The sequence below is a fragment of the Oribacterium sp. oral taxon 102 genome, assembly GCF_013394775.1.
GTDB lineage: Bacteria > Bacillota > Clostridia > Lachnospirales > Lachnospiraceae > Oribacterium.
Genome location: NZ_JABXYT010000001.1, coordinates 895,448 through 1,818,193, shown reverse-complemented (window position 1 = coordinate 1,818,193; position 922,746 = coordinate 895,448). Strand labels below are relative to the sequence as shown.

Annotated in this window: 802 protein-coding genes, 18 tRNA genes, 2 other RNA genes, 4 pseudogenes, 3 riboswitches and 2 other annotated features (2 of these 831 only partly in view); of the genes and pseudogenes, 237 read left to right on the top strand and 589 right to left on the bottom strand. The window is 56.0% G+C overall.

The window, feature by feature from the left end; translation table 11 throughout:
• Nucleotides 1-62: the end of a 23S rRNA (pseudouridine(1915)-N(3))-methyltransferase RlmH gene (rlmH, locus tag HW273_RS08245; RefSeq protein WP_179011388.1), read on the top strand. It extends 418 nt beyond the left edge of the window; 62 of the gene's 480 nt are visible here — the last part of the coding sequence; its start codon lies beyond the left edge, outside the window; its stop codon occupies nt 60-62.
• A 4-nt stretch (nt 63-66) separates the two neighbouring features.
• On the opposite strand, the gene HW273_RS08240 is transcribed toward rlmH, so the two are convergent.
• Nucleotides 67-564 carry a CarD family transcriptional regulator gene (locus HW273_RS08240; protein WP_179011386.1) on the bottom strand — a complete coding sequence of 166 codons (498 nt, stop codon included), beginning with the start codon at nt 562-564 and terminating at the stop codon, nt 67-69.
• A gap of 273 nt (nt 565-837) precedes the next feature.
• On the opposite strand from HW273_RS08240, the gene HW273_RS08235 reads away from it, so the two are divergent.
• The 16 genes from HW273_RS08235 to HW273_RS08160 all read left to right on the top strand — a co-directional run bounded on the left by HW273_RS08235 (nt 838) and on the right by HW273_RS08160 (nt 17,460).
• Nucleotides 838-1,266: a GtrA family protein gene (locus HW273_RS08235; RefSeq protein ID WP_179011384.1), complete on the top strand. Its 429-nt coding sequence runs from the start codon at nt 838-840 to the stop codon at nt 1,264-1,266.
• 9 nt (nt 1,267-1,275) lie between these two features.
• On the top strand, nt 1,276-4,092 hold the full coding sequence (locus HW273_RS08230) for a YfhO family protein (RefSeq protein WP_179011382.1): 2,817 nt from the start codon (nt 1,276-1,278) through the stop codon (nt 4,090-4,092).
• The gene (gene argH / locus HW273_RS08225) at nt 4,089-5,441 is read left to right on the top strand and encodes an argininosuccinate lyase (RefSeq protein ID WP_179011380.1); all 1,353 of its coding nucleotides are present in this window, start codon (nt 4,089-4,091) and stop codon (nt 5,439-5,441) included. The genes HW273_RS08230 and argH overlap by 4 nt, the downstream gene beginning before the upstream one ends.
• A gap of 4 nt (nt 5,442-5,445) precedes the next feature.
• On the top strand, nt 5,446-5,736 hold the full coding sequence (locus HW273_RS08220) for a hypothetical protein (protein ID WP_179011378.1): 291 nt from the start codon (nt 5,446-5,448) through the stop codon (nt 5,734-5,736).
• A gap of 181 nt (nt 5,737-5,917) precedes the next feature.
• On the top strand, nt 5,918-7,183 hold the full coding sequence (locus HW273_RS08215; RefSeq protein ID WP_179011376.1) for an argininosuccinate synthase: 1,266 nt from the start codon (nt 5,918-5,920) through the stop codon (nt 7,181-7,183).
• A gap of 150 nt (nt 7,184-7,333) precedes the next feature.
• The gene (locus HW273_RS08210; RefSeq protein WP_179011374.1) at nt 7,334-8,266 is read left to right on the top strand and encodes a diacylglycerol/lipid kinase family protein; all 933 of its coding nucleotides are present in this window, start codon (nt 7,334-7,336) and stop codon (nt 8,264-8,266) included.
• A 61-nt stretch (nt 8,267-8,327) separates the two neighbouring features.
• Nucleotides 8,328-8,795 (top strand): 2-C-methyl-D-erythritol 2,4-cyclodiphosphate synthase, encoded by a 468-nt coding sequence (gene ispF, locus HW273_RS08205; RefSeq protein WP_179011373.1) that lies wholly within the window; start codon nt 8,328-8,330, stop codon nt 8,793-8,795.
• 141 nt (nt 8,796-8,936) lie between these two features.
• Nucleotides 8,937-10,358, top strand: a complete 1,422-nt coding sequence (locus HW273_RS08200; protein WP_179011371.1) for a S1C family serine protease — start codon at nt 8,937-8,939, stop codon at nt 10,356-10,358.
• 109 nt (nt 10,359-10,467) lie between these two features.
• Nucleotides 10,468-11,394 (top strand): LysR family transcriptional regulator, encoded by a 927-nt coding sequence (locus HW273_RS08195; RefSeq protein WP_179011369.1) that lies wholly within the window; start codon nt 10,468-10,470, stop codon nt 11,392-11,394.
• A gap of 290 nt (nt 11,395-11,684) precedes the next feature.
• Nucleotides 11,685-12,992: a 2-hydroxycarboxylate transporter family protein gene (locus HW273_RS08190; RefSeq protein WP_179011367.1), complete on the top strand. Its 1,308-nt coding sequence runs from the start codon at nt 11,685-11,687 to the stop codon at nt 12,990-12,992.
• A 38-nt stretch (nt 12,993-13,030) separates the two neighbouring features.
• Nucleotides 13,031-13,846 (top strand): alpha/beta hydrolase family protein, encoded by an 816-nt coding sequence (locus tag HW273_RS08185; RefSeq protein WP_179011365.1) that lies wholly within the window; start codon nt 13,031-13,033, stop codon nt 13,844-13,846.
• A 168-nt stretch (nt 13,847-14,014) separates the two neighbouring features.
• Nucleotides 14,015-14,782 (top strand): DUF975 family protein, encoded by a 768-nt coding sequence (locus tag HW273_RS08180; protein ID WP_179011363.1) that lies wholly within the window; start codon nt 14,015-14,017, stop codon nt 14,780-14,782.
• On the top strand, nt 14,779-15,255 hold the full coding sequence (gene nrdR, locus HW273_RS08175) for a transcriptional regulator NrdR (protein WP_179011361.1): 477 nt from the start codon (nt 14,779-14,781) through the stop codon (nt 15,253-15,255). The genes HW273_RS08180 and nrdR overlap by 4 nt, the downstream gene beginning before the upstream one ends.
• Nucleotides 15,255-15,791, top strand: coding sequence for a YqeG family HAD IIIA-type phosphatase (locus HW273_RS08170; protein WP_179011359.1), 537 nt, complete (start codon nt 15,255-15,257; stop codon nt 15,789-15,791). Before nrdR ends, HW273_RS08170 begins: the two co-directional genes overlap by 1 nt.
• On the top strand, nt 15,788-16,603 hold the full coding sequence (gene aroD / locus HW273_RS08165) for a type I 3-dehydroquinate dehydratase (protein WP_179011357.1): 816 nt from the start codon (nt 15,788-15,790) through the stop codon (nt 16,601-16,603). The genes HW273_RS08170 and aroD overlap by 4 nt, the downstream gene beginning before the upstream one ends.
• Nucleotides 16,600-17,460 carry a YitT family protein gene (locus HW273_RS08160; RefSeq protein ID WP_179011355.1) on the top strand — a complete coding sequence of 287 codons (861 nt, stop codon included), beginning with the start codon at nt 16,600-16,602 and terminating at the stop codon, nt 17,458-17,460. Before aroD ends, HW273_RS08160 begins: the two co-directional genes overlap by 4 nt.
• Before the next feature lie 10 nt (nt 17,461-17,470).
• Here the strand turns inward: HW273_RS08160 and HW273_RS08155 are convergent, their stop codons facing one another.
• Together HW273_RS08155 and HW273_RS08150 are read right to left on the bottom strand one after the other, a co-directional pair.
• Nucleotides 17,471-18,421 carry a LysR family transcriptional regulator gene (locus HW273_RS08155; protein WP_179011353.1) on the bottom strand — a complete coding sequence of 317 codons (951 nt, stop codon included), beginning with the start codon at nt 18,419-18,421 and terminating at the stop codon, nt 17,471-17,473.
• Between the two features lie 125 nt (nt 18,422-18,546).
• Nucleotides 18,547-19,062 (bottom strand): shikimate kinase, encoded by a 516-nt coding sequence (locus tag HW273_RS08150; RefSeq protein WP_179011351.1) that lies wholly within the window; start codon nt 19,060-19,062, stop codon nt 18,547-18,549.
• A gap of 201 nt (nt 19,063-19,263) precedes the next feature.
• On the opposite strand from HW273_RS08150, the gene ftsH (HW273_RS08145) reads away from it, so the two are divergent.
• Nucleotides 19,264-21,210, top strand: coding sequence for an ATP-dependent zinc metalloprotease FtsH (gene ftsH / locus HW273_RS08145; protein WP_179011349.1), 1,947 nt, complete (start codon nt 19,264-19,266; stop codon nt 21,208-21,210).
• A 169-nt stretch (nt 21,211-21,379) separates the two neighbouring features.
• Here ftsH (HW273_RS08145) and HW273_RS08140 read toward each other — a convergent pair whose 3' ends face one another.
• Nucleotides 21,380-21,580 (bottom strand): helix-turn-helix domain-containing protein, encoded by a 201-nt coding sequence (locus tag HW273_RS08140; RefSeq protein WP_179011347.1) that lies wholly within the window; start codon nt 21,578-21,580, stop codon nt 21,380-21,382.
• A gap of 145 nt (nt 21,581-21,725) precedes the next feature.
• Here HW273_RS08140 and HW273_RS08135 point away from each other — a divergent pair, with 145 nt between their 5' ends.
• The 23 genes from HW273_RS08135 to HW273_RS08025 all read left to right on the top strand — a co-directional run bounded on the left by HW273_RS08135 (nt 21,726) and on the right by HW273_RS08025 (nt 51,222).
• Nucleotides 21,726-22,685: a metallophosphoesterase gene (locus tag HW273_RS08135; RefSeq protein WP_179011345.1), complete on the top strand. Its 960-nt coding sequence runs from the start codon at nt 21,726-21,728 to the stop codon at nt 22,683-22,685.
• Nucleotides 22,686-22,693: 8 nt separating this feature from the next.
• A complete protein-coding gene (locus tag HW273_RS08130; protein WP_179011343.1) occupies nt 22,694-23,485 on the top strand; it encodes a segregation and condensation protein A in 792 nt (263 codons plus the stop codon).
• Nucleotides 23,486-23,588: 103 nt separating this feature from the next.
• Nucleotides 23,589-24,674, top strand: a complete 1,086-nt coding sequence (scpB, locus tag HW273_RS08125) for an SMC-Scp complex subunit ScpB (protein ID WP_207718937.1) — start codon at nt 23,589-23,591, stop codon at nt 24,672-24,674.
• A 142-nt stretch (nt 24,675-24,816) separates the two neighbouring features.
• Nucleotides 24,817-25,254, top strand: a complete 438-nt coding sequence (locus HW273_RS08120) for a dUTP diphosphatase (RefSeq protein ID WP_179011341.1) — start codon at nt 24,817-24,819, stop codon at nt 25,252-25,254.
• Complete coding sequence (locus HW273_RS08115) at nt 25,254-25,910, top strand: tetratricopeptide repeat protein (RefSeq protein ID WP_179011339.1); 657 nt, start codon at nt 25,254-25,256, stop codon at nt 25,908-25,910. Before HW273_RS08120 ends, HW273_RS08115 begins: the two co-directional genes overlap by 1 nt.
• Nucleotides 25,911-26,026: 116 nt before the next feature.
• Entirely contained in the window at nt 26,027-27,349 is a 1,323-nt protein-coding gene (locus HW273_RS08110) for an aminotransferase (protein ID WP_179011337.1), read from the top strand.
• 13 nt (nt 27,350-27,362) lie between these two features.
• On the top strand, nt 27,363-27,890 hold the full coding sequence (locus HW273_RS08105; protein ID WP_179011335.1) for a DUF4364 family protein: 528 nt from the start codon (nt 27,363-27,365) through the stop codon (nt 27,888-27,890).
• A gap of 145 nt (nt 27,891-28,035) precedes the next feature.
• A complete protein-coding gene (gene ftsH, locus HW273_RS08100; RefSeq protein WP_179011333.1) occupies nt 28,036-30,000 on the top strand; it encodes an ATP-dependent zinc metalloprotease FtsH in 1,965 nt (654 codons plus the stop codon).
• Between the two features lie 401 nt (nt 30,001-30,401).
• Entirely contained in the window at nt 30,402-32,396 is a 1,995-nt protein-coding gene (locus HW273_RS08095) for a fructose-1,6-bisphosphatase (protein ID WP_179011331.1), read from the top strand.
• Nucleotides 32,397-32,476: 80 nt separating this feature from the next.
• Entirely contained in the window at nt 32,477-33,838 is a 1,362-nt protein-coding gene (locus HW273_RS08090; protein WP_179011329.1) for an MATE family efflux transporter, read from the top strand.
• Between the two features lie 197 nt (nt 33,839-34,035).
• Nucleotides 34,036-36,018: a transketolase gene (tkt, locus tag HW273_RS08085; RefSeq protein ID WP_179011327.1), complete on the top strand. Its 1,983-nt coding sequence runs from the start codon at nt 34,036-34,038 to the stop codon at nt 36,016-36,018.
• 472 nt (nt 36,019-36,490) lie between these two features.
• Complete coding sequence (locus tag HW273_RS08080) at nt 36,491-37,693, top strand: sugar ABC transporter substrate-binding protein (RefSeq protein WP_179011325.1); 1,203 nt, start codon at nt 36,491-36,493, stop codon at nt 37,691-37,693.
• Between the two features lie 68 nt (nt 37,694-37,761).
• Nucleotides 37,762-38,730, top strand: a complete 969-nt coding sequence (locus HW273_RS08075) for an ABC transporter permease (RefSeq protein ID WP_179011322.1) — start codon at nt 37,762-37,764, stop codon at nt 38,728-38,730.
• A 13-nt stretch (nt 38,731-38,743) separates the two neighbouring features.
• Nucleotides 38,744-40,240 (top strand): sugar ABC transporter ATP-binding protein, encoded by a 1,497-nt coding sequence (locus HW273_RS08070; RefSeq protein WP_179011320.1) that lies wholly within the window; start codon nt 38,744-38,746, stop codon nt 40,238-40,240.
• Between the two features lie 73 nt (nt 40,241-40,313).
• Complete coding sequence (locus HW273_RS08065; RefSeq protein WP_442950861.1) at nt 40,314-41,222, top strand: ABC transporter permease; 909 nt, start codon at nt 40,314-40,316, stop codon at nt 41,220-41,222.
• Nucleotides 41,222-42,331, top strand: coding sequence for a GntR family transcriptional regulator (locus HW273_RS08060; RefSeq protein ID WP_179011314.1), 1,110 nt, complete (start codon nt 41,222-41,224; stop codon nt 42,329-42,331). The genes HW273_RS08065 and HW273_RS08060 overlap by 1 nt, the downstream gene beginning before the upstream one ends.
• Before the next feature lie 135 nt (nt 42,332-42,466).
• On the top strand, nt 42,467-43,909 hold the full coding sequence (araA, locus tag HW273_RS08055) for an L-arabinose isomerase (RefSeq protein WP_179011312.1): 1,443 nt from the start codon (nt 42,467-42,469) through the stop codon (nt 43,907-43,909).
• Between the two features lie 72 nt (nt 43,910-43,981).
• On the top strand, nt 43,982-44,677 hold the full coding sequence (locus tag HW273_RS08050) for an L-ribulose-5-phosphate 4-epimerase (protein ID WP_279287579.1): 696 nt from the start codon (nt 43,982-43,984) through the stop codon (nt 44,675-44,677).
• A gap of 9 nt (nt 44,678-44,686) precedes the next feature.
• The gene (locus HW273_RS08045; protein WP_179011310.1) at nt 44,687-46,276 is read left to right on the top strand and encodes a xylulokinase; all 1,590 of its coding nucleotides are present in this window, start codon (nt 44,687-44,689) and stop codon (nt 46,274-46,276) included.
• Nucleotides 46,277-46,383: 107 nt separating this feature from the next.
• On the top strand, nt 46,384-47,040 hold the full coding sequence (gene fsa, locus HW273_RS08040; protein WP_179011308.1) for a fructose-6-phosphate aldolase: 657 nt from the start codon (nt 46,384-46,386) through the stop codon (nt 47,038-47,040).
• Between the two features lie 69 nt (nt 47,041-47,109).
• A complete protein-coding gene (locus HW273_RS08035) occupies nt 47,110-48,558 on the top strand; it encodes a sensor histidine kinase (protein WP_179011306.1) in 1,449 nt (482 codons plus the stop codon).
• 1 nt (nt 48,559) lies between these two features.
• The gene (locus HW273_RS08030) at nt 48,560-49,597 is read left to right on the top strand and encodes an ABC transporter substrate-binding protein (RefSeq protein ID WP_179011304.1); all 1,038 of its coding nucleotides are present in this window, start codon (nt 48,560-48,562) and stop codon (nt 49,595-49,597) included.
• A 14-nt stretch (nt 49,598-49,611) separates the two neighbouring features.
• Complete coding sequence (locus HW273_RS08025; RefSeq protein ID WP_179011302.1) at nt 49,612-51,222, top strand: response regulator; 1,611 nt, start codon at nt 49,612-49,614, stop codon at nt 51,220-51,222.
• On the opposite strand, the gene HW273_RS08020 is transcribed toward HW273_RS08025, so the two are convergent.
• The gene (locus HW273_RS08020) at nt 51,198-52,256 is read right to left on the bottom strand and encodes a substrate-binding domain-containing protein (protein ID WP_179011300.1); all 1,059 of its coding nucleotides are present in this window, start codon (nt 52,254-52,256) and stop codon (nt 51,198-51,200) included. The genes HW273_RS08025 and HW273_RS08020 overlap by 25 nt on opposite strands.
• A 329-nt stretch (nt 52,257-52,585) precedes the next feature.
• Here HW273_RS08020 and HW273_RS08015 point away from each other — a divergent pair, with 329 nt between their 5' ends.
• The 18 genes from HW273_RS08015 (at nt 52,586) to HW273_RS07930 (ending at nt 70,635) form a co-directional block, all read left to right on the top strand.
• Nucleotides 52,586-53,707: an ABC transporter substrate-binding protein gene (locus tag HW273_RS08015; protein WP_179011298.1), complete on the top strand. Its 1,122-nt coding sequence runs from the start codon at nt 52,586-52,588 to the stop codon at nt 53,705-53,707.
• Between the two features lie 140 nt (nt 53,708-53,847).
• A complete protein-coding gene (locus tag HW273_RS08010) occupies nt 53,848-55,377 on the top strand; it encodes a sugar ABC transporter ATP-binding protein (protein WP_179011296.1) in 1,530 nt (509 codons plus the stop codon).
• Nucleotides 55,367-56,416 carry an ABC transporter permease gene (locus tag HW273_RS08005; protein WP_179011294.1) on the top strand — a complete coding sequence of 350 codons (1,050 nt, stop codon included), beginning with the start codon at nt 55,367-55,369 and terminating at the stop codon, nt 56,414-56,416. Before HW273_RS08010 ends, HW273_RS08005 begins: the two co-directional genes overlap by 11 nt.
• The gene (locus HW273_RS08000) at nt 56,409-57,443 is read left to right on the top strand and encodes an ABC transporter permease subunit (protein ID WP_179011292.1); all 1,035 of its coding nucleotides are present in this window, start codon (nt 56,409-56,411) and stop codon (nt 57,441-57,443) included. The genes HW273_RS08005 and HW273_RS08000 overlap by 8 nt, the downstream gene beginning before the upstream one ends.
• Before the next feature lie 294 nt (nt 57,444-57,737).
• A complete protein-coding gene (locus HW273_RS07995; RefSeq protein WP_179011290.1) occupies nt 57,738-59,306 on the top strand; it encodes a glycoside hydrolase family 28 protein in 1,569 nt (522 codons plus the stop codon).
• Nucleotides 59,307-59,321: 15 nt separating this feature from the next.
• Nucleotides 59,322-60,686 (top strand): ABC transporter substrate-binding protein, encoded by a 1,365-nt coding sequence (locus HW273_RS07990; protein WP_179011288.1) that lies wholly within the window; start codon nt 59,322-59,324, stop codon nt 60,684-60,686.
• A gap of 114 nt (nt 60,687-60,800) precedes the next feature.
• On the top strand, nt 60,801-61,706 hold the full coding sequence (locus tag HW273_RS07985) for a carbohydrate ABC transporter permease (protein WP_179011286.1): 906 nt from the start codon (nt 60,801-60,803) through the stop codon (nt 61,704-61,706).
• A gap of 3 nt (nt 61,707-61,709) precedes the next feature.
• Nucleotides 61,710-62,567, top strand: coding sequence for a carbohydrate ABC transporter permease (locus HW273_RS07980; RefSeq protein ID WP_179011284.1), 858 nt, complete (start codon nt 61,710-61,712; stop codon nt 62,565-62,567).
• Between the two features lie 138 nt (nt 62,568-62,705).
• The gene (locus tag HW273_RS07975; RefSeq protein ID WP_179011282.1) at nt 62,706-63,863 is read left to right on the top strand and encodes a glycoside hydrolase family 88/105 protein; all 1,158 of its coding nucleotides are present in this window, start codon (nt 62,706-62,708) and stop codon (nt 63,861-63,863) included.
• Between the two features lie 57 nt (nt 63,864-63,920).
• Nucleotides 63,921-64,835: a helix-turn-helix domain-containing protein gene (locus tag HW273_RS07970; protein ID WP_179011280.1), complete on the top strand. Its 915-nt coding sequence runs from the start codon at nt 63,921-63,923 to the stop codon at nt 64,833-64,835.
• 30 nt (nt 64,836-64,865) lie between these two features.
• Nucleotides 64,866-65,735 (top strand): sugar phosphate isomerase/epimerase family protein, encoded by an 870-nt coding sequence (locus tag HW273_RS07965; RefSeq protein WP_179011278.1) that lies wholly within the window; start codon nt 64,866-64,868, stop codon nt 65,733-65,735.
• Between the two features lie 59 nt (nt 65,736-65,794).
• Entirely contained in the window at nt 65,795-67,117 is a 1,323-nt protein-coding gene (locus tag HW273_RS07960) for a hemolysin family protein (protein ID WP_179011276.1), read from the top strand.
• 143 nt (nt 67,118-67,260) lie between these two features.
• Entirely contained in the window at nt 67,261-67,641 is a 381-nt protein-coding gene (locus tag HW273_RS07955) for a heavy-metal-associated domain-containing protein (protein ID WP_179011274.1), read from the top strand.
• 223 nt (nt 67,642-67,864) lie between these two features.
• Nucleotides 67,865-68,419 (top strand): NUDIX hydrolase, encoded by a 555-nt coding sequence (locus HW273_RS07950; RefSeq protein WP_179011272.1) that lies wholly within the window; start codon nt 67,865-67,867, stop codon nt 68,417-68,419.
• 24 nt (nt 68,420-68,443) lie between these two features.
• The gene (locus HW273_RS07945; protein ID WP_179011270.1) at nt 68,444-68,974 is read left to right on the top strand and encodes an adenine phosphoribosyltransferase; all 531 of its coding nucleotides are present in this window, start codon (nt 68,444-68,446) and stop codon (nt 68,972-68,974) included.
• Nucleotides 68,975-69,475, top strand: a complete 501-nt coding sequence (gene greA, locus HW273_RS07940) for a transcription elongation factor GreA (protein ID WP_179011268.1) — start codon at nt 68,975-68,977, stop codon at nt 69,473-69,475. It abuts the gene before it with no gap.
• Between the two features lie 104 nt (nt 69,476-69,579).
• A complete protein-coding gene (locus HW273_RS07935; RefSeq protein ID WP_179011266.1) occupies nt 69,580-70,026 on the top strand; it encodes a Fur family transcriptional regulator in 447 nt (148 codons plus the stop codon).
• Between the two features lie 378 nt (nt 70,027-70,404).
• Nucleotides 70,405-70,635, top strand: coding sequence for a hypothetical protein (locus HW273_RS07930; protein ID WP_179011265.1), 231 nt, complete (start codon nt 70,405-70,407; stop codon nt 70,633-70,635).
• On the opposite strand, the gene HW273_RS07925 is transcribed toward HW273_RS07930, so the two are convergent.
• Nucleotides 70,636-71,535: a TIGR01212 family radical SAM protein gene (locus HW273_RS07925; RefSeq protein WP_179011264.1), complete on the bottom strand. Its 900-nt coding sequence runs from the start codon at nt 71,533-71,535 to the stop codon at nt 70,636-70,638. It lies immediately after the preceding gene.
• Between the two features lie 122 nt (nt 71,536-71,657).
• On the opposite strand from HW273_RS07925, the gene alr reads away from it, so the two are divergent.
• From alr to HW273_RS07720, 41 genes are all read left to right on the top strand, one after another.
• A complete protein-coding gene (gene alr / locus HW273_RS07920) occupies nt 71,658-72,854 on the top strand; it encodes an alanine racemase (RefSeq protein ID WP_179011263.1) in 1,197 nt (398 codons plus the stop codon).
• Between the two features lie 385 nt (nt 72,855-73,239).
• Nucleotides 73,240-73,989, top strand: a complete 750-nt coding sequence (locus tag HW273_RS07915) for a YebC/PmpR family DNA-binding transcriptional regulator (RefSeq protein WP_179011262.1) — start codon at nt 73,240-73,242, stop codon at nt 73,987-73,989.
• Between the two features lie 445 nt (nt 73,990-74,434).
• Nucleotides 74,435-75,469, top strand: a complete 1,035-nt coding sequence (locus HW273_RS07910; protein ID WP_243206769.1) for a TAXI family TRAP transporter solute-binding subunit — start codon at nt 74,435-74,437, stop codon at nt 75,467-75,469.
• Nucleotides 75,441-75,971 (top strand): DUF1850 domain-containing protein, encoded by a 531-nt coding sequence (locus HW273_RS07905; RefSeq protein ID WP_179011261.1) that lies wholly within the window; start codon nt 75,441-75,443, stop codon nt 75,969-75,971. The genes HW273_RS07910 and HW273_RS07905 overlap by 29 nt, the downstream gene beginning before the upstream one ends.
• A 253-nt stretch (nt 75,972-76,224) precedes the next feature.
• The gene (locus tag HW273_RS07900) at nt 76,225-78,207 is read left to right on the top strand and encodes a TRAP transporter permease (RefSeq protein ID WP_179011260.1); all 1,983 of its coding nucleotides are present in this window, start codon (nt 76,225-76,227) and stop codon (nt 78,205-78,207) included.
• 232 nt (nt 78,208-78,439) lie between these two features.
• Nucleotides 78,440-80,659 (top strand): putative bifunctional diguanylate cyclase/phosphodiesterase, encoded by a 2,220-nt coding sequence (locus HW273_RS07895; RefSeq protein ID WP_179011259.1) that lies wholly within the window; start codon nt 78,440-78,442, stop codon nt 80,657-80,659.
• A gap of 70 nt (nt 80,660-80,729) precedes the next feature.
• The gene (locus HW273_RS07890) at nt 80,730-82,418 is read left to right on the top strand and encodes a methyl-accepting chemotaxis protein (RefSeq protein ID WP_179011258.1); all 1,689 of its coding nucleotides are present in this window, start codon (nt 80,730-80,732) and stop codon (nt 82,416-82,418) included.
• 199 nt (nt 82,419-82,617) lie between these two features.
• Nucleotides 82,618-82,944: a flagellar hook-basal body complex protein FliE gene (locus HW273_RS07885; protein ID WP_179011257.1), complete on the top strand. Its 327-nt coding sequence runs from the start codon at nt 82,618-82,620 to the stop codon at nt 82,942-82,944.
• A 15-nt stretch (nt 82,945-82,959) separates the two neighbouring features.
• Nucleotides 82,960-84,621, top strand: coding sequence for a flagellar basal-body MS-ring/collar protein FliF (gene fliF, locus HW273_RS07880; protein WP_179011256.1), 1,662 nt, complete (start codon nt 82,960-82,962; stop codon nt 84,619-84,621).
• A complete protein-coding gene (gene fliG / locus HW273_RS07875; RefSeq protein WP_179011255.1) occupies nt 84,608-85,681 on the top strand; it encodes a flagellar motor switch protein FliG in 1,074 nt (357 codons plus the stop codon). Before fliF ends, fliG begins: the two co-directional genes overlap by 14 nt.
• Nucleotides 85,668-86,621 (top strand): FliH/SctL family protein, encoded by a 954-nt coding sequence (locus HW273_RS07870; protein ID WP_179011254.1) that lies wholly within the window; start codon nt 85,668-85,670, stop codon nt 86,619-86,621. Before fliG ends, HW273_RS07870 begins: the two co-directional genes overlap by 14 nt.
• 15 nt (nt 86,622-86,636) lie before the next feature.
• Nucleotides 86,637-87,965 carry a FliI/YscN family ATPase gene (locus HW273_RS07865; RefSeq protein ID WP_179011253.1) on the top strand — a complete coding sequence of 443 codons (1,329 nt, stop codon included), beginning with the start codon at nt 86,637-86,639 and terminating at the stop codon, nt 87,963-87,965.
• Nucleotides 87,962-88,393, top strand: coding sequence for a flagellar export protein FliJ (locus tag HW273_RS07860; RefSeq protein ID WP_179011252.1), 432 nt, complete (start codon nt 87,962-87,964; stop codon nt 88,391-88,393). The genes HW273_RS07865 and HW273_RS07860 overlap by 4 nt, the downstream gene beginning before the upstream one ends.
• A gap of 3 nt (nt 88,394-88,396) precedes the next feature.
• Nucleotides 88,397-89,653, top strand: coding sequence for a hypothetical protein (locus tag HW273_RS07855; RefSeq protein ID WP_179011251.1), 1,257 nt, complete (start codon nt 88,397-88,399; stop codon nt 89,651-89,653).
• A gap of 12 nt (nt 89,654-89,665) precedes the next feature.
• On the top strand, nt 89,666-90,226 hold the full coding sequence (locus HW273_RS07850) for a flagellar hook capping FlgD N-terminal domain-containing protein (protein WP_179011250.1): 561 nt from the start codon (nt 89,666-89,668) through the stop codon (nt 90,224-90,226).
• Nucleotides 90,227-90,447: 221 nt separating this feature from the next.
• A complete protein-coding gene (locus HW273_RS07845; protein WP_179011249.1) occupies nt 90,448-91,452 on the top strand; it encodes a flagellar hook-basal body complex protein in 1,005 nt (334 codons plus the stop codon).
• Between the two features lie 51 nt (nt 91,453-91,503).
• Nucleotides 91,504-91,698 (top strand): flagellar FlbD family protein, encoded by a 195-nt coding sequence (locus HW273_RS07840; protein ID WP_179011248.1) that lies wholly within the window; start codon nt 91,504-91,506, stop codon nt 91,696-91,698.
• 21 nt (nt 91,699-91,719) lie between these two features.
• Nucleotides 91,720-92,532, top strand: a complete 813-nt coding sequence (locus HW273_RS07835) for a motility protein A (protein ID WP_179011247.1) — start codon at nt 91,720-91,722, stop codon at nt 92,530-92,532.
• Nucleotides 92,529-93,497, top strand: a complete 969-nt coding sequence (locus HW273_RS07830) for an OmpA/MotB family protein (protein WP_179011246.1) — start codon at nt 92,529-92,531, stop codon at nt 93,495-93,497. Before HW273_RS07835 ends, HW273_RS07830 begins: the two co-directional genes overlap by 4 nt.
• 27 nt (nt 93,498-93,524) lie before the next feature.
• Nucleotides 93,525-94,691 carry a flagellar motor switch protein FliM gene (locus tag HW273_RS07825; protein ID WP_179011245.1) on the top strand — a complete coding sequence of 389 codons (1,167 nt, stop codon included), beginning with the start codon at nt 93,525-93,527 and terminating at the stop codon, nt 94,689-94,691.
• 216 nt (nt 94,692-94,907) lie between these two features.
• On the top strand, nt 94,908-95,276 hold the full coding sequence (locus tag HW273_RS07820) for a response regulator (RefSeq protein ID WP_179011244.1): 369 nt from the start codon (nt 94,908-94,910) through the stop codon (nt 95,274-95,276).
• Between the two features lie 47 nt (nt 95,277-95,323).
• Complete coding sequence (flgC, locus tag HW273_RS07815; protein WP_179011243.1) at nt 95,324-95,773, top strand: flagellar basal body rod protein FlgC; 450 nt, start codon at nt 95,324-95,326, stop codon at nt 95,771-95,773.
• A 27-nt stretch (nt 95,774-95,800) separates the two neighbouring features.
• Nucleotides 95,801-97,189 carry a flagellar motor switch protein FliN gene (gene fliN, locus HW273_RS07810; protein ID WP_179011242.1) on the top strand — a complete coding sequence of 463 codons (1,389 nt, stop codon included), beginning with the start codon at nt 95,801-95,803 and terminating at the stop codon, nt 97,187-97,189.
• Nucleotides 97,189-97,560: a flagellar biosynthetic protein FliO gene (locus HW273_RS07805; RefSeq protein WP_179011241.1), complete on the top strand. Its 372-nt coding sequence runs from the start codon at nt 97,189-97,191 to the stop codon at nt 97,558-97,560. Before fliN ends, HW273_RS07805 begins: the two co-directional genes overlap by 1 nt.
• Nucleotides 97,553-98,209, top strand: coding sequence for a flagellar type III secretion system pore protein FliP (gene fliP, locus HW273_RS07800; RefSeq protein WP_179011240.1), 657 nt, complete (start codon nt 97,553-97,555; stop codon nt 98,207-98,209). The genes HW273_RS07805 and fliP overlap by 8 nt, the downstream gene beginning before the upstream one ends.
• 102 nt (nt 98,210-98,311) lie before the next feature.
• Nucleotides 98,312-98,578 carry a flagellar biosynthetic protein FliQ gene (locus HW273_RS07795; protein ID WP_179011239.1) on the top strand — a complete coding sequence of 89 codons (267 nt, stop codon included), beginning with the start codon at nt 98,312-98,314 and terminating at the stop codon, nt 98,576-98,578.
• A gap of 9 nt (nt 98,579-98,587) precedes the next feature.
• A complete protein-coding gene (gene fliR, locus HW273_RS07790) occupies nt 98,588-99,343 on the top strand; it encodes a flagellar biosynthetic protein FliR (RefSeq protein ID WP_179011238.1) in 756 nt (251 codons plus the stop codon).
• Between the two features lie 57 nt (nt 99,344-99,400).
• Nucleotides 99,401-100,459 (top strand): flagellar biosynthesis protein FlhB, encoded by a 1,059-nt coding sequence (flhB, locus tag HW273_RS07785; RefSeq protein WP_179011237.1) that lies wholly within the window; start codon nt 99,401-99,403, stop codon nt 100,457-100,459.
• A gap of 31 nt (nt 100,460-100,490) precedes the next feature.
• A complete protein-coding gene (gene flhA, locus HW273_RS07780; RefSeq protein WP_179011236.1) occupies nt 100,491-102,632 on the top strand; it encodes a flagellar biosynthesis protein FlhA in 2,142 nt (713 codons plus the stop codon).
• Nucleotides 102,633-102,635: 3 nt separating this feature from the next.
• Nucleotides 102,636-103,412 (top strand): sigma-70 family RNA polymerase sigma factor, encoded by a 777-nt coding sequence (locus tag HW273_RS07775; RefSeq protein ID WP_179011235.1) that lies wholly within the window; start codon nt 102,636-102,638, stop codon nt 103,410-103,412.
• A 2-nt stretch (nt 103,413-103,414) separates the two neighbouring features.
• Entirely contained in the window at nt 103,415-104,230 is an 816-nt protein-coding gene (locus HW273_RS07770; RefSeq protein WP_179011234.1) for a flagellar hook-basal body protein, read from the top strand.
• Nucleotides 104,231-104,244: 14 nt separating this feature from the next.
• Nucleotides 104,245-105,051, top strand: a complete 807-nt coding sequence (locus HW273_RS07765; protein ID WP_179011233.1) for a flagellar hook-basal body complex protein — start codon at nt 104,245-104,247, stop codon at nt 105,049-105,051.
• A 17-nt stretch (nt 105,052-105,068) separates the two neighbouring features.
• Complete coding sequence (locus HW273_RS07760; RefSeq protein WP_179011232.1) at nt 105,069-105,686, top strand: chemotaxis protein CheC; 618 nt, start codon at nt 105,069-105,071, stop codon at nt 105,684-105,686.
• A 1-nt stretch (nt 105,687) separates the two neighbouring features.
• Nucleotides 105,688-106,176, top strand: a complete 489-nt coding sequence (locus tag HW273_RS07755) for a chemotaxis protein CheD (protein ID WP_179011231.1) — start codon at nt 105,688-105,690, stop codon at nt 106,174-106,176.
• A 32-nt stretch (nt 106,177-106,208) separates the two neighbouring features.
• A complete protein-coding gene (locus HW273_RS07750; RefSeq protein WP_179011230.1) occupies nt 106,209-107,147 on the top strand; it encodes a chemotaxis protein in 939 nt (312 codons plus the stop codon).
• A gap of 18 nt (nt 107,148-107,165) precedes the next feature.
• Nucleotides 107,166-107,966, top strand: coding sequence for a ParA family protein (locus HW273_RS07745; RefSeq protein WP_179011229.1), 801 nt, complete (start codon nt 107,166-107,168; stop codon nt 107,964-107,966).
• Nucleotides 107,947-108,696, top strand: a complete 750-nt coding sequence (locus HW273_RS07740; protein WP_179011228.1) for a late competence development ComFB family protein — start codon at nt 107,947-107,949, stop codon at nt 108,694-108,696. The genes HW273_RS07745 and HW273_RS07740 overlap by 20 nt, the downstream gene beginning before the upstream one ends.
• Before the next feature lie 20 nt (nt 108,697-108,716).
• Nucleotides 108,717-111,251 (top strand): flagellar filament capping protein FliD, encoded by a 2,535-nt coding sequence (fliD, locus tag HW273_RS07735; protein ID WP_179011227.1) that lies wholly within the window; start codon nt 108,717-108,719, stop codon nt 111,249-111,251.
• Nucleotides 111,252-111,264: 13 nt separating this feature from the next.
• Nucleotides 111,265-111,672: a flagellar export chaperone FliS gene (locus tag HW273_RS07730; RefSeq protein ID WP_179011226.1), complete on the top strand. Its 408-nt coding sequence runs from the start codon at nt 111,265-111,267 to the stop codon at nt 111,670-111,672.
• Between the two features lie 9 nt (nt 111,673-111,681).
• Nucleotides 111,682-112,095: a hypothetical protein gene (locus HW273_RS07725; RefSeq protein ID WP_179011225.1), complete on the top strand. Its 414-nt coding sequence runs from the start codon at nt 111,682-111,684 to the stop codon at nt 112,093-112,095.
• A 10-nt stretch (nt 112,096-112,105) separates the two neighbouring features.
• On the top strand, nt 112,106-113,932 hold the full coding sequence (locus tag HW273_RS07720; protein WP_179011224.1) for a nucleotidyltransferase family protein: 1,827 nt from the start codon (nt 112,106-112,108) through the stop codon (nt 113,930-113,932).
• 145 nt (nt 113,933-114,077) lie between these two features.
• Here HW273_RS07720 and HW273_RS07715 read toward each other — a convergent pair whose 3' ends face one another.
• Genes HW273_RS07715 through HW273_RS07685 form a run of 7 tightly spaced genes read right to left on the bottom strand, consistent with a single transcriptional unit; the run spans nt 114,078 to nt 119,529 of the window.
• Complete coding sequence (locus HW273_RS07715) at nt 114,078-114,341, bottom strand: carbon storage regulator (RefSeq protein ID WP_179011223.1); 264 nt, start codon at nt 114,339-114,341, stop codon at nt 114,078-114,080.
• A 4-nt stretch (nt 114,342-114,345) separates the two neighbouring features.
• Nucleotides 114,346-114,795, bottom strand: a complete 450-nt coding sequence (gene fliW / locus HW273_RS07710; RefSeq protein ID WP_179011222.1) for a flagellar assembly protein FliW — start codon at nt 114,793-114,795, stop codon at nt 114,346-114,348.
• An 8-nt stretch (nt 114,796-114,803) separates the two neighbouring features.
• Nucleotides 114,804-115,391, bottom strand: coding sequence for a hypothetical protein (locus HW273_RS07705; protein WP_179011221.1), 588 nt, complete (start codon nt 115,389-115,391; stop codon nt 114,804-114,806).
• 50 nt (nt 115,392-115,441) lie between these two features.
• Nucleotides 115,442-116,719: a hypothetical protein gene (locus HW273_RS07700; protein WP_179011220.1), complete on the bottom strand. Its 1,278-nt coding sequence runs from the start codon at nt 116,717-116,719 to the stop codon at nt 115,442-115,444.
• A gap of 18 nt (nt 116,720-116,737) precedes the next feature.
• Nucleotides 116,738-118,729 (bottom strand): flagellar hook-associated protein FlgK, encoded by a 1,992-nt coding sequence (locus tag HW273_RS07695; RefSeq protein ID WP_179011219.1) that lies wholly within the window; start codon nt 118,727-118,729, stop codon nt 116,738-116,740.
• Between the two features lie 33 nt (nt 118,730-118,762).
• The gene (locus HW273_RS07690; RefSeq protein WP_179011218.1) at nt 118,763-119,203 is read right to left on the bottom strand and encodes a flagellar protein FlgN; all 441 of its coding nucleotides are present in this window, start codon (nt 119,201-119,203) and stop codon (nt 118,763-118,765) included.
• A 14-nt stretch (nt 119,204-119,217) separates the two neighbouring features.
• Nucleotides 119,218-119,529, bottom strand: coding sequence for a flagellar biosynthesis anti-sigma factor FlgM (locus tag HW273_RS07685; protein ID WP_179011217.1), 312 nt, complete (start codon nt 119,527-119,529; stop codon nt 119,218-119,220).
• Nucleotides 119,530-120,044: 515 nt separating this feature from the next.
• Here HW273_RS07685 and HW273_RS07680 point away from each other — a divergent pair.
• From HW273_RS07680 to HW273_RS07630, 11 genes are all read left to right on the top strand, one after another.
• On the top strand, nt 120,045-121,460 hold the full coding sequence (locus HW273_RS07680; RefSeq protein WP_179011216.1) for a hypothetical protein: 1,416 nt from the start codon (nt 120,045-120,047) through the stop codon (nt 121,458-121,460).
• A 1-nt stretch (nt 121,461) separates the two neighbouring features.
• Nucleotides 121,462-121,755 (top strand): EscU/YscU/HrcU family type III secretion system export apparatus switch protein, encoded by a 294-nt coding sequence (locus tag HW273_RS07675; protein ID WP_179011215.1) that lies wholly within the window; start codon nt 121,462-121,464, stop codon nt 121,753-121,755.
• Between the two features lie 90 nt (nt 121,756-121,845).
• Entirely contained in the window at nt 121,846-123,150 is a 1,305-nt protein-coding gene (locus HW273_RS07670; protein ID WP_179011214.1) for an N-acetylmuramoyl-L-alanine amidase family protein, read from the top strand.
• A 180-nt stretch (nt 123,151-123,330) separates the two neighbouring features.
• Nucleotides 123,331-124,206 (top strand): lytic transglycosylase domain-containing protein, encoded by an 876-nt coding sequence (locus tag HW273_RS07665; RefSeq protein ID WP_179011213.1) that lies wholly within the window; start codon nt 123,331-123,333, stop codon nt 124,204-124,206.
• 3 nt (nt 124,207-124,209) lie between these two features.
• The gene (locus tag HW273_RS07660; protein WP_179011212.1) at nt 124,210-124,833 is read left to right on the top strand and encodes a PilZ domain-containing protein; all 624 of its coding nucleotides are present in this window, start codon (nt 124,210-124,212) and stop codon (nt 124,831-124,833) included.
• Nucleotides 124,833-127,418, top strand: coding sequence for a tetratricopeptide repeat protein (locus tag HW273_RS07655; protein WP_179011211.1), 2,586 nt, complete (start codon nt 124,833-124,835; stop codon nt 127,416-127,418). The genes HW273_RS07660 and HW273_RS07655 overlap by 1 nt, the downstream gene beginning before the upstream one ends.
• Nucleotides 127,419-127,440: 22 nt before the next feature.
• Complete coding sequence (locus HW273_RS07650; protein WP_179011210.1) at nt 127,441-127,674, top strand: hypothetical protein; 234 nt, start codon at nt 127,441-127,443, stop codon at nt 127,672-127,674.
• 150 nt (nt 127,675-127,824) lie between these two features.
• Nucleotides 127,825-128,208: a GntR family transcriptional regulator gene (locus HW273_RS07645; protein WP_207718936.1), complete on the top strand. Its 384-nt coding sequence runs from the start codon at nt 127,825-127,827 to the stop codon at nt 128,206-128,208.
• Nucleotides 128,205-129,110 (top strand): ABC transporter ATP-binding protein, encoded by a 906-nt coding sequence (locus HW273_RS07640; protein WP_179011209.1) that lies wholly within the window; start codon nt 128,205-128,207, stop codon nt 129,108-129,110. Before HW273_RS07645 ends, HW273_RS07640 begins: the two co-directional genes overlap by 4 nt.
• Nucleotides 129,082-131,361 carry a hypothetical protein gene (locus tag HW273_RS07635; RefSeq protein ID WP_179011208.1) on the top strand — a complete coding sequence of 760 codons (2,280 nt, stop codon included), beginning with the start codon at nt 129,082-129,084 and terminating at the stop codon, nt 131,359-131,361. Before HW273_RS07640 ends, HW273_RS07635 begins: the two co-directional genes overlap by 29 nt.
• A gap of 225 nt (nt 131,362-131,586) precedes the next feature.
• A complete protein-coding gene (locus HW273_RS07630) occupies nt 131,587-132,867 on the top strand; it encodes a bifunctional folylpolyglutamate synthase/dihydrofolate synthase (RefSeq protein ID WP_179011207.1) in 1,281 nt (426 codons plus the stop codon).
• A 75-nt stretch (nt 132,868-132,942) separates the two neighbouring features.
• On the opposite strand, the gene HW273_RS07625 is transcribed toward HW273_RS07630, so the two are convergent.
• Nucleotides 132,943-133,521: a xanthine phosphoribosyltransferase gene (locus HW273_RS07625; RefSeq protein WP_179011206.1), complete on the bottom strand. Its 579-nt coding sequence runs from the start codon at nt 133,519-133,521 to the stop codon at nt 132,943-132,945.
• 303 nt (nt 133,522-133,824) lie between these two features.
• Here HW273_RS07625 and HW273_RS07620 point away from each other — a divergent pair, with 303 nt between their 5' ends.
• Together HW273_RS07620 and HW273_RS07615 are read left to right on the top strand one after the other, a co-directional pair.
• Nucleotides 133,825-134,460: a DUF421 domain-containing protein gene (locus tag HW273_RS07620; protein WP_179011205.1), complete on the top strand. Its 636-nt coding sequence runs from the start codon at nt 133,825-133,827 to the stop codon at nt 134,458-134,460.
• A gap of 76 nt (nt 134,461-134,536) precedes the next feature.
• Nucleotides 134,537-135,109: a hypothetical protein gene (locus tag HW273_RS07615; protein WP_179011204.1), complete on the top strand. Its 573-nt coding sequence runs from the start codon at nt 134,537-134,539 to the stop codon at nt 135,107-135,109.
• Nucleotides 135,110-135,399: 290 nt separating this feature from the next.
• On the opposite strand, the gene HW273_RS07610 is transcribed toward HW273_RS07615, so the two are convergent.
• Nucleotides 135,400-135,939, bottom strand: coding sequence for a folate family ECF transporter S component (locus HW273_RS07610; RefSeq protein WP_179011203.1), 540 nt, complete (start codon nt 135,937-135,939; stop codon nt 135,400-135,402).
• Nucleotides 135,940-135,994: 55 nt separating this feature from the next.
• Nucleotides 135,995-136,094, bottom strand: a riboswitch (THF riboswitch).
• 207 nt (nt 136,095-136,301) lie between these two features.
• On the opposite strand from HW273_RS07610, the gene HW273_RS07605 reads away from it, so the two are divergent.
• The 3 genes from HW273_RS07605 to HW273_RS07595 all read left to right on the top strand — a co-directional run bounded on the left by HW273_RS07605 (nt 136,302) and on the right by HW273_RS07595 (nt 138,158).
• Complete coding sequence (locus HW273_RS07605) at nt 136,302-136,670, top strand: CidA/LrgA family protein (protein ID WP_179011202.1); 369 nt, start codon at nt 136,302-136,304, stop codon at nt 136,668-136,670.
• A complete protein-coding gene (locus HW273_RS07600; protein WP_179011201.1) occupies nt 136,667-137,359 on the top strand; it encodes an LrgB family protein in 693 nt (230 codons plus the stop codon). The genes HW273_RS07605 and HW273_RS07600 overlap by 4 nt, the downstream gene beginning before the upstream one ends.
• A 67-nt stretch (nt 137,360-137,426) precedes the next feature.
• On the top strand, nt 137,427-138,158 hold the full coding sequence (locus HW273_RS07595) for a hypothetical protein (RefSeq protein WP_179011200.1): 732 nt from the start codon (nt 137,427-137,429) through the stop codon (nt 138,156-138,158).
• A gap of 98 nt (nt 138,159-138,256) precedes the next feature.
• Here the strand turns inward: HW273_RS07595 and HW273_RS07590 are convergent, their stop codons facing one another.
• Nucleotides 138,257-139,384 (bottom strand): DUF3810 domain-containing protein, encoded by a 1,128-nt coding sequence (locus HW273_RS07590; RefSeq protein WP_179011199.1) that lies wholly within the window; start codon nt 139,382-139,384, stop codon nt 138,257-138,259.
• A 327-nt stretch (nt 139,385-139,711) separates the two neighbouring features.
• On the opposite strand from HW273_RS07590, the gene HW273_RS07585 reads away from it, so the two are divergent.
• Both HW273_RS07585 and HW273_RS07580 read left to right on the top strand, forming a co-directional pair.
• Entirely contained in the window at nt 139,712-141,532 is a 1,821-nt protein-coding gene (locus HW273_RS07585; RefSeq protein WP_179011198.1) for an ABC transporter ATP-binding protein, read from the top strand.
• A gap of 14 nt (nt 141,533-141,546) precedes the next feature.
• On the top strand, nt 141,547-143,328 hold the full coding sequence (locus HW273_RS07580; protein ID WP_179011197.1) for an ABC transporter ATP-binding protein: 1,782 nt from the start codon (nt 141,547-141,549) through the stop codon (nt 143,326-143,328).
• A gap of 22 nt (nt 143,329-143,350) precedes the next feature.
• On the opposite strand, the gene HW273_RS07575 is transcribed toward HW273_RS07580, so the two are convergent.
• A complete protein-coding gene (locus tag HW273_RS07575) occupies nt 143,351-144,559 on the bottom strand; it encodes a MarR family transcriptional regulator (RefSeq protein ID WP_243206768.1) in 1,209 nt (402 codons plus the stop codon).
• 462 nt (nt 144,560-145,021) lie between these two features.
• Between HW273_RS07575 and HW273_RS07570 the strand changes: the two genes are divergently transcribed.
• Nucleotides 145,022-145,834: a flagellin N-terminal helical domain-containing protein gene (locus HW273_RS07570; protein WP_179011196.1), complete on the top strand. Its 813-nt coding sequence runs from the start codon at nt 145,022-145,024 to the stop codon at nt 145,832-145,834.
• 95 nt (nt 145,835-145,929) lie between these two features.
• Nucleotides 145,930-147,813 (top strand): LicD family protein, encoded by a 1,884-nt coding sequence (locus HW273_RS07565; protein ID WP_179011195.1) that lies wholly within the window; start codon nt 145,930-145,932, stop codon nt 147,811-147,813.
• Here the strand turns inward: HW273_RS07565 and HW273_RS11855 are convergent.
• From HW273_RS11855 to HW273_RS07540, 5 genes are all read right to left on the bottom strand, one after another.
• Nucleotides 147,755-147,886 (bottom strand): 4Fe-4S binding protein, encoded by a 132-nt coding sequence (locus HW273_RS11855; RefSeq protein WP_243206839.1) that lies wholly within the window; start codon nt 147,884-147,886, stop codon nt 147,755-147,757. The genes HW273_RS07565 and HW273_RS11855 overlap by 59 nt on opposite strands.
• 121 nt (nt 147,887-148,007) lie before the next feature.
• The gene (locus HW273_RS07555) at nt 148,008-149,327 is read right to left on the bottom strand and encodes an adenylyltransferase/cytidyltransferase family protein (protein ID WP_179011194.1); all 1,320 of its coding nucleotides are present in this window, start codon (nt 149,325-149,327) and stop codon (nt 148,008-148,010) included.
• A complete protein-coding gene (locus tag HW273_RS07550) occupies nt 149,324-150,397 on the bottom strand; it encodes a pyridoxal-phosphate-dependent aminotransferase family protein (protein ID WP_179011193.1) in 1,074 nt (357 codons plus the stop codon). Before HW273_RS07550 ends, HW273_RS07555 begins: the two co-directional genes overlap by 4 nt.
• Nucleotides 150,390-151,508: a Coenzyme F420 hydrogenase/dehydrogenase, beta subunit C-terminal domain gene (locus HW273_RS07545; protein WP_207718934.1), complete on the bottom strand. Its 1,119-nt coding sequence runs from the start codon at nt 151,506-151,508 to the stop codon at nt 150,390-150,392. Before HW273_RS07545 ends, HW273_RS07550 begins: the two co-directional genes overlap by 8 nt.
• A 5-nt stretch (nt 151,509-151,513) precedes the next feature.
• Nucleotides 151,514-152,626 (bottom strand): polysaccharide pyruvyl transferase family protein, encoded by a 1,113-nt coding sequence (locus HW273_RS07540; RefSeq protein WP_179011192.1) that lies wholly within the window; start codon nt 152,624-152,626, stop codon nt 151,514-151,516.
• Nucleotides 152,627-152,830: 204 nt separating this feature from the next.
• Between HW273_RS07540 and HW273_RS07535 the strand changes: the two genes are divergently transcribed.
• From HW273_RS07535 to HW273_RS07510, 6 genes are all read left to right on the top strand, one after another.
• On the top strand, nt 152,831-154,525 hold the full coding sequence (locus tag HW273_RS07535; protein WP_179011191.1) for a glutamine--tRNA ligase/YqeY domain fusion protein: 1,695 nt from the start codon (nt 152,831-152,833) through the stop codon (nt 154,523-154,525).
• Nucleotides 154,526-154,610: 85 nt separating this feature from the next.
• Nucleotides 154,611-155,171, top strand: coding sequence for a hypothetical protein (locus HW273_RS07530; protein WP_179011190.1), 561 nt, complete (start codon nt 154,611-154,613; stop codon nt 155,169-155,171).
• Complete coding sequence (locus HW273_RS07525) at nt 155,171-155,650, top strand: S-ribosylhomocysteine lyase (RefSeq protein ID WP_179011189.1); 480 nt, start codon at nt 155,171-155,173, stop codon at nt 155,648-155,650. Before HW273_RS07530 ends, HW273_RS07525 begins: the two co-directional genes overlap by 1 nt.
• A 215-nt stretch (nt 155,651-155,865) precedes the next feature.
• On the top strand, nt 155,866-157,143 hold the full coding sequence (locus tag HW273_RS07520) for a sensor domain-containing diguanylate cyclase (protein ID WP_179011188.1): 1,278 nt from the start codon (nt 155,866-155,868) through the stop codon (nt 157,141-157,143).
• A gap of 108 nt (nt 157,144-157,251) precedes the next feature.
• Nucleotides 157,252-157,419: a hypothetical protein gene (locus tag HW273_RS07515; RefSeq protein ID WP_179011187.1), complete on the top strand. Its 168-nt coding sequence runs from the start codon at nt 157,252-157,254 to the stop codon at nt 157,417-157,419.
• Nucleotides 157,420-157,449: 30 nt separating this feature from the next.
• Nucleotides 157,450-158,019 (top strand): HD domain-containing protein, encoded by a 570-nt coding sequence (locus tag HW273_RS07510; protein WP_179011186.1) that lies wholly within the window; start codon nt 157,450-157,452, stop codon nt 158,017-158,019.
• 79 nt (nt 158,020-158,098) lie between these two features.
• Here the strand turns inward: HW273_RS07510 and HW273_RS07505 are convergent, their stop codons facing one another.
• Nucleotides 158,099-158,833: a helix-turn-helix domain-containing protein gene (locus tag HW273_RS07505; RefSeq protein ID WP_179011185.1), complete on the bottom strand. Its 735-nt coding sequence runs from the start codon at nt 158,831-158,833 to the stop codon at nt 158,099-158,101.
• A gap of 250 nt (nt 158,834-159,083) precedes the next feature.
• On the opposite strand from HW273_RS07505, the gene HW273_RS07500 reads away from it, so the two are divergent.
• Complete coding sequence (locus HW273_RS07500) at nt 159,084-160,466, top strand: sodium-dependent transporter (protein ID WP_179011184.1); 1,383 nt, start codon at nt 159,084-159,086, stop codon at nt 160,464-160,466.
• Between the two features lie 395 nt (nt 160,467-160,861).
• On the opposite strand, the gene HW273_RS07495 is transcribed toward HW273_RS07500, so the two are convergent.
• Complete coding sequence (locus HW273_RS07495) at nt 160,862-162,010, bottom strand: ATP-binding protein (RefSeq protein WP_179011183.1); 1,149 nt, start codon at nt 162,008-162,010, stop codon at nt 160,862-160,864.
• 315 nt (nt 162,011-162,325) lie between these two features.
• On the opposite strand from HW273_RS07495, the gene HW273_RS07490 reads away from it, so the two are divergent.
• The 4 genes from HW273_RS07490 to HW273_RS07475 all read left to right on the top strand — a co-directional run bounded on the left by HW273_RS07490 (nt 162,326) and on the right by HW273_RS07475 (nt 175,826).
• Nucleotides 162,326-163,555 carry an SPFH domain-containing protein gene (locus HW273_RS07490; protein ID WP_179011182.1) on the top strand — a complete coding sequence of 410 codons (1,230 nt, stop codon included), beginning with the start codon at nt 162,326-162,328 and terminating at the stop codon, nt 163,553-163,555.
• 18 nt (nt 163,556-163,573) lie between these two features.
• A complete protein-coding gene (locus HW273_RS07485; RefSeq protein ID WP_179011181.1) occupies nt 163,574-164,950 on the top strand; it encodes a hypothetical protein in 1,377 nt (458 codons plus the stop codon).
• Between the two features lie 373 nt (nt 164,951-165,323).
• Nucleotides 165,324-168,338, top strand: coding sequence for an N-acetylmuramoyl-L-alanine amidase family protein (locus HW273_RS07480; RefSeq protein ID WP_179011180.1), 3,015 nt, complete (start codon nt 165,324-165,326; stop codon nt 168,336-168,338).
• Between the two features lie 234 nt (nt 168,339-168,572).
• Entirely contained in the window at nt 168,573-175,826 is a 7,254-nt protein-coding gene (locus HW273_RS07475) for a S8 family serine peptidase (RefSeq protein ID WP_179011179.1), read from the top strand.
• A 186-nt stretch (nt 175,827-176,012) separates the two neighbouring features.
• Here HW273_RS07475 and HW273_RS07470 read toward each other — a convergent pair whose 3' ends face one another.
• Nucleotides 176,013-176,867, bottom strand: coding sequence for an AraC family transcriptional regulator (locus tag HW273_RS07470; protein WP_179011178.1), 855 nt, complete (start codon nt 176,865-176,867; stop codon nt 176,013-176,015).
• Nucleotides 176,868-177,130: 263 nt separating this feature from the next.
• On the opposite strand from HW273_RS07470, the gene HW273_RS07465 reads away from it, so the two are divergent.
• The 10 genes from HW273_RS07465 (at nt 177,131) to HW273_RS07420 (ending at nt 186,900) form a co-directional block, all read left to right on the top strand.
• Complete coding sequence (locus tag HW273_RS07465) at nt 177,131-178,432, top strand: glycoside hydrolase family 28 protein (RefSeq protein ID WP_179011177.1); 1,302 nt, start codon at nt 177,131-177,133, stop codon at nt 178,430-178,432.
• 216 nt (nt 178,433-178,648) lie between these two features.
• Nucleotides 178,649-180,010 carry an extracellular solute-binding protein gene (locus tag HW273_RS07460; RefSeq protein ID WP_179011176.1) on the top strand — a complete coding sequence of 454 codons (1,362 nt, stop codon included), beginning with the start codon at nt 178,649-178,651 and terminating at the stop codon, nt 180,008-180,010.
• 116 nt (nt 180,011-180,126) lie between these two features.
• Entirely contained in the window at nt 180,127-181,032 is a 906-nt protein-coding gene (locus HW273_RS07455; RefSeq protein ID WP_179011175.1) for a carbohydrate ABC transporter permease, read from the top strand.
• Between the two features lies 1 nt (nt 181,033).
• Nucleotides 181,034-181,879 (top strand): carbohydrate ABC transporter permease, encoded by an 846-nt coding sequence (locus tag HW273_RS07450; RefSeq protein ID WP_179011174.1) that lies wholly within the window; start codon nt 181,034-181,036, stop codon nt 181,877-181,879.
• A gap of 235 nt (nt 181,880-182,114) precedes the next feature.
• A complete protein-coding gene (locus HW273_RS07445; protein ID WP_179011173.1) occupies nt 182,115-182,957 on the top strand; it encodes a class B sortase in 843 nt (280 codons plus the stop codon).
• Nucleotides 182,958-183,139: 182 nt separating this feature from the next.
• Nucleotides 183,140-183,215: riboswitch (cyclic di-GMP riboswitch) on the top strand.
• 80 nt (nt 183,216-183,295) lie between these two features.
• Nucleotides 183,296-183,730, top strand: a complete 435-nt coding sequence (locus tag HW273_RS07440; RefSeq protein WP_179011172.1) for a CAP domain-containing protein — start codon at nt 183,296-183,298, stop codon at nt 183,728-183,730.
• A 301-nt stretch (nt 183,731-184,031) separates the two neighbouring features.
• Nucleotides 184,032-184,865, top strand: coding sequence for a transporter substrate-binding domain-containing protein (locus tag HW273_RS07435; protein ID WP_179011171.1), 834 nt, complete (start codon nt 184,032-184,034; stop codon nt 184,863-184,865).
• 14 nt (nt 184,866-184,879) lie between these two features.
• Nucleotides 184,880-185,533, top strand: coding sequence for an amino acid ABC transporter permease (locus tag HW273_RS07430; protein WP_179011170.1), 654 nt, complete (start codon nt 184,880-184,882; stop codon nt 185,531-185,533).
• Entirely contained in the window at nt 185,520-186,272 is a 753-nt protein-coding gene (locus HW273_RS07425; RefSeq protein WP_330603975.1) for an amino acid ABC transporter ATP-binding protein, read from the top strand. Before HW273_RS07430 ends, HW273_RS07425 begins: the two co-directional genes overlap by 14 nt.
• A 10-nt stretch (nt 186,273-186,282) precedes the next feature.
• On the top strand, nt 186,283-186,900 hold the full coding sequence (locus HW273_RS07420; RefSeq protein WP_179011169.1) for a cytidylate kinase-like family protein: 618 nt from the start codon (nt 186,283-186,285) through the stop codon (nt 186,898-186,900).
• Between the two features lie 21 nt (nt 186,901-186,921).
• Here the strand turns inward: HW273_RS07420 and HW273_RS07415 are convergent, their stop codons facing one another.
• Nucleotides 186,922-187,536 carry a ribonuclease H1 domain-containing protein gene (locus HW273_RS07415; protein WP_179011168.1) on the bottom strand — a complete coding sequence of 205 codons (615 nt, stop codon included), beginning with the start codon at nt 187,534-187,536 and terminating at the stop codon, nt 186,922-186,924.
• A gap of 209 nt (nt 187,537-187,745) precedes the next feature.
• Between HW273_RS07415 and HW273_RS07410 the strand changes: the two genes are divergently transcribed.
• The 14 genes from HW273_RS07410 (at nt 187,746) to HW273_RS07345 (ending at nt 202,480) form a co-directional block, all read left to right on the top strand.
• Nucleotides 187,746-188,495 carry an HAD family hydrolase gene (locus HW273_RS07410; protein ID WP_179011167.1) on the top strand — a complete coding sequence of 250 codons (750 nt, stop codon included), beginning with the start codon at nt 187,746-187,748 and terminating at the stop codon, nt 188,493-188,495.
• Between the two features lie 132 nt (nt 188,496-188,627).
• A complete protein-coding gene (locus tag HW273_RS07405) occupies nt 188,628-189,746 on the top strand; it encodes a CobW family GTP-binding protein (protein WP_179011166.1) in 1,119 nt (372 codons plus the stop codon).
• Nucleotides 189,747-189,757: 11 nt separating this feature from the next.
• Nucleotides 189,758-190,804, top strand: a complete 1,047-nt coding sequence (locus tag HW273_RS07400; protein ID WP_179011165.1) for a TIGR03943 family putative permease subunit — start codon at nt 189,758-189,760, stop codon at nt 190,802-190,804.
• A 336-nt stretch (nt 190,805-191,140) separates the two neighbouring features.
• A complete protein-coding gene (locus HW273_RS07395; protein WP_179011164.1) occupies nt 191,141-192,172 on the top strand; it encodes an ABC transporter substrate-binding protein in 1,032 nt (343 codons plus the stop codon).
• 167 nt (nt 192,173-192,339) lie between these two features.
• Entirely contained in the window at nt 192,340-193,293 is a 954-nt protein-coding gene (locus HW273_RS07390) for an ABC transporter permease (protein ID WP_179011163.1), read from the top strand.
• Nucleotides 193,286-194,083, top strand: coding sequence for an ABC transporter ATP-binding protein (locus HW273_RS07385; protein ID WP_179011162.1), 798 nt, complete (start codon nt 193,286-193,288; stop codon nt 194,081-194,083). The genes HW273_RS07390 and HW273_RS07385 overlap by 8 nt, the downstream gene beginning before the upstream one ends.
• Before the next feature lie 52 nt (nt 194,084-194,135).
• Nucleotides 194,136-194,208 (top strand) — tRNA-Thr (locus HW273_RS07380).
• A 476-nt stretch (nt 194,209-194,684) separates the two neighbouring features.
• Nucleotides 194,685-194,927 carry a hypothetical protein gene (locus HW273_RS07375; protein ID WP_179011161.1) on the top strand — a complete coding sequence of 81 codons (243 nt, stop codon included), beginning with the start codon at nt 194,685-194,687 and terminating at the stop codon, nt 194,925-194,927.
• Between the two features lie 107 nt (nt 194,928-195,034).
• Nucleotides 195,035-196,099 carry a C40 family peptidase gene (locus HW273_RS07370; RefSeq protein ID WP_179011160.1) on the top strand — a complete coding sequence of 355 codons (1,065 nt, stop codon included), beginning with the start codon at nt 195,035-195,037 and terminating at the stop codon, nt 196,097-196,099.
• A 43-nt stretch (nt 196,100-196,142) separates the two neighbouring features.
• A complete protein-coding gene (locus tag HW273_RS07365) occupies nt 196,143-197,759 on the top strand; it encodes an SGNH/GDSL hydrolase family protein (protein ID WP_179011159.1) in 1,617 nt (538 codons plus the stop codon).
• Nucleotides 197,759-198,496 carry a sce7726 family protein gene (locus HW273_RS07360; protein ID WP_179011158.1) on the top strand — a complete coding sequence of 246 codons (738 nt, stop codon included), beginning with the start codon at nt 197,759-197,761 and terminating at the stop codon, nt 198,494-198,496. Before HW273_RS07365 ends, HW273_RS07360 begins: the two co-directional genes overlap by 1 nt.
• A 211-nt stretch (nt 198,497-198,707) precedes the next feature.
• Nucleotides 198,708-199,886 (top strand): galactokinase, encoded by a 1,179-nt coding sequence (locus tag HW273_RS07355; RefSeq protein ID WP_243206767.1) that lies wholly within the window; start codon nt 198,708-198,710, stop codon nt 199,884-199,886.
• Between the two features lie 20 nt (nt 199,887-199,906).
• Entirely contained in the window at nt 199,907-200,926 is a 1,020-nt protein-coding gene (galE, locus tag HW273_RS07350; RefSeq protein ID WP_179011157.1) for a UDP-glucose 4-epimerase GalE, read from the top strand.
• A gap of 9 nt (nt 200,927-200,935) precedes the next feature.
• Nucleotides 200,936-202,480, top strand: coding sequence for a UDP-glucose--hexose-1-phosphate uridylyltransferase (locus HW273_RS07345; RefSeq protein WP_179012491.1), 1,545 nt, complete (start codon nt 200,936-200,938; stop codon nt 202,478-202,480).
• Between the two features lie 241 nt (nt 202,481-202,721).
• Here the strand turns inward: HW273_RS07345 and HW273_RS07340 are convergent, their stop codons facing one another.
• Nucleotides 202,722-203,360, bottom strand: a complete 639-nt coding sequence (locus HW273_RS07340; RefSeq protein ID WP_179011156.1) for an orotate phosphoribosyltransferase — start codon at nt 203,358-203,360, stop codon at nt 202,722-202,724.
• 289 nt (nt 203,361-203,649) lie between these two features.
• Here HW273_RS07340 and HW273_RS07335 point away from each other — a divergent pair, with 289 nt between their 5' ends.
• The 4 genes from HW273_RS07335 (at nt 203,650) to HW273_RS07320 (ending at nt 208,227) form a co-directional block, all read left to right on the top strand.
• The gene (locus HW273_RS07335; protein ID WP_179011155.1) at nt 203,650-205,053 is read left to right on the top strand and encodes a CitMHS family transporter; all 1,404 of its coding nucleotides are present in this window, start codon (nt 203,650-203,652) and stop codon (nt 205,051-205,053) included.
• Nucleotides 205,054-205,083: 30 nt separating this feature from the next.
• A complete protein-coding gene (locus tag HW273_RS07330) occupies nt 205,084-206,280 on the top strand; it encodes an MBL fold metallo-hydrolase (protein WP_179011154.1) in 1,197 nt (398 codons plus the stop codon).
• Nucleotides 206,281-206,425: 145 nt separating this feature from the next.
• Nucleotides 206,426-206,509: transfer RNA gene (locus HW273_RS07325), tRNA-Ser, on the top strand.
• A 158-nt stretch (nt 206,510-206,667) separates the two neighbouring features.
• Nucleotides 206,668-208,227: a PIN domain-containing protein gene (locus tag HW273_RS07320; protein ID WP_179011153.1), complete on the top strand. Its 1,560-nt coding sequence runs from the start codon at nt 206,668-206,670 to the stop codon at nt 208,225-208,227.
• A 116-nt stretch (nt 208,228-208,343) separates the two neighbouring features.
• Here the strand turns inward: HW273_RS07320 and HW273_RS07315 are convergent, their stop codons facing one another.
• From HW273_RS07315 to HW273_RS07305, 3 genes are all read right to left on the bottom strand, one after another.
• A complete protein-coding gene (locus tag HW273_RS07315; RefSeq protein WP_179011152.1) occupies nt 208,344-209,630 on the bottom strand; it encodes an O-acetylhomoserine aminocarboxypropyltransferase/cysteine synthase family protein in 1,287 nt (428 codons plus the stop codon).
• A 123-nt stretch (nt 209,631-209,753) separates the two neighbouring features.
• On the bottom strand, nt 209,754-210,683 hold the full coding sequence (locus HW273_RS07310) for a calcium/sodium antiporter (RefSeq protein ID WP_179011151.1): 930 nt from the start codon (nt 210,681-210,683) through the stop codon (nt 209,754-209,756).
• A gap of 397 nt (nt 210,684-211,080) precedes the next feature.
• Nucleotides 211,081-212,199: a ribonuclease H-like domain-containing protein gene (locus HW273_RS07305; RefSeq protein ID WP_179011150.1), complete on the bottom strand. Its 1,119-nt coding sequence runs from the start codon at nt 212,197-212,199 to the stop codon at nt 211,081-211,083.
• Between the two features lie 418 nt (nt 212,200-212,617).
• On the opposite strand from HW273_RS07305, the gene HW273_RS07300 reads away from it, so the two are divergent.
• The 12 genes from HW273_RS07300 (at nt 212,618) to HW273_RS07245 (ending at nt 225,018) form a co-directional block, all read left to right on the top strand.
• Nucleotides 212,618-213,268 carry a cyclodeaminase/cyclohydrolase family protein gene (locus HW273_RS07300; protein ID WP_179011149.1) on the top strand — a complete coding sequence of 217 codons (651 nt, stop codon included), beginning with the start codon at nt 212,618-212,620 and terminating at the stop codon, nt 213,266-213,268.
• A 9-nt stretch (nt 213,269-213,277) separates the two neighbouring features.
• Nucleotides 213,278-214,138, top strand: coding sequence for a bifunctional 5,10-methylenetetrahydrofolate dehydrogenase/5,10-methenyltetrahydrofolate cyclohydrolase (locus HW273_RS07295; protein WP_179011148.1), 861 nt, complete (start codon nt 213,278-213,280; stop codon nt 214,136-214,138).
• A 59-nt stretch (nt 214,139-214,197) separates the two neighbouring features.
• Nucleotides 214,198-214,545: an arsenate reductase family protein gene (locus tag HW273_RS07290; RefSeq protein WP_179011147.1), complete on the top strand. Its 348-nt coding sequence runs from the start codon at nt 214,198-214,200 to the stop codon at nt 214,543-214,545.
• A gap of 100 nt (nt 214,546-214,645) precedes the next feature.
• Nucleotides 214,646-216,394: a hypothetical protein gene (locus HW273_RS07285; RefSeq protein ID WP_179011146.1), complete on the top strand. Its 1,749-nt coding sequence runs from the start codon at nt 214,646-214,648 to the stop codon at nt 216,392-216,394.
• A 117-nt stretch (nt 216,395-216,511) separates the two neighbouring features.
• Nucleotides 216,512-216,688 carry a 30S ribosomal protein S21 gene (rpsU, locus tag HW273_RS07280; RefSeq protein WP_005539624.1) on the top strand — a complete coding sequence of 59 codons (177 nt, stop codon included), beginning with the start codon at nt 216,512-216,514 and terminating at the stop codon, nt 216,686-216,688.
• Between the two features lie 229 nt (nt 216,689-216,917).
• Nucleotides 216,918-217,946 carry a PhoH family protein gene (locus HW273_RS07275; RefSeq protein WP_179011145.1) on the top strand — a complete coding sequence of 343 codons (1,029 nt, stop codon included), beginning with the start codon at nt 216,918-216,920 and terminating at the stop codon, nt 217,944-217,946.
• 16 nt (nt 217,947-217,962) lie between these two features.
• A complete protein-coding gene (gene ybeY / locus HW273_RS07270; protein ID WP_179011144.1) occupies nt 217,963-218,460 on the top strand; it encodes an rRNA maturation RNase YbeY in 498 nt (165 codons plus the stop codon).
• Nucleotides 218,457-220,103, top strand: coding sequence for a polysaccharide biosynthesis protein (locus HW273_RS07265; RefSeq protein ID WP_179011143.1), 1,647 nt, complete (start codon nt 218,457-218,459; stop codon nt 220,101-220,103). The genes ybeY and HW273_RS07265 overlap by 4 nt, the downstream gene beginning before the upstream one ends.
• 16 nt (nt 220,104-220,119) lie before the next feature.
• The gene (locus tag HW273_RS07260; protein ID WP_243206766.1) at nt 220,120-221,448 is read left to right on the top strand and encodes an aminoacetone oxidase family FAD-binding enzyme; all 1,329 of its coding nucleotides are present in this window, start codon (nt 220,120-220,122) and stop codon (nt 221,446-221,448) included.
• 65 nt (nt 221,449-221,513) lie between these two features.
• Nucleotides 221,514-222,158, top strand: a complete 645-nt coding sequence (locus HW273_RS07255; RefSeq protein ID WP_179011142.1) for an MBL fold metallo-hydrolase — start codon at nt 221,514-221,516, stop codon at nt 222,156-222,158.
• Nucleotides 222,155-223,864: an NAD(P)/FAD-dependent oxidoreductase gene (locus HW273_RS07250; protein WP_179011141.1), complete on the top strand. Its 1,710-nt coding sequence runs from the start codon at nt 222,155-222,157 to the stop codon at nt 223,862-223,864. Before HW273_RS07255 ends, HW273_RS07250 begins: the two co-directional genes overlap by 4 nt.
• An 80-nt stretch (nt 223,865-223,944) precedes the next feature.
• Nucleotides 223,945-225,018 (top strand): tyrosine-type recombinase/integrase, encoded by a 1,074-nt coding sequence (locus tag HW273_RS07245; RefSeq protein ID WP_179011140.1) that lies wholly within the window; start codon nt 223,945-223,947, stop codon nt 225,016-225,018.
• Nucleotides 225,019-225,092: 74 nt separating this feature from the next.
• Here the strand turns inward: HW273_RS07245 and HW273_RS07240 are convergent, their stop codons facing one another.
• From HW273_RS07240 to HW273_RS07125, 24 genes are all read right to left on the bottom strand, one after another.
• Nucleotides 225,093-225,605: a nitroreductase family protein gene (locus HW273_RS07240; protein WP_179011139.1), complete on the bottom strand. Its 513-nt coding sequence runs from the start codon at nt 225,603-225,605 to the stop codon at nt 225,093-225,095.
• A 51-nt stretch (nt 225,606-225,656) separates the two neighbouring features.
• Nucleotides 225,657-226,253 (bottom strand): ECF transporter S component, encoded by a 597-nt coding sequence (locus HW273_RS07235; protein WP_243206765.1) that lies wholly within the window; start codon nt 226,251-226,253, stop codon nt 225,657-225,659.
• A 74-nt stretch (nt 226,254-226,327) separates the two neighbouring features.
• Nucleotides 226,328-227,773 carry a TrkH family potassium uptake protein gene (locus HW273_RS07230; protein ID WP_179011138.1) on the bottom strand — a complete coding sequence of 482 codons (1,446 nt, stop codon included), beginning with the start codon at nt 227,771-227,773 and terminating at the stop codon, nt 226,328-226,330.
• A gap of 27 nt (nt 227,774-227,800) precedes the next feature.
• Complete coding sequence (trkA, locus tag HW273_RS07225) at nt 227,801-229,159, bottom strand: Trk system potassium transporter TrkA (protein ID WP_179011137.1); 1,359 nt, start codon at nt 229,157-229,159, stop codon at nt 227,801-227,803.
• A gap of 23 nt (nt 229,160-229,182) precedes the next feature.
• Nucleotides 229,183-229,749, bottom strand: coding sequence for a Holliday junction resolvase RecU (locus tag HW273_RS07220; RefSeq protein ID WP_179011136.1), 567 nt, complete (start codon nt 229,747-229,749; stop codon nt 229,183-229,185).
• A 17-nt stretch (nt 229,750-229,766) separates the two neighbouring features.
• Nucleotides 229,767-230,771, bottom strand: coding sequence for a tryptophan--tRNA ligase (gene trpS / locus HW273_RS07215; protein ID WP_179011135.1), 1,005 nt, complete (start codon nt 230,769-230,771; stop codon nt 229,767-229,769).
• 173 nt (nt 230,772-230,944) lie between these two features.
• Nucleotides 230,945-234,373, bottom strand: coding sequence for an EAL domain-containing protein (locus HW273_RS07210; protein WP_179011134.1), 3,429 nt, complete (start codon nt 234,371-234,373; stop codon nt 230,945-230,947).
• Between the two features lie 10 nt (nt 234,374-234,383).
• Nucleotides 234,384-234,746: a YraN family protein gene (locus HW273_RS07205; protein ID WP_179011133.1), complete on the bottom strand. Its 363-nt coding sequence runs from the start codon at nt 234,744-234,746 to the stop codon at nt 234,384-234,386.
• Complete coding sequence (locus HW273_RS07200) at nt 234,722-235,381, bottom strand: ribonuclease HII (protein ID WP_179011132.1); 660 nt, start codon at nt 235,379-235,381, stop codon at nt 234,722-234,724. Before HW273_RS07200 ends, HW273_RS07205 begins: the two co-directional genes overlap by 25 nt.
• On the bottom strand, nt 235,374-236,264 hold the full coding sequence (ylqF, locus tag HW273_RS07195) for a ribosome biogenesis GTPase YlqF (protein WP_179011131.1): 891 nt from the start codon (nt 236,262-236,264) through the stop codon (nt 235,374-235,376). The genes HW273_RS07200 and ylqF overlap by 8 nt, the downstream gene beginning before the upstream one ends.
• A 15-nt stretch (nt 236,265-236,279) precedes the next feature.
• Complete coding sequence (lepB, locus tag HW273_RS07190; RefSeq protein WP_179011130.1) at nt 236,280-236,804, bottom strand: signal peptidase I; 525 nt, start codon at nt 236,802-236,804, stop codon at nt 236,280-236,282.
• A gap of 107 nt (nt 236,805-236,911) precedes the next feature.
• Nucleotides 236,912-237,262, bottom strand: coding sequence for a 50S ribosomal protein L19 (gene rplS, locus HW273_RS07185; RefSeq protein ID WP_179011129.1), 351 nt, complete (start codon nt 237,260-237,262; stop codon nt 236,912-236,914).
• 150 nt (nt 237,263-237,412) lie between these two features.
• Nucleotides 237,413-238,258 carry a tRNA (guanosine(37)-N1)-methyltransferase TrmD gene (trmD, locus tag HW273_RS07180; protein ID WP_179011128.1) on the bottom strand — a complete coding sequence of 282 codons (846 nt, stop codon included), beginning with the start codon at nt 238,256-238,258 and terminating at the stop codon, nt 237,413-237,415.
• Nucleotides 238,255-238,791 (bottom strand): ribosome maturation factor RimM, encoded by a 537-nt coding sequence (gene rimM, locus HW273_RS07175; protein ID WP_179011127.1) that lies wholly within the window; start codon nt 238,789-238,791, stop codon nt 238,255-238,257. Before rimM ends, trmD begins: the two co-directional genes overlap by 4 nt.
• 58 nt (nt 238,792-238,849) lie before the next feature.
• Nucleotides 238,850-239,080, bottom strand: a complete 231-nt coding sequence (locus tag HW273_RS07170) for a KH domain-containing protein (protein ID WP_179011126.1) — start codon at nt 239,078-239,080, stop codon at nt 238,850-238,852.
• Nucleotides 239,081-239,123: 43 nt separating this feature from the next.
• Complete coding sequence (gene rpsP / locus HW273_RS07165; RefSeq protein ID WP_179011125.1) at nt 239,124-239,363, bottom strand: 30S ribosomal protein S16; 240 nt, start codon at nt 239,361-239,363, stop codon at nt 239,124-239,126.
• Between the two features lie 66 nt (nt 239,364-239,429).
• The gene (ffh, locus tag HW273_RS07160) at nt 239,430-240,815 is read right to left on the bottom strand and encodes a signal recognition particle protein (RefSeq protein WP_179011124.1); all 1,386 of its coding nucleotides are present in this window, start codon (nt 240,813-240,815) and stop codon (nt 239,430-239,432) included.
• Nucleotides 240,805-241,119, bottom strand: a complete 315-nt coding sequence (locus HW273_RS07155; protein ID WP_179011123.1) for a sigma factor-like helix-turn-helix DNA-binding protein — start codon at nt 241,117-241,119, stop codon at nt 240,805-240,807. Before HW273_RS07155 ends, ffh begins: the two co-directional genes overlap by 11 nt.
• 374 nt (nt 241,120-241,493) lie before the next feature.
• Complete coding sequence (ftsY, locus tag HW273_RS07150; protein WP_179011122.1) at nt 241,494-242,366, bottom strand: signal recognition particle-docking protein FtsY; 873 nt, start codon at nt 242,364-242,366, stop codon at nt 241,494-241,496.
• A 1-nt stretch (nt 242,367) separates the two neighbouring features.
• A complete protein-coding gene (smc, locus tag HW273_RS07145; protein ID WP_179011121.1) occupies nt 242,368-245,655 on the bottom strand; it encodes a chromosome segregation protein SMC in 3,288 nt (1,095 codons plus the stop codon).
• Nucleotides 245,636-246,340, bottom strand: a complete 705-nt coding sequence (rnc, locus tag HW273_RS07140) for a ribonuclease III (RefSeq protein WP_179011120.1) — start codon at nt 246,338-246,340, stop codon at nt 245,636-245,638. Before rnc ends, smc begins: the two co-directional genes overlap by 20 nt.
• Before the next feature lie 17 nt (nt 246,341-246,357).
• Nucleotides 246,358-246,588 carry an acyl carrier protein gene (acpP, locus tag HW273_RS07135; RefSeq protein ID WP_179011119.1) on the bottom strand — a complete coding sequence of 77 codons (231 nt, stop codon included), beginning with the start codon at nt 246,586-246,588 and terminating at the stop codon, nt 246,358-246,360.
• A gap of 45 nt (nt 246,589-246,633) precedes the next feature.
• Nucleotides 246,634-247,659, bottom strand: a complete 1,026-nt coding sequence (plsX, locus tag HW273_RS07130; protein WP_179011118.1) for a phosphate acyltransferase PlsX — start codon at nt 247,657-247,659, stop codon at nt 246,634-246,636.
• Between the two features lie 74 nt (nt 247,660-247,733).
• Nucleotides 247,734-248,600 (bottom strand): helix-turn-helix transcriptional regulator, encoded by an 867-nt coding sequence (locus tag HW273_RS07125; protein WP_179011117.1) that lies wholly within the window; start codon nt 248,598-248,600, stop codon nt 247,734-247,736.
• Nucleotides 248,601-248,834: 234 nt separating this feature from the next.
• Here HW273_RS07125 and HW273_RS07120 point away from each other — a divergent pair, with 234 nt between their 5' ends.
• On the top strand, nt 248,835-250,214 hold the full coding sequence (locus HW273_RS07120) for an MATE family efflux transporter (protein ID WP_179011116.1): 1,380 nt from the start codon (nt 248,835-248,837) through the stop codon (nt 250,212-250,214).
• Between the two features lie 20 nt (nt 250,215-250,234).
• On the opposite strand, the gene HW273_RS07115 is transcribed toward HW273_RS07120, so the two are convergent.
• The 16 genes from HW273_RS07115 to HW273_RS07040 form a co-directional block, all read right to left on the bottom strand.
• Nucleotides 250,235-250,948, bottom strand: a complete 714-nt coding sequence (locus tag HW273_RS07115) for an ABC transporter ATP-binding protein (protein WP_179011115.1) — start codon at nt 250,946-250,948, stop codon at nt 250,235-250,237.
• Nucleotides 250,949-250,957: 9 nt separating this feature from the next.
• Complete coding sequence (locus tag HW273_RS07110; RefSeq protein WP_179011114.1) at nt 250,958-251,719, bottom strand: ABC transporter ATP-binding protein; 762 nt, start codon at nt 251,717-251,719, stop codon at nt 250,958-250,960.
• Entirely contained in the window at nt 251,720-252,793 is a 1,074-nt protein-coding gene (locus HW273_RS07105; RefSeq protein WP_330603973.1) for a branched-chain amino acid ABC transporter permease, read from the bottom strand.
• 1 nt (nt 252,794) lies between these two features.
• Entirely contained in the window at nt 252,795-253,676 is an 882-nt protein-coding gene (locus HW273_RS07100) for a branched-chain amino acid ABC transporter permease (RefSeq protein ID WP_179012484.1), read from the bottom strand.
• 138 nt (nt 253,677-253,814) lie between these two features.
• On the bottom strand, nt 253,815-255,014 hold the full coding sequence (locus tag HW273_RS07095) for an ABC transporter substrate-binding protein (protein ID WP_179011113.1): 1,200 nt from the start codon (nt 255,012-255,014) through the stop codon (nt 253,815-253,817).
• A 277-nt stretch (nt 255,015-255,291) separates the two neighbouring features.
• Nucleotides 255,292-256,281 carry an NAD(P)H-dependent glycerol-3-phosphate dehydrogenase gene (locus tag HW273_RS07090; protein WP_179011112.1) on the bottom strand — a complete coding sequence of 330 codons (990 nt, stop codon included), beginning with the start codon at nt 256,279-256,281 and terminating at the stop codon, nt 255,292-255,294.
• Nucleotides 256,282-256,349: 68 nt separating this feature from the next.
• Nucleotides 256,350-256,994, bottom strand: coding sequence for a glycerol-3-phosphate 1-O-acyltransferase PlsY (gene plsY, locus HW273_RS07085; RefSeq protein WP_179011111.1), 645 nt, complete (start codon nt 256,992-256,994; stop codon nt 256,350-256,352).
• Nucleotides 256,994-258,322 (bottom strand): ribosome biogenesis GTPase Der, encoded by a 1,329-nt coding sequence (der, locus tag HW273_RS07080; protein WP_179011110.1) that lies wholly within the window; start codon nt 258,320-258,322, stop codon nt 256,994-256,996. The genes plsY and der overlap by 1 nt, the downstream gene beginning before the upstream one ends.
• A 143-nt stretch (nt 258,323-258,465) precedes the next feature.
• Complete coding sequence (gene nifJ / locus HW273_RS07075; protein WP_179011109.1) at nt 258,466-261,996, bottom strand: pyruvate:ferredoxin (flavodoxin) oxidoreductase; 3,531 nt, start codon at nt 261,994-261,996, stop codon at nt 258,466-258,468.
• A 260-nt stretch (nt 261,997-262,256) separates the two neighbouring features.
• On the bottom strand, nt 262,257-264,230 hold the full coding sequence (locus HW273_RS07070; RefSeq protein WP_243206764.1) for a VanW family protein: 1,974 nt from the start codon (nt 264,228-264,230) through the stop codon (nt 262,257-262,259).
• Between the two features lie 202 nt (nt 264,231-264,432).
• Nucleotides 264,433-266,853, bottom strand: a complete 2,421-nt coding sequence (gene leuS / locus HW273_RS07065) for a leucine--tRNA ligase (RefSeq protein WP_179011107.1) — start codon at nt 266,851-266,853, stop codon at nt 264,433-264,435.
• A 63-nt stretch (nt 266,854-266,916) separates the two neighbouring features.
• Nucleotides 266,917-268,821 (bottom strand): excinuclease ABC subunit UvrC, encoded by a 1,905-nt coding sequence (gene uvrC, locus HW273_RS07060; protein ID WP_179011106.1) that lies wholly within the window; start codon nt 268,819-268,821, stop codon nt 266,917-266,919.
• A complete protein-coding gene (locus HW273_RS07055; RefSeq protein ID WP_179011105.1) occupies nt 268,814-270,067 on the bottom strand; it encodes a putative glycoside hydrolase in 1,254 nt (417 codons plus the stop codon). The genes uvrC and HW273_RS07055 overlap by 8 nt, the downstream gene beginning before the upstream one ends.
• A 260-nt stretch (nt 270,068-270,327) precedes the next feature.
• A complete protein-coding gene (locus HW273_RS07050) occupies nt 270,328-271,536 on the bottom strand; it encodes an FprA family A-type flavoprotein (RefSeq protein WP_179011104.1) in 1,209 nt (402 codons plus the stop codon).
• Nucleotides 271,537-271,611: 75 nt separating this feature from the next.
• Nucleotides 271,612-271,776: a rubredoxin gene (gene rd, locus HW273_RS07045; protein WP_179011103.1), complete on the bottom strand. Its 165-nt coding sequence runs from the start codon at nt 271,774-271,776 to the stop codon at nt 271,612-271,614.
• 126 nt (nt 271,777-271,902) lie between these two features.
• The gene (locus HW273_RS07040; RefSeq protein ID WP_179011102.1) at nt 271,903-274,185 is read right to left on the bottom strand and encodes a hydratase; all 2,283 of its coding nucleotides are present in this window, start codon (nt 274,183-274,185) and stop codon (nt 271,903-271,905) included.
• A 359-nt stretch (nt 274,186-274,544) separates the two neighbouring features.
• On the opposite strand from HW273_RS07040, the gene HW273_RS07035 reads away from it, so the two are divergent.
• On the top strand, nt 274,545-275,492 hold the full coding sequence (locus HW273_RS07035; RefSeq protein WP_179011101.1) for a LysR family transcriptional regulator: 948 nt from the start codon (nt 274,545-274,547) through the stop codon (nt 275,490-275,492).
• A gap of 31 nt (nt 275,493-275,523) precedes the next feature.
• Here HW273_RS07035 and HW273_RS07030 read toward each other — a convergent pair whose 3' ends face one another.
• The 32 genes from HW273_RS07030 to HW273_RS06875 form a co-directional block, all read right to left on the bottom strand.
• A complete protein-coding gene (locus HW273_RS07030) occupies nt 275,524-275,928 on the bottom strand; it encodes a hypothetical protein (protein WP_179011100.1) in 405 nt (134 codons plus the stop codon).
• A complete protein-coding gene (gene lexA / locus HW273_RS07025) occupies nt 275,928-276,572 on the bottom strand; it encodes a transcriptional repressor LexA (protein ID WP_179011099.1) in 645 nt (214 codons plus the stop codon). Before lexA ends, HW273_RS07030 begins: the two co-directional genes overlap by 1 nt.
• 135 nt (nt 276,573-276,707) lie before the next feature.
• A complete protein-coding gene (gene rsfS / locus HW273_RS07020) occupies nt 276,708-277,061 on the bottom strand; it encodes a ribosome silencing factor (protein ID WP_179011098.1) in 354 nt (117 codons plus the stop codon).
• A complete protein-coding gene (yqeK, locus tag HW273_RS07015; protein WP_179011097.1) occupies nt 277,048-277,701 on the bottom strand; it encodes a bis(5'-nucleosyl)-tetraphosphatase (symmetrical) YqeK in 654 nt (217 codons plus the stop codon). The genes rsfS and yqeK overlap by 14 nt, the downstream gene beginning before the upstream one ends.
• A gap of 17 nt (nt 277,702-277,718) precedes the next feature.
• Complete coding sequence (gene nadD / locus HW273_RS07010; protein ID WP_179011096.1) at nt 277,719-278,330, bottom strand: nicotinate-nucleotide adenylyltransferase; 612 nt, start codon at nt 278,328-278,330, stop codon at nt 277,719-277,721.
• A gap of 19 nt (nt 278,331-278,349) precedes the next feature.
• Nucleotides 278,350-278,655: a ribosome assembly RNA-binding protein YhbY gene (gene yhbY / locus HW273_RS07005; RefSeq protein ID WP_179011095.1), complete on the bottom strand. Its 306-nt coding sequence runs from the start codon at nt 278,653-278,655 to the stop codon at nt 278,350-278,352.
• Nucleotides 278,652-280,031, bottom strand: a complete 1,380-nt coding sequence (obgE, locus tag HW273_RS07000) for a GTPase ObgE (protein ID WP_179011094.1) — start codon at nt 280,029-280,031, stop codon at nt 278,652-278,654. The genes yhbY and obgE overlap by 4 nt, the downstream gene beginning before the upstream one ends.
• Before the next feature lie 179 nt (nt 280,032-280,210).
• Nucleotides 280,211-280,474, bottom strand: coding sequence for a 50S ribosomal protein L27 (rpmA, locus tag HW273_RS06995; protein WP_179011093.1), 264 nt, complete (start codon nt 280,472-280,474; stop codon nt 280,211-280,213).
• A 32-nt stretch (nt 280,475-280,506) separates the two neighbouring features.
• Nucleotides 280,507-280,812 carry a 50S ribosomal protein L21 gene (gene rplU, locus HW273_RS06990; RefSeq protein ID WP_179011092.1) on the bottom strand — a complete coding sequence of 102 codons (306 nt, stop codon included), beginning with the start codon at nt 280,810-280,812 and terminating at the stop codon, nt 280,507-280,509.
• Nucleotides 280,813-281,093: 281 nt separating this feature from the next.
• On the bottom strand, nt 281,094-282,884 hold the full coding sequence (locus HW273_RS06985) for a C40 family peptidase (RefSeq protein ID WP_179011091.1): 1,791 nt from the start codon (nt 282,882-282,884) through the stop codon (nt 281,094-281,096).
• A gap of 94 nt (nt 282,885-282,978) precedes the next feature.
• Nucleotides 282,979-283,893, bottom strand: coding sequence for an RluA family pseudouridine synthase (locus HW273_RS06980; protein ID WP_179011090.1), 915 nt, complete (start codon nt 283,891-283,893; stop codon nt 282,979-282,981).
• Nucleotides 283,893-284,396, bottom strand: a complete 504-nt coding sequence (gene lspA, locus HW273_RS06975) for a signal peptidase II (protein ID WP_179011089.1) — start codon at nt 284,394-284,396, stop codon at nt 283,893-283,895. The genes HW273_RS06980 and lspA overlap by 1 nt, the downstream gene beginning before the upstream one ends.
• A gap of 6 nt (nt 284,397-284,402) precedes the next feature.
• Nucleotides 284,403-285,485: a 3-dehydroquinate synthase gene (aroB, locus tag HW273_RS06970; protein ID WP_179011088.1), complete on the bottom strand. Its 1,083-nt coding sequence runs from the start codon at nt 285,483-285,485 to the stop codon at nt 284,403-284,405.
• A gap of 111 nt (nt 285,486-285,596) precedes the next feature.
• The gene (locus HW273_RS06965) at nt 285,597-286,124 is read right to left on the bottom strand and encodes a cell division protein SepF (protein WP_179011087.1); all 528 of its coding nucleotides are present in this window, start codon (nt 286,122-286,124) and stop codon (nt 285,597-285,599) included.
• A 118-nt stretch (nt 286,125-286,242) separates the two neighbouring features.
• Nucleotides 286,243-287,646 (bottom strand): HlyD family efflux transporter periplasmic adaptor subunit, encoded by a 1,404-nt coding sequence (locus HW273_RS06960; protein ID WP_179012482.1) that lies wholly within the window; start codon nt 287,644-287,646, stop codon nt 286,243-286,245.
• Between the two features lie 5 nt (nt 287,647-287,651).
• Nucleotides 287,652-288,071 (bottom strand): twitching motility protein PilT, encoded by a 420-nt coding sequence (locus tag HW273_RS06955; protein WP_179011086.1) that lies wholly within the window; start codon nt 288,069-288,071, stop codon nt 287,652-287,654.
• 56 nt (nt 288,072-288,127) lie between these two features.
• The gene (locus HW273_RS06950; protein WP_179011085.1) at nt 288,128-289,129 is read right to left on the bottom strand and encodes a D-alanyl-D-alanine carboxypeptidase family protein; all 1,002 of its coding nucleotides are present in this window, start codon (nt 289,127-289,129) and stop codon (nt 288,128-288,130) included.
• Nucleotides 289,130-289,519, bottom strand: a complete 390-nt coding sequence (locus tag HW273_RS06945; RefSeq protein WP_179011084.1) for a methylglyoxal synthase — start codon at nt 289,517-289,519, stop codon at nt 289,130-289,132. It abuts the gene before it with no gap.
• Nucleotides 289,516-290,658, bottom strand: coding sequence for an FtsW/RodA/SpoVE family cell cycle protein (locus HW273_RS06940; protein WP_179011083.1), 1,143 nt, complete (start codon nt 290,656-290,658; stop codon nt 289,516-289,518). The genes HW273_RS06945 and HW273_RS06940 overlap by 4 nt, the downstream gene beginning before the upstream one ends.
• Nucleotides 290,658-293,528 (bottom strand): penicillin-binding transpeptidase domain-containing protein, encoded by a 2,871-nt coding sequence (locus tag HW273_RS06935; RefSeq protein ID WP_179011082.1) that lies wholly within the window; start codon nt 293,526-293,528, stop codon nt 290,658-290,660. Before HW273_RS06935 ends, HW273_RS06940 begins: the two co-directional genes overlap by 1 nt.
• Before the next feature lie 9 nt (nt 293,529-293,537).
• Nucleotides 293,538-294,041, bottom strand: coding sequence for a rod shape-determining protein MreD (mreD, locus tag HW273_RS06930; protein ID WP_179012480.1), 504 nt, complete (start codon nt 294,039-294,041; stop codon nt 293,538-293,540).
• Nucleotides 294,042-294,076: 35 nt separating this feature from the next.
• The gene (gene mreC, locus HW273_RS06925; RefSeq protein ID WP_179011081.1) at nt 294,077-294,949 is read right to left on the bottom strand and encodes a rod shape-determining protein MreC; all 873 of its coding nucleotides are present in this window, start codon (nt 294,947-294,949) and stop codon (nt 294,077-294,079) included.
• Nucleotides 294,949-295,662, bottom strand: coding sequence for a RadC family protein (gene radC / locus HW273_RS06920; protein WP_179011080.1), 714 nt, complete (start codon nt 295,660-295,662; stop codon nt 294,949-294,951). Before radC ends, mreC begins: the two co-directional genes overlap by 1 nt.
• 38 nt (nt 295,663-295,700) lie before the next feature.
• Nucleotides 295,701-296,972, bottom strand: coding sequence for a methionine gamma-lyase family protein (locus tag HW273_RS06915; RefSeq protein ID WP_243206762.1), 1,272 nt, complete (start codon nt 296,970-296,972; stop codon nt 295,701-295,703).
• Nucleotides 296,951-297,916, bottom strand: coding sequence for a tRNA (adenosine(37)-N6)-dimethylallyltransferase MiaA (gene miaA, locus HW273_RS06910; RefSeq protein ID WP_179011078.1), 966 nt, complete (start codon nt 297,914-297,916; stop codon nt 296,951-296,953). Before miaA ends, HW273_RS06915 begins: the two co-directional genes overlap by 22 nt.
• A gap of 146 nt (nt 297,917-298,062) precedes the next feature.
• Nucleotides 298,063-300,195, bottom strand: a complete 2,133-nt coding sequence (gene mutL, locus HW273_RS06905; RefSeq protein ID WP_179011077.1) for a DNA mismatch repair endonuclease MutL — start codon at nt 300,193-300,195, stop codon at nt 298,063-298,065.
• Between the two features lie 53 nt (nt 300,196-300,248).
• The gene (mutS, locus tag HW273_RS06900; protein ID WP_179011076.1) at nt 300,249-302,876 is read right to left on the bottom strand and encodes a DNA mismatch repair protein MutS; all 2,628 of its coding nucleotides are present in this window, start codon (nt 302,874-302,876) and stop codon (nt 300,249-300,251) included.
• Between the two features lie 13 nt (nt 302,877-302,889).
• Complete coding sequence (gene miaB, locus HW273_RS06895; protein ID WP_179011075.1) at nt 302,890-304,356, bottom strand: tRNA (N6-isopentenyl adenosine(37)-C2)-methylthiotransferase MiaB; 1,467 nt, start codon at nt 304,354-304,356, stop codon at nt 302,890-302,892.
• 3 nt (nt 304,357-304,359) lie between these two features.
• Complete coding sequence (locus HW273_RS06890) at nt 304,360-305,655, bottom strand: glutamate-5-semialdehyde dehydrogenase (protein ID WP_179011074.1); 1,296 nt, start codon at nt 305,653-305,655, stop codon at nt 304,360-304,362.
• A 9-nt stretch (nt 305,656-305,664) separates the two neighbouring features.
• Nucleotides 305,665-306,525 carry a glutamate 5-kinase gene (gene proB / locus HW273_RS06885; protein WP_243206761.1) on the bottom strand — a complete coding sequence of 287 codons (861 nt, stop codon included), beginning with the start codon at nt 306,523-306,525 and terminating at the stop codon, nt 305,665-305,667.
• A 256-nt stretch (nt 306,526-306,781) separates the two neighbouring features.
• Nucleotides 306,782-307,786, bottom strand: a complete 1,005-nt coding sequence (locus HW273_RS06880; protein WP_179011073.1) for an Mbeg1-like protein — start codon at nt 307,784-307,786, stop codon at nt 306,782-306,784.
• 113 nt (nt 307,787-307,899) lie between these two features.
• Entirely contained in the window at nt 307,900-308,685 is a 786-nt protein-coding gene (locus HW273_RS06875) for an aminoglycoside N(3)-acetyltransferase (protein ID WP_179011072.1), read from the bottom strand.
• A gap of 387 nt (nt 308,686-309,072) precedes the next feature.
• Between HW273_RS06875 and HW273_RS06870 the strand changes: the two genes are divergently transcribed.
• Nucleotides 309,073-309,324, top strand: a complete 252-nt coding sequence (locus HW273_RS06870; protein ID WP_243206837.1) for a helix-turn-helix domain-containing protein — start codon at nt 309,073-309,075, stop codon at nt 309,322-309,324.
• Here the strand turns inward: HW273_RS06870 and HW273_RS11540 are convergent.
• The 12 genes from HW273_RS11540 to HW273_RS06815 form a co-directional block, all read right to left on the bottom strand.
• On the bottom strand, nt 309,267-309,554 hold the full coding sequence (locus HW273_RS11540; protein WP_243206863.1) for a hypothetical protein: 288 nt from the start codon (nt 309,552-309,554) through the stop codon (nt 309,267-309,269). The genes HW273_RS06870 and HW273_RS11540 overlap by 58 nt on opposite strands.
• A 279-nt stretch (nt 309,555-309,833) precedes the next feature.
• Nucleotides 309,834-311,180, bottom strand: coding sequence for an ABC transporter substrate-binding protein (locus HW273_RS06865; RefSeq protein WP_179011071.1), 1,347 nt, complete (start codon nt 311,178-311,180; stop codon nt 309,834-309,836).
• 76 nt (nt 311,181-311,256) lie between these two features.
• Entirely contained in the window at nt 311,257-311,961 is a 705-nt protein-coding gene (locus tag HW273_RS06860) for an ABC transporter ATP-binding protein (protein WP_179011070.1), read from the bottom strand.
• Nucleotide 311,962: 1 nt separating this feature from the next.
• The gene (locus tag HW273_RS06855; RefSeq protein ID WP_179011069.1) at nt 311,963-312,706 is read right to left on the bottom strand and encodes an ABC transporter ATP-binding protein; all 744 of its coding nucleotides are present in this window, start codon (nt 312,704-312,706) and stop codon (nt 311,963-311,965) included.
• Nucleotide 312,707: 1 nt separating this feature from the next.
• Nucleotides 312,708-313,790, bottom strand: a complete 1,083-nt coding sequence (locus HW273_RS06850) for a branched-chain amino acid ABC transporter permease (RefSeq protein WP_179011068.1) — start codon at nt 313,788-313,790, stop codon at nt 312,708-312,710.
• A 1-nt stretch (nt 313,791) separates the two neighbouring features.
• Nucleotides 313,792-314,655, bottom strand: a complete 864-nt coding sequence (locus tag HW273_RS06845) for a branched-chain amino acid ABC transporter permease (protein WP_179011067.1) — start codon at nt 314,653-314,655, stop codon at nt 313,792-313,794.
• 235 nt (nt 314,656-314,890) lie between these two features.
• Nucleotides 314,891-316,540, bottom strand: a complete 1,650-nt coding sequence (locus HW273_RS06840) for a response regulator transcription factor (protein ID WP_179011066.1) — start codon at nt 316,538-316,540, stop codon at nt 314,891-314,893.
• 22 nt (nt 316,541-316,562) lie between these two features.
• Nucleotides 316,563-318,092 (bottom strand): sensor histidine kinase, encoded by a 1,530-nt coding sequence (locus tag HW273_RS06835; protein ID WP_179011065.1) that lies wholly within the window; start codon nt 318,090-318,092, stop codon nt 316,563-316,565.
• Nucleotides 318,073-319,128 (bottom strand): sugar ABC transporter substrate-binding protein, encoded by a 1,056-nt coding sequence (locus HW273_RS06830; protein ID WP_179011064.1) that lies wholly within the window; start codon nt 319,126-319,128, stop codon nt 318,073-318,075. Before HW273_RS06830 ends, HW273_RS06835 begins: the two co-directional genes overlap by 20 nt.
• Nucleotides 319,125-319,886, bottom strand: coding sequence for a SagB/ThcOx family dehydrogenase (locus HW273_RS06825; protein ID WP_179011063.1), 762 nt, complete (start codon nt 319,884-319,886; stop codon nt 319,125-319,127). Before HW273_RS06825 ends, HW273_RS06830 begins: the two co-directional genes overlap by 4 nt.
• 151 nt (nt 319,887-320,037) lie before the next feature.
• Entirely contained in the window at nt 320,038-322,134 is a 2,097-nt protein-coding gene (locus HW273_RS06820) for an elongation factor G (protein ID WP_179011062.1), read from the bottom strand.
• 127 nt (nt 322,135-322,261) lie between these two features.
• The gene (locus HW273_RS06815) at nt 322,262-323,356 is read right to left on the bottom strand and encodes a prephenate dehydrogenase (RefSeq protein WP_179011061.1); all 1,095 of its coding nucleotides are present in this window, start codon (nt 323,354-323,356) and stop codon (nt 322,262-322,264) included.
• Between the two features lie 302 nt (nt 323,357-323,658).
• Between HW273_RS06815 and HW273_RS06810 the strand changes: the two genes are divergently transcribed.
• Nucleotides 323,659-324,543, top strand: coding sequence for a GGDEF domain-containing protein (locus tag HW273_RS06810; RefSeq protein WP_179011060.1), 885 nt, complete (start codon nt 323,659-323,661; stop codon nt 324,541-324,543).
• 296 nt (nt 324,544-324,839) lie between these two features.
• Here HW273_RS06810 and HW273_RS06805 read toward each other — a convergent pair whose 3' ends face one another.
• From HW273_RS06805 to HW273_RS06790, 4 genes are all read right to left on the bottom strand, one after another.
• The gene (locus tag HW273_RS06805) at nt 324,840-329,363 is read right to left on the bottom strand and encodes a PolC-type DNA polymerase III (RefSeq protein ID WP_179011059.1); all 4,524 of its coding nucleotides are present in this window, start codon (nt 329,361-329,363) and stop codon (nt 324,840-324,842) included.
• A 182-nt stretch (nt 329,364-329,545) separates the two neighbouring features.
• Entirely contained in the window at nt 329,546-330,628 is a 1,083-nt protein-coding gene (gene asd / locus HW273_RS06800; protein WP_179011058.1) for an aspartate-semialdehyde dehydrogenase, read from the bottom strand.
• Between the two features lie 191 nt (nt 330,629-330,819).
• The gene (locus HW273_RS06795; RefSeq protein WP_179011057.1) at nt 330,820-333,057 is read right to left on the bottom strand and encodes a DNA gyrase/topoisomerase IV subunit A; all 2,238 of its coding nucleotides are present in this window, start codon (nt 333,055-333,057) and stop codon (nt 330,820-330,822) included.
• Between the two features lie 155 nt (nt 333,058-333,212).
• On the bottom strand, nt 333,213-335,141 hold the full coding sequence (locus HW273_RS06790) for a DNA gyrase/topoisomerase IV subunit B (RefSeq protein WP_179011056.1): 1,929 nt from the start codon (nt 335,139-335,141) through the stop codon (nt 333,213-333,215).
• A gap of 240 nt (nt 335,142-335,381) precedes the next feature.
• Between HW273_RS06790 and HW273_RS06785 the strand changes: the two genes are divergently transcribed.
• The 3 genes from HW273_RS06785 to HW273_RS06775 are packed head-to-tail and all read left to right on the top strand — an operon-like array spanning nt 335,382 to nt 337,256.
• Complete coding sequence (locus HW273_RS06785; protein ID WP_179011055.1) at nt 335,382-335,756, top strand: GntR family transcriptional regulator; 375 nt, start codon at nt 335,382-335,384, stop codon at nt 335,754-335,756.
• Nucleotides 335,756-336,601, top strand: a complete 846-nt coding sequence (locus tag HW273_RS06780; RefSeq protein WP_179011054.1) for an ABC transporter ATP-binding protein — start codon at nt 335,756-335,758, stop codon at nt 336,599-336,601. Before HW273_RS06785 ends, HW273_RS06780 begins: the two co-directional genes overlap by 1 nt.
• 1 nt (nt 336,602) lies before the next feature.
• The gene (locus HW273_RS06775) at nt 336,603-337,256 is read left to right on the top strand and encodes an ABC-2 transporter permease (protein ID WP_179011053.1); all 654 of its coding nucleotides are present in this window, start codon (nt 336,603-336,605) and stop codon (nt 337,254-337,256) included.
• 85 nt (nt 337,257-337,341) lie between these two features.
• On the opposite strand, the gene cysK is transcribed toward HW273_RS06775, so the two are convergent.
• Together cysK and epsC are read right to left on the bottom strand one after the other, a co-directional pair.
• Entirely contained in the window at nt 337,342-338,280 is a 939-nt protein-coding gene (gene cysK, locus HW273_RS06770; protein WP_179011052.1) for a cysteine synthase A, read from the bottom strand.
• A 429-nt stretch (nt 338,281-338,709) separates the two neighbouring features.
• Nucleotides 338,710-339,612: a serine O-acetyltransferase EpsC gene (gene epsC, locus HW273_RS06765; RefSeq protein ID WP_179011051.1), complete on the bottom strand. Its 903-nt coding sequence runs from the start codon at nt 339,610-339,612 to the stop codon at nt 338,710-338,712.
• A 225-nt stretch (nt 339,613-339,837) separates the two neighbouring features.
• Here epsC and HW273_RS06760 point away from each other — a divergent pair, with 225 nt between their 5' ends.
• Nucleotides 339,838-341,322, top strand: coding sequence for a DUF1846 domain-containing protein (locus tag HW273_RS06760; protein WP_179011050.1), 1,485 nt, complete (start codon nt 339,838-339,840; stop codon nt 341,320-341,322).
• Nucleotides 341,323-341,438: 116 nt separating this feature from the next.
• Here HW273_RS06760 and HW273_RS06755 read toward each other — a convergent pair whose 3' ends face one another.
• The 10 genes from HW273_RS06755 to topA all read right to left on the bottom strand — a co-directional run bounded on the left by HW273_RS06755 (nt 341,439) and on the right by topA (nt 353,203).
• Complete coding sequence (locus tag HW273_RS06755) at nt 341,439-342,800, bottom strand: MATE family efflux transporter (protein WP_179011049.1); 1,362 nt, start codon at nt 342,798-342,800, stop codon at nt 341,439-341,441.
• Nucleotides 342,801-342,854: 54 nt separating this feature from the next.
• A complete protein-coding gene (fliB, locus tag HW273_RS06750; RefSeq protein WP_179011048.1) occupies nt 342,855-343,913 on the bottom strand; it encodes a flagellin lysine-N-methylase in 1,059 nt (352 codons plus the stop codon).
• 8 nt (nt 343,914-343,921) lie between these two features.
• A complete protein-coding gene (locus HW273_RS06745) occupies nt 343,922-344,887 on the bottom strand; it encodes a tRNA dihydrouridine synthase (protein WP_179011047.1) in 966 nt (321 codons plus the stop codon).
• Between the two features lie 2 nt (nt 344,888-344,889).
• Complete coding sequence (locus HW273_RS06740; protein ID WP_179011046.1) at nt 344,890-346,026, bottom strand: SLC13 family permease; 1,137 nt, start codon at nt 346,024-346,026, stop codon at nt 344,890-344,892.
• A 124-nt stretch (nt 346,027-346,150) separates the two neighbouring features.
• Nucleotides 346,151-347,518 carry a L,D-transpeptidase family protein gene (locus tag HW273_RS06735; RefSeq protein WP_179011045.1) on the bottom strand — a complete coding sequence of 456 codons (1,368 nt, stop codon included), beginning with the start codon at nt 347,516-347,518 and terminating at the stop codon, nt 346,151-346,153.
• Between the two features lie 53 nt (nt 347,519-347,571).
• The gene (truA, locus tag HW273_RS06730; RefSeq protein WP_179011044.1) at nt 347,572-348,315 is read right to left on the bottom strand and encodes a tRNA pseudouridine(38-40) synthase TruA; all 744 of its coding nucleotides are present in this window, start codon (nt 348,313-348,315) and stop codon (nt 347,572-347,574) included.
• 30 nt (nt 348,316-348,345) lie between these two features.
• The gene (locus tag HW273_RS06725) at nt 348,346-349,104 is read right to left on the bottom strand and encodes a tRNA threonylcarbamoyladenosine dehydratase (RefSeq protein ID WP_179011043.1); all 759 of its coding nucleotides are present in this window, start codon (nt 349,102-349,104) and stop codon (nt 348,346-348,348) included.
• Between the two features lie 83 nt (nt 349,105-349,187).
• A complete protein-coding gene (gene tsf / locus HW273_RS06720) occupies nt 349,188-350,120 on the bottom strand; it encodes a translation elongation factor Ts (RefSeq protein WP_179011042.1) in 933 nt (310 codons plus the stop codon).
• Nucleotides 350,121-350,222: 102 nt separating this feature from the next.
• Nucleotides 350,223-350,936, bottom strand: coding sequence for a 30S ribosomal protein S2 (gene rpsB / locus HW273_RS06715; RefSeq protein ID WP_179011041.1), 714 nt, complete (start codon nt 350,934-350,936; stop codon nt 350,223-350,225).
• A 203-nt stretch (nt 350,937-351,139) separates the two neighbouring features.
• Entirely contained in the window at nt 351,140-353,203 is a 2,064-nt protein-coding gene (topA, locus tag HW273_RS06710) for a type I DNA topoisomerase (protein WP_179011040.1), read from the bottom strand.
• 382 nt (nt 353,204-353,585) lie between these two features.
• Here topA and HW273_RS06705 point away from each other — a divergent pair, with 382 nt between their 5' ends.
• Nucleotides 353,586-355,160, top strand: a complete 1,575-nt coding sequence (locus tag HW273_RS06705; RefSeq protein WP_179011039.1) for a YifB family Mg chelatase-like AAA ATPase — start codon at nt 353,586-353,588, stop codon at nt 355,158-355,160.
• A gap of 9 nt (nt 355,161-355,169) precedes the next feature.
• The gene (gene dprA / locus HW273_RS06700; protein ID WP_179011038.1) at nt 355,170-356,081 is read left to right on the top strand and encodes a DNA-processing protein DprA; all 912 of its coding nucleotides are present in this window, start codon (nt 355,170-355,172) and stop codon (nt 356,079-356,081) included.
• Here dprA and HW273_RS06695 read toward each other — a convergent pair.
• The 22 genes from HW273_RS06695 to HW273_RS06590 all read right to left on the bottom strand — a co-directional run bounded on the left by HW273_RS06695 (nt 356,062) and on the right by HW273_RS06590 (nt 379,703).
• Complete coding sequence (locus HW273_RS06695; protein WP_179011037.1) at nt 356,062-357,072, bottom strand: RluA family pseudouridine synthase; 1,011 nt, start codon at nt 357,070-357,072, stop codon at nt 356,062-356,064. The genes dprA and HW273_RS06695 overlap by 20 nt on opposite strands.
• Complete coding sequence (locus HW273_RS06690) at nt 357,059-357,838, bottom strand: SDR family NAD(P)-dependent oxidoreductase (protein WP_179011036.1); 780 nt, start codon at nt 357,836-357,838, stop codon at nt 357,059-357,061. The genes HW273_RS06695 and HW273_RS06690 overlap by 14 nt, the downstream gene beginning before the upstream one ends.
• Nucleotides 357,839-357,910: 72 nt before the next feature.
• Nucleotides 357,911-357,994 (bottom strand) — tRNA-Leu (locus HW273_RS06685).
• 4 nt (nt 357,995-357,998) lie between these two features.
• Nucleotides 357,999-358,069 (bottom strand) — tRNA-Trp (locus HW273_RS06680).
• Nucleotides 358,070-358,228: 159 nt separating this feature from the next.
• Nucleotides 358,229-359,629: a DNA repair protein RadA gene (radA, locus tag HW273_RS06675; RefSeq protein ID WP_179011035.1), complete on the bottom strand. Its 1,401-nt coding sequence runs from the start codon at nt 359,627-359,629 to the stop codon at nt 358,229-358,231.
• Nucleotides 359,629-362,079, bottom strand: a complete 2,451-nt coding sequence (locus HW273_RS06670) for an ATP-dependent Clp protease ATP-binding subunit (RefSeq protein WP_179012477.1) — start codon at nt 362,077-362,079, stop codon at nt 359,629-359,631. The genes radA and HW273_RS06670 overlap by 1 nt, the downstream gene beginning before the upstream one ends.
• 138 nt (nt 362,080-362,217) lie before the next feature.
• Nucleotides 362,218-363,690 carry a cadherin-like beta sandwich domain-containing protein gene (locus HW273_RS06665; protein WP_179011034.1) on the bottom strand — a complete coding sequence of 491 codons (1,473 nt, stop codon included), beginning with the start codon at nt 363,688-363,690 and terminating at the stop codon, nt 362,218-362,220.
• Nucleotides 363,691-363,710: 20 nt separating this feature from the next.
• Nucleotides 363,711-365,558 (bottom strand): SH3 domain-containing protein, encoded by a 1,848-nt coding sequence (locus HW273_RS06660; RefSeq protein WP_179011033.1) that lies wholly within the window; start codon nt 365,556-365,558, stop codon nt 363,711-363,713.
• A gap of 254 nt (nt 365,559-365,812) precedes the next feature.
• Nucleotides 365,813-367,213, bottom strand: coding sequence for a pyruvate carboxylase subunit B (locus HW273_RS06655; protein ID WP_179011032.1), 1,401 nt, complete (start codon nt 367,211-367,213; stop codon nt 365,813-365,815).
• 49 nt (nt 367,214-367,262) lie between these two features.
• A complete protein-coding gene (locus HW273_RS06650) occupies nt 367,263-368,411 on the bottom strand; it encodes a sodium ion-translocating decarboxylase subunit beta (protein ID WP_179011031.1) in 1,149 nt (382 codons plus the stop codon).
• 52 nt (nt 368,412-368,463) lie between these two features.
• Nucleotides 368,464-368,805: a biotin/lipoyl-containing protein gene (locus tag HW273_RS06645; RefSeq protein ID WP_179011030.1), complete on the bottom strand. Its 342-nt coding sequence runs from the start codon at nt 368,803-368,805 to the stop codon at nt 368,464-368,466.
• Between the two features lie 30 nt (nt 368,806-368,835).
• Nucleotides 368,836-369,597, bottom strand: coding sequence for an OadG family protein (locus tag HW273_RS06640; RefSeq protein WP_179011029.1), 762 nt, complete (start codon nt 369,595-369,597; stop codon nt 368,836-368,838).
• Between the two features lie 23 nt (nt 369,598-369,620).
• Nucleotides 369,621-370,997 carry a carboxyl transferase domain-containing protein gene (locus HW273_RS06635; RefSeq protein WP_179011028.1) on the bottom strand — a complete coding sequence of 459 codons (1,377 nt, stop codon included), beginning with the start codon at nt 370,995-370,997 and terminating at the stop codon, nt 369,621-369,623.
• A 253-nt stretch (nt 370,998-371,250) separates the two neighbouring features.
• Nucleotides 371,251-372,600 (bottom strand): methyltransferase RsmF C-terminal domain-like protein, encoded by a 1,350-nt coding sequence (locus HW273_RS06630; protein ID WP_179011027.1) that lies wholly within the window; start codon nt 372,598-372,600, stop codon nt 371,251-371,253.
• A 124-nt stretch (nt 372,601-372,724) separates the two neighbouring features.
• Entirely contained in the window at nt 372,725-373,174 is a 450-nt protein-coding gene (locus tag HW273_RS06625) for a DUF6465 family protein (protein ID WP_179011026.1), read from the bottom strand.
• Between the two features lie 108 nt (nt 373,175-373,282).
• Nucleotides 373,283-374,728 (bottom strand): O-antigen polymerase, encoded by a 1,446-nt coding sequence (locus HW273_RS06620; RefSeq protein WP_179011025.1) that lies wholly within the window; start codon nt 374,726-374,728, stop codon nt 373,283-373,285.
• 20 nt (nt 374,729-374,748) lie between these two features.
• Nucleotides 374,749-375,885 carry a CdaR family protein gene (locus HW273_RS06615; RefSeq protein ID WP_179011024.1) on the bottom strand — a complete coding sequence of 379 codons (1,137 nt, stop codon included), beginning with the start codon at nt 375,883-375,885 and terminating at the stop codon, nt 374,749-374,751.
• Nucleotides 375,882-376,730 carry a diadenylate cyclase CdaA gene (gene cdaA, locus HW273_RS06610; RefSeq protein WP_179011023.1) on the bottom strand — a complete coding sequence of 283 codons (849 nt, stop codon included), beginning with the start codon at nt 376,728-376,730 and terminating at the stop codon, nt 375,882-375,884. The genes HW273_RS06615 and cdaA overlap by 4 nt, the downstream gene beginning before the upstream one ends.
• Before the next feature lie 15 nt (nt 376,731-376,745).
• A complete protein-coding gene (locus HW273_RS06605; RefSeq protein WP_179011022.1) occupies nt 376,746-377,633 on the bottom strand; it encodes a hypothetical protein in 888 nt (295 codons plus the stop codon).
• On the bottom strand, nt 377,620-378,198 hold the full coding sequence (locus HW273_RS06600; protein ID WP_179011021.1) for a hypothetical protein: 579 nt from the start codon (nt 378,196-378,198) through the stop codon (nt 377,620-377,622). The genes HW273_RS06605 and HW273_RS06600 overlap by 14 nt, the downstream gene beginning before the upstream one ends.
• Nucleotides 378,199-378,249: 51 nt before the next feature.
• On the bottom strand, nt 378,250-379,551 hold the full coding sequence (locus HW273_RS06595; RefSeq protein ID WP_179011020.1) for a tetratricopeptide repeat protein: 1,302 nt from the start codon (nt 379,549-379,551) through the stop codon (nt 378,250-378,252).
• Nucleotides 379,548-379,703 (bottom strand): hypothetical protein, encoded by a 156-nt coding sequence (locus HW273_RS06590; RefSeq protein WP_179011019.1) that lies wholly within the window; start codon nt 379,701-379,703, stop codon nt 379,548-379,550. The genes HW273_RS06595 and HW273_RS06590 overlap by 4 nt, the downstream gene beginning before the upstream one ends.
• A 159-nt stretch (nt 379,704-379,862) precedes the next feature.
• Here HW273_RS06590 and HW273_RS06585 point away from each other — a divergent pair, with 159 nt between their 5' ends.
• Nucleotides 379,863-380,363 carry a COG2426 family protein gene (locus tag HW273_RS06585; protein ID WP_179011018.1) on the top strand — a complete coding sequence of 167 codons (501 nt, stop codon included), beginning with the start codon at nt 379,863-379,865 and terminating at the stop codon, nt 380,361-380,363.
• A 74-nt stretch (nt 380,364-380,437) separates the two neighbouring features.
• Here the strand turns inward: HW273_RS06585 and arfA are convergent, their stop codons facing one another.
• The 16 genes from arfA to HW273_RS06505 form a co-directional block, all read right to left on the bottom strand.
• Complete coding sequence (arfA, locus tag HW273_RS06580) at nt 380,438-381,961, bottom strand: arabinosylfuranosidase ArfA (protein ID WP_179011017.1); 1,524 nt, start codon at nt 381,959-381,961, stop codon at nt 380,438-380,440.
• 104 nt (nt 381,962-382,065) lie between these two features.
• The gene (locus HW273_RS06575; RefSeq protein ID WP_442950860.1) at nt 382,066-382,869 is read right to left on the bottom strand and encodes a carbohydrate ABC transporter permease; all 804 of its coding nucleotides are present in this window, start codon (nt 382,867-382,869) and stop codon (nt 382,066-382,068) included.
• Nucleotides 382,870-382,934: 65 nt separating this feature from the next.
• Complete coding sequence (locus HW273_RS06570; RefSeq protein WP_179011015.1) at nt 382,935-383,819, bottom strand: carbohydrate ABC transporter permease; 885 nt, start codon at nt 383,817-383,819, stop codon at nt 382,935-382,937.
• Nucleotides 383,820-383,879: 60 nt separating this feature from the next.
• On the bottom strand, nt 383,880-385,253 hold the full coding sequence (locus HW273_RS06565; protein ID WP_179011014.1) for an ABC transporter substrate-binding protein: 1,374 nt from the start codon (nt 385,251-385,253) through the stop codon (nt 383,880-383,882).
• 266 nt (nt 385,254-385,519) lie between these two features.
• Nucleotides 385,520-386,575 carry a LacI family DNA-binding transcriptional regulator gene (locus HW273_RS06560; RefSeq protein ID WP_179011013.1) on the bottom strand — a complete coding sequence of 352 codons (1,056 nt, stop codon included), beginning with the start codon at nt 386,573-386,575 and terminating at the stop codon, nt 385,520-385,522.
• A gap of 325 nt (nt 386,576-386,900) precedes the next feature.
• A complete protein-coding gene (locus HW273_RS06555) occupies nt 386,901-388,322 on the bottom strand; it encodes an APC family permease (protein ID WP_179011012.1) in 1,422 nt (473 codons plus the stop codon).
• A gap of 132 nt (nt 388,323-388,454) precedes the next feature.
• Nucleotides 388,455-389,402 carry an AraC family transcriptional regulator gene (locus HW273_RS06550; RefSeq protein ID WP_179011011.1) on the bottom strand — a complete coding sequence of 316 codons (948 nt, stop codon included), beginning with the start codon at nt 389,400-389,402 and terminating at the stop codon, nt 388,455-388,457.
• A gap of 1 nt (nt 389,403) precedes the next feature.
• The gene (locus tag HW273_RS06545) at nt 389,404-391,728 is read right to left on the bottom strand and encodes an alpha-galactosidase (protein ID WP_179011010.1); all 2,325 of its coding nucleotides are present in this window, start codon (nt 391,726-391,728) and stop codon (nt 389,404-389,406) included.
• A gap of 138 nt (nt 391,729-391,866) precedes the next feature.
• Nucleotides 391,867-394,977 carry a glycoside hydrolase family 2 TIM barrel-domain containing protein gene (locus HW273_RS06540; RefSeq protein ID WP_179011009.1) on the bottom strand — a complete coding sequence of 1,037 codons (3,111 nt, stop codon included), beginning with the start codon at nt 394,975-394,977 and terminating at the stop codon, nt 391,867-391,869.
• 46 nt (nt 394,978-395,023) lie between these two features.
• On the bottom strand, nt 395,024-395,863 hold the full coding sequence (locus tag HW273_RS06535; protein ID WP_334298220.1) for a carbohydrate ABC transporter permease: 840 nt from the start codon (nt 395,861-395,863) through the stop codon (nt 395,024-395,026).
• On the bottom strand, nt 395,859-396,761 hold the full coding sequence (locus HW273_RS06530; protein ID WP_179011008.1) for a carbohydrate ABC transporter permease: 903 nt from the start codon (nt 396,759-396,761) through the stop codon (nt 395,859-395,861). Before HW273_RS06530 ends, HW273_RS06535 begins: the two co-directional genes overlap by 5 nt.
• Before the next feature lie 190 nt (nt 396,762-396,951).
• Nucleotides 396,952-398,325: an ABC transporter substrate-binding protein gene (locus HW273_RS06525; protein ID WP_179011007.1), complete on the bottom strand. Its 1,374-nt coding sequence runs from the start codon at nt 398,323-398,325 to the stop codon at nt 396,952-396,954.
• Between the two features lie 135 nt (nt 398,326-398,460).
• Nucleotides 398,461-398,664 carry a hypothetical protein gene (locus HW273_RS06520; protein ID WP_179011006.1) on the bottom strand — a complete coding sequence of 68 codons (204 nt, stop codon included), beginning with the start codon at nt 398,662-398,664 and terminating at the stop codon, nt 398,461-398,463.
• 139 nt (nt 398,665-398,803) lie between these two features.
• Nucleotides 398,804-398,886: transfer RNA gene (locus HW273_RS06515), tRNA-Leu, on the bottom strand.
• A 474-nt stretch (nt 398,887-399,360) separates the two neighbouring features.
• Nucleotides 399,361-399,813, bottom strand: a complete 453-nt coding sequence (locus HW273_RS06510; protein WP_179011005.1) for a YhcH/YjgK/YiaL family protein — start codon at nt 399,811-399,813, stop codon at nt 399,361-399,363.
• Nucleotides 399,814-399,977: 164 nt separating this feature from the next.
• Nucleotides 399,978-400,727 (bottom strand): GntR family transcriptional regulator, encoded by a 750-nt coding sequence (locus HW273_RS06505; protein ID WP_179011004.1) that lies wholly within the window; start codon nt 400,725-400,727, stop codon nt 399,978-399,980.
• Between the two features lie 404 nt (nt 400,728-401,131).
• Here HW273_RS06505 and HW273_RS06500 point away from each other — a divergent pair, with 404 nt between their 5' ends.
• Nucleotides 401,132-401,842 carry a GntR family transcriptional regulator gene (locus tag HW273_RS06500; RefSeq protein ID WP_179011003.1) on the top strand — a complete coding sequence of 237 codons (711 nt, stop codon included), beginning with the start codon at nt 401,132-401,134 and terminating at the stop codon, nt 401,840-401,842.
• A 40-nt stretch (nt 401,843-401,882) separates the two neighbouring features.
• Entirely contained in the window at nt 401,883-402,422 is a 540-nt protein-coding gene (locus HW273_RS06495; RefSeq protein WP_179011002.1) for a YhcH/YjgK/YiaL family protein, read from the top strand.
• Between the two features lie 187 nt (nt 402,423-402,609).
• Here HW273_RS06495 and alaS read toward each other — a convergent pair whose 3' ends face one another.
• The 22 genes from alaS to HW273_RS06385 all read right to left on the bottom strand — a co-directional run bounded on the left by alaS (nt 402,610) and on the right by HW273_RS06385 (nt 425,149).
• Nucleotides 402,610-405,261: an alanine--tRNA ligase gene (gene alaS / locus HW273_RS06490; RefSeq protein ID WP_179011001.1), complete on the bottom strand. Its 2,652-nt coding sequence runs from the start codon at nt 405,259-405,261 to the stop codon at nt 402,610-402,612.
• 111 nt (nt 405,262-405,372) lie between these two features.
• Complete coding sequence (locus HW273_RS06485; RefSeq protein WP_179011000.1) at nt 405,373-405,963, bottom strand: lysozyme inhibitor LprI family protein; 591 nt, start codon at nt 405,961-405,963, stop codon at nt 405,373-405,375.
• Entirely contained in the window at nt 405,963-407,582 is a 1,620-nt protein-coding gene (locus tag HW273_RS06480) for an MBL fold metallo-hydrolase RNA specificity domain-containing protein (RefSeq protein ID WP_179010999.1), read from the bottom strand. Before HW273_RS06480 ends, HW273_RS06485 begins: the two co-directional genes overlap by 1 nt.
• A 70-nt stretch (nt 407,583-407,652) precedes the next feature.
• Nucleotides 407,653-408,258 carry a 4Fe-4S binding protein gene (locus HW273_RS06475; protein WP_179010998.1) on the bottom strand — a complete coding sequence of 202 codons (606 nt, stop codon included), beginning with the start codon at nt 408,256-408,258 and terminating at the stop codon, nt 407,653-407,655.
• Nucleotides 408,255-408,497 carry an ATP-binding protein gene (locus HW273_RS06470; protein ID WP_330604032.1) on the bottom strand — a complete coding sequence of 81 codons (243 nt, stop codon included), beginning with the start codon at nt 408,495-408,497 and terminating at the stop codon, nt 408,255-408,257. The genes HW273_RS06475 and HW273_RS06470 overlap by 4 nt, the downstream gene beginning before the upstream one ends.
• Before the next feature lie 104 nt (nt 408,498-408,601).
• Nucleotides 408,602-409,276 carry a Crp/Fnr family transcriptional regulator gene (locus tag HW273_RS06465; protein ID WP_179010996.1) on the bottom strand — a complete coding sequence of 225 codons (675 nt, stop codon included), beginning with the start codon at nt 409,274-409,276 and terminating at the stop codon, nt 408,602-408,604.
• A gap of 64 nt (nt 409,277-409,340) precedes the next feature.
• Nucleotides 409,341-411,242 (bottom strand): heavy metal translocating P-type ATPase, encoded by a 1,902-nt coding sequence (locus HW273_RS06460; protein ID WP_179010995.1) that lies wholly within the window; start codon nt 411,240-411,242, stop codon nt 409,341-409,343.
• A gap of 14 nt (nt 411,243-411,256) precedes the next feature.
• Nucleotides 411,257-411,475 (bottom strand): cation transporter, encoded by a 219-nt coding sequence (locus HW273_RS06455; protein WP_179010994.1) that lies wholly within the window; start codon nt 411,473-411,475, stop codon nt 411,257-411,259.
• A gap of 137 nt (nt 411,476-411,612) precedes the next feature.
• On the bottom strand, nt 411,613-412,524 hold the full coding sequence (hflC, locus tag HW273_RS06450) for a protease modulator HflC (RefSeq protein ID WP_243206760.1): 912 nt from the start codon (nt 412,522-412,524) through the stop codon (nt 411,613-411,615).
• Nucleotides 412,525-412,549: 25 nt separating this feature from the next.
• Nucleotides 412,550-413,680, bottom strand: a complete 1,131-nt coding sequence (gene hflK / locus HW273_RS06445) for an FtsH protease activity modulator HflK (RefSeq protein ID WP_243206759.1) — start codon at nt 413,678-413,680, stop codon at nt 412,550-412,552.
• A 215-nt stretch (nt 413,681-413,895) separates the two neighbouring features.
• Nucleotides 413,896-414,078 carry a 50S ribosomal protein L32 gene (rpmF, locus tag HW273_RS06440; protein WP_179010993.1) on the bottom strand — a complete coding sequence of 61 codons (183 nt, stop codon included), beginning with the start codon at nt 414,076-414,078 and terminating at the stop codon, nt 413,896-413,898.
• A gap of 163 nt (nt 414,079-414,241) precedes the next feature.
• Nucleotides 414,242-415,435: an acetate kinase gene (locus tag HW273_RS06435; protein ID WP_179010992.1), complete on the bottom strand. Its 1,194-nt coding sequence runs from the start codon at nt 415,433-415,435 to the stop codon at nt 414,242-414,244.
• A 120-nt stretch (nt 415,436-415,555) separates the two neighbouring features.
• Nucleotides 415,556-416,560 (bottom strand): phosphate acetyltransferase, encoded by a 1,005-nt coding sequence (gene pta, locus HW273_RS06430; RefSeq protein ID WP_179010991.1) that lies wholly within the window; start codon nt 416,558-416,560, stop codon nt 415,556-415,558.
• A 290-nt stretch (nt 416,561-416,850) separates the two neighbouring features.
• Nucleotides 416,851-417,183 (bottom strand): cyclic-di-AMP receptor, encoded by a 333-nt coding sequence (locus tag HW273_RS06425; protein WP_179010990.1) that lies wholly within the window; start codon nt 417,181-417,183, stop codon nt 416,851-416,853.
• A gap of 45 nt (nt 417,184-417,228) precedes the next feature.
• Nucleotides 417,229-418,380: a nucleotidyltransferase family protein gene (locus HW273_RS06420; RefSeq protein WP_179010989.1), complete on the bottom strand. Its 1,152-nt coding sequence runs from the start codon at nt 418,378-418,380 to the stop codon at nt 417,229-417,231.
• A 33-nt stretch (nt 418,381-418,413) separates the two neighbouring features.
• Nucleotides 418,414-419,790 carry a PFL family protein gene (locus HW273_RS06415; protein ID WP_179010988.1) on the bottom strand — a complete coding sequence of 459 codons (1,377 nt, stop codon included), beginning with the start codon at nt 419,788-419,790 and terminating at the stop codon, nt 418,414-418,416.
• Between the two features lie 58 nt (nt 419,791-419,848).
• Nucleotides 419,849-420,121, bottom strand: a complete 273-nt coding sequence (locus HW273_RS06410) for an ACT domain-containing protein (protein WP_179010987.1) — start codon at nt 420,119-420,121, stop codon at nt 419,849-419,851.
• Nucleotides 420,122-420,350: 229 nt separating this feature from the next.
• Nucleotides 420,351-421,157 carry an MBL fold metallo-hydrolase gene (locus HW273_RS06405; protein WP_179010986.1) on the bottom strand — a complete coding sequence of 269 codons (807 nt, stop codon included), beginning with the start codon at nt 421,155-421,157 and terminating at the stop codon, nt 420,351-420,353.
• Nucleotides 421,051-421,707, bottom strand: a complete 657-nt coding sequence (gene coaE / locus HW273_RS06400; protein ID WP_179010985.1) for a dephospho-CoA kinase — start codon at nt 421,705-421,707, stop codon at nt 421,051-421,053. Before coaE ends, HW273_RS06405 begins: the two co-directional genes overlap by 107 nt.
• Nucleotides 421,701-422,045 carry a hypothetical protein gene (locus HW273_RS06395; protein WP_179010984.1) on the bottom strand — a complete coding sequence of 115 codons (345 nt, stop codon included), beginning with the start codon at nt 422,043-422,045 and terminating at the stop codon, nt 421,701-421,703. The genes coaE and HW273_RS06395 overlap by 7 nt, the downstream gene beginning before the upstream one ends.
• Nucleotides 422,045-424,672, bottom strand: a complete 2,628-nt coding sequence (gene polA, locus HW273_RS06390; RefSeq protein ID WP_179010983.1) for a DNA polymerase I — start codon at nt 424,670-424,672, stop codon at nt 422,045-422,047. Before polA ends, HW273_RS06395 begins: the two co-directional genes overlap by 1 nt.
• Nucleotides 424,673-424,801: 129 nt before the next feature.
• Complete coding sequence (locus HW273_RS06385) at nt 424,802-425,149, bottom strand: anti-sigma factor family protein (protein ID WP_179010982.1); 348 nt, start codon at nt 425,147-425,149, stop codon at nt 424,802-424,804.
• Nucleotides 425,150-425,326: 177 nt separating this feature from the next.
• Between HW273_RS06385 and HW273_RS06380 the strand changes: the two genes are divergently transcribed.
• Nucleotides 425,327-425,405: transfer RNA gene (locus HW273_RS06380), tRNA-Leu, on the top strand.
• A 135-nt stretch (nt 425,406-425,540) separates the two neighbouring features.
• On the opposite strand, the gene upp is transcribed toward HW273_RS06380, so the two are convergent.
• From upp to HW273_RS06205, 35 genes are all read right to left on the bottom strand, one after another.
• Nucleotides 425,541-426,182 (bottom strand): uracil phosphoribosyltransferase, encoded by a 642-nt coding sequence (upp, locus tag HW273_RS06375; protein ID WP_179010981.1) that lies wholly within the window; start codon nt 426,180-426,182, stop codon nt 425,541-425,543.
• Nucleotides 426,183-426,196: 14 nt separating this feature from the next.
• Entirely contained in the window at nt 426,197-426,871 is a 675-nt protein-coding gene (locus HW273_RS06370) for a UDP-N-acetylglucosamine pyrophosphorylase (protein ID WP_179010980.1), read from the bottom strand.
• Nucleotides 426,868-428,850 carry a DNA topoisomerase gene (locus tag HW273_RS06365; protein WP_179010979.1) on the bottom strand — a complete coding sequence of 661 codons (1,983 nt, stop codon included), beginning with the start codon at nt 428,848-428,850 and terminating at the stop codon, nt 426,868-426,870. The genes HW273_RS06370 and HW273_RS06365 overlap by 4 nt, the downstream gene beginning before the upstream one ends.
• Before the next feature lie 7 nt (nt 428,851-428,857).
• Nucleotides 428,858-429,922: an aldose epimerase family protein gene (locus HW273_RS06360; RefSeq protein WP_179010978.1), complete on the bottom strand. Its 1,065-nt coding sequence runs from the start codon at nt 429,920-429,922 to the stop codon at nt 428,858-428,860.
• 230 nt (nt 429,923-430,152) lie between these two features.
• On the bottom strand, nt 430,153-430,509 hold the full coding sequence (rplT, locus tag HW273_RS06355) for a 50S ribosomal protein L20 (RefSeq protein WP_179010977.1): 357 nt from the start codon (nt 430,507-430,509) through the stop codon (nt 430,153-430,155).
• A gap of 38 nt (nt 430,510-430,547) precedes the next feature.
• Complete coding sequence (rpmI, locus tag HW273_RS06350; RefSeq protein WP_179010976.1) at nt 430,548-430,751, bottom strand: 50S ribosomal protein L35; 204 nt, start codon at nt 430,749-430,751, stop codon at nt 430,548-430,550.
• 17 nt (nt 430,752-430,768) lie between these two features.
• Entirely contained in the window at nt 430,769-431,290 is a 522-nt protein-coding gene (gene infC / locus HW273_RS06345; protein WP_179010975.1) for a translation initiation factor IF-3, read from the bottom strand.
• A 176-nt stretch (nt 431,291-431,466) separates the two neighbouring features.
• A complete protein-coding gene (gene yihA / locus HW273_RS06340; protein ID WP_179010974.1) occupies nt 431,467-432,117 on the bottom strand; it encodes a ribosome biogenesis GTP-binding protein YihA/YsxC in 651 nt (216 codons plus the stop codon).
• Between the two features lie 15 nt (nt 432,118-432,132).
• A complete protein-coding gene (gene clpX / locus HW273_RS06335) occupies nt 432,133-433,425 on the bottom strand; it encodes an ATP-dependent Clp protease ATP-binding subunit ClpX (protein WP_179010973.1) in 1,293 nt (430 codons plus the stop codon).
• Nucleotides 433,426-433,440: 15 nt separating this feature from the next.
• Entirely contained in the window at nt 433,441-434,067 is a 627-nt protein-coding gene (clpP, locus tag HW273_RS06330; RefSeq protein ID WP_243206758.1) for an ATP-dependent Clp endopeptidase proteolytic subunit ClpP, read from the bottom strand.
• A gap of 335 nt (nt 434,068-434,402) precedes the next feature.
• Nucleotides 434,403-435,686, bottom strand: coding sequence for a trigger factor (tig, locus tag HW273_RS06325; RefSeq protein ID WP_179010972.1), 1,284 nt, complete (start codon nt 435,684-435,686; stop codon nt 434,403-434,405).
• 83 nt (nt 435,687-435,769) lie between these two features.
• Nucleotides 435,770-436,291, bottom strand: coding sequence for a CYTH domain-containing protein (locus HW273_RS06320; protein ID WP_243206757.1), 522 nt, complete (start codon nt 436,289-436,291; stop codon nt 435,770-435,772).
• Nucleotides 436,292-436,321: 30 nt separating this feature from the next.
• Nucleotides 436,322-437,431, bottom strand: a complete 1,110-nt coding sequence (gene rpsA, locus HW273_RS06315; RefSeq protein ID WP_179010971.1) for a 30S ribosomal protein S1 — start codon at nt 437,429-437,431, stop codon at nt 436,322-436,324.
• Nucleotides 437,412-438,299 carry a 4-hydroxy-3-methylbut-2-enyl diphosphate reductase gene (ispH, locus tag HW273_RS06310; protein ID WP_179010970.1) on the bottom strand — a complete coding sequence of 296 codons (888 nt, stop codon included), beginning with the start codon at nt 438,297-438,299 and terminating at the stop codon, nt 437,412-437,414. Before ispH ends, rpsA begins: the two co-directional genes overlap by 20 nt.
• Before the next feature lie 52 nt (nt 438,300-438,351).
• Complete coding sequence (gene cmk / locus HW273_RS06305; RefSeq protein WP_179010969.1) at nt 438,352-439,020, bottom strand: (d)CMP kinase; 669 nt, start codon at nt 439,018-439,020, stop codon at nt 438,352-438,354.
• 20 nt (nt 439,021-439,040) lie between these two features.
• Complete coding sequence (locus tag HW273_RS06300) at nt 439,041-440,318, bottom strand: NAD(P)/FAD-dependent oxidoreductase (RefSeq protein WP_179010968.1); 1,278 nt, start codon at nt 440,316-440,318, stop codon at nt 439,041-439,043.
• Nucleotides 440,319-440,327: 9 nt separating this feature from the next.
• Entirely contained in the window at nt 440,328-441,647 is a 1,320-nt protein-coding gene (locus tag HW273_RS06295; protein ID WP_179010967.1) for an aspartate kinase, read from the bottom strand.
• 135 nt (nt 441,648-441,782) lie between these two features.
• The gene (locus HW273_RS06290) at nt 441,783-443,111 is read right to left on the bottom strand and encodes an ABC transporter permease (protein ID WP_179010966.1); all 1,329 of its coding nucleotides are present in this window, start codon (nt 443,109-443,111) and stop codon (nt 441,783-441,785) included.
• A complete protein-coding gene (locus HW273_RS06285) occupies nt 443,098-445,266 on the bottom strand; it encodes a COG1361 S-layer family protein (RefSeq protein WP_243206756.1) in 2,169 nt (722 codons plus the stop codon). The genes HW273_RS06290 and HW273_RS06285 overlap by 14 nt, the downstream gene beginning before the upstream one ends.
• A 33-nt stretch (nt 445,267-445,299) precedes the next feature.
• Complete coding sequence (locus HW273_RS06280) at nt 445,300-446,112, bottom strand: ABC transporter ATP-binding protein (RefSeq protein WP_179010965.1); 813 nt, start codon at nt 446,110-446,112, stop codon at nt 445,300-445,302.
• A gap of 141 nt (nt 446,113-446,253) precedes the next feature.
• Nucleotides 446,254-447,570: a serine--tRNA ligase gene (gene serS, locus HW273_RS06275; protein ID WP_179010964.1), complete on the bottom strand. Its 1,317-nt coding sequence runs from the start codon at nt 447,568-447,570 to the stop codon at nt 446,254-446,256.
• A gap of 71 nt (nt 447,571-447,641) precedes the next feature.
• The gene (gene rpe / locus HW273_RS06270; protein WP_179010963.1) at nt 447,642-448,313 is read right to left on the bottom strand and encodes a ribulose-phosphate 3-epimerase; all 672 of its coding nucleotides are present in this window, start codon (nt 448,311-448,313) and stop codon (nt 447,642-447,644) included.
• A gap of 11 nt (nt 448,314-448,324) precedes the next feature.
• Nucleotides 448,325-449,230: a ribosome small subunit-dependent GTPase A gene (gene rsgA, locus HW273_RS06265; RefSeq protein ID WP_179010962.1), complete on the bottom strand. Its 906-nt coding sequence runs from the start codon at nt 449,228-449,230 to the stop codon at nt 448,325-448,327.
• A 9-nt stretch (nt 449,231-449,239) separates the two neighbouring features.
• On the bottom strand, nt 449,240-451,327 hold the full coding sequence (gene pknB / locus HW273_RS06260) for a Stk1 family PASTA domain-containing Ser/Thr kinase (protein WP_179010961.1): 2,088 nt from the start codon (nt 451,325-451,327) through the stop codon (nt 449,240-449,242).
• Nucleotides 451,324-452,067, bottom strand: a complete 744-nt coding sequence (locus HW273_RS06255) for a Stp1/IreP family PP2C-type Ser/Thr phosphatase (RefSeq protein ID WP_179010960.1) — start codon at nt 452,065-452,067, stop codon at nt 451,324-451,326. The genes pknB and HW273_RS06255 overlap by 4 nt, the downstream gene beginning before the upstream one ends.
• A gap of 14 nt (nt 452,068-452,081) precedes the next feature.
• Entirely contained in the window at nt 452,082-453,155 is a 1,074-nt protein-coding gene (gene rlmN / locus HW273_RS06250) for a 23S rRNA (adenine(2503)-C(2))-methyltransferase RlmN (RefSeq protein WP_179010959.1), read from the bottom strand.
• Between the two features lie 78 nt (nt 453,156-453,233).
• A complete protein-coding gene (locus HW273_RS06245) occupies nt 453,234-454,637 on the bottom strand; it encodes a transcription antitermination factor NusB (RefSeq protein ID WP_179010958.1) in 1,404 nt (467 codons plus the stop codon).
• Nucleotides 454,637-455,578 carry a methionyl-tRNA formyltransferase gene (gene fmt, locus HW273_RS06240; protein ID WP_179010957.1) on the bottom strand — a complete coding sequence of 314 codons (942 nt, stop codon included), beginning with the start codon at nt 455,576-455,578 and terminating at the stop codon, nt 454,637-454,639. The genes HW273_RS06245 and fmt overlap by 1 nt, the downstream gene beginning before the upstream one ends.
• A gap of 28 nt (nt 455,579-455,606) precedes the next feature.
• Nucleotides 455,607-456,128, bottom strand: a complete 522-nt coding sequence (def, locus tag HW273_RS06235) for a peptide deformylase (protein WP_179010956.1) — start codon at nt 456,126-456,128, stop codon at nt 455,607-455,609.
• A gap of 26 nt (nt 456,129-456,154) precedes the next feature.
• Complete coding sequence (gene priA, locus HW273_RS06230; protein ID WP_179010955.1) at nt 456,155-458,263, bottom strand: replication restart helicase PriA; 2,109 nt, start codon at nt 458,261-458,263, stop codon at nt 456,155-456,157.
• 8 nt (nt 458,264-458,271) lie between these two features.
• Nucleotides 458,272-459,603, bottom strand: coding sequence for a UDP-N-acetylmuramoyl-tripeptide--D-alanyl-D-alanine ligase (locus HW273_RS06225; protein WP_179010954.1), 1,332 nt, complete (start codon nt 459,601-459,603; stop codon nt 458,272-458,274).
• Between the two features lie 14 nt (nt 459,604-459,617).
• Nucleotides 459,618-461,120: a UDP-N-acetylmuramoyl-L-alanyl-D-glutamate--2,6-diaminopimelate ligase gene (locus HW273_RS06220; RefSeq protein ID WP_179010953.1), complete on the bottom strand. Its 1,503-nt coding sequence runs from the start codon at nt 461,118-461,120 to the stop codon at nt 459,618-459,620.
• Nucleotides 461,121-461,135: 15 nt separating this feature from the next.
• Nucleotides 461,136-462,803, bottom strand: a complete 1,668-nt coding sequence (locus tag HW273_RS06215) for a formate--tetrahydrofolate ligase (RefSeq protein ID WP_179010952.1) — start codon at nt 462,801-462,803, stop codon at nt 461,136-461,138.
• 93 nt (nt 462,804-462,896) lie between these two features.
• The gene (locus HW273_RS06210; RefSeq protein WP_179012464.1) at nt 462,897-465,848 is read right to left on the bottom strand and encodes a DNA translocase FtsK; all 2,952 of its coding nucleotides are present in this window, start codon (nt 465,846-465,848) and stop codon (nt 462,897-462,899) included.
• Between the two features lie 200 nt (nt 465,849-466,048).
• Nucleotides 466,049-466,798, bottom strand: coding sequence for a S1 RNA-binding domain-containing protein (locus HW273_RS06205; RefSeq protein WP_179010951.1), 750 nt, complete (start codon nt 466,796-466,798; stop codon nt 466,049-466,051).
• Between the two features lie 211 nt (nt 466,799-467,009).
• On the opposite strand from HW273_RS06205, the gene HW273_RS06200 reads away from it, so the two are divergent.
• The gene (locus HW273_RS06200) at nt 467,010-467,495 is read left to right on the top strand and encodes a peptidylprolyl isomerase (RefSeq protein ID WP_179010950.1); all 486 of its coding nucleotides are present in this window, start codon (nt 467,010-467,012) and stop codon (nt 467,493-467,495) included.
• A 146-nt stretch (nt 467,496-467,641) separates the two neighbouring features.
• Here HW273_RS06200 and nagA read toward each other — a convergent pair whose 3' ends face one another.
• Nucleotides 467,642-468,889 (bottom strand): N-acetylglucosamine-6-phosphate deacetylase, encoded by a 1,248-nt coding sequence (gene nagA, locus HW273_RS06195; RefSeq protein ID WP_179010949.1) that lies wholly within the window; start codon nt 468,887-468,889, stop codon nt 467,642-467,644.
• Between the two features lie 387 nt (nt 468,890-469,276).
• On the opposite strand from nagA, the gene nagB reads away from it, so the two are divergent.
• Nucleotides 469,277-469,999: a glucosamine-6-phosphate deaminase gene (gene nagB / locus HW273_RS06190; RefSeq protein ID WP_334298219.1), complete on the top strand. Its 723-nt coding sequence runs from the start codon at nt 469,277-469,279 to the stop codon at nt 469,997-469,999.
• Between the two features lie 78 nt (nt 470,000-470,077).
• Here nagB and HW273_RS06185 read toward each other — a convergent pair whose 3' ends face one another.
• The 53 genes and pseudogenes from HW273_RS06185 to HW273_RS05930 all read right to left on the bottom strand — a co-directional run bounded on the left by HW273_RS06185 (nt 470,078) and on the right by HW273_RS05930 (nt 538,679).
• Nucleotides 470,078-470,710 (bottom strand): GDSL-type esterase/lipase family protein, encoded by a 633-nt coding sequence (locus HW273_RS06185; protein ID WP_330604030.1) that lies wholly within the window; start codon nt 470,708-470,710, stop codon nt 470,078-470,080.
• Nucleotides 470,707-471,552: a MurR/RpiR family transcriptional regulator gene (locus HW273_RS06180; protein WP_179010946.1), complete on the bottom strand. Its 846-nt coding sequence runs from the start codon at nt 471,550-471,552 to the stop codon at nt 470,707-470,709. Before HW273_RS06180 ends, HW273_RS06185 begins: the two co-directional genes overlap by 4 nt.
• Complete coding sequence (locus tag HW273_RS06175; RefSeq protein ID WP_179010945.1) at nt 471,549-472,448, bottom strand: ROK family protein; 900 nt, start codon at nt 472,446-472,448, stop codon at nt 471,549-471,551. Before HW273_RS06175 ends, HW273_RS06180 begins: the two co-directional genes overlap by 4 nt.
• A gap of 9 nt (nt 472,449-472,457) precedes the next feature.
• Nucleotides 472,458-473,378 (bottom strand): dihydrodipicolinate synthase family protein, encoded by a 921-nt coding sequence (locus tag HW273_RS06170; protein WP_179010944.1) that lies wholly within the window; start codon nt 473,376-473,378, stop codon nt 472,458-472,460.
• 29 nt (nt 473,379-473,407) lie between these two features.
• Entirely contained in the window at nt 473,408-474,340 is a 933-nt protein-coding gene (locus HW273_RS06165; protein ID WP_179010943.1) for a carbohydrate ABC transporter permease, read from the bottom strand.
• Between the two features lie 9 nt (nt 474,341-474,349).
• Complete coding sequence (locus HW273_RS06160) at nt 474,350-475,255, bottom strand: carbohydrate ABC transporter permease (protein ID WP_179010942.1); 906 nt, start codon at nt 475,253-475,255, stop codon at nt 474,350-474,352.
• Nucleotides 475,256-475,329: 74 nt separating this feature from the next.
• Nucleotides 475,330-476,700 carry an ABC transporter substrate-binding protein gene (locus tag HW273_RS06155; protein WP_179010941.1) on the bottom strand — a complete coding sequence of 457 codons (1,371 nt, stop codon included), beginning with the start codon at nt 476,698-476,700 and terminating at the stop codon, nt 475,330-475,332.
• Nucleotides 476,701-476,715: 15 nt separating this feature from the next.
• Nucleotides 476,716-477,414: an N-acetylmannosamine-6-phosphate 2-epimerase gene (locus HW273_RS06150; protein ID WP_179010940.1), complete on the bottom strand. Its 699-nt coding sequence runs from the start codon at nt 477,412-477,414 to the stop codon at nt 476,716-476,718.
• A 242-nt stretch (nt 477,415-477,656) separates the two neighbouring features.
• On the bottom strand, nt 477,657-479,105 hold the full coding sequence (locus tag HW273_RS06145; RefSeq protein WP_179010939.1) for a peptidoglycan D,D-transpeptidase FtsI family protein: 1,449 nt from the start codon (nt 479,103-479,105) through the stop codon (nt 477,657-477,659).
• Nucleotides 479,102-480,565 carry an FtsW/RodA/SpoVE family cell cycle protein gene (locus tag HW273_RS06140; protein ID WP_179010938.1) on the bottom strand — a complete coding sequence of 488 codons (1,464 nt, stop codon included), beginning with the start codon at nt 480,563-480,565 and terminating at the stop codon, nt 479,102-479,104. The genes HW273_RS06145 and HW273_RS06140 overlap by 4 nt, the downstream gene beginning before the upstream one ends.
• A 1-nt stretch (nt 480,566) precedes the next feature.
• Entirely contained in the window at nt 480,567-481,649 is a 1,083-nt protein-coding gene (locus tag HW273_RS06135; RefSeq protein ID WP_179010937.1) for a U32 family peptidase, read from the bottom strand.
• Complete coding sequence (locus tag HW273_RS06130) at nt 481,609-482,922, bottom strand: peptidase U32 family protein (RefSeq protein WP_179010936.1); 1,314 nt, start codon at nt 482,920-482,922, stop codon at nt 481,609-481,611. Before HW273_RS06130 ends, HW273_RS06135 begins: the two co-directional genes overlap by 41 nt.
• Nucleotides 482,919-483,320 carry a cell division protein ZapA gene (locus HW273_RS06125; protein ID WP_179010935.1) on the bottom strand — a complete coding sequence of 134 codons (402 nt, stop codon included), beginning with the start codon at nt 483,318-483,320 and terminating at the stop codon, nt 482,919-482,921. Before HW273_RS06125 ends, HW273_RS06130 begins: the two co-directional genes overlap by 4 nt.
• Before the next feature lie 83 nt (nt 483,321-483,403).
• The gene (gene ruvB, locus HW273_RS06120) at nt 483,404-484,402 is read right to left on the bottom strand and encodes a Holliday junction branch migration DNA helicase RuvB (RefSeq protein ID WP_179010934.1); all 999 of its coding nucleotides are present in this window, start codon (nt 484,400-484,402) and stop codon (nt 483,404-483,406) included.
• Between the two features lie 239 nt (nt 484,403-484,641).
• Nucleotides 484,642-485,259, bottom strand: coding sequence for a Holliday junction branch migration protein RuvA (gene ruvA, locus HW273_RS06115; RefSeq protein WP_179010933.1), 618 nt, complete (start codon nt 485,257-485,259; stop codon nt 484,642-484,644).
• A 241-nt stretch (nt 485,260-485,500) separates the two neighbouring features.
• Nucleotides 485,501-486,616, bottom strand: coding sequence for a flavodoxin-dependent (E)-4-hydroxy-3-methylbut-2-enyl-diphosphate synthase (gene ispG, locus HW273_RS06110; RefSeq protein ID WP_279287569.1), 1,116 nt, complete (start codon nt 486,614-486,616; stop codon nt 485,501-485,503).
• 25 nt (nt 486,617-486,641) lie between these two features.
• Entirely contained in the window at nt 486,642-487,817 is a 1,176-nt protein-coding gene (locus HW273_RS06105; protein ID WP_179010931.1) for a M50 family metallopeptidase, read from the bottom strand.
• A gap of 9 nt (nt 487,818-487,826) precedes the next feature.
• Nucleotides 487,827-488,978 carry a 1-deoxy-D-xylulose-5-phosphate reductoisomerase gene (dxr, locus tag HW273_RS06100; RefSeq protein WP_179010930.1) on the bottom strand — a complete coding sequence of 384 codons (1,152 nt, stop codon included), beginning with the start codon at nt 488,976-488,978 and terminating at the stop codon, nt 487,827-487,829.
• 56 nt (nt 488,979-489,034) lie between these two features.
• The gene (locus HW273_RS06095) at nt 489,035-489,877 is read right to left on the bottom strand and encodes a phosphatidate cytidylyltransferase (protein ID WP_243206755.1); all 843 of its coding nucleotides are present in this window, start codon (nt 489,875-489,877) and stop codon (nt 489,035-489,037) included.
• 10 nt (nt 489,878-489,887) lie between these two features.
• On the bottom strand, nt 489,888-490,622 hold the full coding sequence (locus HW273_RS06090; RefSeq protein ID WP_179010929.1) for an isoprenyl transferase: 735 nt from the start codon (nt 490,620-490,622) through the stop codon (nt 489,888-489,890).
• A complete protein-coding gene (frr, locus tag HW273_RS06085; protein WP_179010928.1) occupies nt 490,619-491,173 on the bottom strand; it encodes a ribosome recycling factor in 555 nt (184 codons plus the stop codon). The genes HW273_RS06090 and frr overlap by 4 nt, the downstream gene beginning before the upstream one ends.
• A 30-nt stretch (nt 491,174-491,203) precedes the next feature.
• On the bottom strand, nt 491,204-491,908 hold the full coding sequence (pyrH, locus tag HW273_RS06080) for a UMP kinase (protein ID WP_179010927.1): 705 nt from the start codon (nt 491,906-491,908) through the stop codon (nt 491,204-491,206).
• Between the two features lie 176 nt (nt 491,909-492,084).
• The gene (locus tag HW273_RS06075) at nt 492,085-493,746 is read right to left on the bottom strand and encodes a peptide ABC transporter substrate-binding protein (RefSeq protein WP_179010926.1); all 1,662 of its coding nucleotides are present in this window, start codon (nt 493,744-493,746) and stop codon (nt 492,085-492,087) included.
• Nucleotides 493,747-493,922: 176 nt separating this feature from the next.
• On the bottom strand, nt 493,923-495,605 hold the full coding sequence (locus tag HW273_RS06070) for a peptide ABC transporter substrate-binding protein (RefSeq protein ID WP_179010925.1): 1,683 nt from the start codon (nt 495,603-495,605) through the stop codon (nt 493,923-493,925).
• 87 nt (nt 495,606-495,692) lie between these two features.
• The gene (locus tag HW273_RS06065) at nt 495,693-496,673 is read right to left on the bottom strand and encodes an ABC transporter ATP-binding protein (protein WP_179010924.1); all 981 of its coding nucleotides are present in this window, start codon (nt 496,671-496,673) and stop codon (nt 495,693-495,695) included.
• Between the two features lie 2 nt (nt 496,674-496,675).
• A complete protein-coding gene (locus HW273_RS06060; RefSeq protein WP_179010923.1) occupies nt 496,676-497,683 on the bottom strand; it encodes an ABC transporter ATP-binding protein in 1,008 nt (335 codons plus the stop codon).
• A gap of 13 nt (nt 497,684-497,696) precedes the next feature.
• On the bottom strand, nt 497,697-498,752 hold the full coding sequence (locus HW273_RS06055) for an ABC transporter permease (RefSeq protein ID WP_179010922.1): 1,056 nt from the start codon (nt 498,750-498,752) through the stop codon (nt 497,697-497,699).
• Nucleotides 498,753-498,783: 31 nt separating this feature from the next.
• Nucleotides 498,784-499,701: an ABC transporter permease gene (locus HW273_RS06050; protein WP_179010921.1), complete on the bottom strand. Its 918-nt coding sequence runs from the start codon at nt 499,699-499,701 to the stop codon at nt 498,784-498,786.
• Nucleotides 499,702-499,920: 219 nt separating this feature from the next.
• Nucleotides 499,921-501,645 carry a [FeFe] hydrogenase, group A gene (locus tag HW273_RS06045; RefSeq protein ID WP_179010920.1) on the bottom strand — a complete coding sequence of 575 codons (1,725 nt, stop codon included), beginning with the start codon at nt 501,643-501,645 and terminating at the stop codon, nt 499,921-499,923.
• Nucleotides 501,639-503,474, bottom strand: coding sequence for an NAD(P)-binding protein (locus tag HW273_RS06040; protein WP_179010919.1), 1,836 nt, complete (start codon nt 503,472-503,474; stop codon nt 501,639-501,641). The genes HW273_RS06045 and HW273_RS06040 overlap by 7 nt, the downstream gene beginning before the upstream one ends.
• 329 nt (nt 503,475-503,803) lie before the next feature.
• Entirely contained in the window at nt 503,804-507,262 is a 3,459-nt protein-coding gene (locus HW273_RS06035) for an N-acetylmuramoyl-L-alanine amidase family protein (protein WP_179010918.1), read from the bottom strand.
• A gap of 176 nt (nt 507,263-507,438) precedes the next feature.
• A complete protein-coding gene (locus HW273_RS06030; protein ID WP_179010917.1) occupies nt 507,439-509,568 on the bottom strand; it encodes an ATP-binding protein in 2,130 nt (709 codons plus the stop codon).
• Complete coding sequence (locus tag HW273_RS06025; protein ID WP_179010916.1) at nt 509,565-510,269, bottom strand: response regulator transcription factor; 705 nt, start codon at nt 510,267-510,269, stop codon at nt 509,565-509,567. The genes HW273_RS06030 and HW273_RS06025 overlap by 4 nt, the downstream gene beginning before the upstream one ends.
• A 249-nt stretch (nt 510,270-510,518) precedes the next feature.
• A complete protein-coding gene (locus HW273_RS06020; RefSeq protein ID WP_179010915.1) occupies nt 510,519-511,820 on the bottom strand; it encodes a CitMHS family transporter in 1,302 nt (433 codons plus the stop codon).
• A 158-nt stretch (nt 511,821-511,978) separates the two neighbouring features.
• Nucleotides 511,979-513,946: a sodium-translocating pyrophosphatase gene (locus HW273_RS06015; protein ID WP_179010914.1), complete on the bottom strand. Its 1,968-nt coding sequence runs from the start codon at nt 513,944-513,946 to the stop codon at nt 511,979-511,981.
• Between the two features lie 184 nt (nt 513,947-514,130).
• Nucleotides 514,131-515,258 (bottom strand): NAD(P)H-dependent flavin oxidoreductase, encoded by a 1,128-nt coding sequence (locus HW273_RS06010; protein ID WP_179010913.1) that lies wholly within the window; start codon nt 515,256-515,258, stop codon nt 514,131-514,133.
• A gap of 399 nt (nt 515,259-515,657) precedes the next feature.
• Nucleotides 515,658-516,899, bottom strand: a complete 1,242-nt coding sequence (lysA, locus tag HW273_RS06005) for a diaminopimelate decarboxylase (protein ID WP_179010912.1) — start codon at nt 516,897-516,899, stop codon at nt 515,658-515,660.
• Between the two features lie 48 nt (nt 516,900-516,947).
• Nucleotides 516,948-518,876 (bottom strand): ABC transporter ATP-binding protein, encoded by a 1,929-nt coding sequence (locus tag HW273_RS06000; protein WP_179010911.1) that lies wholly within the window; start codon nt 518,874-518,876, stop codon nt 516,948-516,950.
• Entirely contained in the window at nt 518,836-520,581 is a 1,746-nt protein-coding gene (locus HW273_RS05995) for an ABC transporter ATP-binding protein (RefSeq protein ID WP_179012460.1), read from the bottom strand. The genes HW273_RS06000 and HW273_RS05995 overlap by 41 nt, the downstream gene beginning before the upstream one ends.
• 251 nt (nt 520,582-520,832) lie before the next feature.
• Nucleotides 520,833-523,805: an EAL domain-containing protein gene (locus HW273_RS05990; RefSeq protein ID WP_179010910.1), complete on the bottom strand. Its 2,973-nt coding sequence runs from the start codon at nt 523,803-523,805 to the stop codon at nt 520,833-520,835.
• Nucleotides 523,802-525,259 (bottom strand): extracellular solute-binding protein, encoded by a 1,458-nt coding sequence (locus HW273_RS05985; RefSeq protein ID WP_179010909.1) that lies wholly within the window; start codon nt 525,257-525,259, stop codon nt 523,802-523,804. The genes HW273_RS05990 and HW273_RS05985 overlap by 4 nt, the downstream gene beginning before the upstream one ends.
• A gap of 87 nt (nt 525,260-525,346) precedes the next feature.
• On the bottom strand, nt 525,347-525,949 hold the full coding sequence (locus tag HW273_RS05980; protein WP_179010908.1) for a cytidylate kinase-like family protein: 603 nt from the start codon (nt 525,947-525,949) through the stop codon (nt 525,347-525,349).
• Nucleotides 525,950-526,054: 105 nt separating this feature from the next.
• Nucleotides 526,055-526,720: a phosphatidic acid phosphatase gene (locus HW273_RS05975; RefSeq protein ID WP_179010907.1), complete on the bottom strand. Its 666-nt coding sequence runs from the start codon at nt 526,718-526,720 to the stop codon at nt 526,055-526,057.
• Complete coding sequence (locus tag HW273_RS05970) at nt 526,720-527,601, bottom strand: DegV family protein (RefSeq protein WP_179010906.1); 882 nt, start codon at nt 527,599-527,601, stop codon at nt 526,720-526,722. Before HW273_RS05970 ends, HW273_RS05975 begins: the two co-directional genes overlap by 1 nt.
• Before the next feature lie 12 nt (nt 527,602-527,613).
• On the bottom strand, nt 527,614-529,512 hold the full coding sequence (locus tag HW273_RS05965; protein WP_243206754.1) for a C40 family peptidase: 1,899 nt from the start codon (nt 529,510-529,512) through the stop codon (nt 527,614-527,616).
• 238 nt (nt 529,513-529,750) lie between these two features.
• On the bottom strand, nt 529,751-530,422 hold the full coding sequence (gene trhA / locus HW273_RS05960; protein WP_179010905.1) for a PAQR family membrane homeostasis protein TrhA: 672 nt from the start codon (nt 530,420-530,422) through the stop codon (nt 529,751-529,753).
• A 306-nt stretch (nt 530,423-530,728) separates the two neighbouring features.
• The gene (locus HW273_RS05955; RefSeq protein WP_179010904.1) at nt 530,729-531,847 is read right to left on the bottom strand and encodes a glycoside hydrolase family 88/105 protein; all 1,119 of its coding nucleotides are present in this window, start codon (nt 531,845-531,847) and stop codon (nt 530,729-530,731) included.
• 3 nt (nt 531,848-531,850) lie between these two features.
• Nucleotides 531,851-533,191: a glycoside hydrolase family 28 protein gene (locus HW273_RS05950; RefSeq protein ID WP_179010903.1), complete on the bottom strand. Its 1,341-nt coding sequence runs from the start codon at nt 533,189-533,191 to the stop codon at nt 531,851-531,853.
• Between the two features lie 129 nt (nt 533,192-533,320).
• On the bottom strand, nt 533,321-534,739 hold the full coding sequence (locus HW273_RS05945; RefSeq protein ID WP_179010902.1) for a family 4 glycosyl hydrolase: 1,419 nt from the start codon (nt 534,737-534,739) through the stop codon (nt 533,321-533,323).
• An 18-nt stretch (nt 534,740-534,757) separates the two neighbouring features.
• The gene (locus HW273_RS11795; protein WP_279287609.1) at nt 534,758-535,066 is read right to left on the bottom strand and encodes an L-rhamnose mutarotase; all 309 of its coding nucleotides are present in this window, start codon (nt 535,064-535,066) and stop codon (nt 534,758-534,760) included.
• A gap of 21 nt (nt 535,067-535,087) precedes the next feature.
• Nucleotides 535,088-535,912, bottom strand: a pseudogene (gene rhaD, locus HW273_RS05940) (rhamnulose-1-phosphate aldolase); the annotation flags it as partial.
• A gap of 36 nt (nt 535,913-535,948) precedes the next feature.
• On the bottom strand, nt 535,949-537,205 hold the full coding sequence (locus tag HW273_RS05935; protein ID WP_179012457.1) for an L-rhamnose isomerase: 1,257 nt from the start codon (nt 537,203-537,205) through the stop codon (nt 535,949-535,951).
• A complete protein-coding gene (locus HW273_RS05930; RefSeq protein ID WP_179010900.1) occupies nt 537,192-538,679 on the bottom strand; it encodes a rhamnulokinase in 1,488 nt (495 codons plus the stop codon). The genes HW273_RS05935 and HW273_RS05930 overlap by 14 nt, the downstream gene beginning before the upstream one ends.
• Before the next feature lie 325 nt (nt 538,680-539,004).
• Between HW273_RS05930 and HW273_RS05925 the strand changes: the two genes are divergently transcribed.
• The gene (locus HW273_RS05925) at nt 539,005-539,964 is read left to right on the top strand and encodes a helix-turn-helix domain-containing protein (RefSeq protein ID WP_179012456.1); all 960 of its coding nucleotides are present in this window, start codon (nt 539,005-539,007) and stop codon (nt 539,962-539,964) included.
• A gap of 25 nt (nt 539,965-539,989) precedes the next feature.
• Here the strand turns inward: HW273_RS05925 and HW273_RS05920 are convergent, their stop codons facing one another.
• Complete coding sequence (locus HW273_RS05920) at nt 539,990-541,642, bottom strand: SulP family inorganic anion transporter (RefSeq protein ID WP_179010899.1); 1,653 nt, start codon at nt 541,640-541,642, stop codon at nt 539,990-539,992.
• 211 nt (nt 541,643-541,853) lie between these two features.
• Here HW273_RS05920 and HW273_RS05915 point away from each other — a divergent pair, with 211 nt between their 5' ends.
• Nucleotides 541,854-543,188, top strand: a complete 1,335-nt coding sequence (locus HW273_RS05915) for a TrkH family potassium uptake protein (RefSeq protein WP_179010898.1) — start codon at nt 541,854-541,856, stop codon at nt 543,186-543,188.
• Between the two features lie 67 nt (nt 543,189-543,255).
• On the top strand, nt 543,256-543,915 hold the full coding sequence (locus tag HW273_RS05910; protein ID WP_179010897.1) for a potassium channel family protein: 660 nt from the start codon (nt 543,256-543,258) through the stop codon (nt 543,913-543,915).
• 21 nt (nt 543,916-543,936) lie between these two features.
• Here HW273_RS05910 and HW273_RS05905 read toward each other — a convergent pair whose 3' ends face one another.
• The 6 genes from HW273_RS05905 to HW273_RS05880 all read right to left on the bottom strand — a co-directional run bounded on the left by HW273_RS05905 (nt 543,937) and on the right by HW273_RS05880 (nt 551,755).
• Nucleotides 543,937-545,268, bottom strand: a complete 1,332-nt coding sequence (locus HW273_RS05905; RefSeq protein WP_179010896.1) for a GGDEF domain-containing response regulator — start codon at nt 545,266-545,268, stop codon at nt 543,937-543,939.
• A gap of 163 nt (nt 545,269-545,431) precedes the next feature.
• Nucleotides 545,432-545,950 carry a hypothetical protein gene (locus HW273_RS05900; RefSeq protein WP_179010895.1) on the bottom strand — a complete coding sequence of 173 codons (519 nt, stop codon included), beginning with the start codon at nt 545,948-545,950 and terminating at the stop codon, nt 545,432-545,434.
• Between the two features lie 108 nt (nt 545,951-546,058).
• A complete protein-coding gene (locus tag HW273_RS05895; protein ID WP_179010894.1) occupies nt 546,059-547,525 on the bottom strand; it encodes a nicotinate phosphoribosyltransferase in 1,467 nt (488 codons plus the stop codon).
• Between the two features lie 138 nt (nt 547,526-547,663).
• Nucleotides 547,664-549,013: a class I SAM-dependent RNA methyltransferase gene (locus tag HW273_RS05890; RefSeq protein ID WP_179010893.1), complete on the bottom strand. Its 1,350-nt coding sequence runs from the start codon at nt 549,011-549,013 to the stop codon at nt 547,664-547,666.
• 5 nt (nt 549,014-549,018) lie between these two features.
• Nucleotides 549,019-549,285 (bottom strand): DUF4366 domain-containing protein, encoded by a 267-nt coding sequence (locus HW273_RS05885; RefSeq protein WP_179010892.1) that lies wholly within the window; start codon nt 549,283-549,285, stop codon nt 549,019-549,021.
• 85 nt (nt 549,286-549,370) lie between these two features.
• A complete protein-coding gene (locus HW273_RS05880; RefSeq protein WP_179010891.1) occupies nt 549,371-551,755 on the bottom strand; it encodes an ATP-dependent helicase in 2,385 nt (794 codons plus the stop codon).
• Between the two features lie 149 nt (nt 551,756-551,904).
• Here HW273_RS05880 and HW273_RS05875 point away from each other — a divergent pair, with 149 nt between their 5' ends.
• Nucleotides 551,905-552,528, top strand: a complete 624-nt coding sequence (locus HW273_RS05875) for a DUF1836 domain-containing protein (protein WP_179010890.1) — start codon at nt 551,905-551,907, stop codon at nt 552,526-552,528.
• 111 nt (nt 552,529-552,639) lie between these two features.
• On the opposite strand, the gene HW273_RS05870 is transcribed toward HW273_RS05875, so the two are convergent.
• The 3 genes from HW273_RS05870 to HW273_RS05860 all read right to left on the bottom strand — a co-directional run bounded on the left by HW273_RS05870 (nt 552,640) and on the right by HW273_RS05860 (nt 554,503).
• A complete protein-coding gene (locus HW273_RS05870) occupies nt 552,640-552,954 on the bottom strand; it encodes a YerC/YecD family TrpR-related protein (RefSeq protein ID WP_179010889.1) in 315 nt (104 codons plus the stop codon).
• A 385-nt stretch (nt 552,955-553,339) separates the two neighbouring features.
• Complete coding sequence (gene yfcE / locus HW273_RS05865) at nt 553,340-553,900, bottom strand: phosphodiesterase (protein ID WP_179010888.1); 561 nt, start codon at nt 553,898-553,900, stop codon at nt 553,340-553,342.
• Between the two features lie 81 nt (nt 553,901-553,981).
• Nucleotides 553,982-554,503, bottom strand: coding sequence for a ComEA family DNA-binding protein (locus HW273_RS05860; protein ID WP_179010887.1), 522 nt, complete (start codon nt 554,501-554,503; stop codon nt 553,982-553,984).
• Nucleotides 554,504-554,661: 158 nt separating this feature from the next.
• Nucleotides 554,662-554,757: riboswitch (TPP riboswitch) on the top strand.
• A 64-nt stretch (nt 554,758-554,821) separates the two neighbouring features.
• Here HW273_RS05860 and HW273_RS05855 point away from each other — a divergent pair.
• A complete protein-coding gene (locus tag HW273_RS05855; RefSeq protein WP_179010886.1) occupies nt 554,822-555,355 on the top strand; it encodes an energy-coupled thiamine transporter ThiT in 534 nt (177 codons plus the stop codon).
• 166 nt (nt 555,356-555,521) lie between these two features.
• Here the strand turns inward: HW273_RS05855 and HW273_RS05850 are convergent, their stop codons facing one another.
• From HW273_RS05850 to HW273_RS05795, 12 genes are all read right to left on the bottom strand, one after another.
• Nucleotides 555,522-558,722, bottom strand: coding sequence for an AAA family ATPase (locus tag HW273_RS05850; RefSeq protein WP_179010885.1), 3,201 nt, complete (start codon nt 558,720-558,722; stop codon nt 555,522-555,524).
• Nucleotides 558,719-559,867 carry an exonuclease SbcCD subunit D gene (locus HW273_RS05845; protein WP_179010884.1) on the bottom strand — a complete coding sequence of 383 codons (1,149 nt, stop codon included), beginning with the start codon at nt 559,865-559,867 and terminating at the stop codon, nt 558,719-558,721. The genes HW273_RS05850 and HW273_RS05845 overlap by 4 nt, the downstream gene beginning before the upstream one ends.
• 83 nt (nt 559,868-559,950) lie before the next feature.
• Nucleotides 559,951-560,769 carry an MBL fold metallo-hydrolase gene (locus tag HW273_RS05840; protein WP_179010883.1) on the bottom strand — a complete coding sequence of 273 codons (819 nt, stop codon included), beginning with the start codon at nt 560,767-560,769 and terminating at the stop codon, nt 559,951-559,953.
• Nucleotides 560,770-560,785: 16 nt separating this feature from the next.
• Nucleotides 560,786-562,000 (bottom strand): type II secretion system F family protein, encoded by a 1,215-nt coding sequence (locus tag HW273_RS05835; RefSeq protein ID WP_179010882.1) that lies wholly within the window; start codon nt 561,998-562,000, stop codon nt 560,786-560,788.
• 79 nt (nt 562,001-562,079) lie between these two features.
• Nucleotides 562,080-563,126: a type IV pilus twitching motility protein PilT gene (locus tag HW273_RS05830; RefSeq protein WP_179010881.1), complete on the bottom strand. Its 1,047-nt coding sequence runs from the start codon at nt 563,124-563,126 to the stop codon at nt 562,080-562,082.
• 9 nt (nt 563,127-563,135) lie between these two features.
• Nucleotides 563,136-564,812: a GspE/PulE family protein gene (locus tag HW273_RS05825; protein ID WP_179010880.1), complete on the bottom strand. Its 1,677-nt coding sequence runs from the start codon at nt 564,810-564,812 to the stop codon at nt 563,136-563,138.
• Between the two features lie 75 nt (nt 564,813-564,887).
• The gene (locus tag HW273_RS05820; RefSeq protein WP_179010879.1) at nt 564,888-566,081 is read right to left on the bottom strand and encodes an NAD(P)-dependent malic enzyme; all 1,194 of its coding nucleotides are present in this window, start codon (nt 566,079-566,081) and stop codon (nt 564,888-564,890) included.
• Between the two features lie 67 nt (nt 566,082-566,148).
• On the bottom strand, nt 566,149-567,801 hold the full coding sequence (gene ptsP, locus HW273_RS05815) for a phosphoenolpyruvate--protein phosphotransferase (RefSeq protein ID WP_179010878.1): 1,653 nt from the start codon (nt 567,799-567,801) through the stop codon (nt 566,149-566,151).
• 70 nt (nt 567,802-567,871) lie between these two features.
• On the bottom strand, nt 567,872-568,129 hold the full coding sequence (locus HW273_RS05810) for an HPr family phosphocarrier protein (RefSeq protein ID WP_179010877.1): 258 nt from the start codon (nt 568,127-568,129) through the stop codon (nt 567,872-567,874).
• A 34-nt stretch (nt 568,130-568,163) separates the two neighbouring features.
• Nucleotides 568,164-570,044, bottom strand: coding sequence for a PTS beta-glucoside transporter subunit IIBCA (locus tag HW273_RS05805; protein ID WP_179010876.1), 1,881 nt, complete (start codon nt 570,042-570,044; stop codon nt 568,164-568,166).
• Between the two features lie 103 nt (nt 570,045-570,147).
• On the bottom strand, nt 570,148-570,969 hold the full coding sequence (locus HW273_RS05800) for an HAD family hydrolase (RefSeq protein WP_179010875.1): 822 nt from the start codon (nt 570,967-570,969) through the stop codon (nt 570,148-570,150).
• Between the two features lies 1 nt (nt 570,970).
• Nucleotides 570,971-573,034, bottom strand: a complete 2,064-nt coding sequence (locus HW273_RS05795) for an alpha-amylase family protein (protein WP_179010874.1) — start codon at nt 573,032-573,034, stop codon at nt 570,971-570,973.
• 214 nt (nt 573,035-573,248) lie between these two features.
• Between HW273_RS05795 and HW273_RS05790 the strand changes: the two genes are divergently transcribed.
• Nucleotides 573,249-574,127, top strand: coding sequence for an ROK family protein (locus HW273_RS05790; RefSeq protein ID WP_179010873.1), 879 nt, complete (start codon nt 573,249-573,251; stop codon nt 574,125-574,127).
• A gap of 216 nt (nt 574,128-574,343) precedes the next feature.
• A complete protein-coding gene (locus HW273_RS05785) occupies nt 574,344-575,606 on the top strand; it encodes a chloride channel protein (protein ID WP_179010872.1) in 1,263 nt (420 codons plus the stop codon).
• Nucleotides 575,607-575,689: 83 nt separating this feature from the next.
• Here HW273_RS05785 and HW273_RS05780 read toward each other — a convergent pair whose 3' ends face one another.
• The 3 genes from HW273_RS05780 to leuC form a co-directional block, all read right to left on the bottom strand.
• Nucleotides 575,690-576,280: a TVP38/TMEM64 family protein gene (locus HW273_RS05780; protein WP_179010871.1), complete on the bottom strand. Its 591-nt coding sequence runs from the start codon at nt 576,278-576,280 to the stop codon at nt 575,690-575,692.
• A gap of 169 nt (nt 576,281-576,449) precedes the next feature.
• Nucleotides 576,450-576,959 (bottom strand): 3-isopropylmalate dehydratase small subunit, encoded by a 510-nt coding sequence (locus tag HW273_RS05775; RefSeq protein WP_179010870.1) that lies wholly within the window; start codon nt 576,957-576,959, stop codon nt 576,450-576,452.
• A 45-nt stretch (nt 576,960-577,004) separates the two neighbouring features.
• Entirely contained in the window at nt 577,005-578,270 is a 1,266-nt protein-coding gene (leuC, locus tag HW273_RS05770; protein WP_179012454.1) for a 3-isopropylmalate dehydratase large subunit, read from the bottom strand.
• A gap of 388 nt (nt 578,271-578,658) precedes the next feature.
• Between leuC and HW273_RS05765 the strand changes: the two genes are divergently transcribed.
• Nucleotides 578,659-579,549 carry a LysR family transcriptional regulator gene (locus HW273_RS05765; RefSeq protein WP_179010869.1) on the top strand — a complete coding sequence of 297 codons (891 nt, stop codon included), beginning with the start codon at nt 578,659-578,661 and terminating at the stop codon, nt 579,547-579,549.
• Between the two features lie 117 nt (nt 579,550-579,666).
• Nucleotides 579,667-580,512, top strand: coding sequence for an Mrp/NBP35 family ATP-binding protein (locus HW273_RS05760; protein ID WP_179010868.1), 846 nt, complete (start codon nt 579,667-579,669; stop codon nt 580,510-580,512).
• A 191-nt stretch (nt 580,513-580,703) separates the two neighbouring features.
• Here the strand turns inward: HW273_RS05760 and HW273_RS05755 are convergent, their stop codons facing one another.
• The 11 genes from HW273_RS05755 to HW273_RS05705 all read right to left on the bottom strand — a co-directional run bounded on the left by HW273_RS05755 (nt 580,704) and on the right by HW273_RS05705 (nt 591,988).
• Nucleotides 580,704-580,997, bottom strand: coding sequence for an HPr family phosphocarrier protein (locus HW273_RS05755; protein ID WP_179010867.1), 294 nt, complete (start codon nt 580,995-580,997; stop codon nt 580,704-580,706).
• Nucleotides 580,998-581,124: 127 nt separating this feature from the next.
• On the bottom strand, nt 581,125-581,823 hold the full coding sequence (locus HW273_RS05750) for an epoxyqueuosine reductase QueH (protein ID WP_179010866.1): 699 nt from the start codon (nt 581,821-581,823) through the stop codon (nt 581,125-581,127).
• 82 nt (nt 581,824-581,905) lie between these two features.
• Nucleotides 581,906-583,054 carry an RNA polymerase sigma factor RpoD gene (rpoD, locus tag HW273_RS05745; protein ID WP_179010865.1) on the bottom strand — a complete coding sequence of 383 codons (1,149 nt, stop codon included), beginning with the start codon at nt 583,052-583,054 and terminating at the stop codon, nt 581,906-581,908.
• 32 nt (nt 583,055-583,086) lie between these two features.
• Nucleotides 583,087-583,383, bottom strand: coding sequence for a DUF308 domain-containing protein (locus tag HW273_RS05740; protein ID WP_179010864.1), 297 nt, complete (start codon nt 583,381-583,383; stop codon nt 583,087-583,089).
• Entirely contained in the window at nt 583,380-584,405 is a 1,026-nt protein-coding gene (gene argF / locus HW273_RS05735; protein WP_179010863.1) for an ornithine carbamoyltransferase, read from the bottom strand. Before argF ends, HW273_RS05740 begins: the two co-directional genes overlap by 4 nt.
• Nucleotides 584,406-584,498: 93 nt before the next feature.
• Complete coding sequence (locus tag HW273_RS05730; protein WP_179010862.1) at nt 584,499-585,278, bottom strand: TrmH family RNA methyltransferase; 780 nt, start codon at nt 585,276-585,278, stop codon at nt 584,499-584,501.
• Between the two features lie 198 nt (nt 585,279-585,476).
• Nucleotides 585,477-587,471 carry an NAD(+) synthase gene (locus HW273_RS05725; RefSeq protein ID WP_179010861.1) on the bottom strand — a complete coding sequence of 665 codons (1,995 nt, stop codon included), beginning with the start codon at nt 587,469-587,471 and terminating at the stop codon, nt 585,477-585,479.
• A 302-nt stretch (nt 587,472-587,773) separates the two neighbouring features.
• Entirely contained in the window at nt 587,774-589,237 is a 1,464-nt protein-coding gene (guaB, locus tag HW273_RS05720; RefSeq protein ID WP_179010860.1) for an IMP dehydrogenase, read from the bottom strand.
• Between the two features lie 110 nt (nt 589,238-589,347).
• On the bottom strand, nt 589,348-589,842 hold the full coding sequence (locus tag HW273_RS05715; RefSeq protein ID WP_179010859.1) for a hypothetical protein: 495 nt from the start codon (nt 589,840-589,842) through the stop codon (nt 589,348-589,350).
• A gap of 215 nt (nt 589,843-590,057) precedes the next feature.
• Entirely contained in the window at nt 590,058-591,680 is a 1,623-nt protein-coding gene (gene groL / locus HW273_RS05710; protein WP_179010858.1) for a chaperonin GroEL, read from the bottom strand.
• Nucleotides 591,681-591,700: 20 nt separating this feature from the next.
• Nucleotides 591,701-591,988 carry a co-chaperone GroES gene (locus HW273_RS05705; RefSeq protein WP_179010857.1) on the bottom strand — a complete coding sequence of 96 codons (288 nt, stop codon included), beginning with the start codon at nt 591,986-591,988 and terminating at the stop codon, nt 591,701-591,703.
• A gap of 342 nt (nt 591,989-592,330) precedes the next feature.
• On the opposite strand from HW273_RS05705, the gene HW273_RS05700 reads away from it, so the two are divergent.
• Together HW273_RS05700 and HW273_RS05695 are read left to right on the top strand one after the other, a co-directional pair.
• The gene (locus tag HW273_RS05700) at nt 592,331-592,858 is read left to right on the top strand and encodes a nitroreductase (RefSeq protein WP_179010856.1); all 528 of its coding nucleotides are present in this window, start codon (nt 592,331-592,333) and stop codon (nt 592,856-592,858) included.
• A gap of 252 nt (nt 592,859-593,110) precedes the next feature.
• Entirely contained in the window at nt 593,111-593,788 is a 678-nt protein-coding gene (locus HW273_RS05695; protein ID WP_179010855.1) for a guanylate kinase, read from the top strand.
• Between the two features lie 184 nt (nt 593,789-593,972).
• On the opposite strand, the gene asnA is transcribed toward HW273_RS05695, so the two are convergent.
• Nucleotides 593,973-594,980, bottom strand: coding sequence for an aspartate--ammonia ligase (gene asnA / locus HW273_RS05690; protein WP_179010854.1), 1,008 nt, complete (start codon nt 594,978-594,980; stop codon nt 593,973-593,975).
• Between the two features lie 159 nt (nt 594,981-595,139).
• On the bottom strand, nt 595,140-596,039 hold the full coding sequence (gene pgeF, locus HW273_RS05685) for a peptidoglycan editing factor PgeF (RefSeq protein WP_179010853.1): 900 nt from the start codon (nt 596,037-596,039) through the stop codon (nt 595,140-595,142).
• Nucleotides 596,040-596,164: 125 nt separating this feature from the next.
• Here pgeF and HW273_RS05680 point away from each other — a divergent pair.
• Nucleotides 596,165-596,237 (top strand) — tRNA-Thr (locus HW273_RS05680).
• Nucleotides 596,238-596,379: 142 nt separating this feature from the next.
• On the opposite strand, the gene HW273_RS05675 is transcribed toward HW273_RS05680, so the two are convergent.
• The 53 genes from HW273_RS05675 to HW273_RS05420 all read right to left on the bottom strand — a co-directional run bounded on the left by HW273_RS05675 (nt 596,380) and on the right by HW273_RS05420 (nt 633,130).
• The gene (locus HW273_RS05675; RefSeq protein WP_179010852.1) at nt 596,380-597,147 is read right to left on the bottom strand and encodes a hypothetical protein; all 768 of its coding nucleotides are present in this window, start codon (nt 597,145-597,147) and stop codon (nt 596,380-596,382) included.
• A 56-nt stretch (nt 597,148-597,203) separates the two neighbouring features.
• Nucleotides 597,204-597,992 (bottom strand): phage antirepressor, encoded by a 789-nt coding sequence (locus HW273_RS05670; RefSeq protein WP_179010851.1) that lies wholly within the window; start codon nt 597,990-597,992, stop codon nt 597,204-597,206.
• Entirely contained in the window at nt 597,989-598,183 is a 195-nt protein-coding gene (locus HW273_RS05665) for a hypothetical protein (RefSeq protein WP_179010850.1), read from the bottom strand. Before HW273_RS05665 ends, HW273_RS05670 begins: the two co-directional genes overlap by 4 nt.
• Before the next feature lie 120 nt (nt 598,184-598,303).
• A complete protein-coding gene (locus tag HW273_RS05660) occupies nt 598,304-598,471 on the bottom strand; it encodes a hypothetical protein (protein WP_179010849.1) in 168 nt (55 codons plus the stop codon).
• Between the two features lie 202 nt (nt 598,472-598,673).
• Complete coding sequence (locus tag HW273_RS05655) at nt 598,674-598,847, bottom strand: hypothetical protein (protein ID WP_179010848.1); 174 nt, start codon at nt 598,845-598,847, stop codon at nt 598,674-598,676.
• Between the two features lie 773 nt (nt 598,848-599,620).
• Nucleotides 599,621-599,773 (bottom strand): hypothetical protein, encoded by a 153-nt coding sequence (locus HW273_RS05650; RefSeq protein WP_179010847.1) that lies wholly within the window; start codon nt 599,771-599,773, stop codon nt 599,621-599,623.
• A gap of 60 nt (nt 599,774-599,833) precedes the next feature.
• Nucleotides 599,834-600,253 (bottom strand): phage holin family protein, encoded by a 420-nt coding sequence (locus HW273_RS05645; protein WP_179010846.1) that lies wholly within the window; start codon nt 600,251-600,253, stop codon nt 599,834-599,836.
• A 111-nt stretch (nt 600,254-600,364) separates the two neighbouring features.
• A complete protein-coding gene (locus HW273_RS05640) occupies nt 600,365-601,384 on the bottom strand; it encodes a hypothetical protein (RefSeq protein WP_179010845.1) in 1,020 nt (339 codons plus the stop codon).
• Nucleotides 601,385-601,831, bottom strand: a complete 447-nt coding sequence (locus tag HW273_RS05635; RefSeq protein ID WP_179010844.1) for a hypothetical protein — start codon at nt 601,829-601,831, stop codon at nt 601,385-601,387.
• Complete coding sequence (locus HW273_RS05630; RefSeq protein WP_179010843.1) at nt 601,831-602,229, bottom strand: hypothetical protein; 399 nt, start codon at nt 602,227-602,229, stop codon at nt 601,831-601,833. Before HW273_RS05630 ends, HW273_RS05635 begins: the two co-directional genes overlap by 1 nt.
• The gene (locus HW273_RS05625) at nt 602,213-604,018 is read right to left on the bottom strand and encodes a hypothetical protein (RefSeq protein WP_330603963.1); all 1,806 of its coding nucleotides are present in this window, start codon (nt 604,016-604,018) and stop codon (nt 602,213-602,215) included. Before HW273_RS05625 ends, HW273_RS05630 begins: the two co-directional genes overlap by 17 nt.
• Nucleotides 604,019-604,455: 437 nt before the next feature.
• Nucleotides 604,456-604,830 carry a hypothetical protein gene (locus HW273_RS05620; RefSeq protein ID WP_179010841.1) on the bottom strand — a complete coding sequence of 125 codons (375 nt, stop codon included), beginning with the start codon at nt 604,828-604,830 and terminating at the stop codon, nt 604,456-604,458.
• 12 nt (nt 604,831-604,842) lie between these two features.
• Complete coding sequence (locus HW273_RS05615; protein WP_179010840.1) at nt 604,843-607,809, bottom strand: hypothetical protein; 2,967 nt, start codon at nt 607,807-607,809, stop codon at nt 604,843-604,845.
• A 24-nt stretch (nt 607,810-607,833) separates the two neighbouring features.
• Nucleotides 607,834-608,124: a Gp15 family bacteriophage protein gene (locus HW273_RS05610; protein ID WP_330603962.1), complete on the bottom strand. Its 291-nt coding sequence runs from the start codon at nt 608,122-608,124 to the stop codon at nt 607,834-607,836.
• Nucleotides 608,125-608,164: 40 nt separating this feature from the next.
• The gene (locus HW273_RS05605) at nt 608,165-608,458 is read right to left on the bottom strand and encodes a hypothetical protein (RefSeq protein WP_179010839.1); all 294 of its coding nucleotides are present in this window, start codon (nt 608,456-608,458) and stop codon (nt 608,165-608,167) included.
• Nucleotides 608,459-608,470: 12 nt separating this feature from the next.
• On the bottom strand, nt 608,471-608,923 hold the full coding sequence (locus tag HW273_RS05600) for a phage tail tube protein (protein ID WP_179010838.1): 453 nt from the start codon (nt 608,921-608,923) through the stop codon (nt 608,471-608,473).
• Nucleotides 608,924-608,930: 7 nt separating this feature from the next.
• Entirely contained in the window at nt 608,931-609,332 is a 402-nt protein-coding gene (locus HW273_RS05595) for a phage tail terminator protein (RefSeq protein WP_179010837.1), read from the bottom strand.
• A complete protein-coding gene (locus HW273_RS05590; RefSeq protein WP_179010836.1) occupies nt 609,332-609,712 on the bottom strand; it encodes a hypothetical protein in 381 nt (126 codons plus the stop codon). The genes HW273_RS05595 and HW273_RS05590 overlap by 1 nt, the downstream gene beginning before the upstream one ends.
• Complete coding sequence (locus tag HW273_RS05585; RefSeq protein ID WP_179010835.1) at nt 609,712-610,050, bottom strand: hypothetical protein; 339 nt, start codon at nt 610,048-610,050, stop codon at nt 609,712-609,714. The genes HW273_RS05590 and HW273_RS05585 overlap by 1 nt, the downstream gene beginning before the upstream one ends.
• Nucleotides 610,051-610,054: 4 nt before the next feature.
• Nucleotides 610,055-610,438, bottom strand: a complete 384-nt coding sequence (locus HW273_RS05580) for a hypothetical protein (RefSeq protein ID WP_179010834.1) — start codon at nt 610,436-610,438, stop codon at nt 610,055-610,057.
• A 1-nt stretch (nt 610,439) separates the two neighbouring features.
• Nucleotides 610,440-610,694, bottom strand: a complete 255-nt coding sequence (locus tag HW273_RS05575) for a hypothetical protein (RefSeq protein WP_179009555.1) — start codon at nt 610,692-610,694, stop codon at nt 610,440-610,442.
• 2 nt (nt 610,695-610,696) lie between these two features.
• Nucleotides 610,697-611,584, bottom strand: coding sequence for a capsid protein (locus HW273_RS05570; RefSeq protein WP_179010833.1), 888 nt, complete (start codon nt 611,582-611,584; stop codon nt 610,697-610,699).
• Between the two features lie 17 nt (nt 611,585-611,601).
• A complete protein-coding gene (locus HW273_RS05565; protein WP_179010832.1) occupies nt 611,602-612,195 on the bottom strand; it encodes a hypothetical protein in 594 nt (197 codons plus the stop codon).
• 174 nt (nt 612,196-612,369) lie between these two features.
• On the bottom strand, nt 612,370-612,531 hold the full coding sequence (locus HW273_RS05560; protein ID WP_179010831.1) for a hypothetical protein: 162 nt from the start codon (nt 612,529-612,531) through the stop codon (nt 612,370-612,372).
• Between the two features lie 10 nt (nt 612,532-612,541).
• Nucleotides 612,542-612,859, bottom strand: a complete 318-nt coding sequence (locus HW273_RS05555) for a YjcQ family protein (RefSeq protein ID WP_179010830.1) — start codon at nt 612,857-612,859, stop codon at nt 612,542-612,544.
• 475 nt (nt 612,860-613,334) lie between these two features.
• The gene (locus HW273_RS11535; protein WP_243206753.1) at nt 613,335-613,802 is read right to left on the bottom strand and encodes a PBECR2 nuclease fold domain-containing protein; all 468 of its coding nucleotides are present in this window, start codon (nt 613,800-613,802) and stop codon (nt 613,335-613,337) included.
• Between the two features lie 189 nt (nt 613,803-613,991).
• A complete protein-coding gene (locus HW273_RS11530) occupies nt 613,992-614,834 on the bottom strand; it encodes a phage minor capsid protein (protein ID WP_243206752.1) in 843 nt (280 codons plus the stop codon).
• 95 nt (nt 614,835-614,929) lie between these two features.
• Complete coding sequence (locus HW273_RS05545; RefSeq protein WP_179010829.1) at nt 614,930-616,537, bottom strand: capsid protein; 1,608 nt, start codon at nt 616,535-616,537, stop codon at nt 614,930-614,932.
• A gap of 70 nt (nt 616,538-616,607) precedes the next feature.
• Nucleotides 616,608-617,759 (bottom strand): hypothetical protein, encoded by a 1,152-nt coding sequence (locus tag HW273_RS05540; RefSeq protein ID WP_330603961.1) that lies wholly within the window; start codon nt 617,757-617,759, stop codon nt 616,608-616,610.
• A gap of 214 nt (nt 617,760-617,973) precedes the next feature.
• On the bottom strand, nt 617,974-618,462 hold the full coding sequence (locus tag HW273_RS05535) for a DNA-packaging protein (protein ID WP_243206751.1): 489 nt from the start codon (nt 618,460-618,462) through the stop codon (nt 617,974-617,976).
• A 19-nt stretch (nt 618,463-618,481) separates the two neighbouring features.
• Nucleotides 618,482-618,664, bottom strand: a complete 183-nt coding sequence (locus HW273_RS05530; protein WP_179010828.1) for a hypothetical protein — start codon at nt 618,662-618,664, stop codon at nt 618,482-618,484.
• Between the two features lie 438 nt (nt 618,665-619,102).
• The gene (locus HW273_RS05525; protein WP_179010827.1) at nt 619,103-619,501 is read right to left on the bottom strand and encodes a type II toxin-antitoxin system HicB family antitoxin; all 399 of its coding nucleotides are present in this window, start codon (nt 619,499-619,501) and stop codon (nt 619,103-619,105) included.
• A gap of 47 nt (nt 619,502-619,548) precedes the next feature.
• Nucleotides 619,549-619,731: a type II toxin-antitoxin system HicA family toxin gene (locus tag HW273_RS05520; protein ID WP_179010826.1), complete on the bottom strand. Its 183-nt coding sequence runs from the start codon at nt 619,729-619,731 to the stop codon at nt 619,549-619,551.
• A 229-nt stretch (nt 619,732-619,960) separates the two neighbouring features.
• Entirely contained in the window at nt 619,961-620,401 is a 441-nt protein-coding gene (locus tag HW273_RS05515; protein WP_179010825.1) for a hypothetical protein, read from the bottom strand.
• Nucleotides 620,402-620,522: 121 nt separating this feature from the next.
• A complete protein-coding gene (locus tag HW273_RS05510; protein WP_179010824.1) occupies nt 620,523-620,729 on the bottom strand; it encodes a hypothetical protein in 207 nt (68 codons plus the stop codon).
• A 40-nt stretch (nt 620,730-620,769) separates the two neighbouring features.
• Nucleotides 620,770-621,870, bottom strand: coding sequence for a hypothetical protein (locus HW273_RS05505; protein WP_179010823.1), 1,101 nt, complete (start codon nt 621,868-621,870; stop codon nt 620,770-620,772).
• Complete coding sequence (locus HW273_RS05500; protein WP_179010822.1) at nt 621,854-622,060, bottom strand: hypothetical protein; 207 nt, start codon at nt 622,058-622,060, stop codon at nt 621,854-621,856. The genes HW273_RS05505 and HW273_RS05500 overlap by 17 nt, the downstream gene beginning before the upstream one ends.
• Nucleotides 622,057-622,206 carry a hypothetical protein gene (locus HW273_RS05495; RefSeq protein ID WP_179010821.1) on the bottom strand — a complete coding sequence of 50 codons (150 nt, stop codon included), beginning with the start codon at nt 622,204-622,206 and terminating at the stop codon, nt 622,057-622,059. The genes HW273_RS05500 and HW273_RS05495 overlap by 4 nt, the downstream gene beginning before the upstream one ends.
• Complete coding sequence (locus HW273_RS05490) at nt 622,181-624,763, bottom strand: DNA methyltransferase (protein ID WP_179010820.1); 2,583 nt, start codon at nt 624,761-624,763, stop codon at nt 622,181-622,183. Before HW273_RS05490 ends, HW273_RS05495 begins: the two co-directional genes overlap by 26 nt.
• A 15-nt stretch (nt 624,764-624,778) precedes the next feature.
• Complete coding sequence (locus HW273_RS05485; protein ID WP_179010819.1) at nt 624,779-625,045, bottom strand: hypothetical protein; 267 nt, start codon at nt 625,043-625,045, stop codon at nt 624,779-624,781.
• Between the two features lie 302 nt (nt 625,046-625,347).
• Nucleotides 625,348-627,309 (bottom strand): DUF927 domain-containing protein, encoded by a 1,962-nt coding sequence (locus HW273_RS05480; RefSeq protein WP_179010818.1) that lies wholly within the window; start codon nt 627,307-627,309, stop codon nt 625,348-625,350.
• A 19-nt stretch (nt 627,310-627,328) separates the two neighbouring features.
• Nucleotides 627,329-627,829, bottom strand: a complete 501-nt coding sequence (locus tag HW273_RS05475; RefSeq protein ID WP_179012449.1) for an ERCC4 domain-containing protein — start codon at nt 627,827-627,829, stop codon at nt 627,329-627,331.
• The gene (locus HW273_RS05470) at nt 627,829-629,247 is read right to left on the bottom strand and encodes an ATP-dependent DNA helicase (RefSeq protein WP_179010817.1); all 1,419 of its coding nucleotides are present in this window, start codon (nt 629,245-629,247) and stop codon (nt 627,829-627,831) included. The genes HW273_RS05475 and HW273_RS05470 overlap by 1 nt, the downstream gene beginning before the upstream one ends.
• A 12-nt stretch (nt 629,248-629,259) precedes the next feature.
• Nucleotides 629,260-629,871, bottom strand: coding sequence for a hypothetical protein (locus HW273_RS05465; RefSeq protein ID WP_179010816.1), 612 nt, complete (start codon nt 629,869-629,871; stop codon nt 629,260-629,262).
• Nucleotides 629,871-630,530, bottom strand: a complete 660-nt coding sequence (locus HW273_RS05460) for an AAA family ATPase (protein ID WP_179010815.1) — start codon at nt 630,528-630,530, stop codon at nt 629,871-629,873. Before HW273_RS05460 ends, HW273_RS05465 begins: the two co-directional genes overlap by 1 nt.
• Before the next feature lie 2 nt (nt 630,531-630,532).
• Entirely contained in the window at nt 630,533-630,736 is a 204-nt protein-coding gene (locus tag HW273_RS05455; RefSeq protein ID WP_179010814.1) for a hypothetical protein, read from the bottom strand.
• Between the two features lie 31 nt (nt 630,737-630,767).
• Entirely contained in the window at nt 630,768-631,259 is a 492-nt protein-coding gene (locus HW273_RS05450) for a siphovirus Gp157 family protein (protein ID WP_179010813.1), read from the bottom strand.
• Entirely contained in the window at nt 631,260-631,685 is a 426-nt protein-coding gene (locus HW273_RS05445; RefSeq protein ID WP_179010812.1) for a hypothetical protein, read from the bottom strand.
• Nucleotides 631,686-631,744: 59 nt separating this feature from the next.
• Nucleotides 631,745-631,966 carry a hypothetical protein gene (locus HW273_RS05440; protein ID WP_179010811.1) on the bottom strand — a complete coding sequence of 74 codons (222 nt, stop codon included), beginning with the start codon at nt 631,964-631,966 and terminating at the stop codon, nt 631,745-631,747.
• Entirely contained in the window at nt 631,960-632,160 is a 201-nt protein-coding gene (locus HW273_RS05435; protein WP_179010810.1) for a hypothetical protein, read from the bottom strand. Before HW273_RS05435 ends, HW273_RS05440 begins: the two co-directional genes overlap by 7 nt.
• On the bottom strand, nt 632,157-632,480 hold the full coding sequence (locus HW273_RS05430) for a hypothetical protein (protein WP_179010809.1): 324 nt from the start codon (nt 632,478-632,480) through the stop codon (nt 632,157-632,159). Before HW273_RS05430 ends, HW273_RS05435 begins: the two co-directional genes overlap by 4 nt.
• A 243-nt stretch (nt 632,481-632,723) precedes the next feature.
• Entirely contained in the window at nt 632,724-632,960 is a 237-nt protein-coding gene (locus tag HW273_RS05425) for a hypothetical protein (RefSeq protein ID WP_179010808.1), read from the bottom strand.
• 11 nt (nt 632,961-632,971) lie between these two features.
• Nucleotides 632,972-633,130 carry a hypothetical protein gene (locus HW273_RS05420; protein ID WP_179010807.1) on the bottom strand — a complete coding sequence of 53 codons (159 nt, stop codon included), beginning with the start codon at nt 633,128-633,130 and terminating at the stop codon, nt 632,972-632,974.
• An 82-nt stretch (nt 633,131-633,212) separates the two neighbouring features.
• Here HW273_RS05420 and HW273_RS05415 point away from each other — a divergent pair, with 82 nt between their 5' ends.
• Nucleotides 633,213-633,599, top strand: a complete 387-nt coding sequence (locus HW273_RS05415; protein ID WP_179010806.1) for a DUF2513 domain-containing protein — start codon at nt 633,213-633,215, stop codon at nt 633,597-633,599.
• 213 nt (nt 633,600-633,812) lie between these two features.
• Here the strand turns inward: HW273_RS05415 and HW273_RS05410 are convergent, their stop codons facing one another.
• Together HW273_RS05410 and HW273_RS05405 are read right to left on the bottom strand one after the other, a co-directional pair.
• Nucleotides 633,813-634,034, bottom strand: coding sequence for a hypothetical protein (locus tag HW273_RS05410; protein WP_179010805.1), 222 nt, complete (start codon nt 634,032-634,034; stop codon nt 633,813-633,815).
• Nucleotides 634,035-634,135: 101 nt separating this feature from the next.
• Complete coding sequence (locus tag HW273_RS05405; protein WP_207718930.1) at nt 634,136-634,336, bottom strand: helix-turn-helix transcriptional regulator; 201 nt, start codon at nt 634,334-634,336, stop codon at nt 634,136-634,138.
• A 169-nt stretch (nt 634,337-634,505) separates the two neighbouring features.
• Here HW273_RS05405 and HW273_RS05400 point away from each other — a divergent pair, with 169 nt between their 5' ends.
• From HW273_RS05400 to HW273_RS05385, 4 genes are all read left to right on the top strand, one after another.
• Nucleotides 634,506-634,913, top strand: a complete 408-nt coding sequence (locus HW273_RS05400; protein WP_179010804.1) for a helix-turn-helix domain-containing protein — start codon at nt 634,506-634,508, stop codon at nt 634,911-634,913.
• Nucleotides 634,906-635,301: a hypothetical protein gene (locus tag HW273_RS05395; RefSeq protein WP_179010803.1), complete on the top strand. Its 396-nt coding sequence runs from the start codon at nt 634,906-634,908 to the stop codon at nt 635,299-635,301. Before HW273_RS05400 ends, HW273_RS05395 begins: the two co-directional genes overlap by 8 nt.
• Before the next feature lie 53 nt (nt 635,302-635,354).
• Nucleotides 635,355-635,822 (top strand): OB-fold protein, encoded by a 468-nt coding sequence (locus HW273_RS05390; RefSeq protein ID WP_179010802.1) that lies wholly within the window; start codon nt 635,355-635,357, stop codon nt 635,820-635,822.
• 824 nt (nt 635,823-636,646) lie between these two features.
• Entirely contained in the window at nt 636,647-637,660 is a 1,014-nt protein-coding gene (locus HW273_RS05385; RefSeq protein ID WP_179010801.1) for a tyrosine-type recombinase/integrase, read from the top strand.
• 248 nt (nt 637,661-637,908) lie between these two features.
• Here the strand turns inward: HW273_RS05385 and HW273_RS05380 are convergent, their stop codons facing one another.
• On the bottom strand, nt 637,909-638,877 hold the full coding sequence (locus HW273_RS05380; RefSeq protein WP_179010800.1) for a 3-hydroxyacyl-CoA dehydrogenase: 969 nt from the start codon (nt 638,875-638,877) through the stop codon (nt 637,909-637,911).
• A gap of 449 nt (nt 638,878-639,326) precedes the next feature.
• Here HW273_RS05380 and HW273_RS05375 point away from each other — a divergent pair, with 449 nt between their 5' ends.
• A complete protein-coding gene (locus HW273_RS05375; RefSeq protein ID WP_179010799.1) occupies nt 639,327-640,448 on the top strand; it encodes a DUF5722 domain-containing protein in 1,122 nt (373 codons plus the stop codon).
• Between the two features lie 57 nt (nt 640,449-640,505).
• Here HW273_RS05375 and aroE read toward each other — a convergent pair whose 3' ends face one another.
• The 31 genes from aroE to HW273_RS05220 form a co-directional block, all read right to left on the bottom strand.
• A complete protein-coding gene (gene aroE / locus HW273_RS05370) occupies nt 640,506-641,405 on the bottom strand; it encodes a shikimate dehydrogenase (protein ID WP_179010798.1) in 900 nt (299 codons plus the stop codon).
• A gap of 61 nt (nt 641,406-641,466) precedes the next feature.
• Nucleotides 641,467-642,186, bottom strand: a complete 720-nt coding sequence (locus HW273_RS05365; RefSeq protein WP_179010797.1) for a YoaK family protein — start codon at nt 642,184-642,186, stop codon at nt 641,467-641,469.
• Complete coding sequence (gene rlmB, locus HW273_RS05360) at nt 642,179-642,922, bottom strand: 23S rRNA (guanosine(2251)-2'-O)-methyltransferase RlmB (RefSeq protein ID WP_179010796.1); 744 nt, start codon at nt 642,920-642,922, stop codon at nt 642,179-642,181. Before rlmB ends, HW273_RS05365 begins: the two co-directional genes overlap by 8 nt.
• A gap of 20 nt (nt 642,923-642,942) precedes the next feature.
• A complete protein-coding gene (locus HW273_RS05355; protein WP_330603960.1) occupies nt 642,943-643,422 on the bottom strand; it encodes a Mini-ribonuclease 3 in 480 nt (159 codons plus the stop codon).
• Nucleotides 643,407-644,816, bottom strand: coding sequence for a cysteine--tRNA ligase (gene cysS / locus HW273_RS05350; protein WP_179010795.1), 1,410 nt, complete (start codon nt 644,814-644,816; stop codon nt 643,407-643,409). The genes HW273_RS05355 and cysS overlap by 16 nt, the downstream gene beginning before the upstream one ends.
• A gap of 329 nt (nt 644,817-645,145) precedes the next feature.
• On the bottom strand, nt 645,146-646,048 hold the full coding sequence (locus HW273_RS05345) for a MetQ/NlpA family ABC transporter substrate-binding protein (protein WP_179010794.1): 903 nt from the start codon (nt 646,046-646,048) through the stop codon (nt 645,146-645,148).
• Between the two features lie 59 nt (nt 646,049-646,107).
• On the bottom strand, nt 646,108-646,764 hold the full coding sequence (locus HW273_RS05340) for a methionine ABC transporter permease (RefSeq protein WP_179010793.1): 657 nt from the start codon (nt 646,762-646,764) through the stop codon (nt 646,108-646,110).
• Nucleotides 646,764-647,768, bottom strand: a complete 1,005-nt coding sequence (locus tag HW273_RS05335; protein WP_179010792.1) for a methionine ABC transporter ATP-binding protein — start codon at nt 647,766-647,768, stop codon at nt 646,764-646,766. Before HW273_RS05335 ends, HW273_RS05340 begins: the two co-directional genes overlap by 1 nt.
• A 589-nt stretch (nt 647,769-648,357) precedes the next feature.
• Nucleotides 648,358-649,746: a Sapep family Mn(2+)-dependent dipeptidase gene (locus tag HW273_RS05330; protein ID WP_179010791.1), complete on the bottom strand. Its 1,389-nt coding sequence runs from the start codon at nt 649,744-649,746 to the stop codon at nt 648,358-648,360.
• A 12-nt stretch (nt 649,747-649,758) separates the two neighbouring features.
• Entirely contained in the window at nt 649,759-651,351 is a 1,593-nt protein-coding gene (locus tag HW273_RS05325) for a peptide chain release factor 3 (protein WP_179010790.1), read from the bottom strand.
• A gap of 317 nt (nt 651,352-651,668) precedes the next feature.
• Nucleotides 651,669-652,898, bottom strand: coding sequence for a cell division protein FtsZ (ftsZ, locus tag HW273_RS05320; protein ID WP_179010789.1), 1,230 nt, complete (start codon nt 652,896-652,898; stop codon nt 651,669-651,671).
• Nucleotides 652,899-653,007: 109 nt separating this feature from the next.
• Nucleotides 653,008-653,742, bottom strand: a complete 735-nt coding sequence (locus HW273_RS05315; RefSeq protein WP_243206750.1) for a cell division protein FtsQ/DivIB — start codon at nt 653,740-653,742, stop codon at nt 653,008-653,010.
• Nucleotides 653,743-653,762: 20 nt separating this feature from the next.
• The gene (locus tag HW273_RS05310; RefSeq protein WP_179010788.1) at nt 653,763-654,938 is read right to left on the bottom strand and encodes an FtsW/RodA/SpoVE family cell cycle protein; all 1,176 of its coding nucleotides are present in this window, start codon (nt 654,936-654,938) and stop codon (nt 653,763-653,765) included.
• A 47-nt stretch (nt 654,939-654,985) separates the two neighbouring features.
• On the bottom strand, nt 654,986-656,341 hold the full coding sequence (murD, locus tag HW273_RS05305) for a UDP-N-acetylmuramoyl-L-alanine--D-glutamate ligase (RefSeq protein ID WP_179010787.1): 1,356 nt from the start codon (nt 656,339-656,341) through the stop codon (nt 654,986-654,988).
• A 129-nt stretch (nt 656,342-656,470) separates the two neighbouring features.
• The gene (mraY, locus tag HW273_RS05300) at nt 656,471-657,466 is read right to left on the bottom strand and encodes a phospho-N-acetylmuramoyl-pentapeptide-transferase (RefSeq protein WP_179010786.1); all 996 of its coding nucleotides are present in this window, start codon (nt 657,464-657,466) and stop codon (nt 656,471-656,473) included.
• Between the two features lie 63 nt (nt 657,467-657,529).
• Nucleotides 657,530-659,713: a peptidoglycan D,D-transpeptidase FtsI family protein gene (locus tag HW273_RS05295; protein ID WP_243206749.1), complete on the bottom strand. Its 2,184-nt coding sequence runs from the start codon at nt 659,711-659,713 to the stop codon at nt 657,530-657,532.
• A gap of 40 nt (nt 659,714-659,753) precedes the next feature.
• Nucleotides 659,754-660,314, bottom strand: a complete 561-nt coding sequence (locus tag HW273_RS05290; RefSeq protein WP_179010784.1) for a septum formation initiator family protein — start codon at nt 660,312-660,314, stop codon at nt 659,754-659,756.
• A 160-nt stretch (nt 660,315-660,474) separates the two neighbouring features.
• A complete protein-coding gene (gene rsmH, locus HW273_RS05285) occupies nt 660,475-661,488 on the bottom strand; it encodes a 16S rRNA (cytosine(1402)-N(4))-methyltransferase RsmH (RefSeq protein ID WP_179010783.1) in 1,014 nt (337 codons plus the stop codon).
• Complete coding sequence (mraZ, locus tag HW273_RS05280; RefSeq protein WP_179010782.1) at nt 661,485-661,910, bottom strand: division/cell wall cluster transcriptional repressor MraZ; 426 nt, start codon at nt 661,908-661,910, stop codon at nt 661,485-661,487. The genes rsmH and mraZ overlap by 4 nt, the downstream gene beginning before the upstream one ends.
• Nucleotides 661,911-662,108: 198 nt before the next feature.
• Nucleotides 662,109-663,206, bottom strand: a complete 1,098-nt coding sequence (gene ychF / locus HW273_RS05275) for a redox-regulated ATPase YchF (protein WP_179010781.1) — start codon at nt 663,204-663,206, stop codon at nt 662,109-662,111.
• A 324-nt stretch (nt 663,207-663,530) separates the two neighbouring features.
• Entirely contained in the window at nt 663,531-665,612 is a 2,082-nt protein-coding gene (locus HW273_RS05270; protein WP_179010780.1) for a methyl-accepting chemotaxis protein, read from the bottom strand.
• Nucleotides 665,613-666,172: 560 nt separating this feature from the next.
• On the bottom strand, nt 666,173-668,245 hold the full coding sequence (locus tag HW273_RS05265) for a methyl-accepting chemotaxis protein (protein ID WP_179010779.1): 2,073 nt from the start codon (nt 668,243-668,245) through the stop codon (nt 666,173-666,175).
• Nucleotides 668,246-668,625: 380 nt separating this feature from the next.
• Complete coding sequence (locus HW273_RS05260) at nt 668,626-669,054, bottom strand: metal-dependent transcriptional regulator (protein ID WP_179010778.1); 429 nt, start codon at nt 669,052-669,054, stop codon at nt 668,626-668,628.
• Between the two features lie 5 nt (nt 669,055-669,059).
• On the bottom strand, nt 669,060-670,196 hold the full coding sequence (locus tag HW273_RS05255) for a metal ABC transporter permease (RefSeq protein WP_330603959.1): 1,137 nt from the start codon (nt 670,194-670,196) through the stop codon (nt 669,060-669,062).
• The gene (locus HW273_RS05250) at nt 670,189-671,082 is read right to left on the bottom strand and encodes a metal ABC transporter permease (RefSeq protein ID WP_179010777.1); all 894 of its coding nucleotides are present in this window, start codon (nt 671,080-671,082) and stop codon (nt 670,189-670,191) included. Before HW273_RS05250 ends, HW273_RS05255 begins: the two co-directional genes overlap by 8 nt.
• A complete protein-coding gene (locus HW273_RS05245; RefSeq protein ID WP_179010776.1) occupies nt 671,075-671,800 on the bottom strand; it encodes a metal ABC transporter ATP-binding protein in 726 nt (241 codons plus the stop codon). Before HW273_RS05245 ends, HW273_RS05250 begins: the two co-directional genes overlap by 8 nt.
• A gap of 16 nt (nt 671,801-671,816) precedes the next feature.
• A complete protein-coding gene (locus HW273_RS05240; protein WP_243206748.1) occupies nt 671,817-672,689 on the bottom strand; it encodes a metal ABC transporter solute-binding protein, Zn/Mn family in 873 nt (290 codons plus the stop codon).
• A 264-nt stretch (nt 672,690-672,953) separates the two neighbouring features.
• Entirely contained in the window at nt 672,954-673,607 is a 654-nt protein-coding gene (locus HW273_RS05235) for a cupin domain-containing protein (RefSeq protein ID WP_179010774.1), read from the bottom strand.
• Nucleotides 673,608-673,621: 14 nt separating this feature from the next.
• Nucleotides 673,622-674,308 carry a DUF2249 domain-containing protein gene (locus HW273_RS05230; protein ID WP_179010773.1) on the bottom strand — a complete coding sequence of 229 codons (687 nt, stop codon included), beginning with the start codon at nt 674,306-674,308 and terminating at the stop codon, nt 673,622-673,624.
• A gap of 359 nt (nt 674,309-674,667) precedes the next feature.
• Nucleotides 674,668-676,083 carry a glucuronate isomerase gene (gene uxaC, locus HW273_RS05225; protein WP_179010772.1) on the bottom strand — a complete coding sequence of 472 codons (1,416 nt, stop codon included), beginning with the start codon at nt 676,081-676,083 and terminating at the stop codon, nt 674,668-674,670.
• Between the two features lie 58 nt (nt 676,084-676,141).
• Entirely contained in the window at nt 676,142-677,152 is a 1,011-nt protein-coding gene (locus HW273_RS05220; RefSeq protein ID WP_179010771.1) for a LacI family DNA-binding transcriptional regulator, read from the bottom strand.
• A gap of 112 nt (nt 677,153-677,264) precedes the next feature.
• Here HW273_RS05220 and HW273_RS05215 point away from each other — a divergent pair, with 112 nt between their 5' ends.
• Nucleotides 677,265-678,296, top strand: coding sequence for a sugar kinase (locus tag HW273_RS05215; RefSeq protein ID WP_179010770.1), 1,032 nt, complete (start codon nt 677,265-677,267; stop codon nt 678,294-678,296).
• Nucleotides 678,297-678,416: 120 nt separating this feature from the next.
• On the opposite strand, the gene rnpB is transcribed toward HW273_RS05215, so the two are convergent.
• The 10 genes from rnpB to HW273_RS05165 all read right to left on the bottom strand — a co-directional run bounded on the left by rnpB (nt 678,417) and on the right by HW273_RS05165 (nt 691,874).
• Nucleotides 678,417-678,758, bottom strand: an RNA gene (gene rnpB, locus HW273_RS05210) — RNase P RNA component class A.
• Between the two features lie 91 nt (nt 678,759-678,849).
• Nucleotides 678,850-679,761, bottom strand: coding sequence for an NAD(P)-dependent oxidoreductase (locus tag HW273_RS05205; RefSeq protein ID WP_179010769.1), 912 nt, complete (start codon nt 679,759-679,761; stop codon nt 678,850-678,852).
• A 168-nt stretch (nt 679,762-679,929) separates the two neighbouring features.
• A complete protein-coding gene (locus HW273_RS05200; RefSeq protein WP_179010768.1) occupies nt 679,930-680,724 on the bottom strand; it encodes an aspartate dehydrogenase domain-containing protein in 795 nt (264 codons plus the stop codon).
• A 131-nt stretch (nt 680,725-680,855) separates the two neighbouring features.
• Complete coding sequence (locus tag HW273_RS05195) at nt 680,856-682,511, bottom strand: nucleoside kinase (protein WP_179010767.1); 1,656 nt, start codon at nt 682,509-682,511, stop codon at nt 680,856-680,858.
• 40 nt (nt 682,512-682,551) lie between these two features.
• Complete coding sequence (locus HW273_RS05190) at nt 682,552-683,340, bottom strand: Nif3-like dinuclear metal center hexameric protein (protein WP_179010766.1); 789 nt, start codon at nt 683,338-683,340, stop codon at nt 682,552-682,554.
• Nucleotides 683,321-684,070, bottom strand: coding sequence for a tRNA (adenine(22)-N(1))-methyltransferase (locus HW273_RS05185; RefSeq protein ID WP_179010765.1), 750 nt, complete (start codon nt 684,068-684,070; stop codon nt 683,321-683,323). The genes HW273_RS05190 and HW273_RS05185 overlap by 20 nt, the downstream gene beginning before the upstream one ends.
• A gap of 143 nt (nt 684,071-684,213) precedes the next feature.
• A complete protein-coding gene (dnaG, locus tag HW273_RS05180; protein WP_179010764.1) occupies nt 684,214-685,965 on the bottom strand; it encodes a DNA primase in 1,752 nt (583 codons plus the stop codon).
• A gap of 17 nt (nt 685,966-685,982) precedes the next feature.
• Nucleotides 685,983-687,038 (bottom strand): deoxyguanosinetriphosphate triphosphohydrolase, encoded by a 1,056-nt coding sequence (locus HW273_RS05175; protein ID WP_179010763.1) that lies wholly within the window; start codon nt 687,036-687,038, stop codon nt 685,983-685,985.
• 50 nt (nt 687,039-687,088) lie between these two features.
• Nucleotides 687,089-688,441 (bottom strand): sodium-dependent transporter, encoded by a 1,353-nt coding sequence (locus HW273_RS05170; RefSeq protein WP_179010762.1) that lies wholly within the window; start codon nt 688,439-688,441, stop codon nt 687,089-687,091.
• Nucleotides 688,442-688,574: 133 nt separating this feature from the next.
• Complete coding sequence (locus HW273_RS05165) at nt 688,575-691,874, bottom strand: DUF5107 domain-containing protein (RefSeq protein ID WP_179010761.1); 3,300 nt, start codon at nt 691,872-691,874, stop codon at nt 688,575-688,577.
• A gap of 177 nt (nt 691,875-692,051) precedes the next feature.
• Between HW273_RS05165 and HW273_RS05160 the strand changes: the two genes are divergently transcribed.
• Nucleotides 692,052-692,909 (top strand): helix-turn-helix domain-containing protein, encoded by an 858-nt coding sequence (locus HW273_RS05160; protein WP_179010760.1) that lies wholly within the window; start codon nt 692,052-692,054, stop codon nt 692,907-692,909.
• Nucleotides 692,910-692,998: 89 nt separating this feature from the next.
• On the opposite strand, the gene HW273_RS05155 is transcribed toward HW273_RS05160, so the two are convergent.
• The 3 genes from HW273_RS05155 to HW273_RS05145 all read right to left on the bottom strand — a co-directional run bounded on the left by HW273_RS05155 (nt 692,999) and on the right by HW273_RS05145 (nt 696,685).
• Nucleotides 692,999-694,081, bottom strand: a complete 1,083-nt coding sequence (locus HW273_RS05155) for a substrate-binding domain-containing protein (RefSeq protein ID WP_179010759.1) — start codon at nt 694,079-694,081, stop codon at nt 692,999-693,001.
• A 127-nt stretch (nt 694,082-694,208) separates the two neighbouring features.
• Nucleotides 694,209-695,180 (bottom strand): ABC transporter permease, encoded by a 972-nt coding sequence (locus HW273_RS05150; protein ID WP_179010758.1) that lies wholly within the window; start codon nt 695,178-695,180, stop codon nt 694,209-694,211.
• Entirely contained in the window at nt 695,177-696,685 is a 1,509-nt protein-coding gene (locus tag HW273_RS05145; protein WP_179010757.1) for a sugar ABC transporter ATP-binding protein, read from the bottom strand. Before HW273_RS05145 ends, HW273_RS05150 begins: the two co-directional genes overlap by 4 nt.
• Nucleotides 696,686-696,893: 208 nt before the next feature.
• On the opposite strand from HW273_RS05145, the gene HW273_RS05140 reads away from it, so the two are divergent.
• The gene (locus HW273_RS05140) at nt 696,894-697,973 is read left to right on the top strand and encodes an aldose epimerase family protein (RefSeq protein WP_179010756.1); all 1,080 of its coding nucleotides are present in this window, start codon (nt 696,894-696,896) and stop codon (nt 697,971-697,973) included.
• 248 nt (nt 697,974-698,221) lie between these two features.
• On the opposite strand, the gene HW273_RS05135 is transcribed toward HW273_RS05140, so the two are convergent.
• The 7 genes from HW273_RS05135 to HW273_RS05105 all read right to left on the bottom strand — a co-directional run bounded on the left by HW273_RS05135 (nt 698,222) and on the right by HW273_RS05105 (nt 711,599).
• Nucleotides 698,222-704,422 carry an SdrD B-like domain-containing protein gene (locus HW273_RS05135; protein ID WP_179010755.1) on the bottom strand — a complete coding sequence of 2,067 codons (6,201 nt, stop codon included), beginning with the start codon at nt 704,420-704,422 and terminating at the stop codon, nt 698,222-698,224.
• 389 nt (nt 704,423-704,811) lie between these two features.
• Nucleotides 704,812-704,885: transfer RNA gene (locus HW273_RS05130), tRNA-Pro, on the bottom strand.
• A gap of 77 nt (nt 704,886-704,962) precedes the next feature.
• A complete protein-coding gene (gene aroA, locus HW273_RS05125; protein ID WP_179010754.1) occupies nt 704,963-706,288 on the bottom strand; it encodes a 3-phosphoshikimate 1-carboxyvinyltransferase in 1,326 nt (441 codons plus the stop codon).
• Nucleotides 706,288-706,926 (bottom strand): cytidylate kinase-like family protein, encoded by a 639-nt coding sequence (locus tag HW273_RS05120; RefSeq protein ID WP_179012441.1) that lies wholly within the window; start codon nt 706,924-706,926, stop codon nt 706,288-706,290. The genes aroA and HW273_RS05120 overlap by 1 nt, the downstream gene beginning before the upstream one ends.
• A gap of 181 nt (nt 706,927-707,107) precedes the next feature.
• Nucleotides 707,108-708,610, bottom strand: coding sequence for an AAA family ATPase (locus HW273_RS05115; RefSeq protein WP_179010753.1), 1,503 nt, complete (start codon nt 708,608-708,610; stop codon nt 707,108-707,110).
• Nucleotides 708,611-708,640: 30 nt separating this feature from the next.
• Nucleotides 708,641-710,623: an ADP-ribosylglycohydrolase family protein gene (locus tag HW273_RS05110; RefSeq protein WP_179010752.1), complete on the bottom strand. Its 1,983-nt coding sequence runs from the start codon at nt 710,621-710,623 to the stop codon at nt 708,641-708,643.
• A gap of 118 nt (nt 710,624-710,741) precedes the next feature.
• Nucleotides 710,742-711,599 (bottom strand): DegV family protein, encoded by an 858-nt coding sequence (locus tag HW273_RS05105; protein ID WP_179010751.1) that lies wholly within the window; start codon nt 711,597-711,599, stop codon nt 710,742-710,744.
• A gap of 153 nt (nt 711,600-711,752) precedes the next feature.
• Here HW273_RS05105 and HW273_RS05100 point away from each other — a divergent pair, with 153 nt between their 5' ends.
• Entirely contained in the window at nt 711,753-712,583 is an 831-nt protein-coding gene (locus HW273_RS05100; protein ID WP_179010750.1) for a mechanosensitive ion channel family protein, read from the top strand.
• Nucleotides 712,584-712,612: 29 nt separating this feature from the next.
• Here the strand turns inward: HW273_RS05100 and HW273_RS05095 are convergent, their stop codons facing one another.
• From HW273_RS05095 to efp, 15 genes are all read right to left on the bottom strand, one after another.
• Nucleotides 712,613-713,599, bottom strand: a complete 987-nt coding sequence (locus HW273_RS05095; protein WP_179010749.1) for a peptidylprolyl isomerase — start codon at nt 713,597-713,599, stop codon at nt 712,613-712,615.
• A 19-nt stretch (nt 713,600-713,618) separates the two neighbouring features.
• Entirely contained in the window at nt 713,619-714,086 is a 468-nt protein-coding gene (locus HW273_RS05090; RefSeq protein WP_179010748.1) for a divergent PAP2 family protein, read from the bottom strand.
• Nucleotides 714,087-714,132: 46 nt separating this feature from the next.
• Nucleotides 714,133-715,578 carry a glycogen synthase GlgA gene (gene glgA / locus HW273_RS05085; protein WP_179010747.1) on the bottom strand — a complete coding sequence of 482 codons (1,446 nt, stop codon included), beginning with the start codon at nt 715,576-715,578 and terminating at the stop codon, nt 714,133-714,135.
• A gap of 37 nt (nt 715,579-715,615) precedes the next feature.
• Nucleotides 715,616-717,271: a DNA repair protein RecN gene (gene recN, locus HW273_RS05080; RefSeq protein ID WP_179010746.1), complete on the bottom strand. Its 1,656-nt coding sequence runs from the start codon at nt 717,269-717,271 to the stop codon at nt 715,616-715,618.
• Between the two features lie 103 nt (nt 717,272-717,374).
• Nucleotides 717,375-717,827, bottom strand: a complete 453-nt coding sequence (gene argR, locus HW273_RS05075) for an arginine repressor (RefSeq protein ID WP_179010745.1) — start codon at nt 717,825-717,827, stop codon at nt 717,375-717,377.
• A gap of 1 nt (nt 717,828) precedes the next feature.
• Complete coding sequence (locus HW273_RS05070) at nt 717,829-718,644, bottom strand: NAD(+)/NADH kinase (protein WP_179010744.1); 816 nt, start codon at nt 718,642-718,644, stop codon at nt 717,829-717,831.
• Nucleotides 718,645-718,655: 11 nt separating this feature from the next.
• The gene (locus HW273_RS05065) at nt 718,656-719,480 is read right to left on the bottom strand and encodes a TlyA family RNA methyltransferase (RefSeq protein ID WP_179010743.1); all 825 of its coding nucleotides are present in this window, start codon (nt 719,478-719,480) and stop codon (nt 718,656-718,658) included.
• Nucleotides 719,477-721,342 carry a 1-deoxy-D-xylulose-5-phosphate synthase gene (gene dxs, locus HW273_RS05060; RefSeq protein WP_179010742.1) on the bottom strand — a complete coding sequence of 622 codons (1,866 nt, stop codon included), beginning with the start codon at nt 721,340-721,342 and terminating at the stop codon, nt 719,477-719,479. Before dxs ends, HW273_RS05065 begins: the two co-directional genes overlap by 4 nt.
• 1 nt (nt 721,343) lies before the next feature.
• Complete coding sequence (locus tag HW273_RS05055) at nt 721,344-722,282, bottom strand: polyprenyl synthetase family protein (protein ID WP_179010741.1); 939 nt, start codon at nt 722,280-722,282, stop codon at nt 721,344-721,346.
• The gene (locus tag HW273_RS05050) at nt 722,260-722,592 is read right to left on the bottom strand and encodes an exodeoxyribonuclease VII small subunit (RefSeq protein WP_330603957.1); all 333 of its coding nucleotides are present in this window, start codon (nt 722,590-722,592) and stop codon (nt 722,260-722,262) included. Before HW273_RS05050 ends, HW273_RS05055 begins: the two co-directional genes overlap by 23 nt.
• Nucleotides 722,589-723,872, bottom strand: coding sequence for an exodeoxyribonuclease VII large subunit (gene xseA, locus HW273_RS05045; RefSeq protein ID WP_179010740.1), 1,284 nt, complete (start codon nt 723,870-723,872; stop codon nt 722,589-722,591). Before xseA ends, HW273_RS05050 begins: the two co-directional genes overlap by 4 nt.
• Nucleotides 723,869-724,408 (bottom strand): transcription antitermination factor NusB, encoded by a 540-nt coding sequence (nusB, locus tag HW273_RS05040; protein WP_179010739.1) that lies wholly within the window; start codon nt 724,406-724,408, stop codon nt 723,869-723,871. The genes xseA and nusB overlap by 4 nt, the downstream gene beginning before the upstream one ends.
• Nucleotides 724,401-724,787, bottom strand: coding sequence for an Asp23/Gls24 family envelope stress response protein (locus tag HW273_RS05035; RefSeq protein ID WP_179010738.1), 387 nt, complete (start codon nt 724,785-724,787; stop codon nt 724,401-724,403). The genes nusB and HW273_RS05035 overlap by 8 nt, the downstream gene beginning before the upstream one ends.
• 120 nt (nt 724,788-724,907) lie before the next feature.
• Nucleotides 724,908-726,710 (bottom strand): arginine--tRNA ligase, encoded by a 1,803-nt coding sequence (argS, locus tag HW273_RS05030; RefSeq protein WP_179010737.1) that lies wholly within the window; start codon nt 726,708-726,710, stop codon nt 724,908-724,910.
• Nucleotides 726,711-726,870: 160 nt separating this feature from the next.
• Nucleotides 726,871-727,428 (bottom strand): elongation factor P, encoded by a 558-nt coding sequence (efp, locus tag HW273_RS05025; protein ID WP_179010736.1) that lies wholly within the window; start codon nt 727,426-727,428, stop codon nt 726,871-726,873.
• Nucleotides 727,429-727,895: 467 nt separating this feature from the next.
• On the opposite strand from efp, the gene HW273_RS05020 reads away from it, so the two are divergent.
• The 4 genes from HW273_RS05020 (at nt 727,896) to HW273_RS05005 (ending at nt 731,337) form a co-directional block, all read left to right on the top strand.
• Nucleotides 727,896-729,032: a [citrate (pro-3S)-lyase] ligase gene (locus tag HW273_RS05020; protein ID WP_179010735.1), complete on the top strand. Its 1,137-nt coding sequence runs from the start codon at nt 727,896-727,898 to the stop codon at nt 729,030-729,032.
• 142 nt (nt 729,033-729,174) lie between these two features.
• Nucleotides 729,175-729,393 (top strand): hypothetical protein, encoded by a 219-nt coding sequence (locus tag HW273_RS05015; protein ID WP_179010734.1) that lies wholly within the window; start codon nt 729,175-729,177, stop codon nt 729,391-729,393.
• 50 nt (nt 729,394-729,443) lie between these two features.
• Entirely contained in the window at nt 729,444-730,478 is a 1,035-nt protein-coding gene (locus tag HW273_RS05010) for a triphosphoribosyl-dephospho-CoA synthase (RefSeq protein WP_179010733.1), read from the top strand.
• Nucleotides 730,471-731,337: a histidinol-phosphatase HisJ family protein gene (locus HW273_RS05005; RefSeq protein WP_179010732.1), complete on the top strand. Its 867-nt coding sequence runs from the start codon at nt 730,471-730,473 to the stop codon at nt 731,335-731,337. The genes HW273_RS05010 and HW273_RS05005 overlap by 8 nt, the downstream gene beginning before the upstream one ends.
• A 107-nt stretch (nt 731,338-731,444) precedes the next feature.
• Here HW273_RS05005 and HW273_RS05000 read toward each other — a convergent pair.
• From HW273_RS05000 to HW273_RS04910, 19 genes are all read right to left on the bottom strand, one after another.
• Nucleotides 731,445-731,516: transfer RNA gene (locus HW273_RS05000), tRNA-Glu, on the bottom strand.
• A gap of 36 nt (nt 731,517-731,552) precedes the next feature.
• Nucleotides 731,553-731,624 (bottom strand) — tRNA-Glu (locus tag HW273_RS04995).
• Between the two features lie 209 nt (nt 731,625-731,833).
• Entirely contained in the window at nt 731,834-732,427 is a 594-nt protein-coding gene (locus tag HW273_RS04990) for a vacuolar family H+-ATPase subunit H (RefSeq protein WP_179010731.1), read from the bottom strand.
• A 6-nt stretch (nt 732,428-732,433) separates the two neighbouring features.
• On the bottom strand, nt 732,434-732,913 hold the full coding sequence (gene coaD, locus HW273_RS04985) for a pantetheine-phosphate adenylyltransferase (RefSeq protein WP_179010730.1): 480 nt from the start codon (nt 732,911-732,913) through the stop codon (nt 732,434-732,436).
• 10 nt (nt 732,914-732,923) lie between these two features.
• A complete protein-coding gene (gene rsmD, locus HW273_RS04980) occupies nt 732,924-733,478 on the bottom strand; it encodes a 16S rRNA (guanine(966)-N(2))-methyltransferase RsmD (RefSeq protein ID WP_179010729.1) in 555 nt (184 codons plus the stop codon).
• A gap of 64 nt (nt 733,479-733,542) precedes the next feature.
• The gene (gene recG / locus HW273_RS04975; RefSeq protein ID WP_179012438.1) at nt 733,543-735,684 is read right to left on the bottom strand and encodes an ATP-dependent DNA helicase RecG; all 2,142 of its coding nucleotides are present in this window, start codon (nt 735,682-735,684) and stop codon (nt 733,543-733,545) included.
• A gap of 94 nt (nt 735,685-735,778) precedes the next feature.
• On the bottom strand, nt 735,779-737,476 hold the full coding sequence (locus HW273_RS04970; protein ID WP_179010728.1) for a DAK2 domain-containing protein: 1,698 nt from the start codon (nt 737,474-737,476) through the stop codon (nt 735,779-735,781).
• Nucleotides 737,477-737,512: 36 nt separating this feature from the next.
• Nucleotides 737,513-737,872: an Asp23/Gls24 family envelope stress response protein gene (locus HW273_RS04965; protein ID WP_179010727.1), complete on the bottom strand. Its 360-nt coding sequence runs from the start codon at nt 737,870-737,872 to the stop codon at nt 737,513-737,515.
• Nucleotides 737,873-738,086: 214 nt separating this feature from the next.
• Nucleotides 738,087-738,311: a 50S ribosomal protein L28 gene (rpmB, locus tag HW273_RS04960; RefSeq protein WP_179010726.1), complete on the bottom strand. Its 225-nt coding sequence runs from the start codon at nt 738,309-738,311 to the stop codon at nt 738,087-738,089.
• 95 nt (nt 738,312-738,406) lie between these two features.
• Complete coding sequence (locus HW273_RS04955) at nt 738,407-738,847, bottom strand: GerW family sporulation protein (protein WP_179010725.1); 441 nt, start codon at nt 738,845-738,847, stop codon at nt 738,407-738,409.
• Nucleotides 738,844-739,272, bottom strand: a complete 429-nt coding sequence (locus tag HW273_RS04950; protein WP_179010724.1) for a hypothetical protein — start codon at nt 739,270-739,272, stop codon at nt 738,844-738,846. The genes HW273_RS04955 and HW273_RS04950 overlap by 4 nt, the downstream gene beginning before the upstream one ends.
• Complete coding sequence (locus HW273_RS04945) at nt 739,272-739,610, bottom strand: hypothetical protein (RefSeq protein WP_179010723.1); 339 nt, start codon at nt 739,608-739,610, stop codon at nt 739,272-739,274. Before HW273_RS04945 ends, HW273_RS04950 begins: the two co-directional genes overlap by 1 nt.
• Nucleotides 739,607-739,876 (bottom strand): hypothetical protein, encoded by a 270-nt coding sequence (locus HW273_RS04940; protein WP_179010722.1) that lies wholly within the window; start codon nt 739,874-739,876, stop codon nt 739,607-739,609. Before HW273_RS04940 ends, HW273_RS04945 begins: the two co-directional genes overlap by 4 nt.
• Before the next feature lies 1 nt (nt 739,877).
• Nucleotides 739,878-740,402: a CinA family protein gene (locus tag HW273_RS04935; RefSeq protein WP_179010721.1), complete on the bottom strand. Its 525-nt coding sequence runs from the start codon at nt 740,400-740,402 to the stop codon at nt 739,878-739,880.
• Nucleotides 740,402-740,944 (bottom strand): CDP-diacylglycerol--glycerol-3-phosphate 3-phosphatidyltransferase, encoded by a 543-nt coding sequence (pgsA, locus tag HW273_RS04930; protein ID WP_179010720.1) that lies wholly within the window; start codon nt 740,942-740,944, stop codon nt 740,402-740,404. Before pgsA ends, HW273_RS04935 begins: the two co-directional genes overlap by 1 nt.
• On the bottom strand, nt 740,928-742,208 hold the full coding sequence (gene rimO / locus HW273_RS04925; protein WP_179010719.1) for a 30S ribosomal protein S12 methylthiotransferase RimO: 1,281 nt from the start codon (nt 742,206-742,208) through the stop codon (nt 740,928-740,930). Before rimO ends, pgsA begins: the two co-directional genes overlap by 17 nt.
• A complete protein-coding gene (rpoZ, locus tag HW273_RS04920) occupies nt 742,205-742,600 on the bottom strand; it encodes a DNA-directed RNA polymerase subunit omega (RefSeq protein WP_179010718.1) in 396 nt (131 codons plus the stop codon). The genes rimO and rpoZ overlap by 4 nt, the downstream gene beginning before the upstream one ends.
• Nucleotides 742,581-743,219: a guanylate kinase gene (gmk, locus tag HW273_RS04915; RefSeq protein WP_179010717.1), complete on the bottom strand. Its 639-nt coding sequence runs from the start codon at nt 743,217-743,219 to the stop codon at nt 742,581-742,583. Before gmk ends, rpoZ begins: the two co-directional genes overlap by 20 nt.
• Nucleotides 743,220-743,233: 14 nt before the next feature.
• A complete protein-coding gene (locus HW273_RS04910) occupies nt 743,234-744,115 on the bottom strand; it encodes a YicC/YloC family endoribonuclease (protein ID WP_243206746.1) in 882 nt (293 codons plus the stop codon).
• 296 nt (nt 744,116-744,411) lie between these two features.
• Between HW273_RS04910 and HW273_RS04905 the strand changes: the two genes are divergently transcribed.
• On the top strand, nt 744,412-746,211 hold the full coding sequence (locus tag HW273_RS04905; protein WP_179010716.1) for an Rqc2 family fibronectin-binding protein: 1,800 nt from the start codon (nt 744,412-744,414) through the stop codon (nt 746,209-746,211).
• Nucleotides 746,212-746,270: 59 nt separating this feature from the next.
• On the opposite strand, the gene HW273_RS04900 is transcribed toward HW273_RS04905, so the two are convergent.
• From HW273_RS04900 to HW273_RS04865, 8 genes are all read right to left on the bottom strand, one after another.
• Nucleotides 746,271-747,407 carry an alpha/beta hydrolase family protein gene (locus tag HW273_RS04900; protein ID WP_179010715.1) on the bottom strand — a complete coding sequence of 379 codons (1,137 nt, stop codon included), beginning with the start codon at nt 747,405-747,407 and terminating at the stop codon, nt 746,271-746,273.
• A 40-nt stretch (nt 747,408-747,447) separates the two neighbouring features.
• A complete protein-coding gene (locus HW273_RS04895) occupies nt 747,448-748,221 on the bottom strand; it encodes a response regulator transcription factor (RefSeq protein WP_179010714.1) in 774 nt (257 codons plus the stop codon).
• Nucleotides 748,222-748,242: 21 nt separating this feature from the next.
• On the bottom strand, nt 748,243-750,060 hold the full coding sequence (locus HW273_RS04890) for a cache domain-containing sensor histidine kinase (protein WP_179010713.1): 1,818 nt from the start codon (nt 750,058-750,060) through the stop codon (nt 748,243-748,245).
• 12 nt (nt 750,061-750,072) lie between these two features.
• Entirely contained in the window at nt 750,073-750,903 is an 831-nt protein-coding gene (locus HW273_RS04885) for a carbohydrate ABC transporter permease (protein WP_179010712.1), read from the bottom strand.
• Nucleotides 750,903-751,757, bottom strand: a complete 855-nt coding sequence (locus tag HW273_RS04880; protein WP_179010711.1) for a carbohydrate ABC transporter permease — start codon at nt 751,755-751,757, stop codon at nt 750,903-750,905. Before HW273_RS04880 ends, HW273_RS04885 begins: the two co-directional genes overlap by 1 nt.
• An 80-nt stretch (nt 751,758-751,837) precedes the next feature.
• Nucleotides 751,838-753,178 carry an ABC transporter substrate-binding protein gene (locus HW273_RS04875; protein ID WP_179010710.1) on the bottom strand — a complete coding sequence of 447 codons (1,341 nt, stop codon included), beginning with the start codon at nt 753,176-753,178 and terminating at the stop codon, nt 751,838-751,840.
• A gap of 131 nt (nt 753,179-753,309) precedes the next feature.
• Nucleotides 753,310-754,068 (bottom strand): ABC transporter permease, encoded by a 759-nt coding sequence (locus HW273_RS04870; RefSeq protein ID WP_243206745.1) that lies wholly within the window; start codon nt 754,066-754,068, stop codon nt 753,310-753,312.
• Nucleotides 754,055-755,134: an ABC transporter substrate-binding protein gene (locus tag HW273_RS04865; RefSeq protein ID WP_179010708.1), complete on the bottom strand. Its 1,080-nt coding sequence runs from the start codon at nt 755,132-755,134 to the stop codon at nt 754,055-754,057. The genes HW273_RS04870 and HW273_RS04865 overlap by 14 nt, the downstream gene beginning before the upstream one ends.
• A 228-nt stretch (nt 755,135-755,362) precedes the next feature.
• Between HW273_RS04865 and HW273_RS04860 the strand changes: the two genes are divergently transcribed.
• Both HW273_RS04860 and HW273_RS04855 read left to right on the top strand, forming a co-directional pair.
• Entirely contained in the window at nt 755,363-756,916 is a 1,554-nt protein-coding gene (locus HW273_RS04860; RefSeq protein WP_179010707.1) for a Y-family DNA polymerase, read from the top strand.
• A complete protein-coding gene (locus HW273_RS04855; protein ID WP_179010706.1) occupies nt 756,913-757,140 on the top strand; it encodes a hypothetical protein in 228 nt (75 codons plus the stop codon). Before HW273_RS04860 ends, HW273_RS04855 begins: the two co-directional genes overlap by 4 nt.
• On the opposite strand, the gene HW273_RS04850 is transcribed toward HW273_RS04855, so the two are convergent.
• From HW273_RS04850 to leuB, 4 genes are all read right to left on the bottom strand, one after another.
• On the bottom strand, nt 757,137-757,952 hold the full coding sequence (locus tag HW273_RS04850) for an ABC transporter ATP-binding protein (protein WP_179010705.1): 816 nt from the start codon (nt 757,950-757,952) through the stop codon (nt 757,137-757,139). The two genes, HW273_RS04855 and HW273_RS04850, sit on opposite strands and share 4 nt — an antisense overlap.
• Entirely contained in the window at nt 757,945-758,889 is a 945-nt protein-coding gene (locus HW273_RS04845) for an ABC transporter permease (RefSeq protein ID WP_179010704.1), read from the bottom strand. Before HW273_RS04845 ends, HW273_RS04850 begins: the two co-directional genes overlap by 8 nt.
• Before the next feature lie 270 nt (nt 758,890-759,159).
• Nucleotides 759,160-760,272 carry an ABC transporter substrate-binding protein gene (locus HW273_RS04840; RefSeq protein WP_179012434.1) on the bottom strand — a complete coding sequence of 371 codons (1,113 nt, stop codon included), beginning with the start codon at nt 760,270-760,272 and terminating at the stop codon, nt 759,160-759,162.
• Nucleotides 760,273-760,384: 112 nt separating this feature from the next.
• Nucleotides 760,385-760,625, bottom strand: a binding site (T-box leader).
• Nucleotides 760,626-760,749: 124 nt separating this feature from the next.
• Nucleotides 760,750-761,844, bottom strand: a complete 1,095-nt coding sequence (gene leuB / locus HW273_RS04835; RefSeq protein WP_179010703.1) for a 3-isopropylmalate dehydrogenase — start codon at nt 761,842-761,844, stop codon at nt 760,750-760,752.
• A gap of 383 nt (nt 761,845-762,227) precedes the next feature.
• On the opposite strand from leuB, the gene uvrB reads away from it, so the two are divergent.
• Entirely contained in the window at nt 762,228-764,213 is a 1,986-nt protein-coding gene (gene uvrB / locus HW273_RS04830) for an excinuclease ABC subunit UvrB (protein WP_179010702.1), read from the top strand.
• A 58-nt stretch (nt 764,214-764,271) separates the two neighbouring features.
• Here the strand turns inward: uvrB and HW273_RS04825 are convergent, their stop codons facing one another.
• The 27 genes from HW273_RS04825 to HW273_RS04695 all read right to left on the bottom strand — a co-directional run bounded on the left by HW273_RS04825 (nt 764,272) and on the right by HW273_RS04695 (nt 797,427).
• Nucleotides 764,272-765,360 carry a PucR family transcriptional regulator gene (locus HW273_RS04825; RefSeq protein WP_179012433.1) on the bottom strand — a complete coding sequence of 363 codons (1,089 nt, stop codon included), beginning with the start codon at nt 765,358-765,360 and terminating at the stop codon, nt 764,272-764,274.
• A 257-nt stretch (nt 765,361-765,617) separates the two neighbouring features.
• Nucleotides 765,618-766,730, bottom strand: a complete 1,113-nt coding sequence (locus tag HW273_RS04820; protein WP_179010701.1) for an ABC transporter ATP-binding protein — start codon at nt 766,728-766,730, stop codon at nt 765,618-765,620.
• A 487-nt stretch (nt 766,731-767,217) separates the two neighbouring features.
• Nucleotides 767,218-767,871: a trimeric intracellular cation channel family protein gene (locus tag HW273_RS04815; protein WP_179010700.1), complete on the bottom strand. Its 654-nt coding sequence runs from the start codon at nt 767,869-767,871 to the stop codon at nt 767,218-767,220.
• Nucleotides 767,872-768,135: 264 nt separating this feature from the next.
• Complete coding sequence (ppdK, locus tag HW273_RS04810; RefSeq protein ID WP_179010699.1) at nt 768,136-770,769, bottom strand: pyruvate, phosphate dikinase; 2,634 nt, start codon at nt 770,767-770,769, stop codon at nt 768,136-768,138.
• A 202-nt stretch (nt 770,770-770,971) separates the two neighbouring features.
• Nucleotides 770,972-771,673, bottom strand: coding sequence for a response regulator transcription factor (locus HW273_RS04805; RefSeq protein ID WP_179010698.1), 702 nt, complete (start codon nt 771,671-771,673; stop codon nt 770,972-770,974).
• Between the two features lie 43 nt (nt 771,674-771,716).
• Nucleotides 771,717-772,766, bottom strand: coding sequence for a sensor histidine kinase (locus tag HW273_RS04800; RefSeq protein ID WP_179010697.1), 1,050 nt, complete (start codon nt 772,764-772,766; stop codon nt 771,717-771,719).
• A gap of 337 nt (nt 772,767-773,103) precedes the next feature.
• Nucleotides 773,104-774,498, bottom strand: a complete 1,395-nt coding sequence (locus tag HW273_RS04795; protein WP_179010696.1) for a glycine--tRNA ligase — start codon at nt 774,496-774,498, stop codon at nt 773,104-773,106.
• A gap of 169 nt (nt 774,499-774,667) precedes the next feature.
• The gene (locus HW273_RS04790) at nt 774,668-776,161 is read right to left on the bottom strand and encodes an AAA family ATPase (protein ID WP_179010695.1); all 1,494 of its coding nucleotides are present in this window, start codon (nt 776,159-776,161) and stop codon (nt 774,668-774,670) included.
• Entirely contained in the window at nt 776,158-777,621 is a 1,464-nt protein-coding gene (locus tag HW273_RS04785; protein WP_179010694.1) for a vWA domain-containing protein, read from the bottom strand. The genes HW273_RS04790 and HW273_RS04785 overlap by 4 nt, the downstream gene beginning before the upstream one ends.
• A gap of 115 nt (nt 777,622-777,736) precedes the next feature.
• Nucleotides 777,737-778,621, bottom strand: coding sequence for a leucine-rich repeat protein (locus HW273_RS04780; protein ID WP_179010693.1), 885 nt, complete (start codon nt 778,619-778,621; stop codon nt 777,737-777,739).
• 45 nt (nt 778,622-778,666) lie between these two features.
• Nucleotides 778,667-779,305 carry a 5'-deoxynucleotidase gene (yfbR, locus tag HW273_RS04775; RefSeq protein WP_179010692.1) on the bottom strand — a complete coding sequence of 213 codons (639 nt, stop codon included), beginning with the start codon at nt 779,303-779,305 and terminating at the stop codon, nt 778,667-778,669.
• A gap of 9 nt (nt 779,306-779,314) precedes the next feature.
• Complete coding sequence (locus HW273_RS04770; RefSeq protein ID WP_179010691.1) at nt 779,315-780,157, bottom strand: DNA-3-methyladenine glycosylase family protein; 843 nt, start codon at nt 780,155-780,157, stop codon at nt 779,315-779,317.
• Entirely contained in the window at nt 780,148-781,362 is a 1,215-nt protein-coding gene (locus HW273_RS04765) for an MmcQ/YjbR family DNA-binding protein (protein WP_179010690.1), read from the bottom strand. The genes HW273_RS04770 and HW273_RS04765 overlap by 10 nt, the downstream gene beginning before the upstream one ends.
• Before the next feature lie 38 nt (nt 781,363-781,400).
• Nucleotides 781,401-781,946, bottom strand: coding sequence for a zinc ribbon domain-containing protein (locus HW273_RS04760; RefSeq protein ID WP_179010689.1), 546 nt, complete (start codon nt 781,944-781,946; stop codon nt 781,401-781,403).
• Nucleotides 781,943-782,233 carry a hypothetical protein gene (locus HW273_RS04755; protein WP_179010688.1) on the bottom strand — a complete coding sequence of 97 codons (291 nt, stop codon included), beginning with the start codon at nt 782,231-782,233 and terminating at the stop codon, nt 781,943-781,945. Before HW273_RS04755 ends, HW273_RS04760 begins: the two co-directional genes overlap by 4 nt.
• Before the next feature lie 25 nt (nt 782,234-782,258).
• Nucleotides 782,259-782,921, bottom strand: coding sequence for a YkgJ family cysteine cluster protein (locus HW273_RS04750; RefSeq protein ID WP_179010687.1), 663 nt, complete (start codon nt 782,919-782,921; stop codon nt 782,259-782,261).
• A gap of 16 nt (nt 782,922-782,937) precedes the next feature.
• A complete protein-coding gene (locus HW273_RS04745; RefSeq protein WP_179010686.1) occupies nt 782,938-784,509 on the bottom strand; it encodes a sensor histidine kinase in 1,572 nt (523 codons plus the stop codon).
• On the bottom strand, nt 784,506-785,189 hold the full coding sequence (locus HW273_RS04740; RefSeq protein ID WP_179010685.1) for a response regulator transcription factor: 684 nt from the start codon (nt 785,187-785,189) through the stop codon (nt 784,506-784,508). Before HW273_RS04740 ends, HW273_RS04745 begins: the two co-directional genes overlap by 4 nt.
• The gene (locus HW273_RS04735; protein WP_179010684.1) at nt 785,177-786,655 is read right to left on the bottom strand and encodes a lipopolysaccharide biosynthesis protein; all 1,479 of its coding nucleotides are present in this window, start codon (nt 786,653-786,655) and stop codon (nt 785,177-785,179) included. Before HW273_RS04735 ends, HW273_RS04740 begins: the two co-directional genes overlap by 13 nt.
• A complete protein-coding gene (locus tag HW273_RS04730) occupies nt 786,652-787,635 on the bottom strand; it encodes a glycosyltransferase (RefSeq protein ID WP_179010683.1) in 984 nt (327 codons plus the stop codon). The genes HW273_RS04735 and HW273_RS04730 overlap by 4 nt, the downstream gene beginning before the upstream one ends.
• A complete protein-coding gene (locus tag HW273_RS04725) occupies nt 787,632-788,600 on the bottom strand; it encodes a glycosyltransferase family 2 protein (RefSeq protein ID WP_179010682.1) in 969 nt (322 codons plus the stop codon). The genes HW273_RS04730 and HW273_RS04725 overlap by 4 nt, the downstream gene beginning before the upstream one ends.
• Nucleotides 788,601-788,772: 172 nt before the next feature.
• Nucleotides 788,773-789,732 (bottom strand): glycosyltransferase, encoded by a 960-nt coding sequence (locus HW273_RS04720; RefSeq protein ID WP_179010681.1) that lies wholly within the window; start codon nt 789,730-789,732, stop codon nt 788,773-788,775.
• The gene (locus tag HW273_RS04715; RefSeq protein ID WP_179010680.1) at nt 789,729-790,715 is read right to left on the bottom strand and encodes a glycosyltransferase family 8 protein; all 987 of its coding nucleotides are present in this window, start codon (nt 790,713-790,715) and stop codon (nt 789,729-789,731) included. Before HW273_RS04715 ends, HW273_RS04720 begins: the two co-directional genes overlap by 4 nt.
• A 130-nt stretch (nt 790,716-790,845) precedes the next feature.
• The gene (leuA, locus tag HW273_RS04710; protein WP_179010679.1) at nt 790,846-792,597 is read right to left on the bottom strand and encodes a 2-isopropylmalate synthase; all 1,752 of its coding nucleotides are present in this window, start codon (nt 792,595-792,597) and stop codon (nt 790,846-790,848) included.
• A 149-nt stretch (nt 792,598-792,746) separates the two neighbouring features.
• Nucleotides 792,747-794,135 carry a phosphoglucosamine mutase gene (gene glmM / locus HW273_RS04705; protein ID WP_179010678.1) on the bottom strand — a complete coding sequence of 463 codons (1,389 nt, stop codon included), beginning with the start codon at nt 794,133-794,135 and terminating at the stop codon, nt 792,747-792,749.
• A gap of 104 nt (nt 794,136-794,239) precedes the next feature.
• On the bottom strand, nt 794,240-795,160 hold the full coding sequence (gene rfbD, locus HW273_RS04700) for a dTDP-4-dehydrorhamnose reductase (protein ID WP_179010677.1): 921 nt from the start codon (nt 795,158-795,160) through the stop codon (nt 794,240-794,242).
• A gap of 167 nt (nt 795,161-795,327) precedes the next feature.
• Nucleotides 795,328-797,427 (bottom strand): IdeS/Mac family cysteine endopeptidase, encoded by a 2,100-nt coding sequence (locus tag HW273_RS04695; protein ID WP_179010676.1) that lies wholly within the window; start codon nt 797,425-797,427, stop codon nt 795,328-795,330.
• 315 nt (nt 797,428-797,742) lie between these two features.
• Here HW273_RS04695 and rfbB point away from each other — a divergent pair, with 315 nt between their 5' ends.
• The 3 genes from rfbB to mnmA are packed head-to-tail and all read left to right on the top strand — an operon-like array spanning nt 797,743 to nt 800,781.
• Nucleotides 797,743-798,777 carry a dTDP-glucose 4,6-dehydratase gene (gene rfbB, locus HW273_RS04690; RefSeq protein WP_179010675.1) on the top strand — a complete coding sequence of 345 codons (1,035 nt, stop codon included), beginning with the start codon at nt 797,743-797,745 and terminating at the stop codon, nt 798,775-798,777.
• Complete coding sequence (gene rfbA / locus HW273_RS04685; protein ID WP_179010674.1) at nt 798,774-799,658, top strand: glucose-1-phosphate thymidylyltransferase RfbA; 885 nt, start codon at nt 798,774-798,776, stop codon at nt 799,656-799,658. Before rfbB ends, rfbA begins: the two co-directional genes overlap by 4 nt.
• Before the next feature lie 37 nt (nt 799,659-799,695).
• On the top strand, nt 799,696-800,781 hold the full coding sequence (mnmA, locus tag HW273_RS04680; RefSeq protein ID WP_179010673.1) for a tRNA 2-thiouridine(34) synthase MnmA: 1,086 nt from the start codon (nt 799,696-799,698) through the stop codon (nt 800,779-800,781).
• Nucleotides 800,782-800,887: 106 nt separating this feature from the next.
• Here mnmA and HW273_RS04675 read toward each other — a convergent pair whose 3' ends face one another.
• The 7 genes from HW273_RS04675 to HW273_RS04645 all read right to left on the bottom strand — a co-directional run bounded on the left by HW273_RS04675 (nt 800,888) and on the right by HW273_RS04645 (nt 808,322).
• Complete coding sequence (locus tag HW273_RS04675) at nt 800,888-802,438, bottom strand: bifunctional metallophosphatase/5'-nucleotidase (protein ID WP_179010672.1); 1,551 nt, start codon at nt 802,436-802,438, stop codon at nt 800,888-800,890.
• Nucleotides 802,439-802,532: 94 nt separating this feature from the next.
• Nucleotides 802,533-803,342: a phosphonate ABC transporter, permease protein PhnE gene (phnE, locus tag HW273_RS04670; RefSeq protein ID WP_179010671.1), complete on the bottom strand. Its 810-nt coding sequence runs from the start codon at nt 803,340-803,342 to the stop codon at nt 802,533-802,535.
• Between the two features lie 9 nt (nt 803,343-803,351).
• Complete coding sequence (gene phnE, locus HW273_RS04665) at nt 803,352-804,173, bottom strand: phosphonate ABC transporter, permease protein PhnE (protein ID WP_179010670.1); 822 nt, start codon at nt 804,171-804,173, stop codon at nt 803,352-803,354.
• Nucleotides 804,170-804,919 carry a phosphonate ABC transporter ATP-binding protein gene (gene phnC, locus HW273_RS04660; protein ID WP_179010669.1) on the bottom strand — a complete coding sequence of 250 codons (750 nt, stop codon included), beginning with the start codon at nt 804,917-804,919 and terminating at the stop codon, nt 804,170-804,172. The genes phnE (HW273_RS04665) and phnC overlap by 4 nt, the downstream gene beginning before the upstream one ends.
• A 220-nt stretch (nt 804,920-805,139) precedes the next feature.
• Complete coding sequence (locus tag HW273_RS04655) at nt 805,140-806,246, bottom strand: phosphate/phosphite/phosphonate ABC transporter substrate-binding protein (protein WP_179010668.1); 1,107 nt, start codon at nt 806,244-806,246, stop codon at nt 805,140-805,142.
• A gap of 220 nt (nt 806,247-806,466) precedes the next feature.
• Entirely contained in the window at nt 806,467-807,177 is a 711-nt protein-coding gene (locus HW273_RS04650; RefSeq protein WP_179010667.1) for a pseudouridine synthase, read from the bottom strand.
• A 2-nt stretch (nt 807,178-807,179) separates the two neighbouring features.
• Entirely contained in the window at nt 807,180-808,322 is a 1,143-nt protein-coding gene (locus HW273_RS04645; RefSeq protein WP_179010666.1) for a DUF4317 domain-containing protein, read from the bottom strand.
• A 429-nt stretch (nt 808,323-808,751) separates the two neighbouring features.
• Between HW273_RS04645 and HW273_RS04640 the strand changes: the two genes are divergently transcribed.
• Complete coding sequence (locus HW273_RS04640; protein ID WP_179010665.1) at nt 808,752-809,873, top strand: polysaccharide deacetylase family protein; 1,122 nt, start codon at nt 808,752-808,754, stop codon at nt 809,871-809,873.
• 259 nt (nt 809,874-810,132) lie between these two features.
• Here the strand turns inward: HW273_RS04640 and HW273_RS04635 are convergent.
• The 3 genes and pseudogenes from HW273_RS04635 to HW273_RS11680 form a co-directional block, all read right to left on the bottom strand.
• Nucleotides 810,133-810,203: transfer RNA gene (locus tag HW273_RS04635), tRNA-Gly, on the bottom strand.
• Between the two features lie 46 nt (nt 810,204-810,249).
• Nucleotides 810,250-810,831, bottom strand: coding sequence for a flavin reductase family protein (locus HW273_RS04630; RefSeq protein ID WP_179010664.1), 582 nt, complete (start codon nt 810,829-810,831; stop codon nt 810,250-810,252).
• A 231-nt stretch (nt 810,832-811,062) separates the two neighbouring features.
• Nucleotides 811,063-811,311 (bottom strand): annotated as a pseudogene (locus tag HW273_RS11680) (ABC transporter permease subunit); the annotation flags it as partial.
• Here HW273_RS11680 and HW273_RS11790 point away from each other — a divergent pair.
• Nucleotides 811,311-811,490, top strand: a pseudogene (locus tag HW273_RS11790) (GH36-type glycosyl hydrolase domain-containing protein); the annotation flags it as partial. The pseudogenes HW273_RS11680 and HW273_RS11790 overlap by 1 nt on opposite strands.
• 279 nt (nt 811,491-811,769) lie before the next feature.
• A complete protein-coding gene (locus HW273_RS04615; protein WP_179010662.1) occupies nt 811,770-812,615 on the top strand; it encodes a pyridoxamine kinase in 846 nt (281 codons plus the stop codon).
• Nucleotides 812,616-812,646: 31 nt separating this feature from the next.
• Here HW273_RS04615 and HW273_RS04610 read toward each other — a convergent pair whose 3' ends face one another.
• The 14 genes from HW273_RS04610 to HW273_RS04545 form a co-directional block, all read right to left on the bottom strand.
• Complete coding sequence (locus HW273_RS04610) at nt 812,647-813,573, bottom strand: carbohydrate kinase family protein (RefSeq protein WP_179010661.1); 927 nt, start codon at nt 813,571-813,573, stop codon at nt 812,647-812,649.
• Between the two features lie 155 nt (nt 813,574-813,728).
• Nucleotides 813,729-815,069 (bottom strand): FMN-binding protein, encoded by a 1,341-nt coding sequence (locus HW273_RS04605; RefSeq protein ID WP_179010660.1) that lies wholly within the window; start codon nt 815,067-815,069, stop codon nt 813,729-813,731.
• Between the two features lie 184 nt (nt 815,070-815,253).
• A complete protein-coding gene (gene hslO / locus HW273_RS04600; protein WP_179010659.1) occupies nt 815,254-816,180 on the bottom strand; it encodes an Hsp33 family molecular chaperone HslO in 927 nt (308 codons plus the stop codon).
• On the bottom strand, nt 816,180-816,731 hold the full coding sequence (locus HW273_RS04595) for an SEC-C metal-binding domain-containing protein (protein ID WP_179010658.1): 552 nt from the start codon (nt 816,729-816,731) through the stop codon (nt 816,180-816,182). Before HW273_RS04595 ends, hslO begins: the two co-directional genes overlap by 1 nt.
• Before the next feature lie 186 nt (nt 816,732-816,917).
• The gene (gene kduI, locus HW273_RS04590) at nt 816,918-817,760 is read right to left on the bottom strand and encodes a 5-dehydro-4-deoxy-D-glucuronate isomerase (protein WP_179010657.1); all 843 of its coding nucleotides are present in this window, start codon (nt 817,758-817,760) and stop codon (nt 816,918-816,920) included.
• 92 nt (nt 817,761-817,852) lie between these two features.
• Complete coding sequence (locus HW273_RS04585; protein WP_179010656.1) at nt 817,853-819,109, bottom strand: AI-2E family transporter; 1,257 nt, start codon at nt 819,107-819,109, stop codon at nt 817,853-817,855.
• A gap of 343 nt (nt 819,110-819,452) precedes the next feature.
• Nucleotides 819,453-819,634: non-coding RNA, 6S RNA (gene ssrS / locus HW273_RS04580), on the bottom strand.
• A gap of 50 nt (nt 819,635-819,684) precedes the next feature.
• The gene (locus HW273_RS04575) at nt 819,685-820,419 is read right to left on the bottom strand and encodes a thiamine diphosphokinase (protein WP_179010655.1); all 735 of its coding nucleotides are present in this window, start codon (nt 820,417-820,419) and stop codon (nt 819,685-819,687) included.
• Complete coding sequence (locus tag HW273_RS04570; protein ID WP_243206744.1) at nt 820,416-820,940, bottom strand: nucleoside deaminase; 525 nt, start codon at nt 820,938-820,940, stop codon at nt 820,416-820,418. Before HW273_RS04570 ends, HW273_RS04575 begins: the two co-directional genes overlap by 4 nt.
• Before the next feature lie 23 nt (nt 820,941-820,963).
• Complete coding sequence (locus HW273_RS04565; protein ID WP_179010654.1) at nt 820,964-822,157, bottom strand: phosphopentomutase; 1,194 nt, start codon at nt 822,155-822,157, stop codon at nt 820,964-820,966.
• A complete protein-coding gene (gene udp, locus HW273_RS04560) occupies nt 822,154-822,942 on the bottom strand; it encodes a uridine phosphorylase (RefSeq protein WP_179010653.1) in 789 nt (262 codons plus the stop codon). The genes HW273_RS04565 and udp overlap by 4 nt, the downstream gene beginning before the upstream one ends.
• Before the next feature lie 11 nt (nt 822,943-822,953).
• Complete coding sequence (gene deoD, locus HW273_RS04555; RefSeq protein ID WP_179010652.1) at nt 822,954-823,658, bottom strand: purine-nucleoside phosphorylase; 705 nt, start codon at nt 823,656-823,658, stop codon at nt 822,954-822,956.
• 39 nt (nt 823,659-823,697) lie between these two features.
• On the bottom strand, nt 823,698-824,114 hold the full coding sequence (locus HW273_RS04550; RefSeq protein ID WP_179010651.1) for a cytidine deaminase: 417 nt from the start codon (nt 824,112-824,114) through the stop codon (nt 823,698-823,700).
• Nucleotides 824,115-824,220: 106 nt separating this feature from the next.
• On the bottom strand, nt 824,221-824,910 hold the full coding sequence (locus tag HW273_RS04545) for a zinc metallopeptidase (protein ID WP_179010650.1): 690 nt from the start codon (nt 824,908-824,910) through the stop codon (nt 824,221-824,223).
• 214 nt (nt 824,911-825,124) lie between these two features.
• Between HW273_RS04545 and HW273_RS04540 the strand changes: the two genes are divergently transcribed.
• The 4 genes from HW273_RS04540 (at nt 825,125) to HW273_RS04525 (ending at nt 825,490) form a co-directional block, all read left to right on the top strand.
• Nucleotides 825,125-825,198 (top strand) — tRNA-Arg (locus HW273_RS04540).
• A gap of 32 nt (nt 825,199-825,230) precedes the next feature.
• Nucleotides 825,231-825,304, top strand: a tRNA-His gene (locus HW273_RS04535).
• 32 nt (nt 825,305-825,336) lie between these two features.
• Nucleotides 825,337-825,408 (top strand) — tRNA-Gln (locus HW273_RS04530).
• A gap of 9 nt (nt 825,409-825,417) precedes the next feature.
• Nucleotides 825,418-825,490: transfer RNA gene (locus HW273_RS04525), tRNA-Lys, on the top strand.
• A 606-nt stretch (nt 825,491-826,096) separates the two neighbouring features.
• On the opposite strand, the gene HW273_RS04520 is transcribed toward HW273_RS04525, so the two are convergent.
• The 16 genes from HW273_RS04520 to HW273_RS04450 all read right to left on the bottom strand — a co-directional run bounded on the left by HW273_RS04520 (nt 826,097) and on the right by HW273_RS04450 (nt 845,496).
• Nucleotides 826,097-826,176: transfer RNA gene (locus HW273_RS04520), tRNA-Leu, on the bottom strand.
• Nucleotides 826,177-826,362: 186 nt separating this feature from the next.
• Nucleotides 826,363-826,989: a bifunctional 4-hydroxy-2-oxoglutarate aldolase/2-dehydro-3-deoxy-phosphogluconate aldolase gene (eda, locus tag HW273_RS04515; RefSeq protein ID WP_179010649.1), complete on the bottom strand. Its 627-nt coding sequence runs from the start codon at nt 826,987-826,989 to the stop codon at nt 826,363-826,365.
• Nucleotides 826,990-827,128: 139 nt separating this feature from the next.
• Entirely contained in the window at nt 827,129-828,283 is a 1,155-nt protein-coding gene (gene rdgB, locus HW273_RS04510) for an RdgB/HAM1 family non-canonical purine NTP pyrophosphatase (protein WP_179010648.1), read from the bottom strand.
• Nucleotides 828,280-829,437, bottom strand: coding sequence for a THUMP domain-containing class I SAM-dependent RNA methyltransferase (locus HW273_RS04505; protein WP_179010647.1), 1,158 nt, complete (start codon nt 829,435-829,437; stop codon nt 828,280-828,282). The genes rdgB and HW273_RS04505 overlap by 4 nt, the downstream gene beginning before the upstream one ends.
• Before the next feature lies 1 nt (nt 829,438).
• Nucleotides 829,439-830,068 (bottom strand): DUF1700 domain-containing protein, encoded by a 630-nt coding sequence (locus HW273_RS04500; protein ID WP_179010646.1) that lies wholly within the window; start codon nt 830,066-830,068, stop codon nt 829,439-829,441.
• 247 nt (nt 830,069-830,315) lie between these two features.
• Nucleotides 830,316-832,121, bottom strand: coding sequence for an aspartate--tRNA ligase (aspS, locus tag HW273_RS04495; RefSeq protein ID WP_179010645.1), 1,806 nt, complete (start codon nt 832,119-832,121; stop codon nt 830,316-830,318).
• Between the two features lie 13 nt (nt 832,122-832,134).
• The gene (gene hisS / locus HW273_RS04490) at nt 832,135-833,397 is read right to left on the bottom strand and encodes a histidine--tRNA ligase (protein WP_179010644.1); all 1,263 of its coding nucleotides are present in this window, start codon (nt 833,395-833,397) and stop codon (nt 832,135-832,137) included.
• A 10-nt stretch (nt 833,398-833,407) separates the two neighbouring features.
• Nucleotides 833,408-834,835, bottom strand: a complete 1,428-nt coding sequence (pyk, locus tag HW273_RS04485; protein ID WP_179010643.1) for a pyruvate kinase — start codon at nt 834,833-834,835, stop codon at nt 833,408-833,410.
• A 65-nt stretch (nt 834,836-834,900) separates the two neighbouring features.
• Nucleotides 834,901-835,560: a hypothetical protein gene (locus HW273_RS04480; RefSeq protein WP_179010642.1), complete on the bottom strand. Its 660-nt coding sequence runs from the start codon at nt 835,558-835,560 to the stop codon at nt 834,901-834,903.
• A 183-nt stretch (nt 835,561-835,743) separates the two neighbouring features.
• The gene (locus tag HW273_RS04475) at nt 835,744-840,129 is read right to left on the bottom strand and encodes a 2-hydroxyacyl-CoA dehydratase (protein WP_179010641.1); all 4,386 of its coding nucleotides are present in this window, start codon (nt 840,127-840,129) and stop codon (nt 835,744-835,746) included.
• 462 nt (nt 840,130-840,591) lie between these two features.
• Nucleotides 840,592-841,509, bottom strand: a complete 918-nt coding sequence (locus HW273_RS04470; RefSeq protein WP_179010640.1) for a haloacid dehalogenase-like hydrolase — start codon at nt 841,507-841,509, stop codon at nt 840,592-840,594.
• A gap of 94 nt (nt 841,510-841,603) precedes the next feature.
• Complete coding sequence (locus tag HW273_RS04465) at nt 841,604-842,155, bottom strand: hypothetical protein (protein ID WP_179010639.1); 552 nt, start codon at nt 842,153-842,155, stop codon at nt 841,604-841,606.
• Between the two features lie 129 nt (nt 842,156-842,284).
• A complete protein-coding gene (locus HW273_RS11675) occupies nt 842,285-842,416 on the bottom strand; it encodes a hypothetical protein (RefSeq protein ID WP_279287561.1) in 132 nt (43 codons plus the stop codon).
• 25 nt (nt 842,417-842,441) lie between these two features.
• Nucleotides 842,442-843,428, bottom strand: a complete 987-nt coding sequence (locus HW273_RS04460) for a CobW family GTP-binding protein (protein ID WP_179010638.1) — start codon at nt 843,426-843,428, stop codon at nt 842,442-842,444.
• A gap of 92 nt (nt 843,429-843,520) precedes the next feature.
• Entirely contained in the window at nt 843,521-844,582 is a 1,062-nt protein-coding gene (locus tag HW273_RS04455) for an NAD(P)-dependent alcohol dehydrogenase (protein ID WP_179010637.1), read from the bottom strand.
• Between the two features lie 209 nt (nt 844,583-844,791).
• A complete protein-coding gene (locus HW273_RS04450; RefSeq protein WP_179010636.1) occupies nt 844,792-845,496 on the bottom strand; it encodes a GntR family transcriptional regulator in 705 nt (234 codons plus the stop codon).
• A gap of 358 nt (nt 845,497-845,854) precedes the next feature.
• On the opposite strand from HW273_RS04450, the gene HW273_RS04445 reads away from it, so the two are divergent.
• From HW273_RS04445 to HW273_RS04435, 3 genes are all read left to right on the top strand, one after another.
• Nucleotides 845,855-846,937 (top strand): TRAP transporter substrate-binding protein, encoded by a 1,083-nt coding sequence (locus HW273_RS04445; protein WP_179010635.1) that lies wholly within the window; start codon nt 845,855-845,857, stop codon nt 846,935-846,937.
• Nucleotides 846,938-847,217: 280 nt separating this feature from the next.
• Nucleotides 847,218-847,715, top strand: a complete 498-nt coding sequence (locus tag HW273_RS04440; protein WP_330603951.1) for a TRAP transporter small permease — start codon at nt 847,218-847,220, stop codon at nt 847,713-847,715.
• A gap of 12 nt (nt 847,716-847,727) precedes the next feature.
• The gene (locus tag HW273_RS04435) at nt 847,728-849,020 is read left to right on the top strand and encodes a TRAP transporter large permease (RefSeq protein ID WP_179010634.1); all 1,293 of its coding nucleotides are present in this window, start codon (nt 847,728-847,730) and stop codon (nt 849,018-849,020) included.
• Between the two features lie 210 nt (nt 849,021-849,230).
• Here HW273_RS04435 and HW273_RS04430 read toward each other — a convergent pair.
• The 33 genes from HW273_RS04430 to xdhA all read right to left on the bottom strand — a co-directional run bounded on the left by HW273_RS04430 (nt 849,231) and on the right by xdhA (nt 891,087).
• A tRNA-Met gene (locus HW273_RS04430) sits at nt 849,231-849,304 on the bottom strand.
• A 56-nt stretch (nt 849,305-849,360) separates the two neighbouring features.
• Nucleotides 849,361-849,433, bottom strand: a tRNA-Val gene (locus tag HW273_RS04425).
• A gap of 79 nt (nt 849,434-849,512) precedes the next feature.
• The gene (locus tag HW273_RS04420) at nt 849,513-850,532 is read right to left on the bottom strand and encodes a glycosyltransferase family 2 protein (protein ID WP_179010633.1); all 1,020 of its coding nucleotides are present in this window, start codon (nt 850,530-850,532) and stop codon (nt 849,513-849,515) included.
• Nucleotides 850,529-852,478 (bottom strand): ATP-dependent helicase, encoded by a 1,950-nt coding sequence (locus tag HW273_RS04415; protein ID WP_179010632.1) that lies wholly within the window; start codon nt 852,476-852,478, stop codon nt 850,529-850,531. The genes HW273_RS04420 and HW273_RS04415 overlap by 4 nt, the downstream gene beginning before the upstream one ends.
• A gap of 26 nt (nt 852,479-852,504) precedes the next feature.
• Nucleotides 852,505-852,975, bottom strand: a complete 471-nt coding sequence (gene smpB / locus HW273_RS04410) for an SsrA-binding protein SmpB (protein ID WP_179010631.1) — start codon at nt 852,973-852,975, stop codon at nt 852,505-852,507.
• On the bottom strand, nt 852,972-855,131 hold the full coding sequence (gene rnr, locus HW273_RS04405; protein ID WP_179010630.1) for a ribonuclease R: 2,160 nt from the start codon (nt 855,129-855,131) through the stop codon (nt 852,972-852,974). The genes smpB and rnr overlap by 4 nt, the downstream gene beginning before the upstream one ends.
• A 108-nt stretch (nt 855,132-855,239) precedes the next feature.
• Nucleotides 855,240-855,467: a preprotein translocase subunit SecG gene (gene secG, locus HW273_RS04400; RefSeq protein ID WP_179010629.1), complete on the bottom strand. Its 228-nt coding sequence runs from the start codon at nt 855,465-855,467 to the stop codon at nt 855,240-855,242.
• 183 nt (nt 855,468-855,650) lie between these two features.
• Nucleotides 855,651-856,571, bottom strand: a complete 921-nt coding sequence (locus tag HW273_RS04395) for an ABC transporter permease (RefSeq protein WP_179010628.1) — start codon at nt 856,569-856,571, stop codon at nt 855,651-855,653.
• Between the two features lies 1 nt (nt 856,572).
• Entirely contained in the window at nt 856,573-857,643 is a 1,071-nt protein-coding gene (locus tag HW273_RS04390) for an ABC transporter permease (protein WP_179010627.1), read from the bottom strand.
• Nucleotides 857,630-859,174 carry an ABC transporter ATP-binding protein gene (locus HW273_RS04385; RefSeq protein WP_179010626.1) on the bottom strand — a complete coding sequence of 515 codons (1,545 nt, stop codon included), beginning with the start codon at nt 859,172-859,174 and terminating at the stop codon, nt 857,630-857,632. Before HW273_RS04385 ends, HW273_RS04390 begins: the two co-directional genes overlap by 14 nt.
• A gap of 85 nt (nt 859,175-859,259) precedes the next feature.
• Complete coding sequence (locus HW273_RS04380) at nt 859,260-860,327, bottom strand: BMP family protein (protein ID WP_179010625.1); 1,068 nt, start codon at nt 860,325-860,327, stop codon at nt 859,260-859,262.
• A gap of 184 nt (nt 860,328-860,511) precedes the next feature.
• Nucleotides 860,512-861,252, bottom strand: a complete 741-nt coding sequence (locus tag HW273_RS04375; RefSeq protein WP_179010624.1) for a response regulator transcription factor — start codon at nt 861,250-861,252, stop codon at nt 860,512-860,514.
• A complete protein-coding gene (locus tag HW273_RS04370) occupies nt 861,249-862,934 on the bottom strand; it encodes a sensor histidine kinase (RefSeq protein ID WP_179010623.1) in 1,686 nt (561 codons plus the stop codon). The genes HW273_RS04375 and HW273_RS04370 overlap by 4 nt, the downstream gene beginning before the upstream one ends.
• A gap of 3 nt (nt 862,935-862,937) precedes the next feature.
• Nucleotides 862,938-863,927 carry a BMP family protein gene (locus HW273_RS04365; RefSeq protein WP_179010622.1) on the bottom strand — a complete coding sequence of 330 codons (990 nt, stop codon included), beginning with the start codon at nt 863,925-863,927 and terminating at the stop codon, nt 862,938-862,940.
• A gap of 213 nt (nt 863,928-864,140) precedes the next feature.
• Nucleotides 864,141-866,567, bottom strand: a complete 2,427-nt coding sequence (gene pheT / locus HW273_RS04360) for a phenylalanine--tRNA ligase subunit beta (RefSeq protein ID WP_179010621.1) — start codon at nt 866,565-866,567, stop codon at nt 864,141-864,143.
• A 142-nt stretch (nt 866,568-866,709) separates the two neighbouring features.
• Entirely contained in the window at nt 866,710-867,693 is a 984-nt protein-coding gene (gene pheS, locus HW273_RS04355; RefSeq protein WP_330604029.1) for a phenylalanine--tRNA ligase subunit alpha, read from the bottom strand.
• Nucleotides 867,694-867,785: 92 nt separating this feature from the next.
• Nucleotides 867,786-868,012 (bottom strand) — a binding site (T-box leader).
• A gap of 51 nt (nt 868,013-868,063) precedes the next feature.
• Complete coding sequence (gene sufU, locus HW273_RS04350) at nt 868,064-868,534, bottom strand: Fe-S cluster assembly sulfur transfer protein SufU (RefSeq protein WP_179010619.1); 471 nt, start codon at nt 868,532-868,534, stop codon at nt 868,064-868,066.
• Complete coding sequence (locus tag HW273_RS04345; protein ID WP_179010618.1) at nt 868,521-869,771, bottom strand: aminotransferase class V-fold PLP-dependent enzyme; 1,251 nt, start codon at nt 869,769-869,771, stop codon at nt 868,521-868,523. The genes sufU and HW273_RS04345 overlap by 14 nt, the downstream gene beginning before the upstream one ends.
• A 68-nt stretch (nt 869,772-869,839) precedes the next feature.
• Nucleotides 869,840-870,895: a SufB/SufD family protein gene (locus HW273_RS04340; RefSeq protein WP_179010617.1), complete on the bottom strand. Its 1,056-nt coding sequence runs from the start codon at nt 870,893-870,895 to the stop codon at nt 869,840-869,842.
• A 16-nt stretch (nt 870,896-870,911) separates the two neighbouring features.
• Entirely contained in the window at nt 870,912-872,327 is a 1,416-nt protein-coding gene (gene sufB / locus HW273_RS04335) for a Fe-S cluster assembly protein SufB (RefSeq protein ID WP_179010616.1), read from the bottom strand.
• Nucleotides 872,328-872,356: 29 nt separating this feature from the next.
• Nucleotides 872,357-873,094, bottom strand: a complete 738-nt coding sequence (gene sufC / locus HW273_RS04330) for a Fe-S cluster assembly ATPase SufC (protein ID WP_179010615.1) — start codon at nt 873,092-873,094, stop codon at nt 872,357-872,359.
• Nucleotides 873,095-873,281: 187 nt separating this feature from the next.
• Nucleotides 873,282-874,208: a radical SAM protein gene (locus HW273_RS04325; protein WP_243206743.1), complete on the bottom strand. Its 927-nt coding sequence runs from the start codon at nt 874,206-874,208 to the stop codon at nt 873,282-873,284.
• Nucleotides 874,209-874,416: 208 nt separating this feature from the next.
• On the bottom strand, nt 874,417-875,979 hold the full coding sequence (gene citF, locus HW273_RS04320) for a citrate lyase subunit alpha (protein ID WP_179010614.1): 1,563 nt from the start codon (nt 875,977-875,979) through the stop codon (nt 874,417-874,419).
• Between the two features lie 2 nt (nt 875,980-875,981).
• A complete protein-coding gene (locus HW273_RS04315) occupies nt 875,982-876,887 on the bottom strand; it encodes an aldolase/citrate lyase family protein (protein ID WP_179010613.1) in 906 nt (301 codons plus the stop codon).
• On the bottom strand, nt 876,884-877,183 hold the full coding sequence (gene citD / locus HW273_RS04310; RefSeq protein WP_179010612.1) for a citrate lyase acyl carrier protein: 300 nt from the start codon (nt 877,181-877,183) through the stop codon (nt 876,884-876,886). The genes HW273_RS04315 and citD overlap by 4 nt, the downstream gene beginning before the upstream one ends.
• Before the next feature lie 252 nt (nt 877,184-877,435).
• The gene (locus tag HW273_RS04305) at nt 877,436-878,779 is read right to left on the bottom strand and encodes an HlyD family secretion protein (RefSeq protein WP_179010611.1); all 1,344 of its coding nucleotides are present in this window, start codon (nt 878,777-878,779) and stop codon (nt 877,436-877,438) included.
• A 63-nt stretch (nt 878,780-878,842) separates the two neighbouring features.
• The gene (locus HW273_RS04300; protein ID WP_179010610.1) at nt 878,843-881,185 is read right to left on the bottom strand and encodes an ABC transporter permease; all 2,343 of its coding nucleotides are present in this window, start codon (nt 881,183-881,185) and stop codon (nt 878,843-878,845) included.
• 9 nt (nt 881,186-881,194) lie between these two features.
• Nucleotides 881,195-881,896, bottom strand: a complete 702-nt coding sequence (locus HW273_RS04295) for an ABC transporter ATP-binding protein (RefSeq protein ID WP_179010609.1) — start codon at nt 881,894-881,896, stop codon at nt 881,195-881,197.
• 251 nt (nt 881,897-882,147) lie between these two features.
• Nucleotides 882,148-884,343 carry an anaerobic ribonucleoside-triphosphate reductase gene (gene nrdD, locus HW273_RS04290; RefSeq protein ID WP_179012427.1) on the bottom strand — a complete coding sequence of 732 codons (2,196 nt, stop codon included), beginning with the start codon at nt 884,341-884,343 and terminating at the stop codon, nt 882,148-882,150.
• A gap of 255 nt (nt 884,344-884,598) precedes the next feature.
• Nucleotides 884,599-887,199 (bottom strand): selenium-dependent xanthine dehydrogenase, encoded by a 2,601-nt coding sequence (gene xdh / locus HW273_RS04285; RefSeq protein ID WP_179010608.1) that lies wholly within the window; start codon nt 887,197-887,199, stop codon nt 884,599-884,601.
• A gap of 21 nt (nt 887,200-887,220) precedes the next feature.
• Complete coding sequence (gene xdhC / locus HW273_RS04280) at nt 887,221-887,703, bottom strand: xanthine dehydrogenase subunit XdhC (protein ID WP_179010607.1); 483 nt, start codon at nt 887,701-887,703, stop codon at nt 887,221-887,223.
• Between the two features lie 14 nt (nt 887,704-887,717).
• The gene (gene xdhB, locus HW273_RS04275) at nt 887,718-888,608 is read right to left on the bottom strand and encodes a xanthine dehydrogenase subunit XdhB (protein ID WP_179010606.1); all 891 of its coding nucleotides are present in this window, start codon (nt 888,606-888,608) and stop codon (nt 887,718-887,720) included.
• 49 nt (nt 888,609-888,657) lie between these two features.
• Nucleotides 888,658-891,087, bottom strand: coding sequence for a xanthine dehydrogenase subunit XdhA (gene xdhA, locus HW273_RS04270; protein ID WP_179010605.1), 2,430 nt, complete (start codon nt 891,085-891,087; stop codon nt 888,658-888,660).
• 283 nt (nt 891,088-891,370) lie between these two features.
• Between xdhA and HW273_RS04265 the strand changes: the two genes are divergently transcribed.
• Nucleotides 891,371-892,708 (top strand): uracil-xanthine permease family protein, encoded by a 1,338-nt coding sequence (locus HW273_RS04265; protein WP_179010604.1) that lies wholly within the window; start codon nt 891,371-891,373, stop codon nt 892,706-892,708.
• Nucleotides 892,709-893,018: 310 nt separating this feature from the next.
• Here the strand turns inward: HW273_RS04265 and arcC are convergent, their stop codons facing one another.
• The 5 genes from arcC to HW273_RS04240 form a co-directional block, all read right to left on the bottom strand.
• Nucleotides 893,019-893,957, bottom strand: coding sequence for a carbamate kinase (arcC, locus tag HW273_RS04260; protein ID WP_179010603.1), 939 nt, complete (start codon nt 893,955-893,957; stop codon nt 893,019-893,021).
• A gap of 120 nt (nt 893,958-894,077) precedes the next feature.
• The gene (gene ygeW, locus HW273_RS04255) at nt 894,078-895,277 is read right to left on the bottom strand and encodes a knotted carbamoyltransferase YgeW (RefSeq protein ID WP_179010602.1); all 1,200 of its coding nucleotides are present in this window, start codon (nt 895,275-895,277) and stop codon (nt 894,078-894,080) included.
• 83 nt (nt 895,278-895,360) lie between these two features.
• Nucleotides 895,361-896,689, bottom strand: coding sequence for a YgeY family selenium metabolism-linked hydrolase (locus HW273_RS04250; RefSeq protein ID WP_179010601.1), 1,329 nt, complete (start codon nt 896,687-896,689; stop codon nt 895,361-895,363).
• A 113-nt stretch (nt 896,690-896,802) separates the two neighbouring features.
• On the bottom strand, nt 896,803-897,999 hold the full coding sequence (gene dpaL, locus HW273_RS04245; protein ID WP_179010600.1) for a diaminopropionate ammonia-lyase: 1,197 nt from the start codon (nt 897,997-897,999) through the stop codon (nt 896,803-896,805).
• Between the two features lie 99 nt (nt 898,000-898,098).
• Entirely contained in the window at nt 898,099-898,788 is a 690-nt protein-coding gene (locus HW273_RS04240) for a helix-turn-helix transcriptional regulator (RefSeq protein ID WP_243206742.1), read from the bottom strand.
• A 290-nt stretch (nt 898,789-899,078) separates the two neighbouring features.
• Between HW273_RS04240 and ssnA the strand changes: the two genes are divergently transcribed.
• The 3 genes from ssnA to hydA all read left to right on the top strand — a co-directional run bounded on the left by ssnA (nt 899,079) and on the right by hydA (nt 904,982).
• A complete protein-coding gene (gene ssnA / locus HW273_RS04235) occupies nt 899,079-900,416 on the top strand; it encodes a putative aminohydrolase SsnA (protein ID WP_179010599.1) in 1,338 nt (445 codons plus the stop codon).
• 39 nt (nt 900,417-900,455) lie between these two features.
• Entirely contained in the window at nt 900,456-903,440 is a 2,985-nt protein-coding gene (gene ygfK, locus HW273_RS04230; RefSeq protein ID WP_179010598.1) for a putative selenate reductase subunit YgfK, read from the top strand.
• Nucleotides 903,441-903,572: 132 nt separating this feature from the next.
• Nucleotides 903,573-904,982 carry a dihydropyrimidinase gene (gene hydA / locus HW273_RS04225; RefSeq protein WP_179010597.1) on the top strand — a complete coding sequence of 470 codons (1,410 nt, stop codon included), beginning with the start codon at nt 903,573-903,575 and terminating at the stop codon, nt 904,980-904,982.
• Nucleotides 904,983-905,693: 711 nt separating this feature from the next.
• On the opposite strand, the gene HW273_RS04220 is transcribed toward hydA, so the two are convergent.
• The 14 genes and pseudogenes from HW273_RS04220 to HW273_RS04160 all read right to left on the bottom strand — a co-directional run bounded on the left by HW273_RS04220 (nt 905,694) and on the right by HW273_RS04160 (nt 918,517).
• Entirely contained in the window at nt 905,694-906,008 is a 315-nt protein-coding gene (locus tag HW273_RS04220) for a TfoX/Sxy family protein (RefSeq protein ID WP_179010596.1), read from the bottom strand.
• Nucleotides 906,009-906,038: 30 nt separating this feature from the next.
• Nucleotides 906,039-906,113 (bottom strand): annotated as a pseudogene (locus tag HW273_RS11785) (CD1845 family protein); the annotation flags it as partial.
• A gap of 80 nt (nt 906,114-906,193) precedes the next feature.
• Nucleotides 906,194-906,691: a DNA-deoxyinosine glycosylase gene (locus tag HW273_RS04215; protein WP_179010595.1), complete on the bottom strand. Its 498-nt coding sequence runs from the start codon at nt 906,689-906,691 to the stop codon at nt 906,194-906,196.
• Entirely contained in the window at nt 906,691-908,784 is a 2,094-nt protein-coding gene (locus tag HW273_RS04210; RefSeq protein WP_179010594.1) for a glycoside hydrolase family 13 protein, read from the bottom strand. The genes HW273_RS04215 and HW273_RS04210 overlap by 1 nt, the downstream gene beginning before the upstream one ends.
• A gap of 15 nt (nt 908,785-908,799) precedes the next feature.
• A complete protein-coding gene (gene hpt, locus HW273_RS04205; protein ID WP_179010593.1) occupies nt 908,800-909,327 on the bottom strand; it encodes a hypoxanthine phosphoribosyltransferase in 528 nt (175 codons plus the stop codon).
• On the bottom strand, nt 909,324-910,370 hold the full coding sequence (gene tilS, locus HW273_RS04200) for a tRNA lysidine(34) synthetase TilS (protein ID WP_179010592.1): 1,047 nt from the start codon (nt 910,368-910,370) through the stop codon (nt 909,324-909,326). Before tilS ends, hpt begins: the two co-directional genes overlap by 4 nt.
• A 69-nt stretch (nt 910,371-910,439) precedes the next feature.
• Complete coding sequence (locus HW273_RS04195) at nt 910,440-910,748, bottom strand: septum formation initiator (RefSeq protein WP_179010591.1); 309 nt, start codon at nt 910,746-910,748, stop codon at nt 910,440-910,442.
• A 78-nt stretch (nt 910,749-910,826) separates the two neighbouring features.
• The gene (locus tag HW273_RS04190) at nt 910,827-911,066 is read right to left on the bottom strand and encodes an RNA-binding S4 domain-containing protein (protein WP_179010590.1); all 240 of its coding nucleotides are present in this window, start codon (nt 911,064-911,066) and stop codon (nt 910,827-910,829) included.
• Between the two features lie 81 nt (nt 911,067-911,147).
• The gene (locus HW273_RS04185; protein ID WP_279287554.1) at nt 911,148-911,435 is read right to left on the bottom strand and encodes an HU family DNA-binding protein; all 288 of its coding nucleotides are present in this window, start codon (nt 911,433-911,435) and stop codon (nt 911,148-911,150) included.
• 192 nt (nt 911,436-911,627) lie between these two features.
• Nucleotides 911,628-915,017: a transcription-repair coupling factor gene (gene mfd, locus HW273_RS04180; RefSeq protein ID WP_179010588.1), complete on the bottom strand. Its 3,390-nt coding sequence runs from the start codon at nt 915,015-915,017 to the stop codon at nt 911,628-911,630.
• 9 nt (nt 915,018-915,026) lie between these two features.
• Entirely contained in the window at nt 915,027-915,599 is a 573-nt protein-coding gene (pth, locus tag HW273_RS04175) for an aminoacyl-tRNA hydrolase (protein WP_179010587.1), read from the bottom strand.
• 234 nt (nt 915,600-915,833) lie between these two features.
• The gene (gene spoVG / locus HW273_RS04170; protein WP_179010586.1) at nt 915,834-916,115 is read right to left on the bottom strand and encodes a septation regulator SpoVG; all 282 of its coding nucleotides are present in this window, start codon (nt 916,113-916,115) and stop codon (nt 915,834-915,836) included.
• A gap of 9 nt (nt 916,116-916,124) precedes the next feature.
• On the bottom strand, nt 916,125-917,246 hold the full coding sequence (glgD, locus tag HW273_RS04165) for a glucose-1-phosphate adenylyltransferase subunit GlgD (RefSeq protein ID WP_179010585.1): 1,122 nt from the start codon (nt 917,244-917,246) through the stop codon (nt 916,125-916,127).
• Nucleotides 917,243-918,517 (bottom strand): glucose-1-phosphate adenylyltransferase, encoded by a 1,275-nt coding sequence (locus HW273_RS04160; RefSeq protein WP_179010584.1) that lies wholly within the window; start codon nt 918,515-918,517, stop codon nt 917,243-917,245. The genes glgD and HW273_RS04160 overlap by 4 nt, the downstream gene beginning before the upstream one ends.
• A gap of 299 nt (nt 918,518-918,816) precedes the next feature.
• Here HW273_RS04160 and asnS point away from each other — a divergent pair, with 299 nt between their 5' ends.
• The 3 genes from asnS to HW273_RS04145 all read left to right on the top strand — a co-directional run.
• Nucleotides 918,817-920,205, top strand: coding sequence for an asparagine--tRNA ligase (gene asnS, locus HW273_RS04155; RefSeq protein ID WP_179010583.1), 1,389 nt, complete (start codon nt 918,817-918,819; stop codon nt 920,203-920,205).
• A gap of 186 nt (nt 920,206-920,391) precedes the next feature.
• Nucleotides 920,392-921,492 carry a metallophosphoesterase family protein gene (locus tag HW273_RS04150; RefSeq protein WP_179010582.1) on the top strand — a complete coding sequence of 367 codons (1,101 nt, stop codon included), beginning with the start codon at nt 920,392-920,394 and terminating at the stop codon, nt 921,490-921,492.
• Nucleotides 921,489-922,746, top strand: partial view of an ATP-binding protein gene (locus HW273_RS04145; RefSeq protein WP_179010581.1) — the 5' portion only. The gene runs 467 nt beyond the window's last position; the window shows 1,258 of its 1,725 coding nt (coding positions 1-1,258); the start codon lies at nt 921,489-921,491; the stop codon falls past the right edge of the window. The genes HW273_RS04150 and HW273_RS04145 overlap by 4 nt, the downstream gene beginning before the upstream one ends.

Genomic DNA, 922,746 nt, shown 5'->3' with positions numbered 1-922,746 from the left:
TGGTACTGGAGCAGCTCTACCGCGCGTTCCGAATCAGGGCAGGGGAACCGTATCATAAATAAGGGTTTAGCCTATGGATTCCTGCACGAGCGCGAGAAGTGCCGGGCGCTCCAGTCCGAGCACCAGACAGAGCTCCGAAAAGAGGATGTCCTCCGCCTGCTCCAGACAATGTACGTCGGAGACGGTCAGCCGTTTTCCGCTGCGCTTCCGCTCTGTCTTCCGCCGGAGAAGGGTCTTGATCACACGCATCAGCTTGTTCGGGTCGGAGCTGCGGATACAGCTTTTGTAGGCATCCTCCCGCTGCTTGTTGCTCTGGCTGTCGAGAAGAGCGATGGACGGAATGGAGAGGAGGAAGCGCTCCGCCTGCGCCTTCGTCATTACGCTCCGCATGTTGAGCTTCTCGGCATCGACCGGGGCATAGATGGCACCGTTCTCCGTTCCCAGCGGCTGCATGACATAGTAGAGCCGATCCCTCGAGACGCCATCCAGCGAGAGATGGGTCGTATCGAGAATCCGGTGGATCCCCTTGCAGCCGTAAACGACGTATTCTCCGATTCGGAACATTACAACACAACCTCCTTTGCATAGAATAGACAGCAGTACAGGTAAGCGAAGCTTTATGCCTGAGATACTGTTACTGGAATAATAGAATAGATGAAATCGATAATAAAGATTGACTATAAAAATATAGAAATATATAATATAAATTTTATCATAAAAAATCTGATTTTTCCAGTGCTTTTCCGGAAATCGGCGGCATTTTCCCCGGAAAGTCCCCGGAAGGCTTGCGGCTTGCGGCGCTGCTGGAGTATACTGTAACAATCTGTGAGGTCGGATATGAAGCTATTTTGGAAAAGGCTGCTGCGGAGCGAGGCTGTGCTGTATCTCGTCGCAGGTGTCCTTACGACGGCGGTAAACTTCGTATGCTTTCACGGGCTGGATCTGGGACTTTTCCGGAGCGGGCTTTCGGCGCGTATGAGCTATCAGATTGCCTATGCCGCCGCCTTTTTCGCCGCGGTAATCTTTGCCTACTGGACGAATAAGTTTTTTGTATTCCGGAACTTCCGGCTGGAGCCGCTCTATCTTCTGCGGGAGTTCTCCGGTTTTTTTGCTGCGCGGCTCGTATCTGGGCTTCTGACCTTTGTGCTGCTCGTCGGCTTCATCGAGCTCCTGCATTTTGGGCACAGCCTCGCGTGGCTGTCCACAACGACGGTGAATCTGGTATTCAACTATCTGGCGAGCAAGTTCTGGATCTTTAAGAAGTGAGGCGAGGATATGAATAAGAAGTGGCTTCGGGCGGCAGACGCCTACCTGGTTGCGTTCCTGCTCCCGTGTATCATTATGCTGGTGATCTTCATCGCAAGGGGGATCTTCCCGTTCGGAGAGGAGAGCTTCCTCCGGACGGATCTGTACCACCAGTACGCGCCTTTTTTTTCGGAGTTCCAGTATAAGCTGCGGCATGGGGGGTCTCTCCTCTACAGCTGGGACATCGGGATGGGCGTGAACTTCGCGGCGCTCTACGGCTACTATCTGGCAAGTCCGCTGAATTTCCTGCTCATATTGGTGCCTCGGGGGCTCGTGCTGGAATTCATGAGCTATCTGGTCATCGTGAAGATCGGACTCTGCGGCCTGACGGCGGCGGTCTATTTCCGCAGGCACTTCGGACGTCGGAACTTCGGCTGCGCCTTCTTCGGGATACTCTATGCGATGAGCGGCTACCTCGCGGCGTATTCCTGGAATATCATGTGGCTGGACTGCATTCTGCTCTTTCCGCTGATCCTCCTCGGCATGGAGCGGCTGCTCCGGGGAGGAAGTCCGATTCTCTATACAGTGGCACTGGGGCTTTCGATTCTCTCGAACTACTATATTTCTATCATGATCTGTCTCTTTCTCGTGCTCTACTTCTTCGCATTCGAGCTGCTGGAGAGAGAGCGGTTCCGGGAGGACTGGTGGAAAAGGGCGTCCCGCTTCGCACTCTTTTCATTGCTTTCGGGAGGACTTGCGGCGGTGACGCTGCTGCCGGAGATCTATGCGCTGAAGACGACCGCCTCCGGGAATGTGAGCTTCCCGGACACCGCGACCCAGTATTTCACGATTCTGGATATGATCGCGCGGCATCTCCCGAATGTGGAGACAGAGCAGGGGCTCAATCATTGGCCGAACCTCTATTGCGGCACGGCGGTATTCCTGCTTCTCCCGCTGTACTTCATGAACCGGCGGATACGGATTAGAGAGAAGCTTGTCTATGGGGTTTTGCTGCTCCTTTTCTATCTGAGCTTCTCGATCAATACGCTGAACTTCATCTGGCACGGCTTTCATTATCCGAACAGTCTGCCCTGTCGGCAGAGCTTCCTCTACATCCTGCTGGTGCTTACCATGGCTTACCATGCCTACCTGGAGCGGCGTGCATTCCGGCTTAGGGAGCTGTGCCGGGCACTGGGGATCGCGCTTATGCTGATCCTGCTCCTGCAAAAGCTGGTTACGGAGGAGGCGTTCCACTGGTCTAGCTTCTATGTCGGGCTCCTGCTCGTGCTGCTCTACTTCGGCTGCATGTACTGGGAGAGACGACGGAAGCGGGGCGGAAACCTGCTCCTCCTTTTGACGCTGCTCCTTCTCACGGTGGAGACGGCGGTGAATATGGCAGTGACTTCGGTCACGACGACGAGCCGCAGCTCCTATATCGCGGACAACGCGGATGTACGGAAGCTGACGGAGGCGGTGCGCAGCGAGGACAGGGGTTTCTATCGCCTGGAGAAGGTCACGAGGAAGACCAAGAACGACGGGGCATGGATGAATTTTCCCAGCGTCTCCCTCTTCTCCTCGACGGCATACAAGGACTGCTCGGACTTTTTCAGAAAGTCGGGCATGGAGGCTTCCACCAACGCCTATTCCATTACCGGCTCGACACCGCTGATGGATATGCTCTTCGCAGTGAAGTATGCGCTCTATTCGGAGGAGGCAGCGCATCCCTCGGAGCAGGGACTGGAGTATATCAACGCCTCCGGCAAGACCTATCTTTACCGGAACCGGTATACGCTGCCGATCGGTTATTTCCTGACGGAGCAGCAGCTTCGAGACTGGGATCTGGAGGCAGGGAATCCCGCACTGGTACAGAATTCTTTCACGGAGGCGTTGGGAGCGGGATCGGTGCTGCATCCTGTGCTCGGGAGCTTCGAGGGGGAGGACTATGTCTTTACGGCGGATGAGGCCGGGCTCTATTATGTTTATGTAAACAGGCAGAAGATCAAGAAGGTCAAGGCGTACTATACAGAGGGCGAGAAGCTTTTTGACAATGTGGATCGGGGCTATTTTCTGGAGCTTGGCTATCTCAGGAGCGGGGAGGAGATCCGCCTTCATTCCGAAACGAGCGGACAGGATATGGACGGCAGCGTGTATCGCTTCGACAGGGAGGTGCTGCGGTCTGTCTATGAGAGGCTGAGTCCCTATGGCTTCGAGCCGGCGCGCTTCGGGGACGGCAGACTGTCGGGACGCGCTGTCCTGCCGGAGGACGGCGTGCTGCTCTGTACGATACCCTATGACGCGGGATGGACGGCGACGGTGGACGGTGAAAAAATCAAGCCGGACAGAGAAAAGGAGGGCTTCCTCGGGCTCAAGCTCAGCGCCGGAGAGCATGAGATCACACTCCGCTATTTTCCGCAGGGTCTGAAAATAGGGGCAGTGCTCTCGGGGATTTCTCTTCTGCTCCTTCTGCTCTCGGTCTGTCTGTATTGGGGATTCGAGTCCGGGCGACCGCGGCGGAAAATGCCTGTGGATGGAAAAGCCGCGCCGGGCAGGAGGAAGTCCGCCGGGAAAGAGCGCGGAGGGGAGGAGGGAGACAGCGTTCGCGGGAGAAGCCGTCGGAGACGGCAAAAGGCACTCAGGATGCAGGGCAGAACCGCCAAGGAGTGGGACAGGGCTTTCGTGATCCCCGAGGTATCGAAGGAAAAGGAAATCGAGGTTCCGGATATCCGGACGATGACAGCGGAGGGGATCGTCAGAAAGGTGGTGAAATTCCCGCAGCCGCCCAATTCGTCCGATACCAATCCGGGGGAGACGGAGAAAGCAGAGAGAGACGAGGAGGAAGAGAAATGAAGCTTTGGGGAGGGAGATTCACGGGAGAGACGGATGACGCCGCCTTTGCCTTCAACCAGTCGCTCCCATTTGACAGGCGACTGTACCGGCAGGATATTACAGGCTCGATTGCGCACGCGCGGATGCTGGGGAGGCAGGGCATTATCCCGCAGGAGGACAGCACGCGCATCGTAGAGGGGCTTACGGAGATCCTTGCGGATATCGAGACGGGGCGGCTGCGCCTGGAAGGGGAAGCCGAGGATATTCACAGCTTCGTGGAGACGGAGCTGACGAGACGGATCGGAGAGGCGGGGAAGCGGCTTCATACAGGGCGCTCCCGGAACGATCAGGTCGCACTGGATATGAAGCTTTATGTCCGGGATGAGATCGACGCCATGCAGGAGCTGCTTTCCGGTCTGCTCACGACGCTGGATGAGATCATCGAGGCGAACCGGCAGACCTATATGCCGGGCTTTACGCATCTCCAGAAGGCGCAGCCGACGACGCTGGCGCATCACATGGCGGCGTATCGAGAGATGTTCCGCCGCGACAGCTCCCGCATCGCGGACTGCCGTGTCCGCCTAAATGCCTGTCCGCTCGGCAGCGGTGCATTCGCGGGAACGACCTATCCGCTGGATCGGGACTATACGGCGGCGCTGCTGCATTTCGATCGGGCGACGGAGAATTCCATGGATTCGGTTTCCGATCGGGACTATCTCATGGAGTATCTTTTCGACCTGTCGACGCTCGCGATGCATCTTTCGCGGCTCAGCGAGGAGATCATCCTCTGGAACAGCAACGAGTATCGCTTCGTGACGATCTCCGATGCCTACTCCACCGGCTCCAGCATCATGCCGCAGAAGAAGAATCCGGATATTGCGGAGCTGATCCGCGGTAAGACTGGACGGGTCTATGGGGCGCTGATGGCGCTTCTGACGACGATGAAGGGACTTCCGCTCGCCTACAACAAGGACATGCAGGAGGACAAGGAGCTCTCCTTCGATGCGATGGATACGATGAAGCGCTCCGTCCTGCTGATGAGCGGCATGCTTCGGACGATCCGCTGGAATAAGGAGCGAATGGAGGCAAGCGCGAAAAACGGCTTCACCAATGCGACGGATGTCGCCGATTATCTGGTGCGAAGGGGCATTCCGTTTAGGACGGCGCACGGTATCGTAGGGGAGCTGGTGCTGCTCTGTGAAAGGAAGGACTGTACGCTGGATGATCTGAGCCTCGCCGAATACCGTGCGGTCTGTCCGCAGATCAATGAGGATATCTACGCTGCAATCTCTCTGGAAACCTGTGTGAAAAACCGAAAAACAAAAGGTGCACCGGGGAGCGAAGAGATTTCCATAAAGGAAATCTCGTAGCGACATGGCACAGACGAAGTCTGTGTCCGGCAGAGGCGGATTCACCGAGGGCATCGAGCCCGAGGTGAACCCAGCGAAGAGATTTGCCATCAGGCAAATCCGGAGCGTACATGACTACTTCTCGAAGAGAAGTACCTCCCAAAACACCCCCCGATCGGAGATCGGGGGAGCCGCGCGGTTTAGAGCGGTTAAAGCAATCGCATGCGATTGCTACCCTGAAGGGAGGTTAGCCGAAGCCTCCCGGGCGAGGCTGAGTCCCAGCGAAGAGATTTCCATAAAGAAAAGCTCTTTATAATTGACATTCAATGAAAGACTTGAATAAAATCCATAAAATACGAATTTTTATTCATGATATGCTTGCGTTTCTCTCATTCCGGATGTAAGATACAGGAGGTAAAAAACAGAGAGCTGCCTTCTGATTCTCATGGAAGTCGGGGCGGCTTCAGATCGCCCGGCTTCGGGCGGGAGGAGAGAAGATGGCAAATCTTACACCGAAGAACAATACCGAGGGGGAGAAGGTGATTCTTGCCTATTCCGGCGGACTGGACACGACTACCATTATTCCGTGGCTGAAAGAGAATTTCGGCTATGAGGTCATCTGCTGCTGCATCGACGTGGGGCAGGGAGAGGAGCTGGACGGGCTTTCCGAGCGAGCGAAGCTCTCCGGCGCGTCCAAGCTCTATATCGAAGACATTATAGATGATTTCTGCGATAATTATGCACTTCCCTGCCTGCAGGCGAATGCCACCTACGAGAACAAGTACCTGCTGGGAACCTCGATGGCGCGGCCGGCGATCGCGAAGTGTCTCGTGGAGATCGCCCGTAAGGAGGGGGCGAAGGCGATCTGCCATGGTGCGACCGGTAAGGGCAACGATCAGATCCGCTTCGAGCTCTCGATCAAGGCGCTCGCACCGGATCTCGACATCATTGCCCCATGGCGGATGACCGATATCTGGACGCTGCAGTCCCGCGAGGATGAGATCCGCTACTGCAGGGAGCGCGGCATCGATCTCGCCTTTGGCTCACATGACAATTCCTACAGCCGCGACCGGAATATCTGGCACATTTCCCATGAAGGACTCGAGCTGGAGGATCCGGACTGCGCGCCGAACTATGAGCACATGCTGGTGCTCTCTGTCGATCCGAGGAAAGCACCGGACAGGGAGACAGAGCTCAGCATCGACTGGGAGGAGGGCGTGCCGGTCGCGCTGAACAAGGAGAGGCTTTCCTTCAAGGAGATTCTGCAAAGGCTGAATGTGCTCGGCGGACAGAACGGCATCGGCATCATTGATATCGTAGAGAACCGCGTCGTCGGAATGAAGAGCCGCGGCGTCTATGAGACACCGGGCGGTACGATCCTCGTAGAGGCGCACAGGCAGCTCGAGGAGCTGATTCTTGACCGGCAGACCATGGAATTCAAGCAGATAGCAGACGTGAAATTCGCGCAGGTGGTTTATGAGGGCAAGTGGTTTGATCCGCTGCGGGAGGCATTGGAGGCTTTCGTGAAGTCGACCCAGAAGTATGTGAGCGGGACGACGAAGCTGAAGCTCTATAAGGGCAACATCATCAAGGCAGGCACGAGCTCTCCCTATTCTCTCTACAATGAATCCCTTGCCTCCTTCACCACCGGCGAGCTCTACGACCACCATGATGCATCCGGCTTCATCACGCTCTTCGGTCTGCCGGAGAGGGTGCGGGCAATGAAGCTGCAGGAGGTTAAAACAAAGGAAAAAACGAAGTAGACGCGGTAATCCGCAGCCTGATATTAAAGGGGCTGTGAAGAAATGAATTTCCATTTCTTTGCAGTCCCTGTTTATAATCTTTTCACACACGGAGAAATTCATCTGTGCTATAATTCTTAATTATATATAGAGAGGGATGGATAGGAGTTCATGTATTATTTCATTGTGAACCCTCATGCCAGCGGTGGAAAGGGAATGCGTGTTTGGAGACAGGTGCAGAGGCGTCTTCCGAAGCTCTCCGGCACGCAGCGGTATGAGGTCTTTCTGACGGAGAAGACCGGGGATGCCAGGGCGTTTTCGAGGAAGATCACAGAGCGGTGCCGCGAGGAGAAGACGCTGGTGGTGATCGGCGGCGACGGCACGCTGAGCGAGGTCGTGGACGGCGCCTGTCTGGACTCGGACAGAGTTTCCATTGCCTTTGTTCCGACCGGGTACGCGAATGATTTTGCGAGGAACCTCCGCAGGAAATACCGGCTCCGGAGGCAGCCGGAGCGTTTTTTCACCGCGGAGCGGGAGCGAATGCTGGATTACGGGGTGCTGGATGCGGAGAACGGCAACCGTCGCTTCGTGGTCAGCGCGGGAATCGGCTTCGACGCGGCGGTTTTTCATGAGCTGCTCGCATCCCGCTGCAGGCAGTGCGGAGAATACCCGCTGCGCCTGCATTCTGCGCGCTTCAGCTATTTTCTGATCTTTCTGCGGGAACTGAAGAGGGCGCAAAGGACGAGAGGATATATCCTGCTGGATCAGGAGCAGAGAGTGGAGTTCAACAATATCATCTTCATTTCCGCGCATGTTCACCCGCATGAATCCGGCTATCTCCTCGGTTCCGGCGCGAACTGTGAGGATGGGCGGCTGGATCTCTGCATCGTGAGCACGAAGCGGAAGCTCCGTATTGTCCGCATTCTGCTGGCGGCACTGTTCGGCATACATAAGAAGATGTCAGGCGTTCATTGCTATCGCTGCAGGGAGGCGGAGATCCACACGGCAGAGGCGTTTCCGGTACATACGGACGGGGAATCCTGCGGGAAGCTCAGAGATCTGGTGCTGAGCTGTGTACCGAGGAAGCTCCGTGTACGGCTTTAAGTGCTTCGGGACAGTCCGTCAGAGGTGAAGGCAGGGGGGAGACAAAGGAAAGGATGCAGATATGAGAATCGGAAGCGGCTACGACGTACACAGGCTGGCGGAGGGCAGGAAGCTCATCATAGGCGGGGTGGAGATTCCCTGCGAGAGGGGGCTGCTCGGACATTCGGATGCAGATGTGCTCTGTCATGCGATCACAGATGCGCTCTTCGGGGCGGCGGCGCTCGGGGATATCGGACAGCATTTCCCGGATACGGATCCGCGCTATGAGGGTGCAGATTCGCTGCGCCTGCTCTCGGAATGCGCAGGGCTTCTGCGGGAGAAGGGCTACCGCATCGGCAATATTGATTCGACGCTGATCTGCCAGGCGCCGAAGCTCGCGGTACATATTCCGGCGATGCGGGAGAATATCGCCGCGGCGCTGGGCATTTCGCTTTCGGAGGTGTCTGTAAAGGCGACGACGGAGGAGCGTCTGGGCTTTACCGGCAGAGGAGAGGGGATTTCCGCACAGGCGGTGGCACTGCTTCTGTAGGGCGCTGCAGTTTCTTCGGATGACACAAAGTTATAACAGAGTTTTCACATTCTCGTCACATTCGTTCGATATCATGTACAGCGTAAGCTTGAGAGGGCAGGGAAGGAATTTCCTTTATGAATAGGACAGGAGGATATCGATATGAAAAGGGTAGTAAAGCTCGCAGCAGGTGCGGTACTTTTCGGAACGGTGGCAGGTGCGTCCATGGTAGGCGTGAATCTGGCGGCGAACCAGATGGGGCTCCATGCAGCGAGTGCTTATGAGACACAGGCAGATACGGCGTTTCAGCCGAGTACGGAGAATGCGATGTCGTCTGCAGCGGAAACTACGGCGGCACAGCAGAGCAGCAGGACAGATACGGAGCTCTCGAGTGTACGAACGGTTGCGAAAGATGCGATGCCGTCCGTTGTAGCGATTACCAATATGGTGAAGTACCAGCAGAACGGCTTCTCCATATTCGGAAACTATCAGTCGCAGGAGACGGAGGTTCCGGCGAGCGGCTCCGGCGTCATTATCGGCAAGACCGATACAGAGCTCCTGGTCGTGACCAATAATCATGTCGTCGCGGATTCCTCCTCGCTTTCCGTGACCTTCGTGGACGGGAAGTCTGTGGATGCGGCGATCAAGGGAACGGATGCCTCTGCGGATCTCGCGGTGGTCGCCGTGAAGCTGTCGGACATCGAGAGCGCTACGCTGGATGCAATCAAGGTCATCACGATAGGAGACTCGGACAGAATCGAGGTTGGTGATCAGGTGGTTGCGATCGGAAATGCGCTGGGCTATGGGCAGTCCGTGACGACCGGCATTATCTCCGCGAAGGACAGGGATGTGGAAACCTCTGACGGCACGGAGTCGGGGCTGCTGCAGACCGATGCAGCGATCAATCCGGGCAATTCCGGCGGTGCGCTGCTCAATATGAACGGCGAGCTGATCGGCATCAATGTAGCGAAGTATGCTTCCACGGAGGTTGAGGGCATGGGCTATTCCATCCCGTCCTCCAAGGCGAAGGAGATTATCAGCAATCTTTCCAGTCTGACGACGCGCGATCAGGTGCCGGAGAATGAGAGGGGCTATCTCGGCGTACAGGTCAAGAATATCGACAAGGCGACCTCGCAGAGCTTCGATATGCCGCAGGGCGTATTCATTTACAAGTTCACAGAGGGCTCCAGCGCACAGAATTCCGGCCTGCAGGAGAAGGACATCATCACGAAGCTGGACGGGCAGGGCGTGACAGACTATAACAGCCTGCAGTCTCTGCTCTCGAAGTACCGCGCCGGAGAGACGGTGAAGGTGACAGTACAGCGGCAGGATGGCAGCGGAAAGTATGTGGAGACGGAGGTCACGGTAACGCTTGGCTCCTCGGAGAGCTCGAATACCAATGCTTCCGGCGGCAATGGACAGACAGGAGGCTCACAGAATCCGTTTGAGAGGAATGACGGCGGACAGGGAAGCGACGGCAGCTCCGGAGAGCAGCAGACACCGAACGACGGCAGCTCCCGCCTTCCGAGTCAGGATGAGATTCTGGAGGAGTTTAGGAAGTTCTTCAATCAGTATCAGAGATAAGAAAGTAGAATATGGAGCGCTGATTTCTGGCATGAGCTATTAACATGCGCCGCCTTTACCGGACAAGAGACAGTAAAGGCGGCGTTTTCTGAAATATGGGTACCTGCTTATGGACACAGGCATTTATCAAAGCATTCTTATTCTGGCCGAATGCGGAAGCTTCTCCCATGCGGCTCGGAAGCTCTTTATATCGCAGCCCGCGTTGACCAAAAAGGTGGCGAAGCTTGAAAATGAACTGGGCTGTCAGCTCATTAACCGCGGATTCGGCAGGATTACACTGACGCGGCAGGGAGAAATTTTTTTACGCTACGCCAGACAATACGTTGCTATCGAGAAAGAGCTGAAGGCGGAAATCGCAAACAGTCTCGAACGTGATGAAACGAGGATCAATGTTGCGACCACTCATAGGGGAGGGGATTATGCAGGCAGGATGTCCAAGGCGTTCACGGATAAATACCCGAATATATCGCTGAACTTCGAGGACTTTGATCTATTGCACTGTGAAAATGCGCTTTTGCAGGGGGCGGTCGACCTCGCCGTATATACGAGCCCTGTGCTGTCTCCCGATATTGAATATATGCCTCTGGCGGAGGATACGCTCCTGCTCATTACCAACAGAGACAATCCCTGCCTGCAGGGGAAGGATATCAGAGACAACGCGATCGATAACCCTCTGATCATAGATCCAGCGGAGCTGCGGGACGCAGGCGTCCGGTTTATATTATCGACGGAAAATCACAGCTTATATTATGCAGAAAATGCATTTTTAAAGAAATATAATATCGTTCCCAGACATCCGCAGAGGATCGATTATGTAGATACGCGATATACGGTAGCGAGCAGCGGCGGCGGTGTGGTGCTCGTTCCCACCACGACGGTACATCTCGACCGTCATCCGGACAATGTCTGCATGACGGTACGGGGCGGACTGCACCGTTATATCGTCATCGCCCGGAATCGGGAGCTCGTATTATCCGACAGTGCGCAGCGGTATTGGGACTATATGATCGGCAGATCCATCCGGCAGGATGCATAGACGGGATGAGAAAGCAGGCAGACCGCAGCGGGGATATTGCTATTTTGTTATCGTGCTATAACGATTTGTATCAGTATTGTGTAAAAATGATCCGGAGTCTGTATAAATGCCCAATATTGACGAAAGAGCATTCCAAACGGTTATAAGGCAATGATGAAAACAGAATCAACAAGATGACGTGAAAATTTGCATTAAATATATGCGAATTGTATAATGCAGGCATAGAATCTGCTTGCCGGCAGGCTGAATTCAATTTATTGATCTCGGAGAATTAAATTGGAGGAGGCGATATGAGCACATTAAAAGAAACGAAGATACTTGGCTTTCCTGTTTGGCTTTATGCCGCTCTCACGATAATCATGTTTATTTTGGGCGTAATGGACTGGCTGCCCGGAAACATGATCGGAGCCCTTGCCTTTGCAATGATCGTCGGAACGCTCCTGGGCTGGATCGGAAACAGAATTCCGATATGGAATGCGTGGTTTGGCGGCGGCATGCTTTTTACCTGCCTTGTGGCAGGAGCCATGAATACCTTTTCTCTGATCGGGCCGGATACGAAGGAGGCGCTCAGCGCTTTTAATGGAAAAACCGGTTTTTTGGATCTATACATCTGTATGCTGATTACCGGCTCTGTGCTTTCTCTGGACAGAGGGGTTCTGCTGAAATCCTTCGTCGGGTATATTCCCACGATTATCGGCGGCGTTGTATGTGCGCTTGGCTTAGCCGGACTCATCGGCGCCGTTACGGGAATCGGCGCGATCCACGCGATCACCACCTATGCAATTCCGATCATGGGAGGAGGAAATGGGGCGGGTATTCAGCCGATGAGCCGGATGTGGGCGGCAGCGACCGGCGGCGACGGCGACGCTTGGTATGCTACGGCATTTGCTGTCATTTCACTCGGAAATCTGGTGGCGGTTTTCATGAGTGCGGTACTGAACAGGGTCGGCGAGCTGCGTCCATCCTTAACCGGAAATGGACAACTGATGAAGGGGGTGGAAAACCTGAGTGCGGCGCAGCAGGACAGTAAACCGGCGTTTATGGATTACGCGACAGGCATGGCGCTCGCCTTGGTTTGCTACTGTGCGGCAGATCTCTATGCCGGACATATTTCTCTCATCAATCATCACATGAATCTTGGCTTTACCATCCATAAATTCGCCTTTATGGTCATTCTGGCTGCTATTCTCAATGCTGCCGACATTCTTCCCGGGAATGTAAAGGCGGGCGCAAGGGGAATGCAGCAGTTTTTTGTGAAGTATATGTCGTTTCCGCTGATGATTACGGTTGGGATCGGTACAGATCTCAGCGATTATGCGAGAGTATTTACCAACCTGGCGAATCTGCTGGTTATCGTCGCTACGGTCGTCGGCGCCATGCTTGGAACGTATCTTGCAGGAAGCATATTCCGTTTCTACCCGGTGGAGGGAATGCTGACAGCAGGCTTATGCATGGCGAACGGGGGCGGGTCGGGAGATGTACAATGTCTCGGCGCGGCGCATCGTATGGAGCTTATGTCCTACGCGCAGATCTCGTCCAGAATCGGCGGCGCGATTATGCTTGTAGTCGCAAGCTTTTTCTTCGGAAAATTCCTTTAACAGGACGGCTGAGACATTGAAAGGACAGGAGAGAAACAATGGGGGAGCTGGATAAAAATCTGACGTCTGAGACGGAAAAAAACTTATTCGGAAATGCAGAGCTGAATATGCTTTGGGCCTGCGCCGCAGATCCCAGATTTTGCTACCGGGTGCATGTGCCGGACTATTATCGGGAAGAAGCCGGCTGTAGGCTGCGTCTCATGGTGCTCATCCATGGAACCGGCTGTGCAATAGAGGATTATATCGCAGAGGCGCGCAGTTGGGCAGACAGGTGCCATGTTGCGATTCTTGCACCGCTTTTCCCAAGCGGGATGATCGAAAGAGCGGATTTCAACAGCTATAAGCTCCTTTCTGCCGGCGGAATACGCTATGATCAGATCCTGCTTTCGATGCTTGACGAGATGGCAGAACGCTATCCCGGGATTCAGACGGATAAATTCCTTCTGTTCGGACATTCCGGCGGCGGTCAATTCGCCAATCGATTTCTGCTGGTTCACCCTGCGCGCTTGGAGGCGGTTTCCATCGGCGCGCCCGGAAGACCTACGTTCCTGAATTTTTCAGAGGACTATTTCTGGGGAGTCAGAAATTTCAGAGAGGTCTTTGACAAGGAACTGGATATAACGGCAGTGAGAAATGTACCTGTACAGATCACGGTAGGAGAGCTGGATACCAAATTCATCGGAGAATCGCCCTATGGGACGAATCGTGTTGCGAGGATGGAGAGTCTTCGGAGAAATTTCGAGGAAAACGGCATAAAAAGGGTAGAAATGCGAAGAATTCCCGGTATTGAACATGCGGATGGCAACCATGAAAGAATACAGGCTGCCACTGCGTTCTTCGAAAAATACCTCTAGGGAGGTCGTGATATGTTTCTTTTTTCACTGCATTTCCGGAAGGCGTCTGACAGATTTCTGTCGGGCGCTTTTTCCGCTCTGCCCTGTGATTGCCTCCCCGGAATCCTCTTTGTAATCTCTCTTCGGGTATGATAAAATAGGGCGGTACAGAGAGCGGAGGTGAACGATATGATGACGAATCGGGAGATAAAGAGCTTTGCACGGCAGCAGCTGCGCGGCAACTGGGGGAGCATGATCGGAAGCTTCTTCCTTCTGCTGCTCGCTGCGCTGCTTTTCATTGCGTTTCCTGTGGCGGCGTTCGCAGGCGGCGCAGCAGCGGTCGGACGCTTCGGCGGCATGCTGAGCGAGCGGGACGGCATGCTGCTCAGAGTTTCTGTCGGGATACTCGTCGCACTCCTTTTCCTGCTGTATTACCTCATCGCGACAGGACTTGCGCTGGGGATGCAGAGGATGTATCTGGATATGGTGAGGGGGAGACGCGTGTCAGCGTCGGATATTTTCAGGGGCTTCCGAAATGGAAGGCAGTTCTGGAGCTTTTTCTGGGTAGAACTGCTGCTCGGTCTGATGAGTCTCGTGATTTCTGCACCGCTGTTCCTCTGCATGTATGTGTATGGGCTGAATGCTGCCAATACGACGATCGTGCGGTGGATCACGAATGCGATCAGCTTCCTGCTTCAGCTTTTCTTTGCGGGCGCTCCCATATTCGCCGCGGACGATCCGAATCGTAGTGCGGTGGAGAGCTTGCTTTTGTCCTTTCATACGATAGAGAGGAGGAAGGGACGCTATCTGCTGCTGATCCTCTCCTTTTTCCCATGGTATCTGCTGAGTGCCGTCACGCTGGGGCTGGGAATGCTCTTCCTTGTACCGTATATCACGGCGGCGGAAACCATCTTTTTCCTGAGCGCTTATAGCGAGGATAGGAGTGCGAAGTCATGAAATGCCCATATTGCAATGCAGAGGATACCCGGGTCATCGACTCCAGACCCGCCGACGACAATACGGCGATCCGCAGGAGACGGCAGTGCGAGAGCTGCGGGAAACGCTTTACGACCTTTGAGAAGCTGGAAACCACGCCGATCCTGATTGTAAAGAAGGATCAAAGCAGAGTCCCCTACGATCGCAGCAAGATCGAGGCGGGCATCATTCGCTCCTGCCACAAGCGTCCGGTTCCGCGGGATACGATCACGCGAATGGTGGATGAGGTCGAGAATGCGCTTTTTGCTTCCGGGGAGAATGAGCTCAGCACAGAGGTAATCGGCGAGCTGGTTATGGAGAAGCTGAAGGAGGTGGATCAGGTGGCATACGTGCGCTTTGCTTCGGTCTACAGGGAGTTCAAGGATATCAATACCTTCGTAGAGGAAATCGGGAAGCTGCTCCGCGGACGGGAAATGCAGACGGAGGAGGGGTGATGCTTTCCTGGCTGTATCCGGATGATGAGATCTGCTCGGTCTATGAAGCGGACTATGAGAGACTGTACCGGGAGGGCTACCGCGCCGCTCTGTATGACATAGACAATACATTGGTGCTCCATGACGCAGGAGCGAATGAAGAGGCGAGATCACTCTTTACCCGGCTGCATGAGATCGGCTGGCGGGTCTGCCTGATCTCCAATAATCATCGGGAGCGGGTGCAGAGCTTCGCGAAGCAGACCGAGGCGGACTTCTTCCTCTGCGATGCGCATAAGCCCTCGGCATGGGCATATCTTCGGGCGGCGGAGCTGCTGGGGCTGGATCGGAGCGAGCTGCTCTTCTTCGGAGATCAGCTTTTCACGGATATCTGGGGCGCGAAGCGGGCGGGGATCCACAGCGTACTGGTTCGGCCCATCGGCGCGGAGAAGCTGCTGCAGATCCGGCTGAAGCGGATATTGGAGCGTCCGATCCTTGCCGCGTATCGGCGGAAGCGGCTGCGGCAGGAGAAGACAGGGGGAGCGCGCCCCCTTTTATGAGAAAGGACAGCGGTATGGCTGTGAAGATCTGTGTGGCGATCACAGGGAGAGAGGAGACGGAGATCTATCGGCAGGCGGAGGCGATCGCGGCGGAGCGCGCCTTTCCGGAGGTTTCCGTCGTGGAGCTTCGCTATGATCTCGCATCGGAGCTTCCCGCAGCGCGGCTGCTGCCGGTGCTTTCCGGACTGCGGATACGGCTTCCGGGGAAGCTGCTGCTGTTTACGATCCGTACCGCAGCGCAGGGCGGCGCTTTTCCTGCGGACGGAGAGTATGAGAACTGCAATCTTCTCGCTATTCGGAGCGGCTGCATCGATATGGTGGATGTGGAGCTGCGGAGAGAGGGGTATGCGGAGGGGCGTCCCTCGGCGGCAGACCGCAGCAGCACGGCGCATATCCTTTCGGAAGCGCGAGATAGGAACGTGCGGAGCATCGCATCCTACCATGATTTCGCGAGAACACCGGAGGACGAGGTACTTCGAAATATCTTTACAGAGCTTCGGGAGAGCGGTGCGGATATCCTGAAGGCGGCGTATATGCCGGAATGTGAGGAGGATGTGCTCCGGCTGATGCTGGAGATGAGAAGGTTTCGCGAGGCAGATCGGAATCGGCATGAGTATATTGCCATGTCGATGGGACGGCTCGGCTCTGTATCGAGGCTCGCCGGAATGCTCTCCGGCTCGGACTACAGCTTCATGGCAGTCGGGGCGGGCTCTGCGCCCGGACAGCTCTCCCTCGGGGAAGGCGCGGAGATGCTCCGGATATTGGAAGAGAACAGGGGAGGAATGCCGTTTCGGCAGGGATATAGAATATGAAATTTGCATGGAAAGAGGATGGGAAGCGTCTGCTTGTCGTCATACTCGCTGCGATGACAATGGCGTTGAATATCAAAGCCTTTGTGCGCACCGGCGGACTGTATCCGGGCGGTGTGACCGGACTCACGGTGCTGCTTCAGCGGATCAGCCAGCTCTATCTGCCGTTTGAGCTTCCCTACACGCTGGTGAATGTGAGCCTGAATCTGATTCCGGTCTGGATCGGCTTCCGCTATATCGGGAAGAAGTTCACGCTGTACTCTTTGGTGGTGATCCTGCTGAGCGGCATCTTCATTGACGTCCTGCCGGATCATGCTCTTACCTATGATACGCTGCTGATCTCGATCTTCGGGGGAATCATGAACGGCGTGGCGATCAGTCTCTGCCTTTCCGTGGATGCGACCTCCGGCGGGACGGACTTCATCGCGATCTATCTCTCGCAGAAGAAGGGCGTCGAGACATGGAATCTGATACTGGGCTTCAATGTCGTGATCCTCGTGACGGCAGGTCTGCTCTTCGGCTGGGACAAGGCGCTGTACTCCATCGTTTTTCAGTATGTATCGACGCAAACACTGCAAATGCTCTACCGGAACTATCAGAGACAGACCCTGATTATCATTACGGACAGCGCGCAGGAAATCTCCGACGCGATCCATGCGGTCTGCCATCACGGAGCCTCGATCATCAAGGCGGAGGGCTCTCATGCGCACATCGAGCATGATATGGTTTATTCCGTGATTTCTGCCTCAGACACGAAGCGGGTCATGATGCGAATTCGGGAGATCGACCCCCACGCCTTCATCAATCTGATCCGCTCGACGGAGATCGCCGGAAGATTCTATATGAAACCAAAGGACTGAGCGTGAAGCCTCAGACCTTTTTCAGCATTGTGCTGCCGGAAAAGCTTTTGCGCAGGATTTCCAGCAGGAAGGTATCGGCACGGGAAAGATAGCTGTTTTTCAGAGTGGCGATGCAGAGACTCCAGTACGCGCCGTATTTCCTGTCGATGGATAGGAAGACCGGAGGATTGTTGTAGCGGTTGATGCTGACATAATCGCCCGGAAGCATCGCATAGCCGAGATCGAGGGCGGCGAGGCGCTCCAGCGTCATATAGTTTCGGGACATCAGGCGGATATGCGGGGCGATCCCTGCCTTTTTCAGAACAGAGTCCGTGATATGGCGGATGCGCTGCTCCTTCGTCAATGTCAGGAGCGGCTGATCCCGCAGCAGCTCGAGATCCAGCACCGGATGCTCATAGCCCTCCTTAGGCACGGCGCGGTGAACCAGAGGATTCTGCCGGGAGAGCGCGAGCACGAAGGGATGATCTGCGAGGATCTCGTAGTGCAGGGAAGGATTTGCCTCCGCCTCCGAGGCGGGCGCATGCATGATCGAGAAGTCCAGATCTCCGGCAATCAGCTTGTTTTCCTGCGGGGTAGTCGAGCCCTCGAAGATTTCGACGGAGATATTCGGGCAGCGTTCATAAAAGGCGGGGAGGATACCCGGCAGAATGATGGCGCCGAGGTGGTTGGTGATGCCGAAGTAGATGTGTCCGGCGCGGAGATCATTGATGTCGGTGATCTCCGCCTCGAAGTCCCCGTAGATCTTCAAAACCTGACATGCCATCTGATAGTATTTTTCGCCCGCTTGTGTGAGCTTCAGCCCATTCGTGCCGCGGATGAAGATTTTGCTGCCGATGCTGTCTTCGATTCGCTGTATGGATTGGGAGAGGGAGGGCTGCGCGACGAAGAGACGCTTCGCCGCCTTCGAGATATTCTTTTCGTCCGCCACGGTTTTCACATACAAAAGTTCCCGACTCGTCATATCCTTTCCTCCTGCCGCATACCTGCTGCCCTGTGCAATGTCGGAGCATACGCCTATGCAAGCATGGCCTGTGCTCCGACATTGCACAGGAGCTTATACACAGTATATGGGAAGAAGGATGGGTTTTACAAGGGAGAAAGTGCTGAAAGAATTTCCGAAACGATTTCCGCTACCGGTTTTCCGTCAGTAGAGATGCGGAGATCTGCCGCTGCCAGATAGGCGGGCATCCGACGTTCCATCAGCGCGCGGATGTGGTCGAGATTCATATTGCCGTTCAGGATCGGACGGGTGGTATTTCCGGAGACTCTCCGGAGTATGTGCTCCGGAGAGGCAGTGAGCAGGAGGATGCTGCCGCTCTCCTTCATTCGCCGGACATTCCCGGGACGAAGGACAATGCCGCCCCCGCAGGAAACCACGGCGGGCGCTTCGCGGGAGAGATCCTGAAGCAGCGCGGTTTCCAGATCGCGGAAGCAGGCTTCGCCGGAGCGTCGGAAGAGCTCCGTAATCGTCATTCCCTGCGCTGCTTCAATCCGCGCATCTGTTTCGATCAGAGGAAGTCCGAGCCGTTCGCAGAGGACACGCGCGACGGTGCTCTTGCCGACGCCCATGAAGCCGATTAAAAAAAGATGCTGTCGATCCATTGCTCTCTCCTGCTTTCCATGGTTCTATCTTTCATAAAGCTCTGCTTATCTGAACTGTTACAAATTCTAGCAGGAACAGGGCGTGAATACAAGACGGCGCAGCTTGATTTATGCCCTGCCAGTTCGTATAATGGTAACATTGCGAACGGCTTACCTGAACGGTTACTTTGCAGTAGAAATCGGAGAGGCGGAGGAGAAAAAATGGATAAGAATGAGATGCGCGGAAACGGCGGGAACCGCCCTTCCGGGCAGACCTTTTTGATACTGCTTATCGCGGTAACGCTGAGCTTCTTTATTTACTCCATGGTGCGGCAGTATTTTGGGCGCGTTGTGCCGACAGAGATCAGCTACAGCAGCTTCCTCACGATGGTGGAGAAGGATGAGATCAGCCGTGTCGAGTGGGCGGATAATCAGATCACAGTCTATCCGAAGGACAGCGCATCGCTGAGAGAATCGGCAGATCCCGGCAGTCTCCCGGAGGGCTGGACGGCAGGAACCGGCTTCCTCACAGTGGTTCCGGTTAATGCGGACGCGGCGGCGCTGGTGGAGCGTCTCTACAGCCACCACATCGAGATTCTGAAAAAGAAGCCGGACAATTCCGGCTATATTCTGGAAATGCTGCTCGGGGTCGTCCTGCCCTGCATCGCGATTTTTCTGGTTATGAATCTGATGATGCGGCGCATGGGCGGAAACGGCGGCGGAATGATGGGTGTCGGCAGATCCAATGCGAAGATGTATATGCAGCGGGAGACGGGCGTCAGCTTCAAGGATGTGGCGGGGGAGGACGAGGCGAAGGAGAGTCTCGTGGAGATCGTGGACTTCCTGCATAATCCGAGCCGTTATACCGCCATCGGGGCGAAGCTGCCGAAGGGAGCGCTCCTGGTGGGACCGCCGGGTACCGGTAAGACCCTGCTGGCGAAGGCAGTCGCGGGAGAAGCGCAGGTTCCCTTTTATTCGCTCACCGGCTCCGACTTTGTAGAGATGTTTGTCGGTGTCGGCGCCAGCAGAGTCCGCGATCTATTCCGGCAGGCGGCGCAGAACGCACCCTGCATTGTCTTCATTGACGAGATCGACGCGATCGGCAAGACGCGAGATACCCGCTACGGCGGAAATGACGAGAGAGAGCAGACACTGAACCAGCTTCTGTCCGAGATGGACGGCTTCGACGCGGGCAAGGGCATCATGGTAATGGGGGCGACGAACCGTCCGGAGATACTGGACGCGGCGCTGCTCCGCCCGGGACGCTTCGACCGCCGCATCATCGTGGAGAAGCCGGATCTTCGGGGACGTGTCAATATCCTGAAGGTTCACGCGAAGGACGTACAGCTGGACGATTCCGTAGACTTTGAGGAGATCGCGCTGGCAACCAGCGGCGCGGTCGGTGCGGATCTCGCGAACATGATGAATGAAGCGGCGATCACTGCGGTCAAGCATGGACGGGCGAAGGTGAATCAGGAGGATATTTTCGAGGCGGTCGAGGTCGTGCTGGTCGGCAAGGAGAAGAAGGATCGGATCATGTCGAAGCAGGAGAGGAAGATCGTCTCCTACCATGAGGTCGGGCATGCGCTGGTATCGGCGGTACAGAAGGACGCAGAGCCGGTACAGAAGATTACGATCGTACCGAGAACCATGGGTGCGCTCGGTTATGTCATGCAGGTGCCGGAGGAGGAGAAGTTCCTGAATACCAAGGCGGAGCTTCATGCCATGCTGGTCGGCTTCCTCGCAGGGCGTGCCGCGGAGGAGCTGGTCTTTGACACGGTGACAACAGGCGCCTCCAATGATATTGAGAAGGCGACGAGAATCGCGAGAGCGATGGTGACGCAGTACGGGATGTCGGAGAAGTTCGGTCTGATGGGGCTGGCGACCGAAGAGAGTCTCTACCTTTCGAAGGGGACGGTGATGAACTGCGGCGACGATACTGCGACCGAGGTGGATCGTGAGGTCATGCGGATTCTGAAAGAGTGCTATGAGGAGGCGAAGCGGATCCTCGTAGAGAATCGAAATGCGCTCGATCGGATCGCGGCATTTCTGATTGAAAAGGAGACAATCACCGGAAGGGAATTCATGCAGATCTTCGAAGAGGTAAAGAAGGAGGCAGAAGCGCTGCCGGCAGAAGCGGCTGTAGAGAGTGGGATCGCTGATGCCTGAGCTGCGCTTCGGATCGCGGCGATTTTCGGGAGTGAACGGTACACATAGCTCGGAGGCAGAAGCCTTTCGCAGCGAAGAGCGGGCGCGCTTCGCGGAAATACAGGATTGCATCGAGAGAAGGGACAGCCGGCAGGGAAGTAACTGTCGGTTTTCTGTTTCGCGGGAGGGATCAGGGTGCGATGAACTGCATTACGTCCGAAACCTCGCATTTCAGAATGCTGCACAGCAGGCTGATCGTTTCCGTGGAGACCGGCTGATTCTGCTTCAGCCGGTTCAGCTGACTGGGTGAGATATTGTGATGGTGAATCAGAGAATACTGGGAGATGTGCAGCTCCTGAAGCTGCTGCCAGAAGGGGGAATAGCTGATCATGAGAATACCTTTCCTTGAAAAAATAGACAGAAAAATAGAAAAATAACTAAAAATACAGCGCTCATCCCGGGATTTTGTGTAAGCAATGCTGAAATCATTGATAATATCATAACAATATCCGGCGCGGAATGTAAAGGATAAATGAATGTATAGGATAGCCGTATTTTTAATTCTGTCGGTAGTGTTTCTGCTGAAAAAGAGGTCTGATTATGAAAGAAAACAACTGAAAACGGAATATTACCGTTTTTTCTCCGAAAAACTAAGCACGCCGCGGCGGCTCGTTTTTCTTTCCGACCTGCATGAGGCAGAGTTCGGGGAGGGAAACCGACAGCTCATGGAAAGGCTCCGCGAGCTCCGACCGGAGCTCATTCTGATCGGCGGGGACTTCATTGTCAGCAGGAAATACAGGGGGGAGGGACGGGACTGCACGGATCAGGTGGAACGGACGGCAGCGCTGCTCCGGGAGCTCCGGCAGGAATATCCTGTGATCTATGCACTGGGAAACCATGAGAGCCGCATGCTGGGAAAGGCGGGATGCGGGGAGCAGGGGCTTTTCTGCCGTATGCCGGAGTCGCTTCGGCAGCGCGCACAGAAGGCGGCGGCACGCTGGAACGACGCGCTTTCCGGCATAGAGCTTCTGGATCGGCGGAGCATCTGCATGGCGGAAATGCCGGAGCTTCGGATCAGCGGGCTGACGCTGCCGCTTTCCTACTACGGGAAATTATTTTTTCGAAAGAAAAAACCGCTTTCTGATGCGGAATATGCGGAATATTCCGGCGGGACAACCGGAAAAATTGCGGAAAAGGAGCGTTTTCAGATTGTGCTCCTGCATTCCCCATTGTATCATAAGGAGGCGATCCGAAACGGAGCGGATCTGGTGCTGTCCGGTCATTTCCACGGCGGGACGGTGCGTCTGCCGTATCTGGGAGGACTGATGAGCCCGCAGTTTCAGCTTTTTCGGAAGGAATGTGCGGGGGTATTTCCCTATCGGAACGGCAGGATGCTGGTGAACCGGGGAATGGGGACGCATTCTGTCAATGTGCGCCTGAACGACCTGCCCGAGATCAGTGTCATCGATCTGCTGCCGCCGGAGAGGAAGGCATAGAGGGGGCTATGGAACGAATCACATACAGACTGGAGAATTTTGAGGGACCGCTGGATCTCCTGCTCCATCTGATTGAAAAGGACAAGATCGACATTTATAATATCCCGATCGCGGAAATCACGGAGCAGTATCTGGACTATGTCGCCGCGCTTCGAGAGGAGGATCTGGATATCGTCTCGGATTTCCTCGTCATGGCGGCGACGCTTCTGGAGATCAAGTCCCGTATGCTGCTTCCGCGGGAGCTGGATGAGGAGGGAGAGGAAATCGACCCGAGAGCCGAGCTCGTGGCGCGGCTTCTGGAATACAAGCGCTTCAAATATATGGCGCTGCTGCTTCGGAGGAGGGAGGGGAGCGCTGCCGAGCGTCTCTGCAAGCCTCCTACGATCCCGCGGGAGGTGGAGAAATATACGCCGCCGATCGATCTTTCAGAGCTGCTCCGGGATGTGACGGCGGACAGGCTGCGGACGCTTCTGATGGATATCGTGCGGCGCAGGGAGGACGCGGTGGATCAGGTGCGCGCCAAATTCGGCGTCATCCGGAGAGAGAAGATTTCTCTGCAGGGCAGGATACGGGATGTGCTGGAGTACGCCAGGCGGCATGGGCAGTTCTCCTTCCGGCATATGCTCCGGAAGAGGCGCGGCAAGATGGATATCGTGGTCAGCTTCCTCGCTGTGCTGGAGCTGATGAAGATGGGGAAGATTACGCTGGAGCAGCAGCGTCCCTTTGCGGACATGGATATCCATGTCGTAGAGGGGGCGGAGGTGTCGGAGAGAGAGCTTGAGGATGTAGAGGATCTGTAGGAGTCCCTGCTGCGGGAGAGAATCGGATTGTGTGCATTATCAGCTCAGAAGAGGAAGTCCCTGCCGAGGGCAGCGGGGGGGAACAGAGGAGGAGTTTGGATTCATGGGAGGGAACCCTGATACGCAGGTGCTCGCGGCGGAGATCGATGCGGAGTTCTCCGCGGAGCTGCGAAGGGAAGAGAGAACGGTAGAGGCGCTGCTGTTCGCGCTGGGCAGATCGGTATCTGTTTCGGAGATCGCCACAGCCTTAAATACCGGCGAGAAGCCGGCAAGAGACGCGGCGGAGCGGCTGTGTGAAAGCTACAGGGAGAGGCAGGGCGGCATCCTGATCGAGCGGCTGGAGGATCGTTACCAGATGTGTACGAACCCGAGCGAGTTTCCGGCGCTGATCCGGGTGGCGAAGCAGCCGAAGAAGCCGGTGCTTACGGATGTGGTAATGGAGACGCTCGCCATCATTGCGTATAAGCAGCCGATCACCAAGGCGGAGATCGAGCGGATCCGCGGAGTGAAGTCAGATCATGCGGTGAATCGGCTGGTGGAGTATGAGCTGATCTATGAGGCAGGCAGACTGGACGCCCCGGGGCGTCCAGCACTTTTCGCAACCTCGGAGGAGTTTCTGCGCCGCTTCGGGGTGCAGTCTCTCGCGGAGCTTCCGGAACTCTCTCCGGAGGCGGAGAAGGCGATCGAGACGGAGGTTTCGGAGGAGATCGCGGATGTGCTCGGGAGCGACGAGCAGGAGAACGCGGAGGAAGCATCGACGGCACGCAATGAGCCTGAGGAGGCGGAGACAGCGCGAGGAGAGTTCGGGCAGGCGGAGAACGGTGCAGCCGCTCCGGAAGCGGTCGGAGAAGAAGAGGGCAGAAGTCCGGAATCGGAAGTACAGGAGAGCGATCGAGAAGAAAAAACGCCGGAAGCAGATCGTGTGGAAGGCATCCGGGAGATGGAAGCGGTAACAGCCGCCGACCCGCAGCAGCCAAGGGATGACAGCTCGGAGGAGGAATGGCTCGAGCAGCTGCTCTATGAGACGGCGCTGGAGGAGGGCGAAATGCCCCCGGCGGAGGAGATCGAAGAGACGCCATCGGCGGTGCCGGTGCGTGAGGAGGGCGAAGCGCCCGCAGCCCCTGAAGAGATCCCGGAGGAGGGATCGGAAAGTGCGGAGGACGCGAACGCAGGCAGCCCGGAAAGCTGAGCAGGGACCGGACAGGCTCGGAGTGGGAGAGGAGAGAGCGGACGCTCCCATGGCGGCGAAGCCGAAGCGGTTCCTGCAGGAAGACGGAGAAACGCGGCAGCGCACATTGGAAAAAGCAAGGACAGAAGGAGGGAAGAGGCGCATGGAAAAAACAATACGCATCAAATATCATTCGAAGGAAATTCAGAAGCTGGAATACATCGCGGGGAAGAGTGACTGGATCGACCTTCGGGTAGCGGAGAATCTCCGTATAAAAAAAGGAGAGTTTCGCTTGATCAGCATGGGCGTTTCCGTACAGCTCCCGGAGGGTTATGAGATGCTGCTGGCGCCGCGCAGCTCTACCTTCAAAAATTTCGGACTGCTCCAAACCAATTCCGTGGGGGTGGTTGATGAGTCCTACAATGGGGACAACGACGTCCTCCGTATGCCGGTATATGCAACGAGGGATACAGAGCTTCATGTGAACGACCGCATCGCGCAGTTCCGCATCCTCGAGCACCAGCCGCATATTCGCTTCGACGAGGTCGAGAGTCTGGGAAATGCCGACCGGGGCGGCTTCGGTACGACGGGAGTGCAGTAATGCGGAACGGACGAAAGACGGCAGCCCTCCTTGCGGCGGTTCTTTTGCTCCTCAGCGGCTGCGGCAGCGGAAGGTGCGGAGAGCTTCGGCTTCAAGGGATAGACCAGCTGGAAAGAGGGAAATATCAGGAGGCGGTCGAGAGCTTCGAGCAGGCAATGAGGGCGGGCAAAGGCAGGATCTCGAAGGAACAGTTCGATATCCTGAAATACCGTACAGAGGCGGAATACATGCTGGGCGACTATGAGGCGGCGGGCAAAACGCTGGATATCCTCACTAAGGCGGACGGAGAACGGGAGGAGTATCAGACGCTCAGGGAACGGATCGCCGCGAAGCTCCTCGTGCGGGATGCCGGAACAGCGCTCAATGAGAATCGGATTTCAGACGCGCGGCGGCTGATGGATGAGGCGGCGGCCGCGGGAATGCAGGAGGATCGGGATCTCGCCTTCGACGAGATCGTCTATCTGGAGAAAACCGCACAATGGCAGGCGGCATATGACGCGATGCAGGCGTTTACCGAGCAGTATCCGAGCGATTCCGATACGGAGCGGGAGAAGAGATTCTTAGAGACGCGAATCGCGGAATGGAGGGAGAATCCTTTCCGCGACGAGTCCGCAGCAGAAACGCAGGCTATGGGAGAGATAAGCGATAGCCGTTGATTTACACTTGCGAAGCACCGGAAATCAGTATATGATTCCAGTGTCAAAGATCTTGCAGCTGCGGTATGCCTGCATACCATGGACAACTGCGGGAGCATGAGGAGAGGAGAAGGAAAATGAAGGCATATTCGAAACTGACGAGGGAGGAGCTGCAGACGCTGGTTCACGAGCTGAAAAAGGAATACAGCCGGTACCAGTCGATGGAAATGAGTCTGGACATGAGCCGCGGCAAGCCCTGTAAGGAGCAGCTGGATCTGTCCATGGGCCTGATGGATTCCCTGAACAGCGATGCGGATATGTGCTGTGAGGACGGCACCGACTGCAGAAACTACGGCGTACTGGGCGGTATCGACGAGGCGAAGGTGCTGCTCTCCGATATGATGGAGAACAATCCGGCGAATATCATCATTTATGGCAATTCCTCTCTGAACGTCATGTATGATTCTATTTCCCGTTCCATGACGCACGGCGTGATGGGGAATACGCCGTGGTGCAGGCTGGACAAGGTGAAGTGGCTCTGCCCGGTGCCGGGCTATGACCGTCACTTCGGCATTACCGAGTATTTCGGCATTGAAATGATCAACGTGCCGATGACGCCGACCGGGCCGGACATGGACATCGTCGAGAGGCTGGTGCGGGAGGACGAGAGCATCAAGGGCATTTGGTGCGTGCCGAAGTATTCCAATCCGCAGGGCTACAGCTATAATGATGAGACCGTCCGCCGCTTCGCACGTCTCCGGCCGGCGGCGAAGGACTTCCGCATCTACTGGGACAATGCCTACGGCATTCATCATCTCTATGACAAGAATCAGGATTATCTGATCGAGATCCTCGCGGAATGCAAGCGCGCCGGAAATCCGGATCTCGTCTATAAGTTCGCATCTACCTCGAAGATCACCTTCCCGGGCTCCGGCATCGCGGCACTGGCGACCAGCTCCAACAATCTGGACGACATCCGGAACCAGATGAAGCACCAGACCATCGGCTACGACAAGGTGAACCAGCTCCGCCATGTCCGCTTCTTCGGTGATATCCACGGTATGGTGGAGCATATGCGGAAGCATGCGGAGATCATCCGCCCGAAGTTTGAGATCGTAGAGGAGATCTTCTCGAAGAATCTCGGTGGTCTGGGGATCGGCGGGTGGACGAAGCCGAACGGCGGCTACTTCATCAGCTTCGAGACGATGGAGGGTTGTGCGAAGGCGGTCGTCGACAAGTGCAAGAAGGCAGGTGTGAAGCTGACCGGCGCGGGTGCGACCTATCCGTATGGCAAGGATCCGAAGGACAGCAATATCCGTGTGGCGCCGACCTATCCGCCGATCGATGACCTGAAGACCGCAGCGCAGCTTTTCACGCTCTGTGTGAAGCTTGTCAGTGCAGAGAAGCTCCTCGCAGAGCGCACCGGAGAAGCGCCGGAGAAGGCAGAGGCGCAGGCATGAGGATGGACAGATTATGATTACAGAACCGCTGACGCTCTACAAGCTGATGATCCTCTATCTTCTGCGTTCCGTAAATTATCCGCTCACGAACAACCAGCTGAGCGGATTTTTTCTGGACTATGAATATACGACCTATTTTACTCTGCAGCAGTGTATCTCCGAGCTGGTGGAGGCACGGCTGATCAACGCGCATTCCACGAAAAACGTCACACGCTACGAGATCACGAAGGAGGGCGGTGATACGCTGGAGTTCTTTCAGGCAGACATCACACCGGGTGCGATCGAGGATATGAAGCGCTTTCTGAAGGAAAATAAGCTCCGGCTCCGTGCGGAATCCTCGACCTATACGGACTACTATGAGGCAGACGACGGAAACTATATCGTTCATACGGAGGTGCGGGAGGAGAACCAGCTTCTCTTCGGACTGGAGCTCTCGGCGCCGGATCTGGACACGGCGGAGCTGATGTGCTCGAAATGGGCGGAGAAAAATGCGGCGATCTACGGATATATCATCAGGCAGCTGCTGGGCAGCGATCACTGACAGGCTGAAAAACCTTTCCCGAGAAATCTTTTCCCGAAGTTCATAATTTAAACACAGATCTGCGATATAGTAGGATACAGAAAATCAGGAGAGGAAATTTCTTCCGGCTTTCGGTATAGAGAATTGGGAAAAGAGAGGAAAAACCATGGCGAATGAAAACGGAAGCAGCAACGGCTTCGATAATTTCAATGATTTCTTCAAGCAGTTCAACAGGCAGGATGGGAGCAGAAATCAGGGCGGACCGCAGAACCGGCGTCCGCTGCTGTACTTTTATTTCATTGCGCTGATCCTGATCGTGCTGCTGAATACCTTCGTTGTCCCGGGCATCGGGGCGAGGAAGATTGAGAGTAAGACCTACACAGAGTTTATGAACGCGGTGGACAATCATGCAGTGACGGCAGCGAACTTCGACGACGACAAGATCGTCTTTCAGGTGAACCGCGACGGGCAGACCGTGACCTACAGCACCGGCCGTATCCGAAACCAGTATGTGGAGGCGCAGGTCATCAGTGAGCTGACGAAGCAGGGCGTGAATGTGGATGAGGAAATCCCGGTGGAGGTCAATCCGCTGGTGAGCTTTCTGCTCTCATGGATCTTCCCGATCCTGATCTTCGTGGCGCTCGGGAACTGGCTGAGCAAGCGGATGATGTCCTCCATGGGCGGGATGGGAGGCGGCTTCGGGCTGGGCGGCTTCGGAAAATCCAATGCGCGGGAGTACGAGAAGAAGGACGGACAGACCGTGACCTTCCTGGACGTCGCGGGAGAGGATGAGGCGAAGGAGCTGCTGACGGAAATGGTGGACTACCTGAACTCTCCGGATAAGTATTCGAAGATCGGCGCGCGCATCCCGAAGGGAGCGCTGCTGGTCGGGCCTCCGGGAACCGGCAAGACACTGCTCGCGAAGGCGGTCGCAGGCGAGGCAGGGGTTCCGTTCTTTTCGATCTCCGGCTCGGAGTTCGTGGAGATGTTCGTCGGCATGGGCGCCGCGAAGGTGCGTGACCTCTTCAAGCAGGCGAAGGAGAAGTCTCCCTGCATTATCTTCATCGACGAGATCGATGCGATCGGCAAGAAGCGGAACAGCGCGGGATTGGGCGGAAATGATGAGCGGGAGCAGACGCTGAACCAGCTGCTGACGGAGATGGACGGCTTCGACAGCTCGAAGGCGATCATTATCCTCGCGGCGACCAACCAGCCGGACGCGCTGGATCCCGCACTACTCCGCCCGGGGCGTTTCGACCGGCGGGTTCCGGTAGAGCTTCCGGACTTCCAGGGCAGGGTGGATATCCTGAAGGTACACGCGAAGAAGATTCAGATGGCAGAGAATGTGAACCTCGAGGCGATCGCGAAGGCGGCGGCAGGCGCAAGCGGTGCGGAGCTTGCCAACATTATCAATGAGGCAGCGCTCCGGGCAGTCCGTGCCGGCAGGGAACGGGTTATCCAGTCGGATCTCGAGGAGAGCATCGAGGTCGTGATCGCGGGCTACCAGAAGAAGAATAAGGTGATGACCGACAAGGAGAAGCTGATCGTCTCCTACCATGAGGTCGGGCACGCGCTTGTTGCGGCGAAGCAGAAGAATTCCGCGCCGGTGCACAAGATCACGATCATCCCGAGAACCTCGGGCGCACTGGGCTATACCATGCAGGTCGAGGAGGAGGGCAACCATTACCTCTATTCCAAGGAAGAGCTGGAAAACAAGATCGCGACGCTGACCGGCGGCAGATGCGCGGAGGAGCTGATCTTCAATACCTGCACAACCGGTGCATCGAACGACATCGAGCAGGCGACGAAATATGCGCGGGCAATGATTACCCGCTACGGCATGGCGGATGAGATCGGCATGGTGGCGATGGAACAGATCCAGAACCAGTATCTTGGCGGCGATGCGAGCCTTACCTGTTCTCCGGAGACGCAGACGAAGATCGACGATATGACGGTCAAGCTCGTGAAGCAGCAGCATGACAAGGCATATCAGATCCTTTCGGACAATGTCAACAAGCTCCATGAGATTACGAAGTACCTCTACGAGAAGGAGACCATCACCGGCGAGGAGTTCATGGAGATCCTGAACCGGAAGGAGGTCGACCCCAGCGTGCTTGCGGCAGCGGAGTAATTTCCATCGGGAAACTGCGGAGGGATTCGGCACGGATGAATTTGCTGTTCGGAGGAGCCGGATTCGCTGAGAGCTGTAAGCCCGAAGTGAACCCGGGGAGCAGTAGTAAATAAGTAATAGGCAGGAGCAGCGGCAGAGCAGAATCTGCCGCCGCTCCTGCTTTTCTCCGCCGAAAAGCAGCGCGGCGAAGCGAAGGCATTCGCAGCCCATTCGCGCTTCACTTTGTCCTATTTGAATGCTCACTCTGTCATAATAATAACGAATGTGGAAATTCGGAAAGGGACTCGTTATAATGGTAACAGCGCAGGGAGGCAGGGGGTGTCCGGACGGCTGTCTGGCAGGCAGGCGGAGGGCAGAGGAGCGCTTCGGACGTTCACGGCGATTACGACAGGAGGAAAGGGATGCGAGACTTAGACTACCTGAAACTGCTGGCGAGGCAGTTCCCGACCGCGACGGCGGCGGGGACGGAGATCATCAACCTTCGGGCGATCTGCGGGCTGCCGAAGGGCACCGAATATTTCTTTTCCGATCTGCACGGGGAGAGCGAGGCGTTTATCTATTTGATGCGGAGCTCCTCCGGCATCGTGCGCGCGAAAATCGACGAAACCTTCGGCAATCTCCTTACGGAGGGAGAGCAGCTCGCACTCGCGAACCTGATCTACTATCCGCGGGAGATCATGGCAGATCCCGAGCATAAGGCGCTCGAGACACCGGAGTGGCAGAAGATCACGATCAATCGGCTGATCTCGATCTGCCGGGTGGTGAGCTCGAAGTACACCCGCTCCAAGGTGCGGAAGAAGATGCCGAAGGATTTCGCCTATACGATCGACGAACTGCTGCATCTGGATACCTCGGACGAGGACAAGAAGATGTATCATCATGAGATCATGCGTGCCATCATTGACACCGATATCGGCGAGGATTTCATTATCGCGCTCTCAGAATTGATCCAGAATTTGACGATCGACAACCTCCATATCATCGGAGACATCTTTGACCGCGGGCCGCACGCGGATATCATCATGGAGGAGCTCGGGAACTTCCACGATGTGGATATTCAGTGGGGCAATCACGACGCGGACTGGATGGGCGCCGCCTGCGGCAATCCGGCGTGCATTGCCAACGTGCTCCGGATCGCGACTGCCTACAATTCCTTCGATGTGCTGGAGGATGGCTACGGCATCAATCTGCGCCCGCTCTCGATGTATGCGGAGGAGGTCTACAAGGGCGACGAATGCCGCTATTTTCGCCCGCATATTCTGGATGAAAATGTTTCGGATTCCGTACACGCGGAGCTTGCGGCACGGATGTGCAAGGCGATCAGCATTATCCTCTTCAAGGAGGAAGGGAAGCTGATCCGGCGGCATCCGGAGTATGAGCTGGAGCATCGGATGCTGCTGCACCGGATCGACTTCGAGAAGGGAACGGTGGAGATCGACGGGAAGACCTATCCGCTGCGGGACACGAACTTCCCCTCGATCGATCCCAAGGATCCGTACCGGCTCACGGAGAAGGAGCAGGAGCTGATGGATACGCTGATCTACAGCTTCACGCATTCGCGCCTTTTGAAGAAGCACATCCGCTTCCTTTTTACGAACGGCGCGATGTACAAGGTGGTGAATGATAATCTGCTTTTCCATGGCTGCATCCCGCTGAATCCGGACGGCAGCTTCCTCGCGCTCCGGACAGCGAGCGGGGAGAAAGCCGGACGGGCACTGATGGACTACTGCTATGAGCGGGCGGTGGATGCCTATTTCATGGACGGCGAGACAGATCCGCAGGGCAAGCTTTATGCGACGGACTTTTTCTGGTATCTCTGGTGCGGGCCGAAGTCGCCGCTCTTCGGGAAGGCGCGTATCACGACCTTCGAGCACTGCTTCCTCGAGGACGAGAGCACCTATGCGGAGGAGTACAATCCCTACTACAGCTTCTCGAAGGAGGAGGACTGTGTGAATCGGATTCTGGAGGAGTTTGGGGTGAATCCGGAGGTCGGGCATATCGTGAACGGGCATGTGCCGGTAAAGACGACGAAGGGCGAGAGTCCGATCAAGGCGAACGGCAAGCTTTTCGTCATTGACGGCGGGATCTCCAAGGCATATCATTCTAAGACAGGAATTGCCGGCTATACGCTCATCTACAATTCACGGCATCTCGCACTCGCGGAGCACAAGGACTTCCGGAAGGGAGAGGAAAATACGCCGGAGATCCAGATCGTAGAGCAGATGAAGGATCGTGTGCGTGTGGGGGAGACGGACAACGGACGGGAGCTCCGGCAGCAGATCGCGGATCTGGAGGAGCTTTTGCAGGCATATCGGAACGGCGACATCCGCGAGAGGGGAGAGACCGTCTTCCGGAGTGATCTGGCGGCGATCGGAGAACGCCGCTTTCCGAAGTGAGTCTGTGCCGCCGCTGCGGCATGGGAAAGCCATAGCGGCAGGGGCTCCGTTCCGGCGATGCGGAAGGAAAGAGGGATAGGATGGGGAACGAAGCGAGGCTTCAGGATATGACGACGGGTGATCCGAGGAGGCTGATTCTCGGCTTCGCGATCCCGATGCTGCTGGGTACGCTGTTCCAGCAGTTTTACAGCATGGTGGATACCATCATTGTCGGACGAATGCTGGGGCTTGATGCACTGGCGGGGGTTGGTTCCACCGGCGCGGTCAATTTCATGGTGAACGGCTTCGTGATCGGGCTCTGCTCCGGCTTTGCCATTCCGGTCGCGCAGCGCTTCGGTGCACGGGATGAGGCAGGGCTTCGGCGCTACAATGCCAATATCCTTTTTCTGGGAATCCTGCTCTCTGCTGTGATGACGGTGCTGATCGGCATCCTGACAGGGCCGATCCTCCGCGTGATGAATACGCCGGAGAACATCTTTATCTATGCCTACCGTTATATCCTCATTATTTTTCTGGGAATTCCGGTGACCTTTCTTTATAATATGACGGCATCGATCATCCGTTCTCTCGGGGACAGCCGGACGCCGGTGTACTTTCTGGTACTGGCCTCACTGCTCAATATCGTGCTGGATCTCGTCTCGATCGGGCTGCTCGGCTTCGGTGTGGACGGGCCTGCATATGCGACAGTGCTCTCGCAGGCGCTGTCCGGCGTACTCTGCCTCCTCTATATGAAGCGGCGTTTTCCGATTCTGAAGTTCCGGCGGGGGGAATGTCGGCTGGACAGTGGGCGCTGCCGTGTCCTGCTCTCGATGGGGGTACCGATGGGGCTGCAATATTCGATTACGGCGATCGGCTCTGTAGTGCTCCAGACTGCAGTCAACGGGCTCGGCTCCGCCGCAGTGGCAGCGATCACGGCAGGCTCCCGGATCGGGAATCTGTGCTGCTGCGTTTTCGATGCGCTGGGGGCAACGATGGCAACCTATGCGGGGCAGAATGTCGGTGCGCTCCGTTTCCGACGGGTTCGCGAGGGCGTACTGGACGCGACCTTCCTCGGCTCGGTCTATGCGGTGCTGATCTGTGTGCTGCTGGCACTCTTCGGCGGAGAGCTGCCGAAGATCTTTGTGAATAGTGCGGAGACGGAGGTGATCCGGAATGCGCACCTCTACCTCCTTGTCAATTCGCTGTTCTATATCCTGCTGGTTGTCGTCAATGTCTGGCGCTTCTCGATTCAGGGCATGGGCTATTCAGCGTTCGCCGTGCTTGCCGGCGTCTGTGAGATGGCGGCGCGGGCGCTGGTCGGCTTCGTCTTCATCCCGGTCTTCGGCTTCACGGCCGCCTGCTTCGCTTCCCCGCTGGCGTGGCTCTTCGCGGATGCCTTCCTGATCCCCGCCTTCTTCTACTGCCTTAGAAGAAGCGGGAGAATGTACGGAGGGCGCGAATGATACAGGATATCCTGAAAACTTGTACGGAATCGATCCGGAAGGGGGCTCTTGCAATTTACGGAGTTTCTTTTTTGTGCTAAACTTAACGAAGTTTTGAGGAAGAAAGGCATTCCATATACATTTTATATGCATTCTATATGCACCTATATGGGGTGGCGTGTGTAAATTTCATGGCAGGATGCTTCAAAGGAGATTCTATGAACAGGGAAATCGAGACGAAGGCAGTCAATGCGATCCGTGTGCTTTCCGCGGATGCGATCCAGAAGGCAAGATCGGGACATCCGGGGCTTCCGCTCGGGGCGGCGGCGATGGCGTATGAGCTCTGGGCTCATCATATGAAGATCGATCCGGCGATGCCGGACTGGGCGGACAGAGACCGCTTCGTCCTTTCCGGGGGACACGGCTCCATGCTTCTGTATTCCCTGCTGCACCTCTTCGGCTACGGGCTGAAAAAGGAGGATCTCGCCGAGTTCCGTCAGTTCGGCTCTCTGACGCCGGGACATCCGGAGTACCGGCATACCGTCGGGGTGGAGGCGACAACAGGGCCTCTGGGGGCGGGGCTCGCGATGTCCGTCGGGATGGCGGCGGCGGAGAAGCATCTCGCGGCGGTCTTTAACCGTCCGGGCTATGAGCTGGTGAACCACAGAACCTATGTGCTCTGCGGCGACGGCTGTCTGATGGAGGGAATCTCCTCTGAGGCGCTCTCCCTCGCCGGGACATGGAAGCTCTCGAAGCTGACGGTGCTCTATGATTCCAACCGGATCTCCATTGAGGGGACGACCGACCTCGCCTTCACGGAGGATGTGGAGAAGCGGATGCAGGCGTTCGGCTTCAAGACCCTGACTGTGGAGGACGGCAATGATCTCGCGGCGATCGGCGCAGCGCTCAAGGCAGCGGAGGAGGATGATTCCGCGCCGTACTTCCTGATCATCCGCACCGAGATCGGCTACGGCTGTCCGGCGAAGCAGGGGACGGCGGCGGCGCACGGCGAGCCGCTGGGCGAGGAGAATGTCCGTGCAATGAAGGAATTCCTGCACTGGGAGTCGCAGGAGCCCTTCTATGTTCCGGAGGAGGTCTATCGGCATTATGCGGCGCTCCGTGAGGAGAAGCAGACGGCATCGGAGCGCTGGCAGCGGCTCTTCGATGCGTACAGCGAGAAATATCCGGAGCTCCGCGCGAAATGGGAGCAGTACCACAGCCATGTCTGCGAGGAAAGCCTGACAGAGGACAGAGGGTTCTGGCGGCCGGCGGAGAAGCCGGAGGCGAGCCGCGCCTCCAGCGGCGCGGTCATCAATGAGATGGCGAAGCGGATTCCGAACCTCTTCGGCGGCTCTGCGGATCTCGCGCCGTCCACCAAGACCGACATCAAGGGCGAGCCGTTTTTCAGCGCAGACTGCCCGGAGGGCAGGAACCTGCATTTCGGCGTTCGGGAGCTCGCGATGGCGGGCATCGCCAACGGAATGCTGCTGCACGGCGGGCTCCGCACCTATGTCGGCACCTTCTTCGTATTCAGCGACTATCTGAAGCCGATGGCGCGGCTCTCCGCGCTGATGCGGATCCCGCAGATCTTCGTGCTGACGCACGATTCCATCGGCGTCGGAGAGGACGGGCCGACGCACGAGCCGATCGAGCAGCTCGCGATGCTCCGCTCTATGCCGAATCTCCGTGTATTCCGTCCCTGTGACCGGGTGGAGACCGAGGCGGCATGGTACACGGCGATGCAGTCTGTGGAAACGCCGACGGCGATTGTGCTGACCCGTCAGAACCTCGCGCAGGTCTGCCCGGACGGCGCACAGGCGCTGCGCGGCGCCTACATCCTGCGTGAGGCGAAGAGCACGCCGGAGTATATCCTGATCGCAACCGGCTCGGAGGTCGGGCTCGCGCTCGAAGCACAGGAGCAGCTCGAGCGGGAGGGGTATTCGGTTCGCGTGGTTTCCATGCCCTGCATGGAGCTTTTTGAGGAACAGGACGCCTCCTACCGGGAGTCCGTGCTCCCGAAGACGATTCGGAAGAGAGTCTCGATCGAGGCGCTTTCCGACTTCGGCTGGGGGAAGTATACCGGACTGGACGGCGCGAGCGTCGCGATGCACAGCTTCGGCGCGTCCGCACCGGCAGCGAAGCTCTTTGCACATTTCGGCTTCACCGTAGAGAACGTCGTGAAGACAGTGAAGGAGCTGTGATAATGATTACGCATTGTCCCGCAGGCTTAGGCCTGCGGGATTTTTGTATTTACCAGAAGATTCAGTAGCGCAGACATCAGTTCTGTGTTAAGCGCAGACATATAGGAGCCCCTTTCCTTATCTAAGGAGCTAACCGTTTACACAACATGATTTACACGATCCGCCTGCAGGGCGATTTGCACAGCGTTATGATACAAGTTAAAACTTGTATGGTTGTATTCTGATTGAAAAGCGAAAAAACAAGGGTGTGAAGTAAAAATAGACAAAAAATGTGTGAATTATCATTTAAAAACAAGCGCTTATTTGTGAATATAACAATAAAATTGAAAAATAGAAGCAATTTTAGTATGGGAATTTAAAAATAAAGTACAACTTATTGCGGAAAATCCTGAGAATAAGCTTGTACAATTCAACTATATGCTTTATGCTAAGAACAGCAGATTTGTACGAAATGTTCACAAGGAGGACAGAGATGAAGAAAATCTTCAGGAAATGGATCGCGGCGACGAGCTGTGCCGCAATGCTCACGACGGGGCTCGCAGCCTGCGGCAATGCGGGAAACACAGGCAATGCAGACAGCACGGCGGCGGCGTCGACGAGCGGCGGCGCCGAGACGAAGGCGCTAGAGGATAAGGACATCAAGATCGGCGTTTCGATCTGGTCGTCCACCGATGTGCTCGGCTCGCAGTGCAAGCTGATCCTCGACGAGGCGGCGAAGGCGCTCGGCGTGCAGGTGCAGTATGTAGATCAGGGGCATGTCTCCGAGAAGGTGACGGCATCCGTAGAGCAGCTCGCAGCGGCAGGCTGTCAGGGCATCGTGATCTGCAACTCCTCCGATACGGAGATGACCTCCGCGATCAAGACCGCCAATGACAACAAGGTCTATCTCGCGCAGTTCTTCCGTGTGATCAGCGAGCAGAACAACCCGGATATCTACAAGATGGCGACGGACTCCCCCTACTACATTGGCGCGGTGCATGAGAATGAGCCGGAGAACGGAGAGAAGCTGGTCAACATCCTGCTCGACAAGGGTGACAGAAATATCGGCCTGATCGGCTGGGAGCAGGGCGATGCGACCTGGCTCGGCAGATGGGAAGGCTATAAGGCGGGCGTGGAGAAGTGGAACAAGGAGCATCCGGACGATCCGGCGAAGCTCTCCGAGCCACAGTATGCAGGCACTTCCTCGGAGGGCGGCTCCAAGGCGGCAGAGGCGCTGATGTCCGCGGACCCGACGCTGGATGCGCTGATTCCGGCAGGCGGCGGCGGAGATCCGCTGCAGGGCGCGATTGCCGCAGTGGAGAGAGCAGGCAAGACGCAGGAGATCGACATTGTTTCCACCGACTTCCTTCCGGATCTCGGGGAGAGACTGGAAAACGGCTCCATGGCAGGCGAGTCCGGCGGACATTACTGCGACCCGCTGATCGCGTTCATGCTGGTCTACAATGCAATCAAGGGGAACTACAGCGGCTTCGAGGGCAGGTTTGAGGATGTGCCCTTCCCGTATCTCTATGTTTCCTCCGCAGACGACTACAAGGCGTATGAGAAGTATTTCGTCGATCAGCTTCCGTTCACGGATGAGGAGCTGGTAGAGATGTCGAAGCTGGATCTCGCGGGTCTCAAGGACGCTGCGGCGAAGATCTCCATCGAGGATGCCGAGGCGAGACTGTCAAAGTAAGCGTGTTTCCATTTCTTTCGAGACCGGTGCCACTGCCGGTCTCGGTTTTCAAATTCGGGGGCTACGATATGAATTCCACATTGACTGCGGCGGAAAGAAAGAGGCTTTCGGGAAGCGTCAGAGGATATCTGATACTCTGCTTTCTGGTGTTTGCTTCCTGGCTGATCTTCAAGATCCTGACACCGCATAACTTCGGTTCCTTTCAGAATATGCTGAGCTACTTTCAGGCGAGCCTGATCGCGACCGTCGGGGCGGTCGGCTTCTATTTCGTGATGGTCATGGGGATGTTCGACTTCTCCATCGGCGCAAATATCATGCTTTCCGCGATCGTCGGCTGCGTCTTCGCGAACCGCTTCGGGCTGGGTTACCTCGGTCTGATCCTCGGCTGCATCCTGACCGGTGCGATCGTCGGCTTCCTGAACGGCTTCTTCTATGTGAAGCTCCGGATCCCGTCGATGATCGTAACGACGGGGCTGGCGCTGATCTACGAGGCGGTGGCGAACTATATCGCGGGCGGCGTGGAGCAGACGCTCCCGTCGAACCTGCGCGCCTTCGGACAGATGCCAGGCAATATCATCCTCGCGGTGCTCGCCTTCTGTGCAGCGTACCTGCTTCTGAACTATACGAAGATCGGCACCTATACCTATGCGATCGGCTCCAATGAGTTCGTGGCGAAGAATATGGGAATCCATGTGGATAAGTACAAGGTCATCGCCTTCGTTCTGAGCGGCGCCTTCCTCGGTGTGATGGGGATCCTCACGATCGGCTACGGCTCCTCCATGGTTGCGGTCACCGGCATGGCCTCCATGAGCCGGAACTTCGTCCCGACGATGGGCTGCTTCTTCGGGCTCGCCTTCAAGAAGTACGGGATGCCCCTGCAGGCGATCATCATCGGAGAATTCGTTATAAATATTATTTTCTTCGGCTTCATTGCGCTCGGCGCGCCGACCGCAATTCAGGATGTGATCACCGGACTTGCGCTTCTCATCATTATCACCTTGACCACGAAGGTCGGGAAGGGCGAGATCGTCAAGTAGGCAGGGGGAGAATATGAGTAAAGTAAGATTAGAGATTCGAAATCTCTGCAAATCCTTCGGGATCACGAGGGCGGTGCAGAATGTGTCCTTTCAGATCAATAAGGGAGAGGTGCACGCGCTGATCGGAGAGAACGGCTCCGGCAAGTCGACCCTCACCAATATGCTGACCGGGATCTATACGATCGATTCCGGAGAATTTCTTCTCGACGGGAAGCCGATCCGCCCGAGGAATCAGGTGGAGGCAAACAACGAGGGCGTGTCGATCATCGTGCAGGAACTGGGGACGCTGTCGGGGCTCACGGTGGCGGAGAATATCTTCCTCGGGCATGAGGAGCAGTTTGTCCGCTTCGGCGTGAAGAATACGCAGCGCATGAACCGGCGCGCAGGGGAGCTGCTCCGGCAGTACGGCTTCGACCGGATCCGCCCATCCGACATGATCGACGACTATAATTTCGAGGACCGGAAGCTGGTGGAGATCGTCAAGGCGACCTATTTCGAGCCGAAGATCGTCGTGATCGACGAGACGACGACGGCGCTGTCACAGGAGGGGAGAGAGGAGCTCTACAAGCAGATGGAGCGGATCCGGCAGAGCGGCAACACCGTGATCTTCATTTCCCATGATCTGCCGGAGGTGCTGGAGAAGTCGGATACGATCACCATTCTTCGGGACGGGGTGTATATCGACACGGTGAAGAGCGCGGAGGTAACAGAGGATGATCTGAAGCGACTGATGGTCGGGAGAGAGGTGACGGGGGAATATTACCGCTCCGACTACGGCGAGCCGGTTTCTCCGGAGGTCGTGCTCTCGGCGGAGCACCTCACGGTGCCGGGCAGGCTCCGGGACGTGAGCTTCGCGCTGCACCGCGGCGAGATTCTCGGCTTCGGCGGGCTGTCCGAGTCCGGGATGCATGAGATCGGCAGGGCGGTCTTCGGCGCCTCCTTCGACCGCGAGGGCAGCGTGAGACTCTCGGACGGGACGGAGATCAACGATATCCCGACAGCGATCCGCCACAGCATCGCCTATACCTCGAAGGATCGGGACAATGAGTCGGTGGTGATGAACCAGAGCATCGGGGACAATATCTGCCTCCCCTCGCTGGATGCGCTTTCTGTGAGGGGCGTGCTTTTCGACCGGAAGCTCCGTCAATTCGCGGACAAATTCGCGAAGAAGATGTCGGTCAAGATGGTAAACGTCGACCAGTTCGTGTCGGAGCTCTCCGGCGGCAACAAGCAGAAGGTCGTGCTGGCACGCTGGATCGGCAGGGACTCGGATATCGTCGTACTGGACAGCCCGACGCGCGGCATCGACATCAAGGTGAAGCAGGACATTTACCAGCTGATGAACGAGATGCGCAGGAAGGGCAAGTCCATCATTATGATCTCGGAGGAGCTGATGGAGCTGATCGGGATGTGCGACCGCGTCATCATTATGAAGAATGGCACGATCAGCGGCGAGCTCGGAAGAGCACGGGAAATGGATGAGAACAGTCTCATTACCATGATGGTTTAGGCGGGGAGGGACTATGGCTACGCAGAATAAAACACAACTGAGCAGGGAGGAGCAGCTCGCGGGACTCAGGAGGATGCGTCTTCTTCGCGCGTTCCTTCCGATCGCGGGACTGGTGCTGATCTTCCTCCTGTTCAATATCCTGACAAACTGGAGGATGATCGGGAATCTGCCGCTCGTTCTCTCGCAGGTTTATGTAACGATGATCGCTGCGACGGGCGTCTTCTTCATTATGACGATGGGAGGACTGGATTTCTCGCAGGGCTCCATCCTTGGCATCGCGTCCATCGTAGTCTGCATGGTTTCCAAGATCAGCATCCCGCTGTCCATCCTCGCGGGAATCGCCGCGGGAGCAGCGATCGGCGCGATCAACGGCTACTTCTATGTGAACCGCAGGATCAAGTCCTTTATCGTGACGATCTGCACGATGTTCCTCTTTCGGGGCTTCATCAAGTATCTCACGACCAATGCGCCGGTGGCAGGCTCCGCGCTGCTGATCAATTTCGACAGCACGGGACTGAAGCTCGGCGCGGCGCTGCTCGTGCTCGCCGTTGCCTATTTCTTCTTCCGCTTCACGAAGTTCGGCACCTATCTGAAGGCGATCGGCGCGGGGGAGCAGGCGGCGAAGTTCTCCGGCATCCGCACGGACCGGATGAAGTTCTGGGTTTATGTGCTTTCAGGCGCGATCACCGGCTTTGCGGCATTTATCAATGTCGTCAAGGTCGGCTCCGTGACCTCCTCCGGCGGGAACCAGCTGGAGACGCAGATCCTGATTGCCCTCGTCCTCGGCGGAATGCCAATTTCCGGCGGCGCGAAGGTACGCTTCGAGAATATCGTGGTCGGCTCCCTGCTCTATATCGTACTGAACAGCGGCCTGACAATGATGGGCTTCTCGACCCAGATGATGCAGCTGATCCAGGGCGTGATCTTCCTTGTATTCGTGGCGGTATTTGCGGACAGACAGTCGCTGAAGGTCATAAAGTGATGGCGGAGGGAAACGATCGCTTAAAATATATCCGCATCTATAACTGGGGCAGGAGCCTGATCGTCAGCGGGGTGCTGAAGACGGGCGACCGCTTCCTGTCGGAGCATGTCCTGGAGAAGAAGTTCGGCTATTCCCGGCAGACGGTGCGGGCGGCGCTGGAGCTTCTGGAGCAGGAGGGGCTCGTGCAGAGGGTGCGCGGCAGCGGCACCTACGTTGCCTACGAGAACGGAGACAGCGTGGCAGAGGAGCCGCACATCGGACTGATCCTGAGCTATTTCGCGGATTATCTCTTTCCGGAGGTCTATGCCGGCATCGAGTCGGTGATGAAGGAGAGGGGCATCAAGATCGACGTGGCGGTGACGAAGAACCGGCTGAATGACGAGGCACTCTATCTGGAGAGCTTCCTCCGCGCCGGGGTCAAGGGGCTGATTATCGAGGGGACGCGTTCCAGCTTTCCGAATCCGCATCTCCGTCTCTATGAGGAGCTCCGGCGCCGGAATGTCCCGACACTCTTCATCCACAATCATTATTCCAATATCGCCTTCGACAGCGTGGAGATGGAGGATGCGAAGTGCAGCTATATGCTGACGGCGGAGCTGATCCGCTGCGGGCATCGGAAGATCGGCGGTGTCTTCAAGTATGACGACCGGCAGGGGATAGAGCGCTATCACGGCTTCCTCGACTGTCTCGCGGATCACGGGCTCACGCTCGATGACGATGCGGTTCGCTGGTATTCGACGAAGGATATGGAGTACAAATTCTCGAAGAAGAGCCTGCAAAACCTCTTCCGGAGGAGCCGGGACTGCACGGCGATGGTGCTCTACAACGACGAGGTCGCCGTGAAGTACATGGAATTCGTGCGGGAGCGGGGGATACGGGTGCCGGAGGACGTGTCGATCGTTTCCTTCGATGATGCCCGCCTGCTTTCGGAAAACGATATCCGACTGCTCTCGGCAATCCATCCGAAGTTTGAGCTGGGGCGGCTGACGGCACGAAACCTCCTCCGGATGATGGGGGATAAGGACTGGCAGAGCCGGAGCTATTCCTACCGCTTCCCAGTGCTCCTGAACAGGGGGGATTCGGTCGCCGTGCGTGGAGAGCAGGGATGAGGGAGGATCACACAGTGCATCCGCACTGTTTCGCGGATACCTGCTGCCCTGTGCGGTGCAGGAGCATTTTGTTAGGGAAACATTGATGAAATATAATATTTCACAAAGCGCCCATAGGGGCATAAAGGAGAAGAGATGAGCAAGCTGTATTTCATTGTAGGATCGCAGGATCTGTACGGAGAGGAGTGTCTTCTTAAGGTGCGGAGAGACGCAGAGGAAATGACGGCATTTCTTCGGGAGAGGCTGAAGGATATCGCAGAGCTCGAGCTGCTGCCGACGGTAGAGACCTCGGAGCTCTGCATTCAGGATATGAGAAGGGCGCAGATGGACGATGACTGCGTGGGCGTCGTCACCTGGATGCATACCTTCTCTCCGGCGAAGATGTGGATCAAGGGTCTGCAGGAGCTCCGGAAGCCGCTGCTCCACCTGCATACGCAGGCGAACAGGGAGCTGCCGTATGATAAGATCGATATGGATTTCATGAACCTGAACCAGTCGGCGCACGGGGATCGGGAGTATGGCTTCATCGTGGCGCGGATGGGTATCCCGCATGAGGTCGCCGCAGGCTATTATCAGAATGAGAGCGTCGTCGGCCAGCTCCGGCGGTTCGCGGAGGTGGCGAAGGCGATCTCCTATTCGAGACAGCTTCGCGTCGCCTCCTTCGGCAACAATATGCGTGAGGTTGCGGTGACGGACGGCGACCGTGTGGAGAGCCAGATCCGCTACGGCTGGGAGTGCAACTACTTTGCCCTCGGCGACCTCGTGCAGCGGATCGATGCCGTGACGGAGGCAGAGATTGACGCGAAGATGGCAGAGTATCAGAGCCGCTACACGATGAAGACCGACCGCATCGAATCGGTGCGGGAGCAGGCGCGGTATGAGATCGGGCTCGAGAGCTTCCTCTCGGAGCATCGGATCGGCGCTTTCGCGGATACCTTCCAGGATCTCTACGGGCTCAGGCAACTTCCGGGGCTTGCAGTGCAGAGCCTGATGGGGAAGGGCATCGGCTTCGGTCCGGAGGGAGACTACAAGATTGCGGCGCTCGGCGCTGTCATGATGAAGCTGGCGGAGGGAAGAGACGGCGCGACCGGCTTCATCGAGGACTATACCTATGACCTCACCGAGGGAGAGGAGCTGGAGCTCGCCTCCCATATGCTGGAGGTTCCGCCCGCCTTCGCCGCGACGAAGCCGGAGATCGACGTGCTGCCGCTCGGCATCGGCGGCAAGGAGGATCCTGCAAGACTGATCTTCGACGGCGTGACCGGAGAGGGCATTCAGCTCACGATGGTGGATATGGGGGATCATTTCCGTCTGATCTGTGCGGATATAGAGCTCGTGAAGCAGCCGAAGCCGATGCCGCTTCTCCCGGTGGCACGGATCATGTACCGCCACAAGCCGAACTTCGCGATCGGCACGGCGGCATGGTGCTATGCCGGCGGCGCGCATCATTCCATCGTCTCCACCGCGCTGACACGGAAGGATATCGCGATGTTCGCGCGTCTCACCGGTACGGAGCTGATTACGATCGGGGACGACACCACGGAAGCGGATTTACAGAGATTCTTCACGAAGCGCTGACGTGCTCTCGTCGAAACGGTTACATAAAACCGGAATTTGGGACTTGGCAGGATTAGGAAGGGAGGGGAAAATATGCTGGAGGAGCTGAAGCGGCAGGTCTATGAGGCGAATATGCTGCTTCCGGAGTATCATCTGGTGACCTTTACCTGGGGAAATGTCTCCGGGATCGACCGGGAGCAGGGGCTTTTCGTCATCAAACCGAGCGGCGTAGAGTATGAGAGACTGCGCCCGGAGGACATGGTGGTGCTGGATCTCACGGGCAGGCAGGTGGAGGGGGTGCTCCGCCCCTCCTCGGACACGAAGACGCACCTGGAGCTCTACCGCGCTTTTCCGGAGCTGGGCGGGATCGTTCATACTCACTCGCCCCATGCGGTTGCCTTCGCGCAGGCAGGGGAGGACATTCCCTGTATGGGGACGACGCACTGTGACTACTTTTACGGAGACATCCCCTGCGTCCGGCATCTGACAGAGGAGGAGATCGCAGAGGACTATGAGCGGAATACGGGGCTCGGCATCGTAGAGCATTTCCGCAGAAATGCGATCAGTCCGGTCTATGTTCCGGGCTGTGTATGCCGGAGCCACGGACCCTTCGCATGGGGGACGGACTGCTTCCAGGCAGTACACAACGCGGCGGTGATGGAGGAGGTCGCCAGAATGGACATCTATACACGGCTCGTCAATCCGAATGCGGGAAATGCACCGAAGCACTATCTCGAGAAGCATTTCTCGAGAAAGCACGGGCCGAATGCCTACTATGGGCAGAGATAGGAGGGAGAAATGGAGAAAAGACAGTGCATCGAGAGCGGCAGTACCTGCCTCGGCATCGAGCTTGGCTCGACGCGGATCAAGGCGGTACTGATCGATCGGAGCGGGAAGGTGCTGGCGGTCGGCTTCCATGACTGGGAGAATTCCCTGCTCGACGGGATCTGGACCTATTCGCTGGAGGAGATCCACGCCGGTCTTCGAGCCTGCTACCGTTCTCTGAAGGAGGCAGTAGAGAAGGAGTACGGGTGCAGGCTCCGGACGGTCGGCGCGATGGGGATCAGCGCCATGATGCACGGCTATATGGCATTCGATAAGGAGGGGACGCTGCTCAGCCCCTTCCAGACCTGGCGGAACAGCAACACGGAGGAAGCAGCGGATCGCCTGACCGCGCTTTTCCGGTTCAATATCCCGCTGCGCTGGACGATTGCGCACCTTTACCAGTGCGTGCTGGACAAAGAGGAACATCTCCGGCAGCTTTCCTTCGTGACGACGCTTGCCTCCTACATCCATTTCCTTCTGACGGGCGTGAAGTGCAGCGGCATCGGCGACGCGGCAGGGATCTTCCCGATCGATTCCGGAGCGCTGGACTATGATGCGCGGATGGTTTCGCAGTTTGACGGGCTGCTCTCGGATCGCGGCTATGGCTGGACGCTTCGGGATGTGCTCCCGCAGGTGCTTACGGCGGGGACGGAGGCAGGGAAGCTGAGCGAAGCGGGCGCGGCATTCCTCGATCCGGAGGGGGAGCTCCGGCCGGGGATCCCGTTCTGTCCGCCGGAGGGAGACGCGGGCACCGGCATGGTGGCGACCAACGCGGTCGCACCGGCGACCGGAAACGTGTCTGCGGGCACCTCGACCTTCGCGATGCTGGTGCTTTCGCGGGGGCTCTCGAAGCTCTACCGCGAGATCGACATGGTGACGACGCCGGACGGCTACCCGGTCGCGATGGCGCATGCGAACAACGGCACCTCCGATCTGAACGCATGGGTGGGGCTGTTCCGGGAGTGTCTCACGCTCTTCGGCGTGCAGGCAGACAGCACGGAGCTCTACGGAAGGCTGTACCGGCATTCCTTGGAGGGGGATAAGGACTGCGGAGCGCTGCTCCCCTATGGCTACTATTCCGGCGAGGGGATCACGCATCTCAATGAGGGCAGGCCGCTCTTCGTGCGAAAGCCGGACAGCGCGTTCACGCTCTCCAATTTCATGCGCGCCCACCTGTACAGTTCGCTCGGCGCGGTGAAGCTGGGGCTGGACATCCTCTTAAAGGAGGAGAAGCTCCCGGTGAAGAAGCTGACGGGGCATGGCGGGCTCTTCAAGACCAAGGGCGTCATGCAGAGATATCTCGCGGCGGCGGCGAACGCGCCGGTGACGGTGATGGAGACCGCCAGCGAGGGAGGCCCGTGGGGCATGGCGCTTCTCGCGGCATATCTGCTCTATGGAAAGGAGAGGGCGAGTCTCTCCGACTATCTCGAGCAGGAAATCTTCAGGAACCGTGTCGGGGTCACTGAACAGCCCGACCCGCAGGATACAGCAGGATTCGAACGCTTCATGGAGGACTACAGGGCAGGACTGGAGATCGAAAGAGCGGCGACAGGCTGGAAATAATAGGGGAAAACAGTGTAGAATAAACGGTGTGGAAGATAGACGGTGAAGAACCCATCCGGCGGACGGGGAGCTTAACCATAAAACAGCACAGCAGAATGGAGGGAAAGATGAAATTTTTCATTGACACAGCGAATGTAGACGAGATCAGAGAAGCGTGGAACATGGGCATCATCTCCGGCGTGACGACCAATCCGTCCCTGATCGCCAAGGAGGGCAGGGACTACATGGAAACGCTGAAGGAAATCACCGATATCGTGGACGGGCCGATCTCCGGCGAGGTCAAGGCGAGCACGATCAGTGCGGAGGGCATGATTTCGGAGGGCAGAGAGATCGCGAGGCTCCACCCGAATATGGTGGTGAAGATCCCCATGACGGAGGAGGGACTCAAGGCGGTCAAGGCGCTTTCTATGGAGGGTATCCGTACCAATGTGACGCTGATTTTCTCCGCGACGCAGGCGCTCCTCGCAGCACGCGCCGGGGCAAGCTATGTATCTCCCTTCCTCGGCAGGCTGGATGATATCTCCACGGACGGCATCGCGCTGATCTCTGATATCATGGAGATCTTCGACATGTACCCGGACATCGAGACCGAGGTGATCTGCGCTTCCGTCCGGCATCCGATGCACGTTCTGGAATGTGCGAAGACCGGCGCGCATATCTCCACCGTTCCCTACAAGGTGCTCCTCCAGATGACGAAGCACCCGCTCACCGACATCGGCATCGAGAAATTCAAAAAGGACTACGAAGCCGTTTTTTCAGCGTAGCAGTTTCCATCAGGAAACATCATCAAAAATCCCAAGCCCGCGGAAGCGGGCTTTTTCAGGATAGAGAGCATGAAGATCAAGACACTGCAACAGAAGCTCAGCCTCTTCGCCATCGTGCAGGGGATCCCGCTGCTGCTCTTCTCCTGCTACCTGATCTATGCCCTCGTCAGCTACAGCCATGCCTATGACAGCATCGTCAGCCGCATGACGGTGGCAAACAGCTATAACCTGAACTTCAAGGAGGAGCTGGACGAGAGCATCTATAAGCGCGTGGTCAGCGGAAGAGCGGCAGAGCCGGGTAATCCGGAGGATCAGCGTCCCTATGTGCTGATCGCCGGACTGCGGGAGGACTTCGCCCGTCTGAACCGACTTTCCATCGACGCGAAGAGCAAGAATTGGCTGAATATCCTGCTCCGGAACCTCGACACGCTGGAGGATCGCATTTCGGATATCGAGAAAAATCTCACGGAGGACGGACATTATGATGAAAATATCGAGATGCTGGACAACAACATCTATATCCTCACGGAGCTGATCCAGGACGATATCCAATACTATATTTACTTTCAGGCAAAAAATATCGAGCTGCTGAAGCAGGAGCTGAACCGGCAGGTCATGCTCTTTCTCCGTGTGATGGCAGGCTCCCTTCTGTGCATCACTTTGCTTGCCATGCTCGCGCTCCGGCGGCTCGGACAGGGGATTACCGTACCGATCGCGGAGCTTGGAACGGTGGCGCAGCGGATCGCGATGGGCGATTTCTCCGCGCGGAGCGGGAGTCTCGGAGAGGATGAGATCGGCGCGCTCGGGGATCGGGTCAACGATATGGCGGCGCACCTCGAGCTCATGGTGCGGCAGATCAAGGAGGATGAGAAACGGATGCGCCATGCGGAGCTTCGGCTCCTGCAGGAGCAGATCAATCCGCATTTTCTCTACAATACACTCGATACCATTATCTGGCTGATCGAGGGACGGAGAGAGGAGGTGGCGGAGGACGTCGTCGTGGCACTCTCGGATTATTTTCGTCTGGTGCTGAGCCATGGCAGGGAATTCATCACGCTCCGGGATGAGGAGAAGCATATCCTAAGCTATTTGCAGATCCAGAGAGTGCGCTACCGGGATATCCTGAGCTTCGAATGTGAAATTGAGCCGGAGCTCTACAGCTGCAGGGTGCTGAAAATGACGCTGCAGCCCGTCGTGGAGAACGCGCTCTACCATGGCATCAAGTATAAGCGCGGACGGGGGCTGATCCGGATCGTCGGCAGGAGGGCGGGAGACGAGCTGCAGCTGCTCGTGCAGGACGACGGCATCGGGATGAAGGAAGCGGAGCTTATGCGGCTCCGGGAGGAAATCCAGCGTCCCTGCCGGGAAACAGAGCGCGGCTTCGGACTGGCGAACGTGAACGAGCGGATCCGCATGAATTTCGGAGAACGTTACGGGCTCTCTGTCGATTCGGAGGAGGGGCGCGGCACGGAGGTGCGGATCTGTATGCCGGCGGAGCCATTTAGGGAGGAATGCTGAAATGAAAAGGAGAATCCGAAGAAGTCTCTGCTTTCTTGCCTTGCTCTGTCTGCTGCTATGCTCTGCCTGTGCGCCGTTTTGTGTGACGCTGCCCTCGGATACAGCGGATACGGGAGAGTATCTCTCGCCGGAGGAGCTTCGCGGGGATCTGGTCAGCGTCGGCTTCTCCCAGCTCGGGAGTGAGTCGCTCTGGCGGCGGGCGAATACAGAATCCGTAGAGCAGGCGCTCCGGGAGGAGAACGGCTATTTCCTGCTTTTTCACAATGCGCGGCAGAAGCAGGAGAACCAGATCAAAGCGATCCGGAGCTTTATTTCGCAGAATGTCGACTGCATCGTCTTCTCCCCGATCACAGAGGAGGGCTGGACGACGGTGCTGGAGGAGGCGCGAAAGGCGGAAATCCCCGTAATTCTGCTGGATCGCTCCATTGACAGGAGAGATGAGGCACTCTACACCAGCTTCGTCGGAGAGGATATGGAGCAGGAGGGGAGGAATGCCGGACTCTGGCTGGAGAGCTACACTCGCGGGCGGGGAATGGAGGAGCAGGAGCTTCGGATTGCCGTGCTGCGGGGAACACGTGGCTCCAGCGCGCAGCGGGGGCGCAGCATGGGCTTCGACCGCATTCTGGAGAAGCATCCGAACTGGCATATCGTGCAGCAGGCGGACGGCGACTTCACTACTGCGAAGGCGAAGGAGGCAATGCAGGACATCCTCCGCTCCGGTGTTCCCTTCGATGTGCTGCTTTCACAGAATGATGACATGACCTTCGGCGCGCTGGAGGCGCTCTCCGAGGCGGGGATTCCCACCGGAGAGGACGGCATTGCCGTCATTTCCTTCGACGCCTGCAAACAGGCGCTGAAGCTGGTCGAGCAGGGTGTCATCAATGTCGATATCGAGTGCAACCCGGAGAGCGGTGAGCTGCTCGCCTCAGTCATTGCACGCATTATGCGCGGGGAAGAGGTAGAGAAGGCATACTATATGGAGGATCGGGTCTTCACGAAGGACAATGTGCGGGAGGTCATCGGGAATCGAGGCTATTGAGAGCGGGAGAGAATATGCTGAAAATTTTCATTGTGGAGGACGAGAGCGTCATCCGGGATGGGCTTCGGGACAATATTCCCTGGCAGGACTACGGCTATGAGCTGGTCGGAGAGGCATCGGACGGGGAGATGGCGCTTCCGATGATACGGAAAAGCTGCCCTGACCTGTTGCTGACCGATATCAAGATGCCGTTCATGGACGGGCTGACCCTCTGCCACATCCTCGGACAGGAGTTTCCGAGGATGAAGCTGGTAGTGATGAGCGGCTATGACGACTTCGAGTACGCGCGGCGGGCGATCCATGAGGGTGTTGTGCAGTACATGCTGAAGCCGATTACCCGGCGGAGCCTCCGGCAGATGCTCGACGAGATTCGGGAGCGGATCGAGCGGGAACAGCAGAAGCAGAGCTATCAGGAGCGCTTTCAGCGGGAAAACCGTGAGTATGAGCGCTTTCAGCGCAGGGAGTATTTCGAGAAGCTTTTCTCCGCGCAGCTCTCCGTGGAGAAGATGTATGAGGAGGCGGGGCGGCTCTCTCTGGATGTGAGCGGCCCCTGCTACAATCTCATCCTGTTCAGCCTTTCCGAGCAGAAGAATACGGGGGAGAGGGGACGGGAACGCTTCCTTTCGGCGGAGGGGGAGCTGATCCGCTTCTTTCTCCGTTTTCCGGAGTACATCCTCTCGAAGTGGAATCTGAATTCCTACTGCGTGATCGTGAAGGGAGAGGCGGAGATTGTCTCGCTCTATACGGAGAAGGGGATGGAGCGGATCCGGGAGATATGCGAAGCGGGGCAGGAGCTGCAATGGTACGCGGCGGCAGGGAAAATGACGGAGCGCTTCAGCGCGCTGTCGGACTGCTTTCATGCGCTGAACCGCGTCTTCGCGACTCGCTTCTTCCGGACGGAGCAGCATATCCTGACGGAGGAACAGCTGGAATGCTTCCGGCCGGCATCGGAGCAGGAGGCGCTGTCCGGGATGAAGCCGCAGGACTTCGATACGGCGGCAGTGCAGGAATTTCTGGAGAACGGAGAGGCGGAGGAGGCGGCGGACTTCGTGCGGAGCTATCTCAGGAGTCTGGAGAAGCTCCTGCAGTCGAGGATGCTTCGGGACTATATCGTACTCGGTATCCGCTTCGCCGTGCTTCGCTATATAGAGCGGCTGGGGGTGAGCCAGACAGACTTCACGGGGGCGCTTCGCTGCGGGCTGCAGGATTTCGAGAAGGGGGAGGAGGCGCTCCGGGACTATGTGGAGGAGCTGCTGACGCATGCCGTCGAGGTGCGGGAGCGTCTGCGGCAGAAGGAGAATACGAGGTTTTTAAAGCAGGCGCTCGCCTATATGGAGCTGCATTTCACCGAGGAGGGACTGTCTCTGCATTCCGTGGCGGAGCACTGCGGGGTCAGTGGCAGCTATCTGAGCACGGCTTTCAGCCGCGAGATGGGAGAGACCTTCGTGGAATATGTGACCCGGAGGCGGATGGAGCTCGCGAAGCGGCTGCTCCGGGAGGAGCGGCTCCATACTGCGGAATGCGCGGCGAGAGTGGGATATCGGGATCCGCACTATTTCAGCTTCGTTTTCCGGAGGACGCAGGGAATGTCTGCGAGGGACTACCGCAGCAGCACGGTATCATAATGGGAGAGCTCCCAATGCAGGAGGGCAGGCGGCGGCGTCTGTCCTCCTGTTTTTTGCAGCATCCAGTCTGCGGCTGCCTCTCCGGGACCGGGAGAGTGCAGACCATAGGAGGAGAAGCGGAATTCGCCGAGCATACTGAGATAGCTCTCGTCGAAGCTGAGCAGGGAGAGCTCTGCGGGGACTGCGATTCGAAGCGCGGCGCAGAGCTCCATAACCTGCTGTGCGATCCGGTCGGAGCCGCAGAGGAGAGCGGAATTCGCCGGCGGCGTCTGCAGGAAGTGCCGGATCTGACGCCGCATCTCTTCGGACGGCAGATCCGCAGACAGAAGCAGCAGGAAATCCCCGGAGAAGGGGAGCCCCTCCTCCCGCAGTACGCGGAGAAAAGCGGAGAGCCGCAGGGCTTCCTCGGGGATATCGCTATGAAAGATCCCGATCAGCCTCTTCGGATGGCTTCTCCGCAGGAGCTGTACCGCCTGCCGCACGCCTCCGTATTCATCAGGGGAAAGGCTCGGAAAGGGGAAATTTTCGTAGCCGCGGTGCAGAAAGAGAATCGGCGTGCCGGCATGAGAGAGACGTTCATAGAGGTCGAGATTCGGATTTTCCAGGAGCCGGAAGGCGTGAGAAAAAATTCCGCGGAAGCCGCCGCCGAGACAATGCGTAGAGAGAATTCTCCGCTCCTCGAAGAAATCCGCCCGGGTATCGAAGACCTCGAGCCGGAAGCCCCGCTGCCGGAGATTGTCCCGAAGCGCATGAACGAGCGCCGGATGGGTATAGTCGTCCGGCTGCTCCAGCAGCAGCGCGATCCGGTTTTCCCGTTCTGTCGGAGAGAGCCCGCTGAGGAAGCAGCCGCTGCCCTGAATGCGGCGGAGATAGCCCTTCTCCGAGAGCGCCTGCAGGGCGGCGCGCACGGTTCGCCGGCTGCACCGGTAGCGAAGCGTCAGCTCTCGCTCCGTCGGGAAGCGATAGCGCCCCTGCTGAAGATTTTTAGAAATTTCCGCAGTAAGCTCGGAAAGCAGTCGTTCTGTTTTGTTCATTTCGGAAAGCGCGCCGGATATTTTTCCCTCCACGGTACGGGCGGAGTCAAAATTTGTGAGTTTTTCGGGAAAAACAGAGAGCGGAGGCGGTGAAAAATCGAAAAATATCGCGGCAATTTTCTGATAATCATAAATTTTTCACCCCGAAGCTCTCATAATTGAAATATTTGTATCTTATTTTAACATATGACTATCAAATTGTATCGTCAAAACAAATAAAAAATAGTTGGAAACAGAGAATGAAATAGAAAAAACTGTGGAAAAAAGGCAGAATAGAGACAGAAAATACAGAAAAGAGAAGAGGAATTCTCTTACAGATGGAGGGAAAAATGAAAAGAAGACTTATGACAGGCTTTATGGCGGCAGCACTCGCGGGGACGGTGCTGGCGGGCTGCGGCGGCACGAAGTCCGCGGAGACGGACGCTGTAACAGAGGCGGTGAAGACCGAGGGAGCGAAGACGGCGGAAGCGACAGAGAAGACAGAGGAGAAGACGGCGGACGGTGCGATGATTACGGTAGGCTTCGCGCAGGTAGGGCATGAGTCGGACTGGAGAACCGCCTCTACGAATTCCGTACAGGCGGCACTCTCCAGGGAAAACGGCATCGACCTGCAGTTTGTGGACTGCGATAACGATTCCGCGGCGCAGCTCGAGGCAGTTCGCAACTTCATCCAGCAGGGGGTGGATTACATCGTGATCGACCCGATCATTTCGACCGGCTGGGACATCGTTCTCACCGAGGCGGACGATGCCGGTATTCCGGTGATCGTCATCGACCGAACCATCGACGACTCTGATAAATATGTGTCATGGGTCGGTTCGGAATTCACGAACGAGGGACTTGCGGCAGGGGCATGGCTTGAGGCATACGCGGAGAAGAACGGGGTTTCCGAGCTGAATATATTGGAGATCACCGGCACGACCGGCTCCTCTGCGGAGATCGGACGGACGAGCGGCTTCCATAAGTATATCGAGAAGAACGGCTGGAACCTGCTGGATTCCCAGACCGGCGACTTCACGCAGGAGGGCGGGCAGTCTGTCATGGAGTCCTATTGCAAGTCCTATGAGGGCAAGTTCAATGTCGTGATTTGCCAGAACGACAACGAGGCATTCGGTGCCATCGACGCCATGACCGCGGCAGGCGTGAAATTCGGAGTCGGCGGCGATGTGATCCTGATTTCCTTTGACGCCTGCACCGCCGGACTCACGGATGTGCTTGCCGGGAAGATCAATGCGGACTTCCAGTGCAACCCCCTGCAGGGACCGGATTGCCTGAATATCATCAAGAAGCTGGAGGCAGGGGAAAAGGTAGAGAAGAAGACCTTCATGGCAGAGCCGTGGTATGTGGCGGAGGAGGGTCTCAGTGAGATCAGCTATACCAACAATGCCGGTAAGGCGGTTACAGAGCCGCTCGTGCCGGTGGATCAGGCTGTCGTAGACGCCGCATATTGATCCGCGGCGGAGACGGAGGAGGAGCGGGGCGGCGAAAGCCGCCCCCATTTAGGGAAGCGGAACGCCCATTGGCACAAGAATCAGGAAGAAACCGATATTTCCTTAGGATAAGGCAGATGGCAGCGGAAAGGAAAGCGCTTATGGAGGAACATGTAATCATTGAAATGCGGAATATCCGGAAAACCTTCCCCGGGGTCGTTGCGCTGGACAATGCGCAGCTTACCATCCGGGAGGGCGAGATCCATGCGCTGATGGGAGAGAACGGAGCAGGAAAGTCCACCATCATCAAGTGCCTGACCGGAGTCTATGAGAGGGATGCCGGAGAGGTGTATATGAAGGGCGTGGACGGAAATATCCGGAACCATTCTACGATGGATGCACAGCGGATCGGTATCGCGACGGTCTATCAGGAGGTTAACCTCTGTCCGAATCTGAGTGTCGCGGAGAACCTGTTCCTCGGGAGAGCGCCGCGGACGAGGCTCGGCGGCATCGACTGGAGAGAAATGAACCGCCGCGCGCAGGGGCTCATGGACAATCTGCAGCTCCCGTTGGATGTGACGAAGAACCTTGAGAATTACTCGCTCGCGATCCGGCAGATGGTGGCGATCGCCAGAGCGGTCAATATGGACTGCCGGGTGCTCATCCTGGATGAGCCGACCTCCAGTCTCGACGACAAGGAGGTGGAGAAGCTGTTCGGTCTGATGCGCTCCCTTCGGGAGAGAGGCGTGGGGATACTCTTTGTGACACACTTCCTCGAGCAGGTTTATGCGGTCTGTGACAGGATCACGGTCATGCGGAACGGGAGCTTCGTCGGAGATTATACTGTAGCGGAGCTGCCGAGGGTGAAGCTCGTTGCGGCGATGCTCGGCAAGGACTTCGACGATCTCGCTGCGATCAGGAAGGAGGGGGACGATGCGAAGAGGGGCGAGCTGCTGCTCTCCGCGGAGGGGCTGTCTCACAGGGGGACGATCAAGCCCTTTCATTTCGAGATTCACAGAGGAGAGGTCGTGGGGATCACCGGACTGCTCGGCAGCGGGAGATCTGAACTGGTGCGCTGCATCTACGGCGCGGACAGGGCACAGAGCGGCAGGCTCACGATGAAGGGAAAGGTGCTTCATATCTCGGCGCCGATCGATTCTATCCGCGCGGGTATGGCATATCTGCCGGATGACAGAAAGTCGGACGGCTGCATCGGAGGTCTCTCCGTCCGGGAAAACATCATTCTCGCTTTGCAGGCGAGAAAGGGAATTTTCCGGCAGATTCCGAGAGCGGAGCAGAATGCGATCGCCGACAAGTATATCGAGATGCTTCACATCAAGACTGCTTCCCGCGAGACGCCGATCGCGCAGCTCTCCGGCGGGAACCAGCAGAAGGCGATCCTCGCACGCTGGCTCTGCACGGAGCCGGAGCTGCTGATTCTGGACGAGCCGACGCGGGGCATCGACATCGGAACCAAGACGGAGTTTCAGCGGCTGATTCTGCAATTTGCGGGAGAGGGCATGAGCATCATTTTCATTTCCTCCGAGATCGAGGAGATGCTCCGTACCTGCTCACGGATGTGTGTGATGCGAGACGGAGAAAAGATCGGAGAGATCAGTGCGGCGGAGGCGGAGATGACACAGGAGACGATTATGAACGCAATTGCGGGAGGTGCAGTGCATGAAGCTTAGAAATATCACGAAGCAGCAGCTCTTCCTTCCGTTCTTTATGATGGTGCTCGTGCTGCTGGTAAACCTCCTGAAGAGTCCGGATTTTTTCGCGATCCACATGCAGAACGGCGTACTTTACGGGCGGCTGATCGATGTGCTGAACCGAGGCTCGGAGATCGCGATCCTCGCGGTGGGACAGACGCTGGTCGTCGCGGTTTCCGCCGGAACGGATATTTCCGTCGGCTCGGTGATGAGTCTCGCTGCCTGCGGGAGCTGTATGCTGCTCGCCGGTTACGGGGTCAACAGTGCGACAGCGCTTCAGGTGCCGCTCTTTCTCGGGCTGCTCTTCGGCATCCTGCTCGGCGCGCTCTGCGGCGCATTCAACGGCTTCCTCGTATCGAGGCTTCGTATCCAGCCGATGGTGGCGACGCTGATCCTCTTCACGGCAGCGCGGGCAATCGGTCTTCTGCTCTGCAACAATCAGATCACCTATATCCGCTATGAGCCGTATAGGTATTTCGGGAATTTCATTCCGGGCTGCCCCGTGCCGACGGCGATCTTCATTACGATATTCGTGATCGCTGCGGTCGCGCTGCTGCTCCGGAGGACGGCGATGGGGTTATATATCCAGTCTGTCGGGATCAATGCGAGGGCGGCGCGTATCAGCGGGATTAGCTCGGAGGCGGTCTGCTTCCTCTGCTATCTGCTCTGCGGCATCTGCGCGGGGATCGCAGGTCTCGTTGCCTCCTCCCGGATCTATTCGGCGGATTCCAACAACATCGGGCTCAACTACGAGCTGGATGCGATTCTGGCGGTAGCACTCGGCGGGAACAGTCTGGGCGGCGGCCGCTTCAATATGGCGGGCTCCGTCATCGGAGCCTACACGATTCAGGCGATCACGACGACGCTGCTCGCTATGGGGGTCTCCACCGATCAGGCGCCGGTGGTGAAGGCGCTGATCGTGGTGCTGATCGTCGTGATTCAGGCACCGGTCTTCCGGGGCTGGCTGGAGCGGCGGGAGCTTCGCCGAGGGAAGGGAAAGGAGACGGTATATGCTTAGGAAATTTCTGAAAAGGCAGAATGGCAGCACTCTGCTCCTCTACATCACGATACTGCTATTTCTCCTGCTGTATCTCGCAGGCTGCATCCTCTACGGGGCGAAGGGCTTCATACACTTCCAGACCTTTCTGAATCTGCTGATTACCAATGCGGGGCTCCTCTGTGTCGCCGCGGGCATGACCTTAGTCATGCTGACCGGCGGAATCGATATCTCGGTCGGCTCGCTGATCGCGATGGACTGCATGATCCTTGCCTATGGCATGGGCGTGAGGGGACTGCCCTGCATTCCGCTGATCCTGCTGATCCTCGGCATCGGCATCGTCTTTGGCGCGGTACAGGGCTTCCTGATCGGCTATATGAAGATCCAGCCCTTCATCATCACGATGGCGGGGATGTTCTTCGCACGGGGGATGACGGCGGTAATCTGCACGGATCAGATCTCCATTACGGAGGAGAGCAACCGCTTCTTCTACCTGCTTGCCAACTGGAAGCTGCAGCTCCCGGCGTTTCTCGGCTATGTAAATAAGAAGGGAAAGCTGCAGGCACCCTTCATCCGGGCCTCCGTGCTGATCGCCCTCCTCGTCCTGCTCGCGGTTTATCTGCTGCTCCGCTATACGCGCTTCGGACGTGCGCTCTACGCGGTGGGCGGCAGTGAGCAGTCGGCGGAAATGATGGGGCTTAACGTGCGCTGGGTGAAGCTGCGCGCCTATGTTCTTTCCTCCTTCCTCTGCTCGATCGGCGGGATCTGCTACTGCCTGAATACGATGTCCGGCTCGGTGCAGCAGGCACGCGGCTTCGAGATGAGCGCAATCGCCTCCTCTGTCATCGGCGGGACGCTCCTGACCGGCGGTGTCGGCAATGTCGTCGGCTCCTTCTTCGGGGTGCTCATCAACGGGACGATCAGCACGCTCGTAACCACGAACGGCAAGCTTCTCTCCAGCTGGGCGAATATCGCGACTGCGGCGCTGCTCTGCTTCTTCATCATTTTGCAAAGCGTATTTGCATATTGGAAGAACCAAGCGAGGTGAGGCGGAGGACATTGTATACAATAACCTCGAAGTATGGAAACATAGAAAAACTTTTGTGAAAAAGTGAAACACTTTGGGTTAAAGCCTTGACAAAGTGAGAAAATGCCCTGTTTTTTTTCCGGAAAGCCGGAGAAAAGCAGGGTATTTTTGATAGGATAAGTATCCGATAGGATAAGTTTTTGAAATTCAAAGCCTTTTGTGTAAGCTTTCTGCTCTGAAAAGGACATATAATACTGCCAGAACACGGGAAAGCGCTTACAGAGATTTACAGGGAGCGGGAAGGAGTTTGATATCATGAGCTTTGACATCCGCGCGGTTTTTCCGCGCAGCATCTGTCTGGAAATGCAGAGCTCCGAGATCTATGAGACAGCTCCCTACCGTATCCTCCTGAATGGGGAGGAGCGGCTCGCGGATACGAGAAATGCGGTCAGTCTCTTCGGACTCTCTCCGGATACCGAATACAGCCTGACTGTGATCCGGGGAGAAGAGAGGACGGAGCAGCGCTTCCGGACCAATCGGGAGTCCGTGCTTCTCAATGTACGGGACTTCGGTGCGGCGGGAGACGGCGTGACGAACGATACCGCAGCATTACAGGCGGCGATCGCGGCCTGCCCGGCGGAGGGGACGGTATCTTTCCCGGCGGGAACCTATCTTTCCGGTCCGCTCTTCCTGAAGAGCCGCATCCGGCTCTATCTGGAAAAGGATGCGGTGCTCCTCGGAGATCCGGAGAGGGCGCATTATCCGCTCCTCCCGGGGATGACGGAGGGCGCGGAGGGCGAATACAATCTGGCGAGCTGGGAGGGGAACCCCGAAACGAGCTTCGCCTCGCTGCTCACCGGCATTGACGTAACGGAGCTGGATATCTACGGAGAGGGGACGATCGACGGCAATGCCGACTGTGCCGACTGGTGGGTGGATCCGAAGCGGAAGCGGACGGCGTGGAGACCGAAGACGATCTTCCTCTGCCGTTGTGAGGGCGTGCGAATGCAGGGCATCACGGTACGGAACTCGCCAAGCTGGACGATACATCCGTACTACAGCGAGCGGATCGCACTCTACAATGCAGAGATTTGGAATCCCTCGGATTCCCCGAATACGGACGGCTTCGATCCGGAGAGCTGCCGGGATGTCCTGCTGCTGGGCTGCCGGATCTCGGTCGGAGACGACTGCATCGCCATAAAGAGTGGCAAGCTCTATATGAGCACGCATTACCACAGGGCGGCGGAGTGCATCACGGTGCGGAACTGTCTGCTCGAGCGGGGGCACGGCTCGGTGACCATCGGGTCGGAGGCGGCAGGCGGTGTTGCCGATGTCGAGGTTTCACAGTGCATCTTCCGGGGGACGGACAGAGGGCTCCGCATCAAGACCCGCCGCGGCAGGGGACCGTACACTGTTTACGACGGGATCCGCTTCCATGATATCCGGATGGAGGATGTCCTGATGCCGTTCACGCTGAATATGTTTTATTTCTGCGATCCGGACGGGCACAGCGACTATGTGCAGAATCAGACGGCGCTACCCGTGGACGAGCGGACGCCGCGGATCGGGACGATCACCGCGGAGAATATCCGCTGCACCGGTGCGGAGGCGTGCATCCTCTGTGCCTACGGGCTGCCGGAGCAGTACATCGGCTGTCTCAGGCTGCGGAACATAGAGGCGGTCTTCCGACCGAGGGCAGAGCGGAAGCCGCGGCAGGCGATCATGATGGATCATTTCCCGGATCTGGACGGCGTTTCCGTCTACGCGAGAAATGTGCAGAAGCTGGTGCTTGACCGGCTCTCCATCGCGGGCTCCGCGGACGAGGAACCGCAGCTCATCAACGTAAATGAATACGACAGTCAAAATGTCGTGTATCATACATAATATTAGGAGGTAAATATGAAGAAAGTCACGAAAGCAATGGCAGGCGCAATGGCGGTAAGCATGGTGCTGGGGCTCGCAGCCTGCGGCTCCGGAAAGCCGGCGGAGACGAGCGCAGCGGCGGAGACTGCGGCAGAGACGAGCGCGGCGGCAGAGACGAAGGCGGCAGAGACAGCGGGCGGCTCCGTGAATCTCCGGATCTCATGGTGGGGCGGCGATTCCAGACATGAGGCTACGCTGAAGGCGCTGGATGAGTACATGGCGGCGAATCCGAACGTGAAGATCGATTCCGAGTACGGCGCATGGTCCGGCTGGACAGATAAGATTGCGACCCAGCTCGCCGGAAACTCCGAGCCGGATCTGCTCCAGATCAACTGGAACTGGATCTATCAGTTCTCCGGTGATGGCAACGGCTTCTATGACATGAACCAGCTGAAGGACAGCTTCGACCTCACGCAGTATGATGAGAAGCTTCTTTCCCAGATGACGATTGACGGCAAGCTGCAGGGCGTACCGGTAGCGACCACGGGACGTGTATTCTACTGGAACAAGCAGGCATGGGAGAAGGCAGGACTTGAGCTTCCGAAGAGCTTCGCGGATCTCCTCGCAGCAGGCCCGGTATTCAAGGAGAAGCTCGGCGATGACTATTATCCGCTCGCAGCGGGAGAGTATGACCTGACCATGCTCCTGACCTACTATATGCAGGAGAAGTACGGCAAGGCATGGGTAGAGGACGGCAAGCTGAACTATACCGTAGAGGAGCTTGCGGACGGCTTCGACTTCCTGAAGAGCCTCGAGGCGAACCATGTGATTCCGAGCCAGGAGAAGCTGAAAGGCGACGGCGCGGATTCCCTCGACAAGAATCCGAACTTCATTGACGGCAAGTATGCAGGCCTTTATGAGTGGGATTCCGCAGCGAAGAAGATGCAGGGTGCGCTTTCGGACGGGCAGGAGCTCGTGATCGGCGAGTATCCGGCGGACTACGGCACACCGTCCACGATCTACAAGGTTTCCATGGGGTTTGCAGTGTCGAAGAATTCCAAGAACCCGGAGGAGGCTGCGAAGCTGCTGGATTATCTTCTGAACGGAGACGGCGTGAAGACCATGGCGCTGGAGAGAGGCGTGGTCAGCTCCAAGGCAGCGCAGAAGACCCTCGAGGAGGCAGACCTCCTGAAGGGTACGACCTTCGAGGCGAACAAGCTCGCGACGGCAAACTTTGTATTCCCGCTGAGCCCGTATTATGAGGACTCCGCACTGAAGGATTCCGCAGAGGGCGCATACTACGAGATCATGGATAACATGAGCTTCGACGGCGAGGATTCGAAGGCACTCGCACAGCAGATGATCGACGCCGTTGACGGCGTAGAGTCCAGCAAGGGCTGATCGGAATCTCATACACAGACGGCTAAAGGGGCATGACGGCAGAAGTGTCATGCCCCTTCTGTGAAGAGCTTTGAGAGCATGTCTCTCTTTTGTAGTAAGGAGAAAGTATAAAGTATGTCAGAAACAAAGAAAAGAAAGCAGGGAACATTCTGGAAGGAAAACAAGGGCTTCCTCTTTATCCTTCCGTGGCTGATCGGCTTCCTCACGTTCAAGGGGTATCCGTTCCTATCCTCTCTGGTTTACAGCTTCACCGATTTTCAGCTCTTCAATGGGATCTCGAAGGTCGGGCTGCAGAACTATGCGGAGATTTTCCATAACAAGAAGATCCTGTCCGCATTCAGCATCACCTTCCGTTACGCGTTTATGACGGTGCCGCTGAAGCTCGTCTTCGCTCTGTTTGTGGCATACATTCTTAACTTCAAGATCAAGGGCGTAAAGATCTTCCGTACCGTTTACTACATTCCCTCCATCCTCGGCGGCTCCGTGGCGATCGCCGTGCTCTGGAAGGCGATCTTCAAGGACGACGGCATCATCAATATGCTGCTGGCGATATTCGGCGTGAATGGTCCGAACTGGCTGGCGGACAAGAATGCCGCCCTCTTCATTATCTGCCTTCTCCGCGTATGGCAGTTCGGCTCCTCCATGGTGATCTTCCTCGCGGCGCTGAAGGGCGTGTCTCCGGATCTTTACGAGGCGGCATCGCTGGACGGCGCGGGCAAGTGGCGGCAGTTCTTCACGATCACCGTGCCGCTGATCACGCCGGTCATCTTCTATAACCTCGTGACACAGCTCGTGCAGGCGTTTCAGGAGTTCAACGGGCCGTACATCATCACGCAGGGCGGTCCGAGAGGCGCGACCACGCTGGTATCTCTGCTGATCTACAACAACGCGTTCAAGAAGTATGACATGGGGCTTGCGAGCGCACAGGCATGGGTGCTGTTTGTCGTACTGATGCTCTTTACACTGATCCTGCAGTACAGCCAGAAGCATTGGGTTTACTATTCGGATGAGGAGGCATAAGCCATGACATTAGAGAGAAAAAGACAGCTCAGCACATTTCTGAAATACTTCGTGCTGATCGTGGTCGGCATCATCATGATTTATCCGCTGCTCTGGATGATCGGTGCGGCATTCAAGACCAATTCCGAGATCTTCTCCGGTATCGGCTTCCTGCCGAAGCATCCGACCATGGAGGGCTTCCAGAAGGCGATGCAGGGCTATGGCGGAGACATTAACATCTGGACTTCCATGCTGAATACCTACAAGATCGTCCTTCCGAAGGTGCTCTTCACGATCTTTTCCTGCACGATTACTGCCTACGGCTTCGCCAGATTCCGCTTCAAGGGACATGATTTCTTCTTCGTTCTCCTGATGTCGACGCTTTTCCTGCCGAACGTGGTGCTGAATGTGCCGCAGTTTATCATGTACAATAAGTGGGGCTGGGTCGACAGCCCGCTCTATCTGCCGCTGATTGTGGCGACGCTCTTCGCGCAGGACACCTATTTTGTGTTTATGCTGATCCAGTTCCTCCGGAACATCCCGAAGGAGCTGGATGAGGCGGCGAAGATCGACGGCTGCTCCTCGCTGGGGACGCTCTGGCATGTGATCGTTCCGGTGCTGAAGCCCGCGATGGTCTCCTGTGCACTGTTCCAGTTCATGTGGTCGAACAACGACTTCATGGGCCCGCTGCTCTATGTTTCCACACCGCGGCGCTACCCGGCGGCGATCTTCGTGAAGATGTCCATGGATGCGGATACGGGCTTCGCATGGAACCGGATTCTGGCGCTGTCCCTCATTTCGATCATCCCGTCGCTGGTGATCTTCTTCCTGGCGCAGGATCAGTTCATCGACGGCGTGACCGCAGGCTCTGTGAAGGGGTAATGGGGTAACGAGGAAGCAATCGCAGGTGATTGCTTTGAATCGCTTAAAGCCGCTGGGATCCCCCGAACTTCGTCCGGGGGCAGATAAGAAGAGAAGGGGGTCTTTCGGGGCTCCCTCCTGCTGATAAAGGGGGAAAATGTGAAGCACTTAGAGGAGAGCAGACGGGAAACCGAGAAGCTCCTGAACCAATATATCGATTATCTTCTGGAAAATTCGGATGCGGCGCATCCGGCATGGAACATCGAGGCGATCAAGGGCTGGAAAGAGAACAAGTGGAACTACATAGACGGCTGCATGATCCGCGGGGTACTGGAGCTGTACCGGATCCGTGGGGAGCAGCGCTTCCTCGACTTCGCGGAGGACTTCGTGGGAGGCTTCGTGCGGGAGGACGGCAGCATCCGGAGCTATGAGATCACGGAGCAGAGTCTGGATAATGTGAATCCGGCGAAGAACCTCTTTCGGCTCTATGACCTCACCGGCAGGGAGAAGTATCGGAGGGCAATCGAAACGGTGCGGGCGCAGCTTTCACAGCAGCCGAGGACGAGGCAGGGGAGCTTCTGGCACAAGGCGATCTATCCGAATCAGGTCTGGCTGGACGGCATCTATATGGCGATGCCCTTCTATATCGAGTATGAGCGGCGCTTCCGGGAGGGAGAGGGGATCCCGGATGTCTGCGCGCAGATCCTCCGTGTGGAGAAGAACATGCGGGATCGGAGCAGCGGACTCTACTATCACGGCTTCGATGAGGAGCGGGAGAGCTTCTGGGCGGATCCTGAGAGCGGCTGCAGTCCGAACTTCTGGCTCCGCGCGATCGGCTGGTTTCTGCTCGGCATCGTAGATGTGCTGGAGGAGCTTAATCGGACGGAGGGCTTCGATACGGAGAAGCGGGAGCTCCGGCGGCTGCTCACCGATCTTGTCGCGAGTCTTAGGCATTATCAGGATAGGGAGAGCGGGCTTTTCTACCAGCTGGTGGATAAGGCGGGACTGCGCGGGAACTATCTGGAGACCTCGGGCAGCGCGCTGCTCTCCGCCGCAGTGCTGCGGGCAGTGCGGCTCGGCTTCCTCCCGACGGAGGATCGTATCTTCGGGGAGTCGATTTTCAACGGGATCTGCGACCGCCGTCTCCGATTCATTGACGGGAAGCCCTGTCTCACGGGAATCTGTCTCGTGGGAGGGCTCGGGGGTGCGGCGCGGCGGGACGGCTCCATCGCCTATTATCTCTCGGAGCCGATCGTGGAGAATGATGCCAAGGGAGTCGGTCCCTTCCTGCTCGCCTATATGGAGATGCTGCAATGAGAAGCGCAGAGGAAGCAATCGCTTGCGGTTGCTTCCTCTTTCGTTTACAATGATGCCATGGACAAAAGGAATCTTCACAATTCAAGACTGGAGCTCGTGTTCGAGAAGAAGATACCGGGGCTCAGAGTATCGGAGGCGCTGCGGCATCAGGAGTTCATCATGCGGCAGCGGCACGTTCACGCCACGATAGAGCTGTTTTTTCTGATCGAGGGAGACCGTTTCATGTTCGTGGATCAGGAGACCTATCATCTCCGGGCGGGCAGCGCCATGCTGGTGAACCATGACCTGATCCACAAGACCTCGGTCGCGCTGGGCTGTCCGCCCGACCATCGGAACTTCATTCTGCAGCTGGATCGCAGCATCTTCGACGGGCTGCTGCGGCAGCTCGGCTATCCGGGCTTCGATACCTTCGGGAGCATCTACGGAGGCATCGCGAACTTCTGCGCAGAGGACTGGGATCTGATTCTGCGGATCATTGAGAAGTTCAAGAACGCCTGTACGAAGAGCTTCGGTCAGAGCGATGCGAATCCGGAGCTGCATTCCTTTCTGATCCTGCAGGCGCTGGAGCTTCTGGGAATTTTCGCCAGAGCGCGGCGGCTCGAGCAGGCGGAGAGCTACCGTCCGAGCAGAAATGTAGTGGAGTCCGGCATACACCAGAAGGTGCATGATATCGCGATGTACCTGCAGAACAACAGCCATGAGAATCTCCCGTTGGACGAGCTCGCCGAGCGCTTCTATATGAGCAAGTCCTATCTGACGCGGATCTTCCGGAGCGTCACCGGCTTTTCTGTGGTAGAATACAATCGCTTCATCAAGGTGCGGAAGGCGCAGGAGCTGCTTCGCGGCACAGACGCGAGCGTGACGGAGATCGCCGAGCAGACAGGCTTCGGGAATATCACCTATTTCGAAAAGGTCTTCAAGCAGACGACGGGACAGTCGCCGGCGAAGTACAGGAAGCATCAGGGAGAGTAGCGGAGGCTGCTCCGGAAAGGGAGAGGGACGATGATACAATACGGAATGCGGGTGCACGATATCTGCGGCAGGGGCACAGTGACAGAGGTGCTGGATCAGGTCGAGCGGCTGGGCGTGCATTATATCCAGCTTGCGATGGGAAAGAGCTTCTCGGATATCGACAGCACGGCAGGTCACTATTCCGACGGACAGGCGTGCTATGTGGCGGAGGCGCTCCGGGAGCGGGGGCTTCATGTCTCGGTGCTGGGCTGTTATATCAATCCGGCGCATCCGGACGAGAGCGCGCGGCAGCGGGAGGTACAGCGCTTCATAGAGCATCTCAAGTACGCGAAGCTTCTGGGGGCGGATCTCGTCGGGACAGAGACCGGCAGGTACTCTCCGGATATGCGCGTCACGGAGGAGACCTATACGGAGGAATGCTATCAGCGGGTGCTCGGGAGCTTCCGGGAGATTCGGGACGCGGCGGAGAAGCTCGGCGTGCGGGTCGGTATTGAGGGTGTGTATAACCACACCTTATGCAGTCCGGAGCGGATCGACCGTTTCCTCCGGGATATCGCTTCCCCGAACTTTGACATCATCCTGGACAGCGTCAACATTATCACGCCGGAGACGAAGGGGAAGCCGGCGGAGCAGGATGCGATCATCCGCCGCTGCTTCGAGCTCTACGGGGATCGGATCGCCGTGCTGCACCTGAAGGATGGGGATTTTACGGCGGAGCGCGGGCAGCTCTTCCGTCACCCGGGCGAGGGTGTCTTCCATTACGGGGAGCTGATGCGGCAGCTCCGGCGGAACAAGCCCTATATCGTGGGGCTGCTCGAGAATTCCAGCCCGGAGCGCTTCCGCGAGGACTGTGCTTATCTGGATCGTGAGTATGAGAACGCTGCGGAAAATGTGCGCTGAGAGGGAAGAGGGAATCGGATTTCCATAGAAGGCTGCTGGGAGGGCAGAATCGAAATTTTATGCTTGGTCGAGTCATACTGCTGCTGGTGTTGATTTTCATAAACGGTTATTTTTCCTGCGCGGAGATCGCGGTGCTGCAGGTAGGGGAGGCGAAGCTCCGGAAGCTCTCCGAGGAGGGCAACCGCAGGGCGGGACTGCTGCTTCATCTGACGGCGGAGCCGGCGAAGTTCCTGTCCACGATACAGGTAGCGATCACGCTGGCAGGCTTTCTGTCCAGCGCCTTTGCGGCGGACAGCTTCGCGGAGCCGCTGACCGTGCTTCTTCAGCGTCTCGGCATCAGTGCGGGCAGAGAGCTGATGATGCCGGCCGTCATTGTACTGATTACCCTGCTTCTGTCCTATCTTAGTATCGTGCTGGGGGAGCTGGTGCCGAAGCGGCTTGCGCAGGTGCATACGGAGGGCATCGCGCTCTCCATGGCAGGGATGCTGCGCGTCGTCTCCTTCCTCTTCGCACCCGCGGTATGGGCGCTGACGGCTTCGACCAACGCGCTGCTCCGTCTCTTCGGGATCCATCCGGAGGATGTCGAGGATAAGGTTTCGGAGGAGGACATTCTCATGATGATCGACGAGGGGACTGAGAAGGGAACGATCGAGAGTGCCGAAAATGAGCTGATTCAGAATGTTTTTGAGTTCAATGATCTGACGGTCGAGGATGTGTGTACGCATCGCACGGACGTGGCGATGCTCTACATCGAGGACTCGGATCGCCAATGGCGGAGGACGATCCATGACAACCGCTTCGCCAACTATCCGATCTGCGGGGAGGATGACGACGATATCATCGGCATTCTGGATACCAAGGACTACTTCCGGCTGAACGACCAGTCGCGGCAGAATGTGATGCGGAACGCGGTGGACAAGCCCTTCTTCGTGTCCCAGAACATGAAGGTCTCCGACCTCTTTCAGACCATGAAGCGGGAGCGGAAATATTATGCGGTGGTGATTGACGAGTACGGCGGGATGACCGGCATCGTGACGCTGCACGACCTGATCGAAGCGCTGGTCGGGGATTTGCAGGAGGAGGACGAAGTCCCGGAGCCGGAGCAGATCGAGGCGATTGGGGAGAACGAGTGGATCGTCCTCGGCATCGCAGATCTGGAGGATGTCAACGAACGGCTCGGCGTCTCGCTTCCGACAGAGAATGCGGACACCTTCGGCGGCTATATCATGGGCATCATCGGGAAGGTGCCGGATGACGGCAGCTCCTTCCATATGGAAACGGATGGGCTGTCCATCGATGTCGCCTATATCAAAAACCATCGGATCGGGAAGACCATCGTGCGGAAGCTCCCTGCGGCAGAGACCGCGGATCCGGAGGGATAGGTGATCCTAAGAGGTGCGGCTGCCTCTGCTTCTTCACATTGCGATAAGGCATTCGGGAATTGACAGAGTCCCGCCATCGTGCTAGTATAAGATTTGGTTAGATAAAACTAACCTATTCGTAGGTATGAAGGAGAATGATAAGTATGGGAATCGGAGATATCATTATCGGAGGAGCGATTCTCCTCGCCGTGATCATCGGTATCCGCAGCATCAAGTGTCGCGCGGAGAGCGGCTGCTGCGGTGGCGGCGGGAGCTGCGAAACCGTGAAGACCAAGGCAGTTTCGGATACAGATCCGGAGCATTATGCCTATACGGCGGAGCTTAAGGTCGAGGGGATGCACTGCGGGAACTGCAAGGCGCGCGTGGAAAATGCGTTGAACGCACTGTCCGGAGACTGGGCGAGCGCGGATCTCTCCGCAGGCACCGTAACCGTCCGGATGAAGCAGCGCCGGACGGAGGCGGAGCTTCGGGAGGCGGTTCGCAGGGCGGGCTATTCCGTGACAGGCTTTACATTGCAGGGATAAAAAATATATGCTATACTTCCGAGAGCGGGCTGAAAGGCCCGCTCTTTTGGCGGGCATGCCCCCGATCTCTGATCGGGGGAGCCCCGCGGCTTAGAGCGGATCAAAACAATCGCAGGCGATTGTTGCCTTGCATGCCCCCGATCTCTGATCGGGGGAGCCCCGCGGCTTATCGCAGGAGATAGCCTTTGTCAAAGGTCTGCCACGGGGGCGGAGAGGAGTTAGGATGCTGAATGCGGAAAATGCAGAGAAGCCGGTGAAGCTGATCGAGAGAACGAAGCGCTATGAGGGCAGAGTGATCACGGTCTATGACGATTATGTCGATGTCGCGGGACATAAGACACACTGGGACTTCATTCATCATATCGGCGCGGCGGCGGTGCTTCCTGTACTGGAGGACGGCAGGCTGCTGCTGGTTCGTCAGTATCGGCATGCGCTCGGACGCTATACGCTGGAGATCCCCGCAGGGAAGAGGGACGCGGAGGACGAGGACTTCCTTGCGTGCGCGAAGCGGGAGCTGGAGGAGGAGACGGGCTTTCGTACGGATACGCTTGAATTCCTGCTCTATGTGAACACGACCGTCGCGTTTCTGGACGAGAAGATCGCGATCTACCTTGCGAGGGATCTTAAAAAGGGACAGGTCAGGTGGGACGAGGACGAGGAGCTTGGCGTGGAGGCGTGGGGGCTTTCGGATCTGCAGCAGCTTATCTATGAGGGGAAAATGACGGATGGCAAGACCGTCGCGGCGATCCAGACCTACGCGGCGAAATACCGGCGCTGAAGCGCGGAAAAGAATGGAGAAAAAATGAAGAGAGAAAAGTTAGAGGACTATGTGCTTACGATCCCGGATTTTCCGGAGCCGGGGATCATGTTCCGGGATATTACCTCCCTGATTCAGGATCCGGACGGTCTGCGGGATTCCGTGGATGGTCTGCTCCATTCCCTTGAGGGCTGCGACTGCGATGTCGTGATCGGACTGGAGTCCCGGGGCTTCATCTTCGGAACTGCGATCGCCTATGCGCTGCACAAGGGCTTCGTGCCGGTGCGGAAGAAGGGAAAGCTCCCGAGAGAGACCGTCTCCGTGGAATATGACCTCGAGTACGGACAGGCGGAGATGGAGATCCATAAGGACGCGATCAAGCCGGGAGACAGGGTTGTAATCGTGGACGATCTGATTGCGACCGGCGGCACGCTGGAGGCTGCCTGCAAGCTCGTTGAGCGCCTGGGCGGCGAGGTGGCGCAGATCTCCGTCGTGATGGAGCTGGCGGGGCTGCATGGACGGGAAAAGCTGTCGAAGTACAGACTGAAGTCCCTGATCCGCTACGAGGGCAAATAAGTGGGAGAACAGCTGACCAGATCTGACGTGAAGTGCATACAGGCGGAGATCGAGGAGAGAAAGCTCCGGCTTCGTCCGAGGCTGATTGAGGCGCTGCAGGAGGCGCGCTCGCACGGCGATCTTTCCGAGAACTTCGAGTATTATGCGGCGAAGCGGGAGAAGAATCAGAACGAGTCACGTATCCATTATCTGGAGCGGATGCTCCGCTTCGCCCGGATCATCGACGACCGCTCAAAGGCGGATGAGGTGGGGCTCAACAATACGGTTACCGTCCGCTTCGAGGAGGACGGAGAGGAGGAGAGCTACCGCATCGTGACATCCATCCGCGGACATTCTCTAAAGAACCTGATTTCGAACGAGTCTCCGCTGGGGCGCGCTGTTTTGGGACATAAGGTCGGAGACCGCGTCGAGGTGAGAACGGAGCTTGGGAGCTACTTCGTCGAGATTCTCCGGCTTGAGAAGACAGGAGAGTCCGAGCAGGATCATATCCGGAGCTTCTGAAATCGAAATGGCGGTATGCAGCCTGTCGGGCAGATCCGTATACCGGGAGCTTCGGCATCGCCCCCATAGCATATGAAAACGCTTTCTGAATTCGGGAGGGAGTCATGGGAGAGATCAAGTACAGGACGCAGCACAGAGAGGAGCTGCTGTCTTACCTGAAGACGATCAGGGGACAGCATTTCACCGTGGCAGATCTGCACGCGCATTTTCTGGAGATCGGCAAGCCGATGGGGACGACGACGGTGTACCGGCAGCTGGAACGGCTGGTGGATGACGGCGTTGTGAGCAAGTATGTGATCGATCCGAATACCTCCGCCTGTTTCGAATATACCGGAGAGAACGGAGAGAAGCAGGAGAGAGAGGAGCAGCTCTGTGTACACTGCAAATGCGAGCGCTGCGGACGGCTGATCCATCTGCATTGCGAGGAGATGCAGATGATCGAGTTGCATCTTAGGGCGCATCACCATTTTCTCTGGAACCCGCTGCGAACGGTTTTTTACGGGATTTGCGAGGATTGTCGTGCGGAGAAAGAAAAAGAAAAAACTTCCTAAAATAAAAGCTTGACAAAACAAATTTTAAAATGTAGAATGAGCGTAAGAAGAACGGACAGGGAATAAGGCAATCGGAGATGGCGAGCGCTTCATTGAAGAAAGTTTTAGACCCGAAGGATGCAGCAGATAGGAAACATGGCGAAGGCTTCATGGATCTGAAGGGCTTGCAGGCGTGAGAGGAAGGGAAAGAGGAGGAGAGATGGCGAGCGCTTCATCGATCCGAGTCGGAACCGGACTCATGGAAGCGGAGCGAAGCTGACGGAGGTGTCGAAGGATTCATAACCGCAGCGGAAGCGAAGCGATTTTTGTAAGAGGGTTCTCTTCATTGCGCAAGAAGAGAATCCTCTTAAATTTTGTCTGGAAGAGAGGGCAGAAGAGATGAACCCGATAGAGATGATGAAAATAGCCGGAGAGCTCCGGAAGTTCCGGGAAACGCATCCGAAGGTGGCGCAGTTTCTGCAAACGATGATACAGAGCGGAATCCCGGAGGGAACCGTCATTGAAATGACGGTGACGAAGCCGGGGGAGCAGGCGGTCAGCTCGAATATGCGGGTGCAGCCCTCGGATCTCGCAGCTTTCGAGACGCTGCGGGGAATGCAGCGGAGGTGATTACGCTTCCCGAATCCGCGCGGAGAGCGTATTCAGCACTCGTTTCTTGTCCGCGCTCCAGAGCGGTGCGAGGAGCAGCCGCTTCGGACCGTCTCCGGTGATACGGTGCACGACGGTCTCCCTCGGCAGCAGTCGGAGACATTTCACGATAAGGGAGGCATATTCCTCCAGAGTGGGGAGCGGAAAGGGCTTCTTCGCATATTCCTCTGCGAGAGCGGTTCCCTTCAGGATGTGCAGGAGCTGCAGCTTGATGCCGTCCAAGGTCGGCGAGAGTCCCGCGAGGTAGGCGACGCTCTCCAGCATATCCGCCTCACTCTCTCCCGGAAGCCCCAGAATCAGATGGACAATGACGCTGAGACCCGCTTCCTTCAGGCGGCGGTAGCAGTCTGTGAAGCAGGGAAGAGAATAGCCTCTATGTATGCGTGCGGCGCTCGTCTCATGGATCGTTTGCAGTCCGAGCTCGATCCAGACGGGCTTTTTTTGATTGAGAATGCGCAGCCCTGCGAGCATTTCTTCCGAGATGCAATCCGGGCGGGTGCCGATGCTGAGGATGGCGATCTCCGGGCGTGCCAGTGTTTCCTGAAAGAGGAACAGCAGGCGTCCGGCATTGCCGTAGGTATTGGTGAAGGATTGGAAATAGGCGATATAGCGCCGCTCCTCCTGCGGGATGCCGGCAGGGAGCTTCGCATCGACCCTCTCCCGGGCGAGCTGTATCTGTTCTCCGATCGGGAGGAGCGGAGAGGCGAAGTCGCCGGAGCCGCCCTCGGAGCAGAAGGTACAGCCGCCGTAGGACAGCGTCCCGTCCCGGTTCGGACAGGAGCAGCCGGTCTGCAGGGAGAGCTTATACAGCTTCGTTCCGAAGCGCGTCTTCAGATATTCGGAGAGGGAGAGATATTTCATTGCGTTTTCTTCCTTTGACAGCATTTGCGGTGCGTGGTAGGCTTATACAGTATGCGTCGTCCACATATGAGAGTTTATCTCATTATCGAGAAAAGTCCAGAACAGAAAAGAGGAAGGCATCGATGTCCGAAAAAAATATAGATCAGATTTATGAAAGAACCTATGCGGTGATCGACCTGTCGGCGATTCGAGGGAATGTGGAGAGTGCGAAGGCATCTCTTCCGGCGGGGATGCAGTTCTGCGCGATCCTGAAATGCGACGGCTATGGGCACGGTGCACCGCCGATCGCGCGGGAACTCGAGGATCTTGTGGATATGTTCGGTGTGGCAACGATTGCGGAGGGCTATGCGCTTCGGCGAAACGGCATCCGGAAGCCGATCCTTGATCTCGGGGTCGCGCCCGCCCGCTCCTATCGGCTGATGCTGGAGCAGAATATCATGCCGTCCGTATTCACGCTGGAGCAGGCGCGGGAAATCTCGGCGCTCGCGGGGAGCATGGGATGCGCTGCCTCCTATATGATCCCGCTGGACACCGGGATGGGGCGGATCGGCATTCAGACCGAGGAGCCGGACGCGCTCTCGCTCGCACTGGAGATCGTGAGATTCCCGAACATGAAGCTTTCCGGCGTTTTCACCCACTTCGCGAGCGCGGATGAGCGCGACAAGAGCTTCGCAGAGCTGCAGCTCCAGCGTTTCACGGACTTTACGGACAGGATGGAAGCAGCGGGGGTCTCGATTCCGATCCGTCATGCCGCGAACTCGGCGGGGATCGTAGAGCAGATCGGCACGGGTCTTACTATGGTTCGGGATGGGATCTGCCTCTATGGACTGCTCCCCTCCGCCGAGGTGGATCAGAAGCGGCTTGTGCTGACACCGGCGCTGTCATGGAAAGCGAAGCTCACCCATGTGAAGACCGTCCCGGCGGGGACGCCGATTTCCTACGGGAGCAGCTTCGTCACGGAAAAGGAGACGGAGATTGCGACCATTCCGGTCGGTTATGGGGACGGCTTCCCGCGGGCGCTGTCCAATCGTGCCGATGTGCTGATCCGCGGCAGGCGCTGCCGCATCCTCGGACGGGTCTGCATGGATCAGTTCATGGTGGATGTCAGCGGGCTCTTTGCAGAGGTCGGGGATATCGTGACGCTGCTCGGTACGGACGGGACGGAGCGGATCGACCTCTATGAGTGGGCGGACTTCGGACTCTTCCCCTACGAGGTGCTCTGCAATATCGGGAAACGCGTGCCGCGGGTCTATGTCCGGGACGGAGCATGGATCGGAAACAAGGATATCTTCAGGGAGCTCTATCCGGATATGAGCTAGCGGTTAAGGGAAGCGCTTGCCACATTCCTCTTTTAGGGGTAAAATAGAAGTGTTTGCTGTCTTGCCGGATGCCGGAATATCCGCTTGTAAATGCGGCTTTTATTCTGTCGCCTGACAGTGACTTATCTAGTAACAGGGAGGTCAATGCAGTAAACTCCCATGCCGAAAACTTCGGCACCGCCAATCACATAAGTCCTGCGCGCTGCTTCGCTTCTTCGAAGCTCTCGCATCGCTGACAGGTATTCGCATTTTTGCGATGCTTACACATCGCTTCGTGCCCATACCTCTTGTCCTGTCAAATGTCCGAACGCTCGTGTGAGCAGGCTTGCCGCGCGTTTGTCCGCTTGACGGGGGACTTATACAGTAAATCTAACAGGAGAGAAATATGTCTGGACATTCAAAATTTTCCAATATTCGAGCCAAGAAGGAAAAGAACGACGCGGCGAAGGGGAAGATCTTCACGATCATCGGACACGAGCTCGCGCTCGCCGTGAAGCAGGGCGGAAGCGATCCGAACAGCAATTCCAAGCTTCGTGATGTGATCGCCAAGGCGAAGGCGAACAATATGCCGAATGATACGATCAACAACGGCATCAAGAAGGCGGCAGGCGCGCTGGATGCGGTGAACTTCGAGGAGATGCAGTATGAGGGCTACGGCGTGAGCGGTGTCGCCATTATTGTCAAGGTGCTGACGGACAATAAGAACCGCTCTGCGGCGGATGTGCGCTCCGCCTTCACCAAGGGGCATGGTGCGCTTGGCACACAGGGCTCGGTTTCCTTCATGTTCGATGAGAAGGGACAGATCATCCTCGACAAGGAAGCGATGGAAGACATGGATAAGGACTTCGATGCGCTGATGGAGCTCGCGATCGAAGCGGGTGCTGAGGATATCCGGGACGATGGGGACTGCTATGAGATCCTCACCGCTCCGGCGGACTTCTCCGAGGTGCGGGAGAATCTGGAGAAGCAGGGAATCCCGATGCTGGAGGCGGATCTCGCGATGATCCCGCAGAACTATGTTTCCGTGACGGAGGAAGAAGCGGTGAAGAACCTTCGGAAAACGCTGGAGCTGCTGGATGCGAGTGACGACGTGCAGAGCGTGTATACGAACTGGGAAGAGGAAAATGACGACTGACCCGGGAATTTACGGCGGGGCAGAGAGAGGGGAGAGAGGGCGATAGGCTTTCTCTCCCTTTGCTTTGCAGCGATAATTTACAGACACAAAATACGGAAGTCGAAATCGAAAGACGCACTCTCCTGTGGATGAATTCATAAAATCTGCGAATTCCTGTATCAAAAAAATATAAAGACGCAGATATAAGGACACAGTGTCTTTTATTTTATAAAGTGATAAAAATGTATTAAATCATAATTTAATTGACAAATTATCGAAAAACAGAGCTTTAAACTGAATTAAAATGGCTAAAAATGGAATAATATTCATAATAAATGAATAAAAATAATGATTGACAAATAAATAGTCAGGTCTTATGATACTCACAACTCAGACATGAGAAAGACTTATAGAACGAAAGAGTGCTATAACGTCATGGGCTCGAAAACAGAGGAGGGGGAGAGGTATGAGGAAAGGTATGAGAAGCTGGGGAGCGGTACTTGCAGGGGCGGCAGCACTGCTTTCCCTGACGGGCTGCAGCACAGCAGGAACGGCTGCGGCAGGAACGAGTGCAGCGGGGGCAAGCGCGGCAGGAGCGGCTGCGGTGTCCGGCAGCGGGGCGGAGCTGGTGCTCGGTACCGGCGGCACCACCGGCACCTACTATGCCGTCGGCGGCGTGATGGCGGCAGTGCTGAATCCGGTTCTGCAGAGAGCACAGCTGACAGTGACCTCAACCGGCGCCTCGAAGGCGAATATTCAGCTCGTGGACGACGGAGAGGCAGATCTCGCTACCGTGCAGAACGATGTAATGTACTACGCCTACAGCGGGACGGATCTCTTCTCGGAGGAGGGAAAATACGAGAGCTTCTCGGCGATCGCCGGACTCTATGACGAGACGGTGCAGATCATCACCTGTGACAGCGGCATCGCTTCCGTCGCCGATCTCAAGGGCAGGACCGTTTCCGTCGGAGATGCCGGCTCCGGCGTGGAATTCAATGCGAAGCAGATCCTCGAGGCATACGATATGAGCTTCGATGATATCAAGGTGGTCAATGCCTCCTTCGGAGATTCCGCGGATTCCCTGAAGGACGGGAAGATCGATGCCGCCTTCGTGGTGGCGGGTACGCCGACCACGGCGGTGGTGGATCTCGCGGCGGGAAAGGCGATCCGCCTCGTACAGCTCGACAGCGATCATATCGCGAAGCTGCAGGACAAATACAGCTTCTACACGGAGACGACCATCCCGACAGGAACCTACAAGGGTGTCGATGCGGATGCGACGACCGTATCGGTTCGGGCGACGCTCATTGCCGGGAATCAGGTGCCGGAGGAGACGGTTTATGAGCTGACGAAGGCGATGTTCGAGAAGCAGGCGGAGCTTGCGGCAGGGCACGCGAAGCTGGAAAGCCTGAAGCTGGAGGATGCGGCGAAGGGCATCAGCGTGCCGTTCCATGCAGGAGCGAAGAAATACTATGCGGAAAAGGGAATTACGGTGGATTAAGCCGCTGCTCCTGCTTCTGTGCGGACTGGGGATAGCCGGCATTGTCCGATACGGCTCTCGCGGGGAGCTCCGTATTCTGAACGCGGACAGCGGCGCGCTTTATGCAGCGTATCCGGTTCGGCCGGGGGAGCGCTTCTCCGTCGGCTTTATCCATTCCGTAAACAAAAGTCCGCTCATCGACGTTTATGAAATCAAGGCAGACGGCATCTATGTGGAGGAGACGATCTACTACGATTTCGGCGCAGGCGTGGAAACAGAGCTTGCGGAGGGAGAGAAGCTCCATTACGGCCCGGACGGCGCGATGATCGTCAGCGGCTTCGACCGGCGGATCACTCCGCTTAGTTACTTCGTCGGGACGGTTTCGGATCATATATTGGAGCTTCACGGGGAGAGAATCAGCCTGCGGGAGCTCTGCGGCAGATCCAGCAGGGTGGAGCTTCGCTATCAGGGGAATCTGCCGCTTCCGGCAGCGGAGAAATGCAGCTCCGGTGCCGCCGCCTGACAGGGGACTTATACAGTAAATACCCATGCCGAAAACTTCGGCATCACCAACCATTATAAGCCCTGCGCGATGCTTCGCTTCTCCGAAGCTCTTGCATCGCTAACAGGTATTCGCGCTTTCGCGATGCTTACACATCGCTACGCTCTCATACCTGTTGTCCTGTCAAATGTCCGAACGCTTGTGCAAGCAAGCTTGCCTCGCGTTCGTCCGCTTGACAGGGGACTTATACAATAATAAAGAGGAGGGGAAGAGGATGCAGGGAGAAAACAGGAAGACGATACCGATCACGGCGCTCTCGGAGGAAGCGGGGAGCGAGCTTGTCAGAGTCATGAAGAAATTCGACAGGGAGGCAAATACGCGCCCGTGGAGCGGCGTGCCGGGGCTCGTAGTGAAAGGGCTGCTGGCGGCATTCTCCCTCTTCGCGGTCTATATGAACCTCTTCGCGGTATGGGATGAGCGGATCCGGAGACCGCTCTTCCTCGGCTTCACGATCCTTCTGGTTTTTCTGCTCTTCCCGGCGCGGAAGTACGGAAACCGCATCCCGCGAGTGAATCATGTGCCGTTCTATGACATCATTCTCGCGGCTGTGGGGAGCGGCAGCTTCTTCTACTTCGTCCTGCATAACCGCGCGATCATCAACCATGCGACGCGGATCAACCGGACGGAGATCATCCTCGGCATCCTCGGCATTCTGGTTCTCGCCGAATGCTGCCGTCGCGTGACCGGACTGCCGATCCTGCTCGTGGCGGGGGGCTTCGTGTTCTATGCCTTCCTGTCCGGCGCGAGCCTCCGGAAGATCGTCTATAATCTCTTCTATACGACGACGGGTGTGATCGGTACGCCGATCGGCGTCTGCTCGACCTATATCGTGCTCTTCATTCTCTTCGGCGCCTTCCTCGAATGTACGGGGATCTCGGATTTCTTCATTCAATGCGCCAACAGTCTGGCGGGCTCCGCGGCGGGCGGACCTGCGAAGGTGGCGGTTATCTCCAGCGCGCTCTGCGGCATGGTTTCCGGCTCCTCGGTCGGCAATACCGTGACCACAGGCTCGGTCACCATTCCGATGATGAAGAAGACCGGTTACCCGGGAGAGTTCGCGGGGGCCGTGGAGGCGGCGAGCTCGACCGGCGGACAGATCATGCCGCCGATCATGGGGGCGGCGGCTTTCCTGATGGCGGAAATGGTGGGCGTGCCCTACTCTGACATCGTCGTGCGGGCAATCCTCCCGGCGATCCTGTACTTCACAGGCATTTTCCTGATGGTGCACCTCCGTGCGAAGCGGCTCGGGCTGAAGGGGATCCCGCGGGAGGAGCTGCCGAAGCTCCGGGAGCTTCTGCCGAAGGCATATCTGCTGCTGCCGCTCGTCGTACTGGTCTATCTGATTGTCGCGGGCTACACCATGAGCCGGAGCGCCATCCTCGCGACCCTGCTCTGTATCCTCGTTTCCTGCTTCGACAGAGAGCGGAGAATGCGTCCGAAACGCTTCTTCGAGGCGCTTGCCGCCGGTGCGAGAAACACCCTTTCGATCGCAGTCGCCTGCGGCATCGCCGGCATCATTGCGGGTGTCGTGACGATGACGGGACTCGGGCAGCTCTTCATCTCGACGATCGTGGCGGTCTCGGGCGGACATCTCCTGATCGCGCTCCTGCTGACGATGCTCTGCTGCATCGTGCTGGGAATGGGCGTGCCGACCACGGCGACCTATATCATCATGGCGACGACCTGTGCGCCGATCCTGACGACCGGTATGGGACTGCACCCGATCAGCGCCAATATGTTTGTGTTTTATTTCGGGATCGTCGCGGATATTACGCCGCCGGTGGCGCTCGCCGCCTATGCGGGAGCCGCCATTGCGCGGGCAGACCCGATGAAGACCGGCTTCAATGCGACGAAGCTGGCGATCGCGGCTTTCCTGATCCCCTATATTTTCTGCCTGAACCCTTCCATGCTGCTGATCGACACGACGGCGGGAGCATTCGTCCAGATCATCCTCACGAGCTTCATCGGCATGGCGGCGATTGCTGCGGCGGTCGAGGGCTATCTCCTCCGTCCGATCCGCCCGCTGCTCCGGATCCTGCTCGCACTCTCGGGGCTTCTGATGCTCTACCCGGGCGCGCTGACCGACGCGCTGGGGGTCGGCGCGGTGGCAGTGGTTTTCTGTACGGAAGCTATCCGGAAGCGGAGAGCGGCAGGCAGACTGCGGGAAAAGCGGATGTATAATGAGACAGCTCTGTGAATCATAAACATAACTCATAGAAATGGATAAGAAAACCCTTGCGAGACGAGTGGATTTGGGAATTTTTCCTAAATTTGCTCGTCTTTTGTTGTATATTTATTACGAGAAATTTATGCCTCATATAGCATTTTCGCCTATTGATAATACTTTCACCATAAGTTAAAATGTTTAAATATACGCCTTATAGGGTCATAAAAAAACATAATAAGGATAATCACAGACGAGGTGCAGTATGGAAGGGAATGAATCTAGACAGCAGGAGCGCCCGGCGGAGGCAGAGCGTCGCCATCTCGTAGACCGGAGGGCAGCGGGACGCCCTCTGCAAATTTATGACGGTTTGACCGGCACGATGAAGATGCACGCCTTCCGGGAACAGGGAGAGTGGATCGCCCGGCGGAATCCCGAGCGGAATTATGCGGTAGTCTATTTTAATATTCTGGATTTCAAAAGCTTTAATGAGCGATACAGCTTCGACCGCGGCAACAGCCTGATTATCGCGCTTTCCGACATTATCCGGGATTATTTTCCGCGGGCGCTGGTCGGACGGTACTTCGGGGATCAGTTCGTCGTCTTCTGCGGCAAGGAGGAGGTGTATCCGGCGGTGGGCCGCATCCACGACGAGTTCAGCGAGATCCAGCTGAATATGAAGCTGGAGCTGAAGAGCGGCATTTATGTCCTCCCGTCCGGCGATGTCGACATCAATACCGCCTGCGACCGCGCGAAGACCGCTGCGGAGAGCATCCGCAGGCAGCGGTGGCTGAGCTACCGCTACTATGACGAGGAGCTGAACCAGCAGCTGCTTCGGAAACGGACGGTCGTAGAGAATATTTATACGGCGATCTCGGAGGGGCAGATCGAGGCATATTACCAGCCGGTGATCCGGACGCTGAGCGGGGAGACCTGCGGGCTGGAGGCGCTGGTGCGCTGGAGAGATCCGGAATTCGGCCTGCTGTCTCCGGCAGAGTTCGTCCCCGTGCTGGAGGAGTATCAGCTCATTCACAAGCTGGATCTCCATGTCGTGGAGCTCGTGTGCCGGCAGCTCAGCGAGCTCCGGAAGGCGGGGGAACAGACCGTGCCGGTGAGCTTCAACCTCTCCCGCCTCGACTTCCAGCTCTGCGACATCTTCGATGAAATTGAGACGCTGGCACGGTTTTACCGCGTGCCGCGGGAGATGCTGCATGTGGAGATCACGGAGTCTATCCTCGCCGGAGATCCGCAGAAGATCAAGGCGGATATCCGCCGCTTCCATGATGCGGGCTATCAGATCTGGATGGACGACTTCGGCAGCGGCTACAGCTCCCTGAATGTCCTGAAGGACTATGATGTGGATCTCCTGAAGATCGATATGCTCTTCCTCCGGGATTTCAGCGAGAAGTCCAGGAAGATCATCGCCTCCATCGTCGATATGGCGAAGAAGGTCGGCGTGCGGACGCTGGCGGAGGGAGTGGAGACGAGGGAGCAGCTTATGTTCCTCAGGGAGATCGGCTGTGAGAAGGGACAGGGCTACTATATAGGAAGACCGCAGCCCTATCAGGAGACAATGGAGCAGCTTCGCGCGCATGAATTCCGTCTCGAAAAGCGGGAGAACAGCCGCTATGCGGATGCGCTCGGCTATGTGAACCTGCTGAGCGCGGATGAGCTCTATCCGTCGAGAGAGCCGCAGTGCACGGGGAAACAGGGCTATGATGCGACGACGCCGATCGCGATCATCGAGCTCTGCGACGACAGGATCTCGGCAGTTTTCTGCAACCATGCCTTCGAGGAGACCCTCTGTGCGATCGACAAGCTGCGGAAACGGCAGATCATGGATGCGCTCAATGAGCCGGATGCGGAGCTGTATCACGAGAGCAGGAGCTACCTGAAAGTGCTTCGGGCGAAGCGGCAGGTAGAGAGCATCGACGTGATGCTCCGCGGGAACCTCTGCTCCATCCGCGGGAGATATCTGAGCGAGACGGCGGACCGGCAGGCATTTCTCATCAGCATCTACAACTTTTCCAACGGCAGAGTCTCGGACCGGAAGCTCAGGATGGCAGAGACCATGCAGTCCATCTATGAAATGTATGAGCTGGCGGGCGTGATCTTCCCGGCGCGGAACCGCTGCTTCTTCATCTATCAGTCGCGGGAGTATGTGCGGGATATGCACTCGCATTCCACACTGGAAATGCGGGAATACTTCGGAAAAAAATACATTCACCCTGCGGATCTGGAGCAGTACTGGGCATTTCTGGAGCCGGGGACGATGGAGTCGAGGCTGCAGCTCAGCGAGGAGGGCGTGCTGGACTGCTTTCTGCGCGCCGGACAGCCCGGCGGGAGATATCGCTGGATGCAGTTCTGCCTGAAGCCGATCGTCAAGGCAGCCGGCTTCCAGCTTCTTCTGACGGTGAAATGCGTCACGAATCGGGTTATCATCGGGCTTCTGGAGAAGAACAGAGAAAACGGAAACGACTGCTGAAAGGCAGATAAGATAGGAATGCTGTCCCTCACCCGAAGAGGAGAGAGGAGGGACAGGGGAGGAGACAAAGATGAAAAGAGAATGCTTTAGAGACAAGAGGGTGAGAACGAAATTTCTCATCACGATGGCGATCATAGCGGTGCTGAATATGGGCGTGATGACGGCATCCTATGTCGCCTTCGACCGGATGGCACGGCTGATGACGGAATTCTCTACAGTGCAGTATGAGAACACGAAGGCGCAGCTGAACATCCGAAAGGACATCCAGACCATCAACAAGCGAATCCTGCTTGCCCTGATGGATCCCGTCGGGAATCCTGCTTCGGAGCAGAAGGCAGATTTCGAGGAGCGCTTCGCCGGCATGGAGGAGAAAATCACATCCATGAAGGCGACACTCGGCGCGCCGGAGCTCGTGCAGGAGCTGGAAACTGCGCTGCAGGCGCTTAAGGCGGATGCCGACAGTCTTCTCACGATGGCGGAAAATGGGGATGTTCAGGGTGCGATGCGCTACTATGATACCTTCAACAAGGGCACCTCGGAGAACTTCGTCTCGGCGCTCTCTGCAGTCGGCAAGCTCTCCGATACAGAGGCGGCGGAGAAGCTCTCGGAGGTGGGGCGGCTCCGGACGCGGGCGACCGTTCTGGTGCTCATTCTGATCGCACTGGCGGTTTCCTGCAGTCTCGCGATCTTCCTCAGGCTCGCCGCGAATATCACCAGAGGCGTATGCAGAATGAGCAGGGCGATAGAGGAGATGCGTGGCGGCAGCATTCGGGTCGAGGTTTCGGAGGAGAAGCTCGGGAAGGATGAGATCGGAGACATGGTGCGGGACTTTAACGCGCTTACATCGATGCTTCGCACCCTCGTCGGCGACATCCGCTTCCTGATGATCGAGATGAGCAAGGGGAACTTCGCGGCAGAGAGCAGGAACCGAGAGGCATATATCGGAGACTTTCAGCAGATTGCGGAGTCCTATGAGCAGATCCGTACCAATCTGAACGGCATCTTCCGGAATATTCATGAGGTTGCCGGACAGGTGGACGCAGGCTCCCATCAGATCGCGGATGCCGCCGCCGCTTTCTCGCAGGGTGCGACGGAGCAGGCCTCCACACTGGAGGAGATGACCGCGTCGATCGAGAACCTCTCCGCACGAATGGACGGCAACGCAAGGAATGCCGCCGAGGCGGAGGCGTTCAATCGGCAGGTGGCGCAGCGGATCGCCGACGAGAACCGGCAGATGGAGGTGATGATGCAGGCGATGCAGGAGATCGCCGATAAATCGAACCATGTGCAGAAGATCATCAAGGCGATCGATGACATCGCTTTCCAGACCAATATCCTCGCGCTCAACGCGGCGGTTGAGGCGGCGCGTGCCGGAGAGGCAGGCAAGGGCTTTGCGGTGGTAGCGGACGAGGTCAGAAACCTCGCCGGAAAGTCAGCGGACGCGGCGGCGGAGACGCAGTCCATCATCGAGGGGACATTGGAGGCAGTGCAGAAGGGCGTGAAGCTGATGAGCGCGACCGCAGAATCGCTGAACGAGGTGCAGGAGAGCTCGGACAGAAGCAATGCGCTGGTCGGGAAGATCGTCTCCGAGATGGGAAGCGACGCGGCGTTCGTCTCTGAGGTGTCGAGCGGACTGGAGCAGATCTCTGAGGTTGTGCAGAAGAACAGCGCTGGCTCTGAGGAGAGCTCCGCCTCTGCGCAGGATCTCAGCGAGAATGCCTCGACGCTTCGGGAAATGCTGGAGAAGCTCCGCTATTAAACATCGGAGGGCGATTGGTTTTCTTATGCGGCATACTCCGTTTCCTGACAGAGCTGCCACATTATCAGGAATAAAAACAGGAATTATTTTGAGAATTTCGTGAAATTATGCCGCAGATACTTGTAAATTTAAAATCCAAATGATAGACTACAAAAAATTGGACGAGTAAGGCTTTGGCTTTTATATAGACGGAGGAAGCATGGACGGAACAGAATTTATCACGGCGATGCAGCCATGGAGGCTCGGAGCGCCTTCTCCCGAACCCGGTCTTTCGCGCCGGAGCGCGGCGGGTGGGGCGGACAATGCGGGACTTTTCCGCGACATTTTCCGGAGCGCCGTAGAAAATGTGAGGGCTTCCCAGCTCGAGGTCGAGAACAAGCAGTACCTCCTCGCGACCGGACAGCTTGAGGATGCCCATAGCCTGCCGATCGCGGAGGCGAAGGCGCAGGTGAGTCTGGAGCTCCTGATCGGCCTCAGAAATAAGGCGCTGGAGGGCTACAACGAATTGATGAAGATGAACATCTGATAGGGGATAGATAAAGTGCAGCGGTTCAGAGAACTTTGGCAGAATATGTCCACACGTTCGAAAAGAGTGCTGGCAGGAGTATCGGCGGTGACGCTGATCGCGATCCTTGCGGCATTCTTTTTTCTGGTACGCGGAAGAGATACGAGCTACCAGACCCTGTTCACAGGGCTCAGTCAGGAGGAAGCGAAGCAGGTCGTCGGGCTCCTGCAGGACGACGGCGTGGAGTATACCTACGACGGGACGAAGGGCGCGGTAAGGGTGCCCGGCGAGCAGGCGGATGCGCTCCGTGCGGAGCTTCTGAGCAAGGGCTACCCGAAGAGCGGCTTCACCTACGATATGTATCTGAAGAATTCCGGACTGATGACGACGGAGTCGGACAAGCAGCAGTATACGCTCTATGATCTGCAGGATCGGCTGGGCGCGACGGTTCGACTCTTCGACGGCGTGCGGGACGCGAAGGTGACGATCGCGGAGGGCTCGAAGCAGACCTATGTGATCGAGGAGAATGAGACGAAGGACGCCAGCGCCTCTGTCGTCGTCACGATGAAGGACGGCGAAACGCTCTCGGAGAAGAATGCCGCGGCGATCAAGAATCTGGTGGCACGTTCGGTGAAGGGGATGAACTTCACGAATGTGTCTGTTTTTGATGCTGCGACCATGCAGGAGATTTCCGCAGATTCCGATGCGGAGGGGGGAAGCGGAGCCGGTCTCGCCGCACTGACCTCTCAGGTGGAGGATCGGATCGCGGCGAACATCCGCCGTGTCCTCGCGAAGCTCTACGGTATGGAAAATGTCGAGGTCTCGGTCAAGGGGACGCTCGATATGTCGCGGCTGGTGCAGGAGTCCACGACCTATAATGTGCCGGATAAGCGGAACGAGGAGGACAAGACGGGGCTTCTCTATCATGAGGAGCTGAGCGGAGAGAACGCGAGCGGGAGTCGGGAAAATGCTTCCGGCGTAGTGGGGGCGGATGCCAATGCGGATACGCCGCGCTATACCAATAACGACGGCTCGCAGACGACGGCGGACGGCTACAGCAATTCCAGTGCCGCGAGAGACTGGTTCTACAACGTCATCAAGGAGCAGCGGGAGCTGCCGCCGGGCGTCCTGCAGGAGCTCTCCGTCGCAGTGGTGATCCAGACGGAGGACAATTCCATTCCGGTTTCGGAGCTGCAGAATCTGGTTGCGGATGCTGCCGGGATTACGCGGGCGGATGCGGCGGATCGGATTACAGTGCTGCGTGCGCCGGATATGATGAAGGGCGGACAGACGGAGAATACTGCGGAGAATACTGCGGATGCAGGCAGCATGCCGGTACCGGCATTCCCGCTCTGGGCACTGATCGGCGCGGCTGTCTCCTTCCTGCTGCTCGTGATCCTGCTGATCATCCTGCTGCTTCGGAGACGGAAGCGGCGGAAGGCTGCGCTTAGCTTAAGTGATGAGGAGCTCGAGAGCAGCGAGTCCCTCAGTATGGGACTTTCCGCCCCGCTTCCCGATGAGCCCTCGGAGGAGGGAGAGCTGGATATGCCGGAGATGGCACAGTCCCAGTCGCATATCGAACGCGGCATGAAGCTGAAGAAGAATATCGGAGAGTTCGTCGATCAGAACCCGCAGGTAGTGGCGAAGCTGATCCAGTCGATGCTCAGAGAGGAGGGCGAGCGCAATGGCGGAAAGTGAGAAGGCGGTTTCGGCGCAGAGCGCTGCGGAGCATGCAGGGGCAGAGACGGCACCGGCGCCCCTCTCCGGGCGGCAGAGGGCGGCGCTCGTGATGGTCTCTCTGGGGAGCGACCGCGCTTCCCAGCTCTATAAATACCTGAACGAGCGGGATATCGAGGAGCTGACCTTTGAGATTGCCCGAATGGGCAAGACCAGCAACGAGCAGGTGGAGTCGACGCTGGAGCAGTTCTATAAGCTCTGCCTTACACACAAGATGATGACGGACGGCGGCATAGAGTACGCCCGCTCCATCCTCGAGAAGGCGTTCGGGGAGAGCGCAGCGAAGATGCTTCTGGACAGGGTCTCCCAGACCCTGCAGTCGAAGCCCTTCAACTTCTTCTCGAAGGGAGATCCGAAGGCGCTGCTCTCGCTCCTGCAGAGCGAGCGTCCGCAGGTCATCGCGCTCATCATGTCTTATATGGACTCCGAGCAGGCGGCGCAGGTGCTGGAGAATCTGCCGGAGCAGAAGCGCATCCCGACGGTGATGGCAATGGCGAAGATGGATCGCGTCAGTCCGGAGGCGATCTCTATCGTAGAGGATGAAATGAAGCGGAAGTTCGACACCATTATCACCAGCGAGGACAATATGAACCTCGGCGGCATCGACTTCGTAGCGGATGTGATGAACCATATCGACCGCAGCAACGAGAAGCGGATTTTCGACGAGCTGGATGTCACCGATCCGGATCTATCCTCCGATATCAAGGATAAGATGTTTGTCTTCGAGGATATTCTCACGATGGACGACCGTTCTGTACAGCGCTTCATCCGCGACTGCGATTCCAAGGATATTGTTTTCGCCCTGAAGACGGCGAACGAGGAGATGCGGCAGATCTTCTTCAGCAATATGTCGAAGCGTATGGCGGAGACTGTCCGCGGCGATATGGAGAATGCGAGAAATATCCGTCTCCGCGACGTAGAAGAGGCGCAGCAGCGTATCGTGAACCTGATCCGTCGGCTCGAGGATCAGGGAGAGGTAATCATCAACAAGGGAGGCGATGCGGATAATGTTCTCGTCTAAGTCGGTGATCAAAGCGATGGGGGACACGGAGGCACGGAGCTTCCTTACGGAGGACGCGATCATCTTCTCCGACAGTGCGGAGCCTGCCGATCGGGAGCGTACCGGAGAGCGCCTGTCCCACGCGGCGAGTGATCCGGTGCGCTACAGCAGCTTTCTGGGTACGATTTTCCACCAGGGAAGTGCAGAGGAGAGCAGGGGAAAGGAAACGGAGATGCTTCCGGCGGATAGAGAGGAGCCGTTTTCTTCCGGAGCTGCGCCTTCCGGAGCGGAAGAGCCGAAGGCGGACAGCTCCCTCGCGGTTCGCTCCGGCATCGGCGAGATAACGAAGCAGAGCATCGAGCGGGCGGAGAAGCTCCTCGCGGTGAGCCGCCGGGAGGCGGAGAAGATCCGAGAGGAGGCGAGGCTTGAGGGGTATGAGCAGGGGCTGCGGGAGGGCAGGCAGGACGGCAGGAGAGCGGCGGCAGAGGAGCTCCGGCAGGAGCACAGGGCGGCGCTGGATCAGTTTTATAAGGACTGCGCACTTGCTCTCGGCAATATCGAGGAGCTGAAACGGAAGCGGCTCAGCCGTTATCTGGACGAGCTGAAGGACGTCGCCGTCGCTGTCGCGGAGAAGGTGATCCATGTCAGTCTCCGGAGCAGCGGAGAGGTCGTCCGCAAGATGATCCTGCAGGAGGCGGAGAAGCTGAAGAAAACCGCATGGCTGAAGATCTATATGGACAAGGCGGAGTACGAAATGCTGCTGGAAACAGACAGTGCGATCGCCTCGGAGCTGTCCGGCGTTTCCCGCAGCATCCGCTTCGTGATTTCGGAGAAGAGCGAGAGGGGAAAGCTCATCATGGAGACGCCGGACGAGATCGTAGATCTCAGTATCCGGACACAGATGGAGAATCTGCGGACGAAGCTCTCCCAGCTCGAGCCGCGGGAGGAGCAGGAAAAATAAGGGAAGGAGTCCGCTGTGTTTGAGGATGTGCTCGCGGCGATCGAAAAGACCGAAACGGTCGAGAATATCGGAAAGATCGAGAATATTGTCGGCATGGCGATGGAGGCATCCGGTGCGGGGAAGGCAAGCATCGGGGATATCTGCATGATCTATTCGGAGGAGATGGAGCAGCAGATTCCCGCGGAGGTCGTAGGCTTCAAGGGCGATCATATCCAGCTGATGACCTATGCGCAGGGCGTGGGGATCAGCTCGGGTGCCTTCGTGCGGAATACACGGCACCGGCTGCAGATCCCGGTGGGGGATTTCCTGAAGGGGCGGATCGTCAGTGCGGAGGGGGTTCCGATCGACGGCGGCGCGCCCTTTCCGGAGAGCCGCTTCTATACGGTCAATACCTCCTATATGAATCCTCTGGAACGCCCGCCGATCCGAGAGCGGCTTGACTTCGGCATCAAAGCGATCGACGGGCTGAATACGATCGGCAAGGGACAGCGTATCGGGATCTTCGCAGGCTCCGGCGTCGGAAAGTCCACATTACTCGGGATGATTGCGAAGAATGTCAAGGCAGACATCAATGTCATCGCCCTCGTCGGAGAGCGGGGTCGCGAGGTGCTGGAGTTCGTCGAGCGGGATCTCGGAGAGGAGGGGATGCGCCGGACGGTGCTGGTCGTGGCGACCTCGGATCAGCCGGCGATGCTTCGCCTGAAAGCGCCGTTGGTCGCGACGACGATCGCTGAATATTTCCGGGATCAGGGGCTGGATGTCCTCCTGATGATGGATTCGCTGACCCGCTATGCGATGGCGCAGAGGGAGATCGGGCTCGCGACCGGCGAGCCGCCGATCGCGAGAGGCTATACCCCGTCGATCTATGCAGAGTTTCCGCGGCTTCTGGAACGTGCGGGCGCCTTCCGGCACGGCTCGATCACCGGTGTCTACACTGTGCTGGTCGAGGGAGATGACACCAATGAGCCGATCGCGGATACGGTGCGGGGCATACTGGACGGACATATCGTCCTGTCCCGGCAGCTCGCGGCGGAGAACCATTACCCTGCGATCGACATCGGAATGAGCATCTCCCGTCTGATGGTGGAGATCGTCTCGGAGCGGCATCGCGCCGCAGCGAACCGCCTCCGGAACCTGCTGGGGCTCTATCGGAAAAACGCGGATCTGATCGCCATCGGGGCGTACAAAAAGGGAACGAATCCGGAGCTGGATGAGGCGGTGGAGAAGAATCCGGCGATCAATCGTTTCCTGATGCAGGAAACACGGGAGAGCTTCTCTTATGAGGAGATCCTGGAGGCACTGGAGAGGAGCGTCGGCGAAGAGCCTGAGGAGGCGCGTAGATGAAGAAATTTCAATACAGTCTCGAGACGGTGATGGACTATAAGACACAGCTTCTCGACCGTGTACAGAGAGAGTTCTCGGAGGTGATGGCGCGGCTCCGCAGACAGCGGCAGTATTTGGAGCTGCTCTATGAGAGGCGGCGGGAGCTGGAGACGGAATTCGGGAAGCTGAAGCAGAGGGGCGGTGCGATCCAGCGTTTCCAGCTCTTTCAGGAGGTGCTCGATCGCCGTTCAGAGGAGATCCTCCTTGAGGAGGGACGTCTCCGGAAATTGCAGGAGGAGACAGATCGGAAGCAGACAGAGCTTGTGGAGGCGAAGGTAGATGTATCGAAATTCGAGAAGCTGAAGGAACACAAGCTTTCCGATTATCAAAGGGATATTCGGAAGGCAGACGAGCGGTTTATCGAGGAATTCATCATACACAAGAGGTAAGGGATGGAAATGACGGAGAACAGGGTAGGGAGCGCAGCGTACCGGCAGGAGTCGGCAGCCCTGCGGAAACGCGTCGGAAGGGCTGCGGAGACGGATTTTTCCGCGCTTTTGCAGGATGCCCGCGGAAGGCTGCGGACGGACGACGCGCTCCCTGTGCCGAAGAGAGAGCCGGAGGACTGGAGGGCGGACGGAAGAGGCAGTGCGGAGAAGTCCGCGGGAAACGCGGAGATCCATACGGAAAAGAAGGAACGGACAGAGAAGGACGAAAAGGCGGAGGAGCAGACTGTGCAGAATGAAGCCGTTCCGTTCGGGATCGTTCCCCTGCTCCTCTTCGCGCAGAAGACACTGCCGGAGGGAGAGCGTGCAGCAGAGCTTCCCGCAGGGATTTCCGATGCTCTTCCGCAGGATGCTCCGGAACCGGCGGTGATACGAAACGCCGACGTGTGGAACGACAGTACTCTGTCTGAGGTCGCTTCGGAGGAAGCACCTGTTACGAAGCGAACCGAGGGGGCGACGCTGCCGCTGCCGGCGATGCAGACGGCGGAGGCCGCAGAGGAGGACAGAACCGAGCTGTCCGAGGAAGCACTGCCGGAGTATGCAGAGGATGCGGGCAGCCGCGGATACCAGAGCCGCGCCGAGGGGGCGCAGCCGAGAGCTGTATCGCCGGAGAGAGAGGCTGCACAGGAGCCTGTTATCGGAGAAGCGCCTCGAAGCGGCAGCACGATGCGGACGGAGCGAAGAGCCGGTGAATCCGGAAACGCGGCAGTTTTTCCGCACGGCATGACTGTGCGGCAGGAGAGAGGGGGGGAGCATATACCCGCAGAGAATGTACCGCGGGATACGCTCCCGACGACGGCGGCAGCGCTTCCGGCGTCGCTCAGTGATCGGATCGCTTCGCAGCTTCGGAACAGATTGGGAGGAGAGCTGCTGATCCAGCTGGAGCCGAGGAATCTCGGGCAGATCCTGCTGCGAGTGAGCTATACGGGCGCGCAGGCGAGAGTCAGTCTCTATACGGACGACGCCAGGACGATGGAGCTCCTCAGCCGGAATGCGCAGGAGATGGCGCAGATCATTACGGAGAAGACCGGGACAGTTACTGCAGTACTGATCCCGGAGCGGCAGGCGGAAGCGGAGATGCAGAATTCCGGTAACAATTCGGACAATCGTGATCGTGCGGCAGAGGAGCTGGAGCGGAGGATTCGGGAGCGAACACAGGAATCCGGGGATTTTCTGCAGCAGCTTCGGCTGGGGCTGGTATAAGGGAGGAGAAGCATGGCAGATCTGATACAGTCGGTGAGCAACAGTCCGTATACGAGCGGCAGCTACAGTGCGGCGGCAAATTCGAAGAATACACTGACGATTGAGAGCTATTTCAAGCTTCTCGCTTCGCAGCTCGCGCATCAGGACATGACAAATCCGATGGACAACAGCGAGATGATGGCGCAGATGACGCAGATGGCAATGGTGCAGTCTCTCGGGACGATGACCAGCAGCCTGAGGGCGCAGATGGCATTCGCGAAGTCCAGCTACCTGACCGGGATGATAGGGCAGAGCGTCACAGCGAAGGTGCCGGTGAAGACAAATGATCTCATGGCGGGGCAGAAAAATGAGACGAGATCCGGCGTGATCGAATCAGTCAATCTCTCTGGCTCTGAGCCGACCTTCCGTCTCGCGGGGGATGCCACAGAGTATCCGCTGGAGAATCTTCTTGTAATTGGCGGGAAGAGCCGGGGGAGCGCGGAAAGACCGAAGAGCGGGAAGGCCGCGTCCGCTGCGGCGGGACCCGGTGCAGCCATTTCAGGGAGGGATATCGAAGAAAAGAAACGGATATAGTGCGGAGCACGTATTATTGTACTGAATTTAATACAATGTAAAAACGGATAAGGATAGCAATTCCCTTCAGGAAATGCTTTAATCTATTTTTGCCGGTCTGACTATTTATTTTTTTGATATATTCATAGAAAACAATGTAAGAGGGGGCTGCGGAAAGCGCGAAGCGATGCCGCGGTTTCATCAGACTCTCGGTGATATATTCTGACAGAGGAGGAAGAGAAATGTTAAGAGCAATGGATTCGGCGGTGGCTGGTCTGCGGGCCCACCAGAATAAGCTGGACGTCATCGGCAACAATATCGCGAATGTCAATACCTTCGGCTTCAAGGCGCAGAGCTACAGCTTTAAGGATACGATGTATCAGACCTCGAGCGCCTCGTCCGGCGGCAAGAAAAACGGGGATAATCTGGGGACGATCGGCGGCGCGAATCCGGCGCAGTACGGCTACGGTGCACTGACCGGCTCAATCGCGACCGATTACACCAGCAGTACACCGTCCTACGTCGGCGGTTTTAATGCGTCTATCAACGGCTCCGGCTTCTTCATTACGAACTCCACGAATCTGGATTCTACCTCGAGAACTGTGACGATCAAGCGGAACGATACGGCGGCGACGACCAAGGAGCTGAAGAGCAATGACTTCTCCTACACGAGGGTGGGGCAGTTCACGATCGACGCGAACGGCTATATGGTGGACAGCAACGGAAACTTCGTCTACGGCTTCCGTCCGGATAATCTGCTGGAGCCGACGAAGTATGGCGGCGGAGACGACGACAAGACGCTGCATGCGTTGCGCGCGCCGTCCGCTGCGGACATCGCAGGCATCCCGGGAGGGACGCCCGGCTTCACAGGTGCGGCATCTCAGCTGAAGAGCGTCGAGATCGGCAACGACGGCGTGATCAAGGCGACGGTGGACAAGGATGGCGTGGCAACCTCTGTCGTGATTGGAAAGGTGGCAGTCGCTTCCTTCCAGAACCAGGAGGGTCTGATGAAGGCAGGCAACAATACCTTCAATGCTTCATCCGGCGACAATACCGGTATCGTGACGGCTTCCGAGCCGGGCGGCGCGACGCCGACCCTGATGTCCGGCTATCTTGAGGCGTCCAATGTAGATCTCGCGAAGGAATTCTCGGATATGATCACGACACAGAGAGGCTTCCAGGCGAACTCGAAGATCATCACGGTTTCCGACGAGATCCTGCAGGAGCTCGTCAATATGAAGCGGTAATTCCGGTATGGCAGGTTTCTGTGCTTCTGTACGGAGAAAGAGAGGGACGAGATGATTAAGCTGGAGAAGCTGAACGGAGAGATCATTTACCTGAACTATTTTCAGATTCTCAGTCTGAAGAGCATCCCTGAGACGAAGGTCAAGCTGACGACCGGCGATTTTTTCCTCGTGAAGGAAAGCGTGGAGGAGGTCATGGAGAAGGTCACGGCATTTCTTCGCTCTATCCTTGCGGGAAGGGAAGCATAAGGAGGAATTTGGAGGAAAACTATGGATCCGACGCTAATCATAGGATGGATTTTAGCGATCGTCCTGATCGTAAACGGAATAACGGTTCAGAAGCTGGGAAATTTCATTGATATTCCGTCGCTTTTGATCGTTCTCGGCGGTACCGTAGCGGCGCTGATCGCCTGCTATCCGGTTCGGGTGCTCTCGCAGATCCCGAAGCATATCGCGATCTGCGTGCGCGGCGGCAGGAAGTACAATGTGCCGAAGGTCGTGGAGCAGATCGTAGATCTGGCGCTGATCGCGCGGCAGAGCGGACTGCTGGCGCTGGAGGAGAAGGCGGAGGAGATCAAGGAGCCCTTTTTCAAGCAGGCGGTGGTGATGATCGTCGATGCCAATGACCCGGACAAGGTAAGGGCGGCGCTGGAGCGGCAGGTCGAGGATATGATGAGCCGTCATGACGAGGCGCGGGGGATGTACCTGAAGGGCTCAGCGCTGGCGCCTGCCTTCGGTATGATCGGTACGCTGGTAGGATTGGTCAACATGCTGAAGGGCATGGATATGTCAGGATCCGGCGGTGCGAATACCCTCGGACAGGATATGGGCGTCGCGCTGATCACGACCTTCTACGGCTCTGCGCTTTCCAATGTATTCTTTCATCCGATCGCACAGAAGCTCGGTATCAAGGGGGAGGAGGAGGTACTGTACTGCTCCACCATCATTGAAGGCGTGATCGCGATCCAGTCCGGCGATAATCCGAAGGTGATCCGGGAGAGGCTGCTTTCCTCTCTGACGCAGAAGCAGTCCAAGAAGCTGCTTGCGAAGGCTGCGCCGGCAGGAGGAGGCGAGGCATCATGAAGAAAAGAGGAGGAGGGGACGACGCCGGCGGCAACTGGATGGATACCTATGGCGACCTCGTGACCCTGCTGATGACCTTTTTCGTGCTTCTGTACTCCATGTCTACAGTGGATTCCCAGAAATGGGATCTCTTCGTACAGAGTATCTACCCGAACGGACGTCCGGGAGACAAGACGGCGGAGCAGATCATTCTGAACGCGCCCGCGACCGGAAACGACACGCTGACGGAGCTCGGCGGGAAGGTCGGGGACGAAAAGGTACCGCAGAATCTGGTCGAGGAAGCGGACATGAACCAGCTTTATATCCAGATCGCGAAAGCGCTGGATGCCGCGGGGGTTTCCGGCGTTTCCAGCACCCGCGGGACAGACTATACCTTCATTACCTTCACGGACAAGGCTTTCTTCGATGGAGACAGCTCTGTGCTGACCGTGCAGGGGCAGGAGACACTCAGCGTTTTTTGTGATACAATAGGAAAATATAACGATCAGATTTCCCAGGTGAATATTATGGGACATACCGCGCAGGGGGATCCTGCGCGGCCGAACAATCCGAGAAACGATCGTATGCTGTCCGTAATGCGGGCGGCAGAGGTCTGCATCTTCATTCAGGGAAGAAATGTCGTGGATTCCGACAAGCTGGTCAGCATCGGCTATGGGCAGTTCCACCCGGTTGCGGATAATGCGACTGCCGCGGGGAGAGCGAAGAACCGGAGAGTGGAAATTCTGATTATCGACAAAGGAGGAACCATCCGGGATCTCGACGAATATTACGCGGAATACCGGAATGGAAACAATGAGAACAAGACCATCATCACAGACGGGATGACAGAACAGGCGGAGGAGCACTCGAACGAGGAGACCGGGCAGCCGGAGACCACGGCGTTCACAGAGGAGAGCACGGGAGAACCGCCGGAGCCGGGGGGAGAAGCCGCGCCCTCCGGAGGGGCGGAGACCGCGGCGCCGTAAGCTATAGGAGATAAGAGGTTTTAGAGAATGGCAGAAGTACTATCCCAAAGCCAGATCGACGCGCTTCTCAAGTCCATGAAGGACAGCCCGGCAGAACCGGAGGCGAAGCCGGAGAAGCAGGTCGTGGCAGCGGCGGCAGATACAAAGGAAGAAGGCTACAACAAGTATGACTTCTACAGCCCTCGTAAATTTACGAAGGAGAAGATGAAGCTGTTGAAGAGCATATTTGAGAACTATGCCCGGATACTCACCTCGCAGGTAAACGGGATCTTCCGCACCATGACGGATATCACGGTGCTGGATCTCCGGGAGACGCGCTACTATGAGTATGTGAATTTCTTCCATGAGAATGACTGCATGACGCTGGTGGATACCTATGTGCGCTCGAAGGGGAAGAGCAATGTGCCGATGATGATCTACATCACGCCGGGACTCACGCTCACGCTCGTGAGCCACATGCTTGGGGGCTCGGATTCCTTCACCAAGGTGGAGGAGAACTATCGCTATTCGGATGTGGAGATGGCGCTGTATCGCCGGATCCTGGAGTATATTACGCATGCGCTCGGTGACGGCTTCTCGAACTATATCTCGGCAGAGTTCCGCATCAGCCGCGTGGAGGAGAATCCCTCCATGGTGCAGGAGGTGGGGCTGGACGAGACCGTCGTAATGGCGGAGTTTAATGTGGACGTCTCGGGGCTGGCGGCGGAAAAGATCCGGCTCTGTCTCCCCGGCTCGCTGCTTGAGCACATTTTCAAGATCATTGACAATCGGAAGCATCTTGCGAGAGGCTTCGCCTATGAAAACAACGAGGAGACGATACTGGAGCATCTCCGCGGCTCGGAGTTCCCGATGACGGGGCAACTCGGCGTCGTGAAGCTGGACATCCGGGATCTCTACCACCTCCGCGTTGGCGATGTGATCGATCTCAATAAACCGAAGGACAGCACGGTTCGGCTCTATGTGGGAAAGCAGCCGTGGTTCACCGGACGGATGGGCGTATATAAAAAGAATATCGCCGTCCGGATCGAGGATCGCATTATGCAGAAGAATGAAGAGACTGAGGAGGGAAACGACGGCAGCTGGGAGACGACGCCGGGCGGTGCGCCTGAGCCCTTCCAGAAGAAGCTGATCTCCCAGGCGGAGAAGGAGCGGGATCTGGAACGCCTCCGGGAATTAGGCAGCGGAGAAGTTTGAGCGGAGCAGTTTCCATAAGGGAAACTGCGAAGCGATATGGCGTAGACGGAGCGCAAAGCGCGAAGTCTATGTCTGACGGGGTCAGATTCACTGAGGTCTACAAGACCGAAGTGAACCCAGTCAAACTCGCAGCGGTCTCACAGCGATTACAGGGAGCGGAGCGGTACTGCCGCTTTTTATAAATAGGATCAATATAGGAAGTAAGGAGAATAAGAAATGGCAAAGATTATGTTGGTGGATGATGCAGCGTTCATGCGGATGATGGTCAAGAACTCCCTGACCAAGGGCGGCTTCGCCGACTGCACCTTCGTGGAGGCGCAGGACGGGCTGGAGGCGGTGAAGAAGTATGATGAGGAGAATCCGGATCTCGTCATCATGGACATCACAATGCCGAATATGGACGGCCTGCAGGCGCTGAAGAAGATCAAGGAGGCGCATTCGGATGCCAAGGTGGTGATGTGCACCGCGATGGGGCAGGAGAGCATGGTTGTGGATGCGATCAAGTCCGGCGCGAAGGACTTCGTAGTGAAGCCCTTCAACGCGGAGCGGATCACTTCGACTGTCAAGACCATTCTCGGCATGTGAAGATGGATATCTCATTTTTGCGAGAGCTTTGAGAAAGGGATGGGGTCATGTCATTTCTGAATTCTTTTGATATCAGCGCCTCGGGAATGAGCGCGCAGCGTGTCCGCATGGATATCGCCGCGGAAAATATTGCCAATGTCGAGACGACCCGGACGGAGTCCGGCGGCGCATACCGGAGAAAGGACGTGGTCTTCGAGAGCTTCGGAGCGCAGTCCTTCCGGGAGGCGCTTCGGAACGCGCAGGCGGGAAAGGGCTTCCGCGGTCAGCGTGCGGGCGTCAGAGTTTCCGGCATTGTCACAGACGACAGGGAGATGAAGCGGGTTTATAATCCGAATCATCCCGATGCGGATGCGGACGGCTATGTCAATTACCCGAATGTGGACATCCTGAAGGAGACGGTGGACAGCATGTCCGCAACGCGCTCCTACGAGGCGAATGTCACCGCTTTAAACGCGATGAAGGCAATGGCGCAGAGCGCACTGGATATCGGAAAATAAGGCAAGAAATAGAAGGGGAACAGAAAGATGGCAAACGTCTTTAACACAATGGAGATAGACGCAATCGGCGAGATTATGAATATCAGCCTGGGAGCGTCTGCCACAGCCGTATCCACACTTCTGGGCGGAAAGGTCAATATTACGACGCCGACTGTGCTGGTGCAGAACCGGGACGAATTTGAGTTCAAGGAGCTGGAACCGGCGATCGGCGTGGAGATTTCCTACATCGAGGGGCTGGACGGGACGAATGTGATGATGTTCAGCCGGAACGATGTGCGTATCATCGTCGGAATGATGATGGGCATGGAGATCCCGGAGGACAGCTTCGAGATGGACGAGATCAACTCGAGCGCGATCCGCGAGGTGATGAACCAGATGATGGGCTCCTCCGCGACGGCGCTTTCAGAGTTTCTCGGGACGACTGTCAATATTTCCACCCCGATTTCCTATGAGATTGAGAATGAAAATGCGTTCAAGGACAAGTATTTCGAGGCGATGGAGCCGAGAGTGGTCGTGCGCTTCGCTCTCGAGATCGAGGGAAAGCTGACCAGCCAATTCCTGAATATCATGTCGGTAGAGCTGGTAAAGCGGCTGCTGAAGCCCTTCCAGGAGCAATTTGGGCTTCTCGGAGAGGCCGCGGAGGAAGCAGCTGTCCCGGAGGAGCCTGCCGCAGCGGAGACAGAGCGCACAGAGCAGGAGGAGAGCCCTGAGCTGCTGCAGAATCCGGAATCGGATGTCTCCAAGCCGCTCGACCAGAGCGCTGCCGACGCGATGCTCGCAGGTCTTCTGGCAGAGCAGGACAGCGCGTCGAGTGCATCGGAGGAGGAGACGGCGGAGGGCTCCGTATCGAAGCAGCCGGAGGCTTCGGAGCCCGCATTTTCTCAGGCGATGCCGGAAGCTGCTGCCGCGGCGATCCCGCAGCCGGCTCCGCATACCATGGCACAGTCTATCCCGCAGCCTTATATGCCGATGCAGGCGGATCCCCTCACGATGCAGCTTCTCACACAGATGCAGCAGTCTCAGACGCAGATGCTGGAGCTGATTCGGGATATGCGGGATAGCGGCACGAAGAGAGAGGAGAAGCCGAGGGAGGCGAATCTCGTGAAGCCGCTGAATTCCAGAGAATTCGCCGGAGATCGGGAGGAGCGGGAGGAGAATGCCGACAACCGCGAGATGCTGATGAAGGTTCCGCTGGAGATCTCCGTCGAGATCGGCAGGACGCGGAAGCTGGTAAAGGATATCCTCGAATTTACACAGGGCTCTCTGGTGGTGCTGGACAAGATGGCGGGAGAGCAGGCGGATCTTTTCGTCAACGGAGAGTGTATCGCAAGAGGGGATATCGTCGTCGTGGAGGACAACTTCGGCATTCGAATCACCGAGATCCTGAAGAAGGATATCAATCAGGAGAGCCTCTGATGAATGACGCGATTTCCATAGTATCCGGCATTCTGCTGATGATACTGATCCTGCTCATGGCATACGGCAGCAGCCGTCTTCTGGGGAAGCACTGGCGCATGCTCGGCAGGGCACGGTATATGGAGCTCGTGGATCGGCTTCCGCTGGGGCAGGACAGAGAGCTTCTCATCCTCCGGCTGGAAAAGGAGGATCGGCTCCTGCTGCTCGGCTCCGGGGCGGACGGCATCTGCCTGCTTTCGGAGCTTTCGGGGGAGTATCCGAGAGAGAACAGGGGGATCTCCGCAGAGCGGCTCCCGCAGAGCTTCCGGGAGCTGCTCCGCCGCCGCAGTATCGGCGCAGGCAGGGAAGGACAGGTAGATAGAGATGAATGAGCTTTTGTCCGGCTTGAACGGGGGCTCCGTTCCCTCGCTGGAGCTGATCTATCTGATCACGCTGGTGGCGCTGCTCCCGTCCATCGTGATCATGATGACCTCGTTTACGCGAACCATCATTATCCTCTCGTTTACGCGGACGGCGATGGGGGTGCAGCAGACGCCCCCGAACATGGTTCTGGTGGGGATCAGCATTTTCCTGACACTCTACATCATGAATCCGACGCTGACACGAATCAATGAGGAAGCGTACAAGCCCTATAAGAACGGGACGATCACACAGGAGCAGTGCATAGACAGGATGAGCGCAGAGATGAAGGAGTTCATGCTTCGGAATACGGAGTCCGCAACGCTGTCCCGCTTCGTGGAGATGTCGAAGACGGAGCTGCAGGGGGACGCGCGGGATTATCCGCTCACGGTGGTGACACCCGCCTTCATGACCTCGGAGCTCAAGCGCGGCTTCATGGCAGGGCTTCTGATCTATCTGCCGTTCCTGCTGATCGATATCGTCGTCTCGACGACGCTGATGGCGATGGGAATGATGATGCTGCCGCCGGCGATGGTCTCGATGCCATTCAAGCTCCTGCTCTTCGTAACGGTGGACGGTTGGGGGCTTCTGTTCTCCAGTATTGTGCGGAGCTTCAATTAGGGAAGCACTGATTAAGCGTAGAAAGCTGCATGCCAAGGCGTGAGCTATGAACAAATCAGCGCTTTCTCAGAGCAGAAGCCTGCCGGAGGGGAAAAGAAAAATATGCTGGACAATGTACAGATTCTGGATATTATGAATCAAACCTTTATGCTCGCACTTCGCACCGCGCTCCCCTTCCTTTTGGTGAGCATGATACTGGGGATTGTCGTGGCGATTTTTCAGGCAGCGACCTCGATTCAGGAGCAGACGCTCTCCTTCGTGCCGAAGCTGATCGCGATCATTGCGATGCTGACCCTGCTCGGAGGCACCCTGCTCCGGAGCATACAGGATTTTTTTCAGAATATCACCTCGCTGATCGCAGGCGTATAGGAGGAGAAGATGTTTGTTCTTTTCTGTCTCATAGTGATGCGAATGAGCGGGGCGATTGCTTTTCATCCTGTTCTTAGAGTGAGCGGCTTACCTGCGCGCTTCCGGGCGGCGCTGGTGCTGATGCTCTCCCTGATGCTGTACAGCTATGTCGGAGGGCGGCTCCCTATGGAGCCGGAGACGCTTCTCGAATTCGGACTGCTGCTCCTCAGGGAGCTCTATATCGGCTTCTGCCTCGGCTTTGGCATAGAGCTCGTTTTTCTGACGATCCGCTTCGCAACCTCGATCATGGATTTCTCTATGGGACTCAATATGGCACAGGTATTCGATCCCTCGACCAATACGCAGTCTACGGTCACATCAGGGCTTTTCTACAGTCTGCTGATCCTGCTTTTTTTCGCGACGGATGGGCACCTGCACTTCCTTAGGCTCCTGTTCGAGACGGCGGAGACGATTCCGCTCGGGACGGCATCTCTCCATATAGAGAGGGTTCCGGGCTATATGCTGGAGATTTTCCGAAGCGCTGTCCTCGCGGGACTGCAGATCGCCTTTCCGATCATGGGGATAGAGCTGATGACGGAGGTATCGCTGGGTATACTGATGCGGGTCATCCCGCAGATCAATATCTTTGTCGTGAACTTTCAGACGAAGATTCTCGTCGGACTGATGATGCTCTTCTTCCTTCTGAATCCGCTGACAGACCGGATGAACCGTGTGCTGGAGCAGATGAACACAGTGCTTCGGGAACTGCTGCAGCTTCTGCGCTGAGAGATGGAGCCCGGCGGGAAGGGAAGGCGGAATATACGGGAAAGAGAGGCAGGGTAAGTGGCAGGCGAGGAAAAAACCGAAGCCCCTACCGCGAAAAAGCGGGGGGACGCCAAGAAAGAGGGAAATGTTTTCCAGAGCCGGGATGCGGTGACGGTCGTGATGGTCTTCGGGATGTTTACGGCGATTCGCTGGATGCTGCCCTATATCTACGGAGATGTGGGGGGCTTTTTCATCCGTATCTGTGGTCTGCTCGAAACAGAGCAGGCACTCAGTGCTCAGCTTTTCTACAGCCTGCTCTTCCTGATCCTCAGGGATGTCCTGCCGCTCCTCCTGCTCTCGGCACTCTTCGCCGTGCTCGCGAACGGTGCGCAGACCCGCTTCAACGTCTCCTTTACCCCGCTCCGCCCGAAGCTTTCGCGGCTGAGCCCGGCGAGCGGACTGAAACGGGTTTTCTCTATGAAGAATCTTGTGGAGCTGCTGAAAAACATACTCAAGATCACGATCCTTCTGGTGCTGCTCTACACGCTCCTGAAGGAGGACGTCCTCAGGCTCGCGCGGATGCTGGACACGGAGGTGCAGAATGCGGCGGTATTGCTGCTTCATATGATCTATGATCTCGTGATCCGTGTGGCAGGCGTCTTCCTGCTGATTGCCTTTTTCGACTATCTCTACCAGAGATGGCAGTATGAGCAGGATCTCCGAATGACGAAGCAGGAGGTCAAGGATGAGTTCAAGCAGACGGAGGGAAATCCGGAGATCAAGAGCCGTATCCGCTCCCTGCAGAGACAGCGGTCGCAGATGCGGATGATGCAGCAGGTGCCGGAGGCGGATGTCATCATCCGAAATCCGACGCATCTCGCGATAGCACTGAAGTATGACCCGGAGAAGCAGGCGGCGCCCCTCGTGCTCGCGAAGGGCGCGGATATTCTCGCGCTTCGCATCGTCTCTGTTGCGGGGGAGCACGGCATCCCTGCGATCGAGAACCGAGAGCTGGCACGGGCGATGTATCCGGTGTGCGAGCCGGGAAGAGAGATTCCCGCGGAGTTCTACGGTGCGGTGGCGGAGATTCTCGTCTACATTTACCGACAGCAGAACCGGGAGGATCTGCTGAGATAGACATTTGGAGTTTCATCTGACAGGAAGAAGAATGGCAAAGAAACTGGTTGACAATTCCGTGGTACTCTTCGTACTCACGATCATACTGCTCCTGATCATTCCGCTGCCGGCGCCGCTGGTCGACGCCGCCATCGTGGTAAACATGGCAATCTCCATGATGATTCTGGTCATTACCATGAGCATACGGGAGCCGCTTGAGCTGTCCATTTTTCCATCCCTCCTGCTGATTACGACGCTCTTCCGGCTGGGCATCAACGTCTCCACGACGCGGAATATCCTTTCCCACGGCGGCTCCTCCGGACAGGTTATCAAGGCATTTGGCGACTTCGTCGTACAGGGGAATGTGGTGATCGGTCTGATCATCTACCTGATCATCGTCCTGATGCAGTTTATCGTCATCACGAAGGGCGCGGAGCGGGTATCGGAGGTGGCAGCGCGCTTCAAGCTCGATGCGATGCCGGGCAAGCAGATGGCGATCGACGCCGATCTCTCTGCGGGAATCATCAACGAGCAGCAGGCGCGGGAGCGTAGAAATAAGATCCAGACAGAGTCGGATTTTTACGGCGCGATGGACGGCGCGACGAAGATCGTGAAGGGCGACGGCGTCATGTCGCTGCTTACGACTGCCATCAATCTGATCGGCGGGAGCATCATCGGGATATTGCAGTCCGGACAGGACATTGGCACAGTGCTCAGCACCTACTCGATCGCGACGGTCGGAGACGGGCTGGTCGGACAGATTCCGTCCCTCCTGATCTCGGTCTCCACCGGCATGATCGTGACGCGGGCGGTTTCTGAGGGCTCGCTCAATGAGGACATCTCGAAGCAGTTTACGGCACAGCCGCGGGCGATGATGATTACCGGCATGGTGATGCTGGTGCTGATGGTGATCCCCGGAATGCCGTTTCTCCAGATTGGGCTGGTGGCGGGCAGCTTCCTCGTCGCAGGATATTTCCTGCAGCGCAGGATACTGCGCGAGCCGGCGCTGGCGAGGGAGGAGGCGTATCAGCGAGAGCCGTTGGCAGGGGTTCCCCGCGCAGAGGCTGCAGCAGCGCAGGAGGAAGCGAAGCAGGCAGTTTCCGAGGAGGAATATTATAAGGACGTCAGCAATGTCTACAGCCTCCTGCAGGTGGAGCCGATTGAGATGGACTTTGGCTACAGTCTGATTCCCCTCGCCGACGAAGCCTCCGGCGGGCGTCTCGTCAGCCGGATTGTAATCTTCCGGAGACAGTACGCGCAGGATATGGGCTTTGTGATGCCGTCGATCCGCCTCCGGGACGCCGCGAACCTCGGGACGAACGAGTATGTCATCAAGATCAAGGGCGAGCAGGTTGCGCAGGGAGAAATCCTGACCGATTACTATCTGGCGCTGGAGCCGGATGATGTTGAGGAGACGATCGACGGGATTGAGACCATAGAGCCTGCCTACGGGATCCCGAGCCGGTGGATCCGGCCGGAAAACCGGGAAAAGGCGGAGCTCTTCGGCTATACCGTCATTGACCCGCTCTCGGTCATGCTTTCGCATCTCTCTGAGACGGTGAAGGTACATGCCTATGAGCTGATGAGCCGGCAGGAGGTGGCGCGCCTCGTCGAAAATCTGAAGAAGACCGCGCCGGAGCTCTGTACAGAGGCGTTTCCGAATGTCGTCAGCTTCAGTCTCCTGCAGAGGGTACTTACGATGCTCCTTCGGGAGGGTGTGTCAATCAAGGATCTGGAAACCATTGTGGAGACAATGTTCCAGTGCATCACCGAGAACGGGATGCAGGTGAAGGATCTGGATCAGCTCATAGAGCGCGTCCGTATTTCCCTGAAGCGTACGATCACGAGGATGTACTGTACGGACGGGAATATGAGGGTTATCACGCTGGATTCCGAGCTGGAGCGGAGCCTCGTGAATTCTCTTGCCCGCGGCGAGAACGGACTTTACCTCGCACTGGGACCGGAGCTTCTGCAGAGCCTGATCGCGCAGGTGGCGGCGGAGAGCAGGAAATTCAATACCCTGAGTATGCCGCCGGTGATCCTGACCTCGCAGGTTATGCGGCCGCATTTCTACCATCTGATTGAACAGTTCTACCCGAAGATCCGGGTGCTCTCCTTCAACGAGGTGGCGAACAACGTGCAGATTCAGGCGATCGGAAGCCTGCGGCTCGACGAGCAAAGTCAAGAGGAGTAGGGAATGTTGCAGAATCCGGATTTGGAAGAGAAGAGCAATGAAGAGCTTTTTCGGCTCTACCGGGAAAACGGCAGCACGGAGGTGAAGCAGGCGCTGACCCTCCGCTATGTCTATATCGTCCGCTCCGTCGCCTGTCAGATGCGGGAAATCTACAGGGATGTCATGCAGCTGGAGGATGTAGTCAACGAGGGGGTGATCGAGATCATGCGCGCCATTGACCGCTATGATGAGACGAAGGACAATAAGTTCGAGACCTTCATCTCCCGGCGGATCCGCGGCATGGTGATCGATATGATCCGGCGGAATGACTGGCTGCCGCGGAACTATCACAAGGAAAACCGGAGGATACAGGAGGCAGGCGCGGAGCTGCAGAAGAAGCTGGGGCGGACCGCGACGGAGGAGGAGCTCGGCAGGAAGCTTAATATGAGTCCGAAGCGGATACAGAAGATCCGGCAAATGGGCTGCATGGTGAATGTACTTTCACTGGACCGCACCTTCGACGAGAGCGACGACGTGCTGGTGCAGATCCCTGCGGAGGATCCGAATGTGCAGCCGGAGCGGCATTATCTCAATGGGGAGAATGTCCGGACGCTTTCCGCGGCGATCGAAAGCCTTCCGGAGAAGGAAAAGATCGTGGTCTCGCTCTACTATGTGGAGGAGCTGAACATGAGCCAGATCGCGGAGGTAATGGAGCTGTCGCAGCCGAGGGTCTCCCAGCTTCACAGCATGGCGATACGGAAGCTGCGGGCGGCGATGACAGAGTATGTAAGGGAGGGATAGAGATGTATCAGGGCTTTTATGATCTCGCGTCCGGGATGCTGACACAGCGCCGGAACCTGAACAATATCAGCAACAACATGACGAATCTGCAAACTGCGGGCTACAAGAAGGACACCCTGGTCAGCAGCAGCTTCCGGGAGGAAATGCTGCTGCGGACGGGGCGTCACAACAAGGAGAATCCCACGGAGCTTGCGGTCACGAGCAAGATCAATTCTGCGGCGCGAACCTATACGGACTATGAGCAGGGCTCCTTCGACATGACAGACGGCAGCTTCGACTTCGCGCTGAGCGGCAGGGGCTTCTTCGCAATCGAAACGGCAGCAGGGACGCGTTATACGAGGAACGGCGCGTTCTCACTGGATCGGGAGGGCTATCTCGAGCTTGCCGGGATCGGACGGGTGCTCGGGGAGGACGGACAGCCGATCCGCCTGCCGGACGAAAGCTTCTCCGCAGCATCGGACGGACGTCTCCTCCGGGTGAAGCAAAGGACGCAGGATGGTACGGAGGGGGAGGAGAGCGATACGGAGGAGGAAGAGAACGAGGATATCGTACTCGGGAGGCTCCGGATCGTAGACTTCGCGGACTATACTGCACTGCACAAGGAGGATAACGGGATCTTCTCGACGGAGCAGGCAGCCGTCGCGCCTCCCGCGGGAACGCAGCTTCAGTGGAAGATGCTGGAACGCTCCAATGTGGATATGGTGCAGGAGATGACGAGCATGATGTCCAGCCAGAGGGCGCTGCAAAGTGCGGCGCAGATGCTGAAAATGTACGATTCGGTGCTGAGCCGCGCCTCCACCGAGGTCGGAAGACTGTAAAAAGGAGAAAGCCTATGAATATGTCCTTCTACACCGGAATGCTCGGCGCAAGCGCCGCGGAGAAGCGGCTCGGCGTGGTCGGTAACAACCTCGCCAATGTGAATAACGACGGCTTCAAGCCCAAGGACGCGGTATTTTCCGAGCTTATCAACTACAATTTGAATGCCGGAAGGGAGGAGAGGACAGAGCTGCAGGCAGGCGCGAGCGCCTGCGTCGTCCGTACCAATACAAATTTCTCGCCCTCCGCCCTTCGTTCGACTGGCAGCCTGACCGACTATGCAATCGGAGACAGGAATGCCTTCTTCAAGCTGCGGGATCCGGCGAGCGGGAAAATCAGCTATACAAGAGACGGGCATTTCCATGCCGGCGAGCTGGAGGAGGGGCGCTTCTATCTACTGAGTCAGAGCGGAAAGCAGGTGCTCGACCAGAACGGCGAGCCGTTCCGCGCAGAGAGCGCGGCGGGGATAGAGCGGATCATGAGAGATGCCGCCATACGGGACGGCCTGGAGACGGAGGAGGAGCAGGAGGAGACAGAGGAAGCGGAAAAACCCTACCTTGCCGTTTATACTCTGCGTTTTCCGAGCCGATTAAATAATGTGGGAAACAATGAGTTTCAGCTTCGGGAGGAGGACAGCGCCGTGAATACGGAACGCCTGCTCAGGCATCCTTCTCTTACTCGCGGCGCACTCGAGAGCTCCGGCACGGATCTCGCGAAGGAAATGACGCATCTTATCGAGAGCCAAAGGGCGTTTTCCTACGCTCTGAAGATGGTGCAGACCTCCGATGAGGTAGAGGGCACCATTAACCAGCTGAGAAGCTGAGCGGATCAGGGGGAAACATGAAAATCAGAAGATACGAGGAGATGAATCTTCAGGAGCTGGATGTGATGAAGGAGATCGGCTCCATCGGGACGAGCCACGCGGCGACCGCTCTGTCCAAGCTTGTACAGAAGGAGGTTCGCATCACGATCCCGCAGGTGCACATCTTAGACTACAACCAGGCGGTGAAGCGGATCGGCAATGAAGAGGAAATCGTCGGTGCCACGCTGGTACAGATGAGTGGTGACCTGAATGGGCTGATGCTCTTCCTCTATAACGCGGATTATGCGAACTGTGTGCTGGAACGGCTGTTGGGGCGCTGCTATACGGGCTTCGAGGCGATGGACGAGATGGCGCATTCTGCGCTGACGGAGGCGGGTAACATCATTATCTGTTCCTATGTCAACGCCTTTACAGGGCTGACGGGGATGGATGTCTCACTTTCGGTTCCGAGCAGCGCCGTCAATATGCTGGGCGGCATCCTGACCGTCCCGATGGCGGAGCTGGGCAATGAGACGGATCGGCTGATGTCCTTCGACGCGGAATTCCTGATGGAGGGCAGGAAGCTTCCGTCCTGGCTCCTGATGCTTCCGCATATGGAATCCCTCAATGAGATCATGACGAGGCTAGGGGTTTGATATGGATTTCGAGAAGCAACTGAAAGTCGGCATAGGAGATATGAAGCTTACCCGCGGAGAGGGCTGCATTATTACCTATGCCTTAGGCTCCTGTATTGGAATCAGCATATATGACCCCTATATCAAGCTGGGATCGCTGCTCCATATCATGCTGCCGGAGCGGGTAAACCAGTCTGATATGAATCTGTACAAGTATGCGGACACCGGACTCAGGGAGACGATCCGTAAGCTTTCCGCCTTCGGCGCGGTGAAGGCGAGGTCGGAGGTGAAGATTGCCGGAGGGGCGAAGATGTTCGAGATCAGCGGCAACCAGAGCTTCGGTAATATCGGGGAGCGCAACGCGGCGATGGTGCGGAAGCTGCTTCGGGAGGAAGGGCTGCGTCTCATAGCGGAGGATACCGGTGCGAACTATGCTCGTACCATGAGTCTTAATGTCGCGACAGGCGATGTGCTGATCCGGACCTACGGTAGACAGGACGTTCATTTATAACTATAATGATGAGGAAGGGAAGAGGACTTAGAATGAAAAAAAGGAACGAAAAAGAGGGAATCCTTCTGGAGTCTGGAACGAATGAAATCGAGATCATGAAGTTCTGCGTACAGGGAGAGTTCTACGGCATCAATGTTGCGAAGGTCAAGGAGATCATGATGACCGAGAAGGTGAAGCCGATGCCGCATTCCCATCCTTCGGTCGAGGGCTTTTTCAAGCCGCGCGAGACGCTGATTACCGTCATCAATCTGGCGAACTATCTGACCGGTGAGACGCCGGAGCAGGGAGATCGGGATCTCTTCATCATTACGAGCTTCAACAAGATGATCGTGGCGTTCCGCGTTGATTCCATCGAGGGGATCAGCCGCATTTCGTGGAACGCGATACAGAAGCCGGATAAGACGCTGGCAAACGGACAGGAGGGGGTCGCGACAGGCATCGCGCAGTGTGACGAGCTGCTCGTCACCATTCTTGACTTCGAGAAGATCGTAGCGGAGATCTCGCCGGAGAGCTCGATTCAGCTCTCCGAGATCGAGGAGATGGGGGTACGGAGCCAGAACGATGCGCAGATCGTCATTGCCGAGGACTCTGTGCTGCTTCAGAAGATGATCCTCGCCGCACTGGGGAAGGCCGGCTTTACACATATCACGATGTGCAACAACGGGCAGGAGGCGTGGGATTATCTAAGCGCCCTGCGCGATGACCCGCAGCTTTATGAGAAGGTCAACCTTCTGATCACGGATCTGGAGATGCCGATGATGGACGGGCACCGGCTGACGAAGCTGGTGAAGTCTGATCTTCGGCTGAAGAGGCTGCCGGTGGTGATCTTCTCCTCCCTTATCAATGAAGAGATGCGGCGGAAGGGCAAGAGCGTCGGCGCGGACGAGCAGCTCTCGAAGCCGGAAATCGGGCATCTGGTCGAGGTTCTGGATATTCTGATCGACCGCTTCCGGAAGGAACAGGCGTCGTAAAGAGCAGGAGGTAGGGAATTGTCCGTCATTATCACAGTTTCAAATCAGAAGGGCGGGGTAGGGAAGACGACTACCTCCGGCGCGCTCTGTGCAGGACTTGCCAACAAGGGTGCGAAGGTACTCGGCGTCGATCTTGATCCGCAGGGAAATCTGGGCTTCTGCATGGGGCTGGAGGGAGGCAGCGGCGCGACCGTGCTGGATGCGCTCAGAGGCAAGGTGCGCGTGCAGCAGGCGATCCGGCGGATGCCGAAGTATGATATCCTTCCCTCCGACATCTCACTCTCGACCTCCGGGCTCGAGCGGCTGGAGCCGGGAAAGCGGGAGCGGGCGCTCAGAGAGATGCTCCGTCCGGTAATGGATTACTATGACTATATCGTCATTGATACCCCGCCGGCACTGAATCTGCTGACGATCAACGCCTATGCGGTGTCGGATTTCCTGATTATTCCGATGGCATCGGATATCCTGAGTCTGGTGGGGCTTTCCCAGCTTCGGGAGACCATAGATTCCGTCCGGCAGGAGCTGAACAGTCAGCTTCGGGTGCTGGGTATTCTGATCAATAAGTTCGACCGACGCACCACGCTGGCACGTGACGTCGTGGAGATGGCAAATCAGCTCGCACAGCAGATCGGGACGAGGGTTTTCCGAACGAAGATTCGAAACGGTGTCGCGATCGCAGAGGCGCCGGCGCATGGGGAGGACATTTACAGTTATAACATCCGTTCCGGCGCTGTGCGGGACTATGCGGCGTTCATCGAGGAGATTGCGGAGGAGATCCATCTTTCGGAGGTGACGAGTTTTGGCGAAGAAAATAAGTAAAAGCAACAAAACCTCCCATGTCCTGAATCTTCTGACCAATGGTACGGAGACAGAGACGGGAAAAGCGGAACAGCTGGCAGAGACACTTACTTCTTCTCCGGAGGAGACGGGAGCGGAAAACGCTCCGGCGCCCCGGAAGAGAAGGGGTGTTTCTTCTGCTGTAAAGAGAAAGGATACGGAGCCGGAGAGCCGGGTGACCGTCATCGACGAGGCGTCGGAGAACGACAGGCTTTCCGGAGAGATCCGGAGGAAGCTGGAGGAGAGCCTGCGTCAGGGAGGAATGGAGCCGGAAGAGGAGGGAAAGCCGGAGCGGGGGATAGAGCCTGTTCGGCAGGGTACGGCCTCCTCGGATTCCCGGAAAGTGGCAGAATCGCTAATAAAAGACGGAAAAGCTGCCGATGAATATGATAAGAAAGAAATTTCGGAGGCAGGAGCATGGCGGAAGGAGTCCCATAAGTCGTTTCATATCGTTAACGTGATGGATGTGATCCTTCGGCAGCAGGATATCCCGGGCTTTATGGCACAGTATGGCTGCTGCACCTGCGAGAGGTGTGTGACGGATGTGACGGCGCTGGCGCTGACGAGGCTGCCGGCGAAATACGTCGTGCTGGAGAAGGATGTGACTTCTCCGATGATCGGATTTTACCAGAGCCGTTATCGCACAGAGATCCTCGCCTCCTTGCTGAGAGCGTGCCTCACGGTGAAGGAAGTCCCGCGGCACGATCGATAGGAGTAGAAGGGAGCATAAAAATGGCAAGAATATCTTCGACACGCAGCAATTCCTCCAGCCTGGGGAATACCGCGCTTTCCGGCTTCGGCGGCTTGGCATCCGGCATCGACCGGGATGCCCTGATCGAGCAGCTCACCTCAGCGACGCAGAAGAAGATCACGAAAGCGCAGCAGGAGACCACGCGGCTCAACTGGAAGCAGGACGCAATCCGGAATATCGCGGATAAGCTGATCGACCTGCAGGACGAGTATCTGAGCTTCACCGGCTCGAGCTCTATCAAGGACAGCACGCTCTTTGCCGCCAATGTGGTGACACCGGAGGGCAGTGCGGACGCAACGAAATTCATCAAGGCGAGCGGTGCCTCCGATATGACGAAGCATATTCATGTGCAGGCGGTTTCCCGCACGGCGAGCTCTGCCTCTGTTGTTTCGGGTGTGAAGGGGACGATCAGCCCGATTACGACTGGTATCGATGCGGAGTCGCTCACGAAGAGCGATGCTGCCGTGCTCTCGAATCTGCGCGGGAAGACACTGGAGTTCGGACAGTACAACTTCACAGAGAACAAATTCCATGTGCGCAGCAGCTTCACCTTTCCGAGCTCCTATACGGACGGGGAGGGCAAGACGCATACACTGGACTATACGAGCTCTACGCCGGAGGCAAAGCAGAAGCTGGTAGAGGATCTGAATGCCTACCTGAAGAATGAACCGGTTGCGCTGGACGGCGCGAACGCGAAGCTTTCTTTCGCCTATGACAAGGACAAGGACGCAATTCGTATCGAGGGCGGCAGCGACAATGGCTACAGCCTGAAGCCGAGGCAGCCGGTGCTGAAGGCGCTGGGCTATGAGGGCAGCGGCAGCGAGGACTACCTTCGCATCAGCGATTTCAATGCCGGCGCACGCACGGCGGCAGAGAACGGCAGCGGCTTCTCGGAGAGCTCGGTGACGAAGAAGTCCATGCTGGATCTTCTGAGCGGCAGCGATTTCCGAATTTCCTACAAGGGTGTCAGCAAGGATGTAAAGATGCTGACACAGGAGGAGCGGAACAGTGCAGATATGAGCGGGACGGACGGGGAGACGCTGCTCCGGAAGCTTGCGGAGAAGTTTCAGGCGCATGTCGACGAGGCGTTCGGAAGAGGGAAAATCAAGGTTTCCGTCGGCGAGAGCGGGAAGCTGGAGCTTACCAATGCAGAGGCGGGTGACAAGAGCGCGCTCAGTCTCAGCGCCTCGGATGCGGGGCTTCGCGCGAATATCGGGATCAGCGAGAATGCCTCGAACAAGCTGACGCTGAACAGCTCACTCTGGGACAACAGAGAGAAGCTCTTCGGCAGCGAGGCGGCAAAGTGGAGCTCGGAGGAGGAGCTGACGGCGGCACTTGCCGATTTCAAGATTAACGGAACAGCGGTGCAGGGAATCACGGCGAAGACGAGCGTCAATGAGATGCTTAAGAAGATCAATGAAAGCAAGGCGGGAGTCAGAGCGAGCTACATGGAGGGGAGCGGCAGGTTCGTACTGATTTCCGAGGAGTCCGGCTCCGGCAGAGAGATCACGTTGGGGGATGCAGAGAAGCAGGACAGTGTAGAGCAGCTCCTGTTCGGCGGCAGCGGCAGCATCCGAAAGGACGGGCAGGATGCGGAGATGATCTATGACTATGGGAATGGCGTGAGCGAGACAGTCACGAGCAGCTCCAATACCTTCCGGATTGACGGACTGCGGATTACGGTCAGCGGCAGCTTCGGCATTCAGACCGACAGTGAAGGAAATCTGCTTCATAATGCGGACGGCAGCTACAAGCTGGACAGCTCCAAAACGGTCTCCTTCTCCTCGAAGGCGGATGCGGATAAGGCAACGGAAACGGTCAAGAAGTTCGTCAAGGCGTACAATGAGATCGTCGACGCGGTCAATGAACAGGTGAGGACGAGACCCTCCTCCGGCTATGATCCGCTGACTGACGCCCAAAGGGAGGAGATGTCTGACAAGTCGATCGAGAACTGGGAGAAAAAGGCAAAAGAGGGACTGCTGTATAACGAGTCCTCGGTTCGCAATTTGAGCAATGATCTCCAGACCGTGATGACGAGCATGGTGCGCGGCCTTGAAAAGATGGGGCTGAGCTACAAGGATATGGAGAAGATCGGCCTTACGATGAGCAGCGACTATCATGATGGCGGAAGGCTGGAATTCGATGAAGCGAAATTCAAGAGGGCGATGGAGAACGAACCGGAGACGGTATCGAAGATTATGACAGGCTCTAACGGCGTGAAGGGACTGGCGAAGACCATAGAGGATGTCGGCACGAAGTATGCGACCCGCTACTCTATGCGGAACGGCGGTTCCTACGGCGAGCTCGTGACCGCAGGCGGTTCCAACCGTATTTCCATGTCGAAGCAGAAGAACTCCATTTATACGGCGCTCAAGGCGAATGAGGAGCAGATCCAGAGACTGAAGGAGATGCTGAAAACAGAGCAGAAGCGCTATATTTCCCAATTTACGGCAATGGAGACGGCAATCAGCAATATGAATGCGCAGTCCTCGTATCTCAGCAGCCTGACGGGCTAAGGAGTCCGGAGCAATGAATGAATATCAGAAGAAATATCAGGAACAGGCGATCTATCAGATGAGCCCGGCGGAGCTTCTGCTTCTGACCTATGAGGAGGGGATCAAGTGCCTGAAGAAGGCACAATATCTTCTGGAGGAGAAGAAGTATGAGACCTTCGACGGCAATATGGACAGGGCAACACGGATCGTCCGTTATCTTCAGCAAACCCTGGACATGGAGCAGCCGGTAAGCGGCGATCTGAATCGGATTTATGAATACCTGCTCTTCGACCTGAGCCGGGTGCGTGCAGGGAGAGAGCGGAGGGCAGAGGAGCTTCCTGGGATGATCACGATACTGGAGGAGCTTCGGGACGGCTTCAGCGGCGCGAGCAAGCAGGCGAGCGGTACGCTTCCGCCGCGGGAGAGCAGGATTCTGGTGTAAAGGAGACAGATGGAGAAGGCAAGGCGCGAGGCGGTGGATTCAGGTCTGCTTGCCCTCCTTTTACAGAGACGCTACAATATATTTCGTGATATCAAGAGTGCCACGGACGAGCTGTCCCTGGCACTCTCTCGGAATGACGCAGTTTCCGCGGAGCTGATTCTGCAGATTCGCGGTGATTATCTGGATAAGTGCGAGAGCAACTGGCAGGAGCTCCTGCAGCTTTCGGAGGAGAGTCCGGAGACGGCGGAATATATGAAGCGGCTGCTGTTCTGCGCGGTGGAGGAGGCAAAGGCGGGAAATACCGGGGAGGAGCGGGTAATCGCCATCCGGAGGAGCATCGACAGCGTTCTCCGGAGTATTCAGGAGGAGGATCGCGTCTTGAACCTCCGCAGTGCGAAGGGCAGGAGCTATTATCAGAACTGAAGAGGTCTAAATGAACCGAAGTGTATTTGAGGGTAGATTTTTGGTCAATATGCTGGGGAGCATGATCCGACAGGATGAGAACTTCCCGGTACACAGGAGAATGAACTGGGAGCGGCTGTTTCGTATTTCAGATTATCACAATATTGCATCGGCCATTTACCTGGCGATGCTGGGTGCGACAGAGCGGGTTCCCGAAATGTGGGGAGAACGCTTTTTTCTGCGTTATCAGGAGGCAGTCCGTTACGGTGAGAACTATGAGGGCTCGGAGACAGAGATTCTGACGACCTTTAATATGATGAAGCTCGGCGTGACGGTACTGGAGTCCTCTGCGATACGCCGACTCTATCCGATTCCCGAGACGGCGGCGAACAGCCCGCTTCGCCTCTATATTTCCGAGGACAGCTATCCGCTTGCGAAGGGCTTTCTGGTGGATCTGGGCTATGAGACGGATCAGTTCTACAAGGGCTGCGGTGAGCATCTGAGGCGCGGGAACAGCGGCTTTCAGGTGGAGCTCTATCATGAGCTCCCCTTTCTGACGAAGCTCTACCGGAAGAACATGAAGTCCCTGCTGGATCGGGCTAATCCGGATCGGAACCTGAAGTATATTCGGACGCTTTCCCTCGAGAGCAGCTATGTCTTCCGGCTGGCGGAGGCGTGCTACCGTTACGGTACAGGGGAGCTTCGGATCAGGGAGGTGCTGGATGTCTATCTTTTTTACCGGATGTTCCATAAGAGCATGAACCGGAAGTTCATCGATGCTCGGCTTCGGGAGTTCCGTATCTCCGTTCTTTCGATCAGCCTTTTGCATATCGCGGATATGTGGTTCGGAACGCGGAAGGCGCCGCTCTTTCCGGCACCGAAGGAGGACATCGGGATCTATGACGGGATTGAGAGCCGCATACTCTCGAACGGCATGACAGGCATGGATACGATTCCGGAGTCGCAGCGGCTGCGGAAGGAAATATATGATGCAATTAACAGGGAGGAACGTTCCGAGCGGCTCCGAAAGCTCCGGGCGAGCCTGCTTTCGGGATTTGCAGGGATCGGAGGATGGTTTCGGGAACGTTTTCCGGATCGGAAGTATATGGAGGCGCTCTATCCGGAGCTGGAGAAGCATCCTCTGCTTCTACCATTTTACTGGATCAGGAGGCTTTTTCGCGGCTTTCGTTCCCAGAAGAGCCTTTCGGCGGAGCCGTCCGCTGCGGGTACAGCTTCGCTCAGCGAGCAGGAGAGCAGCAGAAGCCTGAACTTCGGCACAGCAGCGGCAGAGCTGGGCAATCCCTTCTCGCAGAACAGGCGGAAGAAGGTATTCTGGAAGCCGCATGACCATTCCGGAGACAGCCCTGCACTGAAGAGGGAAGTGCCGGCTGCGGACGCGGCGGAGCTGTTCTCAGAGGAGGAAGGACAGGAGAAGCGGGCTTCTGTATTCAGCTTCGAGAGCATGGGCGATCCGGTGGATATCTCGAAGGACAGCGCCTTCCACAGTGCGGAGATTACAGAAGAGGAGGCGGGGGAGGACGAGGAGCAGGAGCTCCTGCTCTGGGAATTCCCGAAGCTTTCCGCATCGACTGCGCGGCGAGAGGAGGAACGGAAGGACGATGTCGTCTTTCGGGAACATCGGGAGCTGGAGGAAGCACAGGAGACAGACGAACGCCTGCTCATCGCGGAGGATCTCCCGCGCGTCAAGCTCACGAGCTATCAGGCTGTTAGTGTGATGGATGAGGGAGAGAAAAAGGAGAAGTCGAAGGTAAGCGGGACAGAGACCGGAACCGTAGATGGACGCGAAGTCGCGTTCAGCAAATGGAAGTTCCCGAAGCTGGAAGAAGTCGAGAGCTAAGGGAGGGATCGTCCCGCTGCTGGAGATTAAAGCAGGAAATTATAAAAAGGATTCGCCCCCTCAGCGCAAATTGAGCTCTGAGGGGGCGAATCCTTTTTATAATGGCATCTGACAGGACAACAGGCAGTGGAGCGCAGAAGCGGGGTTAATCAGAGCTTCCCTGTTTTTTTTGCTGCAGCCTGGAGAGCAGATCTCTTTGGAGTGAGAGGACGGCGTTGTAATCCGTCGCAGTCGCGACAGACTCGCGATTTTCCTCCTCCGCGCTGGACAGTTCCTCACGGAGAATAGAAACGCTGCGAGGCGCGTCGATGGCGAGCCGGACACCGTCTCCCGCAGTCTCGAGAATCATGATACGGATATTGTCTCCGATCAGGATGCTTTCATTCTTTTTACGGCGAAGTACCAGCATGGAATCATTCCTCCCCTATGCTTGCGAATTCCCGAAGTGACTTCCGATAGTCATAGGGAGAGTCCTCCATGATGACCTGCATGCAGCGCCGGTTCGCCGGATTCATCACGAGAGGGCACTTGAGGTTTACGGTATTGTCGAGGTAGTCATTTTTCAGCGCACAGGTGACATAGTAGCTGAGCTCTGCCTCCGAGCCGGCGCCGAGATAGCCGAGCTCCTCCGGCGTGAGCCTCGGAGCGTAGTTCGGCTCGATGGAGAACGGATCAAGTACGACGAAAGCGATGCTTGGGTTTTCAACCCCATGCAGCAGCAGCATCGTGGAATCCTCCTGTTCGTTCAGGCAGAGGGGGAGGAAGTGCTTGATTTCCGGGAAACCGAAGAGGCCGTCCGGAAAAAAGAAGAGATCTTCTTCCTCGTATTCAATGCTGCCGTAGTCCTTGGTTTGTAGTTCCATCTGTACTCCTAGCTTTCAATATTGAGGTTTTCTCCGGATATTTCCGGGGAGGGGAAGTAATTGAAGTCTCCGGTGTATTCAATATGAATTTCGGGACGCTGTGTCACAATCATCATGTTGAGGGGGGGCAGGAAGCTGAGCTCTCCGCGCTGTACCCGCATTTCCAATGCGGCTCGCTCCTGATAATAGCTGGAGCTGCCCTGTGCCGCAGGAGAGGGGAGCGGATCGGCTGTTTGCTGCAGCGGCATGGTCTGTACATAGCGTCCTGCCTTCTCTGCCTGCTTTGCGACGGTCTCTGCCGGACTCGGAACAGTGGCAGGCGGGCCGGAAAGCTGCGGCATCTCCTGCGGATGCGTTTCCTGCAGATTTCCCATCTCCTTCCGGAGGCTGTCCGATGCCTGTACCCGATGGTAGGAGTGGTTGATCTCCTGCGTAAAATGCTGACTGCCTACATTGGCCTCCTGTGATTTCAGGATGCCGCGCAGCAGAGCGCTCCTTCGCTCCGCCTCAATCTGCTCTGCCGGGACGAGTCTTCCGCCGCCGCTGACGCGGACGGCTTCGAAGCTGGCAGTCGTAATTCTGATCAGCTGTCCCATAGCTTCCTCCTTATCGTGCTCTGCGGTGCCGAAGCTTTCGGCATGTGAGTTTATTTTACAAATTCAAAGAGAGAGGACTGCATGATGTGGGAACCGACCTTCATTGCCGCGTTGTAGCTGTACTGATAGGAATACATCTTCACGATGGCATCATAGGTATCGATCCCGAGCTTGTCCTTGTACTGTGCGGTAAGGGTATCCTTCGTCAGGCTGAGCTGTTCCTTAGTATGGGTGAGGGCGGCAGATTTCACGCCCAGCTCCCGGTAGCTGTCGCTGATGCGGCTCTCCGCATTGTCATTCTGATCAATAAAGGCGGCAAGATCTGTGTCGAAGCGTTTCCTTGATGCAGCAAGCTGCGCCTCTGTGCCGTTCTCCTGATTGCGAACCAGATTGTGGGCGCTCAGGATTGCCTTGGAGATCAGGGAAACGGGCGAGTTAAGCATGGAATCCTCCTGCGCATTCACCCTTTCCTCAATGCCGCTGCCGTCCTTCCCGCCGCGGATCCGCTTGACAGCCTCTTCATCCGAGAGATTCCTCAGGGTATCGGAGGAAAGACCGGTCAGCATGTTCAGGCCGCCCGTATAGGTGTCGATCAGCGTGCTCCGGTCGCGGAGACTCCCGTAGCCGGTGTTCATCCGTCCCTGCTCGCGCATGGCGGAAACCAGCTTCTGCAGTGCGTCGTCCTCGGATTTGCCGGCGATCGCATTCCCGTTCTCATCGACCAGCGAATAGTGGTTCTCATAGTGTCCGCTGTCTTTATTGTAGGAATAGGAGATCCGGATATGGCTCGCATCTGCCTCTCCCGGGAATCTGTGGTGATAGGTCAGGGAAATGCTGGACTGATTTACCTGATTGAGATCCTCCTTCAGGTCGACATCCAGAGAGAAGGGGACAGTAGACATATCGTTTCCGCCGTAGACATAGTAGTTGTCATACTGGGAATTCAGGGTGTTGACAAGCCCTCTCAGCTCCTGCGTGAACTGCGTCTGGTAGGTCTTTACCGTGCCGGTATCAACATTCTTCGTGTCCTGCCGGAGTGCGAGCACCTGCGTGTTTACGCTTCGCATATTGTGCTGCTGGATCGAACGTGCGCCTGCCTCCTGCTGATAGAGGCGGTTCTGTACATCCTTGATGACGGTTTCCTTCGCCTCTGCATCGGCGTACTGATTGTCCATGCGCTTTCCTGCGTAGTAGGCGATCGGGTTTTCTGAGGCGGAGTTATATTTTCTGCCGGTAGAAACCTGACTCATGGCTTCATTCAGCTTGCCGTGCAGATCTCCGACCGTCTTGGCATAGTCCTGATAATAGGTTCTGGCTGTTACTCTCATCCCTTTTCCTTTCTCTCCTTACGCACCGATATTGAGCAGGCTCTTCAGCGTCTCATCCAGCGCGGTCATCAGCCGTGCTGCCGCATTGTAGCTGGAGGTGTAGGTCATCATATTCGCCGCCTCTTCATCCAGACTGACACCGGAGAGCTGATCACGGGAGGTACCCAGACTATCCAGTACGGTCTTGTTGATGGTATAGGAGTTGTTGTTGGCATAGGCATCCGTCGCCAGCACCGTGGAAATATTGTTCATGTAGTCGGAATAGCTGGTTCTGGTATTGTTCTGGCGCATCTGGGGGGAGATCATCGTACGAAGCATCTCTGTCACGGTATCCGTGAAGTCTCCCTGATGCGTGCTCGCAGTATTTTCGCTGCTGCGGCTTAAAAAGCCGGTCGTGCCGATATGGGTCGTACCGTTGACCCAGCCCTTCGCGATGCCGATATTGGAGGCGGTGATTCCTGCTGCGGAATCCGTACTGGTTTTCGTTTTGTCGATCAGCAGGATATGGTTTTTGACCGTGCCCTGTTTCTCGAGATAGGCATACACCTCTTCATTCGTGGGCTTGTAGTTCGGGATCGGAGAGGTGCTCGCTGCATTCTGATCTTTCAGCTTCTGCACCGCATCTCGGAACTGTGCGTCTGATGTATTGCCCTGGAGGTTCAGTCGGTTCATGTCCCGCGAAAACTTCTGCGCCAGCGCGTCCAGCCGATCCATGTAGTAATCGTAGCTGTAGGAGTTCATCTCGCTGCTCGCCTTGAGCAGTCCGAGATCCGTGGTCTTTGTACCGTTCTGTGTGATCAGCTTGTCATAGTCGGAGGAGGAGAGCATATCGAGACTTGCCTGCACTGAGCCGCCCTGGAAGCGGATGGACTTTCGGCTGTCATTGCTCGCTCCGGTATCTGTCGTGATTTTCGCAGCGTCGCGCCCCGCAGCATCACGGGTGTGGTAGGTCTGGAACTGAAGCTGGGTATTGGTCGGATCATTCTCGTCCGGGAGGCTGCCCTCCTTTGTACGCGTCGCAAGAGAAACCCTGCCGACATTGTAGGCTGTGCCGTCCCTTTCCTTCTTCAGCCCGTCAATCGCGCCGTTGACCAGCACCAGCGACTTGCTGCTCGCCTTATTGCCGTCATTTTCGGTATATTTCAGGCTGACGCGGAGATCCTCCGGCCAGTTGGAACGACCGACGATATTTCCTCTTTCGTCATAGTTATAGATGCGGTAGCGGGTTTCTGTTTCTCCTGCGATGGGCTTGCCAGTATTCTTATCGACCTTCTGTGCAGTATACTCCTCCGAAAATCTCTCTACCTCGATAGGGATATAGCTCGCGAGCTCGTCCAGCGCGAGATTACGCTTATCCTGCAGCTCCAGTGCGGGATTCCCGAGGAGCTGGTTTCTCTTAATCTCGACATTGAGCTGTCCGATCGTGTCGAGGAGGGAATTGATCTTCTGCACGGCGCCGTTCTCACTGGTGCCGACGCCGTTCAGCTTTTGAAATTCATTCGCTCTGGCGGTCTTGATATTCTCAGCGGCAGAGTTCAGCAGCGTCGTGAACGCCTGCACGCGGGACATGAGCTCTCCCTCATAGACAGGATCCTGCACCTTGGAGGGATCCTGCATATTGGTGAGAGAGGTCTGAATGTCATCCAGCGCGCTGCGGATGCCTTTGGCCTTTGACTCATCCATGAAGGAACTCAGGCTCTTCAGGGAATCATTGATCGTCAAATTGTAGCTGGAGCGGGAATTCTGGATGCGGTACTGCTTGTCGAGAAACTGGTCGCGGAGCTGACGCACCTCGTCCATGGCGACGCCGAAGCCGACATTGACATCGTTCTGGTTCATGTAGAAGGAGGTCGGATTGTCATAATTAATGCTGGAGGTTCTGAGCTCCTGACGGGTGTAGCCCTCCGTATTCATATTCGCGAGGTTGTGTCCGACAATATCCAGCTTCTTCTGGTTCATGCGGAGCGCGGAAAGTGCGGTATCGAAGCCGGCGAAGGTTGCTCTTATCATAGAATGGAATTCTCCTTTATAGAATCAATGGTATCAGACACGCCGGTCTCTGTGGGACTGCGGGATCGGGATGCCCTCCAGACGGAGGTTCAGGTCATTCAGGCGGAGCTGCATGATGCGCTCCGCATTCTCCTTCGCGTCGCGGAAGCGGCGGAGAGAGCGGGTGAGCTCCGTGAGAACAGGCGCAAGCTCCTCGCGAAGCGAATCGGGCAGAGCGGAGAGAAGCTCCGCCGTGGACCTGCCCTGAATCGAAAGCTCCTGCGAGAGCATCTCCCGTTTCTTCTCGAGACCGCGAAAGGACAGAAGCGCAGGCTGCGCCTCTGTCACGAGTTTTTCCAATGTCTCCGGTCGATCGTCCGCCGCGGCAAGGGCGATGCGCTCCTCCAGAACGCAGAGCTCCTCTAAAACGGGGAGGAGCCTCTGATAGAGCTGCTGCAGTCTCTGTGCGGCATCCGCCGTAATTTTTGTATCCATAAATATGTCCCTTATCAGTCTCTGTAGCCGAGCAGCTTCTCCGCAACACGGGCACTGGAGACGGCGTACTGACCGGTCTGCACTCTGTCATGAAGCTCCGCGACGCGGCTCTTAGGAACGCCCTCTCCGACGGATCTCGCGATCTCATGGGCAAGCGCTCTTGAAAAATCAGTATCGGAACGGACGGCGCTGTTCCGCGTGATCGAAACCGTATCGAACTTCGCGCGGCTCTCCGGCTGCTCCTCTATAGAGGAAGCTTTCGGGTTGTAGCATCGAGACGTGAAATCGATATGTGTATTCATGTCTCTTCTGATTGTAATATCCATAGCTGCCTCCTGTGATTCATACTGTGCCCCTTATACGGGGCATGGGGATTTACTTTATTTCTGTTTTCATTTATTATATCGTCATATTTTTGTATTAGATAAGTAATTTGCTATTTAGAGAATTTAGTTGTACATTAGTGTATAAGCCCCGTCAGGCGCCGGAATAGACGCCGTGTTTACACGGGCGGATATTCCGGCATCTGACGGGACAACAGGAATGAGCAAAAAAGCAGCGCGAACGCAGTGAGCGATGCGATTTGCGAATTGCTGTTGGCGGCACGAGAGCTGCGGAAGCAGCGAAGTGACGCGAGGGGCTTATACACGCAGTACCGAGCGGAATAGACGCCGTGTTTACACGGGCGGATATAGCGGCATCTGACGGGACAACAGGAATGCGCTTCTTCAATTTAATCAGTGTCCTTTAGGCATTCGTTGCTTTAAGCGCGCCCTCAGGCGCGCTCGAAGCAACGAATCCAGAATTTATAACATAATCCAGAGAAGGAACAGGCTTCGATATGTCGAATATTTTACAGATTTCCCCGACCCCGGTCGACCAGAGCCAGCAGATCCAGAGCGGACAGCCCAGGCTGCAAAATGACAATCCGGCGATCCAGAATCCTGCTGATCCCGACGCAGTCAACCGCGCGGACGGGCAGAACGCGGGCGGGAGCGGCACGGCGACCGGGGAGGGAGGAGGACGTATCCTCGACTTCGAGGGAAACTATGCGAGCTTTCTCCGGAATCTGCGCGGGCTGGAGGATTTCCCGAAGGAGCTCTCCGCGCTCTTTTTCAGTGACAGCGGGATGCTCCTGTTCCAGAATCAAGAGGGACTGGGAACCGCACTTTCAGGGCTTTTTTCCTCTATGGAGCTGCAGAATCCCGAGGAACTGCTTGCATTTATGAAGGAGCAGGGAGGAGAGCTGAAATTCTCGGGGGCTTTCTTCGACGGACTCCGCGGTCTGATGCAGGAGCGGATCTCCGAGCCGCTTCGGAACGCGATTATGGACTTTGTAAAGAGCTACAATGACCTGAGTGCCGGGCCGCATCTGCTCCGTCAGATGCAGACGATCGCCGGAGATATTCGGAATCTGATGCTCAGCTCCGCGGCAGAGAAATTCGCTGCGCTGACGGAACGGCTGGACCTCTCCGCCCTGCCTGGCGATACGGAGGCGAACACACGGCTCATCAATAATGAGATTCTTCCCTTTCTGTCTCGCTACGTTTCCCAGACACATGACTACGGTCCGGTGCGAAATGCGGCAATGCTCTTCATCCTTTATGCGGTGAAGTATGAAAACGGTGATAAGGAAACGCTGGAGAAGTTGGGGCAGCGTCTGATGAAGAACAGCGATTTCCAGCTCCTGTTCCGTGGAGATCCTGCGGCGCTCTGGCAGGAAACCGCGGAGCGTCTTCTCAAGCGGGAGGCGGAGGACAGCTTCTCTTCACTGTTTCCGAAGCTTCTTCTGGCAGGTGCAGAGGGCAAGGCAGGGAGCGAAAACAGTATGAGGTTTCAGGAGGTTCTGAATGGGCTTCTGGTGAATGAAAGCGTATATATGCCGCTTCGGCACAGCATTTTCCCGTTCCGCTTCCGGGGCAGGCAGGTAATGAGTGAGATGTGGGTTGAGCCGGAGGACAGAAGAAGGGGAGGAAACGGCGGAACCAAGCTGCTGCTTCGCTTCCATATCCAGTCCGTCGGAGACTTCGAGCTGGTTTCTCTGATTCGGGATCGGCGTGTCGACCTGCAGCTTTTTCTCCCGGAGGAGCTGATGGAGCGGCAGAAGGAGGTTGAGGGGAAGGTGAGCGGAATTCTCCGGAAAAATGGGCTGAGCGTCGCGAACCTCGGAATCCGCCGCAGAATGCGGGCGCTTCGTTTGGCAGAGGTTTTCCCGGGGCTTTCGGAACAGAGTCACGGAATCAATATAAGGATTTGATATGGCAGAGTTCGGTAAAATCATGGAAAAGAAAGCGGCGGCGCTGAAATACGACAGCAGTAGGAACGGCGCGCCGGTTGTCGTCGCCTCCGGGATGGGCTATATGGCAGAGCGGATTACCGAGGCGGCGCTGCAGGCAGGCGTCCCTGTTTATGAGGACGATTCGTTGGCGACCTTGCTGACGCAGCTTCAGCTGGGAGCGGAAATTCCGGAGGAAATGTATCAGGCGATCGTTGAGATCTATCTGTATTTTCTGGGCTTCCACGGGGAAGAGACGAATGCCGGGAAGGCGTGAATCCCGAAAGGCTTTGCTCTCCTCCCGCCCCCGCAGGGGGAGGACGGAAACTGCTTTGGACGGATAGGAGCGAAGAAGGAGGATAGAGAAATGAATGGCAGAGGATTACACAGACCTGTTCGCGTGATCTGCTGGGCGGTTGCGCTTCTTGCGCTTCTGCTTTCACAGCGTTTTTCGGCGCAGGCAGAGGAGAAGATCAAGTCGGTCTCCATTACCTTCAAGGATGTGTACGGAGAGCCAGGAGAGATCGAGGAGCCGGAGGTGACAGTGAGCGGAAGCGGCGTGGAGATCACGGACATCGATTACCGGAAGCAGATGAAGAACTGGCTCCCGGGGGTGAAGATCCGCGCCAATGTCCGTCTCTTCGCACGGGAGGGGGAATTCGCGGACAACTTCAACCGGAGCTCGGCGAAGGTGAGCGGCGCGGCGTTTGCCGGTGTCAGTCGGGTGGATGACGATACGCTGGTCGTGAAGGTGGATTATACACCGGTTGTGCAGCTCGACAACAGCTCCCGTGCCGGCTGGAACAGCGCAAGAACGCGCGCGGTCTGGAGAAAGGTCAACTATGCGCCCGGCTATAATGTGGAGCTCTATGCCAATGACAAAAGGGTCAAGAGCTTCAAAAATGTGAAGAATACCTATCTGGATCTCGCGGAATTTATGACAGATCCGGAAAAGACCTATTATTATGAGGTTAAGGCGGTGGCGACGACGAGCGCGGAGAAGAAGTATATCAAGGATGGGGATTTCGTAACCTCTGTGGACGAGACGGTAATCGGCAGCGGCTCGAGCGCGACATATGTAAAGCCTGCGGATACCGGAAACGGTGTTGTCAGGAACGCGTGGCGGCAGGAGAACGGCAGATGGTTTTATATCGACGGCAATGGCAATCCGGTGACGGGCTGGCTGAATCTCGGGAATCTCTGGTATTACATGGACGGGAACGGCGCGATGCTGACAGGTTGGCAGAATGTCGGAAACGGGCGCTGGTGCTATTTTAATCAGCCGAACGGCGAGCTGGCAGTCAATATCTGGATCAGAACCGGCAATGACTGGTATCATGTGGACGGCAGCGGCTATATGCAGACCGGCTGGCTCCCGACGACAGGAAACCTCTGGTACTATATGGATCCGGGGAGCGGGCGGATGCAGATCGGCTGGGTCAGGGTAGGGAACGACTGGTATCTGTTCGGCAGAGACGGCATTATGGTGACCGGCTGGGTGAACCAGCTCGGACGCTGGTATTATCTGGATACCAGCGGGAATGGGCGGATGCAGACCGGCTGGCAGGATATCGATGGGAAGCGGTATTATCTCGATCCTTCGGACGGGCATATGCTGAGCAATGTGACGGTGGACGGAGTTTCCTTGACAACAGACGGCTCTGCACAATAAAATGTAGGTAAGGGTTCGGAGCAGCGAATTTCATAACGGAACTGCTGCGAGGAGATCAATGTCAAAGGGCTAATAAGGCAAGCTGTATTGCAAGGAGCGAAAGCTCTTTGACTGTCATACCATTCGGGGAAAGCTGGGAGATCAGCTTTCCTTTGAGCGTTTATAATAAGGGGTACGGGCATGGCGATAGCTTCCGGGATAAATCTTTCATCCGTAACGGAAAACAGCATACAGAGGAACAGGACGGAAAGTGCGGCAGTCTCCGCGGGCAGCAGCTTCCGGGACGCGCTCAGGGCGGCAGGCGGCAGTCTGGAGAGTATCTTCGACACGGCATCCAGAACCTATGGTGTTTCGAAGAAGCTTCTGATGGCGGTGGCGAAGCAGGAGTCTAATTTCGACCCGAATGCAGTCAGTCATGCCGGAGCGAAGGGGATCATGCAGCTCATGCCGGAGACCGCGAGGGGACTCGGCGTCCGGGATGTCTTCGATCCCTATGAGAGTATCATGGGCGGTGCGAAGCTGCTCCGGGATAACCTGAAGAAATTCGGCTCCGTGCCGCTGGCGCTGGCTGCCTATAATGCGGGTGCGGGCGCAGTACAGAAGTACAACGGCATTCCGCCGTACCGGGAAACACAGAACTATGTCAGCAGTATTATGAAGATGCTGGGTGACAGCAGCCTGCATATCGAGAGCAGCTATCGTTACGGCGGGGGAAGCGGCACGTCTTCGTATGGAGCGGCAGGGCTTCCGCTATCCGCTTCTCTGGACGGTATGGGGCTCGCGGCGCTTCTCGGCAGCGGCAGAAGCTCCTTTTTCGGCGGACTGGGCGGAATCGCAGCCGGAGGGATTGGTGGTGCGACAGCCGGTGCGCTTGGCGGGGATCAGCTTATGCAGCTGCTTCTGGGACAGAGGAGCGCAGAACGGGAGGCGGCGGCAGGAGATGGCGCTTCGGATACGGTGACGCTGCGCAGGGATAGCTTCCGGAACCTCGTTGCGCTCCTGCGGATACAGATGATGATGCGGGGCGGCAGCATTGGAAGCATGGGGGAGATCTAGAAGATGATACTCAGAGACTGTAAAAAGGGAATGGTTTTTCTGCCGCCGGATAAGACCAGACTGCCGGTGAAGGTGGTGACGGAGGAAGAGAGGATCATTCTGTATTTCAAGACCTATCGCCTGCAGGACTGCCGTCAGCTGATGCAGGTAGACTTCTATGATCTCTCGCAGGGGCTGCTCGTCACGGCGTCGGAGGTGCTGATCCGGCGGAATCCAGGCTATCCGAACAGCTCCTATCCCTGGATTGGGATTTGCGAGATCCGGGAGGTCAAAAGGATCATACAGCGGCAGCACGATGTCCGCGTCGGGATACAGATAGAGGCGCTTTTCGAGAAGGAGAGCGGACGGAGGGGCAGCTTCTTCGCTACGATTCGGAATATCAGTGCCGGCGGCATGTATATCGAAACGGCGGAGGAGCTTCATCAGGGCGAGGCGATCAAGGTGAGTTTGAGCTTTGAAAGGACACCGAGAGAGCTGCACCTTGCACCGGTTTGGGTGAAAAAGGCAGAGAATGGACGTTTCGGCTATGGGCTTCGCTTCTGGCACCTCTCCACTGGGGTAGAGGCGGAGATCCGTAATTATGTATTCCGCTTGATTAACGCGAAGCGGGAAAAGGCGAAGATATGATGAAATGCAGAAATTGCGGGACAGAGATCCCGGCAGCTTCCCGTTTTTGTCCGAACTGCGGTTTGCTCACGAATATCTATATTGACTTCTCCGAGGCGTATCATCCGGTGGATGCAGTCGAGTACAAGCTGCCGGAGCGGATCGCGGCGAGAATTGCTGCCCGGCTGGAGAGTGCGGGGGCGCTTGCGGCGCGCCCGGAACCGGAGACAGAGGAGCGGGGGACGGAAGATGCGGAGGATACGGAGCTATCTGCCACGGAGATTGAAGATACGGAAGTGATTGAAGTGAACGCCGAAGCGGGAGAGCCGGAGGCGAACGATGCAGAGGCTTCTGCCGTGCCGTCTTCTGCCGTAGATACCGAAACGGAGGCGGCGGACAAAGAAGAGCCGGAAGAGTCTGCGCCGGAGAATCCGGAGCCGCTGCAGCAGCCCGCAGAGGAGCCGACGGACACCGAAGTGTCTGCCGAAGCAGGAGAGCCGGAGGCGAACGATGCAGAGGCTTCTGCCGTGCCGTCTTCTGCCATAGATACCGAAACGGAGGCGGCGGACAAAGAAGAGCCGGAAGAGTCTGCGTCGGAGAATCCGGAGCCGCTGCAGCAGCCCGCAGAGGAGTCGACGGACACCGAAGTGTCTGCCGAAGCAGGAGAGCCGGAGGCGAACGATGCAGAGGCTTCTGCTGCGCCGTCCTCTGCCGTAGATACCGAAACGGAGGCGGCGGACAAAGAAGAGCCGGAAGAGTCTGCACCGGAGAATCCGGAGCCGCTGCAGCAGCCCGCAGAGGAGCCGACGGACACCGAAGTGTCTGCCGAAGCGGGAGAGCCGGAGGCGAACGATGCAGAGGCTTCTGCTGCGCCGTCCTCTGCCGTAGATACCGAAACGGAGGCGGCGGACAAAGAAGAGCCGGAAGAGCCTGCGCCGGAGAATCCGGAGCTGATGCGGCAGCTCGCAGAGGAGCTCGAGAAGCGGCGGCAGGCACAGGAGGCGGAGGAGCTTTCTCTCCTGAATAAGCGTGTACTGGAGCGAATCCGGCAGATCACCGGGCTTGACGGGGCAGAGCAGCCGGTGGAGGTCGGAGCGGCTGTTTCCGTGGAGCAGGAAACTGAAGAGGCAGAAGAGCCCGCGGAATCCGTCCGGATTCACGACATCGCGGACTACCGCGAGGAGACCCTCTCGGAGGAGGATGCGGAACCCGCAGAGATCCTCCCGATGGAGGAGCTTGTCGCGGAGGAGGAGCAATATACCGGTCCGGATCCTGCGTTCGAGAAGCTGGCGACGATGCCGCCGGATCCGAAGCATTGGAGAAGCGCATTCCGGCAGAACCGGAGACTGCTGGTTCCGTTTGGCACGGCAGTCATAGCGCTTGCCGTGGTGGTTTTCTATATGAATACCCCGGAGGCGAAGCAGGGCCGTCTGCTTAGAAAGGGGCAGAAGCTCGTTGCGGAGCAGAACTACGACGCGGCGGTTCCGCTGCTGACCCGGCTTCTCGACGGAGAAGCGGACAGCCAGGAGGTATATCTCCTGCTTTCGGAGGCATACCTGAACAGCGGCAGACATGAGGATGCGGTGAAGCTGCTTTCGGAGGCTGTGGAGAAGCTGCCGGAGGACAGCGTGCTGGCGGCGAAGCTCCGTGCAATCCATCCACTGGTCAGCATCAGTCCATCCGGAGAGACGGCAGGGCTTGTCTACACAGATCCACTGGAGCTTTCATTGTCCAATGCTGACGGGCAGGAGATTCATTATACGCTTCGGGGCGGAAGCGAAGAGGTCACGGACGCGCTCTATCAGGAGCCGATCGAGCTTCGATACAGCGGGGATTATCAGCTCAGCGCCTATGCGATCGCGAGCGACGGCGTGCATGGGCCGCTCGCAGAGGCGAAGTATCAGATTTCTCTTGATCCGGAGAAGTATCACCTGAACGACTGGGTAGAGACAGAGGGCGGACGCTCCTTCATTGACGGGCGCGGCGAGACCGTGAAGGGCTGGCTCTATCAGGAGGACAAAGCCTATTATTTTGATGAAAACGGCTATCTGCTGACAGGGCTCCAAACGATAGGACAGGACAGCTACTATTTTGCCTCAGACGGAGCGATGCAGACAGGCTGGGCAGAGCTGGACGGGAAGCGCTATTTTTTCGATGCGGATGGCAGGATGCTTCGCTCTGCATGGATCGACGAAACCTACTATGTCGGGGACGATGGCGTGATGCTGCGGGATACCACCATAGACGGTGTCTATGTAGATGCCAACGGCGCACGGAGCTTCCAGGCCGCCGCGGAGTATGCGGCGCACCCGAACATGATTCTGCTCGCGAAGAGCAATACCCGCGTGGACAGGGGAAGCTATTTCGAGATCGATGCGGAGCTCTATTACGAGAAGGCGGAGGGACGTCCGAGCGGAGAGGCAGATCGAGCGCTGAAAATCAAGCTGCAGAAGGACGCGTGGCTGCATTATCTTGACGGGGATCTCATCAGCATTCAGGCAAAGGATGCCGTGAAGTTCCTGCCGGAGCTGTATATGCAGGATATCAGGCAGAACGAGGACGGCGAGATTACCAGCTTCCGTATGCTGCTGGGTAAAAACCGCTGATAGAGGAGAGAGGAGCTTCCCGATGTTTTTTTTGGTGCTGCGTCTGACGAAACACGGTATCCTGCTCTTCCTCCTCCTGTCCCTTCTGGGACTGGTGCTCCTGACCTATCTGCTTTACAGACGGATGTGGGTTCGTCTGCAGGGAATCATAGAGGAGAGCCGGAGGAGAGAGAAGAGGGAGGCAGAGAGGAAAGGGAAAGCTTCGGCAGTCCCCGAGGAGGAGACAGAGGTCACGGAGCAGGTCGATCAGGGATAGGAAAATCTGTGCGGCAGGAGGAATCTGTATTGCTCCCGCTGCACAGATTTTTATTTTTCGTTTCTTTCTCTGTATTGACAGCCTGCCCAAACTGTATTATTATGACTAATACAGTGGATACGGATATGCTGTTACATAGGGAGAACAATTATGTTGATTGATTATCAGGATGGCCGCCCGATCTACGAACAGATCGTGGAGAATTACAAGCGTCTGATATTAAAGGGGGCGTTGGAGCCGGCAGAGCAGATGCCCTCGGTTCGTCAGCTCGCTACGATGCTTTCCACGAATCCGAATACCGTGCAGCGTGCCTACATGGAGCTGGAGCGGCAGGGCTACCTCTACTCTGTGAAGGGCAAGGGCAGCTTCGTTCGTCGGGAGGAGGGGCAGAGAGAGCGGATTCGGGAGGAGATCCGGGATCGGATCCGGGAGGAGCTTGGGCGGGCGAGGGAGCTGCGGATTGATACAGAAGCGCTTCTTGCGGAGCTCGCCGAGGAGGAGCGGGATGCACGGCAGAAAGGGGGAAAAGGATGATTTCGATACAGAGGGTAGAGAAAAGCTTCGATGACTTCAAGGCGGTAAATGCCGTTTCGCTGGATATCGCGGAGCGGCAGGTCTTCGGGCTGATCGGTACAAACGGTGCCGGCAAGAGCACCCTGCTGCGTATGCTTTGCGGCGTGCTTACACCGGACGGAGGGGAGATCTACATTGACGAGGGGAAGGTCTATGACAATCCGCTCGTGAAGAGAAATATTTTCTTTATTTCCGACGAACCCTTTTTCTTCCGGAACGGCAATGCGGAGGATATGAAGAATTATTACCGGAGCATCTACGAGGACTTCGATGCGGCGCGCTTCGACACGCTGCTCTCTGATTTCGGACTGGAGAAATCGAGGCGGATCTCCAATTTCTCGAAGGGAATGCGGAAGCAGCTCTCCGTGATCCTCGGAATCTGCAGCAGGACGAAGTATCTGGTCTGCGACGAGACCTTCGACGGGCTGGATCCTGTAATGCGGCAGGCAGTGAAGAGCATCTTCGCGAATGATATGGTCGAAAGAGGGCTGACGCCGATCATTGCCTCCCATAATCTCAGGGAGCTGGAGGATATCTGTGACCATATCGGGCTGCTGCATCAGGGAGGCGTCGTATTGAGCGAAGATCTGGACAGCATGAAGCTCGGCTTGCAGAAGGTGCAGGCAGTCTTTCGCGGGGAGGAGGAGATCGCTGCGCTGCGGGAGCGGCTGTCGATCCTCAGCGAGAATCGGGTCGGGAAGCTCTGCACCTTTACGGTACGCAATAACAGAAGGGCGGTGGAGGAGGTCTTCCGCGGTCTGGATACTGTATTTTACGAGATTCTCCCCTTGACGCTGGAGGAGATCTTCATCAGTGAAACGGAGGGAGTCGGATATGACGTTCGGAAATTCATTCTTAACTAATATGAGGCTGCAATTCCGGAGGCGGCTCTGGAACATTGTACTGAGCGGGCTGCTGCTGTTCCTCTTTCTCGTGATCGGAAGCTTTCTGGGACTTTCCGCGATAGAGAACTCCAATTCCTATCTCCTGCTGCCGGAGGCGCTCCTGCTGGAACGGAAGCTGCAAACGCTGGATTTCTTTCTGGGCTTCCACAGCTTCAATGCCATTTTCAGCGGGCTTTTGGCAGTAGTGCTTTCCGTATCCGGCTTCGCCTACCTTGACAGCCGGCAGGAGCTGGACTTTTATGAGAGCCAGCCGACGAGCCGGCGGATGCGCTTCGTTACGGTATTCCTGAGCGGCATTCTGATCTACGCCTCTATGAGCGCGCTTTGGCGCGCAGTCGCGGTACTGATCGCCGTTGCGCTCCGCGCCATGACCCTGCATTTTTTCTTACAGTGTGTCCTGCAATACTTCCGGGAGCTGATTCTCTTTCTCGGGCTTTACGGTATTTCCACGCTGTCCATGATGCTCTGCGGGAATATCCTGATTTCCCTGCTGGGAACGGCAGTGCTCCTGTTCTATGAGCCGTGGATCCGCTTGCTGCAGCTCGGCTGTAAGACGAGCTTCTTCCGAACCTATCTCTCGATGCCGGGGGAGGAGAGCTGGATCTTCCGGAGCTCTCCGGTCTATTATTACCTGTCAGGGATCTCCGAGACTTCAACGCAGATCGAGCTCTACCGGAGCGTAGGAATGCGGGAGTTTCTTCAGAATGGCTTCCGCGATATGCTGCGGCAGGATCTGCAGGCGCTGCTTCTCTTCCTCATCGTGCTCGCACTCTGCTGGATTGCCTACTGTTTTCGAAAGAATGAAGCTCTGGGTGCAGCAGTGGTATTCCGTCCGATGCAGATCGTGATCAAATTCGCGCTGACGGTGCCTGGTGCGCTCTCTATCGGGCTTCTGGTCGGACAGATCCTCGGCTTTCATGATTCAGCGCTGTCTACGGGACTCATTCTGGCTCTGACCGTCTTTGCGGCGGTGCTGCTTTGCTGTATGATGGAAATCATTTATAATTTCCGTTTTCGCTCTCTCTTCCGGCATCCGGTGGAGCTGCTGACTGCAGTGCTGCTGTCGCTGGGAATTCTCTGCTTTTACCGTTTTGACCTTGCGGGCTATGACCGCTATGTACCGAAGGCAGAAGCGTTGCAGTCCGTGAAGTTCATTACCTCCTACTGGGGAGATGCCAGATGGAGCCTCGACGAGCACGGCATGGAGAAAGGAGAGCTGCCGGATGAGGGAGAGTACGCGTTCACGGATCCGGCACTGCTGCGAACGATCACGGAGCTTGCGCAGCTCGGACAGGAATATTCCTGCAAAATCCCGAGGGACAGCTATGGCTACTACTCGGAGCAGGGCTACCGGGTACACGTCTACTATCAGATGAGGGACGGCAGCCAGCGGGCGCGGCAGTTCCTGCTCCCCTACGATATAGATGAGGAGAGGATGAACCGCATCACAGACACAGAGACCTATAAGGAATCCGAGTGGCTGCTCTCCGGATATCCGTTTGAAGCCGGACATGGGGCATATACGGAGCTTCAGTATGAAACGGCGTACAGCTCTGCGCGTTCGGGCTACGGCTCCATGAGCTCGGATACACTGGAGGGAAATGACGAGATCGCCGCAGAGTTCCTGCGCGCTTACACAGAGGATCTCAAACAGTTCCGTTACAGCTTCGCGATCCGTAACGACTTCATAGGAGAGGTAACGCTCTATGTCAGTCCGACACCGGAGGATTATTATCGCTATGGCGATGACGAAATAGAAATGCCTCTTGGAGACTACCTCAGGCTGAGCAGAGAAAATCAGAAGCTTCCGCAGTATCAATTCCGCTATCAGATTTATCCAAGCTATCGGAATACGCTGGAGTTCCTGAAAAAGCATGGGCTGTATCTGCCGGAGAAGCCGGAGGCATCGGAGGTTTCGAAGCTTACGGTATGGAGAAGCGGAGGCGATGATGAAGAGGAGGTTTATCAGACCTCGGATACGGCTGAAATCGGGCAGCTTCTGGCGCTCGCCGTCCGTTCGAATGTCTGGGGAGAGCGCTTCTACAATCCGGAGAACTATGAGGAGGATCTCTATGTACGGATCACGCTGAAACAGGATCCGAAGTCGGATCCGGGTTATTACGGGGACTGGGATATCACAGCGGAATACGTTTACCGGAAGGGACAGCTGCCGGAGCTGCTTCGGGCGAAGCTGGGGCCGCAGGGCTGAATGCAGCAGATGCCTTTATTCGCAATTCGCTGGAATTCCATTTCAATTTCAAATTCATAGCAATCGTTTCTTTTTCAGCGAATTGCAAAGGGCTTATCTGAACTTAAAAAATAAGCTCCGAAGCTGCCATGAACCTTATCGGGCAGCTTCGGAGCTTTCGGCGCCGTGTGCGGCGGATCGTATATGCCGCATATGAATTTACTTGGAACTGGAAAGGCAGAACAGATGAATTGGGAGGAAACGATCGCACTGCTGCATGAGGGGGACTGGCAGGGGAGGAAAATGGGCTTCCGGCGCATGGAGGCGCTTCTCGGCAGGCTGGGCAACCCGGAGAGGAAGCTGCGCTTCCTGCATGTGGCAGGCACAAATGGCAAGGGATCGGCGAGTGCAATGCTCGCCGGGATTTTGCATGCGGCAGGGATTCGCACCGGACTCTATATCTCCCCGCATATCCGGGAGATGAACGAGCGCTGGTCTGTCGATGGCATCAATATCTCAGATGAGCGACTGCGAGGGCTCGGGGAGAGACTGCGGGAGCAGCTCTCAGGCATGCGCGAGCTGCCGACTGCCTTCGAGCTTTTGACGGTACTCGGACTGCTCTATTTCTATGAGGAGGGCTGCGACGCAGCGGTTCTCGAGGTAGGGCTGGGCGGCAGGCTGGATGCGACCAATGTCATCCCGACGCCGGACTGTGCCCTCATCATGCATATCGGGCTCGAGCACATGGCACAGCTGGGCGATACGCTGGAGAAGATTGCCCGGGAAAAGGGCGGAATCATAAAGGAGGGCGGAGAGGTCGTACTGTACCGCCAGCGTCCCGAGGTAGAGCGGGTGATCCGGGAGATCTGTGAGGAAAAGGGTGCACGTCTTACTGTCACGGAGGAATGTCGGGCACTTCCGGCAGAACCGGAGGACGGGCAGCTCTTCTCCTATCGGCAGTATGACCGGCTTCGACTGTCCCTGCTCGGAAGCTATCAGCGGGAGAATGCGGCGGCAGTACTGGACGCAGTTGAGGTCCTTCGCAGAAAAGGCTATCGGATTTCCGACGAAGCAGTGGCGGCGGGACTCTCCGAAGTGCGGTGGCAGGGGCGCTTCGAGCTTCTGTGCCGTGCGCCGCTGGTACTCGTGGACGGTGCGCACAATCCGAACGGCGCAGCAGCGCTGGCGCGGAGCCTGCGGGAATATCTGCCGGGAAAGCGGATCTGCTTTCTGCTTGGTGTCATGGAGGATAAGGACTATCATGAGATGCTCCGCATCATTGCGCCGCTGGCGGAGCGCTTCCTCGCGGCTGTGCCGAAGAATGCACGCGCTCTCTCGAAGGAGCGGCTCCGGGATGAGATTCGGAGCTGTTTTGACGGAGAGACAGATGCCTTCGCTTCAGTTACGGAGGCGCTTGGTCATGGGCTTCGCATCGTGAGAGCGGGAGAGGCGGATGCGCTCGTCTGCTTCGGCTCCCTCTATCAGGTAAGCGAGATTCGGGCATTTTTTCAGAATGAAAGGGAATGAAAATTTCAAAAAAACCGGTGAGAGACGGGTGTCTCTTTCCGGTTTTTCAGGGAACGCTGCTTACCGAGCCATAGCTCACTGTGCACGAAAACGGATATTTCCCGCGTCATCCATTGACTCAAGGATGGCGAGGCTCATCACATCATAGCCCCTCGCGCGAAGCTCCTTTCCGCCCGGCTGGAAGCCCTTCTCGATGGCGATGCCGATGCCGGCAACGCTGGCGCCTGCCTGCGTGCAGATGTCGATAAGCCCGTTCATCGCCTTGCCGACGGCGAGAAAATCATCGACCAGAAGGACGGTGTCCTCTGCGCCTAAGAATTTCTTGGACAGGGTCACCGTATATTCCCTGCCATAGGTATAGGAGCAGACCTTGCTGGTGTAGAGCTCCCCGTCCAGGTTCTTGCTCTTTGCTTTCTTCGCGAAGACGACGGGAACATGAAAAAGATTCGCGGTTTCGCAGGCGATGGCGATACCGGAAGCCTCCACGGTCAGGATGCGCGTGATCCCGGCATCCTTGTATTTCTCATAGAATTCTCTTCCGATTGCCTGCAGGAGATCGACGTCGAGCTGATGATTCAGAAAGCTGTCCACCTTCAGGATCTCCCCCGGGCGGACCTGTCCATCCCTTAAAATACGTTCTTCGAGCAGCTTCATCTCCGATACTCCTTTCCAAATGTAAAGCGCATGTGATCTATCGCAGTATGCACTGTGTCAGTATACTGCAAAATTTTTTTCATCTTAAAACATATCTTCCGAAAAAGAAATAGCAATTTCCCACAAAGTCCAAAATAAATTACCGTATCCATACTTTTTATTCTGGAGAACAGCGAATGTTCTGCCGGCGGGCTTCCTGCCTGCGCGATGCAGGGGGCTGTGTAAAGCATAAGGATTGGAATCTTCGCGAAGCCGTGTTACAATACAGAATCATTTATCGAGAATAGGTCAGGAGGCCTGAAAATGTTCGATGAAATCATTCTGGTTTTTGTAAAGCTCTTAATAGGGTTTTTATCATCTATTGCTATCATCAATTTCACGGGAAAGGGGAATCTGTCACCGAATTCCGCCAGTGACCAGGTACAGAATTATGTTTTGGGAGGCATTATAGGCGGTGTGATCTACAATAGGAATATAAAGGCCCTTGCGTGCATGATGGTGATGCTTGTGTGGTTTATTCTTGTGTCAGGCTTCAAGTGGATAAAGACACACAATGTATGGCTGAAGCAGCTGTTGGACGGAAAAGCGCTGATCGTTATAAATAAGGGCAGGGTCAATATCGAGAATTGCAGAAAAGCGGGATTGACTGCACATGATCTTTCCTTTAAGCTTAGAACAAACAATATTTATTCCGTGAAGAGGGTGAAAAGAGCTGTAGTAGAGCAGAACGGGCAGTTTATTCTTATTCAGGAGGGAGAGGAGAATCCGAAGTTTCCCATCATTACAGACGGACAGCTTCATCCGGATATTTTGGAAATCATAGGGAAGGATGAGCAATGGATAACGGAAAAACTGAGAGAGAGGGGCTTTGACGGCTGTAATCAAATCTTTTTGGGAGAATATGTGGATGGTGAGCTTACATTGATTCCGTATGAATGAGATCGGGATATAGCTTATATGCACACAGGGTTTGGGCTGTGCAGTTTGACAGCAATGCGTCAGGAGGGAAGGGAATATGAATGAGAAGCTGCAGCTTCCGGAGTGTTATCAGAAAATGTTCGCAGAATATGCGGAGAACAGCGGGCAGACAGAGCTTACGGCGTTTGCCAATCTGATGGATCTGATCCAGCTGAAGGAGCTGTCCGCGGATGTGCTGCGGATCGCGATCGAAGAGCCCGGGCGCTATCTGGAGGATGCGGAGGGGATGGATGCGCAGGCAGTGCTGCAGTTCTATATGGACAGCTTCGGACAGGATAATGTCGGTGCGACGATCCGCGGCTATTATAATCCGGAGCGGTTGGACAGCCTGCTGCTGGAGCTCGAATACGATGCGGAGACGCCGCTCTGGGAGCTGCTCGCACTCTTTCAGTACCGGATCCCGAGCATGAATATCCTGCCGGGACAGATACTGGAGCTCTTTTACGTCAGTGACATACTGAGCGAGAGGACGAAGGAGATTCATGCGCTGTTCGACTGGTTTACAGATCCGGACAGGGAGGACGACGGCTTCGGCAGGGCAGGCTACTATGAGGCGCTGTCGATATATGAGGAGTCGGAGGACGACGAATTCTTCACGGACGAGTCGTAGCGGGCTGCGGCGCGTTCTCTTCGGTAATGCAGATGGTTTTGAAAAGAGCGGTGTGCAGTGAAGAGCAGGAGCGGGCGGAAAATACGCCATACGAAAATTCCCCGGGGGCATTTCCTCCGGGGATCGTTCTGTAATGCGGCTTGCGGCGCGGTCTCTGTACTGTCCTTCCCTCACAGCTGTCCTATATCAGCAGCAGTTCCGGTAAGCCATTCGCGATCCAAACAGAAATGACTGCTATGTGTAAGCTTTTCATTATCATAGCAGTCATAGAGATCCGTTTCCCTGAACTGTTATATAATCTCATCTGATGCAATGCCGCGAAGCGCCTGCCGGAGCCCTATCCGCTCCCAGACGGAGGAAAGCACAGAAAGCAGCAGGAACTGAATCGGCGCGATGACGAGCAGCTGCAGGAAACGCGAGCTGAGCAGCCCGCGGAAGTCGGCGCCGTAGAGAATGGAGATCCACAGCGTGTTCAGCAGCAGACTGAAGACGAGCTGATTCAGCGCGACGGCGGCAAGGATTCGCAGAAGACTCAGCCTTCGATACAGGAAGATGCCGAAGCCTGCGCCCATCAGGGCGGCAGTCAATGTGAAGCCCGGAAAATACGCGCCGACCGGGAAGAGGAGCGCGCCCAGAAAGTCGGAGAGTCCGGCGACGAGCGCGGCATACAGCGGCCCGAAGAGAATGCCGGACAGGGCGACAGGCAGGAAGCCTATCCCGATACGGGCGTTCCAGGCATTGAAGGAACAGAAGCGTGCAAGGACGATCTGCAATGCAACAAGAACTGAAAGGATGGCGAGCTTCTGCGTGTTTTGTGTGTTCCTTGACATAAAAAACCTCCTTTGCAGTCCCTGACTACAAGGAGGGCATGATAAAACCCATCGTTGCAGCGGGATGCGAAATCGGAACCGTGATGTTTCCATGCTTCGTCCGCAGGACAACTCCCCGTCCCTGCGGCACTGTACGCTCCGATCTCTACTCTGCGAAAAATGTGTAACATTTTTGTTTCAGTGAGCTGTGAATGGCTTAGCTGAACTGCAGCAAAAATGTTGATATAATAACAGCTTTCGATCTTACGGCATTCCCGTCCTTTTGTAAAGACATTTTCCGTTATTTTCGGAGGATACGCGGAAAAGCATTGCAAAACAGAGAGCAGGGGGCTAAACTAGAACGGTTTTCAGGAGGAATGATTATGAAATATGTAAAGGAAGTCATGTGGATCATCATTTTCACCTTTGCCGGAGAGCTGCTCCATGCGCTGCTGCCGCTGCCGGTGCCGTCCGGCGTATACGGGCTGGTGCTGCTGCTTTTCGCGCTTTGCAGCGGGAGGCTTCGTGCAGAGGAGGTCGATTGTGCCGGCAGCTTCCTGCTGGATACAATGACCATGATGTTTATTCCTGCGGCGGTCGGAATCATGACCGTGACGGAGGTGCTGCGCCCGGTGCTGCTGCCGTATCTCGTCATTATTGCAGTGTCCATGGTGCTGGTAATGGGCGTCACAGGGAGCTGTGCAGAGTATATTCTCCGGAGAGGCTCCGGGAAACGAAAGGAGGAAGCATGAGGGCAGCGTGTCTCGAGTCCGATTACTTCGGGCTGACGCTCAGTATTTTCCTTTTTCTCTTCTCACTGATGCTCCGGCAGAGGCTCCGCTTCGCGATTCTGAATCCGCTTCTGCTGTCCTCTGCGATGATTGTCGCGCTGCTCTGCATTTTCCGTATCCCCTATGAGGAATATAGAAAGAGTGCGAGTCTTCTGAGCTACCTGCTGACACCGGCGACGGTCTGTCTGGCGATCCCGATGTACAAGCAGCTCCGTCTGCTGCGTGAGAACCTGACGGCGGTGCTGCTCAGCATTACCGTCGGGACGCTCTGCTCGCTGCTCTGTGTTTTCGGGCTCGGGACACTCTTCGGGCTCGGTGGAGAGCATATCGCGAGCCTGCTTCCGAAGTCGATCACGACGGCGATCGGGATGGGCGTCTCTGAGGAGGCAGGGGGGATCGTTACACTGACGGTCGCCGCCATCGTCCTGACCGGGATACTGGGAAATATGATCGCGGACCCGCTGTTCCGCTTCCTTAAAATCCGTCATCCGATCGCGAGAGGACTTGCGCTCGGCACCTCGGCGCATGCAGTCGGCACAGCGAAGGCGCTGGAGCTGGGAGAGATCGAGGGAGCGATGAGCTCGCTGTCTATCGTCGTAGCAGGTATTTTGACCGTCGTGCTGGTACCGCTCATAAACAGCTTTGTATAGAGACAGGGAAGATCCTGACAGAGAAGCTTCTGATGGAGAAGATTCAGCGGAGGAGGGGAGAGAACAGATGGCGATGCGGGACGAAATCCGGGCGGAGCGGGAGAAGCTGCGGGGACAGAGCCTCCGGAAGAGGCTCGGCTATTTCTATGACTACTACAAACTGCCGTTTTTTGCCGTGCTTCTGCTGCTCCTGCTCGGTACTGCTTTTCTACGGGAGCTCACGAGCCGGAAGCCGACGGGCTTCTATATGCTCTTTCTGAATGCAGAGCCGGTCGGAGATGCGCAGCTTGCCGCACTCTCCGAGAACTGGTATTCTCTTCTCGGGCTTGATGAGGGAAAGCAGGAAATTACGGTGGATGCCGCGCTTCGCTTCGACCCGGAGGCAGGGGATGAAGCCGCGCTCGCCGGGACCATGCGCGTTACTGCGCTGCTGGCTTCCCGCTCGGCGGACATCTGCATCTCCGATCCGAAGCTCTTCTGTTATTATGCGGAGAGCGGCGCTTTTCTGGATCTGAGGGAGCTGTATTCGGAGGAGGAGCTCGCCGCGTATGCGGACAGGCTCTGCTACATCGACAGGCAGGAGATTTCTTCGGAAGATGCGGAAGAGGATAAGAATACGGAGAACACCGGGACACTCATACGCAGTCCGGAGGGGATGGCGGAGCCGCTTCCCGTCGGGCTTGTCTGTGAGGACAGCGTGCTGCAGCGCCTCGGGCTCTACCGGGACACAGCGGTTTTCTCTGTTTTTGCAAACAGCCGGCGGCAGGAGCTTGCGAGGCGTCTGCTTGACTGTTTCTAAGGAGACGCTGCTTTATCTTGACGCACGTGCCATGGGTGCGATGCCCCAAAGATGTGCGGAACACAGCTGACCTGATAACGAGTGCGGCAGCTTGTATTCTATTTCCCCTCCTCTGCGTCGAGATAGTACCAGAGCAGGAGATCTACGACCTGCCCGTAGCTCTTCGTTCCGGCGCTTTGCCCGTTTGCCTTGAGATAATGGTCATTGAGCCGGTCGGCGGCATCGGAGACGGCGGAGGCATAGTGATCCCAGAATTCCTGCTCTCTGGAAAACTCCTGCCGCACGGATGCGGGGAGCGTCTGATAGAGCGTGTGATAGCTCTTTGGGTCTGCCTTCGCCAGCTCGTTTCCGGCATAGACGAAGGCAGAGAGGGAGGCGGAGTAGCGGAAATACGGATCTTCGGAGCTTCGGCAGGCGAGAAAGGCGATGAAATTGGCTTCCTCCTCCTGCATATACCCGGCGAGGTGGGAGAGCTCATGGCAGATTGTGAAGGGTATGCTGTAGCGCGGCATCTCCCGATTGTAGTTCGCCTCCACGGTAAAGGGAGAGTAAATGCCGGTCAGCTGCTGTACGCTCAGGATACGGGAGAGGAGCAGCGGCTTCGGATAAGGGTAATGCAGCCGGAGCCGCGGATAACGCGTTCCGAGCCGCGACATCGCGCGCTGCCCTTCTTTTCCGGCGCTTCGCAGAAATGCGAAGTCCGCTGCTTCGGAAGAGGAGAACGCTTCCTCCTCCGAAAGCTCCTCTGCGAGCTGTCCGCATAGTGTCCGAAGCTCCGCGGCAGAATAGCTCCGGGGCTGTATCCCCGCCTCTATGGAGAAGCTGTCCCGGTAATAGTTGATGCCGCAGTGAAAGGTGTAGAGGAAGAAGAGGAGAGAAAGCAGGAAGAGAAGCCGCTCCGCGTAACGCCGCGCGAGCCTGCGGCGGGCGCGCCGCTTCTCTTCGCGATCTGCGTGTGCATCTTCGGAGAGGGGGCGGTACAGCCGAAAGCACAGAAGGAGCAGGGAGAGCAGCAGGAGATAGAGCAGCAGCTCGCTGAGGGAGAAAGGCAGCCAGCCGTCCAGCGTATAGAAGATGCGGGCGCTCAAACGGTAGACACTGTGCGAGTACAGGTTCGCGAAGCCGGGAAGCTGCCGCGCTGCGAGAGAGCCGCCGAGAGAGAGCAGTAGCAAAAGTCCCGCCAGACAGAGCAGAATGTGATTTCCTTTTGTATCTTTTGTATTCATCTTATGCTGTCCTTATAGGATGAGGTCATCGGAAGCAGGATTCGCAGCGGGGAATGGCCTTTGCCCCGACATTACTATACCTGAAGGATTCGCCGAATCGTGATGCTTGCGGGTGAAAGCCGCACAATTACCATTATACAATACTGTAACCATTCTGATAAGTCATCCTTGATTCAGCGGAGCAGGGCGTATCCGCGATTCAGTGGAACGGAGTACGAAGCAGAGATGCAAGACCTTGAGAGCATAGGCGTATCCGCGATTTAGTGGAACGTAGAGCAGGGGATGCAGGAGTCTTCCTGTGCACCGTAGAGAGAAAAGGAGAAAACCTTGAAAAGACTTTTGGCATGCCTTTCGGACTATAAGCTGCAATCGCTGCTGGCACCGCTGTTCAAGTGTCTGGAGGCGTGCTTCGAGCTCCTTGTCCCGGCGGTGATCTCATCGATGATCGACCGGGGTATCGGAGGCGCGCACCGCGATTATGTGCTCCGCATGGGCGCGATGCTTTTCCTGCTCGCGCTGATCGGTCTTGTCTGTTCGATCACGGCACAGTATTTCGCGGCAATGGTGGCGAGCCACAGCGGAAAGCGTCTCAGGGGGGAGCTGTTCCGGCATATCAATACGCTGGGCTATGCGGAGCTGGACGAGCTCGGCGTCTCGACGCTGATTACGCGGATGACGGCGGACATCAATCAGATCGAGAACGGTGTAAATATGCTGCTCCGTCTCTTCATGCGTTCTCCCTTCATTGTCTTCGGCGCGGTCGTCATGGCATTCCGCATCAGCGTGCGCGCCTCCCTCATTTTCCTGCTCACCGTGCCACTCCTGATGGGGATCGTCTTTGGCATCATGCTGCTCACCATGCCGATGTACCGGAATGTGCAGCAGCGTCTCGACCGGGTCATGAAGGCGACAAGGGAGAATCTGCTCGGCGTACGGGTGGTGCGCGCCTTTAATCGGCAGCAGAGCGAGAAAAAGGAGTTTAAGGAGGAGAATGATCTCCTGACTTACCTGCAGGTGCAGGTCGGGAAGCTCTCTGCGCTGCTGAATCCGCTGACCTATGTCGTCATTAACCTGAGCATCGTCGCGCTGCTCCACAGCGGCGCGCGTCTGGTGAATATCGGCGCGCTCACGCAGGGCGGCATCGTTGCGCTCGTAAACTATATGAGTCAGATTCTCGTCGAGCTGATCAAGCTGGCGAACCTCATCATCCTGATGACCCGCGCCTATGCGAGCCTCTCCCGTGTGGATGCGGTATTTACGGTAGAATCGAAGCTGGAGAAGAGCTGCGTGCCGCAGAGGGAGGATGGTGCTCCGTACGGGACCGGTGCCTCCTGCCGCGCGCGCATGTGTACGGAAGGATACGCAGAGACGGCAGCAGGAGCGAGCGGCAGCGGTCAGGCGGTTCCTTACCTTCGCTTCCGAGATGTTTCCTTCCGCTACGGGGAGGGGCAGGGGAATGTGCTTTCCGGCATCAGCCTCTGTGTAGAGAGAGGGCAGACCGTCGGAATCATCGGGGGCACCGGCTCCGGCAAGACGACGCTGATTCAGCTTCTGCCGCGCTTCTATGAACGGACAGAGGGAGAGATCACGCTCGACGGGCAGGACATCCGGAAAATGGACATTCAGGCGCTTCGGCAGCGGATTGGATTGGTGCCGCAGCGCTCGGTGCTCTTTGCCGGGACGCTGCGGGAGAACCTCCGCTGGGGGAGAGAGGATGCGACGGAGGAGGAGATGTTCGGTGCACTCCGGACAGCGCAGGCGTATGATTTCGTCATGGAAAAGGGCGAGGGGCTGGATATGCAGATCACGCAGGAGGGCAGGAACCTCTCCGGCGGGCAGAAGCAGCGGCTCTGCATCGCGAGGGCGCTGGTGCGGAGGCCGGAGATCCTGATTCTGGATGACGCCGCCTCTGCGCTGGACTTCGCAACCGATTACCGGCTTCGCCGGGTGATCCGTGAGGATACCGGAGATACCACGGTTTTCCTCGTCTCCCAGCGCGTCTCGACAGTACGTGCCGCGGAGCAGATCCTCGTACTGGACGACGGAAGGATGGCGGGACTGGGTACGCATCGGGAGCTGTTCGAGTGCTGCGAGGTCTACAGAGAAATCTGTCTCTCTCAGCTTTCCGTAGAGGAAAATAAGGACTAGAGAGGAGGGAAGCCATGGCTAAGGGAAAAATCAGAAAATTTACGAAGAGCGATCGGGAGACAGTGCTTCGCATCCTCCGCTATATCCGGAGCTATCGCGGGCTTGTGCTGCTTTCCGTGCTGCTTGCGGCACTGACCGTCGTCCTGACGCTCTATATTCCGATCCTGACGGGGCGCGCGGTGGACGCGATCCTGGAGAAGGGCGCGGTGGACTTCGCGCGTCTCGCTCCGATCCTCCGCAGCATGATACTGCTGATCCTGCTCACGGCGGCGGCGCAGTGGACGATGAATCATATCAATAATGTCGTGACCTATCATGTCGTAGAGGATATCCGTACCAGAACCTTCAATCATTTGCAGGAGCTTCCGGTCGCCTATCTGGATACGCACCCCTCCGGCGATATCGTGAGCCGTGTGATCGCGGACATCGACCAGTTCTCGCAGGGGCTTCTGATGGGATTTACCCAGCTTTTCACCGGCGTGCTGACGATATTGGAGACCCTCGGCTTCCTCTTCTTTATCGAGTGGAGGGTCGCCGTGCTGGTGGTGCTGCTGACGCCGCTCTCCTTCCTCGTCGCTGCGGTGATCGCGCGGAAGAGCTATCATCTTTTCCGGCAGCAGTCCGAGGCGCGGGGCGCACTGACTGCCTATACCAATGAAATGGTGCAGAACCTGAAGGTGGTGAAGGCGTTCTCACGGGAGAGCGCGTCAGAAGCGCGGTTTTCCTCGCTCAATGCCGAGCTCGCCGGCTTTTCCCGGCGGGCGACCTTCCTGAGCTCCATCGTGAATCCCTCCACCCGCTTCGTCAATGCGGTGGTTTATGCCGCGGTCGGTACAGCGGGCTCTCTTCTCGTCATCGGCGGGGTGATGAGCGTCGGGGAGCTCAGCGCCCTGCTCAGCTATGCGAACCAGTATACGAAGCCCTTCAATGAGATCTCCGGCGTGGTGACCGAGCTGCAGAACGCGCTCGCGAGCGCCTCCCGTGTCTTCGAGCTGCTGGACGAGCCGGCGCTCTGCCCGGACGAGCCGGATGCGGCAGCATTCCCGGCGGCAGAGGGCAGGGTCGATCTGAACCATGTCTTCTTCAGCTATGACAAGACGAAAAAGCTGCTCTGCGATGTGGATGTTCATGTTCGACAGGGAGAGACGGTGGCGATCGTCGGGCCGACCGGCTGCGGCAAATCCACCCTCATCAATTTGCTGATGCGCTTCTACGATCCGGACAGCGGCTCGATCGAGCTCGATGGGCTGGACACCCGGAGGATGAAGCGAGAGAGTCTCCGGGACAGCTTCGGCATGGTGCTGCAGGAGACATGGCTGAAGGCGGCGACGATTCGGGACAATATCGCCTACGGAAGGCCCGAGGCGACGGACGAGGAGGTCATTGCTGCGGCACGGAAGGCACACTGTGACAGCTTCATCCGAAAAATGCCGAAGGGCTACAGAACGGTTCTGGGAGAGGGCGGCGGCAGTCTCTCGCAGGGGCAGAAGCAGCTGCTCTGCATCGCCCGGCTGATGCTGCGGCTTCCGCCGATGCTGATCCTGGATGAAGCGACGAGCTCCATCGATACGCGGACGGAGCTGCATATCCAGCACGCCTTTGACCGGATGATGGAGGGGAGAACCGCCTTTATCGTTGCGCACCGCCTCTCGACGATCCGCAATGCCGACCTGATCCTCGTGATGAAGGATGGCAACATCATTGAGAAGGGCAGCCACGAGACGCTTCTCGCCGCAGGCGGCTTCTACCGCGAGCTGTACAACAGCCAGTTCTATAACAGTGAGAGTGGAGAGTGATTTTTGTTTCTTGTAAAGGCATTTACAGCAGCGCGGCTGCGAATGCGTCTTTGTTGAAGTGGAAATAATAGGTCGGTCTGCCCTGATGACCTGCCCTTCCATGCTCGGAGGGGTCGGCGAGGCGGACGATCCCGAGCTCCAGCAGCTTCGAGAGGATGCGGCTCGCAGAGCGCGGCGTGATGCCGAGCAGCTTCGAGATATTCTGCGAGCTCAGGAGCTGCGCGGCATCCTGCTGGAACATGCTGATGAGCTTCAGGATATTGGTCTCATTGATGCCCTGCACCCGGGCGAATTCCAGTGCCTTCTCATTGGAATAGTTGTAAATCAGCTTTGTCTCCGCAGAGAGCGGACCGGTGACGACGCCCTCCTCGCCGACGAAGAAGGCATCGTTTCTTCCATAGCGGTTCGCCTCCAGCAGTGCATGCTCCGAGAAATAGCGGCTCCGCTCCCGGGAGGAGCCGATGCCTGCGCCGATGCGGAACGGGAAGCTCAGCTTCTTTCGGAAATCCAGCAGGATCGGGCGCAGAAACTCTACGCTGTCCGTATCCTGCGGCACCTGCGCATGCAGCTCGAACTGGTTGAAGCCCTGATCGATCGAGAAATGCAGATGCTTCGCCTTGCGGTAATCGGCGAGGAGCTTGTAGACGGTCGCCTCGCGGTATTCCTGCTCCTCCTGTTCGATCTCCTCCGAGAAGGGGAGACGGATCAGGATATTCAGCTCCTCCTTCTCCTGAATCGTATTCAGCCGAAGCTCGTTCAGCGCGGTACGAATCGACTTGCGGATCATCTCCGCGGAGGGGAAGACGCCGATACAGGGGATATTCAGCGCCTCGAGCCGTTTCAGGTTGTTGATGCTCCTCGTCAGGATCATGTCGATCCGCCCGCTGTCCCAGAGCTCCTTTGCGAAGCCCGTGATATGCCGGTAATCATAGCGGGTATCCGTATAGAAGACCGGACAGCGCTCTGCCGGGAGATACTGCGGCACCTCCATATAATGATTGGTGGCGGTCAGGAAATCGCAGAAGACGCGGTGCAGCGGCGTCTCCGGATGCTCGATCTGGAAATTCAGCAGGATCGAGAGCACATCGATCGGTTCATAGGCGGTGAACGCGCAGGGAATGCGGATATCCGGGAATTTATGCATGATATAGTGGTAGCCCAGTTCTCCGGAGAAGAAGATGACATCGCATTTTTCGCGGCAGTCCTCATAGATATCGTCGATATCGCTCATTTTCCTATATATATATATTTGTAGAACTGGCAGCCGAAGTCCGTCTCGGAAATCACCTCGTCGATGGGCTCGAGGGAGTGATCCGGACTGACGATCGCAACGTGAATCATGGGAACCTCCTGTCGGGATAGGGAAATGACGGCAGCATGGGATCGATCACCCGGCCGCCTGCCGAAAATTTATCACCATAAAAGACGAAAGTCAATTGCCGGAAGCATTGCTTCCTTTGCTGCGCTATGAAATCATGACCGGATAGGAAGAAGTGATAGCGAGAAAGACGGCAGATCAGAATATTTCTAAAAAATTTTTCAAAAAATACTTATAGTTTCGCTTATGCGGACGATATACATAACATAAGACAATAAGGTCTTAAATTTCAAAGCCATGGATTCGGGTATGGCGCCATACCGGAGTCCATCGTCAGGACAGGGAAGTTCTGAGGGGCAAACTTAGGAGGAATTTATGATTATTCAGCACAATATCGCAGCAGTCAACGCGTACAGAAATCTTTCTGTTAACAAGGACAATCTGAGCAAGAACCTCGAGAAGCTGTCTTCCGGCTACCGGATCAACCGTTCCGCAGACGATGCCGCAGGGCTCGCGATCTCCGAGCAGATGCGTTCGAAGATCAACGGACTTGATCAGGCAACCGCCAATGCGAAGGACGCGATCGGCCTGATCCAGACGACAGAGGGCGCTCTGACCGAGACCCATTCCATGCTGCAGAGAATGAAGACGCTGGCAACGCAGGCTGCGAACGGCACCTACAATGATGAGGCTAGATCGGCAATCGGTAAGGAGGTTGCGGCTCTTTCGGAGGAGATCGACAGAATCGCGTCGACGACCGACTACAACGGGATCAAGCCGATTGCTTCCGGCGCTTCCAAAATGCAGATGCAGGTAGGTCCGACTTCAGGAGAGACCTTGGATATTCCGGGAGCGGACATGGGTGTCAGCGCACTCTCCATCAAGTCGCTCGCTGTTTCTAGTGTCAGCGCGGCAAACGGATCTATCACCAAGATCGAAACGGCGATCAATAAGGTTTCCGAGCACAGAGCTTCGCTCGGTGCCGCACAGAACCGTCTGGAGCACACGATCAACAACCTGAAGACCACCAGCGAGAACATGACCGCTGCCGAGGCACGCATCCGTGATACGGATATGGCGAAGGAGATCGCATCCTACACCAAGAACAACATCCTCAACCAGGCAGCGCAGGCTATGCTCGCACAGGCTAACCAGCAGCCGCAGGGAGTGCTGTCTCTTCTCCAGTAATTTCTACGGAAAAATACAGATATTGCATTCTCAAGCTGTCTTCGAGCTTTCTCGGAGACAGCTTTTCTGAGATATAGAGGGAAAGGGTATACGGGATGAATTTTCCAGAGACATACTTTGATGATGAGGTTCGGGAGGGCTTTTATGTCCCGGGGCTGATGAAGCGCTGCTGGGCAAGCGGGCTCCAGCTCTTAGAGGAGCTGGACAGGATCTGCCGGAAGCACGGGCTCCGCTGGACGATCGCCTACGGCACCCTGCTCGGCGCGGTGCGGCACAGGGGCTTCATCCCATGGGATGACGATATCGATGTCTTCCTGCTCCGGGAGGATTACGAGAAGCTGCGGGAGGTAATTGGGCAGGAGCTTCCGGCGGAGCTGGCTTTCGTGGAGGGAGAGAAGGATACGGAGCATTTCGGGCAGGTTTCTGCGATCGGGATGTCGACGCACCCGATCCTGAAGGGGAGGCTCTGCTTACAGAAGTATCACAACTTCCCGTTTGCAGCCGGCATGGACATTTTCGTCCTGGATATTCTCGCGGAGAACGAAGAGGAGGAACAGCTTCGGGGGGCGGAGCTGGGTCTACTGTATTCTCTTCAATTGGAGACATGCAAGAAGGATACGGAGAGCGAAGCCTTCCAGGAGACATTGAAGAGGGCAGAGGCTGCGCTGGAAATGCGATTCTCGCCGGATCGGGACCTGAAGGAGCAGATTATCGAGGAGCAGGTGAAGCGCAATCTCCGCTTTCAGGACAGCGGCTCTCCCTACTGCAGCTATATGGGGATTTATATTTTTGATGGAAGACCGATAGAGCGGTATCAGAGAAGCTGGTTTGAAAATCCGGTATACCTGCCCTTTGAAAATACAGAGCTGCCTGCGCCGTCCGGCTATCTGGAGATGCTGGAGCTGAATTACGGATCGGATTATATGACGCCGCAGCGCGGTACGGCGTCACATAACTATCCCTTTTATCAGGAGCACATGAAGAAGCTGGAGAAGAGCTTCGATAAGACATGGCTGTTCCGCTACCGTTTCTCCCCGGATGCTTTACTTCATGAGAAGCTTCCGCCGCTGCGGGAGCTCTGCTTCGGCGCGTTCGCACAGTTGCGTTCGCTCGTGCAGGGAATCACGGGGGAAATGGTGCAGGCAGAGCCGGCGCTTGGGGACTGCAATGCAGCATTGCAGGATTGCCAGAGCCTCGCGATACAGATCGGAGAGCTGGTCGAGAAGAGATATGGCGCAGAGAGCTGCTCCGTCAAGGCGCTGGAAAGCTGTTGTGAGCAGCTCTATCAGCTGTACTCGCTTCTCAACGGTGCGGAAGAGGGGGATATCGCAGCCGCGCTTCTCTGCGTGCAGTCCGGGCTTGACCGTGCAGAGGAGTGTCTCCGGGAGGAGCTTCGGAAGCTGGTCGTGCTTCTGCCGAGCCGCGCCGCACACTGGGAGTCGCTGCGGAAGCTGTACCGGGAGCTGAAGGAGGACGCGGAATATGATGTGCGGGTGATCCCGATTCCGTATTGCTTCCGGGATGGTTACGGCGCCCTCGGCGCGTTTCGCTGCGAACGGGATGCATTCCCGGAGGATGTGGAGTGTACGGACTATCACCTGTTCGACTTCGGCGCGGCGCGTCCGGACTGCATTGTCCTGAACACGCCCTATGACGGTTGCTCCTTCACGACGAGCGTGGATCCCTTCTTCTACGCGAAGAACATGAAGCGCTTCACGAACTGCCTCGTCTATATTCCGTGGTTTCGGACGGATGAGGTATCGCCGGAGGATCCGACGGCAGTAGAGCAGATGCGGCACTATGTCACGGCACCGGGCGTGGTCGAGTCTGATTATACGCTGGTGCAGTCAGAGGAGATGCGGGAGACCTATGTGAAGCTGCTGGAGGAATTCTCGGGAGAGAAGAAGGCAGACTGGTATGCTAAGATTCTGACAGAGGAGACAGGGCTTCGGACGCTGCTTTCAGAGGACAGACCCTGATGCAGAGCCGACAGCCGATGCAGAGCACTTCGTCGATACAGGGATAGGCGAAGCCCTCTGCATTTTTTTGCATGGAAATAGCGTCTGCAGGGCAGATCGCGGCGCAGGCGCTGCAGCCGCAGCAGTCCTCCTCACAGCGGAAAAGCTCCGGTACTTTATATGATATTGTGTGTGAGTTTGTCATTGGCATCCCCTCAGAGAAGCTCTGTAAAGTCCTTCCGGCTGCAGAAGTCCTCCATCACGCCGCAGATTGCATTGGAAACCTCCTGTGTGATATATTCTGAAGATTTTCCGGTTTTAATCGCCTTTAAAAATGCCACGATTTCATAACGGATTCCTTCTCCGTCCAGCTGATAGAAGTATCTGGCATTATCGGCGGGATTCTCATAGCGCACCTCGAAATAGTCCGTCTTCCACCATGGAGCGGGGACGTAAATATACGCCTTCGTGCCCGAAACGATCAGCTCACCCTCGGATTTTACGCCCTTGCCGACCTTGACAGAGGCAACGGCGTCTGCGTAGAGGAAATCGATCTTTGTGAAGCTGTCGAAGGCGTCTCTGCCCGGCAGCAATCTGGAAACGATGCTTTTTTTTCGATACGCAGTCCCAAGCAGCTGGAAGACCGGAAGCAGAACCGTAGGCCCCCATGAGGCAAGACTGTTCCATGCCTGTGAAGCCGAGGTGCCCATGATCGGTCTTAGGCTCGTGGCAGTCGCCTCGACAGAGGTAATCTGTCCGAGCTTCCCGGACTGCGCGAGCAGCAGGAGACGGGAATAGGCGGTGGAGTAGGCAGTCTTGATAGCGTCCATCAGAATGCAGCCCTTTTCCTTCGCAAGCCTCTGCAGCTCCTGTTTCTGTGCGCGGGAAAGCGTGACAGGGGATTCACACAGGACATGCTTCCCCCTGGAGAGCGCTTCGCGGCTCTGCGCATAGTGCAGAGCCGGAGGAGAGATGATGTATACCGCGTCCGAGCAGTCCAGAAGCGCTTCATAGGAGCCTGTGCCGCGTGGAGCGGCGAGCAGCGGGCTCTTCGGATAGATTCCGCTTAATTCCAGCCCGTTAACGAAGGAGCATTCCCTGATAAACTTGGGAATGACGAAGGAATCTCCTGCGATGCCCAGACGGAGTCTGCTGTTCACTGTCCGGATCGAAGAGCTGGAGATGCCGGTGGTTCGTTCGAGATAGATCACCTCGCAATACTCCTCCAGATAGTCGAACTTCCCCCGCCAATCGGAGCCGATCGTGAATATGTCTATATCATAGCGTTTGATGTCATCGAGCTTCTGCCCTTCATATTCTTCGATGATGATCTCATCTGCGAGCCCTGTCGCGCGTACCCCCTCCACTCGCTCCATGAGAGACTGATGGACATTGATTTTGCCGCGGGATTTATCGAAGTCCTCCGAGGTCACGCCGACGATCAGATAGTCGCCCAGCTGCTTTGCGCGCTCCAGCAGGCGCAGGTGCCCGTAATGCAGGAGATCGAAGGTTCCGTAGGTGATAACCTTTGTCATAGAATCCCCCTTCTTTGCAGATCTTTCAATGAAGCAACCAAAGCAGCATTGTCATCTTTGCTGAGATTCCCGAGATGTCCCACCCTGAAAATATGATCCTGCAGCTCTCCGCCATTGGGACAGACCCAGATCCCGTATTCATCCTTTAGAACCGTGAATATCGTGTACGCATTGCCGTAGCGCGGATGAAGCGCAGTGACGCCGTTGGCGGGCGCTTCTGCGAATGGCTCCAGCGGCAGCTCTCTGATCCGTGTACGGAAGTCCTCCGCCAGAGCGGCGACTCTGTCAAGCTCCGCTTCGATTCCCCCCAGCGCTTCGATTTCCAGAAGCCGGGCATGAATCTGGAGCAGCGTGCCGACTGCCGGGGTAAAGGGCGTCTGTCCGCGCGCCGCATCCCGAAGGGCGGCGCGGAGATCAAAATACATGCTTTTTACGCGCTGCCCTTCGACACGGCATAGACCGGCGCGATCCAGCACAATGACGGAGATCCCGGGAGGACAGGCGAGCGCCTTCTGTGCGCTGCTGATCATAACATTTGCGCCGCAGGCTGCCATATCGAAGTCATCCGCCAGGAAAGAGGAAACGCAGTCGCAGACATAGAAGAGCCGGTTTTTCCGGCAGAATTCCCCGAGCATGGCGGCGTCATAGAGCACCCCGGTGGAGGTTTCATCGATATTGACGAGCAGCCCCGTGAAGTCCCGTCCGTCATAGGAATAAAGCAGCTCCTCTGACAGCGCCTGTCCGGGGGCGAGCTGCAGCGGCTCGAAGGGAATCTCGTGAATCCGGCACAGCTCTGCGAATCTGTGTCCGAAGCTGCCGCCGTCGATGACAAGCAGCTTATCTGTCTGGTCGAAGCAGTTCATCACGACCGCCTCCATGGAGCCGGTGCCGGAGCAGGTCAGGAATACCGCCCGGGAGCCCTCAGGCGCTCTGGAGTAGCGCAGGATGAGATTCTCGTTCTCTTTCATAACGGAAGAGAATTCCGGCGTTCTGAAATAGGGAATCTGTTCCGCGCCGATTTGCCGGACAAGCTCGGAGGACATGACCGGACCAACTGTGAAATTAAGCATTTTTTACGCGATCCCCCTTTCTGAATAGCCTGTTCTTCAAATACCAGACGTTGATCTTCTGCTGGTTGCCCCAGATATACTTTTGCCAGAGCAGCCTGAAGCCGGGCTTCTTCGCCCATTTTCTGTTGATTGCCGCATAGCTCATACCGCTCCTCAGATCCTGCATGAAATGCGCCCTGTCAGGATTTCTGTCGATCGGCTTCCGCAGAGGAGACTGATATCTCAATGCTTCTGTGAAGTCCAGTGGATGCCCATAGAGCCTGCTCCGGGCTTTTTTCAGGAGGGAAATCCCCTTCGGGCTGTTTGCTAAGATCAGGGAGGAACCGAAGTTGTTTCCGTACAGCTCGGGGCAGTAGAGATGTACGCCCCAGAGATCTCCCAGTGTAATGTCGGCAGTCCGTTCCTGTCTCGCGAAGGGGCATTCATAGCAGGAGGGTCTGCTCATGAGGTGGTTCAGCCAGATCGACCAGAAGGGATTGAACCAGCGGTCGAGAATGATCTGCTTCGGCTGAGATATCAGCTTGGTGCGCATACTTTGAAAATCCCATTTCCCCTCATGGTGAATTTTGGAGGTGATAACCTTCAGGGCTTCGAAATCCCACTTCCCCCGCCCGAAAAAACGGGCTCCGGTATACCTGTAATCCAGCTGTTCGATCTTCTGGTGATATTTCTGAAACAGAGCGTCCTGATACTTCTCCATGTAGAGCGGACTGGGGACACCCTCGCAGACCACCTCTACGGTGAGAAGAGCGGCAGTATCGGTATGACTGAGACGGAGAAACTGCCTTAGTCCTGCGACCTGACAGGGCGTACCGGAGAAGAGGACCTTTTTTCCTGCCTCTAAGAAGGTCTTGCAGTCACGGTAGCAGCTTCCCATCCTGCTCTGCGAGTACTTCGACTTTCGGAAGCGCTGCAGCTCTCCCTTGTTCGAGATAAAGCTGTGGAAGACAGTAAGCCCCTTCGCTTCTGCGCCGAATATGATATAGTTTTCATCGCAGAAGGTCTCCGCGATAGCAGTGAAAGCGCCTCCGGAGGTGCTTTCGTATCGCAGCAGAGGATCTCGGTGATACCCGCCGAAAACATATTTTTTTTCAGTATGAAACAGGTTCAAGCCTTCTACCTCTGAAATATTTCAAGCTCTTTACGCAGGAAGCGGAGAGAGAGAATTCTCGACGTGCGGATTCTCTGAGAAACGGCTTCGTAGTCGATTTGCGGAGCCGGCTTCTCGCTGCCTGTGCGGCAGCTCCGATCCGAAAGCCCGAGAAGGCGGAGCAGCTCTGTGATTTTGTTGCAGCACTGTTCTCTGTGAAAAACTGTGAAGGGCTTCTGATACAGCACTGCGAATATCATGCCGTGATAGGAGTTGGTGACGACGTATTCCGCATTTTTTACGAGGGAAAGAAATTCCTCGACACCCGCACGGTACAGCATACGATGTCCCTTTCCCGCATTGTCATAGCGCAGGCTGATCTCTGCCAGCTTCCATCCGTTTTTCGCAGCCAGCGTCTCGGCATAGCGTTCCATCTCGGGATTGTGCTGTCTGGAATAGTACAGGAGATACTGCTCCGGCTCGAGACGCTCCGATGCCGCCAGCTCGTCATATTTTTCCGCAGAAAACAGGAGAGTAGGATCGAGAACTCTCTGCACCGGGACAGTGCAGTGCGCGCGCACATAAGGGAGCAAATGCGCCTCACGCAGCCCGAGAAAACGGAAGTTTTGCAGCCTTTTCTCGAGAATGCCGAGGGCTTCCTCTGATAGGGTAGGGTCTCCGAAGCTTGCGGCGTAGGCAACCGCATTTCCGCGCATGGAAGGAAAGTTAGCATAATATCCGTCGTCAAAACCGAATTCATCCATGCAGAAAATCGTATCGCTCCCGCAGAGAAAACCGTCCAGCCTCTCATCCGAAACGACCGAATCGAAATTTGCCGCAATATATTTTTTCTTCGTTCTTTCGAAGCGTTCCGTATAGAAGCACTCGAATTTACGGTAGTTTTCCCGAATGTCGGGCAGGGAGAGCTCGCACATCCTCCTCGATTCCGCATCCCACATCTTTGTCATCGGCTGCAGGGGATCCATATCCTTCAGCGCCTCCGGGCAGTAGTCAACCAGCACCGGAGAGAAGCCGGGAATGGCTTTGACCGCCTGATGCAGAGCCCATGACTGGAGCGCGGAGCCGTAGTTCGTGAAATTTCCGTATATATTATAAGAAACGATGCCGATCCTCTTCATCCTGCGGGCAAGCCCTTTCTCTGTGCAAAATAAAACTCTTTTAAATGACACTATTTCTACATTGGATAACTATAATGTGCCGAAGGCACAACTGTCAAATAAAACTATCGTTTTTTCGGATACCCGCGTTTCCCTAGTTACAGAATTGTCAAAATATGCTATACTTCCTAGAATCAGAACAGAATGAGCATGGGAGGAATGGAAATGGCAGACTTAGAACGATGTCTGAATGGAATAGAGGAGGGCAGCAGGGAGTCGAAGAATTTCATTGAGCAGCTGATCGACGAGGATCTCAGGGAGGGCGTATACGACCATGTACAGACCCGTTTCCCGCCGGAGCCGAACGGCTACCTGCATATCGGCCACGCGAAGTCGATCCTGCTGAATTCCGGCATTGCCAGAGAGTATGGAGGCAAGTTCAATCTGCGCTTCGACGATACCAACCCGATGAAGGAGAAGACGGAGTTTGTCGATTCCATCCGGCGCGATGTACAGTGGCTCGGTGCGGACTTCGGGGATCGGATGTTTTTCGCCTCCGACTATTTCGATGTGATGTATGAGAAGGCGATGCTTCTGATCCGAAAGGGAAAGGCGTTTGTGGACGAGCTTTCCGCTGACGAGATCCGGGCGTACCGCGGCGATTTCACGACGCCGGGCAGGGAGAGCCCGCATCGGAACCGCCCCATAGAGGAGAACCTCCGGCTCTTCACAGAGATGCGCGAGGGGAAGTTCCGGGACGGCGAGCGCACGCTCCGTGCAAAGATCGATATGGCGAGCCCGAACATCAATATGCGCGACCCGATCCTCTACCGTGTGGCGCACATTATCCATCATAATACCGGAGACAAGTGGTGCATCTATCCGATGTATGACTTCGCGCACCCGATCGAGGATGCGGTTGAGGGTATTACGCATTCCCTCTGTACGCTGGAGTTCGAGGATCACAGACCGCTCTATGACTGGGTGGTTCGGGAATGTGAGTTCCCACATCCGCCGCGGCAGATCGAGTTCGCGAAGCTCTATCTGACCAATGTCGTAACCGGCAAGCGCTATATCAAGAAGCTGGTGGAGGAGGGTACGGTAGACGGCTGGGACGATCCGAGACTGGTTACGATCGCCGCGCTTCGCCGCCGCGGCTACACGCCGGAGTCCCTGCAGCAGTTTGTGAGGCTTTCCGGCATCTCGAAGGCGAATTCCTCCAGCGATTATTCTCTTCTGGAGTATTGTATCCGGGAGGATCTGAAGCTGAAGCGGCCGCGTCTCATGGCGGTGCTGGATCCTGTGAAGCTCGTGATCGAGAACTACCCGGAGGGGGAGGGAGAGCTTCTGGAGATTCCGAACAATCTGGAGAATGCGGAGCTCGGCAGCCGACAGGTGCCGTTTTCCCGGGAGCTCTATATCGAGCGGGAGGACTTCATGATTGATCCGCCGAAGAAATACAAGCGCCTCTATCCCGGCAATGAGGTGCGGCTGATGGGCGCGTACTTCGTGACCTGTACGGGCTATGAGACTGATGCCGAGGGCAATGTGACGCTGGTTCGCTGTACCTATGATCCGGAGACGAAGTCGGGCTCCGGCTTCGAGGGGCGCAAGGTCAAGGGCACGATTCACTGGGTGGAGGCGAGAACGGCAGGCAGGGTGGAGGCGCGTCTCTACGAGCAGCTGATCGACGAGGAGAAGGGAAAGCTGAATGAGGACGGTAGTCTGAATTTCAATCCGAATTCCCTGAAGGTCGTACGGAACTGTTGTGTGGAGCCGGAGCTGCTGCGGGCGAGGGCATACGAGAGCTTCCAGTTCGTGCGGAACGGTTATTTCTGTGTGGATTGCAGGGATTCTGCGGAGGGGATGCCGGTCTTCAACCGCATCGTGTCGCTGAAGTCCAGCTTCAAGCTGAAGTAGGGGAAACGCTGATTAAATCGGAAAAAATCAGCGTTTCCCGGGAGCTTCCCTTCGGGGAAGAGATGATAATCAAGGAGGAAAAGCTATGAGCAGGAGAAGAGGATTGGGCGCGCTTCTGGCGCTGTCTGCATTGGTCGGCGCTGCCGCAGGCACAGTTTCGTACCTTTATAAGTACAAGAAATTTTCAGATGCGGTAGACCGGGACTTCACGGATGTGCTGGATTCCGCATCCGAGGTGAAGGACAGCGCGAAGCGCTCGTATACGACGCTCAGGAACTCTCGGACAAGCGAGGACCTGAAGGCTGTGGCGAAGGATCTCGGCTATGCGGCGAAGAATCTCGCAATTGATACGAAGAACCTCGCCGTGGATGCAGGAAGGGATGCCTACCGCGCGGTGAAGGAGAGCCTGGATAGCCGCTTCGCCGGCACGCCGGATGCCGAGGATGAGGATCTCGCAGACGAGGACATCGAGGTGGAGTTCTATCAGGACAGCGCAGAACCGAAGAGGGAAAGCGGAACTGACGAAGCTGCCCGGAAGGACGAGCCTGCATCGGGGAAGGCTGCATTAAAGGAGGAAGCTTCTTCGCCGGAGAAAATCACAGCGGAACCGGAGACGAAGACAGAGAGCGGGGACGGAGAAGCCTGATGGAGAAGATCACGAGCTTCACAATTAACCACCTGCTGCTGGAGCCGGGTGTCTATGTCTCTCGGAGGGATCCGATCGGCGCGGAGACAGTCACGACCTTTGATCTCCGTCTGACAGCGCCGAACCGGGAACCGGTGATGGACAGTGCCGCGCTCCACGCGATAGAGCATCTGGCGGCGACCTATCTCCGGAATGAGCCGGAGTGGGGAGAGCGTGTGCTTTACTTCGGCCCGATGGGCTGCAGGACAGGCTTCTATCTGCTGCTTGCGGGTGCGCTGCATTCTGCTGAGATTGTTCCGCTCCTGATCGGCTGCTTCGAGTTCATCCGGGACTTCGTGGGGGAGATCCCGGGAGCGAGTCCGAGGGACTGCGGGAATTATCTTGATATGAATCTCCCGATGGCGAAATGGTACGCGAGGCGGTATCTGGAGAAGACGCTCTGCGATATTGACAGGCAGCGTCTCATTTATCCGGAATAAACAGGATGTCGGGGCAGCAGGCTGCTTATGGACTTGGGCTTTTCCCCTGATATCACATATAGAGAGGATGGCAGGGGAGAAGCCCTGCCGTCCTCTCGCTATGCAGGGAAATAAGTGATGCGGGGGCTTTTGGGAAGCAGCGATCGGCGCTGCCCTGCCGGATTGCCCTTCGCCGACAGCATTGAGAGAAATGAAATATAGGTCAGAGGAGAGCAATGTGGAAGAAACTACGGAAGCTTCTGAAAAAGCAGCGAGGGGGACTGCTTCGCCTGTTTCTGCTGAGTGTTCTGGTTTTCGCGCTTACCTTCTGCGAGTACCGCTGGCTGGTCGGCAGTGTGGCGGAGATCGCATATTCCGATGCGGTGGAGCTGCAGAAGCAGCAGCTGGAGCGGACGGTGGAGAGCTATATCGGTATGCTGAGAGACCGGGAGAATGCATTCCGGACGCTTTATCCGGAGGAGAGCGAGGAGGCGCTCCGCGGGCGGCTCCTGCGGGAGCTGAAGCGCAGGGCGTACCGCGAGGTCTATGAGGACGATACCTATGTATGGGTGAATGAGATTTTGAACTACGAGGGCGGCGATGGCTTCGCGGTTCGCATCGTTCACCCGGCGCAGAAAAATATGGAGGGGACGCTGCTCTCCACCGAGACGAGGGATGCCTGCGGTAAGCCCTCCAACCTCATCGCGCTGGAGGGCGTAAAGAAGAGCGGTGCACTTTTTCAGGAATGCGATTTCCTGCGCCTGCGCTCCGCGGAGATCGGCAGGAAGCTCATTTACTCCAAGCTTTATGCGGACTATGGCTGGGTGATCTGCATGGGCGTCAATCTGGAAAATATCGACTTCTATGCGGAGGCGGCACGGAGCCGGATCCGCCCGGTGATTTTGCTCGGCACCGCGGGACTGGAGCTGCTGCTGGTATCCGCCTTTGTATACCTGTCCCTGCAGCGGAAAAGGCTGGAGCAGGAGCATTATCTCCGGGAGCAGAAGCTGCTTACGGATGAGCTGAATCTGGATCATCTGACCGGCGCCGGCTCCCGCAGATATGGGGAGATGCTGCTGCGGGGGCGGACGGAACACAGGAAGCCCGGGGAGAATGCGGTGATTGTAATGGTGGCGGATATCGACCGCTTCAAGACGGTAAATGATCTCTATGGGCATGAGGCAGGAGATGCAGCGCTCTGTGCGTTCGTGAAGGCGGTGAAGAGCGTGATCCGGACGACGGATACGATCAGCCGCTTTGGAGGAGACGAATTTGTCGGGATCTTCACCGGCAGCAGAACGGAGGGCATCGGGCGGATCGGTGACAAGATCCTCGCGGCAGTTCGCGATATCGAGGTCAGCGCGAAGGGGCAGCGCTTCCGCATTACCTGCTCGATTGGCTTCACGGCGCTTCGGCAGGGGGAGAAGGACTATGAAGAACTGCTGAAGCGTGCAGACACGGCGCTGTATCAGGCGAAGGAACGCGGCAGAGACAGGTATGAGATCCTGCTGTGAAGAGGTCATTCGTGTTCATTAAGTACCGGCGTTCTGCACGCTTTTACGGGCATCACGCCCATGGCACGTGCGCCATGAATCAATCAGCCTTTCCTTAGAGCTTAGAGCTTGGATAGCATTCATATGAAGTATGATGTCAATCGATCGATTGATGATGCTATTTGGCTGAATGAGGATGGTATCATTCGGCTGCGGAGGATGCCGGTCGGACTTCTGATGCTTGGCGGAGAGAGGAGCACAAAGGTGGAGCCGGATAAGGAAGCGGTGGACTTCTGACGCTTGGCGGAGGGAAAGGAAAAAGAAGCGATGGATGCGGAAAAGCTGCTGGAGATTCTCAGGGTGGCAGGGAAGCTTCGGGAGAATACCCGGCATAACTGGATCACGGCGGAACGGCAGGAGAGTGTCGCAGATCACAGCTATCGGATTTCGCTGCTGGCGATGCTGCTTTCGGGGGAGGAAGAATTTCGGGGATACGACATGAATCGTGTGATCCGGATGTGCCTGATCCATGACCTCGGTGAAGCGTTTACCGGGGACATCCCCACCTTTAACAAGACGGAGGAGGATGCGGAGAAGGAAGCGTCTGTCATGGAGCGTTGGGTGGGGGATTTTCCGGAGCCGCAGCGCACGGAATGGCGCGCGCTGCTCTCGGAGATGGGGAAGCTCTCGAGCAGGGAGGCGAAGCTCTACAAGGCGCTGGATCGTCTGGAGGCAGTGATCTCCCATAATGAGGCGGATATCCGCAGCTGGCTGCCGCTGGAGTACGAGCTTCAGAAGCGCTACGGCGAAGAGGATGTGCAGTTTTCCCCCTATCTTCGACGCTTAAAGGCCGCAATCGACGCATGGACGGATCGGAAGATCCGGGAGGAAGCGTGACCGGAGCTTTCGGCTGCTGTGATTGTCGCCCCCTTCTCAATCACTGCATCGAATTCGTTTGCTTATCTGATCGGAGCTTTCAGTTTCCATGATTGTCGATCAGCATCATATTCAGCTTTTTCCAGCGGTTTACATCCTTCGTGGTGATCATCAGCTGCTGCCGCAGCGCTCTGTCCGCCTCCTGCGGGGAGAGCGTGACGAGGCATTTGAAGGCGCAGGGCATGAAGTCGGCGCTGGAAATGCCGCAGAGCAAACCCTCGGAGTAGTCCCTTAGCTCCAGCGGGTTGAAGATATAGAGCAGGTCCTCCTCGAGGGGGTTGAGCTGATTCACGAAGGAGAAGCGGATCAGCATATCGCTGTAGGTGACGCTGCCGCTGTAGAGGCTTTCACTGCTTCTGCCGCTCCCTGTGATGCTGCTGATGGAGAAGCTTGCTTCCGTGCTGCCCGGTTTGGTTCTGGAGGGGAAGATGTCGATGATGCCGTCCTTCAGCCGCCGGTATCTGCCGTCATAAAAATAAAAGTAGAGCCGCTTCGCCTCATAGAAGGGGCTTTTCCGGCCGGAAAGGGGCAGGGGCTTTGCAACCGGCGGCTTTTCCTGCGGGGGCATGAGGTCGGTCAGCTGGCAGAGCTCGACATGGAGCGCCCTGCTGATCTCGTACAGCGTCTCGACATCCAGCACGACCTCTCCGTTTTCATACTTGCTGACGCTGGCGCGGCTCTTGTGAATGCGCGCGGCGAGCTCCTGCAGGCTCATTCCCTGTACCCTCCGGTACATTCTGATGCGGCTTCCGATATGTTGACTCAGCTCCTTCATTCATCCTCCCGGCTCTTTCATTTATTCTCTCGTATCGCTTGCGCGCGATCCTTGGCGTACTTATCATAATACTATCCTTTTTTGCCTCTTTCTGCGAAAAATCCAAAGAGAACGCTTCGAAATACAGATATATTCTAATATGATGAAACAAAAAGCACAATATATTTCAGGAAATGAAACCATCATAATTTGCAGGAAACGGAAATATCTGTTAGGATAGGCTCTCGAATCAATGATCGGAGGGGGAAGGATGAACGAAAAAAAAAGCAGCTTCAGCGGACAGCTGGGCTTCGTGATGGCGGCGGCGGGCAGCGCGGTGGGGGTAGGGAATCTCTGGCGCTTTCCCTATCTTGCGGCGAAGGATGGAGGGGGACTCTTCATTCTGATCTATCTTCTGCTGGTCGTGAGCTTCGGCTTCACGCTGCTGACCTCCGATCTCGCCATTGGCAGACGGACGAAGAAAAGTGCGATTCGCGCCTATGCCGCCATGGTGCCGGAGTGGCGCTTCCTCGGCATTCTGACCTTTCTAGTGCCGGTGCTGATCATGACCTACTATGCGGTGATCGGCGGCTGGATCAGCCGTTATATCGTGGTATACCTCGCAGGGGAGGGGAGAGCGGCGGCAGACAGCGGATTCTTCGGCAGCTTCCTCAGTTCCCCGACGGCATCACTTTTTTTCGCACTTCTGTTCATGGCGCTGACCTCGTGGATTGTGTACTTTGGCGTAGAGGGAGGGATTGAACGGGTTTCCCGCTTCTGTATGCCGCTGCTGCTCCTGATGGTGCTCGGCATCGCGCTTTTCGTGCTTTCCCTCCGCACTGCGGCGGAGGACGGCAGTGTGCGAACCGGTTTTTCGGGACTTTTGCAGTACCTGCGTCCGAATCTTGCCGGACTGACGCTGCCGCGTTTCCTGCAGATTCTGCTGGATGCGATGAGCCAGCTCTTTTTCTCCCTGAGCGTCTCCATGGGAATCATGATTACCTACGGTTCCTATGTGAAGCCGGAGGTGAATCTGGGACATTCTGTTCTCCAGATCGAGCTCTTCGATACTGTGGTAGCGCTTCTGGCAGGCGCGATGATTATTCCGGCGATCTATGTATTTTCCGGGACGGAGGGAATGGGGGCGGGTCCCTCTCTGATGTTCGTTTCCCTCCCGAAGGTTTTCTATGCCATGGGGCGGGCAGGGACGCTGATCGGACTGCTGTTCTTCCTGATGGCGGCGCTTGCGACACTGACCTCCTGCATCTCTGTGCTGGAGTCCATTACGGCAAACTGCATGGAGCTTTTTCACAGCGGCAGGAAAAGGACGACGCTTGTACTGACCGGAATCTATATGGCGGCAAGCGCCGTCATTGCGCTCGGCTACAGCGTTTTCTATGTAGAAGTGAAGCTGCCGAACGGTTCTGTCGGGCAGCTTCTGGATATCATGGACTATATCAGCAACAGTGTTATGATGCCCTTCATCTCGCTCCTGTCCTGCATTCTGATCGGCTGGGTCGTCGGGCCGCAGTGGATTATCCGGGAAATGGAGTCCAGCGGGCATCCTTTCGGGAGGAAAAGGCTCTACGCGGCGATGATCCGCTACGTCGCGCCGTTCATCATGCTCATCCTTTTCCTGAAATCTATTGTATAAGTCCCCCGTCAGGCGCCGGAATGGACGCCATGCTTGCATGAGCGGACATTCCGGCATCTGACGGGACAACAGCTATGAGCAAAAAAGCGCCGCGAACGAAGAGAGCGGCGCGATTTGAGAATAGCTGTTGGCGATGCGAGAGCTTCGAAGAAGCGGAGCAGCGCGCAGGACTTACAGGCTTGGCAGTGCCGAAGTTTTCGGCATGGGAGTATATTGCAGGAGTCTGCCCGGGTTGTGCTCTGTCTGGAAGTTATCATGCTCCGGCGGCTGCCTGATGGCGGATTTCTATGCCGGGTTCACTTCGGGCCGGAAGCCCTCCGTGAATTCTGCTTCGCAGAACCCCGCGGCTTTGCCGCGTGGCAGCTCGCTCCGGCGTTTGCCTGATGCAAACGCCTTCACTCATACCACTCGAGGAAGCTGTGCTTCACACCGTCCTTTTTGATGCCGAGTACGGTATTGAGGGAAACATTTTCTGTAGAGCGGAAGATGTTTTTTTCGACGAAGGGATTGCTTTTCCGGAGCTCCCGGATGAGCTTCTTTGTTTCGAGCCGTTTCGAGCTGGTCGTACCGTCGGTGTGGCAGGTCGTGCAGGTATCGGTGAAACGGCAGGCGCATTGGATGAAATTCAGGTGATTGTAATCCCGCCAATGCTTGATGTCCTCCTCCCGCACATAGTAGAGCGGACGGATCAGCTCCATTCCCTCAAAGTTGGTGGAATGCAGCTTCGGCATCATGGTCTGGAACTGTCCGCTGTACAGCATTCCCATCAGCGTGGTCTCGATCACATCGTCGAAATGATGCCCAAGCGCGATCTTGTTGCAGCCAAGCTCCCGCGCCTTGTGATAGAGGTGTCCGCGGCGCATTCGCGCGCAGACGTAGCAGGGAGAGTCCGGGATATCGTAGACCGCGTCGAAGATATCCGTTTCGAAGAAGGACAGAGGGATCCCCAGCAGCGTAGCGTTCTGCTCGATGATCCGGCGGTTGTCGGCATTGTAGCCCGGATCCATGCAGAGGAAGCACAGCTCGAAGGGGAACTTGTTGTGCCGTCGAAGCTCCTGAAAGAGCTTCGCCATGAGCATGGAGTCCTTGCCGCCGGAGATGCAGACTGCGACACGGTCGCCCTCGCGAAGCAGCTTGTAATCGTTGATCGCCTTCGCAAAGGGGGTGAAGATTGATTTCCGGAACTTTTTCCGGAGACTTTTCTCGATTTCCTCCCGGCGCGTCTCCGAGTCGAGATCGCGATGAAGCTGCTGGAGCAGCCATTTTCCATAGCCTCCGGCGAGGCTGTACGCTTCATAGCCCTGCTCACAGAGTGCCTCCGCAGCCTGCAGGGACAGCGTGCCGTACTTGCAGTAGAGCACGAGCTTCCTGTCCTTCGGGAGCCGATGCGTTCCATCCGCGATCGCGATAAGATCGACGCGAACCGCGTCAGGCAGCTTGCCCGACTGGAAGTCCTCCTCCTCCCGAACATCGATCAGACGATAGCTTCCCGGCTCCATTGCCTCGAGCTCCGACAGACTGATTTCCTTTGCCAGATATCCCATTTTCTCTCTCCATTCCGATTCCAAACAACCTATCTTAGCAGTTTCTCCCGAAAAAAGATACAGGAAGCTAACGAATTGCGAATAGGGGCGCCTGCTTACCTTAGCTGTTACCTCCGAACCGCCCTAAGCTCTTCAATAGAGGGACGTCGCAGGTCTTCGCCCCGCGATCCTCCGCAGGGCTCCCCCGATCAGAAATCGGGGGAATTCGGAGAAAACTGACAAAAAACTGACAAAAAAAGAGATTTCTTTTGCAATATTTCTTTATATGACGTACTATATGACCAGAGGAGTATCATTTCTGTTAAGGAGGTCAGTATGGGTTTGATGAAGGCGGCAATGGGAGCGGCAGGCGGCGTGCTGGGGGATCAGTGGAAGGAATATTTCTACTGCGAGTCTCTCCCTGCAACGGTTCTGGTGCGAAAGGGACAGAAGCGGGTCAGCGGACGTTCCAGCAACACGCACGGTGCAGACAACATTATCAGCAGCGGCTCCGTCATCGCGGTGGCGGACGGGCAGTGTATGCTGATTGTCGAGCAGGGCAAGGTCGTGGAGGTCTGCGCGGAGCCGGGTGAGTTTATATTCGATGCCTCGACGGAGCCGACAGTCTTCTCCGGAAATCTTGGCGAGAGCGTCATGGCGGTTTTCCGGAATGTCGGGAAGCGATTCACCTTCGGAGGAGAGCCGCCGAAGGATCAGAGAGTTTACTATTTCAATACCAAGGAGCTGATCGGCAACAAGTACGGGACGCCGTCTGCGATTCCGTTCCGCGTCGTTGACCCGCGCGCCGGCATTGACATTGATATCAGCATCCGCTGCTTCGGCGAATACAGCTATCGGCTGACGAATCCGCTGCTTTTCTATACCAATGTCTGCAGCAATGTCAGCGAGGATTACCGCAGGGAGCAGATCGAGGGGCAGATGAAGTCCGAGCTTCTGACCGCACTGCAGCCGGCGTTCGCGAAGCTCTCCGAGCAGGGCATCCGTTACTCGCTTCTGCCGGGGCATACGGAGGAGCTCTCGCAGGCGCTCAAGGAGGTGCTCTCCGCGAAGTGGAAGGACTATCGCGGCATCGAGATCCAGCAGATCGGCGTATCCTCCGTGAAGGCGGACGAGGAAGACGAGAAGATGCTGAAGGAGATGCAGAAGAACGCGGCATTTATGGATCCGACCCGTGCGGCGGCGCACATCGTCTCGGCGCAGGCAGATGCAATGAAGGCAGCAGCCTCCAATACCGGCGCAGGACCGGCAATGGCATTTATGGGCATGAATATGGCAGGACAGGCAGGCGCCGGTACGGCGCAGAATCTCTACCAGATGGGCGCACAGCAGGCAGCGCAGCAGACGGCTCCCGCAGCGCAGCCGCAGGCGGCGGCACAGGGAGGAGATACATGGACCTGCAGCTGCGGACACAGCGGCAATACCGGAAAGTTCTGTCCGAGCTGCGGCAGCATGAGGCCGGAGAACAAGGGCTGGTTTTGTCCGAACTGCGGTTCGAAGAATGAGGGCAGATTCTGTACGTCATGCGGCACGAAGAAGCCGGAATAGGCCGGGGAGGAGAATGCTATGGCAGAGCAAATGGCGAGCTACAAATGTCCTGCCTGCATGGGACCGCTCCGCTTCGACGGCGCCAGCGGGAAGCTGCAGTGCGATTACTGCGGGAGCAGCTATACCAATGAGGAGGTGGAGCAGCTCTATGCGGATGCGCTGAAGAAGGCGGAGACAGCCGGTCTCATGGAGGAGCAGAGGGCAGCGGAGCGGGAGCAGGAGCGGAAGGCGCTGAAGGCACAGGGGCTCGACACAGGGGCTCCGGAGGAGTGGGAGGACGCAGATGGGAATATGCGCGCCTACAACTGTCCGAGCTGCGGTGCGGAGCTGATTACGGACGCGACGACGATCGCGACGAGCTGTCCCTACTGCGGCAACCCGACAATGCTGCCGAAGAACTTCGGCGGTGTCTTGAAGCCGGACTGCCTGATTCCGTTCAAGCTGGAGAAGCAGGACGCGGAGAATGCGCTCCGGGAGTTCTACAAGGGCAAGCGCCTGCTTCCGAACAGCTTCGTCTCCGGTAACCGGATCTCCGAGGTACAGGGTGTCTATGCGCCGTTCTGGTTCTTCGACGGGACGGCGGATGCGAGAGGGGAGTTCGAGGCGACGCGGGAAAAGGTTTTCCGGCGCGGAGACATGGAGGTCACAGAGACGAGCTACTACCATGTGAAGCGGAGAGGCAGCATCGCATATCGGATGGTTCCGGCGGATGCGTCGGAGAAGATGCCGGATGCATTTATGGATGCCATCGAGCCCTTTCAGTATCAGGAGCTGAAGCCCTTCTCGACCGCATATCTCCCCGGCTTCCTCGCCAATAAATACGATGTCCCGGCGGAAACCTGCCGGGAGCGGGCGAGAGGCAGGATAGAGAATACCGCGATCAATGCGATAGAGAGGGACATCAGCGGCTACGATACGGTTCGCCGCCAGAGCCGGAATGTCTCGATACAGGAGTCCCGGGTACAGTACGGGCTGCTGCCGGTTTATATGCTCAGCACGCGCTGGGAGGGGCAGAATTACCTCTTCGCCATGAATGGACAGACCGGACGGCTGGTCGGCAATCTTCCGGTCGATAAGCAGAAATACCGGATGTACTTCGGGGGCATCATGGCGGCATTTACGCTGCTGCTCGGCACGGTAGCGATGCTCTGTCTCGATTGGGGCACAGGCTCTGCACTGATGCAGCTCGTGAAGCCCTATGGCATCGGGCTGCTGCTCGGACTTATTGCAGCGGCGATCGCCTGCGGCTCAATGAAACGGAGCATGCAGACGGCAGTCGCGAAGCACGAGGCGGCACAGTATGTCGAGCCGGGCAGCGTGCAGATCACGGAGCGGAGCGATCAGTTCCTCCGGACGACCCGGACAGAGCGGCGGATCAATAAAGCGAAAAGCTAGGGAAACGTTGATCAAACCGGAATTTCACGTGCCTTAGCAAGCGGGGCATGAATAAATCAGCGTTTCCCTAAGAAATACAGCAGAGGACAATCAGCTTAAAACCTGATTGTCCTTTTTTTGATCTATTGATTTTTTTATATTGACTATGAAATTGGCTTTTGCTAGAATTTTATAGTTAGATATAACTAACTAAAATGCTCGATATAAGAGCTGTGGTCGCTTCGAAGGAACGAAGCACCATGGGAGACTTGTATTCGCAGCGCTGCCTCTGCGAGCAGGGCAGGAGATTCTATATATGTTATCGGGAATCCTTTGCCCCGGCGGAGTCCGGCATCTATGGCAGGGGGAGAAACAGGAGGAAATAGGAGGGAATATGAGGAAACAGCTATGGAAGATGCTGGCGCTGACGCTGGCATTCACCTGTACCATGGCATCTCCGCTGGCGGCAGTTTCTGCGGCGCAGGGAAGCGGCTGGCTGCAGGAAAACGGGAGCTGGCGGTATTACAGTGCGGGGATCGCGCAGACAGGATGGCTTCATTTGGGCGATAAATGGTATTATCTGGCTCCGGAAACAGGAAATATGGAGACAGGATGGAACCGGGGCACAGACGGCAGCTGGTATTATTTTGAACCCGGAAGCGGCGCGATGCAGCATGGCTGGGTAAAGGACGGGAACGGAGTCTGGTACTTCCTGCATACGTCGGTGGAGGGAGGCAAAGCGGTGCTTCTGACCGGCTGGCAGTGGATCGACGGATACTGCTATTACTTCGAGACCGAGCCGGGAAAGGACATGGGGCACCTGTATACGGCAGGGATGACGCCGGATCATTACTATGTCAATGCGGACGGGCGCTGGACGGAAGCGGATGGCAGCGTGCATTACGAGGCGGGAAAGGGCATTTCTACGGCAGCGAAGCCGGCGACACCCCGTAGAGCGGCGGCCGCCGCTTCCGGAGGCGGGAGCAGCTCCGGCGGCAGGAGAAGGAGAGAACGGGACGATTCCGGCAAGACGGATCCGAACCGCCCCGGAAAGACGAGCCCGAGCGAGATCCCGGGCGGGAAAGAAACAGAGCACGGCGGAAAGGCAAGCGACAGCGAGATCAGTAAGGAGGACGGCGTATTCAGTTATGTGCAGCCGGAGGATGTGGTGCTTGATTACATCGACGGGAATGCGGCATCCTATCGGAAGAAGCTGCCGAGAGCGGTGCGCTTCCGTATGAAGAGCGGCAGATATGTCTCGCTGGAAGTAAAGGAATGGAGATTTTCAGAGGAGGCGGCAGAGGGCGGCACTGTCACGGCAACAGCAGACGGCTACAACATTCCGTCTCGCTATCAGGAGCTCGAGGCGGAATTCTTAGGGCAGGAGGTCAGCATTTCCGTCAGCTTTCGGAAGAAGCAGGAGGAGCCGACGCCACCGGAGGAGCTGCGCTTTACCGGATTTGAGCAGCCGGAGGACGTGAGCGCGGATTATATTTCCAATAATCCCTCCGACTACAGCTTCTTTCCGAAGAAGATCCGATTTACGCTATCTGATCAGAGGACGCTGGATCTCAAAGTTATGAGCTGGAGCTTTGAGACAAGACCGGAGGCAGGCAGGGAAGTGACGGCAAGGGCGATCCTGGATGATCTTCCATCCGAATACAACGGATTGCTGGAGTCTTTTGAGAGCCTCGGCGCGGTGACGATGCGGATTCGCTTCAACAAGGCGGAGGAAACGGATAAGGTTACGCTGAAATGGGATCATACGGAAAGCACGAGTTGGGGAAGTGAGAAGCACAGCTATCGCTTCGACGAAACAGCGGTGCTGACGCTGGAAAACTATAAGGGAGACGGAAGCGGGCTGTCCCTCCGAACCGGTTATCCGGATTACCTCAGGCTGACGAAGGATCATGGCTTCTCCTTTGATGAAGCAGAGAAGGCGGCGTCGATCCGTATGGATGATCTGATGCCGAATGAACTGAAGGAAATGCTTTCCCTCATGGTCTATGATGGAGAGACGAAGCTGGGAGACGCGTATCTGACGATTACGACGGATCGGAGCGTCGAATGGGAAGAGAACCGAGACGGCGCGTCTACGGTTGAATACAGAGATGTCTCGAGGAAAACGTCCGTTTCCAAGCGGGTGATCCTGCATGGTGTGACGGATGAGGACGCGGAGAAGGTGCGTTTCATCGCAGGCAGTACGGATGTGACAGAGAAGCTTCATTTCGAGAAGGAATCGGATGGGAGCTACCGGGTAAGCATTCCGGACTATGCGGCGCTTGATCAGGCAGGCTATATCAGCAGCAGCGCATGGGGCGGCAGTACGTTTACGATGCAAATGCGGATGCGCGGCGTAAAGCCGGTCAGCATCCGCCTGAGCTACCGCAATGCGCCGGCATTGACGCCGGATAAATCCGGCGGCTATTACGCGGCGGAGGAACCGCTGCTCACACTTCGAAATTTCTCCTGGGATGAGACGGAACCAAAGGATGTCCGGCTGTATTTTGGAGAAAAAGGCGGTTCGATGCGGCTGCTCACGGCAGGACAGGATTATACAATGGACGAAGACAAGAAGCAGCTCCGGCTGCATTCCGCTGCTGTTCTCGGGACAGCGAGTCTTTCGGAGGGGAAGAGCTATCTGCTCCGCATAGAGGCGGCAGAGGATGCGGAGACGGCAGAGCTTACGCTTTCCTACAAAAAGGATAAGGCGTTGTCGCTCAGTGCAGCTGCAGAGCTCGCACCCTATGCGCCCATTGTGATCTCGGTTTCGGGACTGGACGGAGACGACAATCCGTCTGTTATCCGGCTGTATGCAGGAGATCGGAAGCTGGAAAAGGTCAGGGCAGTACGGAATTACAGTACAGGGCTTGCCGAGCTGATAGTTCCGTATGAGGAGATAGCACAGGATATCCGGAGCCGGAGCGTGACGCTTCGCGCTGTGATGGCAGGCGCGCCGGAGGCCTCTGTGACGCTGCATTATGCGGAGATCACGGAGGAGGGAACCCCGATTCCCGCCGCAGCGGCATTGCAGGATTCCTACAAGGATGCTTATCCGCTTCAGGATGGGCTTCCGGTGATGAACGGCAGAGGGACGATTCGCATTGCGGTTTCTGATCGTTCCATTCCCGAAGCGCAGTGGAGGGCAATGGGCGTGACGCTCAGGAAAAAGTCGGAGCCTGCGGATGCGGCGTTTGCCGTCGGAATTGCCGGGACTGACAAGGACTGGAGTGCGGCAGGGACGCCGATTGCTGCCGTTAATCTGGAAGCCCTGTACAGGTATGCGGATAAGATCGGGGAATTGAAGGCGGACGAGGCAGGGAGGTACCCGGTATTCACGGTGACGCTCTATATGGCAGGGTATGCGAGAACCAGCTTCGATATCGCGCTGAAGTCGCCATCATACTGAGGAAGCATGGATTGGTTTGTGACGCACGTCTGTTCGCATATGACTTTTCTGCTTTAATCGACGGTTCCTGAATTGTTACGAACCCCATGCCGAAAGCTTCGGCACTACCAATTACATAAGTCCTTCGCGTTGCTCCGCTTGACAGGGGACTTATACAGTAAATGTGCGGTTCTGCGTGCGAATGAGCAGCGCGGAAAATAAAGGAAAAGGAAGGAAAAGAGAGTTAAGAGACTTATGTTGAAATATATTACAAAGAAAGCTGCGGCACGGACGATTGCCGCAGCGCTTCTCCTGTCCCAGATTGCGGCAGGAACGCAGCCGGTGACCTATGCGGCACCTCTTTTGACGGACAGTGCCGCTGTCCATTCGGCTGATCGCAGAGAGGGCGAGAGCACCGCTTCGGAGAGCGGAAATCCGGAGAAGACGGCAGAAGCGGAGAAGCTTCTTTCCGGGATGACAGCGCCGTATGATCTCCTGCTCAAGTTCCGCTGTGAGGACGAGGGTCTTTCGCGGAAGGAAAAGGCGGAGAAGGCACAGGCGGCAGCCATAAAGCGGATCGAAGAGGCGGAGAAGCAGGGGAGAGTTACGGAATGGGAATCCTTCTACATTACAAACGCAATCCATCTCGTAACAGAGGATCGGGAGCTCGTGCTGCAGCTTGCCGCCCTGCCGGAGCTCATACTGCTCACGGAAAACAGGAGGGTGGACAGCATCGCGCCGGTAGAGGATGACGGCACGAAGCAGGACTCCATCAAGAAACGAATACAAAGAAGCACACTGTACCAGCCGGATGAGAGGGATATCGAATGGGGCGTGCAGATGGTTCATGCCGATAAGGTATGGGAGGAGTTCGGCGTGGACGGCAGGGATGCGGTGGTCGGCATCATTGACGGCGGTGCGAACTACAATCTGAAGGCGCTCCGCCGCGCCTTCCTCGACTATGATGCAGCGAGCGATACCATCCTGAAGAAGCAGGATGATCCTGCCACGAAGGTATGGGAGGGCGGCGGCTATCGGGATTTTGTAGATCGTACGACTGTTCCGCAGCTGACCTCCTCGGACGACCATGGCACCCATGTAGCGGGGACGATCGTCGGTGAGGAGGGCAGTAATCTGAATCGGATCGGTGTCGCGCCGGGGGCAAAGTTCATTACTGCCCGCGCCATGGGACCGGAGGGCGGCGAGGTGGATAATCTGATTGCCGCAGCGCAGTGGATGCTGGAGATGCATCCGGATGTCGTCAACAATTCCTGGGGCGGAGAAGCCGATACGGATATCTGGTTCAAGGATGTGACGGACGCATGGGTAGAGGCTGGCATCATTCCGGTATTTGCCGCGGGAAATACCTCCGGCAAGATTCCGGGGAAGGGCACGATATCCAATCCGGCAAACTATGAGAATGTCATTGCAGTGGCGGCTGTGGATCGGAACAAGAAGATCGGACGTTTCTCCAACAAGGGACCATCCGCCTTCAACAGTGGGATAACAAAGCCGGAGCTTTCTGCGCCGGGCGTGCAGGTGCGCTCCGTGAATTCTGCCGGAACATATGTTTCGTGGAATGGCACCTCCATGGCGGCGCCGCATGTCGCGGGCGTCGTGGCACTGCTTCGCTCTGCTGCGAAGAAATACCATAAGGAAGAAATGGTGGATACGCTGGAGGAGGTTCGGGCGCTCCTGATGGAAACGGCGGAGCCGTTGGAGGACGGACAGTATCCGGGCAGCCCGAACGACGCCTATGGCGCGGGACTCATCAATGCGTATGATGCGGTCGCGAAGCTCATGGATCGGGGGCAGGCATCGATCATCGGCACGGTATACCAGAAAGGAACGGATGCAGAGGAACCGAAGCTTTCCCTCGATGTGAACCCGGAGGGCTATATCGGGAGGGATGTCAAGGTGACGGCAAATGCCTCCGATGATGTGTCTATCCGGAAGCTCATGCTTCGCTACTGGCTGAATGCAGAGAGCGGACAGGCGAAGGAAATCCGCATGACCCTGTTCTCGGGAGAACAGAAAAACGGCGTGTATACCGCGGTGATCCCCTCGGAGGAGCTCGGGACGGGAACGCTCCATATCGAGGCGATTGTCACCGACTATGCGAATCATGAAGTGAAGAAGGAGACGACTGTCACAGTTCAGAAGGGGGCGAGCCTCCCATGGTCGGAGAACTTCGAGAGGGCGGAGGAGGGACTGCGCGGCTTCCTGATGGATGGTAGTTGGGCGATTTCTCACAGGAGCTCCAATGCGGAGCCTCCCTTCCCGGACAGCGGAGACGGCAGTGAGAACAAAAGCTATATCGGAATCAACGGCGGTTATGCCGGCTTCGAGCGCCGTGTGGACAGCTACCTCTATCTTCCGCCGATCGACCTGAGCAATGTTTCGGTGGATCCGCAGGATCCGCATACGGTTCCGTCTCTTTCTGTGGATATGTACAATGGCTTCAGCGGCATCTCACAGGCGAAGCTGCAGGCGTCGCTAAGCGGACGAGAGGGAGACTGGGAGGATATCTATCAGGTTGTGCTGCGTCCGGATATTAAGGATCGGGCATGGGAGCATAACACCATTTCTCTCGAAAAATATGCAGGAAAGGCAAGGCCGCTGCAGCTTCGCTTCTATTTCTTCGGACATGACGGAGACGAGGGCGTCGGCTGGTACCTTGACAACCTGCGGGTAGACAAGGGCGAGAACACCGCGCCGGGACAGGTGCAGGATCTGCGGGGACGCATTGAGAAGAAGGGGCTGCTGCTCTCCTTTGTCGCCAATGAAGAGACGGATATGAAGGAATATCGGATCGAGCGGCGCGGCGCTTCGGAGGATGCGGACGCGTTCCGGACTGTCGCAGAGGTGAAACAGGATAAGGATGCATTCCAGTTCATTAACAAGGGAGAGGATCCGAAGCGTCCGGCCTCGCATTACCGGGTAAACTGGTATGATACGGAGGCGGTTTCCGGCGAGAGCTATGTGTACCGTGTCTGCGCGGCAGATCGGAGCGGGAACATCGGGCAGTATTCCAAGGAGCTGACCGTGCATTACACCGCATATAAGGAGACTGCCGCCTATGACTTCGAGGACGGCGAGCAGGGCTTCCTGTCCGGAGCGGAGAATGCAGGCAGCAGTACGCTGAACGAATGGGAATGGGGCGTGCCGGAGATTCCGGATACCAAGGATATGTCGCTTCTCCCGAGGACAGCGTGGGAGGGACTCCGGAAGGAACGGACAGGAGAGGTCAGCCATGTCTTCGGCACCAATCTTTCCGGAAAGATTCATAACGATCAGGACAGCTGGCTTCTGATGCCGGCGTTCCGCGTGCAGGAGGGGGATCATCTCTATTTTGACTCCTATTCCGGCAACGATGCTGTATCGGATACGGCGGCGTTTACCGTGGAGATCCGGGAGAAGGGAAGCGGGCAGTGGACGCAGCTTCTCTCCAAGGAAAGGGTGCAGGATCATGATCAGATCTTCACCTGGCAGCAGCTTGGTGCCTCGCTCAGGGACTATACAGGAACAGAGGTGGAGGTTAGATTCCATGCCGTTACCACGAAGGGCGGCTGGATCGATAACTATAACCTCGGCTGGTACATCGACAATGTCTATGTCGGTGCCGCCAATGCAGAATTCATGAAGCAGAGAGAAGCGTCGGGCAGAGCCGGAGGAAGACTCGCCACGCCGTCTGAAGCGGAAAGGGAGGAAAGCATCACGACATCCGCCGAGCCCGAGAGAGAGGAAAGAACTGCGTCTCCCTCCGAGCTCGAAAGAGAGGAAAAGAACGAAACGTCCTCTGAGCTCGAAAGTGCAGAGCGGGTCGCGACATCGTCTGTGATTCCGGACAGTGAAGAGCGGAAGGAGGATGCCGTATCCTCTATAGATTCTCAAAAAAGGAGAGAAAAGGATGGGACGGCAAGGCTCCGGAGCGGAGAGAGTTTCGGAAACGGCGACCTGCCGCTTCGGGCGCAGTATGCCCTGACAGAAGAGGACGCAGGCGCTTCTTCGGGAAACGCTTCGGGCGGAAAGCCGGAATTAACCAATGCAGAGGATCGCGGCGCAGAGGAGGCAGGCAAATACCGAAGCGATGCCATTCCACTTAAGGCGAAGGTTTCTGTGAAGGAGACGGGACGGTATACGCAGTCGTCTGCGGTCGACGGCTCCTTCCGGATCGACCATGCGATGAACCGGAGCGGAAGCTCCTACACACTGGAGGTTTCCGCCTACGGCTTCCGGAGCAGGATAGTGAAGAATATCGATCTTCGTTCCGGCAGGGTTCTGCTCGATGATATCGTGCTGGAGCCGGCGGAAAAAGCATCCTTCAGCGGGCGTGTGACGGGAGAAAACGGGGAAGGACTTTCGGATGTCCGGATCCGGATCGAAGCAGAGGAAACGCTTCCGCCTGTATACAGCGGGGCGGACGGCGGCTTCACAGCAGACGGGATCTACGAAGGAAGCTATACCGTGCGCTTCTATAAGGAGGGCTATGCCGCCGTACAGAAGGAAATCACGCTTCACGCCGGAGAGAACGCCATCGCGCCGGTGCAGCTTAAGCCTCTCGGCAGTCTGCTGTCGGAGACCGTGGACTATCACTACACAGAGGAAACGGATGCAAGCGGCAATTACCAGACTATCTTTTTCACCAGCGGTGTACGGGGGATGGCAGTTCGCTTTCAGTCACCGCATAAGGGCGGCATCCTGAAGTCGGCGGATATTTTCACGGTGCTGAACCAGTATTTTGGCGGGCATTATATGGAGATCGGCGTGCTGTCCTACAATGATACGGGGCGCCTCGTAGAGCTGGCAGATTTCCGAGAGTACCCGGATGCACTGCAGGAAAACGGCTGGAGTACCATCGATTTCAGCGAATACATGATACAGACGGATAAGCCGCTCTATATCGTGGCGACGTATAAGGACAGTGTGCCGGTCAGTGAAAGCATGGGCGTATATTATGATACCAAGGCGTCCGAGAAAGCGATCAGCCATTCCTATGTCTATGACGGCTCCTTTACGAAGACCGAGTCCATTTCGCCGAAGGGCGCTTATGCGGTGAAAACGACATGGCTCTATGCAGCGGACGCGGCAACGAACCCGGAGTGGAAGGATGCGGAAAACGGCGGCGCCCATGTCGATCCGCCCGTGAATCCGAGCGATGAGGGAGAATTTATATTTGATGCGGACAGCCGCACCATCACGAAATACAGCGGAAAAAGCAGGAATGTGACGATTCCTTCGGTAATTCGGGATACGCCGGTGGAGAAGATCGGGAAGGGAGCCTTTGACGGTGTCGGAAAGGAAGAAAAGCTGGAAACCGTGACGTTCCCGGAGGGACTTACAGAGATCGGCGACGGCGCCTTCAAAAACAATAATCTGAAAAATGTAGAGATTCCGGATACGGTAACGAAGATCGGCGCATCGGCATTTGCTTTCCAGTACAAGGATGGCATGGATGATAAGTCCTTCACGGTTACCCTGCCGGAGGGAATCACGGAAATCGCGGAGAGCACCTTTGAGGGAGCGGGGAGTCCGCTTCGCGCGAAGCTGCCCGGCGTGGAGAGCATCCGAAAGGGCGCGTTCCGCGGCAGCAGCGATGTAGAAATCGAAGCGCCGAGGCTTCGGGAGATCACGGACGATGCCTTCGGTACCTACGACCGGACGGATTACAATTACGCACGGATCTATACTGATCCGGAGAGTCCGCTCAACGGGAAGAGCGGACAGTATCTCATCAATCCGGCAGTTGTGACGATTACCGCACGGAATGCGAGGGATCATGAGGAGATTTTGAAGCGGGCACACTACTATGGCACGGATGTCACGACGATTACGAGGAATATTCCGGCAGAGCGCTTTTACCGGATGGGGCAGAGCATACGCTTCGAGCCACCGGTGATCCGTAAGGACGGAACACCGTATTTCAGCGCGGATCCTGCGGCGGAGCTTAAGCTGCAGAAGACCAATGCAGCGGAGTTCTACTACTATGCGTATCAGCCGCATCTCCGGCTGCCGGTGCTGGATAGCGACCGGAAGCTCGTCGGCTTCACGGCGCCGAACGCTTCGGTGACGATCCGGGCAGGCGCGGAGACGGTAACGGCAGCGGCAAATGAGGACGGCTTCTTTGAGGCGGAAGTAAAGCCGATGGCAGCAGGAACACGGGTTTCTCTGGAAATCAACGGCAAGACGGCGCTGACAGCGGAGGTAGAGAGAAATACCGGAGAGAGTGACTATCTGATTGAAAACGGTGTACTCCTTCGTTATACGGGGGCAGGAGGAAATCTGCGGCTCCCGGTTGCGGGGAACGGGGGCTCTGTCACGGAGATCGGCGACTTCGCATTCTATGAAGCGTCCCTTAGCTCGGTGATTCTGCCGGACAAGGTAAAGAGCATAGGGGCAGGCGCCTTCATGAATACGGGGCTCCAGTCTTTCGGCTGGGATCTCCGGGATATTAACCGCGCCGCACTTGTCTATATCAATGAGTATGCGTTCCGAAACGATGCGCTCGGTGAGGTCAGGCTGCCGGAGCTGACACATGTTATACGGACGGCGGCGTTTGAAAACAATGAAATTGAGACGCTGGAGCTCGGTACCTACACCAGTCATATCGGGGATCACGCGTTCCGGAATAATCATATCCGCAGGCTGGAGACGGCGAAGCGGCAGGAGGAGCTCGGAAAGGGAGCCTTCGAGAACAATGAGATTTCAGAGCTTACGGTGAATGGCTGGATGGCAGGCTACGAGGAGGGCATCACGGAGCTTCCGGACTATGTATTCGCAGGCAATCAGCTGACGGAGGTACAGCTCCCGAAGGAGATTTCTTCCGTTTCGCCGCTCGCTTTCCTCAGGAATCCGGGACGCGGCGGCAGATTCATCGTAGGCTCGGACAATGCGGCTGTGCGTCCGACTGAGAACTATGATGTACGCCGCTCCGACGGAACGCTTCTTTGCTATCAGATGGATGACGGCGGAAAGACGGATCCGAAGCCGGATGACAATGGCAAGAAAAATGAGAACGGAGGGAAAAATAACGGCTCGGGCGGACGCCGCGGCACAGGCGGTTCGGGAGGACACAGCGTCAGCCCCTCCGTCAGAGCGGCAGCAGGCGCAGGCGCTGCGGGTGCTTCTGTGCAGATTCTCGGCAGCGGCTGGACGCAGGATGCCGGAGGCTGGCGTTACCAGAGTGCATCGGGAACGGCAGCGAAGAGCTGCTGGGGCGTACAGACAGATGCCGGGCGTACAGTATGGTACTATTTCGGTGCGGATGGCTATATGCAGACCGGCTGGATCAGCACGGGAAGCAGCCGGTACTACCTGAATCCGGTTTCCGACGGCTTCAAGGGGAAAATGCTGACCGGCTGGCAGTGGATCGATGGATACTGCTATTACTTCGAGACCGAGCCGGGAAAGGACATGGGGCACCTGTATACGGCGGGGATGACGCCGGACGGCTACACAGTGGATGCTGCCGGACGGTGGACGGTGCAGGGAGTTGCCGTGAAGAGATAGGAGCTGCCGTCTTATCCTGAGAAACCTGCACAGAAGAGCGGGCTTTTGCCTGCGATTCCGCGGTACGGGATGCAGTATCGGAATACAAGTTTTCGGGGCTGTGAAAAAACGAAGACCAGAAACCATATGATCATGCAGCGCATTTGAAATGCGAGCTGTGATGTGTGGCGGGCGTTTCTTGTTTTTTCACAGCCCCGTTTTTGCGGAGACGGTATGCTTCTTCCGGTACTCTCTGGGAGAGCAGCCCATATGGCTGCGGAAGAGATCTTTGAAATAGTTGCTGCTGCTGAAGCCGCAGTCTGCCGCGATCTTCGTAATGGTGTCGTCGCTCACGATGAGCCGGTGCATGGCATGACGCAGCCGGACATTATTCAGATATTTTTTGAAGCTGTGTCCTGTCAGCTGGCAGAATTTGTGGGAGAAGTAGGAGGGGTTCAGCTTTAATACTCCGGAGAGCTGCGCCAGAGAGAGCGGCTGATCGAAGCCGGTGTCGATGAGATGCAGCGCCCTTTCGATATCCGGCTCCAGGGCGCTGGTAGGAATGAAGATATCCTGCGCCGTTATGGAATGACTGAGCGTGATGGTGAGCAGCTCGCTGACGTAGAGAGACATGAGGAGACCGGCATTCTTCTGCTCTGTATGCTGGAGCGCGGACATTCTTCTGAGGAGCGCATCGATCTGTATCCGACCGGACGCGTCCGGAATGAGCTTCGCGGTATGCTCCAGCATGGCGGAGAGCTCCGGCGCCTTTTCGAAGAGGATGGACGGCAGGGCATCTCTTCGGATATATACGGTGACGCGCTCAGAGCATTCCTTTCCCGTATAGCTGGTGTTGTGCTTCGTGCCGGGGGTGATAAGGAGGATATTGCCTGCCTCCAGATGCAGGAAGGAATCGTTTATCATATAAACGCATTTTCCGCGGCGCAGGAAATAGTATTCCAGAACAGAATGCGTGTGCTCGTAAGGCATATAAAAGGAGGCGGGGCGAAGCTGGGTTTCCACAAAAAAGTTTACCGTCTCCGGGATGCTGTCAGGCTGCATAGGACTCCTTTTGACAATTCGATGAAATCGATGAAATTTGTCTCTCGTCCGTCCGCCGGACAGGGACTTATACAGTAAATAACACAGCTTAGTCAAAAAAAGAAGTGGTTTTTGCAAAAATTACTATAATTTATTGTAGCATGCAAGGTATTTTCTACATATAATTCTGAGAAAATGTTGATGAGCCGGAGAAAATGCCGATTCGAAATTTTGGTATCGGTGTGAGGGCACTTATACAGTATGGGACAGAGAAGGAGAGCTCCATGGTATACAATATCTTGGATTATGGTGCAGTTTCGGATGGCGTCCATAACAATGCGGCGGCGATTCAGGCGGCGATCGACGCCTGTAGCAGAACCGGCGGAAGAGTTCTGATCCCGGCGGGGAGCTTCCTCTCGGGTTCTTTGGTGCTTCGCTCCAATGTGGATCTTCACCTCGAAAATGGCGCGACCCTCCTGTCCAGTATGAACCCGGCGGATATGATCGATTTTTCCGAAAGCTTTGAGGATGACAATGCGGACACCGGATGGGAGGGAGGCTGTTTCCTCTTTGCGCAGCATGAGCGGAACATCACGATCTCCGGAACGGGTACAATCGACGGACAGGGGCGTCTGAGCTTTTATGATGATGATTCCGACGGGGGATTTCATGAAGCGCCGCTCGATGTGAGAGGGCTGCGCCCCCGCATGAGCTTTCTGGAGGATGTGCATAATCTCACGGTAAAGGATGTATGTTTCTATGATTCTGCGTATTGGACGCTGCACATGGCGGGCTGCAGAGACGTTCTCATCGAAAATCTCCGTATCCTGAATGAGGAGGCGGGACCCAACAATGACGGGATCGATCCGGACTGCTGCAAAAATGTGCTGATCCGCGGCTGCATCATCCGGGGCGGCGATGATTCTGTGGTAGTGAAAACCACAGCGCCCATGACCCGGAAGTATGGAGGTTCCGAGAATATCGTGATCAGCGGCTGCATCATGAAGTCCCGTTCCTGCGCCCTGAAGATCGGGACAGAAACATGGGGGGATATTCATCATATTACGCTCTCCGATTGCATCCTCGAGGACTGTACGCGGGGGATCGGGATCTGGTCTCGGGATGGCGGACAGATCCACGACATCAGCATTCATCATGTAAGCGGCAATACGAGGCGTTATGCGGACTGCATCAGCAGGAATACAGGAGTGCATTACTGGTGGGGAAAGGGAGATCCGATCTTTCTCTCTGCGACGAAGCGAGAGAATGTAACACGGATACCCGGAAAGATTTCACGGGTATTCTTCGATCATGTGCGGGTGATGTGCGAGGGAAGTATCGTCATAGCCGGAGAGAAGGAGTCTCCCATAGAGGATGTTTCTCTGGAGCAGGTGCACTTCGTATGGAAGAGGCAGGGCCCGCATCTCCCTGACTGCATCGATGAAAGACCCTCGGTGCGGGGCTGCTATTTGCGGGAGCTTCCTTGTATATATATCAGGGAGGGGAAAAATATAGAGATTCAAGGGCAGCTGCTGGTAGAGGGGGATATGAAAAAATACATAAAAAATGAGATTATCAGGGAATAAACCGGCTGATTTGCCTGATTTCTAAAAAAATCTGTAATTTCAATGTAAAAATGCAGATAATTCAGTATCATAATTCGCAAAATTTGTATACAATTGCTATAGATCTGAGGAAACACTGATTTATTCATGGTTCACGTTTGTTGACATATAACTTTCCCGATGGAATCAGTGCTTCCTGATAAAATTCGGAGGCGGAAAAAGGTTTAGGAGGTATTTATGAAAAGAAAGACAGTGGCAGCAGCGCTGATGCTGATGGCGGCAGGCAGTCTCGCAGGCTGCGGCGGCTCACAGAGCGGGGAAAGAGCTGCGGGAAGCACCGCGGCAGCGGCGGAGAGTAAGGGAACGACGGCGGACGCGGCGGCAAGCAGCCTGACCTTTTCCTGGTGGGGGAACCAGATCCGCAATGAGCGCACGCAGGGCGTGCTGGATCTCTACAGTGAGAAGAACAGCGTAAGCTTCGATTCGCAGCCCTCAGACTGGGATTCCTACTGGTCGAAGCTGCAGACCAGCGCGGCGGGCAATTCCCTGCCGGATATCCTGCAGATGGATTATTCCTATCTGAAGCAGTTCGTGAAGGCAGGCTCTTTGGCAGACCTGAGCCCCTATGTAGAGGACGGGACGCTGGATGTCAGCAATATTTCTCAGAGCATCGTGGATTCCGGCTCCGTGGACGGCAAGCTCTATGCGGTCTGTGCGGGCGTAAATGCGCCGGCGCTTCTCTACAATCAAACGCTCACGGAGGAGGCAGGTGTAGAGATCAAGGACAATATGACGATAGAGGAATTCGAGGAGGTCTGCCGCACGATGCTGGAGAAGACGGGGACGAAGGCGGATCTTCCCTACGGCGCGTCGGATAACTTCCTGCCCTATATCCTGCGGGCGGCAGACGTGACGGAGCTCTTTAATGCGGAGGAGAAGAAGATGAATGTGGCGGATGCCGGCGCGTTCCTTCCCTATTTCAAGGTGTATCAGGACGGCGCTGAGCAAGGCTGGATCATCGGGGCGGATGTGCATGCAGGATTGACCTCTAACTCGGTAGAGGAGTCTCCGCTGGTGTATTTCTCCTCCAGGGAAACGCAGGCATGGTGCGCATTTTTCTGGACAAACCAGATGGAGGCGATGGTGAAGGCTGCGCCGGAGGGAGTAAAGCTGGGGATCACTACCTGGCCGTCGCCGGATCCCAAGAAGTCGAATTTCCTGAAGCCGGGTCAGTTCTTCTCCGTATCGAAGGATGCAGGGGAAAGTGAAGCAGAGGCAGTAAAGGTCGTCAATTTCATAACCAATGATGTGGATGCCAACAAGATCCTCTTAGGAGAAAGAGGGATCCCCGCTTCCTCTGTCGTTGCGGAGGCAATTGCGCCGGAGACCTCAGAAACGACGCAGACAGTAACGGAGTTTGTCAACAATGTCGTAGCAAAGAACAGCAGCCAGATCAGTCCGGCGATCCCGACGGGAGCGAACGAGGTCTACAATGCATGCAACACGATCCTTGATGAGGTTCTCTATCAGCAGATCGATGCGTCAGCAGCGGCAGAGAAGCTGTTTAAGGAAGGAAATGAGATTATGAGCCGACAGTAATCACAGGAATTTCATAATCAAAATCATACGCAAAACCTGGGAGAGGATATCGGAGCCGGATGGTCTGCCTGATATCCTCTTTCCGGAGATGACAGCAGACCTGTAAAGGAGCTTTTATGAAGAAAAAAGGGAGAAAAACGCTCGGTCAATGGCTGAATCAGGAGAATGTCGCGGGCTATCTCTGCACCCTTCCCTTCACCATCGGCTTTCTGCTATTTATGATTGTCCCAATGGGGATTTCCCTGTATTACAGCTTCTGTAATTATGATATCCTGAATCCTCCGGTTTTCACAGGGATCGGTAATTTTCAAAGGATGTTTACGGACGAACGGTGGATAAAGGCTCTGGGTGTGACGATGCGCTTCACTTTTATTTCGACGCCGCTTCGGCTGATCTTCGCCCTGCTGATTGCCCTGCTGCTGTTCAAGGGCAGCAAGCTCTCCGGCGTGTACAGGGCCATGTATTATCTGCCCTCTATGATCGGCGGGTCCGTGGCGGTGGCGATTCTCTGGAAGAGGATGTTCGCCGTGGACGGGACGATCAATATTCTGCTATCGCAGCTGGGAATCAAGGGACCGGCATGGCTGGGGCTTCCCTCCACCGCGATCTGGACGCTCATTATCCTCGCGGTCTGGCAATTCGGCTCCTCTATGCTGATTTTCCTCGCCTCCCTGAAGCAGATCCCCGGCTCACTGTATGAGGCGGCAGACATCGACGGTGCCAATAAATGGCAGGGCTTCTGGAAACTTACGCTGCCGCTGCTGACGCCGACGATTTTCTTTAATCTGGTGATGCAGCTTATCAACGGCTTTCTGGCATTTACGCAGTGCTATATCATTACACAGGGAAAACCGATGGATACGACGCTGTTCTACACCGTCTATATGTACCAGCAGTCCTTTCAGTTCAGCAGCACCGGCTACGGCGCAACGATGGCGTGGATAATGCTGGCGATCGTCGGTCTGATTACCTGGTTCCTGTTCGCGACCAAGCGCTTTTGGGTATATGACGGGGGATTTTAAGATGAAAAGAAAAGGGAAAGTGTCTGCGGTTATCTATCATTGTATCGTCATGCTGTTCGGGATGATAATGATCTATCCGCTGATCTGGATGCTTATGAGCTCCTTCAAGGAGACCAATACGATCTTTACGACTGCCGGAAGCCTGCTGCCCGGTCGGTTCACGCTGGCGAATTACAGAAACGGGCTGAAGGGCTTTGCCGGTGTCGCCTTTTCCGTTTTTTTCAGGAATTCGCTTTTCATCTCCATAGCTGCGACGATCGGGACGGTGCTTTCCTCGGCTGTGGTTGCCTATGGCTTTTCCCGCTGCCGCTTTGCCCTGAAGCCGCTGCTCTTTTCGGCGATGCTGGTGACCATGATGCTGCCGGCGCAGGTGCTGATGATCCCGCAGTATCTCTGGTATCAGAAGCTGGGGTGGGTGAATACCTATTTTCCGCTGATCGTGCCCTACTGGTTCGCGACACAGGGCTTTTTCGTATATCTTATGACGAACTTCATCGACGGCATCCCGAGAGAGCTGGATGAGGCAGCAAAGATCGACGGCTGCTCCTATTATACGGTATTTACCCGGATTATTTTCCCGCTGATCACGCCGGCGATCATTACCGCCACGATCTTCTCCTTTATGTGGAGGTGGGACGACTTTCTGGGCGCGCTGCTTTATGTAAATAAGACGGCAAGCTATCCGGTGTCGCTGGCGCTGAAGCTGTTCTGTGATCCCAGCAGCTCCTCGGACTACGGTGCGATGTTTGCGATGGCGACGCTGTCCATCCTGCCCGCGATGCTGATCTTCTTCACCCTGCAAAGGTATCTGGTGGAGGGCATCAGCACCTCCGGTCTCAAGGGCTAGGAGAACAGCGGCAACGGTCCGGGCGGGCAGATCTTCCCGACGGATAGGACAAAGGGAAGCCTGAGTGGCTTGGCTGAATCGTTACGAACGGTTACGAACAGTTATGAACGGTTGGAAAAATATGGCAGACTTCCGTGAGATATCGTGGCAGAATCCGTCGGGATGTGCTACTCTTTAGAAAGATACGGAACGGGGAGCGGAGAATCTATCGGCGGTTCCCAGAAAAGGAGAGAGGATGAAGAAGGGGCGTATGGAACGACAGGAGAGAGGCACGGCGCGGCGCGGCGTCCTGTTTTATCTGATCCCGGTCTTCCTGCTCACGGTGCTCTTCGTCTCGGGCGGGCTTTTTCTTCGGGATTTCATGCAGTACCGTCATGCCGGGCAGGAGTATTCGGGGCTGGAGTCCTATATTTATATGGAGGCTGAGACTGTCCCGGAGACGGAGCATGCGCCGGAGCCCTCGGAGACAGCGGAGTATTTTCCGGATATCCGTGTGGACACTGCGGCGCTTTGTGAAATCAATCCCGATTTCTCCTCGGTGCTCTATATTCCGGTGCTGGAGCTGCAATATCCGGTTGCTGCGAGCCGGGACAACGCCGATTACCTCCACACGACCTTTCGCGGTGAGTCCAATTACGCGGGCTGTATCTTTCTGGATGCCAATGCAGACGGCAGCTACGAGGAGGGAAATACCTTTCTCTTCGGGCATAATATGAAGGACGGCTCCATGTTCGGGAAGCTGAAAAATCTGCTCCGTGATCCGGAGCTGCTGAAGCGCGACCCGTACATCTATCTGTATACGAAAGACAAAATACGGAAGTACCGCATCTTTTCCTGCTATCACACGACGACAGAGAGTCCCTCCTATGAGGATTTTTTCGGAGAGGAGGGCTATGACAGCTATGTGAAGAGGGCTCTGTCCTACTCTTCCTGTCAGGAGGATCCGGAGAATGCCGTGGACTTCACGAAGCGGCCGAGGCTGCTCACGCTCTCTACCTGCGCAGGGAGGAGCGGGAGCAATCAGCGGACGCTGGTGCATGCTGCGCTTGTGGCAGAGCGCCCTGCGGATTCGGAATAAAAGAGTTTATTTTGGCTCTCGTCCGGGCTTTCCGGCGGGAGCAGATTTAGAAGTTATGTATTTAAAAAAATTATTATACAATTTAAAAAACTGTATACTTAAAGGGATTGATATTAAAAAAATCAATGATATAATTTAATTATCAAATAAAAATGCGGTGTGTCGGAGAGGCACAGCCCATCAATCAAATTTGGCAAACCCGGTGAAAACCGGCGACGCAAAGCTATAGGGACTGTAAAATGTCAGCCAGCTGCAATTTTATGTATATGACAGTTATAGGTATATGACGATGTATATGTAAGATTCTGCCTGGCTCCCTCGTTAGAAGGAGCTTGTTTATGTTTAGGAGCATTCGTAGATTTTTCACTCTGAGCTTACTGCTCAGCTTGCTTTTCACAATGGCTGCTTTCGCGGCAGACGCGAGAGCAAATGCGGCTTTTGACCGTGTCAACATTATTCGCACGCAGAACGGGCTCAGCCCGCTGAGCTGGAACGGGCAGATCGAGAGCGCAGCCTCTGTCAGAGCACAGGAGCTCGTGAGAAGCTTTTCCCACACCAGACCGGACGGAAGTGCATGGTACACTGCAGATTCCAGCGTTCTCTACGGAGAGAACCTCGCCGAGTACTACGGTACCGTAGAGGAGGTCGTAGACGCATGGATGGCATCTCCGGAGCACAAGGCAAATATCCTGAAGGCAGACTTCAAGAGCGGTGCGATTTCCGTATTCGAGCAGAACGGCAAGCTCTACTGGGCGGAGGAGTTCGGATATTGATTCGTATTTCCATATAAATTTCGGCAAAAACAGAGAGGGACAGGGCGAGATACCTGTCCCTCTCTGTTTTTGCGACGTGATTAAAAGACACTTTGTCTTTTAATAAAATTCACTTTGAAAAGCCTGTAAAAGAATAAATATCAGTTTTATTTGAAATGAATCCCTAAATATATGTATAAATATAAAATTAACAAGGAAAATATTCAAATAAATAATCCTTGACAAATCCGGGACATAAGACTAAAATAAGCGGCAACATTGAGGAGACGATTTCGTCATTTTCGTTGAGGGAGGAATCATTATGAAGAAGCTTCTGGCAATGGTACTTTCGGCAGCATGCGCAGTTTCCGCATTGGCAGGCTGCGGCGCAAATCCTGCGCCGGAGACGAAGGCGGAGAGCACGGCGGATAACGCGAAAGCAGAGGAGAGCGGAGCGGACAGCGGCTCCGCGGTACGCGGCAAGACCTTCAAGATTGCGATCGATCAGGCGTTCGCTCCGTTTTCGATTCAGCAGGACGACGGGAGCTATACAGGAATCGATGTGGATCTGATTCATGCGATCGCAGAGCAGGAGGGCTTTACCGTTGAGCTGCAGCCGATGGACTTCTCCGCGATCATTCCGGCTCTGGTCTCCGGAACGATTGACGGCGGACTCGGCTCCATGAGCATCACGGACGAGAGGAAGCAGACGGTGGACTTCTCGGATTCCTACTATGATTCGGGGCTCGCGCTGGTGACGAAGGCGGATTCGGGGATCACAAAGCTGGAGGATCTCGAGGGGAAGCTGCTTGCTGTCAAGGAGGGCACGCAGGGCGCGCTCTGGGCGGAGGACAACAAGGACAAGTACGGCTTCACGATCTCGACGCTGCAGGACTCCGCTTCTACCGCGATGGCGGTTCGGAACGGGCAGGCGGACGGGCTGCTTGAGGATTTCCCGGTGATCTCCTATCAGATCAAGATCGGGGAACAGGAGGGACTTCGGGTCGCGGTGGAGGCGGTCAATACGCCGGGCGGTGTCGGCTTCTCGGTTAATAAGGGGATGAATCAGGATCTGCTTTCCGCATTCAACGACGGACTTTCGAAGCTGAAGGCGGATGGAAGCTATGATAAGATTCTCGCAAATTATGAGGGCTGATCAGAGGAAGCTTTATGTTTGATTATTTCAGTATGTTCGTCCGGTACCTTCCGAGGCTTTTAGAGGGTCTTAGGCTGACGCTGCTGATTGCGGTATTCGGCATTCTGATCGCCATCGTGCTGGGGGTGCTGGTCTGTATTTTCTCCATTTCGAAGCAGCCGCTGCTGAACCGCATCGCGAATCTATACATTACGATTATTCGCGGGATACCGCTGATGATTCTGGCGCTTTTTCTCTACTTCGGCGTCATCAAGAACGCACTCCCGCTGCTGGTTTCGGCATCGCTGATTCTCGGGCTTAACGCCAGCGCGTATATGGCGGAGATTTTCCGCGCCGGGATACAGGCGATCGATTACGGACAGATGGAGGCGGCGCGTTCGCTGGGGCTCAGCTATGCGCAGACGATGCGGAAGATCATCCTGCCGCAGGCGGTGAAAATCATGATTCCGTCCCTGATGAATCAGTTTATCACGACGCTGAAGGACACGGCGATCCTTTCGGCTATTTCGGTGAATGAGCTGACGATGAGTGCCAAGACCATCATTGCGAGAAATTACAAGGCGTTCGAGCTGTACAGCTATGCCGCGATCCTCTACATTGTCCTGATTACGCTGCTGACGCTGCTCAGCAAATATGTGGAGCGGAGACTAAGCTATGACAGGAGGTGAGGAGATGGCGGCGGAAGAGATCATTTCGGTAAGGGGTCTGCATAAGGTCTTCGGAGAGCTGGAGGTTCTTCGGGATATCAGCTTCACCGTAAAGGAGGGTGAGGTCGTCTGCATCATCGGGCCCTCCGGCTCGGGGAAGTCCACCCTGCTCCGCTGCCTGAACAGGCTGGAGGAGACGCAGGGGGGAGAGATCCGGGTGCTGGGGCAGGAGCTCTCGGCGCTTAAGGACATCAATAAATATCGTGAGAATATCGGAATGGTATTCCAGCATTTCAACCTTTTCCCGAATTATACGGTGCTGGAAAATCTGACGCTGGCACCGGTGCTGCTGAAAAAGCTTGACAAAGGCGCGGCGCAGGAGAAGGCGGGGGAACTGCTCCGTACGGTCGGGCTGTATGAGCGGCGGGATGCCTATCCGGTGACACTGTCCGGCGGACAGAAGCAGAGGGTCGCGATTGCCCGGGCGCTCTGCATGAATCCGCGCATCCTGCTTTTCGATGAGCCTACCTCGGCGCTGGATCCGGAGATGGTCGGCGAGGTGCTGGACGTCATGAAGCGGCTGGCGCGGCAGGGCATGACCATGCTGGTGGTCACGCATGAGATGGGCTTTGCCAGAGAGGTGGCGGATCGGGTGGTTTTCATGGAGGACGGTTATATCGTAGAGGACGCTCCCCCGGAGGAGCTGTTTACGAATCCGAAGTCGGAGCGGCTCAGGAGCTTCCTCTCCAGTGTGCTCTGAGGGGGAAGCTATGACAGAACAGAAACCCTTTACGGTGTGTATCGCCCGGCAGTCGGGCGCGAAGGGACATGAGATCGGGAAGCAGCTTTCCCGGCGTCTGGGAATCCGTTTCTACGACAAGGAGCTGCTGGATCGTGCCGCGCGGAAGACCGGAATCGATACGGAGTTTATCAGCAGGCACGATGAAACGGTGGAGCGCGGCTTCCTCGCACCGCTCCTCGACCTGACGAGCAGCGCGGACAGCATGGGGGACAGGCTCTTCCGGCAGGAAATGCAGCTGATCCGGGATCTTCACAGCAGGGAGCGCTGCGTCATTATCGGCCGTCTCTCGGACTATATTCTCCGGAATGAAGATAATGTGCTGAATGTCTACATCTACGCACCGGAGGATTACCGCGTCGAGAATATCATGACGCAGAACAGCATTGAACGGCGGGAAGCACGGCGGCTGATTCGAGAAAAGGACGCGGCACGTGAGAGCTATTACCGCTTCTATTCCATGAATCACTGGACGCAGCAGAAGGGAAAAGATCTCATGCTGGACTCCGAGAGCTTCGGCGTCGAGGGCTGTGTCGAGATTTTGTCTGCGGCGGTGCGGAGCCGCTTCGGGGCTCCGGAGAAGCGTTGAACGAAGCGCCTGCCTGAAATGCTACAGGATACCGGCGGCTTCCTTCGCGAGACGGTCAGCCAGCTCATTATATTCTACGCCGGAATGCGCCTTGACCTTCTGAAAATGGAGGGCAAGGCGCTGTTTCCTTTCCTGCATGAATTCGTAATATGCCTTTGTTCCCGCCTTGTTCCGCTTCCAGCTTCCCTCCGCCCAGCATTCGATCCCCATATAGTCGTAGCAGATCGTGAGGGAGTGCAGCCCGAGCCGCTCCGCCTCTGTGACAGCGCGCATGGCGCCGTGAATTTCTCCGGCGACATTCCGCATGGAAGCGAGCTCCGGATCGCTGCCGGAGCCCTGAAAGCGGAGCATGGAGCCGCTTTGGAAGAGCAAAACCACACCGTAGCCGTAGATCCCCTTAGCAGCGTGATAGCTTCCGTCGACATAGGCGATCGCCGTATATTCCGATTCCGGAGAGAGCGGCGCAGCGGACGCACCGCTGCTTTCCTCGGAGAGAAAGCGCTCCGCCTCCTCTCGGGATGGAAACTTCTTATAGACCGCGGCGGGGAAGCCGCCGGTTTCCTGACAGCATTCTTCCCAGCTCTCATATATTCCGGGGGTTCTCCCCCTTCGTACAGCATAATAAAACTTTGACATGATACCCCTTTCCCAATATACTGTATAAGTCCACTGTCAGCGACGTGGGAGCTGCCACTGGCAGCGGAGCGGCGCGAGGGACTTATACACGTATGGTGTAGCAAAACGCGGCATAGAGGCACTGTATAAATCCCCTGCTATGCAGGCAGTATGGTCAATGGCTAATACAGTACAGTATAGCTAATATAGTATAAGAAAGGATCTGACTGATGTCAAAGGCAGTGAAGGCAGTTTTTTTTGATCTGGACGGCACGCTGGTGAATACGCTGTGCAGTCTCCGGACGGCTATGAATAAAACGATGGCGCATTTCGGTTTCGACCCGATCACAGAGGAGCAGACACGGCGCTATGTGGGCTGCGGTTCCCGGGTTTTCGTGGAGAAATCCCTGCAGGCGACCGCAGACCGCCTTTACCGGGAGGCGGAGAGCTGGGAGAAGAAGGATGAGGATCGTGCCTTCGAGCTGGATCAGCAGGCGGATGAGGTAATGGCGGAGCTGGACGCGGCATATGCATATTATGCTTCGATTTTTCCGGAGAACTGCACCTACCGTGCCGAGGCGTATCCGGGAATGCCGGACTGCCTCAGGGCACTGCGGACACAGGGCATCCGGATCGCCTGCATTACGAACAAGCCGCTGGACGCGGCACGGCTCGTACTGGACAGCGCCTTCGGCGAGTCCTTTTTTGACTATTTGTCGGCAGACGACGGGACGCATCCGCTGAAGCCGGATGCGGGTGTAGTGCGGGATGCCTGTGTGAAATTGCAGGTAGAGCCGTCTGACTGTGTCTTTGTCGGCGATACCGGAACCGATATCGAAACGGCGAGGAATGCCGGCATTGCCTCCATTGGCTGCGTCTACGGCTTCCGCGGACGGGCAGAGCTTGAGAGGTACGGCGCGACGGTCTGCGTGGACAACGCGGCCGAGATTCTCCCGGCGCTTAGGGGGATTGTGAGTTGACAAAGCATGGAAACCGCTCTATGATTAGCAGAGTCGGTTATGGACTGCTAACGGAAGAGCAATCACAGCAATATGCGCATACATTCCGGCGGCATCGGAAATACCGGCATACCATATATACAGGAGGCAGATATGACAAAGATAGATATTATTTCCGGCTTCCTCGGCGCAGGCAAGACGAGCTTCATTCAGAAGCTGCTCGCGGAGGCACTGAAGACGGAGAAGGTGGTACTGATAGAGAATGAGTTCGGGGAGATCGGCATCGACGGCGGTTTCCTGAAGGATGCCGGCATTGAGATCCGGGAAATGAATCAGGGCTGCATCTGCTGCTCGCTGGTCGGGGACTTCGAGAGCTCTCTCCGGGAAGTGGTGGAGCGCTATCAGCCGGAGCGCATCCTCATTGAGCCGTCCGGCGTCGGCAAGCTGTCCGATATCATCGGCGCGGTGAAGAGCGTTTCCGGGAAGCTGGATGTGGAGCTGCATGCGGCGGTTACCGTCGTAGACGCGAAGAAGGCGAAGCTCTATTCCCGCAACTTCGGCGAGTTCTTCAATAATCAGATCAAGTACGCCGGTACGGTCGTGCTCTCCAGAACGGATATCGCGGATGGAGAGAAGATCGACGAGGCGGCAGAGATCGTGAGGGCGATAAACCCCAAGGCTACGGTGATTACGACACCGGTACAGGAGCTCGGCGGCGCCCAGCTTTTGGAGATCCTGAGTAAGCCGGATACGATGGAGGAGGAGATGCTCCGTGAGGTTATGGAGCGAGTGCATGCACACGAGCATCATCATCATGAGGATGCGGAGCATGATGGACACGAACATCATGGAGATGCGGAGCATGCGCATGGTGAGCATTGCGGCTGCGGCTGTCATGATACGGAGCATGGTAAGCATCATCATGAGGATGCAGAGCATGCGCATCATCACCATGCAGAGCATGGCGGACATGAACACCATCATCACCACGATGCGGATGAGATTTTCATGAGCTGGAGCGTGGAGACGGCGAGGCCCTATGACAGGGCATGGCTCTCGGATGTGCTCGACCGGATGGCAAATACGGAGGAGTTCGGCACAGTAGTCCGTGCGAAGGGGATGCTCAAGACGCAGGAGGGTCCGTGGATGTACTTCGATCTCGTCCCGGAGCAGACGGAGATCCGAGAGGGCAGCCCGGATTATACCGGCAGGCTGGTGGTCATCGGTGCTTCACTTCGCGAGGATGCGCTGAACGCACTGTTTAAGGGATAAGGACGGAAAATATGGCAGCAAGCGATAATTTCGACTTGGAGGACGGGCGGCTTCCGGTGTTTCTGATCAACGGCTTTCTGGAGGCTGGCAAGACCGAGTTCATCAAGTTTACGATGGCACAGGAGTATTTCCGTTCTGAGGGAACGACGCTGCTCCTGCTCTGTGAGGAGGGGGAGGTCGAGTACCCGCAGGAATATCTGGACAAGTATCATACCGTCGCAGTTCTGATCCGGGACATCCGGGAGCTGAACCGGGAGTACCTCTCGGTGTTGGAGGCGAAGCATCGGCCGGAGCGCATCCTGATCGAGTGGAACGGAATGTGGAACCAGGACGATCTCTATGACGGCCCTATGAGCGAGAAGCTCCTCGCCGCACAGCAGGGGAGAGAGCCGGAATACGAGATTTCTCTCCCTGCATCTTGGGTGCTCTATCAGACGATCACCATAGCTGACGGCTCTACGCTTTCCCTGCATCTGAATAACGGGAATATGCGTGCGTTTCTGGGGCAGATGCTTCGAAATGCGGAGCTCTGCATTGTCAACCGCTGTGACGGGCTGTCCAAGGAGCAGCTCGTGGACTTCCGCCGCAAGATACGCGCGATGGGACAGAACGCGATGCTGATTCTCGAGAATCAGGAGGGAGAGATCACGCAGGACGCGTTGCCGGAGGATCTTCCCTACGATCTGAATGCCTGCTCTATCGAGCTGAGACCGGAGGATTACGGAATCTGGTTCCTCGATGTGATGGACAATCCGGAGCGTTATCTCGGGAAGGAGGTCAGCTTCTCGGCAATGGTGCTGAAGCGGAAAAATATGCCGAAGGACGAATTTATTCCGGGGCGTATGGCGATGACCTGCTGCGCACAGGATATGAGCTTCCTCGGCTACGTCTGCAAGGCGGAGCCGAGAATGATCGAGGCGTTCGAGACGAGAGACTGGGCGAAGCTGACTGCTTCGATCGGCATGGAGGAGCGGCCGGAATATCATGGAGAGGGACCGGTGCTGTATCTGAAGAGCATTGCGCGAACCGGCGAGATCGCAGAACCGGTCAGCTTCTGACTGCCCTCGAGCTTCTGCTCTGGGGCGCCACGCGGTTTATTGCAGGACTTGTCCCTGCAATCCCCCTCTGGCGAAGAGCTTAGAGCGGTTCGGAGGGGGATGCCTTCGGATGCTTTTGTCCGAGGGAGTGCCGCCGCGGGAATGCAGGAAGAAGCATGTTTTTCGGACGGGTAGCGCTATGGAAGCCATTACCGAAGTTTATGGCAGGGAGGATTCTTATTGAAACTCCTTGCTTTTTTGTATTCAAAAAACTATAATGATTTAAATTCACAAGAGATTAACGCTTCAACGTGAAAAAGCAAGTGCAGATGATGACGGGACAGAGGAGGAGAGAGTATGAAGTGCAGGAAGCTCACAGCACTGGCAGCGGCAGCAATGGTATGCAGCCTTGCGGCATGCGGTACATCCGCAGCGTCGAAGGCAGCAGGAACGGAAAGCAGTATTGAAGAGAGTATAACGACAGGAAACGGCGCGGAGAGCGTGGAAAGCGCGGCGGCAGATGAGAGAGTCTACCGGATCGGTGTGCTCCAGTTCGTGCAGCATGCGGCGTTGGACAGGGCGAACGAGGGCTTTGCGGCGGCACTGGACGAGGCAGGGATCCTGTATGAGCTGGATCAGCAGAATGCTTCGGGAGAACAGTCGACCTGTCAGACCATTGCGGAGAAGTTTGTCAACGACAGGGTGGATCTGATCTATGCGATCGCAACGCCGGCGGCACAGGCGGCGGCAGCGGCAACGGAGGATATCCCGATCGTGCTTTCTGCGGTGACCGATCCGGAGGGCTCCGGACTCGTAGAGAGCAATGCAGCTCCGGGCGGGAATGTGACCGGCGCTTCCGATCTTACGCCGGTCAAGGAGCAGATCGACCTGCTTCGCCGTATCCTTCCGGATGCGAAGAATGTCGGCATCCTGTTCTGCACCGCGGAGGCGAATTCGGAGATTCAGGCAGAGATGGCGAGGAAGGCACTGGACGACGCAGGTATTTCACATGCGGACTATACGGTGTCCGGCTCTAACGAGATCCAGACGGTCGTGGAGTCCATGATCGGCAAGGTGGACGCGATCTACATTCCGACAGACAATACAATCGCGGCGGGGATGGCGACAGTGGCGCAGGTCGCGAACGACAACAGTATTCCAACGATCTGCGGAGAGGAGAATATGGTGTCGGAGGGAGGTCTCGCTACCTACGGCATCGACTACTTCCGGCATGGCATGCTCGCAGGAAAACAGGCGGCAGAGATTCTGAAGAACGGCAAAAAGCCGGCGTCGCTTCCGATCGCCTATGGAGAGGCTTCCGATATGAAGCTGACAGTTAATGAGGAGACTGCGAAGCTCCTCGGCATCGACGTTTCCGGACTCAAGTAGAGCAGTTCGGGCAGGCCCTTTCGGCTGTATCGGGGTTGTGAGCGGGAAGGATTTCGAGAGGGACGGCAGGGAGAAGCTTCGCTTGCCGCCCTCTTCCTATGACAGGGGCTTTTCTGATCGATGGGGAAACGGGAAAAGCTGCATGTCAATGACATATGAGGAGAAAAATGAACGGTTTACTGGCATCCCTTCTGGGGGCGGCTTCACAGGGGCTGATCTGGGCACTGATGGTGCTCGGCGTATACATCAGCTTCAAGATTCTGGACATTCCGGATATGACGACTGACGGTTCCTTCGCACTCGGCGGCTGCGTCTGTGCGATGCTGCTGCTCGCAGGCACAGATCCGATCCTTGCTGCGCTTGCCGGTGCAGCTGCCGGGGGCATCGCGGGTGCGGTGACCGGCATCCTGCATACCTTTTTCGGGATTCCGGCGATTCTCGCGGGGATCCTGACGCAGATCTCGCTTTGGTCCATTAACCTCCGGATCATGGAGGACAAATCGAATCAGTCTGTCAATAAGATCGCGTCAATTATTACCTTCTGGGCGGACAGGTTTGCGCTGACCCAGTCGCAGGCATCGCTGATCGTCGGTGTTATTATGGTTATTCTGATTGTGGGACTGATGTACTGGTTCTTCGGGACGGAGCTTGGCTCGGCGCTCCGTGCAACCGGAAACAACGAGGCGATGATCCGGGCGCTCGGTGTGAACACGAACGCCTCGAAGCTGCTCGGACTCATCCTCGCCAATGTATTGGTCGGACTGTCCGGCGCGCTGATCTGCCAGTCTACGAAGTATGCCGACGTCGGAATGGGAACGGGTGCGATCGTGATCGGGCTCGCGGCGATCGTGATCGGAGAAGTGCTTTTCGGACGGGTGCGGAATTTCGGACTGAAGCTCCTTGCCTCGGCTGCAGGCTGCGTGATCTATTTCGCGATTCGCGCGATCGTGCTCCGCCTCGGCATGAAGCCGAACGATATGAAGCTGCTCTCGGCGCTGATTGTCGCGGCGGCGCTCTGCATTCCGGTCGCGGCAGAGAAGTGGAAAGCGAAGAGGGCGTACCGGGAAAGCGTTTCCGACAGGGCAGAGGCAGAGAAGAAGGAGGATGAGCCGCATGCTTAAAATCAAAAATGTCCGGAAGACCTTCAATATCGGCACTGTCAATGAAAAAAGGGCGCTGCAGGGTATAGACCTTACGCTGCAGGATGGAGATTTCGTGACCATTATCGGCGGAAACGGCGCGGGCAAATCTACACTTCTCAATATGATCGCCGGCGCATATCCGGTGGATTCCGGCATCATCGAGATCAATGAGAAAAACATCACCAAAATGCCGGAGCATCTGCGTGCGAAGTACATCGGGCGCGTCTTTCAGGATCCGATGAAGGGCACGGCGGCGGATATGCAGATCGAGGAGAATATGGCACTTGCCTTCCGGAGAGGGGAGCGGCGCAGGCTTCGCTGGGCGGTCACAAGGCGGGAGCGGGAATTCTATAAGGATGCGCTGGAGCGGCTCGGGCTCGGGCTGCAGGCACGGATGAGCTCGAAGGTAGGGCTCCTGTCGGGCGGACAGCGGCAGGCGCTGACGCTTCTGATGGCGACGCTTCGGCGTCCGCAGCTCCTGCTTCTTGACGAGCATACGGCGGCGCTGGATCCGAAGACTGCCTCCAAGGTGCTCAGCCTGACCCGGGAGATCGTGGAGGAGGAGCAGCTGACGGCAATGATGGTCACTCACAATATGCACGATGCGATCACGATCGGCAACCGCCTGATTATGATGGACAATGGCAGGATCATTTATGATGTGGCGGGAGAAGAGAAAAAGAGGCTCCGGGTAGAGGATCTGCTCCGGAAATTTGAGGAGGCATCCGGCGGCGCCTTTTCCAACGACCGCATGATGCTGGCGAAATAATTTATGCCTTACTCTTGCATTTGCCCGGAAACTATGGTATAGTTTCCAAGTTGCCACAATAGCACAGTCGGTAGTGCATCTGATTCGTAATCAGAAGGTCACCAGTTCGAGTCTGGTTTGTGGCTGGAACCGTCGATATGTCCGACGGTTCTTTTCTGTATAAGCTCCTGTCAGGCGCCGGAACAGACGCCGTGTTTACACGAGCGGATGTTCCGGCATCTGACAGGGCAACAGGAATGAGCACGAAGCGGTACGTGAGTAGCGCGGGAGTGTGAATTCCTGTTCGCGATGCGGGAGCTTCGAAGAAGCGGAGCAGCGCGTAAGCTTATACAGAAAGCGGTGAAAGGCAAAGCGCGGGGAGAGCAGGCGCCGGAACAGACGCTGTGTTTACACGAGCGGATGTTCCGGCATCTGACAGGGCAACAGGAATGAGCACGAAGCGGTACGTGAGTAGCGCGGGGGTGTGAATTCCTGTTCGCGATGCGGGAGCTTCGAAGAAGCGCTTATACAGAAAGCGGTGAAAGGCAAAGCGCGGGGAGAGCAGGCGCCGTGTTTAACAGAAAACAGCCAAGCGGGAATGTTTTCTATAGAGGAGAATGCGATGGAGAATCTGGACATCCGCAGGGAGCTGCTGCAGAGGCTCCGGACGGTTAACCCTTTGGATTTTTTTGATTTACTTTTCTATGTCGCGGGAGTTGTGCTGCTGATTTATGCGCTTATGCGGCTCGTGCGCGGCTTCGAGGCGAAGGACAGGAGTATACAGCGAAGCGGCTTCCGTATTCTCGCGCTTTCCCTGCTGCTTATTCTGCAGCGGCTGCTGCTCCGCCGCTTCGAGCTGCTTTGACAGAATCTTAAGATTTCTACGAAAACTTTACGATATTGGATTTCGTCTTGCGGGAAGATACATAGAGAGAGTAAACTGTAGTCAGCACAGAATGAAGAGGACAGCATATGAGAATCTACAGAAGATACCTGCTGTGCCTTATGGCAGCGGCATTGAGCCTTGCCTCGGCAGCGGCGGGATATGCCGGACAGTGGCAGCAGGGAAAGGGCAGAGACAGCAAAAAATGGTGGTACAATAATCTGGACGGGAGCTATCCGAAACGGGAGTGGGTCTGGATTGACGGCGATTCCGACGGTATTGCGGAGTGCTACTATTTCGACGCGGATGGCTGGCTTGTGACCTCTTCTTCGGTCAGCGGCAGCAGGGTGGACGGCAGCGGGGCATGGGTAGACAGTAGCGGTGCGGTGCAGACCCGGAGCGTGTCAGAGGGAAATGTGCAGACAAACGGGGTGAATGAGAACAGCACAGGCGTGATTGATCTCGGCTCGGATCTGGAGCTCGGCACAGAGTGGGAGGCAGAGGATCCGGAGACAGGTTTCTCCAAGGGGGACGCAGGAAAGGAAGCGGTGGAGATCTCGGTTGACCTGAGCAGTCTGAGGAGCTTCCGGAGTGCTGCGGAGAAGGCAGACGGCATATCTGAAGCGGAGAGCTATGGAGGACCGGGCTCCGGCGGAACGGCGGTGATTTCTATCACGACGGCTCCGGGGGTAACACTCGGCACAGCACCGGGAGCGGGAAGCAGCGTACGGCGTTCGGCAGAGGCGTTCGGAGGTGTAGTGGGCAGCAGCTCTGACAGTATGCCGCGCACGGCGGCGACAGAGCTCGTGAACTATGCCAGAAGCTTCATCGGCAGGCTGCGCTACGCGACCGCGGGGGAATCGCTGGAGACCGGCGCGGACTGCTCCGGCTTCACACAGCAGGTTTTCCGGCATTTCGGAATCTCGATCCCGAGAGATTCCCGCTCACAGTATGCAGCGGCGGAGAAGATCTCTGTGGAGGATCTGCGGGCAGGCGACTTGATTTTCTATGGCTCTTCCCCGTCCACGATCTACCATGTGGGGATCTATTCCGGAGACGGGACGCTGGTACACAGTACGCACAGCGGCGATTATGTGCGGGAGCATGACGCGTTCTATGCGAAGCCGTATGGCTACGGGAGATTCGCGAATTAGCTCCGTTTTGTTCAACAGGTATTCGGCTATCGCATGGGGGAGTATGGAGCAGAGAAGGAAAATTATATTTCGGTACGGCATTGCGGCGGGGGCAGGAATTCTATTTCTGCTCCTCGCTTTGCTTTATGCCTTTCAGACGGTTCGGACACGTGATGCGTTCAATGCAGCACGGCATACGGAGAGCGGCAGCGCGGCAGAGGAGACGGCGGGGGAGACGCAGAGGACAGAGGCGAAGGGCTTCTATCAGAAGCTTCGGAGCGGGCAGCCGGTGAAGATCTGGGTTTTCGGGGATGAAACTGCCTATGACAGGCTTTCCGGGCTGGAGAGCTGGACGGGACAGCTTGCCGATGGCCTGCGGGAGCGTTACGGCTCTCAGGTAGAGCTTCAGAATTTCTCGCTTTTCGGCGTATATGATACCCTGATGCATTATGTACTTTTGCAGCAGCAGCTCGGAAGCGGAGAGACTGCGGATGCGGTGCTCCTCTGCATGGGCTATTATGAGGATCCCTTCGTGTTCCCGCTGTACTATGAGGCACTGCTCCGGAGCCTGAAGCTCCGTCTGCCGCAGACCGCCATTCTTTCTCTGATCGAGAGTGCGGCAGTGACTGCACCCGAGGGGAGTGCCGACGAGCTGGCGACGCTGACACGGGACCTCACGGAGCGCTACCATGGGCAGACGATCAGTATGGCGGAAGCATTTGCAGTTTCCGGTGAAGACTATCCCGCGCTCGCGGGCGGCGCGTTTCCCCTTGCGCTTACGGCGGAGGGACAGCGGCTCTATGCCGACTGGATACTCGAACAGCTTGCTGTGGCGGTATCTGCCGGGACAGAGATCGATGAAGCGCTTCCGGAGCTGGAGAATGCTGCGGCTGCGGTTTTTGACCGGTATTCCTATATTCCGCGGGAGCGGTTCACGCGAATCAGTGAGACAGACTGGCAGATCTCCATAGAGGCGCTCCGGAGGATCGGTGCAGAAAGCGGCGGTGTCGTCGCGCTGGATTACAGCTTCCTGAAGGGACAGAATGATGTCAACGTTTCGATAGACGGGCAGCTCTTCGGAGGGCTCAGCAGGGTATACAGCGATTTCGAGACAGAGGGAGCGGAGGCCGGAGAGAAGTCACGGCTCCGGAGAGTAGAGATCATCCGGAACAATGCGAATGTGACCGATTACCTGTCCGTCACCTTCGGCACGAAGGAGCAGGCGGAGACCTTCTCCGGATTGATCCTTTTCGGCAATCTGGGCTTCATGGAGGGCAGCGCAGACTATACCGCACTGCCGGTTCCGGAGAAACGGGTGGAGACTGCGCCGGAGCCGGAGGGCACCGCACCCGGGGAGCCGGAGAGTGCGGAGAATACGGAAACTACGTCGGAAATCCGAGAGGAATCGGGTACGCGGGAAACTTCGGAGTCCCGCAGGGAAAACGGGGAGAGGAGACGAGAGACAGAGGGGCATAGACAGGAGACGGAGACACCCGCGGCGCCGGAGAGCACGACGGTATCGGAGAGTACGACGGCAGAGACGGTTCCGGAGGCAGAGACGGTTCCGGAAACGGCCGCAGGGCCGACAGTCGGGACGCATATCCCGGAGAGCAGAGAGACAGCCGGTCCCGCACAGGGGCTGGTTCCGGTGGCGGAGCCGCAGGAGGCAGGAGGAAACTGATGCTGTACGACAGGGATATCAGGGAGCCGCTCTTCGATTTTCTGGAGGAAAAATACGGAAAATGCCGGATGCTCGAGGAAAAGATCATGGGTAGCTCGCGTGCCGATATCGTGATGGTGACGGAGGACAGCTTCTACGGGATCGAGATCAAGAGCGACAGGGACAGTTATGCGAGGCTGTCCGGACAGGTTTGGGACTATGAGCGTTTTTTCGATCGGAACTATGTCGTCGTAGGCAGCAGCCATGCAGGGCATATCGCGGAGCATGTCCCCGCGCATTGGGGCATCATCAGCGTCGAGGAGGCAGTGAATGCCGCAGAGGGAGCAGTCCTTCCGTCCCGGAAAACGCCGGACTTCTATCTGCTGCGGGAGCCTGCTGACAATCCCAATGTAGAGCCGCAAAGGAAGCTCAGTCTGCTCTGGAGACCGGAGCTTCGGCGCATTCAGGAGCGGAACGGGATGCCGGAATACAAACGGCTCGGCAAGAAGCGGCTTCTGGAGAAGATCGCCAGTTATGTGGACTATCCGATACTGCGAAGGGAGATGAGTGCGGAGCTCTTCGAGCGGGATTATACGAAGATCGGAGGGGAGATCGAGCGCTATCGCCTCGAGACACTTTCGAGGGAGCCGGGAAAAAGAGGCGGCGTACTCCCGCGGAAATCGAAATCGGGAAAGCGGCGGAGAAGGGAGCCGGAGCTGCTGGTTTCCAGAGTTGTACGCGGACGAAGAGGGAAATGAACGGCTTTCGAACGGCTTCCTTCGCGGATCAAAGAATTTTGAAGATTTTATGAGGATTCTTGCATTGTAAAGAATCCTCTTTTTTTATATGATTATTCAGAGCGATGGAGCGATCCTGGAAATATTGCTTGCAGCCGGAGAAGGGGCTTTATAAAAGCAGCATCACGCGATGCCCTTCGCGGCGCATAAAGAGAACTTTGGAGGACAGGCTATGGCGGTATCGGAGATGAAGGAAAAGACATTACAGGGCTTCCGCGAGGTATTCGGAGACACGGAGGGCGTGTCCTGCTACTTTGCGCCGGGAAGGGTAAATCTGATCGGAGAGCATACAGACTACAACGGAGGGCATGTTTTCCCCTGTGCGCTGACGATCGGAACCTATGCGGCAGCGCGGAAACGGGCGGATCGGAAGCTCCGCTTCTATTCTGTAAACCTTGCTTCGCAGGGCGTGATCGAGTCGGATCTCGACTCCTTCGTACCGCTCCATGAGGATTCGTGGACGGCATATCCGAAGGGGGTCATCTGGACGTTCGCAGAGCGTGGGATGACGCTCCCCTGCGGGCTGGATCTCGTCATTAACGGGAATATTCCGAACGGCTCCGGTCTCTCCTCAAGCGCCTCTCTCGAGGTGCTGACCGGCTTCCTGCTTCGGGATCTCTACGGATTCACGCTTACGAATCAGGAGCTCGCGCTGATCGGACAGTACAGCGAGAATCATTACAACGGCATGAACTGCGGGATCATGGATCAATTTGCCAGTGCCATGGGAAAGAGGGATCATGCGATCTTCCTCGACACCGCGACGCTGCGGTTCGAATATGCACCGGTGGTGCTGCAGGGCATGGAGCTGATTGTGACCAATACGAACAAGAAGCACAAGCTCGTCGGATCGGCCTATAACGACAGACGGAGAGAGTCAGAGGAAGCGCTCCGAGCGCTTCAGACGGTCTGCCGGATCCGGACGCTCGGCGAGCTTTCGGATGCGGACTTCGATCATTATGCCGCAGTCATTCAAGATCCGGTGGTACGCCGCAGAGCGAAGCACGCTGTTTATGAGAACAACCGTACGCTTCGTGCGGTAGAGGCGCTCAAGGCGGGAGAGCTTGCGCGCTTCGGCGAGCTGATGAACCAGTCCCACATTTCCCTGCGGGACGATTACGAGGTTTCCTGCCGGGAGCTCGATGTGCTGGCGGAGACCGCGTGGACGGTGCCTGGCGTGCTCGGCTCCCGTATGACGGGCGGCGGCTTCGGCGGCTGTACGGTATCCATCGTACAGGAGGACGCAGTCGCACGCTTCCGTGAGATCGTGGCAGAGAAGTATCGGCAGGAGATCGGCTACGACTGCAGCTTCTATGCGGTTTCCGTCGGCGACGGACCGGCGAAGCTCTGAGACATCGGAAAGGAGAGATTATGAAAATTCTGGTTACGGGCGGCGCCGGATATATCGGGAGCCACACCTCGGTAGAGCTTTTGCAGGAGGGATATGAGGTCGTCATTCTCGACAATCTCTACAATTCCAGCGAAAAGGCAGTGCAGCGCATTGAGGAGATCAGCGGGAAGAGGCTGCGGTTCTACAAAACCGATATGCTGGATCGGAAGGGCATGGAACAGGTATTCGATGAGAATCCGGATATTTCCGCCGTGATCCATTTCGCGGGGCTCAAGGCAGTCGGAGAGTCGGTGCACAAGCCGGTAGAGTATTATGAGACCAATATCGGCGGAACGCTGAACCTTGTTTCCGTGATGCGGGAGCACGGCTGCAAAAACATCATTTTTTCCTCCTCTGCGACGGTCTATGGCGATCCGGCGGAGATCCCGATCACAGAGAGCTGTCCGAAGGGGACTTGCACGAATCCCTACGGCTGGACGAAGTGGATGCAGGAGCAGATCCTGACGGACATTCATACGGCGGATCCGGAATGGAATGTGATCCTGCTCCGCTACTTCAATCCGATCGGCGCGCATCCGTCGGGACGGATCGGCGAGGATCCGAAGGGAATCCCGAACAATCTCCTGCCCTACGTGGCGCAGGTCGCGGTCGGAAAGCTCACGGAGATCAGCGTCTTCGGCGACGACTACGATACGCCGGACGGCACCGGGATACGGGACTATATTCATGTTGTTGATCTCGCGAGGGGGCATGTCAGGGCGATCGAGCGCCTCGCGAAGAAGGACGGCGTCTTCCTCTGCAATCTCGGTACCGGAAGAGGCTGCTCCGTACTGGAGGTGATCCATGCCTTTGAGAAGGCATGCGGGAAGAAGCTGCCCTATGTGATCCGTCCGCGACGTGCGGGGGATGTCGCAGTCTGCTATTCCAGCTCGGAAAAAGCGGAGCGGGAGCTCGGCTGGAGGGCGCAGTACGATCTCGAGGATATGTGCAGGGACAGCTGGAACTGGCAGTCGAAGAATCCGAACGGCTACAATTCGTGAGATAGGATGATGGAAATGACGCAGACAGATGAAAGTATAAAGAGGCTGATCGCCTATGCGCGGAAAACTGCCTTGCTTGAGGAGAGCGATGTCCGCTGGGCGATCAATTCCGTGCTCTGCGAGCTCCGGCTCACAGAGACGGCGCTCACGGAGGAGGAAATCAGGGAGGAGCAGAAACAGATTCCGGAGGAAGCGGTCGAAAGCGGCGAATATCTGGAGGAGACACTGCGGGCGCTCACAGACTATGCGGTCAGGGAGGGACGCACGGAGGGCGACTCTGTCGTGTTCCGAGACCTCTTCGATACGAAGCTGATGGGACTGCTGACCCCACGCCCGTCGGAGCTGATCCGGCGGATCACAGAGCTGTACCGGGAGGACAGGGAGCGGGCGACCGACGCCTACTACCGCTTCAGCCAGGATACGGACTATATCCGCCGCTACCGTATAAGACGGGATCTCAAGTGGAAGACCGAGACGGAATACGGCGCGCTGGATATCACGATCAACCTGAGCAAGCCGGAGAAGGATCCGAAGGCGATCGCGGCAGCGGGCAGGGCGAAGCAGTCCGGCTATCCGAAATGCCAGCTCTGCCGGGAATGCGAGGGCTACAGCGGCAGAGCGGACTATCCGGCGAGAGAGAATCACCGGATCCTGCCGATCCGGATACAGGATGAGAACTGGGGCTTCCAGTATTCTCCCTATGTTTACTACAACGAGCACTGCATCGTCTTCAATCAGAAGCACACGCCGATGAAGATCGATGAGGCGGCCTTCCGGAAGCTCTTTGATTTCGTGAGCCTTTTCCCGCATTACTTCGTTGGCTCGAATGCCGATCTCCCGATTGTAGGCGGCTCGATACTCTCGCATGAGCATTTCCAGGGAGGGCATTACCGCTTCGCGATGGCAGAAGCGCCGGTGGAACGCTTTTTCACGGTACGGGGCTTCGAGGACATCACGGCAGGTATCGTGAAATGGCCGATGTCGGTGATCCGGCTGTCCGGAGAGGACAGCCGGCGGCTCGCCGCCCTGGCGGGGCATATCCTCGCATGCTGGAGGGCCTATACGGATGAGACCGCCTTTGTCTTCGCGGAGACAGATGGCGTCCCGCACTCCACTATTACCCCGATCGCCAGGAGGGCAGGGGATCGGTTCCAGCTCGATCTCGTGCTCCGGAACAATATCACGACAGAGGAGCACCCGCTGGGCGTTTTCCACCCGCACGCGGAGCTTCACCATATCAAGAAGGAAAATATCGGTCTGATCGAGGTGATGGGACTCGCGGTGCTTCCGGCGCGGCTTCGGGAGGAGATGGCGCTGCTCCGCGCTGCACTCCTTTCGGGGCGGGAGATCGAAGGAGACCCTGTGCTTGGGAAGCACGCGGAATGGGTGCGGGAATTTTCGCGGCGCTGTCCGGCATTTACAGAGGAGAATATCGAGGAAATCCTGCGAGCAGAGATCGGCAGAGTTTTCCTGCGAGTGCTGGAGGATGCCGGTGTCTTCAAGCGGACTGCGGAGGGACAGGCGGCATTTGACCGCTTTACCGCGAGCCTGTAGGGCAGGAAGGGTCAGCAGGAACAGAAAGGGCAGAGTGCCGGAGGAGCTGGCGCAGCATGCAGCGAAGGAAGGGCAGCGGGATATCCCGCTGCCCTTCCTTCGCTGCATTTCATCATTTCCATGCTTATGAAATAGCGGCGTTCCGCGTGTTTTTATGGCATTCCCTCCCTTGGCGCCGAAGGATTCGGCAGGGGAATCGGCGTTTCCACAGTCTGCTGCAAAACAGCATTTCTCCCGTCTGCTATAAAAGAGAGACGCCGAAGGCGTTGACCAGTCCGTCTAGCCGCTGCCCTGCCTTGCAGAGCGGGCATTCATGGTATTCCGCGAAGCTGTAATCCGGCAGATCCTTCCGCCCGAAGACGGAGAGCACCGGCATCCCGTGGATCTGGGAGAGGGAGGAGAAGATCGCGGAGATCCCTGCGAGGGTACCTCCGTAGTAGAGAATCGCCTCCATGATGCGGTTCACGGTCTTCCCGGTACAGATCGTGCCGCCCAGAATCAGGACATGCTTTCCCTCGACGGCGTGACGGAGATTGTCGCGGAAGATGACCTGCGAATTGGAGTTGTATTCCGGCGTCACCACATAGATGGTCTTGTGGGCATTGGTATTGAGGAAGCCGCTCTCTGTGAGCTCCTCCGCGAGGTAAGCGCCGATGACCTCGGTTCCCTCGACACAGACGATCGTGTCAATGACGGTTCCGTAGAGATACATACTGGAGAGCGCACTGGCGATATCGTGCGCCTCGCTTGCCCGCGTTTTCAGCGTCGTGACATCCAGAAAATAATTTGTGTGTGCATGGTTGGTTGCGAAATGTCCGCGCCGTACCTTCAGCGGCGCGCTGACTCCGGAGCTGGTGATCTTCGTATACTGCTTATCCATAGGCTGCCTCCTTCTATTTCTTGCTGTTTATAGTATAGCAAAAATAAGAAGAATTAAAAACATTTTTCTGCCGCAAAAATATAATAAAAAGAAAAAACCACTTAAATTATATGGCATATAGGAAAAAGGCTATATCGAAGCTATGATAAAAGCTATAGGCATATCCTATACTTACTATTGTAAATAACTGCACCGATATTACTGTATACATCTTGTACAAAATGATGGGAGTGTGTTATTCTGACTGTACAATAATTCACTATAAATTTCAGAATACAAAGGGGGATTTATGGATTCAACAACATTACTTGTCGGCACCCTGGGCTATGTGATGATTATAGCCATGGTCATTACGCTCTTTAAGAGCAAGACCATTCCGAGTATTGCGTTTATCGCATTTCCTACCGTTCTCGGACTGATCCTGGTAGCCTGCGGCTATTACTCGATCGAGCAGATCGGCGCGCTGGTCAAGGGCGGCTTCGGAAGCACAGGCGCTACCGCGGCGCTCTTCGTCTTCTCCGTTCTGTACTTTGGGATCATGACCGATGCCGGACTCTTCGATGTCGTGATCGGTAAGCTGATGGGGCTCATCGGCAACAGCGTGATCGGTGTCTGCGTGATGACCTCCATCATTGCCATCATCGGACATCTGGATGGCGGCGGCGCTTCGACCTTCCTGATCGTCGTTCCGTCCATGCTGCCGGTGTATAAGAAGATGCACATGAAGCCGACCTCTTTGCTTCGCATCACCGTACTTTCTATGGGTGTCATGAACCTGATGCCGTGGGCAGGCCCGACGATGAGAGCCGCATCCGTGCTCGGCATGGAGGCAGGCAAGCTCTGGGGCACACTGATCCCGATCCAGATCTTCGGTATCCTGCTCAGTCTGGGACATGCGGTGGTGACCGGTATGCAGGAGAAGGCGAGAGGCGCCGGACTGAACGGCAAGCTCGCGGAGACAGAGGGGGAGGTCGTTCTCGATGAGAGCGCGAAGGAGCAGGCGAACGAGCTTGCGCGTCCGAAGCTTTTCTGGTTCAATTTCGTGCTCACGATAGCGGTGATTGCGCTTCTCGTATGGGATCAGTTCCCGAGCTACTATCCGTTCATGCTGGGTGTTGCCATCGCGATCCTCGTGAATTACGGCTCCTCCGTCAAGATGCAGAAGAAGATCATCAATCTCCATGCGGGTCCGGCGCTGATGATGTGCTCAACGCTGATGGGAGCTGCGGTGCTGATGGGGATCCTCGTATACGGCTTCAACGTGGATGGCAAGGCAGTGATCGCGAAGCCGGGCGTTGAGATCCAGATCGCGTCTGTCGTGACCTGCATGGCGGAGATGGTGAAGCTGATTCTGCCGCAGTTCCTCGGACAGCATCTGCCGCTTGTGATCGGTGTGCTTTCCGTTCCTCTGGCACTTGCGTTTGACACCGACAGCTACTTCTACGGTATGCTTCCGGTCGTTATCGCGATCGGCGCGGGCTTCGGCGTAGAGGCATTGCCGATCGCTGTCGCAATGGTGGTCTGCCGCAACTGCGCAACCTTTATCAGCCCGATGGTGCCGGCGACGCTCCTCGGCGTGGGACTCGCAGAGGTCGACATCAAGGATCATATCAAGAATTCCTTCCTCTATGTCTGGGGCTTCTCGATCCTTTGCATGATCGTGGCGGTTATTTTCGGCATTCTGCCATTGTAAATACTTGAATTTATAGGATATAATCTACAGATGGGGAGACGCAGGCGTCTCCCCATTATGCCGTATCACAGGGAGGGCAGGGCAATGCTGACAGAGGTTTTTCCGGGAATCTATAAAACGGTACTGCACAATGCGACGGTGGAGCAGGGCGTGAGTGAGATCAACATTTTTCTGATCCCGGGAAGGACGGGAGAACGAAGCCTGATGGTCGATACCGGATTTCATCAGGAGAGCTGCCGCAGACAGCTGGAGGAGGCGCTCGCGGCGCTGTCCATCCCGGTTTCGCAGCTGGATATCTTCCTCACGCACCGGCATCACGACCACTGTGGGCTCGCCGGGGACTTCGCGAGGAGAGGCGCGCGGCTCTATATGAATCCTGAGGAGGAACGGCATCCCTATGACTGCATCACCTATCGTCCGACGGGAGAGACGGCAGAGGCGCAGCGGAGGGTGCTTCGCTATGTCGGGGTGACAAGGGAGGAGACGCCTGCGCTCTGGGCGAGCTTCGAGCGGGTGAGCGCAGAGGCAGAGAAGCAGAACGGGCTGGTGCTTGCCATCACCTCCTTCCCCTATACCGCGGTGCGGAGGGGAGATCGCTTCCGCTACAGCGATTATCATTTCCGTGCGATTCCGCTGCGGGGGCATACCTACGGACAGCTGGGACTGATGGACGAAGAGAAGCAGCTCTTCTTTTCCGCGGATCAGCTGATCAACGGCGTCACACCGATCGTAGCGACGACCTATCCGGACGAAGCATTGCTCCAGAGCTTCTTCGATTCGCTGGAATATGTCAAGCGGAGATGTACGGAGGGCTGGACGGTGCTCCCCGCGCACGGGGATACGATCTGCGGCGGGGCGGCGCTTCGGGATGCGGTGGATCGGAGCGTCTTCTCCTATCTGGAGAAGTGCAGCCGGGTGAAGGAGCTGCTCGCGGAGGAAGAGCGCGTCGAGCAGGAGAGGAGTCGCGACGGGGCAGCGAAGCAGGCGGCAGATCTCCTTCGGACGATGCACCGGAAGGAGGGAGAGCGGACGGTTCGGGAGCTCATGGAGCTCTGCTACCATGTGGAGGAGGAGCCTTCGGGCGGAGCTGATTTTTTCAAATACAAGATGACCCTGACGAAAACCTTCAGTATACTGGAATACCTGTACGGGATTGATTTCATCACGCGAAAGGAGCGGGACGGCATCCTGTATTGGAGCCTGCGGCGGGAGTTGCCTGTACGGTAGCAGGACACGGTTACAGAGCAATTGGTTCTCAAGGGAGACAACAGGGATATGTAAATAGTGTGCAAAAACAGAATTTTAGCGGTGGAAGTTTTCAAACAAGTCCTTGACGGCTTCCGAATTCTTTGCTATATTTATGAAGTTGTTTGACGAGGTGTGATAATGGTAGTCGGCCAGCCTGGAAAGTTGGTGTCCGTTCTGCGGATTGTGGGTTCAAGTCCCATCCTCGTCGCGAAGACCCGAGAAATTATCGGGTCTTTTTTATTTTACAGGGCAATCGGTGGTTGTGATATGGAAAACAGTATTATATAATAAAAGACAGTTTGGTGCCGCGTCCCCGTGAGAAAGCGCGGGCGGTATCGGATAGTCTGATAAAGTGAGGAAATGTAAGTGATTGTATTGGTTGATTTTGAGAACACCCATCAGAGCGGCTTCGATGGGTATGAGTATCTGAATGAGAGGGATACTCTGGTAGTGTACTACAGTGATGAAAATTCCGCCCTCCCGCGAGGGATGGTTGACGACCTGAAGAGACGGAGCGTCAATGTAAAAATGGTGAAGCTTCTGAAGCAGCACAGCAACGCGCTGGATATGTACATTGCTTCGACGACAGGGATGTACCTGGAGTCTGGTGAGAAGATCTGCATCGTCTCCAAGGACAAGGGCTATGCCGCGGTGCGGGATTTCTGGCACAGCCTGCGCGGCGCGGAGATCCTGCTCGGAGAAACGATCGAGGAGTGCTTCCTGCATTCTGTGCAGAATGACGACGAGCGTATCCGGAGTGCCAAGGAGCGCTACCAGAAGGTGCAGATCACGCAGGCGTTCGAGACGATGAACAGGGTGCCGACCCGCCCGACGCTGAGTCGTGGGAACCGGAGACGCCTCGACTTCGATACGAACCGGAATCTGGAGCCGATTGAGCTTCTGCCGAATCCGCTTTCGCTTTCGAAGCCGGAGGAGACAGAGCCGGTGAAGCCGGAGCCGGAGGAGAGGCAGACGGTGCGGAAGGCAGAGTCGGAAAAACCGCATAGAGAAATACCGGCAGAGAAGACGGAGAGATCCGAAGAGCCTGCGGCGGCTCCGGCATCGGCGGAGAAGACGGCATCTCCTGCTCTGAAGTCTCCCGCGAAGAGGAACGAAGCAGCGATTTCCTATGTATATGATCCTGTGACGCGGACGATGAAGCAGGTCGGCGGAGAGCCTGTGGAGGAAGCAGAAGAAACGGCAGCCCCGGAGCAGGGGGGCAGCTCCGAGCCGCTCAGTGCGGAGGAGGAGAAGCCTGCGCACAAGAAGAGACGCCGCAGAAGAAGAAAACCTGCCGGAGAGCGGGCGGCTGCAGAGTTCGGTGCGGATGCCGAGGAGGGAGAGCTTTCGGCAGAGCCGGAGTCGGATGCAGCGTCCGCTGCTGCAGAGTCACAGCCTGAAGCTATGTCTGCCGTATCGATCTCGACAGAAGTGAGGACAGAAGCAGAGACGGCTTCTCGGGAGACCGCAGGAGAGTCGCTTCCCGCAGCAGAGGGAAATGCAGCCATAGAGGACAGTGTATCCACAGCGGAAAGCGCAGCATCTTCGGAAGATGCAGTAGAGACAGAGAAAAAGCCGAAGCGCCGACGCAGAAAGACTGCCGCGAAGAAGGCAGAGGAGAAGCTCGCCCCGTCTGAGACGGAGACAGAGCGCGCGGCGGAGAAGACAGAAGAGGCTCCGGAGAGCGGCGAAGGGGAAGCGGAGGCTCCCGAAGAAGTGAAGCCGAAGCGGCGCGGACGGAAGCCTGCCGCAAAGAAGGCGGAGGAAAAGAAGGAAGAGAAGAAGCCTGACGAAAATAAGTCCGACGAGAAGAAAACAGCAGAGAAAAAAGCTGCTGTGAAGAAGGAGGGCGACGAAGCAGAGACGAAGCCGAAGCGACGCGGACGGAAGCCCGCCGCGAAGAAGGCGGAGGAGAAGGCAGAGTGAAGAGGCAGAACAGAATAGAGTGAAACGGAAAAGACGCGGCACACGCCACGTCTTTTCCTCTCCTATGGAAAACTATGGAAAACCCTGAAAGGAATAAAATGCCGGAGCGCTTCTCCTCAGGAGAGTGCGGCAAGCGCCTGTCGGAGATCCGCGATCAGATCCTCCTTGTCCTCGAGACCGCAGGAGTAGCGGATCAGTCCTGCCGGGATCCCTGCTTCCTGCAGCTGCTTCTCTGTCAGCTGCCGGTGCGTGGTGCCCGCCGGATTCAGGCAGCAGGTTCTGGCGTCAGCGACATGCGTCTCGATCGCCGCGAGCTGCAGGCTGTCCATGAACTTCGCCGCAGCCGCGCGGCCGCCTCTTAAGCAGAAGGATACGACACCGCAGCCTCCCCTCGGCATATACTTTTCAGCGAGACTGTGATAGGGATCGGAGGGCAGTCCCGGATAGCTCACGGATTCTACCTCCGGCTGTACGGAAAGGAATTCGGCGACAGCCTGCCCGTTTTCCGCATGACGCGGCATCCGGACATGCAGAGATTCCAGACCGAGATTCAGCAGGAAGGCATTCTGGGGAGACTGCATCGAGCCGAAATCACGCATGAGCTGTGCGGTGCATTTCGTGATGAAAGCACCCTCTCTGCCGAATTTCTCTGCATAGGTGATTCCATGGTAGGACTCGTCCGGTGTGCAGAGCCCCGGAAACTTCTCCGCATGCGCAGTCCAATTGAAGCTGCCGCCGTCCACGATGACACCGCCGAGGCTCGCACCGTGTCCGTCCATATATTTGGTTGTCGAGTGGGTGACGATGTCTGCGCCCCATTCGATCGGACGGCAGTGGATCGGGGTCGGGAAGGTATTGTCCACGACGAGCGGAACGGCATGCGCATGGGCGGCACGCGCGAATTTCTCGATATCCAGCACAGTGAGCGCGGGATTCGCGATCGTTTCTCCGAATACCGCTCTGGTATTTTCACGGAAGGCGGCGGCGAGCTCCTCTTCGCTGCAGTCCGGACTGACGAAGCTCACGGAGATCCCCATTTTCTTCATCGTGACGGAGAGGAGATTGAAGGTTCCGCCGTAGATGGAGGAGGATGCAACGATATGAGAGCCGCACTCGCAGATATTGAAGAGTGCGAAGAAATTCGCCGCCTGTCCCGAGGAGGTCAGCATTGCCGCCTTGCCGCCCTCGAGGGCCGCAATCTTCGCTGCTACATAGTCGTTGGTCGGGTTCTGCAGTCTCGTATAGAAGTAGCCGGAGGCTTCAAGGTCGAAGAGCTTTCCCATTTCCTCACTGCTCTCATATTTGAAGGTTGTGGACTGGATAATCGGGATCTGCCGGGGCTCTCCGTTTCCGGGACGGTAGCCTGCCTGTACCGCCTTTGTGCCAATGCCGTATTTATTCATTTTGCGCTCCTTCATAATCATAAATTATAGCTTCGAGGATAAGTATAACTCAAAGTAAAAAAAATAGAAAGAGAAATCCTTTATACTATGACAGTGCTTTCCACCAGAGCTCGGCGCGGGTATTTATTTCACGCAGAGGTAGATGAAGTATGCGGCGTAGGAGAGCAGCATCAGAATGCCGCCGCTGCGCGTAAGCTTGTGATCCTTCAGGACGCAGAGCCAGAGCAGAACCGCCGCTGCGATCGCGACGACGGAGTCTGCCACGAATGCGGGCTGGAAGAGAACCGGGATGATCATTGCGGAGGTGCCGGCAACGAAGAGGATATTGAAAATGTTGCTGCCGACGATATTGCCGATCGCGATGTCGGCATTGCCCTTCCGTGCAGCAATGACGGAGGTCACGAGCTCCGGAAGCGAGGTGCCGAGCGCGACGACAGTCAGTCCGATGAACCGTTCGCTGACGCCGAGAAAGCGTGCGATCTCCGTGGCGCCTTTGACGGCGAGATTACTGCCGGCGATAATGACGGCACCGCCGCCGGTCAGCATCAGAAGCTGCAGCCAGAGCGGAAGCCGTGCGACCGGCTCTTCTTTCTCTTCGCATTTTTTCGCTATGCGAAAGAGATAGGCGAGGTAGCCGAGGAAGATCAGCCAGTACAGAAGTCCTTCCCAGCGGCGGATTTTATGATCCAGACCGGAGAGCAGGAAGACGATCGTAACGGCGATCATCAGCGGGATCTCGATCCGGACGGTGGATCTCTGCACCGGAATCGGAAGGATCAGGGAGGTGATGCCGAGGATCAGCAGGATGTTCAGGATATTGCTGCCGACGACATTTCCCACTGTGATGCCGGCGGCGCCGGAGAGGGCAGAGGTGATGCTGACAGCCGCCTCCGGAAGGGAGGTGCCCATGGCGACGATCGTAAGCCCGATGACAAGCTGCGGGATGCCGAATCTGCCCGCGATGCCGGCGGCGCCCTCTACGAACCAGTCCGCACCCTTGACGAGCAAGACGAAGCCTGCGAGCAGAATGAAAAGTGAAAGTACGATCTCCATATGATACCTCCTGAAGCTGTGTGTGGGAGGGAAGCCTGCCGCTTCGGTCTTGAACCGGAAACAGAAAAAACGAGACTTCCGTTGTAGATTCTACAACAAAAGTCTCGCTGCTTGGTCATAAATCCGGATTGCTGTAGCAATCGTATTGACGGAATTACAAACGCCTGCGCGTCAGCTACTCCCTTTTATCAGAGTGAGAAAAGGATAGCAGATCGCCGCTGCGCTGTCAAGCATTCCTTTCTGTCATCTTTTCAGCGATTTTCCCTGACCTTTCCTCCGACCTCTCCCTCTGATTTTTTTGAGGGAATTTCCGGAGGGATGCACTGCCATGCAGGGACGGCGCACGTAAGGAAGCATGGAGGCATCGAAAAAGTTATGTGTCAACGGGCGTATTACCTTATAGCAGACTGAAAAAATCCCGAAGATAACGGAGTGCCTGCGTCTCCTCGGTGAAAAGGCTGTCTCTCCATTCGGCGAAGAGTGCTTTGTCCTTATATTCCCGGAGAAAAACCGGAGTGAAGACGGGACTCAGCTCCGGGAGAAAAAGCCCGCACCGTCTTTGATAAGCGGTTTTTGCGCTTGCCCTTTCCCGGGAACGGCTGTCCACAAACTCGGCGAGGGAGCAATGGACAGCGGTATCCTCCGCAGGCAGATAGTAGTAGTTCTTATAGTCTGCGTGAAAGTATTTCAGCTCGCCCTCATAGAGCCGGACAGAGAGATTGATCTCCCTGCCTGTGATATTCAGGAGTACGGTATTCGGCAGGAAGCCGCTCTTCTTCAGCTCGGCAGTATCCAGATCGACGGGGCGGGGCAGGGAAATCTCACTCTCATAGAGGAGATCCAGGCAGACGCCGTCTCCGGTCGGAAGCGGAATCAGATCCTTGTGCCGGAGAAGCGCGGGAGCGGAGCGGATGAAGCTGTAGCTCAGGATCGGGAGGATGCGGGGGAGATTCTCGAGATCCTCGGCGTTATGCAGGAGCAGGGTACGGAGCTTCTCCGGATCCCGATCCCGGAGATATGCCTGATAGAGGAGGATCAGCTCCCCGCCGTCGAAACGATCCTCCCGCTCGATCCCGAGGAAGCGTTCACAGCTTTTCAATCGGTAGCTGGGGAGGCGGAGCAGGGATTTTCCGGGACGAAGCAAGCGGAAAATATCGAAGCTCTCGACAGAATCGAAGGGCTGAGGGAGACCGTATTGCGTACACATTGCCTTCAGGAAGGGAATGTCGAAGCCCTCTCCGTTAAAGCTGACGAGCTGCTTCCTTGTGCGCAGCAGTTCGAAGAAAGCATGCAGCATCGGGAGCTCATCTGCGGCGGATTCGGCGAAATACTGAAGCAAATGCCAGTCCTCCTGCTCCGGCTCATAGAATACGACACCGATCAGGTAGAGATTCGCCCTGTAGGCGCTGAGTCCGGTCGTCTCTATATCGAAGAAGAGTGCATTCTCTGCTTCGATCCCCAGTGCGGAGAGGGAGAAATTCAGCTCCGGATCAAATGTTCTTTCAAAAATTTTCATAAATATAGAAATCCTTATATAAAAAACCTTACAGAGTAAATCTCCATGCCGAAAGCTTCGGCGCCGCCAATCGTATAGGTCCTGCACGCTGCTGCGCTGCCTTGTCCTTTGATTATAGTAGAGACTGCGGGAAATGAAAAGGGCAGGAAAGCGGAAGAATTGCCAAGCCCCTGGAACTATAATATAATGGTAACAGCGCACGACCCAAACAGATTTGGAGCATAGCTGACCGCATTTCGAAGAGTTGTGTTATAGCCTGCTCCGGGCACAGCTCGGGGAAGTCTATGACGAGCGGCGAATGGACACAGAAATCAGAGGGTGCAGACCGTGGATTTCTGAGATAGAACGCGCGCAGCGAATCGGAAAAGAAGTCAAAACCCTTTGTACAGCTCATCGGGAGCAGGAAAGGCGGGGAAGAATGGAAATCAGGGAGAGCAGATTCGGGGAATATCTGGAACGGCTTTCGTCAAAGTCTGCGATACCGGGCGGCGGCGGCGCTTCGGCGCTTGCGGGTGCTTACGGCGTGAGCCTCGGACTGATGGTCGGGAACCTGACCCGCGGGAAAAAGAAGTATGAGAGCTTCGCGGCGGAATTAGAGCACTGCATGGAGAAGCTTGAGAAGCTGCGCGAGACATTCCTCGTGCTTTCCGGGGCGGATGAAGCGGCATTTCTCCCGTTGTCCAGAGCCTATGCCCTGCCGAAAACGACAGAGGCGGAGCGGCTGGCACGCAGTTCGGAGCTCGAACGCTGTCTCATCGCGGCCTGTGAGCCGCCGATCCGTATGATGGAGCGCGTCTGCGAGGCTCTTCTCTATATGGAGGAGCTGGCGGAGCACGGGAGCCGGCTTGCCATATCGGATATCGGCGTCGGCGTGCAGTTTCTGCATACGGCGCTCAGCGGCGCGATCATGAACGTTCATGTCAATGCGGCGATGCTCAGGGACAGGGAGAAAGCGGCGGAGTATGAGAAGTATGCCGGACGGCTGCTGGAGGACGGCAGTCATAGGGTCTGTGGAATCTATGAAAGGGTAGAGCAGGCGCTGAAAAAGGGACAGAACAGCGGAGCGTAAGGAGGGGATATGAAGGAGCTGAGAGGAAAGCAGGTCGCGGAGCGTCTGAAAAACGAGTGCCTAGATTTTGTGGGCAAAAGAAACGGGGAAATGCCGGCGCTGGCGATTCTCCGCGTGGGAGAGCGAGAGGCGGATCTCTCCTACCAGAGGAGTGTAAAGAAGCGCTTCATGGATTTCGGGCTGGAGGTAAAGGACTATGTGCTCCCCGAAACTGTTTCCGATGCGGAATTCCGACAGACCTTTGACTTCCTGAATGAGGATCCGGAGATTCAGGGAATCCTCGTGATGCGTCCGCTTCCGGCACAGATCGATGAGAGCTATGTCATTCGCAGGCTGAAGCCGGAGAAGGATCTGGATGGTCTCACGAATGAGAATCTTGCCGGACTTTTCCGCGGGGAGGAGCATGCTTTCGCGCCCTGCACCGCGCAGGCGGTCGTGGAGCTATTGAAGGAATATGAGATCCCGCTTTCCGGGAAGCATGTCGTGATACTCGGCCGCTCTCTGGTAGTCGGAAAGCCGCTTTCCCAGCTACTGCTCGGAGAAAACGCGACAGTGACGATCTGTCATTCAAAGTCGGAAAACCTGAAAACGATTACACGACAGGCGGATATCCTCGTGGTCGCGATCGGGAAAGCGAGGGAGGTAGGCTCCGGCTATATCCGGGAGGGCGCAGTCGTGGTAGATGTCGGCATTCACAGCGACGCGAAGGGCAGACTCTGCGGAGACTGTGATTATGATACGATGGCAACAAAGGCAGAGGCGATCACGCCGGTTCCGGGAGGATTGGGGATCGTGACGACCGCCGTGCTCGGGAAGCACCTCGTGCTCGCCGCGGAGAGACAGCGGAGAACCGGGGCGAAGGAGAACTGACCGAAGTCTGGAAGAAACCTGTGGGATATGGAGCTTTCGGGAAGCAGAAAGGAGGAGTAATGCTGTTTTTACAGTATCCGCCATGCTCGACCTGCAAGAGGGCGAAGGCATGGCTGGATGAGAGGGGCATGTCGTATACGGCGCGGGATATCAAGGCGGAGAACCCGAGCTATGAGGAGCTTCGGAAATGGTATCAGAGGAGCGGGCTGCCGCTGAAGCGCTTTTTTAATACCAGCGGGCTTATCTACAAGGCGCTCGGACTGAAAGAGAAGCTTCCGGAGATGTCGGAGGAGGAGCAGCTCCGGCTGCTTGCCACAGACGGGATGCTCGTGAAGCGCCCTCTCCTGATTACGGAGAGGGGGATCGTTCCGGGCTTCCGTGAGGCAGAATGGGAGAAGCTGCTGTAAGGGGAGAAACGCAGCGAAAAAGCGGATATCTATGCCGGGATTTCCGGCAAACAATGTATAAGAGTACAGGAAGCATATTGAGTAAGGGAAGGAGTCGGCAATGAAACGAAGCATGGCAGTGATAGGTCTGCTGGTACTGGCGCTGGCATTGAACGGCTGCGGCAGGACAAAGGGCGGAGAGTCCGCGGGGAGCGGAGGCATACAGGAGCGAAGCGGTAAGGAAGAAAAGGAAGAAAAGGGAGAAAACGAGGGAAGGAACGGTACAAAAAAGGAGGGAAAAACAGAAGACAGCGGGAAGAATGCGGGAAAAGGGAAAAAGCCGGAGCAGATAGAGAAAGCTGCTTCGGAGCTGCTATCCGGCGTCGTGGTAAAGGCGTACAGCCGCGGGCACAGCGGAGACAGCTACAGTGTTAGCGTCGTCCGTATCGCCGCCGGACTCTCCGCAGAAGCACAGGAGACATATCCTGAGCTTGCTGCGGCGCTTGAGAGCTGCCAGAGAGAGGAGCAGCAGGCGTTAGACAGAGAAGAAAAGGCGCTTTGGGACGAAGCCCGGCAGAACAGCGGAGAGCACTGTTATCTCTATACAGACCGAAGCGCGAGGATCCTGCGGGGAGACAGCCGTGTACTCAGTGTATTGGAGGAGACGGAAAAGAAGCGCGGCTGGGACTGGGGGACGGATTCTATAACGACGCAGATCCGGAACCTTGATGTAAGGAGCGGCAGAGAGCTGACGCTCTCCGACGTGGTAACAAAGAAGGAAATTTTGTTTTCTCTTCTGGCGAAGAAGCTGGAGGAGACCGGAGCGATCCGAAGCGGCGCGGCACTCTTGGATTTTTTGAAAAAAAATGAGGATACGCTTTGCTGGGGGCTGGATAGCGAGGGGCTGCACTTAAGCCTTCGTCCGGAGGAGCTGGAGGCGCTTTCCTCTGTACAGACAGTCAGCATTTACTTCGAGGAGGCACCGACGCTCTTCCGGAGCTACTATACGGAGACGCCGGAGAGTTATGTGCTGCCCTGTACCGATACGCATCCGGTCGCGATCGATGCAGACGGAGACGGAGAGCGGGAGCTTCTGCGGCTGACGGAGCTCTCGGATGGAAATGAATGGGGAGGCTTTGACCGGCTCCGTCTCGAGCTCGGAGCTCGGAGTCTGGAGCTTCTGTTTCCCGCATATGATAAGGAGTGCTATGTCCTATACTATAACGGACGTTACTATGCTTATCTGACATTGCAGGGCGAGAATGACTTTAAGGAAACCTATGTGGTGGATCTGAAGACGCTGGAATACAACAGCGAGAAAGCAATTTATGGCTGGATTGGCAGAGAGAAGGACGAGTATCAGATTACGGATACGGGTTATCAGGGCAGCGTGACCAGCGATCTGTTCTATAATCCGGAGCAGTTCTATATGGGACATACGCTGCAGCTCCTCGGAACGCATATCGCATATCAGAGGGTAAGGGTTGGGAGGAACGGCTGCCCGGAGGCGACAGAGGATTGGATGGACTTCTATGGAAATACTGTGGTTAAGCTGGTCGGGTCTCTTGACTGTGAGACAGTGGATTATTTCGGCAGCGCAGTGAAGGGCGGGAGACCCGCTGTCGGAAGCTACCTGCGTTTCATGCGGACGGACGGCAGGAGCTGGGTAGACATGCAGCAGATAGAGGAAGCGAATGTGAAGGCATTCGGCGAGGAGGATTGGAAGTTTTACAGCACCATAGACGGATATATCCCGGAGAAGGACGGCACCAAGCCGATTTATCGTATTTATCTGGATCATGACGATGAAAGCTGCATAAACGGAATAGAAGAAAGTGAGATCTTCGAGGGAATCATGTATGCCGGATAAGCGGGACGATCGAAAAACGGCAAAAAAGGCTCGGAAAATCCCCAAATCAGCTTGACGCTCCCGGATAGTATGCTATAATACTATACAGTTTGTACCCGAAGGGAGGTTTGGGGTTAGATGTCTAATGTTATCGTAAAAGAGAACGAGTCTCTCGACAGCGCGCTTCGCAGATTCAAGAGAAACTGCGCGAAGGCAGGTATCCAGCAGGAGATCCGTAAGAGAGAGCATTACGAGAAGCCGTCTGTAAGACGTAAGAAGAAGTCTGAGGCTGCCAGAAAGCGGAAGTTCAACTGATTCATAGAGTTTCGAGAGTCCTGATTCCATCGCGAGTCAGGGCTCTCTTCTGCGTTATGGCAGATTGGCGAGCTGAGAGGCATATGATTTATCATAGCCCTCGGGGGGCCCGCCGGACGCCATTTGCTTGCCAGTTCCGGCAATAAATTGTAAAATATGCTTGCGAACGGCATGACCGGGCATGTACCTGCCCCGAGATTTGCCCGAGGGCAGATAGAGTAGGAGGATTATGGCAACAGCAGAACATATTTTGGATGTCCCCGTAGAGCATGAACGGAACGTCCTCGGACAGCTGGACAGCTTCGTGAAGAAAATTGAGAGAAGCTTCCATGTTACCATCATTGACAGGGATGGTATGCTGAAGGTCATCGGGGAAGCGTCCGGCTGCGGACGGGCGGTGCAGGTACTGGAGAGCCTGATCCGGCTCTCAGAGCGCGGTAATGTCATCACCGAGCAGAATGTGGACTACGCCATCGGGCTCACGCTCTCCGAGAAGTCCAGTGCCGGTCTCGTGGAGATCGACAGAGACGTGCTGGCGCGCACCGCGCTTGGCAAGCCGGTGAAGCCGAAGACGCTGGGACAGAAGGACTATGCAGACAATATCCGCAGCAATATGATCACCTTCGGCGTCGGCCCGGCAGGAACCGGCAAGACCTATCTCGCGATGGCAATGGCGATTACTGCCTTCCGGGAGCAGGAGGTCTCGAGAATCATTCTGACGAGACCGGCGATCGAGGCGGGAGAGAAGCTCGGCTTCCTGCCGGGAGATCTGCAGTCCAAGGTAGATCCTTACCTCCGTCCGCTCTATGACGCGCTCTACCAGATCATGGGGGCGGAACAGTACCTCTCGAATGCGGAGAAGGGACTGATCGAGGTAGCTCCGCTCGCTTATATGCGCGGACGGACGCTGGACAATGCCTATATCATTCTGGATGAAGCACAGAATACTACGCCGGCACAGATGAAGATGTTTCTGACGCGGATCGGCTTCGGTTCGAAGGTGGTCGTAACCGGCGACCTCACACAGAAGGATCTGGAGGAGGGGAAGCGTTCCGGTCTCGAGGACGCGATGCGTATCCTTCGTAATGTAGAGGGTATCGCCTTTTCTGAGCTTACCAGCGCGGACGTCGTCCGGCACCCGCTGGTACAGCGCATCGTCAATGCCTATGAAAAGGCAGAGAAGAAGCAGGAGGAGAGAAAGAGCGATCCTCGCCTGTTCGGGGAGGCGCGGCGCAGAACTCGCAGGAGCAGGAGCTGAGGCAAAGAGGAGAGCTATGACAGTTACGATAGATTTCGAAGCGGAGCGGCGGCTCCGGCTTCCGTGGGAGGAGATTATCCGTGAGATCGTCTGCGCGGCGGCCGCATATGAGAATTGCCCATATGAGTGTGAGGTCAGCGTTCTGATTACGGACAATGAGGGGATCCGGGAGATCAACCGGCAGGAGCGGGAAATTGATGCGCCGACGGATGTGCTCTCCTTTCCGATGCAGCGCTATCTCCGTCCGGCAGACTTCACTTCGATCCGGGAGGAGGATGCCGGCTGCTTCAACCCGGACAGCGGAGAGCTGCTGCTCGGGGATATTGTATTAAATCAGGATCGGATTGAAAGTCAGGCGCGGGACTACGGACACGCGGAGCGGAGAGAGCTTGCCTTTCTCGTCGCACATTCCATGCTGCACCTCTTCGGCTATGATCACATGGAGGAGGAGGAGCGGATCGAGATGGAGCGCCGTCAGGAGGAGATCCTGACAGAGAGGGGCTATACGAGATGAGCACCGGAAAACGCAGAAGCAATTTCATCGTACAGGGTTCGCTGCTCGCCGCTGCCGGTATTCTCGTCCGCATGATCGGGATGATCTATCGTGTTCCGCTGACGGCGATCATCGGGACGGAGGGCAATGGCTATTACACCAGCGCCTTTTCGATTTATTCCCTGCTGCTGATCCTGTCCAGCTACTCCATGCCGACCGCGATCTCACGAATCGTGTCGGGGAACCGTGCGAGGGGACGGTACCGGAATACGGAGCGGCTCTTGCAGACTGCCTTTCTCTACGCGACGCTGGTTGGCGCGCTGATGTGTGCGCTGCTCTGGTTCGGCGCGGATCGCATCGCGGAGCTTCTGCGGAAGCCCTATTGCTCCTTCGTGCTCCGTGCGCTTGCGCCGACGGTCTGGATCATGGCGTATCTCGGCATTCTCCGCGGCTACTTCCAGGGGAGCGGGAACATGGTTCCCACTGCACTTTCCCAGATTCTGGAGCAGATATTGAACGCGGTCATTTCCGTGCTGGCAGCGGGAATCCTGTTCCACAGGGGAGAGACGGCGAATCTGCTCTATTCGGATACGGAATACAGCTACGCCTTTGGTGCCGCCGGCGGCGCCCTCGGCACCGGCGCGGGGGCGTTTGCCGCATTCCTTTTTTTTATTTTTCTCTACCTTTCCCAGCGCCGGTATTTTCGTCGGAAGGTACGGAGAGACGCGGGCAGGGCGGACAGCTACGGATCGATCAGCTTCGTGCTGGGTGCGACCATGCTGCCGATCCTGCTGTCCAGTACGGTATACAACATTTCTGCCGTTATTGACGATTATCTCTTCGGCAATATCATGACGAGACTGGGGCAGGCGCAGCAGATCGTGTCACAGTGGGGCGTCTTCGGAGAGTATCATATCCTCTTCAATATTCCGGTTGCGCTCGCCAATGCACTGTCATCCTCTCTGATTCCGAGCCTGACCCGCGCCGTAGAGGAGCATAGCCGGAGAGATACGGTGAGTCGGGTGCGCTACAGTATCCGTTTCACGATGCTGATCGCGCTCCCTTCTACAGTAGGACTCTGTGTGCTGGCGGCGCCGATCTGCAGGATGCTCTTTCCCGGGAAGAGCGTCGAACTGCTGATCCGTCTCACGCGTGTGGGGACGCTCGCAGTGCTTTTCTATTCGCTGTCAACCATCAGCAATGCGATCCTGCAGGGGCTCGGACATTTGCAGCTTCCCCTCCGGAACGCGCTGCTCGCGCTGCTTCTGCATGTACTCGTGCTGCCGCTCCTGCTTTTCACCGGAATGGGGATTTATGCGGTCGTGCTTTCCAATATCATTTTCGCGCTGCTGATGTGCCTGCTCAATCAGGCATCGATTCACCGGCATGTCCGCTATCGGCAGGAGATGGTCAAGACCTTCCTCTATCCGCTTACGGCGAGTCTGCTGATGGGAGGGGCGGCATTTACGGCCTATAAGGGGATCGCCATTCTGCTCGGAGGAAGAGCGGCGGGGCGGCTCGGGAGCGCCGTCTCGCTGATTCCGGCGGTTCTGCTCGCAGTGCTGGTGTATTTTGCGGTTCTGCTCCGCCTCCGTGCCTTCACCTCGGAGGATCTGGACAATATGCCGATGGGCGGGCGGCTGAAGCGCTTTGTACGGACATAGGAAAGGAGCTTGCGCCTTGGAAAGCCCAGAAACGAAGAAACGAAGCAGGCAGAGGAAACAGCCGGAGACCGCCGGGCAGCTTATCATCGTCGGCGGCGGTGCTGCGGGGATGATGGCGGCAGTCTGCGCGGCGCGGGCGGGCGCTTCGGTAACGATACTCGAACGGAATGCGCGGCTCGGAAAAAAACTTGCGCAGACCGGCAGCGGCCGCTGCAACTTCACCAATACGGACTTCCGGGAGGAATGCTTCCGGAGCGCCAACGCTTCCTTTCCATGGCAGCTGCTTCGGCGCTTTTCGCCGGAGGACAGCATCCGTTTCTTCCGGGAGCTGGGGATCTACCCCAGATACCGAGGGAGCTATGTTTACCCGCATTCCGATCAGGCGAGTTCCCTCGTGAATGCCCTGCGTCAGGCGCTTTCGCAGCTCTCGGTTCGAGTGATCTGTGACTGCCTCGTGGAGCGGATACAGAGAGAGGGGAGGGGCTTCCGGCTCCGATCCTCACAGGGCGGCTTCCGTGGGGATGCCGTGCTTCTTGCCGCGGGTTCCAGAGCCTTCCCTGTTACCGGCTCGGACGGCAGCGGCTATACGCTTGCCCGGCAGCTGGGACACAGTCTGATCCCGGTGGTTCCGAGTCTCGTCGGACTCCGCTGCGCCGGAAGGCAATATAAGGAAATGGCAGGCGTCCGCACGGATGCGCTCCTTACACTTCGGATCGATAGAGAAGAGGCGTATCGGGAGCGCGGCGAGCTGCAGCTTACTGATTACGGGATCTCGGGAATTCCGGTTTTTCAGTTCAGCAGACTCGCCGCTTACGGACTGCTGGAGCAAAAAAAAGTCTCTGTCACGATCAATTTTCTGCCCGAGCTTTCGGGGGAAGCGCTGCTTCTCTACCTTCGGGAGCGAAAGGAAATGCTTTTCTATCGGACGGCAGACAGCTTTCTGGAGGGACTGCTGAATCAGAAGCTCGCTTCGGTTCTCCTGAAGCGCTCCGGTGTGCCGCTCTCCGAAGCGGTTTCCGCACTGCGCGAGGAGACGCTCCGGCGGCTCGCGGAAGAGATTTCCGCCTATTCTGCCGAGGTCATCGCAGCGAATCCCTTCGAAAATGCGCAGTGCGCGGCGGGCGGCGTCGATACCTCCGAGCTGGATGCAAAGACGCTGGAGAGCCGGATCAATCCGGGGCTCTATTTTGCGGGGGAGCTGCTGGATGTGGACGGAATCTGCGGCGGCTACAATCTGCAATTCGCCTGGGCAAGCGGAGCTGTCGCCGGAAGAGCTGCTGCGGCGGCTCTCCGATGCAGGACAGGAAAAGTGCGGCAGAAGAAGCCAGATAGTCAAATGCTTTAGCAGGCAGCTTTCCTCGTTCTCTGATCGGGGGAAGCCATGCGGCTCTGTAAAGAAAGGAGCGACGAATGAAGCTGAGCTGGATCGGACATTCCTGCTTTCGGATCGAGAGCGGAGGCTGCAGTCTCATTTTAGACCCTTATGAGGCAGGCGCCGTTCCGGGCTATAGGCCCGTAGAGGAGACGGCGAATATGCTGCTGTGCAGTCACGAGCACAGAGATCACAATGCGAGAGAATCGGTGAGACTGCTTCCTGCAGAGGGCGCAAATCCTTTCCGAATCGAAACGTTGGACAGCTTTCACGACGACTGTCAGGGAGCGAAACGGGGGAGAAACCGCATTACGATTCTGTCCGATGGAGAGAGCCGGATCGCGCATCTTGGGGATCTCGGCTGTCTGCCGGAGCCGGAGCAGCTCGAGAAGCTTCGCGGACTGGACGTCGTGTTGGTCCCGGTCGGCGGCTGCTATACGATCGACGCAGCGGAGGCGGCTATACTGCTGGAGCAGATCAAGCCGAGGCTTGCCGTCCCGATGCATTTCCGAGATGAGACGCTTCATTTCGGCTATGCGGAGATCGCGGTGCTTTCGCCCTTCCTCGCATTGCGGAAGCATTGGCTCTATACAGGGGAAAGCAGTCTGGAAACGACGGAGACCTATTCCGCTGACACGATCGTGCTCGTCCCGCGGAATATTGAAAAAGGGAGCGCATTATGATACGGATCAATCAGCTCCGGCTTCCTGTCAATACAGAGGAGACAAAGATAGAAGAGCTGCTCCGCAGGAAGTGCGCGGCGCTGCTCCGGGTTCCGGAGACGAAGCCTGCGAGAATAGAGATTCTCCGGCGTTCCATTGACGCGAGACATCGTCCGGAGCTGTTCTTTTCCTATACTGTCTCCGTATCGCTTCCGGGCAGGGATGAGGCAGCGCTGGTCAGGAAGCTGAAAAATCATGATATTTCCTGCTTCATACCGGTGGAATATCATATCCCGACCCTTCCGGAGAGGATAGAAGGGATGCCGGGAGAAGCGTACTTTTCCATAGAAGAGCACCGCCCGCGTATCGTCGGATTCGGACCCGCGGGGATGTTCGCAGGACTTCTGCTCGCGCGTGCCGGGCTCCGCCCGATCATCCTCGAGCGGGGAGAGGCGGTAGAGGCGCGGGTGCAGCGGGTGGAGGCGCTTTGGGAGCAGGGAACGCTGCATCCGGACTCCAATCCGCAGTTCGGAGAGGGAGGTGCGGGAACCTTCTCTGACGGCAAGCTGAATACGCTCGTTAAGGACAAGGACGGGAGAGGGCGCTTCGTGCTCCGCGAATTTGTCCGGCATGGCGCGGAGGAGGATATCCTGATCGATGCGAAGCCGCATATCGGGACAGACCGTCTCGTAGAGATCGTACGGAGCTTTCGGGAGGAGATTCTCCATCTTGGGGGAGAAATCCATTTTCGGACGAAGTACCGCTATCAGGGGGACGAGAGCTATCCGATCGTCCTCGCGATCGGACATAGCAGCCGGGACAGCTATGAGGAGCTCTACGCTGCCGGCCTGCGGATGGAGGCGAAGGACTTCGCGATGGGATTTCGCGTGCAGCATCCGCAGCGCATGATTGACCGCGCGCTGTATGGGGACTGTGATTCGGAGACGAGACGTCTGCTCGGCGCTGCGGCCTACAAGCTCACGCATACGGCGGAGAGCGGGAGAGGCGTCTACAGCTTCTGTATGTGTCCGGGCGGCTATGTCGTAAATTCCTCCTCGGAGGAGGGCTGTCTCTGCGTGAATGGCATGAGCTATTCCGGACGGGACAGCGAGAATGCGAACGCGGCGATCATTATTTCTGTCCGGAAGACCGATTATCTGGGAGAAAAGAATCCGCTGAACGGTATCCGACTGCAAAGAGAGCTGGAGACGCGCGCTTATCAGCTCGGGAAGGGGAAAATTCCGATCGAGCGCTACGGGGATTTCCGTGCGGTAGTACTGGGAGAGCATATGCAGGTCAAAAATGGGATGCGGGCTCCGAAAGATGCAGCAGAGTGTATGCGGGAGCGTGGTGCGGGAGAGCCGATTGAAGAGCCGGTTCGTCCGCTGTTTCGCGGTGCAGCAGCGGAGGCGGATCTCACGAAGCTCTTTTGCTTTGAGAAGGGTTCTCCCTATGTCTCTCTGAATGATGTTAACCGTTCTCTGGTGGAGGGAATGGAGCACTTCTCCCATATGATTCCCGGCTTTTCCAGAGCAGATGTGATCCTTGCAGGAATCGAGGCGAGAACCTCCTCGCCGGTTCGCATCCCGCGGGACGAGACCTTTCGCGGAAGCATCCGGAATATTTATCCCTGCGGAGAGGGGGCTGGCTATGCCGGAGGCATCACCAGTGCGGCAATGGATGGGATGAGGGTCGCAGAGGCGATCATTCGGCAATACCAATCGTAAGTACTGATGTAAATAAAAGAAATATATCTATTCGCTAAACAAGAGTTTAGCGAATAGATATTAAGGAAAGGAAGCTGAGAATGCCGCTTAAATACCATGAAAAACTGGATAAGGACAACACGCTCCGGCTTCGCAGCATGCAGCGGGAACTTCCCGCATTCTGTCAGACTTTCTTCCGAGGGATCGAGCCGCGGACACAGAGCCGCACGAGGATTGCCTATGCCTATGACCTGAAGGTATTCTTTCGCTTTCTTCTGGAGGAGGTTCCATATTTCAGGAAATATTCCGCTGTTACAGAGATCCTCCTCGGAGATCTGGAACAGATCGAGGTGCTGGATCTGGAAAATTATATGGAATACCTGAAATATCGTACACGAAAGAAAATACTGGATGGCAAGGAGATTCAGGAGGATGTGCTGAATCAACCGAAAAGCATCAAGCGAAAAATCTCTTCTCTGAAAAGCTTCTATAATTATCTCTACCGGGATCAGCTGGTCAGGAAAAATCCTGCCGCTCTTCTCTCCCTGCCGAAGCTGCGGGAACAGGATATTGTCCGGCTGGACGGCAATGAGGTGGCAGATTTTCTGGACGAAGTAGAAAACGGTACGAAGCTGACGATGCAGCAGCAGAAATTCCATGAGAAAACGGCGCTGCGGGACTCGGCGATGATGAATCTGATGCTGGGAACCGGCATCCGTGTCTCGGAATGCGTCGGTCTGAACATACAGGATGTAGACTTTAACAATGACGGCATCCGTATCCATCGGAAAGGCGGCAAAGAGGTTACGGTGTATTTCAGTGATGAGGTTGAGCAGATTTTGCTGGCCTATATGGAGGAACGGCGGCATAAGGCTGCCAGTTCCGGATCGGAGGATGCGCTCTTTCTCTCTCTCCAGAATAAGCGAATGAATGTTCGTACTGTGGAGAAAATGGTGAAGAAGTATGCTTCTCTGGTGACGCCGCTCAAGCATATCACGCCGCATAAGCTGCGAAGCACCTATGGTACGAATCTCTACCGGGAAACCGGAGACATCTACCTCGTCGCCGACGTACTGGGCCACAGTGATGTCAATACGACAAAAAAGCACTACGCGGCGCTCGAGGACGAGCGTCGGCGAAGTGCCAGAAATAAGGTGCATCTAAGGGAGGACTGAGTCCCCCTTGCCGCTGCGTCATAATTAATTATGACGCAGCGGCACTCATCTTTTCTTTTACTGCGGTATCAGGCTTAGAGATAGCGAACGGTTTCGGAAAGCGGCTTACGGCTTCCGTGATTGGGCAAAGGTCCGCTTTCCTCTGCCGCATAGCCGAGATCCAGCAGCATCAATACCTCCTCGTTCTCCGGCAGTCCAAAGAGCTCCGCCGCCTTCTCCGGATCGAAGAAATTGACCCAGCAGCTGTCGAGTCCCGCATCCGCTGCCGCAAGGAGCAGATGTGTGGCGACGATACTGGCATCCTCGATGCCGGAATCCCGCTTTCCGCCCGGATAGTGAAAAACATTGTTACGGTCAAAGGCGAGCAGGAGCACGGTAGACGCACCGTAACGGCACGGCGTCAGTGCATCGATCTTCCGAAGCCCCTCCTCGGATTCTATAACGTAGATCCGCTGCTCCTGCAGGTTCTTCGCGGTGGGCGCCAGTCTCGCGGCCTCGAGAAGCTGCTGAAGCTTCTCTCTCTCCACCGGGCGTCCGTCATACTTTTTGCAGGAATAACGTTTTCCTGCAAGCTCTGTGAAATTCATACAAGCTTTCCTCCCTATAATGTAATTTTGCCGGCAAGACATGGTACTCTCTCACTCCCCTCTCTCTGCGGCAGTCTCCCCTTCTCCGGCGGAATGGCCGAAGGCGTAGAGCGGCGTAAGCTTCGCACGGCGCAGGGCGACCATGATTGCCGGGATCAGAATCAGCTGGATCAGGATGCCCGGAATCGCCCGCAGGAAGGCGGCGGAGAGAAACGCACTCATGGTAAAGGCTTTACCATTCAGCCCCAGCAGGATATACTGGGCAAGCCCCCACACGAGTCGTCCCGCAAGCATGGCGAGCAGCAGGGAACGATAGAGCGTCTTCGTACACTGCCATCTGGAATGGAGATAGAAATAGCCGGAAACCAGCGCATAGGTGCAGAGCTCGAAGCTCATCGCGAGAGCGGTCGGATACATCGGCGGCATTCCGAAAAGCGTGGAACGAAGGAGCGGCAGGACAAATGCCATCGGCGCGCCGTACTCGAAGCCGCAGAGCAGCGCCGAGAGGAACACCGGAAGGTGCATCGGCAGGAGCATGCTGCCGACGAGAGGGATTTGCCCGGTCAGGAACGGCAGGACGAGCCCCAGTGCGAGGAAGAGTCCGGTGAGCGTCAGTCTCCGGATGCGGTTTTGCTTTCGCATCGTCATATTTAGTCCTTTCTTGTGGCTGTGTATCGCAGTTCCGCATCACACATTGGTAACAGTTCAGGCAAGCCAGTCCTTTAATTGGTTTTTCTCCATGTTTTCGGGGAAAACAGGATCAGCATCGGCAGGATCTCGAGCCTTCCGGCGAGCATGTCGAAGATCAGGATCAGCTTCGAGGGATCGGAATAAAAACCGAAATTTCCCATCGGGTCGACATGCCCGAGCCCCGGACCGATATTGTTGAAGGTTGCTGCAACTGCGGAAAAATTGGTGAGGAAGTCCTCCCCGTCGAAGGAAATCAAAAAGACGGAAAGAATAAAGATAAATACATAGAGAATCATGTAGCAGTTCACAGAGCGAACCACGCTGTGCTCGATGCGTTTACCCTCCAGCCGGATCGTCCGGATCGCCTGCGGATGGATGATCAGATGCAGCTCCTTCCCCATCTCCTTAATGAGGATCAGAAGCCTCGAAACCTTGAAACCGCCGCCGGTGGAGCCCGCACAGGCGCCCGTAAGCATCAGAAAAAGCAGCACCATCTGCGCCGGCTGCGTCCAGAGTCCGAAGTTCAGCGTGGAAAAGCCGGTCGTCGTAATCAGGGAGCCTACCGTGAAGAAGGCATGATGAAAGGAATAGAGCAATCCCCCTCCGATCTGCAAAAAGACACTGATACCCAGAAAAATCGTCGTCAGCAGTACGATCAGGAGATAGGCGCGCGCCTCCTCACAGCGAAGCGCCGCTCTCCAGTTCCGCTTCTGCAGGAGGTAAAAGACATTGAAATTCACGCCGAACAGGATCATGAAAACGGTGATCAGGAACTGGCTGAGCATGCTGTAGTCTGCCATGCCGTTGTTTCGGATCGCAAAGCCTCCGGTACCGGCGGTGCCGAAGCCAATACAAAGTGAATCATAGAGCGGCATCCCGGAAAGCAGGTAGCTCAGTACCATAATGACGGTCAGCACGAAGTAGATCCGATAGAGCTCCTTCGCGGTATCTGCGACCCTTGGCACCATCTTGGAGACATCCGGTCCCGGAGACTCTGCCTTCATAATCATCATATTGTAGCCGCCGCCGAGCGGAAGCACAGTCAGCACCAGTACGAGAACTCCCATCCCTCCGATCCAATGGGAGAAGCTTCGCCAGAACAGCAGTCCCTTGCCGAGGGACTCGACCTCTCCGAGAATGGAGGAGCCGGTCGTAGTGAAGCCGGATACAATCTCGAAGAGCGCATCCAGATAGCTGGGAATTCTGCCGGTCAGGTAGAAGGGCAGCGCACCGATCAGAGACAGTACTACCCAGCAGCCGGCGACCGTTACGAAGCCCTCTCTCGCATAGAAGGCAGTTTGCTTCGGCTTCCGCATCCCGGCAAGCTGTCCGATCAGGATGGACAGCGCTGCCACCACTATGAGCGTCCCCGCCGTGCCTTCCCGATAGAGAAGGGCGCAGCCCGCCGGCAGCAGCATCGCAATTCCTTCGATTTTCAATACCCACGATAAGATATAAATGATCATCGCATAGTTCATGGATGTCTCCTGTTTCTGCCTTCTGCCCTAGCGCAGGATGTCCCGAAGGTCATTCAGACCGGCAGTGGTGGTGATGACGATCACGCGGTCTCCCGGCAGCATATAGTCGGAACCGCCGGGGGTGATGACCTGCTGTCCCCGGATGATGCCGCCGATCAGGACGCCGGGCTTGAACTGCAGCTCTGCGAAGGTTTTCCGCACGAAGTCTGCGTTCTGCTGTACACGGAACTCCAGCGCCTCTGCCTTTCCATCCGCAATCTTGTACAGAGTCTCGACATTGGAGCCCTGTGAATTCTTGAGTGCGCGCACGAACTGCACGATCGAGTCCGCCACGATCTGCTTCGGGTAAAGCACCGAGCCGAGATTCATCTCGCTCGTCACGTTTTCGAAGGCAATCCGGTTGATCTTGGTGATCAGACGTGCGTTCGAGAGCTTGCCGGCATAGAGTGAGAGGATGATATTCTCCTCGTCGAAGCCGGTCAGGGAGCAGAACGCATCCGTATACTCGATGCCCTCCCGTTTCAGGAGCCCCTGATCCGTCCCGTCGCCGTTGATGACGGAAACGCCCGGAAGCTGATCCGCGAGGTACTCGCAGCGCGCCCGATCCACATCGATGATTTTCAGCTTGATGTTCAGATGCGTCTCCTGAATGTACTTCGCGATATAATAGCTGATCCTTCCGCCGCCGACGATCATGCAGCTTTTGATCGGCGTATATTCGATCCCGACCTGCCGGAAGAAGCGACCGGCATCTCGCGCCTCGGCAATGAAGCTGATCTCGTCGCCGGGGCAGATTGAATCGCTGCCGGTCGGGATATAGAGCGCATCGCCGTGCTGTATGGTGCAGATCAGGACATTCAGCTTCATGGAGGACAGCTCCCGGAGCTGCCGGTTGCAGAGCACGCTGTTCTCCGGAATTTTCACACGGATGAGATCGAGCCTGCCTCTGGAGAAGCTGTCGATCTTCTGCGCGCGCGGGAAACGAAGCAGCCTCTCCGCTTCCTTCGCTGCCGCCATTTCCGGATTGATGACCATGGCGAGATTCAGCTCATCGCGCAGATAGGCGACCTCGCTGGTGTACTGCGGGTCGCGGATGCGGGCGATCGTACTGCAGTTTCCCTCTTTTTTTGCGATCAGACAGCAGAGCATATTGACCTCGTCCGAGTTCGTAGCGGCGATCAGCACATCCGCATTCCGGACATCGGCGTCGTTCTGAGTCTGGAGCATCGCTCCGTTGCCCTGTACGCCCATGACGTCGATGCTCTCCACCGCATGGCGGAGCGCCTTTTCGTCATTATCAATGATAGTAACCTTATGTCCCTCTTTGTTCAGCTGATCAGCGAGTGTCAGTCCGACCTTGCCGCAGCCGACTACGATAATATTCATATTCCGGCTTCCCCTTCTGGAATTTACGGCAGTGCCTCCTGCCCGCTATGCTGCTGTGTGTCCCTCTCACAGAGATCGAGCTGCAGCGGCTCTAAAAAATGAAGGAACATATCCTTGTGGGACCGAATCTGATAGCGTCGGTCGAGCTCCGAAAGACGGAAGCTCTTCCTGCCGCCGCCGAGCATCCTCTGCCAGAAACGGTAAACATCACGGAACGGCACATAATAGCTCTCGTTCATGCCGGTGAAGCAGAGGACAATGAAGCTGATGCCGCCCTGCTCCTCAAATTCCTTCATAAAGGCGATCTGATGCGGATGCAGGTTCTTGAGCGGCCATGTCTCCTTCGCACTCTCCTTCGCATCGAAACAAACAGGAATCCCCTGCACGACTCCAATGTAGTCGACAGTAGACTTCTGATTGAAGTAGGCAAGGGTGATCTGCGTGTGATCCTTATTCATATTGATCGGTGTGATCGGCGTCGGAACCTTCTGAATCAGTGCAAGTCCCCGCAGCCGATACGACTCTACGGTCTGGTTGAGCAGCTCCTCCAGCTGGGAGCCCCGCAGTCCGCGGGAATTCCATGTGCCCACTCTTCTCCCCCTTCGGATCAGAGCTGGTACAGTCCGACCTTCCGATAGACCTTCGAAAGCATACGGTTCGCGAGACGTGAGGCTTTCTCTGCGCCGTCCCGAAGGATCTCGTCGATATAGGTCTTATCGGCAAGAATACGGGTATATTCGCTGTGGATCGGAGACAGCGCATCGGCGACGGTCTCCCCCACTGCGAGCTTGAACTCGCTGTAGCCCTGCCCTGCGAATTCCTGTGCAATCTCCTCCATGCTCTTTTTCGTGAAGACATTGTAGATGCACATCAGATTGGAGATGCCCGGCTTCTCTGCCATGTCGAAGCGCACGGCGCCGTCTGAATCGGTTACGGCGCGCTTGCACTTTCGGATGATCGTGTCCCGGTCGTCATTCATCAGGATGAAGCTGTTCGGATTCGGGTCGCTCTTGCTCATCTTTCGGGACGGGTCTGTCAGAGACATGATCTTCGCCCCCTCCTTTGTGATATAGCCCTCCGGGAGAGTGAAGGTCAGACTGTAGAGATTGTTGAAGCGATTCGCTACGGTTCGCGCCAGCTCCAGATGCTGGGTCTGATCCTGCCCTACCGGCACCAGATCTGCATTGTAGACGAGAATATCTGCCGCCATCAGTGCAGGATAGGTGAAGAGCCCGCCGTTCACATTATCCGGATGCTTCGCGCTCTTGTCCTTGAACTGTGTCATACGGCTGAGCTCACCGAACTGCGCATTGCAGCAGAGGATCCAGCTGAGCTGCGTGTGCGCCGGAACATGGCTTTGCAGGAAGAGAATGCTCTCCTTCGGGTCGATGCCTGCAGCGAGGATCATCGCGGCGGCCTCACGGCTGCGGGCGCGGAGCTCTGCCGGAACCTGCCGTACCGTCAGCGCATGCAGATCCGCGACCATATATAAGGATTCGAATTCATTTTGCAGCTTCGCCCAGTTCCGGACTGCCCCGATATAATTGCCGAGCGTAAAGCTGCCGGACGGCTGAATACCAGAGAGAATTCGTTTCTTTCTTTCGTTTTCCATTTCTATCCCAGCGCAGAATTAAGAATATATGTTCTGCTATCCTTTCTTTTGTTTTTCTATATTACAAATCTCTGCCATGCAGGCAAATGCGGTGTAAGCCTGCTTGCAGAAAGTATGTATGTATTGTAAGAAGCTTTTCAAAGCTCGTCAAGGTCATCTCTCATTTCATTTCCTTATTCTGTGCGGCGTATCAAGTCCTGCTCCGCCGGAGCGGCAGAAGCGCAGTCAGGTTCGGAGCCTCCGGTCGCATAGCCGATCAGGCTCTTCATATTCGGACAGTCGCTGGCATAACGCAGGGCAAGCTCTGGATTGATTGTCACAGCGAAGCCGGCAAGCGTATGCGTCTCCATAGCGCTCCGCCGGAGCTTCCGGGCAAACTGCTCTACCTCCACTGCAGTGGTACACTTCATCAGCAGAACGAAGTTGCTGTTGTAAAGTCTCGCGCAGGCAATGCGGTTTCCCGCGACGGCGCGGATCCGCTCTGCGCACTCCCGCAGCATCCGCTTTACCGTCTCCTCTCCATAGTCCCTCACCGCTCTGCTATATTCCTGAATATTGAGACGGATCACGGCGAAATTTTCACCGCGGGTGATCCAGCTCTCGACATATTCCAACATCACATTGGTGATGCCCTGCGCCGACATCAGCCCCGTCACACGATCTATGGAGCCGAGCTGTGAGGTATCCCCGAGGATCCGCCTGAGCTCCTCTGTATCGAGGAAGGTGCCGAGCAGTCCTACGATCTCACCGTCCTCATACAGAGGTTCCTTGCTGATGAGAATGTTGTGTGCGACGCCACGGATGATGCAGCGCCTGATCTCGCCGTGGATGACCTCACCATTTTCAAGCACCCGCCGCTCATCGTCCCGGAACGCTGCTTCATCGATATGCCAGCCCATTTCCTCGTCGGTTTTGCCGATCAGTTCCGAGCTGTCCCGAAAGCCGTAGCTCTCGAGAAATTTCGCATTTGCGCCGCGGAAACGGTGCTCCCTGTCCTTCCAGAAAAGACGGATGGTCTGAGACTCTTCGAGGCTCCTCCGAATCGCGCGGTAAAGTCCTTGCTCCGTGTCCTTTCTTTCCAGAAAGAGCTGCTCCGGAGCAATTCGCTCCAGCAGTTCCTTCTCCCGGAGAGGCGCGTAGGCGCTGCAGTAGATCACCTTATCATCCTCCGGAATATAGAGCATGGTATGTACCTTCCAGATATAAGCTCCGTTTGCGGTTCTGGTTCGGAAGTAACGGGCGAGATAGCCCCTCTCCTGCGCGATCAACCGCTCCCGCAGCGTCTCCATATCGAAGAACGCACGATATAGCTGCCACTCTTCCGGATGAATAAAGCGTCTGCAGACCGCCTCCATATTGATCTTTTCAGGATGATGCAGCGCGTTGGCATGACGCGGGTCGTAACAAGCACTTTGCCGCAGCGTCATAAAGCTTGCATTGCTGAGATCCAGCAGGTAAATCGCATCATAGAGTCCATACATCATGCGGAATGCCTTGTCCAGATGTTTTTGCTTCCGCTGAATCTCCCCATCAGAAAGATTCATGAGCTCCAGTGCATAGGCGGCATGCTGCTCCTGCTCGGAGATGCATTTTCCATTCATCTGGACATATTGCCCGTTCAGAGAACACACAAACTGCTTTTTCATGCCTGTGTGCATTGCGTGTTGCAGATCCCGGAGCTGCTGGCTGAGCGGGAAGCCGGTAGAATTGACATGCTCATAGACAATATTCAGATCTGTTACACCGAGACGTACCCAGACATCCCGGAATTCTGCATTGGAATAGAGGTAGCGGAAATTCCGTCCGTCGTACTCCACAATCGCGAGAGAGCGTTCTGTAATAAAATTGAAGTGTGAGATCCGGTCGAAGTAGCTCTTCCAGCCGCGAGGCTCTATGGCGAGCCGCTTCTCGGCACGGTATCCGAGGAGCTCCTCCCATGGTAGCGGGCGGCTGAAGAAGTAGCCCTGTACTCTTTCACAGCCGGCGTCCCGGAGGAAGCGGAACTGCTCCTCCGTCTCGACACCCTCCGCGAGGATCTGCACGCCGATCTCCTTCGCCATCAGAATGATGGATTTCACGATCTTTTTCGATTTCTCGTCGAAGGTGGACAGGAAGGCCATGTCCAGCTTGATCTCGTCAAATTGGTAGTCTTTCAGTACATTCAGCGAGGAATACCCGCTTCCGAAGTCGTCCATCCATACCTGATAGCCGCCCTCCCGGAAGCGGCGGAGCTCCTGTCCGATGAGCTCCGGCTCCTCCATGACGGTGGACTCCGTAACCTCAATATTGATCATGTCCCGGGCGATACCGTATTCCAGCACGATGCGCTCCGTCTCCGAGAAGATATCGCAGTCCAAAAAGTCCAAACGTGATAGATTGAAGGAAATCGGAACCAGTGGCAGCCCCTGTCTCTCCGCCTCCTTCATTTCCCTGCAGACCTCTCTCAGCATATAGAGATCCAGCTTCGTGATCTGTCGGTTCTCCTCCAGCACGGGAATGAAGCTGGCCGGAGAAAGGAAGCCAAGCTCCGGATCCGACCACCTTGCGAGCGCCTCCATGCCGCAGAGGGCGCCGGTCAGCGTCCGGATGACAGGCTGATAGTGGACCTTAATGTGTTGATTCTGAATCGCATCGTCGATGCTGCAAAGGATATGGTTTTTCAGCTCTGCATCATGCTCCAGACGTTCATTGTAGAAAGCGAAATTCCTCGCGGACTGCCGTACCGCGTCGCAGGCAATCTTCGCGAGATCGCACGCCATCTCTGCTGTCTCTCCCCGCTTCTTCACCGGGAATATACCCGCCTTCAGCTTCATGCCGCTCCGGGAGAAGCTGCTCTGGAAGTCTGCGATCAGCTTTTCAGTCTGTGCGGTAACCTCCTGCTTCGCACCGCGAAGCATCGCCACGAAGTGGTCGTTCCCGAAACGGGACAGGAGCGCCTGCGATACATTGTCCCGCCAGAGCCGCGCGAGCCCCCGGAGCACCTGATTGCCCTCCCACGAGCCATAGCGGATGTTATAATATTTGAAGTTCCGGATATTACAGTAGACGAAGGAATATTGCCCGTAGCTTCCCTCTTCGTCTGCTTTTCGGAGAAGCAAATTAGAGCTGTACAGGAACTGCTTCATATTCAGCAGTCCTGTCAGTCGATCCCGGGTGTTGGACTGCTCGAGCTGCCACTCCATGCTGCGGCGGCTCTCATAGAGCTCCATCAGGTTCTCGGTTCTCCGGAGGATGATCGGCGCGGCGTAGGGTGTATGAATGATATCCGCGATTCCGCAGCCGTATGCCTTAAGCTCCTCCTCATAATCATTTACATTATCCGTATAAACGACGACCGGAATCGCTGTCATCAGCTTCTTCTTACAGAGGTAGCTGAGCATTCCGCGCCCTGCCTTCTCCGGCAGCGTGAAATCCAGAAGGATCAGAGCAAGCTTCTCCAGCTTTTCCAAGAGAGCTGCCTCAGCTTCCCTCTGCTCCGTACAGAGAATCGTATCGTATTTTTTCGAGAATACTTCCTGAAGCGTCCGAAGCGCTGCATTCGGCGCGCCAATGATCAGAACTGTCCTTCGTTCGCTGAGAGAAGGATCCTGCCTGCTGTCCATATTCTCCCTCCTAAAAAGCGTTTTTGTAATGGCGGAGCGTTCCTCCATCCACACTGATAATATCAAAACGGCACGGCGTTTCATAGAGGGAAAGCTGATGCCGGAGAAGATAATCCTCCGCTGCCATCCGGATGCTCCGCTGCTTCGTCCGATCCACCGCCTGATAGCCATAGCCGAAAAAGGTGCTGCTCCTTGCCTTCACCTCGATGAAAACATAGCAGCCGCCCTCTCTCGCGACAATGTCGATTTCCCGCCGGTGGAAGCGGTAATGTCTCGAAAGGATCGTGTAGCCGCAGCCTCTCAGATAAGCTGCGGCAAGCTCCTCACCGCGCTCTCCCTTTTCGTGATTCAGCCGCTTATCTTCTCCATACATAGAAAGCTCATCCTGTGGATTCCGCACGGGCCGTATTCCCGCAACGCCGCATAATGCTGCGCGGTGCCGTAGCCCTTGTGCTTCGCAAAGCCGTACTGCGGATACTGTGCGTCATAGCCCCGCATCAGCCGATCTCTCGTTACCTTCGCAATGACGCTCGCTGCGGCGATGCTCACCGACTTCGCGTCTCCTCTGATGATCGGAATCTGCGGAATCGTGATGCCGGGAATCGTTACCGCGTCGTTCAGCAGGACACCCGGCATACGCCCGAGCTTCTGCCGAAGCATCTCGAGCGCGAGCCGCATCGCCTCATAGGTCGCATTCAGGATATTGATCTCGTCGATCCGCCGCTCTGAAACGATCCCATAGCCGTAGGCTGCCGCCTTCTCCGTAATCTCCGGGAACAGCGCCTCGCGCCGTTTCTCGCTGAGCTTCTTCGAATCGTTGAGATAGAGGATCTCCGTGTCCTCCGGCAAAACGCAGCAGGCTGCGACTACCGGCCCCGCAAGCGGGCCTCTCCCCGCCTCATCAACGCCGGCAATTACCCCATATCCCCGATACTGTCGCTCATATTCCGTCATTCCGAAGAGTCTTTCCCGTTCCGCGAGAAGTCTCTCTCCCTTCAATTCACGCATCCTGCTCTCCTGTAGGCTTCAAGGCATCGAGATCGTGCATTGGCTGCTCGAGCGTGATGCTTCCGAGCCTGCCGCTGCGGAAGTCGTCCAGCACCAGCCGTGCGGTCTTGGTATAATCAGGATTTCCACCCTTCTTCATGCAGCCGCGGCGGCGGGCAATCTCCTCAAAGACGGGAAGCGCCTCCTCCATGCCGCGGAGGCTCTCTCCATAGCGCCTGACCAGCGCCTCCGGATAGTAGCGCACGAGGTATTTGATCAGATAGAAGACCAGCTCGTCGATATTCAGGATCTGATCGTTGATTGAGCCGATGATCGCGAGATTCATCCCGACGATTTCCCGTTCGAATTTCGGCCAAGTGATGCCCGGCGTGTCCAGAAGCTGCACGTGAGGGTTTAACTTGATCCACTGATTCCCCCGCGTAACCCCCGGCTTGTTGCCGGTTCGTGCGACGGATTTTCCGACGAAGGAATTGATAAAGGTGGACTTCCCGACATTCGGAATCCCCAGCACCATGGCGCGGAGGATCGGGGTCTGAATTCCTCGCCTCCGGTTCCGTTCGACGATCGGCGCGCATGCCTCGTCGATCAGTGCGGACAGCCGCTTCAGGCTCGCCGTGGAACGGGCATCGATCTCCATGCTGTAGAAGCCCTTCGCCCGGAAATAGTCGGAGAATGCCCGCGTCGTCTCCCGATCCGCGAGATCCGCCTTGTTCAACAGCATGATGCGCGCCTTGTCCCTCGAGAAGCTGTCGATATCCGGATTTCTCGTGGACTCCGGGCAGCGGGAATCGAGAAGCTCTATCACCAGGTCGACAAGCTGCAGATCGTTTCGTATACTTCGCTTTGCCTTCGCCATGTGCCCCGGATACCATTGGATTTTCATACATACTCCTTTTCTCTATAGCAGCTCCAGCCTCGAAAGCGGCAGTACCCTGAGCCAGAGCCTGCCGTAGATCTGGGATCGCCGGACATTACCGACATTCTCGAAGCGGCTGTCCTCGGAGGAATCGGTATTGTCGCCGATCAGGAAATATTCATCCTCCGAAAGCTCCACCGGATTCTGTGCGATCCCGGGCAGGGCAATGTCGGAAATCTCCGGTCGGTCAAGCAGGACTCCGTCGATGTAGATATGGCCGCTCTGAATAACAACGATTTCCCCGGGAAGTCCGATCACCCGCTTTACATTTTCTGTATTGTCGCTGCGGCGGAACGCCACGATGTCCATCCGGCGCGGCGGCAGCAGCTTGTAGCGGAGCGTATCCACCAGTACGAGATTGCCGGAGGAAAGCCGTGGCTCCATGCTGTGTCCGGAGATCGTGACCTGAGACAGGAAACAGTATACCACGAGCCATGCCAGCGCAATCAGGACGATGCCGTCTGAAAGATACCTTATTACCGTTTGCAGTCCGTTCTTTTCCCGCATACGCACTCCTATATCGAAACATCCATACCGGAAATACCGGCACCGCACACCTATACAGTAAAAGAGGGAGCATTCCGTGAGGAACACTCCCTGGGCATTCGTAGCAATCAGTTAGCCGCCTTGACCTTCGCAGCCTTACCCACACGATCACGGAGGTAGTTGAGCTTTGCTCTTCTGACCTTACCCTTACGAACGACTTCTACTTTCTCCACCATCGGACTGTGCAGCGGCCAGGTCTTCTCTACACCGATGCCGTTCGAACTCTTGCGAACCGTGAAGGTCTCTCTGTTGGAGCCGCCCTGCAGCTTCAGCACCGTGCCCTCGAAGATCTGGGTTCTCTCACGGGTTCCCTCCCTGATCTTGTTGTAGACACGAACCGTATCTCCTACATTGAAGGAAGAAGGCTCTGCCTTGAGCTGTCCCTGCTCGATGCTTCTCAAAATCTCTGTGTTTGTCATTGTGATACCTCCTCATTTCTATTCGATGCTCATATACATTAACGATCGACACGGGACGCTGCTTCTGTCCGGCATCTTGCAAGAGGAACATCTCTTAAAGTCACAACTTAAATAAAATACCATAGTTTCCCGTAAAATACAAGTCTTCCCCTACTGTGTTTCACAGTCTTGCTCCTCAGAGCGGGGTGTCGAAGAATCCGGAGCCGTTTCCGTGAGCGTGAAACAGCCTGTACTTACCGCCGCGCTCCCATCCTGCATCCCGCGCCGCCGTCTCGGCTTTTTGGGCAGAAACTCCTCCGGATGTGTCTCACGATATTTCTCATAGAGCTCCGGACGCCGCTCCTTCGTCCGCTGGAGACTCTGCGCATGCCGCCACTCGTCCACCTTTTTATGGTCTCCGGAGAGGAGAACCGGCGGGACGCAGCACTCCATAAACTTCTCCGGACGGGAATACTGCGGATATTCCAGCAGCCCGTCCGAAAAGCTTTCTATTTCGTGGCTCTCCTCCTTGTGCAGGACACCCTTGACGAGCCGGGAGATTGCATCGATCATTACCAGTGCCGGCAGCTCCCCGCCGGTCAGGACATAATCCCCGATCGAGAGGCTTTCACAGCCGAGAAGCTCCAGCGCACGTTCATCGACCCCCTCGTAATGTCCGCAAAGGAAGATCAGTTCCTCCTCGCGGGAAAGCTCTTCTGCGAGCCGCTGATCAAAGACCCGCCCCTGCGGCGACATATACAGAACACGGGGTGTATGCCCGATTTCCTCCGTGATATGCCGGAAACAGTCATAGATCGGCTGTACCTGCATCAGCATCCCCGCGCCCCCGCCGTAGGGCGCGTCGTCTACATGTCTGTGCCGGTCCTTTGTGAAGTCGCGGATATTCACGGGACGGATGCGAAGCAGCCCGTCCTCCGCCGCTCTTCCGATAATGGAGGCGCTTGCCGCGCTTTCGATCATTTCCGGAAACAGAGTCATCACATAGTAGCGTTTCATAGCTCCCGCAGCCCCTCCAGGAGACGTACCCGCATGAAGCCCTCCTCCGGCTTTAGTTCGAGCATCACCTCGGGGATCTTCGGGATCAGGAGCTCGCGCTTCTCCGGCGTTTCTGTCACGAAGACAAGGTTCGCGCCGGTTTCGAGCACCTCCCTCACGACGCCGAGTGCCGCGCCGTCCTCATCCAATACGCGTAATCCGTAGTAGTCTCCGAGAAAATACTCTCCCTCCGGCAGTGCGATCGCCTCACTTCTCTTGATATAGAGCGCGCAGCTTCGAAGACGCTCTGCCTCCTCTATCGTATCGATGCCCTCAAGCTTCAAAAGCACCATGTCCTTCTGGAAACGAACCGATTCGATCGAGAGCGTCCTCTCCTCGGAGGCGATTCTCCTTAAACCAGTTCCGGACCGTGTCAGTGTGACCGTTTCGAGCTCGAGAAAACGTTCCGGATTTTCGGTGCAGGGCTGCACCTTGACCTCGCCCTTCAATCCGTGTGTCGTCACGATCACACCTACTCTCAGCCTTTCCAGCATGAACTCTCCTCCATAAGAACGCCGCGCCGGGATTTCCGGCGCAGCGTCATCTGCATACTCATTTGATATCCACAGACACCTTCACCTCTGCCTTGGATGCCGCTGCACTCATGACAGAACGGATTGCCTTTGCGATACGCCCCGAACGGCCGATCACCTTTCCCATATCCTGTTCATTCACGGAAAGGGTGAGGCGGATCTCTCCGTTCTCGCCCTCCTCCTGTACTGCATGAACCTCCTCCGGATACTGGACGAGAGCCTTCGCAATCGTTTCCAACAGCTCTTTCATTCAGACTCCAACCCTTCTCATGTATGGGGACACGCCCCGCTAATCAGATGCCTGCCTGCTTCAGAAGTCTCTGAACCGTATCCGTCGGCTGTGCGCCGTTTGCCAACCACTTCTTCGCCGCTTCCGTATCAATCTTGACGACGGACGGCTCCTTGGTCGGATCATAGTAGCCGAGCTCCTCAATGAATCTGCCGTTTCTCGGGCTTCTGGAATCTGCTACAATCACTCTGTAGAAAGGTGCATGCGCGGAACCCATTCTTCTCAATCTGATCTTAACTGCCATTTTCGTATTCTCCTTTGAATGCTTAATAATATTTATGTTTCATAGCGTGTGCTATTGAAACCGTGTTTAAAACGGAAAGCCGCCTCTTTTCCCGCCGAAGCCCATTCCGGGCATCCCGCCGAGTCCGGGGAAGCCGCCTCTGCCGGATTTCATCGTGCCGCCGAACTGCTTCATCATCTTCTGCATCTGCTCGAACTGCTTCACGAGCCGGTTGACCTCTGCGATATCCACACCGGCGCCCGCTGCGATCCGTCTCTTCCTGGATGGATTCATCAGCTTCGGATTCGCCCTCTCCTTATAGGTCATGGATTGAATGATAACCCTGACTCTGCCGAGCTGCTTCTCCGATTCTTCGAGATCAAGCCCCCGCAGCGCCTTGCCCATGCCCGGCAGCATTTTGAGTATCCCGCCGAGCCCGCCAAGCTTCTGCAGCTGCGTCATCTGCTCCATGAAATCATCATAGCTGAACTGTCCCTTCGAAAGACGGCGGACGGACGCACGCGCCTTCTCCTCATCCATCTCACTTTGCGCCTTCTCGATCAGGGAGAGTACATCTCCCATGCCGAGGATGCGTCCCGCCATGCGATCCGGATAGAACTGCTCCAGCTCGGAGAGCTTCTCGCCCATACCGAGGCAGAGAATCGGCTTTCCTGTCATTGCCTTGATGGAGAGCGCCGCCCCGCCGCGGGTGTCGCCGTCGCATTTCGTCAGGATCACGCCGTCGATGCCGACCTTTTCCGTGAAGGTCTCCGCGACGTGGACAGCCTCCTGTCCGGTCATCGCATCTACGGTCAGGATGCTCCAATCCACATGGACGGCGCGCTTGATCTCCTGCAGCTCCTCCATCAGACGTTCATCGATCTGCAGCCGTCCCGCGGTATCCAGAATGACGAGATTATAGCCCTTCGCCTTTGCCTCCTCTACCGCGCGCCGTGCGATCTCCACCGGACTCAGCTTGTCCCCAAGGGAGAAGAACGGCACCTCCTGCTTCTCCGCATTGACACGGAGCTGCTCGATCGCTGCCGGACGATAAATGTCGCAGGCTGCCAGAAGCGGCTTCCGGTGCTGCTGCCGGAATTTCCCGGCGAGCTTCGCGGCGGTGGTTGTCTTACCGGCGCCCTGCAGACCGATCAGCATCAGGACAGTAATCTCGCTCTGCGGACGAAGCTTGATCTCCGTCGTCTCCGAGCCCATCATCTCCGTGAGCTCGTCATGCACAATCTTCACGACGGTCTGCGCCGGTGTCAGAGAGTTCAGGACCTCCTCCCCGACCGCCTTTTCCCTCACCTTCGCGACAAAGTCCCTGACCAGCTTGAAGTTGACATCCGCCTCCAGGAGCGCCATGCGCACCTCGCGCAGTGCGGCATTGACATCCTCCTCGCCGAGCCGCCCCTTTCCGGAGAGTCCCGCGAATATATTTGTTAAACGATCTGAAAGCGTCTCAAATGCCATCTATCATCTCTCCTGCCAATGCTCTGATCCGTGCTTCTCCGGACTCGCTCTGTATCCGCTCCGCCAGCGAGCGAAGACGTGTGAACTTCTGCTGCAGCCGGAGCGTATTCTCAGACTGCTGAAGCTTCCGGTCCGCCCGTCGAAACAGATCCTGCGCCGCCTGTCTGCTGATGCCGACAAGCTCTCCGATCTCTGTAAAGCTCATATCCTCTATGATGTGATACTCGTAGACCTGCCGCTGGTTCTCATTCAGAAGCCCGCCATACAGAGAAAAAAGGATTCCCTTCCGCACAAATTCTTCCATCGCTCACCTCAAAGCCAGAGTATCATAACAGATGGAAGCGCCCCTGTCAATATTTTTTCTTGACAGGGGGCAAGCACAGGGGCATCCTAATAAAGGAATAATGCTTATGTAAAATTATGACTTGGATTGCTATCAGCATGCCAAAAATCAAAAGCCTTAAAACACTATATAAAGCATATGGATATACATTGTAATATGTATTTTTAATATGTCTGAAGGCTTTCAGAAAAAATATCTGCTGCCATAAACAAATGCAAAATCCATATACTGTACTTTGATATAATTTTATTTTTCATATAAGCAAGTTACTTTTATTACAGCAAAATCACCTGTTTTGCATTTCTATGATTGTTTAACGCCATACACCGAAGCGCTTAGCCGCCGATAATTCCGTCTATATACGTTTTCGCGTCGAAGCGCCGAAGATCCGACGCCTTCTCTCCGGTTCCGATATATTTCACGGGGAGCCCCAGCTCCGCCTGGATCGCGAGCGCGATGCCGCCCTTGGCGGTGCCGTCCATCTTGGTCAGGATGATGCCCGTGACCTCGCATGCCTCCTTGAAGATCTCCGCCTGATTCAGCGCGTTCTGCCCGGTTGTCGCGTCCAGCACAACCAGCGTTTCCCGGTAGCCCTCCGCGAACTCCCGGTCTATGATGCGGTTGATCTTTCCGAGCTCCTGCATCAGGTTCTTTTTGTTGTGGAGCCGTCCCGCTGTATCGATGATCAGAAGATCCGCGTTCTTCGCCTTGAAGGATTGCAGCGCATCAAATACGACCGCCGCAGGATCGGCGCCCTCTCTCTGGTGAATCACATCGACATTCGCGCGCTTCCCCCACTCCACGAGCTGTTCGATCGCCCCGGAGCGGAAGGTGTCTCCCGCCGCGAGGATAACGCGTTTCCCGGCGCGATGGAAGAGGCTTGCGAGCTTCCCGATAGAGGTCGTTTTTCCGACACCGTTGACCCCGATCACGGAAATAATGCTCTTCTGCTTCTCGAAGGCATAGTAGCTTTCGTCCGCGCGCATCAGCTCATAGAGATAGTCTCGGAGGATTCGCCGGATATCCCGCGTCAGGTTCACGCCCTGCCTCTCCGCCTCGTGCTGTACCGCCTCGATGATTTTCAGCGTCGTATTGACACCGACATCGCTCATGATCATCGCGTCCTCCAGCTCCTCGTAGAAGGCGTCATCTGCCACCTCGTTGGACTGGAAGAGATTATTCATCAGTCTTGAAAAGAAATTTGCCATATCAGTTCTCCAATTGATCCTGCACCAGATCCACAGATACCAGCGCGGAAATGCCCTTCTCCTGCATCGTGACACCGAAAAGGCGATCCGCCCGTTCCATCGTGCCCCTGCGGTGCGTGATCACGATAAACTGCGTCCGCTCCGTCAGATTACGAAGGTAATCCGCGAAGCGCGCGACGTTGGAATCATCCAGCGCCGCCTCGATCTCGTCCAGAAGGCAGAATGGCGAGGGCTTCAGGCTCTGGATCGCGAAAAGCAGTGCGATCGCCGTCAGCGCCTTCTCTCCACCTGAGAGCTGCATCATATTCTGCAGCTTCTTTCCGGGCGGCTCCGCAATGATGCTGATGCTCGTCGTGAGGACATCGCGATCCTCTGTGTCCAGCTCGATCCGTCCCTGTCCGCCGCCGAACAGCACCTGGAAGACCTCATTGAACTTCTTCCGGATGAGGGTGAAGTTCTCTTGAAACTGCTTCCGCATCCCCTCGTCCAGATCGTCTATGATTTTTTTCAGGCTGGCTTCGGAGCAGACGAGATCCTGATACTGCGTATTCAGGAACTCATAACGCCCGGAGATCTCGCGATACTGCTCGATCGCGTCGAGATTGACGGAGCCGAGCGCCCGGATCTGTCCTTTGAGCCCGGAAACCTCCCCGCGAAGCGCCGTGACATCGGTAAATGCCTCCGAATACCGCTCCTTCGCTGCCTGATAGGTCAGCCCGTATTCGTCATAGAGGTATGCCGTCAGCGATTCGATGCGCTGCTCAAGCTTTTCCCGTTTATTCTGGACGCGGAGGGATTCCTTCTCCATAGACAGGAGCCGTTCGGAGAGCGTATCCTTTTTTCCGAAAAATGCCTTCCGTTCCGAGAGCAGGCTCTCCCGCTCCTGATCCTGCCGGACAATTTCCTCCTGCAGCTGCGCGGCCTCTGCGGCAGCGTTTTCGATCAGCTGCTGCAGCTCTCGGATTCGCTCCTCCTTTTCCCGGAGCAGTCCGTCGGAGTTTCTTTGCGCATCCTCCATCTCCGACCTCTCCCGGAAGACCCGTTCGAGCTGGGAATTCAGACGGTGCAGATTCTCTGTCACGAAATCTGTGCGGGTGGACAGGGAGCTGTATTCGACGTTGATCTCGGATGCAATGCTTAATGTCCGGGTATTCTTCTCCAGCTCGAGCTCTTTGAGCGCCTGCTCCCCGCGGAGAAGCTGCGCGGAAAGTGCCTCCGCACGACTGCCGGCATTCTTTCGCTCCGCCTCCAGAAGCGCAGATTCCTCCCGGAAGAGCTGCAGCTCCCGCTCCAGCTCCTCCAGCTCCCGCCTGCGGCTCATCAGGTTGGAGCTGTTCCGGTAGGCGCCGCCCGAGATCGCGCCGCCCGGATTCAGAAGTTCCCCATCCAGCGTGACAATGCGGAGACTCTGCCTGTACTTCCTTGCGATCTGCAGTGCATTTTCAAGCGTATTGACCACGAGCACACGCCCCAGAAGGTGCTCTGTGAGAAGCGTATAGTCCTCAGCGCAGTGAACCAGATCACAGCCCAGTCCAAGCACACCCTTCTCGTGGGAGGCGCGGAGACAGCTCTCGTCCCGGCGTCCGCGGATATTCTGAAGTGGCAGGAAGGTGGCGCGTCCCAGCCGGTTTTTCTTCAGATGCTCCACCAGCGCCTTCGCGGTATTCTCATCCCTCGTCACGATATTCTGTATGCTGCCGCCGAGCGCCGTTTCGATCGCCGTTTCATAGTCCTTCGGAACCTCGATCAGCTCTGCCACGACGCCCAGCATCCCCGGGTACTGCGCTCTTCGATCCATGACCGCCTTTACGGCATTGCCGAAGCCCTCATAGCGCTCCGCCAGGTTCTGCAGCGTCTCCAGCCTGTTCTTCGCGCTGTCCGTCTGCTGATAGCTCCGGCGGCATTTTTCGGCGAGTCCGTTCTCCTCCTGCCGGAGCGCAGAAAGCGCGCTGCGAAGCTGATTAAGCTCCTCCGCTTCGCTTCTTAGCCGCTCGGAAAGTGCGGAAAGCTCCTGCCGCTTCGCTTCGATTCCGGTGAGGAAGCCGTCCCCTGCCCGAGGCGCAGCTCCCTCCTCTGCCTTTCGGAGCGGACGCGCCTCCAGCGGATAATTCTCTCCCATACAGGCATGCACCATGGAGTCTGTCTCGGAAAGCGTCGCGTCGATCAGCTGCAGATCCAGCTCGACATTTTCCTGCTCGACCTCTCCGCTTCCCTGCTCTCGGATGAAGGAAATCTGCTCCCGGATGGAATGCAGCACCGAGAGATTGTCCTCGATACCCGCGATCGTGTCGAACTGCTCTTTCTTCAGGGCATTGATCCGCTGAGTATAATGCTGTGCATTGTTCTTCTCTGAGGAGATCTGTTCCCGCTGTACATCGATCTGTCCCGAAAGATTGCTGCGGAGGAGCTCTGCGCGGGAGATCCCCTTCCGATGCTCGGTGAGAAGCTGCTCCAGACTGCGGAGCCGTTCCTCGATCGTGTCATACTGCACGCGAAGCGCCTCCGACTCCTCTCTCGCACGGAGCAGATCTTCATTGACAATGCTCTCATTTTCCCCGAGGCTGTCAAGCTCCTTCGTCACTGCCTCCATATCCCGGAGGTAGAGGTTCGCGTCGAGCAGGAGCAGCCGCTCGCGGAGCGAAAGGTATTCCTTCGCCTGCTCCGACTGCCGCCGGAGCGGGCCGACCTGCCGTTCCAGCTCCGCGAGAATGTCGCTTACGCGGGTGAGATTGGATTGCTCCTCCGCAAGCTTCTTTTCCGCAACGTCCTTTCTCCGCTTGTACTTCACGATGCCGACCGCTTCGTCGAAGAGCGCTCTCCGCTCCTCCGGTCTTCCGGACAGGATTTTGTCGATCTGTCCCTGCCCGATGATAGAGTAGCCCTCCTTGCCGATTCCTGTATCGTAAAAAAGCTCGTTGATATCCTTCAGGCGGCATTCCGTGCCGTTCAGCACATATTCCGACTCTCCGGAACGGTAGAGCCGTCTCGTTACGGTAACCTCCGGATAATCGAGCGCGAGACTGTGATCCGCGTTATCCAGCGTGATTGCCACATAGGCATAGCTTTGCGGCCGGCGCTGCTGCGTCCCCGCGAAGATCACGTCCTGCATCGAGGCGCCGCGGAGCTGCTTCACCTTCTGCTCTCCCAGAACCCATCTCACAGCGTCGGATATATTCGATTTTCCGGAGCCATTCGGGCCGACGATGCCTGTGATTCCCTCGCTGAAATCCAGAACAGTCTTATTTGCAAAGGATTTAAAGCCCTGAATCTCAATGGATTTTAAATACATTACCGGTTTCCGCCTTTATTCTGCATAGCGCCTGATATGCTGCCGCCTGTTCCGCTTTCTTTTTGGAGGAGCCTTCACCAATGCCGTAAACCATCTCATCCAGACGCACCTCGATTCGATAGGTACGGTCATGGCAGGGCCCCTCCTCCGTCAGAAGCGCATAACGAAGCTCTCGATGGTTCTGCGAGCTGTATTCCTGCAGCATGGTCTTCGCGTCGTGATAAAGCTCCTTATTTTCGATATCTGAGAGGACAAACTCCGTGATGAAGCGCTGTGCCGGCTCCATTCCGCCGTCCAGATATATCGCGCCGATCACTGCCTCGAAGGTATCGGAAAGGACGGAATCTCTCTGGCTGATCCCCTCTCGCCCCTCTCCCTTCCCCAGGATGATATAATCACCGAGCTGCAGTCTCCGCGCACTCTCCGCCAATGTCGGCTCGCAGACCAGCGACGCCCGAAGCTTGGTCATCACACCCTCCTGCAGCACAGGCTCTCTCTGAAAGAGGAACAGGCTGGAAACCAGCTCCAGCACGGCATCTCCCAGAAATTCCAGCCGCTGATTCGACGCTTCCTTCGGATCTCCGTTTTCATTGGAAAAGGATGGATGAGTCAGTGCATGTAAAAGCAGGGACTCATCCTGAAAATGATAGCCGACAGAAGCCTGTAATGCTGTTAAATCTCTCATTCCGCTCCCTTATTCTTTTATTCTGCGCTCCGGATTGCCTCGACCGCCTCGCCGACCGTCCGGATCTTCTCCGCGGCATCCTCCGGGATCTCGATCCCGAACTCCTCCTCGATCGCCATCACAATCTGTACGACGTCGAGGGAATCCGCATGCAAATCCTCTGCGAAACGGCTTTCCATCGTGATGCTCTCCTCGCTGACATCTGTAAGCTCTGCCGCGATGATCTTCTTTAATTTTTCAAATTCCATGGTTTCTCCTTATCCGGCTTCCATTTTGATGTCTGGAAGCGCGACTTACTCTTCGTTTTCTGCTTCCTTCTCCTCTGTGGCGAGGTTCTCCGAGATCTTCTGTACAATACCGCTTCGCACGAAGTCTGCCGCCTGCCGCACAGCTGCCGTCACCTCCGTACCGTCCGTATTGCCATGTACCTTAACCACCAGCCCGTTCAGCCCGAGGATCGGCGCGCCGCCGGCAGCTTTGGCATCGAAGCGCTGCAGCGTCCGCTTGAGACTTCCCTTGATCAGCGCTGCGCCGAGAAGGGTCGGCAATCCGCTGTGCCGCAATGCGCCGCTGATTTCCGTGAGCAGCATTTTTGCGACACCCTCATACATCTTCAGAACGACATTTCCGACGAAGGCATCGGCGACGATCACGTCACAGTTTCCCTCGACGATGTCCCTTGCCTCGACAGAGCCGATGAAATTCAGTCGCTCCTGCTTTTTGAGAAGCTGCATCGTCTCCTTGACGAGCGCGTTGCCCTTCTCCTCCTCTGCGCCGATGTTGACAAGTCCGATCGTCGGACGTGCGATGCCGAGCATATTCCGTACATAGATGCTGCCCATTTCCGCGAACTGCACGAGCCACTCCGGCTTCGCATCCACATTGGCACCGCAGTCCACGAGGAGGCTCAGTCCCTTCCGGGTCGGGATCAACGCACCCAGCGGCGGACGCTGTATCCCCCTGAGCCTGCCGACGATCAGCTGTCCTCCCGCGAGGATCGCCCCGGTGGAGCCGGAGGAGAGGATCGCGTCGGCATTGCCGTCCTTCACGAAGCGCATGCCCTTCACAATGCTGGAATCCTTCTTCCTGCGGACTGCCATCACCGGAGACTCATGCAGGCTCACCACCTCCGGCGCGTCTACGAGCTCGATCCGGTCTCTGTCATAGTGACAGCCGGACAGAATCTGCCGCAGTCTTTCCTCCGGGCCGAAGAGAAAGAGCTTCGTATTCGGGACGAGCGGAAGGGAATCGACCGCCCCGCGGAGCATCACCTCGGGACCGTTGTCCCCACCCATCGCATCTATCGCAATTCTGATCATCTGCGCCATGTCCTCCCTGTCAGAAACCGTAATGCTGCATAGCATACCTATGTTACTGTTTTTCGCTATAAAAATCAAGCTGTCGGGTCTGTGTCCATACCGTTCTCCCGTTCCCCGCGTCGGCATTCCCGACGGTATTCTCTGGGAGAAATCCCGTACATCGCCTTGAAAGCATCCTTGAAATAATTGGCATCGCTGAAGCCGACGGAAAGAGCGATCACTGTTACGCTCTGCTCTCCCGCCCGAAGCAGCGCAGCGGCGTGCCGGAGACGAGTCAGCCGCAGATACTCATGCGCGCCGATTCCTGTCGTTTCCCGGAAGCGGCGGCTGAAGTAATTCGGGGAGTAGCCGCTCAGCGTCGCGAGCTTTCCCTGCGTCAGTCTCTCCTCATAATGCCGGCTGATATAGCGCGCTGCCCGGAGGATCGCCTCATCCTCGCTGTAGAGCTCTCCGGTCGCTTCCATTTCCACATTTCCGAAGCGGATCGCCTGCAGCAGAAGCTCATTGAGCAGCAGGCGCAGACAGGCTGCGGTACTGTAGTCGGAAAACCGTTCCTCCTGCTCCATTCGTTCCAGAAGCTTCCGAATCTCACCCTGCCATGCGGATGGAATCTGAAGCAGCACAGGAGCAGCAAAACGTTTCCGGAATCGGATCGTTCTGTCGCTCTCTCTGTCAATGTCGGCAAGCCTGAAGTAAATGGAAAAACGCAGGCAGCTTTCCCTGTAGCTGGTATAATGAAGATTCTCCGGGGGAATCAGCAGGAGGCTGCCCTCCCCGATGCGGTACAGACTGTCCCCCACGAAGAACTGACAGCTTCCACGCTCTACATAATAAATTTCATAAAAGCGATGATAATGATAATCCCGCATCACGAAGGAAGGCTCCCGTTCCCTGCGCTCTCCGTAAACCCGATCGATCTGTTTGATTTTTCCAAACTGCATTTCTTCTCTTCGATCCTCTTTTATATCATTTTCTTTCGCATTTTATGTAACAGTTCAGCTAAGCAATTCGCTGAAGCGCGGATAAAGGCGGCTGTACAGAATCGGGGCAGCTCCCTTGCTGATTATAATAGAAAATCAGTCATTTTCAAGAATTGACAGATATTTTCCTTAGAAAATATAGAATTACTATGCTAGACTTGCAGGCATAGCTTTTTCAGGAAAGGATCATAGAGTATGACGGCAGGCTTATCACAGAAGGACGAGAAATTTCTCAAGGAGAGTCTCCATGCCCCGATGCTGCGGGTCGTACTGACGGTCGGCATGCCGCTCGCGCTGTACCAGACTCTGCAGCAGCTCTTCTCCATCCTCGATACCATGATGGCGTCCCACATCAGCGCCGAGTCCGTCTCTGCCGTGGCATATCTCTCGCAATTAAGCTCCATTCTCTCTGCGATCGGTTCCGGGCTTGCAATCGGCGCGGGCATCCTGATTTCCCGTGCCTTCGGGGAGGAGAACTTCGAGCTGGTGAAGCGGCGGGTCTCCACGCTCTATGCGATGTGTCTCATGGCAGGACTCGGCATCCTGCTCCTGATCCTGCCGGTGAGCGGCGCCTTTCTCCGTTTCGCAGGCACGCCAGAGGAGCTGATCCGGACCGGACAGCCTTATTTCCGTGTGCAGCTCCTCGTCCTTGTCGTCAGCTTCCTCGACAATGTCTATATCTCTGTGGAACGCGCCCGCGGCAACGCGAAGCGCATCCTCCGGCTGAACCTGCTCTGCATCACGGTGAAGCTTATACTGACGGCGCTCTTTGTCTACGTCCTCCGTGGAGATCTCGTGATGATCGCCTACGCCTCGTTTGCTTCCCAGAGCCTGATGCTGTTTTTCGCCGTGAAGAACAGTATAGACAGCGGCAATATCTTCGGCTTCCATCTCGCCTCGGTCAGCTTCCGAAGAGAGCTGACCGCCCCGATGCTCCATACCTCCTATCCCGTCATGCTCGAGAAGGCACTCTTCTCCTTCGGCAAGACGATCATCAATTCCATGGCTGCGGGTTACGGCGCGCTGACCGTCGGCGCACTCGGCGTCTCCAACAATCTGGGCGGCATCACGACCAATCCGCAGAACGGTTTTCAGGACGGCGCTGCCGCGATCATTTCCCAGAATGAGGGTGCGCAGAAGCCGGAGCGGGTGCTGCAGGCGTTTCACGTCACGCTCCTTCTCTGTATGCTGGAGGGCGCACTCGTCTCCGGGGCGGAGCTTTGCCTGCTCCGCCCGCTCTCCGGGCTTTTCTCCTCCGATCATCCCGCCTTTCAGCAGCTGATCATGGATGTCTATCGCTGGGAGGCACTCGGCGCAGTTCCGCTCGGCGCAAACTGCGCCGTCATGGCGCTGCTTTACGGACTCGGAGAGACGCGCTTTACGCTGCTCATCAATGTTTCCCGTGTTTTCGTCTTCCGCATCCCGGTCTTCCTCTTCCTTAGGCACTGTACAAATTTCGGCAGCCAGAGCTGCGGTGTAGTTATGTTCGTAAGTAATTTTCTTACCGCTGTACTCGCTATGCTGATTGGGCTAAGGGTAATCCATAGATACCGGAAAATTCATCATTTAAAATGAAATCACATGTATTCCTGTCCTTATTCCGACAGATACGCCGCCCTCACCTTCGGGTCTGCCAGAAGCGCTGAGGCATTTCCCTCGAGGCGGATCCGTCCGGTCTCGAGCACATAGGCGCGGTCTGCCACAGCGAGTGCCTTGTTGGCGTTCTGCTCGACGAGGAGGACGGTCACGCCGCTCTCGTGGATCTTCCGGATGATCTCGAAGATCTCTTTCACATAGATCGGAGACAGCCCCATGGACGGCTCGTCCAGCACGATCATTTCCGGCTTGGACATCAGCGCCCTGCCCATCGCAAGCATCTGCTGCTCTCCGCCGGAGAGCGTTCCCGCAATCTGATTTCTCCGCTCCTGAAGGCGCGGGAAATGCCGGTACACCATACGGAGGCTCTCCTCGACCTCCGCCCTGTCGCTTCTCGTGAAGGCGCCCAGCATCAGGTTCTGATAGACGCTCAGCGTCGCGAATACGCGCCTGCCCTCCGGCACATGGGCGAGCCCCCGCTTCACCAGCTCGTGTCCCGGAACCCGTGTGATTTCCTTTTCGTTATAGAATACTCTCCCGCTCCGCGCCGGAATCAGTCCGGTGACAGTCTGCAGCGTCGTCGTCTTACCTGCACCGTTCGCGCCGATCAGCGTGACGATCTCGCCCTTCTCCACATGAAAGGAGATTCCCTTCAGGGCATGGATCATCCCATAATATACATTCAGCTCCTGTACCTCTAAAATCCTGCTCATGCCCTCTCCTTACTCGTCTCCGAGGTACGCCTTGATGACCTCCGGGTCATGCAGCACCTCCTGCGTCTCCCCCTGCTTCAGCACCTGCCCGAAATTAAGGACAGTAAGGCGGCCGCAGATCCCGGAAACCAGCTTCATATCATGCTCGATCAGGAGGATCGTCATATCGAAGCGATCGCGGACGAGGCGGATCGTGCGCATCAGCTCCTCCGTCTCATTCGGATTCATGCCTGCCGCAGGCTCGTCCAGAAGCAGCAGCTTCGGCTTTGTGGCGAGAGCGCGGGCGATCTCCAGCTTTCTCTGCTGTCCATAGGGCAGATTTCCCGCCTTATAGTCCGAGAAGCCCTCGAGTCCGAAGACCGTAAGCAGCTCCAGCGCCCGCTCATTCATCGCCTTCTCCGTCCTCCGGTATTTCGGGGTGCGGAAAATCCCGTCCGGCACGGAATAGCGATAATGATTGTGCAGCCCTGCCTTGACATTGTCCAGCACGGAGAGCTGCCCGAAGAGGCGGATATTCTGGAAGGTTCTCGCGATCCCCCTTTTATTGACCTCCTCGCAGCGCATTCCGGTAATGTTCTCTCCGTCCAGAAGGATTCGCCCCGCCGTCGGCCTGTAGACGCCGGTCAGGAGATTGAAGCAGGTGGTTTTTCCCGCACCGTTCGGCCCGATCAACCCGTAGAGCTCATTTTTCTCGATTTCGACATGAAACTGATCTACCGCTTTCAGACCGCCGAAGGAGATCCCCAGCGCCTTCACACTCAGCATCGCCATTTACACCCCCTCCTTTCCCTGCTTCGCGAGTCCTCCCCGGAAACGCTGTCCGATCCGCTCTCGGAGCTGAATCAGTCCGGGCGCGGAGGTGAAGAGCATCATCAGGATCAGCACTACCGCATAGATCAGCATGCGGTAATCATTGAGTCCGCGCAGCAGCTCCGGAAGCAGTGTCAGGACGACGGCGGCAATGACGGAGCCGCGCATATTTCCGATTCCGCCGAGCACCACGAAAACCAGTATCATAATGGACTGGTTATAGCCGAAGTTCTTCGGGAGTGCCTGCAGGGAGCTCAGATTATGAGCATAGAGCACGCCGCCGATGCCGGCGATCGCCGCGGAAAGGGTGAAGGTCAGGAGCTTATAGCCTGTCACATTAAGACCGATGGATTCTGCCGCGATGCGGTTGTCACGGATCGCCATGACGGCACGTCCGGCACGGGAATTCATGAAGTTCAGCACGACGAAGAGCACCAGCAGCAGAAGCACGATTCCGACCGTGAAGCTGGAAAGCTTCGGCGTGCCGGTGATGCCCTGTGCGCCCTTGATGATGGTCTGCCCGCCTGTTGTGAGTCCCAGCGCCATATTATCCTTCAGGGAGAAATGCATCCCTCTGGAATCTACGCCGAAGTAAAGCGCGTTGATCAGATTTTTGATGATCTCTCCGAAGGCGAGCGTCACGATCGCGAGGTAATCGCCCTTCAGCCGGAGCACCGGAATGCCGATCAGGAAGCCGCAGAGCGCTGCGGACAGGGCGCCGATCAGAAGCGCTGCGAAAAAGACAAGTCCCGTCGGAAGCCCGCTTCCCTTCATCAGCATCGACCATGTCGCACTCGCAAACGCGCCGACGCACATGAAGCCGGCATGTCCGAGGGAAAGCTCCCCCGAGACGCCGACGACCAGATTCAGGCTGACAGCCATGATGCTGTAGATGCAGAGCGGCACCAGCAGTCCCCTCATCAAGGAGCTCATATTCCCGCTCTGAAGAAATGCCTCGACGATAAGGTAGGCAAGCACGATCATCAGAAAGGTAATGCCGTTGCTGCGAAAGATCTTCTGCTTTGTTTTCATCATCCTATACCTTCTCCATGACCTTCTTGCCGAGAATCCCGGTCGGCTTCACCAGAAGTACAACGATCAGCACAGAAAACACAATGACATCCGAAAGCTTCGAGGAAATATACGCCTTGGACAGGTTCTCGAGCACCCCGAGGAGAATCCCTCCGATGAAGGCGCCCGGAATCGAACCGATCCCGCCGAGCACGGCGGCGACAAACGCCTTGATGCCGGGCATCGCGCCGGTCGTCGGGGTCAGGGTCGGATACGCCGAGCAGAGTAGGATGCCGCCGATTGCCGCCAGCGCGGAGCCGATCGCAAAGGTCATGGCGATCGTACGGTTCACATTGACGCCCATCAGCGTCGCTGCGCCCTTGTCCTCCGAGACGGCGAGCATCGCCTGCCCTGCCTTGGTACGGTTGATAAAGAGCAGGAGTCCGCCGACGATCAGCAGGCAGACCACAATTGTCACCACCGTCTCTCCGGAGATCGTCAGCGCGCCATCCCGGAAGCGAAGCGGTGCAAGCGGCACGAAGGAGCTGAAGCTTTTCGGATTCGCGCCGAAGAGGAGCAGCGCCAGATTCTGCAGGAGATAGGATACCCCGATTGCGGTGATCAGCACCGACAGGGAATTCGCCTGCCGAAGCGGTTTATACGCCACTCTCTCGGTCAGAACGCCCAGCAGAGTACAGACCAGCACGGAGAGAAGAACTGCCACGGGAATCGGCAGTCCCAGCGTATTCAGTGCAAGGAAAGCGGCATAGCTCCCGACCATCAGGATGTCTCCGTGCGCAAAATTCAGCATCTTTGCGATCCCATACACCATGGTGTAGCCCAACGCAATGATGGCATAGACGGAGCCGAGACTCACGCCGCTGAAAAAATAGGATATAAAGCTCATCATATCATCGTATCCCTTTCCCGGATGAAAGCGTCCAGGCCTCCATCGTCCTAAGCTTGCTCCCTGACGATCAAAAAGGGCTGCCTCCGCAACCCTTTTTGATCGTCTCCGTCTCGGAACGGAGCTTCTTTTCTATTCTTACTCCGCGGAAACGTAGACACCGTCCTTAATGACGACTGCCTTCGGCTCCTTGTCCACGTCGCCGTTCTCGTTCCATGTCATGCCGGCACCGGTCAGTCCGTCGAGGGTCAGCGTCGGAACTGTCTCCTCCATCTTCGTGCCGAGCTCTGCGGCTGTCATGTCCGGGCTCAGGTTCGCCTTTTCTGCCGCGGCCTTCAGGACATACACCGCATCATAGGCATCTGCTGCGAATTGGATCGGGGTCTCGCTGTAGCTCTCCTTATAGCTCTTCACGAAATTCACCGTACGCTCGTCTGTTGCATCCGCTGCAAACGGTGTCAGAAGCATCAGCCCCTCAGCAAGGGAGGTATCGAAGTTCTCCATATTCAGGATGCCATCCATCCCGTCGCAGCCGAAGAAGGTCGGCTGGAAGCCCATGGTATTTGCCTGCGTCAGCACCAACGCCGCCTCGGTGTAATAGAACGGCAGGAATACGAGCTCCGCGCCGCTGTCCTTCATCTTCTGGAGCTGGGTCGAGAAATCCTTGTTGGAATCTGCGGTGAACTGCTCGTCTGCGACGACCTCGAGCCCGTAGCCCGGCGCCTCCTGCACAAAGGAATCATGGATTCCTGTGGAATACACATCGGAGGAATCATAGATGATGCCGATCTTTGCCGCGAGCTTATGCTCTCCGATATACTGTGCGGACTTCGCGCCCTGTGCCGGATCGGAGAAGCAGATGCGGAATACGTTTTTGGGAGCCGTACACTCCACAGCGGAACCGGACGGAGAGAGAATGAACAGGTTGTCCGCCTCTGCCTCCGCGCCGACTGCGATCGTCGGAGCCGAGGTCGTCGGGCCTACGAGGAACTGCATTCCCCAATCCTTCAGAGAATTGTAAGCATTGATCGCCTTCTCCTGATCGTGCTCATCGTCCGCCTTTTTATAGGAAATCGGATAACCGTTGATGCCGCCGTTCGCATTGATCTCCTGAATCGCGACCTCCGCACCGTTCACGACCGCATTGCCGTATACTGCCGCGCCTCCTGTCAGGGGCCCCTGCGAGCCGATCTTCCAGCTCAGCCCCTCCGCTTCGGATGCTGCGGCAGATTCTCCCGCCGCGCTCGTCGAAGCGCTGCCGCTGCCGGAATTCCCACAGGCAGCCAGCGCTGCCGTCATGATCATCGCCATGGAAGCTGCATATGCTCTCTTCTTCATAATTTCCTCCTCCTTTTCCCTGCGACGGCAAATGTCTTGCAGCGCTGTCGGGAGCGCTGTAAAAACTTTTCTGTATTATAGGCATAGGAAATTATAATGTCAATGACTTTTATAACTTTTATTCACATCAAAGTCATGAGGTATTCATTTAAATTATATTTCGTATAAATGAAATATTGGCAGCTTTGCCTATCTGAATGGCTTACCTATTGCGAGACAGGAACAGCGCACCGGCGGGAAAGGGACCTGAGAAGGACTTCCTGTATCGGAGGATTTCTTATATTCCCTCTTCCTTTCGATCCCGGAGCATCAGCTCGCGAACTGCCTCGCGGACCGGCTTGCCGGCAAAGAGGATCTCGTTTACCTTCTCTACGATCGGCATACTGACTTCATATCGTTCCGAAAGCTCCAACGCCGCCTTCGCGGCATAGACGCCCTCGACGACCTGTCCGACCTCACGCATTGCCTCCTCATAGTTCCTGCCCTCGCCGATCAGGATTCCGGCACGGCGGTTTCTCGAATGCATGGAAGCGCAGGTGACGATCAGATCCCCGATGCCGGACAGCCCGGCGAAGGTCTCCGGCCGACAGCCCATCTTCATGCCGAGGCGGGAAATCTCCGCGATGCCGCGGGTAATCAGTGCAGCCTTCGTATTGTCGCCGTAGCCAAGTCCGTCCGCCATCCCCGCAGCGAGCGCGATAACGTTTTTCAGCGCTGCACCGATCTCGACTCCCTTTACATCCGTATTGATATAGACCCGGAAGCTCTCATTCATGAAGCAGTCCTGTACGAAGCGGGCAGTCTGCTCCTCCCGTGCACCCGCGACGATGGTTGTCGGCAGCAGACGCGATACCTCCTCCGCATGCGTCGGTCCGGAGAGAACCGCTGCGCGCGCTGCCGGGATTTCCTGCTCCACGAGCTCCGTCATGGTGAGGAGGCTGCCCTCCTCGATGCCCTTCGCTACCGTGACGACGATCTTTCCGGGAGAGACATAGGGAGACATCTCCCGCGCTGTTTCCCGAACATAGATCGAAGGCACTGCGAGAACCAGCACTGCACAGTCCTCACAGACAGCACGCAGTGCTGTCTCTCCGGTGATATTTTCCGGCAGCACCGCTCCCGGCAGATTCCTGTGGCGGCGTGTCTCCATCAGCTCTTTGATCTCTGCGGGAAACTTCGACCAGAGCATTACCTCGTGCCCGTTCTTCGCCAGTACGATTGCCAGAGCCGTTCCCCATGTTCCCGCGCCGATTACCGCTGCCTTCATTCCTTCCCTCCCTTTCTCTTCTGTCGAAAATACGTCTCCCGGAGGAGACGCTTCCCTGTATGCCTGTCTTATTTTTTATGTCCGAACCGATTCTCTCTGCCGTGCAGAAGCCTCTGAATGTTTGCACGATGCTGGAAGATGCAGAGTGCTGCGATCAGGAAGCTCAGCAGCGTACATGATAAATAGGTCTGTTCTGTGACAGGGAGCCAGCCGCTCCGCCCGAAAAGCAGCACGGAGAGGAAAAACAGGCTTACCCCGATGATGGAGCCCAGACTCACATAGCCGCTTATGAGAACGATTCCGATAAATACAGCGAGGAGCAGCAGCGCCAGCCGGAAGTCGAAGACCAGCAGCAGCGCGCCGGTGCAGGCGACGCCCTTTCCGCCCTTTAATTTCGGAATGACAGTGAAATCATGTCCGAGGATCGCGCCGAAGCCTGTCACGAGACTGAGCTGCGCCCGCAGCGCAGGGCTCTCCACCCTCCACAGCAGCGTGAGCAGGAAGATCGGAAAGACAGTCTTCGCGATGTCCATCAGCAGTACCGTCGCACCGGCCTTCTTCCCCATTGTGCGAAGCACATTGGTGCTGCCGGGATTGCCGGAGCCCTCCTTGAAAATATCATGCCCCTGCGACCGTGCATAAAGATAGCCGTTCGGAATATTGCCGAAGAGGAAGCCGATCAGCAGGGCGATACAACTGTGCATGAGATCCATCAGACATTTTCCTCCCCTCTTTCGCGGATAATAAACCGAAGCGGGGTACCAACGAAGCCGAACGCTTCCCGGATCTGATTCTCGATGTATCTCGTATAGGAGAAGTGCATCAGCTCGCGGGCGTTCACGAAGATGACGAAGGCGGGCGGTTCCACGCCGATCTGCGTGATATAGTAGAGCTTCAGCCGCTTTCCCTTGTCAGAGGGCGGCTGCTTCATCGCCGTTGCCTTCGCCATGATCTCGTTCAGCACGCCGGTCTTGATGCGGAGCGTCTGGTTCTGCCGGACGAAATTTACCATTTCGAAGATTTTGTGCAGACGCTGTCCGGTTTCTGCGGAAATGAAGAGGAATTCCGCATAGTCCATATAGGCAAATGTCTCCTTCATGGTCTTCTTGAATTCCTGCATGGTCTTGTCCGTCTTCTCAATGGCGTCCCATTTATTGACGGCGATAATGACGCCCTTCCCGGACTCATGGGCAATCCCGGCGATCCGGGCATCCTCCGCCGTCACGCCCTGCGTCGCATCAATCATCACGATGCAGATATTCGCGCGATCCACCGCAGCGACGGTACGAATGACGGAATAGCGTTCGATATCGTCACTGACTCTGCCCTTCCGCCGAAGTCCGGCGGTATCGATGAAAATATAGTGCTCTCCGTTGTGTACGACCTCCGTATCGATCGCATCCCTCGTCGTACCCGCGATCTCCGAGACGATGACCCTGTTCTGTCCGAGCAGCTTGTTGACGAGGGAGCTCTTGCCGACATTCGGCTTCCCGATCAGCGCGATCTTCACAGTATCGTCCTCTTCCTCCGTACTCAGCTCCGCCGGGAAGTGCTTCACGACCTCGTCCAGCAGATCTCCCAGTCCGAGCTGATTCACAGAGGAAACACCGAACGGATCTCCCAGTCCGAGACTGTAGAACTCATAAATATCGTTTCCGAACTTCTGAAAGCTGTCTACCTTATTTACACAGAGCACGACCGGCTTCCCGGACTTCCGGAGCATCTCCGCCACCTCATAATCCGTGTCCACTACGCCGGTACGGACATCCGTCACGAAGAGAATGACGTCTGCCGTATCGATGGCAAGCTCCGCCTGGGAACGCATCTGGCTCAGGATCACGTCCTGCGCATCCGGCTCGATCCCGCCGGTATCCACCAGTGTGAAATGATAGTTCAGCCAGCTCGCATCCGCATAGATCCGATCCCGTGTCACACCCGGCGTATCCTGTACGATGGAGATCTGCTTCCCCGCGATCACGTTAAAGAGTGTGGACTTTCCGACATTCGGTCGTCCCACTACTGCTACGATTGCTTTCCTCATTGTATTTCCCTCAAATCCGCTCTTTATTTTCGTTCATACCGAAAAGTGCCCAAAAGCTAATAAAGTATAGCATTAAATCGGAGAGAAAGAAAGAGGGGGCGGAAATTCCGCCCCCTCTCTCAGGTGATGCTGTTTGTAAATGCTTAGTTGTTGTAGAGCTCGACCAGCTTCTTCAGATGCTCGTAGCGCTCCTTTGCCTCTGCCTCGTTCTTCGCATCCAGCGCAGCTGCACGCTCCGGATTCTTGAGCGCAAGGGACAGATAACGCACCTCGCCCTTCAGGAATTCCTGATAGCCCTCGAACTTCGGCTCCTTGGAATCCAGACTGAACTTCTTGTCGCCGCCCAGCGGGTTGAAGCGGAAGTTGTTCCAGTATCCGGACTCTACGGCGAGCTTCTCCTCGGTCTGTGCCTTCGCCATGCCCTTCTTGATGCCGTGGTTGATACACGGAGCATAGGCGATGATCAGGGACGGTCCCGGATATGCCTCTGCCTCGGAGATCGCCTTTACAGTCTGCGCCATATCTGCGCCCATTGCAATATGCGCTACATATACATAGCCGTAGGACATTGCGATCCCGGCAAGATCCTTCTTCTTCGTATCCTTACCGCCGGCAGCGAACTGTGCGACAGCACCGGTCGGGGTAGCCTTGGAGGACTGTCCGCCCGTATTGGAGTAAACCTCGGTGTCGAATACCATGACATTGATATCCTTACCGGAAGCGAGCACATGGTCGAGACCGCCGAAGCCGATATCGTAAGCCCAGCCGTCGCCGCCGAAGATCCACTGGCTCTTCTTCGCGAGGAAATCCTTATTCTTCAGAAGGTCGAGGGAGATCTCATCGGTCTTACCCTCCAGCGCTGCGAGCAGCTTATTGGTTGCCGTACCGTTGGTCGCACCGACAGCGAAGGTATCCAGATACTCCTGTGCGGCTGCCTTTACGGAGGCGTCTGCTTCGGCGATTCTCTCTACCTGCTTCCGGAGACGGTCGCGAATCGCATTTTGTGCGAGCAGCATACCGTAGCCGAACTCGGCATTGTCCTCAAAGAGAGAGTTGTCCCATGCCGGACCCTGTCCCTTGGCATTGACAGTGTACGGCGTAGACGGAGAGGAATTCCCCCAGATCGAGGAGCATCCTGTCGCGTTGGCGATATACATCCTGTCGCCGAAAAGCTGCGTGATCAGCTTCGCGTACGGTGTCTCTCCGCAGCCCGGGCAGGCGCCGGAGAACTCGAAGAGAGGCTGCTTGAACTGCGAGCCCTTCACCGTAGTTTCCTTGAACTTCGCCACGACATCGTCCTTGATCGGTAGTTTCACAGCATAATCGAAATACTTCTGCTCTCCATACTGCTCTGCGATCGGAACCATGGTAAGCGCCTTCTCTCCCTTCATACCCGGACATACGTTCGCGCAGGAGCCGCAGCCAACGCAGTCGAGCGCGGAAATCTTGATGCCGAACTGATAGCCTGCCATGCCGTTCAGCCCCTTGACTCTCATGCCGGCAGGTGCTGCGGCGACCTCCTCCTCTGTGAAGGCGAACGGGCGGATGACGCCGTGCGGGCAGACATAGGAACAGAAATTACATTCGATACAGTTGTCCGGATTCCATAACGGAACGTTTACGGCGATGCCGCGCTTCTCATAGGCTGCACTGCCGACCGGCGTAGAGCCATCCACATAATCGTTGAAGGCGGATACCGGAAGACTGTTGCCCTCCTGTGCGGAAACGGCGTTCTGAATATTGTTGACGAAGTCCAGAACATCCTTTCTGCCCTCTGTCTTAGTGGTGAACTCGAGGCCCTCGTCCTCACAGTCTGCCCACTCTGCCGGAACCGTGATCTCCTCGAAGGCGTTGGCGCCTGCGTCGATCGCATCCCAGTTCTTCTTTACGACATCCTCGCCCTTCCGTCCGTAGGTCTTCTGTGCGGCGGACTTCATCAGCTGGTTCGCTTCTTCCTTCGGGATGATTCCGGTCAGCGTAAAGAAAGCGGACTGCAGAATCGTATTGATACGGGTCGGACCCATGCCGGTCTCGATACCGATCTTCACGCCGTTGATGATGTAGAACTTGATATGATGCTCCGCCATGTACTTCTTGACCTGTCCGGGGATGTGCTTCCCGACCTCATCCTTGGACCAGGTGCAGTTCAGGAGGAAGGTTCCGCCGTCTACCAGCTCCTGCACCATGTTGAACTTGGTCATGTATGCCGGATTGTGGCAGGCTACGAAGTTCGCTCTGCGAATCAGATAGGTCGACTTGATCGGCTTCTTGCCGAAGCGGAGGTGAGACATGGTTACGCCGCCGGACTTCTTGGAGTCATAGTCGAAGTAAGCCTGTGCGTACATATCGGTATTGTCGCCGATGATCTTGATAGAGTTCTTGTTCGCACCTACGGTACCGTCCGCGCCGAGTCCCCAGAACTTACAGTTCACGGTTCCCTCCGGAGTCGTAACGAGTGCCGGGCCGTCCGGAAGAGAAAGATAGGTCACATCGTCATGGATGCCGATGGTGAATCTCTTCTTGTCCTGATTTCTGTATACGGAAACGATCTGTCCCGGCGTCGTATCCTTGGAGCCGAGGCCGTAGCGGCCGGAAAGGATCTTCACAGCTGCGAATTTGCTGCCGGAAAGCGCAGCAACCACATCGAGGTAGAGCGGCTCACCGATAGAGCCCGGCTCCTTCGTCCGATCAAGCACGGAGATGGTCTTCACGGTCTCCGGCAGCGCCTCGATCAGTGCCTCTGCGGAGAACGGTCTGTACAGGCGTACCTTCACCACGCCGACCTTGGCGCCCTCGGTCTTTACGAGGTAGTCGATGGTCTCCTCGATGGTGTCATTTACAGAGCCCATCGCGATGATGACATGCTCCGCATCCGCTGCACCATAGTAGTTGAAGAGCTTATAATTCGTGCCGATCTTTGCATTAACCTTGTCCATGTACTCCTGGACAATAGCGGGAAGTGCATCATAGTAAGGATTGGAAGCCTCGCGTGCCTGGAAGAAGATATCCGGGTTCTGCGCAGAGCCTCTCTCTACCGGGTGGTTCGGATTGAGGGAACGTGCGCGGAAGGCATCGATGTACTCCCAATCCACCATATCCTTCAAATCCTCATAGTCCCACTCCTCGATCTTCTGGATCTCGTGAGAGGTACGGAAGCCGTCGAAGAAGTTGATGAACGGAATCCTTCCCTTTAATGCTGCGAGATGAGCCACCGGGGTTAAATCCATAACCTCCTGAACCGAGGACTCACAGAGCAGAGCGGCACCGGTCTGACGGCATGCCATCACGTCGGAATGATCGCCGAAGATGGAGAGCGCGTGAGACGCGACCGCACGGGCGGAAACGTCGAATACACCCGGGAGCTGCTCTCCGGCAACCTTGTAGATGTCCGGGATCATCAGGAGAAGCCCCTGAGAAGCCGTGAAGGTCGTCGTCAGCGCGCCTGCGGCGAGAGCGCCGTGCACAGCACCTGCGGCGCCTGCCTCGGACTGCATCTCGGTAACCTGTACCGCCTCGCCGAGAATGTTCTGTCTGCCTTCGGTCGCCCACTCATCTACATGCTCCGGCATGACGGATGACGGTGTGATGGGAAAGATAGCGGCTACTTCGGAGAAAGCATACGAAGCGTGTGCCGCTGCCTGGTTTCCATCCATAGTTTTCATTTTTCTTGCCATAAAACCCTCCTGGAAAATGAATAGCCACATTGGATGCGGTGAAGTATTTATGAGAACCCGTTTCAAGGGATATCATACGAAATTAAGTATAGCATTTCCCCCATATTTTGCAAAGATAAACGTAGGATTATTGAATAAAATACAATGCACAGTGCACGAAAAAAAGGAATTCCCAGTAATAGACTATGGTATGCTTTGCACAAAAAAAGAAGGAGCGGTGTCTGCCGTTCCTTCCTGTCCTTTCTGCGTGAAATGCCGGATCACAGCCCCGGACCTGCCGGAATCCGATCATTGTCCGTATTGCCTTCGCTCTCGCTTCCCGGATGCGCATCGATGTTCCCGGAGCGCTCCGCGGTGGTCGGCGCCTCCTGCACCGCATCGGTCTGCTTCTTCGTCTCCGTGCTCTCCGCGGTTTCCGTCTCGGACGCGCTCTCCACGGGCGTACTCTCCGCTGCACTGGTTACACCCTCCGCATATTTCTTCGGCGTATGTCCCTTGTAGGTCACCTTGTGATCCTCTATCTTCTGCTCCTTGCCGTTCTTCCGGATAATCTTGTAAGCGATCCAGCGGGAGCCCGCCGAACCGTTGCTCTCAGCGCCCTGCTCCGGCGTGATGATCTGCGGTGCGGGAACCGGCAGATCCTCTACCTTCTCCGTAACGAGATCCCAGCTTTCTCCCTCCGGGAGGACAGGGATGCCGTAGAGCTGCACCGTACAGGTCTGATCCTTATACCAGGCGCGGATACCGATCGCGTGCTTCGAGCTGTTCACGAAGCGGTAGTCCGGACCGCCCCAGGAGATCGTCGCATCTGAGCCTGGGCGGACATAGTTCGGCGCGAAGGTATGGGAGCGGCGGTAGGTCGTCGTCAGACCGCTGCGGAATACGGCGTTGTAGAGGGTAGAGGATACCTGACAGACGCCGCCGCCGACCTCCTGCACCACCTCTCCGCCATTATATGCCGCTGCGGCGCCATAGCCCTTCTCTGCGGTTCTCTGTCCGACCACCTCATTGAAGGAGAACTCCTCCCCCGGCTTCAGCACGGTGCCGTTCACAGCCTGCGCAGCGAGCTTCACATTCTGGTTCCGGATAGAATTCGAGGTGGTGTTCGTTGTGAAGCTGCCGATCGTCTTATATTGATCCCTGATTGACGCTGAGGATGCTGCGAGCTTCTCTCCCGAGGCGGGAATCTCTGCATCGTAGCTGCCGTCCCGTACTGCCGTGAGCAGCTTCGATGCGGTTTCCTCCGCATTGATTCTGTAGCCGTCTACCGTGCCGCCGAAAACGAACTCGCCGCTGGACGCATCGAAGGAGACAATATCGCCGTTCACCGGCGGCATATCCCATACGAGCGCGAGCTGCGACGAAAGATCAGAGAGCTGCGATGAAAAATCCGGGAGCTCCAGCCGGTAGTCCGCGCTGACCGCCTCGGTCGTCGTCTCTGTCTCCGTACTTGTCTCCGTCTCTTTTTTCTTCATGAAAGAGAAGAAGCCCTGCTTCTCCGTCTCACTCTCCGCTGTGCCTGCTTCTGTCTCTATGGTTTCCTGACTTGACTGATAGTCGGCAAAGATCTTCTCTGCCAGCTGTTCTACGTTCTCCGAAAGCAGATCCGGTACGGCGAAGCTGCCCTTTTCCGGACGTATCGTCACATTTTTCAGGGGATTGTCGATCTTTACGATCTCCTCTGTGCCCTCATTGTCCGTACTGCCGGCGCCCGCACTGCTCGTCTCTGCCTGCTCCGAAAGCTCCGGCAGCTTGAAGTGATCGAGATTCGGATTTTCATTTTTGACGGTCAGCCTCCAATCGTAGCTTCCCTTCAGCTTATCGATCAGCTGCTGCCGGTTCATGCCCTTCAGGTTCAGAAGCGCTGCCGAAGCATCCAGTGCCGAATAATCGAGGTAAATGTCCTCGTGGATCACATTCGGGTCGTATGCCTCCGTGCTTTCCTTCGGCGCGCTCTCGTCCTCTCCGTTCTTTCCCCCGGGAATTCCCATCCGCAGAGCGAAAACGCAGATGAGGGCTATGGCAAGCACACCGAGTCCGCCGAGCAGCGGAGGCATGCCGTTTCTTTTTTTCTTTTTATATTTACTGTATCTGCCGCTCCCTCCGGAATAGCCTCTGCTGCCTGCCGCCTGTCGCACATCCCCGCCGCGGGAGCCTCCCGACGTCCGTCCGCGGGACTGCCCCCGCATCCTGCCGGAGCCGTTTCTATCCTGATAACCGTTATACTGCGCCATAATCCCCCACCCGTATGCTGTAGTATCGTCGGAGCGGAAAGCACCCGGACGATACCCTAATCTTAGCACATCCTGGTGTTTTGTATACAGTGAAAAATCATTAAACATTACGAAGGATTCCCGTAAAAAAATTAAAAATTAGCCAGAAAGGCTGTCGTCCCTGCCCGAAGGCCGGAACGGCAGCCCTTTTAAGCCGTTTGGATTAAGCCCCTACTACGAGATTCACGATCCTGCCCGGGACATAGATTTCTTTCAGGATCGTCCCGTCCAGCCGGTCTTTGATCGCCTCTCTTGCGATTCGAAGTGCCTCCTCCTTCGGGCAGTCCTGCGGCACGGTAATGACCGCCTTGGTCTTCCCGTTCAGCTGTACCGGCAGCTCGATCTCATCCGCCTTCATTGCCTCCTCGTCATACTTCGGCCAGCCGGCATGGAATACGCTGTCCGTACCGCCGAGCTCGTGCCAGCATTCCTCCGCGATGTGCGGCGCGAAGGGCGCGAGCAGGACAGAGAAGGTTCGGAGCGTCTCAAGATCCATGCCTCCCTCCTTCTTCGCAAGCAGAGTCATGGCGTTGTTGTATTCCATGAAGCCGGAAACGACGGTATTCAGAGAGAATGCATCGAAGCGCTGCTCGATATCGTGAACGAGGTTGTGACGAAGACGGATCATCTCCTTCGTCGCAGCCGGCTTCTTCTCTATGGAATCCTGCACCAGTGTATAGAAGCGGTTCAGGAAGCGGCTGACGCCGTCGATCCCGCGGTCGTCCCATTCCGCGTCCAGCTCCGGTGGTCCCACAAAGAGCTCGTAAAGACGGAGCGCGTCGCAGCCATAGTCGCGAACCAGATCGTCCGGCGACACGACATTGCCCTTGGATTTCGACATCTTGATGCCATTCTTGCCGGTGATCATGCCCTGATTGAAGAGCTTCGTAAACGGCTCCTCGAAGCCGATGACGCCGATGTCATAGAGGAACTTCGTCCAGAAGCGGGAATAGAGGAGGTGCAGTACCGCGTGCTCTACGCCGCCAACATACATGTCGACCGGAAGCAGCCGGTCTGCTTTCTCGCGGCTCACCAGCTCCCGCTCGTTGTGTACGTCCACATAACGCAGGAAGTACCAGGAGGAGCCTGCCCACTGCGGCATCGTATTGGTCTCGCGCTTCGCTGCGCCTCCACAACGCGGACAGCTGCAGTTCACCCAGTCCTCCATTGCTGCGAGCGGAGACTCACCGGTGCCGGTCGGCTCATAGTTCTCCACCTCCGGCAGCCGGAGCGGGAGCTCTTCCTCCGGCACCGGAACATTGCCGCAGTGCGGACAGTGTACGATCGGGATCGGCTCTCCCCAGTAGCGCTGACGGGAGAAAACCCAGTCGCGGAGCTTGTAGCTGACGGTCTTTCTGCCGAAGCCTTTCTTCTCGATCATCTCCGGCGCTTCCCTCTTCAGTACGGAGGACTCCATGCCGTTCCAGTCTCCGGAGTGGATCATGGTGCCGGCTGCCTCGGTGTACGCCTCCTCCATATTCTTGATCTCTATGCCATCCTTCGCGATGACCTGCACGATCGGAAGGGAAAACTTCTTCGCGAAGGCAAAGTCGCGGGCGTCATGCGCCGGGACACACATGATCGCGCCGGTGCCGTGATCTGCCAGAACATAATCGGAGATCCAGATCGGCGTCCGTTCTCCGCTGAGCGGATTGATTGCATAGGCGCCGGTAAATTCGCCGGTCTTATCTCTGTCGTTCACCGCCATACGATCGACATTAGACTTGTTTGCCGCCTGGCTGATATAGCACTCTACTGCTTCCCTACGCTCTTCGGTGGTGATTTCCTTTACCATCGGATGTTCCGGCGCGAGCACCATGAAGGTCGCGCCATAGAGCGTGTCGGGACGGGTCGTGAAGACGGTGATCTTCTTTTCGGAGTTCTCCAGCCGGAAATCCACCTCTGCACCGTAAGAGCGCCCGATCCATTCCGCCTGCATCTTTTTGACCTTCTCCGGCCAGTCCAGCTTATCCAGATCGTCCAGCAGACGGTCGGCGTAGGCGGTGATCCGGAGCATCCACTGCCGGAGATTCTTCTTCGTTACCGGCGTGCCGCACCGCTCACATTTTCCGTCCACGACTTCCTCGTTGGCGAGGCCGGTCTTACAGCTCGGGCACCAGTTGATCGGGAACTCCTTTTCGTAGGCGAGCCCCTTCTTGAACATCTGTACGAAGATCCACTGCGTCCATTTGTAGAAGCTCGGATCCGTGGTATTCAGCTCCATGTCCCAATCGTAGATGGCATTGATCTGCTTCATTTGACGGCGAATGTTGTCAACATTGGACTTCGTCGTGATCGCCGGATGGATACCCATCTTGATGGCATAATTCTCTGCAGGCAGCCCGAAAGCATCCCAGCCCATCGGATGGATGACATATTTGCCGCGGATCAGCTGGTAGCGCGCCCATGCGTCGGAGATTACATAGCCTCTCCAGTGACCGACATGCAGTCCGGAGCCGGACGGATACGGGAACATATCCAGGCAATAATATTTCTCCTTCTTCCCGTCATTTACATTGATGGGATTTCGATCCCAATATTGCTGCCACTTCTCCTCGATGGCATCATGATTATATTTAGCCATGCAAAATCCTCCCTGTCGGCGTATTTTCATAACTTAGTATTATATGTTTACGGAAAACTTTCGTCAAGTATCCCCGGATGCAGGACCGTCCTTCCGGAAAAAGATGTAGACCTGGCGCGCAGCGCGCTCGTCCATGCTCGGACATTCCAGAAGTGCCGGAAGCTCCGCCGTGCGAATATGATCGATATCCTGAAAATGCTTCATCAGCGCCCTCTTCCTTACGGGTCCGATGCCCGGGATATCGTCCAGCAGAGAGTGGATCTGCTTCTTTGTCCGGAGCGAACGGTGATACTCTATCGCGAAGCGGTGTACCTCGTCCTGAATGCGGGTCAGCAGCTTGAACGCCTCGGAGTTCTCCCGGATCGGCAGCTCCTCATTTCGATAGAGCAGCGCTCTCGTCCTATGCCGCTCATCCTTGATCATACCGCAGACCGTGACGCCGCAGATGCCCAGCTCCTCCAGAACCTCCTCACAGATCCCGACCTGTCCCTTGCCGCCGTCCATCAGCACGAGCTCCGGCAGGAAGGAGAAGGAGCCCTGCGTATCCGCCCTGCCGCTCTCTCGATTTTCCTCCCTCTCCCGGAGGCCATGCCGGAAACGGCGCGTCAGCATCTCCCGCATCGAGGCATAATCGTCCGGCCCCTGCACGGAATGAATCCGGAACTTCCGATACGCGTTGCTTCTTGGTCTTCCATCGATATAGACTACCATGGAGCCTACATTCAGCGCCCCCGAGGTATTGGAGATGTCATAGGACTCGATGCGGTGCAATGCGGCGGGGAGTCCGATGAGCTGCTGCAGCTCGTCGATCGCCCGCACCGTTTTCCTTCCCTCCTCCCGGTACTTCTCGCGGTAACGGTTCATCAGGATGCCGGCATTGGTGACTGCCAGCTCCACCAGCTTTTCCTTCTGTCCGATCTGCGGTGTCTTAATGCTGACTTTCCGCCCCTTCAGGCCGGAGAGCCACTCCGCGAGCACCGCTGCACCCGGGAGTGCCGTCTGCACCCAGATCTCCTTGGGAATAAACGGCGTGCCGTTGTAATACTGCTGCAAAAATGCGCTGAGAATCTCCTCATCGGATGCCTCCCGGTCGATGTCGATGAACTGGTGATCCCTGCCGATGATCTTTCCGTCCCTGACGAAGAAAATCTGAATGATGCAGTCCGTCCATTCCCGGCGCATGCCGATGATATCTCTGTCCTCCGTGTCATAGGCAGTGATCTTCTGCCGGTTCTGCACCGCTTCGATCGAGCGGATCAGATCCCGGAAGGCAGCCGCGTCCTCGAAGTCGAGATTCTCGGAGGCTCTCGTCATCTTCCGGTGCAGCTCCTTTACGATATCCTCATACTTTCCGTTCATGAAGTCGAGAACCTGCGTGATCCGTGCCCGGTATTCCGCTCTGGACTGTTTCCCGATGCAGGGTCCGTCGCACTGCTTCATATCATAGTAGATACAGGGGCGCGGCAGGAGATTTCCCTCCGAAAAGACCTTGCTGCAGTTCCGGACATGGAAGGTCTTTCGCAGCAGCTCGATCACCTCGTTCACCTGCTCGGAGGAGGCGTAGGGACCGAAATATCGACTGCGGTCATTCCGGCGCTTCCGGATCGACATCACCCTCGGGTAGGGCTCGTCCAGCGTCACACGAATGTAAGGATAATTTTTGTCATCCTTCAGAAGCGTATTGTAGCGCGGCCGGTACTCCTTGATCAGATTGGACTCGAGAATCAGCGCTTCCAGCTCGGAATCCACGACGATATATTCGAAGCGCTCAATCAGGCTCACCATCTGCTGAATTTTGACGGATTTCTTGTAGGACTTCTGAAAATACTGCTTGACACGGTTCTTCAGCACCTTCGCCTTGCCGATGTAAATCACCTCGTCCTTCGCACCGTGCATCAAATAAACTCCCGGCATTGCCGGGAGCTTCGTCAGCTCTTCCTGTATATTGAAAACGCTTCTGTCAGCCATTTTCCTCCCTTGGGAACGCATCCCAATCGTAATTGTTAGAGGCGTTCCAGACCAGCCACTCCTCATAGCCGCTGTCATAAACCGCCTGAATCTGCGCGCGGAGCTGCTCGGGACCGTAGCGGATATAATTGGAAAGGTAGGAAGCGGTGAAGCCCTGAAGCCATGGGCGCACTGTCGCTCTCTGTCCGCTCTCCGGCTCCGCTTCGAGCGCTTTCCTCGAGGCGCCCAGCGCAAAGAGAATCGTCCGGTAGGGCTCTGTATCCGGATGTGCGATCCCGAAATTTCCGTCTCCGTAATGGGACGGATAGATCATCGGGCACATATAGTCCACCGCCTCCGAAAGGAGTGCATAGTCCTGTCCGACCGCATGAGAATCGACATAGGAGCCGATGATAGTTCCGAAGACGTCCGTAGACAGGAAGATCCCCGCCTCTGCCGCGCGGTCTGAGATATGACGCACAAATTCAGTGATGATCTCTGTTTTGCTTCGCCCCTGTGTCTCTTCCTCAGGAAAGACCACATCCTGCATGCCGCGCTCCGTGCAGAAACGTACATAATCGAGCTGCACTTCGTCGAAGCCGTCCGCTGCGCAGGCAGAAATGATCTCCGAGATATAGTCCCAGTACGCTCTCTGGTAGGGATCTACCCATGCCATGCCTGCGCTGTCATGAAATACGCTGCCATCCGGCAGGCGGTACATCCATTCCGGCTTTACCGTCTCGAGATAGGGATCCCGAAAGCTCACGATCCGCGCGATCGCATAGATGCCGTGCGCCTTCAGTCTTTGCAGGAGACTCTGGATATCCGTGATCGTATCCCGCTCCGCACCCAGTGCCTGAACCGTCTCCGCATTCATCCGATAGGCAATCCTGCCCTCGTCATTCTTGATATCTATGACGACGGCGTTGAGCTCTGTCTCATCGATATGTCCTATGATGCTCTCCATCCGATCCGAACCCGCCGTAGCGTCGGTAAGATAGATTCCCCTCACCCTCGTCCGTTCTTTCCCGTTCTGCCTCTTCGACCATGCCGCAGGGTGTGCCGAAGCTTCCTCTGCCGCACGGCTCTCTTCCGCTGCAATGGACTGCCGGATTTTTTCCTCTTCAAATGCCGACTCTGCCTCTACCTCGGACTCATATTCCCGAAGCTCGGCGGATTTGTTCACATTGTAAACCAGCGGCTGCTTCTTCTCGCATCCGATCAGCAGAAGACAGGCAAGCATCATAAGCACAAAAAACTTTTTCATGCTTTTCCTCGACTTTCCAGTCTTATCTGATGTCAAACATCTTTAAAACTGCCTGTTGACGGGGTAAATTATACCACTTTCCGATGATTTTACAATGTTTTTTGGGATTCAGTCACCATTCTACAGGATTTTCGACATTTTGCACCAAACAGAACATATATTTCTATATAATATTCTGTGTAAAAAAAGAGCTCTCCGAGTTTCTCGAAGAGCTCTCCTCCGAACGTTCGCGGGTGTACCGGCACCACATTGTATATGCTCTATGCCCTAAGGGAAGCCGTGATGCACTCTGCCAGCGTCTCCAGCGCCTCCTGATGGAAGGTAGCAGACTTAATGGTCAGACTCTCTCCGATCTGCTCCATATTCTTCAGGCTGTCCAGCGTTTCCTTCAGAAGCTTCCCGCTCTGCGGTGCCCAGGTGCCATTTTCCAGGATCGCATACTTCCTGTTCTGTACGGCCAGCGCCCGCATATCGGAGAGCAGATACTCCATCTTCGGGAAGAGTCCGTTGTTATAGGTCGTCGCCGCGAAGATGAGATGCGAGGCACGGAACATCTCTCCGATCATCACGGAGATATCCGTCTTCGAGACATCATAGACCTTGCTATTGCAGATGCCCTTCGAGCCCAGCAGCATCATGAGGGAATTGACGACGGACTCTGTATTGCCGTAGACGGAATTGTAGAAGACGGCGACGGCGCGCTCCTCCGCCTCATAGCGCGACCACTTGTCATAGAGAGAGAGGATGAACGGGATATCCTCCTCCCGCCAGATCGGGCCGTGCAGCGGGCAGATCATATGGATTTCCATATTTTTTGCCTTCTTCAGCACCGCCTGCGTCTGCAGCCCGTACTTGCCTACAATGTTGGCATAGTAGCGGCGCGCGTCGTCCACGAAATCCTTCGCTCTGTAATCCAGCTCCGAGGTGAAGAGATTGCCGTTATTGCAGCCGAAGACGCCGAAGGCATCCGCGGTGAAGAGAATACCTTCCGTCCTGTCATAGGTGAACATCACCTCCGGCCAGTGTACCATCGGCGCCATCACGAAGCTGAGAATACGCTTCCCGAGAGAAAGCTCCTCTCCCTCCTTCACGGTGATCCGCTGTGCCTCCGGAATCGCAAGGGAGAAGAACTGAGAGATCATCTGGAAGGTCTTCACATTTCCGACAAGCGTCACGCCCGGAAAGCGCCGGAAAATCTCCTCAATCAGTGCGCAGTGATCCGGCTCCATGTGATTCACGATCAGATAGTCCAGCTTCCTGCCTCCGAGAGCCGCATCTACATTGGCGAAAAACTGCGGCATCACTGTCGCGTCGCAGGTATCCAGCAGTGCGGTCTTCTCATCGCGGATCAGATAGGAATTATACGTCACCCCCCGATCCAGCGGGAAAAGGTTCTCAAACAGATGCAGTCTCCTGTCCTCGACGCCCACATAAACAATGTCCTCTGTTACATTTCTGATCGCAAACATTTCCTACTCCTAAGCATAAAAACATTAACAACGGTTCCGAGTCTGTATGACCCGGAACCGTCAGGAAACGCATATTCAGTCCTCAGATACTTCGAACTGATCCTTGCCTACGCCGCAGAGCGGACATACGAAATCCTCCGGTACGTCCTCCCATGCGGTTCCGGCCTCTATCCCCGCGTCAGCGTCGCCGAGCTCCGGGTCATAGATGTAACCGCAAACGGTACATACATATTTCTTCATGATTTATTCTCCTTTCTTATACAGAGCGGAGCCTCTTTCTTCCCTGCCTCTCCGATCTGTCCAGACTCTGCGATCATAATATCATGCTTTTATCTTTATGTCCATATTATTTTTTGAGAATTATTCTCATTTCTTGCGATTGAAGTTAATCAGGCATCCCGCCTTCACGATTTTCCTCTCATTCTCTGTCATATCCAGAATGTAGAGGTGAATCTCCTTCGCTTTCCCGTCCCGGATGACAAATGCCGGAATATCGGAGAGATCGCCGTCCAGAAATGCCCGAATCCCCGGAACATAGACATAAGCTCCGACCGAAAGCACGGACGGATCGTCCTTCAGATGGAATGGGAGCATCCCCCAGTTCATGCAGTTGCTGCGATACCGTTTCGTCGCATATTCCTTGACGATATTTGCCAATGCACCGAGCACTCTCTGACAGGATGCAGCCTGCTCTCTGGCGGAGCCGTCGCCGGGCTTGTTGGAGTAGATGCTGGAGCCGACCTCGATGTCTTCCATCCCGACCTTCTCCTGCCCCGGAATCGTCCGCACGATATCCAGTACAGCCAGAAGCTCTGCATCGGGCTTCCCCGCGAGACGGCTCTTCTCGAGCGCCGCGATCTCCTTTGCGCGCTTCACATAATCCGGATCTCTCCGGGAAAGCGTGAATTCCGCGAGGCCGAGGGGATTTGAGCGATAGGAGCTGGTCTCTCCGGACGGAATCAGCTCGTCTGTCGTCGTGACCTCATCCAGCAACTTGGAGCTGATCTTCAGGAGCACATTCTCTCCGAGTGCCTCCATCTCCGGCCAGTCCCTGATGTTCGGACCAAAGCGGAGATCCCTCTCCTCCTCTGCCCTCTGATAGCCCTGATATACTCTGGAGCGATATGCCCGGTCGTCATAATGGTATGCAGGGATATCTCCCCAGCAATCGAGCTCCTCCGCCGAGGTGATTCTGCCGCCGTTTGCCGCGGTCGCTGCGATGGAACGCGCATCCATCAGCGCCACGCCGGACATCTGTCCCTGCCCCGGCTTCGAGCCCTCGCGATTCGGGAAGTTTCTGGTCGTGTGACGGATCGAGAGTGTATTGTTCGCAGGAGTGTCTCCTGCACCGAAGCAGGGTCCGCAGAAGGCGGAACGGATAATCGCGCCGCTGTCCATGAGGTCTGCCAGCAGTCCCTTCCGGTCGAGATCGGTGTAAACCGGCTGCGAGGAGGGATAGACGGAGAGATAGAACTCGTCCTGTCCGATGCTCCTGCCCTTCAGCGCGTGCGCCGCCTCTACCACATTGGTGTAGCTGCCGCCCGCACATCCTGCGATGATGCCCTGCTGCACCTGCAGCCTGCCGTCCGCCGTGACCTTGTCGAGCAGTGTAAGCTGCGCTCTGCCGCCGGCGATCTCCTCCGCCGCCCTCTCCGTCTCACGGAGAATGTCCGTAAGGTTCGCGTAAAGCTCACCGATCTCATAGGCATTGGACGGATGGAACGGAAGCGCGATCATCGGCTTCACGCTGGAGAGATCCACATAGACACAGCCGTCATAGTACGCCACTGCCTCCGGATTCAGCGATCTGTATTCTTCTCCTCTTCCGTGGGTCTCGAGGAAGCGCCTCGTATCCTCGTCTGTCCGCCAGATTGAGCTCAGGCAGGTGGTCTCTGTCGTCATGACATCCACGCCGTTCCGGTAATCTGTCGTCATGGAGGAGATGCCCGGTCCCACGAATTCCATCACCTTATTCTTCACATAGCCATTCTTAAATACCGCGCGAATGATGGCAAGCGCGATATCCTGCGGTCCCACAAAGGGCGCGGGCCTTCCTGTCAGGTAAACCGCGATCACACCCGGGCAGCTTACATCATAGGTCTGCCGCAGGAGCTGCTTCACCAGCTCTCCGCCGCCCTCTCCGATCGCCATGGTCCCCAGCGCGCCGTAACGGGTATGGGAGTCCGAGCCGAGGATCATCTTCCCGACACCCGCGAAGCACTCCCGCATATACTGGTGAATGACGGCAATATGCGGCGGCACGTAGATTCCGCCGTACTTCTTCGCCGCGGAAAGCCCGAAGAGATGGTCGTCGTCATTGATCGTCCCGCCGACCGCACAGAGTGAATTGTGGCAGCAGGTCAGAACATAGGGCAGCGGGAATCGCTCCATCCCGGAGGCTCTCGCTGTCTGAATGATGCCGACATAGGTGATATCATGGGATGCCATCGCATCGAAGCGGAGCCTGAGCTTCTTCATATCCGAAGAGCTGTTATGTGCGGAAAGAATTCCATATGCCATCGTCCCCTTCTTCGCCTCTTCCCTGCTCACTTCCCTGCCACAGAGTGACACGAGCCTCCCTGTTTCCGCCGCCGGAACCAGCTCCGTCCCATTCACCAGATAGACGCCGTCGTCATAGAGCCTTACCATAATTTTTCCTCCTGAAAGCGATGAAATCTCACATCTTCAACTGTGTATATCATAGCAGGCTTTTATAAAGCAGGAAAATACTTATATATAAATCAGAATAATAGGCTTTATCCTATACAATTTTTCCTGCTAAAAGTGCCTTAAGTCTCTTGCCGAACAGGATTCGCTATGGTATAAAAAATAGTGAAATAAGATTTTATATAGCATTTCCGCTATATAACGCTTCGGGAAAGCAGATCCTTCCGATTGATACGACAATGGAAAATTTCAAATTCATGGAAATCATTTCTCTTGCAGTGAATTACGGATGGCTTGCCTGAACGATCAGCACTATATGGCACAGAAAGAAAGGAACCCGGATGACGGAAAAGGAGCTTCTCTATTTCAAGACGGTTGCCGACGAAAAAAGCATCTCCGCCGCAGCGAAGAAGCTTTTTATCGCCCAGCCCTCTCTGACGCAGTGCATTAAGCGGATCGAAAGCGCCTATGAAATGCCGCTGTTCACCCGTACCTCGCGGGGTCTGGTCCTCACCTACGCAGGAGAGCGCTATTATCTCATGGCGACGGAAATCCTGAAAATGTGTGAAACCTTCAATATGGAGATCAGCGACATCAACAAGCTGAAAACCGGGCAGCTGCGGCTTGGTGTGACTCGCTATCTGGGTTCATGGCTGCTTCCGAAGATCCTGCCGGAATACCAGAGGCGCTACCCGAACATTCATTTAAATATCAGTGAGGGCACCTCCGCCCAGCTGGAGGGAAGACTGCTTTCCGGCACACTTGATTTCGCTCTGATGCATGCACCGGCACCGGAAAAAACAAATTCCTCGCTGAATTATGACTTCTTCGGGCTGGATCCCTTCCTGATCGTCGCGCCCGCAGATTCCGGGCTTTCAGCGTTCGCTGTCCCGTCTTCCGCCTCCGGGGCTCCCCTCCGGGAGCTGGATCCGAAGCATCTGCGAGGACAGAAATTCGTAATGGTGTCGAAGGGACAGCGAAGCCGTGAAATCTGTGACAGTCTGCTCCAAAGCGCAGGCATCCTCGAGCCGGATATCATCGTGAGCTTCAGCAACCTGAATACTGCGCACCGTTGCGTCGCTGCCGGCCTCGGCGTCACGATACTCCCGAAGTACTATCTGGAGATCAGCGCCGTCATACCGACGCCGCTCTACTTCTCTATCCCGAGGCAGTATCACGCGAACTGGAACCTCTGCATCACGACCATGAAGGACAGCTATATGACGCTGGCGAGCCGCTACTTCATCGAGCTCCTGAAAAACTGTATGGAGAGCGTGGAAGCTGTATAAGCTTACGCGGCGCTGCACAGGAGCTTATACACTAAAAGTACCCCGGATTTTCCGGGCTCCACTTCCCCTCCTCCCGGTATTTCTTCACTCTCCGCTGGTAGCTCCGGAGCGCGACACCCGCATACTCTGCGCACTCCTTCGTCGAATGCAGCTCCTGATAGCGGCAGAGCTCGCCGATGCTTCGGAGGCACCCTCTCTTCCTGCGCGGACCGGCATTTCGCTTCAGAAGGTCGGCAAGCACCGTAATCCGGAGAATGCAGCTCCCGTCTTTCTGCCTCTCCGCCAGCGCATAGCGTGTGCCATGCCTCTCCGTCAGCGCATTCAGCTTCTGAAATTCCACCTTCAGGTTTTCATAATCCGAGGAGGAGGCAGTGCAGAGCACCGCCTCCTCTGTAAAATGCCGTCCGACTCCCAGCTCCGTCCATTCCCGCAGCATTACCTCATCCCCAGACGAATCAGCCCGATGACCTTCCCGAGCACACGGCAGTCCGGAACGAGGATCGGATCCATGCTGTCATTCTCCGGCTGGAGACGGATGTGATCCGCTTCCTTATAGAAACGCTTCACCGTCGCGCTGTCCTCGACCAGTGCGACCACGATCTCCCCGTTCTCACAGGTCTCCTGCTGCTCTACGATGACGCGGTCTCCGTTCAGTATCCCGCAGTTGATCATCGAGTCTCCCTTCACGTTGAGCATGAAGACCTTCTTGTTCGGGAGCATATATGCCGGAAGCGGAAAATAATCGGAGACATTCTCCTCCGCAAAAAGCGGCAGCCCGGCGGCGACCGTCCCGATCACAGGGATCTGCGCAACCTCCTGCTCCATCTGTGCCTGAAACTCCTTCGTCATAATCTGGAGCGCTCTCGGGTGTGCGGGATCCTTGCGGATCAGCCCCATCTTTTCCAGATCATTGATGTAGCCGAATACGCTGGAGGTCGACTTAAGTCCCACCGCCTTGCAGATGTCTCTGACGGAGGGCGGATAATTCCGCTCCAGAACGCAGGACTTGATATACTCGAATACCGCCTCCTGCTTCGGAGTCATATTATTCGCATCCGGATTCTTCTTACGTCTGCCCATCCTCAATCTCCTTTATGCGCACACCTGTTTGAATTTGTGTTCAGTATAGCACAGGTGCCGTATTGATGCAAGCAAAAAAGAACATTTGTCCGTAAATAGAGACAGGCGCGCAGCGAAACGGCTGTTCCTGCCTCCTTAAAGCGTGTCAAGATTCAGAATCTTCTTCCCGTCGGACCAGATTCGCTCCAGATCATAGAAGAAACGCTGCTCCTTATCGAAAATGTGGATGATGATATCATTGTAGTCGAGGAGGAGCCAGCCGGAGCCGGCCCCTCCCTCCCTCCGGCGGATGGCGAAGCCCTTCGCCGCCATAGCATCCTCTACCGCGTCCGAAATCGCCGCTACCTGCCGGAGATTGTCCGCGGAAACGATCACGAAATAGTCTGCGAGGACGGAGATCTCTGATATATCGATGACACTGAGATCCTCCCCCTTCTTTTCCGTAAGCACCGCCGCTGCTGTTCTCACCATGTCCTTAGAAACGCTCATCTTTTTCTCCTTCCTCCGCTGCCGTCCCTTCCAGCAGCGCTCTGTAATAGTGATAGCTTGCAAGGGAATCCGTGCATGGCTCCGCTCCGCTTTCCCGTATATACTCCACCGTGTCCCGCAGAATCTCATAGACCGCGCGGTTCAGATCCACGAAGGCGAGACGGCGAAGCTCCGGCAGTCTCGCCGCTCTCCACCTGCGCGCCTCGATATAATCTGCCGTAAAGACGATCTTCTCCAGAAGCCCCATCTCCGGCCGCCCGAGGGTATGACTGCGGATCGCGGAGAGGATCTCCTCATCGGTAATTCCGAAAAGCTCCCGCGCATAGCAGGGGCCGTAAATCGAATGGAGAACCTGCGGATTCTCCCTCAGCTCCGGACTGAGAGAAATGCCGGCACGCCGGCATTCCCGCAGCAGCTCCTCCTTCCCGAAGTGCTTCGCACAGTCGTGGCAGAGTCCTGCAATCTCTGCCTTTTCAATATCAAAGCCATAGCGCATTGCGAGAGCGATACTGCAGAAACTCACGCTCAGGGAATGCTCGTAACGCTCCGGCTTCAGCAGTTCCTTAAGCTTCCTCCGCATGGAAAGGATGGGAGCGAGCTCCGGCTTTTTTCCTTCTGTACTTTGTTTTTCGAAATCCATTCTCTCCTCCGCTTCGTTCATTGATAAAGCCGATGCGACAGAATATAAGCATAGACTTCCGGCGGAAGCCATTTCGATGCATCTCTCCCCTCCCGGATCATGCGCCGGATCTCCGTGCTGGAGATCTCCTGCTCTGAAAAGGGGAGAAGCGTGATCTCCATTCGGTATTTCCGAAAAAGGTATGCTGCCTGTTCCCCGAGGTTTCTTCTTTGCCCCGGCAGCTCCCGCGCTGCCACGGCAAAACGGCATAGCGTGGAGAGCGTCTCCGGATTATGCCAGCGCGGAAAAGCATAGAGCTGATCCGAGCCGATCAGGAAATAGAAGTCCGCCTCCGGCACGCGTTCTCTCAGGAGACGGAGCGTATCTGCCGTATAGCTCTTTCCCTGCCGCTCCAGCTCGATCCGTTCTACCCGGTAGCCCCTTCGTCCCCGAATCGCAAGCTCTGCCATCTCCGCCCGCGTCTCTGCATTCGTGATCCCGCTGTGCTTGTCCATGTAGGGCGTCCCTGCGGGCAGGAGCCAGAGCTCATCGAGGGAGAGCGTACGGAAGGCACAGTCCGCCAGCGCGAGGTGCGCCCTGTGGATCGGATCGAAGGTTCCGCCCAGAAGCCCGATCTTTCGCCCTCTCATGGATAGCTCCCCCTCTCAATCAGACCTCGTACTTTCGATCCTTCGGATCCTTCGCCGGCTTGTACAGCACGATCTTCCTGCCGATCACCTGCACGAGCTCGGAGACAGAACGCTCCGCCAGCGTATAGGCGATTTCCTTCGGATCCTCCTCGCAGTTCTTCAGCACATTGATTTTCATGAGCTCATGCTTCGAGATATACTCCGCGACCGCCGTGATGAATTCCGTTGTCAGGGAATTCTTCCCGATGGAGAGCATCGGTTCCAGATTCATCGCCGCGCCCTTCAATACGGCGCGCTGCTTACTGCTCTTGATGTAGCTTTTCATGCATTCTTCTCCTCTTTCTCCGCTCTTCTCTTCCAGAACTCCGTATCCACATAGTCCGTGGCATTTCCGCCGTCATATTCCTCGGTATCGAGATACTCGAACTCGTGCCCATAAATGCGGATCGTATCACCCTCCTGCATTCCCATCTTCTTCAGCGTCTTAATGACACCCTGCTTCACCATGAACTCTTGGAAGAAGCGGAAGCCCTGTTCCGCCTCCAGATTGGTGTAGCCGAGCATCTTCTCGATCTTCGGCCCCTCCACGGTAAACAGCCCCTTCTCAGGGTTCGCATATTCGATCGGCAGCATCTCAACATTCCCGACCAGACTCAGGTCGAATTCACTCTCATAGACCGTCGCGTCGCTGCCTGCCTCCTGCAGCATTTTCCAAGCTTCCTCCAGCAGCTCCGGAAGCCCCGTATTGGTTGCGGCGGAAATCGGGATCACCCGTATTCCCTGCGGCTCATACTTCTCCTTCAGCCGCGTCACTGCGCTGCCGGTTCCCTGCTCATCGATCAGCAGATCCGTTTTGTTCGCAGCAATGAGGAGCGGCCGCTTCCGGATTTCCGGATCGTACTTTTCGAGCTCTCGGTCTATGGTTTCGATATCCGTGAGCGGATCTCTGCCCTCAATGCCCGCTGCGTCCACGACATGGATCAGTACCTTGCAGCGCTCGATATGGCGCAGGAACTGGTAGCCCAGCCCGATGCCCTCGGATGCACCCTCAATGAGCCCCGGAATATCCGCCATGACGAAGCTCCGGTCTCCGGAAAGGCTCACCACGCCGAGGTGCGGTGTCAACGTCGTGAAATGATAGTTCGCGATCTCCGGACGGGCATTGGAGCACATACTGAGGAGTGTGGATTTGCCGACATTCGGGAAGCCCAGCAGTCCGACATCGGCAATGACGCGAAGCTCAAGACGCACCCAGAGCTCTCGGGATTCCTGTCCCGGCTGCGCGAACTTCGGTGCCTGCATGGACGGTGTTGCAAAGTGCATATTGCCGAGTCCGCCCCGACCGCCGTGAAGCAGGGTCAGCCGCCGGTTTCCGCCGCTCATATCCGCGATAATCTTCCCGGTTTCATCGTCCTTGATGAGAGTGCCTGCCGGAACGCGGATAATCAGATCCTGCCCATTTTTTCCGTGCATTCTCCTGCCGCCGCCCTCCTCGCCGGGCGTCGCGACATAACGGTTCCTGTGACGGAAGTTCTCGAGGGTATTCAGCCCCTCATCCACCTCGAAGATCACGTCTCCTCCCCTTCCGCCGTCTCCGCCGTCCGGTCCGCCTGCCGGCACATAGAGCTCTCTCCGGAAGGATACGTGTCCGTTTCCGCCCTTTCCGCTCTTGATAAATATTCTGGCTACATCTGCAAACATTGTTTTCTCCCTTTCCAATATCCGAAAACGTCCCCGCGGATGGCTTTCCATCTGCTGCCATGCCTGTTCATGATGATAGGACCGTCCGGGCAGGCTGCCTGCAATTCACGAGCCTGCCCGAATCGTTACATAGTGACAAATGCCCCTCATGCCTTCGGCATGAGGGGCTTAGCTTTTTCTTACTCTGCTGCTCTCGGGAGCACAGAAACCTGCTTTCTGTCTCTGCCGAGGCGACCGAAATGAACGACGCCGTCCACCTTCGCAAAGAGTGTGAAATCATTGCCGAGGCCTACGTTCAGTCCCGGATGAATTCTGGTTCCGTTCTGCTTGTACAGAATATTTCCCGCCTTGACGAACTGTCCGTCCGCTCTCTTGGCGCCAAGTCGCTTCGACTCCGAATCTCTACCGTTTTTGGTAGAGCCCATACCCTTATGATGAGCCATGTCGAATTTCCTCCATTCTCTCTAAGAAATTATCAACCGATGGAATCAATCTTTACTTCCGTAAAGAGCTGCCTGTGACCGTTCTTTTTGTGATAGCCGGACTTTCTCTTGTAGCGGTATACGATGACCTTCTTCGCCTTACCGTTCTTCGTCACGGTAGCGGAAACCTTCGCGCCTTCCACAACCGGCGTGCCGATCTTCATGGCTCCGTCATTCAGAACCAGAACCTGATCAAAGGTAACCTTATCACCTTCTGCTACATCAAGCTTCTCAACCCTAATGACATCACCTTCGCTGACCTTGTACTGCTTACCACCTGTAAGAATCACTGCGTACATTACGAGGGTACCTCCTATTATCATTACTCGCTAGCTTTGGTGAACCCCGATTGGTCTCTTAAACCTCGCTAAGCGGCATACTATGTAATAATATATGAGTTTCCCTGCCCTGTCAAGCGCTTTCTCTGTCCTGCAAGCCCTGCAAGCTTCATGAAAGAAATCATCATAAGAAAAAGCCACAGCGGAAAAGAAGAGGCGTCTCCTGTCTCCGGAAGTCCGGGTACGGGAGGGGATCGGTCTGCCATCTCCTCCGATATCACAGACAGCTCCTTTCGGCTTCTTTAGTCCAGCAGACTCCTGTAATAGGGGTAATTCGCTGTGACGGTATCAACAGATACATTATTCCTGTCCGCATTTTCATGCACCGCAAGCATCCTGCCGTCCTGCGTCCACTGCAGAAACAGCACGACATGACTGTCCGTCCCGGTACGGATGACGAGATCTCCCGGACGAAGCTCCGAACGCCGGATCTGTTTTCCCAGCTCAACGAGTTCTCCGGTTCCGCCCACCCCTCCGAGATCCATGCCCAGCGCCGACCAATAGATCCACTGCACCCAGCCGGAGCAGTCCAATCCCCGAAGTATCCTGCCTCTTTCATCCGATTCCGAAACAATGCTTCCGAAGTTATTTCCCGCATAATCCGCATGCTCTGCCTTGCCTCCCCAGTAGTAGGGAACCCTCCCGACCGAATCGAGCGCATAGCGGCAAAGCGCCCTCCGCTCCGCACTGATATCCTGCGGAAGCCCGGACAGATAGGCAGAGATTTCCTCCGCTCCGAGCGGATAGTGTGGGTCAAGCGACGAGATGCTGAGCCCATAGCTCCGGTACCAATCTGCGGAAAGCAGTCGCTCTGCCGCAGCAAGATTTTCTTCCGTCCAGCCCTTCCAAGGGGCTCCCTCCTCCGGTGTGTTCCAGTCCTCCGCGGAGGAGAGGGCAAGCGCACGGAGTCCCTTTCTCTCGCCTGCACCGCAGACGGACACGGAAACATTCAGATCTATATGACCGGGGCAGTAGCTTTTGCTCCCGGCACACTCTTCGGACGCGGCACCTGCCGAAGCAGATTCTGCGTGCTCCGTTTCCGCGGCGTTTGCCGAAGAAGATTCCGTATCCTCCGCTTCTGCAGCGGCAGCCTCCACAGCTTTCTCCGAAATCTCCGCGTCCTCTGCGGCAGGATGTGCTTCCCTGCCCTCCGGCACTGTCTCCGCATCGCTCTCTGCTGCCGTTCCTTCGCCCTCTGCCTCCGCCGTCTCCACAGGTGTGAAATGCAGCGGTCGTCTTCCATCCTCTCCGGGCGCTCCATAGCGAACGTAATAGCGTGCGCCGTTCATGCTTATGATTTCCGCCGGCTCTTCGCCCGCTGTATTCGTGCCCGCCGTCGTTTCTTCGGATACGGCAGCAGTGAAATCACCAATCCCCTCTGTCGGATCCTGCTTTCCGCTTTCCGGAGGAAGCACCGCTGTCTCCTCCGCTACGGGGCGGTGCATGCAGCCCTCATCAAAATAGACGCTGCCGATGCTGACCTTGTAGGAACGTGACTTCCGGTATAGCTCCTCGCAGATCGCCTCGAAGCACTCTGCATCACGATAATCATGGTAATAACAGTAAACATTTGCCATCGCCATGATTGCCTTCACATTTGAAAAATCCCGAATCTGTTCGCCATCTGCATTGTAAAAGCGAAAATTCACATTTTGAAAATCCGGAACATACCAGCTTGCAGGATCCTCTTTATCCTGAGAATCGTCCTCGGGATTGTATTTTGCGAGCACGCGGGCAGGCTTGATTCCGAGCCGCTCCGCCATCTCCCGCGGCGTATCGCCCGCGAAATCATAGAGTTTCGCGATATACCGGCTGTCCTCTCGCATCAGCCTCGCGTAGACATGCCCTGCATAGGAATGCAGAGCATCGCTCCGATCCGCATCCTCCGGGTAGAGGACGGCGAGATTCAGCTGATCCGCGGCGGGACGATACGCCGTCTCCTCGTCCGCTGACAATATGCCATGCGTCTCTGTTTCCGCAGCTTCCGTTATCTCCGCAATTTCGGAGGGAGAAGCCTTTTCCTCTGCCTGCATACGCTGCAGCCGTGCATGACGCGAAAGAAGGAGAGAGCCGCAAAGGACAGCGAAAAGCAACAAGACAAGAAGCGCAGTCCTTTGGCGCCATTTTCTAATGACGGAGCTTTCGCAGCAGCGCCGTAAAGTATTCCGGATATTCCGAATCAAATTCAACATATTCCCCTGTCCTTGGATGCCGGAATCCAAGTGTTTTCGCGTGGAGACACTGTCCCTCCAGACGGAAGGGCTGCTTCCGTTGGCCATAGACCTCATCCCCCAGAAGAGGATGCCCGATGCTGGCCATATGAACCCGTATCTGGTGCGTCCTCCCGGTTTCCAGCCGGCATTCCACCAGCGTGTAAGCTCCGAAGCGTTCCAGCACCGTATAGTGCGTGACCGCCTCTCTCCCCCGCTCGGGATCGATCGCCTGCCTCTTCCGCTCCGTCCTGTGCCGCCCGATCGGCTTGTCGATCGTCCCGCTGTCCTCACGGAGATTGCCGCAGACAATGGCGGCATAGCGCCGGGTAATGGAATGTACCCGAAGCTGCTCCGACAGGCTCCGGTGCGCCTCGTCATTCTTGCAGATTACCAGAAGCCCCGTCGTATCCTTGTCGATCCGGTGTACGATGCCCGGACGCGCCACCCCGTTGATAGAGGAGAGCGTATCGCCGCAGTGATGCAGGATCGCATTGACCAGCGTTCCGCTGCCGTGTCCCGCCGCCGGATGGACGACCATGCCCTTCGGCTTGTTGACAATCAGCACATCCTCATCCTCATAGACGATAGAAAGAGGGATATCCTCCGGCAAAAGCTCCGGCTTCTCCGGCTCCGGGACAGTTATGTCGAGCTTCATCCCGGCCCTTAGCTTCGTTCCGGCCTTCGTTCGTTTCCCATCAAGGAGCACACGATTCTCCTCGATCAGCCGTCCGGCATAGCTCCGGCTGATCCCGAGCGCCGCCTGCTCCGAGAGAAAACGATCCAGCCGCTGTCCCGCCTCCCGCTCTGTGAGCGAATAGTGCGCCTGCATCAGCGCTTCCTCCGCAAAAAGGTGAAATCCTCATCCCTGTAATAGAAAAGGAACAGCAGCACCATCAGGAAGCAGCCGACAGTCACATAGATATCCGCCACATTGAAAATCGGAAAATCAATCAGCTTGAAATAGATAAAATCCACGACATAGTGCTGCGACACACGATCGACAAAATTGCCGATCGCGCCGGAAAACACCAAAAGACAAACCAGAAAAAGCGGAAAATATCGTTTCCGCATCGGAATACGGAAAATAAGATACAGCAGCAGTGCAGCGACAAATATGGTGATAATGTAAAATATCCATTGCTGTCCGCGCAAAATGCCGAAGGCAGCGCCGCGGTTCTCGAGATAGAGCAGCGTGAGCACCCGGGGCAGCAGGACGATTTCTCTGCCGCCCCCAAGCTCCCGTACTGCGAGCTGCTTCGTTCCTGCGTCCAATGCGATCAGCATAGCGCTCAGCAGCAGAAACGCTGTAGTGAAATATGCTCTGTTCTTCATTTCCTTTCAATCCTCCATCAGCGCCCGAAGGGCGCGCTCCAGCTTTTCTGCCGGAACAGCACGCTCGATATATGCCTCTCCCAGTCTTCGCAGCAGGATGAAGCGCACCTGTCCGCCGTCCATTTTTTTGTCCTTCTTCGCCGCACGGAGGATAGACGCGATATCCATCGGCACGAGTCTCGTCGAGAGTCCGACACCCGAGAAGAGACGGTACAGCTCGGAAAGCTCCTTCTCCGAGAGCGCCGGCGCAATGGAGAGCGAAGCGAGACAGCCGTATGCCACGCATTGCCCGTGCGTACAGCTGAAGCCCGAGCAGCTCTCGATCGCATGCCCCAGCGTATGCCCGAAATTCAGGAGCTGTCTTTCCCCCTGCTCTCTCGGATCCCGCTCGACGATCTCCCGCTTGATCTGATTGCTTCGGTATACGGTTTCCTCCAGCACCTCTCCCTCCCGGCGTGTAAGTGCCTCGATATGTGCCAGCAGATAGTCGAAATATGTATGGCTTCGGATCAGCGCGTGCTTTATGACCTCGCCCATGCCGGAGGCAAACTGCCGCCGGTCGAGCGTAGAAAGCGTCGAGACGGCGGAATACACAAGGGAGGGCATATGAAAGGCGCCCACCATGTTTTTGTACTCCCGGAAGTCTACACCGGTCTTACCGCCGATAGAGGAATCAACCTGCGCGAGCAGCGTCGTCGGAAACTGGAGGAAACGGACACCACGCATATAGCTTGCCGCAGCAAAGCCGGTCATATCCCCGACCACGCCGCCGCCGAGCGCAAGGAAGAAGTCCCTCCGGTCGAAGCCCGCCTCGACCGCTTTTTCATAGATCCTTTCAACAGAGCGGGTGTTTTTGTATTCCTCTCCGGCGGGAAGGATCAGATACTCCACGAGAGCGAAATGTGCTGCGAGGCGCGCCAAAAGCTCCTCGAGATAGAGCGGAGCAACATTCTCATCCGTAACGAGCAGCGCCTTCCTGCCCTCTGTCCCCAGCTCTCCGAGACGGTCTCCGAGTCGTGTGAAGTCCCTCTCGATATAGATCGTATAAGCAGAGTTTCCCTCGTAATTTACGTCCAGCCTTCTCGGCATCCGAACCTCCCCCCTCCCGCCGCTTTTACGGGACAGCCTGTTTCCATGCAGATCACATATAAAAAGAAAAGGACATATCCGGATCGGATATGCCCTCTGAAAATCCATTCATCACATACGGATGTTCAAACCGCCGACATTGCCCACCGCAGGCTCGGTGCCGCCAGCCAGAATGTTCTGAAAGTCGCCGGACAGCTCCACATTCTCCGGGGTGGCAATGAAGATATAGTTGGATATCTTCTGCAGATTTCCGTCTATCGCGTAAGCTGCGCCGCAGGTGAAGTCAATGATCCGCTGTGCGATCTCGGAATGAAGTCCCTCCATATTCAGAACCACTGCCTTCCCATTTAGAAGGTAATCGCAGATATCCCTCGAGTCGTCCATCGAGCTCGGCTTGATCATCGTCACTTCCATGCCACTCTTCCTTTGCTGATTCTGTGCCGCTCCTCTGGACTTCCCGAAAAGACGTGGCTTAGGCTCCTCCTCATACTCATCCTGATTCTGGGCTTTTCTAAAGAGACTCGGACGCTGCGGCTCCTCCTCTTCATATCCGTCGTCAAAGCCGTAATCGTCGTCCAGATCATAATCGTCTTCCTGATCCAGCCTCATGCTCTTCATGAAATTGTTGATAAAACTCATATTTATTCTCCCACCCCAACCTTTGCAAAGGTATATACAAACATTTTAACCAAAAATGAGAACTTGTCAAGCCGCAGAGAAAAACTTCTGCCCCTCTGCCGCATTTTCGGCATGGGGCTTACTGGTAAATCAGCTCCCCCTCCTCTACCATCGAGGCGTTCAGGACGATATGGTCATAGACCGAGATGCCGTAGTCCGTATTCGGCTCGACGATCATATAGGTTTCATTCTGCTCCATTGGGATCACCTGCCGGAAGATGCAGTAGCCCTTGTTGATATTGTAGACACCCTGCAGTGGCTTCGTCGGACCAACGCTGTAGCTCTGGCTGCCGCTGTCCTTCCGCAGCACGTCTCCGGTCTTGAGGCTGCTCGTGTTCTCTGGATTCGCCGGAATATTCAGGTAGCAGAACTGCTCGTCGATCCGGTAGATTTCCGTCTCGACAAATTCGGAGACGGCGTTCCCGTCCCGAAGTGTCTGCCGGAGGAAGCCAGCTGCCCCGTCCTGTATGCGCAGGAAATCCTTCGGTATGACATAGAACTCCTTTTCCGTTACCGCGCTCAGCGGGATCTTGAGCCCGCTCCGATCGCTTGTTACGATCTCGAAGTCGAGATACCGCGCCGAAGCGTAGCGCTCCATGAAGCTGTGCAGCAAAAGCCGCCCATAGAGCTGTCTGTCCTTCCCGGTAAAGAGCCGAAGCTCCGCCTCCGTCGTCTCCCCGCTGTTCAGAAAATGGATTTTCAGCCGCTTCACGTCCTGATACTTCGCCCGATCCTCCTCGGAAAGCGGAAAGACGAGACTCCATTCCGGACTCGTGATCAGTTTATAGACAGGGGTTCCGCCCTCGACCAGACTGCCCGGACGGGTCGTCCGCTTCTGGTAGCTCTCATTATGAAAGAGCCCCGCCTCGATCTGCTCTTCTCCGAGCGTCTCGTAGCCGTCCACCGTATAGGACAGGACCCCTGCCTCCGGGGAACGAACCTGCCGGTAGCTGATATTCATCTGCGAGAGCGCCGTCTCGAGCTTTCCCGCGTCTCCCATCCCGCTGTATTCCATCACGGAGGTATCCAGCTCCGACTTCAGATTATAGAGCTCGGAGAAGCTCCTGTCACGAAAATGCCGGGAGAAGGCGCTGAGCTGATAGCGGAGGGCGCTGAGCTCCTCCTTCCCGAACTCCTGCGTGAGCTCCGGATGCTCCGTGAGATACTTCTCGAGTGCGCCCGTCTCATCGATGGTATAGACACTGGAATTTGCTGCGACACGCCTGCCCTCCTGAATATAAAAATGAATATACCCGGAGCTCTCGGCATTTACCGCCTTTTCCTCCCGGAGCACGATGCCCGTATAGCTCTTCTGCCGCACGAGGCTGCCCTCTACGACCTCATAGAAGCGGATCTGCTCCCTCGTGAAGTAGGAATGCACACTAAAAACAATGTAGAGAAAGATAATCAAAAAGATTATCATCCCTACATTGATTGAAAACGGTTTTCTCTTTTTCGCAGAATTTTGTTTCTTAGCTGCCATCAAAGTCAAAGTGCAATCACTACATCCTTCTTCACGCTTTCAGGAAGCTCGTCCGCATCCATGGAAACGCTCAGCACAAAGGTCACCTTATACTTCTCGGAAAGCGCCTCCAGCGTCTTGATACAGTCGGAGATATCCTTTCCCTCCAGTCCCGCCAGCTTCAGGAAGCTGTCCAGAAACATATATTCCAGATCATGGTCCTGTGAAATAATGCCGCTGATGAAGCCCACGAACGCTGCCTCGGAGTCCACCGGAAATTCATTGACATTGATCAGCCGGATCCTGTTGTTCAGCTCGTACATATGCTGTGCGGACTTGTCCAGATAATCCACGCTGCCGTTCGCTTCCTTTATCGCATTATTGGCCTTATCGAGAAGCTGTCTCGTCTTACCGCTGCCCCTCTTGCCTACGATCAACTGTACCATAGATTAGTACCTCCTAATATGTAGTGACTAAAGTATAAAACATCCTACACATATTTTCAAGGAATTTTAGAGAGGAGTTCAGTCATATCGCTGTACAGCCGATCCTTCGAATCCGCCTTCATTACGACCGCAATATACCGTCTTTCCGTACTTTCCCGCACCGCCGACTGGGTCAGACAATAGCCCGCCTTCTTCGTCGTGCCGGTCTTCCCGCCCAGTATGCGAAGCCCTGCCGGCGTCTCCGCCTCTCCGTTCAGATAACGATTCGAATTCTCCCAATGCTGACTCTTCGCAGCACCGTTTCTGTCCTTGTAGTTCACGGTGTATTCCCTTGTCCCGACGATCTCCCGGAACGCCTCATGCTTCATTGCAGCAGAGAGAATCAGGTAGATGTCGTAGGGCGTCGTGAAATGCGCATCATCCGGCAGTCCGTGCGGGTTCACGAAATGCGTTCCGGTGCAGCCCAGCTCCAATGCCTTCCGGTTCATCTCTCCCACAAATGCGGCGACACTGCCGCTCGTTGCCTCCGCCACCGCAACGGCGGCATCGTTTCCGGACGGGAGCAGCATCCCGTAAAGCAGATCCCGGACACGCAGCGTCTCCCCGGGCCAGAGAAATGCCGTCGAGCTCCCTGCCTCCGAGATCGCAGAGCTCCCGGTCAAGGTGAAGCTGCTGTTCAGGTCTATCCCACTGTCCAGACAGACCAGCGCCGTCATGATCTTCGTGATGCTCGCCGGGTAGGTTCTGACATAGGGATTCGCATAGGCGACCGCATCCGGCGCTGCCTCTCCGTCATCCGAAACCAGCAGATACGCCGCTGCGTTTTTCACATTGTCCGTATTGAAGTCGGTGTCGCCGGGCAGCGCCAGCGCATAGGAAAACGGCAGCGCATGCACCGAGGCGCCGCTTTCGGAGGCGACCGAGCTCATCCGTGCAAGACTATCCTCCAGACGGTACGCCTTCTCCAGCGGCTTCCCGCAGGCAGACAGGAGAAGAAACGAAAAAAGAGCCGGAAGGAGAATGCCGGCTTTTCCGGATAACGGAGTATATTTATGCAATCAGATATTCCTCCACTCGAGATCCCCTCTCTCCAGCGCGTGGATCAGAAGCTCTGCGGTTGCGAGGTTCGTGCCGATCGGGATATTGTAGATATCGCAGAGGCGCACCACGGAGTTCACCTCCGGCTCCTCCTCCTTCGGATGCTGCGGGTCGCGGAGAAAGATCACCATGTCCAGATTGCCCTGCTCGATCTGGGAGGCAAGCTGCCTTGAGCCGCCGGTCTGTCCCGGGAGGAACTTGTGAATCTTCAAATTCGTCACTTCCTCTACGAGTATCCCCGTCGTTCCGGTCGCATAGAGCTCATGCTTACTTAAAATCCCTCTATAGGCAATGCAGAAATTCTGCATCAGCTTCTTCTTCGAATCATGTGCAATCAAACCAACATTCATCCACGTTCCTCCCTTTGCAGCGCAATATTCAACACAACACCGAAACCGGCATAAACCGAGAGCAGCGAACTCACACCTCTCGAAAAAAACGGGAGTGTAATTCCGGTATTGGGGAACAGACCTGTCGCCACTGCGATATTGATATAGGTCTGAAACCCGATCCATGCCGCCATGCCGACGGCAATCAGTCTTCCGCTCAGATTTTTCGCTCTTGCTGCTATTATAAGACATTCTATGATAATCAACAAGAATATTATAATAATAAATGCCGCCCCGCGAAAGCCCAGCTCCTCTCCGATAACCGCGAAAATGAAGTCGTTGTCCTGCTCCACAAGAAAATTTCCGTTTTTTACAGAATAAATCGAAGTATTGAAGAGCCCCTTCCCCGAAAACATCCCGGAGGCGATCGCCATAATGGAATTCCTCTGCTGATAGAAGCTCTGCTGGTTCTCCGACGGATTCAGAAAGGTCAGGATCCGCTCCGCCTGATAGCCGCGGAGGAACGGGATCCGGTCATAGAGCCCTGCCCGGAAAAGGACAATGAAGCCGACTGCGAACGGGATGACAGCTGCGACCGCACCGAGAATCCAGCGAAAGCTGATCGGACTCGCGAAGACAATCGCCGCCACGATCACCGTCACGATGATCGTCGTCGAGAGATTTGGCTGCAGCAGGATCAGCACCGCCGGAATCAGATAATACAGAAGTGCAAGCCCCACCACATGAGGAAGGTTAATCTCCTCCTTCATCCTGTGAAAGTAATTCGCATAGAACAGGATCAGCGCAAGCTTCACGAACTCTGTCGGCTGTACCTGCCCCACGATCGGCAGCGTAATCCAGCGCACCGCGCCGTGCGAGGCGGTGCCATAGACCTTCACGCCCAGCAGCAGGAGAATACTCAGGAGGTAGAGCAGCCCGGACTGCCGGCAGAGCCGCCGGTAATCATAGAGCGACGCGGCAAGGCAGATCGCAAGTCCCGCAAACGACCCCATAAGCTGCCGGAGTACCTGCGGATCCCGAAAGCTATGTGCGAAGGTCGCCGAGGCGATGACAAATATCCCGATTCCGTTCAGAAGCAGGATATAAAGGAGCAGGCGACAGTCATATTTTCTGAAATTGTAATCGATAAATCTGCTCATCAGTCACTCACATTCACAGCGGTAATATAGGACGCGTCCTGATGCAGGATCGTATCCAGGCTGGTCTTGCCGAAGCAATAATCGTAGACGTGGTTCGCAAGCGTCGCGGCATTTCCGGAGGAATAGCCGTAGCGGATCGTCACCGTCACGCTGATCTCCGGATCCTCATAGGGTGCGTAGGAAACGAAGAGCGCATGGTTTCCGCGATCCTCTCTCTCCTGCGCCGTTCCGGTCTTTCCCGCGATAGGGATGTCCTGCCCGCGGAAGACATTCTTCGCGACACCCTCGGTGACAATCTTCCGAAGCCCCGTGTGAACCGCGTTCCAGGTCACCGGGCTGAAGGAGAGCTCCGCGTCCACCTTCGGCGCGACGGTCTCCACCACCTCGCCTTCCGCATCGCAGATCCGATCCACAATCGAAAGGTCGTAGAGCGTGCCGTTGTTCGCCATCGCGGTAATGTATTTCGAGAGCTGTACGCAGTTGTAGGCATGATTGCCCTGTCCCATCGCGGAGCGCTCCGGATCAATATCGGAAATGCGCGGCTCCGCCTCATCCAGCTCGACACCGCTCTTCTCCGAGAGCCCGAAGAGCTTCGCATACTTCTGGATCTTCTGCAATCCATCCTCCTGATTGTAGTCTCCCGCGTCATTTGTAGAGAGACGGTGCCCCAGCGCCGCGAAGAAATAGTTGCAGGAGTTCTTCAGTCCGTCCACGATATTCTCCGGCCCATGCGCCGAGGGGAAGACCCAGCAGCGAATATTCGGCACGACCTCCTCGTAGCGTCCGGTACAGTCGATGATGGTATCCAGCGTAACGGCACCCTCCTCCAGCGCCGCCACGGTGGTGATCGGCTTGAAGGAGGAGCCCGGCGCAAGCTGTGTCTGCGTCGCAGTATTCAGAAGCGGCAGAGACAGATCCTCGTTGTAGCGGCGAAGCGTCTCCGCGTCGTTAATCTTATTATTGTCGAAGCCCGGGTAGGTCACAAGGGCGCGGATCTTTCCGCTGTGTACATCGGTTACGACCACAGAGCCATTGCAGGGATCCAGCGCAAGCTGCGCCGGCGTGAGCTGGATCTTCCGCACCTTATCCACGAAATGCGTGAAGGCAAAATGGGCGTCCCCCTGTGCGAGCTGCCCGTAGGCCTCGGAATCCGGCTCCAGCACGCCCTGCTCGTAGCACGCCATCAGAAGGAGATTCCCGGATAGGGATCTGTCCTGTATCGCGTACTTATACAGCAGCTTATCGAAGGCCTCCTCCTCCGAGAGGAAGCGGAGAATGCTCTCGATGAAGAGCCGAAAGATACTGCCCGTATCGGAATACTCCTCCGAGAGCCCAAGCTTCGAGGTATCGATCCAGCCCTCCTCGATTCCGCTCACGATGAAATCGTGCATGGAAATGCTGTCATCCCGCCAGCGCTGATAGGAATCAGACTGCCGGAAGCGCGGATCGGAACTGTCGATGATGCCGGCCTCCCGGCTTGTCAGATACTCGTAGACATGAACGATATACGCCTGCATGTCCATCGGGAGCTCCGAGAGCGTCCCTCCGTTTTCACCGGAAAGCTGCGTCTCCAGCATGGAGAACGCCCGCGTCCGGTAATCGGTAAAGATCCCCTGAATCCGCTTCTCCGCACTGCCGGCATCCTCCGCCGTAAAATGCGCGCGGTTCAGGATATTGTTGTTGATCAGCTGAAAATAGGCATCCCTAATCGGGATCATAATCTGGGACTGCTTGATCTCCCCGTTGTTGAAATCCTCGTTTTCCGTCAGCTTAGACACCAGAATCCCTGCAAATTCCTGCTCCAGAAGATGATAGATGGCGATCTGGTCGTTGGCAGAAATCGTCGTATAAATGTCCTTCCCCGCCTTTGCCTCCGTATTGGAAAGCTCCTGTAATACAGAGCCGACCGAGTTCAGGTACATCTCTCTCTCGCCCTTCTGCCCCTTCAGCACCGTCTCCTCGCTTTTTTCGAGTCCCCAGACGCCGACGATATCGCTCTGTGTATAGCTCGGATCGAGCTTTTGCAGCTCTGCGAGCTGATTCTTCTGTACCTGTCCGGTATAACCGACGATATGAGAGAGATACGGTGCATAGTTATAGCGACGGACCGAGACATCCTCGATGTCGACCCCCTGCAGATCTCCCTTGGACTCCAGTACCTCCGCCATGCACTCCTCCGAAACATTCTTCACGATCGTGGTGGTTTGATAGCGCTGGTACGCTGTCAGCCGCAGGGTATAGAGAATGTGGATCATAAGGAGCGCCGTGTCGTCCGGGATCACGACCGCATTGCCATCCTGATCCCGCACCGCATCGAAGCGGTAGCGGCCCTTCGAATACTCGAAGAGCTCCTGTGCGCTCTTCGAGTATTCCGCCTCCTTCAGCTGCTCCTCCTTCTTCCCATGGACACTCGCGATGAAGCGCCGCCGCTCCGCGTCGCTTCCAGTCGTATAGAAGAAGCTCCCATCCGCGTTTCTTGCGAGCTTATACTGCGACTCTACGGTATATCCGTACTTCTCGATAATCTGCGCGAGGCGGAGCAGCATGGTATTTCGCCGATTGATGCCATCCGGAGAGGTATCATAGGCTTCTGTATCCGCGATCGTGATATTGTACTGGAGCTGATTAAAGGCAAGCAGCTTTCCGTCCCGGTCATAAATATTTCCGCGGGTCCCGACCGTCGTCTCCGTATGCAATGTCTGCTGCTCATAGCGTTCCAGATATTCCTGTCCCTCAAAAAGCTGAAGCCGGACGAGATGCACGAGCAGCAGCAGAAAAAGAGCGGAGAATGCCGCTCCCAGCGCGAAGAGACGGGAGCTTACGATATGCCCTCCCACTTCCCTGATAAAGTCCCGAAGCTCTTTCCACATATTTCCTTCTTACTCCTCCTGAAGCTTCTCATTCGCCATGAAGAAGAAGCGGTACAGCAAAAGCGTCAGCAGCACTGAAAAAATGACAGAGGGAAAGATGATATGCATAAAATAATACAGGATATCCCACTTCCCCCGAATCAGAAAACGAAACAGATAAATATACAGATGATATACAAGCTCGCTCGCCACACAGATGAACACCGGCAGAGTGATATATTCCTCATAGTAGAAGCGGCTGAAAAAGCCGTTTATATAGCCGATCACGAGGAAGATCAGGCTGTAGAAGCCGAAGGGGCCGGAGTAGAACATATCCATCAGAAGTCCCGCGAAAAGTCCATAGAGCATACCTGCGGTATTTCCATGCAGGAAGCCGAAGGAAAAGGTCAGCACCAGCAGCAGATTCGGCGTCGCGGAAAGGAAGGGAATCAGCGGAAAAACGCTGGTCTGGATCAGAAATGCAAGAATCAGGGACAAAAAGGCAAGGAAGAGACGCAGCTTCCTCTGCTTCAGTTTTTTCGAAAATTTGATTTTCAAGCTTACACCTCTCAGCCTGCCGCGGCAGCAGCACCGACCATCCCCGCGTCGCGGAACTGGTCGGACTTCACCTCGGTCAGCACCAGTACCTCGCTCATATCGTCAAAATCCGCCGCCGGCACGAGATAGCCGGTCTTCATCAGCCGCTTCTCATCCTCCGTGATCTCCACGGCATAGCCCAGCAGTATCCCCGGCATGAACTTGGAGGAGAGATTAGAGGTCACGATCCGATCCCCATCCTGGAGAACAGAGTCCTTCGCAATATTGGTGATGCGAAGCCTGCCCTCCTGAAAGAGCGTCAGATCGCCTGCGACAATGCAGGTGTCGCTGGACTGTATCCCCATCGCCGCTACCCGGGACTCGTCGTCAATAATGGAGCGTACCGTCGCGTAGTTCAGCCCCACATCCGTCACGATGCCGACCAGACCGCCGTTCGCGATGACATTCTGATCCACGCGGATACCGTCCTGCGAGCCCTTGTCGATCCGGAATACCTGAAACCAGTTCTCCGAATCCTTCGCAATGATATGCGCTGCGACCTTGCTGTAGCGAAGGTAGTCCTGATCGAGCTGATAGAGCTCCCGCAGCCTCGACAGCTCCTGCTCGTTCTGCTTCAGGATATTGTTCTCCTCCGTCAGAAGGTCGATCCGCTCCCGAAGACTCCGGTTCTCCTCCTCTGCATCCCGGAGGCTTTTCCGATCCCGAAGCTCCTCATAGATCCGAAGCCCCACCCGGTTCACACCGGTCTGTACGGGAACGAGGACGGAGCCGACGGTATTCCGAATCGGATTCATCAGCCCGTCCCGCACGGTTGAAAGGACGATCATCATCACGCACAGAACGGCGAGAATGATAAATATGTATTTGCTACTTTTATTCTCCACTAGATGATTCCCTGCTCCTTGAAGCTGTAGTAACAGTTATCTCCGATAATGATATGATCGACCAGCGTAATGCCGATCCAGTCTCCTGCCTTCTCAAGCTCCCTTGTCAGCGCGATATCCTCCTCCGACGGCTCCGGGATGCCGCTCGGATGGTTGTGCACCAGCACCATGCAAACGGCGCGGAGCCGGAACGCCTCGATAAAGATATCCCGGGGCGACAGCGCCGAATGGTTGCAGGTTCCCCTCGATACCGCGTGCTCCCGAATAAGCTGCATCTGGTTATCCAGATAGAGGACGCGGATCTCCTCATAGCCGAGGCTCCGCATATCCTCCTTGCAAAAGAGCATGACATCCTGCGCGTTCCGGAAACGTTTCGTTCGTTTCCGGATCTTCCGTCTCCAGATCCTCCGGGAAATTTCCCCGACGACGGTCAGCTCCATCGCCTTAACCTCTCCGATCCCGGAGATGCTTTGCAGCTCCTCCGCGCTGTAATGGATCAGCCCCGCCAATCCGTCAAACTCCGGATTCCAGTGCAGGAGCTCCTCTGAAAGCTCCAGCACGGACTTCTCCCGCGTCCCGGTTCGGAGCAGAATCGCCAGAAGCTCTCCGTCTGTGAGCGCGGCACAGCCGAGGAGCCTGCACCGCTCTCTCGGAAGCTCCTCCTGCCTGTGCTCCCGAAGTCCTCTGTGTCCGCCGTTTTTTCCCTGATTCATATTTCTCCTGTTCCGAAAGGCGCAGGAATCCACAGGTATTAAATTTTACCACGAAGCAGACCGTTTTCAAAGAGCTTTTGTACCGACATCAGGATTCCCAGCTTGGCATGGTGCCATGTGAGACCGCCCTGAAAATAGACGTTATAGGGCGGCTTGATGGGGCCGTCTGCGGAGAGCTCGATGCTGGAGCCCTGTACGAAGGCGCCTGCCGCCATGATGACCTGGGCGTCATAGCCCGGCATATCGCCCGGCTGCGGGGTCACGAAGGAATCCACCGGCGCGGCGGCCTGAATGCCCCGACAGAAAGCGATCACCGCCTCCGAGCTCCCGAGCGTGACCGCCTGAATGATATCCCTTCTCTCGGCATCCGCGGCAGGATGGCAGGCATAGCCCAGCCTCTCATAGACCGCCGCCGCGAAGATCGCAGCCTTCTCTGCTCCCGCTACGATAGACGGCGCGAGGAAGAGCCCCTGATAGAAATCCTTATTGAGGTGAAGAGAGGGACCGACCTCCTTGCCGAGTCCCGGGGTCGTAAGCCGTGCCGCGCAGCGCTCGATGCATTCCCGCGTCCCCGCGATATAGCCGCCGATCGGCGCCAGCCCGCCGCCCGGATTCTTGATGAGGGAACCGACGACCATGTCCGCACCGAAGTCGCTCGGCTCCTCGCGGCAGACAAACTCGCCGTAGCAGTTATCGACCATGCAGATCACGTCCGGCTTTACCGAGCGGATAAAGCGGATCAGCTCTCCGATCTGCTCCGGGCTGAAGCTGTCACGGCTGCTGTAGCCCTTCGAGCGTTGGATCTCCACGAGACGCGTCCTCTCGTTGATCGCATCCCGAATCTCGTCATAGCGGAAGCTGCTGTCTGCATTCAGCTCCACCTGCCGGTAGTGAATGCCGAACTCACGGAGCGAGCCGACCGCCTCCCGTATTCCGATGACCTCCTCCAGCGTGTCATAGGGCTTCCCGACCGGAGAGAGGATCTCGTCGCCCGGACGCAGGTTCGCCTGCAGGGCGATCGCGAGGGCGTGCGTCCCGCAGACAATCTGCCCGCGAACCAGCGCATCCTCTGTATGAAAGAGATTGGCATAGACCCGTTCCAGCGCATCCCGCCCGATATCATCGTAGCCGTAGCCGCTCGTCCCGATGAGATGCGCCTCGGAAACGGCGGCATCCTGCATGGCACGGATGACCTTCAGCTGGTTGTATTCCGCGATCTCGTCGATTCGCTCAAAGCGCTCCCGAAGCGAGAGGAGAATCGGCGCACAGAAGTCATAGACCGCTGTGCTTATGCCCATTTCTTCATACATTTGTCTGTTATCCATCCTGCTATTCTGTCCTTTTCATAATCAAATTTTGAAATATCAATCCAGCTGACCGCCCTTTCCCTGCGAAACCAGCTAAGCTGCCGCTTGGCATAATTCCGGGAATGCCGCTTGATCGCCTCGACCGCATCAGGAAGGCTGCACTTCCCCTCAAGGAAAAGAAGGAGCTCCCGATAGCCGATCCCCTGCATCCCCGGATCCGTGCTCCGGAAGCCGCGGGCATAGAGCCCCTCCGTCTCTGCCAGAAGCCCCTCTGAGAGCATCCGCTCGACCCTTTGGTCGATCCGTGCATAGAGCCGCTCCCGCTCATCTGTCAGTACGAAGAACGCCGCGTCGTAAACCGCTTCTCTGGCGCGTTCCTCCGCATTGTGCATAGAGATCGGACGCTGATGCAGCTCGTAATACTCCAGCGCCCGCAGTACTCTCCGGATATTGTGCGGATGAATCTTCTCCGCGCTTTCCGGATCTATACGGGAAAGCCGCGCATGGAGACGGAGCGCGCCGTCCGGCTCCCCCGCCTCCGCCTCGAGCTGCTGTCGGAGCTCCCGCTGCCGCTCCTCCGGCTCCTCGGAAAAATCGATGCCGTAGAGCAGCGCCTGAATGTAGAAGCCTGTACCGCCGACGAGGATCGGCAGGTGCTTTCTCGCATGGATCTCCGCTGCCGCCTTCCCCGCCATCTGCTGGAAGCGGACGGCATCATAGTGCTCCGTCGGCTCCAGTATGTCGATCAGATGATGCAAAATCCCCTGCATTTCCGCAGGAGATGCCTTGGCACTCCCGATATCGAGCCCCTTGTAAACCTGTACCGAATCCGCAGAGATGCACTCTCCGGAGAGCCGCCTCGCAAGCTCGACAGAGAGCGCAGTCTTTCCGACGCCTGTAGGTCCCCCTATGATCAAAAGCGGTTTTTTCTTCTGTTCAGAGTCCATAGCTTCGCACCTCTTCTTCTCACTCCGCCCGCTCTCGGATGTCTATCACCCTGCCTCTTTGGCATCGCCGGAGCTTCCGACACGGGAATCGTGCAGAAGTCCCCATAAGTCCATAAAATCCATCGTAGAACTTCGCAGGGAAGCTCTCAGACAATCCGTTTGAATTTCTTCTCCAGCTCCTGCTTCGACATGGAAATGATGGTCGGCCTGCCATGCGGACAGGCATAGGGATTCTCCAGTGTGAGCAGCTCCGAGATCAGTGCATCCGCCTCCAGAAGGCTCAAGCGATGGTTGCCCTTGACGGCTGCCTTGCAGGACATCGTCGCGATCCGATGGTAGATTGACTCTGCTGTCGCCGCCGCACTCTCCTCGCTAAGCTCGTCCAGAAGCTCCAGCAGAAGCTCCCTTTTCTCAAGCTCCGGCAGATCCGCCGGAATCGCGGAGATGCTGAAATCCCGTCCTCCGAGGTCCCGGATCTCATAGCCGAAGCCGCTGAAATACGACTGATACTCCCGAAGCAGCTGCGCCTCCGCGCCGCTTAAGCTCAGGAGAATCGGCGGATTCAGGTACTGGGAGACCGGCTGCTTCTCCTGAAGACGGTGCATCATCCGTTCAAAATAGACCTTCTCATGTGCTGCATGCTGATCGATGATATAGAGCTTCTCTCCGTATTCGATCAGCCAGTAGGTCTCGAAGACCTGCCCGATGATGCGGTGCTGAAGCCGTGCCTTTTCGGAAAGGAAGCGTTCCTGAAACATTGTCTCCTGCTTCCCCGTAAGCGGCTTTTCCTCCTCCGACACTGCCCTGCCCTCTTTCCCTTCCGGCTTCTCTGAACCTTTGTCCTCCGGTCGGAAATCCTGCAGAGAAAATCCGCTTCCTCGCACTGCCGAAGCGCTGCCGAAGGATCTGCCGCCTTCTGCTCTCTCCCGAAGCACGCCTGTTTTTCTGTAATGGTAGGAGGCTGCCCCCGCAGTCTGCTCCGCGGGGGAGGCTTCCGCCGCCGGAGCAGCATTGTTACACATGGCAAAATGCTCCGGAGCCGAATCGCCCGAAGCGAACGATGTCTCCCGGATCTGCAGCTCGCTGCTGCTCCCGCTGCAGCGGATGTCCTCTCCGGGGAATGCCGCCTCCGGCAGGCTCGCATGGAGCCGCTCCTCATACTGCGGACGCAGCACTTCTGCTCTCTTCGTCTCAAAGGGCTCGAACGGCTGCAGCTTCGGTACAGCACCGCTCTCCTCCCTCGGCTGCTCCAGATCGGTATTCACGACCAGCTCCGACTCCCGCAGCGCCTGCTGTACCGCATCCACCACGGAATTGTAGACGCTGAGCCCATCGGCGAAGCGCACCTCCAGCTTCTGCGGATGCACGTTGACATCCACGAGCTTCGGGCTGAGATCGAGAAGCAGCACGGTGAACGGGAATTTGTGCTGCATCAGGAAGGCACGGTAGCCGTCCTCGATTGCCTTGGTCAGGAGCGGATTTTTCACGAAGCGGCCGTTTACGAAATAGATTTCGAAGTTTCGGTTCGAGCGGTTCGTCGCCGGTCTCCCGACGAAGCCCCGCACCGTGATCTGCGGCAGTCCGCTCAATTCCGCCGGAAGATAGGACTGCTTCACGGTCAGGAGCTGAACGGCCACATCCCGTCCGTAGATCGCATAGATTACATCCATGAGCGAACCGTTTCCCAGCGTTGCGAGCTTCTGCTTCCCGTCCTGCGTGAAGCGGAACGCGACCTCCGGATGCGCCAGTGCTTCCTTCTCGATGATATCCTGTATCCGCGCCGCCTCGGTGGGCGCCGATTTCAGGAATTTCCGGCGCGCCGGAACATTGAAGAAAAGCTCTCGTACCAGCATCGTCGTACCATCCGGTGCGCCGATCTCCGAAAGCTCCTTCTCCGCTCCGCCCTCGATCCGATAATGCGCGGCAAGCAGCTCTCCCTGCTTCTTCGTGATGAGCTCCACCTTCGCCACGGACGCGATGGAGGCAAGTGCCTCTCCGCGGAAGCCCAGCGTATGAATGCTCTCCAGATCCGCTGCCTCCCGGATCTTACTGGTCGCATGGCGAAGGAAGGCGGTTCGCACCTCCTCCCTCTCCATACCGGAGCCGTTGTCCGTAACCCGGATCAGTGCGATGCCGCCCTCCCGGATCTCAACAGAGACGGCGCTTGCTCCCGCGTCGATCGCGTTTTCCAGCAGCTCCTTCACGATACTGAGGGGACGCTCGATCACCTCTCCCGCTGCGATCTGATTGATCGTTTCCTCGCTTAAAACCCGAATCATCCAAGCTCCTTTCCTGCCCGAGGCATTCGCGAAGACCTCCTCCCCTCGCCTGCTCAGACGTTTTCCAGCTTCTCCCGCAGCTCGAAAAGCACGTTCATCGCCTCCAGCGGCGTCAGCCGGTTCAGATCCAGCCCTGTCAGCGTCTCTATGACCGCGTGCTCTCCCCGCAGCTCCTCTCCTGCACGTATTTCCGGCACATGCTCCGCCGCGTTCTCCAAAAAGGCATGCTCCGCCGACAGCTCCTTGGTCTTCGCCGTGATATCCGCATCCTCCAGCTCCGCGGCGATCTCCTTGGCACGGTCGATCACAGGCTGCGGGACGCCGGCAAGCCGCGCCACATCGATGCCGTAGCTCTGATCCGCGCCGCCCGGGATGATCTTCCGAAGAAAGATGATATCCGAATCATGTCGCGTCACCGCGATGCAGTAGTTGTTTACGCTCTCGAGCTTTCCCTCCAGCTCCGTCAGCTCATGGTAATGCGTTGCGAAGAGCGTTTTCGCCTTCACCACCCGACTGATATACTCCACTACCGCCCACGCGATCGAGAGCCCGTCGAAGGTTGAGGTGCCGCGCCCGATCTCATCGAGAATCAGGAGCGATTTCGTCGTCGCATTGCGGAGAATCCCTGCGACCTCGTTCATCTCCACCATGAAGGTGGACTGTCCGGAGGCAAGATCGTCCGATGCCCCCACCCTCGTGAAAATGCGGTCGCAGATGCCGATATCCGCCTCCCGCGCCGGGACAAAGGAGCCGATGCTCGCCATCAGTACGATCAGGGCAACCTGCCGCATATAGGTCGATTTCCCTGCCATATTCGGGCCGGTAATGATCGCGATCCGCTCCCCGCTGTCGTTTAACAGCGTGTCATTCGTCACGAAGCTCCCCTCTGTCAGCAGCTTTTCTATGACCGGATGCCGCCCGTCCCGAATCGAGATGATGCCCTCCGTATTGATATGCGGACGGACATAATGGTTCGCCGTCGCCACACGGGAGAGGGAGATCATGCAATCCAGCAGCGCGATATTCCGCGAGCTCTGCTGTATGCGGGCGATGTTCTCGGCGATCGTGTCCCGCACCTGGCAGAAGAGCGTATACTCCAGCGTATGCAGCTTCTCCTCGGCACCGAGTATCGTATTCTGCAGCTCCTCCAGCCGGTCTGTCGTATATCGCTCCGCTCCCGCGAGCGTCTGTTTCCGGATGAAATAATCCGGCACCTGCTCCCGGAAGCTGTTTGTCACCTCGAAGCAGTAGCCGAAGATCCGATTGTACTTGATCCGAAGCGTCTTGATACCCGTCTTTTCCCGCTCGCTCGCCTCCAGCTCGGCGAGCCACTGCTTCCCGCTGTGCCCCGCCTGCTTGTAGCGATCCGCCTCCGCATGGAAGCCGCTGCGGATGACGCCGCCGTCCTTCGCAGAGAGCGGCGGCTCCTCCTCAATCGCACTGTCGATCAGCGTATAGAGATCCCGAAGCTCATCGAGATCCCGATAGATCTCCGTGACGAGAGGCGCACGGAACTGCCGGAGCAGCTGCCGGATATCCGGCAGCATGGAGAGGGACTGCTTGAAGGCGATCAGATCCCTCGGCGTCGCGGACTGGTAGCTGATCCTGCCGAGCAGGCGCTCCAGATCATAGATCGAGCCGAGGTACTCTGCGAGCTCCTCCCTGTCGATATAGTGGTCGCAGAACTCATCCACCGCATCCTGTCTTCGGAGGATTTCCTCCTCCGAGATCAATGGCTGCTCCAGAAAGCGGCGCAGGAGCCGCGCCCCCATCGCGGTCTTCGTCCGATCCAGCACCCAGAGAAGCGTTCCCCGCTTTTTCTTCTCCCGCATCGTCTCGCAGAGCTCCAGATTCCGCTGCGTGCTCGCGTCGAGGATCATATACTGCGAGCTCTGATAGAATCGAATGTTGGAAATATGGCTGACCTGCCCCTTCTGCGTGTCGTAGATATAGCGGAGCGCAGCCGCCGCAGACAGACGCGGCAGATCCCTGTCCCGAAGCCCCAGCCCCTCGATGCTGGAATGGAAGTGTTCCTCCAGAAGCGCATCCGCGGTCTGCTCCTTATAGACGCTGTCCTCCAGCTCTGTGACGACGAGCTGATAGCGGCTCTTGATTTCCTCGATGTCCGCACCGGATATCATGAAGCTGTGATTGCAGACGATCTCCGCCGGAGAAAAGCGGCTGAGCTCATCCAGCATTTCCTTCACCGAGGTACAGAGCGTCGTCAGGAATTCCCCTGTCGAGATATCCACCGTAGAGATGCCGAAGCCGGAATTGTCATAGAAAATGCTCATCAGGAAGTTGTTCCTCCCCTCATCCAGCACCGTCTCCGAGGTGACCGTCCCCGGGGTGATGACGCGGATCACCTCCCGCTTCACGATCCCCTTCGCGAGCTTCGGATCCTCCATCTGCTCCGCAATCGCGACCTTGAAGCCCTTCGCCACCAGCCGCGCGACATAGCTGTCCGCAGCATGGTACGGAATCCCGCACATCGGCGCCCGTTCTTCGGTTCCGCAGTCCTTCCCTGTCAGCACCAGATCCAGCGCCTCCGAGGCGGTTTTCGCATCCTCGAAAAACATCTCGTAGAAGTCTCCGATCCGATAGAAGAGCAGCGCGTCCGGGTACTCTTTCTTTGTATCCAGATACTGCGTCATCATCGGAGACATTTTCTTTTCCGCCATCTCACTCCTTTTCCTACGTCTGCGGACAATCGCATGCGCCCGCCAGGCATCCGATATAATAGAAGCCCATGGAGCGCTCCAGCTTCACTCTCGCCATCTCGCCGACCAGCTCATCCGGCCCCTCGAAATGCACCAGAATGTTGTTGGAGAGTCTGCCGGTCAGCATTCCCTGCCGTTCCGCATTCTTCTCCTCGACGAGCACCTCCATGATCCTGCCCTCGTCCTTTCCTTCCCTTTCTGCGGCGCTTTCCCGTACTGCGCTGAGCAGACGCTCGAAGCGTTCCTTCATCACAGGCTCCGGGACGGCTTCCCATGACGCAGCCGGTGTCCCCGTCCGTCTTGAATAGAGGAAGGTAAAGGCGGAGTCGAAGCCCGCCTCCCTGACCACATCTATCGTATCCTGGAAATCTGCGTCCGATTCCCCGGGGAAGCCGACGATGATGTCCGTTGTGAGGGTGACATCCGGAAGTTTCGTGCGGATCTTCCGTGCCAGCTCCAGATAGCTCTCCTTTGTGTAATGACGGTTCATCCTCTTCAGCACATCAGAAGAGCCGGACTGCATCGGCAGATGAATGTGACGGCAGATATTCTCATGCTGCCGGATCACCTCGATCAGCTCGTCGGAGAAATCCTTGGGATTGGGCGTCATGAAGCGGATTCTTCGAAGCCCCGGGAGGCCCGCCACCATACGGAGCAGCTCCGGGAAGCTGTATCCCCCGTTCAGATCCTTTCCATAGGAATTGACATTCTGTCCGAGCAGCGTGATCTCCTTTGCGCCGTCCTGCACCAGCCGCTCGCACTCGCGGAGAATATCCGCCGCGCTTCGGGACTTCTCCCGCCCCCGCACATAGGGTACGATGCAGTAGGTGCAGAAGTTATTGCAGCCGTAGCTGATATTGACGGCGCCCTTGAAGCGATACCTGCGCTCCGACGGCAGATCCTCCACGATCAGCTTCGTATCCTCGATAATCTCGACGGTTCGTTTCTCCCGCATCAGCGTGCTGTACAGAAGCTCCGCAAGCTTGTAGATATTGTGGGTTCCAAAGATCAGCTTCACATAGGGGTACTTCTTCTGTATCGTCTCGACCTCGTCCTTCTCCTGCATCATGCAGCCGGTGATACCGAGGATCATGCCCTCTCTTCTCTCCGCCTGATGCTTGAGCCTGCCGATCCTGCCGTAGAGCTTCTGGTTGGCGTTCTCCCGCACCGTACAGGTAGTGAATAGGATAATATCGCTGTCGTCCGCATCCGTGCTGCTCCGGTAGCCGCAGCGTTCCAGTATCCCCTGCAGCTTCTCTCCGTCCTTTGCAGACATCTGGCAGCCGATGACATTGACCATCGCCGCCGCCGTATAGCCCTCGGACTTCTTCAGCTCTACGAGCTCCCGCACGCGCTCCATGAAATAATACTGCCGCGCAGGCTCCTCCTCCGGTGCCTCCCGGAGGACGGCATCATAAATCGTTTTTGTTTCCTTATTCATCCCTTACTGCTTTCCTGTTCCCTGGATTCTGCACTGTCCGTTTCCACGGATCTCATATTTCGTCGTACACAGCTCCCGGAGCCCCATCGGTCCCCTCGCATGGAGCCGCGAGGTCGAGATCCCGATCTCTGCCCCGAAGCCGAATTCCCCGCCGTCGGTGAAGCGTGTGGAGGCATTCCAGTAAACGCAGGCGGAATCCACGCCCCGAAGGAAGCGCTCCGCATTTTCCGCATTTTCCGTCAGAATGCTCTCGGAATGCTTCGTGGAATAACGGTTGATATGGGCGATTGCCTCCGAAAGCGAGCCCACGGTGCGAATCGAAAGCCTGTAGTCGAGGTACTCTGTTCCGAAGTCCTCCTCCGTCGCCGGGAGGAGCAGAGCGCTGTCCAGCCCCTCCTGCTCGGCTCTTAGAAGCAGAAAGGCGCGGCTCTCCGCATCCGCACAGACGGTCACCGCCTTCTCCTGCAGCTTTCGCACCACCGCAGGCAGAATCGGCAGCGCGTTCCGGTGTACGACCAGCGATTCACAGGCATTGCAGACCCCGATCCGCTGGGTCTTCGCATTATAAACGATAGGAACCGCCTTCGCGGGGTCGGCGCTCTCATCGAGATAGATATGACAGTTCCCCGCGCCGGTCTCCAGCACCGGCACGCTCGCATTCTCCATCACGGTATCGATCAGGCGCTTCGAGCCGCGCGGGATCAGCACGTCCACATAGGAACGAAGCCGCATGAAGCGCCGTGTCGTCTCATGATCCGCCGCCGTGAGGAGCTGCAGCGCGTCCTCCGGCGCTGATACGCTGCGGAGCGCCGCCCGCAGCGCGGACACAATCGCCGCATTGGAATGCGCGGCATCACTTCCGCCCTTCAGGATCACTGCATTGCCCGAGCGAAAGCAAAGAGAAAAGGCATCGCTCGTGACATTCGGGCGCGCCTCGTAAATGATGCCGATCACACCGATCGGTACTCGTTTCTTCGTAATGCGAAGCCCGTTCGGGCGGATCTCCTCGGAAAGAGTCTCTCCGAGCGGCGACGGCAGTGCCGCGACATGCCGCACTGCCTCCGACATTGCGAGTATCCGCTCCTCTGTCAGCAGGAGGCGATCCAGCATTCCCGCGGACATCCCGCTCCTCCTGCCGTTCTCCATGTCACGCTCATTTGCCGAGAGAATGGCAGGCATCTCCCTGCAAAGGATCTCCGCCGCGGCGCAAAGTGCAGAAGTCCTTCTCTCCTCGGAGAGAAGCGCCGTCTCCTGCGCCGCCGCCCGCGCCCGTTTCCCGATTTCCTGTAAGTCTGTCATACTGTCTCCTCACATTGTCTTGATATAGGACAGAAGGTCAAAGTCCACATTCGGATGCGCGGCAAAGAGCGTCCCGATATTCTCGCCGCAGAGAATCCTGGAAATCACATCTGCCTCCGTGAACCGCGCGATCAGCATATCCGAACCGGAGTCTGTCGCGATTCGCGCTGCCGCGAGCTTCGAGCTCATGCCGCCGGTGCCGACCATGCTGCCGCTGCCCTTCCCCATGGAAAGGACGCGTTCCGTAATGACCGGAATGAAGTCGATAAACTCCGCCTCCGGATTTTCCCGCGGGTCATCCGTGAAGAGCCCGTCGATATCGGACAGCAGGATCAGAAGGTCCGCGTGGGTGATCGCCGCCACGATCGCGGCGAGCTGATCATTGTCCCCGAAGGTCTCGACATGATGAATCTCGCTCGTGGACACGGTATCATTCTCATTAACGACCGGAATCGCGCCCAGCTTCAGAAGCTCCGAAAAGGTGTTGGAAACATTCTGCCGGGAATCCTCCTCCAGCATGATATTCTTCGTGAGCAGAAGCTGCGCCGCCGTCTGGCTGTATTCCGCGAAGAGCTTCTGGTAGGTCATCATCAGCCGCGCCTGCCCGATCGCCGCAAACGCCTGCTTCTCCGCCATATCCCTCGGACGAGTCTGTACCTTCATTGCATGCCGCCCGCAGGCGATCGCACCGGAGGAGACGAGGATCACATCCCTCCCCTCCTCCTTCAGATCAGACAGAACCCGCACCAGCCGTTCGATCCTGCCGAGGTTGAGCCCGCCGGTCCTTTCATGCGTAATGCTGGCAGATCCCACCTTAACGACGATTCTTTTCTTCTCCCGCAGTCTCTCCCGCATGACCGCTTTATCCATCCTCTGCCCCTCTTTTCCGGAGAACACCGCCCTCCATTTGCAGCAGTCCGATCAGGTTCTTTGCGATCCGCCGAAGCAGAACGTCTTGCTATGAATCACATTCCTACAGCATAAGTATCTGTATGTCTGCGCTGCCGCTCTCATTTTGACGCTCTATTATAGCAAAGGAAGGGAAGGCTGTCAAAAAATGGCAGAGCAGGTCATGCGTACGCTTCCCATTGTCCCATCCGTCATAAAGCTCCGCTTCCATGAATGCTTACACGGATTTTGATATTGCCTGGATCGACCGCAGACCGCCCTCCTTAAAATCAGACAAGGTGATCGCGCCGGCATTTTCAAATATTGAGAAGAGCTTTTCCACATAGGCATTCAGCTCTGCTTCTGTCATTTTCGAAAGATTGTCCTTTATCAGCTTATCTACTTTTCTGGCGGATTTTGCGATATCATCGGCAGTAACAAGCCCTCTCCCCTCGACGCGCCAGGTGGCAGGATTATGCTGTAATACAGAAACAGCAGTGCTTTTTACGACAGTCGGTTCGCAAACCGGTGTCATCAATAGACCGACAATGGTTTCTTCCGGCACAATGCTGATGAGCTTCGGAATGATATTCTGAAACGCCTTGCTGGATGCGGTTTTTTCCATGAAGCCGGGGCCGTCATTGCTATATATGGCGAGGATTCGTTTTTGGACGGTTTTTTGACATTTCGCGGCCGCAAATACCGCCAGATGCCCGCCTTTGGAATGCCCGCCGACGCGAAGCAGTCTATCGTTGTCTCTCGCAATCCGGTTCAGATAGCTTACCGCCTCTTTCTCTGCCTCGGTTTCTTTTATCGCAAACATGAAATCTTCCTTCCAGCCGACTACCGTGTCGTCCGTCCCCCTGTAAGCAGCATAACTTGTTCCATCCGGAAGTAAAAACTCCATTGCGGCGAATTGAAGGGTTCTTGCGGTGTCATTCAAACTGACATAATTTCGAATTTTTATATCCCTATATCTGCTTGATGCGGCGACTTCCCTTAATAACATCGGCGCATCTTTCAGCACCAAGCTTCCGCGAATTGATTTTTCATCATAATACTTTTCAAAATAGATATCGCTTACGTCTTTCATGCTGATTACAGCAGGTGCTTCCTCAGAAAAAACGGGATCGATTTCAACGTAAGAAATGCAAGACAAAACGAGATTATCTATGGTATTAAACCCATCCTGCCAAAATTCCAGATCCCCCCGCCATTTAATATAATCCTTTATCGTTCCCATAAAAGCTCCCTATTCTATTATTTTTTCTCTTTATTTCCCTCTCGCAGCGTCTTCTCTTTCATATCCTTCAGCAGCGCAGGAAGAATATTTTCCTGATAACCGGCTTTCCCGCACTATCCTCTTCTGTTCTCCTCTATCCATGAGACTGCGAAATCCACCAGCTCCCGCTGCCGCATGAGTCTGAGCTCCGCATCACCAAGCCTGGTCTTTTTCACAGGGCATCTGCGCTCAAACGCCGCACCGATCTGATTGAAGTCTTCCCCATCGACATACAGCGTCTCATAGGATTTCCATACCCTTCTCCCATTCTCCATGACTGCGCTGGATTCCACGCAGCTATGCTTGCTCTTATATTCCGCTCTGAAATCCGCCAGATGAAGAGAAGTATTCTTATCATACCCTACGCCGAGCAACAGCACCTTGCCATCCAGCTCATACAGCCTACCGATCGGAGAGCTGTCGCCGAAAATGTCGGACAGGGTATGCTTCTCCGTCAGATAGCCCGCATATTTCCCGTAGGCACAGACCGACCGCGCCGGGTGATCGCTTCTGATACATCCTGGCCACTTCCGAAACATTTCTGCCACCGCACCCATGGCATTGGTCGGTGTGAGCTCTTTGTCATACGCAGGCCAATTGTCCCGGATCCGCTGCCAGTCCGACGCATCTGCGTCCCAGTGTACCCCGTCCGCCGGATCGAGGTTCTTCCAGGACTGCGTCGGCATCATAATACTTCCCTCTGCACCCGCCGCTTCTATCAGCGCTTCAATGACGGACTGCGCGCCTCCGCATACATAGCCCATATTTTTCATGGACGTATGAACCATCAGCACATCGCCTTTACAGACACCAAGCTCTGTCAGGGCCTGCAGGATTTCCTCTTTTAAAACCACCCGCATCCTGTCTCCTCCTCTGTTCGCGCTCCATTAAATCGCCGCGTTTCTTCCCGTCATCCTGTAGGATCCGCATCTGTTCCATCACCATTGTCTTTTTCCATTTTCGGATTTGCACCCGGCATTTCACAGATTTATCTCACATCCTATCCGGCTCCGCAAACGCCCACAACTGCCAAACCCTGAATTCTATCCTCTCCGAAACAGTCATTTTTTTCCACAGCGGCAAGATAAATCACAAATTCCTCCTCGCCGTCCTGTAGGATTACAATACATGTGTTACATCACAACTAAATAAAAAAACGGAAGAGCCTGTCTTGTGTTAAAGTTAGTTCACCACAAACAAATCCAAACATAAGGAGGTCTTCCGTTGTGGCTACTATAACACAGGATATGCGCTTTAGGCTATCTCTTATCCGTTACGCCCAAAAACATGGTGTCACCAAAGCTGCGGGCCGTTATCGCGTTAACCGACAGTTTATCTACCGCTGGATGAAACGCTATGACGGCTCCCGGGAGTCTCTCAGTTACCGATCCAGGCGTCCCCCACAGTCATCCCAACCAGCATACCCCGGAGGAGTTGAAACTCATCTCCGACATGCGCCGCAGGAACCAAAGCGCCGGGCCTTGTCACCTTCTGGGTAAAGCTCATGCAGCGCGGCTACAAACGCTCTGTTACCGGCCTTTATCGCGTTCTCAGGCGCCGGGGAATCATGGCAGTCAAGCCGCAGAACCCTAAGTATGTACCTAAGCACTACGAGCAAATAAGCAGCATAACTTGTTCCATCCGGAAATAAAAACTCCATTGCGGCGAATTGTTTTTCAACATAATACTTTTCAAAATAAATATCACTTATGTCTTTCATGCTGATCACAGTAGGAGCATTCTCTGAAAAAATGAAACCGATTTCAACGCAAGCGATCTCTCTTCTCCCTTTTCAGTACCTCCGCTGTTTCAGCAGCATAAGTATATATCGTATTTCACCTCATTACAAATATTTATCTTATCCATGCCGGAAACCAGGCTGTACGGCAAAAGTAAAAAATCGCATCGTTGAAATCTTAGAGGCACAGCACAAATGCAGCCGGATACAGGGAAGCCCTGTGTCCGGCTGCATTGCTCCAAACAAAGCAAAAAGTGAAAAATGTGAATGCTATTTAAGCGGTGCCGGATACTGAATCCCGGTATCTGTATATTCAAAGGGCCATACCGTCTTAAAGGCACCATCCTGAATCTGTGCGATCGCTACGGACGAAGAGGTATTGTCATTGTAATGCTGCGCACCATCAAACTCATAATCCCGGAACCTGATTTCATCATAGGGGAGAATGATGTCCGGCCCGCCGTTTGGAAAAGAGCCTTTGATGTCTATCGTTTCCAATACGTCTTTCACCTTCTCCCCATCGGTTGTACCTGCCTCTTCAAAGGCTGTCTTGAACAGCCATACCACAGTATAGGACTCCGCGGAGTGACCATTCATATCCACATCATAGACCTTTTTGAATCTTTCATTCGTCTCAATCCCCTTCTTAAGATCAGGATTAAATTCCACCACTGTGGTCAGACCGTTGGAAATTCCCTGCGTTGCAGGAATGTAGGAGGGGTCTGCAAAGCCATTCGCCTTCGCGATGACAATCGGCGGCTGGTAATTCTGCTCCTTCAGCGTCTTCGTGAAGAGAATTGCGTCTGCAATATAAGACTCACAGATTACCGCATCTGCATTGGCTTCCTTCAGTGCCAGCACCTCTGAGGTCAAATCAGCTGCCCCCGTAGAATACTGTACGTCCTTTACAACCTCCAAATTATATTTTGGCGCATACATATTGACGCAGCGGATGATTTCCTGCCCAATCTGAGAGTTGTCTGCAAAAATCGAAACCGTCTTCACTTCCTTGCCGGTCTGCTGTGCAGAATCCTTCAGATATTTGATCATATCCTCCACATACACGGAATTTAACGGGCATAGACGGAAAAAATAGCTCAAATCCTCTGTCGAGATGCTGTCAACCGTTGAAATGGCAGTAATCATCGGGATTTTATACTGCTCGCAGACCTTCGCCACAATCGCTGTCAGCGTGGACTGATGGCAGCCCATAATTGCATTAACCTTGTCCTGGGTAATGAGGCGTTCCGCGACGGAGCGTGCCACCTTTGGATCTCCCTGCGTATCTCCGCGAACAATCTCAATCGGACGCCCGTTGACGCCGCCTGCCGCATTGATCTCCTCCACCGCGAAATCTACGCCGCGCATAATATTTGTGCCAATGGCCGCCTTATCTCCGGACAGTGCATACATGGCGCCGATTCGGATTGCCTCTCCGTCAAGCTGCATCGGCTCTGCTGCCGTATTCGCTGCCTCGGTATCCTTCGCCGCCTCTGTCTCTGATTTTGTCTCTGTGCCGACAGACCCCGGCGAGCCGGCCTTTCCCGCACAGCCGGTCAGTACGGCTCCGACGATTGCCAGCGCACAAAGCGCCGAGGTCAGTTTCCTTAATTTCATAACGCTTCCTCCTTAAAAAATGGTATATGCACAGCCGTGCCAGATGGCAGCCGGCCGCAGGTTTACAGACTTTCTCTCAGATTCCGAGATATGCCTTTTTTACATGTTCATTTTCTCCCAGCTCCCTGGCACTTCCCTCCAGTGCCATACGTCCGTTTTCGATGACATATCCCCGGTCTGCCGCCGCCAGCGCCTTATTGATATCCTGCTCCACCAGCAGGACAGAAACACCGGTCTTGGCAAGCTCCCCGACTGCTTCCAGGATATCATCTACGATATTGGGTGCAAGCCCCAGAGACGGTTCGTCCAGAATGAGGAGCCTGGGCTCTCCAATCAGCGCCCTTGCGACCGCCGCCATCTGCTGCTCGCCGCCGGACAGCGTACCCGCTGCCTGTCTGGCTCTCTCCTCCAGCTTCGGAAACCATCCGTAGACCTTTTTCAGGTTGTCCTGAAAACGCGCTTTGAGCCCTTTATTAAATGCTCCCAGCTCCAGATTTTCAAGCACGGTCATACCGGTGAAGAGCTGCCTTCCTTCGGGCACCTGTACGATGCCCTGATTCAGAATGAATCGGGAATCCTTCCTGCTCAGCTCCTTTCCGTTAAATTCTACAGAGCCGGAAAGAAGGGGAAGCATGCCGGTCACAGCCCTGACCGTCGTCGTCTTCCCTGCGCCGTTGGATCCAAGAAGCGCAACGATTTCGCCATCTCCGATTTCAAAGGAAATATCCCAGAGAATCCTGATAGTGCCATATCCCGCATTCAATTTCCTGACGCTGAGCATCCTATCCCTCCCTCTTTCCCTTTCCCAGATATACTTCCATGACGTACGGGTCGTTCATAACCTGTTCCGGGGTTCCGACAGAAATCTTTTCCCCATGATGCAGTACAATCACCTCCTCACAGAGGCTCACAACTGCCTTCATGATATGCTCGATCAGGAAAATTGTAACACCCGTGTCATTGATTCGACGGATTAAGGCGATGGCATCCTCTGTTTCCGCAGGATTCAGCCCCGCCATATTCTCATCCAGAAACAGCATTTCCGGCTTCGTCGCCAATGCCCGCGCCATCTCCAAACGTTTTTGATCCGGCGTTCCCATATCCTTTGAAAGCTCGTTCCGTTTGTCATAAAGCCCCGTAAACGCCAGTATTTCCCGTGCCGTCTCCCGTGCCTCACGTTGATTTTTAGCGGGGCTTGCACCAAAATAAGCGCTTGCTATCACATTTTCGAGAACCGTCATATTCTTTAAGGGCTTCATAATCTGGAAGGTTCTTGCAATTCCCATTTTTGTATAGTCATACGCCGGTGTAGCTGTGATATCCCGTCCCTTATAATAGATTCTCCCTTCAGATGGCGGATAGTAGCCGCAAATCATATTGAAGGTCGTAGACTTTCCTGCTCCATTCGGTCCAATCATCCCGGTAACACGCCCCTTTTGCACTGCAAAGGAAACGTCACGAACGGCGGTCAGTCCCTTGAAACGTTTTGTAATATGCTCCACTCTGATAATCTCATTTTCCGCCATATCAGCTGCGTTCCCTCCCTTCCATTCCGATCTTCCTGCCATCCGCCTCCATCTGCATCGCCTCAATAGACGCAATCGGCGGTTTTTTCAGAATGGTATTATCAACCCATCTCTTGCATCTGCTTCTCATATACCAGCCCAGGATTCCGGATGGACGGAATCGAATAATAAGAATCAGCACAACTGCATACATTATCAGATTGATTCCGGGAAGAATCGCACCAAACCGGTTTCGCAGAAACTCTGAAAGGGTAATCATAATACCGCCGCCGAGCAAAGGTCCCTCTACGAACGCCGCTCCGCCTACCACAGCCGGCAGCACCGACTCCACAGAATAGCTTTGCAGCATCAGATCCGGATCAATATACCTGTTGTAGGAGGCATAGAAGAATCCGACCAGCCCTGCCACCATTGCGGAGATTACGACAGCGGCAACCTTATACCTTGTGGGGTTGATGCCGATTGCTGCCGCCGTATCCTCATCCTCGCGGATGGTTTTCAGCGCGAAGCCCAGCTTGCTGCGGTCAATTTTTTTCATAAGGAGGTAAATGCCGATGACCATAACAAGCCCCACATAGTAGTATGGAAGCTTACTCATAAACCGAAACTCTGCCCAGGAGTCCTCTCCAAATGAAAGGGAAATTCCGATTGCTTTTCCCGCGAAATCCCAGTTAATGATGAACTGCCGGATCGCCTCTCCGAACGCAATGCTGACCAGCGTGAAATAAGGGCCTCTCAGGATGAAGCAGGGATAGAAAATAATACCGGATACCAATCCTACAACGAGCATTCCAAATACGGCGCAGACCCACGGATTCACATTCGTTTTGCTCATAAGAAGGCAGCATGCGTATGCGCCAAGCCCCATATATGCTGCGTGTCCCAGCGAATTTTGTCCGGTCATGCCTCCCAGAAGGTTCCATGCCATGGACAGGGTCGTCATATAGAATACCAGTATGAAAATATTCATGATATATGGCTTATCCTGAATAAACAGCGGCAGCAGAATCAGAAACAGGAGCAGCACGCCGATGCAGACCGCGATATTCCTGTGGTACGCCCTCACAGCTTTCTTGTTATCCATCTTATTTGCTCCTTGCAATTATATTCTGCCGAACGACCAAAATGACTATGAAGGTTACGAAAACGATGAGATCCTTATAAGCAGGACTGATAACGAGGGATGTCATCGTTTCCAAAATCCCCAGAAATATCCCTGCAAAAAAGGCCCCCTGAATGGAACCGAAGCCGCCGACAACGACTACAATCAGCGCTCTCAGAGAAAATCCCGCGCCTGCTGTCGGACTGATGACATAGAACTGTGTCAGAAGCGCTCCCGCGACGCCTGCCAGCGCCGCACCGATTCCATATGTCAGGATATATGTTCTCTTCACATGGATTCCCACGACCTCCGCGCCAACCGCATTCTGGGAAACTGCCCGAATCTGCTTTCCTATCGTAGTATATTTCAGAAAGATAAACAGCGCAGCTGTAATTATAATCAAAGCGCCGAAGCTGATGAGCTTTGGCAGCGCCATGGTAATCGGTCCGAGCCGCAGCGTTGCAGAGGAATACCCTGTCTGCAATGTCCGATAATTGGAGCCGAATATCACCAGTGCAAGATTCTGCAGAAGCGTACCAAGCCCGACCGTAAGAAACAAGAGATTGGTGAAGCTGTGCGTCCCGAGAGACGGCGTAATCAATGATGATTGAATCACCGCTCCGATGCAGAACATCAAAAACGCGACGATCGGCACACAAACATAGGGATCAAGTCCCAAAAATGTGTACAGCACGAAGGTAAGGTACATTCCTGCCATCAGCATTTCCCCATGGCAGAAGTTAATTATCTTCATCACACCGAAAATGACGTTCTGCCCCATGCCCATCAGGGAATAGAACCCGCCAATCAGCAGACCATTTACGCATGCCTGTAAAAAAGTATCCATGAATCGCTCCCCTCCCTCACAAATTCCGTCAATTCATTCTGCTGCCAAATCAGATAATAGGACATGGTTATTTGAAAGAAATTATTTTGTCATGTCTATTATAGAAAAGAACGGTTAGCACTTGTTTGTCAAAGCTCTGCTCTATTCTGCCGCAAGAGGATCCGGACACAAAAGGATAGCACTATTTTGCGATAAAACAGTGCTATCCTCTGGGGCTTGTTGAATGCAAATGACGTTATTTACCCTCCCGCAGCCGGTCTCTCATCTCTGTCGGCGTCATACCTGTATATTTTTTGAAAATTCTGGAAAAGTAATTTGGATTTGTATACCCTGCTTCTATGCATATTTCCTTTATATTCCGTTCCGGATTCTCGTACAGCAGTGTTTTGGCTCTTCCAATCCGAAGGTCTGTGAGAAAATCGCTGAAATTTTCTCCGGTTCCCTCTTTGAAAAGCTTACTGAAGTAATATGGACTGATATTCAGTTCTGTTGCCACAGACTCCAGTGAAAGATCCCTCTGGAAATTTTTCCTCATATATTCCTTCGCTCTGCCCGCTACCGTATCCGTCCTCTGTCCTGCCAAAAACACCCTTCTGCCATACTGCAGCATTGCATCGAGGAAGGCCGTCTGCAGTTCCTTCGCATCTGCTGCCTTGACAACTGCGATTTCCGCATCCCCCAGAGGGAGATATCCCTGTTCGGAAGCAAGCTGGCGGGCTGCCATGAGAATTTCCAGTATGACAATGCGGGCGTGCTCTATCCTGCTTTCTGCGGCGCCATCCGTCTCGTCCATACAGGTGTCCGCCACCGACACAGGCATCGTACGATACGCCTCCGGTTGCAGTAAATAGGAAATCATCCACTCCGCCTCCCTGCGTATCTCTATTTCTGATCCCCTTCGAAGTGCGTTGAGAATATTTTTTCGAGCCTCCGCCTGCTGCCTGTCCCCTGTATTCCATGCTGCAAGGTCGTCAATATGTGTAACCTTACGGACGCCGTGCCGAAGTGCATTCAGGGCTTCATGATAGGAATTGTACATTTCCTCCCATGTCCTTACGGATCCGATACCCGCTTTGAAGTCAATACCTGTTATTTCCCGCAGAGATGTGGTCATGGCACGAACCTTCTCAATCCTGCGCAGACGCTCCTTGTACGAAAGCTCCTCCCTTTCCGTCGGCGCCACACAGATAATCTTATTACCCATCGCATCAGACAGAAATACCTTAAAGCAACTTCTTATCTGTCCGTTCATCTTCGGAATAAACTTCCGGGCACGGACAGACGCGCCGATTGGATTGCCGGGACCATCCTTGTCAAAGCCCTCTCCCCACTCAAGCGCCAGGACATAGCCGTAGTTCTCCTCCACGTTCAAAAGACTTCTGTATTTGTTTCCCGCATAACAGTATTCATCCCGGGTAATAAGGGACATAACGAAGCCGTTCTCAATAATGGGAATAACCGTCTCCATCCGCTCCTGTATCTTCAGATCCTGCTGTCGTTTGGCGCGTTCTCCATCCAGCTCATACATAAGCTTCTTCAGTGCTTCGCCCACCTTTTTCCGGTCCATAGGCTTCATGAGGTAATCCGCAGCTCCCAGCTTGATTGCCTCTGCGGCATACTCGAAATTATCGTATGCCGTCAGAATAAGCGCCTTGAATTTCGGATTCTGCTTCTTCATTTCTGCCAAAGCGCCGAGGCCGTTAATGCCCGGCATCTGAATATCAATCAGACCAATGTCCGGTCGTTCCGCTTCAAAGAGCTCGATCGCCTGCCGTCCGCTTTTCGCTGAAAACACCTCGCAGTCGGAGCCGAAATCCCTTTCAATGATAAACTTCAGGGAATCCCTGACGATTCCCTCATCATCCGCTATTAAAATTCTGTACATACTTCCTCTGTTATAGCCATCCTCAGCCTATACTGCATTTCTTTACAGGGACGCTGATCCGCACTCTGGTTCCATTCACGTTTTCGATTTTGAAAACATCCTCTTTTTGATAATACAGCCTCAACCGTTCCCTGACATTTTTCAGGCCCACGCCGCTTTCCTTTGGATTTCTGCTGAAATTGATTTCTCCGCTGCGGATCTCCTCCAGCTTTTTCTCCGGAATACCGCAGCCGTTATCTTGGATCTCAATCAGCGCATACCTTTCGTTCTCCCTGCTTACCCGTATAGTTATGAGCTTGTCCCCCGAAAAATCCGGATCATAAGCGTATTTCAGACTGTTTTCTACAATCGGCTGAAGCACCATACCCGGGAAGGCTGCCTCCAGAAGCCGGTCGTCAATTTCTTTTTTCAACGTATACTCACCGGAGAAACGGACATTCATAATGTATATATAGTTGTCCACCAAAACAAGCTCATCCTGAATCGTGGATTCTCTCCCATTTCCTCTGAGCTGACCACGGAGAAACGCTGCTGTGTGGTTCAGGAAAGCATAGGTTCGTTCGGCATCCTCCATCATGGAAAGCTGCTGCCCCGCATTCAAGGTATTAAAAAGAAAATGCGGGTCGAGCTGTGCCTGATAATATTTCAGCTGTGCATCCTTAAGCAGCGCATCCATCTTTAATTCCTTCTCCCGCATCTCCATTTCCCGCCTTGCAGCGGCTTTGATCTTCGTAATATCCGCCCGGATACTTTGCAGCATACTGCTGAAGGTACGCGTGAGTGTCCCGACCTCATCCTCGTGTCTGACTTCCGGAAAGGCGATATCCAGGTTTCCTCCCTCTACCTCCAGGGCCCTGTCTGACAGCTCGCGCAGCGGCCGGATAACGGTTGAAATAACGGTCCACAAGATTATCAGCATATAGATGCTCACGGTACACAAAATCAGAAGAATAATCTGTTCAAGATTTTCCAAAGAATGGTAGAGAATATCATAATTGTCTGAATTAAGCTGGAAACGCAGAAGCTCCAGTGAACGACAATTGGAAAGGATGTAGCCATATACAGTTCTTGCTTTGATGAATTCCTCTCTGCAGTCTGCAATACCGCCTCTCTGCTTTTTTCTCACGGCCTGTCCCGTCAAAAGCAGATAGGAATCGGAAAGCTCCCTGATTGTACGTTCCAGCTGCCTAGCAGGCTGGTCGCTGATCTCACTGGGGACGTTCCCCAGTCTATTCTGAAACAGCTCGAAGGCGTTTTGATATGCCTGCAATGCTGCGTCGCTTTGCGTATTGATATAACTGTCAAAGGCACGTTGCAGCTCAGTGAGCCCATTTTGCAGCTCCGTAAGCTGAATGCTGGTATCATATGCAGAATTCAGCCTCCGGATGCCGCGATTTACTCGCTTGAAGAGAAAGACATTCATAAGGAGAAGCAGCAATAAAAGGAAAATCGCAGGAATAAGCAGACGAAGCCTGAGAGACAAAAAGCCTTTCCTTCTGCCTGTGTTCTCCTGCGCGATTCCGGAAACTCTGTCATTCGGAATGATTTTCATACCTCGCTCCCTCTTCATATTGCTCCAGATTCTGCCGCGTGATGGTGCATAGACCGGCATCTGTGAAATAGTTTGCGAGATGATGCTCAAGATAACGAATCAGTTCATGCGCAGCCCTCTGTCCGAGCGAATCCGGATCGATCGTGACTGCGGCCTGAATGCCTCCATCCCGGATGCCCTCTTTAATGATGTCAGAAAGACAGCTTCCCAGAATATCTATGTGCTTTCCCAGCCCTCTGTCCTTAATAATCTGGTAGGCAAGCTCTGTTGTGGATTGATCCAGACAAATGACAAGATTTGGCATCGATTCTGTACGGCAAAGAAGCTGATTGATGACCGCCTCTGCATTGGTAAGCCCATCCGATTCCGCTACAAGCTGAATATCCAAGACATAGTCCTCCGTTCCGATAGCGGAAGCAATCCCGCTTTGGAACCAAAACTGATTGCCGCTCCCAAACGTCTTGGACGGCGCAAGGACAGAAATAGAATGTCTCCCGCCGGTGTCCATAGCCAGAATCCTGCGTCCAAACTCTCTCCCAAGGAAATATTCGTTTTCCCCAACAAAGCCGGTTCGCTTTGTGCCCGCTGCATCCCGCTCCATCGTAACAACAGGGATTCCTGCTGCAACCAGCTTATCGATCCGGCGTCTGACTGCATCATCATCCTCTGGGTAGAGGAGAACACCGTCCGTATGGCTGTAATACGCCATGTCGAGCAGTTCGCAAACGGAAAGCCGATCTACAAGCTGTTCATCCATAAGCTCTACATAAGCCCCCTTCTTCGCAGCCTCCTCTCTTGCCGCCTCATAAATGCTTCTCCAATATGCACTTTGCTGCTGACCGGTAATCATTGAAATATGATATTTGTAGCTGTACGCAGGCAACTCGTTTTCTCCCGCCTGATGCGTCAGCCGGTGGTATCTCCATCCGACATATAGTGTCAATGTAAGAAGCCCTATGCCAAGCAGCAGCTGAAATACAGACAGATATGCTTTGAGATGAACTGAAAATTTCTCATGGTCTTTTCCGGAAGTCATTTTTTCCCCACAGCGGCAAGATAAATCACAAATTCCTCCTCGCCGTCCAGTCCCAGCAGCCTGTCCATCCCCTTTTGCTCATAGATTCCCAGCGCGCAGGCACCTGCGTCAATCGACTCTGCCGCAAGATAGAGATTCTGACAGACATGTCCCGCGTCAAGCAAAATCTTCTTATGTGCCTGCGTGTCAAACTTCCACTCCGAACGATACGGCACCGTGCTCCAGACAAAGACCGCATTTGCCTTTCCGGCAAAATACGGTAGAAACGGCTGCGTCTTTCCCATGGTGAGCTCGTCAATCAGCGCCTCGCTGTTCTCCAAGGTACGAAGCTGCAAAAGGCTGTGGGAAAATGGCTGATACCGATAGATTCCTGCAGAAAGCCCCTCTACGTCCCGAAGCAACAGATACGTTTCCAGAGTATAAGTCATGCCGGCCGACGGCACTGTGCGGAGCGGCTTCCCTGCCGCCGTATGTCCGCTCACGCCCTGTGTTGCCCAAAGCAGATAGGACAGCTCCGGAAGAGAAAGACGCTCCCCGCTGTACCGCCTTACGCTTCGCCGTTCCCGAATACAGCTCCAGATATCCCGCTTCTTAAGCACCTCCTCCACAGGCTCCGGAAGCGGATACAGCTCCTGTCCGGCCTCTGGTGCCTTTTCCGCCGGAGGCTGGGGCTCTCCCCGCTTTGCCCCGGTCTGCACACCTTGAAGACTGTGAAAATCCGTTTTCAGAAATGCTCTTTGTGCTTCAAACCGCTTCATGCTTCCCTCCTCTTCCCGCTTCCGTGCAGGACGCAATCCTCTTCACTGCGATCAACTGCAGGACTCCCGTAACATAATAAAGCCACAGGGTAACAAGAGAACCGGCAAAGATCTGCCGGTTCCCCAAAAACTCGCGCTGCACTGCTGCCGCCTAGTCCTGTGCCTTGTTCGCCGCTGCCTCTGCGACAATCTGATTCTGAATGTCGCCCGGCGCCTGCTCATAACGGACGAAAGCATATTCATAGCTTCCGGCGCCGCCGGTCATCGAGCGGAGGTCTGTGTTGTAGCCGTAGAGATTGCTCATCGGAAGCTCTGCCTCGATCATCTGCTTGCCGTCGTGCAGTGCGGTCATACCGAGCACACGTCCGCGGCGCTTCGTCAGATCGCCCATGATGTCTCCGGTATTGCTGTCCGGCGCTGTCACCTTGAGAGAGGCGATCGGCTCGAGCAGCACCGGCTGTGCTTTCATGAAGCCGTCCTTGAATGCGATGGACGCTGCCGTCTTGAACGCCTGCTCCGAGGAATCCACCGGATGATAGGAGCCGTCCAGCAGCGTCGCCCGGACGCCGACCACCGGATAGCCGGCGAGCGGTCCTTTCTTGCAGCTCTCCTGGATTCCCTTCTCTACCGCCGGGAAGAAATTCTTCGGCACAGCGCCGCCGAATACCTTCTCTTCGAAAATATACGGCGTCTCATTGTCACCGCTCGGGGCGAACTCCATGATGACATCGCCATACTGTCCGTGTCCGCCGGACTGCTTCTTGTACCTGCCCTGCACCTTGACGGTCTTCTTCAGAGTCTCTCGGTATGCGAACTTCGGCTTCGACAGGACGATAGAGACATTGTAGCGCTCCTTCAGCATGGAGGCTGTGACCTCGAGCTGCTGCTCGCCGATTGCATAGAGCAGAGACTGCCGGTTTTCCGGATCAGCCACGGTCTTCAGCGTCTTATCCTCCTCCATCATCCGCTGGAGCGCGGTGGAAAGCTTGTCCTCATCCGCCTTGTTCTCTGCGCGGTACGCCATATAGGTATACGGCGTCGAAAGCTGCGGTCCATGGTAGAGCACCGGAGCGGTACGGACGGCGATCGAATCTCCGGTCTCTGTCACGGCAAGCTTCGCCACTGCGCCGATATCTCCGGCGCGAAGCTCCGGAACCTCGATGGAATCCCCGCCGCGGAGCAGGTAAACCTTTCCGACCTTCTCTATCGTCTCCTTTTTGGAATTATAAATCTCCGAATTCGGCTTCATGGTGCCTGTGCAGATCTTCACCAGACTGTACTTGCCCATGAACGGATCGGCGATCGTCTTCCAGACCTTTGCGGAGAGGGAAACCTCGGAATTATACTTCGCTGTGAAGCGCTCGCCGGTGGATGCGTCCACGCCGACGGTCTCGAACTCATTCGGAGCCGGAAAATATTTCTCAATGATCTGCAAAAGGACATTGAAGCCCTGAATATTTGTGCCTGATCCCATCAGTACCGGCACCACGCTGCAGGTTTTCACATTCTCGCGGAGCGCAGTCTGGATCTCATCTACCGTGAATTCCTCGCCGGAGAAATATTTCTCCATATACTCATCCGAGGTCTCCGCTACTGCCTCGAGCAGCGCGCTCCTCGCGATGCCGAGATTCTTCTCCACATAATCCGGAATCTCGCAGGGCTCATATTCGTTCAGCTTCGTGAAGCGGCGTCCCGCCATCTTGATGACATTCACAAAGCCCACAAACTTCTCATTCTCACGGATCGGAAGCTGGAACGGCGCGACAGCGCGTCCGAAACGTTTCTCAAGATCCAGCACCAACTGCCGGTAGGAGGCGTGATCGTCATCCATATTGCTGACGAAGAACAGCCTCGGAATGCGGAACCTCTCACAGATCTCCCACGCCTTGACCGTCCCCGGCTCAATCCCCGCCTTGCAGTTCACGACGATAACGGCGGCATCCGCAGCGGAAACCGCCTCCTCCACCTCGCCGATGAAATCGAAATATCCCGGAGTATCGAGGATATTCACCTTTATATCTCCGCTCTCTCCCTTGTATTCGATCGGAAGCACGGAAGCAGAGATTGAGAAGTGCCTCTTCTTCTCCTCTTTATCATAATCCGATACCGTAGTCCCATCCGGCACGGAGCCCATGCGGCTGATGCCTCCGGTAACAAACATAAGCGCCTCTGCTACTGTGGTCTTGCCTGCGCCCCCATGCCCTAAGAGAACTACGTTGCGTATGGCTCCGGTGTCATAAACCTTCATATTCTTCCTACCTCCTGTTGTCGCCGTCTCCTGCCGAATCGGAAACGGCGAGAGACGCTCTGAAATTTAGTTTTATTTTACTAAAATCAAGACAATATTACAAGAAATATATTCCTTTTTCACAAGTTCAATCTCGCAGATCATACTGATACCGCTTCAGCACCGTAAGCGCCTTCTCCTTCGCCTCTTCCTCGTAGAAGGCGATCCGGAGCGCGCCCTCTCCGTGATCGCGGGCATTGTTGATGCCGATATTCTTGATAGAGATCCCCTTAGAGGCGAGGATCACTGAAATCGTAGAGATCGCGCCGACCTCGTCCGCGATATCCACGGAGAAGCTGTAGTCCGCACTGAGCGCCCCCTTGCTCTTCGCATCAATAGAATTTCGGTATTCCCGCGAGCTCTCGAACATCCGGAGGATTCTCTGATCGCTCTGCTCCTTTTTCAAGGAGAAGGAAATATCGGAGAGCATCCCGATATAACGGTCGAGCAGCGCCGCCAGCGCATGCGAATTACTGTCACAAATTTGTTCCCAAAGCGCCGGACTCGCGGACGCGATCCTCGTGATATCCCGGAAACCGCCTGCGGCAATCGTTTTCAGCGTATGCTGTGCATCATCCGATGCCTTCACGATATTTACAAGGGAACTCGCCACAATATGCGGAAGATGCGAAACGGCAGCCACTGCCGCGTCGTGCTTCTCCGCCTCCACCTGCATCGGAATCGCCTGCAGATCCTCCGCGAGCCTTCGAAGTGCCCCCGTCAGCTCGGGATGCTCGTCGGAAATCGGGCTGATGATATAGTAGGCATTGGAAAAAAGGTAGTCCGTGCTTGCCTTGTAGCCGGTCTGCTCCGAACCTGCCATCGGATGTCCGCCGACGAAACAGCGCTCGAGCCCGAGCTCCTTCGCCCGTGCGCAGATCGCCCCCTTGGTCGAGCCAACATCCGTAAGCACCGCACCATCCTTGATCAGTCTGCCGATTTCCGGGAGGTAAGCGAGATTGTCCTGCACCGGCGCGCAGAGAAAGACCATGTCACACTCGGAAATCCTTTTGTCGCACGGACTTTCCAGGATCACATTGACGACGCCCTCCTCCTGTGCAATCTCCAGATTGGATTTGTTCCTGCCGAATGCCATAATCCGGGTATCCGGATATTTTTTCAGTACCCCCTTCGCGATGGAGCCGCCGATCAATCCGAAGCCGATAAATGCGATAGATCTCATAGTTTTCTCCTCTTCTTTGCCACGTCGCACCGCGTCCTTCCCCTTCCGCAGCCAAATACCTATCAGCGGCGCAAGCGCTGCGAAGTGATGCACAGCTTTTATACTATTGACGATACCGATACTTTTAACTTACAGATTTAATCACTTTAGCACTTCAACGCGCTTCGGTCAAGTCTTACTCCGGAATCAATACTTGACGAAGCCCACGGCAGATAATAGAATGGTAGGAACATCCTAAGAACTTGTATGCAAAGTACTATTCGACTGTCGTATCATCTGCCTGCTCAATAAGGAGGGAATGAATGTCAAGCCAGCATCCAGATCATCCTTATCCGGTCCTCACGCACGAAGAGCTCTGCGAGCTTATCCAGAAGCTTTCTCTGATCTTTGACGTCGTGCGGGTCGTAGACGCCGTTTCGCTTTTTGTCGTGGATATGGACAGGAACGGACATTGCAGGATGCAGAGCCATCATTGTCATGAAATCTGGCACAAAAATAAGCGCTGTGAAAACTGTATTTCTCTGCTTTCCTATCTGAAAAAAACGCGTCTTACCAAGTTTGAATTCATCGGTGAGGATGTTTATCATGTTACCTCACAGTATATTCTGGCAGACCAAAAGCCTTTCACACTCGAAATTGTACAGAAAATCACCGGAGATGTTCTGCGGAATTCTCTGAATAGTCCTTCTCTGCACCAGCAGCTCGAGAGCTATTCCGCGCTGCTCTATTCAGATTCCCTGACCGGTATCCACAACCGCCGTTACTACGACGATCAGGTGGCAGATCTGCGGCTGGATGCCATCGCGATGCTGGATCTCGATAATTTCAAGAAGCTGAACGATACCCACGGACATATTCAGGGAGACAGCTTTCTCGAGGATGCTGCGCAGGAGCTCAAGGCAATGGTTCGCAGCTCTGATATCGTGCTCCGCTACGGCGGAGATGAATTCTTCCTTGCCTTCCAGAACATCAGCAGGGAGAATCTGATGGAAAAGCTCGAGAAAATCCGGCTTCGGCTCCACGAGCTCGGGCAGCGCCGCTTCCCCGACCTCGAGCTCAGCGCCAGCATCGGCGCCGTCATGGGCTCCGCCCCGGTCTCCAAGCTGCTGCCCTATGCCGACAGCGCACTGTATCAGGCGAAAAGCCGGAAGAACCATCTTTTCTTCCACGAGGACTTTATCCGCTGAGCAGGAATCCTCTCGAGCTCTCCCCATTTTTTCAAACAAATCCGTCTGCCGAAAAAGATCTGGTTCCCTTCTTCAAGAGTCTCCGGATCTTTTTTGCTGCCCCCGAGCTCTGCCCGGGGGAGCCGCGCGGCTTAGTGCGGTTCGAAGGACTGCGCTGCCTCTCCGGCGAAGAGCTTAGAGCGGTTCAAAATAATCGCTTGTGATTGTTTCCTTGCTGCCCCCGAGCTCTGCTCGGGGGAGCCGCGCGGCTTAGAGCGATTCAAGATAATCGCTTGCGATTATTTCCCTGACAAGCCTTACAGCAGATCAAAGATGCTCATCTGGTTGGAGCTCGGAATATCGCCCAGCAGCCCCAGCTCGGAGAATTTCTCGGCGAAGCCCTTCGGACAGTGGGTTCGGTTGATGAAGTCGTCCCGGGACAGGAACTGTCCTGCCCTTGCTCCCTCCTCGATCCCCTGCGCCACTGCCTCTCCGAGTCCCGCCATACAGCTGAAGCTCGGCATGATCCTGCCGTCCTCCGTGATCTGGAAGCTCGTCGCCTTCGCCTTGTAAATGTCGATCGGGGCGAACTCGATGCCGCGGGCGTACATTTCCTCACAGATCTTCATATCCCGGAGGCAGAGCGCCTCCGTATTCGTCGGCTTCGGGATATTCTGATACTCCTTGATATAATAGCGGAGCTTGTCCAGTCCGAAGCACATCTTGTCATAGTCGAAGCCGTCCGCACGGATCGAGTAATATGCCGTATAATATTCTCTCGGATAGAAGACCTTGCAGTACGCCACACGCCACGCCATCATGACATAGGCGGCGGCATGTGCCTTCGGGAACATATACTTGATCTTCTTGCAGGCATCGATATACCACTGCGGGACATTGTGTTCCAGCATATCCCGGCACCACTCATCCTTCAGCGGCTTATGCTTCCTCGTCGCTTCCATGATCGTGAAGCTTTCCCCGGGATCCATCCCCATATGCATGAGATAGACCATGATATCGTCCCGGCAGCAGATCGCGTTCTGCAGGGTCGTGACGCCCTGCAGGATCAGATCCTGCGCATTATTGAGATAGACGTCCGTCCCGTGCGATAGACCGGATATCCGCACCAGATCAGAGAGGTACTGCGGCTTTGTGTCCTCTACCATCTGCATAGCGAAGGAGGTGCCGAACTCAGGGATGCCGAGACAGCCCAGCCGCACACCCTGTATGTCTTCCGGACGGATGCCCAGCGCCTCCGTCGAGCGGAAGAGACTCATCACCTCCGGCGAGCTGAGCGGAATATCCTTCACGGGGTCAATGCCGGTCAGATCCTGCAGCTTCCGTATCATCGTCGGATCATCGTGACCCAGAATGTCCAGCTTCAGCAGGTTGTGGTCGATCTTGTGGTAGTCAAAGTGCGTCGTAATGATCGGAGAGCTGCTGTCGTTCGCAGGGTGCTGCACCGGGGTGAAGGTTTCGATCTCCTCCCCGTGCGGCAGCACGACAATCCCGCCCGGATGCTGTCCGGTCGTTCGGCGCACGCCGACACAGCCCTGCACCAGACGGTCGATCTCTGCATTCCGCTTCGCGACACCGCGTTCCTCATAGTATTTCCGTATCATGCCGTACGCCGTCTTGTCGGCGAGCGTACCGATGGTTCCCGCCTTGAAGGTATGCCCGTCTCCGAAGATCACACCGGTATAAGCATGTGCCTTCGCCTGATACTCTCCGGAGAAATTCAGATCGATATCCGGCTCCTTGTCTCCATTGAAGCCGAGGAAGGTCTCGAAGGGAATGTCGAAGCCCCAGCGGTTCAGCTCCGCCCCGCAGCGCGGGCACTTCTTCGCCGGCATATCGCAGCCCGCCATACCGGAATACTTCTTCACCTCCGGAGAGTCGAAGTCGTACCAGAAGCAGTCCGGACAGACATAATGCGGGGAAAGCGGGTTCACCTCCGTGATATGCGCCATGGTCGCCGCGAAGGAGGAGCCGACCGAGCCTCGGGAGCCGACCAGATATCCGTCCTCATTGGACTTGTCCACAAGCTTCTGTGCAATGATATACATCACCGAATAGCCGTTTCCGATGATAGACTTCAGCTCGACCTCGAGACGGTCCTCCACAATCTTCGGCAACTCCGGCCCATACATCCTGTGCGCGGTCTCATAGCAGATCCGGCGCAGCTCCTCGTCCGAATGCTCGATAACCGGCGGGCACTTGTCCGGACGCACCGGCTTGATCGGCTCGCACATATCCGCGATTCGGTTCGGATTGTCGATCACCAGCTCCTTCGCCTTATTCGGCGTAAGGTAGTCGAACTCCCCAAGCATCTCCTCTGTCGAACGGAAATAGAGGCAGGCGTCGCTCTCCTCTTCCTCGAAGCCCCGCCCCGCCATGATAATCTTCCGATAAATATCATCCTCCGGATTCACATAATGCGCATCGCAGGTCGCGCAGACCGGTTTCCCGAGCTGCTCCCCGATCGAAATGATTTTTTTATTGTATTCGATCAGATCCTCCCGCGTCTTCGCGGAGTAGCGATCCGAATGCAGCATGAAATCATTGTTCCCGAGCGGCTGCACCTCGAGGTAGTCGTAAAAGGACGCAATGTCCATGAGCTGGGAGTCCTCCGCTCCGCGCACCATGCTGTCAAAGAGCTCCCCCATTACGCAGGCACTTCCGACAAGCAGTCCCTCCCGCCTTTCCTTGAGCAGCGATTTCGGGATACGCGGCGCCTTTTTGAAGTAATGGAGGTGCGATTCCGAAATCAGCCGGTAAAGATTGATCCTGCCGACATCGTTCTTCGCAAGGAGGATAACGTGATGGCTCGGCAGCTTGCAGACATTTGCCGCATGGTCATAATCCAGACGGTCAATGTCGATAAGCCGCGTCACGCCGCGCTTCTCCAGCATTTCGATTTCCCTCTGATAGATCTCCGCAGTCGCGCCGGCGTCATCCACGGCGCGGTGATGGTTCTCCAGGGAGACCTTCAGCTCCTTCGCGATCGTATCCAGCTTGAAACGGTTCAGATGCGGAAGCAGCAGTCTGGAGAGTCCGACCGTATCCAATATCGTCGGCTGATACGGAATTCCGAGCCGCTTCGCATTGGCACGAATGAAGCCCGTGTCGAATTCAGCATTGTGCGCTACAATCACAGCCGAACCGCACCAGTCGAGAAAGCGCGGGAGCACCTCCTCAATCGGATCTGCGTCGAGCACCATGGAATCGTCGATTGAGGTGAGCTGTGTGATGCGGAACGGAATCGGGATCCTCGGATTCACGAAGACATCCATCCGATCCACGATCTGATTGTCGCGGAGCTTCACCGCGCCGATCTCAATGATGCGGTCATTCGCAGCATTAAAGCCGGTCGTCTCGATATCGAAAACCACCGTCTCCGCACGGAGCGCCTGCTCACCCGGATTCGTTACGATGGACTGGAGGTCGTCTACAAGATAGCCCTCTACGCCGTAGAGCAGCTTAAAGTCCTTCTCATGTCCGATCTTTTTCAGATAAATCGCCGCATCCGGAAACGCCTGCACGACGCCATGATCCGTAATCGCCATCGCACGCATACCGAAGGAGATGGCGGTATCGATGTAATCGTTGATATCGGAAACCCCATCCATGTCGGACATTTTTGTATGCAGATGCAGCTCGACGCGCTTCTCCTTCGCGTGATCCTGCCGCTTTTCCCGTGTAATGCTGTATTTCTTGATCCCGTTCACGTGAGAGAGCTCCAGCTCCTTATCAAAGGTATCGAACTCAACGACGCCCTTCAGTTTAATCTGGCTTCCCGGCTTCAGGAATGCACGTGCCGCCTCCATATCCTCATCATCCACGAAGATCTTGGATGCAATGGAATCGGTAAAGTCCGTGAAGGAAAAGCTGAGGATATTCTTTCCGGACTTCGTCCGCCGCTCGTCCACCATAATAATTTGTCCGCCCAGCACCACGGTACCGCTCGCCTCACTGACTTCGGAAATTTTTATCGGCTCCTCGTAGAAGTCCCTGCCATAGAGCACCTCCTCCGATTCCGAGCGCTTGAAGGCGAATTTTCGCCGGGCGTTGCCGTCTCTCCCCCATTTTCCGCTTCCCGCTCCCATCTGCGGACTTGCAATCGGCTGCGTCCTTCGCTCGGAGACTGCGGTTTCGTTGCGCTTCTCCGTCTGCGTTCCGTTTCCTTGATACTCATATGCCCTCTTTGCACTGTCCAGCTGGAAAGGATCGTAGGCGTGCAGGAAGCCCTCCTCCCTTTTCCGGATCGTCTCCGCTGTCGGCCCGCGAAGCTCTGCCGGAACATAGTTTCGATCGCAGGACCGTATCTCCTCCTTCTTTTCCCGTTCCTCGTACAGCACCTCGAGCCTGTAGTCTACGCCGCACCGCTCCTCGAAGAGCTTCTTCAGAATCTGTATAAGCTCCTTCTCCGCCCTTGCGTAGAGATGGGAATTCGGAACCGTCAGCTGCATACTGTCCTCATCATTCCAGCTGATCTTCCCGATGGAGAGCATATTATAAAGGACGATATTGTAATCCCGAAGCTCCATCAGGATCGATTCTCCGTACATCTCATACAGCGTCCGCGCACTGTACTGGGCGGACAGCCGGAACTTCTCCAGTATCCGTACGCCGAGCTTCTTCCCGGGGAAGAGCTGCGTCTTGATCGCCCGCTCCATTTCCCGAACCTCCGCCTTATCGATCACATGCCGGGAATGAATATAGATCCGAAGCTGTGTCTTGTCCCGGGAGATCGTCACGCGGGAAACCAGCACATCCTGAAACAGGGACAGCATCCCGTCCCGAAGCTCCAGATTCTCGAATACCTCAAAAAAATGCTTCATAGCCTGTCCTTACGCTCTGTCCTCCCCTTTATATGCTGCATAGGGTCATATTATACCATGCCTGCGGTAGGTTTCCAATGCTTCTGAGGAATGCAGAATCGCAGACAAAAAAGGTAAGGAAAAGGAACCCCTTATGCGAGGAGTTCCTTTTTCTGTACAGCTGAAAGCAGCGCCAATGCTTCTTACTTCTTCGTGATATACCCGAGCTTCACCAGCATTTCCGCCGATTCCACACCGCCGCCTGCCGCGCCGCGAAGGGTATTGTGGCTGAGTCCGACGAACTTCCAGTCAAAGAGACTGTCCGGACGGAGCCGGCCGATCGAGATGCCCATACCGTTCTCAAAATTCACATCCAGCCTGACCTGCGGCCGGTTGTCCTCCGTCAGATACTGGATGAACTGTTTCGGCGCAGACGGTAGCGCATACTCCTGCGGCAGCCCTCTGTAGCTTACGAGACGGTCAATCAGCTCCTCCTTTGTCGGCTTCTTTCTGAAATTCACGAAGACCGTCGCAGTATGTCCGTTCAGCACCGGCACACGGATGCATTGTGAAGTGATCAGCGGACTCTCTGCCGGAACGATCTCCCTGCCGACGATCCTGCCGAAGACGCGGAGCGGCTCTCTCTCGGACTTCTCCTCCTCGCCGCCGATATACGGGATTACGTTGCCGACCATCTCCGGCCAGCTCTCGAAGTTCTTCCCCGCGCCGGAGATCGCCTGATAGGTGGAAACCACCACCTGCGTCGGCTCGAATTCTCTCCATGCGGCAAGCGCCGGACTGTAGGACTGAATGGAGCAGTTCGGCTTCACCGCAATGAAGCCGCGGCTCGTACCGAGCCTCTCCCGCTGCACCTTGATGATCTCGTAATGCTCCGGGTTGATCTCCGGCACAACCATCGGAACATCCGGCGTCCAACGATGCGCGGAGTTATTGGAAACCACCGGCGTCTCCGTCTTCGCATATGCCTCCTCGATCTCCCTGATCTCCTCTTTCTTCATGTCAACAGCAGAGAATACGAAGTCTACATCGGAAACGACCTCCGTGACCTTCGAAACGTCCTTCACGATGATATCCCTGACCTTCTCCGGCATCGGCGTCTCCAGCTTCCATCTGCCTCCGACCGCCTGCTCATAGCGAAGTCCTGCGGAGCGCGGGGAGGCTGCCAGTGTCGTAATCTCAAACCAGGGATGCTCCGCCAGCAGCGTGGCAAACCTCTGTCCTACCATCCCCGTCGCGCCCAGAATTCCAACCTTTAGCTTTTCCATATTCATCTCCTCTGCCGCAGCCCCGCCGGAATGCGGCAGAGAATGCGAAATGTTTGTCATTAAATGTCTGTCATTGTTTCTTAGATTTATACTCCGAAGCGACAGGAAAGACAATAGAACAAATGCCTATGCTTCCTATAGCCCCAAAGAATGTCCGGGCATCGCGCTGCATTTCCCTTTCCATATACTGCTCAGTGCTTCGTTCCTTTTCCGCCGCGTTTTCCGATTTTCAGGCGGTTCAGCGCGAGCTTTTTCTCATTGACAGTGATCTCTTTGTTCTCGCTGCCGAGCAGGTAGAAGCCCTTCAGACTGTCGCCCTTCCCAAGCTTCACAGAGACGACGCCCTTCGCAGTCTTTTTCTGCACGGGAATCTCCTCAATGCCGCATCGAAGGAAGAAGCCACCGGCGGTCTCAAACACGATATCGCTCTCCGCATCCCATTCCTTCACCATGACAAGACGGTCTCCCTCTGCGAGCTTCGTCGCGGAAACCTGTCGGTTCGCGGTATCGAACTCCTCCGCGGCAACGCGCTTCACCAGTCCCTCCTCGCTCAGGAAGAGCAGCTGTTTTCCGGAAATCCCCGAACGGACACTTAGGAACAGGATCTCCTCCTCATTCGCGGAATATTTGCTGATATTGTCGATCGGGATCCCCTTGTCCCGGAACTTCCCGAGCGGCACATCCATCATTTTCAGCTGATACATATTGCCCTTATCCGTGAAAAGGAGCAGGCGGTCGGTATTTTTGCAGGGCAGCAGGTAGCGGCTCTCGGCGCGGAGCGCCTCCTGATTTCTCTGATAGGTCGCCTCGTCCACGAGCTTTGCATAGCCGAATTTGTCCTGCACATAGATCACATTCATCTCTTCCACGGCAGACTCGTCATAGACAGCCTCTCTGCCGTCCTCGAGCAGGGTTCTCCGCGGCACGGCATATTCCGCCCGGATCCCCCTGAGCTCCTGCGCCAGCAGCTCGTTCGCCCTGCCTCGGGATCCGAGAATCGCGCGGTATTCCTTGATCCTGCGAAGCGTCTCCGTGTGCTCCTTCCGGAGCTCTCTGAGCTCGAGTCCGATCAGCTTCGCAAGCCGCATATCGAGGATCGCCTGCGCCTGTCTCTCAGTGAAATGAAAGCATTGTATCTGCTCTCGGAATTCCATGTCGCGCGGCCTCAGCCGGAGCTTCGACAGCTCTCCCGTCATCAACGCCTGCTTCGCGTCTGCCTGCGACTGACAGCTCCGAAGCAGGGCAATGATGGCATCGATCAAATCGACCGCCTCAATCAGCCCCTCCTGAATCTCCCGTCTCTGGCTCTCCTTTTCGAGCAGATTCGTATACTTCCGATCGATCAGCTCATACTGGAACTTCACATATTCCTTCAGGATGCCGCGCAGAGACAGAATCTCCGGCCGCCCATTCACGATCGCAAGCATATTGACGCCGAAGGTGTCCTCGAGCTTCGTCTTCTTATAGAGAATATTGGTGATGCGTTCGATATCCGCTCCGCTCCGAAGCTCGAGCACGATCCGCATTCCCTCCTTGTCGGACTGGTTGGAGATGTCCAGAATTTCCGGCAGCTTCTTGTCCTCAACGAGCTGCGCAGTGTCCTGCATGAACTTCTGTATGCCCTGTCCGATCATCGTATAGGGAATCTCCGTGATCACGAGCTTGTCCCGATCCGACCTGCCCTGCTTCTTCTCGAAGCATAGCTTCCCGCGGAGCTTGAGCCTGCCGCAGCCGCTCCGGTAGATATCCAGCAGCTCCGACTTGTTCGCGATGATACCTCCGGTAGGAAAATCGGGGCCGTGCAGATACTGCATCATCTCGGAAATGTCCATCGCCGGATTCTCAAGATAGGCGAGGAGCAGGTCGATGATCTCCCCAAGGTTATGGGACGGAGCGGAGGTGCTCATCCCTACGGCGATGCCTTCCGAGCCGTTCAGAAGAAAATATGGGATACGCGCCGGAAGCACCACAGGCTCCCGCAGCTTCTCGTCATAATTCAGCTGGAAAGGGACGGTAATCTCCATGTCCCGCAGCATCACATCGTCGGTAAACTTCTCGAGCCTCGCCTCGGTATATCTGGGCGCGGCAGCAGAGTCGCCCTCTATGGAGCCGAAATTCCCCTGTCCCCGAACGAGCGGCTGCATCCTCTTGAAGCCCTGCGCCATCACAACCAGTGTGTCATAGATCGAGGCATCTCCATGCGGATGATACTTTCCCATCGTATCACCGCAGATCCGGGCAGATTTCAGCGTCGGCCTGTCATGGGTAACGTGCAGCTCATCCATATCGAAGAGCACCCGCCGCTGTACCGGCTTCAGCCCGTCCCGAATATCCGGTACCGCGCGGCTGGTGATCACGCTCATGGAATAGTCGAGATAGGACTTCTGCATCTCCTCCGAAAATTCTGTCGTTAGTATTCTTTCTGCCATCTAAATCTTTCGTCCTCTCTTTTAAAGAAGCAATCGCAAGCGATTGCCCTGAACCGCTCAAAGCGCTTCGCCAGAGGTTTATCGCAGGACTTGTCCCTGCGATAAACCTCGAAGCTCTCCCGATCAGAGATCGGGGCAGAACGGATACAATTGATTCACGCGTCGATCACCGCCTCATTGGCATGCTGATAGATAAATTCCCGCCGCGGACCGACCTCCGTGCCCATCAGCATTCCCGTAACCTCGGAGGCAAGCCGTGCATCCTCGATCTCGACGCGCTTCAGCACACGGTTCTCCGGATTCAGCGTCGTCTCCCAGAGCTCGGACGGATCCATCTCACCGAGTCCCTTGAAGCGCTTGATCTCATAGCTCCCCTCTTTATGCTTCTCGCGGTACTTCAGGAGCGCACTCTCATCATAAAGGTACTGCGGCGTCTCCTTCTTATTATTCGGTGTCGCCAGATACAGCGGCGGCATCGACACATAGACATGCCCCTCCCGAATCAGATCCGGCATGAAGCGGTAGAGGAAGGTCAGAAGCAGCGTGTCGATATGGCTGCCGTCGACATCCGCATCCGTCATCAAAATGATCTTATTGTAGCGCAGCTTCGAAATGTCGAAGTCATTGCCGTAGCCCTCCGAAAAGCCGCAGCCGAAGGTGTTGATCATCGTCTTGATCTCCGCATTGGCGAGCACCTTATCGATTGATGCCTTCTCTACATTCAGGATTTTTCCGCGGAGCGGAAGGATCGCCTGCGTGTGACGGTTGCGGGAGCCCCGTGCCGAGCCGCCCGCGGAATCTCCCTCCACGATGAAAATCTCGCATTCCTCCGGGTTCCTGGAAATGCAGTTCGCGAGCTTCCCATTGGAATCGAAGCTGTACTTCGACTTCGAGAGCAGGTTGGTCTTCGCCTTCTCCTCCTGCCGCCGGATCTTCGCAGAGCGCTCCGCACAGCCGATCACCGCCTTCACAACCTCGACATTCCGATCGAAGAAATGCTCCAGCTCCTCCCCTGTGACTGCCGCGACATGCTTCGCCGCCTCCAGCGAGGCAAGCTTCGTCTTGGTCTGTCCCTCGAAAACAGGCTCATGATACTTAATTGATACAATCGCTGTGATGCCGTTGCGGGTATCCGCACCGGTGAAATTCGGATCCTTCTCCTTCAGGATACCGAGCTGCCTCGCATAGCTGTTCACGATCTGTGTCAGCTTCGTTTTGAAGCCGACGATATGCGTGCCGCCCTCCTGCGTATAAATATCATTACAGAAGCCGAGAATATTCTCCTCAAAAGAATCGGTATACTGGATGCAGCACTCCACCTCCGAGCGCTCCGCACTCCCGCGGAAATAGATTGCCGGGGTCACCGGGGCGCCGGCATCCTTATTGAGCTCCCGCACGAAAGCGATCAGTCCCTCCGGCTCATGATACTGCGCTTCCACTGCCGGGACCTCTCTCTCATCCCGATAATGAATCGTCAGCTCCGGATTCAGATATGCGGTCTCATGAAGCCGCGACTGTAACCAATCCGCCTTGAAGCGGGTCTTCTCAAAGATCTCTTCATCCGGAATGAAGCAGGTCTCCGTTCCGGTCTCCTTCGTTCTCCCGACCACCGGAAGCAGCCCGCCGGTCAGCTCCTTCGTCGGAATCCCCCTCGCATATTCATCCTCATAGATTTTACCGTCCTGATAGATGCGAATCCTCATATAGCGCGAAAGTGCGTTCACGACCGAGGAGCCCACGCCATGCAGTCCGCCGGAGGTCTTGTAGGATTTGTCGTCGAATTTCCCGCCGGCATGCAGCGTCGTCATTACGATCCGCTCCGCGGAAACCCCCTTCTTATGCAGACCGACCGGAATCCCTCTTCCGTTATCCCTGACGGTACAGGAACCATCCTCACCAAGCGTCACCCAGATCTCAGAGCAGTGCCCCGCCAGATGCTCGTCCACGGAATTGTCCACAATCTCATAGATCAGATGGTTCAGCCCTTTCGTGCTGACGGAGCCGATATACATGCCCGGTCTCCTGCGGACAGCCTCCAGCCCCTCCAGCACGGTAATACTGTCTGCATTGTAGTTCTCTGCCATTCTATCCTCCCGAAAGCTGCCTGTAGCAGCGCAGTCTATGCCCTGTACGAAATTCCCTCCGAATGAGCATCACACGGAAAATATAATAGCGTACATTTGTTTTTAAATCAAGTGCTTCGGTACACGCCGTGAAAGCTTAGACAACGAAACACAAAAATCAAAGAAGCAGCATTGTATAACAGTGTGTAACAGTTGACGTCTGCCGCACACTGTTATATACTGTTTATGGAGGGCAGGGATGTGCATATCATTTTAAACAATTCCTCAATGGTACCGATCTATGAACAACTTGTGGAGCAGGTGAAAAATGAAATCCTGAGCGGTAAACTCGCGGAAAATGAAGTTCTTCCATCTGTCAGAGCACTTTCCGGCGAGCTGCGCATCAGCGCTCTTACTGTTAAAAAAGCCTATGACAAGCTGGAGGAAGAGGGTTTTATTGTTACTGTACATGGAAAAGGCAGCTATGTTGCCGCAGCCAACCGACTGCTTGCCATGGAAGCCCGGAGAAAGGCCGTGGAGAACGACTTCGCAGCTGCTGTCCGGAAAGCCCGTGCAATCGGATTCACCGGAGACGATATTCTTTCGCTTGTAGAGATTCTGCTGGAGGACTTGTGATGGTCAAGGTTGATAAGCTTGTGAAAAATTACGGCGATTTCCGACTGAATGTCTCCATGGAGATCCCGGACGGAACCGTTACGGGGCTCGTCGGAAAAAACGGCGCCGGCAAAAGCACGACAATAAAAGCGATACTTGGGCTCATAAAGCCGGACGGAGGGCATGTCCGCATAAACGGCAGGGAAGCGGCAGAGCTGAGCAGGACCGAAAAGCGCTCCATCGGAGCCGCACTGTCTGATTCCGGATTCAGCGCTTACCTTAGTATAAGGGACATTATCTGCATTCTTCGGAAAATGTATCCGGCATTTGACGAAAATTTTTTCAGAAAAAACTGCGCAGCACAGGGACTTTCGTTTGACAAAAAAATAAAGGACTTCTCTACAGGCATGCGCGCTAAGCTCCGTGTACTCGTTGCTGTCAGTCACCGGGCAGAGCTGCTTATTCTGGATGAACCCACGGCCGGACTCGACATCGAAGCAAGGAACGACATTCTTGATCTGCTCCGCCAGTATCTTCTCGGCAATGACAGGCGTTCCATCCTGCTTAGCTCTCATATCTCTTCCGACCTCGAGGGGCTGTGCGATGACATTTATCTTATCCATGACGGCAAAATCATCCTCCACGAGGATACCGACATCATATTAAGCAATTACGCGATCCTGAAGCTCAGTGCGGATACCTATGAAAGACTCGACAAACATTATCTCCTCCGTGCGAAAAAAGAGCCCTTCGGATATCTGTGTTTTACAAATGAGAAGCAGTTTTATGCAGAAAACTATCCTGGTATTGTCATCGAGAACGGCAGGATAGACGATCTGATCATGATGATGGCAGGAGGAAATTGATATGCTTGGTCTCATAGAAAAGGATCTGCGGCTTACCCTCACCAGAACGCAGACCCTTTTGCTCTTCTTCATCATGACATTGGTCATGGGAATCACCATAGGCGGTTCTTTCCTTATCAGCTATCCCGCAATCATTGCTGTGATAACAGCAGTCGGAACCATAAGCTATGATGAATTCGACAACGGATTTGCATTTTTAATGACACTGCCGTTTGACAGGAAGACCTATATCAGAGAAAAATATCTGTTCAGCTTCCTGATGGTCTCGGCAGGCTGGGGGCTCGGGGCGGCACTCTACTGCGTCGGCGCTGTTTTTCGCCGTAATGCAGTCCCTCTGGCAGATACGCTGCCGATGCTGATGATCCCTATTCCCGTCTTTTATCTCTTCGCTGCAATTCTGATTCCGCTTCAGCTGAAATACGGTTCGGAAAAAAGCAGGATTGTTTTCTCTGTCCTGTTCGGCTCCATCGCCATTCTGATATTCGGCGTGAAATCTGTTTTCAGCGGTTCAAATAATCCTTTCGTAAGGATTGCAAAGCGCCTTGACGGTCTCTCCCCGATTCCCGCCCTGTTTACTTTGGCCGCTGTATCTGTCCTGCTTACCTATGCTTTCTATCTGTGGAGCATACGGATCATAGAGAAAAAAGAATATTAAGACGAAGAAGCTTCCCAGTGGCAGCGCAGCGCTGTCACTGGGAAGCTTCTTCCAAAAAGCCGTATGTCACCGCATACTCTAAGTCCTATGCGTCTGCAAACAGCGCTGTGGAAAGGTAACGATCCCCGGAGTCCGGAAGCAGTGCAACGATCGTCTTGCCCCTGTTCTCCTCTCTTCCTGCAAGTATTACCGCTGCCTTCAGCGCTGCGCCGGAGGAGATGCCCACGAGGATGCCCTCGCTGTGTCCGAAACGCCTGCCCTCCTCAAAGGCATCCTCATTCTCAATTGTGAGGATCTCGTCATAGATCCCAGTATCCAGCGTCTCCGGAACGAAGCCTGCCCCGATTCCCTGAATTTTATGCGGGCCCGCCTTACCCTCGGAGAGAACCGGACTGCCTGCCGGCTCTACGGCGACGATCTTCACTGCGGGGTTCTGCTCCTTCAGATATGCGCCGATGCCGCTGATCGTCCCGCCGGTACCGATACCGGCCACGAAAATATCGACCTTGCCGCCGCTCTGCTCCCAGATTTCCGGTCCGGTCGTCCTGCGGTGTGCCGCCGGATTCGCCGGGTTGGAGAACTGTCCGAGAATCACGGAGCCCTCGATCTCCTGCTTCAGCTCCTCTGCCTTCGCGATCGCGCCCTTCATGCCCTTTGCCCCCTCGGTCAGCACCAGCTCCGCGCCATACGCCCGCAGGAGATTTCTCCGCTCCACACTCATCGTATCCGGGAGAGTCAGGATCGCATGATAACCCTTCGCGGCTGCCACGGAAGCGATTCCGATGCCGGTATTCCCGCTGGTCGGCTCAATGATAGTCGCCCCCGGTCGAAGCAGACCTCTCTTCTCGGCGTCCTCGATCATTGCGAGCGCGATCCGATCCTTCACCGAGCCCGCCGGATTCAGATATTCCAGCTTCGCGAGGAGCCGCGCCCCTTCGGCATTTGCCGCCTTACTGTAGCGCGCCGCCTCCAGCAGCGGCGTATTCCCGATCAGCTCCACTACACTTTTTCTGATATCAGCCATTTTCTTACCCTCTCCTTCTTCGCCTTTCATAATTCCTATAATTCCCATGTGTTTATAGGAATTTAACCCCTGCGTAAAATCTACATCTTTTTTCTCCCGCTGTCAATTCCTTTTTACAGAACTTTTTCTATTCTTATAATCGCATTTCCGGCACTGTGTCATGACATTCCCATTGCTTTCCTTATGAAACATCCCCGACCATCTGCAAATGCTTTAATCGCCTATATCTTTCAAACGAACAGAACTGTTCAAAAACGATGTCGTTGCCGGACTCCAGCCGACTTGGGCCGCCGATCCCGATATCCGCTTCTATGAGACGGCATGAGCAGGTATTTCAAAAAAAGCTTATGAGAAAAATTTCTTCACAAGCTCTTTTTATCTGAAATCTTATCTGAAATCATCTAAGGAAACGCTGTTTAACGCAAACCTCTACGTCTTTGCCGTTTTCAGGCGAAGCTCCGGCAGCGTCGAAGAAACTCTGGACTTCGCCGGCACCGACTGCATGATGAAGGTGTTTCCCGCGATCACCGAATCACGCCCGATCACCGTCTCGCCGCCGAGTATGGTCGAATTCGCATAAATCACGACATTGTCCTCGATCGTCGGATGCCGCTTCACCCCGGACAGCTCCTGCCCCTTATGCGGCGAAAGCGCGCCTAGCGTCACGCCCTGATAGATCTTCACATGATCGCCGATCCGCGTCGTCTCTCCGATGACGATGCCCGTACCGTGGTCGATGAAGAAATACTCTCCGATCTCTGCGCCGGGATTGATGTCAATGCCGGTCTCCCCATGGGCATACTCGCTCATGATCCGAGGAATAAACGGAATCTGCAGTGAATAGAGTGCATGCGCGATACGGTAAACGAAAATCGCGAAGATCCCCGGATAGGAGAAGATCACCTCCTCACGGCTCTTCGCCGCCGGATCCCCCTCCATCACCGCATCCGCATCCTTCATCAGCATGCACTGAATCCGCGGAAGCTCGTCTATGAAATGAAGCGTCAGCTCTCCTGCCTGCCTGTCCAGCTCCGCTCCCCGCTCCAGATCGCAGTGGTACTGCAGCGCGGTGCGGATCTGCCTGAAAAGCTTCTCATAAACCTCCGCCAGCGTACTGCCGGCAAAATTGTCGAGAGAAACATAAGCGGTATTCTCCGAGCCGAAGAAGCCGGGAAACATCAGACGCCGAAGCTCCGTCACAACCTCGATGATCTCTGTGCGCTTCGGGAGCTTCGTTCCGAGGGTAATCTCAAAAATGCCCTCCTTCTGATAATTCTCATAGAGCATCGCCGAGATATCTGCGATGCAGCGTTTCACGTCATTCTGTATCATATGCTATTCCTGTCCTGTTCCTGATTTTTTCTTCATTTTAGCATTCTTTTCCTAGCTATTCAATGGGAATAGCTGTTTCCCCTCCGAAAGAAATCCCGTCTTTTCCGAAATTACTATGGCGGTTTCCCTGTATTTCTGCTAGAATATTTTTACGGAAGGAGTGGCAAAAGGTAATTTTGACACTCTTATCTTTTTTTTGATTTCAAAATATCACAGGAGGAGAATATGGGCAAAATCGGTTTTGATAATGACAAATACCTGTCAATGCAGTCTCTTCACATCAAGGAGAGAATCGGCAAATTCGGCGGCAAGCTCTATATGGAGTTCGGCGGCAAGCTTTTCGACGATTATCATGCCAGCCGCGTGCTTCCGGGCTTCCACCCTGACAGCAAGATCCGTATGCTGGGTCAGCTCAGGGAGGACGCGGAGATCGTCATTGTCATCAATGCCGGAGATATCGAAAAGAACAAGATCCGCGGAGATCTCGGCATCACCTACGATATGGATGTGCTGCGCCTGATCGACGCATTCCGCGACTACGGGCTCTTCGTCGGTTCTGTCGTACTGACCCGCTTCGACGGGCAGGAGAGCGCCGTTTCCTACCAGAAGAAGCTGGAATCGCTCGGCATACGAGTCTACCGCCATTACAGCATTCCCTCCTATCCCTCCAATGTCCCCCTCATTATCAGCGACGAGGGCTTCGGCAAGAACGAATACATCAAGACCTCCCGTTCTCTCGTCGTCGTAACCGCTCCCGGCCCCGGCTCCGGAAAGATGGCGGTCTGCCTCTCCCAGCTCTACCAGGAGCACAAGCACGGCGTCAATGCCGGCTACGCGAAGTACGAGACCTTCCCGATCTGGAACATTCCCCTGAACCATCCTGTCAATCTTGCTTATGAAGCGGCAACTGCCGATCTCAATGATGTCAATATGATCGACCCCTTCCATCTGGAGGCATACGGCAAAACAACGATCAACTACAATCGGGATGTCGAGGTTTTTCCGGTGCTGAAGGCAATGTTCAACCGGATCTACGGGGAATCGCCTTACCAGTCCCCTACCGATATGGGTGTCAATATGGCAGGTAACTGCATCGTGGACGACAATGCAGTCCGCGCTGCAGCAAATTCTGAGATTATCCGCCGCTATTATCATGCGCTCGTGGATCTTCGGAAGGGAAACGGCAGGCAGGAAATCGTCGACAAGCTTGAGCTACTGATGGAGAAGGCGGGCATCACGCCGAACAACCGCGCCGTGGTTTCTCCCGCTAAGCAGAAGGCAGAGGTAACCGGCGGTCCCGCCGCGGCGATCGAGCTGCAGGATGGTACGATCGTGACCGGCAGAACCTCCGAGCTTCTCGGCGCCTGTGCCTCCATGCTGCTGAACGCGCTGAAAACCCTCGCCGGTCTTCCGGACGAGGTTAAGCTGATCGCGCCGGAGATCATTCAGCCGATTCAGCATCTGAAGGTCGAGCATCTTGGCAACCAGAATCCCCGTCTTCATACCGACGAGGTGCTGATTGCTCTCACGATCTGTGCAAACAGCGATGACAATGCGGAGCTCTGCATGCAGCAGCTCGAGAAGCTGAACGGCTGTGATGTCCACTCCTCTGTCATTCTCTCCGAGGTCGACGAGCGCACGCTCCACAAGCTCGGCATCAATCTCACCTGCGAGCCGCAGTATCAGACGAAGAAGCTCTACCATCGCTAAGAGGGATGCATGAGGGGGGGTGCCGTCGAATGGCATCCCCCCTCATGCATCCTATTCAGACTGCTCCGCTTCTGCTTCTTGCAGCAGGCTGCGTGCAAATTCTTCATTTCCCTTTTCTACTCTATTTTCCGCTTCCGCACATAGTACAGATAATACAGCAGAAAAGCTGTCGAGGTGAGAATCCATGTGATCGGAAAGCTCAGGATGACCGTATGGATCTCCGGGAACGCCGGAACCACGAAAAGCAGCCAGAGCACCCGGATCACACAGATCCCGAGAATATCAATCAGCATCGGGCGCATCGCGTCTCCCATCCCTCTAAGCGCCGCGGAGAAGACCTCGATTCCGAGATAACAGATATAAAACGGCGTCATATCCCGCAGCATCCGTACACCGATCCTCAGCACCTCCGTATCCTCTGTGAAGAGCTGAAAGGCATAGCACCCGAAGATATAGATAAGGATGCTGACCGGAACTGTCCAGAGCACCATAACTGCGCTGCACTGCCGTACCGTCTTTCGTACCCGCGCAAGGAGTCCTGCTCCGTAGTTCTGCGCTACGAAAGTCTGGAGCGCTACCCCAAAGGAGCTGTTGACCATCCAGAACACCATATCCACCTTGCCGTATGCCGCCCATGCCGCGACGTAATCGGTGCCGAAGCGGTTAATGCTCTGCTGCACCAGCAGATTGGATGCCGTATACATCAAAGACTGCACTGCCGCAGGCACGCCGATGGAAAGAATTCTCTCCGTCATTCTCTGATCGAACCGAATCTGCCCGATGCTGAGCCGGTAGGGTTCCTCTGTCCCGAGAAGCACATAGAGCACCATGCACGCGCTGATAAACTGGCAGAGTATCGTCGCGATTGCGGCACCCGCGACACCCAGGCCGAGTACCACGATGAAGAAGATATCCAGCACGATGTTGATCGCGCAGCTGATAATCAGGAAAAGCAGCGGTCTCCGGCTGTCTCCCACCGCACGAAGTATGCCGGAGCCCATGTTGTAGAGGAGGTTTCCGACGATGCCCAGGAAGAAGATACGCAGGTAAAGCACCGTATCCCCCAGCACATCCGCCGGGGTATCCAGCATCCGGCAGAGCGCGGGGGTCAGCAGGAAGCCGAGCACAGTCAGGACAGCCCCCGTGAAGAGAGAGAGCGCGATCGCCGTATGCACAGCCGTATGCAGCTTCTCCCGCTGCTGCGCGCCGAAAAACTGTGCGGCGATGACCGTCGCACCGGAGCTGATGCCGGTAAAGAGCCCGACGAAGACATTGACCCAGACTGCACTGCTCCCGCCGACCGCGGACAACGCCTGCTTACCGACGAAGCGTCCGACCACGATCGCATCCGCCGTATTATAAAGCTGCTGGAAAAAATTCCCGAGGATCAGCGGCAGACAGTAGAGGATCAGCGCCTTCCAGATCGTTCCATGCGTAATCGCATTGTATTCTATACTTTCCTTTTTTCCTGCTTCCATACCGCCTCCCCTCCGCCTTCTTCCAAGCCTTTCTCCATCTCATCCTGCTTCTTTTTATATTTCTCGGAGAATCCGCTCTCCGCATGCTTCCGCACTTTTAAAGCAGGCGACATTTTCCTCCGCATGCTCCACCTCCTTTGAAAAGAGGTGTACTGTATCGATCATATCCGACAGCCGATAGCTGCCCTGCTGCCGAAGACGCACCGCCGCCATAAGCTCTATCGTACGGAGACTCCGCAGCAGGAGCCGCAGAATGTCCGCCATACTGTCCTCGTAAAAGCTGTCGATGCAGTAGCGGAAGAGAAAATATGCCGCAAGTCTTCGAAAGCACCTCCCGTATTCAGTCCGGAAGACAAGGCGGAATTCGGAAACAAGTGCTTCCGCGCTCTCCCACTCGAGCAGCCCGTTCAGCGCCGCTGTAAAATCCGTCCATCTCTCATCCAGTGTCTCTAGTCTGCGGAAGCGCTGCGGGAGATCCGAGAGTGCTGCACTAAGAAAGCCCTCTGCCGTACCCTCCCACACTTCCCGCTGTTCAGAAAAGACAGCAGAGAGCATTTCCGTGAGACTGTCCCAGAACCTGTCTCCGCTCTCTCCGGTCTCTGCCCCCTCCTGGATAAAGGCAATGCAGGCATTTCGAAGCGAAAGCAGCTCCGCGAGCTTCGCCTCCTCCTCCGAGGACAGCACCTCCCCTTCGGAGGCATCTTCCGCGCGAAAATAACGGATCGGTCCCTCTTCTGAGAAGAAAATCCGCGAAAGCTCCATACAGGACAGGCTCATATCCATCTGCTGATACTGCCCGGCCTCCATGAAATAGCGCGGATATTCCGTGCAGACCTGACAGAGTGCCTCCTCACCGAGCTCAATGTAAATCTCGCAGAGATTCTCCCTGTTCAGAAAGGGGCAGCGCCGATCTCCCGTCAGCGGGAAGTATCGTTCCTCTCCCTCCGATATGAGCTGCCTGCGCAGCCTCTCTCCGAAGCGCCCCGGAACCGTCTGATAGTAGTCACAGCTCTCCGCATCGACATCGACCTCCCAGCCTGCACAGCAGCTGTCCGGACAGACTCCGCCGATGCAGTGAAAGTTTTCGTAATATTCCGGAAATTCCAGCAGCATAGCGCCTCCTATTCCTCTGACAAAAGCGAACACTCCGCGAAGGTTCTGCGCACCGCTGCCTTATATTCAAGCAGGGTCGATGCCTTTCGAAGCTCCTTTCGACATTTCTCCGCCCCCGCGAATCTGCTGTAAAGATAGCTCCAGTTTTCCTTCAGCTTGAAGAGAATATTCCGCTCCCCGCTGATCTCCTCCTGGTAGTTCCGGAGCAGCAGCTCCGTATACTGCCAAAGCTCCTCCCTGTCAGCACCGGCTCCGCCTCGGATCTCCCGGGCAAGCGCCGGATTTCCTACCAGTCCTCTGCCGAGCATGACGGCAAATACGTCCGGAAAACGGGAAAGAAGCTCCAGATAGTCCTCCCGGGAACAAATATCGCCATTGTAAACGAGCGGCATTTCCGCATTTTCATAAAATACAGAAAAGCCCTCCAGACTCACCGGGCTCCGATACATATCCCGCAGTACGCGCGCATGCACGATGAGCTCCGAGATCGGATAACGATTGTAGAGCCGCACGAGCGCCTCCGCCTCCGAGGGCTCATAAATCCCCAGTCGGGTCTTGACAGAGATCCTCACCGCTTCCCGAAATCCGCTCCTCTCCATTCCCTCGAAAAGCTCCTCGAAGAAGCTGTCCAGCAGAGAAAGATCCCGGAGCATCCCCGCGCCCTTTCCCTTCGCCGTCACCGTCCCGCTCGGACAGCCAAGATTCAGATTGACTTCCCGGTAACCCAGTCCATGCATCGTCTCGACCGCCCGGAGGATCTGTTCGGAATTTTTGCCTAATAGCTGCGGAATCAGCGGGATGCCGACATTGTTCCCGGGGGCAATATCCCGTCCCTCCCGCCCGGTAAATCTGCCGCTCTCATTGGCAGAGAGAAAGGGTGTATAATACTTATCGATCCCGGGAAAAAGCACATGATGCGCGTTCCGAAGCGGGTATCCCGTAATGGACTCCAGAGGTGCGTAATAAATTTTCATTCTTATAGGTTTCCTGTAAATAAGGCAAGAAAAAGCATTGCCGCAAGAAGCTCCAGAGAAATCGCAGCATAATGCAGGAGGTATCTTCGGAGATCTCCGTACTGAAGTCTCGCATAGAGCCGAATGCTCTGCAGTCCGGTCATGGATGCCCAGAACAGTCCCATTCCGCCCAGATTACAACCAACGATCAGATTTCTTCCGTTGGTTGTAAAGCGAGACAGCAGCACCGCCGTCGGCACATTGCCCAGAAGCTGGGAAAGCAGAACGGAATACAGCGTCTCATGTCCCCATATTTTCTCCGTTACAAAACTGCCAATGCTCCCGATCGCTTCAAGATTCCCCCCCAGAAGCGAAAGGAAAAAGAAGAGGACAAGCACGGAATAGTCCAAACGGAGAAGCATCCTCCGATCCCGAAGCAGGACGGCGGCGGCAATCAGCAGAAGCGGCGGCAGTATCCACCGATCCGGCAAAAGCGGCAGACTCGCCGCTATGGTCAGAAGAAAGAGCAGAAGATAAAAGCGGAAGTCCTGCCATTTCACGACCCCATAGCCCGGTGCAGGCTCGAAGCCCGGTGCTCGCTCCTTCCGCCGGAAGCAGAGCGCGAGCAGCAGGAGCAGCAGGAAGCCGAACGCGGAAAACGGCAGCATAATGCGGAAGAGCCGCGGCAGGGAATAGCCATACTGCGTGTAGAGGTAGAGATTCTGCATATTTCCGAAGGGGAGCAGCATCCCGCCCAGACTCACTGAAAGCGTGAGCAGCACCAGCGTATGGATAAGCAGCACCTTTGTATTGGGGCTGTGGGAAAAGACCTGTATGGTCAGCGGAAAAATCAGCAGCAGCACCAGTTCATTGGCGAGAAACATACTAAGCAGGAAGGACAGAAGCAGGAGCCTGAGCTGCACGCCGCGAAGACTCTTCGCCCCGCACAGGAGGCGCAGCAGCCCCCGCTCGCCTGCATTGCATTCCTTCATTCCCTGCGTCGTCAGAAGATAGCAGAACAGCAGCATCAGGAAACGAGGATTCCAGTAGTGCAGAAGACGCTCTCCGGGAGACGCAAAAAAACAGGAAATCAATGAAAGAATTCCTGCCGTAAGCACTGCGATCTCCCGTTTCAGAAAAGTCTCTGCCCTTTCTCTCATGCTTTTCGCTGTCCTATACCTCTTTCTGCATAAACTATATGTGATAAATCCCCTGCCGTCCTGTCAGATGCCGGCATACCCGCTCGTGCAAACACGGCGGCTATGCCGGCGCCTGACAGGGGACTTAATAGTGGCATATCACCGGCTGACCCTTACTGAGCTGCGGATAAAGGGTTTTCGCCGCGGAGAGCGGCAGATTGACGCAGCCGTGCGAGCCGGAATAGCGGTAGATCTCCCCGCCGAAGCGTCCTCTCCATGTCGCGTCGTGCAATCCGATCCCTCCGTTGAAGGGCATCCAGTAATTCACATGACTCTCATAGTCGGGTCCTCGGAGAATCGCGTTTGTCGTCTTGTAAGTCAGCGGAAATATCCCCGGCGGGGTCGCGTGCCCCCGCGATACGTTTCCGGTCACACAGTCCGTAGACAGGCTGACCGTGCCGTCCTGTACGAGATAAACTTTCTGCTTCGTCAGATCGACCTCCACATAGCTGCTGCCATAGTCATCACTGCCATTGTTCCGATCCACGCCGCGCGTGAGATATACCGGCTCCCTGCTGACATTGACACCGGCAAGAAGCTCCTCTGTAAGCTGCTCCGCCTCCTTTTCCACAGAGAGACTGTAGCCATAGGGTCCCTTCACATTCACGAGACTTCCCTCCACTGTACGGAAACTCCGAACCGACCCTGCGGTATCCGTATTTGCCTTCAGTGCGCGGAGATAGGCCAGCAACGGCTCCCTGTCGATGCTTACCGTCCCATCTTCACCGACCTGCATCCAGCTGCTGTAGGTATCCTCATTCAGTACGAGTTGCCTCTCGCCGAAGTCATAGCTGATCTCCGCGGTGAGCAGATGGTTCCTCGCCTCTGCCTCCGCCTTGAGAGCCGGATCATCCTGCCGGAGCTCCGCCCTCTGATAGCAGCCCTCCTGATCCAGAACGAGCTCCGAACGAAGCGCTGACACCGCCTCCCCTGCCGCACGGAACAGCTGCTCTCTGTCGATCGTATCCCCATCCTGCTCTGCTGCGACGAGATACCCTGAGCCCGGAACAAAGCCGGTCACAAAGGCGTTCCTTGGTGCCGTCTCCGGGTTTTTTCCTGTCAGAAGACGCTCTGTCAGAAGCGTCTGAAGCGCCTCCTCCGAGTAGCTGATCCTCGAAGAAAGCTCCTGCTTCTCTGGCGAAAGCAGGCGGAGGAGCCAGTCCTCCCTCTTCTCCAGCGGAAGCTCTTCCAGTGAAAATTCTGCGGACAGACCGATCTCCTCTCCGCGAATCTCGCTTTCCTCTCCGTGAATGTCAAAAATCCGAAGCACATAGTCCCGAATCAGGCCGTCACGCAGAAGCGTCTCTGCCTCTGTCCGATTCATCAGTGATACATCATATCCATTGATCTCGCTCCCCGGAAGAAACCTGCCCTCCAGATAAAAAGCGATCGCCCCGTAGAAAAACACCAGCATCCCTAAGAATAAAAGTGCCGGTCCAAACATCTTTTTCATCCTGACCCTGTCTCTCTGTACCTTTCCGCTATCGCGCCGACACGGCGTCCCCGTTAATCATAGAAAACCTTCATCAGACAGAGCCCCTGCGGCTCTGCGGTATAACCGGCTCTCCTCCGGTCCCCCGATGCGAGAATCTCCGGCAGCTCCAAAGGCTCACGCTTCCCGAGTCCTGCCTCGAGCAGCGTTCCGACCATGATCCGCACCTGATTCTGCAGAAAACCGCTTCCATGAAAATAAAAACGAAGGTAAGGTCCCTTCTCCGTGATCTCAATGCTCTGAATTCGCCGCACCGTAGACTTCTTCATCCGCGGATTCCCGCAGAACGCCCTGAAGTCATGCTCTCCTACGAGATACTGCGCCGCCTCCCGCATCCGCGCAGGCTCCGGTCTCTGCATCAGCACCGTCAGATACTTCCGTTCGAAAACCGGTTTCTGCTCGCCGCAGTAACAGCTGTAGCGATAGAGCTTCCCGGACGCCTTGAAGCGGGCATGGAAACGGTCTCCGCAGCGCTTCAGCTCATTCACGCTGATGTCCTCCGGCAGGTAGCGGTTCATATACTGCCGGATTTCCTCCTCTGTAAGCGGCGTCTCGAGCAGCACATTGGCGGCCATTGCCCGCGCGTGCACACCGGCATCTGTCCGCCCCGCGCCGATGACAGAGACGCTTTCCCCGCACATCCGATGCAGGACTGCCTCCAGCTTCCCCTGTATCGTCATGTCTGTCGTCGGCTGACGCTCCCAGCCGAAGTAGCGGGAACCGTCATAGCTCAGGATCATTTTATAGTTCTGCTTCATTTTCCTCCGTCCGCTTCTGTACGGCATACCTCAGCCGGAAAATGCCTCCGGCGCTTCCCCTCTTTCTGAAATCAGCTCTCTGACCACCGCGCCTGCAAGAAGCAGCCCCGCAACGGACGGGACGAAAGAGACGCTGCCCGGCACGATCTTCCATCCTCCTGTCTCTGCCGCGTCCTTCGGCTGTGCCGCCGCATGCCCCGCAGAAACTGCCTTCTCCGTAGAGTATACAACATTCAGGCTCTCTATGCCATGTTTCCTGCATTCCTGCCGCATGACTCTCGCGAGAGGACAGACCGAGGTCTGGTAAATGTCAGCAAGCCTGAAGCGCGTGGGATCCAGCTTGTTTCCGGCTCCCATGCTGGAAATCACCGGAACCCCGCAGCGCTTCGCCCGCATAATGATCTCCAGCTTCGCCGTCACGGTGTCCACCGCGTCGATCACATAGTCGTACTCTGAGAAGTCAAATTCCTCCGCATTCCCCGGCAGGAAAAAGCACTTCCGGGTCTCCACCTCTGCCGCCGGATTGATATCCCGGATACGCTCCTGCATTGCGTCCACCTTGTACTGTCCGAGGCTATGGTATGTCGCGATGATCTGCCGGTTCAGATTCGAAAGGCTGACCCTGTCATTGTCCACCAGTACGAAGGCACCGACACCGGCACGCACCAGCGCCTCCACGGCATATCCGCCGACACCGCCGATCCCAAACACGGCAACCCTTGCCCCCCGAAGCCTCTCCAGCGCCGCTTCTCCGAGGAGCAGCGCTGTCCTCGAAAACGGGTTCTCCATATCAATACCCTCTCCTAACCGCTTCCTAAAAGGGACAGGGGCACAGAATCTCTTCTGCGCCCCTGCATCCGATAGAACCTGTATTACTTGCCGATCTGCGCCGCAACCTCTGCCGCGAAGTCCTCGTTCTTCTTCTCGAGTCCCTCTCCGGTCTCGAAACGGACGAAGCGTACCAGCTTGATCTCCGCGCCGTTTGCCTTCGCCACGGAATCCACATACTGCTGTACGGACTGCTTGCCATCCTCTGCCTTGACATAGATCTGGTCTACAAGACAAACCTCTTTCAGCTCCTTGTTGAGGCGTCCCTGCACCATGCCCATGAGAACCTTTTCCGGCGCGTTCGGCTTCTCGTTCTTGGCAGCCTCCAGCAGGATCTTCTCCTCGCTCCTAAGATAATCCTGATCCACCTCGTCTCTGGAAATATACTTCGGATTCAGCGCAGCGATCTGCATCGCAATATTCTTCGCCATCTCCTCTACCGCCTCATTGACTACAGTGGACTGCACATCGAGAATCACACCGATCCTTCCGCCGGCATGTACATAATCCTGTACAAATCCGTTTGTCTCAGACAGCTTCTCGAATCTGCGGATGTGCATATTCTCGCCAATGATGGAAATCTGCTCGGAAAGCGCCTCGTTCACCGTCTTTTCCTTGTCCAGCTTCCACGGCTCTGCGAGGAAAGCGTCGATGTCCTGCGCAGAGGTATCCAGAGCCTGTGCGGCAACCTCTTCTACAAAGCTGCGGAACTTCGCATTCTTCGCCACGAAGTCCGTCTCCGCATTGACCTCTACCACAACGGCAGACTTCCTGTCCGCAGCGAGCTTCGTAAAGCTTACGCCCTCCGCCGCGATTCTGCCCGCTTTCTTCTCGGCACCGGCGAGCCCCTGCTCTCTCAGATACTCTACTGCCTTTTCCATATCGCCGTCGGTTTCGCCGAGCGCCTTCTTGCACGCCATCATGCCTGCGCCGGTAAGCTCTCTCAACTCCTTGACCTGAGCTGCTGTAATTGCCATTGTATTCTCCTCCTATGAAGAAAACAGCCCGGCATCGTCAAAGTATATTCTACTTTCCACAAGCCGAGCCGAATCAGATCTCTATATGCGCCTGTACGCTGCTTACTCCGCTGCTGCCTCCTCCTCTGTCATCTCGCCCTGCTTCGCCTCGATCACGGCATCTGCCATCTTGGAGACAATGAGCTTGATTGCACGGATCGCGTCATCATTACCCGGAATCACATAATCCAGCTCCTCCGGATCTGCGTTGGTGTCCGCGATGCCGAAAAGCGTGATGCCGAGGGAATGTGCCTCCTGTACGCAGATCTTCTCCTTCTTCGGGTCTACGACGAAGATCGCATCCGGAATCCGCTTCATATCCTTGATGCCGCCGATATTTGCCTCGAGCTTCTCCCACTCCTTCCGGATCAGCGTAACCTCCTTCTTCGGGAGGATATCGAAGGTGCCATCCTCTGCCATCTTCTCGATCTCCTTCAGCCGGCTGATCCGGGTCTGAATGGTCTTGAAGTTGGTCAGCATACCGCCGAGCCATCTTTCATTGACATAGAACTCGCCGCAGCGAAGCGCCTCTGCCTTCACCGCGTCCTGCGCCTGCTTCTTCGTCCCTACAAAAAGAACCGTACCGCCCTCTGCCACAATCTTGACCATCGCATTATAGGCATCGTCCACCATCTTCACCGTCTTCTGCAGGTCAATGATGTGAATGCCGTTTCTCTCGGTATAAATGTACGGAGCCATCTTCGGATTCCATCTTCTGGTCTGATGGCCGAAGTGAACGCCTGCCTCAAGAAGCTGCTTCATTCCAATTGCACTCATTTTATTCCCTCCATGGTTATGCTTCCATCTCGCAGTGTGTGCATACCGGCATCATCACTCTGTGACACCTCCGGTTCTCTGCGGGATGTGATTGGTATTTTCCGAAAAGGGCAGCATTCACCCGCTCTTTTCGGACACAAACTGTACTATAGCACAGCCGCTGCCGCACTGTCAACAGCTTCCCGACGGTGTGCATTTCCCCGTCAGTGCGTATCTTCCGGCGCCGGCTCCCTTTTCTCGCCGCCGAAAAGGTCAATCTCAACGATCTCATTCTCCTGCTTCGTGCCCGCCTTCGCGTCCTTCGGCTTCGTCCAGGTGATATAGCTGCATTCCGGATATCTGGAGCAGGAATAGAAGATTCTTCCCTTTTTGCTTCTGCGCTTCACGCACTCCGCGCCGCAGTCGGGACAGACGAAGCCGGCATACTCGATGTACGGCTTCGTGTTTTTGCACTCCGGAAAGCCCGGACAGGCGAGGAACTTGCCGTGCGGGCCGTACTTTACGACCATCCTCCGTCCGCACTTGTCGCAAAGCACATCGCTCTCCTCGTCACGAATCGTAACCTTCTCCACCTCACGGTTCGCGCGTTCCACCGCCTCCGCGAGATCCGGATAGAAGTTCTCAATGATGACCTTCCATCCCATCCGTCCCTCTGCCACGGAATCCAGCAGAGATTCCATATTTGCGGTGAAGCCGGTGTCGATGATGGTCGGAAAATTCTGTGACATCATCTCGTTGACGGCGATTCCGAGCTCCGTCACAAAGAGGTTTTTCTTCTCCTTCGTGACATAACGCCGCAGCAAAAGCGTACCGATCGTCGGCGCGTAGGTCGAGGGTCTGCCGATTCCTACCTCCTCCAGCGCCTTGACAAGAGATGCCTCGGTATAATGTGCCGGCGGCTGCGTGAAATGCTGCTCCTTCTCGAAGCGCTGCTGCCGGAGCCGATCCCCGACCTCCATATCCGGCAGCTCTACATTCTTCTCCTCCCTATCCTCCTCCGACATATAGACGGAGAGGAAGCCGTCGAATACCAGCTTACTCCCGTTCAGCGTGAAGACATAGTCTCCCGCCCGGAGTCTCACACTCTCAGTATCGTAGACAGCCGACTCCATCCGGGAAGCGAGGAAACGCTTGTAGATCAGCTGGTAGAGGCGGAACTCGTCTCTGCCGAGACTCTCCTTCGCCTCCGACGGTGTGATATCCAGATAGGTCGGGCGGATCGCCTCGTGCGCATCCTGGATCTTCGTCTCATTCTGCGCCTGTGTCCGCGGCGCCTTAGAAACATAGGCTGCGCCGTACTTCTTTTCGATATATTCTCTCGCTGCGGTATCTGCCTCCTCCGCAATTCTCGTCGAATCCGTACGGAGATAGGTGATGAGACCTACGGTTCCGTGTCCCGCTACATGGACGCCCTCATAGAGGCTCTGTGCAATCCGCATTGTTTTCTGTGTCGGGAAGGAGAGCAGCTTCGCCGCCTCCTGCTGCAGGGTGCTTGTCGTAAACGGAAGCGGCGCCCTCTTCTGCCGCTTGGATTTCCGAATCTCGCTCACCAAGAAGTCCGCATCGGAAATCGCGGCGATCACGGCGTCCGCATCCGTCTCCCGCGGCAGCGGCATTCTTTTTTCCTGCCCGTAAAAGGCTGCCGTCAGCTTCTTTTTCCCGAGCAGAAGCTCCGCGTTCAGACTCCAATACTCCTCCGGAACGAAGGCGGCAATTTCCGCCTCCCGATCGCTGATCATCTTCAGCGCTACTGACTGTACTCTGCCGGCAGAGAGCCCCTTCCGAATCTTCCGCCAGAGCAGCGGGCTGATCGTATAGCCCACCAGCCGATCCATAACGCGGCGCGCCTGCTGTGCGTTCACGAGATCCATATCGATCATCCGCGGGTTTTTCAGCGCATTCTTCACCGCATTCTTCGTGATTTCATTGAAGCTGATGCGGGAAATCTTCTTTTCATTGTTCTTATCCTTGCAGAGCTCGTTGTTCAGGTGCCAGCTGATTGCCTCTCCCTCACGGTCCGGGTCGGTCGCGAGATAGATCCGATCTGCCTTCTTCGCTTCCCTTTTCAGCTTGCTGAGGAGCTCCCCCTTGCCGCGGATCGTGATGTACTTCGGCTCGTAGTCATTGTCCACATCCACGCCGAGCGAGCTCTTCGGCATATCGATCAAATGCCCCATCGTCGCATCGATCGTATAGTTCTTCCCTAAAAATTTAGCGATGGTCTTCACCTTCGCCGGTGACTCTACAATAATTAAGCTGTTTGCCATGTCCCATCCTTCTGCCTTTATTCGCTCCGTGCCGGCTATCCCAGCGCCGAACTATGGTCTGCATGATAAAACAAGCGACCGTTTTTTGCAAGTCCCTGCAAATTATATTTTTTGAAATCTCCCTGTTTTGTTTAGATTTTATTCATATTTTTCAGAGAATCTTTCCTTGACCTGCCCGAATACGGTATTATACTGGAGAAAAGTATTTACTGTATAAGTCCCCAGTCAAGCGGACAAACGCAAGTTTTCCTTCTGTTTTTATTTCCTTTTTTCTTCTATATTTTATCTTATCTTCCGTTTTTCTGCCCTTTCCCTTTTCAAAGGCTTTCCGGCTGAGAGGTATCTGATTGCTGCAATTACATTATAGGAGGAACTAAGCTTCATGCTCGCAAAGGTTCTCACGGCAGGTCTTTCCGGCATCGACGGACGCATGGTCTCCGTCGAGGTCGACGAGAGCAACGGTCTGCCGCATACCGTCATTATCGGCAATGTCTCTCTGAGCGTGCGGGAGGCGCTGGAGCGCTGCACCGTCGCATTGAAAAACAGCGGTATTCCACTTCCGCCGAAGCGGCTCACCGTCAGCCTGCAGCCCGCGGATTTCCCGAAGAACGGTACAGGCTACGATCTGCCGATCCTCGTCGGCCTCCTCGCCGCCCTCGGACTGCTCCGCTCCGACTGTCTCCGAAAATATGCTTTCTTCGGCGAGGTAGGACTGGACGGAAGCCTGCTCCGCGTCCGCGGCGCGCTCTCCCTCTGCGCTGCCTTTCAATCCGCGGGGCTTCGCGGTGCGGTTGTTCCATTCGAAAATGCCGCCGAGGCAGGGATGCTGGATGGAATGGACATCATCGGGCTCCGAAATATCCGGGAATTGCTCTCTCTGCTCCGATCCGCGGACAGCCTCCGGAGCTTCCCGCGCACGCTGCCGGAGACGCATCCCTCTGCAGAACCGGAGCTTCCTGATTTTCGTGACATCCGCGGACAGCACTTCGCGGTACGGGCAGCGCTGATCGCAGCTGCCGGCGGACACAATCTTCTCCTCTCCGGCTGCGCCGGCTCCGGAAAGAGCATGATCGCGAAGCGTATTCCCGGTATCCTCCCCTCGATCAGCCGCGCTGAGGATATCGAGATCACGAAGGTCTACTCTGTAGCCGGTCTGCTGCCGTCCTCACAGGCGCTCTTCGGCAGACGTCCGTTTCGTGCACCCCACAGCTCTGTCACCATTCCGACACTGATCGGCGGCAGTTCAAACGGCATGATTTTCCCCGGAGAGCTGGCACTCGCCGGAAAGGGCGTCCTCTTTCTGGACGAACTCCCCCTCTTTTCCCGCGCTGCGATCGAGGCACTCCGACAGCCGCTGGAGGATCGCTTCGTCCGGGTCAATCGCGTCCGGGGCGAGTTTACTTATCCGGTGGACTGCATGCTTGTCGCGGCGATGAATCCCTGTCCCTGCGGCTTTTTCGGCGCACCCGGAAACCGCTGTCACTGCACGCCCTCTCAGATCCGGCATTATCAGCGGGGGATCTCGAAGCCGATCCTCGAGCGGATCGATCTCTGCGTAGAGGTCTCTCCCGTCAAATACAGTGAGGCGCTGTCGGAGAAGGCGGGCATCAGCTCCGCATCGCTCCGGAGGGAGGTAGAGCGCGTGCGCACCTTGCAGCTTGCCCGCTTTCAGCCGGAATCCGGAAAGGACGCTATGATTAAGGACTGCCGTCCTGTACGCTGCAATGCGGAAATGGGACTCCCGGAAATCAAAAAGTTCTGCGTCCTCGGTCAGGAGGAGCAGAGCTTCATGAAACGGGTATTCGAGCTGAAGCGTCTTTCCATGCGCACCTACCACAAGCTTCTGAAGCTGTCGCGTACCATCGCCGATCTGGACAGCTCCGAGCGCATCACGATCGCACACCTTTCGGAGGCGGTGTCCTATCGAAGCCTCGAGGATCGCCTCTACGGCGGATAAGGAGGGAGCATGACTGCACATGATCTGTATTCACGGGAAACGACCCGGGAGCTGACTCCGCTCGATGCGGATTTTCCGAGCCGTCTTCGGGACATTCCGGGCTGTCCGAGGACGCTCTATGTTCGCGGTACGCTGCCGGACGCACGGATGCCGACCGCAGCGATCATCGGCGCGAGGGACGCTACGGCGCAGGGACTCGATCTCGCACGCACGCTGGGGGCCGTTCTCGCCAGAAACGGTATCGGCATCGTCAGCGGTATGGCATACGGTATCGATGCTGCCGGACACTGGGGTGCACTGGACAGCGGCGGAAAAACCTTCGCTGTCTTCGGCTGCGGGACAGATATCTGCTATCCTCCCTCTCATTTCCGACTCTATGAGGAAATATTGCGAAGCAACGGAGGGCTGCTCTCCGAGCTCTCTCCCGGTACGCCGCCGCTCGGGCGGCATTTTGCGAGCCGAAACCGAATCATATCAGGACTCTCGGACGTCGTGATCGTCGTGGAGGCGAAGCTGCGCTCCGGTACCCTCATCACCGTCGGAAACGCTCTGGAGCAGGGAAAGCAGGTCTTCGCCGTCCCCGGCAGAGTCACAGACCGCCTCTCCGAAGGCTGCAATCGCCTGATCCGGGACGGTGCGTCTATCCTCACCTCCGCGCAGGACATCCTCGAATATTTCCATCTGGAAAGGGAGCGAGAGCAGCGCGTGCTGCTTCCCTCCTCCGAGAGCCTCCCGGAAACGCAGCGCTGTGTACTCGAACAGCTTAGCTCTGAGGCTGTTCATATCGAGCAGCTTGCCGCGCATACCGATCTTCCTGCCCCTCTCCTCAGCCGTACCCTTCTCGAGCTGGAGCTGCAGGGGCTCTGCGAGTCTCCGAAACCCGGTTACTACCGGAGAAGGCTCACGGAAGAAATGTTCTGAACACTTCCGGCGGTTCTGCGAAAAAACGCCGTGCAGAGCAGGCGGCTAATGCAGCGCTCTCCGGAAGCACCGGGAAACGGAGCTCATACGCATGGAGAAGCTGGGAATGAATGCCGGCCCTTCTTCGCCAGTATTCATTTCTGCGCGGCTGGCCATATTTGCCGTCTCCAAGAATCGGATGCCCGACAGAGGCGAGGTGTGCCCGAATCTGATGGGTCTTCCCGCTGATCAGATGTACCCGAAGCACGGAATACTGTGCTGCCGCATCCTTGGCGCGGCACTGCCGGAGCGGCGTATATTCCGTATGAATCTCCGCCGCGCCCGGAAAGCAGTCCGTCCGGATTTCCACCTGATTTCCCGCCGCGTCCTTCCGGAGATAGCCATGAAGCAGGCTGCCCTCCTCTACGATTCCGGAAACCACCGCCAGATAATACTTTTGCAGACTGCGCTCCCGAAGGCCTGCGGCAAGCTCCTGCAGCACAGGCAGCGTCTTTCCGAAAAGGATCAGCCCGGAGGTGTTCCGATCCAGACGATTGGCGATCCCCGGCTTGAAGGTCGCGAGCTGCGCTCTGCTGAGCTTCCCCTCCTTCAGAAGGTAATCCAGGCAGAGCTCATTGACAGAGGGCGCACCGCTCCCGTCGCTCTGCGAAACCCAGCCCGCAGGCTTGTTGAGGAGGAGAAGTCCCTCATCCTCATAGAGGATGCGCTGCCGGAGCTCTTCCTCCAGCCGCAGGAAATCCGCACCCGAGAAATACGTCTCCGGCGCTGCCTCCCCTGTCAGCTTCGTAAGCGTTTCCTCTGAGAAGTAGAGCTTCACGGAATCTCCCTCGCGGAGAAGCTCTCTGCCATCCGCTTTTCTGTCATTCAGCACGATGTTCTTCTTTCGAAGCATCCTGTAGAGGAAGCCGCTACCCGCCTCCCGCAGATATTTCCGAAGCAGCTTGTCCAGTCTCTGCCCCGCCTCGTTCCCGCTGACGCTAATCTCCCGCACATTCCCTCCCCGTAATACAATGCAGAACGCGGAGCAGCAGCCCCTGCGGCAGCTTCGAGAGCGCGAGGAAGAGCTGCATGGAAAGTCCGTAGACGGACAGCTCCTTCTGAAGCACTGCGTCTATCACAGCCTTCCGGACGACCTTCCGCGGATCTGCCATGAAGAGATGCTTATAGAGCGGAATCTCCCCTGTTGTCTCTGCGCGCTCGAAGAATTCCGTCCTGACCGGTCCCGGACAGACCGCCGTCGCGGTACAGCCGCTGCCGAGAAGCTCCTGATTCAGCGCGCGGGTAAAGCTCAGAACATAGCTCTTCGTCGCAGCATAAACCGCGAAGCGCGGCTGGGGCAGAAAGGCGGCTGCGCTGGCGAAGTTCAGAATGCGGGAGCGCCGCGCCATGTACGGAAGAGAGATGCGGCAGAATGCGGTCAGTGCCCGCACATTGACAGTACACATCCCGAGGCAGTCCTCGAGAGGCAGCTCCGATACCTGCCCGATTCTCCCGAAGCCTGCTGCATTTACCAGAAAAACAATCTCCGGCCTTTCCGTGCGAAGCAGCTCCCCGTAAGCCGAAAAGCTGCTCTCGTCTCCCAGATCCCATGAGAGGATGCGGCTCCTTTTCGTCAACAGAGCGGAAATCGCCTCCATCCGCTCCTGCCGCCTGCCGATCAGCCAGAATTCCTCAATAGCTTCGATCTCATCATTCAGCTGCAGGACAGATTCCCGCCCCATTCCGGAGCTCGCTCCGGTAATCACCGCAATCCGCATGCTTCACCTCACTTTTCTGTAAAACAAAACAGTCTCAACTCTCCGTCCGGAGAGTCAAGACTGCCTATACCATGCGGGAAGTGGGACTTGAACCCACACGTCCTATCGGACACAAGATCCTTAGTCTTGCCTGTCTGCCAATTCCAGCATTCCCGCAGAGCAGGGGATGAGGGATTCGAACCCCCATCGGCGGTTTTGGAGACCGTTGCTCTACCATTGAACTAATCCCCTCTGCCCATTCGCCCCAAAGCTTAGAAGCGACGAAAGGTATATTAGCAAAAAAATCCCCCCTCGTCAAGAGCTCCTCTGAAATTTAAAACAGGTATCCTGCCGCTCACATTGTGATGGTGCCAGGCAGCCCTCTGCAATTCATTGCGGCAGAAGCGGCTGCTACGCATCCTGCCGTTTCAGCACAGCGAGCGCCTCCCGGATATTCCTGACCGGAAGCAGTGTTATCCCCTGCTTCTCCAGACCCGGACTTCTCTTCGCATGATATGCCGGCATGACGATTCTGCGAAAGCCGAGCCGCACCGCCTCCTCGATTCGCTGCTCCGCATTGGAAACAGCACGCACCTCTCCGGCGAGTCCCACCTCTCCGAAGATCATCACATCCTCCGGAACCGACACGTTCCGGCAGCTCGAAATCAGCGCCAGAATCACCGCGAGATCCGTGGAGGGCTCAGAGATCCGGAGTCCCCCCGCGATATTCAGATAGGCATCATACTTCGAGAGCTCCAGCCCCAGACGCCGTTCGATGATTGCCAGCAGCAGGTTCATCCGGTTGTAGTCGATCCCGTTGGCAGTACGCCGCGGAAGCCCGAAGCTCGTCGGCACCGCCAGTCCCTGAATCTCGATAAGGAGCGGACGCGTGCCCTCCATCCCGCAGGTCACCACAGAGCCGGTGGAGCCGGTCGGGCGGCCCGAGAGCAGAAGCTCGGACGGATTCCGCACCTCCCGGAGTCCCTCTGCGCTCATCTCGAAAACTGCGATTTCATTCGTCGAGCCGAAACGATTCTTCTGTCCATGCAGGATCCGCAGGCTTCCGCTGCTCTCCCCCTCGAAATAGAGCACCGCGTCTACCATGTGCTCCAGAATCTTTGGCCCCGCTACGCTGCCGTCCTTGGTGACATGCCCGACGAGGAAAACCGCGACTCCCTGCTCCTTCGCCGTGCGGAGCAGCGCCGCAGCGGATTCTCGCACCTGACTGACGGAGCCGGGCGCCGCGCTTACCAGCTCGGTAAACATCGTCTGGATCGAATCGATCACGACCATGTCCGGCTTCTCCTCCTGTATCGCCTCCACGATGTTCTCGATATTGGTCTCGCAGAGGAAGCGGAGCTCTCCGCGGATCTCCGCAATTCTCTGCGCACGCAGCTTGATCTGCTTCAGGCTCTCCTCTCCCGAGACATAGAGCGCCCGCTTTCCGTAGTCCGCGCAGAGATTTCGGACAATCTCCAGAAGAAGCGTCGATTTTCCGATCCCCGGATCCCCGCCCAGAAGAAGCAGCGAGCCAACCACGATTCCTCCGCCGAGCACACGATCCAGCTCTGAAAATCCGGTTGGGAGCCGATCCTCCCGCAGGAGCTCAATCTCGTCGATCCGAACCGGACGGCTCCGCTGTCCCCTGAGGGCATTCGCAGAAAAGGAAGCGGCTCTTTTCGAGGAGGACGGCACCTGTACCGGCTCCTCCACGAAGCAGTTCCACGCGTGGCAGCTCGGGCACTGCCCAAGCCACTTTCCTGTTTCATATCCGCATTCCTTACAAAAAAAACGACTTGCCGCTTTCGCCATCAGTGCCTTCTCCTCCTCACGATATACCGAAGCGCCCTGCCCTCTTTGTCCGTGGTAATACGGACAGAGCAGTTCTCTCCGAGCTTTCCGTCGAGGATTTCCTCTGCGAGCCTGTCCTCAACCATGCTCTGTATCGTCCTTCGGAGCGGTCTCGCGCCATACTTCGGGTCATAGCCCTTCGAAACCAGAAGCGCCTTCGCGCTCTCATCCAGATGCAGCCGGATATTCATCTCCGACTTCGCGCGTTTTTCTACATCCCGCAGCATAATATCGAGGATCTCCGTCATGCTTTCCTTCCCGATCGGATGGAACACCAGCAGCTCGTCCACACGGTTCAGGAACTCCGGCTTGAACAGCCGCCGAACCTCCTCCATGACCCTGCTCTGCATAAACCGGTAGTCCCTCTCCTTCGAGCCGTCCCCCTGATCGAAGCCGAGCCGCTTCGGACTGACGATTGCCTCCGCACCTGCGTTGCTGGTCATGATGATAATGGTATTCTTGAAGGAAACCCTGCGGCCCTGCGCATCCGTAATGTGTCCGTCGTCCAGCACCTGCAGCAGAATATTCAGTACATCCGGGTGCGCCTTCTCTACTTCATCAAAGAGGATGACAGAATACGGATTCCTACGCACCTTCTCCGAGAGCTGCCCGCCCTCGTCATAGCCGACATAGCCGGGAGGGGAGCCGATCATCTTGGATACACTGTATTTCTCCATGTATTCCGACATATCCACACGGATCAGGTTCGTCTCCGAGCCGAAGACCGCCTCGGCAAGCGCCTTCGAGAGCTCCGTCTTGCCGACGCCGGTCGGCCCGAGGAAGAGAAAGGAACCGATCGGGCGTCTCGGATCCTTCAGCCCCACTCTGCCGCGCTTGATCGCCAGCGCAACTGCCTTGACCGCCTCCGGCTGTCCGACAACCCTCTGACGCAGAAGCTCCTCCAGCCTGCGGAGCCGTTCCGTCTCCTCCTCCCGGAGCCTCTGCACCGGTATCTTCGTCCACTCGGAGACGACCTTGGCGATGTCCTCCTCAGCAAGATGCAGGCGGTTATCAATCTTCTCCTGTTCCCACGCCGCGAACGCCTGCGTGAGCTTCTGCTGGCGGTTCTTCTGCCTGCGCTTCACGCCCGCAGCCTTGTCAAATGCCTCCGCCTTGATGCAGTTCTCCTTCTCTGCCTCCAGCTCGCCGAGCTCCGCGCGAAGCTTCCGAATCGACTCCGGCTCTCCCGAAGAGAGGATCCGCAGCTTGGATGCCGCCTCATCCACGAGGTCGATCGCCTTATCCGGCAGATAACGATCATTGATATATCTCACAGAGAGCTTCACCGCCGCCTCCAGCGCACTGTCGTCAATCTCAAGCTGATGATGCGCCTCATATTTCCGGCGTATCCCCTTCAGGATCTCGAGCGTCTCCTCCGGTGTCGGCTCCTCCACCATCACCGGTTGGAATCTGCGCTCCAGCGCCGCGTCCTTCTCGATGTGCTTCCGGTACTCGTCGAGCGTCGTCGCGCCGATGATCTGCAGCTCTCCCCTTGCGAGTGCCGGCTTCAGAATATTCGCGGCGTCCAGCGCGCCCTCTGCGCCGCCCGCACCGATGATCGTGTGGAGCTCATCGATAAAGAGCAGTACCTCTCCGTCGCTCCTCGCCTCCGCGATCACTCGTTTGATCCGCTCCTCAAACTCTCCGCGGTACTTGCTTCCGGCAACCATCGCGGAGATATCCAGCGTCAGCACCCTCTTCCGGAGAATGCTGTCCGGCACCTCTCCCGCCGCGATTTTCTCCGCCAGTCCCTCAACCACCGCCGTCTTGCCGACGCCCGGCTCTCCAATCAGACAGGGATTGTTTTTGCTGCGCCGCGACAGGATCTGAATCACCCGCATGATTTCCTGATTCCTGCCGATCACGGGATCCAGTCCGTCCTTCTCCGCGAGCTTCGTCAGGTCTCTCGAATACTGATCCAGCATCGGCGTCCGGCTCTGCGCCCGCTTCGCCGAGGGTGCAGCGTTCTCTCCTGCGGCAGCGCCCATTGCCGCCATAATCTGCTGATAGATCCTCTGTGCACTGCCGCCCAGTGTATTGATGATCCGCGCTGCCGCGCAGTTCGGATCCTTCAAGATCGAAAGCAGGATATGCTCTGTCCCGATCAGCGCGGAATGCGCCTGCTGCGCCTCCTGAAAGGATGCCTCCATGATCCTCCGCGCGCCCGGCGTATAGCCGGAGCGATCCGCGACCGACACATTGCCGTCCGGGGAAATGAATTTCGAAATCATCTCCAGGATCTTATCCTCCTCTATGCCGTTCGCAGCGAGTGCCTTCGCCGCCAGCGCCGTATTCTCCCGACGCAGCCCAAGCAGCAAATGCTCCGTCCCCACATAGCTGTGATGCAGCTCCTCGGCGCTCTCCAGCGCGAGCTGGATCGCCCTCTGTGCCTGTATCGTAAATTGATTCATGCCATTCTCCATCTTTTACCGCCTGTAATTATGTTTTACGATTCTAGTACATATATTCGGTTTTTTCAACAATCAAATATTAAAGTTTGATAAAAAGCGCAGGTACGGGAAAAGGACCGTCCAAGACGGTCCCCTCTCTCACAGCTCCTCTATCTCTATATCGGAGGCTGCGCCGCTCTTCGGCAGCACCTTCGTAAGGGAAAGATCCTCTGCATCCTCCTCTGTATCCTCTCCGAGCTTCCGAAGATCGCTGAGCGGTCTCGTCGCCCCCAGCTCCTCCTCTTCTGTCTCCGGCGGAGCAGCTTTGCCCGGCAGCTCCGAAAGCATCCTGGTTTCCTCCAGATCCTCTACCGAAACCGCGGCACGCTTCGCCGCAGGACGGGTCGTGGATGCCATACGGAGCGCCTCCGAATCCTCCCGGAGCGTCCGACCGTCTGCCCTGCCGCCCCTTCGGCTGTTCCGAAGCATGGTCGCGATCACCGCGATGAGCGCCAGAACCGCGAGCCCCAGAACAGAAAGCAGGATGAGCTGCATATTGCAGCGCTTCACGAGCTGGTTATATTTCTCTTCCAGCGCCGGATAGTTCTCCGCATTCTGCTTGAGCGCCTCCTCTATCGGATCCGAGAAGTAGCGCTGCAGCGTCTTGTCGGTCAGGTCATAACGGTAGAAATCCAGCTCTCCGGCATCATTCATACCATAGACAATGCAGTATTCATGCTGCTTGTCCGCCTTCCATACCCAGCCGCGAACCTGATGCCCGTCGATATCGATGACGCTCTCCGCGAAGCCCTCCGGTACTGCGACGCCGCTTCCCGGATTCATGATCGTGATCGTCTTTTCCTTTGAGGACAGCTTGACGCCCTCATTGATTGTCTCCGTCTGCCCGCTCTCCTGTGAAGCGCCGCCCTCCTGCTTCCGCACCGTGAGCTTATATACCGTCTGCGTGCTGCCATCCGCCGCCGTGACCGTAATGCTGACCGCATTTTCTCCGATATTCAGTGTCTCATTACCGGAGACGGAGACCGTCGCGCCGCCGTCATTCGGGATGGCGTTGATCGCGAGATTGTCTACATCCGTTCCCACCGTCAGCTCGTAGCTCGTATTCTCTGCGCTGAAGCCGGGCTTGAGCTCTCCCGGAGAGACGGTCAGCTCCTTAAGGGATGCGTCCTTTGAAGCATTGGATGCCGCCTGAATCGATACGGTCGAAGAGCCGTTGTGTGTGATTTCCACGATAGACTCGTCAGTGTCGTAGACCTCCTGTGTACCGATACGGATCGTCCCCTGCCCGGCAGACAGGGTCTTGAATTTCAGATTATATTCCAGCGTTCCCGTCCCGGCTCCGTTGGAAGCGCCATGCACCCGCACCGAGCCTGCGCCGCCCTCCGCATCGGTACCGCTCAGGAACTCCAGCGCCGTGCTGTCATAGTTCAGGGTGATATCTGCTCTGGACAGCGTTCCGTCGCCGCTTTTCACCTTCATCGTGACGTTGACATCTGTTCCGAGCGTCACCGACGGATCCGAAAAGGATATCTGTGCGGTCGCCGCCCATGCGCTCATCGAAAGCAGGACAGTCGCCGCTGCCGTTGCGAGCAGTATTCTCCATTTCTTCATCTTCTCTCCTCTATACTCCCCTAGTTCACCGGGCTGTTTCCGATGTCAAGGATCGGCGCCCCGCCCTCATTTGCCGCAGTCGTACCGCTCCCCTGTCCGCCGCTTTGTCTGCGAATCCGGATCAGGTACTGTCTCGTCGAGCCATTCTGCGCAGTCACGGTAATGGGCACGTCGGCCGCACCCTCATTCAATGCGATTCGTCCTGCTCCTGTGATCGACGCATGACTCTCCGCGGCTGCCGCCTGTATATTCACAGCGGAAACCGTTTCCTCCACTACCAGCGTATACAGCCCCTCGTCCATATTGAAATTCGGTGTCAGCGTGAAGCCCTCCGCCGTCAGCGAGCGGAGCTTGTTATTCGGATTCCCGTCCCCGGTCGGGATCGGCGCGGGCGTATCCGGCATATTCTCATAGATCGGAATGCTGAATTCCTGCGGAAGCTGCTTCATCTCTGCGGTATATCCGCTCCCCAGCTTCGCCCCCTCCTCCGCAGCTCCCTGTACATTGGTCATATACTGGTGCTTGTAGATATTGGCTCCCTGCACATTGAATTTCTTCAGATAGAGCGTATTCTGCCCCGCCTTCAGATAGTTTTCCGCGAAGAACTGCGCACCGCCCACGATCGACTTTTCCACCGTGTTCCACGGCCGACCGTAGCTGCCGTTCTGGGAGGCATACCAGAGCCCTCTCTCCACGGCTGACATCCCATTCTGTGCGTAGGCGCCGACATTAAAGTAATTGTAATGCCCGCTGCTGCCGGAGATCGAACCGCTCGTCCCCTTGCCCTGCTCCTGCAGGATCATCGCCGCGAGAACATACGGATTCTGCTGCGTCTTTTCCGCCGCCTCCATGATGATATCCGCATAGCTGCCCGCACCGGTAAGCGTAATCGAAGCGCCGCCGGAAGCGGATGCCGCATTGGAGCCGAGTCCGATGCCCGGTCCCTCTCCGACCGAGATCACCGCGCTGCCATTCCCGGCCGTAGTCTGCACAGCACCGCTCTCCGCCCTATCCCCCGTCTCGCCCGGTCCTTCGAAGCCGAGGAAGCTCTCTGACGTGTTCTCCGCTGTGCTCTGCACAGCAGCCTGCCCGCCGTCCGTAAAGGTCTGCGTTCCGGACGCGCCGCTGTTCATGAAGCTGTCCCGCAGCATCGCACGGAGCCCGTCAATATTCTGTGTCGCAGGATTGTAGCTGTGTATGGCAAACTGGAAAATGTATTTATCATCCAGAAAATTCCGCGGATCCATGTAGTATGCCGTGATCTCACGGGAAGCGCCCACCCAGGTCGCGCCGTCGAAGCCGGGCCAGCTGCTCGTCGTCCAGTCAAACTTGCCGTTCTCTGTCGATTTCCATGAGGAGATCGAATCCTTGTCGATCAGGCTGTTTGTCCCCTCCATCTCTCCATTCAGCGCGGCATTCCAGTCAAGTCCCGTACGAAAGCCCTTAAATACCCAGCTCGGATACTCCGCATGAAGCTGCCGAAGCCCCGCCTTGTAGCTCTCCGGGAAGCCCTGCTCATTCAAATACTGCTCAAAGGCGCTGTCCGTCGTATAAGCACTCGGAAAGCGAACAAAATCAGAACGCACGTAGCCGTTCCCGCCCGAAAAGCTGATGCTGTACCACAGCTTTCCGTCCGAGCCGTTCCGTTCTCCGGTCACTGTAACGGCCATACCGCCGCTGAGACTCGCCACCTTTCCGGTTTCCGTCCCCGCTCCTGTACGGACATTGATCAGCGTACCGCGGATCACCGCGGAGCGATTCGCCGCCGCAGCCGATGCCGCAGGGTTACATATAGATGATAAGGGACTGAACAGCAGCGCCGCCGCTGTCAGCGCCGCAATGCCGATCCTGCCGAAATTTCTCCTCATTTGCCTCTCTCCAAGCCAGTCTGTATGGATATAACACGCCCGGGATCCGGACATTTATCCGAGCCTCCGAATAATAACAGTGTATGATAAATGCTTTCGCTCCGTCAACGTTATTTCGGATTTTTCAGATAAAAGAAACGAATTTTTAAAGACTGCCATAAGCGCGGGAAAGACAAGGCACGGACGCGGCTTCAAATATAAAAACCGTGAAGAAGCGGGAAATAGGCTTCTTCACGGCTCCGCATATCCGATCCTTAAACCGGATATGCCTTATTCTCCTTGTCGGCCTGCTTCACGGCGATGCCGCTCTGCTGCGCCTCTCTGTATTCGAAGAACTCCTTCGCTACCGCCGGGAACAGCGCATAGGACAATACGTCCTCCGGCTGCTGCGTCCACTGCCTGCATTCCTCCGTGAACTTCGCAAGCTGCGGCGCGATATGATTCGCCGGCCTGTCTGTGATCGGCTCCTCACCCGGCTTCAGGATCTTCCGGAGAACCTCCGGATCCACCGGCTTCACTGACTGTCCGAACTCACCCGCTACCAGCTTGTGGGACTCCTTCGGAACCATCTTGTAGCGCTCACCCGTCAGGACATTCATCACTGCCTGCGTGCCGACGATCTGTGAGGACGGCGTAACCAGCGGCGGCTCTCCGAAGTCCTTCCGCACGCGCGGCACCTCCTCCAGCACCTCCGTGAGCTTGTCATCCTTGCCTGCCTGATGCAGCTGGGAAATCAGATTGGAGAGCATGCCGCCCGGAACCTGATATTTCAGCGTATTGATATTCACGCCCAGCACCTTGGTGGACATCAGTCCGGTCTTCAGGCATTCCTCACGGTACGGCGTGAAGTGGTTGGAGACCTTGATCAGCCTCTCCAGATCCAGCCCGGTGTCATACTCCGTTCCCTCAAACGCCTTCACCATAACATCGGTAGACGGCTGGGAGGTGCCGAGCGCAAACGGGGTGGACGCCGTATCGATGATGTCCGCACCCGCCTCTACGCACTTCATATAGGTCATGGATGCCATGCCGGAGGTGTAGTGCGTATGGATCTCGATCGGAAGCCTGGTGCCTCTCTTCAGCGCTTTCACAAGGTCGTAGCCTGCCTGCGGAAGCAGGAGCCCCGCCATATCCTTGATGCAGAGGGAATCGGCGCCCAGATTCTCTACGTCACGCGCCAGCTTTTCCCAATACTCGAGCGTGTAGGCATCGCCCAGCGTGTAGCAGAGCGCGATCTGCGCATGTCCCTGCTCCTTCTTGGTCGCCTTAACCGCCGTCTCGAGATTCCGGATATCATTCAGACAGTCGAAGATACGAATGACATCGATGCCGTTCGAAATCGACTTCTCTACGAAATACTCTACGACATCGTCCGCATAATGATTGTAGCCGAGGATGTTCTGCCCGCGGAAAAGCATCTGCAGCCTCGTATTCTTGAAATGCCGCTTGAACATCCGAAGACGATCCCACGGATCCTCCTTCAGGAAACGGAGGCAGGCGTCAAAGGTGGCGCCGCCCCAGCACTCTACCGCATTGTAGCCAACCTGATCCATCGTGTCCAGGATCGGCTCCATAACCTCCCTCGGCATACGTGTAGCAATCAGAGACTGGTGTGCGTCACGGAGCACGGTCTCTGTAATTTTAACCTTAGCCATTTTATTCTCCTTATACTATTAGTGCCGCCGAAGCCTTCGGCATGGGGATTTACTTCACGCCATAGACAGCCATGAAGGTACCGGCTGCCACTGCAGTACCGATCACGCCCGCCACATTCGGTCCCATGGCATGCATGAGAAGGAAGTTGGTAGGATCGTCCTCCGCGCCGACCTTCTGGGAGACGCGCGCCGCCATCGGGACGGCAGATACGCCTGCGGAACCGATTAACGGATTGATCTTTTTGCCGGAGGCATAGTACATGATCTTACCGATTACGACGCCTGCCGCAGTACCGAATGCGAAAGCCACCAATCCGAGCAGGACGATCTTCAGGGTATCCATCTTCAGGAACGCCTCTGCGGAGGTAGATGCGCCTACGGAGGTGCCGAGCAGGATCACGACGATGTACATCATAGCATTGGCTGCTGTTTCCGTGAGCTGCTTCACAACGCCGGACTCCTTGAAGAGGTTGCCGAGCATCAGCATTCCTACCAGCGGAGCCGTAGTCGGAAGAAGCAGGCAGACAACTACCGTTACGATGATCGGGAAGAGAATCTTCTCCAGCTTCGAAACGGAACGGAGCTGTGTCATCTTGCACATTCTCTCCTCCTTGGTCGTCAGCGCCCTCATGATCGGCGGTTGAATGATCGGCACGAGGGACATATAGCTGTATGCCGCGACAGCGATCGGTCCGAGAAGAGCGGTCTGCCCGAGCTTATTGCAGAGGAAAATGGAGGTCGGCCCGTCCGCGCCGCCGATGATGGAGATGGCAGCTGCCGCCGCGCCGTTAAAGCCCATCAGAATAGCGAGGAAGTACGCGGCATAGATACCGAACTGGGCTGCCGCGCCCAACAGAAAGCTGATCGGATTCGCAATCAATGGAGAGAAGTCCGTCTGCGCACCGACACCCATGAAAATCAGGGACGGAAGAATCGTCCACTCATCGAGGGTGAAGAAGTACCAGAGCAGACCGCCGGTTCCATTCATGGATTTCTCGGCAGGAAGCATGATATCCGGATAGATATTCACGAGCAGCATTCCGAATGCGATCGGCACCATCAGAAGAGGCTCGAAGCCCTTCGCGATTCCGAGATAAAGGAATACGAGCGCCACAAGCATCATCAGGTAGTTGCCCCAGGTCAGATTAAAGAATGCTGTCTGCTGTGCCAGGTTAGATAGTGTCTCTACTATATTCATTTTTTATATAACCTCCAGATCAGCAAAATCAGATGAAGTCAGCTGCCAGAACTCAGTTCATGGTAGCCAGGGTTGCACCGGACTCTACTGCATCGCCTACCGCCACCTCGATGGTAGCAATGGTGCCGTCCTGAGGCGCTACGATATCGTTCTCCATCTTCATCGCCTCCAGCACGAGAATCGGATCCCCTGCCTTCACAGCCTCTCCGACCTTCTTCTTCACAGCGAGGATCTTGCCGGGCATCGGCGCACTGACGGAAACTGCGCCTGCCGCGCCGCCTGCTGCGGGAGCTGCCGGAGCTGCCGCTCTTACTGCAGGAGCCGCAGCGCCCTTCCCCTCTTCAACGGTTACATCGTAAGCTACACCATTCACGGTGATTGTATAATTCTTCATTTTTATCCCATCCTTTTGACTGAATTTAAATTAACGTCTTCTGATCGAGCGTACCACGAGCCCGTTCTGCAGGGTCGGTCCCGGTACGAAGCCGTCACTCTCCCCATCCCTGTCCGCCTCATAGGCCGCGATCGCCGCTGCGATAACCGCCTCAAGTTCCGCGCCCGATACGTTGACCGGCGCTGCCGCTGCCTTCTGCGCCGGAACCGCCGCAGGAGCTGCTGCCGCCTGTCCGCCTGCCTTCCGCCTCTTCTCAAACACATTGACATACTTTAAGAGGCTGATGATCCATGCAATGAAAATCAGCACGACAATAACCGTACCCATCCCCACGACGAGGTTTCCCGCGGCATCGCCGAACTTCTCTCCGAAGCTGTACTCCGGCTCGAAGGTCATCTCCGTAAACGCCTGCCTGTCCTCGGAGAGTCCGAGCGTCAGATGCAGCTTCCGCTTCTCGAAGGTCGACGTGATCTCTACCCTGTAGCTGCCGTCCGCCTCCTGCACAGCCTCCGCGCTGTCCGCGCTGACGAAAGCTCCGAGCCGGTGCATGGAATTCAGGTAATTCGTAAGTCCGTTATATACGATGGCATTCCTGTCATGCTCCGCCTGATCGATCGATTTCTGGATCTCCTCCGCCGGGAGCGAGCCCAGCGATTCCATATAGCTGAGCGAGGAGCTCTCCAGCGTCTGCTTCTGCATCGGATCGATCGTCACGGCGACCGTCTCCTTCGCGCAGCCGGCAAACACCAGAAGGCTGATGGCAAGACAGGCTCCAAGGACTATCTTCTTCATCCACTGCTTCATTCATCCACTCCTTACACTGTTCCGTGCTTCTTGTCCGGTCTGTAAACGCTCTTCGTACATAGCATCTCAAATGCGGCGATAATCCTCTGTCTGGTTTCCTCCGGCCGGATGAGGTCATCCACATACCCCCTCTGCGCTGCCGACAGTGCGGAATTCTTCTTCTCGTCGAACTCCTTCGCGATCGCCGCCTTTCCTGCCTCATCCTGCTCCGCAGCCAGGATCTCCGCAGCCTTCTTAGCGTCCATCACGCCAAGCTTCGAATCCGGATAAGCATAGACATAGTCAATGCCGAGCGCCTTGGAGCCGAGCGTCAGTCCCGCGGTGCCGATGGCATTCTTCACTACCGTGACCATCGGCACGGAAGCGTTGGAATAGGCTGCTGCAAGCTTCGCCGCCGCCCTCGGCATCTTCCTTTCATTGCATTCGTTATTATAGTAGCTCCTGACATTTGTGAGCGTCAGCACCGGAAGCTCGAAGGCATCGCAGAAATTCACGAGCGCCGCTGCCTGCTCCGCACCCTTCCAGCGGAGCGCCTCCTCCGTGGTCGCTACCACGCCGGTAGTCTGCCCGTTCAGTTGGATAAAGCCCGTCACGAGATCCTGCGCGAAATCCCTTCTGGTCTGGACAAATATACCGTTATCCGCAAGGAGCTTCACTGCCTCCGCGCCGCCCAGCTTCTCGATCCCTGCTACGGAGCGGTTCAGGTCGTCCGTGCATTCCTCCACGGCGCCGAAATCCTCATTATTGGAGGGAAGGATGGCAATCAGCCTGCGGATCTCAGCGAGGATCTCCTCCTCGGTTCCGGCGAAGTCTGCTGCGCCGTTCTCCATCTGAGACTCTGCCTTCGCGATCGCATCATCCTTATTGCCGAATACCGCATCCGGCGCATTCAGGAAGAGACGGGAATGCTCCTTCTCCAGGAACACAAAGTCGGAAAGCGCAGTCAGCACAGACATCCCGCCGCCGCTCGTCCCGAATACCGCTGCAAGCTGCGGAATCACACCGCTGGCGAGCGTCTGCTTGTGATAGATCCTGCCCATGCCGAAGAGCGCGTCGTTTGCCTCCTCAAGACGGAGACCGGAGCAGTCGGTAAGTGCGATCACCGGGGCTCCCATCTTCATTGCCATGTCATAGAGGTTCGCGATCTTGCGGGCGTGCATCTCGCCCATGGAGCCGCCGAGCACCGACGCGTCCTGTGCATAGACGTATACGAGTCTGCCATCGATCGTACCGTAAGCGGTCACCACGCCGTCAGACGGCGCTTTCTTCTCCGCCATGTTGAAATCCGTCGCTCTGGCCTGCACCAGCGCTCCGATCTCAACGAAGCTGGATTCATCGAGCAAAGCCTGAATGCGGGCCCTTGCGGATGATCTTGCCTGATTATCCATTTTTTATCCTCCATTTCCTATATAAAGCAGGGTTTTCCCCCGATTTACTAGCGTGTATTATATATGATATCTCCAATTGTTTCAAGCGAAAGAGCGGCACAATGTGAAGAATTTCACATATTGTGCCGCAGTAATTGCGAATGACCTGCCTGAACGGTTACCATATTATATGATCGTTCCGGCAAAGATTTCTTTATGATGAATATCGCAGAAAAAAACACGCTTTCATAGACGCGGGAGCTGTCGGCAGCTTTCAGCTCGTGAAACGCAGCCCCTTCGGATAGTCATTTTTGATCCTGCCCTGCACGTATCTCCCGAAGCCGAGCGCCGCACCATCTACCGCGACGAGCACATAGCCCTTCTGAAACGTCTCTCTTATCTTCTCCTCCGGAAATTTGAGCTCGGCGCGCTCCGCCGTGATCTCCAGCCCGGTGAGGTAATCCCAGACCCTGCGATCCTCCTCGGAAAGCGAAATACAGGGATATTCCGACATCGCAGGCTCCGTGTGGGAATACCCATGCTCCGGCTCCTCCCGCTTCCGTTCTGTTCGGCTCTTAAAGCAGCCGACCCGCAGCGTCCGAAGCCCTGCTGGCTCCGGGAGAGAATCCGGAAAGAGACTGCGTCGCTCTCCCTCCTGCCTTTCCAGAAGCCGCACCCGTCCCGGTTCCCGCCTGCTCTCCCCCGCCTTCGCAAACACCGCGATATAATGTCCCTCTCCGCGTTCCCGGTGCGGGAAAATTCGTTTCTCACTCACAAGGGAGAGGGAACTGTTCAGCGAGAGAAGATAGTCGCGGATTCCTTCATTCTCACCCCGTTCAAAGGTACAGGTGGAGTAACCGAGCCTTCCGCCGGGTGCCAGCAGCTTAAGCCCGTTCCGTACGATCTCCCTCTGCCGCATGATACAGCGCTCCACATTCTCCGGACTCCATTCGGTGACCGCGTTCTCATCCTTCCGGAACATCCCCTCTCCGGAGCAGGGTGCGTCAATAATGACACGGCTGAAATATGCCGGAAAACGCTCGGCAAGACGCGACGTATCCTCATTCAAAACAAGGGAATGCAGGATCCCCAGTCTCTCAATATTGGAGGAGAGGGTGCGAGCCCGGCTTCCGACATATTCATTGCTGAGAAGAATGCCGCCCTTTTCCATCGAAAGGAAGTCCGCTGCATGACCGGATTTCCCGCCGGGACTGGCGCAGAGATCGGCGACACGATCGCTCTCCGTAATATGCAGGCTGCGTACTGCCTGCATGGCAGACGGCTCCTGCATATAGTAGAGCCCCGCCTCATGGTAGGGGTGCCGCCCCGGACGGACTCCCAACGCGGCAAGACGCGCCTCGTCCAGATAGAGCTCCCGATAATAGCGTTTCCCGTCCTTCTCCTCCCAGCTCGCCTCCGGAAGCGGGGAGCAACCCCACTCCTCCGTCAGCTTCACGTATATTTTCTCCCGATTTTCAGCGGAAAGAGAGAACAGCTTCCGGAGATTCAGTCGGAGCCCCCGCTCCGCGCTCTTCTCATACGAAAGAAGAAAGCTCTGCAGCTCTTCCTCAGAGCCTAAGAGCTCCCGCATCCTCCTGAGAAATTCCGACGGCAATTCTCTCATTTTCTTTATCCTTTCCTGTACGAGGGGATACCCCCGCAGTGAAAGGAGACTGCCCGCTGATTTTCATCATCGGCCAGTCTCCCGTGTACCTGTCCCTGTCACAGGGCATTCTGCTATCGTCAGCTTAAAGATTTATCTTGTACTCGTCCTTCCCCTCGCCGTCTATGACATAATATGCAGCACTCTGGTTCGCCACCACATAGACCTCGACGCTCTTCGCGTCCTTCTTTGCCTTTTTCGCTGCCTTCAGCGCCTGCTTCTGCACCTCTTCCACATGGATCTGCCTGCCGTTAAACTCAAGCGTAACGCTGAGCTTCGGCTCCGCAGCCTTTGCCGCGGGCTTGCGTCCCTTCTTCGGTGCGACCTTCTCTTCTTTCTTCGCGGCAGCCTTCACCGCAGCCTTCTCTTCCTTCTTCACAGCGGACTTCACCGCAGCCTTCCTCGGTGCTTCTGCCGTCTTCGGCGTATCCTCCTGCCGATCTGCCTTCGCCGCCCTGCGGATCTCCGCGAAGGATTCCTTCAGCGCCTCATCCTTTTTCACTTCCGCAGCATTATCCAGCTTCTTTTTTTCCATACCGCTCCTCCTCTTTCCGCGGCGGTTCTCCGCCTTCAAAGTCCCGGGAAGTCCGCCATATCCCGGTTTTTTGCTTCATTCGCATTATACGGAGCGAAAAAACGACGGTCAAGCTTTTCTTTTGTTTTTATTACAAATTCCGTAAAAAATATAAAAAAAGATGCTCCAGACAAGATAAAACAGGGTCGAGGGGTTCGAAAACCATGTCGTAAAAAAGGAAAACAGCAGGTAAAATGCAAGCTGTGCGGCGATCAGACAGGCAAACGGATTTTCCGCGCGGCGCAGCCTCTCCGTACAGAGCGCAGAAAGGAACGAAAGCGCGGCGGAGAAGAGCAGTACGCCCGGAATGCCGAAGTCGTACCATGCGTCATAGAGCAGCGTAACCGTCGTCAGCTCTGCCTTCGTCGTGAAGAGCGGAAAGGCAAGCGGCAGCTCCACGAGGTATTTGAGGGCTGACAGCGTGACAAAGGGATAGAGCATCCGCATTCCATGGCTGTGCTCCGTGAGCTGCTCCGTCATGACATTGAAATTGTCATAATTATTCGCAATATACATATAGGGCTGTGTCACAAAAATCGGCATCGCCGGATTTTTCATCTCGAAAATTTCATTCAGATAGCGGATGGAATGCGCCCTTTCCGCCGTGAGAAGAACATAGATAACGAGCATTCCGAGAAAAACAGCGAGCAGACGCTCCCGCCGGAGACGAAGCCCGCAGAAATACGCCGTAAACAAAAGCAGCAGCACCGAAAACAGAAACTGAAAGCGGGATACCATCAGCACGGTAAGAAGCCACGGAAGAAGCAGCCCCAGAAAAAACAGGGGATCCCCTCCGATCCGCTGCAGCAGGCTGCGTCTCTTCTCCGTATCTCCCGCCGTGTCCCGCCGCGTCAGACGATAGAGCAGCGCAATCGAGGGACAGAGCACCGAAAGCGTAGTGAAGTAATGAATTCCCGGGAGATGGAAGCTCGAATACGCATGCGGCGTCGCAACCGTGAAGAGCGGGATGAAGCCCAGCACCGCCGCCTCGATCAAAAAGCAGAGCGTACTGAGCACCAGTAAGCCTCCAAGCGCTATGGCAATCCCCCCCGCCGCATGCCGCGGGATCTCTGCATTCTGCACTGCCCGCTCTGCGTCCTGCGCTCGATCCCTCCTCTGCATATTCTCCGCTCTTTCCTTCCGCCCTGTCCTTTCCCGAAGCAGGCGGCAGAACAGGCGGTAAAGCGGCAGAAAGACAAGATAGGAGAGATAGAAGCTAAGCCATGTTTCCCTGCTCCAGACCGTCCCGAGCCGGCTCAGATGAAAGCAGGCGATTCCCTCCCCGCCAAGCAGCCCGAGCGCGAAGAGCCCCGGCAGATTCAGGAGCCCTCCCTCTCTGCTGCGGTTTCGAAAATACAGAAAAAAGGCTACGGCAATCAGAAAAAAGCCGGAGGCAGGATAGCTCTCCCTCCGGCTGCATCGATACGACAGCACTGTCGCTGCGCTGAACAGCAGAAGCTCCCACAGAAGCTCCCCCGCCTCCCGAAAAGGCGTGATTTCCGTTTTACTCTTCATACTTCGTCTCTTTGCCGCGCTCAGCCTCTTGCCGATGCCTCCGGCTGGGAGGGCTCTCTCGGCTCCTCTGTCCTGCTGCGCGCTATGGATGTCTCCGCTCTGCTCTCCGTCGTCTCCGTGTGACTCTCTTCCGTACCGCTCTCATTCTCCTGCCGCGTGCTCTCCCGCGGCAGGGACTCCGTGCTCTCGGGTGCCGTCGTCTCTGTCTCCGGAATCCTCTCGATCCGGACTGTGACATTGACGTCACCGCTCGGCTCTGCCAGCTCCACGCCTGCCGGAAGATAGTCTGCGATATGGAAGGTCTGGGTCAGGCTGCCGGTCGCTCCCGTGATATCTACCGCCGGAAGCTCGAAGACCGTCATTGCGTCGATCACCGTATTGGAGGCGGAAAGCTGTATCGAATCCGGCGATACGGTCATGCTCTCATACTGGTAGCCCACCGCGGGTGTGCCGCGGATCGAGGAAAGCAGATTAATGCTTTTCTTCCTGTGCAGCGTGACAGAATAGTTGATCTCGCTGTCCGAAAGGCTCAGATCCGAAAGCCCCGTAATGATATTGCCATTTGCGTCATAGAACACCGGCTTCACCGTACCGCTCCGGCTCTCCGTCAGATTGTTCACATCGATATTGACGCCGACCTCCGAGATCCTGCCGATTGCGGATTCGGTTCCGCTCACATAGACCGTCTCCGGGCTGATGATCATATTGGAGACCGTGAAGCCGTCCGCAGGCGTCCCGACCTGTTTCAGCTTGAGATTGAACTGCTTCTCCTGCACATTTTCAATGCTGACCCGCACTACAGAGGGTCTGGCAGAGACATCGGAGATCAGGCTGTCCTTCTCATTCAACACCTCCACATAAACCGGAACTGCCCCTGTGATCGAGTAATCCCTGAGATCGATATAGGCATGGAAATCCTTCGCGCTGATATTGGCGCGCTGATCGGTTCTGACCGTGTAGCCCACGCTCACCGTCGTCCGATCCACATCCCATGCCTTCCCCTCGGCTGCGAAGACGCCCTGATTCAGGATATCCAGATCCACTGTCCGGTAATCCGAGATCTCCGGCTTCGATACATTGACGACGATCAGCCAGAGCAGAATCGCAAGCAGGAGGCTGATCAGCTTCAGTCCCCAGTTTTCCCGGAGATATCTCATCGCTCTCCTCCTTTCCCCCTGCGGAAAAACGGGAAGCGGGAGGATGTCTCCTTCCGCTCCTCCCCGGAGGGCAGGCAGCTCCGCAGTGCGCTCTCGTCGCGGATCAGCTTCAAAACGCCGTTTTCCGCCACCGATACATTGCCGGTCTCCTCCGAAACCACGATGGTAACGGAATCTGTCACCTCCGAGATACCGAGCGCCGCGCGGTGCCTCGTACCGTAGTCCTTCGAAATGTCGTTTGCCTCCGAAAGCGGCAGATAGCAGGTCGCCGCCGTAACCCGGTTATGGGCGATAACCACCGCTCCGTCGTGCAGCGGGGTATTCTTCTCGAAAATGTTGATGAGGAGCGCGCCGGTCACGATCCCGTCCACCGCGATCCCGGTTTCCTCGATCTCCCGGAGAGGATAGCTCTGCTCGAGCACAATCAGTGCCCCGGTTCGCTTCCTCGCCATGGAGAAGGTCGCCCTGACGATCTCGTTCACCGTCGTGAAGCTGTTGTCCGCCGCCTGCTCCGGGAAAATGCGGGCAAACAGGCTCTTCGAGCCCAGCTGCTCCAGCGCCTTCCGAAGCTCCGGCTGGAAAATCACCGCAGCGGCAATGATCGCCACGGTAGAAATGCGCTCCAGCAGCCAGACGATGGTCGTCAGACGGAAGATCACGGCAAAGAAGGTGAACGCCACGATGACCAAGAGCCCCTTCAGCAGCTCCCAAGCACGCGTATTCTTGATCCAGAGAAGGCATACATAGAGGAATGCCGCGAGGATCACGATCTCCAGCGCACTGTTCAGCGTGAAGGGAGGCAGCAGGCTCACCCAGCTCTTCATTTTTACGAGTATCTCAGACAAAGCGTTATCCTTTCTCTACCGTGACCTTCTCTTCGGCACAGCCTTGACATAATAAAAGTAGGAATCGTCCTCGAACTGCAGCTTCTCTGTCCGACGATAATCCGCATCGTGTACGAACAGGATATACAGCACCGCGGTTCCCAGCGAGGTCGCTACCGCTCCAAGCTCTGACAGCAGACTGTGCCCCGCGAGGAAGCCGCTGCCGAGGAAGACCGCGGCGAGGCTCAACAGTGCACCCGCGAGTACGGCGGCGTACCAGGAATAATCGAAGGGAATGCTTCGGATCACAAAGACCGCAAGGAAGCAGAGCAGCAGCGTAAAAAGCAGCAGCACCATCTCCCGATTCCCGATGTACTCGAGGAAGAGCTCTCCGTAGCGGCTCGCCAGCTCCTCTACGCCGCTCCCTCCCGCCTCTGCGCCGAGCTTCACAGCGATGAGACGGAGAAAATAGTAGAGCATCGTCCCGAGCGCGATCGGTACCGCTGCTACCAGACCGAGGCTCAGTCCCGCAATCATTGGCAGCACATAGGGAATATGAAAGAGAAATGCCAGCGGCATCAGCGCGATCAGCACCGCATATCCGCCGCGGAAGGCAGACTGTACCAGCGTCAGCAGCAGAAAAAAGACCGCCGCGGAGAGCGCAAGCTCGAGAGAGCTGCGGTACAGGCAGTACAGGAGCAGCACCCCCGCCTCCATCGGAATCACCGACCAGGGGAGAAATGAGGCAAGAATCGTCATAAAAATGAGAAGCAGGAACACCCCGCCCGTGATTCCCCTCGTGAAATTCAGCACCGAGAGGAGCAGCACCAGAAAGGCTGTCAGACTGCGGAGCAGAGGAAGCAGCCAGTAGTCATGCTTTCTGAAAAAATCCGAAAGACCATCCCTTATCTCAGTGAACTGCATGCTTGTTCCCCCTCTGCATAATATTCAATACATCGATCTCCGGCTCGTCCAGCCAGTCCTCCTCTGTCTCGTCCTCCGAATCCAACCAATCCTCCGCAGGCTGCTCTTCCTCCTCCGGCGCAGGCTGCTGCCTCCCGTTCTCCATGCCTTGGAGGTGTTCCCGCATATAGCTCGACGCTTCCTCTCTCGCATAGCGCACGGCGCGGCCTGCCTGCTCATAGGAGAGCAGGCTCTCCAGCTTCTCGATGTAGCGTTCGCCCAGCGCTTCGGCGCGGTCATACCGCGCGCCCGCGCCGAAGCCGGACACGACGATCGTAAGCAGCAGACCGATCAGATAGAGCAGAGAAACGAGCCTCGCTGCATCCCCCAAAAAGCGAAAATTCAGATTCAGAAGGATCGTCTCCAGCTGGATCAGCACCGCAAGCATCGTGACGAGCAGGAAGCAGAGGCTGTAATGCAGGATCGCCTTGAAGATCCGTGCCGCCACATAATCCCCCTTGAAGAAACGGCTGACCTCCATGATATCCCTGCCCTCCCTCTTCTCGAAGATAGCAAGCTTTGTCATAATATGGACCTTCTCAATATCCAAATCCGCTCTCCCTTTCTGCCTGCGATGTCAGTAACCTCTCGCCTGTCTCGCTCTTTCCGCATACGGCGTATCCGGATGCTCTCCGACGATACGGTCAAATAGCGCATTCGCCTGCTCTGTCTCTCCGCGGCTCTGGTACAGCCGTGCCAGCAGGAACATATTCTCCGCCTCCTCCCGAAGCGCGAGACTCTGGGTATAATACTCCACCGCCTGATCGAAGCTGCCGCTGTTCCATGCTGCAGTTCCCGCCTCCGCCAGCGTCCGGTAGGCACTTCCCTCCATATAGGACTTGACTTCGTTGTACATATTAAGCAGGCTCTCGTCGGTGATTTCCGACGCATTCAGCGAGGCATACAGCTTCGCCGCCCCCAGCATATCCCCCGCCTGATATCTCGCAGAAATCTCTGTCAGAGTCTCATACTGGGACTTGAAGCCGGCATTGCCGCTCTCATACTGCGTAAGCTGGTTCTGAACCGTGTCGTACTGCGACTGCAGCTCTGCATTCTTGCTCTGCAGCTCCGTGAGCTGCCGGTTCGCCGCATCCAGCTTCTCCGTATAAAGGATCAGCTCCTGATTGTTCTTTCCATTCAACGCCTTCAGGCGCGCCGGAAGCAGCAGCAGATAGAAGAAGAGCAGTGCCAGCGTCATACCGATCAGGATGCAGGCAACAACAGCCCATGGGGACAGCTGCCGTACCTCCTGCGGAATCAATACGTCGTCCTCCGTCATCCTCCGGTGGGAGAATACATTCCGAAGCCGGCTCTGCTCGACCTCCGCGCGTCCGGTTCGCTTCTTGACCTCATCCATCAGCACCAGCGCCTTCGGATTGTTCCGGTCGATCTTCAGCACACGGTACAGGCATCGTCCCGCCTTGACCCAGTTTTCATGCTTCATATAGAGCAGCGCTTCCAGAATATACGCCTTCACATAGTTCGGGCTGTCCTCTATCACCTGATTAAGCTGCATCATCGCGAGGTCTTCATTGTTGTTCTGCGCATAGTCCAACGCCTGATTATAACGCTTCACATTCTCTGAGCAGATATGCAGGATCGCCGGTTTCCGCTGGACCTCATCCAGATAATAATCCGCGATATTGTCCTCCGGCAGCAGATTCATACTGATGACCCACTGCACCAGCGCGTCCGCCACCTCCCCGCATTCAAAGAAAATCAGCCCGAGCAGATTCCTCGCGTCCTTCTGGTACTTGTCGAACTGCAATGCACGCTTCAGAAGCCCCGCCGCACCGCTCAGATCCCGGAGACGGGCACGCTCCAGTCCCATATTATAGTAGCAGTTCGCGATTCTCTCGAGCATGATGTCATACTTCATCTTCCGTCTATGTCCCTCTTCGAGGCCTCCTCGATCAGCCTCGTCATAATGTCGTTCATATCCGTGAGATCGGTCTTTACGATCGCATCCTCGATCTCCTCTACATCCAGGCTCGGCTTGAAGCGCTGGATCTCCTCCTCAAAATCAATCATATTTCCTCCCGCCGCGCTATCTCCTCACAGCCGTACTGCGTACCACCCGTCTTGACAGGATCGCCCGCTTCCCTTACAATTTTCCATTGTATCTCCACATAACTCATTACAGTTTAGCATAGCTTAAATATCGATTCAAGCTTACAGAAAAGAGAAAATATGGAAGCTTTTGTTACGTTTTTTACCGGGCATCTCAGTGGAATTCTTTCCGGAGAGTGCATCGTATTCCTGATTTCCCTGCTCCCTGTCCTCGAGCTTCGGGGCGGTCTGCTCGCTGCCTCCCTGCTCGGACTCCCCTATCCCCGCGCGCTGCTGATCTGCATCCTCGGAAATCTGCTCCCGATCCCCTTCGTGCTGCTCTTCATCGAGCGGATCGTGACGCTGCTGGAGCGCTTTTCCCTGACAAGGGGACTCGCGCTCTGGTTCCGGCGGCGGGTAGATCGGCATCAAGCAGGCATCGAGAAATACGGCTTCTGGGGACTGACGCTCTTCGTAGGCATCCCCCTCCCCGGCACCGGAGCCTGGACCGGCTCTATCGTCGCCGGTCTCCTGAAGATGAGCCCCAGGCGCGTCGTACCCTCCATCCTGCTGGGCGTCCTGCTCGCCTCCCTCATCATGTCCGTCGTGAGCTACGGACTGCTCGGCACGCTGCTGCGATGAAGCGATATCCCAAAGAAAGAGAAGAGAGCCCTGTCGGAACATAGGACTCCCTTCTCTTTTTGTTTCCATGAAAATCAGCTTTTCTTCATCCGGATCACATTCCACGATGCCGGAGCCAGCAGCCCCTCTACGCATCCGTCTGTAACGTGCGTGCCCGCGTGCTTCTCCGGGCGGACGCTCTCACCTGATGCGCTGTTTACCGCCTTCAGATCCGGGCTCTCCAGCACGATATGCTCCAGCACCTGATACTGCGGAAAGGAGCGGATATCCAGAGAGAGCTCCACCGGTCGTTCCAGATTTCGGTTCACGAGGAAGAGCGTCAGCTCCTCCTTCTCCTCCTGCCAGACTGCAATCGACTCTGCATCCGTGATTTCGTCATGCCCGGAGGTGCGGTGCTTCGTCACAGAGCCTGCCGGCATAAGCACCGTCCCTCTGCCGTAGCGGGAGGCATGCAGGAAGGGATAGAATATCGTCTGCCGCCATGCCGCTCCGCCGTCCGGTTCAGTCATGATCGGCGCGATAACGTTGACAAGCTGGGCAAGACATGCCATCTTCACACGGTCGGCATGCTTCATCAGCGTGATCAGCAGGAGCCCGACCGCAAGTGCATCCTCGAAATTATAGACATCCTCGAGCAGCCGCGGATGCTGCTGCCACGGATGGTTCCGCATGATATCCTCGTCCGCCGCATTGGAATGAAACCAGACATTCCATTCGTCGAAGCTCAGCATGATGTCCTTCCTCCCCCGCTTCTTCGCCCTTACGAAGTCGCAGGTCGCAACGACACTTCGGATAAAGCGATCCATATCATCGGAGCAGGCAAGGAAATCCGCCGAATCGTCCTTCCGATTCCCATAATAGTTATGGAGAGAAATGTAGTCCACATAGTCATAGGTATGCTCCAGCGTCGCTGCCTCCCACTGCGGAAAGCTCGGCATCTCGATCGAGGAGCTGCCGCAGCTCACCAGCTCGATGCCCGGATCGATGAGCTTCATTGCCTTCGCCGTCTCCGCTGCGATTCTCCCATACTCCTCCATCGTCTTCATCCCGAGCTGCCATGGGCCGTCCATCTCGTTTCCCAGGCACCAGACCTTGATATTGTAGGGATCCTTCGCCCCATGCTCGATCCGAAGATCCGCGTAACGGCTGCCGGACGGGTGATTGCAGTATTCCAGCAGGTTGCAGGCATCCTGCACGCCTCTGGTTCCCAGATTCACCGCCATCATAACCGAGGAATCTGCCTTCTCCGCCCACCTGCTGAATTCATGGAGCCCCACCTGATTGGACTCTGTGCTCCGCCATGCGAGCTCCAGCCGCTTCGGCCGCTTCTCCCGCGGTCCGACAGAATCCTCCCAATAGAAGTTGGATACGAAATTTCCGCCGGGGTAACGGATGATCGGCACCTCCAGCTCCCGCACCAGCGCTATCACATCCTTCCGGAAGCCCTCCTCATCCGACATCGGATGCCCCGGCTGATAGATCCCGTCGTACACCGCTCTTCCCAGATGCTCGATGAAGGAACCGAATACCCTCCGATCCAGCTCCGCAATCCGGTAATCCCGATCCAGAATCATCCGTAATTTCCCATGCTGCGCCATATAATATCCTCCATTAAAAGCCATTTCAGAATAAGGCGGCAATTCAGACAGAAGGCTCTGCACAGCTGAACTGCCGCAAAATATGTGATATCCCCTGCCGCTTGTTAGCCCTTCACCGCTCCCGCCGTCATTCCCTCGATAAAATACCTCTGGAACGCTACGAAGAGGAGAAAGACCGGCAGGATCGAGAAGAAAGCGCCTACGATCAGCAGACTGTAATTGTCCCCATAGGGATTGATCAGGGTGTTGAGCCCCAGCGTCAATGTGTATTTCTCCGCCGAGCGGATCACCAGCAGCGGCCACATATAATTGTTCCACGCGTTCATACCGTTCAGAATCGCCATCGCGGCAAACGCCGGCTTCATGATCGGAATGATCAGACGGAAGAAGATCCCGTACTCCGACGCGCCGTCTATCCGCCCTGCCTCAATCAAGGATGCCGGCATCCCCAGAAGATACTGACGGAAGAAAAAGATGGTAGAGGCATGCGCCAGAAACGGAAGCACAACCGCGGTATAGCTGTCCATCATTTTCCAGTCCGACATCTGCTTGTAGAGCGGCAGCATCACCACCTCAAACGGAACAGACATGATCGCCAGCACGATGAAGAAAAGAAAATTCCTGCCGCGGAATTCATAGGCAGAGAAGCCGTATGCCACGAAGGAGCTGACGAGAAGCGTCAGCAGCACCGTCACAGCCGTGAGCAGCATGCTGTTCCAGAACCAGATCCAGTAGTCGTGCCTGCCGCGGAACAGAAGGAAATAATTGCCCAGCCCCATCTTCTCGATTTCCAGACTCAGATTCAGACCGTACTGCAGAAGCAGCTCTCCCGGCTTGAAGCTCGCGATGAAAAGCGCGTAAACCGGCGTTACGATCAGCAGTGCTATCAGGGTGAAAAGCAGCAGCATGGCAGCCGTTCTTCCCCGATTCCTGCCGTTTCCCCCTGCACCCTTTGTTTTTGTCCTTTGCCGCATCACTCTGCCTCCTTGCGAAAGGCTCCTGTCAGGCGAAGCTGCACCATATTCACCAGCATAACCATGAGAAGCAGCACGATCCCTACCGCGCAGGCATAGCCCATCGCACGTTTCTCGATCCCCTGCCGGTAGAGATAGCCCACGATCGTGAGCCCGATGTTGTTCGGAGAATTATTTCCCTTCCAGAGCATGAAGCTCTCCAGAAACATGGACAGCCCTGCGTAAATGCTGATCGTCAGCACGTAGATGGCAGTCGGCTTCACCAGCGGAATCGTGATATATCGAAAGCTTTGCCACGGGCTGCTGCCATCAATCTCTGCCGCCTCGTAGAGCTCCTGCGGAATTGACTGTATTCCTGCAAGAAAATACAGGATATTGACGCCCGTCCATCTCCAGCAGCAAAGCAGAAGCATGGCAAAATAAGCGGTTCCCGCATTTTTCAGCCACTTGATCGGCGATATCCCCAGAAAGCCGATCAGCTGATTGGCAAGTGCCCGCGCGGACTCCCCGAACATCAGCCGGAAAACCGTACCGGCAACCACCACAGAGGTGAGCGCAGGCAGGAAATATACCGACTTAAAGAAATCCGCGCCGCGCATCAGCTTCGAATTCAGCAGCGCCGCGAAAAGGAGCGGGAACGGAATCAGGAGAAGCAGCGTCCCCGCCATATACTTCACACTGTTCCAGATCGCCTTATAGAAGATCCGGTCCGTCAGCATCCTCTGGTAGTTGTGGAGCCCTACCCATTCATCCTTCATCACGTCCTGAAAGCTCAGCAGAACCCCATTCACGACCGGGCCGACCCAGAACAGCAGAACCGTCAGCACAAACGGAAGGATAAATACATAGGGCGCCGCCTTTCTGGAATTCAGTATCTTTCTCACCTTCCACCATCCTTTGTCTTTTCTGCCCCCGGCAGAAGCCGGAGGGCAGACCTGTCTTGCTCAGCCGAGCTCGTTTTCGAGCTGCTCCTGCGCGCTGTCCAGCTCCTGCCGGATGTCCGCACCGCTGTCGAAAATATTGGTCAGCACCTGCGTACAGAAGATATTGTTGATAGACGGCGCCTTGCTGTCCTGAAGGCTCTTCAGCGAGCCGATCTCCTCCTGCATTTCCAGAAGCGGCGCGAAGGGCTTCGTCTTAAAAAACTTCACATACTGGTTCTCCGGATCCTCTGTCAGCGCGGTATCCGTCCAGACGGAGGTATTGACCGGATCGAAGCCCAGCACCCTCCAGATCTCCTCATTTGCCTCCGGAGAGAGCTTAATGTATGCCATCACCTCTGCTGCGAGCTCCGCATTGGCGCTGCCCGCGATAACTGCGGTGCCGGTTCCGCCCCCGCCGATCGTCCACGTCGCATCCTCCGCTCCGAAGCGCGGAACCGGCGCGATCGCCACCTTGCCGTCCAGATCCTTCAGGTAGTTCAGGAAGCGGGAGGTCTGCCAGAACGGCATGATCTGCACCGCATAGCTGCCGTCATTGTAATACGGGTAGGCCTCCTCATTGTCCGGCTGTCCGCCCGGAACGGTGCTGAGTGCTCCGTCCTCCTGCATCGCCTTGATATAACGGAGCACCTCTGCCACCTTCTCATTATTGACTGCCAGCTTCCCGGAGGCATCGAGATAGTCCCCGCCCTTCTGTGCCAGCATCAGATTGACCATCCACATCGCCGTCGTCTCCGCGCAGGCGAATTCCTTTCCGCTTGCCTCATGGTATTTGACCCCTGCTGCCCGGAAATCCTCCCATGTCTTGATCGTACTGTAGTCAATCCCGGCGCTCTCCAGTGCCTCGGTATTATAGAAGGCGACCTCCGTGCCCACATGTGTTGGAAGCCCGTAGTATTTCCCGTCCTTGGAATAGATGTCGAGGCGGGAGCTGACCACATTGTCCCTGTAGGGTGCGATCACAGCGCTGAGATCCATCAGCTTGATATCCTTCTCCGCCGTGAAGGACGGAAACTTCCCCAGTTCAATATCCGCGATATCCGGCGCGCCCTGTCCGGATTCCAGCGCCAGAGAGAGCTTGTTGTGCATATCGTCATACTGCATATTGGAAAGCTCCAGCTTCACCTTCCTGTCCGGATGTGCCTCGTTCCACTTTTCTGCCATCGTCGTATAGAACTTTTGGTGCATTTCAATGAAGGTCCATACGGCCAGGGTCGTCACGTTCTCCCCCTCGACCTCCATTACGGTCTTCCCGCCTGCCTCGCTCTTTGCCGTGCTGCTCTCTGTACTGCCTGCCGCGCCGGATGCCCCGCAGCCGCCCAGCAGTCCTGCCGTAAGCGCCATACAGAGCAGCGCTGAAATCGCTGTCTTTTTCATCCTTCCTCCTTTGTGAATCGTTTAGCCTTTCGCTATCTTGTTTTAAAGCATTTTCCGTAAAATCATCATCTTTTCCCATGAAAATACTTTATTTTTCTCATATTATACGTTATTTTTCTAAAATTACAAGCATAAATCCGTTATTAAATACATTTTTTCGAAAAAACTAAACGGTTAACTTTGTGCATATTTTATAGATATGAGGGATTCAAAAAACGTATGCAAGCAAAAAGCAGGGCATCCTGCCGCCCTGCCCGCTCCTTCATCTATTTTCCGTCCTGCTCTCTATACGAACAGACCGAGGCGCGCTCCACCAGCTCGCAGGGAACCGAGAGGACATACGGCTCCTCCCAGCTCCTTTTATTTTCCAGCATATCCAGAATCAGGCGGCTCGCCTCATAGCCGATATCATGCAGCGGGAGGCGTACCGTTGTAAGTCCCGGCTGGTAATATGCGGAGAGCATACGGTCATCATAGCCTGCAAGAGAGACGTCCCGTCCGACCTGCATTCCCAGCTCCTCCAACCTGTCATAAACACCGCCTGCCATCAGATCGTTCATGCAGAAGATCGCCGTCACACCGTTGGAGAGGAGGAGATCTGTCTGTGCATATCCGGAATGCCGTTCCCAGTCTCCATTCCGGATATCCTCCGGATGAAAGGGCACGAAGCTCTCGTACAGCGCCTTCTGGAAGCCCATCTGTCTGGCCTGCGTATGCAGACTGTCCGGTTTTCCGGTGATGACGCCGATCCGGCGATGCCCGCTGTCCAGCAGCCTTTTCGTAATCATATAGCTGCCCTGCACATCGTCCACCACCACAGATGGAACACGGCTGCTCTTCGTATAGCCGTAGGTCATGACCGCCGGAATGGAGAGATCCTCCGGAATGCAGCGCAGTATCCTCTCATGTGCAGAAACATAGATCACCGCCTCCACCTGCTTATTCATCAGCTTCCGAATCTCTCCCCGAACCCGCTCGAAATAATCCGTTTTGTAATAGTAGCTGTCATTGAATTTCTTAAAAAGACGAAGATTCAATAAAAGAATCTGATAGTCCTGCTGCTCACAGTAATCCGTGATGCCATCCACGATTTCCGGAATGCTGAAAATCGTCATATCCTCGACAATGACGCCGATGCTCCGCGTCCGCTTGCTTTTCAGATGCTGCGCCGCAGCATTCGGCACATAATCCAGCTCCCGCGCTACCCTGAGCACTCTCTCCCGGGTTTTCTCGGATGCCTTGCCGCTTTTTCCGCTCAGGATATAGGATACCGTCGCCGTGGAAACCTCACAGCGCTGTGCGATCTCTTTTATCGTAATCATATAGCCCCCGCTCCTGCCGCTGTCCTGCGGCATTTTCCTCCGCAGGCATTCCGCTGTATCATCCATAGAATCCGCGAAGCGGAATGCTCCCTCTCATCATACTATCCGCGCTTTCCTTTTACAAGATGAAGTGATACGTTTCACTTCGCCCGCAAAATTCCCATTCTCCTATCCTCCACAGAGCTCCCTTTGGCTGAACTGTTACGAAAAATGAGAAAAGAGAAAAGACCGCGAATCCCGCAGCCTTCTCTCTTCTATCCTATCCGATTTTTGTCTCACAGCTTCTCTGTCTGTCGATTTCCGTTCCGTGCGTCCCGGCGTATCCTCACGCTGTCTTCTCCCGCTTCGCGATCACCGGCAGAATGATGCCGAGCGCAGTCAGTACGCAGGGCGTGACGACATTCAGCGCGAAGGTGAAGGGATCGCTGTCATACATTCCGAGGATGCAGCTCGCCGCCGTCAGGAAGAAGCACCATGCGCCGAAGAACATCGCAACTCCGTGGCTTCTGACGAAGCGGTATTCCGGCCGGAAGCGATCCTCCTGCCGCCGGAGCGCAAGATAGGCGAAGAACACCCAGAGATACCGGAGCGGCATGCATACCGAATTCAGCTTGGTCAGCTGCTTCAGCACCGCAGCGGCGCCCGGTACGACAGACTGGATCAGGATGATCGCGCCGGACAGCACGGCAACCATGCGAATTCCGTTGATATACGCGCCATAGTCATTCTTCCGAAGCAGTCCCTTCGGAATGAACTCCCGTGCGTCCTCATTGTCGAGAAGCATACGGAGCGGCGCGTCGATACTGATCACCAGCGTGGAAAGCTGCCCGACCGCATTGCAGAGTGCGTAGAGGATCATCAGGCTGTTCCCGAGGTGATAATACCCGCCGAGTCTCTGGAACGCCCAATAAGAGCCGTTGGAATTGTAGGAATTGAAACTCTCCCTGCTGGCATTGATCTCCGCAGGATCAAACATCATTCCCATCGCAATGGTTCCGAGGATCGCACAGACCACGACCATGACGGCGAGCGTAATCATCGCGCGCGGGAAGCCCTTGCTCGGATTCTCCACCTTATTGACATAAGGAGAGATCTTCTCGCAGCCGCCCACCGCGAAGACCAGGATGGACAGGGATGTGAAATACTTCACATTGAACTGCGGAAGCAGGCTCTTCATACTGAAATCCATGGAGATGAAGCCGCCGTTCGGATTGAGTGCCGGCGCGGCGAACATCATCAGAATGTAGAGGATGGACATGATGAACATACTGGTTCCGGCGAGCGTCGCGAGCCTCTTCAGCGGATTCAGTCCGCGGGAGGCGACCCAGCAGAACAGCAGGAGGACGAAAAGCGTCACGAGCTGTACCGAAAGCGTCGGGAAAGTGTCGTAGGTCTCCCCGTTCCGGAATATCGCCCAGCTCAGCGCCTTCAGGCCGCCGGAGCTCTTGCTTGCGATATAGGTGATATGACACGCCCAGTAGGTCCAGCCTGCATAGTAGGCGAGCTTCGGCCCCGTGGTGGAATGGATCCATGAGCTGACTCCTCCGCCGGAGCTCTTGAAGGCGGAGCCAAGCTCTCCGACCATCAGCGCATAAGGCACGAAGTACAGTGCGAACATCAGGATCCAGCTGAAAATAACCTGAATTCCGTTGAAGTAAACAAAGCCGTTCAGGACATTTCCGAAGCCCCAAACTGTGGAGAACGCCATAAAAGCCAGCATGCTCCACTTGATTTTTTTCGTTTCCATGTGTCATTTCCCCTTTTTATTTTTTGATTTTAATTTTTGACAGCCGTTTCTTGCCCTGACCGCAGCAGGATGCGGCGGCATAGAGACGCTTCGATTCTGTGAGACGAATCAGGTTCTGAATGCCGGCGGATCTCACCAGCCCTCATAGCGATTGATTTTGTACTGATTCAGCTTGTACTCGTAGTTCTCCGGCTTATCCCGCCATTCCTTCGTCGACATTCCCACAAATTTCCGGAAATTCCGCTGAAAGGTCGAGATCGAGCTGAAGCCGCAGCCGAACGCCACGGATCGGATGCTCTTATTGCTGCTTCGAAGCTGGACACAGGCGCTGTGTATCCGCACGGAATTGATGTAATCGAGCGGTCCCAGATGCATACAGTCCGTAAAGAGACGGCGAAAGTGCGTCTCCGACAGCGCGCAGAGCCGTGCGAGCTGTCCGATGTACAGCTCCTCCTGATAGTGCTCCTGTATCCTCTGCAGCGCCGGACGAAGCCGCTCGAGGTCTCCGTCCTCCATCCCCTCCTCCGGAATAGGGACACGCACGGCGGCGCTCTCCTTCTCCAGACGCACAATATCCGTCAGGATGAGGCACAATAACGCGTCCGTCTCCTGACGGTAATACTCCCCTTTTTCCTTTTGCTCCTCCAATACCCGGCAGACCTTATCCCAGAGCCCCTCCGCCTCTCCGGGGCAGAAAAAGAATGCCTGCCGGTACAGTCGATCCAGCATCCTGCGGGCACTCGCCTTCCTCCTTGGGAACATATATTCGATCAGTCCCTCGCAGTCCACGAAGAGATACTCCCAGAAGCCCAGCGTTCCCGGCTTCGAATTCGTGGTATGGGGATAATTCGGAGGGAGGAAGGTCAGGCAGCCCGGCTCGAAATGCCGGATCGTATCCTCATAGACCATCTCCCCCTCCCCCTCATGGCAGACCCCGATCTCCGCATAATTATGAAAATGCAGGCAATCGATGCCGTCCCCATATGCCCTGACCCAACTCTGCCCCGTCAGCGCCAGTACGAAGCTGTCCTCCGGCATCTCGTAGTAGCGGAACTGCATCTCCTGTTTTTGTTTCGCCATCTCAGACCTCCCGAAGATGCAGCAGAAGCGACTGGTACTCTCCCGGCAGAAGCGGAAGCGGGATGCCGCGCTCCATCAGCACATCTCCGGTGAAGCGATGAAAAAGAAGCGCCTCCTTTTCCTTGGGCAGATACCACTCTGCGGACTGCATAACAGGCGCGATCCGATATTCCCGTCCGCGCCGAAGTCCGCGGAGCCGGATGTACTCCGCCGGCGTATTACAGTGCTGTGTCCTCGTGACGACAGAAAGCAGCGCCTCCGTCTGATCCGAAGAAACGGTGAGCCATGCGCTGAAGCTGTCCGATCCCATATTCCCGTCCGCTCCGAAGCCTGCCGCCGCGCAGCCCATCGCCGCACCGCTCAGCCTGTAATAATCGCCCTCGTGAAGCAGCACATAATACCTTTTATAAATCTCAATCTGCTGCCGGATCTCCGCACGCTCCCCCGGAGAAAGCGCTGCCGGATCCAGCTCATAGCCGAAGCTCCCGCTCAGTGCTGCGACCGCACGGGTGGCAAGCGGCGTACTGCGCCCCGTCTGATGATTCGGCACGGCAGAAACATGCGCTCCTACCGCGGAGATCGGATAGCCGAAGGATGCGCCGTATTGCAGGGAGAGCCGCTCGATCGCATCCGTATTGTCGCTGAGCCAGATCTGCGGCGTGAAATAGAGCATCCCGAGGTCGAAGCGTCCGCCGCCTCCGCAGCAGCCCTCGATCAGTGTCTCCGGAAACGCTGCCTGCATCCTCCTGAGGAAGTCATAAACCCCCAGCATATAGCGGTGCAGAAGCGCCCCCCGATTCTGCATTGTCCCATCCGCACAGCTCTCTCCCGCAGCAGGCTGCGCATGGGTATATGCCTCCATGATGCTCCGGTTCATATCCATCTTGATGTAGTCGGGCTTCGCCTCCCGAAGCGTCTCCGAGAGATCCCGGAAAATGCGATCCACGACCTCCTGCCGCGAGAAATCCAGCACGAGCTGCATCCTGGAGCGGATCGGCTCCTTGCCCGGAATACGAAAGGCATAATCCGGATGCTCCCGGAAGAGCGCGCTGTCCTCGCTCACCATCTCCGGCTCGATCCAGATTCCGAAGCGGAGCCCTCGCTCCCGGATACCCTCGGCAAGCACTCCGAGCGGCATCCCGAGCTTCTTCGTATTGCACTGCCAGTCTCCAAGCCCGGACAGATCGTTGTCCCGTTTTCCGAACCAGCCATCGTCCATCACGAGAAGCTCGATCCCCAGCTCCTTCGCCTCCTCCGCGAGCCGGAGAATCCGTGTACCGTCGAAGTCGAAATAGCAGCCCTCCCAGGAATTCAGCAGCACCGGACGGCGTGCCTTCATGAAAGTGCCATGCAGGATATGGCGGCTCGTAAAACGATGGAAACGCTGTGAGAGCACAGCGAAGCCCTCCCCGAAGCCCAGTACCGCCTCCGGGCAGCAGAACTGCTCTCCGCTTCCGAGCCTCCACGAGAAATGCGTATCCATCATACCGGCAGAGAGCCGCGTCTGCCCCAGCTGATCCACCTCGGCGGAGATGCGGAAGTTCCCGCTATAAACCAGCGCGAGTCCGTATACCTCTCCGCTGTCCTCCGTGCTGTCCGCGGTGCAGAGCATGACGAAGGGATTGTGCTGGTGACTGGAAGCACCGCGCGAAGAGCCGATCGACTTCTCTCCTGCGGAGAGCCGCTCCCTGTGATAGAGCCGTTCATTCCCGTAGCTGCCGCTGAAGTGTACGAGATCGAAGTGTCCGCGCGGGAAGTCGAGCGCCGCGGAATCCGCCTGCTCAATCCAGACCGGCTCTGCCCCCGCATTCTCCACGATGACAGCGCGGGTCAGGATGTCCTCCTCCTCATAGACCGCATAGAGCAGACGCACCAGAGTGCCGCTGCGGCTGTCCCGAAGCCGGAGCTCGAGACTCTCCGCACCGCTTTCCTCTCCCTCTGTCCGAAAGGCATCCGCCGCGGGCAGCCCGCCGGGCAGCCGGTATTTCCCGGGATAGCGCCGCGCCTCCTCGAAGCGGAGGTCGCTGCCGCAGGCGCCGTCCGCCGTCCGGAGCCGGAAGCCGCTGTGCCGGTAATCTCCATTGCCAAAGGCAGAAAGCTCCTGCGGCAGCGTGTCCGCGGAATAGCTCCTGTCGTTTCCGGCATCATAGGGATTCCCGGAGAAGCCCCGATCCCGGAGAGACAGAAGCGGAAGGAAGCTTCCCTCCGCCCTTCTTCCATAGTAGAGATGGAGCAGATGCCCGTAGGAGCTGATCCCCATCTGATATGTGCTGTGCAGGGTATGCAGCGTCAGAAGTCCCTGCTCCCTGTCATAAATGATTGCCATTTTCCTCTTCCATTCTGCTGAGGAAGCACTGATTTATTTATGGCACACGTGCCGTTGGTCTATGCCGTTTTCGATTTAATCGGCATTTCCTTAATCAGTACTTCCCTGACCATCCTCCCTAAGAGCATGTTCTCCGTTTCAGATCCCACGGAATTCGAAGGTGAAATGAAGCGGCTTCCGCGCGTCTACGAGGTATTCCTCATGCGTCCGCGCGCCCCAGCTGTCGTCCCCGGCAACCCCCATCTGTTTCAGACCGGCACGCACCACGGTATGAAATACCCGCGGGAGCTCATAGGGATGTCTCGCCTCCTCCAGCTGCTCCGGCGTATATGGAATCGCAGAGAGCTCCATCGTTCCCGGACGGGAGGCATAGGGATCATCCTGCCCTTTTCCATTCTCCTCCCGAACCCCGGAGAAGCGTATCCCGCGTCCCCGGTCGTCGGTGAGCTCCGCCCAGCGCACGCCGGTACGATTCCCGCTTTCCTGCGGCACGAGATAGGGCTGCACGTTATCGGAAACCTCCTTCTCATAGATCCCGAGCCGCGCACCGCTCCGCCGGTCGCAATAGTTCTCCGCAGGTCCCAGCCCGTACCAGCGGAGATGCCGGTAATCGGCATCCAGCTTCATCAGGAAGCTGAATTCCGGCATAGGGGAAAGCGCTGCGTCTCCCGCGTAGTCCATCGTCACCCGAACCGCAGCGTCCCCAAAGATCCGGTATGTCACAAGCAGCGTGCTCGGAGCGCCGGTCGGCAGCCATTTTTTGAAGCAGACCTCCACATAGTCCTCCGTCTCGAGAATTTTCGGGTAGGACATCAGCTCCCGCATCAGCTCCGGATTCTCCTTCGCCTCCGGCGGAATCGAGGTCTGGTAGAGGCTTGCCAGCTTCCACGTCCCATAGCGGAACGCCATCTGGTTTCCCTTATCATTGGAGGTCGGCGCGCGCCAGAAATTCGGACGCGGAAGCTCTAAGATCAGCTCCTTCCCCGCATAGCGGTAGGAAACGATACCGCCCTGCAGCCGGGAGAGCAGGATATCAAAATCCGCTCCGCGCACTCCGATGTTCCAGCCTCCGTGAATGACGGTAAGCTTGCCTCTGTGCGGTCTCTCCGGTGCAAAGATCTCATAGACGCCCTGTCCGAACGCGATCTCATGCCCCGCCTCCGCCCAGGCGTTCCTCTCCCGCAGCCGGAAGGAAACCGTGACCGCGTACTCTCCCGCCGTCGTATCCGAAAGATACGGCAACAGAGAGAAGCTCCTCTCGGAGAGCGGCGGAAGCGCTGCCGGGAACGGCTGTTCCCGAAGCAGCTCTCCGTTCCGCTCCACCCGCACGAAGCCGTCGAAGGCGGAGAGATCGGTGAAGAGGAAGCGATTCCGGATCGTGACGCTCTCCCGCTCCACTGTGATCCGAAGTCCCTGGTAATTATACTTCACCTCCTGCATCTTGTCATAGGGCTGCCGTTTTCCATCAATGATGCCGTTTCCGCTGAAATCGTAATCCGTCGGGCGCTCCCCGCAGTCCCCGCCGTATGCCTGATACTCCTCCCCATAGCGGTTCTTCCGACGGAGCGACTGGTCCACAAAGTCCCAGATGAAGCCGCCCTGATAGCGTACTTCCCGATCGGAAAGCTCCGTATATTTGTGCATCGCACCATTGGAATTCCCCATGGCATGCGCATACTCGCAGAGGATGAAGGGCTTTTCTCCGTGCTCACCGAGGAAACGCTCGATATCCGGCACCGAGATATACATCTGCGATTCCATATCCGTCGCGTTCGGATAGCGGCGGTCATGGGCAGTTCCCTCATAGTGTACCAGACGGTACGGATCCTCCTTACGGAAGAAGTCCGCCATCCGCTCGGTATCCTTCCCGCCGAAGGACTCGTTGCCGATCGACCAGATCAGCACGGACGGATGATTCTTGTCCCGCTGATAGGTCGAGTTCACACGATCCAGCAGCATCGGGAGATACTCCTCCCGGTTCCCCGGAAGCGCGTACTCGATCGGTTTTTCGCCTCTTTCGATCAGATCCCAGATTCCGTGCGACTCCATATTGTTCTCGGCGATCATATACAGCCCGTATTCATCGCAGAGCCGGTAAATATCGGAGGCATCCGGATAGTGGCTGGTCCGCACCGCATCGATATTGTTCCGCTTCATACAGATAATGTCCTGCCGCACCTCCTCCGGCTTCGGCACTCTGCCGCGGTCGCAGGAAAATTCATGCCGGTTCACTCCATGGAAGACGATTCGTTTTCCGTTCAGAAGCATGAGCCCATCCTTCAGCTCGAAGCGGCGGAAGCCCACTGCCTCCCGGAAGACCTCCTGCACCGCGCCGTCCTGCCCCAGAATCTCTACATCAAGTACATAAAGTGCCGGATTTTCCGCGCTCCACAGCGCCGGACTCTCCACCTGCGCATTGATCTCCACGCATTCTGCAAGACAGTCGGCGGTACCGCGGACTGCAGTCCTGCCCTCCCGCGAGAGCGTATAGCGGATCTTCCCCGCCGCCTTCGTGAGCTGGAAGCGAAGCTCCAGCTCGCCCTTCGTGAGACTGCTGTCCAGAAGCGCCCGGATCCGAAGGTCATAGACATGGATCTCCGGCAGCGTAAAGAGAATAACCTCGCGGAAAATACCGGAGAAGCGGTAGAAGTCCTGATCCTCCAGCCAGCTCGAGGCCGTCCACTTGAAGACCTGCACCGCGAGCTTCTGCTCCCCCTCTGTGAGAAAGGGTGTCAGCTCAAACTCGGACGGTGTGAAGCTGTCCTCGCTGTAGCCGACGAAGCTGCCGTTCATAAAGAGCGCGAAGCCGGACTCCACGCCCTGAAAGGAGATGTAGAGACGCCGTCCGCGCATCTCCTCCGGAATCGTGAAATACTTCACATAGCTTGCCACCGGATTGAAGCTCTCCGGAATCTCGCCCGGCTCGATCTCGTCCCGTCCGTCCCAGGGGTACTGCGTATTGACATATGCCGGTACGTCGTAGCCCTCCATCTGGATATGCGCCGGCACCCTGATATCCTCCCAGCTCCGTGCATCATAGGAAAGTGCCTCGAAGCCCGGAACCGCTGCGGCGTAGTTCCTCGCATAATGAAATTTCCATACTCCGTCGAGGCTCTGCCGGAGACTGCTCCTGCCGAACCTAAGCTCCTCCCGGCTTCGATAAACCGTATGATCCGAATGCGCCGGCAGTACATTCAGCTTGAAGATCTTCGGATCCTTCACGATCGCATACTCAAATTTCTCTCTCATCTCACACCTCTGTCCATGCCAATCCTGCTGCGTCCTCTGCCGAAGTCTACTTCACCGCTCCGGTGATGCCCTCCGCAAACTGCTTCTGCAGGATGAAGAAGATAATCATCGTCGGAACCGAGCAGAACAGAACGCCCATCATCAGCACGCCGTAGTCCACGGAATACCCTGCCGAAAGGTTCGCGATCAGCATCGGCATGTTCATCGCCGAGCTGTCGGTATTCATCACCACCTTCGGCCACATATAGGAGTTCCATGCGCCCATGAAGGTAATGACCGCCGCCGCCGCATAGGTGGAACGCATAACCGGAAGGTACATCCGTCCGAAGATCTGCAGCTCACTGAGCCCGTCCAGCCGCGCCGCCTCCATGATATCGATCGGGAAATTCCTCGAATTCTGCCGAAACATCATAATCATAAACGGCGTGGAAATAGAGGGCAGGATGAATGCCCAGACGGTATTCAGGAGATGCATCCCGCTGACCATGCGGAAGAGTGGGATCATCGTCGCCACCTGCGGCACCATCATTGCGAGCAAAAGTATGCCGAAGAGCCGATCCTTCTGCTTATCATGGTAGAGCTCGAAGCCGAAGCCCGCGAGAGAGCAAATCGCAAGGCAGAGCACCGTCTGTACCAGAGCGTAGCGGAAGGAATTTCCCAGTGCCCTCCACAGCGGCTGCTGCGCCAGAAGGTTCGCGAAGTTCGTCCGCGCGAAGGTACCGAAGAGGATCTTACCCCTTGCGATCTCAATCGAGGCATTGGTCGCCGCCGTAATCATCCAGTACAGCGGGAAAACAGAGAAAAGACACCAGATAATCAGGAAAATATAGCTCGGAAGCAGACGCCGCTGGATCGACGATCCGTTCGCTTTCACACCCGTCTTAATTGTCACGCTTGTCACCTGCTTTCAGATTGATAAAGGCGAGCACCGCCACCATGAGAAACACCACGAAGCTGAGCGCGGAGGAATAGCCGAAGTTGCCGACGCCCTGTCCGAAGGAATTATTGTAAATGTAGTGCGACATCGTGATCGTCGAGTTCGCAGGACCGCCGCCGGTCAGATTCACAGACTCGTCGAAGAGCTGCAGGGTGCCGTTGATCGACATGATGAAGGTCATAATGATGACCGGGCGAAGCAGCGGGACAGTAATGCCCCAGAAGGTCTTCCAGCCATTGGCGCCGTCGATCTTCGCCGCCTCATATACAGAATACTCGATATTTTGCAGACCTGCCAGATAAAAAACCATGTTATAACCGGTCCAGCGCCAGATCAATGCGATAATGATGACCATCCGCGCCGACCACGGCGTCCCCAGAAAATTGAAATTCTCCCGAAAAAGCCCCAGCTGCACCAGAACGGTATTGATAAGCCCCTGTGTCGCGAACAGCGACTTGAAGATCAGCGCATAGGAAACCAGAGAGGTCGCGCAGGGCAGAAAAACCAGTGTACGAAAGAGCCCGCGGAAACGAAGATGCTTATTGTTCAGAAGCTGCGCCAGCAGGATCGCCAGGAGCAGCATGATCGGTACCTGGATCAGCAGGTAGAAAAAGGTATTCCCGACCGCCCTAAGAAAAAGCTTGTCCTGCAGCATCCGGGTATAGTTGTTGAAAATCGGCGTCGTCCACTGCATATTTGCGGGCGATCCCTTCTTCAGGGAAATGACAAACGCCTGCGCCATCGGATAGAAATTCAGGACAAAGATCAGGATGCTTGCGGGCAGCAGGAAAAACCACCCCGCCCGGTTCTGCTTCGCAGCAACCGATCCTGTATGTTTCTTATTCATAACGATTCTCCTCCTTTTTCCTTGCATCCTGCCGCCAAAGTTCTGCCGTCTGTTCCGAAGAGATGCCTCGCCGGAGCCCTATTCCGGATAGGCTCCGAAACAGGGCTCCGGCTCCCCCTGAAGCCCGGCGGGGACAGTCAGACGGAAGCCCGGCGGAGAGGCATGCCTCCCGCCGGGAACGGATTCCGGATCAGCCCTGCATTGCAAACTTCACCTGATCCTCCGCGTCCTGTATCGCAGCCGTCTCGTCTCCGCCATTGATGATATTCTGGATGGCGGTCGCAACCTGTGTACGGCACGGATAATGGTAATCGCTCTGCTCTACAACCGGAACATTGGCACCCATCGCCACGATCTCGGCATAGACCGGCGTATTGTTGAAAAACTCGACGCCCTGCTGATATACATCCGACTTACCTGCAGAAATCGAGCAGGTGATGACACCGCCGTCCTTCAGCGCCGCATCATAGGTCTCTACGGAGCCTGCGCCGAAGGTCTTTCCCAGGAAGTCCTGCGCAAGCGCGAGCTTCTTGCAGTTAGAGGTGATGTAGAGAGAGGAACCGCCGTTGGAGGCGAAGCCCTCCCTGCCCTTCCCCTCCAATGTCGGCATGGAGGTGATCTCCCACTTTCCGGAGTTCTCCTTCACCTGCTCGATCGTCGGAATGATCCAGTTTCCGTTCATCACGCCTGCTACCATATCGCCCTTGATGGTCTGGTCGGTATAGTCGGACCAGCTGTTCGCGAGGTAAAGCGCCTTCGCGTCCACGGCGCGCTTAATCACATCGATCAGCTTCATGAACTTCTCATTGTGTACGAGGTTCGGCTGTCCGTCCTTGAACTGGGACTCGCCCTCCGCCTGCAGCATCATGTACGGCAGGTCGTTTCCGTCGCCGTCCATGGAGAGCAGATACTTGCCGGTCTTCTCATAGACCGCCTTGCCGATCTCGATCCACTCATCCCATGAAATTCCCTTCATGTCTTCCAGCTTGTAGCCCGCCTCCGCAAGGAGATCCGTCCTGTAGGCGAAGATCACCGTGCCGTTGTCCACCGGCATGCCATAGTGCTTCCCGTCGATCGTAGAGTAGGACAGCTTCTCCGCACCGAAGTCGCTCCAGTCAATGTCGGCACCCTCGAAGCTCTGCCATGCATCCGGAAAATCCGTCACATACTTCTGGAAATAATGATCCTGGAAAAGCACGATATCCGGAAGTGTGCCGTAGTCTCCTGCGGAGCCGGCAAGCGTTACCGCATTCTCTACATCCGAGGACTGTGAAACCTGCACGATATCCAGCTTGAAATCCGGATTGACATTCTTCTTGTAGTCCGCCTCTGCAGCCTTCAGCGCAGGGATATTGAAGTTCGCGTCCCAGGCGTATACGGATAGGGTGTTCTCATCCTCGGAAGCTGTATCTACCGAGGCGGTGGTCTCTGCCACATTCTCCGCTGCCGCCGGGGTCTCTGCCGCAGCGGAGCTGGCCGCCGGGGCCGACGGAGACGCGCTGCATGCCGTCATGGAAGCCAGCATCGCTCCGCCGAGAACTACGGATAGCATTTTTCTTTTCATAATAAATCCCTCCTGCTAATGATTTGTGTCTTGTGCAATATGATGTATCCTTTCTGCACATTTCTTGTTTCTGTAGGTATTTTATCACTTATCCGGCACTCCGCAACTATATATTTGCGCATAATAGGCGCATTTTCAACCACTTACAGCATTTTGACCGCTTATCCGATATTTCATCTCCGGATATTGGATATTTTTAAGCAATGTTCCGGTCATTACAGCATCCGTACTATTTCTTTTCGAGAATGAAAACTGTATTTTCGACCATTCCCCGCAGCGCTTTGCCTCTCGAACCGCTGTTTTTTTCTCATTTGCTGTTGAACCCGTTTCCGAACCCATTTCGTTTCCCGCCGGACAGTTCTTGCATCAAAAGCAACAGATCAGGCAAGCCATTGTCATACCAGTCATAAAGATCTGCTTGCTTCAACCGTTACACACAAAAAAAGAGCGGACAGCCTGAAACTGTCTGCTCTTCCGATGCAGAAGATGGGAGTTGAACCCACATGAGTGTTAGCTCACACGGACCTGAACCGTGCGCGTCTGCCATTCCGCCACTTCTGCATTGCCGCGACCGCTCTCGCGAACTCGTTTATATTAGCAAATAAAGAGAATTCCGTCAAGCGGTTTTTTTCTGTATAAGCTCCTGTGCAGCGACGGAGCAGCCGCCATGCCCGCATGTGCGGATGCTCCGGCATTGCACAGGGCAACAGGTATGAGCAAAGAGCCCGATAGGGCGGATTGCGAATGCCTGTTAGCGGCACGAAAGCTGCAGGGCAGCGAAGTGACGCGTGAGCTTATACAGCACGGATGCGATCCGGCGACGGAGCAGCCGCCATGCCTGCATGTGCGAATGCTCCGGCATTGCACAGGGCAACAGGTATGAGCAAAGAGCCCGATAGGGCGGATTGCGAATGCCTGTTAGCGGCACGAAAGCTGCAGGGCAGCGAAGTGACGCGTGAGCTTATACAGCACGGATGCGATCCGGCGGCGGAGCAGCCGCCATGCCTGCATGTGCGAATGCTCCGGAAAACGCTCCTACTTTCTGACCTTGATGACCACCTTCTTCACCTGCATGGGCTCCCCTGCCACACAGCCGGGACGGTGCGCCTCCTCCGGCTCCACCACGATGAGGTCTCCCTCCGTGAGGAGCACCCTGCCCGGCAGCTCCGGCTCTTCAAAAAAGCAGACGTCATTCTCTTCCCTTCGCTCCGTCACATGAAGCCCTTCCCGCTTCGCTACCCCGAAGTACTCGCGTCCGCTGACCATATACTGCACATCGAAGAACAGGTCATGCGCCTCAAACCTCTTGCTTCCCTCCGGTACTGTCTCATATTGCTGTACGCTGGCATAAATATCCTCTCCAAGGATCGGATAGCGTCCCGGCACCATATTTTTCACATCGTTATCCCGCAGCCAGCGATAGGCTGTCCGGAATGCCTCGCTCAGGTAATCGTACTTCTCCGAAAGTGCAATAAAACTAAAAAACATATTCTCCCTCCTGCTTGTGCCCCCTCCGTCTGTTTCCGCCGATATAACAGTCTCAGACCCGTCAGATAAGGCTGCGCCTTTCTAAGAGCGGGGATTCCCTTTTTCTGCTTCCCTCAATTCCTCCCCTTACTCTCAGATTCATCATGCTATTTTCACCGACTGCTTCAGTCGGAAAAATACCGGGGATAATACGCCCGGAGGCTGTCCGCCTTCCAGAGCACCGACTGATAATGCGTTTGCAGCACCAGAATGGCAGCCTTCGTATCCTTCCGCAGGATATTGTCAAGCAGCATCCGATACTCTGCCTCGCTCTGTTCCCATGCCGACATCTCCACGGCGCGCATCCCATAATCGAAGGTGCTGTACAGAAGATACCGAACCCGAAGCAGGTCGCTGTCCAGCGTTCGAAAAAAATCCCACACAGCCTCCCTGCGGCAGATCTCCGATAGGAGACGATGCAGAGAATCCTTTTCTCTCATATATAGGAGAATATTTTCCTCCCGCTCTTCTCCCCTCGCCTGCCGATCCCTCAGCCGGTCGATCCTGCGAAGAAAGCGCTCCAGACTTCTCCGCTCCTCTGCCCCGAGCCTGCGCTCCCCGAGCTCCCGCAGGATCTCCTGCTCCAGCGTAATGTGCGCATCCACTGCCTGCCTGACCCGATCCATATCGATCAGAGACACGAAGGTTCCGCTTCGGGAAAGCACCGATACATACCCCTCCTCACAAAGTCTGGAAATGCCGTCTCTCAGGATCGTCCTGCTGACCTCCAGGCTTTCTGCCAGACCGTTCTCGCTCAGCTTCTCTCCGGGCAGCAGGTCAAAGCGGAGAATCCTGCTCTTCAGGAGTCCGTAAATCACATCCCTGCTGTTGATCTCTTCCGTATGTCCCGTACTTCGAGAAAGCGCCGATGTCATTCTGTCTTCTCTCTGCATATCAGTATACTGTATAAGTCCCCTGTCAGGCGGACGAAGTCGAAGCAGGCGCAATCCCTGAAATTGCATACCAGTTTTTGAAGCATCTCCAAAATAGCACATCAGCCTCGGAATTGCAATGGCTTTTTTGACCTTCTGCTCAAATTGTTTTCTTTTTTTTAAAGCTTTTTGGCGCTTTCCTCCTTCTCTGTATCGTGTATGAATTTACGCAGCAAGGGATTTTCCTATTTTCTGCATTCCGGAATTGATTTTTTCTCCAAAGATGCTACAATTTTTATGAATACAAGCAGTATACTGGGCTTCATACGGAAAACAAGCTTCCTGTGGCGCGGAAAAGCGCCTGTGGCAGCGCTGCGGCAGACAGTTATTGCATACCAGGAGGATCTATGTCAAAGCTTCTGCCCAGCGCAGCATATCGGACGGAGCCAATTGAAGAACAGAACGATCAGCGTCAGATGGCATACCAGAGTATTTTACAGTCTATTCTTTCCCTGGAGTATGCCCCGGCGAAAAAGCTCGGCGAGCAGGAGCTGGCAGAGCTGCTCGGTGTCAGCAGAACGCCGGTTCACGACGCGCTGCTGAAGCTGCAAAGAGAGCGGCTCGCGGATATTCCGCCTCGGAGAGGTGCCTTCGTCTCCTTCCTCAGCGAAGAGCGGATCCGAAACGGGATGTGGCTGCAGGAAAAGATAACCCTGTCCGTGCTGCACCGCTATTTCATGGATCATATTGAGAAAAAAAGACTGCTGCCTCTGTCCGGGCTTCTCCGGCAGGCAGAGAAGAGGCTGGAGGAAGGTACAGAATGCTATTCTTCCGCTATGGACAGCTTCTATGAATTGCTGTTTCAGCTTCCCGGCTGCTGTCAGCACCTCCGACAGTCTCTCCGCTATGCCTCAGGCGACTTTCTCCGCTGCCTTCGTCTGGCGCAGCGCGAGCCCTCCCTCTGCCGCCTGCAGCTTACACTGCACCGCTGTCTTATCTCTGCGCTGGAGCAGAGAAACGGCGAGGAAGCATGCCGGATCTACTGTGCTGTGCTTTCTCTCTTAGAGGAAAGGCTGCCGGCACTGATCAAATGCTATCCGGACTATTTCTGCTCGTGATTCCCTCGTCGCGGGCATAGCACCCCATAAGGAGACCTCTATGGTTTTTGGAAATATATACAGCCCCTTTTTCGAGGAACAGGCTTCGCTTCTGCCTCCCCCGCTCTCCGCGGCGCTTCGCTATCTTCGGGAGACGGATCTCATGGCGCATGCGCCGGGTCACTTCGAGCTCCTGCTCTCCGGCATTCCCATGATTTTACAGGTTCTGGATCTGCATACCGCTCCGAGGGAAACGCTTCGTCCGGAAGTCCACCGAAAATATATCGATGTACAGTTCCTCGCCGGAGGCGGACCGGAATATGCCGTCTTCTACCATGACGACGGAAAAAGCGTAGTCTCGGAGGATCTGCTCGATACCCCCAGAGACATCCTATTCTATGAGCAGAGGGAGGTTCTGGAGGGACGCATCCCCATGGAGCCCGGAAGCTATGCCGTTTTTCTTCCGTGGGACATTCACATCCCGACGGTCGCCGTCTCCTCTCCCGTTCCGATCCGAAAGATCGTGCTCAAGGTTCCCATGGACAGTATCTTCCCTCTGTATAGCCGAAAAGGCAGGGAAGCGGAGAAATCTGGTGCATAAGGTACGAACGACAATCTTTCCTCTGTCCTCATCCTGCCCGCGCTGTACCGAGCTCCGGGAAAACGGAACAGCGCCGCCGGATTTTCTGAAGATACGCTTTGGGGAAATATCTTGAAAACAACGGAGAATCGCTGAAAAACCGACCGCACTGCCAATGGCAGTACAGTCGGTTTTTACTATAAGCCTTTTATCGCTGTGCAAGCTGCTCTCCGGCAAGCTCCCTCGCCCTCTCCAGCGCCGCATCGAGCTTCGCGGCATCCTTTCCGCCCGCCTGCGCCATATTCGGGCGTCCGCCGCCGCCCCCGCCGACGATCGGCGCGATCGCCTTGATGAGATTTCCAGCGTGCGCGCCTGCCTTAATCGCGGCATCCGTCGCGGTTGCCATCAGGAATGGCTTCCCCTCCGTTACGGCGCCGAGAACCACGAAGGCATCTCCGAACTGCTCCTTCAGCTGGTCTCCGAGATTTCGAAGTCCGTTCATATCCACATCCGAGAGTTCCTTCACGATCAGACTGATCCCGCCGAGCTTCTCCGCAGAGACCTCCCCCATGGACTGATTGGCAAGCTTCGCCTTCAGCGCTTCCTTCTCGGAATTCGCCTCCCGAAGCTCCTTCTCCAGCGCCTCAATCCGCTCGGAAAGGTGCGAAGCATCGGTTTTCAAGAGAGCCGCTGCCCTGTGCAGCTGCTCCTCTCCCCTTGCGAAATACTCCATCAGGCCGGCGGAGGTGAGAGCCTCGATCCGACGCACCCCGGCGGCGACGCCCTGCTCCGAGATGATCTTCATCGCCTGAATCTCCGCAGTGTTCTTCACATGAGTGCCGCCGCAGAGCTCTCTGGAGAATTCCCCGACGGAAACCACGCGGACGGAATCGCCGTACTTCTCGCCGAAAAGCGCTGTCGCACCGCTCCGCTTCGCCTCCTCGATGCCCATGATCTCCGTGCGCACCGGCGTACACTTCACGATCTCAGCATTGACAAGCGCTTCCACTCTGCGAAGCTCCTCCGGAGAGAGCGCCTGAAAATGCGTGAAGTCGAAGCGAAGCCGCTTGCTGTCATAGTATGCGCCCGCCTGCTCCACGTGCTCTCCGAGCACCTCACGGAGCGCCTTCTGGAGAAGATGGGTCGCAGTATGGTTCCGTGCGGTGCGCGCCCGATTCTCCGCATCCACGGAGAGCGTCACCCGGTCGCCGGTCTGGAACATCCCGGAGCGCATCCTGCCGATATGCGCCTGCTTCCCGCCCTGCAGGGCGATCGTTTCCTCTACGCAGAATTCGCCGTTTGCGGCGCGGATCACGCCGATATCGCCTGCCTGTCCGCCCATCGTGGCATAGAAGGGAGTCCTTTTTGTGAGAATGGAGCAGCGTTCCCCATCGGTCACCGCGTCGGCAATCTCGTCCTCGGACTCTCCATCGGAGAGCTTCACCAGCGCGGTAATCTCAGAGGTATCCTCCAGCGTCTCATAGCCGGTGAACTCGGTCGTGAGGTCTGCATCGAGCTTCTGATAGATATCGTCGCGCCCCATATAGTTGGTCGTCTTCCGGGCGGATCTTGCCGTCTCCCGCTGCACCTGCATTGCCCTCTGGAAGCCCTCCTCGTCGAGCGAGAGCTGTCTGTCTGCGAGAATCTCGCGGGTCAGATCGATCGGGAAGCCGTAGGTATCGTAGAGCCGAAACGCCTCCTCCCCGGAGAGCATCCGTTCTCCGCGCGCCTCCATCGCTGCCGAAAGCTCGTTCAGCATCTCCAGCCCCTTGTCGATGGTCTTCAGAAAACGCTCCTCCTCCTGATCGATCACGCGGAGGATCATCGCCTGCTTCTCGATCAGCTCCGGATAGCCGTCTCCGGACAGCGCGATCGCCTTCTCAGAGAGTCTCGCCATGAACCTGCCCTCGATGCCAAGCATCTTTCCGTGCCGTGCCGCGCGGCGGAGCAGACGGCGGAAAACATAGCCTCTGCCCTCATTGGACGGCATGATGCCGTCGCTCGCCATAAAGGTACAGCTCTTCACATGGTCGGCAATGATGCGGAAGGAAACGTCCTTCACGCTGTCCTCCTCATAGCGGGCATGCGCGAGCTGACCGATCTCCTCCATCATCGCCTGATTCGTATCCACATCGAAAAGCGACGGCACATCCTGACATACGACGGCGAGCCGCTCGAGCCCCATGCCAGTATCGATATTTTTCTGAATCAGCTCGGAATAGTTGCCCTTGCCGTCATTGTTGAACTGGGAGAATACAATGTTCCAGACCTCCATAAAGCGGTCGCCCTCACCGCCCATAACGTCCTCCGGCCCATTTCCGTATTTTTCGCCGCGGTCATAATAGATCTCGGAGCAGGGGCCGCAGGGGCCGGCGCCATGCTCCCAGAAATTATCCGCCTTGCCGAAGCGGTAGATCCGATCCTCTGCGATGCCGATCTCCTCATGCCAGACGCGGAATGCCTCCTCATCATCCAGATAGATCGAGGGATAGAGCCGGTCAGCCGGGATCCCGACGCGCTCCGTCAGGAATTCCCATGCGAAATGAATCGCCTCGGACTTAAAGTAATCGCCGAAGGAGAAATTGCCGAGCATCTCGAAGAAGGTGCCGTGCCGTGCCGTCTTGCCGATATTCTCGATGTCGCCGGTTCGGATGCACTTCTGGCAGGTCGTCACGCGTCTCCGCGGCGGAATCTCCTGCCCTGTGAAGTAGGGCTTCAGCGGCGCCATGCCGGAGTTGATCAGCAGCAGGCTGTTATCATTATGCGGAACCAGTGAAAAGCTCTTCATCTTCAGGTGCCCCTTCTCCTCGAAAAAGTCCAGGAACATCCGTCGTAATTCATTGACACCATATCTCTGCATTGTCATCTCTCCCTTGTAATCTCTCCCTTAATATAAAAGCATAAATCAATTTTTTTATGATAGCACAGTTATGCCGCATACGCAAATATATCGTCAGCTTCACGGATGCAGCTATGCGGGCAGCCTCTCCAGCAGCTCGTAGCAGCGCCTCTCTGTGAGCTCCGCATACTTTTTGAGATATGCGATATTTTCCTCCGCGGCGGAGCCTCCGGTATTGACCTCCTTCATCGCCGTGAGTCTCCGCTCCCTCCGGAACTGCTTCTGGCTCTCCCGAAAATCCGCACGCTTCTTCTCCGAAAGCTGAGACAGCAGCTCCGCTGAAATCCTCTGGAGCTCGGTATCCCAGAGGGCTGCAATCTGCTGCTCCTGCTCCCGCGCGGCGATCCGGCTGCGCTGTCTCCGGAGCGCAGCCTGCTCCTCGGAAAGCCTCGAAAGCTCGAGCCGGAAGCGCTCGGACGGCGATTCCAGCTCGGGGCTATGCTCTATCAGATCCGTTTCCGGAAGACTCTCTCCGGGAGACAGCTCCTCTGTCGGCCTGCCTTCATAGTAGCGCCTGAGGCGGAATTGCAGAATGCCCTGAAAGACGGCGGAGAAAAGAATGCAGAAAAGGAGCAGAAGCAAAAGCCTCTGCCCCGGGCGCGGCGGTCTGTGCGCCTTCTCTCTCCTTCGCGCCGGAATCCGGATTCGCTCCTCGCTCCGCATCAGCGCATCCACTTCTCATAAAGACTGAGGATCTGGCTCGTAAACTTCGCGAGATCCTTGTTCGCGCCGCCATAGTTCGCCTTCACCGCTGTAAACAGCTTCTCATACGCCGAGAGCAGCCGGTCATAGGCAGCTCCGGCACTCCGCTGCCGCGGCTCTGCTGCCGGCAATGCAGACATTTCCTTCACAAACGGAACCGGCTCCGCGATCCGTATCCATTCATTCCGCGCGAGATCGAAGCTCGAGCCAGAATACGGGCAGTCGACGCGGAACCCCTTCTCCGAGAGCAGCCCCGACAGTGTCTCCATCGCCCCGTCGTCTCCATGAACCAGAAAGACGCGCTCCGGTCTCTCCTCATAAGCAGAAATCCAGCGGACAAGCCCTGCCTGATCCGCATGGCTGGACATCGCCTGCATGGTCGCGATCTCTGCCTCCACCGCGATCTCCTCTCCGAAGAGCTTCACCTTGTCCGCATGCTCCAGCAGGAGCCGTCCCAGCGTACCCTCCGCCTGATACCCGGCGAAAACGATTGTACACTCCTTCCTCCAGACATTGTGCTTGATATGGTGGCGGATTCGTCCCGCGTCACACATTCCCGAGGCGGAAATGATGACCTTCGGCGTATCGTCGAGGTTGATGAGCTTCGACTCATCAGAGGTGATGGACAGCTTCAGTCCCCGGAACGCGATCGGATTGATGCCGTGCTCTACCAGCATCCGCGTCTCCTCGTCATAGCACTGCGAGAGCTCCCGGGTAAAGACATGGGTCGCCTCCACCGCCAGCGGACTGTCGACATAGACCGGAAAATCCTCATGTCCGCGGATCAGGTGCTGCTGCTTGATCGCGCGATACAGATAGAGCAGCTCCTGCGTCCGTCCCACCGCGAATGCCGGCAGCACCACATTTCCGCCCCGATCCAGCGTGCGCTGCGTGATCTCCACGAGATCCCGCAGATGGTCGCTGCATAGCTCATGGAGCCGGTCGCCGTAGGTGGACTCCATGATGACATAGTCGGCGCTGTGGATATACTCCGGGTCGCGGATCAGCGGCTTCCCGAAGTTTCCGATATCGCCGGAAAAAACCAGCTTTTTCTGCACCGTTCCCTCCATGAGGAAAACCTCGATGCTGGCGCTCCCCAGAAGATGCCCTGCATCCACGAAGCGGATGCACACCCCGTCTCCAAGCTCGGTCTCCTGTCCGTAATCCAGACCGTAAAAGAGCTCCAGCGCATCGTGCGCATCATTCAGATCATAGATCGGCACAACCTCGGCACGACCCAGCCGCTTCCCCTTCCGGTTCCGCCATTCCGCCTCCTGCATCTGGATGTGGGCGCTGTCGCGGAGCATGATCTCCGAGAGCGCCGCCGTTGCCTTCGTCGCGAGTATGGTTCCGTGGAAGCCGTTCTTCACCGCATAAGGAATCATCCCCGCGTGGTCAATGTGCGCATGCGTCAGCAAAATGTAGTCCAGATCCGAATATTTGATCGGCATGGGCGCGTTTTCGTAGACGTTTTTGCCCTGCTCCATCCCGCAGTCGATCGCGATATTCAGCCCGCACGCCTCTAAAAGGTGCAGAGAGCCCGTCACCTCATGATTCGCACCGATAAAAGAAAGTCTCATAGCCGCCTCCCGTCAGGAATTATTTTTTAATTATAGCAATATTGCTATAAAAATTCCAGTAAGGATTCGTTCAGGCGCTCTTCTCCTCGAAATGCAGGAGCTCCCTGTGCTTCCACTCGCAGATCGACTGCGTCATAGAGCCCATAGGGCAGAAGGTACACCAGCTGCGCGGCTTATACAGAAGCATCACAATCAGACCGATCAGCGTCGAGGTCAGCATCATACTGTAGAAACCAAAGGAAAACTGCGCGATCCAGTCCGGCACCGTCCCCGCAGTATAGCTCCAGCCCCAGGGCACGCGGATGGTCCAGAAGAGCTTCAGCACCTCGCGAAGCCCCCGGCTTCCACCGAAGACCAACCAGGTCTGGAAGAGCATATTCCCGAACATCGTCATAAAGAAAATGAGAAAGCCGTAACGAAACGCGCGGGAGGACATCCACCGTGGCGTAGGGTGGTTCCGTGAGCACCTCCCTTTCGTGCCGAGGAGCTGGAAGAGCTGTCCTCTCCCGCAGAGATGGTTGCAGAAGAATTTATTGCCGCCAAAAATCGCGAGGAGAAGCGGCAGCAGGAAATCGAGCAACCCCAGCCACGCGAAGAGGATATGGAAGAAGCCCAGAGAAAAGTACAGGAGCTCCCAGATCCAAAGCCATTCATACCAGCGATGCCGTTTCTTCATTCTACGCTCCTTTCCCTCATGTCAATGCATACTGCGGGACAGACTCTCGCGCAGAGCGTGCAGCCGATGCAGAGCGACCCCTCTACCCTCGCGAAAAGTCCCTTCCATACGCGGATCGCGTTCCTTGGACAGGTATTCTCGCAGGCGCCGCAGGAAACGCAGCGCCTGCGATCGACCGATGCCAGCCTTCTTGCCATTTTGCCTCTCCTTTTTCGGAAAGTCGGAGCTCCCTTGCGCAGCCGCCGCTTTCCGGATCAAAAAACAGCCTCTCCTCTATCGTGTCCATAGAGGACGGAAACGAAGAAAGCTTAGCATAAAAAAAGAAGGGCTGTCTGTGACAGAATCACAGATAGCCCCTCAGCTTTTCCCGATCTACGATCCGGATGCTTCCGCGCCCCAGCTCGACGATGCCCTCCATGGCAAAATACTTCAGCATTCTGGACACCACCTCCCGCGCGCTGCCGATCAGCCGCGCAATTTCGTCATGCGTATAGTACAAAAGCTCTGTCCTGCCCTTCGCGAGCTCATCCCAGAGGAAGACCGCCACTCTCCGGTCCGCGGAGAAAAAGAGGATCTGCCGCATCATCCACATTACCTCGGAAAATCTCTCGTTCACCAGCCTCGTGAGATGGCGCTCCATACGCGGGTTCTGCCGGAGGATCGGATTCATCGCCTGTACCGGCAGGAGCAGCGCCTCCGTATCTGTCACCGCGTCCATCATCAGGTCGAAGCTGATGCCCTCCAGCAGACAGGATGCCGACATTACGCAGAGCTCCCGCTCATAGAGCCGGTACAGGGTGATCTCCCGCCCTTCATCAGAAACCATGTAGGCGCGGATCTGCCCCTTAAGGACGACGAGCGTCCCCAGACACTGCTCCTCAGCGCGGGCGATCCGCTCGGACTTCCGGAAGCGGAGCAGCCGCGCACTGTCTCGGAGCGCCGTCTGCTCTTCCGCGGAAAGCTCCCTCCAGAAGGGCAGAAGCCCCGGCAGCTCCCGCTGCATTTCCTCCCGTTGCATCCTCTCTCCCTTCCCTGTTCTTCCAAATGCGGTGCTTTACTCTTCCGGTACTCTTTTGTCTGTCTTACAGCCGTTTCACGAAGAGCGCCCGTATCGCATTCAGCACCGCCAGAATCATCACGCCGACATCCGCGAAGACAGCCAGCCCCATTCCTGCAATCCCCAGTGCGACGAGCCCTAGGCAGAGCAGCTTCACCGTGATGGAAAAGAAGATGTTCTCATAGACGATGCGCAGCGCCTTTCGCGAGATCCGGATCGCCTTCGCGATCTGCAGGGGATTGTCGTCCATCAGGACGATATCCGCCGCTTCGATCGCCGCGTCGCTGCCCATCGCTCCCATTGCGATCCCGATATCGGCTCTCCGGAGCACCGGCGCGTCATTGATGCCATCCCCGACGAAGGCGAGTACCTCCTGCTTCCCTTTCCCGGAAAGCAGCTCCTCCAAATGCTCCACCTTACCTCCCGGCAGCAGCTGCGAGAAGACCGTATCGATCCCGAGCTCTGCGGCGACCCTGTCGGCGACGCGCCGACTGTCGCCGGTCAGCATCACTGTCTGTCGAACACCGGCTCCTCTTAATGCCTGCACCGCCTCCCTCGCACCGGGCTTCACACGATCCGCGATTACGATATGCCCGGCGTATTCCCCGTCGATCGCGATGTGAATGATCGTCCCGACAGAGTGGCAGTCTCGGTAGGCAACCGAAAGGGAGCGCATCAGCTTATCATTCCCTGCCGCAACCTCTCTGCCGTCCACCCTCGCGATCACGCCGCTTCCGCTTCGCTCCCGGATATCCGATACGCGGGAACGATCCAGCTCCCTGCCGTATGCCTTTCGGAGGCTCCGGCTGATCGGATGTGTGCTCGCAGACTCGGCAAGCGCAGCATATTCCAGCAGCTTCCCGTCCTCCAGCGGACTGTGATGGATGCCGTTTACCTCGAAGACGCCCTGTGTCAGCGTGCCGGTCTTATCAAATACAACGATGCGGGTTCGAGACAGAAGCTCCAGATAATTGGAGCCCTTCACCAGTATGCCGGAATGGCTCGCCCCGCCGATGCCTGCAAAGAAGCTCAGCGGAATGCTGACGACCAGCGCGCAGGGGCAGCTCGCCACGAGGAAGCTCAGCGCCCGATAGAGCCAGATCTCCCAGTCGGAGCCTGTCCCCCGCAGCAGCTGAAGGATCGGAGGCAGCACCGCCAGTGCGAGCGCCGCGTAGACAACCGCCGGCGTATAGACCCGCGCAAACCTCGTGATAAAATCCTCCGGCTTCGATTTTCGGGAGCCGGCATTCTCTACCAGCTCGAGAATCCTCGAAACCGTAGATTCCCCGAAGCGCTTCGTCGTCCGGATCTTCAGAAGCCCGCTTTCGTTGATGCAGCCGCTGATGATCTCCTCTCCCGGGCGGATTTCCCGAGGCAGGCTCTCTCCCGTCAGCGCGGCGGTATTCAGGCTGGAGCTGCCCTCCAGCACGATGCCGTCGATCGGCACCTTCTCTCCGGGACAGACGACGATCACAGAGCCGACCGGGAGCTCGTCCGGCACTACCCGTACGAGCGCGCCATCCTTCTCGATATTGGCATAGTCCGGACGGATATCCATCAGCTCCGAGATATTCTTCCGGCTCCTGCCGACGGCATAGCTCTGGAACCATTCTCCGATCTGGTAGAAGAGCATCACTGCGATCGCCTCGACATAGTCCCCGCTGCGAGAGAAGAGCGCAAGAAGGATCGCGCCCAGCGTCGCTACCGCCATCAGGAATTCCTCGTCGAAAACCTGCTTTTTCCGGATATTCCTCACCGCCTTCCGGAGGATATCGTTCCCTATGATATAATAAGGGATCATGAAGAGCAGGAAACGAAGTGCGGCGTTTTCGGGGAGCAGCCCGTGTTTCCCGAGCAGCAGCAGGGAAAGCAGCAGCCCTCCGGAAAGCAAAATGCGGTACAGCAGCTTTTTCTGTTTTTTATTCATATCGCACTCCTGCCCTAGAAATAGATCTCGCAGTCCTCTTCGACATCCCTGCACGCACGGAGAACCCGTTTCATAACCTCGTCGCAGTCCGCCCCCTCCTCGAACTCCACATTCATCTTAAGCGCCATGAAATTGACTACCGCATCCCGGACACCCGCAGTTCTTTTCGCCGCCTCCTCCATTTTGTTCGCACAATTCGCACAGTCCACCTCGATCTGATAGCTCTTCTTCATCTTCGTTCTCCTTCAGAAATAGCTTTCACGATTTCCGCAATCAAAAATGCATTATCAGAAAACATATATTGATAGTTAAATATATGTTTAACTGATAATGCAATCATACATCGATCAGGGTATTTCGTCAAGTGTTTTCAGTTCACACCGTACAGAACCTTCGCGAGCTCGGAATCCTTATCGAGAATGACGGTCTTGTTTTCTCCTCTGAGAGATGCCTTCAGCGCATCGAGGGAACGGAGATAATTATAGAAGTCCGCCTTTTCCGGCGTATTGTATGCATTCTGCAGGGTCTGCATATAGATCTGCTCCCCCTCTGCCTCGAGAATCGCCGCCTCCTTGTCCGCATTCGCATTCATGACAGCCACCTCCCGATCCGTCTCATTTCGGATCTTCTGTGCAGCGCTGTCTCCCTCCGCCTTATGCGCCGCCGCGATATTGTTCCGTTCGGAGATCATCCTCTGATATACCGCTTCCTTATTGTCGTCCGGCAGGTCGAGCGCCTTGATTGCCGTTTTCGCGATGCGGATGCCGTACTCACCGATGCTGGAGTTGGCATCCTCCGTGATCAGATCTGTCAGCTTCTCCCCTCTCGCCGCGATGATGTCGTCCTGCGACATGGAGCTGATGACATTCTTCGTCGCATTATAGCTTGCCACCGAACAGCGATCCTGTGCGCCGGAGATTGAGCCGTTCAGCGTCTGCATGAAGCGAACCGGATCAATGATCTGCCAGAGAATATAGTTATCGGAAATCATGGATTTTTTATCCCGGGTAATCACATCCGACGGCGCGATATCATAGACCTGAAGCGTCTTCGGCACATAGCTCACAGACTGTATCAGGGGAAGCTTCAGCTTCAGCCCCGCATTCGGCTCCACCCGGACGATCTTGCCGAACTGCGTGACGACTCCGTAATAGTTCATCCGTACCGTGAAGAAGCTGCTGCGAAGGAGCAGCAGGAGGAGGAACAGCAGCACAAGCAGCAGCCCGCGGGAAAAGAGACGCTTCCCGTCTGCGGGACGTCCAGTATTCATTTCTGTATTCATAGCCCTTCCTTTCTGCGGCGGGGGCTCACCCCTCCGTCCTCTCCGACGGCTGCGTCACAGCCTCAGAGAAGCTGTCCAGCGGGTACATCGTAGCGGTCTTCCCGTCTGTGATGATGACCTTCAGCTCCGGCAGCACATCCTCTATCGTCTCGTAAAACAGCCGCTGCTTCGTGACAAGCGGATATTTCGAATATTCCTCATACATCCGGTTGAAGCGCTCTACCTGCCCTGTCGCCTCCGCGATCCGCGCCTGCTTCGCCGCCTCTGCTGTCTGCCTCGTCTTGTCCGCATTCGCCTCTGCCGCGGGAATCCGCTCATTTCTGTACTGCTGCGCCTGCGTGCCTGCCGTCTGCGCGCCCTGCTTCGCGGTCTCCACAGCCTTGAAGGCTGCCAGAACCTCACTGGTTGGCGGTTCCGCATCCTGCACCAGCACATTTACGACCTGAATGCCGATATCGTTCTCCTCCAGCGCGGCAATCAGCTTATCCCGTACCTCCGCCTGAATCTGCGATTTTCCGGTCGTGATGACATCGTCGACGCTGTACTTCGCGATCGTAGAACGAATCGCCGACTGCGCCTCATTCCGGAGGATTCCCTCCGGATCGGAGGAAGCATAGAGATACTGCACGGGGTTGCTGACGCGGTACTCCAGATAAAAATCCACGTTAACAAAATTGAAGTCCGAGGTAATCATCATCGCCTCTGACGGCACGGTATCGCTGTACGCATTGTCCCCGTCATAGCGCGAGCCGTTCTCCAGCGTATAGCCGATCGGCATGCCGGAGGTCGTGGTATCCACCTTGTGGACACTCTGCACAAACGGAAGCTTCCAATAGAGTCCTGCACTGTCTGTGCGAATCACCTGTCCGAACATCGTCACGACCGCCTGCTCCTGCTCCGAAACCTTGTAGTAGGAGCCGGAGGCAAGCAGCGCTGTAAAGAACAGGAGAAGCAGCGCTGCCGCAGGCCCCCTGAGCTTCGGCATATTTCCCTCCCAGTTCAGCTTCGGCAGCTTCCCCATATTAAAATCCATTCTCCCCTTTCCATCCATATTCCAGAATTTTGCCTCCCTGATTCTGTTCCTTCCACCCTTTGTGCGGCGGGAATACAGAAAATAGGCAAGGAAACAGATCACAATTACAATGAGCTCCGGCATACTTTTCTCCTTCCTGTGTGACGTCTCCCGGAGAGGCGGCTCGCCTCGCTTACTCCCTTAGAATATCGGAAATAAAGGAAAGACGCAAGCTACGATTTAAACCGTTACCTTATGTCCGATGCCGCAAAGGAAAGGAGAATCGCGGAAAAAGAAAAACAAAGAGTCAATCACAAAAAAAGAGCCCCCTCTCGGAAGCTCTTCTCCACCGCACGGAATCAATCCTCAACCTTGACGATTTCTCTCTTATTGTAAGAACCGCAGGCCTTGCAGACTCTATGAGGCATAACCAAAGCGCCGCACTTTGCGCACTTCACCAGGTTTACAGCACCCATCTTCCAGTTCGCTCTTCTGCTGTCTCTATGCGCCTTGGATGATTTGTTCTTTGGACAAATAGACATATTTACACCTCCTTCGTCATACCGGCTTTTCATGCAATCGGTTTAATGTATGTCATCATTTCTGCTTTGATCAGAAACACTCGTAGTATGATACTACATCGTTTTCAAAAAAGCAAGGGATTCCGGATAAATTTGTCATCCCGAAATTTCCGCGCATTTCCCCTCAGATCAGCCGCAGCGTATCTCTCGCGATCGCCAGCTCCTCGTTCGTCGGGATCAGGAAGACCTTCACGGAGGAATCGTCGGCGGAAATCAGTCTCTCTTCGCCGCGGACATTGTTCCGCTCGTCGTCGATCTTCACGCCGAGGAAGGAGAGGTACTGCTCGCAGACCAGCTTTCTCGTCACCTTATCGTTCTCGCCCACGCCGGCGGTGAAGGCGATCGCATCCACGCCGTTCATGGCAGCTGCATACGCGCCGATGTACTTCGCCACTCTGTAGCGGAACGCGTCAAGCGCGACCTCTGCCATATGATTGCCCTCTCTGGCAGCATTCTCCACATCGCGGAAGTCGGAGGATACGCCGGACATACCGAGCACGCCGGACTTCTTGTTGAGGATATTCAGCACCTCATCCACCGTCTTATTCTCATGGTTCGCAATATACTGCACCACTGCCGCATCGATATCGCCGGAACGGGTTCCCATGATCAGTCCCTCAAGCGGGGTCAGTCCCATGGAGGTATCCACCGCTCTGCCGCCGATGGAGGCGGAGATGGAAGCGCCGTTTCCGAGGTGGCAGACGATCACCCTCGCCTTCTCCGGATCAAGCTGTCCGAAACGGATGGTCTCCTTGGAAACGAATGCGTGGCTGGTACCGTGGAAGCCGTAGCGGCGGATGCCGTACTTCTCATAGTATTCGGTCGGAATCGCATAATAGTATGCCTTCTCCGGCAGTCCCATCCCGAAGGTGGTATCAAATACGGCGACGTTCTTCTTGCCCGGAACCACCTTCTCGCAGGCTTCGATCCCCATCAGGTTCGCCGGATTGTGGAGGGGCCCGAGGTCGAAGCACTCACGGATCACCTTCTTCACTTCATCCGTTACAACGATTGACTCAGTAAACTTGGTTCCGCCATGCAGGACCCGGTGACCGATCGCGCTGATCTCGTCTACAGACTGTACCACACCGTGCGCGCTGTCGGTCAGCGCGTCGAATACGAGCTTGACTGCTACGGAATGATCCGGCATCGGCGTTTCATTCACGAAATCCTCCTTGCCCTCCGCCTTGTGCGTCAGCTTGGAGCCGTCGATCCCGATCCTCTCGCAGAGTCCCTTTGCCAGAACCGCCTCCTTTTCCATATCGATGAGCTGGTATTTTAAAGAAGAGGAACCGCAGTTGATGACTAAAATCTTCATGGAAATGTACCCTTTCGTCTCGTGAAGTGCTGTATTGTTTCCCTGACGCGCCGTCTCACGCTCTCGAAACGGCGTCAGGGCTCTGTTTATGCAGGCGCCGGAGAACCGGCAATTTCAAACTCAACCGTAGAGCTGACACTGTACCGCCGTGATCGCTACGACGCCGACAATATCCTCTGCGGAGCAGCCGCGGGAAAGGTCGTTGACCGGTGCGGCGATGCCCTGCGTCATCGGACCGTAGGCCTCCGCCTTGCCGAGTCTCTGTACCAGCTTATAGCCGATATTTCCCGCATCGAGATTCGGGAAAATCAGGGTATTGGCATGCCCCGCCACCTTGGAGCCCGGCGCCTTGAGCGCTGCCACGGACGCTACAAGCGCAGCGTCGAGCTGGAGCTCTCCGTCCAGCAGGAGCTCCGGATTCGCCTCCTGCGCGATCCGCGTCGCCTCCTGCACCTTCGTCACATCGTCATGCTTCGCCGAGCCCTTGGTAGAGTAGGAAAGCATCGCGACCTTCGGCTCCTTGCCCACCAGGAAGCGGAACGACTCGGCGGAGGACTCGGCGATCGCCGCAAGCTCCTCCGCGGTCGGATTCTGATTCAGCCCGCAGTCCGAGAAGACGAAGGTTCCGTTCTCCCCGTACTCGCAGTTCGGCACATTGATGATAAAGAAGGCAGAAACCAGCTTGGTGCCCGGCTTGGTCTTCAGGATCTGGAGAGAGGGACGCAGCGTATCCGCGGTGGAATGGCAGGCGCCGGACACCAGTCCGTCCGCATCTCCCTTCTTCACCATCATCACGCCGAAATAGGTATTGGAGCTCGTCAGGATCTTCCGTGCCTCCTCCTCGGTCATGCCCTTCTTCTTCCGAAGCTCGACAAGCTCCGCGACATAGCTGTCCAGCCTGTCGGAGCTCGCCGGATCCACGATCTCCGCGCCCGTGATCTCCGCACCCCATGCCTTGGCATCCGCCTTCACCTTCTCCGGATTTCCCAAAAGAATTACTTTCGCAAAGCCCTCCTTCAGGATCTGATCCACCGCGACCAGCGTCCTCCTGTCCTCGGACTCCGGAAGCACGATCGTCTTCATCCTGCTCTTCGCATTTGCTTTCACGTCATCAATAAAAGCCATGATCATCTCTCCTCTCGATTCTGAAACTTGAGGCTTCCGCCTCTATTCTGTCCCCCGATCTTTGATCGGGGGAGCCTCGCGGCTTTGAACGGTTTAGAGCAATCGCCTGCGATTGCTTCTTTAAATAAGGTATGGAAGAATCCTCCCCGCCCTTTCCATGAAAGAAAGAGGTACTATCTTGTATACAGTATCTCTCCGTTACCTTTATTATACTCGAAAGCCCCCGCACGGCAAGGAAGAATCCCGGATATTCTTGCACATTTTCGAGTACGCGTCCCCGGTTCCGGCAGTCAGTATTTCTCGAAGCGCTCCAGCGGCACTACCATGATCGTTGCGCCTCCGATCTCGACCTGCATCGGCATCGTCGTATAGTTCATCATCGATGTCCCGGAAACATAGGGCATATTTACGGTGATCTTCTGGCGCTTCCCGCATTGCTGCTTGATCGTATCGATGCAGCGCTCCGTCTCCGTATCCTCTACGGCGATCATCAGGGTCGTATTGCCCTTTCGGAGGAAGCCGCCGGTCGTCGCAAGCTTGGTCACCTGAAAATGCCCCCTCATCAGCGCGGAAGTTACGTCGTCCTCGTTGTCATTTCGAATGATGGCATAAATCAGTTTCATGTCTTCACCTCCCAGAACATATACTATGTTTATTTTACAATTTTTTCAAAGGACACGCAACTTTTCTGTATAATCGTTATAAAAAGTATTGTAAATCATCCCATAGATACGGCTCGCGAAGAGATCTGTGCGAAGCTGCAGCTCTCCCGCACCCTCCGCTTCCCTCTCCCAACGTGCCGGAGAGGAGAGCACCGGGAGTTGCAGTGCGCCCAGCAGCGCACGCCCGTCCTGGGAAACACCGAGTACCCGGTGGAAGCTGACATAGCCCTCCTCCCTTGCCCTCTGCACCATGTCCTTACGGATATCCAAAAGGATATGCAGCAGTGCTCTGGAAACTCTGGAGTAGGTGACATTTTTACTCTTAAGCAAAGTGGCACGTTCCCGAAAGGTTTTTCGCATGAAGAGCTGCTTCCGCAGTCCCCGCGCGAGCTCCTCCGAGACATCGGAGAAGTCCATGCAGGAAATCCCGTCCCTTTCCAGCTCCAGCAGACGATAGGAAAGCATATCTGAGAGCATATCAGCCTCCGCATAACAGCGATGCACGCAGTCTGCGCCGCAGCTCTCCGAAATTCCCTCCCGGATCGAGTGCGCGCTCCGAAGCTTCTGGTTCCGGCGCAGCACGGCAGCGGAAAAGCCGACATTCTGCCGTTTCATCGCCTTCAGATACTCCACGCCCAGCACATCGTTCGCACAGAGGGACAGCGAGAGCCCCGGCTCGACTTCCCGCGCCGCAGCCTCCCGCGCCGCAGGGAAGCTCTGCCCCTCCCGAAGCCTCATCCGAAGGGCGCGGGAAAAGGCAGAGCGCGCTGCAGCTCCCCGTTCCTCCCTAAGAAGAAACGCCGCCGCTTCCTCCAGCGGCTCTATCCTGCCGGACTCCGAGCCGAACAGGAGCAGATCCACAATGCCTGCCTTTTCCAGCATCGCCACACCGCAGGCGGCGAAATCCTCTGCGGAGGCCGTCGAAAACAGCACCGGCATCTGCAGCACGAGATCCACACCGTTTCGGAGCGCCTTCTCCGTGCGCTCATATTTCGAGAAGAAGCCCGGCTCCCCCCGCTGCACGAAATCGCCCGACATGGCAATCACGACATATTTCGCCTGATATTTCTCCTTCGCATAACGGATCAGATACCGGTGTCCCTCATGGAAGGGGTTGAATTCCGCGATGATGCCGACGACCCTCTCCCCTTTATACATAACGCTTCTCCTCTGCCGCTTCCGCTTTCCCTCTCAGTTCTTAAAGGAATGAATCGGCGCGGGAATCCGCCCCTTCCTTCTAATGAAGCGTTCGCAGCCGAAGGAATTCACGCGCATAACCGGCGCGTGTCCGAGAAGCCCGCCGAAGTTAACCGTGTCGCCGACGGTCTTGCCGTAGGCGGGAATCACCCGAACCGCGGTGGTTTTCTGGTTCACCATTCCCAGCGCCGCCTCATCTGCGATCATGCCGGAAATCGTCGCCGCAGCGGTATCGCCCGGAATGGCGATCATATCGAGTCCTACCGAGCAGACACAGGTCATCGCCTCCAGCTTCTCGAGCGTCAGCGCACCCTCCGACACCGCGGCAATCATCCCCTGATCCTCCGACACGGGAATAAATGCGCCGGACAGTCCGCCGACGGAGCTGGATGCCATGATGCCTCCCTTTTTGACCTGATCGTTCAGCATCGCCAGCGCGGCGGTCGTACCGGGCGCGCCGGCGCGCTCCAGACCCATCATTTCCAGAATATCCGCGACCGAATCGCCGACTGCCGGGGTCGGCGCGAGCGAGAGATCGATGATGCCGAACGGAACTCCGAGCATACGGGATGCCTCCTTCGCCACGAGCTGTCCGACTCTCGTGATCTTAAACGCCGTTCTCTTGATTGTTTCGGAAAGCTCCTCGAAATCCATATTCTCCGCATGGCTTAAGGCATCCCGGACGACGCCCGGACCGGAAACGCCGACATTCAGAATGCAGTCCGCCTCGGAAACGCCGTGAAAAGCGCCTGCCATGAACGGATTGTCGTCCGGCGCATTGCAGAAGACCACGAGCTTCGCGCAGGCGCTGGAATCTGTATCGCGGCTCAGATACGCTGCTTCCTTGATGACCTCCCCCATCAGACAAGCTGCGTCCATATTGATGCCGGTCTTGGTCGAGCCGAGGTTTACCGACGCACAGACGATCTCTGTCTCCGAAAGTGCCTGCGGGATCGCCCGTATCAAAAGCTCGTCCGCCGCCGTCATTCCCTTCTGGCAGACTGAGGAAAACCCTCCCAGGAAATTTACCCCGACCGTATGCGCCGCCCGATCCAGCGTGTGCGCAACCTTCACGAAGTCCTCGATGCTCCGGCAGGCGCCCGCCCCCGCGATCGCGATCGGCGTGACGGAGATCCTCTTATTTACGATCGGAACCCCGTATTCCTTCGAGATCTGTTCGCCTGCCGCAACGAGATCCTTCGCCTTGGTCGTGATTTTCCGATAGATTTTCCCGCAGAAGCTGTCCACATCCTCCGCACCGCAGTCGAGAAGGCTGATCCCCATGGTGATCGTGCGCACATCCAGATTGTTGTGCTCGATCATCTTGTTGGTTTCCAGCACCTCCATAGAGTTGATTTCAAATGCAGCCATAATCTCCCTTCCCTCTTCCGCACGCTACATCGCTTTTTCGAATGGAATCGACATCTCCTCAGATCCGATGCATCATCGTGAAGATCTCCTCCAGCTGAATGCGGATGCTGACGCCGATATGCTCCCCGAGCTCTGTGAGCGCCTCCGAAAGCAGATTGATTTCTCCCCTCGCCTCCGCGATGTCTACAATCATCATCATATTAAAGTAGCCGCCTGTAATGGTCTGAGAGATATCCAGAATGTTGATATTCCTCTCGGAAAGGAAGGTGCAGACCCTCGCAATAATCCCTACGGAATCCTTCCCCACCACAGTAATGATCGCCTTTCTCATACGCCTCCTTCTCTGCTGCGCTCCCGCGCATACCTCCCCGCCTCCGGCAGGCTTCGGCATAAAACAGATAACAATTACGAATGTCTTGCCTGCACCATTACATGAAATATTCTTTTCGGGAAGTACTGATTAAATTTTGAAAAATTACGTGCCAACGGACGGGCGTCATGAATAAATCAGTGTCTCCCACAGAAAGACAATCATCCTCCTCATGCAGACATTTTGCCCATTATAGCACCACGAGCTCCGATACGCAATCCCGCTTCGCTACACTGATCTCGAAGTCGCCGCTATGATAGCCGCTCTCCGAGGCGTCGATCTCCTGCTCCACCGTGCTTTTCGCAAGCTCCGGCTGATTGTTTTCCAGACTGAGATGCCCGAGGAAGATGTGGCGCAGCCGATCGTGCAGCACCCGATCCAGGAGCCGTCCTGCATTGTCATTGGAAAGGTGACCGCGATCTGAGAGAATACGGCGCTTCAGCGCCATCGGATAGGGTCCACTGCTCAGCATGGCGATATCATGGTTCGCCTCAATCAGCATCGCATCCAGTTCCCGGAGATGCGCCTCGATATAGGAATCGAAATGTCCCATGTCCGTCGCTACCGCAACGCTGTACACGCCGTCGCTCACCCGGTACGCCACCGGATTCGCTGCATCGTGGTCGATGGAAAAGGGCAGCACGGACAGATCTCCGATCCGACTCTCCGCATCCGGAAGGATCGGATGCAGCAGTTCCCGATCCAGCTCTCCGAGCTTTTTCTGTCCATTCCCGGAGATCAGCTCCTGCAAGGTTTCCAGCGTCCCGTAGATCGGGATGCCGTAGCGTCTCGATATCGCCCCGATCGCCTTGATATGGTCGATGTGCTCATGCGTCAGGAAGATCCCCTGAATGTCCGAGAGCTCCAGCTCCAGCGTCCGAAGCCCCTCGTTAATCGCCTTCATCGTGACGCCGGCATCCACCAGAATATGTGTCCGTTCCGTCCCGATGTAGCTCACGTTCCCGCTGGAGCCGCTCGAAATACTGGTAAATCTCATTTATGGTTTCCTCTTTTGTCCTTGAATTCTCAATGATAATGTCGGCAAAGCTCAGAAAGCGCTCCGCCTCCTCCGCATGAAGCCGTGCCTCCGCCTCCGCGCGGGAATAGCCGCGATCCCGGAGCAGACGTTCGAGCCGCAGATCCCGCCGTGCGGACACAAAAATTCTGTGATCGCAGCACCGCAGAAATTCCTCTGTCGGAAGCGCGGTTTCTACCGCGAGGTCATAGGCGCTTTCCCGCGCATCCGCGATTCTCTCCGAGACCGCTCCCCAGACTACGGGATGAACCAGACGGGAAACCTGCTCTGTCAGGGCCGGATCGGAAAACATTTGTTTTGCCATCCGTCTGCGGTCGAGCGCTCCCGTCTCCGGCTCCATGATTTCTCTTCCGAAAAGCGCGAGCAGACCACGATATACCTCCGTCCCGGGCTGATAAAGGGACTTTGCGAGTTCATCTGTCCGGCAGACCCGCATGGAGAATTCCTCTTCCAGAATAGAAAGAACCATGCTCTTCCCGGCTCCGATGCCGCCGAATACCGCAATCACCATGCCCTGTCCCTCAGCCGCCGCCCATCCCAGTCCTCTTCGGCACAGCGCTCATTCAGCCACTGTCTCCCTGCCTCTACCCCCTCCTCATCGAAGGAAAAGGCTCTGCTCTCCTTCTCCTCCTCCGGCGTATGATCAAAGGCGTAGGGCTCCGGCCATACCGTGACGAGCAGCTCCCGCACAGTCTCGGTCTCCACGCCGTCTCCGCGCTCTGCCGCTTCCTTTTTTCGCTCCTGCTCGCGCATTTCCATCCGGTAACGCATCCCCGCATTGGAGCCGGTAAAGCATTCCTTCTTCAAAAAGCCGATATGCATGATATCCTTTGACGTGATTTCCCTCATCAGTGTGCTTCTTCCCAATTCTCTCCGCGCGCCGCGGTCGCCGCGAGCTGCACCCGAAGCACCGCCGCGCCCTGCATTTTCTCCACAAGCAGCGCCTCGACCCGCTCTGCCTCCTCGACCGGCGTTTCCAGCAGCAGCTCGTCATGCACCTGCAGGACGATCCGTGCGCGAAGTCCCTCCTCCCGGAGTGCCTGATTCACTGCGTTCATCGCCTTTTTCATGATGTCCGCGGCGGTTCCCTGAATCGGCGAATTCATCGCTACACGCTCACTGAAGGAGCGGCGCAGGAAGTTTGAGGCGTGAATGTCCGGCACCGGCCTCCGCCGTCCGAAGAGCGTCTTCACGAAGCCATGCTCCCGGGCATAGGCGACCTCTCCGTCAAGATAGCGCTTGACTGCCGGATAGGTTTCGAAATAACGTTCTATATATTCCTTCGCCTCCTGCCGGGAGATACTCAGTCCCTCGGAGAGTCCGAAGGCAGAGATTCCGTAAACAATGCCGAAGTTGACAGCCTTTGCGTTCCGGCGGAGCTGCGGCGTCACCTCCGAGAGCGGTACATGAAAGACCTGCGAGGCAGTCACGGCATGGATGTCATCCGCATTGCGGTACGCGGCGATCAGCTTCTCATCCCCGCTCAGGGAGGCGAGAATACGAAGCTCCACCTGCGAATAATCCGCGTCAAGAAAGATACAGCCCGGCTTCGGGACGAAAACCTGCCGGAAACGCCGCCCCATCTCCGTACGGATCGGGATATTCTGTAAATTCGGCTCTGTTGAGGAGATCCTGCCGGTCGCCGTCACTGTCTGATTGAACTGCCCGTGAATCCGTCCGTCCTCCGAAATACAGCCGAGGAGTCCCTGCGCGTAAGTGGAATTCAGCTTCGTATAGGTACGGTACTGCAGAATGTCATCGACTATCCGGTACTCCTCCGAGAGCTTCTCCAGCACATCCGCAGCAGTGGAATAACCGGTCTTGGTCTTCCGTCCGCCCGGCAGCCCCATCTTCTCGAAGAGAATCCGTCCGAGCTGCTGTGTCGAGTTGATATTGAATTCCTCCCCGCATTCCGCATAGATCTGCGTGCGCAGCCGCTCGATTCCGTCGGAGAGCTCTTTCCCGTAACGCACCAGCGCTTCACGATCTACGCGTACGCCCTCCTTCTCCATATCGTAAAGCGTGCGGAGCAGCGGCCGCTCGATCTCCTCGTAGAGAGAGAGACTCTCCAGCTCGCGAAGCCGGCGGAATACTGCCTCATGACTTAATAGAGCCACTGCCGCCGTATATTTCCCTGCATCCGTCTTGTCGGAAAGCTCCTTTTCCGTCGGGAGCGTCTCATCCAGAAAATCTCTTGCGAGATCCTCATAGCTGTAGCTGTCCTTCAGCGGATTGATCAGGTAGGCACAGAGCGCGAGGTCGTGCAACTTCGCCTCCCGCGGAAGCTCCAGAATATGCAGCTGATCCTTCAGATTGAGCGTATAAAGTGTCGTCGTCTCGGAGAGACGGGAGAGCTGCTCCCTGAAGTCAAAGCCGTGAAAACGGTAGCAGCGCTTCCCCTCCAGCACGAAATAAAGCACCGTTGTCTTCTCAAACGGATTCTCCGTGTCCTCCTCAGGGCGCAGGCAGAAGCCCGCTGCGCCGGACTTCTCCGCATCCCGGAAGACAACCCTCGCGATATAAGGATCTGTGACCTCCTTAAAGAGCTCCGGCTCGATGCCGGACACGCTGCCCTGCTCTGTAGGGAGCGCGCTCTCCTCGAAGCGCTTCAGGAGCGTTTTCAGCTCGAGACGCCGCACCAGCGTGCGCGAATCGGCATTGAACATATCCCTGACCGCAGCGTCCTCATAGCAAAAGTCGATCGGCACATCCGTATGAATCGTCGCGAGCGTCTTGGAGAGTGCCGCGATGTCCCAGTTTTCAAGGAGCATCTGCCCTGCCTTCGGCTTGCGCGGCACCCTGAACTCCGCATCCAGCGCATGCTCCCTTGCATTTTCAATGCTGTGATAATGCGCTATGATCCAGCTCGCCGTCTTGTCTCCGAAGCCGGCGACCCCCGGAATATTGTCGCTGCTGTCTCCCGCCAGCGCTTTCCAGTCAATGAATTCCATCGGGCTGACGCCCCATTCCGCCTTCACCTCCGCAGGAAAATAATGGCAGACCTCCGTCTGTCCCCTCACGGTCTTCGGGATGCTGATCTTGATGTGCTCGTCCGCGAGCTGCAGGAGATCCCTGTCTCCGGAAATGATGGTGACCTCCCTGCCCTCTGCCTGCATCCGCTTCGCGATCGTCCCGAGAATATCGTCCGCCTCGTAGCCCTGCATGGTCAGAATCGGAATCCGCATGCTGCGGAGCAGCTCCTGCATCAGCGGAACCTGCTCCCTGAGCTCCTCCGGCATCGGCTTCCGCGTCCCCTTGTACTCCGGGTAAAGCGCGTGTCGGAAGGTCGGGTGATGCAGGTCGAAGGCGACGGCGAGGTGATCCGCCTCCTCCGTCTCCAGTCCCTTCAAAAGAATATTCAGGAAGCCATAGACCGCGTTGGTATGGATGCCCTGCGAGTTATTCAGCTCCGGAATGCCGTAAAAGGCACGGGAAAGGATGCTGTGCCCGTCGATCAATAAAAGTTTGTCCTTCATACAAATCTCCTGCATCACCTGTCCGTTCTCTCAGCTTTGTTTTTTTATCGCGTCATCGGCGCACACCTCGAAAATCCGTTCCGCGGCTTTTTCATGGAAACTGCGGAGCTCTCTCCCTGCGCCTTGCCTTCAGCCGATGAAGTACAGCCGGAGGTAGAGGAGGAGGCTGAGCAGCAGGCTCCAGAATGCCGCCGTCTCCACCGCATAGCAGGTGATCCGAAGTCCCGTCCGCCGAAGCAGCAGAAAACGGGACTGCTCGAGACTCCTCCGGAAGTCCCGCTCCAGATCGAGCGGATCATCCGTACTGCTGTCCAGCTTCGCCACGCCGGAATAGACCATGTGCGTGATCCGAAGCTCCTCCATACATTCCGGGCACTCCGTGAGATGCTGCAGGAAGCTCCGGAGCTTCTCCTCCCCCAGATCCCCGTTCAGATAATGGTATATGCACTTTCGCGCTTCCAGGCAATTCATCTGCATTTTTCTGTCCCCATGGCGTCTTCCGTTTTCCAAAGAATACCAAAGTAGAAATCATTTTAGCATTCTTTGATTCCACTGTCAAAAATCCGCACGGATGCCGATCCGGCAGGAAAGTAAAACTTCCGGAAAAATCTTGCAAAAGCCTGTTGGATATGTTAGATTTTTATCTGTCTACTTGCCGCTGTGGCGGAATGGCAGACGCACTTGACTCAAAATCAAGCGGGAAACCATGCCGGTTCGAGTCCGGCCAGCGGCAGAGCGACGGGGATTCAGAACAGAAAACTGTTCTGAATCCCCGTTCTTTACTGTATAATTCCCCTGTCAGTCGGACGAACGCGAGGCAAGCTTGCTTATACGAGCGTTCGGACATTTGACAGGACAATTACAGCACTCACTTCGTCCCGAAGATCCGGTCGCCGGCATCACCGAGCCCCGGGCAGATGTAGGCATTTTCATTCAGGCAGCGGTCGAGGTTTCCGACATAGATCTGCACATCCGGATGCGCCGCATGCAGCCGCCTCACGCCCTCCGGCGCGGCGATGATGCAGACAAACTTGATCTTTTTGCCGCCATGGGACTTGATCTGGCTGATAGCGTCCACGCCGGAGCCCCCGGTCGCGAGCATCGGATCGCAGACCACGATGGTTCTCTCCTCGATCGGATTCGGGAGCTTGCAGAAGTACTCCACCGGCTGATGGGTTTCCTCATTCCGGTACATCCCGATGTGGCCGATCTTCGCGGACGGAACGAGGGCTGTAAGCCCGCTCACCATACCGAGTCCGGCACGCAGGATCGGTACGATCGCGAGCTTTCTCCCCGCGATCACCCTCGTCTCTGCGCGCTCAATCGGCGTCTCCACCTCGACGGTCTTCATCGGAAGGTCAGACAATGCGACGAAGCCCATCAGCATCGCGATCTCCTCAACCAGCTGCCGGAACTCATTCGTTCCCGTGCTCTTGTCTCGCAGAATCGAGATCTTGTGTGTAATCAGCGGGTGCTCCAGCACGAACACGTTCTCGCCAAATTCATTCATAAACGGTATCCTCCTTATTCCTCTGCCTTTGTTACGATTGCTTCCTTCGATTTATAGATCGAATGTGCCGGTACGCAGCCCCGGACGGAGCTGAGCGGATAAATATCGGTATGGGCGCCGATGCAGCAGCCCGGATTCAGCACGGAGCCGCAGCCGACCTCCACATGATCCGAGAGCATTGCTCCGAATTTCTTAAGTCCGGTCTCGATATCACCGTCAGAGGCGTGCACCCTCACCGGCTTTTTGTCCGAACGCACATTCGACGTAAGGCTCGCCGCACCCATATGCGACCTGTGGCCCAGTACGGAATCGCCCACATAATTGTAATGCGGAACCTGTACCTTGTCAAAAAGCACCGAATTTTTCAGCTCACAGCTATTCCCGACCACGCAGCCCCTGCCGATCAGGATATTGCCGCGCAGAAAGGCACACTGCCGCAGCTCTGTCTCCGCCCCGATAATGATATACTCCGAAAGGGAAACCGAATCGGCGATCCGCGCCGTCCGATGTACCCAGACATGCGGCATACGTTCCTCATACTCCCCTGTCGGAAGCTTCGGCCCCAGCTCCGCAATAAAGTCATGAATTCTCGGCAGTGCCTCCCATGGATAGCAGAGCCCCGCAAAAAGCGCCGCCTCCGTATAGCGGAGGTCATACATATTGGAAATCTTCAGTTCTTCTCTGGTCATTCACCCACTCCTGTTTTCGGGAAGCACGCTTCCCTGCTTTTGATCGCCTCCGTCCGCGTCCGCACGAAGCGTTCCAGCTTCTGCATATACTCCTTCTCCGTGATGCTGCCGTCCGCCACATAGGAGAGCCCCTTCTCCCAGGATGCGGTCAGCTCCGGATTCAGAAGCTGCCGGACAGAGACAGAAACCGCGGCGGTGACCAGCTCTCCCAGGCTGGTAGGGCTGAGCGCCTGCGTTTTCTTGTTTAAGGCAATGTAGCCGATCTTCGTAAGCTTGGTTAGAATGCCTGCGCGGGTCGCAGAGGTTCCGATGCCGGAGCCCTTGATCTGTGCCCGCAGCTCCTCATCCTCGATCAGGCTGCCTGCGTTTTCCATCGCGAGAATCATTGTCCCGGAGGTATAGCGCTTCGGCGGAGAGGTCTCTCCCTCCTTGATCCGAAGTGCCCGAAGCAGCAGCCTCTCCCCTCTTTTCAGACGGAGCAGCTGCTCCGATAGTACGCCGTCCTCCTCTCCGCTCTCCCCGTCTTCCCCTTTCAGTACACGAAGATAGCCCTCCTTCCTGAGCGCCCTCCCTGTCATCTGGAAAGATTCGCCCCCGCAAAGGAGGCTGAGCTGCAGCCTCTGGTATTCTGCCGCCGGGAAGAAGATCGAGAGAAAGCGGCGCACAATCAACGTATAGACGGAACGGCTGAGGGGCTTCATCGCACGAAGCGAGTCGAGCCCCTGTCCGGTCGGAATGATCGCGTAGTGGTCGGTAATCTTCCTGTCGTCAGTATACCTCGTTTTTTCAATCTTCCGCCACGCGCCGCTATCCAGCGCCTCCTGCGTAAGTGCCGTGCAGTCCGGAAAGCCCAGCAAGCCTCGCAGATGCCGCTCGATCTCCTTCGCAACCGCCGTGGAAAGCACTCTCGCGTCGGTTCTCGGATAGGTTGTCAGCTTTTTCTCGTAGAGCTCCTGCGCGATCTGCAGTGTCTCGTCCGGATTGATTTTGAAGAGCCGGGAACAGTCGTTCTGCAGTTCCGCGAGATTATAGAGAAGCGGGGGATTCTTCATTTCCTTCTTTTTCTCGAGGCTGTCCACGACTGCCTCCTTCGGGAGCGGGAGGAAGCTGTCGCGAAACGCCTCCGCCCTTTCCTTCTGCAAAAATCCGCTGTTCTTATAGAGCTCCGTACTCCGGTAATGCGGCGAACCCTCCCTGCCCCGGAACTCCGCGTCGATCCCGCCGCGCTCCGACGCAGACTCCGAAGCCTCTCCCTCTCGAGGCAGGGAGAAGCTGCCGTTCAGCTTATAGAAAACGGTCTTTCGGAAGTCACGGATCTCCTGCTCCCGACGGACGATCATCCCCAGTACACAGGTCATGACCCGCCCCGCTGCGACGACCGTGCTCTTCTCCCTCCCGAGGCGGCGGGAAATCTCCCGTCCGTAGCGCAGCGTCAGCGCGCGGGAGAAGTTGATCCCCATCAGGTAGTCCTCCTTCGCACGGGAAAATGCGGCGTCCGCCAGACTGTCATAGGCACTTTCCGGCTTCGCCTCCCGTATCCCCCTCCGGATCTCCTCCCGCGTCTGGGAATCGATCCAGACGCGCCGTCTCTCCTTCGTGTCTCCGATCCCCGCCTCCTGCTCGACGAGACGGTAGATGTATTCTCCCTCCCGTCCCGAATCGGTGCAGACATAGATCGTAGAGATGTCCTCCCGATGCAGCAGCCCCGCCACGATCCGGAACTGCTTCTCCACCTCGGGAATCACCTCATAGCGAAACGTCGCAGGGAGAAAGGGCAGGGTGTTGAAGCTCCAACGCCGGAAACGTTCATCATATTTCTCCGGATAGGACATGGTGACGAGATGCCCCACGCACCAGGTAATGACGCATCGCTCGGACTCCAGATACCCGTCCCTGCGGCACGCCCGGACATCCACGTCCAGTGCCTCCGCAAACTGCTGTGCCACGGAGGGCTTCTCTGCAATAAACAATGCCTTCATCCGCCGTCTATCCGCGTATCCCGAAGCAGTATACCGTTTCTGTCCGGTATTCCTCTCCGGCTCTCACAACCGGACTCGGGAAAGCAGGCTTGTTGATTGCGTCCGGATAATGCTGCGTCTCGAAGCAGTACGCGGTGCGCGGGCTGTAGCTCGCGCCGTTCTTCCCATCTCCCCGGACATTCAGGAAATTTGCGGTATAGAACTGAAGTCCCTCCAGGTCGGTATAGACCTTCATTTCGATGCCGGACTCCTCTGCATACGCTGCTGCCGCGAGGCGCTGCTCTCCCGCCGTCCCGTCCACGCAGTAATTATGATCGTAGCCGCCGCCAAAGCGAAGCTGCTCATACTCCGCGCCGATATCTCTTCCGATCCGCTTCTCCGTACGGAAGTCCATCGGCGTGCCCGAAACCGGCGCAAGCTCTCCGTAGGGAACCGAGCTCTCCGATGCCGGCGTGAAATAGGATGCGTGAATCTGTACATACTGCGAGCTCGCGTCTCCGGCATCACAGCCGTTCAGGTTGAAATAGGCGTGGTTTGTCATATTCAGGATCGTATCACAGTCGGAAACGCCCCGATATTCGATCGACAGTGCATCGTCCTCCGACAGGGTATAGATCACCGCGATCTCCGCATTGCCGGGATAGCCCTGCTCCATACTCTCGGAATGAAGGGAAAACATCACATAAGCTCCCGTTCCCTTGTCACCGTACTCCGCCGCCCAGCTCCGTCTCTCCCAGAAATTCGGTCCGGAATGCAGATTGTTCACGCCCTTATCGTTCTTTTCGAGCGTATAGCTCACGCCGTTCAGCATGTAGCTGCCGCCGCCGATCCGGTTGGCATTTCTGCCGACGACTGCCCCCATATGCCCCGGATTCCGGAGCAGCGCCTCCGGCTTGTCGCAGCCGAGCACCACATCTCTGAACACCCCGTCTCTATCCCTTACCCGCATATTCGTCCAGATCGCGCCGAGATCCGTAAATGCCGCCTCGCTGCCCCGTCCGTTCACAAGGGTATATTTATGCACCTCTCTCCCATCCGGAAGACTTCCCAAAACCGAAACTCTGACTGCCATTTCCGCCTCCGTGTTGTAAAACGTTTTATCATCACATCCTGCAATAAAATGATCAGGATCAAAATCCCAATCCCATGCATTCCTGTTGTCCCGACAGATAGCAGGATATCCGCTCGTGTAAACACGGCGTCTATTCCGGTGCCTGACGGGGACTTATGCACAAAAAAAGAAAGACAAGCTAAGCCTGCCTTTCTATCCTATCACATTACAGAAAATTTTTCATCAAAAAATCACTTGACGAGCTGTGCCTTCGCCTGCTCACAGAGCGCGGTGAAGCCCTCGGCATCCGCGATTGCGATCTCGGAGAGCATCTTTCTGTTCATATCTACGCCCGCACTCTTCAGCCCGAACATCAGCTTGGAATAAGAAAGCCCATTCAGCCTTGCAGCCGCGTTGATACGGGCGATCCAGAGCTGTCTGAACTGCCGCTTTCTCTCCTTACGTCCCCTGTAGGACTCGGTAAGTGCGCGCATTACGCTCTGCTTCGCGATTCTGTACTGCTTGGAACGCGCTCCTCTGTATCCCTTCGCCAGCTTTAAAACTCTGTTGTGCTTCTTCTTAGCGTTAACTCCGCCCTTGATTCTCATTGTTCTATCCTCCTATTTTCCCACTACCAATCCTGCTGTTAAAGATAAGGAAGAATTCTCTTCATCGTCTTCACATTTGTTGCGTCAACGGTAGTATCCTTTCTCAGACCTCTCTTACGCTTCGTAGTCTTCTTGGTGAGGATGTGAGACTTGTTCGCCTTGTTCCGGATCAGCTTTCCCGTGCCGGTAACCTTAAAACGCTTTGCAGCGGCTTTTTTTGTCTTAAGCTTTAACTTTGCCATATTTGCCTCCTGTGAATTTACTTTTTCGGACTTATCACCACAGCCATATTTCTGCCTTCTACCTTCGCCGGCTTATCCAGCACGGCAATGTCGCTGAGCTGCTCTGCGAACTCATCGAGGATATGCTTCGACTGGTTCATGCGGGACATCTCGCGGCCTCGGAAGCGAAGCGCTACCTTGACCTTATTGCCTTTCTCGAGGAACTTCCGCGCAGCGCTGAGCTTCGTATTGAGATCATTGGTATCGATGTTTGGCGTCATACGAATCTCCTTCAGCTCTGTCGTGTGCTGGTTCTTTCTGGCCTCCTTCTCCTTGCGGAGCATCTCATAACGATACTTGCCGAAATCGGCAATGCGTACAACCGGCGGCGCAGCCATCGCTGCAATCTTGATCAGATCCATGTCCTGGTCTCTTGCCATCATGTAAGCTTCCCGTGCGCTCATAATGCCGAGCTGCTCACCGTTTGCCCCGATCACTCTTACCTCTCGGTCCCTGATCTGTTCGTTAATTTCGATTTCTGTGCCTTTTTTTACTGCCATAAGCTCCTCTCGCGGTAAAATACAAAAAAATGGCGGATGATAAGCCAATCCACCATTGAAAAATACACGAAGTAAAAATCAATATGAACCCGGGTCAGAGCTCTCTGCCAAGGTGAGGTGGATACCTGCTTTCCTGTCATGCGACGTTGGTACAATACCACAGTTTCCGCCCACTGTCAATACGATTCTCTGCTTTCCTCCGCAAGGAGCGTCGGAAGCGTCTCATCGATTGCTTCCCTCGGCTCTAGGATACGGTCAAAAACTGCGTAAATCTGCTCGAGCCCCTGCTTCGAATCCGCGGAAAAGGGGATCAGCACACAGTCTGCCGATGCGCCGAGCAGCCTCCTCGCATTCTCTGCCGAACTCCGAATCTGTGAGCGCTTGATCTTGTCGAGCTTCGTCAGGATAACGAGCGGCTCGAAGCCGGTCGCGCTCACAATCCAGCGGAACATCTGTATGTCCAGCTTCGAGGGATCATGCCGGATATCGACCAGCAGGATGACCTCCTCGATATTGCCGGAACCGGCGAGATACCTCCGTATCATGCGATCCCACTTCTCCTGCTCTGCCGCTCCCGCAGCGGCATAGCCATAGCCCGGAAGATCCACCAGGAAAAATGTGGAATTGATATGATAAAAGTTTACCGTCCTCGTCTTTCCCGGCGTCGAGGAGGTTCGCGCATAGCTCTTCCGGTTCATGAAGGCATTGATAAAGGAGGACTTGCCGACATTGGAGCGCCCCGCCAGCACGAACTCCGGCTGTCCGGTATCCGGCAGCTCCGACTTCACGCCCAGAACATGCTTCAGCTCCACGGATCTGATCTTCATTCTCTGTCTGCTCCCTTATTCCACCGCGCTGCGGAGACGCCGCGCGCTCTTCTTCGTCTCCGGCTCCGGCGCTGCACTATGCCGGATCTCCGGCTCACCGCTGCCCTCTACCGTTTCCTTCGTGATCATCACGCTCTCGATCGACGGATCAGACGGAATCTCGTACATAAGGTCGGTCATCATCCCCTCCATGATCGAGCGCAGCCCTCGCGCACCGGTCTTCCGCTCGACCGCCTTCTCGGCGATCGCTGTGACCGCGCCGTCCGTGAAGCCGAGCTCCACGCCGTCGATTTCGAAAAGCTTCTGATACTGCTTCGTCAATGCATTCTTCGGTTCGGTCAGGATCTTCTTCAGGGTGTACACATCATGACTGCTCAGCTCCACATCCACCGGCACACGCCCGATAAACTCCGGAATCAGCCCGAACTTCACCAGATCCTCCGGCTGCACCTTCCGCAGCACGTCGTCATAGTTTTCCTTGTTCTTCTCTACGATCTGTGCGCCGAAGCCCATGGAACCGCTCGCGATGCGCTTCTCGATGATATGCTCCAGTCCGTCGAAGGCGCCGCCGCAGATAAAGAGGATATTCCTCGTATCGATCTGGATCAGCTCCTGCTGCGGATGCTTCCTGCCGCCCTGCGGCGGGACAGACGCCACTGTTCCCTCGAGAATTTTCAGAAGTCCCTGCTGCACGCCCTCGCCGGAGACGTCGCGCGTGATCGAGACATTCTCGGCCTTCTTCGTGATCTTGTCGATCTCGTCGATGTAGATAATACCGATCTCTGCCCGCTTCACATCGTAGTCCGCCGCCTGGATCAGCTTCAGCAGAATGTTCTCGACATCCTCGCCGACGTAGCCCGCCTCCGTCAGAGCCGTTGCGTCCGCGATCGCGAACGGGACGCCGAGAATCTTGGCAAGGGTCTGTGCGAGATAGGTCTTGCCGGTACCGGTCGGCCCGATCATCAGGATATTCGATTTCTGTACCTCGATATCCTTGATCTTCGAGGTGATCCGCTTATAGTGGTTGTATACCGCCACGGAAAGCACCTTCTTTGCCTCGTCCTGTCCGACAACATATTCATCGAGGAAATCCTTGATCTCCTTCGGCTTCAGCAGATGGATATCCTGTGCTGCGTCAGTACCCTGCCGACTGCCCTTTCCCAACTCCTCCTCGAAGATCTCCTGACAGAGTTCCACGCATTCGTCACAGATGTAGGTATTGTTCATACCCGCGATCAGCTTCTGTACCTGCTTCGCCGACTTCCCGCAGAAGGAACACCTCACCTTATCGTCTGGCTTCATCGTCATAGTCTGTCTCGCTCCTTATTTCTCCGTATGCTCGTCTCTGGAATGGAAGATGTGATCCACGATGCCGTACGAAAGTGCCTGCTCTGCCGTCATCCAATAATCTCTCTCCGTATCCGCCATCACCTTCTCGAAGCTCTGCCCGCAGTTTGCGGCGAGAATCTCCGCCATATGCTTCTTCGTCCTGAGAATCCATTCCGCCGTGATCTGGATCTCCGTCGCCTGCCCCTGCGCACCTCCAGAGGGCTGGTGAATCATGACCTCGGCATTCGGCAGGATCATACGCTTTCCCTTCTTGCCGCCCGCGAGCAGGAAAGCGCCCATGGAGGCAGCCATGCCCACACAAATCGTGGATACATCGCACTTGATATACTGCATGGTATCATAGATCGCCATGCCGGCAGTGATGACGCCGCCCGGAGAATTGATATAAAGGCTGATATCCTTCTCCGGATCCTCGGATTCCAGATAGAGCAGCTGCGCGACGATCAGGGATGCGGTATCGTTATTGACCTCATCTCCGAGAAAAATAATCCGCTCATTCAGAAGGCGGGAAAAGATGTCATAGGAACGCTCCCCACGGGAGGTCGACTGGATGACATAGGGAATGGTCGAAATATTATGCGGCATAGATGGATAATTCATAGGTTTACCTCCGTCCCGAGTTCATTAAGCACCGGCGTTCCGCACACTTTTGCGGCATCACGCCCGTTGGTACGAAACTTTTTCGATTTAATCAGTGTTTTCCTAAAAGTCTACGGAAATGCAGCGTCCTGCCGACGTCCGAAATCGCAGAAACCCCCTCCGGACAGCGCCGCATCGGAATTATACTGCCTCCGTTTCCAAAAAGCTATCAACTTCTGGTTCAATATCGCATAAGACCCTGTCACGCATTGGGCTGTCATTATGCCGTGAAAGCAAAGAAGCCGCGAAGAGCCCTCTCTTCGCAGCCTCTTTTCTTCATAAACGCCCGTCTATGCTCAGACGAGCTTCGCCTCCGAAACCAGCATATCGATCGTCGCCTGAATCGAAAGCTCCCTCCGCACGGACTCTCTCTGAGAGTCTGTAACGGTCTTCATCAGATCCTCGTACTTCATCTTATACTGCTCTGCGATCCGGTGGAACTCCTCATCCAGCTTGGCATCGTCGGCGCTGATGCCCTCCTTCTTCTGAATCGCCTCCAGTACGAGGGAAGTCTTGATGGTCTTCTCTGCCTGCGGCTTCATCTGCTCCTTCAGGTTCTCCTCGGTAAGTCCTGTGATCTGAAGGTACTGCTCCATCGGGATGCCCTGCTGCTGCAGCCGCGTCGAGTAGTCGTAGAGCATCTGCTCGAGCTGCATCTCCAGCATCGGCGCAGGGATCTCCAGGCTCGCGTTCTCCAGAACCTTGTCAATGACATGCTTTTCATTGATGGATGCCGCCTGCTTTGCCTTCTCCTCGCCGAGCTGCTTCTCGAGCTCCTGCTTGTACTCGGCAAGCGTCTCGAACTCGGAAACCTCGGAAGCGAACTCGTCGTCTGCCGCCGGAACCTGCTTCTCCTTGACCTGCTTTACCGTCACCTTGAAGAGAGCCGCCTTGCCGGCGAGATCCTTCGCCCCGTAGTTCTCCGGGAAGGTCACATTGACATCCACATTCTCCCCTGCCTTATGCCCGATCAGCTGATCCTCGAAGCCCGGAATGAAGGTGCCGGAACCGATGGTGAGCGGATAGTCCTCGCCTCTTCCGCCGGAGAACTCTACGCCGTCCACAGAGCCCACGAAATCAATGGTAGTGATATCTCCGCTCTTGATCTCTCTCTCCACGTCTACGACTCTGGCATTCTTCTCCAGCTCCCGCTCGAGTCTCTTCTCCACTTCCTCTGCGCTGACCTCGGTATCTGCCTTCTCCGCCTCTACTCCCTTGTACTCTCCGAGCGTGACCTCCGGCTTCACAGCCACGGTTGCGGTATAGATCAGGCTCTTGCCCTTACCGATCTGATCAATGCCGATCTCCGGACGGGAAACAATCTCCAGACCGGACTCCTTTGCAGCGTCCGGATAGGTCTTGTCCAGCAGCTCATTGACCGCCTCGTCATAGAATACCGCCTCGCCGTACATCTTCTCGATCATCGCCATCGGCGCCTTGCCCTTACGGAATCCCGGAAGACTGAATCTGCCCTTAGTCTTATTGTAAGCGGAAACCATAGCCTTATCAAACTCCGCCGCCTCTACCTCCACGGTAAGCTTCGCCATGCTTTTCTCTAAGTTCTCAACCTTTACGCTCATTTAAGAGTACCTCCAAAACTGATCTAAATGCTTGCCCGGTGCGCACGTCTCCCCTCTGCAAACATATCCGATTGGCAATTATATCATTGAAAATGCGTTCTTGCAAGGTGCGCATTGGAATATTTTCCGGATGCCGTCACGTCCTCTCCGAACCAGTCGGGCGCAGAAAATGCCGCTCCCTCCGCTTCCGACGGGAATTCCACCTCGACGAGGCAGAGTCCCCTGAGCACTCCCTCGAAGACATCCAGCTCCGCAGTATAGGCGCCGAGCGGGATCAGGTAGCGCTTTTTCACAATGACGAGTCCCTCGCATTTTCGCAGCAGGCTCTCGTAGGATGCTCGATCCAGCGGCATGTTTTCCTCCCTGCGTGCATATGCTCCCGGCCCCTTGTAGGTCAGCTCATAATGCTCGCTGTCTCCCGAACGCTCTCGCCGCACACGGATCGCCGGGGAGAAGTTCAGGTATGCCTGTGTAAGCTCCCGGAACGGGTACTGCGTCAGTGCCTCAGGAAGCCTTCCTACCAGCCATTTTCTCTCGATCTCCATGCCCATACCGCCATAGCCCCCCTGTACCGCCTTATTTATACAAAAGAGGCTGAGCAGCATCGCCCAGCCTCCAAATGGTCTGTATCAGAATCACTCCCCGCGCAGAACGGCATCTACATCCACATCCGCCACGTCGCTGTTCCCATCCTCCGGAAGCAGCGCCTTCATGGAAAGTGAAATCTTGTGATTGTCCACATCCAGATCTACGACCTTCGCCTCGATCTCCTGTCCGACGGAAAGCACATCCGACGGCTTGTTCACATGATCCCTGGAAATCTGAGATACGTGAAGCAGTGCGTCGATCCCCTTATCCAGCTCGATAAACGCGCCGAAATCCGTCATTCTCGCCACCTTGCCGGAAACGATCTGCCCTATCGCGTACTTGGTCTCGGCATCCTTCCACGGATTCTCATCCGGGAACTTCCTGGTCAACGCAATCCTCTCACCGTTGATCTCCTTGACAAGCACCTCAACCTCCTGTCCCGGCTTGAAGAGCTTCTTCGGGTTCTCGATCCTGCCCCAGCTCATCTCGGAAATATGGAGAAGTCCGTCCGCACCGCCCAGATCGATGAACGCACCGAAATCCGTCAGGTTCTTCACCACGCCCATACGGATGTCACCCTCACGCAGCTCTGCGAAAAGCTTGTCATGCAGCTCCTTCTTCATGGAGGCCATCAGCTGCTTCCTGTCCCCGATGATTCTCCTCTTCTGCGGATTGAACTCTGTGATCACGAACTGGATATCCTGTCCCTGATACTTGTTCAGATCTCTCTCGAAGGTATCGGAAACCAGAGAAGCCGGTACGAATACTCTCGCGCCGTCCACCTCGACATTGAGTCCGCCCTTCACAACCTGTACCACCTTGCCGGTAAGCGTCGTGCCGTCCTCAAACGCCTTGCGAAGCTCCTCGGATGCCTTGGACTGGAGTGCATCTCTGTGGGAAAGAACGACCTGCCCCTCGCCGTCGTTCACCTTCTTGACCTTGCATTCGATCTCGTCGCCAATTTTTACTACTGTCGTAAGATCCAGTGAATTATCTGCGCTGTAATCGTTTCTGGTCATGATTCCATCTGACTTGTAGCCGATATTCAGTGCAATCTCATCAGGCTTCACGCTGATGACTTTACCAGTAACAATCTCCCCCGCATGAATTGACTTCAGTGAATCCTCAAGCATTTGTTCAAAACTCATTTCTGACATAAGTTAGAACCTCCTCTATAATTTCTTTTGGGGTGCTTGCCCCTGCTGTGATACCTACGTTGCGAACCGCTCCATCCGAGTAGAATTTAAGATCCGCAGCGGTTTGCACCAGCTGGGTGTTCGGGCATGAGGCCTTACAAATCTCAAATAACTTCTTCGTGTTCGATGAACTGCTTCCTCCAATGACAATCATGGCGTCGGATGCTCCAGCCAGCTCCCTCGCCTCTGCCTGCCTTTCGAAAGTTGCGTTGCAAATCGTATTTATAACGTTAACATAATAACCCCTTTTCCGCAAAATATCAACAATTACTTTGAATTTCTCGATATGAAAAGTGGTTTGTGCAACGACAAAGACCCTTTCCCCCTCCGAAACGGGAAGCTTTTCCGCGCTTTCCCTGTCCGGAAGCACGAACGCCTCTCCATGTGCATGCCCCATAATACCGACAATCTCCGGATGCTCCGGGTTTCCGACGACGAAGACACGCTCCCCCTGTTCCGTATGCTTTTTCACCAGACGCTGAATTTTCTGCACGAAGGGGCAGGAGGCATCGATGGTTTCGAGCCCCCGCTCTGACAGAAGCGTATATATACGCTCCGGAACCCCGTGCGCACGGATAATGACGATCCCTTCCCGAAGAGACCGAAGCGCTTCCTCGCTCTCCAGCACTCGGACGCCCTTCTCCTGAAGCCCCCGCACCACCGTATCGTTGTGGACGATCGGACCATAGGTGTAGATCTGCCGCCTCTCCGCCTCCGGCTTCGCCGCCTCCCGTTCCAGAATCCGGTATACCGTATCCACGGCGCGCTGTACGCCGAAGCAGAAGCCCGCCGTTTCCGCGAGTCTTACCTGTACCTTCTTCGCATCCATCTCTCTCCCTGCCCGTCGTTTCTGCTGCTTCCTGCCGCGTTCCCGTTTCCTCTCAGGTTGTCCTGTCCAGAAGCGCGAGAATCGCGTCGATCGTCTCGTCGATCGAGAGCGCGGACGCATCCAGCAGCACCGCGTCCGCTGCCTGCCGGAGCGGAGAATGCTCCCGATGCATATCCCGATAATCCCGCTCTCTGACCTCCCTTAGCACCTCCGGAAGCGATATCCTCTGCCCCTTCTCCCGAAGCTCCCGAAAACGGCGTTCGGCGCGCACCTCCTCACTCGCAGTAAGGTAGATCTTCAGATTTGCCTGCGGCAGCACCTTCGTCCCGATATCTCTCCCATCCATCACCACGGAGCTCTCCCGCGCAAGCTGCTGCTGCAGGGCGACGAGCTTCTCCCGCACCAAGGGGTACTGAGATACGGTCGAAGCGGCATCGCCGACCTCCTGTGTCCGGATACGTACGGAAACGTCCTCTCCGTTCAGATAGACCCTCTGCTCCCCCGCCGCATCGTAGGCGATGCGAACCGTGATATCCCGAACAGCTTCACAGACCCTCTCCTCTGTCCGGATCGGAATCCCCTCCGAAAGACAATAGAAGCCTACGGCACGGTACATCGCCCCCGTATCCACATAGACGAAGCCGAGCTCCCTCGCTACCGCCCGCGCAATCGTAGACTTTCCCGCTCCCGCAGGTCCGTCAATCGCTATACTGTATGGCATTTCTTTCTCCCTTTCTCTCTTCATGCCTCCCGGAGCGACGCTGCGGCGCTCCGGCCCGCGAGCGCCCCCGTGGAGAATGCCGCCTGCATATTAAAGCCGCCGGTATAGGCATCCACATCCAGAACCTCACCCGCGAAATAGAGTCCCTTTACCCGCTTCGATTCCATGGTTTTCGGGTTGATATCCCGCACGGAAACGCCGCCCATCGTGACAATCGCCTCCCGGAAGCCGCCCGTCCCGCGAAGCGTATAGGAAAAATCCCGGAGCAGGCTGAGGATCTCCCTGCGCTCTGCCCGCGAAACCTCGTCCGCCCGCCTGCCCGAATCAACGCCCCTCCGGGAGAGCCGCCGCAGAAAAACCGGGAGCAGGCTCGCCGGAAGCAGGCTTCCGAGCGCATTCCGAAGCGCTTTCGTCTGCGACGCACGCAGCTCGCGGAGAAGCCTCTCGTCCAGCTCCTGTTCCTCCATCGCCGGCTTCAGATCGATGTGCAGGGTCAGAAGCCTGCGTGCCTTCCTCTTCTCGCAGTTCAGGTATTCCGTGATATGGCAGCTCGCAGAGAGCGCCAGCGGCCCTCCGAGCCCTGCGTTCGTGAAGTCCAGCTCTCCGAAGTCCTCGTAGTAGAGCTTCCCGTCCTCATCGGTGATGCGTACCTTCACATTCCGGAGCTTCAACCCGCGGAGCGGATACCAGTCCTCTTCCTCCGGCTCCAGCGAAACCAAGGAGGGGTAGCATGCCGTCACCTCCATCCCTGCCTCTCTCGCGAAGCGGTAGCCGTCGCCGGTCGAACCGGTAGAGGGATAAGACAGGCCGCCGGTCGCGACTATGACACGATCCGCATGATAGCTTTCCCGATTCGTGACGACGCCGCATACCCTGCCGTCCCGAAGCCGGATCTCCCGTACCTCGCTCCGGTAGGCGATATGCACGCCTGCCTTTTTCAGAAGCCCCTTCAGACTGTCCGTGATGGAGTAGGCGTGGCCGGAGACCGGGAAGACCCGTCCGCCGCGCTCTGTCTTCACCCGGCAGCCGCCTCGTTCGAGGAGCCCGATCAGCTCCTGATTCGTAAACCCGTAGAGGGCGGAATACAGAAAGCGCGGATTCCGGAGATAGCTTCCGAAGAAATCCGGCAGCTCCGCTGCATTGGTCAGATTGCCCCTGCCCTTTCCGGTAATGAAAATCTTTTTTCCGAGCTTCTCATTTTTCTCCAGCAAAAAAACAGAGGCCTCCGGCTCGGCCTCCTTGGCTTTGAATGCTGCCATCATTCCGGCGGCGCCGCCGCCGATTACGGTAATCACCATAGAAATCCCTTATTTCGCACTGAGTACAAACATATTGTAGATCGCCTTGATTGCGGCATCGAAGTCTTCGTTCCGCACGCCTACGATGATATTGTACTCGCTGGAGCCCTGATCGATCATCTTGATATTGATGTATTCGTGTGCCAGTGCGCTGAATACCCGCCCCGCTACGCCGCGCGCGGACTTCATGCCGCGCCCCACGACCGCAATCAGCGCGAGATCCGCCTCCAGCTCGATCAGATCCGGATTGACCGTCCGCTGTATGCCCTGCAGCACCTTCTGCTCATGATGCTCCAGCTCCTCCTGATGGATGAAGAGCGTCAAGGTATCGATGCCGGACGGCGTATGCTCCACACTGATGCCGTTCTCCTCGATCACGGACAGCACCTTCCGGATGAAGCCGATCTCCGAATTCATCATCGCCTTCTCAATGTTGATCGAGCAGAAATTTTTCTTGCCGGCAATACCGGTGATGACGAAGCGCGGCTTCTTCAGCGTATTCGCCACGATCATCGTCCCGTGGTCCTCCGGACGGTTGGTGTTCCGGATCTGAATCGGGATGCCCTCCCTCCGAACCGGAAAAATAGCATCCTCATGCAGAACCCCTGCGCCCATATAGCTCAGCTCCCGAAGCTCCCGATAGGTGATGTAGTCAATCACCTCCGGCTGCTTCACGATCCGCGGATCCGCCACGAGAAAGCCGGAAACATCCGTCCAGTTCTCATAAAGGTCGGCATGCAGCGCCGCCGCGAGGAGAGAGCCCGTCACATCCGAGCCGCCGCGGGAGAAGGTAACGGTATTTCCCGCGCTGTCTGCGCCGTAGAAGCCCGGAACCACGGCACAGTCCAGCTCCCGAAGCACCGCCTCCGTCCTCTCTGCGGTTCGCTCGAAGTCACAGCTGCCGTCCGAGTGAAATGTGATCAGCTCCGCAGCATCTACGAAGGGAAAGCCGAGGTACGCAGCCATCAGCTTCGCATTCAGGTATTCGCCGCGGGAAGCCGCATAATCCCGGCTCGCTCCGTCCTCGAGCTGACGCCGGATCTCCGCGAAGTCCTCGTGCAGGCTGAAATCTATGCCAAGCCCGCCGATGATGTCCTGATACCTCTCCTCGATCCGCGTAAGCAGCCTGTCCACGCTGTCCCTCTGCTCCGCCGCCTCATAGAGCTGGTAGAGCAGATCCGTGACCTTCGTATCCTTTGCATCCCGCTTGCCGGGCGCGGAAACGACGATAAACCTCCTGCTCTCCTCCGCAGCAACAATCTCTCTCACCTTCCGGAACTGCTCCGCAGATGCGCAGGAGCTTCCGCCAAATTTCGCGATTTTCAGCATTTTTCTCTCCCCATCTTCCCTTTTTCCGCGCATCGCTATGAAGTTGCAGATCGTGCGCCGAATTTCCTGCGATTATAGCATCAGATTTGCTCCTGCACAAGGAAAATCAGGGAGAAGCCGGGAAACTGCAGGCAGCTAATCGTTCCGGATCGCCGCCAGCGGACTCAGCTTCATCGCCCGCACCGCGGGAACGTAGCCGGAAACGGAGCCCACCAGCGTCGCAAAAACCACCGCAAAGCCGGCGAGCCAAAACGGAATCAGCGAGATACCGCCGGCGCTTCCGAACATCGACTCGCCCACGCTGCTCGTGAGCGTATTGATCAGGAGGGAGATCAGGAGGCTCAGCGTCAGCCCGACCGCACCGCCCAAAAGGCCGATGATGGCAGACTCTGTGAGAAACATATTGCGGATATCTCCCATATCGCAGCCCAGCACCTTCATGACACCGATCTCCTTGGTTCTCTCGTAGATCGACATCATCATGGTATTCATAATGCCGATCGCTGCGACGAGCAGCGATACCGCGCCGATGCCGCCCAGCACCATCTGCACGATGCCCATCTGCTTCTGGCTCTGCTCCAGCCACTCCATGTTGGAGTAGCAGTTATAGCCCTGATCGCTGATCAGCTTCTGTACTGCCGTGACATTCTTCATATCATCCACGAAGACATAGGCTGTGTCATAGACATAGTAATGGAGCGGCTTGCCGCTCTTGCTGGTTTTCGGATTCGGCACCAGATTCTTCTTATAAATGCGGCGCAGGAAATGCTTGAAGGTATCGATGTCGGCATAGATATTCATGGAATTCTCCGAGTAATCATCCTCCCCGCCCTCGATGACGCCGCTCGTCTGCAGCAGATACTTCTTCGCCGGCTGCGTATCGTTCCCGCTGCTGTTCTCGGAATTCTGGGTATAGCCCTGCGGAAAGCTGAAGAAAATCGTATCCTTATTCGGATCGATATTTCCGGGATTTTCCCAGTCGCCCCTTTTATAGAAATTGTTCCCGACACGGTTCCCATAGACCAGCGTAAGCTCTGACTGATTCGGCTTCGGAATCTCCCCGGACTTCAGGCGAAGCTGCTTGAGGAAATCCTGCGAAACGCCAATGATATCGAAGCTTCCGTTGTAAGCGCCGGACTTCGCGTCAACATAGACAGAGAGCGCCGGAGAGGTGCCGGTCACATGGGGGAGCGCGTCAAAATCACGAATGCTCTCGTCGGTCAGCTCCAGCTTCTTCTTATTCTTGCCCGAGCTGTCGCCGCCGTAATTCATCACGGTGATCATCGTGAGGGAGGCGGAATCCTGGAAGGATTTCAACAGTGAGGCACTCATCCCGAGCCCCAGACTGACCATCACGACGATGGACGCCGTGCCGATCACGACGCCCAGCACCGTAAGCACCGTCCGGGTCTTCCTTCTCTTTAGATTGCTGAAGCTCAGCTTCAGGAGATCAGATAGTCTCATCGTTCCTCTCGTTTTCTCTCTGCTTTCTCTGCCGTCTCTTTCGAATCGTCAGCACGGAAGCCGCCAGCGCCGCCGCAATCGCGACGAGAATTGCCGCCTTCTGTATGAGCCCGAGACTGCCGTCCGGCTTCTCCTGCATTCCCGGTTCCTCCATTTCGGGATCCGTTTCAACCGGCTCGGTGACGTAGAGCGTCACCTCGGTCTTTTCCTCGAAGGGGCTGCCGTTCACATCCTCATAACGAATCGTGACCGGAATCTTGCCCTCGTCCTCCGTTGCCGCCGTGCCGCTGAGCGTCACGTCCACATTTCCGGTCTTTCCCGGCTCGATATTTCCGACATAGGTCGAGATCTTCTTAATAGAGGGTGCCTCGAAGACCGCCTCCACATTGTAGAGGATGACCTTTCCGGTGTTGTTGATGCCGAAGGTGACATTGGATTCCGAGCCAACCTCGATGCTCTCCGGTGTCACCTCGAAATTCGAGGCGGAAAGCCGTGCATTCTGATAGATCGGAATATTGATATCGACCTTCTCGGATGCATTCTTGAACTCCGGAGAATCATACTTCTCCTCAACGGTGATCGGATAAGACTTCGGGTCTACGCCCGCCGCCGCCTCGAGCTGGAAGCTCAGGGTCGTCGTCTCTCCCGCCGCGAGCGAATTCACCACGACAGAATTCGCCCCGCCCTCCATATTGAAGACCGGCGTATCGCTGACCTTCGCCGAGCTCAGAGAAAAGAGGATATTGCTGGCATTGATGCTCGAGGAGGCATTCTTCATATTCAGAACCAGCTTGAACGGCTCTCCCGCATAGACCTTCTCCGGCTCGGTCGCATAGGAATCGACGATGATACGAGCCTTGGTGCGGTCATTCTCGTTGAATTCCCCCTTCGTGCTGCTGGAGTCGATCATCCCGCTGTTCCGGATATTCACGAAAAAGGTGTAGTCCTCCGTCACACTGACATTTGCCCCCGGCGCTCTCTTATAGCTCACGCGGTAATGCAGCGGATAGTAGCCCGTCGCAGCGTTCTGCTTGATCGACATGGAATAGGGTACGGAGATGCTTTCTCCCGCCTCCACCCTTTCATAATTTCTGTCATAATTCGCTTCGTTGATATTGAACGGAAAATCCTTGGATGCCTGCGACTTCGCGCTCTCTGTGAGCTGTACCGCGGACTTCTCGGCGAGGTTTGTATCCAGAGTGACCTTGACATCATAAACCGGCCTGCCGCTTCGATTCCGGAGGTTGACGCCGTAGTTCATCACATTCGGATAGACACCGGACGGCGTTTCCTGATTCTCTCCGATAACGAACGCCTGATCCTTGGTCTGTGTGCCGGGATTGCTGATGTCCCCGCTGGGCGCAATGAAGACATTGACAAACTCCGTTTTCACGAAAGAGCCCTGCGCGCCCGTGGAATTGGCGGGCACATCGTACCAGATCGTGAAGGGTACGCCGAAATAGCCGTCGCTGGTTTTGCCGGCATTATCCTTCATCGTGAGCGCGTCTGAGCGGACGGTGACATTGAAGGTCAGATCCAGATATTCGCCTTTTTTGAGTACCGCAGCGGTCTGCTCCTGCGTGAAAAGAGAGGCATTGATCTCGAAGGGATAAACGCCGCCATCCACGGGATAAGCATAGTTCATCCCGTTCTTTAACGCATTGCTCTTTCCGGACTGGTATCCCTCCTCCCACGCATCCTTCTGCTTACTGTCCTCCCCGTCCTCTCCCGTATCATTCTTGTAGGGATTGGATTTATGGGTCGTTCCCGGCTGGTTCACCGAGAGATAGCTCTGGTCATTGGAGAGTCGGACACGGACATTCCGGATTTCGTCCGTCGCCGGATTGTAAAGTCCGTTGACACCGTTGTAGCCGATCCGTACATGGATCTGCATATCCTGTCCCGGGTAGCCTGTCTGCATATCCGCAGCGTCATGGACGAAGGTATTCATATTGGTATTCACATAGGACGCTTCCGCGCTCATCGGTGCCTTCCCCGTAACACCTGTCGTCACAAGGACGAGGCTCAACAACGCCGCCCACAGCCTGTGAAAGCGAAAGCTATGCCGCTTTCCGCCTTTCGCAGGCATCGGCTGCGGCGCTTCCTCCCCCGTGGTGATCCTTCCGGCTGTTTCCCCCAAATAGTCCTTCCTCATCTTCCCTCTCTCCTCTGCTTTTCTGCCTTTCATCTATGCTGTGACAGGGTCTACTCTTGTGAACGGCAGCTCTCCGTTCTCCGCGAGAATCCGCTTCTCTATCTCGCTGCCCTCCCGATATACCGTCTCGACGATCCTGCCGTCGACGACGCGGAGCTGTCGATCTGCCCATCCCGCGATATGATTATCATGCGTCACCATAATGAGCGTCTTGTTCTGTTCCGTCACGATACGGCGCATCAGATTCAGAACATCCTCCGTCGTATGCGAGTCCAGATTTCCGGTCGGCTCATCCGCGAAGATGATCTTCGGCTCTATCACGAGCGCCCGCGCGATGCCGACCCGCTGCTGCTGCCCGCCGGACATCTGATTCGGCATGTGCTGCCCCTGATTCCCGATTCCCATCAGCTCCAGATACTTCCTAGCTGCCTTCATCCGCTTCGCCTCCGGAAGCCCCCGGAACATCAGCGGCATCGCGACATTCTCCAGCGCATTCATCGAGTTCAGCAGATTGTAGCTCTGGAAAATGAAGCCGACGTTCATCCGACGAAAGCGCACAAGCTCCGCCTCCGTCATCCGATCGATCCGTGCTCCTGCGATCTGGATCGCACCCTTCGATGGCTTCTCCAGACCCGCGAGCATATTCAGGCAGGTGGACTTCCCGGAACCGGAGGTGCCCACAATCGCGATGAACTCCCCCTGATAGATATCGAAGCTGACACCGTTCAGCGCGAAGACCTCATTGCTCCCGATATGAAAGATTTTGTACAGATCCCGCACCTTAATCAATGCTTCCAAGCTGCCTCCCCGCCCGTTTCCCGGCTCCTGCGACATTCCGTATTTCATCAGAAGTATACACTAAAGCCGCATTGCAATACAATTAATAATTTATTACAACTGTATTACTATGGATGATACAGTTGTGAAATCTTCCTGAAATGAAGAGGGGGGAGCCGGAAGGCTCCCCCCTCTTCATTTCAGGCGCTATCAGCTGTTTTTCTTTCCGGTGATGGAATTGTACTTCGGAATCAGGATCTCCTTGCCGCCCATGTACGGTCTCAGAACCTCCGGAATCGTCACGCTGCCGTCTGCCTGAAGCCGGTTCTCAAGGAAGGCGATCAGCATTCTCGGCGGCGCCACACAGGTATTGTTCAAGGTGTAGGCGAGATGGTTCTTCCCATCCTCCCCCTTGATGCGGATCTTCAGTCTCCGCGCCTGCGCGTCTCCCAGATTCGAGCAGGAGCCTACCTCGAAATACTTCTTCTGTCTCGGCGACCATGCCTCCACATCGCAGGATTTCACCTTGAGATCGGCAAGGTCTCCGGAGCAGCACTCGAGGGTACGAACCGGAATCTCCATGGAGCGGAAGAAGTCAACCGTGTTCTGCCAGAGCTTCTGATACCAGTCCATCGCCTGCTCCGGCTCACAGACGACAATCATCTCCTGCTTCTCGAACTGGTGGATGCGGTATACGCCGCGCTCCTCGATGCCGTGCGCACCCTTCTCCTTGCGGAAGCAGGGGGAATAGGAGGTGAGCGTCAGCGGAAGCTGCTCCGCCGGAAGGATCTGATCGATGAAGCGGCCGATCATGGAATGCTCCGAGGTGCCGATCAGGTAGAGATCCTCGCCCTCGATCTTGTACATCATCGCGTCCATCTCCGCGAAGGACATGACGCCGGTCACGACGTTGGAGCGGATCATGTACGGGGGGATCACATAGGTGAAGCCTCTGTCGATCATGAAGTCACGGGAATAGCTCAGAATCGCGGAATGCAGCCTCGCAATATCCCCGACCAGATAGTAGAAGCCGTTGCCTGCCACACGCCCCGCCGCATCGAGATCGATGCCGCCGAAGCTCTCCATGATGTCGGTGTGATACGGCACGGCAAAGTCCGGCACCACAGGTTCTCCGTAGCGCTGGTTCTCGACATTGTGAGAGTCATCCGGTCCGATCGGCACAGAGGGATCGATCATATTCGGAATGACCATCATTCGCTTCTGAACCTCCTCCCGAAGCAGCGGCTCCCGCTCCTCGAGCGCTTTCAGGCGGTCGGAAATCTCAGCAACCTCTGCCTTGACCTTCTCCGCCTCCTCTCTCCGGCCCTTCGCCATCAGCGCACCGATCTGCTTGGACACCTGATTCTTCCTGCTTCGAAGCTCATCCGCCTCCTGCTGTACCCTCCTCGACTCCGCATCGAGGCGGATAACCTCGTCTACCAGCTCCAGCTTCGAATCCTGGAACTTTTTCCTGATGTTTTCCTTCACAAGCGCAGGGTTTTCCCTGACGAATCTGATGTCTAGCATGGAATATCTTCCTCCCTCTGTTTGTTCATGAAGAGACGCTGTGCGGCGCTCTTTAACTCCCTATGATACCCTCATTTCCCCGCTTTTTCAAGTATGGATAGCAGTCCGCGGACGTTTTCCCCGATTTTATCCTGCGGGCGAAAGACGCTGGAGCCGGCAACGATAAAGTTCGCGCCGCTATCGACGATCTCCGGCAGGTTTCCCTCTGCCACGCCGCCGTCGATTCCGAGATTGAGAGGGAGCCCCAGCCTGTCCCGAAGCGCCGACAGCGCGCGAAGCTTGTCCAGTGTATAGGGGATCAGCTTCTGCCCGCCGAAGCCCGGATTCACGGACATAATCAGCACCATATCGACAAGCGGGAGAATCTGTTCTATCACAGAAACCGGGGTCGCAGGGTTCAGCGCCACCCCTGCCGAAGCGCCCAGCTCCCGGATCTGATTGAGCGCACGATCCAGATGCCGCGTCGCCTCCGCATGGATCGTGATCCGATCCGCTCCCGCCTCCCTTATATCCGCGAGGTAGCGCTCCGGCTGCTCCACCATCATGTGTACGTCGAAGAATGCCTCCGAAGCGCCGCGGAGCGTGGAGATCAGCGCGGGACCGAAGGAAATATTGGGGACGAAACAGCCATCCATGACGTCAAAATGGAAGCAGTCTGCTCCCGCCTCCTCTGCAATCCGAAGCGCCTCCCGAAGCGCGCCGAAGTCTGCCGCCAGAATAGACGGCGCTAAGACATAGTTCATTTTCCCTCTCCTTAATAGCGTTCCATGTCCCGAAGCTCCAGATAGAGCTGCCGGTAGCTCTGGTAGCGTTCCTCCGAAATCCCGCCCTCCTCTACTGCGCGCTTCACGGCGCAGACCGCCCTGCCCTCCCCGATGTGTACACAGGTATGGTAGCGGCACCTCGTACGGTACGGCTCGAACTCCGGGTAATAGTACATCAGCCGCTCCGAGGGAACCTCCGTCACGAATAGAGAGGTGAAGCCCGGCGTATCCAGCACATAGGTTTCATCGTCCAGATAGAAGAACTCCGTATGGCGCGTCGTGTTCTTCCCCCGCGCGATCCGACGGGAAAGCTCCCCCGTCTCCATCTGCGCCATCGGATGGATCCAGTTGGTAATGCTGGACTTCCCCACACCGGAGGGACCGGAGAGCACTGTCGTCTTCCCCCTGAGTATGCGGAGAACCTCCTCCCGGAAGTGCTCCTCCCTCGTGTTCAGCACGAGCACCGGATAGCCCGCTCTCTCATAGATTTCCCGAAGATGTGCAGCGTAGCAGCTGTCCTCCTCACTTTCACAAAGGTCGCTCTTATTGAAGAAGATAACCGTCGGGATCTCCCGCCGCTCCATATTGATCAGGAAACGATCCAGCACGTTCAGGCTGGGAGCAGGGTTCCGCAGCGAAAAGATCACGACCGCCTGATCGACATTGCTGACCTCCGGCCGAATCAGCTCGTTTTTCCGCGGCAGGATGCGGACAACATTCCCCGTCCGCTCCTTTTCCGAATCCTCCACCGGTGTGAGCTCTACGAGGTCTCCCACCAGCGGCTTCTCCCTCCGGTTCCGGAAGCTCCCCTTCGCGCGGCACTCGTAGTCTCCCTCCCTCGTATGCACATAGTAGAAGCCCCCGATGCCCTTGAAAATCTTTCCCTTTAAATTCATGCTGTTCCCTTATGGTGCAAATTCCACCTCATAGGATGCGAGAATGCTGTCATTCTCCGCATCCACGATCTCGACGGTTCCGGTCGGGATCCCCTCCGCGCCCTTGATGCGCGAGTATACCACCTGCAGCTCCGTGCCGAGGCTGTAGCTTCTGGCGCTTTGCAGGCTGGTATAGATGCTTTCCCCGTTGATATCCTGCCGAAGCCGGATGGAAACCAGCATTTTCCCCTCGATTCCGGGACCGCCTGTCCCGAGCTTCACCGTCCGGTTGAGGCTGCCGTACCAGTAGCTCCGCGTACTCTGCCGGCTCTCCTGCGGCGCGCTCCCCGTGCCGGAGCTGACAGTGATATCCACCGTCGTGCCCTTGTTCAGGATTGTCCCCTCCTCATAGCTCTGTCCGAGGATGATGCCGTATTCCATATCCGCACTCGGGGCATAGCGCAGCTCTCCGAGCTGCAGGGAGGCGTCCTGCAGGAGCGCCTCTGCCTCCTCCACCGAATATCCGATCAGTCTCGGTGTCACCGCCCGATCCTTGGCAGAGCCCTGGCTGACGATGATCTGCAGCTCCTCCGCACCGCCCGTATCCGGCTTGTTGGTCGAGATCACATTGCCCTCCCTGACCTCATCCGAAAACTCCATGCTGTAGCGAAACGGGATGTTTCTGTCCTCCAGCTCCTTTCGAAGCTCTGAAAAGCGCATATTATGCAGCATGTCCAGATTCTCCGGTGCTGCAGGATCGTAGAAGCTAAGCGTCAGAGGTCCTCTGGAAACCGTTACCGGCACCGTATCTCCGGAAGCATAGTTTCCATCCGGATAGCTGACAATCTGTCCCTCCGGGTAACTGTCCGAAAACTCCGAGCCCTCTCTTCGGAGACGCAGCCCGTAGTCTCCGAGATAAACGCTCGCCTCCTCCACTGTCTTCCCGATGATGTTCGGGAGACGGGTCTCCAGTGCCGAGATCGTGATATTCACCGGCTCCGTGAGGCTCTCCGCCATGCTTTCCTGTGCCGCCGTCGTCTCCCTCTGCGATGCGGAATGCAGAATACGAAAGAGCTGGAAGACGAGAAAGAGCAGCAGCAGGACGATCATCCCTACACAGGCAGCCGCGATCCCGCGGTAGAGCATATTCATTTTGCCTCGGACATCCTGATTCCCGTCCTCTGCTGTCTCCCTCTGTCCGCTTCCCTTCCCGTTCGCCCTGTCCGATCTCCCGGCGGCGGAAAGCCGCATGTCCTCCGTCGTCTCCGGAATCTCGATGAAGCTGCCGTCCGGCTGCTCCAACGCTCTCTGGAGATCCTCTCCGAGCTCTCCGATGTGCTGATAACGGAGCTCCGGATTTTTCAGCATGCACTTGTATACAGCGAGATCCAATGCCGGATAGACCTCGGCGACGAGCTCGGATACCCGCGGCACCGGATCCTCCAGATGAGAGAACATGACAGACACGCTGGTATCGCCGTCATAGGGCACCCTTCCGGTCAGCATCTCATAGAGCGTGCAGCCGAAGGAATAGATGTCAGAGCGCTCGTCCGAGGCGCCGGAGCGCGCCTGCTCCGGAGAGATATAGTGTACCGATCCCATGACCGTCGCATTGACCGTCTGCTGCGTCGCGGCACGGGCAATACCGAAGTCTGCTACCTTGACGACGCCGTCCGTGCTGACGATCATATTCTGCGGCTTGATATCGCGATGAACGATCCCCATTTTATGCGCCTGCTCGATCCCGTCGATGACCTGCAGTGCAATGCCGATCGTCTCCCGGTTGTTCAGCCTGCTCTTCCGCTGGATGTAGTTTTTCAGGGTAATTCCCTCGACGAGCTCCATCACGATATAATGAAGCTTCGCCGCGTCGTCGTCGATGACGTCGTATGCCGCGACGATATTCGGGTGGTTCAGCTTCGCCGCCGCCTGCGCCTCATTCTGAAACTTACGGATAAACTCCTCATCCTCGCAGTACTCCTCCTTCAGCAGCTTGATGGCGACCGGGCGGCGCATCCGCTGATCCTCGGCGCGGTAGACATAGCTCATGCCGCCCTGTCCGATCACTGATTCGATCAGGTATCGCTCGTTCAGTAGCATTCCGTTCTCCAGCTTCATACCGCAGTCTCCTCTCCGAGGGGATCGATCAGGATCACACCGATGTTGTCCCTGCCGCCATTGATATTCGCCATATCGATCAGCGCCTGTGTCTTGCTCCGGACGGGGGCACTGTCCAATGCGATACTAAGCATGCTCTCATTGTCTACCATATTGCTGAGCCCGTCGGAGCAGAGCAGGACGAAGTCCCCCTCCGTGAGCTCCAGCTCGAAGAAGTCCGCCTCCACCGTCTCTTCGATGCCGACGGCGCGGGTAATAATGTTCTTCGAATGCTGATACTCCTCGGAGCCTCTCCGCATCATCCCCCTGCCGACCATCTCCTCCACGAAGCTGTGATCGCGGGTAATCTGCCGTATCCTGCCGTCGTGGATCAGATACGCCCTGGAATCGCCGATATTGGCAATCGTCATCGTCCTGTCCTCTATGACGGCGCAGACAAGGGTGCTGCCCATACCGCGCAGACTCTCATTCTCCATAGAAAGGCGATAAAGCGCCTCGTTCACGCGTCCGATCTTCTTCTCGAGGAGACGCACCAGCGGCAGCTCTGCGGTCTCTGAAAGCTCTGTGCGGAGCTGCTCCACCAGAAAGCGGGAGGCATAGTCCCCCGCCCTGTGTCCTCCCATGCCGTCTGCCAGCAGGAAAAGATTCGGAAGCGATCCGAGCGGCTGATCCGTCGCGAAGACGAAATCCTGATTCATTCGCCGCTTCCTCCCCTTATCTGTTTTCGCAAAGAATTCCATCTGTCTCCCCCGCCTCAGCGCTCTGCTGTCTCCTCCCTGAGATAATCCCGCCGCAGCTGTCCGCAGGCGCCGGAAATATCCGAGCCCATCTCTCTTCGTATCGTCGCATTGATCCCATTCCTGCACAGCAGCTGCCGGAATGCCTCGACGCTTCTCCGCTCCGGTCTTTTCCAGCCCCGTTCCCGGATGGGGTTGACGGGAATCAGGTTCACATGGCACTGGCAGCTCCCGCCGCGCTTCCAGTTCCCGAGCAGCCGCGCAAGCTCCCTTGCCTCATCCTCCGTGTCGTTTACGCCCTGCACTACGGAATATTCGAAGGTGACGCGGCGTCCGGTCTTCTCAAAATAGTATTCCATCGCCGGAAGCACCTCCTGGAGGGAATAACGCCTCGCGATCGGCATCAGCGTCTGCCGCACCGTATCGTTCGGCGCATGGAGACTGAGCGCCAAAGTAATGGCATAGCCCTCCGAAGCGAGCTGCCGGATCTCAGACGGCAGCCCGCAGGTCGAGACAGTGATATTCCTCTGAGAAATATGCAGTCCGTTCTCATCCGAGATCATGCGGAGAAAGCGCGTCAGCTCCGGATAATTGTCCAGCGGCTCGCCGGAGCCCATGACGACGACATTGGAAACCCGCTCGCGGGTCAGCCTCTGAATCTGATAGATCTGCGCAAGCATCTCTCCGCTGCTGAGGCTCCGCGCGAGCCCGTCCAGCGTGGAGGCGCAGAAGCGACAGCCCATGCGGCAGCCGACCTGACTGGAAATGCAGACCGAATTGCCATGCCGGTACTTCATCCAGACCGATTCGATCACATGCCCGTCCTCCAGCCGGAAGATAAACTTCTTCGTACCGTCCAGCTTCGATTCCGGCACCGCGACAGGCTCCGGCAACGCGACAGAATAGCTGCGGCTGAGCTTCTCCCGAAGTGCCGTCCCCAGATTCGTCATTTCCGCATAGCTGCCGGCGAGCTTCCGATGCAGCCACGCATAGAGCTGCTTCGCACGGAATGCCTGCTCTCCCGCTTCGAGGAGAATTTCGGTGAGCTCGCCAAGCTCCAGATCACGAAGCGATTTCTTTATTTCATTCATTAATATATAGATCCCCCGTCATACAGGCATGCACATGAAGCGATGTGTAAGCAACGCGTAGACCTTACATTGCGTCAATTATTCCTTTTTGAATTCTGCGATATAGAAGCCGTCCGAGGGCTGTCCCGGCAGCAGCTTCTGTTCCCGCAGCAACCGAAGCCCCAGCTCCCTCTCGATGAAGTCCCGGTTCTGCTCATTCTCCTCCCGCGTGAGCGTGCAGGTCGAGTAGAGAAGCCGTCCGCCCCGCCGGACATAGTCCTTCGCGACCGTCAATATTTCCCGCTGCAGCGCCTGCAGCCCCCGTATCCCGTCAAGACTCGCGCTGTAACGGATATCCGGCTTCTTTTTCAGGATGCCGAGTCCGGAGCAGGGGAGGTCGCAGAGCACGATATCCGCCCTGCCTTCCCCGTCCGGCGTAAGCAGACTCTCATCCCTTATCCGTGCATCCCAGACCTTGGTTTTCAGATTCGTGAGACGAAGCCGTCGGCGGTTCTCCTCAATCAGCACCGTTTTCTCCTTCGAGAGATCCCGCGCCGAAACCTCGCCGTTCCCCTTGAGCAGCTCCGCGATATGACATGCCTTGCCGCCCGGCGCCGCGCAGAGATCCACGACCAGATCCCCCGGCTTAGGATCAGCGAGCAGCCCGACCTGCTGTGAACTGTAATCCTGTACCGTCATCTCTCCGGACTTGAAATCAGCCCGCTCCGAAAGGTTGCCGCCAAGCTGCGCGCTGTGCCCGTCACGGTAGCGCACGAAGCTCCGATTCTCCTCTGAGAGAAAATACTCCCCCATGCGGATCGTCTCCCCTCTGCCATAGCACAGGACGAGATATTCAAAGAGCCATTCCGGAAGACTATAGCGGATGAAAAGCGGCGTTTCCTCTTCGTTTCGAAGCCGCTCGAAAATCTGCGCCTTTTCCCGCTCGATGCTGCGGAGCACCGCATTGACATAGGCAGAAAGTCCGCTGAGCCCCCTTTTCTTGCAGAGCTTTACTGACTCGTTGACAGCGGCGCTGTCCGGCACCCTGTCCATATAGAGGATCTGATACGCGCCTATGCGAAGAATGTTCCGAATCAGCGGCTTCATCTTCTTCACCTTTATCTTCGAATAATCGTTCAGGAGATAGTCCAGCTGGATCGAAAGCTCGATTGTTCCCTCACAGAGCCGCGTAAGGAAAGCGCGGTCGCGCTCAGGCATAGAGGGATACTTCCGCAGGGTCTCCCGGAGGGCAAGATGCGAAAATCTGCCATCCTCCAGAATATCCATCAGGACAGCGAGCGCCACAGCACGCGGATCCTCCCTGCTGCTCTCCGTCCGGGGGTGCGGCGCAGCAGCTCCCCTTCGCGCCGCTATGCTGTCCTGCCTGCCGCGCCTCCTCCCGTCCTGCCTGCCGCCTGCCGGGCGTCTGCCCTGCATAGCCGGCGCACTGTGCCGCCTCTCCTCTTTCCCTCCGCCGCCTTGCACTTCTCTTCTTTCCTGCATCAGAATTGATACCCCCGAAGAAACTCCTCTGTCCTCATCCTCTTCTTTCCCTCCAGCTGCAGCTCGAGGATCCGGAGCACGCCCTCTCCGCAGCGCGCATAGAGCACCCTGCCATCCGTATAGAGACTGCCGTTACCCGGAAGCGCGGCACAGCAGCGGACACCTTCTCCGGAAAGCGCCGCGCTGTCCGCAAGCTCCGTCTCCCAGAGCTTCAGCTGCCTGCCGCGGAGCTCTGTAAATGCCGACGGCCAGGGATTCAGCCCGCGCACCATCCGTTCAATCTTCTCCGCACTCTCGCTCCAATCGATCCGTCCGCTCTGCTTCGTGAACATCCCGACCTTCGTCGCCTCCAGCGCATTCTGCGGCGTCCGCGGCATCGTCCCTGCCTCGAGATCCGCGATCGTCTTCACGAGGAGCTCCCCGCCGAGCGGCGCAAGCTTACGGAAAAGGCTGCCGCCCGTCTCCCTCTTGTCCAGCGGGATGGAAGCCTGCTCGAGGATATCCCCATCGTCCAGTCCGACATCCATCATCATCGTCGTGACGCCTGCGCGCTCGTCCCCGTTCAGCACCGCCCACTGGATCGGCGATGCGCCGCGGTACTTCGGAAGGAGTGAAGCATGCACATTGATGCAGCCGTAGCGCGGGATCTCCAGCACCTCTCTCGGGAGAATCTGTCCGAATGCCGTAACCGCAATCAGCTCCGGCGCGATTTCGCGGAGCTGCTCCTGTGCCGCCGTATCCTGCCGGAGCCTCTCCGGCGTAATCACCGGTATCCCCTGCGCCTCCGCGAAGAGACGCACCTCTGACTTCTGCAGTGCTCCGTGCCGTCCTCTCGGCCTATCCGGCTGCGTCACCACGAGCGGGATCTCATGTCCCGCCCGCACCAGCGCCGCCAGCGTGGCCACCGCAAAATCCGGCGTCCCCATAAATACGATTCTCATTCCTTACGCCTCCTGCCGATACAGCGTCTCAGCCGAGCGCCGCCTCGTTTCCCTCTTCCTCCGTATTCTCCTCCACCAGCTCCTCGTACTCCACGTCCTCCAGCTCTCCCTCGGCCTTTGTGCGATAAAGGATGCCGTGGAGGTGATCGTTCTCGTGCTGCATCGCACGGGCGAGGAAGCCCTCCGCGTCGAACTCGATCGCCGCAAAATCCTCATTTCTCGCCCTGACATGTACCCGCATCGGGCGGGTTACGATGCCCTGCTTGCCCGGAATGGAGAGGCAGCCCTCCTCTCCGGTCTGCAGCTCCTCTCCGATCGGCGTAAGCTCCGGATTGATGCAGACAAATCGGTTCCCGTCTCCGATGTCCACAACGAAGATCTGCTTCAATATGCCGACCTGCGGGGCGGCGAGTCCGACCCCCTGCTCCCTGTACATCGTTTCAAACATATCCTGAATCAGCTCCCGGGTGCGCTCTGTCAGCTCCCGCACCGGCTTGCATTCCTTCTCCAGGATCGGATCTCCGTCTATGCGAATCGTTCTCAACGCCATAATATTTATACTTCCTCTCTGTTCTCTCACTGTATGTCATAGTTCAGAAGAAGCTGTCCCCGTCGGTCGTGCTTTCTCAGCCGCGCGGCGAAGCCCTCTCTGAGCTTAATGATTATAGCATGCTCCCTGTGCTTAATATACACGATTTTTCGGAAAATGTCTTTCAGCTTGTAGACCGTCGCATTAAAGGGGCCCAGCAGCTCCGCCTCAGATTCCGCAGCATATGGCAGCAGCTCCCGCACCGTCTCCTGTGCGATCGCATTCAGCAGATCCTCGTCGCCGGCACTGAGCTGTATCGTAAGCAGGTATTCGCAGGGCGGGTAGCCGAGCCGCCTTCGAAACTGCATTTCGCGCTCATAAAAGCCTCTGTAATCCTGCTTCTGTGAGAGCTGTATCGCATAATGCTCCGGCTGATAGGTCTGAATGATGACATTGCCCGGCGTCTCTCCCCGTCCGGCACGCCCCGCCGCCTGTGTGAGGAGCTGGAAGGTTCGCTCCTGTGCCGTGAAGTCCGGTGCCGAAAGGCTCATATCCGCAGCAATCATCCCGACCAGCGTGACATTCGGAAAGTCATGCCCCTTGACGATCATCTGCGTCCCGATCAGGATGTCCGCCTCCTGCTTCCGGAATGCCGAAAGGATCGCCTCGTGTCCGCCCTTCCGCCGCGTCGTATCCGCATCCATTCTGAGAATGCGCGCCTCCGGGAAGCGCTCTCTGGTAAAGCTCTCGAGCTTCTCCGTCCCGAAGCCGAAGGGCGCGATATAGGGGCTCCCGCAGCTCGGACACTTCTGCATCAGCCGCTTGGCATATCCGCAGTAATGGCAGCGCAGGATGCCGTCCCGGTGCAGGGTGAGGCTCACATCGCAGTGCGGACACTTCACCGCCTCTCCGCAGCTCCTGCAGCTGATGAAGCTGGAATAGCCGCGGCGATTCAGAAAGAGCATACTCTGCTCCCCACGTCGAAGCGTCTCCGAAAGTAAGGACGAAAGGCGCTCCGAAAAAATCGAACGGTTTCCCCGTTTAAGCTCCTCCCGGAGATCGGCGATCTCCAGGACGGGCAGACGGCTGCCCGCCTTCGCCCGCCGGGAGAGCGTCAGCAGCCGAACCTCCCCCTCCTCCGCGAGATGAAACAGGCGGAGGGAGGGCGTGGCAGAGCCGTAGACGAGCGGACAGCCCGCGATCCTCGCCCGTTCCCATGCGACCTCTCTGGTCTCATAGCGGGGTGCGGTCTCCGACTTGTATGCCGCCTCGTGCTCCTCGTCCATAACGAGCAGTCCGAGCCGCGCAAAGGGAGCAAAGACCGCGGAGCGGGGCCCGATCAGAATATCTACCTCTCCCCTCTCGCATCTCCGGTACTGCTCGAAACGCTCCCCCATGCTCATACGGGAATGCAGCACCGCGACCCTTCCGCGAAAGCGACGAGAAACACGAAGGACGGTCTGGTAGGTCAGAGAGATCTCCGGAATCAGAAATATGATCTGTCTTCCCGCCCGCAGAACCTCGTCCATGATATGCAGGTAAACCTCTGTCTTCCCGGAGCCGGTGACGCCGTGGAGAAGATAGCGTACCGCCCCATGCTCCGGCGAAAGAGCCCTTTCCCCCGAAGATACCGCATTGCTATCGGAAGAACCCGCATTACTCTCCGAAGATGCAGCATTTTTCTCTGAAAAGACGGCATCATCCGCTGAGAGGCTCCGTCGAAAGCCCCGGAGCACCTCCTCCACCGCCCGCTGCTGCTCCGCATTCAGACAGACCTCCCTGTCCTCCTCGGACAGATAACGCATAAGCGGATCAATCCGTCTCCGATTCTTCCCTACGGCGCGCTTCACCGGAAGCACGGTTTTCAGGCATTGGTTCAGGGTCGTGCCATATTCCTCCGACATCCATACGGCGAGGCGGATCAGCTGCTCCTGCATGGTGACCGCGCCCTCCACTCTCCCAAAAAGCTCCCGCAGCTTCTCCGGCGCATAGCCCGTCTTCTCCGTGAGCTCCAGCACATAGCCGGTTTTCCTGAGATGACCAAAGGGGATAGAAACTCTATCCCCTGCTTTCACCTGCATCCCCTCCGGAACACGATAGGTATAGGCATGATTCAACGCCTCATTTGTGATATCGATGATGACCTGCGCGTACAAAGATTCCTTTATTCCCTTTCCTTTCGAAGCTCCGACACGATATCGGAGAGCCGCATCGAATTCGAGCCCTTGAACAACAGCACATCTCCGGTGTGCGCCACGGAACAAACCGTGTTCCGAAGCTCCGTCAAATCCGTAAAATAGGAGATCGCCGGCTTATGTCCTGCTGTATCGCCATACTGCTGCACGCTCTCCCCAATGAGCGCCGCCAGTCTGCCATAGAGAAAAAGCACATCGATATGCAGCTCCGAAATCAGCTTTCCGAGCTCCCGATGATAGCTCTCCTCCCGTTCTCCCAGCTCCAGCATATCCGCCAGCACCGCGATCTTCCGTTCTCCGCGAAGCTCGGACAGCACAGAAAGTCCCGCCCGCATGGACGCGGGACTCGCGTTGTAAGCATCATCTATGATCGTTACGCCACCCTTCGTCGTAAAGATTTCTCCGCGTCCCTGCAGCCCGCCGAACCGTGCAAGTGCCTGCCTCGCCGCTGCCTCCGATACGCCGAGCTCCGAGGCGATCCGCAGCGCGGCGGCAGCATTCTGCTGCATATGATAGCCTCTCACAAGCAGCTTCGGACGGGCAGCCTCCTCCTTCTCCGGACGGTAACGGCAGATCCGGATCTCCTTTCCCTCCGCGATCCCGAAGCGGGAAAGCGTCTCCCGCGTCACCCCGGAAAGCAGCGGATCCTCGGCATTCAGAAGGAGCAGTCCGCCGTCCCGCATTCCGTCCAGAATATGCAGCTTCTCCCGCAGGATGTTCTCCTGCGTCTTCAGATTCTCGATGTGCGCGGTTCCGATATTGGTAATGACGGCAATGTCCACGCAGGCGATGCGTGCGATCCGCGTCATCTCCCCCGGCTCGGACATCCCGAGCTCGATCACGGCAAGCTCCGCCTCGCTCCGCCGCATCTGAAAGAGCGTGACCGGCACACCGACCTGTGAATTCGCGTTACCCGCGGTCTGGAACACCCTACGCTCTGCGGAGAGCGCCGCGGCGATCATGCTGCGGGTCGTCGTCTTGCCGACGGAGCCCGTCACGCCGATCACCGTGCCCGGGAATCTGCGCCGCTCCATGAGACCAATCTCCTGCAATGCTCTCCGGGTGTCTTCCACCGGATAGAAGCGTACCGCCGGGTATGCGGCGGCAAGCGATCCGCAGTCCCGGCTCGAAAGCACAGCGCGCGCACCGTTTCGGATCGCCATCTCGATATAATCATGTCCGTCGCTTTTCTCCCCGATAATCGGGACGAAAAGCCCGTTCGTACTGTCCTGACGAGAATCCAGCACGATCCTCTCGATTCCCTCGTCCGAAAACCCGAAGCTCCGGTCTGCCGTCTCCATGCCCTTCTCTTTCCTCACTGTCTGAAAAGCCCCAGCTTTTCTGCTGTTTCCTCTATGACCTCCCGATCCAGGAAATGCGTACGAACGCCGTTCTGCTCGTTGTAGTCCTCATGCCCCTTGCCGATCACCGCGATCATATCCCCGTCCTCTGCATTCCCCATCGCGTACTCGATCGCCGCTCTCCGATCCGGAATCTCCACAAAACGGCCGCCCGCTGTCTCCAAGGTCGAGCGGATGTCCGCGATGATATCCTCTGTTCTCTCGAAGCGGGAATTGTCCGCCGTCAGGACACTTAGATCCGCCAGTCTCGCGGCAGTCTCTCCCATCCCGTACCGCCGTTCCTTCGCCCGGTTCCCGCCGCAGCCGAAGACCACAACCAGCCGCTTCGGCTCATACTCCCGCAGGGTTCTGAGCAGGTTCTCCATCGCCATCGCGTTGTGCGCATAGTCCACAAGCACCGTCATCCTTTCGTTCCGGAACGCGACCTCCATCCTGCCGTCGACCCTGACATGGCAGAGCGCCTCCAGAATGCTGCGCGGCTTCAATCCCATCAGACTGCCTACGGAGAGCGCCGCGAGCGCATTGTAAACATTGTACTTTCCCGGCAGATTCAGCCTTACGTCGAGCTTTGCCATACCGAGCACATCGAACTCCGCGCCGACAAAGCCTGCGCTGTTCACATGGCGCACCGACTGTGCCGTGAAGTCCGCAGCGCGGTCGATTCCGAAGGTATACATCCGGCAGGGTGCGCTATGGAGCAGCTCGTCCGCATAGTCTGCATCCAGATTCAGAAGCCCTACCCTCGACTGGCAGAAAATGCGGGACTTGAAATACTTGTATTCTTCGAAATCCGCATGCTCGTTCGGTCCGATATGATCCGGCTCGATATTGGTAAATACGCCGTAATCAAAGTCGATTCCGTCCGTCCGATGCAGCTTGAAGCCCTGTGAGCTCGCCTCCATCACGACCGCCTGACAGCCGCTTTCATACATGTCCCGGAAGCAGCGATGCAGCTCGTAGGACTCGGGCGTCGTATTCTTCGTCTCGATGTGCTTCCCCTGATATTCGATGCCGGTCGTCCCGATCAGGCCGGCAGGGATGCCTGCGCACTGCAGAATGGAACGCAGCATGTGCGCCGTCGTGGTCTTGCCCTTCGTCCCGGTAATGGCAATCATCGTCATCTTCCGCGCGGGATAGCCGAAGCGCGCAGCAGAAAGCCGCGCAAGCGCCGCACGGGAGGAATCGACATGTATGAGCGTAAACCCCTCGGGAAGCGATGAAAGCGGGAGCGGCAGCTCCTCCGCATCCTCCTCTACCACAGCCGCGGCAATCCCCTTCTCCACGACCTCCGGGAGGAAGCGGTGCGAATCCACTGTGCTCCCCCTCATACAAACAAAAACCGCCCCCGGCACTGCCTTCCGGGAATCGAACGCAAGCTCCGAAACCTCTGTTTCCTCCGGATCTCCGCAGAGCACCGTATACGCCGTATCCCCGAGCCACTCGCTGAACCTAGCCATATTCTGCCTTTCCTGCTAAAATAAACCGATTATCTTCCCGTCCTCTACGTCGATGCCATTCGCCGCAGGAAGCTTCGGGAGCCCTGGCATCGTCATGATCTCACCGGTCAGGCAGACCACGAAGCCCGCCCCGGCGGAGACGCTGACATCCCGAATCGTGATACGGAAGTTCCGCGGCCGCCCCAGCTTCTTCGGGTCGTCCGAGAAACTGTACTGTGTCTTCGCCATGCAGACCGGAAGCCCCCCGAAGCCGAGTGCCGTCAGCCGTTCAAGCTCCTTCTCCGCCTTCGGCAGGAAGTCCACTCCGTCCGCGCCGTAGATCCGCTCCGCCACCGCCGTAATCTTCTGCCTGAGAGAGTCTGTCAGGATCTGTACCGGTCTAAAGTCCGGCTTCCTCTCTTCCAGGCTGCGGAGCACCGCATCCGCAAGGGCAAGGCCGCCTTCGCCGCCCCTGCCGTGAACCTCGGAGAGCGCAAACTCCGCGCCCCTCTCCCGGCAGAATCCCTCAATGAAATGAAGCTCTCTCTCCGTATCCGTCGCGAAGCGGTTGATCGCCACTATCACAGGCACGCCGTAGCTCTGCAGATTCTCAATATGCTTCTCCAGATTGACGATGCCGTCGGAGAGCGCCGTGAGGTTCTCCTCGGAAAGCGCCGTCTTCGCCGCGCCGCCGTTATACTTCAATGCGCGTACCGTCGCCACGAGCACGACGGCATCCGGCCGGAGCCCCGCTATCTGGCACTTGATATCGAAAAACTTCTCCGCACCGAGATCTGCACCGAAGCCCGCCTCCGTGACCGCGATCTCCCCGAGCTTCATCGCGAAGCGGGTCGCCTGCACAGAATTGCAGCCGTGCGCAATGTTGGCAAACGGTCCGCCGTGAACGATCGCCATATTGTGCTCGAGTGTCTGTATGATATTCGGCTTGATCGCATCCTTCAGAAGTGCCGCCATCGCTCCGACTGCCTGAAGCGCCTCTGCCGTGACCGGCTCTCCTGCCGTATTGTAGGCGACGATGATACGTCCGAGGCGCTTCTTCAGATCCTCCATATTGTCTGCGAGACAGAGGATTGCCATGATCTCGGAGGCGACAGTGATCACGAAATGATCCTCTCTGACCACGCCGTCCGCCCTGCCGCCCAGTCCTATAATGATATTCCGGAGCGCGCGGTCATTCATATCGAGGCAGCGCTTCCAGTTGATCTGCTTCGGGTCGATCTGCAGTGCGTTGCCCTGCTTGATATGATTGTCCAGCAGCGCCGCGAGAAGATTGTTCGCGCTGGTGATCGCGTGGAAGTCTCCGGTAAAGTGGAGATTCAGATCCTCCATCGGTACGACCTGCGCATAGCCGCCGCCTGCGGCGCCGCCCTTAATGCCGAAGCAGGGACCGAGGCTCGGCTCCCGCAGCGCGACGACTGTTCGTCTGCCGCGCAGATTCAGCGCATCACAGAGTCCGATCGAGGTCGTCGTCTTGCCCTCTCCTGCCGGTGTCGGATTGATCGCGGTGACGAGCACCAGCTTCCCGTCCTCTCTGTCCTTCACCCTCTCCCAGAGCTCGTCGGAGAGCTTCGCCTTGTACTTCCCATAAAGCTCCAGCTCTTCCTCCCCGATCCCATAACGCGCGGCAAGCTCCCGGATCCTCATAAGCTCCGCATCCTGCGCGATTTCAATGTCTGCTCTCATGCCTCTCTCCTCTTCCTAAGTGCGTCGGCTTCCTGCAAGCCTCGACTCACATCATAGCACGGATGCGCCCTGTAAACCAGTCCGTCCCGCAGCTTACCCGTTCTCCGAAAGCAGGAGCTGAAATGCCTCCATGCTCATCAGGATCCGGCGCGGCTTCGTTCCCTCCTCAGGCCCGACCACACCATAGTCCGAGAGCTGATCCATGATCCGCGCGGCGCGGTTGAAGCCGATGCGAAACCGCCTCTGCAGCATCCCGATCGAAGCCTTGTCCGCTTCGATGAGCAGCGCCCCCGCCTCCGCGAAGAGCTCATCCCTGCCGCTGTTCTCTCCCGCTCCCGCGGATACTGCCGGATTCTCCACAGTGGACTGGATCTCCTCACTGTATTCCGCCTCCGAATTGTCCCTCAGGAAGTCCACGACCCTTTGTACCTCCTCATCCGAGACGAACGCACCCTGCACACGTACCGGCTTCGGGATGCCCTGCGGGAAGAAGAGCATATCGCCCTTGCCGAGCAGCTTCTCCGCCCCGTTCATGTCAATGATGGTACGGGAATCCACACCGCTTGATACCGCGAAGGCAATGCGGGACGGCACATTCGCCTTGATCAGTCCGGTAATGACATTGACGGACGGCCGCTGCGTCGCGATCACGAGATGCATCCCGCAGGCGCGCGCGAGCTGGGCGATACGGCAGATCGCATCCTCTACCTCCTGCGCGGCAACCATCATCAGATCCGCCAGCTCGTCGATGATAATGACGATCTGCGGCAGCTTCTCCGGCTTCTCCCCCTCCGGAACGGTCGGATCCTCCCGCACCGTCTGCACCCGCTCGTTGTAGCCCTTCAAATCCCGGACACCCGTTTCCGCGAATTTCTTATAGCGGTCTGTCATCTCCGCCACCGCCCAGTTCAGCGCCGATGCCGCCTTTTTCGGGTCGGTCACGACCGGAATCAGCAGATGCGGAATCCCGTTGTAAACCTGCAGCTCGACGACCTTCGGATCCACCATGATCAGGCGAACCTCCTCCGGCTTATATTTATAAAGGATGGACATAATCAGCGTATTGATCGAAACCGACTTTCCGGAGCCGGTCGCACCTGCTATGAGGAGATGCGGCATCTTCGCGATATCCGTCACGACGACCTTGCCGGCAATATCCTTGCCGACACCGAAGCACAGCCTGCCGTCCGCTTCCCGGAACTCCTTCGAGGAAAGGATATCCCCCAGAAAGACGATCTGTCCCTTCCGGTTCGGCACCTCGATCCCGACGGCGTTCTTCCCCGGAATCGGCGCTTCCATACGGATATCCGCCGCAGCGAGCCGCATCTTGATGTCGTTGGTCAGCGCCACGATCCTCGACAGCTTGACACCCTGCTCCGGTTGGAGCTCATAACGCGTCACCGCCGGTCCGACAGAGACATTGGTCACGGTTACGCTGACACCGAAGCTCTGCAGCGTCTGCTGCAGGGTGATCGCATTCTGCTCGATCTCGCCCTTGCTGTCAATGTTCTGGAGCCCGCCCCGCCGGAGCAGCGACAGCGGCGGGAAGACATAGGGTCTGCACAGCCTCTTCTTTTCAAGAATTTCCTGCTTCATTTCCTCATTTTCCGACGAGCTCGCCTTCTCTGCCCGCTTCTCATAGAGTCTCTTCTGAATCTGCTCTGCATCGGAATGAATGACGTGCCCGCTCGCGGTCACGATAGTCCGTGTCCCCGCCTCCGGATTCTCCACAGGAATCGTCACGCTGCTGTCCTGTGCGGGGTGTCCGCCCGCTGCCGCGGAGGGATTCTCCATTTTCCACTGCACATCCGCAGCGCTCTTCTCAGCGATACGCGCCGCTTCCGTATCCGCAGCGCTCTCCGTCAAAGCGAGCGGCATCTCCTCACGGCGATCTGCCGTCTTCAAGAAACGCTCCTCACGAAACGCCGGAGCTGTCCCCGAGGCCGCAGTCTCCTGTCCGAGATCCTCGACCTCCAGCGGCTGCCCGGAAAACGGCGCGGCAGTGCGGGACGATGCGGCAGCGCGCGCCATCGGGATCCCGCCTGCCATCTCCGTACCATGCACCTCATACACGCCGGAGATATGTCCCTGAAAGATCGAGGCGCGATCCTCCGCTTCGCGCCCTCCCCCGGAGGAGGTCTGTATGTCCTGTCCTGCGGGAGCCGTCTGCGCCGTCACGGAAGCCGCATTGACAGCCGCTGCCTCCTGCGTCCCCCCCGAAGGCTCTGCTTCCCGTACAGGCTGCGGCCCGGACGCATCCACACCGCATCCCCGAAGGTCAATGGCATCGAAGTCCACGCTGCGGGCAAGCTCCTGCCGCTTCTCCTCCCTGATCCGCAGCTGCTCCTGATGGTATGCCTTCGCCGTCTCGGAGAACTCCCGGAGATCCTTCTTCGCCCTCGCACCCGCTCTCCCCGCAGTCTTTACCGAAAAAGACGCGAGCATCCGCATCAGCGGCTTCTCCGTCATATAGACGAGGCAGACCAGCATTGCCGCGAGGAGTACCAGCACCGCGCCGACACCGCCCAAAAGATTGTGAAGCACCATCGCGAGTGCGCCGCCGATGAGTCCTCCGCCTGCCGACTCCGCGATTCCGAGCTCCGTAAAGTCCGACAGTCCCATGTATCGCAGGTCTCCGCCGTACAGAAACTGAAAGAACGCTGCGAGGAAGATATAGAGGAAGCAGGCAGCAGTCATCTTCCATACCGCATATCGGTTCTCCCGATTGCAAAGCAGAAATACCACGACCAGAAAAAGTACGAATGGGAACAGGAAGCCGATCGTGCCGAAGGCTCCCATCTGCATCGCACGGAGCGCCGCGCCGATCGGACCGCAGAGCCGGAGATTGCTGAGCAGCAGCAGCGCAGACAGTGCAAAGAGGAGGATGATCAGAACCTCATCCCCCATAAAAGCTGTCTTCTCCGCCGCTCTGCGCCTGCCGTTCCTTCCGCTGCGTCCCTTGCTTTTTGTCTCCGCAGCCTTCTTCACAGCCGCGGCACGCTTTCCCTGCCTGCCGCTCCGATTCGTACTGCCGCTCTTCGTCATCGCCCTCACGCCTGCTTCCCTTTCCTCCTTCGATATTCGAACAAAAATTCGGAAATATTATACACGATATTTCTCAAAAAATCCAGCGCATGCTTCCGCTCCTGGTCTTAGCTGAACTGACTGAAGTAAAAAAGGAGATGCCGCGTACGATCCAGTACCGCAGCATCTCCTGCTTTTTAATCAGTCGGAACACTCTTCCGTCAATCAAAGCTGATATTCTTGAGCAGAGATCCCAGAGAAGTGGTAACCGCGCCGTTCTCCCTGTAGTTCTCACGGAAGTCGTCCCGCTCACGCCTCTCCTGCTTCTCCGCTCTGTCCGCCTCCAGTGCCTTCATGGAGAGGCTGATCCTGCCGTCTGCGACCTTCGTCACCATGACGGTGATGGTCTGTCCCTCCTTCAGCACGTCTGCAGGAGACTTTACTCTCTTATTGGAAATCTGTGAAACATGGAGCAGTCCGGTGATGCCGTCTCCGATATCCACGAATGCGCCGTAGTCCTTCAGACTCTCGACCTTCCCCTCGGTAACGAGACCGACCTGCAGCTTCGCCATCTTCTCCTGTTGCTTCTTCTGCGCCTCCTCACGGAGAATCTCCCGTGCGGACAGAACAAGCTTGTTGTTCTCCGGATCCGCGGTAATGATGCGAACCTCCAGTCTCTTGCCGACCCAGTTCGGAAGATCCTTCTCCTCCACAAATCCGAGGGAAAGCTTGGATGCCGGGATGAATGCCCGCACGCCCTCCAGACTGGTCGTCACGCCGCTCTTCACCGCCTCCCGAATCTCGACCTCCACATTTGTCTTCTTCTCGAAGTCATCCATGATCTTGTCCCATGCCGCCATATCCGAGCGCTTCGCCGTACTGTGCTGCCGGAAAGATTCCTCCAGTTCCTCCTTGAAATCATCCATGGAGGGGATCGCTTCCTCTACCTTGCTCTTAACTTCTTCTGTCATTTTTTCCTCCTGTAATATGACGGCTATTCGCTCCGGGCAGGCTGCTCCGTGGGCTGCTCCAGCCATAGTTTGGTTCATTATAGCACATTCTTTCCGAAGAGAAAAGGCATCCCGCGCGTTTCTGCCGTTTCTGCCGAGAATCCGCCATTGCCAGCATTCCGAATACCTGCTATGATGTAGGCATTGAAAAAGGAAAGGCAAGGTATACGATATGGCAAATCCGATCATTACGATCACGATGGACAGCGGCAACGAGATCCGCCTCGAGCTCTACCCGGAGATCGCGCCAATCACGGTAGCGAATTTCGTAAAGCTGGCAACGGACGGCTTCTATGACGGGCTCACCTTCCACCGCATCATCCCGGGCTTCATGATTCAGGGCGGCGATCCGGACGGAAACGGCACCGGCGGTCCCGGTTATCAGATCAAGGGCGAATTCAGCAGCAACGGCATAAAGAATGATCTCAAGCATAAGAGAGGCGTGATCTCCATGGCAAGAGCGATGGATCCGGACTCCGCCGGCTCTCAGTTTTTCATCATGCACGACGATGCAGACTATCTTGACGGACAGTATGCAGCCTTCGGCAAAGTGATCGATGGTATGGAGGAGGTAGACCGCATCGCCTCCGTGGAGACCGGCTGGCAGGATGCGCCGCGTAAGAAGGTTATCATGACGAAGGTTCGCGTGAGCGAATAAGAACCGCACAGGGGACATGGAAGAAATGCGTTTTCCTTTCTTCCATGTCCCCTTTTTTATGTTCCGGGGCTTTTATGCCCGGAAGCATTCCCGTTTCCTGTTTTCTGTGCGCGGCATAGCGATAAGCGGCGCACTCTGTCTCTGCCTCATACGTTCTTGCTGTTTTCGCCGCGGACTTCCCTGCCCTCCCGGAAGACGCGCCGGATCCGGAGCGTCTGATCCAGCAGCACGAGATTTGCCAACTTTCCCTCGCAGATCGTACCGTGCGCATCCTCTATCCCGAGACGGCGTGCCGGGTTACGGCTCGCGGCAAGGAGCGCGTCCGCGAAGGGAATCTCCATTTCCAGCACAGCGGTTCGGAAGCAATCCATCAGATTGGAAACAGAGCCGGCGATGTTGCCGTCCGGAACCAGGGTGCAGAGTTTCCCTCTCTTCTCGATCTCCTGCCCGCCGAGAAGATAGCGTCCGTCCGGCATTCCCGCGGAACGCAGGCTGTCGCTGATCAGGATCGCCCGCTCCTGTCCCAGCTGCCGGAAGGCAAGCCGCACCATCATCGGATGAATATGCACACCGTCCGTAATCAGCTCCGCTGTCACGGCAGGATTCTCGAATACCGCGCCGACCGCGCCCGGTGCCCGGTGGCTGAGCCCTGTCATGGCATTGTAGAGATGGACGACATGAACGGCTCCGGCACGGAAGGCTCTGCCTGCCGTCTCATAGTCGGCATTGCTGTGCGCCAGCGAAACCCGCAGCTCCGAACTGATTTCCCGGATATAATCCTCAAAGCCCGGATTCACCTCCGGCGCTATCCCGATCAGCTTCACGAGTCCGCCGGAGGCCTCGAGGAAGCGCCGCGCTGTCCCGACGTCACAGCGCCGGATATAGGCGCCGTTCTGCGCCCCCTTCTTCGCCTTACTGATGAAGGGGCCCTCCATATTGATGCCCACAAGCTCCGCCTCCTCCGGTTCCTGCATCCTCCTCCACTCCGACATGGTATGAAGCACCTGACAGAGCTCCTCCTCCGGCAGCGTCAGGGTCGCAGGACAGATCGCCGTGATGCCGTTCTCCGCCTCGTATCTCGCGATCCGCCGCATCCCCTCCAGCTTCCCGTCGCAGACATCCTCCCCGAGACAGCCATGAAAATGGAGGTCGATCAGCCCCGGGATCAGGAGCCCGCCGCAGGCATCGAGGCAGTCCTCTCCCTCCTGCTGTTCCCCTTCAAATGAAGCCGGGGAAGGAGCATCCTCTTCGGGCGCCTGCTCCTCTCCGAGCTCCTCGAAGTACCATCCCTCCGAAGCGAGACGAAGCGTCTGAACCCTGCCCGTTTCCATCCGAAGCGATCCGAGACGAAACCGCCCGTCCTCGCAGAAGATTCTCGCATTTTTGATCCACATACCCCTGCCTCCGTTCTGTTTTCCAGCGTAATCCGGCTTTCCCATTCCCGGCGAAGCCGCTCCGCCATATCCTTTTAGCAGTAAGCCCTGTCTGTCCAAGCTCCCTGTCTGCCGGATACGTTCTTTCCCTTTCTTTCCAGTATAGCCTCCTTAAAATTACTTTCAAGTCATACCGTTTATTTTGAAAATTCTTTTACTTTGCTTCCTCTTTTCCACAGCAAAGCGCCGAAACTGCCTCCTCCTTTCTGTTTACTTTGTTTCCTTTTGGAATACTCTTTCTATCCGGATACCCCCGCATTGAAATTCCGTGCATTCTCTGCTATTGTTGGAAAAAGGAACGTTTCAGACGGTCGGTATCTAATCCAGAAATCGGAGGGGCTTTACATGATTCAGCTTTGCAGATGCAGGAACTATGAAGAAATCAGTCAGAGGGCGGCGGAGCTTCTCACAGCGCAGCTCACATGGAAAAAGGATTCCACACTCGGACTCGCGACCGGCGGGAGTCCGGTCGGACTCTACCGGAAGCTTCGGGAACGCTTCGCGGAGGGGCTTGTCGATTTTTCAGAGGTAAAAACCGTCAATCTGGACGAATACCGCGGACTGGCTCCGGAGAATCCGCAGAGCTACCGTTATTTTATGGAAGAGAATCTCTTCCGCCACGTCAATATTCATCCGGAAAATACCTATGTTCCGAACGGACTGGAAAAAGACACTGAGACCGCCTGCCGTAACTATGACGCAGTGATACAGCGTCTGGGCGGCATTGATCTCCAGCTCCTCGGCATCGGACGAAACGGGCACATCGGCTTCAACGAGCCCTCCGATCATTTCTCCTCCGGCACCCACTGCGTGAAGCTCAGCGAGAATACCATAGAAGCGAACCAGCGCTTCTTCGAGCGCCGTGAGGAGGTGCCGACCGAGGCCTATACCATGGGCTGCGGCGCGATCCTCCGTGCACGGCGAATCCTGCTGCTTGCCTCCGGCAGGGACAAGGCGGAGGCAGTCCATGCAATGCTGTACGGCACGATCACGCCGCAGCTCCCCGCTTCGATCCTGCAGCTCCATGAAAATGTTCTCGTGCTCGCAGACGAGGAAGCCCTCGGACAGTGAGCGCGCAGCAGGCAGGATTCCATGATTGACGATGCCCCTTCTTTCCGGACAAATGCCGGAGGGAAGAGGCGTTTTTTATCAGGGAAGCAGCTCCGCCAGCGTCTCTGCCAGAAGCCTATGTCCCTCTGCGTTTAAATGCATATAGTCCGGCGGACTCATACGAAGTCCAGGAATCGAACCGGCATCCAGATAGCGGATCGACAGGCGTTCGGCGAGCTCCCGGTAGAAGCCGCGCAGCAGATCCGTCTTCTCATGACAGCCCGCTCCCATCTCTCCGTAAACCATCGTACGCTCATACTCTATGCCGATCGACGGCGGCGCGATAAGCAGGATATCCGGCTTTCCGCCCCGGAATGCCTCCGGCGTTCGAAGCGCCTTTGTCAGAAGACGCTCCATTCCCCTCGCAATGTTGGCGGCAGTCGCGGAAAAGCGAAGCTTTACATCGTTCGTTCCCAGCATCACGAGCAGGCTGTCCACCGGCTCATGGCTCATCAGACAGGGATAGAGGTAATCCAGCCCGCAGAGTCCCTCGAAGAGCGGATCCCGAAAGACCGCCGTCCTGCCGCTGAGTCCCTCCTCGATCACTCGATACCCCTCCCCGAGCAGGGTCTGCAATCTTCCCGGCCAGCGTTCCTCTGCTGCGAAGCGTCCGTTTGTCATGGCATCGTAGCCATGGGTGTTGGAATCACCGAAGCATACTACTGTCTTCACCAAACCTGTGTCCTCCTCTCCTCTTTGGAGCTCAGTGCGCGCAGGGTATCGTCATGCAACGCCTCCTTCTCGTAACGATTCGCCGAGACATACTCATTGTAGATGATATCCATCATCAGAAGCAGCGGAAACTGCGGAGAGATGAGGTTTCCGCTGCTCAGATATTTCAGGGAGGACAGGAGCAGCACCTCGTCACAATAGCTGTCGAAGCGCCGGTCGTCCTTCGAGGTCAGAAGCACCGTCTTCGCTCCTCTCTGATGCGCCTGCTCCAGAAGATAGAGCACCGGCTGCGTCTCCCCGCTGATGCTGAACCCGATCACCAGCGTATCCTTTGTCAGAAAGACACTCCGCATCCGCATCTTATCCGGCTCGAACACAGAGTCGATGTCTACGCCGATCCGCATGAAGCGGCTCTCCATCTCCCGTGCGGCGAGCCCGGAGCTGCCGTTCCCGCAGACCAGCACCCGCGGCATCCGGTAGAGCAGCTTCACAATCTTGGAGACCTGCCGCTCGTCCAGCAGGCTGTAGGTCTTCTCGATCAGCTCCCGGTAATTCAGGAGAACCTCCTCCGCCTTCACCGTCTCTCCCATCCGTTCGCTGTCCTGCAGGGACTTCTCGTACTGATAGATGAATTCCCGATAGCCCCGAAAACCGCATTTCTTCGCGAAACGCGACAAGGAGGCTTCCGATACGAACAGAAGCCTCGCGATGTTTTTCGTGGAAAAATCCATCTTCTCCGTATTCTTCATGAAAAAGTCGGCGATATTTTTCTCCACCTGTGTAAAGCTCGCATGTCTCGCCTCCAACGTCGGCAGAAACGAGTTCTCACTGTGAATTCTCATTTCAATTCTCTTTTCCTTTGCATGGCGGCGAAGTGACAGAATGCACCCAGCATCCCGGCATGGTTTCCGTTCTCCGCGAAGCGAAGCTCCGTCTTCTCCGAGAGCGCCGGCACAAGATAACGGTCAAGCGACGTGCGGAGCAGCGGATAGAGATAGTCCCTCTGCTGCATGATGCCGCCGCCGAGGATCACCCTCTCCGGATTCAGCACATAGCAGAGGTTCGCGATCCCCATCCCGAGATAATCGCAGAGCGCTGCGATTTCCTCCCGACAGACCGTATCTCCCGCCTTCGCCTGCCCGAAAATCCGTCTTCCGTCCCATTTTCCCGGCTCTCCCTTTCGCTCCTCCACCCTGCGGCAAAGTGCGCTCGTCGAGGCAAGCTCCTCGAACAGACCTCCCGGCAGATGCAGATATCCCACCTCGCAGGCACTGTAGGAAGAGCCGTGATAAACCTCCTGATCCTTCACGAAGCAGCCTCCGATTCCGGTTCCGACCGTGAGACAGAGACTGCTCTCTGCGCCTCTTCCCGCACCGAGAAGCCCCTCAGAGAGTCCGGCACAGTTCACATCATTTTCGATCTCGCAGGGAATGCCGAAGCATTCCTCCAGCTCCCGCTTGAAGGCGGTACCGACATAGTTCGGAATCTGCGGCCGGGAGGCAAAGATCTCTCCGCGCTCGATGTCCACCATACCTGCGCTGGAAAGACAGATCCCCAGAAGCTCCTGCTCCCGGAGATATCCCTCGATAATCCCCTTCACGAGCGTAAGGATATGCGGGCCGCCGCCCGGAACCGCCTCCGTGTCCCGCTCCGCGCTCTGAAGCAGCTTCCCCTGTTCGGAAAGCAGCCCGTATTTCATCTTCGTTCCACCGATATCGATGGCGACATAGCTCTTCATCCGCTGTACCTATCTCAGAAATTCCGTTTGTGCTGCCCGAATCATTTCCGCCGCCTTCGCCGCAATGTCGCGGTCGCCCACCGTCATCTCCGGAAGAGGTCTCCTGACGCTTCCGAGGTCGAGCCCTTCATTGATCCGGAGCACCTCCTTGATGATACTGTAGAGGTTCCCATGTCCCTCGCACATCTTGTAAATGACGGCATCCACGGCATACTGAAGCTGCCGCGCCTTTTCCAGCCTCCCCTCTGAGAGGAAGCTGTTCATCCGGAGGAAGAGCTCCGGCATCGCGCCGTAGGTGCCGCCGATCGCGCCCTCCGCACCGATCAGCCGTCCGCTGATGAACTGCTCGTCCGGGCCGTTAAAAATCACATAGTCCTCTCCGCCGTCCATCTTGAACATCTGGATGTCCTGTACCGGCATGGAGGAATTCTTCACGCCGATCACCCGCGGATTCTTCCGCATTTCTGCAAAGAGTGAACGGGTCAGCGCTACGCCGGCGAGCTGCGGAATATTGTAAATTACGAAATCAGTATTCGGCGCAGCAGCACTGATGTCATTCCAGTACGCCGCGACCGCGTGCTCCGGCAGATGGAAATAGATCGGCGGGATCGCTGCGATCGCATCGACACAAAGCGACTCCGCATGGCGCGCCAGTTCCTGTGAATCCCGGGTGCTGTTCGCCGCCACATGACAGATGACAGTCAGCCTGCCCTCCGCCTCCGCCATCACATTCTCCAGAACGCGCTTCCGTTCCTCGACCGAGAGGTAGATGCACTCGCCGGAGGAGCCGTTGACATAGACGCCCTTCACCCCCTTCTCTATGAAATAACGGGTGAGCGCGCGGACACGCTCCGGACTGATCTCTCCCTCTGTATCGTAACAGGCATAGAATGCGGGAAGAATCCCCTTGTATTTCTCCAGATTTCTCATACTGTTCTCCTAAACAAACTATAACAGTTCTACCCCTTCACCGCGCCCATCGCGATACCCTGTGTGAAGTACTTCTGGAACATCAGGAACACCACGAGGATCGGTACCGCCGCGAGACTCGCGCCCGCCATGATCAGTCCGAAGTCGGTGGAGTTCTCCGCCTGCAGCTTCGCAATGCCGAGCGAGATCGTCAGATTGTTCGTGCTGCTCAGCATAATCAACTGCATGAAGTAATCATTCCAGCTGTTGATGAAAGTGAAGATCGCCAGCGCGCCGAGCCCCGGCTTGATCATCGGAACCACGATATCGAGGAAGGTCTTCAGCTCCCCCGCGCCGTCGATGCGCGCCGCCTCCAGCATTTCTCCCGGAACCCCCTCGGAAAACTGCTTCATCAGGAAGACACCGAAGGGCCAGCCGACTGTCGGGAAGATCACCGCCCAGATCTTATTATACAGGCTGAGCGCCGACATTTCACGGATCAGAGGGATCAGAATGACCTGCTTCGGCAGCGCCATCGCACAGACAATCAGTCCGAAGAGCACGGTTCTGCCGGTGAAGCGCTTCTTCGCCAGTGCATAGCCAGCCATCGAAGCGGTCACACAGGTGAGCAGCATCGCCGTCAGTGCCATGAAAACCGTATTCACCATCCAACGTACCGCTGCCGGGAGCACCGGCCCGCTCAGGAAGACGATCGGCTTCCCGGAGGCGGAGAAGCAGCCGCTGAACGGGATATTCAGCTCGAAAAGCGGCGCAGTCTGCCGGCTGAAGAGCTTCCGGAAGTTATCCAGCACCAGCTCCCTCGGAATCCATTCGGGGCTGGTCGCATTGATCGACGCCGCGGTCTTGAAGGCGCCGGTCAGGATCCAATAAAGCGGAAAGACGAAGAGAAACGCCAGGATCACGAGCACGATCAGACTCAGGATTCGATACGGATGAATGCCGCTGTTCACTTTTGAATTCATATCTCCTCCTTACTTTTCCTGTGCCAGCTTGAACTGTACCGCGGAAAGCACCGCAATGATGATCGCGAGAACCACGCCCATCGCGTTGCCGTAGCCGTACTTGTAAAGCTTGAATGCCGTGTAGTAAATGTAGTACATCACCGTATCCGTGCTGTGATTCGGGCCGCCCGAGGTCAGGAGCTGGATCAGTGCGAAGCACTGGAAGGAATTGATCGTGGTAATGACGAGAATGTAGAGCGTCGTGGGCATGATGTTCGGCCACTTGATTTTCCAGAAGAGCTGCATGTCGTTCGCACCGTCCACCTGTGCCGCCTCTACCAGAGAATCGTCGACATTGCCGAGCGCCGAGACATAGAGGACGATCGGCTGTCCGACGGAGGTCGTCAGCAGAATCAGGATAATGCAGCCCAGCGCGTATTTCGAATCACCCAGCCAGTTGATATTCTGCTGCAGAAGTCCCAGCCCCTTGCCGACATAGTTGAAAATGCCGTAGTAGTTATTGAACATCCATTTCCATACCACCGTTACCGCTACCGAGCCGGTCACCACCGGAAGATAGAAGATGCAGCGGAAGGCAGAGAGCGCCGCCCCGTTCATGCGGTAGATCGCGGAGGATACCCAAAGCGAAAAGATCGTCACTACCGGCACGGAGACCAGTACGATAATGCAGGTATTCCACAGAGCCTTATGAAAAATCTGATCGGTAAGCAGCGACTGATAGTTTTGGAATCCGATGAATACGTCCTTTACGTCCTTTCCCATAGTGGAATCAAAGAAGCTCGTGTATACACAGAGCACCATGGGCAGGATGACGAAGCCGATAAAGAACACGAGGCTCGGCAGTAAGAACAGATATGCCGCTCTCGTCTCCCTCATCACCAGTACACGGCTTCTCGATGGAGCCTTCGCCTTCATACTTCCCTCCTCTGAATCGATCCTTCAAATAAACCCCCATGCCGATTTGCGGCACGGGGGCGAAATGTTGCAGCTTATCCCTTCGCAGCGGCATTGGCATTCTGCTCGAATACTGCGAGCTCTGCCTTGACGTCACCGCCGGTGCCGATTCTCTGCAGCATGTTCCACCACTCGGTACGCGCCTGTGCCCAGCCCGGAACGACCTGGTAATAGTCGCCCATGGAAGGCATGAACTTTTCGGTATAGAGCTGCATCACATCTGCGGTCTCCGTTCCGTCATAGACGCCGGTCAGGTTCTTGTGTACCGGGAAGAAGCCGGAGGCGCGCACAGAATCCTTGACCTGATCCTGGTCGTTCGCCATGAAGTCAATGAAGGTCTTCGCTGCCGCGATCCTGTTCTCATCACCATTGTCGAAGATCCCGAAGCCCCAGATGCCGCCGCAGAGCTCCGCCTTGCCGTCGTCACTCGGGAACAGCATCGGGATGATCTCGTCTCCGCTGTTTGTCTTTCCCGCCGTTCCGTTATCGCTGTTATTCTGCTGCGCGGCGTTCCAGCACAGGGACATGGCAAGCGTTCCGTTACGGAACAGCGTGATCTCATCGCCGCCGGCGATGGATGCGTCGAAATTGATGCCGTCCTGCGCCTTCAGCGCCTCCAGTGCCTTCTCATTCTCCTCCGAAGCCACTACATATGCCGTATGCTCCGGATTCGTGTATCTGCCGTCGTAGAGGTTGTTTACCAGCGCTCTGGTTCCCTGATCGCCGCCCTGTCCTGCGCAGTATACCGCGCCGACATTCTGCTGTCCGCTGTCATAAACCGCCTGTACTGCCTTCAGGAAATTCTCGGTCGTCCAGGTATGGTTCTCGAGATCCAGATACTGCAGGGCATCCGCCTTCTCGAACATCGCCTTGTTGACTGCCATGCTGTGCGCTACCATGACAAGCGGATACTCATAGTACCTGCCGTCTGCGCCCTTGCAGGCGGACTTCACGGTATCATAAATGTCGGATGCGGAATCCGCCGTGAAAAAATCAGAGAGGTCTGCCATCAGCCCCTTGGCGCCCCAGTTCGCCACCAGCCTCTCCGGTCCCTCCATCACGAGATCCGGCGCGGCATGTCCTTCAATTGCGGTATTGACCTGATCGTCGCCGTTCGTATAGTCGAGGTACTCCACCGTGACCTTGATGTCCGGATACTTCGCATTGAAGCTCTGAATCAGTCCGTCTACCGTCGCGGAATCGCCCCACTTGCCGACCGGATACGTCCAGAGCGTGATCTCCGCGTTCTGTCCCGCTGCCGGAGCTGCTGCGCTGCTCTCCTGCGCTGCTGCCGTCGTCCCCCCTGCCGCTGTCGTCTCCGGAGCTGCCTTTCCTCCGCCGCAGGCAGCCAGCGCACTCACTCCGAGAGCCGCTGCCATAACACTCGCCATAAGTTTCTTTTTCATAGTTTCCTCCTTCGTTTAGACGGAAAGCTCTTTCAGAGCCTCCGCAAATGGTTTCGTAATCAGCTGCGGTCTCGTAATAATGGATCCGACCACTACCGCGTAGGCGCCGAGCTCTACAACCCGCTTCGCCTTCTCCGGCGTATTGATATTTCCCTCTGCGATCACAAGGTGCTTCACTCCCACCACAATCTCCCGCAGGATCCGGAAGTCATCCGCTTCGATGTGCAGTCCCTTCGATTCCGCAGTATAACCGACCATCGTCGTGCCGATGAAATCGAAGCCCAGCTCATCCGCATGGAGCGCCTCCTCCACTGTGGCGCAGTCCGCCATGAAAAGCTGAAACGGATATTTCTCCTTGACCTCCCGGAAGAACACATCCAGCATGACACCGTCCGGCCGAAGCCTCGCGGTCGCATCCATCGCGATGATATCCGCTCCTGCCTCGATCAGCTCGTCCACCTCCCGCATCGTCGGCGTGATATAGACCGGCGAGCCTGGATAATCTCTCTTGACGATCCCGATGATCGGAAGATCCACCAGGGATCGGATCTCGCGGATGTCCTCTTTCGTGTTTGCGCGAATCCCCTTCGCGCCGCCCATTTTCGCGGCAACTGCCATGCGTCCCATGATATAGGACGAATGGAGCGGTTCCTCCGGAAGCGCCTGGCAGGACACGATCAGCTTTCCCTTCAAAGCCTCTATCTTGCTGTTCATCCTCCGTACCTCCTCATGTGACCAGTATATCCAAACTAAAAGTAATTTCAATACATAGTCATCATTCAGAAATACATTTCATTCATCTTTATTTAATTTATAATTCTATACAGAAAAACTCCGTATAAATTATAGAAATCGCACAACTACTGTAATTTTTTTCTCTATTCTCCTCTTCATCAGAAACTAATTTTACAGTTCTGGCGGGAGAAAGCATGCCTGACACGGCATCGGCTCCCATATCATGAAAGCAGCCAATAGTCAAATACCTTCCTTGCAATCGGCACTGCCGTCCTGCCGCCGGTCTCACCATCCTCAACCAGTACCGTAACCGCGAGCACAGGCTCCTCCAGCGGCGCGAAGCCGGTGAACCAGGCATCGGTCTTCGTCACGCCGTCCTCCGTATATTCCGCAGAGCCGGTCTTGCCTGCCGCCGCGTAGGCCTCTGTACGAAGCTTACTCGCAGTTCCCTCGGAAACGACAGAACGCATAAAGCCGCGAAGCACTTCTGCCTCCTCCGCACGCATCAGCCGCTTTTCACTCCCTGCGGAGAAACGCTTCACCACCGTCCCGTCCGCCGTCTCTACGCGTTCCAGGAGACGCGGCTGCACCAGTGCTCCGTCATTCGCGATCGCCGCAGTCAGGAGGAGATTGTGCAGCGGCGTCATCAGCGTCTGTCCCTGTCCGATGGCAGTCTGCATCAGTGTCCAGCTGCTGTCTTCCTCCGTAAGCCGGAAACGGCTCCGGTTCGCGGCGATCGGAAGGGTCTGATCCTGATTGAAGCCGAGCGACTCCGTAAGCGTGAGCAGCTGCTTCCGATCAATCTCCGTACCGAGCTTCGCAAAGGCGGTATTGCAGGACAGCGCGTAGGCACGTCCGAGATCCACCTCCCCGTGACGTTCTCCGCCGTAGCAATGGATCTCTGCCGCAGGATCCTCCGGAGAGCGGAAGCTCCCGTCACAGCTGTAGCGGAAATCCGCATAGTCCGCAGGGTGCTCCCGCAGATACTCCAACGCCATTACCGTCTTGAAGGTGCTCCCCGGCGGATAGAGTCCCTGCGTCGTCCGGTTTATGAGGTTTCCGCTGCGGTTCTCCTCCGAGACCAGACTCTCCCACTCCGCCGATATCGTATTCGGATCGAAGCCCGGACTGGAAACCATCGCGAGGATTCTCCCGCTCTTCGGCTCCATGCAGATCACCGCACCTCTCCGTTCTCCGAGCGCCTCCGCGGCTGCCTGCTGCAGCCCTGCATGAAGCGTCGTCACCACATTGTCGCCGAGGCTCTTCTGCTCTGTCAGCTCGTTCAGAATCTGCTGCATGGGATTCGTGTGACTCTCCATCAGATAGAAGTTCGCCGCGGACTCGAGTCCCGTCTTGCCCTTCGCAGTATAGCCGACCGCATGCGCGAAGAGCGCGCCGAAGGGATAACGCCTCGTTTCTGTCCCATCCTCTCCTCTCTCCGTCACAGCCAGTGTCTGCCCGTCGGAGGAAAGAATAGCTCCGCGGAGGATACGGTTATCAAAGACCTCCATCCTCGCATTGTAGGGATTGCCCATCAGCCCCGGCGCCTGCCAGCCGATGAAGTAGATCATATAGCCGATCAGGACGAAAAAAAGCAGAGAAAAGAAGAAAATGAGATGAAAAATCCCCCTGTCCGCCTGCCGTCTCTCTCTCTCCGAATCGTCTCTCATCGCGCCCCCTCTCTTCCTCGGGATCGTCCCCTCTCCAAATGCCGCGCTGCGCCATAAGCGCCATGCTCCTGCGCGCCCTCTGTCCTCTCCTCGTCTGCCTGCTCCCCGTATTCCGTATCCTCCGCAGCCTCCCCCGTCTCCGTAAGAAGCTCCGCCTCGTCCTCATTGCCCTGCACGATATACAGCGCCTGTATGACGGCAAAGAGCAGGAAGCTGGAGAAAAGGCTGGAACCGCCGTAGCTCACGAAGGGCAGCGTCACGCCGGTGGAAGGAATGAACTTGACCGCGCCGCCGATCGTCAGGAAAACCTGCATCACATACTGTATCGCGAGACCGACTGCTACGAGCTTGTAAAAGCCGAATTCCATATAGGTCGCGATCATCATCATCTGCAGGAAGCAGCCCAGACAGATCAGCGTCAGGCAGATCGCCACGACCGCGCCCAGCTCCTCCGAGACAGCGGAAATGATAAAGTCCTTCTCTACAATGGGAATCTTGTTCGGAAGCCCCTGATAGAGCCCCAGCCCGAAGAAGCCCCCTGTGCCTATGGCGAAGAGCGACTGCGTGATCTGATAGCCCCGGTTATTGATATCCGCCCAAGGGTTACGCCACGCGAAGACCCGGGTACGGACGTGAGAAAAAAGAAAATAAGAAAGCACGCCGGAAAAGCCTGCCGCCGTGAGTCCCGCTGTAAGTACAGCCGTCCTTCGCGTCGCGATATAGAGCATCACGAGATAGCAGAGGAAGAGCAGCAGCGCGGAGCCGAGATCCTTGCAGAGCACGAGGAGCAGGATGTGCAGCGCCGCGACGAGACTCGATACGAGGAAATCCCGCAGCGCCTCTGCGCGATAGAGGAAGCCCGCGAGCGAAAAAACGAAGCTCAGCTTCACGAGCTCCACTGCCTGAAAGGAGAAGCCGCCCAAACTGATACTCATTTTGGCGCCATAGCTCCTGACGCCGATCAGAAGCACCGAAGACAGGAGCGCTATCCCGAATGCTGCGAGCACAGTGCGGAAGCGGGCAAAGTCCCAGATCCGGTCGATCAGGTACGGAACCGGCAGCGAGAGAAGTCCCGCCGCAAGCACGATCACATACTGCTTCACCGCCCGGTCGAGGCTGAGCCGCTCCAGCATGACCAGTCCGACCGCAAGCAGGAGGCTCATATTATTGAGAAGCAGAGGATTGACATTACGGTAAAGCCGCCGGAAAAGCCATGGGAAAAGCAGCAGGAAAAGGAGCTGCGCGAAATAAAATCCCAGCGTCTCCGGGCGCATGCTATGCAGAATGAGAACGAGGCTGAGCAGGAAATGGAAAAGCAGGAGAATCGGTTTCTGGTACGCCGCAAGCTGCTCTGCCGCCTCCTCGTCCGAGAGGGAAAGATATCGAAAATTACAGTAGGTATAGAGTACCGTCAAAAGGATGCAGAGATACCTGCTCGCCGTCGTGAATAAATGAATCATCTTATTCTACCCCGTGGTGGAAATGTCCTCTTGTGAGGCTCGTCGGAAGCATGCCGCCTAAAATCCGCCGACATTCCTCTCCGCTTTCCACTGAAAAATCATAACGGACGCTGTCCGGTCTGAGCGGCAGCACCTCCGCCGGAAGATCCGAAATGCCGTAGGGCTCCGCATTGAAGATCTGATTATAGCAGTATTTGCAGTACATCCGCACCGGCATTTCCTTACCCATGCGGTCGCGGAGCCGCTCTGTTCCGTTCCCACGATCGCAGCCGCGGCTCGTCTTCCTGACGCAGTTCGCGCTCACCATCATCGGCAGATGTCCATAGACGAGGAGCTCTGATGCCAGCTGCTCCCGGGAAAGCCCGCCGCGGAGCTCCATGAGCTCCCGCCGGTTCAGCTCAATCGGCAGCGTTACCCGCTCCGCCCCCAGCTCTCGGAGCACCGAAAGTGCCGCAGCATTGTAGCCATAGACCGTATAATCGAAGCAGAGCTCCGGGAAGGCGGCGCTTTCCTCGGCTTCCCGAAGAGAGAGGAGCTGCATCACCTCCTCCATGCAGCGAATGAGCACCGCATCCGGTCTCGCCATGCTCTCCGGAGAGAGCAGCCGCCGAAGCTGCGCCTTCACGGAGCAGCTGTCCTCCGATGCCCGCTCGATCCGCCGGAGCCGAAGCCCGGCTCTCTTCCCCTGCCGCTGTATCTGCCGGATTCCCTCCGAAAGCGCCGTATCCGAAAAGCCTGCCTCGTCCAGATAGATCAGGCATACCTCCTGTACGGAAAGCGCTGCCCGAAGCTGTTCCTCCTGCTCTACAGAGACCCGAAGCTCCGAAACAGGCAGCAGCGGGGCGAAGCGGGGCTTCGGGTTTTCCCGTGTCTCCCTCTTTGGCACGACCCCTCTCCCGGCGGCCTCCCGCTTCCCGCCCCGCCGGATCTCCTTGCCTCCCCGTGCCTTCCCGCGTAGCTCCGCCGCTCTCTGAGATTCCCCCGCACTGCGTGCCGTATCCTCCTTTCGTCCCTGCGGGCCCCGCTTCTCTGCGCTGCCCCCTCTATTCTCCCGTCTCGACCTCTCTGCCCTGTCGTCTCGCATTCCCAAGCAATGCCTCCTTCAACTGCTCCAATGCCGCTCTCCGGAGTGCGTTCAGCCCGGAAACCGGTACGAACAGCCCCTCCTCCATATCGATCTCCAGCCTCTCCGGGAAAAAGACCGTAGCGCCGGTTTTCCGAAGCTGCTTCTCTATGCTCTCCCTAGCGCTTCCGCTCTGCTGCGCACGCTCCACCGGAGCGGAGGATACTACGGTCACAGCCTGCTCTCCCGCAGCAGCGCGAAGCTGCATCGGTTCTCCGGCACGGAGGCGGATGGAGAGTGCTGTCGGAAGCTGCCGCGTCCGTCTCACATAACGCTCCGAGACCTCGTCGAGCAGCTGCTCGTCCACGACGCGGAAGCCCTTCTCTTTGATCGCGATCATCTCTCTGTCGTTATGCTTCCTCAGGTAGGAATCCGTCCCTCCGCGGTCATAGAGCTCTCTGAGCAGCAGGAGATCCCTCTCCTCTACCTGATACGTCTCCGGACTTTTCTCCGCGAGATCCAGGTACTTCCGGTACACAGAAACCACGCCCGCCGTATAGACCGGCGACTTCATCCGCCCCTCGATCTTCATAGAATACACGCCTGCTGAAATCAGCTCCGGCAGCAGCTCCACTGTGGACATATCCTTCATGCTGAGGAAATATCCCCTCTTCCCGCCGGTCTCATAGCAGAGACGGCAGGTTCCCGCGCATCTTCCGCGGTTTCCGGATCTTCCGCCCAGAAGAGAGGACATAAAGCATTCCCCGGAATAGCTGTAGCACATCGCACCGTGCACAAAGACCTCCAGCTCTATCCCCGCCTCCTCATGTATCCGATGGATCTCCGAAAGGCTCAGCTCTCTGGCGAGTACAGCTCTCGTCATGCCGAGCCGCTTTACGAGCCGCGCGCTCTCCGGCCCGCTCACGCACATCTGCGTGCTGGCATGCACCGGGAGATCCGGGAAGAGCTCACGAATGCGGCGCACCGCGCCGAGATCCTGCACGATTACCCCATCCACCCCCGCCGCATAATAGGGATACAAATACGAAAAAAGCTCTTTAAGCTCTGCATCCTTAAAGAGTATGTTTATCGTCATATAGAGTTTCACACCGAAGAGATGGCAGTGCTCGATCGCGGCAAGCAGCATATCCGATGCCAATGCCTGCGCCGACTCCGCGTAGGCACGCGCCCCGAAGCGACGTCCGCCCATATATACAGCGTCCGCGCCGGCATTGACCGCGGCATATACCGAGGCGAGGGAGCCCGCGGGTGCAAGCAGCTCCGTCTGCCTCATCCCTTCGCCCCGTCCGCCCGGAGACGCTCCTGAATCTCATATTCCGCGAGCTTTTTCTGCGCGTCGGCAAGCTGCTGCAGCGCGGTTTCCAGCTTCATCTGCATATTTACGAGATCGCGCTTCGCCGCGTATGCCTCCCGCTCCTGCTCCTCCCGGGCGATCCGCGCCTTTCTCGTCTTCTCCTGCTCGACGAAGAAATCGTCGCAGATATTGATCTCGAGAAGCAGCGCCTTCAGAGAATCATCCAGCTTATTATAGTAGCGGAACTCCTTCCTGAACTCTGCGATCCTGTTGTTGAGATATCCTGCCACCTCATGCATATAGCTGTCGGATTCGTTTCCGGACAGCCGGTAAATCTTTCCGTCGATAACTACTTCTACTGTATTCTTCTCTGCCATCTTATTCCCTGCTTTATCAGATTTGATAAGGATGCCAAGACCGTATCTGACAATCCTCCCGAGCCAGCTTTAATTCGAAAGGCTCAGCCTTCATACGATATCCCCAAGTGCTTATACGCGTTCGGTGTCGCTACGCGTCCGCGGGGCGTGCGGTTAATCAGCCCGTTCATCAGAAGATAGGGCTCGTATACGTCCTCCAGCGTCCCGCTGTCCTCTCCGAGCGCCGCCGCCAGCGTCTCGACCCCCACGGGACCGCCGCTGAACTTCTCGATAATCGTCAGGAGATAGCTCCGGTCATTCTGATCGAGCCCGAGCCTGTCCACGTCGAGGATGTCCATCGCGTAGTCCGCGACCTCCCGCGTGATCCTGCCGTCGTACTTAATATCTGCGAAATCCCGGACACGCCGAAGCAGACGGTTCGCCAATCTCGGCGTTCCCCGCGAGCGAAGCGCGATCCGCTCCGCGCCGGAATCCTCGATCTCGACCTCCAGCACTCTGGCGGAACGAAGGACGATCTCCCGAAGCTCCTGCGTCGTATAGAATTCGAGCTTCGAGATGATACCGAAACGATCCCGCAGCGGCGCGGACAAAAGTCCCGCGCGCGTCGTCGCTCCGATCAGGGTGAAATGCGGCAGCTCCAGCCGGATCGAGCGCGCACTCGCATCCTTTCCCAGCATGATATCGATGGCGAAGTCCTCCATCGCCGGATAGAGCACCTCCTCTACCTGCCGGTTCAGCCTGTGGATCTCGTCTACGAAGAGCACATCTCCCTCGGAGAGGTTGTTCAGAAGCGCCGCCATCTCCCCGGGCTTCTCAATCGCGGGCCCGGAGGTCACCTTTATATTCACGCCGAGCTCATTGGCAATAATGTTGGAGATCGTCGTCTTGCCGAGTCCCGGCGGGCCGTAAAAAAGGCAGTGATCCAGCGACTGTCCCCGCTGCTTCGCCGCCTGAATATAGATGGAAAGCATCTCCTTCAGCTTGCTCTGCCCGATGTAGTCGCCGAGAAGCCGCGGACGGATCCTCGGCTCCAGCTTCCTGTCCTCTGCCGTCTCGTCTGTATTGATGACTCTGTGTTCCATTCTCCTCCTGATTCTGCCCCCGAGCAAGGCTCGGGGGAGCTGCGCGGTTAAGCGCAGTTCGAAGGACTGCGCTGCCCCTCTGGCGAAGAGCTTTGAGCGGTTCAAGGCAATCGCCTGCGATTGCTTCTTATTCTGCCCCGATTGAAAATCAGGGGAGCTGCGCGGCTTAATGAAACGCTGATGAAACCGGGAAAGTTACGTGCCAACGGGCGTGAATCCATAAATAAATCAGCGCTTCCTTAAAACGCCAGATGCCGCAGGCTCTGTCTGAGCACGTCGTCCGCCGTCATTCCCTCCGTGATCTCGACCTTCCGCACCGCGCCCTGCGCCTCCGCGCTGCTGTAGCCGAGCGCCGTCAGCGCCTCCGTCGCCTCTCTCGCGGCAGAATGCAGCTCCCCTGCTGCCATCGGCAATGCCGCCTCCCCTCCGGAAAGCAGCTCTCCATAGAGCTTCCCCGCATCTACCTTATCCCGAAGGTCGAGGATCACACGCTCTGCCGTCCGCTTCCCGATCCCCTGTGCCATCTGAATAGACCGGCTGTCTCCGGAGAGGATTGCCGCCCGAAGCTGATCCGGTCGTAGCACAGAAAGGATGCTGAGAGCGCCCTTCGGCCCCACCCCGCTGACCGACAGGAGCTGTACGAACATCCCCCTGTCCTCCGGGTTCAGAAAACCGAACAGCTCCATCGCATCCTCACGCACAGAAAAATAGGTATATATGCAAATCTCTTCTCCGAGAGACGGGAGAAGCGGGAGCACCGACTGCGCTACCCGTATCCCATAGCCGATTCCGCCAGCCTCTACAGTGACGAGCCCCTCCTCGACGCCCCGGAGAATCCCATGTACAAATCGAATCATACGTTCTCCAATCCGCATTAGTCTACCACAGAAGCGCATCTCTGACAAGAAGCCGCACGGCTCCGCTTCAGAAAGGCTGTTTCAGAAAGACCGCTTCGGAAAGCAGAGAGCAAGCCGATACGGAACACTGATTTGTTCATGAGGCACACGCCCGTTTACACGTAACTTTCCCGGTTTAATCAGCGTTTCCCTAACCGTATTTCGGGCTCCTGTGAGCTCTCACGCAGTCATCAGCCCTTCCTCACAGCTTCTCGATCTCCTCCCGCAGCACAGAAAGCAGCTCCTTCTCCGGAACCTTCCGGATGATCTCTCCCTTCCGGATGAGCAGTCCCTCGCCAATGCCGCCGGCGATGCCGATGTCCGCCTCTCTCGCCTCTCCCGGGCCGTTGACAACGCAGCCCATCACTGCGACCTTCAGGTCCTTGTCGTCAAACTCCTCCACCATGGTCTGCACCTCGTTTGCCAGCGCGATCAGATCAATGTTGGTTCTGCCGCAGGTCGGACAGGACACGACCGTTACCCCCTTCTTTCGCAGTCCCAGCGTGCGGAGAATCAGCTTCGCCGACTTGACCTCCTCCACGGGATCCGCCGAGAGGCTGACGCGGATCGTGTCTCCGATCCCCTGCGAGAGGATCATCCCCAGCCCCATCGCCGACTTGATATTTCCGGACCAGACGGTTCCTGCCTCCGTGATGCCGACGTGCAGCGGATGGTCGGTCTTCTCTGCGATCAAGAGATGCGCCCTCGCGGATGTCAGTACATCGGAGGACTTGATCGAGATCACGAGATTGTCATAGCCGAGCGCCTCGATGTAATGCACCTTATCGAGTGCCGATTCCACGAGCCCTTCCGCAGTCACATGCCCGCCGTACTTCTCGAGCAACGCCTTCTCGAGAGAACCGGAATTAACCCCGACACGGATCGGGATCCTCCGCTCCCGCGCGCAGTCCACCACAGCGCGCACCCTCTCCTTCGATCCGATATTGCCCGGATTGATACGGATCTTGTCCGCTCCATGCTCCATCGCCGCGATCGCCATGCGATAATCGAAGTGGATGTCAGCTACCATCGGGATGCCGACCTGCTTCCGGATCTCACCGAACGCCTCCGCCGCCTCGAAGCTCGGCACTGTCAGCCGGACAATGTCGCAGCCTGCTTTCTGTAATCTCCGAATCTGCTCGACCGAGCCTGCGATATCCGTCGTCCTGGTATTGCACATCGACTGGATCGCCACCGGATTGCCGCCGCCGATCCTCACGCCGCCGATATCGACCACTCTGGTTTCTTTTCTGCTGAACATTCTGTCCTCCACCGTTTTTATGCTTTCCGTACCATGGTACACGTTCCGGAAAGCCATTTCGGATTCTTATATCAGTATTATATCAGATGATGTTTTTATAAGCACCGGTCAGCACATTGAAGATGTCGTTCGACAGGAGCAGGAGCATCAAGAGAAGCAGCAGCGCCATCCCGACCTGATTGATGCGTTCCTCTATCTTCGGATCAAGCCGCCGCCGTGTAAGCATTTCGAGCAAAATGAACAGAAGCCGTCCGCCGTCCAGCGCCGGAATCGGCAGCAGATTCATCACGCCGAGGTTCGCGCTCAGCATCACGGAGAGCTCCAGCAGCACCAGAAAGGCATTGAAGAGCCCGTAGCGGGAGGACGCCTCCACCGTGCTGCCGATGACGCTGACCGTCCCTACCGGTCCCATCAGCTCATTCCTCTCCACCCGTCCATGGACGAGAAGCTGCAGACTGTCGAAGACGACCCTGACATTGTAGAGAAGCTCATAGCAGGCATCCTCCAGGAGCTCCGGGACATTCGCCGCCCGCACACGTCCGCTGTAAAAGGAAATGCCCAGCCGGTACCTCCCGGACGCACCGTCATAGTACGGCGCAAAAACCGCCGAGCCCAAACCTGCATTCCCTGCTCTTTCATAGCCGATGCTGACACGCGTATCCTTCGTAAATTCTCCCGAATGAAGGTAAAGGTAAATGTAGAGATCCCGGAAGGAACGGATCCGCCGCTCGTGCTTCCCGTCGTAGGAGATCGTACGCAGCAGGTCTCCCTCCTGAATCATCCCCGCGGCCGGCGCCTCCGCCTCCGTCCCCAGCATGATCGGCTTGTCGAAGCCGCTGAAATGGCAGACCACGATTGCCAGCAGGAAGGCAAGCAGAAAATTGTGAAAGACACCGGCTATGCAGATCACGAAACGCTGCCAGTTCGGCCTGTTCCGGAAGCTCCGGCGCAAAAGCTCCGCTTCCCGGAAGCGCACGCCCTCATAATCCAGTATCCCGTCCCCGCTCTCCGTCCCCGATGCGCACAGGAAGTCTCCCGAACCGGCGCTGTCCTCGCCCAGCATCGCACAGGAGCCGCCCAGCGGCAGGAGCTTCAGGCTGTAGCGGGTATTCCGGAACACGATGGAAAGGATACGAGGCCCCATGCCGATGGAAAATTCCAGTACGCCGACACCGAAAAGCTTCGCGGCAAGAAAATGCCCGAGCTCATGAAAGAAAACAATGGCTCCCAGAACCAGAATCGCTGCTATAATACTCAAATTCTATCCTCACTTCCGGAAGCGCTTCCGGACAAACTCTCTCGACCATCGCTCAATCCGGAGAATCTCCTCCAGTGTCGGCGCGGGAAGGAATGCCTCCTCATGGGTGCGCATCGCTGCCTCTATCGCCTCCGGTATCCCGAGAAAGTCAATCTGATCTTCGAGAAAGAGCGCGACCGCCTCCTCATTCGCCGCATTGTAAACCGTCGGGAGCGAACCGCCGCGCTTCCCCGCTTCGATCCCGAGAGATAGCCCCCGGAAGGTCTCCGGATCCGGCATCTCGAAGCTGAGGCTCCCAAGTCCGGCGAGATCCAGCCGCTCATCCTCCCGAAGCGCCCGCCGCTCCGGCGCATAGAGCGCGTATTCGATCGGAATGCGCATATCCGGCAGGCCGAGCTGCGCCTTCACGGAGCCGTCCACAAGCTGCACAGCAGAGTGTACGATGCTCTGCGGCTGCACCAGCACCGTGATCCTCTCCACCGGTACGTCAAAGAGCCAGCGCGCCTCAATCACCTCCAGCCCCTTGTTAACCATGGTAGCAGAGTCGATCGTGATCTTCCTCCCCATCGTCCAGTTCGGATGCCGCAGTGCGTCCTCCTTGGTCTTTCCCCGAAGCTCCGCACGCTTCTTCCCGCGGAAGGGTCCGCCGGAGGCCGTCAGCAGAATGCGTTCAATGCTCTCATGCCTCTCTCCCGCAAGGGACTGCCAGATCGCCGAATGCTCCGAATCGATAGGTCTTATCTCTACGCCGCATTCCTTCGCCAGCGGCATGATGAGATGCCCGGCACAGACCAGCGTTTCCTTATTCGCGAGTGCCACTCTCTTCCGCGCTCGAAGCGCTGCGATCGTCGGCTGAATGCCGATCATGCCGACCACAGAGACGATCACCTCGTCACAGTGCGCCATCGAAGCGAGCTGACAGAGCCCCTCCATCCCGGAGAGCACCTCCACTGGGAGCCCGTAGGCACGGAACGCCTCTGCCTTCTCCGTATCATAGACGCAGACTGTCTCCGGCCTCAGCGCGAGCACCTGCTCCCGCAGCCTCTCGATCGAGCCGTATGCCGCGAGTCCGGTGACCCGAAGCTCCGGATCCTGCCGGATCACCTCTATCGCCTGTGTGCCGATCGAACCGGTACTGCCTAAAATCACGATTTTTCTCATTTTTCTCCTGCCTCATACGACGATAAACCTGTCACATAGTGCTTATGCACCGCTGCTCATACTATAAACGTCAACGCAAAAAAAACCGCGGGCGCCGTAAAAATCACGGAATCGAAGCGATCCATAATGCCTCCGTGCCCGGGGAGCAGTGTGCCGTAATCCTTCACCGCATAGTCCCGCTTGATCCCGGAGGCTGTCAGATCCCCGATCATTGAAATCAGCGCACCGATTGCGCAGGCAACCGCAGAGCTCAGGGCGGGATTGCTTCCCTCGGTGAAATGATGGCGGAACAGGAAAGCATAGAGCGCTCCCAGCAGCGCCGCACCCACGACACCGCCCACCGCACCCTCCACCGTCTTCTTCGGGCTGAGCGCCGGTGTCATACGATGCCTGCCAAAGAGTATTCCCGCACAATAGGCGCAGGTGTCGCTTCCCCAGCTCGCAATGAAGATCAGCCAGACGAAGTATCTGCCGTCCGGAAGGTTTCTGGTCTGATAGAGATAGCTCAGCATGATTCCCGCATAAACCACAGAGAGGAATGCCTTCGCCACATGATCCACCTTGTACTCCGGATAGGTAATGACGTAAAACGCGAACATTCCCATCAGCGAGAGCACGCTCATCAGCGCCATATACTCTCCCATTCGAAACCAGACGAGCAGATAATAGATCACCGTCGTCAGATAGCCGACATAGCCGATCGAGCGGCGTTCAATGCCGAAGACCCGGTACAGCTCGAAGAGTCCCGTGAGCGAGGTCACGAGCGTCAGCAGAAAAAGCGGGAGCCCGCCCATAGGCGCGATCACCAGAATGAGAAGCAGCAGCACCGCTCCGCTGATGAGCCGCTTCAGGAACGAGCTCATTTTCTTTTCATTTTGATTTGCTTTCAGATCCGCCATAGAAGCCTCTTTACCGGCCGCCGAAGCGTCGGCTCCTCCTGTTGTATTCCTCAATCGCCCGGAGCAGCTCCGCCCGGCCGAAGTCCGGCCAGAGCACCGGCGTGAAATAGTATTCCGCGTAAGCGCACTGCCAGAGCAGGTAGTTGGAGAGCCGCTGTTCTCCGGAGGTGCGGATCACGAGATCCGGATCCGGCATCCCCGCCGTATCGAGATAGCCGGAGAATGCCGCCTCGCTGAGCGCCGCGATCTCCTCCTCCGTCTTCCCCTCTCTCACTGCATCCATGGCATAGTGTCGCACCGCACGGAGGATCTCGTCCCGCGAGCCGTAGTTCACAGCGAAAACAAAGGTCATGCCGGTATTCCCGGAAGTTTCTGTCTCAAGTCGGTCGATGCCCTCCCGGATATCCGCTGCGAAGCGGGAGCGCTCCCCGATCATCCGCGCGCGGACATTGTTCTCATTCGCCACACGGATCAGCTTCTTCATATAGAGGCGGAAAAGGCTCATCAGCGCCCCGACCTCCTCCTCCGAACGCTTCCAGTTCTCAGTCGAGAAGCCGTAGACTGTCAGATACTGCACCCCCAGCCGCGCGCAGTCCTCTACGATCCGCTCCAGCGTCTCACAGCCCTGTCTGTGTCCGAGACTGCGAGGGAGACCGTGCGCCTTCGCCCATCTGCCGTTTCCGTCCAGAATAATAGCAATATGGACCGGAATACTCCGGTCCTCGCTTTGCGTTCCCTCTGTCATACCGTCAGAAGCTCCTTGCTCTTCGCCTCCACCGAGCTGTCAATCTTCTCCACCATGTGATCGGTCAGCTCCTGAATGTCCTTGGTCTGTCTCTGCAGATCGTCCTCCGTGATCTCGGATTTCTTCTCGAGCTTCTTCGCGAGATCCATCGCGTCCCGTCGGATATTGCGGATGGCTACCTTCGCCGCCTCCCCCTTCTTCTTGACATCCTTCACCAGCTCCTTACGGCGATCCTCGGTCAGCTCCGGGAATACGAGCCGGATGGCATTGCCGTCATTGGTCGGGTTGATGCCGAGCTCAGACATATTGATCGCCTTCTCGATCTCCTTCAGCATGCTCTTCTCCCATGGCTGGATCTGAATGATACGCGCCTCCGGCACAGTGATATTGCCGACCTGCTGCAGCGGGGTCTGACTGCCATAGTAGTCTACCGTGATGCGGTCGAGCACATGCGGATTGGCGCGTCCGGCGCGAATCGTGGCAAGCTCGGAGAGCAGGTTGTCGTGCGTCTTGTGCATCTTCTCGATATAAATTGTGAACTGATCATCCATAATCGTATCCTCCTGCGGTTTTATCGAATATCAAACAATAATCTTCGTGCCTCTGCCCTGCCCCTTCAGCGCCTCGGAGATGCCGTTTTCCTCCCCCAGAGAGAAGATCCTGAGCGGCATCCGGTTCTCCATACAGAGGACGGAGGCGGCGAGGTCAATGACGCCAAGCCGCTTATCTACGACCTCTGCGATCGGGATCTCGTCATAACGCTTCGCATCCGGATGCGTCTTCGGATCCATGTCGTAAACGCCGTCAACTGCCTTCGCGAGCAGGATCTCCTCACACTCCAGCTCTGCCGCGCGGAGCACCACGCCGGTGTCCGTCGAAAAGTACGGATGCCCCGTGCCTCCGGCACAGAAAACGACCGTCCCCTTCTCCATCGCCTTCAGCGCCTTCGTCTTCGAGAACAGCTCTGCCATATCGCCGATCGCTATGGAGGACATCACTCTGGTCTTCATTCCCTCGGTGCGGAAGATCTCGGAAACATAAATGCAGTTCATCACTGTAGCGAGGATGCCGACCTGATCTGCCCGATAACGATCCACATTCTCCGACTGACGGCCTCTCCAGAAGTTGCCGCCGCCGATCACGACCGCGAGCTCCACCCCCTCCTCCAGTGCCGACTTTACTTCTCTCGCCACCTTGCGGATCGTCGGATCATCGAAGCCGAAGTGCTTCTCACCTGCAAGCGCCTCTCCGGACAGCTTCAGCATGACTCTTCTCTTTTTAGACATAATTCTCCCTCTTTCCTTGGATTAGGGATATTCTATCATAAAATAAGAAACAATCGCAAGCGATTGTTTTGAACCGCTCTAAGCCGCGGGGCTCCCCCGATCTATGATCGGGGGCTGTCAAAAAGGTCCCGGCAAACTGCCGAGACCTTTTCTCTTCTGTTCCTGCAGAGGAATATTTACTCCTTCGTACCGTACATGAAGTACCAGTAGCCGTACGGAGAATACCATGTTCCCTTGACATTCTCCTTCATCAGCCAATACTCGTTGGAATAGACGACCGGCATCACCGCAGCATCGTTCAGGATCAGCTGCTCCGCCTGGTGCAGAAGATCATAGTGCTTTTCCACGTCAACGGTATCTCTCGCTTCCTGCACAAGCTTGTCAAATTCCGGATTCGAATATCTTCCATCATTGTTGCCGTTGCCGGTCTCGAGGAGGTTGATGAGGTTGGACGGATCGTCCCAATCCAGACTCCAGCCGTGGCGCGCTACATCGAAGTTGCCGTTCCGGCGGTCTGCGGACATCGTCTTCCACTCCTGCACATTGATCGTGCAGGTCACACCGAGCTCTGCCCATGCAGACTGCAGATACTCTGCGATCGCCATATTGGCGCCGGCGTCATTGGTCAGGTAGGAGAATGCCGGGAAGCCCTCTCCGTTCGGATAGCCCGCCTCGGCAAGCAGTGCCTTTGCCTTCTCCAGGTTTGCCTCATAATTGTCCACATCGAAATGCTTTCCGTACTTTTTGATCGTCACCTCCGCGAAGGAAGAGCTCGGTGCCGCGTCGCTGACGCCCGGCCCGACGAAATTCTCCGCCGGAGAGGAAATGCCCTGCAGCACTGTCTCGGCGAGGTACTTGCGGTCTGCCGCGAGGGAGAGCGCCTCCCGCACCTTCGGATTGTCAAACGGTGCCTTCTGGGTATTGAAAACCATGAAGCTGGTAGACATCTTCGCCTGCGTATGGAACTCCGGATTGTCCCGAAGAGAAGCAATCTCCTCCGTCGGCACATCCTTGATCATATCGATCTCCCCCTGATTATAGGCAGTGTAGGAGGTATTGGCATCCTCGATCAGGTGCCATACAATCCTGTCGAAGGTAATGTGCTCTGCATCCCAGTAATACGGGTTCTTCTCGAGAACGATCTGCGAGCCGTCCGTGAACTCCGTCATTCTGTACGGGCCGTTGGAGATATAAGTCGCCGGATCTGTCGTCCAGCCCTCGCCGTTCGCCTCAACCGTCGCCTGCTGTACCGGAGACATAACCACGAAAGCAGCGATCTTGTCGAAATAGATGCAGGGAGCGGACAGATGCACCACGAAGGTGCTCTCGTCCGGCGCCTCGACGCCGAGCTTATCCACCTCGCCGGCGGCAGCCTCGTCGAAGCCCACGATCATATTCATCAGATCGTAGCCATAGGGCGCCGCCGTCGCAGGGTCTGCAACTCTCTTCCATGAATAAACGAAATCGTTCGCCGTGAGTGCGGAGCCGTCCGACCACTTGAGATCCGGACGCAGGTGGAAGGTCCAGGTCAGCCCATCCTCGGAGCTCTCCCAGCTCTCCGCCACGCCGCCGATGATATTCTGCTTGTCATCAAACTTCAGAAGCCCCTCAAAGGCATGAATCAGGATATTTCCGCTGTCCGAAGCCGCATTCAGCGCCGGATCGATGGTCTCCGGAGAGGGCCCGACCTGCACGTCAAGCTGCTGTCCTCCCTCTGGAACAGCCGGCGTCTCCGCAGTATCTCCGGCGGTATTTCCGCCGTTCTTCCCTCCGCCGCAGGCAGACAATGCGAGTCCCGCCGCGACAACTGCCGTAAGCAGTGCGATTCTTTTTCTCATAATACCTCCTGTTAATGTGTTTCTTTCCTCTAAATGAAAGTAATTCAGAGCATAACATTTTTAATATTCTTTTTCAAGAGAGTACAAAAGACAGTCGAGATGCAGGAAAATGCCTGTGTCTCGACTGTCTTTTTAAAGGGTACTGATTTATTCCTGATATCCTTCGGAGAATCCGTTTACTCCTTGTGACCGTACATCAGGTACCAGTAGCCGTACGGAGAATGCCATGTTCCCTTAACGTTCGGCTTCTGAAGCCAGAACTCATTGTAATATGCCACCGGAGCCATCGCTGCATCCTTCAGGAGAACCTGCTCCGCCTGATGCAGAAGATCGTAGTGCTCCTCCACGTTCACCGTATTTCTGGCAGCGTCCACGAGCTTGTCAAACTCTGCGGAGGAATACTTTCCATCGTTGTTTCCGTTATTGGTCTCGAGGAGATTGATCATATTGGAGGGATCGTCCCAGTCATAGACCCAGCCGTTCCGGGCGACATCGAAGTTGCCGGCACGCCGGTTCGCGGTCACCGTCTTCCACTCCTGGATATCAACCTTCATCGTGAGCCCGAGCGCGCCCCATGCCGACTGCAGGTACTCTGCCACGGCCTTGTGATAAGCAGTATCATTGGTCAGATACTCGAAAGCAGGGAAGCCTGCACCGTCCGGATAGCCTGCCTCTGCAAGCAGCGCCTTTGCCTTCTCGAGATTCGCCTCATAATTGCTGTTGTCGAAGTGATCGCCGTACTTCTCCCTGGTCACCTCCGCAAAGGAAGAGCCCGGCGCCGCGTCGCTGACACCCGCGCCGACGAAATTGGTTGCCGGAGAATAGGTTCCCTGCATCACCGTATTCGCCACATAATCCCTGTCAATGGCAAGAGACAGTGCCTCGCGCACCTTGGCATTGTCAAACGGCGCCTTCTTTGTATTGAAGGTCACATAATAGGTGCCCATCAGCGGCTCCACATGGAACTCCGGATTGCCGGTCAGGGTCGGAATCTCCTCGGTCGGCACATCCTTGATGAGATCCAGCGTACCGTCATTGTAGGCTGTATAGGAGGTATTGGAATCCTCGATCAGATGCCACACGATCTTGTCAAAGGTGACATTCGCCGCATCCCAGTAATTCGGATTCTTCTCAAATACGATCTGTGAGCCGTCTGTAAACTCTGTCATCTTGTACGGACCGTCTGACACATAGGTCTCCGGAGCCGTGGACCAGCCGTCGCCAGCCGCCTCTATCGCCGCCTGCTGCACCGGCACCAGCGTCGCAAAAGCGCAAAGCTTCTCGAAATAGGTACACGGACTCTTCAGTGTCACGACAAATGTAGAATCGTCCGTTGCCTCTACGCCGAGCGCCTCCAGATTTCCCTGCGACGCCTCCTCATAGCCTGTAATGAGATTCAGCAGGTCATAGCCGTAGGGCGCCGCCGTAGCCGGATCCGCGATTCTCCGCCATGCATAGACGAAATCGTTCGCCGTGAGCGCGGAACCGTCCGACCACTTGAGATCAGGACGCAGATGGAAGGTCCACGTCAGCCCATCCTCGGAGCTCTCCCATTTCTCGGCAAGTCCTGCCACGACATTGTTATCCTTGTCGAACTTCATGAGTCCCTCAAAGGCATGAATAATCATATTCGCGCCGTCGACCGCGGAGTTCAGCGCCGGGTCGATGGTCTCCGGAGAGGGGCCGACCTGCACGTCGATCTGTCCGCCGCTCGTCTCCGCGCCGGTGTTGTCGGCAGCCGCCGTCTCCGCACCGGATGCCGCTGCTGTCGTCTGGGTATTGGCGGAAGAACCGCCACAGGCAGAAAGCGCAAGTCCCGCCGCTACCGCGGCAGAAAGAACCGCAAGATGCTTTTTCATAATATATACCTCCCTCTTATTATGTCTACATCCTGATTCTATAACATACGCTTATATCTTAAAAATAGATTTTAGTTATGACTAGTATCAATTTAATTTATCTAAATGGTGGCAGGCGACGAAATGCCCCGGCTTTTCCTCGCGGAACGCCGGCTTCTCCGCCGCGCATTTCTCATCGGCATAGGGACAACGGGTGCGGAACGGGCAGCCGGAGGGCGGATTCAGCGGAGACGGCACATCACCGCTCAGAATGATTCGCTTCGAGGCTCTCGCTGTCTTCGGATCCGCGATCGGAATCGCGGAAATCAGAGAACGGGTATACGGATGCATGGAATGGAAGGTCAGCTCGTCGCTGTCCGCAAGCTCCACCATGTGCCCCAGATACATAACACCGATACGGTTCGAAATATGGTTCACGATAGAGAGGTCATGCGCGATGAAGAGATAGGTCAGCCCCATATCGCGCTGCAAATCCTCGAACATATTGACCACCTGCGCCTGAATCGACACATCCAGCGCAGAAACCGGCTCATCGCAGACGATGAATTCCGGCTTCACGGCGAGCGCCCGCGCGATGCCGATTCGCTGCCGCTGTCCGCCGGAAAACTCGTGCGGATAGCGGTTCGCATGCTCGGAATTCAGCCCGACCGTAGACAGAAGCTCCAGGATCCGCTCCCGCCGCTCTGCCCTGTTCCGATACAGCTTATGGATATCCAATGCCTCCCCGACGATGTCTCCGACCGTCATACGCGGATCCAGCGAAGCATAGGGATCCTGAAAGACGATCTGCATCTTGCGGCGGTAGGGGAGCATATCTGCCCTCGTTCTGGTCTTCGAGTCGAAGATCACCTTGCCGTCATAGACGAGCTTTCCCTCCGTCGGCTCCGTCAGGCGAAGGATAGAGCGTCCGGTCGTCGTCTTGCCGCAGCCGGACTCGCCCACCAGACCAAAGGTTTCTCCCTTTCGGATGAAGAAGCTGACATCATCGACCGCTTTTACCACCTTCTTGGAGCCCGCAACCGGGAAATACTGCTTCAGGTTCTCAATTTCCAGTAAATTTTCAGACACCTTTACTGCTCTCCCTTCTGTGCCAAAAACTGCTGCTTCTGCTCCAGCCAGCAGCGGGCATAGTGTATACCCTCATAATCGTTCCGAAGCGGCTTCTGCTCGAGGCAGAGCTTCATACAGCTCTTGCAGCGCGGCGCGAAGCCGCAGCCCTTCGGCGGATTCAGCAGATCCACCGGCTGCCCCTCGATCGGGATCAGCTTTTCATACTCCCTCTCATGGAACTTCGGAATCGAGCGCAGCAGCCCCTTGGTATATTCATGCTTCGGCGCATAAAAAATATCGTCCGTGGTTCCATACTCTACAATCTCTCCGGCGTACATTACTGCGATATGATCGCACATGGAGGCGACGACGCCGAGGTCATGCGTGATCATAATGATACCCATGCCGAGCTTCCGCTTCAGTTCCTGCATCAGCTCGAGGATCTGCGCCTGTATCGTCACATCGAGCGCTGTCGTCGGCTCGTCCGCGATCAGAAGCTTCGGCTCACAGGCAAGTGCGATGGCAATCATCACCCTCTGCCGCATGCCGCCCGAAAGCTCATGCGGATACTGCCTGAGCCGCTTCTCCGGCTCATTGATGCCGACCAGCTCCAGCAGCTCCTTCGCCCTCGCAGTCGCCTCTCTGCCCTGCTTGTCCGTATGCAGCCGGATCGCCTCCTCGATCTGATTCCCGATCGTCCAGACCGGATTCAGGGAGGTCATCGGATCCTGGAAAATGATGCTGACCTCCTTTCCGCGGATTCGCCGGAGCTCCTTCTCGGACATCTGATCTATCCGGTGCCCGTTGAACTCTACCGAGCCTCCGACGATGCGTCCGTTCTGCGCGGTCAGCCCCATGATGGAATAGGCGGTCACAGACTTTCCGGAGCCGGACTCGCCCACGATGCCGAGAACCTCGCCCTCCTTCATCCGGATGCTGACATCATTCAGCGCCTTGACCTCGCCTGCCGGCGTGAAGAAGGAAAGCCTCTCATGCTTTATGTCTACCAAATATTTCTCTTCTGCCATATCCTCTCCCTTCTTACTGCTGCTTCAGCTTCGGATCGAAGGCATCCCGCAGTCCGTCTCCGAGCAGATTGAAGCTCAGGATAATGACGAAGATCAGGAATGCCGGCGCGAACAGCTTCTCCGGATAGGTCTGGAAGCCGTTCAGCGCAGAGCTTGCGAGCGAGCCGAGGGACGGCATCGGCGCCTGCACGCCCAGACCGAGGAAGGACAGGAAGGACTCTGTGAAAATAGAGCTCGGGATCTGCAGCGTCGTCGTCACGATCAGGGTGCCGATGCAGTTCGTGATCAGATGCTTGCCGATGATACGGCTGCTCTTCGCCCCCAGCGCCTTCGCTGCCGTGACATACTCGCTCTGGCGGAGCACCATGATCTGGGAACGCACGATCCGCGCCATGCCAACCCAATACAGGAGCGCAAAGACGATAAACATGGACACCATATTCGGTCCCAGCTTCTGGATGAAGCCAAAGCCCGGTGTCGCGCCGAGGGACTCCAGCGGGAACTTCAGCGTCTGCGCCAGCAGAATGATGATGAGCACATCCGGCACAGTATAGATAATGTCGACCACCCGCATCATAATCATATCGACCATGCCGCCGAAATAGCCGGCGATGGCGCCGTAGGCCGAGCCGATCAGGAGGATCAGAATGGAGGCGACGATACCGACTGTCATGGAAACCCTGCCGCCCACGAGCACACGGATCATATAGTCACGTCCGTTCTGGTCAGTTCCCAGAAGATGCGGGAATACCGTCTCGCCGCTGTCCAGACGAAGCTGCTCCGACTTCGAGTACTGCATCGGCGCGAGCCGCTCCGAGCCCTTGATCTGCTGCTCATACTTATAGGGGTAAAACTTCGGCACGACGAAGCATGCGATGACGATCAGGAACACGATCAGAAGCGCCGACATGGCGATCTTGTTTCTGCGGAATCTCCGGATCCCATCCTTCCAGAAGCTCACAGATTCCCGCATGACCACCAGCGATTCTTTCTCGGAAACCGATGCCGGTACGAAGTCATCCACGTTGAGCTGTAAACTCAGAGGATTACTCTTCTTCATTTCTTCCATTCTATCACTCCTCTTTCCATTCTGATTCCGCTTAACGAAGCTTGATCCGCGGGTCGACAACCGCATAGGCGATATCGACAATCACGTTCATTCCTATAATAAATACTGCGAGAAAAATGGTCGTACCCATAATCATCGGATAGTCTCTCGAGGTAATCGCTCCCACAAATTCGGAGCCCAGCCCCGGGATATTGAAGATCTTCTCAATGATGAAGGAGCCGGTCATCAGAGAAGCCAGCAGCGGCCCCAGATAGGTAATGACCGGAAGGATCGCATTCCGCATGGCATGCTTGAAGATGGACTTGAAGGTGCTGACACCCTTCGCCCTCGCCGTGCGCATATAGTCCTGCCCCATCACATCCAGCATGGAGGAGCGCATCAGGCGGGCAATATAGAAGCTCGGATAGAGTGCCAGCGCCATTACCGGCATGATATAGCTGGACGGCGTCTTCAGCCCCAGCGACGGCAGCAGCTCCAGCTTCGTGGTGAAAATATACATCAGAAGCGTACTTGACAGGAAGGACGGTACCGCAATGCCGGCAGTGGAGAGCACCACCAGGATATTATCGACGAGCTTGCCGCGGTTAAACGCAGCCACCGCGCCCAGCGGCACCCCGATGCAAACCGCTACGATCAGCGCGATCCCGCCGAGCCGCGCCGAAACCGGAAACTTGGTAGTGATGATCTGCGTCACGGTGCGTCCTCTCTTCTTCAGGGAAAGCCCGAAGTCACCGTGGAGAATCCCATTCATATAGGTAGCATATTGCTCCGGAAGCGGCTTATCCAGCCCGTACTTCGCCTCCATCGCCGCCTGCGCCTGCGGGGTGACCGCCTTCTCGGAAAGGAATGGTCCGCCCGGAACCATATTCATTACAAAAAAAGTAAGCGTCGCCACCAGAAACGCCGTAATGACCGCCATCAGAACTCGTTTCACTATGTATTTCGGCATTGATTTCCTCCTTAAAATTGCATCCGCTTCGGGAACGGAATAAAGTCCGGCACTCTAGCAGTAACAGACATAATGGAAAGTATATGCTATATTTATACCCATTGCAAGTTTTTTTCTCGAACAGCCGGCGCGAATTTCGCTTTTTGTCCGTGCTGTACAAAAATATGTCCGTTGTATGTATACAACGGACATGCATTTACTCACTTATTCGTTTGTGTCCTAAATCCCGACCTCCCAGCCGAAATGATCGGTATGCAGAAGCTCCTCCGCACGTTCGGAGAGCGGCTCTCCGAGGTAGTCCCGATAAATCTCCCGGATCGCCGGATTCTCATGAGAGAAGCGGAGCGCATCCGCGCTGTCCTGCGCATACAGCACCGGCGCTCTGTCCGCCGCCATCTCCTGCTGCGGATGAATCGGCTGCCCGCCGCCGCCGACACAGCCGCCCGGACATGCCATCACCTCGACGAAATCATAGTGTACTCTCCCCTGCCGGAGATAGCTCAGAAGCTTCCCGGCATTGGCGAGCCCGCTGACCACAGCGATCCGAAGCGGGATGCCGTCTATCGTAAGCTCAGCCTCTCTCCAGCCGTCCATCCCCCGGACCTCCCGAAAGGCATCGGGATCCGGATTCTCGCCGGTCACGAAGTAATGTGCAGAGCGGAGCGCCGCCTCCATTACGCCGCCGGTCGCGCCGAAGATATTGCCTGCTCCGGAGCCGTTCGGGAAGGGGCTGTCCAGCTCTGCCTCCGGGATCTCCGCCGCCACGATATGCTCCGAACGAATCAGGCGGTTCAATTCCCGGGTCGTCAGGACGATATCGACATCCCTGATCCCCGCCCTCTGCATCGTCGGGTACTCGCATTCCGCCTTTTTCGCGACACAGGGCATGAAGGAAACGCAGACCAGCCGCGCAGGATCTACTCCCAGCCGCTCCGCGAAATAGCTCTTCGTCACCGCACCGAACATCTGCTGCGGTGACTTCGCGCTCGAAAGCTGCGCCGTATACTCCGGGAAGTGCCCCTTCAGATAGCGAACCCAGCCCGGGCAGCAGCTCGTAAAGAGCGGAAGCCTCTCCCTGTCGCCGTTTTTTATTATATGAAGGAACTCGCTCGCTTCCTCCATGATCGTGAGATCCGCGGAAAAATCCGTATCGAAGACATAGTCGAAGCCCATGAGCTTCAGCGCAGAGGCAAGGCGCTTCATGCTCGCCCGTTCAGGACTGAGTCCGAATGCCTCTCCCCACGCCGTCCGGATTGCAGGCGCGATCTGTGCCACCACGATCTTGTCCGGATCCTCCAGCGCATCCAGCACTCTGTCCGTATCGTCCCGCTCCCGGAGCGCCCCCACCGGGCAGTGTGTGATGCATTGTCCGCAGAGTGCGCACTTCGAGTTCTCCAGGCGGTAAACATCCCGCACATCCACTGTGGTCTTGGAGCCGGTGTTCACCACATCCCAGATATTCGAGCCCTGAATATGGTCGCAGACCTGGATGCAGCGCATGCACTTGATGCATTTATCATAGTCCCGGATCAGCGGGAAGGTCTTCGAGCCCTTCTCCTGCGGAAGCTGCTTCTCAAACGGCACCTCCATGATATTCAGATCGTTCGCTACCGTCTGCAGCATACAATTCCCGGAGCGCACACAAATCGCGCAGTTGGTATTGTGCTGCGAGAGAATCAGCTCGACATTGATCTTCCGTGCGGCGCGTGCCTTGCGGGAATTGGTATGCACCACCATCCCCTCCGCGACGGTATTGTTGCACGCCGTGAGCAGACGCTCATAGCCCTCGACCTCGACCACGCAGATACGGCATGCCGCGATTTCGTTGATGTCCTTCAGGAAGCAAAGCGTCGGAATGCGGATTCCGGCGTCCAGCGCCGCCTGCAATATCGTGGTTCTCTCCGGAACCGATACCTGCTTTCCGTCGATGATGCAGTTTACCATTTTGCTTCCCTCCCTCCTTTGAAGATCCCATAGCCGAAATGGTCGCAGTGCAGACACCTCCCGCTCTCCTGCCGCGCCTCTTCCTCCGTCATCCCGCATTCCATCAGCCGGAAGTCGCAGCGGCGCTCCGCAGCGGGCCTCTCCTGCATATTGATCCGTCCCATCGGGATACGGTCGTCGAAGCGGATCGGCGGAAGCTCCACCTCCGATTCGATTTCATGGAAAAAGCCGAGGTATTCGTCGATATTCGCCGCAGCAACCTTGCCTGCGGCGATCGCGCGGATCACCGTTGCCGGCCCTGTCACACAGTCTCCTCCGGCGAAGATTCCCTCCGTCTCCTCCACCATGGAGGTATCCAGCGCACGAATTCTGCCTCTCTCGATCGGAATGCCGGCAGCCTCCGCAATGTCTCTGTAGTCGATGCCCTGTCCTACCGCAACAAGAATACGATCCGCCGGGATCTCGAGCTCCGGCTTCCCTGCCGGAACCGGCTCCGGGCGGCGGCTCCGGATTTCTCCGACAAGCTGCGGCTGCACGATCAGGCTCCGGCAGCTTCCATCCGCATGCTTCTCGATCCGAACCGGTGCTGCGAGTTCGACGATCTCGCAGCCGTCTGCGATCGCGCCCTCCACCTCCTCCGGCAGCGCCGTCATATCGTCCTTTCTCCTGCGGTACGCTACCTTGACCGACACCGCGCCGAGACGGATCGCAGAGCGGGCGACATCCATCGCGACATTTCCGCCGCCCACGACCACTATTCTCATGCCGCGGAAATCCGGATAAGCATCGTCTCCGATCGCACGGAGCAGCTCTACTGCGGAGATCACGCCTCCCGCGTCCTCTCCCTCGATTCCCAGCTTCCGGTCGGTATGCGCGCCGATCGAAACATAGATGGCGTCATAGTCCCTCCGAAGCTCCGGAAGACTGATATCCTTTCCGATTGCGCAGTCCGTGATCGTCCGGAAGCCTGCCTTTTTCATTCCCTCAATCTCATGATTCAGATATTCCCTCGGCAATCGATAGGCGGGGATGCCGTAACGGAGCATCCCGCCGAGCTGCCTGCGCTGCTCATATACCGTGACCTCATGTCCCATGATGCTGAGATAATACGCTGCGCTCAGCCCGGACGGGCCGCCGCCCACGATCGCGACGCGCTTCCCGGTCGGCTCCATCCGCTTCGGTGCGGGGATTTCTCCCTCCTGCTCCACGGCGAAGCGCTTCAGCCCTCGGATATTGATCGGTGCATCCACCATGGTTCTGCGGCATCTGAGCTCGCAGGGGTGCTCGCAGATCAGCCCGCAGCTCGCGGGAAGCGGATTGTCCTTCCGGATCAGCTGTACCGCGTCCTGATACCGTCCCTCGTGAATCAGTGCGAGATACCCCGGCACATCCACGTGCGCCGGACACTGGGAAACGCAGGGTACCGGCTGGCTCTGCAGGGCAGAGCATCGTCCATGCAGGATATGCTCCTCAAAGTCCTCCCGGAAGCCTCGGATCCCCTTCAGCACCATCCGCGCTGCCTCGGAGCCGATGGCACAGTCCGCGGAATAGTAAATGGATTCCGCCGTCTTCTCCAGAAGGCGGATGCTGGAAAGCTCCGCCTTTCCCTCCATGATCTGCTCGATCAATCCCTCGAGCTGTCCCAGACCGACCCTGCACGGCACGCATTTTCCGCAGGACTGTGCGTGGCAGAGGTGCAGAAACGCCTCCGTGAGATCCACAGGGCATAGTCCCGGCTGCGAGGCCTGAATCCTTCGCTCGAGATCCTTGTAGAGCTCCTCCACGGTTTGCTGCGCATGGTTTTGTGTCACGATGCTCAACCTGCTCATTTCTTCTCCTTTTCAAATCTCCTGAGATATTCAACTTTTCCCGTATGTTTTCCCCAAAAGAGCGATATGATGAGACCCCTCCGCAGTCTCACTTCTGTTTTTCGCCATTTAATACAAACATCACAGGCATCATTTTAATAAATATAGCATATTGTTCTGTATCCTGCACGGCTTCGCAGCTGAAATTTCGGAATCTCTTTCAAAAAATTCATAATTGCTTTGAACCGCTCTAAGCCGCGGGACTCCCCCGATCGTAGATCTGGGGCAGACAAAAGAGACCGCCTCGAATGAGACGATCTCTTTCCTTTGAGTATCCTATGTTTTTTACCTTACTCTACCCACGCGCCGCTCTGATCTACCTTGTAGCCGTCCGGCGTCACCGTGCCGAGGAGGAGCGCGCCGCTCTCCGAGAGGAAGTACCACTTGCCGTCCTGCCGCTGCCAGCCGGTCTGCATCTTCCCATCTGCTGCGAGGAGATACCACTTACCGCCGACAAACTGCCAGCCGGTCAGCAGCCTGCCGTCACGCGGGCTCAGATAGTACCAGCTGCCGTTCTTCGTGATCCAGCCGCTCAGATTACTGCCGTTTCCGGAGCGGAGATACCAGTCCTCTCCCTGCCGGATCCAGCATGCATCCGATGCCGTATTCTCCGTCCTGACTGCGCCGAGAACGGCGCCCCTGCTCTCCGGCTGTACCGAGCGGAGAATTCTGCGTGTTCCGCCACTGCCGCCGCTCCGTCTGCCGCTGTTTCCCCCGCCGGACTGCGTTCCGCCATTCTCCGGCTGCTTCGGCTCTTCGGTCTTGCCGCCGTTCTCCAGCTGCTTCAGCTTCTCCGTCTTACCGCCGTTCTCCGGCTGCTTCAGCTCCTCGATTCCCTGTGTCTCGGTCGTCTTGTAGAGGCTGAGCACCGGCGCGGTTCCCTTCGAGAGATCCCAATACATGTCCTCGCCGAGCGGATCATTTGCGTCGTCGATCATCGTGACATTCACGATGCTGCCATTCTTTGCATGATACCTCGGGCTTACGAGGCGTACATCCCCGGCTGCCGCATTGTTTACTGCGAGGCCCGGGCGCTTCGACATCGCGTCCGAAGCAGTACTGCCCTGCAGGAAGGCTTCTTCTGTCGCGAGGAGTCCCTTTCCGCTCACGGCGTCTCCGCCCTCGCCCCAGAAGGGCTTGCCGCCGACAGCAATCAGCTTGCCCCTGCCTTCTACTGTGCCGTTCTGCAACTCCAACGCCGTTCCGCCCTTGCCGTTCAGTGTGACTTTCGCCGCGCCGCCGTATACGGCGAGCACCGCATTGTCCTGAAGCGTCACAGTGCTTCTCTCTGTCACACGGAGCGCGGTCTGTCCGATGCCGTCCTTGCTGCCTGCCTCATCGCCCTTGATGAAGACCTGCCCCCGAACCAAAACACTGCCCTTCGCCACTACTACAGGCTCCGCATTGTCACGGTCGGTACGCTCTCCATTCGCGAGGTAGTTCGTATGGGAGACGATCGCTGCATTTTCTACGATCGCGCCGTCCTCTAGCTCCATCTGTCCGTTCAGGATCGCACCGGTCGAGAACTTCCCGCCGCTGTAGTTCATCGTGAAGATGCCGCCGGACTGTACGATGATCCTGCCCTCTACGGTAGAGCGGCGGAGATCCAGCCTGCCGCCCTCCTCTACAATGATACGAACGCTGCTGCGCACCCGTACGTTCTGCATCGTAAGCTTCGCGCCCCTCGGGATATAGAGCGTCTGCGGGATCTCTCCCACCTCCACGCTCTGCCAGTCTAAATCATAGCCGATGTCTGCGTAGGGACCGCCCTCGCCGGATCCCGACCAGAGCTTCAGCTCCGCCGGTACCCGGACGCTCTCGCTTTCCTCGTCTACATTGGAGCCGAAATTCCGGATACTCCACGGCTCCATATACTTCCACATATACTTCCCGTCCTGCGCTCTCTCGAAGTTCGGCTCCGACCGCATCGCGCTCTCCGAGAGCTGTTCGGAGAGCTTCTCCTCTCCACTGTAGATCCGGAACGGAAGCGCATTGCTCTCCGCGCTTCTGCCGACCTCATCCGTCACTCTGACAGAGACGAGGTAGAAGCCCGGTGTCTTCGGCGTGCCCTGCAGGGTAATGCTGTCTCCGAGGGAGGTATTCACACCATCCTCCATACCACTGTCCATATCCCCTGTCATGCCGGGCTTCGATGTGTCGGGGCGGATAAAGACCTCGACCTTCTGGATATTGATGCCGTTTTTGTTATCGAGCCCCATGACAGACCACTGCTTCTCGGATTCCTCCCCGCTCTCGCTGTCCTTCTCCGTCCGTGCGACATAGACCTTCGCATTGCTGTTTTTGCTGCTCGTCGCCATGCCGGTCGCGGAGGACACTCCGTCGTAGTCCGTCTGGTTCACGATCGCGGACTCGAAGCTGCCCTCGAGCTTCACATAGAGCGTCCTCGTGTCCTTCTCCTCCGGCTCTTCCGGTTCCGCCGATGTATCCTCCTCTGCGAGCACTGCCGTGTACCTGCCGTCCGCTCCCTTCGTAAGCTGCAGGAGCACATCCTCATAGCCCTCCGCGCTGATCCGGAAGGTGGTCGTGTCCTCCATGTCGTTGGTAAGGAAGAGCTTATATTCATAGTTGTATGTAGAATAATTGAAGCTTAGCCCATTATTCCACTGCTTCCCGCTCGGATAGCTGTTGATTCCTGTGAATTGATCGTAGCTCTCTCCATTCACGGAAACCGCGCTGATCGCCTGAAACCAGTCCTTGTCCGTCTTATTCACCATAAGCCGGAAAATTCTGACACTGCCCAGAGGTACCGAATACTCCATCAGTTCACCAAACTCTGTGGGGGCCGGCTTCTTCTGCTCCGGTTTCGCCGATGTATCCTCCTCCGCGAGCGCTGCCGTATAGCTGCCGTCCGCTCCCTTCGTGAGCTGCAGAAGCACATCCTCATAGCCCTTCGCGCTGATCCGGAAGGTGGTCATTCCCCTCAGGTCATTGGTAAAGCGCAGGAAATCCTCGTGGCTTTGGGTGTCATAATTTATGCCGTTCGCCTCTGCATACCACTCATGGCTTCCCGGCCAATAATTATTGATATTTGCATTCTTCCGATACGATACCCCGTTCACGGAAACTGCGTCGATTGCCTTGAGCCATTCTCTGTATTTCTTGTCTACCGTAACACGGAACACGGGTACGCCGCTGACGCTGCCCGCCAGTACCTCTCCGAACACCTCTGGCGTCTGCTTCTCCGCGGCCGGCAGTGCCGGCAGCGCGAAGAGGCTCGCGTCGAGCTGCTTCGGCAGAAGCTGTCCCTGCTCTGACAGAAGCGCTGTAAGGTCAAGGCGCTTCTCTCCGGACTGCTTCTCCGCCGTCTCGTCCTTCGCAGGCTCCGACAACTCCTCTGCTGTCTCCGTCTTTTCCGCAGCATTCTCCTCCATGCTCTCGCCGCGTGTGCCTTCTCCCGCATTCTCCGGCAACGTGGCCGAAGCGTCATTTTCTTCTGTCCTTTCGGTCTTCTTCGTTATGCCGTCTCCGTTCGAAACGGCGGCAGTGAACGCCTCCTTTCCGGCTTCGAGCTCCCCTGCATTTTCGTCCGAGCCATCGCTGCCGCTTCCGTACTGCGCCTCTGCTTCCTCCGTTCTCCTCGGAAGCTCTGATACGATCACACTATTCTGCCTTCCTGTATGCGCTGCCTCCTCCGCAAATACGGCATTTGCGGACAGGGACAGCAGCACTGCCGCCGTGGTCAGCGCAGAGCCGGTTCTCCGCAGCAGTCTCTTCTTCGCTCTCTTCATCCTTCTATCTCTCCTCTTATTATTTAAGTCGCATCAAAAGTTAGTTTATAATAACTAACCGCTGTATTATCTCAAAGAGACCGTCTTAAATCAAGTTGGACGAGTAATAGAATAAACAAATACTATGCTAAATTTTTTCTTGTACCCTCTGTTTTACATCACCCGTTTTTCGTCCTCTATTCCTCCTGCAATACCTCCTCAAACTCCTCCTGCCGGAGGATACGATCGATGATCCCGTTGTTCACATACCACTGAAGATCCTCTCCCGGCTCCTCCGTGCAGAGCAGGAGTCGAATCCCGTCATTCAGGCGGCGCACCATTTCCAGCAGCTCGATTCCGCTCATCGAATCCAGCCGATAGTCTGAAAGCACCATATCCGTCTCCGCCCTGTTTCCTTGCAGGGCACTGAGCAGCGCCGCCGGATGGCGGTAGAGCGTAAAGGCATACTTCGGATGCTCCCGGTTCCATCTCCGCAGCTTCTCCTCCATTTCCTGTCTCTCGCTGACTACAGAGATCCGCCGGATCCGGAGCATTCGACGTCCCGGATCCGCCTCTTCGATCGGGAAATAGAGCCGGAACAGACTCCCCTGCATCCTGCCGCTCTCCAGCTCGATCCGTCCGCCCAGCGAATTCATCACATTCTGAATGACAGAAAGCCCAAGCCCTGTGCCCTGCCGGCTGCCCTTCGTCGTATAGAAGGGCTCGAAAATCCGCGCCCTCGCGTCCTCGGAAATCCCGCAGCCCGTATCCCTTACCGTCAGCACCGCCCAGTCCCCCTCCCGCATGAGCCGGATCTCGAGCTCCTTCCGCGTCGTTTTCTCCATCGCCTGAAAGGCATTCTTCGAAAGGTTCAGCAGGATGTGCTGCAGCATTCCATCCCTGCCCATGACAGGCAGCGGCTCCTCCGTGAGCACTGCCGTGAAACGAAGCTCCTCCGGGCAGAGCTGCCGCACAACCTCCGAAGCCGCCCGCGTCTCCTCCGTCATATTCAGAAGCCGGAGCTTCGAACCGGAGTCCTGCCGTGCGAAGGCAAGCAGATCATGGGAGAGCTTCGAGGCGCGGTTCACCGCACCCGTAATCTCCCGGAGCATTTCACGATTTTCCGGGGAGATCGTCTCATCCCCCTCCAGAAGCTCCGCATAAACCAGCACCGGCGTCAGAAAGTTATTGAATTCATGCGCGATATGGCTCGCCATCATTCCCAGAGACTGCACTCTCTGGTAATGCCGGATTTCCTCCTTCTGTCTGGAAATGACCTCCATTCCCTGATTCAGCTCCCGAAGATAGCGGATCTCCTGCCGCTGCGCCTCCGCCTGATAGCGGCTGCCCGTGAGAAAAACCGCCGCGATCAGAAGCAGCAGGAAATAGATGCCGGTAAAAGCCGCAATCATCAGAACCATGGAGCCGAGCGGTCCGGAAAGCTCCTGCATCGGCAGCGTCGAATTCACGATCCAGCATTCCCCCTGAAAATGGATCTTCGTAAAGGCGACGATCCGTTCTACCGGCTCCAGCGCCTCACTGTCCCAGACATAGCTGTCGAGGATGCCACTGCCCTCTTCCTCCTCTTTCTGTCTGTCGATCCATGCACGGAGGCTCGTGAGATTCAGCTCCGGATAGCGCTCTGCTCTGTCGTAGACCGCATCCATGCCGATCTGGCTCCTCGCATGATGCATGATAATCGCGAGATCCTTGTCCTTCACGACAGAATAGCCGTTCCGTCCGATCTTCACCGGCGAAACGATGGTTTCATAAAGATAATTCAGATTAGCCGAAAAAAGGATATCGTAAGGAGAATTGCGAAGGCGATAGCGAAGCAGCATCTCATACCAGCCGGAATCGGCGAGCTCCTTGCCGAGAATCTCCGCCGTGCCCGCCTCTGCCTCCTCCGTTGCTTCTCCTGCACGGCGAAGCGCCGCCGCTGTTCCGGAGGGCTGCATACTCGAATACGGCACGGTTCCCTGTATGCGGTCATAGAGCAGGATGCCATGGAAGGCATCCCCATTCTGTTTTGCAAAATATAGAGCAGCGTGACGCAGCTGCTCTGCTTCCTCTTCTACCCCCGCATCCTCCAGTCCCCCGAAATAGAGCTCGATCTCCGAGAGCTCCTGCTGCACGGCATTCTCCAGATGATTTCCTACCGTTTTCGCAATCATCAGGAGCTGCTGCTGTTCCTGTGCGATCATCGCGGCGCGGTAATGCCGGAAGCTCCGCACATCGATATAGAGAATCAGCAAAAAGGCGATGCCAAAGAAAACCGGCATCATACTGTTTAAATGGCTGCGGATATCACCGAAGCGGCTCTTCATCCATCCCCCTCTTCTTCCATATCAAAGCGGTAGCCAATGCCGCGGACCGTCTTCAAATACCGCGGGTTCTTCGGATCCTCCTCGATCTTGTCCCGAATCCGCTTCACATAGACCGTGATCGTATTGTCGTCCACTACCGCCTCGTCCCAGACCTGCCGATAGAGCTGCTCCTTCGTAAAGACCCTCCCGGCGTTTTCCATGAAAAAACGAAAGAGACTCAGCTCCCGCGCGGTGAAGCTGAGCGGACGTTCATTTTTCAGGCACTCCATCCGGAGCGTATCTACGCGGAAGGGGCCGAGCCGCAGCTCCCTCTCTCCGGCATGACTGTAAACGCGGCTCCGCCGGATCAGCGCCTTCGCCGTCTGGATCAGCACAGAGATATGAAAGGGCTTCGTCAGATAGCTGTCCGCCCCGTAGCCGAGCCCCAGCACCTGATCCATCTCGTCGGATTTCCCAGAGAGCATCATCACCGGCGTGAGATCTCCCCGCGCCCGCATCGTCTGAAGCGCCTGATAGCCGCCAACCTCCTCCATCATTACATCCAGAATGACGAGATCGAAATGCCTCTGCCTGAGCAGCTCAAGCGCCTCTCTCCCGTCCGCCGCCTCTGTCACATTGATGTTCTCCCTCCGAAAGGCGAGCCTGAGCGCCGCACGGATCGCCGCCTCGTCATCCACTACCAGAATCTCCTCTCTTGCCATCTCCGCCCTCCCGCACCTTGAACACCCCGGCATTCCCCTGTATCCGCTTACACACACTCTGCTTCCGCTTTGCGCCGTACATGCGCTCTGCCCCCATTGTAGCACAAAACCGCGGCCTCCGAAGAGACCGCAGCGGAAATTCTATCCTGATTCCATTCGTATCAATGGCCTGTGGAAGCGCTGATTTATTCATGCTCTACGTGCCATAGGCATGTGACGGCTCCGATTTCATCTGTGCTTCTCCCTCTATCAGAGCGGAATCACGCCGAGGATAACACCCAGCAGCAGCATCAGTACACTGAGCACGAAATAGGGCGGAATGGAATACTTCATGTGATCCTTCAGCTCCGTATTGGTAAGTCCGATCGCGAGATAGGTCGCCGGCACGAGCGGGCTGACCATCAGCGCGATATTTTTCCCGATAATCATCGTCAGCGCAGTGGACAGGGAAGCGATGCCGTAGGTCTCGCCGACCTGCATAACCAGCGGCATAATACCGTAGAAATAAGCGTCCGTTCCGATGCAGAGCCCCAGCGGCAGTGCGAGTACGCCGAAGATCAGATGGATGTATCTGCCCAGCGCCGCCGGAATGACAGCCATGATCGCATTCGCCATCGCCTCCAACATTCCCGTGCCGTCGAAGACGCCGACCATCGCCCCCGCCGCGAAGAGTGTCGCGGAGATCAGAAGCGCTGCCGGCGCATGCTTCTTGATGAGCTTATCCTGCTGCTTCTGATCCGGATAATTCACTGCCAGCAGGATACAGAGTCCGATCATGAATACGACATAGCTGCTGGCGAGACCCATGGACAGCACTGCGATGACCGCGACCGTGAGTACGAGATTGAATACGAGGAAGCTGTTCTTCTTGCGGAGGGCCTGTACCTCTGCGGCAGCCTTCTCATCCACGGCGATCTCCTCGCCCTTCCCGGCACCGGCTCCCTGCTTCACGGCAAGCATTCCGAGCAGAACGGCGAGCACGACGTTTAAGAGCAGTCCGATCACCTGCATCGGGATCAGGATGTGCCAGAGCGCATTGGCATCCATCTGCAGCACGGTCGCCGCCCTTGCGGTCGGTCCGCCCCATGGAAGCAGATTCATGACACCCATACAGGCGCCGGTGATGCAGAGTAGAATCTTCGGATCGATCTTCATTCTCTTATAAACCGGATACAGTGCCGGAATGGTAATCAGCACGGTCGTCGCCGTCGTACCGTCGAGATGCGCGATGGTCGCGATCAGCGCCGTCGCCACCGTTACCGCGATGACATTGCTGCCCGCCCGCTTCACCAGCCAGTTCACGATCACATCGAAGAGACCGGTATCAGACAGCACGCCGAAATAAATCACAGAGAAAATGAAGAGGATTCCATTGCTGGTCGTCGTCTTGATTCCTTCCTTGATAAAATCCGCGATCTGCACCGGATTGTACCCGAGCAGAAGCGCAGCGATCGACGGAATCACGGCGAGCACCACGATCGGCGACATCTTGCCCCTTAGGAGCAGGAAGACAATGCAGATAATCATCAGAAATCCAACCAAAGCTACCATATTTACCCCTTTCCCGACCTTTCGAGGTCTCTTTTGATAAGGTAAGGATACGATACGCGGCTGAAATAAATATGACTCTACCATGACAATTCTGTCATAATAGAGTCATAAAATTCATTTTCCCCAATGAAGCACCTGCAAAAGGCGTTCCCGCCTCCTCACAGGAAGAACGGCAGGAAGGTAACGGAGACGATCGTCATCAGCTTGATCAGGATGTTGATGGAGGGGCCGGAGGTGTCCTTGAAGGGATCTCCCACCGTATCGCCGATCACCGCCGCCTTGTGCGCCTCCGAGCCCTTGCCGCCGCAGTGTCCCTCCTCGATGTATTTCTTCGCATTGTCCCACGCACCGCCGGCATTGGACATCATAATCGCGAGCAGCACGCCGCTCGCGAGCGAGCCGGCAAGTAAGCCTCCGAGTGCAGCGGGTCCGAGCAGGATACCGGTCAGAATCGGACTCAGGATTGCCAGCACACCGGGAAGGAGCATCTCCTTCAGCGCTGCCCGCGTCGAGATATCCACACACCTTGCATAGTCCGGCCTGCTGCTGCCCTCCATAATCCCGCGATCCGTGCGGAACTGCCTGCGTACCTCCTCAATCATTTCGAAGGCGGCGCGCCCCACAGATTTCATCGTGAGCGCCGAGAAAAGGAAGGGCAGCATCCCGCCGAGCAGGAGTCCGACTACCACCAGCGGATCCAGCAGATTGATGGATGAAAGCTGCGCGATCTGCGCGTAGGATGCGAAGAGTGCCAGTGCGGTCAGCGCCGCAGAGCCGATCGCAAAGCCCTTTCCGACCGCCGCCGTCGTGTTGCCCACCGCATCCAGCCTATCCGTGATCTCCCGAACATTCTCCGAAAGTCCCGCCATCTCCGCGATCCCTCCCGCATTGTCGGAGATCGGGCCGTACGCGTCTACCGCGACGACGATGCCTGTCGTCGAGAGCATCCCGACTGCCGCAAGCGCAATGCCGTAGAGTCCGAAGAAGCGAAACGCCGCGAGGATCCCCGCGCAGACCAAGAGGATCGGTGCTGCCGTCGAGAGCATCCCGAGCGCGAGTCCGTCAATGACGGCTGTCGCCGCCCCCGTTCCGCACTGTTCCGCCAGCGCTCTCACATGGCGAAAGCTGCCGGAGGTGTAGTATTCGGTCAGTACGCCGATCAGGATGCCGGTCAGGAGACCTGCCGCGACCGCACCGAAGGCACGGAGGCCGCCGAGCAGCATCCGGCTCAGGAAGAAGGAGAGCAGCACGACCAGCCCACCGCTGAGATAGGTTCCGCGGTTCAGCGCCGAAGCCGGATCCTTCGTATTCCTTCCGCCGACCGTAAAGACCGAAAGCAGGGATGCGAGGATGCCCGCCGCCGCGATCGAAAGCGCGAAGAGACTGCCCCGCAGCGGATCCACCTCCGGAATCGCCGCCGCCAGCGTGACCGCTGAGACGATGGAGCCCACATAGGACTCGAAGAGGTCGGAGCCCATGCCTGCCACATCGCCGACATTGTCCCCGACATTATCCGCGATCACCGCCGGATTCCGCGGATCATCCTCCGGGATGCCTGCCTCGACCTTCCCGACGAGATCCGCGCCTACGTCCGCCGCCTTGGTGTAGATGCCGCCTCCGACACGCCCGAAGAGAGCAATGGAGCTCGCTCCCAGTCCGAAGCCCGAGAAGAGCTCAATCCGGCTGACACCCGCTATCACAAAGAGTCCGCCCATGCCGAGCAGCCCGAGTCCCGCTACGCAGAGTCCCATGACCGCGCCGCCGCGGAAGGCGATGCGGAGCGCCGCCGGGATTCCGCCCTGCTCCGCCGCACGTGCAGTACGCACATTGGCATAGGTCGCGGTATGCATCCCGATATTGCCTGCCGCGATAGAGAAGAGTGCGCCGAACAGGAAAGCACCGGCGCTGTATACGCCGATGACTGCGAAAAGAAAAACGAACATGAACAGTATGAAAAATGCCACGATCCTGTATTCACGGTTCAGGAATGCCATCGCCCCCTCCCTGATATAGGATGCGATTTCCTGCATACGCGGATTTCCTGCCTCCTGTCCCCTGATCCAGCTGTAGAGCCACGCCGCACAGCACAGTGCGGCAAGGCTTGCCGCCACCACTACATACTTCATAAACCTGCCCTCCCTATTACCCGATCCGAAGTGTGAACAGAGCGGCAAAAATAATTCTGTCACTCTTATTATTTTTATTATAGGTTAGGGCAGGGATGAAAAAAAGCATGAATAACATTATCGTCGTTTTGCCTTATTATTTTTTAGATTTTATGGCATATTTCACAATAAATTTTAGTTTTCCTCAGATATCTCTATTCAGCTCCGAAAAAATCTCCGCCACTGTGGAGATGCGATCGATCCGCCAGACATTCTCTCCACAGAAGAGCAGCGCGTCCTCCATACACGCGGCTTCCCTCTCCGTCTCTCCGCGCTCCGGCTCCGATACGCTGTCTGTCCCGCCAAGACGCAGCCCCGCCGCGCGGCAGAGCGCCATCGTGATGCAGTAGGGCGTAGTCGCCGGATTGCAGCGCTCGAGACAGTGGAAGCAGCGCTGCACCGGCTCTCTGCTGCTCTCCCGCTCCCGCACGAAGCGATTCCGGATCGCGCGCCCCGGCATCCCCACCGGACTTTTCACAATGACGACATCCTCACGGGCAGCGCGGACGTATGCCTTCTTATAGCTCCGCGGCGCGTCGCATTCCTCTGTCGCGACGAAGCGGGTCGCCATCTGCACACCGGATGCACCCATCCTGAGGTAATGGTCGATGTCGCTCCGGTCATAGATTCCGCCCGCTACGAAAACGGGGATTTCCGTTCCGGCTGCCGCCGCCTCCTCTGAGACATAGCGGAGGATCGCTCCGATCTCCAGATCATACTCCGCCCTCGTGAGCGTACGTGCCTGCTCCACCGTGAAGCCGAGATGCCCGCCCGCCTTCGGCCCCTCGATCACGACGAAGTCGCTGACTCTCCCATAGTGTCTCTTCCAGAGGGAAAACAGCACGCGGATCGCCTTCAGGGAGGAGACGATCGGCGCGAAGCGAAGCTCCGTCCCCTCGATGAGCCCCGGCAGCTCTGTCGGCAGCCCCGCACCGGACAGGATCGCATCTGCCCCGTTCTCTGCCGCGCAGCGCACATACTTCTCATAGTCCGTACAGGCGCGCATGATATTCACGCCGAGCAGACCTCTTCCCTGCGAGAGCTCCCTCGCCCGGCGGATATGCCTGCCCAGTGCACGCAGATTACTCTCCAGAGGGCTGCGTGTCCATTCCGGGTCGCGATAGCCCGGCTGCGCCGCGGACAGGACGCCCATGCCCCCCTCCCTTGCGACAGCTCCCGCGAGCGACGAAAGACTGATCCCGACGCCCATGCCTCCCTGAATCACCGGAACCTGCAGCTCCAATCCTCCTATCCTTACCGACGGCAATGTCATTTTTCTTCTCTGTATCCGGATATCCGGATCCTTTCCGTAGATTCTGCATTTCCCTTTTTTTATATAGATTCAAAAGAAGGTATATGTAGTTTTTAATACTATATAATACAGTTTTTAATATTTCAATCTTTATTTGACATTTTATTCGAATTTGTCGTTTGAGAAGGAAGCGCTGCGTAAGCCCCATACCGAAGCCTTCGATGCCACCAATCGGATAAGTCCCGCATACTGATTTCACAACAGAAAAAGTGCGGCTCCCGAAGGAACCGCACTCCGCATAAAAAAATACGGCCGCTCAATGCTTCACCATCTTATGTCCTGTCCAGAAGCACATCGCTGCGCCGACAAGCATCACCACTGCCCAGAATCTATGCTGCTTCAGCATCTTCCCCTCCTTTCTTACATATATGCCATCAGATCCTCTATCGTCTCCCGTCTTCGGATCTGCCGCACATTACCGTCTCTGCCTATCATAAGCTCCGCGGGACGCGGTCTGGAATTGTAGCTGGAGCACATACTGTAGCCATATGCCCCGCTGTCCAGTACGCAGAGGAGATCCCCCCTCCTGAGCCGCGGGAGAAGCCGATCCTTCGCGAGCAGATCGCCGGACTCACAGATATTTCCGGTCACCGTGACCTCCTCCATGTCCGCTCTCGGCAGGAGCCGCCCGCCGCGCAGCACCTCGATATCGTGCCAGGAATCATACATAGACGGCCGCACCAGCACATTCATGCCAATGTCCGTGCCGGCATACTTCCTGCCGGCGTTCTGCTTCAGGGCATGGACACGCCCCAGAATCACGCCGCCCTCCGCGACGCAGTAGCGCCCCGGCTCGGACTTGAAAAGCGGCGCATCGCCGTACTCCGAAACGAAGCGATCCAGAATCGGCAGGAGCCGCTCCCGAAACGCCGCCATATCATATTCCGCCTCCCCCTCCAGCTTATGATAGGGGATGCCGTAGCCGCCGCCGAAATCAAGGAAGCGGAGCCCCGGAAAGCGCACTGCAAGCCGAAGCAGACTGGAAACCGCATCGAGATAGGGCTGCGGATCCATGAAGAGGGAGCCGATATGCTGGTTGATCCCGACGATGCGGAGCCCGAAGCGCGCTGCAAGCCCGAAGATCCCGTCGAGCTCCTCCGCTGCGATCCCGAACTTCGTCCGCTTGCCGCCGGTGACGACCTTCTCGCTGTGTCCCGCACCGATGCCCGGGTTCAGACGCACCGCGCATTCCCCTCCCGGATTCAGCGTCCCGTAGAGCTCGAGCTGCGAAAGACTGTCCAGACTGGTCAGAATCCCCTCCTCGATCGCTACGCGGAGCTCCTTCTCCGAGACATTGTTCGGTACGAAGAAGATTCTCTCGTTCGGGAAGCCCGCCTTTTGCAGGAGGCGGATCTCCCCGATGCTCATAGCATCGCAGTTGAGTCCCTCCGCCAGCGCGAGCCGCAGGATATGAATATTGGTATTCGCCTTTACGGAATAATTCGCGGTATAGGGATACTTCGTAATCACCCCCGCCACACGCGCCATCTGTCTCCGGATAATGTCTTCGTTATACACATACAGGGGAGAGCCATATTCCCGGACGAGCCGTTCCGGATCGTTCCCCTTGAAAAAATCGGATTTTCCGATATAGGATTCCATTTCCGTTCTCCTCCCTGCGCCTGCCCAAAAAGCCGACCGCCGCGCCGCTTATTCCAGCTCGAACGCGCCGGTATAGAGCTGGTAGTAGCTGCCCTTCACCGCAATCAGGCTCTCATGGCTGCCGCGCTCGATGATGCGCCCCTGCTCCAGCACCATGATAACATCTGCGTTCTGTACCGTAGACAGGCGGTGCGCGATGACGAAGACCGTCCTGCCTGCCATCAGCGCGTCCATGCCGCGCTGCACGATTGCCTCCGTCCGGGTATCGATGGAGGAGGTCGCCTCATCCATGATCATCACCGGCGGGTCTGCCACCGCCGCGCGTGCGATGGAGAGAAGCTGCCGCTGCCCCTGCGAGAGATTCGATCCGTTGCCCTTGATCTCTGTCTCATAGCCTCGGGGAAGACGGGTAATGAAATCGTCCGCACCTGCGAGCTTCGCCGCGGCGATGCATTCCTCGTCCGAGGCATCCAGCTTGCCGTAGCGGATATTGTCCATCACCGTGCCGCTGAACAGCACCGTATCCTGTAAAATGATCCCGAGCGAGCGCCGGAGCTCCGACTTCCGGATATCCGAAATGTCGATCCCGTCATAGCGTATAGAGCCCTTCTGAATGTCGTAGAAGCGGTTGATCAGATTCGTGATCGTCGTCTTTCCGGCTCCTGTCGCACCCACGAAGGCGACCTTCTGTCCCGGACGGGCGAAGACATTGATATCGGAAAGAATGGTCTTCTTGCCGTCATAGGAGAAATCCACATCCCGAAGCTCGACATCCCCGCGAAGCCGGATATATTCCGTGCTGCCGCCGGCATTCTGCTTCTTCCATGCCCACTGTTCCGTGCGCTCCGTCGTCTCGACGATCCTGCCGTCCCTCTCCTGAGCGCGCACCAGCGTCACGAATCCCTCGTCCTTCTCCGGCTGCTCATCTATCAGTGCGAAGAGTCTGCCCGCGCCGGCAACGCCCATCACCACCGAGTTGATCTGGGAGGAAACCTGCCCGATCTGCCCCGCGAACTGTCTCGTCATGTTCAGAAAGGGTACGACGATGGAAATGCTGAGCGGCAGTCCGGAAAGACTCAGGTTCGGCAGCTTCACTGCGAGGAAGACCCCTCCCAGCACCGCCACCACCACATAGAGGATATTTCCGATATTCCCCAGCACCGGCATCAGCGTATTGGAAAACGAGTTCGCCGTCTCTGCCACATGGAAGAGCTCGTCATTGATACGATCGAAGTCCGCCTTTGCCTGCATCTCGTGGTTAAAGACCTTCACGACCTTCTGCCCGTTCATCATTTCCTCGATGAAGCCCTCCGTTTGCGCGAGCTCCTTCTGCTGACGGATGAAGTAACGGCTGGAATTGCCGCCGATGTACTTGATCACACGGAACATCACGAAGACACCCGCGAGCACGATCGCTGTCATCCAGAAGGAATAATAGAGCATGATGCAGAAGATCGTCAGCACGGAAACCCCCGAAACCAGCGCCTGCGGGATGCTCTGGGAGATCAACTGCCGAAGTGTGTCAATATCATTCGTATAGTAGCTCATGATATCGCCGCGGTTATGGGTGTCAAAGTAGGAAATCGGCAGATCCTGCATCCCGTCGAACATCCGCTCCCGGAACTTCATGAGGGAGCCCTGCGTGATGATCGCCATCATATAATTGTAGGCGAAGCCCGCAAGCAGGGAAATCACATACAGAACCACCAGCAGCAGAACGAGACGGAGGATCTGTCCCGAAACCGCAGCCCAGTTCCCCTCCCTCCACGACAGCTCGATCAGGGCGATGATACGCTGCTGGAACAGGGCGGGCATCGAGGAAACCGCGGCATTCAGCAGAATGCAGATGATCGTGACCGGCAGAAGCACCGGAAAAAAGGAGAAGAGATATGCGATGACTCTCTTCAGGGTCGGCAGGAAGCCTGCCGCATTCCGCTTATTCACTTTCCTCTCCTCCCTTCCTGTTCTGCGATTCATAAACCTCTCGGTAGATCGGACTCTCTATGAGGAGTTCCTCATGCGTGCCGATGGCTGCGATCCGTCCCTTGTCCAGCACGAGAATCCGATCCGCATTCTGAATGGAGGAGATTCTCTGTGCAATGATGAGCTTCGTCGTCTCCGGTATGAACTCCCGGAAGCCTTTCTGGATCAAGGCGTCCGTCTTCGTATCCACGGCGGAGGTGGAATCGTCGAGGATCAGTATCCTCGGCTTCTTCAGGAGCGCTCTCGCGATGCAGAGCCGCTGCTTCTGCCCGCCGGACACGTTGGAGCCGCCCTGCTCGATATGGGTATCGTACTTCTCCGGGAAGCGCCGGATAAACTCATCCGCCTGCGCGAGCCTGCAGGCATGCTGCATCTCCTCGTCCGTCGCCAACGGATCACCCCAGCGCAGATTTTCTTTGATCGTACCGGAGAACAGCACATTCTTCTGCAGAACCACCGCGACCTGATCGCGAAGCACCGTGAGATCATAATCCCGGACATCCCGTCCGCCGACCCGTACGACACCCTCCGTCGCGTCGTAGAGACGGGAAATCAGCTGGATCAGCGAGGACTTGGAGGAGCCGGTGCCGCCCAGAATACCGATCGTCTCTCCGGAGCGGATGTGCAGCTCAATGTCGCTCAGCACATTCCGTTCTGCACTCTTCGCATACTTGAAGCTCACATGTTCGAAGTCGACGGAGCCGTCCCGCACCTCGTAAGCCGCATTCTCCGGGCTCCGGAGCGTGCTCTCCTCCTCCAGCACCTCTGCGATCCTCCGCGCCGACTCTATCGACATCGTCACCATGACGAAAACCATGGAAAGCATCATAAGACTCATCAGGATCTGAAAGCTGTAGGCAAGCAGGGAGGAGAGCTGCCCGACATCCAGCTCTAGTCCGCGGGAGGTGATGATCGTATAGGAGCCGAAGCTCAGCACGAAGATCATCACCACATAGAGACAGAACTGCATCAGCGGGTTCGCCGCCGCGAGGATCTTCTCCGCCTGCATGAAGTCGTCCGCCAGCTCCGCCGCCGCCGCGTTAAACTTCTGTTTCTCATAGTTCTCTCGTACAAAGGACTTCACGACGCGCATCCCGAGGATATTCTCCTGAATGGACTCGTTCAGCCGATCGTACTTCTTGAAAACCGCCCGGAAGAGCGGCATGACGCTCCGCATCCCGAGGATCAGACCGAAAGCGAGGATCGGGATCACAATCACGAAAATCCATGCCATCTTTCCTCCCATGAGAAATGCCATGATGAGGGAAAACAGCAGCATCATCGGCGCGCGGAAAGCGAGCCGGATCAGCATCATATAGGCGAGCTGGACATTCTGCACGTCCGTCGTCATACGCGTCACGAGCGAGGCGGTCTCGAAGCGGTCGATATTCTCGAAGGAAAACTCCTGAATTCGATAGTACATATCCTTTCGAAGGTTTCGGGAAAAGCCGGTCGCCGCCGTAGCGCTGTAATTCCCCGCCGTCTTCCCGAAGAGGAGCGAGCCGGTCGCCAGCACGAGCAGGAGCACGCCGTAGCGCACGATCACCGATAGGCCGCAGCCCGCCTTGATCAGATTGATCAGATTCGCCGTGATAAACGGGATGATGCACTCCAATATCACCTCTCCGGTCACCAGCGTCGGCGTCAGGATAGATGCCGTCTTGAATTCGCGTATCGACTTCGACAGCGTTTTAAGCATATCCACTGGAATTCTCCTTTCTGTTTCCCGAAATCCGCAGCCTGCTGTAAACTCATGTGCCGGATACTCCGGCATCACATACTGTAGGAGGGAAACTCTGATTTATCTGCGGTGCACGCGTCATGGGCGCGCCTCCCAAAGGACGCTCTCTGCTTCTCCGCCTTAAATAACTGAGTCATTTTAGAGGAAATTCAGAAATATGTCAATGAAGGCAGCTTACCCTTTCATTCTTTTTTCAGATCTTCAAACAATCAGGGAACACGCGTTCCCCCCCCCGACAAGCGAAAGAGCTCCTGTATCAGACGCCGCTTCTCCTCCGGCACCGGCTTCGGGTAACGCTCCGGATTCGCCAAGAAGAAGCCCTGCAGATAATCCGCCCCCAGACAGATGACCGTCTCCAGCTCTTCCTTCGTTTCTATCCCCTCCGCAATGATGAATTTCCCACGCTCATGCGCATAGCCCACAATGTTCCGGAAGATCGCCTGCTTGTCCGGATCGCTGTCAATGGAGCGAACGATTTCGAGATCGACCTTGATAAAGTCCGGATTGATGAGCAGAAGCATCTTCTCGCTGTTATAGCCGGTGCCATAGTCGTCCAGCGCCGTCCTCCAGCCGAGACGTTCGAGGCATTCCCGCTTCGCTTCCCAGATCGTACCGTCGATGTTCTCCTCCTCTGTCACCTCAAGAACGATCCGATCCATTCCTGTACGGAGCCGCTGCAGCTGCTCTGCATAGAGGAGTCTGCCGCTCCACTGGTTGGAGATAGAATTGATGAAAATATAGCTCTCCTCCGGAATCACTCCGCCTTCCTTCAGCTCACAGACCCGCTCCAGCGACATTTCCCAGGTCAGCTCCTCGATCTGATTCAGCTTCCCTTCCCGCTTCGCGGTCTCCATCACCTCCCCCACGGAACGGAAGCCCGGATTCATCGGACGCATCAGCGCCTCATAGCCGAAGACCTCTCCGCTCTCCGCACTTAAAATCGGCTGCATAGCATAGAAAACCTCCCGCTCGGAGAGAAGCCTGGTCAGCGATGCCGCCTTAAAGCTGTAATCATTCATGCACAGATAGCTCTCCCTGTCAAAGAAATGCAGGTCTCCCTTGTGCAGTCTCTTCACGCTATACATCGCAAAGTCCGCAAAACGGCTTAATTCGTCGATGCTCCGACTGTCCTCCGGATAGCAGGCGATGCCGCCGGACGCCTGCACCGGCTGCTCTCTGCCGTCCGGAAGCAGGATGAACGCACTCCGAAGCTGCACCCGAAGCTGCTCCACGCGCTGCTCCAGCTCTTCCCTGCTCCCGAGCCCGTAGAAAAAGAGATTGAACTCGTCCCCTGAGATCCGCGAACAGAAGCCGCGCGCCGCCGTACAGCTCTCCAGCGTCCGCGCCGCCTTCTGGATGTAGCGATCCCCGTAGTCGTGCCCATAATGATCATTGACGTATTTCAGATTGTCGAGATCCAGCATCAGGAATACAGCCAGCCCCAACTTACTCGGATTCTGCCGGAAGAGTCGATCCAGCTGCCGCCGGAAGGCGCGCCGGTTCAGAAGCCCTGTCAGCGCGTCGTGATCCCTCTCATAGGAAAGCACTCTCTTTTCCAGTATTCTCGAGGTCACGTCCTCTGCAAGCCCATACTGTATTCCGCCCGCCGTCAGCAGCCTGAGATGCACATAGCGCTGCTGCTCCCCTACCTTCACCTGGTAGAGCGTGCCATCCCAGTCTGTCTCCGTCAGCACCCTATGCCCTTCCATTTCCCGGAGCCATTCCCGAAACGCTGCTGCACTTACACCGCGGGTCTCTCGCTCCGGCATACCGAAGATCGAAAAGAAGGAATCCGTCAGGAATACGCTGCTCTTCTCTCCCTCTGCCATGAAGCCGGCGATACCGTTGCTCGCCATACGGAGGATCCGCGAAAACTTCTGCTCATACTCCATCGCGTCCCTGCTGAGCTTCGCCACCGTATCGGAGAGCATATCGATCTCCCGTATCCCGGTTTCCTGCAGCATGCCTGCCCCCTCCGCCCCCTTCTCCCGCAGCTCCTGTATCAGCTTCGAGATCGGAAGCTGAATCTCATAGGAAAGCAGTATGCTGCCGGCTGTTCCGGTCAGGAGCGTCAGCCCAGTAGCGAAAAAAAGCATCCAAAGAAAGCGGTTCACGAAGGCATAGAGATTCCGCTTCGGAACCACTGCCGCGAGCACCCAGCGCTCCTCGTAAAAGGGAGTATAGTTATTGTAGAGGCTGAGTGCCTCCTCATGGATGTAAAAATTCTTCCGATCCGGTATCAGACAGCCCTCCTCTGTTCCGGATATCCACGTCCCGCTGTTCTGCCCTGCGACAGTGCGGTACGCTCCCTCCCGTTCCGAATCCGGCTGTCCCAGAAAATAGCTCCCGTTTCCGTCCAGCTCTGTGCTCGAAAGGAGCTTCTGCAGATAACTGATCGTGATATCTATGCCGCAGACCCCGTAGACCGTTCCGTCCGGCAGGATCAGCGGCACGGAATAATAGATGGCATCCTGCGCATCATGATAGAGCTTCGTCGGCCCCGACCAGAGCCCGCAGTCCTGCCAGCTGTAGCCCTTCTTATTCCGATATGCCGTGTCAAAGGGGCGATAAAAAAAGGGATAGCTCTGATAATCGATCCCCTCCCGCCGGAAGTCGAAGTCAATATCCCAGAGGGAATCCAGCGTAATTCGGAGATGCTGTGCGACAGAGACCGGCCCCCGCAGCATCAGGAGGTTGGAATAGCTCTCCCTGCCTCTTCCCGGCGCGTTGCTCCGGATATAAACACCCTGCTTGGCATGAAGCGCTGTCCCGCTCTCCGCCGCCGTGAGATCCTCTGTATTCAGGATGATGTAGGTTCCCGTCACCTGATTCCGGCTCTGCATTGTAATGATGCGGGGCGCCAGATATTCCAGCAGCTCCGCTGCGAGACCATCGTCACTGTCCAAGGAGGAGGCGGTGAGACCTCTCCTCTGCAAAAAGCGAAGCGTCTGTGCATTTATGTCCGTTACACAGCTCTCCAGATCCATCCAGTGATTCAGCATTTCATTCTCGATGAACTCCTTCCGGCTGACGGTCTGTTCATCGACGACGGCGCGCTCATTCTGCCGAAGCTCCCGTATGACGCCCTGACCGAGGATCATTCCGAGGAAGAGCAGCAGCTCCAGCCCCATCCAGAGCATGACAGGAATCGCTATTTTATGAAATATCGGTCTTTTCTTCATTCCCACCCTTCATTCGCCGCCTGTACCGCTTCCGTAAGCTCTGCCATGATCCCTGCGTACCATATACCGAAATACCGCTCCGACTCGAAATCTGCTGCGGCTTCCCTCAAATTCTGCCCCCTCTGCTGCCGCTGCAGCACAACCCTCCGGTCTCTGTCCGCAACCGTCTGCATATTATCCTGAAGGATCCCCCGAATCCGGTGGACCCGCCCCTTCACGCTGTACAGCGCGCAGTGCCGCACAGTATCGATGGAACTCCGGACGCTGTCGGAAACCTTATCTCCGTTTTTTATCGCGCTGCGGATCTCCTCCATATCGTTCGCCGCCCGCTTCACCGGCAGATAGCCGGAGCCGACGGAGAAGCGGATATTATTCTCCTCCTTGGTAAACCATCTGAGAAACTCCACGCACGCCTCTATCCTCCGTTCGCTGCCCTTCAGCACTGCCATCCCCGCGCCCTGCTGCACCGCGTATGCCTCTCCGTCCCGAAAGCGAGGTGCCTCCATCGCCAGCATCTCGATCGGATACTTCTCGCTGCTGCTCCGTATCACCTCCGTCGGGAAGAAGGACGCGCTGGAGGAGGATCCCACATAGCAGAGGGCATCTCCGCTCTTGACATCATCGCTTCGGAAGCGTCCGTTCGCGCAGAAATAGCCTCGGATATACGGAATATAGTAGTTGTCCCAGAGCTCCCGCGCGACCCTGCGCGGGAAATTCAGCTGCAGCTTCCCGTCCGTGCCCACATTCACGAGATCCACGCCAAGCTGCTTCGCCCCGACGAGCATATAGTTTGCAAGCGCATCCCTGCCGAAGAATGCCCTGCCATCCCCCGCTGTCTCCGTCAGGCTGTCCGTCCACTCGTAATAGATCCGCGCGGTTCTCGTAAGTCCCTCCAGTGTGGAAAGCTCGGACAGCTCCACATCACAGGCTTCGGAGAAGCGCTCCCAGTCCGTCCGATTCAGCATCAGGAGCTCCGTCGCCTTCGCCACCGGAAAAACCTTCAGCGAGCCGTCATTATACAGATCCCCCTCGTCAAGGTAGCCCGGAACATACTCCTCCCTCTCCTGCTCCGTGAAGTAGGGCGCGAGATCCTCGATCAGTCCCAGATCATCCAGCGCATAGACATTGTCCGTATAGCAGGAGAAGATATCCGGCAGCGCCGGCGCGCCGGCGCGCTTCTCCACCGACGCGCGGAGCTTCTCTGTCAGTGTCTCGATATCCCCCTCGCTCGACGCCTCCACCACGATGCCGTGCCCGCTGCCATAGCCGTCATTGAACTCCTGTACCAGCTCGTTGAACCTCTCCAGCTGTGCACCGCTGTAATAGGTCCAGAGACTGAGATTCACCGGTTCCTTCTCTTCTCTCACCTGCTTCACATTGTAGTAGCAGCACATGGCAAGCTGCAGGGTCGTGAGAAAAACCAGCGCCGTCCCCAATGCCTTCTTTCTCTTCATCCTCTCCCCCCTTCTGCGTGCTTCCACGCCGCATTCTAAGAAAGGAGAGACAGGCTTCCCCTATCTCCCCCAGGTCTCCGATACGTTTTATTTCTCGATGTCCCTGCCGCAGAGCTCCAGCAGGATATCCACACAGCAGTCGATACCCAGTGTTCCGGAATCCAGCGTGATATCGTAGTTCTGCGATTTTCCCCAGGTTTGCTCCGTGTAATACTTGTAATTGAAGGAGCGCTTCTTGTCAATATCCCGCAGCATCCGATCGCTGTGCTCCGCCTCCTTGTAGACCTCCGTGATCCGCCGTTTCCGCTTCTCGACGCTCGCATGAATGAAGACATTCAGCACATCCTTCCGCTCCCGGAGGATGTAGTCCGCGCATCTGCCGACGATGACGCAGGGTCCCTTCCTCGAAAGATCGAGGATCACCTCCCGCTGCTTGCTCCAGAGATAGTCCTCCGGACTCATCCCAAAGCTCGAGCTCCGCGCGGAGAAGGAATACTCGAACCAGTTCCGTGCCGAAGCGTACTCCCCCTGCTTCTTGACATACTCCTCCGCGAATCCGGTCTTGTATGCCGTCTCTGTGATGATTTCCCTGTCATAGAACGGGACACCCAGCCTATTCGCCAGCTTCTCCCCGACTTCACGCCCGCCGCTTCCGAATTCTCTTGAGATCGTAATAATTCCCGGCTTCATAAGCTACCTCCTCCGCTGTATGAGAACTTTTCTTACTTTTATTTTAGTATTTTCCGCCTCCGATTTCAACCGATTTGTGAAAAAAAATTCCAAAAAACGCAGAAATCAGTGTATTTTTTTCTCAAGGAAGCCCTCCCAGAGCAGATCGAGCAGCAGACTGAGCAGAACTCCCCAAACGACGTCTACGATCGAATGCTGCTTGATGAACAGAGTCGAGAGCACAATGAGGATGCCGCTCAGATAAACCGCCTCCCGCTGTCTCGCCGGAACATGCCGGAGATCCCGCACCGAGAAGCAGATTGCCGCCGTACTGGAAACGTGCATGCTCGGGCAGACGTGCTGCGGGGTGTCGATGCGCCGAAGCAGGAGAATCGCCCGGGAACAGAGATCTCTTCCCGGAAGCGGCTCCCGGATATCAATCCCATTCGGATACAGGACATAGCAGAGCAGACAGACGGTGTAGCCTGTGAAAATCAGGAAGCAGAGCTTCAGAAAATCTTTCTTTTTCTCAAAGAAATAAAAATAGAAGATACTCGCCGGAAAAAAGAACCACCAGAAGGCATAGGGCAGAAAAAAAGCCGGAATCGTCGGAATCAGACGATCCAGCGGACAGCGGATCAGATGAAACTCCGCCTGCGGAAAACGCTCCAGCAGACCGAAGCACAGGAGATACGCCGGAATGTAGAGGAGCACCGCCCCATAACGACGCGCACGGAGCAAGCTCCTCCAATCCTGGCTGCGCCGCTCCCGAAAAAGACCTCGTCCCCGCATCACGCTCTCCTCTTCCCCTCGAAAAACATTGCAACCGTTCCGGGACCGGTGTGACAGCCGATCGTCGTCCCGATCGGATAGATCTCGACACACTTCACCCGCGGGAAGCGTGCGAAGATCCGTTCCCGCAGCGCCTCCGCATCCTGAATGCAGTCCGAGTGGCTGATACAGCATCTGCCGCTGAAGTCCGCGCCCTCCGAACTGAGGCTCTCTATCTTCTGCAGCATCCTTTCCATCGTCCTCTTCTTGCCCCGAAGCTTCTCCACCGGCTTCAGGCTCCCATCCGCGGCGACCCGCAGAAGCGGACAGATATTCAGGACCCTGCCTACGAAGCCGGCAGTCTTCGATACCCGCCCCCCGCGGATAAAGAAGGTGAGATCCGATGTGAAGAACCAGCTCTGAATGCAATGCTTCCGCTCCTCGAGCTCGTCCCGGAGGCTGTCAAGCTCCCTCCCGCTGTCCCGGAGATCCGCGGCGATATCCACGAGCAGGCCATAGCCGGAGGAGGCACAGAGAGAATCGACGACATATATTCTCCGCTCCGGAAACTCCTCTCCCAGCGTCTCCGCAGCGATGCGGGCGGAATTGATCGTCCCGGAAATCCCACTGGAAAGGGTAATGTGCAGGACATCCCGCCCCTGCTCGAGCTCCTCCCGGAAGAGCCGCTCGTACTCCTCTGCATTAACCTGTGAGGTTCTGGTCTCCGCGCCGTCCAGCATTCGCCGGTAGAGCTCATGCGGCTGCATCGAACGAAAGAAATCGTCCAGATATTCGGTCTCGTCCAGATAATAGTGGAAGTAGGCGAGCTTGATTCCCCTCCGCTCCGCCCATGCGTGATTCAGATCCACCGTGGATTCACAGCTGATGGTAAAATTTGGCATATTCTCCTCCCTTTAGTCGATGACATTCCGAATGGCTACCGGCGTTCTATAATTCCAGCGCGCGATTTTGATGCCGGAACGACGGGAGGCGGCGTTAACGACCTGCCCGTTCCCGATATAGATCCCGACATGATTGATCCTGCCGGAGCGGTTGGCATAGAATACCAGATCCCCCGGCTTCATCGTCTCACTCGTGACCTTCCTGCCGGAACCCGCCTGCGCCCGGGAAGTCCGCGGTACGCTGATATTGAAATGACGGAGCACCGACAGCACGAAGCCGGAGCAGTCCGCACCCTTCGTGAGAGAAGTGCCGCCCCATACATAGGGGTTCCCGACGAACTGACAGGCAAAATTTACGATTTCATTCCGGCGTGCCATCGCTGCGTTCGCTGCCTCCACTGCCGGATAGTACTCGATCGCCTCCTGCAGCGCGTACATGACCGTGACATTCCGGTCTCTGGTCGAAACATACGCCCCCTGCTCACTGTCCTCATCGTCGCCCGTATCGAGATCGAGCTGCACCCAGCCGTCGAGCTGGTTTATGACATTGTAGCGCTGATCTCTGACGATCCTGGTCCATGCCGCAGAGTCCGTTGTCGGCTCCGCCCGCACGTTCAGCGCATCGGTGTTCACGATTGCCATCACGCTCGCATGATTCACGGCGAGCTGCTCCGCCTCCTTCCCTGTAGCGATGAAGTCCGCCTTCACATAGCCCGTGACCTTGCCGGAGCTGATCCGATACCAGCCGTCCTCCTCTCCGAGTATATTCGCCGCCGCGTAGCCCGGAAACTTGCCGATGATATTGCCGATGCCGCTCGTGTCCTTCGTCTTCCTGATGTTGACATAGTCCGCTGCCTTGGATACGCCGAGCCTGTCATAGCTGTTCAGCACCTTCCGCCGAAGATCCAGAGATCGCGCCTCGTCCAGTCCGTAGGAAAGCCGTGTATTCTCCGGGAGCGCGGACATATAGGCATCCTCCGCGGAATCGAGATTGTCCGTCCTGACCCTCACCCAGTCCGTACCGACCTGCTCGAGCACCTCATAGCGCTCTCCCTTCGCGGCGGAGCCGATGGTATTGCCGTCTGTAAGCTCCGGAGCGCTCCGAAGCCGGAGCTTATCCGCGAGTACAGTCGCACGCAGCCGGATGAGCCCGGGAACCGCCGCGGCCGCCTCCTCTCCCCGGAGGAGATAGCTGCCGGCGACATAGCCCTCCATCCCGCCGGAGCGCACATACATCCAGCCCGCAGCGCCCTCGACATTCTCTTCGAGGATCTCTACCGCCGCGCCGTTCCTGAGCATCCCTCTGATATTGCTGAGATCCCTCTGATCCGGGGCGGAGCGGAGGTTGATATAGGAGCTGCACTGTACGATCCCGAGATTCGTATAGGAGGCGATTGCCTCCTGTACGCGAAGCTCCTCCTCAGAGGGGCCGCTCTCCATACTCTCTTCGCTTTCCGTCTCATTCACGACGCTTGCAGAGGCGGTCTGCCGTCCGTCCTGCGTGAGACGGCGCAGCTTCCCGGCGCGAAGCGAAAGTCCCGCGAACAGCAGCAGGCAGAGCAGCACCGCTGCGGCGAGCCCGAGCCGGAGATTCCGCTGCATGGGTCTCCGGCTCCTTCTCTCCCGCTTCCTTTGAAGCTCCGCCGCGAGCCTCTCCTGCAGCGCCGCCTCCCCGTCCGACAGCATTTCCCCCTTCACAGGCGACTCCACCTCCAAAGGCGGCGAAGAGGCGAAATCCGGTTCTTCCTCCGGTTCTATGTCGTTTTCTGCAGCTTCCTCTCTCTCCAAGCCGATGGATGCCGCAGGATCCGGCGCTCCGCCTGTTTTCATATCATTTTTTGCAGACCTGCCCGCCTCCGGCCGCCGTTTCTCCTCCAGCTCGTTATAGTCCTCGATTTCCAGCCTTGCCATCTGTCGTCCCGCCGTCCTCCTTCTATCCAGACGCTTTTCCCGAAGCAGTCAATGCACGCTACTCCTCCGGCAGATTCCCCGTCATTTTACCCCGAACGGCTCTATTTGGCAAGCTGCACTTGCCGGTCTTTTACTGTACGAGTCCCCCCTGTCCTGCGACAGGACGATCTCCATACTTATAAGGGCGGACAGTCTGCTATCTGAACAGAGCAGCAAGTATAAAGAACTGCGCAGGCGCTCAGCGGGAAAACGGAAGCAGAGAGTACATCAAGATAAAATGGCAGGCGCTCCCGCCCATCACGAAGAGGTGAAAGATCTCATGGGAACCAAAGTAGCGATGCCTGCTGTTGAAAATCGGACATTTCAGCGCATAGATCACTCCGCCCGCGGTATAGATGATCCCGCCCGCAAGCAGCCAGCCGAACTCATCCGGACGAAGCGCATGCCGAAGCGGAGAGAAAGCGAGTACGCATGCCCAGCCCATCCCGATATAGAGCAGAGAGGAAACCCAGCGCGGACAGTAAACCCAGAACGCTTTGATGAGAATGCCGAGCAGGGCGAGCCCCCAGATGACACCGAGCAGCAGAAACCCAAGTTTACCCCGGAGTACGAGCAGGCAGATCGGCGTATAGCTCCCGGCGATCAGCACGGCGATCATCATGTGATCAAACTTCTTGAGCGCCGTATTGACACGCTTCGAACGGTTCAGAGAATGATAGAGCGTGCTTGCGAGGTAGAGAAGGATCATGCTTCCCGCGTAAATCGCGAGGGAAATCAGGTAGATACGTCCCGGCGCCCGCGCCGCCAGATACAGAAGCGGAACCGCCGCGGCGACTGCCAGAAGCAAGCCGATAAAATGGGTGATCGCGCTTCCCGGATCCTTTATATGCGTTTCGATGGTCTTCCACATATTTTGCTCCTTTCCTTATACGGTTTTATTAAATACATAATATAGTTTTGAAAACTATATTATGTATTTAATATTATATCATTCTTCCCAAAAAAACAAGCGAAACCCGAAACCCTTATGATAAATCACATCGCAGAGGATGCCGGAATGTCCGCTCACGCAAGCATGACGTCCATTCTGCCGCTTGACAGGGACTTATACAGAAAAATCCCACCGGTTTCCCGGTGGGATATAAGGCAAAGCAGCAGAGCGGCATGCCGAACTTATAGCGTTGGTGACGCCGAAGCCTTCCGCATGCAGGTTTATTCACCGAATCTCCAGCGCCTCCTCCAACGCCAGAATCGCAAGCGACTGCCCGTACGCCATGGGCGCGATCAGGATGTTCTTATAATGCGCACTGTCGTTCCCCATGCCGGTGCCGGCAGATACCTTCCGCACCGTGCCGTCCGCATCGATATTCCGGAGGATGCCCTCGACGGCGCGCTCCGCGCTCTCGAGATAGGAATCGTCAAGGAATCCCATCCGGATGCCCTTCAGCATTCCTGCCGCGACCGCCGCAGAGCCGGAGCATTCCTCATAGCTGCTCTCGTCCGTCAGTACGGTATGCCATAGTCCGCTCTCTGCCTGCAGCTCCCGCAGCGCGCCGACCTGCGCCCGGTAAGTGTCGAGCAGAATCGCCTTCACTCCCGGATTCAAGCTGCCCCGGAACATCTCGAGATAGTCCGGAAGCCCCAGTGTAAACCAGCTGTTCCCGCGGCACCAGAAGATGCCGCCGAAATTGTGGTATCCGCGGAAGCTCCAGCCGTGGTAGAAAAGGCGGCATCTCGTATCATAGAGATACTTGATATGCAGAAGCATCTGATGGATGCCCTCGTCAATCCATTCGCTTTTCCGGTACTTCTGCCCCATCCGATTCAGGAAGAGCACCGTCATGAAGAGGGTATCAATCCACAGCTCATTTTCATTCAGGCGCACCCCCTGCCGGTCTCCATTCGCACTCGTGACATGCTGGAAGCCCCCCTCCTTTGTCCGCGGCAGGCAGTTCATCAGCCAATCCGCCCAATCGAGACAGAGCGCCTCGAACGAAGGGTCGTGATAGTAGTCATTCAGGGAAACCAGCGTCAGGAGCGGCATCGTGGTATTGATGTTCCGGGAGGGCAGACCCTCTCTGATGTTGTCCGTAAACCACGCATGCAGAAACGTCCGGTACTCCTCATTCTGCTCCCGCTCCATAAGCTTCAGGATGCCGTAGAGCCCGACCCCCTGCGGCCAGTCCCATTCCCGTATCCCGAAGTCACGCCGGAAGAAGCCGGCCGCCTCTCCGCCCTGCGCTGCGATCTCCTCCTGCTCCGCATCCCCCAATCCCCGCAGCTTCTCTATACAGAGCGCGAGCTTTTCCCGCAGTATCCTCTCCTCCGTCCTCATTCTCTATCCCATCCTCTCCTCCGCCTCTCCGGAAATCTCACCGCAGTGCGCACCCCGATATACTGCGCCGCCATAGACCTCTCGCATGCTCTCACCGCAATACACACGTACGTCCTGCATCCGGATGTCCTCCGCATAATTGAGATATACGCCGTAGAGCTTCGATGGGAGAATACCGTCTGTCTCGCAGGGACGCAGGTCATAGCTGTCCGTCTGCCACTTCGAGCGCTTCTCGAGGCAGAGCCGGACATTCCGGAGCGAGATGTCCCGCAGCAGATGTCCCTCGCTGCCATGGATAAAAATGCCGTTTTCGCCTGTACAGCTCACATTCTCGATATGAACGCCGCGGATCTGTCCGGCGCATACCCCGCCCTTCCGATCCAGCGCGGTGATGCAGACCGCCTCCGCCCTTCCCCACCATTCCTCCGAGAAGCGGCGGGTCTCGATGCTTATGTTGGAAATGAAGACATTTTCCACATTGCCTCCATCGCGGAGCTGAATGCAGATCCCGCGGTTGCTCCGGCTGATCACACAGTTCTGAATGAGAACATTCCGAAAATCATCCGTGCTCTCCGAGCCGAGCTTGATCGCGGAGCTGGTAGAGACCAGCGTACAGTTCGCGATCAGGATGTTCCGACAGGGGCCGTACCCCGAGAATGCGCCGGTATTCTTCAGGACAATGCAGTCATCCGCGCACTCGATATGGCAGTTTACGATGCGGACATTCTCACAGTGATCCGGATCGATCCCGTCGCAGTTCGCCATATTCAGGCTGTTCAATATCCGGATGCCGTCAATCAGCACGTCCCGGCAGCCGACGAGGTGGACGGTCCAGAACGCGCTCTCGGTGATCGTGATGTCCCGGATGGTGAGCTGCGAAACCGCCTCCGTCAGAATCACCGGAATCCTCGGATAGAAGGCGCCGTCGATGTGATAGGGCTTTTCCTCTCCATGATAGATCCGCTCTGCACCGCTGATCGTCCCGAAGCCGGTAATACGGATATTTTCCCCGCCCTTCGCATAAAGGAAGTACTGCTTCGGTCTGCCGTCATACTCGCTGTTTACATAGGATGGCACGCCGCTGTGCAGCTGCAGCTCCCCATCCTCTGAGAAGCTCCGGTAGTCGGCAAGCTCCGTGCTCCCGCGTAGCTCCGCCCCGCTCTCCAGATGCAGCTCTATATTTTCCCGAAGCAGCAGAGAGCCGCTCAGGTAGACCCCGCCGCCCGGGAGAAGCACCCGTCCCCCGCCCGCTGCATGGCAGCGGTCGATCGCACGCTGTATCGCCTCCGTATCCTTGTGCACGCCGTCTCCGGCCGCGCCGAAGTCCCTTACATTATATGCCATATCCTGCCCTCTTCGTTCCCCTTTAAAGCATCGCGTCTGTCAATATGCGGCTTTGCCCGTGACGCCGGGTCTGAACCGCAGCGCCGCGAAACCACGCCTTTCGATGCGGCTCTGCCTGCTTCAGGCGTATCAGATCCGAGCAATTGCCGCAAACCACTCCGGTGCGAGATACTTCGAGGTATTCCGCACCATATCGCGGAGCAGGGTGCGAAGCTCCTCTTCCGTACAGTTCCTCCCCCGAAGCAGCGGATCCGTGCGAAATGCCGCAAGGAGCAATCCTGCGTCCGGGTGCAGCGCCGCATTCAGCACTCTCTCATGGTTCTCGATATGCGGCAGGAGCAGCGCGCGGATCGCCTCCGGTACTTCCCCGGCATAGATCGGACGGATATGATCCCGCTCAAATACGGCGTTTGTCTCCACCAGCGCTCTTTCCGGAAGGTTCGGGATCTGTCGTGCGGTATTCGGGATGTTTACATTGCTGACGACTCTCCCTAGCCCGCAGAGCGCCTTGATCAGGAGGATGCCCTCCTCGCCGGTCGGCTCGAGATCGAGCGCCTCCTCCCCGCTGACGAGCCTTCTGCTCCGCGCGAGCCGCTTCCCGAGATCTTCCTTCCGCCATGCGACCGTGGTGAGCCCGAAGCCCCAGCGCTGCACGGTCTCCGGATCCCGCAGATACTCGTCTCCCGGCATGAACTCGGCGAGGTGGCGGTCTCCTGCCGCTGCGATCGCACCGAAGCGCCGGAAAAGATCCATCTTGACCCTGTTTTTGCAGCGGAAGGAGGCGTTCAGCCAGTTCTCTCCCTCCACCGTATAGCCCTCGTCGAAATGCCGCTCGATATAGTCCCTGTACAGGGGGAAGAGGTCTACATTCCGATAGGAAGCGGAGGAAAACCATGTGAAATGATTGATCCCCAGCACATTGACATGAATGTCGTGCCAATCGACCCCTTTCTCCCCGCTCTCCTCCTCATAGATTCCCTTCAATACCTTCTGCGTCCCGAAAACCTCATGGCAGCAGCCAAACGCCTTAATCTCCGGGAAGACCTGATACAGTGTCTTCACACAGAGCGACATCGGATTGGTATAGTTGATGACCCATGCTTCCGGCGAATAGCTTCTGACCGCCTCCGCAATCTCCACAAACATCGGAACGGTGCGGAGCGCGCGGATCATCCCGCCGGGGCCCGCGGTATCTCCCACCGACTGCCAGACCCCCAGCCGCTCCGGCAGATGCACATCAGACTCCATCTCCTCGAAGCTTCCCGGCAGAATCGAAATCACGACGAAGTCGCAGCCTGTCAGTGCTTCCCGAAGAGAACCCTTCGTCTCAAATTTCCACCCTCCCTTCGCGTCCGGCCGCGACATCAGCCGATTTCCGATCGTCTCATTCGCCCGCGCCGCATTTTCGTCGATATCATAGAGCCGGATCGTACCGGAGAGCTGCGGATCCAGCGCAAGATCTGTCATGAAGGTCCACGCCCAGCCCCTCGATCCGCCTCCGATATACGCGATCTGCAGCTCCTTCATTTTCCCGTTTTCAAAAAACATATTGTCAGCCCCCTTCTTCTAATCCAGCCGGAATACCTGCGTGAGCTTCGGCTGCGCGCCGGTCTCCGGATCCATCCGAAGCTCCAGGATATCCTGCATATATGCATTCCACCGCTTCACGACCGGGCTCTCCGCCTGCACTTTCTCTGCGTACGCCACGCCCCTTTCACACTCGTAATAGCCGAAGAGCTCCTCCCCCGAGGCGAAGATGCTGTAGTTCCGGATGCCCGCTGCCCATAGCACCTCCGCCATCTCCGGCCAGAGCTCCGCATGCCGTCTCCGGTACTCTGCCATACAGCCTGCCTTGACTCTTCCCCTCCATGCCAGCCGTTCCGCGCATTTGCTCTCCTTCTCATAGAGGAAGCGCTCCGGCAGGCTAAGCCGGAAGTCCGCGGCGAGCGCACGGAAATCCTGCGGGCGGATCGTTTGCAGCCTGTCCGAACGGACGGAGAGCACCTTCACCAGAATCTCCGCGGACTTCTCGATCGTGTGCATCAGCCCGAAGCAGAGATCGAAGCTCTCTCCGGAGCAGAACAGCCCGTGATGCGCCCAAACCACCGCATCATACCGCTCCATCAGCCGGCTCGTCTCCACCGCGATTTCCCGTCCGCCCGGTACCATCCAGCCGACGACCCCGATCCCGTCCGGAAAGACGACGGGGCACTCCGTCGCCATCTCCCAGAGCTCCCGCGTGAATACCTCATCCTTTAAGGGCAGGACAAAGGTCAGCGCGATCAGATTCGGCGTATGCGCATGGTAGATCACTCTGTGCCGTCCGTTCGTGGCCCGCTTCTTCACCTCATGATTCATCAGGTGCGTCGGCAGCTCGCTGGTCGGCTTGCCGCCATCCCGGAGCCCCCAGAGCAGGCGGTAGTTCTCCCCCGCCGGATCCAGCTCGATAATCGCAAGGCAAGCCTCCGGATCGAGCGCGACATTTCGCATGAATTTCCCGCTCCCGCTCACAAGAAATGCCTCTCCGGAAAGCCCCGGAACCGCTGTCCCGATCGACTGCCATACTCCGTCCGTGCGGAGCCGCGGACGAAGCGTCGAAAGCTCAGATTCCCGGATCCGATAGCTCAGGTTCCCGCCATTCCTCTCATGCCAGCCCTGCGCATAGCCGTCGCTGCACAGCCTGATGAAGCCCTGTACAAATTCCGCATCCGTTACCCTCATTCTGTTCCTCCCAGTCTCTTCTATGCCTTATACCGCTTATCTCCGCCCGGAGAGCACCTCTTTCTCATATTTCCGGATCTCCGTGAACCATTCTCCGTCTGCCGGCGCGCCGCAGCGCTCGCAGTAGCACTCCCATACCGTGCCGAACGGGAGCGTTTTCAGCTCCTCCTGCCGTGCGAGGAGCTCCGTGAAACGGCTCTCCTCCTGCAATTCCCTGAGTTCCGCAGCCGGCTGGAGCAGTGCGTAGAGCAGCGCCTTCTCCGTATTCCGGAAGCCGATCGTCCATGCGGCGATGCGGTTGATGCTCGCGTCGAAGAAGTCCAGCGCGATGTCGACCCTGCCGTCCAGCCCGCCGCAGCGCACGATCTCCTTCGCAATCTCCCGCGTCTCGTCGTCGAAGCGCACCACATGATCGGAATCCCAGCGCACCGGACGCGTCACATGGAGCGCGATCTCCGGAAAGAAGCTGAGCAATGCCGGAATCTTGTCCGAAACCAGCTCGGTCGGATGGTAATGCCCGTTGTCCATCAGAGGGATGCAGCGATGCTTGTTCTCCGCTGCATAGAGCAGCGCGAACTCTCCGCTGCCCGCAGTATAGGACTCGACCCCGATGCCGAAGACCTTGGATTCGACGCAGGGCTTCACTTTCCCGAAGTCATAGGGCTCTGCGAGGATCTCGTCGATCGACTGCCGGTAGCGGAGCCGCGGTCCCAGCCTGTCCGCCGGAATATCCTTGAAGCCGTCGCCGGTCCAGATATTCATCACGCAGGGAATCCCTGTTTCCTCTGCGAAGTACGAGGCAATGCGGATGCACGCCCTGCCGTGCTCCACCCAGAAGCGTCTCGTCTCCTCGTCCGGGCTGGAGAGCGTCAGCCCGTCCTTCACACGCCTGTGCGAAAAGAAGGTCGGATTAAAGTCCAGTCCCATCCCGTGCTTCTTCGCAAATGCGACCCATTCGGCGAAGTGTCTCGGCTCTATCCTATCCCGATCCGCATGCTCCCCCGGCGAAAAAATCGCATAGCTCGCGTGTACGTTGAGCTTCTTCGTTCCCGGCATCAGGCTGAGCGCCTTCTCGAGATCCTGAAACAGCTCCTCCGGCGTCCGCGCCCTTCCCAGATAGTTTCCGGTCGCCTGAATCCCGCCGGTCAGCGGGCCGTCCTGATCGAAGCCCCTCACATCGTCCCCCTGCCAGCAATGCAGGGAAATCGGAACATGCCGCAGCTTCTCCATCGCAAGCTCCGTGTCTGCTCCTGCCGCGCGGTACTGTGCTCTCGCATCCTCATAGCGTTCCATCCTGTTCATTTCCTGTCTCCTTTTCTTCTCTTCCCACGCCTGCGCCCCTTCTCCTCCCGCCCCCTGAAGAAGAAGGATCGTATTCTCTGATTTCGAAGGATTCCCGTACCGCGCGCCGCCCTGCCGAAAGATCCGGAAGAACGCCGTCGGAAAGCAGCTGCGCGAGGATATTGCCGACCGCGGTCGCCTCCGCCGGGCCGGCATAGACCCTTTTCCCTGTCTTTTCTGCCGTAAGCGCATTGAGATACACCGCGTTCGAGCCGCCTCCGACAATATAAATGCTGTCAAAGCGCTTCCCGGAGAGCGCCTCTATCTCCGCAGAAGCCCTCGCATAGCTCTCCGCAAGGCTCTGATAGATCACAGCGGCAAGCTCCCCCTTCGTCTCCGGAATTCGCTGTCCCGTCTCCGCGCAGCGCCCGCGAACAGCGTCTGTCATGCTTTTCGGCGAGAGGAACACGGCATCGTTCGGATCTACCCTTGACGGGAACTCCCGCGCTTCCTCCGCCATGCGGCAGAGCTCCTCGAAGCTCTCCTGCTTCCCCCATTCCCGCCGCATCGACTGTATCATCCAGAGTCCCATGATGTTTTTCAGGAAACGGCAGCGATAGCCGTAGCCTCCCTCATTCGTGAAATTTGCACGACGTCCCGCCTCTGTAATGCACGGCTCCAGAAGCTCCGTCCCGATGAGAGACCAGGTTCCCGAGCTGAGATAGAGGAAGTCGCGCTCCGCCGCGGGAACCGCCATTACTGCCGATGCCGTGTCGTGGCTCGCAACCTGCAAAACCCGAAGCGAATAGCCGAGCTCCGCTGCGAGCTCCGGTCGAAGCTCGCCCAGCATCGTACCGGGCGGCATGATCTTCGGAAAGAGCGATTCCCGGAATCGGAGCACTCCGAGCAGCTCCCGATTCCAGTCTCTCGTCTCCGGTGAGACGAGCTGCGTCGTCGTCGCATTGGTATATTCACTTCTCGCAATGCCGGTCAGCCGGTAATTCAGGTAATCCGGCATCAGCAGCAGCTTCTCCGCGTTTTCCAGCTCCTCCGGCGCCTGCTCCCGATGTGCCAGCAGCTGGTAGATCGTATTGAAGGGCTGCTTCTGTATCCCGCTTATCCGGTAAAGCTCGCGCTCCGGAATATACATAGCGAGCTTCCGTTCCATCCCCTCGGTGCGTTTGTCCCGATAGCCGCAGCAGTTCCCGAGCTGCTCTCCTCTCCCGTTCAGCAGCACGTAATCGACTGCCCAGGTATCGATCCCCATCGTCTTCGGAAGCTTCCCCAGCTCTCTGCAGCGCTTCATGCCGCGCAGCAGCTCCGCGAAGAGCCGCTCCGTGTCCCAGAGAAGATGCCCGTCCCGCTCGATCATTCCATTCTCGAAGCGATAGACCTCCTCCAGGCGGAGTCGTCCCTCCTCATAGCTCGCGAGAATATGCCGTCCGCCGGATGCGCCGATGTCCACCGCCAGGTAATACTCTGCCATACTGTCCCTCTCAAGCCTGCAAAGCTAAGAAAACACTGATTCATTCCCATCTCACGTGCCATGTGGCGTGCGTCCCCGATTTCATCAGCACTTTCCCGATTTTTTCTGTGAAAAGCCTCTGTTTTATGTTCATTGTATGGTAAAATGCAGAAAGAAAAAAGCACATGATTTGTGAAAAAAATTAACCTGATTTGCATTACGCTTCTCTTGCTCCGGCAAAAGCGCGGCGTGTGGAAGCCTGTACCCGATACCGGGGATCCGAAGAGAACAGAATTTGCGAAGGGACAGGACTATGAGCAGATTATCCGAAGAGAAGGAGACCGCCGTGAAGCGAGAGCTCTTGGAAACGCTGAAGGCCATCACAGAGGAGGAGCGTCGCATCCTGAACGGAAGCGGCATAGACCGGAGCTTCTACAATCTCGACCTCTCCACTGTAATCGACGCCAAAAAGCTGCTCCGGGAGGGGCGGCTCATCGACCTCCGTCCTCATACCCGCTTCATCGACTTTCCGAAGCACAGCCATAACTATGTCGAGCTCGTATATATGTTCAGAGGGCAAACCACGCATTTTATCAACGGCACAGAGGTCATCCTCCATAGCGGCGAGCTGCTCTTCCTCTCTCCGGGCGCGACGCAGGAAATCCGCGCTGCCGGAGCGGAGGATCTCGCCGTCAACTTCATTATCCTGCCGGAATTCTTCGACAAGTCTCTGGACATGATCGGCGGAGAATCCTCTCTGATCCGCGACTTCCTGATTGACTGTCTCCGCACAGGGCGACAGAATGCCGGCTACCTGCACTTTCACGTAGCGGATGTCCTGCCGGTTCAGAATCTGATGGAGAACCTGATCTGGATGCTCCGCTACGATACACCGAACCGCCGCAGGCTGGATGCCACCACCATGGGACTGCTCTTCCTCCATCTTCTACGCTTCACCGACAAGCTTGAGCTGGGGACCGCGCATACAGAGCAGGAGCTGCTCCTTTCGGTCTTCCGCTTCCTCGAGGAGAACTACCGGGACGGAGAACTCTCCGCGCTCTCCCGTACACTGCGCCTGCCGCTCTGTCAGCTCAGCCGCAGCATCAAGGCGGGTACCGGGAAGAATTTCACCGAGCTTTTGCAGGAGAAACGGCTCTCCCGTGCCGCCTATCTCCTCCGGAGCACCGATCTCTCCATCACCGATATCAGCCTCGATGTCGGCTATCATAATTTCAGTTACTTCTACCGCCTGTTCCGGAGACGCTTCGGCTGCTCTCCGCGGCGCTACCGCCTGACGGTAAAGTGAATCGCAGATCAGGGCGCAGCTTCGTTCAGGAAATCCCTGCGGCCCTCCTGAGCGCGGCAGAGATGCTCTCACAGAGATTCTCCCTGCCGAGCGCCTCAAGGAAGCCCGCACGCTCCATTACCTGCCGCGGCTGCGGATTGACATGAGAGAGCAGCAGCGTGATTTTTTCTCTCCGGCAGATCTCATAGACCTCCTCCAGCGACTCCAGTCCGCTGATATCCATCGCCGGTACATTCCGCATCCGAAGGATCAGGACGCGCTTGCCTCTCTGGCTGGTAAATTCCAGATAGTCCACCGCCGCGCCGAAAAACATCGGACCTTCGATCTCATACACCATGGTATGCTCCGGAACACGCCGGAGATCCGTTTTCTCGGCGAGCGCCGTCTCTCCCTCCGCAGCAGGCGCCGCCCATTCCCGCACCCCTGCGATATCCGACATTCGCTTCATGAAGAGAAAAGCGGCGAGCACCATGCCCACCTCGATCGCGATGACGAGATCGAAGAAGACCGTCAAAAGGAAGGTCAGCACCAGCACCAGCACATCGCTCCCCGGCGCCTTCCTCACCATGTGTACGAAGCCTCTCCAGCCGCTCATGTTATAGGCGACCATGATCAGAATTGCCGCCAGCGTTGTCATCGGAATCAGAGAAGCATAGGGCATCAGGAAAAGCAGGATCAGAAGCAGTGTCACGGCATGCACCATGCCGGCAACCGGCGTCCGTGCGCCGTTCCGCACATTCGCCGCCGTTCTCGCGATCGCCCCCGTCGCCGGAATTCCGCCGAAAAGGGCGGAGAAGATATTGCCGATCCCCTGCGCCACCAGCTCCGCATTGGAGCGGTGCCTGTCTCCGATCATCCCGTCGGAGACCACGGCGGAGAGCAGGGACTCGATCGAGGCGAGTAGCGCGATCGTCATTGCCGGAGCGAGCATTCTCTGCACCAGTGGGAAGCTGAGCGCCGGCACATGAAAGGGCGGAAGCCCCGCCTGTATCGTGTAGAGATCCCCGATCGTCGTCACCGGCAGATGTAAGAGCTGTACCGCCGCGGTCGTCAGAAAAATCGCGATCAGAGAGCCGGGGATCCTCTGCGAAACCCTCGGCCAGAAAATCTGGATCAGCAGCGCCGCCAATCCCACCAGCAGGGTCAGAGGCTGAAGGGTATGAAAATTTGCCGCATACGCTGCGAGCTTCTCCGGAAACGCCGCGGGAACGGCTCCCATCTGCAGCCCGAAAAAGTCCTTCAGCTGCCCCGCGAGGATCCCGACTGCGATCCCCAGCGTGAAGCCGGCGGTGATCGTCTTCGGGATGAAGCGGATCAGATTGCCGATCCGAAGCAGCCCCATCAGCACCATGATGATGCCGGCGAGAAGCGTCGCCGCCACCAGCCCATCGAAGCCGTACTCTGCAATGATGCCGTAGATAATCACCACGAACGCCGCGGTAGGCCCGCCGATCTGCACCCGGCTGCCGCCGAGAAGCGAAATGAAGAAGCCCGCCACAATCGCAGTATACAGTCCCTGCTCCGGATTCACGCCGGAGGCGATTGCCAGCGCGATCGAAAGCGGGAGCGCAATGATCGCCACAATAATACCGGAAACGGCATCCTTCGTGAACTGCTGTGCGTCATAGTCCTTCAGCACACTGAAGAGCTTTGGCTGAATGTAGTCAAATTGTTTCATCTCAGTCCCCCTATCCTGTTCTTACTCTCAGGATAGCATACGGAATCCTTCGTGTTTTTTCAAGAAATACCGTCCCGAATCCTGTATAAATCCTCATACCGAAAGCTTCGATGCAGCAGTGTAGGGCCTGCGCTCTGTACACCCTGCCCTATACAAATCCGTCGTTGTCTACTATAATAGAATAAAATTTCTTTCCGGAGTTACCTTACTCATGTCTAAAAAAATCAATCTGACCAATACCCATAAAATCATGCTGAGCTTCCTGCTGATGATCCTCACGGGTGCACTGCTCCTGATGCTCCCGATCGCGGCACGCCCCGGCGAATCCACCTGCTTCTCGGGCGCGCTGCTCTGCTCCGTTTCCGCGAGCTGTGTGACCGGGCTCGTCGCCTATGACACCTGGTCGCACTGGAGCCTCTTCGGACAGCTCGTCCTGCTCACCGAAATGCAGATCGGCGGACTGGGCTTCATTACGATCGGCGTCTTCGCCATGACACTTTTCCGGAAGAAGATCGGGCTGAATTACCGTGCGCTGGTGCAGGATAGCCTCAGCACGCTCCAGCTCCGCGGCAGCGTGCGTCTGGTTCGGCGAATCGTCTTCGGCACTCTGCTCTTCGAGGGGCTGGGCGCTCTGCTCCTCTCTCTCCGCTTCGTTCCCCAGTTCGGGCTCCGCCGCGGGCTGTACTTCAGCATATTTCATTCTGTCTCCGCCTTCTGTAATGCTGGCTTCGATCTCATGGGGATCCGAGAGCACTACTCCTCCTTCTGCGCCTATTCCGGAGATCCTCTCGTAATCCTGACGCTGAGCACCCTGATCCTCGTCGGCGGCATCGGCTTCCTCGTCTGGGACGATCTCCTGGACAATCGCTGGCACTGGGAATGCTATCATTTCCAGACCAAGCTCGTTCTCACTGCGACGCTCGGACTCCTGCTCATCTCGACGTTCCTTTTCTACTTCACAGAAGCCCGCCTCTTCGCCGGAATGTCGGCTCCGCACCGGCTCCTCGCCGCCTTTTTCAGCGCGGTCACGCCGCGAACCGCCGGCTTCAACTCCGTCGATACTGCCGGGCTCTCCGATGCCGGACTCTTCCTGACGATCCTCCTGATGTTCATCGGCGGCAGCCCCGGCTCGACTGCCGGCGGCATCAAGACGATCACGCTCCTCGTGATCCTGCTGCATTTGAAGGAATACCTTTTCCACGAGCGGGACTGTGTGCTCTTCCGAACCCGGCTGGAGGAGGAAGCGGTTCGGAAGGCGGGAATTGTCGTCTTTCTGAACCTCTCACTCGCGCTCCTCGGTGTTTTCCTCATCCTGAGCGTGCAGCCGCTCCCGCTTCGGGACGTCTCCTTCGAGGTCTTCTCCGCGATCGGCACCGCCGGGATGTCCACCGGTATCACCCGGGAGCTCTGCCTCTTCTCGAAGCTTGTCGTCATTGTCATGATGTACCTCGGACGCATGGGCAGTCTGACCTTCGCGATGTCCTTCACGGAACGCAGGAAGAGCGGGAAGCTCCGCTACCCCGCTTCGCCGGTCACAATCGGCTGATGCGATCATCTCCCGCAGCTTCCGGCTTCGCGGAAAATTATCTGACTTTTCGAAAGGAACTCCGTATATGAAATCAATGCTTTTAATCGGGCTCGGTGACTTCGGGCATCACCTCTGCCGACATCTCGTCGAAATGAAGAATGAAGTCCTGATTATGGACAAGAATGAGGACGCGCTGGAGGATCTCGCAGAGATCGCGAGCGGAAGACTGATCGCGGACTGCTGCTCGAAGTCCGCTCTGCAGCAGGTCGGCGTCCAGAACTTCGATATGTGCTTCGTCTGCATCGGCTCCGACTTCAAGAGCAATCTGATCATCGTCAGCACCTTAAAGGAGCTGGGCGCCCGCTATGTCGTGACCGAGACGGACGACGAAATGCTGGAGAAACTCCTCCTGCACAACGGGGCGGACGAAATCATCCATCCGAACAAGGATTCTGCGATGCGTGCCGCCGTGAAATACAGCAGCGAGCATATCTACGACTATGTCCGGCTGAAAGCGGGCTACTCCATCTATGAAATCACGCCTCTCCGGGAATGGATAGGAAAGAGCATTCTGAGCTCCCGTATCAGGGAACGCTACAATACCTATATTATCGGTATCGTTTCCGAGAAGGATCACACCGACATTATCCCCTCTCCACAGACTGTCATACAGGCGAGCGACCGGCTGATGGTACTGGCGCATGAGGATACGATGAAGACACTTCTGAAAAGAATGGAGCCATAGGAAGGCACCGCAGAAAAAAGCTCACAGCATGACTTGCTGCGCCTTTTCCTTCATATAGCCCCTGAGTCTCCGGTCCACGAACTGGTCGTTCACTGGCGCAAAATAGAGATCTGCGATCAGCCCGGTATCCAGCGCAGTGCGGAGCTGAGGAATATCCCCCTCCCGACAGATCGCGACGAGCGGCTGCCGCTTCGCCCATTCCTTGCCGGTGACTGCGCTCCAGACCTGAAGCCCGTCCCCCTCCTCCGCAGAAACATCCAGAAAAATGCGGGACACCCCCTCCGGATCTTCCCGGAGCTGTGTCTCCAGCTCTGCCACGGTCTCCACTACACTCAGCTTATAATAGGAAGAGCAGCTGTAATGCAGAGTGCTGATGACAGAGCGGGTTCTCGAAAGCAGCAGCGCCCTGCTCCTGCATTGGATGCTCCCATCCTGACAGCAGCCGCAGCCATACTCCGTATAGCAGTCCTTTCCCGCCTTTTTCGAGAGATACAACGCCTGATCCGCCTCGGAGAGAAGCTCCTCCAGTCGGCATTCCGGCGAGGAATAGGAGATCCCGATGCTGATCGTGATATTCTCCGGCAGCGTCTGATTCTCATGCTTCCGGATCATCTGCAGCAGCTTCTCCGCTCTCCGACGCACCTCCTGCCTCGAGGGAATGTTCTTCATCAGCACACAGAACTCGTCGCCGCCGAGTCTGCCGACGATGTCGGACTTCCGGAAGCAGGAGGAGAGGATATTCGCCATGATCCTGATCGTATGATCCCCCATCTCATGACCGTGAATGTCGTTTATCGCCTTGAAATTGTCGATATCCACGATAAAAAGGGCGACGCTCTCCTCCGGCATGCTCTCCAGGTGCTTCTGTATGAGCTGCCGCGCCGTCATTTTATTGAGCAGCCCCGTCATCTCGTCCAGCTCCGCCCTGTATCGCATCTGGTTCCTCTGCTCCACGAGCGCACGGAAGCGGCGTCCGGACTCCAGTACATTCTGCAGTCTGGAAAGCACGATCGCTTCCTCTCCGGGCTTGTTCAAAAAATCATTCGCGCCCAGCTCGAAGGCTCTGATCTGCATTGCCTTCGAATTCCCGGAGGTCAGGATAATGACCGGGATATTCATGAAGAAGTCCAGCTCCCGCCGCTGCTCCAGCACCTGAAAGCCGTCCATCCCCGGCATGACGAGATCCAGCAGCACCGCGTGCACCTGATTCCCCCGCTCCCGCAGGATCTGAATGCACTCTTCCCCGCTCTCCGCCTCCAATACCCGAAATCTCGGCTGCAGCATCTTCCGGAACACACTCCGCTGCAGTCTGGAATCGTCTACTATCAGAATCGTTTCCCGCTCGGTATTCATCCACTGCTCCCTTGCGGCATTGCACCGCAAATACTGTGACAGCTCAGGCAAGCCCTTCGCAATTCGCCGGAATTTCCCTCCCGACAGGCATCTATTTGCTCATTATAGCACTATTTTATTCATAAAGTACAGTCAGAATCTGTCAGAATAACTATGCTTTTTATCATATTTGTAACAGTTCATAGCTGTTCAGACGTGAGGGTTCACCATTCACCGGAACGCCGAGATACTCCCGTATCATCCTGCACTTATCGCTCCGCCCCATCCATTGATAGTAGCTGTTCCATAAACGAAGAGACTGCATCGGGATCATTTCCCCCTCCAGAGAATAGAACTCCGAGATCTGTTCCCTTCGAAGAGAACAGTCATGCACGCGCTCTCCCTCGACGATGGCGAAGCCTATCATCAGATCCACGTCTACGCCGTCGACGATATACTCCAGAAACTCCTTCGTCTTATACTTCCCGTTTGGATTGGGCGGCTGCAGCTCTCCCATAGACAGCAGTATTTCCTTCGCGGCGGCGGCATCCTCCTCTTCTGCCATCAGATCGATATCATGGAAATGGTCGGTAATTCCCTTTAGGTACAGCAGCAGCGACGCGCCCAACGCCCATGTGACCCCGGCTCCGTTCAGACGCCGCGCGATTTTCTTCAGTACCTTGAGCTTTTTCTCTGTATCCATGGCTTCCCCTTATTCTTTTTCGCGCCCTCCTGACAGGATTTCCGTTTGTTCGCGATGATATCATAAATCCGATAGGCAAAAAAATGAAATAGAGGTTCTCCGAAAAAGCTACTCCCTCTCGAGCAGCTTTTCCTGCGTCTGCCGCAGCAGATCCATCTTCATTTTATAGTATGCGGGACTCATGTCGAGGAAATGACGATGCGGGTTCTCAAAGCGCTGCTCCTCCTGCCATACCTCATGCGCCAGCTGCTCTCTGACATAGGCGCGGATCTCCTCTAAAGAAGGAGAAGGCTTTACGCATTTCCCGTCCAGCATGACCGTTTCCTGCAGCTCCCGGATCGTATGATTCGAGAAGGAGCGCTTCTTCCATGGCTTTTCCGGATCAATATACGGGTATTCCCGGCTGAAATCCGGCGTTTCCTCCGCGAGGGTGATGAGATCGGCAACGGAATAGCCCTCTTCATCATAGACGCGCCAGAGGCGCTTCCGTCCCGGATTGGTGATCTTCTCGAAGGTCTCGGAGACCTTGATCGCCGGGCGGCTGGCTCTGTCCTTATTGACCGCCACCAGCTTATAAACCGCGCCGAAAACGGGATCGCTCTTCGCCGTGATGAGCCGCTCGCCCACGCCGAAGGCATCGATACAGCCGCCCTGCGAAAGAATGGAGCGGATCGTAAACTCATCCAGACTGTTGGATGCCACGATCTTACAGTCGGGAAGCCCCGCCCGATCCAGCATCCGCCGTGCCTCCTTCGAGAGATAGGCGAGGTCGCCGGAATCCAGACGGATGCCCTTCAGACGCTTCCCCATGGGCTGCAGAACCTCCCTTGCTGTCCGGATGGCGTTGGGAACGCCGGATTCCAGCACATTGTAGGTGTCTACCAGAAGCACCGAATTGTCCGGATATCGCTCCGCGAAGCGGCGGAACGCCGTATACTCTTCATCATGGTACATAACCCAGCTGTGCGCCATCGTTCCGCTGAGGGGAATGCCGAAGCGCTGTCCCGCAAGGACGGTGGCGGTACTGTCCACACCGCCGATATAGGCAGCTCTCGCCCCGTAGACTGCCGCATCGACATTGTGCGCCCGCCGCGCACCGAAATCGGATACAGCGCGCCCCTCTGCCGCGCGCACGATCCGCTGTGCCTTCGTGGCGATCAAAGACTGATGGTTTATCTCTGTAAGAATCGCCGTCTCCACCAGCTGCGCATCAATCAGCGGCGCATTGACCGTCAGGATCGGCTCGTTGGGATACATGATCATCCCCTCCCGAAGCGCCGTCACATTTCCCCGAAAACGAAAGCCCGACAGCCAGCGGAGAAAATCCTCCCGGTAGAGCCGCAGTGAGCGCAGATAGGCGATGTCCTCTTCTGTAAAGCGCAGATTTTCCAGATATTCCAATACCTGCTGCAGTCCGGCGAAGACAGCGAAGCCGCCGCCGTCCGGATTCCTGCGGTAAAACACATCGAAGGTGACGAAATCCTCCGCTCCCTGCTCGGCGAAGTAGCCGTTCGCCATCGTCATTTCATATAGATCCATCATCATGGATAGGTTTCGCGTATCAAACTGTGTCACAGCTTTCCCTCCTGCTGCTCCGATACCGCAGACTGCCCGGAACGTATATGATTGGTGGTGCCGAAGCCGTCATTGTTGACATTGGCTTCCCGGGGGATATGCGGCAGCGTATTCAGGGTATGATCAAAGGCAGTGCTATCACCCGATTTTTACATTGATATGGCTGTTCGGAGCCTCGTGGGAAAGCAGCGCTACCGCCTCCACATTATTGGTCTGGGGAAACATATCCACACAGCAGACCTTCTTCACACGATAGCCTGCCGCCTGCATCGGGAGGAGGTCACGCGCCAGACTCTTCGGCTTGCAGGCAATATAAATCAGAGTATCCGCTCCGTAATCCAGAATCCGCTTCAACGCCTTCGGATGAATGCCGTCCCGCGGCGGATCCAGTATGATAAGATCCGGACGCGGCGCATCCTCCGCTGTGCCGTCCGCCCGGAGGAGCTGTCCTCCCTCCTGAATAACCTTCAGCACGTCTCCGACAAGGAAAGAGCAATTCGCAATGCCGTTTCTCTCGGCATTCTCGCGCGCCGCGAGAACTGCCTCCTCGACGATTTCTACGCCAATCGCCCGCTCCGCGACTGCGCTCATCAGCTGCGTGATCGTCCCGGTACCAGAATACAGGTCGTAAATGACAGGTTTTTTCTCAAACTCTGTCCCCGCATACTCCCGTACCTTGTCGTAGAGCTTCTCTGCGCCCAGCGTATTGGTCTGGAAAAAGGAGAAGGGGCTGATCTTGAACCTGAGTCCCAGCAGCTCCTCATAAAAGAAGCCCTCGCCATAAAGAATCTCTGTGCCGTCGTCTCTGATGGCATCCGCCGGAGAATCGTTTCTCGTATGGAGGATGCCGACGATCCGCCCTGCAAGCTCTCCTTCCTCTTCCAGACGACGCAGCCTCTCCACGTAGCCCTTCAGGATATTCTCCTCCAGCAGCGCCTCCAGCATCTCCTCCCGCAGTCCTCTGCCCGCCTTTCGCATCGCTTCCTCTCCGGCGCAGATTCGATCCCAGAGCCCGTCTGCCACGAACTCTACGGTCTGCGTCGAGCTTACGAGGTCTATGAGGATCTCTCCGGTCTTCACCGCACGCCGGATCAGCAGATGCCGAAGGTAGCCGATATGGCTCTTCTTATGAAAATAACCGATTCCAAGCCGTGTGAAATACTCCCTCGTCACCCTCAGAATCTTGCCGAAGTCCGGATGCGCGATCCGGCAGTCGTCCGCATTCAGAATGTTGAAAAAGCTCTTTTTCTGATGCAGCCCCAATGTCAGCGGTCCGTCCCTCTGCTGGTCGCCGAAGGAAAATTCCATCTTGTTGCGATATGCGTATTCCAGCGGGGACGGAATGATCGGCTCGAAGCAGAAATCTCCCTCGATTGCCGGACGGAGCAGCTCATATACCTCCGTCTCCTTCATCTTCAGCTGCTCCTCATACGGAATCTCCTGATAGAAGCAGCCGCCGCACCTCCCCGCATTTTCACAGAGCGCCATCGGCCCTATGCCTCCGGAACCACGTCGTCCTCATCCTCGTATTCCTCGAGGTAGTCCGGGCTGACGAAACGATATACGGCATAGGAAACCGCCGCTACCGCAGCGATCGCACCGATCGCCGCCAGTACCAGCATCAGCGTCCTTTTCAGCTTCTCGTCTTCCTTCTTTTTCTCCAGAAACTCCATGATCCGCGCTCGATTTACCAGCTCCTCGGCGCGCTCGCGCGCCTCCTCCGTGAAATTCCGGAATCTCCTTACGTCAAACCTCTCCATGCTATCCTCCTTTACAGCTTCTATTTCTTTTCATCGTATCATCCGGCATTCTCTCCGTCAAGTCGGGATCGCTGCCGGAGGTTTCTCACAGCTTCATAAGCCTCGCGAAGCTTGCAAACATTTTCTTCCGCCCCGCGCCGTCGAAATCAACCGTTACCATGAAGTCCCGCTTGTCCTGTGTGATCTCCGTCACAGTTCCCGTGCCGAACTTCACATGGGAGACGCGATCTCCCACGCCATAGTCGAGGTGCTCCAGCTTCGGTCTATCCATTCCCTTCTGCATCAGGGATGGGATCCCCGGACCGGAGCGTTTTCTGCCGCCCGCACGGCTTTGTACATTGTGCGGGCCGCCCTGTCTGCCGCTGTCCCGATAGCCGAGTGAGCCCATGCCGGAGAATCCATAGGAGTTTGTCCTGCTGTCATTCTCCTCCTCAAACGGGGTGCCAGAATAGGCGGAGAAGCCGTCATAGTCATCCCGGGGCTTCGGAACATAGAGCAGCTTTTTCCGCACCACGCTGTCCGGCATTTCCTCCACGAAACGGCTCGGCAGAAGGCGCTGGTATTCCCCGTTCATCATGCGGCTCCGCGCAGAGCTCATCACCAGCTCCTCCTCTGCCCTCGTGATCCCCACATAGCAGAGCCGACGTTCCTCCTCCAGCTCCTCCGGCTCGTTGATCGAGGAAAAGCCCGGGAAGAGCCCGTCGCTCAGCCCTACGAGATAGACCTTCGGGAACTCCAGCCCCTTCGCGCCGTGAAGCGTCATCAGCGTAAGACAATCCGTCCCCTCCTCCGCCCGATCCAGATCCGAAACGAGCGAAACCTCCTCCAGAAATTCGGACAGCTTCGGCTGCTCCGCGGATGACTGATAGTCCGCCGCCTTGGAAATGACCTCCTCGATATTCATGAGCCGCGTCTCCGCCTCGACCACCCCCTCCGCGCGAAGCTCCATACCGTAGCCGGTATCGTCCCGGATGGACTCGATCAGCTCCCGGATGCTGAAGCTCTCCTCCATTCCCGGAGCAGCATCCTCCTGCAGGTACCCTGCCGCCCGCAGCTTCTCCCTCCATTCATGGATCTGCGCCGTGAAATGCTGCACCGACTTCAGCGCCCTGCCGGAAAGTCCGCTCTGCTCCGCTGTTTCCGCTGCAGAAAACAAGGAGAAGGGCTGCGACATGCTCTGCCGCTGCGCGGCATGACTCCGGAGCTTCGCGAGGCTGCTCGCGCCGACACTCCTCTTCGGGACATTAATGATCCGCTCGAAGGCGACATCGTCCGCATCATTCGAAACCAGCTTCATATAGGCGAGCACATCCTTAATCTCCCTGCGCTGATAGAAGTTTACTCCGCCGATGATGCGGTAGGGGACATTCCACTTCACACACTGCTCCTCCAGAAGACGGGACTGTGCATTTGTCCGGTAGAGCACCGCCTGCTCGCTGTAGGCTCTGCCGCAGTCCCGTACCTCTCTGACCACTGCCGCCGCCTCCTCGTTCGCTGTCTCATACTCCTGAAACAGCACTGCCGCACCGCCCTTACGGTCTGTCCACATCCGTTTGTCCTTCCTGCCGGAATTGTGGGAAATGACGGCATTCGCCGTGTCCAGAATCTTCTCCGTGGAGCGGTAATTCTGCTCCAGCTTCACGACCTTCGCCCCCGGGTAGCTCTTCTCAAAGGAGAGGATATTCTCGAGATTGGCACCGCGGAAGCTGTAGATGCTCTGGTCGTCGTCCCCGACGACGCAGATGTTCCGGTACCGCTCCGCAAGGATATGCACCAGCTCGAACTGGACGTCGTTCGTATCCTGATATTCGTCCACGAGAATATAGCGAAAGCGCTCCTGATAGTAAGCGCGTACCTCCTCCTGCTTCCGAAGCAGCTCCAGCGTCCGGAGCAGCAGATCGTCGAAATCCAGCGCATTATTCTGCCGGAGCCGCTTCTCATATTCGAGATAGCAGTCCGCAATTCTTCGCTCCTGCAGGCTTCCGCCCGCCTCCCGCTGAAAGGAGGCGGCATCCGTCCCGCTGTTCTTCGCCGTCGAAATCACAGAGAGCACCGCCCGCTCCCGAAGCAGCTTCGAATCGATGTTCAGATCCTTGAAGATCTGCTTCATTACCGTTTTCTGATCCTCTGTATCATAGATAGAGAAATCCCGTGTGTAGCCGAGTGCCTCGATATTCCGCCGGAGAATCCGCACACACATGCTGTGAAAGGTAGATACCCAGATCTCCGAAGCGCGCGCTCCGATCAGCCGGTTCACGCGCTCCCTCATCTCCTGCGCTGCCTTGTTCGTGAAGGTAATCGCCAGAATATGCCACGGTGCGACACCGCGGTTTTCGATCAGATATGCCACACGGTGCGTCAGTACCCGTGTCTTCCCGGAGCCGGCGCCTGCCAGCACCAGCAGGGGGCCTTCTGTCTGCCGCACCGCCTCCGCCTGTCTCTCGTTCATCATCGCTTCCAGATTTTCCATTCCTCTACCTCTCTTTTCCATAGGAGCCAGTATAACATGGACGCAAGATGATTCCAATGCCTGCAATATGCTTTGCCCACACCTCGCTTTCCACATGGTTTTAAAAACCACATCTTGTCGTCCTCATCCTTTTGTGCTATAATCGTGCTATGGAAAAGAACCTTTTAGAAGAGCTAACCGAATATCTGCAAGAGCTCCGGTATATCCCTGCTTCCGAGATCCCAGGGCTCGCGCTGTACATGGATCAGGTGACCGGCTTCATGGAGGAGCAGCTTTCGATGATGAAGCGCAGTCCCTCTGACAAGGCGCTGACAAAAACCATGATTAACAACTACGCGAAAAACAAGCTTCTTCCGCCGCCGGTGAAGAAGCGCTATTCGCGGAATCATATTCTGATGCTCCTCTTCATCTACTACTATAAGGGGATTCTGAGCCTGTCCGACATCGAGGAGATCCTACGCCCGCTGCATGACACGTACTTCGCATCAGACGCCGTCCCCTCTCTCGCGAAAGTCTACGAGGAGGTCTTCTCGCTGGAGGCTGACGCCAGGGATCGCCTGATCGAGGATATCCGGACAAAGTTTGCGCGCGCCTCCGAGAGCTTCTCTCCGGCACAGGATGCCTTCTCCGGTCTTACCGAGGAAGCGCGTTCCGAGCTGCAGCTCTTTGCCTTCATTTCCGAGCTTGCCTATGATATTTATCTGAAAAAACAGCTGATCGAGAGGATCACGGATCAGCTTCGGGAAAAGAGCGGGGAGAAAAAGAAGCGCTGAACCGCAGGGCAGCCATATTGGAGCATATTCCCATTTTGACAAGGAATGCAGCGCTATGCCGTTCGGATTTTTGAAAGGGCTTCGGGATATTCCCGAAGCCCTTCCCTGTCCCTAATCTCTTCCCCTCCCGGAGCGATCCTCCAGCCCCAGCCTCTGAAATGCGATATCGTAACCGTCCGCCCCATAGTTCAGGGAACGGTTCACTCTGGAAATCGTCGCCGTCGAGGCGCCGGTGCTCTTCGCAATATCAAGGTAGGTATGTCCCTCCCGCAGCATCTTCGCGACCTCATAGCGCTGCGCCATCGACAGCAGCTCATTGATCGTGCAGAGATCCTCGAAGAACTTGTAATAATCCTCCTTATCCCGCAGCGTCAGCATCGCATCGAAGAGATGCTCTACCTCTCCGGTCTTTAACTTACTGTTCATCCTGTCTCCCTTGCTTTTCGCCTTATCGGCTTATCGGCTTCTACATCCTTTCCGTACGCCTCCATTCCGGAGCAGCCTATACGATATGCCGTAGAAATCCCATTATACGATATAAGTCTACGCGTCACTTCGCTGCTTCGCCGGAGAGGTATCTCAGACCCTTGCCCTGTGGTTTTCCGCGTGGCTCCCCCCCCCGATCTTTAATCGGGAAGAGGCAGGCATTTGCAGATCAGGTGCCGGAATGCCCGTTCGTACCGGCACAGCATCCATTCCGTCGCCCGGCGGAGACTTATACATCAGTATTTTAACACTGTGAAACAGTAAAGTCAACCAGGGACACATGAAATCTCCTCCGCGCTCCCTGCGTTCCGCAACGCCTCTCCTCTCATGCCTCCAGCCCGATCTCCGCCAGCAAATTTCCGTCGAAGTCGAAAACCTGATAGAGATCTCCCTCCAGAATCGCATAGCTGTTCGGATTTCCGCCCTTCGGAAGCGAAACCGAGCCCGGGTTCAGACAGAGGAAGGGAAGCCCGTCCCGCTCCAGCCTCTCCGCCCTCAGGAGATGTGTGTGCCCGTGAAGGAGCGCCTCACCCGAAGAGAGCGGCGGCAGCGTCTCCTCATTGAAGAGATGCCCGTGCGTCGCATAGATTGTGTGTCCGTTCAGAGAAAGCAGGGCATAGTCCGCCATTACCGGGAACGCGAGCACCATCTGATCAACCTCCGCCTCACAGTTCCCGCGTACCGCGTAGATCCGGTTTCTAAGCGGATTCAGCATTTCAATCACCTGCTTCGGGGCATAGTCTCTCGGCAGATCGTTCCTCGGCCCGTGATATAGGATGTCTCCCAGAAGGATCAGCTTCTCCGCTTTGCTCTCCTGAAATTTCTCCAGCATTTTCCTGCACCAGTAGGCGGAGCCGTGAATATCACTCGCAATCAGATATTTCATCCGTATTGTCCTTTCCGTATTTTTGAATTTGAAGCGCTTCTGTACGATTGGACTATAGCAACAATCTCCCCGCCTGTCCACCTAAACGCAGATTTTGTCCCGAAGCTTCTCGAAGGTCTTCGCACCGATCCGCTTCACATTCTGAATCTCCTCGATCGCCGCGAAGCCGCCGTACTGTGCCCGATATTCCACAATAAGCTTCGCCGTCGCAGGGCCGATGCCCGGCAGCGTTTGCAGCTCCTCCGGCGTCGCGGTATTCAAATTTACGCGTTTTTCCGCTTCGGTTTCGCTCTCACCGCTGTACTCCGCCTTCGTTTCCCGCCGCACCTCCTCTTCGCCTCCTCCGTCGGCGTTTGCCGCCGAAGCCGTCGCCTTCGTATCTTCCCCGGAGAAACGCGCGCTGTTCCCGGACACACGTCTCTCTTCGTTCGCCGTCCCTTGAAACTGCTCCGGAGAAGCGAAGCTCGTGTACAGAAGCTCCGCCTTCTCCTCTCTGCTTTCCCAAAGGCTCCATGCGCCGCAAAGCAGGAAAACAAGCACGAAAATAACAGTCTGCATCCTGCGAAGCCGCTCTCTCCGCTTCGTTCTCTCTTTATTTGTCATATCGACTCCGTTTGGAAAATGCGGCGAAATGCCGGAAGATAAAAAACCGAAAAAGAAGATGCGTGCATGCTTCCTGCGGGAGGACAGTCTCAGCACCCTTATATGCCTTTGATTTTATCAAAGTTCTGCTTGCCTTGCAAATGAAATTTATTTATAATGAAGAACGCTAGGGGCGCTTTTGCTGAGATGGTGTTTTGCCAACCCTTGAACCTGAACCGGGCAATGCCGGCGTAGGAAAGCATTCTTTTTGTGCCCCTCTTTGGGTTTCCCGATGACTTCGGTCAAAATCTGACGGGAAGCTCCACAGGAGGTTTTTTTATGTCCAAAAATGTAAAGCCACTCGTCTATTCCGCGGTCTGCATCGCGCTTTCCGTCGCAGCAGGAAGCCTGAGTCTCTTCTCCCTGCCGAACGGCGGCTCTGTCACACCGTGCTCCATGCTCTTCGCCTGTCTGCCGGGCTTCTTCTTCGGGCCGGTCTGCGGGATCTCCTCCGGCATCGCCTACGGACTCCTCAGCTTCATCCTGAAGCCCTATTTCTACACGCCGCTGCAGGTGCTGGTGGACTATCCCCTCGCCTTCGGCGCGCTCGGGCTGAGCGGCTTCTTCTCGGGAAGGAAGCACGGGCTGTACCTCGGCTACCTCGCGAGCTGTCTCGGGCGCTTCTTCTTCGCTTTCCTCTCCGGCGTGATCTTCTTCGCAGAATACGCTCCCGCAGGGATGAATCCCGCCGTTTACTCTGCCGGCTACAACGGCAGCTATATCGCTGCGGAGGCGGCACTGACACTGCTGCTCCTCGCTATCCCTCCTGTCCGGGCGGCAATCTTCCGCATCAAGTCCGGCGCACGGAGCTGAGCCCGTCCTCCTGTCTTATGCGCTAAGCTCTCAGACATGCTGTTCTCGATTCGTCGAAGCAGAAAGATTCACTGCTTCGCTGCTTTTCTGATGAAGCGGAGCCGTTACCGAATATTTTCAAAGGGACTGTGAAGAAATGCATTTTGAAGCATTTTTTACAGCCCTTTTATGATATTCTCCAGACCGCATGACTGCCGTCGTCCGTCTTCGTCACCAGCAGCTGGTCATCGATCTCCTGCTTCAGCTCCGTCACATGAGAGATGATGCCGATCAGCTTCGAGCCGCCTGCCATGCGCTTGAGAACGCGTACCGCCTGATCGCGGGAACGCTCATCCAATGAGCCGAAGCCCTCGTCAATGAACATCATATCGAGGTGGATCGCCGCGGAGCTCTGCTGGATCTGGTCTCCCATTCCGAGCGCCAGCGCCAGCGCCGCCATAAAGGACTCTCCTCCGGAAAGCGTCCGTACCTCCCGCTCTCTTCCGGTCACGGTAGAGTATACCATCAGGTCAAGCCCTCTGTTTTTCCCCTCGCCAGCCTGTTCCTCTCCGGTCATCCGAAGCTCGAACTGTCCGCCCGACATCTCCAGGAATCGGCGATTCGCCGCATGGAGAATCCGTCTCAGGTAATACCGCTGGACGAAGGTCTCGATATCCATGCGGGAGCCGCTGACCTTCCCGGCGAGACGATTATAGAGGCTATCCAGCCGCGTGTATTCCCGGAGAAGCTTCTCGCGCGTCTCCATACGGGGCAGAAGCACGCTGTACACCTGCTCCGCCGAACGGAGCGCTGCTCTACGAGCCTCCGCCTCTCTCTTCCTTGCAATGAGATCATGCTCCGCTTCCATAGCCGCCTCCGACAGCTCCTCTGCATCCGGTCTCGGCTGTCCCGCGATTGTTTCCCGGCAGGCACTAATTCTCGTCCTGACAGAGAGCAGTAGCTCCTTATGCTCTGTTATCTCCTGCCGGAGTCGCTCTATATCCGCCTCCTCATAGCGACGGCAAAGCTCTCTCTGCCGTTCCTCCGTCATACGGATGCGGGAAAGACCCGCGAGATATGCCTCCCGCCGCATATCCAGCACCTCCTGCTGTCGGGGCAGCCGTTCCCGGTACTGCCGGAGTCTCGTCTCACAGCGTTCCTGCTCCGCACGGCTCTCATCCAGTCTCCGCCGCGCATCCTGACAGCGCGCCTCCGCCTGCTTCTTCGCGCGAAGCGCGCTGTCGTGCGCCTGCCTCGCCGCCTCCTCTGTCGGAAAGACTGTCTGCTCTCGCAGCGACGTAAGTCTCGTTTCCGTCTCTGTCAGCGCCGTCTCTTTGTGCCGGAGACGCTCTGCCGTGCGCTCGACTGTCTCACTCAGCCTGCCTCTCTGCTCCTCCATATGCGAAAGCGTCTCCTGTATCTGCCGGAGCCGCACCGCGTCCGCCTGAATCTTCGCGCCGCTCTCCCGGAGTCTGTCCCGTTCCCTCCCGAGAAGTGCAGAAAGCACAGGAAATGCCGCCTCCGCAAGGCTTTCTTCCGGAAATAGCCGCTGCAGCCTCTCCCGGAGGCGCGCCTCCCGCTCCAGAAGCTGCGTCTCCCGTTCCCTCGTCAGCTCTCCGAGCGCGCCCGTTTCTTTGGCAAGCGTTTCCTGCCGGCTGCGGAGCGTACTGCATCGCTCCGTAAGTGCTGCAACTTTCTCCCGGCTCACCTCCTCGTGCCGCGCGGAAAGCTGTGCCGGCTGCGGGTGCTCCAGCGCGCCGCAAACCGGACAGGGCTGTCCCTCCCGCAGCTTTTCCCGCGCGAGAAAGCCCGCCTGTTCATCCAGAAAGGCAGTCTGCACGGCAAGCTGCTCCTTCGAAGCCGAGAAAAAGGCAGTCCGTGCCGCCGCATACTGCCGCTGCAGCTCCGTAAGCCTTGCCTTCCCCTCCTCGCAGATTTGAAAAAGCGACCGGAGCGCCTGCTCCTCGGCTTCCAGCTCTCCGAGGCTCTCCCGGCTCCTCTGCCAGCGCTCCAGCCGGAGCTCTGCATCCGAAAGCTGCTCCGCCTCCTCCCGGAGCTTCCGTTCCTGCTCTGAAGAATGCTGCAGTGCTGCCTTTGCCGCTGCCGCCTGCTTCGCTGCCTCATCCCGGCTCCTCTCCCGCTCTATCCGCTCCGCCTCTGCCGCCTGCCGCCGCCGAATCCGCTCCAGCTCCTGCAGCACACTTTCCCTGCACTTCGTATATGCCTCGCCGCGTTCCGCGGCGGTCGCCTGCATCGTCCGCTCCTCTCGGCTGCGCACTTCCGTCTCCTCCCGGAGCAGGGGCAGCGCGCCTTCCTCCGCCGCGATTCCCGCCGTACTCTCCTGAAGCTCCCGGGCGGCATCCTCCGCCCGTTCCGAAAGCGGCAGCAGCTCGTACGCCTGCCGAAGCTCCCGCATCCTTTCCGTCTTCTCTGCAAACTCCGCCTCGCGCACGGAATGCGCAGAAAGCTCCTGCTCCGCCTGCTGAAGCTTCGTGTATGCCGACAGGAGCGCCTCTGCCCGGGTCAGGCTGTCCCGCGTCCGATCCCGGCGCTCTGCCGCGCTCTGCTCCGCCGCGTCCGCACGCAGCCTCTCCTCAGAGAGCCACAGCTTTTCCTCCCGAAGCTGCGAGAGCAGTTCCTCCATCTCCGCGACATTCAGCCGCTCGCTGCGCTGCACACGGTTTTTCTGCTCCGAGAGCGCCGCAGCATGCGCATAGTCCTCCGGAATCACGAGCTGTGCAAGCTCCTCCACACAGCGGTTCGCCAGCTCCGTAAGCGCGGCAAGCCCCTCCCGTCTCCGGTTCGCCAGCTCCTCCACGACACTCTGATACATCCCTGTGCGGAAGAGCTTCCGGAAAATGAGCTTCTTATCCTCAGAGCGCGCGCGAAGCAGTTCCATGAACTCGCCCTGCGCGATCATGGAAAGCTGCATGAACTGCGGCTTCGTCAGCCCTATGATCTCTATAAGCTTCCGATCCGTCTCTCTGGTATTCTGCGAATATTCCCGCCCATCCGGGAGTGTGAGCGACACGCTCTCCTTCTCCTCCGTAAAGCCGCTGCCCTTTTTCAGCGGACGGAGGTGCCGCGGTGTTCGGCGAACCGTGTACTCCTCCTCGATACCGCCGTTCCATTCCCGGAAGGAAAGCTCTGCAAAGGGTGTCGTCGCATAGCCGCAGAACTGACTCTGCAGCTCTGCCCCGTCCTTCTTATTGCTTTCAGAGCTCGCCTCTCCGTACAGGGCGAAGACAATCGCATCGAAGATCGTCGTTTTACCGGCTCCGGTATCTCCGCTGATCAGGAAAAGCTGCTGCCGCGGCTCTGTGAAATCGATCGCCGTCCGCTGCCCGTAGGAGCCGAACGCCTGCATGGTAAGTCTGACCGGCCTCATTCTCCCGCCTCCACCGTATTGATAATCTCCCTGAGCAGCGCCGCTTCCTCCTGCTCCAGTCCTCCGAGGAAGCTCTCACAGAGGGAAAAGCTGTCCATGTCCCTGTCTGGCGCAATGTCCGCCGTATAGTCCGCGCCGCGGACGCTCTCCCGCCGGATCTCCAGCAGATTCGGGAAGGCGGCGCGGAGGCGATCCTGCATATCGAAGACATCCAGATCCGCTCTGTCCGTGAGGATAATGCTGACATAGTCCTCCGTTCCCTCGTGGAGAAGCTCCCGCAGCTCGCCGCGCAGTACCCGAAGCGCCCTGCGCGGCAGAAGCGGGATCGGGCGAACGCGGCACACGCCCTTCTCCAGAAGCTCCACAGAAAGGATCGCCTTCTCCTGTCCCGCTTCGCTGACGGAACAGGCGAGCGGCGTTCCGCAGTAGCGGCAGGTTTCGCTCCCGACCTTCATTGGCTTATGGATATGTCCGAGCGCCGCATAGTCGAAGCGTTCCAGAATATCCGCCCGCACAGCGTCGATATTCCCGACCGTGCAAAGCTCGGAATCCATCCGTTCCACCGCCCCGGCATCCTTCCCGGGCGGCAGATAGAACTGGTGGCTCACGAGAACATTCCGCTCTGTCTGCACGAGCTCCTCCCTCTCGATCAGCCGGTGCAGCGCAGCATCATAGGACAGGTTGCTGCCGTCCGCATCCACCCCGGTAATCGCCTTCACCATGGAGGGCTTCACGAAGGGAAGCAGATAGAAGTTCACCGGTCCGAAGCGGTCTCTCAGCGTAAGCCTCTCAATCCGCTCTCCCTCCCGCTGCGGCGGCTCCCCGATCATGTGTATCCGCTGTCCGGCGAGCACGGAACGAAAGACATTGACGCGTGCGGCGCTGTCGTGGTTTCCGCTGATCAGAAGCAGCTCCGCCTCCGGCGCAGCTGCCCGAAGCCCGGTGATGAGGCGGTCGAAGAGCGATACCGCCTCCGCCGAGGGGATTGCCTTATCGTAGATGTCTCCTGCAATGACGACCGCGTCCGGCTGCTCCGTCCGCGCCGCCGATACAATCTGCCGGAAGACCTCTGCCTGCTCCTCCCGGAGATCCTGATTCAGCAGCTTCAGCCCGATATGCAGATCCGACAGATGGAAAAATTTCATACCTCTGTTCCTCCTCTCCAGCCTTCCCCTGCGATGTGTCTCTCGGACTGTGCCGGTCAAAAGCCTTCCCTCTTCCACATCCCCTACAGCGCGATCGTCTCCAGATCCTCCGGCACATAGACCCTGCCCCGGAAGTATTTCTCCGCCTCCGCTGTATAGAGCGCCCTTCGCCGGAGAATATTGCTGTCCTCCGTGTGATAGAGCAGCAGATTCTTCACGCCGAGTCCCTCCGCAAGCTCCGCCGCGTCCCGAACGGTGGAATGATGCTTCTCGTAGGGATGGAAGCGCTCCCGCTCCGCATAGAGGCAGAACGCCTCATGAAGCAGCCAGTCACTGTGCTCGGCATACTGCCGCTCCCGCTCCGCATTGTACGGCTCCTCTCCGCAGCAGCAGAGCTTCCTCCCATCCGGGAGATACATCTGATAGCCGAACTGCTTCGCTTTCGTCGAGCCGATGTCGAAGAAGGTGAAGCGCTTTCCGTTGATCTCCCGGCTCTCCCCATCCGAGACGGCAGTCAGATGGATCCGCTCCCCGAGATAGCGGAGCTGTCCCGGATCGAGCAGGATGCGGCAGACCGTCTCGAGCTGTCCGATGACCTCGGCATGCCCGTAGATATTCGCATCTCCCGTATATTTCCCGGACTTCATGCCCTGTGCAATCCGCCGCACCATCCAGATCATGCCGGTAAAATGGTCGATGTGCCGATGGGTCAGAAAGAGCTCATGTATTTTTGTCCAGTCTATGCCCGCCCTCTTAAACTGGGCGAAAATCTGCGCGCCGCCGCCCGCATCCACGAGAAAATACCGCTCCTCCGCCGGACGTTCTTCTTCGATCAGCAGATAGCAGGTATTGAAAACCTCCGTAACCAGCGCATTGCCGGTACCCAGCATGGTGATTTTCATTGGGTTTCCTTTCCTCTTACATTAAATCATACATGGTAAACATCGGCAGATAGATCGAGAAGACAATGAAGCCCGCGAAGAGCGCGAGCAGAATGAGCAGCGTCGGCTCCAGCCTCGCCAGCGCCTGCTGCGTCAGAAAATCCGCCTCATTCGAAAAGTAGGAGCCGACGACCTCCAGCGTCCGATCGAGATCTCCGGTCTCTTCTCCTACCGCGCACATCTCCTTCAGTGTGTCCGGAAAATACGCTGACTGACGGATGCATTCACCGATCGGATGTCCCTCCTCGATCTTCGCCGTCATGCCGAGAACCTCCTCCGCAAGGATGTCGTTATCAAGCGTCTTCGCCGTCGCCGTCACCGCATTGTTGATCGTCAGCCCCGCGCCGAGCATGACGGAGAGCGTATTCGCGAACTGCGCCGCACCGTTCATCAGATTGATCCTCCCGATCACCGGCAGCAGAAGCTGCAGCCTCCCCGCAAGCCTCCTGCCGCGCTCCGTCCGCGTATAGAGCTTCCATGCCGTGACAAAGAGCAGCAGCAGAAACAGCAGAAAGATCCACCAGTCCGCAAAGAATGCGGAGCTCGCGATCATGAGTCTCGTAATCATCGGCAGCTCCCCGCCCAGCGCCGCGAAGGTCTGCGTCAGCGCAGGGACTACCTTCGCCATCACAATGATCAGCACAACAATCGCTACGAGGATGACAAAGGAAGGGTAGGTCATCGCGCTACGGATCTTCTCGCTCGTCCTATAGCCCTTCTCATAGTAGCTGTGCAGCTTCCGGAAGGACTCGTCCAGCGTACCGGCATGCTCTCCGGCGCTGATCGTCTCTATGAAGGTTTCCGGGAAAACACCCTCAAATTTCCGCAGCGCGCTGGCGACGGTGCTTCCCGCCCGTATATCCTCCGCTGCCTCGGAGAGAACCCTGCGGAGCTTCCTGTCCTCTGTCTGTCGTGCGATCATTTCCATGGCACGTCCTACCGGCATCCCGGAGCGAAGCGTAATCGCGAACTGCGAGCAGAGCAGCGCCAGCGGCTTCATTTTCACTCGACGACTCCCGAGCTCCATGCTGAGAAGGGCAGGCAGTTTCCCCGTCTGCACAGGTTTCAGGCTCGTAATGATCGGGCATCGCTCCCTGATCTGGCCGGCTGCCGCGAACTCGTCCGCTGCCTGCACGACACCGCGGATCTCCACGCCCTCTCTCGATATCGCTCTGTAGGAATAGGTCGTCACCCTCTGCCTCCCTCTTTATCTCACATTCCCAAATGCTCCCTGCCGCTCCCGGCGCCCAGCTACAGCGCACCGGATCCGGCTACAGCATCCTCTTTCGAAGGGATTCCCTGTCGAAGCATGCGGCAAGCGCGGTATCCGAGGAAATCCTCCTGCTTCGCAAAAGCTCCAGAAGGCAATTGTCCATCGTGACAGAGCCATCCTTTGCGCCGGAGAGCAGGAAAGAGTACATCTGCGGTGTTTTCCCCTCGCGGATCAGATTCGCAAGCGCCGGATTCATCATCAGAAGCTCCGCTGCCAGCACCCTGCCCTGCCCCCTCAGCTCCGGCAGGAGCTGCTGTGACAGCACCGCCCGGAGCGTGGTTGAGAGCTGGAGCCGGATCTGCGGCTGTCTCGCCTCCGGGAAAACCCCGACGATACGATCCACTGCGTCCACTGCGGAATTCGTATGCAGGGTCGCGAATACGAGATGCCCCGTCTCCGCTGCCGTCAACGCTGTCTCTATCGTCTCAAAGTCCCGCATCTCTCCGATCAGGAGCACGTCCGGATCCTCCCGGAGCGCAGCACGAAGCCCGTCCGCGTAGCTTCTCGTATCCGTCCCGATCTGTCGCTGATTGACGATGCTCTCCGCCGGCGTATAAACATACTCTATGGGATCCTCCAGCGTCAGGATATGTTCCTGCCGGCTCTCATTGATCCTTTGCAGAATCGCGGCAAGCGTCGTGGACTTGCCGGAGCCGGTCTCTCCCGTCACAAGCACGATCCCCTGCCGGAACTCCGGGAAGCGGAGCGCTGCAGGCGGCAGCCTCAGACTCTCCAGCGGCGGAATCTTCTCCGAGAGAATGCGCAGCGCGGCAGAGAAGCTTCCCTGCTGACGAAATAGATTGACGCGAACCCGCGTGCCGGCGATCGTTGCCCCGCGATCCAGCTCTCCGATCTCCGCTACGCTTTCGAACGCTTCTCCGGCAAGCTCCCTCGCGAGTCCGGCGCAGTCCTCTCGAGAGAGCGGCTGCGCCGAAATCGCCTGTATGCGGCCGTTGCGCCGCATCTTGGGCGGCAGCCCCGCTACGATATGAATGTCGCTCGCGCCAAGCCCCGCGGCTGTCCGTACCAGTTCCTCTATCCTCATTCCCTCTCCTCAGACCTCCGTAAGCGTCCCCGCAACTTCCTCTACTGTTGTAATCCCCTCTGTGACAAGCCGCTCCGCATTTTCCAGCATCGTAACATAGCCCGTCTCCCTCGCCAGCCGCCGGAACTCCTGCTTATCCCCCCCGGAGCTGATGCAGCGGCACAGCGCGTCATTCATCAGGAGGAGCTCGAAGTCTCCGATCCGTCCGCGATAGCCGGTATGGAAGCAATGGTCACAGCCTCTCCCATGGTAATAGATCCGATCCCGCCGCAGCTGCAGACCGGAATAGCGAAGCGCTTCCTCCTCCGGGACATACTCTTCCCTGCAGTTCGGGCAGATCCTGCGGAGCAGTCTCTGGGAAATGATGCCGCGCACGCCCGCGGAAATCAGATACGGTGCGACGCCCATGTCCTTCAGCCGGTCGATCGCCGAAACGGCATCCTCTGTATGGATCGTCGTAATAACGAGATGCCCCGTCATCGCCGCACGCATCGCAATCTCCGCCGTCTCTCCGTCCCGAATCTCGCCGACACAGATGATGTCCGGATCCTGCCGGAGGATGGCACGGAGCCCGGAGGCGAAGCTGAGCCCCACCTTTTCATTGATCTGCACCTGCGTTGCACCCTTGATATGATACTCGACCGGATCCTCCAGCGTGATCAGATTCGTACTCTCAGACAGGAGCTCATTCACCAATGCATACATCGTGCTGGACTTGCCGGAGCCGGTCGGTCCCACGATCAGGATAACCCCTGCGCGCAGGCTCAGCAGCTTATTGAGCTTCTCATCCTCTGCCGCAGGCAGTCCGACACCGCGGCGATTGAGCTGTGCGCCGTCCCGCCGCAGGAGCCGGATCACGATCTTCTCTCCATGAATCTCCGGCAGCGTCGAAACGCGCAGGTCGAGCTGCCGCCCGTTCACCTGCGCGCGCGCACGCCCGTCCTGCGGAACCCGCCGCTCGACGATATTCAGACGGGACATAATCTTCAGACGGGAAATGACAGAATCCTGTAAGTTTCTCGGAATCGTCAGGATGCGATGCAGCCTGCCGTCGATACGCATCCTGATCGCCATGTCCGTCTCGCTCGGCTCGAAGTGAATGTCGGAAGCATTCTCCGCATAAGCGCGTTCAATGATGGAATTCACCAGCCGGATCGTCGGCGCATTCTCCTGCTCACCCGCCGTCTCCGCCGGTGTCACCGCGTCCTCCGTGATGCCCGCCGCCGCGCGCATCTGCGCCATTGCCTCCGCCGCGCCCTCATTGCCGTAGAGCGCGCTGATGGAATGCTCCACTGCCGCCAGCGAGCCGATCATCGGAATGATCCGCTTCTTCGAGGTTCGCGCCGCCTCCTCCTGCGCCATGAAGTTCATCGGATCCGCCATGGCGAGGTAGAGCGTGTCCTTGACGACCCGCACCGGGACGATCTTCTCCCGCGTCGCCAGCGCCCTCGGGATCAGCCGGGACAGCTCCGGCGCGATGTCCAGCTTGCTCAGGTCGATGTAGTCGATGCCGAGCTGGATGCGCAGCGTATCGATCAGCTGCTCCTCGGTGATATAATGGTGCTTCACCAGCGTGGAGCCGAGGCGGTCCCCCTCCTTCTTTTGCAGCTGCAGCGCCGTGAGCAGCTGCTCCTCGGTGATCAGATGCAGCTCAACCAGCATATCTCCCAGTCGTTTCGTTCTCATTTCCCGTTCCTTTACCGCAGTAAACATCCTGTATGGCATTTGTTTTTTATAACATATTTTCAGCCGGGGCGCAATTCAAAGGCGAGAGCCGCCCTGCATAGGCGGGTGCGACTGCCCCTCGACAGCCGCCCGCGCGACTGCCTCCGAAACCGCCTTAACGACCCGCTTATCGAAGACTCCGGGGATGATGTAGTCCTCCCGCAGCTCCTCCTCGGGGATAATCCCGGCGATCGCATTGACCGCAGCGATCTTCATCTCCTCTGTGATATCCTGCGCCCGCGCATCCAGCGCTCCCCGGAAAATACCCGGGAATACCAGGACGTTATTGATCTGGTTCGGGAAGTCGGATCTTCCGGTCGCGACCACCCGTGCGCCGCCCCGCTTTGCCTCCTCCGGCAGGATCTCCGGCATCGGATTCGCCATCGCAAATACAATCGCATCTGAATGCATCGAAGCTACCATCTCTGCGCGGAGGACATTCGGCGCAGAGACCCCGATGAAGATATCTTTCCCGCAGATCGCCTCCGAAAGCCCGCCGCGAAGCTGCTCCCGATTGGTACGCGCCGCCATCTCTGCCTGCGCTGCATTCATCCATTCCTCACCGACCGCAAGCGTGCCCTGCCGATCCACCAGCACCACATCACCGATCCCCAGACGGAGCAGAAGCTTCGCAATGGAGAGCCCTGCGCTCCCGGCGCCGTTGATGACCGCCTTTACGCCCGAAAGCTCCTTTCTCACGAGCCGGAGCGCACCCAGAAGTCCTGCCGCGACCACGATTGCCGTGCCATGCTGGTCATCATGAAATACCGGAATATCCAGCTCCTCCCGGAGCCGCCGCTCGATCTCGAAGCAGCGCGGCGCGGAGATGTCCTCCAGATTGATGCCGCCGAAGGTCGGCGCGAGATATTTTACCGTCCGGATGATCTCCTCCGTGTCCTTCGTGTCGAGACAGATCGGAAAGGCATCGATATCCGCAAATTCCTTGAAAAGCAGTGCCTTGCCCTCCATTACCGGCATCGCCGCCTCCGGACCGATGTCCCCGAGCCCGAGCACCGCCGTCCCGTCGGTGACCACTGCCACCAGATTGCCCTTCGCCGTATAACGGTAGACCTCCTCCCTCTCATCCCGGATACGCCGGCATGGCTCCGCGACGCCCGGCGTGTACGCGACAGAGAGCTCCTCTCTCGTCCTCACAGAGACCTTCGCCTTGACAGCAATCTTCCCCCGATTCTCCTCATGCAGCCAAAGCGCCGCTTTGTTATAGTCCATTTTTTTCCTCGCTTTCCGCATTTCTTCAGAAAACCCGAAGCAGACAGCCGTCTGCTTCGGGCATCTCTTACTCCTCCGGCGTCCGCTCCGCCGGAGCCTTGCTGAGATCAATCCCCCGGATAATCTTCCGGAGCGGCAGGATGGAAACCGGATTCACGGACAGCTCGTCGATCCCCATCCGGAGGAAGGTCTCCGTGAGCGCAAGGTCAGCGCCCAGCTCTCCGCAGATCCCCACCCATATTCCATGGCGGTGTCCGGCATCGATTGTCATCTTGATTTCTCGGAGCACCGCCGGATGATGCGTATCCAGGAACGGATCCAATCCCGCGTTCTGCCGGTCGATCGCCAGTGTATACTGTGTGAGGTCGTTGGTGCCAATAGAGAAGAAATCACACTCCTCCGCCAGCTCGTCCGCGATCATAACCGCGGCAGGCGTCTCAATCATGACCCCGATCGCATAGCTTCCGATCTTCATACCCTGCTTCTGCAGCTCCTCCGCACACTCCGCGAGGATTTCCTTGCACTCCCGAAGCTCTCTCCGGGAAATGATCATCGGAAACATAATGCCGAGGTTCCCGTAGGCGGAGGCACGGAGCAGCGCCCGAAGCTGCGTCTTGAAGAAGTCCTTCCGACTCAGACAGATCCGGATCGCGCGGACGCCCAGCGCCGGATTCTCCTCCTTCACCATATTCATATACTCTACCTGCTTGTCCGCGCCGATGTCACAGGTACGGATGATAACCTGCTTCGGCGCCAGCGTCTCCACCGCGAGCCGATAGGCATTGAACTGCTCCTCCTCCGTCGGATAATCCCGCGCGTTCAGATACACGAACTCCGAGCGGAACAGTCCGACACCGCCGGCGTCATTCTGCTGAACAAGCCCGATATCGGACGGTCCGCCGATATTGGCATAGACCTGTATCGTCCTGCCGTCGATCGTCGTATTGGACTTGCCCTTCAGCTCCTGCAGGAGCGCCCTCTGCTTGGTATCCTTGTCCTTCCGCTTCCGAAGCGATTTCGCGAGATCCTCCGTCGGCTCGATATAGACACAGGAATTGTAGCCATCAATGATGGCATCCATTCCGTCCCAGTCCTCGCAGGCATCCCTGCACTGCACCAGCGCGGGGATACCCATGGAGCGTGCGAGGATCGCCGTATGGCTGTTGAGAGAGCCCTCCTTCGTAATGATGCCGAGCAGCAGCGACTTGTCCAGACGCACCGTCTCAGAGGGCGTCAGATCCCGCGCTGCGAGGATGCACGGCTCCGTCCCCTGCAGAACATCCGTGTTGATGCCGAATAGATTGCTGAGCACCGCCTGTTCGATGTCATAGATATCCGCCGCCCTCTCCCTCATATACGGATCTTCCATCTCCGCGAAGACCTTCGCCTGATTATCGAAGGCGACCTTGACCGCATATTCCGCCGTATGCCTCTGGCTCCTGATGATCTCATTCGTCGCGTCCAGCAGGTCATCGTCCTCCAGCATCATCGCGTGTACGGAGAAGACCTCTGCACTGTCCTCTCCGGCATCGATCAATGCCTTCTCATAGAGGGCATTCTGCTGCTCGATCGCCCTCTCTCTGGCGCTGTCGAAGCGTTTCAGCTCTCCCTCTGTATCCTCGATCAGGCTCTCGCTGATCTCCAGCTTCGGCGCCTTGTATACCTTGATCTTCCCGATGGCAATTCCATTTAAAACGCTTTTCCCGGTAACTACCTGCATACTGCCTCCTTATAATCGGAACGATACGTTCCGCGCCACGCCGCTATGCGATGCGACGCCAAGCAATGATTCAGAAGGTTTCCTTCAGGAACTTCTCAAGCGCCGCCGCGCAGGCCTCTTCATCCTCCCCCTCTACCTTAATCGTGACCGTATCCCCCTGCTTCACGCCGAGTCCCATCAGCGCAAGCAGCTTCTTCATATCCACATTCTTATCTCCCTTGAAGATTGTCACAGAGCTCGCGAAGGTCTTGAGCTGCTTGACGAGCAAGCCTGCCGGACGTGCGTGAATGCCATTCGGGTCAGTAATCGTATAGTTGAATTCTCTCATGATTTTCTCCTTCTATTCTATTGTTTTATTTTTATCAACAGACTTCTACGTTCGAATAATCATCCGAATTGGTCAGCAGCACGACAACCAGATCCGGGTGCCCCGCCGCCCTGATCTTCTCCCTGGAGAAGCGGAGAACCGGCTGCCCGAGCTTCACGCTGTCTCCCTCGGAAACCAGCGGCTCGAAGCCGTCCCCGTTCATCGCCACGGTGTCAATGCCGACATGAATCAGCAGCTCCATATCTCCATTGCCGCTGATGCCGATCGCGTGCTTCGACTCCGCAACAGATGAGATCGTGCCGTCATAGGGTGCGTAAACTACACCCTCCTCCGGCCGGATGCCGAGTCCCGCGCCGAGGATGCCCTGCGCGAAGGTCTCGTCCGGGATATCCTCCTGCTTCACGCGCTGCCCTTTCACCGGCGCCGCTACCGTCCCCGCCTCACAGCGGATCACGGCTTCCCCGATGAAACGCTCCTCCTTCGGCGTCTCTGCCGGAGCGGATGCCGCAGGAACGGAAGTCGAAGCCGCAGCGCCGTCTTCACGGAAGAGGAACCATGCCGCCGCGAAGGCTGCCCCGCCGGAAATCGCGAGAAGGATCGTGTACAGCAGCGGCCGGTTGATCGTGAGGTAGCCTGGAATACCGGTTACGCCGTAGGCGGTTGCGCCGAGTCCCATGAAAGCGCCGAAGAGTGCGCCGAGCGCACCGCCCGCCATGCCCGCCACAAAGGGCTTATAGAAGCGCATATTGACACCGAAGATCGCCGGCTCGGTGATGCCGAGAGAGGCGGACAGCGCGGAGGGCACTGCGATGCTTCTGGTCTTCTGGTTTCTGGTCTTGATGCCGACCGCAAGGCAGGCGCCGAACTGCGCGAAGTTTGCCGCGCTGGCAATCGGCATCCAGGTATTCAGCCCCACGGAGGCGAGCATGCCGGCCTCGATCACATTATACATATGATGCAGTCCCATCACGACGGTCACCGGATAGATCGCGCCCATTACCATCGCGCCGAGCGGATTGTGTACGAGCAGCTCCGCCGCATTCAGCACCACCGTCTCGAGCCCGGAGAAGATCGGACCGATAATCATAAAGGTGAGCAGCGCCGTGAGCATGACCGTACAGAGCGGCGTGATGAAGAGATCAAGCATCTCCGGAACATGGTCATGGAACCACTTCTCGATCTTGCTCATGCAGAAGACCGAGAGAATGACAGGGATGACATGTCCCTGATAGCCGAGCTGATTGATCTGCCCAAGCGCATAATCCGGCAGGATCTGCAGCCTCCCGAAGAGATACCAGACATCATAGCCATTTGCCGCGTTCCAGCCATTGGTCAGAGCGGAATGGATCATCAGGAGCCCGATCACCGCGCCGAGGAAGATATTGCCGCCGAAGACACGCGCGGCGGAAACCGCCACGATCACCGGCAGATAGGCGAACGCCGTATTCGCCACCATGTCAAGGAAGGCGAACCAGTCCGATTCTGCGAAGCCCAGCCCCGGGATCTTCGCCAATGCCTCTACCAGCCCCATCATCAGTCCGGAGGCGACGATCGCCGGCAGGATCGGTACGAACACGTCTCCGATCGGCTTCAGCAGTCTTTTCCAGAGCGGCTGCCGTGCGGCTGCCGCCGCCTTGACCTCATCCTTCGTCGCCGCCGTCATCCCTGTGATGTCCAGAAACTCCTCATAAACCTTGTTGACGGTTCCGGTTCCGATGATGAGCTGCAGCTGCCCGTTCGACTCGAACATTCCCTTCACGCCCTCGACATTGTCCAGGTAGGTCTTGTCCACCTTGCTGTTATCCTTGATAACCAGCCTAAGCCTCGTCGCGCAGTGTGCCGCCTGTGCGACATTGTCCCGCCCGCCGATATGGTCAACGATCTCCTGCGCACATTTCCTGTAGTCCAGTGCCATAAGCTTTCCCTCCTTTTAGGAATTTCCCGGCTCATCTCCCCGGGATTCCCTGCATTTATCTGTTTCTGCATGACGCAGCAAACATTCCTGCCGCTCCCGGGCATTACAGCAGCCCGAGCTTCTCGAATGCCTTATAAATGCCATCCTCCGTGACCGCCGGACAAACCCAATCCGCACGCTCCCTGAGCGCCGGAGAACCGTTCGCCATGCAGACCGCATAGCCCACTGTTTCCAGCATTTCGAGGTCGTTCATGCTGTCCCCGAAGCCAATGGTATCGGAAAGCGGCATATCCAGATACTCTATGATCCGTCGGACGCCCTTCCCCTTGTCGAAGTCGCGGCTCACGATCTCCCCGTTGACACAGCCGTGCGCCGGGACGTCCTGCAGGACGAAGTGAAAGTCCTTTTCCAAGAGACGCCGGCACTCCGTGAGCTGCGCTGCCTCCCGTGCCATAATGACAATCTTGTGAATCGGCTGTCCCGCATACTCCGCCATCGGACGGATGCCGAGGTTCTCGGAAAGCACCCTGCGCCAGCGCTCGATCTCGGAGTTGCCTCCCTCCGTGCCGTTGAGGAAGTCCTTCAGATCCGCATCACCGAAGGCGCCGCCGGTTCCCTCGATCGTACAGAATACACCGTTCCGATGCAGGGTTTCCAATGCAAGCCGCAGCGTCTCCGCTGCGATCGGATGGTCATAGAGCACGGTTTCTCCGACCTTCACATAAGCGCCGGAGCTCGCCACCATCCCATCGAAGGGATAACGGAGCAGCGGGCGCAGCATGTCCGGGTTCCGTCCGGTGCAGAGGAAGAGCCGGTGTCCGTTCTCCCGCGCCCGCGCCATTGCACGCACCGCAGAGTCCGGAGGGGTATTGGTTCCCGTTTCCGTCAGCGTCCCGTCAATATCCAGAAAAATCAGCTTCCCCATCTCAGCCCTCCTCCTTGATACAACCAGCAGCGCGTCCCGTCTTCTTCGTTCTCCGCCGTACAGGTGCAGAGCCCTCCGATCCTGCCAGTTTCTCTGCTTTCCGTCTCTCTGTTTCGCTTTTCTCCGCTTCTATGGGGATTTCTGTTTTCCGTTGTTTCCGCCCGGACTTCTTACTTTCCGACATCTCAGCGGGCTTCCGCTTCTCCGGCGCTTCCTCCCTCTTCCACAGAAGCCATGCAAAGTCAAACGCAGGAACACCGACCGCCCGTGCCGGACGCTGCGCACCCGTCAGGAGATCTATATAATCCTCCGGCTCGTTGACCCATGCTGTCTCATCCTGCTCTCCGAAGTTGAAGAGTGCTACCAGCTTCTCCCCTTCAATATATCTGCCGATCCCTAGGACATGGTCATTGTAGGTTTCGAGCACCCAGGTATCCGCGGAGGACAGGAAAACCGGATGCGTGCTCCGAAGGGTTTCCAGCCTCCTGAGCGCGTCAAAGATCCTCGCCTCTCTGCTTCCCGGCTCCTTCCGCCTCTGTTCTGCCTCCCAGGAGAAGCTTCCCCTGTGCAGGTATCTCGAATCATCCCACTTGTAGGGATCGTGATGATAGCCGTAATCGTTGAGCTGTCCGATCTCATCTCCGGAATAGATCACCGGAATACCGGACTGGGTCAGCAGGAAGGCATGCAGCATGATGTCGAGCCGGATCGCCCGATCCAGCTTCCACGCATTCCCCTCGTACTCCGCCGCCTCGATGCCGCAGAGCGAGGCGGTCGTCCCGCAGAGACGGGCATCCCCTAAGCGCGGGTCATCATTGTACAGCTCCCCTCTCGCATCGGAGCCGTAGAAGTAGCCGCGGAAAAAGTCATTCAGGAAACGCTTGTGCCCGACCTCGTCGATGCCAAACTGCCGGAGGAAGTCATAATCCAGCCCCCAGCCGATATCATCATGACAACGCAAATAGTTCAGGAAGGTATACTGCTTCGGAAGCGCGAAGACCTGTCCGAGCTGGTGCTTCATCAGCCGCACATCCCTCGTCGCTACCGTATGCCAGGTTGTCGCCATCGTCGTGACATTGTAGAGCATCTGGCACTCCGGCTTCTCCACCGTGCCGAAGTAGGGAACGACCTTAGAGGGCTCCATCACGACCTCGCCGAGCAGCAGTGTTCCCGGACAGACGATCTCCGATGCCATCCGCATGATCCGGACGAGCGTATGCACCTGCGGGAGGTTCCGGCAGCTGGTGCCAAGCGTCTTCCATATATAGGGCACGGCATCCAGACGAATGATATCTACTCCATGATTACAGAGGAAAAGCATATTTTCCGTCATATCGTTGAATACCGTCGGGTTTTTATAATTCAGATCCCATTGGTAAGGATAGAAGGTCGTCATGACTACCTTCTGCACCGCCTCGCACCAGCTGAAATTCCCCGGTGCGGTCTGCGGGAATACCTGCGGGACAGTCTCCTCGAAGGCGTTCGGGATATTCCAGTTATCGAAAAAGAAATATCGATCCTGAAACTCCTTCTCCCCGCCGCGCGCCCGTCTCGCCCACTCGTGCTCCTCCGAGGTGTGATTCATCACGAAGTCGAGACAGAGACTCATCCCGTTCCTATGACAGTCCGCCGCAAGCTCCGAGAGCTCCTCCATGGTGCCAAGCTCCGGATCGACCTGCCGGAAATCCGAAACGGCATAGCCGCCGTCCGAACGTCCCTTCGGACTGGAGAGCAAAGGCATCAGATGAACATAGTTCACACCGGATTCCTTGATATAGGGAAGGTGCTCCCGCACACCGCGGAGATTTCCTGCGAAGCAGCCCGTATACATCAGCATCCCGAGCATATCGTTGCCGCGATACCAGCCCGGATCTGCCTCTCTCTCCCGATCCAGTGCTCTAAGCTCCTCCGGACGCGTCTCGTACATCCGGGAGAGCATAGAAAGGAAATACTGAAAGGCATTGTCGTCATTATGATACAGCTCTGCATAGAGCCACTTCAGCTCATCCAGATTCTTCTCCAAGCGTTCCGAGAACTCTTTCGTTAGTTCTGCTCTTTTCTCCATGAAAACGCCTCCTGTTTTTGTAGATATTTTATATTATAAAGGACTTCCCGTATTCTAGCAAGTTCACGATGTGGTTTTCAATATAACAGGCATCCTGTTCCGGAATATGGCTGTTATAGAGAGGAGGCTTCTTCCGGCGGAATTATCTTGATTTTTAAAATGCGCTACATTACACTTAAAATAAAGAATTTATTTCATCAGAGGGGGACTGCCTATGTTATATGGAGCACTGGAAGCCGGCGGCACGAAGATGATCTGTGCGCTCGGCGACGAGAACGGAAGAATACTGGAGCAGATCTCGCTCCCGACAATCGAGCCATCCGTGACCATGCCGCGGATCATCGAATATTTCAGGGACAAGGAGATCACTGGACTCGGCATCGCCTGCTTCGGGCCGATCGACCTGAACCCGAACTCCGCGACCTACGGCTTTATCACGACCACGCCGAAACTGAAATGGGCAAATTTCAACATCGTCAGAACAATGAAGGAGGCACTGCATATCCCGATCGGCTTCGATACCGATGTAAACGGCTCTCTCCTCGGCGAGGTGTGCTACGGAGCGGCGAAGGGGCTCGAGAATGTGCTCTACCTGACCATCGGCACCGGCGTCGGCGGTGGTGTCATGGCGAACGGCAGACTCCTCCACGGCATGCTGCATCCGGAGCTCGGGCATATCACGATGCTTCCGCACCCGAGCGACTCCTACCGCGGACACTGCCCCTATCATGGAATCTGTTTCGAGGGCATGGCGGCAGGTCCCGCGATTGAGGAACGCTGGGGCAGAAAGGGCGCAGAGCTCGCCGATCTCCCTGAGGTCTGGGAGCTGGAGGCGTACTATATCGCGCAGGCTCTGAAAAACCTCATCCTTACGTTGAGCCCGGAACGCATCATCCTGGGGGGCGGCGTCATGCACCAGCTGCAGCTCTTCCCCATGATCCGTGCCTCTGTCCTTACGCAGCTGAACGGTTACCTCGATACGAAGGAGCTTCGGGATATCGACCATTATATCGTCCCTGCGAGTCTCCATGACGATCAGGGCATCATGGGCTGCATCAAGCTGGCGATCGACGCCGCGGCGCTTTCCGCTTGACAGGGACTTATACCGTAAATCCCCATGCCGCTAACAGGTATTCGCACTTTCGCGATGTTCGCACATCGCTTCGTGCTCATACCTGTTGTCCTGTCAAATGTCCGAACGCTTGGAAAAGCAAGCTTGCCCCGCCTTCGTCCGCTTGACAGGGACTTATACCGTATAATACCAAAACGGACAGGGGCAGCTGCCCCTGTCTGTTTCTAAGGAGAATTCATGAATTACAAAGATTACGGCCGCCATCTGCTGGAAGCACTCCTGATCGGACTGAAATGGATCGGCTTCGGCATCCTCTGCGGCATCCTCGTGGGCGGTGTCTCCGCGAAATTCGCGAACGGCATCGTCCTCGTGACGAAGTTCCGGACGGCGCATCCGCAGATCCTCTATCTTCTTCCGCTCGCCGGGCTGTTCATCATCGCCTATTACCGCCTGCTCGGCGTGAAGCAGCCGAAGGGCACCAATCTGGTGCTCAGCTCCATCCGGGAGGGAGAAGCCGTGCCGGGGCGGATGGCTCCGCTGATTATCCTCTCCACGATCCTGACCCACCTCTTCGGCGGCTCTGCGGGACGGGAGGGGGCTGCACTTCAGGTCGGCGGCTCTATGGGCGATGCCCTCGGACGGCTCGTGCGGATCCCGCAGAAGGATCGGCGCACCGTCATTATCTGCGGAATGAGCGCCTCCTTCTCCGCACTTTTCGGCACGCCGCTGGCGGCAGCGATTCTGTCCATGGAGATCAGCACCGTCGGAATCATGTATTACTCCTCGCTCGTGCCCGCCGTCATTTCAGCGCTCACCGCGCATCTGATCGCCCAGAGGCTCGGCGTCACCGGAGAAGCATTCCCGATTCCGAACCTTCCCGTCTTTGGGGCGCGAACCGCGCTCATCACGATTCTCTTCTCCGTCGGCTGTGCTGTCGTCAGCGTGCTCTTCTGCACCGTGATGCACCGCATGAAGCGGCTGATGCAGCATCGATTCCCGAATTCCTATCTCCGTGTTCTCGTCGCCTCCGCCGTCGTGATCGTCCTCACCCTGCTCGTCGGGGATCAGACCTATAACGGAACCGGCGCGCATATTCTGGAGCAGTGTATGACGGAACCGGGCTTCCGCATCGTATGGTATGCCTTCCTCCTGAAGATCCTGTTCACGGCGGTGACGCTTTCCGGCGGCTTCCAGGGCGGAGAAATCGTCCCCTCACTCTTCATCGGCGCAACATTCGGCAATGCCGTCGCCGCCTTTTCAGGACTTGATCCGGCGTTTCTTTCCGCGCTCGGAATGTGCGCCGTATTCTGCGGCGTCACCAACTGCCCGATGGCGACGCTGCTGATCAGCTTTGAGCTCTTCGGCTTCGGCGCCTCCTCCTTCTTCCTGATCGCGGTCGCCATTACATACCTCTTCTCCGGCAACTACGGACTCTACGCCTCGCAGAAGATCCTGTATTCGAAGCTGGAACACAGCCGTGTAGATCGCTTCACGCATTAAGAGGACAGGGATGAAATCGAGTGAAGCATATACCAGCGGGTGTGATTCATGAATAAAGAAAGCAATGCTTTTCAGGGAAGGGCTTAGCGGATCAGCGAGAAGCCCAGACTGTATGCGAGGATGCACCATGGCTTTCCCAGCAGGATAATCCCTATAAACTTTCTGGAGGTCATCTTCGTGACGCCGCTCAGATAGCAGAGATAGTCGTCCGGACAGAGCGGCAGCAGCACCGCAAGGAAAAGCAGCAGCGTATAGCATCTGCTTTTCGAGGACCATGCCGCCCACTTCCTATATTTCTCCCGCGGGAAAACCTCCTGCAGGAGCGGCGTGCCGAATCTTCTGGCGAGGAAGAACGCAATGATGGAGCCGGCGCTGATCCCGATGTAATTGCACCAGAAGCCCAGCATCGGTCCGAACATAATCGCGCCCGCCGCACAGCCCACGAAGCCCGGCAATACCGGGATAACGACCTGCATCGCCTGAAAGGACAGCAGGAAAAGCGGCGCAAACATGCCGAAGCCTCTGATATATTCCTGAAAGCTCTCTACGGAACGAAACGCGCCGTCAAAGAAGCCCCTCAGGCAGATGCCGAAGAACACTACGATATACATTATGGAAAGGATGGAGACAAGCCGCGTCAGCCTCCGTCGTTTTGCACCGTTCCCGCCAATCATTCCTTATCCGCTCCCCGCACGGTACACCTGTGTAAAGCAAACCTTGTTTTCACTTTATCTTAGCAGAAAAATGTGAAAGAAATCCCTGCTTCAAATCTTAAAATTCTGAAAATATTCGAAAAGCTTTGAAAAGAACGGCAGACAGGAGCGTTTCCTGTCTGCCGCATTTTCAACTGTTCGCTGCCTTGTCCTCCTGCGCCCGAATGGACGCCATCAGACCGCCCTGCTCGATCATCCTCTGCAAAAACGGCGGAAACGGTTCCGTTCTGTACTCCCTGCCGCTTGTCAGGTCGCGGATCAGCCCCGCATCGAAATCCACCCGCACCTGATCCCCCTGCTGTATTTCTCTCGCCGCCTCCGGCGACTCCACGATCGGAAGCCCGATATTCAGTGCATTCCGGTAAAAAATGCGCGCGAAGCTCTCCGCGATGACGCAGCCCACGCCCGAGGTCTGGAGCACCTGCGGCGCATGCTCTCTGGAGGAGCCGCAGCCGAAATTCCTGCCGCCGACTACGATATCCCCTGCTTTTAGCTTCCGGCGAAAGTCTCTGTCGATATCCTCCATCGCATGCACCGCCAGCTCTTCCTTATCCTGAATCGCGAGATACCGCGCCGGAATGATGACATCCGTATCCACGTTATCGCCGTATTTCAAGCACTTCCCCTCTGCTGCCCTCATGCCTCCCCCTCTCTTCTCTGCGTCTCCCGTACTCTCTCCGCCGCTTCACAGTCCCAGCTCTGCCGGCTCTGAGATCCTGCCGGTCACTGCGGAGGCTGCTGCAACCGCCGGAGATGCCAGATAGACCTCGGAGCTGGCATCTCCCATCCTGCCGACAAAATTGCGGTTGGTCGTCGAAATGCAGCGCTCCCCCGGCGCCAGTATCCCCATATACCCCCCGAGACAGGGACCGCAGGTTGGCGTCGACACCACCGCTCCTGCCTCCACGAAGCTCTGTATCCAGCCCCTTTTCAGCGCTGTGATATAGATCTCCTGCGTCGCCGGAATGATGATGCACCGTACATTCTCCGCGATTCTCCGCCCCGCGAGCACTCTCGCCGCCTCCTCCATATCCTGCAGACGTCCGTTCGTGCAGGAGCCGATCACTGCCTGATCGATGGGAATCTCACCGAATTCTCCCACAATATGGGTATTCTCCGGAAGATGCGGAAAGGAAACCGTCGGGCGCAGCGCGGAGAGGTCAATCGTCAGCTCCCTCTCGTATACCGCATCCGCATCCGCAATGAAGCTTTCATAGGGCTTCTTCGAATGCGCTTCGATATACGTGATCGTCTTCTGATCTACCGGGAAGATGCCGTTCTTCGCGCCCGCCTCGATCGCCATATTGCATACGGTGAAGCGGTCGTCCATGCTCAGTGCCGCGATACCCGGCCCTGTAAATTCGAGCGACTGATAGCGCGCACCGTCTACGCCGATCTCTCCGATCAGATGAAGGATCAGATCCTTTCCGCTCACCCATGGTCTGAACCTCCCGACCAGATTCACGCGGATCGCCCCCGGTACCTTGAACCAGAGCCTGCCGGTCGCCATCGCCGCCGCCATATCTGTTGATCCCACGCCGGTAGAGAAGGCACCGAGCGCGCCGTAGGTGCAGGTATGGGAATCCGCTCCGACGGAAAGCTCTCCCGCTACGATCAGACCCTGCTCCGGAATCAGCGCGTGCTCTATGCCCATCCTGCCGACGTCGAAATAGTTCGTAAGTCCCTGCTCCCTTGCAAAATTACGACAGAGCTGCGTACACTTCGCACTGGTAATGTCCTTATTCGGCACGAAATGATCCATGACGAAGACGACCTTCTCCCTGTCGAAGACCTCTTTCCGCCCCAGCTTCTTCATTTCCCGGATCGCCACCGGTGTCGTGATATCATTGCCGTGAACCAGATCGAGTCTCGCTTCGATCAGCTGCCCTGCTGTTACCTCGCAAAGTCCTGCATGTTTCGCCAGAATCTTCTGGCTCATCGTCATTCCCATATTCTCTCCCGAGAGTCTGTGTCCCGCTTCTTTACATGGATTCCGTCTCAATTTCAGGAAAGCACTGCGTCTCCCATGCCGAAAGTCCGCTGCCGCAAATTGCAGGAGTTCTGCTCGATGCTTCGCTTCTCCGGAGCCTTCGCATCGCCTTGTGTTCATACCTGTTATCCTGTCAGATGACAGAATATCCGCTCATGCAAACATGGCTTCCCATGTCGGCTGACAGAGACTTGTATATAAATCAGTGCTTTCTTAAAAAATTAGTATTTACATCTTAATGGACGGTCTGCTATAATTCAAATATATGTTTTTGATAAATACCATAAGCTCAAGTAATGTATCAAATGGCATTTTCATGGCAGTCTACGGCGGAAGACAGGAGGAAATTATGGAACAGAATCTTTCCGGTTATAAGATTTTCTATGAGGTTGCCAGCTGCGGCAATATCTCCAAAGCAGCGAAGAAGCTCTATATCTCGCAGCCTGCGATCTCGAAGTCCATCGTAAAGCTGGAGGACGGATTGGAAACGAAGCTCTTCAAGCGGAATTCCAGAGGCGTGACGCTCACGGACGAGGGCGCGATGCTCTACGAATATATTAAAGAGGCCTTCGAATCCATCAATACCGCAGAGACAGAGCTGCGCCGGATAAAAGAGTTCAATATCGGACATATCCAGATCGGGGCCAGCACGACGCTCTGCCGCTATATCCTGATGCCCTATCTGCAGAGGTTCATGGAGCAGTATCCGAACATCCGCGTCTCGATCGTGACGCAGGGCTCCGCGCAGACACTCGCACTGCTGGACAGCCGCAAGCTCGACCTCGGACTCGCTGCGGAGCCGAAATCCGTACACGCCGAGCTCCACATCCGGAAGCCGATGCAGATCCATGATATTTTCGTCGCAACTCCACAGTACCTCGAGAATCTCCGCTCCATCTGCGGCCCGGACTTCCAGATCTTCGAGGAAGCCAATCTGATGCTGCTGGATCAGAACAATATGTCCCGCCGCTATATCGACGAATACTTCAAGGAAACCGGCATCGAGCCGATCCAGATCCTCGAGGTCAGCACGATGGATCTGCTGATCGAGTTTGCCAAGGTCGGCATCGGCGTCTCCTGTGTCATCCGGGAATTCGTGCAGGAGGAGCTTACTAAGGGTACACTCGTCGAGCTTCCGCTTCCTGCTCCGATTCCGCCGAGGAACATCGGCTTCATCTTCAATCCCTCCAACACCTCGAAGTCTCTGAACTGCTTCCTCGAGACGCTGGATACAGAATAAGCAGCCGGTTCGGACACGAAATTCTGTATTTTTCCGAGAGCGGCCCTGTGCCGCTCTTTTTTTTCCTCTTAAGCTATGCTAGAATGGAGCTTCACTTAGGTTGAAAGGAGTTTATATATGGCAGAAAATCAGAACCCGGACAGCTGCAACAGCAACTGCAGCTCCTGCAGCAGCGACTGCGCTTCCCGCAGGGCGATGCAGAAGTCGAAGCTCGCGGACGGCTGCAGCGTAAAGAAGGTCATCGGCATCGTTTCGGGCAAAGGCGGTGTCGGCAAATCCACCGTCACCTCGCTCCTCGCCTCCGGCGCCTGCCGTGACGGCTTCCGCACCGGCATTATCGATGCGGATATCACCGGCCCCTCTATTCCGAAGGCCTTCGGTCTTGCCCATGACGGTATCGCCGTGACAGAGGACGGTAAGCTGATGATCCCGGATAAAAGCGCCAACGGTGTAGAGATCATCTCCACCAATCTGCTGCTCGAGAATGAGACGGATCCGATCATCTGGCGCGGCTCCCTGGTCGCCAGCGCCGTCAAGCAATTCTGGGAGGAGGTGCAGTGGAAGGACATCGACTTCCTCTTCGTGGATATGCCGCCGGGAACCGGCGATGTCCCGCTCACCGTCTTCCAGTCCCTTCCGGTTGACGGGATCGTGGTCGTGACCTCGCCGCAGGAGCTGGTTTCCATGATCGTAGCGAAGGCAGTAAACATGGCGCAGAAGATGAATGTCCCGATCCTCGGGCTGATCGAAAATTATTCCTATATGCAATGCCCGCACTGTAACGAGCGGATCAATGTCTTCGGCGAAAGCCATATCGACGAGATCGCCGCAGAGCATGGGCTCAAGGTTCTGGCGAAGCTGCCGCTCGACCCGAAAAATGCGCAGTACATGGACTGCGGCGCAGTCGAGTCCATCGACCTCACTCCGATGCAGAAAGCGATCAGGGCGGTCGAGTCGCTCTGATTGCAGCGAATTTGCACGATATCCGCCGGACAGAACACAGGCTGCCGGGTCTTACAAAAGCGTCTCCGGGGACACCCCATGGCGCACAAAGCATGAATAAACCTGCATGTGATAAAGCATGTCACATGCAGAACCGCAAAAAGGGGGCTCCGGAGAAATAAAACCACTTCTCCGGAGCTCCCTTTCTCCAATCATATCCTGTCAAAATAAGAGGCGTCCGTCCCCTCTCCGAGACCGGATTCGATCGCCGCGACCACCGCCGCAAGCGCCTCCTCCTCGTCCGGGCCGCTGCACTCCACGATGACTGTCGCCCCCTTCTTCACCCCCGCCGCCATAACGTTCAGAACCGACTTTCCGACGATGTCCCGCTCCCCGTAGTGAAGAATGATATTGCTCTTAAACTTGATGCAGGTCTGCGTCAGGACACCCGCCGGTCTGAGATGCAGTCCCGATTCATTGATTACCTTTACTGCTTTGCTGATCATATATCATTCTCCTCCCGTCCCGAAACCATATGATAAACTCACATGTGATAAATCCCATTATATTATCGTATAAGCTTGCGCTGCACAGAAGCTCATACAATAAACTACACCACAGCCTGTATATTTGTCAAGAAAGCGCCCGCCGCTTCCGCTGCGTCTCCGCCTTCGAAAACTCGCAGCCGCAGTAATCCTGCCGGTAGAGCGCATACTCCCGAGACAGCTCCGTGGAACGGAGATAGCCGCCCTTTTTCTTGAAGTCCGAAGGGAGAAAATGAAGCCCCAGCTCCTCCGCGATCCGCATACCGATCTCATTCAGGATCTGTGCATCCTTCATCGGGGAAATCGTCAGCGTCGTACAGAAGTAATCAAACTGTGCATCCATATCCGCACATCGGTTATGCTCTCGGAGCGCCTCCGCGGTTCTCCGAAGCCGCTGCTCATAGCACCTGAGGCAGCGCTTCCCTCTCTCCGGCTCCCTCTCCAGTCCCCTCGCAATCTCCAAGAATTCCTGATGACGATACGCCGGAACCAGCAGCTCGATCCCCGAAAGTCCCATTTCCGAAAGCAGTCTCCTGAGCTCCGCGGCACGGTAGCGAAATTCCTCCTCCGTCATAATATTCGGATTATAATAGTAGATCGTGATGCGGAAATACCTCGCGATTTGTTCCAGCACGGCGCTGGAGCAGGGCGCACAGCAGGCATGAAGCAAAAGCCGCGGTCTCCTGCCGACCTGCTCCTGAATCAGCCTCTCGAGAAGCAGCGCATAGTTCTGCCTCTGCTTCGGCTTTTCCGCCGCTCTCCCTCCCTGCTTCTCTCCTTCCTTCATTCCTCTTCCTTCTCTTCCTTCTCTCCCTGCTCACTCTGTCACTGAAATCCATGCCCTCACGCGAAGAAAAATCATCGCTTTCTCAATTCAGGAAATCACGAATTCGCTTCGAACGCATCGGATTCCGAAGCTTTCGGAGCGCCTTCGCTTCGATCTGCCGGATCCGTTCTCTCGTCACCTTGAATTCCCTCCCGACCTCCTCGAGTGTCCGCGGATGTCCGTCCGCCAGCCCGAAACGCAGGATCAGCACCTGCCGCTCCCGTTCCTTCAGATCCCGCAGCAGGAGATCGATATGCTCCCGCAGCATGACGCTCTCCACATTGCCCTCCGGTGTCAGTACATTGGAATCCGCGACGAAATCCCCGAGATTAGAGTCGTCCTCCTCCCCGATCGGTGTTTCCAGAGAAGCAGGCTCCCGGGCAATCTGCATGATTTCCTGCACCTTTTCCTCACTCATCTCCAGCGCTTCTGCAAGCTCCTTCGTAGAAGGCTCATAGCCAAGCTCCAGCGTCAGCCTACGCTGCATTTTGGACAGCTTGTTGATCGTCTCGACCATGTGTACCGGAACCCGGATCGTCCGTGCCTGATCCGCCAGCGCCCGCGTGACGGACTGCCGTATCCACCAGGTCGCATAGGTCGAAAGCTTGAAGCCCTTCTCCGGATTGAACTTCTCAACCCCCTTGATCAATCCGAGATTCCCCTCCTGCACGAGATCCAGAAAGCTCATGCCGCGTCCGGTATATCGCTTCGCGATGGAGACCACCAGCCGAAGATTCGCCTCGATCAGCCGCTGCTTCGCATACTCGTCCCCCTGCTCCTTCCGTATCGCAAGCTCATATTCCTTTTCAGCAGTGAGCAGCGGCACCGTCCCGATCTCCTTCAGATACATCCGAACCGGATCCTCGGTGCTGACGCCCTCCAGCAGCTCCACCGCATCGAAATCGATCTCGGACGCTTCCTTGTCCTCCTCCAAAAAGATATTCTCGTCCGGCGGTTCCAGCTCCTCCTCTGTCTTCCCGCTCTCCATTTTCCGGATCTCCGTTTCGTCTACGACCGGATTGACATCGATCCCTCTACGCTCGAAGAGCCGCTCCAGCTCCGACAGCTGCTCCTCGTTGAGACCCGCATCCCGAAATGTCTCCGCGATCTCATTGGCATCAATAGAATTCTTGTTTTTTTTTGCTTTCCCACACAGTCCTTCGATTCTCCTGAGCAGCTCTCCCCTATCCAATCCAGACCTCCTTCTATCAAAAGCGATATCTCCTAGCTCCACACGCCGACCGCCGCTATGATGCCCAGCACGAATATTACGATTCCCAGAATCAGATCCCGCAGCCCTCCGGACTTCCATTTTTTCTCATGCTCGACATTCAGAAAGCTGTAAACCGCATTGCTGAAACGCATCGCCGCCGCCACAAAAAAGATCAGCGGAAACAGTACCATGTTTTCCTCCGGATTCAGAAACGCCATCACTGCCATCACCACGAGAACCACTCCCAGTACAATGTTGACCAGCAGCAGCGTGAAGGAATCCCCTCTGGATCCATTTTTCACCCTCATTCCGCACTTTTCCCCCCGAGCGTCGCATATATTACCGCCTTGATGGTGTGCATCCGGTTCTCCGCCTGCCGGAAGACATGCGACTGCGCAGACTCAAACACCTCGTCCGTCACCTCCATTTCGCTGATGCCGAATTTTTTCTCTATCTCTTTGCCAATGCCGGTTCCCGCATTGTGAAAGGCGGGGAGACAGTGCAGAAAAATACAGTGCTCTCCGGCAAGCTCCATCGCCGTCCGATTGACCTGATACGGGGAAAGATCCCGAATCCGCTTTTCCCAGACCTCATCCGGCTCTCCCATGGAAACCCAGACATCCGTGCAGATTACATCCGCAGCCCCGCAGCCCTCCCGGATATCCTCTGTCAATGTGATTTCCGCGCCGGATTCTGCGGCGATTTCCTCACATTTACGGCGCAGCTCCTCCGACGGGAAATACTCCCTCGGACAGCAGGCGGTGTAGTGCAGCCCCATCTTCGCACAGGCGACCATATAAGAATTTCCCATATTGTACCGGGCGTCTCCCATATAGCAGAGCTTCCTGCCCCGGAGCGTGCCGAGCTGCTCCTCTATCGTCATAAGATCCGCCAGCATCTGCGTCGGATGAAACTCGTTCGTCAGCCCGTTCCACACCGGAACCGAAGCATATGCTGCGAGCTCCTCCACGATTTCCTGTCCGAAGCCGCGATACTCAATGCCGTCGTACATCCCGCTGAGCACCCGCGCGGTATCCGCGATTGTTTCCTTCCCGCCGATCTGCGTCCCGCTGGGGCCGAGATAGGTAGAGCCCATCCCGAGATCAGAAGCCGCCACCTCGAAGGCGCAGCGTGTCCTAGTCGAGCTCTTCTCGAAGATCAGGGCGATATTTTTCCCGGGAAAGCTGCATTCATGCAGATGCTGCTTCCCTGCGGCTATCCCCGCCTTCTTCTCTGCCTTCAGCCTGTGCGACAGATCCAGAAGATATCGGATCTCCTCCGGCGTGAAATCCAGAAGCTTCAAAAAGTCCCTGCCCTTCAGCTCTGCCATATTCCCTCCTCACATTGTAAGCCCATGCCGAAAGCCTCGGTGCCAATCAGTCCTGCGCGCTGCTCCGCTGCTCCGAAGCGCTCGCCTCCCGAACTATTTTCCTGCCTGCCGCTGCCGCAGCGTCTCGTACAGCAGCACTGCCGCCGCTGCCGCCGCGTTCAGGGATTCCGCGTCTCCCTCCATCGGAATCCGGAGGTAGTCCGTCGCCCTCTCTGCGAGCGCTGTGCTCAGCCCGCTGCCCTCATTCCCGATCAGAAACGCGGTTGGCGTTCGAAAGCTGTAGGAATAACAGCTCCGTTCCGCCCTGAGATGCGCCGCGTAAACCCTCACGCCCCTTGCCTTGAGCTGCTCCACCGCGGCAGGAAGATCCTCCACGATCCGAAACGGCATACGGTAGAGCGCCCCCATTGTAGCGCGTACCACCTTGGGCGAATAGACATCGGCACAGCCTTGATCCATCACGATCCCCGTCACGCCTGCCGCCTCCGCGGTTCGGAACATTGTCCCCAGATTTCCCGGATCCTGTATCGTCTCCAGCAGGAGGAAGAAATCACCGCGCAGCTTCTCCGCCTCCTTCATGCGAACGATGCAGAGAATGCCCTGACTTGTCTTCGTGTCGGAAATCTGCTCCATCAGTATCCTCGAAAGCCTGTAGACCCTTCCGGCAGACTCTATCTGCGAAAAGCCCTGCGGCAGACGTCCCGCGTAGTCCTCTGTCAGGAAAATACGCTCGATCCGTTCCGCCGGAATCTCCTCGCAAAGCCGCTCTCCCTCCGCCACGAAAAGTCTGCGCTCTCTCCGAAGCCTCGGTTTCCTCAGGAGGTCGCGCGCCTCTCTTACATATTTATTCGATATAGATGTAATTACCTTCAAGCTTTTCCTTTCAAGCGATTTATGGAAGCACTGATTTATTCATGACGCATATACCCGTTCCTTAGGCCATCAAAAAGACGCTTTCATTCAGGGTATCACGCCTATTGGCAGAAACTCCTCCCAACTTTAATCAGGGCTTTCTTAGCTGTATACCGGCATATTATCCAAATATATGCAACAAAATAAATATTTATACTTTTAGAGCATTTCCAGTTCCATAAGCCAGCGGGATGAAACAGCGTCGCTCGGCATACGGAGATCTCCTCTCGGGGACACTGCCACAGATCCCACCTTCGGGCCATCCGGCAGGCAGCTCCGCTTGAACTGCTGGGAAAAGAATCTTTGATAGAATACCCGCAGCCATTTCAGAATGGTTTCTCTGTCATAGCTATGGTAGTTCAGGGAGTCGTCCTGTTCCTGTCTCTCCGGAAGCCCGCGGAGCTCCAGATTCGCCGTACTGAAGGCATAGCATGCCAATGCGCAGACCTTCCGCGGCGAGAATCCCCAGCGCAGAATCTGATAGAGAAAGAAATCATGGAGCTCATACGGTCCGACCAGATCCTCCGTCCTTTGACTGATTTTCCCCTCCTCCGGCGGCAGCAGCTCCGGGCTAACCGGCGTATCCAGAATATCCCGAAGGGTATCCGCGAGCGCTCTGTCCTCGCAGCTGTCCGCACAGTATTTCACCAGGTGACGAACCAGCGTCTTCGGCACACCGACATTGACCGCATACATCGAGATATGATCCCCGTTATAGGTCGCCCAGCCCAGCGCAAGCTCGCTGAGATCTCCGGTTCCGATCACGATCGCCCTTTCCGCATTCGCAATGTCCATCAGAACCTGTGTGCGCTCCCGCGCCTGTGCATTTTCATAAACCACATCATGCTTCGAGGGATCGTGCCCGATCTCCGCGAAATGCTCCAGCACCGCCTGCCGGATGGGGATCTCCCGAAGTGACGCATGAAGCCGATCCGTCAGCAGCACGGCATTATGATAGGTGCGATCCGTCGTTCCGAAGGCCGGCATGGTGATGGAGAGAATGTTCTCTCTGGGAAGCCCCAGAAGGTCGAAGCAGCGCGCTGCGACAAGCAGCGCCAACGTGGAATCCAGCCCTCCGCTGATCCCGATCACTACCTTTTCCGCATGAATATGCATCAGCCGCTTCTTGAGACCTCTCGCCTGAATATTCAGGATCTCTTCACATCTCTCGGCACGAAGGCGTTCGTCGCCAGGCACGAAGGGATGCGGGTCAACGAAGCGCCGGAGAGAAACATCCCGCAGCCCCCGCAGAGAGAAGCGGATCTCACGGTAATTGTCTGCGGCAGACGGCGGGCAGCTGTTTCTGCGAAGCCGCTCGTGACAGATCCGCTGGAGATCGATGTCCGCATACTGCACCGCAGCCGTATAGAGCGGATTCTCGGAGAGCACGGCTCCATTCCCGCAGATCATGCTCTGTCCGCCGAATACCAGATCCTGCGTCGATTCCCCCTCTCCTGCGCTGGCGTAGATATATGCCGCCAGAAGACGCGCGCTCGTCGCGCGGAGCAGCTCACGGCGATACTGCTGCTTGCCGACCAGCTCGTCCGAGGCGGAGCAGTTCGCAAGAATCACCGCTCCTGCAGCCGCATGCGCAGTGGAGGGTGTATCCGCCACCCAGACATCCTCACAGAGCTCCGCCGCGAGGCAGAGCTCCGGCATATTCTCCTCCCGGAACAAAAGCCGCATCCCAAACGGCACCGAATAGCGTTCTCCGCTTCTCCGATCAAGGAAATCGATTTCCCGCGGCTCCTCCGCCCCTGCCGTGAACCAGCGGAGCTCATAGAACTCTCCATAATTCGGGAGGTTCTTCTTCGGCACGAAGCCCAGTACTCTGCCGCGGCACAGCACCGCCGCAGTATTGTAGAGCTTTCCTCCGGTATAGAGCGGATAGCCTAAGAAGCAAAGCAGAGGAAGCTCCCGACTCCCCTCCAGAATCCGGGAGAGCGCCTCCTCCGCGCCGTCTCGAAGCGCCGTCTGCCAGAACAGATCGGCACAGGTATAACCGCTCACAGCAAGCTCCGGGAATACGATCACGCCGGCGCCCGCCTCGCTCGCCTCCCGCATACTGCGGAGGATCTCCTCACTGTTGTATTCCGTATCAGCGACCCGCAGACTCGGTGTCGCTGCCGCTACGCGGACAAAGCCCTCCAGCATTCTTTCGTCCTCTTCTCATTTTATAATTCGGATTGCTCCACTGCTTCGCGATTCCCGTAATCCCCCCCTATTCCGCACTTTCGTGCCGCTGCCGCGCCGCTTCGTGCTTCATATGGGGCGTGTCGTAAAGTCTTCCTCCCACCTGGATGCAAGCATCCCATGGGATCAAACTTTCGACACTGTAGTTATATTATACCACATCTTAATAAGCCAAAAAAGATCAGGCCGAAAAGTCTGATCTTTTTTCGAAATTTCTCAAGGCTCGAAGCGCAAGGCTCCGCACAAGCCGCAGGCATCCGGCATTAAATGCTGTCTGAGGAATAGTTTGGTGCCTCCTTCGTGATCTGGATATCGTGCGGGTGGGACTCCTTGAGAGATGCCGCCGAAATCCTCACGAACTGGGAATTCTTCTGCAGGAGCGTGATATTTGCCGCGCCACAGTAGCCCATGCCTGCACGGAGACCGCCGATAAACTGGAAGATCGTGTCCTCCACCTTGCCCTTATATGCTACGCGTCCCTCTACGCCCTCCGGGACGAGCTTCTTCGCGCCCGCCTGAAAATACCTGTCCGAGGAGCCGTTCTTCTGCCGCATCGCACCCATAGAGCCCATGCCGCGATAGACCTTGTACTTTCTTCCCTGATAGAGCTCAAACTCTCCCGGCGCCTCGTCGCAGCCCGCAAAAACCGAGCCCATCATCACTGTGGAGCCGCCTGCCGCGATCGCCTTCACGACATCGCCCGAATACTGGATACCGCCGTCCGCAATAATCGGAATGTCATATTTGTCTGCCACCTCGAAGGCATTCATCACCGCAGAAATCTGCGGTACGCCGATCCCCGCCACGACGCGGGTCGTACAGATCGAGCCGGGACCGATCCCGACCTTCACGCAGTCCGCACCTGCCTTGATCAGCGCCTCTGTCGCCTCTCCGGTCGCTACATTGCCGGCAATGAGCTGAAGGTCGGGGAACTTCTCCTTCAGCATCCGGATGCAGCGAATGACATTGCCGGAATGCCCATGCGCGGAATCCAGAACAACGACATCGACATGCGCCTTGATGAGCTCTGCCGCACGCTCCACCACATCCTGCGTGATACCGAGCGCCGCGCCGCAGAGCAGTCTTCCCTGATGATCCTTCGCTGCGTCCGGGTACTTCATCTGCTTCTCGATATCCTTGATGGTGATAAGCCCCTTCAGATTGCCCTCCGCATCCACGATCGGAAGCTTTTCGACCTTGGCGCGGGCAAGAATTGCCTTCGCCTCGTCGAGCGTCGTACCCTCCCGCGCCGTCACGAGATGCTCCGAGGTCATACATTCCCGAATCTTCTTCGTATAGTCCTCCTCGAATACGAGGTCGCGGTTCGTGATGATGCCGACAAGCTTCTTGCCCTCCGTGATCGGAACGCCGGAAATTCGGAACTTCGCCATCAGCTCATTGGCATCCCGGAGTGTATGATCCGGACTCAGGAAGAACGGATCAGTGATGACGCCGTTTTCAGAGCGCTTCACCATATCCACCTCTTCCGCCTGCTGCTCGATCGTCATATTCTTATGGACAATGCCGATCCCGCCGCAGCGCGCCATCGCAATCGCCATCTGATGCTCAGTAACCGTATCCATTCCCGCAGAGAGGAACGGGATATTCAAGCGGATGCTGTTTGTAAGCCGCGTACTGATATCCACCGCATTCGGAACCACATCTGAATACTGCGGAACCAGCAGCACGTCATCAAAAGTAATCCCATCCCCGATCATTCTTGCCATCTTTTCCCCTTTCGACGCATTCAATGTGAAGTATATTTAGAAGTCTCTGACGCGGCCTCCTGAAATTTTCAGATACTATAACACACGTTTTTTTCAAAATCAACAGGATATCACTGCATCTTCACCTTGGACGGACTGTGGAAACGCAGCTCGCGCAGCAGCTTATCCGTCATTTCTATGTAGCAGCACTGCTTCTCCCCGCCGCGGGAAAAAATATAGGCATATTTCAAATTCTCCGGTCCATTCCCGGAGAGATCCATGACCCTGCATGGACTTCGAAGCGCATCCCTTGCCGTACTGGAGCTCTTTGGCGCTATGAGGATGAGCTCTTCGGCATTTGTTTCGAGCTTCTTTCTGCGCCGCGACCTGTTCAGCACCATATCCACGGTAAAGTTTCCCGCCATATAGAGGTATTCGTATTCCACGCTCGCATACAGCCAGACAAAGTAGCTCAGTATCCCTGCGAGGAGCAGCAGGAGCAGCCCGGGAACGAAGCGAAACGCCGCCAGAATGCCGAAAATATCCAGTACAATGCAGAGAAGCTTCAGTATCATGAAATAGCCGGGATCCTTCCGCTTCACGAGATGCTCAACATAATTATCCATTTTTCCTCCTGTGCTGTCCGTATGGTAATGTCCTGTCCTTTAATTATAACAAAAGAAGCGGGGGACTGTCCACCCGCTCCTATATGTCATGTGCGCTCCGAGCTTGCCCGGGTCGTGTTCTATCCGGAAGACATCACACGATTTCGCTCCGCGAAACAAGAGGCTTCGCCTGCTGCCGGGCACAGACTTACGTTTTCTTTATGGAAACGCAAGTCTTACATCATCCCCATGCCGGGGTTGCCTGCCGGCATCGGCGGTACCGGCTCCTTGATATCGGCCACCACAGACTCTGTGGTGAGGAGCGTAGAGGCTACGGAAGCTGCGTTCTGCAGCGCGGTTCTGGTCACCTTCGCCGGATCGAGGATGCCTGCCTCCATCATATCCACATAGTTCTCCTTATAGGCATCATAGCCCATTCCCTGTGCGGACTCCTTAACCTTGTTGACGATCACCGCGCCCTCGACACCGGCGTTCTCCGCAATGATGAAGAGCGGAGACTCAAGTGCCTTGAGAATGATCTTCGCACCGGTCTTCTCGTCTCCATCCAGCGCGTCCACAACCTTCTGCACCGCTGCCTGCGCGTGGATGTATGCGGAACCGCCGCCGCTGATAACACCCTCCTCTACTGCGGCACGGGTCGCATTAAGCGCATCCTCCATACGGAGCTTCGCTTCCTTCATCTCGGTCTCGGTAGCCGCGCCGACACGAATCACTGCTACACCGCCCGCGAGCTTTGCCAGTCTCTCCTGCAGCTTCTCTCTGTCGAAGTCAGAGGTCGTGGTCTCGATCTGTGCACGAATCTGCGCCACACGGTTCGCGATATCCTGCTTGTCGCCCAGTCCCTCTACGACCGTAGTCTTCTCCTTCGTAACCTTGACAGACTTCGCGCGTCCGCACATATCAACCGTAGCGTCCTTGAGATCGAGTCCGAGCTCCTCGGAGATCACCTGTCCGCCGGTCAGGATCGCAAGATCCTTCAGCATTTCCTTCCTTCTGTCACCGTAGCCAGGCGCCTTGACAGCGACTACATTGAAGGTACCGCGGAGCTTATTCACGATCAGCGTCGTGAGCGCCTCGCCCTCGATGTCCTCTGCGACGATCAGCAGCTTTGCGCCGGTCTTGACAACCTGCTCCAGCACCGGAAGGATGTCCTGAATATTGGAGATCTTCTTATCCGTGATCAGAATGAACGGATCATCCAGCGCAGCCTCCATCTTCTCCATGTCGGTACACATATATGCGCTGACATAGCCGCGGTCGAACTCCATTCCCTCTACGAGGTCGAGCTCGGTATGCATGGTCTTGGACTCCTCTACGGTGATAACGCCGTCCTTGGAAACCTTCTCCATCGCGTCCGCTACCATCTCACCGACTGCCTCGTCTCCTGCGGAGATGCCGGCAACCTTCGCGATCTGCTCCTTGCCCTTAACCTTGGAGGACTGCGCCTTGATGGACTCTACCGCCGCATCCACAGCCTTGCGGATACCCTTCCGGAGAACGATCGGGTTTGCACCCGCCTCCAGGTTCTTCATTCCCTCGGTCACGATCGCCTGTGCGAGCACCGTAGCGGTCGTCGTACCGTCTCCTGCCACGTCATTGGTCTTGGAAGCGACCTCCCGTACCAGCTGCGCACCCATATTCTCATACGGATCCTTCAGATCGATCTCCTTCGCGATCGAAACGCCGTCATTGGTAATGAGCGGCGCACCGTAGCTCTTGTCCAGAACGACATTTCTGCCCTTCGGCCCGAGCGTAACCTTCACGGTATCCGCCACAGCGTCTACACCAGCCTGCAGAGCCTTTCTCGCTTCTACGCCATACTTGATTTCCTTAGCCATTTTTCTATCCTCCACTCCTCTTACTCTACAATCGCCAGAATATCATTCTGCTTCACAACGGTATACTTCTTTCCGTCAATTTCGACTTCGGAACCGGCATACTTGGAAAAGATCACATGCTGCCCGACGGAAACCTGCATCTTTACCTCCTTGCCGTCGATCACGCCGCCCGGGCCTACCGCGACCACCACCGCCTGGCCCGGCTTCTCCTTATCATCCTGCCCCGGAAGCACGATCCCACTCGCGGTGGTCTCCTCCATCTTCTCCTTCTCGAGAACGACTCTGTCAAACAGCGGAATTAACTTCATTCTGAACCTCCTATGTCTGCTTTTATATCTGAGCTTATACTCCAAATCTCCGTCCCTCTTGGAACTTTCTGTATTATATCCCCTTCTGTTAGCAGAGTCAATACTAGAGTGCTAATTTTTTTAGGAAATAAGTGACAATTCGCAACAGTTCAGGCAGGCAGAATTTTATGACTGATACGATAATGAAAAGCTTGCTCTCAAGGGGAATATCAGGCATAAAGATTTATGTAAGTAAAAATACAAGCCCGAGAATGTGCGCCCGCGCTTGTTGTACGATTCTACCAATGCTACAATATATCTCAGATTATTGAGGACAAGGTTTCGGATAAGGAGGAATCCGCCATGAATGAGATCATCAGAGCAATGGAGGAACGGCGCAGCATCCGCAGATTCAAGCCCGATATGCCGCCCAGAGAAACGCTGGAGCAGATCATAGAAGCCGGACTGTATGCACCAAGCGCCAAGGGAAAGCAGTCGACGATCACCGTCGCCGTCACAGACAGGGCGATGCGGAACAGGCTGTCCCGCACAAACTGCAGGATCGGCGGCTGGCAGGAGGATTTCGACCCCTTCTTCGGCGCGCCGGTCATATTGATTGTTCTCGCCGATAAGAGCTGGGCAAACCGAGTGTATGACGGAAGCCTCGTCATGGGAAATATGCTGCTCGCGGCGCATTCGCTTCATCTCGGCAGCATCTGGATCCACAGAGCGCGGGAAACCTTCGAGCTTCCGGAATATCAGCAGTGGCTGAGGGAGCTCGGCGTCGAGGGAGAATGGGAAGGCATCGGTCACTGTGCTGTCGGATATATGGACTGCGCGCTGCCGGAAGCAGCAGCACGAAGAGAGGGCAGAGTATTCTGGGCGGACTGATGTCTCTCCGGCACACTCTTCGCATAGGAGCTGCTCCTCCCTGCGGCACAGTCGGAGCGATCAGCTCCGGATCGTCCCGTCCGTTCCCATGCGGATGCGCCGAGATCCCCCCTTTTTTTTAAGAAGAAACTCATTTTGCAAAGTATTGACAATTGAAATTTATTTCCTTTTCGTGTATCCTTTAAGTAATCAACATACCTGATGCAAACGGGTTTTTAAAGCGGCTGTTCATCATTTTTCAGGAGGCGGTTTATGAATCACGAGAAGGAGTATTTCAAGAAGGTCGCAGAATATGGTCAGTTGGTTATCCTCGCAGGGCCGGACGCGGTAGGGCGGAGAACCGTACTCCGGCAATATCTGGCGCAGCATCCCAATGCAACGCAGTGTACTACCGTCACCACCCGGGAGCCCCGTGAAAATGAAGTGGATGGACGGGAGCATTTCTTCATTTCTCACAAGGAATTCGACCAGATGATCCGCACACATCAGCTGATTGACTATCATTACTATAAGCGGAACGGCTACGATACGCCGATCAAGCCGATTCTGGATGCCAGAGCCGCCGGGCACAATGTCCTGCTGCTCGAGGATGTGGAGGATGCAATGCGCGTCCGCTCCCGTATCCCGGACTGCACGCTGATCTTTCTGATGTCGCCGACCTGGGATGAGCTCGAGGAACGGATCCGTGCCCGCCACGGGCAGGATCCCGAGGCGCTGAACGCCCACATTCTCCATGCACAGGAACAGATCCTCTGCGCAGGGCAGTTCGATTACATCCTTATCAATGACTGTGTTGAAAAGACCGTACGGCGGCTGGGTGAGATCATCCATGGGAATCGCTACAGCAGAAACAGCATGAAGGCATTCGTCGAGAGCTATATCGAGAGTGAGATCCACTCCGATGTCGCGGACATTCTGAACCAGCTGTAGCAGAAGCGCTGCAGCGCAGGGAAATCCTCCGCGCTTCGGCGAAGCAGGAAATAGGAATGCAAATCATAAGCGCTTCGCAGGGAAACTGCTGTCAAAAACCGGAGAGACTGCCTCCGGTTTTCCTATTTACAGGGAAAAACGAAGGAGAGGACATGAAATCGCCCTCTCTCCCCCTCTGATCTCTCTACAGCAGCGTGATGCCATTCCTTTCACAGCTTTCTATCATCTCTGCCGGCCAGATTGAAGCCTGCACCTCTCCGACGTGCGCTCTGTCCAGCAGCAGCATGCAGAGACGGCTCTGCCCGATGCCGCCGCCGATGGTATACGGCAGCTCCCGGTTGAGCAGCATCCTGTGATAGGAAAGTGCCGCCCTCTCCTCGCAGCCCGCCTTTCTGAGCTGGGACAGGAGGGAGTCCTCGTCAACCCGGATTCCCATGGAGGAAATCTCAAGCGCGCAGTCCAGTCTGTCGAACCAGAAAAGGATGTCGCCGTTCAGCTGCCAGTCGTCATAGTCCGGCGCTCTGCCATCATGCGGTTCTCCGTTTGAGAGCTTGTCGCCGATCCGCTTGATGAAGACGCAGCCATGCTCTTTCGTAATCAGGTTCTCTCTCTCCTTCGCGCTCTTGTCCGGATACCTCTGAAGCAGCGTCTCGGAATCAATGAAGAAGATATCCTCCGGCAGCTTCTTCACCGCATTCGGGTACTTGTACCAGACCTCATGCTCCATGTGCTTAATGATGCGGAAGATCATGCGGACGCTGCCCTCCAGCGTCGTCTCATTCCGCTCCTCCTTCCGGATCACCATTTCCCAATCCCACTGATCCACATAGCAGCTATGCAGGTTATCCAGCTCCTCATCCCGGCGGATCGCGTTCATATTGGTGTAGAGCCCCTCGCCCGGGCGGAAGCCATACCGCTTCAGCGCCATCCGTTTCCACTTCGCCAGAGAGTGTACGACCTCTATCGTCTCTCCCGGATTCCATGGCACATCGAAGCTGACAGGACGCTCATAGCCATTCAGATTGTCATTCAGTCCCGAGCTCCGCTCTACGAAAAGCGGCGCGGAAATTCGGGAAAGATTCATCTCTTTTCCGAATTCCTTCTGAAAGGTGTCTCTGATGTACTTGATCGCCTCCTGCGTTTCCCGGACAGAAAGCCTCGGATCATAATTCTTCGGTAGTATCAGTGCCATTGTCTGCCTCCATTTTCAGAAATTTTTCATCCCCGCGGGGTCCGCCTGCGAAAACTGTCCTTAAATTATAGGCATCACAGCCGCTCTGCGCAAGATATTTCTGTATGAGCTCCTGTACAGTGACGGCGCTTTCGGCATAGGCGCACTGTGCTCTTGCCGTTACTCTTTATCCGCAAGCATCAGAAAAGCGCCGTTGTTTCCCCTCTCCTCACCCTGTCCCCGGTGTGAAAACATCCACGCAGGATTACAGCAGGTACAGAGACCGCCCGTCTCGATATTTCGATCAGGCAGCCCCGCCTCTCTGAGCACGAGGCGATTTGCCTCCCAAAGGTCGAGGAGATACTTCCGATCGGCAGTTCCCTGCCGTACCCCCTCGGGATGCTTCTCCCGAAGTATCCGTTCCTCCTGCCCCGGAAAGGCTTCTCGGAAGCATAGCGCGACATCCTCGGAAATCTCATAGCAGTTCCGGCAGATACTCGGCCCAATCACGGCACGGATGTCCTCCGGCACACTGCCATAGCACTCCGTCATCCTGCGAACGGTTTCCCGCCCGATCTTTCCCGCCGTCCCTCTCCAGCCGGAATGCGCTGCACCGATCGCCTGCCGCACCGGATCATAGAACAGAATCGGGACGCAGTCCGCCCAGAATACGCCGAGAATGATGCCGGGCCTATCCGTAATCAGTGCATCCACATCCGTATAGTCCCGCAGTCTCGTGACCCCCTTTCCGAGATCCGCCTCTGTGACGGCGCGCACATTCGCCGTATGGGTCTGGAAGCTCAGCACGAAGCGATCCTCCCGCTGTCCGAAGCAGGCGGCGATCCTCCGGAAGTTCTCCCGCACGCACGTCTCACTGTCGCCTCTCGAAAAGCTCAGATTCATACTCTCGAAGCAGCCCTCGCTGACGCCCCCGAAGCGGGTGGAAAAGCCATGCTGCAGTGCGGGGAATGCAACCAGCGCCGGGCTTCTGAGCAGCAGAAGCTCCGAGCCATCTTCATTTTGAAAGGAATGAAGACGGAGCGTCCGTTCCTCCCCATATTTTATCCTCTGCCGCTTCATAGCACTTCCTCCTCTTAACGGTAATGCCCATCATTATAGCACACGGAATTATTTCGAAAAGCGGTTGACAAAAGAATCCCGGCATGATAGTTTATATGAGTTCGCAAGTGCTTTGCGGGCGGAATGCTGATGTAGCACAGTCGGTAGTGCGTCGCATTGGTAGTGCGGAGGTCACGGGTCCGATTCCCGTCATCAGCTCGATAAAAAAGGCTCGGAATTATGCCGGAAATGGCGTAGTTCCGAGCTTTTTTGATGTTTTTTCACTGCTGGAATTTGTTCCCAAAAACGGCAAATCTTGTCACGAAAACAAAAATTTTGTCACGAAATTTGTCACGGAATCCTATACATCCCATGGTGCCAGCGCACCACTCTCGTCCGTCCGGCAAAGCGCGCCCATGAGCTTCCCTGCTTCCGTCAAATAGTAAAGCTTCCCATCCATCTTCTGCACACCGGTGAGAATGTATCCGTCTGCCCCGAAGTAGTACCAATGATGATTGATGAGCCGCCAGCAGCTCTTGAGACAGCTCTGCTCCGTGTCCGCGAACCACCATCCGCGATCATCCAGATGCCATCCCGGGACATACTTCTTCTTAGCCTCCAGCATCTCATAGACATACTCGACGTGCCCGATCTGCAACGGTCTTGACGGGTCGCTCCCCACGAAAAGCAGCGCATCCCCCACCCGCAGCACCTCCGGATTCAGGATATGTCCGGCGCTGATCTGCACCGGTACTTCCTCGAAAAACTTGCTTCGATAAATCCCCGCCGTATTCAGGAGCGTCACCGGATAGCCTGCCTGCTGCATCGCCGCCATGCCGGAAGAGGAACAATCAGAGTAATACTTCCCGTCCTTGTACTTGTCGTAGACATACGCACGAAGCGGCTGACTGTAAACGTTCCTGCCGAGGATCCTCTTATAAGCTTCCCGGAAGCGCTGTCGTCCGGCCTCGTCCATCGTCCGGAGGCGCATCACCTTGACAAGCCCCTTGCGCTTCCCGTTCGTTGCTTGCTGTCCGTAGCGATAGCCGAGATATACCTCAAGATTCTTCAGCGACGGTCTTCCGGAGCCGTGCCCGCAGATCGTGATATCTTTCTCCTTGATTGCCATTTTCTTTTCCTTTCCTCCAACTTAAAGAGCCGCCCCGAAGGGCGGCGAAATATACATTATGCCGCGTCATCTCTCTCAATCATCGGGAGAATCCCGTTCTGTTTAAGAAGCTCGTAGAGGAACAGCCGCCCCTTCTGTGTCCAGTACATATGCGTTTTAGCGCCCTGTGTACCATCCGGCTTGTTGTAGTTCTGCGTCTTGGTCTGCGTATAGCCCTTATCCTGGTACTTCGCATACAGGAACCAGACACCAGACTGGTTGAACTGCACTCCCAGCTCATGGAGGAGCTTATTCATCTTCTTAGCGCTCATGCCGTAGTCCTTGGCAATCTCCGTCATAGAGAGAAGATCCTTGCACTGGAGGACAAGGTCATAGTAGCTTGCCTTCGGCTGAAGCTCTGCGATCTGCTGATCCTTGACCTGATTCTCAAGTTCCAATGCCTTGCGCTTCGCCCGCTCCTCTTTCAGTGCGGTGAGGGCGTTGATAGCAAGATCGGGGTTCTCGATCAACTCATCCATGGCGTACATACCATGTCGGCGGATGCTGGGCAGTACCTCCGAAGTCACCCAGCGCTTGAAACGCTTTGCATTCGGGAGCTTGCTGGAGAGGATCAGGCTGTAAAGACCGGACTCGTTGATTACAATAGTTTCCTTGTCCTGATTACCATCAAAGAACATAATCTTCTCACGATCTTCCTCTTCAACATGGCGGTTGATATCTCGACTACCGTTTTGGTACCCGAGAATATCGGCGACATCCTTCCCCACAAAATAAGGCTCGCTCTCAATCTCCACCGTTCTTACTTCTCCAAACTCCTCATTGGTGAAAATCTTCATCTCGTTCATACTGCTCTTCTCCTTTCTGCCTTAGCGGCTTTCATACCCTGCAAATATCCGAACTTGAAGCTATCCCACATCATGTCCCATATACCGTGACCGTTCTGCTTGATTTCCTCAAAATGGCTCACGCATGGTGCATAAGCTTCTTTCACCTCAAGATTTTCGATTACTTTGTGAACACTCTTAATTCTGCCCATAAGAAAAAGACTCCTTTCATGGTTGCCGAAAGAAGCCCTCTGTAGTATTCTATTTACAGAGGCTCCTAACGGAGTTTCCCAACAAGAGTGACCGTCTCTCGCCAAAGTAGCCGGTTACTCTTATTTTTTCTTTAACGCAGATATTCCTATTCTGATAAGGTCCAAAAGACTGTGGCCTGATTTACTTGTAAAATCTTGGATTTCCTTCTTTTCATCAGGCGATATCCTTATGTAAAGCCTTTCAGTTTTTGGATTATCAGACTTAGGTCTGCCTGTTCGTGGACTCACATTTTCCCTCCTTTCTTTATGTCCGTACATTTATTTAATCACTGTGCGCACATAATGTCAAGAGGTTTTTATTCTGCCCATAAGAAAAGTACCTCCATTTGGTTTTTTGGTTTGCCAAACAAAGGTACGCATAGTATAATATTTACGTACCTGTTTGGGTGCGGAACGTTCGTTGTGCTTGGTCGTGTAGCGGACGTTCCTTTTATTCTTTTAGTTCGGATTCCAACTTTTTCAACCCTCTTCTAACAGCTTCTGCCCGATCTATACTCTCCTGCTTACAATAAGCATTCATAATTCTCGCAGAATCATCATCTAAGCGCACTGTGATTTTATAATTCTTAGGATTGTCTGTTGGTCTCCCTGTTTTTGGAGACATTCTCTTCCCTCCTCTCTTTTGTCTTCCAAAATTATTATAACTTATGTCTTCCAAAAGTCAAGAAGAATTTTAGATTTTTCCCATAATAAAAAGACTTCCTTTCTAACCTTTAGGGTTCTTGAAAGAAGTCTCTCTCCATGATAGTATATTTCATGGAAGGAAACTTCTGTCTTGAACAGTCGCTAAGCTTTGGTCGGTGGAGCGGCTGTTCTTATTTATTAAGTTTCATCTCTTGGTACAGCCTATCAATCCCTGCCCTGATAACCTCTGTTTTGCTTAGTCCCGACTTTTCTATGCAGAATCTGACCTTCTCCATATCTTCTTCGGATAATCGGAAACTTTCTCGGTAACTTTTAGGGCTGTCTGTAGGTCTACCTAACTTTTTCTTTTCTACTTTTCATCACCTCTTGACTCTTGCCTGAATCCCCCCAGCATGATAAACTCATATTGAGTACAGGCGGTGGCAAGTACCGCCTGTTTGTAGGTTGTAGAAGCTCTGTTATTTCAGCAGGGCTTCTATTTTTTTGATTGCCTCGTCCTTGTCCTTACTATCCTTAATAATCTGGATAATCATTTTAAGGACTATTTCAAGCTCCTTGCTGGTCATTTCCTCGTCCATCTTCTCTCCTTTCTGGCTCTTGCCTGCCTGACTCGTTAAGTCTTTCTTAACTGTGACTTTATTATATATTATGTCATGACAAAAGTCAAGAGATAATTTACACTTTTTCGTGCAAAAAAGAGGAGCCGCATTCGCAGCTCCCCTCCCGACAGTATTACTCCTTGTCCTTGCCGAGCCCCGGCTTGCTGTCGAGCTTCCCGTCATGGTTTGCATCGGCAGTGTCGTCCGGACCGTGGAACTTCGTGGTGTCGGAATCCCTCTCGATCCCATCATAATACTTTCCCGGTCTCTCTGCATGTTCCTTCATAAATGTTCCTTTCTCCCCGATTGTCGGGGCACTATATCGTAGCGGCGGAATTGCCGGTACTTACTTCTTTACATCCTTATCCCTCAGCACCTCGATAGCCTTAGACATCACGGAGGGGATAGGGATTCCCATCAGCCCCGCATTTTCAAGGATGGATATTGCTTCATTAGCGATAAAGCCGATGCATACCGCGTCCCGGATGTAGCTCGTTCCGGTAATAATATCGAGCCAATGCGCAACGAGCACGAGTGCGAGCGTATACACCTTTCTGCACAGCCCTTTCCAGCCCGCACGGCTCTCCAGCGCGCCGCCGTCCGTCTTCTTTGACCGCTTGAATACTCCGGCTACGGTAAGCCCCATTGCAAAATCAATCGCCATAAACAACACAAGTCCACTCAACGCTGCACCCCATCCGCCAAAAAGGGAAGCCACACCGCTCCCGACAATGCCTACTGCTGCACATAATACGCCTCTGTTCATCTTGCCCTCCTCTCACTCATTCCCGAGAATCTCTGCCAAAATTTCGTAAGTATAAAATAAAAATTCAGTAATAGCGAATACAAGATAACCTCCTCTCTGAAATAATGTGGGTTACGTCACCCAAGCGCTTCTTAGCTCTGCCCAAGTGAAGTATAATCCTTCTGACTCTCCATCAGACATCCCCCTAAATGAAATCGAAACATACTCGGCATTATCCACACTTTTTAACGGGGCGCTTAACGTAACCGTTCCGGAATTTCCGTTAAACCACACGTAATCGGTTTTATTTAGAATATTCACGCCTTTTAGCGAAGAAGAGGATACTCTTACAAGGGCATAAACATCATCTATTTTTATTGCGTTTGATATATTTGCAGGTCTGTTAAACGTCCCATGGACTTCAACATTTAATGTTCTGCCCACGGCGATAGCTGGAAGATTTGTATCGTAATAATAGTAAGACCCGTTGTGGTGATTTTCACTTGATGGTACATAATGTTGAGCCAACGGAGAATATGATAAATTCTTTCTTCGCCATACTTGACAATATTTATCCCCTGCCCAGTTCCCGTTTACATGACCACTCCCATCAAGATTACTATTACATGTATAGTAGTTGAGCACGTTGAATTTATGATTTCCCTCACTGAGGCCATTTATTGTCAAAGAACCATTAGCGTTCCCTTCAATGTTTCCTTTCCATCCGTCGTCTACATATACACTACAACCACGCCACGGCTTCGAATTTCCGGTAGCAAGACCCGTCAGAGATACTGTAGCACGTCCCCAAGCGGACGGGTCATCGCTTGAGGACACATTAAAACCCGAGACACTCCCTACGCCATAGGCGTTTTTAAACGCATCTCTCATTTCATCGAGACTACGATATACCCAAGAGTCCTCTCGGTTTCCGTCCCTATAGTACCCGTAAGGGATTCGCGTCCAGATTCCGTCTTCGTTCACCCCATTGTCAGTGCCGTGCACTCTGACTCCTCTGTCCGGCATCGTCCCCGTCACCGGCTCGCCCTCCCGATCTACCGTCACCCTACCGGCAAGCACATCCCCCGCACCTGCCGTGATGACGTCCAGATCGGCACCGCCACCGCCGCCCGGCATCCATACTCTTCCCATTTACACTCCTTTCAGCCCGACCTTGCAGTCTGTCGCGGGCTTCTTATACGCCTTAAAAATCACCGTTCCATTTCCTACCGTTGCTGTCCCGCAGGAGATGATCCCGAACGCCTTTGTATATGTCTTCTGTGCTGCGGCATCTGCATCGTCCGGAAGAGCGCTCACCAGCAGCGGTTCCATATCTGCGGCAGCGCCCGGAACAGAAACCATCTGCACGAACGGGCCGCCCCCTTCCCACCCTGCCGCGGTCAGCGTAAGTTCTGTCACGTGGTTCAGGCGGTTGACAGCAGTGTTCGTAGCGTTGATATCCTTTGCGCCGAACTGATCGCCCGCCTGCGTATAGCTCGTTGTGTCCGTGAAGCTCACCGTGCCGTCGGTGTTTTGCCCCATACGGTACCGCCGCTGCCCGTCGTACATCGCATCCTTATAATCTGTTTTCAAGCTCATTAAAACTCGCCTCCGTTCAGTGTAAAAGCCAGTCGCTTTCTTCCAGTGATGCGGCTCTGCACATTGCTGTAGATCAGACGACATGCTTCTTCAATTCGATTCAATTCCCCCCAGCCGATAAAAGGCTGATTCTCATAAAAGGTCTGTCTTTCTCCTACTGCAAAAGGAAAAACTGCAGCGCAGATATGATCTATGTTGGCTTCAAAGCAGTTGATCTCATCGGCATAAAATCCATAGTCCTCATAGCTCTTATCCTTTCCCATTTCTTCAAAGGGGAACGCCTGCCAAAGCATCAATGCCGCTTCCCGGATCGCATTCAGATTGCCCTTGATCCGGTTATAATCCTGCACGTTAAAGAAATCCCCTGCTTTCCAGTCTGTCTTAGGTTTCGTCCACATGGCTCATATCCCTCCTTGCCTTGATACTGCCGAAAAGAGCGCCGTCAAATTTCAGCGTGTGCTCATATACACGTATCAGCATTCCGGGGACGTACTTATTCTCCAAAAAAACAATATCATTCCCGTCGATTCTGGGCTCACCCCGGTACGATAGCTCGTAATCTCGATCTGATTTCAAGTACGCCCCGATCCATTTCAGCAAATCCTCGGCGTGACCTCTCTCAGAAACCAGCGGATTCTTCCACTTCTCCACACTACCGGACGGGCTTAGCTGCACGCTTTCCGTGAGTTCTCTCTGTACATACTCTTTTCCCTGAATGGAAAGTGTTATGTTGCCGGACGCTCCGGTTATCGCAACAACCGCATAGTATGCGCTGCTATCAATAATACTGGCACTCTGTCCCGACTGCGGCTCCTCAATCTGCACTGCATAATCGTAAGATGGCCTCGAAAGGTAAAATCTGACCTGCGTCCCAGCCACAACCGCAACTGTCTCCCGGGCAAGTTCTTTCCTCTCCTCTGTGCTGAGGGTATACACAGTTCGTACTACATTAAGCTGCCCCACCCTGCTGAGCTGTGTTCCCTTCGGCGTTTTTGTCAGCTCAGGACCATAAGCCAGCTCATAGTCTGTCACATCCCCAAAGCGCACAGAATTCAGCGTTACTCTGTTATGCGCTGTGCCTTTCGTAAATTCAATTACAAGCTCGTTGAACTCCAAAAACTCTCGCGACACCACCAGCTCCCGGCCGTTGTTCTGGACGCGCACCTCCTCGACAGCAGTAGAAGCCCCCGCATCTCTATGATATGTTCTAAGCAGAAGCTCCTTTGGCGGATTCCTCCCAAATCTGAAAGTGATACCGAAGCATTTATAGGTTGATTCCAGCATAATCTTGACCGTTGGATTTATGGAAAATGTTCCATTTTCGTCCGCCACTGCCTCCGAGATATATGCCGTGCCGTGGTAGGCTTTCCCTTCTCCTTTACGAGGAAGGAAGAGCTGCTCAGCGCCCGGTTCCCCATGGTTTTCCGTAGCCAGCGCATATTCTGCCTCCTCCGGTTTCCCCAAAATCTCCGATGCGTGGGAAAAGTAGGTCTCATTGTCGGAGCCGGCCGTCATCTCCGGGACAAACGAAGATCTCAGCAGGATTTTACCGTCTCTCCCCTGCATCAGTACGCACCTTCCGGCATTTGCAATGAGCTGCAGGGCTTCCTTATGCGGCACCGCGGGAACCGGATTATGAATCTTGACCGTTTTTAAGTATTCATCTATCCAGTATGAACGGGGATCAGCCCCCGCATCCACCAGTACATTTTTTGCAAGCTCATAGAGGCTTGTTCCCTCTGCACTATATGTCCCGCCGTAGTAGGTACCTGACATATTATCGAAGCGGTCTGTAGCCGTAAAGCTCATCACTTCGTCATCTGCAGACCATTCCTTCAGCGCGACCGTAGTGCCCGGCAGCCACTCCGTCTTTCCATCCTCCAGCTCCTGTCCATAGATCACCTCGACGTTCTGCCTGAGTTCCAGAAAGTTTACTGTGCTTTTCTCGTTCTCAATGTCATAGGCTCTCTTTTTGTTATCGATCGTCAGCGTAAAATCAATCGATGGCAGCTCCTCAGCAATCGGGCTTACGTACTCTTTTTTCATGCAGGACAGGACATCCCGCTCATTGAAATAGATCCCAACCCCCATCGTGATTTGATGTATCCGGAGCCGCGCCGCCCCATTTATCATTTTCTCGGGGACAAAGCGAAGGAACGTAACGCTTTGGAAGATCTCCTCCGTCACAAAGTGCCCCGTAGCATTTCCCTCTACCGAAAGCTCTCTCTGATCGGAAACAATCTTGAAATCCACGGGGAAGGCTTTGCCGAACTCTATCGTCAAGCCTCTCAGGTTATAGGGAATCGGAAATCGAATCTCTACTTCTCCCAGCAGTTTCTCCGATATGGCGCCCTGATTCAGAACCGCATCCATTTTTTCGCGGGGAAGGAAATACATCGTCTCATCCACAGATGTATAGTTTTGCTCGCAGGTCGCATACAGAGTCTCCACAGCATAGTTATCCAGCGGCTTTTTCAGATTCGAAAAATAGGTGTATTTCCCATAAAAAGCGGCATCCGCTTGTGCCTCCTGATTGATTACGCCGATCGTCACCCTGATATAACTGTGATCCCGAAGAGGCAGCTTCCGCATTTCTTTTTTATATGCTTCACTTCCGGCGTACATCAGTTCACCCCGCAGTCTACGATATTTACCTTACAGTCCCGGTACCTTGTCGGCATCCCGGAAATATCAAACTCCACCGGCGTTGCGGTGCGGTTTCCGGGATACATCTGAATTGTAAGGAATCGGTTATTCACCATGTCCGGAATCTTCGCCGTGACTACGAACTTGTCAAATTCCCGAAGCATATCCGCCCACGTTTTCGCATCCAAAAATTTCCATTGCAAAGCGTCTACTTTGTACTGATCCCGTCCGACCTTCTGACCGATGAATTCACCTTTGGCATTCTTCCCGGCACTCACATTGGTCGAAACCACCAGATTCCCGCCGATATCAGGGGCGGGAAACTCCCGCCCGTTGATTGTAATCGTTGCCATATTCCCGCCTCCTTACGTTGCTCTCAGGCTATAGCCGGATCGGCTGTCAAGCTCTGCCAGTCTCTTCTTGATCTCCCGGATATCGATATTTACGGTCAAGTCCATCGCTCCGATCAGATCGATGATCCTCTTCAAAAGATCGATCATAATGCTCAGATACTGCTCAGACAGGCTGGCCCCCTGTGAAGCTAGCGCAACAGCCCGGTTGACCATATCCTGCATTTTATCCTCCGGTGCCACGATCTCTCCGTAATGCCGGTTGTCTCCGATCATGGCAAGCTGCGGCGTATTGGCGCGCACAAAGCCGCCTTGCGCAAGCCGCGGGATGGATACCGTCGGTATCGTCGGAATGTTCAGCCCGAAGGACTCTCCGCCAATCCCCGGAACCCAGTCGGGGATATCAAAGCTCAGACCGTTCAGTGCTTCGATCATGCCGTTTATCGCATTGATAACCCCGTTAGCCATCGTTTCGACGCCGCTTAGAATAGAATTGATCACACCTTTAATCCCACTCCACATCGAAGTAAATATATTGATTACAGTAGTTTTTAAATCATTCCATACCTTATCCCATATTGTCTTAATGGAATTAAGCATGGTAGAGATATTGTCTTTTACTCCCGTAATAATCGTAACAATGGCCGTTTTTATGGCATTAAATATAGTAATAACCAATGCCTTTAAAGCCTTAAATATTGAAGCAAATATTGCGTAGATACTCTGTAGGATAGCTGTGACAGTCCCTAAAATTACGGATAAAATCGTCTTTATGAATGCCGAGATAATATTTAAAACGCCTTTAACAATCTGCTCAACTCCATGCCAAGCTTTATCCCAGTCTCCGGTGAATACACCCACCATGAACTCAATAATACCTGTAATTGTCTGTATCAGCCCGCCAATCAGATCGCTTATAAATGCAAACACATCGGCAACAACATTTCCTACAGTCTGTATTACAGGTAGAACAGCGGGTAATATATTCGCTATGACCCAATCAATAAAAGGTTTTAGTACTCCTTCCCATAAAGCCGTGATCGCCTCACCTACAGCGCCCGCAAATTCCAGGAACTTATCCAGCAGTGGCTGAACATGCTCTTTCATTACCCAGCCAAATTTATCCCCTAGCTGATCCAATACCGGCTGAACTTTTTTATTCCAAAAATCTAAAAACTTCGCTCCGGTATCAGACAATCCTGAAGCAATGGACTCAAATAGTGGTCCAAAGCTTTCATCATATACTTCATTCGCTTTATCAACGAAGTCATCGACAGTGTCTTTTATTGAACTTGTCACCGTCTCAAATACACTTAGAATGCCTTCGAGAGCTGTTTTTATGCCATCCTGGTTTTCTATAAATGGCCTTGTAAATACATCAAGAATATCCACGCTCGCTTTAGCAGAAAGCTCGGTGACGCCCATGAAGGAGTCCGTGAAAATTCCTATCAAGTCTGCACCGATCTGCTTCGCCGAATCACTTCTGAATACTTCGAATATTTGAGCGACTGATGTTACAAAGCTCCCGCTGATTTCCGCTTTTCGGCTCCCGATATCAAACATCGAAAGAATATAGTTCTTTATTCGTTCGGTATTCTGCTCCAAATACTGCGCAATTGCTCCTGTCAGGCTGTCTGCGATCGATGTGCCGATTCCGAACATGGAACCGGATATCTGCCCCATGGAATATGCCACTGTGTTTGCGAAATCGTTCGCAGCAGTCTGCACCTCCGGAGCAGTGAAAATTTCCTGCAGGCTCTGACGTATGGAATCGATATTTCCCCTGATCGAATCAAATACAGAAGTATCCCCGAACGCATCCCAGAAGCCGGCAGAAAACAGCTCCTTAAGCTCCTGAAAACGGGAGACAATAGCAGCCATTCGAGAATCCACTGCGGACGACTCTTCCGGAAGATTCCCCATATCGAAGTCTTCCGCCGCATAGCCTCCCCCTGCAGCCTCTCCGGCACCACCAGAACCGCCGGAAGACACATCCGGAGCCTGAATGATATTCAGCTCGTCAATCCCGCTTGTTGCACTTTTAATGTCTTTCGCTGCCTTTTTTGCGGCTCCTCCTGTACCTCCCAATGCCCCGGTCGCTTTATCTGCACTTTTTGCTATGGCATCCGTTCCGGCTGTCATTCCCTGCGCCTTACTGCCGCCTCCGCCAAGCAGGGAAAAGAACGCTTTCAGCGCATTCGCCGCTGTGAGAATCCTGCCAATCAGGATATTCAACGTCCTGATAACCGGAGACAGCGCAGCGATCAGCCCCTGCCCGATCGTCGCCCGCAGGCTGTCAAACTGGAGCTGGAGGATCCTGACTTGGTTCGCCCAGCCATCTGACGTCCGAATGAAGTCTCCGGCCGCAAGCGAAAGCTGATCCTGAACGAAGCGATACCGGAGCGCCACTTTCTCCATCTCAGACATGGCGGAAGTAGTTTTTCCGAAGCCGTTTGCCAGCGCATACTGATCAAGTGCGGTCTGTGTCATAACCACGCCGAGCTCCTTCAGCGACTCTGTCTCGCCGGTGAATACGGATTTCAGCTTTGTATATGCTTCGTCCTGCGACAGGTTATAAAAAGACGCTACATCCCCGGCAAGTCCCGTCAGCGCAGTCGCCATCTCATACGCCTGCCTCTCACCGAAGCCAAACGCCTTCGACATCGCCCCGAAGGTGCCGGAGAACTTCTTCGCCATCGTTTCGGACAGACCGAAGGATTTCGCCGCATTCTGCGCAAACTTATCTATCTGCTTACTCATGGAGGGAAACGTCACGTCCACAACGTTCTGCACCTCTGCGAGATCGGACCCCAGCGCGATACAGCTCTTTCCGAAGTCAACCAGCTTCTTTACTGCAAAAGCAGCCGCAAGAGTTTTACCAGCTTTTGCGGCAAGCCCCTGCAACCCCTTCATCTGTGATTCAAATTCGCCCTTATTTACGACCAGATCCAGCCCGATCTGTCCAACGCTGTCAGCCGCCATTGTTTCCGCTCCCCTTTATTTTGATTACCCACAGAGCATCGCGAACATGCTCTCAAGATCTTGCATCTCCGCTTCGTACTTTTCCACGCTCATTTTCTGCGCCGCCTTTTGGTTCCATGCATCGTATATACGCTTCTGATCCTCGGAAAAGCGGGCAATGACATTCTTGTCTGTTTCCGCCCGAATAGCCACCACCCTTCCGAGCGCCGTTTCCGGAGCTATGCCGGCAAGCAGGGATCGAAACTCGTCCCAGCTCACCGTCATAAACTCTCTTGTACTGATCCGGATGCCGTACTGTGACAGAAAACTGGACACGATCAGATCCCAGTCTTCAAACAGATCATAGTACGGCTCACTACTCTTTTTCTTCGATCTCCCCGACGATCAGCTCAATTCCCGACTTAATGACCGTTACCAGATCATTGAAGCTAAGATGCAGCGAATCCAGGAGCTCTCTGTCTTCCTTCGAGAAAATAAGCTCATATGCGCCGACGACCTCCTGCACGCCCGGCGTGCCGTCTCCCATCAGCCCCATGACCTTGAGCATGGTCGGTGCATCCGTGTTAACCCCGATCTCCTGTCCCTTGATTACCAGCTTCGGACTCCCCTCAAAGCTAAGCCTGTCTGTAATGTCGATTACCTTCGCCATATCTTCCCCTCCTTATACCGCCGGTGTAAATGTCGGCTTGCCGTATCCGGTGACCTCAAACTCCAGCGAATCGATATTCGTGGAATCACCTCCGCCCGGTGTCGTTACATTTACCACCACATCACACGCAAGCTTCGCGCCGGACACCATCGTCCACTCAAACTTCGTCATGACATCCTGCCCGAACTTCCATGCAAGCCCGGCGATATAGTCGTTCCCGGGATCGCCGACAGAACGCTTTCCCTTGAAAGAGAAGCTCAGCTTCTTTCCGGTCATGGATGCCTTCGCCCAGCCTGCAGCATCCATTGCGAACCATTCCTCGACCGTTCCGTCAATCGACGGCGCAAAATTCTCCAGATCCGCCGGTGTCGCCATCTGTTCAGCTGTACTCTCAATCCCCTTCGTTCCAAACTTGAAAATGTTATTGTGTACCGGGTATACCTTTCCTTTTCCTGCCTCAGGCATTTTCTACCTACCTTTCATAAACAAAATCAATCCAGATAACGAACTCGTACACGCCGTTATCATCCGTTCCCACATCCACCGGGGCGGGAGTCTGCAACGCAAGGAAACGTATCCCCGTCTCCCCGATTGTCAGGTTCTGCACGTTTAGCATCTTCTCGTACAGCTCCTGTGCTGCCTTTTCCGATTCCGATACTCTCCGATTCCAGTGAACCAGAAGAGACACCGGCTTCACATCATAGCTCTTGTTCTGCATCCCTCCGAGAGGAATCTGCGCCGCCCCGTCCTGTTTCCGGTTATACACCCCGATGGACTTCTCCTGCTTGTTGTCGAGCTTTCCGATATATACATGGCTGTCCTCCGCAACGCCCAGCCCTGCGATATACTTCCTGATCTCTCCGATTCCCAGCATCACAGTCCTCCGTTCTGCTTGTAAGATTTCTTGAAAGTCTTCTGCGCAAAGTCTGCCTTGCTGCCACCGGGGAGCCAGTCCTTGTACCATTCGCCCTGCGCATCAGCATGGAATTCTTTATTGAAATGGTATTCCGGGTGATAATAGAGCCGCCGGGCATAAGGGGTATCATGGACTAAAGTTACGGTCCCCGTTTCCGATGCCGATGTGTCAACAAAAAACTGTTCTCCGTTAAGTGCTCCCGTTTCCATCGGAACTTTTTGTGAATTTGCTACTTCGTCGTGCAGCACTTCTCCCGTATGCTCCAGCGCAGCCACCGCAGCTCCCGTAAGCTCTCTGATCCTGCCCCAGTCCATCTTCACCGTGGAGTTCACCCGCATCACACCACCTCCAGCTTGCAGAAATTCACTGTGCCGTCCGGGTTTCGTGCTTTCATCCCGGCGGCAATCCGGCGGATCTCCCCGAAGACCGTGACGGATCCCCCGGAGAGCGTCGGGACATCCGGCGCGATATCCCCCGGGAACATTGCAGTCCCGGTGATCTCCACCAGCTTCTTCTCTGCCGTGAGGATCGTTTTCGCGCTATCCTGCCAGTTGCAGAGCAGCTCCAGATTGAGGCTGTACTTCGGTTCCCCGAGATTGGTGAGCTCCTCAGATTCCAGATACACCTTGATCGGCACCTTGCAGAGCTGTTTTGGCACTAAGCATGGATATTTCATGGCATCACCTCGCAAGCCGGCAGCAGAGTCCCGTCTGACAGAGCAGAGCATACAAAGATCTGGGCATCGCGATCCCCTTATCTGCAAATACGTTCCAGCTCTGCCCAAACTGCACGGAAGCGCCGTTCAGACTGTATCCGCTCAGCATAGATTCAATCAGATCAGCATTCTCATGCTCAAAGATCGCAAGCTCTGCCGTGACCTCCTGAATGACATCCCGCTGAAATTCCGACAGATGGAAAAATCCCTGACCCACAATCCTGTTGTAAGTCAGGGAATCGATATGCCTGCTCGCCTTCCGCAGTGCATTCTCCACATCCTCTTCCGGAATCACGCCGCCATACAGTCCCAGAAAACGCTCTTTCGTGATATATGGCGCATATCCCATCTTAAGCCTCCGCTTTCTTGTCGGTGCCCTTCCCGCTTTTCTCCGGCTTCGGCACATCCTCCGCCTTTGCAAGCTGTTCCTTCAGGGCTTCATTCTCTGCCTTCAGAGCTTCGTACTCATCGTAGGGTACGGTCTTCCCTTTTCCGTAGGCAACAATTTCCCCATCGTCACCCACGATATCGAAGCCCGCATCCTGATAGTGTGACTTCTGACTCTCGTCAATGGTATATACCTTATTTCCTTTTACCGCTCTCATATTTATGCCTCCACATTCATCGCGCAGCCCGCAACCTTCTTCTCCAGCAGGAACAGATCCCCATAGTTCCGATTCTGGTACAGGTATCCGTCCGCCGTCCGGGAATCCGTCCCCGGCGTGAACAGCTTGATATAGCTGTACTTATCACGGCAAACTACGCAGGACGGATGCAGCAGAATGAAGTTGATCTGCTTCGCTGCAGGATCTGCAACGCAGCCATCCGTGAAGTTGTACTTCGTCTTCATCCGGGCGGCCGGCACCATCTTGATTGCGACATTATCGATGCTGTGGACTGTCCTGTTAATTGTCGCGGCTCCGCCGGATACCATGATCTGCCGCTGAATCCCCTCCGCCTGCTTGACGATCTTGTTCATGCTCGGCGTGACGTAAAGCACCCTTCCCTCCTCCGGGACTGCCGCCTCGTCCATCCGTGCCATCTCCTCGTCAAATGCTGCGAGGAAGGTCTGCGCGGTAAGTGCCGTCGTATCGATCCGCCCGTTAAATGTCGTAAGCTCTGCGTGCAGCTTCGAGAAGCGGTAAGAATCCTTCTCCGGGATCGCCTGCTCCGTCTCGAAGGTGTTCTGGATATTCGCCACAGAGAGCGTGAGATTCGTCTCATCGATATCCATCGGGTCCACGAAGAACTCAATGTCACGATCGTGCGTGAGCTTCTTCGGCTCCCAGTCATTGGTGAGTGTTCCGGCGTTAAAGCCCGGCGTTCTCGCGTGATCCTTGTAACCGGATACCGTCATCTTCGGAAGCTTGATCGTCTGCGCATTCAGGAACGTCACGCCAAGATTACTCTTCGTCAGCGCATCGGAGCAGAGCTCCTTCGCATACTTCTGATCGAGCAGATTCGTAAATGCTTCTGCATAATTATAAACTGCCATACTTTTTTACCTCTTTCTTACAGTCCGAATGCCTTTTTCAGGGCATCCTCGTTTGCCTTCTGCTGCTCTCCGGCTCCTGCGGCCCCTACCTGCACAAAGCCGCTGCTCTGCGCATTGGAGGGCTTCAGCGCCGGCACGTCCTCCAGCACCTTCGTAATCGCATTCTTCACAGCCTCTGCATTGATCTTCCCATCAGTGCCGACCGCCTGACTGAGATCTGCCATCTTCAGGACATAAGGGATCGTCTTTGCGTCAATGCCGAGCCCTACCGCCTGCACCGTTGCCGCACTTTCGATCTGCGCCCTCTTTGTCTGCTCCTGTGCCTCCGTCAGCTGCGCCTGCATCGCCGAGACATCCGGTGTGCTTGCCGCCTTCTGCTGCTTAAATGACGCGATCGCCTGCTCTACCTCCTGCTGAGAAAGCCCCTGCTGCTTGAAATACCCTTTCAGCGCCGAGTCCTCTGCTGTAGAAGTTCTGCCGTTGATGATCTGCGCAAGCTTCTCATAGTCAAAGCTGAAGCTCTGCTGAGCCTGTGAGCCGGTCGCAGCTCCCTGCTGCTGTCCCTCTGTGCTCTGCTGCTGTGTCTGCTGATTCTGTGTGCTTTCTGCCATTTCTTTACCTCCCGTTTTACGTGTGTCTCACATGATTGGTTTCCCAGTTGGTAGCCCGGTGTCTCCGGGTAGTTTTACGCCTTCGGGCATAATAAAAGCACCATCCTAATGGACGATGCTTTACATTCATAGATTGTGTATCTCCTTCGATTCGATTGTCCACACTCTGCCTCCCTATCTCCGCTTCTGAGACTTAGGCTCTAAAATCTCCTCTGCGAACCTCTTTTCAATCAGCTCCATGCCTCTTGCTTCGCTGACCATAAACTCATCGTCAGTCTCTCTAAGTACAAGGCCGGCTTCACGGTCATAGAAGTCCATCAATGCCCTGATCTTCATGCGCGCCTCCTCATGTGACGATATCAATAACGCCCTTAGCTATTCCTGCAGCCTTTTTCATCAGGCTGTTATCTTCCAGATATTCCAGCCCCTTCAAAGTAATTTCCGGTCTTGTCAGCTTGACCTTCGGATACGGACAGTCAAATGATTCCCATGTATCCGCCCCGGTAATGTAATCATTCCGGAGCAGCATTCGCATAATCCGGCTCCACTTTTGCTGTGACAATCCCAGCGCTGTAGGACTTATCATCCCCTGATCGAATTCATCCACATCCATCGCCTTCTGAAGGATGCGTAAAATCCTGTAAATCACCTTGAACTCTTCCAATGCGTTCACCTCCAAATGGGTATAAAAATACCACCAGACAAATAACTGGTGGTGTAGATACTGTCATTCGTAAGAGAAAGAGTTATTTGGCAGGCGTAGCATTCTCCTGCATCTCTCGGGTTTCCCCTGTCAATACCGTCGGCGTGTGGTCGCTACGAAATTTACCACCTCAAACAGCTTCTTCCCCCCCCCTCTGCAAGCATCGGGAAAAGCCTCTGGCTGGAGCGTCACTCCCAGCATCTCTTTTGCCCATTGCCGAAGCATGCGGCGCATGAAGACGCATTTTTCACCTCAAAAGGCTTTTTCCTTTGCATTTTTGCCCATTGCCAAATACTTCTCACTCATAAACACAAAATACAGCTATCCGGCAGGCGTCGCCGCTCCTGCATCTCTTTTGACCCATAGGGTGTGTGGTTGCAACGAAATTTACCACCTCGGATAGTTGTATTATTGCACCTTTAATATACATCGACTATTACTTTTTGTAAAGAACCAGCTTATTCCTCAAGTAATTTTGAAGTCTTTTGGCACTAATTTTCCAGCATGAAATAATTGAATTTTTATACCCTTGTTCATCCGCTGATGTCACTATCCTTAAAACAACTTGTGCTGCCTCCCCATTTTCAAAAACATTACCAATTACAAGCCCTGTATTAGGATGGCTATCATATATAATGTATTCTGGGCTCGATATAACATCTTTCACTTTGTCAAGAATGTTTTGATAATCTTGAGGGTGTCTTTCCTTAATGTGCTGAATCTGATTATCTGTAATAATCACCTCATCCGTAACGATATCCTCCGTGATACAGCTGTATATTGCTTTATCAATCCTCCCAATCGTGTGCACTTCGGGTACCCCACTGATATTTTTCTCCCCGATTATACCGTTTTTATCCTCTCCTGCAATCTTTTTCCACTGCTCCGCTCTCGCCCCATACATCCGCTTATTCTCCGGATCCAGAGAATACTGGGCAAGCCTCCCGAAGCGCTCCGCCTGCCGCTTTGCGTTCGCCTGCTTCTGTTCGATCAGGTAGTCTGCACCGACTTGCCGCAGCTCCTCTTTCGTCCAGGTGTCATCCGCTGTGGAAATTCCGGGAAAGTATGTCGTATGGCTATCTTTACAGCGCGGCTATGGATGGTAAAGACCCGCAGCTATCGCACTGGACAGCAACGGATATTTACCATCATTTTTACCTCCTCCCGACCATACATCATCAATCATCACCTTACCGACGAACGGAGCGCATAGCGGGCAGGCGCCGCTCCGCTTGTTGATGATCACCGTGGATATGCCCCACTCCTGCCGCTTCTCGCCTTCTCCTTGCAGGTATGCCCGCTTTGATGCCGTCCGAATCGCCATTTCTGCATAGTCCGATATCCGATGCCTTGCACCATTTGCATACTCTATGCAGTTCAGTCCGGCAGAGAGGAAGTCCTTCGTCGCCATGTCCACTGCTTTCTCATACGTTCCGGCTCCCGTATTCGCGTAGACTTGAGCGTTATAGATGATCTTTCGATACTTGTCGTTTGCCATCCGCAGAACTGCTGTCTCCGCCTTCTGCATATCGTGCGTCGTGGCTTCTACCAGAGCGTTTAGCTTGCGCTCATTCAGCCGGAAGAAAGCTGCGGACATCGCCCGATGTGCAGGCGTTTGATTTTGCCCCTGTATCTTAAAGCCTTTTCGGATTGCCTGAAGAATCCTGATTTCCTGCTTCATCCCTCCTGTCTTCCGCGATTGCCGGATCAGCTCTTCTATTTGCTTGTTCAGTCGGGTAAATTCAGCGCCATAGTGCTCCTGGTTATTCCTGCGGTACTTCTCCAGCGCTCTCAGCTGCTCCGCCTGCCACATACTCCACTGGATTCCCTCTTCGGTCTCCTCCGCCCGATGCCGCGCCATATTTCGCATCATGGAAGCGATCAGCTCATTTTCAATTTCCTCAAATGCTGTTGTCAGATCATACTCATTTGCCATTAGCATGCACCTTAAACCCCTGCGCCCGGAATCCTCTGGAGAGCCGTTTCAGCTCTGTCATACTCTTGCACTGGTCACAACGAAGCTCTGCATACTCATTCTTTTCCAGAGCGTAGATCCCGAATGGCACCTGCTCCGCCGCTATCTTTAGCAGCCTCTGATATTCCTGCCGGTTCATCCCGTACAGGTGGTTTATCACCCTGACCTTCATTCTGCAATCCTCCTGCCAGATCCATAGCCGCAGCTCCCATTGACGGATCATCCATTTCCATAACGCCCTGCTCTGCCTTTAAGCGACCAATCTCTTCTTGCTTCCATTCTTCGTCCTTGCTGTCTCCGTAGAGCTCCTCTACCTGCGCCTCGATGCTCATCATTGCGACGCCGGGACGTGCTTTCGCAAGCGTTTCGATTTGACTTTCAAATGACGGATTGGCATATTCTCCGAACGGAATCGTAACCTTAACTTCCTCCAGAGCCTCTCTTCGCAGGACATGCTCTGCGTTGATGCAGGCTTCAATCAGCAAGGGCAGTTGCTCCTGCAATGCTTCTACAATCGCCGCTCTCGTATAGAGTGTGGTCTTCTCCTTTTCCCGCTGCGCCTCCGCATTATCCAGCTTCTTTACGTCGATGCCGAGTGTCGAAGGGCTGATGATTCCCTGCAGGCAGAGATCCAGCGCCGTAACATAGGACGCAAGATAGCTGTCATGCGGGATGGCAGGCTGTGCTACGGTGATTTCATTACGGGCATTCTCTCCCATGTCGGCATCTCCCGCAATGAAACGGTTGTCAAATGTATTCGGCGTCAATGTCAAACCATTCTCCGGATCCTTTGGCATGAAAGCCTCCGGAATATAGGTCTTTGCTCTCCCCGCCCGAAGCGCGTCCATCCACTGCGACCACGCCTCGTCCAGTGCATCAAATGAATCGATCTTACCATCAAAAATACTGCCGCCCCGCCCGGGATATTTGCTGTTCTCGTAGATCTTAATCGGCGTCGCCAGCATCAACTCCTTGTCGAAGCTCCAATCGCTGATCCCCTGCGTCTCCGGAAAGGTTTTGATATCCGAAAGCTGGTCTCCCTTGAAAAGTTCATGGCGGATATAGCCTTTTCCGTAATGCGCATAAAGCACATGCCCGTCGCGGTACGGCGTCTTGATAACGATTTCTTTCAGCCTGCCGTAGCGATATACATACTCTACGCGTTCCCCCGGAATCCACTCAATGATCGGATGCTCGCTCTCCTCCGTGTCCATGATAATGCGGAAAACACCGTCTCCGACCACAAGGACATCCCGGAGCGCTTCATCCATCATCTTCCGGAAATGGTTTTCCTCTTCGATCTCCTGCCATGTCTGCCTTTGTACCTCTCTGTCGAAGTCAAAATCATTCATGTCCGCCAACGTAATCGATGCCAGCGTCTTTATCATCAGCGCAGGAAGACCGGTATGAATCTTACGCATCTCCATTCCAGGCGTGCAGCGGCTCGCCCAGAACTTGTATTTGTCTGCATACTCCTGACACTGCCGATACATCTGCTCCAGTTCGTTTCCGTCTCCCCGATACCAGATTCGATTTCGAATCGCAGAAAGCTCAAAGTCCGCAAGTTCCTGAATCTGAATGTTGTAAGGGCTTGACGGCATGATCTGCAGCCAGCTGCGAAGCCCTCGCTTTATCTTCTCTCCCATGTCATTGAACCATCCCATGTTTATCTCCTGCCGATCCTGTCAGCATATATAAATGCCAAAAGCATCAGTAAAGTAAGCTTCCATACAGTCATCTCTTTTCCTCCTCAAATCCGATCATGCTCCTATATGGTATCCAACCGTACTGTGAGCTGTTTACGGTGTGATCGTGCCCGTCCTCCGGCAGGTCCTTATCCTCCTGCCAGCTGTAACTTTCAAGCTCCCGGATATGCTCCGGACAGCCCTCAGACACCAGATAGCAGCCCTGCTGGATCCACCCAAGCTGCAGCTTGATCCGATCCAGTATCGCTACCTTTTTGTAGCTGTCATAGAAACTATACAAGCATCCATGCAGGCGCTTATACTTCCGGAGCTCCGTGATCGTCGCCTGATCGGCACAGTCTATGAAGACATCCTTCGCGAATCCCCAGTCACTCCTGCACTGCTCCAGAAAGTTCACAAATTTGACAGCCGTATCGCTCGGCGCGATCGGTTCCGACAGATCCGCATTGTTATACACCTTCTCAGACAACACCAAGAGCCGCCGATCCGTTGTAATACCGAGAAACATCATGGCGATTGTATCCGGCGACTTGCTGGAGTATGCCGTATCAAGCCCCGCAGTGAACCTCCGGAATTTGGTCCTTCCTGCCCGAAGCTCCTTCCGTATCCACTCTGCACTTACGACATGCTTTTTCCGGTCAAAGTTCGGGAACACAAGCCCTGTCGCCCTGCCCCGCAGCCCCTCGATCTTGTTCTTCCAAATCTTCGTGCCCCGCGGTGTATTCTGCATGATCTGCTCAAGCTTTTCCTTCGGCAGCGCTATATTGTGGGCAAAAGAAAAGAACCAATGCACCCAGCCGGGCTTTGGTTCCTCCTGCAGCTCCTCTTTGATCTCCTGCGGCGTCTCACTCTCCCACTCCGGCAGCGGGCGGGAACAGTTGATGTACTCCTTATAGATGGGAAGCGACGGATCATCCGGGTTCAGCGTTGCCATGAGGTAATCGCAGCGCATTGCTGCCTCACGGACGAAGTCAATATCCGCCGTGTTGATCTCGTCAATGTACAGGCAGCCGTACTGACCTCCGAGGGCTTTCTGCCACTTCTTTTTATCTCCGTAGCCAAGCACATAGATGGTTTTATCTCCACCCTTAGCATGCAGCACGATATGCGGAATCTTATCATCTTTGCTGCCGTTCCCGTTGTACTCCGTCAGTACGCCAAAATCATCCAGAATGCCCAAATCCTTGTTGATGATGTTCTTCTCCGCGGTCCCTGTATCCTTTGCAGCTATGATGTGCAGCTTCTTGGAGCTCTCCGCACACTTAAGGATGAACTTGAAGAGCCCGACCGTCGTTTTGCCCGCGGCGGTAGTTAAGTACCTTCAAGAAACTCAACCGGCGCATTGCACCGTAGAAATGCCTTGTATTTTTCAGACAATATCAATCTTTCTGAGCTCATGAAGAATCACCACCTCCTCTCATCTGCCCGATCAGATCATACAACCTGCTCTGTTCAAGGGATAACCTCTCATCAATGGAATTCTCCTGCTTAGTCGTATACCCATACTTACTCATCCAGAGTCCTGCAAGTTGCGAAGGAATCACCTGAAGTTCGAACTTTTCACGGGCATCAACCTCACACTCCTCTCGCATGCGCGTGACGATGTCCGAATATCTCTTATCCTGTTCGTATGTCTGATAAAACGCAGACCTTGATATCCCTACCTTTGCACAGAATCCTTCAATCGTGTAAGTAACACTTTTTCGAAGCTCAGCGCTAACAAATTCGGAATTCTTGGAGCTGAAGTCGTGAACTAAAACCATACGATTGTCACAGTACTCTTTATAATTCTCCCATGCATCAGCTAAATCCTTCGGACTCTTAAACTTTTTCGGTCTTCCCACGGTCTCACCTCCCTCCTGCATACAAAAAAGAGCAGCCATTTGCTGACTGCTCCTATCACTATTCGTTTTCGTTAATGAATTGTTGCATCAACTCTGTAAGCTTGATGCCTATCGCAATTCCCCTTTCGTTGCAAAGAGCTTTGAATCTGTCTGCCACTTCTGTTTTGACCTTGTAGGTCTTAGCAGACATTCCTGCCTTGGCATCCCATCTGTCTTGCGGTCTGATTTTCTTATCTTCCATGATACCCCCTTAACAATTCCGTCAAGGCATATCCCCCGGCAAGAACCATGAGTATCCCCGAGAGCATGCTTGCCTTTGTCGCGAAGTGGATGCACCATGCGAATACAAGAAATAACCACATGAACATTTTATCGCTTTTCATATTATTTCAGATAGGCTATAATAATCTAAGGGGCGGGGCTTTCGCCCCTTTCCTCTAACGCTTTAGAGCTTGTATGATACTAGCTAAGCCGGTTAATAGCGTTCCCAGTGCTATCATACCTTGAATGACTAATCTTGCTGTCTCATGCGAGCTCTTTTTATTTTTCTTGCCCATCTTCTTACCTCCTTTCTGAATACTATTCTATCATACGTTTACGTATTGTCAATAGTTTTCCGGAGGTTTCTCCAACCCTGCTACAATTTCTTTTTCTCTTTCACTTCTGCCAAGTATATTGCTTATGCCTCAATCAGTTCATTCACCGCATCCTGCAGTACCTTAGAACAGCTGATTTTATGTTCCTCCACATAAGTATTCATCCATGCGGGAATGGTAAGCGTCTTTTTCACCGCCTTCTGTCCATACTTCTCTGCATAAGCGTCCATATCAAGCCGGATCATACTCACAAATCCGCCAGTGGGCGCTTGTACAGCTTGTGGATTAGATGCACTTGGCGGCGTTCTCCCGTCCTCAAGCTCCGTCAGAATCCAGCCGCTTGCTGCATCTTCTGCCATAAACAATGCATCCGCAATTCCATATCCTTCCGTGACGCATCCCGGAAGATCTGGAAACTCCACTACATAGCCATCTTCCCTATCATCAAACGGCGTAAAAGTCGCAGGGTATGCCAATTTCATATAGACCTCCTTTGCAAAATGAGATTCAGAGCTACGGCGGGGGCTTATCACAGCCCCGCCTGCCTTTTAATGCTTCTTACGGTTTCCGGACGTATGTCCCTTCCAGCATGTTCCGGAACAGTCACCTTTCCAGGCTTTGTCGGATGCTTGTACTGATGGTGCGAACCAACTTTTGCTATCTCGTACCATCCATCTTTTTGAAGCATCTTATCCACTTCTCTGAATCTCATGTCCGTCCTCCTTACGAATATAGAATAGCACGTATTACACGTATTGTAAATAGCTTTTCAATCAAAGAGACAGCCGATTTCTCAGCTGCCTCAGAAAAGGAGGATGTCTATGACCCTGCGGATGAGGAGGAGCCCTTCGACTCCTCCGCTGTACTTGTATCCCGGCTTGTCAGCTGTCCGGCTCAGGAGCTCCTAGAAACTCCTATTATTCATTCTACCGTTACAAACGTTACATGCAAGTCTTTTCTTTGAAAAATCTATAAATTTTCACCTTGCTCCAATCAGGGGACTTTCCAAACCTACGGCTAATCTTCTCCCACGTCTCCCGATCCACATACCGCATCCGTAGGATCATCCGTATCATGGACGAGTCCAAACCGGAAATGAACTCCTCCACCTCGTCGATGCCCTCGTCAAGCTTTTCCAGCAGCTCCGTATATTTCTTCTTCCTCGCCCGAAGCCTTTCTCGCACAATCTCGATATCCCGATCCGGAAGCCCCGAAACTCGGATGGAGCCATAGGTGCCGTCGCTACGTGTCCCTTTCACGCTGTCGGAAACGATAGAACCCTCCAGCTCAATCAGCTTCCTCTCATCCCGCGCTATCCGACGCCTGAGATCCTCTCTTTCATCCAGCATAGCTCCGTACTCCTTCAGCCTGTCTATCCGCATCCTCTTAAAACCCTCCCTGATGCAAAATTTGTCGCCCATTTCGCGTTCTAACTCTCTCGGCGAAAAAAATAGCGCAAATCATCAAACCCGCCTTAAATCGTCTTGTAGCGTATTCTACAGCCTATCGCCATTCCCGCCCCGTTACCTTATCCTTCAGGTGAATCCTGCCTGCCACCTCAAAGCCTGCGATGCTTGCGATCGATCGCATCATGTTCACGACCTGCATCACGTTCGGCGGCGTCTCGTGCCGGACTATCGATTTTTCTCGTCTTGTCGCCATCCCTACCGCTGCATCTGCTGTTGGATCAGGATATCTTTCTCCGTTCATGTTTTCCTCCCCATTGCTCCACTACAGCACGCTATGCTCATCATTTCAGGTTGAGCTCGTACTGCTTATACGGTTTCCACGGTACTCCGATATAGTCAAGCACCATCCCCCAACCAAAGTCATTCCCCTCTGCATCTTTACCGCAATGGTTCATCCAAAAATCCCATTCTTTCGGATTCCTGTCATACAACAAGTCGAAACGATGTGGACGTGTCTCCAGATGAATCCCGAAGCCGCACATGCTGCATCCTGTCCTCTGTGCAAGTGTCGTGTACAGCTCTCCGCTCTCTTTCCTTTCTATGCTTCCGTATATCTCCGGCACGGGAACTTTCAGATCAAGAGCAAGCTGCAGGATATCTTGACGGTTAAAGATCGCAAAGGGAGCTGATCTGGTCGTTGTCTTCCCGAAGTAGTTGCACCCGTGCATCTTCAACGCTTTTTCTCTGCGTCCTCCCTCCGATGCCATCAATCCCACAAAAGGAGCGCTGTTATGCTCTTTCGCCCAGTCGTCCGATGGCTTCTCTTTCAAGTAGTAGCAGCACTTGCTTGATACCAAAAAGGGGGCAATCTGATAATTTGTGCCCTCATTTTCGTTTTCGTAGCCGGCAAAAAGATTCAGCCACTTCTTTGGCAACTTCATCCGGCTGTTTTTCTGCCATCCGCCGTAAGCTCCTGTCTCTCCAGTGATGATTGCATGACGCACGGTTTTGTTCTTCTCTGACGGATGCTGCAATAGATCGATCTTTGCCGCAATCTCTTTCGACAACACGGGGAAGCCAAATTCCTGTAAAATCCTTGCCTTTGACCATCTCTCGTCTTCAGAGCGCATCGCAGGTTGAAGCCCTATCACTCCAAGCTGCTTATGGATCCTTCGGATACTAACATCCTCCAGACTTGAGCATGATGTTGCGGGGATGTCGATTCCGATGCTTCGTAAAAAGCACAGCAGCGTGATACTATCCAGTCCCCCTACTGACACATGGCAGTTGAGCCCTCTCTCTTTGCATCCCTCGACGAACTCCCTGCACTTCTTTTCCACATACTTTACTTTTACTTCATAGGGATATTTCTGTTTTTCGATAAAGCTCTTTATCTTCTCTTCTGCCCCCTCACGTTTCATCCGATCAAGTATGCTCTCCATCTTTTAACCTCCATTTCACCGGATATCCTCCGGAATCAAGCTTGCAGTGCATGACCCAACTGTGATTTATCAGCCAATCCTCATCTTCTTTTCCGGTGTCGAGCAAGACTTCTACCATATCGCTCACCGTACCCATGCCCTCGTGCCTCTCTTCCGGCATCGCCGCTTTACAGTCTATCCACTCTCTCATCCATCCAATCCTCTGATCGGGATCTTTAGATCTGTGGGCCTTTTCTTTCTGAACTTCCCGAACTTCTGTCCGGAGATCACAGAAATCCCAAGCATGGACGCATAACGATTCATTCTGCTTTTATTTATTTTCTTTGTTTTCTTCATTCTGCACCTCCAAAAAATCAAAAAGCGTTGGCGAATCTACTTCATTTTCTGCTGCCTGCATGTACCCTAATCCATCTCTGTAGTAATCCGAACTCAGCTCTATTCCGTACCCATACCTCCCCATCTTAATCGCAGTCATAGGTACCGTCCCAATGCCGGAAAAAGGATCTAGTACGATATCTCCTTTATTGGAATAGCGGTTGATGATTCTCTCTACTATGTCCAGCTGGAGAGGACAGACATGCATCTGCTTCCGCCGCCGGGACTGATCCGTATTTAATGTCCGCATCCGGTTGATATCATCCCAGACCTCCATCTGATTCCAAGATCCCGGGGCCACTACCATAAAGACAGCCGGAAGCTTTCCCTTCTCGTCCAGCTTCTTCGCAAGCGCCACATGCTCCTCGTAATTGTAAACACTTTCCCGGCTGAACTTTCGATAAACCTTCTGCAGGCTGTCTACCGATATCTCCGCGATCTCCTCTTTCTTCAAAAGCCTATCCCCGGAAGATCTCCAGTATCCATGCGCATCTATCTGCCACTGCGCTCGGGTATATTCTTCCTTGCTCTTCGCTACAGGGACATCCGCATACGCAGTGGATCTGTCTGTTGGAAGCTTCCGGAACAGAAGGATATACTCGGGGCAGCCTACGCCCATCTTTGAGCCGTCCTTGCACTGCTCCGTCCAGCCGAGGCGGTAAGTCTGGTTATTCTCCCGGACTACATCCGTTACAACTGTAATCATCCCGAAATACTGAAATCCATGTTTGATATAATGGCTGATACAATCCGCATGAAACGGCTCAATCGTAGGCATCCCTGTGCCGGTTGCGTTCCCAAACAGCACTCGATCCTTGACATGAATTGCAGCCACCCTCCCGGGGCGAAGCACCCGGAGCAGCTCCGGCGTGAGATAATCCATCTGCTCGAAAAACCTCTCGTCATCCTCATTATGCCCGAAGTCTGCATAGTTGCTGCTGTACTCATAGTGATTTCCGAACGGAATCGAAGTATGAATCAAATCCACGCTGTTGTCTGGCATCTGCCGCGTCCAGTGTACACAGTCATCATTGACTGATGTGTAGTGCTTTCCCTCTATCTTCACTTCTTCTACCCCCATCTTCCTTTGCAGTCTTTCCGGCTTGCGACTGTCCGATAGCCCATAAGTCTTGATGATCTCAATCATCCTTGCAACCATATGATTGTGATTCTTCCATTTTTCCTCCAATGCCTCCCTGATCCGACTCTCATTTTCCATATAAATGATGTCAATGGTCACTTTCTCACGCTGCAGGAAACGATAACAGCGGTGAATTGCCTGGATAAAGTCATTGAATTCATAATCGATTCCCAGAAAGATCTCCCTGTGACAATGCTTCTGAAAATTACATCCGGATCCGGAAAGGCTTTTCTTCGTGGCGAAGTATTTGACTCTTCCCTCCGAAAAGTCAATTACCCGCCTTTCTCTTTCCTCAAGATCCATGCTCCCGAAGATATCTACTGCATCCGGCACTGCTTTTTTGATTGCCTGCCTTTCCGCCTCCAGATCATGCCACAGGATGAAATTATCATCCGGACTCTCCCTGATGATCTGCAGCATTTTCTCAACTCTTTGATCGATAGACTCTCTTTTGATTTTCGCCTCGTCGGAAAGACTTGCCGCAGCATCATCGAACAGCTTATATTGCCCATCTCGATCCATCGCATCTCCATATTTGATTGGGATTTTATGCCACCGCACCTCCATATCCGGAAGATCATAGCCTGCATCCGAGTATTCCGGATTGACATCGGACGGTTTCGTAATAAAGAGCGCCCACGATGACAGCCACAGCCAGAATTCATCCTCCTGCGATGGATAAAGCGTCAGATTATTTGCCTTTGTACTGTCACGCTGAAAGAATCTCGTAAGCGCCTGCCCCGTATCCATCACTTCAAGATATCCGGCATAATGGATCAGTTCCTTGTATTTGTTCGGGGACGGCGTCGCCGTCGCGACCAGCTTATAAGGAACTCCCTTGAACTTGTCCAGGAAAGTCTGATACGTTTTGCTCCCGAAGCTCCTCAGCACAGAAGCTTCATCCAATGAGGTAGCTGTGAACTTTTTAGGATCTACATCCCCGTCCCGCACCCTTTCATAGTTTGTGATATAAATCCTTCCATCAAGCGCCATGTCCTGATACTCTTCCGGCGTTCCGTATCCCAGCATCTTCGCAGCGGAAGCATACAGTTCCCCCATGTTTCGGATATATTCCGGGATCTGATATCCCAGCAATTCCCTCGTGTCTCTGGTAAACTCCTGCTTTACGCCAAGCGGAAGGACAATCAGTCCCGCGCCGCCATACCGCCGGAGTACCTGATAGATAAACTCGATCTCCTGAACGGTTTTCCCAAGCCCGAAGCTCTCAAACAACGCCCGTCTGCCGCCCTTCAGTGCCCACACTACAGCATCTCGCTGATGCGGCTTCAATGCTTTATTGATCCGCTGCGGGTCAAGCGTGAATCCGCTGTCCTCTGCAAGCTCGATCTTGCTTTCCAGAAATTCTTTATAGTCCATCCTCTTTACCTGCTTTCACTGTGCAGCATCCCGATATCCTCCCACATCCCTTGCATGCAGTTCTTTGATAAAGACCTGTACAAGATTGGACGTAAATTCATACGGGTATTTATCGTAAATGGCGTCTGCATCATGGATGATCTGATTCCAGATCGCATCCGAGAAGTGATTCTTTTTATCTGACGCTGCATTATTCGTGTATCTGTACTTTTTCCAGAAGCTATTCCATACTTCTGACTGTATTTCCTGTGCTGTCTTGTTATTGATAGGACTTAAATTCATATATCCTCTTTCTATACATAACTTATTGTTATGCTATTTCTGCGTTTGTCTCATTTTTTTACCACTGTATCAATCATGTCTCAAAGCCTTGAGACGTTTTGGTACGCTTAGAAATGGCTTAAAATCGTCATTTTTAAGGTATTTGAACCCTTGTGTCTCAATGTCTCAATGAAAAAAGCGTTTTCTATATATAGAAAATTTTATGTATGTATGTGTTAATTATTTATCAACTACACACACATTTTTTTCGCTAATATATATTTCACTTTTTTCGTCGAGACAGTTGAGACTCTGAGACACACTCAGTCGAACGTAGGTTCTTTTTCGGTCATATTGAACGGATTTTCTTCGATAAAATCGTCATTATTCACCAAAATAACATAACAGTATTGTCTTTTATCAAGTGTAGGTATTGTCATTCTTTTATCATTCCTTCCCGGATTATGATCCAGAATCCCTTTCTTATCCGCCCAGCTCAGGAACTGCTTCGCGCTGAAATTGTATTTTCTCGCGATGTCCTCGAACGCCGCCTTCACAAAAGCAACGCTCTCTTCTGTCTGGTAACCAAATATCGTTGATCTGTAATACCGATCCCCGTCGTCGTTGATCCCGTCCGGCACATAGTGCATCCGATTGATCGCCACCTCGTCCTCTATGTGCTGCAGTGCCCGCTCCATTTCCGATACCTCATCGACGTTCTTCAGGCTTTCCACGCAGTAATCTATGTCCAGCCTGATCCCGTCATTGAATATTGCCCCCGAAAGCTCGTCCGCCGCCAGTATTACCGCCATGGGAAGGATCTGCTTTTGCTCCTTTACATGCCCTGATTTCGCCGCATGTTCAGCCAGCAACGCCTCGTACTTTTCGACAATCCCCCGGAGCTCATCAAACCTCTCTTGGACAATGCGGATAAATACCATGCCCGCATGACCGTAAGAACTTTTGCAAATATTTACAGCTCTGTTTCCGTCCTCGAAAATCCTTTCTTGAATCTGGAAATCTATCACACGGTTTATGGCTCCGCCCTGCATGGAATTATCGGCAAGGGGACGCTCTATGTTCGTTAAGATGAAGTTGCACCATTTGGATGTATCCCGGAATTCAAGATTTCTGTTGAGCCTGCCCTTTCCTTGCCCGGAGCACAGCATATAAATCATTTCTGATAACTTTTCGATTCCGCCGCCCTTATTTGTAATCTTTGAAAGATCATCTACTCCAAACGGCAGATGATTCATCAGATTAAGCGATTGTTCAAGATTATTTGTCGTTGATGTGCTTTCTGCAATCAGATACCGTGGGTCTCCCCATATGGACATCGCCAGGTTCAAAAGTACGGTTTTTCCGCAGCCTGATATGCCGTAACAATTTATCAGTGCCGGGAGCATTCCCAGTACGGGAAGTATCACACTGCCAAATGATGCCGCCATAACTGCCAACGCTGCCTGTTGTTTGGATTTGCGCACTCCCAGGGCAAGCTTAAGCCACTCTTCATAACTTCCTGAATATTTAACAGCCTGTCCCAGATTGGCGCTGTTTGGCGGAAAACTGAGCACATAGTTGTTGCCTTTCTGCCCTATGTCATACGGCATGAAGCGGCGGTCTATCCATCCCAGCCGGCCGGTGCTTATTTTATGCTCGATCAGATGTGGATTTAATTTTTCATAGTCTGAAAGATATGACACAAGCGCCCTCGATGTTTCTGACGTGACCGGAAAACCATAGTCCGACAGCATAACAATCTTCGTGTTCGACGAGACGATGCTTTTGCTGACCTTGAAACTGTGCGTAATCAGGTCGCCGTCCTTGTCGGTATCTTTGAGCCATTGCAGTTCCACCTCTTCCTTTCCATTCTCACGGTTGTTAAATCGTTTTGATATGATGATCGGATAGTAGGCCGCATAGACCTTGAATTGCCCGTACCAGTAGTAAATCCCTTCTTCTGGATTCACTATCCATTTACCGGTGACAGGCTTGATCTCCGTGTCACCGATAAACAGATCAGCTTGATTCACTACAGCCCTCTGATCGATCTGCGTGCCGCAAATGACGGCGCTCTCAGATTTGGTCTCATCTTTGATCTTCTTATTCTTCGCCTTGATAAGCTCCTGATAATTTTGTTTTATCTTCAGCTCTTTTGCACGAGCCATGATCTGTCCTATAATAATCTGGCGCTGGACAAGGTCTTTTTCCTCATAAACCGCATCGAGCAGCTCTTCTGAAAGGATTTCTTCGATTGTCAATTTCTCCGGATGTTCAATGTTCAATCGGATCCCCTTTCCGAAACTACGTTTTCAAAATCTCTATGATCTTCTTCCCTGTTTCTTTTGGGCTGCAGAACAACATATCCACCCCATACTGGTCTCTGATCGTACACAGCGATTTGTACAGCGCATGGCCGCTTGTCGCCCTTGGATATTTGGGAACCTGTACATGCCTGCCGTCCTTAACCACCCATTCCCGGATGCTCTGCCTCGGATTCTCCCAAAACAGCACATCTTCGAGCTTTTCTATCCCCTGCCCATGCTCACAGAGGATCACCAGCTTAATCCCGGCATTCTGCGCTCGCACAAGCTCGTTTCGAAAGCGTTCATGCTGCTGCGTAACATTGCCGCATATCTCTAAGAGATCCTTTTTTCGGTCGATTACAAGCCTTGGATTGTCCAGCGACATATAATCCCCGACCCATAGCTTTGACCGGAAATATTCCACTCCCAGGGCGTCAAATTGAGCTTTGATCCTTCTCCATTCGGATGCATGCTCCCTGGAATCCACCTGAATCTGAATCATGCCCACTCCTTATCTATTTTTTCGTAGAATTTCGCCACCGCGGGATCCAGTTTCCAGTTTTTGATATCCAGCAGGCCGTCTATGTAAATGTTTTCTCTGTTGTCCACCCTTGACAGCGCGACATAAAGCTGCCCGCTATCCCAGATTTCCGGCTTAAGATTGACCCCGGAGGTTAACGTCATTCCCTGCGCCTTGTGAATGGTGATAGCCCAACCCAGCTTAAAGGGGAACTGTTTAATAGATCCGACTTCCTTGTTTTTCACGGTTTTAACCGTCCTAATTATCGGTTGATCCGCAGCGTCCAGTTCTTCTATTGTAGATTCCTCGACGAAGGGCTTATTCACTTTAAATACATTCTTCCTGACCTCGACATCTTCCGACTTGATTGTCCCGTCCTGCCCATAGATATCAACGATCACATAGTCTCCGTATTTGTCTGATCCGCACTTCTTGATAATGCCGGAAGAGCCATTGAAATAGCCGCTGTCCGGGTTGTTTGCGATTATCAGGACTTTTGCGCCCGGCTTGTAAACCAGCTCATATTCGCAATTAACGGACGCCATATCTGCGTCTCCATCAATTTCCGCAACGGAGACATAATTGCTTCCATCAATTTCATTGATGCGCTTTTCGTTTTCTTCTTTTGCTGTGGCGTTTTTCCCGCACAGGATGATAGAATTTTCAGTGTTGAATTCTTTCTTTGCCGTGTTAAGGTTGAACCAGTCCAACACTTCCCCAAATGGATCATTCCCTATGTCACATCTTCTGATAGCGTTGAGACGTTCCGCATATTCCTGATCCTTATCCTGCCGGTGTACCTGTGTGAGAACAAGCGGCTGGAATTGCATTTCGCCCCAGAGCTTTGACTGGAATGCAAATTTCTTGCTTCCAAACATGCTCTTCATGGCGTCCCGGTCGTTAATCGTAACGACCGGCGGAAGCTGTGTGAAATCGCCAACAACAATAAGCTGAATTGGTTTATGGTCCGGATCCCGGCCTTCTTTCTTAGCAAGTATTGCTTCATCGTGGTTCTTTTTATCGCTGGCAAGCTGGACAGCCTTTGCGACATGTTCGAAAAGGTCAATTCTTGCCATTGATATTTCGTCGATGATGATAACGTCGGCTGAAATGATTTCTTCCTTAGCCTTTTTAGGGAGCCCGACGATTCCTTTGGCTTTAAGCCCGAATGCCCTGTGAATCGTACTGGCGTAAAACTCACTCAGCCCCTGCGCCGCAGCGCCTGTTGAAGCACAAACAATTACATTCTTATTATCATCTTTGCACTTTCCAATAAATTTCTTTATCAGCAGACTTTTTCCGGTGCCGGCTTTCCCGGTCAGGAAGCAGTTTTCACCTGCTTCCATGATCTGAAAGGCCGCTTCCTGGTCAGCTGACAGCTTTACATTTTCTCTCATTTCCCTACCTCATCAGTTAAACGGTAGTGCCTCTTCATTGTCTGGCACATTCATCCAATCGTTCGTCCCCTGGTCCTGCTTGTGGCTCGCATTATAAAGCTGCTGCTTATCGCTCTCTGAAAGCTCCCTTTCCTTCGGGACTTTTTCCGGATCCACTTCGGAATCGGTAACAAACCACCTGAGTTCAGAAGCCGCATATTCTTTCCCGTCATAGACACTGTGCACAATCCCGAACGCGCCGCCGATCAGCTTATTTTTAAACTGTGCGCACCACTTTTCCGAATTGCTGTCCCAGCTGATCTTCGTGTTGTTTGACTTCTCAAAGCAGGTGCAGAACGTCTTATATGCTCTTGATGTATTTCCCTCGTTGTCCTCTACAACAACGTACTGCGTCCCGCGCCGCGGCCATTTCTTTTCCGGCCGGATATCTGCCTTGTATTCGTTTGCAAACAGCTCCGGCTGTCTGTCATTCTTCGCAAAATCAAAATGGATAATGACCATGCTCTTTCCTGTTTTGGTTTCCGACTCGACAACATGCTTAATCACCATATGGTGCCCGCCGACTACAGGAAACTCCCACTCACCCTGTACCTGTGCTTTCTCATATCCGTTTGGCTTTAACATTACTTCTCCTCCTGTATATCTGAATATTTAATTGCTTCCAGCTCGTAATATTCACGAATGGTTCTGTCAACAAATGCCAGGTCATTCGGGATGCTCCTGTCTTCGAACATCCCGACCGGCGATTTGCTCACCGCCCCGTTTTCCGTCTGCGTCATGAATCTGTGTTCGTCATTATCAATCACGCAGTGCAGAACGATCGTAAACATTCCCTCGACACACACTTTTTCATCCAGCAATTTCCCAATCGTTTTTGCTTTGGTCGCTCCGTTCTCGTCCGTTTCCTCATGCATGAGTACATAGATAATCTTGTCATCCTGTACTTTATTCTGTATAAATTGGATCAGGTTCCAGAAGTTATCTGCGATCGTATTGTAAAAGCCGAATACCGCGTTCCCGCTGCCGGCATTTGAATGGCCGCGCATAAACTGATTGGTGATCAGATATCCGGCATCATCAATCACAATCCCCTTTGCCTGACTCTGAAACATGCATTTCATGATCGTTTGATAATCGTCTGTACTCCATCCATTGATCTTCCCTTTGAATGGAAGCGGCTTTTTAAGTACACGAATCAGGTTCCAGTCATCTGTCTGGCAATGCATCAGGCTGGTTGATTTTCCGCTTCCGGATTTGCCTATAATTAGTACAGGAATTGCCATGCCTATTCCTCCCTTTTGTCGTACACGATATACTTTGATGCCTCCAGAATCAAAGTGCTTGCGACGCGGGACATCGATAGACCGGTTTCATTGCAGATATCAACCAGCGTGTTGAATGCCGAAATCGATAGGCGCGTTCTTGCGTCGAGGCAGTTATTGGTATATTTCCATGTTTTGGACGGGAAGCGAATTTCAAGTTTCTCCATTTTTTTCTCCTTTATCTGATGGGTTGATAGGTTATCTGATGCGAAGCGAAGCCGACTGTTCCAGACGCGCGAAGGGAAGCTTCTCGCCCGCCTTCAGTTCATCCTTGATTTTCTGCGTATTTATCTTCGGGTCCTGCGGGATCAGGTACTCCGCCGGAAGCTGCTTCGGATCCTCCACATCAAGCTTCAGGCTCGGCACATTCTTCTGGATCCAGACGCTAAAGAGCGGTGTCTTGACCTTCGGCTTCCCGATCAGCTCCATATTGCTCTGGAGGGTCTGCTTCATCCTCCGGATGTTCCGTTCAAGCGAAGCTTTCATTTCTGCCATGCGCGCAATCTGTGCATCCAGCCCCTTCGCATCGGAGGACAGCTGCGCGATCACGCCGCAGTACCCGTCCACCTTGTCCTCAATCTCCCCGGAGAGCCCCTCCAGCGTGTCCCGGAGGGCGGTCTCGTCAACCTCCGGATCCTCTGCCATACGAAGCACCTGCATATACTCTTCCGTCAAGTCATAAAATGTCATTTATCTTTCCTCCTCTTTCCGCGTCATCCTCGCAAGCTTCTTCCTCATCCGGGACAGCTTACGCCGTTCTTCTGCTACTGCCCTTTCCTGCTTCTTGATATCGCGTTCCAGTACGTCGATTTCCGTCTTGTCCGTCAGTGCCATCCTGCACGCTGTCCTGAAGTTCTCGACTGCCGTCTCATCAATGGGACGGTCGATATAGAAGTTGAATTCGCTCTTGTGCCCGCCGGAATCCCATCCGTCCTCGTGAATGTCGATATTCACACCGGACACGTGCCCCGAGAAGTACAGGAACAGCGTCGGAAGTGTCCCTGTCTCGTCTCTTCGCCGGTTTTCAAAGCCGTTAGTATCCAATACGATGTCGAGGATCTCGTGCATCAGCTGCCGATTTCTTGCCTTTTCCTCTTCACTCATCACTTTTTTCATCTTCCCATCCTCCTAATTTGTGGTATAATGGAGGCACATACAGAAACGTATGTACCTGGTTAAACGCACTGCATCTCGTCAAAGTTAGCTGTGCGTTTTTTTGTTGTCTCCGCCGGCTCTCCGATCCCGGACACCGTGACGCCGGAAGCTCCGGCTCTCATCAGGAGCAGTCTCAGCTCATCTACCGCCAGCCGGCTCTCCAGCTCTGCCCGACGCTCATCCATCGCTCTGATCGGAATGTCGATCTTGATCGTCGCTACTGCTGTATACTCTCTTAGCATTCGTAATCCATCCATTCCCCCAGAAGCTCCACCGCGCCTCCGATGATTGCTGCCCCTGCCGCTGCTGCGATAAGCTCCGTCACTGCCGGCACGAAGCTCTGTGCTGCGCAGACAACCACAGCCGCCAGCATCAGCCCCGCGGACAGCCCCAGCAGCATCTGTCCTGACAGGATGATCCATTCTCCTCTTCTCAACTCTCTCTCCTCTCTAAAGTACTTAAAATCCGGTCTATCTTCCTCTCAAGCCTGCTCTTCTCCGGCAGCTCCCTGTCCAGCATCCCATAAACGATCTTTATGAGCTGCTCATCCGGAAACTCCAGCACACGATCCAGTCTCTGAAGTATCTCCACCGAAGATATCCTGCCAGTGGTAACAATGGAGCTAAGCGCCGAGTGACAGATCCCGCTTTCCCGTTCCACATATCCCCGATCCAGCTGCAGCTCTGCGATCCGGCTCTTTATCGTCGCCTTGACCCTTTCAGCGCCCCTGTCCCTTGATAAGATCCTGCTCCTCATCTTTCCACCTCCTCTCCGTCACTCTTGTCTTCTCATCCTCCTACTTCTATACTTGACTCACAGGGCACTGCCATGCCTGAGTTTATAGAAGGGAGGGGAACGCATTGAAAATCGTGATAAACGGTTTTGAAACAAGCTATGTAGACTGCCATGACAATGGCGATTATCTTTTAATTGCTATTCCTTATGGAGCTCCATACGACTTTGGCAGCATAGCTGGAAAATTTATCGCAGGGCACTTGATTACCCAGACAGATATCCGTTTCTCCGGCAATCAAGCGACGCACGTTCTGGCTTATTATTAAGCTCACAAGTAACCGTTAATTTGATTTTCTTCTCTCCGTCGATCATTCCAGCGCTTAAAAAACTGATATTGTATCCCTGATCGCCGGGGAGAATCACAATAGCTCCAGCCACTTCCTCGCCGTTGATCTTCAGTTTTCGCTCATCATAATCAACTTCTAGCTTTTTAATTTTCATGTCCCTCCTCTTCACCACCCCGCAGCTTCTTCGATGCCTAAGACATTGATTTTTGCCGAAAAGTCAATGCCGGGATTTTCTTTTATCAGGCATTTGATGTCTTCTACCGCTGTGCGCATTTCATATAGGTTTGCGACACTGATTTCAATATTGATTTTCGTTGCTTCCATCTTTCCTCCTCTCTTCAGCAACTACAGGATTGCATTTTCTATTTTTTGCTCCTACAATGCGATTATTGAAGGAGGATATTCTATGAAACTAAACCCCGATTGCGTAAGAACCTTACTGCTTTCCATTGAAGATGAAACCACTTATTACAATTCTTGGGATTACAAGTCTAATAATCCACCAAGTAGCCTTAATCGCTACTCTCCAGAAGAAGTCGCCTATCACGCACGGCAATGCGCACTTAGCAATTTAATCGAAGAATTACATGTGTATGGAAATTGCGAGCATATACAAATCAAGGATTTAACTCCTCAAGGGCATGAGTTTCTTGCCAATATTCGAGAACATAGTGTATGGAGTAAAACAAAATCCATCGCCTCCATTGTTGGCTCCAAGTCGTTGTCTACCCTCGTGCAAATTTCAGCGGCAGTAATTACCGAATTGGTCAAGTGCAATTTAGGCCTTACCTAACCATTTTTTTATTACCTTTGTCTGGTATTCCTTCAACTTCTCACCCGTCGGTTCGAGCCCATTATCGAGTGCATACCAGATAACGGATAACAATGAAATGTGTTCTACGAGCCACGCCAAAACGGCAAGTAGAAATAAAATCAAAAAAACTATATACATGCTCCTCCTTTTGGCGTACGTGGGATAACAGATTGATTGTTTACCCTTGTTCTCCTATAAAAAATACCTCTCATAAAAGCTCCTGAGATCATCCGGCATATTAGTGGTAGTCTGCTCGATAAGTGTGCTATCGCGTTCTGCGAGTAATTTCCCGCTTAGGTCCCAGTACTGGATCACTTCCCGTACTGGGTCTTTTTCCGATCCAGATCCCCTCAAATACTTAACCTGAACTACCTCAATGACCTGCACTCCCTGAATACGCTCTTTCTTATTCAAATTTTCCAGATTTACCTTCCTCCTCTCCTCAAGTTTGGCGTCAATGGGATGGTATGCTATTGCTTTTCCATCTTCTCTTTTACATGAATATTTTTCATGTATTATGGCAAAAAAATATCACTTATTTTGACACCAAAATGTCTAGCTACAGCTAATACTTTACTTACCGCTACATTAGAAATATTTTTTTCCCATGCATTATACGTTTGCGTTGAAACTCCTAATGCCTTAGCAGTCTCCTCTTGTGTCTCATCTTTTCTTGCTCGCAATTCCTTTAAGGTATACTGCCTTACATCATCCAATTCTCTTCACCTCCTTTCCCTCGATATGTGCTTACATTACATGAAAATTGTTCATGTGTCAATAGTTAACTTGAATTTTTTTCGTATTTTTATTTTATTTCTTAAAATATGCTTGAATTTTTTTCGTGCATAGTTTAATATAAAATCACGTTATAGAAGGGAGCTTGAGATGTGTTTATCAAAGAACATTCGTTATCTAAGAAGAAAGTACAATCTTTCACAGGATAACATCGCTAGCAGACTAGGTTATAAGTCCTATACCACCATTCAAAAATGGGAAATGGGTATCTCTGAGCCTTCCATAGCAAAACTTCGAGAGCTTGCTAAAATATTCAATGTTGACATAAATGATATGACATCTAAAGATATTGAAGAATTGGAGCGCTTGGGTGCATCCGAAAATACCTATTACACTAATCCCGACACTGCTAAAACAGCTCAGGAAATCTTCGATAACAAAGAACTTCGCGTGCTCTTTGATGCGGCAAGGGATGCCGACCCAAACGATTTAAAGGTTGCCACTGAATTATTGAAATCCTTAAAAGAAAGGGCTTTAGGGCTGAACAACGATGATTGACGAAAACTATGTAACGGTCTATCGTGTGCCGATTCCTGTAAATGAAATGGTTACCCCCAATGCTGAAGACGATGGTTATACCGTATACATAAACTCTGATCTTGATGACGAACACGCGCGGGAAGCATACCGCCATGCTTTAAGACACATTGAAAACAATGATTTCCAGCGTGATAGCGTTCAGGAAATTGAAACTACAGCCCACTCCAAAGATTGCCCACGCTCTGTAGCATCTATCATTGATGTTCCGAAGAAGCGAAAGCGCCGCAGGCGGACAAAGTATGCGCGGGAACTTGCTGAGTACGTGGAATATATCTCTTCTTATCTCTCAGAAGAGAAAATTTGGGAAATCGCTGAACGCGAACGGTTGTACGGCAAATATTTATGATTATCACCCATAGTGGGTTGATATATTTTATTTTCATTAGGGAGGAACTGAAAATGAAAAAGAAACACACAGTAAGAAACATTGTTATTGCGGTAGTCGCTTTGGTGATTATCGTCTCTTCGCTGGGCAGCAAGGGCAGTAAAGACTCTGGTTCGCAAGCCAATACAGAGACAACAACTGTTGAAGAGACAACCGCTGCTACAATTGAATATGCTCCATACAATGTTTCAGAAATGATGAGTGACCTTAAAGCAAATGCCATGAATGCTTCTGATAAATACAAGGGGCAGTATATTGAAGTCACAGGAAAGCTCAGCAATATTGACAGCAGTGGAAAATATATCGATCTCCTGCCGGATGAGGATTTTGCCATGATAGGAGTTCAGTGTTATATCAAATCTGATGAGCAAAAAGACGCTATAAAGAAGATGACCAAAGGCGACATTGTTACGTTAAAAGGAAAATGCACAAGTGTGGGAGAGGTTCTTGGCTATAGCCTTGATATTGATAGCATCGAATAAAATAGATACAATAGGGCTACAGAGATAGTATCTGAGGACGGAACAGGCAGCCGTCACCCTCGATGGAGATGTGGGAATGTCACCCCACCTATACTATTAGAAAGCTCTTGTATCGTCTGATACAGGAGCTTTTGTGTTATAAGCTTCAGAGGTCGGAAAGGCTCCCGACGCACCTCTATAGAGGCACCTGAGATGATGGATACGCCGCCCATCCTGTTTTCCCCGCAGACGCGGGGACGATCCCACTGCTTCTGACCATTTTGCCGACGTTGGCAAAATAGTATAGACCGTAAGGTCTTCCATACGCTTAGAGCAGATAGATCAAAACTATCTTAATTCTAATAAATTAGATGTTTCTGGAATAATCGGATCGGTATTCTAACTTTTGTTATTTTTTTACAATAAGGATGTTATCACACTTCGGGGCGGGACGCTTCCATACATTTTGTCGGCGCCGCCAAACTGGCTCGCCGAGAGGGCATTGATTTTATTTTGGATCCTTTAGGAGCTCCAATAAAACCTGACCTTTTTGAACACATTGATGGATTGCGCACTTGTGATCCAAAATACATGAAAAATATAAAATCGACTGTTGCATCCAATTCTCACTGATTACGTCTTGAATTAGCGGATGTGTTTATTCAGATTTTAAAATAAAAACCGCCCCAGTGCTCCCAACACCGAGGCGTAAAGGTTCTCCGGATCAATGCTCCAAAGACCTCTCATGACAAGAGTCATAGTAGCATATCCGGAGACAGGAAACAAGCCGGAACGTTTGTTCCGAAGATCCTGTTATTTTTATACTCATTTTTAAGGAGGATGCTATGGCTACTATCACGAAGCTGCCGTCCGGAAGCTACCGGATCAGAAAGACCTACGAGGGCACCGCCTACTCGCTGGTTGTAGACTACCCTGTCAAGAAGAAAGAAGCGGACCGTCTGCTGAATGATCTTATCAGCAGGGAAGCCACATCCAGAAACGGGAGGAAGACCTTCCAGAAAGCCGCAGAAGAGTACAATGCGGCGAATGATAGGTTGCTCAGTCCCTCTACGCTGTACGAGTACCAGAGAATCCCCGGACGCCTTCCGGAGACATTCCGAAAGAAGTACATCGATAAGATTACACAGGCAGATGTCTCCTCCTGCATGTCCGGCTTCACCGGCGTAAGTCCGAAGTACCTGAAGAACATCCATGCCTACATCAGTACCGTACTGGGCTTTTTCCGCCCGGACTTCAAGCTGAGCACCAAGCTCCCTCCCGCTGTCGAGAAGGACTTTTACGCCCCGGAGGATGCGGACGTAAAACAGATCCTTTCCAGGCTGAAGGGCAGCAAGTACGAGATCCCCTTTGTTCTCGCAGCGCTCGGGCTCCGTCGCTCCGAAATTTGCGCCATTGATATCAAGACCGATCTGTCCGAGGATGACATCCTGACGATCGACAAGGGGAAGGTACGGAACCAGCATCCCGAAGACGGGGATACATGGGTCATAAAGAAATGGACGAAGACCGGCTACGCCCGAAAGATTCAGATCCCGCATTATCTGGCGGAGCTGATCCGAAGCTCAGGGCATGCCTACAGCGGAAGCCCCGGAAGCTTGAACAAGTGTCTGCGTCGGATCCAAGAGGAGCTTGGGATCGAGACTTTCAATCTGCACATGTTTCGCCACTACTTCGTCTCGCAGGGCGCATCCATGCACATACCAGACCGCTACCTACAGCAGGCGGGCGGCTGGAAAACGGATCGCGTAATGAAGCGCCGGTACCTCCAGGCGCAGAAGTCACAGGCACAGATTGAGGGAGAGAAGTTCGTGAAGCACATCGGAAGGATGCTTGAATAAAAATTTGTCACAAATCTTGTCACGGACTTTAAAAAAGCTAGTATTTATGCGACTTTACCATGCTTTTTATACCGTGTCCGATTCCCGTCATCAGCTCGATAAAAAAGGCTCGGAATTATGCCGGAAATGGCGTAGTTCCGAGCTTTTTTGATGTTTTTTCACTGCTGGAATTGGAAATGTTCCCTGTATACAAAGAGAGACCGGACTCCCCGCTCTCTCTCGCTGCGAATACGTTTCATTATCATGTATTATTTTTTGCCGTAATCATAGAAGCCCTTGCCGGCATTGACACCGGTCTCGCCTCTGTCAATCTTTTCCTTCAGGAGCTTGCCGATCCGATTGATGGTGGAGCCCTCCTCCTTGGCATCCGGCTTCATCTGGTTGATATTGTAGGCGGTTTCCAGTCCGACGATGTCGAGGATCTGGAAGGGTCCTGCCGCTGCGCCGGTTCCCAGCCTCCATGTCAGATCGATGGTCTCAGGGTCTGCAACCTCATTTGCCCACAGCCCCTGCGCTGCGGAAAGAAACGGCACGAGCATGGAATTCAGGATATAGCCCGGCTGCTCCTTGTGAAGCTGCAGCGGGATCATGTTGATCTCCTGCGCGAAGGCCACCACACGCTCATAAACCGCAGGGTCTGTCCCGGCATGCCCCATGATCTCCGCAGTATTATTCTTCCAGATCGTATTCGCAAAATGCAGTGCGAGATAGCGATCCGGTCTGCCGGTGTACTCTGCAAACCTGCTTGGCAGCATTGTGGAGGAATTCGTGCAGAGAATGGTCTTCTCCTCCATCAGGTCGCGGATCGAACGATAGATCCCGATCTTCGCCTCCGGATCCTCCGACATGGATTCAATGACGATATCTGCCCCGGCAAGCGCCTTGGCATTGTCCAGCTCGATATGTACCTTCTCCGCGAAATTTCGCTTCGCCTCCCCGACGAGACGGTCGATCTCCTCCAAAGTAGCACTGTTCCAGTCCCGAATCAAACCCTTCGGATAGGTATAGGTTCCCATCGGATTCCCGATCAGACCCTTTGTCTGCTCCAGTGCACTGAGAATCAGTCCGGAATATCTCTCGATCTTCGGCGTCGTCCTGCCGATCGAGCCCTCCGAGCGAAGCAGAAAGGTCGTATCATGTCCTGTGTAAGCGCTGAGCAGTCCGATCTGTACGCCCAGCACACCGCCGCCGATTACCACTACCTTGTTGAAATCCATAGTGCATCTCCTTTTTATTTCAAAAAATCAAATTGTCTGCTATCTATTAACCATTATACATACTTTTTTTAAAAAAAGGAAGCCCTTTTTTATCAGCTCTGCTAAGGAAACATTAATTTGTTCGTGACTCACGCCCGTTGGCACGTAGCTTTTTTGATTTCATCAGCATTTCTCCAAGCCCTTCGTAATTTGCGGAAGCAGAAACGATTGCCGGGAATGTAAAATAGGATTTCAGCGAATTGCAAATCACGGCGTCTGCCTTGTTGTAATTCACAGGAAATGTTAAAATGATTACAACTGTTTGGTATCGTATCGCTGCATTGCACATCTTTTCGCGATGCATGATGCGGTGATACGCTGCCCTGACCGGCAGCATTTTCTGTAAAAGATCAGGTAAGCCATTCGCGGAAACAGCGGCAAATCATTGACTGAAAGCGCAAGGAGGTACTATGAACCGTATCCGATCTATCCAAGCCGTGCTCCTCGCGGCAGCGCTCAGCCTTTCTTTCGGCTTCCCGCTCCATGCCGCGGACTTCTATCAGACAGCGGCTACGAAAAAGGGAATTCTCGTCAACAGCGAGGCGGAGCTCCCGCAGCTCGTCGATCTTAATGTCTCGCAGGTCATCCTGAACTTCCCGCTTTCCTATGCCTATAATGAAGCACACTTCGCCGCAAACGAGCACTTTCTGCAAAGCCTGAAGAGCCGCGGAATCAGCATTACCCTGATCGTGCTGAACGACTGGGGCGCGTCCGTCGCGAATCCGGCGCTGCTGCCCGTCTCCTCCCCTGCCGCAGGCGCCAACTACTACGCCTTCAACACATTAAATGAGGAGGGACTCCGCGCAACCCGCGAAGCCGCCTCCCGCATCGTTAACCGCCTCGGCTCCTATGTTTCGAGCTGGGTGATCGGCAATGAGATCAATGACGGGCAGGCATGGAACTATATCGGCGCGATGGATATCGACAGCTATGCCGCGCACTACGCGAAGGCGTATCGCTGCTGGTATGACACGATCAAGGGCGTTAATTCCCTCGCCCGGGTCTACATTCCCTTTGATTTCCGCTGGAATCATGGCGCGGTAAATGGCAGCAAGTACACGGTGAAGGAGCTGCTGCCTCGGCTGAATGCGCTCCTTCGGGATACCGATTACGGCATCGCATGGCACGCCTATCCGGAGAATTTCGAGGATCCGGTCTTTACCGACGACCGGCTCTGCACCGACGATGCCAACACTCCCTATATCAACCTGAAGAACCTCTCTGTCCTGACCTCTTATCTGGAAAGTACAGAGCTGCGAACCCTCTCCGGCGCGGTGCGTTCCCTCTCCCTCACAGAACAGGGCTTCACCTCTGTTTCCCCCGCGCAGGGCGGCGAGCGGCAGGATCTGCAGCTTCAGATGATTCAGGAGGCATACCGGATCGCCGCGGCAGATCCCCATGTGGAAGCCTTCATGCTGAACCGTCTCCAAGACGATGCCGGACTCGTCGCACAGAGCTATGCCTTCGGGCTTCTGGATCTGAACGGCAATCCCAAGGCAGCCTATTCGATGTACCGCGATATCGACAGCTAATCTCCATGCAGCGCCCGCCTCACGACGCGCCCTCTCACTGTTTTGCTCTGCTGCTCCCTATAATCTGCGTGTACCTGGGATCTCTCCCGTATTCCGGAAATAACGCTCATCTATCAGCTCCACCGGCATTTCCTCCCCTGTCCAGAGGCGGAATGCCTCCGCCCCCTGATAGAGCAGCATCGAAAGCCCGTTCATGCATGGCAGACCTCTCTCCTCCGCCATCCGGAGCAGCCTCGTCCGCCGCGGGGAATAGATGACATCTGCGACCGCAAGTCCCGTATGGAGCAGGGAAGCGTCCGGAAGCAGACAGGCCTCGGTATTCGGCTCCATACCGACATTGGAGGCGTTAACCAGAAGCGCCGCTGTCTCGAGTTCATGTGCGAGCGCCCCCGCCGTTTCATAGAAGTGCAGAGAAAGCCTCGTCCCGCTTCGCGCGGAAAGCGCACGGAGACACGCCTCCGCACGGGCACGGAAGCGGCTTCCCTCCCGCACGAATACCGCGATCTCTCCCGCGCCGGACAGCGCTGCCTGTACGAGGATCGCCATTCCCGCACCGCCCGTCCCAAGGAGCACGAGCTTTCTGCCCCGATACGGTATTCCCGACGCCGTGAGCGCCCGGAGAAAACCCGCGCCGTCCGTCGTATACCCGTGCAGGCTGCCATCCGGCTCGAAGACCAGCGTATTGACTGCGCCGGAGAGCGCCGCCGCGGGAGAGAGACTGTCACAAAACGGAAGCACTGCATTTTTCAGCGGCATCGTCAGATTACAGCCCCGTACACCCATGCTCCGGAATGCCCGAAGCACCTCCGGAAGCGCCTTCTCCCGAAGGTCAAATGCCATATAGCTGTAGGGGAGCCCCAGTGTTTGAAAGGCGAGATTATGCATCTGTGGAGAGAGACTGTGCTCTACCGGGGAGCCCAGCAGGCAGATCAGTCTGGTTTTTCCTGTGATATCCATACGATCTCCTTCGAAAAGCTGTGTCGGATCTGCCCAAAGGCCGTCCCGACGCATTCAGGCCCTAGTGCCCGTGCGGTGTCTTTTGCAGCAGATCCCGCTCGTAGGTTCTGTCCGCATAGAGCAGACGCAGAAACACAAAAAGCAGCACAAGACCTGCACCCCAGATGCTCCGATAGCCCGCGAAGCGGCAGCCGAGCGTTGCTGCGACCACACCCAGCATGAAGAGAAGCAGCATCGAGCCGTGCAGGACGAATTTCCGAAGGACAGAACGCTCCCTGCTCCGCAGATAGCGCACGAAAAAGGAGCCGAACTGCCGGAGATGGTTGGTGCAGAAGGTTGTCGCCATACCGATGCCCTCCGCCTGCCGGAAGGTATTGAACTGCATGGCACAAAGAAAGTTCAGGCTGACCTGGCAGATCTGATCCGGTGCTTCCGCAGGCAGGAGTCCGAGCAGGAGCACTGCCAGCAGCTCGACGCCGACGAGGAGCGTATCCCAGCGCAGCGCCTGAAAGCGCTTGATCTCCTTCGCAAGCACCTCCGAGATCACGATGCCACTGAAATACGCCGTAAACGGGATCAGATAGTAGACCGCCTCTCCGAAATTTCCTTTTCCGAGATTCATCGCAAGCAGCAGGAGATTCGCCGTCTGCGCATTCGCAAAGACACCCCCGCGGATATTATAGGTATAACCGCCGTAGTAGCCTCCGACAAACATCAGTGCCCAGAAGACCCAGACCCGCTCGCATTCCAGAAAATATTCTTCCGCTCTTTCCTTATTCATAGTGCCTCTGCCGGAGGATCTCATAGGCGAGCACGCCGCAGGCAACGGAGGCATTGAGGGAATCAATGTCTCCCCGCATCGGGATCGCTGCGCGCATATCGCACTTTTCCCGCACGAGACGGGAAACGCCCTCCCCCTCACTTCCGACCACGAGTCCGATCGCCCCCCTGAGATTCAGACGGTACATCGTCTCTCCCTCCATATCCGCACAGACGAACCAGAGCCCCCGCTGCTTCAGCGCATCGATCGTGTTGCCGATATTCGTGACCTTCGCGACGCGGGTATAGTTCAGCGCTCCCGCGCTGCTCTTCGCCACCGTGCCGGTCAGCCCGACCGCTCTCCTCTCTCGTATAATGACACCGTGTGCACCGCAGAGATTGGCGGTGCGAATCATCGCGCCGAGATTGTGCGGATCCTCGATCCCGTCCAGTATGAACACGAAGGGCTCCTCGCCCCGCTCTCCGGCATAGTCCAGAATTTCCTCCACCGTATAATAGCGGAAGGAAGCAAGGTAGGCGATCACCCCCTGATGCGATTCTCCTCCGGCGATCTCTTCCAGCCGGGATCTCTTCACGAAGTCCACCGTCGTATCATGCTTCTTCGCTTCCCGCAGGATCGTCGAAATCGGTCCCTCCCGAAGTCCGTCCTGCACAAACAGGTGGTCGATCGTCTTTCCGGCACGGAATGCCTCCAGCACCGGGTTCCTGCCGATCAGTGTAAACGCTTCATCTCTCATTGCCTTCTCTCCCTCTTTCCTCACGTTTCCCGCCCCGCCCGGGACTCCTTCTCTGTCTCCAGCAGGTGTCTCATGCCCCGCGACACAAGCTCCAGCATCCTGCCGAAATCCTCCCGGAGATAGAGATAGCCGATCAGCGCCTCGAAGCCTGTCGCTCTGCGATAATCCTGTATCGAGGAATTCTTCGAATGACTCTCTGACTTATGATTCCGCCCGCGCCGGTATACGGACAGCTCCTCTGTGCTGAGCAGCCCCTGTCCGATCAGATACCCCATGATCTCTGCCTGTGCGGCGGCGCAGACCAGCTTTTTCTTCTCTGTATTCATGCGATTCACATTCCCCGGGAAATGGCAGAGCACATATTCCCGCGCGGCGAGGTCATAGAGGCAGTCCCCCAGATAGGCAAGCGCCAGCGGTGAGGTCTGCTGCAGCTCCGGTGTATGCAGGTCGAAGCATTCCCGGTAGCGCCTCAGAAAATCCGAATTCAGGCTCTGCTCCACTTCACACCCTCTCTCGTATCCTTCAAGACAATCCCCATCGCAAGCAGCTGATCCCGAATCGCGTCTGCCCGTGCAAAGTCTCTGCCCCTCCGCGCCTCCTGTCTCTCCTCGATCAATGCCTCGATCTCGCTGTCCAGCGTCTCCGGCCTCCGCTCTGTCCGAATGCCGAGCACTGCATTCAGCTGCTCCAGCGTCCCTAAGAGGAAATGGCGAAGCCCCTCGGCGCTGTCCTCCCGGACGGCGCTGTTCGAAAGACGCACCAGCTCGAAGATCGCCGTGATGGCATCCGCGGTATTCAAGTCGTCATCCATCTTCTCCCGGAAGCGCTCTGCCTCTGCCTCCGCCTGCCGCACTGCCGCTGCCTCCTCCCTGTTCAGCGCTCTCTCCGGAAGCTTCCCCGAAAGCTCCCGCAGGCGCTCGATCGCTGTCAATATCCGGCTGAGGCTCGCCTTCGCGGACTCCATCAGCTCGTCCGAAAAATTCAGCGGGCTCCGGTAATGGGCGGAAAGCATATAGAAGCGAAGCACCATCGGATCATAGCGCGCCGTGATGTCCCGGACGGTGAAGAAATTGCCGAGCGACTTCGACATTTTCTTATTGTTGATGTTAATGAAGGCATTGTGCATCCAGTAGTTCGCGAAGTGCTCGTGATGCGCCGCCTCATACTGCGCAATCTCATTCTCGTGATGCGGGAAGACGAGATCCTCGCCGCCCGCATGGATATCCAGCCGCCCGCCGCAGTATTTCGGTGCCATGACCGCGCACTCCGTATGCCAGCCCGGACGCCCCTCGCACCATGGAGACGCCCAGAACGGCTCCCCCTCCTTCTTCGGCTTCCAGAGCACGAAGTCGGTCGGATGCCGCTTGTCCTCCTCCCCGCTGACCTTGAGCTCCCGAAGCCCGGACTGGAGCTCATCCATGTTCTTGTGCGAGAGTTCCCCATAGTGCGCGAAGGAAGCCGTATCATAGTAGACCGTCCCGTCCTTCGCCACATATGCATGTCCATGCTCCACGAGATTCCGGATCAGCTCGATCATCCCGTCGATCTCCTCCGTAGCCCTCGGATGTGCGGATGCCGGCTCGATATTCAGATCCGCCATATCCTTCTCCACGTCGGCGATGCACTGCCGCGTGATTGTCGCGCAGTCGGTTCCCTCCTCCATCGCCCGGCGGATGATCTTGTCGTCCACATCGGTATAGTTCGAGACGTAAGTCACCTCATAGCCGCAATATTCCATATAGCGGCGGAAGGTATCGAAGACGATCATCGGACGGGCGTTCCCGATATGAATCAGATTGTAAACGGTCGGTCCGCAGACATACATCCGGATTCTGCCCGGCTCGATCGGCAGGAATTCTTCCTTTCTTCTGGATAGGGTATTGTATATTTTCATGCTGGCTCCTCTCAAATCTCATTCATCCAGGGAAATGCTGATTTATTCATGACGCACGTGCCATGGGCGTGTGCCTCAAAATACACTCCCGTAGGAATCGGCTTCGCCTGACGCAGGCTTATCCTTCCCCCCCCTGCCGAAAGCTTCGGCAGGGAGGGTCGTATAAGTCCCGCGCGATGCTCCGCTTCTTCGAAGCTTTTGCATCGCTGCCAGGTATTCATCCGATAATTTTACCCTCTCACGGCAGGCACGTCAAGAACAGCCCATGGAGGACTTATACACGAAAGGAGAGGGGGCGTAAAGTTCCCCTCTCCTTTCTTCTCTCCTCCTCAGTGGATAGCGATGACGCCGCCCTCATAGGTATCGTCGATAAACTTCACGATCTCGTCGGACTGGAGCACCTTCACAAGCTTCTTCGCCCACTCGGCATCCTTATCCTTCTCTGCGACCGCGATCACATTGGCGAAGGTCTGCGCCGCCTCGGACTGCGCATTCTCCTGTGCCAGCGCGTCGCTCGGCTTGAAGCCGGCATCAATCGCGTAGTTTCCGTTCATTGCCGCGAAGTCTACGGACTCGATGGAGCGCGGAATCTGCGCCGCCTCAACCTCGAGAATCTCCACCTTGTGCGGGTTCTCCACGATGTCCTGCTTCGTCGCGGTCAGCCCTGCACCGTCACGAAGCTTGATGATGCCGTTGTCCTCCAGGAGCAGCAGCGCTCTCGCCTCGTTGGTCGTATCGTTCGGCACCGCGATCTGCGCGCCGTCCGCGATATTCGTAAGATCCTTGGACTTTCCGGCATAGATCCCGAACGGCTCATAATGAACCTTTCCGATCGATACCACATGCGTCCCGTTCTCCTCGTTGAAATTGTCGAGGTACGGCTGGTGCTGAAAGAAGTTCGCCTGAAGCTCCCCGTCGTCCACTGCCTTGTTCGGCTGCACATAGTCATTGTAAACGACGATGTCAATGTTGACACCCTCCGCAGCGAGCGCCTCCTTCGCTGCCTCAAGGATCTCTGCATGCGGGCTCGGCGTCGCACCAATCTTGATGCTTACGCTCTCTGCCGGAGCTGCGCTCGTCTCCTCTGTCTTCGACACAGAAGCCGTACTGCTCTCCGCAGCTGTGCTGACCTCTGATGCCGCTGTGCTGACCTCCGCCGCCTTCCCGCCGCAGCCTGCCAGAGCTGCCGCCGCAAGTACAGCTGCCAGAATCACCGATACTCTCTTCTTCATAATGCTTCCTCCTCTTCTTCCCTCTCGGGTTATCCTCTATAAATAAACGACAGCGTCGCTTATTTCGCTCTCTTATCGGTCGCGTTCGCGAGCCGGGTCCAGAATTCCTGTACGATCTCTACGATAAGAATCAGTATCACCACGGAAATCAGCATGATGTCTGTCTGGTAACGGTAGTAGCCGTAATTCAGCGCGATCGCACCGAGACCGCCGCCGCCGAGGAAGCCTGCCATCGCCGAATAGCTGATGATGGTTGTAATGCAGATTGCCGCACCGATCAGAAGACTCGGCTTCGCCTCCGGCAGCAGCACCTTCGTAATGATCTGCCAGTTACTCGCCCCCATAGACTTCGCCGCCTCGATCACACCGGCGCTCACCTCGCGGAGTGAGGACTCCACCATCCTGCCGATGTAGGGCGCGGAGGCGATGACGAGCGGCGGGATGACCGCCTTCGAGCCGAGGGTCGTCCCCACCAGCAGCTTCGTGATCGGCAGCACCATGACCAGCAGGATCAGGAACGGAATCGTCCGGAAAATATTGGTCAGAAAGCCGAGTACGGCGTTGACCGGGCGGCACGGCGCGATGCTGTCCTTCCCGGTAATGACGAGAATCACGCCGAGCGGAATGCCGATCGCGTAGGAAATCGCGCTGGACAGAAGAACCATATACAATGTTGCCCAGGTCTCGCTGAGATACATACTGACGCTCTGTGACATTATCTCACCTCCTCAAAACGGATGCCGCGGCTCCGAAGATAGTCCAGCACTCTGCCTGCTTCGTCTTCCTTCTCCGAAAGCTCCACCACCATCTGTCCGACCGCTTCCTCCCCGACCTGCCGGGTATTGGCAAAGAGGATATTTACCGTCGTGCGGCAGCTCAGGATCATATCCGCGAGAATCGGCTCGGATGCTTTCCTGCCGTCGAAGACGATGCGGAGCTTCCTGCCGCTGCCGTCGAAGCTGACGCTGCTGTTCTCCTCTCCGAGAATCAGCTTCCTGCCGATCTCGCTCCTCGGGTTGTGGAAGACCTCGGAAACCGCGCCTGCCTCTGCGATCTGAGAGCGATCAATGATCGCCACCTCGTCACAGATTGCCTCGACCACCGACATCTGATGGGTAATGATGATAACGGTGACGCCAAGCTCCTTATTGATCCGCTTCAGAAGCTCGAGAATCTGCTTCGTCGTCTTCGGATCCAGCGCGGAGGTCGCCTCATCACAGAGCAGCACCTTCGGATTCGTGGCGAGGGCTCTCGCGATCGCTACCCTCTGCTTCTGCCCGCCGGAGAGCTGAGAGGGGTAATTCCGCACCCGATCCTCCAGTCCGACCAGCTTCAGGAGCTCCAGCGCCCTCTCCCGCGCCTCCTTCTTGTTCTTCCCCGCGATCTCCAGCGGGAAGGTGACATTATGGAGGAGCGTCCTCTGCTCCAGAAGATTAAACTGCTGGAAGATCATTCCCATCTCCCGGCGGGTCTCCCGTACCTGCTTCGCATTCATGTCTCCGAGGCTTCTTCCCTCGAAGAGCACCTGTCCGCTCGTCGGAATCTCCAGATAGTTGATGCAGCGCACCAGCGTGGACTTGCCTGCGCCGGATAAGCCGATGATCCCCTGTATCGTTCCCCGCCGGATGCCGAGGCTGATATCATCCAGCGCTGTCACATCGCCGGAGGAGGTATGGAAGGTTTTTCCTATATTTTTCAGTTCTATGATATAGTCTGCCATAACTGCTCTCGTTTCTTTTCCTGTTTTCCCTGTTTTTCCAATGCCGATAGTTTAAGGCCGGAAGAGCCTTTCGTCAAGGATTCCAGCCTTACATAAAATTGATAATTCGTTATAGATTCACACTATATCTGTTCACGCAGTATAAGGCAAGCTCCCATGCCGAAAATTTCGATACCGCCAATCATAAAAAGTTACGTGCCAATGGGCGTGATGCCGCAAAAGTGTGCGGAACGCCGGTACTTAATGAACACGAGTGGAACGAAGTGTGAATTTAGTCCCGCTGCGTGGAGCCCCGAGAGCGTAGAAGTCTGCCTTCAGGCAGACTCGGAGCGTACTCGACCACATCTCGAAGAGATGTGCCTCCCGATTGCCCCCGATCAGAGATCGGGGGAGCCGCGCGGTTGAGCGCAGTTCGAAGGACTGCGCTGCCTCTCTGGCGAAGAGCTTTGAGCGGTTCAAAGCAATCGCTTACGATTGCTACACCGAAGGGAGGTCGGCTGAAGCCTCACGGGCGAAGCCGAGTCCCCACGAGAGTGTCTTTTGAGGCACACGCCCATGGCACGAGATTCATGAATAAATCAGTGTTTCCCTAGCCGCAGAGCGCGAGGATCGCCTCTGCATAGACCTTCGTCGCGAGCAGCATATTGTCAAGATCGAAAAACTCGTCTGCACCATGCATTTTGGTATCGATGCCCGGCAGCACCGCGCCGAAGGCGACGCCGTTTTTCAGCTCATGGACATAGGTACCGCCGCCGATCGCGAGACACTCGCCCCGCAGCCCCGTCACCGCTTCATATGCGCCGAGGAGCTTCTGCACGAATGCAGAATCCGACGGCACGACATGCGGCGGGATCATACCCGGCGTCGTGAAGGCAAAGCCCGCCGCCTCAATCACACGGCGCGCCTGCTCCTCGCAGTTCTCCTTCGTCGCCATGACCGGCGTTCTCGCGTCAAAGGAAAACTCCATTTCACCCTCGGCGATGGAGAAGAGATCGAGCGTGCAGCTCAGCGCATGGCTCTCCGGATCCTCCATCCGGATCCCGATGCCGGAGCCGTCCGTCACCTGATAGGGGAAGAGCCGCAGCAGCGTCCGCACGGCGGAAAGCAGCTCGGACTCGGGCAGCGGGAGCCTCGTCAGCAGGCAGAGCGCGGCAAGCCCCGCGTTTCTTCCGTTTTCCGGCGTAGAGGCATGGGCAGATACGCCGGTTACCGTGACCGTATCGCCCGAAGCATGGAGCTCCACCCCGCAGTCCCGCTCCACCGAAGCGAGAATATCCGGGTAAGATGCAGGCTCCAGCCCTTGAAAACGAAGCTCTGCCCTCTGCGGCACCGCATTCAGCGCGACGCCCGCCTGCATGGACAGAAGCCGCACCGCATTATGCTCCTGATAGCGCTTCCGGAGCGTTCCCCGGAACTGTCCCTTCTCAATGTTAATCAGCGGGAATTCTCCGTCCGGGGAGAAGGTCATCTCCGCCTCCGGCTCCGCTGCATAGTATTTCACAATGTCAGAGCTTCCGCACTCCTCATCCGCACCGACGATCAGACGCACGCCCTTTTTCAGGCTGACGCTACACTCCTTCAGCGCACGCATCGCATAGAGCGCGCAGAGCAGCGGGCCCTTGTCGTCCGATACCCCTCGTCCGTAGATTCGCCCGTCCCTCTCCACGACCTGAAACGGCTCTGTTACCGTCCATCCCTCGCCTGCCGGAACGACATCCGTGTGCGCGAGGATGTCGAGGGTTCGCGGCAGCGAGGCATCGAAGTCCGCCGCGCCGACATAGTTCTCATAGTTCTTCGTCTCGAAGCCATACTTCCGGCAAAGCCCGAGTGCATAATGCAGCGAGCGGTACGGCCCCTCTCCGAAGGGCATCCCCTCCTTCGCCGCCCCCCGAACAGAGGGGATGGCACAGAGTGCCCTGATATCCTCGATCAGCTCTCTCTGGTGCGCTTCTATCCACGTATTTACCTTCTCATTCATTTCGTCCTCTCCTCAGTTCCGGGAAAACTCCGTCAGCCGGAGTCCCTTGTTCCGATCCAGCACCATACCGACCGACCACTCGTGCGCGAAGAGCAGCAGCGGCCGATCCTTCAGATCCTTCACAAGCTTCATATCCGAGGTGCCGTTCAGATGCGCCGCGTCCACCTCCGTCCAGTTCTCGATCCAACGGATGTACTCGTAGGGCAGCGTCTCCATCCGCACTTCTACATTGTACTCATTCTTCAGCCGGTACGTCAGCACCTCGAACTGCAGCACGCCGACGACGCCGACGATGATTTCCTCCATACCTGTATTGTACTCCTGAAAGATCTGGATCGCGCCCTCCTGCGCGATCTGCGAGATGCCCTTCAGGAACTGCTTACGCTTCATGGTGTCGATCTGCCTGACACGGGCGAAGTGCTCCGGTGCGAAGGTCGGGATGCCCTCAAAGCGGAATTTCTTCGAAGAGAGCTCCAGCGTATCTCCGATGGAGAAGACACCGGGATCGAAGATGCCGATGATATCCCCGGCATATGCCCGCTCCACGATCTTCCGTTCGTCCGCCATCATCTGCGTCGGCTGCGAAAGCTTGACCTTCCTGCCGCCCTGCACATGATTGACTTCCATGCCTGCCTCGAACGCACCGGAGCAGATCCGCATGAATGCCACGCGGTCTCTGTGCCGCGGATCCATATTTGCCTGAATCTTGAAGACGAAGGCAGAGAAGCTCTCCTTTACCGGATCGACGATGCCCTGATCCGATATCCTCGGCAGCGGTGTCTGCGTCATTCGGAGGAAATGCTCCAGAAAGGTCTGCACGCCGAAGTTCGTCAGCGCAGAGCCGAAGAAGACCGGTGTCAGATCTCCGCGGTTCACCCGTTCCTGATCGAAATCATCCGACGCACCGTCCAGAAGCTCCAGATCCTCCCGCAGCTTCTCATAGTATTCCTGCGTCAGGACAGCGGGCAGCGCGTCGTCATGCATGTCATACTCCGCCATTTCTACCTCCCTCGTCCCTCCCGCGGCTGCCGTGAAGAGCTCGACTCTCTCCGTATTCCGGTCATAGACACCCTTGAAGTTGTGCCCGCAGCCGATCGGCCAGTTGACCGGACAGGTCCGGATGCCGAGCACGCCCTCGATCTCATCCAGCAGCTCGTAGGGATCCCGCGTCTCCCGGTCGAACTTGTTAATGAAGGTGAAGATCGGGATACGGCGCATCACGCAGACCTTGAAGAGCTTGATGGTCTGCGGCTCCACGCCCTTCGCCCCATCGATCACCATGACGGCGCTGTCCGCTGCCATCAGCGTACGGTAGGTGTCCTCCGAGAAGTCCTGATGTCCCGGCGTATCCAGAATGTTGATGCATTTCCCGGCATAGTTGAACTGCAGCACGGAGGAGGTGACTGATATGCCTCTCTCCTTCTCGATCTCCATCCAGTCAGACACCGCATGCCTGGTCGCCTTCCTGCCCTTCACCGTCCCCGCGAGATTGATGGCTCCGCCATAGAGCAGGAACTTCTCCGTCAGAGTGGTCTTACCTGCATCCGGGTGGGAAATGATTGCGAACGTTCGTCTTTTCTCGATTTCTTGTCTTAAATCTGGCATTTACCCTCCTGCCTGTTTTCCGGCGCGCCGGGGAGCCTGCAAGCTGTGTTTCGGAGACAGGTCAGAACCCTGCCCCTGTCTCTGCGGCGAAGTCCTCGGAATCGTCTTCCGAATACCACAAACCGCGCCAAAGCCTCAGGCGGACAAAAAGGCTATGTCTGTACAGACATAGCCCCTGCTTTATCATACTGAAATAACGCCGACGGGATTCCTGCCGCGCGCCTGTTGGCACGGCACGCAGCTCCTCCGCTTTCCTCAGCGCCTCCCTGAATCCTGATGGAGCTCTCCATCACGTCCCTGCTTTCCGAGGGTACGGCTCAACGTCTGTTCCGAAGGAAGTCCGGGATGTTGATAGACATCTCCTTGGTCGTCTGCGGTCTCGACACACTGGGCTGTGACGTGCTCGGGCTCTGCGGCTCCTGCGGGAACGCAGGATTCACTCCCGGTGCTGCCTGCTGCTGTACGGACTGCGCCATCGGAACGGTCGGTCTCTCGAAATTCAGCACCGGATTCGTCCCGAGGAAGTTCGGCACGCTCGACGGCACTCTCTGTGCCGGAGCCTCCGCTGCCGCCTTCTGCGTCTCTGCCGCAGCGCCTCCCTCCCGGATGCCTGTCGCAATCACCGTAATGGTCGCCTCGTCCTGTGCGTTCTCGTCATACATCGCGCCGAAGATAATGTTCGCGTTCTCACCGGCGAGCTCCTCCACATAGGAAGCGGCTTCATTCGCCTCGATCAGGCTGATATCGCCGGAAATATTGATGATGACGTCGCTCGCGCCCTCGATCGTGGTCTCCAGAAGCGGAGAGGAAATCGCCTCCTTCACCGCCTCGATCGCCTTCTCGTCGCCCTTCGCCTTGCCGATGCCGACGTGGGCGATGCCCTTGTCCTTCATCACAGAGGAGACATCCGCAAAATCGAGATTGATGAGCCCCGGCACATTGATCAGGTCTGTGATGCCCTGCACCGCCTGCTGGAGCACCTCATCCGCCTTCTTCAGTGCGTCCGGCATCGTCGTCCGGCGGTCTACGATCTCGAGGAGTCTGTCGTTCGGGATCACGATCAACGTATCTACGGCATCCTTCAGCGTCTCGATGCCGCGCATCGCATTCGCCATCCTCTGCCGCGCCTCGAAGCGGAACGGCTTCGTCACGACGCCGACCGTCAGAATCCCCATATCCTTCGCCACCTTGGCGATGACGGGAGCCGCACCGGTACCCGTTCCGCCGCCCATGCCGCAGGTTACGAATACCATATCCGCGCCCTGCAGCGCTGCACTCAGATCCTCTGCGCTCTCCTCTGCCGCCTTCGTCCCCATCTCCGGCCTGCCGCCGCAGCCTAAGCCCTTCGTCAGCTTCTCCCCGATCTGCATCGTATTCGGAGCCTTGCTGAACTGCAGTGCCTGTCTATCTGTATTTACACCAATGAACTCAACGCCGGCAATGCCCTCGTCGACCATCCGATTGACCGCGTTGTTGCCTGCGCCACCTACGCCTACGACGATAATCTTCGCGGCAGCCTCTGACTCAGGAAGTTTAATTTCCAGCATCTCTTCCTCCTTGAATTCTATCCGAACTATCTTGCAATAGAATCTCCTCGATTTTTGACTACATACGGCAATACTATACTAGGAAACCCTGAAAATAGCAAGCGTTTCCTCACTGACTTTCCTTAAAGATATAGGACTCTCTCTCCCTGTCTTCTATATAGGTAGAGAGATCCAGACTGCCCTTCCTGCCATCGAGCTTCGGCAGGATATCCGCGAGGGTGGAGATCTTCATTTCCATATTTTTGTTCTGCCCCAGCTCCACCGTGAGCTCCCCCACCGTGAGCTCCGCGTTCAGGAGCCTGTCATAATGAATATGCTCGCAGGGGATCGCATGCAGAGAGAGCGCACCGGTCAGATTCAGGATATCGTTGAATACCGTTTCATTCTCCACCGGCAGAGGCCGGAAGAGCACGATGGAGCCGAACTGCAGCCCGTCGATCTCCGGCACACCCGCAAGCCTTTCTCCGGTCGATTCCACAACGATGCCGTCCTTGTCGAAGTACATGCAGCTCGACATATAGTCCACATAGCCGATAACCTTCTTCTCGTAGACAATGATTTCCATACGGAGAGGCCCCTTCCAATGCAGCTCGTACTTCTCTACGAACGGGAGCTGCTTATGCTCCCTCGTATGCTCCTTCACAAACTGATAAAAGGAATTCGTGTCCCACGGCTCGGAGAAGATCATCTCTACCAGCTCTTCCTTCGTATAATGCGCATTCCCCAGCACCTCGAAGCTCCGGAAACGCGCTGTTGCGAGAATCAATCCCGTGAGCAGCAGGATCAGCAGCATTGCCATGCGGAGAACATGCCGCAGTTCATTTTTTTTCGGATGTCCCGGCATCTTCCATCTCCTCTCCTGCGTCAGCGCTTCGCGCTCCCTGCCTCTCTCTCCGCTCCTTTCACGCTCTCCGGCTCCAGCTCGATCTGACGTGAAACAGAGAGTACAATGCCGATTTCCCCCATCAGGAGCAGCAGCGAGGTGCCGCCATAGCTGATGAACGGCAGCGTGATCCCCGTATTCGGGATGGCATTCGTCGCCACTGCGATATTCAGGATCGCCTGCAAAGAAACGTGGCACATCACACCGATCACCAGCATGGAGCCGAAGAGATCTCGCGCGTTCCTCGCAATGTCGAACATCCGATAGATAATGAAGGCATAGATCAGCATCAGAGAGACGGCGCCGAAAAGCCCCAGCTCCTCGCAGATGATCGTGAAAATCATATCGTTCTGTGCCTCCGGCATCAGGAACTTCTGGATCGACTCCCCGAGTCCCTTCCCGAAAATCCCGCCGGAGCCGATAGCATACAGCCCCTGCAATGTCTGGAAGGTCTCGTCCGCATAGCTCCCCGGATCCTTCCATGCCAGAATCCGCCGGATCTGGTAGCCCTGCAGCACGTGGATTTTCTCGAGAAAGCGTGCAAGCGGGTAGGCAAAGATATAAATCGCGCCTGCCGCCCCGCCGAGCAGGAGGAAATGCAGATAGTTCTTCACAGCAATGAAGAGCATAATGACCGTGATTCCGCCGATGATAATGCCGGTCGAGAGATTGGTCTTCGCGACCAGCACCATAGGGAGGAGCCCGAGCAGCAGCACCTGCGCCGCATACTGCGTCTCATTGATGCGGTAGCCGAAATGCGTGATCTGCACCGCGATCATGAGGATCACCGCGATCTTCATCAGCTCCGAGGGCTGAAAGCCGATTCCGCCGATGTTCAGCCAGCGTGCCGAGCCATGCGAGGCGACGCCGATCAGGAAGGTCAGAAACAGTAAAAGAAGAGAAACAAGGTAAAACGGAAGATTCACCACCGTCAGGAGATGATAATCGATAAAGCGGGAAAAAAACAGCATCCCCACAATCCCCGCTCCGGCAAAGACCGCCTGCCGTTTGAAAAAGTACATGGCATCCGACCACTTGCTCTGTGCAGCGTAGCCGGACGCCGAATACATCATAACCAGCCCGAAGCCGGTGAGAAACAGGACCGAAAACAGCAGACTATAGTCATAGAAATGCTTCATTTTTTTCTTCTTTTCCAATTCCGTTTCCCCTTCCCCGGCTTTCAGAACACACCGATTTCTTCGCTTTACAATGCGTTGACGCAGTCCTTGAAGACCTGTCCCCGCTGCTCGTAGTTCTCGAACATCCCCCAGCTCGCACACGCCGGACTGAGGAGCACATAGTCACCCCTGTCGGCATACGCCGCGCAGTCCCGTACCGCCTCGTCCATATCCTCCGCGAACATGATATTATGAAAGCCGTACTTCTTCGCCGTCTCTGCGATCTGACTCCGTGTCTGTCCGATCAGCACGAGATACTTCACTCTGCCGGAAAACTCCTTGACCCAGTCATCAAACAGAACGTGCTTGTCGTAGCCGCCGCCGATCAGGAGCACCGGTCCCGGCATCGCGCGGAGCGCCTGAATCGCAGCGTCCACATTGGTGCCCTTCGAATCATTGTAGTAGCGGACGCCGGAGCGCTCGCGGACGAACTCGATCCGATGCTCCACCGGCTGGAAACGCCGGCAGCTCTCCACGATCTTCTCCATCGGCACGCCCATGCTGTACGAAACTGCCATGGCGCACATCACATTTTCATAGTTATGCTTTCCGAGCAGTGAAAGCTCCCGCACATTGAGAAGCGTCTCGTCTCCCTCCTCCGTGCGGAAATGAATCTCGTCCTTTTTCAGATAGAAGCCCTCCCGAAGCTCTCTTTGACTGGAAAACCAGAGCAGTTTCGGCTTCAGCTCCTTCCTCTTTCCGAACTTCCGAAGCTCCGCATCCTCGTAGTTCAGCACCAGCACATCCTCCTCCGTCTGGTTCATAGCGATGGATTCCTTCACGCGGATATAGTTCTTCATCGTCTTGTGGCGATCCAGATGATCCGGCGTGATGTTCGTAATCGCCGCGACATCGGGGCGGAAGTCCATGATCGTCTCGAGCTGGAAGGAGCTGACCTCCAGCACTGTCCGGGAGCTCTCCTCCGTCTCCAGCGCCTCCGCGGTGAATGGGTTTCCGATATTGCCCGCTACATGGACGTCGCTGTAGAAGGAGCGCAGTATCGCACCGATAAGGGAAACCGTCGTCGTCTTGCCATTCGTTCCGGTGACCGCGCAGAGCTTGCCCTTGCTGGACTGGTAGGCGAGCTCGATCTCTCCCCAGATCGGGATCTGCGCCGCGTCGATCCGCTTCACGAAGGGCTGCTCCAGTGAGATCCCCGGACTGATCACCGCGAGATCCACTGATACCAGATCCCTCGGTGTGAGCTCTCCGGTCAGGATCGTGACCTTGTCCTTCTTCCTGAAGACAGCGCGCAGCTTCTGCCTGTCCAGCTTTTCATCCGAATCGTACAGCAGCACCTGTCCGCCGAGACTCAGAATCTGCTTCGCGGACGCGATCCCGCTCTTCCCCGTTCCCAGCACCAGCACCTTTTCCCTATCCATACCCCTTCACCTGTTCCTTCCGCTGCAATGCCCGCGCCGAAATTTCCGCCGCAATCAGAATGTTTCGGCGCTTCGGGTATGCAGCTCCTCATGAATTACCTGAACCGTTGCAGAATGTCCCGCCGTATCTCATGCCATTTTCGACGCCCACAGCACCCCGAAGCTCAGAAGGCAGAGCAGGATCGTCACAATCGTAAAGTTCGTTACGACCCTCGTCTCCGACCAGCCTCCCAGCTCGAAGTGATGATGAATCGGCGCCATCCGGAATATCCGTTTTCCATGTGTTGCCTTGAAATACCCCACCTGTAAAATGACGGAAACAACCTCGATGAGATAAATGAACGCAAAGATCGGGATAAACAGCGCGATATTCAACTCCAACGCCGTTGCCGCGACGAAGCCGCCGAGCGCAAGACTTCCGGTATCTCCCATGAAGACCTTCGCCGGGTTCGCATTAAACCAAAGAAATCCCAGAAGCGCGCCAAACACGGCGCCAGCAGGAAGCGCCAGCTCTCCATCGGAAAAGGCAAAGGAAACCGCCGCGAGGAAAAGCGCGAGAACCGCCGTCACTGAAGCACAGAGTCCATCCACGCCATCCGTGAAATTCGCGCCGTTGTCTGTCGCCGTTACGATGAAAAGCACCGCCGGCACATAGAACCAGCCGAGCTCCAGCTCCATGGAGAGGAAGGGAACCGGCATCCGCGTCGAAAAGTCCTCGGAGAAAGAAAGACTGCCGATAAACAGCAGCGTGAGCAGCAGCTGACAGGCAAACTTCTGCTTCGGCTTGAAGCCCTCCGACTGATGCTTCACCACCTTCAGGTAATCGTCGAGGAAGCCGACCGCTGCGAAGCCCACCGTAAGCAGCAGCACCGGCAGGAGCTTCGACTCCCTCGGATTCCTCCGGAGGAGCAGCAGCATGACGATACCGCAGAGCAGTATGACCGAAACGAAGCCGATACCGCCCATCGTCGGCGTTCCCTGCTTCTTCAGATGGGACTGTGGTCCGTCGTCCCGAACCTCCTGTCCGAACTTAAGCTTCCGAAGCTCCGGGATCAGCCGCGGCATGAGGAGCAGCATGAGGGAAAATGCCCCGAAAATATTCAGTAAAAACAATGTAAAATTCATTTCTCCGCCTTCTTAAATCTATTCTTCCATTCCCGATCTGTTGGTGTACCTCAATCTATTCTTCTATTCCCGATCTGTCGATACACTGCTCTCGTCCTCCCCGGGTACGGCATCCGGAAGCCCGGACTCCTCCCCGTCGGAGATTCGCTCGTCCGTCTCCGGTTCACCGGTCTCCGGCACACTGCTTTCCAATGCTTCGCCGTCACCGATCCCGGCAGCGCTCTCTGCCGTATCTCCGTTCTCCGCCGTCTGTGTACTTCGGCTCTCCTGTACGATCCCCTCCTGCTGCGCGGAGAGATTCTTATTGATGGAATCCTCCGGATCTGTGTCACCCTGCGGCGTCACATTCAGGAACTGCAGCGCTTCGTTCATGATCTTCTGCTCCAGCTTCGTCGCAAAGGATGCAGATGCCTGCGCCTCTCCCTCGAGATTCGGCGTATCCACGATCACATAGACCAAAAGCTGCGGATCCTCAATCGGCGCGAAGCCTGCAAAGGATACGAGATAGTTTTTCGCCGCTCTCGGCAGCTTCTGCGCCGTACCGGTCTTCCCTCCGACATGATAGCCCTTGATCTGTCCCAGCTTGCCGGTTCCTGACTCTACCGTCTGGAACATCGCCTCTCTCAGAAACGCGCAGGTTTCCTTCGAGGCGGTGACCCGCAGAAGCTCCGGCTTGATATCCTCTATGACATTTCCCTGTGCATTCTGGATCTGCTTCACAACATGCGGACGGTAATAGGAGCCGCCGTTCAGTATGCTGCAGTATGCCGCCGCCATCTGTATCATCGTCACATTGAAGTTCTGCCCGAAGGAATTGGTCGCCAGCGCTGTCCTGCCGATGCTGTCCGCATTGTAGATCAGCTCCGAGGTATCTGCCTCCGCAGGCAGATCGATGCCGGTTTTCTCTCCGAAGCCGAAGATGTGCTGGTATTTGATGAAGTTCTCTGCACCCTCCAGAAATGCTGTCTGCATCATGTAAACATTGCAGGAGCGCATGATCGCATGCTCCGCGTCGAGAACCCCGTGTCCCTCCCGGTTATTACAGCGGATCCGCCAGGTATGCATTCCGTCATTCAGCTCGATATAGCCCTTGCATTCGAAGGTCGTTTTCGGCGTAATCGCCCCCTCCTCCAGCGCGCCGGCGATGGTGAAGGGCTTCGCCGTGGAGCCGGGCTCATAGGTATCGCTCACAGCAACATTTCTCCAGATCTGATTCCATGCCACCTGCTGCCCGTAGGAAAGGAGCTCGTCCCTGGTATAATAGCCGGCCGCCTGCTCCTCTGTGATTGCCGGCTGCTCCGGATGCTCTCTCCGGTAGACGCCGACTGCCTCCTTTTTCCCGAGCTCCAGCAGTACCGCATCAGTATAGACCGCCGGATCCAGCGCGCGGGGATCATTCAGGTCATATTGGTTCGTGCTCGCCATCGCCAGCACCTCCGCGGTCTTCGGATCCATCACGATCACTGCCGCCACCTTCGAGCCAATATCATTTTTCTGCCACTCGTTCAGATACTTCTCCACGGAGGACTGAATATTATAATTGATGGTCGTGACGATATTGTTGCCGTCCGCTGCCTCCTTGATGACGGACTGCAGCTTCGTGTCTGCGTCGAGATAGCCGTACTCTCGTCCGTTTGTTCCGATCAGCGTGGAATTGTAGAACTGCTCCACCCCGCCGTTCCCCTGTGTGCCATCTCCGTTCGCGAAGCCTATGATACTGCTCGCCAGACTGCCATAGGGATAATTCCGCTTGTACTCCTCCTCGAACCAGACGCCCCTGATCCGTTCCTTGCTGCCCGCCCTGTAGTATTCCCGATTCTTGTCCTTCTGATACTGCTCGAAGCCCGCCTTCTCATCATAGCCCAGCTCCTTCCGATATTTCAGATAGGACTTGCCGCTCTTCTCCGTGAGGAGCGTCCGGATCTCCACCGCGTCATACTGGAAGTATTCCTCCAGCGCCCGTACCGTCGCATCGAGGTAGCGCTGCTCCTTTCCCGATAGGATGAGCTTCGGGTCCAGAATCAGGTTGTAGACCTTCTGGCTGGTCGCGAGCAGCGTCCCGTTCCGATCCATGATATTGCCGCGACGAAAGGGAATCGTCCGAGAATCATAGGATGCCTGCCGCTGCGAGAGCACGATCCTGTTGTATTCCTCATTGTTCTGCCGGATCTGCCGGTAGATCACATAGATAAGGGCAAGAAAAGCTAGCAGAAACACGGATAGTGTGATCGCTAGCTTCACCTGCATATACGTCGGCAGGATCTTCGTCCGCCGGCGTCTGTTCCTCTCAGTATCTGGGGATGCTTTCATACTGTCTTACATACTCGCTTTCTGTCTTATCATAGGTAATGACCTGCTTCTCCCCGGCATAGACCATTCCCAGCTCCTGCGTCGCGATACGATAAATCTCATTCGGATCCACAGAGGTATCGATCGAATTCCGGATGGCATCGTTCTCGGCGCGGAGCTGCTCCAGCGTCTGCTTCTTCCTCTCAATGGAGCTGATCCTCGAATTCATCTCTGTCTTAAGCTGAATGTAGCCGAATGAAAAATACAGCGTGAAAGCCGAAGCCGCAATCAGGAGGAAAAGGAAGGGCGCATCCAGACTCACCGCCTTTGTCCGGAGCCGCTCCTGCCGGGCAAGGTGGCCGAGCTCCCGCTCCCGCAGGATTCTCTCCTGCTCCTTCCGCCATTCCTCGCGGTTCCTCATGGCTGTCGCAGGATGCGGCGCGCGCTTCCTGATACGCCGCTCCGTGCCTTCTCTGCCGGCTCTGCAGTATGGCTCCGGTCTTCTCACGGCACTGCCGGATACATAGCTCTGTCTTCTCATCGCGGCATTCCTTGCCATAGTCCTCTCCTCCTCTCTTTCTCAGCTTCTTACTGTATAAGTCCCCTATCAAGCGGACGGACACGAGGCAAGCTTGCTTGCACGAGCGTTCGGTCATTTGACAGGACAACAGGTATGCGCACAAAGCGATATGTAAATATCGCGAAAGTGCGAATAGCTGTTAGCGATGCGAGAGCTTCGAAGAAGCGAAGCAGCGCGAAGGACTTATGTGATTGGTGATGCCGATGTTTTCGGCATGTACGTTTCGTTCGAAAATTCGCAGCTTAGCGCTCTGAGAGCGCCGGTTTTCCGCAAGTTCCCTTTCGGATGGCAGGATCGCCTTTTTCGTGATGACTCTGCCCTTAGATACCCTCCCGCAGGTGCAGACCGGGAAGTCCGGCGGACAGATGCAGGGGTTCTCCGCATTTTTAAATTTATTTTTGACGATCCGATCCTCCAATGAGTGAAAGGTAATGATGCAGAGCCTCCCGCCCTCCTCCAGTGCATCGATCATCGCATCAATCGTATTTTCCAGCACCTCCAGCTCCCGGTTCAGCTCGATGCGGATCGCCTGGAAGCTTCTCTTCGCCGGATGCCCGCCGGTCGCGCGGATCCGCGCCGGAATCGCGGCAGAAATGATCTCGGAAAGCTCCAGTGTGCTTTCGATCCTTTTCTTTTCCCTGTAATGTACGATGTGCTTCGCAATATTCTGTGCGAAACGATCCTCTCCATAGTCCCGGATCATGCGGAAGAGCGCACCCTCCGAATAACCGTTTACGATATCTGCCGCAGTAATCGGATTTCTCTGATCCATCCGCATATCGAGCGGCGCGTCGAAGCGATAGGAAAAGCCCCGCTCCGCCTCATCGAGCTGATAGCTCGAAACCCCGAGATCCAGATATATCCCGTCTGCCTTCTCTATCTTACATTCCCGCAGCACCTGCGGCAGATTCTCGTAATTGCTCCGGACAATGGTGACATGGTCCCGATAGTCCCGAAGCCTCTCTTCCGCCGCCTTAATCGCTGCACTGTCCTGGTCGATCCCAATCAGCCTGCCCCTGCTGCCGAGCCGCTTCACGACCGCCAGCGCATGGCCGCCTCCTCCGAGCGTACCGTCTACATAGATCCCGTTTTCCCTGATATGAAGCCCCTCTATCGTTTCATGAAGGAGCACGCTGTAGTGGCTGAATGTCAAATCCCCAGTCCCTCCATATCCGAAGCGAGCATGTCCATGTCGGAGAAATCATTGTCACTGGCCCATTTCTCACTTGCCCAGATCTCCACATGATCGCCTACGCCGACGAGTACGATATCCTTACGCAGCGCAGCCGTCTCCCGAAGCACCTGCGGAATCAGGATGCGTCCCTGCCGGTCGAGCTCGCAGCTCACCGCGCCTCCCAGCAGAAAGCGTTTCAGTCTCCTCGCTTTCTCATTCGTCATCGGGAGGGAGTTCAGCTTCCGCTCCAGCACATCCCACTCCTCCGGGCGATACATGGAGAGACAGCCGTCGAGCGAACGGGTGACGACGAACGCCCCGCTCAAGTCCTCACGAAACTTGACCGGGATGATCATCCGTCCTTTCGCATCTAAATTGTGATGATACTCACCCGTAAACATCTCTGATGTACCACTTTCTTCCACTTCTTACCACTTACTACATAATAATGCCATTCTTATGGGAAAAAATCAAGATAAAAGGAGGAATTCCTGCTATAAAAAAAACAGGCATTTCCCGTCCTTTTCCGAGAAATTACCTGTTTTATTATCCTGCCTGCGCGAAGCGATCGTCTGTGATCGCTTCGCAGGAAAAAGCGTCTATACGTTGAAGCGGAACAGAACCACATCCCCGTCCTGCATCACATATTCCTTTCCCTCCATTCGGACGAGCCCCTTCTCCCGCGCCGCGGAAAGAGAACCGCAGTCCAGAAGATCCCGATAGTTCACGACCTCCGCCTTGATGAAGCCTCGCTCAATGTCGGAATGAATCTTCCCCGCCGCCTGCGGCGCCTTCGTCCCGATGCGGATCGTCCATGCCCGGGTCTCCGTCTCACCCGCGGTCAGGAAGGACATCAGGCCCAGCAGAGAATAGGAGGCGCGGACGATCTTGTCCAGTCCTGACTCCGTCATTCCCATGGACTCGAGATACTCCGCCTTGTCCTCCTCCGGAAGCTCGGAGATCTCCTGCTCAATCTGCGCACAGATCACGAACGCTTCCGAGCCGTTCTCTCCGGCATATTCACGAACCTGCCGCACCATCGCATTGTCCGCGCCGTCTGCCGCTACGTCATCCTCCGCCACATTGCAGGCATAGATCACCGGCTTTCTGGTCAGAAGATCCAGACTGTCCAGAAAACGGTTCTTCTCCTCATCCTCCGCATCGAAGCCGATCGCGAGCCGGTTCTCCTCGAGGTGGTCGTGCAGCCTGCGCAGCAGCTCCAGCTCCGCCTTCGCCTCCTTGTCATTGTTCGCGAGCTTTCGGGTCTTCGCGATACGGCGATCCAGCAGGTCAAGATCCGAGAAAATCAGCTCCAGATTGATAGTCTCGATGTCACGAAGCGGATCTACCGAGCCATCCACATGAATGACATTCGGATCCTCGAAGCAGCGAACCACATGGATGATCGCATCAGTTTCCCTGATATTGGAGAGAAACTGATTGCCGAGCCCCTCTCCCTTGGAGGCGCCCTTCACCAAGCCCGCGATATCCACGAACTCGATCACCGCCGGCGTGGTCTTCGCTGAATGGTACAGCGCAGAGAGCAGCGACAGCCTCTCGTCCGGCACCGCCACCACGCCCACATTCGGATCTATCGTACAGAACGGGTAGTTTGCGCTCTCCGCTCCCGCCTTCGTAATCGCATTGAACAAAGTCGACTTTCCGACATTCGGAAGTCCCACAATACCTAATTTCATAAGCTTTAACTTCTCCTCATTTCACTGTTGCCAGAATTTGCAGTTATCTCGCGTCATCGGAAAATATCGTAAACCAGAGAGATATGACGATAAGGCAGCGGGAAAGCACCGATTTATCCATGACGCACGTGCCATGGGCGTGCGCCTCAAAAGACACTCTCGTTCGGTTTTCCGATTTCACCGGCATTTTGCCAAGCCGCTGTCAACCCTTCCATCATTCGGATTGTAGTGTAGCAGATCTGTGCCAATTTGCAAGTAGCGATGACAGACAAAAAGAGACAGACCCCGGACTCCCTCCCGAGCTCTGCCTCCAAAAGCGCTGTTCTATTCTTCCGCCGCATCCATTCCGTCCGCGAGCCGGAATTCCCCGATCAGACCCTGCATCAGCGTTGCCTGGCTGGAGAGCTCCTCACTCGCCGCCGCGCTCTCCTCCGCTGTTGCAGAGTTCGCCTGCACCACGGAGGAAACCTGATCCAGCCCCGCTGTGATCTGCGATACCGCGTTCGCCTGCTCGGAAGCGCTCTTCGCGATCTCCAGCACAGAGTCTACCGCCTGCCGCTCATGCTCCGCGGTCTCTCCGAGGGTCGATGCCGTCTCCTCTGCCAGAGCGCTGCCCTTCTTCACTGCCGCGAGAGAGCTCAGGATCAGCTCCTGCGTCCGCTGGGATGCCTCTGCGGACTTCCCGGCAAGACTCCGCACCTCGTCCGCCACCACAGAGAAGCCCTTGCCCGCCTCTCCGGCGCGTGCCGCCTCGATCGCCGCGTTGAGTGCGAGGATATTGGTCTGGAAGGCAATGTCGTCGATGGTCTTGATGATGCCCTGGATCACATCCGAGGTTTCCTTGATCTCGCCCATGGCGGAGAGCAATCCCTCCATCTTCCGGGTGCTCTCGCCCAGCTTCTCTCCCGCGATTCTGACCTGCTCATTCGCGAGCTCCGCCTGCTTCGCCGTGTGCTTGGTCTTCTCCGAGATCTCCGTAGCGGAGGAGAAGAGCTCCTCTATCGAGCTGGTCTGCTCCGTCGCCCCCTGCGCCAGCACCTGTGCGCTGTTGGAAACCTGTCCCGCACCGGCATCCACCTGCGCCGCCGCCACATTCATCTGGGACATGATCTCATTCATGGAGCTTCGGATGCCCTCGAGAGAGTCCCGGATCGGCACGAAATCCCCCTGATAGGACGCCGATACCCTTGTAGTGAGGTTCTTCCGGGAAATCTCTCCCAGCACATGGCCGATATCCGTGATGATTTCTTTCAGCCTTCTCTGGGTCTCCGCAAATGCCTCCTGCAGATCGCCGATCTCGTCGTCGCTCTCCCTCTCTATGCTGCTGTCCAGCCGCCCTCCCGCGAACTCCTGCGCCGTGCTGCCGATCTTCTTCAGCGGTCGGAGCAGCGCCCGGATTTTCCAGAGGCAGATTCCTGCCGTAACGAGAATACAAAGCAGGAAGCCCAGTACCAGTACGAAGAGCAGCAGGACGGTTTCCTGCCGGTACTCTGTTCCCGGCAGGCACCCCAATACAACCCACTGATACGCCTCAAGCACATCGGTTCCGCCATAGAATTCCCTGCCGTCCAGACGATACCGCATCACATCGCTGGTGATATTCTCTTCCAGAGCAATGCGCATATTCTCGGAATAGGGCACCTCTCGCTCGTTCTTCATGAAATTCGAAGAATCCGGATGATAAACGATATTGTTCTCCGAATCGTAGACCGTGATATAGCCCGTTCTCCCAATGGCGATCTTGCCCAGGTACTCATTCACCTCATCCATGGAGAGATCCATCCCCACCGCGCCGACGATGCTGCCGGAGCTGCCGGTAAAGGCGGTCACGACGGAAACCACCGGCTTCCCGCTCGCCACATCCAGATAGACCGGGCTCAGGACGCTGCCGTCCGGATTCTGCTCGAGGAGCTTGTACCATGCCCTTTCCTTCGCCGGAAAGCTGTCGGAAAAATAGTCCTCCGTGCCTGTCGTCTGTATCAGCTGATTATTTTCAATCCCCGCGATCCATACGTTCTGTGCGGCGGTTCCTGCAATGGACATCGCATCCCGCATTTCCCGCATCACATCCTCGTAATGGGACGAGTTCTCAAAGTGATAGGAGGACCGCTCCCGCTGCAGCTCCGCCAGCACTGCCTTTACCGACTCCTGCTCCCTCACAAACCGCTCCACCACAAAGTATGGCTCGAAATACTGCGTAACCTGTGTCGATGCCGCCTTGATCTGGTTCGAAATCGCCCTGTTCTTCACACCCCAGAGCGCGTTTATCACCATAGCAGTAACAATCGCTCCCAGAAGGATGAGAATGACTGTGACCGGCACGATGATGTTCAGGAGCATCTTCCCCGCGACACCGATGCGGCGTCCCCCTCCTCTGTCTTTCCCCCTGTTTTTCCCCCAATGCATACTTTCTGACCTCCTTTTATAATGTCCTGCCGCAATTTCCGGCAGAATATACGGCATCCCATGCCCTGTACAATACCGCAGCATCCCATGGCGTCCGCTCCGACGCCGCAGAAGCCTGTACACTAAAGAAAGCACGTTTCCTATATCAGCCTGTTCGGCCGATGTCAGAAGCGTGCCTTTCTTGATTTCAGGACAAAAGGGCAGGGCTTGGACAGTCTGTCTCTTCGTCTTTCTGCGTCATATTGGCAGTCCGTCATTCCTGTCCAGTCCCTTCTGCAGAAATCTCCGTCCCGGAAATGGTATCCCTTTTTATGAAATCGTATAATCTCTGCTATTCCTTTTTTTCATTCTACATGAAAAGAAAAGGAAAAACAAGTTTTTTTATTATATTATAAATTTTTTGCATGAAAGCAGCGCTGCAGGCAGAACATCCGCGATTTGCATGGCTTAGCTGAACCGTTATTAAATACACCTGCCAACTGCGCCGGCGTCGTCCGCGAAGCATAGCAAAACCCCAGTGCTCAAAAAGGAGCCCCGGGGTCTTCGCTTACTGCACTGTTCTATTCTTCCGCCGTGTCCGTTCCGTCTGTGAGCCGGAATTCTCCAATCAGCCCCTGCATCAGCGTCGCCTGGCTGGAGAGCTCCTCGCTCGCCGCCGCGCTCTCCTCCGCTGTTGCAGAGTTCGCCTGCACCACGGAGGAAACCTGATCCAGCCCCGCCGTGATCTGGGATACCGCATCCGCCTGCTCGGAGGCATTCTTTGCGATCTCCAGCACAGAGTTCACTGCCTGCTGCGCATGCTCCGCAGTTTCTCCCAACGCCGTAGAGGTTTCCTCCGCAAGCGTGCTGCCCTTCTGCACCGCCGCGAGAGAGCTGAGGATCAGCTCCTGCGTCCGCTGGGACGCTTCGGCGGATTTCCCGGCAAGACTCCGCACCTCGTCCGCCACCACAGAGAAGCCCTTGCCCGCCTCTCCGGCGCGCGCCGCCTCGATCGCCGCATTGAGCGCGAGGATATTGGTCTGGAAGGCGATGTCGTCGATGGTCTTGATGATGCCCTGGATCACATCCGAGGTTTCCTTGATCTCTCCCATAGCGGAGAGCAGTGCCTCCATCTTCCGGGTACTGTCTCCCAGCTTCTCTCCCACCTTTTTGACCTCTGCATTCGCGAGCTCCGCCTGCTTCGCTGTGTGCCCGGTCTTCTCCGAGATCTCGCTGGCGGAGGAAAGAAGCTCCTCCACCGAGCTGCTCTGCTCCGTCGCGCCCTGTGCCAGAATCTGTGCTCCGTTGGAGACCTGCCCCGCGCCGGCGTCTACCTGCGTCGCCGCCTCGTGCATCTGCGCCATGATCTCGTTCAGGGAGCCGCGGATGCCCTCGAGAGACTCCCGGATCGGCATGAAGTCGCCCTGATAGGACGCCGACAGCCGCACGGTGAGGTTCTTTCGGGAGATCTCTCCCAGCACATAGCCGATATCCGTGATGATCTCCTTCAGTCCGTTCTGCGTCCTGGCGAATGCCTCCTGCAGATCGCCGATCTCATCATTACTTTCTCTCTCAATACTGCTGTCCAGCCGCCCGCTCGCAAACTCCTGTGCTGCGCTGCCGATCTTCTTCAGCGGCCGGAGCAGCCCCCGGATCTTCCAGAAGCAGAGCCCTGCCGTAACGAGGATGCAGAGCAGGAAGCCCAGTATTATCACGAAGAGCAGCAGGACGGTCTCCTGCCGGTACTCTGCCGCCGTAATGCAGCCCAGTACGATCCACTGATACTCCTCGAGCACATCGGTTCCGCCATAGAATTCCCTGCCGCCCAGCCGATACTGCATCACATCGCTGGTGATATTCTCTTCCAAGGCAGTACGCATATTCTCAGAATACGGCGTCTCGCTCACATACTTCATAAAATTTGAGGAATCCGGATGATAAACGATATTGTTCTCTGAGTCGTAGACCGTGATATAGCCCGTTCTCCCAATGGTGATTTTACCCAGATACTCATTCACCTCATCTATGGAGAGATTCATCCCTACTGCGCCGATGATGCTGCCGGAGTCGTCGGTATAAGCGGTTACAATGGAGACCACCGGCTTCCCGCTCGCCACCTCCAGATAGACCGGGCTCAGGACGCTGCCGTTCGGATTCTGCTCGAGGAGCTTGTACCATGCCCTTTCCTTCGCCGGAAAGCTGTCGGAAAAATAGTCCTCCGTGCCTGTCGTCTGTATCAGCTGATTATTTTCAATCCCCGCGATCCATACGTTCTGTGCGGCGGTTCCTGCAATGGACATCGCATCCCGCATTTCCCGCATCACATCCTCGTAATGGGACGAGTTCTCAAAGTGATAGGAGGACCGCTCCCGCTGCAGCTCCGCCAGCACTGCCTTCACCGACTCCTGCTCCCTCACAAACCGCTCCACCACAAAGTATGGCTCGAAATACTGCGTAACCTGTGTCGATGCCGCCTTGATCTGATTGGAAATCGCTCTGTTCTTCACGCCCCAGAGCGCACTCACTACCGTGGTGAGGATAATCACGCCCAAAATAACGAGAATGAGCGTGATCGGAACAATGATATTCAGAATCAGCTTCCCCGCGACACCGATGCGGTGCTCCCTCTTCTTTCTCTGTTTCCCCCAAAACATTTCTTTACCCTCCATTCTTTATAAACACTTATGCTAATGAGCTTGCGCGTCACTCCGCTGCTCCGCTTGGCAGGGGACTTATACAGTAAAAAGCACGTTCCCCGCCGCAGCCGCACAGACCGGCACAGGAAACGCGCTTCTTGATTCTACGCTAATAGAGCAGACCTTTCATCAGTCTGCCTTCTGCCTCCTCTTATGTCACATTGTCGATATATCATTCCTGTTGAGTCCCTTCCCCAGAACGCCCGTTCCATATAGGGAATCTCCTCTGTTATGAAGCCGTATGCGCTCTGCTCTTACCTTTCACATTCTACATGAACGGAAATAAAAAAACAAGCTTTTTTAGACGATAATAAAAGAATTTTATACCGCTGTCATCTTCACAATGAACGCATCGTTTCCCGTACTTCCTCCATATTTTCATAGATGAACTTTCCGTTCGGGCTTAGCGTAGGATATCCGAGGTATTTATTGAGGGCGTCGCGAAGCGCATCGCTTGTGACGTGTTCCAGAAGATCCGCCTGCTCATGCACACTCCCGTGCTCCATTTTCAGAACCTCCACCAGAAAATATTCCCATATCCTGTGCTTCGAGAGTACGGTTTTCGCCTCCTTTTCCCCCTCTGTCGAAAGAGAAATGTTATTTTTTTGCAGCTTAAGCTTGCCGTCAGCCACCAGCTTCCTGATCATCTCGCTGACGGAAGCCTTTGATATCCGGAGATACGCACTGATTTCCTTGTTTGTGGTGTATCCTCTTTTTAAAGAGAGCCGGTATACCGCCTGAAGATAATCCTGTCTGCTCGAATTCAAAGTTATCACATCCCATAATCAGATTTTAGTTCATTATACTTCATTTCTCCCCTTTCTGTAAGCCTGTACATATCTGAATTTTTATCTGCATAAATCAGCCCTCTTTCCTCCAGCATTTTCGCCCGCCTCTCTATGTCCCGCTGCTTCCATTTAAGATGGTTTTTCATGCTGAAAAGCCCGAGCTCCGCGCTCTCCCCTGCCTGCCCCATATGATTTCCTATATGCATCGTCATAAGATTAAGTCTGAATTCCCTTCGGTTCCTTCTCCTTAAGAGCACCCTCGTTATGAGCCCCTCTCTGCAGAAAAGAAAGGTTAGAAAAAAGCTTCCGCCTGCCACTGCCGCAGTCATTCCTGACATTGACACATTGATAAGCATGGCAAGTGAATACCCGATCAGCGAATTGATTACGGCATACACGCAGGAAAGAAAGAGCATTTTCTTTAAGTCCCTGCTGATCAGATAAGCCGTCGCTCCCGGTGTGATCAGAAATGATACCACAAGCACCGCCCCTACTGCGTCAAATGCGACCACGGCCGTCATTGAGGAAAGCGTCATGAGGGCATAGAAGAGCGCGGTCGAAGAAAAACCGGCTACTCTGGCAAATTCCCTGTCAAAGGTGCTTATTTTTAATTCCTTAAAAAAAACGGCAATAAATAAAAGATTTATCACGAACAGAACCGACATCTGAAGCAGCGCCTTCGGGATGGAGCTCCCGAAAAACGACGTCCTGTTCAGCGGTGCCATAATCACCTCTCCCATAAGGACAATGTCGGTGTCGAGGTGCACATTCCCGGCAAACTTCGTAATAAGTATTACCGCAAGTGCGAAAAACATAGGAAAAACGATCCCTACAGCATCATCGTTTTTAACCAGCCCCGTGCCGGAAAGCATTTCTATGGCAAATACGGTAAGCACCCCGAAAAGCGCGGCTCCCGCTATCAGAAACGGGGAGGAAGGGTCCTGAACAATAAAAAATGCGATAACGATGCCCAGAAGCACAGTGTGGGAAATCGCGTCGGAAACCATCGAAAGCTTCCTGAGCACCAGAAACGAGCCTATGACGGCACAGGACAGCGCTGTCATAAGCAAGACCAAAAGTGATTCATAGGATATCCTGAGGGATAGCAGTAAATCATGCACGATATCTGTACCTCCCTCTTTGTATTATCAGATTGGCAATCATGCCATGCGGTCCGGCAATGAGAGACAGAAGTGCAAAGACGCTCATGGTAAGGATAATCGTCGCTCCTGTACTCATTCCGTTATACGCGGTTGAAATATAGGTTCCGATCAGCGCCGAAGCGCCGCCTGTAAGGCCGGCTATCCCCAGTACAATATGAAATTTATCGCTCCACTGCATTGCAGTGATCGCAGGCACGATCAGCAGTGAGGAGATAAGGACAGCTCCGACCAGCTTCAAGCCTGTAGCGATGATGCTCATTGTCATAAAAAGAATGATCCCATATAAAAGGGAGGTCCGCAGCCCTATTGTCCTCGCATAGATCTCATCAAATAAAAACAGCTTGATTTCCTTATAGAACAGAAGCAAAAGAAAGAGAGAAAACACCGCCACAAAAAGGATGATCCTCACGTCCTCCGACATAATATACGCTGCCTGTCCGAAAATGTAGTTCTGAAGTCCCGACTGTGAAGCGCCCGCATAATCCGGATTTCCCTGTATATGGCTCTTCAGCACCATACCGATCCCGAAAAAGGAAGAGAGCGTCACTGCCAATATGGCGTCGAGTTCAAGCTTTGAATCGGCATTTATGGTCTGTATGGCTATAAATGCCGTCGTTCCCGATAGGATCGCCCCCAGGATCAACACCGCCGGATCTCTCTGCAAAAACAGCATAAAGGCAAGCACCACTCCCGGAAAAGCGGAGTGCCCTATCGCGTCGCCGATCAGTGACTGCCCCTTCAGCACCGTGATACAGCCCACGGCTCCCGCTGCCGCTGAGAGGAAAAAGGTTCCTGCCGCTACAATAAGGAAGGAATAAGCGGTCAAAATCTCTGTATTAAGCATTTCCGCCTCCCAGCATCATCGCCCTTTCCATGTTCTCTTTCGTAAACACATCTTCCGTCCGCCCCTCCGCTATCACCTTTTTATTGAGGATAACAAGATGATCGAAATACGCCTTTATCGTGGACAGGTCATGGTGCACCACTACGAAGGTCCTCCCTCTTTTCTGCTCCTCTCTGAAGAAGTCCACGATCACCCCTTCCGTAAGCTTGTCCACGCCTGCGAGCGGCTCGTCCATAAAATAGATCTCCGCATCCTGCGCGATCGCTCTCGCTATGAATACCCTCTGTCTCTGCCCTCCGGAAAGCTGAGAAATCTGTCTGTTCTCAAACTCCGAAAGTCCGATCCTGTCAATGGCTCTTTTCGCGATTTCCACATCTTTTTTTTCCGGCCTCCTGATCCATCCCAAGTGTACATATCTCCCCATAAGCACCACATCAAGCACTGTGGTCGGAAAATCCCAGTTTACCGCCGAAGCCTGCGGTATATAATTTATTATTTTCTGTACCCTTTTGAAGGGTTCGCCCTTTATGCGAATCTCTCCGGACAGCTTATTCTGAATCCCCAGAATCCCCTTTATCAACGTTGATTTTCCGGCGCCGTTCGGACCTATCACCGCCGTTATGGAGTTTTTAATGATATTCACATCACTGTCCCAGAGCACCGGCTTATCATGATACGCGATCGTCAAATCCTCAACCTTTATGATGACCTCTTCCATTCCCTCATCCCTCAGATCATTTCAAATTATCGGTAATAAGCCTGATATTGTGCCTGTACATCGCGACATAGGTATCTCCGTCCTCCCCCTCCGGGGCAAGCGAATCCGAGAAAAGCTCGTTTCCCTCTCCTTTCACCACCTTTACGTCGAAGCCCTTCGCTCTGCACGCTTCCCTGAGCTTCTCCATCCTTGCCGGATCTGTAGTCGACTCCGCAAAAATAGCCTTTACCTGATGGGAAACGATGAAATTCACCGTATCCTCGAGATCCTTATTCGCCACCTCAGAATCAGTGCTCACCCCCTGCGGTGCGACCACCTCTATGCCGTACCTCCGAGAAAAATAGTTGAAGGCATCGTGCGGAGTTATGAGGTATCTCTGTCCCTCCGGTATCCCCGAAAGTGCTTCCCGGTTCTCTTCGTCAAGCCTTGTAAGCTCTTCCAGATACGCCTCGGTTCTTTCCGTAATGGCAGCCTTCTCCTCAGGAAGAAGCGCTTCCAGCTTATTGCCCGCGTTCCTCACCGCCTCCTTGTAGAGGTCTATATCAAACCAGAAATGCGGATCTACTACCGTACTCCCATTCTCCTCCATCCTGCCGATCCTATCCCCGGAGAAACTGTCTGTTACCGCAAAGCCTTTTTCCTTGAGGACATCCTGCATTTTTCCCTCGAAATGCAGGCCGTGGAACAGCAGCAGGTCTGCCTTCTCGATCTTCCTGAGATCCTCCGGCTTCGCCACATAAAGATGAGGATCCTCTCCCGCCGGTATGATAAGCTCTCTCTGCACCGCATCCCCCGCAAGTTGATATACCATGTCATACAAAAACGAAGTGGTCACGGTTACGGTTTTTTTACCGCTGTCCGCAGACATCTCCGCTTCGCTTCCTGCCATTTTCCCGCAGCCTGCAAGAAAAAAAATTCCTAAAGCTAAAAACAAAAATATCCTTTTCATTTATTTGCTGTTCTCCTTAAAAATTAAGCTATTAAATTTGTTAGGTATACCTTACTTTTTCGTAATTGTACAGATAATTTTTTTACTTGTCAATGCAAACTTTTTCGGCTTTCCGCGCTTTCTATTTAGAGAGCGCCTATTCCGGGCAAAGAAAAGCCCCTCTGCCGTACAAATCTGTACGGCAGAGGGGCTCACGTCTTATATTTATTCCAGCGTCAGCAGCAGCGCCATCTTGAAGCGCTTCTCCGCCCTCACGGCATGACGTCCCGCCTTCGCGAAGCAGAAGCTTTCACCCGCATGGATCGGATAGTCCCTGCCCTCATAGCTTATGACCGCCTCCCCATCCAATGCGAAGACAAGCGCCTCTCCCGGCGCGGCATGCTCCGAGAGACTGCACCCTGCATCAAACGCCATCAGCACGAATTTCATTTTCTCGTTGTGAACTACGTCCATATTCACGATCCGCCCCTCCGCATAGGGCAGAAGCTCCGCCAGCTGAAATACCTCTCCTGCTCTTACCGCCTCATTCATTGCATCTTTCCTCCTTATCATAATCTCTGTATAAACAGCGCCGGACGCTGTACGCATTCCTACCGGCGCATCGCAGACGGTGAGAATCGCATCTCCCGGCGATAGCGGTACGCCGTCCCTGCCGCTCCCGTATATCTCCAGACTTCCCTCATTCATTAAGAGAAGCTTATGGAAAGGATAGATCTCTGCGCTGATATCCGTATTCTCTGCCAGTGAAAAGTAGCTGACGCAGTTTTCCCCGCCACAGATCTCCCGGGAGACCGTACAGCCCGGAATCGGCGCGTTGTCTCCCGCAATCGAAAAGACCTCTCCATGCTTTTCCCTCATTCCGCTTCCCTCTCTCACTGCACCCGGACATCCGGATTCTTCTCTCCGAATTTCTCCTTCAGCACTGCGGCGATTTCATCGCGCGGCTTCCCCTGCTTTTCCAGCTGCTTGATTGTCTTGTATGCGGCAAAGAGGGTAGAGGGACCGATCTCCGAGCTGAAATATCCGATGCCCTGATTCCACGCCAAAAGCTCAAATACATCGTCCAATGCCGCACTGTCCAGTCCGTGAATATACGCCTTCACCAGCTCCCTCGTTGCCTGGCGCATCCGTCCGGCTCCCACCGCATTGGTCAGGGAGAGCAGGAGCCGTGTCTCATACGGAAGGAAGCGCTTCTCATCATTCCAGGTCAGTTTCCAGAACTCCACCGCCAGCTTTCCCAGCCCCTCGTCGATCAGCGGCATGTTCGTGAGCGCCGCCGGACGCATCGGGATGTCCTTTTCCGCCTGCTTCTCCTCTCTCCGATAGAAGTAGGCATGGAACTCGGCATCTCCCGTCTGCTCGGTGTAATGCTCGAAGCCGAGCCCCTCCATCACCTCATAGAGAGGGATCGGATCGAAGCTCTGTATGATCTCCAGTCCCGCACCCGCCGGAAGTCCCATTGCCTGCGCCCGCAGCCCCGGGAAGAAATTTCCCTGTATGCCCCGCACATCGATCCTCTTAAAGTCCTTCGTCTTATTCCTCCAGTCCGTATAATGCATTATCATTCCTCCATTTTTACTGTATAAGTCCCCTGTCAGCGGCACGAAAGCTGCGAAGCAGCGGAGCGACGCGCAGGACTTACAGGATTGTTGGTGCCAAAGTTTTCGGCATGTGCATTTACAGTGTAAATCACGCTGCCCTTTGTTCCTGCGGAAATCATACTACAGCACTGGGGCTTTTTTTGTGACTTATGCAACATTTAAAAGCAGACAGCCCGAAGCCAGACTCCGGACTGTCTGCCAAGACAGCTTATTTCATGAAGCGCCGACGTTCCGTGCGCCCTTGGGACATCACACCCGCTGTCATGTGATTTCCCCCGATTGCACCATCGCATCCCCGAAAGGAGAGGAGACCTCGATCAATACTGCTTCAGCGCAAAGTCGAAGAACCTCGCCGCATTGTTATAGCAGATCCCCTTCACGATCTCCTGAAGCGCCTTTCTGTCATACGGATACTCCCCATTCTCTACCCAGCCGCCGATCAGGTTGCAGAGGATCCGGCGGAAATAGTCATGCCGCGTGTAGGAGAGGAAGGAACGGGAATCCGTCAGCATTCCGTTAAAGTTTCCCAGCGCGGAGAGGTTCGCATAGCTCGTCATCTGCTCGATCATCCCCTGCTTGTGGTCATTGAACCACCATGCGGAGCCCTGCGTCACGCGATTCAGAACCGGCGCCTTGCAGAAGCAGCCGATCAGCGTATTGATGGTCGCGTTGTCGTTCGGATTCAGCGAGTAGAGGATGGTCTTCGGGATCTCGTCCGTCGCAGAAAGCGTGTTCAGGAAGCCTGCCATCTGGTCTGCCGGTGCATGGTTGTCGATCGCGTCGAAGCCGGTATCCGCGCCGAGCTTGCCAAACATATCCGCATTGTTGTCCCTGATGCAGCCGAAATGGATCTGGAAGACCATGTTTCTCCTGTTGTACTCCCTCGCAAGGAAAAGCATCTCTGCGGTACGGTACTTCGCCGCCTCCTCCTCGCCAATGGTCTCCCCTGCGAACGCTCTCTTCACAATCGCATCCACCTCCGCCTCCGCTGCCGGAGCATACATCACATAACGGAGCGCATGATCCGTCACGATGCAGCCCATGGACTGGAAGAAGTCGAGACGGTTCTGCAGCGCTGCCTTCAGGGAGCCGAAGTCCTTCACCTCGATGCCGGACCGCTCGGAGAGCTGCCGTATATACGGCACGAAGGTCGGCTTATCGATATTGGTCACCTTGTCCGGACGCCATGCCGGGAGCACCTGCACGTCGAAGCTCTCATCCTCCGCGATCTTCCTGTGCCACTCCAGTGTGTCGATCGGGTCGTCCGTCGTGCAGATCAGCGTGACATTGGACGCCTTAATGAGATTCCGGACGGACATGGAGGGCTCCTTCAGCTTCGCATTACAGAGATCCCAGACCTCCTGCGCCGTGTCCCCGTTCAGATAGCCCTGATAGCCGAAATACTTGCGGAGCTCGAGATGAGACCAGTGATAGAGGGGATTCCCGATCAGCTTCGGCATGGTCTCCGCCCATTTCTGAAACTTCTCACGATCCGGCTTGTCACCGGTGATATACTCCTCCGGCACCCCGTTGGTTCGCATCTGCCGCCACTTGTAGTGATCGCCGCCCAGCCATACCTGGAAAATGTTGTCGAACTGCCTGTCCTCGGCAATCTCCTGCGGATTGATATGGCAGTGATAATCGAGGATCGGCGCATTCTCCGCGAAATCGCGGTACAGCTCCTTCGCCGTATCCGTGGCCAAAAGGAAATCCTTATCCATAAATGCCTTCATGTGATACCTCCCTGTAGAAAAAATATATTTGGTATAGATTGCGTTGCCATTGCCTGTATCAGAACCGTGTAGTCTCCCGTGCTACGATCCGCGGCCTAAGCACCGTGCATTTCGGCACCGTACTTTCCCCCTCTCCCGGATCAAGCAGCTTCATCAGAGAGCGAACCGTGCGGTCGCAGAGCTCCTTCAGCCTTGAGTCAATGCTGGTAAGCTCGGGGACGGTAGACTCTGCCAGAATCGAATTATTGAAGCTCACGATCGAGAGCTCCTCCGGAATCGAGAGCCCGCGCCGCAGCGCGAACTTCACCGCGCCGACACCTGTCGTATCCGAGCTGGTAATCACTGCATCGAAGGGTCTCTCCCGGTACTCCCGTTCCAGCGTCTCCGCGACATCCCGGTAATTCTTTCCGCTCTGCACCACGCGGAAGCTCGCAGAGCCGATCCCGCATTCCCGGCAGCCCGCAGAGAGTCCGGCGAGCTTGTTCCGCCCCGATAGGCTGTCGGAGGAATAGATATAGATAAACTCCCGGCAGCCGGAGCCGCAGAGCTTCCCCACTGCCTCCTTCGTGCCGTAGCCGTCGTCACAGACCGTCGCATAGACGTTCTCCGCTTCGATCGCGCCGTTGATCAGCATGATCGGAAAATGCTTCGCCGCCTCGATGATGTACTGGTTATTCCTTGGCTCGAGCTCAACGTACTTCGAGCCTGCCATAATGACTGCGTCCACCTGCTGGGAACGGAGCAGATCCAGCGATGCTTTCTTATTCTTAAGATCATAGCCCGTACAGCAGAGAATCGAATGATAGCCCTTCTTCCGGAGTGCGGTTTCCAGATAATAGATAGCATTCGCGAGATAAATGTCCGTGGAATCCGAGCACATGATGCCGATCGTCTTCATCGAGCCGCTGCCCAGCGCCCGCGCATAAGCGTTGGGACGGTAATTCGTCGCCTCAATCGCCGCCATGACCTTCTGCTTCGTCTTCTCGCTGACATTTCCCGCACCGTTCATGACGCGGGAGACGGAGGCAATGGAGACGCCTGCCGCCCTCGATATATCGTAGATATTCATAAAGAAACTCTTTTCTTCGCTCATGAAAGCGTTTACATTTTACTTGATTATAGCGGATGAATGGGGTAAAATCAACCTTAATCGTTTGGAAATCATCAGAGGAGGAGATAAAATGGAATTTCAGAATCGAAATTTCGATCTGGTAACTTTGGGGCAGCTCCTGCTGCGGCTTTCCCCTCCGGGCAACGAACGGATCGCCCGGTCGGACAGCTTCGAGAAGAATGTCGGCGGCGCAGAGCTGAATGTCGCCGTAGGTGCCGCGCTGCTGGGGCTGCATACCGGCGTGATCTCGAAGCTCCCGAGCCACGACCTCGGACAGTATATGCGCGCCACCATCCGTTCCTACGGCGTCTCCGATGACTACTTCCTCTATGATGACAGCCCCGAGGCGCGGGTCGGCATCTATATGTATGAGTACGGCGCATATCCTCGGAAGCCGCAGGTTATCTACGACCGCCGGCATTCGAGCTTCTTCTCCATCCGTCCGGAGGAGATCGATCCGAGGGTCTACACCGATACGAAGTGCTTCCACACCTCCGGCATCACGCTCGCGCTGAGTCCGGAGATCCGTGCAACCGCAATCGAAGCAATCAAGCGCTTTAAGGAGAACGGCACGCTCATTTCCTTCGATGTGAACTTCCGCGGAAACCTCTGGACCGGTGACGAAGCGCGGGAAACGATCCTGCAGATCCTCCCCTATGTAGACATCTTCTTCTGCTCCGAATCTACCGCGCGGCTGACCTTCCAAAAAGAGGGAAGCTGCCATGATATGATCAAAGAATTTACCAAGGAATTTCCGATCAAGTCGGTCTTCGCCACCCAGCGCACCGTCCACAGCCCGAAGCTGCATGACTTCAGCTCCCTCGCCTACTCCACGGAGGACGATCGCTATTACGAGGAAGCACCCTATCTGAATATCGACGTCGTGGATCGTATCGGCTCCGGTGATGCCTATATCTCCGGCGCGCTCTACGGGCTGATCTCCTCCGGCGGCGACGTCCGGCAGGCAGTCGTCTACGGCAATGCGGCCTCCGCCATGAAGAATACCATCCCGGGAGACCTGCCGCAGTCCGATCTGAGGGAGATCAATGCCGTCATCAAGGATCACTATTCCACCGGCTTCCGGTCGGAGATGAACAGATAGACCATTTGGACAATCCTCTTATCTGCACCCGGCTCTCAAGGTCTGAAAAAAAATAATGGCAGATGATAAAACACAGCAATGCGCCCCACTGCGGTCAAGCCGCGGGGGCGCATTGCTGTAAAAACGAGTGCCGCTGTAAGCCGGGTTATGTAATCGATGGTCATCTATCTAGGACGCACGTCGCCATGCGCCTCCAGCAACCTACCCGAGAGCGGACGAGCAGCCCTGTGCTCTCTGTTTGGTCTTGCTTCGAATGGGGTTTACACAGCGTTCCCTGTTGCCAGAGAACCGGTAGTCTCTTACACTGCCTTTGCACCCTTACCGTTTCCGGCGGTTCTTTTCTGTTGCACTGTCCTGTGAGTCGCCTCAACCTGACGTTATCAGGCATCCTGCTCTGTGAAGCCCGGACTTTCCTCTCCCGGACGCTCTCGCGATTCCGGCAGCGACCATCCGCGATACTCGATGATGTATCTTATTACAAAAATACCGGAGCGTCAAGGTCATCCGTTGTAAAGCCGGATAAACGCCGGAGCTTTGCTTCACTTCCGGCGTATCACGCCGTCCCTTCTCCCAGATACTTCCGGATATTCCGCAGCACCTTTTCGCTCAGGAGCCGGTACGCCTGCTCGGTCATCCCGGCGCTTTGCCGCATGCAGTATACATTTTCATACTCCAGAAGCTCCGCCGCATCCTCGCCAAGTGCCGCTTCCGTATCCGTGCAGAGAATATTTTCCCGCTTCTGAAGCCACGTCCGAAGAGGCCCCGCCTCCGCCGCAGGTCCGATAGAGGTGTTGAACATGATCTTCCCGTTTCCCAATGCGGCGAACTCCGCCTCGTGAAGCAGGATCACATTTTTATTCAAGGCGGTGATGACCACCTCCGCTTCGGAAAGCAGCTCGCGAAGCGGCTCGTAGTGCATCCCCTCCGCCTCTCTCTCCGGCTTCCTGCTCCGGGCAAAATAACGGATCTCCGCTCCCAGATGCCGAAGCGCCTGCGCCGTCATAGTGCCGGAGGCTCCCAGCCCTACGAAGCCGACCCGAAGTCCGGTAAGCTCCCGAGGCAGGCTGTAGCGCATTCTCCCATCATAGCCATGCAGCAGCTTCACGAGCTGGTAGATCACATATTCTGTCACCCCATGATCGCCGTAATCCCGAATCCCATTCACCGTGATGCCGCGGGATCGGGCATAGGGAATGTCCACGTTGGCGCTCTCCTCCGAATAGAGGCTGCAGCACATCCCTACATAGCGAAGTTGCGGCACCCTCTCCATCACAGCTCGCCGAAGCTGGGAATTCGCACTCAGCAGCACAGCGTCCGCATCCCCGATCCGCCGGAAAATCTCCTCCTCCGACCTGGGAATGTCCTCAAAAAACACCACCTCCTCCGCATAACGCCGGAGCTGTTCCCGTGCCTCCGGAATCAGCGCCACTTTATCGATCGAAACCAGTTTTCTGAATTTTTGCATATCGTACCTCTCTGCCTCCTATTCCCTGATGCCGCCCTTCCCGTTCTGCTTTCCTCCCAGGCAGTACCCCATTCAGGCTTATGACTTCCCAAGTCCCTGATATGCCTGACGGAAGCAGGCTCCCATCCTATCAGACATAAAACGCTGCTGCCTGCCGGAGCGGTCCTATCAGAAAAAGCTTACCGGAGAATGCAGATCCCGGAGCAGAGACACGATGGACCAGCCTGCGATCGCAGCGTTCTCGGAGTAAACCTGCGATACCACCCGGATCCCCGGGAGCTCCGCCGTGATCGTATGCTCGTCTCCCACGAAGCCCGGAACCGCGGTAATCCTCGCACTCGCCCGTTCCGGTCCCACCGTCGCGAGGGACTGTGCCACCGCGACATTCACCTTCGCCGGCAGGAGGGCGATCGCCTCCTTACAGCTTCCGGAAAATGCGAGCTGCTCCTCTGTCTCCAGCTCCGGACGGTATACCGGCGTATTACGAAGCGATGCCGGCCCCTTTCTGGTAGAAATCCCGGCGCGAAGCGTCCTGCCCTCCGCCTCCGCCATCAGGGCTGCGGTGCGCAGGACGTCGAAGCCCCCCACCGCTCCGTGGGGGATATACAGCTTCGCGCCGCTTCTCTCCGCTGCAGATCGGGCTCTCTCATAGAGCGCCCGATCTGCGAATGCACCGATGGACAGCGGAATGAAGGATATGCCCGCCTCCAAAATCGGAACGCAGTATTCCCGCACCGTCTCCACCGATGCCGTCTCAATCACGAAATCCGGCTTCGCCCCCAGCAGCTCCGCAAGCCCCTCTGCCGCAGCTCCGCCGGCTCTCCGACACAGCGCCTCCGCAGATTCCCGCCTGCGGCTCATGGCCGCTGCCATTTCATAGCCCGGAAGCAGCCCCTTCTCCATCGCCTCCGCTATGATCTCTCCCAAATATCCGCAGCCGATCAAGGCTATCCTTCGCTTCATATCTCTACCTCCTGTCTCTTTATTACGCCTGTTCTCCCCGTCTTTACCGCCGATCCGACCGTCTCTATTCTCCTATGCCGACATGCTTTTTCCCTGTCCCGCCTCTCGCTCCGGCAGGAGAAGCTCTTCCGTCAACCCACGTCCAGACAGCTCCCGCCGATGAATTCCCGCAGGATGGAGTTCTGCGGGATCAGCTCCGGACTGATCGGCAGCACATAATCAAGGAATTTCAGGAGCCGCTTCGCCTCCTGATATGCCGGAGAGCTCTCGGGGATCTGAAAGAGCAGCGGCTGTGCGAAGATCTTCACCACCGGCAGCTCATAGAGCATCGCGGAATTCACCATCACGTCCGCCCGCTCCTGATACGGGAAGATATTTCTGTCCTCGCCTTTCCGAACATTCGTCCACATCGTGATCGTATCCTCTGCGCTGTAGCCTCTCGTCCGATTATCCCGTACCATTCGGCGGAGCAGTCGTCCGTCCGTGCTCGGAATCCGGTTATGCGCGTCGGCATTAAGCTGGGTCAGCGCCGAAATATAGATCCGGAACTTCATCTCCTCCGGCAGTCCCTCCGACATTTTCTCATTCAGACAATGAATGCCCTCGATCACGAGGATGTCCTCCCTGCCGAGCGTGAGATAGTCTCCCTTGTACTCCCGTTCCCCAAGGAAGAAATTGTAGCGCGGCAGCTGTACCCGTTCCCCGCGAAGCAGCGCACCCATATCCTCATTGAACTTCGGGAGATCCACACACTCTATCGACTCGAAGTCGTAATTCCCCTCCTCGTCCCGCGGCGCGTGGACCCGGTCACGGAAATAATTGTCCACAGAGATCGCATTCGGCTTCAGCCCGAGCGCCTGAAGCTGGATCGACAGCCGCTTGCTGAAGCTGGTCTTGCCGGAGGAGGAGGGGCCCGCGATCAGCACGATTTTCTTCTTCCCCTCTGCGATCTGCATCGCGATGTTGCCGATATTCTTCTCAAAGATCGCCTCCTGCATCAGGATCAGGTGATCCGCCTCTCCCCGCACGATCATGTCGTTCAGGCTGCCGATATCGCCCACGCTGACCCGGTTCGCCCAGTCCGCTGAATCCTTCTGCACCCTGTAGAGCTTGTCCATCGGCTTGAATTCCGGAAGCCTGTCCGGCGCCTGCTGCGTCGGGAGCAGGAGGATGAAGCCGTCCCCGTAGGGGAGCAGATCGAAGAGCGTCACATAGCTCGTGTCCATCACCATCGCGCCGTAGAAATAGTCCTGATAGTCCCCGAGCGAATAGAGGTTCACACGGGATGTCATGCGGTAGCGGAGAAGCCGCTCCTTCGACCTCATGCCGGTTTCGCGAAAGAAGCGCACCGCTTCATAGGTCGAGACAGAGCGCTTCCGGAGCGGGAGCGCCTGCTCTTTGTACTCCAGCATCTTCGCCTTGACCCTCCGGAGCAGCTGCTCGTCCGGTCGGATATCTCCCTTGAGATAACAGTAGAAGCCCCCGCCGAGCGTATAGTCCACGATCACATCGAAGCCTGCCTCCGTGCCGCAAAGCGCGCGGAATGCCTTCAGCATCAGGAAGATCGCCGAACGCTGATAGGTCATGATCCCGCTCTTGTCCCGCATGGTCAGGAAACACACCTCCGCATCATGTCCCGGGCACCGCTTATGCAGCTCATAGAGCTTCGGCCCGTATTGCACGAGCAGTATGCGATCCGGGTAATCCGGCTGGAAACGCTCCGCAACCTCCCTCCAGTTACAGTCCTCACGAAACTCCTCCGTCCTGTCTCCTGCCGTCACCCTCATGCCTCTCTCCTCTCTTCTCTCACCTTGTCTCTTTTCCGTCCTATACAAGCTCCGCCGGAAAATGCGTTTCTTCTGTGAAAAGCTCCAGCCCGGGGAAGCGCTCCCGCAGAAATCCCGCCATGTACGGGACGAAGAGCTGCTCCAGCCCATAATGTCCCGCATCGATCAGACTGATCCCTTCCTCCAGATAATCCAGCCCCTCGTGATGCCCCATATCGCCGCTCAGAAAAACGTCCGCATGACTCCTAAGTACTGCGGCGAACTGCCCACGCCCGGATCCCGGACAGCAGGCGATGCGGCGAATACGCCTCCCCGCGTCATAGAACTGTACAAACGGCAGTCCGAAGCGCTCCTTCACGAGAGCGGCGAGCTCCCGGCAGCTCCTCTCCTCCGGAAGCTCTGCCACGAAGCCGATACCGAAGCCCTGCTGCGGAAAATGGCTCTCCTCCAGTACGGACAGCTTCCCGAGCCCCAGCCGCCTGCATACGAGGTCTCCCATCCCGCCCGGACAGCTGTCGAAGTTCGTATGGCTGCTGTACACAGAGAGATCTGCCCGCAGGAAGCGGAGAAGCTTCTCCCCCTGCCCGCTTTCGTCATTCAGCGCCTTGATCCCCCGGAAAATAACCGGATGATGCGTCAGCAGCAGCTCTGCTCCTGTCTCTATCGCCCGCTCCGCAACCTCCCTCGTCGCATCCAGTGCCACATAGACACGCGCTACCTCCCGCTCCGTCCTCCCGAGCAGCAGTCCCGGATTGTCCCATTCCTCCGCCGCCCCGAGCGGCGCCATCTCCTCCAGCGCACCTCTGATCTCACTGAGCTTCACTGCCATCCTCTGTCCTTTCCGGGAGCCCCTCTCCCACGCTGTCCGTCTCCGAACCATCTCCATAGCGGCGAAGTGCCTCGAGACAATAGCGGTACGCCTGCTGTACCTCCGGCTTTTCCGTCCGTTTCAGGATGCCCTCATAGCGCGCCTTCTCCGAAAGAAGATAAGTATAAAGCACGGAATCTCTCCGCATAAGGAGCTGCCGTCCGTAGCGAAGCTCCGCCTCGCTGTATGCCGCGCCCTCTGCTTCGCACCCCTCCTGCTCCCTGTCTCCCGCTCCCGCTATGAGAATCAGATAATATTTCCCGTCCTCTTCAAGAAGCGTCTCCGTTCGGATCCCGATGCCACGCCGCAGCAGAAAGCGCCGCACGCGCTCCGGCTCCGACTGGGGCGAAAGAACAAAATGGCGGAAGTCCGCCGTCCTCTCCTCGAGGATACGGCAGATCAGTGCGCCGCCCATCCCTGCGCAGATCACCGTTTCCGCCTCCCCTGCCGCGACCGGAGCGAGCCCGTCCCCGCGGCGAAGCTCGATCCGCTCTCCGAGTCCGGCGAGCTCCACATTCCTCCTTGCCTGCCGGAGCGGTCCCTCATGGATGTCGCAGGCGAGCACCCGCTCCGCCCGTCCCCGCCGCAGCAGCTCGATTGCCGTATAGGCATGGTCGCAGCCGATGTCACAGACACAGCGGGAGCGCGGTGTCTGTGAGACGATGCACTCCAGTCTCTTCGGTAAATTCATGCCTTCCCCCCTACCCTCTGCCCACATTCTTTTGTGCGCCGTCTGCAGCTTCATCGCCTTCCTCACCTGCGTTATGAACACCGCGGAAAATGTCAGCGAGAGGGATATCCGCTCAGGGCACAGCTTCCTGCCATGCCGGGCTGCTACAATTTCAGATTCTGCAGCTCCGACTGCTCCCGAAAAAGCTCTGTCAGCCGCCTGCCGTCCGTCTCTCCGGCGATCCGCGCATTCAAGGAATGCAGACAGATGTTCCGGATCACGTCCTCCAGCGCCCGCTTAAAGGCGAACTCATCGCTCTCTCCGGAGAGCAGATCACCGTTGAAAAGCGCAGCGACCTCCTCATAGACCGCATCCTCTCCCCGGAACTGATCGAGAATCCGATTCACCGGCAGCTGCTGATACACCAGTCCCAGCACTCTCCGGCAGGTTTCGTCCGAGAGATCCTCCTCCCGGATGTACTTCTTCACCAGCTCTATGATCTCCGGCTTTTCCGAAAGCCATGTGATGAGCTGCCGTTCGGACTTCTGTATCGCGGAGATCTGCTTTTTCCTCTCCCGATCGAAGCGCGCTGTTGTCCTGTACTGCGGCTCCAGAAGCGCGCTCTGTTGTGCGCCGCCTCTCTCCCGTACCAGCTGCCGGAGCCCGTCCGCATCGATCAGCTGCTCCCGGGCGACCGCGCGCAGATAGTTCTCCCGCTCCAGCTCCTGCGGGAAGCGGCTGAGCAGCATCGCAGCGAGCGCATTGCCATAGGCGGTCTGCCCTGCGGGATCCTGCAGATCGTAGCCCTGCTTCACTGCCTCTGCCTCCCAGAGAAAGGCATTCCTCGCATGATCGATCCGCTCCTGAAACTTCTCTGCGCCCATCGCCTTCAGGAACTCGTCCGGATCCTTGTACGGACGAAGCTCCAGTACCTTCGCCTCAATGCCGGCACTCCGCAGGATCGGGATCGCGCGCCGCGCCGCCTTCACGCCTGCCGCGTCGGAATCGTAGGTCAGCAGCACCTCATTCACATAGCGCTTCAGAAGCCGCGCCTGCTGCTCCGTGAACGCCGTCCCCAGAGACGCGACCGCGAAGCCGAAGCCCGCCTGATGCATACTGATAACGTCCATATAGCCCTCGCAGAGCAGGAAATGCTTCTCTCGGGAACGCTTCGCAAAGTTCAGCCCGAAGAGGTTCCGGGACTTGTCGAAGAGCCGTGTCTCCGGCGAATTCAGGTACTTCGGCTCCCCGTCCCCCATCACCCTGCCGCCGAAGCCGATCACACGGTTGTTGTAGTCCAGAATCGGAAACATCACGCGGTTAAAGAACTTGTCATAGACCCCCCTCTCGGAGAAGCTGAAGAACCCCGACTCCCGGAGCATCTCGTCCCGGAAGCCCTTTTCCCGAAGGAAGCGATAGAGCCCGTCCCGGCTCTGGTCGGCATAGCCCAGCCCCCAGTGTACGATCGTCTCCTCCCGGAGCGCCCGCTCCCGGAGATAGCGCATCCCGACGCTCCCTCTCGGAGAACGAAGACAGCGGTAATAGTACATCCCCGCAAGCCTGTTGATCTCCAGCAGCTGCCCGCGAAGATCGCTGTCCCGCCTCATATCGGGTGTCTCCGATGCCTCCGGAAGCCTGTAGCCGACCCGTTCCGCAAGCGTCTGCACCGCCTCCGAGAAGGTAATGTTTTCGTACTCCATCAGGAATTTGATGGCATCTCCGCCCTTGCCGCAGCCGAAGCAGTAGAAGATCTGCTTCCCCGGCGCCACCGAAAAGGAGGCGGTCTTCTCGCCGTGGAACGGGCAGAGCCCGAAATAATTCGCGCCCTTCTTTTTCAACGCCACATAGCTCCCCACGATATCCACGATATTGACCCTGGAGCGAAGCTCCTCCACCACCTCATCCGGATAATACAAGTTTCCCTCCCTGTTGCTTAATATTTACTCCAGCCTCTCGGCACATAGTATTCGAGAAATTTCTTCGTGCAGTAGTCGTCTGTCATTCCCGCGATATAGTCGCAGACTACTCTCTGTCTCGCCCGGAGACGCTCCCTTTCTGCTTCCTCCCCGCCCGCGGGGAGCGCCGTGAGATAATGCCGGAGCAACTCCCGGTACTCCGCCGTCATCTCCGCCGGATGCTCCATGTAGAAGCGGAACAGAAGCTCGATCACGCCCTTGACCTTCCACTCCTCCTCCTTCGCCTCTCCCCCGGTATAGACGTGCGTAAACATCCACCTCCGAAGTCCCTGCATGCTTCGCTCGATCTCTGTATCCATCCGGAGACAGGGCTTGTCGCGGGATGCGAAAATCACAGCACGGATCAGAGTATTCAGCCTCGCCTTGACGCTGTGTCCCAGTACGTCCGTAAACGCCGCCGGTATGTCCTCCTCTCGGAAGAGCCCGGCACGGATTGCATCATCGATATCATGATTCAGATAGGCGATCTTGTCCGCGAAGCGAACCGCCTGCCCCTCCAGCGTCTGCGGCTTTCCCGAGGTTCTGTGATTCCGTATCCCGTCCCGCACCTCCTTCGTCAGATTCAGTCCCCTGCCGTTCTTCTCCAGCACCTCGACCACCCTCACGCTGTGCTCCGCATGTGAAAAGCCGTCCATGCAGAGCGCATGCAGTACCCGCTCGCCGGCGTGTCCGAAGGGCGTATGCCCGATGTCATGACCGAGCGCGACCGCCTCGGTCAGATCCTCGTTCAGACGGAGAGACTTCGCGAAGGTTCTCGCGATCTGACTAACCTCCAGCGTATGTGTCAGACGCGTCCGGTAATGATCGCCCTCCGGCGCGATGAAGACCTGCGTCTTGTGCTTCAGCCTCCGGAATGCCTTGCAATGCAGAATCCGGTCCCGGTCTCTCTGATAGACGGTGCGAATGTCGTCCTGCGGCTCCTCCCGGTCTCTCCCCTGTGACTCTGCAGAGAGCGCCGCATAAGGGGAAAGGTTTCTCCTCTCCAGCTCCTCCAGTTCCTCACGAATATTCATTCTCGCTCCTCGCTCTCCCGGGACAGAAGCCCGCTTCGGGGAATCGTGTCCTACAGCAGTCCCTGTATGAAAATAATCAGGATCAATGCAGGCAGTATGAAAAGGAAGTAGGGCTTCAGCCAGCGCGGCATCCGAAAGCCCGCTCCGCGGTTGCACTCCGCGAGGTAGTTCTCGAAGCCCCAGCCGAAGCGGCTCACGCAGAACAGCAGATAGACCAGCGAGCCACCCGGGAGCAGGAGATTGCTCACGAGAAAGTCCTCCGTCTCCAGCACATCCCGTCCGCCCAGCAGACGAAAGTTATTCCAGAGATTATAGCCCAGCACACAGGGCAGGCTCGCCAGAAGGAGGAAGAGGCAGTTCAGCAGCACCGCCTTTTTTCGATACCAGCCGAAATTCTCCAGACTGGTGGCGAGCAGGTTCTCGAAGACTGCGATAACCGTAGAGAAGCTCGCGAAGCTCATAAAAAGGAAGAACAGTGTCCCCCAGAGCCTCCCTCCCGGCATATTGACGAAGACGCTCGGCAGCGTCATGAAAATCAAAGAGGGACCGGAGTCCGGCTCCACCTGAAAGCTGAAGCACGCAGGAAAGATAATCAGTCCTGCCACAATCGCCACGAAGGTGTCCAGCAGGGCAATCGTGACCGCCTCCTTCCCCAGCGTATGCTTATCCGACATATAGCTCCCGAAGATCTCCATCGCCGCGACACCGAGGCTCAGGGTAAAGAAGGACTGGTTCATCGCTGCGCTGATCACATGACCGAGCCCGATGCTCCGCACCCTCTCCAGACTCGGGAGCAGATAGAAGGCTGCCCCCGCGGCGGCACCCGGCAGCAGCAGACTGTGCACCGCGAGCACGACGATCAATCCCAGAAGGCAGAGCATCATCCAGGTGGATACCTTCTCCAGCCCCTTCTGCAGCCCCATAGAGCAGACCAGGAAGCCTCCGATCACAACCACCGCCATGCAGAGCGTCATCTCCTCCGGTCTCGCCAGCATCTCCGTAAAGACAGTCCCCACATTCTCCGTCGCCATTCCTTCAAAGGTGCCGAAGGCAAACTTGAAGAAATAGGACAGCATCCAGCCGGAGACGGTAGTGTAGTACATCATCAGCAGATAGCAGCCCAGTATGCAGAACCAGCCGTGAATATGCCAGCAGCTCCCCTTCGGCTCCAGCGCCTCATACGCCTGCACCACGCTCCTGCGGCTCGCCCTGCCAACCGCGAGCTCCATCGTAAGTACCGGCACTCCCATCAGCAACAGAAACAGAAGATAAAAGAAAACGAAAATTCCCCCGCCGTTCTGTCCGACCAGATACGGAAACCTCCACACATTGCCGATTCCGATTGCGCATCCCGCGCTCACCAGAATGAATCCGATTCTGGATTGAAAGCCCTCTCTCCCCATCCCTCTACGCTCTTCCTTTCATCTATGATTGAACAGAAGTTTATCATATTTTCGAAGAAAAAGCACTAAAACGCAGGAGAACCCAGCTAAAAAAGGAGATTTCCCACATTTCTGCGAAAAACCTCCCATTTTCTCACTTTGCGAACGCATTCTCCGCTATGTCTAAATAGCGAATTGCATTCCAGTGTGTCGGTTCCAACGCAATACAGCTCCGAAAGCTTTCCGCTGCAAGCGCATTGTTTCCATAGCCCAGATTGCCGAGTCCGATAAGATAGTGGCAGTGCGCCCTGTTCCGGCGATTCCAGTCCTCGTCAAAAATCTGGAAGTCCGGCAGCGAGACTGCAAAGTATCCGATCCGGACGTCATCCCTCATATGACGCTCCCCGTAATCTATCAGCTTGTTGAAATAAGACTTGCCGGAAACCGGCTCCCCCAGCTTCTGTCTGGCGAGTCCCTTGAAGTAAATCATGTCTGCCGGCTGGTCATTATAGTACATCATTCCCGCCGGCTCGTCTGTTCCGATGGTCGCCGCTTCAAAATACGCCCTCGCCCCCTCCGGATTTCCGAGCGCCTCCTCACAAAGCCCGAGATAGTAGTTCACATGATTATCCTTACTTCCCTCCAGCTTGCCCTCGCCGAGATTCTCCGGATAGCTGCGCGCCTGCAGGAGAAGTGCCTTGGCATCCTCCCAATTCTGCGCCTTCATTTCTTCAAGCACAAGCCCGAGCAGCGCAAATACATACTGGGTTGTGATCTTGCCCTCTCCTCCTTCCCACGGATGGAAATGGTTCTCCATAATGAAATCCAGCGCCTCTCTGTACCTTCCATTAAGGGAAAGCAGGGTTGCATATTCTACCTTGAGATCATCCCGCTGCATAAATACGGAAGCGTTCCGTTCATAATTTTCGAGACGTTTCTCTACCTCCGTATCCAGCTTTTTCAGCAGCTGATCATGCTCCAGGAAGATTCTCGGATTCTCGGGCTCCAGAGCATACGCTCTTTTCATCGCTGCTTTTGCCTTCTCCGGATCCTTTTCTTTATTATAGTAGGCCAGAGACAGGTTCCTCCAGGCAGCTGCAAAGTCAGGTTGCTTCTCTGCCGCTCTTTCCCATGCCCGGATGGCAGATTCATAGACCGTCTTGTCATAGTAGAGGTTTCCAAGAAGGTACCATGCGTTTCCATCCCCCGGGTTGCATTCCACAGCTTTCTTTAAAACCGGAATATCCTCGAGCTTATTGGGGAATACCCAATCCGTCGGGGCTTCGGCGGCAGCTTTGTAGAGCTCCAGCGCCCTTTCCTTCTTCCCCAGAAGCAAGGATATATAAGCCCTGTAATAGTCCAGCATTGCCCAAGGCTCCGTACAGAGCCCCAGTACGGCAAGCGCCTCTCCATAAGCGCCGAATTCCGCATAGTCTCGGGCGATCGAGAGAAAGTTCTCATGGTAATTTCGCGCGAGTCTTACAAGTGCAGCGCGCTCCCTCTCCCCTGTCTCCGCATCAAGATATGCTTTCTCGAGTCTTGACACATAATCAAACGGATCTACCCTGAGATTTTCCGAAATACTCTCCAATGCCTCCTTTCTCCTGCCCAGTCTCCGGAGAAGGTAGGTGCGGAGCCCCCGCGCTTTGACATTGTGTGCATTCTTTACAAGACTCTTCTCCACGAGCTCCAACGCATTTTCATAGTTTCTTCGCCTTGCCTCGATGGCCGCCGCATAATAAAAGCTCATTTCCTGCTGTTCGTTGGACCAGCTCGCCTTGAAGAATGCGTCGAAGGCCTCGTCGTCCCGCCCCTCATAAAAGAGCACAAGTCCTAGATTATAGTACGGCTCCGAATTATACGGATTGGGATTTTTCCATGTGGCGCGTTTGATCGCCGCACGAAAATGCGCTTCCGCCTCCTCGAAGCATCCGCGGCGCAGCAGCAGGAAGCCATACGCGTTGTTGATCCGAATGTCTCCCGGATCCCGCTTCAGTCCCTCCAGATAATACGGATCCGGGCGGTATGTGGCATGGCGGTACTGCTCGATATGAAGGCCGGTGAGATACAGCTCCTCATTGGTCATGATTTCCGACGGATCCTTGGCTGCTTCGGCCGGCTGGGGAAACTCCGGAAGCTTCTTTTTGAGCGGCGTATAGCTGATGAGCTCCCGCCCCTCGGAAAGGACAGCGAAATGAAGCCTCGTCTCGTCCTCTATCGCAAGCTTCACCGTCCTCTCATAGACATTGACGGGACTTAAATGTGCCTTTTCCCTGACCATCACCTCTTCTCCATAGCGAAGTACAAACTCCGCTTCCGGATAGTCTCCGCTTCCGTAGGCGATCATATGAACGCCCCCTTCTGTGAGCTCCAGATTGATTGCCGCCTCTCTGGACGCATTTTTGATCTGCCCCACTGCCTTGTATGGCATGAAATACTGGGTAAAGGTCTTTTCCTCCATCGGCTTCAGCCATGTAAAATCCGGTTGGTTATCGGTGAATACACCGCACATCAGTTCGATATAGGGACCATCGCTGTCAGTGAGGTTCCTATCCCATGCCCGTCCGAAGTCTCCGCAGCCCCAGGTCCACTGCTTCTTTCCCGGAGAGATATGATGATCTGCGATATGCAGAAGCCCTGCTCCCACCTTATAGTCATAGCCCCCCACAAAATCGAAGTCCGATTTCTCTGCCATGTAGGAGGTTGGAACGGGAATATTTTTGTATCTCGAAATATCGACTCCGGCGCTGTAATCATGCTTATAATAAATTCCTGTGGCGATAGGGAATCTGGACACGTCCCGCTTCCCGTGATCCATTACGGCATGTACGTCCGGGGGAAAGATGGATTGGGTATCGTCATTCACCGGAACCGCAGGATTTGCCCACCAGAGGAAGGTCTGCGGCATCCCGGTTCTGTTATACAACTGTCCTCTGATTTCGATATATGCCTTTCCCGGATACAGCGTAAAGCTCGCGCCGCCACGCGTTCCGTACATCTGATCAGTATCGGAAATGCGGCAGGAGACAGAACCGTCAGGATTCTCGCACAGCATATAATCCACCGGCATAAAGGTCGTCGGACGATGATGCTGCGGCCAGTTGAATTCGATTCCTCCGCTGATCCACGGACCGCAGAGCCCTACCAATGCCGGCTTTATCACATGGTTATAATAAACAAAATCATAGCCGTTTGTCTTATCATAGGCTTTCTGAATCCGCCCGCCCAGTTCCGGCAGAATCATCACCCTGAGATACTCATTCTCCAGCCAAACCGCCTTATACCGCTTTTCTTCCTTTGTATCCTTTATCTTTTCGATCACCGGATAGGGATAAATACGCCCAGAACTCCCCTGATAGACCCGCTTCTCCAGGAACATCGGCATTTTATCCGGCTCCCCGATCCCATAGCTTGGAAGTGTTATTTCCTCTTCCCAGATCCTGACTTCTGACATTTCCGTGTCCTCCTTCTCCGCTGCGATTTCGATAAGTCCGGCGGAAACTTTTTCGATTCGCTGATTTTCTTTATAAATAATTTTAATTTCTTGCTTATACTATATATCCATATTATATTTATATCATTAAATTAACTTGCCGTTTCATTTTTAAATCTTGCTTTCAAGGTGCCCAAAATGATCTCTACCGAAAAATATGTGCAGCCCGGCTCTGACTTCTACATTTATACTGCCGGTACCCTCGCGAAGAAGCTGTTTCTCTACCCGATGATTACCGGTTCCTTCAAATACCTTCCCGGCTATCATATCAGTCGAAAGGCCTTTGACAGCTTCCTCATCATGTACATAAAAAAAGGTTATTGCACTGTGGAAACAAACGGCAGGAGCTACCATGCTTATCAGGGAAATGTTGTGCTCATCGACTGCTATTCTCCCCATGCCTACGGAAGCAGCAGCGGCTGGGAGGCGGAATGGGTCCACTATGACGGTGCTGCCGCGCGAGGGTATTTTGAAGCCATCACAGATTCCAGCGGCCCGGTCATTACCCTGAAGGATACCTATCGCTTCGAGAAATACCTTCACAATATCTATCTCAGTTTTCGGAATTCTCTGGCGGTGCGAGAGCCTGTTCTGAATAATTATCTCATCAATCTGATGACAGAGCTCCTGCTGGTTCGTAATCAGGATATCGCAGAGGTCTCCGCCAGCGGTATCATAGACGATACGCTGGCTTACATTACGGAGCATCTTCAGGAAGAGCTGTCTCTGGAGCAGTTGGCCAAGCAGGCATCTCTCAGCAGCTTTTATTTCTGTCGTCTCTTCAAGAAAGAAACCGGCTTTTCTCCCCATGAATATGTCATCGAAGCGCGAATCAACGCCGCCAGATACTTCCTCCAATCTACCAGAATGAGTATCAAGGATATTTGTTTTTCCTGCGGCTTTTCGTCAGAATCCAGCTTCTGCACGACCTTCAAAAAGAAAACCGGTCTGACCCCTTCCCATTTCCGCGCCCATGTCAGCTCTGAACCGCTCTAAGCCGCGAGGCTCCCCCGAGCTTCGCTCGGGGGCATGCAAAAGGCAGTCGATTTTTCGACCGCCCCCTGCTCATCCGTTCCTTTCCTGCCTTATTCCGCGTCTTTCCCCATTTCCACCTTATAGTTTTCAGGCGTGACAATGACCGCATCGACAGCCGTTTCCAATGCCGGCGACCCTCCGCCGATTATCTGATACAGTACCTCTACAGAGCCTTCCCCCACAGATTGGGAGGAAAAATATGCCGCCGCCTTCATACAGGTTCCCTCTGCGCCCTTGGTGTTCCACTCATCCTTTGCCATGTAGCCACCAAGCCCTACTACGCAGGCCTCCTTGTCCAAGCCGGCGGACTCCAGCGCACGGCACGCACCGATGGTTCCTTCCTCATTGGCGCCAGTCACAAGCCATCTCTTAATCTCCGGATGCGCCGTAATGACAGAGGCCGCCGCTGTATTTCCCTTATCCGTCGTTCCATCATAGTCTGCCTTATAGATTTTATCCGGTGCAAAGTCAGGACAGTCTGCCGTAAACTGATCATACTCGCCCTCTGCCCGCGGCACACAGGAGGATACCGTATCCATGGTGAGGAGCAGAAGTCCTACATCATCCTTCCCCACCAGCTCCTTGTCCTTGGCATACTGCGCAAGCCATTTCCCGTTCGCCTGTCCGATCACATAGGCATTGATCCCCACCCAGGGCACCAGCTTATTTCCAGAAGCATCCTGCAGGGCATCGTCCGCTGCAACGATGGGGATTCCTGCTTCCTTCGCCTTATCGACGACCGCCTGCGACATCGTCTGATCCGGAATACATGTCACGATTCCCTTGGCATTATTCGCAATGGCATTGTCGATGGCCTTCAGATACTCCTCCGGATTCATTTTGGCGTCGACATAGGTGAAGCTGTCACCCCTTGCCTCGACAGCAGCCTTTGCCGCGGCACCCTCATCGATGAACCATGTCTGGTCACCTGCCTTATAAATTCCATAGACGATGCCTCCGCCGTTGTCTCCTGCCGCAGCGGCATCCGCAGTCTTTGTATCCGCCGTCTGCGATGCGGCCGTCGTGTCTGCAGCCAACGTAGAGCTCCCCTCTACGGAGCAAGCCGCCAGAGAGCCCGCTATGGCCACTGCCATCCCAAGTGCCATCAGTTTTCCAAGCTTTGTTTTTTTCATTCCTTCCTCCTTTGCGCTTCCTGCGCTGACTGCATAATAGAATTTATTTACTGGATAAGTCCCTGTCAGGCGGCAGAATGGACGCCATGCCTGCATGAGCGGACATTCCAGCAACTGACAGGACTTATCAGAGATTCTTCATGGAAAGTTCCAGAAGCTCTTTCTCCCTTCTTTGCTTGCGGATAAAGTCTGTTGTCAGAGCGAAGAGGAGAAGACCGCCCTTGGCTACATACTGCCAGAAAGAAGGAACATTCACCATGGTAAGCCCCGTATTGAAGGCCTGAATCAGGATAATGCCCAGAATCGTTCCGCTCATATCACCGACGCCCCCGGCGAAGGATACGCCCCCGAGGATGACCGCTGTGATGGCATCGAACTCAAGGTTTACATTGGCTGCCGGCTGCCCAGAATTCATACGGGCAGAGAAAATGATGCCGCCGACGGCACAGAGCGCGCCCATCATTACAAAAGATGTCGTGATGATACGCTGCGGATTCAGCCCCGCAAGCCGCGCGGCTTCCTGCGAGCCTCCGATCGCGTAAACAGAACGTCCGAATTTCGTCTTGGCAAGCATGATGCCGAAAATCACAATAGCAATCAGCATGATCCATACCGAGAGAGGAACGTTCAAAATACGGAGCTTTCCGAGGAGCAGATACGTCGGATTTGCGATTGCCACCGGCTTTCCACCGCAAAGAATATAGGCGAAGCCGCGAATGACGGACTGCGAAACCAGTGTCGCAATGAAGGCCTCCAGCTTAATCTTGTTTACCATGAAGGCGTTGCAGAAGCCTACCAGCATTCCTGCCAGAACCGTAATGATACAGCTTATCAGAAACGAAACGCCAAGACTCACCAGAGTCGCGGCCAGCACGCCCGCGAAGGCCGCCAAGGATCCGGGCGACAAATCATTCTGCCCCGCAATAATAAGATACGTATGTCCGATCGCCACCAGTCCCACCAGAGAGGCCGCAATCAAAATATTGATCATATTCGTCACAGAAAAGAAGTTTCTGTTCAGTGCCGTAAATAATACAAATACTGCGGCAATGGCCGCGAGAAGAACGAGCTTGTCTCCACTGATCTTTCTTTTTTTCATGCTTCCTCCACCTTCCCGATCATAGCGAGACTAAGAAGTCTTGTCTCTGTAGCCTCTTCTCTTGTGATCTCGCCTGCGATCTGCCTTCCCTTCATGACGAGGATCCGGTCAGAAAGCCCGATGACCTCCGGAAGCTCGGAAGAGATCAGAATGACGCCGATCCCCTGCTTCGCAAACTGACATATCATGTTATAAAACTCGGATTTCGCACCGACATCGATGCCTTTCGTAGGTTCATCCAGAATCAAAACCTTGGGTTTCGTGCTGATCCATCTGGCAACGATCGCCTTTTGCTGATTGCCTCCGGAAAGCTCAACGATCTTCTTATCCGGCGACGGCGTTTTGATCCGGAAATTTCGGATCCCTTCCTCCGCGACCCTTTTTTCCGCCTCGGTATCCACAAATCCGATCCTGTTGGCATGTCTGTCCAGAAGAGAAATATTGATATTGTCGGACACCGAGAAATTCGCGAGTATTCCCTGCAGCTTCCGATCCTCCGGCACGAGAACGATCCCCTGCTCCATAGCATCATGGGGCGAATGGATACGAAGCTTCTTTCCCTCCAGAAATACCTCCCCGGATTTCATCCTGTCGGCGCCGATGATGGCGCGCATCAGCTCAGTGCGTCCCGCCCCTACCAATCCGGAAAAACCCAGAACCTCGCCCCTCCTCAGCACAAAGGAATTGGGCTTGACATAGTCTGAGGAAACGCCCTCTGCCTCCAGAAGGATCTCGCCGATCTCCTTTTCTCTGTCCAGACTGCGGTAGATATCTCCCAGATCACGGCCCACCATCATTCGGATCATATCCGACTGTGAACATTCACCTGTCTTTACCGTGTCTACATAGCGTCCATCCTTGAAGATTGCGACCTTATCGGTGATCTCCGCAATCTCCTCCATCCGGTGAGAAACATATATGATGATCTTCCCCTCTGCCTTCAGCTTGCGGATGATTTTGAACAACGTTTCGATCTCGGCATCCGAAAGAGATGCCGTCGGCTCGTCAAAAGCGATAAGCTTGAGATTCTCCCTGGAATAGGCCTTCATGATTTCAACCATTTGCTGATAGGCGATGCTGAGATCCTTTACCTTCGTCTCCGGACGGATCGAAAGCCCGAAATCATCTATAATTTTCTGCGCCATTTCCCCGGCTCTCACCGTATCGATGATCCCGAATTGATTGGTCGGCATTCTTCCGAGATAAATGTTTTCTGCGACACTGAGTTCAAGCAGGATCTGACGTTCCTGATAAATGATAGAGATTCCTTCCTCTATGGCCTCATGCGGGCTTCGGAAGTGCTTCTCCTCCCCATCCATAAGATAGCTGCCGGAGCTCGGCTGATAATCGCCGTTCAGTGTCTTAAGCAGCGTGGATTTCCCCGCGCCGTTCTCTCCCAGAAACGCAAGCACCTCGCCGGAATACGCTTGAAAGGAAATATCATCCAATGCCTTGACACCCGGAAAAAATTTGGAAATATGCCGGAATTCCAAAACGTGTCCCATGCTGTCCTCCTCTATATTTTGGGGCTTCTTCTCTCTCGCGGTCTTCCGCTCAGCTGTTTCTATTCTAATGCAGTCTCCGCTAAAAATCATTGTCCGCATTTGCCGAATAGTTTATAAATCTTGCTCTCATAGAGAAATTTGAACATAAACGAAGATTTTTGCTCTATACTAAAAATCGAATAATACTGCGAGGAAAATCACTTTGAAATTGGATATTTTAACAGATAAAAAACGAGATTCTCGGATCCTGCTTCGTACTTTTACCGGCAGCGGTCTGCTTGTTATGCTCTCTACTCTGGGCGCGGCAATTCAAAAAATTGCCATCCCACTGCCGAATACGGTCTCTGCTTATCGGGATCTTACGCTCTGCTATCCGGACGACGAGCAGCTCCTCTCCTCCGGCTCCTATGCCGGACGCACACTCGCGCCGAATGCCGGCAGGATCCGAGACGCGCGGCTTCCCATCGACGGTCGAAGCCTTCCCCTTCTCCCTAACGAGGGACAGCACCAGCTGCACGGGGGAGCGCACAACCTTTCCCTGACTGACTGGCGCGTGAAAGAGGTCGAGGAAGCTCTCGATCATGTGGAGGTATGCTTCGAAGCCTTTCAGCCGGACGGTCTGGATGGCTATCCGGGAAACCGAAGCTATCAGGTACGTTACCGAATCGAGGATACCAACTGGATCCTCATCCGCTATACTGCGGTTTCCGATAAGCCTACCTATATAAATATGTCAAATCACTGCTATTGGAATCTCCGCGGCATTACAGAGAATGCCGGAGTCGATGGGGACGCGCTTATGCAGGAGCTGGAAATCTGTGCCAATGCTGTGGTGCTGAATGATTCGTGCAATATTCCGCAGGATATCGTCCCTGTCGCCGGTACTGCCTTTGATTTCCGTTCTCCGGTGACGCTGCACCGCAGGCTCCGTCCGGCTGTTCCGCATAATGAGCGCACGAAGCGTCAGCTTTCCATAGGCCGCGGCTACAATAATGCCTTCCTCCTCACTTGTCCCGACCTTAGGCGGAGGCTTCGAGGCATCTCTCTTCCTTATTCTCTGAAAAAGGCCTGTGTCCTGCGAGATCCCCTCTCCGGGCTGCAGATGACCATGATGACCGATTCCCCTGCCCTGGTTCTCTATTCCGGCGGCTTCCTGCATCCTCCATCCTCTGCGATCGCATTGGAGGCACAGGATATCCCCGATATCGGAAATCTCATGCCGGAGCGCATGCTTCTGACCGCCCCGGAACATCCGTTCCACAGGGAAATCCGATTCCATATCGTATAGGAGCACCGTATAATCAGCTCTGTACGAAGATATTTCCCTTTCAGCCAGCATCTAATAAGAAAAACCATAACGAAGTGTGAATTTCGTTATGGCACATGAAGCCCCGAAAGCATATAGAAGTCTGCCAATTCCTACGAGAGTCTCTTTTTGGCGCATAGCAGTAACACATACTCCATGAATAAACCAATGCTTCTATAACTGAAAAATCTGCCGAGTCAGCTCTGACTCGACAGATTTTTTATAGGCCTTTATTTCTTTCTCCTTCTCCGGAATACGACGATCCAGCCTGCCAGCCCGGAGGCTGCCGCCGCGAAGAGCAGCGCCATCCGCGTCATCTGGCTTCTGTCGCCCGTTCGGATCCTCCTGCTCGCCCCGAGTACCCTCTGTACCAGAGGCTCCGCGAACTCACGAACTGCGCCGAGCACCGCGCCCGGGAGCTTTGCCGCACGCTCTGCGCCGAATACGCTCCGCCGCGGCGTATCCGACGTACCGCCGCCGCCACCGCCTCCGCCACTTCCGCTGCCGTTATCCTGCGGCTGGCGGTAGGTATTTATGAATTCCGGAGCAGAGGCTTCCGGCAGCACAGAGGAATCGGTATGCTCTGCCGTATCGGTATCCGCCCTGTGAAGCGTCGTCCTATAGTCCCAGATCCCGTTCCCGTCCTTCCGAAGCTCCACTGTCCAATGGTATACCGCCGGGTCGTAAACGAAGCTCCCTGCCCGTTCGCTCGCGCTGTTCGGAAGCTCCGTGATCCGATAGCTGTAGCTTCCCTCCTTCCGGAACGGAATCGTGCCGAAGGGCTGCTCCAGCTTCGCCACGCTCCGGACCGCCTCGGTATTTTCCTTTCCTTCGTAGACCGGGAGGGGCTCTGTTCCGTTCTCTCCCTCGATCCGGAAGCGGAAAGTGATCGTATCCAGACGGTCTCCCGCATCTCCCGTGATCGTCTTTTTCGGATTCGGAGCGTCTACCGGGATCGCCTTGATCAGACCGGCGTCATAGATATTTGCCCTCTCCTCCTCTGCTTCCGGCGTCGCTGAAGCGCTCGCCGTCCTCTGATCCGCCGCGGCATCGAAGCGCATGTTCCCCTTCTTTGCCGTGAATTCCATATAGGCGTCCTCCGTCCCTGGATCCTCCGACGGATTGTGCACGACGATACGGCAGTTGTCTGCTTTTCCGGAGCCCGCAGTGCCATCCTTCAAACCATTGAAGCGATAAGAGCCATCCGCATTTGTCTGTGTCGTCATACGAAGGACAGGGGAACCTGCGGAGATATCGAAGAGCTCTACCAGCGCCCCGGAGATCCGCGGCTCTTCCGCATCCATGACGCCGTCGCAGTTCTGATCCTCCCATACCGTTCCGCCCAGATACCCCGGCGTGAGCATCGCCGCCACTGCCTCCCCCGCTGCCCAGGAGGTGCTCTTCCGATAGCTTCTCAGGAAGTACGGTCTCCAGACATTCTTCTGGTACATCTGTTCCGGCTTCGTCTGCGTGGTATCCACCGTCAGATGGAACACTGCATCGAAGGAATCCCCGTTTACGATTTCCTCCTTTCCCTCTGTACCGATCCACTCCAGCTTCACGAGGTTGACTGCATTCCAGTCCGCGGTTTTCCATGCCGCCGTCTCACTCTGCGCGATCCACGGATACCCGCTGCCCTCCCATTTCTCATACGTTCCGGTCGGATGTACATTTCTGGCATAATAGACCTTGAAGCCCTGCGGAACATCCTGAAGCGCATTCGCCAGACGCATGGAGAAGCGGAACGCTCCGTCCGGTGTGAGGACAGAGCCCCAGTTCTCACCCTCCTTCGGTACCGGCCAGTACATCGTCAGTCCGGATACCGGAAGGCTGGTCTCATTTTTCACATTCAGTCTGTAGTCGGCATCCTTATACATCCCCATAACCGACGCATCCGTCTCATCGAAGGTGCGATACCGATCCTCCGTCTCCACAGACTGCTTCGCGGCGGAGCTGACCGCCAGTCCCTCCGACGCAGTCAGCGTCAGAGTATGCATCCGCCCCAGCTTCTCACCCGCAGGATTTTCGCCGATGCTCCGCAACGCAAATACATCGTCGTATACCGGACAGTTGTGCCCGTTCGGAACATAGTCGATCGGCACCTTCGCGTCGTCCCGATACTCGACCCAGAAGAGATCGTCATAGCTTCCGGCAGGGTCGGAGAGCTTCGGGGAATAATCGAAGCTCAGCCATACGCCATTGTACTTGTCGCCCGTAGCGTAGGGCGTATTCCTGAGGCTTTTCGAGGTAATGACGTTTCCGCCGATGCGGCGGGCGTCATAGCGCTCCTGCTCCCCTGTAATTTCGCTAAAGTCCAGACGGTACAGCTTCGCCTTCGGATACTTTTTCAGCAGGCTCCCGCTCGGCATACGCTCCTCGATCTTCGGCTGCGGACCCGGATTTTCAATATCATCATATCCGCTGCCGGCATACTGCTTCTTCCTGACCAGCAGCTTCCCATTCGTGCTGTAGTGCATCCGGATGTTCTCATACGGCTCTCCGAACGGGCTGATGAGATAGATCGCATCTACATCCTGCGCGTTCATCTCGCTCCAGTCATGGAAATGCAGCATAGTGCTGTAACGATTCTTCACCGTTCCGGTCTGGAAGGCAAGTTTCTGGTCATAGTCCCGGTTGTTGCCGCCGACCAGCGACTTCCCTTGGAGTCCGTTATTTGCCCTCCCGACGATATCCGCATAACGGGAATTGGAGCCCTTTCCGCGGTTTTTTGCGTCCCCGGGGACAGGCGGCTGCTCCGGCTTCTGGTTCGCGATCACGAGCTCCGACTCGATCTCGCTGTTCCTCCCCTGCGGATATGCCCCATCAGAGAGCACATTGGCATAGAACTCATAGCTCTCTGCCTTACTGTGATTCCCTTTGTTTTTGTATTTCTTGCCATCTCTTCCGGCATCCTCCGACAGATAGCACTGCGCCGGAATCGTAGAGATGTCGAAGCGGAGCTCCTTTAAATAAATGTCGCTGTTTCCGCGTACGCCGCCGAAGTCCGTGCGGTTGACACGGTTGTCCGTCCCTGTATAGTCCTGCCAGTCCGTGATCTCTCCCGTTCTGCTGTTCCAGAGCTTCGCCTGCACCTTGGTGATTTGGTACTCTTCACCCGAAGCCGGGATCCGCTGCTCCGTGACGCCGATCGCTCCGCTTTCCTTATGGTCGTAGCGGATCGTCACCGTCTTCGGCGCGCTGTCTGCCGTTCCGCGGTTTCCGATAAGGAAGTAGCCCGCCTTTCTCTCCTGCCGGTGCTCATAGCCCGGCGCACCCAGATAGAGCTTGTAGACTCCGTCCGCCTCATAGCCGTCGGTCAGACGCTCCCCATTATCATAGGCGGTATTGACGAAAACCTCCTCGTAGTCTGCGGAAATCCGATAACGAAGAGACGGGTACTTCCCGGGCTCATAGTTCTCATATTCGTTCTCCGCATAGTCTCTCCCGTAGTAGCGCACCTTGACATCAGAAACCGCGACCTTTACCTCATACCCGTCACGGAATTTCACTGTGTCCGGAAATTTCCAAATCGGGCTAACCTTCAGCTCATAGGGTGATACGATCTTGTCCCGGATGGTCCAGGTATAGCCTGTCATTCCGGCAGGAACGGTATAGCCGTTTTCCGTCTGCTGTCCGCCTGTGGTCACGGTATACTTCGCATCCGCGAAATCGGCGGCATTTCCCTTATTGGAAGGATTGCCGAAGCCTGCAAACTCAGCGCCCTCCGGCACGGTGTAGGTAATCGAATACAGCCGGTACGCTGCGGCGTTGGTATAGAGCCCGCCGTTCGGCAGCGGCAGGACCTGGAAGATCTCGCTGCCGCTCATCTGTCCGCCGAGCGGGATGTCCGGTCCGTATGCCGCCTTCCAGCTCAGGTCATAGCGCTTGCTCTCCTCGTTCTGCATCGTCAGCCGATCAAGCTGTACCTCCTGTACAGCTCTGCCGTTGATGAACTGGGTGATCTTCAGCGGAATGCTGTGCGATTTCTTCATGGAAATCTCGTCATAGAACCAGCCGATCCCGCTCTCCCAGAGGCCGCTGTGCCGCGTCACCGCCCAGGAGGTCGTGATCGGGATGCTGCATTTCACGCGCTTCGCATCGTTTTCCTCTCCGAGGCTGTGGAACTGCAGCGTGAGCGTGCCATTGTACATATCCTGCCCGAGCACTGTCTCATTTTTCTTCGAAGCGAGGGTCTGCTCTGCCGGCGTGATTGTCCCCTTCAGGGTTGCATCCGTACCCTCTACGACATAGATCCTGTTATAATCCGTGCGGAATGAGAGCCCCTTCGGGATACTGACCTCTATCGTCTTATCCCTTCCTGCGCCGAATTCCGCCTCTATCTCGAGGCGCATCGTGCTTTGGTAAGGAATATTCGTGACCTCGCTTTCCCCCTCCCCGAGCAGATCGACTGCTCTGGTCTTCGTCACATTATTTTCTTTATAGGTATAGCTGAGGCTTGCCTTACGGAGATAGCTTCCCGTCTCCTCTTTGGCGCCGATCACGGTGCTGAAGCCATTCAGTGAGAACACGGCGGCGCCGTCCCGGAGCCGAATCTCCTGCTCCGCATCCACAGCGGCCTCTCCCTTTCGAACCGCCTCTACGATCCCCTCCATCGCAGCGGTATCGAGCCTGCCTGCGTCGTCCATCAGGTCCTGCCGGACATGAACGAGGCGCAGCGCCTCCTCACCGATATCCTCCTGTCCCGTCAGCGTGACCTCTACGGTCTCCCCCTCCGGAAGCAGGTACTTCTCTCCGTCCGCTACGATCTTCAGATCATAGGCAAAGAGCGGTGCACGCCGCGGCTCTGCCTCCGTCTTCGCAGCAGACAGAATCTGCGCGGCGAGCCCCAGCGGAAGCTCGGCGACAAGCAGCCTCGCATCCTGCGGGAAGCCGGACTGCGCGCCGCGAACCGTAAAGGTCTTCCCGCCGAGCTCCGCGGTAAGTACGCTCTGCCTCTGCTCCTGCAGCGCCGAGAGAGTATACTGTACGAGCGCAGCGGATGCCACGCCCTCCCAGACAGACGCGTCCGCCTTGAGCTCCTCCCACGCTTCCCGCCGCTCCGAGAAGAGCGCCCGATCCATCTCAGTCAAGGCCGCAGCGCTCGGCGCGGTCTCTGTCCCGTCGGAAGGCAGCACCTTGTCTGCGACATTATCCTCCCCTGCAGTCTGTCCCGCGCTGTCAAGTCGCTCCGCCTCTTCCCTGAAATCCGCCGACTCCGCATGATCCGAGACTGAAGAGCTGCTTTCCTCTTTCTTTTCGGATTCCTCCTTTTTTTCTCCTTCCGGAATCTCCTCTATCGCTGTATTCTCTTCTTCCGCGATCTTTTGCTTTTCTGCCCCCGCTTCGCCGCCCTCCGCTGCTTCCTCTTCTTTCCGCGAAACGCCTTCCTCTCTTTCCGAAGCCGCCTCTGTCTTCTCTCGCCTGTCTGCATCCGCGTCTTCCGAAGCGCCGTTCTTCTCTTCCGCCACGGCATCCGCCTTCTCCGATGTCTCCGAAACAGCTTCCGTATTGATTTGCGGCGCGGTTTCCTCTTCCGCCCGCTGCGAGGGCAGCGCTGCCTCGTCAGATGCCCCGGTATCCTGCATCGTCTGTCCTGCCGCTTCCCCTGCGGGCTCTGCCTGTTCCGCCGGCAGCTCCGAAGCGGAGCTCCGCATCGACACTTCCGAACTCGAAGCGAGTGTCTGCTCTCCGCTTCTCAGGCTGCGAAGCACTGCGTTCTTCGCCCTTTCTCCGCTCTGCACCGTGATCACCTGCCCCAGCGCCTTTCCGTTCCGGAAAAGCTGGTAGCGAAGCGGCTGCTCCGTATTTGTATTGCCAAAAAGCACTGTGATCCGCTCTCTGCCGGACAGCTGATAGGTTTCGTCCGTGCTGCCCGCCTCCGCCTCTGTGAACTCCGGGAAGCCATGGTCATAGAAAAGCTCGAGCAGCTCCCCGAAGCGAGAGCCTGCCTCATAGAGCACGACCTCCTGCTTATCCAGCTTCCGGAACCAGCTGCGAAAAAGGGCAAATGGGGCGCGCTTTTCCGCTTCCCCGCCGCGCTCTTCCTTCTCCACAAAGAAACGAAGCTCTCCCCCGGCCTCCTCGAGCAGCGAAAGTGATGCTGCGCCGCTCTCCGAATCCCGAGAAAAGAGCTCCAGCTCATAGAGAGGCGCACGGTTCTCCGCCGTACCCTCCCTCTCATCCGGACTGTAAATGCCGCCCAGCTCCGCCGGCTCTCCCTCGTCGATGGCACGCTGTGCCGCCGCATACAGATCCAGCTTCGAAAGCTCAAGCGCAATGCGGTTCCCGCTGACAGAAAGGAACTCGCTCTGTCCTTCCTGCGCCTCCGATGCCGACACAGTGTCCGCATATACCGCTCCTGCATTGGAAACAAGCATCAATGCGCTCAGCGCCAGCGCGCCGAGTCTCCTGTATCTCTCCCTCTTTGCCACAAGCGTCTCCTGTTCTCCTCTGTTCTGCCTCCGATCTTTGATCGGGGGAGCCTCGGGGTTTATCGCAGGGCTTGTCCCTGCGATGCCCCTTTACTCCTGCTCAACCTATTCTCTCTTTGCAGTGCATCCTGCGCACGCAAATATCTCCCTTTTGTATCTGTTCATTATAACATACACATATTTTAAAAACAATAATATTTATCATTATGAGTCAATGCGGGCTTCGAAACAATAGAAAAAGCGGGATTACGCACCGGCTTATGCCATAGGAGGCACTTTATCAGAGTCACCGTATCCGCGCGAAGAGAGAGCGCAATGCGTGACGGGAGGATAGCGCTTTAACGAAAAAAGACCCCAAAGAGCTGTCCTCCTCGAAGTCTCCTTCTCTCTCGATGCGACGGGATTCGAACCCACGACCTCTGCGTCCCGAACGCAGCGCTCTACCAAACTGAGCCACGCATCGTTTCGTCGCAGCTCACCGCTGCAACGTATGGTATCTTATCATCTATTCCAGGCTCTGTCAATCAGATTTTCTGTATTTCAGCCAAAACTTTCGAGCCGCTCGAAGAAGCCCGGGAAGGAGATCCGGATACAGTCCGCGTTCCGGATCATCACGCTTCCCCCTGCCTCCATGCAGAGCCCCAGCACCGCGAAGGACATGGCGATGCGGTGATCTCCGAAGCTCTCAACCACAGCGGAATGCAGACCGCGCCGGCTGCCCTTCCCATGGATCACCATACCGTCCTCTGTCTCCGCCGCATCTATGCCGAGGCGGCGCAGTCCCTCACACATCGCAAAGATGCGGTTCGACTCCTTCACCTTGAGCTCTGCGGCATCCCGGATCACCGTCGTGCCCTCTGAAAGCGCCGCGGCGGCAGCAATGACCGGCAGCTCGTCGATCAGCGCCGGAATCAGCGCACCGGAAATCTCTGTCCCATAGAGCTTCGAGGAGCAGACGCGGAGATCCGCGATCTCCTCCCCGCCGGAACACTGTAAATTCTCGATCCGGATCTCCGCGCCCATGCTCCGATATACCCGGAGGATCCCGTCCCGGGTCGGATTGACGCCCACATTCCGAAGCAGCAGCTCGGAATCCGGAAGCAGCAGCGCCGCAGTAAGGAAGTATGCCGCCGAGGAGATATCCCCCGGAATCTGCAGGATTCCCTCCGGCGCACAGAGCACCTCTGTCGGCTGCACAGTGATCACCGCGCGGCCGTCCGGAAAGATACGGCTGTCCACCGAGGCCCCCATCGCCTGAAGCATCCGCTCCGAATGATCCCGCGAAAGGAACGGCTCCTCTATGGTTGTCGCACCGCCCGCATAGAGACCCGCGAAGAGCAGCGCCGACTTCACCTGCGCGGACGCAACCGGAGAACGGTAGCGTATCCCATGCAGTGTGCGTCCCTCGATCAGAAGCGGCGCGCAGCCATTGCCCCGCACAGACCGGATCTCCGCGCCCATCTCGGAGAGAGGCTCCGTGATGCGGCGCATCGGACGTCTCTGTATGCTTTCATCCCCCGTCAGCCGGACAGAGAAGTCCTGTGCCGCAAGGATACCGGAGAGAAGCCGCATCGTCGTTCCGGAATTCCCGCAGTCCAGCGCTACCTCCGGACGGCGAAGCCCGCGCAGCCCTCTGCCGCGGATCCAAAGCTCCGTCTCATCCGGAGACAGCCGGATCTCCGCGCCCATCGCCCGGAGGCACTGTATCGTAGACAGGCAGTCCGCGCCATGCAGGAAGCCCGCCGCATGCGTCTCCCCCTCCGCGATCGCCCCCAGCATCACCGCGCGGTGCGATATGCTCTTATCGCCGGGAACCGTCAGCTCCCCCCGAAGCCCTCTGCCTCTTCCGAAAACCGCTCTGTCCATCAGTCAATATAGCCCTTCATGCGAATGTAGTCCGTCATCAGCTCCTCCATCTCGTCATAGTCGATGCGGGACGCATTGATCATCAGGTCGTAGTTATCCGCCTGCATCCAGTCCTCTCCCGTATAGTATTTATGGTACTCCCTGCGCTCTCTGTCAATTTTCTTGATCCGCTTGAGTGCCTCCGCCTCATCGACCTTCAGATAGTCCATCGCCCGGCGGATCCGCGTGACGAGGTCGGCATAGACGAAGAAGTCGACATGCTCCGGGATCCCCGCCTCGGAGAGGATATAATTGCCGCAGCGTCCGGCAATAATGCAGGTCTCCGCCTTCGCGATCTCACGGATCACCTCCGCCTGGAAGCGGAAGAGATTCTCCGGCGTCACGATATTGTCATCCGTCTTCGGCTTGCCAATGTCCGGCGTCAGATTGTCAATGATTCGGTAGATCAGATTGTTGCCCGCCTTTTCGTCCGCCAGCCGGAAATACTGCTCCCCGATCGCGGTCTTCTCCGAGGTCAGCTTCAGAATATCGCTGTCATAGAAATGGATACCGAGAGACTTCGCCAGACGCTCCCCAACCAGCCTTCCGCCGGAGCCGTACTGTCTCCCGATCGTAATTACAAAATGCTTCTTCATCATGCTCTGCCTCTCTTTCTTACCGACCGCGCCGGACAGATTCCCCGCCATTTTTCCTCAAGCAGACAGGCGCGGTCCTTCGGCATTCCCTGTCCCTGCCCCGCAGACAGGACTCTGGTATCAGTATAGCAAAAAGCGCGGATAGAATAAATATCCGCGCCCCACTTTTTCCTCCCGACGATGCTTAGGGAAACAGCGCCCGGCAGCGTGCTTCGTCGAAGCAAAAGCGCGGAAGCCCCTCTGTTTCGATCCGATAGAGCGCATGAGCGGCGAGCTGCTCCGCCGCCTGCTCCAGATCCCGGCAGCCAGGACAGCCGCCGTATTTCTCGAGCAGCACCTCCACCGCTTCCTCCTGCACGAGGCACTCCTCCTCTCTCATTCCCAGTCTCCGGAGCGTCCGCGGCAGGGCAAAGCGCCGGAAGATGGTGCGTTTCTCCTCCCTGCTGTAGTCCGGCAGCTCAATGACGGCAAAACGGGTCATCAGCGGGTCACTGATCTTCGACTTGTCGTTCGCTGTCGCGATCGGATAAACACCGGAGGTCGGAATCACGCATTCGACATAGTTGTCGGTGTAGCCGAGATTGTCGAGCAGCGTAAGCAGCGCGTCCGCCGGATTCCCATTGCTGCCGCTGCCCTCCGCCTTATCCAGCTCGTTGATAAGGAAGACGAGGTTGGAGCTCCCCGCCTCGGCAAATGCCTCCATGATCCGCCCCGGCTTCGCATTGGCATAGAGACGCGGGCTTCCGGTCAGCGCCTCCGCATCATGGATCGCACTCATATCCAGCGCCGTCCACGGCAGTCCCAGGATACGCGCAACCGCATAGGCAATCTGCGACTTCCCGGTTCCCGCCGGACCGACCAGCAGAAGCCCGTATGCCGGAAGCGTGTGCGTCCGATTGATCTGAATGATGGTCTCTATGATCCGCTGCTTCACCCGCGTGAGCCCGTACAGCTCCTCATCCAGGATCTGCCGCGCCCGCACCGGATCGATCGGCGGGAAATAGCTTCCCTGCCATGAAACGCTGAGCATCATGGACAGCGCACGCTTGCTGTGCCGCTTCTCCTCCGGGCTGACATCTCCGGAGGAGAGCAACTGCAGGTTCCGCCGCGCCCAGAGGCGGATCTGCCGCGGAAGCGTATCCCCTGCCGCGTGGAGAAAGTCCGTCATCTCCTGCGGATCGGACAGCAGGAAGCGGTTCTGCTTTTCCTCAGGACTGTCCGCTTCCTCCGTCTCCGCTGTTATCCCCCGAAGAGAGAGAAGCCTCGAAAGCATCAGCTGCAGGAGGGCATCCCCCGCTACAGGCTCCATGCTCCGGAGCCGGGCGTCTATGATGCGGAGCCGGTATACGGCAAAGCCTGCCTCCGTACGCTTCCCCGACAGCCGGAGCATCGTCCCATTCTCCCCGAGCCAGTCCACGAGCTTCCGGAAGCGGCTGTCCAGAGAGAGGATATCTGCCTGCCCCTCGCCGCCGTCCCGCCGGATATAATGGAATGCCGTCCGACGTCCCTCGCCCGGGAAATACCCGCACTCATGATGCCGGAGCTCCTGCTCCTTCTCGGATAAAACAAGCAGCGGATGCTCCGCATCCGCTGTCTCTGTCTCCCCCTGAAACAAAGTATAGGTTACTGCGGCAGTCTCCCGCTCCGTCTCCGCCGCTCTGCAAAAATCATACACTCTGTCTGCCATGCTCTGCCTTGATCCTCCTGCGCCGCCGGTTCAGCCGATCCATGCCTTCTGGAAGCCTGCACAGAGCGACTCCGCCCATTCCCGCTTCGGAAGGTTCTCGCTCCATTCCTTCGGAATCGCCTCGTAGCGATATGCCGCACCGGCAATCGCGCCGGTCACCAGCGCCAGTCCCTTGCCGCCGATGGCGAAGGCTTCAATGACCGCCTCCTGATAGTTCGTCGTATTCAGCAGACACCAGAGCGCATTCTCCAGCGTTCCTGCCGCGTCGCCGCTCTCCGGCAACGCACCGTTGTCCAGCTCCCGAAGCGCTGTGATGTCCAGAATATGCCCAAGCTCCGGCAGCGCCCTCGTCATTTCGTCATAGTCTGCAATGGACTCCCGATGCGCCTCCAGTGCCTCCCGGTTCATCTCCTTCTCTTCCTCGGACATTCCCTCCTCGTCCTCCTGCATATAGAAGAGACGCGCCTCATTGACCGCAGCCGCGAGCTGCTGCTCCAGATCCTCTCCGCCGCGCTCCAGAAGCAGGTTCCGGAGCATCAGTGCGAAAATCTCTGCCGTGAGCTTCACCCTGCCGTCATTCTGAAAGAGCTGCACCGCCTGATGCAGCATCGCGCGATCCGTATCGCCGAATTCATGACCCCTGCGCACCAGCAAGAGTGCGAAGGGCAGCATCCTTTGCAGCGACTCATCGCTCTGATACCCGTCCCCGCTCTCGCCGCAGAGCAGCGGGCTGACGCCCCGTGCATTCTTCATCACCGCGGACTCGAAGCACCTGCCGCTGTTCTCCGGCGCTGTGCCGTCTGCACTGTACGCGCCGTGCATCCGCTGTCGGAAGAAGCGATCCATCATATCCTCGAAGTCAAGCTTCTTCTGCTCGTTCAAACTGTCCAGCTCCGCGAAAAGCAGTGCGCCCCCCTGCTCCCACTCGCCCATCTTCAGCCCCTCTACGGACGGACACGGGTTCTCCTTTTTCCGGCTCTCATACTCCAGACTGTTGCCGACTACCGCGCCGAGCAGCGCGCCCATTGTCCGCATTTCCCGCGTCTCCAGCGCGGCGCGGCGCTGCTCCGCCGTCTTCTCCATATCCTCCGCCTTTAAGATCCAGTCAAGCAGACTCCGGTTCAGCAGGAAGCGCTGTCCCCAGGGATTGATGAGCACGCCGTCCAGTCCCGCATCCGTCCCGAGCTGCTGCCCGCTGTGGAGGATGTCCCGCAGCGGCATCGCGATTACGCCGGTCTCATTCTTCCCCTTGCGGATCTCCTCGCCCCTCGTGAATACGGCGAGAACGGTCTTGCCGTCCGAGGTCTTCAGCCGATTCAGAAAGAGCCTGCTTTCCGATGTCAGCTGCTCCGTCTGCTTCGCCTCTCCCTCTGCCCGTGAAACGGCAACCAGAACCTGCGCCTGCCGGCTCATCCCGTTCAGGATCGAAGCGAGCACCGCCTGCAGCTCTCGCCTAAGCCCCGGTTCCTTCTCCTCATCGGAAAGGTTCCCCGCTTTCCCGCGCTCGATCTCCTCATAATACCTCGAGATCGCGAGCTCCAGCTCGCCGTTCTCCTTCATCTTCTCCTCGAGATGGTTCTGGCGGTCCTGATTCAGCAGTACCTGCATCGCCTCCCGTACCAGAATGAAATTCTCCCCCCATGGGTCAATCGCCAGCCCCGCGACCTTCTCATTCTGCATCACCGTCTCCAGAATATTCCGAATCGGCAGCACGATCGCCGTCGTGAGCTGCCCCCTCTCCCTGCCCTTCGCCTGCTCCTTCTCGCTGGTGAAAGCAACCGCGTAGCTCTTCCCGTCCTGTGTATTCAGGAGGTTCATGGAGATCCGGAATGCACCCTCGGTATTGCCGATCGGCGAGGCCGCCATCAGCATCCCGGTGCCCTTCTGCAGCTCTCCGGAAATCGTCTCGAAAACCCGGTTCAGCTGCTTCGGATCCCTTCCCTTCTTAAACTGCTCTATCTCTCTGCTGATCCGGTAGGAGTCGTGAATCAGCTTCTCCGCTTTCTCTTCCATTCTGCCATCCTCCATTGTCCGCGTCTTCTTGCTCTGCGGACAGTGCGCCGTTCTGTGCAAAGGGCGCGAAATAGTCATACCTTATCAGTATAGCAGAAAAAGCGTATGCCGTCTATGCTCAGAGCGCGATGACGATCCCCTGATCGTTCGCATAAACCGTGGCGACGCCCTGCGCGTTCGTGACGATCAGCTCCCGAAATGTCGCGAGACGCAGCAGCTCCTGCTTCACAAACTCCGCCCGCTCCGGCGCATCGACATGCGTGATCACGACACGGAGCGCCTTCGTCGCCTCCGCGCCGCCGGCACGCTCCACCGCGAGCTCTGCCATCCTCCGGAGCGCCTTATTCATTCCACGCTGCCTGTCGAGCTGAACAATGACGCCATTCACCGCGCCCATGACCGGCTTAATATTGAGCGCACTCGCGAGAAAGGACTTTACCGCGGAAAGACGGCCGTTCTTCCGGAGCGTCTCGAGGGATTCCAGCACGAAGTAGGTCTGCATCCGATGAATCTTCTCCGTCACGTTCCGCACCAGCTCCTCGAAGCTCTCCCCGTTTTCCTTCCTCTCCCGGATCTCGAGACAGAGATTGCACTGTCCTGCCGAAGCGGAATCCGAACCGAAGACATGGATCTTCTTTCCCATCCGATCCGGATGCGCTTCCTCGAAGAGCTGCAGACCGACCACCGCCGACTGATAGCTGCCGGACAGATGCTCCGAGAGCGTCACAATATAGACCTCCTCCGCGTTTGACTCCTCTATCGCCCTCTGGTATGCCTCCGGAGAGGGGCAGGCGGTCTTCGGGCCGACCGGAGAAGCCGCCACACGATCCAGAAACTCTCTCTGCCGGAAGCTCTTGTCATCCACCACCGAATATGTCCCGAGCTCCAGCACCAGCGGAACAGAAGCAAACGCCGGCGATTCCCACATCTCCGGCGTGAAATCCGAGCAGCTGTCTCCAATAATCTTGTATAGCATAAATGTCCTCGCTTCATGTAGTTTTTAATACTACTTATTATAGCAAAGGCATTCAGTTTGTCAATACAGGCTATCGGCGGATCCGATTCTGTGCTATGCTAAGGAAAACAAACAGGCATTTCCAAATCAGGAACAGTTCGGGAGGTTCTCACCATGCTCTTTCATCCGTTTTCCGGTCTCATCCTCGCCATAGAGACCGCCTTCACGACGCTCGGCGCCTTCCTCAGTCTGGCAGGCAGGAGGCTCTTCCTCGCCCTGCTCGTCGCCCTGCTCGGCCGCCTGCTGATCCGGAAATTCAGCGGGTTTCTGAAAAGATCCCGGCTCTATGGAACGCTGGATCCGACGATCCGGCTCTTTATGAAGAATTTCTTAGAGGTCGTTCTCTATATCGTCCTCGCCGTTTCCGTGATCTCCATCCTCGGCGTGCCGATGGCATCCGTCATTACCGTGCTCGCCTCCGCCGGTGTCGCGATCGGTCTGTCCCTGCAGGGCGCGCTGTCCAATCTGGCGGGCGGCATCATGCTCCTGCTCTTCCGTCCGTTCAATGTCGGGGACTATATCTCCGCATCAGGCGCGGAGGGGACGGTTCGCGGCATTACGCTGATCTATACCATCCTGATCTCTCCGGACAACAAGCGCATCACCGTCCCGAACGGCAGCCTGATGAACGCCAATGTCATCAATCACAGCGCCGAGGCGAGCCGAAGGATCGATCTCCGCTTCCGCCTCTGCTACGGCTCGAATATCGAAAAGGTCAATGCGATCCTCCGCCGCATCATGCAGGAAAACCCGCTTGTCCTGCGGGATCCCGCTTTCTTCGCGGGACTTACGGAAAGCACGGATCACGCCATGGTCTTCACAGCGCGCGCATGGGTAAAGACCGAGAACTACTGGACGGTCTACTCCGAACTTCTGGAGGGCATCTCCGGCGCGCTCACAGCAGAGGGCTTCCGGGAGCCGAGGTTCGCTGTACAGAACGGCTGAACGCGTCCCCTACTCTCGCCCGCACCCCGTCACAGCCCGCTCTCCGCATAGAGGCTGAAGAAATTCGCAGCGGCGCTGTCCGGGTACGCCGTAAGGTCGATCTCCTTCCAGAAATCCGCCCGGAAGCGGATGATATGCTGCGCCGCATAGTCCGCATAGCTCTCCGTGAGCGCATTGGAGCGGATCGCCAGCTCCAGCCTCTCCTTCCGTTCCTTCGTCGCCTCCCTGTCATAGGCATTCGTGCATTTCAGGATATAGAACCTTCCATCCATCTGGAAAACCGTGGAGATCTCTCCCTCCTCCAGAGAAAAGGCAGTGGAGTAGAGTGCATTGTCCTGCTCTGCCCTCGCGAGCGTCTTCTCGAAATCCGAATCCTCGGAATACTGCCTCGCATAGTAGGCGAAGTTCGCGCCCTCACCCAGCACCTTCTCATGAAGCTCCTGCGCCGTCGTTTCGTCGGAAACGACAATCTGCTGCACATGGATGATCTTTGCGTCCGCGTCGCTGACCTCTGCATCCACCGTACTCAGCAGATAGTCCGCTGTTTTCGAGGCAATGAAATATTCCGTATAGATATTCGTCACGTCCTTGATCGTACAGTCTCCGAAGAACGCCTTGTCCGCATCGCTGAGTCCCTCATAAAAAAGCTTCGCCGTGCTGCGGATCAGCTCCATTTCCTTCGAGGTCGCGATGATCCCCTTCTCCTGCGCAAGCAGATTAAGCGTCTTTATATCCTGCAGAAATTCCTTCGTTCTGGCAATGAAATACGGCCCGTAGCTCGTTTCCTGCTGCCCCGTTACCGGCATTTCCCAGAGCTCCGTACCGAAGATATCCCGGTAGCGATTCCGTTCGGAGCCGAGCACCACCATCGCCTCGGCACGCGTATACTCTCCGACGTCCTCGGTCTTTCCGGTAATCTCTATCCCCTTACACGAAAGCAAGCTGCATGCCAGCAGCATACAGCTCAGTATCAGGGTGAGACCTCTCTTCCGTTTCTTCAGAAAATCAGCTTTCATAGAATAACATCCCTCCGGCTCACAGAATCCCGTAGGAGGAGGCGACCAGAAAGGCGATAAGAAAGCCGAGAATCGCGCCCATTCCCACCTGTAGCGGGGTATGTCCGACATATTCCTTCAGCTTCTTCTCCACCTCCTCCGGCTTCCAGTTAAAGGGATTGTCAGTCAGCATCTTGTTCAGGATCACCGCCTGCTTCCCTGTCTCCCGACGAACGCCGGTCGCGTCATACATCACGACGATCGCGAAAACACAGGCGATCGCGAAATACGGACTCTCCGCCCCGTACTGGATCGCGGCGGCTGTCGCCAGCGCCACGACGGTAGAGGAATGACTGGACGGCATCCCGCCGGAGCCGGTCATCCTCTCCCAGTTAATCCCCTTGTTGAAATAGGCGTCGATCGCGGTCTTCAGCACCTGCGCGACGAACCAGCCCACCACACCGGAAATCAGCATATAGTTGCTCAGTATCGCATCAAAAAAATTCATCCTCAAACATCCATGCCCCCTCAGGCGGGGCGTAAGACCTCACGGTTCAGTAGCCGATCAGCCAGTCGTAGAGCTCCTGATACCGAAGCGCCGAGGCCCTCCATGAGAAGTCCTTCTGCATCGCCCTGTCGACGATCTTGTTCCAGTCCCTCTTTCTGTCATAGTAAATCCGCTCGGCATAGCGAATCGCCGCAAGCATCTCGTGCGCGTTATAGTTGCAGAAGGTAAAGCCGGTTCCCCTGTCCTCGTACTCATTATACGGCTCTACGGTATCCTTCAGTCCGCCGGTCTCGCGGACGATCGGTATCGTACCGTAACGGAGCGCGATCAGCTGCGAAAGTCCGCAGGGCTCGAAGAGGGACGGCATCAGGTAAGCGTCGCAGGAAGCATAGATCCGGTGGCTCGCTTCATTGGAATAGTAGATCTGTGCCGAGACCTTGTCATGGTACTTCCAGTCGAAGTGGCGGAACATATTCTCATACTTCTCATCGCCGGTGCCAAGCACGACGAACTGGATATCGTCCCGACAGAGCTCATCCAGTATGCACTGCACGAGATCCAGCCCTTTCTGGTCGGTCAGACGGGAAACGATGCCGATCATCATCTTCGACGGATCGACATTGAGACCGTACTGCTCCTGCAGCGCTTTCTTGTTCTTCGCCTTCTCTTTCCGGAAATTCTTCTGGTTATAGTTCCTGACGAGGAAATGATCTGTCTCTGGATCCCATTCCTCATAATCGATGCCGTTCACGATGCCGCGGAGATCATGCTCTCTCGCACGGAGCAGCCCGTCCAGCCCCTCCCCGTAGAAGGGCATCTTGATCTCCTCTGCATAGGTATCCGACACGGTTGTGACGGCATCCGCATAGACGATGCCGCCCTTCAAGAGATTCCCGTCCTTCTTGCATTCCAGCTTATCCGGTGTGAAGTAATAGTCCGAGAGCTGGGTGAAGCGCTGTATCGTCCTGACATCCCAGACCCCCTGGAATTTCAGGTTGTGAATGGTGATCACGCTCCGGATGGAACGGTAGAACTCTCCGCCCGCGAAGCGATCCTTCAGGAGCACCGGCACGAGTCCCGTCTGCCAGTCATGGCAGTGGATCAGATCCGGATGGAAGTCCAGCAGCGGCAGCGCGGAAAGCGCCGCATAGCAGAAGAAGCAGAACTTCTCGAGATCCCAGTACCAGTCTCCATAGGGCTTGTCCCCGGAGAAGTAGGACTCGTTGTCAATGAAGTAGTAGCACACTCCCTCATAGTCATACTTCAGCACCCCGACATAGCGGGACTGCCCGAGGTAATCCATGTAAAAATGTGTGACATATTCCATCTTCTCCCGCCACTTCCACGGAATACACATAAACTTCGGGATCATGACCCTGCAGTCATAATAGGCTCTGTCGATTGTCTTCGGAAGGGAACCGACCACGTCGGCCAGTCCGCCGGTCTTCACAAACGGAACCGCCTCTGATGCTAAGAAAAGTATGTTCTTCATACCGAAACCTCCGATCAAGTTTACTCTCAGTGTACTCTTATTCGGACTTCTTCGCAAGCGCTTTCAGCTCCCGGGCATTCTCCAGCACCGCCGCAGTGAGCCGGTCGCCGGCGAGGAGCCTGCCAAGCTCCAGCACGGATTCCTCCTCCGAAAGCTCGCGGATTTCCGTGTGCGTATGTCCGTCTGCGGCAGATTTCTCGATACCGTAATGCCGGTCCGCCTTCGCTGCGATCTGCGGCAGATGCGTAATCAGGATGACCTGATGATTCCGTGAAATCTTCCGGAGCTTCTCGGCGACCTTCTCCGCCGTCCTGCCCGAGATTCCGGTGTCCACCTCGTCGAAGATCAACGTCGGAATCTCGTCCCCATCCGCCAGCACCGTCTTAATCGAGAGCATGATCCGCGAGAGCTCTCCGCCCGATGCCACCTCGCTGAGCGGACGCACCGGCTCACCCGGATTGAGGCTTACCTCGAAGTGCGCCTCATCCATCCCGTTTTCTGTCGGCTCCCTGAGCGCGCGAAACGGCATCTCGAAGCGGGTGGAGAGGAAGCCCAGCTCCTGCATCTCCTGTGCGATTCTCCGGCAGAGAATCGCCGCGCCCTCTTCCCGCTTCTTCGTGAGCTCGCCGGAGAGCAGCAGGAGTTCCTGCCGCGCCTGAGAAAACGCTTCCTCTGCCTTCTTCTTTGAGCTGTCGTAATCAAGCAGCTCCTGCAGGCGGCGCTTCTTTTCCAGAAGTGCCGCTTCTGCCCGCTCCACCGTATCGCCGTATTTCACAAGGATGCCGCGGATGAAGTTAAGGCGCTTCTCCGTCGCCCGGAACTCCTCCTCACTGTATTCATTCTGCTCGAGGTAATGCCGAAGCTCCCGCGCGCTGTCCTCCGCGATCGCCTGAAGGTCGTAGAGGCTGTCCAGCACCCCCTTCAATCCCTCATCATAGCGCACTGTCCGTTCGAGCAGTCCGACTGCACGAAAAAGCTCCGACTCTCCGAGGATCTGCCCCGCCTCCGAAACAGCAGCCCGGATCTTCTCACTGTTCTGATATCTCCGATAGCGTTCAGAGAGCTCCTCCTCCTCGCCCTCCCGGAGCTCTGCCTCCGTAAGCTCCCGAATCTCGAACTCGAGGAAATCGATCTCCCGCTGCCGCTGCCCCTCATCCAGATCGAAGGCGCACAGACGCTCCCATGCCTCCCGGTAGCTTCGGTATGCCGTCCGGACGCTCTGCCGAAGCCCTCCCGCATCCCGGTAAAGGAAGGAATCCAGAATCCGAAGATGAGAGCCGTCCCGCAGGAGGCTCTGATGCTCATGCTGTCCATGAATGTCGATCAGGAGCTCCGTCACCTCTCGGAGCTTCGAAAGGGTCGAGATCCTGTCATTGATGCGGATCTCCGACTTCCTCTCCGAGATCTTCCGGCGGATAATCAACATTCCATCCTCCGGCTCCACATCCATTTCCCGAAGCGCGCGCTCCTGCTGCTCCGTGAGCTCGGTAAACACGAGCTCCACCGCTCCGGAATCCCTCCCGCTTCGGATCATGTCCTTATTCGCCTTCGAGCCAAGCGCCAGATTGATCGAACCGATCAGGATCGACTTTCCCGCGCCGGTCTCTCCGGTCAGTATATTCAGCCCCTCTCCGAACTCCACATCGGAGGAGTCGATCAGCGCCATATCCTTCACATGAAGATGACTCAGCATTTTCCCTCCTCTGCCGTATTTCCCGCGCTTCCCGTCCGCTCGCACCATGTCTCATTTCCGGCAGCGGTTCCGCTATGCAATTCGCCGAAGCGCATACTTCCGCCTATTTCCCCAGGAGCTCCTGCAGGTGCTCTGTGATGAGCTCCGCGTCCGCACTGTCCTTCACGGCGCACATGATCGTATCATCCCCTGCCAGCGTCCCGACGATCCGATCGAGCCGAAGATGATCCAGCGCCGCAGCCACCGCGTTCGCCATACCGGACATCGTACGGATCACGAGGAGATTGCCCGCGGTATCCATGGACAGAAGCCCTTCGCGGAGCACACGTGTGTACTTATCGGTGAAGCTCTGCTGCTCCTGCGGGAGCACCTGATAGTACTGCCTGCCCGCATTCCCCGTGACCTTGGAAAGCTTCAGCTCCTTGATGTCCCGGGAGACCGTCGCCTGCGTCACGCGGAAACCGGCGCTGTTCAGCCGTTCCGCCAGCTCCTCCTGTGTCTCGATGTGCATCTTCGTCACCAGCTCGATAATCTTTTCCTGTCTGCCCTTCTTCATCCTATACTCCTGCCATTTTCTCTCTCAGCTTCTTCAGGAAGCTTCCCCTGTGAAGCTTCACCAGTATCGTCTGCTCCTCCGCCTTCTCGATCCGCACGCTGTCGCCGGCACGGAGTGCGAAGCTCCTCTCCCCGTCAAACGCCAGAAGCTGCGCCGAAGACTCTACCCGGATCTCCATCTGCTTGTCATCGTCCATGATGACAGGACGGTTGTTCAGGGAATGCGCACAGATCGGTGTCAGCACATAGACCGGCGCCGTCGGAGAGACCACCGGTCCTCCCGCGGAAAGATTGTACGCCGTAGAGCCTGTCGGGGTGGAAATGATAATACCGTCCGCCGAGTAGGGCGAGAGCTCCTGTCCGTCGCAAAGGATACGGAAGCGCAGAATGCTGATGCCCCTCCGCCTCGAAAGCAGGATTTCATTCAGCGCGATCCCGGAGGCGAGCTCCCGATCTCCCCGGAAAACCTTCGCGTGAAGCATCGAGCGGACATCCCTGTAATAGCCCCCGCTGCAGACCGCCTCTACCGCTCCGGCGATCCCCTCCCTCCCGGAAACCTCCGTGAGAAAGCCCAGATGCCCCGTATTGATCCCGAGGATCGGGATCGGAAGTCCGCGCAGCACACCTGCCGTCCGGAGGATCGTCCCGTCTCCGCCGAGGGTAATGATACAGTCCGCTCCCTCCAGGCTCTCTCTCTTATAATCCCTGTTCGGAAGCAGAAGAACCGAGGCATTCCGCGCGGCAAGCTCCTGCAGAATCAATGCCTTGTACTCCTCGGTATCCTGTTTCGTTCTGTTGACAATCAATGCGATTTTCATTTTCTTCCCAGCTATGCTCCGCTTTCCCTGTCCAGCGCGCTGTGACTCTCCGAAACGACCCTCTCTGCTATCTCGGGGAGCGGCTCCGGGAATGCCTGTCCCTCTCCGAGACAGAGCAGCGCCAGATACTCGATATTCCCCTCCGGCCCCTTGATCGGGGAATAGCTCAGTCCCAGCAGACGGAAGCCCAGCTCCGCCGCCGCGGTGAGCGTCCGAACGATGACCTCCCTGTGTACGTCCCGATCCCGGACGACGCCCTTCTTCCCGACCTGTTCTCTCCCCGCCTCGAACTGCGGCTTGATCAGGCAGAGCAGCTCTCCGTCCGGTGCGAGCAGCGTCTTCGCCACCGGCAGCACCAGCCGCAGGCTGATGAAGGAGACATCGATGGAGATCAGCCCCGCCCTCATCCCGATCTGCTCCGGCGTCACATGGCGGATATTCGTCTTCTCCATGGAGACGACCCTCGGGTCGTTCCGCAGCTTCCATGCAAGCTGCCCATGCCCCACATCGATGGCGAATACCTTTTCCGCGCCGTTTTGCAGCATACAGTCCGTGAAGCCGCCGGTGGAGGCGCCGATATCTATACAGGTCTTGCCGGACGGATTGACATGGAAGGTCTCGATCGCCTTTTCCAGCTTAAGTCCGCCGCGGGAGACATAGCGGAGGGTGCTGCCTCGGAGCTCAATGACCGCTTCCGCCGGGAAACTGCTCCCTGCCTTATCCTCCCGCTCTCCGTTTACATAGACGATGCCCGCCATAATGCTGCGCTTCGCCCTCTCCCGGGACTCTGCGAGTCCCCGCTCCACCAGCAGGACATCCAGTCTTTCCTTCTTCAATGGATCACCCCTTCTGTCCGCATACGTTCCATGACGGAGTCCGAATCGATCCGGAGCCCCTCCCGAAGCTTGGAGACGTCTCCATGCTCCACATAGCAGTCCGGCAGCGTGATCGTGAGTACCCGGACCTCAGGATGCCTCTCCGTGAGATACGCCTGCATCTGTATGCCCATGCCTCCCTGCTTCACATTTTCCTCCAGCGTCACGATGCAGCGATGCCCGTCCCGTACCAGCCGTTCCAGCATCTCTGTATCGATGGGCTTGATAAATCTGGCATTTACGAGGGTGAGTCTCTCTCCCTGCCGCGCTGCCTTCTCTCGGATGTGTACGGCAGTCGAAACCATGGAGCCTGCCGCAACCATCGCCACATCCTCCCCCTCATACAGAAGCTCCGCCTTTCCCAGCTCGATCGGCGCGTGGAACTCCGAGAGCTCCTGATACGCCGTCCCTCTCGGATAGCGCAGGCTGATCGGGCGCGGAAACGTGATCGCGAACTCCAGCATCTCCCGGAGCTCCCGCGCATTCTTCGGCGCCATGATCGTCATATTCGGAATACTGCTCAGAAAGGAATAGTCGAAGATCCCCTGATGCGTCTCTCCGTCCGAGCCGACCAGTCCCGCGCGGTCGATCGCGAAGACCACCGGCAGCTTCTGCAGGCAGACATCATGGACAATCTGGTCGTAGGCACGCTGCAGGAAGCTGGAATAGACTGCCACTACCGGCCGAAGCCCTTCGCTCGCCATTCCCGCCGCGCTCGTGACCGCATGCGCCTCCGCGATCCCGACATCGAAGAAACGGTTCGGATACTTCTCGGAGAAGTCCCGAAGCCCCGTGCCGTCCGGCATCGCCGCCGTCACCGCGACGAGCTCCGGATGCGCCGCGCCGAGCTCCACGAGCTTCCTGGAGAAAACCTCGGTATAGCTCTCACCGGATGCCTGCTTCGCCTTTCCGCTCCGGATATCGAAGGGAGCGACCCCATGGTAACGGGACGGAAACTTCTCCGCCGGCTTGTAGCCCTTGCCCTTCTTTGTGAGCACATGAACGAGTACAGCGTGGTCGATCTGCTTTGCCTCGCGGATAACCCGCTCCACCGCCTGGATGTCGTGTCCGTCCACCGGCCCGAGATAGGTCAGTCCCATATTCTCGAAGAGCATCCCCGGAATGAGCAGTGCCTTCAGCGAGTTCTTTGTCCGCTGTATCCGCCGCACGATCGGCTCTCCGATCACCGGGATAGACAGCAGGAAGCTGCCGACCGAGAGCTTCATCCGGTTATAGCCCCTGCCCGCCCGCAGTCCGTTCAGATACCTCGACATCCCGCCGACATTCCTCGAGATCGACATCTCATTGTCATTCAGGATGATAATGAAGTTTTTCCGCATCCGCGCCGCATTGTTCAGTCCCTCGTACGCCATGCCTCCGGTGAGCGCGCCGTCCCCGATCACCGCCGCAACGGTGAAATCCTCGCCCTTGATATCCCGCGCCTCCGCGATCCCCAGCGCCGCGGAAATAGAGGTCGAGCTGTGTCCGGTATCAAAGCAGTCGAAGGGGCTCTCCGAGCGCTTCGGAAAACCGCTCATTCCTCCGTACTGCCGCAGCCCGTCGAAATTGTCCTTCCGTCCCGACAGGATCTTGTGGGTATAGGACTGATGCCCTACATCCCAGACAAGCTTGTCTGTCGGCAGATTCAGGGCGCGATACAGCCCGATCGTCAGCTCCACTACCCCCAGATTGGAAGCGAGATGCCCCCCATATTCTGCTGTTTTTTCAATGATGAACTGCCGGATCTCTGCGGAAAGCGCCGTGAGCTCCTGTACACTCAGCCCCTTCAGATCCTCCGGGCCATGAATCTCCTCTAATAGCATATCAACTCTTTCGGTGTATTAAATAACGGATCAGCTCCTCCAGAAAGGCGCGCCGGTTCTCCGAGGGAGAAAGCGCACGAAGCCTCGAAAGCGCCTCCTCCGAAAGCCGCCGAACCTCCTGCTCCGCACCCTCGATTCCATGGAGACGAACGTAAGTCGTCTTGCCGTTCCCTGCATCGGAATGAATCGGCTTGCCCAGCTCCTCCTCGGTCGAGGTCTCGTCCAGTATGTCATCCTGAATCTGGAACGCAATGCCGACCTGCTCTCCGATCTCGCGGAGAAGGCAGACCTCCTGCTCCGATGCCCCCGCAAGCATCCCGCCGATCTCCAGCGCGCCCGCGCAAAGCGCGCCGGTTTTCAAGCGGTAAATGAAGAGGAGCTCCGCTTCCGTGAGCGGCTTGCCGGTTTTCTCCACATCCACTGCCTGTCCGCCGAGCATCCCGTCGATCCCGCTGCATTCCGAGAGTCGGAACAGTGCGCGGACGAAGCGCCCGCTGAGCCTCTCCCGCTCCGCCGCTCCGAGCTCCCGCTGAAATGTACCCGAAACCAGCTGGAAGGCATAAAGAGAGAGCGCGTCTCCTGCCAGCGTACCCATATCCTCCCCGAAGCGAAACCATGTCGATTCCTGCCCTCTCCGATATCTGTCCCCATCCATACAGGGCAGATCGTCATGGCAAAGCGAAAAGGTATGGATCATCTCCATCGCCGCCATGAACGCCCGAAGAAGCCGCTCCGCCCCCGTATCCTCCGTCCGCATGAGAAGCACATAGGACGCATGCATCAAAAGCGGACGGAGCCGCTTCCCGCCTGCCAGAAGCGAATAATTCACCGCGCGGATGACCTGCGCCTGCATCCCCTCCTCCCGCGGGAGAAAGCGCCGCAGCACCGCCTCGCATTCCTCTGTCCGTTCCCTTAGCTCAAGAGAGAATTCCTTCTTCATCCAATACCCTCACCTGCTTCTCTACCCTGTCTATGCTCTCGTTTGCCTGCCGGATCAGCTCGACGCCTCTCTTATAGAGCCGGAAAGACTTCTCGAGGCTCTCTGCATTCTCCATTTCGGAAAGCAGGCTGTCCAGCAGCGTAAAGATCTCCTCGAGGCTCTGCTGCGTCTCTTCCTCCTGCACTGCCGCATCCTCTGCCTTCTTCCCGCTGCGGCGGTGAGGCTTCTTTTCCGTATGCGCTGCCTCCTGCCGTCCGGAAGCTGCCGTATTCTCCGCCTCCGCCGTCTGTTTCTGCATCTCCTTCGTCACGCGCCTCCTCCCTTCGTCATTTTCTCCACCGACTCCACTCGGCTCCGAATGTCTCCGTCACGGAGCGAGATCCGTAGCAGCTCTCCCGCCGCGACGCTGTCCACACTGTCCACTCTGCGCCCCTCCGCGTCCTGAAGGTACGCATAGCCGGCAGAAAGCTTGCGGAGCGGGGATACCGCTTCCAGCCGTTCCGCACGAAGCGAAAGCGCATTTCGACTTCGCTCCAGCCGCCGCGCCATCCACTCTGAAAATGCCGGGTAGCGGAGCAGCCGCTGCCGGCTCCGTTCCAGCGCGGTCGAAAGCTGCCCGCGCAGCCGCTCTCCGATATGATCAAGCCTTTGCCGCTCCTGCCGAAGAACCGCCGACGGATTCTCCCGGGACAGCCGCTGCCGAAGATAACCAAGCCGCTGCCGCTGGTCGAAGATCCGCGTCAGCATCTCCGAATCCAGCCGTTCTCTCCGCTCCGTGAGCTCCTGCAGGAGTGCCCTGAGGTCAAAGACCGCGAGCTCCGCTGCGGCGGACGGCGTCGGGGCGCGGAGATCCGCAGCGAAATCGCAGATCGTCGTATCCGTCTCATGCCCGACGGCGGAAATGACCGGCGTATCCGCATTGAACACTGCCTCCGCCACCACGCGCTCATTGAACGCCCAGAGATCCTCAATAGAGCCTCCGCCTCTGCCGACGATCAGCACATCCAATCCCATGCGATCCAGCGTTTCTATCCCCTCTGCGATGGATTCCGCCGCATGTTCCCCCTGTACGAGCGCCGGAAACAGCCAGAGCTCCACATAGGGATTCCGCCGTTTCGCGATCTGAATGATATCCCGCACCGCTGCGCCGGACTTTGCCGTCACGATGCCGATCCGCTGTGCGTAGCGCGGAATCGGCTTTTTATAGAGCGGGTCAAACATCCCCATCTCGGAGAGCTCCCGCTTCAGCTCCTCGAAGCGGAGATAGAGCTCACCGATCCCGTCCGGACGGATCCGCATCGCATAGAGCTGGTAGGAGCCGCCTCTCTGATAGACGCCGATCCGTCCCGAAACCAGCACCCTCCTGCCATTCTCCAAGGTAAATGTAAGCCCCGCCCGCTCTCCGGCGAAAAGAACCGCAGAGAGCTGCGAAGCCGCATCTTTCAGTGTGAAATAGATATGTCCCGACGGATGGTACTTCAGGTTGGAGATCTCGCCGGAAACCGTGAGAGACCGCAGAGAGAAGTCCTCGGAAAAGAGCTGTGCGAGGTAACGGTTTACCTGCGATACGGTGTAGCTCTGCTCCTTCATTCCTTTTTATTCACCAGAACGTGCATCTTCTTGCCGCCCTGCCGCATCTCCGTCAGCTCTCCCTTCCGACTGCGCGGCGTCTTCTCCGCTGCCGTATCCTCTCTCGGGCTCACGATACGCGCGAGCACGCCGTTCACGAAGGAGCCGGACTCTGCGCCGCCGTACTTCTTCGCGATCTCAACCGCCTCATTCAGTGCGACCTTCTCCGGTACTCCCTCATCATAGTGCAGCTCATAGAGCGCGAGCCGCAGCACAGTGAGGTCTGTTCTGGACATCCGCTTCGTCGTCCAGCCCTCTGCCGCCCTATCCAGCTCACGGTCGAGCTCCGGCAGCCGTTCCACGATCTTCCCCACCTCTGTCCTGAGACTGCGCTCCTCCTCCTCGGAAAGCGCCTCAATGCGGATAAGCCGGTCGCCGTCCTCATAGTCCGGAGACTCGAAATAATGCGCGAGCTGCTCCGGAATCTCTCCGTCCGGATAGAACTGCGCGGAGAACAGCAGCTTGAATTTGTGGTCTCTCTCTTCTCTCTTATTCATTGTCTTTCGTTGCCACTCCGGATATTCTGATATTGACGTCCAGCACATTCAGCCCGGTCATATTCTCAATCGCCTGGCTGACCCTGTCCTGCACATTTCTGGAAACCTCAGGAATCGAGTAGCCATACTTCACGCAGAGGTTCAGGGACACCGATACATGGTAGTCCTCGATCTCGATCTTAACGCCCTTCGCGAGATCCCGTATCCCCATGCGGGAAATGATCTCTCCCGACCAGCCGCCGTCCATGGAATCGACGCCCTCCACCTCGGTCGCCGCGATCCCGGATATGATCGCTACGACCTCGTCCGCGATCACAACGGAGCCCTGCTCCTCCTTCGTATACACTACATGGGACTTTCTCTCTTCGTTCTGCGCCATGCTTCCCTCCCGCACTATTCAAAATACAAGCTTATGAATGCAGCCTTTTCCCACTTTATGCAATGATGATAGCACAAAAATGCATAAAATAAAACCGAACAATTTATGAAAATTTCAGTCCTACATCCGCTCCGGCGCCGAAAAGCCCAGCGTATGAATACAGTCGGTCAGAACCTTCCATGCCAGGAGCAGCGTGCCGAGATAGCTCTTCTTCTGCACCTCGTCCTCCTCCGCCAGAATCTTCACATCATGGTAGAAGGAATTGAAGAAATTCGCCGTCTCATAAATATAAGTACAGATCTTGTGCGGCGCAAGCTCCTCCCATGCTGTATTCATCGTGTCCTGATACCGGCCGAGCTGCAGCTGCAGGCTGTGACCGCTCTTCGCCGCGATCGGGAGAATCCGGAAGTCGGTCGCGTGTTCTCTCACGAAATCCTCCATCCTGCCGCATTCGAGCCGCTCCGCCGCCGCATACTTCCGGAGAATCGAGGAAATACGGACGATGGTATAGAGAATGTACGGGCCGGTATTTCCCTCGAAGGCAGTGAACTTGTCCAGATCGAAAACATAATCCTTCGTCGCCTGATTGGAGAGATCGCCGTATTTCAGCGCCGCAAGCCCGATGGTCCTCGCATTCTCCCGCGCCTCTGCCTCCGGCATATCCGAACGTGATTCCCGGATCCGCTCCAGCACTCTCTCATTTGTCTCCCGAATCAGCGTCTCGAGACGGAGCACGCCGCCCTCTCTGGTCTTGAACGGCCTGCCGTCCTTTCCATTCATCGTGCCGAAGCCGATGTAGGTGAGGTCTGTCTCCGGCTTTACGAAGCCCGCCTTCTTCGCCACGCGGAAAAACTGCGTGTAGTGCAGCGCCTGCCGGCTGTCCGCAATATAGATATAACGATCCGGATGAAGCAGCTCCTCTCTCTCCAGTATCGTGCCCAGATCGGAGGTCGCGTAGAGTGCCGCGCCGTCCGACTTCCGGATCATGCACGGCGGCAGCTCCTTCGCGTCTGTCGGCTCCGTGATATCGACGACCAGCGCCCCCTGCGACTCATAAGCGAGCCCCTGCTCAATCAGGCGCTGTATCAGCCCCGGAATATACGGCTGCGCATCGCTCTCCCCCTTCCAGAGGTCGAAATGTACATCCAGTGCATCATAATTTTTCCTGAGATCCTCCACGGACACCGCCATGATCTGCTCCCAGACTCTTCGGCATTCCGCGTCTCCTCCCTGCAGCCGGCGCGTCGCCGCATGCGCCTTCTCCGCGAAATCCGGATGCAGGAGCCGTCCCTCCTCATCCGTTTCCTTCGCCTTCTTCGATGCCGCCGGATAGATCTCCTCCAGCTCCGCGATCGTGAGCTGCTCCCCGAGCCTTCCCCTCTCCTCCAGCTCCGCGATAATCAATCCCATCTGCAGGCCCCAGTCTCCGAGGTGTACGTCTCCGATGGCTTTCTTACCCATACGAAGCGCCATTCTCTTCAGTGCTTCGCCGATGACCGCCGAACGCAGATGCCCGACATGCAGCGGCTTCGCTACATTGGCGCCGCCGTAGTCCACCACGATGGTCTCTGCAGCCCCGTAGGGCTCAAGCCCCAGCCCCTCCTCGAAGTTCATTCGATTCAGATGGCTGTCCAGTACGAGCGGGTTCAGACGCAGGTTCAGAAAGCCCGGCATAACCGCCTCTGCCTTCGAGAAAATCCGCTCCCCGTCAAGCTCCATGCCTGTAAGCTTCTCTGCCACCGCTACGGCGATCTCCATCGGTTTCTCGTGATACCGCTTCGCACCCGCCATCGCGCCGTTGCACTGATATTCACAGAGATCCGGACGGTTGGATACCGTCACCCTGCCAAGCGCCTCATCATAGCCCGCCAGCGAAAAGGCGGCCCGAACCGCATCCGCGATCCGATTCTGTAATGTCGTCAATGCTCCCACTCCTTTTTCTTCTTAGAAATGCAAAATACAGTCCGTTCCCGGCTCTGTCGTCATTCGGCATCGCCACCGCCGCTCGGAATCATGCGGAGCCCCCCTGAAACGGAAAACGGCTCCCCCTGCGGGAAGCCGTCCTCATCAGAACGATATCCTCTTACCCTCTGGAAACATATTCGCCGTCTACCGTGGAAACGATGACCTTGTCTCCGATATTCACGAACAGAGGAACCTGAATCTCTGCGCCGGTCTCAAGTGTCGCCGGCTTCGTCGCACCGGTAGTGGTATTCCCCTTCACACCCGGCTCGGTGTGGGTAACCTCGAGGGTGACCTTCAGCGGCGGCTCCACAGAGAACACATTGCCCTGATAGGAAACCACCTTGCAGATCTCATTCTCCTTTACATATTTCATGGAATCCGCGATCTGCTCATGGGAAAGCGCGATCTGCTCGAAGCTCTCATTGTTCATAAAGTTGTACATCTCGCCGTCATCATAAAGATACTGCATATCCACACGGTCGATGTGTGCCGGCGGGAACTTCTCGGTCGGGCGGAAGGTTCTCTCGGTCACGCCGCCGTTGATGACGTTCTTAAGCTTCGTCCTGACGAACGCGGCGCCCTTCCCCGGCTTAACATGCTGGAACTCGATGATCTGTACGACCTGTCCCTCGATTTCCAGTGTAACGCCGTTTCTGAAATCACTTGCTGAAACCATAAAATCCTCCTAAAATTCACAAAAAGCTTTTCTAAAGGAACCGCCTGCCTGTCCCCCCGATTCCCCGTCAATGCGCGTTCGCTTCCGAAGATCCGCACCGGGCGGGTGGGCATAGTATCCCTGTCTGCCCATAAACACTGAAATATTCTAATATAAAAGCGCCCGAAGCGCAAGCTTTCCCTTTGCATTTTCCTCTTTCGGGGTGAAATGCGGGCTGTAAATCCATATTTCACCCATTCATTTGATCCTATAAGCAAAGCTGAGGTCTCTTTCTCAAGGGAACCTGTTCAAAGCTTCCTGTAAATTCACATAGTATCCGGAGAAAGTAATTGTAGAATTTCTTCCTGATTCAGAGTAATATTGGATAGAGCATACTATTGAATTGCTTCATCGGTTCGCAAGATTTTATACCGCCCTGCAGATAAGCTTTTTCTTCGCCCGCCACGGTACGGGCTCTAAGGAGCGCCATGTCAGAATATCGTATCACCGCCGTTTCTGAAAAGGATCATTATACAAATGAAGAGGTCGACCGCCTTCTCCGCCGGGAGCAGCTCCGCCGCGACCGAAATCTCGACTATACCTGTGCCATGCTGGATGAGGAGGGACAGGTCATCGCGACAGGAAGCCTCTTTCGAAACACCCTCCGCTGTCTCGCGGTCGACAGCACGCATCAGGGCGAGGCGCTGATGAACGATGTCGTGAGCCATCTGATTGAGGAGCAGTACCGGAGAGGCAATTACCACCTTTTCCTCTATACGAAATGCAGCGCTTCCAGATTCTTCGGGAGTCTCGGCTTTTACGAGATCATCCGCGTTCCGGAGCAGCTGGTCTTCATGGAGAACAGACCCTCCGGCTTCCGGAATTATCTCGCCGGGCTCCGAAGTGAAACGAAGACACAGCTGATCGAGCGCGGCATAGACTGTGCACGTTTCCTCCCCATACCGCGCTGCTGTGAGGAAGGACAGGATTGCGGCGGCTCCGCCGCTATGCCAAGGATCAGTGCGATCGTGATGAACGCCAACCCCTTCACGAGGGGGCACCGCTATCTGATTGAGAAAGCGCTCGCGGAATCCGAGCTGCTCCATCTCTTTCTGGTCTCGGAGGACAGCAGTCTCATCCCCTATGCGGTTCGAAAGAAGCTCGTGCTGGAGGGCTGCAGTGATCTCCGGAACATCGTCTTCCATGACAGCGGCTCCTACATCATCAGCTCCGCCACCTTTCCGGCATACTTCCAGAAGGACCAGGAATCGGTGATACGGAGTCAGGCAAGTCTGGATCTCCGGATCTTCACCGAGATCTCCCCTCTTCTCGGCATCCGCACACGCTATGTCGGCACAGAGCCCAGCTCCTTCGTGACCGGACTCTACAACGAGCTCATGCAAACCGCCCTGCCGGAGGCAGGAATAGCCTGCCGTGTCCTCCCGCGGCTTATGCACGAGGGCGTCCCCGTTTCCGCCTCCACTGTCCGGACACTGCTCCGGGAAGGAGACTTCGAGCGGCTGCGTCCGCTCGTTCCCGAGAGCACCTATCGCTTCTTCCGCTCTGAAGAGGCAGAGTCCGTCCTCCGGCAGCTCCGCGAAGTGCGAAAGGTCACGCATTATTAGGGGAACACGGATTCCCCATGTAATGAACTGCGGTGCATTCCGTATCCATCCCGCAGGCGAAGCCACGTCACACGAAGCGACGTGTAAGCATCGCGAGAGTGCGAATGATTGTTAGCTGCGCGAAAAGAGAAAGGGAAAAACCATGATTAAAATTCTGGCACTGCTTCTGCTCCTCGCAATGGGAGCGTTGAGCTGTCTGATCTTCCGAAGGGGTCTCCGGCAGGACGCACCGGAGTCAAAAAACTGCGGGAAGGGCTGCACGGGCTGCGGCGGTGCGGCGTTCTGCAGCGATGTGAAGCGCCTTTCACAGCTCGCCGAGAAGCAGTCTGCAAAAAATGTCAAGGACAGCGGGCGGACATAATACGTCCGCTTCTTTTCGTATCTGCCGTTTCGGGCGGGAAAAGGAAACGTATGACAGAAGATAAACAGCACAGACAGCTGCGGAAAGCGATGCAGCTGCGCATCCACGATGCACTGCTGGGCGAGGTCTACACGACGCCCAAGCCGGGGCTCGTCGATCTCCACGACAACGGCGCGCATCGGGACATGGATGTCCACACCTTCGAACGAAGCACAGCGGCGATCACCCCCTTCCTCTCCCGGATGTTCGAGCAGGGATACTGCGCGCGCCCTTATCAGGAAGCAGGGCAGCCTCAGGACGACTGTACCGAAGCAGAGCGGCTCTTCCTCTCTATCCGCCGCACTGGCATCGAGGCGGAGCAGGCGATGCTCCGGGCAACCGGCGGTGTCAATACGCATAAGGGAATGCTCTTCAGCATGGGAATCGCGCTCGCCGCCTACGGCAACATGCTTCAGGTGCTGCCGCCCGCGGCAGACGGCTCTTCCGCCGCGCAGGAGCCTTCGTCTTCCTCCTGCACGCATCCTCTCCGCGCTGTGCCGGCAGAGTCTGTCCTCGAGACCGCAGGGCGCATGACAGCACGGATCCTCACTGCGGAATTCGAACAAATGCAGCATTCCGTTCCCAAAACCTACGGCGAACGGCTCTTCCGCCGCTTCGGGGAGAGAGGCATCCGCGGACAGGCGATTGAGGGCTTCCCGATCCTGCGCTATACTGCGCTTCCGGCGATCCGGCGCTATACCGCGTATGCACTGGAGCGCACCGGAGGCGCGGCGCTCCCTCCGACGCTCCTGAACGCTGTCCGCCTGAACACGCTTCTCGCTGTCATGGCGAAGCTAAACGATACGAATGTCCTGAGCCGGAGCAACCCGGAAACAATGCTCCTCCTTCGGCAGCGGGCAGCGAAAATCCTCGCAGCAGGCGGCGCATTCCGGGAGGAGGGGCTCTCCGCACTCTCTATTCTGAATCAGGAATGCATCCGGAGAAATATCAGTCCCGGCGGCGCGGCGGACATGCTCGCCGTCGCGATCCTTCTACATGGACTGGAGCAGGAAATCGGCGATATGGAAGGAGACTCAAATGCTTGATTACCATGTCCACAGCGCATACAGCGACGATTCCGACTATCCGATGGAAGCCGTCGTGCAGGATGCGATCCGGCGCGGCATCCGCGAGCTCTGCTTCACGGATCATGTCGATTACGGCGTTAAGCGGGACTGGGATGATCCGCGCGGCATCGAATACCGACGGGGAGACATCGGAGAGCCTGTGCAGGTAGCGAATGCCAATGTCGACTATCCCCGCTATGTCTCGGAGCTTCGCACGCTGCAGCAGAAATATCGGTCGGAGATTACGCTCCGGCTGGGACTGGAGTTCGGAATGCAGGTTCACACGATCCCGGCATACGAACGGCTTTTCACCCGCTATCCCTTCGATTTTATCATCATGTCCCTGCACCAGATAGATGATCAGGAATTCTGGACGCAGGACTACCAGAGGAGGAAGAGCCAGCAGGAATATAATGAGGGCTTCTACCGGGAGACGCTCCGCGTCATCCGGCGATACAAAAACTACAGCGTAATCGGACATCTCGACTCTATCGTCCGCTATGATCTGCAGGGCATCTATCCCTTCGAGAAGCGGAAGCTCCTGCTCTCGGAAATTCTGAAAACCGTGATCCGGGACGGGAAGGGCATCGAGGTCAACACCTCAAGCCACCGCTACGGTCTTCCGGATCTGACCCCATCCCGCGATATCCTGCATCTCTACCGCTCGCTCGGCGGAGAGCTCCTGACGATCGGCAGCGACAGCCATAAGCCTGCCCACCTCGGCGCTTATCTGCGGGAGACGCTGGAGGAGCTTTGGGAAATGGGGTATCGGCGGGTCTACAGCTTCGAGCGGATGCGTCCGCTTCCGCATGAAATTGCGGCGCTTCTGGGACGCTGAATCCCTCCGGCACAGATATTCTCTTCCTTATGCTGCTCGGCTTTCCTTCATGAAGCAGAGCAGCTTGCCATAGAAAAACCCTCCGAGAAAACTCGGAGGGTTTTTCGTGACGAATCCGGGAATCGAACCCGGGATTCAGCCGTGAGAGGGCTGCGTCTTAACCGCTTGACCAATTCGCCATAGATCTTAGCTTTTACCGTTTCTTTCGAAACAAGTGACGAATCCGGGAATCGAACCCGGGATTCAGCCGTGAGAGGGCTGCGTCTTAACCGCTTGACCAATTCGCCATATCAGAGTCGCTTTGCTGTATCTCCCGCGCTGCGACCCATGTATCATATCAGATCAGCTATCCACTGTCAATACTTTTATTATATAAGTCCCCTGTCAAGCAGACCAACGCAAGGCAAGCCTGCTTGCGCGAGTATTCGGACATTTGACAGCGGAATGACGCGCAGGAGCTATAGGATTGGCAGTGCCGAAGGTTTCGGCATGGGGATTATTGTACAGGCTCCTGGGCAGCTCCCTCCGCAGTATTCTCTCCCTGCTGCACGAAGGACTTCGACAGCTCCCTCCGATTGCTCGTGATGATATCGCAGGAATTCTGGAGGGAGGACAGCAGGGCATTGAAGCGGCTCTGCGCCTCTCCCATGCTGTGACTCACGATCGTCTCCAGACTCGCGAGCATCTCATCCGTATACTTGATGGCATTGCTGCGGATGTTATTCGCGTCCGCAACCGCATTGTTTACGATCAGGTCTGCCTGCGCCTGCGCCTGCTGCACCAGCTCATTCGCGCGAAGGTACGCCTGCTGCATCACCTCATTGTCCGAGATCATCTCCTCCGTCTGCGCCTTCGCATCCTTCAGCATCCCGTCCGCCTGCACCTTCGCGTCCTGCAGGATCGCCTCCTGCTGGGAAATGATCTTCTGGTACTTCTTGATCTCCTCCGGCACACGAAGACGCAGCTCGACCAGAAGCTCTTCCATCTCTTCCTTATTTACCAGAATCTTCGTATTGGATAACGGCTGATACTTACAGCTGTCAATATAATCCTCAATCTCGCCGATCAACTGTTCTATTCTGCTACTCATCCCTATTCACCTGTTCCATCGATCCTTCATTTTTTCCATCACATTTTCAGGGACAAAAGCATGGATATCTCCTCCAAAGCTGGCGATCTCCTTCACCGTACTGGAGCTCAGATAAGAATATTTCAGATTCGTCGTCAAAAAGATCGTATCGATATCCGCTGCGATCACCTTGTTCGTCTGCGCCAGCTGCAACTCATATTCAAAATCCGTGACTGCACGCAGCCCTCTCAATATGATCGTCGCACCGCAGCGTCTGGCATAGTCCACCGTCAGCCCGTCGAAAGCCGCGACCTCTACATTTTCCATGTCTTTCGTCAAATCCTTAATCATTCTAACACGTTCTTCCATGGAAAACAACGGACTTTTTGCACTGTTTGTCAGGACACCGACCACAAGCTTATCGACAATTTTCGAGCCTCTCACGATAATATCCAGATGCCCGAAGGTCACCGGATCGAAAGAGCCCGGATACAGAGCTATCTTCATACGCCGCCTCTTATTTCTGTCTCAGGAAGACATGCTTATTGGACTTATAGATCTTTTCACGGATGATCTCATAGCCCAGCGCTTCAGCATCCCAAAAATCATCCCGAAGCGCCGCCTCGATGATAAAAAGAGTATCCTCCGAAACATAATCCATGCCGTGAAGGAGGGAGAGAGCCTTCCGCTCCAGCCCCTGCCCGTAGGGCGGATCGATGAAAACGATGCCGAAATGATGTCCCCGGTTCCGGAGCCGGTTCAGCGCCATCATATAGTCGCCCTGAATCAGCTCCGCCCGCTCCGTAAGCCGTGTGTGACGCAGATTTTCCCGTATGCATTCTGCTGCCGCCTTATTATTGTCCGAGAAGACCGCGAAGCGTGCGCCTCTGGACAGCGCCTCGATCCCGATACCGCCGGAACCGGCGAAAAGATCCAGAAACTCCACGTCCGGAATGTCAAACTGCAGCATATTAAAAAGAGTTTCCTTGATCCGATCCTGCGTCGGGCGGGTATCCATCGAATCCAAGGTCTTCAACGTAAGCCGCCGTGCCGTCCCTGCAATTACTCTCATTTTTCCCTCATTTCTCATTCAATGCGCACGCCCGTAAGCCGCGCGTCTTACTCCTGCTGCCGCGCTACAGCGTCCCGCTTTCCTCAAGATACGCGGCGAGCCGCAGCCGAAGCGGTTCATGCTCCGGCAGCCGCAGCTCTGCGTCCTTCGAGAAGAGATAGCGCGCATCCTCCGCCGCCTGCGCGAGTAATTCCCTGTCCTGATACACATCTGCCATCGTAAACAGCAGCTCTCCGGACTGCCGGATACCGAAGAGGTCGCCCGGCCCTCTCAGCCGGAGATCCTCCTCTGCGATATGAAAGCCGTCATTGCTCGCGGCAAGAATTGAAAGACGTTCTCTGGAGCTCTTTGAATTCTTCTCATCCAGAAAAATGCAGTAGCTCTGAAGCTCCGATCTGCCAACGCGCCCCCGAAGCTGATGCAGCTGTGCCAGACCGAAGCGCTCCGCATTTTCGATCAGCATCACCGTCGCATTCGGAACGTCCACACCGACCTCCACCACCGTCGTGGACACCAGCAGGTCGATCTCATGGCGGAGAAACGCCGCCATGACCCGCTCCTTTTCCTCCGCCTTCATCCTGCCGTGAAGTCCCGCGATCCGCACCTCCTTCGGGAAGACAGCGCGTAACCTCGGCAGCTCCTCCTCCACATTCCGAAGCTCTATCGTATCATTTTTTTCGATCATAGGACAGATCAAATATGCCTGTCTGCCCCTCTGGATCTCTCCGTAGAGGAAGCGGTACGCTTTCTGCCGCTCCTGATCCTGAATCACCGCGTTCCGGATCGGGAGCCGATTCTTCGGAAGCTCTGTGATCCGGGACACCTGCATATCGATATAGAGCAGCAGAGCCAGCGTCCGCGGAATCGGCGTCGCCGACATTACGAGGACATGGGGTCTGCCTCCCTTTTCCGTTAGCTCCCTCCGCTGCAATACACCGAAGCGGTGCTGCTCATCGGTCACAACCAAAGCAAGCTGCCGGTACTCTGTTCTTTCCTGAAAGAGCGCGTGCGTCCCGACCACGAGCTGCACCGTGCCATCCGCGATCCGCTGATACACTTCCCGCTTCTCCCCCGCGCTCATCCCGCCGGTCAGAAGCACAGCCCTGAGCGGAAGCCCGTGCTGCAAAAGCAGCGCGCAGAGCTTATCATAATGCTGGCGGGCGAGAAGCTCCGTCGGCGCCATCAGCGCCGCCTGAAAGCCGGACAATGCTGTATCCAGCATCGCGAGAAAGGCAAGGATGGTCTTACCGGAGCCCACATCCCCCTGCAAAAGACGATTCATCACATAGCCGGAGGCGAGATCCGTCCGGATCTCCTCCAGCGCTGCCGCCTGCCCGTCCGTAAGACGGAACGGCAGATGCTTAAGGAGCGCGCAGCTCTCCGGCTGCCGTTCGATCCGGTAATCCGAAGGGCAATCCTCCGTACGGCGCTTCCTGTCCAGAAGCGCTGCCGAAAAGAGAAAGAGCTCATCGTAGGAGAGCCGCCGCCGCGCCTCCTGATACTGTTTCATGGTATCCGGAAAGTGAATGCTTCGCACTGCCTCCCGAATCGGGAGCAGCCGCCTGTTATACCGTATGCTCTCCGGCACGAAGTCAAGGAGCAGCCGCCCGAGACAAAAATCCTCCTGCGATACCCGCACTGCCCCTTCTTCGCCAAGGAGCGTAACTGCCTGCCGCACCGCCCTCTGTATCGCCCCGTTTCCGAGCCCCTTCGTCTGCCCGTAGACCGGCTCCAATCTGCCTGCCTTCTCCGCGTACTCCTCCTGCCGGAAGATCCGCGGCTGATTCATCGTCAGGCTGCTCCGATAACGTCGAAGCTTTCCATAAAACACAAAGGCGGTGCCCGCCCTCAGCACAGAACGGAGGAAGGGCGCATTGAACCAGCAGAGCTGCAGCCTTCCGCTGTCATCCCGTACGGTGACTGTCGTCATTTTCCGTCCGTTCCGGGGAAGTACCGCCGCATCCCGCTCGAGTATCCCCAGCACTGCCGCCGTCTCTCCCTCTTCGAGCGTCGCGATCGGAACCGGCTTTTCATAGGAAAGATAGGTATTCGGAAAATAACAGAGCAGCTCTCCCACCGTTTTCACACCGAGCTTCTGAAACAGCTTCTCCGTTTTTTCTCCGATTCCCCGAAGCTCCGTTAAGCGCATCCCTCTCCTCTCTTCAGCCCGGCTGCTGCAGCAGCCCTTACGCACTGCTCTGCCCATTCGGAGCGGCAGCACGACGGGGACGCCATCCAAAAAAGCCGCCGCGGCTGCGGCAGCTCCTCTCTGTCCTCTTCCGTACCACCTGCTCCGGAGACTACTCTACGGAAATAAAGTAGTAGTAGACCGGCTGTCCTCCATTCTGCAGCTCCACCTCTACGCCCGGGAAGCTCTCCTGCAGCTCCCTCTTAAGCGCCTCTGCCGCCGATACCTCCGTGTCTCTGCCATAGTACAGCGTCATGATCTCGGAGTCCTCCTTCACGAGCTTCCGGAGCGCCGTCTTCGCTGCCTCCGGAATCGTTTTCTCCACCGAAAGCAATCCGTGATCTCCGAGGCACATAATATCTCCCTCGCGGATCGTGTGTCCGTCGATCGTCGTGTTACGAACCGCGTAGGTGATCTCCGCACTCGCGACAGAGCCGATGTTCTCCGTCATTGCCGCCCGGTTTGCTTCCGCGGATGCCTCCGAATCGTAGCCGATCATCGCGGTGATGCCCTGCGGGATCGTCTTCGTCGGAATTACGAGCAGCTCCTTGTCCGTCACGAGCTCCGCTGCCTGATTTGCCGCAAGGATAATGTTCTTGTTGTTCGGCAGAATGAAAATATGCTTTGCGTTAACCGCCTCCACCGCTTTCAGGATATCCTCTGTGGACGGATTCATCGTCTGCCCGCCGGAGATCACATAGTCCACACCGATCCCCGTAAAGATCTCCTTCAGCCCATCTCCTGCGGAGACGGCAATGAAGCCGAATTCCTTCTCCGGCTCTGCCATCTTCCGCTCTGCCGCGAGCTTCTCCATCGCGGCAAGCTTCGACGCGTCCTTGATCAGCGTTTCATGATGCTCCAGCCGCATGTTATCGACCTTCATTTTGGAAAGATAGCCCATCGTGAGCCCCTTCTCGAAGGCATCGCCCGGGTGGTTGGTATGCACATGCACCTTGATGACATTCTCATCCGAGAAGCAGACGATCGAATCCCCGACACCGTTCAGCCATTCCTTGAGCTTCTCTACCTCCTCATCCGTGAATTCGTGATCCCCGTTCACCATGAACTCCGTGCAGTAACCGAAGCGGATATCCGCCGTAGAGATCTCTCCCCGGCTGACTCTCTCCGTGCCGAGGCTCGGCGCCCCCTCCGCAGAGCTGTCCGCATGAAGCGTGAGGCTTCCCTCGACCTTCTCTCCGCGGAGAGAGGCGAGCGCGCCCCTCAGAACGCACATCAAGCCCTGTCCGCCGGAATCCACGACCCCCGCCTCCTTCAGAACCGGAAGCATCTCCGGGGTCTTCTCCAGCACCTCATCGCCGTAGTCGAGCACCTTCCCGAGGAGCGAAATGCAGTCCTCCTCATTCACAGAGAGCGCAGTGATCCTCTCCGCCATGCCCTTCGCTACGGTCAGGATCGTCCCCTCCTTCGGCTTCATTACTGCCTTATATGCAGTCTCCACCGCGCGATTGAAGGCTCTGGCGAGGGTCAGGCTGTCTACGGTCTCCCCACACTCCCTGAGTTCCTTTGTGAAGCCGCGGATCAGCTGAGAAAGAATAACACCGGAATTACCGCGCGCACCGCGGAGAGAGCCGGATGCCATCGCTCTTGAGACATTATCCACGGTCGGCTCCGCGATCTCCTGCACCATTGCCGCCGCAGACAGGATGGTCATCGTCATATTCGTACCCGTATCTCCGTCCGGTACCGGAAATACATTCAGCTCGTTAATATAATCCTTTTTCGCATTCAGATTTACGGCAGCAGCCAGAAAGGCGTCCTGCAGCTCTTTTGCATTTATCTGATTACCCACAGATAAAGTCCTCCTTCACAATCCTTCGGCTGTGCCTCAGTCGATCACTCTCACTCCCTCAACAAACACATTGACCCGGTTCACGCGCATTCCGGTGAACTCTTCCAGCTTATAGCGGACATTCTCGATCAGGTTGTCCGCGACAGCCTGAATGCTGACGCCGTAAGCCACAATGACATGGAAATCAAGGTTGATCTCATTCTCGGCGATATGCACGGAAATCCCCTTCGTCAGACTCTCCTTCTTCAGAAGTCTGGCGATGCCGCCGTCCCTCGTGTATACCTTCGCCATGCCGACGATGCCGAAGCATTCCACCGCCGTGGTTCCCGCATAGGTCGCGATAACATCTGTAGTGATCTGTACTTCACCCATTTTCGATGTGTAGATGCCCTTCATATATCTTCCTTTCTTACAGCGAACGATAAACCTAGGAATACAGTCTAAGTATACACTATGTCGGAACCTCTGAAAAGCGAAACATAGGAGAGGCGTCCGCAGGCGCCTGCTCCGAGCCGCACGGAGCCCCTCACCTGCCCCGGTCAAGGGCAGAAGCAGTATACGAAGAGACACCGCGAGCTAAGTCGCGGTGTCTCAATAACGCAATGATAAATTAAGCATTCTCTACTTCGGATGCTCCAGAGGAGCCGGAAATAGCACGCTGAACCTTTCCGGATCTTAAGCAGGAAGTACATACATACATCTTTCTTGTACCGCCATTTACCTGAACTCTGACTGACTTAACGTTTGCCTTCCAAACCTTATTGGAACGTCTATGTGAATGGCTTACCTGATTTCCGAAGTGAACTGCCTTCTCACAAATTGCACACTTAGCCATGGTTGCACCTCCCTCTTGTAAAATTTGCCGCATAAATTCACGACTAAGGTATGATAGCAAATAATCAAGGGGAATGCAAGCCTTTCTTCATTTTTTTATCCGAGCGAAAGCTCCTCCGCCGTGAACTCCGGCTCCGATTCCGAAAGCAGCTCCCGCGCCTTCTCCTCCGAAGACCTGGAGACTCTGCTGCCTCCGCTGATGCGCTCGATGAGGTCGGGCAGCATATCCAGAAGCTTCGTCATTGTGTCCTGATTCTTGATGTTGATGAGCTTGCATTTGCCGTCCTGCAAGAGCAGCATTGCCGTCGGCACGATCCTCGAGCTGAGCGCACCCGCGCCCGCGTTGCCCCTGCCCTTCGCCGCCTTGTCCTGCGCGAAGGCGCCCGCGCCCATGCCCATGCTGACCTCCATGAGCGGAATCAAGGTCGTTTCCCCTACCGTAATCGGCTCTCCAACGACTGTCTTCGAGCTGATCAGCCCGTCCATCCCCCGGAAGATGCCTTCCATGATTTCCTTTGTATTATTGTTCTCTGTCATCGAGCTTCTTCCTTTCTGTATTCTCTCTCTGACTTTTCCTGCTGCTCCCCCGCCCTGCCCGAACCCTCCGGGAACAGCAGCACCCTGATTTCCCGGTTTCGAAGCAGCCGGAAGAGTGCGAGCAGAAGGTGAATCAGCCGGAGCTGCCCGCGTGCCCGAACCCTGCCGGACAGCTCGTTTCGATCAAAGTACGGTGTAAGCGTAAGCTGCTCCCCATAGAGAGGAAAGAGGAAGCTGCAAAGAGAGAGAACCTGCCCCATCCTGTACGGGTCCTCCATCCCGAGCTCTGCCACACCGGTCAGCTCCCGGAACCTCGCATAGTGAAGCAGTCTGCCGCATTCCCTAAGGAGGAGCAGCAGTGCCTCCCGGTTCTCCTCTCTCAGAAGCATTCGGAGCCGTCCCGCGGCATCTCTGATTCTTCCCATCACAGCTCCTCCGGCGCATTTCTCTCCGCTGTCTCCGCAGCATCCGGCTCTCCTCCCCGCTCCTCATCCGAGAGAAGCGTCAGAAAGGCGAGACGCAGCCGGTAAACGCTGCCTGCATTATCCATATGGAAAACGAAGCTGAGCAGCCGCTGCATCCAGCCGACACGAAGCTCCAGCAGGTACCGCCTCTCGCCCCCCTCCGGCAGCTCCCGATCCCGCTCGGCGGTGATCTCATAGCGGAACGGAAGAAAAAGCAGGAGCAAAAGCAAAAAAAGTATTAACAGCAGCAGAAAGAGGAGGCACAGCCCTATCCACTTCAGTACTGTCAATACTATCATCTCTGAAATCTCTCCTCCACCATCCTCTTAAGAAGCCGCAGGGTATCCCGGTATCCGTAGCCGATACCGAGTATCTCCCAGTCCGAACTGTCCAGCGCAGGGTTACAGAGCGATGCGGCGGGGTGGATCTCATAGAGGTTTCCATTCCGTCCTGCGATGATCACATAAGCGCCGATCTGGAGCCTGCGCTCCCGTAGATTCTCGAGAATATAGTGCCTGCGCCCCTCGGCATGCTCCCCCCAGTACATGGATTTCGAAAAAATCATATCAGTCAAAGCGGCTGAGGATCAGCCTCCGAACGAGCCGGAGCGCCTCCTTCACCGTCTGCTCCCGGATCTCCCGGCGGTTCCCTTCGAACCGGCACTCCAAAACCTTGGTTTTCCCCTTCGCGCAGGAGCCAATATAGACCAGCCCCACCGGCTTTCCTTCCATCGCGTCCGGACCGGCGTTGCCGGTTACGGATACACTGATATCCGCCTCAGACTCCATGAGCGCGCCGATCGCCATCTCCCGCGCAGTCTGCTCGGAGATCGCACCTTCCTTTTTCAGCAGTTCCTTCTTTACCGAAAGGAGCTTGCGCTTCGCCTTGTTGGAATAGGTCACGAAGCCCAGCTTGAAGCATTCGGAAGCACCCGGCACCGAAGTGACCGCCGCGGCGATCAGCCCTCCGGTCAGGCTCTCCGCCGTCGTGAGCGTCAGTCCCCGTTCCAGCAGGAGTCTGACGACCTGCTCCTCGATCGGATCGCTCTCATCATAGTGCTGCGGCAGCTTCTTCTCCCTTTTCTCTCCCATCACATTCCCCCTTCTGTAATCACCCTGCGGTTCTTCGCAATGTAATCAAAAAGCGACAGCAGCGTCAGCAGCAGCGAAAGCCAGTAAAAAAATCGGGTCAGCGCCGACATCTGCGGCAGCTTCAGGATCAGCAGCATCAGGAGAAGCATCTGCGAAACCGTCTTGAGCTTCCCCCACCAGGATGCCGCAATCACCACACCGCTGCCCGCCGCCACCAGACGAAAGCCGGAGATGATAAATTCCCTCGCGATGACGAGAATAACATACCATGCCGGAAGCTGCCCGAGCTGAATCAGACAGACCAGCCCCGAGCAGACCAGAAGCTTATCTGCCAGCGGATCCATAAACTTTCCAAAGTTTGTCACGAGATGGCATCTCCGTGCGATCTGTCCGTCCAGAAAATCCGTAAAGGACGCGATGCAGAACACGGCGAGCGCCGCGAGCCGGAACGCCTGCACCGCCCCCTCCTCCCAGAGCAGGAGCAGCACGAAGACCGGCACCAGCAGCACCCGAAGCATTGTCAGCTTATTCGGCAGATTCATCAAACTCTCCTATCAGATCATACCCGTCGCTGTCCACGATGCGCACTGTGAACATATCTCCGGAAAGCAGGTTCCGCGCATTTCCCGCAGCCACATATACCACACTGTCGATATCCGGCGCATCCATGTAGGAACGCGTGAGGTAGATCCCATTCTCCGGATCGAAGCCGGTCACCATCACCCGGAGATGCCGTCCGACCTGCTCCGCCGCCTTCTCGAAGGCAATCTCCTGCTGCAGGCGCATCAGCTCGTCCTGCCGCTGTCTCTTCAGCCGCTCCGGAAGCTGTCCCGGCAGCAGCGCCGCCGCGGTTCCCTCCTCCTGCGAATAGGGGAATACCCCCAGCCGGTCGAAGCGAAGCTCTCTGAGGAAGCGCTTCACGTTCTCGAAGTCCTCCTCTGTTTCCCCCGGGAAGCCGGTAATCAGCGTCGTCCGGAGCGCGATGTCCGGAATCTCGGCGCGCAGCCTCGCGATCCGCTCGCGGATCTCCGCCTCACGGGTCTTACGATGCATCGCCCGAAGGATACGGTCGGAGGAATGCTGGATCGGAATATCCAGATAATGACAGACCTTCGGATTTTCCCGGATCGCCCGGATCAGCGCGTCATCAATCTCCTCCGGATAGCAGTAAAGGATGCGTATCCATTCTATCCCCTCTATCCCGGAGAGCCCGGAAAGCAGCTCCGGAAGCGTCTTCCGTCCATAGAGATCCGTGCCGTAGAGCGTCGTCTCCTGCGCTACCAATATCAGCTCCCTCGTCCCGCTTTCCGCGAGCGAGCGCACCTCTCTGAGGAGATGCTCCATCGGCACGGAGCGGTAATGCCCGCGCAGTCTCGGAATGATACAGTAGGTACAGTACTTATCGCAGCCCTCGGCGATTTTCAGATAGCTGCTGTAACGATCTCCGCTCTCCACCCTCGCCATCTGGGTGTCCAGCCGATCCACATAATCTCTGACCGAGGCGATCTCATCCACCTCCGGCAGCTCCTTCCGGATTTCGTCGCGATAGCGTTCTACGAGGCAGCCGGCGACGATCAGCTTCTTCAATCTCGCCGTCTTCTTATACTCCCCCAGCTCAATAATGGTCTGGATGCTCTCCTCCTTCGCAGGCCCGATGAAGGAGCAGGTGTTGACCACCGCAATATCCGCCTCCTCCGGATCTCCGGTCACAGAGGAATCCGGGTATTTCTCCAGAAGATTACTGAGCAGCTTCTCGGAATCCACCCGGTTCTTATCGCATCCAAGCGATACCATGTACAGCTTCATTCCGCCTCGCTGTCGGACTCTGCCTCGTACTCGTCTTCTCTGCCGTCTCCGTCCTCCTCTTCCTTCTCCTCTTCCTCCTCGTACGTCTCCTCCTCGTCATCCAGCGCGTACTGTGAAAAATCCTCTCTCTCCATGCTGAGAGAAACCGGCTCGTCGTCTACCTCGGAGCCCTTCTGTATCGTCACCGCATGCTTCGAGATCTCATCCACTGCGATCGAAAGCGGCTTCCTGCCCGCCTCCCCCGGCACGAGCGGCGGCTCCCCATCGATGATCTGCCGCGCACGCTTCGCGCTCGCGATCACTACGGAATATCTGGACTCTACTTCCTTTGCAGAGTCGTCCTCCCCCTCGTTCAGAGCGCCGATCAGGTCATTATATGTTGGACGCAGCATATTCGTTCCTCCTCAAATCTTTTCTAATCTGTTCAATAATATCCATATGTACGCTTGCCCTGTCATGGGAAGCCTGAATTAGATTATGCAGTTTTTTGACACAGGTGTCAACCTGGTCATTCACCAATATATAGTCGTAGGTCTCCACGCCCTCGGATTCAATGATGGCACGACCGAGCCTCTGGTTCACGACCTCCTCCGTCTCCGTCCCCCGTCCGATTAGACGGCTCCGAAGCTCGCCTGCGCTCGGCGGAGTAATGAAGATCAGCAGCGCCTCCGGAAATCTCTGCTTGATTTTCAGCGCGCCCTGCATCTCGATCTCGAGGATGACATCCTTCCCCCTCTCCTGCTGCTCTGCGACGAACTGCCGAGGTGTCCCGTAATAGTTATCTACATATTTTGCATATTCCACGAGCTGATCCGCGTCGATCATCCGTTCGAACTCCTCCTTCGAAACGAAGAAATAAGACTTCCCGTTCACCTCTCCCGGTCTCGGCGCTCTTGTCGTCGCGGAGACAGAGAGCGCGTAATTGTCATAGCTCTCCATCAGCTCCCGCATAATGGTTCCCTTTCCGGCGCCGGAGAAACCCGATACCACCACCAATAAGCCTTTTTCCATACCCTTCCCTTCTCCTACTCGAGGTTCTGCACCTGCTCCCGAATCTTCTCAATCAGGGTCTTCAGCCGGATCGCATCCTCCGAGACGATCAGATCGTTCGCCTTGGACAGCGTCGTATTTGCCTCACGGTTCATCTCCTGCGCGAGGAAATCCAGCTCTCTCCCGACCTCTCCGCCCTGTCCGAGTTTCTTCCGCATATTATCCACATGACTGTGCAGACGGACGAGCTCCTCATCCGTGCATACCTTGTCCGCATAGACCGTAACCTCCTGCACGATCCTGCTCTCCTCTATCCCGCTCCCGCCGAGAAGCTCCGTCACCTTGTCCCGAAGCCGTTTCTCGTAGTTGGCGACGATCTCCGGCGCTCGAAGCTCAATGCGGCAGACAAGCTCCTCCATTTCGGAAAGCTTCGTGAGGAGATCTCTTCCGAGGTTCTCTCCCTCCAGCGTCCGCGCCTCCACGAAATGCTGTATCGCCGTATCCAGCGCCGGCCGGAGCTGCTCCCAGAGCGCCTCCGGCTCTTCCCCCTCCTCCGAGAGCTGCAGCACCTCCGGCTGCATGGCGATCTGCCGAACCGAAACCTCCCGGGAGAGCCCAAGCTCCGTGCCGATCTGCTGCATCGCCTCGAAATACGCCCTCGCAAGCTCCATATTCAGCCGAAGCTTCCTCCCCCTTTCGGAATAATCCTCATAGGTGATATAGAGATCGACCTTCCCCCTCGCGAGCTTCGTCTTTATCCTTTGACGGATCCGTGCCTCCAGCGCATTCAAGCACTTCGGCATCTTGATATTGAGATCCAGAAAACGCGAATTTACCGACTTCAGCTCTACAGAGATCCTGCTGTCTGCACTGGAAGACTCCGCCCCGCCGAAGCCGGTCATGCTCCTTAAATCCATGCCTGCTCCTGTCCTGCTCCCGACGGCCGTCCGGAGCCATAGTTGTTTTTTCCTCAGATTTCATTTACACTAAGATCCGGATTGCCTGTCGCTTCCCGATTTCCGCAATCTCCCGGCTTCCGCTTTGAAGCACTTCAGCGGAAGCCGCTCTGAGGGCTTAACTTTAAGTATAACGTATATGCGCAGGGATCGGCAAGTATAAATATTCCGTATAAGCCCCTGTCAGTCGGCGTGAAAACGTCACATTTCAAGAAACAAATATTTCGCATGAATATTTATTTAAGGAGGCAAACGATATGGCTTACGACGGACTTGTGGTCAGCGCCAGCATAAAGGAATTCCGGGAGCAGCTGCTCGGCGGAAAGATTGCGAAAATCACCCAGCCGGAGAAGGACGAGATTCATCTCATGATCCGGCGTCAGAAGGAGAGCTTCCGCCTGAAGCTCTCGGTGAACCCCTCCCTCCCGCTCTGCTGCTTCACAACAGAGAACAGGACAGCCCCCCTCACCGCGCCCGCCTTCTGCATGACGCTCCGGAAGCACATCGGAAACGGCAGCATTCTCTCGATCCGGCAGCCGTCGCAGGATCTCTCGGAGGACGGGCTCGAGCGCGTCATTCTCTTCGAGATCGAGCATCTGGACGAAATGGGAGACCTTGGGAGACGTTTCCTCTCCATAGAGCTGATGGGAAAGCATTCCAATATTATTCTGCTTCGGGAGGATAATCGCATCATCGATGCCATCAAGCGGATCTCCGCCTCCCAGTCCTCTGTCCGTGAGGTTCTTCCGAACCGCGAATACTTCATTCCGGACGCAAGCGGGAAGCAGAACCCGCTCACTGTCTCCGAGGCAGATTTTCTCTCCGGCATGCAAGGCACAGGCGAGCCCGTTTTTCGGGCACTCTACCAGCATTTCACCGGACTCAGCGCCCTCACCGCAAATGAAATCTGCTATCGCGCCGCCGTAGACCCGGATCTCCCGGCGAACAGCCTGGAGGCATCCTCGCTCCGGCAGCTCTATCAGGTCTTTTCTTCTATAATAAGGAAATCCGTTCTGGAGCAGGGCACGAAGCCCTGTATCCTCTACCGAGGGGAAGCACCGCAGGATTTCTCCGCAATCCCGCTTCAAATGTATCTGGGAAGTGCCGGCTACAGCGAGAAGAGCTTTGACTCCATGTCCGCAGTGATCGAGACCTTTCACATAGAGAAGGACAGGAGCTCCCGTGTCCGGCAGAAATCCACAGATCTCCGTAAGATCCTGCACACGCTGCTGGAGCGCTGTACGAAGAAGCTCAGCCTGCAGGAGAAGCAGCTCCGGGACAGTGAGTCAAAAGACAGGTTCCGCATTTACGGAGAGCTGCTCAACACCTACGGCTATTCGCTTCAGGGCGGTGAGAAGGAGCTTGTATGTGAAAACTACTATGACGGGAAGGAAATCGTGATCCCGCTCCGTACAGAATATAGTGCGCAGGAAAACGCGAAGCGCTACTTCGAGAAGTATGACAAGCTGAAGCGCACCGAGCAGAATCTCCATGTCCAGCTCGCGGAATCCCGGCAGGAGCTTCTGCACCTCCAGTCCATCCTGAGCTCTCTGGATCTCGCCGAGGGCGAGGGAGACCTCCGCGAGATCCGAAAGGAGATGGCGGATTTCGGCTTCCTGAAAAAGTCCGGCGTCTCCCGGGAAAAGGTTCGTGCGCAGGACAGAGCACAGCCCTACCACTTCGTCTCCGGAACCGGCTACGACATCTATGTCGGGAGGAACAACTATCAGAATGAAGCAGTCAGCTTCCGTCTCGCAGACGGCGGAGATCTCTGGTTTCATGCGAAAAATGTTCCCGGCTCCCACGTCATCGTAAAGACCGGCGGCGCCTCCCTCGAGTCCCTCCCCGATTCGCTCTTCGAGGAAGCTGCATCTCTTGCCGCCTACTTCTCCTCCCAGAGGCAGTCTGCGAAGGTAGATGTCGACTATACGCTCCGGAAGAATCTCCGCAAGGTGCCGAACGCCGCACCGGGCTTCGTGATTTACCATACAAACTACTCTATGACAGTAGCCCCGAAGCTGCCCCTGCAGGAGGTAAAGGAATCATACCGTACATAAAACGCTTCCGGTGCCGGAAACTCTGCCGCCGGAAGATATAGATCCCGCCCGATATGCGCTTACCTCACGAATCTGTCAAAATAATCCATAAATTGATTCCAATCATATTCATCCATATCATGATTTCCGGTCTTCCTATGGTACGCAATGTGTCCTTCATGAAGCGGCTGCTCGCTATGCGGATATTCAAAGGTCATAAGCCCCGGAACGCCGAGCAGCTCAAATACCGGTGTCGCCTGAATCAAAGCCTCAAATTGTCCCGCCGGATCCGCCCAGATATCAAAGCTTCTGGATGTAGTATACACATGCCGCGGTGCAATCAGGGCAATCAGCATATGCTGGTCAAACGGAAGCCGGTTCTCCTGTCCCGCATATTTCCGGTAATTTTCTGCAAACCAATATGGAAAACGGCCTGTAATGTCGGCAATGGTTTCTGAATGTCCCTTAGGACCTCTTGAAATCGCGTCTCCGCTATTGCCGGCACAGCTGCTGACTGCCATCGCAAAGCGTTCGTCCTGTGCTGCTGCCCAGAGGGCCGTCTTTCCGCCCCTGGAATGTCCAACCACCGCAACCCTGCTGTCGTCAATCAACGGATCTTCAACAAAATAATCCATGATCCGACTGGCAGCCCAAGCCCACGCGGCAATCGCCCCCCATGCATTCTTGGGACGATTTTTCACATATTCCGGAAAAAGACGATGAAACCCTGTCGTAAATCCCTCCTCATAGTCCGGTGCGATCTCCTGGGTACGAAATGCCGCACAGGCATAGCCTCTTGCCACAATCATTTCCGCCGGGTAGAACGGACTCATGAAATGCCTGCATGGATCACTGTCCTTGATTCCTCGATTTACCACCGTCACAAAAGCGGGAACCGGATTCTCCGCACCCGCTGGAATAAATACCGTAAAACAAAAAATAAAATGTCTCCCATTTCGTACAGCTTCTACCTCGACCGTCTGCCGAATCGCCTGTCCTTCCATAAAGGTCTGATTCCGGCGGGAATCCACCAGTCGGATTTCCACCTTCATATTTTTAAGATCCGGGAGTAATCCATATTCCTCCTCTCGGAACATTTTCAGAATCTCCGGACATCTCTTTCTACGCCACTCTTCCGCTGTTCTGACCTCTGTTCCATCCAGACACCTCAATGCGGATGGCACTTTTCTCTTATTTTCCGGATGATGAATATTCATACTGGCCTCCATCTGATTTTTTGTATGCCCTCCGGTTTATTCATGCCTTGATGTCATGCGGGGGGTGTCCATATATTCTTTTAAAAACATCGTAAAAATAGCGATAGTCCTTATACCCCACCATTCTCGCCACTTCATTGACCCGATTCCTTGGATTACGCAGAAGTTTCCTTGCATTTTCCATCTTTACCAGTGTCACATACTGCACAAAATTAAGCCCCGTTTCTTTTTTGAATATTTTACTGAAATAAGCTGTCGATAGGACAAGCTCTTTTCCGATATCAGACAACGCTATGTTCTGATCGATATGCCGATCAATATAGCGTATCGCTTCTGTGACAGACGGAGATAGCGAGGAAAGCCGCGAGTGAATAGCATAGAGCTGCTGCTCCGCACCACGCATGTCCCTCATCTTCCGCACCATCTGATGTCGGCCGTTTTTCTGTATTTTTGCAATAACATTTGTAAGAGCACTCTCCAGCTCTTCTACCATGACCGGCTTCAAGAGATAATCACTGACCCCATAATGCATTGCATCCTTAGCGTATTTAAAATTATCATAGCCGGAAATAATGATAAACTGTGTATCATACGTCTCTTCATGCAGTCTGCGAATAATCTCCAGCCCATCGAACCCCGGCATTTTGATATCAATAACGGCAATATCCGGATCTGTTCTATAGATCAGTTTTAATCCGTCCAACCCATTATATGCTTTTCCAATCAGCTCACAGTCGAACTTTTTCCAGTCTGTGGATCTGCAGATACCCTCTACTGCGATTTTATTGTCGTCAATAAGCACTACGGAAAACAAAGCTCCCCTCTCTTCCTTTTATCAGCCCTGAATTTGTTCAGGATTTTCTACAGTATCGATAGCTTCTGTCATCGGCAGAATAATCTTTACAAGTGTATACTTACGGTATTTCGATTTGATTTTTAATGAAAAATCCTCCCCAAATACCAATTGAAGGCGTTCTCTGACATTGCTTAGTCCGATCCGCTTTGACTGCATCATTGTGTTCTGAAGCATTGCAAGTCTCTTATCAGGAATCCCAACCCCATCATCATACACGCTCAATACCATCCTCCCACTTTCTTTGTAGGCTCTGATCTCTATCGTGCAGGTATCAATTTTTTCCATCATTCCATGCATGACCGAATTTTCTACAATTGGTTGCAAAATAAATGTGGGAATTTCCATGTTGTTCAGACATTCTTCCAGATCCCACTTAAGCTCCAGTCGATCCGGATAAATCGTTTTGCATAACTCCAGATAGTTCTTTACATACTGTATTTCCTCTCTAAGCCTGCATGTCTCTGCCTTTCTTTCCAGACTACCTCGCAGAAACCTTGCAAGCATACCGATCATACGGCTGGCTTCCCTGTCCCCTTTAATCAAAACCACCCCGTTAATAGCCTGAAGGCTGTTAAACAAAAAATGAGGATTTACCTGTGATTGCAGTTCATGGAACCGAGTATTCAAAAGCTCATATTCCTTCTTCTCCTGCTTTTCTTTCTCCGCAATCAGTTCCCTGAGCAATACCTCCATTCGCATTCCGGTATCCTCAATCTTGGTATTGATAACAGAAAGCTCATCGTTTTTTCTTTTGAAGGTCTGAAATTCATGAAATCTTCCTTCAGAAATATTCGTAAGGTTTCGAATAATCACCCTGATTTTACGGGATGTGCTGCCAAACATTACCGCGGCACCTATCGCTATCAGCAGAATACTCATACCAATTCCCGTAGCAGCAAAGTCATTGACAGGACGAATGTATGTAATACTTTGCTGTTCCACATCAAGCAAATTAAGAACCTGCACCTCTCCTCCATTGAGCGGATAAGAAATCGCCAGAATTTTTCCCTCTTCCCGATACAGTCGGAGCACATCCTCAAGCTTTAGCGTCTGATTCAGACCACCCGGGATGCTCTGGTAAAAAAGTCTTCCGTCTATTCCATACACGCCGAATATTCCCGTATAATTCTCATCAAGATTCTTAAAAATGCTTTTAAATACCTCCGGATTGATTTCCGCAAGCAAATATCCGGTAAACCTCATCGCGCTGTAATCAAAGATTGCTCTCGCAAGAATCGGATTCCCTGTCTCGGGATTCAGAAACCAATAGGTGTGTCCCCTGCGTCCTTGAAGAAAGCAGCACTTTTCCTCATAAATTTGATAAATGCTGTCCCCCGTAATACGTGCCGAGGAAAGTCGCGAATGTTTTTCAAGATGAATGTTTCCCTTCGCATCCGCCAATGCGATCCACTCTATATTTCTGCTTTCATTCAGAAGCTGAACCATCCCATTCTGAAGGTCAACGCGTTGCTGAATCTCTTCCCGCAGGCTCAGACCATTATTCTCCCTCACTCCCAGCAGAGCTCCGAAGGTCTCATTTGTTCTGAACAGAGGAAAGTTGTCTTCCGCGATACTCGCAAGCGTATTGCCTATATTCATTCGCACCTGATCCGTCAGCTCATCCGCGCGCGCCGTACTTTCCAACCGAAACTGATGATAGCTCCTCCGGTACACATAAAGAAGCATAAACAAAAAGACACAGCTGTACAGCAAAACAAAAAGAAATATTCGAAAATAAAGAGATTTCCATGGGATAATTCTCTCGTCTCTCTGCTCGCTTTTTCTATTCTGCTTCATATTTCCTCCAAACTATCCCTTCACTGCTCCGGAAGTAATCCCGCTGATGATATATTTCTGCAAGCTCAGGTACAGAAGCAAAATCGGCAGCATAGACAAAATAAATAATGCGAATGCCAAGCCAAGCTCAATGTTATTCTCTCCAAAAAAGAAATACTGCGTCAGCGGAACATTCCGCACCTCTTTTCTTTGCAGCAGAGTGAGAGACATCTGGAAATCATTCCACACATTCAGTGTATTCAGCACCAGAGATGTGACAATAATCGGCTTTAAAAGCGGAAATACTACCTTGAAAAATACTTGATACACCCCGGCTCCATCAATTTCCGCCGCTTCTTCCAGTTCTCTCGGAATGCTCTTCACAAACCCGGACACCAGAAGGACAGTGAAGGCAATCTGAAAGCCTATCTTCGCAAGGACGAATCCGCTTAGCCTATTCAATAATCTCCAATGGAACATATTGACATAAAGCGGAGTCATAATGGACTGAAACGGAATAATCATAGCCCCGACAAAAATATAGTAAATCGTATTGTAGAAGCGATTATTCTTTCTGGCAATCATATAGGAGGCCATGGAACAGATAATTGTAATAAAGAAAACCGCAATCATGGTTGAAAGCAAGCTGTTTTTAACAGCAAGCCCAAAATTAGAGCTTTTGATTGCGTTCGTAAAGTTTTCCCAATGAATCGCTTTAGGAAAAGCCAATCGATTCTGCACCAGCTCCGGCTTTGATTTCAGGGAATAAATGACTGCAATGTAAAAAGGAGATACGACAAGAAGCGCAACCGCACACTTCAGAATTGTGAAAATCCCGCTTTTTATGTTTTTTCCCGTACACATCAGAGCTCCACCTCCCTTGCCCTCAGCATTCTCGAAACAACTGCGCTTAAAATAAAAATCGTTACAGTGAAAATCACCGCAATTGCCTGCCCATATCCGGCCTTATAGTAGATAAACAAATTGTTATAAATCAGCATAGCAAGCGTTTCAGAGGCTCTGCCGGGTCCTCCCGCAGTTGCCGCCATCGGATAGTCAAATACCTTCATTCCCCAGGCAAGCGTCAGCGTCAGGTTGGCTGTAATCGCAGGCCTGATCATCGGAATCGTAATCATCCTGAATTTCTGCCAGACCGTCGCCCCCTCCAGATCTGCCGCTTCATAATAATCCTCCGACACCCCTTGCATCGCGGCGATATATACAACCATACAGTATCCCGCATCTCTCCAAACTGAAATCACCGTCAGTCCATACATTACCCATGTCATGCTTCCCAGCGGACTCGGAATTCCAAACTTATCATAAAAAACATCGCTGTATACATATCTCCAGATGTAAGAGGAGAGCACAAGGCTCAGACAATATGGCATAAAAATACAAGTTCTCAGCAGACTGTTCAGCTTCGATGCTTTAGAAATCATAACTGCAAAAAGAAGACCCAGGATATTCGAAAATACCATTGCAAGTATGGTGAAAAGCAATGTATTCTTCGTAGCGTTAACGAAATTCTTATCCTGAAAAAGCATGGGGTAATTCTTTAATCCAACGAAAATGCGGGTTGCACTCATACCGTCCCAGTTCGTAAAGGACATCGGAATACCTTGCAGAAATGGATAAGCTACAAATATCATGAACATAATGAGGGCTGGCAGTACAAATGAAAATTCCTCCAATCGTCTTATCGTCTTATGGTTCATTTTCTTCCTCTTTCTAAAAAAATCAGAGAGGCATGGATTTCTCCATAACCATCCCTGATTTTCAGTCCCCCTAAAAGCGCTTATTTCTGCGCGTTAATGGATGCGATCTCATCATCTATATCCTTAAGCAGTATCGCAACATCCTGCTGGTCTGCCTCCAGTGCAACATACTCCTGAAGGATGGTACGGAATGCTGTGGAGTACTCGGAGGTATAGTCCGGAACATCCGCCTTTGCAGCGATCTTATCCTCATCAATATATGTCTTGATATCCTGTATCAGCGGTGTCGCACCGTCTGTAGATACATTCACATTGCTGGACATCAGCTTTGCAGTGTCCATCCATATTTCTGATGCTTCATTGCCTGCAAGATAAGTAAGAAAGGTCATAACCTCATCCTTATGCTCTGTATTTTCAGAAACCACAAAACAATCGTCAATGCCGATCCAGAGCTTGTTCTCTCCCGCATTATCGGACCATGGTACCGGAAACATGCCAAAGCTGCCGTCCGGATTTGCTGCCATGGTATCGCCAATCAGCCATCCGCCGTTAATATACATCGGTCTCTGCTCCGCGGCGAAGTTCTGTATCCCCTGTGCCTGATCCACCGCCGTGTCCCCCGGATCCTTGTACCGGGAAATCTTTGTAAAAATCTCAAAAGCTTCCTTCACATCAGGATTGTCCGATAGCATCGCGACCCCACCCTGAGAATCCATCCACACTCTCTGCATTCCTCTTGCGATTGCCATACTTGTAAAGTAGGCATCCAGTTCATGAAATACACCGTGAATAAAGTTATACGGCTGAATCAGCGGATAGGTGCCCTTATCCATAAAGCTATCACAAACCTGAAAAAACTCCTCTCGAGTCGTCGGAACCGAAACGTTAGCTTTCTCAAACATCTTTTTATTATAGAAGCAGCCTTTGGCCTGTGCGTCGATAGGAAAGCCGTAAACACCACCGTTAAGCGTACATTCCCTGACGAGCAGGGGAAGGACATTCTTCATACAATCCTCACCCTTCAAGTCCATGAAATAACCGCCTTCTACAAATTCCGTCATATTCTGTGGTTTGCCGAACATGATATCCGGAGCGTCGCCTGCCGCAATATAATTCTTATAAGTAGCGATATACTGCGCGGAGTTTACAATCTCAATATCTATCCTGATATTCGGGTTCTGCTCATTAAACTTCGTGATAATCCGGTCAAGAGCATCTCTCTTGGCCTGCTCCCCCATATAATGAACCAGACGAAGCGTAACCTCCCCGCCATTGCCGTTATCCTCATTCCCTGCCGTTGCCATATCCGTCTGCGCCGCTTTCGTCTCCGACGCAGGAGATCCGCAGGCTGCCAACGTTCCCGTAAGCATCCCCAGAGTCATTCCCAATGCAATGCATTTTTTTAATAAGCTTTTCTTCATCTCCTCTCCTCCTTATTAAAAATATTTATTTTATAGTTAAAATAATTTTAGCATTGTATCGAGAATGAAACCATGCGAAATTCTTTGTTTTTTATGTGGTATTTTCATCGTAAACGCACATGGTGAACGCTTTATTGTAACCTCTCCATCCGTTCCATACCCCGGCGGAGCATAGTCTCGAACAGCCGCTGCAGTCCTGCCGAGAGCAGTACGATCAGCAGCGTCCATGCGAAGAGATCCGCCGTATCGAGATAGATCTTGGCATTATAAAGCTGCTCTCCGATGGAATGCTTCGGGAGCCCGATCACCTCCGCGGCGATCCCTGCCTTCCACGAGAGTCCCAGCGCCGTGACCGTGGCACTCCGGAAATACGGCAGTACCGCAGGAAACCATATCGTTTTTAGCTGCTCCCATGGGGAAAGCCGGAAAACCTGCGCCATTTCCAGAAGCTCCCGATCGCACTCCCGGATCCCCGTCAGCAGACCCTCATAGAGGATCGGCAGCGCCATCAGAAAGCTGATGCTTGCGGAAAGCTTACGGGAAGGCACCCAGACCAGGATCAGGATAATGAAGGAGGCTACCGGAACCGCACGGATCGCAGCGATCGGAGGCCGCAGCATTTCCGCGGCAAAACGGAAACGGGCAGAAAGCGCGGCCAAAAAAAGTGCGAAGAGCTCCGCAAGGAAAAAGCCCTGCAGTATCCGCCCCGTCGAGAGCAGGGCGGATATATAGAACTCTCTCTCCCGCAGCAGCACAGAAAATCTCCGGATAACAGAAAAAGGAGATACCAGAAGTATCTCCTGATGGAGACTGCGGCTCCCCAGCTCCCAGACAAGGAGCCAGAAAAGCACAGTCTGTATCTTCATTTCCCGGCGCTTACTCCGCGCCATAATAAAAGTCATCCGCCGGAAGCTTGCCGCCCACCGACTTCGGATTCTGCTGGAAGAGCACACCGAGATACCCCGCGAGAGATGCCTTCATCTCCGAACCGTCGATATAAACGATATTGCAGAGAGGGATCGCCTTCTTCGCCACCGGCTCTGCGATGATATCATAGCTGCCGCAGAGCGCCGCGGCGGCAGCCACATTCGCATTCGTGTATGCCACAGATGCCTTGTATTTCTCCAGAAAATCCTTCACCGCCTGCGGATTCTGCTCCGCAAACTGCTTCCTTACGATGACCACTCCGGTCAGAAGTCTGGACGCGTCGTCCTTATTCTGAATCGCATTCCACGCCTCATTCAGATCCAGCGCGACGCGAATCTTGTCGTTCTTCGCCTGTGCCGCTGTCACGAACGGCTGCGGAAGCAGGGCAATCCCCTCCGGGTCGCTCGCCAGCGCTGCAACGCATTCCGCATGCTCGCTCTTCCACTCGATCCGGAGATCCGTATCCGCATTCACGCCATTCTTCTCCAGAATATAGCGCAGCGCATACTCCGGCGTCGCTCCCTTTCCGCTCGCATAGAGGGTCTTTCCTTTCAGATCCGCGACAGAATGCACCGCATCTCCGGTCTCACAGATATAGAGCACGCCGAGCGTATTGATCACAAGCGTCTGCACCTGTCCCTCCGTATTGTTGTAAAGCACCGAGGCAAGGTTCGCCGGAACCGCTGCAATGTCGACTTCTCCCTTCGCGATCTTCGGCGCGATTTCATCCACAGCGGAGAGCAGCTCGAAGTGATAGCGGTTGCTGCTGACCTCTCCCCTGTCGACGAGATCCATCAGCTCTACCATTCCCATCGCCGTCGGTCCCTTCATCGCAGATACCCGGACATCCACCGGCTCCGCATTCGGCTCAATTACCGCTTCCTTGCTCGCTTCCGTCTGCTCCGCGCTCGTCTCTGCAGCACTTGGCGTCGTCTCTATGGCGCTGCTCTCCTGCGGCTTCGCGGCACAGCCCGCGAATACAGATGCCGCCAGCAGCATCGCAAGGATTCCTGCTCCGATTCTCTTCATCTTTTTCTCCTCTTTCGTATTTTTCTTCTTCCACTCCGCAGCCGTTCCCCCGCCGTCGGCGGTTTTCCTGCCTGCATTGTTATCCTATTATAGCATATCCCATCCTGTATTCCAGCCCTCGTTTCGGAAAATCCCTTCCATTCGGTATTGCAAAAACAGAAGTTCTGTGATATTCTGTTTCTATAAGAAAAAACATATGTACGCAAAAAGGAAGCAAACATCCCTGCCATGCACACAGAAAAAAGTTCAATCGAATCCCCCGAAGGACGACGCTATCTCGCGATCGATCTGAAGTCCTTCTATGCCTCCGCAGAATGTGTAGAGCGGGGGTTCGACCCTCTCACAACCTGCCTCGTTGTCGCGGATCCCAGCCGCACAGAGAAGACAATCTGCCTCGCCGTCACGCCCGCACTGAAGCAGATCGGCATTCCCGGACGCCCGCGGCTCTTCGAGGTCGTCGAGCAGGTACGGCAGTTCAATGCCGGACGGCGCAAAAACGCCGGTTCGAGGGGCTTCCTCGGCAGTACCGAAGACATCGCCGAGCTCTCCCGGAATCCATCGCTTTCTCTCTGCTACCACACGGCGCCGCCGCGCATGGCACATTATATAAAGACGAGCTCCAAGATCTACAATATCTATCTGAAGTACCTCTCTCCCGACGATATCCATGCCTACTCCATCGACGAGATCTTCGCGGATGTCACAGGCTACCTCCGCACCTATGGCATGAGCGCGCATGCGCTCGCAATGACAATGATCCGGGATGTCCTGCAGCAGACCGGGATCACTGCAACCTGCGGCATCGGAACGAACCTTTACCTCGCGAAGGTCGCAATGGATATCGTCGCGAAGCACCTCCCCGCAGACAAGGACGGCGTCCGCATCGCAGAGCTTGATGAGCATTCCTACCGCCGTCTTCTCTGGACGCACCGGCCGCTGACCGACTTCTGGCGCGTCGGGTGCGGCTACCGGAAAAAGCTGGAAGCTCTCGGGCTCTACACCATGGGCGACATTGCCCGCTGCTCCGAGGGCGGCGCGCAGGACTTCTACAATGAAGAGCTGCTCTACCGAAGCTTCGGCGTCAACGCAGAGCTGCTGATCGACCACGCCTGGGGCTATGAACCGACCCGTATCTCCGATATCCGGAGCTACCGTCCCGCTATGCACAGTCTGAGTTCCGGACAGGTTCTGTCCAGGCCCTACGGCTTGAAGCAGGCGAAAACCGTCCTGCTGGAAATGGCGGACGCACTGGTTTTCGAGCTTCTGGAAAAGAAGCTGCTGAGCGATCAGCTCGTCCTCAGCATCGGCTATGATATCGAGAACCTGCAGGATCCTGTGCGCAGGGCACAGTATCACGGGCCGATCGAGCAGGATCGCTACGGCAGAGCAGTTCCCAAGTCATCCCACTCCTCTCAGAATCTCGGATGTTATACCGTTTCAAATCGGAGGATTCTGCACGCCGCCGCGGCGCTATTCGACCGCATCGCAGAGCCGGGTCTCCTGATTCGCAGAATGTACCTCGTCGCAAACCACGTCCGCCGTGCAGGGGAGCTACCGCAGGCTCCCGCCTTCGAACAGCTTACGCTCTTCACGGACTACACCGCACAGGAGCAGGCACGGCAGGAAAATGATAAAAACGAAAAAAAAGAGCAGAGCCTGCAGCAGGCAATGCTCTCAATCAAGACCCGTTACGGAAAAAATGCGGTGCTGCGCGGTCTCAACTACCGGGACGGCGCTACGATGATCGAACGAAACCGGCAGATCGGAGGCCATAAGGCATGAAAGAGGAGCGAAAAGACGATAAAAAAGACTTTCCCTATGAGGATATTCTTTTCCATCCGCATCATCAATCCCCTCGACATCCCCGAATGTCTCTCCGGGATCGTGCCGCGCAGTTTGCGCCCTTCGCCGCGCTGAACGGCTACGACGAGACACTGCAGGAGACTGCCGCCAGGCGGGAAGCGCTGGAGGACGCATTCCCGGGCATGGAAATCGAGATCTGCTAGATTCCCTCCTTTGTAGAGAGCAGGATGCGGTCATTGTTGAACTCCCTGCCTGCTCCGCTGGCAAAGCGCTCCAGCAGCGTCTGCACTGTCATTTCCGCCCGCTCCGCTCCGCTGACATCCAGTACGATCTCCCCGGCATTCATCATCAGGGTGCGATTCCCGAGCTCCAGCGCCTGATTCATATTATGCGTGACCATCAGGCAGGAGATCTGCCGCTCCCGGATGATGCGCTTCGTCAGATCCAGCACCTTCGCCGCCGTCCCCGGATCCAGCGCCGCCGTATGCTCGTCCAGCAGCAGCAGTCTCGGCGTCACCATCGTCGCCATCAGGAGCGTCAGTGCCTGTCTCTGTCCGCCGGAGAGCAGCCCGACCGGCTGTGTCATCCGATCCTCCAGCCCCATATCGAGCAGGCTGAGCTGCTCCCGGAACCTCCGCCTGTCCTCCCGGTTCACTCTGCTGAATACCGCTCTCTTATGCTCCGAGGCACGCAGATACGCCACCGAGAGATTCTCCTCTATCGTCATATGCGGCGCGGTTCCCATCAGCGGATCCTGGAAGAGTCTGCCGATCTGCCTGCTGCGGATATGCTCCGGCAGGAAGGTGATATCCTCTCCGTCCAGCTCGATTGAGCCCTGATCCGTCAGGAAGCTGCCTGCGATGGCATTGAAGAGTGTGGACTTCCCTGCGCCATTGGAACCGATAATGCTCGCGAAGTCCCCATCCTCCAGACTGAGACTCAGCCTGCACAGCGCTTTTTTCTCATTTACCGTCCCCGGGTAGAAGGTCTTCGAAATATTCCGGATTTTAAGCATGACTTCCTCCCCGCTTCCGCTCCCTGATGGATTTCCTTTTCTTGTATTCCGCCTGCAGCATCCTCTTCGCCGCCGGCGCCGCAATGGCAAGCGCGACGATCAGGGCGGAAACCAGCTTGAAGGCTTCCGTCGGCACCCTGAGCCGCAGTGCGATCGCCATGATGAAGCGGTAGAGACAGGAGCCCAGCACCATGCTGAGGATCCTCACAGACATTCTCCCCCTTCCGAACAGCGTCTCCCCGATCACCAGAGAAGCGAGTGCGATCGTCACCATTCCGGTTCCCAGATTGATATCCGCCGACTTATTGTACTGCCCGATCAGTGCGCCTGCGAGTCCGGTCAGTGCATTGGAAAGGCAGAGCCCAACCGTGATCGTAAACGCGGGATTGATCGAAGAGGCACGAACCATGGCAGGGCTGTCCCCTGTCGCGCGGATGGAAAGTCCGAGCCGGGTGCTCAGGAACCAGTGGAGTCCCGCACAGACGAGGAGCAGCAGCGCCGCCAGCAAAAGGAGGGTACTCCAGTCCGCCCAGAATGCGCTTTCATTCAGCCCCTTAAACAGGGAAAAGATCGTATCCGTGCCGAAGATCGAGAGGTTGGAGGAGAAGCCCATCACTGCCAGATTGACAGTATAAAGTCCTGTATTCACGATGATGCCGGCAAGGATGCTCGCCACGCCGAAGCGGGTCTGCAGGAGCGCCGTGAGGAAACCGGAGCCGATCCCCGCCGCCATTGCAGCAAGAATGCCCAGGAGAGGGTGCCCGGCGATCGTAACGACCGCTCCTGCAGCGCAGCCCAGCGTATAGCAGCCGTCTGTCGAAAGATCGCAGATATCCAGTATACTGAAGCTGATGAAGAGAGAGAGCGCCACAAGAGAGTAAATCAGGCCCACCTCCAGCGCTGTCCGAATGATACCTGCCGTCAGAAATCCTGTCATAAATCCTCCAGAATATGTAACAATTTGTCCTGTCAGATGCCAGAATGTCCGCTCATGCAAGCATGGCAATTCCATTCTGTCACCTGCGTTCCAAATAAGTCCCTGCGGCACTTCGCCGCTTCGCTGCTACCGTGCCGCAGCAAACAGTTATTCGCAAATCGCGCCGCTCTCTTCATTCGCAGCGCTTTTTTGCTCATCCCTGTTGTCCTGTCAGATGCCAGAATGTCCGCTCATGCAAGCATGGTGGACATTCTGGCGCCTGACAGGGACTTATTTGGCAAATTCCTTCTTTGTCTGCGTCTCCACGATTTCGGTGCAGTAGGGCGCGAACGCCTTCCTGATCTCCGCGTCGTTCATGCCGAGCTTGTCCAGCGTTTCCGTATTGATCGTCGCGATGCCGTTGTCGAAGGTCTGTACGGCAGTCTCTGCCGGTACGGCGCCTTTATCGAGAATTTCCGCCACCATATCCGCCGTAGCCCTTCCTAGCTTCGCGTAATCCACTCCATAGCCTGCGAAAGCCCCGTTCAGCGCGAAGGAATCCGCGCCGCCAAAGTGCGGGATCTTCGCATCCTGCAGCTTCTCGAAGAAAGCAAGCTCCGCCTTTTGTATCGTATTGTCCGTCGGCGTAAATACCGCATCCACCCCTTCCGCGATCAGCGCATCCACCGCCTGTGAGACCTCGTCGGTCGTCGTGCCGGTTTTCTCGATATACTTCACGCCCTTCGCATCGAGATACGCCTTCGCTGCTTGGATCGGCGCCGCAGAGGCATCCTCGCTCTTCGAATAGAGCAGTCCCACATAGTCGGTATCCGCATTCGCCGCGAAGATCAGATCCATGATTGCATCCGTATTCAGGAAGTCCGAGGTTCCCGTGATATTCTTCCCCGGCTTCTCCATGGAATCCACCAGCTTCGCCGAAACCGGATCGGAAACTGCGGAGAATACCACAGGGATATCCATCCCCTCCGTCGCTGCCTGCACAATCTGTGCCGCCGGTGTCGCGATCGGTACAATGACATCGACCCCATCCGCGAGAAGCTGCGCTGTCATCTGGTTCAGTACACTGCCGTCTGCCTGTCCGTTCAGCCTGTAGTCCGCATAGTCGAACTTCACCCCGTCTCCGGAAAGGCTGTCCAGCTCAGCGCAGAGATTGTCCTCTATCTGGTTCAGCGAAGGATGATCCACGAATTTCAGGATGCCTACCTTATAGACCTTCCCCTCTCCTTCTGCCTTAGAGGGCTCGGCACTGCTCTCCGTTCCCGCAATCGCCGCCGTGCTCTCTGTCTCTGCTGCTGTGCTTGCCGCGGGCGCGCTGCCGCCGCAGGCTGTGAGCACCGCCGCTGCGGATACCATCGTAAGCGCTGCCATCATCGTCTTCTTCATCATCGTTTCCTCCTTTGGAATAAAGATACTCGCTGGAGTCCGCCGCACAGCCCCGCCTGCCCCGTCTCCCTCCTGGATCAGAAAAAGGGCCCGCCTCACATAGACTATGTCTACATGAGACGAACCCTGAAAGTCCGCGGTGCCACTCATCTTGCCGAAATCAATCGACCTCTTTCGTATACCAGCATATACGCTGCCTGATAACGGTGCAGAACCCGTCGTCTCCTACTTGATCGCTCTTTCTGAGACGCCCTCCAGAGTCCATTCACCTATCTCATCCGTACCGCACTCCCACCACCGGCGGCTCTCTGTGACTTCTTCAATAGACTACTACTCTCTGTCATCGGTTTGGTATTTAATTTTCTGTACTGTAGCACTTTCTCAGAGGCTTGTCAATCGGATTTTCAGAAACTTTTCGCCACCCGCTTCGCTGCTTATCGCAGCCATTCCTGACAGGAAACTCTGCCGGCACCTGCCTTAGATTTGCTCTGCGATCCTGTCTCCCATCTCGCTGGTGGACAACACACGCTGGCCGCCAGCGCTGTCCCGCTCCGCGATATCTCTGGTACGGAAGCCCCTCCGCAGCGCCTCCTCCACTGCCTCCTCGATGCATTCCGCCTCTGTCGTGAGATTCAGAGAATAGCGGAGAAGCATCGCTGCAGAGAGAATCGCCGCGAGCGGATTCGCGACATTCTGTCCGGCGATATCCGGCGCGGATCCGCCGCTCGGCTCATAGAGCCCGAACGAATCCTCCCGGAGCGACGCCGACGGCAGCATCCCGAGAGAACCTGTGATCTCCGCCATCTCGTCCGAAAGGATGTCTCCGAACATATTCTCCGTCACGATCACATCGAACTGTGCGGGATCCCGCACCAGCTGCATGGAGGTGGAATCCACCAGCGCATGGCTGAGACGAACAGAGGGATAACGCGCGGCCTCCTCCGTGAGCAGCCTTCTCCAGAGCCTGGAGGAAGCCAGCACATTTGCCTTGTCGACAGAGCAAAGCCTGCCCTCCCGCTTCTCGGCGATTTCGAACGCCTTCCGCGCGATCCGCCGGATCTCGCTCTCCCTGTAGCACAGCGTATCCGTGGCTACGAGCTCCCCGTCCAGCTCCTCTGTACTGTGTGTACCGAAATAGATCCCTCCGGTCAGCTCCCGCACCATCATCACATCGAAGCCCCGCTCCGCGATCTCCGTCCGAAGCGGGCAGGCGTTCCGAAGCTCCGAATAGAGCTTCGCCGGACGGAGATTACAGAAAAGCCGAAGAGACTTTCGAAGCCGAAGAAGCCCCGCCTCCGGCCGTCTCTCCGGCGGAAGCTCATACCACAGAGATTGCCCGACTCTGCCGCCGATGGCCCCCATCAGCACCGCATCCGCTCTGCAGCAGCGCTCAATGGTCTCCTCCGTCAGCGGCTCTCCATAGGCATCGATCGAGCAGCCTCCGATCAACAGCTCCTGAAAATGAAATTCATGTCCGAAGCGTACCGCCGTCCTTTCCAGCACCTTCCTCGCCTCTGCGACGATCTCGGGTCCGATCCCGTCTCCGGGAAGCATAATGATGTCTGCCCTCATAGCCTGCTCCTGTCCTGTATGATCTATACTTATATCGCCGCGACGGTTCGCCACGGTATGTTCGTATACCGGCAGGAAAACCTCTTCCCCACCCCGGCATACTCTGCCTTTCATTTTTTCATATCACCGAAGATTATAATATCCTATAGTTATATCATAGTCAAGCAGCGAAAGCGCATCCCGGACATTCTCCCCAAGCTGTCCCGAAGCACTTCCCTTCCACCCGGGACTATGCTATATAGTATAGGTAAAAGCTCAGGGAAGCATTGATTTATTCATGAATCGCCTGCCGACTCAATCAATGCTTCCTTCGGCACGACAGATATAATCAGAGTGACGGGGCTGCATGCCCATTTACGAAAACGTAACAGGAGGATTCCCTCATGGAATTCAAGCTGCACAGCGACTACGCACCCACCGGCGACCAGCCGCAGGCGATCGACGAGCTGGCCAGAGGCTTCACGGATGGAAACCAGTTCGAGACCCTGCTCGGTGTTACCGGCTCGGGAAAGACCTTTACCATGGCGAATGTGATCCAGCGATTGCAGAAGCCGACGCTCATCATCTCTCACAACAAGACGCTGGCCGCGCAGCTCTACTCGGAAATGAAGGAATTCTTCCCGGAAAATGCCGTAGAATACTTCGTCTCCTACTACGACTACTACCAGCCGGAGGCGTATGTTCCCTCGACAGATACCTATATAGAGAAGGACTCTGATATCAATGATGAGATCGACAAGCTGCGGAACTCTGCCATGGCATCGCTCTCCGAGCGGCGGGATGTTATCGTCGTCGCCTCCGTCTCCTGTATCTATGGACTCGGCGCACCGGAGGAATTCCTGAACATGGCAGTCTCTCTCCGCCCCGGGCAGCAGAAGGAGAGAGATGCTCTGCTCCGCCAGTTGATTGACATCCAATACAACCGGAATGACATCGACTTCCGAAGAGGCAGCTTCCGCGTCATGGGGGATGTCGTCGATATTTTCCCCGCATCGGAGAGCGAACAGGCTTACCGCATTGAATTCTTCGGCGATGAGATCGACCGCATCCGGCTGATCGACCCGCTGACCGCGAAATCCAAGGCAATCCTTTCCCACGCGATGATCTATCCGGCGAATCCCTATGTCGTCTCACAGGAAAAACTGACGCTCGCCTGCAAAAATATCCTCGCAGAGATGGAGGAGCGCGTCCGCTACTTCAAAAAAGAGGATAAACTGATCGAAGCGCAGCGCATCGCGGAGCGCACGAATTTCGATGTGGAGATGCTGAAGGAAACCGGCTTCTGCTCCGGTATCGAGAACTATACGCGGCATCTGAATTTCGCCGAACCCGGAGAGCCTCCCTATACACTGATGGACTACTTTCCGGAGGACTACCTCATCATCGTGGACGAGTCGCATATCAGCCTGCCGCAGATCCGCGGAATGTACAACGGCAATCTCTCCCGCAAAATGACGCTGGTGGATTATGGCTTCCGGCTTCCGTCCGCACTGGACAACCGTCCTCTCAGCTTCGGGGAATTCGAGCAGAAGATCAATCAGCTTCTCTTCGTCTCCGCGACACCGGGAGACTATGAAGCAGAGCACGAGCTGCTCCGAACCGAGCAGATCATCCGTCCGACAGGTCTTCTGGATCCGGAGATCAGCGTGCGCCCGATCGACGGGCAGATCGACGACCTGATTGCAGAAATCCATCGGGAAACCGCGAAGAAAAACAAGATCCTCGTCACCACTCTCACGAAGAAGATGGCGGAGGATCTCACCAAGTATCTGAAGGAATCGGAAATCCGGGTGAAGTATCTGCATTCGGATATCGATACGCTGGAGCGCGCCAGCATCATCCGGGATATGCGGCTCGATAAATTCGACGTGCTGGTCGGCATCAACCTGCTCAGAGAGGGACTGGATATCCCGGAAATCACGCTGGTTGCGATTCTGGATGCCGACAAGGAGGGCTTCCTCCGCTCGGAGACCTCCCTGATCCAGACCGTCGGCAGAGCGGCACGAAATGCCGAGGGACACGTTATCATGTATGCCGATCACATCACGGATTCGATGCGGCGGACGATAGAGGAGACAGAACGACGCCGCGCGCTCCAAATGCAGTACAATGAAGCACACGGAATCACGCCGACAACCATCCGAAAGGCAGTCCGCGACCTGATCGCGATCTCACGGGCCGCAGATGCTGAGGATGCGAAGGGCATCCGTAAGGATCTTGAGTCCATGAACCGGCAGGAGGTCGAAAAGCTGATCCGAGAGCTGACGAAAAAAATGCGTGCTGCCGCGACAGAACTCAACTTCGAGGAAGCAGCGCTTTACCGCGACAAAATCGAAGAGATCCGTAAGCGCAGGGAAAAAGACCAGTAAAGCTGTTTCTCCATGAATCCGTAAGCCCCGCTCTGCTTCAGCAGAGCGGGGCTTATTATCAGAAGTCTACCGTCTCCATATACTTCATATACTTCACAACCATCAGTGCGATCTTGAAGGTGATCGCATCGTCGAATACACGGAGATCCAGTCCCGTGGAGCGCTCCAGCTTGTCCAGACGATACACCAGTGTATTTCTATGGATATAAAGCTGGCGCGAGGTCTCGGATACATTCAGGTTGTTCTCGAAGAACTTGTTGATCGTAGCGAGCGTCTCCTCGTCAAACTCATCCGGAGAGATATCGGTAAAAATCTCCTTGATGAACATCTTGCACAGCGGGATCGGAAGCTGATAGATCAGACGCCCGATGCCAAGGGAATTGTAGGCAATGATGTCCTTGTCCACATAGAAGATCTTCCCCACCTCCAGCGCCATCTTCGCTTCCTTATAGGAACGGGAAACCTCCTTGATCTCATTGACGATGGTTCCGAAAGAAACCTTCGCCTGAATCATTGCCTCCGTGTTCATCATATCGAGCACCGTCTCGGCAACCCGCATCAGATCCTCATAGCTCTCCGTCGGCTTCAGCTCCTTGACGATGATGACATTCTTTTCATCCACCGCCGTCACGAAGTCCTTCGTCTTCACGGCAAAGAGGGTCTTCAGTGCTTCCAGTGCCCCGCTGTCCGCCCCGTTCTTCGTCTCTACGATGAAGACCGCACGGCGAACACCGATATCGATGTGAAGCTTCTTCGCCCGGTTATAGATGTCCACCAGCAGAAGGTTGTCCAAAAGGAGGTTCTTGATGAAGTTATCCTTATCGAATTTCTCCTTGTACGCCACGAGCAGCGTCTGGATCTGAAACGCCGCGAGCTTTCCGACCATGTAGACATCGTCCGTATCCCCGCGCGCGATCAGCACATACTCCAGCTGATGCTCGTCAAAGATCTTGAAGAACTGGAAACCGCCCGCCGCCTGTGAATCCGCCTGCGAATTTGCAAAGGAAACCACCATGTCCCCGATCTCCTGCTCCTCGGCAAGCGTAGACGCGAGTACCTTTCCGTCAATGTCCGCAATCGCGATATCTACTCTTGTAATCCCCTTCAAGGAATCGATCGTACCTTGTAAAACCTGATTTGAAATCATCTGTGCTCCAATCTGTACAAAACCATCCGTTTTCCACATCATCTTTTTCATAATATACTCATTTTTCTTTTTTTTTTCAACCTCTTCCCTCGCTTCTCCGAAAAATCTCTCTGTCCCGTTTCAGCTCCAAATACCGGAAGTACCGGCTTCAGCAATAGTATAAGTCCTGTGCACTGCCGCACAGGACTTATACAGTAAGGGGCGGAACCTCTCGCCGGTTCCGCCCCTTCAGATCTGTTTTATTCTGCTTCAGCAGCTCAGTTTGTGATTGTCTGCTCTGTTTCCTTATCGAAGATATGGATCTTGTTCTCGTCGATCGCGAACTTCACCGTATCGCCTGTTCTCGCCTTCGTCTTCGGATTGACTCTGGCCGTCCAGGAAGCGTCTCCGAGATCGAAATAGAGAAGAGTTTCCGCACCAAGCATCTCATATACGCGAATCTCTGCGGAAATGATGGACTTCGCGTGCGCTGCGAGGCTCTCGTCGTCATCGTGGATATCCTCCGGACGGATGCCGAGGGTCACGGTCTTGCCGATATAGCCCTTATCCTTCAGAGACTTCGCCTTCTTCTCATTCAGCGCGATCGTATGTCCTGCGAAGGTCAGCGTGACGTCTCCGTTCTCCTCCTTGCACTCTGCATCGATCATATTCATCTGCGGAGATCCGATAAAGCCGGCAACGAACTTATTGCAGGGCGTGTCGTAGAGGTTCTCCGGCGTATCGACCTGCTGAATCACACCGTCCTTCAGTACGACAATGCGGGTGCCGAGCGTCATAGCCTCGGTCTGATCATGCGTAACGTAGATAATGGTCGTCTCGAGAGACTTATGCAGCTTCGCAATCTCTACTCGCATCTGCGCGCGGAGCTTCGCATCCAGGTTGGAGAGCGGCTCGTCCATCAGGAATACCTTCGGTCTGCGGACGATCGCACGTCCCATAGCAACTCGCTGTCTCTGTCCTCCGGAAAGTGCTTTCGGCTTTCTGTCGAGCAGATGCTCGAGATCCAGAATTCTCGCTGCCTCGTGCACCTTCTTGTCGATCTCGTCCTTCGGCACCTTGCGGAGCTTCAGACCGAACGCCATATTATCATAAACGGTCATGTGCGGGTACAGCGCATAGTTCTGGAATACCATCGCGATGTCTCTGTCCTTCGGCTCCACATCGTTCATTCTCTTGCCGTCGATGTAGAGATCGCCGTCACTGATATCCTCAAGCCCCGCTACCATACGGAGCGTCGTGGATTTGCCACAGCCCGACGGTCCTACGAAAATGATGAATTCCTTATCCTCAATCTCCAGGTTGAAGTCCTTAACCGCTACGAAGCCGTTAGGGTACTTCTTAACCACATTTTTAAGCTGTACACTAGACATATCTCTTCTCCTTTTAGTAAAGCAATGCTGCTCCAATAGAAAATATTTTTTCTATATCTTGTCAGTTATTTTATTATTTTGCAAACGAATTCTCTACGGAACAAATTCCGAAAAAACAAGAGGAAAATTGGACATGTTGTGCTGTTTCGCTTTTATGTTTGTTAATTCGTACAAAATTTCTTTCCCAATCAATCGGATTGGCGCCAATTATTCGTAATCCTGCCCAGCATCTGCAGGCGGCTGCGCGCTTTTCCGCCCTTTTTTCCGCTATTTTGTGAGATTCCCACAACTTACTTTTCTTTTCCTGCCGGAATCCTCCAGCGGAAAGGACAGCTTTCACAATTCCTCACCCTTTTCCGGTCTATACTTCTCCATTCCATAAATTCCAGAGCCACACATCCCAGCTTCCCTCCTCCCCCCTTTCCCGGCAGCAGCCGCACAAGCCTCTGTATACGGGAGGGAAGGAAGCTGTCTCCGGTCGGAATTGTCAGCTGTTTCGGCTCACCCGCGGCAGATTCAGGCACTTTTTCGTCGCATAAATCCGGATCGCGAAAACCAGCGTCACGCCAAGAACGGACGCCTCGCCGCCCGGCAGCCCGTATAATACAAAAAGACAGTAGCAGAAACTGCCGAGAATGGACGCAACCGCATAGATGTGCCGTGTGAGGATCACAGGCTTCCGCCCCGCGATGGTATCCCGGATGAGTCCTCCTCCGACACCGGTCAGCATTCCCATGAAAACCAGCAGATAGATATTCTCACCGCCAGCCGCCTGCATCGCCGTATGCGCTCCGGTGACGCTGAAGAGACCAAGACCCAGCGAATCCACCACATTATTGATCGCTGCGATTCTTCCGCTGTGCCGGAAATAGTAATCTCTATGCGTATAGGCTATGATGAAGACCGCCGCGGAGCTCGCGAGAGAGGCGATGATGCCCGGATAGTTATAGAAATTTGCGGACGGGAAGAGCCCCAGCAATACGTCCCGCATGACACCTCCTCCCATTGCCGTAATCAGCCCCAGCAGCAGTATGCCGAATAAATCGACCTCTTCCTCCACTGCAATCATCGCTCCGGAAATAGAAAAAGCGATGATCCCCGCCATTTCCACGATGCCTGATATCGTTTGCAGATTTCCCATACTCCTGCCCCCCACCGGAAATAGTTGATTTCCTCTGTCGGATGTCATTTTTTATTGTTCACTCCGATTAAATCGGAAAAGATACGTACCAATAGGCGTGATGCCGCAAAAGCGTGCGGAACAGCGGTACGTAAGGAACAATCCCGTGACAGCTTCCGCCGGATTTCATCATTCTGTAAGCTTCGATCCGGGATTGAAGCTGAAAGGGGTGCCGGATTCCTCCGACACCCCCTCTTATCCTATACGCTCCGGCCGCAGCTCCCCTCAGGCTCTCGGGTTCTTGATCTCTGCCTGTGCAGCAGCAAGTCTCGCTACCGGCACGCGGAACGGCGAGCAGGACACATAGTCCAGTCCGATCCGGTGGCAGAACTCTACGGAAGACGGGTCTCCGCCATGCTCTCCGCAGATACCGATATGCAGCTTCGGATTCACCGGTCTGCCCAGCTCGATCGCCATCTTCATCAGCTTGCCGACGCCCTCCTGATCCAGCTTCGCAAACGGATCCGACTCGAAAATCTTCGCATCGTAGTACGCGTTCAGGAACTTTCCGGCATCATCGCGGGAGAAGCCGAAGGTCATCTGTGTGAGGTCATTCGTACCGAAGCAGAAGAAATCCGCTTCCTTCGCGATCTCATCTGCGGTCAGGCAGGCTCTCGGGATCTCGATCATGGTGCCGACCTGATACCTGAGTGCTACGCCGGCAGCCGCGATTTCCGCATCCGCAGTCTCTACCACGACCCTCTTGACATACTTCAGCTCCTTGAGCTCGGTAATGAGCGGGATCATGATCTCCGGCTCCACCTTCCAGTCCGGATGCTTCTTCTGTACATTCAGCGCCGCACGGATCACAGCTCTGGTCTGCATTGCGGCGATCTCCGGATAGGTTACCGCGAGACGACAGCCTCTGTGTCCCATCATCGGGTTGAACTCATGCAGGGAGACAATGATGTCCTTGATCTCCTGTACGGTCTTGTTCTTCGCCTTGGCGAGCGCCTCGATCTCCCCCTCCTCGGTCGGCACGAACTCATGCAGAGGCGGATCCAGGAAACGGATGGTCACCGGATTGCCCTCCAGCGCCTCATAGAGCGCCTCGAAGTCTCCCTGCTGGTACGGAAGGATCTTGGCGAGCGCCTCCTCTCTCTCCTCTACCGTATCGGAGCAAATCATCTCACGGAAAGCTGCGATTCTCTCCGGATCGAAGAACATATGCTCGGTACGGCAGAGACCGATACCCTCAGCGCCGAGCTCTCTTGCCTTCTTCGCATCCGTCGGCGTATCCGCATTGGTACGCACGCCGAGCTTACGGAACTTGTCCGCCCAGCCCATAATACGTCCGAACTCTCCGGCGATTGTCGCATCTACCGTCGGGATCAGCCCGGCATAGATTGCACCCGTCGTACCATCGATGGAGATCTCAGAGCCCTCGGTGAAGGTCTGTCCGCCGAGTGTGAAGCGCTTGTTCGCCTCATCCATGACAATGTCGCCGCAGCCGGATACACAGCAGGTTCCCATTCCGCGGGCAACCACAGCCGCATGGCTCGTCATACCGCCGCGCACGGTCAGGATTCCCTGTGCGGACTTCATGCCGGTGATATCCTCCGGAGAGGTCTCCAGACGAACGAGAACGACCTTCTCGCCTCTTGCAGCCCATGCAGCCGCATCATCTGCTGTGAAAACCGCCTTGCCGCAGGCTGCGCCCGGAGATGCGCCGAGTCCTCTGCCAAGCGGCGTAGCTGCCTTCAGTGCCTTCTGATCGAATTGCGGGTGGAGAAGCGTATCGAGGTTGCGCGGGTCAATCATGGCAACCGCTTCCTTCTCGCTTCTCATGCCCTCATCCACGAGGTCGCAGGCGATCTTCAGCGCTGCCTGCGCGGTTCTCTTGCCGTTTCTGGTCTGCAGCATATAGAGCTTGCCATGCTCCACTGTGAACTCCATGTCCTGCATGTCTCTGTAATGCTCCTCGAGAGTCTTGCAGACCTCGACGAACTGACGGAATGCCTCCGGGAACTTCTGCTCCATCTCACGGATGTGCATCGGGGTACGCACGCCTGCTACAACGTCCTCTCCCTGCGCATTGGTCAGAAACTCGCCGAACAGCCCCTTGCTTCCGGTTGCCGGATCTCTCGTGAAGGCAACGCCGGTACCGCAGTCGTCGCCCATGTTTCCAAACGCCATGGACTGTACGTTGACAGCGGTTCCCCAGGAATACGGGATATCGTTGTCGCGGCGATATACATTGGCACGCGGATTGTCCCAGGAACGGAACACCGCCTTAATCGCACCGTAGAGCTGCTCCTTCGGGTCGGTCGGGAAGTCTGCGCCGATTTTCTCCCTGTACTCTGCCTTGAACTGGTTCGCAAGCTCATGGAGATCCTCTGCGGAGAGCTCGACGTCGAGCTTCACACCCTTCTCCTCCTTCATCTTGTCGATCAGCTCTTCGAAATACTTCTTGCCGACCTCCATTACGACATCGGAATACATCTGGATGAATCTTCTGTAGCAGTCCCATGCCCAGCGAGGATTGCCGGACTTCTCCGCGATGACCTTGACGACCTCCTCATTCAGACCGAGGTTCAGGATGGTGTCCATCATGCCCGGCATGGAAGCGCGCGCACCGGAGCGAACCGATACCAGAAGCGGGTTTTCATGGTCGCCGAACTTCTTGCCGGTGATCTCCTCCATCTTGCCGATGTACTCATTGATCTGTCCCATGATCTCGTCGTTGATCTCACGTCCGTCCTCATAGTACTGCGTGCAGGCCTCGGTCGTGATCGTGAAGCCCTGCGGCACCGGAAGTCCGATATTCGTCATCTCCGCAAGGTTCGCGCCCTTACCGCCGAGCAGCTCGCGCATATCGGCATTTCCCTCTGTGAACAAGTAAACCCATTTTCTAGCCATTCTCATCCTCCATCTAAAATCCTGATCAAATGATGATTCCTTCTACAAAATCACCAAAAAGATTATACGTGACAGAAGCATTTTAGTAAAGTGCGAAGATAGATGTAAGCGTTTCCAAACAATAATTTCGGCATATACGGAAGAATATTCGGAAAAAGCCGCCTGCATTTGTCAGCGCTTTGCCCACACCATTCCCGCACGCTCAGACCTTGAACCGGTAGCCGACACCCCAGATCGTCTCGATATACTGCGGCCGTGCGGCATTGTTCTGCTCGATCTTCTCGCGCAGCTTCTTGATGTGCACCGTCACCGTTGCGATGTCGCCGACAGAGTCCATCTTCCAGATCTCGCGGAACAGCTCTTCCTTGGTATAGACATGGTTCGGGTGAGACGCGAGGAAGAGCAGCAAATCAAACTCTCTCGAGGTGAAGCCCACCTCCTCATTGTTGACCCAGACGCGGCGCGCCGTGCTGTCGATGCGAAGCCCGCGAATCTCTATCGTGCTGTTCTCCTCCCTGCCGGAGCCCAGCAGCCTCTCGTAGCGGGAGAGGTGCGCCTTGACGCGTGCCACCAGCTCGCTGGCGGAGAAGGGCTTCGTCATGTAGTCGTCCGCCCCGAGTCCCAGCCCGCGAATCTTGTCAATGTCGTCCCGCCGCGCAGAGACCATCAGAATCGGGATGTCCTTCTGCTCCCGAACCTCACGGCAGATCTCGAAGCCATCCTTCCCCGGCAGCATCAGATCGAGGATCAGGAGATCATAGTCCTGCTCGAGCGCCCGTCTCGCCCCTTGCTCCCCGTCCGCCTCGATATCCACTAAGAAGCCGGAAAGCTCGAGATAGTCCCGTTCCAGCTCAGCGATGCTCTCCTCATCCTCCACAATCAGAATTTTCTTTTTTTCGTCCATTTTCTTCCTTTCCGGGCACCGTTCCCGATGCCGCCGTCCTGTCTCAGCTCTCGAAGTCCCTTCGCCCGATGTATTTCCGAAGCACGAAATGCAGAGTCGTTCCCTTCCCCGGCGCACTGTTCGCCCAGATCCGTCCGCCGCTGTCCTCGATGATTTTCCGAACGATAGAAAGCCCGATGCCGGAGCCGCCCTTCGTAGAATTCCGCGAAGAATCGGCACGGAAGAAGCGTTCGAAAACATAGGGGAGGTCCGCCTTCGCGATCCCCCTCCCGTTGTCGGAGAGCGAAACCTCTACGAAATCCCCCGCGTCCTTCAGGACGATTCCGATCTCCGGCGCAGCCTTATCCATATATTTCACGGAATTGGAGATAATGTTGCTGATGACCTTCCTAAGCTGCTCCGGATCGGCAATGATCTCCACCTTTTCCTCCACCCCGTTCTCATAGTGAAAACGCCAGCCCCGCGACTCCATGTCCAGCCCGATCTCCTCGGCGCAGTCCGAGAAATACGCCGCGACATTCAGGTGTTGGAAATTGTACGGGATCTTATTGGTCTCGATCTTCGCATAGTAGTTCAGCTCGTCGATCAGCCGATTCATCTCGTTCGCCTTACTGCAGATGGTCTGCAAATATTTCTTCTGCCGCTCCGGGCTCTTCGCAATGCCATCCAGTATTCCTTCGGAATAGCCCTTGATCGTCGTGAGCGGCGTCTTCAGATCGTGGGCAATGTTGGAGATCAGCTCCTTGTTCTCGAGATCATTCCGGATCTTCTCCTCCTGCGTCTCCTTCAGGCGCATCCGCATCTGCTCAAACGCCTGCATCAGTTCGCCGAACTCGTCGTTCGTCTCCGCCTCCAGTGTGAAATCCAGATCTCCACCCTCGATCCGCTGTGCTGCGTCCTTCAGCTCCCCCACCGGCTTCAGGATCCCGCTGTAGATCCACGCGACGAAGAAGAGCCCGACGAACATCAGAATGACGACGTTGGTCGTCATCGTCGTGAAGCCCCGAAAGGAAAGGTACATCAGAAAAATCGGCACGACCGTGCTCAGTCCGAAGCTGACCGCCAGTCTGCCGATCAGACTCATAGAACGCATTGACGCCTCCTGTAAATTAGGAAAACACTGATTAAATCGGAAAAGTTACGTGCCAACAGGCGTGATGCTGCAAAAGCGTGCGGGACGCCGGTACTTAAGGAAACACTGATTAAATCCGAAAAGCTATGTGCCAACAGGCGGGATGCTGCAAAAGCATGCAGGACGCCGGTACTTAAGGAACACGAGTGGAACGAAGTGTGAATTTAGTACCACCGCGTGGAGCCCCGAACCGGGCGCAGATACGGAAAGGGAGAGCCGAACCCGCCGTCCCGCTCCCCCGTATTCCCTGTCAAGCCCCTTGTCCGCACAGCAAAAAGGCAGCAGTTCAGGTAAGCCTTCAGAAAGCGAGCTTCTCCTCAAAGTATGCCTTGAGCTCCGAGATAGCTACCCGCTCCTGCTTCATGCTGTCTCTTTCCCGGACGGTCACGCAGTGATCCGTCTCCGAGTCGAAGTCGTAAGTCACGCAGTACGGCGTCCCGATCTCATCCTGTCTTCTGTAGCGCTTGCCGATATTTCCTCTGTCGTCGAACTCCGTATACCAGTACTTCGAGAGCTCCTCGTGAACCCTCTCCGCAGAAGCGGAGAGCTTCTTGGACAGCGGAAGGATGCCGATCTTTACCGGCGCCAGCGCCGGATGGAAGCGCAGCACGGTACGCTCGTCCCCACCCTCCAGCGTCTCTACATCGTAGGCGGCGCAGAGGAAGGCGAGCGTCACACGGTCTGCTCCGAGAGACGGCTCCACGACATAGGGCAGATAATGCTCGCCGCTCTCGTCGTCGAAATAGCTCATATCCTCGCCGGAAACCTCCTGATGGCGGGAAAGATCGTAGTCCGTCCGGTCGGCGATGCCCCAGAGCTCGCCCCAACCGAACGGGAAGAGGAACTCGAGGTCTGTCGTCGCCTTGGAATAGAAGGACAGCTCCTCCTTCTCATGATCGCGGGCGCGCAGCATCTCCTTCGGCATCCCGAGGGACAGCAGCCAGTTCTGACAGAACTCCTTCCAGTACGCGAACCACTCGAGATCGGTATTGGGCTTGCAGAAGAACTCCAGCTCCATCTGCTCGAACTCTCTGGTGCGGAAGGTGAAGTTGCCCGGTGTGATCTCATTCCGGAAGGACTTGCCGATCTGTCCGATGCCGAACGGAAGCTTCTTTCGGGAGGTTCTCTGTACATTCTTGAAATTTACGAAGATGCCCTGCGCCGTCTCCGGGCGGAGGTAGACCGCGTCCTTCGCGTCCTCGGTCACGCCCTGGAAGGTCTTGAACATCAGGTTAAACTGTCGGATACCGGTGAAGTTGTGCTTGCCACAGGTCGGACATGCCACCTGATGCGCAGCAATGAACTGCTCCATTTCCTCTCTGGACCAGGCGTCCACGGAGCCGGAAAGCGCGATGGCATGCTCTGCCGCGAAATCCTCGATCAGCTTGTCCGCACGAAATCTCTCGTGACACTCCTTGCAGTCCATCAGCGGATCGGAGAAGCTGGAGAGATGTCCGGAGGCGACCCAGGTCTGCGGATTCATCAGGATCGCGCAGTCGATGCCGACATTGTACTTCGACTCCTGAATGAATTTCTTCCACCATGCCTTCTTGACATTATTCTTCAGCTCGACGCCGAGGTTGCCGTAATCCCAGGTATTGGCAAGTCCGCCGTAGATCTCGGAGCCCGGGTATACGAAGCCTCTGGACTTCGCGAGAGAGACAATCGTTTCCATTGAATAGTTCTTTGCCATGTTTTCCTCTTTCTGCCGCCGGAGTGCGGCGTAGGATCCATCCTCGTAATGCTGCCCTGCCCGAAGGACAGGAACGTCTATAGATTTTACCTCTTATACAGCAAAAAATCCAGTCCCTTCCCCGAACAGCGCCAACGGCTCCTTCCGCTGTGTTCCCATCCTCCCTGCTTCACAGCAGCATCTCCTCTATCTCCCTGCGAAGCTCTGTTTTCCGATCCTGCATCAGCAGGTAGCGGTTGTATTTGTAATAGGCGTCGTTTCCGACCTCGCTGAGGAATTGCAGGCTGTAATAGGCGGAGGACAGCTCCGAGAGGAAAAGCACCAGCTCCTGCCCCTCCCCGAATGTCCGCCGGATGAACTCAAAAGCATTCGTGAGTCTGTCGCCGCTCTCTCGAATCTGCCGCTGCCGCTCTGCCTCCCTCTCTTCGAAGCATGCCTTCAGGAAATCAAAGCTGTACTCTCCCTGCGTGACCAGCTCCCTTTCGAGCTCCTCCAGCAGGCTCTGGCTAAGCGATTCCAGCCTCTCCTCCGTCCGGTCGAGCGTCTTCGTGCGCTTTCTCGCCTCCCGCCGCCGCACTCTCTCCTCGATCGTGCTGCGGAGAAGCGTTCTGACCTCCTGTCCCTCCTTTGCCATGGCACGGATCGACTTCAGCTCTGAAAACACCAGCCGATAGACGTTTCTGTCCTCCGCATAGCGGCGAAACGATCGGTTCAGACTGTCAAGCAGGAGAGACAGCAGGGACAGCTTCTCATCAAAGGGCGCATTCAGAATCGTCGTCGTGTCCTCCGGGAAGCTTCCGCCCAGTATCTCCGGGATGCGGTATTTGTTCCGGTATTTCTGATAGAGCTCATAGTAGAGCGCGAAGTCCCGCGCGATCTCCCGATCCGCGACATACTCCGAAACCAGCTCCTCCGTAATCGGAAGCTTCATTTCCTCATAGACCTGAAGAATGCGGGACAGATCCTCCCAGCCCCGCGCCGTCACGAAGCGCTTCCCCTCGATCTCCTGCTGCACTCGATAGAAATGATCCTTCTTGATTTCGAGGTAGGCAAGCACCGCCCCGTGTATGCCGGCACGGTAAGCATATTCCTTCCATACCCCGAAATCCTCATCCACACGGAGCAGCCGCACGCGATCCAGCGTCGCGATATCGAAGTCCCGCACCGAACGATTGTATTCCGGCGGATTCCCCGCCGTGACAATGACGAAGCCCTCCGGCACATGATGCATGCCGAAGGTCTTGTATTGCAAAAACTGCAGCATCGTGGGGGACAGTGTCTCCGATACGCAGTTGATCTCATCCAGAAAGAGAATCCCCTCCCGCACGCCGGAGCGCGCAATGCTGTCATAGACCGCGGCCAGGATCTCCGACATCGTGTATTCCGTAACCGAATATTCCTGTCCTCCATATTCCCGTCTGGAAATATACGGGAGCCCGATGGCGGACTGCCGGGTATGATGGGTGATCGTGTAGGATACGAGATTCAGATTAAGCTCCTCTGCGACCTGCTCTATGATCGCTGTCTTGCCGATCCCCGGCACACCCAGCATGAAGATCGGGCGCTGCTTCTCCATCGGAATCCGGTATGCTCCCGTCTCGTCCTTCCGGAGATATGCCTGCACCGTATGAATAATCTCCTGTTTCGCCTCTTTGATATTCATAGATATAACCTCAGCGCCCAGTCCGGGGCGTCCTCATCACTGTAATCCTCGTCCTTCGGAAAGACAAACGCCGTCCGGTAGGGCGTCGGTCTCTGCGGATAGCTGCCGTAGCCGTCCGTAAAGTACAGAAGCCCCCGAAGCCCCGAAAGTCTCCCGTCTCGCATCCGCCTCTCCACCTCCGAGAAGACCGGACGGAAGTCTGTTCCGTAGCCGCCCCGGAGAGAAAAGCCTCTGCTGTAGTGCTCCAGCTCCGCAACATCGTGAAGCACGATATCCTGCCGGATGCGGTCATCGCATTCCAGAATGTGAACCTCCACCCTCCGGAAAAATCCGTCCCTGTCCGAAAGGATTCCCGCCGCCTGATTCAGAAACTTCTGCACCAGTATATCCTTGCAGGAGGCGCTGGTGTCGATGGCGAGAACCAGCTTCTCGATTTTCCGTGCGTCACGGTATTCGTTCTCCTCAATCAGCGGCATATTGCCATAGATCGTCATGCCGTAATGGTAATATGCATAATCGAAGGAATCCGGATCGATCCGAAGCTCCTCCCGCTCCACCATCAGATACTTAAGAAAATCCCTGAAGTCCGGATAGCGCTTATATTGCAGCTCGAGCTGCCATTGCAGACTCCCGAGCTCCGTCCCTGCCTCAGATCCCAGCGTGCGAAGCTCTGACTTCAGCCGCTCTCCGTCCTCTCTCCACTGCTCCTCCCGCTCTCTGCGCCGCGTCCGGGCGCGGGCGGCCCCTCCGCCCTCTCCTTCCTTCCCTTTCTCCTCTTCTCCCGGCTCCTCTGTCACATCACCGTCGCCTCCGTCTCTTCCCTCTTGCTGCGGCGCATCCCGGCTCTTATCTTCCTCATCCACTCCCCCCGCACTGTCCTGCGGAGATGCCGCGCCCTCCGGCAGCTCCTGCTCCCCCTGCTCTCCCGGCAGTATCCAGAACTGATGATCATCCTTCGTGAACTCCTGCTGCAGGGCATGGAGCTCCGCCGTCTCCGGAGGCGCGGAGAGAAAGTGCCGGTAAAGCCGCTCTGCCGTCAGCACCCGGCAGCGCGCCGTCAATGTCTCATAGCTCTGCTGACGGAACGCACCCGGCGGACGATGAATGAGCGCATAGTCCATCGAATCCAGCACTGACTCTGCATGGATATCACAGGCGAGGTTCCAGAGCGCCGCCTCCCTGCCATCCCCGCTGTAAAGGTGCCGGAACAAACAGTGCAGGAGGAGGTGCAGGTAGAGCCGGTTCAGCTTCTGCGGACTCTCGATGAAGAGATGAAGCAGAAACTCCGGATTGAAGCGGATCCGCTCCCCGTCGGTACCGACGCGCTGCGTCCGCAGATCCATCTCATAGGAGAGACTGTTCAGCGGACGCGCCATGAAGCGCATCGCGAGAAGCAGCTCCGTCCGGGACTGGTTCAGGATCTGCTTCCCCATCCTGTCCAGCGCAAGTCTCGTCTTCATCCTCTCCCCCTTTCCAATGCTCTATCGTCCTTTGTTCCGGCTGTTTCGGCGGACTGTACGATCCCACCACCGGTACGAAACGAAGTATCGGTACCAACCGAACCACCGGTATCCCCTACAGCACAAACGTTTCCGGCGCGCTTCGCCGCATAAAGTGCGCTTCCCGATAGTTCAGCAGCACAGCCGTGAGCTCCGCAAGCCTCCGCTCCGCACAGAACGGCAGCGCTGCTGCGATCCCCTCCTCCGTCAGAAGCCCCTCCCGGGCGAGAAAACGAATCGATGCCTCCTCTCCCTCTGCAAGGAGGAGGGACAGCAACGCGGCATTCCGCTCCATCAGATAGGCTCTATACGGAAGCGCCGCCTCCTCCGAGAGCCGGTAGGGGTAACGCAGCCTGGAAAGGGCGATCCGCGCGGCAATTGCCAGCGCCTCATGCTTCCCCCGTTCGAATATCCTGTCATACTGCCGGAAGTCGAGCTCTGTACGCTTCACGGTCTGCCGGTACATATATCCGCTGCCCTCGATCCGCTCATGCAGTGCCCTCGCATAGGTGTCCTCCTCGAAGTCATCCGCGAAATCCGGAAAATACAGCTCCGCCTCCTGTCCATCGGGAAAATGCAGATGACAGCGAATTCCCCCGTCATGATCCCCCAGAAGCTCCTTCAGGAGACGGAAGTCCCCCTCGCGGAAGTCGATCTCGATTTCCCGCAGTGCCTCGCAGAGCTTCAGAACGCCGTCATGGTAATCTCTCACCGAATCACTGAGAGACAGATGCCGGAGATTCCGGCAATTGTAGAAAGCAAAGGCATGAAGCTCCCGCACAGAGGGCGGGAGGCAGATCGAAAGGATATCCTGCCGCCGCCAGAAGGCGCGCGCCGCGATCACACGAACCGGAAGATCCGAAAGCCGCTCCGGAATCTCCAGATATTCGATCCTGCCCTCATAGCCCCTAAGCTCTATATAGGGCTCCGTCCCCTCTTTTATCTCGTATACAAAGCCCATGCGTTTTCGCGGTTTCCTTTCTCTTCCCTCCGGAATGCCGAACTCTCACGCCCCGGCATCTCCGGGCTCCCCTGCATCCGCCTGCGCACCGAGCTCCAGCTCGTCCAGCGTCCTCCCATAGGATGGGAGGAAGTCCCTGAGGAAGTCCCGAAGCTCCGGCAGCTGCTCCTGCCGCTCCTGAATATCCTCCCAGATCGTCTGCTTCGCGCTTCGGAACTCGGTATTTCCGGCGCGCTCCTCCTCGATGCACTTAATATAGGCGGAGAGGCGGTCCGCCGCCTTGACCACGCTTCGAAGATAGCGCTCCTCCTCCGAGTCCTCCGAAAAAAACAGTTCCTGATAGAGGGGCCGGAGATCCGCCGGAAGACGTTTAAGGAGCTGCCGCTCCGCCCGTCTCTCGACCTCCCTGTACGCCTCCTTGATCTGGCGGCTGTAGTACTTCACCGGAGTCGGCAGATCCCCCGTGATGATCTCCGAGGCATCATGATACATCGCGAGCACCGCCGCCCGATCGATCGATGCCGTCCGCCCGTAGCGAACCCGTCCGATCCCGGCAATCGCGTGCGCAAGCATCGAAACCTCCAGACTGTGCTCGCTCAGATTCTCCGCTCTGGAATTCCGCATCAGTGCCCAGCGTTCAATATATTTCAGCCGCGACATCGCCGCAAAAAAGGAAAATGACATCCCTCACTCCTATCCATTCATCTCTGTCTTGTGTTGAATCGCATAGTAAAACATATACTGCTGCAGGAGCCCCGCCTTCCGGTAAGCAGGAAAGGGATTCCGCCCCTGATACCGCTTCTCGACGATCCGATTCACCCAGACGTCCTCCGGCACCCGCTCGACCCGATGGTAGGCAAAGAGCATCACGCAGTTCGCAACCTTTCTGCCTACCCCCCGCACGGTACAGAGCGCCTCATAGAGCTCCTGATCCGAAAGCGCGTCAAGCTCCGAAAGCGGCAGCGCGCCGGAGAGCACCCGTTCCGCCGCATCCCGCACGTAGGCTGCGCGGTAGCCGAGTCCGCAGTCCCGAAGCTCGCCGTCCGACATTTCCGCAATGCGCGCCGCGTCCGGAAAGAGTGCCACACTGCCGTACTCTGTCTGCTTTCTCCTGCCAAAGCCCTCGCAGAGCCGCTCCACGGAGGTACGAATCGCCGGAATCGACTTTCTCTGGGAGAGGAGGAAGGAGATCAGCACCTCGAAGCGATCCTGCCGCAGTACCCGAATTCCCTCCCCATAGACAATAGATGCCTGCAAATAGGCATCTCCGGCATCCGTCTCTCGGCAGAGAGCGCTGTAGCTCTCCCCGAGATCGAAATACGGTGTCCAGACCTCTTCCCACTCCGCCTCCGTACAGGAAAGCCCGAGCGTGCTCCTTCCGAGCTGTCTCGCATAGAGTACATTCTCCCCCGTAATGAAGCGGTAAAGCGGTATTCCGCCCGCCGCCTCGTACTGATCCAGCCTGCATGCCCGGAAGCACTGTCCGCTGTCCATGATCTTTTCGAGGCTGAGCGCCTCCTGAAGCTCTATCTGCATTCTTCTCCTGTCTCCTCCCAGAGTGCCCGCAGCAGCTCCTCCGGCATCTCGCGCGGTCCCCGCACGCCGTAGACGCCGAGCTCCTGCATCCTCTTCCGCGGCATCCGCGTCTCCGAGTAGGTCTCGAGCAGCCGGAGGCGCATCTGCCGTGCAGGACTCCGCTTTTTCGCAGGCACCGTCTTCAGGAGTGCCTCCTCCTGCTCCGCAGGCAGATCGACCGCCTCCGCGACGCAGCGGTAGAGAATCGCGGAAACCGGCGCGCCGACATAGATATATACCATATCCCCGGCGTGCACCGCCGCGCTCTGCTTCCAGCTGTGTACCGCCTGCTCCCGAAAACCGCTCACGATATCATAGTACTTCGGGTGCGCCGGAATCAACCAACAGTGAATCTCCTTTTTTTTCCTCGCCTTCCCCCGCTCGACCAGCTCGAAGCTCTCCTTAAGAAGCGCTCTGACTGTCTCGTCCGGAAGCGTCCCGTCCAGAATCACCGTGAGCCAGCTCTTCTTCGACATGTGGTAGGCGGGAAAGTATCCGGGACGCTCCAGAAGCTCCCGAATTCTTTCCGGAGGCAGCTTCACATTGAGCACCTCTACCCTTTCCTCCGCTGCGCTTTCCTCTCCTTGCTCCTGCGTCCTTTTCCTCTGCTTCCGGCCTGCTGCCTGCCCGCTCCCGCTGCCTCTTCGTACATTATCTGCCTGCCCTCTGCCGCCTTCCGCCTCCACAGGTCTTTCTATCTTTGATCTCCCTACCGAGAGCAGCAGCCCATACCATTTCCCGTTTCTTCGATTCCGGAAAACTGCGCCGGTATCCTCCGAAGCGAAGGGATACTCCGGGCGGTCCCCGTAGCGCTCCTCTATCCATTCGCTGAGACGATTGCTCTGCGCAAAAACGAAGGACGGTGCAGTGAAGCCCTGCATAGAGAGCGCCTTGAGAATCCGAATATAGTCCTCCCGAAGTGCCGTGACGAAGCTCCCCCTCTGCGAACGCACATGGAACGGCAAATACTCCTCGCCGCTCTCCGTCTCATATACCCTCCCATGCACCCGATTCCCTGTAATGCGAATCCGCGCGAGGAACTGCCCATCCATGAGAGAGTATTCCCTTTGCAGCGTCCCGTCCTCCGGGGACATCCGGAAGCCGCAGGCAAGGAGCCTCTCCGGGATCGCCTGCCGTCTTCCGAAAACCTCTTCCTCTATCGTCATTTTCCCTCTCCCGTAGTCCTTTTCCCTCAGATTTTTCCTCAGGTATAGAGCAAAAGTCCCAGCTTGCCGCCGGAGGAAATCAGAAACACAAAGAGCAGCAGCAGGATGCTGTGTACATGCGGATATGCCGCCGTCCGATCCATCCCCGGGAGCATTCTCCGCTTCCATAGACCGAGGATCGGGAAGAACGCAAGCTGGAAGCGAAGCTCATCGGAGAGCCGCATACCCCGCTGATGAAGACGGCGGTTGAGCTCCGCGGTATCCATCAGCCCGAACAGCGCGGTGAGCCCGCCGAAAAGCAGCAGCGTCCTCCGGAGATGCTCCGCCGTCTCCTCCGCCTTCAGGAAATAAAAGCTGAGCGCGAGCAGTGCCGGCAGTACCGCCTGCGCCCAGACATATGCCTCGCTCCGCACGCTGTCTTCTCCGCTCTCTCCGGACGGCTCCGGCTCTGTGCTGTCCTTCTCTCCCTGCGCCCCTGCCCTTTCCTCTCGGCGTATCCTTCTCTTACAGCCCGGACAGAACTCTGCCCCCTCCGGAACCTCTGTCCCGCAATGACTGCATATATGCTTCGGCTCGATCTTCATTCTTCCTCCCCGCCTGTACCGCCTGCGCCCTGCGCTGTGTCTCCCTGCCGTTCCGGCTCAAGCTCCGCGAGCATCCGCATCCGGTATATCGTCTCCTCCCGGATCTCGAGCTGTCGTTTCCGCTCAAAATAGCGCCGTTCATTTCCCTCGCTGCGCCACCATTCCTCGAACGCCGCCTCCGAATCCCGCTCATGGTGCAGCTCCATCTCGAGAAGCAGCTCTCGAAGCTCGGCTCTGCATGCCTGAAGCTCGCGCTCGTCCCGATCGCTTCCCTCATACGCTCCCATTCCTTACCCCTCTTCTCTCCGATGCTTATTTCCCATAGAGCCTCTGCACCGCCTCCCCCGCGCGCTGAAGCCGCTCCTCATACTCTGAATAGAAGTCCCTGTCGGAGTACGCGGTCTGGTAGAACTTCCGGAGAAGATACGTCCCCAGCATCCGCTGGGCGCGCATCGTCATTTCCGGGATCCGCATGGAGAGCGCCTTCCGGAAGTCATGCCAGGAGAGCAGGAAGCGGTCATAACGCGCAGGCTCCGCCTCCCCGATCCAGTCCGCGATCCGGCGAAGCCCGGTCAGCTCTCTCCGGCACTGTCCGCTCTGTACAATATAGGAAAAGCCGCCCTCATGGTAAATCCGCGCCAGCGGGAACAGACGACAGAAGCCCGGCCGCGCGCTATGGATCGTACAGCGCCCCGCTTCGAGAAAGCCGCAGCCCCTCCCGCCCCGCATGGAAAGGTTCGGAAGCATCAGCCCCTCTGTGATATGGATCTCCAGCAGTCCCTCTGAGAGCAGCTGCGCAAAGCTTCTCCCGCTCCCACAGCACAGGCGGAAGCAATCATAGGGATCCAGCACGATCGACCGTCCCACATTCTCACAGCAGTAGGAGCAGCCCCGGCACCCTCCCGCATCCAGATGTACGATATCCTCCGCAGAATACTCCCTCGCGAGGTCGGAAAGCTCCATTTCTCTTTGCATATTCTCTCCGCCCTTTCTAGTTTCGCACCGCTCTGCCGCTCTTCTCCCTGTCCAGCGTGAACCAGAAGTTCACGCCGGTGCGGGTATTTTTCACCCCGCAGCTCTGATGATGAGCATCTGCGATTGCCTTCACGATGCTCAGCCCGATGCCGGAGCCGCCATAGCTTCGGGTATGCGCCTTGTCCACCTTGTAGAACTTCTCCCAGATATGCCCGAGACTCTCCTCCGGTATCTGCCTGCCGGTATTCATCACATGGAGAGAAATCTTTTCCTCGCCCTCCTTCTCCGTGTAAATGCTGATCTGGTTCGGCTCCTCGAGATGATTCAGCGCATTGCTCAGGTAGTTCGTCACTACCTCCTCGAGCTGGAAGGGATCCGCCCAGACCTTCAGATCCTCCGGGATATCCACCTCCAGCTTCGCTCCCTTCTGCTCCAGCACCAGCCTGCTGGAGCTGAGCACCTCCTCCACGATCCGCCGGAGCGGGAAGAGGGAAAACTCCGGCAGCTCCTTACCCTGCTCGATCGCAGAGAGATTCATCAGCTCCCGCACCATCCGGTTCATCTTCTTCGCCTCGTCCACGATCACGCCGCAGTAGTAGTCCCGACTCTCCGGCTCCTCGGCGAGCCCGTCCATGAGCCCCTCCGCATAGCCCTGAATCAGCGCGATCGGCGTTTTCAGCTCATGAGAGACATTCGCTACGAACTCCTGCCTCCTTTCGTCGATCCTCCGCTTGTTTTCAATGTCGGACTGCAGCTCATTGTTTGCCGTTTTCAGCTCCGCGATCGTCTTCTCCAGCCGCTCCGACATTTCATTCATCGCGTGTCCCAGCGTCCCCAGCTCATCCTCCGAAGCGCCGCAGTAGCGCGCCGAGAAATCCAGCTTCGACATCCGCTCCGAGAGCCGTGCCAGCGCATTGATCGGCTTCGTCATCTGCCGGCTCGTGAGATAGACGATAACGGTGCTGAGCAGCAGTGCGAATATCCCGAGCAGCAGCAGGAAGCGGTTGAAAAATGCGACCGGCTCCCGCAGGCTGGACATCGGCATCGACATAATGAAGCTCGTCGTATTATCGCTGAAATAGCCCCAGCTCTCGAGATAGCCGCCTCCTCCGCTCCGGTCGAGGCTCTGCTCGATCGAATAATTCTCGAAGCGGCGCAGGAGCCTCCCGCCCTGTCCCCGATTTCCGAAAATACTGGCGGCGAGCCGCTTCATCAGGAAATCGGAATTCACCGCAGAGGTGAAGCTGTGATCCGTCTTCGTATCCACGATGATGACGGAGATATTCCCGCTCTCCGTCAGACTTCGGATATAACGCGTTGCCGCTGTCTCCGTAGCACTGTCCCCGGCGCTGTAGTCCTCGGGAAAGAGCGCCTCGACACCCTCCCCGCTCCCGTCCGCCTGCCGTATCATGCTGTCGACCGTGAGATAAGCGTTTTCCAGTACCCGCACTTTCTCCTTCGTATAGTAGCGCTCCAGCAGGAAGGTATTCGCGCCGATCACCGCGAGCAGGAAAAAGGAAATCACGCCCACGAAAATGCAGGTGAAGCGCCAGGTGATCGAATAGCGGCATTTCTGAAAAAGCCTCATGCCTTCTCCTCCGGATCAAACTTATAGCCCATTCCCCAGACCGTGCGGATATATTCTCCCTTGTCCCCAAGCTTCGCGCGGAGCTTCTTCACATGCGTGTCGATCGTTCTGGCATCTCCGAAATAGTCGTAGTTCCAGACATTGTTCAGAATTTTCTCCCGGGACAAAGCGATTCCCTTGTTCTCGACAAAGTAGAGCAGCAGCTCGTACTCCTTGAAGCTGAGCTCTATGTCTCTCCCCTCCACTGAAACCGTGTGCGCGGACTTATCGATCTCGATGCCGCCGAGCTTCAGCTTCTCCGCGGCATTCATGCCGGAGCGACGCAGAATCGCTTCCACCCGCGCGACCAAAATCTTCGGAGAGAAGGGCTTCGAGATATATTCATCCGCCCCGTACTCGAAGCCCCGAAGCTCATCTGTCTCCTCGGAACGCGCTGTCAGCATGATGACCGGCACCCTGCTGTGCTCCCGAATCGCCTTCAGTACCTGCCAGCCGTCCATCCTCGGCATCATCACATCCAGTATCACCAGCGCGATGTCCTGCTGCTCGAAGAAAAGCTCAACCGCAGCCTCCCCGTCCCCTGCCTCCAGAACGGTGAAGTCCCGAATCTTCAGGAAGTCGGAGAGCAGCTTCCGCATCCTTTCCTCGTCGTCCACAATCAGAATCTTCAGTTTTTCCATCTCTCAGCCTCTCTTCCCGAAACCCTTTCGCCGGTATTATGCAGGAGCTTATATATGTAACAAAGCGGCTCTCTGTTGAAAAGCAGCGAGAGCAGCAGGTAGGACAGCGCCCCGACGGGAATCTGCAGAAGCAGCGTCCCCGCAGCGGGCAGGCTCAGCAACAGCAGGGAGCCGGTGATGCCGCCCATCAGCACGGAGCAGAGGAGCGCCGGCAGCATATCCATAAGCTGACGGAGCGGTCCGTAGCCGAGCAGCCTCCGGTTCGGAAAGGCGTTCAGCAGCAGACAGAGATACTCATCCAGCACCTTTAGAAGCAGCATCGGAAAAATACCGTAGGGCAGGCTCAGCAGCAGAATCAGGATGCCGAGCAGCTTCTTCAGGAGCTCCAGCCTGAGGAAAAGCTCCGAATGTCCCATCGCATTCAGGAGCTGCAGATTGATCGAATGGATCGGAAGGATCGCATAGCTTACACACATCAGGCAGAGATACGGAACCGCCGCACTCCAGCGGTCTGTGAGCAGCAGCCGCACCATCGGGCGCGCAGTGGCAAACATCCCTGCCATCATCGGGAAGACAAGGAAGGCAGAGAGACGAACCGAGCGCCGCGCGGCGCTCCGGAGCGCCGCGGCGTCTCCCTGCAGCTTCGCGTACGCCGGCAGCAGCACCGACTGAATCGCCGCCGTCAGATTCGTCGTCAGCAGCTTCGGAAACTGTTCTCCCCGGGTATAAACGCCAAGCTCCGCACTCGAGTACCTCTTGCCGATCAGAAGCCCGTAGACATTCTGCCAGAGCGTATCGAGCAGTCCGGAGACGAGGATCTTCCAGCCGAAGGAAAAGAGGGACAGAACCCGCCCCCTCCGGAAGCAGAGACCCGGCCGCCATGGAAGCGTCCGGAAAAGCGCTGTCATCAGTATGAAATAGTAGAGCAGCTGCTGCGCAGCCATCGCCCAGACCCCGAGGCCTCGGTACGCCATCCCGATGGAAACCGCGCCGGAGCCGAGCACCGCCGTCATGGTCGCGCGGAACAGCAGGTCAAACTGCAGGTTCCGCGAAACGAAGGCGGTCTGAATCGAAATCACCGCCCCGGGGAAGAGCACGAGTCCCATGACCCGCACCAGCGGCGCAAGCACGGGCAGTCCGTAGAAGGAGGAGATCCACGGCGCGCTCAGGAAGAGCAGCAGATAGCAGAAGAGGGAGAGCGGCAGCGAGAGCCAGAAGACGGAGGAATAATCCTCCGGCAGAAGCTCCCGCCTCTGCACCAGTGCCGTGGCGAAGCCGGACTGGACGAAGGTGTTGGCGATGGTGATGAAGATCATGATCAGGCTGACCGTGCCGTACTCCTCCTTCGTCAGAAGCCGTGCCAGGAGCAGTGCCACCAGAAACTGTATGCCCTGATAGCCCGCCTGCTCCAGCAGCTTCCAGAAAAGCCCCTTCACGACTCTTCCCTTCAAACTCTGTTCCGTCATGCTTTCTCCTGTTTTTCCCGCGTACGCGCCTGCAGCAGCCGGTACAGTGCCGGAAGCCGCTGCTCGAAGCGGAGGAAGGCTCTGTCCCGGAGACAGAGCTCCCGGTAATAGCCGCGGTTCCTTTCCGCATAGATTTCAGGATAATTCCGGAGGTTCAGCTCCGTCAGAAAACGAAGCCGCGCAGCGGCATTCTCCGTCTCCCGATGGAAGCGCCCGTCCGTCTCCCGGTCGAATTCCCGGTAGGTTTCCGCCATCTGCGCCGCATAGCGGCGCTGCTTCTCCGCATAATCCCCGGAGAACTGCCCGCTCGACCACGAGCCTGCCGTATGGAAGCGGTAAACGCTCATCGGCTCCCGAAAATAATACGCTTTTCCATGTGCCGCCGCGATCAGCTCCAAGGGACGATCCCCCACCGGACAGGTAAAGTAAAAGGCAGGCAGCGGAAGCAGGATCTCCCGTCGAAGCAGAAAGCTGCCGAAGGCAGCTCCCGAGGCGTGATCCACCAGCTCCCGGGGATCGAGCTCCCGGCTCCTCGGAAACGGCGTCATAAGCGCCGTATTGACCGGCCCTCCGTCCTCCCGGAGCACCCGCGCCGCATGAAAGCAGAGCGCCGTATCCGGATGCGCTTCCATATAAGAGATCTGCTTTTTCAGCTTATACGGATCGCACCAGTAATCGTCTCCGTCAAGCGTCGCCACATACTTCCCGACAGCGCGGGGCAGGTTGAAAAGCCCCGTGATATTCGTTTTCCCTCTGGAATACTGGTTTTCTGTCCGGAGGATCGGCTTCACCAGCTCCGGATAGCGTCTCTGGTAGTCCCGTATAATCTCCTGCGCGCCATCCGTGGAGGCATCGTCGTGGAGCAGGATCTCTATACTGAAGTCCCGTTTCTGTCCGAGGATATGCTCCAGGCACTCCCCGATATATCTGCTGTGATTATAGGTCACGAGCAGAACGCTTACCATGATCTCTCTCGTCATATAAACATCAGCTCCCCTGCCGTCCTGTGCAGCATGTTATAGGTGAAGCCATAGCGGAGAATCTGTACCGCCTTGCCGATCCGGCTCTTCTCCGGGATCGCGAGGAACGCCCTGAGCACGCCTCGCTCCCGCTCCGGAAGTGCCGCGCCGTAGATGCGGAGGAAGTCCTCTGCCTGCAAAAAGAGCGCCTGATATACGCTTCGGGAATGGGCATCCATCTCCGCCCTGCTTTTCCCGTTCCGAAGGAGCCCAAGCCGCCCCAGCACCTCCCAAAGCCGCGAGCCCTTCGCCGCGCCGAGCACGTTACCGCCATGCTGACGATAGCAATACAGGCTTTCCGGCAGGAATACCACCCTGCCGAAGGCGGACGCGACAAGCGCCATCCACTGGTCGTGCATCACAGCGTGCTCCGGCACCTCCCGCAGCAGCTCCGAAAGCGCAGCATTGACCATCACCGCGCCGCCGACGACATTATTCTGAACAAGAAGCTGGGAAAAGCGATTTCGCTCCGGACTCATCCGCTGGTAGCGAACGAAGGACGGCGCGAGCACCCGAAGCGTGCTGTCTGCTACACGGGAGTCACAATGCAGCAGCAGCGGCAGTCCCGGCGTCTTCGCCTCCTCCCGCTTCATCTCCCGGAGCGTCCGCTCCAGCTTGTCACAGTCCCAGACATCGTCCTGATCGGAGAGCATGACATAGTCCGCTCCTCTCCAGCGGTCCTCGGCAAAGAGACTAAGGAAATGCCGCCAGGCACAGCCGCTCGGCTGCTCTCTTCGCAGTATCCTGAGCCTTTCCTCTCCCGCCTCCGCCTGCAAAGCAGAAAGTATTTCTGCCGTTCTGTCCTGCGAACCGTCGTCGGAGGCAAGGATCTGGAACGGCTCCGATGTCTCCTGCCGGAGAATCGATTCCACCTGCTCTCTGATATATTTTTCTCCATTGCAGGAGCACAAAAAAATCCGTACCATTGGCCTTCCTGTTACTCATGGGTTCCGCTCTGCCCTACGGGCAGAGCGCCTCGTTCCCCCCGGCTATCCCCGGGAGAACATCCTCCACAGATATAATCATTCCGCCAATTCGCTGAAACAGAAACGATTGCCATGCATTTAAACGGAATTTCAGCGAATGGCAAGAAAGATATCAATCGCTACCGCTGCGCTTCCAAAGATCCGCTGCCGCTGTCTCCAGAAGGACAACACCCTGAAACAGCAGCGTCAGAAGCTCTGCTGCTGTCCCGATCCGCAGATACTGCCGATAGTAATAGCGCTCCGAGCGCTGCCGGAGCCGCTGCCTCGGCAGCAGCGCTTGATAGCTCTTTTCGGTGCTGCCGCCGTTTTCGTGGAAGTAGCTCTGCTCCGGCAGCAATCCGCTCCGAAAGCCCGCCGCCCGAAGGCGTCTTGCGAGGATATTCTCCTCTCCGTAGAGGAAGATCCGCTCGTCATAGCCGCCGCTCTGCCAAAAAGCATCGATATTCAGCATCAAAAGCGAGCCATGCAGTACAGAGACCTCAATAAGCCTTTGCCCCGCGCAGATTTTTCCGCCCCGGAACAGGCTTTCCGGATAGTTCAGAAACGGACGGAACAGTCTCCGGCAGAGCGGTCCTGAATTCAGCAGCTCCCCGAGGAAGCCCCGGATCGGCCACGCGCTCTGCTGTCTGCCATGCTGTCTGTCCTGCATTCGGGCGCTGATCGCACCGAGGGGCGCTGTATCCTCTCCCCGCTCTATGCGTCTTTCCGCTTCGGAAAAGACGGCGAGCATCGCGCGGAGCAGAGCCTCAGAGAAGCGTGTATCGGGGTTCGCGATCAGAGCATGACGCATCCCCTGCCGTGCCGCATAGTGAAGCCCCAGATTATTGCCGGCTCCATAGCCGCCGTTTCGACCTGCGCAAAGCACGGCGACCCGTCTGCCCCTCCCCTTCCTCTCTTCCGCAGCGTTCCAGTGTGCCGCCGCCCGGCTGAGGCGTACTCCGCTCCGGTCAGGTGAGCAGTTATCTACCACTATGATCTCATTTACCACAGAATATCCGAGGATGCGTTCCACCTGTGCAGAAGTATTGTCATAATCATTGTAGTTCAGAACCACCACTGCAAGACCGCTCATTTCTCGAGCAACCTCCGGATATACCGCCGGTAATACAGCTCGGAAAGAAGCTTCCGGATATCCGGCCGGAGAAAGGTCAGCAGATTCATCATGTGATAGGCGCACATGGCAAGCCGCTTCCCGCGCTCCGGCTTCGCGCCGGCATAGGGTGTCCGAGACAGGTATAGACGATAGGCTCTTCGGTAATGATTCCGGTTCCCTCGGATCCACGGCCGCTCCGCTCCTGCAAAATGCGCGATCACCGGATGATGCTTCGCCACGAAGAAGCTCTCCCGCGTCTCACTTTCCCCATACCAGCATGCCATGCCGCAGAGCGTGCTGTAGCGGAAATAATAATAATTACTGAAGAAATTGAAACGCTGCGGCAGCCGCAGTATCCTGCCGCGCAGCACGGCATTCAGAATATCCTGATCCGCAAACGGCAGCCGCCCGCCCACACGGTTATAGTAGGAGAAGCAGTCCTCCTCGAGCTTCTCCTCTCTCCACCGTGAGAGGTTCACGAGGAAGACACCGGAGTTGAAGTAGGGCTCCGTCTCCTCAAGTCCCAGAAAGCGCTTCACCTCCGGATAGATCGTCGGCTCCGCTGCCATCGCGCCGATATGCTCTCCGAGCGGGAGAGCATATAGCTTATGAATCGGACGAAGCACTACGGTGTCCGCGTCGATGTAAAGCAGCTTGGTCACCGTCTCCGGCAGCAGGCTCCCCATCAGGAGCCGCGCCAGGATCGTGCTTCGGAAGCGCCCCGTATCCATGCCGTAGACTCTGCTCCGGAGCTGTGCATCCAGATCCGAAAGCGGATAGAAGCGGATCTCCTTGCCCTCATCCTCTACCATCTGCCGGAGAAGCTCCCGGTTCTTCTCCCCGATTCCGTCCGAAAGGATGTGGAAGCAGAGCGCCTCCCCGCGGTTATGCTCGATCAAAGAGAAGATGGAAACCGCCAGATGCCGGCAGAATCCGTCGTCCGAAGCATACAGGATATTCATAGCTGTCATTTCTCCTTTCCGCCCCCTGATAAAACAAGCGTCATACCGGCACAGTATAGCATAAAAAACCGCTACCTGCATCGTTATGACGCAAAGTTTAAGATATACAGCTCCTCCGCCGGAGCATTTGTCAGAGAGCGGAGTAGAGAGAGCTTGCGCTTCCCGCTCCCTTTGATTCCTCGACGCGCTGCCTGCCCGCTTTCTCTGTCTCCTCCTGATAGAACATCCGGTTCACCGCGCTGAAGAAGGCGCGGATTGAGGAACGCGTGATATTGGACGAGATTCCGACACCATAGGAGGTTCTGCCGCTCTTCTCATCCAGCAGGTGAATATAGGAAACCGCCTTCGCACCGGAGCCGGAGGTCAGAGCGTGCTCGGAATAGTCGAGCACCTTCACCTCGATGCCGAGCTCCTGATCCAGTCCCGCCTGCACCGCATCGATCGGTCCATTGCCGGCGCCGCTGAAGCTCTTCATCACGCCGTGGTTCAGGTAGCTTACATTGACCAGAGAGGTATAGGTATCGTCCCCGTTGTCTGTATCGGTAATGCGGACGTTCTTGAAGTGAATCGGCTCCTTCGCTTCGATATATACCGCGCGGAAGACATCGAAGATCTGCTCCGGGCTGACCTCTCCCTGCTGCTCGGAAAGCCGCTGGATGTAGTCCGCAAACTCTCTCTGCATCGCCTTCGGGAGCTTGTAGCCGAACTGAGAGCCGAGCACGAAGGCGACACCGCCCTTCCCGGACTGCGAGTTGATCCGGACGATCGGCTCATACTCTCTCCCAATATCCGCAGGGTCGATCGGAAGATAGGGCACCTCCCAATACGGGCTCCTCCGCTCCGTCATCATCTGCACGCCCTTGTTGATGGCATCCTGATGTGATCCGGAAAATGCCGTGAATACCAGCTTGCCGGCATAGGGGTGCCGCGGAGGCACATTCATCTTCGTGCACCTCTCATAAACCTCCTGGATCTCCCGCACATTGCCGAGCTCCAGCCGCGGGTCTATCCCATGCGAAAACATATTGTAGGCAATGGTCAGGATATCGACGTTTCCGGTGCGCTCCCCGTTTCCGAAAAGCGTACCCTCGACACGATCCGCCCCCGCAAGCAGCGCGAGCTCCGTCGCCGCGACTCCCTCGCCGCGGTCATTGTGCGGGTGTACGGAGAGGATGACATGCTTCCGGCGTGAAAGATTTCTCGACATATACTCGATCTGATCGGCATAGACATTCGGTGTATGCAGCTCCACTGTAGACGGCAGGTTAATGATGATCTTCCTACCCTCCCCGGCATCCCATGCCTCGATGACCGCATTGCAGATATCACGTGCATAATCCATCTCCGTACCGGTGAAGCTCTCCGGGCTGTATTCGAGCCGGATCTCTCCGTCGAAGTCCTTCGCATAGCGCTTGACGAGCTCTGTGCCGGTCAGCGCGATATCCGTGATCTCCTCCCGGGACTTGCCGAAGACCACATCTCTTTGCAGCACCGAGGTGGAATTGTAGATGTGGACGATCGCCCTCCCGAGCCCGCGGAGGCACTGAAAGGTTCGCTCAAGCAGAGATTCTCTGCACTGAACGAGCACCTGCACGGTGACATCGTCCGGAATCAGTCTGCGCTCAATCAGATTCCTGAGAAAGTCATACTCGATCTGGCTCGCCGCCGGAAATCCCACCTCGATCTCCTTGAAGCCGAGCTTCACCAGCATATTGAAAAATTCGATCTTCTCCTCGACAGACATCGGCTCAACGAGCGCCTGATTCCCATCCCGAAGATCCACTGAGCACCATACCGGCGCCTTTGTGATCTCCTTGTCCATCCAGCTTCGTTCCGGATAGTGAAAAATCGGAAATTTTTTATATCGCTGATAGTTCAACATCGGCTTTCCCTCCTCAATATAAGTAATGTCTTTGCAGACTAATATTGCCTGAGATTATATCATCGAATCTGTTTTCCGGATATATCTATTTGGGGAATGCAGACATTCCCCGGTATTATTTCTCATCCTTTTCCTATAGCTTTATATTCTTATCTTTTCTGTCCTCCTGCTGCCTGCTCCTGATCGAGCAGCAGTCCCGCCCCCCGCAGCACCTCGATCAGCTCATCCACATATTTCTCGCAGAGCCCCAGCGTCTGCGCCTCCGCCATCACACGAATCAGAGGCTCTGTGCCGGAGGCGCGGAGCAGCACCCGCCCCTCTGTGCCGAGCGCAGCCGTCACCCGCTCCACCGCCTCCTGCACACGCGGGTCGTTCTGCGCCTGTGCCTTGTCCTTCACACGAACATTCCTCAAAACCTGCGGATAAGCTCGGAAGCCCTCACAGAGCTTCTTCAGGCTCTCCTTCTTCTCGAGCATCGCCTCCATGACCTTCAGAGAAGTCAGAATGCCGTCTCCTGTCGTTGCATGCCGCAGAAAAATGATGTGACCGCTCTGCTCTCCGCCGAGCGAAAAGCCGTTCTCCGACATATCCTCGTAGACGAAGCGGTCGCCGACCTTCGTCTTCCGGTATCGAATTCCCGCCTCGTCCAGAGCCTTGTAAAGTCCGAAGTTCGACATGATGGTCGTCACGATCGTGTCTTCGTGAAGCTGCCCCTTCTCCTTCATATACCTGCCGCAGACGTACATGATCTGGTCACCGTCTACCAGATTTCCCTCCTGATCCACCGCAAGGCAGCGATCTGCATCGCCGTCATAGGCGAAACCGACATCACAGCCCTCCGATACGACATAGCGCTGCAGGCTCTCGATATGCGTCGAGCCGCAGTCCGCATTGATGTTCAGACCATTCGGCGCATTGTGGATCACATGGGTATCCGCTCCCAGCGCGTCGAATACCGCCTTGGCACAGGAGCTGGCGGAGCCGTTCGAGCAGTCCAGCGCGATTTTCTGCCCCTTGAAGCTGCGCGTCGCGAGAGAAATCAGATAGCCGATATAGCGGTTCCGCCCCGCCGCGAAGTCCACTGTCCTGCCGATCCCCTCTCCGATGGCGAGCGGTACCTCCGGCGTCCGTCCGTCGAGATAGCTCTCGATCTCCGCGATCACCTCGTCTCCGAGCTTCTCTCCATTCTCATTGATGACCTTGATGCCATTGTCATAGAACGGATTGTGGGAGGCGGAAATCATCACGCCGCACTGGAAGTCCTCCGAGCGGACGATGTAGCTCACCGACGGCGTCGTCGTAACATGCATCAGATAGGCGTCGCTCCCTGCCGCTGTGATGCCTGCCGCAAGCGCATACTCGAACATATAGCTCGAGCGTCTCGTATCCTTGCCGATCACGATACGGCATCGCTCCTCCGGCTTTAATCCCCTCTGGTAGTACCAGCCCAGGAATTTCCCGACGCGGAACGCAGAATCCGCCGTCAGATCCACATTCGCCTCTCCTCGATAGCCATCCGTTCCGAAATACTTTCCCATCGTATCCTCTCCTCCACAAAAAGGGCTCTGCCCTCGTACCCGCAGCAGCTCGGGCTTCCCTGCCCCCGCTTCCCTGTCCGCCGCTTTTCCGTCCCCTGCCCTGCTCACTCCTCGAGCCGCACCTCGCGGAGATAGCGCGCCAGCGCGTCTCTCCAGTCCGGAAGCGGTGTGAAGCCCTGCTCTGTAAGCTTCGAGCGATCCAGGCGGGAATTGAACGGACGCGCTGCCAGACTCTTTCCATACTCTGCTGTCGTCACCGGCAGTACCTCCGTCGTATAACCCGCCTGCCGGTAGATCTCCCTCGTAAATTCATACCACGAAATATAGCCGCCCTCATTGGTTGCATGATAATAGCCGTATTTCTCCGTCTCTGCCATATCTACAAGCAGCCGCGCGAGATCCAGCGTATAGGTCGGTGTGCCGATCTGGTCGTTCACGACGCGTACCGTATCGTGCGTCTTCCCGACCCGCAGCATAGTCTTTATAAAGTTGTTCCCGTTCAGCCCGAAGACCCACGCGATGCGGACAATGAAGTATTTATCCAGTGTTTCCGAGACCGCAAGCTCTCCGCCGAGCTTCGTCCTGCCGTAATGATTGAGCGGCGCATAGTTCTTCTGCTCCGGCTTCCACGGCTCCGTCCCCTGCCCGTCGAAGACATAGTCCGTAGAGATATAAAGCAGCTTCGCGTCCAGCCGCTTCACGCAGTCCGCGATATGCCGTGTGCCGTCCACATTGATCGCCGTGACCTTATCCCGGAATGCTTCCTCCTCCGCCTTGTCCACCGCAGTCCACGCCGCGCAGTGAATAACTGCGTCCGGTTTATACGCACCGAGCACGCGCTCGACCTCCGCGCGATTCGTAATGTCCATCTGTACATAAGGCATGGTGCAGACCGGGCTCCCGTCCTGCATTCCGCTGTAGCGCTCCATAAGATCGGAGCCGATCCCCTCATGTCCGCGCGCTGCTATCTCATTCATCACATCGTGTCCGAGTTGCCCTCCCACGCCTGTTACAAATATCCTCATGGAAATCCTTCCTTTCGAAGCTTCATCTTGATTATTTTAGAATTGTAGCATATTTTTTTTTTTATACAATATGCAGCAGCTCCTGCAACCGCAGCCCCCCGTCATAAGTCTTCTGTTTTTCCTGACAGAAAAACCGCCTGCCGCAAGGCAGACGGTTTTCTCTCCGGCTATTCCTCCAGATATTCCTTCCACTTTTCCTTTCCCAGAGAAAGCATATACAGATATCCCACATTTGACCCATGCGCCTTATTGCTGATATTGGTACTGAGCTTGGCTTTTCCGTTTGCATTCCTTACGCCATAGCGCTTCATCCCTATTTCCACACCCTCACGGTCATCGGAATCCGTCACGTATATGGCGACAATCCTGCCATCAAGGTCATATTCCGCCCCCCAGATCGTGATCACATGATTGTAGTTGTTTACTACCGTATGTGAAACGCCTGCAATCTGTCCGCCTCCGAGTATTTCCTTCAGGGACTCTCCGAAGTCCCGATATCCTCCTCTATAGCTTCTGTCCGTAAGAAGGCCTCCCTGAAATACCTCATAGAAAAATCCCGCTCTTGTATCCGGCTCCAGATCCTCCCTTTCGAGATTGGTTCCTCCGTTTTTCTTCGGTGTATAGCCGTTTATGAAGAGATCTGCCAAAAGATCCGTAAAGAATCCTTTTTCATTGTTTCCATAGATGTCTTTAAAGAACGCAAATACCTCACTCTCGGTTTGGCTTGCGGGAGCTGTCCTCAGATCCTCCAGCGTATAAATTTTATTTCCGACTGCCCTTGCGGGATTCCCGTTTTTTTGTTCATACGCCGTAATATACGCCGCATTCTGCTCCATCCACCAGTGCAGCATATTGGAAGCCGAAGCAGCGAAGCACAGATTTTTGTCCCTCTCATATTCCGCAGAGCCTATGTCCGACTTATTTACGTCAAACCATGAATTCCCGGGTGCATATTCCGCGATATAGTCCACATAGGTATCGTCGCCCTGCTTCAGGATCTCTTTCCTGAAATCTCCGCTCTCCCCCATTCTGGGGGCATTGATCCCCTGTACCCAGATTATGGTATGTACCGTTCCGTCGTCTGCTTTATACTGCTCCACATTTTGATTGGAGCGGCTGCTGAGCTCCTTATATACCTTATCCGCCTTTTCCCTCTCTATCCGCTCTGCCTCTGCCATTCTCTCCTCAGACGGGGATTCCGTGTCGTCACCTTCATTCTTGTCTTCTGTCTTTTTCTCTGTTCCTTCTTCCGATTTCGACTCTGCTGTTTCTTCAGTTTCCGGCTCTGCTTCGGGGCTCTGTTCTTCTGCTTTATGCTGTTCCTCTGTATGCTGCGTGCCTGCTTCTTCTGTTTTCTGCTCCTTCTTCGGCTGCTGTTCTTCCGATTCCTGCGCTTCCCCCACAGGCTGTTCTTCCGTTTTTTTCTCTTCTGTGCTCCGTTCTTCCGTATGCTCCTTGGGGATCTCCGAGCCTGTGGCAATGTTTTCCTTCTTTTCCGGGATCTTGGGGAGCTCCGGCTTTTCTTCCGTCCTCGATTCCGTTTTGCTGTTGGAATCCGTCTCTCTCTTCGGTATATCGGCGATGCGATTTTCGTTTTTCTTCGTATCTGTTTCGCCGCGCTCTATGCTGTCCCCAACTGCATTTCCCGCATTGCCTGCGCTTCCCCCGCCGGAACTGCTGCTTCTGCCCGTGCCGCCGTTTCTTCCGGCACTGCCTCCCCCGCTGCTCCTGCCCGCGCTGCCTCTGCCGATACCGCTGCTTCCCGTGCTTCCGCCTCTCCCTGCGCCGCTGCTGCTCCTGCTGCTTATCCCGCCTCCGCCTGACACCGCAGATGCCATTGCAGGCATTGCCGCTTCTTTTCCGCTAAGAATTCCCTTCCCCTCCAGAAACAGACTCCCGCCGGTACTGTCGAGGCATCTGCCCAGCGCGTCCACCCTGTATCCGTCAGGTGTCGCCTCGTTTTCATACATTCTTCCCGAGACAGCATCAAAATAATAGCAGTATCCGTCTATCCACTGCCAGCCCCTCAGCATGGCTCCGAGCGCGCTCCCCGAGCCGGTATTCAGAAAATACCACCTTCCGTCCGAATGCCGGATCCAGCCTGTTTTCATATTTCCGCTTGCGGGATCCAGATAATACCAGTCCGTGCCCGTATTGAGCCAGCCAAGATACGGACTTTTATCTTCCTTATAATATTTCCACACATGGTTCTCATATTTCCAGCCCGCATCCGCGGCGAGAACGTTTGTTCTGAAGAGCAGAAGCATTCCGGCTCCCATGCAAAGCCGCAAGGCCGAAGCAAAAAAAGTTTTCCTGAATTTCTTTCTCATCCTTCCTCCCGTACCGCAAAAGACTATTTCCATTTCTAAGGAAACGCCGCTTTATTCATGACGCCCATGGCACGTGACTTTTCCGATCTATCGAGATACTATTGCACCATAAAATTTAATATAGCAGATTGCAAATAAATATTCTGTAAAGTTTTACGGAAAATTAAAAAAATCAAAAAAAAACCTTACGACTGCCCTAAGGGCAGCTTTTATGCTACAATCAGCAGAAGAAAACGCTTAGGAGGAATACTCATGACTATTATCGTAACCGGCGGCGCCGGGTTTATCGGAAGCAACTTCGTCTTTCTGGAGCTTGCAAAGCACCCGGAGGATCGCATTGTCTGCGTGGATGCGCTGACCTATGCCGGAAATCTGTCTACATTGAAGAGCGTGCTCGACGAGCCGAATTTCCGCTTCGTGAAGCTGGACATCTGCAACCGGGAGGGCGTATACCGTCTCTTCGAGGAGGAAAAGCCGGACATGGTCGTGAACTTCGCGGCAGAGTCCCATGTGGATCGCTCCATCGAAAATCCGGAGATTTTCCTCCAGACCAATATCATCGGCACGGCAGTCCTGATGGATGCCTGCCGGAAGTACGGAATCCGGCGCTATCATCAGGTTTCCACGGATGAGGTCTACGGAGACCTGCCGCTCGACCGTCCGGATCTCTTCTTCCACGAGGACACGCCGCTCCACACCTCGAGCCCCTACAGCTCCTCCAAGGCGAGCGCAGACCTGCTCGTCATGGCATATCACAGAACCTTCGGACTGCCGGTCACGATCAGCCGCTGCTCCAATAACTACGGTCCCTATCAGTTCCCGGAGAAGTTGATCCCGCTGATGATTGCCAATGCACTCGCCGACCGGAAACTTCCGGTCTACGGAGAAGGACAGAATGTCCGCGACTGGCTCTATGTGGAGGATCACTGCAAGGCGATCGACCTGATCCTCCGGAAGGGCAGCGTCGGCGAGGTCTACAACATCGGCGGACACAATGAGATGAAGAATATCGAGATCGTGAAGCTGATCTGCGAGACGCTCGGGAAGCCGGAGAGCCTGATTGAGCATGTCACCGACCGGAAGGGACACGACCAGCGCTACGCCATCGACCCGACAAAGATCCACAGCGAGCTCGGCTGGCTGCCGGAAACCATGTTCCGAGACGGAATCAAGAAGACGATTCAATGGTATCTCGACAACCGTGAGTGGTGGGAGAATATCATCTCCGGTGAGTACCAGAACTATTACGCCGAAATGTATGGGAAGAAGGAGGTTCTGGATCGATGAAGGGCATTGTACTCGCAGGCGGCTCCGGCACCCGTCTCTATCCGCTCACCATGGTAACCAGCAAGCAGCTCCTGCCGGTCTATGACAAGCCGATGGTCTACTACCCGCTGTCCACACTGATGCTTGCCGGCATTCAGGACATCCTGATCATTTCCACACCGGAGGATACACCGCGCTTCGAGGCGCTGCTCGGTGACGGCAGTCAGTTCGGCGTCCGTCTGTCCTACAAGGTACAGCCGTCTCCGGACGGACTCGCACAGGCGTTCACGCTCGGAGAGACGTTCATCGGTTCGGATGCCTGCGCGATGGTGCTTGGCGACAATATCTTCTACGGCAACGGCTTCGGCAGGATCCTGCGAACCGCTGCGGCAGACGCGGAGGCGGGACGCGCCACGGTCTTCGGCTACTATGTCAATGATCCGGAGCGCTTCGGCATTGTCGAATTCGACGCAGCGGGCCGCGCAGTTTCGATCGAGGAGAAGCCGGCGCAGCCGAAGAGCAACTATGCCGTAACCGGTCTCTACTTCTACCCGGCGGGCGTCAGCGCGAAGGCGCATACGGTACAGCCCTCTGCGAGAGGCGAGCTCGAGATCACGTCGCTGAATGAGATGTATCTCAGGGAAGACAGACTCAATGTACAGCGCCTCGGTCGCGGCTTCGCATGGCTCGATACAGGGACAATGGCGAGCCTTCTGGAGGCAGCGGAATTCGTTCATACGATCGAGGAGCTGCAGGGCATCACGATCTCCGCGCCTGAGGAAATCGCCTACATCAACCGCTGGATCGACAGGGAAATGCTGCTGCGCTCCGCAGAGCGCTACGGCAAAAGCCCCTACGGGCAGCACCTGCGCGCTGTCGCGGAGGGGAAGGTGAAGTATTAAGCGGTATATCCGCGGAAAAGAGGAGAAAAACAGCCCAATGGCAAAAAAAGCATTGATCGCCATGAGCGGCGGCGTCGACAGCTCCGTCGCCGCCGCGCTGATGAAGGAGCGGGGCTATGACTGCATCGGCGTCACGATGAAGCTCTATTCGGGAGAGGATGCAGGCGGCTGCCGGAGCAATACCTGCTGCACCGCCGAGGACGCCGCCGATGCCCGGCAGGTCGCCGATGCGCTGGATATTCCCTTCTATGTTCTGAACTTCACAGACGATTTTCAAAAGCAGGTGATCGAGCGCTTCGTGCGCATCTACGAGCAGGGCGGGACACCGAATCCCTGCATCGACTGCAACCGCTATATGAAGCACGAAAAGCTCTACCGCCGCGCGGCAGCGCTTCATTGCGATCTGATCGTCACCGGCCACTATGCCCGCATCGAACAGGATCCTGTGAGCGGCCGCTATCTCCTGAAAAAAGCGAGGAATGCTGCGAAGGATCAGAGCTATGTGCTCTACTTCCTCAGTCAGGAGCAGCTCTCTCACAGCGCCTTCCCCCTCGGAGAGTTCGAGAGTAAGGAGGCAGTGCGCGCCCGCGCGGCGCAGTATCATTTCCTGAACGCCCGGAAGCATGACTCACAGGACATCTGCTTCGTGACAAATGGAGATTACGGAGATTTCATCGAGAAATACCGCAGCGTGCAGTATCCGGAGGGTGACTTCGTGGACGAGGCGGGACACTTACTCGGCAGGCACCGCGGCATCATCCGCTACACCATCGGACAGAGAAAGGGGCTGGGGCTCTCGCTTCCCGCTCCGATGTACGTCGCCGGGAAGGACATGGCAGAGAACCGCGTCATCCTGACAACAGGTTCTCTCCTCTATTCGGACAGCCTCCTCGCCGGGAGCTTTAACTGGATCAAGTATGAGACGCCGCCCGCTGCGCTTCGCGTCACCGCGAAGACTCGCTACAAGGCAAAGGAGGTTCCCGCCACCGCGGAGCCCCTCCCGGACGGCAGCGTCCGCATTCGCTTCGACATACCGGAGCGCGCAATCGCTGCAGGACAGGCGGTCGTCCTCTATGACGGCGAGGACGTCGTCGGCGGCGGGACGATACTGAGAGCGGAGTGAACGGAGAAATTCTCTCCGCCCGCTCCGCTTTTTGCTGCCCTTAGACCGCGTCCGCCTGCCCTGCAGCCGCGTCACAGCTCTTTCCTCCTGAAAATAGATGCGTCCCCTAATATCTCACCGAAAATCGGTAGTTCTCCGGAATCGACAGCTCTCCTGCACGACGAATATACGCGATCAGCAGATCCTGCACATTATCTGCGCCGCTGTAGACCTCGCGTGCTGCTCCCAGCATCGGATAGCCGCCCGTCCCCGTCGCGCGGTAGTTGCTGAGCGCGAGACGGTAGACGTTTCCGCTCTGAAGCTCCGTACCGTCCAGCCTTCTGAGCCGCACCACCCGCTCCCCGGCAGGCTTCCTGAGGTCGAAGGCATAGTCCAGACCGGCATAGAAGTCATAGTTGTAATGCTCGACCTTCGGCTTCATAAAGGCATCGGAGAAGCGCGGCTTCCCCTCCCCGTCCAGCTCCAGATACATCGCACAGCGCTCCAGCGCCGCCCTCAGGCTCTCTCTCGTCACCTCCTTCACGATGATCGTATTCGCGAAGGGGTACGCGGTATAGATGCTGCGGATGCTGAGCTCCCGCGGCAGACCGATCGGTGCGTTGCCGAGCCCTGTGCAGGAGAAATCCGCGCCCGTTTCCAGAAGCTGGATCTGATTGAAGAGTGCCGCCACCCTGCTGCCATGCAGCGCGATCTCCAGCTTATCCTCCGGGGGCAGCGCCGCCGGGAGCCTCCCGATGGTCTCCGAAAGCCATGCTTCTGTCCGCGTTTCCAGCTCGGAAAGCCGTCGGAAGCAATCCGCTCCATGCTTTGTCCCTAACGGCTTTCTCTGACTCCGGAGAATAAGTGCCGTACGCGTTCCGCCCGCAAGCTCTGCCTCCCCGAATATATGGAAGTAATGCTCCAGATTCGCTGCGGGCTGTACGGTATAGCTCCCATAGAGCCGCCTGCCCTCTATCGCCATATGCTGGTGTCCGGTCAGGAGGAGGTCGAAGCTGCAGCGGCGGGCGAGCGCGCAGGCAACGTTTTCCTTTGACTCGCTAAGCCTTCTCCCGCTTTCGAGTTCCTCCTCATATCCTCCGTGATAGATGCAGACCGTCACGTCGCACTGCCCCCGCAGGATTCGCAGCATTTCCTCCGCTTTTTCCAACGGATCCGTGATCTCCAGATCGACGAGATGCGCCGGATCCTCCCAGACCTTGACAGAATCTGTCACCAATCCGGTGATTCCGATCCGAAGCCCATTCTCAAGCGTCCGGATCACATACGGCAGAAGCGGAAGCCCGCCGCGGAGATCTCTGACATTGGCGCAGACACAGTCCGTGCCCTTCTCCTGCAGCGCACAGACATAGTCGCGGAGCGGAGCATAGCCGAAATTGAAGTCATGGTTCCCCAGCGTGAAGCAGTCCAGTCCCGCCTCCCCGAACGCCTCCGCCATCGGCTGGTACGGGAAGTCCTCCCGGTGCTCCAGATAGTAGCTCAGAAGCGGCGTTCCCTGCAGGCTGTCTCCGCCGTCCAGCACCAGCGTATTTCCGGTCTTCACGATCTCCGCCGCATAGTTCAGGATACCGCAGCGCTTCTCCCGCCCGCCGGCATAGTCCACAGGGAAGATGCTGCCATGCACATCCGAGGTATAGTAAATCTCAAAGTTTTTTTTCATTCTATCGCCCTTTTTCCCTGACATCTGTCAAACGAAGAGGCCGCCGCAGTTCTGCGGCAGCCTCCGTCACACAACAAGGCGCCCCTCTCCGCGCTCAGCCTCTCGCCAGCTTTACGCGGATTCTCGTAGAGAGCCACTCCACCAGCAGCACCAGCACGACCAGACCGAGCAGGATCGAGCCTGCCTCGTTCCAGCGATAGCCGTTCATCGCGAAGATCAGCGGCGCGCCGATGCCGCCCGCGCCGACAAGTCCGAGCACGGTCGCATCCCGCAGGTTGATGTCGAAACGGTAGATCGCGGTGGACGCGAAGTTCGGCATGAGCTGCGGCAGGATGCCGTAGCGGATCTTCTGCCAGGTCGTACAGCCCGCGGCATCCAGCGACTCGAGGATCTTCGTGTCCAGATCCTCGATCGCCTCGATATACATCTTGGATACCATTCCGATCGAGGTCAGAGACATTGTCATCAATCCCGCGAAGGGTCCCGGCCCGGTTACCCGGATAAACATAAGCCCATACACAAACGCCGGGACGGTACGAATCGCCATGATGAGGAGCCGTCCCAGAAAGGCGACCGGCTTCGGCGTCAGATTGCTCGCCGAGAGGAAGGCAAGGGGCACGGAAAAAATCGCGCCGACCACCGTGCCCATGAAGGCAATGCAGATGGTTTCGAGAAGGAGATAGGGTACGCCGTTGTTTCCCAGACTGAAAAGCAGCTTCGTATCCGGATGGAGGATGCCGCGCAGGATGTTGCCCGCCATCTTCGCCCCGTTCTGCGTCGTTCCCGCGGTCTCCATCGCCGTCAGGCTCCAGAGCAGCAGTCCGAGGACAATGACGGCAAGCGCCGTATGGTAGACCCAATCCTTCGGGCGGCTCGCATAGGCTTTTTCGATTCTTTCGTTCATATGCCCTCCCTATACCAGCCTCTTCCGCGCATAGCGGCTGATGCTTTCGATCATGAATACCGTTACAAACAGCGCAATCAATATCATGCCGACATTCGGATACTCTCTCCAGCCGAGCTGCTCGTTCAGAATCAGTCCGATTCCGCCTGCGCCGACATAGCCCAGCACTGCCGCATAGCGCACATTTCCCTCGAAATTATAGAGACTGTTGGACAGGAAGCTCGGAAGCACCTGCGGCACGATCGCCGTGAAAAAGGCGCTCGTCTTCGCAGCGCCCATCGCCTCCATTGCCTCGAAGGCCCCCATATCCACCGTCTCGATCTCCTCATAGAGGATCTTCCCGATATAGGAAAAGGAGAAGACCGCGATAGCGATCGTTCCGGCAATGGTTCCCAATCCGAAGATAAAGGTTGCGATCAACGCCATGACCAAGGTCGGCAGCGTCCGTACAATGCTGAACAAGAGACGCACCAGGCTGACTGCCACTCGATTCCTGCAGACATTTGTCGCCGCCAGCATTGCGAAGGGAACCGAAAGCAGAGAGCCGAGCGCCGAGCCGAGCAGAGACATCTTGATGGTATCAAAGATCGGCCCCCAGATCTTCGCGAGGTAAGAGGGCTCCGGCGGGAACATCTGCCCCAGGATCACGAAAAACTGACTGCCTCTCCGAAGCAGCACGGAGAGCTCGAAGCCCGTAACCTTCACGGAGAGCGCCGCAAGCAGCAGGATGAGAAGCGCATAGAGCGGCGCTCTGCTGCGCCGCTCGCACAGCTCCTTTCCATTCGGCAGGCGGTAGCGCTTCGGCGGGAAAAGCCTGTCGTAGAGACTCATGCCTGCTCCTTTCCGCCCTCATAGATCAGCCGGAGCACATCCTGGTCAACCTCCCCCGCAGGGCCGTCATAGACGATCTCCCCGCTGCGGATGCCGATCACGCGGTCACAGTAGCCCAGCGCGAGATCTACATGATGGATATTCAGAAGGATGGAAATCTTCATTTCCTGATTGATCCGTCTGAAATCGTCCATCACCTGCTTCGCAGTAAGCGGATCCAGCGCCGCCACCGGCTCGTCGGCGAGGATGATCTGCGGGTTCTGTGCCAGCGTCCGTGCCAGCGCGACCCTCTGCTGCTGTCCGCCGGAGAGCTGATCTGCCCGCACGAACGCCTTATCCAATATGCCGACCTTGTCCAGCGCCTCCAGCGCCTTCATTTTCTCTTCCTTTGTATAAATGCCGAAGGCGGAACGAAAAAAGGGCATATCCGGCACGAAAGCAGTCAGGACATTCCGGATCACTGTCGTCCGGGTAATCAGGTTGAAGGACTGAAAAATCATTCCGATCCTCCTGCGGAAGCGGCGGAGACTCCTCCCGGACAGCGTCATCACATCCACCTCATCCACGGTCAGCCTGCCGCTCGTCACATCGTGCATACGATTAATGGTACGGATCAGGGTCGACTTCCCTGCGCCGGACAGACCGATGATCGCTACGAACTCCCCCTGCTCAATACAAAGATTTACATGCTTCAGCCCCTCATAGCCATTCGAGTACTTTTTCCCAACATCCTCAAACTTAATCACGCTATACTCCCGTCCATAAATGCATTGCCCCCATGCGGCACCAGCCGCCGTTCTTCACGAAACGCCCGGCCATCTGTCAGGAAGCCCTGAAAAGCACAGCGTACCCGAACGCCTGCAGTATGCTCTGTCTTTCAGCGTTTCCTGTCCAAAGCCATAACCGTTCCGGCAAAGCCGATAGAAAAAAGGAGGAGCCGCTCTGGACTCCTCCCATCCGCCCTGCTTACTTCGCACGAAGCTCCTGAATGATCTTCTGTGCCTCACGCTCAGAGTCATAGTCAGAATCCTTCGCAATCTCATAGCCCTTGTGACTGTAGATCTTGATGACATCCTTGCCGGCGTCGGTCTTGCCGATATTGATGAAGGCCTGCTGCAGCGCCGCCTTGAAGTCATCATCCATCACAGCGGAGGTTCTGGAAACAGAGATCGTATCATTGTAGATCCCCGGTGTCACGCCGATCACATCCGTATCATCCCAGATGGAATTCGTCATGGCATATTCCTTCTGCCACTTCTCCGCATTGTCGCGGCGGGCATCCGCATAGGTGCAGAGCACATCGATCTGTCCCTGCGCAAGACGGGCAAAGGCGGTACCGTAGGAATCGCACTGTACGGCATGGGAAAGATCCGTGATATTCTTGCCGAACCTCTGCTGGATCCAGAGCGCCGGATAGATGTAGCCGGCAGAGGAGGTCGGGCTCATGATGCCCCAGTTCAGACCGTCGAAGTCCTCCCAGCTGAGCTCCGTACCGTTGTTCACCTTCGCGGCAACAGCGCGTCCTGCCTCAGACGGTCCTGCGATCATCAGCGCGCGGTAGAAGGTTACCTGCTGATCCGAGGCCTCCGTCGGCTTGTTCTGGTTCCAGACCTTCGGATCATCGTCATCGATGGAAAGTCCGTCCCGCGTCGCCGTGAGGATCACCTCTGCGCCGTCGTCATAGAGGACATAGGTGCCGCCCGGAATGAAGCCGACATCGATCGTGCCTGCCGTGAGCCCCTCTCCGACCGCCTCGTAATTCGTGCCTACGGTAATGTTGACATTCTTGACATCATAGCCGAGCGGAAGCAGCTCCTGCTTCAGCATATCCTTGAGCGGCTCGGTCACCGTGACGATCTCCTCCGGCTCACGGGACGGAACGAACGCAACCTGCAGCGTATCGATCGTCTTGACCTCCTTCGCTGTCTCCGCGGACTCCTTGGCGCTCTCAGACGCTGCCTCTGCTGCAGACTCCGTCACAGCCGTCGTCTCTGCCGCTTCCTTGCTTCCGCAGCCTGCCAGCACGGATGCCGCCATGCTGCCTGCCAGAAGAACTGAAAGAACTTTTCTCATAAGCTTCCTCCTAATTGTCCCCTTCCGGGACGTTGCCTTAACCCGCGGCTTTTCTCCGAAAAGCGCAGTAATTATTATAGCGGGATTAAACAGGATATTCAAGCCTCATATATACGAGTTCCTGATAGCCTGCCGTCTCGTTCCGTCCCGTTCCGAAGGCAGCATTCCCTGCCGTCCTTACACCTTATCCATTTCTGATATTCCATCGCTTCCCCTTTTCTCAGAGCACAGCCAGCTCCTCCTGCCGGAGCCTCCGGTATTCCCCCGGTCTGAGGCTCTCGTCCAGACGAAGCGCCCCGATCGAGAGGCGCTTCAGGTAGAGAACCTGCTTTCCGCCTCCAAGCGCTGCCACCATTTTCTTGATCTGGTGAAACTTCCCCTCCTGTATCGTCACGAGAATCTCCGAGCTCTCCTCCCCGGCGGTGAGGATCTCCAGTCTCGCGGGACGCGCGGTCAGCTCTGTATCATAGCGGATTCCCGCGGCGAAGCGCGCGCTGTCCTCCGCCGTCGCCTTCCCGCTGATGCGGGCGAAATACTGCTTATCCACCTGTTTTTTCGGAGAGAGCAGCCGATGCGCGAGCTGTCCGTCATTCGTCAGGAGGAGGAGTCCCTCCGTATCCCTGTCCAGCCTTCCGACCGGAAAAAGGTCTCTCCGCTTCTCCTCCCCGATCAGATCCACGACCGTCTTCTGCTTCCGATCCTCGCTCGCCGAGATTACCCCTGCAGGCTTGTTCAGCATGAAATACTGCAGCTCCTGATATTCGACGCACTTCCCCCGGCAGATCACCTCCGGCTGCTCCTCCGGCGAAAGCAGAAAGCCCGGATCTCGGATCGTTTCCCCATTTACCGTGACCTGCCGGTTTCGAATCGCCTTTCTGAGCTCGCTCCGGCTGGCGACGTTCATATCGGATAAAAACCGATCCAGCCGCATTTCTAGCTCTCCTCCGCGCTTCGCATCCGGATCCGGATTCCGTTCACCTCGATATTGTCAGAAACCGGAATCAGGAGGTACTCCCGTCCGTCGAGGATACGGGTTTCCACAATGTCGGAAGCCTCCGCCTTGACGTTCAGCTTCACATTGTCCGACTTCACCACGAGACTCCGGCTGTCCGTCACATTTTCCGCGAGGAGCGGCGAGGAATCCTCCCCCATTGCCTCCTCATAGATCACCTCAAATTTCCGGAGCTGCTCCTCTCCCGCGCCGTTCTCCGCGAGCAGCCGCCGAAGCTCCGGCTTCCCGACTGCGGCGGGACTCTCACTCTCTGCCGCATCCCGAATCATCTGCTGCAGGCTGTCCGAAATGTTCTTTACCGCCTCGAAATCGCAGTCCCGATCCAGCGTCGTCTCAATCAGATCGCGGAAAACATTCTGCTGCTCCGTCTCCGCTCTCGGAAGCTCCGTTCCCAGAATCCCTCTGGCAAGCTCCTCGTGCCGTTCCTTCGGATTCTTCGCATAAAACAGGGTCTCATGGAGATCCGTACTGCGTTCATTAAACGAGGGAAAGAGGAATGCCGCATCCGGCTTCTGCACCGCCCAGTCGTCGGTACGGCTCAGAAAGGTTCCCGCCGCGCGGTCATAGCAGAGCCCCTCGCGGAGCAGCGTCACCGGGCAGATAAGACAAAGCAGGAAGCGATAAACCTCCTCGGAGGCATCCTCCATCGTCAGTCCGTCCGTCGTCTTTTTCGGAATGTCGTAGACACCATGTACCAGTACGATCAGATATTTCCCCGGAAGCTCTGCGCTTCCGATCACGCGGTCAAAAAATTCCTGCACCAGCGCGTCGTCCTTCAGCGCGCTTTCCCGGAGACGATAAAGGAATTCCTGATGCCCGCCTGCCTGCTCCTCTGCCAGCGGAAACGCTACATTAAACAGATTCCGGCCGAGCTTCCCTGAGAGCGCGCGGCGGAACAGCTCGCAGTACTTCGCCATCTCCTCATCCTGCAACGCCAAAAAGGTATCGTGCAGCGTCTCCAGCTTCTCCCCCTCTTCATTGACATAGCAGGCACGCATCCAGTCAATCCGGCAATCGTTCTTATTAAAACATTTTTTGACCTCGTTTATCGCTTTTTTATCCATTCCTCTATTCCTCTTTATTTCCTTACAAGTTCCTTAAATCCAAAAATCCCGTGAATTTTATGATATGATTAGACCGGTAAAAATTATAAATTATTTTGTCGCTTTTTCATGATATACTATCTGATAAAGATTTAAAAGGGGAAGTTTTCCAGTCTTCCCCGGACAGGAAGTGGAATGGAAAATCTCAGACGAGCAACACAGCAAAGAGATCCCCGGATACAGCCCACACGCGGGGAAACGCAGGGTATGCGCCCCCGAAGCAGTCATCCCGGAGCGAGGCAGGGCGATTCCGGACGGGGAACGACAGGTCGGTACAGCAGCTCTCCCTCTCTCCGGGGACGAAGAAATCCGAATCCGAACGAGGAACGCCGCAGGGCTGCACAGCGCGCTTATTTAAAAAGAAGGAAGCAGCTTGCCCGCAGGAACCGCATGATACTGCTTTTCGTCCTTTTTATGCTGCTTTTGCTGAGCTTTCGTGCCGCGGCGGGGATCCTCGGCTATATCGAAGCCAGCCGGGAAGCGCAGCGCGGAAGCAAAGAAACGATAGAGACTGTGGAAAATTCCGCACAGGGAAAGCTCGCTGAGGAGGTTCCGAGTCTTGCTGCAACTGCAGCGGCTGCGGCTGTTCCGGCGGAGTCGGATGCGACGCTTCCCGCAGAGAGTGCAGCTGCACCCTCCTCCGGTGCAGGAGATGGAGAGCTAGACAGCTCTGACCCGACGCACATCCTCTCCGGCGGACGCTATATTGACAGCACGAAGCCGATGATCGCCTTCACCTTCGACGACGGCCCCAAGACGGAAATCGAGCAGCAGCTGACCGATGCGCTGGAGCAGGTCAACGGCAGAGCTACCTTTTTCCTCATCGGAAACCGGACAGGCAGCGCAGCAGAGCATGTGAAGCAGATGTCGGAGCACGGTCATGAGATCGCCAATCATTCCTGGGATCATGATACCAAGATGAATAAAAAGGACGTAGATTATATCCGGAATGAATTCACCAAAACGGATGAGACGCTTCAGAGCATCACCGGAAAGGAAGTGCTCCTCTATCGCCTTCCGGGTGGAAATATCTCAGATAATGTCCGCACCGCTCTGAAAAAGCCGATGATCTACTGGTCCATCGACACCGAGGACTGGAAATTCCGCCGTGCCGACCATGTTATCTCCGAGATCCGCGGCAAGGTGCATGACGGCGACATTGTCCTGATGCATTCTCTCTATCAGAGCACGGCAGATGCCTGCAAGACCCTGATTCCGGAGCTCGCCGCACAGGGCTACCAGTTCGTAACTGTCTCCGAGCTGATCGCACTCCGCGGAGAGGGTGTCACCGGAGGAAACGGCAAGCAGTATAAGAAATTCCCCCCGCTCGCAGCGCCGTCCGCCTCCGGCGAAACAGCCGCAGCCGAAACGACGGCAGTGCCCCCAACCGATACAGCGCCGGCAGAGAACGTTTCCGCTGAAAGCACCACCGCTGAAACGACACGGGAGAGCACAGCCGCCGCTCCGCTCTCCGCAGACACTATCCTCGTAGGACCGGGCGCAGGGCTGTAAGCCGTTTCGCCATCTCACATCTATATTATTAAACACAGATGGTGAAGAGCCCTTCTGACCGACGGGTATCTTCACCACAAATCCCCATGCCGAAAGCTTCGGCACCACCGATCCTATAAGTCCTGTGCGCTGCTCCGCTGCTTCGCAGCTTTCGCAGCGCTAATGCAGCGGCGAGTACGCCATTAAAGCGAGCACACCAAGGCATCAAAAAAGCTCGGATTTACGCCGTTTCTGACGTATTTCCGAGCCTTTTTCCTACAGCGGATAACGGGAGTCGGACCCGCCTCCTCAGCTTGGGAAGCTGATGTACTACCGATGTACTATATCCGCAACAAATATATTCTAACACGACTCCCCGGTTTCTGGCAATAGTTTTTTATTTTTCCTCACGCTTTCTTTTCCGCACCGAATAGCCGAAGCTGCCGAGCAGCTCTCCGAGTGCATAATATTCTCCATGGGAATACGCCATGAGATCCACCTTCTCCATGCGAAAGCCGCCCTTCTTGTCCATATAGCGTTCCTCCACCTGCACCGCCACGACCTCCGCGAGGAACATGTCGTGACTGCCCAGCGGAAGCACCTGCGTCACTCTGCATTCAATGGAGACCGGCGCTTCTTCCACGGTCGGTGCAGAGATCATGCGGCTCTCGCCCTCATGAAGTCCTGTCGCCTCCCATTTATCCAGCTTGCGCAGCGTCGTACAGCCGCAGAAATCCACGGCTCGCGCCATGGCGCGGCTCGGAAGGTTAATAACGAATTCTCCGCTCTCCCGTAAGATCGCATAGCTCGCCCTCTCCTTCCGCACAGAGATATACGCCATGGGCGGATCCGAACAGACGGTGCCCGTCCATGCTACGGTAATCAGATTGCTCTGCCCATCTTTCCCTCTGCAGCTGACCAGCACCGCCGGTACCGGATAAACAAAATTTCCCGGCTTCGGGAAGCAGATTTTCGACATCTTCTCTCCTCCAAGGGCTTCCCCCTCATGAAGCGCAGCCCCTCTCCGAAATTCCCTCTCTTTCCCCAAGGCACCCGTCCGACAGCTAAGCGATTCCCATGATCCGTGAGGAAGATAGTATTTATCATACCACAAAAGCGGCGCAGATGGCAGATGCTTTTATTTGCAATTCGCCGAAATTTCATTTCAAATTCACAGCAATCGTTTCTGTTTCAGCGAATGACTTAACGGAACGAAGGCAAAGATCGCCTGCACTGCGACCGCCGGCTTCATCAGCGGCAGCACGATCCTGTTGAAGATATGCAGTTCTCCCGCGCCATTGATCCGCGCCGCCTCCACGAGAGACAGCGACAGTACGCTTTCCACCCGCTTCATCCGGCCGACGAGCTGCACGAAGCCAAGCGCCATAACCTGCTCCGGGAGCATCAGGATGAGGGTGAGCATGAATTTTTTCAGGCGGAAGGCATAGGCATGAATCGCACCGCCTGCCGCTGATCGGGAGAGCCGACCGGAACGACTGTCTGAATCTGAACTGCTCCTCGGAAACGCCGGGTGAGAGCTTCCAGACCACAGGACCGAGCGAGGGATCAATCGCGGAGTCCGTCTTCATTGCCGGAATGTTTTTGAAATACGGAAAGGAATTCGCTGTGTTGACGAAGAATGTCTCGAGAGGAATCTGCTCCCGAGCGAACGCCTCCTCGGGAAGCGGGAGCTGTCCGTCCGCGTTGTGATGGGCTGACAGAATTTTCCGAGCCTTTCCTTCTTTCCGAAGCTCGTTTATAATGGTTGTATTGCAGAAGCGCGATCCGCCAATGACACCTTGCCTCGAATCCCTCCGTGTTTCTTCAGGGAAACACGGATTAAATCAGGGAAGCCACATGTCCATGGCATACGGATCGTAAATAACGCCATCCCAAAAGCCTCGGAAAGGAAATCTCATGCCTAAGGTTGTCACCATACAGGATCTCTCCTGCTTCGGGAAATGCTCCCTCACCGTCGCTCTGCCGCTGCTCTCCGCCATGGGCGCGGAGACCGCGGTGCTCCCAACCGCAATTCTCTCCACGCACACGCTATTTCCGGGAGCGCACTGTATGAGACTCGATGCGGCGCTTCCGAAAATCAGCGAGCATTGGAGCAGCCTCGGGCTCCGCTTCGATGTGATCTACAGCGGCTACCTCGCCTCCGAGTCACAGGTTCGCTTCGCGATCGACTTTTTCCGCTGTTTCTCCGACAACACCCCGCTTCGCTTCGTGGATCCCGCGATGGCAGACAACGGGAGACTCTATTCCGGCTTCTCCCCCTCCTTTCCTGCTGTAATGGCGCAGCTCTGCGCCGCCGCGGACATCATCGCGCCGAATCTGACCGAGGCGGCGCTGCTCTCCGGCATAGCATACCGGGAAAGCTATGACGAGGACTACCTCCGGGACGTCCTGGAGGCGCTCATACCTCTCGGCACGAGACAGGCGATCGTCCTGACCGGCGTTTCCGCCGAGGCAGGACGAACCGGTGTGTACGGTCTGGATCTCCGTTCGCATGAATTCTTCTCCTACAGCCATGAGAAGTGCGGCGCAGGCTATCACGGTACCGGGGATATCTTCTCCAGCGTCACGGTCGGCGCACTCGCGAAGGGGCTTCCCCTGCGGCAGTCACTCTCGCTCGCCGCAGACTTCACCGTTTCCTGCATCAAGGCAAGCCAAAGCCAGGGGCGAGACAGCCGCTGCGGCGTATGCTTCGAGCCCGAAATCCCGATGCTGCTCGCAAAGCTGTCCGCCGCCGGCGTATAGGATCAGGAGCACGGGACAATCTCTTAATCTCTCATAGTCCCAGCTCCGCCGGCAGGAAACGCGGGCAGACATTCTCCTTCGTGCTGATGACAGAGGAGGCGAGCCGTGTTCCGATCCCGCAGGATTCCCGCAAAGTCTTCCCGTAGGTGAGACCGATTGCGATTCCCGCGAAGAAGGCATCTCCTGCTCCAGCCGTATCCACGACACTGACCCGCGTCGCCGGGCAGAAGCCGTACTCGCCGTTTTCCTCCGCATAGACGGCGCCCTTCTCCCCCATCGTCACCACCATCTTCGGGATCCTCGCGAGCTTCACCTTCTCCTTCATGACGGCAGCGAGCCGCTGTCCATCCAGATCCTCATAGTTCTCGGAAAACAGGAGCCCTGCCTCCTGATCGTTACAGACAATACAGCCGGTCTGCTTCAGGAGATCTCTTCGCTCCATCGCGATGGACATATTCGAGACGACCGCATAGACGGTCTTCCCATACTTTGCCGAAAGCTCGAAAATCCGCTTCAGAAGCGCGGCCTCCATATCGATCTCCACCACCACGCTGTCCGCGCCGCTGATAATCTCATCTCCCGATTCCTCCAGCACACTCGCTACGGCAGATAGATCCGGGCGCTTGGAAATGGAGGCCGCCACGTCTCCCTCATTGTCAAAGATCACCAGCCAGGTACCGAGCCCGCCCTCGACGCGCCGGATATAGCGCGTATTCACCTTATGCCGGTTCAGCTTCTGCACGACCTCCTCCCCCATGCCGCTGTTATCCACGACGCTGACGAAGGTCGGCTTCAGCTCCACATTCGCGATATCCTCCACGACATTCCGGCTGACTCCGCCATGTACCTGCAGAACCCTTCCGACATTTCTGCCGCCCGGATTGAACTGCGCCATAGGATAGCCCTTGATATCCACAAATACCGCGCCGAAAACGACGATCCCATTTCTCTTTCCCATCTCAGCCTCCCTATCCTTTTCCAGAAACCGATTTCATATTTTAGCACTCTCCGCTCTCTGATTTTCCCCTCTTTTGCCATCATCCGTCTCCGGATTCCGGGGAAACAGTAAAAGACGGACTCCCGCAGGAGCCCGTCCGGAATGTCTGTGCCGAATCACTGCTTCGCAGCCGAAACGATCAGAGCGATATAGTTGGTCGTATCTGCCAGAGTAGAGCCGGATACAGCGTCTGCCGCATTGTCCTTGCCGGCAAGTACCTCCGCATCCGCGATGCTGTGTCCGTTCACCGCGTTCTCGATGAGCTGGTAGCCCTCCGCGATATGATGGGTCGCCTTCGCCTTCTCTGCCATCAGTGCACTGTAAAAAGCATCATTCACCCTCTTGGAGATCAGCGTCTTCCCCGCCGCGAGGCCGTTCTTAAACTCATCATCTGTATACGGAATCGGGGTGATACCCTGCGCGTCTGCATCTACAAACTGGAACTCATCCAGATAGCTGTCAATGATATTCTCACCATCCGTCAGAACAGCCGCTGTAGAGAAGCACTTTGTGCCGTGTGCAGCACCGAGAATCACCTTCAAATTCAGCTTATCCAGCTCTCCGTCATAGGAAACAACCGGATTCATCTGTGCGGCCTTCGCTGCATCCACGATAGCCTGGATGTAATATCCGGTATTCTTTAGCGTCGCGCCGGATACGGCATCTACGGCATCCTCCTTCCCGGCAAGCGTCTCGAGCTCTGCCAGAGTCTTTCCGGCTACAAACTTCTGTATCGTATCGAAGCCGTCCGCGATGTCATGGGTAGACTGCGCATACTGCATCATCTGATCGCTGTAGACACGATTGTTCTCCCTCTTCGAAGTAAGAACCTGTCCTTCTGCATAGCCCGCGCCGAAGTCCGCGTCGCTGTTCGGCACACCGACGATCCCCTCGGTATCTGTCGGCATAAACTGGAATTCGTCAATATATGCCGCTACCACTGTATCATCCTGCACGACCGCCACGGTCTGTATGAAGCCCTTGGAGGACTTCGGCGCGGTATATGCCTCCCCAATTGACAGCCCGTTCTCACCGACCGTCTTTTCTGCTGCAGCTGTTGTCGCCTCTGCCGTGATAGAAGAAGTCTCGGAAGCCTCTGTCGCAGGCTCCTCCCCAAGAGCCGCCTTCACGGCATTCTTTGCCGCGGTGCTGGTAACCGTCGCGCCGGAAACGCCGTCGATCTGCGCGCCGTTCGCGCTAACGATCTGCTTCTCCAGCTCCGCAAGTGCCTTCCCGCCGATATCAGGGGTCTCGCCGTCTCCCGTGAGCTTCGCCTCCGTGATCTTGCCGCCCACTCTGCTCAGGCTGACGCTGACCACCCCGCCGAAGCCCTCCGCAGAGCCGGTCAATGTCTCCGCCTCCGCTGCGGCCGCAGTGCTCTCTGCTGCCTTGCTGCCGCAGGCTGCAAGAGAAAGCCCCAGGGCGGCAATCGCTGCTGCTGTCAGAATTTTCTTCATAATCCTCTCTCCTTTTCAGATGGCAGTCCCCCCGCCATCCCTTTTTAATAGATTACCGTATCGGAATCCCGATGCCGCCGGAGCGTACCCGCAGTGCCTGCCGGAATTCGGTACGGCGGCAGATAATAATTTATCAAATCCCCATCCCGCGGTCAATTCCGCCTCTAAGGAGTTTATATTTTTTTTAGAAATTTGTTTCTTTCATTCCGCCCACGCTCTTTATCGAAGTGAGGTGACTGCGGTTCAGCAGCATTTTCAGTTCCTCCGAAGAGAAAAGATAACGCTTCCCGCAGAAATCGCAGCTTACCTCCTGCGATTTCCCCTCATTGGCAAGCTCCAGCAGATCCTTCCGGCTGATCGAAAGCAGCACCTGTTCAACCCTCTCCCTGCTGCAGTCACAGTGATAACTGACCTCGGTTCTGTCCTTCAGCTCCAACTCCATATCGCCGAGAATATGCCGGAGCATCTCCTCCGGGCGCATCCCCGCCTTCAGCATATCCGTCACGGAATGAATCGCAGAGAGCTGTGCCTCCAAGCGGGAGATCACTTCCTCCTCCGCCCCCGGCAGGAGCTGAATGAGGAAGCCGCCGGACTGATCCACGGTATTCTCCTTTGTCATCAGCACACCGAGTCCAACAGAGGACGGCACCTGCTCGCTCGCCGCGAAATAATAGGTCAGATCCTCTGCGATTTCTCCGGTTCTGAGCTCGGTCTGGCCGACATAGGGCTCCTTCAGTCCGCTGTCCCGAATCACAGAAAGCAGCCCGCTGCCGACCGCACCGCCCACATTCAGATGATGCGCCTCATTCGCGGGAAGTATGACATTCGGGTTTTGACAATAGCCCTTCACATGTCCGTGCGTATCCGCCGTCACCGTGATGCCTCGGATCGGTCCGTCTCCCCGGATCGAGAGCGTCAGGAGGTCTTTGTCTCCCTTCATATCCACCGCCATCATCACTGCGGCGCTCATGCATCTGCCGACCGCCGCAGTGATGATCGGAGAAGTATTGTGTACGCGCCTCTGCTCCTCTGCGACATCTCTGGTCGTACAGGCGAAGGCACGGATCTGTCCCTGCATCGCCGTCGCGCGGATCACATAGTTCTCTCCCATCAAGCCTCCTCAGAGAGCGCCTTCATTGCCATCTCCTCGTCCTGCCGCATATGGCACTTCTTGTACTTCTTTCCGGAACCGCAGGGACACGGGTCGTTCGGGTAAATCTTCTTCGACTCTCTGCGGACAGTGCCGGACTTCTTCTGCTCCTTGTACAGTTCCCTGCGCCTCTCCTCGGAGAGAATGCCGTCCCACTCCGGAAGCCCGTAGAGCCAGCTCGCCTTCGCCTCCACCATATTGTAATAAAGCTTCTCCGGGTCGATCTCGATGCGAACCTCGGTGTTCTCATCCATCGTCTCGATCGGGTTATGGAAGCCCTTCAGAGACTCATCGATGCCGTCCAGTATGCCGGTAAAGTAAAAGACATTGATGCCAAAGTGCTCCGCCAGCTCCTGTACAGAGCCGGTAAAGACATGGCTCGGATCCTTCAGAACCTCCGCATAGAAGCCCTTCTCCAACGCAAAGTATTCCTGCCAGAGCTTCTCCTGCTCCGCCTTCGCGCGTCCGTCCCCGTAGGCCTGCACTCTCCAGTTTTCCAGTAATGTTGCCATGCTGTTTTCTCCTCAATTTTCATGTAATCCGAATGTGGTAAATCACGCCGCATATTGTAAAGTCTGCGCGCCGCTCCACTGCTTCACCGGATTCTGCGCCGCGCTCTTTAGAAGCACTGATAAATTCGTAATTCACATCCCATTGGCATATAAGCTTACAATCCAATCAGCGTTTCCCTTTACCCCTCATCGCAGATCCGGTGTACGGATCGTATCCATATCGTCAAATTCCTGGTTCTCTCCGCCCATTGCCCAGATGAAGGTATAGTTGTGTGTCGCTGCCGCGCTGTGAATCGACCACGACGGCGAAATTACCGCTTCCTCATTCCGGAGCACGAGATGCCTCGTCTCCTGAGGACGCCCCATAAAATGGAACACCGCCTGATCCTCCGGCACCTCGAAATAGGTGTAGATTTCCATCCTGCGCTCATGCGTATGGCTCGGCATCGTATTCCAGACGGAGCCCTCCTTGAGCTCTGTCATCCCCATCGAGAGCTGCGCAGTCTTCAGCACATCCGGATGTATGAACTGATTGATGACTCTCTCATTGGAGAGCGCCCGCTCACCGACCGGGCGATGGTTCGCCTCCTGCATCGTGATCAGCCTCGTCTCATAGCTGATATGCGCCGGGGCAGAGACCATGTAGAACTTCGCCGGCTTTGAAGGCTCATCCGAACGGAAGCTGACCTTCCTCGCCCCCTTCGTGATATAAAGGCAGTCCTTGTAGGAAAGACGGTACTCCGTACCATCCACCATGATCCTGCCTGCACCGCCGATATTGAAAATCCCGATCTCCCGTCTCTCCAGAATGTAGTGTGTTCCGAAATTATGCCAGCAGTCGATTCCCTTATCCAGCGGCACCTCCTCCCTCACCGGCATACAGCCGAAAGTAACCATCCGATCCACATGGGAATAAACCGCCGTAACCTCGTCTGAGCGGTACAAATCGCTGATCAGGAACTCCCGGCGAAGCTCCTCTGTCGTATATCTCTTCACATCCTCCGGATTGGCGCTGTAACGAATCTCCATCTATGAACCTCCATTTCTGCATCTGCGCACGGTCTCAAGTGTACTACATTTATCAATGCCTTACAAGTTTTCGTTTGCCGCCCCTCTCCTCCTCATAGCTCCTGATATGCCGCCGCATCCTCCGGGAGACGCTTCTCGCGGAGCCTGCGGTTCACATAACGGCGGAGGAGGTTCATCAGCACCGCCCAGGTAGGCACCGCGATAATCATACCCACGAAGCCGAAGAGTCCGCCGAAGAGCAGGATCGAAAACAGCACCCAGAAGCTCGAAACGCCGGTAGAATTCCCGAGAATCTTCGGTCCGATCACATTACCGTCAAGCTGCTGAATCACCAGAATCACGATCAGGAAATAGAGTCCCTGCATCGGACTGGCGAGGAAGATCAGGACAAAGCTAGGTATCGCGCCGATGAACGGGCCGAAGAAGGGGATCACATTGGTCGCACCCACTACCACCGACACCAGCATGACGTAGGGCATCTTCATCACACTGAGTACGAAGAAGGTGAGGAAGCCGATGATCACGGAGTCCACGATCTTTCCGACGATGAAGCCGCCGAACATCCTGTCGATATACTTCAGCTCCGATACAACCGCCTCCGCCATGTGCTGCGGAAAAAAGGCGAAAAGCAGCTTCCGGAACTGTCCGACCAGCTTTTCCTTCATATTCAGGAGATATACCATCACGATCAACCCGAGCAGCAGATTCATCAGCCATTTCACCATGGATAAAATCCCGCTGGAAAGGGAACCAACGATATTTCGTATATTCGGAAGCAGGGTATTGCTCATAAAACCGGAGACAAAACTGTACAGCTCCTCATAGAGATTCTCCAGTGTCGTCTGAACCTCCGGATAACCGGAGAGGGCCTGACTTGCACTGTCATAGAAATTTCCGGCAGTTGACGGAAAGGTATTGATCAGGTTCGTGACGGATTTCAGCAGCTCCGGGATCACCATTGAAACCAGTCCGGTGCTGACTGTGATGAGAAGCAGCAGCGCCGCAAGTGTCCCTGTAAGCCTCGCAATCCCCTCCATTCTGTCCGCCCGCTTCCGGAGCCGCTCCGCAATTCCCTTATCCGAAGGCTTCCCCGTCTGTGCTCTCTCTGCCGAAGACAGCAGCGAGAGCCGCTTTCGCACCGCGCCTGCCGCCCAGTCATAGACCGGTGCCATCAGGTACGCCATCACCGCCCCGTAAATAATCGGACGAAGGATCATCAGAAGCGTGCTCAGTCCCGCCTGAATTGTTTTCAGATTCGTGCTCAAAAGGTATACCGCCACCGCCGCCGCCAAAACCAAGAACGCGGTAAGCCCCCACTTGATCTGCTCCTCCCATTTCTCCCTCTTCATCGTCTCTCCCTGCCGCATCGCAGCATGTAAATATTCCTTTCGAATTGTCCCGTCAGATGACCGAATGCCCGCTCGTGCAGGCACGGCGGCCATTCTCCATCACCATCGCCTGTATAAGTCCCCGCAGCACTTTGCTGCTTCGCAGCTTCCGTGCTGCCAACAGGCATTCGCAAATCGCTCTGCTCACCGTGTTCGCATCGCTTTTTTGCTCATGCCTGTTGTCCCGTCAGATGACCGAATGCCCGCTCGTGCAAGCACGGCGGCCATTCGGTCGCCTGACGGGGACTTATACAGCAAAAGGCTCCCTGTCGGAAAGACAGGGAGCCGCAGTTCTTCTCATTTCAGAGACCCCAGAACGCCGTACTGCACGCTTGACTCCTAGCTCGCAGCCAGGTGGGTTACCTCACGGATACATCTATAGTCCTTTACCCTTGGGAAGGCATTATATCAATACCTCAAATATCGGAATCCCGTATGTCATATTTGTAGGTTCAAATTGTGCAGCCACGCACGCCCCAGAAGTTTCTCTGTATCTGCATTATAGCAAAGGAAGCTATCTTTCGCAAGAGCCGCTTTCAGGGGACAATATCGTAGATCAGCAGCAGCGTTCCCTCTCTTACCGAGATCCGCGCCGCCATCCCGACAAACTCATTGCTGAGACCTGTCGGCGTCAGGTTGTTCAGCGTCACCTCCCGGATAATATACTTGAAGCCCTCCTCGCTCACACCGCAGCTCTCGTCGCTGAGCGACAGCGCCGAGAAGTAGCCTCTCCGCCCTGCAGGGAAGCATCTCTCCTCATTGTGGATCGCCGTGATAAGCTGCTCTCTCCCATAGAGATACGCATGACAGCCCCGCTTCGCCAGAAATCCGAGGATCTGCAGGTTGGCAATGCTGTGATCCATTCGTTTCCCGGTGCCGCCCAGGATATGAAACTCTGTACAGCCCTCCTCCAGCCCGATCCGCACACAGGCAAGCAGATCCGGGTCATTCTTGACCGGATCAATGATCCGGGTCTCAATCCCATCCAGCTCCGTTTTTCTCAGATGATGAATATACTCTGCCTTCTCCGCATCGGCAAAGATCGAGAGTCCCGCGACCTCACCGGTCGTTCCTGCGACCCCCTCCACCCGCATCGAGTCGAAGTCTCCGACGATCAGCTGCGGCCGAAGCCCCACCGCACACAGATTTTCATAGCCGGCATCCGCGGCAATCAGGAGATCTCTCTCCGGATCGATCCGAAGTCCCGCCGGAATCCCGAAAAAATCTCCCGCGCCGGCGATGATACAGCGCCTGCCGCCGATTCTGCTCATATCTTCCCTCTCATGTGCGAAAAAAAGTCCGACAGAAGTGCGCTGCATTCCTCCCGGCAAACCCCCTCCCGAACCTCTGCCCGATGATTCAGTTCGCGCAGATGGAGCACGTCCAGCACAGAACCGCAGAAGCCCGCCTTGGCGTTCCGCACCGCCATCACCAGCCGGGGAATGCGCGCCTGCAGGATAGCGCCTGCGCACATCGGACAGGGCTCCAATGTCACATACATCGTGCAGTCCTCGATCCGCCAGTCCGAGAAAGCACGGCACGCACTCCGGATCGCGAGAATTTCAGCGTGCGCAAGCGCACTCCTGTCTCGGTTCCTGCGGTTATAGCCCCTGCCGATGACAGTCCCCGGCACGATCCCCAGCGTCTCCGCATTCCGATCCGCCATGCTGTCCGGTCTGCTTCCGTCATAGACGATCACGCAGCCGATCGGCACATCCCCGTTCCGCCCCGCCTTCCGTGCCTCCCGAATGGCAAGACGCATGAAGTATGCATCCTTTTCCGCCTGCGTCATATTCTCTTCTATGCTTCCTCGGCTCACTGCAAGCGTCCCAGCAGCGACGCACCGATCGTTCCCTCCGGCATAGCAACGCCGAAGTTCTCCGCGATTGTCGCACCGATCACTGCGAAGCTCTCCTGCTCCGGCAGAAGCCCTCCCGCGAGTCCCTTGCCGTATGCCAGCATCGGTACCTGCTCTCTGGTGTGATCCGTCCCGCTGTAGGTCGGATCATTGCCATGGTCTGCCGTCAGGATCAGAAGATCCTGCTCCCCAAGGCGCGGAAGCAGCTCCCCTAGCTTCCGATCGAAGCGCTCGATCTCCTCTGCGTAGCCCTTCGGATCTCTGCGATGTCCCCAGAGCGCGTCAAAGTCCACAAGGTTCACGAAGCAGAGCCCCGTGAAATCGTCTGTCCCTGCCTCCTCTATCGTCTGCTCCATTCCGTTGACGGAGCTCACGGAATGAATCGCCCGCGTCACACCCTCTCCGACGAAGATGTCATTGATCTTTCCAATGGAAATCATATCAAATCCCGCATCCTTCAAGGCATTGAGCACCGTCCTGCCGAAGGGCTTCACTGCGAGGTCGTGCCGGTTGGCGGTTCGTTTGAACTCCCCTCTCCGCATCCCGACATACGGGCGGGCAATGACGCGTCCCACCCTCCATTCATCCCGCATGGTAATTTCCCGCGCGATCTCGCAGCAGCGATAGAGCTCCTGCAAGCCGAAAATCCTATCGTCTTCATGTCCGCAGATCTGCAGCACCGAGTCCGCCGAGGTATAGACGATCATGCTTCCGTCCCGGATCTGCTCCTCTGCCAGCTCATCCAGAATCTCTGTGCCGGATGCCGCCTTGTTGCCGATCACTCTGTGTCCGGTTCGCTCTTCGAGCTCACGGATCAGTTCCTTCGGGAAGCCGTGCTCCGTGAAAGTAATGAAGGGCTTCTCCGTCCTGAGTCCCATCATTTCCCAGTGTCCGGTCATCGTGTCCTTACCTCTGGATGCCTCATTCAGCCGGAGAAAGTACCCCATCGGCCTCTCCACCGGCAGAATCCCCGTCAGCTCCTTCAGGTTCGCCATCCCGAGCGCCTGCAGGTTCGGCACCTTCATATTCGGATTCCTCTCCGCGATATGTCCCCAGGTATCCGCCCCGCTGTCCCCGAAGTCCGCCGCATCCCTCGCCGAACCCATGCCGAGAGAGTCCAGCACGATCAGGAAAATCCTTTTAAATCTCATTGTGCCCTGTCCTTTCCTCTGTCCCTGCGGATCATCCTGCGAATCGCCGAAACTGCGGTACGGATCGCCTTGTCCGTGTCATGCTCGATCTCGTTGGGAAGTCCCGCCTTCAGTCTCTCCTGATTCGACATGATGAAGAGCACTGCGCCGACGCGCACATGGAGATAAGCCCCCACAGTAAAGAGCGTCGCGCTCTCCATCTCCGAAGCCTTACAGCCGAGGCGCTTCCATGCCTCCCACTTCCTGAGAAGCTCCGTGCTGTTCGGAAGCTCCGCCGGCTTATGCTGTCCGTAGAAGGCATCCTTGCACTGCACCACACCAACATGAGAGCGGAATCCCAGCTCCTCCGCCGCTGCGACGAGCTCCGCAGTCAGCGCGAAATCCGAAACCGCAGGCCACTCCAGCGGCGCGTACTCCTTGCTCGTTCCATCCATACGGATCGCACCATTCGCGATCACGATATCACCCGCCGTCACGTCGAGATCGATCCCTCCCGCCGTTCCGACACGGATAAAGGTATCCGCCCCGCACATCGTGAGCTCCTCTAAGGCGATTGAGGCAGAAGGTCCGCCGATTCCCGTCGAACAGACGCTCACCCGTTCGCCGTCCAGCATCCCGGTATAGGTAACATACTCCCGATGATCGGCGACCTTCACCGGATTCTCGAAGTAAGCGGCGATCTTCTCACAGCGCTTCGGATCTCCCGGAAGGAGCACATATCTCCCGACCTCTCCCGGCGCTACATCGATATGATAGAGTCGCTCCGACTCTGAATAATTGATCATTTCTGCCCCCCTTACTCCGCGATCCGCAGCGCGATTTCCATCATCTGCCGGAAACCGACCTGCCTCTCCTCCGCAGAGAGCTTCTCTGCCTTGAAGAGGTGATCCGAAATGGTCAGAATCGCAAGGGCATGCTTGTGCGCGGCGATTGCATTCATATAGAGCGCCGCCGCCTCCATTTCGACGCAGAGCGCACCCATGGAAGCCCACTTCTTATTTACATCCGTAAATTGATTGTAGAAAATATCCGAGGAGACGACATTTCCCACCTTCGGCTCTATGCCGAGCTCTCTCGCCGCCTTCACTGCCTTCTCCAAAAGCCCGAAGTCCGCGATCGGCGCGAAAAGACCCGGAAGCTCGTACTGATAGGCATAGTTGGAATCCGTACAGGCTCCCATCGCAATGACGACATCCTTCAGATTCACATCCTTCTGCAGTCCTCCTGCAGAGCCGATCCGAATAATGTTGTCCACATCATACGCATGGAAAAGCTCATAGGAATAGATGGCAACCGAGGGAATGCCCATGCCGCCTCCCATGACGGAAATACGTTTCCCCTGATAGATACCGGTGAATCCCAGCATATTCCGAACCATGTTGAAGCAGCGCACCTCTGTGAGGTAGTTATCCGCGATGAACTTCGCGCGAAGCGGATCGCCCGGCAAAAGCACAGTCTTCGCGATATCACCCCTTTGGGCAGCATTATGTGGTGTTGGCATAGTCTTCTCCTTTATTTTGCGGCAGAAACGCCGTTTCCTCTACTTCCCCAGATGAGCCGGCAGAAATGCATGCGGCAGCAGCTCGCAAAGCAGATATTCCTCATAGTCCTCCTCCGATTTTGCGAGAAGAACCGTAAACCGATCGATATCACAGAACTCTGCCAGTGCCTGCCGACAGATCCCGCAGGGCTCGCAGATCGAGAAGTGCTCCGCCCCCTCCGGACCGCCGACGATAGCAATTTTCGAGAACTCCCTCACGCCCTCGCTGACCGCCTTGAACAGCGCGGTTCTCTCCGCGCAGTTCGATACGCCGTAGGATGCGTTCTCAATATTGCAGCCCTGAAAAAGCTGTCCATCTGCGGAAAGCAGCGCAGCGCCGACCTGAAAATGAGAATAGGGCGTGTAAGCCCTGCCGCGTGCTTCAAATGCCGCGCGAATCAAATTCTTATTGTCCATTCCTGCCTCTGTCCTGAAAGTATTCCCCGACGGGGACCTCATTATAGCAAATACTTGCTATAAAAGCAAACTGCGGCAGCCTTCTTTTGTACAACTTTTCCGAAGGCTACCTCCGACGCCGCTGCGAAAGCAGCACGAGCCGGAAGAGCTGCAGGGCAGAGGAGACAAGCGCTGCCACATAGGTAAGTGCCGCAGCGGTCAGAACCCGCTTCGCGCCCTCCAGCTCCTGCTCGTTGAGCATCGCGGTCTCCCGCAGAACCCGGATTGCCCGTCCGCTGGCATCAAACTCCACCGGCAGCGTCACGAGCTGAAAAACCACTACGAGTGCAAAGAGGACAATGCCGATATTGACAAGCCCCGCCCAACCCAGCAGGAGACCTGCCAGGATAAGCGGCCAGGAAAGCTGCGAGCCGATATTCGCCATCGGAATGACGGCAGTGCGGACATGAATCGGAAAATAATCCGCCTCATACTGCATGGCATGTCCGCATTCGTGCGCTGCGACGCCGATCGCCGCCACAGAGCGGGAGCCGTAGACGCTGTCCGAAAGCCGCAGCACTCTCTCCTCCGGCGAGAAATGATCCGTCAGACTGCCGGAAATGTGTTCCACCCGAACGTCGCAGATCCCCGCTCCATGAAGAATCGCCTCCGCCGCCTGCGCGCCGGTAATCCCTCCGTGGTTCGCGACCTTCTCGTATTTCCGGAAGCTGCTCCTCACATTCCATGACGCCCACATCGCAATAAGCGCGCCGAGCAGTACCAGAATGTATGTAGAATCATAAAAATATCCGTACATAAATAATCTCCTCCTCTTATAATTTATACAGTATAGCATGACTTTGTGAAACTTCTGTTACCGATTTTCAAAAAACGGCAGCAATTCAGCTAAACAGCTTTTTCTATATCCCGCGAAACCGGCGCGGAAAAAGCGCAGCAGAAAAAGAATAAGTCCTTGACTTTTCTATGTCGTTTAGATATTATATTTGAGGCGCTTCATGGGAGGCGCGATTGAGCCAGTAGCTCAGCTGGATAGAGCAACGGCCTTCTAAGCCGTGGGTCGGGGGTTCGAATCCCTTCTGGCTCACTTTCCTTCCGCGGTAAGGAAAGTCTGATATGGTGGGTATAGCGTAGTTGGTTATCGCGCCAGATTGTGGTTCTGGAGGTCCTGGGTTCGAGTCCCAGTATCCACCCTTTTCTGAAAATTATGCCGGCAGGCATTTATGGGGCTATCGCCAAGCGGTAAGGCACAGGCCTTTGACGCCTGCACTCGTTGGTTCGAATCCAACTGGCCCTGTTTGATTATGAGACACTAGCTCAGTCGGTAGAGCACTTGACTTTTAATCAAGTTGTCGCGGGTTCGATTCCCGCGTGTCTCACTTTACGGCATTTCTGTATTCATAATTGTTAATAACCGGCTTTGATTTGGAAACGGCATCCTGAAGAGGACGCCGTTTTTTGCAGTCCATACGATTCTGTCATAGCCTTAGGGAAACACTGATTTATTCATAACTCACGTACCATGGACGTGTACCTCAAAAGGCACTCTCATGGGGACTCGGCTTCGCCCGGGAGGCTTCAGCCGCCCCCCTCTGCGCAGCAATCGCAAGCGATTGCTGCGCAGAGCCGCATGGCTCCCCCCGATCAACTCTCCCCGATCAAGGATCCGGGGCAATCGGGAGGCACATCTCTCTGAATGTGGTCAAATACACTCCGAGTCTGCCCGAGTCGTGCTCTGTCCGGAAGACATCGCACGCTTTCGCTGCGCAAAACAACAGGCTTCGCCTGTCTCCAGATCGTTCCGAAATTTCCATGAGGAAACTTCGGAACTTTTTCCGTTTTAATCAGCGTTTCCTTAGATCTCCTGCTTTACGGGCGGAGGCAGCTTGCCCGCAGCAAAACGGCTGTCGTCTCCTGCCCCGAGAATCCAAGAAAAAAAAACAGAAGCCCATACAGCCTGAATGCTGCCTGAGCCCCTGTCACTCTGCGGATAACAGGACTTGAACCTGCACGGTCTCCCACCAGAACCTAAATCTGGCGCGTCTGCCAATTCCGCCATATCCGCGCGTCCGATACGGAACAGGTATGAATTATAGCATGGATTGAAGAGGAAAGCCAAGGCTTTCCTCTTCAATCCGTCGCTTCCGTATGTCCGGAAATATAAAGTTCAGCTACGCCGTTCGCAATTCGTCGAAGCAATACCATGAATTTAAATTCTAATTTCAATGAATTGCTCGCGGAGCCGTCCGAATCAGTGCGTGAGATCGTATGCCTCCTGGCAGAGCTTCGTGATCTCTGCCCAGCTCTTTGCGCTTACGAGATCCTTCTTGCATACCCAGGTACCACCCACGCAGATGATCTTGCTGAAGCCGAGATACTCGTTAACATTGGATGGGCTCACGCCGCCTGTCGGCATGAACTTGAGATTCGGGAATACGGAGGCCAGCGCCTTGATGGTATTCAGTCCGCCGTAAGCTGCCGCCGGGAAAAACTTCACCATCGGAAGATTATAACGAAGCGCATTCGCAATGTCGGTCGGCGTACAGGTGCCCGGGCAGTAGGGAATGCCATGTCCGATCGCATACTGCGCCACCTCATCTGAGAAGGACGGGCTGACGATAAACTGCGCGCCTGCCGCAACGGCTCTCGCCGCCTGCTCTCTGTCCAGCACGGTACCGGCTCCCACACAAACCTCCGGACACTCCGCTGCGATCCGACGGATCGACTCTGCGGCAGCATCGGTACGGAATGTCACCTCCGCCATAGGAAGACTGCCTGCCGCGAGTGCTCTCGCGAGAGGCACCGCATCATTCGCATCATCCAGAACGACTACCGGACAAACCTTAATATCAGCCAGCTTCTGCATAAACTCTGTCATGATTTTATCTCCTTCTACATACAGCACGTTTTATGAAAGCGTTTACATTATCATTCGTACCCCATTATAAACGATTCCGCTCCCGCATTCAAGGGCTTTCCCGCAGAAATCCCGCAGAACGGAACTGTTCAGTAGCAGTTCAGCTAAGGTAGCCCGGATGATAGCGGAGCTCCCCGTCCGCTGTCTCCTCGATCAGCATATAGGACGGCGTGCGGTTCGCCTGCCGCGGGAAGCTGACAGAACCCGGATTCAGACAGAGCACACCGTCAACCTCCTTGAGGAAGGGCTTATGCGTATGTCCGAACATCGCGATCTGGCAGTTCCTCGCCCGCGCCTCCTCCGCCAGTCTCGTCACATCCAGTCCGACCCGATAGCTGTGCCCATGCGTCAGGAAAGCGCGTTTCCGTCCGAGATTCAGCTCGATCTCCCGGGGAAGCGAGCTGAAAAAGTCATTGTTGCCCTCGACGAAATAGCAGGCGCAGTGCTCTCCTGCCGCTCGCCGGAAGATTCCCTCATCCTCCTCGAGATCTCCGAGATGGATCAGTACATCGATCGGCTGCTGCTCCCGGATGAGCCGGAGCAGCCCGTCGTGGCTTCTGTGCGAATCACTGACAACCAGTATCCTCCTCCCCTTCCGCTTCTCCGGCTGCCCGATCCGCGCTCGCAGCTTCTCATCATTCTCCATAACGGACTGCAGCACTCTCCGCATCTCCCGAAGTGCCTTCCCCCGATGCGAAAGCTGGTTCTTCTCCTCCGGAGAAAGCTCAGCGGAGGTTTTGCCGAGCTCCGGCAGGTAAAGGATCGGATCATAGCCGAAGCCGTTCTCTCCCCTCGGCTCCTCTGCGATCCGTCCCGGGAAAATCCCCTCCGTGTGAAAGACCCTGCCGTCCGCGAATGCCGCGCAGATATTACAGGTGAAGTGCGCGGCTCTCTCTTCTCCCTCCGCATGCCGGAGCTTCTCGATGATGTGACGATTCTTCACATCATAACCGGTCGCCTCTCCGAGATAGCGCGCGGAATAGATTCCCGGCGCCCCCCGCAGCCAGTCCACGCAGAGTCCGGAATCGTCCGCCAGAATGATATCGCCCTCCCGGAGCAGCCCGTGCAGACGCATATATTCACGGATGCCCACAGCCTTCAGCTCCGCGTTTTCCCCGAAGCTCCGCCCGGTTTCCGCCGGCTCGAACGAGATTCCGAGCTCCCCCTTGGATACGATCTCCTCCGCCGTATCCGACAGAATTTGGCGGATCTCCATCAGCTTATTCTGATTATGTGTCGCAAAAATGATTCTCATGCCTTCGCCCTGTAGCTGTATAAATAGGTCTTCATCATCCCGTTATAGATCTTTCGGTTTTTATCCGCCTTCCCGAGATACCTCTGTGCGTCCTCCCAGGCGGTAATCAGGTGCATATTCCAATGATCCAGTCCCTCGAAGCCCTCCCGCAGCTCGGTATAGAACATCGGGAGATTGCGCTTATCCTCGATCCGCTCTCCATAGGGCGGATTCGTGAGCAGCGTGCCGCCTCTCCCATGGTGCGACAGCTCTGCGACATCCCTCGTCTGAAAGTGGATGAGTTTCTCCACGCCGGCACGCTCCGCATTCTCCCGGCAGACCCGGATGATCTCCGGATCTATGTCGTAGCCCTGAATGTCCACTCTTTTCCCGGACGCATCGACGCCGTTCCGAAGAAGCTCCCGATTCACCAGCTCGTTCGCCTCCTCCAGCACATCATACCAGAGCTTCTTCGGAATCAGATTTTCCCATGCCTCGGAAAGAAAGGCACGATCCATTCCCGGCGCGATATTCGCCGCGAGCATCGCCGCCTCGATCGGGAAGGTGCCGGAGCCACACATCGGATCCAGAAACGGGCGATCCGCCCGCCAGCCGGTGAGCAGGATAAGCGCCGCGGCGAGGGTTTCCGTGATCGGCGCCTTTCCCATCTTGAGACGGTAGCCCCTCTTGTGCAGAGACTCCCCGCTCGTATCGAGACAGACCGTCACGAGATCCTTGTGAAGGAAGGCGCGAACCGGATACTTCGCGCCGTGCTCTTCGAACCAGCTCTCATGATAATACTCTCCCATCCGTGCGACCATCGCCTTCTTCATAATGGACTGGATATCCCTCGTGGAGAAGAGCTTCGACTTAATGGAGCTCGCCTTCGTCACCCAGAAGCTCGCGTCCTTTGGGAGGAACGCCTCCCACGGCAGCGCCCTCGTGCCCTGAAACAGTTCCTCCCAGCTCTCCGCACGGAAGCTCCCGACCTTCAGGAGCACCCGCTCCGCCGTCCGGAGAAAGACATTCGCCCGAGCGATCGCATCCGCGTCCCCGAGGAAGCTGACTCTGCCGTCGATAACCTCCGTGGTCTCGTAGCCGAGCTCCGTGATCTCCCGCTTTGTCACCGCCTCCAGTCCGAAATGGCAGGGCAGTATCAATTCATACGTTTTCATCCTAATTATCCATTATCCCCTTAAAGAACCAAAGCAGCACCAGCACTACGAGAAGCGGCATCAGAATCGGCGACAGAAGCCGGAACACGCCCCCGATCAGCACCATCAGCCCATACAGCAGGAGGAAAAGCAGCACCGCCGTGATCAAGCAGCCTGCATTCCCCATCTGATAAAAATGTGCACCCGGCATAAACGGCCGTTCTGCCTGCCCGCGGCTCTCATTCTCCACAGTCTGCCCGTCGGCGCTCTCCTCACGGCTCTGGTATCTGGTTTCTCTCTCCGATTGCTGCCCAAAGCTCTGAAACGGCTCCTCCGTATACACAGAGTCCTGCTGCGCGCCCTGATACGCGAGATCCTCCTCGTCCGTATTGTAATTGATCTCCTCCTCGGAATAGCGGAAGGGTGTCGTCGCAGCGACCCGATCCCCGCCTGCTTCCGCGGCATCCATGATGGATCTCGCGATCAGCCGCACGTCTCCAAGCTCGGAAACCACAGCCTCCTCGGTCTTGCCCGCAGAAATCCCATCCTGGATATAGCTGTAATAATAGTTGATCTGTTCCCGTATCACGCTATCAGACACGGAGTTCAGAAGCTCTGCTCTCAGTCTCCGGAGAAACTCGTCTCTTATCACCTGAATCCTCTCCTCTTCTCTTCCATAAAAACAACAAGACCTCCTGACAGCGTCCCATCTCTAGTCAAGTACAATCCATTTCCTAACTATACCATGAAACCCCGCCGGGAGGAACTATTTGCAATTTGATTTCAAAAAAACTTCACAGCCTCGGCGCTGTCCCAAGCCTGCTGTGCTCCGTGCATCCGCCCTGCCGGATACACGGAGCAGTATCCGATCGCTCCGCAGTCCCCCTATGGATGCCGCCTCACTGCTCACTGTTCTCCTCGCCCAGCACGGCGATGCCGAGATCGCTGAGCTGCTGCTCGTCGAAGACCGGAGCCGGTGCGTCCATCATCGGGTCGGAGCCATCCTTGATCTTCGGGAAGGCAATGACATCACGGATCGTATCAGAGCCAACCATCCACATCGCGAGACGATCCAGCCCGTAGGCAAGCCCCGCGTGCGGCGGTACGCCGTACTTGAATGCCTGCATCAGGAATCCAAACTGCTCATTCGCTTTCTCAGGCGTGAAGCCTAGCTTCTCAAGCATCTTCTCCTGCACCTCCGCCTGATGGATACGAACCGAGCCGCCGCCGAGCTCTGTGCCATTCAGAACGATGTCGTACGCCTTGGCACGAACCGCTCCCTGATTGCTGTCGAGCAGCCCGAGATCCTCGTCCATCGGCATCGTGAACGGATGGTGCATCGCCTGGAAGCGTCCCAGCTCCTCCGACCACTCAAACATCGGGAACTCCGTCACCCATAGGAATTTCCATGCGCTCCTATCGATCAGCCCAAGGTTCTTACCCAGCTCGATCCGCAGCGCGCCGAGCGCATTCCATACCGTCGCCCGCTCCGTATCCGATACGAACAAGAGCAGATCGCCCGGCTCCGCGTTCGCCGCAGCGATAAGCCGGGAGAGCTCCTCCTCCGAGAGGAACTTGGCGAAGCTGCTCTTGCGGCTTCCGTCCGCATTGAGCGTAAGATAAGCGAGCCCCTTCGCACCGTAGCCCCTGACGAGCTCAGTATATGCGTCGATCTGCTTTCTCGGCATTCCTGCCTGCCCCTTGACACAGAGCCCCTTAACATAGCCCCCCGCCTGCACGCAGCCCGAAAATACAGAGAAGCCGCAGTCACGAACTGCTTCGCTCACATCGAGAAGCGGCAGCTCGAAGCGCATATCCGGCTTGTCGGAGCCGTAGCGGTTCATCGCATCGATCCAGCGCATCCGAGGAATCGGAAGTGTGAGCTCCACGCCGCAGACCTCCCGGAACAGATACCGGAGAAGCCGCTCATTCAGCTCGATGACGTCCTCAACATCCACGAAGGAGAGCTCCATATCCACCTGCGTGAACTCCGGCTGTCTGTCCGCACGGAGATCCTCGTCACGGTAGCAGCGGGCGAGCTGGAAATAGCGATCCATGCCGGAAACCATCAGAAGCTGCTTCAGGAGCTGCGGCGACTGCGGCAGCGCATAGAAGGAACCATGGTGCATACGGCTCGGTACGAGGAAGTCGCGCGCCCCCTCCGGCGTAGACTTGATCAGCGTCGGCGTCTCGATCTCGAGGAAGCCGTTCTCCGTCATGAACTGCCGGATCAGGAAGGCAATCCTCGCTCTCGTCATGATCCGCTTCGCAAGCTCCGGTCTCCGGAGGTCAAGATAACGATATTTCAGCCGGATCTCCTCCTTGGTCTTGATACCGTTCTCGATCGGGAAGGGCGGCACCTCAGACTCGGAGAGAATGCGGAGCTCTCTCGCAGAGACCTCGATCGATCCGGTCGCGAGCTCTGCATTGGCATCCTTGCCGCGACTCCGCACCGTGCCGGTCACTGCGATCACGAACTCCGAGCGGAGCCGCGCCGCCTTCTCGAAGACCTCTGTTCCGCAGTCCGCCTCCTCAAAGAGGATCTGCAGAATGCCGGAGCGATCCCGCAGATCCGTGAAGATCAGCCCGCCCTTGTTTCTCGACTTCTGCACCCAGCCCATCACCGTCACAGCCTTGCCGATATAGGACTCATTTATCTCTGCACATCTCGCTGTTCTGTGCAGTCCCTGCATGGATTCCGCCATTTTTCCTTCCCCCCTAGTTCCTGAAAAACTCTCTGAATTCTGTATAGCCCTCTTCCGAGAGCTGTTCCTTCTGGAACTTCTTGTTCTTATTCATACGGGACAGCAGCACGATCTCGCCCCGCCTCCGGAGCACCATCGCCGCATTCACTGCCTCTATGGTTCTCTCCGCAGGCAGTCCCTTCTCGAGCAGGAACGCCGTCTTCTTCGGGCTGTCCTTAACCTGCTCCTTCGCGTCCAGCATAATGGTAATGATCCGCTCGAAGCCGATAGAGAAGCCCACCGCAGGCGTATCCTGTCCGGTGAATCTGCCGACCATCCGGTCATAGCGTCCGCCGCCGCCGACCGAGCCGGAGAAGTCCTCCGCCCGGATCTCGAAAATCGGACCGGTATAGTAGCCCATGCCGCGCACCAGCGTCGGATCAAACTCCACCCTGAGCCGCACTGCCGATATCTGCTGTACCGCCTCCATGATCTCCGCGAGATTCTCACAGATCGACTCCGGCATCACCTCCCGGAGCAGCTCTCCCAGCCTCCGGATATCCGATGCACCGGTACCGAGCTCCGCAAGCAGCGACTGATAACGATCAATCGCCGCCTCCGGATACCCAAGGGAGAGGAGCTCCTCCCTCACGCCCGCTTCCCCGATCTTGTCCGCCTTGTCCAGACTGATGCAGACCTTCTCGAAATCCTCCTCCGGGAAGCCCGCATAGCACTGCAGCCCGCGGAGAATCTCCCTGTCATTCAGTACGATCCGAAACGGGTGCTTCTCCCCGAAGCCGATACGGTTCAGGAGCGTGCCGATCGCGAGAATCAGCTCGATCTCGGAGAGATTCGTGCCGTCGCCGAATATGTCGATATCGCACTGAAAAAACTGCCGGAAGCGTCCCTTCTGCGGACGGTCGGCACGGAAAACCGGCCCGATCTGCAGTGCCTTGAACGGACTCGGAAGACTCGCCTGATTCTCAGCATAGAAGCGGGACAGCGGCAGCGTCAGGTCATAGCGGAGCCCGGAATCCGCCACACTGTCCACATCTCCGCTCTGAAATGCCTTCTCCAGCTTCTCTCCGCGCTTCATCACCTTGAAGATCAGCTTCTCATTGTCGCCGCCCTGCTTGCTCAGCAGGTTCTCGATATGCTCCACCACCGGCGTCTCGATCTCCGTGAAGCCGAACTCCCGATAGGTTTTTCTGATTTCTGACAGGACGTACTGTCGGAGCGCCATCTCCTCCGGCAGGATATCCTTCATGCCGGTAACCGGCTTTTTCTTCAATGCCATTTTTTCTCCCCTATGCCTGGATCACCCGCATCAGGTTTGTGATGCCGACCGCTCTTCTCCGCATCGCGTCGACGACCCCTGCCGTAATGATGCAGAGATCTCCTGCCTCGATATAGCCATACTGCTTCGTCTCCTCGATCGAGGTTTCGAAAAGCTCGTCCGTCGTATCCGCGCGGCGCGCCCAGATCGGACATACGCCCCAGAGCAGCATCATCTGCCGCGCTGTCGCCTGGCTCGGAGAGAGCGCGACGATCACAGACCTCGGGCGGTACTTGGAGAGCAGCTCTGCGGTCTTCCCTGACATGGTCGGAACAATAATCGCCTTCGCCTGCAGCTCATGCGCGGTCGTCGCGGTCGCAGCGCAGACGGCGTTGCTGATGTCCTCGTAGAGGTTCCGCTCAACCTTCCGGGTGCGGAAGGACTTGTAGTCGATAAACTGCTCCGTATACTCCACGATGGACGCCATCATCTCGAGCGCCTCGACCGGATACTTGCCGTTCGCTGTCTCACCGGAGAGCATCACGGCATCGGTTCCGTTGTATACGGCATTGGCGACGTCTGTCACCTCCGCGCGGGTCGGGCGCGGGTTCCGGATCATGGAATCCAGCATCTGCGTCGCGGTAATGACGATCTTGCCCTTGAAATTCGCCTTCTGTATCATCTCCTTCTGAAGCTGCGGAAGCTTCTTCGCATCGACCTCCACGCCGAGATCTCCACGCGCTACCATGATGCCGTCTGCAGCGTCGATGATCTCGTCCAGATTATCCAGCCCCTCCTGCGATTCGATCTTCGCAATGATCTTCATGTGCGCATTGGCATCCGCAATAAGCTTGCGGATATCCCGGATCGCCTGCGCATTCCGAATGAAGGACGCTGCCACGAAATCGAAGCCCTGCTCGATGCCGAAGCGGATGTCCTCCATATCCTTCTCCGTCAGGGAAGGAAGACGGATCGGTACGTTCGGCACATTGACGCCCTTCTTCTCCCCGAGCTCGCCGCCGTTTACGACGGTGCAGAGGATCTCCGCACCGCGAACCGCCTTGACACGAAGCCCGATCAGCCCATCATCGATCAGGATGACATTTCCCTCCTTCACATCCTCATTGAGGCCGTCGTAGTTGATGTAGACCTTTTCCTTCGTCCCGATGCACTTCTCGGTGGTCAGAATGAAGTCATCTCCGGTCAGAAGCGTGAGCTTCTGATGTCCCTCCAGCTCACCGGTACGGATCTCCGGTCCCTTGGTATCGAGGAGCGCCGCCACCTGTCTGCCGGTCTCCTTCCGTGCCTGCTTCAGAAGCTCCAGCCTGCCGAGGTGCTCCTCGTAATCGCCGTGCGAGAAGTTAAAGCGTGCCACATCCATCTGCCCCGCCAGCCTCTTCATTACCTCATAGTTCTGAGAATTCGGTCCCATCGTACATACGATCTTCGTTCTTCTCATTCTGTCTGCAAATCTCCTTTCACTCTTATGTCCCGCTTCCGCCGGTCCCCTCCGTGCCGGCTCTCCTATCGGAACGCGTTAATGTCTATGGTATTTCCTCTCCGCCGCGGCTTCCGGGTCGTCAGGTAATAGAAGAGCCCGACATTCAGAAAGCTCAGCAGGATGGCGAGCGCACCTCCGAAATCTCCTCCCAGCAGACTCTGGAAAAAGAAAATCCCATAGAGCACCGCTTCAAAGATCGCCAGATACTTCGCCTGAATCGGAATCAGGAAGTAGAGCAGGAAGGTTGCATTCGGAAAGGTCAGCGCATAAACCAGAAAAATACTGAAATTCATGTAGGTCGGATCAAGCTGGAACGAAATCCCGGTAAAAAGATAAGCCAGAAGGCTGCCGAGCACCAGCAGGAGCACGCCTGTCCAAAAGAAAAAATTGTATTTAAAGGTTCCCCAGATTCTCTCCAGCGTCTGTCCAAGACTGTAATAAACCCAGATTCCCAGTATCGCCCAGAGAGGATTCCGGCTGGGAAAGTAAAAGAGAAAGGTCAGAATCCGCCAGATATGCCCGTGCAGGATCGCCTCCGGATCCAGATCCAGATAATAATAGTAGAATAACGGATTGCTCAGCTGGATCAGGAAGCCAACGGCATACATCACGCAGATATATTTCATCAAATTCGGTACAGCATATCTTCCAAGCTTCCTTTCCAGCCTTTGATACAATGTCATAAGATCTCCTTTCCAAGGTCTCACCGTGCGAAGACCGCTCCGTTCTATCCCGAAAAATCCGAAGCCGTTCCGCCGTAAAGCTTAGAAAAGTATACTTGTACAGGGCATATTTTTCAAGAGCGAATCCGAAGCACAGCTTACGAAGGAAAGCCGCCGGTACGATTTCCGGCGGCTTCTCCCCCTCTAGCCCTCTTCCCTGATTTTGTTCTGCGCCACCGTCAGCATCAGCTTGATACGGTTCAGCTGGTTGACCTCAGAGGCACCGGCATCATAGTCCACTGCGATAATGTTGGCGGACGGATTGTGCTTTTTCAGCTCCTTGATGACGCCCTTCCCGACGATATGGTTCGGGAGGCAGCCGAAGGGCTGCGTGCAGACAATATTATCTACGCCCTCCCCGATCAGCTCGAGCATCTCGCCGGTCAGGAACCAGCCCTCTCCGGTCTGGTTGCCGAGGGAGACATATTCCCGCGCCATCTTCGCAAGCTCCCGGATATTGCCCGGCGCGGTGAAGCGGCGCGATGCGGAGAGCTCCTTCCTCGCGGTCTTCCGGAAGAACTCGAGGAGATTGATCGCAGTATTGCCGATGGTCTTTCCCATCCAGCTCGTCCCGAGATTTTCATGCTTGAAGTTCTCATTATAGAAGCAGTAGAGCAGAAAATCCATGAGATCCGGCATCACTGCCTCTGCACCCTCCCGCTCCAGAAGCGCCACGATATTGTTATTGGCAAGCGGGGAAAACTTCACGAGGATCTCCCCGACGATCCCGACCTTCGGCTTCCTCCAATCCTCATGAATCGGCAGCACGTCGAAATCCCGGATAATGGCGCGGACATTCTTCGCGAACTCCCCCATGTGCGCATGGGAGGTGGAAAGCGAGCGGATCACACGCTTTTTCCACTTTTCGTGAAGCCGGTCGGCACTGCCCGGCGTGCGCTCATACGGACGGGTCGCATAGAGCACCCGCATGAAGACATCCCCATAGACGACGCCCTGCATCGCCTTCGTGAGCAGCGGCAGCGTGATCCGAAAGCCCGGCGTCTTCTCCATGCCGTTCGCGTTCAGGGAGATCACCGGAATCTGCCCCATTCCCGCCTTCTCGAGTGCCCGACGGATGAAGCCGATATAGTTCGAGGCACGGCAGCCGCCGCCGGTCTGGGACATGATGACCGCCGTCCGCGAAAGGTCATACTGCCCGGAGCAGAGCGCATCCATGATCTGTCCGATGACGATAATGGACGGATAGCAGGCGTCGTTATTGACATATTTCAGCCCCGTGTCGATCGCGGAACGATTCGCATTCTCCAGCACGACCAGATTATAGCCCGCCGCGCGAATCGCCGGCTCGATCAGCTCGAAGTGGATCGGCGACATCTGCGGGCAGAGGATGGTGTAGCCCTCCTCCCGCATTTCCTTCGTGAAGATCCGCCGTTCATAGGCGGCATCCCGTATCGTCCGCTCATAGCCCTTCTCGTCCCGGACACGAATCGCCGCGAGCAGCGAGCGCACGCGGATCCGCGCCGCACCGAGGTTATTGACCTCGTCGATTTTCAGGACGGTGTAGATCTTATCAGAGCCCGCCAGAATATCCCGCGCCTGATCCACCGTCACCGCGTCCAGTCCGCAGCCGAAGGAATTGAGCTGGATGAAATCGAGATCCTCTCTCGTCTTCACGAAGCTCGCTGCACGGTAGAGACGGGTATGATACATCCACTGGTCGGTGACGATCAGCGGCCGCTCCACCTCTCCGAGATGAGAGACAGCGTCCTCCGTCAGGACAGCAAAATCAAAGGAAGTAATCAGCTCCGGGATGCCGTGGTTGATTTCCGGATCCACATGGTAGGGACGCCCCGCCAGCACGATCCCGCGGTGTCCGGTCTGCTCCATCCAGCGGAGCGTCTCCTCGCCCTTCTTCTCCATATCGCGCCGCGCCTGCAAAAGCTCCTTCCACGCCTCATGCGCCGCGCCTCGAAGCTCCTCCTCCGTGAAATTCCACCGCCGGAACTGTTCGCCGATCCGCTCCTTCGTCAGCTCCCCCTCCGGCCGCACGATCTCCTCGATATTCTGCGGATGCAGGAAGCTCCGAACGAGCTGATCCGTCAGGATCTTTTCATTCGTAAACGCCACGAAGGGCTTCATAAAGAAAATGCTGTTCAGGCCCAGCGACTCCATATTGTTCTTAATATTCTCCGCATAGGAGGTAACCATCGGGCAGTTATAGTGATTTCCCGCCTCCGGGCTCTCATTGCGCTCGTAGGGCACGCAGGGATAGAAAATGGTCTTCACACCCTTTCGAATCAGCCACTCAATATGCCCATGCACGATCTTTGCCGGATAGCACTCCGACTCGGAGGGGATAGACTCGATCCCGAGCTCGTAGAGCCTGCGGGTCGAGGCAGGCGAGAGCACGGTACGGAACCCAAGCTCCCGAAAGAAGGTCGCCCAGAACGGATAATTCTCATACATATTCAATGCTCTCGGAATACCGATCTCCCCGCGCACCGCGAGGTCGGCAGGGAGCGGCTCATAGTCGAACATCCGTTTCAGCTTGTACGCGAAAAGATTCGGAATCTCACTCTTCGTCTTCGCCCTGCCAAGTCCCTTCTCGCAGCGGTTTCCGGAAATGAAGCTCCTCCCCGCCCCAAACTGATTCACCGTCAGCACGCAGGAATTGTTGCAGCCCTTGCAGCGTGTCATCCTCGTCGTGTACTGCAGCGCAATGATCTTGTCCAGAGAAAGCATGGAGCTCTGTACCCTGCCGTAGGCAGTCAGCGGCTTCCCCGCCTCCTCTGTGGGTCTCCGCTTCTTCAGCTTCTCATTCTCGAGATGATAGCGCTCCCGAGCAATGAGCGCTGCGCCGAAGGCGCCCATGATGCCGGCGATATCCGGCCGCACGACCTCCTGTCCGAGGATCGTCTCAAAGGCGCGAAGCACGGCGTCATTGTAAAAGGTACCGCCCTGCACGACGATATGCCTGCCGAGCTCCTTCGCGTCAGTCACCTTGATGACCTTGAACAACGCATTTTTGATCACGGAATAGGCAAGCCCGGAAGAAATATCCGCGACACTCGCTCCCTCCTTCTGCGCCTGCTTCACATTGGAATTCATAAACACGGTACAGCGGGAACCGAGATCGGTCGGATTCTCCGCAAACAGTGCCTCCCTCGCGAAGTCAATGACAGTGAAGTCCAGCGATTTCGCAAAGGTCTCGAGAAAAGAGCCGCAGCCTGCGGAGCAGGCCTCATTCAGCTGCACCGAATCGACGGTTCCATCCTTGATGCGGATGCACTTCATGTCCTGTCCGCCGATATCGAGAATGCAGTCCACCTCCGGCTCGAAGAAGGATGCCGCATAGTAGTGCGCGATCGTCTCCACCTCGCCCTCATCCATCTGAAAGGCGGATTTCAGGAGCGCCTCTCCGTAGCCGGTCGAGCAGGAGTAGACAATGTGTGCGTCCTCCGGCAGAAGCGCCCGGATCTCCTTCACGGATCGAATCGCCGTCGCGATCGGCGAGCCGTCATTCCCCGAATAGAACTTGTAGAGCAGCTCCCCATCCTCGGATACGAGGGCAAGCTTCGTCGTCGTGGAGCCGGCGTCGATGCCGAGGTAGACATTGCCATGATAGCTCTCGAGCTTCCCGGTTCTCACCCTCGCCCTCTCATGGCGGGCGTGAAATGCCGCATACTCCTCCTCGTTCCGGAAGAGCGGTGCCATACGCTTCAGCTCCATACTCATCCGTATCCCGTTCCGAAGCCTCCGGATGAGCGCGGTAATCCCCGTCTCCGGCTGCGCCGGCGGACAGTTCAGAGCGGAGCCGATCGCCGCGAAGAGATGCGAGTTCTCCGGCTCGATGATCTCCTCCCCCTGCAGGTTCAGCGTGCGAATGAAGGCATGCCGGAGCTCCGGCATGAAATGCAGCGGACCGCCGAGAAAGGCGACATGCCCGCGGATCGGCTTCCCCTGCGCCAGTCCCGAGATCGTCTGGTTGACGACCGCCTGAAAGATGGATGCCGCGAGATCCTCCCGCGCCGCCCCCTCATTGATCAGAGGCTGAATGTCCGTCTTCGCGAATACGCCGCAGCGCGCCGCGATCGGATAAATCATCTGATAGCCCTTCGCCAGCTCGTTAAGCCCTGCGGCATCGGTATCCAGAAGGGATGCCATCTGGTCAATAAAAGAACCGGTACCGCCTGCACAGATTCCGTTCATCCGCTGGTCGATACCGCCTTTAAAATATATAATCTTCGCATCCTCGCCGCCGAGCTCGATGGCAACATCCGTATCTGGTCGATACGCCTTGAGCGCTGTCGCCACAGCGACAACCTCCTGACAGAAGAACGCCTCCATATGCTTTGAGAGCGTCAGTCCGCCGGAGCCGGTAATCACAGGCGCAAGGGAGATCTCTCCCAGCTTCTCCCTTGCCTCGGTCAGAAGGTCTGCGAGCGTCTCCTGAATATTTGCAAAATGCCTCCGATAATCAGAGAAACGAATCTGCTGTTCCCGATCCAGAATGGCGATTTTTACCGTCGTTGAGCCGATATCGATTCCTAATCTGTAGCTGTGATTCATATGCTGCCCTTCCTGCTCTTCTCACATTCCATAGCACTCTGCCGCCCGTCGGCGAGAGAACTAATTGGTAACTTTAGCACAGTCGGGAAATTGCTTCAAGAGAGGCTTTTCTTAAAAAAATATAAAAATACTTCTCATTTTACTGTATAAGTCCCCCGGACGGCAAATATGTGGATGCCGTGCTTGCACGGGCAGACACATATTTATCGGACGGGACAACAGGTATGCGCAAAAAGCGATGCGAACATGGTGAGCAGCGCGATTTGCAAATACCTGCCTGCCCCCCCCGATCTCTGATCGGGGGAGCCACACGGCTTTGAGCGGTTCAGAGCAATCGTTTGCGGTTGCTTCTCTGTTAGCGGCACGAAAGCTGCAAAGCAGCGGAATGACGCGCAGGACTTATACGATCGGCACAGCCGAAAATTTCGGCATGGAGAAATCAGGACCTCCCTAAGACAGAGCTCAGTCCGTCAAATGGCGCGGCACGCCGGAGACGGCATCCGAAAATTTATTCCGCTCCCGCTCACAGATCCTCCGGGCACGATCCTTGATCGTATTGCTGATCCACATATACGCCGCGGTTCCCTCGGAATAGTCCGCCTCTGCGTACATATCGATCCGCCCGTCTCTCCGGAGCTGCTCGACCTGTCGGAACGCCTTCTCATCCCGCGCGGGGTAGATCGCGAAGGTAGAGCCGCCGCCCTTCTGAATTAACGAAAAGGCAGGGATATCGCTCGGCCCGTCCGCGATATAGATCATATTCTCGAAGCGGACTCTGCGAACCTCCTCATCCATGCGGGCATTCACATCAATTTCCGGATACTGCGGGATCCCCTTGTTGATCTCGAAAATCGCACGGGTCTTCGTGGTATTGTCGATCGTATAGCCGATCTCCGAAATGATCCGCTCTCCGTCCTCCGTCTCCTGCTCGATCAGCTCACAGCCCCAGATCGCCTCGACATGCTCCCGCACGGAGGAACCGGCGATAACCGCCTTGAAGCCGGTGCTCACGATATAGTGCTCCACCCGGATATCGTACTCCTTGAAGGTGCTGTCCTCCTCGATCATCTGCTTCGTCAGGCTGAAGATCTCCGGCACGCCGCGGTAGAAGTTCATGCGTTTCCCGTACTCGGCGAGCTTCGCATTGTTCAGCCCTTCAAATCTTCCTCCCCTCTTCGCGCCCTTCAGGAACTGGTTCAGATAGATGGTATCCTGATTGACCCGAACGCCCTGTTCTCTCTGATAGAATGCCGGAAGCGCCTGTACCTCCTTCCAGAACGCGGAGGCATCGACCTGATAGTCCGTAAAGATCGGATCCTGCATATAGCCGTCTACCAGCGTTTTGTCAAAATCCCATATCACCGCAATCACATTTGCCATGCTTCGCCTCCCTGCCGTGCCGCTTCCCGCCCGTCCCCGGGTATGATATCCGGTGCATCCCCTCCTGAAATCAGCGTGCCGCGTATCCTGTCTGTCATACGCCGTCTGCCATCTCCGCATCCCGAAGCCGGCAGTATTTCTTCCCCTCCTCCTCATAGATTTCGAAGATGCCCGTGACCCTGATCTTCTCCCCAATCGCGGGATAGTCATCAGGATAGATCCGCTCCTCCCTGAGGCAGAACTCGATCCCCTGCGCACAGCAGGCAGTCGCATCGGAAATGATGCAGGCGAAGTAGGTCTTCCCTGTTCGCTGGTTAAAAAAGGCGGAGAACTCGCCCTCCATCGTGACCTCTCTCCCGATATAGCGCTCCGGGCTCATCACCATATTGTAGACCTCGGAATACACCATCGTACTGCTGAGAGCGGTGAGATCCAGCGGTTCCCCCGCGGCCTCCGTCTGCGCCTTCTCTTCCGCCGTGCTCTCCGTGTCCTTTCCCATCTCTGCTGTTCTCTCTCCCGAAGCGGCGCTCTCCGCTGCACGCTCTGTCCGAGCCTCCCCCTGTGCCTGCCGACAGGCGGAAAGCCCTGCACACAAAAGGAGACCCAGCAGCCCTGTATATATTCCTTTTTTGATGCTCTTTTTCATTTTTCTCCTATTCTGAAAATGAGGCTGAAGCATCGCTCCCGCGCAGTCCTCACGCCGGAGCCGCCCCCGTTCTCTTCCGATAGCGATTATACTGAGATTCAGCAGAGCTTGCAAGTCTTCCCGCTGTGTTCATTCTGCCGCCGTCTGCATGGTCTCCGATTCCTTCGAAACGATGACGTCCACACAGATTCCCAGCACGCTGCCGCCCTTTTCCCCAGCTCCTGTGAAATTTCCTCCAGACTCTGCATCTCCCGTATGCATGCCCCGCAGCCGGTAAACCAGATGTTTACAACGGTGGCGTTCTCCCTCCCGGATAACCGATCCGGATGCTCGGCCGTTTTTCCCCCTCCGGCCGAATGCCGGGAAACAGCAGCTCCCTGAGTGCGTTCCGGCGGATTCCGCTGCCAATGAAGACGCAGCACGGCTTCGCCATTTCCTCCCCGCCGGTAATACTGTATCGCCGGTCGGCCACATCGAAGCGAAGCGCCGCAGCGCCGCAGCGGATGAAGCCCTTCGCCCGAATGATCTCCCCATACGCGCCGCGCACCAGCTCCTCCAGAAAGAGCGGCAGCTGCTCGGGGCCGGAAAGGAAAGCCTCCGTAAAGCTGATGTTTTCCAGCTCCGGCTCCTCCTCTTTCCGATACAGACGGATCCCGTCCCCTGCCGCCTCTCTCTCCGCAGCGCCGGACTCCGCCTGCAGCAGCGCCTGCCACCAGTTGTCCGGCTTTCTGCTGTAGTGCTCCGTCTCGAGCTCTGCCTCCGGATTCATGCGTCGGAGCTCCTCCAGCACGCTGCCGATATCCGCCGGTACGCCCAGATCCCCCTTCGACAGCAGGATACGCTTCGCCGCATAGATCTGATCCGCATAGATCTCCCCATACCGCTCCAGATAGTGCCGGAAGCTCCCCGGATCCAAGATCGTCACCGGCTCCAGCAGCTGTATCCTCTCATACATAATCATACGGATATTCTCCAGAACGCGGGAGAGCTTTCCCACGCCGGTGGGCTCTACGATCAGATATTCCGGATCGAGGCTGTTCGCGATCGTCAGGATGGAGCTGGCGAAATCCGACTTTACCGAACAGCAGATGCAGCCCTCCGTCAGCTCCCAGATATTCACGCCGCCGTCCTGCAAGAGCAGCGTCTTGTCGATCCCTACCTCACCGTACTCATTTTCCATTACCGCGATATTCCTGCCGCACTTCCGGCACAGTTGCTTGATAAAGGTCGTTTTCCCTGCCCCGAGAAAGCCCGAAATCACCAGTATTTTCATATTTTCTCCCAGAAAAGCTCCCCTCAGAAAACCTGCCAAGGCAGATTCTCCGAGGAGAGCCTCACTTCCTTATCCTATCCTTTATACATAGATTACTTGCGGATGCGAACAACCGGCTTGATCAGGTCTGCCGGCTTGTCCTTCATCAGGAAGAGCGCCTCCTCCAGATAATCCCAGCCGTCAAACACATGCGTCACCTCAGGATGCAGATCCAGCTTGCCAGCGGATACCAGAGAGCTCAGCTTCTCCATGCGGAGACGTCCGCCCGGCATCAGACCGCCGTTGATCTGCTTGTGCCCCATGCCTACGCCCCATTCGATTCTCGGGATCTCGATGCTGGTGCCGTTGCCGAGGTAATTTACGTTTCCGATCTTTCCGCCCGCCTTCAGGCACTTCACCACAGGTGCGAAGGTCTCCACGCTGCCCCCGGCGATGACAGCCTTATCCACACCCTTGCCGCCGGTCAGCGCGAGCACCTGCTCCTCGATCGGGCCGTTCTTATAGCTGATGAAGTCGGTTGCCCCATAGCCCTTCGCAGCCTCTATGCAGACGGGTCTGGTTCCCACCGCGATGATGCGGCTCGCACCGCGGAGCGCCGCACCCGCTACGGACATCAGCCCTACCGGTCCGATACCCACTACCAGCACACTGTCGCCGAACTGTACATCGGCAAGCTCCACGCCATGGAAGCCGGTCGGTACCATGTCGGAGAGAATGCAGGCATCTACGGGATCCATACCCTCCGGCATCTTCGCCAGATTGCCGTCCGCGTCATTGACATGGAAATACTCGGAGAAAACGCCGTCCTTAAAGTTGGAGAACTTCCAGCCTGCCAGCATACCGCCGGAGTGCATGGAGTAGCCCGCCTGCGCCTCCAGAGAGTTCCAGTCCGGTGTGATCGCAGGAACCAGCACGCGGTCGCCCGGCTTGAAGTCCTTCACACACTCGCCGACCTCTACAACCTCTGCAGAGCACTCATGTCCAAGAATCATGTTATGGCGCTCGCCGATCGCGCCCTCCCAAAGCGTATGTACATCCGAGGTACAGATCGCCACAGCCAACGGAGCAAGGATAGCATCCATCGGTCCGCACTTCGGACGCTCCTTTTCGATCCAGCCGGACTCGCCGATCTTCAGCATTGCATAGCCCTTCATAAAAACACCTCCTGTGCTTAAATAAAAAGATAATCTGACTGATATTTATGGTCAAATTCTATCATAATGATGTTTTTCAAACAAGATTTATCTTTTTATGCACAAAAATATTTTTTTCAATAGCATTTTATTGTGCAGTGTGCGATCCATGCTTCGACACAGAAAAGACGCGGACGGAATAAAGCAGGCTGCTGCCGGACTGCTGTCTGCTACTTCCCGACAGCGCTTCTTATATAAGCCTGAAATTCCTTCGATAGGAGCCTCGGAGCGAGCCTGCGGGTACCACCATAAAGATGCTCGGAAATCCTTTCCTCTACCCCCGCCGGATCTCTGCTGTCGATAATGTCCATAAGCGCCTGATGCTCTGAAAGGACATCCGGTATATTCTTTCCGCCCAGCATATCCAGACGGATAAATCTGGAATAGTCCGGATGAGGCCGCGTCAGGAATTTCCAGACCATTTCCTTGTCGGTAAAACGGAAATAGCAATGATGGAACTCCAGATCGCAGGCGAGCAGCGAGTCTGTTTTTTCGGCATCCAGCAGAGTCAGATCCCCGACCTCCCGGACAGCCTGCGCGAATTTATCCTTATAGAAACGAAGCTCCTCGATCTGCGGCGGCGTAGCACTTCGCATGAAGTCCCTCAGGACACAAACCTCTGCCGAAATACGGAGATAGATGAACTGGTAAACCGCTTCCAGCTCGATGGCGGTAACCCTGGTGCCGACATACGGCGTGATTTCGACAAATCCTGCAAGCGCCAGACGCTGCAGCGCGCTCCGGACAAGCGTGCGGGAGACCTGGAACCTCTCACACAGAGTATTTTCACTTAGTACCTCCGCCGGCATGATCTGAAGGGAAACGATTTCATTCTCCAGTATCTTGTATATCTCATCTGAATGGTATCTCGTCATAGTCAGTCCTCCATTTCAAATGCGCAGTGCATCTCATATTCCCGAGGCGCTTCTCGCAATCCTGTATACAGGAATGCAAAAAATCCTATAGAATACAAATTTGCAAAGCAGAATGCTTTCTGTGGAAACAATGCAAAATCCTCAAAATCCACGATTTAAACATACTGTATTGTACATGACAAGTCTCTGTTTGTGAATATATTTCACAAATATTTTTAAAACGTGCCTATATTTATATGCACATTATGAGAATCATCTATTGACAGCAGATGCTGTATTGTTTAGTATAAGGGCATAGCAGTAACCTGTATACAAGCAGCATGGATTCATCCAATCTAAATGCAAAAGGAGGGAAAGTATGAGAAAGTTCATGGCGCAGATTTTCACGGTAGCGCTTGCCGCAGCGATGCTTGCAGGCTGCGGCTCCGGAGGAAGCGGCAGTGCCGGAACGCCCGCGGAAACAACAGAAAAAGCTGCCGAGGGAGAAAGCACAGCCTCTGAATCGTCCGGCGACTTTACTATGATTGTCGGGCATGCGCAGCCGGAGGGCAATCCCCGTTTCATTTCTATGGAAAAGTTTGCCAAGGATGTCGAAGAACGGACAGAGGGACACGTCAAGGTCACCGTTTACGGCAATGGCCAGCTCGGGACAGAAAAAGAAATGCTTGAGCAGGTCGTGCAGGGAACCGTACAGGGCATGCGCGGCGGTCAGTTTGATTTTTCCCCGCGTCTCCTAATGTTCACGGCGCCATTTCTGACCAACACGAGAGCGGAGGTCAGCGCGCTCCTTCAGTCTGATCTCGCAAAGAGCGTCTGCGCCGAGGCGGAAAAATCCACCGGCACCGTCATCATTAATCTCTGCGACGCAGGCGGATACCGTCAGTTCTCCAACAATACGCGTCCGCTCACGAAGCCGGAGGATCTGAAGGGGCTCAAGATGCGCACAAACGGCATGAAGACCATTGACCTGACCTTCCAGCAGCTTGGCGCCAACACAGTGTCCATTCCCTATGCAGACCTCTACATGGGGTTGAAGACCGGCGTCGCAGACGGACAGGAAAACCCGTGGGTCAACGTCGTCGGCATGAAATTCTATGAAGTGCAGAAATACTTCACCGCAGTGAATTACCAATTCCACCCGGATCCCTTCTATGTAAATGCGCAGTGGTGGAACAGTCTTCCGGAGTCCTACCGCGAGATCCTCTCCGACTGCGCCGCAGAAATGGGCGCCTATAACGACCAGCTGATCGACGAGAATTCCGAGGCTGCCAGAGAGCAGATCATCGCAAGCGGTGCGGAGGTCTATGATCCATCAGAGGAAGAACTGCAGGCATTCAAGGATGCAGTCACCCCTGTATATGAAAAAATGGTACAGGAAGGGATTTGCAGCAAGGAAGAAATGGAGGAAATGATAGAAATCGTCGCAAACGCGAAGGAATAAGCCTGCGCAATCCGGAATGGGGCTGTGTTTTTCACAGTCCCTTCTTTAATTCGCAGTCCCCTCTTCATGAAATCAATTCACATGCCGGAAGCCTCGGCGCCGCCAATCATATAAGTCCTGCGCGCTGCTCCGTGCCGCGGTTCACTGAGGTCTACAAGACCTCAGTGAATCCGGCTTCGCCGGACACAGACTTCGTCTGCGCCAGATTGTTCTGCAGTTTCCTGATGAAAACTGCTGCACTCTCGCATCGCTACTTATACAGTACAATAGGAGTTTTCCCGTGACTAAGACTAAATTAAAAGAAATCGGAAATAAAATTTTCAAACTTTATTTCAGCATCGGCGTGGCAGCGCTCGCGCTCCTCGCGATACTGGTCTGCTTCTCGGTGATCATGCGTTACTTCTTTTCCAAGAGCTGGAAAGAGCTTTCGGAGTTCAACGTCACCCTGTTCGCCTTCACCACCTTCTGGGGCATGGGTATCAATGTGATAAAGAATGAACATGTCCTGATCGACATTCTATACAATGCCTTCCGGCCGGGTATAAAGAGAATTGTCCGCATGCTCAACCTGAGCATCATGCTCCTCATTGATATCATCTTTACGGTACAGGGCTTTCGCTATGTCGCCATGGCGGGCAGACAGCTCAGCATGGGAATGGAGATCCCGATGAAGTATATGTACGGCATCATGCCGCTGAGCGGCATCCTCTGTGCTGTCTGCATCCTGATCCGGTTACTTGAATCGTTCCTGCCGCGGGAAACGGCGGCCGAAGAATAGGGGGTATATCTTATGGCAATGTTGATTCTTCTGATATTACTGATTTTCTTCGCAATCCTCGGTGTTCCTCTGGCATTTGCGATCGGCGCCTCCAGCGTTACCTATATTCTGCTCTTCAATCCGAGCTTTCTCCCCATGCTGCCGCAGCGGATCTGGAACGGCGCATTCTCCGAGCTGATGATCGCGATGCCGCTGTTTATGCTGGCAGGCGAGCTGATGAATGTCGGCGGCATGACCGAACGGCTGATGCGGTTCTGTACCGTGCTGCTTCATCCGATCAATGGCGGCCTCGGCGAGGTTAACGTGGCGGCATCTATGATCTTTGGCGGAATTTCCGGCTCCTCCGTAGCAGATACCTCCGCCCTCGGCTCCATTGAGATTCCGGCTATGGAGGACGCCGGTTATCCGAGCGGTGTCGCGGCAGGCATCACAGTCGCCTCCTCCACCATGGGGATGATCATTCCGCCCTCTACCCCAATGATCGTCTATTCCATGATTTCAGGCGGATCCGTCGGGGCACTTTTCATGGCAGGCGCAGTACCAGGGCTGCTGATCGGTCTCGGCCAGCTTCTCCTTGTTTACCTTCTTTCGGAAAAGAAGCACTGGCATCCGAAAAGAGAACGGCTCGACAGAAAGGAAGCAAAGGACGCGCTGCTCGGCGGTCTGCCCGCACTCCTGCTGCCGCTATTCATCATTTTCTGTGTATCCTTCGGTGTCTGCACCGCATCCGAAAGCGCCGGTGTCGCCTGCCTCTACTCTCTGCTTGTCGGCTTCTTCCTCTACCGTGAGCTGTCCTGGAAGCAAGTATGGGATGCACTGAAAAAGAGCTTCGTTTCCAGCTCATCGATCATGCTGATTATCGGCTTCACGACTATTTTCACATGGATCCTGACTATGGAGGGCGTGCCGCAGACCGTTGCAGCTTTCTTCCAGGCACTTGCACTCCCGAGAATGGGCGTCGCACTTGTCTTCGTCATCATGATCCTCCTCATCGGCACATTTATCGACGTATCGCCCGCGATCCTGCTGCTCACGCCGATCCTTCTCCCCGTCATGCACAGCTACGGCTTCTCAACGCTCCAGTTCGGTGCGATGATAATTACCGGGCTCGCGATCGGGCTCGTGACGCCTCCCGTCGGAATGTGCCTGAATGCCTGTAACAAGATCAACGGCATGCCCGTCACCACGATCTTCCGGCACGCGCTTCCCTATATCGCGATCAACATCCTCGTCCTGATTCTGATTTCGACCGTTCCGGCATTGACGACCTATCTTCCGGCACTGCTCGGCTACAGCCTGAACTGATCGGATGCCGGTGTTATCAGTATTACCGCTATTTTCTGAATTCTCCGTGTCAGCAGGCTAGACGTCCATGCCCTGCTTCGCAGGGCTCCACCAAATATATAAGTCCCGACGGATTGCCTGCCCGATTAAGTGTCTCTTTTTTGTTGCAGCAAAAATGGCGTAAATACGTTGATTTTCCTAAGGATTCCACGTATCTGCGCCATTCTTTCCTAGCGAGAGGGGGACTTGAACCCTCGACACTGCGGGTATGAACCGCATGCTCTAGCCAGCTGAGCTATCTCGCCACTTATTAAATTCTTCGACCCAGGCCGCGCATGAAGCGCAGTCCAGACCGAAAAAATGGGGCCTATAGGGCTCGAACCTATGACCCTCTGCTTGTAAGGCAGATGCTCTCCCAGCTGAGCTAAGACCCCGTTCGTGTCGCCTCTTTCGTAACGACTTGTGTATAATACAAAATCAGAGGCGACTTGTCAACCATTTTTTCGTTTTTTCTCAGTTAAAGCCGTAAAATTTCCGCGTCAGCTTATAGGCCGCGATCGTGAGCTTATTGCCGACCTTGCCCGGCAGGTTCACACCCTGCCCGAGGAAACTCGTACGGAGCTTGAGCCAAAGCTTGAAATCCCTCTTTTTCAAGTAATCCCAGAGCTCCTTCTTCTTCCGCAGATTCTCCTCCGTCCCCGATTTGATGGCAAGCACCGAGGAAACCGTCGTGATGATCTCGAGATAATTAAACATATAGCGGCGAAGCTTCGTGGGCTGCACCTTCGAAAGCTCGCAGCACTCTGTCATGATGCGGTTAACCCTGAATTGCTGATCGATCCGCCCGATCATTACCGTCTCATTTACAGACTGATCCTCGCGCCCGATGAAATAATGGTAGAGGTTCTCATTCATATAATAGATACGCTTCACATAGGGCAGCGGCTGATAGACGAAGATATTGTCCACATAGAAGGTGTGCTTCGGAAGCTCCATCCCTGAAGCACGCAGCATCTCTGTTCGATAGATCACAGAATGCATCAGGATATACTGTCCGAGCATAAAATGCCGCACCTCCTGCCAGCCGAAGATCCGATCCTCCGGAAAGGCACTGCGGTAACGCATCACCTTCTTGTGCTCCTGTCCGACCTTATCATAAATAAAGTTAGCCACGAACATATCGACCGGCGTTCCCGCCATAACCTGCTCTCTCAGCTTCCTGAGCACCTTCGGGAGCACCTCCTCATCCAGCCAGTCGTCCGAATCCACAACCTTGAAGAATAGCCCCGACGCATTGCGAAGTCCGGTATTTACCGCCTCCCCATGTCCGCCGTTTTCCTGATGCACCGCCTTGCAGATCCCCGGATATTTCCGCTCATATTCCTTCGCGATCTCCAGCGTATCGTCCTTCTGCGAGCCGTCGTCCACAATGATGATCTCCACCTCATCCCCGCCGATCAGGATGCTCTCGATGCAATGCCGCATATATGCCGCGGAATTGTAGCAGGGAATCGCAAAACTCACTAATTTCATAAGCCCCTTATCCTTTCCGATTGATTCCTTGAGTTTACCCCAGCATTCCATTTTCTGCAAGGAAAAGCGCAGACGCGCTCTGCCGCCTCCCGAAGAAAGCGGGAGATCTGACAGCTTTTCCCGTTTCGTTCCTTCACCGTATAGATCAGCAGACGCTCCCTTGCCCGAGTCAGCGCCACATAGAAGCAGCGCCGCTCCTCCTCCAGTGCCTTCTCTCCCTTCGCCTTCCGGTACGGTGCGATCCCCTCCACGAGGTCCGGCAGATAGACTGTACGAAACTCCAGACCCTTGGCGCTGTGATAGCTCATCAGGCGGACGCCCTCCGTGCGCTCCTTCCCATGAATCCGCTGTCGAAGCGTCTCATATTCCTCAGGGAAATGAAGAAAATCCGAGAGCTTCGGTTTCTGCCAGGCAAAATCCGAGAGCTCCGAAAGCAGCTCCCAGAACGGCTCCGCCTCCTGTCCTCTCTCCCTGCAAAAATCCCGGAGAAAGTCCTCATAGCCGATTTTCTTCCGAATATAGCAGATCGCCGCCCCGCTGGGCAGCTCGGAAAGCTCCTTAAGCTCCCGAAGGAGCGTGTGGATTACCCTCTCCTTTTCCGGTCTTCCCGCATAATATTCGAGAAGCGCAGGAAAGCCTGCTCCTCTTTCCCGAAGCGCTTCTCCCGACAGTCCCCTATACGGACGGTTCAGAATGCGAAGCAGCTCCGCTCTGCTGCCCTCTCCCGCTGCAAGCCGGAGATAAGCGAGCAGATCCCGCCCGATGAAATGCCGGAACACATTTCCGCCATCCTCCCTCCAGCAGCACGGTATCCCCTGTCCGAAGAGGAATACCGCGAGCGGTGCCGCCTGCCGGTGCGTGCGGTACAGCACGCCGAGCTCCTCAGGAGGAATGCCTGCCGCAAGTTCCTCCTGGATATGCGCCGCGAGAAGCCCATATTCCGCTCTCGTGTCCGGAAGCAGATAGGTATGGATCTCTCCTCCCCTCCCCTGCGCAGCACAGAGCCGCTTCTCGAAGCGGCTCCGGTTCTTCCGGATCAGCCGTGAAGCGTAGTCTACGATTTCCTGACGAGAGCGGAAATTGTCGGAAAGCATAATGCGAACCGCCTCCGGAAAGTCGCGCGGAAATCCCAGCATCAGCTCCGGCCGTGCACCGCGAAAGCCATAAATACTCTGATCATCGTCCCCGACGATGAAAAGATTATTATGCGGGGCGGCGAGCATTCGGAGCAGCTCATATTGAATCGGCGAAAGATCCTGAAATTCATCCACAAGAAGGTAAGGATACTGTGCACGGAGCGCAGAAAGGAAAGCCGGATCAGAGACAAGCGCCGCCCTGCATTCAGACAGAAGATCGTCAAAATCCAGATAACGCCGCAGATGAAGCTCTCTCTGATAGGCGTGGAAAAGCCGGAGAAATTCCTCCTGCGGAAGCTGTTCGAAGGAAAATCCTGTTGTTTCCCGCCGCCTCGTCAGAAAGGGCAGCCCGCATCGCTTCTCTTCCCTGCCCGCCTCTATGCCGGACAGCCATACCTTGTAACGGGAAATCTCCGAAAGCAGCCCCGCGAGATATTCCTCGTCCGAAGACAGCGGCAGGGATAGCTCCGAAAGCTGCTCTGTCAGGATACGCCGCTGCTCTTCCGCCCTGATGATATTGTTTGCCGTATAATGGTATTTCTCCCGAAGAATGGAGAAAGAAACGGAGTGAAAGGTGCCGAAGCGCACCGCTCCTTCTGCTTTCTTTCGATAGCGCTGCTCCATTTCCTGCGCAGCCGCTCTTGTGAAGGTGATGACCAGAATCCGCTCCGGCGGGACAGCTCCCGTCTCAACCAGATACCGTATCCGCTCCGTCAGAACCGCCGTCTTTCCAGAGCCGGGGCCGGCAAGCACGAGAGCCGGACCGGCAGTATGACGAATCGCCCGAAGCTGCTGTTCTGTAAAGCTCATAGGCATTTTCCTGCTTTCACCCCCTGTCAGAGCCGGATGTTCGCTCTCTTAAATTCCCTTTCCAGCGCTCTTCTCTGTTCCTTTTTTTTCAGAGCTTCCCGCTTATCGTAGTTCTTCTTGCCCCGGCATAGTCCGATTTCTACTTTAACCCGGCTATTTTTGAAGTAAACGCGCAGCGGCACCAGCGTATACCCCTGCTGCTGCAGCACTCCCGCGATCTTCTGTATCTCCGTCCGATGCAGGAGCAGCTTTCGATCCCGGAGAGGATCACGGTTGAAGATATTTCCCTTTTCATAAGGATTGATGTGCATTCCGTAAACGAAGACCTGTCCGTCCCGCACCTGACAGAATGCTTCCTTGATCGAGCACTGCCCCATGCGGAGAGACTTCACCTCCGTCCCAACCAGCTCGATACCGCACTCATAGCTTTCCTCCACGAAATAATCATGGTATGCCTTTTTATTGTTCGCGATCAGCTTGGTTCCTGTTTCGTTCATTTCTCCTCCTTCGGCAGCAGCCGGAAGTCTATCGTACGGCTCAGTCTGTCCACATTCGTCACGACGACGCGTACCCTGTCCCCGAGACGGTAGCGCCTCCCGCTCCGCTCTCCGACAAGCTCGAGCGTTTCCTCCCGGAATAAATAGTAATCCCCGTCCATCTCCCGGACAGGCACCATTCCCTCCACGGTATTCGGAAGCCCCACATAGATACCGTGCGCCGTTACGCCGGAAATCACTCCGTCGTATTCTCTGCCGAGGCGGGATGACATATACTGGCACTTCTTCAGCTTCTCTACCTCGCGTTCCGCCTCCTCCGCGCGGCGCTCCAGCATGGAGCTGCGATCCGCCACTGCCGGAAGCAGCCTCTCATAATGTGCGATTCGCTTCGGGCGCAGTCCTCCCCGCAGTGCCTCCTTGATGATCCGGTGAATCTGCAGATCCGGGTAACGCCGGATCGGAGAGGTGAAGTGAGTATAATAGCGTGCCGCGAGTCCGAAATGCCCGATACACTCTGTCGCATAACGCGCCTTCTTCATGGAGCGAAGCGTCATTGCCTTCAGCACTGCCTCCTCCGGCTCCCCTCTTATCTCTAAGAGCAGTTTCTGAAGCTCTCTCGGGTGGATCTGCTCCGAATTCCGGATACGGAGGACATGCCCGAAGCCGCCGACCGCATGAGCGAGCGCCTGCAGCCTCTCCCGCTCCGGCTTCTCATGGACGCGGTAAAGGAAAGGAAGCTGCTGCCAGAAAAAGTCCTCCGCGACCGTCTCATTCGCCGCCAGCATGAAGTCCTCGATCATCTCGTGCGCTTCATTCCGCTCGTACGGGAAAATATCCTGCACCTGTCCCTTCTCATCCAGAAGGAACCTCGTCTCCGGGAAAGCAAAGTCTATGCCGCCCCTTTCGCGCCGCCGTCCGCGAAGCAGCCGGGACAGCGAATCCATCCTTTGCAGCAGCGTCCGGTACGGAAGATAGTCCGTAAAACGCTCCCCATTCGAGCATTCCTCACCCGTGATAAGCGCGTGTACGCCATGATAGCTCAGTCTCTTGTCTGAACGGATCACGGATTCACATATCTCATGGGAAAGGATACTTCCCTTTCCGTCGATCTCCATCACACAGCTCAGCGCCAGCCGATCCTCTCCCTCGTTCAACGAGCAGATCCCATTGGACAACGCACGCGGCAGCATCGGAATCACCCGATCCACGAGATAGACGGAGGTTCCCCGATTCAGTGCCTCCTGATCGAGCAGCCCATGCTCCGCCACATAATGCGAGACATCCGCGATATGCACATAGAGCGTATAAATCTGCCGCGTCTCATCATATTGCAGGGAAACAGCATCATCCAGATCCTTCGCATCCTCCCCGTCAATCGTCACCGTCGGAAGTGCCCGGAAATCATGCCGTGCACGCCGCGCGATCTCCTCCTCCGGAACCGTCTCCGGCACCGCTGCCGCAGCCTCCATGATATCTCTCGGGAAACGCTCCGGAATCCCGCTGTCACGGATGATGGAGAGAATATCCACCCCCGGATCGGAAACATGCCCGAGGATCTCCGTGATCTCCCCCTCCGGATTACTCCTCCCATCTCCATAGCTCGTGATCTCTGCCACGACCTTGTGTCCGCTCACGGCGTGCAGATCTCTTCCCTGCGAAATGTGGATGTTTCGCAATATTTTCTGATTATCCGGCAGCACGAAGCCGCCGGTTTTGTTTTTTCGGTAAGTACCGACCAGCGTCCGGTTTGCATGGGTGAGAATCTGTGTGATCTGCCCCTCCGCCGTGCCGCTCTCCTCCTCTCGGATAAGGAGAACCCGCACGATGTCCCCGTCCATCGCCTGATGCACCTGCTCCGCCGGAATAAATACGTCCCGTTCTCTCCCTTCAATCGTTACGAAGCCGAAGCCGCGCGGATTAGCATGAAAAACCCCCTCTTGCGTGAGATTCTCCCGCCTGCCGTACCTCCCCCCGACAGAGAGTCCGATCCTGTCCTCCGAAACCAGCCGCTCCAGCACCTCCTGAAAGTCCCGCCGCTCCTGCTTCGGAATACCCATCAGCGCCGCCATATCCTTCGCCCGCATTGGTCGATAAATCGGATCTCGTACCAGCTCTGCGATCCGCTTCGCGAGCCTTTCCTTCTGAAATTCCTGCATAATTCTCCCTCGTAGAGGCCGCGGTCAGACCGGACAGCTCCGCCAAAATAAAACGAAAGCCTGCATACATTATTGTATGCAGGCGCAAAAAGTAAGCTTCAATTGCAATTACCAGATAATATCGAGAATCAGTGCAATCGCAAAGAACGCCACTGCGGCAAACTTCGTAAACTTCTCGAGATTACCCTCAATGGAACGCCCCTTATTCTTCGACCAGTAGGTATCCGCCATGCCGGAAATCGCGCCGAGCCCCTGATTCTTCCCCTCCTGCATAAGGATAATGGCGGAAAGCGCAACGCCTAATATCACAAATATGATGACAAGTGCGATTTTCATTTATCTTTTTCCCTCTTCTATGATCCACAGCCATAACCTTAGTGACTATACCACATCTGCCGTGCCGATGCAAGAGATTCTGCAAAGCCGGACTGCAAATGAAAAACCTGCACTAATACTAATATCGGAATCAGCCTTTCTCCGCAAGATATCGAAGTCTTACCGGCTCGAAAATCCCTGAATTTAATTCTCCTTTATATATTTCACCCCCAACTTATTCGGAACTTTGAGCTGCTTCCGGCATACCGTCAGTATGATTACCAGCATATACGGCAGTGCGCTGAATAATTCACTGGGAATAACACTCATCCCCAGCGCCTTTACATACACTCCGATGGCTTCCGATATGCCGAATACGATACCGAACAGCAGCGCTCCCACCGGATTCCAGTTCCCTAAAAAGCAGATCCCGAATGCAATCCAGCCGCGTCCGCTTATAATTTCAGACGTGTACATCCCCACATTACACAGAGAGTAATACGCACCTGAGATCCCCCCTAAACACCCCGCTACGGCAACCGCCCCAAATCTCGCCATTCTCACATTGATTCCCGCCGCATCAACTGCCTCGGGATTTTCTCCACAGGATCTGAGCGTAAGCCCAAGCGAGGTTTTAAACACCACAAAAAATATGATCGGAACCATTATATATGTAATATAGGTGATTAAATTCTGAGAAAATATGATATCTCCCAGTAATGGTAATTTGCTGAGGACAGGTATTTCTATAAGCGGAAGCACTTCAACCTTCAGCGGCGTAGTTTGAATGCCGAATATAACCCGATAGAAAAAGGTACAAAATCCCGTTATAAGTATGGAAATTGCTGTTCCCATTACGATCTGATGCTGATTCATATATATCGTCGTCAGACCATATAGAAGCGCAACCATCAGCCCGCACAGCATAGCCAGCAGAAATCCGCCCCAGATGCTTCCGCTGATATATGCGCCGATAAATCCTCCCCATGCGCCGATCAGGAATATACCCTCTACGGCAGTAACCATCATGCCGGTTCTTTCCGCAATAACCTCCCCCAACGCGCCGAGTACCAAAGGAGTGCTCATAAAGAATGCTCTCGCCAGTAAATTTATCAGGTTATTCATACTATGCCTCCTCCATCGCTATCTTCTGTTTTTTCAGTCTGTTCAGCTCAGCCTTTCTTCTAAAGTAAAAGGACATCAGTACAAAAAGCATTACAAAGCCCTGCAGTAAATCAATAACGCTTGCCGGCGCATCCGATGCATGCCCCAGTGCTGTACCCCCTACCTGCAGAAGACCAAACAAAAACGCTGCCGGTATCACTGCAAGCGGATTGGCATTCGCAAGAATGGCGATACCTATGCCATATGAACCGATCTGTGTATCAAAACCCGTCAGCAGCATATGCTGCATCCCATTCACCTCTACCAGCCCCGCAAGCCCCGCGATTGCTCCGCTTACCGCAAAGGCAATCATATATTGCCTCTGCGGATTTATACCGGACATCCTGGCTGCGTCCTGGTTCATACCTGTAACACGAACTCTGTACCCCAGAGAAGTTCTGTACAGCACATACCACACGAAAACAGCTGTCAGCAAGGCTATTACGATTCCCAAGGATACTGAGGTGCCGGGTATTATTTTCGGCAGCCAGACGCTTTTATCAAGATAATCCGTTTTCAGGTATTCATGCTTCGATTCCTGCAAAAGCGTTCGAAGCAAAAGCTGCATCACATATTGAATCACATAGGTCGACATCATGCTTATCAGAAACTCATTGGCATTAAACTTTGCCTTTAGAAAGCCTATGACGAATCCTATTATAGCGCCGCCCATCATAGCGGCTGCCATAGCCAGTACAATGACCACAGCACCCGGCAATCTGCCGCCAAGTAATAAAGAAACGGCAGCCGCGCATATACACCCTGTATAAAACTGTCCCTGCGCGCCGATATTATATAGATTCGCCTTATATGTAAAGGCAAATGCAAGGCCTGTTAATATAAGCGGAGCTGTTTTTATGAGTATATTTCCCATGTTAAAGGTACTGGAAAACGTCTCGGAAAACATTACAAATACCGCAAAAAACGGATTTACTCCCAGAAGCGGCAGAAAGCTGAAGCTGACAATCAGTCCGAGTATGATCGCGAGGACTGTCCAAAGCAAAAGCTCCGAAAGGATTTTATTCTTTTTCATTTTTCACCTCCTTCAGCTCATACCCTGCCATAAGAAGTCCTATTTGATCTGTGGATATTTCTCCATTTTTATAAATCCCCATTATCCTACCCTTATACAAAACAGCTATCCTATCGGAAAGGGCAAATATCTCCGATAGTTCGGTTGAAACCAGCAGAATGCACTTCCCCTGCGCTTTTTCTTTCAGTATTGTTTTATGAACATAATTTATCGCTCCCAGATCCAAACCTCTGGTCGGCTGATCGAATATAAGCAGATTTTCCCCCATGTCAACTTCTCTTGCCACTACCACTTTTTGCTGATTTCCGCCGGAAAGACTCCCTATTGTCACGCTGTGATCCGGTGCTTTCACTTTATAATCCCGAATGATCCTCTCCGTGTCATTGTCTACCGACTTCCAATCAATAATCCCATGTTCTACCCATCTTTTAAGATAGCTTGCTTTCAAAAGAATGTTTTCCGACAGAGACATATCCGCAACCATGCCATACCTGTATCTGTCAGATGCCAAATAGCCGATTCCTTTCTCTATTCTTTCATTTATAGATAGATGCGTAATCTCATTTCCATCAAGGACGATCTTCCCCGATGTGATAGTTCTCGCCCCATATATTGCTTCGCAAAGCTCCTGCTGACCATTTCCTGATACGCCGGCAAAGCCCAGCACCTCCCCCTCTCGTATATCAAACGTAATATCCGTCAATACCGGAACTTCATTCCGAGGCATGATGCTCAGATGTTCCACAGACAGCCTTTTCTTTTTCTTATCATAGTCTATTCCTTCGACTGCTTTTAATGTCTCCAAATCATGACCTATCATCATATTCACAAGCTCTGTTTCTTTAATTCCTGAAATTTCATCTTCATTAACCAGCCCGCTGAGCCTTCCATTCCTAAGGACAATGATGCGGTCAGATACTTCCATGACCTCCTTCATCTTATGCGTGATAAATACGACAGAATTTCCCTTTTCTACATAATCTCTGACAAACAGCATAAGAATTTCCGCTTCCTGCGGCGTAAGCACAGCCGTAGGCTCATCCATAATAAGAATTTTCGCGTTTAAATACAGCGCTTTTAATATCTCAACCTTCTGCTGCGCTCCTACTGTAAGGTTTTTCACATACTCTCCCGCAGGAACGTCGAAATGATACTTATCCGCAAGAGCCTGTATTTCTCTTTCCTTTGCTTTGTAGTCTATCTTTCCCTTACAATTCCCCAGAATAATATTTTCTGTAACCGTATGCGCCGGAACCAATGAAAAATGCTGCTGGATCATAGAAATCCCACAGCCGATCGCCTCTTTGGGGGAATTGATGTCTCTCTTCTCGCCATTGATATATATTTCTCCCGATGTAGCATGGTACAGTCCATAAAGGATCTTCATTATTGTACTCTTTCCTGCACCATTTTCTCCCAAAAGAGCTACTACCTCTCCCTCCTTAATCTCCATAGATACATCATCATTGGCAAGCACCTTGGCAAATCGTTTCGTTATATGCTTTAATTCTACTAATGTTTTTTTCTTCATCTAAAGTTTCCCCCAGATATTTATATAAAAAGGCAGCGTCGGTAAACACTGCCTTCTTTTGACTTGGCGTCTTTATCCAGTATCCTTATTCCGAAAAATACTGCTTTAGATCAATTGTACCGTTTGAGATATCCGCTGTGGCTTTCTCTACTGCCGTCTTGCATTCCTCAGAGCATCGATCGGTAAGGATCGTCTCGAATACGCCCTCCTTCACGCCTACCTCCTGTGCACCCTTCAGCTCGCCGCTTTTAATCCCCTTTATAATCCACGGATATACATTTGCCCAGGCCATATTCACAGAAGCAACCACGCAATCACTCTCTGTATTCTTATTTGCCGCAAATCCTACAAACTTACATTTTTTCTCTGCCGCAGCCTGTATAGATCCTGATGTCGCTTCATTGGAATAGCAGAAAATCGTATCAGCTCCATTATCGATCATCTGCGATGTCATTGCTTTCCCTATGGAAACATCCGTCCAGGTATTCAGGAAAGATCTATTTGCCTTGGCATCGGAAATTCCCCTTTCTTTTGCCACCTGCACAGCCGCCGCCTCATAGGTATCCAGAAGATGAACCATCGCGATATTGGACTCGCCTCCAAGCGTTGCGAAATTTCCATTCGCAGTAGAATATCCGGCAATGACTCCCGCTATATAAGAACCCTCATATTCCTTAGGAAATACCGGAACCATATTATCGGTATCGCTCTTCGTTCCGTTTATAATCGTATAAACCGTTTCCGGATATTGTGGCGCGACCGCACCGCATGCCTCATCAAACTGGCTTCCTGCCGCCATCACAAGATCATACCCTTTTTCTCCGTATTCCGTAAACGTCTGCTCAAATTCTTCAACCGGAACTGACTCAACCACTTCAATACTCGTGCCCAGTTCCTTGTCGCACTGTTTTGCTCCTGCATTATTACTTGCATTCCAGCTCTGGTCATCAATACTGCCCGGCAGTATCAGCACGATCTTCATGCCCTTATATGTATCTGTTTCTGTGCCGTTCGCCGGAGCCGCCTCGCTTACATTTCCCGTTTCACTTTGCGTCGTTGTGCTTGTACCTGCACTTCCGGTATTTCCGCATCCCGCAATCGCCGTGCCTGCCAAACATACGCTTGCACAAAAAGCCAAAAGATTTCTTCTCATAAAGTGCCCTCCTTTTCAGCACGTCAGCTTGGTTTTTTATCTGTCTCAAGTATATATGTATTGGCTTCATTTCTATATGCGAAAAATCTACTATTTTATTAAATATTTACATCTATCCGAATTGTATTTATATTTTATTGTGCACCATTTCCAGCAATTAAAGCTTATTTCGTATTTTATTTCATTATTTAGCTTTATTTTTAAATTCCAAGGGCGTCATATTGTATGCTTTTTTGAATACTGTACTGAAATAGGCGGCATCTCTGAACCCTGTCATCTGTGAAACATCGGACACCTTGTACTCCGGCATCTTCAAATAGATACAGGCCTTTTTTAATCTGAAATCAATCAGGTAGTCTGAAAAGTTTTCTTTCATATGACGCCTGAACAAATCCGATAAATAGTTCGGAGAAATATAAAGCACCTCCGCTATGCTCTTTAGTCCTATCTTTTCCGCATAATGAATTTCTATATAATCGACAGCCTTCCTCACCAAAAGATTTCCCACATCAGAGTTTACATACATGCCTGCCGGCGGCTCACTGCCGCATAACTGCGGCTCTTGCTTTCTTTCTATTTCTCTCAGCACCTCTATAAGCTCTCTGGGATTTGTAGGCTTTGTCAGATATCTGTAAACGCCATATTTTATGGCTTGCTGTGCATACTCAAAATTGCTGTATCCACTAATGATAATAATATATATTTTTTTATCTCTCTCCCTGATTTTCTCTATCAAATCCAGTCCGCTGTACTCTGGCATCTTTATATCCGTAACAATAACGTCCGGAGTTTTTTCCAGTATATCCATGAGTGCCGAGTCGGCGCCGTCATAAGCGCCCACTACATCGAATCCCATTTGTCCGTCGAGCAACATTTTAATCCCTTTTCTTATCTTAGGTTCATCATCCACTATCATGATCTTCATATTTTCTGCACCTCAAACACTGCCGGAATCGTGATCTCTACATTTGTACCTTCATTTTTTTCGGAAATGATGGTAAGTCCGTATTTCTGCCCATATATAAGTTTGATCCGCTTGATGACATTATTCAGCCCGATACCGCTCTCCCCCAAATAAATCCCCTTTATCTCTTCCTCTGTCATCCCTCTTCCGTTATCCGCTAGAGATATTCTCAGATCTTCATTTTCTACGATCGCATGTATGGCAATCTCCCCCGTCCTTGTCATCGGCTCTATTCCATGCTTGATGGCATTCTCCACAATTGGCTGCAGAATAAGCTTCGGACATTTACATTCCCTGCATTCCTCTGATATCGATATCGTATATTTTAATTTGTCCTCCATGCGGCATTTCTGTATCTTAAGGTAGTTATGTATGTATTTAATTTCCTCCTCCAGAGAAACCAGAGCATTATTTCCCGCTATTGAATATTTCATTAACTCTCCCAGATTTATGATAATATCACTTATATCCTCTTCTCCGCGGTCAAGCAGCATCCAGTTAATGGTATCCAGCGTATTATATAAAAAATGCGGATTTATCTGTGCCTGCAGAGCGCCGATCTCAGCTGTTTTTTGCGCCATCTTCTCTTCATACACTACATTTACAAGTCTATTTATCTCATCAATCATATAATTATAGGAATCTATGAGCGTACCGATTTCATCTTTTCTACGAGTATGAATTCTGATGTCAAAATTTCCCGCTCTGGTTTCTTTCATTGCATCCGAAAGCCGCTGCATCGGCTTGGTCACGGTCCACGCCAATGATACGCTGATGAGGAATCCCATAACAACCGCTGCAATTACGATGAAATATATACTTCTCTTCAATATTCTCAGCTGCGGAAATATATCATCTGCCGCAATAACTGAAAGTATTTTCCAGCCCGTTATCCCATTGTACTGTCCGCAGGCAAAATAAGAAATCCCTGCCCATTGAAATTGAAAGCTTCTCTCTCCGGCATCGTACCGTTCCTGCACAGCTTTCAGATAATCCATTTTAATACTATTATTGGAACATATCGTATTCCCCTCCTTATCTACAATAAGAGTATATTGATGTCGAAATGTACTCAGATTATTGATAAGCAGCTTTGCAAATGTTTCCGGATCAAATGCAATCGCCAGCATCCCTGATGCACTGTCGGCTGAACTGATATTTGTAAGCAGAATGATAGAGTCTCCCTCTTTTCTATTCGCCCAGATGCTTCTATTCGGCTCATTCCTCGCTCTTTCTATATAAGCAGCTATCTCATCTATGTTCGAACCGAAGCTGTCTTCCTTATATTGGTACAAGAGTTCATTGCTGTCATTTATGATATACAAATTATTTACCGCCTCAAAAGTGGATACAAGCTCTCCCAGGTATTCCAGATCTTCCATGTTTCTTTTATCAATATTCGCATCCCTCGATAAGGCATTCGACAGACTCTCAGAGTCAGCTATAAAATCAACCAGGTTATTCAAGGTTCCGATCTGCTCAGTGATGTTGATATCTATCAGATTGAGCATATTTTCCATGTCTTCTTTTTTATTTTTTATAATCAATTTCTGCACAATGCCATAGGACGCAATTCCCATAGAGATCGTTATTATTATAATTATAGAGACAACTACCACAGAGATCTTTTTCCAGAGAGACATATATCATTCCTCATTCAATCTGATTTTTCCGGACCTCAAATCACGCAGGGCGGCATTCACCGCATCCACCGTATCTTCCGATATTTGATCCGTATATGACAGGCAAAACATATCCTGATTCATTCCTATAGCATACTGCCTTTTTCCCGGCAAACGCCCCGCGGCATACTCGTCCAATACCCACGTGTACAATTTTTCAAAGTCAAAAATAACAGAAGCTATTACCACACCCGAATTTATCCTGCTTTGATCTGTCGCAAGCCCTATCATATGGGCATTTTTTCCCTTCAATGCATTGATACATCCAATACAGACTTTATTTGCGTAAACCAGTACGGTATCAGCGCCATCCTCAAGCATTTGCTCCGTGATATCATACCCAAGCTTCACATCATCCCAGCTGTTCGCATAGGCTCTCATACTATGCGCGGTATCTATGCCTCTTTCTTTTGCGAGCCTTACTGCGTTCGCTTCATATACATCGAGCATTTTTTTCATTGGCACATTGGGATAACCGCCTATTGTCGCGAATACGCCATTTTTTGTCTCTCTTCCCGCAATGATAGATGCAATATACGCAACTTCATATTCCTTAACTCGTACGGAAACCACGTTGTCTACATTCGTCACAGTGCCGTTTATAATACAGAAAAGAGTAGCTTTATATTTCGGCGCAATTGCCTCAATGGCATCATTAAATTGGGAGCCTGCGCCAATAATGATATCGTATCCGCTCATTGCATATTCAGAAAATGTCTTCTCATAATCGTTTTCTACAACATGCTCTATATACTCTATATTTACCTTTTTGCTTTCATTACACGCCCGGATCCCTTCAATATTTGACATATTCCAACTCATATCATCTCTGGAGCCGGACAGGACAACAACAATTTTTTTCATCTTCAAATCAAGCATTTTCTTTGCAGCACATCCTGCAATTAGAAGCATCGCACTAAAAATTATAAATATTCTCCATACTTTTCCTTTCATCTCCTTAATTCCCCCCTATTTTTACAGTATATCCCGGATTTATTATACCAAAAAATCATCAATACTATAAATAGTATATCATTCCTCAGGACTTTTATAGTTTATTTTCACAGTGTAAAATTGGCATGTGAAAAATTCACATAAAAAGAGACCCCGGAAAATCAGGGTCTCTTTTAGGCTTATGCAGCTTATCTCATGAGATTTCATCAGCTCTCAGCTCCGGAGCTCCACATTCATCCGCTCCAATCCATTGAGAATTTTCTTTACCACAGCGTTGATTTCCTCATCGGTCAGGGTATGATCCTTCGCACGGAGCGTCACCTTATATGCCATGGACTTATACCCCTCCGGGATATTGGTACCGGCATAGATATCGAAGAGCTCGACGCTTTCCAGCAGCTTCCCACTCCTCTGAACCAGCACATCCTCCAGCTCTCCCGCCTTCACGGAGAGCGGAACGAGCAGAGAAAAATCTCGGCTCACCGCCGGGAATTTCGGCACCGGAGTGAACTTCGTATCGTCATTCACATAAGGATAAACCGACCTCATATCCACGACAGCAAGGTAAGCGCGCGTGCCGATAGAATAGTTCTCTGCCGCCTCCGGATGTACCTCCCCGAGATAGCCGATCCGTTGTCCGTCATAGACGATGCCGGCTCTTCTGCCCGGATGCAGAAAGCTCTTTTCGCAGGCTGCGTCATAATGGAAGCGTCCTCTCAGTCCGAGACGATGCAGAATGGCTTCGACATCGCCCTTCATCGTAAAGAAGTCGCCCTCTCCGAGGAATCCCAGCGTCAGCTGCATCCGTTCATCCGGAAGCTCTGTCAGCGGAAGCGCCTTCGGGAGATAGATATTCGCCATCTCATAGAGTCTGACCGTCTTATTTCTGCGGTTGTAGTTCGTGGAGAGTGCGTTCAGCATTCCGTTGGCGGGGCTTGTACGCATCACAGAGAAGTCCTCCCCAAGCGGATTCGAGATCCGTACCTGACGGCGCTCCGGCGCGTCCTCCGGAAAAAGAAGCCTGTCGTATACCCTCGGAGACTCGAAGGAATACATATACGCCTGCGAATAGCCGAGCGCCTGCGCCATGTGCCGGACGCGTGCGTTCACCGCAAGATCCGGAGCGAGCCCGCCTGCTGCGGCGCCGCTCGGCAGAGTCAGCGGAATCATGTCATAGCCATAGAAGCGCGCCACCTCCTCAGCGACATCGCACATCCTGTGAATATCCTGCCGGAAGGTCGGCGCTGTAACGATAAGCCTGTCTCCGTCCAGCTCTGTCGTGAGCTCGACTCGCTCCAGAATCTCCTTCATTTCCTCGGCGCGAAGCGAAGTCCCGAGCAGCGAATTGATCTCCGCCGCCGTGCATGCCACAGTGACCGGCTCTCTCTTCACCGGATAGATATCGATCATGCCGCCGATCACCGTACCGCAGCGGAGCTCCTCTACAAGCTCGCAGGCGCGGTTGATCGCTCTCGATGCGAGATTCGGATCCAGCCCCTTCTCAAAGCAGCCGGAGGCATCGGTGCGGCTCCCGACCTTTCGCGCTGACAGACGGATATTGGTGCCGTCGAAGGCAGCCGCCTCGAAGACCATTGTCTTCACCTCATCCGTAATCTTCGAGTTCTCTCCTCCCATAATGCCGGCAATGCCGACTGCACCCTCTGCGTCACAGATCGTCAGGATGCTGTGATCCAGCTCCCGCTCCTGCCCGTCAAGTGTCTCGAAGCGCTCCCCGTCCTGCGCCCGCTTCACAACGATCCGCTTCCCGCGGATTCGCTCATAGTCGTAGGCGTGCATCGGCTGCCCATACTCAAGCATCACATAGTTCGTGATGTCCACAAGGTTATTGATCGGGCGAATGCCGGCAGAGGCAAGGCGGATCTGCATCCACTTCGGGGAGGGTCCCAGCCGGATATCCTTCACCATTCTCGCGGTATAACGCGGACAGAGCTCCGGCGCTTCCACCTCTGCCGAGAGGAAATCATGAATGTCCTCCTCGTTGCCGGATTCCTCCTCCCGCGGCGCGAGGAAGGGCTTTCTGAAGGTAGCTGCCGCCTCGCGCGCGATACCGATCACGCTGTAGCAGTCCACGCGGTTCGAGGTGATCTCGTATTCATGCACGGCATCATTCAGCCCGAGCAGCGTCGGCGCGTCCTGCCCCACTTCCGTCCCCTCCGGAAAAATATAGAGTCCTTCCTCCGGTGCCTCCGGATAGAATTCCCGGGAGGAGCCGAGCTCCTCGATAGAGCACATCATCCCATAGGACGGTACGCCGCGGAGCTTCCCTGCCTTGATTCGGATTCCATCCTCCGGGAGCGCGCCGCCGTCGTGTCCTCCGGCGACCTTACCTCCGTCCAGCACGACCGGCACTACATCTCCGGTCTTCATATTGCTCGCGCCGGTTACGATCTGCACCGGCTCCGACGCACCCACATCCACCTGACAGATTACCAGCTTCGTTGCATCCGGATGCGGCTCTATGGACAGGATCCTGCCAGTCACGATCTTCTCCAGATTTTTATTCAATATGGTACAGGTTTCCACCTTCGTACCGCTCAGCGTCATCCTGTCCGTAAATTCCTTCGGGCTGCAATCAAGCTCGGGGACATATTCCTTGATCCAATTTAATGAAGTATTCATTTTCTTCTCCTGTAGAATCCCTGTCTATGGGCTTTAGGGTTTGCCCTCGGTCCTGTAGACCTCGGTCAATCCTGCTTCACAGGACAACGATCTTCGATCGTCGCCATTTCGCTCCGGAATCTGCCGATGCAGATTCCTCCGCTCAAAACTGCTCCAGAAATCTGGTGTCGTTCTCATAGAGCAGTCTCATATCGTCGATCTCGTATTTCAGAAGAGCGATGCGCTCGAGTCCGACACCGAAGGCAAAGCCGCTGTACTCCTTCGGATTGATGCCGCACATCTCGAGGACATGCGGGTGCACCATGCCGCAGCCGAGAATCTCGATCCAGCCCTCTCCCTTGCAGAAGCGGCAGCCCTTGCCGCCGCACTTGAAGCAGCTTACATCCACCTCAGCGGACGGCTCCGTAAACGGAAAATGATGCGGGCGGAGCTTCGTCTTCGTCTCCGGGCCGAAAAGCTCCTTCGCGAAGGCATCCAGCGTCCCCTTGAGATCCGCAAAGGTGACATGTCTGTCGATCACGAGTCCTTCGATCTGGTGGAAGGAGGGGGAATGGGTCGCGTCCACCGCGTCGGAACGGAACACACGTCCCGGACAGATCATCCGAATCGGCAGCCTGCCCTGCTCCATGACCCTCGCCTGCACAGAGGAGGTCTGGGTTCGCAGCAGGATATTCTCTGTGATATAGAAGGTATCCTGCTCGTCCCTCGCCGGATGCCCCGCCGGGATATTGAGCTTCTCGAAATTATACTTATCGAATTCTACCTCCGGCCCCTCTACGACCTCGTAGCCCATGCCGATGAAGATTCGTTCCACCTCCTCCAGCGCCTTGGTATTCGGATGCGGATGTCCATACTGTATCCTCCTCGGAGGGAGCGTCACATCGATCGTTTCTTCCCTGAGCTTCGCCTCTCTCTGCGCGCGCTCCAGCTTCGTCCGCTGCTCGGAGAGCCGCGACTCCACTGCCTCGCGGAGCTCGTTCACGCGCTGCCCGAATGCCGGCCTCTCCTCGGCACTTAACTCCTTCATCGACTTCAGAAGCTGGGTAATCTCCCCCTTCTTTCCCAGCAGCTGCACGCGCACCTCATTCAGCACCTGTGCATCCTCTGCGTTCCGAACCAGCTCCATTGCCCTTTTTTTCAGCTCCTCCAGCCTTCCCTTATCCATTTTCTCTCCTTATGAAACAAGAAAAATCCCCACGCATACTCGTTCTGAGTATACGCAGGGACGAATCATCATCGCGGTACCACCCTGGTTCCTGCCCTTATGGGACAGACGCTCTTTTCGCTTTACGCGCTCTCTACGTTCCGAACTACTGGCTTTCGCGTTCCCTCGGACAACTCCGGTGTGAAAATTCGAGCCGGGCTTCCTCAGAACGCTCTCAGCCGACGACGTCCCTCTCTTTCAGAAAGCTCCCATTTCTACTATGCACCATCACAGTCTTTCATCGCCTGTCATCTTAGACTGAATCCGAAGAATTGTCAAGCCCCGGCCTTTCTCAATCGAACTTTCCGGAGTAACGGTCCGTCCTGCCCTCCGCGGCGTCCTTGAGGATCTCATCCATCGTACGCCAGCCCAGCACCGCGCACTTCACACGGGACGGCATATGGGAGATATCCTCCAGGATACCCGCCTCCTCCAGCTCTTCCCTCTCCTCTGCCGTCACCTTGCCGCGAATCATACGAAGAAAGATCTCTGACAGACGGAGCGCCTCCTGCTCCGCTTTTCCAATGATGAGATCGCACATCATATCCGCGCTTGCCTGCGAAATCGCGCAGCCGTCTCCGTCGAACGAAGCGTCTGTAATCACACGATTCTCATCCAGCTTCAAATAGAGGATGATATCATCCCCGCAGCTCGGATTTACTCCCTCCAGAGAGTAGCTCGCATCCTCCATGCGGAATTTGTGTCCCGGATGAATATTATGATCGGTCAGAACCTCATTGTAAAATGTACTATTCGTCGCCATAGCCCATCTCTCCTCGAATTCTCCGCAGCGCCGATACGAAGGCATGGATGTCCTCCTCCGTATTGTAGAGCCCGACGCTTGCCCGCGTCGTACTCGGCGTCCCCATATACTTCATCAACGGCTGGGCGCAGTGATGCCCGGCACGAATATCCACATCGCAGGAATCGAAGATCGCCGCTATGTCATGCGGATGCACACCGTCAACAGTGAAGGTCACGATGCCATGGTGATTCGCCGGATCGCCTGAACCTAAAATATGCACATGCGGAATCCGCTGCATTTCCTCCATCAGAAGCTTCGTCAGATGATATTCCCGCTCCTCAATCACCTCCATGCCGATGGAGCGGACATAGCGGAGCGCCTCCGCGAGCCCTGCTGCGCCGCCGGCATTCACCGTCCCCGCCTCAAACTTGTGCGGAAGCTCATTCCAGCTCGCGCCCTCTGTCGTCACATACTCGATCATCTCTCCGCCGAAAAGGAACGGCGGCATCTTCTCCAGCAGCTCTCTCTTCCCATAGAGCACACCAATCCCCATCGGTCCGTAGATCTTGTGCCCGGAAAAGGCGAGAAAATCCACATCCAGCGCCTGCACGTCCACCTGCCTGTGCGGGACGGACTGCGCGCCATCACAGACAAAGACCGCGCCATACTCATGGGCAATGCGGGAAAAGGTCTTCACATCATTTTCGCAGCCGAGCACATTGGAAATCTGTGTCATCGCGACGAGCTTCACCCGCTCATTCATATAGGAGCGGAAACACTCCTCGGAAATACTGCCGTCCTTCTCCGGGAGAATATAGCGTACTGTCGCGCCAACCGCCTTCGCTGCCTGCTGCCACGGGAGCATATTGCTGTGATGCTCCATGATCGTCGTCAGGATCTCGTCCCCTTCTTTCAGGAAATGCCGCGCGTAGCTGTAGGCAACGAGGTTTAGGCTCTCTGTGGCATTCCGTGTGAAGATAATCTCCTCCGTCGATCCCGCATTCAGAAAACGGCGAACCTCCTCACGGGCATTCTCATAGACGTCCGTTGCCGTGATCGAAAGCTTGTACAAACCGCGGAGCGGATTCGCGTTCTGCGTCCGATAGTAGTTGTTGACTGCCTGCAATACGCACTCCGGCTTCTGGGTCGTCGCCGCATTGTCCAGATAAGTGAATTTCGCGGTATGGAAGATCAGGAACTTCGACCGGATCCTCTCATCCTCTCTCACTCTCTCTTCCTTCGTAATCGTTCTCACTGTTCTCTCCCAACTCAACTGCACATTTCCTGAAAATGGATAGAAATTATTTCCTGCCGGAAACTGCTTTACTCGCTGCCGTGCAGCTCCCGGAACAGTCTCTCCCTCGTCTCTCCGTCCGGAATCTTCTGTATCACCGCGTCAACCTTCGCCCGTGCCATCATCTCATAGACCGCCTCCCGATCCATCCCGCGGGACATCAGGTAGAAGAGCAGGCCCTCGTCGAGTCTTCCGATGCTCGCTCCGTGATTGCCCTCTACGTCGTCCTCATCGCAGAGAATGACGGGAAGGGTCTGGTTCGTCACCGTCTCATCCATCAGCAGCACAGTCTCCAGCTCGTTCCCGACTGCGCCCTTCGCGCCCTTTCGGAGATCGATCGTGCCGCGGAAAAGCTTAAATGCCTCCTCCCGGAGCACGCCGTCCACCACGATCTCACATTCGGTCTTCTTCCCGATATGATTCGCAATGTAATTCATATCGAGGCGGTTCTTCCCGGAGAGCAGGTAGCCGATATCCGTCTTCAGGAAGCTCCTCCTGCCGACGAGATCCGTCCGGGAGCCCCAGTAGCAGTTCTCTCCGGATAGTGAAAGCTGGATCTGCTCAAAGCGCGCCTCCTCGCCCGCCTTCACGCCCAGGTCATTCAGAAATGTCATCGGTCCGGAAAGCCGCTGGATCTGGGCGAGCCGCAGCGACGCGTTCCTGCCGAGTCGGAGCTTGAGCTGGATCGCCGCGAAGCCCTCCGCACCCGGATCGGACTGAAAATCCAGCACGAGTGAAAGCGAAGCACCGTCCTTCAGCTCGACATAGAGAACGTCCGCCTGTCTTGCACCCGTGTGGTACTGCAGGGAGAGACGAAGCGCCTCCTCATGCGATCCCTCCGCCGTCAGCTTCGTCACACCGGACACGCTGTCCCGCATCAGGACATCCATATCATAGCCCATACCGCCCGCAATGTCTGAAAGCTCGCCGTAATCGCATCGGGCAATCGTATAGCCCGTCCCCCCTCTGAGCTCCAGCTTCCCCTCCAGGAGCTCTGCGGGCGCCGCAATCTCCGCCTCATTCATCCGGAGCCAGCTGTAGGTAGGGGACGGCAGGACGTTGATCTTCCTATTCTTTTCTTCCATCAGACTTTCCTCCTCCCTACCCGATCGCGCCCTTCATCTCGAGCCGGATCAGATTGTTCATCTCCACCGCGTACTCAAGCGGAAGCTCCTTGGAGACGTTGTCCGCGAAACCGCTGACGATCATCGCGCGGGCCTCCTCCTCCGATACGCCTCGGGACATCAGATAGAAAACGGCATCGTCGCTGATACGTCCGATCTTCGCCTCATGTCCGACATCCGCCTGCTGCGTGCGGACATCCATCGCCGGAATCGTATCCGAGCGGGAACGGTCGTCCAGCATCAGAGACTGGCAGGAAACCGCTGATTTGGCATTTTTCGCTTTCCTCGTGATCGTCACACTCGAGCGATAGGTGGACGCGCCGCCATCCTTCGAGATCGAGCGGGTATTGATATAGGAGCTGGTATCCGGCGCATTGTGCACCATTTTCGCACCGGTATCCAGATTCTGTCCATGTCCCGCGAAGGTCACGCCGGTAAACTCCGCATGCGCCCCCCTCCCATTCAGGATCGTCATCGGATAGAGGTAGGAAACGTGAGATCCGAAGGAGCCGGAAACCCACTCCATCTTGCCGCCCTCTGCGACGCGCGCGCGCTTCGTATTCAGATTGTACATATTCTTCGACCAGTTCTCGATCGTGGAATAGCGAAGCCGCGCTTCCTTCCCGACATAAAGCTCTACACAGCCTGCGTGAAGGTTCGCGACATTATACTTCGGCGCGGAGCAGCCCTCGATGAAATGCAGGTTCGCGCCCTCGTCCACGATAATCAGCGTATGCTCAAACTGTCCGGCTCCCGGCGCGTTCAGCCGGAAATACGACTGCAGCGGGATCTCCACCGTGACACCCTTCGGCACATAGACGAAAGAGCCTCCGGACCAGACCGCCCCGTGCAGCGCCGCGAACTTGTGATCCGTCGGCGGGACGAGGTGCATGAAATGCTCCTGAATCATCTCCGCATAATCCCCGTGCAATGCAGACTCGATGTCCGTATAAATCACGCCCTGCTCCGCCACAGACTCCTGAAGATTGTGATAGACCAGCTCCGAGTCGTACTGCGCACCGACGCCGGCGAGCGACGCTCTCTCCGCCTGCGGGATCCCCAGCTTCTCGAAGGTCTGCTTGATATCCTCCGGAACCTCGTCCCACTCCGCGGTCATCTTCGTGTTCGGTCTGACATAGGTCACGATGTTCTCCATTTTCAGCCCATCGATCGAAGGCCCCCACTTGGGAATCTGTAATTTATGATATATTTCGAGAGACTTCAAACGGAAGTCCCGCATCCACTGCGGGTCGCCCTTTTTCTCGGAAATCTCTGCCACGATATCGGGCGTCAAGCCCTCCTGAATGCGGTAAAACTCCGAGTCCCGCTCCTCATACCGGAAGTCATAGAGGGAACGGTCGATATCCTCCACTTCTGTTCTTTCCTTCGTCATTCTATACCTCAACTATTGTGCGCTGTCTCTTACAGGAACCGCTCGAATCCGCTCTGATTGATCTCTGCAACGAGCTCGGCGCCCCCCTCCGCCTTCACCTCTCCGTTGACCATCACATGCGTTTTATCCACCTTCAGGGACTCCAGAATCCGTGCATTGTGGGTAATGACGATCAGTGCACCGTCCATGGACTTCTGGTATTCCTCGATGCCCTTCGATACCGTGCGGACCGCATCGACATCCAGTCCGGAATCTGTCTCATCCAGAATCGCAAGACGCGGCTTCAGCATCAGAAGCTGCAGAATCTCTGCCTTCTTTTTCTCTCCGCCGGAGAAGCCGACATTGAGATCCCGATCCGCATAATCCGGAGCCATATTCAGGAGCTCCATCGCCGCCTTCATCTCCTTCTTGAAATCCCAGAGACGGATCCGCTTTCCTGTCCGCTGCTCCATCGCGGAGCGGATAAAGTTTGCGAGCGTGATTCCCGGCACCTCCAGCGGATTCTGGAAGGAAAGGAACATGCCGCGCTTCGCTCTCTTATCCGCGCTCTCCTCTGTGATATCCTCTCCCTCGAAGAGGATCTGCCCTCCGCTGATCCGGTACTGCGGATTCCCCATCAGTGCATTCCCGAGGGTAGACTTGCCCGCGCCGTTCGGTCCCATCAGCACATGCGTCTCCCCGCGGTTCACGAGGAAGCTCACATCATGGAGGATCTCCTTTTCCTCCACGAAGACATTAAGCCCCTTAACATTTAATAAATCAGTCATATATTCCTCCAAATATGATCGAGCTCTCCTGAAATTACTGTATAAGTCCCTGTCATGCAGGCAAATGCGGCGCCGGCCTGCATACACCGGCATCCTGTACTTTTGGCATTATAGCGCAGGAAAATGCTTCCCGCAAGGATTTCCTACCTTTTTTATAGGATTATCTTCAAAAGTACACGCAGAAGCCTCAGACGCCCTCCTGATTCCAGAGCGGAATGAAGCTCTCCTCCGCAGTTCCCCTCTCCTGAATGAAGGCACGCTCGATTCCGAGCGAGAGCGCATGATCAACGAGACGCGCATATTCCCTGCGGCTCACTCTGCGGCAGAGCTCCGGGTACTCCGCAAGCCGCGGGAGCGGCGTAAACTGCTGCATCAGGCTGAGATAAACCTGCTCCCCATAGCTTTCGTATACATAATCCACGACTGCTTCCGCATTCCGCACCATCCCGGGCATCAGAAGATGCCGGACAATGACGCCTCTCTGCATTTTCCCCGCTGCATCCAATATCGGCTCCGGCGCCTGCCGCAGCATCTCGCGAAGCGCCTCCTTTGCCCGCTCCGGATAGTCCGGCGCAGCGGAGTAGCGCCTCGCCTTCTCCGCATCCATGTACTTAAAGTCCATCAGATAGATATCCGCGAGTCCCGAAAGACTGCAAAGCTGCTCCGTCGTCTCGTAGCCGGAACAGTTTATGACGAAGGGGATTCGCAGCCCTCTCTCCCGCGCATCCTGCATGGCCTGCGCTATCGACGGAATATAATGGTCCGGCGTCACGAGATTTATGTTGTTCGCACCCTGTTCCTCCAGCTCGAAGAAGATTTCCGTGAGCCGCGGAATGCCGATCCGCTTTCCCCGTCCGCCGCGCGAGAGTGCATAGTTCTGGCAGAATACGCATTTCAGGCTGCATCCCGAGAAAAAGACCGCGCCGCTCCCTTCGCTGCCCGAGATACATGGCTCCTCCCAGAAATGAAGTGCTGCCCGCGCGACATAGAGCTCTGCGTCCACGCCGCAGATGCCGCTCTGTCCGTCATTTCGCGCCGCACCGCATGCCCGCGGGCAGAGTGTGCATCGCTCATACGCTGCGATCCGCTCCTCCTGCCCGTCCATCCTTTTCATGCAATCCCCTCCTTCTGCTTCTATTCGTAGAGTATAGCACATCCCTACGCCTCAGACATGAGAAAAGAGAGGAACCGGATCAATCCGGCGCCTCTCTCGTTCCTGTATTTCTGCAGCTCCGCTAATCCATTCCCAATTCGCCGAAATAGAAATAATTGCTGTGAATCTGAAATAGATTTGTAAAGCTTACCTTCTCGCCCGGGAGAAATCAATCCTTGAATGCAAAGGGCTTGATCTCACGCACGACATCCATAATGGAGCCGTCTCTCGCCTCGATGATGCCGACCACTCTCTCGCCGAACTGCACCTTCTCCGGCTCGCCGGTGATGGAGTACGCGATGTCCCGGAGCTCCTCGATGGTCTTGAACGGAAGCCCGGAGTCCTTCGTCGCCTCGATCAGATCCTGCCGCTTCGGATTGATCGCGATGCCGTAATCGGTAACTACGACATCAACGTCCTCACCCGGCGTAGTGACTGTCGTACAGTCCGTGCATACCGTCGGGATTCTGCCCTGCATGATCGGTGCGATGATGATCGTGCACTTCGCGCCCGCCGCAGTATCCGGATGTCCGCCCTGTGCACCGGTAATATAGCCGTCTGAGCCCACTACGACATTACAGTTGAAATGCGTGTCCACCTCCAGCGCCGCGAGGATCACGAAATCCAGCTTGTTGACATAGGCGCCCTTGTTGAAGGGGTTTGCATACTCGCCGGCGGTAATGTAGAAGTGCCGCGGATTCGTGGACATGTTCCGAATCGCGTCCTGATCGAAATCCTGCGTATCCACCAACGTCCTGCACAGCCCCTCATCGAGGAGATCGCACATCGGCTTCGTAATACCGCCGACACCGAAGCTCATATGAATGCCGCGCTCCCGCATTACCTTGGCGAGCGAGATCGTGGAGGCAATGGATGCACCGCCGACGCCGGTCTGGTAGGAGAAGCCCTCCTTGAAATACGGCGTATTGATGACAAAGTCCGTACAGTACTGTGCCATCATCAGCTTCCTCTGGTCTGTGGTCGGCTTCGCCGCACCGGTCGCGATCTTCGTCGGATCGCCGATCTCATCTACCTCCACCACATAGTCCACATAGGTCTGCGTGATCTGCGCCGGAAGATTCGGGAACGGAACCAGACAGTCGGTCACTGCCACCACCCGATCCGCCATCTGCGCGTCTACTGCGGAATAGGAAAGGACACCGCAGTCCGCCTTGCCGCCATTCGCCCCGAGATTGCCGTACTCATCCGCAGTCGGCGCGCCAATAAACGCGATATCAATGTGGGTCTCTCCCGTCTCAATCGCACGGACACGCGCGCCATGGGAACGCATGATCGCGAGTCCCCTGAGCTTACCCTCCGAGATCGCCTTGCCGATGCCGCCGCGGACGCCGGAGGACTGAATATTGGTGATCGTGCCGTCCTCGATGTACGGGACGATCGGGTCGTTCTGGGAGCCGAGCGAGGACGCTGCGATAGTCAGATCCCTGACGCCCATTCTGTGGCACTCCTCGAGCACCATGTTCAGCACCTTGTCCCCGTTCCGGAAATGGTGGTGGAAGGAGAGCGTCATGCCGTCCCGAATACCGCAGGCAGCAAGCGCCTCGTGAATGGAGGGCAGGAGCTTGGAGCCGCCGGAATTGATGACCGGCTTCACCTTATGTGTCGCCGTCCGGAACTCTACGCCGTCGAAATGATGTGTGCCGCGGAAAATATCTTTGCCGGTCAGTTCCAGAATCTCTTCAGGTATATCTCTTCCTACTGCATTTATCATAATTAAAGATCCCCCTTATATACTCCAGCCGCCTTTGCCATCATAATCACTCTCTTCGCGCCGTCGTAGAAGGCAATGTCGATCATCTTGCCGTCCACGGTGAATACGCCGATGCCCTTCGCCTTCTTGTCATCGATCTCCCTGATGACCTTCTCGGAAAAGATAATCTCCTTCTGGGTTGGTGTGAAGACCTCATGTACAATGTCGATCTGGCGCGGGTTGATGCAGGACTTGCCGTCGAAGCCCATCATGTGAATGGTTTCGACATCTCTGCGGAAGCCCTCCATGTCGTCCAGATTCGTCCATACCGTGTCAAAGCACTGTACGCCTGCCGCACGGGCGGCAATGATCATCTGCTGGCGTGCGCCCATCAGCTCGACGCCGGTGCCGGTGATCCGGGTCTGCAGATCCTTCGTGTAATCTCCGCCGGAAAGTGCGATACCGATCATACGGTCGGAGGACTTGCAGATCTCATAGGCGTTCATCACTCCCCTCGCCGACTCCAGCGCTGCCATTACGAGGGTAGAGCCCGGCTCTCTGTCAAACTCCTCCTCCGCTGCGACGACCTTCTCCTCGACTGCTCTCACCATATCGGCATTCTCCGTCTTCGCGATACGGATGACGTCTACGCCGCCTGCCACGCAGCAGCGGATGTCCTCCTCCCAGAGGTCGGTATCCAGTCCGTTGATCCGGACAACTCTCTCGGAGCCTCTGTAGTCAATGGAGGTCAGCGCATGATAGAGGGAGAAACGCGCCGCATCCTTTGCGGTCACCGCCACAGCATCCTCCAGATCCAGCATCAGGGAATCAATCTTGTAAATGTAGGGGTCCTTGATCAGCGACGGCTTCTGCGCGTTCAGGAACATCATGGATCTTCTCAGTCTCTTCTTATTCGGATTCTCTGTCATCGAATCACACCTCCCCACGGAAGATTGGTAAACTGCTCCACAGAACGGAATACAGCGCCCTCGACTCTCGCCTTGATCGTGCAGTCCAGCGCACCCTTGTCTACGATGGAAACTCTGGCATTCCGCACGCCGAGTCTGTCCAGTGTCTCGAGCGTCACCTTTCTGATCTGGTTCCCGAACTGATGCGCCACCACGCTGTTCAGCTCGAACTCAATCCCGTTCGTCCCCGGCTCGATCGTGACCTGGCAGTCACTGGATTCCATCGTGCCCGCTACAGCAGGTTTCTTAATTTCCATCAAAGTCCTCCTTTTCCATCCGCTTGCTTTGTTCCCGGCGAAGTCGCCCGTGCTCCCCCGCTGCCGATCTCGATTATAGTTCATTATAGCCTAAACCAGCCGAGATTCAAAGCCGTCTCTTGTAGTATTTTCATTATAGACAAAGCTCACCCTATCGTAAAATACAAATCAACTTATGGCATGCATAGCTTTTTCCTATCTGACGGTGCGGCAGTTCTCCGGACAGGCTCCCTCAGGCAGGCATTATCGACATTATCCCCTGCTGTACACCCTCGCCTGCTCTGTGACGCCCTCCGCGTCCGCCTCCCGGATCACCACGGTTCCCTCCGAGAGCCCCTCTCCGATCACGGCGAGCTCAGTCCCCTCGTGCAGCAGCCGCACCTCTGTCTGTACGGCTCTGCCCTGCCTCAGACAGTATACATAGCAGTGCTCCTTCTCCCGGAACACCGCGGAGGCAGGTACCGTCAGCACATTTTTCCCGTCATAGACCAGAAACTCTATGGATACTCCGTAGCCGTTTCTCATAGAGAGCGCCTCTGCATCCTTCTCCTCTATTTTCACTCTCACCTTTACCCGGTATTCATCCGTCCCCAGAGAAGAGACGCTCTTTTCCGCATGGTCATAGACCTCTGACACGACGCCCTGATAAACTTCGTCCGTCCCTTGCAGGCTGAGCCGTAGCGTCGCCGGGTCACCGGGATGCACGGAGGGTGCCACGGAGCTCAGAAGCTCCGCCTCTCCAAATGCCTCCCCTGCCGGACGTATGGTCAAAATCGGCTCCCCGACATTAACAAAAGACCGATCCGCGATCGGCATGGACGTAATGGTTCCTGCCCTGTCGCTCCGGATCTGGCATTTCGCGATCTGTTCCTCCGTATGGGAGAGCTGCTCTTTCGCCGAATCCTCCTGCGCCGTGAGCTGCCCCCGATCTGCCTCGTAGAAAGCATCGTTCAGCTCCGCCCGGCTAAGCCCCTGTGTCTCCAGCCGTTTCAGTGCCTTCCGGCTCTCCTCTGCCCTGCGATCCGCCTGCTCGCTCGCCGACCTTGCTGCCATGAAGGAAGCCCTCTGTCTCTCATATTCCGTTTTGGCGATATCCCCGCTCTGATACAGGCTCTCTGCTGCCGTAAAGGCGCTCCGCTCCGCCTCCAGCGCCGCGCGAAGCCTGCCCGCCTCCTGCTCCAGCCCGCTCAAATACTCCTCCGGCGCTTCCGACATGAGCTGCCCCAGCTCCCATTTCTCCCGCTGCGCCTCGAGACCGCTGATTTGACTTTCCAGGAGCCGCTTCCGGTAGCTGTATTCCGTATCCTCGATCACCGCGATTACTTCACCGGCTTCTACCCTCTGGTTCTCCTGCTTTCGGAGCTCCCGAACCGTTCCGCCCACCTCCGAAACGATGGTATAGGGCTCACCGAAGCTGATGACGCCCTCCTCCGTATAGCAGCTCCTCACATCCTGCCGGACGACCGCCGCCGTCTCCACGCCCCGTCCCCGGAGCGCATGCATCCCCATGACAAGAAGCAGCAGAAGCAGCACTGCCAGTGCCGACACGCCCTTTCTCCCTGCCCTCCGGAAGCATCTCTGCAGCCTTTCCTTCATTGCCTCTCCTTTCCCGCAGTACCCCGCCGGTTTTCTTCGATCCGCTCCTGTGCAGCCTCGCTGCTACTCCCGTTCCTTCAATGCATCCGTAAGCTGCATGCTGTCCAGCAGATGCGTCTCCCGATGCCAGGCATACAGCGCCATCAGGAGGCAGAACAGCAGCGCCGCCATGCAGGCGCCCCCATCCATCGGCAGCCGGATATCATAGCTGTCCGAGATCATGACCGTCTCCAGGAGCCTCCGAAGCCCCCAGTTCCCGGGGATGCCCAGCAGGATACCCGCCAGCGTCAGCGCGATCAGCTCCATGAGGAGCATACGGGAGATCTCCCCGCGGGTCGCCCCCATGATACGAAGTGTCACGATCTCATTCATCCTTTCCCGAAGGCTGATCGCAGAAATATTCAGGATCAGAATGGCGCCCGCCGCGAAAGCCATCAGTGCGAAGGCATCCATCATAATATACATGGAGCCCATCATGGAAGAATAGCTCCCCTCCGCCCTCTGCATATCCACGAGGAAGCGGAGACGGCTTGCCTTCTCCGTCTCTCTCCTGAGCAGCGAGAGTTCTCCCTTCTCCGCCTTCAGAAGAAGCTTGTTCGCCACAGGCGGGATTCCCAGCACCTCCGGAAAGGCGGGAAGCGCAACATATTCTCCGTCTCCGAGCGGCTCCTGCACGATGTCCGTCACCCTTACGGCACGGGACCGTACACTGTGCCCCGGCAGCGTCGCATAGATCTCGTCTCCTCTCTCCACATGCAGCTTATCCGCAGTTTTCCGATTCAGAATGACGCCGTCCTGCGGCGGAGCGTGGAAATGTCCGTCCCGATCCAGTATCCGCCAGAGCGCCTCTCCGTCATTCAGTCCTGTCAGCACACTGTACTCGGACACCGCGCCCTTTTCCAGCAGCACCGGCGCCTGAAAGACCGCCTCCGACCGGGAAACGCCCCGCAGCTCTCTTCCGGTATTCCGAAGCGTGATCGGAGAGGTGCAATGATCCAGCTCGAGCTGCAGATCATAAATCTCCGTCCTGTTAAATTCATCCGAGAGCATATTCCGCACGATTCCCCGAAAAGAGAACAGCACCGACGCCATAGCGAAGGGAAACGCCGCCGCGAGGATGATGAGCACAGAACGGAGGAGGTTCCGTCCCATAGACCGGATCGCAAGCCGTGACAGGAAAGACAGCCTCCGTTCTGCCCAGTCCGGAAGCCGCAGCTCCCGGATCCGATCCGGACTCTTCGGCCGCATCGCCATGGCGGGCGTGATGCAGAGAATCTCCCGGATTCCCGCAAGAACTGCCAGCGTCGCCGTGAAAACGGCGATCCCGATGCCGAAAAGCCGTGAATACAGATAGTCGTGATACTGTGTATCCGGCAGATTGAAATAATCGCAGTACAGGGCAAACATATAGCGCCCGAAGCCGCCCGCGAGGAGACCTCCAAGCACCGCGCCGGAAAGTCCGATCAGCAGCCCCTCCAGCAGATATCCCGACAAAAGCTCCCCGTCTGTCATGCCAAACGCCTTCATGGTTCCGATCCTGCACCGCTCCTGTCGGATCAGCTTCTCCAGCACCACATAAAGCATAAAGACGGATATCCCCATGAAGATGAGCGGCACTACAGTCCCCGTCGCGATCAGCTCCTGAAATTCTCCCTCTACCATGTGACAGCTGGTCTGCTCCGCACGCTCCGAAAGCAAAGACAGCCCATAGGGCTTCAGCGCAGCGGTGAGCTGCATCCGGACATCGGAGAAGCGATAACCGGGACGCAATCGGAAGCCCAGCTCATTCAGCGAGCGTGTCCCTGTCAGCGCCTCCAGCCTGCTGCGCCGGATCATTGCAATATCATATACCCTGCCATCCGGGATCATGGAGCCGCCGGGCGGCACAGAGTAGATGTAATCCGGCTGCACAACCGTTCCCGCCATATAAAATGTCCTGCTTTCCCCTCCGACGAGCAGCCGAAGCTCTGTTCCGGACGCGTAGTGGTACGCCTCCTCCATGCGTTTTCCCAGAAACAGATCCGTATCCGATACAAATGCCCGGGACAGTATCGGCTGGTTCAGTGTCTCCGCATCGTCGAAGGACAGGAGATGCACCGTCACGATCCCCTCCATGCCTTTCCCATAGATCCGGATATCCCTGCCGATCTTTCCGGATGCCTCCGCGATGCCTGGAATTTCCTTTATCCTTTCCAGCTCCACGTCGCTGATGGCGGAGACCTCTGCGAAGACATCCGCCATGCCCTGCTCCCGATAGAAGCGGAGGATCTGGGAGCGGAGATTCCACAGTGTATCCATCATGGAGACCAGCACGAAGATTCCCAGTCCGATGATCAGCACGGCGCCCATTACAGAGCCGCGGCTTCGGAGCGCCATCCGAAACACACTCTTACGGTAATACTTCATCGTCCCTACCTACCATTCGATTCCCTCCGGCGAAACCGGGTGTGCATTTACCGCTGTTCTCTCCAGCCTGCCGTCCTTGAAGTAAAAAACCCGATCCGCCATCCTGGCGATTCCCGCGTTATGCGTGATCAATACCACCGGCTTCTCATACGTCCTGCAAAAGCGGTGAATCAGCCGCAGCACCTGTACACCGGTACGGGAATCCAACGCGCCGGTGGGCTCGTCACAGAGCAGCAGATCCGGATTCTTGCACAGCGCCCGGGCAATGGCAATCCGCTGCTGCTCTCCGCCGGACAGACGGCTGGGAAAGTGATCCCGCCGGTCGGAAAGCCCCACCTCTTGGAGAAGCTGCTCCGCAGGGAGCGGCGCGTCGGACAGCTCTCCCGCCAGCTGGATGTTTTCCAGCGCCGTCAGCCCCGGCAGCAGATTATAAAACTGAAAGACGAAACCGATATGCCTCCGCCGATACGCTGTGAGCTTCCCCGGATCATGCCAGTCCAGCTCCTCTCCGCCGTAGCGGAGACTGCCGCTGCTGGGCGCCTCTATCCCGCCCAGTATGTTCATCGTGGTGCTCTTCCCGGAGCCCGACGGTCCCAGTATCACGATCAGCTCCCTCTCCCGCACCTGAAGGCTCACCCCCTTCAGGGCATGCACACAGACCTCTCCCATCCGGTAATCCTTTATGAGATTCTCCGCCTCCAGTACCGTCATTCTCTGCCTCCGATATGTGGTTAGCTTTTTCTAACCCAATAATAGCATACTTTTTCGCTTCCGTATCTCTTCTTTCGTTTTTTTTACATAAAAAGTCCCCTTACAGGTCGTTTCCGACCTGTAAGGGGACAAAGCCTGTGCCGCGCCGCCGTTCCGCACGCTTTCACGGCATCCTGCCCGTTGACATATACCCTTTCTGATTCAATTCGTGCTTCCCCGCCATCGGATCCCGACAAGCAGAGCCCCTCTTCTTACAGATGCAGCACTCTATCCTTGATCTCCTGCGTTCTGCCCTGATTCCAGAACTGCGTGCCGATATAACCGCAGGTCCTGCGCGCTACGGACATCTTGTCCTGATTGCGATTGCCGCAGTTCGGACACTCCCAAATCAGCTTGCCGTAATCGTCCTCGATGATTTTGATCTCGCCGTCATAGCCGCAGCAGGCACAGTAATCCGACTTCGTGTTCAGCTCCGCGTACATAATATTATTGTAGATAAATTTCATGACCGAGAGCACCGCCGGGATATTGTTCTGCATATTCGGCACCTCGACATAGCTGATTGCCCCGCCCGGAGAGAGCTTCTGGAAATCCGCCTCGAATTTGAGCTTCGAGAAAGCATCGATCTTCTCCATGACGTGCACATGATAGCTGTTCGTGATGTAGTTCTTGTCCGTCACGCCCGGAATGATGCCGAAGCGCTTCTGCAGCGCCTTCGCGAACTTGTAGGTGGTGGACTCCATTGGCGTGCCGTAAACCGAGTAGCTGATATTCTCGGCTGCCTTCCACTCCTCGCACTTGTCGTTCAGCTTCTGCATTACCCGGAGCCCGAACTTGCGTCCCTCCTCGCTGGTATGAGACTTTCCGAGCATCCGCTCGCACATCTCATAGAGACCTGCATAGCCCAGAGAGATCGTGCTGTAATTGTTGAAAAGCAGCTTGTCGATCCGCTCGCCCTTCTTGAGCCGCGCCAGCGCGCCGTGCTGCCAGAGGATGGGCGCCACATCGGAAACCGTGCCGAGCAGCCTCTCGTGACGGAGGCGGAGCGCTCTGTGACAGAGCTCCAGCCGCTCCTCCAGGATCTCCCAGAACTTCTCCATGTCGCCATAGGAGGAGCAGGCGGCATCTACGAGGTTGATGGTTACCACGCCCTGATTGAAGCGTCCGTAATACTTATGCGCGCCGTTCTCACCCAGTCCGACCTTGTCGGGGGTCAGGAAGGAGCGACAGCCCATGCAGGGGTAGACATCTCCGTTCTTATATTCCTTCATCTTCTTCGCGGATATGTAGTCCGGCACCAGCCGCTTCGCGGTACACTTCGCGGCAAGCTCCGTCAAACTCCAATATTTCGAGTCCTCAGAGATATTGTCCTCATCAAGCACGTAAATCAGCTTCGGAAAGGCGGGCGTGATCCATACGCCCTTTTCATTCTTCACGCCCTGCATCCGCTGGATCAATACCTCCCGGATAATCAGCGCAAGATCCTCCCTGACCTGTCCCTCCGGCACCTCGTCCAGATACATAAACATGGTCACAAAGGGCGCCTGCCCGTTACAGGTCATCAGGGTAATAAGCTGGTACTGAATGGTCTGGATGCCGCTCTTGATCTCCTCCAGCAGCCGCTTCTCCACGATACGCGAGATCACTGCCTCGTCCATCGACTCGCCGCAGTCCTCCCTCTCCGAGATCACCTGCTTCCGGAGCTTCTCCCGGGAAACCGCGACAAACGGCGCGAGATGCGCCAGCGTGAAGGACTGCCCGCCGTACTGGTTTGATGCAACCTGCGCCACGATCTGCGTCGTCACATTGCAGGCGGTGAAGAAGCTGTGCGGCTTCTCAATCATCGTCTCCGAGATCACCGTGCCGTTCTGCAGCATGTCCTCCAGATTGATGAGATCGCAGTTGTGCTCCTTCTGCGCGTAATAGTCGGAATCATGGAAATGGATGATCCCCGCCTCATGCGCCCGCACGATATCCTCCGGCAGGAGCAGTCGCTTCGTCAGATCCTTTGAAACCTCGCCCGCCATATAGTCGCGCTGGGTGGAGTTAATGACCGGGTTCTTGTTGGAGTTCTCCTGCTTCAGCTCCTCATTCGCCTGATCGATCAGAGAGAGGATATCCTCGTCCGTCGTATTCGCCTTCCTCGCGATCTCACGCTTGAAGCGGTAGCGCACATACTTCTGCGCCACCTCATAGCCGCGCATCTCCATGATCGCCGTCTCCACCATGTCCTGAATATCCTCGACATTGACCGCACGTCCTACATGGGCGACCTGCTTCGCCACATTGTCCGCAATCCCCAGAACCTGATACTCGTTCATCTGATGAATCGGCTTCACCTCATTGTTCGCCTTGCGGATCGCATTCGCGATCTTCTCAATGTCGAACTTCACCTCCTGCCCGTTCCGCTTAATGACGTTGCTCTTTACGATGATCTCCTGCTCCATCTGCCTTCCCCTCTCTTCGATCCCGCGGACGCTTTCTCCGAAAAATCCCGGAATCCCCATGAAATCCCGCTCCTTAGTGTCTATCGCTAAATATAGCCATATCTTCTCAATCAAACACTATATATAGTGTGTGGAACTAACTATACGACAAGTTGCCGGAAAAGAAAAGCAAAAAAAGGGCGGATTTCACTTTTTGTGTAAATCCACCCAAACAGGAAGGTAAAATCCGTATAAGTTGTCTAGGAAGCGCCGATTTCACGCCTTCTTCGGCTTACGGTAGTAGGTATCGTCCATCGGCAGCTTCGTCCGGAACCTGCCGTCCAGTGCATAGTATGCGCCGGCGATCGCGGGCGCGATCGGGATCGAGGAGATCTCTCCGACACCCTTCGCGCCATAGGCGAAGGGGAGCTGCGTCTCGCGCTCCACATAGGTCGCGTGAATGTTCGGAATCTGGTTCGCACGGAGCAGCCCGAGCGTTCCGAGCTTCGCCTGCGGCACGCAGTCCTTCAGCGGGAAGTCCTCCGTCAAAGCATAGCCCATCCCCATCAGCACGCCGCCTTCGATCTGTCCCTGAATCGAGATCGGGTTCACGACCTTGCCGGCATCGTGCGCGGCATAGACGTCGGTCACTCTGCCCTCGTCGTCGAGAATCACGACATTCGTCGCATAGCCATAGGCGACATGGCTCTTCGGGAACGGCTTGTCCGCCCCCAGCTTATCCGTCGGATCGAAGAACTCATAGAAGTAGTCCCTGCCCTCCAGTGCTGCGAGCACGCCGCCGTTTTCCTCCAGATCCTTCCGGAAAAGCTCTCCGACGCCCCTGACCGCCTCGCCGGTAATCAGCGTCTGACGGGAGCCGGAGGTAGTTCCGGAATCCGGCGAGGTCTCCGTACCGCCCTCTCCGAGCCGAAGAAGGGAGAGCGGAAGTCCCGTCACCGTAGACAGCGTTTGCAGGAATACTGTCCTGCACCCCTGTCCGATATCCGATGCCGCAGCATAGAGCACGAGTCTGCCGTCCGAAACGAGCAGCTTCGCGCGCCCCTTGTCCGGCAGCCCGACGCCGACGCCGGCGTTCTTCATCGCACAGGCGATGCCGGCATGTCCCGGATGCTGCTCATAGACCTCCTTCAGCGCAAGCAGCGACTCCTTCAGCGCGGTAGAGGGGTCTGCGATCTGTCCGTTCGGAAGCACCTTCCCCGGCTCGATCGCATTGCGGAAGCGGATTTCCCATGGGCTGATGCCGACCTTCTCGGCGAGGCGGTTGATCAGCATTTCCAGTGCGAACTCACTCTGGCAGACGCCGAAGCCGCGGAACGCGCCGGCAGGAGGATTGTTGGTATAGTAGCCGAAGCCGCGGATATCCGTATTCTGATAGCAGTACGGTCCTACGGAATGCGTACAGGCACGCTCCAGCACCGGTCCGCAAAGAGAAGCATAGGCTCCCGTATCAAAATTGATCTCGCAGTCCAGCCCCTGAAAAATCCCGTTCTCATCGCAGCCCAGCGTGAAGGTTCCTTCCATGGCATGACGCTTTGGATGGAAATTCAGAGACTCCTGCCTCGTGAATTTCACCTTGACCGGACGCTGTACCCGCAGCGCCATCAGCACGGCGATATGCTGGCAGGATACGTCCTCCTTCCCGCCGAAGCCGCCGCCGATCAGCTTATTTTCCACGACGATCCGCTCCGGCTCCCACATCATCATGTAGGCGATCTCCTTGCGGGTATCATAGGCACCCTGATCCGATGTCAGTACCTTCACCCCATCCTTGTACGGGTAGGCGATCGCGCACTCCGGCTCCATAAACGCATGCTCCGTGAACGGTGTCGAGAAGCTGTCCGTCACCGTATACTTCGACTCGGCAAGCGCCTTCTTCGCGTCGCCGCGCGTGACATGCCGCTGCTGGCAGAGATTGCCGTTCTCGTGGATCTTCGGCGCGTTCTCCGCACGCGCCTCCGCGATGCATCTCACCGGCTCGAGCACCTCGTACTCCACCTTCACCATCTTTCGCGCCGCGTCCAGAATCATCGGACTCTCCGCCACGACGAGACAGAGCGCATCCCCAATGCATCTCGTGATATCGCCCTCCGCAATCATGACATCCCAGTCCTGCTGAATATGCCCGACCTTGTTTCTCGGTACATCCTCTGCCTTCAGGATTGCCAGCACGCCCGGAAGCGACTCTGCCGCCGCCGTATCGATCCTGAGGATCCGTGCCCGCGGATATGCCGTCCGCACCGCACCGCCGTATACCATGCCCTCCATCTCGACATCGTCGACATACTCGCCGCTGCCCAGCACCTTCTCCCGGGCATCCACGCGGAAGGCGGAATCGCCGACATGATAGCCCTCCGTCCCTTCCTCATAGCCGCTGTTGACAGAGAGCTCACCGCGGAGGATCCTCGCCGTGAGATCGATGCCCTCGATGATCTTCTTGTAGCCGGTACAGCGGCAGATATTGCCGCGGATCGCCTTCTTGATATCCTCCTCCGTCGGATTCGGATTCTGATCCAGCAGCGCCTTTCCTGCCATCACCATGCCGGGAATGCAGAAGCCGCACTGCACGGAGCCGGCACGCCCGAAGCTGTATACAAACGCCTCCTTCTCCTCCCTGCTCAGTCCCTCCACCGTAAGGATGGTCTTGCCGACCGCCTTTCTGGTCGTCAGGATACAGGAGCGCGTCGCTCTGCCGTCGACAATGATCGTGCAGGTGCCGCAGGCTCCCTCGCTGCATCCGTCCTTCACAGACTTCAGCTTCAGATCGTCCCTGAGATAGCGGAGCAGCGGCTTATCCTCTGTACATTCCCGCTCCGTCCCGTTCACCACGAAACGGAATACCTCCTGATTTCCTGTCATAGATCTCTCCTCCCAAAGCACCTAGTGCGTCGCCTTATAGGTCTCCTCCACGATTCGCTCCATCGCGTTCAGGATATTCACATAGCCCGTGCAGCGACAGAGATGCCCCGCGATCAGCTTCCGGAGCTCCTCCCGGTCATATTTCTTGCCTGTACCGACGATCTCCACCGCCGTCATGATCAGTCCCGGCGTACAGAAGCCGCACTGCACGGCCGCCTCCTCGACAAATGCTCTCTGTATATAGGAGAGCTCTCCGTTCTCCTCCTTGAGGCCCTCTGTCGTCAGAACGCTCTTGCCGTCCGCCCACATCGTGAGATAAATGCAGCTGTCGATCGCCTCTCCGTCCACGAGGACAGTGCAGGCGCCGCACTCTCCCACCTCGCAGCCCTTCTTCACCGAGGTCAGCCCCAGCCGGTTCCGAAGCGTATCGAGCAGAGACTCCCTGTCGTCGACCGCCAGCTCCGTATCCTTTCCGTTAATCCTGATATGAACAATTTTCAGCATAGTTTCTCCCCCTCTCAGACTCCGCTCTCCACTCCGGCAAGCCGCTCCGCCTCGTAGACTCCTCTCTTCGCCAGCTCTCCGATCAGCTGGATACGGAACTCCTTCGAGGCTCTCCAGGAGCTTCTCGGCTTCACCTCCTCCAGTGCAAGCGCTGCAAAGCGCTCCACTGCGCTGTCGTCTCCTACCGCCGCCCCGCGGAGGCTCTCCTCCGCTCTCCGGCAGCGGATCGGCGTCGGCGCAGCGACGCCATAGGCGAGCCGCACATCCTCTATGGTCTTCCGGTCTCCGGAAAGCCGGAGACGTACCGCGCAGCCCAGCGTCGCGATTTCCATCGCCCGGCGCTTGCCGTATTTGAAATACTTCCCGAACCAGCCCTCATAGCTCTCTCTCCGAACGAGAATCCCTGTGCAGACCTCGCAGCGATCGCGCACGGTTCTTCCGGGTCCGGTATAGAATTCGTCGATCGGAACCGTCCTCTCCCCATCCGGTCCCAGCAGCTGTACCTCTGCCTCCAGCGCCATGACGGATGCCGCGGAATCCGCGGAGGTCGCGCCGTTGCAGACATTTCCGCCAATCGTCCCCATATTCCGGATCTGGGGGCCGCCCACCTGATCGACCGCCTCTCCCAGCATCGGGAGATGCTCCTCGATGATCGGGTCATTGGTAATGTGCGTAAACGCCGTGCCCGCGCCGATCAGGATATCTCCGTTCGAAAGCATTTTCACGCCCTTCAGCGCCTCGATATTCTTAATGGAGACCAGCCCCCTACCGGCATCCTTTCCCTCCCGCATCCGGATCAGAACGTCCGTACCGCCGCTGATGATCTCCGCGTTCGGATTCTCCACCAGCGCTCTCACCGCATCCTTCGCGTCCTTCGCCTCATAAAAGGATTGTAAATCAAACATGCTTGCTCCTTTCTCTTCTCCCGCTCAACTCTTCTCTTCCGCCACCGGCTTATTTCAGCAGTCCGTTTTCCCGGAATGCCTCGATCAGTCTCTGTGAGGTCATCGGCGCGACATTCATATGTACGCCTGTCGCCTGCAGAATCGCATTTCGAATCGCAGGTGCCGCCGGAATCGCAGGCGGCTCCCCGAGCGCCTTATTGCCGTAGGGACCGGTCGGATCCTCGAGCTCGATGAACTCCACCGTCATATCCGGCACATCCATCGCGGTCGGAATCTTGAAGTCGAGCAGGTTGTCATTGAGCACGCGACCGCTCTTCTCATCCACCAGCAGATCCTCCGAGAGCGCGAAGCCGAGGCTCTGCGCGATGCCGCCGTGTACCTGCCCCTCCGCCGTCTTCGGGTTGATCAGGATGCCGGAATCATGCACCTGCACCAGATTCAGGATCTTTACCAGACCGAGCGGGATATCCACCTCGACCTCTGCGAAGCAGCAGCCGGAGGCGAAGGTATTCTGCTTGCAGTGGTTCGTCACCTCCGCGGTGATATGGATGGAACGATCCAGGGAGTAGAATGCCGTGTCTGCCAGCGCGGCGAGCCCGAACAGCTTCTGCCTGCCCTCCCGGCTCACGATCCAGCTCTCGGAGAGATCCAGCATTTCCTCTGTGATCGGCTCCTCCATAGAGAGTCCGAGCTCCGCACGGAGCAGCCGTTCTCCCTCTGTCACGACATCCTTATAGACCGTCTTCGAAATGTCGCTGATCGTATGATTCAGCATATATGCCGCATAGTCAAGAATCCTGTGCCGGAATTCCCCGGCGCACTTCTTCACTGCCATGCCGCTGACATAGGTCTGCCGGGAAGCGTATGCGCCGGTGTCGAACGGGGTCGTATCGGTATCCTGCGTCGAAATAATGTAGATCTTCTCGTACGAAATGCCCGTTGTTTCTGCCGCCATCTGGGTGAATACCGTATCCGCGCCCTGTCCGATCTCTGTCGCTCCCATCATAAGCTGTGCGGAGCCATCCTGATTCAGCACCATCCTCGCGCTCGCCGTCTCCAGAGAGATCGGGTACACGCCGGTCTTGTAGCAGAAGATCGCCATACCGATGCCGCGTCTCCTGTCGCCGATCTCATGCGCATACTCCCTGCGCTTCTCGTCCCAGTGCGAGAGCTCACGCCCCCGCTCCATCGCCTTTTTCATCCCATAGGAATGGAAGGTAATGCCGTTTCCCGGATCACGGAAGCCCTCCGGCATACAGTTCCTCATCCGGATCTCGAAGGGATCCATGCCGATCTTCGCCGCATAGTCATCCGTCAGACACTCGGTAAACCAGACTGACTGCGGGATGCCGTAGGCACGCATCGCACCCGCGGTCGGAGAGCTCGTATATACCGTGCTGCAGTCCACCTCCGTACCCATCCTGTCCGCATAGAGATCCTTGAAGACCGTACCGCAGTTCGCGCAGATCGCGTGCCCGTGGGAGGCATAGCCGCCGTTATTCGCATAGGCATCCAGCTTCCGCGCCAGGATCGTACCGTCCTTCTTCGCGAGGAGCTTGCAGTAGCCGGTGATCTTGTGCCGCGTTCTCGTACCGTAGATGCACTCCTCCCGGCTGATCTCGAGGCGGACCGGGCGTCCTCCTACGCTGATGGAAAGGAAGGCGTTGAGCGGCTCATAGAGCACGTCCTGCTTGTTGCCGAAGCCGCCGCCGATATAGGGCTTGATGACCCGAACCTGTCCTGCAGGTATCCCGAGCGCCTTCGCGGTACAGAGCTTGACGATATGCGGGATCTGTGTCGAGGCGGTGATCGTCACCTTGCCGTTCGTATCCACATAGGCCCATGAAACAGGAAGCTCGATATGACTGTGCGAGATCCGCGGGGTATCGTACTTCTCTTCGATGAGAATCAGCTCGTCCTCTCCGTACTTCTCCTTCGCCTCGGCGACCGCCTTCTCGAACGTGAAGTCCGCGCCGCCCATCGTCATATGGCTGTGTACGATCACATTGTCCTTCCGGACATCCGGATGCAGCGGGGTCGCCCCCTCCGCGAGCGCCTGCTCTACGGTAGGAATCGCTTCATACTCCTCGTATTCCACCTTGATCAGTCTCGCTGCCTGTGCCGCCGCGACCTCATCCTCCGCGATGACCGCAGCGATATCGTCTCCATAGATGCGCACTCTCTGATTCAGCAGACGGCGATCGGCGATATCCTGATGCTTCGCCTCCACCGACCACGGATGCCCCGCCGTCGGGAACTGACAGTCCGGCACGTCGAAGCAAGTCACGATCTTCACGACGCCGGGCACCTTCTCCGCCTCCGTGAGATCAAAGCGCTTCACCACGCCGTTCGCGATCGTACTGTGTACGACACGTCCGTGGAGAATGTTTCTCGGCTCCAGATCCGCACTGTACTTCGCGTCTCCCGTTACCTTCCCGCAAGCGTCCACTCGCAGCTTTTCCTGACCGACTACCTTCATATTCGACCTCCTGAATGCTCCTGCCTATGGCAAAAAAGAATTTGATAATTTTTTCTCATTTCCTGTCTTTCTGAAAAATATTCTTTGTAAATATTATAAAATAACTCCAAGTTATTATCTATCTATAGTTTTCTCTAATAATTTTTTCGGTTTTTTGTAAGTATGCTACAAGATTTTTTTTTAGGTTGAGAAAACTTTTTTCTTATCATAAGTTTAACGAAAAAGAAGCGTTTTCCATTTTCTTTTTTTCTGTTTGGGGGATTCTATTTTGAAGGAGGTTACTATGAGTAAGGATTCCAATGTCAGTATGCAAAACATCTATCAATTGGACGGGAAAGTTCCTATTTTGAAATCCATCCCGTTCGGTCTGCAGCATGTTCTCGCCATGTTCGTCGCCAATCTGACGCCGATCACCATTATCGCCGGTGCGGCGAGTCCGAGTCTCGCACCCGGACAGCTCGCGATGCTCCTGCAGAACGCCATGTTCGTCGCCGGCATCGCCACAATGATACAGCTCTTCCCCGTCTGGCGAATCGGCGCGAAGCTTCCGATCGTCATGGGTGTCAGCTTCACCTTCGTCACGATACTCTGCACCATCGGAGCAAATTACGGCTATCCTGCCGTGGTTGGCGCCGTCATGATCGGCGGGCTCTTCGAGGGGACGCTCGGACTGCTTGCGAAGTATTGGAAACGCTTCATTTCCCCGATTGTTGCAGCTACCGTCGTAACCTCGATCGGCTTCTCGCTCTTCACCGTGGGCGCGCGTTCCTTCGGCGGCGGCTATGCTGAGGACTTCGGCTCTATATCAAATCTCCTGATCGCGAGCGCTACGCTGATCGTCTGCATTCTCTGGACAATCTTCGCAAAGGGCTACCTCAAGCAGCTCTCCGTCCTCGCGGGACTGATCGCGGGCTACATCCTCTCCATCTTCGCCGGCAAGGTCGATCTGAGCACAATCTTCTCCGGAGGCCTTATCGCTCTCCCGCATCTCCTGCTCTTTAAGCCGGAGTTCCATCTCGGCGCGATTCTCTCTATCTGCATCATTTTCCTGGTTTCCGCAGCAGAGACGATCGGCGATACCTCCGCCATGGTAGCGGGCGGACTGAAGCGGGAAATCACGGAAAAGGAAATTTCCGGCTCCCTCGCCTGTGATGGCTATGCGTCCAGCATTTCTTCCCTCTTCGGCTGTCCGCCGATCACCTCCTTCTCACAGAATGTCGGGCTGATCGCGATGACCAAGGTCGTAAACCGTTATACCATCGCCACCGGCGCGGCAGCCATGCTTCTCGCAGGTCTGCTTCCTCCTGTCGGTAATTTCTTTGCTTCCCTGCCGCAGTGCGTGCTCGGCGGCTGCACGATCATGATGTTCGGGACGATCGTCGTCTCCGGAATGCAGATGATCGCGGCCTGCGGCTTCACCCAGCGGAATATGACGATCGCAGCCCTTTCTCTCGCGGTCGGCATCGGCTTCACCACTGCCTCTGAGATCGAGATCTGGAAATCCTTCCCGGAGATGGTACAGATGGTTTTCGGCGCGAATGTCGTCGCCGTCGTCTTCGTGGTCGCCTTCGTGCTGAATCTGGTTCTGCCGAAGGATATGGAGCTGAAGCAGGAGGTATAAGGTTCTCCATGCAGAGAACACGTACAGCACGATACGACAGCAGTAAAATTGCTTCTTCTCTTTTCGTATTTCAGGTATTATAAAAGGCTTTCATAGAGCATAATAGGGACAAGGCGGTATTGCAAGGGAATATTACAAGGGGGCAGTCGGGAAGGATATCCTGACGATTCCTCTCAGCATATCCGAAAGAGGAAAAGATATCAAAGCATACGTCATCTGCTATTAGGAGGATTAAAGCTTCTGAAGCTGTGAAAAGAGGGGCTGTCGCACTAAATGGTGCGACAGCCCCTCTTTTCTGCCTCTGTATGGATTACTTCTTGATTCTCGTACCGGTTTCGCCGCGCAGTGCCTCTCTCGCCTTCTCAAGCAGGGTAATGATCGCAGTGCGATTCTCACCGGAGCGCGCGAAGTTGACCGCCGCCTGCACCTTCGGGAGCATGGAGCCCGGCGCGAACTCGCCGTCCGCAGCATACTGCTCCGCCTCCGCCACGGAAATGTCGGAAAGCCACTTCTGCTCCGGCTTGCCGTAGCGGATCGCGACCTTCTCTACCGCCGTCAGGATCACCAGCATATCCGCTTCCATCGTCTCCGCAAGCAGTGCCGCTGCAAAATCCTTGTCAATCACTGCCGGAACACCGGCGAGGTGCTTGCCCTCCGCTACAACCGGGATTCCGCCGCCGCCGCAGCAGATCACCAGCTGTCCGCTGTCTGCCATCGCACGGATTGCGGGGAGCTCGATGATTTCCTTCGGCTTCGGGGAAGCGACCACTCTGCGGTAGCCCCTGCCTGCGTCCTCTTTCACGATCCAGCCTCTCTCTCCCGCCTCTTTCAGTGCGAGATCCTTGTTCATGAATCTGCCGATCGGCTTGGATGGCGTCCGGAATGCCGGATCATCCGCGTCTACACGCACCTGCGTCACCATCGTTGCGATCGGCGGTACTGCGAGCTCCCGGTTCAGGAACTCCTCGCGCAGTGCATTCTGAATGTCATAGCCGATATATGCCTGACTCATTGCCACACAGACGGAGAGCGGCGCCGGATTGGAACCGTCCTGCTGTGCATATTCGGTCATGGCATTGTTGATAACACCAACCTGCGGACCGTTACCGTGTACGACGACGACCTCGTTTCCATCCTCTACCAGATCAACGATTGCCTTTGCAGTTGTCTTCACTGCGATCATCTGCTCCGGCAGGGTGTTTCCGAGGGCATTGCCGCCGAGCGCAATGACGATTTTCTTCTTTTCCATATGTTTTTTACTCCTGAATGAAGATGAGGCATCTCGAACGAAGTCCTGTCCAGATGCCTCAAAAACCAATGATAGAAAAGCAGGAGCAGCCTGTCGGCAGATCCCCCGCCTCTCCTGTGATTATGCCTCGAAAATACGCTGCTGTCCTCTCTTCTCGAGCTCCTCCAGCACCTTCGCCGGATCCTTGAACTTCTCGAGCAGGATCATTGCGGCGATAACATACGGCTTATAGGAAGCCTCCTTGTAGAGCGGGTCTCTGTAACGATCAAATACGGAGCCGTCGACTTCTCCCTCCTCGCAGGAAACACCGGAGATGTCCGCGGGCAGGCAGTGGAGATACAGTGCCTTGCCGTCCTTCGTGAGCTTCATCATCTCCTCGGTGCATGCCCAATCCTTATGCTCCGCGTTCTGTGCGAGCAGCTCCTTCTCCAGCGCCTTGATGCCGTCCTGATCGCCCTCTGCATAGAGATTGGTTCTCTTCTCCATCGCGGCGAACGGTGCCCATGACTTCGGGTATACGACATCGGCATCCTTGAAGGCATCCTTCATATCATTGGTGATACGGAAGGACCCGCCGGACTCTGCCGCATTCTTCTTCGCTACCTCTACGACATCCTCCATGACATCATAGCCCTCCGGGTGCGCGAGAACGACCTCCATGCCCAGTCGCGTGAACAGTCCGATTACACCCTGCGGTACGGAGAGCGGCTTGCCGTAGGACGGAGAATATGCCCAGCTCATCGCGAGCTTCTTGCCCTTCAGATTCTCTATGCCGCCCAGCTCGTGGATGACATGCAGCGCATCCGCCATACACTGTGTCGGATGATCGATATCGCACTGGAGGTTGACGAGGGTCGGTCTCTGCTCGAGCACGCCGTCGTCATGTCCCTGCTGCACCGCGTCCGCTACATCATGCATATACTTATTGCCCTTGCCGATATACATATCATCGCGGATGCCAATGATGTCCGCCATGAAGGAGATCATGTTCGCAGTCTCCCGCACCGTCTCACCATGTGCAATCTGCGACTTGCCCTCGTCCAGATCCTGTACCTCCAGTCCGAGCAGGTTGCAGGCAGAAGCGAAGGAGAAACGGGTTCTGGTGGAATTGTCACGGAAGAGGGAGATGCCCAGTCCGGAATCGAACACCTTGGTGGAAATGTTTCTCTCGCGGAGATTTCTGAGTGCATCCGCTACATTCCAGACCGCCTTCAGCTCATCCTCGCTCTTCTCCCATGTCAGGAAAAAATCCTTCTGGAACATATCAAAATCCAGACCCTTCAGCTCCTCGATATACTCTTTCAGCTGCTTCTTATCCATTTTCTGATCTCCTTTAAAATAAATAAATATGTTTTCTGCGGGAGGCGCAAGCGCCTCCCTGCCTGCTGATGCGGGAAATGCGTTTACTTCTCGTAGTAGCTCGGAAGCGCGGCATAGAAGGCGGCGCAGGTCACCAGATCCTGCTTCCAAGTGATCTCATTCGGCGCATGAGCCTGTGCCTCTGCGCCGGGACCGAAACCGAGAACCGGGATGCCGTTTCTGCCCATGATAGAAACGCCATTGGTCGAGAAGGTCCACTTGTCGAGGAGCGGACGCACCTCTCTCTCCGCACGGACTGCCTCTGCGCCGATCCGCTTTTCTCCGAAGAGATCATGATAGGCTGCCACAGCCGCAGTGCAGACCGGATGATCCTCCGGGATGACCCAGGTCGGGAAGTAGCACTCGATCGGATATACCAAACCCGTGTAGGACGGACGGTCATAGTTGTACATGGAAACCTTGACATCCTCCCCGTACTTCTTCACTGCCGGAAGCTGCCGGATCTCCTCGAGGCAGGACTCCCAAGTCTCGCCGACCGTCATTCTCCTGTCGAGAGAAACCGCGCAGGAATCCGCTACCGCACAGCGGGACGGAGAGGTATAGAAAATCTGAGAAGCGGTCACGGTGCCGCGTCCGAGGAAGCGTGCCTCCTTCCACTCCGGATTGAACTTCGGGTTCAGCATCTTCACGAGACCCTTAATCTCTGTGGACTCCGCGTCGCCGTTGTTGTTGAGCGCTCTGATATCCTGCAGGATATCCGCCATCTTGTAAATCGCGTTGTCGCCTCTCTCCGGTGCGGAGCCGTGGCAGGAAACGCCCTTGACATCAATGCGAATCTCCATGCGTCCGCGCTGTCCGCGGTAGAGTCCGCCGTCGGTCGGCTCGGAGGAAATCACGAACTCCGGACGGATCTTGTCCTCCTTGCAGATATACTCCCAGCACAGACCGTCGCAGTCCTCCTCCTGTACCGTTCCGACCACCATGATGCGGTACTTCTTGTCCAGCAGTCCGAGCTCCTTCATGATCTTCGCCGCATAGACTGCGGAAACGGTGCCGCCGAGCTGATCCGATACGCCTCTGCCGCCGATTTCCGTCTCGTTCTCATAGCCCTCGTAGGGATCGAAGCTCCAGTTGTCACGATTGCCGATGCCCACAGTATCGATATGCCCGTCGAAAGCAATGAGGGTCTCGCCGCTTCCGATGAAGCCCATTACATTGCCCTGCGGATCGACCTTGACCTCGTCGAAGCCAACCTTCTCCATCTCCCTGCGGATGGTCTCGACGTGCGCCGCCTCCTCGGCGGACTCACCCGGATTCCGTACGATGGCACGCAGGAATGCGGTCATGTCGGCGCGGTAGCTCTCTGCCTTTTCCTTAATTGCATGTAACTCAGCCTGTGTCAGCTTTCCCATGTTTCTTCTCCTTTTATGAAATACCGGTTCCCCGGCACAACGTTCTCATGATTTAGGCGGCACGCCCGGAAACGCCGGGCGCGCCAAGAGGATAATCTATCGATAAATCGGATTCAGCGTTCTTTCGCCTCCCAGATGATGTTCTTCCATCTGTCCGGGTCAGTATCCCCCTCTGTCGAGAAGAAGAGGATGCGGGAGTCCTTCTTGATTTCCAGTGCTTCCCTGAGCTCCGCGTATTCCGGGAACTGCATCAGCGTCGCGAAGGCACCGAAGGCTGCCGCACCGGACTCACCGGAGAGCACCTGCGGATCCCCCTTCAGCGGGGCGTTCAGGATGCGCATACCGCGCGCCGCAGCGTTGTCCTCTGCGGAAATGAAGCAGCGTACATGGTTCTTCAGGATATCCCAGGAGGTGATATTCGGCTCACCGCAGGCAAGTCCAGCCATAATGGTGTCCATGTCTCCGTCCACGATGCGGATCTCGCCGTCTGCCGCGACCGCGCCCTTATACAGGCAGGCGGCCGCGGATGCCTCCACTACTGTCATGATCGGCGGGTTCTCCCTGTAGCGGTTCGCGAAGTAGCCGACCACCGCTCCGGCAAGAGAGCCAACCCCCGCCTGTACGAAGACATGGGTCGGACGCTCTCCGAACTGCTCCGCAGCCTCGTCCGCCATCGTGCCGTAGCCCTCCATGATCCACGCAGGAATCTCCTCATAGCCCTCCCACGCGGTATCCTGCACGACGACGCCATGCTCGGTCTCGGACGCGAGCTTCGCAGCCTGCCGTACGCACTCGTCATAGTTCACATCGGAGATCCACGCCTTCGCGTTCTCCTTCTGGATGTTCCGGAGACGGGTCTCTGTGGAGCCCTTCGGCATGATGATCACTGCGTTCTGGTGCAGCTTGTTGGCTGCCCATGCCACGCCCCTGCCGTGGTTCCCGTCCGTTGCCGAGAAGAAGGTCGCCGTTCCGAACTCCTCCTTCAGCTTCTCTGAGGTCAGTACGCTGTAGGGCAGCTCGGAAACGTCCTTTCCTGTCTCCGAGGCGATATAGCGGGCAATCGCATAGGAGCCCCCCAGTACCTTGAAGGCGTTCAGTCCGAATCGATAGGACTCATCCTTCACGCAAAGCTTCGCGACGCCAAGGTACTCTGCAAGATGCGGAAGATCGGCAAGCGGCGTCTCGCTGTACTGCGGGAAGCTCTCATGGAAGGCTCTCGCCTTCTTCACCTCTTTCATAGACATCAGCGGCAGATTCCGATCCTCTGTCTTCGGCATCCGGTTTAAAACCCATTTTACATCCTGATTCATTGCACCCTCCTTTTTTATTTATGAAAGCGCTGATCCATTCATGACTCGCGCACGTGTATTCCCCTCGCACGCAGCTTTCCCGGATCAACCGGCGCCCCCTTATCTCTTACCTGCCTGATCGATGTAGCTGTAAAGCGTAAACTTGCTGATATCGTAAAAATTCGAAACCTTGTCGCCCGACTTCGTAATCAGAAAGGCTCCCGCATTCTTCAGGAACCGGATCGCGCGGATCTTCTCTTCCTTATTCATCAGTGCCGGCGGCTTCCCGATCAGCTTCACGCTCTGATTGATGAGACTGTCGAGCAGCTCGTTGACATTAAGCGGGATCTCCCCGTCCCGATCGCTCTCACCCTCATCCTCCACCGTTGTCAGTACGTCGATCGCGCCTGCAGCATTGACGAAGGAGGTGATATCATAGTTGATCCCCATGATGTAACGGTACCTGCCGTCCTCATCTTTCAGGAAAATCGTCGAGGACTTCAGGATCTTGCCATCCGACGTATGCGTCCGGTAACCGAGGTGATCCGTGATGCTTTCCCCCCTCTCCAGCGCCTCCAGCGTCTCCAGCACCACCTTCGAGGCGCCGTCACCGGCTTTCCGTCCCGTCACATGACCGTTTATGATAAATACAATCGTGTGCTCCAGATCCTTAATCGCGAGATCGTGGATGCAGACCTCACAGTCTCTGCCGAACTGTCTGGATATTCCGTGGGCGATCGTCACCAGCCGTTCCATGCCGACCTCACGCTCACTCTCATATCCATAATTCATATATTCGGGTTCACTCATCTTTGTCCCTCCTTGCATCATCCACCCTTCGGTATCGGAGTTTTTGTGCTCTCTCCCGCCCCTCTCCGGAAGCAGGCTAGTTTTGCTGCTGAACCTAAATTTTTTTTAGCACAACACCACTATACCATGAATCTCTGAAATTGCAAGTGGTTTTATGAAAAAAAATAGGTTTTTCAAAAAAATTTTTAGGTTTTCTCATTGCATTTTTATAGACATAATGGTAGACTTTTAATGTCAAACATTTGTGTTTTTAGAACTTATACACAAGCTGCATAAGAAAGGAAGCGTCTATGCTATTAATCGGGAACGGAAGAATGATTACCAGAGATCCCTCGCAGCCCTTCTTCGAGAACGGAGCGGTTGTGCTGGACGGAACCCGCATTCTTGCGGTCGGAAGCTATGAAAAGCTCAAAAATATTTATAAGGATGCGGAATGCATCGACGCGCACGGCGGGGTCATCATGCCGGCGTTCATCAATGCCCATGAGCACATCTACTCTGCCATGGCGAGAGGGCTCTCCATCAAGGGCTATCATCCGAAGGGCTTCCTCGACATCCTCGACGGACAGTGGTGGACGATCGACCGCAGCCTCGACAATGAGAACACGAAGCTCTCCGCGCTCGCTACCTATATAGAGTGCATCAAGAACGGCGTGACCACGATCTTCGACCACCACGCGAGCTTTGGGGAGATCCCGGGCTCCCTCTTCGCGATCGAGGAGGCCGCCAGAGAAACCGGTATCCGGAGTTGCCTCTGCTACGAGATCTCCGACCGCGACGGAAAGGAGAAGGCGCTGCAGTCCATTCAGGAAAATGTGGACTTCGCGAAGCACGCGCTCGCAGACGAATCCGACATGATCGCCGGGATGATCGGGATGCATGCCAGCTTCACGATCTCGGACGAGACGATGGAACGGGTACGCGCCGCGAAGCCGGATGGCATCGGCTATCACATTCACGTCGCAGAGGGCATCCTCGATCTGCAGGAGTGCCTCCGGAAGCACCATAAGCGCATTGTGGATCGTCTCTACGACTGGGACATCCTCGGCGAGAAGACACTGCTCGCGCACTGCATCTACATCAATCCGCATGAAATGGATCTGATCCGCGACACCGATACCATGGTGGTGCACAATCCGGAGTCCAATATGGGCAATGCCTGCGGCTGTCCTCCTACCATGGAGCTCGTACACCGCGGCATCGTGACCGGTCTCGGCACGGACGGCTACACCCACGATATGCTGGAGTCCTGGAAAGTGGCGAACATTCTGCACAAGCATCACCTCTGTGATCCGAATGCCGCATGGGCGGAGGTTCCGGAGATGCTCTTCCGGCATAATGCGACGATCGCGAACCGCTACTTCCGGAAGAAGCTCGGCGTGCTGGAGAAGAATGCCGCCGCTGATGTCATCATCACGGACTACATCCCGCCGACGCCGATGGACAGCTCCAATTTAAACGGGCATATGCTCTTCGGCATGAGCGGGCGCTCCGTCATTACCACGATCGCAAACGGCAGGGTGCTGATGAAGGATCGGCAGCTCACAGAGCTCGACGAGGAGGCAGTTCTGGCGCATATCAGGGAGGGCGCCGCGCGGCTTGCCCATCGCATCAACGACGGAAGATAAAACACATCCACTGAGTCATTTAAATAAGGAGAAGCTGCTATGAGTGATATTATGACCCCTATCCCGTTTGGGAAACTGATGAACCGCATCCTGCTGGAGCATAAGAGCGGCTCCGTCTTCGGAATGCAGAAGTGCTACCGCGCGAGCGGCGAGCCTTACACCCTCTTCGGCAGAAAGCTGGAGACAAAAATCGGTCCCGCCGCAGGTCCGAACACCCAGCTCGCGCAGAATATTGTCGCCTCCTACTACGGCGGCTCCCGCTTCTTCGAGCTGAAGACCGTACAGAAGATGGACGGACGCGAGCTCGCCACCTGCGTGGCGAAGCCCTGCATCTCCGCAGAGGACGAATGCTATAACTGCGAATGGTCCACGGAGCTGGAGGTTCCGCAGGCCTTCGAGGAATATGTCAAGGCATGGTTTGCCATCAAGGCGATCGCCCGCGAATGGGCACTCGGCGATCCGGACGCCTTCCAGTTCAATATCTCTGTGGGCTATGACCTCGAGGGCATCAAGGGCGAAAAGGTCAATACCTTCCTCGATTCCATGATGCACGCCGGGAACACCGGAATCTTCCGAGAGTGCAGAAGCTGGCTGCTCAGCAATCTCGACCGCTTTGAGAGGCTGACTGCAGCAGATGTCGAGGCAATTCAGGAGAACATCGTCAATTCCGTGACGGTTTCCACCCTGCACGGCTGTCCGCCCTCCGAGATTGAGGCGATCGCCTCCTACCTCCTCACCGAGAAGGGTCTGCATACCTTCGTAAAGTGCAACCCGACTCTCCTCGGCTACGAGACGGCGAGAAAGCTCCTCAACAGCATGGGCTATGACTACATCCAGTTTACCGACAATCATTTCCTCGGTGATTTGCAGTACACGGATGCAATCCCGATGCTCACGCGCCTCCTCGCGCTTGCAGAGTCAAAGGGTCTCTCCTTTGGTGTCAAGATCACCAATACCTTCCCGGTAGACGTGAAGAACCACGAGCTTCCGTCCGAAGAGATGTATATGTCCGGAAAGTCCCTCTTCCCGTTGTCCATCACCGTGGCGAAGCGGCTCTCGCAGGACTTCGACGGCAGGCTCCGCATCTCCTACTCCGGCGGCTGCGACTACTTCAATATCAAGGATGTGATCGACGCCGGGATCTGGCCTGTCACGATGGCGACCACGCTTCTGAAGACCGGCGGTTATCTCCGCCTCCTCCAGCTCGCGGAGCTCCTCCATGAGGAGAAGCCGGGTGCATGGGACGGCGTAAAGCTGGAGCTGGTCAATCAGATCTGCGAGAAGATGATTACCGACCCGCACTATGTGAAGCCGATCAAGCCGATCCCCTCCCGGAAGTCCGAGAGAAAGGTGCCGCTCGTGGACTGCTACACCATGCCCTGCCGCGACCGCTGTCCGATCCATCAGGATATCACGAGCTATGGGCGTCTGTGCAATGAAGGCAAATACGAGGAGGCACTGCAGGTCATCCTCGACAAGAACCCTCTGCCGTTTATGACCGGAAACATCTGTACACATGTCTGCCAGACGAGCTGTACCCGGAATCACTATGAGACACCGGTGCAGATCCGGGAAAATAAGCTGATCTCCGCAAGAAACGGCTTCGACGCAGTGCTTGCCTCCCTCACGCCGGCAGCGCCAATCGGCAGGAAGGTCGGTATCATCGGTGCCGGTCCCGCCGGCATCTCCGCAGCATTTTTCCTTGCCCGTGCAGGTGTCGAGGTACACGTCTATGACGAGGCGAAACGCGCCGGCGGCGTAGTTGCAAATGTAATTCCATCCTTCCGTCTCCCTGCAGAGGAGATTCAGAAGGATGTTGCGCTTGCAGAGAAGCTCGGTGCCGTCTTCCACCTCGGCGTCCGCATCGACGATGTCAGCACCTTCAGGACAGAACATGGCTTCGATGCGGTGCTCCTCGCGATCGGCGCACACAAGAGCGGCGCGCTCCGGCTCGCGGAGGGAAGCGCCGTCAATGCACTGGACTTCCTGCATGAATTCAAGGAAAAGGACGGCAGGCTCTCCGTCGGGAAGAATGTCGTCATCGTCGGCGCGGGAAATACCGCGATGGATACCGCGCGCGCCGCGAAGCGGACAGAGGGTGTCGAAAATGTCTACCTCGTATACCGCAGAACCAAGCGCTATATGCCGGCAGATCAGGAGGAGCTGGAGGAGGCGATCGCGGACGGCGTGGACTTCCGCGAGCTGCTCGCACCGTTCACGCTTCGGGACGGAAAGCTGCTCTGCCACCGGATGGTTCTCTCGGAAATGGATCAGAGCGGCAGACGCTCTGTAAAGGAGACCGAGGAGCTGGTCGAGATCCCCTGCGATACCGTCATTGCCTCCATCGGCGAAAGGGTGGACGGCAGCTTCTATGAGAAGAACGGCATCCGCAGTGATGAGAAGGGACTTCCGATTCTGAACGAGCGGAACGAGACCTCTCTGCCGGGCGTCTATGCCGCGGGAGACGGTGCCTTCGGAGCTTCCGTCATCGTAAGGGCGATCGCAGACGCGAAGCTCGCCTGCGAGGCGATCCTGAACCGGGAAATCGGCATCGACCGCCCCTCTCTCGTCACCGATGAGAAGATCTTCTCCAAGAAGGGAAATCTCGCCGATGCACCGGCAAAGGGAACAGCAGACAGCCGCTGTCTCGCCTGCGACCACATCTGTGAGAACTGTGCGGATGTCTGCCCGAACCGCGCGAACTTCGCCATCAAGGTTCCGGGAAGAGAGATGCGTCAGATCCTCCACATCGACTATATGTGCAATGAGTGCGGAAACTGCGAGAGCTTCTGTCCGTATGACTCCGCGCCGTACAAGGAAAAGTTCACGCTCTTCACCAATGAGGCGGATATGGACGAATCTGAAAACGACGGCTTCGCCTTCCTTCAGGACAAGGAAACTGTCGTGCGTCTCGGCGGGCAGAAAATGCATTATACCATAGGAGACAAGAGCTCGAAGCTCTTCTACCGCATCGCGGAGCTCGTAGACACGGTATACAATAATTATAACTATCTGATCCTCTAAGGAGGATTCCACGCCTCGGGACACTGTCCCGGGGCATTTATTCTCGGGAAACGCCGCCCTGCACTCCTGCCAGTGCCATATGCGCATTGGCATATCCCGGTCCGGCGTTCCTGTCCTCGGAAAGGAGTACATATGATTCTGATTCAAAACGGTATGATCGTGACGCCGAAGGGGAGCTTCCCCGCCGACCTCCTGCTGGACGGAGAAAAGATCCGGAAAATCTTCCGGAAGGAAGAGGCGGATGCAGAACAGCAGTTTCTCTCCTCTCTCCCGGAGGAAGCGGAGAGAGTGGACGCAAGCGGAAGGCTGATCTTCCCGGGCTTCATTGACGCCCACACACACTTCGACCTGCACGTCGCCGGTACGGTCACCTGTGACGACTTCGCCTCCGGCACGAGGGCAGCGGTCAGCGGCGGCACAACCACCATCATCGACTTCGGCACGCAATACAAGGGGGAAACGCTCGAGGAGGGCTTCCAAAACTGGCTCCGAAAGGCGGAGGCGGGTACCTCCTGCGACTACGGCATCCATATGTCCATCACCGACTGGAACGAGCAGACGAGGACAGACTGCCAGAGAATGATGGATGAGGGGCTCAGTACCTTCAAGCTCTACATGACCTATGACACGAGGGTCGACGACATGGAGCTCTATGAGATCCTGAAACGGCTCAAGGAGGTTGGCGGCATCACCGGCGTACACTGTGAGAACACCGGGCTGATCGCCGCATTGCAGAAGGAATATGCCTCGGACGAGAAGACCCGCTCTGCTGTCTCCTCCCATTACCGGACCCGCCCCGCTGCCGCGGAGGCGGAGGCAATCGGCAGGCTCCTCCATATCGCGGAGGTCGTGGATACGCCGGTCATCGATGTCCATCTGACCTGCGCGGAGGGGCTCGAGGAGATCCGCGCTGCACGGAAGCGCGGACAGACTGTCTTTGCCGAGACCTGCCCGCAGTATCTCACCCAGACAGCAGCGCTCTACGAGCTCCCGGGCTTCGAGGGCGCGAAGTATGTGATCTCCCCGCCGCTCCGTACCGAGAAGGATCAGGAAGCGCTCTGGAAAGCACTCGCTTCAGGCGAGATCCAGACCGTTTCCACCGACCACTGTGCCTTCACCACGGAGCAGAAGAGGCTCGGTGCGGGCGACTTCCGCCGCCTCCCGGGCGGAATGCCGGGCGTCGAGACCCGCGGCGAGGTCATGTTCTCCGAGGGCGTCTCGAAGGGCAGACTCACGAAGGAACGGCTCTGCGCCGTCCTCTCCGAGAATCCCGCGAAGCTCTACGGACTCTATCCGGAGAAGGGTGTGATCCAAGAGGGCAGCGATGCCGATCTCGTCATCCTGAATCCGGAGCGGAAAAAGAGGATCTCCGTCGAGACACAGGTCTCCCGCTGTGACTACGCACCGCTCGAGGGCATGGAGCTCACCGGCATGATCGAGCAGGTTTACCTCCGCGGCACGCTGACCGCGCGGGAGGGAAAGGTGCTGGTTGAGAACCGGGGACGGTACCTCCCGAGAAAGAAGTTCCAGCCGGTGGTATAACACTTCGGCACCATATATGTCCAACCGGCGTGAGTGCTGCAGCTTCTTTTATAGAAGCTGCAGCACGGATTGACAGTCAGTGCGCTGTTGCTGAAAATTCCCGGCATAACATTCTCCGCATATCTCGAGATTATGAGTATAATAAAAATCAAACACATGACATCATTTTATGTATTTGATTTTTACAAAGCAGGTATGCTGATGGATATTCAGAATCAAGTCAAGCGATATTTTTAACGAAGTAACGCTGACTGTTTATGACCGTGAGCAAACGATTTACGACTGCTTCAAATATCGTACAAGGCTCAATACAGAGACTTTTAGCAAGGCGCTACGTTTTTCGATATTTGATCATTTTTTTAGGAGACCGCCAAACAGCAGTCTCCTTTTTTGGTATAGCTTATTCAAACTCTGTTTCTAACTCCCTTATTATGATTCGTGCGAAGACTTCATCCCTTTTTTTACAAATAAAGAATAGGTCACCATTGGCAGTCGTACTTCGATTTCACCAAAAACAGTCTTATCTATTGGATGGATCTGCCGAAACCATCTTGTTTTTAGCTTACTGGATATGCCATTTTGTTGAAGTTGTGTGCGATACCTGTAAATTTGTGAAGAAGAATTTGAAGAGCAAAGTTTGATATATTCAAAAAACATAGTTGTCTCATTTCTTATTGCGTTGCAGTTACAAAAACTGTGAATTTATCAGTCTCATTTGGTTTTCTTGGGTTTATTTTCGGGTAGTTCCGCATACATACCTCCCAGTAATTCTGCAATCAAATCTGAATCTTCAAATTTGTCGAATACGTGCATCAGTGTCTTTGAACCTTCGTAAGGATAACGCAGTTCTGAGTCTGCAAGAAGTCTGTCCGATGTCGGCGTTCTCTTTAAAAACAGTTCCTTATCTCCAATATCACCTATCAGTTTACCTTTAAGGTACACCAGGTATCCGCCCATCATTGATTTTATGACAATATCACCGGCAGCAGAAAAACACTCACGTACATATTCATTAAATTCATTCACTATGATTACCTCCCACAACTTCTAATTTGTCTACACTGCTTTAATCTTCTCATTTATCAATTCAATAAATGCTATCACAGTCGCTCCTATCATCGGAAGCCCATAAGGACTCCGTAAGCATCACTGCTTCTTTCGACCGGCGTATCGATTGGAAGCGCAGCAAGAAGGAGACCGGAAAGATCGCTCTATTCCAGATAGGGCAGCAGCACGCTGTACGCCCGCAGCAACTCCGGATAGGATATCCGGCAGTTCGCCGGACTCGTGGAGGGCAGCGCATGAATTTCCATGCCGGTCTCTGCCTGCTGGAAGCGCCGGTACAGCGCCGCTGCCTTCTGTCCGCTCGCAAATACCGCGCGGATCTCCGTCTTACAGAGAAGCGCCGAAAGCGGATTCGGGACAGCATTCCGGATCGAGCTGTCGGAGGCGCCGCAGATCTCGCAGCTCCGGAGCACATCCCAGAGCGCGATATGATGCCGGAGGAGAAGCGCTATCCGCGCCTCTCTCGTCTCCGGCAGCGTCTCCCCCAGAAGCGCCGAGAGCACCCGCCAGAAACGATTCTGCGGATGCCCGTAATAGAAGCCGTTTTCTCTGGACTTCGGCGAGGGAATGGTTCCGAGGATCAGGACCCGGGAATGCCGGTCAAAGACCGGCGCGAATTCATGGAGGACTCTCTCCCGCTCCATTATGCCCTCTCCTTCCTGTGCGTATCCAGATCGGCGATATAGATCTTGCCCGCATAGGGCTCCATATAGCAGCGGAAGCTGCCGACGTTCGTATGCCGGTAGGTCGTCCCCACATTATAGCCGTTCTCGTCCGTTTTCAGGATACGGCAGAGCCGGACGGTATCCGTGACACCCGTCCTCCACGCCGGAATCTCCAGCGGGAACTCCGATGCACCGGAATTGATCGCGATGATCGCCACGCGAGAGCCGTAGCCGCGCGCATATACCACATAATTTTTCCCGGCAATCAGGGGCATCAGCTCTCCCAGCGCAAGCTGCGGATAGCTCCGGCGCGCCCTGCCGAGATACTTGTGATATTCCAGAAGCTCCAGATCCTCCTTGCCCCACGGGAAGGTGCGTCTCGAATCCGGCTCCGTCCAGCCGCACATCCCCACCTCGTCTCCATAGAAGATCGTCGGTGCACCCGGCCAGGTCATCTGCATCATCGCACCGAGCCGATAAATCGCCGGGTTGATATCCTGCGTCGCGGGCAATGCGTCCGGCTGCCCGATCCGCCCGATCCGCTTGTTGGTTCTGGTCATAAAACGGGAATGATCGTGGTTGGAGAGCTGGTTCATCGAGGAGAGGATCGCCTGCTCCGGCAGCCGCGCCATCGTATAGCGCATCGTCCGGAAGAAATTCTCTCCATCCCCGAGCAGCGCCGGATTGCTGCTGTCCGAATGCTTCTCCATTCCGGTGAGGAAATAGGTCACCGGCTCCATGAAGGCATCATAGTTCATCACCGTGTCCCACTCATCTCCCCGAAGCCACGACGAGGGATTCCCATAGTGCTCCGCGAGGATCACCGCCTCCGGGTTTGCCCCCTTAACTGCTGTGCGGAAGCGCTTCCAGAAGGCATGATTGTATGCCTCGGAATGCCCGAGATCCGCCGCCACATCCAGCCTCCAGCCATCGCAGCAGAAGGGAGCACTGACCCACTTTCTGGCGATCCGGAGGATATCCTCCTCCAGTGCCTTCGAGCCCTCGTAGTTCAGCTTCGGGAGCGTATCATTGCCCCACCACTTCTCATAGCTGTCATTGTTCGGCCAGGCAGACGCTTCTTCATTCTGAAAGGCGAAGTAGCTCCGGTACGGACTCTGCGCAGACTCATACGCGCCGAAGGCATAGACATTTCCCTCCTGCGAAAGCACCGTCGAATAGAAGCCGTCCTTATTCATCCACTTATTGAAGGAGCCGCAATGATTGAAGACGCCATCGATGATGACCCGGATCCCCCGCGCATGGCACGCCTCCACAAACTGAACGAAAAAGCGGTTGGACGCCTCCAGATTATCAAGGTTGCTGGTGCGGATACGATACTTCTCCGCATGGTGGTTGTCCTCATCCCCCTCCGGGAGCACCGCACCGCCATCATTCACGATCTTCGCGATATGCGGATCGATATAATCGTAGTCCTGCGTATCGTACTTGTGATTGGACGGGGAAACGAAGAGAGGATTGAAGTAAATGCCGCGAACCCCCAGACTGTAAATGTAATCCAGCTTCTCCAGCACGCCCTGCAGATCCCCGCCGTAGAAACGGTGTACGTCGAAGGGCTCCACCGGGGCCTCCCAGTCCGAAACCCTCGTCGCGGGACGCCCGAGGTAAATGTATTCTCGATCCTGCACACCATTCTCCGGGGCTCCGTTCCGGAAGCGGTCAATGTAGATCTGGTACATGATCGTCCCCTTCACCCACTGCGGGATGTGGAAGCCCGGGATCAGACGGAAGGCATAGGCAGGATCCCGCTCCTCGGAGACGCCGAGTCGATTGTAGAGAAGCACCTCCTCTCCCTTCCGGACATGAAAAACATAGCTCAGGGGCTCCGTCCCCAGCTGTACGGCAGTCTCGTAATAATCAAAATAATGGTCACTGCTGACCGCCCGCATCGGCAGAAATTCCTGTGTCTCGAGGAGCTCCAGCGTCACGGTATCGACATCCTCCCGCAGCGTCCGGAAACGGAGCGTGACACGGTCTCCGGCATCCGGCTCCGCCGGGCTTCGGTAAAAGTCCATGCCGGAGCTGTATAAGGAATCCCAGTTTATACTACCCATGAAAGAAATTTCTCCTTAGTCGAAGTTTACCACGCCAATATATGGCAGATTGCGGTAGCGCTGGTCATAATCCAGCCCATAGCCCACAACGAATCTGTCCGGTATCTCAAAGCAGGAGTACTTCACCGGAACCTCCTTCTCTCTGCGGGACGGCTTATTGAGCAGCGTGCAGATCTCGATCGATTTCGGCTGCCTCTCCAGAAGGATCCGCCGCAGATGGCTGAGCGTATGCCCGGTGTCCACGATATCCTCTACGATCAGGACATTCTTCCCCTCCAGCGGCTCATCAAGATCCTTCACGATCCGCACGATGCCGCTCGTGACGGTGCCTGCGCCATAGCTGGAGACCGACATGAAGTCCATCGTCACATTGTCATTCCTGATCCGCTTCGCGAGGTCGCACATAAACATCGCCGCCCCCTTCAGGATGCAGATCAGATGCAGAGACTGTCCCGCATAATCTCTCGAAATCTGTGCCGCAACCTGCTCTATCCTTTCGTTGATCTCCCCCTCTGAGATCAGTCTCTCAATACGCTCGCTCATAGCTTCCTCCTTCTCTTCATGCTGACTGTCTCCCGGTTTCGCCGGAGCAGCAGCTCCTTTTTCCGAATCTCCGCACTCATTTGGTACGGAAGATCGAGATGCGCGCCCCCCGCCTTGCCAAGCAGCGCGGAAAGCGCCTTGAAATGAACGGATTCCCAATCCTGAAGCGGCGTATCCAGCCTGCGAACCGCCTCCATCAGGATATACCGCTGCAGAAGCGGCTGCTGTGCCCGAAGCGCCGGAAGCGGCAGCCGAAGCTCCCTGCACACCTCCGCCGGAAGCTCCTCTCCCTCATGCAATACGGCATGGCGCTCCGTAAACGCAGCAGCCATCTCCCGAAGCAGCATATCTGCTTCTCCCATCAGCTCCGCTGCCTCTGCGATATGCTCCGCCGCCCTCGCATTGTCCTCCCGAAGCAGCGTGAGGAGAGAACGAATATGGTTTCTCGTATATTTTATATCCTCATTGCTGGAATCCACAATATAGGGCAGCCCCTTTTTCTGCAGCTCCGCGAGGATCTCCGCCCGGCTAATGCAGAGCAGCGGACGGATCAGCGCCTCCCGCTCTGCCTCCATTCCCCGAAGCCCGCGAAGCCCGCTCCCCCGGATCAGATGATGCAGTACCGTCTCCGCCTGATCGTCCCGATGGTGGGCGACCGCGATACGCCGCCGTCCCGTTCCGGGAAGCGCCGAAAGCTGCTCCCGGAGCGCGCGATAACGGAGAATCCGCGCCGCTTCCTCTATCCCGATCCGCTTCTCTCCGGCATAGCCCGGCGCGTCCACCTGCTCCCAGAGAAAGGGCACAGAAAAGCGTTCCGCCATTTCCCGTGAAAAGCGAAGATCCCGCACCGCCTCCTCCCCCCGGATCCCGTGCTGCACATGGCAGGCATGGAGAGAAAAGGAAAGGCGCTCCCGAAGCCCGGAGAGCATCGACAGGAGGCATACCGAATCCGCACCGCCGGATAGCCCCAGCAGTACGATATCTCCCGATCGGATCAGCTCTCTCTCCTCTATAAACTTTCGAACCCGCAGTGCAGCATCCAAGTCTCTCTCCTATCCGCACAGTCCCTTCGCAGAGAAAAAAGGGAAGGGCACCCGCCCTTCCCTCCATGCTCAGTTTTCAGGCTGCACTATGATTTCATCCGGCATCTTGAGCTTGAAGATCTCCCGTGCCTTCTCTATGATGTATTCCTTCGTCTTCACATAGACCTTCTGCTCCTGCAGCTTCTCGGAATTTCGCTCTTCCGCACGGATCTCTGTGTCCAGACTCTCCTCCATCGCCCGATACTCCCTGTTCTTCTGGCGAAGCGACGAGCCGCGAACGGAAACGGCGACCGCAAGGAACAAAACCACGACAATGATCCCTACGATCGCGGCGCGGTTCTCGAATCTCTGTTTTCTTCTTCTCCTTGGCTCGCTCATAGCATAGTCCGTCTGATTTTTACAGATTCCCACGGTAGTTTAGCACATCGATGGAAAAAGAACAACTACCGCTTCTCCTCAGAGGTACTCGAAGAGCTCCTTCGCTTCCTCCTTCTTCGTCGTCTCCTGAATATCCAGCACCCGTGCCTTCACGGAGCTCGTGCCGAATCTGATCTCCAGCACATCGCCGATCTTCACATTGCTGCCCGCCTTCGCTGTCACGCCGTTGATCGTCACCCTGCCGGCGTCGCAGGCATCATTGGCTACGGTTCTTCTCTTAATGAGCCGCGAAACCTTCAGATACTTGTCCAGTCTCATTCCTTCTCCTCCTTGGGTTAAGGTAGAAAAAAAAGGAGGTGCGACGCCTCCTTTCCCTCGTGTCCCCGACTCCGTCGATACTCAGTTCATACGATCCTTCAAAGCCTTGCCTGCCTTGAATCTCGGAGATCTGGAAGCTTCGATCATCATCGTCTCGCCGGTTCTCGGATTTCTGCCCTCGCGAGCCGCTCTCTCTGCCGTGTCAAAGGTACCGAAGCCGATCAGCTGCACCTTGTCGCCTGCCGCAAGCGCCGAAGCGATCTCATCAAATACAGCCTTTACCGCTGCGTCTGCATCCTTCTTGGAGAGCTCTGCGTCTCTGGCAACAGCCGCTACTAAGTCCTGTCTGTTCATCCTAATTTCCTCCATAGCGCCGCTCAAACGGCACTCTTTCCTGTTTCTGCCCGATCCGGACAGTTCTTTTCGGTATTATCCTGCATAAAAGCCGCAGTAACCCCATACACGTTATGCATTATATCTTTACCAGCCCTGTCTGTCAACTGATTCTATGCGGGAAAATCCCTGAAAACGTTGTCCCGCAGCCCCCGCTTCGAAAGGCATTCAGACACGCTCCAGCTTCTTCAAAACGGATTCAATATGCTCTATCGTCTTCTCGACGCTCCATGGCTCCCGCCGGTTTACACTCCGGAAGTGCAGGAGCGGATTCTGCCCGCCGCTGAAGCTGAGCTGTCCGCGGCACAGGGAAACCAGCTCCGGGATCCGCTCCGCCTGAATATCTGCGTCCGGCGAAAAGAAGATACGGTACTCGCCCCTGCCGACATTCAGCTCCCGTACACAGCAGCGGTGCGCGAGCGCCTTCAGCGCCGCGATCGTCAGGAGGTTCTGTACCTGCTTCGGCAGCTCCCCGAAGCGATCCAGCAGCTCGTCCTGCATATCCATGTAGTCCTCCTCATTCTGAATCGCCGAGATACGCTTATAAATATCGAGCTTCTGGCTCTCGTCTGCGATATAATTGTCCGGAATATAGGCATCAATGTCGCAGTCCACCTGCGTGGACGGACGCGCCGTCTCCGGCAGCTCTCCCTTCTCCGTCAGCACCGCCTGGTTCAGGAGCTTGCAGTAGAGGTCATAGCCGACTGCCTCCATGTGTCCGTGCTGTTCCGCGCCGAGCACATTTCCCGCGCCGCGGATCTCCAGATCCCGCATCGCAATGCGGATGCCGGAGCCGAGCTGCGTGAATTCCCGGATCGCCTTCAGCCGCTTCTCGGACTCCTCGCTGAGAAGCTTGCCGCGGCGATACATCAGGAAAGCGTAGGCAGTGCGGTTCGAGCGTCCGACACGTCCGCGGAGCTGATAGAGCTGGGAAAGTCCCATGCGGTCAGCGTCCCCGATAATCATGGTGTTGGCATTGGGAATATCCAGTCCTGTCTCAATAATTGTAGTCGAAACCAGCACATCGATCTCCCCATTGATGAAGCGGAGCATGATCTCCTCCAGCTCCGTCTCGTTCATCTGTCCATGCGCGCAGACCACCCGCGCCTCCGGCAGCAGGCTCTGAACATGCGCGGAAACCTCCGCGATATTGCCGACGCGGTTATGCACATAGTAAACCTGCCCGCCGCGGGAAAGCTCCCGCGATGCCGCCTCCCGAACCAGCTCGTCATTGTACTCCATCACATAGGTCTGGATCGGAACGCGGTCAATCGGAGGCTCCTCCAGTACCGACATATCCCGTATCCCGACGAGACTCATGTGCAGCGTCCGCGGGATCGGCGTCGCGGTCAGGGTCAGGACATCGACATTCCTTTTCAGATTCTTGATCTTCTCCTTATTCGCCACGCCGAAGCGCTGCTCCTCATCGATGATCAGCAGCCCCAGATCCCGAAATTCCACATCCCTGGAGAGCAGACGATGCGTCCCGATGACAACGTCGGCGCGTCCCGCGGCGATATCCGCGATCGAACGCCGGAGCTGCCGGGCAGTCCGGAAACGGCTGAGCTGCACGACGTTGACCGGAAATCCCTTCATACGCTCCACGAAGGTGTTGTAGATCTGCTGCGCAAGGATCGTAGTCGGGACGAGGTACGCCACCTGCTTGGAATCCTGCACCGCCTTGAATGCCGCCCGGAGCGCGACCTCGGTCTTGCCGTAGCCGACATCCCCGCAAACCAGTCGATCCATGATCTTATGGCTCTCCATATCCGCCTTGGTATCGTCGATCGCGAGGATCTGATCCGCCGTCTCCTCGTAGGGGAACATTTCCTCGAATTCCTTCTGCCAGACGGTATCCTGCCCGTATTTGTGCCCGACCGCCTGCTGGCGGGAGGCATAGAGCGCCACCAGCTCCTTCGCCATCTCTCGAACGGCATGCTGCACCCGGCTCCGGGTCTTCTGCCAGTCTGTCCCGTTCAGGCGGTTCAGCTTCGGCTTCCTCCCGTCGGCGCTGCCGTACTTCTGGATTCCCTCCAGCTTCGTGGCAGGAAGGTACAGGCTGCCGCCGTCTCCGTACTCCAGCCGGATATAGTCCTTCGTGATGCCGTCTGCCTCAATCCGCTCGATACCGCGGTAGATTCCGATTCCGTGGTTCTCCTGCACGACATAATCTCCGGGCGAAAGCTCCGAGAGCTTCGCGATCCTCTGCCCCTCGTACCTCTTCTGCTTCCGCTTCTTCCGAACCTCTCCGGCGTTTCCGAACATATCGCCCTCGGTGAGGAGCAGCAGTTTCTCTTCCGGAAAGAGAAAGCCGGTGCTCAGGTAGCCGTAGAGCACCTTAACCGCGCCGCGGTTCTCCTCCTGCTCCTTCTCCCCCTCGTCGGGGCAGTAGGCACGGAGCTGATAGTCCCGCAGATTCTGCGCGAGACGGGAGGCACGCGTCCGGGAGGCGGAGAGCAGCAGGATCTCGTATTTCTCCTGCTGGTAGCGGCGGAGATCCTTCACGAGAAGCTCGAAATTATTCCTGTAGCTCGGCACTGCCGCAGTTTCCAGCTCCAGCACCGTATGCGCCCCGGCGCCCCCTTCCGCGATCCCCATCTCCGCCGCGCTCTCCAGATTGTTCCCCAGAGAGGAGAGTGCGAGCGTCCGCCCGCCGTACAGCCTCCTCATAATTTCGTCCGCGTCGTAAATCAGCTCCGCAGGATCCGTCTCCCGAAGCGCAGTCCCCCTCGCCTCCTCCGGCACGCACTTCGCCTGCTCCGCGCGCGCAGTGAAGCTCTCCGTGAACTCCTGCTGCACGCTCCGCCCGCGCTCCCGCAGCCTCGCCGGTTCGTCCAGATAGATCCTGCTGTCCGCCGGGAAGTAATCCAGAAGACTCACATCCCGCCCGCCGTCCCGATCCTTCGCCGGATAGATCTCCGCACTGTCCAGCGTCTCGATCGAGCGCTGCGACAGTACGTCAAAGGAACGGAGATTGTCCACCTCCGTATCCCAGAATTCCACACGGATCGGATTCTCCGCAGAAAACGGGAAGATATCCACGATTCCGCCGCGGATCGAGAATTCGCCCATCGCGGAAAGCTCCGGAAGACGCTGATAGCCGAGCTCCGTGAGACGCTGTGCCAGCGCAGAAAGCTCCATGGTCTGTCCCGGCGCGATCCGGAGCACCGAATCCCGAAAGTGCTCCCGGCTCTCAACCTTATCCATCAGTGCGTCGACAGTGCAGACCACAATACCGCTCTCCGCCTCACTCAGCTGCCGCAGCACCTCCACCCTCTGCCGGGTGATGAGGGTTCCCTGCGTATCCGCCTGATAGAAAAGGAAGTCCTTCGCCGGGTAGAACCAGCAGTTCTCCTGCATCGCACGGAGATTCCGGTGAAATTCCTTCGCCTGCTGCTCTGTCGGACACACGAAAAGCTGCCAATGCACGCTGCCCTCCTCGACGAGGAGCGTCTTGGCAGAATCGCGCAGCCCGCTCACGAGAAGCGGCCCGGCATTTTCCTCGAGTCCCCGATGCAGCGCTTCATAGCCTGCGGTATAGGCAATCGGATTATACATCGTGCCTCCTCAGACGCTCTTCGCCGCATTGTGACGATTCATCGCATCCTCCACGCCCTGCGTCACGATGGCAAGACAGGCGTCCACCGCCTCCAGATACGCCTCATCCATCCGCTTCGTATCCGTCTCATCGAACTTCCCCAGCACGTAGGCTGCGAGATCCATCCGCTCCGGCTTCTCCCCGACGCCGATGCGGACACGCGGGAAATCCTCTGTCCCGAGACAGGCAATGACAGATTTCAGACCGTTATGCCCGCCCGCAGAGCCCCTCGGACGGATGCGGAGTCTGCCGGGTGCGAGCGAGATATCATCCGAGAGGACAATCACCTGCTCCGACGGGATCCTGTAGAAGCCGGCGAGCGGTGCAATGCACCTGCCGGACTCGTTCATATAGGTGAGCGGCTTCAAAAGAATGATCTGCTCCGTCCCGATCCGAAGCTTCGTATAAGCCCCGCTAAATTTGCTCTCATTTAGTCCAACGGCATACTTCTCACAGAATTTATCAATGACGGCGAAGCCCGCGTTGTGACGGGTCCCCCTGTATTTCAGCTCGGGATTTCCGAGCCCTGCAATCAACCACATTTCTTTTCTCCTCTTTTCTGATCGGAGCTAAGCATAGCACATCCTGTCCGGAATGCAAACAGCTGCGTTTATCTTCTGTTTGCCGATATCTCCTGCCCGACCCGGACTCGAAAAAGCCTAAAAAGGGGATACGGCGCACATAAGCCGCATCCCCTTTCTGTTCTTTCCGTTTCGACGAAGGGCAGCACATCCAAATGCTCTCACCGGAGCAGCCTCCGCCGTCCGCCGTACTTCTCAGTACAGCTTCTGCGCCATGCCGCTGCGCTCCTCCTCCCGGAACTTCTCCAGAATCGTATTCTGGATGATCTCCCGCGTAGCGCTCCGGATCGGGTGGGCAATATCCCGGTACTCCCCGTCCACCGTCTTGCGCGACGGCATCGCAATAAACAGGCCCTTCTCTCCCTCGATGACCTTAATATCATGAATCACGAACTCGCCGTCAAAGGTGATGGAAACGACCGCCTTCATCTTGCCGTCCTTATCTACCTTTCGAATCCGAACATCCGTTACCTGCATCACTGCCTCCTACATCGTATAGCGTTCATTCTTCTCAATCACGATCTTTACGTTATCCGGGGCGCCGATGTGCGTCGTATTCGCGCGGATCGTATCCCTGCTCTCCACGATACAGTTCTCTATCACGGAATTGTCCCCGATATACACATCGTTCAGAATGATGGAATTCTTAATGACGCAGTTGTTGCCGACGTAGACCTTTCTGCAGAGCACCGAGTTCTCGACCGCACCGTTGATGATACAGCCGCTGGCGATAATCGAATTCCTGACAACGCTGTCCGGATTGTACTTCGCAGGCGCATTGTCCGCGAGCTTCGTATAGATCCCCGGCTGCTCCCGGAAGAAGAAGTCTCGCACCTCCTGCCGGAGGAAGTCCATATTGGTGCGGTAGTATGCTTCCACCGAAGCGATATTCGCCCAATAGGTATTTATCTTATAGCCGTAAACGCGCTTCATATTCTTGTAGCGCACCAGAATATCCTTCACGAAATCATAGCGATCCTCGTCATGCGCCTTCTCCAGAAGCTCAATCAGGAGACGTCTCCTGACAATGTAGATCCCGCAGGAAATCACATTCGCCTGTGTCACCACCGGCTTCTCCTCGAACTCTACAATTCGGTTGTCCTCATTCATCCCGATACAGCCGAAACGGGAAACGTCGTCGTCCGGCGACATCTGCTTGCAGACCACCGTGACATCCGCCTTCTTCTCGATGTGGTACTCCAGCACCTTATTGTAATCGAGCTTGTAAACGCCGTCTCCCGCCGCTACGATCACATAGGGCTCATGGGAGGAACGGAGATAGACCAGATTCTGGTACAGCGCATCCGCCGTCCCCCGGAACCAGTCGCTGTGATCCGCGGTGATGGTCGGAGTATATACGAAGAGCCCTCCCTGCTTCCGTCCGAAATCCCACCACTTGGAGGAGGACAGATGCTGGTTCAGGGAGCGGGAATTGTACTGGGTCAGCACCGCCACCTTCTGCACATGGGAATTCGACATATTGGACAATGCGAAATCGATCGAGCGGAAGGAGCCCGCAATCGGCATCGCGGAAATCGCCCGCTTATTGGAAAGCTCCCTCATTCTCTTACTGTTGCCGCCTGCTAAAATGATGCCTATCGCTCTCATATGATGTCGTCCTCCTTAATGATCGCTCCGCCGCTCTGAAGTAATCCGTCAGGATAGTCCTTCTCCTCCGTTCTGCCGTACACCGCCGTATTTCTGCCGATGCGGACATGATCCGGGATCACGGTCCTCTCTCCTATCGTCGCAAGCTCCGAGCTATAGACCCTCTGATCGTAGACAGACGGCGCATACTCTCCGACGCCGATCTGACAGCCCTTTCCGATCACCGCATCCTCCGCGATGATCGCCATATTTACGGTGGTGCCCTCGCCGATCACCGCGTCCTCCATGATGATCGAATTTTCGACCACCGCGCCCTTCTCGATCCGGACGCCCACGCCGATCACGGAATTGTGCACCTCTCCGTGGATCTCGCAGCCCTCGGAGATGATCGAGCGCTCCACCACGGAATCCGCGGAAATGTACTGCGGTGCGGGGTTGTCCGTCTGGGTGTAGATCTTCCAGTATTCCTCGTAGAGGTTGAACTCCGGAATGATCGCCACGAGCTCCATATTGGACTGCCAGTAGGACTGCAGAGTCCCCACGTCCTTCCAGTAGCCGTTGAACTCGTAGGCATAAATCGGATTTTTCTTATTGAAAAGATACGGAATGATGTGCTTTCCGAAGTCGCACTCCGGCACATCCCGATTCCGGAGAAGCGCCTCGCGGAGCACCTTCCATGTGAAAATATAGATACCCATGGACGCCAGGTTGCTCTTCGGCTCCTTCGGCTTCTCCTGGAAATCGATGATGCGGTTATGCTCGTCGGTTACGGTGATGCCGAAGCGGCTCGCCTCCTCAATCGGAACCGGCATCGCGGCGATGGTGAGATCCGCGTTCATCGCCTTGTGGTATTCCAGCATCACCTCATAGTCCATCTTATAGATATGATCACCGGACAGAATCAGCACATATTCCGGAGCATAGCTGTCAATATATGCAATATTCTGGTAAATGGCATTCGCCGTGCCGGAATAGAAGCCGGTATCGCTCTGCGATTCATACGGCTGCAGTACGGTGACACCGCCCCGGTTCCGGTCGAGATCCCATGGAATCCCGATACCGATATGCGCATTCAGCCGAAGCGGCTGGTACTGCGTCAGCACGCCTACGGTATCCACCCCGGAATTGATGCAGTTGCTCAGGGGAAAGTCGATGATAGAATACTTTCCTCCGAAAGAAACCGCCGGTTTCGCGACGTTTTTCGTAAGTACGCCAAGACGGGAGCCCTGGCCGCCTGCCAGAAGCATAGCGATCATTTCCTTCTTAATCACATCATCACCTCTCTAGTCATTAGGATAAGCCAATGTTGATAGGCACATTATAGCACTCATCTTGCTTCTTGTGAATAAAAATCAGTTATTTTTTACTATTTTATCTGATGGCGCAAGTTATAATTTGTATATAATGCCGCAATGCTGCGCTGCACTCGGTCTGCCTGACAGGATCTGCTGCGGTACGCATTGAAAATCCGTGCATTTTCCTATATAATGTCTGAATACGCGCGCACGAAAAAGCTTCGGCGCTGCCAATCCCATAAGCTTACGCGGCAAAGCCCGCAGGAAGGACATATATGGACATTTTAAGCTTACGCGACATTTTCAGGGAAAGAGAGAGCTACCTCGGGCAGGAGCTCACGGTCTGCGGCTGGGTACGCTCCAACCGGGACTCGAAGTCCTTCGGCTTCCTGACCATCTCTGACGGCACCTTCTTCACCCCGCTGCAGGTGGTTTATCATGACAGCATGGAAAACTTCCAGAGGATCGCAAAGCTCGGTGTCGGTGCCGCCGTCATTGTCTGGGGCAGGCTCGTCGCGACGCCGGAGGCGAAGCAGCCCTTCGAGCTGCAGGCAGAGAGCGTGCTGCTGGAGGGTGACACCACACCGGACTACCCTCTTCAGAAGAAGCGGCACACGCTGGAATACCTCCGCACGATGACGCACCTCCGTCCGAGAACCAATACCTTTCAGGCGGTATTCCGCGTCCGCTCTCTCGTGGCGTTCGCGATCCACAGTTTCTTTCAGGAGCGCGGCTTCATCTATGTGCATACCCCGCTGATTACCGCCTCCGACGCGGAGGGTGCAGGGGAGATGTTTCAGGTCACCACGCTGGATCTCTCTGCGCCGCCGATGACAGACGGCAGGGTGGATTACCGTGAGGACTTCTTCGGCAAGAAGACCAGCCTGACCGTCTCCGGCCAGCTGAACGGCGAGGCATTCGCGCAGGCGTTCCGCAACATCTATACCTTCGGGCCGACCTTCCGCGCCGAAAACTCCAACACGCAGCGGCATGCCGCAGAGTTCTGGATGATCGAGCCGGAGATGGCGTTCGCGGATCTTCAGGATGTGATGAATACCGCCGAGGAGATGCTGAAATATGTGATCCGTTATGTGCTGGAGAAGGCACCGGCGGAGATGGATTTCTTCAATCAATTCGTGGACAAGGGGCTTCTGGAGAGGCTTCAGCACATCCTTGCCTCCGACTTCGGACGCGTAAGCTACACCGAGGCGGTAGAGCTACTCTCGAAGCACAATGACGAGTTCGATTACAAGGTTTCCTGGGGCGTCGATCTCCAGACCGAGCACGAGCGTTATCTCACAGAGCAGATCTTCCGCCGTCCGGTCTTCGTAACCGACTATCCGAAGGAAATCAAGGCGTTCTATATGAAGCAGAATCCGGATGGAAAGACAGTCGCCGCCGTAGACTGCCTCGTACCAGGCATCGGCGAGATCATCGGCGGCTCCCAGCGTGAGGAGGACTACGGGAGGCTCCTCCGGAGAATGCAGGAGCTCGGCATGGATGCCTCGGACTATGACTTCTATCTCGATCTCCGCAGATTCGGTACGACCCGCCACGGCGGCTTCGGGCTCGGCTTCGAGAGAGCCGTGATGTACATCACCGGTATGCAGAATATCCGTGACGTGCTGCCATTCCCGAGAACCGTCAAGAACTGCGATATCTGATTCCGTACTGCGGCAGCCCGCAGTACGGAAAACCGCAAGAGCCGAGGGCCGGCAGGCTTTCGGCTCTTGCGATATCCCTGCCCCCGATCTTTGATCGGGGGAGCCCAGCGGCTTTGCGCGATTAAGAGCAATCGCAGGCGATTGCCTCCCCCTGCCCCCGATCTCCCCGTAATGAAAGGACAGCTCATGAGATTTCTTCAATGCTCCGACATCCATCTGAATATGATTCCGGATCCGGATTTCCCTTGGGGCAAGGATCGTGCGGATGCCATCCGCAGCACCTTCCGGCGCTGTGTGGAAAAGGCAGGGGAAATCAGCGCGGACTGCCTCCTCCTCCCCGGAAACCTCTTTCATCACCCGCCGCTCTCCCATGATCTGCAGGAGCTGAACCAGCTTTTCCAGCAGATTCCCCGCACCAGAGTCATCCTCATTTCCGGCTCGGAGGACAGGGTGACGGAGAACTCCGCTCTTTTGAGCTTCGACTGGGCAGAAAATGTACACTGGCTGTCTGAATCGGACGCACGCCTCTATTTCGATGAGATCAATGCGGAATTCACGGGAATCACCGGCACGCCCGATACCCTGCGGGAGCAGCTCGCCGCCGCAGAGGCGGCAGCACAGACACCTGCTGATGCCTCCCATGACCCGATCCGCGTCCTTCTCTTCTGCGACAGCAGCAGGCAGAGTACCCCAGCAATAGCGGCATTCCGAGATCTTCCTTTCGACTACATCGCGCTCGGCGGCTTCCACCAGCCGGCAGAATACCGCGAGCTGCCCCTCCTTGGCGCCGGCTCTCCGGAGCCGCTCGGCGCTATGGATGAGGGTGTGCACGGCGTCTATATAGGTGATATCAGCGCCATCACACACCGGCTGCAGCGGCTGGAATTCTGCCCGATGGCGACGCTCTCCTATCGGACGCTCTCCGCACTGCTCCGCCCAGACAGCGAGCCGGAGAAGCTGCTGCAGGAGCTCGCCGCGCAGATCGAAAAGCTGGGGCGCGAGGACATCTATACGCTCCGACTCTCCGGCAGCTGTCCTCTGGAGCTTGCACCGCTGCTCGGCGAAGGGCTTAGGCGCTTCCGCATCCTCGACATCCTGGATGAGACGGAAAGCGGCTATGACTTCGAGGCGCTCTACCGAGAGCATCCGACCGATCTGATCGGCTACTATATCCGTTCCTTCCTGCGAAAGGACGAATCCCCGGAGACACTCAGCCTCACGGAACGGCAGGCGCTGGACTATGGAATCCGCGCCCTTCTTCAAACGGAAAAGGAGGAAAACGCATGAGGATTCATTCCCTGTATGTCGACGGCTTCGGGAAGCTCCGGGATCTCTCCCTCTCCTTCTCCGATGGACTGAATGTGATTTACGGGCAGAATGAAGCAGGAAAATCCACCCTGCACCGCTTTCAGCGCGCCATGCTCTACGGTCTCGGGAAGCGTCCGGGCGGCAGTCCCCGACAGGACCCTCATCGCTTCCGCCCCTGGGACGGCGGCGCCTTCGGCGGAACGCTGGAATTCTCCTATGACGGCAGCTCCTATCTGCTCAAACGCGACTTCTCGGACGGTGTCGGCGCGCCCGAGCTCTTCCTTCTGGCAGAGGACGGCAGCACGGAAGTTCTGCCGGAGCCGCAGGCGCTCCTCGATATGGCGCTCGGTCAGCTCTCGGAGAACAGCTACCGGAATACCGTTTCCATCGGACAACTGAAAAGCGCCGCCGGACGGGAAATGGTGCAGGAGCTCCGCCGCTACCTCGAGGGCCTTGAAAGCAGCGGTTCTGCCGGACTGCGTGCAAGCAGCGTGCTTGCCCGTCTCGCCGCAGAGAAGCGGAAATGTCAGGATAAGCTGGTTTCCGAAGCATCGAAGAGCTATTCGCTTCTGATCGGAGAGATCCGAAACACGGAAAGAGAGCTCGCAGACCCACGCTACCACAACCTCCTGCTTCACTACCGCGCGCTGCAAAGGGATAGCGAAGCAGAGAGAACAGCCCTCCAACAGAAAAAGGAGATGCTTCTTCAGGAAACCGCACAGGCGCGGGAAGCGCTGCGCTCCGCCGGCTTCCCGGAGGAAACGGCGCTTAAGGCTGCACTTCAGGACAGCGAGCAGCTCTATCGCTCCTATACAGAAATGACGACACGCACAGCAGCGCAGCACGGCCCCGCACTGCTGCTCCGAAAGCTCCTCAGCGCCTTCATCGCGGACAAAACCGGAAAATCCCGGAAAGAGCTCACGGAGCGGCTCGAAGCGATCCTGCAAGGGCAGCTCGGAGAGCATACGATCTCCGAGGATACGATGCAGCAGCTTCGACAGCGCTTCCGCACACTCGAGGGGAGCTTCGCCGCGCTCCGGGAAAAGGAGGAGGCACTCCGTCTCCTCTCTGAGGATCTGAAACGGAGCACGGAGGAAATGCAGGACTATACGCAGGCACTCCATGAGCAGCACATGCTCCGCACTGAGGTCGAGGGGAGGATGCAGCACCTTTCCAATATCCGGAACCGCGTCGAGCAGCTTGCGCACGTCCTCTCGGAGAACAAACGGCTCG

Coding starts and splice junctions, on each gene's coding strand:
- HW273_RS07490 (WP_179011182.1), top strand. CDS start 162,326: ATGGGTTTGATGAAGGCGGCAATGGGAGCGGCAGGCGGCGTGCTGGGG.
- HW273_RS06125 (WP_179010935.1), bottom strand. CDS start 483,320: ATGGCAGAGAAGAATACAGTAGAAGTAGTTATCGACGGAAAGATTTAC.
- ruvB (WP_179010934.1), bottom strand. CDS start 484,402: ATGGAACACAGAGTCATCAATACAGACGAGACGGCAGAGGACAGGAAG.
- HW273_RS06130 (WP_179010936.1), bottom strand. CDS start 482,922: ATGAGGCAGACGGAGCTGCTTGCACCCGCGGGCTCCCTCGCCTCGGTA.
- HW273_RS07970 (WP_179011280.1), top strand. CDS start 63,921: ATGGACAAAAGGAATCTTCACAATTCAAGACTGGAGCTCGTGTTCGAG.
- rpsP (WP_179011125.1), bottom strand. CDS start 239,363: ATGGCAGTTAAGATCAGATTGAGAAGAATGGGTTCCGCGCATGCACCT.
- HW273_RS06465 (WP_179010996.1), bottom strand. CDS start 409,276: ATGCAACGGGAGGAAATGCAGCGGGAGCTGCCGGGGCTTCTGCCCTTC.
- miaA (WP_179011078.1), bottom strand. CDS start 297,916: ATGGACTCTGAACAGAAGAAAAAACCGCTTTTGATCATAGGGGGACCT.
- rsgA (WP_179010962.1), bottom strand. CDS start 449,230: ATGAATTTAAAGGGAAAGATTTTCAAGGGCATCGGGGGCTTCTACTAT.
- HW273_RS04850 (WP_179010705.1), bottom strand. CDS start 757,952: ATGCTTAAAATCCGGAATATTTCGAAGACCTTCTACCCGGGGACGGTA.
- udp (WP_179010653.1), bottom strand. CDS start 822,942: ATGATCAATTATTCAGAGTCGGAGCGACTCTATCATATCGATGTAGCG.
- HW273_RS05170 (WP_179010762.1), bottom strand. CDS start 688,441: ATGGGGAGAGAGGGCTTTCAATCCAGAATCGGATTCATTCTGGTGAGC.
- HW273_RS05640 (WP_179010845.1), bottom strand. CDS start 601,384: ATGGGAAGAGTATGGATGCCGGGCGGCGGTGGCGGTGCCGATCTGGAC.
- HW273_RS04820 (WP_179010701.1), bottom strand. CDS start 766,730: ATGTCTAGTGTACAGCTTAAAAATGTGGTTAAGAAGTACCCTAACGGC.
- HW273_RS05505 (WP_179010823.1), bottom strand. CDS start 621,870: ATGGAGAGCATACTTGATCGGATGAAACGTGAGGGGGCAGAAGAGAAG.
- dxs (WP_179010742.1), bottom strand. CDS start 721,342: ATGCTATTAGAGGAGATTCATGGCCCGGAGGATCTGAAGGGGCTGAGT.
- HW273_RS08180 (WP_179011363.1), top strand. CDS start 14,015: ATGATGACGAATCGGGAGATAAAGAGCTTTGCACGGCAGCAGCTGCGC.
- HW273_RS05585 (WP_179010835.1), bottom strand. CDS start 610,050: ATGAAATATCCATGCTTAGTGCCAAAACAGCTCTGCAAGGTGCCGATC.
- HW273_RS06075 (WP_179010926.1), bottom strand. CDS start 493,746: ATGAGAAAAAGAATCGCACTGCTTACGGCAGTTGTCGCGGCGGGACTC.
- HW273_RS07500 (WP_179011184.1), top strand. CDS start 159,084: ATGAACGAAAAAAAAAGCAGCTTCAGCGGACAGCTGGGCTTCGTGATG.
- HW273_RS06690 (WP_179011036.1), bottom strand. CDS start 357,838: ATGCGGATTGCGGTGATTACCGGAGCGAGCTCCGGAATGGGGCGGGAA.
- HW273_RS05765 (WP_179010869.1), top strand. CDS start 578,659: ATGGAACAGAATCTTTCCGGTTATAAGATTTTCTATGAGGTTGCCAGC.
- HW273_RS07310 (WP_179011151.1), bottom strand. CDS start 210,683: ATGGAGATCGTACTTTCACTTTTCATTCTGCTCGCAGGCTTCGTCTTG.
- HW273_RS07510 (WP_179011186.1), top strand. CDS start 157,450: ATGGATGCGGAAAAGCTGCTGGAGATTCTCAGGGTGGCAGGGAAGCTT.
- HW273_RS08170 (WP_179011359.1), top strand. CDS start 15,255: ATGCTTTCCTGGCTGTATCCGGATGATGAGATCTGCTCGGTCTATGAA.
- yqeK (WP_179011097.1), bottom strand. CDS start 277,701: ATGGATTTCGAAAAACAAAGTACAGAAGGAAAAAAGCCGGAGCTCGCT.
- HW273_RS06635 (WP_179011028.1), bottom strand. CDS start 370,997: ATGGATAATCAGGCAAGATCATCCGCAAGGGCCCGCATTCAGGCTTTG.
- HW273_RS05590 (WP_179010836.1), bottom strand. CDS start 609,712: ATGCGGGTGAACTCCACGGTGAAGATGGACTGGGGCAGGATCAGAGAG.
- HW273_RS07670 (WP_179011214.1), top strand. CDS start 121,846: ATGAATGGCAGAGGATTACACAGACCTGTTCGCGTGATCTGCTGGGCG.
- HW273_RS05015 (WP_179010734.1), top strand. CDS start 729,175: ATGATTAAAATTCTGGCACTGCTTCTGCTCCTCGCAATGGGAGCGTTG.
- HW273_RS05875 (WP_179010890.1), top strand. CDS start 551,905: ATGGAAAAGAACCTTTTAGAAGAGCTAACCGAATATCTGCAAGAGCTC.
- HW273_RS05455 (WP_179010814.1), bottom strand. CDS start 630,736: ATGGAGAAACTTGAAATTCGCTTCCCGTCCAAAACATGGAAATATACC.
- HW273_RS07315 (WP_179011152.1), bottom strand. CDS start 209,630: ATGAATAAATACGGCATTGGCACAAAGGCGGTACAGGCAGGCTACCGT.
- aroA (WP_179010754.1), bottom strand. CDS start 706,288: ATGGACAGAGCGGTTTTCGGAAGAGGCAGAGGGCTTCGGGGGGAGCTG.
- HW273_RS06645 (WP_179011030.1), bottom strand. CDS start 368,805: ATGAAGAATTATACAATCACCGTGAATGGTGTAGCTTACGATGTAACC.
- acpP (WP_179011119.1), bottom strand. CDS start 246,588: ATGGAATTTGAAAAATTAAAGAAGATCATCGCGGCAGAGCTTACAGAT.
- HW273_RS06505 (WP_179011004.1), bottom strand. CDS start 400,727: ATGACATCGGCGCTTTCTCGAAGTACGGGACATACGGAAGAGATCAAC.
- HW273_RS07755 (WP_179011231.1), top strand. CDS start 105,688: ATGGATTTCGAGAAGCAACTGAAAGTCGGCATAGGAGATATGAAGCTT.
- HW273_RS06585 (WP_179011018.1), top strand. CDS start 379,863: ATGGAAGCTTTTGTTACGTTTTTTACCGGGCATCTCAGTGGAATTCTT.
- HW273_RS06410 (WP_179010987.1), bottom strand. CDS start 420,121: ATGAGAAAGGCGATCATTACTGTGGTGGGGAAGGATTCCGTAGGGATT.
- HW273_RS05805 (WP_179010876.1), bottom strand. CDS start 570,044: ATGGCACTGGACTACAGGAAATGTGCGCAGGAGATCGTTGACCATATC.
- HW273_RS04385 (WP_179010626.1), bottom strand. CDS start 859,174: ATGAAGAAAAAAACATTAGTAGAATTAAAGCATATAACGAAACGATTT.
- HW273_RS07825 (WP_179011245.1), top strand. CDS start 93,525: ATGGCAGAAGTACTATCCCAAAGCCAGATCGACGCGCTTCTCAAGTCC.
- HW273_RS04595 (WP_179010658.1), bottom strand. CDS start 816,731: ATGGCAACATTACTGGAAAACTGGAGAGTGCAGGCCTACGGGGACGGA.
- HW273_RS07885 (WP_179011257.1), top strand. CDS start 82,618: ATGGACGGAACAGAATTTATCACGGCGATGCAGCCATGGAGGCTCGGA.
- HW273_RS05890 (WP_179010893.1), bottom strand. CDS start 549,013: ATGGCGCTCTGTGAAAATGCGGGGAGGTGCGGCGGCTGCTTCTATCAG.
- ftsZ (WP_179010789.1), bottom strand. CDS start 652,898: ATGCTGGAAATTAAACTTCCTGAGTCAGAGGCTGCCGCGAAGATTATC.
- nifJ (WP_179011109.1), bottom strand. CDS start 261,996: ATGGCAAGAAAAATGAAAACTATGGATGGAAACCAGGCAGCGGCACAC.
- HW273_RS05315 (WP_243206750.1), bottom strand. CDS start 653,742: ATGCCGGGACATCCGAAAAAAAATGAACTGCGGCATGTTCTCCGCATG.
- HW273_RS06060 (WP_179010923.1), bottom strand. CDS start 497,683: ATGGCAGAAGAGAAATATTTGGTAGACATAAAGCATGAGAGGCTTTCC.
- HW273_RS07275 (WP_179011145.1), top strand. CDS start 216,918: ATGGCAACAGCAGAACATATTTTGGATGTCCCCGTAGAGCATGAACGG.
- HW273_RS05595 (WP_179010837.1), bottom strand. CDS start 609,332: ATGCTGGGAATCGGAGAGATCAGGAAGTATATCGCAGGGCTGGGCGTT.
- HW273_RS05450 (WP_179010813.1), bottom strand. CDS start 631,259: ATGACATTTTATGACTTGACGGAAGAGTATATGCAGGTGCTTCGTATG.
- HW273_RS06815 (WP_179011061.1), bottom strand. CDS start 323,356: ATGAGATCTATCGCATTTATCGGCTTCGGATTGATCGGCGGCTCCATC.
- HW273_RS05245 (WP_179010776.1), bottom strand. CDS start 671,800: ATGGAAGAGGTCATCATAAAGGTTGAGGATTTGACGATCGCGTATCAT.
- HW273_RS07665 (WP_179011213.1), top strand. CDS start 123,331: ATGGCGATAGCTTCCGGGATAAATCTTTCATCCGTAACGGAAAACAGC.
- argR (WP_179010745.1), bottom strand. CDS start 717,827: ATGAAGAAGGGCAGACAGGAAAAGATTATCGAGCTGGTGACGAAGATG.
- hydA (WP_179010597.1), top strand. CDS start 903,573: ATGATTCTGATTCAAAACGGTATGATCGTGACGCCGAAGGGGAGCTTC.
- HW273_RS07230 (WP_179011138.1), bottom strand. CDS start 227,773: ATGAACTATGCGATGATCATTTATATCTTATCGTGGGTATTGAAAATC.
- argH (WP_179011380.1), top strand. CDS start 4,089: ATGAAGCTTTGGGGAGGGAGATTCACGGGAGAGACGGATGACGCCGCC.
- HW273_RS04885 (WP_179010712.1), bottom strand. CDS start 750,903: ATGTGTACGGGAAAAAACATAAAAAGCGGGATTTTCACAATTCTGAAG.
- HW273_RS05995 (WP_179012460.1), bottom strand. CDS start 520,581: ATGCTTAAAACGCTGTCGAAGTCGATACGCGAATTCAAGACGGCATCT.
- HW273_RS05295 (WP_243206749.1), bottom strand. CDS start 659,713: ATGCAGGTGAAGCTAGCGATCACACTATCCGTGTTTCTGCTAGCTTTT.
- ftsH (WP_179011333.1), top strand. CDS start 28,036: ATGGCGAATGAAAACGGAAGCAGCAACGGCTTCGATAATTTCAATGAT.
- HW273_RS08050 (WP_279287579.1), top strand. CDS start 43,982: ATGCTGGAGGAGCTGAAGCGGCAGGTCTATGAGGCGAATATGCTGCTT.
- rfbB (WP_179010675.1), top strand. CDS start 797,743: ATGACTATTATCGTAACCGGCGGCGCCGGGTTTATCGGAAGCAACTTC.
- HW273_RS05200 (WP_179010768.1), bottom strand. CDS start 680,724: ATGAAGCGAAGGATAGCCTTGATCGGCTGCGGATATTTGGGAGAGATC.
- rpmI (WP_179010976.1), bottom strand. CDS start 430,751: ATGGCAAAGTTAAAGCTTAAGACAAAAAAAGCCGCTGCAAAGCGTTTT.
- HW273_RS07965 (WP_179011278.1), top strand. CDS start 64,866: ATGATACAATACGGAATGCGGGTGCACGATATCTGCGGCAGGGGCACA.
- HW273_RS06650 (WP_179011031.1), bottom strand. CDS start 368,411: ATGAATATAGTAGAGACACTATCTAACCTGGCACAGCAGACAGCATTC.
- recN (WP_179010746.1), bottom strand. CDS start 717,271: ATGCTGAGTCATCTTCATGTGAAGGATATGGCGCTGATCGACTCCTCC.
- HW273_RS07345 (WP_179012491.1), top strand. CDS start 200,936: ATGGAAATGACGCAGACAGATGAAAGTATAAAGAGGCTGATCGCCTAT.
- HW273_RS07425 (WP_330603975.1), top strand. CDS start 185,520: ATGACAGGAGGTGAGGAGATGGCGGCGGAAGAGATCATTTCGGTAAGG.
- HW273_RS07420 (WP_179011169.1), top strand. CDS start 186,283: ATGACAGAACAGAAACCCTTTACGGTGTGTATCGCCCGGCAGTCGGGC.
- HW273_RS06545 (WP_179011010.1), bottom strand. CDS start 391,728: ATGGCAATCATTTATGACAGGGAGCAGGGACTTCTGACGCTGCATACC.
- rsmD (WP_179010729.1), bottom strand. CDS start 733,478: ATGAGAGTAATTGCAGGGACGGCACGGCGGCTTACGTTGAAGACCTTG.
- HW273_RS07535 (WP_179011191.1), top strand. CDS start 152,831: ATGGCAGACTTAGAACGATGTCTGAATGGAATAGAGGAGGGCAGCAGG.
- HW273_RS05620 (WP_179010841.1), bottom strand. CDS start 604,830: ATGGCAACGATTACAATCAACGGGCGGGAGTTTCCCGCCCCTGATATC.
- coaD (WP_179010730.1), bottom strand. CDS start 732,913: ATGAAGATAGCTCTGTATCCGGGCTCTTTCGATCCGGTGACCTTCGGG.
- HW273_RS07435 (WP_179011171.1), top strand. CDS start 184,032: ATGAAGAAGCTTCTGGCAATGGTACTTTCGGCAGCATGCGCAGTTTCC.
- HW273_RS08210 (WP_179011374.1), top strand. CDS start 7,334: ATGTATTATTTCATTGTGAACCCTCATGCCAGCGGTGGAAAGGGAATG.
- ssnA (WP_179010599.1), top strand. CDS start 899,079: ATGCTATTAATCGGGAACGGAAGAATGATTACCAGAGATCCCTCGCAG.
- HW273_RS06510 (WP_179011005.1), bottom strand. CDS start 399,813: ATGTTTTTTAGTTTTATTGCACTTTCGGAGAAGTACGATTACCTGAGC.
- HW273_RS06280 (WP_179010965.1), bottom strand. CDS start 446,112: ATGAAATACGGAATGTCGCAGGAGCCGGGAAACGGGCGGGGAGGCAGC.
- HW273_RS06055 (WP_179010922.1), bottom strand. CDS start 498,752: ATGGAAGAAATGAAGAAGAGTAATCCTCTGAGTTTACAGCTCAACGTG.
- HW273_RS05600 (WP_179010838.1), bottom strand. CDS start 608,923: ATGCCTGAGGCAGGAAAAGGAAAGGTATACCCGGTACACAATAACATT.
- xdhA (WP_179010605.1), bottom strand. CDS start 891,087: ATGAAGGTAGTCGGTCAGGAAAAGCTGCGAGTGGACGCTTGCGGGAAG.
- rsfS (WP_179011098.1), bottom strand. CDS start 277,061: ATGAGCGTTTCTAAGGACATGGTGAGAACAGCAGCGGCGGTGCTTACG.
- HW273_RS07430 (WP_179011170.1), top strand. CDS start 184,880: ATGTTTGATTATTTCAGTATGTTCGTCCGGTACCTTCCGAGGCTTTTA.
- HW273_RS04725 (WP_179010682.1), bottom strand. CDS start 788,600: ATGGTACGGATTTTTTTGTGCTCCTGCAATGGAGAAAAATATATCAGA.
- HW273_RS07330 (WP_179011154.1), top strand. CDS start 205,084: ATGGGGAGACGCAGGCGTCTCCCCATTATGCCGTATCACAGGGAGGGC.
- HW273_RS07460 (WP_179011176.1), top strand. CDS start 178,649: ATGAAAAGAAAGACAGTGGCAGCAGCGCTGATGCTGATGGCGGCAGGC.
- ruvA (WP_179010933.1), bottom strand. CDS start 485,259: ATGATTCGATTTGTACATGGGATTCTCCGGGGCGTCGAGGAGGGGCTC.
- HW273_RS07625 (WP_179011206.1), bottom strand. CDS start 133,521: ATGAAGCTGCTCGAAGAACGTATTTTAAGGGATGGACAGGTCCGCCCG.
- HW273_RS04325 (WP_243206743.1), bottom strand. CDS start 874,208: ATGAAAAGGATGGACGGGCAGGAGGAGCGGATCGCAGCGTATGAGCGA.
- HW273_RS07445 (WP_179011173.1), top strand. CDS start 182,115: ATGAAGAAGGGGCGTATGGAACGACAGGAGAGAGGCACGGCGCGGCGC.
- HW273_RS05185 (WP_179010765.1), bottom strand. CDS start 684,070: ATGAATTTACCGAAGAGACTGGAGTGCATCGTCTCACAGACACCGCGC.
- HW273_RS05675 (WP_179010852.1), bottom strand. CDS start 597,147: ATGGCAATCAAGGAGAAAGATATCACGATCTGCGGGCACGGCTCCGGA.
- HW273_RS06955 (WP_179011086.1), bottom strand. CDS start 288,071: ATGGTACAGTTGATCGTAGGCAAGAGGGGCAGCGGTAAGACGAGACAG.
- HW273_RS05485 (WP_179010819.1), bottom strand. CDS start 625,045: ATGAATTTAAGTCCTATCAATAACAAGACAGCACAGGAAATACAGTCA.
- HW273_RS05120 (WP_179012441.1), bottom strand. CDS start 706,926: ATGATGAAGAAGCATTTTGTAATTACGATCGGGAGACAGTACGGCTCC.
- HW273_RS06170 (WP_179010944.1), bottom strand. CDS start 473,378: ATGAGAAATCTGGAGAAATACAAGGGGATTCTTCCCGCATTCTATGCC.
- HW273_RS07475 (WP_179011179.1), top strand. CDS start 168,573: ATGTTGAAATATATTACAAAGAAAGCTGCGGCACGGACGATTGCCGCA.
- HW273_RS05915 (WP_179010898.1), top strand. CDS start 541,854: ATGTCTAAAAAAATCAATCTGACCAATACCCATAAAATCATGCTGAGC.
- HW273_RS04460 (WP_179010638.1), bottom strand. CDS start 843,428: ATGAAAATACTGGTGATTTCGGGCTTTCTCGGGGCAGGGAAAACGACC.
- HW273_RS05900 (WP_179010895.1), bottom strand. CDS start 545,950: ATGGATACAGAGAAAAAGCTCAAGGTACTGAAGAAAATCGCGCGGCGT.
- HW273_RS07505 (WP_179011185.1), bottom strand. CDS start 158,833: ATGAAGGAGCTGAGTCAACATATCGGAAGCCGCATCAGAATGTACCGG.
- asnA (WP_179010854.1), bottom strand. CDS start 594,980: ATGGCACTGATACTACCGAAGAATTATGATCCGAGGCTTTCTGTCCGG.
- HW273_RS08140 (WP_179011347.1), bottom strand. CDS start 21,580: ATGATCAGCTATTCCCCCTTCTGGCAGCAGCTTCAGGAGCTGCACATC.
- HW273_RS05150 (WP_179010758.1), bottom strand. CDS start 695,180: ATGAAAAAAAGAAAGATCAGTGGAGACAAGCTCGTTCTTCTCGCGGCC.
- HW273_RS07360 (WP_179011158.1), top strand. CDS start 197,759: ATGCTGTACGACAGGGATATCAGGGAGCCGCTCTTCGATTTTCTGGAG.
- HW273_RS08220 (WP_179011378.1), top strand. CDS start 5,446: ATGGCACAGACGAAGTCTGTGTCCGGCAGAGGCGGATTCACCGAGGGC.
- HW273_RS05725 (WP_179010861.1), bottom strand. CDS start 587,471: ATGCTGGAGGGCTTTGTCCGCGTAGCGGCAGCGACACCGAGTCTGCGG.
- clpX (WP_179010973.1), bottom strand. CDS start 433,425: ATGACGATGAAGCCAGACGATAAGGTGAGGTGTTCCTTCTGCGGGAAG.
- HW273_RS05715 (WP_179010859.1), bottom strand. CDS start 589,842: ATGGATAATTATGTTGAGCATCTCGTGAAGCGGAAGGATCCCGGCTAT.
- HW273_RS06180 (WP_179010946.1), bottom strand. CDS start 471,552: ATGAGAATTCACAGTGAGAACTCGTTTCTGCCGACGTTGGAGGCGAGA.
- HW273_RS05090 (WP_179010748.1), bottom strand. CDS start 714,086: ATGAATTTTTTTGATGCGATACTGAGCAACTATATGCTGATTTCCGGT.
- HW273_RS04805 (WP_179010698.1), bottom strand. CDS start 771,673: ATGGACGAAAAAAAGAAAATTCTGATTGTGGAGGATGAGGAGAGCATC.
- HW273_RS04545 (WP_179010650.1), bottom strand. CDS start 824,910: ATGTACGGATATTTTTATGATTCTACATACATTCTGGTACTGCTCGGC.
- HW273_RS04645 (WP_179010666.1), bottom strand. CDS start 808,322: ATGGATAAAAAAGCGATAAACGAGGTCAAAAAATGTTTTAATAAGAAC.
- HW273_RS05615 (WP_179010840.1), bottom strand. CDS start 607,809: ATGGCGGCTGACAGCGTTGGACAGATCGGGCTGGATCTGGTCGTAAAT.
- nrdR (WP_179011361.1), top strand. CDS start 14,779: ATGAAATGCCCATATTGCAATGCAGAGGATACCCGGGTCATCGACTCC.
- HW273_RS07650 (WP_179011210.1), top strand. CDS start 127,441: ATGTTTTTTTTGGTGCTGCGTCTGACGAAACACGGTATCCTGCTCTTC.
- HW273_RS06480 (WP_179010999.1), bottom strand. CDS start 407,582: ATGAGACTTTCTTTTATCGGTGCGAATCATGAGGTGACGGGCTCTCTG.
- ppdK (WP_179010699.1), bottom strand. CDS start 770,769: ATGGCTAGAAAATGGGTTTACTTGTTCACAGAGGGAAATGCCGATATG.
- HW273_RS04880 (WP_179010711.1), bottom strand. CDS start 751,757: ATGAACCATAAGACGATAAGACGATTGGAGGAATTTTCATTTGTACTG.
- HW273_RS05775 (WP_179010870.1), bottom strand. CDS start 576,959: ATGAGGGCAGCAGAGGGGAAGTGCTTGAAATACGGCGATAACGTGGAT.
- HW273_RS08155 (WP_179011353.1), bottom strand. CDS start 18,421: ATGACGAGTCGGGAACTTTTGTATGTGAAAACCGTGGCGGACGAAAAG.
- HW273_RS05385 (WP_179010801.1), top strand. CDS start 636,647: ATGGCTACTATCACGAAGCTGCCGTCCGGAAGCTACCGGATCAGAAAG.
- ygfK (WP_179010598.1), top strand. CDS start 900,456: ATGAGTGATATTATGACCCCTATCCCGTTTGGGAAACTGATGAACCGC.
- HW273_RS05860 (WP_179010887.1), bottom strand. CDS start 554,503: ATGACAAATAAAGAGAGAACGAAGCGGAGAGAGCGGCTTCGCAGGATG.
- HW273_RS07725 (WP_179011225.1), top strand. CDS start 111,682: ATGGAGAAGGCAAGGCGCGAGGCGGTGGATTCAGGTCTGCTTGCCCTC.
- HW273_RS04840 (WP_179012434.1), bottom strand. CDS start 760,272: ATGAAGAAGACGATGATGGCAGCGCTTACGATGGTATCCGCAGCGGCG.
- HW273_RS07125 (WP_179011117.1), bottom strand. CDS start 248,600: ATGCAGTTTGGAAAAATCAAACAGATCGATCGGGTTTACGGAGAGCGC.
- HW273_RS07265 (WP_179011143.1), top strand. CDS start 218,457: ATGAGCACCGGAAAACGCAGAAGCAATTTCATCGTACAGGGTTCGCTG.
- HW273_RS05420 (WP_179010807.1), bottom strand. CDS start 633,130: ATGGAAGCAACGAAAATCAATATTGAAATCAGTGTCGCAAACCTATAT.
- HW273_RS05110 (WP_179010752.1), bottom strand. CDS start 710,623: ATGGAAGAGAAAGCGGAGAAGCTGATTCACGACTCCTACCGGATCAGC.
- pta (WP_179010991.1), bottom strand. CDS start 416,560: ATGGCTTTTATTGATGACGTGAAAGCAAATGCGAAGAGCAGGATGAAG.
- HW273_RS05560 (WP_179010831.1), bottom strand. CDS start 612,531: ATGAAGATCAGGGCATTGATGGACTTCTATGACCGTGAAGCCGGCCTT.
- HW273_RS06880 (WP_179011073.1), bottom strand. CDS start 307,786: ATGGGAACGATAAAGGATTATATTAAATGGCGGGGGGATCTGGAATTT.
- truA (WP_179011044.1), bottom strand. CDS start 348,315: ATGAAGCAGAACTATAAAATGATCCTGAGCTATGACGGTTCCCGCTAC.
- kduI (WP_179010657.1), bottom strand. CDS start 817,760: ATGGAGATTCGTTACAGCGCCAATCCGGAGGATGTGAAGAGATATACG.
- uvrB (WP_179010702.1), top strand. CDS start 762,228: ATGGAATTCAAGCTGCACAGCGACTACGCACCCACCGGCGACCAGCCG.
- HW273_RS05445 (WP_179010812.1), bottom strand. CDS start 631,685: ATGAAAAAAGTGATGAGTGAAGAGGAAAAGGCAAGAAATCGGCAGCTG.
- pknB (WP_179010961.1), bottom strand. CDS start 451,327: ATGAAGCTGGAGAACGGAATGCTACTGAACGAGCGATACCTGATCGAA.
- HW273_RS06985 (WP_179011091.1), bottom strand. CDS start 282,884: ATGCAGGCAGAGGAAAAGGCTTCTCCCTCCGAAATTGCGGAGATAACG.
- HW273_RS04150 (WP_179010582.1), top strand. CDS start 920,392: ATGAGATTTCTTCAATGCTCCGACATCCATCTGAATATGATTCCGGAT.
- deoD (WP_179010652.1), bottom strand. CDS start 823,658: ATGCCAACACCACATAATGCTGCCCAAAGGGGTGATATCGCGAAGACT.
- HW273_RS04190 (WP_179010590.1), bottom strand. CDS start 911,066: ATGAGACTGGACAAGTATCTGAAGGTTTCGCGGCTCATTAAGAGAAGA.
- HW273_RS05830 (WP_179010881.1), bottom strand. CDS start 563,126: ATGAGGATAGAGGAACTGGTACGGACAGCCGCGGGGCTTGGCGCGAGC.
- HW273_RS06455 (WP_179010994.1), bottom strand. CDS start 411,475: ATGAAGAAGAGCTATCAGATCGAGGTGGACTGTGCGAATTGTGCGAAC.
- HW273_RS07600 (WP_179011201.1), top strand. CDS start 136,667: ATGAGGGCAGCGTGTCTCGAGTCCGATTACTTCGGGCTGACGCTCAGT.
- ygeW (WP_179010602.1), bottom strand. CDS start 895,277: ATGGATAAGAAGCAGCTGAAAGAGTATATCGAGGAGCTGAAGGGTCTG.
- ftsH (WP_179011349.1), top strand. CDS start 19,264: ATGGATAAGAATGAGATGCGCGGAAACGGCGGGAACCGCCCTTCCGGG.
- HW273_RS06210 (WP_179012464.1), bottom strand. CDS start 465,848: ATGACGAAGAGCGGCAGTACGAATCGGAGCGGCAGGCAGGGAAAGCGT.
- HW273_RS08000 (WP_179011292.1), top strand. CDS start 56,409: ATGCTTAGGAAATTTCTGAAAAGGCAGAATGGCAGCACTCTGCTCCTC.
- HW273_RS05950 (WP_179010903.1), bottom strand. CDS start 533,191: ATGGCATATAATGTAAGGGACTTCGGCGCGGCCGGAGACGGCGTGCAC.
- nusB (WP_179010739.1), bottom strand. CDS start 724,408: ATGAATAAGAGAGAAGAGAGAGACCACAAATTCAAGCTGCTGTTCTCC.
- HW273_RS05570 (WP_179010833.1), bottom strand. CDS start 611,584: ATGGCAGTTTATAATTATGCAGAAGCATTTACGAATCTGCTCGATCAG.
- HW273_RS04210 (WP_179010594.1), bottom strand. CDS start 908,784: ATGGGTAGTATAAACTGGGATTCCTTATACAGCTCCGGCATGGACTTT.
- HW273_RS07855 (WP_179011251.1), top strand. CDS start 88,397: ATGGAAATGACGGAGAACAGGGTAGGGAGCGCAGCGTACCGGCAGGAG.
- HW273_RS07335 (WP_179011155.1), top strand. CDS start 203,650: ATGGATTCAACAACATTACTTGTCGGCACCCTGGGCTATGTGATGATT.
- HW273_RS04990 (WP_179010731.1), bottom strand. CDS start 732,427: ATGAGTAGCAGAATAGAACAGTTGATCGGCGAGATTGAGGATTATATT.
- HW273_RS05345 (WP_179010794.1), bottom strand. CDS start 646,048: ATGAAGAAGAGAGTATCGGTGATTCTGGCAGCTGTACTTGCGGCGGCA.
- HW273_RS05945 (WP_179010902.1), bottom strand. CDS start 534,739: ATGTTTTTTGAAAACGGGAAAATGAAGGAGCTGCAGATCGCGTATATC.
- yhbY (WP_179011095.1), bottom strand. CDS start 278,655: ATGAAAAGCTACATCAAGAGCAGTAAGCAGCGCGCCGTATTGAAGGGC.
- HW273_RS07630 (WP_179011207.1), top strand. CDS start 131,587: ATGAATTGGGAGGAAACGATCGCACTGCTGCATGAGGGGGACTGGCAG.
- HW273_RS11675 (WP_279287561.1), bottom strand. CDS start 842,416: ATGCATACGGGAGATGCAGAGTCTGGAGGAAATTTCACAGGAGCTGGG.
- HW273_RS06850 (WP_179011068.1), bottom strand. CDS start 313,790: ATGGATAACAAGAAAGCTGTGAGGGCGTACCACAGGAATATCGCGGTC.
- HW273_RS07980 (WP_179011284.1), top strand. CDS start 61,710: ATGACATTAGAGAGAAAAAGACAGCTCAGCACATTTCTGAAATACTTC.
- HW273_RS06825 (WP_179011063.1), bottom strand. CDS start 319,886: ATGAAGCGGTTTGAAGCACAAAGAGCATTTCTGAAAACGGATTTTCAC.
- HW273_RS05335 (WP_179010792.1), bottom strand. CDS start 647,768: ATGGCAGACTATATCATAGAACTGAAAAATATAGGAAAAACCTTCCAT.
- HW273_RS06640 (WP_179011029.1), bottom strand. CDS start 369,597: ATGAAGAAGATAGTCCTTGGAGCCTGTCTTGCCATCAGCCTTCTGGTG.
- HW273_RS04450 (WP_179010636.1), bottom strand. CDS start 845,496: ATGACGAGATACCATTCAGATGAGATATACAAGATACTGGAGAATGAA.
- HW273_RS06705 (WP_179011039.1), top strand. CDS start 353,586: ATGCTCGCAAAGGTTCTCACGGCAGGTCTTTCCGGCATCGACGGACGC.
- HW273_RS06560 (WP_179011013.1), bottom strand. CDS start 386,575: ATGATTACGATAAAAGAGATCGCACAGCGCTGTGAGGTTTCCACGGCG.
- HW273_RS08150 (WP_179011351.1), bottom strand. CDS start 19,062: ATGGATCGACAGCATCTTTTTTTAATCGGCTTCATGGGCGTCGGCAAG.
- HW273_RS05820 (WP_179010879.1), bottom strand. CDS start 566,081: ATGGACTATAACAAAGCGGCGCTTTGGCTGCATGAGGAGAATCGGGGG.
- pgsA (WP_179010720.1), bottom strand. CDS start 740,944: ATGAATCTGCCGAATAAGCTGACAATGCTTCGGGTGCTGCTGGTGCCG.
- HW273_RS07440 (WP_179011172.1), top strand. CDS start 183,296: ATGTTTAGGAGCATTCGTAGATTTTTCACTCTGAGCTTACTGCTCAGC.
- HW273_RS04755 (WP_179010688.1), bottom strand. CDS start 782,233: ATGGGAGCGTATGAGGGAAGCGATCGGGACGAGCGCGAGCTTCAGGCA.
- HW273_RS05325 (WP_179010790.1), bottom strand. CDS start 651,351: ATGCCAGATTTAAGACAAGAAATCGAGAAAAGACGAACGTTCGCAATC.
- alr (WP_179011263.1), top strand. CDS start 71,658: ATGTCCGAAAAAAATATAGATCAGATTTATGAAAGAACCTATGCGGTG.
- HW273_RS11535 (WP_243206753.1), bottom strand. CDS start 613,802: ATGTATGGGGCGAGAGCGGAGCAGTGGAAAAAGATTGCAGGAGAGGAT.
- HW273_RS07890 (WP_179011258.1), top strand. CDS start 80,730: ATGAAAAGAGAATGCTTTAGAGACAAGAGGGTGAGAACGAAATTTCTC.
- HW273_RS05670 (WP_179010851.1), bottom strand. CDS start 597,992: ATGAACGAGATGAAGATTTTCACCAATGAGGAGTTTGGAGAAGTAAGA.
- HW273_RS07910 (WP_243206769.1), top strand. CDS start 74,435: ATGAGGAAAGGTATGAGAAGCTGGGGAGCGGTACTTGCAGGGGCGGCA.
- HW273_RS07685 (WP_179011217.1), bottom strand. CDS start 119,529: ATGGATATTACAATCAGAAGAGACATGAATACACATATCGATTTCACG.
- HW273_RS04340 (WP_179010617.1), bottom strand. CDS start 870,895: ATGGAAGAAAAGAATAGGAAGATCAACGTCCTGCCGTCCCCTACCTAC.
- HW273_RS07450 (WP_179011174.1), top strand. CDS start 181,034: ATGAAAAGAAAAGGGAAAGTGTCTGCGGTTATCTATCATTGTATCGTC.
- HW273_RS06175 (WP_179010945.1), bottom strand. CDS start 472,448: ATGAAGAGCTATGTCGCCATCGATATCGGTGGAACGAAGATGAAATAC.
- HW273_RS06550 (WP_179011011.1), bottom strand. CDS start 389,402: ATGGCGAAACAAAAACAGGAGATGCAGTTCCGCTACTACGAGATGCCG.
- glmM (WP_179010678.1), bottom strand. CDS start 794,135: ATGGGAAAGTATTTCGGAACGGATGGCTATCGAGGAGAGGCGAATGTG.
- flgC (WP_179011243.1), top strand. CDS start 95,324: ATGTCATTTCTGAATTCTTTTGATATCAGCGCCTCGGGAATGAGCGCG.
- HW273_RS05905 (WP_179010896.1), bottom strand. CDS start 545,268: ATGAATACCGAGCGGGAAACGATTCTGATAGTAGACGATTCCAGACTG.
- tsf (WP_179011042.1), bottom strand. CDS start 350,120: ATGGCAATTACAGCAGCTCAGGTCAAGGAGTTGAGAGAGCTTACCGGC.
- HW273_RS06760 (WP_179011050.1), top strand. CDS start 339,838: ATGGGCAAAATCGGTTTTGATAATGACAAATACCTGTCAATGCAGTCT.
- HW273_RS04215 (WP_179010595.1), bottom strand. CDS start 906,691: ATGGAGCGGGAGAGAGTCCTCCATGAATTCGCGCCGGTCTTTGACCGG.
- HW273_RS05920 (WP_179010899.1), bottom strand. CDS start 541,642: ATGAAACAATTTGACTACATTCAGCCAAAGCTCTTCAGTGTGCTGAAG.
- HW273_RS05055 (WP_179010741.1), bottom strand. CDS start 722,282: ATGAAGAAGGAATTCTCTCTTGAGCTAAGGGAACGGACAGAGGAATGC.
- HW273_RS07370 (WP_179011160.1), top strand. CDS start 195,035: ATGAGAATCTACAGAAGATACCTGCTGTGCCTTATGGCAGCGGCATTG.
- lepB (WP_179011130.1), bottom strand. CDS start 236,804: ATGCGGGAAAAGAACGGACTGCAAACGGTAATAAGGTATCTTTCAGAC.
- hisS (WP_179010644.1), bottom strand. CDS start 833,397: ATGGCATTGAAGAAAAAGCCGGTTACCGGCATGAAGGATATCCTGCCG.
- phnE (WP_179010670.1), bottom strand. CDS start 804,173: ATGAGTCTCTACGACAGGCTTTTCCCGCCGAAGCGCTACCGCCTGCCG.
- HW273_RS05250 (WP_179010777.1), bottom strand. CDS start 671,082: ATGCTTAATACAGAGATTTTGACCGCTTATTCCTTCCTTATTGTAGCG.
- HW273_RS05840 (WP_179010883.1), bottom strand. CDS start 560,769: ATGAAAATCACCATGCTGGGTACCGGCAATGCGCTGGTTACGGAGGTT.
- HW273_RS07295 (WP_179011148.1), top strand. CDS start 213,278: ATGAAGGAGCTGAGAGGAAAGCAGGTCGCGGAGCGTCTGAAAAACGAG.
- mfd (WP_179010588.1), bottom strand. CDS start 915,017: ATGTATAATCCGATTGCCTATACCGCAGGCTATGAAGCGCTGCATCGG.
- HW273_RS08120 (WP_179011341.1), top strand. CDS start 24,817: ATGGAAAAAACAATACGCATCAAATATCATTCGAAGGAAATTCAGAAG.
- HW273_RS07400 (WP_179011165.1), top strand. CDS start 189,758: ATGGCAGCAAGCGATAATTTCGACTTGGAGGACGGGCGGCTTCCGGTG.
- HW273_RS07645 (WP_207718936.1), top strand. CDS start 127,825: ATGTTGATTGATTATCAGGATGGCCGCCCGATCTACGAACAGATCGTG.
- HW273_RS05855 (WP_179010886.1), top strand. CDS start 554,822: ATGTCCAAAAATGTAAAGCCACTCGTCTATTCCGCGGTCTGCATCGCG.
- HW273_RS04845 (WP_179010704.1), bottom strand. CDS start 758,889: ATGACAGGATTTCTGACGGCAGGTATCATTCGGACAGCGCTGGAGGTG.
- HW273_RS04630 (WP_179010664.1), bottom strand. CDS start 810,831: ATGTCGAAAATCTGCTTCCCGAAGCCGGGAAATTTTGTTTATCCGGTA.
- HW273_RS07705 (WP_179011221.1), bottom strand. CDS start 115,391: ATGGGACAGCTGATCAGAATTACGACTGCCAGCTTCGAAGCCGTCCGC.
- fliR (WP_179011238.1), top strand. CDS start 98,588: ATGTTTGTTCTTTTCTGTCTCATAGTGATGCGAATGAGCGGGGCGATT.
- HW273_RS07340 (WP_179011156.1), bottom strand. CDS start 203,360: ATGGATAAGCAGTATACGAAGATCACCAGCTCCGGAGTCAGCGCGCCG.
- HW273_RS04875 (WP_179010710.1), bottom strand. CDS start 753,178: ATGAAGAAAAGCTTATTAAAAAAATGCATTGCATTGGGAATGACTCTG.
- HW273_RS07480 (WP_179011180.1), top strand. CDS start 165,324: ATGAGGAAACAGCTATGGAAGATGCTGGCGCTGACGCTGGCATTCACC.
- HW273_RS06300 (WP_179010968.1), bottom strand. CDS start 440,318: ATGGTGATTACCGTAATCGGCGGCGGCGCCGCCGGAATGATGGCAGCA.
- miaB (WP_179011075.1), bottom strand. CDS start 304,356: ATGAATAAGGAAACAAAAACGATTTATGATGCCGTCCTCCGGGAGGCA.
- HW273_RS05970 (WP_179010906.1), bottom strand. CDS start 527,601: ATGCCAAATTTTACCATCAGCTGTGAATCCACGGTGGATCTGAATCAC.
- HW273_RS07795 (WP_179011239.1), top strand. CDS start 98,312: ATGCTGGACAATGTACAGATTCTGGATATTATGAATCAAACCTTTATG.
- lspA (WP_179011089.1), bottom strand. CDS start 284,396: ATGAAGAACAGAGCATATTTCACTACAGCGTTTCTGCTGCTGAGCGCT.
- serS (WP_179010964.1), bottom strand. CDS start 447,570: ATGCTAGACATCAGATTCGTCAGGGAAAACCCTGCGCTTGTGAAGGAA.
- fliW (WP_179011222.1), bottom strand. CDS start 114,795: ATGGAACTACAAACCAAGGACTACGGCAGCATTGAATACGAGGAAGAA.
- HW273_RS05235 (WP_179010774.1), bottom strand. CDS start 673,607: ATGAGGGAAAAGCATGGAGAGGTCTTTTCGATTGCGGGAGACAACGCG.
- HW273_RS05780 (WP_179010871.1), bottom strand. CDS start 576,280: ATGATTGGCGGGAACGGTGCAAAACGACGGAGGCTGACGCGGCTTGTC.
- HW273_RS07805 (WP_179011241.1), top strand. CDS start 97,189: ATGAATGACGCGATTTCCATAGTATCCGGCATTCTGCTGATGATACTG.
- HW273_RS06835 (WP_179011065.1), bottom strand. CDS start 318,092: ATGAAAATCATTCCGAATGACAGAGTTTCCGGAATCGCGCAGGAGAAC.
- HW273_RS04910 (WP_243206746.1), bottom strand. CDS start 744,115: ATGGATTTAAGGAGCATGACCGGCTTCGGCGGGGCGGAGTCTTCCAGT.
- HW273_RS05105 (WP_179010751.1), bottom strand. CDS start 711,599: ATGCTATACAAGATTATTGGAGACAGCTGCTCGGATTTCACGCCGGAG.
- HW273_RS07040 (WP_179011102.1), bottom strand. CDS start 274,185: ATGGTAAGGCTCTATGACGACGGCGTCTATCTGGTGAATGGGACGGAG.
- HW273_RS06135 (WP_179010937.1), bottom strand. CDS start 481,649: ATGCGAGACGACAGGGCAGAGAGGTCGAGACGGGAGAATAGAGGGGGC.
- HW273_RS05845 (WP_179010884.1), bottom strand. CDS start 559,867: ATGAAATTTTTCCATCTGTCGGATCTGCATATCGGGCTGAAGCTGCTG.
- HW273_RS07210 (WP_179011134.1), bottom strand. CDS start 234,373: ATGGACAGCAGGCAGGATCCTTCTCTCAGCGAACGAAGGACAGTTCTG.
- HW273_RS06755 (WP_179011049.1), bottom strand. CDS start 342,800: ATGGAAGCAGGAAAAAAGGAAAGTATAGAATACAATGCGATTACGCAT.
- hflC (WP_243206760.1), bottom strand. CDS start 412,524: ATGAATACAGAAATGAATACTGGACGTCCCGCAGACGGGAAGCGTCTC.
- HW273_RS06165 (WP_179010943.1), bottom strand. CDS start 474,340: ATGAATTCAAAAGTGAACAGCGGCATTCATCCGTATCGAATCCTGAGT.
- HW273_RS06435 (WP_179010992.1), bottom strand. CDS start 415,435: ATGAAGATTTTAGTCATCAACTGCGGTTCCTCTTCTTTAAAATACCAG.
- HW273_RS06145 (WP_179010939.1), bottom strand. CDS start 479,105: ATGAGAGACGATTCGGAGAGAGAGAGACGGCAGGCGGACAGGGGGATT.
- gmk (WP_179010717.1), bottom strand. CDS start 743,219: ATGGAAAAAGGCTTATTGGTGGTGGTATCGGGTTTCTCCGGCGCCGGA.
- HW273_RS08185 (WP_179011365.1), top strand. CDS start 13,031: ATGGGGGAGCTGGATAAAAATCTGACGTCTGAGACGGAAAAAAACTTA.
- ychF (WP_179010781.1), bottom strand. CDS start 663,206: ATGAAATTAGGTATTGTGGGACTTCCGAATGTCGGAAAGTCGACTTTG.
- HW273_RS05340 (WP_179010793.1), bottom strand. CDS start 646,764: ATGTCACAGAGCGTCAGTATGTATCTCAGCGAGACCTGGGCAACATTG.
- HW273_RS06870 (WP_243206837.1), top strand. CDS start 309,073: ATGCGCTTTAGGCTATCTCTTATCCGTTACGCCCAAAAACATGGTGTC.
- xseA (WP_179010740.1), bottom strand. CDS start 723,872: ATGAAGGAGCAGAGCTACACCGTATCGCAGGTAAACCGTTACCTCGCA.
- rpsB (WP_179011041.1), bottom strand. CDS start 350,936: ATGAGTGCAATTGGAATGAAGCAGCTTCTTGAGGCAGGCGTTCACTTC.
- rpoZ (WP_179010718.1), bottom strand. CDS start 742,600: ATGCTGCGTCCAACATATAATGACCTGATCGGCGCTCTGAACGAGGGG.
- mraY (WP_179010786.1), bottom strand. CDS start 657,466: ATGAATTTTACATTGTTTTTACTGAATATTTTCGGGGCATTTTCCCTC.
- HW273_RS07170 (WP_179011126.1), bottom strand. CDS start 239,080: ATGAAAGAGCTGTTGGAAACGATTGCGAAGGCTCTCGTCCAGTATCCG.
- HW273_RS05425 (WP_179010808.1), bottom strand. CDS start 632,960: ATGAAAATTAAAAAGCTAGAAGTTGATTATGATGAGCGAAAACTGAAG.
- HW273_RS07690 (WP_179011218.1), bottom strand. CDS start 119,203: ATGGATACAAAAATTACGGCGGATGCCGCACAGAGACTGCAGCAGCTC.
- tkt (WP_179011327.1), top strand. CDS start 34,036: ATGAACAGGGAAATCGAGACGAAGGCAGTCAATGCGATCCGTGTGCTT.
- HW273_RS06855 (WP_179011069.1), bottom strand. CDS start 312,706: ATGGCGGAAAATGAGATTATCAGAGTGGAGCATATTACAAAACGTTTC.
- HW273_RS05115 (WP_179010753.1), bottom strand. CDS start 708,610: ATGGCAGACAGAGTGTATGATTTTTGCAGAGCGGCGGAGACGGAGCGG.
- HW273_RS06630 (WP_179011027.1), bottom strand. CDS start 372,600: ATGAGAGAATTGCCGTCGGAATTTCTCAGGAGGATGCGGGAGCTCTTA.
- mnmA (WP_179010673.1), top strand. CDS start 799,696: ATGGCAAAAAAAGCATTGATCGCCATGAGCGGCGGCGTCGACAGCTCC.
- HW273_RS07905 (WP_179011261.1), top strand. CDS start 75,441: ATGCGGAAAAGGGAATTACGGTGGATTAAGCCGCTGCTCCTGCTTCTG.
- ftsY (WP_179011122.1), bottom strand. CDS start 242,366: ATGGCAAATTTCTTTTCAAGACTGATGAATAATCTCTTCCAGTCCAAC.
- yfcE (WP_179010888.1), bottom strand. CDS start 553,900: ATGAAATATCTGATTGCGAGTGATATTCACGGCTCCGCCTACTGGTGC.
- HW273_RS04390 (WP_179010627.1), bottom strand. CDS start 857,643: ATGAAAAAGAATAAAATCCTTTCGGAGCTTTTGCTTTGGACAGTCCTC.
- alaS (WP_179011001.1), bottom strand. CDS start 405,261: ATGCAGAGATATGGTGTCAATGAATTACGACGGATGTTCCTGGACTTT.
- HW273_RS05520 (WP_179010826.1), bottom strand. CDS start 619,731: ATGAGATTCAGAGAAGTGGATAAGATGCTTCAAAAAGATGGATGGTAC.
- HW273_RS07120 (WP_179011116.1), top strand. CDS start 248,835: ATGACGGCAGGCTTATCACAGAAGGACGAGAAATTTCTCAAGGAGAGT.
- HW273_RS06500 (WP_179011003.1), top strand. CDS start 401,132: ATGTCAAAGCTTCTGCCCAGCGCAGCATATCGGACGGAGCCAATTGAA.
- frr (WP_179010928.1), bottom strand. CDS start 491,173: ATGGATGATCAGTTCACAATTTATATCGAGAAGATGCACAAGACGCAC.
- HW273_RS07525 (WP_179011189.1), top strand. CDS start 155,171: ATGGAGAAGATCACGAGCTTCACAATTAACCACCTGCTGCTGGAGCCG.
- HW273_RS05545 (WP_179010829.1), bottom strand. CDS start 616,537: ATGGGATGGTTCAATGACATGGGAGAGAAGATAAAGCGAGGGCTTCGC.
- HW273_RS08240 (WP_179011386.1), bottom strand. CDS start 564: ATGTTCCGAATCGGAGAATACGTCGTTTACGGCTGCAAGGGGATCCAC.
- HW273_RS05415 (WP_179010806.1), top strand. CDS start 633,213: ATGAAACTAAACCCCGATTGCGTAAGAACCTTACTGCTTTCCATTGAA.
- pth (WP_179010587.1), bottom strand. CDS start 915,599: ATGTGGTTGATTGCAGGGCTCGGAAATCCCGAGCTGAAATACAGGGGG.
- HW273_RS04480 (WP_179010642.1), bottom strand. CDS start 835,560: ATGACATTGTATCAAAGGCTGGAAAGGAAGCTTGGAAGATATGCTGTA.
- HW273_RS05430 (WP_179010809.1), bottom strand. CDS start 632,480: ATGAGGAGCAGGATCTTATCAAGGGACAGGGGCGCTGAAAGGGTCAAG.
- leuC (WP_179012454.1), bottom strand. CDS start 578,270: ATGGGAATGACGATGAGCCAGAAGATTCTGGCGAAACATGCAGGACTT.
- HW273_RS06980 (WP_179011090.1), bottom strand. CDS start 283,893: ATGCAGGCGCACTATTCGCTCACAGAGCGGGAGGCGGGACAGCGGCTG.
- trkA (WP_179011137.1), bottom strand. CDS start 229,159: ATGAATATTATCGTAGTCGGCTGCGGCAAGGTCGGACTGACACTCGCT.
- rlmB (WP_179010796.1), bottom strand. CDS start 642,922: ATGAGAGATGAAGCGTTTACACTGATCGGCAGGAACCCGGTGCTGGAG.
- HW273_RS08090 (WP_179011329.1), top strand. CDS start 32,477: ATGGGGAACGAAGCGAGGCTTCAGGATATGACGACGGGTGATCCGAGG.
- HW273_RS05270 (WP_179010780.1), bottom strand. CDS start 665,612: ATGCATTGGGGGAAAAACAGGGGGAAAGACAGAGGAGGGGGACGCCGC.
- HW273_RS07715 (WP_179011223.1), bottom strand. CDS start 114,341: ATGCTGGTACTTCGCCGTAAAAAGAATGAAAGCATCCTGATCGGAGAC.
- araA (WP_179011312.1), top strand. CDS start 42,467: ATGAGCAAGCTGTATTTCATTGTAGGATCGCAGGATCTGTACGGAGAG.
- hpt (WP_179010593.1), bottom strand. CDS start 909,327: ATGAGCGAGCGTATTGAGAGACTGATCTCAGAGGGGGAGATCAACGAA.
- citD (WP_179010612.1), bottom strand. CDS start 877,183: ATGGAAATTAAGAAACCTGCTGTAGCGGGCACGATGGAATCCAGTGAC.
- rd (WP_179011103.1), bottom strand. CDS start 271,776: ATGAAGAAATATGTATGTACCGTTTGCGGTTACATCTATGACCCGGAG.
- HW273_RS07580 (WP_179011197.1), top strand. CDS start 141,547: ATGGCTAAGGGAAAAATCAGAAAATTTACGAAGAGCGATCGGGAGACA.
- HW273_RS04300 (WP_179010610.1), bottom strand. CDS start 881,185: ATGAAGTATTACCGTAAGAGTGTGTTTCGGATGGCGCTCCGAAGCCGC.
- HW273_RS05395 (WP_179010803.1), top strand. CDS start 634,906: ATGATTGACGAAAACTATGTAACGGTCTATCGTGTGCCGATTCCTGTA.
- HW273_RS05525 (WP_179010827.1), bottom strand. CDS start 619,501: ATGAAATTGGCATACCCTGCGACTTTTACGCCGTTTGATGATAGGGAA.
- HW273_RS07200 (WP_179011132.1), bottom strand. CDS start 235,381: ATGCGTGAATTGAAGGGAGAGAGACTTCTCGCGGAACGGGAAAGACTC.
- HW273_RS04900 (WP_179010715.1), bottom strand. CDS start 747,407: ATGAATATTCATCATCCGGAAAATAAGAGAAAAGTGCCATCCGCATTG.
- HW273_RS05980 (WP_179010908.1), bottom strand. CDS start 525,949: ATGAAGCCGGGAATTATTACGATCTCAAGAGAATTCGGAAGCGGCGGG.
- leuB (WP_179010703.1), bottom strand. CDS start 761,844: ATGAGGGCAGACATCATTATGCTTCCCGGAGACGGGATCGGACCCGAG.
- HW273_RS05515 (WP_179010825.1), bottom strand. CDS start 620,401: ATGCGGATAGACAGGCTGAAGGAGTACGGAGCTATGCTGGATGAAAGA.
- HW273_RS06045 (WP_179010920.1), bottom strand. CDS start 501,645: ATGGTAAACTGCATCATCGACGGAAAGCAGGTATCGGTTCCGGAGAGA.
- HW273_RS06150 (WP_179010940.1), bottom strand. CDS start 477,414: ATGAACAGCAAGATAGAGGCTTTGAAGGGAAAGCTGATCGTGTCCTGC.
- leuS (WP_179011107.1), bottom strand. CDS start 266,853: ATGGCTAAATATAATCATGATGCCATCGAGGAGAAGTGGCAGCAATAT.
- HW273_RS06555 (WP_179011012.1), bottom strand. CDS start 388,322: ATGGAAACGAAAAAAATCAAGTGGAGCATGCTGGCTTTTATGGCGTTC.
- HW273_RS06285 (WP_243206756.1), bottom strand. CDS start 445,266: ATGAGGAAGGACTATTTGGGGGAAACAGCCGGAAGGATCACCACGGGG.
- coaE (WP_179010985.1), bottom strand. CDS start 421,707: ATGGTGATTGCGGTATTCGGCGGCATCGGAGCCGGGAAGAGCATGGTT.
- HW273_RS04750 (WP_179010687.1), bottom strand. CDS start 782,921: ATGCAAAGAGAAATGGAGCTTTCCGACCTCGCGAGGGAGTATTCTGCG.
- HW273_RS06845 (WP_179011067.1), bottom strand. CDS start 314,655: ATGGATACTTTTTTACAGGCATGCGTAAATGGTCTGCTGATTGGCGGG.
- HW273_RS07760 (WP_179011232.1), top strand. CDS start 105,069: ATGAAAATCAGAAGATACGAGGAGATGAATCTTCAGGAGCTGGATGTG.
- HW273_RS08130 (WP_179011343.1), top strand. CDS start 22,694: ATGGAACGAATCACATACAGACTGGAGAATTTTGAGGGACCGCTGGAT.
- HW273_RS06945 (WP_179011084.1), bottom strand. CDS start 289,519: ATGAATGTTGGTTTGATTGCACATGATTCGAAGAAGAAGCTGATGCAG.
- HW273_RS04380 (WP_179010625.1), bottom strand. CDS start 860,327: ATGAGAAGAAATCTTTTGGCTTTTTGTGCAAGCGTATGTTTGGCAGGC.
- HW273_RS06595 (WP_179011020.1), bottom strand. CDS start 379,551: ATGAAGTATGACATCATGCTCGAGAGAATCGCGAACTGCTACTATAAT.
- HW273_RS05650 (WP_179010847.1), bottom strand. CDS start 599,773: ATGAAGGAACATGCAGAGAGACCGGGAAAGTATTATGATGGGATCGAG.
- HW273_RS06460 (WP_179010995.1), bottom strand. CDS start 411,242: ATGAATAAAAAACAGAAAAAGCTGCTGTACCGCATTTTGCTTTCCGGA.
- HW273_RS06200 (WP_179010950.1), top strand. CDS start 467,010: ATGGCAAATCCGATCATTACGATCACGATGGACAGCGGCAACGAGATC.
- HW273_RS07660 (WP_179011212.1), top strand. CDS start 124,210: ATGATACTCAGAGACTGTAAAAAGGGAATGGTTTTTCTGCCGCCGGAT.
- trhA (WP_179010905.1), bottom strand. CDS start 530,422: ATGTGGAAGACCATCGAAACGCATATAAAGGATCCGGGAAGCGCGATC.
- arfA (WP_179011017.1), bottom strand. CDS start 381,961: ATGGCGCAGCATGGGAAATTACGGATGATTCTGGATCGGGATTACCGG.
- rpsA (WP_179010971.1), bottom strand. CDS start 437,431: ATGTCAGAAATGAGTTTTGAACAAATGCTTGAGGATTCACTGAAGTCA.
- HW273_RS08230 (WP_179011382.1), top strand. CDS start 1,276: ATGAATAAGAAGTGGCTTCGGGCGGCAGACGCCTACCTGGTTGCGTTC.
- HW273_RS07610 (WP_179011203.1), bottom strand. CDS start 135,939: ATGTCAAGGAACACACAAAACACGCAGAAGCTCGCCATCCTTTCAGTT.
- HW273_RS04475 (WP_179010641.1), bottom strand. CDS start 840,129: ATGAATCACAGCTACAGATTAGGAATCGATATCGGCTCAACGACGGTA.
- HW273_RS04640 (WP_179010665.1), top strand. CDS start 808,752: ATGATACTGCTTTTCGTCCTTTTTATGCTGCTTTTGCTGAGCTTTCGT.
- HW273_RS06385 (WP_179010982.1), bottom strand. CDS start 425,149: ATGCAGATGAATTGCCTGGAAGCGCGAAAGTGCATATACCATTATCTG.
- HW273_RS04585 (WP_179010656.1), bottom strand. CDS start 819,109: ATGAAGAGGGAGAAATGGGAGGAGCAGATCAAGTGGGGGCTTACCGCG.
- nrdD (WP_179012427.1), bottom strand. CDS start 884,343: ATGGAGCAGGAGATCATCGTAAAGAGCAACGTCATTAAGCGGAACGGG.
- HW273_RS06255 (WP_179010960.1), bottom strand. CDS start 452,067: ATGGAATTCTTTGCGAAAACAGATAAGGGGAGGAAGCGGCGAATGAAT.
- HW273_RS07620 (WP_179011205.1), top strand. CDS start 133,825: ATGTTCGATGAAATCATTCTGGTTTTTGTAAAGCTCTTAATAGGGTTT.
- HW273_RS07095 (WP_179011113.1), bottom strand. CDS start 255,014: ATGAAGAAGAGAGCATATGCAGCTTCCATGGCGATGATCATGACGGCA.
- HW273_RS06160 (WP_179010942.1), bottom strand. CDS start 475,255: ATGAAGGCGAAGGCTCCATCGAGAAGCCGTGTACTGGTGATGAGGGAG.
- HW273_RS04770 (WP_179010691.1), bottom strand. CDS start 780,157: ATGCAGATAGAGCTTCAGGAGGCGCTCAGCCTCGAAAAGATCATGGAC.
- HW273_RS06415 (WP_179010988.1), bottom strand. CDS start 419,790: ATGGCTGCATTTGAAATCAACTCTATGGAGGTGCTGGAAACCAACAAG.
- HW273_RS05380 (WP_179010800.1), bottom strand. CDS start 638,877: ATGGATTTCAACAAGGTAGTGGTAATCGGCGGCGGTGTGCTGGGCGTA.
- HW273_RS04435 (WP_179010634.1), top strand. CDS start 847,728: ATGGCAATGTTGATTCTTCTGATATTACTGATTTTCTTCGCAATCCTC.
- HW273_RS07830 (WP_179011246.1), top strand. CDS start 92,529: ATGAAGAAAAGAGGAGGAGGGGACGACGCCGGCGGCAACTGGATGGAT.
- rpmB (WP_179010726.1), bottom strand. CDS start 738,311: ATGGCTAAGTGTGCAATTTGTGAGAAGGCAGTTCACTTCGGAAATCAG.
- HW273_RS08060 (WP_179011314.1), top strand. CDS start 41,222: ATGGCGGAGGGAAACGATCGCTTAAAATATATCCGCATCTATAACTGG.
- HW273_RS06745 (WP_179011047.1), bottom strand. CDS start 344,887: ATGAAAATTTATTACGCACCTCTGGAGTCCATTACGGGATACCCGCTT.
- HW273_RS04575 (WP_179010655.1), bottom strand. CDS start 820,419: ATGAGCAGAATCGGCGGCAGGCGCTGTATCATCGCCGGCGCGGGAGAT.
- HW273_RS06860 (WP_179011070.1), bottom strand. CDS start 311,961: ATGCTCAGCGTCAGGAAATTGAATGCGGGATATGGCACTATCAGGATT.
- HW273_RS04265 (WP_179010604.1), top strand. CDS start 891,371: ATGAGTAAGGATTCCAATGTCAGTATGCAAAACATCTATCAATTGGAC.
- pheT (WP_179010621.1), bottom strand. CDS start 866,567: ATGAATACTTCATTAAATTGGATCAAGGAATATGTCCCCGAGCTTGAT.
- HW273_RS06655 (WP_179011032.1), bottom strand. CDS start 367,213: ATGGCTAAGGTTAAAATTACAGAGACCGTGCTCCGTGACGCACACCAG.
- HW273_RS08020 (WP_179011300.1), bottom strand. CDS start 52,256: ATGAACAAAACAGAACGACTGCTTTCCGAGCTTACTGCGGAAATTTCT.
- HW273_RS06775 (WP_179011053.1), top strand. CDS start 336,603: ATGCTTGGTCTCATAGAAAAGGATCTGCGGCTTACCCTCACCAGAACG.
- xdh (WP_179010608.1), bottom strand. CDS start 887,199: ATGACAGGAAATCAGGAGGTATTCCGTTTCGTGGTGAACGGGACGGAG.
- fliP (WP_179011240.1), top strand. CDS start 97,553: ATGAATGAGCTTTTGTCCGGCTTGAACGGGGGCTCCGTTCCCTCGCTG.
- HW273_RS04950 (WP_179010724.1), bottom strand. CDS start 739,272: ATGGGAAGAATCAGAGATGCCGCGGGACGGCTCCGAATGCTTCTGAGA.
- HW273_RS04295 (WP_179010609.1), bottom strand. CDS start 881,896: ATGACGGTACTGGAGGCGGAGAATCTCATAAAGGATTACCGGATGGGA.
- HW273_RS08105 (WP_179011335.1), top strand. CDS start 27,363: ATGATTACAGAACCGCTGACGCTCTACAAGCTGATGATCCTCTATCTT.
- HW273_RS07050 (WP_179011104.1), bottom strand. CDS start 271,536: ATGTTTGCGATCAGAAATGTAACAGAGGACATTGTTTATGTGGGCGTC.
- HW273_RS05965 (WP_243206754.1), bottom strand. CDS start 529,512: ATGGCAAGGCTGGAAATCGAGGACTATAACGAGCTGGAGGAGAAACGG.
- HW273_RS07925 (WP_179011264.1), bottom strand. CDS start 71,535: ATGAAATATCTCTCCCTCTCCGAATATCTGAAGACGCGCTTCGGAACG.
- HW273_RS05635 (WP_179010844.1), bottom strand. CDS start 601,831: ATGAGCTTGAAAACAGATTATAAGGATGCGATGTACGACGGGCAGCGG.
- groL (WP_179010858.1), bottom strand. CDS start 591,680: ATGGCTAAGGAAATCAAGTATGGCGTAGAAGCGAGAAAGGCTCTGCAG.
- rpmF (WP_179010993.1), bottom strand. CDS start 414,078: ATGTCTATTTGTCCAAAGAACAAATCATCCAAGGCGCATAGAGACAGC.
- HW273_RS08195 (WP_179011369.1), top strand. CDS start 10,468: ATGGACACAGGCATTTATCAAAGCATTCTTATTCTGGCCGAATGCGGA.
- HW273_RS06360 (WP_179010978.1), bottom strand. CDS start 429,922: ATGGCAGTCAGAGTTTCGGTTTTGGGAAGTCTTCCGGATGGGAGAGAG.
- plsY (WP_179011111.1), bottom strand. CDS start 256,994: ATGGATCTCATGCACAGTTGTATCGCCCTGCTGATCGGCTTCCTCTTC.
- HW273_RS05035 (WP_179010738.1), bottom strand. CDS start 724,787: ATGGCGCAGAACGAAGAGAGAAAGTCCCATGTAGTGTATACGAAGGAG.
- HW273_RS05160 (WP_179010760.1), top strand. CDS start 692,052: ATGATCTCTACCGAAAAATATGTGCAGCCCGGCTCTGACTTCTACATT.
- rlmN (WP_179010959.1), bottom strand. CDS start 453,155: ATGAATGAAATAAAGAAATCGCTTCGTGATCTGGAGCTTGGCGAGCTC.
- HW273_RS04745 (WP_179010686.1), bottom strand. CDS start 784,509: ATGAGGCTTTTTCAGAAATGCCGCTATTCGATCACCTGGCGCTTCACC.
- HW273_RS05740 (WP_179010864.1), bottom strand. CDS start 583,383: ATGAGGGTGAAAAATGGATCCAGAGGGGATTCCTTCACGCTGCTGCTG.
- HW273_RS06475 (WP_179010998.1), bottom strand. CDS start 408,258: ATGAAGAAACGGCATCGCTGGTATGAATGGCTTTGGATCTGGGAGCTC.
- HW273_RS06810 (WP_179011060.1), top strand. CDS start 323,659: ATGTCAAGCCAGCATCCAGATCATCCTTATCCGGTCCTCACGCACGAA.
- flhA (WP_179011236.1), top strand. CDS start 100,491: ATGGCAAAGAAACTGGTTGACAATTCCGTGGTACTCTTCGTACTCACG.
- ffh (WP_179011124.1), bottom strand. CDS start 240,815: ATGGCATTTGAGACGCTTTCAGATCGTTTAACAAATATATTCGCGGGA.
- radA (WP_179011035.1), bottom strand. CDS start 359,629: ATGGCGAAAGCGGCAAGTCGTTTTTTTTGTAAGGAATGCGGATATGAA.
- aroE (WP_179010798.1), bottom strand. CDS start 641,405: ATGGATATCACAGGAAAAACCAGACTGATCTGCCTGCTGGGCTCCCCG.
- HW273_RS06040 (WP_179010919.1), bottom strand. CDS start 503,474: ATGAGCAGGTTGAGCATCGTGACACAAAACCATGCGCAGCAAACCGTG.
- HW273_RS04695 (WP_179010676.1), bottom strand. CDS start 797,427: ATGCTTCTGCTCTTCAGAACAAACGTTCTCGCCGCGGATGCGGGCTGG.
- HW273_RS05880 (WP_179010891.1), bottom strand. CDS start 551,755: ATGGAAAATCTGGAAGCGATGATGAACGAGAGACAGGCGGAGGCGGTG.
- dpaL (WP_179010600.1), bottom strand. CDS start 897,999: ATGAATCAGGATGTAAAATGGGTTTTAAACCGGATGCCGAAGACAGAG.
- HW273_RS05580 (WP_179010834.1), bottom strand. CDS start 610,438: ATGGGATATGCGCCATATATCACGAAAGAGCGTTTTCTGGGACTGTAT.
- tig (WP_179010972.1), bottom strand. CDS start 435,686: ATGAGCGTAAAGGTTGAGAACTTAGAGAAAAGCATGGCGAAGCTTACC.
- HW273_RS05790 (WP_179010873.1), top strand. CDS start 573,249: ATGTTATATGGAGCACTGGAAGCCGGCGGCACGAAGATGATCTGTGCG.
- HW273_RS05220 (WP_179010771.1), bottom strand. CDS start 677,152: ATGAATATCTACGATATATCGAGGGCGGCAGGCGTCTCCATTGCCTCC.
- nagA (WP_179010949.1), bottom strand. CDS start 468,889: ATGTGGATCAAAAATGCGAGAATCTTCTGCGAGGACGGGCGGTTTCGT.
- def (WP_179010956.1), bottom strand. CDS start 456,128: ATGGCGTTGAGAACGATTCGCATAGACGGAGATCCGATCCTGGAGAAG.
- HW273_RS04955 (WP_179010725.1), bottom strand. CDS start 738,847: ATGACAGAGAACAATAATACAAAGGAAATCATGGAAGGCATCTTCCGG.
- HW273_RS07155 (WP_179011123.1), bottom strand. CDS start 241,119: ATGGAAGAATTTGTGCGGAAGGGAATCCTTTTTTCTCTGTATGGCGGG.
- HW273_RS04855 (WP_179010706.1), top strand. CDS start 756,913: ATGAAAGAGGAGCGAAAAGACGATAAAAAAGACTTTCCCTATGAGGAT.
- HW273_RS04375 (WP_179010624.1), bottom strand. CDS start 861,252: ATGAAGATCATGATAGTGGATGATGAACCTAAGATAAGAAAAGGGATT.
- HW273_RS06890 (WP_179011074.1), bottom strand. CDS start 305,655: ATGACAGACTTACAGGAAATCGGGAAACGGGCGCGGGCGGCGGCGCAG.
- HW273_RS05195 (WP_179010767.1), bottom strand. CDS start 682,511: ATGAGGGTGACGGCAGGAGACAGGACGGAGGAGTTTCGTGAGGACTGT.
- HW273_RS04720 (WP_179010681.1), bottom strand. CDS start 789,732: ATGAGCGGTCTTGCAGTGGTGGTTCTGAACTACAATGATTATGACAAT.
- HW273_RS07105 (WP_330603973.1), bottom strand. CDS start 252,793: ATGATGAAAACAAAGCAGAAGATCTTTCGCAGCAACGGCATTACCTTT.
- HW273_RS04785 (WP_179010694.1), bottom strand. CDS start 777,621: ATGAAGACGAGACTTGCGCTGGACAGGATGGGGAAGCAGATCCTGAAC.
- HW273_RS06965 (WP_179011087.1), bottom strand. CDS start 286,124: ATGAGTTTTATCAACAATTTCATGAAGAGCATGAGGCTGGATCAGGAA.
- HW273_RS07520 (WP_179011188.1), top strand. CDS start 155,866: ATGTGGAAGAAACTACGGAAGCTTCTGAAAAAGCAGCGAGGGGGACTG.
- HW273_RS06805 (WP_179011059.1), bottom strand. CDS start 329,363: ATGAAGCATTTTTTTGAGGTATTCGAGAATCTGGAGCTTCGGGACGGG.
- HW273_RS06935 (WP_179011082.1), bottom strand. CDS start 293,528: ATGTGGAAAGAGCTTCGGGACTTTATCAGGGAAGTGGGAGGGCATATC.
- HW273_RS07035 (WP_179011101.1), top strand. CDS start 274,545: ATGACGGAAAAGGAGCTTCTCTATTTCAAGACGGTTGCCGACGAAAAA.
- yfbR (WP_179010692.1), bottom strand. CDS start 779,305: ATGTCATTTTCCTTTTTTGCGGCGATGTCGCGGCTGAAATATATTGAA.
- HW273_RS07950 (WP_179011272.1), top strand. CDS start 67,865: ATGCTGAATGCGGAAAATGCAGAGAAGCCGGTGAAGCTGATCGAGAGA.
- HW273_RS06220 (WP_179010953.1), bottom strand. CDS start 461,120: ATGGCTAGGTTCAGCGAGTGGCTCGGGGATACGGCGTATACGGTGCTC.
- HW273_RS05575 (WP_179009555.1), bottom strand. CDS start 610,694: ATGAGAGCGGTAAAAGGAAATAAGGTATATACCATTGACGAGAGTCAG.
- HW273_RS06740 (WP_179011046.1), bottom strand. CDS start 346,026: ATGAGAGAAAGGGCAGAGACTTTTCTGAAACGGGAGATCGCAGTGCTT.
- HW273_RS07765 (WP_179011233.1), top strand. CDS start 104,245: ATGAATATGTCCTTCTACACCGGAATGCTCGGCGCAAGCGCCGCGGAG.
- HW273_RS05785 (WP_179010872.1), top strand. CDS start 574,344: ATGAATTACAAAGATTACGGCCGCCATCTGCTGGAAGCACTCCTGATC.
- HW273_RS08215 (WP_179011376.1), top strand. CDS start 5,918: ATGGCAAATCTTACACCGAAGAACAATACCGAGGGGGAGAAGGTGATT.
- HW273_RS07860 (WP_179011252.1), top strand. CDS start 87,962: ATGAAGAAATTTCAATACAGTCTCGAGACGGTGATGGACTATAAGACA.
- fsa (WP_179011308.1), top strand. CDS start 46,384: ATGAAATTTTTCATTGACACAGCGAATGTAGACGAGATCAGAGAAGCG.
- hslO (WP_179010659.1), bottom strand. CDS start 816,180: ATGGGAGAGAACTATGTGATCCGCGCGACGGCGATGCAGGGACAGATC.
- mraZ (WP_179010782.1), bottom strand. CDS start 661,910: ATGTTTACGGGTGAGTATCATCACAATTTAGATGCGAAAGGACGGATG.
- HW273_RS04550 (WP_179010651.1), bottom strand. CDS start 824,114: ATGGACAATAAGAATTTGATTCGCGCGGCATTTGAAGCACGCGGCAGG.
- HW273_RS07835 (WP_179011247.1), top strand. CDS start 91,720: ATGGATCCGACGCTAATCATAGGATGGATTTTAGCGATCGTCCTGATC.
- HW273_RS05365 (WP_179010797.1), bottom strand. CDS start 642,186: ATGAATAAGGAAAGAGCGGAAGAATATTTTCTGGAATGCGAGCGGGTC.
- pgeF (WP_179010853.1), bottom strand. CDS start 596,039: ATGAAGCGGCAGAGGATAAAATATGGGGAGGAACGGACGCTCCGTCTT.
- HW273_RS05205 (WP_179010769.1), bottom strand. CDS start 679,761: ATGCAAAAATTCAGAAAACTGGTTTCGATCGATAAAGTGGCGCTGATT.
- HW273_RS04565 (WP_179010654.1), bottom strand. CDS start 822,157: ATGAGATTTAAAAGGATTTTCCTGATCGTGCTGGACTCTCTCGGCATG.
- HW273_RS06590 (WP_179011019.1), bottom strand. CDS start 379,703: ATGATTGATTTTGAGGAGGAGATCCAGCGCTTCAAGCCGAGCCTGGAT.
- HW273_RS06725 (WP_179011043.1), bottom strand. CDS start 349,104: ATGGAGAACCCGTTTTCGAGGACAGCGCTGCTCCTCGGAGAAGCGGCG.
- HW273_RS06020 (WP_179010915.1), bottom strand. CDS start 511,820: ATGGTAGCTTTGGTTGGATTTCTGATGATTATCTGCATTGTCTTCCTG.
- HW273_RS05990 (WP_179010910.1), bottom strand. CDS start 523,805: ATGAAGAAAAGACCGATATTTCATAAAATAGCGATTCCTGTCATGCTC.
- HW273_RS05565 (WP_179010832.1), bottom strand. CDS start 612,195: ATGGCAGAAAGCACACAGAATCAGCAGACACAGCAGCAGAGCACAGAG.
- HW273_RS04610 (WP_179010661.1), bottom strand. CDS start 813,573: ATGGGAAAGAGAAATGGGATCGTCGTTTTCGGCGCGGTATTTGTGGAT.
- asd (WP_179011058.1), bottom strand. CDS start 330,628: ATGGAAAAGCTAAAGGTTGGAATTCTGGGCGCGACGGGGATGGTAGGA.
- HW273_RS08200 (WP_179011371.1), top strand. CDS start 8,937: ATGAAAAGGGTAGTAAAGCTCGCAGCAGGTGCGGTACTTTTCGGAACG.
- fliN (WP_179011242.1), top strand. CDS start 95,801: ATGGCAAACGTCTTTAACACAATGGAGATAGACGCAATCGGCGAGATT.
- HW273_RS06365 (WP_179010979.1), bottom strand. CDS start 428,850: ATGAAGGCATTGTTTATTGCAGAGAAGCCCTCCGTGGCACAGCAGTTT.
- HW273_RS06820 (WP_179011062.1), bottom strand. CDS start 322,134: ATGAAGGTTTATGACACCGGAGCCATACGCAACGTAGTTCTCTTAGGG.
- HW273_RS05375 (WP_179010799.1), top strand. CDS start 639,327: ATGAACCGTATCCGATCTATCCAAGCCGTGCTCCTCGCGGCAGCGCTC.
- HW273_RS06395 (WP_179010984.1), bottom strand. CDS start 422,045: ATGAGGGAAATCACGTCAAAGGATATCATGCATATCGGCTTTTTGAAG.
- HW273_RS05825 (WP_179010880.1), bottom strand. CDS start 564,812: ATGAGAACGAAACGACTGGGAGATATGCTGGTTGAGCTGCATCTGATC.
- HW273_RS08235 (WP_179011384.1), top strand. CDS start 838: ATGAAGCTATTTTGGAAAAGGCTGCTGCGGAGCGAGGCTGTGCTGTAT.
- leuA (WP_179010679.1), bottom strand. CDS start 792,597: ATGTTGAACTATCAGCGATATAAAAAATTTCCGATTTTTCACTATCCG.
- HW273_RS08115 (WP_179011339.1), top strand. CDS start 25,254: ATGCGGAACGGACGAAAGACGGCAGCCCTCCTTGCGGCGGTTCTTTTG.
- HW273_RS05190 (WP_179010766.1), bottom strand. CDS start 683,340: ATGGCAGTGAAGCTCAGTGAGATCAGAGGTGCGCTGGAGGAGATGGCG.
- HW273_RS07675 (WP_179011215.1), top strand. CDS start 121,462: ATGGCAGAGTTCGGTAAAATCATGGAAAAGAAAGCGGCGGCGCTGAAA.
- HW273_RS07540 (WP_179011192.1), bottom strand. CDS start 152,626: ATGAAGAGGATCGGCATCGTTTCTTATAATATATACGGAAATTTCACG.
- HW273_RS05750 (WP_179010866.1), bottom strand. CDS start 581,823: ATGAAGGAAGGAGAGAAGCAGGGAGGGAGAGCGGCGGAAAAGCCGAAG.
- HW273_RS05490 (WP_179010820.1), bottom strand. CDS start 624,763: ATGGACTATAAAGAATTTCTGGAAAGCAAGATCGAGCTTGCAGAGGAC.
- HW273_RS04455 (WP_179010637.1), bottom strand. CDS start 844,582: ATGAAGGGCTATGCAATGCTGAAGATCGGCGAGTCCGGCTGGATCGAA.
- HW273_RS05290 (WP_179010784.1), bottom strand. CDS start 660,314: ATGGCAAGGAATGCCGCGATGAGAAGACAGAGCTATGTATCCGGCAGT.
- aroD (WP_179011357.1), top strand. CDS start 15,788: ATGAGAAAGGACAGCGGTATGGCTGTGAAGATCTGTGTGGCGATCACA.
- ispG (WP_279287569.1), bottom strand. CDS start 486,616: ATGGCTTTCCGGAACGTGTACCATGGTACGGAAAGCATAAAAACGGTG.
- HW273_RS06495 (WP_179011002.1), top strand. CDS start 401,883: ATGGTTTTTGGAAATATATACAGCCCCTTTTTCGAGGAACAGGCTTCG.
- rpe (WP_179010963.1), bottom strand. CDS start 448,313: ATGAACTATGTCTTAGCGCCGTCTATTCTGGCGGCAGACTTCGGCGCG.
- HW273_RS07415 (WP_179011168.1), bottom strand. CDS start 187,536: ATGTCAAAGTTTTATTATGCTGTACGAAGGGGGAGAACCCCCGGAATA.
- argF (WP_179010863.1), bottom strand. CDS start 584,405: ATGGCAGAGCTGAAGGGCAGGGACTTTTTGAAGCTTCTGGATTTCACG.
- ybeY (WP_179011144.1), top strand. CDS start 217,963: ATGACAGTTACGATAGATTTCGAAGCGGAGCGGCGGCTCCGGCTTCCG.
- HW273_RS07700 (WP_179011220.1), bottom strand. CDS start 116,719: ATGAGAGTAACAGCCAGAACCTATTATCAGGACTATGCCAAGACGGTC.
- HW273_RS08010 (WP_179011296.1), top strand. CDS start 53,848: ATGGAGGAACATGTAATCATTGAAATGCGGAATATCCGGAAAACCTTC.
- rnr (WP_179010630.1), bottom strand. CDS start 855,131: ATGCAGGAATTTCAGAAGGAAAGGCTCGCGAAGCGGATCGCAGAGCTG.
- HW273_RS04415 (WP_179010632.1), bottom strand. CDS start 852,478: ATGAGCTTTACAGAACAGCAGCTTCGGGCGATTCGTCATACTGCCGGT.
- HW273_RS04870 (WP_243206745.1), bottom strand. CDS start 754,068: ATGGCGCGGAGTAAGCGCCGGGAAATGAAGATACAGACTGTGCTTTTC.
- HW273_RS08075 (WP_179011322.1), top strand. CDS start 37,762: ATGAATTCCACATTGACTGCGGCGGAAAGAAAGAGGCTTTCGGGAAGC.
- HW273_RS08160 (WP_179011355.1), top strand. CDS start 16,600: ATGAAATTTGCATGGAAAGAGGATGGGAAGCGTCTGCTTGTCGTCATA.
- xdhC (WP_179010607.1), bottom strand. CDS start 887,703: ATGCTGAAAATTGTTCATATCAGGATTAACGGAAAGGATACGGAGCTG.
- HW273_RS07240 (WP_179011139.1), bottom strand. CDS start 225,605: ATGAATTTCACAGAGCTTGCAGGAAAACGTTATTCCTGCAAAAAGTAT.
- HW273_RS04570 (WP_243206744.1), bottom strand. CDS start 820,940: ATGACGCAGGCGGAAAAGGATGCATACTTCATGCGTCTTGCCATTCGG.
- topA (WP_179011040.1), bottom strand. CDS start 353,203: ATGGCAAACAGCTTAATTATTGTAGAGTCACCGGCGAAGGTGAAGACC.
- HW273_RS07385 (WP_179011162.1), top strand. CDS start 193,286: ATGCTTAAAATCAAAAATGTCCGGAAGACCTTCAATATCGGCACTGTC.
- fliG (WP_179011255.1), top strand. CDS start 84,608: ATGGCGGAAAGTGAGAAGGCGGTTTCGGCGCAGAGCGCTGCGGAGCAT.
- rplU (WP_179011092.1), bottom strand. CDS start 280,812: ATGTACGCAGTGATTCTTACAGGTGGTAAGCAGTACAAGGTCAGCGAA.
- HW273_RS07455 (WP_179011175.1), top strand. CDS start 180,127: ATGAAGAAAAAAGGGAGAAAAACGCTCGGTCAATGGCTGAATCAGGAG.
- HW273_RS04735 (WP_179010684.1), bottom strand. CDS start 786,655: ATGACGGAACAGAGTTTGAAGGGAAGAGTCGTGAAGGGGCTTTTCTGG.
- hflK (WP_243206759.1), bottom strand. CDS start 413,680: ATGCCGGAGCTCATTGTAATTGTGATCTGTTTCCTTGCCTATTTTCTG.
- HW273_RS07595 (WP_179011200.1), top strand. CDS start 137,427: ATGGCGATGCGGGACGAAATCCGGGCGGAGCGGGAGAAGCTGCGGGGA.
- HW273_RS04445 (WP_179010635.1), top strand. CDS start 845,855: ATGAGAAAGTTCATGGCGCAGATTTTCACGGTAGCGCTTGCCGCAGCG.
- recG (WP_179012438.1), bottom strand. CDS start 735,684: ATGGGCAGAGCAGTGCGTAAGGGCTGCTGCAGCAGCCGGGCTGAAGAG.
- uxaC (WP_179010772.1), bottom strand. CDS start 676,083: ATGAAGGCATTTATGGATAAGGATTTCCTTTTGGCCACGGATACGGCG.
- rnc (WP_179011120.1), bottom strand. CDS start 246,340: ATGAGAGATTTAACAGCATTACAGGCTTCTGTCGGCTATCATTTTCAG.
- HW273_RS07485 (WP_179011181.1), top strand. CDS start 163,574: ATGGCAGAGCAAATGGCGAGCTACAAATGTCCTGCCTGCATGGGACCG.
- HW273_RS04740 (WP_179010685.1), bottom strand. CDS start 785,189: ATGGAAAAACTGAAGATTCTGATTGTGGACGACGAGGAAAGGATGCGG.
- HW273_RS04185 (WP_279287554.1), bottom strand. CDS start 911,435: ATGGAGGAAATTAGGATGAACAGACAGGACTTAGTAGCGGCTGTTGCC.
- scpB (WP_207718937.1), top strand. CDS start 23,589: ATGGGAGGGAACCCTGATACGCAGGTGCTCGCGGCGGAGATCGATGCG.
- HW273_RS04760 (WP_179010689.1), bottom strand. CDS start 781,946: ATGAAGATCGAGCCGAAGCATATATGCAGTCATTGCGGGACAGAGGTT.
- HW273_RS05390 (WP_179010802.1), top strand. CDS start 635,355: ATGAAAAAGAAACACACAGTAAGAAACATTGTTATTGCGGTAGTCGCT.
- HW273_RS06405 (WP_179010986.1), bottom strand. CDS start 421,157: ATGAGATTTACCAGTATTTCGAGCGGCTCCAGCGGGAACGTGAGCTAC.
- HW273_RS07730 (WP_179011226.1), top strand. CDS start 111,265: ATGAATGAATATCAGAAGAAATATCAGGAACAGGCGATCTATCAGATG.
- sufU (WP_179010619.1), bottom strand. CDS start 868,534: ATGGCGACGAATAGTACATTTTACAATGAGGTTCTGACCGATCATAAT.
- lysA (WP_179010912.1), bottom strand. CDS start 516,899: ATGGAATCCTATATCGGAAAATCCGATTTTTTCAAGGGGAACGATCCG.
- aroB (WP_179011088.1), bottom strand. CDS start 285,485: ATGCCGAGAAGGCTGGACGTAAATTACGAGGGAAACTCTGCTTATACG.
- HW273_RS05010 (WP_179010733.1), top strand. CDS start 729,444: ATGACAGAAGATAAACAGCACAGACAGCTGCGGAAAGCGATGCAGCTG.
- HW273_RS04800 (WP_179010697.1), bottom strand. CDS start 772,766: ATGCGTTCTATGAGTCTGATCGGCAGACTGGCGGTCAGCTTCGGACTG.
- HW273_RS05665 (WP_179010850.1), bottom strand. CDS start 598,183: ATGGGCAGAATTAAGAGTGTTCACAAAGTAATCGAAAATCTTGAGGTG.
- HW273_RS05935 (WP_179012457.1), bottom strand. CDS start 537,205: ATGGAACGCTATGAGGATGCGAGAGCACAGTACCGCGCGGCAGGAGCA.
- HW273_RS06215 (WP_179010952.1), bottom strand. CDS start 462,803: ATGAGAGCAGACATTGAAATCGCGCAGGATGCGGAGCTTATGAGGATC.
- HW273_RS05100 (WP_179010750.1), top strand. CDS start 711,753: ATGCTCTTTCATCCGTTTTCCGGTCTCATCCTCGCCATAGAGACCGCC.
- HW273_RS07090 (WP_179011112.1), bottom strand. CDS start 256,281: ATGAAGGCAGCGGTAATCGGCGCGGGAACATGGGGAACGGCTCTGGCA.
- HW273_RS07935 (WP_179011266.1), top strand. CDS start 69,580: ATGGGAGAGATCAAGTACAGGACGCAGCACAGAGAGGAGCTGCTGTCT.
- rfbD (WP_179010677.1), bottom strand. CDS start 795,160: ATGAGGATATTTGTAACAGGCGTGGGAGGGCAACTCGGACACGATGTG.
- HW273_RS04655 (WP_179010668.1), bottom strand. CDS start 806,246: ATGAGAAAAGTTCTTTCAGTTCTTCTGGCAGGCAGCATGGCGGCATCC.
- HW273_RS07395 (WP_179011164.1), top strand. CDS start 191,141: ATGAAGTGCAGGAAGCTCACAGCACTGGCAGCGGCAGCAATGGTATGC.
- HW273_RS07390 (WP_179011163.1), top strand. CDS start 192,340: ATGAACGGTTTACTGGCATCCCTTCTGGGGGCGGCTTCACAGGGGCTG.
- HW273_RS04370 (WP_179010623.1), bottom strand. CDS start 862,934: ATGTCTCTCTGGAAAAAGATCTCTGTGGTAGTTGTCTCTATAATTATA.
- HW273_RS08070 (WP_179011320.1), top strand. CDS start 38,744: ATGAGTAAAGTAAGATTAGAGATTCGAAATCTCTGCAAATCCTTCGGG.
- HW273_RS08025 (WP_179011302.1), top strand. CDS start 49,612: ATGCTGAAAATTTTCATTGTGGAGGACGAGAGCGTCATCCGGGATGGG.
- HW273_RS05530 (WP_179010828.1), bottom strand. CDS start 618,664: ATGGAAGATAAGAAAATCAGACCGCAAGACAGATGGGATGCCAAGGCA.
- HW273_RS04505 (WP_179010647.1), bottom strand. CDS start 829,437: ATGAAAACGTATGAATTGATACTGCCCTGCCATTTCGGACTGGAGGCG.
- HW273_RS04765 (WP_179010690.1), bottom strand. CDS start 781,362: ATGACGATAGAGGAAGAGGTTTTCGGAAGACGGCAGGCGATCCCGGAG.
- HW273_RS06605 (WP_179011022.1), bottom strand. CDS start 377,633: ATGCAGTTCACTGAGATAAGGGATGGTCTTTCGGATTTTTTCAGAAAG.
- obgE (WP_179011094.1), bottom strand. CDS start 280,031: ATGTTTGCAGATGTAGCCAGAATATTTATCAAGAGCGGAAAGGGCGGA.
- HW273_RS05265 (WP_179010779.1), bottom strand. CDS start 668,245: ATGTTTTGGGGGAAACAGAGAAAGAAGAGGGAGCACCGCATCGGTGTC.
- HW273_RS07820 (WP_179011244.1), top strand. CDS start 94,908: ATGGCAAAGATTATGTTGGTGGATGATGCAGCGTTCATGCGGATGATG.
- HW273_RS07775 (WP_179011235.1), top strand. CDS start 102,636: ATGTTGCAGAATCCGGATTTGGAAGAGAAGAGCAATGAAGAGCTTTTT.
- rplS (WP_179011129.1), bottom strand. CDS start 237,262: ATGACAAACACAGAGATTTTGAGAAGCATCGAGCAGGGACAGCTCAAG.
- HW273_RS05800 (WP_179010875.1), bottom strand. CDS start 570,969: ATGGGGAAGCTGATTTTTCTGGATATTGACGGGACGCTGACGGAAACG.
- smc (WP_179011121.1), bottom strand. CDS start 245,655: ATGTATTTAAAATCCATTGAGATTCAGGGCTTTAAATCCTTTGCAAAT.
- HW273_RS06010 (WP_179010913.1), bottom strand. CDS start 515,258: ATGACATTGCCGTCGGTAAGGATAGGAGGATTGGAGCTGCAGGTTCCG.
- HW273_RS07355 (WP_243206767.1), top strand. CDS start 198,708: ATGGCGGTATCGGAGATGAAGGAAAAGACATTACAGGGCTTCCGCGAG.
- HW273_RS04195 (WP_179010591.1), bottom strand. CDS start 910,748: ATGAGCGAGCCAAGGAGAAGAAGAAAACAGAGATTCGAGAACCGCGCC.
- nadD (WP_179011096.1), bottom strand. CDS start 278,330: ATGAGAGGGCGAAAGATCGGGCTTCTGGGCGGAACCTTCGATCCGATC.
- HW273_RS06420 (WP_179010989.1), bottom strand. CDS start 418,380: ATGTATAAAGGGGAGAGGGTCGTCGGCATCATCGCGGAATTCAACCCC.
- HW273_RS07985 (WP_179011286.1), top strand. CDS start 60,801: ATGTCAGAAACAAAGAAAAGAAAGCAGGGAACATTCTGGAAGGAAAAC.
- HW273_RS04795 (WP_179010696.1), bottom strand. CDS start 774,498: ATGGCAAAGAACTATTCAATGGAAACGATTGTCTCTCTCGCGAAGTCC.
- guaB (WP_179010860.1), bottom strand. CDS start 589,237: ATGGCAAGAATGATCGGGGATGGGATTACTTTTGATGACGTGCTGCTG.
- ptsP (WP_179010878.1), bottom strand. CDS start 567,801: ATGCAGGTAGTTACCGGGAAAAGCGTTTTAAATGGAATTGCCATCGGG.
- HW273_RS07055 (WP_179011105.1), bottom strand. CDS start 270,067: ATGAAAAAGTTTTTTGTGCTTATGATGCTTGCCTGTCTTCTGCTGATC.
- arcC (WP_179010603.1), bottom strand. CDS start 893,957: ATGGAAAAGAAGAAAATCGTCATTGCGCTCGGCGGCAATGCCCTCGGA.
- HW273_RS04465 (WP_179010639.1), bottom strand. CDS start 842,155: ATGAAAAAGAGCATCAAAAAAGGAATATATACAGGGCTGCTGGGTCTC.
- rpsU (WP_005539624.1), top strand. CDS start 216,512: ATGTCTAATGTTATCGTAAAAGAGAACGAGTCTCTCGACAGCGCGCTT.
- HW273_RS05700 (WP_179010856.1), top strand. CDS start 592,331: ATGAATGAGATCATCAGAGCAATGGAGGAACGGCGCAGCATCCGCAGA.
- HW273_RS07115 (WP_179011115.1), bottom strand. CDS start 250,948: ATGAGCAGGATTTTAGAGGTACAGGAGCTGAATGTATATTATGGGATG.
- sufC (WP_179010615.1), bottom strand. CDS start 873,094: ATGACTGATTTATTAAATGTTAAGGGGCTTAATGTCTTCGTGGAGGAA.
- HW273_RS06915 (WP_243206762.1), bottom strand. CDS start 296,972: ATGTATGAAGAAATGGGCATAAGCACAGCGGTCTATGACTTCTGTGCG.
- mutL (WP_179011077.1), bottom strand. CDS start 300,195: ATGATTCGGGTTTTAAGCGAGGAAACGATCAATCAGATCGCAGCGGGA.
- murD (WP_179010787.1), bottom strand. CDS start 656,341: ATGGATAGGGAAAAGGTGCTGGTGCTGGGAACGGGGAAGAGCGGGATC.
- HW273_RS07030 (WP_179011100.1), bottom strand. CDS start 275,928: ATGCTGCGGGAATGGACGGAGCTGGGAGTCGGACGGCATTTTACAGAG.
- HW273_RS05460 (WP_179010815.1), bottom strand. CDS start 630,530: ATGGCAATTCCTGTACTAATTATAGGCAAATCCGGAAGCGGAAAATCA.
- HW273_RS06665 (WP_179011034.1), bottom strand. CDS start 363,690: ATGAAGAAATGGAGAATACTGCTCGCAACGGCAGCGGCGACTGTCCTG.
- HW273_RS04305 (WP_179010611.1), bottom strand. CDS start 878,779: ATGAAGGAAAGGCTGCAGAGATGCTTCCGGAGGGCAGGGAGAAAGGGC.
- HW273_RS08110 (WP_179011337.1), top strand. CDS start 26,027: ATGAAGGCATATTCGAAACTGACGAGGGAGGAGCTGCAGACGCTGGTT.
- HW273_RS07405 (WP_179011166.1), top strand. CDS start 188,628: ATGACAAAGATAGATATTATTTCCGGCTTCCTCGGCGCAGGCAAGACG.
- rimM (WP_179011127.1), bottom strand. CDS start 238,791: ATGCTGGAAAGGCTGAGAGTAGGTGTGATCGTGACGACACACGGATTG.
- epsC (WP_179011051.1), bottom strand. CDS start 339,612: ATGATACAGAATGACGTGAAACGCTGCATCGCAGATATCTCGGCGATG.
- HW273_RS07895 (WP_179011259.1), top strand. CDS start 78,440: ATGGAAGGGAATGAATCTAGACAGCAGGAGCGCCCGGCGGAGGCAGAG.
- HW273_RS06245 (WP_179010958.1), bottom strand. CDS start 454,637: ATGCAGGAAAGAAGAGAAGTGCAAGGCGGCGGAGGGAAAGAGGAGAGG.
- HW273_RS07635 (WP_179011208.1), top strand. CDS start 129,082: ATGACGTTCGGAAATTCATTCTTAACTAATATGAGGCTGCAATTCCGG.
- HW273_RS06015 (WP_179010914.1), bottom strand. CDS start 513,946: ATGAAGTATGTAGTGGTGGCGGCAAGCCTTGCCGCACTGTGCTGTGCG.
- HW273_RS04675 (WP_179010672.1), bottom strand. CDS start 802,438: ATGAAAAAAAACTTTGAGATTTACTATACCTCGGATGTGCATGGCAGC.
- HW273_RS07110 (WP_179011114.1), bottom strand. CDS start 251,719: ATGGCGATGCTGAGTGTGAAGGCGCTGGGGATCTCCTTCGGCGGTCTG.
- HW273_RS05070 (WP_179010744.1), bottom strand. CDS start 718,644: ATGAAAATCGCATTGATTGTCAACAGAACGAAACAGGATACCGAGGAG.
- sufB (WP_179010616.1), bottom strand. CDS start 872,327: ATGACGAAGGAAAGAACAGAAGTGGAGGATATCGACCGTTCCCTCTAT.
- HW273_RS05215 (WP_179010770.1), top strand. CDS start 677,265: ATGGAATTTCAGAATCGAAATTTCGATCTGGTAACTTTGGGGCAGCTC.
- HW273_RS06565 (WP_179011014.1), bottom strand. CDS start 385,253: ATGAAAAAGACAGCGATTTCAGCGCTGCTCTGTATGGCGCTTACGGCA.
- HW273_RS04940 (WP_179010722.1), bottom strand. CDS start 739,876: ATGATTTTTTCGAAATCCATGTACTGGGGGGAGCATGCCGAGGGGCGC.
- HW273_RS06155 (WP_179010941.1), bottom strand. CDS start 476,700: ATGAAAAAGAAACTTATGGCGAGTGTTATGGCAGCGGCTCTCGGAGTG.
- HW273_RS05465 (WP_179010816.1), bottom strand. CDS start 629,871: ATGTTAAAGCCAAACGGATATGAGAAAGCACAGGTACAGGGTGAGTGG.
- HW273_RS07930 (WP_179011265.1), top strand. CDS start 70,405: ATGAACCCGATAGAGATGATGAAAATAGCCGGAGAGCTCCGGAAGTTC.
- phnE (WP_179010671.1), bottom strand. CDS start 803,342: ATGAACGAAAGAATCGAAAAAGCCTATGCGAGCCGCCCGAAGGATTGG.
- fliB (WP_179011048.1), bottom strand. CDS start 343,913: ATGCTGCTGGAATTTCCGGAATATTACGAAAACTTTCACTGCATCGGC.
- HW273_RS07470 (WP_179011178.1), bottom strand. CDS start 176,867: ATGCAGCCTGACAGCATCCCGGAGACGGTAAACTTTTTTGTGGAAACC.
- pyrH (WP_179010927.1), bottom strand. CDS start 491,908: ATGTCTAAAAAGAGAAGAGTCATGCTGAAGCTGTCCGGAGAGGCGCTT.
- HW273_RS05810 (WP_179010877.1), bottom strand. CDS start 568,129: ATGAGAGAATTCAACTATACGATTACTGACCCGAATGGCATTCACGCA.
- HW273_RS06525 (WP_179011007.1), bottom strand. CDS start 398,325: ATGAAAAGAAAAATGCTATCCGTAGTTCTCGGCGGAGCGATGCTGGCT.
- HW273_RS06425 (WP_179010990.1), bottom strand. CDS start 417,183: ATGAAACTGATTTATGCCATCATTCGAAATGACAACGAGGACGACGTA.
- HW273_RS07655 (WP_179011211.1), top strand. CDS start 124,833: ATGAAATGCAGAAATTGCGGGACAGAGATCCCGGCAGCTTCCCGTTTT.
- HW273_RS07615 (WP_179011204.1), top strand. CDS start 134,537: ATGAATGAGAAGCTGCAGCTTCCGGAGTGTTATCAGAAAATGTTCGCA.
- HW273_RS07945 (WP_179011270.1), top strand. CDS start 68,444: ATGAAGAGAGAAAAGTTAGAGGACTATGTGCTTACGATCCCGGATTTT.
- HW273_RS06530 (WP_179011008.1), bottom strand. CDS start 396,761: ATGAATAAGAAACATACAGGATCGGTTGCTGCGAAGCAGAACCGGGCG.
- HW273_RS07680 (WP_179011216.1), top strand. CDS start 120,045: ATGTCGAATATTTTACAGATTTCCCCGACCCCGGTCGACCAGAGCCAG.
- HW273_RS05020 (WP_179010735.1), top strand. CDS start 727,896: ATGTCAGAATATCGTATCACCGCCGTTTCTGAAAAGGATCATTATACA.
- mutS (WP_179011076.1), bottom strand. CDS start 302,876: ATGGCGGAAAAGAAAATGTCTCCGATGATGACGCAGTATCTGGATACA.
- HW273_RS06000 (WP_179010911.1), bottom strand. CDS start 518,876: ATGAATCGCAGAACAGGAAGGGAGGAGAGGAAAGTGAATAAGCGGAAT.
- trmD (WP_179011128.1), bottom strand. CDS start 238,258: ATGAAACGCTACTATGTGATGACTCTGTTTCCGGAAATGATCGAAAGC.
- HW273_RS04650 (WP_179010667.1), bottom strand. CDS start 807,177: ATGCGGCTGGATCGGTTTTTATCCGATATGAACGTCGCCAGCCGGAGC.
- rimO (WP_179010719.1), bottom strand. CDS start 742,208: ATGAAGCTGTACATGGTATCGCTTGGATGCGATAAGAACCGGGTGGAT.
- HW273_RS07570 (WP_179011196.1), top strand. CDS start 145,022: ATGATTATTCAGCACAATATCGCAGCAGTCAACGCGTACAGAAATCTT.
- HW273_RS07995 (WP_179011290.1), top strand. CDS start 57,738: ATGAGCTTTGACATCCGCGCGGTTTTTCCGCGCAGCATCTGTCTGGAA.
- infC (WP_179010975.1), bottom strand. CDS start 431,290: ATGGCAGTAAAAAAAGGCACAGAAATCGAAATTAACGAACAGATCAGG.
- HW273_RS07870 (WP_179011254.1), top strand. CDS start 85,668: ATGTTCTCGTCTAAGTCGGTGATCAAAGCGATGGGGGACACGGAGGCA.
- HW273_RS08095 (WP_179011331.1), top strand. CDS start 30,402: ATGCGAGACTTAGACTACCTGAAACTGCTGGCGAGGCAGTTCCCGACC.
- HW273_RS05240 (WP_243206748.1), bottom strand. CDS start 672,689: ATGGCAGGAAGCGAAGCGGAGATGTCTGCGGACAGCGGTAAAAAAACC.
- HW273_RS08030 (WP_179011304.1), top strand. CDS start 48,560: ATGAAAAGGAGAATCCGAAGAAGTCTCTGCTTTCTTGCCTTGCTCTGT.
- HW273_RS06960 (WP_179012482.1), bottom strand. CDS start 287,646: ATGGCAGCTAAGAAACAAAATTCTGCGAAAAAGAGAAAACCGTTTTCA.
- HW273_RS05470 (WP_179010817.1), bottom strand. CDS start 629,247: ATGAGAGAAAATGTAAAGCTGTCAGCTGACCAGGAAGCGGCCTTTCAG.
- lexA (WP_179011099.1), bottom strand. CDS start 276,572: ATGGGCAGACGTAAGAAGAATCCGGATGCGAATAATATGACTCCGAAG.
- HW273_RS05500 (WP_179010822.1), bottom strand. CDS start 622,060: ATGAGAGAGTGGATAGACTGTAAAGCGGCGATGCCGGAAGAGAGGCAC.
- HW273_RS07960 (WP_179011276.1), top strand. CDS start 65,795: ATGCTTGGTCGAGTCATACTGCTGCTGGTGTTGATTTTCATAAACGGT.
- HW273_RS07575 (WP_243206768.1), bottom strand. CDS start 144,559: ATGAGCGATATCGACGATATCTATGAGGACTGCCGCGAAAAATGCGAT.
- HW273_RS06370 (WP_179010980.1), bottom strand. CDS start 426,871: ATGACCAGAGAAGAACTGAAGATTTCCAATATGTATGACCTCCGCTAT.
- HW273_RS04790 (WP_179010695.1), bottom strand. CDS start 776,161: ATGAATATCAAAGAGGCGAAACAGGAGATTATTCATACGGTGCAGGCA.
- HW273_RS07915 (WP_179011262.1), top strand. CDS start 73,240: ATGTCTGGACATTCAAAATTTTCCAATATTCGAGCCAAGAAGGAAAAG.
- HW273_RS07955 (WP_179011274.1), top strand. CDS start 67,261: ATGGGAATCGGAGATATCATTATCGGAGGAGCGATTCTCCTCGCCGTG.
- HW273_RS04365 (WP_179010622.1), bottom strand. CDS start 863,927: ATGAAAGGAAAAGTATGGAGAATATTTATAATTTTTAGTGCGATGCTT.
- HW273_RS07530 (WP_179011190.1), top strand. CDS start 154,611: ATGAGCAGGAGAAGAGGATTGGGCGCGCTTCTGGCGCTGTCTGCATTG.
- HW273_RS05955 (WP_179010904.1), bottom strand. CDS start 531,847: ATGAGGACGGAGGAGAGGATACTGCGGGAAAAGCTCGCGCTCTGTATA.
- HW273_RS07465 (WP_179011177.1), top strand. CDS start 177,131: ATGGTATACAATATCTTGGATTATGGTGCAGTTTCGGATGGCGTCCAT.
- HW273_RS06790 (WP_179011056.1), bottom strand. CDS start 335,141: ATGGCAGAGAACTACAATGCAGACAGTATTACCGTGCTGGAGGGGCTG.
- HW273_RS06940 (WP_179011083.1), bottom strand. CDS start 290,658: ATGAGCAGATTTATCGATTACAATTTCAGAAAATATGACTGTCGCCTG.
- HW273_RS07250 (WP_179011141.1), top strand. CDS start 222,155: ATGATACGGATCAATCAGCTCCGGCTTCCTGTCAATACAGAGGAGACA.
- HW273_RS05155 (WP_179010759.1), bottom strand. CDS start 694,081: ATGAAAAAAACAAAGCTTGGAAAACTGATGGCACTTGGGATGGCAGTG.
- HW273_RS04860 (WP_179010707.1), top strand. CDS start 755,363: ATGCACACAGAAAAAAGTTCAATCGAATCCCCCGAAGGACGACGCTAT.
- HW273_RS07290 (WP_179011147.1), top strand. CDS start 214,198: ATGCTGTTTTTACAGTATCCGCCATGCTCGACCTGCAAGAGGGCGAAG.
- HW273_RS04890 (WP_179010713.1), bottom strand. CDS start 750,060: ATGAAGCAGAATAGAAAAAGCGAGCAGAGAGACGAGAGAATTATCCCA.
- pheS (WP_330604029.1), bottom strand. CDS start 867,693: ATGGAGCTGGTTCGGAACGCAGAGGATGCACAGGTGCTGAATGAGGTG.
- HW273_RS07410 (WP_179011167.1), top strand. CDS start 187,746: ATGTCAAAGGCAGTGAAGGCAGTTTTTTTTGATCTGGACGGCACGCTG.
- HW273_RS07365 (WP_179011159.1), top strand. CDS start 196,143: ATGGAGCAGAGAAGGAAAATTATATTTCGGTACGGCATTGCGGCGGGG.
- dprA (WP_179011038.1), top strand. CDS start 355,170: ATGACTGCACATGATCTGTATTCACGGGAAACGACCCGGGAGCTGACT.
- efp (WP_179010736.1), bottom strand. CDS start 727,428: ATGGTTTCAGCAAGTGATTTCAGAAACGGCGTTACACTGGAAATCGAG.
- HW273_RS07840 (WP_179011248.1), top strand. CDS start 91,504: ATGATTAAGCTGGAGAAGCTGAACGGAGAGATCATTTACCTGAACTAT.
- rpmA (WP_179011093.1), bottom strand. CDS start 280,474: ATGGCTCATCATAAGGGTATGGGCTCTACCAAAAACGGTAGAGATTCG.
- HW273_RS05145 (WP_179010757.1), bottom strand. CDS start 696,685: ATGGGACACGTTTTGGAATTCCGGCATATTTCCAAATTTTTTCCGGGT.
- HW273_RS06840 (WP_179011066.1), bottom strand. CDS start 316,540: ATGTACAGAATTTTAATAGCGGATGATGAGGGAATCGTCAGGGATTCC.
- fmt (WP_179010957.1), bottom strand. CDS start 455,578: ATGAGAATCGTATTTATGGGGACGCCGGATTTTGCGGTGGCCACGCTG.
- HW273_RS04470 (WP_179010640.1), bottom strand. CDS start 841,509: ATGGCAAATGTGATTGCGGTGATATGGGATTTTGACAAAACGCTGGTA.
- citF (WP_179010614.1), bottom strand. CDS start 875,979: ATGATAAATGCAGTAGGAAGAGATATACCTGAAGAGATTCTGGAACTG.
- upp (WP_179010981.1), bottom strand. CDS start 426,182: ATGAATGAATTTGGCGAGAACGTGTTCGTGCTGGAGCACCCGCTGATT.
- HW273_RS07640 (WP_179011209.1), top strand. CDS start 128,205: ATGATTTCGATACAGAGGGTAGAGAAAAGCTTCGATGACTTCAAGGCG.
- HW273_RS04420 (WP_179010633.1), bottom strand. CDS start 850,532: ATGAAATTAGTGAGTTTTGCGATTCCCTGCTACAATTCCGCGGCATAT.
- HW273_RS08035 (WP_179011306.1), top strand. CDS start 47,110: ATGAAGATCAAGACACTGCAACAGAAGCTCAGCCTCTTCGCCATCGTG.
- HW273_RS06620 (WP_179011025.1), bottom strand. CDS start 374,728: ATGAAGAGTAAAACGGAAATCACGCCTTTTCGGGAGGCGGGGGAGCTT.
- HW273_RS06830 (WP_179011064.1), bottom strand. CDS start 319,128: ATGACTTCCGGAAAAGACCATGAGAAATTTTCAGTTCATCTCAAAGCA.
- HW273_RS07720 (WP_179011224.1), top strand. CDS start 112,106: ATGAACCGAAGTGTATTTGAGGGTAGATTTTTGGTCAATATGCTGGGG.
- HW273_RS06875 (WP_179011072.1), bottom strand. CDS start 308,685: ATGCGGGTGGTTTTAAAAGAGGAAATCCTGCAGGCCCTGACAGAGCTT.
- HW273_RS06865 (WP_179011071.1), bottom strand. CDS start 311,180: ATGAAATTAAGGAAACTGACCTCGGCGCTTTGTGCGCTGGCAATCGTC.
- HW273_RS08080 (WP_179011325.1), top strand. CDS start 36,491: ATGAAGAAAATCTTCAGGAAATGGATCGCGGCGACGAGCTGTGCCGCA.
- HW273_RS07205 (WP_179011133.1), bottom strand. CDS start 234,746: ATGTATGGAGAAGATAAGCGGCTGAATCACGAAAAGGGAGAGCGCGGT.
- HW273_RS07605 (WP_179011202.1), top strand. CDS start 136,302: ATGAAATATGTAAAGGAAGTCATGTGGATCATCATTTTCACCTTTGCC.
- HW273_RS08065 (WP_442950861.1), top strand. CDS start 40,314: ATGCGTCTTCTTCGCGCGTTCCTTCCGATCGCGGGACTGGTGCTGATC.
- HW273_RS04945 (WP_179010723.1), bottom strand. CDS start 739,610: ATGATAGTATTGACAGTACTGAAGTGGATAGGGCTGTGCCTCCTCTTT.
- HW273_RS07255 (WP_179011142.1), top strand. CDS start 221,514: ATGAAGCTGAGCTGGATCGGACATTCCTGCTTTCGGATCGAGAGCGGA.
- HW273_RS07555 (WP_179011194.1), bottom strand. CDS start 149,327: ATGACAAAGGTTATCACCTACGGAACCTTCGATCTCCTGCATTACGGG.
- proB (WP_243206761.1), bottom strand. CDS start 306,525: ATGGATAAAGCGGTCATGCGGGAGAGACTGCGGGAGAAGAAAAGAATC.
- HW273_RS05440 (WP_179010811.1), bottom strand. CDS start 631,966: ATGCTAAGAGAGTATACAGCAGTAGCGACGATCAAGATCGACATTCCG.
- HW273_RS04730 (WP_179010683.1), bottom strand. CDS start 787,635: ATGACGAGAGAGATCATGGTAAGCGTTCTGCTCGTGACCTATAATCAC.
- HW273_RS07285 (WP_179011146.1), top strand. CDS start 214,646: ATGAAACGAAGCATGGCAGTGATAGGTCTGCTGGTACTGGCGCTGGCA.
- HW273_RS07990 (WP_179011288.1), top strand. CDS start 59,322: ATGAAGAAAGTCACGAAAGCAATGGCAGGCGCAATGGCGGTAAGCATG.
- HW273_RS06625 (WP_179011026.1), bottom strand. CDS start 373,174: ATGGAAAAAAAGAAGCTGGATAATGCTGCGGAAGTGAAAAAGGATGAG.
- HW273_RS06320 (WP_243206757.1), bottom strand. CDS start 436,291: ATGCTGCTCAGCCTCTTTTGTATAAATAAGGCGGTACAGGGGGGCTAT.
- HW273_RS05755 (WP_179010867.1), bottom strand. CDS start 580,997: ATGATCAGCAAAGCAGTAAAGGTAATCAATGAATCGGGACTGCATCTC.
- uvrC (WP_179011106.1), bottom strand. CDS start 268,821: ATGGCTGACAGAAGCGTTTTCAATATACAGGAAGAGCTGACGAAGCTC.
- HW273_RS05095 (WP_179010749.1), bottom strand. CDS start 713,599: ATGAAAGCTGATTTTCTGAAGAAACGGAAGAGAGGTCTCACCCTGATA.
- HW273_RS05655 (WP_179010848.1), bottom strand. CDS start 598,847: ATGTCTCCAAAAACAGGGAGACCAACAGACAATCCTAAGAATTATAAA.
- aspS (WP_179010645.1), bottom strand. CDS start 832,121: ATGGCGGAATCCATGCAGGGACTGCACAGAACAGCGAGATGTGCAGAG.
- HW273_RS05910 (WP_179010897.1), top strand. CDS start 543,256: ATGAAATCAATGCTTTTAATCGGGCTCGGTGACTTCGGGCATCACCTC.
- HW273_RS05760 (WP_179010868.1), top strand. CDS start 579,667: ATGGCAGAAAATCAGAACCCGGACAGCTGCAACAGCAACTGCAGCTCC.
- HW273_RS05885 (WP_179010892.1), bottom strand. CDS start 549,285: ATGGAGAGGTTTGACGTAAGGAGATTCCGGAATTTCACGGAGGAGGCG.
- glgD (WP_179010585.1), bottom strand. CDS start 917,246: ATGAGAGCGATAGGCATCATTTTAGCAGGCGGCAACAGTAAGAGAATG.
- cmk (WP_179010969.1), bottom strand. CDS start 439,020: ATGCCATACAGTATAGCGATTGACGGACCTGCGGGAGCGGGAAAGTCT.
- HW273_RS04965 (WP_179010727.1), bottom strand. CDS start 737,872: ATGAAGGGCATCTACACATCGAAAATGGGTGAAGTACAGATCACTACA.
- HW273_RS08005 (WP_179011294.1), top strand. CDS start 55,367: ATGAAGCTTAGAAATATCACGAAGCAGCAGCTCTTCCTTCCGTTCTTT.
- HW273_RS07900 (WP_179011260.1), top strand. CDS start 76,225: ATGCAGGGAGAAAACAGGAAGACGATACCGATCACGGCGCTCTCGGAG.
- HW273_RS06205 (WP_179010951.1), bottom strand. CDS start 466,798: ATGACAGAAGAAGTTAAGAGCAAGGTAGAGGAAGCGATCCCCTCCATG.
- trpS (WP_179011135.1), bottom strand. CDS start 230,771: ATGGAAAACGAAAGAAAGAAACGAATTCTCTCTGGTATTCAGCCGTCC.
- HW273_RS06290 (WP_179010966.1), bottom strand. CDS start 443,111: ATGAGACTATCTGATCTCCTGAAGCTGAGCTTCAGCAATCTAAAGAGA.
- HW273_RS05175 (WP_179010763.1), bottom strand. CDS start 687,038: ATGAATATTCGTGAGGAACTGGAGGAGCTGGAGAGGAGAAACCTTTCC.
- HW273_RS07235 (WP_243206765.1), bottom strand. CDS start 226,253: ATGACGATGCGAAAGCAAAACCGCATCCGGAGACTGACGCTCACCGGA.
- asnS (WP_179010583.1), top strand. CDS start 918,817: ATGGACATTTTAAGCTTACGCGACATTTTCAGGGAAAGAGAGAGCTAC.
- HW273_RS05795 (WP_179010874.1), bottom strand. CDS start 573,034: ATGGAGAAAAGAGCAGAACTAACGAAAGAGTTCTCGGAACGCTTGGAG.
- HW273_RS05230 (WP_179010773.1), bottom strand. CDS start 674,308: ATGCATTATACGGACTGGAGGAATAAGACGAAGGACTTTAAGAGGATC.
- secG (WP_179010629.1), bottom strand. CDS start 855,467: ATGAAAATCGCACTTGTCATCATATTTGTGATATTAGGCGTTGCGCTT.
- HW273_RS05705 (WP_179010857.1), bottom strand. CDS start 591,988: ATGAAGTTAATTCCGCTGTTTGACAGAGTCGTTCTCGAGAAGGAGAAG.
- clpP (WP_243206758.1), bottom strand. CDS start 434,067: ATGAATTATCCATCTATGCCGCATAATATTTCGACCATTCCCTATGTC.
- HW273_RS04240 (WP_243206742.1), bottom strand. CDS start 898,788: ATGAGTGAACCCGAATATATGAATTATGGATATGAGAGTGAGCGTGAG.
- HW273_RS05005 (WP_179010732.1), top strand. CDS start 730,471: ATGCTTGATTACCATGTCCACAGCGCATACAGCGACGATTCCGACTAT.
- HW273_RS07770 (WP_179011234.1), top strand. CDS start 103,415: ATGTATCAGGGCTTTTATGATCTCGCGTCCGGGATGCTGACACAGCGC.
- yihA (WP_179010974.1), bottom strand. CDS start 432,117: ATGAAGATCAGATCCGTGGAGCTGAAGCATGTTCTGGGCGTGAAGTCG.
- HW273_RS04815 (WP_179010700.1), bottom strand. CDS start 767,871: ATGGGAAATCTGCAAACGATATCAGGCATCGTGGAAATGGCGGGGATC.
- HW273_RS11530 (WP_243206752.1), bottom strand. CDS start 614,834: ATGGCAAATGAGTATGATCTGACAACAGCATTTGAGGAAATTGAAAAT.
- HW273_RS04825 (WP_179012433.1), bottom strand. CDS start 765,360: ATGATTTCAAATCAGGTTTTACAAGGTACGATCGATTCCTTGAAGGGG.
- rplT (WP_179010977.1), bottom strand. CDS start 430,509: ATGAGAATCAAGGGCGGAGTTAACGCTAAGAAGAAGCACAACAGAGTT.
- HW273_RS07590 (WP_179011199.1), bottom strand. CDS start 139,384: ATGAATACAAAAGATACAAAAGGAAATCACATTCTGCTCTGTCTGGCG.
- HW273_RS06070 (WP_179010925.1), bottom strand. CDS start 495,605: ATGAAAAAGCATCTTGCGGTTCTTTCTGCCGCGGTAGCGGCGGGACTT.
- ispF (WP_179011373.1), top strand. CDS start 8,328: ATGAGAATCGGAAGCGGCTACGACGTACACAGGCTGGCGGAGGGCAGG.
- HW273_RS08190 (WP_179011367.1), top strand. CDS start 11,685: ATGAGCACATTAAAAGAAACGAAGATACTTGGCTTTCCTGTTTGGCTT.
- smpB (WP_179010631.1), bottom strand. CDS start 852,975: ATGAACGAAACAGGAACCAAGCTGATCGCGAACAATAAAAAGGCATAC.
- cysS (WP_179010795.1), bottom strand. CDS start 644,816: ATGAAAATATACAATACCCTATCCAGAAGAAAGGAAGAATTCCTGCCG.
- HW273_RS05695 (WP_179010855.1), top strand. CDS start 593,111: ATGAATCACGAGAAGGAGTATTTCAAGAAGGTCGCAGAATATGGTCAG.
- HW273_RS06295 (WP_179010967.1), bottom strand. CDS start 441,647: ATGCTGAAAATCGCGAAATTTGGCGGAAGCTCCTGCGCATCTGCGGAG.
- HW273_RS06795 (WP_179011057.1), bottom strand. CDS start 333,057: ATGGCAGAAAGAATACTAACGACAGAATTTTCGGAGGAGATGCAGAAG.
- HW273_RS05330 (WP_179010791.1), bottom strand. CDS start 649,746: ATGAATGAGAAGGTAAATACGTGGATAGAAGCGCACCAGAGAGAGCTG.
- HW273_RS08015 (WP_179011298.1), top strand. CDS start 52,586: ATGAAAAGAAGACTTATGACAGGCTTTATGGCGGCAGCACTCGCGGGG.
- HW273_RS08135 (WP_179011345.1), top strand. CDS start 21,726: ATGTATAGGATAGCCGTATTTTTAATTCTGTCGGTAGTGTTTCTGCTG.
- HW273_RS05985 (WP_179010909.1), bottom strand. CDS start 525,259: ATGAAGAGAAAGAAGGCATTGGGGACGGCGCTGGTTTTTCTCACGACC.
- HW273_RS04250 (WP_179010601.1), bottom strand. CDS start 896,689: ATGGGAAAGCTGACACAGGCTGAGTTACATGCAATTAAGGAAAAGGCA.
- ylqF (WP_179011131.1), bottom strand. CDS start 236,264: ATGAAAATCCAATGGTATCCGGGGCACATGGCGAAGGCAAAGCGAAGT.
- glgA (WP_179010747.1), bottom strand. CDS start 715,578: ATGAAGAACATACTTTTCTTAGCATCAGAGGCGGTTCCGTTTGTGAAG.
- HW273_RS05165 (WP_179010761.1), bottom strand. CDS start 691,874: ATGTCAGAAGTCAGGATCTGGGAAGAGGAAATAACACTTCCAAGCTAT.
- HW273_RS06780 (WP_179011054.1), top strand. CDS start 335,756: ATGGTCAAGGTTGATAAGCTTGTGAAAAATTACGGCGATTTCCGACTG.
- HW273_RS07305 (WP_179011150.1), bottom strand. CDS start 212,199: ATGAAAATTTTTGAAAGAACATTTGATCCGGAGCTGAATTTCTCCCTC.
- HW273_RS06615 (WP_179011024.1), bottom strand. CDS start 375,885: ATGAGATATCTCCGGGAAAACTGGGGACTGAAGCTGATCAGCCTCCTG.
- HW273_RS06575 (WP_442950860.1), bottom strand. CDS start 382,869: ATGCTGCTGCTTTTCACCCTGATAGCACTGCTGATCGTAACGCCGGTT.
- HW273_RS04865 (WP_179010708.1), bottom strand. CDS start 755,134: ATGAAGAGAATCGGAGCAGGAATCCTTGCGATGCTGCTGGCGGCATCT.
- HW273_RS06035 (WP_179010918.1), bottom strand. CDS start 507,262: ATGAAGAGAGCGAAGAAGAGACTGCTGCGGAGAACCGGCTCTGCGCTG.
- HW273_RS04395 (WP_179010628.1), bottom strand. CDS start 856,571: ATGAATAACCTGATAAATTTACTGGCGAGAGCATTCTTTATGAGCACT.
- HW273_RS05400 (WP_179010804.1), top strand. CDS start 634,506: ATGTGTTTATCAAAGAACATTCGTTATCTAAGAAGAAAGTACAATCTT.
- HW273_RS07495 (WP_179011183.1), bottom strand. CDS start 162,010: ATGGGATATCTGGCAAAGGAAATCAGTCTGTCGGAGCTCGAGGCAATG.
- HW273_RS07695 (WP_179011219.1), bottom strand. CDS start 118,729: ATGATAAGAGCAACCTTCGCCGGCTTCGATACCGCACTTTCCGCGCTC.
- HW273_RS07375 (WP_179011161.1), top strand. CDS start 194,685: ATGGAGAATCTGGACATCCGCAGGGAGCTGCTGCAGAGGCTCCGGACG.
- plsX (WP_179011118.1), bottom strand. CDS start 247,659: ATGATCAGAATTGCGATAGATGCGATGGGTGGGGACAACGGTCCCGAG.
- HW273_RS05630 (WP_179010843.1), bottom strand. CDS start 602,229: ATGTGGACGAAACCTAAGACAGACTGGAAAGCAGGGGATTTCTTTAAC.
- HW273_RS06090 (WP_179010929.1), bottom strand. CDS start 490,622: ATGACAGAGGGAACGCAAAGCGAGGACCGGAGTATTCCGGTCCATATT.
- HW273_RS05605 (WP_179010839.1), bottom strand. CDS start 608,458: ATGGCGAAGGTAATCGACATTACAGACAGGCTTAGCTTTGAGGGGAGT.
- HW273_RS06025 (WP_179010916.1), bottom strand. CDS start 510,269: ATGGCAAGAGAGGAGATTCTGGTAGTGGATGACGAGGCGGCGATCCGT.
- HW273_RS04715 (WP_179010680.1), bottom strand. CDS start 790,715: ATGAATATCCTGTATGCTTCGGACGACGGATTCTGCCGGCATCTGGCG.
- HW273_RS05495 (WP_179010821.1), bottom strand. CDS start 622,206: ATGAAGAAAACAAAGAAAATAAATAAAAGCAGAATGAATCGTTATGCG.
- polA (WP_179010983.1), bottom strand. CDS start 424,672: ATGAAGGACAAACTTTTATTGATCGACGGGCACAGCATCCTTTCCCGT.
- pyk (WP_179010643.1), bottom strand. CDS start 834,835: ATGAGAAGAACGAAGATCGTATGTACGATGGGACCGAATTCTCAGAAC.
- HW273_RS07100 (WP_179012484.1), bottom strand. CDS start 253,676: ATGAGCTTTATATCCTATTTTTTCAGCGGCGTGAGTCTCGGCTCCGTC.
- HW273_RS05870 (WP_179010889.1), bottom strand. CDS start 552,954: ATGAACAGTAAGTTAAAGACCGGAGAGGTAGAGCATCTCTTCGATGCG.
- rdgB (WP_179010648.1), bottom strand. CDS start 828,283: ATGAGAATCATTTTTGCGACACATAATCAGAATAAGCTGATGGAGATC.
- rfbA (WP_179010674.1), top strand. CDS start 798,774: ATGAAGGGCATTGTACTCGCAGGCGGCTCCGGCACCCGTCTCTATCCG.
- HW273_RS06140 (WP_179010938.1), bottom strand. CDS start 480,565: ATGATTCATTTATTCACGACGGCGAGCAGGTATCTCTGCATCCTTTTG.
- HW273_RS04615 (WP_179010662.1), top strand. CDS start 811,770: ATGCCTAAGGTTGTCACCATACAGGATCTCTCCTGCTTCGGGAAATGC.
- HW273_RS06095 (WP_243206755.1), bottom strand. CDS start 489,877: ATGGCGGATCTGAAAGCAAATCAAAATGAAAAGAAAATGAGCTCGTTC.
- dxr (WP_179010930.1), bottom strand. CDS start 488,978: ATGAGAAAAATCGTGATTTTAGGCAGTACCGGTTCGATCGGCACACAG.
- HW273_RS05930 (WP_179010900.1), bottom strand. CDS start 538,679: ATGGCAGAGTATTACCTGGCGGTGGACATCGGCGCATCCGGCGGACGG.
- HW273_RS07750 (WP_179011230.1), top strand. CDS start 106,209: ATGAAAAAAAGGAACGAAAAAGAGGGAATCCTTCTGGAGTCTGGAACG.
- HW273_RS06540 (WP_179011009.1), bottom strand. CDS start 394,977: ATGAGAGAGAAATTTGAGTATGCGATCGTGAAGGATCCGAAGATCTTC.
- HW273_RS05645 (WP_179010846.1), bottom strand. CDS start 600,253: ATGAACAGAGGCGTATTATGTGCAGCAGTAGGCATTGTCGGGAGCGGT.
- ispH (WP_179010970.1), bottom strand. CDS start 438,299: ATGGATGCGAAGAAGGTACAGGTAAGACTCGCGGAAACGGCGGGCTTC.
- HW273_RS06520 (WP_179011006.1), bottom strand. CDS start 398,664: ATGGGTTCGGAAACGGGTTCAACAGCAAATGAGAAAAAAACAGCGGTT.
- HW273_RS06600 (WP_179011021.1), bottom strand. CDS start 378,198: ATGACAAAGCTTGCTATCTTCGAGAAGAGGGAGGGCAGGGATATCATG.
- galE (WP_179011157.1), top strand. CDS start 199,907: ATGAAAATTCTGGTTACGGGCGGCGCCGGATATATCGGGAGCCACACC.
- HW273_RS05975 (WP_179010907.1), bottom strand. CDS start 526,720: ATGCGGGGACGAGGTCTTTTTCGGGAGCGGCGCAGCCAGGATTGGAGG.
- eda (WP_179010649.1), bottom strand. CDS start 826,989: ATGACAGAGTTTATGCAGAAGCTGGCTGATATTAAGGTTTGTCCGGTA.
- HW273_RS06030 (WP_179010917.1), bottom strand. CDS start 509,568: ATGAAGAGCCGCTTCGGTGATATCCGCAGCCATTTAAACAGTATGATG.
- HW273_RS04905 (WP_179010716.1), top strand. CDS start 744,412: ATGGCTTACGACGGACTTGTGGTCAGCGCCAGCATAAAGGAATTCCGG.
- cysK (WP_179011052.1), bottom strand. CDS start 338,280: ATGGCTGATATCAGAAAAAGTGTAGTGGAGCTGATCGGGAATACGCCG.
- HW273_RS04935 (WP_179010721.1), bottom strand. CDS start 740,402: ATGGGAGAGAAAAGGGAGAAGAAGCTGCCGCAGCACTATGATGAGAGC.
- radC (WP_179011080.1), bottom strand. CDS start 295,662: ATGAATCAGGGAAAAAACGGCGGACACAGAGGACTTCGGGAGCACAGG.
- HW273_RS07245 (WP_179011140.1), top strand. CDS start 223,945: ATGCCGCTTAAATACCATGAAAAACTGGATAAGGACAACACGCTCCGG.
- HW273_RS06660 (WP_179011033.1), bottom strand. CDS start 365,558: ATGAGGAGAAATTTCGGCAGGATCGGCATTGCGGCGCTGACAGCGGCG.
- HW273_RS07565 (WP_179011195.1), top strand. CDS start 145,930: ATGAATTTTCCAGAGACATACTTTGATGATGAGGTTCGGGAGGGCTTT.
- HW273_RS07300 (WP_179011149.1), top strand. CDS start 212,618: ATGGAAATCAGGGAGAGCAGATTCGGGGAATATCTGGAACGGCTTTCG.
- HW273_RS06485 (WP_179011000.1), bottom strand. CDS start 405,963: ATGCGGAGCGAGGAGCGAATCCGGATTCCGGCGCGAAGGAGAGAGAAG.
- HW273_RS05850 (WP_179010885.1), bottom strand. CDS start 558,722: ATGAGGCCGGTCAGACTTACCATGCAGGCGTTCGGCTCCTACGGGCAG.
- HW273_RS06050 (WP_179010921.1), bottom strand. CDS start 499,701: ATGCCGAAATACATAGTGAAACGAGTTCTGATGGCGGTCATTACGGCG.
- HW273_RS08045 (WP_179011310.1), top strand. CDS start 44,687: ATGGAGAAAAGACAGTGCATCGAGAGCGGCAGTACCTGCCTCGGCATC.
- HW273_RS07850 (WP_179011250.1), top strand. CDS start 89,666: ATGGCAGATCTGATACAGTCGGTGAGCAACAGTCCGTATACGAGCGGC.
- HW273_RS06735 (WP_179011045.1), bottom strand. CDS start 347,518: ATGAAAAAGATGTTTGGACCGGCACTTTTATTCTTAGGGATGCTGGTG.
- HW273_RS07070 (WP_243206764.1), bottom strand. CDS start 264,230: ATGGCGCAGTATAACGGTTATCAGGATAGAAACGGCTCCGGCAGGATG.
- HW273_RS07845 (WP_179011249.1), top strand. CDS start 90,448: ATGTTAAGAGCAATGGATTCGGCGGTGGCTGGTCTGCGGGCCCACCAG.
- der (WP_179011110.1), bottom strand. CDS start 258,322: ATGAGGAAAGCAATCGTAGCAGTAGTGGGACGACCGAATGTCGGAAAG.
- spoVG (WP_179010586.1), bottom strand. CDS start 916,115: ATGCAGGTAACGGATGTTCGGATTCGAAAGGTAGATAAGGACGGCAAG.
- HW273_RS04605 (WP_179010660.1), bottom strand. CDS start 815,069: ATGAAGAAAATTCTGACAGCAGCAGCGATTGCCGCCCTGGGGCTTTCT.
- HW273_RS06225 (WP_179010954.1), bottom strand. CDS start 459,603: ATGGAGACGGCAGACCGGAGCTTCGGGTTTTCGGACGAGGGAATCGAG.
- HW273_RS05535 (WP_243206751.1), bottom strand. CDS start 618,462: ATGGCTGCTCTTTTTTGTATGCAGGAGGGAGGTGAGACCGTGGGAAGA.
- xdhB (WP_179010606.1), bottom strand. CDS start 888,608: ATGTTTGATTTACAATCCTTTTATGAGGCGAAGGACGCGAAGGATGCG.
- HW273_RS04780 (WP_179010693.1), bottom strand. CDS start 778,621: ATGGGCTTTGTATACGAGATAAAAGAGGGGACGGAGCCCTATATAGAG.
- HW273_RS04315 (WP_179010613.1), bottom strand. CDS start 876,887: ATGACAGAGAATCCGAATAAGAAGAGACTGAGAAGATCCATGATGTTC.
- HW273_RS11855 (WP_243206839.1), bottom strand. CDS start 147,886: ATGCAAAAAAATGCAGAGGGCTTCGCCTATCCCTGTATCGACGAAGTG.
- HW273_RS06670 (WP_179012477.1), bottom strand. CDS start 362,079: ATGAATCAATTTACGATACAGGCACAGAGGGCGATCCAGCTCGCGCTG.
- HW273_RS07550 (WP_179011193.1), bottom strand. CDS start 150,397: ATGCTTAATTTCACAGTTGGTCCGGTCATGTCCTCCGAGCTTGTCCGG.
- fliD (WP_179011227.1), top strand. CDS start 108,717: ATGGCAAGAATATCTTCGACACGCAGCAATTCCTCCAGCCTGGGGAAT.
- HW273_RS05510 (WP_179010824.1), bottom strand. CDS start 620,729: ATGAACGGAGAAAGATATCCTGATCCAACAGCAGATGCAGCGGTAGGG.